Annotated in this window: 860 protein-coding genes, 14 tRNA genes, 1 other RNA gene, 12 pseudogenes and 1 other annotated feature (2 of these 888 running past the window's edge); of the genes and pseudogenes, 498 read left to right on the forward strand and 389 right to left on the reverse strand. The window is 49.2% G+C overall.

The window, feature by feature from the left end; genetic code table 11:
• The 5 genes in view from eutB to eutR are tightly spaced (at most 45 nt apart) and all read left to right on the forward strand, a layout consistent with a single transcriptional unit that may run on beyond the window.
• A protein-coding gene (gene eutB / locus EFER_RS03750; protein WP_000769961.1) for an ethanolamine ammonia-lyase subunit alpha crosses the window boundary here: on the forward strand, positions 1-1249 show its 3' portion. The gene continues 113 nt to the left of window position 1, outside the view; the window shows 1249 of its 1362 coding nt (coding positions 114-1362); its start codon lies beyond the left edge, outside the window; the stop codon is at positions 1247-1249.
• Positions 1250-1269: 20 nt separating this feature from the next.
• Entirely contained in the window at positions 1270-2157 is an 888-nt protein-coding gene (eutC, locus tag EFER_RS03755) for an ethanolamine ammonia-lyase subunit beta (protein WP_000372323.1), read from the forward strand.
• A gap of 9 nt (positions 2158-2166) precedes the next feature.
• Positions 2167-2826, forward strand: coding sequence for an ethanolamine utilization microcompartment protein EutL (eutL, locus tag EFER_RS03760; RefSeq protein ID WP_001111050.1), 660 nt, complete (start codon positions 2167-2169; stop codon positions 2824-2826).
• Positions 2827-2838: 12 nt separating this feature from the next.
• Positions 2839-3339 (forward strand): ethanolamine utilization microcompartment protein EutK, encoded by a 501-nt coding sequence (eutK, locus tag EFER_RS03765; protein WP_012599960.1) that lies wholly within the window; start codon positions 2839-2841, stop codon positions 3337-3339.
• A 45-nt stretch (positions 3340-3384) separates the two neighbouring features.
• Positions 3385-4437 carry an HTH-type transcriptional regulator EutR gene (eutR, locus tag EFER_RS03770; RefSeq protein ID WP_000753718.1) on the forward strand — a complete coding sequence of 351 codons (1053 nt, stop codon included), beginning with the start codon at positions 3385-3387 and terminating at the stop codon, positions 4435-4437.
• Positions 4438-4513: 76 nt separating this feature from the next.
• Here the strand turns inward: eutR and EFER_RS03775 are convergent, their stop codons facing one another.
• From EFER_RS03775 to amiA, 4 genes are all read right to left on the reverse strand, one after another.
• Positions 4514-4831 carry a hypothetical protein gene (locus EFER_RS03775; RefSeq protein WP_001285747.1) on the reverse strand — a complete coding sequence of 106 codons (318 nt, stop codon included), beginning with the start codon at positions 4829-4831 and terminating at the stop codon, positions 4514-4516.
• Between the two features lie 38 nt (positions 4832-4869).
• Positions 4870-6132, reverse strand: coding sequence for a DUF1963 domain-containing protein (locus tag EFER_RS03780; RefSeq protein ID WP_000149703.1), 1263 nt, complete (start codon positions 6130-6132; stop codon positions 4870-4872).
• Between the two features lie 137 nt (positions 6133-6269).
• Positions 6270-7169: an oxygen-dependent coproporphyrinogen oxidase gene (gene hemF / locus EFER_RS03785; RefSeq protein ID WP_000801373.1), complete on the reverse strand. Its 900-nt coding sequence runs from the start codon at positions 7167-7169 to the stop codon at positions 6270-6272.
• A 3-nt stretch (positions 7170-7172) separates the two neighbouring features.
• Entirely contained in the window at positions 7173-8042 is an 870-nt protein-coding gene (gene amiA / locus EFER_RS03790) for an N-acetylmuramoyl-L-alanine amidase AmiA (protein ID WP_000102904.1), read from the reverse strand.
• A 212-nt stretch (positions 8043-8254) separates the two neighbouring features.
• On the opposite strand from amiA, the gene EFER_RS03795 reads away from it, so the two are divergent.
• From EFER_RS03795 to yfeX, 4 genes are all read left to right on the forward strand, one after another.
• Positions 8255-8680, forward strand: a complete 426-nt coding sequence (locus EFER_RS03795) for a GNAT family acetyltransferase (protein WP_001625616.1) — start codon at positions 8255-8257, stop codon at positions 8678-8680.
• Entirely contained in the window at positions 8667-9116 is a 450-nt protein-coding gene (locus EFER_RS03800; RefSeq protein ID WP_012599962.1) for a DUF2919 domain-containing protein, read from the forward strand. Before EFER_RS03795 ends, EFER_RS03800 begins: the two co-directional genes overlap by 14 nt.
• Positions 9117-9176: 60 nt before the next feature.
• A complete protein-coding gene (locus tag EFER_RS03805) occupies positions 9177-9752 on the forward strand; it encodes an RpoE-regulated lipoprotein (RefSeq protein WP_000838952.1) in 576 nt (191 codons plus the stop codon).
• Between the two features lie 95 nt (positions 9753-9847).
• A complete protein-coding gene (yfeX, locus tag EFER_RS03810) occupies positions 9848-10747 on the forward strand; it encodes a porphyrinogen peroxidase (RefSeq protein WP_000084590.1) in 900 nt (299 codons plus the stop codon).
• Positions 10748-10843: 96 nt separating this feature from the next.
• Here the strand turns inward: yfeX and pbp4b are convergent, their stop codons facing one another.
• Genes pbp4b through murQ form a run of 3 tightly spaced genes read right to left on the reverse strand, consistent with a single transcriptional unit; the run spans position 10844 to position 14436 of the window.
• Positions 10844-12109 (reverse strand): penicillin binding protein PBP4B, encoded by a 1266-nt coding sequence (pbp4b, locus tag EFER_RS03815; protein ID WP_012599963.1) that lies wholly within the window; start codon positions 12107-12109, stop codon positions 10844-10846.
• Positions 12110-12111: 2 nt separating this feature from the next.
• On the reverse strand, positions 12112-13536 hold the full coding sequence (gene murP / locus EFER_RS03820; RefSeq protein ID WP_001040487.1) for a PTS N-acetylmuramic acid transporter subunit IIBC: 1425 nt from the start codon (positions 13534-13536) through the stop codon (positions 12112-12114).
• Positions 13537-13539: 3 nt separating this feature from the next.
• Complete coding sequence (gene murQ, locus EFER_RS03825) at positions 13540-14436, reverse strand: N-acetylmuramic acid 6-phosphate etherase (protein ID WP_001175599.1); 897 nt, start codon at positions 14434-14436, stop codon at positions 13540-13542.
• A 163-nt stretch (positions 14437-14599) separates the two neighbouring features.
• Here murQ and murR point away from each other — a divergent pair, with 163 nt between their 5' ends.
• The 7 genes from murR to cysM all read left to right on the forward strand — a co-directional run bounded on the left by murR (position 14600) and on the right by cysM (position 21538).
• The gene (gene murR, locus EFER_RS03830) at positions 14600-15457 is read left to right on the forward strand and encodes an HTH-type transcriptional regulator MurR (protein ID WP_000966446.1); all 858 of its coding nucleotides are present in this window, start codon (positions 14600-14602) and stop codon (positions 15455-15457) included.
• 128 nt (positions 15458-15585) lie between these two features.
• Entirely contained in the window at positions 15586-16377 is a 792-nt protein-coding gene (gene ucpA / locus EFER_RS03835) for an SDR family oxidoreductase UcpA (protein WP_000517442.1), read from the forward strand.
• Positions 16378-16680: 303 nt separating this feature from the next.
• Complete coding sequence (gene cysP / locus EFER_RS03840; protein WP_000290227.1) at positions 16681-17697, forward strand: thiosulfate/sulfate ABC transporter substrate-binding protein CysP; 1017 nt, start codon at positions 16681-16683, stop codon at positions 17695-17697.
• Positions 17697-18530: a sulfate/thiosulfate ABC transporter permease CysT gene (gene cysT / locus EFER_RS03845; RefSeq protein ID WP_000458415.1), complete on the forward strand. Its 834-nt coding sequence runs from the start codon at positions 17697-17699 to the stop codon at positions 18528-18530. Before cysP ends, cysT begins: the two co-directional genes overlap by 1 nt.
• Positions 18530-19405, forward strand: coding sequence for a sulfate/thiosulfate ABC transporter permease CysW (cysW, locus tag EFER_RS03850; RefSeq protein WP_000852686.1), 876 nt, complete (start codon positions 18530-18532; stop codon positions 19403-19405). The genes cysT and cysW overlap by 1 nt, the downstream gene beginning before the upstream one ends.
• On the forward strand, positions 19395-20492 hold the full coding sequence (gene cysA / locus EFER_RS03855) for a sulfate/thiosulfate ABC transporter ATP-binding protein CysA (protein WP_000021028.1): 1098 nt from the start codon (positions 19395-19397) through the stop codon (positions 20490-20492). The genes cysW and cysA overlap by 11 nt, the downstream gene beginning before the upstream one ends.
• A 134-nt stretch (positions 20493-20626) precedes the next feature.
• On the forward strand, positions 20627-21538 hold the full coding sequence (cysM, locus tag EFER_RS03860; RefSeq protein ID WP_000105471.1) for a cysteine synthase B: 912 nt from the start codon (positions 20627-20629) through the stop codon (positions 21536-21538).
• Positions 21539-21540: 2 nt separating this feature from the next.
• Here the strand turns inward: cysM and EFER_RS03865 are convergent, their stop codons facing one another.
• Entirely contained in the window at positions 21541-21909 is a 369-nt protein-coding gene (locus tag EFER_RS03865; protein WP_000719933.1) for a YfeK family protein, read from the reverse strand.
• Between the two features lie 104 nt (positions 21910-22013).
• Here EFER_RS03865 and pdxK point away from each other — a divergent pair, with 104 nt between their 5' ends.
• The gene (pdxK, locus tag EFER_RS03870; RefSeq protein WP_000096664.1) at positions 22014-22865 is read left to right on the forward strand and encodes a pyridoxine/pyridoxal/pyridoxamine kinase; all 852 of its coding nucleotides are present in this window, start codon (positions 22014-22016) and stop codon (positions 22863-22865) included.
• 43 nt (positions 22866-22908) lie between these two features.
• On the opposite strand, the gene crr is transcribed toward pdxK, so the two are convergent.
• From crr to cysZ, 5 genes are all read right to left on the reverse strand, one after another.
• Entirely contained in the window at positions 22909-23418 is a 510-nt protein-coding gene (gene crr / locus EFER_RS03875) for a PTS glucose transporter subunit IIA (RefSeq protein WP_000522247.1), read from the reverse strand.
• Positions 23419-23458: 40 nt separating this feature from the next.
• Entirely contained in the window at positions 23459-25186 is a 1728-nt protein-coding gene (gene ptsI / locus EFER_RS03880; RefSeq protein ID WP_000623109.1) for a phosphoenolpyruvate-protein phosphotransferase PtsI, read from the reverse strand.
• Positions 25187-25232: 46 nt separating this feature from the next.
• Positions 25233-25490 (reverse strand): phosphocarrier protein Hpr, encoded by a 258-nt coding sequence (gene ptsH, locus EFER_RS03885; RefSeq protein ID WP_000487600.1) that lies wholly within the window; start codon positions 25488-25490, stop codon positions 25233-25235.
• 381 nt (positions 25491-25871) lie between these two features.
• Entirely contained in the window at positions 25872-26843 is a 972-nt protein-coding gene (gene cysK / locus EFER_RS03890) for a cysteine synthase A (protein ID WP_000036909.1), read from the reverse strand.
• A 163-nt stretch (positions 26844-27006) separates the two neighbouring features.
• Entirely contained in the window at positions 27007-27768 is a 762-nt protein-coding gene (gene cysZ, locus EFER_RS03895; RefSeq protein WP_000625919.1) for a sulfate transporter CysZ, read from the reverse strand.
• Between the two features lie 230 nt (positions 27769-27998).
• Between cysZ and zipA the strand changes: the two genes are divergently transcribed.
• The 3 genes from zipA to EFER_RS03910 all read left to right on the forward strand — a co-directional run bounded on the left by zipA (position 27999) and on the right by EFER_RS03910 (position 31309).
• A complete protein-coding gene (gene zipA / locus EFER_RS03900) occupies positions 27999-29003 on the forward strand; it encodes a cell division protein ZipA (RefSeq protein ID WP_000983149.1) in 1005 nt (334 codons plus the stop codon).
• Positions 29004-29073: 70 nt separating this feature from the next.
• Positions 29074-31089, forward strand: coding sequence for an NAD-dependent DNA ligase LigA (gene ligA, locus EFER_RS03905; RefSeq protein WP_000443686.1), 2016 nt, complete (start codon positions 29074-29076; stop codon positions 31087-31089).
• A 1-nt stretch (position 31090) separates the two neighbouring features.
• Positions 31091-31309, forward strand: coding sequence for a DUF3820 family protein (locus EFER_RS03910; RefSeq protein WP_000410201.1), 219 nt, complete (start codon positions 31091-31093; stop codon positions 31307-31309).
• On the opposite strand, the gene EFER_RS03915 is transcribed toward EFER_RS03910, so the two are convergent.
• On the reverse strand, positions 31306-32304 hold the full coding sequence (locus EFER_RS03915; protein ID WP_000765626.1) for a bile acid:sodium symporter family protein: 999 nt from the start codon (positions 32302-32304) through the stop codon (positions 31306-31308). The genes EFER_RS03910 and EFER_RS03915 overlap by 4 nt on opposite strands.
• Positions 32305-32580: 276 nt before the next feature.
• Positions 32581-33348, reverse strand: a complete 768-nt coding sequence (locus tag EFER_RS03920) for a nucleoside-specific channel-forming Tsx family protein (protein ID WP_000162400.1) — start codon at positions 33346-33348, stop codon at positions 32581-32583.
• Between the two features lie 267 nt (positions 33349-33615).
• Between EFER_RS03920 and xapA the strand changes: the two genes are divergently transcribed.
• The 4 genes from xapA (at position 33616) to EFER_RS03940 (ending at position 37017) form a co-directional block, all read left to right on the forward strand.
• Positions 33616-34449 (forward strand): xanthosine phosphorylase, encoded by an 834-nt coding sequence (xapA, locus tag EFER_RS03925; RefSeq protein ID WP_000132346.1) that lies wholly within the window; start codon positions 33616-33618, stop codon positions 34447-34449.
• A 57-nt stretch (positions 34450-34506) separates the two neighbouring features.
• The gene (locus EFER_RS03930; RefSeq protein ID WP_000020437.1) at positions 34507-35763 is read left to right on the forward strand and encodes a nucleoside permease; all 1257 of its coding nucleotides are present in this window, start codon (positions 34507-34509) and stop codon (positions 35761-35763) included.
• A gap of 158 nt (positions 35764-35921) precedes the next feature.
• Positions 35922-36080 (forward strand): DUF1427 family protein, encoded by a 159-nt coding sequence (locus EFER_RS03935; RefSeq protein WP_000651760.1) that lies wholly within the window; start codon positions 35922-35924, stop codon positions 36078-36080.
• A 52-nt stretch (positions 36081-36132) separates the two neighbouring features.
• On the forward strand, positions 36133-37017 hold the full coding sequence (locus EFER_RS03940) for a LysR family transcriptional regulator (protein ID WP_000440803.1): 885 nt from the start codon (positions 36133-36135) through the stop codon (positions 37015-37017).
• A 52-nt stretch (positions 37018-37069) separates the two neighbouring features.
• Here EFER_RS03940 and EFER_RS03945 read toward each other — a convergent pair.
• From EFER_RS03945 to EFER_RS03960, 4 genes are all read right to left on the reverse strand, one after another.
• Positions 37070-37145 (reverse strand) — tRNA-Lys (locus tag EFER_RS03945).
• Between the two features lie 4 nt (positions 37146-37149).
• Positions 37150-37225: transfer RNA gene (locus EFER_RS03950), tRNA-Val, on the reverse strand.
• Positions 37226-37271: 46 nt separating this feature from the next.
• Positions 37272-37347: transfer RNA gene (locus EFER_RS03955), tRNA-Val, on the reverse strand.
• Between the two features lie 44 nt (positions 37348-37391).
• A tRNA-Val gene (locus EFER_RS03960) sits at positions 37392-37467 on the reverse strand.
• A gap of 258 nt (positions 37468-37725) precedes the next feature.
• On the opposite strand from EFER_RS03960, the gene gltX reads away from it, so the two are divergent.
• Complete coding sequence (gltX, locus tag EFER_RS03965; RefSeq protein ID WP_000695643.1) at positions 37726-39141, forward strand: glutamate--tRNA ligase; 1416 nt, start codon at positions 37726-37728, stop codon at positions 39139-39141.
• Positions 39142-39188: 47 nt separating this feature from the next.
• On the opposite strand, the gene EFER_RS03970 is transcribed toward gltX, so the two are convergent.
• Positions 39189-39581 (reverse strand): YfeC-like transcriptional regulator, encoded by a 393-nt coding sequence (locus EFER_RS03970; protein WP_000698743.1) that lies wholly within the window; start codon positions 39579-39581, stop codon positions 39189-39191.
• Position 39582: 1 nt separating this feature from the next.
• Positions 39583-39942, reverse strand: a complete 360-nt coding sequence (locus EFER_RS03975) for a YfeC-like transcriptional regulator (RefSeq protein ID WP_000472031.1) — start codon at positions 39940-39942, stop codon at positions 39583-39585.
• A gap of 221 nt (positions 39943-40163) precedes the next feature.
• On the opposite strand from EFER_RS03975, the gene EFER_RS03980 reads away from it, so the two are divergent.
• From EFER_RS03980 to EFER_RS03990, 3 genes are all read left to right on the forward strand, one after another.
• Positions 40164-40239 (forward strand) — tRNA-Ala (locus tag EFER_RS03980).
• Between the two features lie 39 nt (positions 40240-40278).
• A tRNA-Ala gene (locus tag EFER_RS03985) sits at positions 40279-40354 on the forward strand.
• A 203-nt stretch (positions 40355-40557) separates the two neighbouring features.
• On the forward strand, positions 40558-42747 hold the full coding sequence (locus EFER_RS03990; RefSeq protein WP_024256400.1) for a sensor domain-containing phosphodiesterase: 2190 nt from the start codon (positions 40558-40560) through the stop codon (positions 42745-42747).
• A 92-nt stretch (positions 42748-42839) separates the two neighbouring features.
• Here EFER_RS03990 and nupC read toward each other — a convergent pair whose 3' ends face one another.
• Entirely contained in the window at positions 42840-44042 is a 1203-nt protein-coding gene (gene nupC, locus EFER_RS03995; RefSeq protein ID WP_001317971.1) for a nucleoside permease NupC, read from the reverse strand.
• Between the two features lie 298 nt (positions 44043-44340).
• On the opposite strand from nupC, the gene EFER_RS24880 reads away from it, so the two are divergent.
• Both EFER_RS24880 and EFER_RS04000 read left to right on the forward strand, forming a co-directional pair.
• Positions 44341-44385 (forward strand): hypothetical protein, encoded by a 45-nt coding sequence (locus EFER_RS24880; protein ID WP_418517219.1) that lies wholly within the window; start codon positions 44341-44343, stop codon positions 44383-44385.
• Positions 44378-45616, forward strand: a complete 1239-nt coding sequence (locus EFER_RS04000; protein ID WP_000186369.1) for an Nramp family divalent metal transporter — start codon at positions 44378-44380, stop codon at positions 45614-45616. Before EFER_RS24880 ends, EFER_RS04000 begins: the two co-directional genes overlap by 8 nt.
• A gap of 67 nt (positions 45617-45683) precedes the next feature.
• Here the strand turns inward: EFER_RS04000 and ypeC are convergent, their stop codons facing one another.
• Together ypeC and EFER_RS04010 are read right to left on the reverse strand one after the other, a co-directional pair.
• Entirely contained in the window at positions 45684-46010 is a 327-nt protein-coding gene (ypeC, locus tag EFER_RS04005; protein ID WP_000490072.1) for a DUF2502 domain-containing protein YpeC, read from the reverse strand.
• Positions 46011-46124: 114 nt separating this feature from the next.
• Positions 46125-47381, reverse strand: coding sequence for an ion channel protein (locus EFER_RS04010; RefSeq protein ID WP_000903163.1), 1257 nt, complete (start codon positions 47379-47381; stop codon positions 46125-46127).
• 203 nt (positions 47382-47584) lie between these two features.
• Here EFER_RS04010 and glk point away from each other — a divergent pair, with 203 nt between their 5' ends.
• The 6 genes from glk to ptsP all read left to right on the forward strand — a co-directional run bounded on the left by glk (position 47585) and on the right by ptsP (position 55021).
• Positions 47585-48550: a glucokinase gene (glk, locus tag EFER_RS04015; RefSeq protein ID WP_000170368.1), complete on the forward strand. Its 966-nt coding sequence runs from the start codon at positions 47585-47587 to the stop codon at positions 48548-48550.
• 218 nt (positions 48551-48768) lie between these two features.
• Positions 48769-49095, forward strand: a complete 327-nt coding sequence (locus EFER_RS04020) for a PTS fructose transporter subunit IIB (RefSeq protein ID WP_000038456.1) — start codon at positions 48769-48771, stop codon at positions 49093-49095.
• Between the two features lie 21 nt (positions 49096-49116).
• Entirely contained in the window at positions 49117-50364 is a 1248-nt protein-coding gene (locus EFER_RS04025; RefSeq protein ID WP_000985314.1) for a PTS fructose transporter subunit IIC, read from the forward strand.
• Between the two features lie 14 nt (positions 50365-50378).
• Complete coding sequence (gene ypdF, locus EFER_RS04030; protein ID WP_000173271.1) at positions 50379-51464, forward strand: aminopeptidase; 1086 nt, start codon at positions 50379-50381, stop codon at positions 51462-51464.
• Positions 51464-52501, forward strand: coding sequence for an aminopeptidase (gene ypdE / locus EFER_RS04035; RefSeq protein ID WP_000365997.1), 1038 nt, complete (start codon positions 51464-51466; stop codon positions 52499-52501). The genes ypdF and ypdE overlap by 1 nt, the downstream gene beginning before the upstream one ends.
• A gap of 24 nt (positions 52502-52525) precedes the next feature.
• Entirely contained in the window at positions 52526-55021 is a 2496-nt protein-coding gene (gene ptsP, locus EFER_RS04040; protein ID WP_000955837.1) for a phosphoenolpyruvate--protein phosphotransferase, read from the forward strand.
• Positions 55022-55023: 2 nt separating this feature from the next.
• Here ptsP and EFER_RS04045 read toward each other — a convergent pair whose 3' ends face one another.
• From EFER_RS04045 to ypdA, 3 genes are read right to left on the reverse strand one after another with little or no spacing between them, the layout of a single operon-like run.
• Complete coding sequence (locus EFER_RS04045) at positions 55024-55881, reverse strand: AraC family transcriptional regulator (protein WP_000648315.1); 858 nt, start codon at positions 55879-55881, stop codon at positions 55024-55026.
• 11 nt (positions 55882-55892) lie between these two features.
• Complete coding sequence (ypdB, locus tag EFER_RS04050; protein ID WP_001298580.1) at positions 55893-56627, reverse strand: two-component system response regulator YpdB; 735 nt, start codon at positions 56625-56627, stop codon at positions 55893-55895.
• Between the two features lie 14 nt (positions 56628-56641).
• The gene (gene ypdA, locus EFER_RS04055; protein ID WP_000544359.1) at positions 56642-58339 is read right to left on the reverse strand and encodes a two-component system sensor histidine kinase YpdA; all 1698 of its coding nucleotides are present in this window, start codon (positions 58337-58339) and stop codon (positions 56642-56644) included.
• A gap of 376 nt (positions 58340-58715) precedes the next feature.
• On the opposite strand from ypdA, the gene alaC reads away from it, so the two are divergent.
• A complete protein-coding gene (alaC, locus tag EFER_RS04060; RefSeq protein ID WP_000785934.1) occupies positions 58716-59954 on the forward strand; it encodes an alanine transaminase in 1239 nt (412 codons plus the stop codon).
• Between the two features lie 64 nt (positions 59955-60018).
• On the opposite strand, the gene ypdK is transcribed toward alaC, so the two are convergent.
• Together ypdK and lpxP are read right to left on the reverse strand one after the other, a co-directional pair.
• Positions 60019-60090, reverse strand: coding sequence for a membrane protein YpdK (gene ypdK / locus EFER_RS23670; RefSeq protein WP_010723117.1), 72 nt, complete (start codon positions 60088-60090; stop codon positions 60019-60021).
• Positions 60091-60441: 351 nt separating this feature from the next.
• Complete coding sequence (gene lpxP, locus EFER_RS04065; RefSeq protein ID WP_000484190.1) at positions 60442-61362, reverse strand: kdo(2)-lipid IV(A) palmitoleoyltransferase; 921 nt, start codon at positions 61360-61362, stop codon at positions 60442-60444.
• A gap of 378 nt (positions 61363-61740) precedes the next feature.
• Between lpxP and EFER_RS04070 the strand changes: the two genes are divergently transcribed.
• Positions 61741-61983, forward strand: coding sequence for a YfdY family protein (locus EFER_RS04070; RefSeq protein ID WP_000639417.1), 243 nt, complete (start codon positions 61741-61743; stop codon positions 61981-61983).
• Between the two features lie 125 nt (positions 61984-62108).
• On the opposite strand, the gene hpaX is transcribed toward EFER_RS04070, so the two are convergent.
• Positions 62109-63482, reverse strand: coding sequence for a 4-hydroxyphenylacetate permease (gene hpaX, locus EFER_RS04075; RefSeq protein ID WP_001000078.1), 1374 nt, complete (start codon positions 63480-63482; stop codon positions 62109-62111).
• Positions 63483-63780: 298 nt separating this feature from the next.
• Here hpaX and EFER_RS04080 point away from each other — a divergent pair, with 298 nt between their 5' ends.
• The 12 genes from EFER_RS04080 (at position 63781) to EFER_RS04135 (ending at position 75330) form a co-directional block, all read left to right on the forward strand.
• Positions 63781-64254 carry a MarR family winged helix-turn-helix transcriptional regulator gene (locus tag EFER_RS04080; protein WP_000100015.1) on the forward strand — a complete coding sequence of 158 codons (474 nt, stop codon included), beginning with the start codon at positions 63781-63783 and terminating at the stop codon, positions 64252-64254.
• Positions 64255-64585: 331 nt separating this feature from the next.
• The gene (locus tag EFER_RS04085) at positions 64586-65707 is read left to right on the forward strand and encodes an amidase (protein ID WP_000805581.1); all 1122 of its coding nucleotides are present in this window, start codon (positions 64586-64588) and stop codon (positions 65705-65707) included.
• Positions 65708-65812: 105 nt separating this feature from the next.
• Positions 65813-66940 (forward strand): acyl-CoA dehydrogenase family protein, encoded by a 1128-nt coding sequence (locus EFER_RS04090; protein WP_000117674.1) that lies wholly within the window; start codon positions 65813-65815, stop codon positions 66938-66940.
• 20 nt (positions 66941-66960) lie between these two features.
• Positions 66961-67311, forward strand: coding sequence for a hypothetical protein (locus tag EFER_RS04095; protein ID WP_000081592.1), 351 nt, complete (start codon positions 66961-66963; stop codon positions 67309-67311).
• A 10-nt stretch (positions 67312-67321) separates the two neighbouring features.
• Positions 67322-67834: a nuclear transport factor 2 family protein gene (locus tag EFER_RS04100; protein WP_001088015.1), complete on the forward strand. Its 513-nt coding sequence runs from the start codon at positions 67322-67324 to the stop codon at positions 67832-67834.
• 11 nt (positions 67835-67845) lie between these two features.
• Complete coding sequence (locus tag EFER_RS04105) at positions 67846-69147, forward strand: aromatic ring-hydroxylating oxygenase subunit alpha (protein ID WP_001149806.1); 1302 nt, start codon at positions 67846-67848, stop codon at positions 69145-69147.
• Complete coding sequence (locus EFER_RS04110) at positions 69147-69626, forward strand: aromatic-ring-hydroxylating dioxygenase subunit beta (protein WP_000186926.1); 480 nt, start codon at positions 69147-69149, stop codon at positions 69624-69626. The genes EFER_RS04105 and EFER_RS04110 overlap by 1 nt, the downstream gene beginning before the upstream one ends.
• Before the next feature lie 10 nt (positions 69627-69636).
• On the forward strand, positions 69637-70377 hold the full coding sequence (locus tag EFER_RS04115) for an SDR family NAD(P)-dependent oxidoreductase (protein WP_000195244.1): 741 nt from the start codon (positions 69637-69639) through the stop codon (positions 70375-70377).
• Positions 70378-70386: 9 nt separating this feature from the next.
• The gene (locus EFER_RS04120; protein ID WP_000956736.1) at positions 70387-71319 is read left to right on the forward strand and encodes a PDR/VanB family oxidoreductase; all 933 of its coding nucleotides are present in this window, start codon (positions 70387-70389) and stop codon (positions 71317-71319) included.
• A 10-nt stretch (positions 71320-71329) separates the two neighbouring features.
• Positions 71330-71830, forward strand: coding sequence for a flavin reductase (locus EFER_RS04125; protein WP_001053375.1), 501 nt, complete (start codon positions 71330-71332; stop codon positions 71828-71830).
• A 20-nt stretch (positions 71831-71850) separates the two neighbouring features.
• Positions 71851-73179, forward strand: coding sequence for an MFS transporter (locus EFER_RS04130; RefSeq protein ID WP_000072213.1), 1329 nt, complete (start codon positions 71851-71853; stop codon positions 73177-73179).
• A 687-nt stretch (positions 73180-73866) separates the two neighbouring features.
• Complete coding sequence (locus EFER_RS04135; RefSeq protein WP_024256402.1) at positions 73867-75330, forward strand: YecA family protein; 1464 nt, start codon at positions 73867-73869, stop codon at positions 75328-75330.
• Positions 75331-75593: 263 nt separating this feature from the next.
• Here the strand turns inward: EFER_RS04135 and EFER_RS04145 are convergent, their stop codons facing one another.
• From EFER_RS04145 to EFER_RS23675, 8 genes are all read right to left on the reverse strand, one after another.
• Complete coding sequence (locus tag EFER_RS04145) at positions 75594-75866, reverse strand: Ogr/Delta-like zinc finger protein (RefSeq protein ID WP_001185343.1); 273 nt, start codon at positions 75864-75866, stop codon at positions 75594-75596.
• A 5-nt stretch (positions 75867-75871) separates the two neighbouring features.
• Entirely contained in the window at positions 75872-76423 is a 552-nt protein-coding gene (locus EFER_RS04150) for a phage polarity suppression protein (protein ID WP_000126951.1), read from the reverse strand.
• On the reverse strand, positions 76420-77163 hold the full coding sequence (locus EFER_RS04155) for a phage polarity suppression protein (protein ID WP_001066218.1): 744 nt from the start codon (positions 77161-77163) through the stop codon (positions 76420-76422). The genes EFER_RS04150 and EFER_RS04155 overlap by 4 nt, the downstream gene beginning before the upstream one ends.
• A 400-nt stretch (positions 77164-77563) precedes the next feature.
• Positions 77564-80236, reverse strand: a complete 2673-nt coding sequence (locus tag EFER_RS04160; protein WP_000155333.1) for a TOPRIM and DUF927 domain-containing protein — start codon at positions 80234-80236, stop codon at positions 77564-77566.
• Positions 80233-80616, reverse strand: coding sequence for a DUF5375 family protein (locus tag EFER_RS04165; RefSeq protein WP_001075580.1), 384 nt, complete (start codon positions 80614-80616; stop codon positions 80233-80235). The genes EFER_RS04160 and EFER_RS04165 overlap by 4 nt, the downstream gene beginning before the upstream one ends.
• Entirely contained in the window at positions 80613-80897 is a 285-nt protein-coding gene (locus EFER_RS04170) for a hypothetical protein (RefSeq protein WP_001027152.1), read from the reverse strand. The genes EFER_RS04165 and EFER_RS04170 overlap by 4 nt, the downstream gene beginning before the upstream one ends.
• 31 nt (positions 80898-80928) lie before the next feature.
• The gene (locus tag EFER_RS04175; protein WP_001246996.1) at positions 80929-81288 is read right to left on the reverse strand and encodes a hypothetical protein; all 360 of its coding nucleotides are present in this window, start codon (positions 81286-81288) and stop codon (positions 80929-80931) included.
• Positions 81281-81457 carry a host cell division inhibitor Icd-like protein gene (locus tag EFER_RS23675; RefSeq protein WP_001118612.1) on the reverse strand — a complete coding sequence of 59 codons (177 nt, stop codon included), beginning with the start codon at positions 81455-81457 and terminating at the stop codon, positions 81281-81283. The genes EFER_RS04175 and EFER_RS23675 overlap by 8 nt, the downstream gene beginning before the upstream one ends.
• 116 nt (positions 81458-81573) lie before the next feature.
• Between EFER_RS23675 and EFER_RS24545 the strand changes: the two genes are divergently transcribed.
• A complete protein-coding gene (locus EFER_RS24545; protein ID WP_000538173.1) occupies positions 81574-81768 on the forward strand; it encodes a YlcI/YnfO family protein in 195 nt (64 codons plus the stop codon).
• A gap of 49 nt (positions 81769-81817) precedes the next feature.
• Here the strand turns inward: EFER_RS24545 and EFER_RS22770 are convergent, their stop codons facing one another.
• The 5 genes from EFER_RS22770 to EFER_RS04205 form a co-directional block, all read right to left on the reverse strand.
• Positions 81818-82033, reverse strand: coding sequence for a helix-turn-helix transcriptional regulator (locus tag EFER_RS22770; protein WP_000173141.1), 216 nt, complete (start codon positions 82031-82033; stop codon positions 81818-81820).
• 102 nt (positions 82034-82135) lie between these two features.
• Positions 82136-83017: a hypothetical protein gene (locus EFER_RS04190; RefSeq protein WP_001164862.1), complete on the reverse strand. Its 882-nt coding sequence runs from the start codon at positions 83015-83017 to the stop codon at positions 82136-82138.
• A gap of 30 nt (positions 83018-83047) precedes the next feature.
• A complete protein-coding gene (locus EFER_RS04195; RefSeq protein ID WP_000996991.1) occupies positions 83048-84322 on the reverse strand; it encodes a tyrosine-type recombinase/integrase in 1275 nt (424 codons plus the stop codon).
• 187 nt (positions 84323-84509) lie between these two features.
• Positions 84510-84581: transfer RNA gene (locus EFER_RS04200), tRNA-Arg, on the reverse strand.
• Positions 84582-84656: 75 nt separating this feature from the next.
• A complete protein-coding gene (locus EFER_RS04205) occupies positions 84657-85598 on the reverse strand; it encodes a formate/nitrite transporter family protein (RefSeq protein ID WP_000359189.1) in 942 nt (313 codons plus the stop codon).
• Between the two features lie 288 nt (positions 85599-85886).
• On the opposite strand from EFER_RS04205, the gene mlaA reads away from it, so the two are divergent.
• Positions 85887-86642, forward strand: coding sequence for a phospholipid-binding lipoprotein MlaA (mlaA, locus tag EFER_RS04210; protein ID WP_000776793.1), 756 nt, complete (start codon positions 85887-85889; stop codon positions 86640-86642).
• Positions 86643-86721: 79 nt separating this feature from the next.
• Here mlaA and fadL read toward each other — a convergent pair whose 3' ends face one another.
• Complete coding sequence (fadL, locus tag EFER_RS04215) at positions 86722-88062, reverse strand: long-chain fatty acid transporter FadL (RefSeq protein ID WP_002431649.1); 1341 nt, start codon at positions 88060-88062, stop codon at positions 86722-86724.
• A 372-nt stretch (positions 88063-88434) separates the two neighbouring features.
• Here fadL and EFER_RS04220 point away from each other — a divergent pair, with 372 nt between their 5' ends.
• The 11 genes from EFER_RS04220 to EFER_RS04270 all read left to right on the forward strand — a co-directional run bounded on the left by EFER_RS04220 (position 88435) and on the right by EFER_RS04270 (position 100205).
• Complete coding sequence (locus EFER_RS04220; RefSeq protein WP_000030908.1) at positions 88435-88719, forward strand: YfcZ/YiiS family protein; 285 nt, start codon at positions 88435-88437, stop codon at positions 88717-88719.
• Between the two features lie 338 nt (positions 88720-89057).
• The gene (gene fadI / locus EFER_RS04225; RefSeq protein ID WP_000531982.1) at positions 89058-90368 is read left to right on the forward strand and encodes an acetyl-CoA C-acyltransferase FadI; all 1311 of its coding nucleotides are present in this window, start codon (positions 89058-89060) and stop codon (positions 90366-90368) included.
• Positions 90368-92512: a fatty acid oxidation complex subunit alpha FadJ gene (gene fadJ, locus EFER_RS04230; protein WP_000367675.1), complete on the forward strand. Its 2145-nt coding sequence runs from the start codon at positions 90368-90370 to the stop codon at positions 92510-92512. The genes fadI and fadJ overlap by 1 nt, the downstream gene beginning before the upstream one ends.
• Positions 92513-92717: 205 nt before the next feature.
• The gene (sixA, locus tag EFER_RS04235) at positions 92718-93203 is read left to right on the forward strand and encodes a phosphohistidine phosphatase SixA (RefSeq protein ID WP_001195809.1); all 486 of its coding nucleotides are present in this window, start codon (positions 92718-92720) and stop codon (positions 93201-93203) included.
• A 568-nt stretch (positions 93204-93771) separates the two neighbouring features.
• Entirely contained in the window at positions 93772-94332 is a 561-nt protein-coding gene (locus tag EFER_RS04240; protein WP_000032647.1) for a fimbrial protein, read from the forward strand.
• A gap of 86 nt (positions 94333-94418) precedes the next feature.
• Positions 94419-97055 (forward strand): fimbrial biogenesis outer membrane usher protein, encoded by a 2637-nt coding sequence (locus EFER_RS04245; RefSeq protein WP_001112817.1) that lies wholly within the window; start codon positions 94419-94421, stop codon positions 97053-97055.
• Positions 97056-97074: 19 nt separating this feature from the next.
• Positions 97075-97827, forward strand: coding sequence for a fimbria/pilus periplasmic chaperone (locus EFER_RS04250; protein WP_000288455.1), 753 nt, complete (start codon positions 97075-97077; stop codon positions 97825-97827).
• A gap of 15 nt (positions 97828-97842) precedes the next feature.
• Positions 97843-98358, forward strand: coding sequence for a fimbrial protein (locus tag EFER_RS04255; protein WP_000877918.1), 516 nt, complete (start codon positions 97843-97845; stop codon positions 98356-98358).
• Positions 98355-98843 carry a fimbrial protein gene (locus EFER_RS04260; protein WP_000746499.1) on the forward strand — a complete coding sequence of 163 codons (489 nt, stop codon included), beginning with the start codon at positions 98355-98357 and terminating at the stop codon, positions 98841-98843. The genes EFER_RS04255 and EFER_RS04260 overlap by 4 nt, the downstream gene beginning before the upstream one ends.
• A complete protein-coding gene (locus EFER_RS04265; protein WP_000846257.1) occupies positions 98840-99379 on the forward strand; it encodes a fimbrial protein in 540 nt (179 codons plus the stop codon). Before EFER_RS04260 ends, EFER_RS04265 begins: the two co-directional genes overlap by 4 nt.
• A 1-nt stretch (position 99380) precedes the next feature.
• Complete coding sequence (locus tag EFER_RS04270) at positions 99381-100205, forward strand: StfH/YfcO family fimbrial adhesin (protein ID WP_000736185.1); 825 nt, start codon at positions 99381-99383, stop codon at positions 100203-100205.
• 54 nt (positions 100206-100259) lie between these two features.
• Here EFER_RS04270 and smrB read toward each other — a convergent pair whose 3' ends face one another.
• Positions 100260-100811: an endonuclease SmrB gene (gene smrB / locus EFER_RS04275; protein ID WP_000730535.1), complete on the reverse strand. Its 552-nt coding sequence runs from the start codon at positions 100809-100811 to the stop codon at positions 100260-100262.
• 164 nt (positions 100812-100975) lie between these two features.
• Between smrB and prmB the strand changes: the two genes are divergently transcribed.
• The 6 genes from prmB to EFER_RS04305 are packed head-to-tail and all read left to right on the forward strand — an operon-like array spanning position 100976 to position 105524.
• Complete coding sequence (prmB, locus tag EFER_RS04280) at positions 100976-101908, forward strand: 50S ribosomal protein L3 N(5)-glutamine methyltransferase (RefSeq protein ID WP_001298774.1); 933 nt, start codon at positions 100976-100978, stop codon at positions 101906-101908.
• A 34-nt stretch (positions 101909-101942) separates the two neighbouring features.
• Positions 101943-103028, forward strand: a complete 1086-nt coding sequence (gene aroC / locus EFER_RS04285) for a chorismate synthase (protein ID WP_015953282.1) — start codon at positions 101943-101945, stop codon at positions 103026-103028.
• A 2-nt stretch (positions 103029-103030) separates the two neighbouring features.
• Positions 103031-103855, forward strand: a complete 825-nt coding sequence (gene mepA / locus EFER_RS04290; RefSeq protein WP_001043810.1) for a penicillin-insensitive murein endopeptidase — start codon at positions 103031-103033, stop codon at positions 103853-103855.
• A complete protein-coding gene (locus EFER_RS04295) occupies positions 103855-104664 on the forward strand; it encodes a sulfite exporter TauE/SafE family protein (RefSeq protein ID WP_000447348.1) in 810 nt (269 codons plus the stop codon). Before mepA ends, EFER_RS04295 begins: the two co-directional genes overlap by 1 nt.
• Complete coding sequence (gene epmC / locus EFER_RS04300) at positions 104664-105212, forward strand: elongation factor P hydroxylase (protein ID WP_001089251.1); 549 nt, start codon at positions 104664-104666, stop codon at positions 105210-105212. Before EFER_RS04295 ends, epmC begins: the two co-directional genes overlap by 1 nt.
• Before the next feature lie 33 nt (positions 105213-105245).
• Positions 105246-105524 carry a YfcL family protein gene (locus EFER_RS04305; protein ID WP_000559764.1) on the forward strand — a complete coding sequence of 93 codons (279 nt, stop codon included), beginning with the start codon at positions 105246-105248 and terminating at the stop codon, positions 105522-105524.
• A gap of 55 nt (positions 105525-105579) precedes the next feature.
• On the opposite strand, the gene mnmC is transcribed toward EFER_RS04305, so the two are convergent.
• Positions 105580-107586, reverse strand: a complete 2007-nt coding sequence (gene mnmC, locus EFER_RS04310) for a bifunctional tRNA (5-methylaminomethyl-2-thiouridine)(34)-methyltransferase MnmC2/FAD-dependent 5-carboxymethylaminomethyl-2-thiouridine(34) oxidoreductase MnmC1 (RefSeq protein ID WP_000683557.1) — start codon at positions 107584-107586, stop codon at positions 105580-105582.
• A 158-nt stretch (positions 107587-107744) separates the two neighbouring features.
• Here mnmC and fabB point away from each other — a divergent pair, with 158 nt between their 5' ends.
• Together fabB and EFER_RS04320 are read left to right on the forward strand one after the other, a co-directional pair.
• A complete protein-coding gene (gene fabB, locus EFER_RS04315) occupies positions 107745-108965 on the forward strand; it encodes a beta-ketoacyl-ACP synthase I (protein WP_000817190.1) in 1221 nt (406 codons plus the stop codon).
• Positions 108966-109197: 232 nt separating this feature from the next.
• Complete coding sequence (locus tag EFER_RS04320) at positions 109198-110376, forward strand: MFS transporter (RefSeq protein WP_000127809.1); 1179 nt, start codon at positions 109198-109200, stop codon at positions 110374-110376.
• Here EFER_RS04320 and flk read toward each other — a convergent pair.
• Positions 110373-111374, reverse strand: coding sequence for a flagella biosynthesis regulator Flk (gene flk, locus EFER_RS04325; RefSeq protein WP_032242969.1), 1002 nt, complete (start codon positions 111372-111374; stop codon positions 110373-110375). The two genes, EFER_RS04320 and flk, sit on opposite strands and share 4 nt — an antisense overlap.
• 102 nt (positions 111375-111476) lie before the next feature.
• On the opposite strand from flk, the gene pdxB reads away from it, so the two are divergent.
• The 16 genes from pdxB (at position 111477) to rpnB (ending at position 126680) form a co-directional block, all read left to right on the forward strand.
• The gene (gene pdxB / locus EFER_RS04330; protein WP_000699167.1) at positions 111477-112613 is read left to right on the forward strand and encodes a 4-phosphoerythronate dehydrogenase PdxB; all 1137 of its coding nucleotides are present in this window, start codon (positions 111477-111479) and stop codon (positions 112611-112613) included.
• Positions 112614-112678: 65 nt separating this feature from the next.
• Entirely contained in the window at positions 112679-113692 is a 1014-nt protein-coding gene (locus EFER_RS04335; RefSeq protein ID WP_001289155.1) for an aspartate-semialdehyde dehydrogenase, read from the forward strand.
• Entirely contained in the window at positions 113692-114504 is an 813-nt protein-coding gene (gene truA / locus EFER_RS04340) for a tRNA pseudouridine(38-40) synthase TruA (RefSeq protein ID WP_001283600.1), read from the forward strand. Before EFER_RS04335 ends, truA begins: the two co-directional genes overlap by 1 nt.
• A gap of 82 nt (positions 114505-114586) precedes the next feature.
• Positions 114587-115246 carry a DedA family protein gene (locus tag EFER_RS04345; RefSeq protein WP_000364330.1) on the forward strand — a complete coding sequence of 220 codons (660 nt, stop codon included), beginning with the start codon at positions 114587-114589 and terminating at the stop codon, positions 115244-115246.
• Between the two features lie 155 nt (positions 115247-115401).
• A complete protein-coding gene (gene accD, locus EFER_RS04350) occupies positions 115402-116316 on the forward strand; it encodes an acetyl-CoA carboxylase, carboxyltransferase subunit beta (RefSeq protein WP_000118404.1) in 915 nt (304 codons plus the stop codon).
• A gap of 69 nt (positions 116317-116385) precedes the next feature.
• Positions 116386-117654: a bifunctional tetrahydrofolate synthase/dihydrofolate synthase gene (folC, locus tag EFER_RS04355; RefSeq protein WP_000584567.1), complete on the forward strand. Its 1269-nt coding sequence runs from the start codon at positions 116386-116388 to the stop codon at positions 117652-117654.
• Positions 117644-118294, forward strand: coding sequence for a cell division protein DedD (gene dedD, locus EFER_RS04360; protein WP_000157002.1), 651 nt, complete (start codon positions 117644-117646; stop codon positions 118292-118294). The genes folC and dedD overlap by 11 nt, the downstream gene beginning before the upstream one ends.
• 258 nt (positions 118295-118552) lie before the next feature.
• Positions 118553-119041, forward strand: coding sequence for a colicin V production protein (gene cvpA / locus EFER_RS04365; RefSeq protein ID WP_000262105.1), 489 nt, complete (start codon positions 118553-118555; stop codon positions 119039-119041).
• 36 nt (positions 119042-119077) lie between these two features.
• Positions 119078-120595: an amidophosphoribosyltransferase gene (gene purF, locus EFER_RS04370; RefSeq protein ID WP_000334228.1), complete on the forward strand. Its 1518-nt coding sequence runs from the start codon at positions 119078-119080 to the stop codon at positions 120593-120595.
• A gap of 94 nt (positions 120596-120689) precedes the next feature.
• Positions 120690-121259: a flavin prenyltransferase UbiX gene (ubiX, locus tag EFER_RS04375; RefSeq protein WP_000825697.1), complete on the forward strand. Its 570-nt coding sequence runs from the start codon at positions 120690-120692 to the stop codon at positions 121257-121259.
• Between the two features lie 264 nt (positions 121260-121523).
• A complete protein-coding gene (argT, locus tag EFER_RS04380) occupies positions 121524-122306 on the forward strand; it encodes a lysine/arginine/ornithine ABC transporter substrate-binding protein ArgT (RefSeq protein ID WP_000748239.1) in 783 nt (260 codons plus the stop codon).
• A 222-nt stretch (positions 122307-122528) separates the two neighbouring features.
• A complete protein-coding gene (gene hisJ, locus EFER_RS04385) occupies positions 122529-123311 on the forward strand; it encodes a histidine ABC transporter substrate-binding protein HisJ (protein ID WP_000737632.1) in 783 nt (260 codons plus the stop codon).
• 89 nt (positions 123312-123400) lie between these two features.
• Positions 123401-124087: a histidine ABC transporter permease HisQ gene (hisQ, locus tag EFER_RS04390; RefSeq protein WP_000965505.1), complete on the forward strand. Its 687-nt coding sequence runs from the start codon at positions 123401-123403 to the stop codon at positions 124085-124087.
• Entirely contained in the window at positions 124084-124800 is a 717-nt protein-coding gene (locus tag EFER_RS04395) for an ABC transporter permease (RefSeq protein ID WP_000569957.1), read from the forward strand. Before hisQ ends, EFER_RS04395 begins: the two co-directional genes overlap by 4 nt.
• A gap of 7 nt (positions 124801-124807) precedes the next feature.
• A complete protein-coding gene (gene hisP, locus EFER_RS04400) occupies positions 124808-125581 on the forward strand; it encodes a histidine ABC transporter ATP-binding protein HisP (RefSeq protein ID WP_001293612.1) in 774 nt (257 codons plus the stop codon).
• Between the two features lie 196 nt (positions 125582-125777).
• Entirely contained in the window at positions 125778-126680 is a 903-nt protein-coding gene (gene rpnB, locus EFER_RS04405) for a recombination-promoting nuclease RpnB (RefSeq protein ID WP_000156124.1), read from the forward strand.
• Positions 126681-126727: 47 nt separating this feature from the next.
• On the opposite strand, the gene EFER_RS04410 is transcribed toward rpnB, so the two are convergent.
• The 3 genes from EFER_RS04410 to yfcG are packed head-to-tail and all read right to left on the reverse strand — an operon-like array spanning position 126728 to position 128708.
• A complete protein-coding gene (locus EFER_RS04410) occupies positions 126728-127621 on the reverse strand; it encodes a TIGR01777 family oxidoreductase (protein ID WP_001028323.1) in 894 nt (297 codons plus the stop codon).
• A gap of 20 nt (positions 127622-127641) precedes the next feature.
• Positions 127642-128004, reverse strand: a complete 363-nt coding sequence (gene folX, locus EFER_RS04415) for a dihydroneopterin triphosphate 2'-epimerase (RefSeq protein WP_000068452.1) — start codon at positions 128002-128004, stop codon at positions 127642-127644.
• A 56-nt stretch (positions 128005-128060) separates the two neighbouring features.
• Positions 128061-128708 (reverse strand): GSH-dependent disulfide bond oxidoreductase, encoded by a 648-nt coding sequence (yfcG, locus tag EFER_RS04420; RefSeq protein ID WP_000566569.1) that lies wholly within the window; start codon positions 128706-128708, stop codon positions 128061-128063.
• 136 nt (positions 128709-128844) lie between these two features.
• On the opposite strand from yfcG, the gene yfcF reads away from it, so the two are divergent.
• The 3 genes from yfcF to yfcD are packed head-to-tail and all read left to right on the forward strand — an operon-like array spanning position 128845 to position 130709.
• Positions 128845-129489, forward strand: coding sequence for a glutathione transferase (yfcF, locus tag EFER_RS04425; protein WP_000042416.1), 645 nt, complete (start codon positions 128845-128847; stop codon positions 129487-129489).
• 55 nt (positions 129490-129544) lie between these two features.
• On the forward strand, positions 129545-130096 hold the full coding sequence (yfcE, locus tag EFER_RS04430; protein ID WP_000772451.1) for a phosphodiesterase: 552 nt from the start codon (positions 129545-129547) through the stop codon (positions 130094-130096).
• A 58-nt stretch (positions 130097-130154) separates the two neighbouring features.
• Positions 130155-130709, forward strand: a complete 555-nt coding sequence (yfcD, locus tag EFER_RS04435) for an NUDIX hydrolase YfcD (protein ID WP_000437865.1) — start codon at positions 130155-130157, stop codon at positions 130707-130709.
• Between the two features lies 1 nt (position 130710).
• On the opposite strand, the gene EFER_RS04440 is transcribed toward yfcD, so the two are convergent.
• A complete protein-coding gene (locus EFER_RS04440) occupies positions 130711-131730 on the reverse strand; it encodes a LacI family DNA-binding transcriptional regulator (RefSeq protein ID WP_001018806.1) in 1020 nt (339 codons plus the stop codon).
• 249 nt (positions 131731-131979) lie between these two features.
• Between EFER_RS04440 and EFER_RS04445 the strand changes: the two genes are divergently transcribed.
• The 5 genes from EFER_RS04445 to EFER_RS04465 all read left to right on the forward strand — a co-directional run bounded on the left by EFER_RS04445 (position 131980) and on the right by EFER_RS04465 (position 135959).
• Positions 131980-132423, forward strand: a complete 444-nt coding sequence (locus EFER_RS04445) for a PTS sugar transporter subunit IIA (protein ID WP_000935562.1) — start codon at positions 131980-131982, stop codon at positions 132421-132423.
• Between the two features lie 79 nt (positions 132424-132502).
• A complete protein-coding gene (locus EFER_RS04450; protein WP_000699821.1) occupies positions 132503-132775 on the forward strand; it encodes a PTS sugar transporter subunit IIB in 273 nt (90 codons plus the stop codon).
• 22 nt (positions 132776-132797) lie between these two features.
• On the forward strand, positions 132798-134186 hold the full coding sequence (locus tag EFER_RS04455) for a PTS ascorbate transporter subunit IIC (protein WP_000470237.1): 1389 nt from the start codon (positions 132798-132800) through the stop codon (positions 134184-134186).
• A complete protein-coding gene (locus EFER_RS04460; RefSeq protein WP_001101100.1) occupies positions 134183-135013 on the forward strand; it encodes a transketolase in 831 nt (276 codons plus the stop codon). Before EFER_RS04455 ends, EFER_RS04460 begins: the two co-directional genes overlap by 4 nt.
• Complete coding sequence (locus tag EFER_RS04465; protein WP_000609006.1) at positions 135006-135959, forward strand: transketolase family protein; 954 nt, start codon at positions 135006-135008, stop codon at positions 135957-135959. Before EFER_RS04460 ends, EFER_RS04465 begins: the two co-directional genes overlap by 8 nt.
• A 79-nt stretch (positions 135960-136038) precedes the next feature.
• Here EFER_RS04465 and pta read toward each other — a convergent pair whose 3' ends face one another.
• A complete protein-coding gene (gene pta, locus EFER_RS04470; protein WP_000086741.1) occupies positions 136039-138183 on the reverse strand; it encodes a phosphate acetyltransferase in 2145 nt (714 codons plus the stop codon).
• 76 nt (positions 138184-138259) lie between these two features.
• Entirely contained in the window at positions 138260-139462 is a 1203-nt protein-coding gene (ackA, locus tag EFER_RS04475; RefSeq protein ID WP_000095699.1) for an acetate kinase, read from the reverse strand.
• Positions 139463-139800: 338 nt separating this feature from the next.
• On the opposite strand from ackA, the gene yfbV reads away from it, so the two are divergent.
• From yfbV to EFER_RS04500, 4 genes are all read left to right on the forward strand, one after another.
• A complete protein-coding gene (gene yfbV, locus EFER_RS04485) occupies positions 139801-140256 on the forward strand; it encodes a terminus macrodomain insulation protein YfbV (protein WP_000106470.1) in 456 nt (151 codons plus the stop codon).
• 81 nt (positions 140257-140337) lie between these two features.
• Positions 140338-140835: a YfbU family protein gene (locus tag EFER_RS04490; protein WP_000426130.1), complete on the forward strand. Its 498-nt coding sequence runs from the start codon at positions 140338-140340 to the stop codon at positions 140833-140835.
• Positions 140836-140845: 10 nt separating this feature from the next.
• Complete coding sequence (locus EFER_RS04495; RefSeq protein WP_001203376.1) at positions 140846-141496, forward strand: sugar phosphatase; 651 nt, start codon at positions 140846-140848, stop codon at positions 141494-141496.
• A gap of 86 nt (positions 141497-141582) precedes the next feature.
• A complete protein-coding gene (locus tag EFER_RS04500; protein WP_001012915.1) occupies positions 141583-143415 on the forward strand; it encodes an SLC13 family permease in 1833 nt (610 codons plus the stop codon).
• A gap of 39 nt (positions 143416-143454) precedes the next feature.
• On the opposite strand, the gene yfbR is transcribed toward EFER_RS04500, so the two are convergent.
• Together yfbR and alaA are read right to left on the reverse strand one after the other, a co-directional pair.
• Positions 143455-144054: a 5'-deoxynucleotidase gene (yfbR, locus tag EFER_RS04505; RefSeq protein WP_000813886.1), complete on the reverse strand. Its 600-nt coding sequence runs from the start codon at positions 144052-144054 to the stop codon at positions 143455-143457.
• A gap of 85 nt (positions 144055-144139) precedes the next feature.
• Entirely contained in the window at positions 144140-145357 is a 1218-nt protein-coding gene (alaA, locus tag EFER_RS04510) for an alanine transaminase AlaA (RefSeq protein WP_000074537.1), read from the reverse strand.
• A gap of 932 nt (positions 145358-146289) precedes the next feature.
• Between alaA and lrhA the strand changes: the two genes are divergently transcribed.
• The 15 genes from lrhA to EFER_RS04585 all read left to right on the forward strand — a co-directional run bounded on the left by lrhA (position 146290) and on the right by EFER_RS04585 (position 163728).
• A complete protein-coding gene (lrhA, locus tag EFER_RS04515; RefSeq protein ID WP_000606283.1) occupies positions 146290-147228 on the forward strand; it encodes a transcriptional regulator LrhA in 939 nt (312 codons plus the stop codon).
• Positions 147229-147844: 616 nt separating this feature from the next.
• The gene (gene nuoA, locus EFER_RS04520; RefSeq protein ID WP_000062997.1) at positions 147845-148288 is read left to right on the forward strand and encodes an NADH-quinone oxidoreductase subunit NuoA; all 444 of its coding nucleotides are present in this window, start codon (positions 147845-147847) and stop codon (positions 148286-148288) included.
• 15 nt (positions 148289-148303) lie between these two features.
• Positions 148304-148966, forward strand: coding sequence for an NADH-quinone oxidoreductase subunit NuoB (gene nuoB / locus EFER_RS04525; protein WP_000386733.1), 663 nt, complete (start codon positions 148304-148306; stop codon positions 148964-148966).
• 93 nt (positions 148967-149059) lie between these two features.
• On the forward strand, positions 149060-150862 hold the full coding sequence (gene nuoC, locus EFER_RS04530) for an NADH-quinone oxidoreductase subunit C/D (protein WP_000247878.1): 1803 nt from the start codon (positions 149060-149062) through the stop codon (positions 150860-150862).
• Positions 150863-150864: 2 nt separating this feature from the next.
• Positions 150865-151365, forward strand: coding sequence for an NADH-quinone oxidoreductase subunit NuoE (gene nuoE / locus EFER_RS04535; RefSeq protein WP_000545042.1), 501 nt, complete (start codon positions 150865-150867; stop codon positions 151363-151365).
• The gene (nuoF, locus tag EFER_RS04540) at positions 151362-152699 is read left to right on the forward strand and encodes an NADH-quinone oxidoreductase subunit NuoF (RefSeq protein ID WP_000789502.1); all 1338 of its coding nucleotides are present in this window, start codon (positions 151362-151364) and stop codon (positions 152697-152699) included. Before nuoE ends, nuoF begins: the two co-directional genes overlap by 4 nt.
• A gap of 52 nt (positions 152700-152751) precedes the next feature.
• Positions 152752-155478 carry an NADH-quinone oxidoreductase subunit NuoG gene (gene nuoG, locus EFER_RS04545; protein ID WP_001353068.1) on the forward strand — a complete coding sequence of 909 codons (2727 nt, stop codon included), beginning with the start codon at positions 152752-152754 and terminating at the stop codon, positions 155476-155478.
• The gene (gene nuoH / locus EFER_RS04550) at positions 155475-156452 is read left to right on the forward strand and encodes an NADH-quinone oxidoreductase subunit NuoH (protein ID WP_000118684.1); all 978 of its coding nucleotides are present in this window, start codon (positions 155475-155477) and stop codon (positions 156450-156452) included. Before nuoG ends, nuoH begins: the two co-directional genes overlap by 4 nt.
• Positions 156453-156466: 14 nt before the next feature.
• Positions 156467-157009 (forward strand): NADH-quinone oxidoreductase subunit NuoI, encoded by a 543-nt coding sequence (gene nuoI, locus EFER_RS04555; RefSeq protein ID WP_000172749.1) that lies wholly within the window; start codon positions 156467-156469, stop codon positions 157007-157009.
• 11 nt (positions 157010-157020) lie between these two features.
• A complete protein-coding gene (nuoJ, locus tag EFER_RS04560) occupies positions 157021-157575 on the forward strand; it encodes an NADH-quinone oxidoreductase subunit J (RefSeq protein ID WP_000393511.1) in 555 nt (184 codons plus the stop codon).
• A complete protein-coding gene (gene nuoK, locus EFER_RS04565; protein ID WP_000612644.1) occupies positions 157572-157874 on the forward strand; it encodes an NADH-quinone oxidoreductase subunit NuoK in 303 nt (100 codons plus the stop codon). The genes nuoJ and nuoK overlap by 4 nt, the downstream gene beginning before the upstream one ends.
• Complete coding sequence (nuoL, locus tag EFER_RS04570; protein WP_001056633.1) at positions 157871-159712, forward strand: NADH-quinone oxidoreductase subunit L; 1842 nt, start codon at positions 157871-157873, stop codon at positions 159710-159712. Before nuoK ends, nuoL begins: the two co-directional genes overlap by 4 nt.
• A 163-nt stretch (positions 159713-159875) precedes the next feature.
• Positions 159876-161405 (forward strand): NADH-quinone oxidoreductase subunit M, encoded by a 1530-nt coding sequence (gene nuoM, locus EFER_RS04575; protein WP_000926436.1) that lies wholly within the window; start codon positions 159876-159878, stop codon positions 161403-161405.
• A 6-nt stretch (positions 161406-161411) separates the two neighbouring features.
• Complete coding sequence (gene nuoN / locus EFER_RS04580; RefSeq protein ID WP_000156701.1) at positions 161412-162869, forward strand: NADH-quinone oxidoreductase subunit NuoN; 1458 nt, start codon at positions 161412-161414, stop codon at positions 162867-162869.
• 142 nt (positions 162870-163011) lie between these two features.
• Positions 163012-163728 carry a hypothetical protein gene (locus EFER_RS04585; protein WP_000455115.1) on the forward strand — a complete coding sequence of 239 codons (717 nt, stop codon included), beginning with the start codon at positions 163012-163014 and terminating at the stop codon, positions 163726-163728.
• Here EFER_RS04585 and EFER_RS04590 read toward each other — a convergent pair.
• Complete coding sequence (locus tag EFER_RS04590; RefSeq protein ID WP_000768412.1) at positions 163723-164298, reverse strand: SMI1/KNR4 family protein; 576 nt, start codon at positions 164296-164298, stop codon at positions 163723-163725. The genes EFER_RS04585 and EFER_RS04590 overlap by 6 nt on opposite strands.
• Positions 164299-164449: 151 nt before the next feature.
• Positions 164450-164953: a YfbM family protein gene (locus EFER_RS04595; RefSeq protein WP_000525343.1), complete on the reverse strand. Its 504-nt coding sequence runs from the start codon at positions 164951-164953 to the stop codon at positions 164450-164452.
• 392 nt (positions 164954-165345) lie between these two features.
• On the opposite strand from EFER_RS04595, the gene EFER_RS04600 reads away from it, so the two are divergent.
• Complete coding sequence (locus tag EFER_RS04600; RefSeq protein ID WP_001265623.1) at positions 165346-166938, forward strand: vWA domain-containing protein; 1593 nt, start codon at positions 165346-165348, stop codon at positions 166936-166938.
• Between the two features lie 56 nt (positions 166939-166994).
• On the opposite strand, the gene EFER_RS04605 is transcribed toward EFER_RS04600, so the two are convergent.
• Positions 166995-167978, reverse strand: a complete 984-nt coding sequence (locus EFER_RS04605; protein ID WP_000368567.1) for a chemotaxis protein — start codon at positions 167976-167978, stop codon at positions 166995-166997.
• A 62-nt stretch (positions 167979-168040) separates the two neighbouring features.
• Complete coding sequence (gene rbn / locus EFER_RS04610; protein ID WP_000419105.1) at positions 168041-168958, reverse strand: ribonuclease BN; 918 nt, start codon at positions 168956-168958, stop codon at positions 168041-168043.
• 65 nt (positions 168959-169023) lie between these two features.
• On the opposite strand from rbn, the gene EFER_RS04615 reads away from it, so the two are divergent.
• The 9 genes from EFER_RS04615 (at position 169024) to pmrD (ending at position 177313) form a co-directional block, all read left to right on the forward strand.
• On the forward strand, positions 169024-169485 hold the full coding sequence (locus EFER_RS04615) for a GNAT family N-acetyltransferase (protein ID WP_000568160.1): 462 nt from the start codon (positions 169024-169026) through the stop codon (positions 169483-169485).
• 54 nt (positions 169486-169539) lie between these two features.
• Positions 169540-169845, forward strand: coding sequence for a stress response protein ElaB (elaB, locus tag EFER_RS04620; RefSeq protein ID WP_000070629.1), 306 nt, complete (start codon positions 169540-169542; stop codon positions 169843-169845).
• Between the two features lie 93 nt (positions 169846-169938).
• Positions 169939-171234, forward strand: a complete 1296-nt coding sequence (menF, locus tag EFER_RS04625; RefSeq protein ID WP_001191448.1) for an isochorismate synthase MenF — start codon at positions 169939-169941, stop codon at positions 171232-171234.
• Between the two features lie 88 nt (positions 171235-171322).
• Complete coding sequence (gene menD, locus EFER_RS04630) at positions 171323-172993, forward strand: 2-succinyl-5-enolpyruvyl-6-hydroxy-3-cyclohexene-1-carboxylic-acid synthase (RefSeq protein ID WP_015953292.1); 1671 nt, start codon at positions 171323-171325, stop codon at positions 172991-172993.
• Complete coding sequence (gene menH, locus EFER_RS04635; protein WP_000600515.1) at positions 172990-173748, forward strand: 2-succinyl-6-hydroxy-2,4-cyclohexadiene-1-carboxylate synthase; 759 nt, start codon at positions 172990-172992, stop codon at positions 173746-173748. The genes menD and menH overlap by 4 nt, the downstream gene beginning before the upstream one ends.
• 14 nt (positions 173749-173762) lie before the next feature.
• Positions 173763-174620 carry a 1,4-dihydroxy-2-naphthoyl-CoA synthase gene (gene menB, locus EFER_RS04640; protein ID WP_000639996.1) on the forward strand — a complete coding sequence of 286 codons (858 nt, stop codon included), beginning with the start codon at positions 173763-173765 and terminating at the stop codon, positions 174618-174620.
• Entirely contained in the window at positions 174620-175582 is a 963-nt protein-coding gene (menC, locus tag EFER_RS04645; RefSeq protein ID WP_001255578.1) for an o-succinylbenzoate synthase, read from the forward strand. The genes menB and menC overlap by 1 nt, the downstream gene beginning before the upstream one ends.
• Positions 175579-176934 carry an o-succinylbenzoate--CoA ligase gene (menE, locus tag EFER_RS04650; RefSeq protein ID WP_000577560.1) on the forward strand — a complete coding sequence of 452 codons (1356 nt, stop codon included), beginning with the start codon at positions 175579-175581 and terminating at the stop codon, positions 176932-176934. Before menC ends, menE begins: the two co-directional genes overlap by 4 nt.
• 112 nt (positions 176935-177046) lie before the next feature.
• Positions 177047-177313 carry a signal transduction protein PmrD gene (pmrD, locus tag EFER_RS04655; protein WP_015953293.1) on the forward strand — a complete coding sequence of 89 codons (267 nt, stop codon included), beginning with the start codon at positions 177047-177049 and terminating at the stop codon, positions 177311-177313.
• Here pmrD and arnF read toward each other — a convergent pair.
• Genes arnF through arnB form a run of 7 tightly spaced genes read right to left on the reverse strand, consistent with a single transcriptional unit; the run spans position 177307 to position 184681 of the window.
• The gene (gene arnF / locus EFER_RS04660) at positions 177307-177693 is read right to left on the reverse strand and encodes a 4-amino-4-deoxy-L-arabinose-phosphoundecaprenol flippase subunit ArnF (protein WP_000523871.1); all 387 of its coding nucleotides are present in this window, start codon (positions 177691-177693) and stop codon (positions 177307-177309) included. The two genes, pmrD and arnF, sit on opposite strands and share 7 nt — an antisense overlap.
• On the reverse strand, positions 177693-178028 hold the full coding sequence (gene arnE, locus EFER_RS04665; RefSeq protein ID WP_000638037.1) for a 4-amino-4-deoxy-L-arabinose-phosphoundecaprenol flippase subunit ArnE: 336 nt from the start codon (positions 178026-178028) through the stop codon (positions 177693-177695). Before arnE ends, arnF begins: the two co-directional genes overlap by 1 nt.
• Positions 178025-179680: a lipid IV(A) 4-amino-4-deoxy-L-arabinosyltransferase gene (arnT, locus tag EFER_RS04670; RefSeq protein ID WP_000833661.1), complete on the reverse strand. Its 1656-nt coding sequence runs from the start codon at positions 179678-179680 to the stop codon at positions 178025-178027. The genes arnE and arnT overlap by 4 nt, the downstream gene beginning before the upstream one ends.
• Complete coding sequence (gene arnD / locus EFER_RS04675; RefSeq protein WP_000169755.1) at positions 179677-180579, reverse strand: 4-deoxy-4-formamido-L-arabinose-phosphoundecaprenol deformylase; 903 nt, start codon at positions 180577-180579, stop codon at positions 179677-179679. The genes arnT and arnD overlap by 4 nt, the downstream gene beginning before the upstream one ends.
• Positions 180576-182558 carry a bifunctional UDP-4-amino-4-deoxy-L-arabinose formyltransferase/UDP-glucuronic acid oxidase ArnA gene (arnA, locus tag EFER_RS04680; RefSeq protein ID WP_000649100.1) on the reverse strand — a complete coding sequence of 661 codons (1983 nt, stop codon included), beginning with the start codon at positions 182556-182558 and terminating at the stop codon, positions 180576-180578. Before arnA ends, arnD begins: the two co-directional genes overlap by 4 nt.
• Positions 182558-183538, reverse strand: a complete 981-nt coding sequence (gene arnC / locus EFER_RS04685) for an undecaprenyl-phosphate 4-deoxy-4-formamido-L-arabinose transferase (protein WP_000461628.1) — start codon at positions 183536-183538, stop codon at positions 182558-182560. Before arnC ends, arnA begins: the two co-directional genes overlap by 1 nt.
• A gap of 3 nt (positions 183539-183541) precedes the next feature.
• A complete protein-coding gene (gene arnB, locus EFER_RS04690) occupies positions 183542-184681 on the reverse strand; it encodes a UDP-4-amino-4-deoxy-L-arabinose aminotransferase (protein ID WP_000064515.1) in 1140 nt (379 codons plus the stop codon).
• Positions 184682-185011: 330 nt separating this feature from the next.
• On the opposite strand from arnB, the gene EFER_RS04695 reads away from it, so the two are divergent.
• The gene (locus tag EFER_RS04695) at positions 185012-185593 is read left to right on the forward strand and encodes a histidine phosphatase family protein (protein WP_000768442.1); all 582 of its coding nucleotides are present in this window, start codon (positions 185012-185014) and stop codon (positions 185591-185593) included.
• 39 nt (positions 185594-185632) lie between these two features.
• On the opposite strand, the gene nudI is transcribed toward EFER_RS04695, so the two are convergent.
• Positions 185633-186058, reverse strand: coding sequence for a nucleoside triphosphatase NudI (gene nudI / locus EFER_RS04700; protein ID WP_001249880.1), 426 nt, complete (start codon positions 186056-186058; stop codon positions 185633-185635).
• Between the two features lie 229 nt (positions 186059-186287).
• Here nudI and EFER_RS04705 point away from each other — a divergent pair, with 229 nt between their 5' ends.
• From EFER_RS04705 to EFER_RS24770, 3 genes and pseudogenes are all read left to right on the forward strand, one after another.
• A complete protein-coding gene (locus EFER_RS04705; protein WP_000739003.1) occupies positions 186288-186830 on the forward strand; it encodes a YfaZ family protein in 543 nt (180 codons plus the stop codon).
• Positions 186831-186929: 99 nt separating this feature from the next.
• Positions 186930-188132: a nicotinamide mononucleotide deamidase-related protein YfaY gene (locus EFER_RS04710; RefSeq protein WP_000958551.1), complete on the forward strand. Its 1203-nt coding sequence runs from the start codon at positions 186930-186932 to the stop codon at positions 188130-188132.
• 218 nt (positions 188133-188350) lie between these two features.
• A pseudogene (locus EFER_RS24770) lies at positions 188351-188509 on the forward strand (helix-turn-helix domain-containing protein); the annotation flags it as partial.
• Positions 188510-188739: 230 nt separating this feature from the next.
• Here EFER_RS24770 and EFER_RS04720 read toward each other — a convergent pair.
• The 4 genes from EFER_RS04720 to glpA all read right to left on the reverse strand — a co-directional run bounded on the left by EFER_RS04720 (position 188740) and on the right by glpA (position 193924).
• Positions 188740-189666 carry an ISNCY family transposase gene (locus EFER_RS04720; protein WP_000140539.1) on the reverse strand — a complete coding sequence of 309 codons (927 nt, stop codon included), beginning with the start codon at positions 189664-189666 and terminating at the stop codon, positions 188740-188742.
• Between the two features lie 193 nt (positions 189667-189859).
• Entirely contained in the window at positions 189860-191050 is a 1191-nt protein-coding gene (glpC, locus tag EFER_RS04725; protein WP_001000394.1) for an anaerobic glycerol-3-phosphate dehydrogenase subunit GlpC, read from the reverse strand.
• On the reverse strand, positions 191047-192306 hold the full coding sequence (gene glpB, locus EFER_RS04730) for a glycerol-3-phosphate dehydrogenase subunit GlpB (RefSeq protein WP_001209890.1): 1260 nt from the start codon (positions 192304-192306) through the stop codon (positions 191047-191049). The genes glpC and glpB overlap by 4 nt, the downstream gene beginning before the upstream one ends.
• Positions 192296-193924, reverse strand: coding sequence for an anaerobic glycerol-3-phosphate dehydrogenase subunit A (glpA, locus tag EFER_RS04735; protein ID WP_000857287.1), 1629 nt, complete (start codon positions 193922-193924; stop codon positions 192296-192298). The genes glpB and glpA overlap by 11 nt, the downstream gene beginning before the upstream one ends.
• 269 nt (positions 193925-194193) lie before the next feature.
• Between glpA and glpT the strand changes: the two genes are divergently transcribed.
• From glpT to inaA, 3 genes are all read left to right on the forward strand, one after another.
• The gene (gene glpT, locus EFER_RS04740; protein WP_000948723.1) at positions 194194-195552 is read left to right on the forward strand and encodes a glycerol-3-phosphate transporter; all 1359 of its coding nucleotides are present in this window, start codon (positions 194194-194196) and stop codon (positions 195550-195552) included.
• A gap of 4 nt (positions 195553-195556) precedes the next feature.
• On the forward strand, positions 195557-196636 hold the full coding sequence (gene glpQ, locus EFER_RS04745; RefSeq protein ID WP_000779116.1) for a glycerophosphodiester phosphodiesterase: 1080 nt from the start codon (positions 195557-195559) through the stop codon (positions 196634-196636).
• A 151-nt stretch (positions 196637-196787) separates the two neighbouring features.
• Complete coding sequence (gene inaA / locus EFER_RS04750; protein ID WP_000253552.1) at positions 196788-197438, forward strand: lipopolysaccharide kinase InaA; 651 nt, start codon at positions 196788-196790, stop codon at positions 197436-197438.
• A gap of 52 nt (positions 197439-197490) precedes the next feature.
• On the opposite strand, the gene yfaE is transcribed toward inaA, so the two are convergent.
• From yfaE to nrdA, 3 genes are all read right to left on the reverse strand, one after another.
• Positions 197491-197745, reverse strand: coding sequence for a ferredoxin-like diferric-tyrosyl radical cofactor maintenance protein YfaE (gene yfaE / locus EFER_RS04755; protein WP_000135040.1), 255 nt, complete (start codon positions 197743-197745; stop codon positions 197491-197493).
• Entirely contained in the window at positions 197745-198875 is a 1131-nt protein-coding gene (gene nrdB / locus EFER_RS04760; RefSeq protein WP_000332037.1) for a class Ia ribonucleoside-diphosphate reductase subunit beta, read from the reverse strand. Before nrdB ends, yfaE begins: the two co-directional genes overlap by 1 nt.
• Before the next feature lie 62 nt (positions 198876-198937).
• Positions 198938-201223 (reverse strand): class 1a ribonucleoside-diphosphate reductase subunit alpha, encoded by a 2286-nt coding sequence (nrdA, locus tag EFER_RS04765; protein ID WP_001075158.1) that lies wholly within the window; start codon positions 201221-201223, stop codon positions 198938-198940.
• 114 nt (positions 201224-201337) lie between these two features.
• On the opposite strand from nrdA, the gene ypaB reads away from it, so the two are divergent.
• The gene (gene ypaB / locus EFER_RS24720) at positions 201338-201481 is read left to right on the forward strand and encodes a protein YpaB (RefSeq protein ID WP_001300064.1); all 144 of its coding nucleotides are present in this window, start codon (positions 201338-201340) and stop codon (positions 201479-201481) included.
• A gap of 424 nt (positions 201482-201905) precedes the next feature.
• Positions 201906-205670 carry an AIDA-I family autotransporter adhesin YfaL/EhaC gene (gene yfaL / locus EFER_RS04775; protein WP_001220087.1) on the forward strand — a complete coding sequence of 1255 codons (3765 nt, stop codon included), beginning with the start codon at positions 201906-201908 and terminating at the stop codon, positions 205668-205670.
• Positions 205671-205810: 140 nt separating this feature from the next.
• Here the strand turns inward: yfaL and ubiG are convergent, their stop codons facing one another.
• Positions 205811-206533, reverse strand: a complete 723-nt coding sequence (ubiG, locus tag EFER_RS04780) for a bifunctional 2-polyprenyl-6-hydroxyphenol methylase/3-demethylubiquinol 3-O-methyltransferase UbiG (RefSeq protein WP_000990786.1) — start codon at positions 206531-206533, stop codon at positions 205811-205813.
• Positions 206534-206679: 146 nt separating this feature from the next.
• On the opposite strand from ubiG, the gene gyrA reads away from it, so the two are divergent.
• Positions 206680-209316, forward strand: a complete 2637-nt coding sequence (gene gyrA, locus EFER_RS04785; RefSeq protein ID WP_001281248.1) for a DNA topoisomerase (ATP-hydrolyzing) subunit A — start codon at positions 206680-206682, stop codon at positions 209314-209316.
• Positions 209317-209426: 110 nt separating this feature from the next.
• On the opposite strand, the gene atoB is transcribed toward gyrA, so the two are convergent.
• The 6 genes and pseudogenes from atoB to atoS all read right to left on the reverse strand — a co-directional run bounded on the left by atoB (position 209427) and on the right by atoS (position 216681).
• Positions 209427-210611 (reverse strand): acetyl-CoA acetyltransferase, encoded by a 1185-nt coding sequence (gene atoB / locus EFER_RS04790; RefSeq protein ID WP_000786561.1) that lies wholly within the window; start codon positions 210609-210611, stop codon positions 209427-209429.
• A 25-nt stretch (positions 210612-210636) separates the two neighbouring features.
• A complete protein-coding gene (locus tag EFER_RS04795) occupies positions 210637-211959 on the reverse strand; it encodes a TIGR00366 family protein (RefSeq protein ID WP_000580266.1) in 1323 nt (440 codons plus the stop codon).
• Positions 211956-212606 carry a 3-oxoacid CoA-transferase subunit B gene (locus tag EFER_RS04800; protein ID WP_000339048.1) on the reverse strand — a complete coding sequence of 217 codons (651 nt, stop codon included), beginning with the start codon at positions 212604-212606 and terminating at the stop codon, positions 211956-211958. The genes EFER_RS04795 and EFER_RS04800 overlap by 4 nt, the downstream gene beginning before the upstream one ends.
• Positions 212606-213268, reverse strand: coding sequence for an acetate CoA-transferase subunit alpha (atoD, locus tag EFER_RS04805; RefSeq protein ID WP_000850521.1), 663 nt, complete (start codon positions 213266-213268; stop codon positions 212606-212608). Before atoD ends, EFER_RS04800 begins: the two co-directional genes overlap by 1 nt.
• Positions 213269-213464: 196 nt before the next feature.
• A pseudogene (atoC, locus tag EFER_RS04810) lies at positions 213465-214858 on the reverse strand (acetoacetate metabolism transcriptional regulator AtoC).
• The gene (atoS, locus tag EFER_RS04815; protein ID WP_000287101.1) at positions 214855-216681 is read right to left on the reverse strand and encodes a two-component system sensor histidine kinase AtoS; all 1827 of its coding nucleotides are present in this window, start codon (positions 216679-216681) and stop codon (positions 214855-214857) included. Before atoS ends, atoC begins: the two are co-directional and overlap by 4 nt.
• A 166-nt stretch (positions 216682-216847) precedes the next feature.
• Between atoS and rcsC the strand changes: the two genes are divergently transcribed.
• Complete coding sequence (gene rcsC / locus EFER_RS04820; RefSeq protein WP_000876063.1) at positions 216848-219697, forward strand: two-component system sensor histidine kinase RcsC; 2850 nt, start codon at positions 216848-216850, stop codon at positions 219695-219697.
• Between the two features lie 83 nt (positions 219698-219780).
• Here the strand turns inward: rcsC and rcsB are convergent, their stop codons facing one another.
• Both rcsB and rcsD read right to left on the reverse strand, forming a co-directional pair.
• A complete protein-coding gene (rcsB, locus tag EFER_RS04825; RefSeq protein ID WP_001061913.1) occupies positions 219781-220431 on the reverse strand; it encodes a response regulator transcription factor RcsB in 651 nt (216 codons plus the stop codon).
• Positions 220432-220447: 16 nt separating this feature from the next.
• A complete protein-coding gene (rcsD, locus tag EFER_RS04830) occupies positions 220448-223117 on the reverse strand; it encodes a phosphotransferase RcsD (RefSeq protein WP_000083190.1) in 2670 nt (889 codons plus the stop codon).
• Between the two features lie 738 nt (positions 223118-223855).
• On the opposite strand from rcsD, the gene EFER_RS04840 reads away from it, so the two are divergent.
• The 6 genes from EFER_RS04840 (at position 223856) to mqo (ending at position 231523) form a co-directional block, all read left to right on the forward strand.
• Positions 223856-224977: a porin OmpC gene (locus EFER_RS04840; RefSeq protein WP_000865536.1), complete on the forward strand. Its 1122-nt coding sequence runs from the start codon at positions 223856-223858 to the stop codon at positions 224975-224977.
• A 122-nt stretch (positions 224978-225099) separates the two neighbouring features.
• Positions 225100-226155, forward strand: a complete 1056-nt coding sequence (gene apbE, locus EFER_RS04845; RefSeq protein WP_000405073.1) for an FAD:protein FMN transferase ApbE — start codon at positions 225100-225102, stop codon at positions 226153-226155.
• A 73-nt stretch (positions 226156-226228) separates the two neighbouring features.
• Complete coding sequence (gene ada, locus EFER_RS04850) at positions 226229-227293, forward strand: bifunctional DNA-binding transcriptional regulator/O6-methylguanine-DNA methyltransferase Ada (protein ID WP_000786366.1); 1065 nt, start codon at positions 226229-226231, stop codon at positions 227291-227293.
• On the forward strand, positions 227293-227943 hold the full coding sequence (gene alkB / locus EFER_RS04855; protein ID WP_000885010.1) for a DNA oxidative demethylase AlkB: 651 nt from the start codon (positions 227293-227295) through the stop codon (positions 227941-227943). Before ada ends, alkB begins: the two co-directional genes overlap by 1 nt.
• A 75-nt stretch (positions 227944-228018) precedes the next feature.
• Positions 228019-229662 carry a microcin J25 efflux ABC transporter YojI gene (yojI, locus tag EFER_RS04860; protein ID WP_000422205.1) on the forward strand — a complete coding sequence of 548 codons (1644 nt, stop codon included), beginning with the start codon at positions 228019-228021 and terminating at the stop codon, positions 229660-229662.
• 214 nt (positions 229663-229876) lie between these two features.
• On the forward strand, positions 229877-231523 hold the full coding sequence (mqo, locus tag EFER_RS04865) for a malate dehydrogenase (quinone) (RefSeq protein WP_000758036.1): 1647 nt from the start codon (positions 229877-229879) through the stop codon (positions 231521-231523).
• 82 nt (positions 231524-231605) lie between these two features.
• On the opposite strand, the gene glnQ is transcribed toward mqo, so the two are convergent.
• From glnQ to rhtA, 5 genes are all read right to left on the reverse strand, one after another.
• Complete coding sequence (glnQ, locus tag EFER_RS04870) at positions 231606-232328, reverse strand: glutamine ABC transporter ATP-binding protein GlnQ (protein ID WP_000569085.1); 723 nt, start codon at positions 232326-232328, stop codon at positions 231606-231608.
• Positions 232325-232984, reverse strand: coding sequence for a glutamine ABC transporter permease GlnP (gene glnP, locus EFER_RS04875; protein ID WP_001159057.1), 660 nt, complete (start codon positions 232982-232984; stop codon positions 232325-232327). The genes glnQ and glnP overlap by 4 nt, the downstream gene beginning before the upstream one ends.
• 93 nt (positions 232985-233077) lie before the next feature.
• On the reverse strand, positions 233078-233824 hold the full coding sequence (gene glnH, locus EFER_RS04880; RefSeq protein ID WP_000843549.1) for a glutamine ABC transporter substrate-binding protein GlnH: 747 nt from the start codon (positions 233822-233824) through the stop codon (positions 233078-233080).
• Between the two features lie 406 nt (positions 233825-234230).
• Positions 234231-234734: a DNA starvation/stationary phase protection protein Dps gene (dps, locus tag EFER_RS04890; protein WP_000100800.1), complete on the reverse strand. Its 504-nt coding sequence runs from the start codon at positions 234732-234734 to the stop codon at positions 234231-234233.
• Between the two features lie 288 nt (positions 234735-235022).
• Complete coding sequence (gene rhtA, locus EFER_RS04895) at positions 235023-235910, reverse strand: threonine/homoserine exporter RhtA (protein ID WP_001119533.1); 888 nt, start codon at positions 235908-235910, stop codon at positions 235023-235025.
• A 350-nt stretch (positions 235911-236260) separates the two neighbouring features.
• Here rhtA and ompX point away from each other — a divergent pair, with 350 nt between their 5' ends.
• On the forward strand, positions 236261-236776 hold the full coding sequence (gene ompX / locus EFER_RS04900) for an outer membrane protein OmpX (protein WP_002431641.1): 516 nt from the start codon (positions 236261-236263) through the stop codon (positions 236774-236776).
• Positions 236777-236843: 67 nt separating this feature from the next.
• Here ompX and EFER_RS04905 read toward each other — a convergent pair whose 3' ends face one another.
• Together EFER_RS04905 and mntS are read right to left on the reverse strand one after the other, a co-directional pair.
• Complete coding sequence (locus tag EFER_RS04905) at positions 236844-238427, reverse strand: phosphoethanolamine transferase (RefSeq protein ID WP_002431640.1); 1584 nt, start codon at positions 238425-238427, stop codon at positions 236844-236846.
• Between the two features lie 267 nt (positions 238428-238694).
• Positions 238695-238823, reverse strand: coding sequence for a manganase accumulation protein MntS (mntS, locus tag EFER_RS04910; RefSeq protein ID WP_015953298.1), 129 nt, complete (start codon positions 238821-238823; stop codon positions 238695-238697).
• A 185-nt stretch (positions 238824-239008) separates the two neighbouring features.
• Here mntS and mntR point away from each other — a divergent pair, with 185 nt between their 5' ends.
• Together mntR and EFER_RS04920 are read left to right on the forward strand one after the other, a co-directional pair.
• Positions 239009-239476 (forward strand): manganese-binding transcriptional regulator MntR, encoded by a 468-nt coding sequence (mntR, locus tag EFER_RS04915; RefSeq protein ID WP_000091027.1) that lies wholly within the window; start codon positions 239009-239011, stop codon positions 239474-239476.
• Positions 239473-240588, forward strand: a complete 1116-nt coding sequence (locus tag EFER_RS04920; protein WP_000009649.1) for an anion transporter — start codon at positions 239473-239475, stop codon at positions 240586-240588. Before mntR ends, EFER_RS04920 begins: the two co-directional genes overlap by 4 nt.
• A gap of 59 nt (positions 240589-240647) precedes the next feature.
• Here EFER_RS04920 and ldtB read toward each other — a convergent pair whose 3' ends face one another.
• On the reverse strand, positions 240648-241568 hold the full coding sequence (ldtB, locus tag EFER_RS04925) for a L,D-transpeptidase (protein ID WP_001056390.1): 921 nt from the start codon (positions 241566-241568) through the stop codon (positions 240648-240650).
• A gap of 218 nt (positions 241569-241786) precedes the next feature.
• Between ldtB and EFER_RS04930 the strand changes: the two genes are divergently transcribed.
• Entirely contained in the window at positions 241787-243379 is a 1593-nt protein-coding gene (locus EFER_RS04930; RefSeq protein WP_000961458.1) for an ABC-F family ATPase, read from the forward strand.
• Positions 243380-243577: 198 nt separating this feature from the next.
• Here the strand turns inward: EFER_RS04930 and ybiV are convergent, their stop codons facing one another.
• From ybiV to EFER_RS04945, 3 genes are all read right to left on the reverse strand, one after another.
• Entirely contained in the window at positions 243578-244393 is an 816-nt protein-coding gene (gene ybiV / locus EFER_RS04935; RefSeq protein WP_000114265.1) for a sugar-phosphatase YbiV, read from the reverse strand.
• 145 nt (positions 244394-244538) lie between these two features.
• Complete coding sequence (locus EFER_RS04940; RefSeq protein ID WP_000209386.1) at positions 244539-246971, reverse strand: glycyl radical protein; 2433 nt, start codon at positions 246969-246971, stop codon at positions 244539-244541.
• Between the two features lie 5 nt (positions 246972-246976).
• On the reverse strand, positions 246977-247876 hold the full coding sequence (locus EFER_RS04945; protein WP_024256406.1) for a glycyl-radical enzyme activating protein: 900 nt from the start codon (positions 247874-247876) through the stop codon (positions 246977-246979).
• Positions 247877-248006: 130 nt separating this feature from the next.
• Here EFER_RS04945 and fsa point away from each other — a divergent pair, with 130 nt between their 5' ends.
• Positions 248007-248669: a fructose-6-phosphate aldolase gene (gene fsa / locus EFER_RS04950; protein ID WP_000424895.1), complete on the forward strand. Its 663-nt coding sequence runs from the start codon at positions 248007-248009 to the stop codon at positions 248667-248669.
• Positions 248670-248755: 86 nt separating this feature from the next.
• On the opposite strand, the gene moeB is transcribed toward fsa, so the two are convergent.
• Both moeB and moeA read right to left on the reverse strand, forming a co-directional pair.
• Positions 248756-249505, reverse strand: coding sequence for a molybdopterin-synthase adenylyltransferase MoeB (gene moeB / locus EFER_RS04955; RefSeq protein WP_000829243.1), 750 nt, complete (start codon positions 249503-249505; stop codon positions 248756-248758).
• On the reverse strand, positions 249505-250740 hold the full coding sequence (gene moeA / locus EFER_RS04960; protein WP_000395452.1) for a molybdopterin molybdotransferase MoeA: 1236 nt from the start codon (positions 250738-250740) through the stop codon (positions 249505-249507). Before moeA ends, moeB begins: the two co-directional genes overlap by 1 nt.
• Before the next feature lie 233 nt (positions 250741-250973).
• On the opposite strand from moeA, the gene gsiA reads away from it, so the two are divergent.
• The 6 genes from gsiA to EFER_RS04990 all read left to right on the forward strand — a co-directional run bounded on the left by gsiA (position 250974) and on the right by EFER_RS04990 (position 260081).
• Positions 250974-252845, forward strand: coding sequence for a glutathione ABC transporter ATP-binding protein GsiA (gsiA, locus tag EFER_RS04965; RefSeq protein ID WP_001120553.1), 1872 nt, complete (start codon positions 250974-250976; stop codon positions 252843-252845).
• A 26-nt stretch (positions 252846-252871) separates the two neighbouring features.
• Entirely contained in the window at positions 252872-254410 is a 1539-nt protein-coding gene (gene gsiB / locus EFER_RS04970; protein ID WP_000152884.1) for a glutathione ABC transporter substrate-binding protein GsiB, read from the forward strand.
• Positions 254411-254429: 19 nt separating this feature from the next.
• Entirely contained in the window at positions 254430-255350 is a 921-nt protein-coding gene (gene gsiC, locus EFER_RS04975; RefSeq protein WP_000936071.1) for a glutathione ABC transporter permease GsiC, read from the forward strand.
• A 2-nt stretch (positions 255351-255352) separates the two neighbouring features.
• Positions 255353-256264 carry a glutathione ABC transporter permease GsiD gene (gene gsiD / locus EFER_RS04980; RefSeq protein ID WP_001175893.1) on the forward strand — a complete coding sequence of 304 codons (912 nt, stop codon included), beginning with the start codon at positions 255353-255355 and terminating at the stop codon, positions 256262-256264.
• Positions 256265-256394: 130 nt separating this feature from the next.
• Complete coding sequence (locus EFER_RS04985; RefSeq protein WP_000555951.1) at positions 256395-258743, forward strand: EAL domain-containing protein; 2349 nt, start codon at positions 256395-256397, stop codon at positions 258741-258743.
• Positions 258744-258752: 9 nt separating this feature from the next.
• Positions 258753-260081, forward strand: a complete 1329-nt coding sequence (locus EFER_RS04990) for a GGDEF domain-containing protein (protein ID WP_000086928.1) — start codon at positions 258753-258755, stop codon at positions 260079-260081.
• 40 nt (positions 260082-260121) lie between these two features.
• Here the strand turns inward: EFER_RS04990 and rimO are convergent, their stop codons facing one another.
• Positions 260122-261447, reverse strand: coding sequence for a 30S ribosomal protein S12 methylthiotransferase RimO (gene rimO, locus EFER_RS04995; RefSeq protein ID WP_000049355.1), 1326 nt, complete (start codon positions 261445-261447; stop codon positions 260122-260124).
• Between the two features lie 227 nt (positions 261448-261674).
• On the opposite strand from rimO, the gene bssR reads away from it, so the two are divergent.
• Positions 261675-262058 (forward strand): biofilm formation regulator BssR, encoded by a 384-nt coding sequence (bssR, locus tag EFER_RS05000; RefSeq protein WP_000497132.1) that lies wholly within the window; start codon positions 261675-261677, stop codon positions 262056-262058.
• A gap of 101 nt (positions 262059-262159) precedes the next feature.
• The gene (locus EFER_RS05005) at positions 262160-263272 is read left to right on the forward strand and encodes a PQQ-dependent sugar dehydrogenase (protein ID WP_001255256.1); all 1113 of its coding nucleotides are present in this window, start codon (positions 262160-262162) and stop codon (positions 263270-263272) included.
• Between the two features lie 4 nt (positions 263273-263276).
• Here EFER_RS05005 and EFER_RS05010 read toward each other — a convergent pair whose 3' ends face one another.
• Positions 263277-263903, reverse strand: coding sequence for a glutathione S-transferase family protein (locus EFER_RS05010; protein ID WP_000631891.1), 627 nt, complete (start codon positions 263901-263903; stop codon positions 263277-263279).
• Between the two features lie 246 nt (positions 263904-264149).
• Here EFER_RS05010 and dacC point away from each other — a divergent pair, with 246 nt between their 5' ends.
• Positions 264150-265352, forward strand: a complete 1203-nt coding sequence (dacC, locus tag EFER_RS05020; protein ID WP_015953301.1) for a serine-type D-Ala-D-Ala carboxypeptidase — start codon at positions 264150-264152, stop codon at positions 265350-265352.
• A gap of 47 nt (positions 265353-265399) precedes the next feature.
• Here the strand turns inward: dacC and deoR are convergent, their stop codons facing one another.
• Positions 265400-266158 (reverse strand): DNA-binding transcriptional repressor DeoR, encoded by a 759-nt coding sequence (gene deoR / locus EFER_RS05025; RefSeq protein WP_000450107.1) that lies wholly within the window; start codon positions 266156-266158, stop codon positions 265400-265402.
• Between the two features lie 71 nt (positions 266159-266229).
• Complete coding sequence (gene ybjG / locus EFER_RS05030; protein ID WP_000892322.1) at positions 266230-266838, reverse strand: undecaprenyl-diphosphate phosphatase; 609 nt, start codon at positions 266836-266838, stop codon at positions 266230-266232.
• Between the two features lie 284 nt (positions 266839-267122).
• On the opposite strand from ybjG, the gene EFER_RS05035 reads away from it, so the two are divergent.
• Positions 267123-268355, forward strand: a complete 1233-nt coding sequence (locus tag EFER_RS05035; RefSeq protein WP_001181290.1) for an MFS transporter — start codon at positions 267123-267125, stop codon at positions 268353-268355.
• Positions 268356-268395: 40 nt separating this feature from the next.
• On the opposite strand, the gene EFER_RS05040 is transcribed toward EFER_RS05035, so the two are convergent.
• The 3 genes from EFER_RS05040 to EFER_RS05050 form a co-directional block, all read right to left on the reverse strand.
• Complete coding sequence (locus EFER_RS05040; protein ID WP_072271626.1) at positions 268396-268680, reverse strand: hypothetical protein; 285 nt, start codon at positions 268678-268680, stop codon at positions 268396-268398.
• A 97-nt stretch (positions 268681-268777) separates the two neighbouring features.
• On the reverse strand, positions 268778-269593 hold the full coding sequence (locus tag EFER_RS05045; protein ID WP_000023569.1) for a Cof-type HAD-IIB family hydrolase: 816 nt from the start codon (positions 269591-269593) through the stop codon (positions 268778-268780).
• Positions 269593-270801: an MFS transporter gene (locus tag EFER_RS05050; protein WP_000127026.1), complete on the reverse strand. Its 1209-nt coding sequence runs from the start codon at positions 270799-270801 to the stop codon at positions 269593-269595. Before EFER_RS05050 ends, EFER_RS05045 begins: the two co-directional genes overlap by 1 nt.
• A gap of 87 nt (positions 270802-270888) precedes the next feature.
• Between EFER_RS05050 and EFER_RS05055 the strand changes: the two genes are divergently transcribed.
• Both EFER_RS05055 and EFER_RS05060 read left to right on the forward strand, forming a co-directional pair.
• Positions 270889-271428 (forward strand): TetR/AcrR family transcriptional regulator, encoded by a 540-nt coding sequence (locus tag EFER_RS05055; protein WP_001254688.1) that lies wholly within the window; start codon positions 270889-270891, stop codon positions 271426-271428.
• 117 nt (positions 271429-271545) lie between these two features.
• On the forward strand, positions 271546-271746 hold the full coding sequence (locus EFER_RS05060; protein WP_001274704.1) for a hypothetical protein: 201 nt from the start codon (positions 271546-271548) through the stop codon (positions 271744-271746).
• A 614-nt stretch (positions 271747-272360) separates the two neighbouring features.
• Here EFER_RS05060 and EFER_RS05065 read toward each other — a convergent pair.
• The gene (locus tag EFER_RS05065; protein WP_001024887.1) at positions 272361-274046 is read right to left on the reverse strand and encodes an aspartate:alanine antiporter; all 1686 of its coding nucleotides are present in this window, start codon (positions 274044-274046) and stop codon (positions 272361-272363) included.
• Between the two features lie 268 nt (positions 274047-274314).
• Here EFER_RS05065 and EFER_RS05070 point away from each other — a divergent pair, with 268 nt between their 5' ends.
• From EFER_RS05070 to rlmC, 10 genes are all read left to right on the forward strand, one after another.
• Positions 274315-274704 (forward strand): inner membrane protein YbjM, encoded by a 390-nt coding sequence (locus tag EFER_RS05070; protein WP_000824135.1) that lies wholly within the window; start codon positions 274315-274317, stop codon positions 274702-274704.
• Between the two features lie 164 nt (positions 274705-274868).
• On the forward strand, positions 274869-275591 hold the full coding sequence (gene nfsA / locus EFER_RS05075) for a nitroreductase NfsA (protein WP_000189184.1): 723 nt from the start codon (positions 274869-274871) through the stop codon (positions 275589-275591).
• Positions 275592-275640: 49 nt separating this feature from the next.
• Complete coding sequence (gene rimK / locus EFER_RS05080) at positions 275641-276543, forward strand: 30S ribosomal protein S6--L-glutamate ligase (protein WP_000684353.1); 903 nt, start codon at positions 275641-275643, stop codon at positions 276541-276543.
• A gap of 88 nt (positions 276544-276631) precedes the next feature.
• On the forward strand, positions 276632-277108 hold the full coding sequence (locus EFER_RS05085) for a type III secretion system chaperone family protein (protein ID WP_000202972.1): 477 nt from the start codon (positions 276632-276634) through the stop codon (positions 277106-277108).
• A 351-nt stretch (positions 277109-277459) separates the two neighbouring features.
• A complete protein-coding gene (potF, locus tag EFER_RS05095) occupies positions 277460-278572 on the forward strand; it encodes a spermidine/putrescine ABC transporter substrate-binding protein PotF (RefSeq protein WP_000126104.1) in 1113 nt (370 codons plus the stop codon).
• A 94-nt stretch (positions 278573-278666) separates the two neighbouring features.
• Positions 278667-279800, forward strand: a complete 1134-nt coding sequence (gene potG / locus EFER_RS05100) for a putrescine ABC transporter ATP-binding subunit PotG (protein WP_000996012.1) — start codon at positions 278667-278669, stop codon at positions 279798-279800.
• A gap of 9 nt (positions 279801-279809) precedes the next feature.
• Positions 279810-280763: a putrescine ABC transporter permease PotH gene (potH, locus tag EFER_RS05105; RefSeq protein WP_000105437.1), complete on the forward strand. Its 954-nt coding sequence runs from the start codon at positions 279810-279812 to the stop codon at positions 280761-280763.
• Entirely contained in the window at positions 280760-281605 is an 846-nt protein-coding gene (gene potI / locus EFER_RS05110) for a putrescine ABC transporter permease PotI (RefSeq protein ID WP_001061678.1), read from the forward strand. Before potH ends, potI begins: the two co-directional genes overlap by 4 nt.
• Before the next feature lie 59 nt (positions 281606-281664).
• Positions 281665-282153 carry a YbjO family protein gene (locus tag EFER_RS05115; protein WP_000389258.1) on the forward strand — a complete coding sequence of 163 codons (489 nt, stop codon included), beginning with the start codon at positions 281665-281667 and terminating at the stop codon, positions 282151-282153.
• Positions 282154-282193: 40 nt separating this feature from the next.
• Positions 282194-283321: a 23S rRNA (uracil(747)-C(5))-methyltransferase RlmC gene (rlmC, locus tag EFER_RS05120; protein WP_001149692.1), complete on the forward strand. Its 1128-nt coding sequence runs from the start codon at positions 282194-282196 to the stop codon at positions 283319-283321.
• A gap of 28 nt (positions 283322-283349) precedes the next feature.
• On the opposite strand, the gene artJ is transcribed toward rlmC, so the two are convergent.
• The 6 genes from artJ to EFER_RS05150 all read right to left on the reverse strand — a co-directional run bounded on the left by artJ (position 283350) and on the right by EFER_RS05150 (position 287909).
• The gene (gene artJ, locus EFER_RS05125) at positions 283350-284081 is read right to left on the reverse strand and encodes an arginine ABC transporter substrate-binding protein ArtJ (RefSeq protein ID WP_015953305.1); all 732 of its coding nucleotides are present in this window, start codon (positions 284079-284081) and stop codon (positions 283350-283352) included.
• Positions 284082-284307: 226 nt separating this feature from the next.
• Positions 284308-284976 carry an arginine ABC transporter permease ArtM gene (gene artM, locus EFER_RS05130; protein WP_000895401.1) on the reverse strand — a complete coding sequence of 223 codons (669 nt, stop codon included), beginning with the start codon at positions 284974-284976 and terminating at the stop codon, positions 284308-284310.
• Positions 284976-285692, reverse strand: a complete 717-nt coding sequence (artQ, locus tag EFER_RS05135; RefSeq protein WP_001001698.1) for an arginine ABC transporter permease ArtQ — start codon at positions 285690-285692, stop codon at positions 284976-284978. Before artQ ends, artM begins: the two co-directional genes overlap by 1 nt.
• Before the next feature lie 6 nt (positions 285693-285698).
• Entirely contained in the window at positions 285699-286430 is a 732-nt protein-coding gene (artI, locus tag EFER_RS05140) for an arginine ABC transporter substrate-binding protein ArtI (RefSeq protein ID WP_000756580.1), read from the reverse strand.
• A gap of 17 nt (positions 286431-286447) precedes the next feature.
• Entirely contained in the window at positions 286448-287176 is a 729-nt protein-coding gene (gene artP / locus EFER_RS05145; protein WP_000027199.1) for an arginine ABC transporter ATP-binding protein ArtP, read from the reverse strand.
• 217 nt (positions 287177-287393) lie between these two features.
• The gene (locus tag EFER_RS05150) at positions 287394-287909 is read right to left on the reverse strand and encodes a lipoprotein (RefSeq protein WP_001270745.1); all 516 of its coding nucleotides are present in this window, start codon (positions 287907-287909) and stop codon (positions 287394-287396) included.
• 125 nt (positions 287910-288034) lie between these two features.
• On the opposite strand from EFER_RS05150, the gene EFER_RS05155 reads away from it, so the two are divergent.
• Entirely contained in the window at positions 288035-288358 is a 324-nt protein-coding gene (locus tag EFER_RS05155; RefSeq protein WP_001160731.1) for a heavy metal-binding domain-containing protein, read from the forward strand.
• Entirely contained in the window at positions 288355-289185 is an 831-nt protein-coding gene (gene amiD / locus EFER_RS05160) for an N-acetylmuramoyl-L-alanine amidase AmiD (protein WP_001255172.1), read from the forward strand. Before EFER_RS05155 ends, amiD begins: the two co-directional genes overlap by 4 nt.
• Here the strand turns inward: amiD and EFER_RS05165 are convergent.
• From EFER_RS05165 to poxB, 4 genes are all read right to left on the reverse strand, one after another.
• Positions 289182-290195, reverse strand: a complete 1014-nt coding sequence (locus tag EFER_RS05165) for an NAD-dependent epimerase/dehydratase family protein (protein WP_015953306.1) — start codon at positions 290193-290195, stop codon at positions 289182-289184. The genes amiD and EFER_RS05165 overlap by 4 nt on opposite strands.
• A gap of 98 nt (positions 290196-290293) precedes the next feature.
• The gene (locus EFER_RS05170) at positions 290294-291724 is read right to left on the reverse strand and encodes an SDR family oxidoreductase (RefSeq protein ID WP_001136501.1); all 1431 of its coding nucleotides are present in this window, start codon (positions 291722-291724) and stop codon (positions 290294-290296) included.
• Positions 291725-291734: 10 nt separating this feature from the next.
• A complete protein-coding gene (gene ltaE, locus EFER_RS05175) occupies positions 291735-292736 on the reverse strand; it encodes a low-specificity L-threonine aldolase (protein ID WP_000566407.1) in 1002 nt (333 codons plus the stop codon).
• Positions 292737-292772: 36 nt separating this feature from the next.
• Positions 292773-294491 (reverse strand): ubiquinone-dependent pyruvate dehydrogenase, encoded by a 1719-nt coding sequence (gene poxB, locus EFER_RS05180; protein ID WP_000815346.1) that lies wholly within the window; start codon positions 294489-294491, stop codon positions 292773-292775.
• 151 nt (positions 294492-294642) lie between these two features.
• Here poxB and EFER_RS05185 point away from each other — a divergent pair, with 151 nt between their 5' ends.
• The gene (locus EFER_RS05185) at positions 294643-295077 is read left to right on the forward strand and encodes a DoxX family protein (RefSeq protein WP_000226602.1); all 435 of its coding nucleotides are present in this window, start codon (positions 294643-294645) and stop codon (positions 295075-295077) included.
• Between the two features lie 57 nt (positions 295078-295134).
• Here the strand turns inward: EFER_RS05185 and hcr are convergent, their stop codons facing one another.
• From hcr to lysO, 3 genes are all read right to left on the reverse strand, one after another.
• Positions 295135-296103 (reverse strand): NADH oxidoreductase, encoded by a 969-nt coding sequence (gene hcr / locus EFER_RS05190; RefSeq protein WP_000178663.1) that lies wholly within the window; start codon positions 296101-296103, stop codon positions 295135-295137.
• A gap of 11 nt (positions 296104-296114) precedes the next feature.
• Positions 296115-297767 carry a hydroxylamine reductase gene (hcp, locus tag EFER_RS05195; protein WP_000458828.1) on the reverse strand — a complete coding sequence of 551 codons (1653 nt, stop codon included), beginning with the start codon at positions 297765-297767 and terminating at the stop codon, positions 296115-296117.
• 143 nt (positions 297768-297910) lie between these two features.
• Positions 297911-298810, reverse strand: coding sequence for an L-lysine exporter LysO (gene lysO, locus EFER_RS05200; RefSeq protein WP_000491145.1), 900 nt, complete (start codon positions 298808-298810; stop codon positions 297911-297913).
• Positions 298811-299148: 338 nt separating this feature from the next.
• On the opposite strand from lysO, the gene EFER_RS05205 reads away from it, so the two are divergent.
• A complete protein-coding gene (locus EFER_RS05205) occupies positions 299149-300174 on the forward strand; it encodes an IS110 family RNA-guided transposase (protein WP_000868863.1) in 1026 nt (341 codons plus the stop codon).
• A 517-nt stretch (positions 300175-300691) separates the two neighbouring features.
• On the opposite strand, the gene aqpZ is transcribed toward EFER_RS05205, so the two are convergent.
• On the reverse strand, positions 300692-301387 hold the full coding sequence (aqpZ, locus tag EFER_RS05210; protein ID WP_000488716.1) for an aquaporin Z: 696 nt from the start codon (positions 301385-301387) through the stop codon (positions 300692-300694).
• Between the two features lie 421 nt (positions 301388-301808).
• On the opposite strand from aqpZ, the gene EFER_RS05215 reads away from it, so the two are divergent.
• Positions 301809-303467 (forward strand): ATP-dependent endonuclease, encoded by a 1659-nt coding sequence (locus tag EFER_RS05215; RefSeq protein ID WP_000599778.1) that lies wholly within the window; start codon positions 301809-301811, stop codon positions 303465-303467.
• Here the strand turns inward: EFER_RS05215 and EFER_RS05220 are convergent.
• A complete protein-coding gene (locus tag EFER_RS05220) occupies positions 303464-304414 on the reverse strand; it encodes a VirK/YbjX family protein (protein ID WP_002431630.1) in 951 nt (316 codons plus the stop codon). The genes EFER_RS05215 and EFER_RS05220 overlap by 4 nt on opposite strands.
• Before the next feature lie 161 nt (positions 304415-304575).
• Here EFER_RS05220 and macA point away from each other — a divergent pair, with 161 nt between their 5' ends.
• Together macA and macB are read left to right on the forward strand one after the other, a co-directional pair.
• Positions 304576-305691, forward strand: coding sequence for a macrolide transporter subunit MacA (macA, locus tag EFER_RS05225; RefSeq protein ID WP_001242896.1), 1116 nt, complete (start codon positions 304576-304578; stop codon positions 305689-305691).
• The gene (macB, locus tag EFER_RS05230) at positions 305688-307634 is read left to right on the forward strand and encodes a macrolide ABC transporter ATP-binding protein/permease MacB (RefSeq protein ID WP_000188205.1); all 1947 of its coding nucleotides are present in this window, start codon (positions 305688-305690) and stop codon (positions 307632-307634) included. The genes macA and macB overlap by 4 nt, the downstream gene beginning before the upstream one ends.
• Before the next feature lie 220 nt (positions 307635-307854).
• Here the strand turns inward: macB and cspD are convergent, their stop codons facing one another.
• Positions 307855-308076 carry a cold shock-like protein CspD gene (cspD, locus tag EFER_RS05235; protein WP_000410783.1) on the reverse strand — a complete coding sequence of 74 codons (222 nt, stop codon included), beginning with the start codon at positions 308074-308076 and terminating at the stop codon, positions 307855-307857.
• Positions 308077-308231: 155 nt separating this feature from the next.
• On the opposite strand from cspD, the pseudogene EFER_RS24550 reads away from it, so the two are divergent.
• The 3 genes and pseudogenes from EFER_RS24550 to clpA all read left to right on the forward strand — a co-directional run.
• A pseudogene (locus EFER_RS24550) lies at positions 308232-308303 on the forward strand (hypothetical protein); the annotation flags it as partial.
• A 95-nt stretch (positions 308304-308398) separates the two neighbouring features.
• On the forward strand, positions 308399-308719 hold the full coding sequence (clpS, locus tag EFER_RS05240; protein WP_000047741.1) for an ATP-dependent Clp protease adapter ClpS: 321 nt from the start codon (positions 308399-308401) through the stop codon (positions 308717-308719).
• Between the two features lie 30 nt (positions 308720-308749).
• The gene (gene clpA, locus EFER_RS05245; protein WP_000934073.1) at positions 308750-311029 is read left to right on the forward strand and encodes an ATP-dependent Clp protease ATP-binding subunit ClpA; all 2280 of its coding nucleotides are present in this window, start codon (positions 308750-308752) and stop codon (positions 311027-311029) included.
• Positions 311030-311432: 403 nt separating this feature from the next.
• Here clpA and EFER_RS05250 read toward each other — a convergent pair.
• The 6 genes from EFER_RS05250 to trxB form a co-directional block, all read right to left on the reverse strand.
• Positions 311433-311520: transfer RNA gene (locus tag EFER_RS05250), tRNA-Ser, on the reverse strand.
• 253 nt (positions 311521-311773) lie between these two features.
• Positions 311774-311992, reverse strand: a complete 219-nt coding sequence (infA, locus tag EFER_RS05255; RefSeq protein WP_001040187.1) for a translation initiation factor IF-1 — start codon at positions 311990-311992, stop codon at positions 311774-311776.
• A gap of 284 nt (positions 311993-312276) precedes the next feature.
• Positions 312277-312981, reverse strand: coding sequence for a leucyl/phenylalanyl-tRNA--protein transferase (gene aat / locus EFER_RS05260; protein ID WP_001241696.1), 705 nt, complete (start codon positions 312979-312981; stop codon positions 312277-312279).
• Between the two features lie 41 nt (positions 312982-313022).
• On the reverse strand, positions 313023-314744 hold the full coding sequence (gene cydC / locus EFER_RS05265; protein ID WP_001202152.1) for a heme ABC transporter ATP-binding protein/permease CydC: 1722 nt from the start codon (positions 314742-314744) through the stop codon (positions 313023-313025).
• On the reverse strand, positions 314745-316511 hold the full coding sequence (cydD, locus tag EFER_RS05270; RefSeq protein WP_001043632.1) for a heme ABC transporter permease/ATP-binding protein CydD: 1767 nt from the start codon (positions 316509-316511) through the stop codon (positions 314745-314747).
• A 122-nt stretch (positions 316512-316633) separates the two neighbouring features.
• Positions 316634-317599, reverse strand: coding sequence for a thioredoxin-disulfide reductase (gene trxB / locus EFER_RS05275; RefSeq protein WP_000537409.1), 966 nt, complete (start codon positions 317597-317599; stop codon positions 316634-316636).
• Between the two features lie 532 nt (positions 317600-318131).
• Here trxB and lrp point away from each other — a divergent pair.
• The 5 genes from lrp (at position 318132) to serS (ending at position 326113) form a co-directional block, all read left to right on the forward strand.
• The gene (gene lrp, locus EFER_RS05280) at positions 318132-318626 is read left to right on the forward strand and encodes a leucine-responsive transcriptional regulator Lrp (protein ID WP_000228473.1); all 495 of its coding nucleotides are present in this window, start codon (positions 318132-318134) and stop codon (positions 318624-318626) included.
• Positions 318627-318760: 134 nt separating this feature from the next.
• Positions 318761-322606, forward strand: a complete 3846-nt coding sequence (locus EFER_RS05285; RefSeq protein ID WP_000076980.1) for a DNA translocase FtsK — start codon at positions 318761-318763, stop codon at positions 322604-322606.
• Between the two features lie 158 nt (positions 322607-322764).
• Positions 322765-323376 (forward strand): outer membrane lipoprotein periplasmic chaperone LolA, encoded by a 612-nt coding sequence (gene lolA, locus EFER_RS05290; RefSeq protein WP_001295343.1) that lies wholly within the window; start codon positions 322765-322767, stop codon positions 323374-323376.
• Positions 323377-323386: 10 nt separating this feature from the next.
• Entirely contained in the window at positions 323387-324730 is a 1344-nt protein-coding gene (gene rarA / locus EFER_RS05295) for a replication-associated recombination protein RarA (RefSeq protein ID WP_000067755.1), read from the forward strand.
• A gap of 90 nt (positions 324731-324820) precedes the next feature.
• Positions 324821-326113: a serine--tRNA ligase gene (gene serS / locus EFER_RS05300; RefSeq protein WP_000886674.1), complete on the forward strand. Its 1293-nt coding sequence runs from the start codon at positions 324821-324823 to the stop codon at positions 326111-326113.
• Between the two features lie 57 nt (positions 326114-326170).
• On the opposite strand, the gene ycaC is transcribed toward serS, so the two are convergent.
• On the reverse strand, positions 326171-326797 hold the full coding sequence (gene ycaC, locus EFER_RS05305) for an isochorismate family cysteine hydrolase YcaC (protein ID WP_000198078.1): 627 nt from the start codon (positions 326795-326797) through the stop codon (positions 326171-326173).
• A gap of 312 nt (positions 326798-327109) precedes the next feature.
• Between ycaC and EFER_RS05310 the strand changes: the two genes are divergently transcribed.
• Complete coding sequence (locus EFER_RS05310; protein WP_000029922.1) at positions 327110-328258, forward strand: MFS transporter; 1149 nt, start codon at positions 327110-327112, stop codon at positions 328256-328258.
• Positions 328259-328465: 207 nt separating this feature from the next.
• Positions 328466-329896, forward strand: coding sequence for an amino acid permease (locus EFER_RS05315; RefSeq protein ID WP_000113473.1), 1431 nt, complete (start codon positions 328466-328468; stop codon positions 329894-329896).
• An 18-nt stretch (positions 329897-329914) separates the two neighbouring features.
• On the opposite strand, the pseudogene EFER_RS23685 reads toward EFER_RS05315, so the two are convergent.
• The 5 genes and pseudogenes from EFER_RS23685 to ycaO all read right to left on the reverse strand — a co-directional run.
• Positions 329915-330007, reverse strand: a pseudogene (locus EFER_RS23685) (LysR substrate-binding domain-containing protein); the annotation flags it as partial.
• Between the two features lie 98 nt (positions 330008-330105).
• The gene (gene pflA / locus EFER_RS05320; RefSeq protein WP_000111043.1) at positions 330106-330846 is read right to left on the reverse strand and encodes a pyruvate formate lyase 1-activating protein; all 741 of its coding nucleotides are present in this window, start codon (positions 330844-330846) and stop codon (positions 330106-330108) included.
• 192 nt (positions 330847-331038) lie between these two features.
• A complete protein-coding gene (gene pflB / locus EFER_RS05325; RefSeq protein WP_001292805.1) occupies positions 331039-333321 on the reverse strand; it encodes a formate C-acetyltransferase in 2283 nt (760 codons plus the stop codon).
• Positions 333322-333376: 55 nt separating this feature from the next.
• Positions 333377-334234: a formate transporter FocA gene (gene focA / locus EFER_RS05330; protein WP_002431623.1), complete on the reverse strand. Its 858-nt coding sequence runs from the start codon at positions 334232-334234 to the stop codon at positions 333377-333379.
• A gap of 404 nt (positions 334235-334638) precedes the next feature.
• Positions 334639-336399: a 30S ribosomal protein S12 methylthiotransferase accessory factor YcaO gene (gene ycaO / locus EFER_RS05335; RefSeq protein WP_015953311.1), complete on the reverse strand. Its 1761-nt coding sequence runs from the start codon at positions 336397-336399 to the stop codon at positions 334639-334641.
• Between the two features lie 129 nt (positions 336400-336528).
• Between ycaO and EFER_RS05340 the strand changes: the two genes are divergently transcribed.
• The 13 genes from EFER_RS05340 (at position 336529) to EFER_RS05400 (ending at position 351472) form a co-directional block, all read left to right on the forward strand.
• Entirely contained in the window at positions 336529-337221 is a 693-nt protein-coding gene (locus EFER_RS05340) for a DUF421 domain-containing protein (protein WP_000642852.1), read from the forward strand.
• A gap of 189 nt (positions 337222-337410) precedes the next feature.
• A complete protein-coding gene (gene serC, locus EFER_RS05345; RefSeq protein ID WP_000079581.1) occupies positions 337411-338499 on the forward strand; it encodes a 3-phosphoserine/phosphohydroxythreonine transaminase in 1089 nt (362 codons plus the stop codon).
• A 69-nt stretch (positions 338500-338568) separates the two neighbouring features.
• On the forward strand, positions 338569-339846 hold the full coding sequence (gene aroA, locus EFER_RS05350) for a 3-phosphoshikimate 1-carboxyvinyltransferase (protein WP_000445219.1): 1278 nt from the start codon (positions 338569-338571) through the stop codon (positions 339844-339846).
• Positions 339847-340032: 186 nt separating this feature from the next.
• Positions 340033-340716, forward strand: a complete 684-nt coding sequence (cmk, locus tag EFER_RS05355; RefSeq protein ID WP_000125009.1) for a (d)CMP kinase — start codon at positions 340033-340035, stop codon at positions 340714-340716.
• A 110-nt stretch (positions 340717-340826) separates the two neighbouring features.
• Positions 340827-342500, forward strand: coding sequence for a 30S ribosomal protein S1 (gene rpsA / locus EFER_RS05360; protein WP_000140320.1), 1674 nt, complete (start codon positions 340827-340829; stop codon positions 342498-342500).
• A 159-nt stretch (positions 342501-342659) separates the two neighbouring features.
• Positions 342660-342944: an integration host factor subunit beta gene (gene ihfB, locus EFER_RS05365; RefSeq protein WP_000167338.1), complete on the forward strand. Its 285-nt coding sequence runs from the start codon at positions 342660-342662 to the stop codon at positions 342942-342944.
• 202 nt (positions 342945-343146) lie between these two features.
• Positions 343147-345411, forward strand: a complete 2265-nt coding sequence (locus tag EFER_RS05370) for a ComEC family protein (protein ID WP_000705595.1) — start codon at positions 343147-343149, stop codon at positions 345409-345411.
• Positions 345412-345447: 36 nt separating this feature from the next.
• A complete protein-coding gene (msbA, locus tag EFER_RS05375; RefSeq protein WP_000551253.1) occupies positions 345448-347196 on the forward strand; it encodes a lipid A ABC transporter ATP-binding protein/permease MsbA in 1749 nt (582 codons plus the stop codon).
• Positions 347193-348179, forward strand: coding sequence for a tetraacyldisaccharide 4'-kinase (gene lpxK, locus EFER_RS05380; protein WP_000572825.1), 987 nt, complete (start codon positions 347193-347195; stop codon positions 348177-348179). The genes msbA and lpxK overlap by 4 nt, the downstream gene beginning before the upstream one ends.
• 36 nt (positions 348180-348215) lie before the next feature.
• Positions 348216-349448, forward strand: coding sequence for a winged helix-turn-helix domain-containing protein (locus EFER_RS05385; protein WP_000058083.1), 1233 nt, complete (start codon positions 348216-348218; stop codon positions 349446-349448).
• Between the two features lie 52 nt (positions 349449-349500).
• Positions 349501-349683, forward strand: a complete 183-nt coding sequence (gene ycaR / locus EFER_RS05390) for a protein YcaR (RefSeq protein WP_000350053.1) — start codon at positions 349501-349503, stop codon at positions 349681-349683.
• Entirely contained in the window at positions 349680-350426 is a 747-nt protein-coding gene (gene kdsB / locus EFER_RS05395; protein WP_000011564.1) for a 3-deoxy-manno-octulosonate cytidylyltransferase, read from the forward strand. The genes ycaR and kdsB overlap by 4 nt, the downstream gene beginning before the upstream one ends.
• Before the next feature lie 152 nt (positions 350427-350578).
• Complete coding sequence (locus EFER_RS05400; RefSeq protein WP_000436940.1) at positions 350579-351472, forward strand: YcbJ family phosphotransferase; 894 nt, start codon at positions 350579-350581, stop codon at positions 351470-351472.
• Here EFER_RS05400 and elyC read toward each other — a convergent pair.
• Positions 351449-352228 carry an envelope biogenesis factor ElyC gene (gene elyC, locus EFER_RS05405; RefSeq protein WP_000899542.1) on the reverse strand — a complete coding sequence of 260 codons (780 nt, stop codon included), beginning with the start codon at positions 352226-352228 and terminating at the stop codon, positions 351449-351451. The genes EFER_RS05400 and elyC overlap by 24 nt on opposite strands.
• A gap of 135 nt (positions 352229-352363) precedes the next feature.
• Between elyC and cmoM the strand changes: the two genes are divergently transcribed.
• The 7 genes from cmoM (at position 352364) to gloC (ending at position 363109) form a co-directional block, all read left to right on the forward strand.
• On the forward strand, positions 352364-353149 hold the full coding sequence (gene cmoM / locus EFER_RS05410; protein ID WP_015953313.1) for a tRNA uridine 5-oxyacetic acid(34) methyltransferase CmoM: 786 nt from the start codon (positions 352364-352366) through the stop codon (positions 353147-353149).
• Positions 353146-354468, forward strand: a complete 1323-nt coding sequence (gene mukF, locus EFER_RS05415; protein ID WP_001288847.1) for a chromosome partition protein MukF — start codon at positions 353146-353148, stop codon at positions 354466-354468. The genes cmoM and mukF overlap by 4 nt, the downstream gene beginning before the upstream one ends.
• Positions 354449-355153: a chromosome partition protein MukE gene (gene mukE / locus EFER_RS05420; protein WP_024256410.1), complete on the forward strand. Its 705-nt coding sequence runs from the start codon at positions 354449-354451 to the stop codon at positions 355151-355153. The genes mukF and mukE overlap by 20 nt, the downstream gene beginning before the upstream one ends.
• Positions 355153-359613, forward strand: a complete 4461-nt coding sequence (gene mukB, locus EFER_RS05425) for a chromosome partition protein MukB (protein ID WP_000572699.1) — start codon at positions 355153-355155, stop codon at positions 359611-359613. The genes mukE and mukB overlap by 1 nt, the downstream gene beginning before the upstream one ends.
• Before the next feature lie 242 nt (positions 359614-359855).
• Complete coding sequence (ldtD, locus tag EFER_RS05430) at positions 359856-361703, forward strand: L,D-transpeptidase (RefSeq protein WP_000926112.1); 1848 nt, start codon at positions 359856-359858, stop codon at positions 361701-361703.
• 180 nt (positions 361704-361883) lie between these two features.
• Positions 361884-362435, forward strand: coding sequence for a YcbK family protein (locus EFER_RS05435; protein ID WP_002431619.1), 552 nt, complete (start codon positions 361884-361886; stop codon positions 362433-362435).
• 26 nt (positions 362436-362461) lie between these two features.
• The gene (gene gloC / locus EFER_RS05440; protein WP_001109458.1) at positions 362462-363109 is read left to right on the forward strand and encodes a hydroxyacylglutathione hydrolase GloC; all 648 of its coding nucleotides are present in this window, start codon (positions 362462-362464) and stop codon (positions 363107-363109) included.
• A gap of 48 nt (positions 363110-363157) precedes the next feature.
• On the opposite strand, the gene aspC is transcribed toward gloC, so the two are convergent.
• The 4 genes from aspC to pncB form a co-directional block, all read right to left on the reverse strand.
• The gene (gene aspC / locus EFER_RS05445; RefSeq protein ID WP_000462632.1) at positions 363158-364348 is read right to left on the reverse strand and encodes an aspartate transaminase; all 1191 of its coding nucleotides are present in this window, start codon (positions 364346-364348) and stop codon (positions 363158-363160) included.
• 183 nt (positions 364349-364531) lie between these two features.
• A complete protein-coding gene (gene ompF / locus EFER_RS05450; RefSeq protein WP_000977936.1) occupies positions 364532-365602 on the reverse strand; it encodes a porin OmpF in 1071 nt (356 codons plus the stop codon).
• A 609-nt stretch (positions 365603-366211) separates the two neighbouring features.
• Positions 366212-367612 (reverse strand): asparagine--tRNA ligase, encoded by a 1401-nt coding sequence (gene asnS, locus EFER_RS05455; RefSeq protein ID WP_000117877.1) that lies wholly within the window; start codon positions 367610-367612, stop codon positions 366212-366214.
• Between the two features lie 165 nt (positions 367613-367777).
• Positions 367778-368980, reverse strand: coding sequence for a nicotinate phosphoribosyltransferase (gene pncB / locus EFER_RS05460; protein WP_000191397.1), 1203 nt, complete (start codon positions 368978-368980; stop codon positions 367778-367780).
• 265 nt (positions 368981-369245) lie between these two features.
• Here pncB and pepN point away from each other — a divergent pair, with 265 nt between their 5' ends.
• Complete coding sequence (pepN, locus tag EFER_RS05465) at positions 369246-371858, forward strand: aminopeptidase N (RefSeq protein WP_000193861.1); 2613 nt, start codon at positions 369246-369248, stop codon at positions 371856-371858.
• A gap of 42 nt (positions 371859-371900) precedes the next feature.
• On the opposite strand, the gene ssuB is transcribed toward pepN, so the two are convergent.
• The 5 genes from ssuB to ssuE are packed head-to-tail and all read right to left on the reverse strand — an operon-like array spanning position 371901 to position 376137.
• The gene (ssuB, locus tag EFER_RS05470; RefSeq protein ID WP_001090523.1) at positions 371901-372668 is read right to left on the reverse strand and encodes an aliphatic sulfonates ABC transporter ATP-binding protein; all 768 of its coding nucleotides are present in this window, start codon (positions 372666-372668) and stop codon (positions 371901-371903) included.
• Positions 372665-373456, reverse strand: a complete 792-nt coding sequence (gene ssuC, locus EFER_RS05475) for an aliphatic sulfonate ABC transporter permease SsuC (RefSeq protein ID WP_000235183.1) — start codon at positions 373454-373456, stop codon at positions 372665-372667. The genes ssuB and ssuC overlap by 4 nt, the downstream gene beginning before the upstream one ends.
• Positions 373457-373467: 11 nt before the next feature.
• On the reverse strand, positions 373468-374613 hold the full coding sequence (ssuD, locus tag EFER_RS05480) for an FMNH2-dependent alkanesulfonate monooxygenase (RefSeq protein ID WP_000056012.1): 1146 nt from the start codon (positions 374611-374613) through the stop codon (positions 373468-373470).
• The gene (ssuA, locus tag EFER_RS05485) at positions 374610-375569 is read right to left on the reverse strand and encodes an aliphatic sulfonate ABC transporter substrate-binding protein SsuA (RefSeq protein WP_001226258.1); all 960 of its coding nucleotides are present in this window, start codon (positions 375567-375569) and stop codon (positions 374610-374612) included. Before ssuA ends, ssuD begins: the two co-directional genes overlap by 4 nt.
• Positions 375562-376137 (reverse strand): NADPH-dependent FMN reductase, encoded by a 576-nt coding sequence (gene ssuE / locus EFER_RS05490; RefSeq protein WP_001263930.1) that lies wholly within the window; start codon positions 376135-376137, stop codon positions 375562-375564. Before ssuE ends, ssuA begins: the two co-directional genes overlap by 8 nt.
• Positions 376138-376373: 236 nt before the next feature.
• On the opposite strand from ssuE, the gene pyrD reads away from it, so the two are divergent.
• On the forward strand, positions 376374-377384 hold the full coding sequence (gene pyrD, locus EFER_RS05495; protein ID WP_002431618.1) for a quinone-dependent dihydroorotate dehydrogenase: 1011 nt from the start codon (positions 376374-376376) through the stop codon (positions 377382-377384).
• A gap of 173 nt (positions 377385-377557) precedes the next feature.
• Positions 377558-378100, forward strand: coding sequence for a cell division protein ZapC (zapC, locus tag EFER_RS05500; protein WP_001220658.1), 543 nt, complete (start codon positions 377558-377560; stop codon positions 378098-378100).
• Here zapC and ycbX read toward each other — a convergent pair.
• Complete coding sequence (gene ycbX, locus EFER_RS05505; protein WP_000224287.1) at positions 378097-379206, reverse strand: 6-N-hydroxylaminopurine resistance protein YcbX; 1110 nt, start codon at positions 379204-379206, stop codon at positions 378097-378099. The genes zapC and ycbX overlap by 4 nt on opposite strands.
• A gap of 97 nt (positions 379207-379303) precedes the next feature.
• On the opposite strand from ycbX, the gene rlmKL reads away from it, so the two are divergent.
• The 6 genes from rlmKL (at position 379304) to rmf (ending at position 387336) form a co-directional block, all read left to right on the forward strand.
• Positions 379304-381412, forward strand: coding sequence for a bifunctional 23S rRNA (guanine(2069)-N(7))-methyltransferase RlmK/23S rRNA (guanine(2445)-N(2))-methyltransferase RlmL (rlmKL, locus tag EFER_RS05510; protein ID WP_001086533.1), 2109 nt, complete (start codon positions 379304-379306; stop codon positions 381410-381412).
• 11 nt (positions 381413-381423) lie between these two features.
• Positions 381424-383331, forward strand: a complete 1908-nt coding sequence (locus EFER_RS05515) for an ABC transporter ATP-binding protein (protein WP_000053109.1) — start codon at positions 381424-381426, stop codon at positions 383329-383331.
• Between the two features lie 129 nt (positions 383332-383460).
• On the forward strand, positions 383461-384708 hold the full coding sequence (pqiA, locus tag EFER_RS05520; protein ID WP_000333156.1) for a membrane integrity-associated transporter subunit PqiA: 1248 nt from the start codon (positions 383461-383463) through the stop codon (positions 384706-384708).
• 4 nt (positions 384709-384712) lie between these two features.
• Positions 384713-386353 carry an intermembrane transport protein PqiB gene (gene pqiB, locus EFER_RS05525; RefSeq protein WP_000444390.1) on the forward strand — a complete coding sequence of 547 codons (1641 nt, stop codon included), beginning with the start codon at positions 384713-384715 and terminating at the stop codon, positions 386351-386353.
• Positions 386350-386913 carry a membrane integrity-associated transporter subunit PqiC gene (gene pqiC, locus EFER_RS05530; RefSeq protein ID WP_000759111.1) on the forward strand — a complete coding sequence of 188 codons (564 nt, stop codon included), beginning with the start codon at positions 386350-386352 and terminating at the stop codon, positions 386911-386913. Before pqiB ends, pqiC begins: the two co-directional genes overlap by 4 nt.
• A gap of 255 nt (positions 386914-387168) precedes the next feature.
• Complete coding sequence (rmf, locus tag EFER_RS05535) at positions 387169-387336, forward strand: ribosome modulation factor (RefSeq protein WP_000828648.1); 168 nt, start codon at positions 387169-387171, stop codon at positions 387334-387336.
• Between the two features lie 66 nt (positions 387337-387402).
• Here rmf and fabA read toward each other — a convergent pair whose 3' ends face one another.
• Both fabA and EFER_RS05545 read right to left on the reverse strand, forming a co-directional pair.
• Positions 387403-387921, reverse strand: coding sequence for a 3-hydroxyacyl-[acyl-carrier-protein] dehydratase FabA (fabA, locus tag EFER_RS05540; RefSeq protein ID WP_000227930.1), 519 nt, complete (start codon positions 387919-387921; stop codon positions 387403-387405).
• Between the two features lie 68 nt (positions 387922-387989).
• Positions 387990-389750, reverse strand: coding sequence for an AAA family ATPase (locus EFER_RS05545; RefSeq protein ID WP_000156542.1), 1761 nt, complete (start codon positions 389748-389750; stop codon positions 387990-387992).
• 184 nt (positions 389751-389934) lie between these two features.
• Between EFER_RS05545 and matP the strand changes: the two genes are divergently transcribed.
• Positions 389935-390390 carry a macrodomain Ter protein MatP gene (gene matP / locus EFER_RS05550; RefSeq protein ID WP_000877154.1) on the forward strand — a complete coding sequence of 152 codons (456 nt, stop codon included), beginning with the start codon at positions 389935-389937 and terminating at the stop codon, positions 390388-390390.
• 54 nt (positions 390391-390444) lie between these two features.
• Here matP and ompA read toward each other — a convergent pair whose 3' ends face one another.
• A complete protein-coding gene (gene ompA, locus EFER_RS05555) occupies positions 390445-391500 on the reverse strand; it encodes a porin OmpA (RefSeq protein ID WP_024256413.1) in 1056 nt (351 codons plus the stop codon).
• A 356-nt stretch (positions 391501-391856) separates the two neighbouring features.
• Entirely contained in the window at positions 391857-392366 is a 510-nt protein-coding gene (gene sulA, locus EFER_RS05560; RefSeq protein WP_000288735.1) for an SOS-induced cell division inhibitor SulA, read from the reverse strand.
• 216 nt (positions 392367-392582) lie between these two features.
• On the opposite strand from sulA, the gene EFER_RS05565 reads away from it, so the two are divergent.
• A complete protein-coding gene (locus EFER_RS05565) occupies positions 392583-393212 on the forward strand; it encodes a TfoX/Sxy family DNA transformation protein (protein WP_000793790.1) in 630 nt (209 codons plus the stop codon).
• On the opposite strand, the gene yccS is transcribed toward EFER_RS05565, so the two are convergent.
• Both yccS and EFER_RS05575 read right to left on the reverse strand, forming a co-directional pair.
• Complete coding sequence (gene yccS, locus EFER_RS05570) at positions 393175-395328, reverse strand: YccS family putative transporter (protein WP_032243386.1); 2154 nt, start codon at positions 395326-395328, stop codon at positions 393175-393177. The two genes, EFER_RS05565 and yccS, sit on opposite strands and share 38 nt — an antisense overlap.
• A 19-nt stretch (positions 395329-395347) precedes the next feature.
• A complete protein-coding gene (locus EFER_RS05575; protein WP_002431615.1) occupies positions 395348-395794 on the reverse strand; it encodes a YccF domain-containing protein in 447 nt (148 codons plus the stop codon).
• Positions 395795-395916: 122 nt separating this feature from the next.
• On the opposite strand from EFER_RS05575, the gene helD reads away from it, so the two are divergent.
• On the forward strand, positions 395917-397971 hold the full coding sequence (gene helD / locus EFER_RS05580) for a DNA helicase IV (protein WP_000420507.1): 2055 nt from the start codon (positions 395917-395919) through the stop codon (positions 397969-397971).
• A 31-nt stretch (positions 397972-398002) separates the two neighbouring features.
• On the opposite strand, the gene mgsA is transcribed toward helD, so the two are convergent.
• Positions 398003-398461 (reverse strand): methylglyoxal synthase, encoded by a 459-nt coding sequence (gene mgsA, locus EFER_RS05585; protein ID WP_000424177.1) that lies wholly within the window; start codon positions 398459-398461, stop codon positions 398003-398005.
• Positions 398462-398556: 95 nt separating this feature from the next.
• On the reverse strand, positions 398557-399219 hold the full coding sequence (locus EFER_RS05590; RefSeq protein WP_000643580.1) for a DUF2057 family protein: 663 nt from the start codon (positions 399217-399219) through the stop codon (positions 398557-398559).
• 172 nt (positions 399220-399391) lie between these two features.
• On the opposite strand from EFER_RS05590, the gene EFER_RS05600 reads away from it, so the two are divergent.
• Entirely contained in the window at positions 399392-399805 is a 414-nt protein-coding gene (locus tag EFER_RS05600) for a CoA-binding protein (RefSeq protein ID WP_000665266.1), read from the forward strand.
• A gap of 46 nt (positions 399806-399851) precedes the next feature.
• Here EFER_RS05600 and hspQ read toward each other — a convergent pair whose 3' ends face one another.
• Together hspQ and rlmI are read right to left on the reverse strand one after the other, a co-directional pair.
• On the reverse strand, positions 399852-400169 hold the full coding sequence (hspQ, locus tag EFER_RS05605) for a heat shock protein HspQ (RefSeq protein WP_000561985.1): 318 nt from the start codon (positions 400167-400169) through the stop codon (positions 399852-399854).
• 57 nt (positions 400170-400226) lie between these two features.
• Entirely contained in the window at positions 400227-401417 is a 1191-nt protein-coding gene (gene rlmI / locus EFER_RS05610; RefSeq protein WP_000116320.1) for a 23S rRNA (cytosine(1962)-C(5))-methyltransferase RlmI, read from the reverse strand.
• A 94-nt stretch (positions 401418-401511) separates the two neighbouring features.
• Between rlmI and yccX the strand changes: the two genes are divergently transcribed.
• Entirely contained in the window at positions 401512-401790 is a 279-nt protein-coding gene (gene yccX, locus EFER_RS05615; protein ID WP_000048252.1) for an acylphosphatase, read from the forward strand.
• Here the strand turns inward: yccX and tusE are convergent.
• Complete coding sequence (gene tusE / locus EFER_RS05620; protein ID WP_000904443.1) at positions 401787-402116, reverse strand: sulfurtransferase TusE; 330 nt, start codon at positions 402114-402116, stop codon at positions 401787-401789. The genes yccX and tusE overlap by 4 nt on opposite strands.
• Before the next feature lie 90 nt (positions 402117-402206).
• A complete protein-coding gene (gene yccA / locus EFER_RS05625; protein WP_000375129.1) occupies positions 402207-402866 on the reverse strand; it encodes an FtsH protease modulator YccA in 660 nt (219 codons plus the stop codon).
• Positions 402867-403182: 316 nt separating this feature from the next.
• Between yccA and EFER_RS05630 the strand changes: the two genes are divergently transcribed.
• The 9 genes from EFER_RS05630 (at position 403183) to EFER_RS05670 (ending at position 410742) form a co-directional block, all read left to right on the forward strand.
• Positions 403183-403270: transfer RNA gene (locus EFER_RS05630), tRNA-Ser, on the forward strand.
• Between the two features lie 198 nt (positions 403271-403468).
• The gene (locus tag EFER_RS05635; RefSeq protein WP_000206922.1) at positions 403469-404209 is read left to right on the forward strand and encodes a hypothetical protein; all 741 of its coding nucleotides are present in this window, start codon (positions 403469-403471) and stop codon (positions 404207-404209) included.
• A gap of 309 nt (positions 404210-404518) precedes the next feature.
• Complete coding sequence (gene hyaA, locus EFER_RS05640) at positions 404519-405637, forward strand: hydrogenase 1 small subunit (RefSeq protein WP_002431613.1); 1119 nt, start codon at positions 404519-404521, stop codon at positions 405635-405637.
• Complete coding sequence (gene hyaB / locus EFER_RS05645) at positions 405634-407427, forward strand: Ni/Fe-hydrogenase large subunit (protein WP_000107363.1); 1794 nt, start codon at positions 405634-405636, stop codon at positions 407425-407427. Before hyaA ends, hyaB begins: the two co-directional genes overlap by 4 nt.
• 18 nt (positions 407428-407445) lie before the next feature.
• Positions 407446-408153 carry a Ni/Fe-hydrogenase b-type cytochrome subunit gene (hyaC, locus tag EFER_RS05650; RefSeq protein WP_001186414.1) on the forward strand — a complete coding sequence of 236 codons (708 nt, stop codon included), beginning with the start codon at positions 407446-407448 and terminating at the stop codon, positions 408151-408153.
• Positions 408150-408737: a hydrogenase 1 maturation protease gene (hyaD, locus tag EFER_RS05655; protein ID WP_000003626.1), complete on the forward strand. Its 588-nt coding sequence runs from the start codon at positions 408150-408152 to the stop codon at positions 408735-408737. The genes hyaC and hyaD overlap by 4 nt, the downstream gene beginning before the upstream one ends.
• The gene (gene hyaE, locus EFER_RS05660; protein ID WP_000063963.1) at positions 408734-409132 is read left to right on the forward strand and encodes a hydrogenase-1 operon protein HyaE; all 399 of its coding nucleotides are present in this window, start codon (positions 408734-408736) and stop codon (positions 409130-409132) included. The genes hyaD and hyaE overlap by 4 nt, the downstream gene beginning before the upstream one ends.
• A complete protein-coding gene (locus EFER_RS05665; protein WP_000004880.1) occupies positions 409129-409983 on the forward strand; it encodes a hydrogenase expression/formation protein in 855 nt (284 codons plus the stop codon). Before hyaE ends, EFER_RS05665 begins: the two co-directional genes overlap by 4 nt.
• A 93-nt stretch (positions 409984-410076) precedes the next feature.
• Positions 410077-410742: a YecA/YgfB family protein gene (locus tag EFER_RS05670; protein ID WP_001091689.1), complete on the forward strand. Its 666-nt coding sequence runs from the start codon at positions 410077-410079 to the stop codon at positions 410740-410742.
• A 39-nt stretch (positions 410743-410781) separates the two neighbouring features.
• On the opposite strand, the gene tyrP is transcribed toward EFER_RS05670, so the two are convergent.
• The gene (gene tyrP / locus EFER_RS05675; RefSeq protein WP_024256419.1) at positions 410782-411993 is read right to left on the reverse strand and encodes a tyrosine transporter TyrP; all 1212 of its coding nucleotides are present in this window, start codon (positions 411991-411993) and stop codon (positions 410782-410784) included.
• 194 nt (positions 411994-412187) lie between these two features.
• Between tyrP and EFER_RS05680 the strand changes: the two genes are divergently transcribed.
• Positions 412188-412427, forward strand: a complete 240-nt coding sequence (locus tag EFER_RS05680) for a YecH family metal-binding protein (RefSeq protein WP_000094892.1) — start codon at positions 412188-412190, stop codon at positions 412425-412427.
• Positions 412428-412464: 37 nt separating this feature from the next.
• On the opposite strand, the gene ftnA is transcribed toward EFER_RS05680, so the two are convergent.
• The 3 genes from ftnA to EFER_RS05695 form a co-directional block, all read right to left on the reverse strand.
• Positions 412465-412962 (reverse strand): non-heme ferritin, encoded by a 498-nt coding sequence (gene ftnA, locus EFER_RS05685; RefSeq protein WP_000909918.1) that lies wholly within the window; start codon positions 412960-412962, stop codon positions 412465-412467.
• A gap of 129 nt (positions 412963-413091) precedes the next feature.
• Positions 413092-413427 carry a YecR family lipoprotein gene (gene yecR / locus EFER_RS05690; protein WP_000706230.1) on the reverse strand — a complete coding sequence of 112 codons (336 nt, stop codon included), beginning with the start codon at positions 413425-413427 and terminating at the stop codon, positions 413092-413094.
• Between the two features lie 145 nt (positions 413428-413572).
• The gene (locus tag EFER_RS05695) at positions 413573-414076 is read right to left on the reverse strand and encodes a non-heme ferritin-like protein (RefSeq protein ID WP_000246690.1); all 504 of its coding nucleotides are present in this window, start codon (positions 414074-414076) and stop codon (positions 413573-413575) included.
• Between the two features lie 957 nt (positions 414077-415033).
• Here EFER_RS05695 and araF point away from each other — a divergent pair.
• The 5 genes from araF (at position 415034) to otsA (ending at position 420989) form a co-directional block, all read left to right on the forward strand.
• Positions 415034-416023 carry an arabinose ABC transporter substrate-binding protein AraF gene (gene araF / locus EFER_RS05700; RefSeq protein ID WP_000548664.1) on the forward strand — a complete coding sequence of 330 codons (990 nt, stop codon included), beginning with the start codon at positions 415034-415036 and terminating at the stop codon, positions 416021-416023.
• A 94-nt stretch (positions 416024-416117) separates the two neighbouring features.
• Positions 416118-417632 (forward strand): L-arabinose ABC transporter ATP-binding protein AraG, encoded by a 1515-nt coding sequence (araG, locus tag EFER_RS05705; RefSeq protein WP_002432082.1) that lies wholly within the window; start codon positions 416118-416120, stop codon positions 417630-417632.
• A 14-nt stretch (positions 417633-417646) separates the two neighbouring features.
• Positions 417647-418633, forward strand: coding sequence for an arabinose ABC transporter permease AraH (araH, locus tag EFER_RS05710; RefSeq protein ID WP_000100214.1), 987 nt, complete (start codon positions 417647-417649; stop codon positions 418631-418633).
• A 153-nt stretch (positions 418634-418786) separates the two neighbouring features.
• Entirely contained in the window at positions 418787-419590 is an 804-nt protein-coding gene (otsB, locus tag EFER_RS05715) for a trehalose-phosphatase (protein WP_000165652.1), read from the forward strand.
• Entirely contained in the window at positions 419565-420989 is a 1425-nt protein-coding gene (otsA, locus tag EFER_RS05720; RefSeq protein WP_000089024.1) for an alpha,alpha-trehalose-phosphate synthase, read from the forward strand. The genes otsB and otsA overlap by 26 nt, the downstream gene beginning before the upstream one ends.
• 6 nt (positions 420990-420995) lie before the next feature.
• Here otsA and uspC read toward each other — a convergent pair whose 3' ends face one another.
• Positions 420996-421424 (reverse strand): universal stress protein UspC, encoded by a 429-nt coding sequence (gene uspC / locus EFER_RS05725; RefSeq protein WP_000332011.1) that lies wholly within the window; start codon positions 421422-421424, stop codon positions 420996-420998.
• 817 nt (positions 421425-422241) lie between these two features.
• Between uspC and flhD the strand changes: the two genes are divergently transcribed.
• From flhD to cheZ, 16 genes are all read left to right on the forward strand, one after another.
• Positions 422242-422592 (forward strand): flagellar transcriptional regulator FlhD, encoded by a 351-nt coding sequence (gene flhD / locus EFER_RS05730; protein WP_002431607.1) that lies wholly within the window; start codon positions 422242-422244, stop codon positions 422590-422592.
• Between the two features lie 2 nt (positions 422593-422594).
• Entirely contained in the window at positions 422595-423173 is a 579-nt protein-coding gene (gene flhC, locus EFER_RS05735; RefSeq protein ID WP_001291584.1) for a flagellar transcriptional regulator FlhC, read from the forward strand.
• Positions 423174-423296: 123 nt separating this feature from the next.
• Positions 423297-424184 (forward strand): flagellar motor stator protein MotA, encoded by an 888-nt coding sequence (gene motA / locus EFER_RS05740; protein ID WP_000905460.1) that lies wholly within the window; start codon positions 423297-423299, stop codon positions 424182-424184.
• A complete protein-coding gene (gene motB, locus EFER_RS05745) occupies positions 424181-425095 on the forward strand; it encodes a flagellar motor protein MotB (protein WP_000796096.1) in 915 nt (304 codons plus the stop codon). The genes motA and motB overlap by 4 nt, the downstream gene beginning before the upstream one ends.
• A gap of 4 nt (positions 425096-425099) precedes the next feature.
• Entirely contained in the window at positions 425100-427055 is a 1956-nt protein-coding gene (gene cheA, locus EFER_RS05750) for a chemotaxis protein CheA (protein ID WP_072274242.1), read from the forward strand.
• Between the two features lie 16 nt (positions 427056-427071).
• Positions 427072-427566, forward strand: a complete 495-nt coding sequence (gene cheW, locus EFER_RS05755; protein ID WP_001098482.1) for a chemotaxis protein CheW — start codon at positions 427072-427074, stop codon at positions 427564-427566.
• A gap of 269 nt (positions 427567-427835) precedes the next feature.
• Positions 427836-428405, forward strand: a complete 570-nt coding sequence (locus tag EFER_RS05760) for a Csu type fimbrial protein (protein WP_001038662.1) — start codon at positions 427836-427838, stop codon at positions 428403-428405.
• 78 nt (positions 428406-428483) lie between these two features.
• A complete protein-coding gene (locus EFER_RS05765) occupies positions 428484-428957 on the forward strand; it encodes a Csu type fimbrial protein (protein ID WP_032242962.1) in 474 nt (157 codons plus the stop codon).
• 12 nt (positions 428958-428969) lie between these two features.
• On the forward strand, positions 428970-429716 hold the full coding sequence (locus tag EFER_RS05770; RefSeq protein ID WP_000836025.1) for a fimbrial biogenesis chaperone: 747 nt from the start codon (positions 428970-428972) through the stop codon (positions 429714-429716).
• Positions 429692-432079, forward strand: a complete 2388-nt coding sequence (locus tag EFER_RS05775; protein WP_002431605.1) for a fimbria/pilus outer membrane usher protein — start codon at positions 429692-429694, stop codon at positions 432077-432079. Before EFER_RS05770 ends, EFER_RS05775 begins: the two co-directional genes overlap by 25 nt.
• Positions 432076-433035: a Csu type fimbrial protein gene (locus EFER_RS05780; RefSeq protein WP_000638294.1), complete on the forward strand. Its 960-nt coding sequence runs from the start codon at positions 432076-432078 to the stop codon at positions 433033-433035. Before EFER_RS05775 ends, EFER_RS05780 begins: the two co-directional genes overlap by 4 nt.
• Positions 433036-433094: 59 nt before the next feature.
• Complete coding sequence (gene tar, locus EFER_RS05785) at positions 433095-434660, forward strand: methyl-accepting chemotaxis protein II (protein WP_000483257.1); 1566 nt, start codon at positions 433095-433097, stop codon at positions 434658-434660.
• 19 nt (positions 434661-434679) lie between these two features.
• Positions 434680-435546 carry a protein-glutamate O-methyltransferase CheR gene (gene cheR, locus EFER_RS05790; RefSeq protein WP_000204354.1) on the forward strand — a complete coding sequence of 289 codons (867 nt, stop codon included), beginning with the start codon at positions 434680-434682 and terminating at the stop codon, positions 435544-435546.
• Complete coding sequence (locus EFER_RS05795) at positions 435543-436592, forward strand: protein-glutamate methylesterase/protein-glutamine glutaminase (protein ID WP_000036402.1); 1050 nt, start codon at positions 435543-435545, stop codon at positions 436590-436592. The genes cheR and EFER_RS05795 overlap by 4 nt, the downstream gene beginning before the upstream one ends.
• A 14-nt stretch (positions 436593-436606) precedes the next feature.
• Positions 436607-436996: a chemotaxis response regulator CheY gene (gene cheY, locus EFER_RS05800; protein WP_000763853.1), complete on the forward strand. Its 390-nt coding sequence runs from the start codon at positions 436607-436609 to the stop codon at positions 436994-436996.
• A gap of 7 nt (positions 436997-437003) precedes the next feature.
• Complete coding sequence (gene cheZ, locus EFER_RS05805; RefSeq protein ID WP_000983596.1) at positions 437004-437648, forward strand: protein phosphatase CheZ; 645 nt, start codon at positions 437004-437006, stop codon at positions 437646-437648.
• Between the two features lie 45 nt (positions 437649-437693).
• Here cheZ and cbpM read toward each other — a convergent pair whose 3' ends face one another.
• The 5 genes from cbpM to admX form a co-directional block, all read right to left on the reverse strand.
• A complete protein-coding gene (gene cbpM, locus EFER_RS05810) occupies positions 437694-437999 on the reverse strand; it encodes a chaperone modulator CbpM (protein ID WP_000024555.1) in 306 nt (101 codons plus the stop codon).
• Positions 437999-438919, reverse strand: a complete 921-nt coding sequence (cbpA, locus tag EFER_RS05815; RefSeq protein ID WP_000420612.1) for a curved DNA-binding protein — start codon at positions 438917-438919, stop codon at positions 437999-438001. Before cbpA ends, cbpM begins: the two co-directional genes overlap by 1 nt.
• 202 nt (positions 438920-439121) lie before the next feature.
• Entirely contained in the window at positions 439122-439478 is a 357-nt protein-coding gene (locus tag EFER_RS05820; protein WP_024256421.1) for a RidA family protein, read from the reverse strand.
• Positions 439475-440728, reverse strand: a complete 1254-nt coding sequence (locus EFER_RS05825) for a D-amino acid dehydrogenase (RefSeq protein ID WP_000746244.1) — start codon at positions 440726-440728, stop codon at positions 439475-439477. The genes EFER_RS05820 and EFER_RS05825 overlap by 4 nt, the downstream gene beginning before the upstream one ends.
• A gap of 50 nt (positions 440729-440778) precedes the next feature.
• Positions 440779-441693 carry an HTH-type transcriptional regulator AdmX gene (admX, locus tag EFER_RS05830; RefSeq protein ID WP_000776567.1) on the reverse strand — a complete coding sequence of 305 codons (915 nt, stop codon included), beginning with the start codon at positions 441691-441693 and terminating at the stop codon, positions 440779-440781.
• A gap of 272 nt (positions 441694-441965) precedes the next feature.
• On the opposite strand from admX, the gene EFER_RS05835 reads away from it, so the two are divergent.
• Together EFER_RS05835 and agp are read left to right on the forward strand one after the other, a co-directional pair.
• On the forward strand, positions 441966-443399 hold the full coding sequence (locus EFER_RS05835; RefSeq protein ID WP_001285183.1) for a gluconate:proton symporter: 1434 nt from the start codon (positions 441966-441968) through the stop codon (positions 443397-443399).
• 149 nt (positions 443400-443548) lie between these two features.
• A complete protein-coding gene (gene agp / locus EFER_RS05840; protein WP_000754359.1) occupies positions 443549-444790 on the forward strand; it encodes a bifunctional glucose-1-phosphatase/inositol phosphatase in 1242 nt (413 codons plus the stop codon).
• A gap of 93 nt (positions 444791-444883) precedes the next feature.
• Here the strand turns inward: agp and EFER_RS05845 are convergent, their stop codons facing one another.
• The gene (locus tag EFER_RS05845; protein WP_001143120.1) at positions 444884-445111 is read right to left on the reverse strand and encodes a YccJ family protein; all 228 of its coding nucleotides are present in this window, start codon (positions 445109-445111) and stop codon (positions 444884-444886) included.
• A 20-nt stretch (positions 445112-445131) separates the two neighbouring features.
• Complete coding sequence (wrbA, locus tag EFER_RS05850) at positions 445132-445728, reverse strand: NAD(P)H:quinone oxidoreductase (protein ID WP_001151432.1); 597 nt, start codon at positions 445726-445728, stop codon at positions 445132-445134.
• A gap of 361 nt (positions 445729-446089) precedes the next feature.
• On the opposite strand from wrbA, the gene EFER_RS05860 reads away from it, so the two are divergent.
• From EFER_RS05860 to bcsB, 6 genes are all read left to right on the forward strand, one after another.
• Positions 446090-446263 carry a con-10 family general stress protein gene (locus tag EFER_RS05860; RefSeq protein ID WP_001273659.1) on the forward strand — a complete coding sequence of 58 codons (174 nt, stop codon included), beginning with the start codon at positions 446090-446092 and terminating at the stop codon, positions 446261-446263.
• 217 nt (positions 446264-446480) lie between these two features.
• Positions 446481-447119: an HTH-type transcriptional regulator RutR gene (gene rutR, locus EFER_RS05865; protein ID WP_000046884.1), complete on the forward strand. Its 639-nt coding sequence runs from the start codon at positions 446481-446483 to the stop codon at positions 447117-447119.
• 1085 nt (positions 447120-448204) lie between these two features.
• Positions 448205-450553, forward strand: coding sequence for a sensor domain-containing phosphodiesterase (locus tag EFER_RS05870; protein WP_000286911.1), 2349 nt, complete (start codon positions 448205-448207; stop codon positions 450551-450553).
• A gap of 4 nt (positions 450554-450557) precedes the next feature.
• Complete coding sequence (locus EFER_RS05875; protein ID WP_000477642.1) at positions 450558-451898, forward strand: GGDEF domain-containing protein; 1341 nt, start codon at positions 450558-450560, stop codon at positions 451896-451898.
• A gap of 68 nt (positions 451899-451966) precedes the next feature.
• Positions 451967-454072: a UDP-forming cellulose synthase catalytic subunit gene (gene bcsA / locus EFER_RS05880; protein ID WP_000025047.1), complete on the forward strand. Its 2106-nt coding sequence runs from the start codon at positions 451967-451969 to the stop codon at positions 454070-454072.
• 64 nt (positions 454073-454136) lie between these two features.
• Positions 454137-456284, forward strand: a complete 2148-nt coding sequence (gene bcsB / locus EFER_RS05885; RefSeq protein WP_015953331.1) for a cellulose biosynthesis cyclic di-GMP-binding regulatory protein BcsB — start codon at positions 454137-454139, stop codon at positions 456282-456284.
• 37 nt (positions 456285-456321) lie between these two features.
• On the opposite strand, the gene yedF is transcribed toward bcsB, so the two are convergent.
• Together yedF and yedE are read right to left on the reverse strand one after the other, a co-directional pair.
• A complete protein-coding gene (gene yedF / locus EFER_RS05890) occupies positions 456322-456555 on the reverse strand; it encodes a sulfurtransferase-like selenium metabolism protein YedF (protein WP_000790504.1) in 234 nt (77 codons plus the stop codon).
• Complete coding sequence (gene yedE, locus EFER_RS05895; RefSeq protein WP_323802196.1) at positions 456552-457778, reverse strand: selenium metabolism membrane protein YedE/FdhT; 1227 nt, start codon at positions 457776-457778, stop codon at positions 456552-456554. Before yedE ends, yedF begins: the two co-directional genes overlap by 4 nt.
• Positions 457779-457943: 165 nt before the next feature.
• Between yedE and yedD the strand changes: the two genes are divergently transcribed.
• Positions 457944-458357: a lipoprotein YedD gene (gene yedD, locus EFER_RS05900; RefSeq protein WP_002431599.1), complete on the forward strand. Its 414-nt coding sequence runs from the start codon at positions 457944-457946 to the stop codon at positions 458355-458357.
• Between the two features lie 32 nt (positions 458358-458389).
• On the opposite strand, the gene amyA is transcribed toward yedD, so the two are convergent.
• The 4 genes from amyA to fliD all read right to left on the reverse strand — a co-directional run bounded on the left by amyA (position 458390) and on the right by fliD (position 462146).
• Positions 458390-459877, reverse strand: a complete 1488-nt coding sequence (gene amyA / locus EFER_RS05905; RefSeq protein ID WP_000795463.1) for an alpha-amylase — start codon at positions 459875-459877, stop codon at positions 458390-458392.
• A 65-nt stretch (positions 459878-459942) separates the two neighbouring features.
• The gene (gene fliT / locus EFER_RS05910; RefSeq protein ID WP_000203723.1) at positions 459943-460314 is read right to left on the reverse strand and encodes a flagella biosynthesis regulatory protein FliT; all 372 of its coding nucleotides are present in this window, start codon (positions 460312-460314) and stop codon (positions 459943-459945) included.
• The gene (gene fliS, locus EFER_RS05915) at positions 460311-460721 is read right to left on the reverse strand and encodes a flagellar export chaperone FliS (RefSeq protein WP_000100992.1); all 411 of its coding nucleotides are present in this window, start codon (positions 460719-460721) and stop codon (positions 460311-460313) included. Before fliS ends, fliT begins: the two co-directional genes overlap by 4 nt.
• A gap of 18 nt (positions 460722-460739) precedes the next feature.
• Positions 460740-462146 (reverse strand): flagellar filament capping protein FliD, encoded by a 1407-nt coding sequence (gene fliD / locus EFER_RS05920; RefSeq protein WP_000146107.1) that lies wholly within the window; start codon positions 462144-462146, stop codon positions 460740-460742.
• 233 nt (positions 462147-462379) lie between these two features.
• Between fliD and EFER_RS05925 the strand changes: the two genes are divergently transcribed.
• The 8 genes from EFER_RS05925 (at position 462380) to sdiA (ending at position 469732) form a co-directional block, all read left to right on the forward strand.
• Positions 462380-463888: a flagellin N-terminal helical domain-containing protein gene (locus tag EFER_RS05925; RefSeq protein WP_000079813.1), complete on the forward strand. Its 1509-nt coding sequence runs from the start codon at positions 462380-462382 to the stop codon at positions 463886-463888.
• Positions 463889-464053: 165 nt separating this feature from the next.
• A complete protein-coding gene (locus EFER_RS05930) occupies positions 464054-464770 on the forward strand; it encodes an RNA polymerase sigma factor FliA (protein WP_001087452.1) in 717 nt (238 codons plus the stop codon).
• Positions 464771-464828: 58 nt separating this feature from the next.
• Complete coding sequence (gene fliZ, locus EFER_RS05935) at positions 464829-465368, forward strand: flagella biosynthesis regulatory protein FliZ (protein WP_000218085.1); 540 nt, start codon at positions 464829-464831, stop codon at positions 465366-465368.
• An 87-nt stretch (positions 465369-465455) separates the two neighbouring features.
• Complete coding sequence (gene tcyJ / locus EFER_RS05940) at positions 465456-466256, forward strand: cystine ABC transporter substrate-binding protein (RefSeq protein WP_015953333.1); 801 nt, start codon at positions 465456-465458, stop codon at positions 466254-466256.
• A gap of 106 nt (positions 466257-466362) precedes the next feature.
• A complete protein-coding gene (gene dcyD / locus EFER_RS05945; protein ID WP_000058228.1) occupies positions 466363-467349 on the forward strand; it encodes a D-cysteine desulfhydrase in 987 nt (328 codons plus the stop codon).
• Between the two features lie 15 nt (positions 467350-467364).
• A complete protein-coding gene (gene tcyL, locus EFER_RS05950; RefSeq protein WP_001158201.1) occupies positions 467365-468033 on the forward strand; it encodes a cystine ABC transporter permease in 669 nt (222 codons plus the stop codon).
• The gene (tcyN, locus tag EFER_RS05955; protein WP_001272975.1) at positions 468030-468782 is read left to right on the forward strand and encodes an L-cystine ABC transporter ATP-binding protein TcyN; all 753 of its coding nucleotides are present in this window, start codon (positions 468030-468032) and stop codon (positions 468780-468782) included. The genes tcyL and tcyN overlap by 4 nt, the downstream gene beginning before the upstream one ends.
• Positions 468783-469009: 227 nt before the next feature.
• Complete coding sequence (gene sdiA / locus EFER_RS05960; protein ID WP_000543720.1) at positions 469010-469732, forward strand: transcriptional regulator SdiA; 723 nt, start codon at positions 469010-469012, stop codon at positions 469730-469732.
• A 67-nt stretch (positions 469733-469799) separates the two neighbouring features.
• Here the strand turns inward: sdiA and EFER_RS05965 are convergent, their stop codons facing one another.
• Together EFER_RS05965 and EFER_RS24885 are read right to left on the reverse strand one after the other, a co-directional pair.
• A complete protein-coding gene (locus EFER_RS05965) occupies positions 469800-470024 on the reverse strand; it encodes a DUF2594 family protein (protein ID WP_000106486.1) in 225 nt (74 codons plus the stop codon).
• Entirely contained in the window at positions 470025-470099 is a 75-nt protein-coding gene (locus tag EFER_RS24885) for a hypothetical protein (RefSeq protein WP_419715431.1), read from the reverse strand.
• A 370-nt stretch (positions 470100-470469) separates the two neighbouring features.
• On the opposite strand from EFER_RS24885, the gene uvrY reads away from it, so the two are divergent.
• The 6 genes from uvrY to EFER_RS05995 all read left to right on the forward strand — a co-directional run bounded on the left by uvrY (position 470470) and on the right by EFER_RS05995 (position 474014).
• Complete coding sequence (gene uvrY, locus EFER_RS05970; RefSeq protein ID WP_000611317.1) at positions 470470-471126, forward strand: UvrY/SirA/GacA family response regulator transcription factor; 657 nt, start codon at positions 470470-470472, stop codon at positions 471124-471126.
• On the forward strand, positions 471123-472955 hold the full coding sequence (uvrC, locus tag EFER_RS05975; protein ID WP_001283403.1) for an excinuclease ABC subunit UvrC: 1833 nt from the start codon (positions 471123-471125) through the stop codon (positions 472953-472955). Before uvrY ends, uvrC begins: the two co-directional genes overlap by 4 nt.
• Positions 472956-473011: 56 nt before the next feature.
• A complete protein-coding gene (gene pgsA / locus EFER_RS05980; protein WP_001160185.1) occupies positions 473012-473560 on the forward strand; it encodes a CDP-diacylglycerol--glycerol-3-phosphate 3-phosphatidyltransferase in 549 nt (182 codons plus the stop codon).
• A 151-nt stretch (positions 473561-473711) separates the two neighbouring features.
• Positions 473712-473787: transfer RNA gene (locus tag EFER_RS05985), tRNA-Gly, on the forward strand.
• A gap of 54 nt (positions 473788-473841) precedes the next feature.
• A tRNA-Cys gene (locus tag EFER_RS05990) sits at positions 473842-473915 on the forward strand.
• A 12-nt stretch (positions 473916-473927) separates the two neighbouring features.
• Positions 473928-474014 (forward strand) — tRNA-Leu (locus tag EFER_RS05995).
• 147 nt (positions 474015-474161) lie between these two features.
• Here EFER_RS05995 and kch read toward each other — a convergent pair.
• Positions 474162-475409: a voltage-gated potassium channel protein gene (gene kch, locus EFER_RS06000; RefSeq protein ID WP_000018624.1), complete on the reverse strand. Its 1248-nt coding sequence runs from the start codon at positions 475407-475409 to the stop codon at positions 474162-474164.
• Between the two features lie 347 nt (positions 475410-475756).
• Here kch and appC point away from each other — a divergent pair, with 347 nt between their 5' ends.
• The 3 genes from appC to cbdX are packed head-to-tail and all read left to right on the forward strand — an operon-like array spanning position 475757 to position 478593.
• Positions 475757-477301, forward strand: coding sequence for a cytochrome bd-II oxidase subunit 1 (appC, locus tag EFER_RS06005; RefSeq protein ID WP_000263595.1), 1545 nt, complete (start codon positions 475757-475759; stop codon positions 477299-477301).
• Between the two features lie 11 nt (positions 477302-477312).
• A complete protein-coding gene (gene appB, locus EFER_RS06010) occupies positions 477313-478449 on the forward strand; it encodes a cytochrome d ubiquinol oxidase subunit II (protein ID WP_000460820.1) in 1137 nt (378 codons plus the stop codon).
• Positions 478450-478461: 12 nt separating this feature from the next.
• Entirely contained in the window at positions 478462-478593 is a 132-nt protein-coding gene (gene cbdX, locus EFER_RS22860) for a cytochrome bd-II oxidase subunit CbdX (protein WP_002431596.1), read from the forward strand.
• A gap of 126 nt (positions 478594-478719) precedes the next feature.
• Here the strand turns inward: cbdX and EFER_RS06015 are convergent, their stop codons facing one another.
• Positions 478720-479100, reverse strand: coding sequence for a putative periplasmic lipoprotein (locus tag EFER_RS06015; protein ID WP_002431595.1), 381 nt, complete (start codon positions 479098-479100; stop codon positions 478720-478722).
• Between the two features lie 117 nt (positions 479101-479217).
• Positions 479218-481956: a TMAO reductase system sensor histidine kinase/response regulator TorS gene (gene torS, locus EFER_RS06020; RefSeq protein WP_001054724.1), complete on the reverse strand. Its 2739-nt coding sequence runs from the start codon at positions 481954-481956 to the stop codon at positions 479218-479220.
• Between the two features lie 82 nt (positions 481957-482038).
• On the opposite strand from torS, the gene torT reads away from it, so the two are divergent.
• Positions 482039-483067, forward strand: a complete 1029-nt coding sequence (gene torT / locus EFER_RS06025) for a TMAO reductase system periplasmic protein TorT (protein ID WP_001265010.1) — start codon at positions 482039-482041, stop codon at positions 483065-483067.
• On the opposite strand, the gene torR is transcribed toward torT, so the two are convergent.
• Complete coding sequence (gene torR / locus EFER_RS06030; RefSeq protein ID WP_001120131.1) at positions 483040-483732, reverse strand: two-component system response regulator TorR; 693 nt, start codon at positions 483730-483732, stop codon at positions 483040-483042. The two genes, torT and torR, sit on opposite strands and share 28 nt — an antisense overlap.
• A 129-nt stretch (positions 483733-483861) precedes the next feature.
• Between torR and torC the strand changes: the two genes are divergently transcribed.
• The 6 genes from torC (at position 483862) to flhE (ending at position 491936) form a co-directional block, all read left to right on the forward strand.
• On the forward strand, positions 483862-485034 hold the full coding sequence (torC, locus tag EFER_RS06035; protein ID WP_001230242.1) for a pentaheme c-type cytochrome TorC: 1173 nt from the start codon (positions 483862-483864) through the stop codon (positions 485032-485034).
• Entirely contained in the window at positions 485034-487580 is a 2547-nt protein-coding gene (gene torA, locus EFER_RS06040) for a trimethylamine-N-oxide reductase TorA (protein ID WP_001063180.1), read from the forward strand. The genes torC and torA overlap by 1 nt, the downstream gene beginning before the upstream one ends.
• The gene (gene torD, locus EFER_RS06045) at positions 487577-488173 is read left to right on the forward strand and encodes a molecular chaperone TorD (protein ID WP_000209899.1); all 597 of its coding nucleotides are present in this window, start codon (positions 487577-487579) and stop codon (positions 488171-488173) included. The genes torA and torD overlap by 4 nt, the downstream gene beginning before the upstream one ends.
• Before the next feature lie 148 nt (positions 488174-488321).
• Positions 488322-489470: a flagellar biosynthesis protein FlhB gene (flhB, locus tag EFER_RS06050; protein ID WP_001278964.1), complete on the forward strand. Its 1149-nt coding sequence runs from the start codon at positions 488322-488324 to the stop codon at positions 489468-489470.
• Positions 489463-491541 carry a flagellar biosynthesis protein FlhA gene (gene flhA, locus EFER_RS06055; protein WP_000182802.1) on the forward strand — a complete coding sequence of 693 codons (2079 nt, stop codon included), beginning with the start codon at positions 489463-489465 and terminating at the stop codon, positions 491539-491541. The genes flhB and flhA overlap by 8 nt, the downstream gene beginning before the upstream one ends.
• Positions 491541-491936: a flagellar protein FlhE gene (flhE, locus tag EFER_RS06060; protein ID WP_001228746.1), complete on the forward strand. Its 396-nt coding sequence runs from the start codon at positions 491541-491543 to the stop codon at positions 491934-491936. The genes flhA and flhE overlap by 1 nt, the downstream gene beginning before the upstream one ends.
• Positions 491937-492133: 197 nt before the next feature.
• Here flhE and argS read toward each other — a convergent pair whose 3' ends face one another.
• Positions 492134-493867: an arginine--tRNA ligase gene (argS, locus tag EFER_RS06065; protein ID WP_001025345.1), complete on the reverse strand. Its 1734-nt coding sequence runs from the start codon at positions 493865-493867 to the stop codon at positions 492134-492136.
• A 237-nt stretch (positions 493868-494104) separates the two neighbouring features.
• Between argS and EFER_RS06070 the strand changes: the two genes are divergently transcribed.
• On the forward strand, positions 494105-494671 hold the full coding sequence (locus EFER_RS06070; RefSeq protein WP_000024804.1) for a VOC family protein: 567 nt from the start codon (positions 494105-494107) through the stop codon (positions 494669-494671).
• Between the two features lie 11 nt (positions 494672-494682).
• Positions 494683-495429, forward strand: a complete 747-nt coding sequence (gene cutC / locus EFER_RS06075) for a copper homeostasis protein CutC (protein WP_001185706.1) — start codon at positions 494683-494685, stop codon at positions 495427-495429.
• Positions 495430-495509: 80 nt separating this feature from the next.
• Here cutC and cmoB read toward each other — a convergent pair whose 3' ends face one another.
• Genes cmoB through EFER_RS06100 form a run of 5 tightly spaced genes read right to left on the reverse strand, consistent with a single transcriptional unit; the run spans position 495510 to position 499091 of the window.
• On the reverse strand, positions 495510-496481 hold the full coding sequence (gene cmoB / locus EFER_RS06080) for a tRNA 5-methoxyuridine(34)/uridine 5-oxyacetic acid(34) synthase CmoB (protein WP_000564756.1): 972 nt from the start codon (positions 496479-496481) through the stop codon (positions 495510-495512).
• The gene (cmoA, locus tag EFER_RS06085) at positions 496478-497221 is read right to left on the reverse strand and encodes a carboxy-S-adenosyl-L-methionine synthase CmoA (protein WP_000019591.1); all 744 of its coding nucleotides are present in this window, start codon (positions 497219-497221) and stop codon (positions 496478-496480) included. The genes cmoB and cmoA overlap by 4 nt, the downstream gene beginning before the upstream one ends.
• A 40-nt stretch (positions 497222-497261) precedes the next feature.
• Positions 497262-497657 carry an MAPEG family protein gene (locus EFER_RS06090; protein ID WP_002431590.1) on the reverse strand — a complete coding sequence of 132 codons (396 nt, stop codon included), beginning with the start codon at positions 497655-497657 and terminating at the stop codon, positions 497262-497264.
• Positions 497658-497709: 52 nt separating this feature from the next.
• A complete protein-coding gene (locus EFER_RS06095) occupies positions 497710-498528 on the reverse strand; it encodes a DUF72 domain-containing protein (protein ID WP_000639290.1) in 819 nt (272 codons plus the stop codon).
• Positions 498525-499091 carry a hydrolase gene (locus EFER_RS06100; RefSeq protein ID WP_000891639.1) on the reverse strand — a complete coding sequence of 189 codons (567 nt, stop codon included), beginning with the start codon at positions 499089-499091 and terminating at the stop codon, positions 498525-498527. Before EFER_RS06100 ends, EFER_RS06095 begins: the two co-directional genes overlap by 4 nt.
• A gap of 309 nt (positions 499092-499400) precedes the next feature.
• Between EFER_RS06100 and aspS the strand changes: the two genes are divergently transcribed.
• Genes aspS through ruvC form a run of 4 tightly spaced genes read left to right on the forward strand, consistent with a single transcriptional unit; the run spans position 499401 to position 502942 of the window.
• Positions 499401-501173 carry an aspartate--tRNA ligase gene (gene aspS, locus EFER_RS06105; RefSeq protein ID WP_001258663.1) on the forward strand — a complete coding sequence of 591 codons (1773 nt, stop codon included), beginning with the start codon at positions 499401-499403 and terminating at the stop codon, positions 501171-501173.
• On the forward strand, positions 501166-501618 hold the full coding sequence (nudB, locus tag EFER_RS06110; RefSeq protein WP_077626310.1) for a dihydroneopterin triphosphate diphosphatase: 453 nt from the start codon (positions 501166-501168) through the stop codon (positions 501616-501618). Before aspS ends, nudB begins: the two co-directional genes overlap by 8 nt.
• 28 nt (positions 501619-501646) lie before the next feature.
• On the forward strand, positions 501647-502387 hold the full coding sequence (locus EFER_RS06115; protein ID WP_000907234.1) for a YebC/PmpR family DNA-binding transcriptional regulator: 741 nt from the start codon (positions 501647-501649) through the stop codon (positions 502385-502387).
• Between the two features lie 33 nt (positions 502388-502420).
• Positions 502421-502942, forward strand: a complete 522-nt coding sequence (gene ruvC, locus EFER_RS06120) for a crossover junction endodeoxyribonuclease RuvC (RefSeq protein WP_001295503.1) — start codon at positions 502421-502423, stop codon at positions 502940-502942.
• A gap of 1 nt (position 502943) precedes the next feature.
• Here ruvC and EFER_RS06125 read toward each other — a convergent pair whose 3' ends face one another.
• Positions 502944-503546, reverse strand: a complete 603-nt coding sequence (locus tag EFER_RS06125) for a YebB family permuted papain-like enzyme (RefSeq protein WP_001024426.1) — start codon at positions 503544-503546, stop codon at positions 502944-502946.
• Positions 503547-503616: 70 nt separating this feature from the next.
• On the opposite strand from EFER_RS06125, the gene yobI reads away from it, so the two are divergent.
• The 3 genes from yobI (at position 503617) to ruvB (ending at position 505451) form a co-directional block, all read left to right on the forward strand.
• The gene (yobI, locus tag EFER_RS23695; protein ID WP_001386853.1) at positions 503617-503682 is read left to right on the forward strand and encodes a stress response small protein YobI; all 66 of its coding nucleotides are present in this window, start codon (positions 503617-503619) and stop codon (positions 503680-503682) included.
• A gap of 138 nt (positions 503683-503820) precedes the next feature.
• Entirely contained in the window at positions 503821-504432 is a 612-nt protein-coding gene (gene ruvA, locus EFER_RS06130) for a Holliday junction branch migration protein RuvA (RefSeq protein ID WP_000580322.1), read from the forward strand.
• 8 nt (positions 504433-504440) lie between these two features.
• On the forward strand, positions 504441-505451 hold the full coding sequence (ruvB, locus tag EFER_RS06135) for a Holliday junction branch migration DNA helicase RuvB (protein WP_000568522.1): 1011 nt from the start codon (positions 504441-504443) through the stop codon (positions 505449-505451).
• Positions 505452-505596: 145 nt separating this feature from the next.
• On the opposite strand, the gene znuB is transcribed toward ruvB, so the two are convergent.
• A complete protein-coding gene (znuB, locus tag EFER_RS06140) occupies positions 505597-506382 on the reverse strand; it encodes a zinc ABC transporter permease subunit ZnuB (RefSeq protein ID WP_000571523.1) in 786 nt (261 codons plus the stop codon).
• Positions 506375-507133, reverse strand: a complete 759-nt coding sequence (gene znuC, locus EFER_RS06145) for a zinc ABC transporter ATP-binding protein ZnuC (protein ID WP_000210274.1) — start codon at positions 507131-507133, stop codon at positions 506375-506377. Before znuC ends, znuB begins: the two co-directional genes overlap by 8 nt.
• A 78-nt stretch (positions 507134-507211) precedes the next feature.
• Here znuC and znuA point away from each other — a divergent pair, with 78 nt between their 5' ends.
• From znuA to lpxM, 3 genes are all read left to right on the forward strand, one after another.
• The gene (gene znuA, locus EFER_RS06150; RefSeq protein ID WP_048814556.1) at positions 507212-508144 is read left to right on the forward strand and encodes a zinc ABC transporter substrate-binding protein ZnuA; all 933 of its coding nucleotides are present in this window, start codon (positions 507212-507214) and stop codon (positions 508142-508144) included.
• A 15-nt stretch (positions 508145-508159) separates the two neighbouring features.
• Positions 508160-509482 (forward strand): murein DD-endopeptidase MepM, encoded by a 1323-nt coding sequence (mepM, locus tag EFER_RS06155; protein WP_001184051.1) that lies wholly within the window; start codon positions 508160-508162, stop codon positions 509480-509482.
• A gap of 120 nt (positions 509483-509602) precedes the next feature.
• The gene (lpxM, locus tag EFER_RS06160) at positions 509603-510574 is read left to right on the forward strand and encodes a lauroyl-Kdo(2)-lipid IV(A) myristoyltransferase (RefSeq protein ID WP_000447771.1); all 972 of its coding nucleotides are present in this window, start codon (positions 509603-509605) and stop codon (positions 510572-510574) included.
• 151 nt (positions 510575-510725) lie between these two features.
• On the opposite strand, the gene pyk is transcribed toward lpxM, so the two are convergent.
• Together pyk and EFER_RS06170 are read right to left on the reverse strand one after the other, a co-directional pair.
• The gene (gene pyk / locus EFER_RS06165) at positions 510726-512168 is read right to left on the reverse strand and encodes a pyruvate kinase (RefSeq protein WP_000091137.1); all 1443 of its coding nucleotides are present in this window, start codon (positions 512166-512168) and stop codon (positions 510726-510728) included.
• A 121-nt stretch (positions 512169-512289) separates the two neighbouring features.
• On the reverse strand, positions 512290-513159 hold the full coding sequence (locus EFER_RS06170) for a MurR/RpiR family transcriptional regulator (protein ID WP_001056713.1): 870 nt from the start codon (positions 513157-513159) through the stop codon (positions 512290-512292).
• A gap of 329 nt (positions 513160-513488) precedes the next feature.
• Here EFER_RS06170 and zwf point away from each other — a divergent pair, with 329 nt between their 5' ends.
• From zwf to kdgA, 3 genes are all read left to right on the forward strand, one after another.
• Positions 513489-514964, forward strand: a complete 1476-nt coding sequence (zwf, locus tag EFER_RS06175; protein ID WP_000301714.1) for a glucose-6-phosphate dehydrogenase — start codon at positions 513489-513491, stop codon at positions 514962-514964.
• Between the two features lie 222 nt (positions 514965-515186).
• The gene (edd, locus tag EFER_RS06180; protein ID WP_001069489.1) at positions 515187-516998 is read left to right on the forward strand and encodes a phosphogluconate dehydratase; all 1812 of its coding nucleotides are present in this window, start codon (positions 515187-515189) and stop codon (positions 516996-516998) included.
• Positions 516999-517034: 36 nt separating this feature from the next.
• The gene (gene kdgA / locus EFER_RS06185) at positions 517035-517676 is read left to right on the forward strand and encodes a bifunctional 4-hydroxy-2-oxoglutarate aldolase/2-dehydro-3-deoxy-phosphogluconate aldolase (protein ID WP_000800528.1); all 642 of its coding nucleotides are present in this window, start codon (positions 517035-517037) and stop codon (positions 517674-517676) included.
• Between the two features lie 164 nt (positions 517677-517840).
• On the opposite strand, the gene purT is transcribed toward kdgA, so the two are convergent.
• The gene (purT, locus tag EFER_RS06190; RefSeq protein WP_000217103.1) at positions 517841-519019 is read right to left on the reverse strand and encodes a formate-dependent phosphoribosylglycinamide formyltransferase; all 1179 of its coding nucleotides are present in this window, start codon (positions 519017-519019) and stop codon (positions 517841-517843) included.
• A gap of 130 nt (positions 519020-519149) precedes the next feature.
• Between purT and yebG the strand changes: the two genes are divergently transcribed.
• The 4 genes from yebG to ptrB all read left to right on the forward strand — a co-directional run bounded on the left by yebG (position 519150) and on the right by ptrB (position 522903).
• Positions 519150-519440 (forward strand): DNA damage-inducible protein YebG, encoded by a 291-nt coding sequence (yebG, locus tag EFER_RS06195; RefSeq protein WP_000257719.1) that lies wholly within the window; start codon positions 519150-519152, stop codon positions 519438-519440.
• A 66-nt stretch (positions 519441-519506) separates the two neighbouring features.
• The gene (yebF, locus tag EFER_RS06200; protein ID WP_001042118.1) at positions 519507-519863 is read left to right on the forward strand and encodes a protein YebF; all 357 of its coding nucleotides are present in this window, start codon (positions 519507-519509) and stop codon (positions 519861-519863) included.
• A 222-nt stretch (positions 519864-520085) separates the two neighbouring features.
• Complete coding sequence (locus EFER_RS06205; RefSeq protein WP_000024723.1) at positions 520086-520739, forward strand: tellurite resistance TerB family protein; 654 nt, start codon at positions 520086-520088, stop codon at positions 520737-520739.
• A gap of 88 nt (positions 520740-520827) precedes the next feature.
• Positions 520828-522903 (forward strand): oligopeptidase B, encoded by a 2076-nt coding sequence (gene ptrB / locus EFER_RS06210; RefSeq protein WP_000936985.1) that lies wholly within the window; start codon positions 520828-520830, stop codon positions 522901-522903.
• On the opposite strand, the gene exoX is transcribed toward ptrB, so the two are convergent.
• The 3 genes from exoX to holE all read right to left on the reverse strand — a co-directional run bounded on the left by exoX (position 522885) and on the right by holE (position 524565).
• A complete protein-coding gene (gene exoX, locus EFER_RS06215) occupies positions 522885-523547 on the reverse strand; it encodes an exodeoxyribonuclease X (protein ID WP_000946659.1) in 663 nt (220 codons plus the stop codon). The genes ptrB and exoX overlap by 19 nt on opposite strands.
• A 23-nt stretch (positions 523548-523570) precedes the next feature.
• Positions 523571-524245, reverse strand: a complete 675-nt coding sequence (locus EFER_RS06220) for a nitrilase-related carbon-nitrogen hydrolase (RefSeq protein WP_000824159.1) — start codon at positions 524243-524245, stop codon at positions 523571-523573.
• Positions 524246-524334: 89 nt separating this feature from the next.
• Positions 524335-524565: a DNA polymerase III subunit theta gene (gene holE / locus EFER_RS06225; RefSeq protein WP_000700614.1), complete on the reverse strand. Its 231-nt coding sequence runs from the start codon at positions 524563-524565 to the stop codon at positions 524335-524337.
• A 138-nt stretch (positions 524566-524703) separates the two neighbouring features.
• Here holE and yobA point away from each other — a divergent pair, with 138 nt between their 5' ends.
• The 4 genes from yobA to pphA all read left to right on the forward strand — a co-directional run bounded on the left by yobA (position 524704) and on the right by pphA (position 527357).
• Positions 524704-525078 (forward strand): CopC domain-containing protein YobA, encoded by a 375-nt coding sequence (gene yobA, locus EFER_RS06230; RefSeq protein WP_000168725.1) that lies wholly within the window; start codon positions 524704-524706, stop codon positions 525076-525078.
• Between the two features lie 2 nt (positions 525079-525080).
• The gene (copD, locus tag EFER_RS06235) at positions 525081-525953 is read left to right on the forward strand and encodes a copper homeostasis membrane protein CopD (protein ID WP_000928497.1); all 873 of its coding nucleotides are present in this window, start codon (positions 525081-525083) and stop codon (positions 525951-525953) included.
• 11 nt (positions 525954-525964) lie between these two features.
• On the forward strand, positions 525965-526306 hold the full coding sequence (locus EFER_RS06240) for a YebY family protein (RefSeq protein WP_000976176.1): 342 nt from the start codon (positions 525965-525967) through the stop codon (positions 526304-526306).
• A gap of 394 nt (positions 526307-526700) precedes the next feature.
• Positions 526701-527357, forward strand: a complete 657-nt coding sequence (pphA, locus tag EFER_RS06250) for a protein-serine/threonine phosphatase (protein ID WP_000812748.1) — start codon at positions 526701-526703, stop codon at positions 527355-527357.
• On the opposite strand, the gene EFER_RS06255 is transcribed toward pphA, so the two are convergent.
• The 5 genes from EFER_RS06255 to yebS form a co-directional block, all read right to left on the reverse strand.
• On the reverse strand, positions 527358-527549 hold the full coding sequence (locus EFER_RS06255; RefSeq protein ID WP_002431587.1) for a YdfD/YebW family protein: 192 nt from the start codon (positions 527547-527549) through the stop codon (positions 527358-527360).
• Between the two features lie 104 nt (positions 527550-527653).
• Entirely contained in the window at positions 527654-527890 is a 237-nt protein-coding gene (locus tag EFER_RS06260) for a YebV family protein (protein WP_002431586.1), read from the reverse strand.
• A 118-nt stretch (positions 527891-528008) separates the two neighbouring features.
• Entirely contained in the window at positions 528009-529448 is a 1440-nt protein-coding gene (gene rsmF / locus EFER_RS06265; RefSeq protein ID WP_015953343.1) for a 16S rRNA (cytosine(1407)-C(5))-methyltransferase RsmF, read from the reverse strand.
• Positions 529449-529527: 79 nt separating this feature from the next.
• Entirely contained in the window at positions 529528-532161 is a 2634-nt protein-coding gene (yebT, locus tag EFER_RS06270) for a lipid-binding membrane homeostasis protein YebT (protein ID WP_002432104.1), read from the reverse strand.
• On the reverse strand, positions 532130-533413 hold the full coding sequence (gene yebS, locus EFER_RS06275; RefSeq protein WP_002431583.1) for a membrane integrity lipid transport subunit YebS: 1284 nt from the start codon (positions 533411-533413) through the stop codon (positions 532130-532132). Before yebS ends, yebT begins: the two co-directional genes overlap by 32 nt.
• 129 nt (positions 533414-533542) lie before the next feature.
• Here yebS and EFER_RS06280 point away from each other — a divergent pair, with 129 nt between their 5' ends.
• The 4 genes from EFER_RS06280 to htpX all read left to right on the forward strand — a co-directional run bounded on the left by EFER_RS06280 (position 533543) and on the right by htpX (position 537956).
• Complete coding sequence (locus EFER_RS06280; RefSeq protein WP_001043894.1) at positions 533543-534040, forward strand: GAF domain-containing protein; 498 nt, start codon at positions 533543-533545, stop codon at positions 534038-534040.
• Positions 534041-534136: 96 nt separating this feature from the next.
• The gene (gene proQ, locus EFER_RS06285; RefSeq protein WP_000431358.1) at positions 534137-534826 is read left to right on the forward strand and encodes an RNA chaperone ProQ; all 690 of its coding nucleotides are present in this window, start codon (positions 534137-534139) and stop codon (positions 534824-534826) included.
• Positions 534827-534845: 19 nt separating this feature from the next.
• Complete coding sequence (prc, locus tag EFER_RS06290; protein ID WP_001083916.1) at positions 534846-536894, forward strand: carboxy terminal-processing peptidase; 2049 nt, start codon at positions 534846-534848, stop codon at positions 536892-536894.
• A 180-nt stretch (positions 536895-537074) separates the two neighbouring features.
• Positions 537075-537956, forward strand: coding sequence for a protease HtpX (htpX, locus tag EFER_RS06295; RefSeq protein ID WP_000984509.1), 882 nt, complete (start codon positions 537075-537077; stop codon positions 537954-537956).
• 47 nt (positions 537957-538003) lie between these two features.
• On the opposite strand, the gene EFER_RS06300 is transcribed toward htpX, so the two are convergent.
• Complete coding sequence (locus tag EFER_RS06300; protein WP_001174554.1) at positions 538004-539377, reverse strand: MFS transporter; 1374 nt, start codon at positions 539375-539377, stop codon at positions 538004-538006.
• A 175-nt stretch (positions 539378-539552) separates the two neighbouring features.
• Between EFER_RS06300 and kdgR the strand changes: the two genes are divergently transcribed.
• On the forward strand, positions 539553-540335 hold the full coding sequence (gene kdgR / locus EFER_RS06305) for a DNA-binding transcriptional regulator KdgR (protein ID WP_000168757.1): 783 nt from the start codon (positions 539553-539555) through the stop codon (positions 540333-540335).
• Positions 540336-540545: 210 nt separating this feature from the next.
• On the opposite strand, the pseudogene EFER_RS06310 reads toward kdgR, so the two are convergent.
• A pseudogene (locus EFER_RS06310) lies at positions 540546-540785 on the reverse strand (YobH family protein).
• A 153-nt stretch (positions 540786-540938) separates the two neighbouring features.
• Here EFER_RS06310 and mgrB point away from each other — a divergent pair.
• The 5 genes from mgrB (at position 540939) to rlmA (ending at position 543600) form a co-directional block, all read left to right on the forward strand.
• The gene (gene mgrB / locus EFER_RS06315; RefSeq protein WP_024256427.1) at positions 540939-541082 is read left to right on the forward strand and encodes a PhoP/PhoQ regulatory lipoprotein MgrB; all 144 of its coding nucleotides are present in this window, start codon (positions 540939-540941) and stop codon (positions 541080-541082) included.
• Positions 541083-541155: 73 nt separating this feature from the next.
• Positions 541156-541443: a YebO family protein gene (locus EFER_RS06320; RefSeq protein WP_001006711.1), complete on the forward strand. Its 288-nt coding sequence runs from the start codon at positions 541156-541158 to the stop codon at positions 541441-541443.
• A gap of 825 nt (positions 541444-542268) precedes the next feature.
• Complete coding sequence (locus EFER_RS06330; protein WP_015953346.1) at positions 542269-542412, forward strand: DUF2627 domain-containing protein; 144 nt, start codon at positions 542269-542271, stop codon at positions 542410-542412.
• 12 nt (positions 542413-542424) lie between these two features.
• Positions 542425-542634, forward strand: coding sequence for a transcription antiterminator/RNA stability regulator CspE (gene cspE, locus EFER_RS06335; RefSeq protein ID WP_001062678.1), 210 nt, complete (start codon positions 542425-542427; stop codon positions 542632-542634).
• 156 nt (positions 542635-542790) lie between these two features.
• A complete protein-coding gene (gene rlmA / locus EFER_RS06340) occupies positions 542791-543600 on the forward strand; it encodes a 23S rRNA (guanine(745)-N(1))-methyltransferase (protein WP_000010151.1) in 810 nt (269 codons plus the stop codon).
• Here the strand turns inward: rlmA and mntP are convergent.
• The 6 genes from mntP to manX all read right to left on the reverse strand — a co-directional run bounded on the left by mntP (position 543597) and on the right by manX (position 547802).
• Positions 543597-544163, reverse strand: a complete 567-nt coding sequence (gene mntP, locus EFER_RS06345) for a manganese efflux pump MntP (protein ID WP_002431582.1) — start codon at positions 544161-544163, stop codon at positions 543597-543599. The genes rlmA and mntP overlap by 4 nt on opposite strands.
• Positions 544160-544282 carry a hypothetical protein gene (locus tag EFER_RS24725; protein WP_024256429.1) on the reverse strand — a complete coding sequence of 41 codons (123 nt, stop codon included), beginning with the start codon at positions 544280-544282 and terminating at the stop codon, positions 544160-544162. Before EFER_RS24725 ends, mntP begins: the two co-directional genes overlap by 4 nt.
• Positions 544283-544591: 309 nt before the next feature.
• Positions 544592-545050: a DUF986 family protein gene (locus EFER_RS06355; RefSeq protein ID WP_000156309.1), complete on the reverse strand. Its 459-nt coding sequence runs from the start codon at positions 545048-545050 to the stop codon at positions 544592-544594.
• A 54-nt stretch (positions 545051-545104) separates the two neighbouring features.
• A complete protein-coding gene (gene manZ / locus EFER_RS06360; RefSeq protein WP_002431581.1) occupies positions 545105-545956 on the reverse strand; it encodes a PTS mannose transporter subunit IID in 852 nt (283 codons plus the stop codon).
• Between the two features lie 12 nt (positions 545957-545968).
• Positions 545969-546769: a PTS mannose transporter subunit IIC gene (manY, locus tag EFER_RS06365; RefSeq protein WP_000406455.1), complete on the reverse strand. Its 801-nt coding sequence runs from the start codon at positions 546767-546769 to the stop codon at positions 545969-545971.
• 61 nt (positions 546770-546830) lie between these two features.
• Positions 546831-547802: a PTS mannose transporter subunit IIAB gene (gene manX / locus EFER_RS06370; RefSeq protein ID WP_000150517.1), complete on the reverse strand. Its 972-nt coding sequence runs from the start codon at positions 547800-547802 to the stop codon at positions 546831-546833.
• 314 nt (positions 547803-548116) lie between these two features.
• Between manX and EFER_RS24815 the strand changes: the two genes are divergently transcribed.
• The gene (locus EFER_RS24815) at positions 548117-548275 is read left to right on the forward strand and encodes a protein YoaL (protein WP_370918230.1); all 159 of its coding nucleotides are present in this window, start codon (positions 548117-548119) and stop codon (positions 548273-548275) included.
• A complete protein-coding gene (gene yoaE, locus EFER_RS06380; protein ID WP_000394965.1) occupies positions 548263-549822 on the forward strand; it encodes a CNNM family cation transport protein YoaE in 1560 nt (519 codons plus the stop codon). Before EFER_RS24815 ends, yoaE begins: the two co-directional genes overlap by 13 nt.
• A 2-nt stretch (positions 549823-549824) precedes the next feature.
• On the opposite strand, the gene EFER_RS06385 is transcribed toward yoaE, so the two are convergent.
• The 4 genes from EFER_RS06385 to pabB form a co-directional block, all read right to left on the reverse strand.
• A complete protein-coding gene (locus EFER_RS06385) occupies positions 549825-551423 on the reverse strand; it encodes an EAL domain-containing protein (RefSeq protein ID WP_002431580.1) in 1599 nt (532 codons plus the stop codon).
• A 130-nt stretch (positions 551424-551553) separates the two neighbouring features.
• The gene (gene sdaA, locus EFER_RS06390) at positions 551554-552918 is read right to left on the reverse strand and encodes an L-serine ammonia-lyase (protein ID WP_015953349.1); all 1365 of its coding nucleotides are present in this window, start codon (positions 552916-552918) and stop codon (positions 551554-551556) included.
• A gap of 183 nt (positions 552919-553101) precedes the next feature.
• Positions 553102-553680: a CoA pyrophosphatase gene (locus EFER_RS06395; protein ID WP_000456805.1), complete on the reverse strand. Its 579-nt coding sequence runs from the start codon at positions 553678-553680 to the stop codon at positions 553102-553104.
• A 2-nt stretch (positions 553681-553682) separates the two neighbouring features.
• Positions 553683-555044 (reverse strand): aminodeoxychorismate synthase component 1, encoded by a 1362-nt coding sequence (pabB, locus tag EFER_RS06400; RefSeq protein WP_000855131.1) that lies wholly within the window; start codon positions 555042-555044, stop codon positions 553683-553685.
• Between the two features lie 73 nt (positions 555045-555117).
• On the opposite strand from pabB, the gene EFER_RS06405 reads away from it, so the two are divergent.
• Both EFER_RS06405 and EFER_RS06410 read left to right on the forward strand, forming a co-directional pair.
• On the forward strand, positions 555118-555297 hold the full coding sequence (locus tag EFER_RS06405; protein WP_000457334.1) for a YoaH family protein: 180 nt from the start codon (positions 555118-555120) through the stop codon (positions 555295-555297).
• 497 nt (positions 555298-555794) lie between these two features.
• Positions 555795-556694 (forward strand): hypothetical protein, encoded by a 900-nt coding sequence (locus EFER_RS06410; protein ID WP_000608284.1) that lies wholly within the window; start codon positions 555795-555797, stop codon positions 556692-556694.
• 155 nt (positions 556695-556849) lie between these two features.
• Here EFER_RS06410 and EFER_RS06415 read toward each other — a convergent pair whose 3' ends face one another.
• The 4 genes from EFER_RS06415 to EFER_RS06430 form a co-directional block, all read right to left on the reverse strand.
• Positions 556850-557149: a DUF1889 family protein gene (locus EFER_RS06415; RefSeq protein ID WP_002432110.1), complete on the reverse strand. Its 300-nt coding sequence runs from the start codon at positions 557147-557149 to the stop codon at positions 556850-556852.
• A 261-nt stretch (positions 557150-557410) separates the two neighbouring features.
• Positions 557411-557755 carry a RidA family protein gene (locus tag EFER_RS06420; protein ID WP_000152605.1) on the reverse strand — a complete coding sequence of 115 codons (345 nt, stop codon included), beginning with the start codon at positions 557753-557755 and terminating at the stop codon, positions 557411-557413.
• Between the two features lie 252 nt (positions 557756-558007).
• The gene (locus EFER_RS06425) at positions 558008-558220 is read right to left on the reverse strand and encodes a hypothetical protein (protein ID WP_000859107.1); all 213 of its coding nucleotides are present in this window, start codon (positions 558218-558220) and stop codon (positions 558008-558010) included.
• Positions 558217-558429, reverse strand: coding sequence for a DUF4177 domain-containing protein (locus EFER_RS06430; RefSeq protein ID WP_000666189.1), 213 nt, complete (start codon positions 558427-558429; stop codon positions 558217-558219). Before EFER_RS06430 ends, EFER_RS06425 begins: the two co-directional genes overlap by 4 nt.
• A 296-nt stretch (positions 558430-558725) precedes the next feature.
• Between EFER_RS06430 and EFER_RS06435 the strand changes: the two genes are divergently transcribed.
• From EFER_RS06435 to rnd, 5 genes are all read left to right on the forward strand, one after another.
• Entirely contained in the window at positions 558726-560636 is a 1911-nt protein-coding gene (locus EFER_RS06435; RefSeq protein WP_000128869.1) for an ATP-dependent DNA helicase, read from the forward strand.
• 57 nt (positions 560637-560693) lie between these two features.
• A complete protein-coding gene (tsaB, locus tag EFER_RS06440) occupies positions 560694-561389 on the forward strand; it encodes a tRNA (adenosine(37)-N6)-threonylcarbamoyltransferase complex dimerization subunit type 1 TsaB (RefSeq protein WP_001221006.1) in 696 nt (231 codons plus the stop codon).
• 38 nt (positions 561390-561427) lie between these two features.
• Positions 561428-562009 carry a Slp family lipoprotein YeaY gene (gene yeaY / locus EFER_RS06445; RefSeq protein WP_000290586.1) on the forward strand — a complete coding sequence of 194 codons (582 nt, stop codon included), beginning with the start codon at positions 561428-561430 and terminating at the stop codon, positions 562007-562009.
• Between the two features lie 204 nt (positions 562010-562213).
• A complete protein-coding gene (gene fadD / locus EFER_RS06450; RefSeq protein WP_002431578.1) occupies positions 562214-563899 on the forward strand; it encodes a long-chain-fatty-acid--CoA ligase FadD in 1686 nt (561 codons plus the stop codon).
• Between the two features lie 67 nt (positions 563900-563966).
• Positions 563967-565094 (forward strand): ribonuclease D, encoded by a 1128-nt coding sequence (gene rnd, locus EFER_RS06455; RefSeq protein ID WP_001109106.1) that lies wholly within the window; start codon positions 563967-563969, stop codon positions 565092-565094.
• 38 nt (positions 565095-565132) lie between these two features.
• On the opposite strand, the gene ldtC is transcribed toward rnd, so the two are convergent.
• From ldtC to EFER_RS06470, 3 genes are all read right to left on the reverse strand, one after another.
• Positions 565133-566110: a L,D-transpeptidase LdtC gene (gene ldtC / locus EFER_RS06460; RefSeq protein WP_077626311.1), complete on the reverse strand. Its 978-nt coding sequence runs from the start codon at positions 566108-566110 to the stop codon at positions 565133-565135.
• Between the two features lie 143 nt (positions 566111-566253).
• Positions 566254-569700, reverse strand: coding sequence for a transcription-repair coupling factor (mfd, locus tag EFER_RS06465; RefSeq protein WP_015953352.1), 3447 nt, complete (start codon positions 569698-569700; stop codon positions 566254-566256).
• 127 nt (positions 569701-569827) lie between these two features.
• Positions 569828-570901, reverse strand: a complete 1074-nt coding sequence (locus tag EFER_RS06470) for an acyltransferase family protein (RefSeq protein WP_000810229.1) — start codon at positions 570899-570901, stop codon at positions 569828-569830.
• Between the two features lie 261 nt (positions 570902-571162).
• On the opposite strand from EFER_RS06470, the gene lolC reads away from it, so the two are divergent.
• Genes lolC through cobB form a run of 5 tightly spaced genes read left to right on the forward strand, consistent with a single transcriptional unit; the run spans position 571163 to position 576077 of the window.
• Complete coding sequence (lolC, locus tag EFER_RS06475; RefSeq protein WP_000284704.1) at positions 571163-572362, forward strand: lipoprotein-releasing ABC transporter permease subunit LolC; 1200 nt, start codon at positions 571163-571165, stop codon at positions 572360-572362.
• Entirely contained in the window at positions 572355-573056 is a 702-nt protein-coding gene (gene lolD / locus EFER_RS06480) for a lipoprotein-releasing ABC transporter ATP-binding protein LolD (RefSeq protein ID WP_001033707.1), read from the forward strand. The genes lolC and lolD overlap by 8 nt, the downstream gene beginning before the upstream one ends.
• The gene (lolE, locus tag EFER_RS06485) at positions 573056-574300 is read left to right on the forward strand and encodes a lipoprotein-releasing ABC transporter permease subunit LolE (RefSeq protein ID WP_001251354.1); all 1245 of its coding nucleotides are present in this window, start codon (positions 573056-573058) and stop codon (positions 574298-574300) included. The genes lolD and lolE overlap by 1 nt, the downstream gene beginning before the upstream one ends.
• 28 nt (positions 574301-574328) lie before the next feature.
• Positions 574329-575240, forward strand: a complete 912-nt coding sequence (nagK, locus tag EFER_RS06490; protein ID WP_000291279.1) for an N-acetylglucosamine kinase — start codon at positions 574329-574331, stop codon at positions 575238-575240.
• A gap of 15 nt (positions 575241-575255) precedes the next feature.
• On the forward strand, positions 575256-576077 hold the full coding sequence (gene cobB / locus EFER_RS06495; protein WP_000952705.1) for a Sir2 family NAD+-dependent deacetylase: 822 nt from the start codon (positions 575256-575258) through the stop codon (positions 576075-576077).
• Positions 576078-576213: 136 nt separating this feature from the next.
• Here the strand turns inward: cobB and EFER_RS06500 are convergent, their stop codons facing one another.
• Genes EFER_RS06500 through potA form a run of 6 tightly spaced genes read right to left on the reverse strand, consistent with a single transcriptional unit; the run spans position 576214 to position 581326 of the window.
• Positions 576214-576999: a TPM domain-containing protein gene (locus tag EFER_RS06500; RefSeq protein ID WP_000720224.1), complete on the reverse strand. Its 786-nt coding sequence runs from the start codon at positions 576997-576999 to the stop codon at positions 576214-576216.
• Positions 576996-577457, reverse strand: coding sequence for a DUF3592 domain-containing protein (locus EFER_RS06505; RefSeq protein WP_015953353.1), 462 nt, complete (start codon positions 577455-577457; stop codon positions 576996-576998). Before EFER_RS06505 ends, EFER_RS06500 begins: the two co-directional genes overlap by 4 nt.
• 57 nt (positions 577458-577514) lie before the next feature.
• Positions 577515-578561 (reverse strand): spermidine/putrescine ABC transporter substrate-binding protein PotD, encoded by a 1047-nt coding sequence (gene potD, locus EFER_RS06510; RefSeq protein WP_000759307.1) that lies wholly within the window; start codon positions 578559-578561, stop codon positions 577515-577517.
• Entirely contained in the window at positions 578558-579352 is a 795-nt protein-coding gene (gene potC / locus EFER_RS06515) for a spermidine/putrescine ABC transporter permease PotC (protein WP_000580312.1), read from the reverse strand. Before potC ends, potD begins: the two co-directional genes overlap by 4 nt.
• Positions 579349-580206 (reverse strand): spermidine/putrescine ABC transporter permease PotB, encoded by an 858-nt coding sequence (gene potB / locus EFER_RS06520; protein WP_000799410.1) that lies wholly within the window; start codon positions 580204-580206, stop codon positions 579349-579351. The genes potC and potB overlap by 4 nt, the downstream gene beginning before the upstream one ends.
• A complete protein-coding gene (potA, locus tag EFER_RS06525) occupies positions 580190-581326 on the reverse strand; it encodes a spermidine/putrescine ABC transporter ATP-binding protein PotA (protein ID WP_000531585.1) in 1137 nt (378 codons plus the stop codon). The genes potB and potA overlap by 17 nt, the downstream gene beginning before the upstream one ends.
• Positions 581327-581574: 248 nt before the next feature.
• Between potA and pepT the strand changes: the two genes are divergently transcribed.
• Positions 581575-582801 carry a peptidase T gene (pepT, locus tag EFER_RS06535; RefSeq protein WP_000359456.1) on the forward strand — a complete coding sequence of 409 codons (1227 nt, stop codon included), beginning with the start codon at positions 581575-581577 and terminating at the stop codon, positions 582799-582801.
• A gap of 50 nt (positions 582802-582851) precedes the next feature.
• Here pepT and EFER_RS06540 read toward each other — a convergent pair whose 3' ends face one another.
• Complete coding sequence (locus EFER_RS06540) at positions 582852-583736, reverse strand: D-hexose-6-phosphate mutarotase (RefSeq protein WP_000591745.1); 885 nt, start codon at positions 583734-583736, stop codon at positions 582852-582854.
• Positions 583737-583810: 74 nt separating this feature from the next.
• On the reverse strand, positions 583811-584806 hold the full coding sequence (gene gapA / locus EFER_RS06545) for a glyceraldehyde-3-phosphate dehydrogenase (protein WP_002431573.1): 996 nt from the start codon (positions 584804-584806) through the stop codon (positions 583811-583813).
• A gap of 342 nt (positions 584807-585148) precedes the next feature.
• Here gapA and msrB point away from each other — a divergent pair, with 342 nt between their 5' ends.
• Together msrB and EFER_RS06555 are read left to right on the forward strand one after the other, a co-directional pair.
• Complete coding sequence (msrB, locus tag EFER_RS06550) at positions 585149-585562, forward strand: peptide-methionine (R)-S-oxide reductase MsrB (protein ID WP_001284627.1); 414 nt, start codon at positions 585149-585151, stop codon at positions 585560-585562.
• Between the two features lie 41 nt (positions 585563-585603).
• Positions 585604-585882, forward strand: a complete 279-nt coding sequence (locus EFER_RS06555) for a YeaC family protein (RefSeq protein ID WP_002431572.1) — start codon at positions 585604-585606, stop codon at positions 585880-585882.
• Positions 585883-585943: 61 nt separating this feature from the next.
• On the opposite strand, the gene pncA is transcribed toward EFER_RS06555, so the two are convergent.
• From pncA to sppA, 4 genes are all read right to left on the reverse strand, one after another.
• Positions 585944-586585 carry a bifunctional nicotinamidase/pyrazinamidase gene (gene pncA / locus EFER_RS06560; RefSeq protein ID WP_000149683.1) on the reverse strand — a complete coding sequence of 214 codons (642 nt, stop codon included), beginning with the start codon at positions 586583-586585 and terminating at the stop codon, positions 585944-585946.
• A gap of 10 nt (positions 586586-586595) precedes the next feature.
• The gene (gene ansA / locus EFER_RS06565; RefSeq protein WP_015953356.1) at positions 586596-587612 is read right to left on the reverse strand and encodes an asparaginase; all 1017 of its coding nucleotides are present in this window, start codon (positions 587610-587612) and stop codon (positions 586596-586598) included.
• 115 nt (positions 587613-587727) lie between these two features.
• Positions 587728-588438, reverse strand: coding sequence for an SIMPL domain-containing protein (locus tag EFER_RS06570; RefSeq protein ID WP_000049044.1), 711 nt, complete (start codon positions 588436-588438; stop codon positions 587728-587730).
• A 135-nt stretch (positions 588439-588573) separates the two neighbouring features.
• Positions 588574-590430, reverse strand: a complete 1857-nt coding sequence (gene sppA, locus EFER_RS06575; RefSeq protein WP_001259888.1) for a signal peptide peptidase SppA — start codon at positions 590428-590430, stop codon at positions 588574-588576.
• A 160-nt stretch (positions 590431-590590) separates the two neighbouring features.
• Between sppA and EFER_RS06580 the strand changes: the two genes are divergently transcribed.
• From EFER_RS06580 to EFER_RS06600, 4 genes are all read left to right on the forward strand, one after another.
• The gene (locus EFER_RS06580; protein WP_000339163.1) at positions 590591-591142 is read left to right on the forward strand and encodes an NAD(P)H nitroreductase; all 552 of its coding nucleotides are present in this window, start codon (positions 590591-590593) and stop codon (positions 591140-591142) included.
• Between the two features lie 116 nt (positions 591143-591258).
• On the forward strand, positions 591259-592302 hold the full coding sequence (gene selD, locus EFER_RS06590; RefSeq protein ID WP_001295485.1) for a selenide, water dikinase SelD: 1044 nt from the start codon (positions 591259-591261) through the stop codon (positions 592300-592302).
• A 4-nt stretch (positions 592303-592306) separates the two neighbouring features.
• Positions 592307-594262, forward strand: coding sequence for a DNA topoisomerase III (topB, locus tag EFER_RS06595; protein WP_001235848.1), 1956 nt, complete (start codon positions 592307-592309; stop codon positions 594260-594262).
• Positions 594263-594389: 127 nt separating this feature from the next.
• Positions 594390-595430: a DUF1266 domain-containing protein gene (locus tag EFER_RS06600; protein ID WP_001045305.1), complete on the forward strand. Its 1041-nt coding sequence runs from the start codon at positions 594390-594392 to the stop codon at positions 595428-595430.
• A gap of 116 nt (positions 595431-595546) precedes the next feature.
• Here the strand turns inward: EFER_RS06600 and gdhA are convergent, their stop codons facing one another.
• On the reverse strand, positions 595547-596890 hold the full coding sequence (gene gdhA, locus EFER_RS06605; protein ID WP_000372872.1) for an NADP-specific glutamate dehydrogenase: 1344 nt from the start codon (positions 596888-596890) through the stop codon (positions 595547-595549).
• A 350-nt stretch (positions 596891-597240) separates the two neighbouring features.
• Between gdhA and EFER_RS06610 the strand changes: the two genes are divergently transcribed.
• Entirely contained in the window at positions 597241-597516 is a 276-nt protein-coding gene (locus tag EFER_RS06610) for a YnjH family protein (RefSeq protein ID WP_001245247.1), read from the forward strand.
• Here the strand turns inward: EFER_RS06610 and EFER_RS06615 are convergent.
• Positions 597476-597889: a pyrimidine (deoxy)nucleoside triphosphate diphosphatase gene (locus EFER_RS06615; RefSeq protein ID WP_000848292.1), complete on the reverse strand. Its 414-nt coding sequence runs from the start codon at positions 597887-597889 to the stop codon at positions 597476-597478. The two genes, EFER_RS06610 and EFER_RS06615, sit on opposite strands and share 41 nt — an antisense overlap.
• A 239-nt stretch (positions 597890-598128) precedes the next feature.
• On the opposite strand from EFER_RS06615, the gene EFER_RS06620 reads away from it, so the two are divergent.
• The gene (locus tag EFER_RS06620; RefSeq protein WP_000886986.1) at positions 598129-598749 is read left to right on the forward strand and encodes a CDP-alcohol phosphatidyltransferase family protein; all 621 of its coding nucleotides are present in this window, start codon (positions 598129-598131) and stop codon (positions 598747-598749) included.
• A gap of 8 nt (positions 598750-598757) precedes the next feature.
• Here EFER_RS06620 and ynjE read toward each other — a convergent pair whose 3' ends face one another.
• The 8 genes from ynjE to xthA all read right to left on the reverse strand — a co-directional run bounded on the left by ynjE (position 598758) and on the right by xthA (position 606392).
• Positions 598758-600065, reverse strand: a complete 1308-nt coding sequence (gene ynjE, locus EFER_RS06625; protein ID WP_015953360.1) for a thiosulfate sulfurtransferase YnjE — start codon at positions 600063-600065, stop codon at positions 598758-598760.
• A 66-nt stretch (positions 600066-600131) separates the two neighbouring features.
• The gene (locus tag EFER_RS06630; RefSeq protein ID WP_015953361.1) at positions 600132-600785 is read right to left on the reverse strand and encodes an ATP-binding cassette domain-containing protein; all 654 of its coding nucleotides are present in this window, start codon (positions 600783-600785) and stop codon (positions 600132-600134) included.
• Positions 600785-602320 carry an ABC transporter permease subunit gene (locus tag EFER_RS06635; RefSeq protein ID WP_000235011.1) on the reverse strand — a complete coding sequence of 512 codons (1536 nt, stop codon included), beginning with the start codon at positions 602318-602320 and terminating at the stop codon, positions 600785-600787. Before EFER_RS06635 ends, EFER_RS06630 begins: the two co-directional genes overlap by 1 nt.
• Positions 602293-603459 (reverse strand): ABC transporter substrate-binding protein, encoded by a 1167-nt coding sequence (locus EFER_RS06640; protein WP_001215376.1) that lies wholly within the window; start codon positions 603457-603459, stop codon positions 602293-602295. Before EFER_RS06640 ends, EFER_RS06635 begins: the two co-directional genes overlap by 28 nt.
• Positions 603460-603468: 9 nt before the next feature.
• Entirely contained in the window at positions 603469-604017 is a 549-nt protein-coding gene (locus EFER_RS06645; RefSeq protein WP_000524104.1) for a carboxymuconolactone decarboxylase family protein, read from the reverse strand.
• Complete coding sequence (locus tag EFER_RS06650) at positions 604017-604721, reverse strand: TVP38/TMEM64 family protein (RefSeq protein WP_001205125.1); 705 nt, start codon at positions 604719-604721, stop codon at positions 604017-604019. Before EFER_RS06650 ends, EFER_RS06645 begins: the two co-directional genes overlap by 1 nt.
• 3 nt (positions 604722-604724) lie before the next feature.
• Positions 604725-605429: a TVP38/TMEM64 family protein gene (locus tag EFER_RS06655; RefSeq protein ID WP_000642618.1), complete on the reverse strand. Its 705-nt coding sequence runs from the start codon at positions 605427-605429 to the stop codon at positions 604725-604727.
• 156 nt (positions 605430-605585) lie between these two features.
• The gene (xthA, locus tag EFER_RS06660) at positions 605586-606392 is read right to left on the reverse strand and encodes an exodeoxyribonuclease III (protein WP_000673939.1); all 807 of its coding nucleotides are present in this window, start codon (positions 606390-606392) and stop codon (positions 605586-605588) included.
• Between the two features lie 445 nt (positions 606393-606837).
• On the opposite strand from xthA, the gene astC reads away from it, so the two are divergent.
• The 7 genes from astC (at position 606838) to ves (ending at position 614463) form a co-directional block, all read left to right on the forward strand.
• Positions 606838-608058, forward strand: coding sequence for a succinylornithine/acetylornithine transaminase (astC, locus tag EFER_RS06665; RefSeq protein ID WP_000082035.1), 1221 nt, complete (start codon positions 606838-606840; stop codon positions 608056-608058).
• Positions 608055-609089, forward strand: a complete 1035-nt coding sequence (astA, locus tag EFER_RS06670) for an arginine N-succinyltransferase (RefSeq protein ID WP_000989454.1) — start codon at positions 608055-608057, stop codon at positions 609087-609089. Before astC ends, astA begins: the two co-directional genes overlap by 4 nt.
• Positions 609086-610564 (forward strand): succinylglutamate-semialdehyde dehydrogenase, encoded by a 1479-nt coding sequence (gene astD / locus EFER_RS06675; protein WP_000177298.1) that lies wholly within the window; start codon positions 609086-609088, stop codon positions 610562-610564. The genes astA and astD overlap by 4 nt, the downstream gene beginning before the upstream one ends.
• Entirely contained in the window at positions 610561-611904 is a 1344-nt protein-coding gene (gene astB / locus EFER_RS06680) for an N-succinylarginine dihydrolase (RefSeq protein WP_000995022.1), read from the forward strand. Before astD ends, astB begins: the two co-directional genes overlap by 4 nt.
• Positions 611897-612865 (forward strand): succinylglutamate desuccinylase, encoded by a 969-nt coding sequence (astE, locus tag EFER_RS06685; RefSeq protein WP_000368480.1) that lies wholly within the window; start codon positions 611897-611899, stop codon positions 612863-612865. Before astB ends, astE begins: the two co-directional genes overlap by 8 nt.
• A 329-nt stretch (positions 612866-613194) precedes the next feature.
• Entirely contained in the window at positions 613195-613680 is a 486-nt protein-coding gene (spy, locus tag EFER_RS06690; RefSeq protein WP_001228975.1) for an ATP-independent periplasmic protein-refolding chaperone Spy, read from the forward strand.
• Between the two features lie 207 nt (positions 613681-613887).
• Positions 613888-614463: an environmental stress-induced protein Ves gene (gene ves, locus EFER_RS06695; RefSeq protein ID WP_002431567.1), complete on the forward strand. Its 576-nt coding sequence runs from the start codon at positions 613888-613890 to the stop codon at positions 614461-614463.
• On the opposite strand, the gene cho is transcribed toward ves, so the two are convergent.
• Both cho and nadE read right to left on the reverse strand, forming a co-directional pair.
• Positions 614423-615310 (reverse strand): excinuclease Cho, encoded by an 888-nt coding sequence (gene cho, locus EFER_RS06700; protein WP_000252412.1) that lies wholly within the window; start codon positions 615308-615310, stop codon positions 614423-614425. The genes ves and cho overlap by 41 nt on opposite strands.
• Before the next feature lie 266 nt (positions 615311-615576).
• On the reverse strand, positions 615577-616404 hold the full coding sequence (nadE, locus tag EFER_RS06705; protein WP_000175006.1) for an ammonia-dependent NAD(+) synthetase: 828 nt from the start codon (positions 616402-616404) through the stop codon (positions 615577-615579).
• Between the two features lie 201 nt (positions 616405-616605).
• Between nadE and osmE the strand changes: the two genes are divergently transcribed.
• The 7 genes from osmE (at position 616606) to chbG (ending at position 622501) form a co-directional block, all read left to right on the forward strand.
• The gene (gene osmE, locus EFER_RS06710) at positions 616606-616944 is read left to right on the forward strand and encodes an osmotically-inducible lipoprotein OsmE (RefSeq protein ID WP_001039039.1); all 339 of its coding nucleotides are present in this window, start codon (positions 616606-616608) and stop codon (positions 616942-616944) included.
• A 296-nt stretch (positions 616945-617240) separates the two neighbouring features.
• Positions 617241-617561, forward strand: coding sequence for a PTS N,N'-diacetylchitobiose transporter subunit IIB (gene chbB / locus EFER_RS06715; protein WP_000412167.1), 321 nt, complete (start codon positions 617241-617243; stop codon positions 617559-617561).
• Between the two features lie 84 nt (positions 617562-617645).
• Positions 617646-619004, forward strand: a complete 1359-nt coding sequence (chbC, locus tag EFER_RS06720) for a PTS N,N'-diacetylchitobiose transporter subunit IIC (RefSeq protein WP_000073002.1) — start codon at positions 617646-617648, stop codon at positions 619002-619004.
• A 52-nt stretch (positions 619005-619056) separates the two neighbouring features.
• Positions 619057-619407, forward strand: a complete 351-nt coding sequence (chbA, locus tag EFER_RS06725; RefSeq protein ID WP_000968906.1) for a PTS N,N'-diacetylchitobiose transporter subunit IIA — start codon at positions 619057-619059, stop codon at positions 619405-619407.
• A gap of 7 nt (positions 619408-619414) precedes the next feature.
• Complete coding sequence (chbR, locus tag EFER_RS06730; RefSeq protein WP_000983580.1) at positions 619415-620257, forward strand: transcriptional regulator ChbR; 843 nt, start codon at positions 619415-619417, stop codon at positions 620255-620257.
• Between the two features lie 120 nt (positions 620258-620377).
• Entirely contained in the window at positions 620378-621730 is a 1353-nt protein-coding gene (celF, locus tag EFER_RS06735; protein WP_000078714.1) for a 6-phospho-beta-glucosidase, read from the forward strand.
• 12 nt (positions 621731-621742) lie between these two features.
• Entirely contained in the window at positions 621743-622501 is a 759-nt protein-coding gene (gene chbG, locus EFER_RS06740) for a chitin disaccharide deacetylase (protein ID WP_000440485.1), read from the forward strand.
• Between the two features lie 46 nt (positions 622502-622547).
• Here the strand turns inward: chbG and katE are convergent, their stop codons facing one another.
• Positions 622548-624809, reverse strand: a complete 2262-nt coding sequence (gene katE / locus EFER_RS06745; RefSeq protein WP_000077885.1) for a catalase HPII — start codon at positions 624807-624809, stop codon at positions 622548-622550.
• A gap of 183 nt (positions 624810-624992) precedes the next feature.
• On the opposite strand from katE, the gene cedA reads away from it, so the two are divergent.
• The gene (gene cedA / locus EFER_RS06750; RefSeq protein WP_015953364.1) at positions 624993-625256 is read left to right on the forward strand and encodes a cell division activator CedA; all 264 of its coding nucleotides are present in this window, start codon (positions 624993-624995) and stop codon (positions 625254-625256) included.
• 46 nt (positions 625257-625302) lie between these two features.
• Here cedA and tcyP read toward each other — a convergent pair whose 3' ends face one another.
• The 3 genes from tcyP to hxpB all read right to left on the reverse strand — a co-directional run bounded on the left by tcyP (position 625303) and on the right by hxpB (position 628243).
• On the reverse strand, positions 625303-626694 hold the full coding sequence (gene tcyP / locus EFER_RS06755) for a cystine/sulfocysteine:cation symporter (protein ID WP_001010674.1): 1392 nt from the start codon (positions 626692-626694) through the stop codon (positions 625303-625305).
• Between the two features lie 131 nt (positions 626695-626825).
• A complete protein-coding gene (locus EFER_RS06760) occupies positions 626826-627416 on the reverse strand; it encodes a metal-dependent hydrolase (protein ID WP_002431564.1) in 591 nt (196 codons plus the stop codon).
• A gap of 158 nt (positions 627417-627574) precedes the next feature.
• Positions 627575-628243, reverse strand: coding sequence for a hexitol phosphatase HxpB (hxpB, locus tag EFER_RS06765; RefSeq protein WP_000106808.1), 669 nt, complete (start codon positions 628241-628243; stop codon positions 627575-627577).
• A gap of 148 nt (positions 628244-628391) precedes the next feature.
• On the opposite strand from hxpB, the gene EFER_RS06770 reads away from it, so the two are divergent.
• Positions 628392-628928 carry a YniB family protein gene (locus tag EFER_RS06770; RefSeq protein WP_000222183.1) on the forward strand — a complete coding sequence of 179 codons (537 nt, stop codon included), beginning with the start codon at positions 628392-628394 and terminating at the stop codon, positions 628926-628928.
• 48 nt (positions 628929-628976) lie between these two features.
• On the opposite strand, the gene EFER_RS06775 is transcribed toward EFER_RS06770, so the two are convergent.
• The 3 genes from EFER_RS06775 to pfkB all read right to left on the reverse strand — a co-directional run bounded on the left by EFER_RS06775 (position 628977) and on the right by pfkB (position 631257).
• Positions 628977-629837, reverse strand: coding sequence for a fructosamine kinase family protein (locus EFER_RS06775; RefSeq protein ID WP_000267678.1), 861 nt, complete (start codon positions 629835-629837; stop codon positions 628977-628979).
• 109 nt (positions 629838-629946) lie between these two features.
• Complete coding sequence (ghoS, locus tag EFER_RS06780) at positions 629947-630234, reverse strand: type V toxin-antitoxin system endoribonuclease antitoxin GhoS (protein ID WP_000146168.1); 288 nt, start codon at positions 630232-630234, stop codon at positions 629947-629949.
• A 90-nt stretch (positions 630235-630324) separates the two neighbouring features.
• A complete protein-coding gene (gene pfkB / locus EFER_RS06785) occupies positions 630325-631257 on the reverse strand; it encodes a 6-phosphofructokinase II (RefSeq protein ID WP_000251714.1) in 933 nt (310 codons plus the stop codon).
• 287 nt (positions 631258-631544) lie between these two features.
• Between pfkB and EFER_RS06790 the strand changes: the two genes are divergently transcribed.
• Positions 631545-632303, forward strand: a complete 759-nt coding sequence (locus EFER_RS06790; RefSeq protein WP_000771385.1) for a DUF481 domain-containing protein — start codon at positions 631545-631547, stop codon at positions 632301-632303.
• An 84-nt stretch (positions 632304-632387) separates the two neighbouring features.
• On the opposite strand, the gene yniD is transcribed toward EFER_RS06790, so the two are convergent.
• Entirely contained in the window at positions 632388-632495 is a 108-nt protein-coding gene (gene yniD, locus EFER_RS06795; protein ID WP_001142448.1) for a small membrane protein YniD, read from the reverse strand.
• Between the two features lie 299 nt (positions 632496-632794).
• On the opposite strand from yniD, the gene thrS reads away from it, so the two are divergent.
• The 13 genes from thrS to selO all read left to right on the forward strand — a co-directional run bounded on the left by thrS (position 632795) and on the right by selO (position 644952).
• A complete protein-coding gene (gene thrS, locus EFER_RS06800; protein WP_001144186.1) occupies positions 632795-634723 on the forward strand; it encodes a threonine--tRNA ligase in 1929 nt (642 codons plus the stop codon).
• A gap of 3 nt (positions 634724-634726) precedes the next feature.
• On the forward strand, positions 634727-635269 hold the full coding sequence (gene infC / locus EFER_RS06805; RefSeq protein ID WP_001700733.1) for a translation initiation factor IF-3: 543 nt from the start codon (positions 634727-634729) through the stop codon (positions 635267-635269).
• Between the two features lie 96 nt (positions 635270-635365).
• A complete protein-coding gene (gene rpmI, locus EFER_RS06810; protein WP_001124225.1) occupies positions 635366-635563 on the forward strand; it encodes a 50S ribosomal protein L35 in 198 nt (65 codons plus the stop codon).
• Between the two features lie 52 nt (positions 635564-635615).
• Positions 635616-635972, forward strand: a complete 357-nt coding sequence (rplT, locus tag EFER_RS06815) for a 50S ribosomal protein L20 (protein ID WP_000124850.1) — start codon at positions 635616-635618, stop codon at positions 635970-635972.
• Between the two features lie 116 nt (positions 635973-636088).
• Positions 636089-636213 (forward strand) — a sequence feature (Phe leader region).
• Complete coding sequence (gene pheM, locus EFER_RS24415; RefSeq protein ID WP_001386830.1) at positions 636095-636139, forward strand: pheST operon leader peptide PheM; 45 nt, start codon at positions 636095-636097, stop codon at positions 636137-636139. (Overlaps the previous feature by 45 nt.)
• 209 nt (positions 636214-636422) lie before the next feature.
• Positions 636423-637406 (forward strand): phenylalanine--tRNA ligase subunit alpha, encoded by a 984-nt coding sequence (gene pheS, locus EFER_RS06825; RefSeq protein WP_000018588.1) that lies wholly within the window; start codon positions 636423-636425, stop codon positions 637404-637406.
• 14 nt (positions 637407-637420) lie between these two features.
• Complete coding sequence (gene pheT / locus EFER_RS06830) at positions 637421-639808, forward strand: phenylalanine--tRNA ligase subunit beta (protein WP_000672387.1); 2388 nt, start codon at positions 637421-637423, stop codon at positions 639806-639808.
• 4 nt (positions 639809-639812) lie between these two features.
• Complete coding sequence (ihfA, locus tag EFER_RS06835) at positions 639813-640112, forward strand: integration host factor subunit alpha (protein ID WP_001229265.1); 300 nt, start codon at positions 639813-639815, stop codon at positions 640110-640112.
• A gap of 100 nt (positions 640113-640212) precedes the next feature.
• The gene (btuC, locus tag EFER_RS06840; RefSeq protein ID WP_000954971.1) at positions 640213-641193 is read left to right on the forward strand and encodes a vitamin B12 ABC transporter permease BtuC; all 981 of its coding nucleotides are present in this window, start codon (positions 640213-640215) and stop codon (positions 641191-641193) included.
• Positions 641194-641196: 3 nt separating this feature from the next.
• On the forward strand, positions 641197-641946 hold the full coding sequence (btuD, locus tag EFER_RS06845; protein WP_000192692.1) for a vitamin B12 ABC transporter ATP-binding protein BtuD: 750 nt from the start codon (positions 641197-641199) through the stop codon (positions 641944-641946).
• Between the two features lie 77 nt (positions 641947-642023).
• The gene (locus tag EFER_RS06850) at positions 642024-642488 is read left to right on the forward strand and encodes a C40 family peptidase (RefSeq protein WP_001234797.1); all 465 of its coding nucleotides are present in this window, start codon (positions 642024-642026) and stop codon (positions 642486-642488) included.
• Between the two features lie 245 nt (positions 642489-642733).
• On the forward strand, positions 642734-643444 hold the full coding sequence (locus EFER_RS06855; protein WP_000703396.1) for an EAL domain-containing protein: 711 nt from the start codon (positions 642734-642736) through the stop codon (positions 643442-643444).
• Positions 643445-643509: 65 nt separating this feature from the next.
• Positions 643510-644952, forward strand: coding sequence for a protein adenylyltransferase SelO (gene selO / locus EFER_RS06860; RefSeq protein WP_000175689.1), 1443 nt, complete (start codon positions 643510-643512; stop codon positions 644950-644952).
• Position 644953: 1 nt separating this feature from the next.
• Here selO and hemP read toward each other — a convergent pair whose 3' ends face one another.
• The 3 genes from hemP to ppsR form a co-directional block, all read right to left on the reverse strand.
• Positions 644954-645136 carry a hemin uptake protein HemP gene (gene hemP, locus EFER_RS06865; RefSeq protein WP_002431562.1) on the reverse strand — a complete coding sequence of 61 codons (183 nt, stop codon included), beginning with the start codon at positions 645134-645136 and terminating at the stop codon, positions 644954-644956.
• A gap of 141 nt (positions 645137-645277) precedes the next feature.
• Positions 645278-646324, reverse strand: coding sequence for a 3-deoxy-7-phosphoheptulonate synthase AroH (gene aroH, locus EFER_RS06870; RefSeq protein ID WP_001043858.1), 1047 nt, complete (start codon positions 646322-646324; stop codon positions 645278-645280).
• Positions 646325-646606: 282 nt separating this feature from the next.
• On the reverse strand, positions 646607-647440 hold the full coding sequence (ppsR, locus tag EFER_RS06875; protein ID WP_000376530.1) for a posphoenolpyruvate synthetase regulatory kinase/phosphorylase PpsR: 834 nt from the start codon (positions 647438-647440) through the stop codon (positions 646607-646609).
• Positions 647441-647775: 335 nt separating this feature from the next.
• Here ppsR and ppsA point away from each other — a divergent pair, with 335 nt between their 5' ends.
• Entirely contained in the window at positions 647776-650154 is a 2379-nt protein-coding gene (gene ppsA / locus EFER_RS06880; RefSeq protein ID WP_000069344.1) for a phosphoenolpyruvate synthase, read from the forward strand.
• Positions 650155-650224: 70 nt separating this feature from the next.
• Here ppsA and EFER_RS06885 read toward each other — a convergent pair whose 3' ends face one another.
• The 3 genes from EFER_RS06885 to ydiK form a co-directional block, all read right to left on the reverse strand.
• Positions 650225-650581, reverse strand: coding sequence for a YdiL family protein (locus tag EFER_RS06885; protein WP_001014786.1), 357 nt, complete (start codon positions 650579-650581; stop codon positions 650225-650227).
• Between the two features lie 115 nt (positions 650582-650696).
• An RNA gene (rprA, locus tag EFER_RS22490) (antisense sRNA RprA) lies at positions 650697-650804 on the reverse strand.
• A 166-nt stretch (positions 650805-650970) separates the two neighbouring features.
• Positions 650971-652083 (reverse strand): AI-2E family transporter YdiK, encoded by a 1113-nt coding sequence (gene ydiK, locus EFER_RS06890; RefSeq protein WP_000248651.1) that lies wholly within the window; start codon positions 652081-652083, stop codon positions 650971-650973.
• Between the two features lie 268 nt (positions 652084-652351).
• Here ydiK and ydiJ point away from each other — a divergent pair, with 268 nt between their 5' ends.
• From ydiJ to ldtE, 10 genes are all read left to right on the forward strand, one after another.
• Positions 652352-655408: a D-2-hydroxyglutarate dehydrogenase YdiJ gene (gene ydiJ / locus EFER_RS06895; protein ID WP_000612895.1), complete on the forward strand. Its 3057-nt coding sequence runs from the start codon at positions 652352-652354 to the stop codon at positions 655406-655408.
• Positions 655405-655815, forward strand: a complete 411-nt coding sequence (gene menI, locus EFER_RS06900) for a 1,4-dihydroxy-2-naphthoyl-CoA hydrolase (protein ID WP_000637922.1) — start codon at positions 655405-655407, stop codon at positions 655813-655815. The genes ydiJ and menI overlap by 4 nt, the downstream gene beginning before the upstream one ends.
• A 100-nt stretch (positions 655816-655915) precedes the next feature.
• Positions 655916-656104 (forward strand): YdiH family protein, encoded by a 189-nt coding sequence (locus EFER_RS06905; protein ID WP_024256436.1) that lies wholly within the window; start codon positions 655916-655918, stop codon positions 656102-656104.
• A gap of 351 nt (positions 656105-656455) precedes the next feature.
• Positions 656456-656824 (forward strand): Fe-S cluster assembly scaffold SufA, encoded by a 369-nt coding sequence (gene sufA / locus EFER_RS06910; protein ID WP_000418977.1) that lies wholly within the window; start codon positions 656456-656458, stop codon positions 656822-656824.
• An 8-nt stretch (positions 656825-656832) separates the two neighbouring features.
• On the forward strand, positions 656833-658320 hold the full coding sequence (gene sufB / locus EFER_RS06915; protein ID WP_000089364.1) for a Fe-S cluster assembly protein SufB: 1488 nt from the start codon (positions 656833-656835) through the stop codon (positions 658318-658320).
• Positions 658321-658329: 9 nt separating this feature from the next.
• On the forward strand, positions 658330-659076 hold the full coding sequence (gene sufC / locus EFER_RS06920) for a Fe-S cluster assembly ATPase SufC (protein WP_000948890.1): 747 nt from the start codon (positions 658330-658332) through the stop codon (positions 659074-659076).
• Positions 659051-660322, forward strand: coding sequence for a Fe-S cluster assembly protein SufD (gene sufD / locus EFER_RS06925; protein ID WP_000907953.1), 1272 nt, complete (start codon positions 659051-659053; stop codon positions 660320-660322). Before sufC ends, sufD begins: the two co-directional genes overlap by 26 nt.
• A complete protein-coding gene (gene sufS / locus EFER_RS06930) occupies positions 660319-661539 on the forward strand; it encodes a cysteine desulfurase SufS (RefSeq protein ID WP_000144590.1) in 1221 nt (406 codons plus the stop codon). The genes sufD and sufS overlap by 4 nt, the downstream gene beginning before the upstream one ends.
• A gap of 12 nt (positions 661540-661551) precedes the next feature.
• Positions 661552-661968 carry a cysteine desulfuration protein SufE gene (gene sufE, locus EFER_RS06935; RefSeq protein ID WP_000279739.1) on the forward strand — a complete coding sequence of 139 codons (417 nt, stop codon included), beginning with the start codon at positions 661552-661554 and terminating at the stop codon, positions 661966-661968.
• A 148-nt stretch (positions 661969-662116) separates the two neighbouring features.
• Positions 662117-663118 carry a L,D-transpeptidase LdtE gene (ldtE, locus tag EFER_RS06940; RefSeq protein ID WP_000817108.1) on the forward strand — a complete coding sequence of 334 codons (1002 nt, stop codon included), beginning with the start codon at positions 662117-662119 and terminating at the stop codon, positions 663116-663118.
• Positions 663119-663171: 53 nt separating this feature from the next.
• On the opposite strand, the gene lpp is transcribed toward ldtE, so the two are convergent.
• From lpp to ynhH, 3 genes are all read right to left on the reverse strand, one after another.
• Positions 663172-663408, reverse strand: a complete 237-nt coding sequence (lpp, locus tag EFER_RS06945; RefSeq protein WP_000843205.1) for a murein lipoprotein Lpp — start codon at positions 663406-663408, stop codon at positions 663172-663174.
• A 308-nt stretch (positions 663409-663716) separates the two neighbouring features.
• Entirely contained in the window at positions 663717-665129 is a 1413-nt protein-coding gene (gene pykF / locus EFER_RS06950; RefSeq protein WP_000751455.1) for a pyruvate kinase PykF, read from the reverse strand.
• 7 nt (positions 665130-665136) lie between these two features.
• Positions 665137-665367, reverse strand: coding sequence for a protein YnhH (ynhH, locus tag EFER_RS24890; RefSeq protein WP_419715436.1), 231 nt, complete (start codon positions 665365-665367; stop codon positions 665137-665139).
• Between the two features lie 275 nt (positions 665368-665642).
• Here ynhH and fumD point away from each other — a divergent pair, with 275 nt between their 5' ends.
• Positions 665643-665852 carry a fumarate hydratase FumD gene (fumD, locus tag EFER_RS06955; RefSeq protein WP_000528120.1) on the forward strand — a complete coding sequence of 70 codons (210 nt, stop codon included), beginning with the start codon at positions 665643-665645 and terminating at the stop codon, positions 665850-665852.
• A 38-nt stretch (positions 665853-665890) separates the two neighbouring features.
• Here the strand turns inward: fumD and EFER_RS06960 are convergent, their stop codons facing one another.
• The 5 genes from EFER_RS06960 to mdtK all read right to left on the reverse strand — a co-directional run bounded on the left by EFER_RS06960 (position 665891) and on the right by mdtK (position 669758).
• Positions 665891-667501 (reverse strand): FAD-NAD(P)-binding protein, encoded by a 1611-nt coding sequence (locus EFER_RS06960; RefSeq protein ID WP_001252600.1) that lies wholly within the window; start codon positions 667499-667501, stop codon positions 665891-665893.
• A 160-nt stretch (positions 667502-667661) separates the two neighbouring features.
• The gene (locus EFER_RS06965; protein WP_000212672.1) at positions 667662-667967 is read right to left on the reverse strand and encodes a monooxygenase; all 306 of its coding nucleotides are present in this window, start codon (positions 667965-667967) and stop codon (positions 667662-667664) included.
• A gap of 108 nt (positions 667968-668075) precedes the next feature.
• Positions 668076-668152 (reverse strand) — tRNA-Val (locus EFER_RS06970).
• A gap of 4 nt (positions 668153-668156) precedes the next feature.
• Positions 668157-668233 (reverse strand) — tRNA-Val (locus EFER_RS06975).
• Between the two features lie 151 nt (positions 668234-668384).
• The gene (gene mdtK, locus EFER_RS06980) at positions 668385-669758 is read right to left on the reverse strand and encodes a multidrug efflux MATE transporter MdtK (protein WP_001174929.1); all 1374 of its coding nucleotides are present in this window, start codon (positions 669756-669758) and stop codon (positions 668385-668387) included.
• Between the two features lie 217 nt (positions 669759-669975).
• Here mdtK and EFER_RS06985 point away from each other — a divergent pair, with 217 nt between their 5' ends.
• Positions 669976-670623, forward strand: a complete 648-nt coding sequence (locus tag EFER_RS06985) for a riboflavin synthase (RefSeq protein ID WP_000493936.1) — start codon at positions 669976-669978, stop codon at positions 670621-670623.
• 40 nt (positions 670624-670663) lie between these two features.
• Here EFER_RS06985 and cfa read toward each other — a convergent pair whose 3' ends face one another.
• Together cfa and punC are read right to left on the reverse strand one after the other, a co-directional pair.
• Positions 670664-671812 (reverse strand): cyclopropane fatty acyl phospholipid synthase, encoded by a 1149-nt coding sequence (gene cfa, locus EFER_RS06990; RefSeq protein ID WP_000098871.1) that lies wholly within the window; start codon positions 671810-671812, stop codon positions 670664-670666.
• A 289-nt stretch (positions 671813-672101) separates the two neighbouring features.
• Positions 672102-673307, reverse strand: coding sequence for a purine nucleoside transporter PunC (gene punC, locus EFER_RS06995; protein WP_001182330.1), 1206 nt, complete (start codon positions 673305-673307; stop codon positions 672102-672104).
• Between the two features lie 113 nt (positions 673308-673420).
• Between punC and punR the strand changes: the two genes are divergently transcribed.
• Positions 673421-674353: a DNA-binding transcriptional activator PunR gene (gene punR, locus EFER_RS07000; protein ID WP_000269508.1), complete on the forward strand. Its 933-nt coding sequence runs from the start codon at positions 673421-673423 to the stop codon at positions 674351-674353.
• Here the strand turns inward: punR and purR are convergent.
• Complete coding sequence (gene purR, locus EFER_RS07005) at positions 674350-675375, reverse strand: HTH-type transcriptional repressor PurR (protein WP_000190995.1); 1026 nt, start codon at positions 675373-675375, stop codon at positions 674350-674352. The two genes, punR and purR, sit on opposite strands and share 4 nt — an antisense overlap.
• A 296-nt stretch (positions 675376-675671) precedes the next feature.
• On the opposite strand from purR, the gene cydH reads away from it, so the two are divergent.
• Both cydH and EFER_RS07015 read left to right on the forward strand, forming a co-directional pair.
• A complete protein-coding gene (gene cydH, locus EFER_RS07010; RefSeq protein ID WP_046077524.1) occupies positions 675672-675761 on the forward strand; it encodes a cytochrome bd-I oxidase subunit CydH in 90 nt (29 codons plus the stop codon).
• 167 nt (positions 675762-675928) lie between these two features.
• On the forward strand, positions 675929-677095 hold the full coding sequence (locus tag EFER_RS07015; protein ID WP_000701020.1) for an MFS transporter: 1167 nt from the start codon (positions 675929-675931) through the stop codon (positions 677093-677095).
• A 45-nt stretch (positions 677096-677140) separates the two neighbouring features.
• On the opposite strand, the gene sodB is transcribed toward EFER_RS07015, so the two are convergent.
• Both sodB and EFER_RS07025 read right to left on the reverse strand, forming a co-directional pair.
• On the reverse strand, positions 677141-677722 hold the full coding sequence (sodB, locus tag EFER_RS07020; RefSeq protein WP_000007279.1) for a superoxide dismutase [Fe]: 582 nt from the start codon (positions 677720-677722) through the stop codon (positions 677141-677143).
• Positions 677723-677927: 205 nt separating this feature from the next.
• A complete protein-coding gene (locus EFER_RS07025; protein WP_000101158.1) occupies positions 677928-678767 on the reverse strand; it encodes a C40 family peptidase in 840 nt (279 codons plus the stop codon).
• A 326-nt stretch (positions 678768-679093) separates the two neighbouring features.
• Between EFER_RS07025 and EFER_RS07030 the strand changes: the two genes are divergently transcribed.
• Positions 679094-679438, forward strand: a complete 345-nt coding sequence (locus EFER_RS07030; RefSeq protein ID WP_000099403.1) for a Grx4 family monothiol glutaredoxin — start codon at positions 679094-679096, stop codon at positions 679436-679438.
• Between the two features lie 92 nt (positions 679439-679530).
• Here the strand turns inward: EFER_RS07030 and EFER_RS07035 are convergent, their stop codons facing one another.
• From EFER_RS07035 to nemR, 5 genes are all read right to left on the reverse strand, one after another.
• The gene (locus tag EFER_RS07035) at positions 679531-684153 is read right to left on the reverse strand and encodes an ATP-dependent helicase (protein WP_000829745.1); all 4623 of its coding nucleotides are present in this window, start codon (positions 684151-684153) and stop codon (positions 679531-679533) included.
• 87 nt (positions 684154-684240) lie between these two features.
• Positions 684241-684888, reverse strand: coding sequence for a ribonuclease T (gene rnt / locus EFER_RS07040; RefSeq protein ID WP_001282299.1), 648 nt, complete (start codon positions 684886-684888; stop codon positions 684241-684243).
• 102 nt (positions 684889-684990) lie between these two features.
• The gene (gloA, locus tag EFER_RS07045; protein WP_001237796.1) at positions 684991-685398 is read right to left on the reverse strand and encodes a lactoylglutathione lyase; all 408 of its coding nucleotides are present in this window, start codon (positions 685396-685398) and stop codon (positions 684991-684993) included.
• Positions 685399-685478: 80 nt separating this feature from the next.
• Positions 685479-686576 (reverse strand): N-ethylmaleimide reductase, encoded by a 1098-nt coding sequence (gene nemA, locus EFER_RS07050; protein WP_000093594.1) that lies wholly within the window; start codon positions 686574-686576, stop codon positions 685479-685481.
• Positions 686577-686612: 36 nt separating this feature from the next.
• Positions 686613-687212: a DNA-binding transcriptional regulator NemR gene (nemR, locus tag EFER_RS07055; protein ID WP_001032929.1), complete on the reverse strand. Its 600-nt coding sequence runs from the start codon at positions 687210-687212 to the stop codon at positions 686613-686615.
• Between the two features lie 102 nt (positions 687213-687314).
• On the opposite strand from nemR, the gene EFER_RS07060 reads away from it, so the two are divergent.
• The 3 genes from EFER_RS07060 (at position 687315) to sodC (ending at position 689101) form a co-directional block, all read left to right on the forward strand.
• Entirely contained in the window at positions 687315-687554 is a 240-nt protein-coding gene (locus tag EFER_RS07060; RefSeq protein WP_046082595.1) for a DUF1289 domain-containing protein, read from the forward strand.
• A gap of 48 nt (positions 687555-687602) precedes the next feature.
• Entirely contained in the window at positions 687603-688499 is an 897-nt protein-coding gene (locus tag EFER_RS07065; RefSeq protein ID WP_000250656.1) for an aldo/keto reductase, read from the forward strand.
• A gap of 80 nt (positions 688500-688579) precedes the next feature.
• On the forward strand, positions 688580-689101 hold the full coding sequence (gene sodC, locus EFER_RS07070) for a superoxide dismutase [Cu-Zn] SodC (RefSeq protein WP_002431560.1): 522 nt from the start codon (positions 688580-688582) through the stop codon (positions 689099-689101).
• Here sodC and EFER_RS07075 read toward each other — a convergent pair whose 3' ends face one another.
• The 3 genes from EFER_RS07075 to EFER_RS07085 are packed head-to-tail and all read right to left on the reverse strand — an operon-like array spanning position 689102 to position 692208.
• Positions 689102-691111, reverse strand: coding sequence for an FUSC family protein (locus EFER_RS07075; RefSeq protein ID WP_000867882.1), 2010 nt, complete (start codon positions 691109-691111; stop codon positions 689102-689104).
• Entirely contained in the window at positions 691112-691969 is an 858-nt protein-coding gene (locus EFER_RS07080) for an efflux RND transporter periplasmic adaptor subunit (RefSeq protein WP_000054161.1), read from the reverse strand. It abuts the gene before it with no gap.
• 2 nt (positions 691970-691971) lie between these two features.
• Positions 691972-692208: a DUF1656 domain-containing protein gene (locus tag EFER_RS07085; RefSeq protein ID WP_000668781.1), complete on the reverse strand. Its 237-nt coding sequence runs from the start codon at positions 692206-692208 to the stop codon at positions 691972-691974.
• A 197-nt stretch (positions 692209-692405) separates the two neighbouring features.
• Between EFER_RS07085 and slyA the strand changes: the two genes are divergently transcribed.
• On the forward strand, positions 692406-692846 hold the full coding sequence (gene slyA / locus EFER_RS07090; RefSeq protein WP_000764576.1) for a transcriptional regulator SlyA: 441 nt from the start codon (positions 692406-692408) through the stop codon (positions 692844-692846).
• A gap of 45 nt (positions 692847-692891) precedes the next feature.
• On the opposite strand, the gene slyB is transcribed toward slyA, so the two are convergent.
• Positions 692892-693359: an outer membrane lipoprotein SlyB gene (gene slyB, locus EFER_RS07095; protein WP_000595672.1), complete on the reverse strand. Its 468-nt coding sequence runs from the start codon at positions 693357-693359 to the stop codon at positions 692892-692894.
• A 273-nt stretch (positions 693360-693632) separates the two neighbouring features.
• Between slyB and anmK the strand changes: the two genes are divergently transcribed.
• From anmK to pdxY, 5 genes are all read left to right on the forward strand, one after another.
• Entirely contained in the window at positions 693633-694757 is a 1125-nt protein-coding gene (anmK, locus tag EFER_RS07100) for an anhydro-N-acetylmuramic acid kinase (protein WP_001256262.1), read from the forward strand.
• A gap of 91 nt (positions 694758-694848) precedes the next feature.
• Entirely contained in the window at positions 694849-695172 is a 324-nt protein-coding gene (gene mliC, locus EFER_RS07105) for a C-type lysozyme inhibitor (protein WP_000734958.1), read from the forward strand.
• 57 nt (positions 695173-695229) lie between these two features.
• Positions 695230-695886: a pyridoxamine 5'-phosphate oxidase gene (gene pdxH, locus EFER_RS07110; protein WP_015953371.1), complete on the forward strand. Its 657-nt coding sequence runs from the start codon at positions 695230-695232 to the stop codon at positions 695884-695886.
• 126 nt (positions 695887-696012) lie between these two features.
• Entirely contained in the window at positions 696013-697287 is a 1275-nt protein-coding gene (tyrS, locus tag EFER_RS07115; protein ID WP_002431557.1) for a tyrosine--tRNA ligase, read from the forward strand.
• 56 nt (positions 697288-697343) lie between these two features.
• Positions 697344-698204 (forward strand): pyridoxal kinase PdxY, encoded by an 861-nt coding sequence (gene pdxY, locus EFER_RS07120; protein ID WP_000789727.1) that lies wholly within the window; start codon positions 697344-697346, stop codon positions 698202-698204.
• An 89-nt stretch (positions 698205-698293) separates the two neighbouring features.
• Here the strand turns inward: pdxY and gstA are convergent, their stop codons facing one another.
• The 12 genes from gstA to blr form a co-directional block, all read right to left on the reverse strand.
• Positions 698294-698896 carry a glutathione transferase GstA gene (gene gstA, locus EFER_RS07125; protein WP_000765731.1) on the reverse strand — a complete coding sequence of 201 codons (603 nt, stop codon included), beginning with the start codon at positions 698894-698896 and terminating at the stop codon, positions 698294-698296.
• A 106-nt stretch (positions 698897-699002) separates the two neighbouring features.
• The gene (dtpA, locus tag EFER_RS07130) at positions 699003-700508 is read right to left on the reverse strand and encodes a dipeptide/tripeptide permease DtpA (RefSeq protein WP_000100917.1); all 1506 of its coding nucleotides are present in this window, start codon (positions 700506-700508) and stop codon (positions 699003-699005) included.
• Between the two features lie 600 nt (positions 700509-701108).
• A complete protein-coding gene (gene nth, locus EFER_RS07135) occupies positions 701109-701744 on the reverse strand; it encodes an endonuclease III (protein ID WP_001076952.1) in 636 nt (211 codons plus the stop codon).
• Positions 701744-702436: an electron transport complex subunit E gene (locus EFER_RS07140; RefSeq protein ID WP_001289670.1), complete on the reverse strand. Its 693-nt coding sequence runs from the start codon at positions 702434-702436 to the stop codon at positions 701744-701746. The genes nth and EFER_RS07140 overlap by 1 nt, the downstream gene beginning before the upstream one ends.
• Positions 702437-702438: 2 nt before the next feature.
• Positions 702439-703059 carry an electron transport complex subunit RsxG gene (gene rsxG / locus EFER_RS07145; RefSeq protein ID WP_000920774.1) on the reverse strand — a complete coding sequence of 207 codons (621 nt, stop codon included), beginning with the start codon at positions 703057-703059 and terminating at the stop codon, positions 702439-702441.
• 3 nt (positions 703060-703062) lie between these two features.
• The gene (rsxD, locus tag EFER_RS07150; protein WP_000231900.1) at positions 703063-704121 is read right to left on the reverse strand and encodes an electron transport complex subunit RsxD; all 1059 of its coding nucleotides are present in this window, start codon (positions 704119-704121) and stop codon (positions 703063-703065) included.
• Positions 704122-706302 carry an electron transport complex subunit RsxC gene (rsxC, locus tag EFER_RS07155; protein WP_000915567.1) on the reverse strand — a complete coding sequence of 727 codons (2181 nt, stop codon included), beginning with the start codon at positions 706300-706302 and terminating at the stop codon, positions 704122-704124.
• Complete coding sequence (gene rsxB / locus EFER_RS07160) at positions 706295-706873, reverse strand: electron transport complex subunit RsxB (RefSeq protein ID WP_001092589.1); 579 nt, start codon at positions 706871-706873, stop codon at positions 706295-706297. The genes rsxC and rsxB overlap by 8 nt, the downstream gene beginning before the upstream one ends.
• A complete protein-coding gene (rsxA, locus tag EFER_RS07165) occupies positions 706873-707454 on the reverse strand; it encodes an electron transport complex subunit RsxA (RefSeq protein WP_000133195.1) in 582 nt (193 codons plus the stop codon). The genes rsxB and rsxA overlap by 1 nt, the downstream gene beginning before the upstream one ends.
• 76 nt (positions 707455-707530) lie before the next feature.
• Positions 707531-707971, reverse strand: coding sequence for a DUF2569 domain-containing protein (locus EFER_RS07170; protein WP_000204792.1), 441 nt, complete (start codon positions 707969-707971; stop codon positions 707531-707533).
• A 91-nt stretch (positions 707972-708062) separates the two neighbouring features.
• Entirely contained in the window at positions 708063-708278 is a 216-nt protein-coding gene (gene ydgT, locus EFER_RS07175) for a transcription modulator YdgT (RefSeq protein ID WP_000217945.1), read from the reverse strand.
• Positions 708279-708550: 272 nt separating this feature from the next.
• Positions 708551-708676 (reverse strand): division septum protein Blr, encoded by a 126-nt coding sequence (gene blr, locus EFER_RS07180; RefSeq protein ID WP_001080815.1) that lies wholly within the window; start codon positions 708674-708676, stop codon positions 708551-708553.
• 235 nt (positions 708677-708911) lie between these two features.
• Here blr and EFER_RS07185 point away from each other — a divergent pair, with 235 nt between their 5' ends.
• Positions 708912-709952, forward strand: coding sequence for an oxidoreductase (locus EFER_RS07185; RefSeq protein WP_001283781.1), 1041 nt, complete (start codon positions 708912-708914; stop codon positions 709950-709952).
• A gap of 45 nt (positions 709953-709997) precedes the next feature.
• On the opposite strand, the gene add is transcribed toward EFER_RS07185, so the two are convergent.
• The 4 genes from add to manA form a co-directional block, all read right to left on the reverse strand.
• Complete coding sequence (add, locus tag EFER_RS07190) at positions 709998-711002, reverse strand: adenosine deaminase (protein ID WP_000567462.1); 1005 nt, start codon at positions 711000-711002, stop codon at positions 709998-710000.
• Positions 711003-711107: 105 nt separating this feature from the next.
• Positions 711108-712280 carry a MalY/PatB family protein gene (locus tag EFER_RS07195; protein WP_000459339.1) on the reverse strand — a complete coding sequence of 391 codons (1173 nt, stop codon included), beginning with the start codon at positions 712278-712280 and terminating at the stop codon, positions 711108-711110.
• Positions 712281-712545: 265 nt separating this feature from the next.
• A complete protein-coding gene (locus tag EFER_RS07200) occupies positions 712546-714048 on the reverse strand; it encodes a YdgA family protein (protein WP_000749394.1) in 1503 nt (500 codons plus the stop codon).
• A gap of 101 nt (positions 714049-714149) precedes the next feature.
• A complete protein-coding gene (manA, locus tag EFER_RS07205) occupies positions 714150-715325 on the reverse strand; it encodes a mannose-6-phosphate isomerase (RefSeq protein WP_001170607.1) in 1176 nt (391 codons plus the stop codon).
• 195 nt (positions 715326-715520) lie between these two features.
• Here manA and fumB point away from each other — a divergent pair, with 195 nt between their 5' ends.
• Both fumB and fumC read left to right on the forward strand, forming a co-directional pair.
• Positions 715521-717167, forward strand: coding sequence for a class I fumarate hydratase (fumB, locus tag EFER_RS07210; protein WP_000066617.1), 1647 nt, complete (start codon positions 715521-715523; stop codon positions 717165-717167).
• Positions 717168-717320: 153 nt separating this feature from the next.
• Positions 717321-718724, forward strand: coding sequence for a class II fumarate hydratase (gene fumC, locus EFER_RS07215; protein WP_000860012.1), 1404 nt, complete (start codon positions 717321-717323; stop codon positions 718722-718724).
• On the opposite strand, the gene tus is transcribed toward fumC, so the two are convergent.
• The 3 genes from tus to rstA form a co-directional block, all read right to left on the reverse strand.
• Entirely contained in the window at positions 718721-719650 is a 930-nt protein-coding gene (tus, locus tag EFER_RS07220) for a DNA replication terminus site-binding protein (protein ID WP_000135172.1), read from the reverse strand. The two genes, fumC and tus, sit on opposite strands and share 4 nt — an antisense overlap.
• Before the next feature lie 151 nt (positions 719651-719801).
• A complete protein-coding gene (rstB, locus tag EFER_RS07225) occupies positions 719802-721088 on the reverse strand; it encodes a two-component system sensor histidine kinase RstB (RefSeq protein ID WP_000732930.1) in 1287 nt (428 codons plus the stop codon).
• Positions 721089-721100: 12 nt separating this feature from the next.
• A complete protein-coding gene (gene rstA, locus EFER_RS07230; protein ID WP_024256438.1) occupies positions 721101-721820 on the reverse strand; it encodes a two-component system response regulator RstA in 720 nt (239 codons plus the stop codon).
• Between the two features lie 130 nt (positions 721821-721950).
• On the opposite strand from rstA, the gene EFER_RS07235 reads away from it, so the two are divergent.
• Complete coding sequence (locus tag EFER_RS07235; RefSeq protein WP_000524815.1) at positions 721951-722286, forward strand: GlpM family protein; 336 nt, start codon at positions 721951-721953, stop codon at positions 722284-722286.
• Here EFER_RS07235 and folM read toward each other — a convergent pair.
• The 3 genes from folM to ydgH all read right to left on the reverse strand — a co-directional run bounded on the left by folM (position 722283) and on the right by ydgH (position 725554).
• A complete protein-coding gene (folM, locus tag EFER_RS07240; protein ID WP_000510131.1) occupies positions 722283-723005 on the reverse strand; it encodes a dihydromonapterin reductase in 723 nt (240 codons plus the stop codon). The genes EFER_RS07235 and folM overlap by 4 nt on opposite strands.
• Before the next feature lie 34 nt (positions 723006-723039).
• The gene (locus EFER_RS07245) at positions 723040-724422 is read right to left on the reverse strand and encodes an amino acid permease (protein ID WP_000412346.1); all 1383 of its coding nucleotides are present in this window, start codon (positions 724420-724422) and stop codon (positions 723040-723042) included.
• 187 nt (positions 724423-724609) lie between these two features.
• On the reverse strand, positions 724610-725554 hold the full coding sequence (ydgH, locus tag EFER_RS07250) for a DUF1471 family protein YdgH (protein WP_000769305.1): 945 nt from the start codon (positions 725552-725554) through the stop codon (positions 724610-724612).
• Between the two features lie 519 nt (positions 725555-726073).
• Between ydgH and pntA the strand changes: the two genes are divergently transcribed.
• The 3 genes from pntA (at position 726074) to EFER_RS07265 (ending at position 731327) form a co-directional block, all read left to right on the forward strand.
• Positions 726074-727603 (forward strand): Re/Si-specific NAD(P)(+) transhydrogenase subunit alpha, encoded by a 1530-nt coding sequence (pntA, locus tag EFER_RS07255; RefSeq protein WP_001219372.1) that lies wholly within the window; start codon positions 726074-726076, stop codon positions 727601-727603.
• 10 nt (positions 727604-727613) lie between these two features.
• Positions 727614-729002, forward strand: a complete 1389-nt coding sequence (gene pntB / locus EFER_RS07260) for a Re/Si-specific NAD(P)(+) transhydrogenase subunit beta (RefSeq protein ID WP_000014024.1) — start codon at positions 727614-727616, stop codon at positions 729000-729002.
• A gap of 162 nt (positions 729003-729164) precedes the next feature.
• Positions 729165-731327 carry a bifunctional diguanylate cyclase/phosphodiesterase gene (locus EFER_RS07265; protein ID WP_000024699.1) on the forward strand — a complete coding sequence of 721 codons (2163 nt, stop codon included), beginning with the start codon at positions 729165-729167 and terminating at the stop codon, positions 731325-731327.
• On the opposite strand, the gene EFER_RS07270 is transcribed toward EFER_RS07265, so the two are convergent.
• The 3 genes from EFER_RS07270 to asr form a co-directional block, all read right to left on the reverse strand.
• Complete coding sequence (locus EFER_RS07270) at positions 731318-732139, reverse strand: trypsin-like serine peptidase (RefSeq protein ID WP_001232988.1); 822 nt, start codon at positions 732137-732139, stop codon at positions 731318-731320. The two genes, EFER_RS07265 and EFER_RS07270, sit on opposite strands and share 10 nt — an antisense overlap.
• Positions 732140-732244: 105 nt before the next feature.
• Positions 732245-732340: a small membrane protein YdgU gene (ydgU, locus tag EFER_RS24895; protein ID WP_455550734.1), complete on the reverse strand. Its 96-nt coding sequence runs from the start codon at positions 732338-732340 to the stop codon at positions 732245-732247.
• Between the two features lie 68 nt (positions 732341-732408).
• Positions 732409-732714, reverse strand: a complete 306-nt coding sequence (asr, locus tag EFER_RS07280; RefSeq protein ID WP_000756310.1) for an acid resistance repetitive basic protein Asr — start codon at positions 732712-732714, stop codon at positions 732409-732411.
• Between the two features lie 380 nt (positions 732715-733094).
• Between asr and EFER_RS24555 the strand changes: the two genes are divergently transcribed.
• The gene (locus EFER_RS24555; RefSeq protein ID WP_220131863.1) at positions 733095-733199 is read left to right on the forward strand and encodes a KPN_01571 family protein; all 105 of its coding nucleotides are present in this window, start codon (positions 733095-733097) and stop codon (positions 733197-733199) included.
• Positions 733200-733239: 40 nt separating this feature from the next.
• On the opposite strand, the gene EFER_RS07285 is transcribed toward EFER_RS24555, so the two are convergent.
• Complete coding sequence (locus EFER_RS07285) at positions 733240-734493, reverse strand: MFS transporter (RefSeq protein WP_000087120.1); 1254 nt, start codon at positions 734491-734493, stop codon at positions 733240-733242.
• Positions 734494-734613: 120 nt separating this feature from the next.
• On the opposite strand from EFER_RS07285, the gene EFER_RS07290 reads away from it, so the two are divergent.
• The 3 genes from EFER_RS07290 (at position 734614) to bioD (ending at position 737682) form a co-directional block, all read left to right on the forward strand.
• Positions 734614-735513 (forward strand): LysR family transcriptional regulator, encoded by a 900-nt coding sequence (locus EFER_RS07290; protein WP_001019566.1) that lies wholly within the window; start codon positions 734614-734616, stop codon positions 735511-735513.
• A gap of 128 nt (positions 735514-735641) precedes the next feature.
• Positions 735642-736862, forward strand: a complete 1221-nt coding sequence (gene mlc, locus EFER_RS07295; protein ID WP_000225307.1) for a sugar metabolism global transcriptional regulator Mlc — start codon at positions 735642-735644, stop codon at positions 736860-736862.
• 124 nt (positions 736863-736986) lie between these two features.
• Entirely contained in the window at positions 736987-737682 is a 696-nt protein-coding gene (gene bioD / locus EFER_RS07300; protein WP_000919205.1) for a dethiobiotin synthase, read from the forward strand.
• On the opposite strand, the gene clcB is transcribed toward bioD, so the two are convergent.
• The 5 genes from clcB to osmY form a co-directional block, all read right to left on the reverse strand.
• A complete protein-coding gene (gene clcB / locus EFER_RS07305) occupies positions 737635-738918 on the reverse strand; it encodes a voltage-gated ClC-type chloride channel ClcB (RefSeq protein ID WP_000283546.1) in 1284 nt (427 codons plus the stop codon). The two genes, bioD and clcB, sit on opposite strands and share 48 nt — an antisense overlap.
• A gap of 113 nt (positions 738919-739031) precedes the next feature.
• Positions 739032-740177: an osmoprotectant ABC transporter ATP-binding protein OsmV gene (gene osmV, locus EFER_RS07310; RefSeq protein WP_000593080.1), complete on the reverse strand. Its 1146-nt coding sequence runs from the start codon at positions 740175-740177 to the stop codon at positions 739032-739034.
• The gene (gene osmW, locus EFER_RS07315) at positions 740174-740824 is read right to left on the reverse strand and encodes an osmoprotectant ABC transporter permease OsmW (RefSeq protein ID WP_000449220.1); all 651 of its coding nucleotides are present in this window, start codon (positions 740822-740824) and stop codon (positions 740174-740176) included. The genes osmV and osmW overlap by 4 nt, the downstream gene beginning before the upstream one ends.
• Before the next feature lie 9 nt (positions 740825-740833).
• The gene (osmX, locus tag EFER_RS07320) at positions 740834-741736 is read right to left on the reverse strand and encodes an osmoprotectant ABC transporter substrate-binding protein OsmX (protein ID WP_001049523.1); all 903 of its coding nucleotides are present in this window, start codon (positions 741734-741736) and stop codon (positions 740834-740836) included.
• Positions 741737-741760: 24 nt separating this feature from the next.
• Positions 741761-742471: an osmoprotectant ABC transporter permease OsmY gene (gene osmY, locus EFER_RS07325; RefSeq protein ID WP_000557394.1), complete on the reverse strand. Its 711-nt coding sequence runs from the start codon at positions 742469-742471 to the stop codon at positions 741761-741763.
• A gap of 332 nt (positions 742472-742803) precedes the next feature.
• Here osmY and ydcY point away from each other — a divergent pair, with 332 nt between their 5' ends.
• Entirely contained in the window at positions 742804-743037 is a 234-nt protein-coding gene (gene ydcY / locus EFER_RS07330) for a DUF2526 family protein YdcY (RefSeq protein WP_000149074.1), read from the forward strand.
• On the opposite strand, the gene EFER_RS07335 is transcribed toward ydcY, so the two are convergent.
• Together EFER_RS07335 and EFER_RS07340 are read right to left on the reverse strand one after the other, a co-directional pair.
• Complete coding sequence (locus EFER_RS07335) at positions 743038-743487, reverse strand: DMT family transporter (RefSeq protein WP_001076543.1); 450 nt, start codon at positions 743485-743487, stop codon at positions 743038-743040.
• Entirely contained in the window at positions 743487-744002 is a 516-nt protein-coding gene (locus EFER_RS07340) for a GNAT family N-acetyltransferase (RefSeq protein WP_000027557.1), read from the reverse strand. The genes EFER_RS07335 and EFER_RS07340 overlap by 1 nt, the downstream gene beginning before the upstream one ends.
• A gap of 180 nt (positions 744003-744182) precedes the next feature.
• On the opposite strand from EFER_RS07340, the gene curA reads away from it, so the two are divergent.
• On the forward strand, positions 744183-745220 hold the full coding sequence (gene curA, locus EFER_RS07345) for an NADPH-dependent curcumin/dihydrocurcumin reductase (protein WP_002431553.1): 1038 nt from the start codon (positions 744183-744185) through the stop codon (positions 745218-745220).
• A gap of 198 nt (positions 745221-745418) precedes the next feature.
• Positions 745419-746084: a colanic acid/biofilm transcriptional regulator McbR gene (gene mcbR / locus EFER_RS07350; protein WP_001119570.1), complete on the forward strand. Its 666-nt coding sequence runs from the start codon at positions 745419-745421 to the stop codon at positions 746082-746084.
• A gap of 35 nt (positions 746085-746119) precedes the next feature.
• Here the strand turns inward: mcbR and pqqU are convergent, their stop codons facing one another.
• Positions 746120-748222: a TonB-dependent receptor PqqU gene (gene pqqU, locus EFER_RS07355; RefSeq protein WP_000689334.1), complete on the reverse strand. Its 2103-nt coding sequence runs from the start codon at positions 748220-748222 to the stop codon at positions 746120-746122.
• A 241-nt stretch (positions 748223-748463) separates the two neighbouring features.
• Between pqqU and yncE the strand changes: the two genes are divergently transcribed.
• Positions 748464-749525, forward strand: a complete 1062-nt coding sequence (yncE, locus tag EFER_RS07360; protein ID WP_000550671.1) for a 7-bladed beta-propeller protein YncE — start codon at positions 748464-748466, stop codon at positions 749523-749525.
• A gap of 114 nt (positions 749526-749639) precedes the next feature.
• Here yncE and ansP read toward each other — a convergent pair whose 3' ends face one another.
• Entirely contained in the window at positions 749640-751139 is a 1500-nt protein-coding gene (ansP, locus tag EFER_RS07365; protein ID WP_001256481.1) for an L-asparagine permease, read from the reverse strand.
• A gap of 281 nt (positions 751140-751420) precedes the next feature.
• Here ansP and EFER_RS07370 point away from each other — a divergent pair, with 281 nt between their 5' ends.
• From EFER_RS07370 to EFER_RS07420, 11 genes and pseudogenes are all read left to right on the forward strand, one after another.
• Positions 751421-752038, forward strand: coding sequence for a glutathione S-transferase family protein (locus EFER_RS07370; RefSeq protein ID WP_015953385.1), 618 nt, complete (start codon positions 751421-751423; stop codon positions 752036-752038).
• A 565-nt stretch (positions 752039-752603) separates the two neighbouring features.
• Positions 752604-752930, forward strand: coding sequence for a hypothetical protein (locus EFER_RS07375; protein WP_000542653.1), 327 nt, complete (start codon positions 752604-752606; stop codon positions 752928-752930).
• Positions 752931-753007: 77 nt separating this feature from the next.
• Entirely contained in the window at positions 753008-753295 is a 288-nt protein-coding gene (locus tag EFER_RS24420; protein WP_000813321.1) for a hypothetical protein, read from the forward strand.
• 135 nt (positions 753296-753430) lie between these two features.
• Positions 753431-753820, forward strand: coding sequence for a hypothetical protein (locus tag EFER_RS07385; protein ID WP_000850035.1), 390 nt, complete (start codon positions 753431-753433; stop codon positions 753818-753820).
• A 204-nt stretch (positions 753821-754024) separates the two neighbouring features.
• Positions 754025-755160 (forward strand): annotated as a pseudogene (locus EFER_RS07390) (ISAs1 family transposase).
• A gap of 112 nt (positions 755161-755272) precedes the next feature.
• Positions 755273-755629, forward strand: a complete 357-nt coding sequence (locus tag EFER_RS07395) for a hypothetical protein (protein ID WP_000750349.1) — start codon at positions 755273-755275, stop codon at positions 755627-755629.
• A gap of 144 nt (positions 755630-755773) precedes the next feature.
• A pseudogene (locus EFER_RS24820) lies at positions 755774-755866 on the forward strand (hypothetical protein); the annotation flags it as partial.
• 63 nt (positions 755867-755929) lie between these two features.
• Positions 755930-756412, forward strand: a complete 483-nt coding sequence (locus EFER_RS07400; protein ID WP_001038880.1) for a hypothetical protein — start codon at positions 755930-755932, stop codon at positions 756410-756412.
• A 105-nt stretch (positions 756413-756517) separates the two neighbouring features.
• Positions 756518-756859, forward strand: a complete 342-nt coding sequence (locus tag EFER_RS07405; RefSeq protein ID WP_000020702.1) for a hypothetical protein — start codon at positions 756518-756520, stop codon at positions 756857-756859.
• 126 nt (positions 756860-756985) lie between these two features.
• Positions 756986-758122, forward strand: a pseudogene (locus tag EFER_RS07415) (ISAs1 family transposase).
• Between the two features lie 67 nt (positions 758123-758189).
• On the forward strand, positions 758190-758774 hold the full coding sequence (locus EFER_RS07420; protein ID WP_000056164.1) for an SUKH-4 family immunity protein: 585 nt from the start codon (positions 758190-758192) through the stop codon (positions 758772-758774).
• Between the two features lie 160 nt (positions 758775-758934).
• Here the strand turns inward: EFER_RS07420 and EFER_RS07425 are convergent, their stop codons facing one another.
• Positions 758935-759504, reverse strand: coding sequence for a flavin reductase family protein (locus tag EFER_RS07425; RefSeq protein WP_000085924.1), 570 nt, complete (start codon positions 759502-759504; stop codon positions 758935-758937).
• Between the two features lie 174 nt (positions 759505-759678).
• Here EFER_RS07425 and nhoA (EFER_RS07430) point away from each other — a divergent pair.
• A pseudogene (gene nhoA, locus EFER_RS07430) lies at positions 759679-760524 on the forward strand (N-hydroxyarylamine O-acetyltransferase).
• 95 nt (positions 760525-760619) lie between these two features.
• Here nhoA (EFER_RS07430) and EFER_RS07435 read toward each other — a convergent pair.
• The gene (locus tag EFER_RS07435) at positions 760620-761513 is read right to left on the reverse strand and encodes a PhzF family isomerase (protein WP_000804308.1); all 894 of its coding nucleotides are present in this window, start codon (positions 761511-761513) and stop codon (positions 760620-760622) included.
• Between the two features lie 319 nt (positions 761514-761832).
• Positions 761833-763029 carry an L-talarate/galactarate dehydratase gene (locus EFER_RS07440; RefSeq protein ID WP_000058772.1) on the reverse strand — a complete coding sequence of 399 codons (1197 nt, stop codon included), beginning with the start codon at positions 763027-763029 and terminating at the stop codon, positions 761833-761835.
• Positions 763030-763326: 297 nt separating this feature from the next.
• Between EFER_RS07440 and EFER_RS07450 the strand changes: the two genes are divergently transcribed.
• Positions 763327-764331: a LacI family DNA-binding transcriptional regulator gene (locus EFER_RS07450; RefSeq protein WP_032242946.1), complete on the forward strand. Its 1005-nt coding sequence runs from the start codon at positions 763327-763329 to the stop codon at positions 764329-764331.
• A gap of 62 nt (positions 764332-764393) precedes the next feature.
• Positions 764394-764621, forward strand: a complete 228-nt coding sequence (gene pptA / locus EFER_RS07455) for a tautomerase PptA (RefSeq protein ID WP_001120155.1) — start codon at positions 764394-764396, stop codon at positions 764619-764621.
• Positions 764622-764625: 4 nt separating this feature from the next.
• Here pptA and EFER_RS07460 read toward each other — a convergent pair whose 3' ends face one another.
• Positions 764626-765195, reverse strand: coding sequence for a flavin reductase family protein (locus tag EFER_RS07460; RefSeq protein WP_000085919.1), 570 nt, complete (start codon positions 765193-765195; stop codon positions 764626-764628).
• Positions 765196-765369: 174 nt separating this feature from the next.
• Between EFER_RS07460 and nhoA (EFER_RS07465) the strand changes: the two genes are divergently transcribed.
• Entirely contained in the window at positions 765370-766215 is an 846-nt protein-coding gene (nhoA, locus tag EFER_RS07465; RefSeq protein WP_000187888.1) for an N-hydroxyarylamine O-acetyltransferase, read from the forward strand.
• Between the two features lie 136 nt (positions 766216-766351).
• Here nhoA (EFER_RS07465) and EFER_RS07470 read toward each other — a convergent pair whose 3' ends face one another.
• The gene (locus EFER_RS07470) at positions 766352-767155 is read right to left on the reverse strand and encodes an IclR family transcriptional regulator domain-containing protein (protein ID WP_015953391.1); all 804 of its coding nucleotides are present in this window, start codon (positions 767153-767155) and stop codon (positions 766352-766354) included.
• A 227-nt stretch (positions 767156-767382) separates the two neighbouring features.
• Here EFER_RS07470 and EFER_RS07475 point away from each other — a divergent pair, with 227 nt between their 5' ends.
• From EFER_RS07475 to benD, 7 genes are all read left to right on the forward strand, one after another.
• Positions 767383-768531: a muconate cycloisomerase family protein gene (locus tag EFER_RS07475; protein ID WP_001277045.1), complete on the forward strand. Its 1149-nt coding sequence runs from the start codon at positions 767383-767385 to the stop codon at positions 768529-768531.
• Positions 768521-768811 carry a muconolactone Delta-isomerase gene (catC, locus tag EFER_RS07480; RefSeq protein ID WP_000897969.1) on the forward strand — a complete coding sequence of 97 codons (291 nt, stop codon included), beginning with the start codon at positions 768521-768523 and terminating at the stop codon, positions 768809-768811. Before EFER_RS07475 ends, catC begins: the two co-directional genes overlap by 11 nt.
• Before the next feature lie 64 nt (positions 768812-768875).
• Positions 768876-769802, forward strand: a complete 927-nt coding sequence (catA, locus tag EFER_RS07485) for a catechol 1,2-dioxygenase (RefSeq protein WP_000071453.1) — start codon at positions 768876-768878, stop codon at positions 769800-769802.
• Positions 769803-769881: 79 nt separating this feature from the next.
• Positions 769882-771264, forward strand: a complete 1383-nt coding sequence (locus EFER_RS07490) for a Rieske 2Fe-2S domain-containing protein (protein ID WP_001173028.1) — start codon at positions 769882-769884, stop codon at positions 771262-771264.
• Positions 771264-771749 carry a benzoate 1,2-dioxygenase small subunit gene (benB, locus tag EFER_RS07495; protein WP_000956684.1) on the forward strand — a complete coding sequence of 162 codons (486 nt, stop codon included), beginning with the start codon at positions 771264-771266 and terminating at the stop codon, positions 771747-771749. Before EFER_RS07490 ends, benB begins: the two co-directional genes overlap by 1 nt.
• A gap of 9 nt (positions 771750-771758) precedes the next feature.
• Entirely contained in the window at positions 771759-772775 is a 1017-nt protein-coding gene (gene benC / locus EFER_RS07500; RefSeq protein ID WP_000010990.1) for a benzoate 1,2-dioxygenase electron transfer component BenC, read from the forward strand.
• A 9-nt stretch (positions 772776-772784) separates the two neighbouring features.
• The gene (gene benD, locus EFER_RS07505) at positions 772785-773558 is read left to right on the forward strand and encodes a benzoate diol dehydrogenase BenD (protein ID WP_001212186.1); all 774 of its coding nucleotides are present in this window, start codon (positions 772785-772787) and stop codon (positions 773556-773558) included.
• Here the strand turns inward: benD and EFER_RS07510 are convergent.
• The 3 genes from EFER_RS07510 to yddG form a co-directional block, all read right to left on the reverse strand.
• Positions 773524-774003 carry a GFA family protein gene (locus EFER_RS07510; RefSeq protein WP_002431546.1) on the reverse strand — a complete coding sequence of 160 codons (480 nt, stop codon included), beginning with the start codon at positions 774001-774003 and terminating at the stop codon, positions 773524-773526. The genes benD and EFER_RS07510 overlap by 35 nt on opposite strands.
• Before the next feature lie 59 nt (positions 774004-774062).
• Complete coding sequence (ompC, locus tag EFER_RS07515; RefSeq protein ID WP_000850478.1) at positions 774063-775178, reverse strand: porin OmpC; 1116 nt, start codon at positions 775176-775178, stop codon at positions 774063-774065.
• Between the two features lie 338 nt (positions 775179-775516).
• Complete coding sequence (gene yddG, locus EFER_RS07520) at positions 775517-776398, reverse strand: aromatic amino acid efflux DMT transporter YddG (RefSeq protein ID WP_071821794.1); 882 nt, start codon at positions 776396-776398, stop codon at positions 775517-775519.
• A 231-nt stretch (positions 776399-776629) separates the two neighbouring features.
• Here yddG and fdnG point away from each other — a divergent pair, with 231 nt between their 5' ends.
• Genes fdnG through fdnI form a run of 3 tightly spaced genes read left to right on the forward strand, consistent with a single transcriptional unit; the run spans position 776630 to position 781220 of the window.
• Entirely contained in the window at positions 776630-779677 is a 3048-nt protein-coding gene (fdnG, locus tag EFER_RS07530; RefSeq protein WP_015953395.1) for a formate dehydrogenase-N subunit alpha, read from the forward strand.
• 12 nt (positions 779678-779689) lie between these two features.
• The gene (gene fdnH / locus EFER_RS07535; protein ID WP_001240580.1) at positions 779690-780574 is read left to right on the forward strand and encodes a formate dehydrogenase N subunit beta; all 885 of its coding nucleotides are present in this window, start codon (positions 779690-779692) and stop codon (positions 780572-780574) included.
• Positions 780567-781220 (forward strand): formate dehydrogenase-N subunit gamma, encoded by a 654-nt coding sequence (gene fdnI / locus EFER_RS07540; protein ID WP_000045645.1) that lies wholly within the window; start codon positions 780567-780569, stop codon positions 781218-781220. The genes fdnH and fdnI overlap by 8 nt, the downstream gene beginning before the upstream one ends.
• Positions 781221-781270: 50 nt before the next feature.
• Here fdnI and EFER_RS07545 read toward each other — a convergent pair whose 3' ends face one another.
• The 6 genes from EFER_RS07545 to bdm all read right to left on the reverse strand — a co-directional run bounded on the left by EFER_RS07545 (position 781271) and on the right by bdm (position 785471).
• Positions 781271-781555 carry a HigA family addiction module antitoxin gene (locus tag EFER_RS07545; RefSeq protein ID WP_000781370.1) on the reverse strand — a complete coding sequence of 95 codons (285 nt, stop codon included), beginning with the start codon at positions 781553-781555 and terminating at the stop codon, positions 781271-781273.
• Complete coding sequence (locus tag EFER_RS07550; RefSeq protein ID WP_000605676.1) at positions 781555-781833, reverse strand: type II toxin-antitoxin system RelE/ParE family toxin; 279 nt, start codon at positions 781831-781833, stop codon at positions 781555-781557. The genes EFER_RS07545 and EFER_RS07550 overlap by 1 nt, the downstream gene beginning before the upstream one ends.
• Positions 781834-782018: 185 nt before the next feature.
• Complete coding sequence (gene adhP / locus EFER_RS07555) at positions 782019-783029, reverse strand: alcohol dehydrogenase AdhP (protein WP_000642397.1); 1011 nt, start codon at positions 783027-783029, stop codon at positions 782019-782021.
• A 133-nt stretch (positions 783030-783162) separates the two neighbouring features.
• On the reverse strand, positions 783163-784860 hold the full coding sequence (maeA, locus tag EFER_RS07560) for a malate dehydrogenase (protein ID WP_000433464.1): 1698 nt from the start codon (positions 784858-784860) through the stop codon (positions 783163-783165).
• A 156-nt stretch (positions 784861-785016) separates the two neighbouring features.
• On the reverse strand, positions 785017-785154 hold the full coding sequence (gene sra, locus EFER_RS07565; RefSeq protein WP_000841554.1) for a stationary-phase-induced ribosome-associated protein: 138 nt from the start codon (positions 785152-785154) through the stop codon (positions 785017-785019).
• 101 nt (positions 785155-785255) lie between these two features.
• Positions 785256-785471, reverse strand: coding sequence for a biofilm-dependent modulation protein (gene bdm, locus EFER_RS07570; protein ID WP_000495766.1), 216 nt, complete (start codon positions 785469-785471; stop codon positions 785256-785258).
• 342 nt (positions 785472-785813) lie between these two features.
• On the opposite strand from bdm, the gene osmC reads away from it, so the two are divergent.
• A complete protein-coding gene (gene osmC / locus EFER_RS07575) occupies positions 785814-786245 on the forward strand; it encodes a peroxiredoxin OsmC (protein WP_000152299.1) in 432 nt (143 codons plus the stop codon).
• A 75-nt stretch (positions 786246-786320) separates the two neighbouring features.
• Complete coding sequence (locus EFER_RS24825) at positions 786321-786446, forward strand: omptin family outer membrane protease (RefSeq protein WP_223684689.1); 126 nt, start codon at positions 786321-786323, stop codon at positions 786444-786446.
• A 33-nt stretch (positions 786447-786479) separates the two neighbouring features.
• Here EFER_RS24825 and pcaQ read toward each other — a convergent pair whose 3' ends face one another.
• The 3 genes from pcaQ to pcaH form a co-directional block, all read right to left on the reverse strand.
• Entirely contained in the window at positions 786480-787403 is a 924-nt protein-coding gene (gene pcaQ, locus EFER_RS07580; RefSeq protein ID WP_000414569.1) for a pca operon transcription factor PcaQ, read from the reverse strand.
• A gap of 189 nt (positions 787404-787592) precedes the next feature.
• On the reverse strand, positions 787593-788213 hold the full coding sequence (gene pcaG, locus EFER_RS07585; protein WP_000800835.1) for a protocatechuate 3,4-dioxygenase subunit alpha: 621 nt from the start codon (positions 788211-788213) through the stop codon (positions 787593-787595).
• Positions 788210-788950 (reverse strand): protocatechuate 3,4-dioxygenase subunit beta, encoded by a 741-nt coding sequence (gene pcaH, locus EFER_RS07590; protein ID WP_001291969.1) that lies wholly within the window; start codon positions 788948-788950, stop codon positions 788210-788212. The genes pcaG and pcaH overlap by 4 nt, the downstream gene beginning before the upstream one ends.
• Before the next feature lie 228 nt (positions 788951-789178).
• Here pcaH and hglS point away from each other — a divergent pair, with 228 nt between their 5' ends.
• The 4 genes from hglS (at position 789179) to rimL (ending at position 793446) form a co-directional block, all read left to right on the forward strand.
• Positions 789179-790522: a 2-oxoadipate dioxygenase/decarboxylase HglS gene (hglS, locus tag EFER_RS07595; protein WP_000752180.1), complete on the forward strand. Its 1344-nt coding sequence runs from the start codon at positions 789179-789181 to the stop codon at positions 790520-790522.
• A gap of 287 nt (positions 790523-790809) precedes the next feature.
• Positions 790810-792465 carry a glucan biosynthesis protein D gene (locus tag EFER_RS07600; RefSeq protein WP_000375978.1) on the forward strand — a complete coding sequence of 552 codons (1656 nt, stop codon included), beginning with the start codon at positions 790810-790812 and terminating at the stop codon, positions 792463-792465.
• Positions 792466-792607: 142 nt separating this feature from the next.
• Positions 792608-792844: a YdcH family protein gene (locus EFER_RS07605; RefSeq protein WP_000483807.1), complete on the forward strand. Its 237-nt coding sequence runs from the start codon at positions 792608-792610 to the stop codon at positions 792842-792844.
• A 56-nt stretch (positions 792845-792900) separates the two neighbouring features.
• The gene (gene rimL / locus EFER_RS07610; RefSeq protein WP_001155896.1) at positions 792901-793446 is read left to right on the forward strand and encodes a 50S ribosomal protein L7/L12-serine acetyltransferase; all 546 of its coding nucleotides are present in this window, start codon (positions 792901-792903) and stop codon (positions 793444-793446) included.
• Here rimL and ydcK read toward each other — a convergent pair.
• Positions 793438-794418, reverse strand: a complete 981-nt coding sequence (gene ydcK, locus EFER_RS07615) for a YdcK family protein (RefSeq protein WP_001234095.1) — start codon at positions 794416-794418, stop codon at positions 793438-793440. The two genes, rimL and ydcK, sit on opposite strands and share 9 nt — an antisense overlap.
• A 215-nt stretch (positions 794419-794633) precedes the next feature.
• Between ydcK and tehB the strand changes: the two genes are divergently transcribed.
• The 4 genes from tehB to EFER_RS07635 all read left to right on the forward strand — a co-directional run bounded on the left by tehB (position 794634) and on the right by EFER_RS07635 (position 799266).
• Entirely contained in the window at positions 794634-795230 is a 597-nt protein-coding gene (gene tehB / locus EFER_RS07620) for a tellurite resistance methyltransferase TehB (protein WP_000636990.1), read from the forward strand.
• 142 nt (positions 795231-795372) lie between these two features.
• The gene (locus tag EFER_RS07625) at positions 795373-796041 is read left to right on the forward strand and encodes a DUF3313 domain-containing protein (RefSeq protein ID WP_001260480.1); all 669 of its coding nucleotides are present in this window, start codon (positions 795373-795375) and stop codon (positions 796039-796041) included.
• Positions 796042-796167: 126 nt separating this feature from the next.
• Positions 796168-798129, forward strand: coding sequence for a 23S rRNA 5-hydroxycytidine C2501 synthase (gene rlhA / locus EFER_RS07630; protein ID WP_000218818.1), 1962 nt, complete (start codon positions 796168-796170; stop codon positions 798127-798129).
• Positions 798130-798744: 615 nt separating this feature from the next.
• Positions 798745-799266: a winged helix-turn-helix domain-containing protein gene (locus EFER_RS07635; protein ID WP_001104582.1), complete on the forward strand. Its 522-nt coding sequence runs from the start codon at positions 798745-798747 to the stop codon at positions 799264-799266.
• Between the two features lie 93 nt (positions 799267-799359).
• Here EFER_RS07635 and EFER_RS07640 read toward each other — a convergent pair whose 3' ends face one another.
• Positions 799360-799590, reverse strand: coding sequence for a DUF2554 family protein (locus tag EFER_RS07640; protein ID WP_000879817.1), 231 nt, complete (start codon positions 799588-799590; stop codon positions 799360-799362).
• Between the two features lie 146 nt (positions 799591-799736).
• Between EFER_RS07640 and EFER_RS07645 the strand changes: the two genes are divergently transcribed.
• The 6 genes from EFER_RS07645 to patD all read left to right on the forward strand — a co-directional run bounded on the left by EFER_RS07645 (position 799737) and on the right by patD (position 806736).
• Positions 799737-801143 (forward strand): aminotransferase-like domain-containing protein, encoded by a 1407-nt coding sequence (locus EFER_RS07645; protein WP_000760599.1) that lies wholly within the window; start codon positions 799737-799739, stop codon positions 801141-801143.
• Positions 801144-801387: 244 nt separating this feature from the next.
• Entirely contained in the window at positions 801388-802533 is a 1146-nt protein-coding gene (gene ydcS / locus EFER_RS07650) for a putative ABC transporter substrate-binding protein YdcS (protein WP_000047459.1), read from the forward strand.
• A gap of 17 nt (positions 802534-802550) precedes the next feature.
• Complete coding sequence (locus EFER_RS07655; RefSeq protein ID WP_000220429.1) at positions 802551-803564, forward strand: ABC transporter ATP-binding protein; 1014 nt, start codon at positions 802551-802553, stop codon at positions 803562-803564.
• Positions 803565-804506 carry an ABC transporter permease gene (locus tag EFER_RS07660; protein WP_001251336.1) on the forward strand — a complete coding sequence of 314 codons (942 nt, stop codon included), beginning with the start codon at positions 803565-803567 and terminating at the stop codon, positions 804504-804506. It abuts the gene before it with no gap.
• Entirely contained in the window at positions 804496-805290 is a 795-nt protein-coding gene (locus EFER_RS07665; RefSeq protein WP_000555458.1) for an ABC transporter permease, read from the forward strand. Before EFER_RS07660 ends, EFER_RS07665 begins: the two co-directional genes overlap by 11 nt.
• Positions 805291-805311: 21 nt before the next feature.
• Positions 805312-806736 (forward strand): aminobutyraldehyde dehydrogenase, encoded by a 1425-nt coding sequence (gene patD / locus EFER_RS07670; protein ID WP_001163862.1) that lies wholly within the window; start codon positions 805312-805314, stop codon positions 806734-806736.
• Positions 806737-806830: 94 nt separating this feature from the next.
• Here the strand turns inward: patD and yncL are convergent, their stop codons facing one another.
• Entirely contained in the window at positions 806831-806926 is a 96-nt protein-coding gene (gene yncL, locus EFER_RS22925; protein ID WP_071821795.1) for a stress response membrane protein YncL, read from the reverse strand.
• Positions 806927-807166: 240 nt separating this feature from the next.
• Between yncL and EFER_RS07680 the strand changes: the two genes are divergently transcribed.
• Positions 807167-807340: a GhoT/OrtT family toxin gene (locus EFER_RS07680; protein WP_002431543.1), complete on the forward strand. Its 174-nt coding sequence runs from the start codon at positions 807167-807169 to the stop codon at positions 807338-807340.
• A gap of 47 nt (positions 807341-807387) precedes the next feature.
• Here EFER_RS07680 and EFER_RS07685 read toward each other — a convergent pair whose 3' ends face one another.
• Positions 807388-807693: a DUF1161 domain-containing protein gene (locus EFER_RS07685; protein WP_000816974.1), complete on the reverse strand. Its 306-nt coding sequence runs from the start codon at positions 807691-807693 to the stop codon at positions 807388-807390.
• A 104-nt stretch (positions 807694-807797) separates the two neighbouring features.
• Here EFER_RS07685 and EFER_RS07690 point away from each other — a divergent pair, with 104 nt between their 5' ends.
• Positions 807798-808508, forward strand: coding sequence for a YnfC family lipoprotein (locus EFER_RS07690; protein WP_000744404.1), 711 nt, complete (start codon positions 807798-807800; stop codon positions 808506-808508).
• A 4-nt stretch (positions 808509-808512) separates the two neighbouring features.
• Here the strand turns inward: EFER_RS07690 and speG are convergent, their stop codons facing one another.
• Both speG and EFER_RS07700 read right to left on the reverse strand, forming a co-directional pair.
• The gene (gene speG / locus EFER_RS07695) at positions 808513-809073 is read right to left on the reverse strand and encodes a spermidine N1-acetyltransferase (protein ID WP_000199500.1); all 561 of its coding nucleotides are present in this window, start codon (positions 809071-809073) and stop codon (positions 808513-808515) included.
• Between the two features lie 30 nt (positions 809074-809103).
• Positions 809104-809445: a DUF1283 family protein gene (locus EFER_RS07700; protein ID WP_001024043.1), complete on the reverse strand. Its 342-nt coding sequence runs from the start codon at positions 809443-809445 to the stop codon at positions 809104-809106.
• 146 nt (positions 809446-809591) lie between these two features.
• Between EFER_RS07700 and EFER_RS07705 the strand changes: the two genes are divergently transcribed.
• The 10 genes from EFER_RS07705 to EFER_RS07750 all read left to right on the forward strand — a co-directional run bounded on the left by EFER_RS07705 (position 809592) and on the right by EFER_RS07750 (position 819510).
• A complete protein-coding gene (locus tag EFER_RS07705) occupies positions 809592-809918 on the forward strand; it encodes a YnfA family protein (protein ID WP_000477371.1) in 327 nt (108 codons plus the stop codon).
• A 108-nt stretch (positions 809919-810026) separates the two neighbouring features.
• Positions 810027-811241: a starvation-sensing protein RspA gene (rspA, locus tag EFER_RS07710; protein WP_000706275.1), complete on the forward strand. Its 1215-nt coding sequence runs from the start codon at positions 810027-810029 to the stop codon at positions 811239-811241.
• A gap of 11 nt (positions 811242-811252) precedes the next feature.
• Entirely contained in the window at positions 811253-812272 is a 1020-nt protein-coding gene (locus tag EFER_RS07715; protein ID WP_000255432.1) for a Zn-dependent oxidoreductase, read from the forward strand.
• Positions 812273-812315: 43 nt separating this feature from the next.
• Entirely contained in the window at positions 812316-813290 is a 975-nt protein-coding gene (locus EFER_RS07720) for a TRAP transporter substrate-binding protein (RefSeq protein WP_000412294.1), read from the forward strand.
• Between the two features lie 51 nt (positions 813291-813341).
• Positions 813342-813818, forward strand: a complete 477-nt coding sequence (locus tag EFER_RS07725) for a TRAP transporter small permease (protein WP_000482359.1) — start codon at positions 813342-813344, stop codon at positions 813816-813818.
• Positions 813819-813842: 24 nt separating this feature from the next.
• Complete coding sequence (locus EFER_RS07730; protein ID WP_001070126.1) at positions 813843-815126, forward strand: TRAP transporter large permease; 1284 nt, start codon at positions 813843-813845, stop codon at positions 815124-815126.
• 59 nt (positions 815127-815185) lie between these two features.
• Positions 815186-816163: a C4-dicarboxylate TRAP transporter substrate-binding protein gene (locus EFER_RS07735; RefSeq protein ID WP_000700889.1), complete on the forward strand. Its 978-nt coding sequence runs from the start codon at positions 815186-815188 to the stop codon at positions 816161-816163.
• Between the two features lie 48 nt (positions 816164-816211).
• Positions 816212-816688, forward strand: coding sequence for a TRAP transporter small permease (locus tag EFER_RS07740; protein WP_000873383.1), 477 nt, complete (start codon positions 816212-816214; stop codon positions 816686-816688).
• Positions 816682-817959, forward strand: coding sequence for a TRAP transporter large permease (locus EFER_RS07745; RefSeq protein WP_000903826.1), 1278 nt, complete (start codon positions 816682-816684; stop codon positions 817957-817959). The genes EFER_RS07740 and EFER_RS07745 overlap by 7 nt, the downstream gene beginning before the upstream one ends.
• A gap of 84 nt (positions 817960-818043) precedes the next feature.
• Positions 818044-819510 carry a mannitol dehydrogenase family protein gene (locus EFER_RS07750; RefSeq protein WP_000431565.1) on the forward strand — a complete coding sequence of 489 codons (1467 nt, stop codon included), beginning with the start codon at positions 818044-818046 and terminating at the stop codon, positions 819508-819510.
• Positions 819511-819598: 88 nt separating this feature from the next.
• On the opposite strand, the gene ydfZ is transcribed toward EFER_RS07750, so the two are convergent.
• The 3 genes from ydfZ to ydfG form a co-directional block, all read right to left on the reverse strand.
• A complete protein-coding gene (gene ydfZ / locus EFER_RS07755) occupies positions 819599-819802 on the reverse strand; it encodes a putative selenium delivery protein YdfZ (protein WP_002431541.1) in 204 nt (67 codons plus the stop codon).
• Between the two features lie 303 nt (positions 819803-820105).
• Positions 820106-820792, reverse strand: coding sequence for a GntR family transcriptional regulator (locus tag EFER_RS07760; RefSeq protein WP_000215572.1), 687 nt, complete (start codon positions 820790-820792; stop codon positions 820106-820108).
• An 86-nt stretch (positions 820793-820878) separates the two neighbouring features.
• Positions 820879-821625, reverse strand: a complete 747-nt coding sequence (gene ydfG, locus EFER_RS07765) for a bifunctional NADP-dependent 3-hydroxy acid dehydrogenase/3-hydroxypropionate dehydrogenase YdfG (RefSeq protein WP_002431540.1) — start codon at positions 821623-821625, stop codon at positions 820879-820881.
• Between the two features lie 135 nt (positions 821626-821760).
• On the opposite strand from ydfG, the gene dcp reads away from it, so the two are divergent.
• The gene (gene dcp, locus EFER_RS07770) at positions 821761-823803 is read left to right on the forward strand and encodes a peptidyl-dipeptidase Dcp (protein ID WP_001134001.1); all 2043 of its coding nucleotides are present in this window, start codon (positions 821761-821763) and stop codon (positions 823801-823803) included.
• A 43-nt stretch (positions 823804-823846) separates the two neighbouring features.
• Here dcp and EFER_RS07775 read toward each other — a convergent pair whose 3' ends face one another.
• Complete coding sequence (locus EFER_RS07775) at positions 823847-824365, reverse strand: 2-oxo-tetronate isomerase (RefSeq protein ID WP_000769402.1); 519 nt, start codon at positions 824363-824365, stop codon at positions 823847-823849.
• Between the two features lie 169 nt (positions 824366-824534).
• Here EFER_RS07775 and EFER_RS07780 point away from each other — a divergent pair, with 169 nt between their 5' ends.
• Positions 824535-824927: a YdeI family stress tolerance OB fold protein gene (locus EFER_RS07780; protein WP_000669085.1), complete on the forward strand. Its 393-nt coding sequence runs from the start codon at positions 824535-824537 to the stop codon at positions 824925-824927.
• 168 nt (positions 824928-825095) lie between these two features.
• Positions 825096-826031, forward strand: coding sequence for a diguanylate cyclase (locus tag EFER_RS07785; RefSeq protein WP_000592744.1), 936 nt, complete (start codon positions 825096-825098; stop codon positions 826029-826031).
• A 211-nt stretch (positions 826032-826242) separates the two neighbouring features.
• Here the strand turns inward: EFER_RS07785 and ydeE are convergent, their stop codons facing one another.
• The gene (gene ydeE / locus EFER_RS07790; RefSeq protein WP_001054706.1) at positions 826243-827430 is read right to left on the reverse strand and encodes an efflux MFS transporter YdeE; all 1188 of its coding nucleotides are present in this window, start codon (positions 827428-827430) and stop codon (positions 826243-826245) included.
• A 192-nt stretch (positions 827431-827622) separates the two neighbouring features.
• Here ydeE and eamA point away from each other — a divergent pair, with 192 nt between their 5' ends.
• Positions 827623-828516 (forward strand): O-acetylserine/cysteine exporter, encoded by an 894-nt coding sequence (gene eamA, locus EFER_RS07795; RefSeq protein WP_000087185.1) that lies wholly within the window; start codon positions 827623-827625, stop codon positions 828514-828516.
• 136 nt (positions 828517-828652) lie between these two features.
• Here the strand turns inward: eamA and marB are convergent, their stop codons facing one another.
• From marB to marR, 3 genes are read right to left on the reverse strand one after another with little or no spacing between them, the layout of a single operon-like run.
• Positions 828653-828871, reverse strand: coding sequence for a multiple antibiotic resistance protein MarB (gene marB, locus EFER_RS07800; protein WP_000675201.1), 219 nt, complete (start codon positions 828869-828871; stop codon positions 828653-828655).
• A 7-nt stretch (positions 828872-828878) separates the two neighbouring features.
• Positions 828879-829265, reverse strand: a complete 387-nt coding sequence (gene marA / locus EFER_RS07805; protein ID WP_000091189.1) for an MDR efflux pump AcrAB transcriptional activator MarA — start codon at positions 829263-829265, stop codon at positions 828879-828881.
• A 17-nt stretch (positions 829266-829282) separates the two neighbouring features.
• Positions 829283-829717: a multiple antibiotic resistance transcriptional regulator MarR gene (gene marR, locus EFER_RS07810; RefSeq protein WP_000843269.1), complete on the reverse strand. Its 435-nt coding sequence runs from the start codon at positions 829715-829717 to the stop codon at positions 829283-829285.
• Positions 829718-829936: 219 nt separating this feature from the next.
• Here marR and EFER_RS07815 point away from each other — a divergent pair, with 219 nt between their 5' ends.
• Complete coding sequence (locus EFER_RS07815) at positions 829937-830602, forward strand: MarC family NAAT transporter (protein WP_000968965.1); 666 nt, start codon at positions 829937-829939, stop codon at positions 830600-830602.
• A gap of 34 nt (positions 830603-830636) precedes the next feature.
• Here EFER_RS07815 and EFER_RS07820 read toward each other — a convergent pair whose 3' ends face one another.
• Positions 830637-831830, reverse strand: a complete 1194-nt coding sequence (locus EFER_RS07820) for a sugar transporter (RefSeq protein WP_000210835.1) — start codon at positions 831828-831830, stop codon at positions 830637-830639.
• A 91-nt stretch (positions 831831-831921) separates the two neighbouring features.
• Positions 831922-832788 (reverse strand): putrescine utilization regulator PtrR, encoded by an 867-nt coding sequence (gene ptrR / locus EFER_RS07825; RefSeq protein ID WP_000366526.1) that lies wholly within the window; start codon positions 832786-832788, stop codon positions 831922-831924.
• A 97-nt stretch (positions 832789-832885) separates the two neighbouring features.
• Here ptrR and sad point away from each other — a divergent pair, with 97 nt between their 5' ends.
• From sad to EFER_RS07855, 6 genes are all read left to right on the forward strand, one after another.
• Positions 832886-834262, forward strand: coding sequence for a succinate-semialdehyde dehydrogenase (sad, locus tag EFER_RS07830; protein ID WP_000106997.1), 1377 nt, complete (start codon positions 832886-832888; stop codon positions 834260-834262).
• Between the two features lie 75 nt (positions 834263-834337).
• Positions 834338-835264, forward strand: coding sequence for a glutaminase B (glsB, locus tag EFER_RS07835; RefSeq protein ID WP_000257429.1), 927 nt, complete (start codon positions 834338-834340; stop codon positions 835262-835264).
• Positions 835264-835620 carry a DUF4186 domain-containing protein gene (locus EFER_RS07840; RefSeq protein WP_001083852.1) on the forward strand — a complete coding sequence of 119 codons (357 nt, stop codon included), beginning with the start codon at positions 835264-835266 and terminating at the stop codon, positions 835618-835620. Before glsB ends, EFER_RS07840 begins: the two co-directional genes overlap by 1 nt.
• 124 nt (positions 835621-835744) lie before the next feature.
• On the forward strand, positions 835745-837163 hold the full coding sequence (locus EFER_RS07845; protein ID WP_001182147.1) for a GGDEF domain-containing protein: 1419 nt from the start codon (positions 835745-835747) through the stop codon (positions 837161-837163).
• A 148-nt stretch (positions 837164-837311) separates the two neighbouring features.
• Positions 837312-838763: a tagaturonate reductase gene (gene uxaB / locus EFER_RS07850; RefSeq protein ID WP_000854649.1), complete on the forward strand. Its 1452-nt coding sequence runs from the start codon at positions 837312-837314 to the stop codon at positions 838761-838763.
• 195 nt (positions 838764-838958) lie between these two features.
• Entirely contained in the window at positions 838959-839873 is a 915-nt protein-coding gene (locus tag EFER_RS07855; RefSeq protein ID WP_015953409.1) for a bestrophin family protein, read from the forward strand.
• Positions 839874-839876: 3 nt separating this feature from the next.
• Here EFER_RS07855 and tam read toward each other — a convergent pair whose 3' ends face one another.
• Both tam and EFER_RS07865 read right to left on the reverse strand, forming a co-directional pair.
• Complete coding sequence (gene tam / locus EFER_RS07860) at positions 839877-840635, reverse strand: trans-aconitate 2-methyltransferase (RefSeq protein WP_001286628.1); 759 nt, start codon at positions 840633-840635, stop codon at positions 839877-839879.
• Between the two features lie 88 nt (positions 840636-840723).
• Positions 840724-841932, reverse strand: a complete 1209-nt coding sequence (locus EFER_RS07865; protein WP_000826399.1) for an RNA-guided endonuclease InsQ/TnpB family protein — start codon at positions 841930-841932, stop codon at positions 840724-840726.
• A gap of 22 nt (positions 841933-841954) precedes the next feature.
• On the opposite strand from EFER_RS07865, the pseudogene tnpA reads away from it, so the two are divergent.
• Positions 841955-842372: pseudogene (gene tnpA, locus EFER_RS07870) on the forward strand (IS200/IS605 family transposase).
• Positions 842373-842440: 68 nt separating this feature from the next.
• On the opposite strand, the gene lsrG reads toward tnpA, so the two are convergent.
• From lsrG to lsrA, 6 genes are read right to left on the reverse strand one after another with little or no spacing between them, the layout of a single operon-like run.
• Complete coding sequence (lsrG, locus tag EFER_RS07875; protein ID WP_000558527.1) at positions 842441-842731, reverse strand: (4S)-4-hydroxy-5-phosphonooxypentane-2,3-dione isomerase; 291 nt, start codon at positions 842729-842731, stop codon at positions 842441-842443.
• A gap of 23 nt (positions 842732-842754) precedes the next feature.
• Positions 842755-843630 carry a 3-hydroxy-5-phosphonooxypentane-2,4-dione thiolase gene (lsrF, locus tag EFER_RS07880; protein ID WP_000774180.1) on the reverse strand — a complete coding sequence of 292 codons (876 nt, stop codon included), beginning with the start codon at positions 843628-843630 and terminating at the stop codon, positions 842755-842757.
• 26 nt (positions 843631-843656) lie between these two features.
• Positions 843657-844679, reverse strand: a complete 1023-nt coding sequence (lsrB, locus tag EFER_RS07885; protein WP_000172491.1) for an autoinducer 2 ABC transporter substrate-binding protein LsrB — start codon at positions 844677-844679, stop codon at positions 843657-843659.
• An 11-nt stretch (positions 844680-844690) separates the two neighbouring features.
• Entirely contained in the window at positions 844691-845683 is a 993-nt protein-coding gene (gene lsrD / locus EFER_RS07890; RefSeq protein WP_001222733.1) for an autoinducer 2 ABC transporter permease LsrD, read from the reverse strand.
• On the reverse strand, positions 845683-846711 hold the full coding sequence (gene lsrC / locus EFER_RS07895) for an autoinducer 2 ABC transporter permease LsrC (RefSeq protein ID WP_000911155.1): 1029 nt from the start codon (positions 846709-846711) through the stop codon (positions 845683-845685). Before lsrC ends, lsrD begins: the two co-directional genes overlap by 1 nt.
• The gene (lsrA, locus tag EFER_RS07900) at positions 846705-848240 is read right to left on the reverse strand and encodes an autoinducer 2 ABC transporter ATP-binding protein LsrA (protein ID WP_001194855.1); all 1536 of its coding nucleotides are present in this window, start codon (positions 848238-848240) and stop codon (positions 846705-846707) included. The genes lsrC and lsrA overlap by 7 nt, the downstream gene beginning before the upstream one ends.
• Before the next feature lie 248 nt (positions 848241-848488).
• On the opposite strand from lsrA, the gene lsrR reads away from it, so the two are divergent.
• Positions 848489-849442 (forward strand): transcriptional regulator LsrR, encoded by a 954-nt coding sequence (gene lsrR / locus EFER_RS07905; RefSeq protein ID WP_000154332.1) that lies wholly within the window; start codon positions 848489-848491, stop codon positions 849440-849442.
• A 78-nt stretch (positions 849443-849520) separates the two neighbouring features.
• Positions 849521-851113, forward strand: a complete 1593-nt coding sequence (gene lsrK, locus EFER_RS07910; protein ID WP_000113169.1) for an autoinducer-2 kinase — start codon at positions 849521-849523, stop codon at positions 851111-851113.
• A 197-nt stretch (positions 851114-851310) separates the two neighbouring features.
• Here lsrK and EFER_RS07915 read toward each other — a convergent pair whose 3' ends face one another.
• Entirely contained in the window at positions 851311-851907 is a 597-nt protein-coding gene (locus EFER_RS07915) for a glutathione S-transferase family protein (protein ID WP_000708739.1), read from the reverse strand.
• A gap of 414 nt (positions 851908-852321) precedes the next feature.
• Between EFER_RS07915 and EFER_RS07920 the strand changes: the two genes are divergently transcribed.
• The gene (locus EFER_RS07920; protein WP_000419008.1) at positions 852322-853185 is read left to right on the forward strand and encodes a helix-turn-helix domain-containing protein; all 864 of its coding nucleotides are present in this window, start codon (positions 852322-852324) and stop codon (positions 853183-853185) included.
• Between the two features lie 63 nt (positions 853186-853248).
• Positions 853249-854049: an AraC family transcriptional regulator gene (locus EFER_RS07925; RefSeq protein ID WP_015953411.1), complete on the forward strand. Its 801-nt coding sequence runs from the start codon at positions 853249-853251 to the stop codon at positions 854047-854049.
• Positions 854050-854223: 174 nt separating this feature from the next.
• On the opposite strand, the gene EFER_RS07930 is transcribed toward EFER_RS07925, so the two are convergent.
• Positions 854224-856242 (reverse strand): two-partner secretion translocator ZirT family protein, encoded by a 2019-nt coding sequence (locus tag EFER_RS07930; RefSeq protein WP_000779273.1) that lies wholly within the window; start codon positions 856240-856242, stop codon positions 854224-854226.
• Positions 856243-856364: 122 nt separating this feature from the next.
• Positions 856365-857234: a ZirU family protein gene (locus tag EFER_RS07935; RefSeq protein ID WP_000592761.1), complete on the reverse strand. Its 870-nt coding sequence runs from the start codon at positions 857232-857234 to the stop codon at positions 856365-856367.
• A gap of 520 nt (positions 857235-857754) precedes the next feature.
• Between EFER_RS07935 and EFER_RS07940 the strand changes: the two genes are divergently transcribed.
• The 9 genes and pseudogenes from EFER_RS07940 (at position 857755) to dosP (ending at position 873595) form a co-directional block, all read left to right on the forward strand.
• Positions 857755-859410 (forward strand): ABC transporter ATP-binding protein/permease, encoded by a 1656-nt coding sequence (locus tag EFER_RS07940; RefSeq protein WP_000903680.1) that lies wholly within the window; start codon positions 857755-857757, stop codon positions 859408-859410.
• Positions 859411-859446: 36 nt separating this feature from the next.
• Positions 859447-861819 (forward strand): TonB-dependent receptor plug domain-containing protein, encoded by a 2373-nt coding sequence (locus EFER_RS07945; RefSeq protein WP_000832403.1) that lies wholly within the window; start codon positions 859447-859449, stop codon positions 861817-861819.
• Between the two features lie 61 nt (positions 861820-861880).
• Positions 861881-864667: a M16 family metallopeptidase gene (locus tag EFER_RS07950; RefSeq protein ID WP_001228360.1), complete on the forward strand. Its 2787-nt coding sequence runs from the start codon at positions 861881-861883 to the stop codon at positions 864665-864667.
• A 326-nt stretch (positions 864668-864993) separates the two neighbouring features.
• The gene (locus EFER_RS07955; protein WP_000358832.1) at positions 864994-866394 is read left to right on the forward strand and encodes a glutamate decarboxylase; all 1401 of its coding nucleotides are present in this window, start codon (positions 864994-864996) and stop codon (positions 866392-866394) included.
• Between the two features lie 38 nt (positions 866395-866432).
• Positions 866433-866566 (forward strand): annotated as a pseudogene (locus EFER_RS24560) (glutaminase A); the annotation flags it as partial.
• Between the two features lie 12 nt (positions 866567-866578).
• Entirely contained in the window at positions 866579-868114 is a 1536-nt protein-coding gene (gadC, locus tag EFER_RS07960; RefSeq protein WP_000246032.1) for an acid resistance gamma-aminobutyrate antiporter GadC, read from the forward strand.
• Between the two features lie 141 nt (positions 868115-868255).
• Positions 868256-869575 (forward strand): glycoside hydrolase family 10 protein, encoded by a 1320-nt coding sequence (locus EFER_RS07965; RefSeq protein ID WP_000350418.1) that lies wholly within the window; start codon positions 868256-868258, stop codon positions 869573-869575.
• A 207-nt stretch (positions 869576-869782) separates the two neighbouring features.
• Positions 869783-871165: a diguanylate cyclase gene (locus tag EFER_RS07970; RefSeq protein ID WP_000426306.1), complete on the forward strand. Its 1383-nt coding sequence runs from the start codon at positions 869783-869785 to the stop codon at positions 871163-871165.
• Between the two features lie 24 nt (positions 871166-871189).
• A complete protein-coding gene (dosP, locus tag EFER_RS07975) occupies positions 871190-873595 on the forward strand; it encodes an oxygen-sensing cyclic-di-GMP phosphodiesterase DosP (RefSeq protein WP_000778563.1) in 2406 nt (801 codons plus the stop codon).
• Between the two features lie 57 nt (positions 873596-873652).
• Here dosP and EFER_RS07980 read toward each other — a convergent pair whose 3' ends face one another.
• The 3 genes from EFER_RS07980 to cybB all read right to left on the reverse strand — a co-directional run bounded on the left by EFER_RS07980 (position 873653) and on the right by cybB (position 875877).
• Complete coding sequence (locus EFER_RS07980) at positions 873653-874771, reverse strand: S-(hydroxymethyl)glutathione dehydrogenase/class III alcohol dehydrogenase (RefSeq protein WP_000842150.1); 1119 nt, start codon at positions 874769-874771, stop codon at positions 873653-873655.
• Between the two features lie 31 nt (positions 874772-874802).
• Positions 874803-875078: a metal/formaldehyde-sensitive transcriptional repressor gene (locus tag EFER_RS07985; protein ID WP_001120785.1), complete on the reverse strand. Its 276-nt coding sequence runs from the start codon at positions 875076-875078 to the stop codon at positions 874803-874805.
• Between the two features lie 268 nt (positions 875079-875346).
• Positions 875347-875877: a cytochrome b561 gene (gene cybB, locus EFER_RS07990; RefSeq protein ID WP_024256444.1), complete on the reverse strand. Its 531-nt coding sequence runs from the start codon at positions 875875-875877 to the stop codon at positions 875347-875349.
• Positions 875878-876063: 186 nt separating this feature from the next.
• Between cybB and gap the strand changes: the two genes are divergently transcribed.
• The gene (gap, locus tag EFER_RS07995; RefSeq protein WP_000034529.1) at positions 876064-877065 is read left to right on the forward strand and encodes a type I glyceraldehyde-3-phosphate dehydrogenase; all 1002 of its coding nucleotides are present in this window, start codon (positions 876064-876066) and stop codon (positions 877063-877065) included.
• A gap of 49 nt (positions 877066-877114) precedes the next feature.
• Here the strand turns inward: gap and EFER_RS08000 are convergent, their stop codons facing one another.
• The 4 genes and pseudogenes from EFER_RS08000 to hrpA form a co-directional block, all read right to left on the reverse strand.
• The gene (locus tag EFER_RS08000; protein ID WP_001066480.1) at positions 877115-877915 is read right to left on the reverse strand and encodes a YdcF family protein; all 801 of its coding nucleotides are present in this window, start codon (positions 877913-877915) and stop codon (positions 877115-877117) included.
• Between the two features lie 118 nt (positions 877916-878033).
• Positions 878034-878108, reverse strand: a pseudogene (locus EFER_RS24830) (hypothetical protein); the annotation flags it as partial.
• A 221-nt stretch (positions 878109-878329) separates the two neighbouring features.
• Positions 878330-879187, reverse strand: a complete 858-nt coding sequence (locus EFER_RS08005) for a DUF2262 domain-containing protein (protein ID WP_000365421.1) — start codon at positions 879185-879187, stop codon at positions 878330-878332.
• 212 nt (positions 879188-879399) lie between these two features.
• Positions 879400-883302 carry an ATP-dependent RNA helicase HrpA gene (gene hrpA, locus EFER_RS08010; protein ID WP_000139541.1) on the reverse strand — a complete coding sequence of 1301 codons (3903 nt, stop codon included), beginning with the start codon at positions 883300-883302 and terminating at the stop codon, positions 879400-879402.
• Between the two features lie 200 nt (positions 883303-883502).
• Here hrpA and azoR point away from each other — a divergent pair, with 200 nt between their 5' ends.
• A complete protein-coding gene (azoR, locus tag EFER_RS08015) occupies positions 883503-884108 on the forward strand; it encodes an FMN-dependent NADH-azoreductase (protein ID WP_000048978.1) in 606 nt (201 codons plus the stop codon).
• A 53-nt stretch (positions 884109-884161) separates the two neighbouring features.
• On the opposite strand, the gene EFER_RS08020 is transcribed toward azoR, so the two are convergent.
• The 19 genes from EFER_RS08020 to paaA form a co-directional block, all read right to left on the reverse strand.
• On the reverse strand, positions 884162-885478 hold the full coding sequence (locus tag EFER_RS08020; protein WP_000206188.1) for a phosphatase PAP2/dual specificity phosphatase family protein: 1317 nt from the start codon (positions 885476-885478) through the stop codon (positions 884162-884164).
• Positions 885468-887225 carry a bifunctional alpha/beta hydrolase/class I SAM-dependent methyltransferase gene (locus tag EFER_RS08025; RefSeq protein WP_000431868.1) on the reverse strand — a complete coding sequence of 586 codons (1758 nt, stop codon included), beginning with the start codon at positions 887223-887225 and terminating at the stop codon, positions 885468-885470. The genes EFER_RS08020 and EFER_RS08025 overlap by 11 nt, the downstream gene beginning before the upstream one ends.
• 15 nt (positions 887226-887240) lie before the next feature.
• On the reverse strand, positions 887241-888137 hold the full coding sequence (locus EFER_RS08030) for a phosphatidate cytidylyltransferase (protein ID WP_000890906.1): 897 nt from the start codon (positions 888135-888137) through the stop codon (positions 887241-887243).
• Positions 888137-888742: a CDP-alcohol phosphatidyltransferase family protein gene (locus tag EFER_RS08035; protein ID WP_000177531.1), complete on the reverse strand. Its 606-nt coding sequence runs from the start codon at positions 888740-888742 to the stop codon at positions 888137-888139. The genes EFER_RS08030 and EFER_RS08035 overlap by 1 nt, the downstream gene beginning before the upstream one ends.
• A gap of 170 nt (positions 888743-888912) precedes the next feature.
• Positions 888913-891219, reverse strand: a complete 2307-nt coding sequence (locus tag EFER_RS08040) for a DUF2773 domain-containing bactofilin (protein WP_000471506.1) — start codon at positions 891217-891219, stop codon at positions 888913-888915.
• A gap of 63 nt (positions 891220-891282) precedes the next feature.
• Complete coding sequence (gene pdxI, locus EFER_RS08045; RefSeq protein ID WP_000097833.1) at positions 891283-892143, reverse strand: pyridoxine 4-dehydrogenase; 861 nt, start codon at positions 892141-892143, stop codon at positions 891283-891285.
• Positions 892144-892385: 242 nt separating this feature from the next.
• Complete coding sequence (gene paaY, locus EFER_RS08050) at positions 892386-892976, reverse strand: phenylacetic acid degradation protein PaaY (RefSeq protein ID WP_001123445.1); 591 nt, start codon at positions 892974-892976, stop codon at positions 892386-892388.
• On the reverse strand, positions 892958-893908 hold the full coding sequence (gene paaX, locus EFER_RS08055) for a phenylacetic acid degradation operon negative regulatory protein PaaX (RefSeq protein WP_000039883.1): 951 nt from the start codon (positions 893906-893908) through the stop codon (positions 892958-892960). Before paaX ends, paaY begins: the two co-directional genes overlap by 19 nt.
• Positions 893909-894007: 99 nt before the next feature.
• Positions 894008-895321: a phenylacetate--CoA ligase PaaK gene (gene paaK, locus EFER_RS08060; protein ID WP_000632291.1), complete on the reverse strand. Its 1314-nt coding sequence runs from the start codon at positions 895319-895321 to the stop codon at positions 894008-894010.
• 26 nt (positions 895322-895347) lie between these two features.
• Positions 895348-896553 (reverse strand): bifunctional 3-oxoadipyl-CoA/3-oxo-5,6-dehydrosuberyl-CoA thiolase, encoded by a 1206-nt coding sequence (gene paaJ, locus EFER_RS08065; protein ID WP_001206182.1) that lies wholly within the window; start codon positions 896551-896553, stop codon positions 895348-895350.
• Entirely contained in the window at positions 896553-896975 is a 423-nt protein-coding gene (gene paaI, locus EFER_RS08070) for a hydroxyphenylacetyl-CoA thioesterase PaaI (RefSeq protein WP_000018413.1), read from the reverse strand. Before paaI ends, paaJ begins: the two co-directional genes overlap by 1 nt.
• The gene (gene paaH / locus EFER_RS08075; protein ID WP_000973355.1) at positions 896965-898392 is read right to left on the reverse strand and encodes a 3-hydroxyacyl-CoA dehydrogenase PaaH; all 1428 of its coding nucleotides are present in this window, start codon (positions 898390-898392) and stop codon (positions 896965-896967) included. The genes paaI and paaH overlap by 11 nt, the downstream gene beginning before the upstream one ends.
• A gap of 1 nt (position 898393) precedes the next feature.
• On the reverse strand, positions 898394-899182 hold the full coding sequence (gene paaG / locus EFER_RS08080) for a 2-(1,2-epoxy-1,2-dihydrophenyl)acetyl-CoA isomerase PaaG (protein ID WP_000969766.1): 789 nt from the start codon (positions 899180-899182) through the stop codon (positions 898394-898396).
• Positions 899182-899949, reverse strand: a complete 768-nt coding sequence (gene paaF / locus EFER_RS08085; protein WP_001004153.1) for a 2,3-dehydroadipyl-CoA hydratase PaaF — start codon at positions 899947-899949, stop codon at positions 899182-899184. The genes paaG and paaF overlap by 1 nt, the downstream gene beginning before the upstream one ends.
• A complete protein-coding gene (gene paaE / locus EFER_RS08090) occupies positions 899946-901016 on the reverse strand; it encodes a 1,2-phenylacetyl-CoA epoxidase subunit PaaE (protein ID WP_000206380.1) in 1071 nt (356 codons plus the stop codon). Before paaE ends, paaF begins: the two co-directional genes overlap by 4 nt.
• 7 nt (positions 901017-901023) lie before the next feature.
• Positions 901024-901521 carry a 1,2-phenylacetyl-CoA epoxidase subunit PaaD gene (gene paaD / locus EFER_RS08095; protein ID WP_001189414.1) on the reverse strand — a complete coding sequence of 166 codons (498 nt, stop codon included), beginning with the start codon at positions 901519-901521 and terminating at the stop codon, positions 901024-901026.
• A gap of 14 nt (positions 901522-901535) precedes the next feature.
• Positions 901536-902282 (reverse strand): 1,2-phenylacetyl-CoA epoxidase subunit PaaC, encoded by a 747-nt coding sequence (gene paaC / locus EFER_RS08100; protein WP_001072830.1) that lies wholly within the window; start codon positions 902280-902282, stop codon positions 901536-901538.
• A gap of 8 nt (positions 902283-902290) precedes the next feature.
• Positions 902291-902578, reverse strand: a complete 288-nt coding sequence (gene paaB / locus EFER_RS08105; protein WP_000073391.1) for a 1,2-phenylacetyl-CoA epoxidase subunit PaaB — start codon at positions 902576-902578, stop codon at positions 902291-902293.
• 11 nt (positions 902579-902589) lie between these two features.
• The gene (gene paaA / locus EFER_RS08110) at positions 902590-903519 is read right to left on the reverse strand and encodes a 1,2-phenylacetyl-CoA epoxidase subunit PaaA (RefSeq protein ID WP_000191069.1); all 930 of its coding nucleotides are present in this window, start codon (positions 903517-903519) and stop codon (positions 902590-902592) included.
• Between the two features lie 284 nt (positions 903520-903803).
• On the opposite strand from paaA, the gene paaZ reads away from it, so the two are divergent.
• The gene (paaZ, locus tag EFER_RS08115; protein WP_001186494.1) at positions 903804-905849 is read left to right on the forward strand and encodes a phenylacetic acid degradation bifunctional protein PaaZ; all 2046 of its coding nucleotides are present in this window, start codon (positions 903804-903806) and stop codon (positions 905847-905849) included.
• A gap of 247 nt (positions 905850-906096) precedes the next feature.
• A complete protein-coding gene (tynA, locus tag EFER_RS08120; protein ID WP_000535442.1) occupies positions 906097-908370 on the forward strand; it encodes a primary-amine oxidase in 2274 nt (757 codons plus the stop codon).
• Positions 908371-908428: 58 nt separating this feature from the next.
• Here tynA and feaB read toward each other — a convergent pair whose 3' ends face one another.
• Entirely contained in the window at positions 908429-909928 is a 1500-nt protein-coding gene (gene feaB / locus EFER_RS08125; protein WP_000138634.1) for a phenylacetaldehyde dehydrogenase, read from the reverse strand.
• A gap of 235 nt (positions 909929-910163) precedes the next feature.
• Between feaB and feaR the strand changes: the two genes are divergently transcribed.
• On the forward strand, positions 910164-911069 hold the full coding sequence (gene feaR / locus EFER_RS08130; protein ID WP_001067513.1) for a transcriptional regulator FeaR: 906 nt from the start codon (positions 910164-910166) through the stop codon (positions 911067-911069).
• A gap of 111 nt (positions 911070-911180) precedes the next feature.
• Here feaR and EFER_RS08135 read toward each other — a convergent pair whose 3' ends face one another.
• The 4 genes from EFER_RS08135 to EFER_RS08150 all read right to left on the reverse strand — a co-directional run bounded on the left by EFER_RS08135 (position 911181) and on the right by EFER_RS08150 (position 914710).
• The gene (locus EFER_RS08135; RefSeq protein ID WP_001038881.1) at positions 911181-911486 is read right to left on the reverse strand and encodes a hypothetical protein; all 306 of its coding nucleotides are present in this window, start codon (positions 911484-911486) and stop codon (positions 911181-911183) included.
• Between the two features lie 71 nt (positions 911487-911557).
• A complete protein-coding gene (locus EFER_RS08140) occupies positions 911558-911884 on the reverse strand; it encodes a YdbL family probable chaperone protein (RefSeq protein WP_015953422.1) in 327 nt (108 codons plus the stop codon).
• Between the two features lie 4 nt (positions 911885-911888).
• Positions 911889-912074 (reverse strand): YnbE family lipoprotein, encoded by a 186-nt coding sequence (locus EFER_RS08145; RefSeq protein WP_000698138.1) that lies wholly within the window; start codon positions 912072-912074, stop codon positions 911889-911891.
• Positions 912071-914710, reverse strand: a complete 2640-nt coding sequence (locus EFER_RS08150; protein WP_000677045.1) for a YdbH family protein — start codon at positions 914708-914710, stop codon at positions 912071-912073. Before EFER_RS08150 ends, EFER_RS08145 begins: the two co-directional genes overlap by 4 nt.
• A 208-nt stretch (positions 914711-914918) precedes the next feature.
• Between EFER_RS08150 and ldhA the strand changes: the two genes are divergently transcribed.
• Positions 914919-915908 (forward strand): D-lactate dehydrogenase, encoded by a 990-nt coding sequence (gene ldhA / locus EFER_RS08155; protein WP_000762216.1) that lies wholly within the window; start codon positions 914919-914921, stop codon positions 915906-915908.
• Between the two features lie 101 nt (positions 915909-916009).
• A complete protein-coding gene (hslJ, locus tag EFER_RS08160; RefSeq protein ID WP_001225220.1) occupies positions 916010-916432 on the forward strand; it encodes a heat shock protein HslJ in 423 nt (140 codons plus the stop codon).
• Here the strand turns inward: hslJ and EFER_RS08165 are convergent.
• A complete protein-coding gene (locus EFER_RS08165; protein WP_001200697.1) occupies positions 916429-916695 on the reverse strand; it encodes a putative hemolysin in 267 nt (88 codons plus the stop codon). The genes hslJ and EFER_RS08165 overlap by 4 nt on opposite strands.
• Positions 916696-916975: 280 nt before the next feature.
• Here EFER_RS08165 and EFER_RS08170 point away from each other — a divergent pair, with 280 nt between their 5' ends.
• The 3 genes from EFER_RS08170 to ompN form a co-directional block, all read left to right on the forward strand.
• Positions 916976-917959: a pentapeptide repeat-containing protein gene (locus tag EFER_RS08170; protein WP_001276378.1), complete on the forward strand. Its 984-nt coding sequence runs from the start codon at positions 916976-916978 to the stop codon at positions 917957-917959.
• A 348-nt stretch (positions 917960-918307) separates the two neighbouring features.
• Entirely contained in the window at positions 918308-921832 is a 3525-nt protein-coding gene (gene nifJ, locus EFER_RS08175; protein WP_000628215.1) for a pyruvate:ferredoxin (flavodoxin) oxidoreductase, read from the forward strand.
• A gap of 341 nt (positions 921833-922173) precedes the next feature.
• Positions 922174-922746 carry the 5' portion of a porin OmpN gene (ompN, locus tag EFER_RS08180; RefSeq protein ID WP_000824339.1) on the forward strand. Its footprint extends 561 nt past the window's final position, so the window shows 573 of its 1134 coding nt (coding positions 1-573); its start codon is at positions 922174-922176; its stop codon lies off the right edge, out of view.

A 922746-nucleotide genomic window follows, 5' to 3' on the forward strand; every position in this document is an offset into this window, starting at 1 on the left:
GGCAAGTTCACAGGAGCGCGTGGCGGCAAAGCAGGTGTTGTCGGAAATGACCGTAGCGGACATCCGCAATAATCCGGTGATTGCCTATGAAGATGACTGCGTTACGCGGCTGATTCAGGACGACGTTAACGAAACGGCCTACAACCAGATTAAAAACTGGAGCATCAGCGAGCTGCGTGAGTATGTGCTGAGTGATGAAACCAGCGTTGACGACATTGCTTTTACCCGCAAAGGGCTGACCTCGGAAGTGGTCGCGGCGGTAGCGAAGATTTGCTCTAACGCGGACCTGATCTACGGCGCGAAGAAAATGCCGGTAATCAAAAAGGCCAATACAACTATTGGTATTCCGGGCACCTTCAGCGCCCGTTTGCAGCCAAACGATACCCGCGACGACGTGCAAAGTATCGCCGCGCAAATCTACGAAGGGCTTTCTTTCGGGGTGGGCGATGCGGTGATCGGCGTTAACCCGGTGACTGACGACGTGGAAAACTTAAGCCGCGTGCTGGATACCATCTATGGCGTGATCGACAAATTCAATATTCCAACCCAGGGCTGCGTACTGGCGCACGTCACCACCCAGATCGAAGCGATTCGTCGCGGTGCGCCGGGCGGGCTGATTTTCCAGAGTATCTGCGGCAGTGAAAAAGGGCTGAAAGAGTTTGGCGTAGAGCTGGCGATGCTCGACGAAGCGCGCGCAGTGGGCGCGGAGTTCAACCGTATCGCCGGGGAAAACTGCCTCTACTTCGAAACCGGGCAAGGTTCTGCGTTGTCCGCTGGCGCTAACTTCGGCGCTGACCAGGTGACGATGGAAGCGCGTAACTACGGGCTGGCGCGTCATTACGATCCATTTATCGTCAACACCGTGGTCGGCTTTATTGGGCCGGAGTATCTCTACAACGACCGCCAGATTATCCGTGCGGGCTTAGAAGATCACTTTATGGGCAAACTGAGCGGCATCTCTATGGGCTGTGACTGCTGCTACACCAACCACGCTGACGCTGACCAGAACCTCAACGAAAACCTGATGATCCTGCTCGCCACCGCAGGCTGTAACTACATCATGGGGATGCCGCTGGGTGATGACATCATGCTCAACTACCAGACTACGGCCTTCCACGACACCGCCACTGTGCGTCAGTTACTCAACCTGCGCCCGTCACCGGAGTTTGAACGCTGGCTGGAAAGCATGGGCATTATGGCAAACGGTCGCCTGACCAAACGGGCGGGCGATCCGTCACTGTTCTTCTGATGACGCGGAGATAACACATCATGGATCAAAAACAGATTGAAGAAATTGTACGCAGCGTGATGGCGTCAATGGGACAAGCGGCCCCCGCGCCGTCAGAAGCAAAATGCGCCACTACCACCTGTGCAGCACCGGTGACCTCGGAAAGCTGCGCGCTGGATTTAGGTTCCGCGGAAGCAAAAGCGTGGATTGGCGTTGAAAACCCGCATCGCGCAGACGTATTAACAGAACTGCGCCGCAGCACCGTGGCTCGCGTCTGTACCGGTCGTGCTGGTCCGCGTCCGCGTACCCAGGCGCTGTTGCGTTTCCTGGCCGATCACTCTCGTTCGAAAGACACCGTACTGAAAGAAGTGCCGGAAGAGTGGGTGAAAGCGCAGGGCTTGCTGGAGGTCCGCTCTGAAATTAGCGACAAAAATCTCTATCTGACTCGCCCGGATATGGGCCGCCGCTTGTGTGCAGAGGCTGTTGAAGCGCTGAAAGCGCAGTGTGTTGCCAATCCGGACGTACAGGTGGTTATTTCCGATGGTCTATCTACTGATGCGATCACCGTGAACTATGAAGAGATTCTGCCACCGCTGATGGCGGGCCTGAAACAGGCCGGGTTGAAAGTCGGCACACCGTTCTTTGTGCGTTACGGTCGCGTGAAGATTGAAGATCAGATTGGCGAACTTCTTGGCGCGAAAGTGGTGATCCTGCTGGTGGGTGAACGTCCGGGGTTGGGGCAGTCAGAAAGTCTCTCCTGCTACGCCGTTTACTCGCCGTGTATGGCAACCACCGTTGAGGCCGACCGTACCTGTATCTCTAACATTCACCAGGGCGGCACGCCGCCGGTTGAAGCCGCCGCCGTCATTGTGGATTTGGCGAAACGTATGCTGGAGCAGAAAGCATCCGGCATCAACATGACCCGATAAGGAGGCATCATGCCAGCTTTAGATTTGATTCGACCGTCGGTAACCGCCATGCGGGTGATTGCCTCTGTTAACGCCGAATTTGCGCGTGAACTGAAATTGCCGCCGCATATTCGTAGCCTCGGGCTGATTTCTGCTGATTCCGATGACGTCACCTACATTGCGGCTGACGAAGCGACCAAGCAGGCGATGGTTGAAGTCGTGTATGGTCGCTCGCTGTATGCGGGAGCTGCACACGGGCCGTCACCGACTGCCGGTAAAGTGCTGATTATGCTCGGGGGGCCAAACCCGGCGGAAGTGCGTGCCGGTCTGGATGCGATGGTTGCGCATATTGAAAATGGCGCTGCTTTCCAGTGGGCTAATGATGCAGAAAACACAGCCTTCCTGGCGCATGTCGTTTCGCGTACCGGTTCTTATCTCTCATCAACCGCCGGGATCACACTTGGTGATCCGCTGGCGTATCTGGTGGCACCGCCGCTGGAAGCGACCTACGGCATTGATGCAGCGTTGAAATCTGCCGACGTGCAGCTGGTGACCTATGTCCCGCCACCGTCTGAAACCAACTACTCGGCAGCATTTTTAACCGGTAGCCAGGCCGCGTGTAAAGCAGCCTGTAACGCCTTTACCGATGCAGTGCTGGAAATCGCGCGTAATCCAATCCAGCGTGCGTAACGGAGGTTGCCGATGATCAATGCACTGGGATTGCTGGAAGTGGACGGCATGATCGCCGCGATAGATGCAGCGGATGCCATGCTCAAAGCAGCTAACGTTCGTCTGCTCAGTCACGAAGTGCTTGACCCTGGTCGCCTAACGCTGGTGGTGGAAGGCGATCTGGCGGCGTGTCGTGCGGCGCTGGACGCAGGTTGTGCTGCCGCGATGCGTACCGGGCGTGTCATCAGCCGTAAGGAGATCGGTCGGCCAGACGATGACACCCAGTGGCTGGTTACTGGCTTTAACCGCCAGCCGAAGCAACCCGTAAAGGAACCCGACGCGCCAGTTATCGTCGCGGAATCTGCTGACGAGTTGTTGGCGCTGTTAACATCAGTACGTCAGGGAATGACGGCAGGAGAAGTGGCTGCCCACTTTGGCTGGCCGCTGGAAAAAGCCAGAAATGCGCTCGAACAGCTCTTTTCTGCAGGGACGTTACGTAAACGCAGTAGTCGTTATCGTCTCAAGCCCCATTAACCTGTCGGAGGTGCCGGGTGTCCTACAACACCCGGCATTAACATCATGAAAAAGACCCGTACAGCCAATTTGCACCATCTTTATCATGAACCCTTACCCGAAAACCTGAAGCTCACGCCGAAGGTCGAAGTGGATAATGTTCATCAACGACAGACAACGGATGTCTATGAACATGCTTTGACGATTACCGCCTGGCAGCAGATTTACGATCAGCTTCATCCGGGCAAATTTCATGGTGAATTTACGGAAATTCTGCTCGATGATATTCAGGTTTTCCGTGAATACACGGGGCTGGCGCTGCGTCAGTCGTGCCTGGTCTGGCCGAACTCGTTCTGGTTTGGCATTCCGGCGACGCGCGGTGAGCAGGGATTTATCGGTTCGCAATGTCTGGGAAGCGCAGAAATTGCGACGCGCCCTGGAGGAACCGAGTTTGAATTAAGTACGCCGGACGATTACACGATCCTTGGCGTGGTGCTTTCTGAAGATGTCATCACCCGGCAGGCTAACTTTTTGCATAACCCGGAAAGGGTGCTGCATATGTTACGTAACCAGTCGGCGCTGGAAGTGAAAGAGCAGCATAAAGCCGCGCTGTGGGGCTTTATCCAACAGGCTCTGGCGACATTTTGCGAGAACCCGGAAAATCTCCATCAGCCTGCAGTGCGAAAAGTGCTGGGGGATAATTTGCTAATGGCGATGGGGGCGATGCTGGAAGAAGCGCAGCCAATGGTGACGGTGGAAAGCATCAGTCATCAGAGTTACCGTCGGTTGCTTTCCCGCGCCCGTGAATATGTGCTGGAAAACATGTCCGAACCGGTGACGGTGCTGGATTTGTGTAATCAACTGCACGTCAGTCGCCGCACCTTGCAAAACGCATTTCACGCTATTTTGGGCATTGGCCCAAACGCGTGGCTGAAACGCATTCGCCTGAACGCCGTGCGCCGTGAACTGATTAGCCCGTGGTCGCAAAGTATGACGGTAAAAGACGCCGCCATGCAGTGGGGATTCTGGCATCTTGGGCAGTTTGCCACGGATTATCAGCAATTGTTTGCAGAAAAGCCTTCACTGACGCTGCATCAGCGGATGCAGGAACTGGAGTGAGGGTGAGGGCCGGATGAGGATGGTGTTTGATCCGGTCCATAGTGAAGTTACAAATTACGTTGAATTGCTATGTATTTTATTGCCCAACGGGATAGGCGATAAACAAACCGACAATTGTCAAAATACACGCCAGCAGGAATACCAACATACAATTTACGCGCTTTCGCGAAATTTCAAATAAATAGCAAATTAGTGTTGTTACCACGATCACTACCGGGATAGTCATAAAATTAATAACGATGAGTGCTATCAATCCAAAACTTGCTCCTCCACCGTGGGGAATAAAAATGTGTTCTTCAAAATAAACTTCCATAGCAAATGCCAGCACGCATCCCAGAAAACTCATATCCAGATGAGGGTGCCATTTACTTTCTTTATGTGATGTGTCTGACATTTTTAATCGCTCCCTTTGTCGCTCGCGATAAATAATTCCTACGACTGCTGATAAGACGTCGCTGTTGTCTGGCACTCTGGACAGATGAACGTGTAAATTATCCCTTCGCCGTATTGTTCAATATCGGCATAATCCAGTTGCGCAAGAAACGTCATTGAGCGGGAGCATTCCGGGCAGAGAGGATATTCCGCGTCCTGAATCCAGGTTGGATGCCCGCCAAGTTGCGAGAAAGAGACAGGTAAAAATGGGTCTGCGGCAAATAACGGTGACCTAAGGTTTCCCTGTCTCATGCTGTTTACAGGGAGTCGACGCCATTCCGATACATCATCCGGCAGCCAGGCAGGCGGGATATTTTTTGCAGACAAATGAGCGTTACCCCGTGAGTCTATATAACCGAAAATGGTGCTATAGGTGGTACAACATTCACACGTCACGACGCGAAACCTGCCTTTATCGCTAAGACCCGTTGCCTTCAGGTCAACGTCGAAAAGATTTGTTAGGGGCAATGCGCAATTTGGACAGGTATCGTTGCGTTCATCAACAACACGCAAAGCTTCGCAACACCCGGTGTTTTTCATCTCCAGATGAAAACAGTGAGGAAAATAGAGATTACGTCTCTGCCCTTCAGCGGTTAACTCCCAACCGGCCTCATGCGCATATTCTTCTGGCGCGATGTAAAGTGAACTGCGCCACAGCGGCGGGTTATTGCGCCAGTAGGCAAAACGTTCAACAACAACGTCATCCCCAATCCATGCCAGACATTGCAGAATAAAATTTCTGTTTTCTGCATCAACCTCAACCCGTTCTAACAGCGTATCGCGAACATCCGCTGGGGCGCGGTGGAAAGGCAGGGGAGAATAAGCGTCCAAATCATCATAAGAGATCCATTCTCTGAAATACGCATCCAGATTGGCCTGGGTAAATGCTGCCAGACAAAGCCAAATCTCCTGAGCGAGTTTATATTCACCAGATGCAAAGCGTTCTGTGGCGTAATCAGCCATCAGCTGCGCTTGATCGGCGGTCAACTGTTGATACAGGGCATCTGTGGGAACGGGGCAGGGAGTCCAGTCGATTAACGCATCGAATTTCCGCGGTTGGTGAATTAATTTCAGCATGGCTACCGGATCGCTTAACCCAGCAAACGCATTCACGATCTTTTTGTTTTTCTTGATATATTCGTCGTGCTCACGTTGCTGTTGGGCCTGCTCGCAGGGCATGCAGTATCCGTTAGTACGCGCTGCGGTTTGTGGCAGAATGGTTGATGTACAAGCGGGGCTTTTACAGGGAATACGGTGAGTCATAGAGGCGCTCCTTGCCTGAGGATATTAAGTCGAAAGAGATTATTATTAGATATTAGGGTGTCACTATGGCACACAAATTAAACAGAATTAATTTCAAGCCACAAACATAGGGTTATTTTTCTTTTATTTTCATGATATTAAACCCAATCCCTGACCTTAATAAACTCACTTAACGCCGCTTCCGGGCTGCCTGCTTCTGGCTGATAATCATACTCCCAGCGTACCAGCGGCGGCATTGACATCAGGATAGACTCGGTGCGCCCGCCAGTTTGCAGGCCAAACAGCGTGCCGCGATCCCAGACCAGGTTGAACTCGACATAGCGACCGCGACGGTAGAGCTGGAAATTGCGCTCGTGCTCGCCGTATTCCATCGCTTTGCGTCGTTCAACAATCGGTAAATAAGCGTCGGTGTAGCCTTTACCTACCGCCTGCATAAAGGCAAAACAGTGGTCAAAGTCTGGCGTGTTCAGGTCATCAAAGAAAAGCCCGCCAATACCGCGCTGTTCGTTACGATGTTTGAGGTAGAAGTATTCGTCGCACCACTTTTTGTAACGCGGATAAACGTCTTCGCCAAATGGCAGGCACAGGTCACGGGCGGTGCGGTGCCAGTGAATGGCGTCTTCTTCAAAACCATAGAAAGGGGTTAAATCGAAGCCGCCGCCAAACCACCAGACGGGCTCGGCACCTGGTTTTTCGGCAATAAAAAAGCGCACATTCGCGTGGCTGGTGGGAACATACGGATTATGCGGATGCACTACCAGTGAAACGCCCATCGCCTCGAAACTGCGTCCGGCAAGTTCCGGGCGATGAGCAGTGGCGGAAGCAGGCATCGCCTCACCGTGGACATGTGAAAAGTTGACGCCCGCCTGTTCGAAAACACCACCATTACGCAACACCCGACTACGCCCACCGCCGCCAGCTTCGCGCTGCCAGCTATCTTCGACAAACTCTGCGCCATCGACAGCGGTCAACTGCTGACAAATTGTATCCTGAAGGTTGAGCAGGAACTGTTTAACCTGGTGTGCGTCGGGTTTCATAACTTATCGCTTTTTCGAATGTGCTTTCTGGTTGTCGAACCAATGGAAATAACTGATCACGCCTTCAGCAATCGCTGTGGCGATTTTCTGGCGAAATGCCGCCGTGCCTAACAGCCGCTCTTCTTCCGGGTTGGTGATAAACGAGGTTTCCACCAGCACAGAAGGGACAGACGGCGATTTCAACACCACAAACGCGGCTTGTTCGGTATTGCGACTGTGCAGCTTATGCACCGGCTTAATCTTTTTCAGAATATGCGAGCCAAGCGTCAGGCTGTTTTTAATGGTATCGGTTTGCACCAGATCAAACAGCACTTGCTGCAATAGGTGATCCTTGTCAGTCGCTTTTTTTCCGGCAACTTCATCAGCGCGGTTTTCGCGTTCAGACAGGTACTTCGCCATTGCGCTACTTGCCCCACGGTTAGAGAGGGCAAATACCGAAGCACCGGCAGCTTTCGGGTTAGTAAAACCGTCGGCGTGAATTGACATAAACAGATCTGCGCGATGCTTATGGGCAATTTCAACGCGATCGTACAGCGGGATAAACGTATCGCCAGAACGCGTTAAACGCGCATCAATGCCGTGATTGCGCAAAATGGAACGAACATTTTTGGCAATCGCCAGCACCACGTGTTTTTCTTTCGAGCCGTTGCGACCAATCGCTCCGGTATCAATTCCGCCGTGGCCTGGATCGAGAACGACTACCCGTTTGCTCCCGGCTTTTTTGGCTTTCGGCTTACTGTGTCCGTTACTGGTTTTTAAAGGTTCTTCTTTGGCGATGGCTTGCGACATCCCTGACAGCGTCAGAGCTGCAAGCCCTGCTTTCAGCACCTGGCGGCGCGAAGTGAGTGTTTTTAGTGGTTTAAAAGTGCTCATACGGCCTGAGTTGTAATAATAAAGTTCCAGATGTTATATCGTATCGCGTATTCCGTTACGACCGCTTGATGTTGAGAATTGTTTTACTTTTCATTTCAATAAATGACAACTGACAATTATGCCACTTTTACAATCGATTTTCGTCAGATATTGGCTAAATCGCCTGTTCACGCCATAATCACGGTTTTAAGCCCAAAAAGGTAACCAATACCATGGAGATACGCGTATTTCGCCAGTCAGATTTCGAAGAGGTGATCACCCTTTGGGAGCGTTGCGACTTGTTGCGTCCGTGGAATGATCCGGAAATGGACATCGAACGTAAGATGCATCATGACGTCAGTTTGTTCCTTGTCGCCGAGGTGAACGGTGAAGTGGTGGGAACGGTGATGGGCGGTTATGACGGGCATCGCGGGTCTGCTTATTACCTTGGTGTGCATCCAGAGTTTCGTGGGCGTGGCATTGCTAACGCGTTGCTTAACCGGCTTGAGAAAAAGCTGATTGCTCGTGGCTGCCCGAAAATTCAGATCAACGTGCCAGAAGATAACGATATGGTCTATGGCATGTATGAGCGTCTGGGTTATGAACACGCCGACGTGCTGAGTCTGGGTAAGCGTTTGATTGAAGATGAAGAGTACTGAGTTTCATCCTGCCCATTATGATGCGCACGGACGCCTGCGTTTACCTTTTCTCTTCTGGTTCGTGCTGTTGCTTCAGGCGCGAACCTGGGTGCTGTTTGTCATTGCCGGTGCGTCGCGTGAGCAAGGTACTGCGCTGCTGAATCTGTTTTATCCCGATCACGATAATTTCTGGCTGGGGTTGATTCCTGGCATTCCTGCGGTGCTGGCGTTTTTGTTGAGCGGTCGGCGGGTTATGTTTCCTCGCATCTGGTATGTACTCTATTTTCTGTTGCTGTTGGCGCAGCTTGTTTTGCTTTGCTGGCAACCGTGGCTGTGGCTGAACGGTGAATCCGTTAGCGGTATTGGTCTGGCGCTGGTAGTGGCGGATATAGTGGCGTTAATTTGGCTTTTGACCAATCGACGTTTACGCGCTTGTTTTATTGTTGAGAAAGAATAACGGCACTTTTTGGTGAATTTGCACTCCAAGCAACGTTATTGAATAACCAAAGGAAGTGACATGAAATCGCTGCGTTTAATGTTATGCGCTATGCCGTTGATGCTGACCGGCTGTTCCACGATGTCGTCAGTTAACTGGTCTGCCGCTAACCCGTGGAACTGGTTTGGGTCGTCCACCAAAGTGAGCGAGCAGGGCGTGGGTGAATTAACGGCGTCCACACCACTGCAAGAACAAGCCATTGCCGATGCGCTTGATGGCGATTATCGCCTGCGCAGCGGAATGAAAACCGCGAACGGCAACGTGGTGCGCTTTTTTGAAGTGATGAAAGGCGACAGCGTGGCGATGGTGATTAACGGTGATCAGGGCACGATCAGCCGCATTGATGTGCTGGATAGCGATATTCCTGCTGACACCGGTGTTAAAATCGGTACACCGTTTAGCGACCTTTACAGCAAAGCATTTGGCAATTGCCAAAAAGCTGATGGTGATGATAATCGTGCTGTCGAATGTAAAGCCGAAGGCAGTCAACATATTAGCTACCAGTTCAGCGGGGAATGGAGTGGTCCTGAAGGGTTAATGCCTTCGGACGATACCCTGAAAAACTGGAAAGTCAGTAAAATTATCTGGCGGCGTTAATTTGCGTCTGAACAAACCGCCGCCGCAAAAAAACACGTAAAATAGCGCCCAACAATGCCACGGATTGCGTGGCATTCTTATTTTCAGGAGGAACAATGTCTCAGGTTCAGAGTGGCATTTTGCCAGAACATTGCCGCGCGGCGATTTGGATCGAAGCCAACGTTAAAGGGGAAGTTGACGCCCTGCGTGCGGCCAGTAAAACATTTGCCGACAAACTGGCAACTTTTGAAGCGAAATTCCCGGACGCGCATCTTGGTGCGGTGGTTGCCTTTGGTAACAACACCTGGCGTGCTCTGAGCGGCGGCGTTGGGGCCGAAGAGCTGAAAGATTTTCCGGGCTACGGTAAAGGCCTTGCGCCGACGACCCAGTTCGATGTGTTGATCCACATTCTTTCTCTGCGTCATGACGTAAACTTCTCTGTCGCTCAGGCGGCAATGGAAGCCTTTGGTGACTGCATTGAAGTGAAAGAAGAGATCCACGGCTTCCGTTGGGTTGAAGAGCGTGATCTGAGCGGCTTCGTTGACGGTACTGAAAACCCGGCGGGTGAAGAGACGCGCCGCGAAGTGGCGGTTATCAAAGACGGCGTGGATGCGGGCGGCAGCTATGTATTTGTGCAGCGTTGGGAGCACAACCTGAAGCAACTCAACCGTATGAGCGTTCACGATCAGGAGATGATGATCGGGCGTACCAAAGAAGCTAACGAAGAGATTGACGGCGATGAGCGTCCGGAAACTTCTCACCTGACCCGTGTTGATCTGAAAGAAGATGGCAAAGGACTGAAGATTGTTCGCCAGAGCCTGCCATACGGCACTGCCAGCGGCACGCACGGTCTGTATTTCTGTGCCTACTGCGCGCGTTTACATAACATTGAGCAGCAACTGCTGAGTATGTTTGGCGATACCGATGGTAAGCGTGATGCGATGTTGCGTTTCACCAAACCAGTCACTGGCGGCTATTATTTCGCGCCGTCGCTGGACAAACTGATGGCACTGTAAGCGCTTCTGATTCGATGATTAAAGGCCAGCCAGTAACACAACTGACTGGCCTTTTTATTACTTCTGCTTTAACGCCGCATACACCTGATCCACCACCTAACCATAAGTTGCAATCGGTAACTGACCGCTTTCGAACATATTGGGGTTTTTTTGTGGATCGGCAACTGGCGAATGTGGCTTGTTGCTTAACATCACAATCGCCATATGATTCACCGGATCGATAACGGTTACCGTCCCGGTCCAGCCCGTGTGACCGTAGGTTTGCGGGCTTGCCAGCGTGCCAAACGTCGGTGTCATGGTGGCATTACCATTCACGCGCCAGCCGAGGCCAAAAGTGGCATCTTCTTTTGAACTGGTGGTGAACATCTTCACCGTTTCTGCACTGAACAGCGTCACATCGCCATAGCCGCCGCCGTTCAGCATTGTTTGCATTAACACCGCAATATCGCCGGTATTGGAAAACAAACCTGCATGCCCGGAAACGCCGCCCATCGAATAAAAGGCTTTTTCATCGTGCACCTGACCCCAGAGAGTGGAGGTGCGAATGTTCGGAAAGTGGATCACGCCATCGCGGGTATTGCCGTTCAGTTCCGTCGCGGCAATTTGCTGTGGTTTAAAGCCTTTCAGCAGCGGATTAAACACCGTATGCGTCAGGCCGAGCGGGCGATAAATCGACTCTTCAACATAGCGGTCAAGCGGCTGACCAGTAACTGACTCGACGATAAATCCAAGCAGCATATAATCGACATCGCTGTAGATATGTTTGCTGCCGGGCTGATATTCCAGCGGCGTGCGCTTGATCATTTCCAGCGTCTGGCCTTTATCCTGGGAATATAACGCGCCCGCGACGGCTTTATTCGGGTATTGCGGGTCCGCCGGGAAACCGCCGCTGTGATGCAGCAGATCAGAAATCCGCAGCGTGTTTTTGCCTTTGATGGTGTCATTTGGACTGTCGGCAAATCCCAGAATATATTTCGCAATCAGATCGTCAGGATGTAGTTTGCCTTCGCTCATTAGCTTTTGTAGGGCGAAGTTAGTGGCGTACATTTTTGTGTTTGAGGCCAGGTCATACAGCGTCTCGGTGGTAGCTTTAACAGGCTGCGCCATTAGCACGCTGCCATCGTACTTTTTCGCCGCGCCCCAGGCTTTGCGATACACAATCTGATTATCTTTAATGATCAGCAGGTTAACGCCGGGATAACCGGCATCAACTTGCTGGCTAATCCAGCGATCCATCTGGTTAAGCCGTTCCACGTTGAACCCTGCTTTCTCTGGCGAACTTTCTGTCAGAACAGGGTATTTTGCGGCGCTGACGCTACAGCTGACAGCCAGCAGAGAAAAATAGAGCATTGTCCGTTTCATAATCAGTCCAGATTGACGTTACGGCAGCCAAAGAGTGTGGTGAAAATAAACCCACAAACCCATGCCACCAGAATCCCGCCAGCGTAAACCGCCATTGCCGGAAGGATGCCTTGCGCGGATGTCATCAGCGGCAGCGCCACCAGGCCAGACGGCCCAAAGGCGCTGTTTAAGCCCATCGGCAGACCCCACCAGGCTATCAGGCCGATAAACAAACCGCCCGCCGCGCCGCCTAAACAGGCGGTAACAAACGGTTTCATGCGGGGTAGGGTGACGCCGTAAATTAACGGTTCGCCAACGCCCAGCAGACCGGGAATAATTGCCCCGCGGACCTGACTGCGTAATGCACTGTGCGGTTGCGCCCGCCAGTAGAGCGCCAGCGCCGCACCCACCTGGCCCGCGCCTGCCATTGAAAGGATGGGGAACAGGCTGTTGAATCCCTGGCTGTCCATTAACGCCAGGTAAACAGGAATAAAGCCCTGATGCACGCCAAACACCACGGCGATCAGGAATAGCCCTGCTAAAACTGCACAACCGAGCGGATTACTGTTCAGGTGCATAAACAGCCACGACATGCCTTCGAATAACCAGCCACCCAGCGGCATAATGATCAAATACGCCAGTGTGGCGGTGATCAGCAGAGTGATTAACGAGGTCAACAGCATGTCGAGATCGTCTGGCATAAAGCGGCGCACCATGCCTTCGATGCGGGCGCAGGCCCAGGCGGCAATCAACACGCCGATAATATTGCCACGCGGATCGATGGGCAGACCGAAGAAATCGTGAAAACCGGCGTAGTAACCGGTGGTGGCAGCAGGGTTATAACCGAGCAAAAAGAGCGCGGCGATAATTGCGCCATTGACGCCCGTGCCGCCAAATGCCTGGGCAGCGTTATAGCCCACCAGAATCACCAGGAAAGTGAACAAACCTTTGCTGAACACCTTCATAAAATTCAGCGCATCGGGTAGCGTTCCCTGAGCATCTGCCGGAACGTGCATCACGGTGGCAATTAACGTCGCTATCCCCAGCAACAGACCCGCAGCAATAAAACCGGGGATCAGCGGCGTGAAGATAGTGGCGAATTTGGCAAGAAACTGTTGCACGCCGGAGGTCTGTTTGGCTTTTAACTGGCGTTTATTCTGAGCGGCGATTTCTGCGGCATCCTGTACCGGGGCTTCGCCCAGCAGTTCGCTCATCGCTTTGGCGGCACGATGCGCTTTACCTGGTCCAAAAACGACCTGTACCTGATCGCTGGTCAAAATGACGCCCTTCACGCCTTCCAGCGTTTTGATATTGGGATCAACCAGTGAACTGTCATGTACACCCAGACGCAGGCGCGTCATACAGTTACCACAACTGGCGATATTCCCCGGTCCGCCGACACGGGTAAGGATGGTGTTCAGAAGTTCACTGCTGATCTCTTTGGCCATGGGTTATTCCTTGTCTAAAACCTGACGAATAAAGCCGCCGTGTTGATCCAGGCGTTTTTTTGCTTCTGCGGCATCGAGATTTTTCAGCACCATCACAATGGCCGTTTTGCAGTTGCGCTCGCAAGCAATTAACGCCGCTTCCGCTTTTTCGGCGTTACATCCGGTGGCGTTTTTAACGATATTGACCTGGCGCACATGCAATTTTTCGTTGGTGGCGACCACATCGACCATCAGGTTGCCGAACACTTTGCCGGATTTAATCATCAGCCCGGTAGAAAGCATATTGAGCACCAGTTTCTGCGCTGTGCCTGCTTTCATTCGCGAAGAACCGGTAACCACTTCGGCACCAACCACCGGAGTAATAGCAAACTCAGCGGTGGTGGAAACAGCACTCCCTGGATTACAGGAAATGCCCACTGTGCGGCAACCGAGTTGGCGTGCGTATTCCAGCCCGGCAATCACATACGGTGTGCGACCACTGGCAGCAATACCAACCACCACATCCTGTGCGGTTAAGCCGATATTTTTTAGATCGTTAACGCCACCTTCCCGGCTATCTTCTGCGCCTTCCACCGCGTGCTGAATGGCATATTCACCGCCAGCAATCAAACCAACCACCAGGCCCGGTTTCACGCCGTAGGTCGGCGGACATTCGCTGGCATCAAGAATACCCAGACGACCGGAAGTACCCGCACCGATGTAAATCAGTCGACCGCCGCCGCTTACCTGGGCGTGGATAACATCGATCGCTGCGGCGATATCCGGCAGTACACGCTCAACGGCGAGTGGTACGGTTTTATCTTCATCGTTGATAATCCGACACATTTCCAGCGTTGATACGCGGTCAATTTCAGCCGAAGCGGCGTTCGAGCCTTCGGTAATCATCTTTTCAAGTTGCATCGGTGGTGACCTTACTATTTACGATCAAATAATTGCAGATGGATGGAATCATATATCCCGAATTGACAGACTTAAAGGAATCATTGAGTCTACACTCGCAGAGTGTGAAGAGCGTCATAAGAACTTAAGCGGAATTTTTGCTGCCAGCCCAGGAGAGTGGAAGATGTTGTACCTGACGAAAATACGCAATGCAGAAAGTGAATTTACCGGGAACGAGCAAAAAATAGCTGACTTTCTGCAGGCTAAAGTGAGTGAGCTGAAATCCGTCTCTTCGCGCAAGATGGCGAAACAGCTCGGCATCAGCCAGTCGAGTATTGTGAAGTTTGCCCAGAAGCTCGGCGCGCAAGGATTTACTGAATTGCGTATGGCGTTAATTGGCGAATACAGTGCCAGCCGGGAGAAAACGAATGCCACGGCGCTGCACTTGCACAGTTCGATTACCAGTGACGATTCGCTGGAAGTGATTGCCCGCAAACTGAATCGCGAAAAAGAGCTGGCACTGGAGCAAACCTGCGCGTTACTCGATTACGCGCGGCTGCAAAAAATCATTGAGGTCATCAGTAAAGCGCCGTTTATCCAGATAACAGGCCTGGGCGGGTCGGCGCTGGTGGGGCGCGATCTTTCATTCAAACTGATGAAAATTGGTTATCGCGTGGCCTGTGAAGCCGACACGCACGTACAAGCTACCGTTTCCCAGGCGTTGAAAAAAGGTGATGTACAAATCGCTATCTCTTACAGCGGCAGTAAAAAAGAGATTTTGCTATGCGCCGAGGCAGCGCGAAAGCAGGGGGCAACGGTGATTGCCATTACTTCACTGACTGACTCTCCGCTGCGGCGGTTGGCACATTTCACCCTCGATACCGTTTCTGGTGAAACCGAATGGCGTAGCTCGTCGATGTCCACCCGCACGGCGCAAAATTCGGTTACCGATTTACTGTTTGTTGGGCTGGTACAACTTAATGATGTCGAGTCATTGAAAATGATTGAGCGCAGCAGTGAGCTAACACAACGCCTGAAATGATGCATAAAGCAGCGACTGGATTGAGATTTTCCTGAATTAGTGAGCTGATCCGCAGCAATATTTTGTTTATCCTGTATTTTCAGAGGGAATGGAGTGTAACGCTCTGTATTAACAAGGAGAGCATTAAAATGGGTAAACTCACGGGCAAGACAGCACTGATTACGGGCGCATTGCAGGGAATTGGCGAAGGAATTGCCAGAACTTTTGCGCGTCATGGCGCAAACCTAATCTTGCTGGATATCTCCCCTGAGATCGAAAAGCTGGCGGACGAACTGTGTGGTCGTGGTCATCGCTGTACGGCGGTTGTCGCCGATGTGCGTGACCCGGCGTCGGTAGCCGCAGCTATCAAGCGCGCAAAGGAAAAAGAAGGGCGCATTGATATCCTGGTGAATAACGCAGGCGTTTGTCGTCTGGGCAGTTTCCTCGATATGAGCGATGAAGATCGCGATTTCCATATTGATATCAATATAAAAGGCGTATGGAACGTCACGAAGGCGGTGCTGCCGGAGATGATTGCCCGCAAAGATGGTCGCATTGTGATGATGTCTTCGGTCACTGGCGATATGGTGGCCGATCCGGGCGAAACGGCGTATGCCTTAACGAAAGCGGCGATTGTTGGCCTGACTAAATCGCTGGCGGTGGAGTACGCGCAGTCTGGTATTCGCGTTAACGCCATCTGCCCAGGATATGTTCGCACGCCAATGGCGGAAAGCATCGCGCGTCAGTCGAACCCGGAGGATCCGGAATCGGTGTTGACTGAAATGGCGAAAGCAATCCCGCTGCGTCGCCTCGCCGATCCGCTGGAAGTTGGCGAACTGGCGGCCTTCCTCGCATCCGATGAATCCAGCTATTTAACCGGTACACAGAATGTGATTGATGGCGGCAGCACACTGCCGGAGACGGTTAGCGTCGGCATCTGATTCACCTTTGTTTCCTCCCTGCATTTGTGGGGAGGATTTCGTCTTGAACTAAGTTCACCAGGCTATTTTATTTGTCATTTTGGCCCCGGGCAGTGCTCGAAATCCTCACGTACTATGTGTACGCTCCGGTTTCTCCGCGCTGTTCGTGTCCAAACTGACTGCAACAATTACGCCTGTTGAACCAAGTTCTTATTCCCTTTTCAACTTCCAAATCACCAAACGGTATATAAAACCGTTACTCCTTTCACGTCCGTTATAAATATGATGGCTATTAGAAAGTCATTAAATTTATAAGGGTGCGCAATGGCCGTTAACTTACTGAAAAAGAACTCACTCGCGCTGGTCGCTTCTCTGCTGCTGGCGGGCCATGTACAGGCAACGGAACTGCTGAACAGTTCTTATGACGTCTCCCGCGAGCTGTTTGCTGCCCTGAATCCGCCGTTTGAGCAACAATGGGCCAAAGACAACGGCGGCGATAAACTGACGATAAAACAATCTCATGCCGGGTCATCAAAACAGGCGCTGGCGATTTTGCAGGGCTTAAAAGCGGACGTTGTCACTTATAACCAGGTGACCGACGTGCAGATCCTGCATGATAAAGGCAAGCTGATCCCGGCTGACTGGCAGTCGCGCCTGCCGAATAACAGCTCGCCGTTTTACTCCACCATGGGCTTCCTGGTGCGTAAGGGCAACCCGAAGAATATCCATGACTGGAACGATCTGGTGCGCTCCGACGTGAAGCTGATCTTCCCGAACCCAAAAACCTCCGGTAACGCGCGTTATACCTATCTGGCGGCATGGGGTGCAGCGGATAAAGCTGACGGTGGCGATAAAGCCAAAACCGAACAGTTTATGACTCAGTTCCTGAATAACGTTGAAGTGTTCGATACCGGCGGTCGTGGCGCGACCACTACTTTTGCCGAGCGCGGGTTGGGTGATGTGCTGATTAGCTTCGAATCGGAAGTGAATAACATCCGCAAGCAGTATGAAGCCCAGGGCTTTGAAGTGGTGATTCCGAAAACCAACATTCTGGCGGAATTCCCGGTGGCGTGGGTCGATAAGAACGTGCAGGCCAACGGTACGGAAAAAGCGGCAAAAGCCTACCTGAACTGGCTCTACAGCCCACAGGCGCAAACGATCATTACCGATTATTACTACCGCGTGAATAACCCGGAAGTCATGGACAAACTGAAAGACAAATTCCCGCAGACCGAGCTGTTTCGCGTGGAAGACAAATTTGGCTCCTGGCCGGAAGTGATGAAAACCCACTTCACCAGCGGCGGTGAGTTAGACAAGCTGTTAGCGGCGGGGCGTAAGTAATGTTTGCAGTTTCTTCCAGACGCGTGCTGCCGGGCTTTACCTTAAGCCTCGGCACCAGTCTGCTGTTTGTGTGCCTGATTTTGCTGCTGCCGCTCTCCGCACTGGTGATGCAACTGGCTCAGATGAGCTGGACGCAGTACTGGGAGGTGATCACCAACCCACAGGTGGTCGCGGCCTATAAAGTGACGCTGCTGTCGGCGTTTGTGGCATCGATTTTTAACGGCGTTTTCGGCCTGCTGATGGCGTGGATTTTAACCCGCTATCGCTTTCCGGGCCGCACGCTGCTTGATGCGCTGATGGATTTACCGTTTGCGCTACCAACGGCGGTAGCAGGTTTAACGCTGGCCTCGCTCTTTTCCGTGAACGGTTTTTACGGCGAGTGGCTGGCGAAGTTTGATATCAAAGTCACCTATACGTGGCTTGGTATCGCGGTGGCGATGGCCTTTACCAGCATTCCGTTTGTGGTGCGTACCGTGCAGCCGGTGCTGGAGGAGTTAGGCCCGGAATATGAAGAAGCGGCAGAAACGCTCGGCGCAACGCGCTGGCAGAGTTTCTGCAAAGTGGTGCTGCCGGAGCTTTCTCCGGCGCTGGTGGCGGGCGTGGCGCTGTCGTTTACCCGTAGTCTCGGTGAGTTTGGTGCGGTGATTTTTATCGCCGGGAACATCGCCTGGAAGACGGAAGTGACGTCGCTGATGATTTTTGTTCGCTTACAGGAGTTTGATTACCCGGCGGCGAGCGCAATTGCTTCGGTGATCCTCGCGGCGTCACTGCTGCTGCTGTTCTCAATTAACACTCTGCAAAGTCGCTTTGGTCGGCGTGTGGTAGGTCATTAATGGCGGAAGTGACACAGTTGAAGCGTTATGACGCGCGCCCGATTAACTGGGGCAAATGGTTTCTGATTGGCATCGGGATGCTGGTTTCGGCGTTCATCCTGCTGGTGCCGATGATTTACATTTTCGTGCAGGCATTCAGCAAAGGGCTGATGCCGGTGTTACAGAATCTGGCCGATCCGGACATGCTGCACGCCATCTGGCTGACGGTGATGATCGCGCTGATTGCCGTACCGGTAAACCTGGTGTTCGGGATTCTGCTGGCCTGGCTGGTGACGCGCTTTAACTTCCCCGGACGCCAGTTGCTGCTGACGCTGCTGGACATTCCGTTTGCCGTGTCGCCGGTGGTTGCCGGTCTGGTCTATCTGCTTTTCTACGGCTCTAACGGCCCGCTCGGCGGCTGGCTGGATGAACATAATCTGCAAATTATGTTCTCCTGGCCGGGAATGGTGCTGGTCACCATCTTCGTGACCTGTCCGTTTGTGGTGCGCGAGCTGGTGCCGGTGATGTTAAGCCAGGGCAGCCAGGAAGACGAAGCGGCGATTTTGCTTGGCGCGTCTGGCTGGCAGATGTTCCGCCGCGTCACGCTGCCGAACATCCGCTGGGCGCTGCTTTACGGCGTGGTGCTGACCAACGCCCGCGCGATAGGCGAGTTTGGTGCGGTGTCGGTGGTTTCCGGCTCGATTCGCGGCGAAACACTTTCGCTGCCGTTACAGATTGAATTGCTGGAGCAGGACTACAACACCGTCGGCTCCTTTACCGCCGCGGCGCTGTTGACGCTGATGGCGATTATCACCCTGTTTTTAAAGAGTATGTTGCAGTGGCGCCTGGAGAATCAGGAAAAACGCGCGCAACAGGAGGAACATCATGAGCATTGAGATTGCCAATATTAAGAAGTCGTTTGGTCGCACCCAGGTGCTGAACGATATCTCACTGGATATTCCTTCTGGTCAGATGGTCGCATTGCTGGGGCCGTCCGGTTCCGGGAAAACCACGCTGCTGCGGATTATCGCCGGGCTGGAGCATCAAACCAGCGGGCATATTCGTTTCCACGGCACCGACGTCAGCCGCCTGCATGCACGCGATCGCAAAGTCGGTTTTGTGTTCCAGCACTATGCGCTGTTCCGCCATATGACGGTATTCGACAATATCGCCTTCGGCCTGACGGTGCTGCCGCGTCGCGAGCGCCCGAATGCCGCAGCCATCAAAGCGAAAGTGACAAAATTGCTGGAAATGGTGCAGCTTGCGCATCTGGCGGATCGTTATCCGGCCCAGCTTTCCGGCGGCCAGAAACAGCGTGTGGCGCTGGCGCGCGCGCTGGCTGTGGAACCGCAAATTCTGCTGCTTGATGAACCGTTTGGTGCGCTGGATGCGCAGGTGCGTAAAGAGCTGCGTCGCTGGCTGCGTCAACTCCATGAAGAGCTGAAATTCACCAGCGTGTTCGTGACCCATGACCAGGAAGAAGCGATGGAAGTCGCCAACCGCGTGGTGGTCATGAGCCAGGGCAATATCGAACAGGCCGATGAACCGGATCAGGTTTGGCGCGAGCCGGCGACCCGTTTTGTGCTGGAGTTTATGGGGGAAGTAAACCGCTTGCAGGGAACGATTCGCGGTGGGCAGTTCCACGTTGGTGCGCACCGCTGGCCGCTGGGATACACCCCTGCGTATCAGGGGCCGGTGGATCTCTTCCTGCGCCCGTGGGAAGTGGATATCAGCCGCCGCACCAGCCTCGATTCGCCGCTGCCGGTGCAGGTGCTGGAAGCCAGCCCGAAAGGTCACTACACCCAATTAGTCGTGCAGCCGCTGGGGTGGTATGAAGATCCGCTCACCGTGGTAATGCGTGGTGATGATGCGCCGGTGCGCGGCGATCGTTTGTTCGTCGGGCTGCAACATGCGCGACTGTATAACGGCGACGAGCGTATTGAAACCCGCGATGAGGAACTTGCTCTCGCACAAAGCGCCTGATAGGTTGAGTGAATGTTAAACGCCCGGAGGCGCTTCCCGCGATCCGGGCTTTTTAATGGCAAGGTTTTGTAACCTGTAGGCCTGATAAGACGCGTAAACGTCGCATCAGGCAACACCACTTATGGACAGAGATCGTGAGTACATTAGAACAAACAATAGGCAATACGCCTCTGGTGAAATTACAACGAATGGGGCCGGATAACGGCAGTGAAGTGTGGTTAAAGCTGGAAGGCAATAATCCGGCCGGTTCGGTGAAAGATCGTGCGGCGCTTTCGATGATCGTCGAGGCGGAAAAGCGCGGGGAAATTAAACCGGGTGATGTGTTAATCGAAGCCACCAGTGGTAACACCGGGATTGCGCTGGCAATGATCGCTGCGCTAAAAGGCTATCGCATGAAATTGCTGATGCCCGATAACATGAGCCAGGAGCGTCGCGCGGCGATGCGTGCCTACGGTGCGGAGCTGATTCTGGTCACCAAAGAGCAGGGCATGGAAGGTGCGCGCGATCTGGCGCTGGAGATGGCGAATCGTGGCGAAGGCAAGCTGCTCGATCAGTTTAATAATCCCGATAATCCTTATGCGCATTACACCACCACCGGGCCGGAAATCTGGCAGCAAACCGGCGGTCGCATTACCCATTTTGTCTCCAGCATGGGGACGACCGGTACGATTACCGGCGTGTCGCGCTTTATGCGCGAGCAATCCAAACCGGTGGCGATTGTCGGCCTGCAGCCGGAAGAGGGCAGCAGCATTCCCGGCATTCGTCGCTGGCCTGAGGAATATCTGCCAGGCATCTTCAATGCTTCGCTGGTGGATGAGGTGCTGGATATTCATCAGCGCGATGCGGAAAACACCATGCGCGAACTGGCAGTGCGGGAAGGGATTTTCTGCGGTGTCAGTTCTGGCGGCGCGGTTGCCGGAGCACTGCGGGTGGCAAAAGCCAACCCCGGCGCTGTAGTGGTGGCGATCATCTGCGATCGCGGCGATCGCTACCTTTCTACCGGGGTGTTTGGGGAAGAGCACTTTAGTCAGGGGGCGGGGATTTAAGATTATTGTGCAGGCACCGTTTTATCCGTCTGCGCAATTAACGCATGTAAAAAAGGTTGCGCGTTTTCATCGCTCTTACCGGGCATCTTCACGATATACGGCTTCCCGCTAATCGATGATGACGAAGCAACCTTATCAATAAATTGCTCAGCAGTATCAATACGATTACGGGTATTGCCCAGCTTCAGACGCAAATGGGAAACCGCTTCATCGCAGGTATGTTCATCGCCGTTGCGCACAAATATCAAATCCTTTTTCTGTGCTAATCCCTCCAGCATGGCGTTGATGCGGGCTTCTTCGTGGGCGGTTAACTTCGCGTATGCAGGGAGTGTCATGAGCAGCGTTATTAAAAGACAAATGATTTTCTTCACTGAATTACCTTATCCTTGTGTGGTGATAGCCGATTTGACTGCCAGAATCAGGTAAAGTTTCGGTTGGAATACGATGAGGATCATCGGCAAGGAGAAAAAATTAAATGAGTAGTTTGTTGTTGTTTAACGATAAGAGCAGGGCATTGCAGGCGGATATCGTCGCCGTGCAGTCGCAGGTAGTGTACGGCAGCGTAGGCAACAGCATTGCCGTGCCTGCTATTAAACAGAACGGCCTGAATGTCTTTGCCGTGCCGACGGTATTGCTGAGCAATACGCCGCATTATGACACGTTCTACGGCGGTGCGATTCCGGACGAATGGTTTAGCGGCTATTTGCGTGCGCTTCAGGAGCGCGATGCGCTGCGCCAGCTGCGCGCTGTCACCACGGGCTATATGGGAACGGCATCGCAAATCAAAATCCTTGCCGAGTGGCTGACTGCGCTACGCAAAGACCATCCTGACTTATTGATTATGGTCGATCCGGTGATTGGCGATATTGATAGCGGAATTTATGTCAAACCTGATCTTCCTGAGGCATACCGACAATATTTACTGCCTCTGGCGCAGGGTATTACGCCTAATATCTTTGAGCTGGAAATCCTGACAGGTAAAAATTGCCGCGATCTCGACAGCGCCATTGCTGCCGCAAAAAGTCTGCTTTCAGACACATTAAAGTGGGTGGTGATTACCAGTGCCTCCGGTAATGAAGAAAATCAGGAGATGCAGGTGGTGGTGGTCAGCGCCGACAGCGTGAATGTCATTTCCCATTCACGGGTTAAAACTGACCTGAAAGGTACTGGCGACCTGTTTTGTGCTCAGCTTATCAGTGGCTTGTTGAAAGGTAAGGAATTAACTGACGCGGTACATAGCGCGGGATTACGCGTGCTGGAGGTGATGCGCTATACCCAGCAGTATGATAGCGATGAATTAATTTTGCCGCCGCTGGCTGAAGCATAAAAAAAATGGCGCCGATGGGCGCCATTTTTCTCTGCGACAAGAATTACTTCTTGATGCGGATAACCGGGGTTTCACCCACAGTCACGCTACCGGACAGTTTGATCAATTCTTTGATTTCGTCCATGTTGGAGATAACAACCGGAGTCAGGGTAGACTTGGCTTTCTCTTCCAGCAGCGGCAGATCGAATTCAATCACGGTATCGCCAACTTTCACGCGCTGACCTTCTTCAGCAATACGCTTGAAGCCTTCGCCTTTCAGTTCAACGGTGTCGATACCGAAGTGGACGAACAGTTCAACGCCGCTATCAGATTCGATAGAGAACGCATGGTTGGTTTCAAAGATTTTACCAATGGTGCCGTCTACAGGCGCGACCATTTTGTTTCCAGTTGGTTTGATAGCAATGCCATCACCAACGATTTTTTCCGCAAAAACGACATCCGGCACGTCTTCGATATTGACGATCTCGCCAGAGAGCGGAGCAATGATCTCAATAGTTCCGGTATCCTTCTTGTCGTCGGAAACCAGAGATTTCAGTTTATCGAACAAACCCATGATCTTCTCCTAAGCAGTAAATTGGGCCGCATCTCGTGGATTAGCAGATTGTTTTTTCTTCAATGAACTTGTTAACCAGCGTCATTAACTCGTCCGTTGTCGGTTGAGCAAGAGCCTGCTCTGCTAACACCTTCGCATCTTCGAAGTTCGTGTTACGGATAATCTTCTTAATGCGCGGGATAGAAATGGCGCTCATAGAGAATTCGTCCAGACCCATCCCCAGCAACAGAAGTGTAGCACGTTCGTCGCCTGCAAGCTCACCACACATGCCAGTCCATTTGCCTTCTGCATGAGAAGCATCAATAACCTGCTTGATCAAGTTCAGCACGGACGGTGACATCGGCTGGTAAAGATGTGAAATCATATCATTACCACGGTCAACTGCCAGGGTGTACTGCGTTAAATCATTGGTGCCGATACTAAAGAAGTCCACTTCTTTGGCTAAATGACGCGCAATTGTCGCAGCTGCTGGTGTTTCCACCATTACGCCGATTTCAATTGACTCGTCAAAGGCTTTGCCTTCATCGCGCAGTTCTTGTTTGTAGATTTCGATCTCTTTGCGCAGTGCACGCACTTCTTCAACAGAGATAATCATCGGGAACATAATGCGCAATTTACCGAAAGCAGAGGCACGCAGGATGGCGCGAACTTGATCACGCAGGATTTCTTTACGATCCATTGCAATACGTACTGCACGCCAGCCGAGGAACGGGTTCTCTTCTTTCGGGAAGTTCATATATGGCAGCTCTTTGTCGCCGCCGATGTCCATGGTACGTACAATCACAGCCTGTGAGCCACACGCCTCAGCCACTGCTTTGTATGCCGCAAACTGTTCTTCTTCAGTGGGCAGCGCGTCACGATCCATAAACAGGAATTCAGTACGATACAGACCAACACCTTCTGCGCCGTTACGCTCTGCACCTTCAACGTCACGCACGGTGCCGATGTTAGCGCAAACTTCTACCTGATGACCATCCAGCGTAATGGCTGGCAGATCTTTCAGTTTAGCAAGCTCTGCTTTTTCAGAAGCCACTTGCTCCTGAACCGCGCGCAGTTTATCAATAACTTCGTTGGTTGGATTGACGTAAACCTGATTATTTACGGCATCCAGAATCAGATAATCATCATTTTTCACCTGGGAGGTGACGCTACCAGTACCTACAATGGCAGGCAATTCCAGAGAACGCGCCATGATTGAGGTGTGGGAAGTACGTCCACCCGCATCGGTGATGAAACCCAGCACCTTTTTCAGGTTCAACTGAGCAGTTTCAGAGGGGGTCAGATCCGCTGCAACCAGGATAACTTCATCCTGAATGGAGCTCAGATCGATAATCTTCAGGCCCAGGATGTTGCGCAGCAGGCGCTTACCGATATCACGCACGTCAGCCGCACGTTCTTTCAGGTATTCATCATCCAGTTCTTCCAGGGCAGAAGCCTGACCTTCGATAACTTCATGAGCAGCTGCATCAGCTGTCATGTGTTTATCTTTAATCAGGGCTATGATTTCCTGCTCCAGCTCCTCATCTTCGAGTAGCATGATATGCCCTTCAAAGATGGCTTCTTTTTCTTCGCCGAAAGTTTCACCAGCTTTCGTTTTGATCGCTTCAAGTTGCGCAGATGCCTTGGCACGACCGCTCAGAAAACGTTCAACTTCATGGTCAACCTTATCGGCAGAAATTTTTTTCCGGTCAATAACGATTTCGTCTTCTTTCAAAAGCAGAGCTTTACCGAAAGCGATACCCGGGGATGCTAAAATGCCTGAAATCATAACCCTACCTTACTTGTGACTGATATTTAATTGGACCCGGAAAAAATTACTCGAGTTCCGCCATCAGTTTGACCAGATGCTCAACTGCTTTTTGTTCGTCTTCACCTTCAGCAGAGATGGTAACAACCGTACCTTGAGTCAGACCCAGGGTCTGCAGTTTGAACAGGCTTTTCGCGCTGGCGCTTTTGCCATTGGAAGTCACAGTGATCTCAGAAGTGAAGCCTTTAGCTTCTTTAACAAACTGAGCAGCAGGGCGGGTGTGCAGACCGTTCGGAGCGGTGATGGTAACTTCTTGCTGGAACATTATATTTCCCCAACTTATTGGTTTAGTGTTGTGGAACTAAAGTCTAGCCTGGCGGCTCAACTTTAGCCTGTATTGTTCGCGCCAACTTTTAAGGACGCGGCACACCAGGTGTTAACGGCGGTCCTTGCTGAAAACGTCTGGCTGATGATGTTCTGCTCATCATTAAACATTATGCCGCTAAAGGAAGAATTGAACCAAATCATTAAATCGATTCAGCAGGCGGCTTTCCTGTAACGATTAATTTCGAGCATCAAAATAATTTGTCAGGTTAAATACCAGTTCCGACAGGTTGGATCAATGCCAGGAGAGGTCAAACTTTGAAGCAGGCCACAAAAAAGCACCTGAAAAGGTGCTTTTTTACGCGTTTTTAACACTTTGGCATCACTGTTGCAGTTCTTTCTCAGTGAAGAGATCGGCAAACAATGCGGTGCTTAAATAACGCTCACCTGAAGACGGTAGGATAACCACAATATTCTTGTTGGTAAAGCTTTCATCTTCTTGTAGTTTCAACGCTGCAGCAACAGCCGCTCCAGAAGAGATACCTGCAAGAATACCTTCCTCTTCCATCAGGCGGCGTGCCGTAGATATTGCTTCTTCATTGGTGATACCAATAACTTTATCAACCAGTTTGAGATCCAGATTCGCCGGAATAAAACCAGCACCGATTCCCTGAATTTTATGTGGGCCAGGCTTCAGTTCTTCACCTGCCAGCGCTTGAGCGATAACCGGAGAGTCGGTTGGCTCAACAGCGACAGAGATGAGATCAGTCTTGCCTTTGGTGCCTTTAATGTAACGGCTTACACCCGTTAACGTACCGCCAGTGCCTACACCCGCGATAAAAACATCAACTTGCCCATCGGTATCTTCCCAGATTTCCGGGCCAGTGGTTTTCTCATGAATTTCCGGGTTTGCCGGATTGCTGAACTGTTGCAGCAGTAGATATTTTTCTGGATTGCTGGCAACAATTTCTTCCGCTTTCTGAATCGCGCCTTTCATACCTTTTGCGCCTTCAGTAAGAACCAGATTCGCACCGAGCGCTTTCAGCAATTTACGGCGTTCGATACTCATGGTTTCTGGCATGGTCAGAGTCAGTTTATAACCACGAGCAGCAGCTACATAAGCCAGCGCAATCCCGGTGTTACCACTGGTCGGCTCAACCAGTTCAACACCCGGTTTCAAAACACCGCGTTTTTCGGCATCCCAAATCATATTGGCACCGATACGGCATTTCACGCTGAAACTTGGATTACGTGATTCCACCTTCGCCAGAATGCGTCCGTTACCGATGCGATTCAGGCGAACCAGCGGTGTATGACCGATAGTCAGCGAGTTGTCTTCATAAATCTTACTCATGGCCTGTCCTTAACTGTATGAAATTGGGATACCTCTCCAGCATACCTGCCGTACAGAGATGGGGAAGTAAGTAATTCGCATATCTATATGCTGAGATGAAATAATGGTTATCAGTATGGAATAAGAGGCGGCATAAGCCACCTCTGTTCGCTGCACAATTACCTTATTTCCATAACGCATGCTTATCACGATAGCAATCTACCCACATCGCTGTCGCCCCGCAAACGGCAACAGGCATGATGAATAAATTGAGTACCGGGATCATGGTGAACAGACTGGTCAGTGCGCCAAACTGCATGTTAGTCACTTTACGTGTACGCAGCGCCATACGCATCTCTTTGAATGGCACTTTATGGTTATCGAACGGGTAATCGCAATATTGAATGGCCAACATCCAGGCGCTGAACAGGAACCACAGAACCGGAGCAACAGTTTGCCCAACACCCGGAATAAAATAGAGAATCAGCAATACGATAGCGCGTGGGAGATACCATGCGAGTTTTTGCCATTCTCGCTTCATAATACGTGGCAGGTCTTTCATAATACCGAAAATACCGGTATCTGGTGGTGTCGCACCCGTCAGACGAGCTTCGAGTTGTTCTGCCAACAAGCCATTAAATGGCGCTGCTATCCAGTTCGCCAGGGTAGAAAAGAAATAGCCAAAAATAAGCAGAACAGAAATCACTGCCAATGGCCAGAGGATGTAACTCAGCCATTGTAACCACTCCGGCACATAACTCATCAACGCCGGGATCCAGGTGTCCAACTGAGTGAAGAGCCACCAGAAAGCGCCACCCATGAGCAGAATGTTGACCAGTAAAGGCAGAATCACAAAACGACGGATACCTGGTTGCGAAACCAGTTTCCAGCCCTGTGAAAAGTAGTAAAAACCGCTGCGTGGTACATTTGCGGATGATGAAATCATAATCAGGACAGACTCCTTCTTGTTAAGCCCTGGGATTAATCTGTGTATCTTACCGGGTTAATACCGCAGTGCCAGTTAGGAAATGTTCGAAAAAACAGCAAAAAGCACATTTTCGTTCATCTTTGTGCGGTGAAAGTTAAGAGTACACTTGCACTAGACGTAATCGACAAATACTCTTAGTGAGTAAATGTTTGCCGTGGTGGCAAGGTGTTAGAACAACAGAGAATATAATGATGCAGGATTTGCGTCTGATATTAATCATTGTTGGCGCGATCGCCATAATCGCTTTACTGGTACATGGTTTCTGGACCAGCCGTAAAGAACGATCTTCTATGTTCCGCGATCGCCCACTGAAACGTATGAAATCAACCCGTGACGACGATTCTTATGACGAGGATGTCGAAGAAGACGAAGGCGTTGGTGAAGTTCGTGTTCACCGCGTGAATCATGCGCCGGCGAGTAACCCGGAACATGATGCTACTCGTCCGTCGCCGCAACACCAGTACCAACCGCCTTATGCGTCTGCGCAGCCGCGTCAACCGGTCGTGCAGCATCCGCCTGAGCCGCCGACGCCGCATGTTCAGCGTCCCGTAGAGCCGGTACAGCAACCGGTTTACCAGCAGGCGCCAGCGCAACAACCTGTTCATCAGCCGCAACCGGTTCAGCAACCTGTTGCGCCGCAGGTACAACCAGCGCCGCAGCCTGTGCCACCTGCACAGCAACCTTCTGCCCAGGCATTCCAGCCAGCGGAACCGATAGTTGAGCCGCAGCCTGAGACCGTTGTTGAGCAATCACCCGTTGCTGAAAAACCGAAGCGCAAAGAAGCTGTCATAATCATGAACGTCGCGGCGCATCATGGTAATGAGCTGAACGGTGAACTTCTTCTTAACAGCATTCAGCAAGCGGGCTTTAAATTTGGTGATATGAATATTTTCCATCGCCATCTTAGCCCGGATGGTAGTGGTCCGGCGTTATTTAGTCTGGCAAACATGGTGAAACCGGGAACTTTCGATCCAGAGAATACCGAGTTCACAACACCGGGTGTCACTATCTTTATGCAGGTACCATCTTATGGTGACGAGCTGCAAAACTTCAAGCTGATGCTGCAATCTGCGCAGCATATTGCCGATGAAGTGGGCGGTGTAGTGCTTGATGATCAACGCCGTATGATGACTCCACAGAAACTGCGTGAGTATCAGGACATCATCCGCGAAGTAAAAGCCGCCAACGCCTGATACACTTAAGGCCAATTAACTCCTCTTCGAACCCCCGCTTGTCGGGGGTTTTTAGCATTGATGGTGCGATATGGAATCAATCGAACAACAACTGACAGAACTGCGAACTACGCTTCGCCATCATGAATATCTTTATCATGTGATGGATGCGCCGGAAATTCCCGACGCTGAATATGACAGGCTGATGCGTGAACTGCGCGAGCTGGAAACCAAACATCCAGAACTAATTACGCCTGATTCGCCTACCCAACGTGTAGGTGCAGCGCCGCTGGCGGCTTTCAGCCAGATCCGCCATGAAGTGCCAATGCTGTCGCTGGATAACGTTTTTGATGAAGAAAGCTTTCTTGCTTTCAACAAACGTGTGCAGGACCGTCTGAAAAGCAACGAGAAAGTCACCTGGTGTTGTGAGCTGAAGCTGGATGGTCTTGCCGTCAGCATTCTGTATGAAAATGGCGTTTTAGTCAGTGCAGCGACCCGTGGCGATGGCACTACCGGCGAAGACATTACATCAAACGTGCGTACTATTCGCGCCATTCCGCTGAAGCTTCACGGCGAGAATATCCCGGCGCGTCTGGAAGTGCGTGGTGAAGTGTTCCTGCCGCAGGCGGGCTTCGAAAAGATCAACGAAGATGCGCGACGCACAGGCGGGAAAGTGTTTGCTAACCCGCGTAATGCGGCTGCAGGTTCACTGCGTCAGCTTGATCCGCGTATTACAGCGAAGCGACCGCTCACTTTTTTCTGCTATGGCGTCGGTGTTCTGGAAGGTGGCGAGCTGCCGGATACTCATCTTGGCCGTTTACTGCAATTTAAAAAGTGGGGTTTGCCGGTCAGCGATCGAGTAACGCTTTGTGAATCGGCGGAAGAAGTGCTGGCGTTCTACCACAAAGTGGAAGAAGACCGCCCGACGCTGGGCTTTGATATCGACGGCGTGGTAATTAAGGTCAACTCTCTGGCACAGCAGGAGCAGCTTGGCTTTGTCGCGCGAGCCCCGCGCTGGGCGGTAGCGTTTAAATTCCCGGCGCAGGAACAGATGACCTTTGTGCGTGACGTCGAGTTTCAGGTTGGGCGTACTGGCGCGATTACGCCTGTTGCGCGTCTTGAACCAGTCCATGTTGCTGGTGTGCTGGTGAGTAACGCCACACTGCATAATGCTGACGAAATCGAACGTCTTGGTTTACGCATTGGCGATAAAGTGGTGATTCGCCGCGCTGGCGACGTGATCCCGCAGGTGGTTAACGTCGTGCTTTCTGAACGCCCGGAAGATACCCGTGAGGTTGTATTCCCGACGCATTGCCCGGTATGTGGTTCTGACGTCGAGCGTGTGGAAGGTGAAGCTGTTGCCCGCTGTACCGGTGGCCTGATTTGCGGTGCTCAGCGTAAAGAGTCGCTGAAACACTTTGTTTCCCGCCGCGCGATGGATGTTGACGGTATGGGCGACAAAATCATCGATCAGCTGGTTGAAAAAGAATATGTCCACACTCCGGCGGATCTGTTCAAACTCACCGCGGGCAAACTGACCGGACTGGAGCGCATGGGGCCGAAATCGGCACAAAACGTGGTTAACGCGCTGGAAAAAGCGAAAGAAACCACCTTTGCCCGTTTCCTTTATGCGCTTGGCATCCGTGAAGTCGGCGAGGCCACTGCAGCAGGTCTGGCGGCATATTTTGGCACGCTGGAAGCGCTGGAAGCCGCTTCGATTGAAGAGCTGCAAAAAGTGCCAGATGTTGGAATTGTTGTTGCCTCCCACGTTCACAACTTCTTTGCCGAAGAAAGCAACCGCAATGTCATCAGCGAGCTGTTGGCGGAAGGTGTTCACTGGCCTGCACCGGTAGTAATCAACGCGGAAGAGATTGACAGCCCGTTTGCCGGTAAAACCGTGGTGCTTACGGGCAGCTTAAGTCAGATGTCGCGTGATGACGCTAAAGCTCGACTGGTCGAACTGGGGGCGAAAGTCGCGGGCAGCGTGTCGAAGAAAACCGATCTGGTGATAGCGGGTGAAGCTGCAGGATCTAAACTGGCGAAGGCGCAGGAACTGGGCATTGAAGTCATCGACGAAACGGAAATGCTGCGTTTGCTGGGTAGCTGAGATGGAAAAAGAGCAGCTGATTGAAATAGCCAATACGATAATGCCGTTTGGCAAGTACAAAGGACGTCGCTTAATCGACCTGCCGGAAGAGTATCTTTTGTGGTTTGCCCGCAAGGATGAATTCCCGGCAGGGAAGCTCGGTGAGCTAATGCAAATCACGCTGCTGATTAAAACCGAGGGGCTGACGCAACTGGTCCAGCCCCTGAAGCGTCCGCTTTAAGCTTTATCGGCGCTGCTTTCCTGCTGCGCCTGTAACTGTTCGGTCTGGCGTTTGTATCGACGCGCCAGCACCGCACAGACCATCAATTGGATCTGATGGAAAATCATCAGAGGCAGCACCATCATACCGATCACCGATGTGGGGAACAGAATGTTTGCCATCGGGATGCCATTTGCCAGACTCTTTTTCGAACCACAAAAGACGATAGTAATTTCATCTGCCTTATTAAAGCCCAGTCGGCGTGCCATAAAGACGTTAACCACAATCACAATAGCCAACAGTACGCAGCTGACCACCACAATGAACAGCAACGATCCCCAGCCAACTTTGTGCCAGATGCCGTTAACGACGGCTTCGCTGAATGCCGTATAAACCACCAACAGAATGGATGTCTGGTCAGTTTTCGCAATCCACTTCTTATTGCGTGCCACCCAGTTGCCAATCCAAGGGCGAGAAAGATGTCCCAGCACAAACGGCAGCAACAGTTGCAGCATAATTTTACCGACCTGCTCAAGGCTGCCCTCTGCACCGTGAACATTCATCACCAGACCAACCAGCAACGGTGAAAGGAAAATTCCCAGCAGGCTGGATGCCGACGCAGAACAAACCGCCGCCGCGACGTTACCGCCTGCCATTGACGTGAAGGCGATTGCAGACTGCACGGTAGCGGGGAGAATGCACAAGTAGAGAAAACCGGAGTAGAGCATCGGGTCGACATTTACGGGTTTCCACCAGGCAAACAGCACGCCCAGAATCGGAAACAGCACGAAGGTGCTACACATTACCCACAAATGTAGTCGCCAGTGGCTACCACCCGCAATGATGGCTTCACGCGACAGCTTCGCGCCGTGCATAAAGAACAGCAGGGCAATGGCTGCGGTGGTCAGATTTTCAAAGAAGGGGACGAAATTGCCTCTGGCAGGAAAGAAAGAGGCCAACAGCACTACCGTGATAAGTGTCAGCGTAAATGGGTCAAGAATGCGAAAAAGTTTCATAACGGCTCCAGCAGAACGATGCCAATATTGTGCGTTTTTCTGGTTTATAAATAAAACTGATTTACGGCATCAACAGGTGAACAGACCACAAATTCAGATGATCTCAGGGGATATATACTCTGAATAATTTAAGTTGCAGTGGCAGTACATGCAACCTGAAGCATAACGAGTGTATCAATGTAGCTGTGGAGATCGACATTTGCCAGAGAATAGTAAACTTCTGGCGGGGAAGGGGGAACCGTCACCAGGAAGTGACGGCTATTGGCTATAAAACAATCAAAAGACGTATTTAACTGAATAAATTATGCCGTCCTGGAGAAAGGCTTCGCCAAGTTTATTATCGGCGTAGCGGTACTGTATTCCAGCAGTAAAATGAGGCGTGGCATTCCACCAAAAAGCGACGGCTCCATTGATACCGTCTTTACCGCCGTTACCTGCGGCGTAGCTTTCATCGCGATCAAACTCATATTCGTTCCAGTTTGTCAGGGTAAATTTCTCACTACCAAGCATAAAACTATAGCCTGCAACCCATCCCATCACATAACCATTATCCCCGGTATAATAGGTCTGATCGGTATAACGTTTTGCAAAAAATGGCTTAAACCAGTAACCGTTTCCTGTAAAATTATATCCTAAGCCATAAAGGAACATATCATCGTGGAAATTAACACGATTTGGTGAACCGTAAGTACCGTAAGCATGTAAATAAAGATTTAATCCGCTATCACCTAAATAAATACGGTTGGTATTTTTAAAAGTATATCGCTGCTCACTGCCTGGTTTCGTATGGCGACTGTTATAGAAATTCTCCCAGTCAAAAAAACCGTACAGTTCACCCCAACTGAAGTTTGCACCACCTTCAATTTCCAGATAGCCAAAATCATCTTTGTGAGATTTATTACTGGTTTTCCTGGTAGTGTCTGATGTCCAGTCAAGATAATGCAGACCTATATCTGCAAATCCGCCTTTAAATTCAGCATGCACCAGTTGTGGTAAAGCGAGTAACGTCGCAGCATATCCGGCCAACAAAATTTTTTTGGTCATGGTAAGTTCCATCTGTTCAGGTATTATTTTAATGAATTGCAGTACGATGAGTAAATTATGATTGTTGGTGATTTTATTTTGGTGTTAGCCGTTTATACCAATACTTTATTTTTTATAAATCATTCACAGAGGATCTGAATTGAAATGAAGTATTGATATAGAATCAAAATCAATGGCGGTGATAAATGATATTGGTAACTTAAGGCAGGTAATCGTTATAAATGCAGGGTAAAGCTTAATTTCACATGTCACTAATAAGGACTATTCATGACTGATTCACTTTTTTCGCAAAATCCAGTCTGGTGTGTCGATATCATTCGTCGCTACAAACCTGATTTTACACCCCGTGTGGCCTTTATTCTTGGTTCAGGGCTTGGCGCGCTGGCAGAACAAATTGAAGACGCGGTTGCCATTTCCTATGAAAAATTACCCGGTTTTCCTGTCAGTACTGTTCATGGTCATGCCGGAGAGTTAGTGCTTGGGAATTTGGCTGGCGTACCAGTAGCCTGCATGAAAGGGCGTGGTCATTTTTATGAAGGTCGTGGTATGACCATCATGACTGATGCCATTCGTACCTTCAAATTGCTGGGCTGTGAGTTGCTGTTTTGTACTAATGCAGCCGGATCACTGCGTGCTGATGTTGGCCCTGGCAGTTTGGTAGCACTAAAAGACCATATCAATACTATGCCTGGAACGCCGATGGTAGGCTTAAATGACCAACGTTTTGGTGAGCGCTTTTTCTCACTGGCGAATGCCTATGATGCTGACTATCGTGCAATTTTGCAGAACGTCGCGCGAGAGGAGGGGTTCCCATTAAGTGAAGGTGTCTTTGTTTCATATCCTGGCCCAAATTTTGAAACTGCTGCCGAAATTCGCATGATGCAAATTATTGGTGGTGATGTAGTAGGTATGTCTGTTGTACCAGAGGTTATTTCTGCCCGTCATTGCGATCTAAAAGTGGTGGCTGTTTCGGCAATTACCAACCTGGCTGAAGGGTTAAGCGATGTGAAGCTTTCTCATGCACAGACGTTGGCTGCAGCAGAATTATCACAGCAAAACTTCATTAATTTGATTTGTGGTTTTTTACGCAAAATCGCCTGAGAAAAATAACAATCGGCCTCACTGATGAGGCCATAATTATGCGATAAGGAAACGAAAATGAGTATCGCAACACGTTTAAAGGTGATGTCATTTTTGCAATATTTTATCTGGGGGAGTTGGTTAGTTACCCTGGGTTCCTACATGATTAACACCTTACACTTTACTGGTGCCAACGTTGGCATGGTCTACAGTTCTAAAGGTATCGCAGCAATAATTATGCCTGGGATTATGGGTATAATTGCCGACAAATGGTTACGCGCAGAGCGTACCTATATGTTATGCCACCTGGTTTGTGCTGGCGTGCTATTTTACGCAGCATCGGTTACTGATCCCGATACAATGTTTTGGGTGATGCTGATTAATGCAATGGCGTTTATGCCAACCATCGCTTTGTCGAATAGTGTCTCATATTCTTGCCTGGCACAAGCAGGGCTGGATCCGGTTACAAGTTTTCCACCTATTCGTGTTTTCGGCACGGTGGGATTTATTGTGGCCATGTGGTTAGTAAGCCTGTTGCATCTTGAACTTAGCAGTCTACAGCTTTATATCGCTTCTGGTGCTTCTTTAGTTTTGTCCGGTTACGCCTTAACTTTGCCAAAAATACCGGTAGCAGAAAAGAAAGTTGCTACATCACTTGTTAGCAAGTTAGGTCTGGATGCTTTTGTATTATTTAAAAATCCACGGATGGCAATATTCTTTTTATTTGCCATGATGTTAGGGGCAGTCTTACAAATTACTAATGTTTTTGGCAATCCATTCCTGCATGATTTTGCGCGTAACCCACAGTTTGTCGACAGTTTTGTAGTGAAATATCCTTCTATTTTACTTTCTGTTTCGCAAATGGCGGAAGTCGGCTTTATTCTTACCATTCCATTTTTTCTGAAGCGCTTTGGCATTAAAACCGTTATGTTAATGAGTATGGTTGCCTGGACATTGCGATTTGGTTTCTTTGCTTTTGGTGATCCATCGCCGCTTGGTTTTATTCTACTGCTATTGTCGATGATTGTTTACGGATGCGCTTTCGATTTCTTTAATATCTCTGGTTCTGTCTTTGTCGAGCAGGAGGTTGATTCCACCATTCGTGCCAGCGCGCAGGGATTATTTATGACCATGGTCAATGGTGTTGGTGCCTGGGTAGGCTCTATTCTAAGCGGTATGGCAGTGGACTATTTTACCATCGATGGTGTAAAAGACTGGCAAACTATTTGGCTGCTATTTGCTGGTTATTCACTGATATTAGCGTTTATATTTTCTGTATTCTTTAAATATAAACATGAACCAGAGAAAATAAGTCATAAATCACTGGCGCATTAATAACTATACGCTAATTAATTCGAGTTGCAGTCACCGCACATGTAACTTGAAGTATGACAAGTATATTAACTGGCGAGCAAATAGCCCGCCAGTTAAATGCTTCATTCATCAAGTCATATAAAATTATTCAAAATATAAATTTACCTTAAGGGATAACAATGAAAGACATTCTTTTATCTTCGGGAATTGGTTTTGGTATAGGTGCATTGTTTACATTATGTCGATTACCTATTCCTGCCCCGAATGTATTGCCAGGCGTATTATCTATAGTATTTATGTATATTGGCTATCTGGCGGTAAAATTTATCTTTCACTAATTGATGTGATAAATTTAGAACGTTAATCATCTTCTCATGGAGCGCAATAAACATGGAGCGAAACCCTCGTATAGACCTTAAGTTATTGCGCTACTTTCTTGCGGTGGCAGAAGAGCTGCATTTCGGACGCGCTGCCGTACGGTTGAATATGTCACAGCCGCCTTTAAGTATTCATATTAAAGAACTGGAACAACAGCTCGGCACACTGCTTTTTGTTCGTCATTCACGAAGCGTGGCTTTAACACATGCTGGAAAGATCTTGATGGAAGAGTCTCGCCGGCTACTGGCAAGCGCAAACCATGCGCTTTCTCGTGTGGAGCAAATCGGCCGTGGTGAGGCAGGGCGGATTGAACTCGGCGTAGTTGGCACGGCAATGTGGGGAAAGATGCGCCCGGCAATGCGCAATTTTTTGAAAGAACATCCAAATGTTGAAGTCCTGTTTCGTGAAAAATCACCCGGTATGCAAATGGCGCTACTGGAAAGAAGAGAACTGGATGCCGGGATCTGGCGAATGGCACTACAGCCATCAAGTGGATTTACCAGTTTACGCTTGCATGAATCCTCTTTTCTTGTGGCGTTACCTGAAGACCATCCAATGGCGAGGTGTGAATCGATCCCCTTACTGTCTCTCTGTAATGAATACTTCGTTACGCTACCTTCAGCTCACTCTGACTGGGCTTTTTTGCAAAGCGTTTGCCAACAGGCTGGATTTACACCACTGATCGTACGTGAAGTTGTCGAACCACAGACGGTATTGGCAATGATTAGTATGGGAATTGGAATTACCTTGATGGCAGAAAGCTATGCACAAATGAACTGGCCTGGGGTGATATTTCGTCCCCTTGATGAGCCTGTTCCGGCAGATTTATATATTGTTTACGATCAGCAGCAGGCGACACCTGCATTGCAAACGCTGGTTAGGGCATTAACGGGGTAGATATTGGTTGAGAGGAATAGCAAAAAAGCGCCTTTAGGGCGCTTTTTTACATTGGTGGGTCGTGCAGGATTCGAACCTGCGACCAATTGATTAAAAGTCAACTGCTCTACCGACTGAGCTAACGACCCGAAGTGGTGGGTGATGACGGGATCGAACCGCCGACCCCCTCCTTGTAAGGGAGGTGCTCTCCCAGCTGAGCTAATCACCCACTTCGGTACTTCACATTTTTACAAGAAATTTAGCTGGCGAGAAGGTGGTGGGTGATGACGGGATCGAACCGCCGACCCCCTCCTTGTAAGGGAGGTGCTCTCCCAGCTGAGCTAATCACCCACTTCTCAATTTCTTGCTACACGGCGGAGACTACATAAAGTAGTTGGTGGGTGATGACGGGATCGAACCGCCGACCCCCTCCTTGTAAGGGAGGTGCTCTCCCAGCTGAGCTAATCACCCCCGCTGTGTGGAGTCGCATTATAGGGAGAGTTCAAAATGAGTCAACGCATTTTCTAAAGAAATTGTTCGTTCGTCGTAAATTTAAGCAAGATGATCGCAAAACAGACCGTGTTGCGCAATTTATCAACGAAAACAATAATGCATCATGTAGCAACCCGAACTACATTGAGGAATCAGGCGGGAGTGATAGAATATCGCCCACTCAATTTTTCCAGGATTTGCCGGTTGTCGGCATCTTTCTAAACGTAAGGCCATTTCATGAAAATCAAAACTCGCTTCGCGCCAAGCCCAACAGGCTATCTGCACGTTGGCGGCGCGCGTACTGCTCTTTACTCCTGGCTTTTTGCACGTAACCACGGCGGTGAGTTCGTGCTGCGTATTGAAGACACCGATCTTGAGCGTTCCACGCCGGAAGCTATCGAAGCCATTATGGATGGTATGAACTGGCTGAGCCTGGAGTGGGATGAAGGTCCGTACTTCCAGACCAAACGTTTTGATCGCTACAACGCGGTGATCGATCAGATGCTGGAAGAGGGCACTGCCTATAAATGCTACTGCTCCAAAGAGCGTCTGGAAGCGCTGCGTGAAGAGCAAATGGCAAAAGGTGAGAAACCACGTTATGACGGCCGTTGCCGCCACAGCCATGAGCATCACGCTGATGATGAACCGTGCGTCGTACGTTTTGCTAACCCACAGGAAGGTTCCGTTGTTTTTGACGATCAGATCCGTGGTCCGATCGAGTTCAGCAACCAGGAACTGGATGATCTGATTATCCGCCGTACCGATGGTTCCCCAACCTATAACTTCTGTGTGGTTGTTGATGACTGGGATATGGAAATCACCCACGTAATCCGTGGTGAAGACCATATCAACAACACACCGCGCCAGATCAATATTCTGAAAGCGCTGAAAGCGCCGGTACCGGTTTACGCGCACGTTTCTATGATCAATGGCGATGACGGTAAAAAACTGTCCAAACGTCACGGGGCGGTCAGCGTCATGCAGTACCGTGATGACGGTTATTTGCCAGAAGCACTGCTGAACTATCTGGTGCGTCTGGGCTGGTCCCACGGCGATCAGGAAATCTTCACTCGTGAAGAGATGATCAAATACTTCACTTTGAATGCCGTCAGCAAATCTGCCAGTGCGTTCAACACCGACAAGCTGCTGTGGCTGAACCATCACTACATTAACGCGCTGCCGCCGGAGTATGTTGCTACTCACTTACAGTGGCACATTGAGCAGGAAAATATCGATACCCGTAACGGCCCGCAACTGGCTGATCTGGTGAAACTGCTGGGCGAACGCTGCAAGACGCTGAAAGAGATGGCACAGAGCTGCCGTTATTTCTACGAAGATTTTGCTGAGTTCGATGCCGACGCCGCGAAAAAACATCTGCGCCCGGTAGCGCGTCAGCCGCTGGAAGTGGTTCGTGACAAACTGACTGCGATTACTGACTGGACCGCTGAAAACGTTCACCACGCTATTCAGGCGACGGCGGATGAGCTGGAAGTGGGTATGGGTAAAGTTGGTATGCCGCTGCGTGTCGCTGTTACCGGTGCGGGGCAGTCTCCGGCGCTGGACGTTACCGTTCACGCAATCGGTAAGACCCGCAGTATCGAGCGTATCAACAAAGCGCTGGCTTTTATTGCGGAACGCGAAAACCAGCAGTAATTAGCGCATAAAAGATAAACGGCAGGAGAAATACCCCTGCCGTTTTTTTACGCTGATTCGTCAATATCAAGCCGGGCGAGAAAATTGCGAATCCCTTCACGAGCAAGGAACAAAGCAAGTTTTTCTTGTTCCACTGGCGACATCTTTTCCACTGCATCCAGAATTTGTCTGAAGGGCTGGCTGTGCACTTGAGGCGTGTAGTCCGCACGCGGCTCTTCTTCAAGTGAAAGTGATAAACGTTTTCGCACTTCCGGAACGCCGTAAAGAAATTCTTTTACCTCATGATCAATCACTACGAGTCTCGCTCGTCCACCTTTAACCCCCGGAAATCTTTCCGTTTTCCATTTCTTCTCCCGGATCCAACGATTAATGGTCTGATTAGCCATCCCTGTAAAATCAGCCAGTTCCCTGGTGGTCATTTTGCTGCGTAATATTTTCATATTATTTGCTGTCGCGTATCCCTAAGCGTTGTAACAATCCGGTGATGCCTTCGCGCAGAAGTAGTGACGTGACTCGTTTCTGTTCTACAGGCGTCATCTCTTTCACTAATGTGATCAAAAGTGTCTCAAGTGAAGTATCGCCAGCATGGCTGGTAAAAAGAGTTGCACCTTCCGTACGTTCAGCATTACGGATATATTCACGAACCTGTTCATTGACATGTACCAGGCGTGCTTTTCCTCCTTGCACACCAGGCTTTGGCGAAGTGGTCCAGCCCTCTTTCCTTACCCATTTATTGATAGTCTGCCGACTGAAGCCGGTCAGATTAGCAAGTTCTTCTGGTGTCATCCGTTCCTTGAACATAATGATTCCCTGAATGGTTGTAGGGGTAATTAGTGGTTCATTTTATAACATCAATTTACATGAAACCGTGACGAGTTTAACTACTGAATGCGAGTTGCTACGCAATGTTCTTCATTTGACTGCTTTTTCAGCGATTGAAACACGTGAATTAAATTTGCCGTTGACACATGCAAAGGGAATTCATATGATGCCGCCCGTCAACTCGACACGCTTTACGAAATGGGGCTATAGCTCAGCTGGGAGAGCGCTTGCATGGCATGCAAGAGGTCAGCGGTTCGATCCCGCTTAGCTCCACCAATTTTGCACCCGGCAAAAATTGGTACGTAATGACATATCGGGGCTATAGCTCAGCTGGGAGAGCGCTTGCATGGCATGCAAGAGGTCAGCGGTTCGATCCCGCTTAGCTCCACCAAATTTAAACCCTCGCTGCGAAGCGGGGGTTTTATTTTTTCTGCTTTTCCCTACGTTTTGTAATACAGTTCAGTATCAGATTTGCCTTAAGGCTGATTTGATCAATGATGATGAGTTGTAACTGACTGGACAGGTTTGATTCGCATCGCGAATAAACTTATTATTTATATGCAAGAAAGGTGGAACTGTGAGAACAGCTTATTGATGCCCATGAAGTATAACATGATAAAAAATATCAAGATTTTTTTGTTGGCGTTTACGCTCACTGTGATATTTATCCAGTTTTCTCGCTTTATTTCCCCTACAGCCATCATCAATAATTGTTATATCTTCCTCGCCTGGATGCCGCTTTGCGTCATGTTGGGGGTCATCTGCCTTTTTGGTAAACGCGCTATTCTTCCCGTTTTTATCGGGATGTTTATCACCAACCAGTATAATTTCAACTTACCTCTACCGCAGTCTATAGCGGTTATTATTTGTCAGACTCTTGCACCCTTCGCTTGTTGTGCCATTCTTCGCTGGCAACTTGGCCCTCGATGGCGTTTTGGCTTAACGAAGCATAATGTGTGGGCACGCATTTTCTGGTTCGGTTTCGTCGCGCCGGTGGGGATCAAAACCTGCATGTTTATTGCAGGAGATATTTTTGCCTTCCCGGTCGCCATCTCTACCTTCTTTGATAATACCGATCCCATATTCACGGTGGTTGATATGTTGAGCCTGATTGGCGCAGTGCTGATTTTCAACATGTTCTTTTATTATCTGATGCGAATGGTGGTGAATCTCCATTATGCGCGTGCCCTCTGGTGCAGAGACATTGCTCCGGCACTGCACAGAAGAAATCGTCTTTTCACACTTACCTGGCTGACAGCGGTCTCATCATTGCTGATCATCATGTGTAGCCCCTATGAAAATGGCTATATAGCAGGTTATCTGGTGCCTGTATTTTTCATTATTTTTAATATGGGCGTGGGGCGGTTAAAGTACCCGTTTCTGAATATAGTCTGGGCGATTTCAGTTCTGTTCTTACTCGGTTATAACCGTAATTTTCTCCATGGTGTCGTCTCTGAGTATTCGCTGGCATTTATTCTTTCTGTACTGATTTCGTTCAGTATTTGCTTACTGTATATGGTCCGCATTTTTCAACGTAGCGAATGGCTTAAACGTCGTTGGCACTTGCAGGCGCTCACTGATCCACTGACCAATTTACCCAATTTACGTGCACTTGAGCAGTTCGTACAGCATGAAACAGGGGTTTCCATCTGCTGCTTACGCCTTGATAACCTTGAATTTCTAAGTCGGCATTATGGCATTCAGATGCGAGTTTACAGTAAGCGAATTGTTTATCGTGCATTACTGCCGTTATTGCACGAACAGGAGAAAGTGTTTCAGCTACCGGGAAGTGAGTTGTTATTGGTACTCAAAGGGTCTGAGATAAAAGCGCGATTGCAGCATATGGTGGATGTGCTTAGCAGCCGTAAGATTTACTGGAGTAATACCGGCCTGGACATTGAATATGGCGCCTCCTGGGGCGTGTATGATGGCAATCCTGAAACATTACCTACGCTGTTGGGGCAATTAAGCTGGCTGGCTGAGCAAGCACATGTTAATCGCTGCGTAATGGGTATCACAGATAACCACGAGGCGGGATCTGGCCAGATTACTGAAAGTGTTTTATTGTTGCATAAAGTGCGTATAGCGCTTGAGCGTGGTGATATTCTTCTTCACGCGCAACCCATTCGTGACGCCAGGGGAGAGGGATACGATGAGATCCTGACGCGTTTAAAGAGTGACGATGGCATCATCACACCTGATAAATTCATTCCGCTGATCGCTCAATTTAACCTTAGTGCGCGTTTTGATTTATTAGTGGTGGAATCATTATTACGCTGGATTGCTACTCACCCGACAGACAAAACAGGGCCACGGTTTTCCGTTAATTTAATGCCACTGACGCTGTTACAACCTGAGATTGCCGCGCGTATTGTACGTTTATTTAAACGATATAATATTTCACCAGAAACAGTCATCATTGAAATTACTGAAGAGCAGGCTTTTTCCAATGCTGAAATAAGTATGCACAATATAGAGTTATTGCATAACAGCGGGTTTAAAATTGCTATTGATGATTTTGGTACAGGTTATGCAAATTACGAACGCCTGAAACGCTTGAATGCTGAGATAATTAAAATTGATGGTGTGTTTATTCGCGAGATTATGACCGATTCACTGGATAAAATGATTGTGAAATCGATTACTGATCTGGCAAAAGCAAAGTCACTCAGTGTGGTGGCTGAATTTGTCGAAACAGAAGAACAGAAAGAATTATTGTTTAGTCTGGGCGTCAACTATCTACAAGGCTATTTGATTGGCAAACCACAACCACTTGGCAAATAGCAGGCAAAAAATAACCGGGGCAAAACCCCGGTTATTGCGGTAATTAATGATGCTCGTCAAACTTCAAGTTGCATGTGCTGCGACTCGAATTATTACAAGACCAGAGCGGCAATAGAAGCTGACAGTACGCTCACCAGCGTGGAACCGTAAACCAGTTTCAGGCCGAAACGAGAAACTACGTTACCTTGCTCTTCATTCAGGCCTTTAACCGCCCCGGCGATAATCCCGATAGAAGAGAAGTTAGCGAAGGAAACCAGGAACACAGAGATGATGCCTTCCGCACGCGGAGAGAGCGTGGAAGCAATTTTCTGCAGATCCATCATCGCAACGAACTCGTTGGAAACCAGTTTGGTTGCCATAATACTGCCCACTTGTAGTGCTTCACTGGAAGGAACACCCATCACCCAAGCAACCGGATAGAAGATGTAGCCCAGGATGCCCTGGAAGGAGATGCTGTAGCCAAACCAGCCAGTCACGGTGGCAAACAGTGCGTTCAGCGCGGCGATCAGGGCGATAAAGCCGATCAGCATCGCGGCAACGATAATGGCAACTTTGAAACCTGCCAGAATGTATTCACCCAACATTTCGAAGAAGCTCTGACCTTCGTGCAGGTTGGACATCTGAATATTTTCTTCACTGGCATCAACACGGTAAGGGTTGATCAGCGACAGCACGATAAAGGTGCTGAACATGTTCAGTACCAGCGCCGCAACGACGTATTTCGGCTCCAGCATGGTCATGTATGCACCAACGATGGACATCGACACGGTGGACATCGCCGTGGCTGCCATGGTGTACATACGATTGCGGGAGATTTTGCCGAGGATATCTTTATAGGCAATAAAGTTTTCAGACTGACCCAGAATCAGAGAGCTGACGGCGTTAAAGGATTCCAGTTTGCCCATACCGTTGACTTTGGAGAGCAGGAAACCAATTGCGCGGATAATCACTGGCAACACGCGAATGTGCTGGAGAATACCAATCAGCGCAGAGATAAAGACGATTGGGCACAGCACTTTCAGGAAGAAGAATGCCAGGCCTTGATCATTCATGCTACCAAAGACGAAGTTAGTCCCTTCGTTGGCAAATCCGAGCAGTTTCTCAAACATTTCGGAGAAGCCTTTCACGAAGCCTAAACCAACGTCGGAGTTCAGGAAGAACCACGCCAGTAACACTTCGATAACAAGCAGTTGAATAACATAACGGATACGAATTTTTTTGCGGTCGCTGCTTACCAGCAGTGCGAGAATCGCAACAACGGCAAGTGCCAGTACAAAATGAAGGACGCGGTCCATATTTGCTCCAAATATGAGGCAGGTTAAATTTCCGTGCACATTCTATGTAACATGGTTAAGGAAAACGAGATCTGACACACACTATAATGACGTCCTGTGACAAGCTTCAAAAATAGTGAGCTGTCATACATTTCTGCTATGTTGTGTATGGAAGCTGAAAGTTATGTAAATGTGCTAACATTAAACATAATCACAACATTCAAGTCATCAATCTTTTCGTCGTCATAATTCTGGTCTATCAAAGAAATCATCACAATCCACTTAAATGAATTTGATAATCATTCTCGTTTGACATAGCATGAAACATAGCAAAGGCTATGTTTTAGAGGCACAAGATGACTAACTATCGCGTTGAGAGTAGCAGCGGACGGGCGGCGCGCAAGATGAGGCTCGCATTAATGGGACCTGCGTTCATTGCGGCGATTGGTTATATCGATCCTGGTAACTTTGCGACCAATATTCAGGCCGGGGCCAGCTTCGGCTATCAGCTACTGTGGGTTGTCGTTTGGGCCAACCTGATGGCGATGCTGATTCAGATACTGTCTGCCAAACTGGGGATTGCCACCGGTAAAAACCTGGCGGAGCAGATTCGCGATCACTATCCGCGTCCCGTAGTGTGGTTCTATTGGGTTCAGGCAGAAATCATTGCGATGGCAACCGACCTGGCGGAATTTATTGGTGCGGCGATCGGTTTTAAACTCATTCTGGGTGTTTCGCTGTTGCAGGGCGCGGTGCTGACGGGGATCGCGACTTTCCTGATTTTAATGCTGCAACGTCGAGGGCAAAAACCGCTGGAGAAAGTAATTGGCGGGTTACTGCTGTTTGTTGCTGCGGCTTACATTGTCGAATTGATTTTCTCCCAGCCTAACCTGGCGCAACTGGGTAAAGGAATGGTAATCCCGAGTTTACCCACCTCGGAGGCAGTCTTCCTGGCGGCAGGTGTGTTGGGGGCGACGATTATGCCGCACGTGATTTATTTACACTCTTCGCTGACTCAGCATTTACATGGTGGTTCGCGTCAACAACGTTATTCTGCCACCAAATGGGATGTGGCTATCGCTATGACTATTGCCGGTTTTGTCAATCTGGCGATGATGGCTACGGCTGCGGCGGCGTTCCACTTTTCCGGTCATACTGGCGTTGCCGATCTTGATGAGGCTTATCTGACGCTGCAACCGTTGTTAAGCCATGCTGCGGCAACGGTTTTTGGTTTAAGTCTGGTGGCTGCGGGGCTTTCGTCGACGGTGGTGGGGACACTGGCCGGGCAGGTGGTGATGCAGGGCTTCATTCGCTTTCATATCCCGCTGTGGGTGCGTCGTACAGTCACCATGCTGCCGTCATTTATTGTCATTCTGATGGGATTAGATCCGACACGGATTCTGGTTATGAGTCAGGTGCTGTTAAGTTTTGGTATCGCTCTGGCGCTGGTTCCACTACTGATTTTTACCAGTGACAGTAAGCTGATGGGCGATCTGGTGAACAGCAAACGCGTAAAACAGACAGGCTGGGTGATTGTGGTGCTGGTAGTGGCACTGAATATCTGGTTGTTAGTGGGAACGGCACTGGGATTGTAGTGGAACTGGTGTCGGAGCTGGCACCACTGGCGGATGCGGCGCAGAACGCCTTATCCGCCCTACGTGTTTAATGGCGATGCCCATGTCCGCGGCCTTTTCCGCGATGATCATCACGATCGCGCCAGCCTTCACGATAGCCACGCTCATAGGCTTTACGCTTATCCCAGCCACGGTGGTAGCCATTATCATGACGCCACCAGCGGTTTTTACGCCATTCATAATTGCGATGCCAGTAGTCACGGTCGCGCCAGTGACCACCGTCCCAGTAATTACCATAATGATCGCGATCGCCAATTTGTAATTTGATTGACGGCAGTAGGGTGATTTCACCTGCGTTTGCCGCAAGCGGGGTAAATGCCATCAGGGCGGCCGCCAGAAACAGTGACCTGAACATTGTTATTCTCCTTCACGATCGAAGCCGTCAGCGGCCTGTTAACGCAATATTACGGGGAGGTAAAGCCCCGTATCATCGCCATAACTCTTAAATCATAAAGGAGAGCATTTTTTGCTAAACGTTATCGTGGGGGGGCTGTTGCTTTGGACGATTCACCATCATTATCGGCTTACCGGCTAATAACAGCCATGCAGGAAGCATGACGATACAGAGCAGCGGTAGCAATGTGGTGTTAGGGACAACAGCCGCAGCCATAAATAGACTTAACCAGCCATCGCGTGTTACCACCAGCACGATGCCGAGAATAGCGCAGGAAACGGTTATTGCCGCCGGGACAGCGGGAACGTGCTCATGCAGCATCAATCCTAATGCCACGCCGACAAACACTGCCGGGAATATTCGCCCACCGCGAAAGCCGCTGGCGGCAGCAACCACGAGAGCGGCAAGTTTAATCACGGCCAGCAAAAAGTAATCGCTGGTGCTGAAAGCCTGATTTGCCACCATCTGCTGCATCTCATCCAGCCCTTTAAATAGCGAAACCGGTCCAGCAATAACTCCCAGAATACCGAGAATAAATCCGCCCACTCCCAGCATTAGCACCGGATTTTTAATCTGATGCATCATCGCGTGCAACCGTGGCAGACACCATACGGCAACCATCCCTGCTGCGATGGCAATCGCCGCCACAATTGCACCGCTGAGAATATCGGTCATCTCCATCTGCCCATAATGCGCAATGGGCAGCGAAAAATGAGGATGGAAAAACAATCCGGTGGTTAGCGCACCAGCCGCCGCCGCCATTAACGGCGCAAAGAGACGATCCCATAGCGGGACTTCACTACTGCCATTTAAGGTTTGCGAAAATATCAACGCCGCCGCAACAGGTGTGCCAAACAGCGCGCCGATAGTTCCGGCAGAGGCTAAAATAGTCCACTCCATCCGGTTGACGCGCGGTAACAGACGAGCACCTATCGCAACCGCAAGGGCGATATTGACGGTCATGATCGGATGTTCTGGCCCCAGGCTGACGCCGCCAGCAAGACCGAGAATTAATGCTACGATAAGTCCTGGTAGCGCAGAGGGCGGAACCGGTGCGCCGATCAGTGGTTCACAAGCGGGGTCTGGCCCGGCATGCCCCTGGCTGAAACGGATAACCAACCCCACCGCAATACCCGTTAGCGTTAATATGGCGATGATCCAGAAAGGTGAATCCTGGGCTATTCCCAGAGTTCCCGGCAGTCGTTGCCAGAGCAGAGTCTGTAATACCGAGGCGATTTTCATCACCACAATCAGAATAAGACTGGACGCAATCCCAATTGCCACGGCGGGGAGCGATAATAACAACATGGTTCTGGCTCGCGGATGGAGCATGTTCTATTCCTTATGCAGGGTCAGATACTTAGTTTGCCCAGCTTGCAAAAAGGCATCGCTGCAATTGGTGCTGAAACGATAAAGTAATTGTGTGACCCAGATCGATATTTACAGGGAGCCTGCCTTTCCGGCGTTGTTGTTATGCCCCCAGGTATTTACAGTGTGAGAAAGAATTATTTTGACTTTAGCGGAGCAGTTGAAGAATGACAAAGTATGCATTAGTCGGTGATGTGGGCGGCACCAACGCACGTCTTGCTCTGTGTGATATTGCCAGTGGTGAAATCTCGCAGGCTAAGACCTATTCAGGGCTTGATTACCCGAGCCTCGAAGCGGTTATTCGCGTTTATCTTGAAGAACATAATGTCGAGGTGCAAGACGGCTGTATCGCCATCGCGTGCCCAATTACCGGTGACTGGGTGGCAATGACCAACCATACCTGGGCGTTCTCAATAGCCGAAATGAAAAAGAATCTCGGTTTTAGTCATTTGGAAATTATTAACGACTTTACCGCTGTATCGATGGCGATCCCGATGCTGAAAAAAGAGCATCTGATCCAGTTTGGCGGTGCAGAACCGGTAGAAGGTAAACCTATTGCGGTTTACGGTGCCGGAACAGGGCTTGGGGTTGCGCATTTGGTCCATGTCGATAAGCGTTGGGTAAGCTTGCCAGGCGAAGGCGGTCACGTTGATTTTGCGCCGAATAGTGAAGAAGAGGGCATTATCCTCGAAATACTGCGTGCAGAAATTGGTCATGTTTCGGCAGAGCGCGTGCTTTCTGGTCCTGGGCTGGTGAATTTGTATCGCGCGATTGTGAAAGCCGACAATCGTCTGCCAGAAAATCTCAAGCCAAAAGATATTACTGAACGCGCGCTGGCTGACAGCTGCACCGATTGTCGCCGCGCGTTGTCGCTATTTTGTGTGATTATGGGTCGTTTTGGCGGCAACCTTGCATTGACGCTGGGAACTTTCGGTGGGGTTTATATTGCAGGTGGCATCGTGCCACGCTTCCTTGAGTTCTTCAAAGCCTCCGGTTTCCGTGCCGCATTTGAAGATAAAGGGCGCTTTAAAGAATATGTCCATGATATTCCGGTGTATCTCATCGTCCATGACAATCCGGGCCTTCTCGGTTCCGGCGCACATTTACGCCAGACCTTAGGCCACATTCTGTAAATCCTTCCTGTCAAATCGGGAGATAACTCTCCCGATAATCTTTTAAATCAAACAGTTAATCCTATTTTTCTTTGTGTCTCCTCACAAGGCCGACCTGCGTCACACTTCCGTACAGCGGGATTAATTCTCCAGTAAATGCATTATTTGTCTGGTAACGGCGATTTGTTTTGCACGTTCATAATTTCACTCATCAACTATCACTGAACGAGGAATTAACGATGAGTAAGAAACTGATTGCCTTATGTGCCTGCCCAATGGGCCTGGCTCACACCTTTATGGCCGCTCAGGCGCTGGAAGAAGCGGCGGTAGAAGCCGGTTATGAAGTGAAAATTGAAACCCAGGGTGCGGACGGCATCCAGAATCGTCTGACCGCGCAGGATATCGCCGAAGCGACCATCATCATCCACTCCGTGGCGGTTACCCCGGAAGATAACGAACGTTTCGAATCACGCGACGTTTATGAAATCACTTTGCAGGACGCAATTAAAAACGCTGCGGGCATCATCAAAGAAATCGAAGAGATGATTGCCTCTGAACAACAGTAATATTCGACAGGGATAATTGTTATGGCCATTAAAAAACGCAGTGCAACCGTTGTGCCTGGCGCATCCGGTGCGGCAGCGGCAATTAAGAATCCGCAGGCCTCTAAAACCAGCTTCTGGGGTGAGCTCCCGCAGCATGTGATGTCAGGGATTTCACGCATGGTGCCGACCTTAATTATGGGCGGTGTGATCCTCGCTTTCAGCCAGCTGATTGCTTATAGCTGGCTTAAAATTCCTGCTGATATCGGCATCATGGATGCGCTTAATAGCGGGAAATTCTCCGGTTTCGACCTCTCCTTACTGAAGTTTGCCTGGCTGTCGCAGTCCTTCGGCGGCGTGTTGTTTGGCTTTGCCATACCGATGTTTGCCGCTTTTGTGGCGAACTCTATCGGTGGCAAACTGGCATTCCCGGCTGGTTTTATCGGCGGCTTGATGTCTACCCAGCCGACGCAACTGCTGAACTTCGATCCCAGCACGATGCAATGGGCGACCTCTTCGCCGGTGCCGTCCACCTTCATTGGTGCCCTGATTATTTCCATCGTTGCCGGTTACCTTGTGAAGTGGATGAACCAGAAAATCCAGTTACCGGATTTCCTGTTAGCGTTCAAAACCACATTTTTGCTACCGATTCTTTCCGCCATTTTTGTCATGCTGGCGATGTACTACGTCATCACCCCCTTTGGTGGCTGGATCAACGGCGGTATTCGTGCCGTGCTGACTGCCGCAGGTGAGAAGGGCGCGCTAATGTATGCGATGGGTATCGCAGCAGCGACAGCAATCGACCTTGGTGGCCCGATCAACAAAGCCGCAGGTTTCGTTGCCTTCAGCTTTACCACTGACCACGTATTACCGGTCACCGCACGTTCTATCGCTATCGTTATTCCACCGATTGGTCTGGGTCTGGCGACCATTATTGACCGTCGTTTAACCGGCAAACGCCTGTTCAACGCTCAGCTTTATCCGCAGGGTAAAACCGCCATGTTCCTTGCCTTTATGGGGATCAGTGAGGGTGCGATTCCGTTTGCGCTGGAAAGCCCCATCACCGCCATTCCGTCGTATATGGTCGGCGCGATTGTCGGCTCAACCGCCGCTGTCTGGCTGGGCGCAGTGCAATGGTTCCCGGAGTCCGCTATCTGGGCATGGCCGCTGGTCACTAACCTTGGCGTCTACATGGCGGGGATCGCGCTGGGGGCAGTCATAACTGCGCTGATGGTGGTGTTCCTGCGTCTGATGATGTTCCGTAAAGGCAAATTGTTAATCGATAGCCTGTAAGAAGGACAATCCTGATGACATTACTCGCTTCGCTGCGCGACTGGCTTAAGGCGCAACAACTGGATGCGGTGCTTCTCTCCTCACGGCAGAACAAACAACCGCATCTGGGGATCTCCACCGGATCAGGCTATGTGGTGATTAGCCGTGAAAGTGCGCACATTCTGGTGGATTCGCGCTATTACGCGGATGTAGAAGCCCGCACGCAAGGCTACCAGCTGCATTTGCTTGACGCGACGAACACGCTTACCACTATCGTCAATCAAATCATTGCCGATGAGCAGTTGCAAACGCTCGGTTTTGAAGGCCAGCAGGTAAGTTGGGAAACCGCGCACCGCTGGCAGTCTGAACTCAATGCGAAGCTGGTAAGCGCCACGCCGGATGTGCTGCGGCAAATCAAAACGCCAGAGGAGGTGGAGAAAATCCGCCTCGCCTGTGGGATTGCCGATCGCGGTGCAGAGCATATTCGCCGCTTTATTCAGGCGGGGATGAGCGAATGCGAGATTGCTGCTGAACTGGAGTGGTTTATGCGCCAGCAGGGCGCAGAAAAAGCCTCTTTCGATACCATTGTCGCCAGTGGCTGGCGTGGGGCGCTGCCGCACGGCAAAGCCAGCGACAAGATTGTTGCAGCGGGCGAGTTTGTCACTCTTGATTTTGGTGCGCTGTATCAGGGCTACTGCTCTGATATGACGCGTACCTTGCTGGTGAATGGCGAAGGGGTGAGCGCCGAATCTCACCCACTGTTTGATGTGTATAACATTGTCCTGCAGGCACAGCTCGCGGCAATCTCCGCGATTCGCCCCGGCGTGCGCTGCCAGCAGGTTGACGACGCCGCGCGCCGGGTCATTACAGAAGCCGGTTATGGTGACTATTTTGGTCATAACACCGGTCATGCTATCGGCATTGAAGTCCATGAAGATCCGCGTTTTTCACCGCGGGACACCACGACGCTACAGCCAGGGATGTTACTGACCGTGGAGCCGGGGATTTATTTGCCAGGGCGAGGGGGCGTGCGCATCGAAGATGTCGTGCTGGTTACCCCGCAAGGCGCGGAAGTGCTCTACGCCATGCCAAAAACAGTGTTGCTCACGGGAGAGGCATAATGGATTTATCGCTATTAAAAGCGTTGAGCGAGGCAGATGCGATCGCCTCCTCGGAACAGGAAGTGCGGCAGATCCTGCTGGATGAAGCGGATCGACTGCAAAAAGAAGTGCGATTTGATGGCCTGGGATCGGTGCTGATCCGCCTCAATGAATCGACAGGTCCGAAGGTGATGATCTGTGTGCATATGGACGAAGTGGGATTTATGGTGCGTAGCATCTCCCGCGAAGGGGCGATTGATGTCCTGCCAGTTGGCAATGTGCGCATGGCTGCCCGCCAGCTTCAGCCAGTACGGATCACTACTCGTGAAGAGTGCAAAATTCCCGGTTTGCTCGATGGCGAGCGGCAGGGGAATGACGTCAGCGCCATGCGCGTGGACATTGGTGCGCGCTCGTATGACGAAGTGATGCAGGCAGGTATTCGTCCGGGCGATCGTGTCACGTTTGATACCACTTTTCAGGTTCTCCCTCACCAGCGAGTGATGGGTAAAGCCTTTGATGACCGCCTCGGTTGCTACCTGCTGGTGACGTTACTACGTGAGCTGCACAACACCGAGCTGCCTGCGGAAGTGTGGCTGGTGGCAAGTTCCAGCGAAGAGGTGGGATTACGCGGCGGGCAAACCGCCACCCGCGCGGTGTCGCCGGACATCGCCATTGTGCTTGATACCGCCTGCTGGGCGAAAAACTTTGATTATGGCGCGGCTAACCATCGCCAGATTGGTAACGGCCCGATGCTGGTGTTAAGCGACAAGTCGCTGATTGCGCCGCCAAAACTTACCGCGTGGATCGAAACCGTGGCGGCAGAAATTGGCGTGCCGTTGCAGGCCGATATGTTCAGCAACGGCGGAACGGACGGCGGGGCGGTGCATTTAACCGGCACTGGCGTACCCACAGTGGTGATGGGGCCAGCAACCCGCCACGGACATTGCGCCGCATCGATTGCCGACTGCCGCGACATTTTGCAGATGCAGCAACTTTTATCTGCCCTTATTCAACGTCTTACGCGTGAGACGGTTGTTCAACTGACGGATTTCAGATGATCTCCTGATTAACCCGGAGCGGTTATGTTAACGATTCAATTTCTCTGTCCTTTGCCAAACGGTCTGCATGCTCGTCCGGCGTGGGAACTTAAAGAGCAGTGCAGCCAGTGGCAAAGCGAAATCATCTTCATTAACCATCGCCAGAACGTAAAGGCCGATGCCAAAAGTTCGCTGGCGCTGATTGGCACCGGCACCTTATTTAATGACAGTTGCAGCCTGAACATTAGCGGCAGCGATGAAGAGCAGGCGCGGCGCGTGCTGGAAGAGTACATCCAGGTGCGCTTTATCGACAGCGACAGCGTCCAGCCGACGCAGGCAGAACTGACGGCACATCCACTGCCGCGTTCATTAAGCCGCCTGAACCCTGATTTACTGTACGGCAATGTGCTGGCAAGCGGCGTCGGCGTGGGTACGTTGACCCTGCTACAGAGCAACAGCCTCGACAGTTATCGGGCAATCCCGGCCAGTGCGCAAGACTCCACCTGGCTGGAACACAGCCTGGCAACGCTTGCCGAGCAACTGAACCAGCAGTTGCGCGAGCGTGACGGCGAAAGCAAAACTATCCTCAGCGCCCATTTATCGCTGATTCAGGATGATGAATTTGCAGGGAATATCCGTCGCCTGATGGCAGAACAGCATCAGGGGCTGGGGGCAGCGATCATCAGCAATATGGAGCAGGTTTGCGACAAACTTTCTGCCTCTGCCAGCGATTATCTGCGCGAGCGGGTCAGCGACATTCGTGATATCAGCGAACAATTGCTGCATATCACCTGGCCGGAACTGAAGCCGCGTAATAATCTGGTGCTCGAAAAACCGACCATTCTGGTGGCAGAAGATTTAACCCCTAGCCAGTTTTTGAGCCTCAATTTAAAAAATCTTGCGGGCATGATTCTGGAGAAAACCGGGCGCACCTCGCATACTCTGATTCTGGCCCGCGCCTCGGCGATCCCCGTACTGAGCGGCCTGCCGCTGGATGCCATTGCTCGCTATGCCGGGCAACCGGCGGTGCTTGACGCCCAGTGCGGCGTGCTGGCTATTAATCCTGATGACGCGGTGAGCGGTTATTATCAGGTTGCGCAGACGCTGGCGGATAAACGCCAGAAACAACAGGCGCAGGCCGCCGCGCAGCTGGCCTATTCCCGTGATAACAAGCGCATTGATATCGCGGCGAATATTGGCACCGCTCTGGAAGCGCCTGGCGCGTTTGCCAACGGCGCGGAAGGTGTCGGGCTGTTTCGTACCGAAATGCTCTATATGGAGCGCGACAGTGCGCCGGACGAACAGGAACAGTTTGAAGCATACCAACAGGTGCTACTGGCGGCGGGCGACAAGCCGATTATTTTCCGCACGATGGACATCGGCGGCGATAAAAGCATTCCTTACCTCAACATTCCCCAGGAAGAGAACCCGTTCCTCGGCTATCGCGCGGTACGTATTTACCCGGAATTTGCTGGTCTGTTCCGCACTCAATTGCGGGCTATTTTGCGCGCTGCCAGTTTCGGTAATGCCCAGTTAATGATCCCAATGGTCCACAGCCTCGATCAGATCTTATGGGTGAAGGGCGAGATCCAAAAAGCGATCGTTGAGCTTAAGCGCGATGGCCTGCGTCATGCAGAGACGATTACGCTGGGTATCATGGTGGAAGTACCGTCGGTGTGCTACATCATCGACCACTTCTGCGATGAGGTCGATTTCTTCAGTATCGGTTCTAACGATATGACCCAGTATCTGTATGCGGTCGATCGTAATAACCCGCGCGTATCGCCGCTGTATAACCCGATTACGCCATCGTTCCTGCGCATGTTGCAGCAGATTGTTACCACTGCGCATCAGCGCGGCAAATGGGTAGGTATTTGCGGTGAACTGGGCGGTGAAAGTCGTTATCTGCCGCTACTGCTTGGACTGGGCCTGGATGAGCTGAGTATGAGTAGCCCGCGCATTCCGGCAGTGAAAAGCCAGCTTCGTCAACTGGATAGCGAGGCGTGTCGGGAATTGGCGCGTCAGGCATGTGAATGCCGCAGTGCGCAGGAAATTGAAGCGTTACTCACCGCCTTTACGCCGGAAGAAGACGTTCGCCCACTGCTGGCGCTGGAGAATATCTTTGTTGATCAGGCCTTTAGCAATAAAGAGCAGGCGATCCAGTTCCTGTGCGGCAACCTTGGCGTTAACGGGCGTACTGAACATCCGTTTGAGCTGGAAGAGGATGTCTGGCAGCGGGAAGAGATTGTGACCACTGGCGTTGGTTTTGGCGTGGCGATCCCGCACACCAAATCTCAGTGGATCCGTCATTCCAGTATCAGCATTGCCCGGCTGGTGAAACCGGTTGACTGGCAGTCAGAAATGGGCGAAGTCGAACTGGTGATCATGCTGACGTTGGGTGCTAACGAAGGGATGAACCATGTGAAAGTCTTCTCGCAGCTGGCGCGCAAACTGGTGAATAAAAACTTCCGCCAGTCGTTGTTTGCCGCGCAAGATGCGCAAAGCATCCTGACGCTGCTGGAAACGGAATTAACCTTCTGACGTTAGCCCTGAAAACGGGCGCTGTACTCTCCCGGCGTCAGGCCAAACTGACGCCGGAAGACGCGACAAAAATAGTCGCTGTCCGGAAAGCCGCAACGCTGCGCCACTTCATGAATCGACAGATGATATTTCTGCAAAATCATCCTCGCCTTCGCCATTCGCACCCAACGCACATATTCGATAAAACGCATCGTCCCATGCTGAGCAAACAGTTTTGACAGATGATTGGGCGTGATATTAAAAAACTGCGCCACGCTCTCGCGAGTAAGCGGTTGCGCATAATTATCCTGAACCCAGTTACAAATGCTGTGATAGAGAAAATCGCCGCGCGGCTGCGAATTGCCCGGCGGCATGTTGACCACGTTGCGGCAAAGATGCAGCAAACTTAACACCAGTGGCTGAATGATATTTTGCTCCAGCGGCGAACGGCTAAGGTGGGTGAGGGCAGTAAGCATCGCTTCACCTTCACCGCGTTGCAGGCTGGGAAGTTGGATCTGGCGAACCGGATGCAACAACGACGTGGTGCGGCTATCGTAATACGATAAACCAAGCCAGGTCGGCGCGAACACCAGACTTAACAGCATTACCGGTTTGTTGTTGACCGGTAAATTAGCCGCGCGCGCCGGAATAAACAGCATTTCTCCTTCCACTATATGTTGCTGCTTTGCTTCCAGCAGATTGCCGTATTCGCCGCGCAGCACGATATCCAGACGGGGAAAATCAATACATAAACTGCCCACCGGCAACGAGGCCGGCTGGCTGGCAAACCAGACGCGCCCCAGTAGTTGCGGGTTAAGCACCAGGCCGCTGAACAGATCGGCGAAAAATTGTTGATCGGCGGGCAAGCCTGTTGCTTTCATGAAAATCCCGATTACAGATGCATTAACTGCCTGAATTCTTTTACTTTGCTACGGCTGACCGGCACTTCAAAATCCAGATCTTTCAGTCGCAGAATGTAGGTGTTATTAAACCACGGTTCGATTTCGCGGATTTTGTTCAGATTGACACAAAATGAGCGATGGCAGCGGAAAAAATGTGACGGCGGCAGCTTGCTGCAAAATTCAGTAATGTTCATTGGCATTACGTAGGATTCACGCCGCGTATAGACAAAGGTCATTTTCTCGTGCGCTTCGGCGTAATAGATATCGTTAATTGGCGTGACGATGATGCGCTCATCTTTCACCAGATTAATGGTGTCATTCTCACGCGTTACCGTCGTGGCAGGCGTACTGCTGGTCTGCTGTTGTTGCCAGGCCGCTTCCAGTTTTTGCAGCATCCCGGTAATGCGTGACTCCTGATAGGGTTTGAGAATGTAGTCAAACGCTTCCAGTTCAAACGCTTCTACCGCATGTTCTTTCCACGCGGTGATGAACACAATAAACGGTTTATGGGCGAACTGGCTGATGTTTTGCGCCAGCAACACGCCATCCAGCGACGGAATATTGATATCCAGAAAAATGGCGTCGACGCGGTTATGCTGCAAAAACTTCAACACGTCCAGACCGTCGTCAAAGGTGCCGACAATCTCCATCTGGCTGTGCTCTTTAATTAGCCAGCTCAGTTCCTGTTGTGCCAGGAATTCGTCTTCAACAATGATGACTTTCACAATATCACTCCGGCTCAAAGCAATAACGTAGCCTGTGAGGCGACAGGGGTGCGTTGGTTAGGAATGTAAAACGCAATTTCCGTTCCTGGTTCCAGGCGGCGGATATGCAGCCCCTCGCCATACAATAACTTCACGCGATGATGGACATTCAGCAGGCCAATTTTATTGCCCGGCATTTCGTTCGCTTCGACCCGCTCAATGACTTTTGGATCGATGCCGTGCCCGGTATCTCGCACCGCAATGCGTACCCGATTACCGCACTCTGCAACGCTGATGGTGACAACGCCTTTACCTTTGCAAGGCTGAATACCGTGGACAATGGCGTTCTCCACTAAAGGCTGGATCAGCAGGCTGGGAATGCAGCAATTCACCTCTTCATCAATATCATAGATAACCGTCAGCTTGTCGCCAAAGCGGGCCTGCTCAATGGCAATATAGTCTTTAATTTGGTACAGCTCTTTTTTGATATCGATTTGCTCATCGTCTTTTAATTCAATGTTATAGCGCAGATAACGCGACAGATTAAAGATTAACTGGCGAGCGGTATCCGGATTCAGACGGATCGACGATGAGATAGCATTCAGAGCATTAAACAGGAAATGGGGATTAATTTTGCTTTGCAGAGCGCGAAGCTCTGCCTTATTTGCCATTTCACGTAGCTGCTCGGCACGCGAAACCTCCAGTTGCGTGGAGATGATTTGCGACAGACCGACCGCCATTTCCTGTAATGATGACGTAATCTGATGCGCGTGGCAGTAGTAAATTTTCAGTGTTCCGGTCACAACGCCTTTCTCCCACAATGGGATCACCAGCATGGAATGAATCTCTGGCGTGCGGTGGGCTTCATCATTATTTTTAATAATGATTTTTCCGTAATTCATTGCCTGACGCGTTGTTGGGCTAATGAAGTCATCGCCATTCTGATAGTTGTGTTCACCTACGCCAACATAGGCCAGCACATGATCGGTGTTGGTAATCGCTACCGCATCGGCGTGAATATCATCGCGGATAATTTCACAAACTTTGCGTAATGACTCGCTATTGACATGGCGAAACAGCGGCAGCGTTTTGTTGGCGATATCCAGCGCCAACTTGGCCTGCCGCGCGGCGCTGGCCTCTTTTTCGCCCTCAACGCTTTGTACCAGCAACACAATAAAGCCGATACAAACGCTGCCGAGGATCATCGGAATCCCGATTTTGGAGACGATATCAATCCCCAGTGCAGTGGTGGGTGCCCAGACAATCACCAGAATCATCGTCAACGTTTCACATAACATGCCACCGAGAATACCGACGCGCCAGCGCTGTGCTTTGGGGATTTTCAGGTTGATCCAGCCTGATATGCAACCCGCGAGAATACTGGTGATAAAGCATGGGATTGCCGTCACGCCGCCGATGTCAATTAAATAACGGTGAATACCCGCAATCACACCGGTAATGATGCCTACCCACGGGCCAAACAGAATCCCGCCTGACATCACCGCGATAATACGTACGTTCACCAGCGAGCCTTCTACGGGAACGCCGGACCAGGTGCTGAACAGGGCGAACAGCGAGAAAATGGCGGTAACGGCGAGCAGCTCTTTTGGGGAGTGCGCCGACTTGTGCAACAGTTCGCGAAACAGGCGGATACGGATGAGAAAGAACAGGCAGATAAGCATTAACGCTGCCCGATCGAAGACCGCCAGCAGCATGTTGAATATTTCGTGCACGGGTGACTCTGAATAAGGATTAAACCTCTATGATAGGTAACCTGAAGGCTGATGACCAGCAGGCCGTTTTTGAGGAAAAACCACAATTTTAAAAGGGGATTGAAAGATAAATGGTGTATTAGCAATGCATCTCTTGATAATGCACATCTGGCTGGTAAATTTATTGAAATTATAATGTTAATAAATTGAGTGGTAATTTTCTTGTTAGCGTAGATAAATTTCCTGTTTTTAAAGCGGAGTTCCTCATTTAAGGCTATTAACAAAAATGTTCTAAAACGCTGGACAGACAGAAATTAATCAGGCTATTTTCAAAACAGCCACCATCGTGGCAGCGTCGCTCGGACGGTCCGGGCGCTCACGTTAATCTGAGGAAATTATGGCTGACACTCGCCCTGAACGTCGCTTTACGCGTATTGATCGTCTCCCACCCTACGTTTTTAACATTACCGCTGAACTGAAAATGGCTGCGCGTCGGCGCGGCGAAGATATTATCGATTTCAGTATGGGTAACCCGGACGGTGCGACCCCGCCGCATATCGTCGAAAAATTATGTACGGTGGCCCAGCGACCGGACACGCATGGTTATTCCACCTCGCGTGGTATTCCGCGGTTACGTCGCGCCATTTCCCGCTGGTATCAGGATCGTTACGACGTCGAGATCGACCCGGAATCAGAGGCTATCGTCACCATTGGCTCGAAAGAGGGGCTGGCGCATCTGATGCTGGCGACGCTGGATCACGGTGACACTGTACTGGTGCCTAATCCAAGCTACCCGATTCATATTTACGGCGCGGTGATTGCCGGGGCGCAGGTACGCTCAGTGCCGCTGGTGGAAGGTGTCGATTTCTTCAACGAACTGGAACGCGCCATTCGCGAAAGTTATCCGAAACCGAAGATGATGATCCTCGGCTTCCCGTCGAACCCAACCGCGCAATGCGTGGAACTGGAATTCTTTGAGAAGGTTGTAGCGCTGGCGAAACGCTACGATGTATTGGTGGTCCATGACCTGGCCTATGCCGATATCGTCTACGATGGCTGGAAAGCGCCGTCAATTATGCAGGTGCCGGGTGCACGAGACGTGGCGGTCGAGTTCTTTACGCTGTCGAAAAGCTACAACATGGCGGGCTGGCGTATCGGCTTTATGGTCGGCAACAAAACGCTGGTCAGTGCGTTAGCACGTATTAAAAGCTATCACGATTACGGTACTTTTACGCCGTTGCAGGTGGCGGCTATTGCGGCGCTGGAGGGTGATCAACAGTGCGTTCGCGACATTGCCGAACAGTACAAACGCCGCCGCGATGTACTGGTTAAAGGGCTGCATGAAGCGGGCTGGATGGTCGAAATGCCGAAAGCCTCGATGTATGTCTGGGCGAAAATCCCGGAACCGTATGCGGCAATGGGCTCGCTGGAATTTGCCAAGAAGCTGCTGAATGAAGCGAAAGTGTGTGTCTCGCCAGGTATCGGCTTTGGTGACTATGGTGATACGCATGTACGCTTTGCGCTGATTGAAAACCGCGACCGTATTCGTCAGGCCATCAGAGGGATTAAAGCGATGTTCCGCGCTGACGGTTTACTACCCGCCAGCAGCAAACAGATTCACGAAAACGCGGAATAATCCCCGTCGTCAGAAATGCAAACAGGAGCCAGATGGCTCCTGTTTTTCGTTTCGCAGTTTGCTTTTAGATCATCAGGGCAAAAGTACCGGCCCAAACGATGACCATAAAAGAAATGCCCATAAAGAAATATTTCACTTTCATCTCTCCGCGTAGTGATTCATACGCCTAAATGAATTTATTGACCTGATTATAGAGAGCTGACGCCGAACATTATGAACTCAGGACAAATCTGCGATTCACAGTGGGCATCACCTCAGAATTCTGAGCTTATCTGCTCCAGACGGCGCTAATTTACGCCTAAAACTGAAACGAGACAAGTGGCATTTTCTCATTTACTTTTAGTAACTTACAGGTGTCGTGATTCGGCGACAGATTAATTTCACGGGGGAATAATTTGCCTTAGGGGGATGAAAAAAATGCGCCTGTAAAACCATATTTAAATCATGGTTATAGGCGCATTTACACTGTTCTTTGAATAAAACGTACTCAGACGTAGAGTGACGTTTCTCCAAGAGGGCGAGTTTTGAAACGGCGATGGATCCAGAGATATTGCTCTGGAGCACGCATGATTTCACGCTCAATAATTTTGTTCATGAAGGCTGCCGCTTCACACTCATCAGCCGGATAACCTTCCATTTCCGGGGTAATAAACAGGCGATAACCCAAGTTATCGGTCTTTCTCACCATCGTCACCGTCAGCATCGCAGCACCAGATAAACGTGAGAGAACAAACGTACCATTAGTGGTGGCAACATTTTTGACGGCAAAGAACGGCGCGAAGGAGCTGCCTTTTGGACCATAGTCTTGATCAGGGGCAAACCAGACGGCTTCGCCTTTTTTCAATGCGCCAACGATGCCACGCAAATTGTTTCTGCTAATCATCGCTTTATTTGAACGCATCCGGCCACGAGTTTGTACCCACTCCATTAACGGATTGTTGTGTGGACGATACGTTGCCATCATCGGCTGGCACAGTCCCATTACGCGACCGCCCAGTTCCAGTGACATAAAATGCACACCGACTACCATTACTCCGCGATTATGCGCCTGAGCACGTTGTAAATTTTCCAGACCGTCAACATCAAACCATTTACGCACCCGGTGATCTGGCCAGAACCAGGCCATCCCCGTTTCCAGAAGCGCCATTCCAAGTGAACGGAAATTTTCATCAATCATCTTTTCTCTGTCGTCTGATGAAAGATTTGGGAAGCACAGTTGCAAGTTTTTACGGGCGATAGATTCACGACGTTTGAGAAAAGGGCGTGCGAGAGTACCGGTACGCGTACCGAGTGCACAAAGAACGGGATAAGGCAACTGAACAAGAAGCCACAGGACGCCAAGACCAAACCACGTCAGCCAGTAACGTGGGTGCAAAAATTTGCGGGAAAACTGACTTTTAGGAAACATAAACACCTTCTGAGAACACGGATTGTTGTATCGCAGAAGATGTAATGTCCGCAGCGGTACACTCAGTTTATTGGGCCATCATGTACGACAATGGTTCCTGCAAAGAGTGTAAAGCTACGTCAGGATAAAACCACGAGGGGCATGAATGCGAGTGCGCAATATATCATCAATGACGCATTGTAAGCCACAGAAAATCAGTCAACGGGTGTAAATGCAGTTGCTACAAAAGGCATAAAAAACAGGCGTTACCAGTGAAACTAACGTACTTATCGATGACAGCGATATCTAAATTGCTGCGATTTGAGATATGTCTTAGACTGAAATGAGTAGGAAAGGTAACAGCTTACGTGAATCTTAGTTCGGACAGGAGGGATGGCTATGATCTATATCTGGGCTTTTCTGGTGGTCAGTATCTTATGTGTCAGCGGCTATATAGGCCAGGTACTGGGATGGGCTTCAGCAATCAGTTCACTCATCGGGATGATTATTCTCACTGCGATGATTTATTATTTCACTTCCTGGGTTACCGGCGGAAATGAAATTGTCACTGGCATTTTCTTGTTTCTGGCCCCAGCATGTGGGTTGATGATTCGGTTTATGGTCGGCTACGGTAGACGTTAATGCCAGAGCGACGGCATTGTTACTTGTGCCTGTTATGTTAATCGTAATTTATTGAAATGCCGGATAAGACATTAACGCCGTATCCGGCAAGAAGAAACATATCTGTTCTTTGAATTCCCGGTGTTTTATAGCGCTAAGCTTTTTTTGACCGCCATTCTTTTCATCGGAATAAAGGCAACCACCACTGCGCCGAGCACGAGGAATGCGGCGACCATATAGATACCCGCGTTAAAGCTACCGGTGATATCTTTCATCCATCCCATCAGCAGCGGCCCCAACGCCGCGCCGGTCATCCCGGTGGCGTTAATCACCGCAATCCCCAGCGCACGCGCCTGAACCGAGATAGACTGGTCCGGCGTGGTCCAGAAAATTACCATCGCGGCAAATGCCCCGGCAGATGCCATCACGATACCGCTGAATTGCAGCATCGGGTTGCTGCTGGTGGCAGTAAGTATCCAGCCAGCAGCTGCAAAAAGATAAGGTAACAGGGTGTGGAATTTACGTTCATTTAAGCGGTCGGAACGCTTGCTCCACCACACCATGCCGACAATAGTGCACACTTGCGGAATGGCACTAAGCAAACCAATGGTGATGTTATTACTTTGCTGATTAAAACTCTGCAAAATAAGCGGTGTCCAGACACTTAATGCGCTGAGAGTATTCGTCAGGCAGAAATAAGCCAACGTGTAGAGCATAATGACCGGAGTAAATAATTCCCGCAACATACTGCGCTGCGACATCATACCGACGCTGGCATTTTGCCGCGATTGTTGAATTGCCCGCTTATCCGCTTCCATCATTTCATTAAGGCAGGCTTTATCGTCGTCGGTCAGCCATTTGGCTTTCGCCGGAGAATCATCCAGCCAGAACCATACTACCAGACCTAATAATACAGATGGAAAACCCTCCAGCAGAAATAACCACTGCCAGCCTTTCAGGTTTAATAAACCGTCCATATTCAAAATATAGCCTGATGCCAGTGAACCTAATGCCATCGTTACCGGCATCGCTATCATAAACAAGGCGTTAGCACGGGCGCGGTACTGCGACGGGAACCAGTAGGTTAAATAGAGCAGCAGCCCTGGCAGGAAGCCTGCTTCGGCAATCCCGACCAACATTCGCAGTACATAAAGGCTATTTGGTCCTGTGGCAAACATTGTCGCCGTGGAGGCAATCCCCCAGACAACCATTAATACGGCTATCCAGCGTCGGGCACCGACAATACCCAACATAATATTGCTGGGTATCCCACAAATCACATACATCACATAAAAAAGTGTCGTCGCCAGGCCGAACATTGTACTGGTTAATCCTAAATCTTTGCCCATTGTTAAACCGGCAAAACCAATATTAATTCGGTCGAGGTAAGAGAAAACAAATAAAATAAATAAGAAAACAATTAATCGGCGGAATAACTTTTTTATTACCGCTTGTTGACGTGGATCCAGTGCGTCCTGAGTACTGGAAGGCGGCGATAATACGCTCGAAGAGTCATTCATGTCGGGCTCCACAATGCAATGTAATATTATTTTGTTAGCAGGCGAATCTTTATCATGCTCAGGATTATTTGCTTAAAACTGGCTATCCGAACACGTGCGCTAACCTATAGGTAACAGCTCAATAAGGTGTCAATAGAATCTGTGAAAAATGAGTCGAATTTGTTATGTATGTTGTATTTTGTGAATCATATGGTGAATTGAGATTCATTGATGGCACAAGGTCGTTGTAATGATGCTATAGCGCACACTTATAACCCGGTATACTCAGCGTATTGACGTCTATTTCTCCAGGAAGCCCATGAGTTCAGTCAAAAAAACAGCGGATGTACAGAGTGCAGATGCGGCTTTTCATCGTGAAGAGTTCCCGTTTTACTGGATTGTTAACGTCTACGCGCGTTACACCCAGGTGATGGAAGTGACGTTGAAAAAGGTGCAGCTCGACGTTTCTCGCTTTCGGGTGATGATGATTACCCATCAGTACGGTAAGGCCAGCATTTCGCAAATTTCGGAATATGCGATGGCGAAAATGCCGACCGTCACCAAAATCGTTGGTCGTCTGCGCGATGACGGCATGGTGACAACCGCCAGCAGCGAACAGGATGCCCGTGTTACCGAAGTGATGCTTACCCCAGCCGGAAAAGAAAAAATCGAAGAAGCGCACCGCCTGGCACAGAAAGTTTTCGAAAAAGGGTTCAAGGGGATGACGTCTGCACAGGTGGAAAAAATGAATCTGTCGCTGTCGAAAGTGCTCGGTAACCTCAACGAACTGTAACCTCAGAGAGCGATCATCAAGATTTGTGATCGTGCTAAACTTTTCTTATAACTTGCTGTTAATACTATAGTTAATTCTTATGTGTTGTCCTGGGTTTTCATGGCGACATTTATAATTTCTTCTCTTTTTTCTACGCTAATTCATCAACATAACCAATAGCCATAAACATAAAATGGTTATCATTTTGTTGTTGCAATGTAAAATTAACGTGAAATATTACTTGAATATTCACGTAAATCTCTCATGATTGATTTATCGCCATTCAGGGTAAAAAAGCAGCAATAACTGTTCGCCTGAATGTGATTCACTTTTTCTGGTCAAGGTGTCAATCATGAAGCCAGTTTTTGAGAGCAATGGTTTTGTCGAGGAGTTCACGCTCGGCGCGGGCGAACTGCGGTTCGCCGTCAAAGATACGCTGGATATCGCCGGTCGCCCGACACGCGCCGGATGCCCGGCACTTGCTGACGCGCCGAAAGCGAAACAGCATGCCCGCATCGTCAAGGTGCTGCTCAACAGCGGCTGCCAGCTGACGGGCAAAACTACCCTGCACGAACTGGCGTTTGGCGTCACCGGGATCAACCCGTGGAGCGGCACGCCCGTTAATCCTCAATACCCCGCGCTGATTCCCGGCGGTTCGTCGAGCGGCTCTGCAACCGTCGTCGCCAGGGGCGATGTCGATTTCGCCCTCGGCACTGACACCGGAGGTTCTGTCCGAATGCCCGCCGCCTGCTGCGGCGTGCTGGGGCTGAAACCGGGCTATGGCGTGCTCAGCCGACAGGGCGTATTACCTGCCTACAGCTCACTGGACTGCGTTGGGATTTTTGCCCGCGAGCCGCGCATTTTACGTGACGTGCTGACCCGGCTGGCGTTACCGGTTGATGCGCCGCTGGATTCTCTGCCCGCTATCGGTTTTATCTTTGCCGCTCAGCCGGACATTGACGCCCTGCTGGTGGATGCGCTGGAAGCGTTGGGCATCGCCGCAAACAGCGTGACGCTTCCGCTGCTGGGCGAAGCGCATCGTGCCGGGCTGACCATCATCAACCGCGAAAACTGGCTGGCGTTTAATGCGCTGCTGGCGAGCCACGCGGTCTCCCCGGACGTCGCCAGCCGTATTCAGGCCGGAGAATCCATCACCAGCGACCAGCTCGCCAGTGCGGAAAACGTGCGCGTGCAGTTCACCGGTCAGGTGAATGCCCTGCTAGAAGATACGCCTCTGCTGGCGCTGGCGACGCTGCCGGAACTGCCGCCGACGCTGGAAGAGGCGGAAGATCCGCTTAGCGTGGTGAATCTGACGCGGCTGGTGCGCCCCTTCAACCTCAGCGGTCATCCGGCGATCTCGCTGCCGATGGGCGAACTTCAGGGCCGACCTGTCGCGCTACAGTTGGTGGCAGGCTTTGGCGAAGAGGGGCTTCTCGTCCAGGCCGCCGAGTGGCTGATGCTCCACCGCCTCTGACGTTTATCGCGCCATAAAACCGTCAAACCGACCACTCAATGCCATTCAGGCGTTGCGGCATCGTGCACCTTTTTGCCGCCCGCCCACATTATTCGGGAGTCAGCTATGTCCGTCGTACATGTCCGTGAAGAGCTTGTTCCGTTATTGACCGAAGTGACCGCGCGCAGCGCCGATTTCGAGCGCCAGCGCCATGTTTCAGACGACATCATTAGCCGCTTTAAACAGGTGGGCGTCTACCGCGCGCTGGTGCCGAAAATCTACGGCGGCGACGAGTGTTCTCCGGCGCAGTTTTGCGAACTGATTGAGCAAATCGCCACCGCAGACGGCTCGGCAGGCTGGGTCGCCAGTTTTGGTATGAGCCCGTTTTATCTCGGTGCGCTGCCGCCGGATACCCTGAAAGAACTCTACCGCGATGGCCCCGATGTGGTGTTTGCGGGGGGCATTTACCCGACCCACAAAGCGCAACTGGCCGATGGCGGCTATCGCGTAAGCGGTCGCTGGTGCTTTGCCAGCGGCAGTATGGGCGCATCGGTATTTGGCGTCGGCATTCAGCCGGAAGGGGAGAACATGCTTCCGCGCATGGCGGTGCTGCCGCGCGAAAGCATTCATATCGACCCGGTGTGGGATACGGTCGGGCTGGCGGGAACCGGCAGCCATGATTTGCTGGTGGATGACGCGTATGTGCCGCAGGAGTGGACCTTTATTCGCGGCGGGTCGCTGAATCTGGAAGGCGCGCTGTATCGCTATCCGGTGCTGTCGCTCGCCACGCAGGTGCTGTCCGTTGTGGCGCTGGGTGTGGCCCGCGCGGCACTCAATGAAATCTATCAGATTGCCCATCGTCAGCAGTCCGTCACCGGCGCGCCGCGCCTGGCCGACCGCCCGCAGGCGCAGATGCAAATCGCCCGCTGCGAAGCAGAACTACGCTCGGCGCGCGCCTGGTTTTATGAGGCCATTGATGACGTCTGGCAGCGTCTGCTGGTCGGTAATGAGCCGGGCCAGCAGCAGGTCAACGCCCTGCGTCTTTCCTCTACGCACGTCACCCGCGTGGCGGCAGACGTTGCCCGTCAGGCGCTGGCGCTTAACGGGATGGGCGGCGTCACCATGACCAGCCCGCTCCAGCGTTATGTGCGCGACACGATGGTGATTACCCAACATGCCTTTATGGGCGACCTCTCGTACCTGAACGCCGGTACGGTCTTTTTCGGCGGCAAACCGCTGCCGGGTTATCTCTGAATTTCTGAAAGGAGCAACAAATGAGCCAGAACACATTACGCGTACTTTTTTGTATCGGTGTGAACCAGAACTTTTTCGATGCTACGCCGGCGGAAGCCAAACAGGTGTGGGGCGCGTTCGGCGTGATGATGAAAGGCATGGAAGAGACGCCGGGTATCCGCATCATCGGCAACATGGATGACGATCAGTTGATGGTCGGCCCGTCGACCACCGCCCCGTGGACCACCTACGTGCTGGCGGATGCCGACACCCTGGAAAGCGTGGCGGCGGTCTGCAACCTGTTCCGCACCACGCCGGTCGGTGAAAGCAAGCTGTGGAAGTACTGCAAGATTGAAGCGCGCGTGGGCCGCGAACTGATTATTCAGGGTTAAGGAGCGGGCGATGAACTCACAGGATGCGCAGCGTTTGCAACAGCTTGAAGACCAGCAGGACGCGCGGGTATGCATCAGCAACTATATGCGCCTGTGCGACCAGCTTGAAACCCCGGCGACCGTGCGGGCAATTGGCGCGTTGTTTACCACCAATGCCTGCTGGGAAGGTGTGGGCGAACCGTATGCCACACGCCTTGGCAGGCATGTCGGACGCAACGCCATTGAAAGCATGATGGCCGGATACGTCAAAACGCCCGCGCATTTTGCGATGAACGCCCATTTTTTGTGCTCGGAAGCCCTTATCCAGCAGCCGGATGGCCTGCTTTTCGGGCGCTGGCTGATGCTGCAAACCTCCAGTTTTATCGCCGGAGGATCGCATCTCAATGCGGCGGAACTGAACGTGGAGTTTCGCCGGGAAGCCGGTGTGATGCGAATGCACCATTTCACGACACGCAATCTGTTCAGCAGGCCAGTGGACCACTGGCACGCCGCAGATGTGCTGCCTGTACCTGACAATAAATAGAGAGTCGAGCGATGCAGTGTGATAACCAGATCCCCGTTAAAAATATCGAAGCGAATGTTCCCGACTGCGCGGAAATCGCCGCGCTGGTGCAGTCTGACCGGGTGCATACCTCACTTTATAATTCCGAGCCCCTGTTCAACCTTGAGCTGGACAGGATCTTTAGCAAAACCTGGGTATGGGTGGCGCATACCAGCGAAATCCCGGAAACCGGCAGTTTCAAAACCACCGAGATCGGCACGCAGCCGGTGATCGTCGTGCGCGACCGCAAAGGCAACGTGCATACGCTGCTCAACCGTTGCCGTCACCGCGCCGCCACCGTGTGCGAACACCGCACCGGCAAAACCAACAGTTTTGTCTGCCCGTATCACGGCTGGGGCTACGCGCTGGACGGCAGCCTGCGCGGCGTGCCGCACCCGGAAAGCTATGCCGATCAACTGGAAAAAGGCGAGCTGGGGCTGGTGTCGCTGCGCACCGAACAGTACGCCGGCATGATCTTCGCCACCTTTAATGAGCACATCGAACCGCTGGAAGATTTCCTCGGTGCGGCGAAAAAGTGGATGGATCTGTTTATGAAGCAGGGCGCGGGTTATCCGATTAAAACCGGCCCGGCGCACCGTTTCCGCTTCCCCGGCAACTGGAAGATCCAACTGGAAAATACCACCGACGGCTATCACTTCCCGGTTGTTCACCGCTCGTTTTTAAGTTCGGTCGATAAGCAGACCGAAGAGATGCTCAACTTTGTTGACGGCAGCGGCTATGTGGAAGATCTCGGCAACGGTCACAGCGTGATGGTAATGATCCCGGAACTGGTGGATCTGGAAGCTAATCTTGATGCGCCAATCCCGGAGCGATTTGTTGCGTTGGCCGACGAATTGCGTAAAGACCACGATGAAGATCAGGTACGTCGCATTGTGCGTGCAGTCGGCGGTTCCGGCTTTAACCTCAACATTTTCCCCAATATTGCCTGTTCAATGGCCTTCTTCCGCGTGCTGCAACCTGTCTCGGTGCATGAAACTGAAATTCACCATGCGGTGATCACCATGGACGGCGGCCCGGAAATTGCCAACCAGGCACGTCTTCGTCTGCATGAACACTTCCAGGGGCCGATGGGTTTTGGCACGCCGGATGACTCCGAGGCGTGGGAGCGCGTGCAGCGCGGGGCAACGGCGGGCAACGACCTGTGGATCATGCTTAACCGCGGGCTGGCGGGTGAATACCGCAGTGATGACGGCCTGCGTAGCGACGTGAGCGCTGAAACGGGGATGCGCGCGGCGTATCAACAGTGGAAAAAACTGATGACGGAGGCGGAATAATGACGCCAGATACGGTTCTGATTTCCGCAATGGAAATAATCAATCTCGAAGGCGACTTGCTCGATCAGGGCGAGTTCAATGCCTGGCTGGAGCTGTGGCAGCGCGATGGTCTGTACATCGTGCCGATCGACCCACAGGAGACGGATTTCAAAAATACCCTCAACTACGCCTGCGACGATCACGAAATGCGCGAGCGTCGGGTGAAACGCCTTTACAGCGGTGAGTCAATCTCCACCACGCCGCGTGCCCGCACGCTGCGCACGCTCTCACGCTTCCGTTTGTTGGATAGCGAGGGTGAGGAAATCGTGGTGCGCGGCGCGCAGTCGCTATGGGAACACCGCAAAGGCTACAGCCGTCACTACGCGGCGGATATCACCTGGCACCTGCAACCGCAGGGCGACAAGTTGCTGATTAAGCAAAAGGTGATTCGTCTTATCAACAGCGACGATGTGCTGCACAGCATCGGCTACATCCTGTAAGGAGTGCGTTATGACGCAAACCGTATTAGTCACCGGCGCGGCCGCCGGGCTGGGCAACGTCATCGCCATGCATCTGTTGTCGCAGGGGTATCAGGTGGTGCTCTCGGATGTGAGCCTTGCGCGCGCGCAACAGGCGGCGGACAAACTCGATAACGGCGCAGGTCACGTGCTGGCGCTGGAACTGGATATCCGCCAGCCGCAGGCGTTTGAGCAGGCGCTAAAGGCGATTGAAACCCGCTTCGGCAGCCTGGAGGTGCTGGTGAACAATGCCGCGCTGACCCTGGCGACATCGGTGATGGAGATTGACGTTGAAGAGTTTGACCGGGTGATCTCCACCAATCTACGCGGCACGTTCGTTGGCTGCCAGACGATTGGGCGCTATTTCGCCAAAAAAGGCTACGGGCGAATTATCAATCTGGCGTCGCTGGCCGGACAGAACGGTGGCACGGCCTCCGGGGCGCACTATGCCGCGTCGAAAGGCGGCATCCTGACGCTGACCAAAATCTTCGCCCGCGAGCTGGGGAAATCCGGCGTAACGGTGAATGCCATCGCGCCGGGGCCGATGGATCTCCCGTCCGTTCACGCGCTGGTGCCGGAAGAGAAAATGGCCGGGCTGTTACAGATGATCCCGGTGGGTAAGTTGGGCGATGCCGAATTTGTCGCTCAGGCCGTGGCACTGCTGGCTTCACCGCAGGCGGCGTTTGTCACCGGGGCGACCTGGGACATCAACGGCGGTCTGTTCATGCGTTAAGGAGTCGCCATGCTGACACTGCATATTATTAAGCGCGAGCTTCAGGGGGATGTCGTCCTGCTGACGCTTGCCGACGCAACCGGCGCTGAACTGCCTGCGTTCACCGCCGGGGCGCACGTCGACCTGCATCTGACCGACGATCTGGTGCGCCCGTATTCGCTCTGCGGCGATCCAGCAGATCGCCACTGCTATCAACTGGGCATCCTCAAAGATAGCCAGTCGAAAGGCGGATCGCTGGCGGCACACGCGCTTCAGGAAGGCGAATCGGTAACGGTGAGCCTGCCGCGCAATCTGTTTGCCCTTGATGCGCGCGCGGCGCACAGCCTGCTGATCGGCGGCGGGATTGGTATCACGCCGATGCTGGCGATGGCGGCGGAGCTGCACGCCGCCGGGCGCGCGTTTTCGCTGCATTACTGCGCCCGTTCGCGTCCGCAGGCGGCGTTTGTTGCCGAACTGGAAAAAGCGCCGTGGGCGGATCGCGTCTGGCTGCATTTCAGTGAGGAACAACGCATTGATTTGCCCGCGGTACTGAGTGATGTACCGGCTAACACCCATATCTATGTTTGTGGCCCCACGCGGCTGATGGAGGCGGTGAGCGAGCAGGCAAACGCCGCCGGTTATGCGGCTGAAAACGTCCATCAGGAGTGCTTTAGCGCGGAAGTTGAAGTGAGCGGAAAGGCGTTTGACGTGGTGGCAGCAACCAGTGGGATTACCGTGCGGGTGCTGGAAAACCAGACCATCGTCGAGGCACTGGCGCAGGCCGGGTTGAAGGTGTGCGTCTCCTGTAAGCAGGGGATTTGCGGCAGTTGCCTGACGGATGTGATTGAGGGCGAGCCGGATCACCGCGACAGCTATCTGACAGACGAGGAGAAAGCCGATGGCGACCAGATCCTGCTCTGTTGTTCCCGGGCGAAAAGTGCCCGTCTGATTATCGATCTCTGAGGATTTCAGCATGAATTTGCAGACCGAGTTTCGTAATGCGATGGCGCAACTGGGCAGCGCGGTGTCGGTGATCACCACCGATGGCCCGGCGGGGAAATTTGGCTTTACCGCCTCTGCCGTGTGCAGCGTCACGGATCAACCACCGACCCTGCTGGTGTGTATGAACCGCAACTCTTTTGCCAACGGGCACTTCAAGCAAAACGGCGCGCTATGCGTGAACGTGCTTTCCGGCGCGCATCAGGAGTTATCGGGCATTTTCGCCAATGCGACCCTGCGTTCCGAAGAGCGTTTCGCCTACGACCGCTGGCAGGTGATGGCGAGCGGCGCGCCGGTACTCAGTTCCGCCGTCGCCAGCTTCGACTGCGTGATTGACGACTGCCATGAAGTGGGCAGCCACACGGTATTTTATTGCCAGGTGCAGGCGATTCGCATCAGCGAGCAGCCGCGCGGGCTGGTCTATTTTAACCGTCGTTACCATACGGTAGGCGGCGATATTGAGGTGAAAGCCTAACCCATTGAGGAGCCTGGCTTATGAGCAATACCGAAGCAGCACCGCACGACCCAAAGCAAATGCGTAAACTGGTGATCGCCTCCGTTCTGGGCAATGCGCTGGAATGGTATGACTTCTTTCTCTATGGCACGGCGGCGGCGTTAGTCTTCGGCCCGCTCTTTTTCCCGGTCGGCGGCGACCCGCTACAGGGCACATTACTGGCATTTTCCGGCTTTGCGGTCGGTTTTCTGGCGCGCCCGCTGGGCGGCATTGTCTTTGGTCACTTAGGCGATCGCTACAGCCGTAAGATGACGTTAATCATGACGTTAACGCTGATGGGCGCGACAACCTTCGTCATCGGCCTGTTGCCGGTTTACAGCCAGATTGGCATCTGGGCGCCGATTTGTCTGATCACACTGCGTTTTTTACAAGGCGTGGCCTCGGGCGGCGAGTGGGGCGGCGGCGTATTGATGCTGAGTGAAAACGCCCCGGCATCCAGGCGCGGCTTCTTTACCGCCTGGAGCCAGATGGGCGTTTCCGGCGGCTTTGTGCTCTCGGCGTTTGCTTTTTACCTGGTGCAGAAGTTGCCGGAATCCGACTTTATGACCTGGGGCTGGCGCGTGCCGTTCCTGCTGAGCCTGCTGATTTTCCTGGTTGGTGTGTATATTCGCAAAAACATCCGCGAAAGCGAGGCTTTCCAGCAGGCGAAGCCGGAAGACAAACATGAAAAAATACCGTTGCTGGTGCTGCTGCGCGAACATCCGAAAGCGCTGATGCAGGCGATTGCCCTGCGTCTGCCGGAGAACGGCGCATCCTATATTTTCTTCACCTTCTCGGTGGTGTACGCCAAACATATTGGTATATCAACGAGCATTATTATCAGCGCGGTGACGCTGGCGATGCTGATTGAGTTTTTCTCGATCCTGTTCTGGGGTGCGCTCTCCGATCGCATCGGCCTGAAACGCGTCTATTACATCGGCGTGATTGGCCTGCTGGTGATGGCTTTCCCGTTCTTCTGGCTGGTTTCGACCGGTGAATACAGCTGGATTATGCTGGCGATGTTCCTTGGTCTTCCGGTGTGTCACGGGGCGATGATTGGCACGCAGCCGTGCATTATGAGTGATTTGTTCCCGGTGCGCGTGCGCTACTCCGGCCTGGCGCTGGGCCATGAAGTGGGATCTATCTTCTCCGGTGGGCTGGGGCCGATGCTCGCTGTCGCACTGTTAATCGAATTTGACTCCGCCTGGCCAGTATCGCTGCTGCTGATTGTCTATGCGCTACTGGCGTGGATTGCGTTATTAAGCCTGCCTTCGCAGGAGACGCCTGTCCTGAGCAAACCGGGAAACCCCATGCCTTACAATGAAATCTAAATATTGCCAGTAAGATAATAGACGTCATGCTTAGCCATTGAGTGAAACAGACAGTGGAGTAACAGTTAAAATAGTGGGTAAACTTTTTTATCCGCTATTTATCTGTCTTACTGAATTTTTATGAAAGGCTTGAAATTCAGGCGAGGGAGAGGTTCATGGCGCCCTGCAGGAATCGAAAAAAAACATATCTTTTTGTTTTTAAATAATTATTTTTAGATTTATTTTTTAGATACCATCATGAATACCATCAACAGATAAAAAAGTTTCCTTTAGACCATAGAGAACGTCCTATTTCATTCGTTCCAGTAATGATGAACAGAGAGAGGAGAGAACAATATGGCAGGTGAGTTTGTTAGTCTGCTGTTAGGCTAAAAAGTGAACGGAAAATTTATCATACCCCACGCATGATACAATGCTTATAAAGTAAGATGTCACGATTCGCAATCAGCGATATACACGTTCATGTATAGATTTATGAGTTTGTGCACAAAAATGCATCAAAAGTGATTTAAAACTCCATTCCTTAAGGAAATACTATGTATACCATAGTAGTGTTGTATCGTAGAATGAGGAATGTAGCAATAAACCTAAGAATGTTTTTCGCAGGGTTCTGAAATTTTTATAATTTTTTAAAAACTATATTTAACGTTATCATACAGAGATCTCCGTTTTTAAGAAAGGTGCATGATGTTAAAAGTGATTAACAAAGGGCAGGGAGTTAATCAAACTGAAAAAAGATTAATAGAACTGGCTAATAGTGCGTTTATTGGTTTATGGTCATATCCTAATGTGTATAGTGATGAAGGGCTTTCTAAAAACAAATCGGGGAAGGAGGTGTGTGATTTATTAGTTGTTTTTGAAGATAATGTGATTTTATTTTCAGATAAGGATATTAACTTTAACGAAGAGATTGAAGTTTCTGTAGCATGGAAAAGATGGTTTAAAAGATCCATAACTGAATCGGCTGTTCAGTTACATGGGGCAGAGAAGTTTTTAAAAGATCATCATGGACGATTGTTCTTAGATAAAAAATGCAAAGTTCCCTTTCCAGTTAAAATAAATAGAGATATGAGGTTTTTCCTTATCGCTGTAACCAATAATAGTTCGGTTCCTGCATCTAATTTTTTTTCACGTATAGCTGAAGGGAGTTCTGGTACTCTCATGAATGTTTTCTCATTTGGAATAAAGGAAAGTATGGAGCAACCTTTTTCCATTGGAGATATTTATCCAAATAAAACATTTGTTCATGTGTTAGATGAATTGTCATTAAATCTCTTATTGTCGGAGTTAGATACAATTACTGACTTTGTTAGTTACTTGAAAGAGAAGGAACGTGTTGTCCGTTCTGGCCTTCTGAGATTAAGTCCAGGAGAAGATGATACTTTGGCTGCATATTTGAGCGGGCATGGGGTGATTGTAGATGAGAAATTGGTACCTGAAAATACATTTGTGCAAATAGCAGAAAATGAGTGGGAAGTGTTAAAAAAATCTCCTCAGTATGATTATTACAAGGCAATGAAAAAAGGAAGTGTGTTTTGGGATGAAATGATACAGAGACTTTCGGAATCAATTCTTACTGCAACTGTAGGTTTGGGTATAGAAAATGACTTTCATAGTCATGAGGAAACAGTTAGACAACTGGCAGCAGAAAGCAGAGTGTCAAGATATCATCTTTCTAAGGCATTTATAGAAAAGTTCAAACAGGTTCCTACTAATAGAAGAAGTTCTAGGATTGTTGAGTCGATTGACGAAAAAGGCAAATATTATATTTTTTTGTTCTTTCCGCGTGATGAAGGGTTATCATATGAAAAATATAGATTGGAGCGTTTTTCTTGCGTGCAAATGTATGCACTAGTGGCGAAGTATAAATACAGTCAAATTAAGAAGTTGATAATTATTGCAACGGAAAGCAAAGATTCTGAGGGCCGTTCTGAAGATGTTGTTTATTGTAAGTTTGATGAGCCACTTACAAAGGATGAGCGCTTATTAGCGAAAAAATCCATGAAGGAGTATAGCGTTCTTACAGACATCTTGCCTAAGCCGACATCATATATGTCTACATTCCCTATAGTTAATAATGAAAAAAAAATGGGAAGAAATGAGCCTTGCTATTGTGGCTCAGGAAAAAAATTCAAAAAATGTCATGGGTAGAAAAATACTTTGAATACACCACTTTCTCCTTCTGCGCGGGCAGCCCCGCACGCCTGCCCGCTTCGCTTAACAGACTGGTTTTCATGCACCTCATAAATCGTCTCAGAAGCCACCACACAAGGGCTTTCTCGTCAAAAATGGTGCATAAGGCTCATGCGTTTTCATGCGCCATAGACATGCACTCATGCGCTCTCAGGCCAGCCAGGGAAAAGGTGTTAAAAATCCCGGTACTTGACCGGGATTACGTGGGCATTTTTTTCTAATCAGACAGGAATCTGCTGACGGCTTGACAGTTTTGACGCGGAGCCATAGCGATTGAGCGTTTGCTGTTGTTTTACCGGGGTTTGTGATTTGTCTGGTTCCTGTTCATTGCGCCGGGGTTTCATGATTATCTTATCCACACTCTCCAGTGCCGTAAATGTGCAGGAACATTCCAGATTCTGGCACTGATACCACGAGCGTTTAACTGACGGAGCTTCATAGGCTGCTGTTCTGGCGTGTGCAACTGTACCGCATTCCGGACATTTAAGTGCCATTAATATCACTCCTGTATATCGTTAATGTCATTCAGGCGTTGCTGAAAACGCAGATGTTGTGCCGGGGTGTAAGAGCCCTGGCAATCACGAATCATCCCGGGGTCTGGCATCAAACCGGATTCATCCAGGATCTCACGATAATCCCCGGCAATTTCAGGCGGTGTTATTGCCAGCTGGCGAACCAGAGCACTGCGTAATATACGGGACGCAACGTCAACCCCTCCGCGCCCCTTCAGGAACGGAGCCAGTGCAGATGTCAGGGCTGCCCCATTCGCCTGCATAAAATTGCTGAGAGCAGCTTCAGTGCAGGCCTCCATCAATAAATGCTGCGAGTAAATGCATTCGCGAGCAGCACAGTTAATTTGCCATTTCAGCACATCCAGACGTTCCCGCAGTAATTCGAGCTGTCGGGCATAATCTGTTGGTTTTTCTGTGGCAGCGAGGAGAGATGCTATCTGTTGTTCAACGGCTTTTCGGGTCTCACTATGTCCGGCCCACAGAATACGGGCATTCCGAAAACTGGTAAGTGCCTGGTCAGGTGTGCCTCGGGCCGTCATACAGCTTTCTCCTTCTCAGCAAGTTCCTGACGAACCTTTATTTTATGCATAGCTGCCGGAGAGAGTTGATTACTGAAATCCAGACGCGCCGCATAATCCGGGGCAACTCCCGCCAGTTTAAACACCGGGTCCTGTTCAGGCATCGCATCGTTAGCCAGAGCCGGTCTGGTGATATGTTTATGAATAAAGTCTTTCAGCACTGTGTCCGGGTCATTAACTGAATTCACCACACCCACAACGGCACTGGCTTCCCGGCCCATTGTGGATTTAAGCAGGCTCAGCGTCTGAATAAGCGCTTTTCCATGCGACTGCATAAAATCTTCCCAGATTTGTTTTGCGCGAATATCCACAAGAATGTTATGCGCGTGGATATACTTTCCGGCTAATTCCGCAGCTTTCTGCGGCAAAAGTGCATTTTCGCTTTCCTGAGCCGCCAGCAGCTCATCAAAATCCTCAAGCGTTTCTCGTCCCAGCGCAATTTCCGTGCGCAGTTTTTTCATTTCCTTTGAGACCACGCCCTGACTTTCACGAAACAGCGTGCGCCACTCCTCATTCAGTGTGTTCGTCGTGGCTTCCATTTCAGCGCGACGCTGGCGGATTGTCGCAATATTATCCGCTGCCGCTTTCTGCTGACGACGTGCTTCAAGCCATGCGTTTCTGGCTGTGTTCATGGTTTCCAGTGCCCGCTGCGTTACAGCCGGAAAAGTGGAAAGGTTGTTATTCACTGCGGTGTTGTTCATGACTTCTCCTGTCGGGTTGGTTCGTTACGTCAATTGTGTCGTGGCTGACACAAGCACACTATCGGTGCTCAGTGTGTGGTGGCTGGCACAACGGACGCTTGCGGTTATTCAGACGTGGCTATGAAAGCCAGCCAGATAAAAATGCCCTCTGTTTCAGTCTGCTTTATGTCCCTGATGCGGTGGAACAGGTGAAACATGTGTTACTGCTTTGTTTTATAAAGCATTTATATACACTGCACCGGTGGAACATCGCGGGTAACAAGGTGGAACAGCGGATTGGCTGGCGTTACATCTGTTCCACCTCACTATTTCAGAAGGTGGAACAGGTTCAGCCCTGTAAAATACGGTTGTTCCACCTGTTTCACCTGTTACCCTTAATAAATAAGACTCACGCAAAGCCTTAACCCGGCACCTCGCTGTTGAAGACATAGAGCCTGCGGGGATTCATCTCTGGCGGGCGAATGGTTGTCTGGAGTTTGCCATCAGTGGAGGGCAGCAGGTATCCACGATCTGCGCACAGACGCGCCACCTTGCGCGGGTCAAATCCCCTGCAGATTTCTTTCCAGCCGGACGGCATGACATAGAACGTAGTGACAGCTTCCGTGCCCTGCGCGGTACTGCCTTTCTCCACCCTGCGCCAGCCCACCATATTGCCGGGGCGGTTGCGCTCGTCATACCAGTCTGCAAAGCGGCTGTACTGATTCGCGGTAAAGAAACTGCGAACCTGCTCCAGTGCGGCGATATCTTCCTGATTGGCGGTGTGCCCGCGATCTTTCAGCCATGCGTTCAGGCAGACGCGGGTTGCCCGCAGTGCTTCACCCTCAGGCCAGCCGGTGATACCCAGACGGGTTGCCAGTTCACCTGCCATCGCCACCAGTGCAAAGCGGTTCACAGCCCGGCCCACCTGATTGCCTGCATCTTTAGGAGTCAGGGCGGCAGCATATTCCTTCATCAGCGATTTTGCCTGTGCCGTTAGTCCGTTAAGATCAGCGGTCAGTGCTTTCAGCCACTCCCGGAACGGCGAACCGTAGTAGCAGGACGTGGCCCATTCAAGATGCTCTGCCAGAGCCTTGCCGCTGTCGAAGCCGTGCAGCTCCTCAAAAACGCCAAACTTCCCGGAATCGCTTGGGATCTGGATCATCCTGACTTCCATCCCGGCAAAAGTACGCTCACCGGCCTTTGCCGCATGTTCGGTCAGAGACAACTCGCCAGTTGAAAAGAACAACAGGCGCCACTGCTTACGGGTACGCAGCTCACCGTCCGTACCGGCACGGCCCTTGCCCTGACCGTTTGCCAGCATGTAGGCGATATTGCCTGCCTCGCGTCCGTCAACTTCCCGGATCTCATCAAGCATCATGGCGGCATCGTTGCGGCGGCTGGCGCATCCCTCCAGCGCGTTGCCGGTGGCCCGCCATGTCTGCCAGTAGTCAGGCCCGCCGCAGACGGAGGTTGCCGCTTTCATGGTGGTGGTCTTACCGTCTGTCGATTCCCCTTTTAGGTGGTAGCCGCCGCCGTCCATACCAACCAGCCGTAACAGTGGTGCAGCAAAGGCCAGGCTGACAGCAAATGCCACGCGGGAGTTGCCGGTACAGTAGCGGGATACATGCTCCCGCCATTCCTCTGTTGTGCCCGACACGCGGAAATCACGCCCCTGCACGGAAGTGGTCTGGAGAATGACACCCTCTGCACCTTCACCGCTGACCTCATCCTGCAGGACGTAAACCTGACCATGCCAGCCAGTACGACTGACGCAGGTCACGCGGCGTTCCGGTTTACACAGTGAGATATATTCCATCAGGCGTGCGCGTGCCTCACCGGTGGTGCTGATATAAGACAGCCCGTTAACCAGCAGTACCCGGCGCAGTTCCTCACCACTGCCGCTCAGCATTTCCATCGGCATCGCCCAGCGGCGACACTCACCCCACGTATCTTCCCATTCCAGCAGTCGTCCGAAGTTACCGCCATCGGCATCGCAGGTGATTGCCGTCACGCGCAGCGGGCTGCATATTTTGACGTTCTGGATCTCCGTCTCACCGTTGCGCTGTACCTGCTTTTCATACCAGAGATATTCCTGGGTAAGACGGAACCCGTGCGGCAGTTGCGTGCGGCCTTCCCCGCACAGTACCAGACCGTTGCGAAAGGCTTCACGGGCACGGGTAATACCGTGCTCCCGATGAAAGTCATTCCAGTCAGCCTTAATCTCTCCTGGTGGCAGCGTCATCCAGCCGCCAACAGCTTTTGCCGCCCGTTCAGCAAAGGCTCTGCCGGGATTCTCCCCCCCGTCCTGAAAATCGTTATCACCGGCGATGATAATTTTTACCTCAGGCCAGCGTGCCCGCAGCGACTGCGCCACATTGGGCAGGTTGCCCGCAGATATGGCAGCCACTACGCATCCGGCAGTGAGCTGGCTTACCGTCAGCGCCGTAGCGTAACCTTCGGTAATCACCACCTGTACCGGTGGTTCAGACGGTAACGGGCTGAGCGACACAAACGCGCCTTTCATCGTGCTGCCGGGCAGTATGCTTTTTTCACCCGTCGGGGCGATAAGCTGTGCACCGGTCACGGCTCCGGTGTTGGTCGTGAGTGGTAACAGCAGGGAACCGGCAGGAAAATCCTTACCGCTGATATGCTGCACGCTTCCGGTCAGAGAGGCCGGGTATCCGGCGAACCCTTTTCCTGTCAGATAGGCGCTTTCTCCCGTGTGGCTCTCTTTCATCAGCGCCGCCACGGTAAGACCCATGTCGCGTTTAGGGGCTTTTTGTCTGGCAGGCTTAACAGGCAGTTCCTGCACATCCGGCACATTAAGCACCTGCGCCACCTCCTGCGCAGCCTTTCTGACGCTGTAACCGGTTACGAGCTTAACCAGATCCAGACCGTCACCATTGCCACACTGGCTGCAGATCCACGTCCCGCGCCCGTCAAGGTCATCAAGGCGAAAACGATCCTTGCCCCCACATTTCGGGCAGGGACCGTGCCTGCCGTTTTCAGGTACATCAATACGCAGCATCTGCAGAATAACGGGCCATTTCCCCCGTGCGGCGGCTGAAATCTGCGTAACCGTCTGTATTGTCATACTTCCCCCTCATACAACGTCACACCGGTACTGCAGAAGTCATCAAAGGCCGCCGGAAGCGTGCGGTACATCTCCGCCATCACTTCACAGCCGCGCGCGGTCAGTACCGGCGGCGCGGTCAGCAGTGATGGCTCCAGCATGTCAGTCAGCAGTGCCAGCGCGGCAGCGGCGCCCTGCACTTCGCCGTACTCGTTAATCAGTACGCACTCGATATGCAGCGCAATGGCCATTTCAATACGCTCCACCGTCAGGCTGTGCGGACCATACTGATCACTACCAGTTTCGTTCAGCATTTTCTGCCGCCATGCTGAAGCAATAGCCCGCCGGTAAAGCGCGGTGGTCATTTCTGCCGGGAAAATGGAAACCTGCGGCTGGTTCATCTGGCACCTCCTTCAATCAGTGCGCAGCTGTGTGCAATATCCGTCAAATCTGCCAGCAGGTACTCCATCAGCGCGGCGACACCATGCGCACAGCCAGCGTCCAGTGCTCCGGCCTGAGACGGGTATTCAGAAAAGAGAAGCTGGAGCATGTCGCAGGCATTTTTTGCGCGGGTCAGCTTTCCGAAACTGTCCTCTGACAACCCATAGGCAAAAGCACCGGTATTGTGTTTTTCAGGCAAAGTGTGGCCCTGAGCACCGTTGTGCCCGTTTGAAATATTCATCGTGGATTACTCCGTTTTCAGCGGTATTTTGTCAGAGAAACTTTGAATAGTGACCGTCGTCAGGCTCAGCAGAACGCCATATGCTACGCTCCCGCCAGCGGATAAATAGCACAGACGGATGCAGTGTCAGCGGGCCGGAACCACTACCGCCTGCAGGAGCTGGTGCAGGCTTAAAGAGCGGTACATCAAACAGGCGCGTATACCGCTGTTCAAACCATGCCAGAGGGCAGGAAGATAGCTGGTTGTCGCTGTCATGACGTATCAGCACTTCACAGCTGAATTCAGGATTAACCAGCGCCACAGAGGGCGAGGCTTCTATTAATCGGATAATCGTGACCGTCCAGCCACGTTCATGCTGCCAGCGTTCGCCGGGGTGCGGATAATTACGCATGTTCACCTCCGCAGGGAATGCGCCCGGCAAAGCTCAGTACATAGTCCGGGGCAAGTCTGCGCCGCGCTGATCGTTCGTTATCTGCGGTGATCCTTAACATCACCGGACGGGCATTACGTTGACTGCGGTTGATCGCCGCAAATAACCAGGTACACTTCTGTTTAGCCATCTTCGTTACCTCATATAACGTGCTGGTCAGACGCCTCGGTGCTGCTGCAAACACTCCGGGGCGTTGCTATTTTGTTTTTCTGTGTGTAATGTGTCATTACACATAAATACATTACAATGGGTGTAATTGACGTGTCAACACACAAAAATGAAAGACGTGGGAATCCGCCATTCCAGTTCCGACTTGACCCTGAACTGCGTGAACTGATGGAACAAGCACAACAGCAGGATGGCGATGAATCGCTAGCGGCTTGGATCAAGCGCATTCTACGCAAAGAGTTACAAAGCCGAGGTTTAGAACCAAAGAATTGATTAATACGTTGGGGAGGCTTTTTTCTCCCCAGCTTTGTTAATATTGTCATTACACTACTTCCTCCAATCCTGCTGATTGAGCTTTAACCCACTGCCTAATTTCTTGTGCATCGTAAACAGATACCCGTTTTGAAATGCGTATAGATTTGGGAAATTCAGGATTGTTCTTTTCCCAGCGCCAGAGAGTAACCGTACTTATTTGCAAAAAGTCAGCAGTAGCTCGTGGGCGGGCATGTCCAGTGATAGGATAAGTTTTTAATGTCATGAAATTACCTGCCGTGTTATGTAATGAACACGGCAGATACTATGGGGATATCAAAATGCTGTGAAGGTAGTGTAATCAACTCTACCTGTAGATTGTTTCAGTCTACCCCTTTTGTTTTAATCCCGCATGATTAACCGCTAATCGTAATTTTCTTAAGATTTCTTGTTCATTAGTGATAAATATTGGAGGTAGCTCTCCTAAATGTTTAATTATGGCGTTAGTCCACTTTTCAGGACTTATCTCTTTTCTTTCACCACGACATTCGCTTGGGTATTTTGCTAATATATATATGGCTGCATTTAATAACCCCTCCCTATTTTTTGCATGATGCTCAGCAGTGTTATTTAATCGCTTGGGGATTTTAGGTTCAGATGAAATTCTTTTCGTAAGTAAACTTGGCATAGGAATTCCAGTTTTTACTGATTTCCATATTAACTCTAAATCTCTTCGCATGATAAGAAGATCTTCAAATGGAATATCAATGACCTTATTTCCTTCATATGAGGCCGTTGCCATCAAAACATTATCTCGTATTTTTACCGGTTTAAGCCTGAATTCATAATCTGGATCTATAGCTAATCCATTTTTTATGTCACTTATCATATCATCGGCGTACCAAATACCACAGGCAAATCCTATAATTTGAAGCCCATTTTCAAAATGTTCAAAGGAATCATCTTTAAGGTCATACCATATTGTTGAAAATTCCATCTCTAGTGATTGATTAGTTAATACGGGATGAATTAAGTCAATTTCCACTTTCTGATTTTTATTGAGGAAATTAACATTAAATCTAACTGCAAGTCCATCCGCCTTGAATGCGATATTAAAAGCGCCTATTTCGTATAGGTGTAATAAATCATCAATCTCGCATTCTAATAGTCTTGAAGCGCGTTCAAATGAACAATATTCTAATGGTGGTATTTTTTTGTCAATCCATAGATTTCCTAAGAATATAGTTTCATTCTCTGTTGAATGCTGCATTATGACCTCTGTTTTAAATTATAAGAGTATTTAATTGATAATGTTAATACCTGATAAGTCATAAGGAGCATGAAATTCGTCCTTATTTAGTTCCAGATAATTAGACCACCATTGCATCATTCTGCGGCGTTCCTGCATGTGCTGCGCAAGATGCACATATGCTGCCCGCACTTCGTTTCTTTCTTGGTGACTCATCTGCCGTTCAACTGCATCGCGTGACCAGAGTCCTGATTCGGTCAGTGCAGAGCAGGCCATCGCCCTGAACCCATGTAAGCATACATCAGTTTGAGTGTCGTAACCCATCGTTCGCAGTGCTTTATTAACTGTGTTTTCGCTCATCGGTTTATATGGGTTGCTGTCACCGGGGAAAACCAGCAGATATTCACCACTGATTTTCCTTATATCCTCCAGTACCCCGATAGCCTGACTAGATAGCGGGACATAATGAGCAGCCCCCATCTTTGCACCCCGATCTGAGAATTTAACCCCTGCGATCTCTTCACGTTGTCCTGGTATCGTCCATAGCCCATTTTCAATGTCGATCTCCTCCCATCTGGCATGTCGTAGTTCGCTGGATCGCACAAAAGTGTGCAGGGAAAAGAGAACTGCTAGGCGAGTCAATGGTCTTCCCGTGTAACTTCTCGTTTTCGCTAACAGTTCAGGTAAACGTTCGAGAGGTAGTGCGGGGCGATGTCGTACTTTGGGGGCCGTAATTGCACCTTTTAGATCGTGGGCAGGGTTGTAATCGACAATTCCACGTTGCACGGCATAACGGAAGATGCTCGTCATAGTGGTTTTTACCCGGCTCGTTGTGGCACCAATTCCTTTCTCAGTCATCTCAACCAGCATCGGCATCAAGTCACGGGTTTTGAGCGTATCGATAGGCTTTGAACCGATGGCAGGAAAGAGGTGGTTTTCCATTTCTCGGAGAATTTTTTTACGGGTGATCTCTTTCCACTCAGGATGCCCCATCGTTCCACTATGCCACTCTCTGGCAACACTCTCGAACGTGGGGGAAATTGGGTCTTCCTTTTTGGGTTTCTTTGCTTCGCGAGGATCACGGCCATCGGCTAGTAGTTGCCTGGCTTCATCACGCCGTTTCCGCGCTGTTGCAAGTGAGACATCTGGGTAGACCCCTAATGCCAATGTCACTTGTTTTCCATCAAAACGATAATTCATACGCCAGTATTTTCCACCAGTCTTTCGTACCAGTAGATACAAACTCCCTCCATCGGTAAGTTTGTAATCATTGGTCTTCGGCTTGGCGTTTTCTATCTGTTTGGGGGAAAGCACATTAATGGCCATATCTGTACTCATTTTGGTAAATTGATGGTATCTGCATATCGAACTGGGGAATACCATCACTTATACCATCACGAGGTTGTAATGTCATGAAATTAACTGAAATGAAAATCAGGCCGATTCGGTGATAACTTACTGTTTTTTTAAGTGGTTATGTAATGAAGTGAAATGTAGAGAAAGGTCTTTAAAGTGTCCCCTGCAGGAATCGAACCTGCAATTAGCCCTTAGGAGGGGCTCGTTATATCCATTTAACTAAGGGGACAAAGCGGCACGAGTATAACGGTTTTTAAACTATCTGATAAGAGCAGGGCCGCCCGACTGCTCAAACAGTCATCACTCAGGCCTCTTTTTCCGAATTTTGTTGTTTTTTATCTTCGCGTTCTGCCTGTAAGCGAAGTTCCTCTTTGCGTTTGTTACTCATGTCGTTACGAATTTGCGCGTGACTCATCAGAGCAAAAATAAATGTTCCCCCACATATATTGCCAGCAAGTGTTGGCAGGGCGAATGGCCAGATAAAATCACTCCAGTGCAAAGTGCCATTAAACACCAGATAAAGAATCTCTACTGAACCTACAACAATATGCGTGGTATCACCTAACGCGATAAGCCACGTCATTAAAATAATGACCACTATTTTGGCTGCGCCAGCTGCCGGAAACATCCATACCATGGTGGCAATCAGCCAGCCGGAGATGATGGCATTGGCAAACATTTCTGTAGGCGTATTTTTCATGACATCCATACCGATTTTGACGAAGGCATCACGCGTTTCTTCATCAAAAATTGGCATATATTCAAACGCCCATGCAGCAATGCCTGTGCCAATAATATTTCCCAGTAATACCACGCTCCACAGGCGCATCAGTAAACCAAAATTGCCCGGCGTAGGCTTTTGCATTACGGGTAATACCGCGGTAACGGTATTTTCAGTAAATAACTGCTGGCGCGCCATAATGACAATAATAAAACCAAAGGTATAACCAATATTTTCCAGTAAAAAACTGCCAGGAATACCATCCAGTTGAACGTGGAAGATACCTTTCGCCAGTAAAGACGCTCCCATCGACAGCCCCGCCGCAATCGCGGACCAGAGTAATGCCATCGCATCGCGTTCCAGTTCTTTTTCACCATCCTGACGAATATGCTCATGGATCGCCATGGCCCTTGACGGAAGGCGATCTTCATCGACTTCTATTTTTTTTCCACTGGCCTTTTCTTCACTTTCAACTTCAAGTTCATCGCTATGATGATCGATTTTACCGCTATCAAGTTTGTCCATGCGTTTTACTCATAATTAGCACGTATAGCTAAAGCGTAGCGGTTTTTATTTGCCAGAGAGTGGGAGATTTTCCTAAATCGCAAAAAGGGTAACGTTTGTTTTTTGCTGTTCCGTTAGAATGCTGTACCGCATGAACACTGTTCCCAGGCTATGATCACATCAGTTAGCCTGGCAATATAGACATCATTCGACGTGCTGTTAAAATTCCTCACACCTTAACAGGCGGATACGGTATCGTTCCGTCATGGATGGCAAACAGCAAAAGCCATAATTAACAGGGAGACATCTATGAAGCTTCGCCTGTCGGCGCTTGCATTGGGAACCACGCTTCTGGTGGGGTGTGCGAGTTCCGGTACTGAACAACAAGGGCGCTCGGATCCATTAGAAGGATTCAACCGCACCATGTACAACTTCAACTTCAATGTGTTGGATCCGTATGTCGTTCGACCGGTAGCTGTTGCCTGGCGTGACTACGTTCCACAGCCAGCGCGAAATGGTTTGAGTAACTTTACTGGCAACCTGGAAGAACCTGCGGTGATGGTGAACTATTTCCTGCAGGGAGATCCTTATCAGGGGATGGTGCATTTCACCCGCTTTTTCCTCAATACCTTATTAGGGATGGGCGGATTTATTGACGTTGCAGGCATGGCGAACCCGAAATTGCAGCGTGTTGAACCGCACCGTTTCGGCAGTACGCTGGGCCACTATGGCGTAGGCTACGGGCCTTATATGCAACTTCCTTTCTACGGCAGCTTCACTCTGCGTGAAGATGGCGGTGATATGGTTGATACCCTCTATCCGGTGCTTTCATGGCTAACCTGGCCGTTATCGGTGGGTAAATGGACAATTGAAGGGATCGAAACTCGTGCGCAACTGCTCGATTCTGACGGTCTGCTTCGTCAGTCTTCTGATCCTTATATTATGGTGCGTGAGGCGTACTTCCAGCGTCATGACTTTATCGCGAATGGCGGAGAGTTGAAACCTGAGGAAAATCCAAACGCCCAGGCAATTCAGGATGATTTAAAAGAAATTGATTCTGAATAACGTATAAAGCAGAAATAAAAAAGGTGAGTCGCAAAACTCACCTTTTTTCATTATGTCAGAACCTTCCTGAATAGCGTTATTAGAACGCGTAATTAAAGTTGGTGCCGAATAGCCACGCTTTACCTTCAGACTCAAAGGAATAAGCTGCCGCACCTTCACCTTCGGTGAATTTCACTTTTTGTCCGTGCATATAAGATGCGCCAACGTCAATGGAAGCATCTTCATTAAATGCATAAGTTAACCCAGCACTTAACCACAAACGATCCTGGTCAGGAATGGAGATAGAACGTTTATCTGCCGGAACCGGGCTATCGTCATAGGCGATACCAGTACGGAAGGTCCAGTTTTTATCGTAGTAGTAGGTTGTACCCAACGCGATACGATATGCGTCCCGGAACCCTTCATCTTTATAGAACAGAGTCTGACCATTATCGCCTTTCGCTTTCAGCTCCTGGAACTGGCTCCAGCTGGTATAGGCCATGCTGTAGTGAATTGCCCATTGCGGTGCGACGCGGTTATAACCAGAAATCTCCCACATTTCAGGCAGGTTGAGCGTCAAGGACCCATTTTGGGTTGCACCCATTGTGCCATACGGTAAGCCCATGCTACCCAAAATGCTATTCAGATTTGGGTTAATAGAACTTTTGTAATCCCCTTCGAAGTCGATTTTAACTTCTGAACGGTATGTCAGGCCCCAACGATTATCTTTATCCAGTTCATAAAGAATACCGGCGTTCCAGCCAAAGCCCCATTCGTCACCTTTCAGATGAGCAATTTGAGAATCCGGGGTATTAATACCATTGGTTAACGAAGCGGGCACCCCCGCGGCAATCAACTGTTGAGACAACAATGGTCCCAGCGAACCGGCGTAGCGCTCAATTTTTGCTTTGGCATAAACAGCATCAAAACCAAGACCAAAGCTCCAGTTGTTATTCAGACGGTAAGCACCACTGAGGTTAAAGTTAATGGTTTGCAGATCAGTTTTACCACCGTAAATACCTGCGGAATAGCTGTCGGTAAATTCCGTAGCCAGACCGTAGTTGGACGTTATTGAAGCCCCCCAACCAAACTGATCGTTAATCGGCGCGACAAAGTGCAGGTTAGGAACCCACGCAGTTGGGGCGATATTTTTGGCGTTTGCACTCTGGCCGGTTAAATCAGAACGTCCGGTAATATCTACATCGGGATCAATATAAACCGCACCGGCTGAAAATGTCGGACGATCAAACATGGTAATTAATGCCGGGTTACGACTGACGTTTCCTGCGTCATCGGCGATAGCGCCTTCACCCGAATAGGCCCGACCAAGGCCAGAGGAAGAAAATTCGTTTAACTGAAAGCCTGCTGACCAGGCCTGGGTGGAGATAAGTGCCACTGCGACTGCGAGAGCAGACTTTGTAAACAGGGTTTTCTGGCTCATGACCATAACCTCAAAAAATTTATTTTTATACAAACTATGTTACGTGCCGTAACAGGAGCGCGAAGTGTAGGGTCTGAGGTACGACTTAGAAATCAGACCAGTGGCGAGAGTATAGGTCGGACCAGCTGGAATGTTGCAAGTATGTTTATGAGATTTTTCAAAAGTGATCTAAGAAACGAGATCCAGCTGGCAAAAATGTGGGGTTGCGCACTCACCCTGTTGAATGAAATTTGTTTTAGATCATTTTTAATTGTGATTTCGGTCACTTATCCGATTTTACATAATTCTCGACTGGAGCACCGTTTTTCAGCGGAGTAAAATATTCCGAACATTTATCTGGCACCCTGGGTGCAAATACAGAGGAAATCTACAATGAGTAAATGCAGTGCTGATGAAACCCCGGTTTGCTGCTGTATGGATGTTGGCACCATCATGGACAACTCCGATTGCACCGCGTCATACAGCCGTGTGTTCTCTACCCGTGAAGAAGCAGAAGAAATGCTGGCGTCGCTGAGCGAGAAAGCACGTAGTGTTGAATCTGATCCGTGCAAAATTGTTCCAACCTTCACTGAAGAGTCTGATGGCGTTCGTCTGGACGTCGATTTTGTCTTCGCCTGCGAAGCTGAAATGCTGATCTTCCAGTTAGGGTTACGTTAATCCCTTCCTGTTAACGCCTCTGCCGTTTACTGCGGTAGAGGCGTTTTCTTTTGTGTCCATACTTCAATTTGCATGTGCTGCGTCTGCGGGTTATTCGGCCCCTTTATGGGCCTCACTCCTTACAGGGCAATCCATGCGGATTTGTCGCTTACCCCAGTCACTTACTTCTGTATGCTCCAGGGAATTCACTCGTATGTCGACTTCCTGTTTAGCTCATGTCTTCTTCCTCTGTGTCCTGGCTCTCAATTTCATTTATCTTCGCTTGGCTAAATGTAAAAAATTAGTTAAGACTATGATCAGGTCCGACCACTTAATTATAATTTTTACAGGGGATTGTTATGGGGCAGGTTTTACCGCTGGTCACCCGCCAGGGCGATCGTATCGCCATTGTTAGTGGATTACGTACGCCATTCGCGCGTCAGGCGACAGCTTTTCATGGCATTCCCGCTGTTGATCTGGGAAAAATGGTGGTAAGTGAACTACTTGCTCGTAGTGAAATTCCTCCTGCTGCGATTGAACAACTGGTGTTTGGTCAGGTGGTACAAATGCCGGAAGCCCCCAACATCGCACGTGAAATTGTGTTGGGCACAGGGATGAGTGTTCATACCGATGCATACAGCGTCAGCCGCGCTTGCGCGACCAGCTTCCAGGCGGTGGCAAATGTTGCTGAAAGCCTGATGGCAGGAACCATACGTGCAGGTATCGCCGGAGGAGCTGACTCTTCTTCAGTATTGCCTATTGGCGTCAGCAAGAAGCTGGCGCGGGTATTAGTTGATGTTAATAAAGCCAGAACGCTGGGCCAGCGGCTGAAATTATTTTCTCGTCTGCGTCTTCACGACTTATTGCCTGTACCGCCTGCGGTTGCCGAATACTCCACTGGCTTACGTATGGGCGATACCGCTGAGCAAATGGCAAAAACTTATGGCATTACCCGTGAACAGCAGGATGCATTGGCACATCGTTCGCATCAACGAGCAGCTCAAGCGTGGAGCGAAGGCAAACTGACGAATGAGGTGATGACAGCTTATGTTCCGCCTTATAAAGCGCCATTGAGTGAAGATAACAATATTCGTGGTAATTCCACACTTGCCGATTATGCCCGCTTGCGCCCGGCATTTGACCGTAAGCATGGCACGGTAACCGCAGCGAACAGTACGCCACTGACGGATGGCGCAGCTGCAGTCATTATGATGACAGAAAGCCGGGCAAAAGAACTTGGACTAACACCGTTGGGATATTTACGCAGCTATGCTTTTACAGCCATTGATGTCTGGCAGGACATGTTGCTCGGCCCGGCATGGTCGACACCACTGGCACTGGATCGTGCAGGACTGACACTGGCAGATCTTACACTGATTGATATGCATGAAGCCTTTGCAGCGCAGACGTTGGCCAATGTTCAGTTGCTCGGTAGTGAACGTTTCGCCCGCGATGTGTTGGGGCGCGCTCATGCGACAGGAGAGGTCGATGACAGTAAATTTAATGTGCTGGGGGGCTCCATCGCTTATGGTCATCCTTTTGCCGCTACCGGCGCACGAATGATTACCCAAACGCTCCATGAACTTCGTCGTCGAGGCGGCGGTTTCGGGTTGGTGACAGCCTGTGCTGCTGGTGGTTTAGGTGCAGCAATGGTTCTGGAGGCGGAATAATGGACATGACATCAGCATTTACTCTTAATGTACGCCTGGACCACATTGCTGTGGTAACTATTGACGTTCCCGGCGAAAAGATGAACACCCTCAAGGCTGAGTTTGCCGCTCAGGTCCGCGCCATCCTGAAAGAAATACGCGAAAACAAAGAGATTCGCGGTGTTGTCTTTATCTCTGCTAAAGCAGATAACTTTATCGCTGGTGCAGATATCAACATGATTGATCACTGCAACACCGCCATGGAAGCCGAAACCCTGGCACGCCAGGGGCAACAGTTAATGGCAGAAATCCATGCTCTGCCTGTGCCGGTGATTGCCGCCATACATGGGGCTTGTTTAGGTGGTGGACTGGAACTGGCTCTGGCCTGCCATGGACGTATTTGTACTGATGATCCAAAAACCATTCTGGGATTACCGGAGGTACAACTTGGCCTGTTACCCGGCTCAGGAGGAACTCAACGCCTGCCTCGCCTGGTGGGGTTAAGTACTGCTTTGGATATGATTCTGACGGGCAAGCAGTTGCGTCCCGGACAGGCACTAAAATCAGGGCTGGTGGATGAAATTGTTCCCCAATCCATTTTATTGCAGGCGGCTGTGGAACGCGCGAAACAGGAAAGGCAAACACCGCGTTCTTTACCTGTACGGGAGCGTATTCTTGCCGGGCCGCTCGGGCGTTCGCTTCTGTTTCGCTTTGTCAGTAAAAAAACAGACCAGAAAACACAGGGTAATTATCCTGCTACCACTCGCATTCTCGACGTCATCGAAACAGGTCTGTCACAAGGTAGCAGTAGCGGATATGACGCAGAAGCCAGAGCATTTGGTGAGCTGGCGATGACATCGCAATCCCAGTCGCTACGGAATATTTTCTTTGCCAGTACTGAAGTAAAAAAAGATCCAGGAAGTACGGTGCAACCTGGTACTTTAGACAGTATTGGTATTCTGGGTGGTGGCCTGATGGGGGGTGGTATCGCCTTTGTAACCGCCTGTAAAGCGGGTTTACCCGTACGGATTAAAGACATTAATCCCCAGGGCATTAACCATGCGCTGAAATACAGTTGGCAACTACTGGATGCCAAAGTGCGTCGTCGGCATATAAAGGCTGGTGAGCAGGCCAGGCAATTAGCGAAAATCTCCGGTACAACCGATTATCAAGGCTTTGCACATCGGGATGTCGTTATCGAAGCGGTATTTGAAGATTTATCGTTAAAACAGCAGATGGTGGCTGAGGTTGAGAAAAATTGTGGTTTACACACCATTTTTGCCTCAAATACTTCATCTATACCAATAAGCGATATCGCAGCTCATGCAACAAGGCCTGAACAAGTTATCGGTTTACACTTTTTTAGCCCGGTTGAGAAAATGCCACTGGTGGAAGTTATTCCTCATGCTGCAACATCTGAGAAGACAATTGCCACTATTGTGAAGCTGGCGAAAAAACAGGGAAAAACACCGATTGTTGTTCAGGATAAGGCTGGATTCTATGTAAATCGTATTCTTGCTCCTTATATCAATGAGGCTATTCGACTATTAACCGAAGGTGAAAAGGTTGAAACCATAGATACCGCGCTGGTTAAGTTCGGTTTCCCTGTCGGGCCAATCCAACTTTTGGATGAGGTCGGAATTGATACAGGTACTAAAATAATACCTGTGCTTGAGGCGGCATATGGAGAACGTTTTAGCGCCCCTGCAAATGTTGTTTCTTCAATTTTGAATGATGATCGCAAAGGCAGAAAAAATGGTCGTGGCTTCTATCTTTATGGAGCGAAAGGGCGTAAAAGCAAAAAACAGGTTGACCCTGAAATTTATAAGATTATTGCCGTACAAGGGCAGAGTAAGTTATCTGCTCAACAGATAACTGAACGTTGCGTCATGCTCATGCTTAACGAAGCTGCGCGTTGTTACAGAGAAGGCGTTATCCGTCATGCTCGTGATGGGGATATCGGTGCGGTATTTGGCATCGGTTTTCCTCCATTTCTCGGGGGGCCATTCCGTTATATGGACTCGCTGGGGGCTTCAGAAGTTGTCGCTGTGCTGCAACGGTTAACGTCATTGTATGGTTCTCGCTTCACACCATGTGAGCAGTTGCTCCAAATGGCGGAACGTGGTGAAAGTTTCTGGAAAACAAGTGCAACGGATCGTCATTAACAGGGTCAAAGTTTAAGGTTATCCACACTGAATGCCTGGGGTGTGGTCAGTAAGTGAACAACTATTGACTATACTTACGCCATTGAGGTAAAAAACAGCGTTTCATTCGGTGAATGGATAAGGCACAATGCCGACCACCGCATTACTGCAGCCCCCAGGGAGCAGCAGTACTGTGGGTGATTCTGGTTAACAAAAGCGGTGCAATATGCAAGTTTTTATCATGCGTCACGGCGACGCAGCCCTCGATGCCGCCAGTGATTCGGTTCGTCCTTTAACCAGTAATGGTTGTGACGATTCCCGCCTGATGGCGAACTGGCTGAAAGGTCAAAAAGTGGAAATTGAACGTGTTCTGGTGAGCCCGTTCCTACGAGCCGAACAAACACTGGATGTGGTAGGTGAGTGTATGAGTCTGCCTGGCAGTGTTGATGTTTTGCCGGAGTTAACGCCCTGCGGCGATGTTGGGCTGGTCAGCGCGTATTTGCAGGCGCTGGCCAATGAAGGTATCGCATCGGCGTTGATTATTTCTCACTTGCCTTTAGTGGGGTATCTGGTTTCTGAGCTGTGCCCTGGCGAAACGCCGCCGATGTTTACCACCTCAGCCATTGCCAGCGTTACGCTTGATGAAAGCGGAAAAGGTACGTTCAACTGGCAAATGAGCCCGTGTAATCTGAAAATGGCGAAAGCTATCTGATTAGTTCAAAAAGCCCGATAACTTTAATTGATCGGGCTTTTTATTGAGTATTTCTTCTAATGGCTGAATTATACCCTAAATATCCAAGTTGCAGGAACGCAGACTCAGCATATGCAGCTTGTAGTATGACGAGTATAAATAAAGATATTTTTGTGTCTTGATAATATATTATCATTACCTTGATGGTGATGTCTTTTGAAAAATTAATTTTCAATCGTCATTTTTGTAATTGAATAATTTTTGTGCAAGTTATTCATTGGTAAAATGCAAAATGCTTTTTGACTCAGAATATCTTTTTTTTGAAAGATTTATCTTCAGGATATATACCTTTGTTCAATGTATTAAGGTTGACTACATCTGACCTTTAGTACAATTCAATTGAATACTGATGGCGAAATCATCAGCATTGTCGCCACACCAAAGAATATTCTTTCTTGCAACCTATTTCATATTCGTTCAGATAGTCTATTCGATGGCTGGGTATTAACTCGTGATGAATTTATATATTGATTGGCCTAATAAATCATGATGTTTATATCACTTATTTAATATAATTTAAGGACAAATAATGAGTAAGTTCGCTAAAACTGCCGTTGCAGCCGCAATGGTAATGGGCGTAGTTGTCTCCGCGTCAGCCTTTGCTGCAGGCAACAACGGTACTGCACGTTTCTATGGCACCATTGAAGACTCTCCGTGCTCTATCGTTCCAGACGATCACAAACTGGAAGTGGATTTAGGCAACATTGGTGCAGAAGTACTGAAAAACAACGGGACTACCACGCCGAAAGACTTTCAGATTCGTTTGCAGGACTGCGTATTTGATACCCAAACAACCATGGAAACGACGTTCACCGGTAACGTTTCTACGGGAAACGAGAATTACTACACCATTTTTAATACCGATACAGGTGCTGCGTTTAACAATGTAAGCCTGGCGATTGGTGATAAGCAAGGTACTTCCTATAAAAGCGGTGTTGGCATTGAACAGCCGATCGTAAATGACTCAGTAACCAATAAAGGCAAACCTAAACAGACTCTGAACTTCAAAGCCTGGTTAGTCGGTGCGGCTGGTACGCCTGACCTGGGTGGTTTTGAAGCGAATACCACCTTCCAGATTACCTATCTCTAAGGTAATTCACCCCCATAGCATCGCGCTATGGGGGATTTTGGAACGAGTTTTTGGACTTATTATAATAATCACGGATGGATACGTGTATGCCTGACCATTCTCTTTTCCGCTTACGGGCGCTTCCTTGGTGCGTTGCCGTGGCCATCTCTGGATGCCATATCAATGCCTGGGCTGATGAAGATATTCAGTTTGATTCCCGTTTTCTGGAATTAAAAGGCGACACGAAAATCGATTTAAAACGCTTTTCAAGCCAGGGTTATGTTGAGCCAGGTAAATACAGTTTACAGGTTGAGGTCAATAAACAGCCGTTACCCGGTGAATATGATATTTACTGGTATGCAACAGAAAATGACGCCAATAAGACTTATGCCTGTCTGTCGCCAGACCTGGCGGCACAGCTTGGTTTTAAAGAAGACATTGCGAACAATTTGCAATGGGTTCTCGACGGTAAATGCCTCAAGCCAGGCCAACTTGACGGTCTGGAAATGCGCGCTGATTTAAGCCAGTCCGCACTCCTTATCACCTTACCGCAGGCTTATCTTGAATACAGCGATGTCGACTGGGACCCTCCCTCGCGCTGGGATGATGGCATCTCAGGTTTAATTGCCGATTACAGCATCAATGCCCAAACCCGACATGAAGAAAATAGCGGTGATGACAGCAACGATATCAGCGGCAACGGTACGGTTGGCGTTAACCTCGGGCCGTGGCGCTTGCGAGCCGACTGGCAGAGCGATTATCAGCATACCCGCAGTAATGATAAAGAGACGGAAGACAGCACCGAAAGAAACTGGGACTGGAGCCGTTACTATGCCTGGCGCGCGTTACCGAGCCTGAAAGCCAAACTGGCACTCGGTGAAGATTACCTCGATTCCGATATTTTCGATGGCTTTAACTACATCGGCGGTAGTATCAGTACTGACGATCAAATGCTGCCGCCGAATCTGCGCGGCTATGCTCCAGATATTTCCGGCGTGGCCCATACGGCGGCGAAAGTCACCGTTAGCCAGGCCGGGCGTATAATTTATGAAACCCAGGTGCCAGCCGGGCCATTCCGTATCCAGGATCTTGCCGATTTTAGCTCTGGTACGCTGCATGTGCGCATTGAAGAGGTGAACGGTCAGGTGCAGGAGTATGACATCAGCACTGCCTCCATGCCGTTCCTGACTCGCCCGGGCCAGGTGCGCTACAAAATTATGATGGGGCGACCACAGGAGTGGGGGCACCATGTGCAAGGCGGGTTCTTTTCCGGTGGCGAAGCGTCCTGGGGGATAGCAAACGGCTGGTCACTGTATGGCGGGGCGCTTGGCGATGAAAATTACCAGTCAGCCGCGCTTGGGATTGGTCGCGATCTCTCCATTTTCGGTGCGATGGCCTTTGATATCACCCACTCGCATACCCGACTTGACGATTCGACCGCTTACGGAAAAAGCACTCTCGACGGTAACTCTTTCAGAGTCAGTTATTCCAAAGACTTTGATGAACTCAACAGCCGCGTCACCTTCGCCGGATACCGCTTCTCGGAAGAGAACTATATGACCATGAGTGAGTATCTGGACGCGAATGACAGCGCAATGGTCCGCTCAGGCAATGATAAAGAGATGTACACCGCCACCTATAACCAGAACTTTAGAGATGCCGGTGTTTCTGTTTACCTGAACTATACGCGTCACACCTACTGGGATCGTGAGGAACAGACCAACTACAACGTAATGCTCTCCCACTATTTCAATATGGGCGGCATTCGTAACATGAGTATCTCTCTGACCGGTTATCGCTATGAGTATGACAACAGCGCCGATAAAGGTGTCTATATCTCCTTAAGTATGCCGTGGGGTGATAGCAGTACGGTGAGTTACAACGGTAACTACGGTAGCGGTCCTGACAGCAGCCAGGTGGGGTATTTCAGCCGTATAGACGACGCCAGTCATTATCAGATAAACGTTGGCAACAGTGAAAATCACTCCAGCGTGGATGGTTATTACAGCCGTGACGGTTCAATGGCCCATGTGGACCTCAGTGCCAACTACCATGAAGGGCAGTACACCTCTGCCGGGTTGTCGCTACAGGGCGGCGCCACGCTCACAGCTCACGGTGGTGCGTTGCACCGAACTCAAAATATGGGCGGTACGCGATTACTGATTGACGCTGACGGTGTCGCCGACGTACCGGTCGAAGGGAATGGCGCAGCGGTTTATACCAATATGTTTGGCAAAGCCGTCGTTGCCGACGTCAATAACTACTACCGTAACCAGGCCACTATTGACCTGACCAGACTGCCAGATGACGCTGAAGCCACGCAGTCTGTAGTGCAGGCGACACTTACCGAAGGCGCCATTGGCTACCGTCAATTTGCGGTTATCAGTGGGCAAAAGGCGATGGCTGTCCTGCGCATGAGTGATGGCAGTTACCCGCCATTTGGTGCGGAAGTGAGAAACGAACACGACCAGCAGGTCGGCCTGGTTGATGATGACGGCAACGTCTATCTGGCTGGAGTAAAAGCGGGCGAACACATGTGTGTCTCATGGAATGGCGAACCCCACTGTGAGATCTCACTGCCAGACCCGCTACCTGCCGACCTGTTCAATGGCCTGTTACTGCCGTGCAAGCAACAAGGCGCTGTGCTGCCTGCGGCTCCGGTAGAGATTAAACCGATGATTCAGGAACAAACGCAGCAGGTCACACCTGGCGCGGAACCCATGGCTATTTCAGCAAACCAATAACGTGATTAAGGATTGATCCATGTATACATTGACTCGCTCTGCAAAAAGAGTTGCCCCTGCGCTGGCGCTGCTGGTGGCGGCCGCCAGTTTTACCACCCACGCATCGGTGACACCCGACCGTACACGCCTGGTCTTCAATGAAGGCGACAAATCTATCAGCGTCACGTTGCGCAATAACGACCCGAAGCAGCCCTACCTGGCGCAAAGCTGGATGGAGGACGAAAAGGGCAACAAAATCAGCTCGCCACTTACGGTACTGCCGCCGGTACAGCGTATTGATGCGATGATGAATGGTCAGGTAAAAGTCCAGGGAATGCCGGATATCAACAAGTTACCGGCCGATCGTGAGAGCATGTTCTACTTTAACGTGCGTGAAATCCCGCCAAAATCGAACAAACCTAATACGCTGCAAATTGCCCTGCAAACGCGTATCAAATTGTTCTGGCGACCCAAGGCACTGGCAAAAATTGACATGAGGGAGCCGTGGCAGCACAAGGTGACGTTAACCCGCAATGGACAGGCGTTCACCGTCAATAACCCCACGCCCTATTACGTGATTATCAGCAATGCCAGCACACAGAAAAATGGTAATCCGGCAGCCGGGTTTACGCCGCTGGTCATGCCGCCGAAATCGTCCGCACCGTTGAATGTGAAGATGGACACTGTGCCGGTGCTGACTTACGTCAACGACTACGGCGCGCGATTGTCGCTGAACTTTAAATGCAATGGCAATAATTGCCAGGTGGATGCAGAGCAAAGCCGCAAAGGCTGATGCCGGGAGAGTCTTATGAAATACACGTTTCTGGTGGGAACGGGCATTTTTCTCCTGAGCGGCTGGCTGATGGGGAGCCTTGCCGTGGCAGGGGAAAGTAGACCGGTGCTATTGACGTTGCACGTTTTGGTGGATGGGCCACCGCCCTGTTCCGTGAAGGGGAGCAATGTGCAATTTGGCGATGTATACATTAGCAAAATCAATGGCACGAATTACCGCACCACGGAGCCGCTTTATACCCTGAACTGTGGTAACAGGGCGGTGGGTGTTGATGATCTGCGGTTGCAGCTTAAAGGCACCACTACCGTTATTAACGGGGAAACTGTCATTGCGACGGAAATACCCGGCCTGGGCATTCGCATTGAAAACGGTGCCGATAACTCTTTATTTAGAGTGGGTGAAGGTAACTGGTCTGATTTTAATGTTAACCAGTTGCCCAATCTCAAAGCGGTGCCGGTAAAACAGAGTGGAGCGCAGCTTACGCCAGCGGAATTTAACGCCAGTATGACGATGGTGGTGGATTACCAATGAAAAAACGCTTGTTCTTTTTACTCTGCACCTGCGGTGGTGTTGCGCTGGCGGCTGACGATGACATCACTTTTCACGGTACGCTGGTGGCACCGCCTGTCTGTACTATCAGCGGGGGAAAGACCCTCGAGGTGGAATTTCGCGATCTCATCATCGACAGTATCAACGGGGACAATGGCCGCAAGGAAGTGAAATATGACCTGAGCTGTGACTCCGAAATACGCGATCCCGACTGGATTATGACGCTCACCTGGACGGGGACGCAGACCGCCTACAATGACTCGGCTATCGAAACAGACGTTCCCGGCTTTGGTATTGAGCTTCAACACGATGGTCAGCCTTTTAAACTGAATACTCCGCTTACCATTAACGCCACTGATTTTACCCAAAAGCCGAAACTGGAGGCCGTGCCAGTGAAGTCAGTCGATGCGGTGCTGAGCGATACCACGTTTTCAGCCTATGCAACATTGCGGGTGGATTATCAATGAAAACAGAACGCATTTATTCGCTCGGCTATGGGCTGTTAGCGGGACTGTTGTTGACCGGCAGCACGCGTATCCTGGCCGTGGACAACAACCTGCATTTTTACGGCAACTTACTCAGCCGCTCTTGTACGCTGGTGGTTGAGAGCGGAAATCTGGCCGAAGTCCATTTTCCAACTATCAGTCGTAAGGATCTCATGGTTGCGGGGGAGTCTGCGCACATTCCGGTGGTGTTTAAGCTGAAAGATTGTAAGGGGCCTGCGAGTTATCAGGTCCAGGTGACTCTTACCGGTACGGAAGACAGTGAGCAGCCCGGTTTCCTGGCGCTGGATACCACATCAACCGCGCAGGGTGTCGGGATTGGGATGGAAACGACTGACGGGGTACGGGTGGCGATTAACAACCCAACCGGGGTGAAATTCACGCTTAGCGATGGCAGCAATGACATTAATTTCAGGGCCTGGTTACAGGCGAAAAGCGGTCGGGAAGTGACGATGGGTGAATTTACCGCCTCCTTAACCGCAACCTTTGAGTATATTTAAGATGAAAAAATTGCGCTTACTCTTTTATTATCTGCTGGTAATGTTCCCGCTGTCTTACGGAAAGGCTGCTGAGTTCTATCCAGTAAAAATTTATTACGCAGAATACGGCTGGAATTCGCAACTGGAGCTTTACCTGGATGTTGCTACAGCAAATGGCGTTTATTATGGTGTTTATTACCAGGATGGTGGCTCTGCGCGAACGGAGGAGGTGCCTAATCGTTCTTGGTCGGGGACCGACAGTTCTACTACTGCGCCACATATCTACTTGAATCATACAAGTAGTGCTAATGACTCACTCTGTCCTGGTTTGCCGCAAGGGTGGCGTTGTGCAGAGCAGCCGTTGAAGATTACTGTTGATGGCTCCGTAGGGGGGTGCCCCTGGATTGTTGCTGTGAGAGCACACAATTGGTCGAATGCGGTATCGGTGGAATATTACGGTCCGCAGACCGTGATTTCAAGTTGCCCTCCTGTTCCACTGGAACCTTATGATATTTCATGGAACGAGAGCACTGTTGTTCATAATAAATTGCTTTCGCTAAAATCCACAGGAAGCGTAATTGAGACAACGCTTTCCACCTATTTGATGGAAAGCGGAAAACTGTGTGATGGCAGTAAGATGGATGAACGGGGAGCCTATTGCCGTTTTGTGTCACAGATGATCAGCTTTACCTCGTCTGGCTGTGATAATGCCAAAGTGACCGTTGCGCCAACCCGGCATCCGATTACGGATAAACAGCTTCATGACATGCTGGTACGCGTAGACACAACATCTGAACAACCCATCGATTCTACCTGTCGATTCCAGTATGTGTTGAATATGTTGTAACATTATTTCACCGACCAGTTAGCTGGTCGGTGAAAGTACATGTTGATAATGATGTCAGGGCAACTCAGGCGGCAACCACTCTTCCACTTCAATCAACACTAATAAAGCTGCATCACCGCCGTACTCTTTCGGTGCCTGATGAAATGCCATCACATGGGGATGTTGCGCCAGCCACAGCGGCGTTTGCTGCTTCAAAATATGCTTACCATGACCATGCATCACGCAGGCGCAAAACACATGTTCACGACGGCAGGTGGCAATCAGAGCCCCAAGTTCCTGCTTAGCTTGCAATTGCGTCAAACCGTGTAAATCCAAAAACAATTCCGGCGAATAATCGCCGCGGCGCAGTTTCTTCGCTTCAAAGTGGCTGACATCCGGACGGACATATTTCACCGGACCTTCGGTATTCAATAACGGTTGAAACTCATCGGAGAAATAATGGCTGGCATCGGCCTGTTCCTGGATTAACCGCTTGACTGGTACTTCGCTAATTTTTTTACGCGGCGGCCGATGGACAATGGTGTCCTGCTTTATCTGGCGGGTCCCCGCCATCAACTGGCGGAAAAGCGCCTGGTCCTCCTCACTAAGTGATGATTTCTTTTTCATTTACATCTCTCATTTCTAATTTTCCTACAGTTTACCCGACTCGTCGTCTAATCGATCGTTTTAAACGTATTTTTCCTCACTCACCGCGCGTGAATGCTGATTTATCGTCATCTTCATGGCAAACTAGCCGCCGAAATTAATGCGACCATGCCCTGGAGGAATACGTGGATAAAATTTTCGTTGATGAAGCAGTAAATGAGCTGCAAACCATTCAGGACATGTTGCGCTGGTCGGTGAGCCGCTTCAGCGCGGCAAATATCTGGTACGGCCACGGCACCGATAACCCGTGGGATGAAGCCGTACAACTGGTGCTGCCATCGCTCTATCTGCCGCTGGATATTCCGGAAGATATGCGCACCGCGCGTCTGACTTCCAGCGAAAAACACCGTATTGTTGAACGCGTGATCCGCCGCGTCAACGAACGCATTCCGGTGGCCTACCTGACCAACAAAGCCTGGTTTTGCGGCCATGAATTTTACGTCGATGAACGTGTGCTGGTGCCGCGCTCGCCAATTGGTGAACTGATCAACAATAAATTTGCCGGACTCATCAGCAAGCAACCGCAGCACATTTTAGATATGTGCACCGGAAGCGGCTGTATTGCGATTGCCTGTGCTTATGCCTTCCCGGAAGCGGAAGTCGACGCGGTAGACATCTCTCCTGACGCGCTGGCGGTTGCTGAACAGAACATCGAAGAACATGGTCTGATCCACAACGTCATTCCGATTCGTTCCGATCTGTTCCGGGACTTGCCGAAAGTGCAGTACGACCTGATCGTCACTAACCCGCCGTACGTCGATGCGGAAGATATGTCCGACCTGCCAAATGAATACCGTCACGAGCCGGAACTGGGTCTGGCATCTGGTACTGACGGCCTGAAACTGACGCGTCGTATTCTCGGTAATGCGGCAGATTACCTTGCTGATGATGGCGTGCTGATTTGTGAAGTCGGCAACAGCATGGTACATCTTATGGAACAATATCCGGATGTTCCGTTCACCTGGCTGGAGTTTGATAACGGCGGTGATGGTGTGTTTATGCTCACCAAAGAGCAGCTTATTGCTGCACGAGAACATTTCGCGATTTATAAAGATTAAGTAAACACGCAAACACAACAATAACGGAGCCGTGATGGCTGGAAACACAATTGGACAACTCTTTCGCGTAACCACCTTCGGCGAATCGCACGGGCTGGCGCTCGGCTGCATCGTCGATGGTGTTCCGCCGGGTATTTCGCTGACGGAAGCGGACCTGCAACACGATCTCGACCGTCGTCGCCCTGGGACATCGCGCTATACCACCCAGCGTCGTGAGCCGGATCAGGTCAAAATTCTCTCCGGTGTTTTTGAAGGCGTTACTACCGGCACCAGCATTGGTTTGTTGATCGAAAACACTGACCAGCGTTCTCAGGATTACAGCGCAATTAAAGACGTTTTCCGTCCAGGCCATGCCGATTACACCTACGAACAAAAATACGGCCTGCGCGATTATCGCGGCGGCGGACGTTCCTCCGCTCGCGAAACTGCCATGCGCGTTGCAGCAGGGGCGATTGCCAAAAAATATCTCGCTGAGAAATTTGGTATAGAAATTCGCGGCTGCCTGACCCAAATGGGCGACATTCCGCTGGAAATCAAAGACTGGTCTCAGGTCGAGCAAAATCCATTCTTCTGCCCGGATCCGGACAAAATCGAAGCCTTAGATGAACTGATGCGCGCGCTGAAAAAAGAGGGTGACTCTATTGGCGCGAAAGTCACCGTTGTTGCCAGTGGCGTACCCGCCGGACTTGGCGAGCCGGTCTTTGATCGCCTGGATGCCGACATCGCCCACGCGCTGATGAGCATCAACGCGGTGAAAGGCGTAGAAATTGGTGATGGTTTTGACGTGGTAGCGCTGCGTGGCAGCCAGAACCGCGACGAAATCACCAAAGACGGTTTCCAGAGCAACCATGCGGGCGGTATTCTTGGTGGCATCAGCAGCGGGCAGCAAATTATCGCCCATATGGCGCTGAAACCAACCTCCAGTATTACTGTGCCTGGGCGCACGATTAACCGCTTTGGCGAAGAAGTTGAGATGATCACCAAAGGCCGTCACGATCCTTGTGTTGGGATCCGCGCGGTGCCGATCGCGGAAGCGATGCTGGCGATCGTTTTAATGGATCACCTGTTACGGCAACGGGCGCAAAATGCTGATGTGAAGACTGATATTCCACGCTGGTAAAAATGAACAAAACTGCGATTGCGCTGCTGGCTCTGCTTGCCAGCAGCGCCAGCCTGGCAGCGACGCCGTGGCAAAAAATAACCCAACCTGTGCCGGGTAGCGCACAATCGATAGGCAGTTTTTCCAATGGTTGTATCGTCGGCGCTGACACGCTGCCGATACAGTCCGAACATTATCAGGTCATGCGTACCGATCAGCGTCGCTATTTCGGGCATCCGGATCTGGTGATGTTTATCCAGCGTCTGAGTAGCCAGGTGAGCAATCTGGGTATGGGCACGGTGCTGATTGGCGATATGGGAATGCCTGCTGGTGGGCGTTTCAATGGTGGTCACGCCAGTCATCAGACCGGACTGGATGTGGACATCTTCCTGCAACTGCCGAAAAAACGCTGGACCTCCGCGCAACTCTTGCGCCCGCAAGCATTAGATTTGGTTTCCCGCGACGGTAAACACGTTGTCCCCACGCTGTGGAAGCCCGAAATTTTCAGCTTGATTAAACTCGCCGCGCAGGACAAAGACGTCACGCGCATTTTTGTTAATCCGGCGATTAAACAACAACTTTGCCTTGATGCGGGCACCGATCGCGACTGGTTGCGCAAAGTGCGACCCTGGTTCCAGCATCGCGCCCATATGCATGTACGATTACGTTGTCCTGCCGATAGTCTGGAGTGTGAAGATCAACCTTTACCGCCACCGGGCGATGGTTGCGGGGCAGAACTGCAAAGCTGGTTTGAACCTCCAAAACCGGGAACAACAAAGCCTGAGAAGAAGACACCGCCTCCGTTGCCGCCTTCCTGCCAGGCGCTACTGGATGAGCACGTGATCTAATGGAAACGTTTAATAGCCTGTTTATGGTTTCCCCGCTGTTGCTGGGACTCCTCTTTTTTGTCGCCATACTGGCGGGATTTATCGACTCTATTGCCGGTGGTGGTGGGCTACTCACCATTCCGGCATTAATGGCGGCGGGGATGTCTCCGGCTAACGCGCTGGCAACCAATAAACTGCAAGCCTGCGGTGGCTCTATTTCTGCCACTATCTACTTTATTCGCCGCAAAGTGGTTAGCTTAAGCGATCAGAAACTCAATATCGCCATGACCTTTATCGGCTCAATGAGCGGCGCTTTGCTGGTGCAGTACGTTCAGGCTGATGTCTTGCGGCAGATTTTGCCCATTCTGGTGATTTGTATTGGACTTTATTTCTTACTGATGCCCAAACTGGGAGAAGAAGATCGCCAGCGTCGGATGTATGGACTGCCATTTGCGCTGGTAGCAGGGGGCTGCGTTGGTTTTTACGATGGATTCTTTGGCCCGGCTGCCGGATCGTTTTACGCGTTAGCCTTCGTTACGCTGTGCGGCTTTAACCTCGCCAAAGCCACGGCCCACGCCAAATTACTCAACGCAACGTCTAATATCGGCGGTTTGCTGCTGTTTATTCTCGGCGGCAAAGTGATTTGGGCGACAGGATTTGTGATGCTGGTGGGGCAGTTCCTCGGCGCGCGCATGGGGTCAAGACTGGTGTTGAGCAAAGGACAAAAGCTGATTCGCCCGATGATTGTTATTGTCTCGGCGGTGATGAGTGCCAAATTACTTTATGATAGCCACGGACAGGAGATCCTCCACTGGTTGGGGATGAACTAATGAATAGTACACACCACTATGAGCAGTTGATTGAAATTTTTAATAGCTGCTTTACCGATGAATTTAATACCCGTCTGATTAAAGGCGACGACGAACCGATCTATCTTCCTGCTGATGCGGAAGTACCGTATAACCGAATCGTCTTTGCTCACGGCTTTTATGCCAGCGCAATTCATGAGATTTCGCACTGGTGTATTGCCGGGAAAGCGCGCCGTGAGCTGGTTGATTTCGGCTACTGGTATTGTCCCGACGGACGCGATGCCCAAACGCAAGGCCAGTTTGAAGATGTTGAAGTGAAGCCGCAGGCGCTGGACTGGTTGTTCTGTGTGGCGGCGGGATATCCGTTTAATGTCAGTTGCGATAATCTGGAAGGGGATTTCGAACCGGACCGCGTGGTATTTCAACGGCGGGTACATGCACAGGTAATGGATTATCTGGCAAACGGTATTCCCGAGCGTCCGGCACGCTTCATTAAAGCACTACAAAATTATTATCACACGCCGGAACTTACGGCGGAACAGTTCCCGTGGCCGGAAGCGCTCAACTGAAGCCTGCGCCACGTTTTACAATGAGGAAAGAAGATGATCGCGGAGTTTGAATCACGCATTCTGGCATTAATCGACGGTATGGTTGACCATGCCAGTGATGATGAGTTGTTTGCCAGTGGGTATTTGCGTGGCCACCTGACATTAGCCATCGCAGAACTGGAAAGTGGTGATGACCACTCCGCCCAGGCGGTACATACGACCGTTAGCCAGAGTCTGGAAAAAGCCATTGGTGCCGGTGAGTTGTCGCCGCGAGACCAGGCGCTGGTGACCGATATGTGGGAAAACCTGTTTCAACAGGCTTCACAGCAGTAAGTAATGTGCCGGATAAGGCGTTCACGCCATATCCGGCAAGCAATGCCAAAGCAGATTACCCCGCCTTAACCGCTTTCCCTTTCAACAACTTCCGCACCCATAACCGATTTGGATTTAACGCCGCCAGCGTATTGGCATCCATCGGAATCGGTTCGTCGCTCATCTGCGCCGCCAGAATTTCGGCGCACAGCGGGGCAGAGCACAAACCACGCGAACCCAAAGCAGCAAGCATAAAGAGATCGTCATAAACCGGTGCGCTTACCGCGTTGTCTTGCTGTTCTGTCAGCGAGGTATATTCCACGAGCGTTGCCTCATAATCGGGGGCATTGCCTACCATTGGCAGATGATCGCGAGTGGCACAACGCACACCGCAGCGCGCTTCTTTCTTACTGACATCAACCTCTTTTGCCCACTGCGCCTGCGGGAAACAATCAATCAACCGCTGGCGATTCTGCTGCTGATCTTCATCACTGTACGCCGTATCTTCGCTGCCGCGATGATAACTGGCACCAATACAATGGTGCTGATTCGCCGGATTTTGTGGCGTGAGATAACCGTCATAGCATAGCACTTGCTTCAGCTTCGCCAGTTCCGGCGTTGTTGGAATATGGCTGACTTGACCGGCAACGGAATACATCGGCAGAGACGACGTTTGGCTGAAACCGCTGATTTGATGCCCGTTCGCCAGTACCACTACACTGTGTGTTGCTTGCTGATCTCCTGCAAAATTCAACAACCAACAGTCATCCTGACGGGATAAATCCTTTAACTGATATTGATAATGAATCTGCAAACCCTGCTGTTGCGCCAGTTCCAGCACATTACGGGTCAGTTCTGCTGGACACAGCCATCCACCTTGCGGATAAGTAATACCGCTGCAATTTGTCGCAACGCCCGTAATTTGTTCAACCGCATTAGCCTCAACGGCTACAGCCAGTTCTTCGGGTAAATCCATCGACAACATCTGTGCGATTTTATGCTGGTTTTTCTCATCCCAGCCTAACTGCGTGACGCCGCACCAGTCATGATCAAATTTGACGGGCAATAAATCGTAAAGCCGACGAGCAAATGTGAACGCATTAGAGAAAAAGCGGTTCAACGCCTCATCGTGTTTACTTAAGAGCGGATACAGTGCCCCCTGGCGATTGCCGGAAGCACCCATTGCGGGGGCCTCATCAGCACAATAAAGCGTTACCTGCCATCCACGACGTAATAGCGCCAGCGACAACAATGCGCTGGCGATACCACCGCCGATAATCGCCGCTTCCCGTTTGTGACTACCCGTACGGTTAAACCACGGCGTGGAGCAGGGGAGGGGTAATGTCTGTTCCATCACCCCACAAAGCATTTCCCGTTTACGCCCAAACCCTTTGCGCTTTTGCATGGTAAATCCGGCTTCCTGCAAACCACGGCGGACAAAACCGGCAGACGTAAACGTTGCCAGTGTGCCGCCAGGACGCGCCAGCCTTGCCATTGTGTTAAACAGATTTTGCGTCCACATATCCGGGTTTTTCGCTGGCGCAAAGCCGTCCAGAAACCAGGCGTCTACTTTTTGATTTAGCGAATCGTCCAGTTGACTTGTCAGTTCGTTAATGTCACCAAACCATAAATCCAGCGTCACGCGGCCTTCATCGAGCAATAAACGATGGCAACCGGGCAAGGGCATTGGCCACTGCGCCTGAAGTTTTTCTGCCCACGGTGCCAGTTCTGGCCAGTGTTGATGCGCTAATCCTAAATCCGCACGAGTGAGGGGAAATTTCTCAAAACTAATGAAATGTAAGCGTTGTAATTGCGCTTGCGGATGACCTTCGCGAAACTGATCAAATGCCTGCCATAGCGTCAGGAAGTTTAATCCGGTGCCGAAGCCGCTCTCTGCTACCACAAACAGAGGATGTGGATGCTCAGGAAAGCGTGCTCCTAATTGGTTACCCCCAAGAAAGACATAGCGTGTCTCTTCCAGTCCATTGTCATTGGAAAAGTAAACGTCGTCAAAATCTCGGGAAACAGGTGTACCCTCAGCATTAAATTCAAGATTGGCAGGTTGTATGGCGTAGTGTTTCACGTAAGTTACTCGTCTGGCGGGCAGTCTGACGATCTTAACGATGTGTGTCAGGCTGCGCAAATTTCTCTATTAATCGTCTGATCGGACTTGTTCGGCGTACAAGTGTACGCTATTGTGCCATTCGAAACTTACTATAGTGCGACTTACAGAGGTATTGAATGAAACGTGCAGTGATTACTGGCCTGGGCATCGTTTCCAGCATCGGTAATAACCAGCAGGAAGTCCTGGCATCTCTGCGTGAAGGACGCTCAGGGATCACTTTCTCTCAAGAGCTGAAGGACTCCGGCATGCGTAGCCACGTATGGGGCAACGTAAAACTGGATACCACTGGCCTCATTGACCGCAAAGTTGTGCGCTTTATGAGCGACGCATCCATCTATGCATTCCTTTCCATGGAGCAGGCAATCGCAGATGCTGGCCTCTCCTCGGAAGCTTATCAGAACAACCCACGTGTGGGCCTGATTGCAGGTTCCGGTGGTGGTTCCCCGCGTTTCCAGGTGTTCGGCGCTGACGCAATGCGCGGCCCGCGCGGCCTGAAAGCGGTTGGCCCGTATGTGGTCACCAAAGCGATGGCATCTGGCGTTTCTGCCTGCCTCGCCACGCCGTTTAAAATCCACGGTGTAAACTACTCTATCAGCTCCGCATGTGCGACTTCCGCACACTGTATCGGTAACGCAGTAGAGCAGATCCAACTGGGTAAACAGGACATTGTGTTTGCTGGCGGCGGCGAAGAGCTGTGCTGGGAAATGGCCTGCGAATTCGACGCGATGGGCGCGCTGTCTACTAAATACAACGACACACCGGAAAAAGCTTCCCGTACTTATGACGCTCACCGTGACGGTTTCGTTATCGCTGGCGGCGGCGGTATGGTGGTGGTTGAAGAGCTGGAACACGCGCTGGCGCGTGGTGCTCACATCTACGCTGAAATCGTTGGTTACGGCGCAACGTCTGATGGCGCAGACATGGTTGCTCCGTCTGGCGAAGGCGCAGTACGTTGTATGCAGATGGCGATGCACGGTGTTGATACGCCAATCGACTACCTGAACTCTCACGGTACTTCAACTCCGGTTGGCGACGTGAAAGAGCTTGCGGCTATCCGTGAAGTGTTTGGCGATAAGAGCCCGGCGATTTCTGCAACCAAAGCGATGACTGGTCACTCTCTGGGCGCTGCGGGTGTGCAGGAAGCTATCTACTCTCTGCTGATGCTGGAACATGGCTTTATCGCTCCGAGCATCAACATCGAAGAGCTGGACGAGCAGGCTGCGGGCCTGAACATCGTGACCGAAACGACCGATCGCGAACTGACCACCGTTATGTCTAACAGCTTCGGCTTCGGCGGCACCAACGCCACCCTGGTAATGCGTAAGCTGAAAGATTAATAGATCGGATAAGATGCGCCAGCGTCGCATCCGGCAGTAACGCAAAAGGGAGCCTGACGGCTCCCTTTTTCACATCATTGACAATCATTATCTGTTCCAGGCAAACTTTCCGCTTTGTCGATTTCCTTCTGGTAATACGTACGCGTTAAATCCTGCCAACGCAGCGTAATCCTCAAAGTCAGGCAGAGAAGCGTGGGTTCACCTCGCCTTGCTCTGCATTCTGGAGTAGAGCATGACCGCAGTTAGCCAAACCCAAAAAGCACCTTCAGCGAATGTTTCTCTTTTTCGTATCGCCTTCGCGGTTTTCCTCACTTATATGACCGTCGGTCTGCCGTTACCGGTTATTCCCCTTTTTGTCCATCATGAACTGGGCTACGGCAATACCATGGTCGGGATCGCTGTCGGTGTGCAGTTTCTGGCAACAGTGTTGACGCGCGGATATGCCGGAAAACTTGCTGATCAGTTTGGTGCAAAGCGCTCTGCACTGCAGGGAATGCTGGCATGTGGTCTGGCTGGCGCTTTTTGGTTACTGGCGGCACTAATGCCCGTCTCTGCACCTGCAAAATTCGCTTTGTTAGTTATTGGGCGATTAATTCTTGGTTTTGGCGAAAGCCAGTTGCTGACGGGAACCTTGTCCTGGGGGGTAGGTCTGGTAGGTCCGACTCGTTCAGGGAAGGTGATGTCATGGAACGGGATGGCAATTTATGGCGCACTTGCTGCCGGTGCGCCGTTGGGATTATTGATTCATAGCCATTTTGGTTTTGCGGTGCTGGCAGTGGTGACAATGATTTTACCGCTGCTGGCCTGGGCATTTAATGGCAGCGTCCGCAAAGTTCCGCCACAAACAGGGGAACGCCCGTCATTGTGGAGTGTGGTCGGGTTAATCTGGAAACCAGGTATTGGGCTGGCGCTGCAGGGCGTCGGTTTTGCTGTGATTGGCACGTTTATCTCCCTTTTCTTTGCCAATAATGGTTGGCCAATGGCTGGTTTTACATTAACAGCCTTTGGTGGTGCCTTTGTTTTAATGCGCGTGCTGTTTGGCTGGATGCCGGATCGTTTTGGTGGCGTAAAAGTCGCAATAGCTTCTTTAACTGTGGAAACCATTGGCTTAATTCTGCTATGGCAGGCGCCGGGAGTATGGATTGCACTGGCAGGCGCTGCATTAACAGGTGCTGGTTGTTCGTTAATTTTCCCGGCACTTGGTGTGGAAGTAGTAAAACGTGTTCCGGCGCAGGTGCGTGGTACAGCACTGGGCGGCTACGCCGCCTTTCAGGATATCTCCTACGGTATAACGGGGCCGCTGGCGGGAATGCTGGCGACCTCATTTGGCTACCCGTCGGTTTTTCTTGCCGGGGCGATATCTGCGGTTGTAGGAATAGTGGTTACGCTGCTCTCTTTTCGGCGTGGTTAAATCACCAACCAGATAAGCAGGAGCACAATTAAGAAGGCCATTAAAACCAACCCGGTACTCCCGGTGAAGGATTTAAACGTATCCATCAGTGGAGGGAAAGGGGTAAATAATGGCTGAATATTACGCGGATCGATAAATCCACTTTCTCGCTCCGCACGTTTTAAAAACACGTGATTAAGCAGATCAAGAACCTGGGATGACGTGAGCGCCATTTGCGGCAGGACATTCCAGGTTTGCTGTGCATAATGTTGCAGTTCAGTGAGTTCAGCCCGTTCCAGCGGCTGCTTCAGTGCCATTTGCAACGTTTCCAACGTTGGTGCACTTTGCAAACTCAAAGTCTGACGAGCCTGTAGCCATGTCACAAGATGGGTAAATTGTTTCGCCGGGATAAGTTCACCGTTCTTCACCCCCGAAAGCTCCAGCATCGATTGCCAGATCTGTTTACTTGGCTCCCCGGTCGCGGCAGCAAGTTTAGTCACCAGTTGCTTTAACGTATTATGCTCAGCAGGTAACAACGGGCGAGCAGTTGGTGTGCGTTGCTGTGGTTGCGGGATTGCCAGTTTGCCTTGTTGGAGCAACGTAAGGACATTTTTTAACTGTTCAGGAGTTAGCTGATTCAGCGCGGTTTGACCGTATTGCTGGCGAATGAAATCGCTGACAGCCTGGCGATTATTCCCCTGACTGAGCAGCCCACTCAGTTGTGACAACAATTGGCGGGTCACGTGAGTTTGCTGAGCACGCAGCAGGCGCTGGTTAAGATTAACTTCCGCAGCGGGAAAATGACGTGAGAGCAACGGAGTATCACTTTTCATACCAAGATCATGCTTAACAGCAGCCCATACTTCAGCACTTTGCTGCTTCGTTAATGCAGTCAGGCGGGTTATAAGACGTTCCAGTACAGTGCGTTGCTGTGTTGATAAAGGTTGTTCGCCTGGCCCGGCTGGTTGATTTTGGTTGATATCCGGTGGGCGTGGTGGAGTACCGGAAATAGGTTGCATCATCACTTATCCTTAAATCATAAATCTTCGTAAGTATGCCTGACGGCGAGATTATGGCACACTTGCCCGGTTAACTCTCGTTCTCAAACAGGTAACACAAACGTGAAAATCCTTGTTGATGAAAATATGCCTTATGCCCGCGAATTATTTAGTCGCCTGGGGGAAGTGAAAGCAGTTCCTGGCCGCCCGATTCCCGTCGCTCAACTGGCAGACGCGGATGCGCTGATGGTGCGTTCGGTCACCAAAGTGAATGAATCTTTGCTGGCAGGAAAACCCATTAAATTTGTTGGCACTGCCACAGCGGGGACCGACCATGTCGATGAAGCATGGTTAAAGCAGGCGGGAATTGGTTTTTCCGCAGCACCTGGCTGTAATGCGATTGCGGTGGTGGAATATGTTTTCTCCTCACTGCTGATGCTTGCTGAACGCGATGGATTTTCACTGCATGAGCGTACCGTGGGGATCGTGGGCGTTGGTAACGTTGGTCGGCGTTTACAGGCACGACTGGAAGCGCTGGGGATCAAAACCTTGCTTTGCGATCCGCCGCGTGCCGATCGTGGGGATGAGGGCGATTTCCGTTCGTTGGATGAATTAGTCCAGCATGCGGATATCCTGACATTCCATACGCCACTCTTTAAAGATGGACCGTACAAAACGCTACATCTGGCGGATGAAAAACTGATCCGCAGCCTGAAGCCGGGAGCGATCTTGATTAACGCCTGCCGTGGCGCAGTCGTCGATAATACTGCCCTGTTGACCTGTCTGAATGAAGGGCAGAAGTTAAGCGTAGTGCTGGATGTCTGGGAAGGCGAACCGGAACTCAACGTAGAATTGCTGAAAAAAGTGGATATCGGCACGCCGCATATTGCGGGTTACACCCTCGAAGGTAAAGCCCGTGGCACGACGCAAGTGTTTGAAGCCTATAGCAAGTTTATTGGGCATGAACAACACGTTGCGCTGGATACGTTGCTACCCGCACCAGAGTTTGGTCGCATTACGCTGCATGGTCTGCTCGATCAACCGACGCTGAAAAGGCTGGTGCATTTGGTGTATGATGTGCGCCGCGATGACGCACCGCTGCGTAAAGTCGCCGGAATACCGGGTGAGTTCGATAAACTGCGCAAAAACTATCTTGAGCGCCGTGAATGGTCATCTCTGTATGTGATTTGTGATGACGCCAGTGCGGCATCATTGCTGTGTAAACTGGGTTTTAACGCCGTTCATCATCCGGCACGTTAATCTCTTCTTCATGCTCTCTGCTGTAACATTGGCAGAGAGCTTTGCTATTTCTGGAGTAAACCACCATGTCTGAAGGCTGGAACATTGCCGTCCTGGGCGCAACTGGCGCTGTGGGCGAAGCCCTGCTTGAAACGCTGGCTGAACGTCAGTTCCCGGTTGGGGAAATTTATGCACTGGCACGTAACGAAAGCGCAGGCGAACAACTGCGCTTTGGTGGTAAGACAATCACCGTGCAAGATGCCGCTGAATTCGACTGGACGCAGGCGCAACTGGCGTTTTTTGTCGCAGGCAAAGAAGCCACCGCTGCCTGGATTGAAGAAGCGACCAACTCAGGTTGCCTGGTGATCGACAGCAGCGGATTGTTTGCTCTCGAACCTGACGTACCGCTGGTGGTGCCGGAAGTTAACCCGTTTGTACTGACCGATTACCGCAACCGAAATGTCATCGCCGTACCGGACAGCCTGACCAGCCAGTTGTTGGCAGCACTGAAACCGTTAATCGATCAGGGCGGTTTGTCACGTATCAGCGTCACCAGCCTGATTTCTGCCTCCGCCCAGGGTAAAAAAGCGGTCGATGCGTTAGCAGGGCAGAGCGCGAAACTGTTGAACGGCATTCCGATTGATGAAGAGGATTTCTTTGGTCGTCAGCTGGCGTTCAACATGCTGCCGTTACTGCCGGATAGCGAAGGTAGCGTGCGTGAAGAACGTCGTATCGTTGACGAAGTACGCAAAATCCTGCAAGACGAAGGGCTGATGATTTCGGCAAGTGTTGTTCAGGCACCGGTATTTTACGGTCATGCCCAGATGGTCAACTTTGAAGCTCTACGTCCGCTGGCGGCAGAAGAAGCGCGTGATGCGTTTGCTCAAGGCGAAGATATTGTGCTCTCTGAAGAGAACGAATTCCCGACGCAGGTGGGGGATGCTTCTGGTACGCCGCATCTTTCCGTTGGCTGCGTACGTAATGACTACGGTATGCCGGAACAAGTCCAGTTCTGGTCGGTGGCCGATAACGTTCGCTTTGGCGGCGCGCTGATGGCAGTAAAAATCGCCGAGAAACTGGTGCAGGAGTATCTGTACTAATGTCCGACCAGCAACAACCGCCAGTTTATAAAATTGCGCTGGGCATTGAGTACGACGGCAGTAGGTATTACGGCTGGCAACGGCAGAATGAAGTACGCAGTGTGCAGGAGAAGCTGGAAAAGGCGCTCTCCCAGGTGGCGAACGAACCCATCACCGTCTTCTGCGCCGGACGTACTGACGCAGGCGTACACGGTACAGGGCAGGTTGTGCATTTCGAAACGACCGCGCAGCGCAAAGACGCTGCGTGGACGTTGGGCGTAAATGCGAATTTACCTGGTGACATCGCCGTGCGTTGGGTTAAAGCTGTACCTGATGATTTTCATGCCCGATTTAGCGCCACGGCTCGCCGTTATCGCTACATCATCTACAATCATCGGCTGCGTCCGGCAGTGCTGAGTAAAGGGGTAACCCATTTTTACGAACCGCTGGACGCTGAACGGATGCATCGGGCCGCGCAATGCCTGCTGGGCGAGAATGATTTCACCTCGTTCCGTGCGGTGCAGTGCCAGTCCCGAACCCCGTGGCGCAATGTTATGCATATTAACGTCACGCGTCACGGTCCTTATGTGGTGGTAGATATCAAAGCAAATGCCTTTGTACATCATATGGTCAGGAATATTGTCGGCAGCCTGATGGAAGTCGGTGCCAACAACCAGCCGGAGAGCTGGATAGCAGAACTGCTGGCAGCAAAGGACAGAACGCTGGCGGCAGCAACGGCAAAAGCGGAAGGACTATATCTGGTTGCGGTGGATTACCCTGACCGGTTTGATCTTCCAAAACCGCCAATGGGCCCGCTATTTCTGGCGGACTAACGAGAATAATGCTCGGAACATTTCAGGCTGTAGCCAACGTAGTTACAGCCTGAAAGATGACGAGTACAAGGCATAGGCTAATATGGACCTGATTTATTTCCTCATCGATTTTATCCTGCACATTGACGTGCATCTGGCAGAACTGGTCGCAGAGTATGGCGTCTGGGTTTATGCGATTTTGTTCTTAATTTTGTTTTGTGAAACCGGTCTGGTGGTAACGCCGTTTTTACCGGGTGATTCATTGCTGTTTGTTGCTGGTGCGTTGGCATCACTGGAAACCAACGATCTCAACGTCCATATGATGGTGGTGCTGATGCTGATCGCCGCGATTGTGGGTGACGCAGTGAACTACACCATTGGACGGTTATTTGGTGACAAACTGTTCAGTAATCCGGATTCGAAAATCTTTCGTCGCAGTTATCTTGATAAGACTCATCAGTTTTACGAGAGACATGGCGGCAAAACGATTATTCTCGCCCGTTTTGTACCGATCGTCAGAACGTTCGCGCCGTTCGTTGCGGGAATGGGCCACATGTCGTATCGTCATTTCGCCGCTTTTAACGTCATCGGCGCGTTGCTATGGGTACTGATTTTTACCTACGCGGGTTATTTCTTCGGAACGCTCCCCTTCATTCAGAGCAACCTTAAACTGATGATTGTTGGCATTATTTTTGTTTCAATATTGCCAGGTGTCTTCGAATTTATCCGTCACAAACGCGCTGCGGCACGCGCCGCAAAATAAAAAGTAACTCCGCGGTTCGACCACTTTTTTATCCAAAGTTTCGGGCTGTTATGTTTTAATGTGCAACATTCATGGTCTGTTGGGGGCAAAAATGGCATTATGCGTCCCCAAAGATAAAACTGGCATCGAACCAGGTTCAGACAGAAAGGTCCCTAATGAGCTGGATTGAACGAATTAAAAGCAACATTACTCCCACCCGCAAGGCGAGCATTCCTGAAGGGGTGTGGACTAAGTGTGATAGCTGCGGTCAGGTTTTATACCGCGCTGAGCTGGAACGTAATCTTGAGGTCTGTCCGAAGTGTGACCATCACATGCGTATGACAGCGCGTAATCGCCTGCATAGCCTGTTAGATGAAGGAAGCCTTGTGGAGCTGGGTAGCGAGCTTGAGCCGAAAGATGTGCTGAAGTTTCGTGACTCCAAGAAGTATAAAGACCGTCTGGCTTCTGCGCAGAAAGAAACCGGCGAAAAAGATGCGCTGGTGGTGATGAAAGGCACCCTGTATGGAATGCCGGTTGTCGCTGCGGCATTCGAGTTCGCCTTTATGGGCGGTTCCATGGGGTCTGTGGTAGGTGCACGTTTCGTACGTGCTGTTGAGCAGGCGCTGGAAGATAACTGCCCCCTGATCTGCTTCTCCGCCTCTGGTGGCGCACGTATGCAGGAAGCACTAATGTCGCTGATGCAGATGGCGAAAACCTCTGCGGCGCTGGCAAAAATGCAGGAGCGCGGCTTGCCGTACATCTCCGTGCTGACCGACCCGACCATGGGCGGTGTTTCTGCAAGTTTCGCCATGCTGGGCGATCTCAACATTGCTGAACCGAAAGCGTTAATCGGCTTTGCCGGTCCGCGTGTTATCGAACAGACCGTTCGCGAAAAACTGCCGCCAGGATTCCAGCGCAGTGAATTCCTGATCGAGAAAGGTGCGATCGACATGATCGTCCGTCGTCCGGAAATGCGCCTGAAACTGGCGAGCATTCTGGCGAAGTTGATGAATTTGCCAGCGCCGAATCCTGAAGCGCCGCGTGAAGGCGTAGTGGTGCCACCGGTACCGGATCAGGAACCTGAGGCCTGATAACTGATAAGGGCAGGGCCACTGGCTCTGCCCTTTTGCTATTCTCACCGTAACGAATCAGCGGATACCATGATTATCAAACGCACTCCTCAAGCCGCGTCGCCTCTGGCTTCGTGGCTTTCTTATCTGGAAAACCTGCACAGTAAAACTATCGATCTTGGCCTTGAGCGCGTAAGTCAGGTCGCGGCACGTCTTGGCGTTCTGAAACCAGCGCCATTTGTATTTACCGTTGCGGGTACGAATGGCAAAGGCACCACCTGCCGTACGCTGGAGTCGATTCTGATGGCGGCAGGGTACAAAGTGGGCGTCTACAGTTCGCCGCATCTGGTGCGTTATACCGAGCGCGTTCGTGTGCAGGGCCAGGAATTGCCGGAATCGGCCCACACAGCCTCTTTTGCGGAGATTGAATCGGCACGCGGTGATATTTCCCTGACCTATTTCGAGTACGGTACGCTGTCGGCGTTGTGGCTGTTCAAACAGGCACAACTAGACGTGGTGATCCTGGAAGTAGGGCTGGGCGGACGTCTGGATGCAACCAATATTGTCGATGCTGATGTTGCGGTGGTGACCAGCATTGCGCTGGATCATACCGACTGGTTGGGGCCAGATCGCGAAAGCATTGGTCGTGAGAAAGCAGGGATTTTCCGCAATGAAAAACCGGCAATTGTCGGAGAGCCTGAAATGCCTTCTACCATTGCTGATGTGGCGCAGGAAAAAGGCGCACTGCTACAACGTCGGGGCATTGAGTGGAATTATTCCGTCAGCGACAATGACTGGACGTTTAGCGATGCTTACGGCACGCTGGAAAATCTGCCGTTGCCGCTTGTCCCGCAACCGAATGCCGCAACGGCGCTGGCGGCACTGCGTGCCAGCGGGCTGGAGGTCAGTGAAAATGCCATTCGCGACGGGATTGCCAGCGCAATTTTGCCAGGACGTTTCCAGATTGTGAGCGAGTCGCCACGCGTTATTTTTGATGTCGCGCATAATCCACATGCGGCGGAATATCTCACCGGGCGTATGAAAGCGTTACCGAAAAACGGGCGCGTGCTGGCGGTTATCGGTATGCTACATGATAAAGATATTGCCGGAACTCTGGCCTGGTTGAAAAGCGTGGTTGATGACTGGTATTGTGCGCCACTGGAAGGGCCGCGCGGTGCCACGGCAGAACAACTGCTTGAGCATTTGGGTAACGGCAAATCATTTGATAGCGTGGCGCAGGCATGGGATGCCGCAATGGCGGACGCTAAAGCGGAAGATACCGTGCTGGTGTGTGGTTCGTTCCACACGGTCGCACATGTCATGGAAGTGATTGACGCGAGGAGAAGCGGTGGCAAGTAAGTTTCAGAATCGGTTAGTGGGTACGATCGTGCTGGTGGCGCTGGGGGTGATTGTACTTCCAGGGTTGCTGGACGGGCAGAAAAAACATTATCAGGATGAGTTCGCGGCTATCCCGCTGGTGCCAAAAGCGGGCGATCGCGATGAGCCTGATATGATGCCAGCCGCCACCCAGGCGCTGCCGACGCAGCCGCCGGAAGGCGCAGCGGAAGAGGTGCGGGCAGGTGATGCTGCCGCGCCGTCGCTCGATCCGGCCACTATTGCAGCCAATAACACCGAGTTTGAACCGGAACCTGCACCGGTCATCCCACCGAAGCCGAAACCGGTGGAGCCGCCTAAGCCGAAGGTTGAAGCACCACCTGCGCCGAAGCCGGTCGTGGAAGAAAAAGCCGCCCCGACGGGTAAAGCCTATGTTGTACAACTGGGGGCACTGAAAAATGCCGATAAAGTGAATGAGATTGTCGGTAAGCTGCGCGGTGCCGGTTATCGGGTTTATACGTCGCCATCCACGCCAGTGCAGGGTAAAATTACCCGTATTCTGGTTGGGCCGGATGCCTCGAAAGATAAGCTGAAAGGTTCGCTGGGTGAGTTGAAGCAACTTTCTGGCTTAAGCGGCGTGGTAATGGGTTATACACCGAATTAATACGGTCTTGTCTGATGCGACGCTGGCGCGTCTTATCAGTCCTACGCAGGAGTAGAACCGTAGGTCGGATAAGGCGTTTACGCCGCATCCGACACGCATTGTCCGATGCCGCAAAGGCATAAAAAGTCGATGGCGTTGAATATTTTTTCAGCGCCATTTTTATTGATGCGCGGGAAGGAAATCCCTACGCAAACGTTTTCTTTTTCTGTTAGAATGCGCCCCGAACAGGATGACAGGGCGTAAAATCGTGGGACACATATGGTCTGGATTGATTACGCCATAATCGCGGTGATTGCTTTTTCTTCTCTGGTTAGCCTGATCCGCGGCTTTGTTCGTGAAGCGTTATCGCTGGTGACATGGGGTTGTGCTTTCTTTGTTGCCAGTCATTACTACACTTACCTGTCAGCCTGGTTTACGGGCTTTGAAGACGAACTGGTTCGAAATGGGATTGCCATTGCGGTACTGTTTATCGCTACCCTGATCGTTGGTGCTATCGTGAACTTCGTGATAGGCCAGCTGGTAGAGAAAACGGGGTTGTCAGGCACCGATCGGGTGCTGGGCGTCTGTTTCGGTGCGTTGCGCGGTGTGTTGATTGTTGCTGCCATTCTCTTCTTTCTCGACTCCTTTACCGGGGTGTCGAAAAGCGAAGACTGGAGCAAATCACAGCTGATCCCGCAGTTCAGTTTTATCATCAGATGGTTTTTTGATTATCTGCAAAGCTCGTCAAGTTTCTTGCCCAGAGCGTAAGTGCTCTGAGATGTGGCTTAACGAGGAAAAAGACGTATGTGCGGTATTGTCGGTATCGCCGGTGTTATGCCGGTTAACCAGTCGATTTATGATGCCTTAACGGTGCTTCAGCATCGCGGTCAGGATGCCGCCGGCATCATCACCATTGATGCCAATAACTGCTTCCGTTTGCGTAAAGCGAACGGGCTGGTGAGCGATGTATTTGAAGCTCGCCATATGCAGCGTTTGCAGGGCAATATGGGCATTGGTCATGTGCGTTACCCCACGGCTGGTAGCTCCAGCGCCTCTGAAGCGCAGCCGTTTTACGTTAACTCCCCGTATGGCATTACTCTTGCCCACAACGGCAATCTGACCAACGCTCACGAGTTGCGTAAAAAACTGTTTGAAGAAAAACGCCGCCACATCAACACCACTTCCGACTCGGAAATTCTGCTTAATATCTTCGCCAGCGAGCTGGACAACTTCCGCCACTACCCACTGGAAGCCGACAACATCTTCGCCGCCATCGCCGCTACAAACCGCTTAATCCGCGGTGCGTATGCCTGTGTGGCGATGATTATCGGCCACGGTATGGTTGCTTTCCGCGATCCTAACGGTATTCGTCCGCTGGTACTGGGGAAACGTGATATTGACGAGAACCGCACAGAATATATGGTCGCTTCCGAAAGCGTTGCGCTCGATACGCTGGGCTTTGAGTTCCTGCGTGATGTCGCCCCAGGCGAGGCGATTTACATCACTGAAGAAGGGCAGTTGTTTACCCGTCAGTGCGCTGACAACCCGGTCAGCAATCCGTGCCTGTTCGAGTATGTTTACTTTGCCCGACCAGACTCGTTCATCGACAAAATTTCCGTTTACAGCGCGCGTGTGAATATGGGCACCAAGCTGGGCGAGAAAATTGCTCGCGAATGGGAAGATCTGGATATCGACGTGGTGATCCCAATTCCGGAAACCTCTTGTGATATCGCGCTGGAAATTGCTCGTATTCTGGGCAAACCGTACCGCCAGGGCTTTGTGAAAAACCGCTATGTTGGCCGCACCTTCATTATGCCGGGTCAGCAGCTGCGTCGTAAGTCCGTGCGCCGTAAACTGAACGCCAACCGCGCTGAATTCCGTGATAAAAACGTCCTGCTGGTCGACGACTCCATCGTCCGTGGCACCACTTCTGAGCAGATTATCGAGATGGCGCGTGAAGCCGGAGCGAAGAAAGTTTACCTCGCTTCTGCGGCACCGGAAATTCGCTTCCCGAACGTTTACGGGATTGATATGCCAAGCGCCACGGAGCTTATCGCCCACGGTCGTGAAGTGGATGAAATTCGCCAGATCATCGGTGCTGATGGTTTGATTTTCCAGGATCTGAATGATCTGATCGAAGCTGTTCGCGCTGAAAACCCGGATATCCAGCAGTTTGAATGCTCGGTGTTCAACGGCGTTTACGTCACCAAAGATGTTGATCAGGGCTACCTCGATTTCCTTGATACTTTACGTAATGACGACGCCAAAGCCGTGCAACGTCAGAACGAAGTGGAAAATCTCGAAATGCATAACGAAGGATAATGACTTCGCTCAGGGTGCCGGTCTGGCACCCTGACTTGCAACTCCTGCCGAAATCCTGCAAAGTCTGCCTGCAAGTCTGACAGGGCAACTATTTATGAAACGACTCATTGTGGGCATCAGCGGTGCCAGCGGCGCGATTTATGGCGTGCGTTTATTACAGGTTCTGCGCGATGTCACAGATATCGAAACGCATCTGGTAATGAGCCAGGCGGCGCGCCAGACCTTATCCCTTGAAACGGATTTCTCCCTGCGTGATGTGCAGGCATTAGCCGATGTCACGCACGATGCGCGCGATATTGCCGCCAGCATCTCTTCCGGTTCTTTCCAGACGTTGGGGATGGTGATTTTACCCTGTTCAATCAAAACCCTGTCCGGCATTGTGCATAGCTATACGGATGGCTTACTGACCCGTGCAGCAGACGTGGTGCTGAAAGAGCGTCGCCCTCTGGTGCTCTGCGTACGTGAAACACCGCTGCACTTAGGCCACCTGCGTTTAATGACTCAGGCGGCGGAAATCGGTGCGGTAATTATGCCTCCCGTTCCGGCATTTTATCATCGCCCACAATCCCTTGATGATGTGATAAATCAGACGGTTAACCGTGTTCTTGACCAGTTTGCGATAAATCTACCCGAAGATCTCTTTGCCCGCTGGCAGGGCGCATAACTCCACTGTTGCCCTGTTTCAGGGCAATTTTGCAACCGCGATCAAATCCTCAACATTTTGTTCCTGCCATTCAATCTAAACGCTGCGATCCAACCGCCATACCTGCTATCTTCAACTTCAGGACAATAATGCAACGTCTTATTAACATATTTAACGTTGAATGTTACTGTTGTCGTCAAGATGGCATAAGACCTGCATGAACGAGCCTGCAAACACACAACACAATACACAACATAAAAAAGCCATTTCACTTGAGGGTTATGTATGAAGAAGTCGATTCTCGCTCTGTCTTTGTTAGTCGGGATTTCCGCAGCAGCTTCCAGCTACGCGGCGCTGCCGGAGACGGTACGTATCGGAACGGATACCACCTATGCACCGTTCTCATCGAAAGATGCCAAAGGTGATTTTGTTGGCTTTGATATCGATCTCGGTAACGAGATGTGCAAACGGATGCAGGTAAAATGTACCTGGGTTGCCAGTGACTTTGACGCGCTGATCCCCTCACTGAAAGCGAAAAAGATCGACGCCATTATTTCGTCGCTCTCCATTACCGATAAACGTCAGCAGGAGATTGCCTTCTCCGACAAACTGTACGCCGCTGACTCTCGTCTGATTGCCGCCAAAGGTTCGCCGATTCAGCCAACGCTGGATTCACTGAAAGGTAAACATGTGGGTGTGCTGCAGGGATCAACCCAGGAAGCTTACGCTAACGAGACCTGGCGTAGCAAAGGCGTGGATGTGGTGGCCTATGCCAACCAGGATTTGGTCTATTCCGATCTGGCTGCAGGACGTCTGGATGCCGCACTGCAGGATGAAGTGGCGGCCAGCGAAGGTTTCCTCAAGCAACCAGCCGGTAAAGAGTTCGCTTTTGCTGGCTCATCAGTGAAAGACAAAAAATACTTCGGTGACGGCACCGGTGTAGGGCTACGTAAAGATGATGCTGAACTGACGGCTGCGTTTAATAAGGCGCTTGGCGAGCTGCGTCAGGATGGCACCTACGACAAGATGGCGAAAAAGTATTTCGACTTTAATGTCTACGGCGATTAATACGCCATGGGAAAAATGCACCAGCTGAGTAATCCAGACTGGTGCAATTCAGATTCTTTGCACTACGATGGTGCAATTAAATGCATACTTAAGCATGTTTAATGCAAAATAATCCGGTCTGCAGGGCAGAAAGTTTTGCCATATTGACCAGTTTAATGGCACGATAACTACGCGATAATCTGAATATATTCCCTATAAAAAGACAGTCAGTTGAGGACAGTTATGAAAAAGTTGGTGTTGTCTCTTTCTCTGGTTCTTGCATTCTCCAGCGTTACGGCGGCCTTTGCGGCTATTCCGCAAAATATTCGCATCGGTACTGACCCGACTTATGCACCGTTTGAATCAAAGAATTCACAGGGTGAATTGGTTGGCTTTGATATCGATCTGGCAAAGGAATTATGCAAACGCATCAATACGCAATGTACGTTTGTCGAAAACCCGCTGGATGCGTTAATCCCGTCCTTAAAAGCGAAGAAGATTGACGCCATCATGTCATCGCTTTCCATTACGGAAAAACGTCAACAGGAAATTGCCTTCACCGACAAACTGTACGCTGCCGACTCTCGTCTGGTAGTGGCGAAAAATTCCGACATTCAGCCGACAGTCGAGTCGCTGAAAGGCAAGCGCGTAGGCGTATTGCAGGGCACCACCCAGGAGACGTTCGGTAACGAACACTGGGCACCAAAAGGCATTGAAATCGTCTCTTATCAGGGGCAGGACAACATTTATTCTGACCTGACTGCCGGACGTATTGATGCCGCATTCCAGGATGAGGTCGCTGCCAGCGAAGGTTTCCTCAAACAACCCGTTGGTAAAGATTACAAATTCGGTGGTCCGTCTGTTAAAGATGAAAAACTGTTTGGCGTAGGGACCGGCATGGGCCTGCGTAAAGAAGATAACGAACTGCGCGAGGCACTGAACAAAGCCTTTGCCGAAATGCGCGCTGACGGTACTTACGAGAAATTAGCGAAAAAGTACTTCGATTTTGATGTTTATGGTGGTTAATCGCCATCGGTGAAAGAAAGCCCGCTCCCTTCGGGTAACCGGAGGGAGACAAGAGGCGGTAATTCACCACACACGACAGGACAGGCAGCATGTTGTATGGGTTTTCAGGTGTTATTTTACAGGGTGCGCTCGTCACGCTGGAGCTGGCGATCAGCTCTGTAGTGCTCGCTGTAATCATCGGTTTAATTGGCGCTGGCGGTAAGCTCTCGCAAAATCGGTTTTCGGGGCTCATTTTTGAAGGGTATACCACGCTGATTCGTGGCGTGCCGGATTTAGTGTTGATGCTGCTGATTTTCTACGGTTTGCAGATTGCACTAAACACGGTGACGGAGGCGATGGGCGTCGGGCAGATTGATATTGATCCGATGGTCGCAGGTATTATCACTCTCGGTTTTATCTACGGTGCTTACTTCACCGAAACGTTCCGTGGCGCGTTTATGGCAGTGCCGAAAGGGCATATAGAGGCGGCGACGGCGTTCGGTTTTACTCGTGGGCAAGTGTTTCGGCGGATCATGTTTCCGGCGATGATGCGTTACGCCCTGCCAGGCATTGGCAACAACTGGCAGGTGATCCTCAAATCTACCGCTCTGGTTTCGTTACTTGGCCTGGAAGATGTGGTCAAAGCCACGCAGCTGGCAGGCAAAAGTACCTGGGAACCGTTCTATTTCGCCATCGTCTGTGGCGTGATTTACCTGGTTTTCACCACCGTTTCCAATGGTGTGCTGCTGTTCCTTGAGCGCCGCTACTCCGTGGGTGTGAAGAGGGCTGACCTGTGATCGAAATCTTACATGAATACTGGAAACCACTGCTGTGGACCGACGGTTATCGCTTTACCGGCGTGGCAATCACCCTGTGGCTGCTGATTTTGTCGGTTGTGATAGGTGGAGTTCTGGCGCTGTTTCTGGCGATTGGTCGCGTCTCCAGCAATAAATACATCCAGTTTCCAATCTGGTTATTTACTTATATTTTTCGCGGTACACCGCTGTATGTTCAATTGCTGGTGTTCTATTCCGGCATGTACACGCTGGAGATTGTTAAGGGTACCGAGTTCCTTAACGCCTTTTTCCGCAGTGGCCTGAATTGTACTGTGCTGGCGCTGACGCTTAACACCTGTGCTTACACCACCGAGATTTTTGCCGGGGCAATCCGTTCAGTACCGCATGGGGAAATTGAAGCCGCCAGAGCCTATGGCTTCTCGACCTTTAAAATGTATCGCTGCATTATTTTGCCATCGGCGCTGCGTATTGCGTTACCGGCATACAGCAACGAAGTGATCCTGATGCTGCACTCTACTGCGCTGGCGTTTACGGCTACTGTGCCGGATCTGCTGAAAATAGCCCGCGATATTAACGCCGCCACGTATCAACCTTTTACCGCTTTCGGTATAGCCGCGGTGCTCTATTTAATCATCTCTTATGTCCTGATCAGTCTGTTCCGCAAAGCGGAAAAACGCTGGTTGCAGCATGTGAAACCTTCTTCAACGCACTGAGAATACGATGTCCGAGAATAAATTAAACGTTATCGATTTGCACAAACGCTACGGCGAACACGAAGTGCTGAAAGGGGTCTCACTGCAAGCGAATGCCGGTGATGTCATAAGTATCATCGGATCGTCGGGATCGGGGAAAAGTACCTTTCTGCGCTGCATTAACTTCCTCGAAAAACCGAGCGAAGGATCGATCGTCGTTAACGGCCAGACGATCAATCTGGTGCGCGATAAAGACGGTCAACTCAAAGTCGCCGATAAAAATCAGCTGCGCTTACTGCGCACACGCCTGACGATGGTATTCCAGCACTTCAATCTCTGGAGCCATATGACGGTGCTGGAAAACGTCATGGAAGCGCCGATTCAGGTGTTAGGCCTGAGCAAGCAGGAAGCGCGCGAGCGGGCGGTGAAGTATCTGGCGAAAGTCGGGATAGACGAACGTGCGCAGGGGAAATACCCGGTGCATCTGTCCGGTGGTCAGCAACAGCGTGTTTCCATCGCGCGGGCGCTGGCGATGGAACCGGAAGTTTTACTGTTTGATGAACCTACCTCGGCGCTCGATCCTGAACTGGTAGGCGAAGTGCTGCGTATTATGCAGCAACTGGCAGAAGAGGGAAAAACCATGGTGGTGGTGACTCACGAAATGGGCTTTGCTCGCCATGTTTCTACTCACGTCATTTTTCTCCATCAGGGGAAAATAGAGGAAGAAGGCGCGCCGGAGCAGTTATTTGGCAACCCGCAAAGCCCTCGTCTGCAACAGTTCCTTAAGGGATCGCTGAAATAATTCCCCCTCCGGTGGCTAACGCTGCCGGAGTATTTTCAAGAGAAATTTGCGAGTCAGCTTCCGCTGAAATGTAAAAGTTGCAAACCGCAAAAAATACTTCTGAATTCGCTGTCCAAAGATAAAAACTGCCTGCTGCATAGGGTGTTAATCGTGGTTATTGTCGCGTCATCTTAAATTTGAGGGGTGACGGAACGCCATGACAATATCGACAACTTCCACGCCGCATGATGCGGTATTTAAATCTTTTTTACGCCATCCAGACACCGCGCGGGATTTTATTGATATTCATCTTCCCGCGCCGCTGCGTAAACTGTGTGATTTAACGACGCTTAAACTGGAACCAAACAGTTTTATTGATGAAGACCTGCGGCAATATTATTCCGACCTCTTGTGGTCTGTGAAAACGCAGGAGGGAGCGGGTTATATTTATGTGGTGATAGAGCACCAAAGTAAGCCGGAGGAATTAATGGCTTTTCGCATGATGCGCTATTCCATCGCGGCGATGCAAAACCATCTGGATGCAGGCTATAAAGAGCTTCCATTGGTGATCCCAATGCTGTTTTATCATGGTTGCAGAAGCCCTTATCCTTATTCACTCTGCTGGCTTGATGAGTTTGCCGAGCCTGCGATAGCCCGCAAAATATATTCATCGGCTTTTCCGCTGGTGGATATTACCGTGGTGCCGGATGACGAGATTATGCAACATCGCAAAATGGCGCTGTTGGAGTTAATTCAGAAACATATTCGTCAGCGCGATCTGTTGGGATTAGTCGATCAAATTGTTTCGCTGCTAGTTACAGGGAACACTAATGACAGACAGCTAAAAGCCCTGTTTAATTACGTATTACAAACGGGGGATGCCCAGCGTTTCCGTGCATTTATTGGTGAGATAGCGGAACGAGCACCACAAGAAAAGGAGAAACTGATGACCATTGCTGACAGATTACGTGAAGAAGGGCGGAATGATGGATTAATTCTGGGCAAACGCGAAGAAGCCCTGCGCATTGCTCAGGAAATGCTGGAGAGAGGTTTAGACAGAGAGTTAGTTCTGATGGTGACCCGACTTTCGCCAGATGATCTTATCGCGCAAAGCCACTAATCCTGTAACACCAGGAGTTAACTGGCGGATGTTTGCAGTAAACCACATCAGCGAACGACATCCGCCAGCGCCTCTTCTAAATCGTACCAGCGAAACGCAAAACCCGCTTCTTCCAGCCGTTTAGGCAATGCTCGTTGTCCACCTAATACCAGTACTGAAGATTCGCCCATTAACAGTCGAATAGCGGTCGCGGGGACGCGCAAAATGGCCGGGCGATGCAGCGCATGACCGAGCGCATGGGCAAATTGTTCATTGCGTACCGGGTAGGGCGAAACCATATTAAATGGCCCGCTCAGCTCGTTATCCAGCAACCAGAGAATACCGTTGACCATATCATCAATATGAATCCAGGCCAGATACTGCCGACCGGAGCCAATCGGCCCGCCCAGGCCAAGACGAAACGGCGGCAGCATTTTACCGAGGATCCCGCCGTCCGGTGCCAGCACCACGCCGGTACGCAGCAGGCACACACGCGTTTTGTCGCTTTGCGCCCGACAGGCAATTTCTTCCCAACGAGCGCAGAGTTTATGGGTAAATTCGTTATGCGGCGGTTCCTCTTCGGTAACCACCACTTCACCTAAGTCGCCATAATAGCCCGTTGCCGAACCGGAAATGAGTACCGACGGCGGCGTGTCGCTGGCATTAATTACATCGACCAGTTTTTGCGTGATATTCCAGCGGCTTTGGCAGAGACGATCTTTTTGCTCGTGAGTCCAGCGTTTATCAGCAATCGGTTCTCCAGCCAGGTTGATTACCGCATCAACGCCGTTGAGGTTACTTTGATCGGCAAGCCCTTGCCATAGTGTCACCCGGGGGCCGATAACGGAGCTGGCTTTCTGCGGGTTACGCGTCACTACCGTGATTTGATGGCCCAGCTCCAGCAAACGCGGAATCAAATGACGACCAATTAATCCCGTCCCTCCGGTGATCACTATGTTCATGCAGCCTCCCGATATGGCGGTTAACGCTGCCAGCTTAAGGTCATGGATACCGAATCAGCGTAGCGCAGCGCGTGCAGTTTATCGATCTCTACTTCAGCATACGTTACCCAGTGATGTTCACGTGCGATATCGAGCACATCCTGAGTTAATTTCTCCAGCAAAGAGAAACGGTTATTCTCTACATGTTGAATAATGTTTTTCGTTACGGTGCGATAATTCAGCGCATCGTTGATATCTTCGCTGGTGCGCGCTTTATCGGCGGGGTAGTGGATCGCCACGTTGATAACAATATCCTGACGGTTGTTAATCTCTTCGTCCTTAATTCCGATAAACGTACGTAAACGAAGGTTCTTTATACGAATAATAGCGGCAGGTTGTGCCATTGCAGGTTCTCCGTTGTTTTACTTAGGATTAAATAATACACGAGAACCTGTTTCTGTTAACTATCCGAACGCTCATCACCGAGTTGTGATTTTAGCAGTGCCTGCACGGTGGCAGGGCGCGAACGGATCCGCTCATGCCAGTTCTTGACTGCAGGATACATTGCGAGGTCAATGCGCTGGCGAGTCCAGGCATTAACCCACGGCCAGCAGGCAATATCCGCAATGCTGTAGTTTTCTCCGCCCAGCCAGGGCGAGTTTTCCAGCCGCTTGTTCAGCACGTGATACAGACGCTGAGTTTCAACTTGATAACGTTCAATAGCGTAAGGAATGGTTTGTGGTGCAGCGTGATTAAAATGATGATTTTGCCCAAGCATCGGCCCCAGCCCGCCTACCTGCCAGAATAGCCACTGTAATGTGGTGGCGCGTTCACGCATTTCATGACTTAAAAAGAGTCCCGTTTTCTCCGCCAGATACAACAATATGGCCCCGGACTCAAAGAGGCTTAACGGTTCGCCGCCATCGGCTGGGGAATGATCAACTATTGCCGGAATTTTATTATTCGGTGAAATCCGCAAAAACTCAGGGCGGAATTGATAGCCCTTACTGATATCGACCTTGATTAAGTGGTAGTCCAGACCAGCTTCTTCAAGAAACAGCGTGATCTTTTGTCCGTTGGGGGTAGGGGCGTAATAGAGGTCGATCATTGCAGCTCCTGTTTCGTATAAATATCTGACCTCATCAAGTATAGAAAGGCTTACGTGCTGCGTGAGATTTCGTCACGTGACAGTGGTGAAAAGGCTCTATAGTTTGATAGCAAGCCCATTGAACGCTGAGGACATAATGAGTAAACCCGCAATCACGCTTTGGTCAGATGCCCATTTTTTCTCCCCTTATGTGCTATCCGCATTTGTTGCCATCCAGGAAAAGGGACTGGTATGTACGTTAAAAACGGTCGATCTTGCGGATGGTGAGCATTTGCGCCCCACATGGCAAGGCTATGCTCTGACACAGCGCGTGCCGCTGCTGCAAATCGAAGATTTTGAACTCAGTGAATCTTCAGCGATTGCTGAGTACCTTGAAGACCGTTTTGCTCCGCCAACCTGGGAGCGAATTTATCCGTTAGATCTACAAAAAAGAGCACGGGCAAGGCAGATTCAGGCCTGGTTACGCAGTGATCTGATGCCTCTACGGGAAGAGCGCTCAACCGATGTTATTTTTGCCGGAACAAAAAAAGCGCCACTCAGTGAGGCCGGTAGGTCGAGTGCCGGGAAACTGTTTGCGATTGCTGATAATTTATTGGCTCATGGAATGCCTAATCTGTTTGGCGAGTGGTGTATTGCTGATACTGATTTGGCGCTAATGATTAATCGTCTGGCGCTTCATGGTGATGATGTGCCTGAACGACTGGCGGATTATGCCGCATTTCAGTGGCAACGGGCGTCGGTACAGCGTTTTTGTGTGCTTTCTGCAAAGAGTACAGGCTGATAGAAGACAAAGAATCCAGTATCATAGCTAACGTTTTTTCGACGAGGAGTGAGTGATGAAACTGATGTTTGCATCGGACATTCATGGGTCGTTACCGGCGACGGAGCGGGTACTGGATATTTTTGCGCGAAGTGGCGCTCACTGGCTGGTAATTCTTGGTGATGTGCTAAATCATGGTCCACGGAATGCATTGCCAGAAGGTTATGCACCAGCAAAAGTGGCGGAACGACTCAATGAGGTGGCGGATAAAATTATTGCTGTACGCGGTAATTGTGACAGTGAAGTGGATCAGATGCTGCTTCGTTTTCCGCTGACAGCTCCCTGGCAGCAGGTTTTGCTGGAAGATAAGCGACTTTTCCTGACTCATGGACATCTCTTCGGACCAGAAAATCTTCCGTCACTCCATCATGGCGATGTTCTGGTCTACGGTCATACCCACGTCCCGGTAGCTGAAAAACGTGGAGATATTTTCCATTTCAACCCCGGTTCGGTAAGCATTCCTAAAGGGGGCTTTCCGGCTAGTTATGGCGTGTTGGATGACAATGTTTTTCAGGTAATCGCCCTGGATGAACAAAGTCATATTGCGCAGGTCGCGATTAATCCGTAATTTACCCCACACAACTAAACGCGCCGTAAGAGCGCAAGCAACAGAAGGTTTCCTGATAATGGAACAGCGTCATTTGGCAAGTACGGAATGGGTGGATATTGTCAATGAAGATAACGAAGTCATTGCACAAGCCAGCCGGGAGCAGATGCGAGCACAATGCCTGCGCCACCGTGCGACCTATATCGTCGTGCATGATGGAATGGGCAAAATTCTGGTTCAGCGTCGTACCGAGACAAAAGACTTTTTACCTGGAATGCTGGATGCCACCGCTGGTGGTGTGGTGCAGGCCGATGAACAATTACTGGAATCAGCCCGCCGTGAAGCTGAAGAGGAGTTGGGCATTGCAGGCGTTCCCTTTGCTGAACATGGACAGTTCTATTTTGAAGATAAAAACTGTCGCGTCTGGGGGGCACTTTTTAGCTGCGTCTCTCACGGGCCATTTGCACTACAGGAAGATGAAGTCAGTGAAGTTTGCTGGCTGACACCGGAAGAAATTACTGCCCGGTGCGATGAATTTACGCCTGATTCGCTGAAAGCGCTGGCGCTGTGGATGACCCGCAACGCCAGAAGTGATGTAGCAATTCAGGAAAAGCAGGAAGAAGCTGAAAAATAAGTCAGCAGCTTTCTCGCAAACATAAACTGGGAGCGATCAATTGACGATCGCTCCAGTTGCCGTCTTTAATCCTTTCCAGAAGTGCTCTTCCTGCTTCGAAACCAATTTTGCGATGTGGAACGGCCATAGTGGTTAATGGTGGTTGGCATACCCGACTCACATCACTGTCACCAAATCCGACCACGGCGAGTTCATCTGGTACTTTGATACGCCTTCTTTGACACTCATAAAGAACACCGCAAGCCAGCTCATCAGACACGCATACCAGAGCATCGAGTTCTGGCCATGCAAGTAAAAATTCAGGGAGTTGTGATGCGCCAGTTGAAAACACAGGAGGCAAAGCAGCATTGATGACGCGATCAGGAGACATATGATGGCGCAGCATGGCTTTATACCATCCTTGTAAATGTTGTTGGAAAATCCATTGTTCCTGATTAGCACACAACAGGCCAATATTCTGATAACCACGCTGCACCAGCATATCGGTCAGCTCGAACATAGCTGCTACGTTATCAATCCCAATATTCATATCAATGGGATCGGCACGAATCGCGCCAATCTCCATCACCGGAATTGAGGCATTTTTGAGCCAGTTACGCACAGTGTCACTATGTTCGACACTAAGCAAAATAGCGGCTGCAATATTGGATGCGAGAAGTGTTTCCAGTAGTTTCTCTTCTTGATCTAACCGGTGACGAGATTCTGCCAACATGATCTGGTATCCCGCAGGCTGCAGCGCTTGCTGGAGTCCGGCAAACATTTCTGAACATCCCGCTTCAGCCAGATTTGGAACGACCATCGCAATAGTATGTGAAGAAGCCGATGCCAGTGCACTTGCGGTGAGATTGGGCATATAGCCCAGCTCATGCACAGCGGCTTCAATTTTCTCCCGCAGCTTATCGGAAACTTGCTCAGGCGTACGTAACGCCCTGGATACGGTCATGGTTCCGACACCAGCCAGTTGCGCAACATCGGCGATGGTGACCTTTCCTGTACTACGACGTTTTCGGGTTATTGCCATACAAAATCCTGCTCAATTACAACAAATGGAGATACTTTTTTAGTTGTCATCTGCCGCTCCCTGTTGCTAGCAGTATACCTCTTAATTTCAGCCAGAAGTTTTGATTTCTAAAAGGGTAAGTATTTTGATAGCGCTATCACAAATCTGAATGATACATTTTGATAGCGCTATCTTTGTGACGTTGATCGCAGATATACCGCCGTTGCTTGCATACATTCTGGTCATAGAAATGAAAAATGAGGAGGACAAGTGCTTAATACCTGGCTTTCTGATTCAACAATCGCATTACGAAAGAATGTCGCATCCTGGCAGCAGGCATTAGATATTTGTGCCAGACCGTTACTGGAGGCAGAGATAATTACGGCAGATTATCTCAGTGCGATAAAAACACAACATGAAAAACTGGGGCCTTATTATGTCCTGGCTCCTGGGCTGGCCATGCCGCATGCCCGACCAGAAGAAGGAGCAAAAGGATTAGGGTTATCATTATTAAAACTTGAAGAAGGTGTCAGTTTTAATACAGAGGAATTTGATCCTGTAGATGTCATCATTTTACTTGCCGCACCAGACAAACACAGTCATATCGAAATGATCTCGGCACTGGCTGAGTTATTTTCCAGTGAAAAAGATTTACAGGAATTACATCAGGCTCGCAACCTGGAGGAAATAAAAACGATAATTTCACGATTCTAATTACATTATAAATTCAGTCTTTTCACAACATTACGCCGTTGCGTGATGAGAACTTCTACAACTTAAAATGGTGAATACAATGAAAATTATGGCTATTTGTGGCTCAGGGCTAGGTAGTAGTTTTATGGTCGAAATGAATATTAAAAAAGTCCTGAAAAAAATGGAGATAGAAGCGGAAGTGGAGCATTCCGATCTTTCATCAGCAACGCCTGGTGCTGCTGATTTATTTGTGATGGCAAAAGATATTGCCGCCAGTGCCAGCGTACCGGAAAGTCAGTTGGTGGTTATCAACAACATCATTGATATTAATGAACTCGAAACGCAACTGCGTAACTGGTTCGCAAAACAATAACCTTAATTGAAGCGAGGTGGATATGTTTATCCTTGAAACGCTGAATTTTGTTGTTGATATACTCAAAGTGCCCTCGGTACTGGTCGGCTTGATTGCCTTAATTGGCCTGGTTGCCCAGAAAAAAGCCTTTTCAGATGTTGTTAAAGGCACAATTAAAACTATCCTTGGCTTTATTGTACTGGGCGGTGGTGCCACTGTTCTGGTGGGTTCGTTAAATCCGCTGGGGAGTATGTTTGAGCATGCCTTTAATATTCAAGGCATCATTCCGAATAATGAGGCTATTGTTTCTATTGCGCTGGAGAAATATGGCGCATCGACGGCACTTATTATGGCGTTTGGTATGGTGGCGAATATTATTGTTGCCCGCTTTACCCGCCTGAAATACATCTTCCTGACCGGTCATCACACATTTTACATGGCTTGCATGATTGGTGTAATTCTGACAGTGGCTGGTTTTGAAGGTGTATCACTGGTATTTACCGGTTCTCTTATTCTTGGACTGGTGATGGCGTTTTTCCCGGCATTAGCACAACGCTATATGAGGCGTATTACCGGGAATGATGAAATCGCTTTTGGTCACTTTGGTACTCTGGGATATGTGCTCTCTGGCTGGATTGGCAGCGTATGCGGTAAAGGTTCCCGTTCCACCGAAGAGATGAATTTGCCCAAAAATCTGAGCTTCCTGCGCGACAGTTCCATCTCTATTTCTCTTACGATGATGGTGATTTATCTGATCATGGCGATCAGTGCGGGTCGTGAGTACGTTGAAAGCCAGTTCAGTGGCGGTCAAAACTACCTTGTCTACGCCATCATTATGGCCATCACCTTCGCTGCTGGCGTATTTATCATTCTGCAAGGTGTGCGTTTAATCCTTGCTGAAATAGTTCCGGCATTTACCGGGTTCTCAGAAAAGCTGGTGCCGAATGCCCGTCCAGCCCTCGATTGCCCGGTTGTGTATCCGTATGCGCCAAACGCAGTGCTAATTGGTTTCTTGTTTAGCTTTCTTGGCGGTTTGGTGGGGCTATTTTTGTTGGGGCAGATGAAGCTGGTGCTGATCCTTCCTGGTGTCGTTCCTCACTTCTTCACCGGGGCGACTGCGGGGGTATTTGGTAACGCTACGGGTGGACGTCGCGGCGCAATGATTGGTGCTTTTGCGAATGGCTTATTGATTACCTTCCTGCCAGTGCTGTTATTGCCAGTTTTGGGGGCGATAGGCTTTGCTAATACGACCTTTTCCGATGCAGATTTTGGTGCTGTCGGTATCGTTCTCGGAAACCTGGCACGTTATCTCTCACCTTTTGCCATCACCGGACTTGTAGTCGCAGTATTTGTACTGCTGGTTGCCTGGAACATTTTCGCCAATAACAAACTCGCTGCCAAAGCGCAGGAGAAGAGCGGAGCCAAATCATGAATGTTAAAGAAGTGACGCAATTTGCACGGGATATACGTATCCAGACGCTGAAATCATTAACCCATCTTGGCTTCGGTCATTATGGTGGCAGCATGTCGGTTGTGGAAACGCTAGCGGTGCTTTATGGCGCGGTAATGAAAATTGATCCTGCTGATCCCGACTGGCCTGAGCGTGACTATTTTGTCTTGTCAAAAGGACATGCCGGACCTGCGCTCTACAGTACTCTGGCGTTGAAAGGTTATTTTCCACTGGAAGAATTAAGCACCTTAAATCAGAACGGCACTCGCTTACCAAGTCATCCGGATCGGCTAAAGACGCGTGGTGTTGATGCCACTACAGGATCGCTGGGGCAGGGGATATCCATTGCCGGGGGGATGGCGCTGTCGCATAAACTGGCGGGGCGCAAGAATCGGGTATTTTGTATTGTTGGCGATGGAGAACTTAATGAAGGTCAGTGTTGGGAAGCCTTCCAGTTTATCGCGCATCATCGGTTGAATAATCTCACTGTTTTTGTGGACTGGAACAAACAGCAGCTTGATGGTCAACTGGACGAAATCATTAATCCGTTTGATTTAGAAAGTAAATTCCGCGCTTTCGGTTTTGATGTCGTGACAGTGAAGGGCGATGATATTGAGGGCTTGTTGAATGTAGTTAAACCTGTCCCGCCAGCTGAGGCCAGACCGAGAGTGGTCATTCTCGATAGCATTAAAGGGCAGGGTGTACCGTGTCTTGAGCAACTCAGTAATTCCCATCATTTACGCCTCACGGAAGAGATGAAGGAGACGCTAAACGAAACAATTTGCCAACTGGAGGCCATGCATGATTAATCTCGCACCGGCAGGACAAAAAGACAGCATCGAAATGCGCAAAATTTATGCAGGATTTATCGCGCAACAGAGTGAAAACGGTAATTCTGTCATTGCTCTTGAGGCTGATTTAATGAGTTCCATGGCAATGGACAGCGTAGCGCGGGATTATCCACAGCGCGTTATTAATTGCGGCATTATGGAAGCCAATGTTATCGGCACAGCTGCGGGGCTGGCCTTAACCGGGCGCAAGCCATTCGTACATACCTTTACCGCATTTGCCAGTCGTCGCTGTTTTGATCAGCTCTTTATGTCGCTTGATTACCAGCGTGCTAACGTAAAAGTTATCGCTTCTGATGCGGGTGTTACTGCTTGCCACAATGGCGGAACACATATGTCATTTGAAGATATGGGGATTGTGCGCGGGCTGGCACATTCGGTGGTAATGGAGATGACCGATGCCGTAATGTTTAGCGATATTTTGCGTCAACTCGTTGAGTTAGAAGGATTTTATTGGGTTCGTACCATCCGTAAGCAAGCAGCGAGTATTTACGCACCAGGTACGACCTTTACGATTGGTAAAGGACAGGTATTACGTGAAGGAACGGATATCACCTTGATTGCTAATGGCATTATGGTGGCAGAAGCGCTTGAGGCAGCTCGTCAACTTGAGCAGGCTGGGGTAAGTGCAGCGGTCATTGATATGTTTACTCTCAAACCTATCGATCGGATGTTAATTAAAAATTATGCCGAAAAAACAGGGCGGATCGTGACATGTGAAAACCATAGTATTCACAATGGATTAGGTTCAGCAGTTGCTGAAGTACTTGTAGAAACTTGTCCTGTCCCCATGCGTCGGGTGGGGGTTAAAGAGCGGTATGGCCAGGTGGGAACTCAGGACTTTTTACAAAGGGAATATGGTTTAACGGCACATGATATTGTGGCGGCTGCGAGAGAGTTGTTGTAACTGATTCTAAAATAAAAAATCCGGAAATAATCACTATTTCCGGATTTTGCTTTTAGTCTTTTACGCTAAACAGAAAAGATTACTTCTGCTGTTGTGCAGACTGGATCGCGGTCAGAGCGATAGTGTAGACGATATCGTCAACCAGTGCGCCTCGAGACAAGTCGTTAACCGGCTTGCGCATACCCTGCAGCATCGGCCCGATGGAGATCAGGTCAGCAGAACGCTGTACCGCTTTGTAGGTGGTGTTACCGGTGTTCAGATCCGGGAAGATGAACACGGTAGCGCGACCTGCAACCGGAGAGTTCGGTGCTTTAGATTTCGCAACGTCAGCCATTACTGCAGCATCGTACTGCAGCGGGCCGTCGATCATCAGGTCAGGACGTTTTTCCTGCGCCAGACGAGTTGCTTCGCGAACTTTCTCTACATCGCTGCCTGCACCAGAAGTCCCGGTGGAGTAGGAGAGCATGGCTACACGCGGTTCGATACCAAAAGCAGTAGCAGAATCAGCAGACTGAATCGCGATTTCTGCCAGCTGCTCAGCGGTCGGGTCCGGGTTGATCGCGCAGTCACCGTAAACGTAAACCTGTTCCGGCAGCAGCATGAAGAACACAGAAGATACTAAAGAGCTACCCGGTGCAGTTTTGATCAGCTGCAGCGGCGGACGGATGGTGTTTGCGGTGGTGTGAACAGCACCGGAAACCAGACCGTCAACTTCATCCTGCTCCAGCATCAGAGTGCCGAGAACCACGTTGTCTTCCAGCTGTTCGCGGGCAACGGTTTCGGTCATACCTTTGCTCTTACGCAGTTCAACCAGGCGGCCAACATAGCTTTCGCGAACAACTTCTGGATCGACGATTTCAATGCCAGCACCCAGTTCTACGCCCTGAGATGCCGCAACACGGTTGATTTCTTCCGGGTTACCCAGAAGCACACAAGTTGCGATACCACGTTCCGCACAAATAGCCGCTGCTTTCACTGTACGTGGTTCGTCACCTTCCGGCAGAACAATGCGCTTACCGGCTTTGCGTGCCAGTTCGGTCAGCTGATAGCGGAATGCTGGCGGAGACAGACGACGGCTGCGCTCGGAAGTAGCCGTCAGAGATTCGATCCAGTCAGCGTTGATGTAGTTAGCAACGTATTCCTGAACTTTCTCGATACGCTCGTGATCGTCAACCGGAACTTCCAGATTGAAGCTCTGCAGGCTTAAAGAAGTCTGCCAGGTGTTGGTGTTCACCATAAATACCGGCAGGCCAGTAGCAAACGCACGCTCGCACAGTTTAGAAATACGTGCGTCCATTTCGTAGCCGCCAGTCAGCAGCAGAGCGCCAATTTCTACGCCATTCATCGCAGCCAGGCAAGCGGCAACCAGTACGTCAGGACGGTCTGCGGAAGTTACCAGCAGAGAACCGGCACGGAAGTGCTCAAGCATATGCGGAATGCTACGGGCACAGAACGTAACGGATTTAACACGGCGAGTGTTGATATCACCTTCGTTAATAATGGTTGCGTTCAGGTGACGCGCCATATCGATCGCACGGGTTGCGATCAGATCAAAGCTCCACGGCACGATGCCAAGCACTGGCAGCGGGCTGGATTCCAGCAGTTTCGCTGGATCAAACTTGGTGACATGCGCTTTAGAAGAGTCGTCGAAAATCTCAGACAGATCCGGGCGAGTGCGCCCCTGGTCGTCAACGGGCGCGTTCAGTTTGTTAACGATAACGCCGATGATATTGGTGTTTTTGGCACCGCCGAAGCTGCTGCGCGTCAGTTCGATACGCTCTTTCAGTTGTTCTGGCGTGTCAGAACCCTGAGACATGACAAAGACGATTTCCGCGTTCAGCGTTTTCGCAATTTCATAGTTCAGAGACTGAGCAAACTGATGTTTACGTGTTGGAACCAGACCTTCAACCAGAACGACTTCAGCATCTTTGGTGTTGGCATGATAGTTGGCGATGATCTCTTCCATCAGCACATCTTTTTGATTGCTGGAAAGCAGAGACTCAACGTGGCTCATTTTCAGAGGTTCAGCCGTTGCCAGCGTGGAGTTTGCGCGGACGATAGCTGTGGTCTGGTCAGGAGCATCGCTACCGGAACGCGGTTGAGCGATAGGCTTAAAGACGCTCAGGCGAACGCCTTTACGTTCCATAGCGCGGACAACGCCAAGGCTGACGCTGGTCAGACCGACGCTTGTTCCGGTAGGGATCAGCATAATAATACGGGACACGATTTATCCTCTTTCGTTACCGCCGAAGGTGGGCGGGTTACAAAACAGCACCGCCAGCAGGGCTGGCGGTGTGAAATCAGGCAGTCAGACGGCTCGCGTCTTGCGCGATAACCAGTTCTTCGTTGGTTGGGATAACCACCGCAGGACGGGTACCTTCTTTGTTAATGAAACCAGATTTGCCAAAACGTGCAGCCAGATTACGCTCGTGATCTACTTCAAAGCCCAGCACACCCAGTTTACCCAGAGACAGTTCGCGAACCATCGCTGCGTTTTCACCGATACCACCAGTGAATACAACAGCATCCAGGCGACCATCCATCAGTGCTGTGTAAGCACCGATGTATTTCGCCAGGCGGTGGCAGTATACGTCCATTGCGCGTTTCGCGTCTTCTTTAGTCGCGTAGTTATCTTCAACATAACGGCAGTCGCTGGTCACTTCGGTCAGACCCAGCAGACCAGACTCTTTGGTCAGCATTTTGTTGATGGCGTCTACGCTCATGCCCAGAGTGTCGTGCAGATGGAAGATGATCGCCGGATCGATATCGCCAGAGCGAGTACCCATTACCAGGCCTTCCAGCGGAGTCAGACCCATAGAGGTGTCAACACATTTGCCGTTACGGATAGCAGAAACAGAACCGCCGTTACCCAGGTGGCAGGTAATGATGTTCAGTTCTTCTACCGGTTTGTTCAGCATTTTTGCCGCTTCCTGAGTAACATAGAAGTGGCTGGTGCCGTGTGCGCCGTAGCGACGAATACCATGCTCTTTATACAGATTGTACGGCAGGGCGTAGAGGTAAGATTCTTCCGGCATTGTCTGATGGAACGCAGTATCGAATACCGCTACGTTCTTGTCTTTCAGTTGCGGGAAAGATTTCAGAGCTTCTTCGATACCGATCAGGTGTGCAGGGTTATGCAGCGGTGCAAAAGAGGCTGCATCTTTGATACCCTGGATAACAGAGTCATCGATAACGACGGAGCTGGTGTATTTTTCACCACCGTGAACGATACGGTGACCGATAGCAGTCAGCTGCGCAGACAGTTCTGGTTTTTGTGCCAGAATAGTGTTAACGATAAAGTTAAGCGCTTCACTGTGAGCGGCGCCTGCACCTAAAGCCGCTTCTTGTTTATTGCCGTCCATTTTCCATTTGATACGGGCTTCAGGAAGATGGAAACATTCGGCTAAACCAGAAAGGTACTCTTCACCATTTACTGCATCGATGATGGCAAATTTCAGTGAAGAACTACCGCAGTTCAGAACCAGTACTAACTTACTCGACATGGAAGTACCTATAATTGATACGTGGCTAAAAAAACGTCAGGAGTCATACAGCGTAGCGCAGGATAACAATGACATTTATGATTAACATCATGCACTCAGAAAATTTTTGGCATGATGCAATAAAACCCTTTGAGTCTATGCCATTTTGCGTATTTTTCAGGCAGTGGCATACTATAAGAAAATTTGACGACTCAATGGTATTAGTCTATAGGCCTGTTTCAGGCTGGCACAGAATACATGATAGTGGGTACAGATGACAAAATGTTTTGAACGTTGTCCCTCACAGTTGTTGTTTTGCACAATTATTTGAATTTTTATATGTGAAGTTGAGGTAAGCCATGTCAACACCGGATGATCGTTCTGTTAATTTTTTTAGTCTTTTTCGCCGGGGACAGCATTATTCTAAGACGTGGCCAATGGAAAAACGCCTCGCTCCGGTCTTTGTCGAAAATCGTGTAATCAGGATGACCCGTTATGCGATTCGCTTTATGCCGCCCATCGCGGTGTTCACCTTATGCTGGCAAATTGCCCTTGGTGGGCAGTTAGGCCCAGCGGTAGCGACAGCTCTGTTTGCCCTTAGCCTGCCGATGCAAGGGTTATGGTGGCTGGGAAAGCGTTCAGTTACGCCCCTGCCACCTTCTATTCTTAACTGGTTTTACGAAGTTCGGGGTAAATTACAGGATGCCGGGCAAGTTCTGGCGCCGGTAGAAGGCAAACCAGATTACCAGGCGTTAGCTGACACGCTTAAGCGCGCCTTCAAACAACTGGATAAAACTTTCCTTGATGATTTGTAATTCCCCCCAGATTACGCATATAAAAGAAGGCACTGATGCCTTCTTTTTTTTCACAGTTGTAAAGTGATACAGGAGTCCCAAATGGAAATGACTAACGCACAACGTCTCATTTTATCTAACCAGTACAAAATGATGACTATGCTGGATCCTGCAAATGCCGAGCGTTACCGTCGTCTACAGACAATTATCGAGCGTGGTTATGGCCTGCAAATGCGTGAACTTGACCGCGAATTTGGAGAGTTAACGGAAGAAACCTGCCGCACCATTATCGACATTATGGAGATGTATCATGCTTTGCATGTCTCCTGGACCAACCTGAAAGATGCACAAACTAATATTGATGAGCGCCGTGTAACTTTCCTCGGCTTTGATGCTGCCACAGAAGCTCGTTACCTTGGCTATGTCCGTTTTATGGTGAATATTGAAGGGCGTTATACCCACTTTGACGCCGGTACTCATGGTTTTAACGCTCAAACACCAATGTGGGAGAAGTACCAGCGAATGTTAAAAGTTTGGCATTCTTGCCCGCGTCAATACCACTTGAGCGCTAACGAAATTAATCAAATTATCAACGCCTGAGGAGGCTGATGTGCGGTGTAAAGGCTTTCTGTTTGACCTTGATGGTACGCTGGTTGATTCCTTACCGGCAGTAGAGCGTGCGTGGTGTAACTGGGCCGATCGTTTTGGGATTGATCACCATGAGTTGTTGAGTTTCATTCATGGCAAACAGGCGATCACTTCTCTGCGCCATTTTATGCCAGGAAGACCGGAGGAAGAGATACTGGCTGAATTTACCCGCCTGGAGCAGATCGAGGCGACGCAAACTGAAGGTATCACCGCACTACCAGGGGCGATTGAACTCCTCACTCATCTTAATAAATCAGGCATTCCATGGGCTATCGTTACTTCTGGCTCAATGCCGGTTGCACGTGCTCGCCATCAGGTTGCCGGGCTGCCATTCCCTGAAGTATTTGTTACCGCTGAACGGGTAAAAAGAGGGAAACCAGAACCGGATGCTTATCTCTTGGGGGCGCAACTGCTCGGCCTTGAACCAAAAGAGTGTGTTGTCGTGGAGGATGCCCCTGCGGGTGTACTTTCCGGGTTGGCTGCAGGTTGCCATGTCATTGCTGTGAATACGCCAGCAGACACGCCGCGTTTGAGTGAGGTTGATTTTGTGCTGACCAGTTTGCAGCAAATCACCGTAACAAAGCAGCCGAATGGAGAAGTTATTATTCAGTGAAACACCTGAGTATGATTTAGCTCCGTTTTGGTGGTTTTGTTTTATGGCAGAATCTAGTAATTCTCATCATTTAACAAGGATGTATTGTGAACGGTGAATTAATCTGGGTTCTGTCATTATTAGTAATTGCCGTCATTATGTTTGCGACGGGCAAAGTGCGTATGGATGCCGTTGCTTTGTTCGTCATTGTTGCGTTTGTGCTCAGTGGCACGCTCACCATTTCAGAAGCCTTTTCAGGTTTTAGTGATCCCAATGTCGTGTTAATTGCTGCCTTATTTATCATCGGCGATGGTCTGGTGCGTACTGGTGTAGCAACGGTAATGGGGGCCTGGCTGGTAAAAGTGGCTGGCAGCAGTGAAATTAAGATGCTGGTTTTGCTGATGTTAACCGTTGCCGGGCTGGGGGCATTCATGAGCTCTACTGGCGTGGTGGCAATTTTTATTCCTGTTGTATTAAGTGTCTCAATGCGAATGCAAACCTCACCGTCACGTCTGATGATGCCTTTGAGTTTTGCAGGTCTGATTAGTGGCATGATGACGCTGGTGGCGACACCACCTAACCTGGTCGTAAACAGTGAACTGCTGCGTGAGGGGTTCCACGGTTTTAGCTTTTTTAGCGTAACGCCAATCGGTCTGGTTGTATTGGTTTTTGGCATTCTTTATATGCTGGTTATGCGCTTTATGCTTAAAGGCGACAATCCCGCACAGCAAGGTGAGGGCTGGAAAAGACGGACATTTCGCGACCTTATCAAAGAATACCGGCTCACCGGGCGAGCCCGGCGCCTCGCTATCCGCCCGGGATCTCCGCTGGTTGGTCAACGACTCGATGATCTGAAATTGCGTGAACGCTACGGTGCGAACGTCATCGGTGTTGAACGCTGGCGACGTTTTCGCCGCGTAATCGTGAACGTTAACGGGGTTTCTGAGTTTCGGGCACGTGATGTTTTGTTAATCGATATGTCTGCAGCAGACGTCGATCTCCGACAATTTTGTAGTGAACAATTGCTTGAACCGATGGTTCTGCGGGGAGAATACTTTTCTGATCAAGCCCTGGATGTGGGAATGGCGGAAATATCATTGATTCCTGAATCGGAGCTGATTGGCAAATCGGTACGTGAAATAGGTTTTCGTACGCGCTATGGACTGAATGTCGTGGGCTTAAAACGAGACGGGGTCGCTCTGGAAGGTTCGCTGACAGATGAACCACTACGGCTGGGCGATATTATTCTGGTGGTGGGAAACTGGAAACTCATCGGTATGCTGGCGAAACAGGGGCGTGATTTTGTAGTCCTGAATATGCCAGCCGAAGTCAGCGAAGCGTCTCCGGCTCACAGTCAGGCTCCCCATGCAATTTTCTGTCTGGTCCTGATGATTGCTCTTATGCTTACCGATGAAATTCCTAATCCTATTGCCGCGATCATTGCCTGCCTGCTGATGGGAAAATTTCGCTGTATTGATGCGGAAAGCGCATATAAAGCGATTCACTGGCCAAGCATAATTTTGATTGTCGGTATGATGCCCTTTGCTTTGGCACTGCAAAAAACGGGCGGTGTTGATCTGGTCGTTAAAGGGTTGATGGAAGTCGGGGGTGGCAAAGGGCCTTATATTATGCTGGGCTGCTTATTCGTTTTATGCGCAGTGATTGGTTTGTTCATCTCTAACACAGCAACGGCGGTATTAATGGCTCCTATCGCGTTGGCCGCAGCGAAAACTATGGGAGTTTCACCTTATCCTTTCGCGATGGTCGTCGCGATGGCTGCATCAGCGGCCTTTATGACACCGGTATCTTCACCAGTAAACACACTTGTACTTGGTCCGGGCAATTATCGCTTCAGCGATTTTGTGAAGATAGGTGTACCTTTCACTATTATCGTCATGGCGGTCTGTCTGGTGATTATTCCTGTGATGTTCCCATTTTGACGTTCTGCCGGGTAAGCGCAGGCTTTACCCGGCAAGGCATTACAACGGAGAGTCCTGGCTGATTTCGTCGAGAGAAAGATGAAAACTGGGCACAAACACCGCCATAAAATAGTCCATCTCTGCGCTTCGACGTTCTTGTAATGTCTTTTCAAGTCGAGTTTTTGCCAGCAAAAATTCGTTATTTCCTGCTGATAACTCTTCAAGGCATTTAAGATAGGCGCAAAGTGCATCAGCTTGTTTCACAATCGCTTTTTCTTCATCACTCCAACGACTTTCGTCAATAAAAGGGGCGAAAATATCCTGCAACTCTTCAGGTACCATATCAACCAGCTTCTGCTGGGCAATTTTCTCGATAGCTTTATATTCCTGAGCAATTTGGGAATTGAAATATTTAACCGGGGTAGGGAGATCTCCGGTTAAAACTTCCGAGGTGTCGTGGTACATCGCCAGTAATGCGATATGTTCAGGATTGGTCTGTCCGCCAAATTTTCGATTCTTAATTGCTGCCAGTGCATGAGCTACCATTGCAACCTGTAAGCTGTGTTCAGAAACATTTTCAGTCCGAACATTACGCATCAAGGGCCAGCGATTTATTAGTTTCAGGCGGGAAAGATAGGCAAAAAAATGGCTCTGCTTCATAGTAACCTTTTTGGTTATAAAGACCTGAAGATTATTGTGCGCAGAGAATGCCGCCGGATGCAAATTCCGGCAGCATTTTTGGAGTTTACAACTGATGATAACCTGACAGGAAGCGGGCAAATTTATTCAATGACATCTCAATATCATCGATTCGTGGCAGCGTAACGATACGGAAGTGGTCCGGCCACGGCCAGTTAAATGCCGTACCCTGTACCAGCAACACTTTTTCCTGTAACAGGAAATCGAGCACCATTTTCTGGTCATCGTGAATATTGAAGCGTTTGGCATCAATTTTGGGGAACATATATAACGCACCGCGTGGTTTCACGCATGAGACGCCAGGAATATCATTAATCAATTCCCAGGCCCGATTACGTTGTTCATATAAACGCCCACCCGGGGTAATAAATTCGCTAATGCTTTGATAACCACCAAGCGCGGTTTGTATGGCATGTTGCGCAGGTACGTTAGCGCACAAACGCATGGACGCCAGCATTTCCAGCCCTTCAATATAGCCTTTTGCGTGCTTTTTCGGACCATTAAGGACCATCCAGCCCTGGCGGAAGCCTGCCACCCGGTAAGTTTTAGACAGACCATTGAAGGTGATGGTTAACAAATCGGGTGCCAGTGGTGCAATAGAATGATGTTCGGCGTCGTCGTAAAGAATTTTGTCGTAAATCTCGTCGGCAAAAATTATGAGATTATGCTGGCGTGCAATCTCAACAATTTCCATCAGTAACTCTTTCGAGTAGACCGCACCGGTTGGGTTATTGGGGTTGATAATCACAATACCGCGCGTACGGGGAGTGATTTTGGCACGGATATCATCAAGATCCGGGAACCAGTCTGATGACTCATCACAAAGGTAGTGCACCGCTTTTCCGCTGGATAACGCAACAGCTGCAGTCCACAAGGGGTAATCAGGTGCCGGCACCAGCATTTCATCCCCACTGTTCAGCAATGCCTGCATCGCCTGAACAATAAGTTCTGATACACCGTTCCCAATATAGATATCTTCAACGGTAACATCGCGCATACCGCGTGCCTGGTAATGTTGCATGATCGCTTTACGGGCGGAATACAGCCCTTTTGAATCACAATAACCTTGCGCAGTTGGCAGATTACGGATTACATCAACCAGGATTTCATCAGGCGCCTCAAAACCAAAAGGGGCCGGGTTACCGATATTAAGTTTCAGAACTTTATTGCCTTCTTCTTCCAGACGCTTAGCTTCTTTCAGAACCGGGCCACGAATGTCGTAACAGACATTTTCTAGTTTGCTGGATTTTTCAATGGGGGACATGAATCTTGACCTTTTTCCTGTTGTCGCCACTCCCTGCCGTGGAAGTCAGCCTGGAACAATGTACTCCCACTGCAGTAAGTTTTGAAGAGTCTGCAGAGGAAGATTTTGTTGGAATGATGCGCGCTGATATGCTGTAAATGACTTAATAATAAACTAATAATTGGCTTTATATTCTTAATTTTATTTAAATTACAGAATATAGTTCTGTAATTGTCTGGATGGAGTGGTTGTTTGTCTTGTTAAGATTAAGTCAGATAATCTGTTATTAAATTGAGTTACTATCAACAGACTTTAATATTTCGCAATTAGTGAAAGATTATAACAGTAGTTAACAAACCAGATGTTTGTACAGATCGTATCTGTGAATCTATTGTTAAGTATAATTAATGATTAACGTAATAAGGAGGTAATTATTATTTAATATTCAGAATCATTTTACTTAATGCATTAATAATACATGATTACATTTACGAACCTAACATTACTTTGCATAAGATTAATCGTAATAACACTTATAAATAAAATGGTTTTAGGGTAAGATGTTCTCCAACAAATGGGGCTATTCCAGTTGTTGTGAGAGTGTTTAGTACTGGCCGTTATGGATAACCCATTATTAAATAGCGTGTTTTTGTTAAGAAGTACATAGGGGTTGTTGTCCAGATTTACAAAATCTACCTTTTTTCATTAGTAGAAAAATAGCGAACAACTTAATCGTCGTGCATTCTCTGACAATATATTCTGTGATCTACTTCAGGTATTAACAAGTAAGAAAGAGAGTGACCTTCCGAAAGTTGTTCAATATACATTTTCGCACTCGCCTGGTCTGACCAGGTGAATCTGCCAGGGTGGCACATTACAAATGGAATTGTTTGCTTGTTTGTGTGTGCACAGCATTAACCAGCTCAGAATGAGCCGCCAGTAAGTGAAAAATTATGATAAACGCAAATCGTCCGATAATTAACCTCGACCTCGATCTGCTGAGAACATTTGTTGCTGTTGCCGATCTGAATACGTTTGCAGCGGCAGCAGCTGCGGTTTGTCGTACTCAGTCCGCAGTCAGTCAGCAAATGCAGCGCCTGGAGCAACTCGTAGGTAAAGAACTGTTCGCTCGCCACGGGCGTAATAAATTGTTGACGGAACATGGCATTCAGCTTCTTGGCTATGCCAGGAAAATATTGCGATTCAATGATGAGGCATGCTCATCATTAATGTTCAGCAATCTTCAGGGGGTATTAACTATCGGTGCTTCCGATGAATCAGCCGATACAATTCTTCCTTTTCTATTAAACAGGATTAGTTCGGTTTATCCGAAGCTTGCACTGGATGTCCGGGTAAAACGCAATGCATTTATGGCTGAGATGTTAAAATCTCAGGAAGTTGATCTCATTGTGACTACACACCGTCCAGAGACAGGCAACGCCCTTAATTTGCGTACATCTCCGACGCACTGGTATTGTGCAGCGGAATATGTTTTGCAGCGTGGAGAGCCAGTGCCGCTGGTATTATTAGATGAGCCCAGCCCGTTTCGTGATATGGTCCTTGAGACTTTGAATGCGGCTGATATTCCCTGGCGTCTGGCTTATGTTGCTTCAACGTTGCCAGCTGTTCGTGCAGCAGTAAAAGCGGGTTTAGGTGTAACAGCGCGTCCGGTTGAGATGATGAGCCCGGATCTTCGTGTCCTTGGCGCTGTGGATGGTTTGCCAATGCTGCCAGATACCGAATATCTGTTGTGCTGTGATCCAGAAGGTAAAAACGAACTGGCGCAAATCATCTATCAGGCGATGGAGAGTTATCAAAATCCCTGGCAATACGGCAATGTTACCGTTGAGGGTGGAGACGATCCGCTTCTGATTGAAAGCGATTTTCGCTAAAAGTTGTTTTAAGCATTAAAAAATCTGAATAAAAAATAGCCACTGACGTGTGAAAGCACTCAGGGGCTATTTTTTTGTACTACTATCAATGTCAGTTTCAAAAGACAGGTCTTGTCGATCACAGATCCGTACATGCATTAACATGCTGAGTTGCTTAAAATTTAGTCTCTGACGGTATTGTTAACTTCACATGTTAATAAATGAGCTAAATTGTTGCTTGTTCAATATTGTTAATTAACAGATGCGTGTCACAGATCAAAAAAATACCCCTCATTAGGGGGATTAATCATTACAAATTCCTGTCAAAATGGTTGCGTTTTTTTCCTTTACTTCACAACGGACACGATTCAACAACAGCAAATATGACAAAAGATTTAGATCTTTGGATAGGGAAAACTGCCTAATGTTAATTTTGTTGTGTAAGTGTAAATTGTCGTGAAGAAACCTTTGTTAAAGTTGACAAAAGGTTATAGAAAGGAGTAAAAAACCACATCAATTGGCTGTTTACTGATTTCTACAGTGATTGTAGGTTTTTTTTATTCCTCCCCATGAATCGATGTGGCGTCCATCTGCCGTGAAGAGCAGTGAATCTGGCGCTACTTTTGATGAGTAAGCAATGAGTATGTCAACATCCACTGAAGTCATCGCTCATCACTGGGCATTCGCTATCTTTCTTATCGTTGCCATTGGCCTGTGTTGCCTGATGCTGGTAGGCGGTTGGTTTTTAGGCGGTCGCGCACGCGCGAGGTCGAAAAACGTGCCGTTTGAATCCGGTATCGACTCGGTCGGCTCCGCCCGCTTACGCCTGTCCGCCAAGTTTTATCTGGTGGCCATGTTCTTCGTTATCTTCGACGTTGAAGCGCTGTATCTGTTCGCATGGTCAACCTCTATCCGCGAAAGCGGCTGGGTAGGCTTTGTGGAAGCTGCAATTTTTATTTTTGTGTTACTGGCAGGTCTGGTTTATCTGGTGCGTATTGGCGCGCTGGACTGGACGCCCGCGCGTTCACGCCGCGAGCGTATGAACCCGGAAACGAACAGTATCGCTAATCGTCAACGCTAACCGCGAGGCATTAAGATGGATTATACGCTCACCCGCATAGATCCCAACGGTGAGAACGACCGTTACCCCCTGCAAAAGCAGGAGATCGTAACCGACCCTCTGGAGCAAGAAGTTAACAAAAACGTGTTTATGGGCAAGCTCAATGACATGGTTAACTGGGGTCGTAAAAACTCAATTTGGCCGTATAACTTCGGTCTTTCCTGCTGTTACGTTGAGATGGTGACTTCGTTTACCGCGGTGCATGACGTGGCACGTTTTGGCGCAGAAGTATTGCGTGCTTCGCCGCGTCAGGCTGACCTGATGGTGGTTGCAGGAACCTGCTTTACCAAAATGGCACCGGTTATTCAGCGTCTGTATGACCAGATGCTGGAACCAAAATGGGTTATCTCAATGGGGGCCTGTGCCAACTCTGGCGGTATGTACGATATTTATTCCGTTGTGCAGGGCGTCGATAAATTCATTCCGGTTGATGTGTATATCCCGGGCTGCCCGCCACGTCCTGAAGCGTACATGCAGGCATTGATGCTGTTGCAGGAATCTATCGGCAAAGAACGTCGTCCGCTCTCATGGGTGGTTGGCGATCAGGGCGTTTATCGCGCCAACATGCAATCAGAGCGCGAACGCAAGCGCGGTGAACGCATTGCCGTTACCAACCTGCGTACACCTGACGAGATTTAATTTGCGCCTGTCGGCAAAGGGATTTTTCTTCGCTTATTCCTAAATCTATTTCGCGAAGCTTACTGCGCCGACAGTCACCACGGACCATTTGCAATGGTGAACAATATGACCGACTTAACCGCGCAAGAACCCGCCTGGCAGACCCGCGATCATCTTGATGATCCGGTGATTGGCGAACTGCGCAACCGTTTTGGGCCGGATGCCTTTACTGTTCAGGCGACTCGCACCGGGGTTCCCGTTGTGTGGATCAAGCGTGAACAATTACTGGAAGTGGGTGATTTCTTAAAGAAACTGCCGAAACCTTACGTCATGCTGTTTGACTTACACGGCATGGACGAACGTCTGCGCACACACCGCGAAGGGTTACCTGCCGCGGATTTTTCCGTTTTCTACCATCTGATTTCTATCGATCGTAACCGCGACATCATGCTGAAGGTGGCGCTGGCAGAAAACGACCTGCACGTACCGACCTTCACCAAGCTGTTCCCGAACGCTAACTGGTATGAGCGTGAAACCTGGGATCTGTTTGGCATTACTTTCGACGGTCACCCCAATTTGCGCCGCATCATGATGCCGCAAACCTGGAAAGGTCACCCGCTGCGTAAAGATTACCCGGCGCGCGCTACCGAATTCTCGCCGTTTGAGCTGACCAAAGCCAAACAGGATCTGGAGATGGAAGCCCTGACCTTCAAACCGGAAGAGTGGGGGATGAAGCGCGGCACCGAAAATGAAGACTTCATGTTCCTCAACCTCGGTCCGAACCACCCGTCGGCACACGGTGCTTTCCGTATCGTTTTGCAACTCGATGGCGAAGAGATTGTCGACTGCGTACCAGACATCGGCTATCACCATCGTGGTGCGGAGAAAATGGGCGAACGCCAGTCATGGCACAGCTACATTCCGTATACCGACCGTATCGAATATCTCGGCGGCTGCGTTAACGAGATGCCGTATGTTCTGGCGGTAGAGAAACTGGCCGGGATCACCGTACCAGATCGCGTTAACGTGATCCGCGTAATGCTCTCCGAACTGTTCCGCATTAACAGCCATCTGCTGTACATCTCGACCTTTATTCAGGACGTCGGTGCGATGACGCCAGTGTTCTTCGCCTTTACCGATCGTCAGAAAATCTACGATCTGGTGGAAGCGATCACTGGTTTTCGTATGCACCCGGCGTGGTTCCGTATTGGCGGCGTAGCGCACGACCTGCCGCGTGGCTGGGATCGCCTGCTGCGTGAGTTCCTCGACTGGATGCCGAAACGTCTGGCGTCTTATGAGAAAGCGGCGCTGCAAAACACCATTTTGAAAGGCCGTTCCCAGGGCGTAGCCGCCTACGGCGCGAAAGAGGCGCTGGAGTGGGGCACCACCGGTGCTGGTTTGCGCGCTACCGGGATCGACTTCGATGTGCGTAAGGCGCGTCCTTATTCTGGCTATGAAAACTTCGACTTTGAAATTCCGGTTGGTGGTGGTGTTTCTGACTGCTACACCCGCGTAATGCTGAAAGTGGAAGAATTGCGTCAGAGTCTGCGCATTCTTGAGCAGTGCCTCAACAACATGCCGGAAGGCCCGTTCAAAGCAGATCACCCGCTGACCACGCCGCCGCCGAAAGAGCGCACGCTGCAACATATCGAAACCCTGATCACCCACTTCCTGCAAGTGTCGTGGGGGCCGGTGATGCCTGCCAATGAATCTTTCCAGATGATTGAGGCGACCAAAGGGATCAACAGTTACTACCTGACCAGCGACGGCAGCACCATGAGTTATCGCACCCGTATCCGTACGCCGAGTTATGCGCATTTGCAGCAAATTCCGGCGGCGATCCGCGGCAGCCTGGTGTCTGACCTGATTGTTTATCTGGGCAGTATCGATTTTGTTATGTCAGATGTGGACCGCTAATTATGCACGAGAATCAACAACCACAAACCGAGGCTTTTGAGCTGAGTGCGGCTGAGCGTGAAGCGATTGAGCACGAGATGCACCACTACGAAGACCCGCGTGCGGCGTCCATTGAAGCGCTGAAAATCGTTCAGAAACAGCGTGGATGGGTGCCAGACGGCGCGATCCACGCGATCGCTGACGTTCTGGGTATTCCCGCAAGTGATGTCGAAGGCGTGGCTACTTTCTACAGCCAGATCTTCCGCCAGCCGGTTGGTCGCCATGTGATCCGTTATTGCGACAGCGTGGTCTGTCACATTAACGGTTACCAGGGTATTCAGGCGGCGCTGGAGAAAAAGCTGAACATCAAACCAGGGCAAACGACATTTGACGGTCGCTTTACGCTGCTGCCAACTTGCTGCCTGGGGAACTGTGATAAAGGGCCAAACATGATGATCGATGAGGACACTCACGCGCATCTGACCCCGGAAGCGATCCCTGAACTGCTGGAGCGGTATAAATGAAAAACATTATCCGTACTCCCGAAACGCATCCGCTGACCTGGCGTCTGCGCGATGACAAACAGCCAGTGTGGCTGGACGAATATCGCAGCAAAAACGGTTATGAAGGCGCGCGTAAGGCGCTGACCGGGCTGTCTCCGGACGAGATCGTCAATCAGGTTAAAGACGCTGGTCTGAAAGGGCGCGGCGGTGCGGGCTTCTCGACTGGCCTGAAATGGAGCCTGATGCCGAAAGACGAATCCATGAACATCCGTTACCTGCTGTGTAACGCCGATGAAATGGAGCCGGGCACTTATAAAGACCGCCTGCTGATGGAGCAACTGCCGCACCTGCTGGTGGAAGGTATGCTCATCTCCGCGTTTGCGCTGAAAGCTTACCGTGGCTATATCTTCCTGCGCGGCGAATATATCGAAGCGGCAGTGAATCTGCGCCGTGCCATTGCCGAAGCCACCGAAGCAGGGCTGCTTGGCAAAAACATTATGGGAACAGGTTTCGACTTCGAACTGTTCGTCCATACCGGGGCAGGGCGCTACATCTGCGGGGAAGAAACAGCGTTAATCAACTCCCTGGAAGGGCGTCGTGCTAACCCGCGCTCGAAGCCACCATTCCCGGCAACCTCCGGCGTATGGGGTAAACCGACCTGTGTCAATAACGTCGAAACCCTGTGTAACGTTCCGGCGATCCTTGCTAACGGCGTGGAGTGGTATCAGAACATCTCGAAAAGTAAAGATGCTGGCACCAAGCTGATGGGCTTCTCCGGTCGGGTGAAAAATCCGGGTCTGTGGGAACTGCCGTTTGGCACCACCGCACGCGAGATCCTCGAAGATTACGCCGGTGGTATGCGTGACGGCCTGAAATTCAAAGCCTGGCAGCCAGGCGGCGCGGGCACCGACTTCCTGACCGAAGCGCACCTTGACCTGCCGATGGAATTCGAAAGTATCGGTAAAGCGGGCAGCCGTCTGGGTACGGCGCTGGCGATGGCGGTTGATCACGAGATCAACATGGTGTCGCTGGTACGAAACCTGGAAGAATTTTTCGCCCGTGAGTCCTGCGGCTGGTGTACGCCGTGCCGTGATGGTCTGCCGTGGAGCGTGAAAATTCTGCGCGCGCTGGAGCGTGGCGAAGGTCAGCCGGGCGATATCGAAACACTTGAGCAACTGTGTCGATTCTTAGGTCCGGGTAAAACTTTTTGTGCCCACGCACCTGGTGCAGTGGAGCCGTTACAGAGCGCCATCAAATATTTCCGCGAAGAATTTGAGGCGGGAATCAAACAGCCGTTCAGCAATACCCATTTGATTAATGGGATTCAGCCGAACCTGCTGAAAGAGCGCTGGTAACCGAATTTCGATTAACGCTCAGTCTCTGACTGAGAAAACTGGAAGCATGCTAATGGCTACAATTCATGTAGACGGCAAAGAATACGAGGTCAACGGAGCGGACAACCTGCTGGAAGCTTGTCTGTCTCTGGGCCTTGATATTCCTTACTTTTGCTGGCATCCGGCGCTGGGAAGCGTCGGTGCTTGCCGCCAGTGTGCGGTGAAGCAATACCAAAACGCGGAAGACACGCGTGGTCGCCTGGTGATGTCCTGTATGACACCGGCTTCCGATGGCACCTTTATTTCCATTGACGACGAAGAAGCGAAACAGTTCCGTGAAAGCGTGGTCGAGTGGTTGATGACCAACCACCCGCACGATTGTCCGGTATGTGAAGAGGGCGGTAACTGCCATCTTCAGGATATGACCGTGATGACCGGACACAGCTTCCGTCGCTACCGTTTCACCAAACGTACCCACCGCAATCAGGATCTGGGGCCGTTCATCTCTCACGAAATGAACCGTTGCATCGCCTGCTACCGCTGCGTGCGTTACTACAAAGATTACGCTGACGGTACAGATCTGGGCGTTTACGGTGCACATGACAACGTCTACTTCGGTCGCCCGGAAGACGGCACCCTGGAAAGCGAATTCTCCGGTAACCTGGTCGAAATTTGCCCGACCGGCGTATTCACCGACAAAACGCACTCCGAGCGTTATAACCGTAAATGGGATATGCAGTTTGCGCCGAGCATCTGCCAGCAATGTTCCATCGGCTGTAACATCAGCCCCGGCGAGCGTTATGGCGAGCTGCGTCGTATCGAAAACCGTTACAACGGTACGGTAAACCACTACTTCCTCTGCGACCGAGGTCGTTTCGGTTACGGCTACGTCAACCTGAAAGATCGTCCGCGTCAGCCAGTACAGCGTCGTGGCGATGATTTCATTACCCTCAACGCCGAACAGGCAATGCAGGGCGCGGCAGATATTCTGCGTCAGTCGAAGAAAGTCATCGGCATCGGTTCTCCGCGTGCCAGCGTGGAAAGCAACTTTGCGCTGCGTGAGCTGGTGGGCGAAGAAAACTTCTATACCGGTATCGCTCACGGTGAGCAGGAACGTCTGCAACTGGCGCTAAAAGTTCTGCGCGAAGGCGGCATTTATACTCCGGCCTTACGCGAAATTGAATCTTACGATGCGGTACTGGTGCTGGGCGAAGACGTTACCCAGACCGGCGCGCGCGTTGCGCTGGCAGTGCGTCAGGCGGTGAAAGGTAAAGCACGCGAAATGGCGGCAGCACAGAAAGTGGCTGACTGGCAGATCGCGGCAATCCTCAACATTGGCCAACGTGCGAAGCATCCGCTGTTTGTGACTAACGTTGATGACACCCGTCTGGATGATATCGCGGCGTGGACTTACCGCGCACCGGTTGAAGATCAGGCGCGTTTAGGTTTTGCCATCGCTCATGCGCTGGATAACTCCGCGCCAGCGGTTGACGGTATCGAGCCTGAACTGCAAAGCAAAATCGACGTCATCGTGCAGGCACTGGCAGGTGCGAAGAAACCGTTAATTATCTCCGGGACGAACGCTGGTAGCGCTGAAGTGATTCAGGCAGCGGCTAACGTGGCGAAAGCCCTGAAAGGTCGCGGCGCTGACGTCGGTATCACCATGATTGCCCGTTCCGTCAACAGCATGGGGCTGGGCATTATGGGCGGTGGATCGCTTGAAGAAGCGTTAACCGAACTGGAAACCGGACGCGCCGACGCGGTGGTGGTGCTGGAAAACGATCTGCATCGTCACGCTTCCGCTACCCGCGTGAATGCTGCGCTGGCGAAAGCGCCGCTGGTGATGGTGGTTGACCATCAACGCACAGCGATTATGGAAAACGCCCATCTGGTACTTTCCGCCGCCAGCTTTGCTGAAAGCGACGGTACGGTGATCAACAACGAAGGCCGCGCCCAACGTTTCTTCCAGGTTTACGATCCGGCTTATTACGACAGCAAAACTGTGATGCTGGAAAGCTGGCGCTGGCTGCACTCGCTGCACAGCACCCTGCTGAGCCGTGAAGTGGACTGGACGCAGCTCGACCATGTGATTGACGCTGTTGTGGCGAAAATTCCGGAACTGGCGGGAATCAAAGATGCTGCGCCGGATGCGACATTCCGTATTCGTGGGCAGAAACTGGCCCGTGAGCCGCACCGTTACAGCGGTCGTACCGCCATGCGCGCCAACATCAGCGTTCATGAGCCGCGTCAGCCGCAGGATATTGACACCATGTTCACCTTCTCGATGGAAGGTAACAACCAGCCGACCGCGCACCGTTCGCAAGTGCCGTTTGCCTGGGCGCCGGGCTGGAACTCCCCGCAGGCGTGGAACAAATTCCAGGACGAAGTGGGCGGCAAACTGCGCTTTGGCGATCCGGGCGTGCGTCTGTTTGAAACCAGCGAAAACGGTCTGGATTACTTCACCAGCGTACCGGCACGCTTCCAGCCGCAGGAAGGGAAATGGCGTATCGCGCCGTACTACCACCTGTTTGGCAGCGATGAATTGTCACAGCGTGCTCCGGTCTTCCAGAGCCGTATGCCGCAACCGTACATCAAACTCAACCCAGCGGATGCCGCGAAGTTGGGGGTGAACGCGGGTACACGCGTCTCCTTTAGTTACGATGGCAACACGGTCACGCTGCCGGTTGAAATCGCCGAAGGGCTGACGGCAGGGCAGGTGGGCTTGCCGATGGGCATGTCCGGCATTGCTCCGGTGCTGGCTGGCGCGCATCTTGAGGATCTCAAGGAGGCACAACAATGAGTTGGTTATCACCGGAACTGATTGAGATCCTGCTGACCATCCTCAAAGCGGTGGTGATCCTGCTGGTGGTTGTCACCTGCGGGGCATTCATGAGCTTTGGCGAACGTCGCCTGCTGGGTCTGTTCCAGAACCGTTACGGACCTAACCGTGTTGGCTGGGGCGGTTCGCTCCAGCTGGTCGCGGACATGATCAAAATGTTCTTTAAAGAAGACTGGATCCCGAAATTCTCGGATCGCGTCATCTTTACTCTGGCACCGATGATTGCCTTTACCTCGCTGCTGCTGGCCTTTGCGATTGTGCCAGTCAGTCCGGGTTGGGTGGTTGCCGACCTGAACATCGGGATTTTGTTCTTCCTGATGATGGCAGGTCTGGCGGTTTACGCGGTGCTGTTTGCGGGCTGGTCAAGTAACAACAAATACTCGCTGCTGGGTGCGATGCGTGCTTCTGCGCAGACCCTGAGCTACGAAGTGTTCCTCGGGCTTTCCCTGATGGGCGTGGTGGCGCAGGCCGGTTCATTCAACATGACCGACATCGTTAACAGCCAGGCGCACGTGTGGAACGTCATCCCGCAATTCTTTGGTTTTATTACCTTTGCCATCGCGGGCGTGGCGGTGTGTCACCGTCACCCGTTTGACCAGCCGGAAGCCGAGCAGGAACTGGCGGATGGTTACCACATTGAATATTCCGGCATGAAGTTCGGTCTGTTCTTCGTGGGCGAATACATCGGGATTGTGACCATCTCCGCATTGATGGTGACGCTGTTCTTCGGTGGCTGGCAAGGCCCGTTCTTACCGCCATTCATCTGGTTCGCGCTGAAAACCGCGTTCTTTATGATGATGTTCATTTTGATTCGTGCGTCGTTACCGCGTCCGCGTTATGACCAGGTAATGTCCTTCGGCTGGAAAATCTGCCTGCCGCTGACGCTGATCAACTTGCTGGTAACGGCGGCTGTCATTCTCTGGCAGGCGCAATAAGGGGCACTAAGACCATGACCTTAAAAGAATTGTTAGTAGGTTTCGGCACCCAGGTTCGTAGTATCTGGATGATCGGCCTGCACGCGTTCGCCAAACGCGAAACGCGAATGTACCCGGAAGAGCCGGTCTATCTGCCGCCCCGTTATCGTGGTCGCATCGTTCTGACCCGCGACCCGGACGGCGAAGAGCGTTGCGTAGCCTGTAACCTCTGCGCGGTAGCCTGCCCGGTCGGCTGTATCTCGCTGCAAAAAGCAGAAACCAAAGACGGTCGCTGGTATCCGGAATTTTTCCGCATCAACTTCTCACGCTGCATTTTCTGTGGTCTGTGCGAAGAAGCCTGTCCGACTACGGCTATTCAGTTAACCCCGGATTTCGAAATGGGGGAATACAAGCGCCAGGATCTGGTTTATGAGAAAGAGGATCTGCTGATCTCCGGTCCGGGCAAATACCCGGAATATAACTTCTACCGGATGGCAGGTATGGCAATCGACGGCAAAGATAAGGGCGAAGCAGAGAACGAAGCCAAGCCTATCGACGTCAAGAGCCTGTTACCGTAAGGAGAGGGGCAATGGAGTTCGCTTTTTATATCTGTGGCCTGATAGCCATACTTGCGACCTTGCGAGTGATCACCCATACCAATCCGGTACACGCATTGCTGTACCTGATTATTTCGCTGCTGGCGATTTCCGGGGTGTTCTTCTCACTGGGCGCTTACTTCGCCGGTGCGCTGGAAATTATCGTCTACGCGGGTGCCATTATGGTGCTGTTCGTGTTCGTGGTGATGATGCTCAACCTGGGCGGTTCGGAAATCGAACAGGAACGCCAGTGGCTGAAACCGCAGGTGTGGATTGGTCCGGCAATTTTGTCAGCCATCATGCTGGTGGTGATTGTTTACGCCATTCTCGGTGTTAACGATCAGGGTATCGACGGTACGCCAATCAGTGCTAAAGCAGTAGGTATCACGCTGTTCGGGCCTTATGTACTGGCGGTGGAACTGGCTTCTATGCTGCTGCTGGCTGGTCTGGTTGTGGCCTTCCACGTCGGTCGTGAAGAGCGTGCGGGTGAAGTGCTGAGCAATCGTAAAGACGACAGCGCGAAAAGAAAAACGGAGGAGCACGCATGATCCCCTTACAACATGGACTGATCCTCGCGGCAATCTTATTCGTTCTTGGTTTAACCGGTCTGGTTATCCGTCGCAATCTGCTTTTTATGCTGATTGGTCTGGAAATCATGATTAACGCCTCTGCGCTGGCCTTTGTGGTCGCCGGAAGCTACTGGGGCCAGACCGACGGTCAGGTGATGTACATTCTCGCCATCAGCCTCGCGGCGGCGGAAGCGAGTATCGGCCTTGCGCTGCTGCTGCAACTTCACCGTCGTCGCCAGAACCTGAACATCGATTCAGTAAGTGAGATGCGCGGATGAACATGCTTGCCTTAACCATTATTTTGCCATTGATTGGCTTCGTCCTGCTGGCGTTCTCCCGTGGGCGCTGGTCTGAAAACGTCTCAGCGATCGTCGGCGTAGGCTCTGTGGGCCTGGCGGCGCTGGTAACCGCCTTTATCGGCGTCGATTTTTTCGCTAACGGCGAGCAGCCTTACAGCCAGCCGCTGTGGACGTGGATGTCGGTAGGCGACTTTAATATCGGTTTCAATCTGGTGCTGGACGGCCTGTCGCTGACCATGCTCTCGGTAGTCACCGGTGTCGGTTTCCTTATTCACATGTACGCCTCCTGGTACATGCGTGGTGAAGAGGGCTACTCTCGCTTCTTCGCTTACACCAACCTGTTCATCGCCAGTATGGTAGTTCTGGTGCTCGCCGACAACCTGCTGCTGATGTACCTCGGCTGGGAAGGCGTTGGCCTGTGCTCCTATCTGTTGATCGGTTTCTATTACACCGATCCGAAGAATGGTGCAGCGGCAATGAAAGCGTTCGTCGTGACCCGTGTGGGTGACGTGTTCCTCGCTTTCGCGCTGTTCATTCTTTACAACGAACTGGGCACCCTGAACTTCCGCGAAATGGTGGAACTGGCACCAGCGCACTTTGCTGACGGCAATAACATGCTGATGTGGGCGACGCTGATGCTGCTGGGCGGTGCGGTCGGTAAATCTGCGCAGTTGCCGTTGCAGACATGGCTTGCCGACGCGATGGCGGGCCCGACGCCTGTCTCCGCGCTGATCCATGCTGCAACAATGGTAACCGCGGGTGTCTACCTGATCGCCCGTACCCACGGCCTGTTCCTGATGACCCCGGAAGTTCTGCATCTGGTGGGTATTGTCGGGGCAGTTACGCTGCTGCTGGCCGGTTTTGCCGCGCTGGTACAGACCGACATCAAACGTGTTCTCGCTTACTCCACCATGAGCCAGATTGGCTACATGTTCCTTGCGCTTGGCGTACAGGCATGGGATGCGGCGATTTTCCACTTGATGACCCACGCGTTCTTTAAAGCGCTGCTGTTCCTGGCATCCGGTTCCGTCATTCTGGCCTGCCATCACGAACAGAACATCTTCAAGATGGGCGGTCTGCGTAAATCTATTCCGCTGGTTTATCTCTGCTTCCTGGTGGGTGGTGCAGCACTGTCGGCACTGCCGCTGGTTACTGCGGGCTTCTTCAGTAAGGATGAGATCCTCGCCGGTGCGATGGCGAATGGTCATATCAATCTGATGGTGGCAGGTCTGGTCGGTGCGTTTATGACCTCTCTCTACACCTTCCGTATGATTTTCATCGTCTTCCACGGGAAAGAACAAATTCATGCTCACGCCGTGAAAGGGATTACTCACAGCCTGCCGCTGATTGTGCTGCTGATCCTTTCCACCTTCGTTGGCGCACTGATTGTACCGCCGCTGCAGGGCGTGCTTCCGCAAACTACGGAACTGGCGCACGGCAGCATGTTGACCCTGGAAATTACCTCAGGCGTGGTCGCGGTGGTTGGCATTCTGCTGGCAGCCTGGCTGTGGCTGGGTAAACGTACTCTGGTGACCTCCATCGCCAACAGTGCGCCGGGCCGTCTGCTGGGTACCTGGTGGTACAACGCCTGGGGCTTTGACTGGCTGTACGACATAGTGTTCGTCAAGCCGTTCCTGGGTATTGCCTGGTTACTGAAACGCGATCCGCTGAACTCAATGATGAACATTCCGGCGGTTCTCTCGCGCTTTGCGGGTAAAGGTCTGCTGTTCAGTGAGAACGGCTACCTGCGCTGGTATGTGGCATCCATGAGCATCGGTGCGGTCGTGGTGCTGGCACTGTTGATGGTACTGCGTTGAGTTAAGGATTGTGGGATTGCCCCTGGGCATATAAGAACGTAGGTCGGATAAGCCGTCTTGGCGGTGTATCCGACACTACCCCCGGTCCGAAGAGAATTTTCTGTCGTGAGAATTCGTTGAAAATCCGGTCCTGACGGGACTTTTACAAGGAATAAAGATCGCCATGTTACTACCCTGGCTAATATTAATTCCCTTTATTGGCGGCTTCCTGTGCTGGCAGACCGAACGCTTTGGCGTCAAGGTGCCACGCTGGATCGCGCTGATCACCATGGGATTGACGCTGGCGCTGTCGCTGCAACTGTGGTTGCAGGGCGGTTATTCACTGACGCAATCCGCCGGAATTCCGCAGTGGCAGTCTGAATTCGACATGCCATGGATCCCGCGTTTTGGTATCTCTATTCATCTCGCCATTGATGGTCTGTCGCTGCTGATGGTCGTGCTGACCGGTCTGCTCGGCGTGCTGGCGGTACTTTGTTCGTGGAAAGAGATCGAAAAATATCAGGGCTTCTTCCACCTCAACCTGATGTGGATCCTGGGCGGCGTTATCGGCGTGTTCCTTGCCATCGACATGTTCCTGTTCTTCTTTTTCTGGGAAATGATGCTGGTGCCGATGTACTTCCTGATCGCACTTTGGGGGCATAAAGCTTCTGACGGTAAAACGCGTATCACGGCGGCAACCAAGTTCTTCATTTACACCCAGGCGAGTGGTCTGGTGATGTTGATTGCTATCCTGGCGCTGGTTTTTGTTCACTACAATGCGACCGGTGTCTGGACGTTCAATTATGAAGAGCTGCTGAATACGCCGATGTCTAACGGCGTGGAATATCTGTTGATGCTGGGCTTCTTCATCGCCTTCGCAGTGAAAATGCCGGTGGTTCCGCTGCATGGCTGGCTGCCGGATGCGCACTCTCAGGCACCGACTGCCGGTTCCGTTGACCTCGCGGGGATCTTGCTGAAAACCGCCGCTTACGGTTTGCTGCGTTTCTCTCTGCCACTGTTTCCGAACGCGTCGGCAGAGTTCGCGCCAATCGCCATGTGGTTGGGTGTTATCGGCATCTTCTACGGTGCGTGGATGGCCTTCGCCCAGACCGATATCAAACGTCTGATCGCCTACACCTCGGTTTCCCACATGGGCTTCGTGCTGATTGCTATCTACACCGGCAGCCAGTTGGCCTACCAGGGCGCGGTCATTCAGATGATTGCTCACGGCTTGTCGGCGGCGGGTCTGTTTATTCTCTGCGGTCAGCTTTATGAGCGTATCCATACCCGCGATATGCGCATGATGGGCGGTCTGTGGAGCAAAATGAAATGGCTGCCAGCACTGTCGCTGTTCTTTGCAGTGGCAACGCTTGGGATGCCAGGCACCGGTAACTTCGTCGGCGAATTTATGATCCTGTTCGGCAGCTTCCAGGTTGTCCCGATGATTACCGTTATCTCTACCTTCGGGCTGGTCTTTGCTTCTGTTTATTCGCTGGCGATGCTTCATCGCGCTTACTTCGGTAAAGCGAAAAGCGAGATTGCCAGCAAAGAACTGCCAGGGATGTCGCTGCGTGAGCTGTTTATGATCCTGTTGCTGGTGGTGCTGCTGGTACTGCTGGGCTTCTATCCGCAGCCGATTCTGGATACCTCGCATTCCGCGATTGGCAATATCCAGCAGTGGTTTGTTAATTCCGTTACTACTACAAGGCCGTAAATCGCCATGACAATAACTCCACAAAACCTGATCGCACTGCTACCGTTGCTGATCGTCGGCTTGACGGTGGTGGTTGTGATGCTCTCCATTGCGTGGCGACGCAATCATTTCCTCAACGCTACGCTCTCGGTTATTGGGCTTAACGCGGCGCTGGTTTCGCTCTGGTTTGTCGGCCAGGCGGGCGCTATGGACGTTACGCCGCTGATGCGCGTTGATGGTTTCGCCATGCTTTACACTGGGCTTGTATTGTTGGCGAGCCTCGCCACCTGTACTTTCGCCTACCCGTGGCTTGAAGGCTATAACGACAACAAGGACGAGTTCTACCTGTTGGTGTTAATTGCCGCTCTGGGCGGGATCCTGCTGGCGAATGCCAATCACCTGGCGTCTCTGTTCCTCGGTATTGAACTGATCTCTCTGCCGCTGTTTGGCCTGGTCGGTTACGCTTTCCGCCAGAAACGTTCGCTGGAAGCCAGTATCAAATACACCATCCTTTCTGCTGCAGCGTCTTCTTTCCTGCTGTTTGGTATGGCACTGGTGTACGCGCAGTCTGGCGACCTGTCGTTCGTTGCACTGGGTAAAAACCTTGGCGACGGCATGCTCAACGAGCCGCTGTTGCTGGCAGGTTTTGGCCTGATGATTGTCGGCCTCGGCTTCAAGCTCTCTCTGGTGCCGTTCCACCTGTGGACGCCAGACGTATACCAGGGCGCGCCTGCGCCGGTTTCTACCTTCCTGGCGACGGCGAGCAAAATCGCTATCTTCGGCGTGGTGATGCGTCTGTTCCTCTACGCACCAGTGGGTGATAGCGAAGCGATTCGCGTGGTGCTGGCGATTATCGCCTTTGCCTCTATCATCTTCGGTAACCTGATGGCACTGAGCCAGACCAATATCAAACGTCTGCTCGGTTACTCGTCTATCTCTCACCTCGGCTATCTGCTGGTGGCGCTGATTGCGCTGCAAACTGGCGAGATGTCGATGGAAGCGGTAGGGGTTTACCTGGCCGGTTATCTGTTCAGCAGCCTCGGCGCATTTGGCGTAGTCAGCCTGATGTCCAGCCCGTACCGTGGCCCGGATGCTGATTCCCTGTTCTCTTACCGCGGTCTGTTCTGGCATCGTCCGATCCTCGCGGCAGTGATGACGGTGATGATGCTGTCTCTGGCGGGTATCCCAATGACGCTGGGCTTTATCGGTAAGTTCTATGTGCTGGCGGTCGGTGTCCAGGCACACTTGTGGTGGCTGGTGGGCGCGGTGGTTGTCGGTTCGGCAATCGGCCTCTACTACTACCTGCGCGTAGCGGTGAGCTTATACCTGCACGCCCCGGAGCAACCGGGTCGCGATGCACCGTCAAACTGGCAGTACAGCGCAGGTGGTATCGTGGTGCTGATCTCTGCACTGTTGGTACTGGTGCTGGGTGTATGGCCGCAACCGCTGATTAGCATTGTGCGGTTAGCAATGCCGCTGATGTAAGGTTGAGTGTTGATGTAAAAAAACCGCCGATTTCGGCGGTTTTTTTATGGTGTTAATTGTTGCTAATAAAAAGAACATATAAATCTATATCTGCGTCGAAGTATAATGATTCACTTCCTAATACAATACACAAGGAAAACCAATGGAATGGTTAAGTGAGATTCGCACACTTCGGGAGAACGTACCTGTCGGTATCCAGGCTGCCAGGCGTTTGTTAGAGAAGACGGGTGGTGATGTTGATGAAGCCATTAAGTTGTTTCATATTGATCAAATCAATATATTGACTGCAAAAGCAGATGTCATTCATCAGGAAGCAGAGAATGTTTTACTGGCGACAAACTATGATATTGCAGAAGCACTACGGCGTATTGATGAACAGCGCTATACACTGACGGAATTGATTTTGCGTAAAAATAAGGATACCGGAGATGCTTTAAGTAACATAGAATTAGCAATAGCATATGAATGGAATCTGACATGCCAATTCTGGTTTGGTTTTAAGGCATTCCAGTCGCTACCTCCACAATTACAAGCCTTTATGCTGGTATGTGAATGGCGTAACTATTGGGGATGGGAAGGGCTGGATAGTGCGTTATATTATGAGATAGAAAATGTCCCCCAACAATTACAGGTAGTAGGCTTAGATGAAATGGCTGAAGTTATTGTTGTGGCGAGAAATCGTTATGATGAGTTAAGAGTACAAGGCAAAGACCATAATAACATCATTAAAGATGATAAATTTAAAAAATTTATGAAGCACTGTGAACAACTGGATAGTGAAGCCGACGCTATATTACTGCAATTTGTAAAGGATAATATTGAGATTTTCCCACGTCGCCACAACGGACACGATTTATAAAAAATCATCCCAAAATTGAACAGGCTTTTTATCTGTCTGATAATTTCCAGGTAATGACAGGTTGAATTCCGTTTTTATCCAGGATGACAGATCGTTGCCAGCACAGATGATATCGCTGTTATATATTGAATACACGGGATTACCACCAGTATACGAAGATGTAGACATATATCGATGCTTATATAAAGGAATCAAAACTGGGCATTGGTTTGAGATTTTATCAAAATGATCTTTACGTGAATCTAAATTAAGTAGTTTTTCTCCCCATATATCAAACCAAAAATTGTTTTTCATAACATCGTATAATATACCATCTAAAGGAATTTTTAATCTCTGTTTCACCTCGCGTTCCATTTTTCCAGAGTGCAGAGTTTGCCGCCAGTGAATAAAACCTTCAGTCGCTGGCAAAGCATTATGCAAAAATGCTTTATAATCGAGTGGAAAGCGGAAATTAAAAGTTTGCTCAATGGCAGTAATCTCGGCCTCACTCAAACCTGCATAGAATATAATTCCTTGAGCTTTTAATTTGTTAATCAGAAATGTGTAGTCCAATGCTTTTTTCAATTTCATTACAATAACCTTAAAGCCTTATACTACAGGTTGAAACGAAGCTAAATCATTCGTAAGCTGGATAAAATATTTTTGCATTATATCCAGCTTTTAATACGAATGCTTCATTTAAACTTCCAGACATCCACTTTCCATTGTGCTACCAGCTGAATCACCCAACAATAACCGTCAGCGCATGATTCCCCTGTCGCAGTATACGCCGATAAGCACTAATTAATTTTTCCATATCGAGCATGATCGAAGCAAAGAGTTGCCCCTCTAACTCTTCTGAAAAGGTTACTCCCGGATAAATCTCCATTTCATTGAGTCGCTGAATGGAAAACTGTTTACGCAGCACATTTCGGTCAAGAGCTTCCAGTCGGTCGATTGTCGCAGCTAACTCCTGATTCCAGGTCAACCCCAGGAAACCATCTATGCCATCTTCGAGGCTGTGTTCACCAAGCACAGCACGACTCAGCGGATCATTCTTAGCTGGATCAAAAGCAGAGGTGCCCGTCAGGCCAAAGTGTAAAAAATCCCAGCGTTTATCAATATCCAGTCGGCGTAATCCTGAAAGCGTGTCATGAATATTGTCCATTAAAGGTTTTTCAGCTGACTCAAGCAGTTGGTTAATCTTTTCTGAGTCGATTTCCGCAAAATAGCCAATCATTCCCATTTGTTTTCCCTCCGTTAGATTTTATTTTGCATATCTTAAAACACTTACCGCAGAATAAAACTGAGGAGGTTATTTTTCTGGAGCCAGCTCGAGAAATATCTTACTTCTGAGTAAAAAATGACTTCTTTGTAGTGAGTTATATTTGCAGTGAATTATTTTGTTTGTAATATCATAAATTTTTATTAATGATATCTGGAGGGTATTTAAATAAGTTATCGTAATGTTATGACGTATACAAAAAACGATATGATATATTGGTGGTTATTTTCATGATTTATCGCTTTCCAGGAATAATCCGCTAATTATTTTTATGAATATATTTTGATTGGCTAATTTTTCTTAAGAGGCTATGTTTGCTGCCTCTCTGGTTTTGTCAAATAAAAGGAATTTATATGCGTGTCAATAAAATATACATAATATCTATATGTGGAGTGCTACTTAGTGGATGCAGTTCCTCAGTCAGCTCTCCACAAGCAGAGGAAAGATGGCATTATGTGACCATGAGTGCATACGCACCTTCACCAGTGCAACAAGGTCAATTGCAACAAAATACCGCCCGTTACACACATCATGAAGCTAACCCGATAAAACAAACCGCACAAGAACCGCTGGCGACCTTTAGCTTTGATGTTGATACAGGAAGTTATGCCAATGTCCGGCGCTTTCTGAAAACGGGTTCATTACCTGGTGCAGATGTCGTGCGTGTTGAAGAGTTGGTTAACTACTTTCCTTTAACCGAAGCAACAAAGAAAAATATTCCTGGATGCAAAGGTTGTGAAGAAAATTCTCCTTTTAGCATCAACTATGAACTTACTCCCGCACCGTGGAATGAGAAACACACCTTGCTGCGGCTGGATATTGCCGCCAACGATATTGCGCGTAGCAAATTACCGCCTACGAATTTAGTTTTTCTTATTGATACATCCGGTTCCATGAACTCAGATGAGCGTCTGCCATTAATTAAATCCTCACTTAAATTGTTAGTTAACGAATTACGCGACCAGGATCGTATCTCAATTGTTACTTATGCAGGTTCTGCCAGGTTATTGTTGTCCTCAACATCAGGAGCGGAAAAAAACACCATTCTCAATGCCATCGCAAACCTTCAGGCAGGTGGTGGTACTAATGGGGGCGCCGGAGTGGCGATGGCTTATGAGCAGGCACAGGCGGGGTATATAAAAGGGGGCGTCAATCGCATTTTACTGGCAACAGATGGCGACTTTAATATTGGAGATGATCCCTCGTCAGTTGAGGATTTAGTAAAAAAACAACGTGAAAGTGGTATTACACTATCCACCCTTGGTGTAGGAGATAATAATTACAACGAAGCGATGATGGTGAAAATAGCCGATACCGGAAACGGTAACTACAGCTACCTTGATTCATTATCGGAAGCACAAAAAGTACTCAGCAATGAGATGAATCAGACCCTGGTCACTGTGGCAAAGGACGTTAAAGCACAGATCGAATTTAACCCACAACAAGTTATTGAATATCGCCAGATTGGCTATGAGAAACGACAGCTACGGGCGGATGAATTTAATAACGATGCCGTAGATGCTGGCGATATAGGTGCGGGCAAACATGTTACTGTCTTATTTGAGTTAACCCTTGCCGGGCAACAAGCTTCAGTTGATAAATTACGTTATGGCAAATCTCCTGCATCAACACAGACCAGTAACAGTAATGAATTAATGTGGGTGAAATTGCGGTATAAAGCACCACAAGGTGAAAGCAGTCGTCTGGTTGAGATGCCAATTATATCCAGTGCAGTGACTCGCAACTTTTCCAGGGCTTCGCCAGATATGCATTTCTTATCGGCAGTAGCGGCCTATGGGCAAAAACTGCGCGGCTCGGAATACCTGAACAAAACCTCGTGGCAGCAGATTCAAAGCTGGGCGCAGGAAGGTAAAGGTGCAGATCAATACGGTTACCGTGCTGAATTTATACAACTGGTAGGATTAGCTGAAAGCTTGTCACGTTAATATTTATGATTATTCGCCGTCGATATGTTTATCGACGGCGATATTTTTTAGTGGGCTTACTGGTGGCTGACCAACAGCCCCGCAGTATTTTGTGCGGCACGTTTTAATACTTCTTCAATAACGGCAGATAACTCATTCATTTCAAATTTTGCCACGTAACCATCTGCTTTAACTTTGCGCACATGATCTTCATTCGCATTGCCTGAAAGCGATGAGTGGATGATCACCGGGATTTTCTTCAACTGTTCATCTGTTTTAATCAACCGGGTAAGGGTGAATCCATCCATTTCTGGCATTTCAAGGTCGGTAAGTACCAGCGCTATTTTTTCACTGACAGGAACACCTTCCTCTTTCGCTTGCCTGGCGAGTTGCTGAATATTCTCCCAGGCACTTTTTCCAGTGATATGCATCACATGTGGGATCTGCATGGTATTAAGGACTTTCTCCAGCAGTGCCCTGGCGACTTTTGAATCTTCGGCCACAAGAGCTACCGCGCCAGAAGCAAGCGGAATAGCAGGAGCAGCAAGCTGCGAGACGCGTAAGCCGTGGCTTGAAGGCACGATATCGTAAAGAATTTGCTCAACATCAAGAACCATCGCCAGGCTGGTGTCATCAACACTGGCGACGCTGGTGATGTATCGACCATTGATAGATTTTTCTGCGGTATGGACGTGTTGCCAGTCGAGACGAACAATATTCTCTACAGATTCCACTGCAAATGCCTGCACACTGCGGGCGTATTCGGTGATAAGTAAAATATTCAGCCCACTTTGCGGCTGACAACCAGCGATGGCAGGAAGATCCAGTACTGGAATGACTTGATCGCGAATATTAACCATGCCGAGAAGCGGTGATTTCATACCTGCCGGGCGGATAAATTGTGGCATCGGCATGATTTCGCGCAGCTTAAAAACATTTATTCCGAACAGCTCTGATTTCTCTGCCTGCGGCGATGTGCCAAGCCGAAACAGTAATAATTCAAAGCGGTTAGACAGAGTCAGATTGGCTCTGTCATCAATATCTTTCTGGAAATTGTCCATCCTGTCCTCAGCGAAAGCCTGTAACAAAACAGTTATCGGCAGTGAGGACAAAAAATACAGCGTTAAACGCTAAAAACTGCGTAATCGTGAGCCAGATCGGTTGCCGGGAAAATATCGCGGCACTCCTGTAACATACGCTGACAGCCTTTATCGTCATAACGTGAGCTGATATGGGTAATAATCAATTTACTTACACCGGCTTCTCGCGCCAATGTTGCTGCCTGACACGTCGAACTGTGCCCCCGGCTGTTAGCTTTAGCTTCCATCGACATATCCAGGGTTGCTTCATGGATCATCACGTCTGCGTGTCGGGCAAGTTCAAGCGCGTTATCACAGGGTGCTGTGTCACCAAAAATAGCGAGCACTTTTCCTGGCGTTGCTGGCGCTAAATAATCAGCACCGTTAATTTGCCTGCCGTCTTCCAGGGTTACTGTTTTGCCCGCTTTTAAATCCTGAAACAGGGGACCGGGCTGCACGCCTGCCGCTTTTAACCCTTTAGCATCCAATGCGCCAGGTTTTTCATGCTCTTCAATGCGAAAACCATAACACTCCAGTGGGTGTTCCATCGGGTACGCGGTCACCTTGCGCAGGCCATCATCCAGGATCTCTCCTGCACTGATTTCAATGACGTCCAGCGGATAATCCGTCCAGGAACTGCTCAACCGTAGGGTGGTTTCTACAAATTCCTGAATACCTTTTGGTCCGTAAATAGTGAGCGGTTGCATACTCCCTGCCATAGAGCGGCTGCAAAGCAAACCCGGCAAGCCAAAAAGATGATCGCCATGTAAGTGGCTGATAAAAATCCGATCCAGTTTGCCGGGATTATAACTTGTGCTTAGCAATTGATGTTGCGTACCTTCACCACAGTCAAATAACCACAGGCCGGCCTGGGTTGGATGTTGCAGGTTGAGTAATATCGCTGTGACATTTCGAGTCCGGGTCGGTACACCCGCAGACGTACCTAAAAAAATTAATTCCATGAGACCATCACATTTTTCAAAAGTATTGCGGCTAGTATAAAACAAACATCACAAAGGAGCGCCCGATGATTGACTGGCAAGATCTGCATAATTCCGAACTCAACGTCTCTCAGCTTTATGCTTTATTACAACTGCGTTGTGCAGTATTTGTCGTTGAACAAAACTGTCCTTATCAGGATATTGATGGCGACGACCTGGTGGGAGAAAACCGCCATATTCTTGGCTGGCAAAACGGGGAACTGGTGGCATATGCGAGGATTCTGAAAAGCGATGATGATCTCGAACCGGTAGTGATTGGTCGGGTGATCGTCAGCAAAGCTTGGCGCGGTGAAAAAGTGGGCCAGCAGCTGATGAACAAAACACTTGAGTCATGTGCCCGTTACTGGCCTGGGAAGCCCATCTATCTTGGTGCTCAGGCACATCTGCAAAACTTTTACCATAGTTTTGGTTTTACCCCGGTGACCGAAATTTACGAGGAAGATGGTATTCCCCACATCGGGATGGCGCGCGAGGTCATTCAGGCGTAATCGATAACTGTTGTCTATAGTTAGTGACAGGTTTTACATAAATGGAGAACGCGAATGTCTAATCAATTTGGTGAAACACGTATCGATGATGACCTGACGTTGCTGAGCGAAACACTGGAAGAGGTGCTTCGCTCCTCTGGCGACCCCGCCGACCAAAAATATATCGAGTTAAAAGCACGGGCTGAAAAAGCGCTGGAGGATGTTAAAAAACGCGTCAGCCATGCTTCCGATAATTACTATTATCGGGCGAAGCAAGCGGTTTATCGTGCGGATGATTATGTCCATGAAAAACCCTGGCAGGGAATTGGTGTAGGTGCTGCTGTTGGCCTTGTAATGGGATTACTGCTCGCGCGTCGATAATTTCACCTGGTTGCCTTCCTCCCTAAACTGGGGTACTGCTTTTTTGTGTTAGTACCCCGTATAATGTGAGGCTTTTAACAGGGAGAGGTCCGCGTGCAATCACTCACCACGGCGCTGGAAAGTCTGTTGCGCCAGTTATCGCAATCTTTTCCGGTAGCACCAGGCATCCGGATTTTCGATATTCCTTTCCCTCTCAAAGACGCTTTTGATGCCTTGAGCTGGCTGGCCAGTCAGCAAACGTACCCGCAATTCTACTGGCAACAACGTAATGGTGATGAAGAAGCTGCCGTCCTGGGCGCGATTACCCATTTTACATCATTGGACCAGGCGCAACGTTTTCTTCACCAGCACCCGGAACATGCCGACTTACGCATCTGGGGGCTGAATGCATTTGACCCGTCGCAGGGCAATTTACTTTTACCACGCCTGGAATGGCAACGCTGTGGCGGTAAAGCCACGCTGCGGCTGACGCTATTCAGCGAAAGCTCCCTTCAGCACGATGCGATAAAGGCAAAAGAATTTATCGCTACACTGGTGAGTATCAAGCCCCTGCCAGGGTTACATTTAACCACCACGCGAGAACAACATTGGCCGGACAAAACGGGCTGGACGCGATTAATCGAACTGGCAACGCAAACTATCGCCGAAGGTGAACTCGACAAAGTGGTTCTTGCACGGGCTACTGACCTGCATTTCGCAAGTCCGGTTAATGCGGCGGCGATGATGGCTGCCAGTCGTCGGCTCAATCTGAACTGCTACCATTTTTACATGGCCTTTGATAGCGAAAATGCTTTTCTTGGTTCTTCACCGGAACGGTTATGGCGGCGGCGTGACAAAGCGCTGCGTACTGAAGCGCTGGCGGGAACGGTAGCAAATCATCCTGATGATAAGCAGGCGCAGCAGTTAGGTGAGTGGCTGATGGCGGATGATAAAAACCAGCGCGAGAACATGCTGGTGGTGGAAGATATCTGCCAACGATTGCAGGCCGATACCCAGACGCTGGATGTTTTACCACCGCAGGTACTGCGTCTGCGTAAAGTGCAGCATCTGCGCCGCTGTATCTGGACTTCACTCAACAAAGCGGATGATGTGATCTGTTTACATCAGTTGCAGCCAACGGCTGCGGTTGCGGGATTACCGCGTGACCTGGCGCGGCAGTTTATCGCCCGTCACGAACCGTTCACCCGTGAATGGTATGCCGGTTCCGCGGGCTATCTTTCGTTACAACAAAGCGAATTCTGCGTTTCCCTGCGCTCAGCAAAAATTAGCGGCAATGTCGTGCGATTATATGCTGGCGCGGGCATTGTCCGTGGCTCCGACCCCGAGCAAGAGTGGCAGGAAATCGACAACAAAGCGGCAGGGCTGCGTACTTTATTACAAATGGAATAGTAATGAGTCGCATCATTACCGATTCATATCAATAATCTATTTTTGTAGCTCCTTATACTTAGCCGCAATATTGATACCGGACAAACTCATGTCAGTAAGCGCATTTAACCGACGCTGGGCGGCGGTCATTCTGGAAGCATTAACGCGTCACGGCGTCAGACACATTTGTATCGCCCCTGGCTCGCGTTCTACACCGTTAACGTTAGCAGCGGCGGAGAATTCCGCCTTTATTCACCACACCCATTTTGATGAGCGTGGACTGGGGCATCTGGCGCTGGGGCTGGCGAAAGTCAGCAAGCAGCCGGTGGCGGTGATTGTGACCTCCGGCACGGCGGTAGCAAATCTCTATCCGGCACTAATAGAAGCTGGGTTAACCGGAGAAAAACTGATCCTGTTAACCGCCGATCGCCCGCCGGAGCTCATTGACTGCGGCGCGAATCAGGCGATTCGTCAGCCGGGAATGTTCGCCTCTCATCCTACGCATAGCATTTCACTGCCGCGCCCGACACAGGATATTTCTGCCCGTTGGCTGGTCTCTACTATCGACCACGCCCTTGGTACGCTTCATGCTGGAGGAGTTCATATCAACTGCCCGTTTGCTGAACCGCTATATGGCGAGATGGACGACACCGGGCTTAGTTGGCAACAGCGTCTTGGCGACTGGTGGCAGGACGATAAACCGTGGCTGCGTGAAGCGCCTCGTCTGGAAAGTGAAAAACAGCGTGACTGGTTCTTCTGGCGACAAAAGCGCGGCGTGGTAGTTGCTGGTCGCATGAGTGCGGAAGAGGGCAAAAAAGTTGCTCTGTGGGCGCAAACTCTTGGCTGGCCGCTGATTGGCGACGTGCTGTCGCAAACCGGACAGCCGCTGCCGTGTGCCGATCTCTGGTTAGGCAATGCCAAAGCGACCAGCGAACTGCAACAGGCGCAAATTGTGGTGCAACTGGGCAGCAGCCTGACGGGCAAACGGCTTCTGCAATGGCAGGCAAGCTGTGAGCCAGAAGAGTACTGGATTGTTGATGACATTGAAGGGCGACTTGATCCGGCACACCATCGCGGACGCCGCTTAATTGCCAATATTGCCGACTGGCTGGAGCTGCATCCGGCAGAAAAACGCCAGCCCTGGTGCATTGAAATCCCGCGCCTGGCGGAACAGGCAATGCAGGCGGTTATTGCCCGTCGCGATGCGTTTGGCGAAGCGCAACTGGCGCATCGCATCAGCGACTATTTGCCGGAACAGGGGCAACTGTTTGTTGGCAACAGCCTGGTGGTACGTCTGATCGATGCGCTCTCGCAACTTCCGGCGGGTTACCCGGTGTATAGCAACCGTGGGGCCAGCGGTATTGACGGGCTGCTATCTACTGCCGCAGGCGTTCAGCGGGCCAGTGGCAAACCGACGCTGGCGATTGTGGGCGATCTCTCAGCACTTTACGATCTCAACGCGCTGGCGCTATTGCGCCAGGTTTCCGCGCCGCTGGTATTAATTGTGGTGAACAACAACGGCGGGCAAATTTTCTCGCTGCTGCCGACACCGAAAAGCGAGCGTGAGCGTTTCTATCTGATGCCGCAAAACGTCCATTTTGAGCACGCCGCCGCGATGTTCGAGCTGAAATATCATCGTCCGCAAAACTGGCAGGAACTTGAAACGGCACTTGCCGACGCCTGGCGCACGCCGACCACCACGGTAATTGAAATGGTGGTTAACGACACCGATGGTGCGCAAACCCTCCAGCAACTGCTGGCGCAGGTAAGCCATTTATGATCCTGCACGCGCAGGCAAAACACGGCAAACCAGGTTTACCCTGGCTGGTGTTTTTGCACGGTTTTTCCGGCGATTGCCATGAATGGCAAGAAGTGGGCGAGGCGTTTGCCGACTACTCGCGGTTGTATGTTGATCTCCCAGGTCACGGTGGTTCGGCAGCAATTAGCGTCGATGGATTTGATGATGTCACCGGCTTACTGCGTAAAACTCTGGTTAGTTACAACATCCTTAACTTCTGGCTGGTGGGGTACTCGCTTGGCGGACGGGTGGCGATGATGGCGGCTTGTCAGGGGATGCCGGGGCTTTGTGGCGTGATTGTCGAAGGTGGGCATCCCGGGCTGCAAAGTGCTGAACAACGAGCGGAACGCCAGCTTTCCGATCGCCAGTGGGCGCAGCGTTTTCGCTCAGAACCGTTAACGGCGGTGTTTACCGACTGGTATCAACAGCCTGTTTTTGCCTCGCTCAATGACGACCAACGCCGGGAGCTGGTGGCGCTGCGCAGCAACAATAACGGCGCAACCCTTGCCGCGATGCTGGAGGCTACTTCTCTCGCCGTCCAGCCTGATTTACGTGCTAACCTTAGCGCCCGCACATTTGCGTTTTATTATTTATGTGGTGAACGTGACAGCAAATTCCGCGCTCTGGCGGCGGAACTGGCTGCCGACTGCCATGTCATTCCTCGCGCCGGACATAACACGCACCGGGAAAATCCCGCTGGCGTAATCGCAAGTCTGGCGCAGATCTTGCGTTTCTGACTAAAGGGCACAATATGATTTATCCTGATGAAGCAATGCTTTACGCACCGGTTGAATGGCACGACTGCTCCGAAGGTTTCGAGGACATTCGTTATGAAAAATCCACCGACGGTATCGCAAAAATCACCATTAATCGTCCGCAGGTGCGCAATGCCTTCCGTCCTCTGACGGTAAAAGAGATGATCCAGGCACTGGCAGATGCGCGTTATGACGACAACATCGGCGTGATCATTCTGACTGGTGCAGGTGATAAAGCGTTCTGCTCTGGTGGCGACCAGAAAGTGCGTGGCGATTACGGCGGCTATAAAGATGATTCCGGCGTACATCACCTGAATGTGCTGGACTTCCAGCGTCAGATCCGTACCTGTCCGAAACCGGTTGTCGCGATGGTAGCGGGTTACTCCATCGGCGGCGGTCACGTTCTGCACATGATGTGCGACCTGACTATCGCAGCAGATAACGCCATCTTCGGTCAGACTGGCCCGAAAGTCGGTTCCTTCGATGGCGGCTGGGGCGCTTCCTATATGGCGCGCATTGTCGGGCAGAAAAAAGCGCGTGAAATCTGGTTCCTGTGCCGTCAGTACGACGCGAAACAGGCGCTGGATATGGGCCTTGTCAACACCGTGGTGCCGCTGGCGGATCTGGAAAAAGAAACCGTGCGCTGGTGCCGTGAAATGCTGCAAAACAGCCCGATGGCGCTGCGCTGCCTGAAAGCTGCGCTGAACGCTGACTGTGACGGTCAGGCGGGTCTGCAGGAGCTGGCGGGCAATGCCACCATGCTGTTCTACATGACGGAAGAAGGTCAGGAAGGTCGCAACGCCTTCAACCAGAAACGTCAGCCTGACTTCAGCAAATTTAAACGGAATCCGTAATGCGTAGTGCGCAGGTATACCGCTGGCAGATCCCCATGGACGCGGGAGTGGTTCTGCGCGACAGGCGGTTAAAAACCCGCGACGGGCTATATGTTTGCCTGCGTGAGGGCGAGTGCGAAGGGTGGGGGGAGATCTCCCCACTGCCTGGCTTCAGTCAGGAAACCTGGGAAGAGGCACAATGTGTGCTGCTTGCCTGGGTAAATAACTGGCTGGCAGGCGATTGCGAATTACCGCAAATGCCTTCCGTCGCCTTTGGCGTAAGCTGTGCATTGGCTGAGCTGGCAGACACGTTACCACAGGCGGCAAATTTCCGTGCTGCACCGTTGTGTAATGGTGATCCTGACGATCTTATCCTCAAACTTGCCGATATGCCAGGTGAGAAAGTGGCGAAGGTCAAAGTGGGATTGTACGAAGCGGTGCGCGACGGCATGGTGGTTAATCTGTTGCTGGAGGCCATTCCGGATCTGCATTTGCGTCTTGATGCGAATCGCGCCTGGACGCCGTTGAAAGGCCAGCAGTTTGCCAAATACGTTAACCCGGATTATCGCGGCCGCATCGCGTTTCTCGAAGAACCGTGCAAAACCCGCGAGGATTCCCGCGCCTTTGCCCGTGAAACGGGTATTGCCATTGCCTGGGATGAAAGCCTGCGCGAGCCGGATTTTGCCTTTGTGGCGGAAGAAGGCGTGCGAGCGGTGGTGATCAAACCCACGCTCACGGGCAGCCTGGAGAAAGTACACGAGCAGGTGCAGGCGGCGCACGCGCTGGGGCTGACGGCGGTGATCAGCTCTTCCATTGAGTCGAGCTTAGGCTTAACGCAACTGGCGCGGATTGCCGCCTGGTTAACGCCAGACACTATCCCGGGGCTGGATACGCTGGATCTGATGCAGGCGCAGCAGGTTCGTCGCTGGCCGGGTAGCACGCTGCCTTTTGTCGACGTTGATGCACTGGAGCGGTTGTTATGATCTTCTCTGACTGGCCGTGGCGTCACTGGCGGCAAGTGCGGGGAGAAGCCATCGCCTTACGTCTCAATGATGAGCAACTCAACTGGCGCGAGCTTTGTGCTCGCGTCGATGAATTAGCCTCCGGCTTTGCGGCGCAGGGCGTGGTTGAGGGCAGCGGCGTGATGTTGCGGGCGTGGAATACGCCGCAAACGCTGCTCTCCTGGCTGGCGCTACTGCAATGCGGAGCGCGGGTGCTGCCCGTGAATCCACAGTTGCCGCAACCGTTGCTTGAGGAGTTGTTGCCCAATCTGACGCTGCAATTTGCGCTGGTGCCGGAAGGGGAAAACACATTTTCGGCGTTAACGTCGCTGCACATTCAGCTGGTTGAAGGCGCACATGCTGCGGCGTGGCAGCCAACTCGTCTGTGCTCAATGACGTTGACCTCGGGTTCTACCGGATTGCCGAAAGCGGCTGTCCATACTTATCAAGCTCATCTTGCCAGCGCCGAAGGGGTGTTATCGCTGATTCCATTTGGCGAGCACGATGACTGGTTGCTCTCTTTGCCGCTGTTTCACGTCTCCGGTCAGGGAATTATGTGGCGCTGGTTATACGCTGGTGCGCGGATGACGGTACGTGATAAACAGCCGTTGGATCACATGCTGGCAGGCTGTACTCACGCATCGCTGGTGCCGACGCAGCTCTGGCGTTTGCTGGTTAACCGCAGTTCCGTTTCCCTGAAAGCAGTGTTGCTTGGCGGCGCGGCGATCCCGGTCGAGTTGACGGAACAGGCGCGCGAGCAGGGTATTCGTTGCTTTTGTGGCTATGGTCTGACCGAGTTTGCTTCCACGGTGTGTGCGAAAGAAGCCGACGGTCTGGCGGACGTCGGTTCGCCGCTGCCCGGTCGGGAAGTTAAAATCGTTAACGATGAAGTGTGGCTGCGGGCTGCCAGCATGGCAGAAGGTTACTGGCGTAACGGACAACTGGTGCCGCTGCTCAATGACGAAGGCTGGTACGCTACGCGCGATCGCGGCGAGATGGATAACGGTAAACTGACCATTGTCGGGCGCTTAGATAATCTGTTCTTCAGTGGTGGCGAGGGTATTCAGCCGGAAGAGGTGGAGCGGGTTATTGCTGCACATCCTGCGGTTTTGCAGGTGTTTATCGTCCCCGTCGCGGACAAGGAGTTTGGTCATCGACCGGTAGCGGTGGTGGAGTATGACCATCAAAGCGTTGATCTCAGCGAATGGGTGAAAGATAAGCTGGCCCGTTTTCAACAACCGGTGCGCTGGCTGACTTTGCCGCCGGAGCTGAAAAACGGCGGTATTAAAATTTCACGTCAGGCGCTAAAAGAATGGGTGCAACGTCAGCAATAATTATTGGCTCTCCATTTCACTTCTCATTTCTGCCATTCCATTGCCGTTGATGAAGAGTTTATCTGTTAATCTGTAAATTAATATGAAAACTCTTAGCAAACAGGATAATGCAATGGAATGGCTGGTCAAAAAATCGTGCTGCAATAAACAAGTTAACAGACATGTACTTATGCTCTGCGATGCTGGCGGCGCGATAAAAATGATCGCCGAAGTGAAGAGTGACTTCACCGTGAAAGTAGGGGATTTACTTTCACCTTTGCAGAATGCGCTTTACTGTATTAATCGTGAAAAGCTACATACGGTGAAAGTCCTCTCGGCAAGCAGCTACAGCCCCGATGAGTGGGAACGGCAGTGTCAATCGGCTGGGAAAACTCAGTAACGTTGTTTTGTCGTGGGCAGGAAAATCAGCATCAACCCACTCATAATACAGGCTACTCCCAGTAGTGCCTTCAGCGAAAAAGTTCCTTCCCAGCCGGGAAGTACCATAGATGCAATCCATACCAGCACATAACTCATACTGAGTAAGGCATAGGCTTTGCTGAGTGCTAACTGGTGTAACGCTTTATACCAGCAAAAAACAGAGAGCAGATAACCCACCAGGCCGACGACCAGCATTCTGGCTCCGGGACCAAAGGCAAAAAATGCCGCAATAAAATCCCAGAATTGCGTCATCGGCGGTAGATGACTCGCCGCATACCCCAGGCTTAATTGCGCAGCGGAGGCAATAATGACGCTGAATAATCCCCACATCAGACCCATTACACCGTACTCCCGAGAATCACAATGCCACCAATAATGAACGCCACCCCACACCAGTGCCGAAAAGACACCGGTTCGTGCCAGAGTTTTGTTGCCGCCAGTGTCACCCAGACAAAATTCAGGCTTAGCATAGGGTAGGCGATTCCTACGGGTACGGTCTGTAATACCAGTAGCCAGAGCACCATCGCCAGACCAAGGCAGACCAGCCCCAGCCCCAGCCACAGCGCGATATGTTTGCGCCGTTTGTTTATCGCCACTGGCCGGGTCGCCTGTTTCTGACAAAGCTGCCCGGTCACACTAAGCAAACTGGCGAGAATCAATACCAGCCAAATCATTTTGGTAAATACTGAATTAATACCAGACGCCCTTGATGATCGACGGCGTCGGCAGGTGGAATGGCAAGACGATTGATATCTTCATCACGGTCAACTGAAAGCACGAGTGTAATAATCCCTTCCTGACGATGTTGATTAAGCCAGCTGGTGAAACTTGCTGCCGGGATGAATTTGTCTTTTACATCAGGATAATCCAGGCCATATTTTAACTCTCCACGCTGCTGATACAGCATAATATCATCTCGCTGTAAGCTCCATGCCAGGCCCGCAGCAACGCCCACACTATCAGTCAGAATATAGCGGCTTGGTTTAAGCATTTCACTGGTCATGCCGACAAAGAATTGCGGTTGCTTAGACTCCCTTACTCTGTCTGGCATCGCAAAACCGACCAACAATGCCAGTCCCAAAGGACAAAGCGCGGCATAAGGCCATCTTTTTTCACTATCTGTGAGTGTGTACCAGCCGAAAAATGCCCACAGTGAAAAAATAGCCCATGAGCAAAAAACTTTATAACTTTCGAAATGGGCCCAAACAGGTGATTTTATCGGTCCCCATGGTGAGACAACAAACGTGGCAATAATGCCCGTGATGCCAAAAGCTATATTTATCCAGCCATTGAAACGAAGTGCAATAATATTCTTTTGGGCCGACTGTATTCCATATCCGGCCATTAAAATCGCCAGCGGGGCGAAGCATGAAAGAATATATGTGAGCAATTTACCTTTAGCCATGCTGAAAAAAAGTAATGGCATTACAATCCAACATAACAAATAGAATGCTGCGGCATGATGGCCGCGATTTTGCCAGCCTGACCGTAATGCTCCAGGCAATAATCCAAGCCATGGCAAGCTACCAAGAAGAATAATGGGGATGTAATACCAGAATGGTGCTTTATGCTGTGCGTCATCCTGGGCAAAACGTTGAATATGTTCCACCCAGAAAAAGTAGTGCCAGAAGTCAGGTTCACGTGCGGCAATTGCCAGGCCCCAGGGAAGAATAATGAGTACACAACTGACAATTGCCAGCCCACCGTACATGAAGAGATCTTTCCAGCGTTTTTGTGCGACGACCCATGGCAGCACGCTCAGCACGGGAACAGCAAGAGCCAGAAAACCTTTGGTCATGACTCCCATGCCGCAGGTTAACCCCAGCAATAAAAAACCGGCACTTTTCCCTTTCCACGTTTGCGCCTGCATTGCCAGCCAGAAGCTGCACATTCCCGCCATTAACCAAAAAGCAATGAATGGATCAAGTACCGCATAAGTGCCAATGCCATAAACAATGATCAGCGAGAGATAAATCACTGCAGAAAGAACAGCCAGACGCTTATCACGCCATAAACGCATGGCAAACCAGGCGACCAGCAGAGCCGTTATTAACGTGGCAAAAATTACTCCAGCCCGTACTGCAAAATTACTATTACCAAACAGCCATTGCCCGATACTGTTAAACCAATATCCAGCTATCGGTTTTTCGAAATAACGTAACCCCAGCATATGAGGTACGATCCAATCACCCGATGCCAGCATCTCCCGGCTAATTTCTGCATAACGCGTTTCATCAGGTTGCCATAGCAGACGGGTGTTCATGGGTAAAAAATAATAGAGTGCGATGAACGCGATAAAGGCCAGTATGTAACGTGCCGATTTCATTGACTTAAACTCACGCATTGTTGGCAACCAAGCCAGCCTTCACGCCCGGCAATATGTCCTCGTACAATTTCCCCCAAGGGTAAAGCGTCTTGCGTTGCGGGTAATAGCTCACTTAAAGGGCAAAATGTAATACCTTCACGGGCTGCGCGTTTCAGGAGATCAACAAAATCAAGATGGTAAGCACAGCCTTCGACTTCAGCGTGAATGGTATAAACAGGCGTACCTCTATCTCGCAGAATACGATTAAGAAGCCAGCCATTGAAATCTGCTGTTTTTACTTCCCGACCAACCACTTCATCCCAGGTTGGTAAGGTAACCGGGATTTGCGGTGTTCCTGATTTACCGGATTCCAGTTGTGGACGAAATGGCATTGTTCCTCTGCAATCACTGTTATAGCGCAAATGAAAGAACTCTTTTGCCTCCACGACCTGTTGGTCTGCACGCCAGCCAGCAACTGCGGAACAGGACACGGGTTGACCAATAATTTCTTCCAGTACCCGAAGGCCACGTGCAATGTCATTAACCAGAGTTTGCTGATCCCAATTACCACTATGGGTCTGCCAGGCATGGTGATCCCAGGCGTGTAGCCCAATTTCATGATGTTTAGCTGCCTCGCGGATAATGGCAGCATTGGCTTTACCGATCTCTTTGCCTGCCCATGCGGTGCCAGCCAGTAAAATATCCCAGCCGTAAAGCGAAGCTGCGTTTGAACGCAGCATCTTCCACAGGAACTGCGGTTTTACCAGCCGCCATAGATGGCGGCCCATATTATCGGGGCCAACGCTGAAGAAAAAACTGGCCTGAATATTATGCTTATCCAACGTTTCCAGCAGACGTGGCACGCCTTCGCGGGTACCACGAAAGGTGTCGACATCAATGCGTAAGCCCACTTTAGTCATGACGATTTTTCCACGATATCTACTGTGCGCAGGAAGAAATCCAGCGTTTCGTCAATGGTTTCCTGCATATCGATGGTTGGCTCCCAGTCAAGGCAGCGGCGGGCATTGCGGATACTCGGTTTTCGGTGCTCCACGTCCTGATATCCTTTACCGTAATAGCTACTGCTTTCTACCACGCGGAAACCGGCAAATGGTGGGAAATGTTGGCGCAGCGGATGTTTATCAAAGCTCGCCAGAAGCATCTTGCCCAGTTCTTCAATACTCGCTTCGTTATCAGGGTTGCCGATATTAATAATCTCTCCGTCACAGCGATTACCTGTGTTTTCGATAATGCGGTATAACGCTTCAATACCATCGCGAATATCAGTAAAGCAACGTTTTTGTTTTCCGCCATCAATCAGTTTAATTGGCGATCCTTCCACCAGGTTGAGAATGAGTTGGGTAATGGCGCGCGAGCTACCAATTCGTGCCGCATTAAGGTTATCCAGCCGTGGCCCCATCCAGTTAAATGGACGGAAGAGGGTGAACTGCAAACCTTCTTTTTCGCCATACGCCCAAATAACCCGATCAAGCAACTGTTTTGATACAGAATAAATCCAACGCGGTTTGTTAATCGGACCAACAATTAAATTTGAATGATCCTCGTCGAAGAATTTATCAGTGCACATACCATAAACTTCCGACGTGGACGGGAAAATAATGCGTTTATGGTATTGAACGCAGTAACGAATAATCCGCAGATTTTCTTCAAAATCTAATTCAAATACACGTAGTGGATTACGGGTATATTCAATTGGTGTGGCGATTGCTACGAGTGGCAAGACGACGTCACATTTTTTAATGTGATACTCAATCCATTCAGAGTGGATACTGATATCACCTTCGACAAAATGAAAATTAGGATGTGTAAGGAACCGGCTAATGGCATCGCTACCAATATCCAGCCCGTACACTTCGTAATGGTCTTCACGTAGTAAACGTTCGGTCAGATGGTTACCAATAAAACCATTAACACCGAGGATTAGCACTCGGGTACGTCGCTGAACAGTACAAACTGGTTGACTGTTTAGCCGTGAACCTTCAACCAGCCCCAAAGTCTGGGCTAATTGTGAACCTTGCATGGTAATGCCATCGACCGACTGGCCCGTAATAACTTCCAGTGCACCGTCACCGCATGCAATAAGGAATGGAGCAACAGAAATCACGCTACCAGGTTGTGCGGCATTAACACGAGGATGAACCCGTGATGACCAGATGGTAAATTTTTGAGTGCCGACGTAACTGAACGCGCCGGGCCATGGATCAGCTACGGCACGTACCATGTTATGCAGTACTGTTGCCGGCTTGTTCCAGTCAAGGAAGCTGTCTTCGGGTTTTCTGCGGCCAAAGTAGGTGGCTTCACTTTCGTTTTGCGCAGTTTCTTGAGTTTGCCCCTGTTTAATTGCCGGTAATGCATATTCGAGCATCTGACTTGCCGACTGGCAGAGCTTTTTATGCAGAGTCAGAGCGGCATCTTCAGGATCAATTGCTACTCGCTGTTGCGCGATAATAGCGCCTGCATCGGCTTTTGCTACCATTCTGTGTAATGTCACACCAGTTTCATTCTCGCCGTTTTCCAGTACCCAGTTCAGTGGTGCGCGACCACGGTATTTCGGCAATAAAGAACCGTGCAAATTAAAAGCCCCGTGCGGAGCCAGTTTTAAAATCTCATTGTTTAACAAGTTACGGTAATAGAATGAGAAAATAACGTCTGGTGCGAGTTGCGCGATACGTTCCACCCATAATGGATGATTAATATCATCTGGCGCATATACTGGAATACCAGCCAGGGCAGCCAGACGGGAAACTGAACCATAAAACACTTTCTCTGCGGGATTATCCGCATGAGTAAAAATAGCGCTAATCTCATAACCTGCGTCCAGCAATGCTTGTACGCCAAGGCAGCCCATATCGTGATAGGCAAAAACAACGGCTTTCATTAGTGGTTTTCCTCAATATCTATAGAACTTGCCGGACGGATTACTTTTTGAACGAAGTAGCGTGGACGGGCACGGACATCGTTGTAGATCCTGCCGATATACTCGCCAAGTAATCCCATGCCAATAAACTGGGCACCAATAAAGGTGAAGAGCACGGCAAACAACATAAAGACACCTTCACCGGACCACTGGGAGCCAAACGCCAGACGCAATACAACTAACAGTATTGCGAGGCTAAATCCTGAGGTAGCTATAATGCTGCCGAGAAGACTGAGCATGCGTAGTGGTGTGGTCGTAAGGCAGGTCACCAGGTCGTACATCAGGTTAATCAAACGCATAAAGCTATATTTGGATTCACCAAACTCTCTCTCTGCGTGATGCACAGGGATCTCAACTGCCTGGCGGGCAAAAATATTCGCCAGAATCGGAATAAAGGTGCTGCGTTCATGGCAGTGCAGCATCGCATCGACAATATGACGGCGATAGGCACGCAGCATACAACCGTAGTCGCCCATCGCTTTGCCGGTGGTGCGCTGGATGAGCCGATTGATCATCTTTGAGGCAGTTTTGCGAAACCAGCTGTCCTGGCGATTCTGACGTACTGTACCTACCACGTCATAGCCTTCATCCGCTTTGGCTACCAGGCGTGGGATCTCTTCTGGAGGATTTTGTAAATCGGCGTCGAGAGTAATGATCAAATCCCCGGTCACATAGCTAAAACCCGCCATAATGGCTGAATGTTGCCCGTAATTACGATTCAGCAAAATAGACACAATGTGGCTGTCCGGGGCTTGTGATGCTTCTACTAACATTTGCGCAGAAGCATCGCTACTTCCATCGTCTATTAATAAAATTTCATATTCTTTGCCCAGGGATTCGCAGGCCGCTGTGGTGCGATTAATCAATTCCGGTAAGCTTTCCTGCTCGTTATAAACAGGAATAACCACCGAGACTTTCTTAATAGGGTGGATTTCAAACATCGTTTATTGTCCTGCGAGTTGGTGAAGGGCAGTAATGACGCGTTCAGCATCTGCGTTCGTCATATCCGGGAAAAGTGGCAACGAGCAGATGCGTTCGCTATTCCATTCCGTATTGGGTAGCGACAGATCAGGAAAATGTTGGCGATAATACTTTTGCGTGTGAGCGGCGCGAAAATGAAGTCCGGTGCCAATACCTTTTTCTTTTAGCGCTTCCATTAAAGTATCGCGATTAATGCCGCAACGTTGTTCATCGACACGAATAATGAAAAGATGCCAGGAATGGATATGTGGCCACGCCGGAAGCGCCAGGGGTTGGAAAGGTAAATTCACCAAAGCGTGCTGGTACTGAGTAGCGATATCGTGACGGCGAGCATTGAGTTGCTCAAGTTTATGCAGCTGTGTCAGGGCGATAGCGGCATTGATATCCGTCAGATTGTATTTGTATCCCGGCGTCAGAACTTCAGCTTGTGGCGCTCGCCCCCAGGTCTGTCGGTCGTAGGCATCGACACCCAGTCCATGAAATTTAAGCGTACGCAATTGGCGAGCGAGGCTTTCGTCATCGGTGACCACCAAACCGCCTTCTGCACAGGTAATATTTTTTATAGCGTGAAAAGAGAAGATAGCGGTGCCCCGTGCCCCGACGTGCTGACCTTTGTAATACGTACCAACGGCATGAGCGGCGTCTTCAATAACCGCAATACCATGGCGTTCGGCAATAGCATAGAGAGCGTTGGTATCTGCCGGGGCCCCGGCATAATGCACAGGAATAATCGCTTTTGTGCGTGGAGTTATGGCTGCCTCGACAATTTCTGGAGTAACCATCAGAGTGTCGCGATCCACATCCACCATAACGGGTGTTGCGCCCAACAGAGAAATCATATTAAGGGTCGAAACCCAGGTCATGGACGGGGTGATAACTTCATCGCCAGGACCAATTTCTAATGCCATCAATGTGATATGCATGCCAGCAGTTGCTGAACTCACGGCAATTGCATACTGATTACCCGTCAACTGAATAAAGGCATCTTCCAGTGCCAGATTTTTCGGCCCGGTAGTAATCCATCCGGATTCGAGAACCTCTTTAACTGCAGCAAGTTCTTCCGCGCCCATGGCCGGGCGTGAAAAAGGCAAAAAGTTCGACATTCATTGTCCTTAAGCCATGACACTAACACCCTATTATTATTTAAATAAGCATAGGGATGTTTCAGGGATATATTATTTGCATTACCAGAATATGCCTGGAAGATTAACATAACCTTAAGGATAGTTGGTGTTGTGACATTATATTTATTTTTTGCATTTTTCTTATGTAGCCTAATTGATTTTATTTTTCTTTTAAGGCATTTTGGCGAGGAAAATTTTCTAAGCTATTTATAACTAAAACCTGTAATTATCTATTTGGAATAGATTTTTTCTCCGCTCAATGGAATTATCTGACTTCTGAGGTAGGTTAAAATCTTAACCTGAAATTATATGAAACTGAAAAAACATGTTGCGGTTTTGCTCATCTCTTTTTTATGCCTTATCGGGTTAGTTACCCAGCATGCCTGGAGTAGCAATGGTTTGCCCCGTATAGATAACAAAACGCTGGCAAAGTTGTCTTTGCAACATCCCGTGGTTGTGTTGTTCCGTCATGCAGAGCGTTGTGATCGTTCCAGTAATGAGTGCCTGTCTGATAAGACCGGGATCACTGTTAAAGGCGCTAATGATGCCCGCTCACTTGGAAAGGAATTAACGACCGATATTAAAAAGTATGACCTTTATGCCAGTGATACTGTTCGTACTATCCAGTCTGCGACCTGGTTCGCAACTGATAAAAAAGTGACTGTGGATAAAAAATTTCAGCAATGTGGAAAAGCTATTTACAGTGCAATTAATGATGTGCAAATAAGATCGCCAGATAAGAACATCATTATTTTCACCCATAATCATTGTCTGAGCTATATAGCAAAAGATAAGCGAGATGTTAAATTTTCCCCTGATTATCTTGATGGTTTAGTGATGCATGTCGAAAATGGAAAATTGTTTCTTGACGGAGAATTCGTCAGGTATTAATCAGTAGCGATGACAGCCATTAATGGCTGTCATATTTTGTTACAGCAAACCTTTCAGACTTAATGTTTTTCGTGTCGCAACATTTAAATCATATTGTGCTAAATCTTGTGGTTTCACCCAGGCAAAATCCTGAAACTCTTCATTAATGGTGATTTCCCGGTTAGCGGAGACACAATCAAATATCAGGTAGATCATGTAAATCTCTTCCTTTGTGCCATCAGCATAGGTTTTCATACGCACGTCGTCACTGAATGTCCACGGGGTGATCTTTTGCAGAATTAACTTATCGCCCAATTCTTCGCGAATCTCCCGGCGCAGAGCGTCTTCGATACGTTCACCTGGTTCAACGCCACCACCCGATAACGCCCATTGACCTGGAAACACACCTCGATCATCCGCCATCTTACACAGCAGATAAGCGCCATCATTTTGAATTAATGGGCAAACAATAGTCCTTTGACGCACGATTCACTCCTCGATGTCGATGTAATGAACAAAAAGAATACGGGAAGTTATGTGATGATGAAAGGGAAGACTATTGCTGTTTTAAACCCATGCATAACAGCCTGATTCAGGAATTACTTAGTTACAATTCGCGATTAGATCGCCAGATTAGATCATTGATTCCTTTGCAACTGTCAGTACAATCCCCGCGATTTTTGGGAAGTTTATTGATGATTTTAAAAGGGTAACGATGAAAAAAAATGCAATTGCCGCGCTGATGGGCATGTTGTTAATCTCCGCTTCGGCGAATGCTATCAGTATCAGCGGTCAGGCGGGTAAAGACTACACCAATGTCGGCGTCGGTTTAGGAACGGAATCCAGTGGTCTCGCACTGAGCGGTAACTGGACACATAGCGACGACGATGGCGACGTTGCAGGCCTTGGACTGGGGCTGAATTTGCCAGTGGGGCCGCTGTTAGCGACTGTTGGCGGTAAAGGTATTTATACCAATCCGAATGATGGTGAGGAAGGCTATGCCGCTGCTGTTGGTGGTGGTTTGCAGTGGCAGATTGGCGACAGCTTCCGTCTGTTTGGTGAGTATTATTACTCCCCGGACTCGCTTTCCAGTGGCATCGACAGCTACCAGGAAGCTAACGCTGGGGCGCGTTTCACCATTATGCGTCCGCTCAGCATTGAGGCTGGTTATCGCTACCTCAATCTGGCAGGTAAAGATGGTCATCGCGATAACGCCATCGCTGACGGTCCATATGTTGGCGTTAACGCCAGTTTCTGATGCCTTCCGGCGCGGCCTTCTGTCGCGCCATTCAGTTTCTTACTACGCCTTATCTCCCTTTGCGTTATAGTGATTCGATAACAAAAGCAGGAGATAACCATGTTAACAGTGGAAATGTTATCCACCGGGGATGAAGTGTTACACGGGCAGATCGTCGATACCAATGCGGCATGGCTGGCCGATTTTTTCTTTCATCAAGGGTTGCCATTATCTCGCCGCAATACGGTGGGGGATAAATTTGATGATTTAGTGACCATTCTTCGCGAACGTAGTCAGCACGCCGATGTGCTGATCGTTAACGGCGGGCTGGGACCGACCAGTGATGATTTAAGCGCACTCGCTGCTGCGACAGCAAAAGGTGAAGGCCCGGTGTTGCATAAAGCCTGGCTCAAAGAGATGGAACGCTATTTCCACGAACGGGGACGAGTAATGGCACCGAGCAACCGTAAACAAGCGGAGCTGCCTGCCAGTGCTGAATTTATCAATAACCCGGTAGGCACTGCCTGTGGTTTTGCCATACAGCTTAATCGTTGCCTGATGTTCTTTACCCCCGGCGTACCGTCAGAATTTAAGGTGATGGTCGAGCACGAAATCCTGCCGCGCCTGCGCGAGCGTTTTTCTTTACCGCAGCCGCCGGTTTGTCTGCGTTTGACTACCTTTGGTCGTTCGGAAAGCGATCTGGCACAAAGCCTGGACACTCTACAACTGCCGCCGGGCGTAACAATGGGCTATCGCTCCTCAATGCCGATTATCGAACTGAAACTCACCGGACCGGCAAGCGAGGAACAGGCGATGGAAAAACTGTGGCTGGACGTTAAACGTGTTGCCGGACAGAGCGTGATTTTCGAAGGCACCGAAGGACTGCCCGCGCAGATCAGTCGCGAATTGCAGAGCCGCCAGTTCAGCCTGACGTTGAGTGAGCAATTCACCGGTGGTTTATTGGCCTTGCAACTTTCTCGCGCAGGTGCTCCATTGCTGGCGTGTGAAGTGGTTCCTTCACAGGAGGAAACCCTGGCGCAAACGGCGCACTGGATTACAGAACGGCGGGCCAACCATTTTGCCGGGCTGGCACTGGCTGTTTCGGGGTTCGAGAACGAACATCTCAACTTTGCGCTAGCCACGCCAGACGGCACTTTCGCTCTGCGTGTGCGTTTTAGCACTACGCGCTACAGTCTGGCTATTCGCCAGGAAGTCTGCGCAATGATGGCGCTTAATATGCTGCGCCGTTGGCTGAGCAGTCAGGATATTGCCAGCGAGCATGGCTGGATTGAGGTTGTTGAGTCCATGACCTTATCCGTCTGATTCCGCCACTCTGTGCCGGTTTACTGCACCGGCACATTCCTTCCATCGAAAACCTATCCAACCTGTTGTGTTATATAAGAAAAAATCCGTACGCTTATTCACGAATTTGTGCGTAATTTCTCCAGTCCACTGGACGAGGAGCGGGATTTAATGCGCTTCACAATTTTACTCCCTCTGAGTGACCAGACTGGTTCCAGTGTCTAAGACTGGAGTCCAGTATGTTGGAATCAAGCAAAGTTCCCGCCCTGACACGGGCTATTGATATTCTTAATTTGATTGCCCGCATTGGTCCCTGTAGTGCTGCGATGAGCATTGACACATTGGGGATCCCTAAAAGCACGGCCTATTTGCTGCTTAATGACCTAAGCGTTCGGCGGATCTGCGCTGCGGGTAAAGCGGCTGGTTTTCTGGCTGTGGCTCCTGATATGGCGCAGCAATGCCTGACGTGGGAAGCGAACTTTGTCGCTGTTGGCGTTGACACGATGCTCTACAGCGATGCCCTGGTTCAACGACTGGCGATGTTTAAATCAGGCAAAAATGGGCCACAAATAAAAGGTAGTTATTAATATCAAAGGCCCACGGGGAATTGCACGTGGGCCTGTGTTAATTAGTGGTTATTGGCTGCCAGATCGGCTTCGCTTAGCTGGGTGGCTGCGAGCACCAGGTCATGATCGATGCCCTGTTCCAGCATGCGTAAGGCAATTTTAATGGCTTGTTCATGCATGCCTTGCTGCAAACCTTCTAATTTACCCTCCTGCCAGCCAATTTGATGCCCTTCCTGCCGCAGCCGTTCAGCAATAGTCATTAATCTCTCCTTTTGTAGTGGTGAACGTTCGGCAATCTCCTGAATAAAACGGGTGAAACGGGAGGTATCGCCGCATTGCAGCAGATAATTAAACAGCGTTTGTAGCTGGCTGTCATTAGTGAAGCCTCTAACCAAAAGCGTGGTGATCCTGTCGACCATACCGATTAAATCGCGGTCGCGAATATGCTTTTGAATCAGTTCAAGCAGAGCTATACGCCGATGTTGCATGATCTCATCGTCAGGCACGATGGTGATATCCACCAACGGAAAAGCTTCGGTGTACAACTGCCGGGCAAGTTGCGGATCATCAAACTCATCCAGCCAGTTAAGTGAGTATGGGTAGGGCGAGGTTTCGCCATGATAAAACAGCAACGGCACCACCAGCGGGACTCTGTCATAGCCTTTGTCAAGGTGACGCTGCATGGCGGCGGTGGCATAGCGCATTAGCCGAAAAGCCATATTCTTTTCCGCAGAACTTTGATGTTCAATCACGCAGTAGATATAGCCGTCACCGTCGCTGGTTTCCACCGACCACAAAACATCCGAGTAGTAAGCGCGTAAACTTTTTTCAATAAAGCTGGTGGGTTCCAGGCGTAAGGTTTGCAGGTTGCAAAGTTCACGCAGTGGCTCCGGTAGATGTATTTCGAGAAAATCCCGCGCGGTTTCGGGCGAGAACATAAAGGTTTTAAACACCGCATCATGCGGGGAGGAGGTTGTTGATTCGGTCATGGTTGTCCGTCACCTGATATTTATGATGACGCGACATTACGGGGATCTCGAAACAATGACATCTGCCAGTTTCTGCCTTTGCGAGACGTTTTCAGAAGAATTTTCAAAGCGATGCAACGCATACATTGAGCGAGGAATCGCGCCCGCAAAAATGCCCGATAAGCAATGCGCTTACCGGGCATCACAAGGAAGATTAAGACAGCGCCTGGGCCAGCAGCGTAATCGGGTGTTCGCAGCGAAGGCTTGTGGACATCTCAATCTGCCATTTGCAGGTTTCGCAGTCGGTGACCACCAGATCCGCGCCGCTTTCTTCTATCTGGCGGAACAGTGGTGCACCGATGGCTTGTGAGGTGGGGTAGTTCTCTTTTTTGAAACCGTAAGTTCCGGCAATACCGCAGCACTGGGAATCCAGCACCGTTAACTCAAGCCCCGGGATTTTACGCAACAGCTCCAGGGTGTAGAGCGTCCAGCCCATTTTTTCCATATGGCATGGTGTGTGATAAACCACTTTTAGCGGCAGCGTTTTCAGCGGTAACGTTTTGCCTTCGTCCAGCTTGCGCCACAGCCAGCGGGTCGCCAGTTCGATATGATCGCGCAAGCCTTTGTTGTCGACATTCAGCACTTCCGGGTATTCGTCGCGCAGGGCAAATGTACAGGTTGAGGAGGTGGCAATCACCGGAATGCCTTTTACTCCCACAGCTTCGCGGATCGACTCTACATTCGTAATTGCCTGTTTGCGTGCTTTATCGGTAAAGCCGTTGGCGATTAGCGGTACGCCGCAGCATTTTTCTTTGCTGAGCAGTTGTACACCGGTACCCATTGCGTTGAGCACTTTAATTAAATCTTTGCCTAACTGCGGATGGTTGTAGTTAACGAAGCAGCCGTGAAAGAAAGCCACCTGGTCTTTATATTGCGCTTGCTGGGCCGCCACGCTGCGATACCAGCGACGGAACGTACCGAAGGAGTATTTCGGTAGCGTGCGGCGATGATCGATTTTTAACGCCGCATCAAGCAACTGCCGCACTGGTTTCAGCGAGGTAGCGGTGTTGACGATCGGTGCGAACGGCGTGGAAACGCTACCCATCAGGTCGGTATGACTCAACACAAAATTGCGCAGCGACGGGCGCGTGGTGTCATATTTCGCCCGCGCACGCTGGATGATATCGCCAATCTTCACATCGGACGGGCAGGCGACTTCGCAACGTTTGCAGTTGATGCAATATTTCAGTGCCTCGTCATACAGTGCACCATCTTTCAGACGCAGACGCTCGCCATCCGGCCCGGCTTGTTTTGGCCCTGGATAGCTGGGATTCACTCGGCTCACCGGGCAGGCGGTGGTGCAGACGGTGCACTTAATGCAGTTTTCGAAGCTGGTGTCGTTCATTGTTGGCCTCCTGCGCGTTGGGCAATCTGTTGAGCGGCATGTAAAGCACTGACGGCACAAACTCCGCCGCCGCATCCCTGGGCGATGGGATCAAATCCGCCCAGCACCGAACCGATGGCAAACAGGTTCTCAATGGTTTTCCCTGCCTGTGACGGGCGTAGTGCCTCATCAGTGGTTACACCGAATTGCTGCCACGGTTGCGGCGCAAAAAAATCGCCCTTATACCATTCACCCCGCGTGGCGGTTTGTAGCACATCAAGGCCGACAATCGGCTCACGAATGCCTTCACGTTCCGCTACCAGTCCGCCACTAAAGAAACTGCCGCTGGCGAGCACGGCAAAGCGTGGACGCAGCGGGATATCGGCGTGATTGCGGGTCCAGATTTCATTCACCATGCCATTTTTACAGGTCACTTTTTTCACTTCATCGCCCGGCATCCACACGCCACCCTGGCGCACAAACTGGCGCTGTAACTGGTTTTGCAGACGAATGCCCAGCACGGATGGCGGCAGCGTTGGCAAAAGCATCAGTGAACAAGGTAGTTTTTCATTCAACCAATACCACAGTTTGTCATCGGCCAGGCCGAAGCAGGCGGGCATCAGGATCATTTCGCAGGTATTGGCGACAGGAATAAGCGCATCAAGTAATAGCGACCAGTTCTCTTCGTTATCAAGGAAACGGGCGATATTCACCGCGCGAAACTCGGTGGCGTTGTTGCGTAGCACATCCAGTTCCGGCAGTTCAATTTCAGCAGTTTCAACCGAAAGATCCAGTTCGCGCAACGAAGCCGCCGCAAGATGCGCCTGAAAATCCATCAGCCCGCTTATCCCCACTACACATATCTTCTTCGCGGGTAGCGGCCAGACGGGAACTTCTGGCGAACTTAACCAGGTAGAGCGCAGAGTGCCGAGCGGCGTAATCCGCTGGTGAGCCTGTTCTACGCTGCCCTGCAATTGCGCACCGCTTTCAGCGATTAATGTCTGTGCCTGACAAGCGAGATCGAGCACGCGTTGTGGCCCGAGAAGAGAGTAAGGATGGGCAGGTGCCTGCTGACGCAAAGATTCCAGTCCACTGTGAATGTCTGTCACAGCTTGACCATCTGGCAGATGGCTCAGCAAATCCAGCGAACCGGATGAGAAATGCAGCGCGCTTTGACCACGAGTGACAATGGCACAGCGCAGGCCGTGTTTTTGCAGTTGCAGGCCACAGAGTAATCCGGCGAGGCCGCCGCCCATAATGACAGTATCAAAGCGCATCTTTCTGCTCCTTCTCCAGACCACACAATCCCTGATAAACCCAGCGGGTAAATTCGCTTTCGCGCAGTGCGTCTCCCCAGGCAATGGGTTGCACGCCTTTCCAGCGTTCGTTAAGGAAGGTGGAAAGTTGCTCGATAGATTGCGCGGATGTCGTGACGTTAAAGCGTTGCAGCAGTCCGGCAGCGCGGCAGGCGCAGAGCTCGCCCTGGCAGGTTCCCATCCCCACACGGGTGCGACGACGTAAATCCAACAGGCTGTTAACGTTTAAATTTTCTACTGCGTACTGCACTTCACCCGCAGTTACCGCTTCGCACTCACATACCAGACTACGGTGTAGACGGCCTTCGCTCAGCCAGGCAGGCGTGCGATCGCCATGACGATAAACCGCAGAACCGCGCAGCGGGGCAGGTAGGGAGATGACTTTACGCAAGGTAACTTCAGCGGGTTCCTGTGAACCAGGTAGTGCCAGATCGGCGGTCGTACAGGGGCGCGTGTTGCCCAGCTTGCGACATACCGCGTCGGTAGCCCATTCCGCCATCAGACGATAGGTCATCAGTTTGCCACCGGTGATGGTGATAAATCCGTCCAGACCATCGCGTTCAGCATGGTCGAGCAGCACGATACCACGACTGACGCTACGTCCGCTCGGGTCGTCATCGCTGGCAACCAGCGGGCGCACGCCAGAGTAGGCCCGCAAAATGCGTGTTTTCGCCATAACGGGAGCCAGTTTTTCCCCTTCACGCAGCAGAATATCAACTTCTTCTGCCGTCACTCGATTATCGTCAATCTCGTCGTAATCAATACGTAAAGAGGTGGTGCCAATCAGCGAAATGGTATCGCCAGGTACCAGAATATCGGCGTCGGAAGGTTTACGGCAGCGGTTGATCACATGCTGATTAATGCGGTGATCCATGATCAATAGCGATCCTTTCGCCGGGAACATGCGAATACGCAGATCGGCATATTCGGCGATATGTTGCCCCCAGATCCCGGCAGCGTTCACAACGACAGGCGCATGGAGTGCCTGGGTTTCGCCGGTGAGATGGTTACGTACACGAACGCCGCACACCGTCGCGCCTTCACGAATCAGTCCCGTGACTTCATGAGCGGTAAGGATAACGGCACCGTGTTCTTTGGCATCCAGCATGTTTGCTGCGGTCAGACGAAATGGATCAACAGTGCCATCCGGAACTTTCACCGCGCCAATCAGTGCCGGGTTAACGGCAGGTTCGATAATACGCGCTTGCTGCGGATCAATCGCTTCTGCGCTGATCCCTGCTTCTTCGCAGGCCTGAATAAAAGTGGCCTGGAAGGAGAGGTCATCTTCCGGCAGGGTGATAAACAGGCCGTTGGTTGGTTCAACGCAGTGACGCGCAATACGTTTCAGTATCTGGTTTTCACTAATGCATTCGCGGGCCGATTCCGCATCCGTTACCGCATAGCGTGCGCCGCTGTGCAATAGCCCGTGATTACGCCCGGTGGCGCCTGTTGCGATGTCGTGGCGCTCAACCAAAATCACGCGCAGCCCGCGCAGGGCACAGTCGCGGGCAATCCCGGCTCCCGTTGCGCCGCCGCCAATGATAATCACGTCACCTGTTTGCGAGTCGCGAGTTTTCATTGTTATCCCTCAAAAGTTCGTTTCTTACCATTTAGCCATACAAATCTGATGCTTTGTTTGATTTCGCGCATATTCGCTCAAATATCGAAAGCGATGTGTGATTTTGTGCGCCTTTATGAGCATTTAAACAATCGATTTCAATAATATGTGCGGTAATTCACATTCATATTGTGAATAGTTATTTAACATCGCGGCCACACAAAAGCGGCGACCAGGATTTACATACCGCGCTGTTATTTCTAAGAAAACAGATGTCATGGGGACAAAACATGTTAAGTATTTTTAAACCTGCGCCACACAAAGCGCGCTTACCCGCTGCGGAGATTGATCCGACTTATCGTCGATTGCGCTGGCAGATTTTCCTGGGGATTTTCTTTGGCTATGCCGCGTACTATCTGGTGCGTAAGAACTTTGCCCTCGCTATGCCGTACCTGGTAGAGCAGGGCTTCTCGCGTGGTGATTTAGGTTTTGCCCTTTCGGGGATCTCTATTGCCTACGGATTTTCGAAATTTATCATGGGCTCGGTGTCGGATCGCTCGAATCCGCGCGTTTTCCTCCCTGCAGGTTTAATTCTGGCGGCGGCAGTGATGTTGTTTATGGGCTTTGTGCCGTGGGCGACGTCGAGCATTGCGGTTATGTTTGTGCTGCTGTTCCTCTGCGGCTGGTTCCAGGGGATGGGGTGGCCGCCGTGTGGTCGTACTATGGTGCACTGGTGGTCGCAGAAAGAACGTGGCGGCATTGTGTCGGTGTGGAACTGTGCGCACAACGTCGGTGGTGGTATTCCGCCGCTGCTGTTCCTGCTGGGGATGGCCTGGTTCAATGACTGGCACGCGGCCCTCTATATGCCCGCTTTCTGCGCCATTCTGGTGGCACTGTTCGCCTTTGCGATGATGCGCGATACCCCGCAATCCTGTGGTCTGCCGCCAATTGAAGAGTACAAAAATGATTACCCGGACGACTATAACGAAAAAGCGGAGCAGGAACTGACTGCAAAGCAGATTTTTATGCAGTACGTACTGCCGAACAAACTGCTGTGGTATATCGCCATCGCCAACGTGTTCGTTTATCTGCTGCGTTACGGCATCCTCGACTGGTCACCGACTTATCTGAAAGAGGTTAAGCATTTCGCGCTGGATAAATCCTCCTGGGCCTACTTCTTCTATGAGTATGCGGGCATTCCGGGCACCCTGTTGTGTGGCTGGATGTCGGACAAAGTCTTCCGCGGTAACCGTGGGGCAACCGGCGTCTTCTTTATGACACTGGTGACCATCGCAACTATCGTTTACTGGATGAACCCGGCAGGCAACCCAACCGTAGATATGATTTGTATGATTGTTATCGGCTTCCTGATCTACGGGCCTGTGATGCTGATTGGTCTGCATGCTCTGGAACTGGCACCGAAAAAAGCGGCAGGTACGGCAGCGGGCTTTACCGGGCTGTTTGGTTACCTGGGGGGATCGGTTGCTGCGAGTGCGATTGTTGGCTACACCGTGGACTTCTTCGGCTGGGATGGTGGCTTTATGGTAATGATTGGCGGCAGCATTCTGGCGGTTATCTTGTTGATTGTTGTGATGATTGGCGAAAAACGTCGCCATGAACAATTACTGCAAAAACGCAATGGAGGCTAATGGCATGAAATTGACGCTGAAAAACCTTAGCATGGCGATCATGATGAGCACTATGGTCATGGGAAGCAGTGCAATGGCGGCAGACAGTAGTGAAAAAATAGTGATCGCCCATCGGGGTGCCAGTGGATATTTGCCGGAGCATACGCTGCCAGCAAAAGCGATGGCGTATGCGCAGGGAGCGGATTATCTGGAACAGGATTTGGTGATGACCAAAGACGATCATCTGGTTGTTCTGCACGACCACTATCTCGATCGTGTTACTGATGTCGCCGATCGTTTCCCGGACAGGGCACGCAAAGACGGTCGTTACTACGCGATAGATTTCACGCTCGATGAAATTAAGTCACTGAAATTTACCGAAGGTTTCGATATTGAGAACGGTAAAAAAGTGCAGACTTATCCGGGGCGTTTCCCAATGGGTAAGTCTGACTTCCGGGTGCACACCTTTGAAGAAGAGATTGAATTTGTTCAGGGGTTAAATCACTCCACCGGGAAAAATATCGGTATCTATCCAGAAATTAAAGCGCCGTGGTTCCACCATCAGGAAGGGAAGGATATTGCGGCAAAAACGCTGGAAGTGCTGAAGAAATATGGTTACACCGGTAAGGACGACAAAGTTTATTTGCAATGTTTTGATGCTGATGAGCTGAAACGCATTAAAAATGAGCTGGAACCGAAAATGGGCATGGACCTCAATCTTGTACAGCTGATTGCCTATACCGACTGGAATGAAACGCAGCAAAAACAGCCGGACGGAAGTTGGGTTAATTACAGCTATGACTGGATGTTCAAGCCGGGGGCCATGAAGCAAGTCGCGGAATATGCCGACGGTATCGGGCCGGATTACCATATGCTGATTGAAGAGAAATCCCAGCCGGGAAATATTCAGCTTACCGGGATGGTAAAAGATGCTCAGCATAACAATCTGGTGGTGCATCCTTATACCGTGCGGGCCGACCAACTGCCAACCTACACGACGAATGTGAATCAGCTTTATGACATTTTGTATAACAAAGCCGGAGTGAATGGTTTGTTCACTGACTTCCCGGATAAAGCGGTTAACTTCCTGCAACAACAGAAATAATCCCACCTTCGGCATTCCGGCCTGCCCGGAATGCCGCTTTGCTTCTGTAACAAGTCCATTTTTGTACACAAAAATCTTAAGGATTTCTTAAGGCAACACTTTATATTTCCATCCTGATAATTAACGTGCACATAGTGACGGATGGTAAGTAATGGTGTCAGGAACGGAAGACGAACAATTTGAACGTTGGTGGGCGACCACAGGAGACTGGGTCGAAGAACCAAATTATCGACGTAATGGTATGAGTGGTGTCCAGTGTGTAGAGCGCGATGGTAAAAAGCTTTATGTGAAGCGAATGACTCAGCATCTCTTTCATTCGCTGCGCTATCCCTTTGGTCGCCCGACGATTGTGCGAGAGATTGAGGTGATAAACGATTTAGAGCGCGCGGGCGTTATCGTGCCGAAAATCGTATTTGGTAAAGCAATCAAACGAGAAGGGGAATGGCGGGCGCTACTGGTTACCGAGGATATGACTGGTTTCATCAGTATTGCGGACTGGTATATACAACATGCTATTACTCCTTACCCGGACGACGTGCGTGAAGCAATGCTACAAGCGGTGGCACAAGCGTTTAAAAAAATGCATAGCGTCAAGCGTCAGCATGGCTGTTGCTACGTTCGTCATATTTATGTGAAAACGGAGGGGGTGGCGGAAGCAGGGTTTCTTGATCTGGAAAAAAGTCGCCGCCGATTGCGTCGTCAAAAAGCAGCTCAGCATGATTTCGCCCAACTGGAGAAGTATTTATCTCCCATTCCTCCCGACGACTGGCAGCAGGTGAAAGCGTATTACTACGCCATGTAATCACGTAGACCAGATAAGACGCGTAAGCGTCGCATCTGGCACTACAACCAATTCACATCTCGATTTCAATATCGCCTTTTGCCCGGCAACAACAGGGCAAAATTTCCCCTGGCTGAATGAAGGCTAACGGTTCGGCAATCCAGTCCACCTGGCCTGCAACAAGGCGTGTGCGACAGGAGCCGCAGTAACCTTCGCGGCACTGATACTCAACCGCCACATTGTGGGATTCCAGCGCCGCCAGAAGGGAAGGGTGTTCATCCTGGCACAGCAGTTGTGTGCCAGTGATGCGCAGGGTAACGCGAGCCATCAGAGCTGGAAGTTACTCAAATCGTCGGTGTCCACTTCCGAGTCAATCTGCCCGACCAGATAAGAACTGACTTCCACTTCCTGCGGAGCAACCTGTACGTTATCAGACACCAGCCAGGTGTTGATCCACGGGATCGGGTTGGAGCGTGTCTGGAACGGCAGATCCAAACCGACTGCCTGCATGCGGATATTGGTGATGTATTCAACGTACTGGCAGAGAATGTCTTTATTCAGACCAATCATCGAACCGTCACGGAACAGATAATCCGCCCAGTCTTTCTCTTGCTGTGCCGCCTGGACAAACAGGTCATAGCACTCCTGCTTACATTCTTCGGCAATTTCCGCCATCTCCGGATCATCTGCACCGCTGCGCAGCAGATTCAGCATATGCTGAGTACCGGTCAGGTGCAGGGCTTCGTCGCGGGCAATCAGACGAATAATTTTGGCGTTACCTTCCATCAGTTCGCGTTCTGCAAAGGCAAAGGAACAAGCAAAGCTGACGTAGAAGCGGATCGCTTCCAGCGCGTTAACGCTCATCAGGCAGAGATACAGTTTTTTCTTCAGCTCGCGCAGGCTAACGGTCACGGTTTTACCGTTAACGGTGTGGGTGCCTTCGCCCAGCAGATGCCAGTAGCTGGTCATTTCGATCAGCTCATCGTAATAGCTGGAGATCCCTTCCGCACGTTTCTGGATCTGCTCGTTAGTGACGATATCGTCAAACACAACCGACGGATCGTTAACGATATTACGAATGATATGAGTATAGGAACGGGAATGAATCGTTTCTGAGAATGCCCAGGTTTCTACCCAGGTTTCCAGTTCCGGGATCGAGATCAGCGGCAGCAGCGCCACGTTCGGGCTACGACCCTGAATGGAATCCAGCAGCGTCTGATATTTCAGGTTGCTGATAAAGATGTGTTTCTCGTGTTCAGGCAGTGCCTGGTAATCGATACGGTCGCGAGAAACGTCAACTTCTTCCGGACGCCAGAAGAAAGAGAGCTGCTTTTCGATCAGCTTTTCGAAGATGTCATATTTTTGCTGATCGTAGCGAGCCACGTTGACCGGCTGACCAAAGAACATCGGTTCTTTGAGCTGATCATTTTTCGTCTGTGAAAAGGTGGTATATGCCATGAATGTGTCCTGTTGGGGTTTAATGCCGGATAAAGCGTTACGCCGCATCCGGCATCTCAATATCAGATCTTACATGCGCCGCTTTCGCAGCCATCATCCTGAATTGACGGCACCAGATCGTCTTGTGCGTCTTCAGCACCGTCACGGGTGTTCTGATAATACAGCGTTTTGACCCCGAATTTGTAGGCGGTGAGCAGGTCTTTCAGCAACTGCTGCATCGGCACTTTTCCTGACGGGAAGCGTGATGGATCGTAGTTGGTGTTAGCAGAGATCGACTGATCGATAAATTTCTGCATGATCCCCACCAGTTGCAGGTAGCCATCGTTACCCGGCATTTCCCACAGCAGCTCATAGGCGTCGTGCAGGTGCTCGTAGTCCGGCACCACCTGGCGAAGAATACCGTCTTTCGACGCTTTGATGCTGACGTAACCGCGCGGCGGTTCAATACCGTTAGTGGCGTTAGAGATCTGCGAAGAAGTCTCTGACGGCATCAGAGCAGAAAGCGTGGAGTTACGCAGACCGTGCGTTTTGATTGACTCACGCAGTGCTTCCCAGTCGTAATGCAGCTGCTCATTAGCGATGGCATCCAGATCTTTCTTATAGGTATCGATCGGCAGGATACCTTTCGCGTAAGTGGTTTCGTTAAACCACGGGCACGCGCCTTGCTCTTTCGCCAGCTCATTAGACGCTTTCAGCAGGTAATACTGAATGGCTTCGAAGGTTTTATGCGTCAGGTTGTTGGCGCTGCCGTCGGAGTAGCGTTTACCGTGCTTCGCCAGGTAGTAAGCGAAGTTGATCACACCAATACCCAGTGTACGACGACCCATCGCCCCGCGTTTGGCGGCCGGGATCGGGTAATCCTGATAGTCCAGCAGCGCGTCGAGTGCACGAACCGCCAGAATCGCCAGCTCTTCCAGTTCATCCAGGCTGTTAATTGCACCCAGGTTGAAAGCAGAAAGCGTACACAGCGCGATTTCACCGTTCTCGTCGTTGACGTCGTTCAGCGGTTTGGTCGGCAGGGCGATTTCCAGGCACAGGTTAGACTGGCGCACTGGTGCAATAGCCGGATCAAACGGGCTGTGGGTATTGCAGTGGTCTACGTTCTGAATATAGATACGACCGGTAGACGCACGTTCCTGCATCATCAGCGAGAACAGATCAACGGCTTTCACACGCTGTTTGCGGATGCTGTCGTCTTTCTCATATTTGGTGTACAGACGTTCAAACTCTTCCTGATCGGCGAAGAACGCGTCGTACAGCCCCGGTACGTCGGACGGGCTGAACAGGGTGATATCTTCACCTTTCAGCAGACGGGTATACATCAGTTTGTTGATTTGTACCCCGTAGTCCATATGACGCACGCGGTTGCCTTCAACCCCACGGTTGTTTTTCAACACCAGCAGGCTTTCCACTTCCAGATGCCACATCGGGTAGAACAGCGTTGCTGCACCGCCACGCACACCGCCCTGAGAGCAGGATTTCACCGCTGTCTGGAAATGTTTGTAAAACGGAATACAGCCGGTGTGGAATGCTTCGCCACCGCGAATCGGGCTACCCAGCGCACGAATACGCCCGGCGTTAATGCCGATCCCGGCACGCTGGGAAACGTATTTAACAATCGCGCTGGAGGTGGCGTTGATGGAATCCAGGCTGTCGCCGCACTCAATCAGCACGCAGGAGCTGAACTGACGAGTCGGGGTACGCACGCCGGACATGATTGGCGTCGGCAGCGAAATTTTAAATGTGGAAACCGCGTCGTAAAAACGCTTCACGTATTGCAGGCGCGTTTCACGCGGGTAGTTCGAGAACAGGCACGCAGCAACCAGAATATAGAGGAACTGGGCGCTCTCATAGATTTCGCCGGTCACGCGGTTCTGTACCAGATATTTGCCTTCCAGCTGCTTAACGGCAGCATAAGAGAAGGTCATATCACGGTCGTGATCGATAAACGTGTCCATCTGCTTGAACTCTTCTTCCGTGTAGTCTTCCAGCAGATGATTATCGTATTTGCCCATCTCGACCATTTTCACCACGTGGTCGTACAGCGCAGGCGGCTCAAACTGGCCATAGGCTTTTTTACGCAGGTGGAAAATTGCCAGGCGCGCGGCGAGATACTGATAATCCGGCGCATCACGGGAGATCAGGTCTGCGGCAGCCTTGATAATGGTTTCGTGGATGTCAGAGGTCTTGATACCGTCATAAAACTGAATGTGGGAGCGCAGCTCGACCTGGGAAATCGAAACGTTATGCAGTCCTTCTGCCGCCCAATCCAGAACGCGATGGATTTTGTCGAGATTGATGCGCTCTGTGCTACCGTCGCGCTTTGTCACCAGCAGATTCTGATTCATGTATGTCGTACCTGTTTTTCAATAGCTTCATGCAGACTACCTGTAGTGAGGGAAGCTGCTAAGAACACTATATATAGGGGGTATGTTTGGGATTCACTGCAAGATAGTGTGAAACTGGCCCTCTTGCAAGTGCATAACTTTGTGGATAACTCAGGAAGGAAAAAGTGGCTTTCGCGCACCTTAGGTCAGACAAGGTGTCCGGGAAAGTCAATGGGAAGAGAAAAATTTGTTAAAAATAACTGTTCGGCGATTTCTTGAACGGCAGAATAGTATGGGTAAATTGATATAGATGGTTTATTAATCTTGTTGCTAATGATTGACAAAATTGATCTAAGCACGAGTCATCACATAATCTGATGTATCAGTTGTGGTCAATATATAAGCGAATGTAAGCGATTGTTGAGTCGGAAATGGTTGTTTTATATTCGTTTATTGTTAAATACCAAGCCAATTTGTTACTTTTACATATATTATAAGAATATTATTTATTACTTTAATTCAGTTTAAATATAACCGATTTACCTTAAGGTTATTAATTTGAATTATGACATGCTGATATTATTCATCAAGTAATAACAAAATAGTCATTGTACCGGCTTGTACAATTTACAAAAGAAAGATACCCCATATCACATAATGCGATTAAATACGCCTTCTCATAGAAAAGGATGGTTAGGGTAATATGCGGATTATTTTTCTACGTAAGGAGTATTTATCTTTACTCCCGTCAATGATTGCGTCTCTCTTCTCCACTAATGGTATCGCAGCGGTTATTGATTCATGCCAGGGATATGATATCAAAGCGAGCTGTCAGGCCAGCAGGCAAAGCCTTTCGGGCAATATGCAGGACTGGAGCATCGCGGATGGGCAATGGTTGATTTTTTCGGGTATGGCCAATAATGCCAGCGGTGGCGCAGTATTTTTGCAGCAAAGTGCTGAATTTACGATATCACCACAAAATGAAACAGGGATGACCCTGTTTGCTAATAACTCGATTAGTGGCGAATATAATAATGGCGGAGCTATCTTTGCTAAAGAAAACTCAACGATAAATCTTGCGAATGTTATTTTCGACAGTAACGTTGCAGGAGGCTATGGCGGAGCAATCTATTCTGCGGGAACAAACGATGCCGGTGATATGGATTTAAATATCACTAATGCAATATTTGCGAATAATATCGCCAATGATGGTAAAGGTGGCGCTATTTATTCTATCAATAATGATATTTATTTAAGTGATGTCATTTTTGATAATAATCAGGCATATACATCAACCAGCTATAGTGATGGGGACGGCGGTGCCATTGATGTTACGGATAATAGTACGGATAACACACATCTTTCAGGAAAAACGATAATTAATAATACCTCCTTTACCAATAACTATGCAGAAGGTTATGGCGGAGCAATTTATACCAGCAGCACCACATCCCCGTATCTTATTGATATTTCTGTTGATGATAATTATGACCAAAACAATGGTGTGATGATTGATGAAAATAACAGCGCCTCGGGATATGACCATTCGGCGACGGCAGCGGCGGGGGGCTTTATGTATATCGGTCATAGTGTGGCTGAATTTAACATTGCCGCCGATAAAACGCTGGTAATAGGCAACACCAGCAACGATGGTGCGATTGATTCTCTTGCCGGAACGGGAGTCATCGTGAAAGAGGGAGCGGGAGAGTTAGTCCTCAATGCCGACAATAATGCGTTTACCGGCGAGATGAGTATCCAGAATGGCGAGGTGACGCTGGGGCGCAGCGATGAGTTAATGAATGTCGGCGACACGCACTGCCAGAGCGATCCGCAGGATTGCTTTGGTCTGATGGTCGGCAGCACAGTTCATTCTGAGTATCAGGCAGAACTGAATGTTGGCAATACACAACAAACGTTTGTGCACTCATTAACCGGTTTTGCTAATGGCATTTTGAATATCGACGCAGGCGGCAATGTTACCGTAAACCAGGGCGGTTTTTCCGGCTCGATTCAGGGTGAAGGACAGTTGACGGTAGCGCAAGATGGCAGCTATCTCCTGACAGGGGCGCAGTCGATGGCATTAACCGGCGATATTGTGGTGGAAGATAACGCCGTATTGTCGCTGGCGGGGAATCAGGCCGATTTACGGGCAATGCAGAGCGATCCGCAATCGATCGTGCTAAATGGCGGAGTATTGGATCTCTCTGATTTCACCACCTGGGATGGCGATAGCTCATACAATGACGGTCTGCAAATCAGCGGCAGTGGGGGGACAGTGATTGGCAGTAATGATGTCGTTGATATCAGCAGTGGCGATGATTTACATATTGGCGGCAGTGATGCCAGCCAGAATGGCGTTTATGTCGTCATTAATGCGGGGGATCAGCGCGTAACGCTGGCGAATAACAACGGTTATCTCGGTAATACGCAAATCGCCTCCGGTACGCTTGAAGTCAGCGATAATTCGCAATTGGGGGACACAAGTTACAACCGTTCAGTGATCTTCACTGATCCCCAACAACACAGTGAAATGGATGTGACGACTGATGTTGACACTCGCTCGGCTACAACAGGTCAGGGCAGGAATATTGAAATGCGCGCTGATGGCGAAATACACGTTGAGGATGGCGTAGATACGCAATGGGGCGGGTTGATGGCGGATAGTACAGGGCAACAACTGGATAGCGTAAGCACGTTGACTAAAAGTGGCGGCGGGACGCTGGAGTTGACCGCCAGCGGCACTGCGACGTCTGCGGTACGTGTGGAGGACGGAACGCTAAAAGGTGAAGCGGAGAATATTATTCCTTATGTTTCTTCACTGTGGGTGGGGGAAGACGGTGTTTTTGAAACCGGGCAAAATCAGGATATTCGTTCAATCGATGCCACCTCTGGCGGCGATATCGACATAACCGATGGTACTGTGTTGCGATTGACGCAGCAGGATACGAACCAGGCGCTGGATGCCTCGCTGTTTAGCGGCGACGGTACGTTGGTGAATGCCACCGATGGCGTGACGCTGACAGGCGAGCTTAATACCAACCTTGAAACTGACAGGCTGACTTATCTTTCAGACGTGACGGTCAATGGTGATCTAACTAATACTTCCGGTGCTGTCAGTCTGCAAAATGGCGTCGCTGGCGACACGCTCACGGTAAACGGTGATTACACCGGTGGCGGTACGTTGTTTCTCGACAGCGAATTAAACGGCGATGACTCGGCAAGCGACCAACTGGTGTTGAACGGCAATACCTCGGGTAACACGACCGTGGTGGTTAACCCCATTACTGGCATTGGTGAACCGACATCTACGGGTATTAAAGTGGTTGATTTCACTGCTGATCCAACGCAATTTCAAAACAATGCGCAGTTTAGTCTTGCGGGCAGCGGCTACGTCAATATGGGAGCGTATGACTACACGCTGGTGGAAGATAACAACGACTGGTATCTGCGATCACAAGAAGTCACTCCGACGCCGCCGCCCGATCCGGACCCGACTCCAGATCCTGATCCCACGCCGGATCCTGATCCAACACCCGACCCGGCTCCAGCCCCTACGCCTGCCTACCAGCCGGTGCTGAACGCCAAAGTTGGTGGCTATCTCAATAACCTACGTGCGGCAAATCAGGCATTTGTGATGGAGCGACGCGATCACGCTGGTGGCGATGGTCAGACGCTGAATTTACGTGTTATCGGCGGAGATTATCATTACACGGCGGCAGGGCAGTTGGCCCAGCATGAAGACACTTCTACGGTACAGCTTAGCGGCAACTTGTTAAGCGGATACTGGGGCGATGATGGCCAGTGGATGCTAGGGGCCGTGGGCGGCTACAGCGATAACCAGGGTGACAGTCGATCAAACATGACCGGAACTCGCGCTGATAACCAGAACCACGGTTATGCCGTTGGGCTGACCTCAAGCTGGTTTCAGCACGGTAGCCAGAAGCAGGGAGCCTGGCTGGATAGCTGGTTGCAGTACGCCTGGTTTAGCAATGATGTTTCTGAACAAGGTGATGGTGCGGATCATTACCATTCGTCGGGGGTTATCGCCTCTCTGGAAGCGGGGTATCAATGGTTACCGGGGCGTGGTGTGGTGATTGAACCGCAGGCGCAGGTGATTTATCAGGGCGTGCAGCAGGATGATTTCACCGCTGCTAACCATGCGCGGGTATCGCAATCGCAGGGCGATGATCTTCAGACACGGCTGGGGTTACACAGCGAATGGCGTACCGCTGTTCATATCACGCCAACCCTGGATCTGAATTATTATCACGATCCCCATTCGGCGGGAATTGAAGAAGATGGCAGCACTATCAGTGACGATGCGGCGAAGCAACGGGGTGAAATAAAAGTGGGGATAACAGGCATTATCAGTCAGCGAGTTTCCCTGCGTGGCAGCGTGGTGTGGCAGAAAGGAGACGATGATTTTGCCCAAACGGCTGGATTTTTATCGATGATGGTCAAATGGTAATTGTTGTCCGCCTGGTATTGTTACCGGATGCAGTGCGAGCACCTTATCCGGCCTACGGGGAGCATTTGTAGGCCTGATAAGACGCGGCAAGCGTCGCAACAGGCATTAGCGCGCTTGCCGGATATATCCGACCAACAATCTCACTTATTCTGCGTGTGCAGCATATAGTTCACATCGACGCCGGGGCCGAGCTTAAAAGTATTAGTGATCGGGTTGTAATGCAGCCCGGTCATATGTCGTTCTTTAAGACTGGTCTGATCCACCCAGCCCAGCAGTTCTGCCGGTTTAATAAACTTCTTCACATCATGCGTACCTTTAGGCACCATGCGCAAAATATATTCAGCACCGACCACCGCCATCAGCCACGACTTGCCGTTGCGGTTGAGCGTCGAGAAAAAGACATCGCCGCCCGGTTTCACCAGTTGCGCACAGGCTCTGACCACTGACTGCGGATCGGGAACGTGCTCCAGCATCTCCATGCAGGTTACCACGTCATACTGCCCGGCATGTTTTGCCGCGTGCTCTTCCACGGTTTCCTGCACGTAATTCACCTGAATGCCACTTTCCAGTGCGTGCAGCTTTGCCACCTGTAATGGCTCAAAGCCCATATCCAGACCGGTCACCGTCGCGCCTTCGCGCGCCATACTCTCGGCCAGAATGCCGCCGCCACAACCGACATCGAGTACCTTTTTGCCAAATAAACCGCCAGCACGCTCGGCAATATAGCCCAGACGCAGCGGGTTAATGCGGTGCAGCGGTTTGAATTCACCTTCCAGATCCCACCAGCGGGAGGCGACGGCTTCAAATTTAGCGATCTCTTCGTGGTCTACGTTAGGGGTTACCGGCGATTTTTCGGCATTCATTGGCACTTCTACTCCGTAATTGGCAAGACAAACGAGTATATCAGGCATTGGATGTGAATAAAGCGTATAGGTTTACCTCAATCAGCGCGGCTGTGTTATAATTTGCGACCTTTGAATCCGGGATACAGTAGAGGGATAGCGGTTAGATGAGCGACCTTGCGAGAGAAATTACACCGGTCAACATTGAGGAAGAGCTGAAGAGCTCCTATCTGGATTATGCGATGTCGGTCATTGTTGGCCGTGCGCTGCCGGATGTCCGAGATGGCCTGAAGCCAGTACACCGTCGCGTACTTTACGCCATGAACGTACTAGGCAATGACTGGAACAAAGCCTATAAAAAATCTGCCCGTGTCGTTGGTGACGTAATCGGTAAATACCATCCCCATGGTGACTCGGCGGTTTATGACACGATCGTCCGTATGGCGCAGCCATTCTCGCTGCGTTACATGCTGGTAGACGGTCAGGGTAACTTCGGTTCCATCGACGGCGACTCTGCGGCGGCAATGCGTTATACGGAAATCCGTCTGGCGAAAATTGCCCATGAACTGATGGCCGATCTCGAAAAAGAGACGGTCGATTTCGTTGATAACTATGACGGCACGGAAAAAATTCCGGACGTCATGCCGACCAAAATTCCTAATCTGCTGGTGAACGGTTCTTCCGGTATCGCCGTAGGTATGGCAACCAACATCCCGCCACACAACCTGACGGAAGTCATCAACGGTTGTCTGGCGTATATCGATGATGAAGACATCAGCATTGAAGGGCTGATGGAACACATCCCGGGGCCGGACTTCCCGACGGCGGCAATCATTAACGGTCGTCGCGGTATCGAAGAAGCTTACCGTACCGGTCGCGGCAAGGTATATATCCGCGCCCGCGCCGAAGTGGAAGTTGACGCCAAAACCGGACGTGAAACCATTATCGTTCACGAAATTCCGTATCAGGTGAACAAAGCGCGCCTGATCGAAAAAATTGCGGAACTGGTAAAAGAAAAACGCGTGGAAGGCATCAGCGCGCTGCGTGACGAGTCTGACAAAGACGGTATGCGCATCGTGATTGAAGTCAAACGCGATGCGGTCGGTGAAGTGGTGCTCAACAACCTCTACTCCCAGACCCAGTTGCAGGTTTCTTTCGGTATCAACATGGTGGCATTGCACCATGGTCAGCCGAAGATCATGAACTTGAAAGACATCATCGCTGCGTTTGTTCGTCACCGCCGTGAAGTGGTGACCCGTCGTACCATTTTCGAACTGCGTAAAGCTCGCGATCGTGCTCATATCCTTGAAGCATTAGCCGTGGCGCTGGCGAACATCGACCCGATCATCGAACTGATCCGTCATGCGCCGACGCCTGCAGAAGCGAAAACGGCGCTGGTTGCTAATCCGTGGCAGCTGGGCAACGTTGCCGCGATGCTGGAACGTGCGGGCGATGATGCTGCGCGTCCGGAATGGCTGGAGCCAGAGTTCGGCGTGCGTGACGGTCTGTACTACCTGACCGAACAGCAAGCTCAGGCAATTCTGGATCTGCGTCTGCAGAAACTGACCGGCCTTGAGCACGAAAAACTGCTCGATGAATACAAAGAGCTGCTGGATCAGATCGCGGAACTGTTGCGTATTCTTGGTAGCGCCGATCGTCTGATGGAAGTGATCCGCGAAGAGCTGGAGCTGGTTCGTGAACAGTTCGGTGACAAACGTCGTACTGAAATCACCGCCAACAGCGCAGACATCAACCTGGAAGATCTGATTACTCAGGAAGATGTGGTAGTGACGCTCTCTCACCAGGGCTACGTTAAGTATCAGCCGCTTTCTGAATACGAAGCGCAGCGTCGTGGCGGGAAAGGTAAATCTGCCGCACGTATTAAAGAAGAAGACTTTATTGACCGACTGCTGGTGGCGAACACCCACGACCATATTCTGTGCTTCTCCAGCCGTGGTCGCGTCTATTCGATGAAAGTCTACCAGTTACCGGAAGCGACTCGTGGCGCGCGTGGTCGTCCGATCGTCAACCTGCTGCCGCTGGAACAGGACGAACGTATCACCGCGATCCTGCCGGTGACTGAGTTTGAAGAAGGTGTGAAAGTCTTCATGGCGACCGCTAACGGTACTGTGAAGAAAACCGTCCTCACCGAGTTCAACCGTCTGCGTACCGCTGGTAAAGTGGCGATCAAACTGGTTGACGGTGATGAGCTGATCGGCGTTGACCTGACCAGTGGCGAAGATGAAGTAATGCTGTTCTCCGCCGAAGGTAAAGTGGTGCGCTTCAAAGAGTCTTCTGTCCGTGCGATGGGCTGCAACACCACCGGTGTTCGCGGTATCCGTTTAGGCGAAGGCGATAAAGTCGTCTCTCTGATCGTGCCGCGTGGCGATGGCGCAATCCTCACCGCAACGCAAAACGGTTACGGTAAACGTACCGCGGTGGCGGAATACCCAACCAAGTCGCGTGCGACGAAAGGGGTTATCTCCATCAAGGTGACCGAACGTAACGGTTTAGTGGTTGGTGCGGTGCAGGTAGATGATTGCGACCAGATCATGATGATCACCGATGCCGGTACGCTGGTTCGTACTCGCGTTTCGGAAATCAGCATCGTGGGCCGTAACACCCAGGGCGTGATCCTTATCCGTACTTCGGAAGATGAAAACGTAGTGGGTCTGCAACGTGTTGCTGAACCGGTTGACGAGGAAGATCTGGACACCATCGATGGCAGTGCCGCGGAAGGAGACGATGAAATCGCTCCGGAAGTGGAAAGCGACGATGATGTCGCAGATGACGCTGACGAGTAATCAAGTTAAAAGGGCCGAAAATTCGGCCCTTTACTTTTCTGACTTAGTCTGTTTCTGGCGCATCGTGGCTGAAACAGATAACCACCCGCCATGCGAGTGGTTCTGATTTGTTAATTCAATCGTTCAATCACCATCGCAATTCCTTGACCGCCGCCAATGCACAACGTTGCCAGACCCAGCGTTTTATCGCGTGCCTGCATTGCATGTAATAGTGTGACCAGAATACGCGCACCGCTGGCGCCGATAGGATGCCCCAGCGCGATGGCCCCGCCGTTGACATTCACTTTCTCAGGATCAAAGCCCAGTGTTTTCCCAACGGCAAGGAACTGCGCGGCAAATGCTTCATTGGCTTCGATAAGATCAATGTCTGCCAGTTGCAGCCCCGCCAGTTGTAACGCTTTTTGCGTGGCAGGTACTGGCCCCAACCCCATCATTGAGGGAGCCACGCCGCCGCTGGCATAACTTTTAATGCGTGCCAGTGGGGTAAGGCCTGCTGCCAGTGCCGCAGATTCTTCCATAATCACCAGTGCGGCAGCACCGTCGTTAATGCCAGACGCGTTCCCGGCGGTGACAGTTCCGGCTTTATCGAAGGCCGGGCGCAATGCGCCTAATGATTCAGCCGTAGAATCCGCTTTCGGGAATTCGTCTTGACTGAAGACGAGGGTTTTCTTCCGGGTGACAACATTTACCGGGACGATTTCGGCTGTAAAAGCACCGGACTCAATTGCGGCTGCCGCTTTACGCTGTGAATGTAGCGCCATTTCATCCTGCATTTCACGGGTGATCCCGTACTCCTTAGCCACGTTTTCGGCGGTAATTCCCATATGATAACCATGGGTGGCGCACATCAGGCCATCGCGCAGGATTACGTCATAAACCTGTCCGTCTCCCAGACGATAACCCGATCGTGCTTTTGCATCGAGTAAGTAGGGCGCCAAACTCATGTTCTCCATTCCACCTGCTACGATGCTCTGCGCCTGACCTGCCTGAATCGCCTGGGCGGCAAGCGCCACACTTTTGAGACCCGAACCACACACTTTATTGACCGTGAAGCCACATACCGTTTCTGCCAGTCCGCTTTTTAGCAGTGCCTGACGTGCCGGATTTTGCCCCAGCCCGGCTTGCAACACGTTACCCATAATCACTTCATCAACGTGTTGTGAATCGATATTTGCGCGTTCTATAGCGGCCTGGATCACCGTTGCCCCCAGGTCGATGGCGCTGGTGGAGGCTAGTGAACCGTTAAAGCTACCGATGGCAGTACGTACCGCACTGACGATGACACAATTTTTCATTTTTCTTCCTTTTATAAAGTTGCCGTCAGAACAGCGTTAAACCAATAATGAAAATGACACCGGAGAAGAGCAGGGCAGTAATGCAATAGCCCATGATGTCGCGGACACCGAGTCCAGCGATTGCCAGTGCAGGCAGCGCCCAGAACGGTTGTGCCATATTCATCCACTGTTCACCGTAAGCTATCGCCATTACTGATTTACCCAGATCGGCCCCTAACGCCTGCGCAGCAGGAAGGACGAATGGTCCCTGAATAACCCAGTGTCCACCGCCAGAAGGCACGGCGAAGTTAATTAGCGCAGAGCTAAAAAAGGTCATCAGCGGGAAGGTATCTTTGTTGGCGACATTGATGAAAAATTCGGTGATCAGGCCACCGAGGCCAGAGTGTTCCATCATTAACTGGATCCCGGCATAGAAGGGGAATTGCACCAGAATCCCGGCGGTACTGCGCGCAGCCGCACTTACCGCCCGCATATAGGCCATCGGCGTTTTATGCAACAACAGACCGGCAATCATAAACATCAGGTTGACGGTGTTGATGGTGATGTTGAATCCCTTCCCGGAGAAGTACAGCACCAGATAAGCAATGCCCAGAGCACCAATAATCAACGCCAGGATGCGACTTTCTTCCAGTTTCTCTGAAGGTGGGGCGTCTGCAGGGAGCTTCTTCTGGAAATCCGCTTCTTCCAACAACAGCTTCGGATCGATACTCACCACGTCGGAAGGCTTAGGCGTCATCATGCGGGTGATAAACGGCATCACCACAATCAGGGCCAGGGTGATAAAGATGTTGTAGCCAGTAAACAGGGTATCACTGACCGGAATTAACCCAGCGACATGCTCAACGGGATTCCCCGGTGTTGCTGCCAGTAGCGGCATTGAGCCGGAAAAACCACCGCCCCAGGTGAGAAAGCCGATATAGGCGCAAGCGATCAACAACGGATAGTCGGAGCCAGGTACCCGACGTGCAACTTCGCGGGCAAACATTGCGCCAACCACCAGACCGAATCCCCAGTTGATTACGCAGGCGACGGAACCAAAAAAGGTGACCAGCATTACCCCTTGGGTAGGCGTTTTGGCTGCTGATGCCGCAGTACGTAACAAACTTTTCACCGGACCTGAACTGGCGAGTGCATGTCCGGTCACGATGATGAGCGCCATCTGCATCCCGAATGCCAGCAGATTCCAGAAGCCGTCACCCCATAGTTTCACCATGCTGAGAGGGGTTTGTGGCGTTAACCAGAGGGCTACGGCAAAGGTGATTAATGTCAGTAGCATGGCGAAGATCAGAGGATCGGGAAGCCAGCGACTGACAAAGCGCGTCATAAAACGCGATATGCGACCGATCATAGCGCCCCCTGTGGGAGCAGAAGATCATCAGCGACGGCGAACTGTGCTTCAGTTTTGGCACGCACAGTTTCTAAATCACAACCTTCGGCAATTTCAGTGAGCCACATCTTGCCATCGATAAAGCGGAACACCGCCAGTTCTGTCACCAGCATATGAACTGCATGAAGCGCGGTTAGCGGCATGGTGCATTGACGTAAAATTTTTGCTGAACCATCTTTGGCGCAATGTTCCATGGCAATGATCACTTTGCGCGACCCGGTCACCAGATCCATCGCACCACCCATACCAGGCACCATTTTTCCTGGCACGACCCAGTTGGCGAGATTGCCTTGTTCATCGACCTGTAAGCCACCGAGTACACAGGCATCAATATGACCACCACGAATCAGCGCAAATGACATGGCGCTGTCGAACATCGCTGCGCCGGGTAAAACGCCACACGGTTGTCCGCCCGCGTTAACCAAATCTGGATGCGCTTTCGTGACCGGGCCTAAACCGAGGAAGCCGTTTTCCGATTGCAGAGTGATATGAATACCCTCCGGCAAATAGTTGGCGACCATTGTGGGTAAACCGATCCCTAAGTTAACGATGTCACCATCACAAAGTTCCTGCGCCACGCGGCGCGCAATACGTTGTTTCGCGTCCATTATTTACTCTCCTGTGGGATGATGATGTGGTCGATAACGGCACCGGGGGTGACTATGTGGTCAGGTTGCAATTCTCCCGTGTCGACCAGTTCGTCGGGTTCCACCAGCGTGATGTCTGCTGCGAGAGCAATCAGGGGATTAAAGTTGCGGGCGCTGAGTTGGTAAGTGAGATTTCCGAGTGCGTCGCAACGGTGGGCGCGGATCAACGCCAGGTCTGCCCGCAGCGGGCGTTCGAGCAGCCAGGTTTTGCCATCGAGGGTGAGCGTTTGTTTGCCTTCTTCGACGACGGTGCCGACACCGGTTGGTGTGAGAAAACCACCAAGTCCGGCACCGCCACAGCGAATTTGCTCAATCAATGTACCTTGCGGTACGAGAACGACCTCCATTTCGCCAGAAATCATGCGCCGTCCGGTTTCCGGGTTGGTGCCGATATGTGAAGCAATCACTTTGCTGACCCGACCGTTGACGATCAGCGGGCCAGTACCAGTATCAATAAATGCCGTGTCATTGGCGATTAATGTCAGATCCCTGACACCGGATTCCAGTAATGCCTCAACGAGGCGGGGAGGCGTGCCAATTCCCATAAAACCGCCAACCATAATGGTCATGCCATCACGAAAGAAGCTGGCGGCGTCCTCTATGCTCATCAATTTTGTTTTCATTTTTTATCCCTCTTGAATACACCGTTGTGGGTACACAGAAGGCATAGCAAGGGGAGTGCCAGAATGAAAATATGCGAAAATAATTTCTAATAGATTGAAAAAATTGAAATAAAAAGGAGGATGGTGGTGAGGGGAATATTGCACTGCTATGCAGGATTTTGCGCACTGTGCAAATTTCTGCATAGCAGTTTTTGTCTTACGCACCGGCTGGATCAATGCCGTATTCTTGCAGTTTGTACATTAAGGCACGGCGACTGATACCGAGCATCAGCGCGGTGCGAGTACGGTTTCCTTCCTGTTGCTCCAGCACTTCAATAATGATCCGTTTCTCTTCGCGCTTAATTTCTTCTTTGAGATTGCGCTCTCCCGGTGGCGTGCTTTTCACATCGTGATTCATACATACAGGCTGGCGAAATTGTGGTGGTAGATCTTCTGCAAAAATCACCGGCCCCGAGTTCATTACCACCGCGCGCTCAATGACGTTAGAAAGCTCACGGATATTGCCAGGCCACGACCAGGCGGTAAGCAGTGACATTGCGCTGGGGTCGATTTCGATAATATCGCGTTGGTTTTCGCTACTGAATTTTTGCAAAAAATGGTTGGCTAACAGGGAAATGTCTTCTCGTCTCTCGCGAAGTGGCGGCAACATTAAATGAATCACGTTGAGTCGATAAAAGAGATCTTCACGGAAAGTTCCTTCTTTTACCATGGCGTCCAGGTTGCGATTGGTAGCGGCAATGATGCGAATATCGACTTTGATGGTTTGATGGTTTGATGGCCGCCGATGCGTTCAAATTCCCTCTCCTGCAAAATACGCAACAATTTAGCCTGCAATACCAACGGCATTTCACCAATTTCATCAAGGAATAATGTGCCGCTGTCGGCACGCTCAAACAGTCCCTGGCGCAGTGTCTGTGCACCGGTAAATGCACCTTTTTCATGACCAAAAAGTTCGCTTTCCAGCAGAGATTCTGGTAGCGCGGCACAGTTAATTTTAATAAATGGCCCATTGGCGCGGCGGGAGTTGTAATGGATCGCCCGGGCAATCAGCTCCTTACCCGTACCGCTTTCGCCACTGACTAACACGCTGGCCTGGGAGAGGGCAATTTTTGCCGTGTCTTTGCAGATCGCCTTCATGAGCGGGCTACTGGTTAATATATGGCCCCACTGCCAACTGGCACTTAGCGCTTGATGTAGCTGGCGAATCTCTTTTTTCATTGACTGCAACTGCAATGCGCGCTGCACGACCAGGTTCAGTTCATCAAGATCAAACGGTTTGATGACGTAATCAAACGCACCACTGCGTAAGGCTTCTACTGCCGTTTCGACTTCGGCATACGCGGTCATCAGGACAATGGGCGTGCGTGGATTATGACCACGCATCGCTTTTAACGCACTGATACCATCCATTTCCGGCATACGGATATCCATCAGCACCACGTCCGGTTGCACACGGGTGAACAATGGCAATGCTTCATTGCCGTTACAGGCGCAATGAGTGTCATACCCCTGCAAAGAAAAAGCGGTGGATAGCATGCGACGCACATTCTCTTCGTCGTCAACAATCAGGATTCGGTAAACGGCATTCATAAGGGCAAATTTTCCTGCGGATCAATCGGTAAGATAAGGGTGAATGTGGCACCGCAGCCGGGCAGGCTGGCGACGCGAATATCGCCCTGGTGCGCATTAATAATTCGTTGGCTTAAGGCAAGTCCAAGTCCTGTGCCGGATGCTTTAGTGGTAAAGAAGGGATCAAAGATTTTTCCCTGTAGAGACAGATCGATGCCGCAGCCGTTGTCTTCAATCGTGATCGCCTGCTGGTTGGCTGTATACATCCATGTGCGAATGCGGATTTCACCCCGTGCGGTGATAGCTTGCACGGCATTGATCAACATATTGAGAATAACCTGCTTGAGCAGTTCCCGATCAGCCACGATCGCTGTGAGTGACGGGTCAAGTTCTGTAATAAAGTCGATCCGTGCCTGTACGCCGGAGGTTTGGGCAAGGATCAGCGTCTCTTCGATCAGGGCTTTGAGATACACTTGCTGCCACTGACTTTTACGCGGGCGGGAAAAATCCAAAAGCTGCTGAATAACTTTGTTAATAGAATCAATCTCGTTCAGTACAATTGACAGATATTCCTGATGTTCTGGCTGAGGTGTCTGCTGGCGAATGATTTGCACGTAACCTCTGATGGCGGTGAGAGGATTGCGTACTTCATGCGCTACGCCCGCCATCAGTTCCCCAAGGGTGGCGAGTCTTTCTGTCTGCGCCAGTCGCCGTTGGCTTTCTTTACGTGCCGTCAGATCGGAGAAAATCACTAAAGCGCCAATCATTTCACCATGTCCGTCATGGATTCTGCTGGTGGTAGCGCTGATTTCAATAGTACGGTCGCGCCCGGGATAGCTGATTTCCAGCGCCATATGTTCGATACCGTGCGCCAGCGTATCAAGAACCGGACTATAAAAATGGGTGTTGGCAAAGAGGGTAGCGTAAGGCTGGCCTACCAGTTCCTGACGTTTGTATCCGGTGATGGCTTCTGCGGCGGGATTCATGGTGATCACATCGCCTTGTCGGTCAATGGCAATAACCGCATCGGCGGCATTTTCAATAATCAGGTCATTCAGTGTCTTTGATTCACGAAGTGCTTCTGCAAGGTTATTCACACCACGGCTGATTTGCCCAAGTTCACCTGGCAACTGTGGTAGTTGCGTAGGGTTATTTTGCGCCAGGGTCGCCAGCCCTTCGGTGATAATATCGATATTGGCGCTTAATCGCCGGGAAAAAAGTACAATCAACAGCAAGCTAATCAGCAACCCGGCTGAGAGGACAATGATTATTCGCACGTCCATTTTCCATGCCTGACGACGAATATCTTCCGTTAATTCATTTGCCCAGATATAACCCAGCACGATGCCCTGGTGTTCGATAGGGATCATGAAATTCATAATGTCGCCGCGGACTTGCCTGCCGGAAAAGAGTTGTGCTGTATTGGTATGCATGACGATATTGCCGGGATGATCAGGAGTGATACTAATCCCCACATTGCTTTGATAGAGTGCAGACGGAGCATAAGTGATAATTGCGTCCAGTTCTTTGTGGTAATAGCCCGCTCCGACGCCGGGAAATGCCTGGGTAATACGTTCAGTGACAGGAGCCAGCTCCTGATTCAGCGCCCTGATGCGTGCCTCACGAGGCAGATGTTGGTAAAGCGTAAAGCGATCTTCCAGTGCGGCGTTCAGCAACTGCACAACCGCCGCTAATTTTTTCTCTTTTTCAGATAACACCGCTGACCGACCTTCAGTTTCTACGATATAACCAATAGAGAGTGTCGGAATGATGACCATCAGGATTGCCATCATGATGAGCTGGTTGCGCAGACGACGAGGGTACAACCACTTCAGAGAGTACATGCAGAGTATCCGGATTATTATCAGACAAACGACGATTATCAGAGGTTAAGGTGATGATTTCTCGGCGGTGTATCATATTCCAGAGAAGAGAGAACATTGCGGTAACACACTTTTCCCGCTACCTTAACCACACAACATTGATTATCTGAGGCGGAGCTTCGCCCTTTTGAAATATCTTGCTTCCTTTCGCACTACTCTGAAAGTTTCGCGCTATTTATTCAGAGCGCTGGCGTTATTGATCTGGCTGCTGATCGCTTTTGCTTCGGTGTTTTACATCGTAAACGCCCTGCATCAGCGGGAGTCAGAAATTCGCCAGGAGTTTAATCTTAGCTCGGACCAGGCGCAGCGGTTTATTCAGCGTACTTCTGATGTTATGAAAGAGCTGAAATATATCGCTGAGAATCGTCTTACATCTGAGACTGGGGTGATTTCTTCGCGTGGTCGTGACGACAAAGTCGATGTTCCAACTTTTGAGCCGCTGTTTGAAGATTCTGACTGTTCAGCAATGAGTAACGTCTGGCGTGGTTCGCTGGAATCGCTGGCGTGGTTTATGCGTTACTGGCGTGATAATTTTTCTGCAGCCTACGATCTCAACCGGGTTTTTCTGATTGGCGGCGATAATTTGTGCATGGCGAATTTTGGTCTGCGCGATATGCCGATAGAACGCGACAGTGCATTAGAGGCACTGCATGAGCGGATTATGAAATACCGCAACGCGCCCCAGGATGAAACCGGTAATAACCTGTTCTGGATTGGCGAAGGGCCGCGTCCTGGCATTGGTTACTTCTACGCTTTAACACCTGTCTATCTGGCAAATCGTTTGCAGGCACTTCTGGGCGTTGAGCAAACCATTCGTATGGAGAATTTTTTCACTCCTGGTAGTCTGCCGATGGGAGTTACCATTCTTGATGAAAACGGCCATACCCTGATTTCCCTGACCGGACCGGATAATAAAATTAAAGCTGAGCCGCGCTGGATGCAGGAGCGTTCCTGGTTTGGTTATACCTCTGGCTTTCGTGAACTGGTGTTGAAAAAGCATCTACCTCCTTCATCATTAAGCATTGTTTACTCTGTTCCCGTCGATCAAGTGCTGGAACATATCAGAATATTGATCCTGAATGCGATTTTACTCAATGTACTGGTCGGGGCAGCGCTATTTACCCTGGCACGCATGTATGAGCGGAGGATCTTTATTCCGGCAGAAAGCGATGCCCAGCGACTGGAAGAACATGAGCAGTTTAACCGCAAGATTGTGGCTTCCGCACCGGTAGGGATCTGCATTTTGCGGACCATTGATGGTGTCAATATTCTGAGTAATGAACTGGCGCATACTTATCTCAATATGCTAACTCATGAGGATCGCCAGCGGCTGACACAAATCATTTGCGGCCAACAGGTAAACTTTGTTGATGTCCTGACCAGTAACAACACTAACTTACAAATCAGCTTTGTGCATTCGCGCTATCGCAATGAAAACGTAGCGATTTGTGTGCTGGTGGATGTATCCTCGCGTGTCAAAATGGAGGAATCACTCCAGGAGATGGCACAGGCAGCAGAGCAGGCGAGTCAGTCTAAATCTATGTTCCTTGCTACTGTCAGTCATGAATTACGCACGCCACTGTACGGCATTATTGGCAACCTGGATTTATTGCAAACTAAGGAGTTACCGAAGGGGGTTGATCGTCTGGTGACGGCAATGAATAACTCCTCCAGTCTGTTGTTAAAAATCATCAGCGATATTCTCGATTTCTCGAAAATTGAATCAGAACAGTTGAAGATTGAGCCACGGGAGTTTTCACCCCGTGAAGTAATGAACCACATCACTGCCAACTATTTGCCGTTGGTAGTGCGTAAACAGTTAGGGCTGTACTGTTTTATTGAACCGGACGTTCCTGTCACGCTGAACGGTGATCCGATGCGTCTACAACAGGTGATTTCTAACTTGTTGAGTAACGCCATTAAATTTACTGATATTGGCTGCATAATTTTGCATTTAGCGCGTGACGGCGATTATCTCTCCATTCGTGTACGCGATACTGGCGTCGGGATCCCAGCCAAAGAAGTAGTACGCCTGTTCGATCCTTTCTTCCTGGTGGGGACGGGAGTGCAGCGTAATTTCCAGGGCACCGGACTGGGGCTGGCGATCTGTGAAAAATTGATTAACATGATGGATGGCGATATTTCTGTAGACTCAGAGCCCGGTATGGGCAGCCAGTTTACGATTCGTATTCCATTGTATGGCGCGCAGTATCCGCATAAAAAAGGTGTTGAGGGGCTGGCAGGAACACGTTGCTGGCTGGCAGTCCGTAACGCTTCGTTGTGTCATTTCCTCGAAACCAGTCTCCAGCGTAATGGTGTAGAAGTGGTGCATTATCAGGATCAAACTCCAGCGCCTGAGGATGTGCTCATCACTGATGATGAAATCAAAGAACCCTGGGCGGGAAGGGCCGTTATCACTTTCTGTCGTCGTCATATCGGGATGCCTCTTGAACGCGCGCCGGGTGAATGGGTCCATAGCGTGGCAACCCCCCATGAATTACCTGCGTTGCTGGCACGTATTTATCGCGTTGAGCTGGATGACGAAGAGTTAGGTACCTCGTTGCCAGTGGCAGATAAAGCCACAGACAGCAACGATGACATGATGATCCTGGTGGTAGATGATCATCCTATTAACCGTCGCTTGCTGGCCGATCAACTGGGATCTCTGGGTTATCAATGTAAAACCGCTAATGACGGCGTGGATGCGCTTAATGTAATAAGCAAGAACGCGATTGATATCGTACTGAGTGACGTCAATATGCCAAATATGGATGGTTATCGCCTGACGCAGCGTATTCGCCAGTTAGGGCTGACATTACCCGTGGTTGGCGTTACGGCTAACGCTTTGGCAGAAGAGAAACAGCGTTGTCTGGAATCGGGAATGGACAGCTGTTTATCGAAACCGGTAACGCTGGACGTGCTGAAACAAACGTTGGCCATTTATGCGGAGCGGGTCAGGAAAACGCGGGGAACGTAGGCGGCAGTCAGACTTAAAGCTTAAAATATGAGGCCGGATAAGGTGTTAGACCTTATCCGGCGCTAAGGGAGTAGCGGGCAATATTAATCTTTATCTGCCGGGCTTAACGTCACAGAAGAGAGATAGTTCAACAGAGCGATATCATTTTCAACGCCCAGTTTCATCATTGCCGATTTTTTCTGGCTACTAATGGTTTTAATACTGCGATTCAGTTTCTTGGCGATTTCTGTTACCAGGAAACCTTCTGCAAACAGGCGTAGAACTTCGCTTTCTTTCGGTGACAAACGCTTGTCGCCGTACCCACCCGCACTGATTTTCTCCAGCAGACGGGAAACGCTTTCCGGGGTAAATTTCTTGCCTTTTTGCAGTGCTGCCAGCGCTTTCGGCAGGTCGGTTGGCGCGCCTTGTTTCAGTACAATCCCTTCAATATCGAGATCTAAAACTGCACTCAGGATCGCCGGATTATTGTTCATGGTCAGAACAATAATAGAAAGACCTGGGAAGTGACGCTTTATATATTTAATTAAGGTGATCCCATCACCATATTTATCTCCAGGCATGGAGAGGTCGGTAATCAACACATGCGCATCCAGTTTAGGCAGGTTGTTGATTAATGCTGTTGAGTCTTCAAATTCACCGACTACATTCACCCACTCGATCTGCTCAAGTGATTTGCGAATACCGAACAGTACAATCGGATGGTCATCGGCAATAATAACGTTCATATTGTTCATGTATTAGGCTACCTTGCTACAGCAAGCTCTTGACATAAGAGTCAATGTCGCTGATGTATTTTTCTATACCTGGAGCATCTTTTTCACGAATGAGATGTTCCAGCGTTTCACATAACTGCTTGCCGGGTACCAGATTTAGCATGGCAAACACGCCTTTCAGACGATGAGCCGTTTGAGCCAGCGCAGCAAAATCACTGACTGCTGCCTCAGTATACAACCTCTTAACATCATCCGGTACTGTGTCTACAAAGAGCGAATAGTAGCCACTGGCATGAAGTTCGGCATTCTCATCCCCGCCGAGTGGCGACTCTGGAATATCTTCCTGCGCCAGTTGCTCTTCAATAAGTTGTAGAACAGCCTCCTGCATAGCGTTGCTCATATTAAAGTTGACGCGTAGTTGACCGGGGCCAATTTTTCGTACGCCAGACTCATCATCGCTTAAAAGCACGCCTGAGGATGTAAGATTAGACGGATTATCAGTTAAAAAGAGATCATATTCTTGACTTATCAGTCTTTCATCTGGAGTGATGCACGTAGCACCCCAGTTTTCCAGTTGCCTAAGCACGATGTTACGAACTTCGTTTGAAGTGACATCTACCATAACGCAGACATCATCCAATAGTCGTTCTTCTATTTCCATATGTTCATCGTGCGGAGTCATTTTAACATGAATGGTGTAGCGTGTACCCAATGCTTCTCGCGCTTTAATATTTAAATGGCCACCTAATTTGCGAGCCAACTGATCACAAAGCCAGAAAGTCAGAGGATCTGCACTGCCATAACGGTCACTTTGTGTCTGATTAATAAACGGGAAATGCAGATTATCAATTTCACTCAGCGTGACACCTTCACCTGTATCAAGAATACGGAAAGTGAGGCGTTCTTCTGATGATTCATCTTGATCAACTTCGAGGGTAATTTTACCAATTTGCGTGGAAGTCACCGCATACTGCATCAATAACAGCAAAATACGCCGCAGAGCATCACGGTCGCCCCTGCGTTGGTCGTTGGCATGCAGGCGATTGTTGATCAGTAGCTGCAGCCCCTTACGTTTTATGGCTGGAAGCACTTCAGGCACGACTTCATCGATCAAGTCCTGCACGGAAAAAAGAACGGATTCACTTTTCCAGCTGTCGTTTTCCAGCATATTTGCCAGTTGAATTTCGTCTACCAGACGCACCAACTGGTCGGCGCGATCCGTCAGCAACTGGCTTTCTGCTGTCTCGATTTTCGCTGCAGTTTCAGCCAACGCGCGAACAGGCTCCTTCAGGGCATTGCCGATATTGTTCATAAAGGCAGCACGCCCCTGCTGATTCTTCTCATACAGACGTTGCGCCTGCTTGAGTTTTTTATTCACCAGCACTTCCCGGTCCTGATCACGAATAATAAAAATCTGCGTATGCGGTGTGACCTGGCTACGGAACAGACGGATCTCATACAGTTCATTATTAATTGTCGCCTGGATGATCCCCTGATGTTGTTCCGCCATACTGGTAATATTTTGCAGATTCAAATGAGGCAGTAAATGGTCGGCGATTTTGTTGCTAATCAAGGTACGATTAGCTTCCTGGTCGTGTACCAATAGCCCCAACGGTAGCAGAGAAACAATCTCTTCATTTAGGGCCCGTAAGACACGCAATTCGTTACTCATTACCGGAGAAGGCGTGGTTTCACCACTTTTCCCGGCATAGTGACGAAAAGTGGTGAATCCAAAAACGGCCAGCGCCAACAGACCAATATTCAAAAGCAGCGGCAAAAATATATTTTGCAGGGTATCAAGCAGCAACGTGCCATAAGGAACCTGCCACACCAGACGCATATCGGTGGAATTTAATGCCGAGGAGATTTCGATTTTGGAACTGTTAAAACTGATGCTGACGCTATCGGGAGTGTCTTTATCATTGGTGGTTGCCCCCGTGGAGGTCACATCAGGTTCCAGGCGGAAACTGTCCAGTGGCATTCCTGGGGGAATTAAATCATTGATGGGTAAATCGAAAGCCACTACTGTTGCCAGATGCCCAGGCTGATTGAAAGTGGTTCGCAAAGTAAAGTAATGACCGTTCTGCCAGGTCAAATGGCGTAAAGCAGAAAAGCTTTCACGTTCGTCGAGGGCGTTCGCTTGTTGAAGCATTTCGGCGCGACGCGAATCGACAATGCTATCAATCGTTGATTCTTTAAAACCGGAAGAGAGATCTTTAAGTGGTAACGTTGAGATCAAAATCAGACTGTTATCCTGGCCGTTAAGATAGTACATCGACCACGGCACGTTTTCAGCACCCCATAGCGTGTCGAGATAAGTCGACATCCTTTGGGTCATCTCTAAAGTTGCGCTGTCATGAGAACCAAAGATCAGGGCTTCGGTTTTACGCCGAGGCTTCTCCAGGTAATAAACATCTTGTTTTAACCGAGTTTCCTGTAAACCTTCACCACCGGAAGGGGTAGTTGTTGCAGCAATGCTGTCATAAATCTGCCAGGTAACATACCGCCAGGTATCTACTCGCTTCTGAATAGCATGGGTGATATCAACAATTTGATAACTTTTATCTTTGAGCCAGGCGTTTACAGCGCTCTGCACCATCACGCCCATCGTCACCAGCAACACTATGATCAATAGTAAAAAGAAACGGGTAATGCTTCCCGGCAGAAGGGAGAATCGGGATGTAGCCGTTGTGTCAGACTGACTCATTGGTGTTGGTGACCTGTTAAAAACATCGTAAAAGTGAAAAGCAGTATAAAGGCTATGAGATGAATTTCCACACCCTCTGAACACAACGGGAGTGATATTTATCAGTAATATTAATGAGCTGCCCTGTGATGGGGATATGTACAAATTTCGTTCTGGTGTACAAATAAAGAACAGAACGAATAAGAAAATATATGAAAATAACAAGAATTATTAATTAGTTTTAACATTCGTGACATATTGCGAAATAGTTAATAACTGTAACAGTTTTGCAGGGGTAGCATATGCGGGAAAATTATGTGTAAAGAAAGGTAAAAAAAACCGGATGCTTCGCATCCGGTTGAAATAGGGGTAAACAGACATTCAGATATGAATGACGGTAATAAATAAAGTTAATGATGATAGCGGGAAATATTTTAGTTGCGAGTGAAGGTTCTGTTTTGACATTCAGTGCTATGAAATAAAGTTGCGTAACATACTGATTATAAAAGATTTGAAATATTTCCTTCAGAAAATTGCTTATTTTTTGATTTTTTGAGTGATTGAAAAAAGTTCCATGATATTTACATTTTGAAACACCTATGTAGAACTATGAAACATTTTAAAAGTTTTAGTATCATATTCGTGTTGGATTATTCTGCAATTTTAAGGAGAATGAAGTTGCCGGCTGATTAATGAGGGTTAATCAGTAAGCAGTGGCATAAAAAGCAAATAAAAGGCATATAACAGAGGGTTATTAACATGAAAGTTAAAGTACTGTCCCTCCTGGTACCGGCTCTGCTGGTAGCAGGCGCAGCAAATGCGGCTGAAATTTACAACAAAGACGGCAACAAATTAGATCTGTACGGCAAAGTAGATGGTCTGCACTATTTCTCTGACGACAAGTCTGTAGATGGTGACAAAACCTACATGCGTATCGGCTTCAAAGGCGAAACTCAGGTTACTGATCAACTGACAGGTTATGGTCAGTGGGAATATCAGATCCAGGGCAATGCTCCGGAAAGCGAAAACAACTCCTGGACCCGTGTAGCATTCGCTGGTCTGAAATTCCAGGACGTTGGCTCTTTCGACTATGGTCGTAACTACGGTGTTGTTTATGACGTAACATCCTGGACCGACGTGCTGCCAGAATTCGGTGGTGACACCTACAGCTCTGACAACTTCATGCAGCAGCGTGGTAACGGCTTCGCGACCTACCGTAACACTGACTTCTTCGGTCTGGTTGATGGCCTGAACTTTGCTATTCAGTACCAGGGTAAAAACGGTAGCCCGTCTGGCGAAGGTATGACTGGTGTGACCAACAATGGTCGTGATGCTCTGGAGCAGAACGGTGACGGCGTTGGTGGTTCTATCACTTATGACATCGGTGAAGGCTTCAGCTTCGGTGGTGCGATCTCCAGCTCCAAACGTACCGCAGAGCAGAACAACAGTGTTCGTTACATCGGTAACGGCGATCGTGCAGAAACCTACACTGGTGGTCTGAAATACGACGCTAACAATGTATACCTGGCTGCTCAGTACACCCAGACTTACAACGCAACTCTGGCTGGTGATTTAGGTTGGGCGAACAAAGCTCAGAACTTTGAAGTGGTTGCCCAGTACCAGTTCGACTTCGGTCTGCGTCCTTCTGTAGCTTACCTGCAGTCCAAAGGTAAAAACCTGAATGCCAACATCGCTGGTCGTACTTACGACGACGAAGATTTGCTGAAATATGTTGATGTTGGTGCTACTTACTACTTCAACAAAAACATGTCCACCTATGTTGATTACAAAATCAACCTGCTGGACGACAATAACTTCACCCGCGCTGCTGGCATCAACACTGATGACATCGTAGCTCTGGGTCTGGTTTATCAGTTCTAATCTCGATTTCTGTTGACCAAAGGGCCTGCGGGCCCTTTTTTCATTGCTTTTTCATACTCTTCAACGCACAAATGCTGATTTTTGGTGTACTCTTGCGCCCGTTCGCATGAGGATAATCACGTATGGAAATAAACTTTGCTCGTGTGGCGCTGTTAGCAGCGGCACTCCTCTTTGTTGGCTGTGATCAAGCCCCGAAATCCACTAAAGTCTCATCAGCAGACGTTACGGTACTGGAAGGTAAAACCATGGGTACTTTCTGGCGTGTCAGCGTGGTGGGCATTAATGAGAAACGCAGTAACGAGTTGCGTAATCGCATACAGACACAACTGGATGCAGATGATCAGTTGCTCTCAACATATAAAAAAGATTCGGCACTGATGCGTTTTAACGATACTCACAGTCTCTCTCCCTGGCCGGTAAGTGAAGCGATGGCTGATATCGTCACCACTGCAATACGAATTGGCGAAAAAACTGAAGGGGCAATGGATGTCACCGTGGGGCCATTGGTTAACCTTTGGGGATTTGGCCCCGATAAACAGCCCGTGACGATCCCCTCGCAGGAGCAAATCGACGCTGCAAAAGCGAAAACTGGATTGCAGCATCTGACGGTGATTAATCAGTACCACCAGCAATATCTGCAAAAAGATCTGCCAGAGCTATATGTGGATCTTTCCACCGTGGGAGAAGGTTATGCGGCGGATCATCTGGCACGCTTGATGGAGCAGGAAGGCATTTCCCGCTATCTGGTGTCGGTGGGCGGCGCGCTGAACAGCCGTGGTATGAACGCTGAAGGCCAGCCGTGGCGGGTAGCGATTCAAAAACCGACCGATCAGGAAAATGCGGTTCAGGCCGTGGTGGATATCAACGGTCATGGCATTAGCACCTCTGGCAGCTACCGTAACTATTACGAACTGGACGGCAAACGTCTTTCTCATGTTATCGATCCGCAAACCGGGCGTCCCATCGAACACAATCTGGTATCCGTGACGGTGATTGCTCCGACGGCGCTGGAAGCCGATGCCTGGGATACTGGCTTAATGGTGCTCGGACCGGAGAAAGCGAAAGAAATTGCTCGTCGTGAAGGACTGGCGGTCTATATGATCACCAAAGAAGGCGATAGTTTTAAAACCTGGATGTCGCCGCAGTTTAAAAGCTTCCTGGTGAGCGAAAAAAATTAAAGCGCAAGATTGTTGGTTTTTGCGTGATGGTGACCGGGCAGACTAAAGGCTATCCTTAACCAGGGAGCTGATGATGAAAAACGCCACATGCTTAACTGACGATCAACGCTGGCAATCTGTCTTAGCCCGCGATCCGAACGCCGACGGCGAATTTGTTTTCGCCGTGCGGACCACGGGTATCTTTTGCCGACCGTCTTGCCGTGCCAGACATGCCTTGCGGGAAAACGTCTCCTTCTATGCAAATGCCAGCGAGGCGCTTGCCGCTGGCTTTCGCCCCTGCAAACGTTGTCAGCCAGACAAGGCCAACCCCCAGCAACATCGCCTTGATAAAATTACCCACGCCTGCCGACTTCTGGAACAGGAAACGCCTGTAACGCTGGAAGCCTTAGCCGACCAGGTAGCGATGAGTCCATTTCATCTGCATCGGTTGTTTAAAGCGACTACCGGAATGACGCCGAAAGCCTGGCAACAGGCCTGGCGCGCTCGCCGTTTGCGCGAATCACTGGCAAAAGGGGAGAGCGTGACGACGTCCATTCTTAACGCCGGATTCCCCGACAGCAGCAGTTACTACCGCAAAGCCGACGAAACGCTGGGCATGATGGCTAAACAATTCCGTCACGGTGGCGAAAATCTGGCGGTGCGTTACGCGTTGGCTGATTGTGAGCTGGGCCGGTGCCTGGTGGCAGAAAGCGAGCGGGGGATTTGCGCGATATTACTGGGCGATGATGACGCGACATTAATCAGCGAGTTGCAGCAGATGTTTCCCGCTGCCGACACCGCGCCTGCCGATCTGACGTTTCAGCAACATTTGCGCGAGGTGATCACCAGTCTGAATCACCGCGACACACCGCTGACGTTACCGCTGGATATTCGCGGCACCGCTTTTCAGCAACAAGTCTGGCAGGCACTGCGCACGATCCCTTGCGGTGAAACAGTCAGTTATCAGCAACTGGCTAACGCCATCGGCAAACCGAAAGCGGCACGTGCCGTTGCCAGCGCCTGTGCCGCTAACAAGCTAGCTATCGTTATACCTTGTCATCGGGTGGTCCATGGTGATGGCACACTTTCCGGTTACCGCTGGGGCGTGTCGCGCAAAGCGCAACTGCTGCGCCGCGAATCTGAACAAGAGGAGAGGTAATGTTGGATTTATTTGCCAATGCAGAACCGTGGCAAGAATCGCTGGCGGATGGTGCGGTAATTTTGCGCCGTTTTGCTTTTAACGTTGCGGAACAACTGATCCGCGATATTAATGACGTTGCCAGCCAGTCGCCGTTTCGCCAGATGGTCACTCCAGGCGGATATACCATGTCGGTAGCGATGACCAACTGTGGGCATCTGGGCTGGACGACCAATCGGCAAGGTTATCTCTATTCGCCCATTGATCCGCAAACAAATAAACCATGGCCCGCCATGCCGCATAGTTTTCATGATTTATGTCAATGTGCGGCCACGGCGGCGGGTTATCCAGATTTCCAGCCTGATGCTTGTCTTATCAACCGCTACGCTCCTGGCGCGAAACTGTCGCTGCATCAGGATAAAGACGAACCGGATCTGCGCGCGCCGATTGTTTCTGTTTCTCTGGGCTTACCCGCGATTTTTCAATTTGGTGGCCTGAAACGAAATGATCCGCTCAAACGTTTGTTGCTGGAACATGGCGATGTGGTGGTGTGGGGCGGTGAATCGCGGCTGTTTTATCACGGCATTCAACCGTTGAAAGCGGGCTTTCATCCACTCACCGCCGACTGCCGCTACAACCTGACATTCCGTCAGGCAGGTAAAAAAGAATAAAAATAAGAATTATTATTGCTGTGCGCGCGGAGATGTTTAAACTGCGGGCTGTAATTCATTGTCCGGGTTTTCTGCATGGAACTTCTTGTACTTGTCTGGCGGCAGTATCGCTGGCCATTTATCAGTGTGATGGCGCTAAGCCTCGCCAGTGCGGCATTAGGCATTGGCTTAATTGCTTTTATCAATCAGCGCCTTATCGAAACGGCGGATACCAGTCTGCTGGTGTTGCCAGAATTTCTGGGTTTATTGCTGCTGCTAATGGCAGTGACTCTGGGATCGCAACTGGCACTTACTACGCTGGGCCATCACTTCGTTTACCGATTGCGTAGCGAATTTATCAAGCGGATTCTGGATACCCATGTCGAACGTATTGAACAACTGGGCAGCGCCTCACTGCTGGCAGGGTTAACCAGCGATGTGCGCAATATCACCATTGCTTTTGTTCGCCTGCCGGAACTGGTGCAGGGGATCATTCTCACTATCGGTTCGGCGGCGTATCTGTGGATGCTGTCGGGCAAGATGTTGCTGGTAACGGCTATCTGGATGGCGGTCACCATCTGGGGCGGTTTTGTGCTGGTGGCGCGGGTTTACAAACATATGGCGACCCTGCGCGAGACCGAAGATAAGCTGTACACGGATTTTCAAACTGTACTCGAAGGGCGCAAAGAGCTGACTCTTAACCGTGAACGCGCCGAGTATGTGTTTAACAACCTCTACATTCCTGATGCGCAAGAGTATCGCCACCATATTATCCGCGCAGACACCTTCCATCTTAGTGCTGTGAACTGGTCAAACATCATGATGCTGGGCGCAATCGGCCTGGTGTTCTGGATGGCGAACAGTCTCGGTTGGGCAGATACCAACGTTGCCGCGACCTATTCGCTAACGCTGTTATTCCTGCGTACGCCGCTGCTTTCGGCGGTTGGTGCGTTGCCGACGCTACTGACTGCGCAGGTGGCGTTTAACAAGTTGAACAAATTCGCACTCGCGCCTTTCAAAGCGGAGTTTCCGCGCCCGCAGGCGTTCCCTGACTGGCAAACGCTGGAGCTGCGCAACGTGACGTTTGCTTATCAGGATAACGCATTTTCCGTTGGGCCGATTAACCTCACCATTAAACGTGGCGAACTGCTGTTTCTGATTGGCGGCAACGGTAGTGGCAAATCGACGCTGGCAATGTTGCTGACGGGCTTGTACCAGCCACAAAGTGGCGAAATTTTGCTGGATGGAAAACCTGTCAGCGGCGAACAACCGGAAGATTATCGCAAACTGTTTTCGGCAGTGTTTACCGATGTCTGGCTGTTTGATCAACTGCTGGGGCCGGAGGGAAAACCGGCTAATCCACAACTGGTTGAGAAGTGGCTGGCACAACTGAAAATGGCTCATAAGCTTGAGTTAAATAACGGGCGTATTCTTAACCTCAGGTTATCGAAAGGCCAGAAAAAACGTGTGGCGCTGTTGCTGGCTTTGGCAGAAGAACGAGATATTATTCTGCTTGATGAATGGGCGGCGGATCAGGACCCGCATTTCCGTCGTGAGTTTTATCAGGTACTGTTGCCGCTGATGCAGGAGATGGGTAAAACCATATTCGCCATTAGTCATGACGATCATTACTTTATCCACGCTGACCGCCTGCTGGAGATGCGCAGTGGGCAACTGAGTGAACTGACGGGTGCGGAGCGTGACGCAGCTTCCCGCGACGCAGTTGCACGTACTGCGTGATGTTCTGTTCCAGCCTGGCGGCGTTCTGCCGCCAGGTAAATATCCTGAAAATTCCGCCTTTGCAATGCCCTTATAATTTATCAACGAAATTATAATGTTTCAAAAATGGAATATAATTTATAAACAATATTTAAATATTGTTGCTTAAGTGTTACCGTTGATGCCGCGCAAATATCACCTGCAATAAAGTGACTAAAAGTAAGGCATTAACAATATGAAAAAAGTGACTGCCATGCTCTTCTCAATGGCCGTGGGGCTTAACGCCGGATCTGCGGCGGCAAAGGCGAAAGCGTCCGAGGAGCAGGAAACTGATGTACTGTTGATTGGCGGCGGCATCATGAGCGCCACATTGGGGACCTATTTACGGGAGCTGGAACCGGAATGGTCGATGACCATGGTGGAGCGCCTGGATAGTGTAGCTCAGGAGAGTTCGAACGGCTGGAATAATGCCGGAACCGGGCACTCGGCGCTGATGGAACTGAACTACACCCCACAAAACGCCGACGGCAGCATCAGCATTGAAAAGGCAGTCGCCATAAACGAAGCATTCCAGATTTCCCGCCAGTTTTGGGCACACCAGGTCGAACGTGGTGTGCTGCGAACCCCACGTTCATTTATTAATACCGTTCCACATATGAGCTTTGTCTGGGGCGAGGATAACGTTAACTTCCTGCGCGCACGTTATGCGGCACTACAACAAAGTTCACTATTTCGCGGAATGCGTTATTCGGAAGATCACGAGCAAATTAAAGAATGGGCACCGCTGGTGATGGAAGGGCGTGATCCGCAGCAGAAAGTCGCTGCTACACGGACTGAAATTGGCACCGATGTGAACTACGGCGAGATCACCCGTCAGTTGATCGCTTCATTACAAAAGAAATCAAACTTCTCGCTGCAACTCAGCAGCGAAGTTCGGGCACTGAAACGTAATGGCGACAAAAGCTGGACGGTGACGATTGCTGATCTGAAAAACGGTACAGTTCATAACATCCGTGCAAAATTTGTCTTTATTGGGGCTGGCGGTGCGGCACTGAAACTGTTGCAGGAGTCAGGAATCCCGGAAGCGAAAGACTACGCTGGTTTCCCGGTGGGCGGACAGTTCCTTGTCTCGGAAAACCCGGACGTGGTTAACCATCATCTGGCGAAGGTTTACGGTAAAGCGTCCGTGGGCGCACCGCCGATGTCTGTTCCGCATATTGACACCCGAGTTCTGGATGGTAAACGCGTGGTGCTTTTCGGGCCATTTGCCACTTTCTCAACCAAATTCCTCAAAAACGGTTCGCTGTGGGATCTGATGAGTTCTACCACAACGTCAAACGTGTTGCCGATGATGCACGTCGGGCTGGATAATTTTGATCTGGTGAAATACCTGATTAGCCAGGTGATGTTAAGTGAAGATGATCGTTTTGCCGCACTGAAAGAGTACTATCCGCAGGCGAAAAAAGAGGACTGGCGTTTGTGGCAGGCAGGGCAGCGTGTGCAAATTATCAAGCGTGATGCCGACAAAGGCGGTGTGTTGCGTTTAGGAACTGAAGTGGTTAGTGACCAGCAAGGCACCATAGCCGCGCTGTTGGGCGCATCGCCGGGAGCGTCAACCGCGGCACCAATTATGCTGAATTTACTGGAAAAAGTGTTTGGTGATCGTGTCTCCAGCCCGCAATGGCAGGCCACGCTGAAAGCGATTGTTCCGTCTTACGGCAGTAAATTGAACGGTAATGTGGCAGCAACAGAACGAGAATTGCAGTACACCAGCGAAGTGCTGGGTCTGAAATACGACAAGCCGCAGGCTGCGGACAGCACGCCAAAAGCACAATTGAAACCGCAACCGGCACGCAAAGAAGTGGCAGATATTGCGCTATAAATATTTGTCCGCAGCGTTAAAACAAACCCTCACCGATTGGTGAGGGTTTGGCGTGTTGACCGGATACAGCATTAACGTCTTATCAAGAGACGTGTTGTAAAAATTCCTGCAAACGCTGGCTTGGCGGGTTTTTAATCAACACTTGCGGGTTACCATCTTCAGCAATCCTGCCCTTGTCGATAAAGATCAGTCTGGACGCTACTTTCTCGGCGAAACCGATTTCATGGGTCACGATGACCATCGTCATACCTTCCTCAGCCAGATCCTGCATAACTTTCAAAACTTCATGGCGCAGCTCCGGGTCAAGCGCAGATGTTGGCTCATCAAACAGCATCATTTTTGGTTTTACTGCCAGCGCACGGGCGATAGCCACACGCTGTTGCTGCCCCCCGGAAAGCTCAGAAGGGTAGTGGTGAGCACGTTCTGCCAGCCCCACTTTTGCCAACAGGTCGCGTGCCAATTTTTCGGCATCTTCTTTTTTCGACCCGCGTACGCGCAGCGGACCAAACATGACGTTTTCCAGTGCCGTCAGGTGCGGGAAGAGATAAAACTGCTGGAACACCATCCCCGCTTCCTGACGAATCAGACGCTCGTCAACTTTCGGATCATTCACTTTCAGACCATCAACAATCAGGTCGCCGGAGGTAATTTCTTCCAGTTTGTTAATGCAGCGCAGTAGTGTCGATTTACCCGAACCTGATGGCCCGATAATCACCACCACTTCACCCTGGGCTATGTTTAAATCGATGTTGTGTAGCACCTGGGTAGGACCAAAGTGCTTGGAGACGTTTTTAAATTCAATCACAGGATTTTCATCCTTCTTTCAAGACGACGCAGAATAAAACTCAGGACCAGGGTAATAATCAGATAGAACACCGCAACGGCGCTCCAGATCTCAAGGGCGCGAAAGTTACCGGCAATAATTTCTTGCCCCTGACGGGTTAATTCCGCCACGCCGATAACAATAAACAGCGAGGTATCTTTAATGCTGATGATCCACTGGTTACCCAGCGGCGGCAGCATACGGCGCAGTGCCAGCGGTAAAATGACGTAGCGAATGGTTTCCCAACGGGAAAGCCCGAGTGCCAGCCCCGCCTCACGAAAACCTTTATGGATCGACAGTACTGCGCCACGAGTAATTTCCGCAATATACGCGCCGGAGTTGATCATGATAGTGACCACCGCCGCCGTAAACGGATCGATACGCAGGTCGTTAAACGCCATCGGCAGGGCGAAGTAGATAAACATCACCTGGACAACAATAGGTGTGCCGCGGATCACTTCAATAAAGACCAGCGCGATGTGGTTGGCTATCCAACCACCGAAGGTGCGTGCAAAGCCTGCCAGCAGTCCAATCACCAGGCCGCCAGCCAGACCGAGGACAGAAATCCACAAGGTCATTTTGGCGCCTTCAATCAGAAGCGGAATAGCAGGCCAGATGGCACTCCAGTCAAACTGCATAGGTTGTTCCTGTTACCGTGGTGTCAATAATCAAATTTTCACAAGCCCGGTCAGCACAACGGCTGCCGGGCAAGACGTTGCAAAACAGCATTATTATTTCGGTTCAGTACCGAACCATTTTTTGTAGATTTCGTTGTAAGTACCGTTCTCGCGCAGAGTTTTTAACGCACCGTTGACTTTGTCACGCAGTTCGTCGCTACCTTTCGGGAAGGCAATGCCGTACTGCTGTGCTTCCAGAGAGTCACCTACAGCTTTGAACTGCCCGTTACCTGCGGTTTTGATGAAGTAGAGAATGTTTGGTGTGTCGTGAAGTACGGCGTCCGCGCGGTTAGTGCCCAATTCCATATAGGCGTTATCGATGTTCGGGAACTGACGCAGATCTTTGGTTTTGATATTTGCTTTTGCGTAATCAACAGAACCTGTGCCGCTCTTCACTGCAACTACTTTTCCGTCGAGATCTTTCACGCTTTTTACATCGTTGTTGTTGGCTTTTACCATCACTAACAGACCGCTTTTGTAGTAGCCGTCAGAGAAATCGATCGCTTTTTTACGCTCGTCGGTAATGGTGATACCAGCCAGCGCCAGGTCAACGTTTTTGGTTTGCAGCGCCGGAATAATACCGCTGAAATCCATCGGTTTAAGTTCATAATCCAGCTTTAGTTCTTTGGCGATGGCCGCCCATAAATCCACATCAAAGCCGACGTATTTGTCGCCTTGTTTAAATTCAAACGGAACAAAAGCGGTGTCCGTCGCCACAACCAGTTTTTTATCTGCGGCATGAGAAGAAACCGCAAAAGCCAGGGTAAGTGCAGCCAGTGAAACTTTAAATACAGACTTCATAGCATTTCCTTTTTTCTATCCACGGGACGATCCCCTGATTGACATTGAGCGTTATGAAAAAAACGTGCCAGTTTTACAACTTCTTGTTTTTACTGGATGCCTTTAGAGCGTTATGCACGATCATTGGGGCAAACAGCCGGGTATGCACCATCGCAGGGCACCATACTGGTGCATGAAAATCCTGCAAAAATCTCAAGGGTTATTTAGCGTAAAAGATGATGAAAAAACAATCTTTATGTAACCATTGTGTGATGGTGTTGATACAAAAAATTTACTTTATCAGATGTGAAGCGAGGACAGATGCACTAAAAAGGTGCATTGAGAGGAGAGACAGTAAAAAAAACGGCCTCCTGAACAGGAAGCCGCAATTCTTACTCACTACAATCTTCATCCGTTAGCGACGGTTTTATTCGATATTTGATTCAATGAACCACAGGAATTTATCCAGGTCGCGGGAAGCGGCAGTCAGGATATCGGCGGTGTCGTCATCCTTCGCTTCGCCAATCGCTTTACGCACGTCATTAGCGACAATCGCGTAACGGTCAGCCAGCTCTTTCAGGTGATCCTGGACGTTATGGATGTCCAGCGGGTAGCTTTTCAGCGGAGTTTTGCTGTTGATAACCTGAGTAGTACCAAGGGCAACGCCGCCCAGTTGTACCGCGCGCTCAGCCATAGTATCCAGATGATCGATCAGTGCGGTACGGAAGCCATCCAGCATTTCGTGTACAGCAATAAAGTTAGCGCCACGCATATTCCAGTGCGCCTGTTTGGTGATCAAAGAGAGATCAATGAACTGGATTACCTGGCGATTCAGCAACTCAACTGTCGCTTTTTTCTCGCTGTCAGAGACATCGTTACGGGTATAAAGCAGATTGGTCGCTTTTGATTTAACTAATTTAGCGGTACTCATAATTTCATATCCTCTTGATGTTATGTCCCAGTAATTAACGAAACTAAGTATAGCACCGGCTATATGTTTCGCTATTCAGTCTGTTCCTATCACATTAATAGAATATACAGGCGAGCAAACGGTTAAGTTAACAATATCAAGAAGTTAAATTAAAATTATGGGAATGATTCTTAATTTGGTCACAATCAGGTTATCTTGCATAAATATGCGAGCCTTGCTCGGGAAATAGTGGAGTATATAAAGAGAAATATATCTGCATGGTTATGCAAACCATGCAGAAAAAGTTATTTAATTGACATCGATTTCTTTTATCTTGCTTGCCTGACGCATCGTCAGTGTCGATCCCATGGACGCCGCTATGATGGCACCAAGTGCCAGCAACTGCACAAGCGTCAGTGTTTCACCCAAAAAGATCATTCCGGAAATTGCCGCCAGCGCAGGCTCCATACTCATTAACGTACCAAAGATACGAGTGGGCAGGCGGGTAAGGGCAATCATCTCCAGTGAGTAAGGCAGTGCCGTTGAGAGTACGGCAACTGCCAGGCCGAGTGGAATCACCGACCAGTGCCAGAGGGCTTCACCGGCCTGCATGGCACCAATTGGTACAAAGACCATTGCCGCTATCAACGACCCGATAGCCACGGTTGCCGGGCCATGCTCAGCGCCAGCGCGTTGCCCGGTAAGGATATAGATAGCCCAACAAGCACCTGCGCCCAGGGCCATAGCTGCACCTTTGAGATCGACATGCGATACATCCTGTCCCAATGGTAATAAAAACCACAGGCCAAGAACGGCCAATACGACCCAGATAAAGTCAACGGGGCGACGAGAAGAAAACAGTGCTACTGCCAGAGGGCCGGTGAACTCAAGCGCTACGGCAATACCCAGAGGCACTGTCTGAATGGCGAGATAAAACAGATAGTTCATTGCCCCCAGTGACAAGCCATAAAAGAGAAGTGGCAGCCGTTGTTCCTTCGCGAAACGCAGTCGCCAGGGCTTAAAAAAGGCAATCAGGATAAGTGTGCCCAACGCCAGGCGCAGAGCTGTCACACCCGGCGCACCCACCAGTGGAAATAACGATTTTGCCAATGAGGCTCCGCTCTGGATTGAGCTCATCGCCACCAGCAAAATCAAAATGGGTAACCAGACTGGTAGCTTACGTTTTGACCCCGGCATCCTTACTCCTGTTTATGTTCGTAGTGATAATCGCCAGGGAGTTTAATGGAAATACCTGATGACGGTTGAGTGTTTGTTGAAAAAAATTTTGCCAAATCTCCTAAAATGACTTTTTGTTGATGGATTAATAAGCTGCGTGATTAGGATTAATCTGGATGATGCACCATTGTAATTGCGTATTTAAGGTGCTTTTATTGGGATAATCTCTTTAAATTTAAATGGTTAACAGCTTGTGGAAACGTTCTGTTACACGAAATGGCGCGTTAGACAGCGCAAATCGCAAAGAGTTTCCCATCAATATTTGATATATTTAAAACTTAGGACTTATTTGAATCACATTTGAGGTGGTTATGAAAAAAATTGCATGTCTTTCAGCACTGGCCGCAGTTCTGGCTTTCACCGCAGGTACTTCTGTAGCTGCTACTTCTACCGTAACTGGCGGTTACGCTCAGAGTGATGCTCAGGGCAAAATGAACAAAATGGGCGGTTTCAACCTGAAATACCGCTACGAAGAAGACAACAGCCCGCTGGGTGTAATCGGTTCTTTCACTTACACCGAGAAAAGCCGCACTGCACACTCTGGTGACTACAACAAAACCCAGTACTACGGCATCACTGCTGGTCCGGCTTACCGTATCAACGACTGGGCAAGCATCTATGGTGTAGTGGGTGTTGGCTACGGTAAATTCCAGACCACTGACTACCCGACCTACAAACACGACACCAGCGACTACGGTTTCTCCTACGGTGCTGGTCTGCAGTTCAACCCAATCGAAAACGTTGCGCTGGACTTCTCCTATGAACAAAGCCGCATCCGTAACGTTGACGTTGGCACCTGGATTGCTGGTGTAGGTTACCGTTTCTAATAATCACTTCGGTGATATAAAAAATCCGCCTCTTGTGGGCGGATTTTTTTTACAGCTATCAACAGAATTACGATTTGGTATCGAAAATATCAGCGCCCAGGTGAGTATAGTCCACCTTCTCGAGTTTGAAGTTGGTGATATAAACCGGTCCGGCATTGTGTTCAGAAATAAAACGATAATTTGGCTGGATTTCTTTCGCACTGATCCCCGTCCACTGCGAGAAAAAGCTCAGAAAATCATTCGCTGAACGGCGGGCTTTGATTTTGCGATGCGCTTTATCATCACTGGAAAGGACCATAAAAGGCACCTGAAAATTTTGCTGGAATTTATCGTCATGGGCCAGATACTGTACTTCTTTTCCACGCTCTTTAAACGCCAGTCCGTGGTCGGAGAAATAGACCATCGAGAAACTCTCGCCACTATTGCGTAGTTGATCGTAGATTTTTTTAAGCAAATCATCTGTTTGCTTAATACTGTAGAGATAGCAGGATGTCTCTTTTGACTGCACAAAGGTTTCATATTTTCCTTGTGTACGGTCACAAGCTTGCGGGTGTGAGCCCATTAAATGCAGAACAATCAGCTGCGGCTGTGAGCGGTCAGTTGCCAGCACTTGTGCTGTCATCTGCAGTAAATCTTCATCACGACTATTTTTATCTGCTTCAAAATCGCCATTTTTCAGAAAATGGACTTCATCCGCGCGTTTGGCGATGCTGGCAATTGCGGTGTCATATTCACCAATTTGCCCCTGGTTGGAAAACCACCATGTCTGGAAACCTGCCCGGTTCGCCAGAGTGACAAAGTTGTCCTGATATTGTGGTTTACCATCGACGACACGGTTAAGTGTCAAACCAAGAGATTTTTGTGTGGAGCCGCTGGCAGCGACGTAATCAGTAAACAAGTAGCCGTTAACGCTACTGGCGAAAGGCGTGTTATCCCAATGACCGCCAAAGGCACCAAGCGCATCACGACGGACACTCTCGCCAATGACCACCACGTAGGTATGATATTTTGGTTTGACGGCAGTAACAGTCCAGCTATCTTTCATGCCTGCAAGTTTCGCCATCCGCTCCTGCTCTTCAATGACCTCGTTATTATTAACGATGACATCCTTAGCAAAACGAAATACCGGATAACCTGTATCTTTCAGTTTAAAGACGCCACCCCAGGCCAGATTTTGCAAGGGCGCTACAAAGAAAGCGGCCACGCTAAACACCAGACACAGGCTGTCGAATTTATTCCAGCGTGCTTTTTCTGCTTCTTTTTTACGACGCAGGGCAATCACCCCAAGGGCAAAAATAAACACACCTATCAGGTAGCTGTACCACGGAAAAATGGTCAGCATCTCGGTGGACTCTTCCATATTCGTGGAATGTAGCGCCAGCAGAGTGTTGAAGTTTGGTGCGCCGTAGGTCTGCGCAAAGGGAAAATAGCAAGCAGCGACCAGTGAGCAGATACCGATCACCCCTTTTTGCAAACGAGGAACTGTCCGCCAGAGCAGTAATAAAATAGCGGTGAATGCAACGGTATATAGCAGGCTAAATGGATAGCCCAACCCAAGGTTAATTAACAGAGACTGCAAAAAGTAAAACCCGGTCCACGGGCTTAAAACCCGGCGACGGGAGATTAGAGACTCTTTCAGAGTTAAATTCATATGCCAGTATCGCAAAAACGCCATGTGCTAACCCTGGCGCCAAGGGTCAAAACCTGCTGAGAGTGCGTGAAGAGGGGATTGGGTCCGCATCTGCGAGCCGCATATTACGCAGGGCTGCGCAAAGATAGAGCGAGCCGCTGTTAAGGTCAACTGCTGGCAGTAAATCTTTTGCGAAGAAGTTAGCAAAACCGATAAAAAGTGTGGCTATTAGCAACAGTTTAAGACAGCCAATAACCTGGCAGTGAGGAGCGGCGTACCGCGACGCCGCTATTTATCGGAAGGTTTATCTTGCTGCGGTTTGTTGTTGAACATATCGCACAGCATGGAGAGCAGCATTAACCGTACTTTAAAGGGAGAGTGACTGAACACGCGCATACACCTCTTGAACTCGTTCATAAGACCTCCTGACTTGCTAATCCCGTCGATCCTTGCGGAATGATTGCGTTACATACAGATATAGCACAGGCTATATTATATAGCTATTGCTAAAACGTTAAATTTTTGTGCCTGGACAACTCTGGTTTACAATGTGCGCACTTAAAGAGAACGCCATAAATGCGTCACCAGAATGAGGAAGCACAATGAGTCGTCGCGCAGGTACGCCAGTAACAAAAAAAGTGACGCAGTTAGTGAATGTTGAAGAGCATGTTGAAGGGTTTCGCCAGGTCCGGGAGGCGCATCGTCGTGAGCTTATCGACGATTATGTTGAGTTGATTTCTGATTTGATCAGAGAAGTTGGTGAAGCGCGGCAAGTGGATATGGCTGCCCGACTTGGTGTTTCGCAACCTACCGTTGCAAAAATGCTTAAGCGTCTGGCATCAATGGATCTGATTGAAATGATCCCGTGGCGTGGGGTGTTCTTAACGGCGGAAGGGGAGAAACTGGCGCAAGAAAGCCGTGAGCGCCACCAGATTGTAGAAAATTTTCTGTTAGTGCTTGGTGTCAGCCCGGAAATTGCCCGCCGTGATGCTGAGGGTATGGAACATCATGTCAGTGCAGAAACACTTGAAGCGTTCCGTCTGTTTATTCAACAGCAGGGCGTAAAATGAGTTTTCCTCTTTTACGATCGCTTCAGCGCGATCATTTTTTTCAACTTTTAGTTCTTGTTGGTATTGGCCTAAGTTTTTTTGTTCCCTTTACCCCAAAATCCTGGCCTGGCGCCATTGACTGGCACACCATCATTACTCTCAGTGGGCTAATGTTGTTGACCAAGGGCGTGGAGTTAAGTGGCTATTTTGATGTGCTGGGTCGCAAAATGGTGCGCCGCTTTGCCACAGAGCGTCGGCTGGCAATGTTTATGGTACTTGCAGCGGCGCTGCTTTCTACCTTTCTGACCAACGATGTCGCGCTGTTTATTGTTGTTCCGCTGACGATCACGCTCAAAAGACTGTGTGAGATCCCGGTGAATCGGCTGATTATTTTTGAGGCCCTGGCGGTGAACGCCGGATCGCTCCTGACGCCGATTGGCAATCCACAAAATATCCTTATCTGGGGACGTTCTGGCCTTTCGTTTGCCGGGTTTATTGCCCAAATGGCACCGCTGGCGGGGGCGATGATGGTGACTTTGTTGGCATTGTGCTGGTGTTGTTTCCCTGGAAAGGCGCTGCAATACCATACGGGGGCGCAAACACCAGAATGGAAACCGCGGCTGGTGTGGAGTTGTCTGGGGCTGTATATCGTCTTTTTGACGGCGCTGGAGTTAAAACAAGAGCTGTGGGGACTGGTGATTGTGGCGGCGGGCTTTGCGCTGCTGGCACGTCGCGTGGTGCTCAGTGTGGACTGGACGCTGCTGCTGGTGTTCATGGCGATGTTTATCGACGTCCATTTACTAACCCAACTGCCAGCTTTGCAGGGCGTCTTGAGTAACGTGAGTCATTTATCCGAACCCGGATTATGGTTAACGGCAATCGGTTTATCGCAGGTGATCAGTAACGTGCCGGGTACTATTTTGCTGCTGAACTATGTACCGCCGTCGTTGCTGCTGGCCTGGGCGGTGAATGTTGGCGGTTTTGGCTTGCTGCCTGGCTCACTGGCGAACTTGATTGCGTTACGCATGGCGAATGATCGCCGTATCTGGTGGCGTTTTCATCTTTACTCGATACCCATGTTACTGTGGGCGGCTCTGGTAGGATATGGGTTGATTCTACTCAAGGCTGGGTAAGGGCTGGCAAATAAAAAAGGCGGATTATCAGTCCGCCTTTTACATTCAGTCAGTGAAGATTAATTCAGACGAACGGGCATCCCGGAACGGTTTTTAATCGCTTCATCCAGAACAACCTGATCGACGTCTGGCTGGCTGGTGACACTCTGCACACTCTTCGTCAGCTTGATCGGCACAATTTCCTGACCTTCAAATTGCGCTTCCGTGGTAGACAGCGGGTTATGGACTTCAATGTAACGGCTGCCATCTGGTTCGGTGGTTGCTTTCACTGGCTCATCAATAAACTGTACGCGAGTTCCAACGGGAACTTGCTCGAACAGGAACTTGATATCTTCATTACGCAGACGCACACAACCGTGACTTACACGCAAGCCAATGCCGAAGTTAGCGTTGGTGCCGTGAATCGCATACAGACGACCGATATACAATGCATAAAGCCCCATCGGGTTATCCGGGCCAGCCGGAACGACCGCCGGAAGCGGTTCGCCCGCAGCGCGGTACTCTGCGTGCATTTTGGCGGTTGGCGTCCAGGTCGGGCCTGCTTTCTTACGTTCAACCTTCGTCGTCCAGTTGATTGGGGTGTCTTTACCTAACTGACCAATACCAATTGGTAGCACAATTACGGTGTTGGTGCCTTTCGGATAGTAGTACAGACGCATTTCTGCGCTGTTGATGACGATACCTTCATGAACAGTATCCGGCAGGATCAGTTGCTGAGGAATATTCAGTACTGTACCGCCTTTTGGCAGGAAGATATCCACACCTGGGTTAGCTTCCATCATGTTAGATAAGCCCATCTGGTACTCGGTCGCAAAGTACTCCAGCGGCTGAGAGTTACCTTCCGGAATGGTCACGACCTGATTCTGACCAACCAGGCGACTCCCGTCGGTTGGCAGGGGATAAGTTACCGCAGAAGCGGTACTGCAAAAGCCGACAACAGCGAAGGCCGCTGCGAATAACGTTTTCAATTTCATGTTCATGTTATGCGAGATTTAGTGCCTGGCAGGCCATTGGGTTGAGAATATTAGAGTATTGGAAGCGCATTATAAGTTCATTCCTGCTCACAGTGAAATCAGATGTGTACGAAATCACATTTTTTGCCTTTGGGAAGAGTGTAGACCTTAAGCGGGGGACGGGATCTTCTTTCAGACTTATGGCATAATACGCGGTTTGTCATATCTCTTTTCAGGATACGCCTGTGTTAGTTTCCAGTAACGTCACCATGCAGTTCGGCAGTAAGCCGTTGTTTGAAAACATTTCCGTCAAATTTGGCGGCGGCAACCGTTACGGCCTGATTGGCGCGAACGGTAGTGGTAAATCCACCTTTATGAAGATCCTCGGCGGCGACTTAGAGCCGACGTTGGGTAACGTTTCCCTCGATCCCAACGAGCGCATTGGTAAGCTGCGTCAGGATCAGTTTGCCTTTGAAGAGTTCACCGTGCTGGATACGGTGATCATGGGGCATAAAGAGTTGTGGGAAGTGAAGCAGGAGCGCGACCGTATCTATGCTTTGCCGGAAATGAGTGAAGAAGACGGTTATAAAGTGGCCGATCTGGAAGTAAAATACGGCGAAATGGATGGTTACTCTGCGGAAGCTCGCGCCGGTGAACTGTTGCTTGGCGTGGGAATTCCAGTGGAACAGCACTACGGCCCGATGAGTGAAGTAGCTCCTGGCTGGAAGCTGCGTGTGCTGCTGGCGCAGGCGCTGTTTGCTGATCCAGACATTCTCCTGCTCGACGAACCGACCAACAACCTCGACATCGACACCATTCGTTGGCTGGAACAGGTGCTGAACGAGCGTGATAGCACCATGATCATCATCTCGCACGACCGTCACTTCCTTAACATGGTTTGTACCCACATGGCGGATCTGGATTACGGCGAACTGCGCGTTTATCCAGGCAACTACGATGAGTACATGACGGCGGCGACTCAGGCGCGTGAACGTCTGCTGGCTGATAACGCCAAGAAGAAAGCGCAGATTGCTGAGTTGCAATCTTTCGTTAGCCGCTTTAGCGCCAACGCCTCGAAATCTCGCCAGGCGACTTCGCGTGCGCGCCAGATTGATAAAATCAAACTGGAAGAGGTGAAAGCCTCCAGCCGTCAGAACCCGTTCATCCGTTTTGAGCAGGATAAGAAACTGTTCCGTAACGCGCTGGAAGTGGAAGGTCTGACCAAAGGGTTTGATAACGGTCCACTGTTTAAAAATCTCAACCTGCTGCTGGAAGTGGGCGAAAAACTGGCGGTATTGGGTACCAACGGCGTCGGTAAATCAACGCTGCTGAAAACGTTGGTGGGCGATCTGCAACCGGATAGTGGCACCGTAAAATGGTCTGAAAACGCGCGCATTGGTTACTATGCTCAGGACCACGAATATGAGTTTGAAAATGATCTGACCGTGTTCGAATGGATGAGCCAGTGGAAGCAGGAAGGCGATGACGAGCAGGCAGTACGCAGCATTCTCGGTCGTTTGCTGTTCAGCCAGGACGACATCAAAAAGCCAGCGAAAGTGCTTTCCGGTGGAGAAAAAGGGCGGATGCTGTTTGGTAAGTTAATGATGCAGAAGCCGAATATTCTGATCATGGACGAACCGACCAACCACCTGGATATGGAATCTATCGAGTCGCTGAACATGGCGCTGGAACTGTATCAGGGTACGCTGATCTTTGTTTCTCACGACCGTGAGTTTGTAAGTTCCCTGGCGACCCGTATTCTGGAAATCACCCCGGAACGCGTGATCGACTTTAGCGGTAATTACGAAGATTACCTGCGTAGTAAAGGGATCGAGTAAGTTATTGTCAGTAGCCCTGATATGGTCAGGGCTACTGAAACTGATGACAAATGCAAAATTGCCTGATGCGCTACGCATATCAGGGCTGGCAGTGTATCGCAATATATTGAATTTGCATGATTTTATAGGCCGGATAAGGCGGTCACGCCGCATCCGGCATAATGACGTGCATTTTCTCAATGAACTGAATGGCAATTATCAAAGAGTAAAAGGCGGTTTATTTTCCAGCACCGCCTGAATCACATTCAGCGCGCCTTCATGATTATTATCATCGGTAGTGTAACGGGCGATTTGTTTAATGTTTTCCGCAGCATTGCCCATCGCAAAGGAATAACGTGCCATTTTCAGCATCTCTGCATCGTTACCGCTGTCGCCAATCGCTACCACATTTTGCGGCGACAGAGCCCAGCGTTTCAGTAATCGCGAAATACCGTTTGCTTTATGCAGGCCGGGAATAATCAGGTCGATAAAGCCAAAACCGCTGGTGACGGGCTTCATAATGCCATCGAGCGTAATATGCAGTTTGTCGATCACTAACGGGATTTGTTCGTCAGGCAGGTTGAGCGAAAACTTGAACAGTACATCATCAATATCCTGGTAATCTTTCACAGGTTTCAGACGATGGTAGTGTTTTGCCATTAGCGCGACGAATGCTTCTGGCGCATTCTCACTGACATACGCGCTTTGCAAACCGCAGGCAACAAAATTGAGCTGCTTGTCTTTCAGCAGTTCACCAATGACAACTCTTGATTCATGTCGGGTCAATTCGCCGTGGAATAACTGCTTGCCATGTTCGTAAACCAGTGCGCCGTTTTCCGCGACAAAAGAGATCTCATCCTTTAGCTCAGGAAAGAACGAAATAAGCTGGTAATACTGATTACCGCTGGCGACAACGAACTCAATGCCGCGCTTTTTAAGTTCCTGATACTGCGCCATAAAACGTGGTTGGTTGTACGTTTTGGCGTCGTTAAGAAAAGTACCGTCCATGTCTGTGACGATAACTTTTACGCTCATAGGTGTGCTCCTGGCTCGAAAATGAAACCGTAACAGTGTAATAACAATGTGACGCAGAGCACAAATTATATTTCGAATGAAAGTGAGAGCGGAATTGATGATGTGAATGATTTGGCCCGGCGACGACGCCGCCGGGCTGAGGGGATTACAGCATGTGTTCGGTACGGGCGATGATATCGTCCTGTGCGTCTGGAGAGAGCGCGGTGAAGAAGGCGGAATAACCCGCTACGCGTACCACCAGATCGCGGTATTGATCCGGATGTTTCTTCGCCTCCAGCAATGTTTCGCGGGAAACAATGTTGTACTGAATATGCCAGCCTTTATGCACTTCAAAGAAGGTACGCAGCAGGATCATCAGTTTCTGTTTGTCAGATTCATTCTCCAGCGTTGCCGGATTCAGTTTCTGGTTGAGCAGCACGCCGCCGAGAATTGCTGCCGTAGGCAGTTTACCCACCGAGCCAATGACCGCAGTAGGGCCGAGATGGTCAGTACCGGAGGCCGGACTAGCGCCTTCTGCCAGCGGGGTATGTGCTTTACGTCCGTCCGGCGTTGCCATAGTCTGCGCGCCAAACGGTACGTTAGCGGAGATAGACGATGTGCCCGCATAATAGTTGCCGCCAATCGGACCACGACCGTAGCGCGGGTTATGGTACTGCTTCAGTTCGTCGATATAGGTCTGATAAGCGCGAGCCAGCAGCGTATCGACAGTATCATCGTCGTTGCCGTACTTCGGCGCGCCGTTAATCAGCCGCTGACGCAGCTGCTCGTGCGTCAGGCCGTCGAAGTCATCCGCCAGTGCGGCAGCCAGTTGTTGCTGACCAATCGCGCCCTGTTCAAACACCAGTTTCTTCACTGCCGCCAGGCTGTTGCCGAGGTTAGCAATGCCGACCTGCAGGCCAGAAACCCAGTCATACTTCGCGCCGCCTTGTTTAATGCTTTTCGCTCGCTCAATACAGTCATCCACCAGCGCCGAGCAGAGAATATCGTGCACGTTCTCTTCCAGCATGGTGTCGACGACATATTCGATTTCGATCGATTTGCGGGTGTAGTAACGGATTTGCGTATCCCACGCGTCCATTACTTCATCGAAGTTGTTGAAGTTACCCGCTGACAACGCTTTTTCTTGTGGCAGGAACACTTTGCCGCTGGTGGCATCACGACCGCCTTCCAGCGCCGCCAGCATCACGCGGGCGAAGTTGATAAAGCTCATCCCGGTGCAGCGATAGCCCCATTTACCGCCGACAGCGGTTTCGATACAACCAATCGCTGCGTAGTCGTAAGCGTCCTGCGGTTCAATACCGAGTTTAATAAATTCCGGGATCACGATTTCGTCGTTGTTGAACGCCGGCATCCCGAAGCCGCAGCGGATCACCTGTACGCAGGCATCGAGGAAATCGTTACTCATTCCCGCGTGGTAGCGCACGCTGAGGTTAGGCTGAGTGGAACGCAGGCGGCCGCAAGATTCGAGGATTGCGTAAGAGAGTGGATTCACCGCGTCCATCGGCTGACCATCAACCAGATTTTGCCCGCCAATGGTGACGTTCTGATACAGCGGACTTCCCGCAGAGGCTTTTGAGTGCGAGCCGGAGCGGATCTTGTTCACTTCCAGCAGTTTCAGCCAGCAGCTATGTAGCATCTCGATGGCGTGTTCGCGATCCAGCGTCTGGTTCAGTTCAACGTCGCGGCGATAGTACGGGTAGAGATACTGGTCCATACGACCAAACGATACCGAGTGTCCGTTGGATTCGATCTGCAAAATCAACTGGATGAAGTAGCACAGTTGCAGCGCTTGCCAGAAAGTCTGCGGCGGCTGGTGGGCGATAAGGTCGCAGTTTTCGGCCATCGCCAGCAATTCATCGCGACGGCTTTCGCGGGGTTCGGTAGCGGCCATTTCACGCGCCAGGGCAGCGAAACGTTCAATATGTTCACTGACCGCCACCAACACGATATCAATCGCTTTCAGGAACTGCTCGCCGTGCAGATCTTCCAGCACGGTCAGGTTAATACGCGAGCGGCGCTCCGCCACTTTCTCGCGCAGACCATCAAGCCCTTTTTCCAGCAACAGCGGGAAATTGACCGCCAGGTGCGCATCGCCGGAGGTCATATTACCTTCCGCTTTAATGATACCGGTCGCCAGCAGGCCTTTTTGCTCATCGGTAAACATGCCATAGCAGCGATCCTGTACGGTCTGACCGCGCCACCACGGGCACACTTCATGCAGAACGCGTTTGTTCTCTTCGCTCACCGCAAAACCTGCACCCGGACGATCCGCCAGATCATCAATCTCTTTTTCGATCCAGGAGACGGTATATTCCGGGAAGATCGGCGCGGCGCGAACTTCGCTTGCCTGGTTGCCGATGATCAACTCATCGTGCTTGATCCAAATAGTGCGATTCGCCAGGTGATGGGCCAGCGCCAGAGCGCGACGTACCGGGATCGGCTTATCGAGATGTTGTTGATACATCTCGGTATAGTGCTGCGCGCGCTCGGTACAGACCGGCGGTTTCACAATATTCACCAGCGCATTTTTGTGCGCTTTAATGCGGTCGCTGAGCGTGTCCAGTTTCAGTGTGGTCATGGTTGTTATCCTCGTAAGGTCGCGGTTAACCCTTTCTGGCAGGCATACTGCTGGGCAAAGTCGAGCAGTTCTGGCGCATCAAGCGGTTTTTCCGGGGCGTCATAGGGCAGATTAAGTAAGTGATATTTGTTGATGCCCAGCGTGTGGTAGGGCAGGAAATGAATTTCGCCGACGTGCAGCTCGTCGGCGGCAAAATCAGTAATGGCTTTCACAGAGGTTTCATCGGCATTAAAGCCCTGAATCAACGGCACGCGGATGATGATTTTTTTCCCCGCCGCAGCGAGTTTTTTCAGGTTATCCAGCACTCTGGCGGCGTTACCGTCGGTCCACTGTTTAAACGGCACGTCGGCAACGTGTTTTAAATCGGCAAGAAACAGATCGATATAGGGCAGAGAAGGGGCGATGTATTTCCACGGCACATGCAGACAGGTTTCTACCGCAGTATGAATACCGGCTTCGTGGCTGGCTTGCAGTAGCCCCATCGCCATTTCCGGCTGCATAAACGGCTCACCACCGGAAAGCGTTAAGCCGCCGCCGCTGCGATCGTAAAACGGTTTGTCGCGCAGAACAGTCGCCATGATCTCCTCTACGCTTTTCACTTCACCACACACAGTTAACGCCTGTGTCGGGCAGCAGTCGGTTAACGCCGTCAGATGCTCCGGGGTTAACTTTTCCCGATGAATAAGCAAACCATTCAGCGCGCGCTCAATCACTTCCGGCGCGGTCTTAGCGCACAGCTCGCAGCCTTCCAGACACAGACGTGCGTCATACAGAAGATCCTGCGTGCGGGCGCGGCTTTCCGGGTTCTGACACCAGCGGCAGCCCAGTGAACAGCCTTTAAGAAAAACGACCGTGCGGATACCGGGGCCGTCATGGGTCGAGTAGCGCTGAATATTGAAAATCATAGTTGCCTCTCTGTTTCGTTCAAACATTAAAATACTTTCGAATGAAAGTTAGATTGATGTGCGTCAACTGTTCAGAGAGTTTTCCCGTGATAGTCTACATTCAGACAAAAAGTACATTTTGAGGATGGTTATGGAACTGTATCTGGATACTTCAGACGTTGTTGCGGTGAAGGCGCTGTCACGTATTTTTCCGCTGGCGGGTGTGACCACTAACCCAAGTATTATCGCCGCGGGTAAAAAACCGCTGGAGGTGGTACTTCCGGAGCTTCACGAAGCGATGGGCAGTCAGGGGCGTCTGTTTGCCCAGGTAATGGCTACCACTGCCGAAGGGATGGTGAATGATGCACGTAAACTGCGTTCTATTATTGCAGATATCGTGGTGAAAGTTCCGGTGACTGCCGAGGGGCTGGCTGCTATTAAAATGTTAAAAGCAGAAGGTATTCCGACGCTTGGTACGGCAGTGTATGGCGCGGCACAAGGGCTGCTGTCGGCGCTGGCAGGTGCGGAGTACGTTGCACCTTACGTCAACCGAATTGATGCTCAGGGCGGTAGCGGTATTCAAACTGTGACCGATTTACACCAGTTATTGAAAATGCATGCGCCGCAGGCGAAAGTGTTAGCCGCGAGTTTCAAAACCCCGCGTCAGGCGCTGGACTGCTTATTGGCAGGATGTGAATCAATTACTCTGCCACTGGATGTGGCGCAGCAGATGATTAGCTATCCGGCAGTTGATGCCGCAGTGGCGAAGTTTGAGCAGGACTGGCAGGGGGCTTTTGGTAAAACGTCGATTTAACAGGGCGCTTGTCATCCTCATAAATTGCTGATGACGTGGCAGAGTGCACCGATGCCTGCCGCGTCTTATCAGGCCTACGGTGGCAATTACTGCCCGCACACCTCACACCCCGGATTGCGCATCAGTTTCATTTCGCGAAACTGACAGGTCATCGCATCGTACATCACGATTTTACCGCTGGCAGGTTTGCCATAACCTGCCAGCAGTTTGATCGCTTCCATTGCCTGCAACGAACCAATCACCCCAATCAACGGTGCCATCACGCCCGCTTCCACACAGGTTAGCGCGTTCTCGCCAAACAAACGGCTAAGGCAGCGATAGCACGGCTCACCGTCCTGATAAGTAAAGACCGTGATTTGCCCTTCCATACGAATTGCCGCACCGGAAACCAGCGGCACCTTAGCAGCAAAACAGCCCGCGTTCAGTTGATTACGTACTGCAACGTTATCCGTGCAGTCGAGCACCAGATTGTGTTCAGCAATCAACGCAGCAAGCTCCGCGTCATCAAGCAACGCATTTACCGGCGTAATCGCGATATGTGGATTGATTCGCGCCAGGGCGTCACGGGCGGATTCTACTTTCGGTTGCCCGACCGTGGCATCACTGTGCAGCGTCTGGCGCTGTAAATTTGAGAGCGAAACCGTGTCGAAGTCGAGCAGCGTCAGGTTACCGACGCCCGCGCTTGCCAGATATTGCGAGGCCGCACAGCCGAGTCCACCCAGGCCAACTACCAGCACGCGGGAATCTTTCAATGCTTCCTGACCGTCAAAATCAAAACCACGCAGGATGATTTGCCGATTGTAGCGCAGCATCTCCTGATCGCTGAGTTCCGCCATTACAGGCCTCCGAACAACGCGTTAAACGGTTCTACTTCCACCCATTCGCCCGCTTCAACATTGCCGCGATCGCGCTCCAACACGATAAAGCAGTTGCCGAGGCTAAAGGAGCTAAATATATGTGAACCCTGATGCCCGGTGGTCGTGACTTCCAGTTCGCCGTCGGCGTTGCGTTGCAGCACGCCGCGCTGGAAATCAAGACGTCCTGGGGATTTCTTCAGACGAGATGCCGTGCGTACGCGCTGACGGGCGGGCAGGCCACTGGCGATGTTGCCGCTTAATTTAGCCAGCAAAGGTTGTACTAATTGATAGAAGGTCAGCGTTGCTGAAACCGGATTGCCCGGCAGGCCGCAGAACCAGCTATTAGCGAGTTTACCGAACGCGAACGGTTTGCCCGGTTTAATCGCCAGCTTCCAGAAGGCAATCTCGCCCAGTTCTTCGAGAATGGTTTTGGTGTAATCCGCCTCACCAACCGAAACACCGCCGGAACTGATCACCACATCCGCCTGGCTGTCGGCTTCAATAAATGCGGCGCGCAGGGCATGTGGATCGTCGCGAATAATCCCTAAGTTGATTACCTCGCATCCCAGCTGTTCTAACATCAGGTGTACGGCGAGACGGTTGGTATCGTAGATTTGGCCGTCGCCCAGCGGCTGGCCTGGCAACTGGAGTTCATCACCGGTAGAAAACAGCGCTACACGCACTTTACGAATCACCGGAACTTCGGCAATTCCCAGTGAAGCAATTACTGGCAGCTCTGCGGTAGTCAGGCGTGTTCCCGCTGGGAAAACAACCGCACCCGCAGAGATATCTTCACCGCGACGGCGAATATTTTGCCCGCTACGCACTTCAGCAGTAAAACACACGCCATTGTCCGTTTGTTCAGTCTGTTCCTGCATGACCACCGCTTCGCAGCCTTCCGGCACCGGCGCACCGGTCATAATACGAATGCAGGTGCCCGCAGGCCATTCACCATGATACGGCTGACCGGCAAAGGATTTACCGGCAATGGGCAGCGGTTGCCCGGAGGCAATATCGGCTAAACGCACCGCGTAGCCGTCCATAGCGGAGTTATCAAACCCCGGGACATCAAGCGGCGAAACGACATCGCTCGCCAGAATACGACCAAAACACTGTACCAGCGGCAATGTCTCAACGGCTGTCAGCGGGGAAACTCGCGACAACATCTCAGAAAGGGCCGTATCAAGCGGCATAAGTCCGGCGTTAAATTCCATGAATCGACTCCTGCGGGGCAAAAATGAGATCTTCCTATTATGTCAGAAAAGCGCCTCAGACTGTATGCCACCTCGGATGTAGCGTTTTACATGCCGGGCGATACTTTCTTTATGCAAAAATCGAATGAATATTTGCCAGGAAATCTGATATTTATAAAAAGTTATAGAGTTGTATCAATTGTATGTTTATGTTGTTCGACACCTGACTTTCCATGCTATGTAAGGAGCTGACGTTGCCACACAGTGCTGAACTTGAGGTCAATGATGTGCTGGCAGTCAGCAATCTGACTATCCACTTTCATCATGAACAGCAACAAATCGCAGCCGTGCGTGATCTCTCATTTACGCTTCAGCGGGGAGAAACGCTGGCGATTGTGGGGGAGTCAGGTTCTGGCAAATCAGTAACGGCACTGGCGTTGCTGCGACTCATTGAACAGTCTGGTGGTCAGGCTAGCAGTCAACAAATGTTGTTACGCAGACGTAATCGCGAAGTGATTGAGCTAAGTGAGCAAAGCCAGGCGCAAATGCGGCATATTCGTGGTGCCGATATTGCGATGATATTTCAGGAGCCAATGACCTCGCTCAACCCGGTGTTTACCGTCGGTGAGCAGATCGCGGAATCTATTCGCTTGCATCAGGGCGTTGGTAAAGAAGAGGCGCTGGCTGAAGCGAAACGGATGCTTGATCAGGTACGTATTCCTGATTCCCACACCATTCTTTCACGTTATCCGCATCAGCTGTCTGGCGGAATGCGACAGCGTGTGATGATTGCTATGGCGTTATCATGCCGCCCGGCGATTCTGTTAGCAGATGAACCGACCACAGCACTGGATGTCACAATTCAGGCGCAAATCCTGCAATTAATCAAAGTATTGCAACAGGATTTATCCATGGGGGTTATTTTTATTACCCATGATATGGGCGTAGTCGCTGAAGTAGCTGATCGTGTGTTGGTCATGCATCAGGGGCAAGCCGTTGAGACGGGGAGCGTGGAGAACATTTTCCATGCGCCACAGCATCCCTACACTCAGGCGTTATTAGCTGCAGTCCCGCGCCTTGGTGCAATGAAAGGGCAGGCATTTCCGCGCCGTTTTCCATTGATCTCGCTGGACGACCCGCAAAAACGGGAACCTCAGGCAGAACAAAATACCGTAGTGCCGGGTGAGCCAATCTTACAGGTGCGCAATCTGGTGACACGTTTTCCCTTGCGTAGTGGCTTGCTTAATCGCATTACCCGTGAAGTTCATGCCGTTGAAAATATCAGTTTTGATCTCTGGCCGGGCGAAACCCTGGCGCTGGTGGGAGAGTCAGGATGTGGGAAATCTACCACCGGGCGGGCATTGCTCAGACTGGTAGAGATGCAAAGCGGAGCGATTACTTTTCAAGGTCAGCGTATTGATTTGTTATCTGATTATCAGTTGCAGCCGTTGCGTCGTGATATTCAGTTTATTTTTCAGGACCCGTACGCTTCGCTCGACCCACGTCAGACGGTAGGGTACTCCATCATGGAGCCACTACGTGTCCATGGGTTACTACAAGGAAAAGCGGCAGCCGCACGTGTTGCAGAGCTGTTGGAGCGCGTCGGGTTACTCCCGGAACATGCGCTGCGCTACCCTCATGAGTTCTCTGGTGGTCAGCGGCAACGGATCTGTATTGCCCGTGCCCTGGCCCTTAATCCAAAAGTTATTATTGCCGACGAAGCTGTCTCGGCACTGGATGTTTCGATCCGTGGGCAAATCATTAATCTCTTACTTGATCTTCAAAAAGAGTTTGGTATCGCCTTCATTTTTATTTCTCACGATATGGCAGTTGTTGAGCGTATCAGTCACCGCGTGGCGGTGATGTACCTTGGGCAGATTGTCGAGATAGGCCCACGTCGCGCGGTATTTGAAGATCCACAGCATCCTTATACCCGTAAATTGTTAGCTGCAGTTCCGGTGGCGGAGCCTGGCCGCCATCGACCACAACGCGTTTTACTGTCAGATGATTTACCCGGCAACATCTACAAACGGGGCGAATCTCCTCCCCCAATGACATTGCAATTAGCAGGACCTGGGCACTACGTTGCGCGCCCAACAACAGAACATGTGCTATCGCGTGTTTAACTACAGACAGGGTTCAGGAAAACAATATGACAATCAAGAAAGCCCGTAACTGGTGGCTAGCCCTCGGCGTGACCAGCGTTCTGGTGGCACCTTCGGTGTTTGCAGCGAAAGATGTGGTCGTTGCAGTAGGATCAAATTTTACGACTCTTGATCCTTACGATGCCAATGACACGTTATCGCAAGCGGTAGCGAAATCGTTTTATCAGGGATTATTTGGTCTTGATAAAGATATGAAGCTGAAAAATGTGCTGGCAGAGAGTTATACCGTTTCGGATGACGGTCTGGTCTATACCCTGAAATTGCGTGACGGGATAAAGTTTCAGGATGGTAGCGATTTTAATGCCACGGCAGTTAAAGCCAATCTCGATCGCGCCAGCAATCCGGGCAATCATCTCAAGCGTTACAACCTGTACAAAAATATTGCAAAAACAGACGTGATTGATGACAGGACAGTTGCTATCACCCTGAAACAACCATTCTCAGCGTTTATTAATATCCTTGCCCATCCGGCAACCGCAATGATCTCGCCTGCGGCACTGGAAAAATATGGTAAGGACATTGGTTTTCACCCGGTAGGTACGGGGCCGTATGAGCTCGAGACCTGGAATCAGACCGACTTTGTAAAAGTGAAAAAATTTGCCGGGTACTGGCAACAAGGTCTGCCGAAGCTTGACTCCATTACCTGGCGTCCGGTCGCTGATAATAATACCCGTGCGGCGATGCTCCAGACCGGAGAAGCGCAGTTTGCCTTTCCCATTCCTTATGAACAGGCCGCGTTGCTGGAAAAAAATAAAAACTTACAGCTGGTTGCCAGTCCGTCAATTATGCAGCGTTATATCAGCATGAACGTGACACAAAAACCGTTCGATAATCCGAAGGTGCGTGAGGCGCTGAACTATGCCATTAACCGTCAGGCATTGGTGAAAGTGGCATTTGCTGGTTACGCCACTCCGGCAATGGGTGTGCTGCCTCCCGCAATCGCCTATGCGCAAAGTTATCAACCATGGCCTTATGACCCGGCAAAAGCACGGAAATTATTAAAAGAGGCCGGTTATCCCAACGGATTCAGTACTACGCTCTGGTCATCGCATAATCACAGTACTGCCCAAAAGGTGCTGCAATTTACCCAACAACAACTGGCACAAATTGGTGTAAAAGCGCAAGTGACGGCGATGGATGCCGGGCAACGTGCGGCAGAAGTGGAAGGTAAAGGGCAAAAAGAGAGTGGTGTGAGGATGTTTTATACCGGCTGGACGGCATCCACCGGCGAAGCGGACTGGGCATTGTCACCGCTGTTCGCTTCACAAAACTGGCCGCCCACTCTGTTTAATACTGCTTTTTACAGTAATAAACAGGTGGATGAGGATTTAGCGGCTGCACTAAAAACAACTCAACCGGCAGAAAAAGCGCGACTTTATAAAGATGCTCAGGACATTCTCTGGAAAGAGTCGCCGTGGATCCCGCTGGTGGTGGAAAAGCTGGTGTCGGCGCACAGTAAGAATTTGACAGGCTTTTGGATTATGCCCGATACCGGTTTCAGTTTTGATGATGCAGATTTGCAATAAGCAATAATCAAGGAGTTGAATGCTTAATTATGTACTCAAGCGCCTGCTGGGGCTGATCCCAACACTGCTGATTGTGGCGGTGTTGGTGTTTTTATTTGTCCATCTGCTGCCAGGTGACCCCGCACGTTTGATTGCCGGGCCGGAAGCTGACGCACAGGTAATTGAACTGGTGCGCCAACAGTTAGGGCTGGATAAGCCATTACACGTTCAGTTCTGGCATTACATCACCAGTGTAGTGCAGGGCGATTTTGGCACGTCGATGGTTTCTCGTCGCCCGGTATCTGAAGAGATCGCCAGTCGCTTTATGCCGACATTATGGCTAACTCTTACCAGTATGATCTGGGCTGTCTTGTTTGGTATGGCGGCAGGAATTGTCGCCGCTGTCTGGCGTAATCGCTGGCCAGATCGTCTTAGTATGACGCTGGCGGTATCGGGTATTTCCTTTCCGGCCTTTGCCCTTGGCATATTGCTGATGCAGATCTTTTCCGTTGAGCTTGGTTGGTTGCCGACAGTGGGCGCTGAAAGCTGGCAACACTATATTTTGCCATCTGTTACCCTGGGTGCTGCGGTGGCATCGGTAATGGCGCGTTTTACCCGAGCTTCTTTTGTCGATGTGCTGAGCGAAGATTATATGCGCACAGCACGAGCCAAAGGGGTGAGCGAAACCTGGGTTGTGCTAAAACATGGGCTGCGTAATGCCATGATCCCGGTGGTAACCATGATGGGGCTACAGTTTGGCTTTCTGCTGGGCGGATCGATTGTCGTCGAAAAAGTGTTTAACTGGCCGGGGCTGGGGCGTTTGCTGGTCGATTCGGTGGAAATGCGAGATTACCCGGTAATTCAGGCGGAAGTGCTGCTATTTTCGCTGGAGTTTATTCTAATCAACTTGCTGGTGGATGTTCTGTACGCCGCCATCAATCCCGCAATCAGGTACAAGTAAGGATGCAATTATTTAACTGGCGCCGTCAGGCGATCATGAAGTCTATGCCACTGGTTGAACCTGGGCAGGTGAGGACCCCCTGGTATGAGTTCTGGCGTCGTTTTCGCCGTCAGCGAGTGGCGATGCTCGCCGCAGTGTTTGTTCTGCTGCTGATTATCGTGGCGATCTTTGCGCCGTGGCTAACTCCATATGATGCAGAAAACTATTTCGATTATGAAAGTCTGAACAGTGGTCCCTCGTTGCAGCACTGGTTTGGTGTCGATTCACTTGGGCGTGATATTTTTAGTCGGGTACTGGTCGGAGCCCAAATCTCGCTGGCTGCCGGGGTTTTCGCTGTTCTGTCAGGCGCGGTGCCCGGCACTTTATTGGGGTTGTTTGCGGGTTATTACGGTGGCTGGTGGGATCGCGTAATTATGCGAATTTGTGATGTGTTATTCGCTTTTCCGGGGATTTTGCTGGCCATCGCCGTGGTAGCGATTCTCGGTAGTGGTATCGCGAATGTGATTATTGCCGTGGCGATTTTCTCGATTCCGGCGTTTGCCCGCCTGGTGCGTGGCAACACATTGGTATTGAAGCAGCAAACATTCATAGAGTCAGCGCGCAGTATCGGCGCCAGCAATATGTCCATAATTTTCAATCACATCTTGCCAGGTACGGTGTCGTCCATTGTGGTTTTTTTCACCATGCGTATTGGCACCGCAATTATCTCTGCTGCCAGTCTTTCGTTCCTTGGCCTGGGGGCGCAACCACCTACGCCAGAATGGGGCGCAATGCTTAATGAGGCAAGGGCCGATATGGTGATCGCTCCGCATGTTGCTATCTTCCCGACGGTGGCGATTTTCCTGACAGTACTGGCGTTTAACCTGCTGGGTGATGGACTGCGGGATGCATTGGATCCAAAGATGAAAGTATAAAACCTGTGAAATAATTGCATCACGTAAGTATTGTGTATTTTGCCTGATTTTGTAGAATCAGGCCATTTGATTAACCGCCGCGCCATACTTAGCGGTGTAATGAGTAACCAATACTTAGTTAATTATTGTCATGCATAGTTTGTACGAAAAGATTAAGATTAGATTGATAATTCTTTTTCTACTGGCTGCGCTATTATTTATTGGCCTGTTTTATGTATTAAACCTTGAACTGGTTTCTGACAGAGCCATAAAAAATGCTGAAAACAGATTTGAGCTAATTGAAAAGAATATTGGCTATTTTTTTAACGATATTGAAAGAGATGCCCTAACACTTAAAGATTCTCTTTATATGCTACGTAGAGAAGATGAGATTATCCGCGCAGCATTATTAAAAATGGAATCAATGCCTTATCTCGATACCATTGGTTTGGTCATGGATAACGGTAAATATTTACTCTTTACCCGTGGTGTGAATAATAAAATAAATGTTTATCACCAGAATAAAATCAACGGACCGTTAGTTGATCAGGCAGGCAGGGAGGTCTTTAAACAGTTTAATCCTAATAAACGCCCGTGGTCGGAAACGTTAGTCAATGAAAATAGTGGCTGGAGTGAAGCTTATAATTGCTTCGAACGTCCGGGTAAAAAATGTATCTCATGGACATTAGCCATTAACGGTAAAGATCGAGAGCTACTGGCAATTGACAGAATACATGTTGATCTGAACTGGCGACACTTAAATGAGTATCTTGATAAAATCAGCAGTGGTGGTGAAGTTCTTTTCCTGCAACAGGGTAACGTGGTTATCGCCAAAAACAACAACGCACGAGAAAAACTGATCGTTTATAATGGAGAAGGTAATTATCACATTATAGACTCGAACGACACCTATTATATTTCACAACGCGCTCAGGTGCCGAATCATCCACTATTTGATATTTATTTTTATTATCCAATCGGGAGTTTATTCAGTACTGCAGATAAATATGTCTATATCTCCTTTGTCTTTATTATTGCAGTATTGGTAGTGCTGTATGCAATAAGTGTCAGGATCTTGCGTGGGCAGTTTTCAGAAATGACCTCACTGGTAACCGCGCTGGAATTCTTACCAGACTCTGCAGACGAAAACCAGGCATTAAAAATTCATGATGGCGATGCGAAAGAGATAATCAGTATTAAAAATTCGATTGCTGAAATGAAAGGGGCGGAAATTGAGCGCTCGAATAAACTACTGTCACTGATCTCTTATGATCAGGAAAGTGGCTTTATAAAGAATATGGCGATTATTGAATCGAATAATCGTCAGTACCTGGGGGCCGGGATGATTAAATTCTGCGGTCTGGAATCTCTGGAGGCTGTTTTTGGTGTAGAAGAGCGTAACAAAGTCGTCAAAGTTCTCTGCCGCCGTATTGCCGAAAAATTTGCTCAAAGTTGCGATATTGTCACGCTTTCCAGTGATCTCTACTTCCTGTTATGCCGGGAAAATGTGCGTGCTTTTGCGAATAACATTGCCCTGGTTGAGACGTTTGAAAAAGGTCTGGGTTACCGGAATATCCGTATTCATAATTCGGCGATTTATGAGTTTCTCAAAGGTGAGGCTGCTTACGGTTACGTTGAGAAACTCAAACTGGCCCTATCCAGTATTCGCAATCATATGTTCTCTGAGTTCATTCTTTGCGATAACGATAAACTTAATGAAATAGAAGAGAACATCTGGATCTCACGTAATATTCGTCGGGCAATGAAAGAGGGCGAACTTTTCCTCGTTTACCAGCCTATTGTTGATATTCGTAGCCAGGGGATCCTTGGGGCAGAAGCACTCTGCCGTTGGGTGTCTGAGGAACGGGGTAATATTTCGCCACTGAAATTTATTTCGATTGCAGAAGATATCGGTTTTATTAATGAGTTAGGGAACTGGATCATTGAGACCGCTATGCACGAATTTGCGGAGTTCAGGGCAAAGGCGCAACTGCGGGAAGATTTCCATCTGCATATTAATGTCTCGCCCTGGCAACTTAATGAACCTCTGTTCTATGAACGGATTATGGCGTGTCTCAGCAGTAGTGGTCTGCAACCGCAACAGATTTGTATTGAGATCACTGAAACAGTGGTTGAACGTATTAATGACTATTTCTATCAGAATATTGCGGTATTCAGAGAACAAGGTTTTACCATTGCTATCGATGACTTCGGTACAGGTTTATCTAACCTGAAACGCTTTTATGAGATTAATCCTGACAGCATCAAGATTGATTATGAGTTTACATCCGATATTTTTGGTACTGCGGGGAAAATTATCCAGGTGATATTAGATCTTGCGCAAGATAACCATATTCCGGTTGTTGCAGAAGGTGTCGAAACACCAGAGATTGCCAGTGCGTTAATGGATATTGGCTGTGTACAGGCGCAGGGGTATCTGTATCAGAAACCGTTGCCATTTTCAGCATGGGATATCAGTGGAAAGTTAGTGAAAGAGTAAAAAAGGTTTATGTCCAGAATCAATAAAATCGTACTTATGGTGAGTCTGCTGATTTTTTTGTTAATATCGGCAGTCGCCTGCGGAATCTATACCCAAATGGTAAAAGAGCGGGTGTATAGTCTGAAACAGTCCGTTATTGATACTGCGTTCGCCATTGCTAATATTGCTGAGTATCGGCGCAGTGTGGCAATTGAACTGATTAACACGCTGGATTTAAGTGAACAACAACTTTTAACTGGCTTACGTACGGCATATGGTGACAGCATGTCACCTTCCTATCTTTATGATGTGGGGCCGTATATGGTTTCTAAAAACCAATGTACGCCTATAAAAGAGCTTGATACGAATTATTGTGATGAACTTTTACGGAATATCAACTATTTGCATGTAAGAAATGCCGGATATACAGTACTTGATGGGAAAACTTTTGTTTATTATCTTTATCCAGTAGAAAATAACCAAAGTTTACTGTTTCTTCTGGGGTTGGAGCGCTTTTCATTGCTGGCAAAATCACTGGCAATGGATGGTGAAAATCTGATGTTCTCCATGTTTAAAGATGGCAAACCGATCCTTGGCGATGACTATAATGCTGCTGATGCTGTATTTACAGTGTCGGAAGCCATGGATCGCTTCACTTATCTCCCATCGGGTTTATATGTTTTTTCTTATAAACGTTCGGTGTATATCCAGATTTGTGCGTTAATTTTACTTTTTGCTGCTGTTGTTGCCTTTATATCCTATTCCAGTAGTATTTACCTGGTTCGTCGGGTGATTAATCGTGGCATTGTGGAAAAAGAAGCTATTATTAATAATAATTTTGACCGGGTAATGGATGGTGGATTGTTTTTTAATCCGGCAGATGTCAAAAAACTATACAGCATGTACAACTCGGCGTTTCTCGATGATTTAACCAAAGCGATGGGACGTAAATCATTTGATGAGGATTTAAAACTCTTACCAGACCAAAAAGGCTATTTGTGTCTGTTTGATGTTGATAAATTCAAAAATATCAATGATACCTTCGGACACTTATTTGGCGATGAAGTGCTAATGAAAGTAGTTAAAATTCTCAAAGCCCAAATGCCAGCGGAAAAAGGTAAAGTTTATCGCTTTGGTGGTGATGAGTTTGCCATTATTTATACCGGCGGTACGCTTGAAGAATTACTGGCAATCTTAAGGGAGATTGTCCATTTTCAGGTAGGAAGTATTAATTTAAGCACCAGTATTGGTGTGGCGCATACTGACGAATGTAATGATCTGCAACGGCTTAAAATGCTGGCAGATGAACGTCTGTATAAGAGCAAAAAGAACGGCCGGGCGCAGATTACCTGGCAATAATAAAGGAAAACCCGGCGAACAACTCGCCGGGTCAGTGAGATTAAACCCGACTTCCCCACAAATCGTACTCGTCGGCATGTTCAACTTTCACGCGAACAATATCGCCAGGTTTAACGTTGCTTTCACCGTTGAGATAGACCGCTCCGTCGATTTCAGGGGCGTCTGCCATGCTACGACCAATCGCACCTTCATCATCCACTTCATCGATAATCACCAGAATTTCTTTGCCGACTTTTTCCTGCAGGCGCTCGGCAGAGATCTGCTGTTGCAGCTGCATAAAGCGGTTCCAGCGTTCTTCTTTGACTTCTTCCGGCACCTGGTCAGGCAGTGCGTTGGCATCTGCGCCTTCAACCGGGCTGTATTTAAAGCAACCAACACGATCCAGACGCGCTTCTTTCAGGAAGTCGAGTAGCATCTGGAAATCTTCTTCTGTTTCGCCAGGGAAGCCAACAATAAAGGTCGAACGTAGTGTGAGTTCCGGGCAAATTTCGCGCCACTGTTTAATACGTGCCAGCTGACGATCAACGGATCCTGGTCGCTTCATCAGCTTAAGAATGCGCGGACTGGCGTGCTGTAACGGAATATCGAGGTAAGGCAGAATTTTACCTTCCGCCATCAGCGGGATCACGTCATCAACATGTGGATAAGGATAGACGTAATGTAAACGCGTCCAGATCCCCAGTTTAGATAACTGCTCACACAGACTCACCATGCTGGTTTTAACCGGCTCGCCGTTATAAAAACCGGTACGGTGTTTTACGTCTACACCATAGGCTGAAGTGTCCTGTGAAATCACCAGGATCTCTTTAACGCCCGCATCCACCAGACGTTTGGCTTCACTTAAAACATCACCGATGGGGCGGCTTACCAGATCGCCACGCATAGACGGAATAATGCAGAACGTACAGCGATGGTTACAGCCTTCGGAAATCTTCAGATAAGCATAATGACGTGGTGTTAGTTTGACACCTTGCTCTGGCACCAGGCTGAGGAATGGATTGTGTTTCGGTTTTGGCACGTAGTGATGAACATGCTCCAGAACTTGCTCGTAGCTATGAGGACCAGTGATCTCCAGCACTTTCGGATGGACTTCACGGATCTGATCTTCTTTAGCCCCAAGGCAGCCGGTAACGATCACTTTACCGTTTTCATTCAATGCTTCGCCAATGGCTTCCAGAGACTCCTGTACCGCGCTGTCTATAAAGCCACAGGTGTTAACGATAACCATATCGGCGTCGTCATAGCTCGGCACAACGTCATACCCTTCGGTACGCAGCTCAGTGAGGATACGTTCCGAGTCAACGAGGTTTTTAGGGCAGCCTAATGAAACGAAGCCGATTTTCGGCTGATGGGTTACTTTGCTCATAGCTTAAAAAATATTCAGTTATAGGAATGGTCAGGGCAGGGATTCTACAGAGTTCCGCACAAAAATTGTATCGCTATCTGCCCCCGTGGCCCAGCAACGTAACGGTATCTTTTCACCATTGTGTAAATATTGTTATTAGAGGGGGGATAATTGATCCAGGGCATAAATCTGTACAAAAAACGACCATACTATAAAGTTACACAAGGGCAAAAGAGGAGGAACGAAGAATGTTCGTTGACCGACTGAGAAGCGATCTGCTGAATAAGCTGATCAATGCCAGACTCGACCTTGCAGCCTATTTACAGCTACGCAAGGCCAAGGGGTATATGTCTGTCAGCGAGAGTGAGCATCTACGTGATAATTTTTTTGAACTGAATCATGAAATACATGACAAGTCACTGCGGTTAAATTTACATCTGGATAAAGAAGAGTGGGATGCCCTTCACCATGCTGAAGATGCATTAGCCACAGCTGCAGTTTGCCTGATGACCGGGCATCATGACTGCCCAACATTTATTGCCGTCAATGCAGAGAAACTTGATCGCGCTCTGATGACCTTATCGCTGAGCATTCAGTGCCTGCAGATGCACTCGCCGCTGGCGCACGCGTAAGCCGGGGGAGGCAACTCCCCCTTTTGGTTAAGTTTATGTAAAAATCAGCTCATGCTTCTGACTGATGACTACGCTTGAACGAGAGTCATTAAGGAGGCGTTATGCGTCGTGTGCTTCTTTCCGTTATCTCTTTACTAATTTCTCCCCTGGTTTTTGCTACGCCCGCTGCGGTAAAAGTGGAAGTATTGCAAACCAAACTCGATCATCCCTGGGCGCTGGCATTTTTACCCGATAATCAGGGAATTCTGATTACGCTAAAAGGCGGACAACTTCGCCACTGGCAGGCAGGTAAAGGGTTATCTGATCCGCTTCCTGGCGTGCCGCAAGTTTGGGCTAATGGTCAGGGTGGACTCCTTGATGTGGCGCTGGCACCTGATTTCACGACTTCTCGCCGGGTGTGGTTAAGTTTTGCCGAAGGAGATGCTAACGGCAAAGCCGGTACGGCAGTCGGTTATGGTCGCCTGAGTGAAGATCTCAGCCATCTTTCTGACTTCAAAACGGTATTTCGTCAGACACCAAAGCTTTCGACAGGTAATCATTTTGGTGGACGATTGGTGTTTGATGGTAAAGGCTATTTGTTTATTGGGCTTGGGGAGAATAACCAACGGCCAACAGCTCAGGATCTCGATAAGTTGCAAGGGAAAGTGGTGCGACTTACCGACCAGGGCCAGATCCCTCCTGATAATCCCTTCGTTAATCAAGCCGCTGTGCGGCCTGAGATCTGGTCTTATGGTATCCGTAATCCTCAGGGAATGGCGATGAATCCTTGGAGCGATGCCCTGTGGCTGAACGAGCATGGCCCGCGTGGTGGCGATGAAATTAATATTCCACAAAAGGGTAAAAATTACGGCTGGCCTCTGGCAACATGGGGAATCAACTATAGCGGCCTGAAGATCCCCGAAGCAAAAGGGGAAATTGTGGCGGGTACGGAACAACCTATTTTTTACTGGAAAAAATCACCCGCTGTCAGCGGCATGGCGTTCTATAACAGTGATACCTTTGCCCAGTGGCAACAAAAGTTGTTTATCGGTGCGTTAAAAGACAAGGATGTGATCGTGATGAGCGTGAAGGGCGATAATGTCAGCGAAGATGGGCGCATTTTAGGCGACAGAGGTCAGCGTATTCGCGATGTACGTACAGGACCCGACGGCTATTTGTATGTCCTGACCGACGAGTCCGATGGCGAGTTGCTGAAAGTCAGCCCACGTCCCTGATGCTTTAACTGACCGGAATCATGACGACTTTACGAAACGCCGGGCGCTCTGTGAGTTGTTGATACCAGCGCTCAAGGTTAGGGCGCGGAGTCCATGTCAGGCCAACGTTGAATAAATTGTAGATAAACGGCGAGAGGGCAATATCACCTACACCAAACTCGTTGCCAGAGAACCATTTCTGCTTTGCCAGTTCGTCATCCAGAATGGCGAATAATTCATCACATTCTTTAGCACTGGCTGTAATGGCTGCCTGATCCCGCTGTTCTGGCGGTGTTCTGACTAAGCCCATTAATATTCCACGATGTGCCGGAGCAAGCGTCTGGTTTGCCCAGTCCATCCATTTTTCGCCTTCAGCGCGACGTGCGGGATTATCGATCCATAAGCGATTCACTCCATATTGTGCAGCCAGATAGCGCACGATGGTGTTGGACTCCCAAAGCACAAGTTCGCATTCGTCATCGCGCAGTAGTGGCACAAGGCCATTGGGATTCAACGCCAGATAATCCGCGTCATGGTTAACACCGTACTCACGGCCTGCCAGGATTTGCTGATAAGGTAATTCCAGTTCTTCGAGCGTAAACAACACTTTTTTTACGTTAGTCGAGTTATTGCGACCCCACAGCGTAATCATCGTCACCCCCTTTTTAGTATGTCAGCCACCGACTGATTCGCTCCACATGGTCGGTTAAAAACAACAATTACGCAACAAAGGATAAAAAAGTGTCGCTTATCGCAGCGGAGCGCGAAGATATTGCATAAACTTTAAAAACTTTACCAACTTCCGGTTTTTTTAGGCTCTTGAGTGCGTTATTAATCACCGTTCTTATTGTTCGGTGATGAAACGTATATTTTTTGAATGGATACTCGGGTGGCATTTATGACGCAATACTCCTCTTTCCTTCGCGGTCTCGTAGCGGGTTCTGCTCTTTTATTTCTTTTTGCCCCAACGGTTCAGGCTGCTGAACAAGCCATTGATGCGCCCAGCGTGGATGCGCGCGCATGGGTCTTAATGGATTACGCCAGCGGGAAGGTACTGGCAGAAGGCAACGCTGATGAAAAACTTGATCCGGCCAGCCTGACAAAAATTATGACCAGCTATGTAGTTGGTCAGGCGCTGAAAGCCGACAAAATTAAACTGACAGATATGGTCACCGTGGGCAGAGATGCCTGGGCGACAGGAAATCCGGCGCTGCGCGGTTCGTCGGTGATGTTCCTTAAGCCTGGCGATCAGGTGTCTGTTGCCGATCTTAATAAAGGGGTGATTATTCAGTCTGGTAATGATGCCTGTATTGCACTGGCCGATTATGTCGCGGGAAGTCAGGAGTCATTTATTGGGTTAATGAATGGTTATGCCAAAAAGTTAGGATTGACCAATACTACCTTCCAGACTGTTCACGGCCTTGATGCACCGGGGCAGTTCAGTACCGCACGTGATATGGCGCTACTGAGCAAAGCACTTATTCATGACGTGCCAGAAGAGTATGCCATCCATAAAGAAAAAGAATTTACTTTCAATAAGATTCGTCAGCCTAACCGCAACCGCTTGTTATGGAGCAGCAATCTCCATGTTGATGGGTTGAAAACCGGGACGACTGCCGGGGCCGGGTATAACCTGGTGGCTTCCGCGACGCAGGGCGATATGCGTCTGATCTCAGTTGTTCTGGGCGCGAAAACTGATCGCATTCGTTTTAATGAGTCTGAAAAACTGCTCACCTGGGGATTCCGCTTCTTTGAAACCGTCACTCCGATAAAACCTGACGCAACCTTTGTCAGCCAGCGAGTCTGGTTCGGCGATAAGAGTGAAGTCAAGCTGGGGGCGGGTGAAGCCGGTTCTGTAACCATTCCTCGTGGGCAACTGAAAAACCTGAAAGCCAGCTTTACACTTAACGAGCCGCAGTTGACTGCTCCACTGAAAAAAGGTCAGGTTGTTGGCACCATCGACTTCCAGTTGAATGGAAAATCTATCGAACAACGCCCACTTATCGTGATGGAAGCGGTTGAAGAAGGGGGAATCTTTAGCCGGATGTGGGATTTCGTGATGATGAAATTCCACCAGTGGTTTGGCGGTTGGTTCTCGTAATCGGTGGACGCGCCGGAGGGTACATGAGACTATCCGGCGCAACGGGGTTAATACAGTAACCTGATATTATGCGCTTTCGCGTACTCAATAATTTCATCATCCGGGCGACAGTCACTCGCCAGCACATCAAACTGTTTTAAATCGCCCATTCGTGCCGGGCGTACTTTACCGAATTTACTGTGATCCACCACCAGTACATGTTGTTGCGCCATCGACATCGCCCAGTGTTTTACCGGCAGCTCTTCGAGATTAAAACAGGTTGCCCCTTTACTGACATGCACGCCTGCTGCGGAGTAGAAGGCAATATCTGGGCAGATGTTATTAAGCGTTTCCTGAAAGCTAAGTGGCTTGAAAATTGCGTTACTGGCATGAAATTCGCCACCACAGAGTATTGCCCGGCAATGTGGTTTCTCTTGTAGTGCCATGAAGGTATTCAGCGAATAACACACTGCCGTAAAGGGAATATCCTTATTGATGGCTTCTATAATCCAGGGCGTCGTGGTGCCGCAGTCGAAAAACAGCGTCTGATGTGGTTGTACAAGTTCAGCAGCCTGTTGAGCCGCGCGACGTTTTTCTTCGACCAGCCGTGATTTTTGATCGCTTAACAGATAGTGGCTGGCACTGCGTGGCTCCAGAACAATATAACCGCCCAGTAAGACTACAGGGGCATTGTTATTATTCAGATCGCGGCGAATGGTCATCTCCGACACACCCAACAAGGTAGCGGCCTCTTTAAGATGAAGTTTATCGCTGCGTTTTAACGCCTGTAATAATTGACTAATACGCTCGTCACGACGTGTTTCCATAATCCCTCTGAAGAATAATTTAAGCGCGCAGTCGAACACTGAGCGCTTAATACTACACGTATTACCAGATATCAGTCACGCACCCAGCCTTTGCGAATCGGCAGGGCGAAGCATGCCCGATAACCTGTTTGCAGAAGTGCGTAAATCTTTTCTCCAAAAAGTTGCCAGATAATCTGCGCACTCAGGCAACCAATCATCCCCGCCAGCAGCCCGCCGAGCATATCCACCGGCCAGTGAACGCCAAGATAAACCCGTGACCAGGCAATGGCTATGGCCAGTAGCATTAACAGGGCACCAGACCACAACCGATGCCAGCACAAAAATGCCAGTGCAAAAGTAAAAATCACTGTGCCATGATCACTGGGGAATGAGTCATCCGCAGCATGATGCAGGAAGTTATAGCCAATATGATCAACAAACGGTCGATCATGGGGGAAAAGATGACCGATAACCCACGAAACAATCAAGCTAATAACTATCGCCAATGCAATTTTGATCACCAACTGACGTTGCGCTGAAAGTTGTCCGCGCGGTCCCCATAACCACAGTATTACTGCCAGAAACGGCACTACGAGGATGAGATCTTTGGCGATAATAATTGCCAGTGTAATCATCCATGGCGCAGAGTCTGGCGTGGCGTTGATAAAGTTGAAAAGCGAGTAATTGAGGTTTTCCAGCATAACATCCTGTTCCGGTACAGTTTTAAAGAGTTGGCGCAGGAGAAAGCATAAATTTGCCGAATGAGTCGGTAAAGCAGCATTATCTTATTCCTGCAGCCCGGACGCTGAAACATTGCACAACGAAGAGTAACCCCGGCAACTTAAATAAAGCTTAAAGCGTTTCATGAAGAACAACGGTTTTCAGTAACATTGTGCGTATTTAACGTTAAAAGCCCACTAATGACTATCTCTGCTGCGATACTTTCATTACACTTTGCGCGGATTTTTATTAGTGAAGCGAATAGATGCAAAACCGATTACAAACCGGCGCACGACTGGGGCGTTCGGCGTTACTTTTTCCTCTTTGTCTGGTCCTGTACGAATTCTCGACATATATCGCTAACGATATGATTCAGCCCGGCATGTTGGCTGTAGTGGAGCAATATCAGGCTGGAATTGACTGGGTGCCAACGTCCATGACTGCCTATCTGGCAGGTGGCATGTTCTTACAATGGTTACTTGGGCCGTTGTCGGATCGTGTTGGTCGCCGTCCGGTGATGCTGGTGGGGGTGGTGTGGTTTATCGTCACCTGTCTCGCCACGTTACTGGCACAAAATATTGAACAATTTACGGTGTTACGTTTTTTACAAGGAATTAGCCTCTGTTTTATTGGTGCTGTGGGCTATGCTGCAATTCAGGAGTCTTTCGAAGAGTCGGTATGTATTAAAATTACAGCGCTTATGGCGAACGTCGCTCTGATTGCTCCTCTCCTTGGCCCTTTAGTAGGGGCCGCCTGGGTGCATATGCTGCCCTGGGAGGGGATGTTTATCCTCTTTGCAGTGCTGGCGGCCATTTCCTTTGTGGGCCTGCAGCGAGCAATGCCAGAAACAGCAACCCGTATCGGTGAAAAGCTCTCTTTAAAAGAGTTAGGTCGTGACTACAAACAGGTATTAAAGAATGGTCGCTTTGTAGCCGGAGCTCTGGCCCTGGGATTTGTTAGCTTGCCATTACTGGCGTGGATTGCCCAATCACCCATTATCATTATCACGGGCGAGAAATTAAGCAGCTATGAATATGGCCTGTTACAGGTGCCTGTTTTTGGCGCACTGATTGCTGGCAACCTGGTACTGGCACGGTTAACTGCACGGCGCACAGTACGTTCGTTGATCATTATGGGTGGCTGGCCGATTGTTATCGGGCTGGTCGTTGCTGCGATCGCGACGGCTTTCTCCTCACATGCCTATTTATGGATGACAGCGGGATTAAGTATCTATGCTTTTGGTATTGGCCTGGCCAATGCCGGATTGGTTCGTTTGACCTTGTTTGCCAGTGATATGAGTAAAGGTACAGTGTCGGCGGCCATGGGAATGGTACAGATGCTGATCTTTACGGTGGGAATTGAAGTCAGTAAACACGCATGGTTAGGGGGTGGTAATGGCATGTTTAACCTGTTCAATCTGGCGAATGGTGTTATCTGGCTGCTGTTGATGGTGATTTTTTTACGTGATAAAAGCGTTGGAAATTCACAGAAAGCTTAATGAAATGCCTGATAGCACAAAGCGATCAGGCACTTAATGATTAATGGTGATGGTCATCAATCTGATGTTCAATCACCATTCCTTCACCTACGCTTGCAAGGTGGCGAACATAAGGATGCGGACGATACGCAGGAGCAGGCGCCGGGGCAACATAAACAGTTTGTGGCGCAGTGGTGGTGTTAATGGCTTGTGGAACACTAACGGAAGAGGGAACGACCACAACTTTATAGCCGTTTGGCACATCAACAGTGACATTTTGCGCGAATGCCGCACCGGTAAACGCCATCAAGAACAAGCCCGGCAGAACACAATTTTTCATAATAATTCGCCTGAAAGAAGGCCGGAATAATTATCCGGCGAGTATGTTTGTGCGAATTATGCTGAGTTCATTTATGCATTGTGTTGCCGGGCGTGCTGCTGTTTTATTGATTAAATGGCGCTTCGTGATTTAAAATTTTGTCGATAACATCCAGCACTGCTTCCTGATTATTCGAACCTGCACGGTACTTCGCAGCAGCGACAACAGCTTCTCCCGCGTGAGACATAGCAAAGCTGTAGCCCGCATGACGCAACATTTCAATATCATTTCCGCCGTCGCCAAAGGTAACAACTTCCTCATCTTTTATACCCCAGCGTTGCTGTAACAAACGGATACCATTAGCTTTGTGAACACCAGGGATAATTAAATCAATGCTGCCGTAACCAGTATGTACTGGCACCATAATATCGCCGATAGATTCATGCAGGGCTTTTTGTACTTCAGGGATGCGCTCATCAGAGATATTAAGACCAAATTTGAAAAATACATCATTGATATTTTTGAAGCTATCGACAAATTCCAGACGGTGATAATACATGGCTGCCACCGTTTTTAACTCATCGTTATATTCTTTCAGGGTATAAGCGCTATTTTTACCACAAGCGATAACTTCTATATCCGAACGCGTTAGTAAATGATCCACAATGGTATTAAAATCGTCTTTTGCCAGTTCGCCATTAAAGATATCCTCACCTTCGCTGACCACCCATCCACCGTTTTCTGCCACAAAAGAGATCTCACTGGCAATCTCCGGGAAAAAAGAGATCAACTGGTAATATTGATTGCCACTGGCGACCACAAAGCGAATTCCTTGTGCTTTCATCTGTTGATACTGAGCCATAAACCGCTCGCGGTTATAGGTTTTTTGATCGCTGAGAAACGTACCATCCATATCTACCGCAATTAATTTGATGCTCATTATCCATTCTCCAAAGCAGATTGCGTTTTTGTATCCGGTTTAGCGACGGCTTTGGCGACCAGTGCTGCTAATATCACCAGTGCCAGCACCACTAACATGGCACTGCGTAAGCCGTAGTGTTCACCAAGATAGCCTAACAATGGCGGCCCTACGAGGAAGGCCAGATAGCCAGTGGTTGCCACCACGCTGACACGGGTTGGCGCATCGGGTCCGGTGTCACTGGCGGCGGAAATAGTTAACGGGAATCCGAGTGAAGCACCTAATCCCCAGAGAATAACAGAGACACCGGCCACCCAGGCGCTATCGACAAAGATGATCAGGCCAATTCCTAACGCTCCCATTAGCGCACTGGCACGAACAACAGCCACGCGACTGTAGCGATCAATAAACCAGCCACCGGTAAAGCGTCCGACGGTCATTCCCAGTGTAAAGCCTGCATAAATCAATGAACCCGATGTTGGGCTAAATCCGTGTCCATCTACCATCAACAGGGGTAACCAGTCGTTGGCGGAACCTTCAGCAAACGCCATCGCCAGTACCACGACACCAATCAGCATTAACTGGATGTCACGATAAAAAGGAATGCCTTTTTCGCTATGTCGCTTATCTTCTGCGGTGTTTTTGCCAGTACCATCGGGTATTGCTTTAATCGCAATCAAGATCGGTGCGATGCCAACCAGGGCGGCGAGTAAAATATGTAGCGTTGCCGGAATACCAAATGCTGTCAGAGCCATCCCGATGCCAGCACCTACCAATGTACCGAAGCTGTAGAAACCGTGCATCATGGGGAGCACGGTTTTATTCATCTCACGTTCGACAGCAGCACCTTCAACGTTAATGGCGACCTCTGCGGAACCAAAACTAGCGCCAAATATGCCCAGGCCAATAGCAAATAACCACGCAGATGAAAGCCAAAGGGCGAGACTTAAGATCATCATTCCGAATAATGCGCAGGACATCGTGGTGCGAATCACATTGCGCGTGCCAAAGCGTTTAACCAACCAGGCAGAACAGAGTATGCCGCTCATTGAACCAACAGAAAGGCCGAATAAAACCGTGCCCATTTCGGCAGTCGAAACCGACAAGATGTCGCGAATGGCGGGGGTACGAGTAGCCCAGGAAGCCATTAGCAGACCGGGCAAAAAGAAAAACATAAACAATGCCCAGGTACGATGCCTTAAAGCTTTACGAGATGATCTGGCAGTCATAAATCCTGTCAAATAAGAAGAAGAGAGAGGACAACAGTAGCAAGGTTGTGTACATTTGTACACATACCTGTTTAATGAGGAAGTGCAGTGCGACGGAGCAACGATCCCCAAAGGCGAGAAAAGATTATTGCTGCCACTCTGGAAGCCATTGCGACGCACGGTATCCATGCCGTGACACACCGTAAAATTGCGATAATTGCGCAAGTCCCGTTGGGATCGTTGACTTATTATTTCTCGGGAATCGATGAATTATTGACCATTGCATTTCGTCGTTTTACGGAAATCATGACAGAGCAATACCAGTCTTTTTTTACCGGAGTCTCGGAACCGATAGAAGCCTGTGAAGCCATCACTGAGATGATCCATAGTGCGCAAATCACCACGCCAGAGAAAATGGCGTTGATGTATCAGTTATATGCTTTTGCCAGTCGTAAACCTGCTTTGAAAAAGGTCATGCAAAACTGGATGCACAGCAGCCAGCAGACGTTGCAACAGTGGTTTGATCCCGATACGGCCCGGGCACTGGATGCATTTATTGAAGGTATGACATTGCATTTTGTGACTGACAGTAAGCCACTGACACGCGACGATATTTTAAAAATGGTAAAAAGAATCGCTGGGGAGTAATACTTACGTTATGTGTATGCGAGAAGAAAGGAGAAGTGGCATATATGAGGATAAACATCGAATAGATGGACTAGCAGTATATAAATAATTTATCGATATTTGTACAGGATGCTAAAGATGTCAGCAAAAATTATACTGCTGTTTAATGATTTATCATGGTATGAAAATAATAAATACAATATTGTGCAGGTAATATCATCATTACCTTCCTACTGGAAGAATGATGGAGCTATTTATCATCTTTCTAGTGATGCGAATAAAGAGAATTACAGTGTGCACATATTTATTGAAGATAAGATTTTATTTATTGAAATATGAGCGCGACCTGAAATAATTCAAAATGATTTACATTATTTGTTTAGTAGGATTAGATGCCGTACACGAATAAAAATATATGTTCATGATGGAGAAGAATCGGGGTGGTAACCACATGAAAATATCAAAAATTTATCATCCAGTTGGCTAAATCATAGCGAGCTTTTAACAATTTGGCGATCTGCCTGAACTATCCTTAAGAATCAGCGTTTCTGCAACTGTCATCTTTGATGTTTCACAGCATGATGTTGTTCTTATGTGTTTTTGACTATCAGTATTGGAAGCAAAGTAAACCTGCCATATTTCACGTTTCATGTGGGGGTATTCTGTCAATCCACGGGCTTCACCATTACGGTATCGCTGCAGGTAGCGTTCAAATCCACTCCATGCACAACCTGTCGCCATCGCCGTATAGCGGATTACCTAATCTCATGATTTTAAACGGCATAAATTTCAGGCAACAAAAAACCCATCAACCTTGAACCAAAACGGCGGGGTTGATGGGCTCCACAAATTGGGGACATCAAAGAAAAGCAGTGGCACTAATTAAGACTGACGCCTTGAGGAAAAGTTCTGCGCATTACGCAAAAAATTTTCTTTTCAGGGCAACTTCAGTTTTATCCGAGTCCAGGCCACACCATCACAATGATTGTCCCTGCCAACGTTAAAAGAACATTGGCGATGGCATAGGTGCCTGCGTAACCCAGCGCAGGGATATTGCTACGCGCGGTATCGCTGATAATTTCCATTGCAGGTGCGCAGGTACGTGCGCCCATCATCGCGCCAAACAGTAACGCGCGATTCATTCGCAACACATACGCACCAAACAGGAAGCAGATCACCACAGGTACCAGACTGACAATAAGCCCGGCCACCAACATTTGGCCGCCAATAGCTCCAAGCCCGTTATTGATCCCACTACCCGCACTTAAACCGACGCCAGCCATAAACACCATCAGGCCAAACTCTTTCACCATACTTAACGCACCTTGCGGTATGTAGCCGAAAGTAGGGTGGTTTGCACGCATAAAGCCAAGCATAATCCCGGCGAATAAAAGACCGGCGGCATTACCCATGCCAAAACTGAATGAACTGAACTGGAAGGTAATCATCCCGATCATCAGACCAATAATAAAGAAGGCGCAGAAGGCCAGAAGGTCAGTGACTTGACTGTGAATCGAGATAAAGCCGATGCGGTCAGCAATGGTTTTTACACGGCGAGCATCTCCGCTCACCTGTAAAACATCGCCTTTGTTGAGTACAACGTTGTCATCGATTGGCATTTCAATCTGGCTGCGAATTACCCGATTCAGGAAGCAGCCGTGATCGGTAAGTTTCAGTTGCGCCAGGCGTTTACCAACGGCGTTGTGGTTTTTTACCACCACTTCTTCGGTAACGATACGCATGTCGAGTAGATCGCGATCGAACACCTCTTTACCATTTCGGAAGCTGGGATCAAGCCGGGCGTGAGCGTCGGGATAGCCGACAAGTGCAATCTCATCGCCCATTTGTAAAACAGCATCGCCGTCCGGGTTTGCTAAAATTCCGTTACGACGAATACGTTCGATATAACACCCCGTCTGACGATAAATCCCCAGTTCACGAAGATTTTTACCATCAGTCCACGCGACCAGTTCCGGCCCCACGCGGTAAGCACGAATAACGGGGAGATAAACTTTACGCGTGGCATCGGTATCGAGGCCGCGTTCACGGGCTATTTGCTGGGCGCTGGTCTGTAAATCCTGGTGTTGCAGCTTCGGCAGATAACGCGCACCGACAATCAGACTTACCAAACCAATTAAGTACGTTAAGGCATACCCGAGACTTAGGTTATCCAGCGCGGAGGAGAGTTCTGTACCACTGATCCCGAAGTGACGTAATGTGTCTCCGGCACCTACCAGCACCGGGGTTGACGTCATTGAGCCTGCCAGCATACCTGCCGTCAGGCCGATATCCCAGCCAAACAGCTTACCCAGGCCCAGGGCGATCAGCAGCGCGCTACCGACCATTACCAGAGCCAGCATCAGGTAGTTTTTCCCGTCGCGAAAAAAAATAGAAAAAAAGTTTGGTCCGGCTTCCACCCCAACACAAAAAATAAACAGCATAAAGCCAAGATTAAGTGCTTCAGTGTTAATACTGAAATGCTGCTGCCCTAATAACAGGGAGACGACTAAAACGCCAATGGAATTACCGAGTTGGATGGAACCAAGACGCAATTTTCCGAGGCAAAGTCCGAGCGCCAGGACCACAAATAATAACAGGATGTAATTCCCGTTTAACAATTCTGCGACGTTTATATTCACGGAGACTAACTTCTTGTTTACGAGTAAGCTGTTGAAAGAAATGGTAATTTAGGCTAATGTTTTGCGTACCAATTAAGGGTGATACCGGCCCTGTACCGCACCCACTAAAAGCAACACTGCTATATATTCAGCTAGTTTAATATCATTACGTATCAACGGCTATAAGAAATGTGTTGACGTATTTAAGCATGGAATGCTGAACAGCTTTATCACACTGAGCACTACAGGCGAAAAGCGTGTTCGATAGAGACAGTATCAGGAGGAACAAGTGAAACGTAAACGAAGTTGGGCAGGGGCCATTTGCTGTTTCGTACTGTTTATCGTTGTGTGTCTTTTCCTTGCCACGCAGATGAAAGGCGCGTTTCGGGCCGCCGGGCATCCTGAACTTGGACTTTTGTTCTTCATTTTACCGGGCGCGGTTGCCAGTTTTTGCTCTAACCGTCGGGCGGTAATTAACCCGTTGCTGGGAGCGATGATGGCAGCTCCCTGCTGCATGCTATTGTTACGGCTTTTCTTCACCACTCACAGGTCTTTATGGCAAGAGCTGGCGTGGTTGCTAAGTGCGGTATTCTGGTGTGCTCTTGGCGCATTATGTTTCTTGTTTATCAGTAGCTTATTCGATCTGCGACAAAAACGAGAACGAAAACGTAATAGCTAAAATTTGGCAGAGGCGACGATCTGAATCGCCTTGCCATTCATTCTCCTGTTTCCCCATTCTCGCTCTGAAAGACGATAACTGTTAAGCATTCATTACCGTTACGTTTTACACTTGTGCTTTGTATTGCATAGGGATGTTTTCCTTTTCTCTGAGAGAACAATGTAATGACACCAACAATTGAATTACTTTGCCAACATCGATCCATTCGCCATTTCACTGATAAGCCCATCACTGCAGAGCAGCGCGAAGCCATTATCAAAAGTGCTCAATGCACCTCGAGTTCCAGCTTTTTGCAGTGTACTTCCATCATCCGCATCACCGACAGGGCGTTACGCGAAGCATTGGTACCGTTGACGGGCGGGCAACAGCATGTTGCCCAGGCGGCAGAATTTTGGGTTTTCTGCGCTGATTTTAATCGCCACTTACAGATTTGCCCTGATGCGCAACTCGGCCTGGCTGAGCAGCTTCTGCTTGGGGTTGTTGACACCGCATTGATGGCACAAAATGCCCTGACCGCTGCGGAATCCTTAGGTTTGGGTGGGGTATATATCGGTGGGCTTCGCAACAATATTGAAGCAGTGACTGAGCTACTGAAATTGCCAAAACATGTCCTGCCATTGTTTGGTTTGTGCCTGGGCTGGCCAGCCGATAATCCGGATCTCAAGCCGCGTTTACCTGCCTCTATTTTGGTACACGAAAACAGCTATCAACCGCTGGATAAAGAGGCTCTGGCGCAATATGACGAGCAACTGGCGGAATACTATCTTACTCGCAGTAGCAATAATCGTCGTGACACCTGGAGCGACCATATCCGTCGGACCATCATTAAAGAAAACCGTCCTTTTATTCTTGATTATTTACACAAACAGGGTTGGGCGACGCGTTAGCCAGTGTATGATACGCAGGCTTTTGCCAGTTTTGACTGAGAGGTGCAGGGTGAAGATTGCCATATTGTCCCGGGATGGAACGCTCTATTCATGTAAGCGGCTACGAGAAGCTGCTATTCAGCGTGGTCACCTGGTTGAAGTTCTCGATCCGCTGTCTTGCTACATGAATATCAATCCGGCAGCCTCCTCGATCCACTATAAAGGGCGCAAGCTTCCCCATTTTGACGCGGTGATCCCGCGTATCGGCTCAGCTATTACTTTTTACGGTACGGCGGCGCTACGTCAGTTTGAAATGCTGGGCAGTTACCCGCTAAATGAATCGGTCGCTATTGCCCGTGCGCGTGACAAGTTGCGCTCTATGCAGCTACTGGCGCGTCAGGGGATTGATCTGCCGGTAACGGGGATCGCCCATTCACCGGACGATACCAGTGATTTGATAGACATGGTCGGTGGTGCACCGCTGGTGGTTAAGCTGGTCGAAGGCACACAGGGAATTGGTGTGGTGCTGGCAGAAACGCGGCAGGCTGCAGAAAGTGTCATTGACGCTTTTCGCGGCCTTAATGCGCATATTCTGGTGCAGGAATATATAAAAGAAGCAAAAGGTCGCGATATCCGCTGTCTGGTCGTGGGTGATGAAGTCGTCGCAGCCATCGAACGGCGGGCGAAAGAGGGCGATTTTCGTTCCAACTTACATCGCGGTGGTGCGGCTAGTATCGCCTGTATTACAGAACGAGAACGTGAAATCGCGCTTAAGGCGGCCCGGACTATGGCTCTGGATGTAGCAGGCGTTGATATTCTGCGCGCAGAACGTGGACCGTTGGTGATGGAAGTGAATGCATCTCCTGGTCTTGAAGGGATAGAGAAAACCACAGGTGTGGATATTGCAGGCAAAATGATCCGCTGGATTGAACGCCATGCCACGCCAGAATTTTGTCTTAAAACTGGCGGATAAGCGTAATATCGTGCCGGATCATAGCATCCGGCCTTCTTTTTACGTAAGCTGTGCCGGAATTTTTCATCGTTAGAGGTAGTACAGAATTATGACATCGCTGGTCATTCCTGGTCTGGATATGTTGCGTCAATGGCTCGACGATATGGGTATGAGCTTTTTTGAATGTGATTCATGCCAGGCTCTGCATTTACCGCATATGCAGAACTTCGATGGCATTTTTGATGCGAAGATCGATCTGATCGATAACACTATTCTGTTTGCGGCAATGGCTGAAGTGCGCCCTTCAGCGCTGTTACCGCTGGCAGCCGATCTCTCGGCTATTAATGCCAGCTCACTCACGGTAAAAGCGTTTCTTGATATGCAGGATGATAATTTGCCGAAGTTGGTGGTTTGCCAGGCTTTATCCATAGCTCAGGGGGTTACTTACGAGCAGTTTGCCTGGTTCGTTCGCCAAAGCGAAGAGCAAATTTCAATGGTGATCCTTGAAGCGAATGCCCACCAATTATTATTTACTGCAGACGATGATGGGCAAAAAAGCAGCACTGAAAACCATTTTCTACACTAATAATTGTTCTCGTATCCGCAGTCGCCACCGAAGCGGCTGCGTGTTGCAAACGTTTATGCTACATTTAACCTTTCATTAAAGAATTATTCACCTATCTTTCCTCTGTAATCCTTTATCACATAGACAATTCCTGCATAAAAAATTGTTAAAAGGCGTTTTTTAATCTGAGCTATAGTCTCAAACCCTGGCTAAAGTTATTCTTGCGAGGCTTTTATATAGCGAGCAGTGCTGGCCGGGAGAGAGTGCTCTTTTCTTACACCGCGCCGATAAAAAAATATGCACGTTTATTGCATATCTTTGATTGTGACAACTTTTGTTCGTTTGTTAACGAACTTTCAGAAGGAAAGAGATATGACTGCCTTAAATAAAAAATGGCTATCGGGTATGGTTGCGGGTGCTCTGATGGCCGTCTCTGTCGGCACGCTCGCGGCTGAACAAAAAACACTCCACATTTATAACTGGTCTGATTATATCGCCCCGGACACGGTGGCCAATTTTGAAAAAGAAACTGGTATTAAAGTCGTCTACGATGTTTTCGACTCTAACGAAGTACTGGAAGGCAAATTAATGGCGGGTAGCACTGGCTTTGACCTGGTGGTGCCGTCAGCAAGCTTTCTTGAGCGCCAGCTGACAGCGGGAGTTTTCCAGCCGCTGGATAAAAGCAAATTGCCGGAGTGGAAGAATCTCGATCCGGAGCTGCTGAAGCTGGTCGCCAAACACGATCCCGACAATAAATTTGCTATGCCCTATATGTGGGCGACGACCGGGATTGGCTATAACGTCGATAAAGTCAAAGCGGTACTGGGTGAAAACGCGCCCGTCGATAGCTGGGACTTGATCCTCAAACCTGAAAATCTGGAAAAACTGAAAAGCTGCGGCGTCTCTTTCCTCGACGCACCAGAAGAAGTTTTTGCTACCGTGCTGAATTATCTCGGTAAAGATCCCAACAGCACTAAAGCGGATGATTACACCGGACCGGCAACCGATCTGCTGTTAAAGCTGCGCCCGAATATTCGTTATTTCCATTCATCTCAATACATTAACGACCTGGCAAACGGCGATATTTGCGTCGCTATCGGCTGGGCGGGCGATGTCTGGCAGGCGTCAAACCGCGCGAAAGAAGCGAAGAATGGCGTGAATGTCTCGTTCTCGATTCCGAAAGAAGGGGCGATGGCATTCTTTGATGTCTTCGCCATGCCTGCGGATGCCAAAAATAAAGACGAAGCCTATCAGTTCCTGAATTATCTGCTGCGCCCGGATGTGGTAGCACATATCTCTGACCATGTGTTCTATGCTAATGCTAATAAAGAAGCCACGCCGCTGGTGAGTGCAGAAGTGCGTGATAATCCGGGTATTTACCCGCCTGCGGATGTCCGCGCCAAACTGTTCACTCTGAAAGTACAGGATCCGAAAATCGACCGTGTGCGCACCCGCGCCTGGACCAAAGTGAAGAGCGGAAAATAATCCGCAGCCGTAGATGCCGGACGGGCGCACCACACCCGCCGGCAATTCGCACCATCATGGTGCGCTTGCACACATTCAATGCCGGAGAGCAGCCGTGAATGACGCTATCCCTCGCCCCCAGGCGAAAACCCGTAAGGCGCTGACGCCGCTATTAGAAATCCGTAATCTGACTAAATCTTACGATGGTCAGCATGCGGTCGATGATGTCAGCCTGACCATCTATAAAGGCGAAATCTTCGCGCTGCTGGGCGCATCCGGCTGTGGCAAGTCCACGCTGCTGCGTATGCTGGCAGGTTTCGAACAACCTTCTGCCGGGCAGATTATGCTCGATGGCGTCGATTTATCACAGGTGCCGCCTTACCTGCGCCCTATCAATATGATGTTTCAGTCTTACGCGCTGTTTCCGCATATGACCGTGGAACAGAACATCGCTTTTGGCCTGAAACAGGACAAATTGCCGAAAGCGGAAATTGCCAGCCGGGTCAATGAGATGCTTGGGCTGGTGCATATGCAGGAGTTCGCCAAACGCAAACCGCATCAGCTTTCCGGCGGTCAGCGACAGCGTGTGGCCCTGGCCCGAAGCCTCGCTAAACGCCCGAAACTATTACTGCTCGACGAGCCGATGGGGGCGCTGGATAAAAAGCTGCGCGATCGGATGCAGCTTGAAGTGGTGGATATTCTGGAACGCGTTGGTGTGACTTGTGTGATGGTCACCCACGATCAGGAAGAGGCGATGACCATGGCGGGGCGTATCGCCATTATGAATCGTGGGAAATTTGTCCAGATTGGCGAGCCGGAAGAGATCTACGAGCATCCGACCACCCGCTATAGCGCTGAATTTATCGGTTCGGTAAACGTCTTTGAAGGTGTACTCAAAGAGCGTCAGGAAGATGGTCTGGTGCTTTATTCGCCGGGGCTGGTGCATCCACTGAAAGTTGATGTAGATGCTTCGGTGGTCGATAACGTGCCGGTGCATGTGGCGCTGCGTCCGGAAAAAATCATGCTCTGCGAGGAGCCGCCCGCCAATGGTTGTAACTTCGCGGTAGGGGAGGTGATGCACATTGCCTATCTCGGCGATCTTTCGGTGTATCACGTTCGTCTAAAAAGTGGGCAGATGATTAGCGCCCAGCTACAAAACGCCCATCGTTATCGCAAAGGGTTACCGACCTGGGGCGACGAAGTGCGTTTGTGCTGGGAAGTGGACAGCTGTGTGGTGTTGACGGTTTAAGGAGCAAAGATGAGTACACTTGAACCTGCTGCCCAGTCGAAACCGCCGGGCGGATTTAAGCTGTGGTTGTCGCAGCTGCAAATGAAGCATGGGCGCAAACTGGTCATTGCGTTGCCGTATATCTGGTTGATCTTGCTGTTTCTGCTGCCATTTCTGATTGTCTTTAAAATAAGCCTGGCGGAGATGGCGCGCGCTATTCCACCTTATACTGAACTGATGGAGTGGGCTGACGGGCAACTTTCCATCACTCTTAATCTCGGTAATTTCCTGCAACTGACCGACGATCCGCTCTATTTCGATGCATATCTCCAGTCGTTACAGGTAGCGGCGATTTCGACAATTTGCTGTTTACTGATCGGCTATCCGCTGGCGTGGGCGGTGGCGCACAGTAAGCCCTCGACCCGCAATATCCTATTGCTACTGGTGATCCTGCCGTCGTGGACCTCGTTTCTGATTCGCGTTTATGCCTGGATGGGAATATTGAAAAACAACGGTGTGCTGAATAATTTTCTGCTGTGGCTGGGGGTTATAGACCAGCCGCTGACCATTCTGCATACCAATCTGGCAGTTTATATCGGCATTGTTTACGCCTACGTGCCGTTTATGGTGCTGCCGATTTACACCGCGTTGATTCGTATTGATTATTCGCTGGTGGAAGCGGCCATGGATCTCGGCGCGCGACCGCTGAAAACGTTCTTTACTGTCATTGTGCCGCTGACTAAAGGTGGGATTATTGCCGGATCGATGTTGGTATTTATCCCGGCTGTGGGCGAGTTTGTGATCCCGGAACTGCTCGGCGGCCCGGATAGCATCATGATCGGGCGTGTACTGTGGCAGGAGTTCTTTAACAACCGTGACTGGCCGGTGGCCTCGGCAGTGGCGATCATCATGTTGTTGCTGCTAATTGTGCCGATAATGTGGTTCCACAAGCATCAGCAAAAAAGCGTGGGAGAACACGGATGAATAATTTACCGGTGGTTCGTTCGCCCTGGCGGATTGTGATTTTGCTGCTGAGCTTCACTTTTCTCTACGCGCCAATGCTGATGCTGGTGATCTATTCATTCAACAGCTCGAAGCTGGTGACGGTGTGGGCCGGCTGGTCAACGCGCTGGTATGGCGAATTATTGCGCGATGACGCGATGATGAGTGCGGTTGGTTTAAGCCTGACAATAGCTGCCTGTGCGGCAACGGCGGCGGCGATCCTCGGGACGATTGCGGCAGTGGTACTGGTACGCTTTGGTCGGTTTCGCGGATCAAATGGCTTTGCCTTTATGATCACTGCGCCATTGGTAATGCCGGATGTGATCACGGGCTTGTCGCTGTTGTTGTTATTCGTCGCACTTGCACATGCCATCGGCTGGCCTGCGGAGCGAGGCATGCTCACCATCTGGCTGGCGCATGTCACTTTCTGTACGGCTTATGTGGCAGTCGTGATTTCTTCGCGTCTGCGGGAGCTGGACCGTTCCATTGAAGAAGCGGCGATGGATCTCGGTGCGACGCCGCTGAAAGTGTTTTTCGTCATTACGCTACCGATGATCATGCCCGCGATCATTTCTGGCTGGTTACTGGCTTTTACTCTGTCGCTCGACGATCTGGTGATTGCCAGCTTTGTTTCCGGGCCGGGAGCCACCACGTTACCGATGCTGGTCTTCTCCAGCGTGCGGATGGGGGTGAATCCGGAAATTAACGCCCTGGCAACATTGATCCTCGGCGCGGTCGGAATTGTCGGATTTATCGCCTGGTATCTGATGGCGCGCGCAGAAAAACAGCGGATACGCGACATCCAGCGTGCAAGACGTGGCTGAAGACACTAAAATTTGCCAACCTGGCTACATAATGCCGCGCATGTCGCGGCATTGTTTTCATGGAAGACGAAACGTTGGGATTTTTTAAGAAAACATCTTCATCTCATGCTCGCCTGAATGTGCCTGCGCTGGTACAGGTGGCGGCGCTTGCCATTATTATGATCCGTGGCCTCGACGTGCTGATGATTTTCAATACGCTGGGCGTGCGCGGTATTGGCGAGTTCATTCATCGCAGCGTACAAACCTGGAGTTTAACACTGGTCTTTTTAAGCAGCCTGGTGCTGGTTTTCATTGAGATCTGGTGTGCGTTTTCACTGGTGAAAGGGCGTCGCTGGGCGCGCTGGCTGTATCTGTTGACACAAATCACGGCCGCCAGTTATTTGTGGGCGGCTTCGCTGGGGTATGGTTATCCGGAGCTGTTCAGCATTCCCGGTGAATCAAAACGTGAAATCTTCCATAGCCTGATGCTGCAGAAGTTGCCGGATATGCTCATCCTGTTGCTACTGTTCGTTCCCTCAACCAGTCGGCGGTTCTTCCAGTTGCAATAATGTGTATAATCGTCGGCCCTGATGATGTGAAGGTCAATGTATGCAGTGCGCACTTTACGACGCGGGTCGCTGTCGTTCCTGTCAGTGGATAACGCAGCTGATTCCAGAGCAACTCTCCGCTAAAACCGCCGATCTTAAAAATCTGCTCGCCGACTTTTCGGTTGAGGAATGGTGCGAGTCGGTGTCAGGCCCGGAGCAAGGGTTTCGTAATAAAGCCAAAATGGTGGTGAGTGGTAGCGTTGAAAAACCACTGCTCGGTATGCTGCATCGCGACGGCACACCAGAAGACCTTTGCGATTGTCCGCTTTATCCCTCCTCATTTGCGCCCGTTTTTGCGGCGTTAAAACCGTTTATCGCCCGTGCGGGGTTAACACCCTACAACGTGGCGCGTAAGCGTGGCGAACTGAAATACATTCTGCTGACTGAAAGCCAAAGTGATGGCGGCATGATGCTGCGCTTTGTACTGCGTTCCGAAACCAAGCTGGCACAACTGCGTAAGGCGCTGCCGTGGTTACAGGAACAACTGCCGCAGCTGAAAGTCATTACCGCCAATATTCAGCCGATACATATGGCGATTATGGAAGGGGAGACAGAGATCTACCTGACCGAACAACAGGCACTGGCGGAGCGTTTTAATGATGTGCCGCTGTGGATCCGTCCACAAAGTTTCTTCCAGACTAATCCGGTAGTCGCCAGCCAGCTGTACGCTACTGCGCGCGACTGGGTACGACAGTTGCCGGTTAAACATATGTGGGATCTGTTCTGTGGCGTGGGCGGCTTTGGTTTACACTGCGCGACGCCTGACATGCAGTTAACCGGGATCGAAATTGCGCCAGAGGCCATTGCCTGTGCGAAGCAGTCAGCTGCTGAACTGGGCTTAACGCGTTTGCAATTTCAGGCGCTGGACTCCACTCAGTTTGCCACCACACAGGGAGAGGTGCCGGAGCTGGTGCTGGTTAACCCGCCGCGCCGCGGCATTGGTAAACCGCTGTGTGATTATCTTTCAACGATGGCACCGCGTTTTATCATCTACTCCAGCTGTAACGCCCAAACGATGACCAAAGATATCCGCGAACTGTCAGGTTATCGTATTGAACGGGTACAGCTTTTTGATATGTTCCCGCACACCGCGCACTATGAAGTGCTGACACTGTTGGTGAAGCAATAAAAAAGCCGCGGCTGCGGCTTTCTGAATCTTACTGCGGGAACCACTGGTCATTGATTTTTTTATACGTACCATCTGCTTTAATCGCTGCCAGTGCGTTATTCAGTTTTTCCAGCAGGGCTTTATTATCCGGACGTACAGCGATGCCCAGACCGGTGCCGAAGTACTGCGGGTCGGTTACTTTCTCTGTTGCAACGCCCAGTTGTGGATTGGTTTTCAGCCATTCATTAACCACCGCTGTGTCACCAAATACCCCATCAATACGACCATTTTTTAGATCGATAACGGCATTTTGATAACTGTCATAGGAGACAGTTTTCACTTCCGGGTGTTGATCCTGAATATATTTCTGGTGGGTGGTGCCGTTTTCCATCCCAATGCGTTTGCCTTTCAGGTCGGCAAACGTTTTGTAGGTATCTTTTTTGGCAATCACGACGGCTGAGTTTTCGTAGTAGGGCGTGGTAAACGATACCTGCTTGCTACGCTCTGGCGTGATATCCATACCGGAGATAACGGCGTCATACTTTTTGAATTTCAGTGACGGGATCAGGCTGTCGAAAGCGTGATTAGTAAAAGTACATTCTGCCTGCATCTGTTTGCATAACGCTTTTGCCAGGTCGATATCAAAGCCGACAATCTCATTATTAGCACCTATAGATTCAAAGGGAGGATAGGTCGCGGATACGCCGAAATTGATTTTCTCTGCGGCAGAAGCGCCGAATGCACAGGATGCAAGTAAAGCGGCAAGAACTAACTTTTTCATGATGGAACTCCCGTCTGTCAATCTTATGATTTTTGGCCGTGTCTGCGGCATGAGATAACAATGCCATCAAGTGAATTTATATGCAATAAATATGATTAAATAATTCATAATGAATAAAAAAAGACGGACAACTTAGTGGGTTGTCCGTCTTTATTATATTAATCTATGCACTATGTAGGCCGGATAAGGCGTGCACGCTGCACCCGGCATTAGCACGTAGATAACATTAATTCCGTCGCTCGAACGCCAGCGCTTTGCGCTCGATCAAACGCATCATCAGTGTCAGCAGGCCGTTGACGACCAGGTAAATAATTCCCGCCGCGCCGAACACCATGACATCGTAGGTGCGTCCGTACAACAACTGGCTGTAACCCATCACTTCCATCAGCGTAATGGTGTAAGCCAGAGAGGTACTTTTAAACACCAGCACAACTTCGTTGGAATAAGAAGAGAGTGAGCGTTTAAAGGCATACGGCAGCAGGATCGCCAGCGTATCTTTTTTGCTCATCCCCAGGGCACTACAGGATTGCCACTGACCTTCCGGGATCGCACGAATTGCACCGTAAAACAGCTGCGTGGTATACGCGGCACTGTTCAGTGACAACGCAATCAGCGCGCATAACCACGGTTCTGATAACAGATGCCACAGTGCCGGATATTCCTGTAACGTCGGGAACTGGCCCGGCCCGTAGTAAATCAGAAAGATCTGCACCAGCAGCGGCGTACCGGTAAACAGCGTGATATAGCCCCGCACCAGCCACACCAGTACCGGCGTTTTCAGCGTCAGGATGATGGTAAAAATTAACGCCAGAATCAGCGCCACAATCAGCGAGGCAACGGTTAGCGTCAGGCTGGTATGTAGCCCTTTCATTAGTTCGGGTAAATACTCAAGCATCAGCCAGGCCTCCGCTCAAAACGTGTCGCGCGCAGGTCAATGCGTTTGAGAATGTACTGACTCAACAGGGTAATCACCAGGTAAATCGCCGCCGCCACAATGTACCAGGTAAATGGCTCCTGGGTACGAGTGGCGATGCTTTTGGTTTGCAGCATTAAGTCATTCACACTTATCAAACTGACCAATGCGGTATCTTTTAGCAGTACCAGCCACTGGTTACCGAGGCCAGGCAACGCATGACGCCACATCTGTGGCATCACCAGGCGGAAAAAGATAGCCGATTTCGACAGCCCCAGCGCCTGACCGGATTCCCACTGGCCCACCGGTACCGCTTTCAGTGCGCCACGCAGGGTTTGCGAGGCATAGGCGGCATACAGTAGCGACAGGGCGATAACCCCACACAGGAACGGGCTAACGTCGAAGTTCTCAATGTCCATCTGCACCGGGATCTGTACGATCCCAAGATTGATGGTGAAGCCATCCGAAAGCGTCAGCAGTAACTGCGAGGAGCCAAAATAGATAAACAGCACCACCAGAATTTCTGGCAGACCGCGCAGAATCGTCACCAGTGCTGAACCTGCCCACGCGACAGGACGCCATTTTGCTGACTCCCACACCGCAAAGAACATCGCCAGCGCCAGTCCGACAATCAATGCACAAACGGCAAGGCCGACGGTCATCCCGGCGGCGCTTGCTAAAGGAAAAAATTCATTCATCAGGTATTACTTCTGGAACCATTTGTTGTAGATGGTTTCGTAAGTGCCATCTTTCTTCACTTTTTCCAGCGCAGTGTTGAATTTCTGCTGCAGTTCAGTGTTGCCCTGACGTACCGCGATGCCGAGGCCAGTACCGAAGTAATCTTTATCGGTTACTTTGTCGCCGACAGCCGCCAGTTTCGGGTTATCTTTCAGCCATTCGGTTACCACTGCGGTGTCACCAAAAACGCCGTCGATACGACCGTTTTGCAGATCGAGTTTTGCGTTCTGGTAGCTATCATAAGGAACCGTGGTGATTTCCGGATGTTTATCCATAATGAATTTCTGGTGCGTCGTCCCGTTCTGAACGCCGACTTTTTTGCCTTTCAGCTGATCAACGCTGGTGTATTTACCTTGTTGACCCACAAACAGGGCAGAGTTGTCATAGTACGGCGTGGTAAACAGCACCTGCTTTTCACGCTCCGGGGTGATATCCATACCAGCCATCACCGCGTCTACGCGACGGAATTTCAGGCTTGGGATCAGGCTGTCAAACGCCTGGTTAGAGAAAGTACAGGTCGCATCAATCTCTTTACACAATGCCTGCGCCAGGTCGACGTCAAAACCGACGATCTGGTTATTCGCGTCCATCGATTCAAACGGAGGATAGGAGGCTTCGGTGGCAAAACGAATGGTTTCGGCAGCTGTGGCGGAAAGACTAAAACCTGCAATTAACGCGGCAATCAGAACTTTTTTCATTGTTGTTATCCCGAATCTTAGTGAGAGAGATAGTTTTTAAATGCTTCGGTTTGCGGCTCAGTAAAGCAGCTCGCATCGCCTTGTTCTACGATGTGACCATTTTCCATATACACCACACGGCTGGCGGTTTTACGCGCCACTTCTACTTCGTGGGTGACGATCACCTGGGTAATATTGGTTTCTGCCAGCTCACGAATGATGCTGACGATTTGTGCCGTAATTTCCGGGTCCAGCGCGGCGGTCGGTTCATCAAACAGCAGTACCTGCGGTTCCATCATCAGCGCACGGGCGATAGCAACACGCTGTTGCTGACCACCAGAAAGATGCAGCGGATAGCGATCACTGAAAGGTTTCAGGCGCAGACGTTCCAGCAATTTTTCTGCACGGGCCAGCGCCTGATCTTTACTCAATCCCAGTACACGGCAGGGCGCTTCAATCAGGTTTTGCTGCACGGTGAGGTGCGGCCACAGGTTGTATTGTTGAAACACCATGCCGACGTTACGACGCAGATCGCGAATCGCTTTGTCTGAGGGCGTCTTAGTGAAATCGAAATGGTTGCCTGCAATGTTGAGCGTACCGGAGCGCGGCATCTCAAGCAGATTGAGTACACGCAGCAGCGAGCTTTTCCCCGCGCCGCTGGGGCCTAGTAACACCAGCGTTTCGCCCTGAGGGCAATCCAGCGTGATATCGAACAGCGCCTGATGCGCGCCGTAAAAGCAATTAATGCCGTTTAATTGAATACTCATTGACACTCGTATACTGGCAGTCTGATAGCTATTGAGGTCGAAGATAGTACCTTTGACAGAATAATTATGCAATATTTATGCTTTAAAAGTTAAAAGCAAAGCGCATTATTCACTAAACATAGCACAAAATAACGGGGGCGGTGGGCGGCGAGCATAAATGTCGGCATTCCTCGCGAAATGCCGGACAATTTACGGGGGTTATTGGTTGATCAAGGTGTTAGCGATTCTCGATAGACTGACGAAGCGTACCCGCCGTGGCATGAACGCTGCCGCCTAAATAGCGTACATCGTCGATCACCCAACACTGGCCTTCCTGAATCATTAACACTTCATCCTGCCAGCTCTGATCACCCTGTTTTAGATCCACACGCAGAGGAATATTTCGCGCATCACGATTCGGGATTGTTGAAGCACTGGCAACACGGGCGCTGTCTGGCAAAGTGGTTCGACTGGAGAACGGATCGCTGCTTAACAATTCACGATGGCTGTTATCGCGGCTGGCATTACTCAGCAAAGTTGCCAGTTTGTCACTTAAATATGGGCGCAGAGCGGTAATGTCGTTACTGCGGTGTGAAATGCGGTAGTCATAAAACTGCTGGGCCACACTGTCAGGGCCGCCCTGGACACAGGAACCGGTGCGTGTGCCGTTATCTTTATAAGCTGGAGTGACTGTGGTGCAGGCACTGAGGAGCAGTGCGCAGGGGATAAGCATTGTCAATTTGCTGTAGCGCATAATCATTTCCTTATAAGCGATCGCTCTGAAAGCGTTCTACGATAATAATGATATCCTTTCAATAATAGCGTATCAGTCTGATAATGCTTTTGAGATCGAAGGCTTAGCAAACAAGGGGATCGATCATGCAATTTTCCACAACTCCAACTCTGGAAGGCCAGACCATCGTTGAATATTGCGGTGTGGTGACAGGCGAAGCGATTTTAGGTGCCAATATTTTCCGTGATTTCTTTGCCGGTATCCGCGATATCGTTGGCGGACGCTCCGGGGCTTATGAAAAAGAATTGCGTAAAGCGCGGGAGATTGCCTTTGAGGAACTTGGCGATCAGGCGCGGGCGTTGGGGGCTGATGCCGTAGTCGGTATTGATATCGACTACGAAACGGTCGGGCAAAACGGCAGTATGCTGATGGTTAGCGTCAGCGGTACGGCGGTGAAAACACGTCGATGAGAAGAGTCTTCTGGCTGGTCGCCGCCGCTCTGTTACTGGCAGGGTGTGCAGGCGAAAAAGGCATTGTCGAGAAAGAGGGATATCAGCTTGATACCCGACGCCAGGCGCAGGCGGCGTATCCGCGCATTAAAGTGCTGGTGATCCACTACACCGCAGATGATTTTGATAGTTCGCTGGCGACACTGACCGATAAGCAGGTCAGTTCGCATTATCTTGTCCCTGCGGTGCCACCGCGATACAACGGTAAACCGCGCATCTGGCAACTGGTGCCGGAACAGGAACTGGCCTGGCATGCGGGGATTAGCGCCTGGCGCGGGGCAACACGCCTTAACGACACCTCTATTGGCATTGAGCTGGAAAACCGAGGCTGGCAAAAATCGTCGGGGATGAAATATTTTGCTCCGTTTGAACCGGCACAGATACAGGCGCTCATCCCCCTGGCGAAAGATATTATTACCCGTTATCACATCAAGCCGGAAAACGTGGTGGCGCATGCGGATATTGCGCCGCAGCGCAAAGATGATCCGGGGCCGTTATTTCCCTGGCAGCAACTGGCGCAGCAGGGGATTGGTGCCTGGCCGGATGCGCAGCGGGTAAATTTTTACCTTGCCGGGCGTGCGCCACACACGCCAGTAGATACCGCATCATTGCTGGAACTGTTGGCGCGCTACGGTTATGACGTAAAACCAGATATGACACCGCGCGAGCAGCGGCGCGTGATTATGGCGTTCCAGATGCATTTCCGCCCGACGTTATACAACGGCGAAGCGGATGCAGAAACTCAGGCGATTGCCGAAGCGTTGCTGGAGAAATACGGTCAGGATTAACGGGGCAGTTTCCCGTGATCGCGCAGCCAGGCAGCAGTTTTCTCAATGCCTTCATCCAGAGTGATGACTGGCTGATAGCCTAATTCTTCCTGTGCACGCGTAATATCCAGCGTAAAGTCAAAATTCAACTTAGAGACGCCGTAGTGGGTCAGCGGCGGCTCTTTTGCTGACTTGCGACCTAAACGCTCCATGCTGCGGGCGATCATGTCCAGCATCGGGTAAGGCACCGAGCGAATACGGCAATCAATATTCAACTCGTCGATCAGTTTCTGCACGATGCTGCGTAGAGTGCGATGCTCGCCGTTGGTAATGTTATATGCTCGCCCGGAAGGCAGCTTATCGCAGGCTTCCTGACTTGCCAGCCACATGGCGTGCACGGCATTTTCATAGTACGTCATATCGACCAGCGCACTGCCGCCGTGTGGTAACAGAATGCTGCCGTAGTGGTGCATCATATGCGCCAGACGGGGAATAAAGACTTTATCGTGCGGCCCGAACAGACTTTGTGGGCGTAAAATAGTAAAGCGTGTTTGTGGATTCGCCTGCGAAAGCATATTGATCACTTCTTCGCTGGCCGCTTTGCTGCGGGCAAACTCGTTAGCGAAGCGGTGAGGGCGAAAATCTTCTTTAATATCGCGATGGTGGTGATAATCGAAGTACAGGGAGGGGGAAGAGATATGAATAAAGTTACGTACTCCCCAGGCGACAGCCCATTCACCCAGACGGCGAGTGGCGCGAACGTTAGCCAGATCGAAAGCCTGTTGTGTCCCCCACGGAGAGGTAAAGCTGGAGCAGTGCCACAACGTATCAATGCCTGCGAGCATCACTTTAGCTTGTGATGAGACCAGCTCGGTCAGATCCGCTGGAACAAACTCTGCGCCCATTTTTTCCAGCAATTTACCCATTGCCTCGTTGCGACCGGTCGCTCGCACGCTGATGCCTTTCTGGCACAAAAACTCTACCGCGTTTCGACCTAAGCCGCTGGTGGCGCCGGTAACCAGTACCTTCATATCAATCCACTGTTGTTGAGAAAATGACGTGCGCATTCTTCCGTGATTTCCCCCTTGATGCAATGGGAAACGTGAAAGAATAACGCAGGTTTTGTCGATTAATCTGTGCTTTGTTCTGCCAGTCTGGCGATTCGTTTTGCCATTCCGCGAAAAATAAACAGATGCGCGGGGATCATCAGTAACCAGTAAATCAGCCCTGGCATCCCATGCGGATGCCAGAACGCGCGAACATCGATGGTGCGGTAGTCGCCTTTATCCTCCAGGGTAAAACACAGGCGCCCCAGCCCCGGCGCTTTCATGCCAAATAACAACGCAAGTTGTTTTTCCGGTTCGACGATAATCACTTTCCAGCTGTCTACCGCATCGCCAGTTTGCAAATATTCACGCTCCGGGCGGCCTTTCGCTAACTTATGACCGATCGCGCGGTCCATCAGCGCCCGGGTCTGCCACAAAATATTGCCAAAGAAATAACGCTCTCTACCGCCGATTTGATTCACCACCTGCCATAAAGCCGCAAGGCTGGCAGAAGTTTTAACGGTAAACCCCGCCTGTTTGGCGAAATAACCGTACTCCGGTCGCCAGCGGGCAAAGGCCTGAGCGTCGTATCCCCAGTCGCTGGAGTTGACCAGTTTTTCTTCTTCTTTCAGGGTGCGACGTACCGCGTCATCGAATGCGATCAGCCGTTGTGGGATGAGTGCACGTAGCGCGGTGTCATCCGCCAGCAGATCATGTTTCAGCCCCTGAATCAACGCTTTGGCGGTGGTTGACGGTACGGAGGTAATCACATTAAGAAACCACACCGAGATCCAACGGGTGGGAAAGGGGATGGGGATTAACCAGCGGTGCTTACCGCTCACCGCCATAAAATGTTCAAACTGTTGTTGATAACTGAGCACCTCTGGTCCGGCGGCTTCGAAAATGCGATGTTCCCTGGCTGGATGGTCCAGTAACGCCACCAGATAATGCAGCAGGTTTTCCAGTGCAATGGGCGTGGTGCGTGAACGAACCCAACGCGGCGGGGTTAACACCGCCAGGTTGTAGACCATATCGCGCATGACTTCGAACGCCGCTGAACCTGCGCCAACGATAATTCCGGCACGCAATTCGGTCACCGGAACACCCGCTTCACGAAGAATATCCGCCGTAGCCTGACGGGCGCGCAGATGGTCCGACTGCTCGTGAGGCGGGGCCTGCAATGAACTGAGAAAGATTAATTGTTTAACCGGTGCTTCGCGCAGCGCATCGCGGACGTTAAGAGCCACCTGGCGCTCCTGAGCGATAAAATCGCCGCCTTCGCCCATGCTGTGCACCAGAAAATAGACGGTATCGATATTCTGCAACAGGGCCGGAAGGTTATCCGGCCAGCTGAGATCGACTTTATGGCAACTGACGTTTGCCAGTTGCAGTTTTGCAAGCCTGTCGACGTGACGTGCTGCCGCCAGGATCTGATGCCCTTGTTGGCTGAGCGCGTGCACCAGATGCTGACCAATATAGCCACTGGCACCGAGAACTAAAATGCGTTGCGGCACGTTTCGCTCCTTAACGCGCCAGGAAAGTGCGCCAGTGGGCTGCGACTTCTGCCAGTTGTTCACGCGAGACATCGAGATGGGTTACCAGGCGGACAATCGGCGAGGCGTTAATCAGTACGTTTCTCGCTTTCATGTATTCGCCTAACGCGGCAGCATTTTCTTGTCCGACGCGAACAAACAGCATATTGGTGTCCTGACGCATCACATCCGCGCCTGCTTCACGCAGTTGCTCCGCCATCCAGGCTGCGTTGTCGCGGTCTTCCTGCAAGCGTGCGACGTTATTTTTCAGCGCATACATCCCTGCGGCAGCCAGAATGCCGGATTGACGCATCCCGCCGCCAGTCATTTTCCGCCAGCGGATGGCGCGTTTAATGTAATCACGATTGCCGACCAGTAATGAACCGACTGGCGTACCAAGACCTTTCGACAGACAAATGGTGAACGAATCACAATATTGCGTGATCTCTTTCAGTTCGCAGCCGTAAGCCACCACGGCATTAAAGATGCGCGCACCGTCAACATGCAGTGCCAGATTGCGCTCGCGAGTAAATTCCCATGCTTCTTTCAGGTATTCCCGCGGCAGCACTTTTCCATTGTGGGTGTTTTCCAGACTGAGTAATTTGGTGCGGGCGAAATGGATATCGTCGGGTTTGATTTTCATGGCGACTTTATCCAGCGGTAGCGTACCGTCGGCGTCAGCATCGATGGGTTGCGGCTGAATACTGCCCAGCACCGCTGCGCCACCGGCTTCAAACAGATAGTTATGCGCGGCCTGACCGACAATATACTCTTCGCCGCGTTCGCAGTGACTGAGCAGAGCGACCAGGTTGGCCTGAGTGCCGGTAGGCAGAAAAATGGCGGCTTCTTTCCCGGAAAGCTCTGCCGCATAGTCCTGCAGAGCATTAACGGTAGGGTCGTCTCCGTAAACGTCGTCCCCAACCGGGGCGGCCATCATTGCTTCGAGCATGGCGCGGCTCGGTCGGGTAACGGTATCACTGCGTAAATCAATCATGGCATGTCCTTATTATGACGGGAAATGCCACCCTTTTTACCTTAGCCAGTTCGTTTTCGCCAGTTCGATCACTTCATCGCCGCGTCCGCTGATGATTGCGCGCAGCATATACAGGCTAAAACCTTTGGCTTGTTCGAGTTTGATCTGCGGCGGAATGGCTAATTCTTCTTTCGCAACCACCACATCTACCAGTACCGGGCCGTCGATGGAGAATGCGCGTTGCAGGGCTTCATCGACTTCAGACGCTTTTTCCACGCGAATACCCATAATGCCGCACGCTTCAGCAATGCGGGCAAAGTTGGTGTCATGCAGTTCGGTGCCGTCAGTCAGGTAGCCACCAGCTTTCATCTCCATCGCCACAAAGCCCAGCACACTGTTGTTAAAGACGATAATTTTTACCGGCAACTTCATTTGTACCACTGAGAGAAAATCGCCCATCAACATACTGAAACCGCCATCACCGCACATGGCGACCACCTGACGTTCCGGCTCGGTTGCCTGCGCGCCCAGCGCCTGAGGCATGGCATTAGCCATCGAACCGTGGTTAAAAGAACCTAACAGGCGGCGCTTGCCGTTCATTTTCAGATAACGCGCCGCCCATACCGTTGGTGTGCCGACATCACAGGTGAAAATGGCGTCATCGGCAGCAAAATGGCTAATTTGCTGCGCCAGATATTGCGGGTGAATGGCTTTCTCACTCGGTTTAGCTAAATCGTCCAGCCCTTTACGGGCATCGCGGTAATTTTCCAGCGCTTTATCAAGGAATTTGCGATCGGTTTTTTCTTCCACTAAAGGCAGCAATGCACGCAGAGTCGATTTGATATCACCGACCAGTGCCATATCCACCTTACTGTGCGCGCCGATGCTGGCCGGGTTGATATCAATCTGAATAATTTTGGCATCGGTCGGGTAGAACGCACGGTAGGGGAATTGGGTGCCGAGCAGCACTAACGTGTCGGCGTTCATCATGGTATGAAAACCTGACGAGAAGCCGATTAATCCCGTCATTCCGACATCATACGGATTATCGTATTCGACATGCTCTTTACCGCGCAGGGCATGAACAATTGGCGCTTTAATTTTTCCGGCAAACTCGACGAGCTCTTTATGCGCCCCCGCGCAGCCGCTACCGCACATCAGGGCGATATTGCTTGAGTAACGCAGCAGTTGCGCCAGTTTGCGTAACTCTTCTTCTTCAGGTGTGACAACGGGTAAGGGGGCGTGATACCAGTGGGTAGTTGCCCCTTCCGGTGCAGGTTTTAGCGCCACGTCGCCCGGTAAAACGACAACCGAAACGCCACGGTTTAGCACCGCTTTACGCATAGCAATCGCCAGCACTTGTGGGATCTGCTCCGGGCTGGAAACCAGCTCGCAATAATGGCTACATTCGCGGAATAACTCTTGCGGGTGGGTTTCCTGGAAATAGCCGCTGCCAATTTCGCTGGAAGGGATATGAGCGGCAATTGCCAGTACCGGAACGTGATTACGGTGACAATCGAACAAACCGTTGATTAAGTGCAGGTTGCCAGGTCCGCATGATCCGGCGCAGACCGCCAGTTCCCCGCTAAGTTGGGCTTCAGCGCCAGCGGCAAAGGCCGCCACTTCTTCATGACGGGTGGACATCCACTCGATGGTGCCCATGCGATTAAGACTGTCGCTAAGACCGTTCAGAGAGTCGCCCGTCACTCCCCAAATGCGTTTTACCCCTGCTGATTCGAGTGTTTTGGCGATATAAGCTGCAACCGTTTGTTTCATGGTTCTCCATCTCCTGAATGTGATAACGGTAACAAGTTTAGTAGATGCTGCCTGTTACGCTGGCCAAATCTGGATATTTCAGTTGCTTTTAATCCGGTAATGCCCAAGGCTGATGCGAATGGCATTTTCACGATAAAAGGACTAAATTCAGATGGTTGCATCATTGTTAAATGCAGTAAACCGAATGCTGACACATGAGGATTTTGGCAAATTATTGTTACGTTTGGCCGTGGGCGGATTAATGCTGTTTCACGGGGTGCATAAATTATTTGCCGGGATTGATGGTATTAGTGGAATGCTGATTGCAAAAGGTTTCCCCGGTTTTATTGCCTACGGTGTACTTATTGGGGAAGTAGTTGCGCCAGTACTGATTATATTAGGTATTTTGACGAGACCTTCTGCTCTTGTTATCGCCCTGACCATGGTCGTTGCATGGTTGATGGTGGGAATGGGAAAAACAGGGATGCTGGATAAAACCGGTGCCTGGGCGATTGAAAGCCTGGTTTATTTCTTTGTTGCAGCTCTTGCAGTCGCGTTTCTGGGCGCGGGACGTTATGCCGTGGCGGGTAACTCTGCCTGGCGATAAATTTTTACGTTACTGTCCATTTAAAGCTGCCCGGCGAATTGTGCCGGGCAGTTATCTTTACGCGAGAACCAAATCCCCCTGCGGATGGCAGGAGCAGGCCAGTACGTAACCTTCAGCGATTTCGGCGTCGGTCAGCGTCATCGTGCTGCTCACCGTATATTCACCGGAAACCACCTTCGTTTTACAGCAGCCGCAAACACCCGCACGGCAGGCGGCGACAACCGGAACTTTATTGCTTTCCAGCGCCTCCAGCAGTGTCGTGCCAACAGGTGCGTAAAATTCTTGCGCTGGTTGCAGTTTGGTGAATTTCAGACCACTGGTTGCTGCTTCCGCCACTGGCGTAAAGAACTTCTCTTTAAAGAAACGCGTCACGCCGAGCGCTTTCACTTCCTGTTCTACCCAATCCATATACGGAGCCGGGCCACAGGTCATCACAGTACGAGAGGCTAAATCAGGAACGCTTGTCAGCAGTTCACGTGTCAGACGTCCGGCAACGAAACCCTCGGTAACGTTATTTTCCGCCACCAGTGTCACCGGATAGTCACGCCATTCATCGGCGAAAATAACATCCTGCGGCGTACGCACGTTGTAGAACACCTGCACATCCGCCTGCGGGCGATTTTTCGCCAGCCAGCGACGCATCGACATAATCGGTGTGACGCCGCAGCCGGCCGCCAGCAACAGGAATTTATCTTCTGCTTTATCGTCGCAGGTAAATTCCCCCATCGCGTCTGAAAGCCAGAGGTAGTCACCGCGTTTTACATCGCGGGTCAGCCACTGGGAACCGACACCGTCATCAATCCGCCGCACGGTCAGAGTGATGTATTCACTCACGCCTGGTGTGGAGGAAATGGTGTAAGCACGCAGCGTTTCCGCTGAGTTTCGCACGCTGACCAGCGCATATTGCCCGGCGCGATACGGGTAGTAATCGTGGCAAATCAGGGAAATCGTCCACACATCCGGCGTTTCTTGCGTAATGTGATGAACCTGCATCCGCCACGGGCATTGATTGGTTGGCATCGTCATCGACAAACTCCTTACGCGCTCAACAGTTGCTTCATGTCTTCTTCAACAGTGGTGATAGAACGCAGGCCGAATTTCTCGTTCAGTACCGCCAGCAGGTCTGGCGTCAGGAAGCCAGGTGCAGTCGGGCCGGTAACGATATTTTTCACGCCCAGAGAAAGCAGCGTCAGCAGAATAACAATCGCTTTTTGTTCGAACCAGGAGAGTACCAGCGACAACGGCAGATCGTTGACACCGCAGCCCAGTTTTTCTGCCAAAGTGACAGCCAGAATAATCGCTGAGTAAGCATCGTTACACTGACCAGCATCTACCAGACGCGGCAGACCTTCGATATCGCCAAACTCGAGTTTGTTAAAGCGATATTTACCACAGGCGAGAGTCAGGATCAGACAGTCATCCGGCACGCTGGTGGCGAAATCGGTGAAGTAGTGACGCTCGCCGCGTGCGCCGTCACAGCCGCCAAGCAGGAAGATATGACGCAGTTTTTCACGGCTTACCAGATCAATCAGCGTATCGGCTGCGTCAAGCAGCGTTTGACGACCAAAGCCCACGGTGATCAGGTGCGGAATTTCGCTGTACGGGAAGCCCGCCATTTGTTGCGCCTGGGCAATAACTGCTGAGAAATCATCACCGTCCAGATGACGCACACCCGGCCAGCCAACAATGCTGCGGGTCCAGATACGATCGTCATAAGCACCGACGGTTGGGTCGATGATGCAGTTCGAGGTCATTACGATGGGGCCAGGGAAACGAGCGAACTCCACTTGCTGATTCTGCCAGCCGCTGCCGTAGTTACCGACCAGATGCTTGAATTTACGCAGCTCCGGGTAGCCATGCGCAGGCAGCATTTCGCCGTGGGTGTAGACATTAACACCCGTGCCTTCGGTCTGTTCCAGCAAGTTGTAGAGATCTTTGAGATCGTGACCGGAAATCAGAATGCATTTACCCGCTGTTGCTTTGACGTTGACTTGAGTTGGCGTCGGGTGACCGTATTTACCGGTTTCGCCTGCGTCCAGAATGCTCATCACTTTGAAGTTCATCTGGCCGATTTCCATGGAGCACTCGAGAAGTGCGTTCATATCGGCAGGCCAGGTACCCAGCCATGCCATGATTTTATGGTACTGGGCGTAAATATCGTTGTCATATTGACCGAGAACGTGCGCGTGTTCCATATAGGCGGCAGCACCTTTCAGGCCATACAGGCAGAGCAGACGCAGGCCGAGAATGTTTTCGCCAATCGCAGCTTTATCTTTATTGGGAGTAAATTCCGCCGCCTGACGTTGCAGCTCGCCGGGATCGTCACTCACCAGTTGCAGGTCAGCCATCGGGTTATCGACGCGGGCGTTGGCATCTACAGCCAGGCACTGTGCTTTCAGCGCCTCACGCAGGGCAATTGCTTCACGGGCGTAGCCGACAATACGCGGAGAATCGAAGTTAACGTTGGTCAGGGTTGAGAAAAATGCGCGCGGCGCGAAGCTGTCAACGTCATGGTTGATGATGCCGTATTCACGCGCTTTTACCGCCCAGGCTGAAAGCCCTTGCAGCGCCGCGATGAGTAAATCCTGAAGGTCAGAGGTTTCCGCCGTTTTACCACACATCCCCTGCGCGTATGAGCAGCCGTTTCCTGCCGGAGTACGGATAGTTTGTTCACATTGCACACAAAACATGATCACACCTTTTAAAGTTATATTTAATATACATGTTTAAGGTTAAGACGCTTAACACGGGGATAAAAGGGATTTTTCATGCAACTTTAAGGGAGATTGATTTAGCGCAATTTTGGCGGCAGGGATCTACCGCCAGAGAGGTATTATGCAGAGAAAAAGGCGATGAGGATCGGCACTAACAGGCTAAGAATAAAACCGTGAACAATCGCCGCCGGGACCATATCCAGTCCGCCAGTACGTTGAAGAACGGGCAGTGTGAAATCCATCGACGTCGCACCGCATAAGCCCAGTGCAGTAGAGCGGCTACGGCGAATCAGGCCTGGGATCAACATAATAGCAAGCAGCTCACGGGCCAGATCATTAAAAAACGCTGCGCTCCCGATTACCGGACCAAAAGACTCGGTCAATAAAATACCGGAAAGAGAATACCAGCCGAAACCGGAAGCCATTGCCAGCGCGGTATTGATGGGAAGATCAAGAATAAAGGCGTTAATTAAACCACCAATTAAAGAACTGGCCACCACCACCACAGCGACAATCATTCCCCGGCGATTAAGGACAATCTGCTTTAAGGTCATGCCATTATTACGCAACTGAATACCGACGAGGAAAAGTAGCAGAATTAACGTGTATTCGCTGGCTTCCGTAGCGTGTTGTAAGAAACCTAATCCGCTAAGGCCAATAGCAAAGCCAATCACCACCACACCGCAGAGCTTGAGGGACTCCAGCGCCATCGCAATACGTGACGGGAGTTTTTCTTGCTGATGGTGGTTGCGCCACGGCAGGCCTCGCTCCAGCCACATCAGTGCGACAATATTACACAGTAAAATAACGGTAATACTGACGGCGGAATAATGCAGAATCGCCAACAGGTTACTGGCGAGGTTATCGAGAAACGCCAGACTGATACCCATAAAAAAGAGAATAAGGTAAACCATCCAGCTTAATAGCTGATTAATAACTTTTAACGCAGCTTGTTGGCGAAGCGGAATGAGGTAACCCACAATCAGGGGAACCAGAATGATTAACAGCCCAGAAAACATGAAAACCCAGTCCTTGCAAAGAAGATTCGAAATGCGCGATGACACACTACTGAAAGCAGAAGGATGAGTAAAGTTGCAATTAAAAGGAAATGTTATGCATAAGGATCGGTAGGGTATTCCTTTTCATTTAAAGATATTCTTGCGCTTTAATTACAAACCGCACCGGTGTTGGTGGCGTCAAAATCGCCGAGGCGTTCCCTGAAGGCCGGGGCAGCCCACATGGATGTGGGCTGAGGGCGCGTTTTACCGGGATAATGAGATGGACGCTCCAGATTTTACGGTATCAAAGTACCAGACTGGATCGTTGCAATACGTCCTGAAAAATTAGGAGCGTCCACATGAAAGTATCAACTCTTGGTATCGACCTGGCAAAGAACGTTTTTCAGCTTCATGGTGTCGATCATGAAGGCCATACTATTTTGCGTAAAAAGCTCACCCGGGCTAAGTTTGTTCAGTTTGTGATTCAACTGGAACCTTGTCTGATTGGCATGGAAGCCTGCTCATCCAGTCATTATTTTGCGCGATTATTCACCCGCTATGGTCATGAGGTAAAACTCATACCTCCGCAGTATGTGAAGCCTTATGTGAAAACGAACAAGACGGATGCAGCAGATGCTGAAGCAATCTGCGAAGCGGTAACCCGCCCGAATATGCGTTTTGTTCAGATAAAAACCGAAGAGCAGCAGGCCGTTTTAGCGTTACACACTGAACGGGGAATACTTATCCGTGAGCGGATTGCCTGTGCCAATAGTTTAAGAGCCACACTTGCTGAGTTTGGTATTACGATTGCGGCCGGACAAAGCCATTTAACACGTGAGCTGCCAGCCATTCTGGAGGATGGCGAAAATGGTTTATCTCCCTTTGTCAGAACCAGCATCTACAGACAGTCTAAACATATCCGGGAACTTGAAGAACAAGTTAAACAGGTAGAAGAAGCTCTGGCCTCCTGGTATAGAACGCAGGAAGCCTGCCAGAGAATGGCCAAGATCCCGGGGGTTGGCATGCTAACGGCCACTTATGTGGTAGCAGCAGTGGGTAATGCCCGACAATTCAGTACCGCAAAGCAGTTCGCTTCATGGCTGGGGCTGACACCAAAGGAACATTCCAGCGGCGGGAAACAGCAACTGGGAGGGATCAGCAAACGTGGAGATGGATATTTCCGATACCTGCTGGTTCACGGCGCACGCGCACTTACCGCCTGGGTCAACCGAAACGGCGCGGTTGAGGAGAATTCCTGGCTTCAGGGACTCCTTGAGCGGAAGCACTACAATGTAGCTGTTGTCGCCATGGCGGCAAAAACAGCGAGGATCATGTGGTCAATGTTGTCACACAATACTGAATATCAACCTCGGCAGCTCGCCTGACACAAGGTCAGTCAATCTGACGAGGTGCTGAAAAAAAGTTAACGTCCTGGTAGGTGCAGGTGACTTCAGAAGATGGCAAAACAGGTAAGACCGCAGGCAGGACACACCGAGAGGTAACAAGGGCAAGTTAGCCCGTAGAGGATGATTGGTACCTGCCTGGCGGATTTCATCATGGTTCGGGATAAAAATCCCATCAGAAACCGGATATATGGCTGCACCTACCCGTTTTATTACATAACTGAAGAAAGCATTGCATTCCGGGAGCGTCCATATATGTTACCTCGCGCCCGACCCGGTAGCCGCAAGGGATAAGTCGAGGGCACCGCGCAGCGGCGATTTTGTTCGCCAGAGCCCGGGGGTGCAGGGGGGCGGCGGCGATTGGCCGCCCCCTGCGCGCTCCCTGCGTCAGTGGCAATATGTGGCTTAGCTCATGAAAGGAGCGCAACAAGATGATGAATCAACATATAACAACATTTTAAAAAAAAAGCCTGACATTGCGCCAGGCCTTCTGCGTTAATTAATTACGTTTTTCCAGCAGGGTCCGGTAAATCAGACCACCGATAATACCGCCGACAATTGGCACCACCCAGAAGAACCACAGTTGTTCTAACGCCCAGCCGCCCTGGAAGATGGCAACCGCAGTACTGCGCGCCGGGTTAACGGAAGTGTTAGTCACCGGAATACTGATTAAGTGAATCAGCGTTAATGCCAGACCAATGGCAATTGGTGCAAAACCCGCCGGAGCGAATTTGTCGGTTGCGCCGTGGATCACCAGCAAGAAACCTGCACTCAATACCAGTTCAACGACCAGCGCGGAAAGCATGGAATAACCGCCTGGTGAATGCTCGCCATAACCGTTAGAAGCAAAGCCGCTGGCTGCCGCGTCAAAACCCGTTTTACCACTGGCAATTAAATACAGCAGCGCCGCTGCAACAATACCGCCGACAACCTGGGCAATTACGTAGCCAACGACTTCTTTTGCCGGAAAACGTCCGCCAGCCCATAAGCCAATAGTGACCGCCGGGTTAAAATGACCACCAGAAATATGACCAACAGCAAAGGCCATTGTCAGAACGGTCAAACCGAATGCCAGCGCCACGCCGGCAAAACCAATGCCTAATTCCGGGAAGCCTGCGGCCAGTACAGCACTACCGCAGCCACCAAAAACAAGCCAGAAAGTACCAAAACATTCAGCTGCTAATTTTCTGAACATATTTGCCTCAATAGATAAAATTAACCACAAGAAGTTTAAGGTAATTGTTTTTTTAACATTTACGCAGAAGATACGTATAACTCAACATTATTGTAGAAACATGATTTATCACTTAACCAGTTAAATAAAACCACTAAGTTTGATTTAGAGCATAGTGATCGAGTTCATTGAACTGATTTATCTTAATCACAATTGTAGTTTGTCTTTATGTAAACAATGAATAGCTGAAAAATAAATAAACCATCTGGGGTAATCTACCTGGAAAAAGTAAATTATGAGAATAGTCTGAATGACTGAAAAATATAATTGTACATTTTTCAGTCGGTTGGCTCGCATAACTGTACTGCCGTCACGTTGAAGATGATTTTTTCCAGGTATACTGCTGGTAGCGTTAAGGAGAGGGATTTTATTTGGGGGATACATGATTCTTGAACGCGTTGAAATAGTTGGCTTTCGTGGTATCAATCGTCTGTCGCTGATGCTGGAACAAAATAATGTGCTGATCGGCGAGAACGCATGGGGTAAATCCAGCCTGCTGGATGCGCTGACTCTTTTATTATCTCCTGAATCAGATCTTTACCACTTTGACCGCGATGATTTTTGGTTTCCGCCAGGGGATGTTGGTGGGCGGGAACATCATCTGCAAATCATCCTTACTTTTCGTGAATCATTACCGGGACGGCATCGTGTGCGCCGTTATCAGCCATTGGCTGAGTGTTGGACGCCATGTCGTGATGGCTATCACCGGGTTTTCTATCGCCTTGAAGGGGAAAGCCACGATGATGGTAGCGTAATGACCTTGCGTAGCTTCCTCGATGGCGACGGACATCCGTTGGCGATTGCTGATATTAACGAGCAGGCGAGGCATCTGGTACGGTTAATGCCAGTGCTTCGTTTGCGTGATGCCCGCTTTATGCGGCGCATTCGTAATGGCACGGTGCCAAACGTTCCCAATGTGGAAGTTACAGCGCGGGAACTGGATTATCTGGCTCGTGAACTGGCTACGCGCCCGCAAAACCTTACTGATGCGCAGATTCGACAGGGGTTGTCGGCAATGGTGCAACTGCTGGAGCACTATTTTTCCGAGCAAGGCGCAGGGCAGGCGCGCTATCGCCTGATGCGTCGTCGGGGCAATAATGATCAGCGTAGTTGGCGTTATCTCGACATCATTAACCGCATGATTGACCGCCCCGGTGGGCGAACGCATCGGGTGATTTTGTTGGGGCTGTTCTCCACTTTATTGCAGGCGAAAGGAACAATACGGCTGGACAGAGATGCCAGACCCTTGCTGCTGGTGGAAGATCCTGAAACGCGCTTGCATCCAATTATGCTGTCGGTCGCCTGGCAGTTACTAAACTTGTTGCCTCTGCAGCGTATTACCACCACGAACTCCGGTGAGTTGCTTTCTCTTACACCTGTTGAACATGTGTGCCGCCTGGTGCGTGAGTCTTCACGTGTCGCTGCATGGCGTCTGGGGCCGGGGGGATTGAGTGCTGAAGATGGCCGACGGATTGCTTTTCATATTCGCTTTAACCGTGCTTCTTCACTGTTTGCCCGCTGCTGGTTGCTGGTGGAGGGGGAAACAGAAACCTGGGTCATCAATGAACTGGCCCGTCAGTGTGGTCATCACTTTGACGCTGAGGGGATTAAAGTGATTGAGTTTGCTCAGTCAGGTCTAAAACCGTTGGTGAAATTTGCCCGTCGAATGGGGATCGAATGGCATGTTCTGGTTGATGGTGATGAGGCCGGGAAAAAATATGCCGCTACAGTGCGCAGCTTGCTTAACAATGATCGTGATGCCGAACATGAACATTTGACTGCATTGCCCGCACTGGATATGGAACATTTTATGTATCGGCAGGGCTTTTCTGATGTCTTTCATCGGGTGGCGCAAATTCCGCAAAATGTACCGATGAATATGCGCAAAATTATCTCGAAGGCGATCCATCGCTCTTCGAAACCCGATCTTGCCATCGAAGTGGCTATGGAAGCCGGACGACGTGGTGTTGATGCAGTGCCAGTATTGTTTAAGAAAATGTTCTCCAGGGTGGTATGGCTGGCACGCGGCCGGGCAGATTAAGCATGAAATAGCATCGACATCTGTTCTTCAATGGTATCGAGCAAAAGATAGCGCCGACGGTATTCCGCACGTTTTTTGCTCGCTATTTCTGCCATATCTTTGCGCGGTATTTTCGCCGGGATATGGTAAAAATGCTGTTTATCGCACTCACCGCCCACCGCGGCCCAGAATGCATTGTAATCAGCATGAATTTTTTCATCTTTATCCCGGTAACGCAGGCTGCGGTAAATATGTGTTTCGTTGCTGACCGCGAGAATTTGTTCAACTCTCAGGCGATTCGCAAGGCGACACGCAGCTTCCAGAACCAGACGTTTAGGAAATAGCCCCGAGCAGGCTTTTGTCGCATCCTGAATTGCCTGATGAGGAATTTCTGGTTTCGCGCCTTGCAGCCCACCAATAAACAGCGTTCTTTTGCCCTGGTACTCACACAGTGTAAACGTGATTTCTGCCAGCGGAATACCTTCATCATTTCGCAGGAGGATCGTACTGTCGCCTTCTTTGTCCATAGAGATCATCATGGTCAATTCCAGCGTATAGCGTTCGCCATTTTTGCCTTCCAGCTGCGCCAGTTGCAGGCCTGGAGTATTCAGATAGCAATTGAATTCTTCGGCTGACATTACGTTACGTAATAAGGCATAGTGATAGCGCAACGCCGCAAGCAATTGTTGACGGTTAAAACTCACCGTCAGATAGGGACGATGGAGACGAACAGGTAGCCGTGGCTGGCGCACCAGTAACGCGTTAATATGCGGCATCTGGCAGAGTTCATTCATCCACTCAATGCTAAGTCGTGGCATAAGCAATGACCGCAGCAAAAATTTTTGGCGGAATTTGCGTCGATGCCAAAATTTACCAGGACGCAATTCGCCGCTTGCCAGACGGAAGAAAAGGGTCCGACTGTTTAGAGATTTGCCAGGAGAAAAGGTATTTTCAGTTAGCTGCGACATATTCACCAATCCAATATAAAGTCGTAGCCCAATTCCAGCATTGACAAACTTAACCAAAAATCAATAAAGCGATTACTCACCGTGACTTTGTGGTTTTGTTGATGTTTGGTTGAAGTTTTACTGTTCATACAGGTGAGAACGACGATGAATTCAGGAGCTGTATGCGAATGAGGGAAAGGTTTAAAAAACGTTATCTGATAGCAGCCATTGTTATTTTGGGTGGGCTTATGGTGCTCTGGAAAACGCTGAATGCGCCAGAGCCGAAATATCAGACATTAATTGTGCGCCCAGGAGAGCTACAGCAAAGTGTGCTGGCCACCGGAAAGCTGGATGCATTACGTAAAGTCGATGTTGGTGCACAGGTGAGCGGTCAGTTGAAAACGCTGTCGGTAGCTATTGGTGACAAAGTCAAAAAAGATCAGCTACTGGGGATTATCGATCCTGAACAGGCGCAAAACCAGATTAAAGAAGTGGAAGCGACGCTAATGGAGCTGCGGGCGCAACGTCAGCAGGCCGAGGCCGAACTGAAACTGGCACGGGTAACGTTATCCCGCCAACAGAAACTGGCGCAAACCCAGGCAATCTCACAACAGGATCTGGATACCGCAGTGACAGAGTTGGCGGTGAAGCAGGCTCAGATTGGCACCATCGATGCGCAAATTAAGCGTAACCAGGCATCACTGGATACCGCTAAAACTAATCTCGATTACACCCGAATTGTGGCCCCGATGGCTGGCGAAGTGACGCAAATCACCACGCTTCAAGGCCAGACGGTCATTGCTGCTCAGCAGGCTCCAAACATTCTGACGCTGGCAGATATGAGCACTATGTTGGTAAAGGCTCAGGTTTCAGAAGCGGATGTTATTCATCTAAAACCGGGGCAAAAGGCATGGTTCACTGTGTTGGGCGATCCACAAACACGTTACGAGGGGCGAATCAAAGATGTTCTGCCGACCCCAGAAAAAGTTAACGATGCTATTTTTTATTACGCCCGTTTTGAGGTGCCAAATCCGCAAGGCGTGCTGCGTCTCGATATGACAGCCCAGGTGCATATTCAGCTTGCCGAAGTAAAAAATGTACTGACTATTCCGCTGTCTGCACTGGGCGATCCCGTGGGAGATAACCGTTATAAAGTCACTTTGTTACGCAATGGCGAAACCCGGGAACGGGAAGTGGTTATTGGTGCCCGTAACGACACCGATGTGGAAATTGTTAAAGGACTGGAAGCGGGCGACGAAGTGGTGATCGGTGAAGGGAATCCCGGAGCAGCAAAATGACGCCACTGCTTGAACTCAGTAATATCCGCCGCAGCTTCCCATCAGGCGAAGACGTGGTTGAGGTGCTTAAAGGGATCAACCTGACAATCAATGCCGGGGAGATGGTGGCGATTGTTGGTGCGTCTGGTTCCGGCAAGTCAACACTGATGAATATCCTCGGTTGTCTGGATAAACCCACCAGCGGTATTTATAAAGTGGCGGGTCAGGATGTTTCCACACTGGATAGTGACTCACTGGCGCAACTTCGCCGCGAACATTTTGGCTTTATTTTCCAGCGTTATCATTTGTTGTCACACCTTACGGCGCTTCAAAACGTGGAAGTACCCGCTGTCTATGCTGGTATTGAGCGTAAACAGCGAGAAGCGCGGGCGCAGGCATTATTGCAACGCCTCGGATTAGGCGAACGCGTGGATTATCGTCCGGCACAACTTTCTGGCGGGCAACAGCAGCGAGTCAGTATTGCCCGTGCGCTGATGAATGGCGGTCAGGTTATTTTAGCCGACGAACCTACCGGGGCGTTGGACAGCCATTCAGGTGAAGAAGTAATGGCGATTCTTCACCAACTGCGTGAGCGTGGGCATACGGTGATTATTGTCACCCATGATCCCCATGTTGCGGCACAGGCTGAACGGGTGATCGAAATTCGTGATGGCGAAATCGTGAGTAATCCCCCAGCGAAAAATAGCGCTATTGCACAAACTTTTTCAGACTCATCAGCACAACCCCGTTCTGGCTGGCGACAGTTTATTGCTGGCTTTCGCGAAGCTCTGACTATGGCCTGGCTGGCATTAGCAACCAATAAAATGCGCACTTTACTCACAATGCTCGGCATTATTATTGGTATTGCGTCGGTCGTATCGATTGTGGTGGTCGGAGATGCAGCAAAGCAAATGGTGTTAGCGGATATCCGCTCCATCGGTACAAATACAATTGATATCTATCCGGGAAAGGATTTTGGGGATGACGATCCTCAGTATCAACAGGCATTAAAATATGACGATCTGGCGGCCATCCAAAAACAATCATGGGTTGCTTCCGCGACGCCAGCAGTATCGCAAAATGTTCGACTGCGTTATGGCAATATCGATGTGGCGGCTGCAGCTAATGGTGTCAGTGGCGATTATTTTAATGTTTACGGCATGACGTTCAGTGAAGGGAATACCTTTAACAAAGAACAACTCAATGCCAGGGCGCAAGTTGTGGTACTCGACAATAATACCCGCCGACAACTTTTTCCCCATAAAGCAAACGTTGTGGGGGAGGTCATCCTGGTCGGTAACATGCCTGCTACGGTGATTGGGGTCGCTGAAGAAAAGCAGTCGATGTTTGGCAGCAGTAAAATACTTCGTGTGTGGTTGCCCTATAGCACAATGGCAAGCCGGGTGATGGGGCAGTCCTGGCTGAACTCCATTACTGTAAGAGTGAAAGAGGGCTATGACAGCGCTCAGGCAGAACAGCAATTAACGCGCTTAATGACTTTGCGCCATGGTAAAAAAGATTTCTTTACCTGGAACATGGACGGCATTCTTAAAACCGCTGAAAAAACCACTCGCACTTTACAACTCTTTTTAACTCTGGTGGCGGTCATTTCACTGGTTGTCGGTGGGATTGGTGTGATGAACATTATGCTGGTTTCTGTTACCGAGCGAACGCGTGAAATCGGTATCCGAATGGCAGTAGGCGCGCGTGCCAGTGATGTTCTCCAGCAGTTTCTGATAGAGGCTGTCATGGTATGTCTGATTGGTGGTGCACTGGGGATCTGTTTATCGTTATTGATCGCGTTCACATTGCAACTCTTCCTGCCTGGTTGGGAAATTGGCTTCTCGCCAGTGGCGCTCTTAACGGCATTTTTGTGTTCTACAATTACCGGTATATTGTTCGGCTGGTTACCGGCACGAAATGCCTCACGACTGGACCCGGTAGAAGCGTTGGCCCGCGAATGAGTCATGTCGGAAGAGGTCAGATCTATAGCAGGAAGAGCTACACTCATCATACTTCAGGCTGAATGTGCTGTGCCTGCGGATTTGTCTTTCACCCCAGCCGCTTACGGCAGCCAGGCTCCTGCAACGCGAATTACTTAGAGTATGCAAGAAACAGAAATAAAAATGCCAGCCGATGGGGCTGGCATTTTGTTTGAGTGATGTACACAATGAAACTGATCACCTATGCAATGGCTTCAGCTTCATAGGGTACAATGACGCTGGCATGATTGCCTTTTGGTCCCTGAGTAACATCAAACTGGACTGGTTGGCCAGCTTTTAACGTTCTGTAACCATCCATTTTTATTGTGGAGTAATGCGCGAAAATATCTTCGCCTCCACCTTCAGGGCAAATAAAACCGAACCCTTTTGCATTGTTGAACCACTTAACAGTACCCTTTTCCATGCTTCGACATCCTTCGTAAATCTTATACAGGTAAGATGGAATGAATCAGTGGTGGAGTGGAGGGGGATGTGCAAAACCTCGCCAGCTCTCGTGATACAATTTAGAGAAATAAGGCGTTGCGTCAAGCGGGATACAACGTAGAAAGGGTAAAAAAGAATCAAAAATTTGAAGCAGTTAACGCTATTGCCGGGAATGTGACAGATGTCGCGGATGCCAATGATAGATGATAGTTATCTATTAGATGGAGTAAATTGATAATTCTTATCCGCTCATGTCAGGTGCAGGCGCTGCCGATAACCGTAACTGAAGATGATCACTGACAATGAGTAAAACTAACGACTGGCTCGATTTTGACCAACTGGCGGAAGACAAAGTTCGCGACGCGCTAAAACCGCCATCTATGTATAAAGTGATATTAGTCAATGATGATTACACTCCGATGGAGTTTGTTATTGACGTGTTACAAAAATTCTTTTCTTATGATGTAGAACGTGCAACACAACTGATGCTTACTGTTCACTATCAAGGCAAAGCCATTTGCGGCGTCTTTACTGCTGAAGTCGCGGAAACCAAAGTGGCGATGGTGAACAACTATGCGAGGGAGAACGAGCATCCATTGTTGTGTACGCTGGAAAAAGCCTGAATGCAGGCATAAAAATTGGGGGAGGTGCCTATGCTCAATCAAGAACTGGAACTCAGTTTAAACATGGCTTTCGCCAGAGCGCGCGAGCACCGTCATGAGTTTATGACCGTCGAGCACTTGTTACTGGCGCTGCTCAGTAACCCTTCTGCGCGTGAAGCGCTGGAAGCATGTTCTGTCGATCTGGTAGCGCTCCGTCAGGAGTTAGAAGCCTTTATTGAACAAACCACACCCGTACTGCCTGCCAGTGAAGAAGAGCGTGATACCCAGCCGACGCTAAGTTTTCAGCGTGTGCTGCAACGCGCCGTCTTCCATGTTCAGTCCTCCGGGCGTAGTGAAGTTACCGGTGCTAATGTGCTGGTTGCCATCTTTAGCGAACAGGAATCTCAGGCGGCTTACCTGCTGCGTAAACATGAAGTCAGCCGCCTTGACGTGGTTAACTTTATTTCCCACGGGACGCGTAAAGATGAGCCGAGTCAGTCCTCTTCTGATTCCGCAAGCCAGCCAGGTAGCGAAGAGCAAACGGGCGGGGAGGATCGGATGGAGAATTTCACGACTAATCTCAACCAACTTGCTCGCGTAGGGGGGATCGACCCTCTGATTGGTCGCGAAAAAGAGCTGGAGCGCGCGATTCAGGTTCTTTGCCGTAGACGGAAAAATAACCCGCTGCTGGTGGGGGAATCTGGTGTCGGTAAAACTGCAATCGCCGAAGGGTTGGCCTGGCGTATCGTTCAGGGCGACGTACCGGAAGTAATGGCCGATTGCACTATCTATTCACTGGATATCGGTTCGTTACTGGCTGGCACCAAATATCGTGGTGACTTTGAAAAACGCTTTAAAGCGTTGCTCAAACAACTGGAGCAGGATACCAACAGCATTCTGTTTATCGATGAGATCCATACGATCATTGGTGCGGGCGCAGCTTCCGGTGGCCAGGTGGATGCAGCTAACCTGATCAAACCTTTGCTTTCCAGCGGCAAGATCCGGGTGATCGGCTCCACAACTTATCAGGAATTCAGCAATATTTTCGAAAAAGACCGTGCTCTGGCGCGTCGCTTCCAGAAAATTGATATTACCGAGCCGTCCATTGACGAAACGGTACAAATCATTAATGGCCTGAAGCCGAAATATGAAGCGCACCACGATGTGCGGTATACCGCAAAAGCGATTCGTGCGGCGGTGGAACTGGCGGTGAAATACATTAACGACCGTCATCTGCCGGATAAAGCCATTGACGTTATCGATGAAGCGGGCGCTCGTGCACGTCTGATGCCAGTGAGCAAACGCAAGAAAACGGTTAATGTTGCAGATATTGAGTCTGTGGTCGCGCGTATTGCCCGTATACCAGAGAAGAGTGTTTCTCAGAGTGATCGTGACACGCTGAAGAGCCTGGGTGATCGCCTGAAAATGCTGGTGTTTGGTCAGGACAAAGCGATAGAAGCGTTAACAGAGGCGATCAAAATGTCCCGTGCAGGTCTGGGGCATGATCATAAACCCGTTGGCTCGTTTCTCTTTGCCGGGCCAACCGGGGTAGGGAAAACCGAAGTAACGGTGCAGTTGGCTAAAGCGCTGGGGATTGAGCTGCTGCGGTTTGATATGTCCGAGTATATGGAACGTCATACTGTTAGCCGTCTGATTGGTGCGCCTCCGGGATACGTTGGTTTTGATCAGGGTGGTCTGCTGACCGATGCGGTAATCAAGCATCCGCACGCGGTACTGCTGCTGGACGAAATCGAGAAAGCGCATCCAGACGTGTTCAACATTCTGTTGCAGGTGATGGATAACGGTACGCTGACCGATAACAACGGACGCAAAGCAGACTTCCGTAACGTGGTATTGGTGATGACCACCAACGCTGGGGTACGAGAAACTGAGCGTAAATCGATTGGTCTTATCCACCAGGACAACAGCACCGATGCGATGGAAGAGATCAAGAAGATCTTTACGCCGGAATTCCGTAACCGTCTCGACAACATTATCTGGTTCGATCATCTGTCAACCGACGTGATCCATCAGGTAGTGGATAAGTTCATCGTCGAGTTACAGGTTCAGTTGGATCAGAAAGGGGTTTCCCTGGAAGTGAGTCAGGAAGCGCGTAACTGGCTTGCTGAGAAAGGTTACGACCGGGCGATGGGCGCACGTCCGATGGCACGTGTCATCCAGGACAACCTGAAAAAACCGCTCGCTAACGAACTGCTGTTTGGTTCGCTGGTGGATGGCGGTCAGGTCACCGTCGCGCTGGATAAAGAGAAAAATGAGCTGACCTACGGGTTCCAGAGTGCGCAAAAGCACAAACCGGAAGCAGCGCATTAATCTGATTGTCAGGTAGGATGATGAAGTCCGTAATCTCGTCAGGGGTTACGGACTTTTTGTTTATGGGGGGAGGTGGTCCAGACCTTTTTTTTGATGATGATAGTAAGTTGTTGATAATTAATGCTGCGGGAAGGTAAGGATAAAAAAGGGTTGCAGCAGGAAAATGAGATGGTTTTGCTTTATTAACAACGGGCTAAACGTGTAGTATTTGAGTTCACTGCCGTACAGGCAGCTTAGAAAAATGGTGAATATGGCAGAAAAGCCCTTTGCGAGTTCACTGCCGTACAGGCAGCTTAGAAATTCACTGGTAACATACTCCACCCGCCCACCATGTTCACTGCCGTACAGGCAGATAAAATGCGAAAAAAAAGCTCGTACTTTCGTACGAGCTCTTCTTTAAATATGGCGGTGAGGGGGGGATTCGAACCCCCGATACGTTGCCGTATACACACTTTCCAGGCGTGCTCCTTCAGCCACTCGGACACCTCACCAAATTGTTTGGCTGCCAAACCTCATGGGTGGCAACGGGGCGCTACTATAGGGAGTTGGAGTAAAACGGTCAAGAAGAATTTTAATGATAATTATTGTTTGCTCATACTGTAAACAAGTTGTGCAGTATATCTACATCGAGACAAGTTACGGACTTATACTTGCAAAGTACTTCATACATATCACAAAATAAAAAGGCCGGTTAAACCGACCTTTTACGCATTCTTTCTCTTCGCCCATCAGGCGGTAAAACAATCAGCGACTACGGAAGACAATGCGGCCTTTGCTCAGGTCGTACGGGGTCAGCTCAACAGTCACTTTGTCGCCCGTCAGGATGCGGATGTAGTTTTTACGCATTTTACCGGAGATGTGTGCAGTAACCACGTGACCGTTTTCTAACTCTACGCGGAACATGGTATTAGGCAACGTTTCAAGAACGGTACCTTGCATTTCAATATTGTCTTCTTTGGCCATCTAATCCTCTGGGGTATCACTACCGTAATTTGAACCGGCAAGATAATGCCGAAGTTCTGTAAATAAGTAAAGATTTGCGCGCTAAATCGCAACAAACAGGTTCGGCACATTACTCCGAAAACACACGGCTAAGCCGCACCAAAAGCGCAACGTATAAGGGAGCGGTGAGATAAACGATGGGCGTTACCTGACGCGAAAAATTCCTTATCGGCAGCGGGGTAATGAGCGTAACCAACTCTGCGACCGCAATTATAACACTCTGGGGAGAAATGTGCCGAAAACATTCATTCTTGTGGTGAAAACAAGCACCGTGGTACCCAGAAATTATTCGGCAATCGTCCGAGGCGCATTTGATTGAGATAATTTAGATAATCCCGGCGGGGAATTTCGCAGGCACCAAGCGAAGCTGTGTGATCGTTAAGGACCTGGCAGTCGATAAGTTTGCCACCGTGACGGATAAATTCATCACAGAAGACCAGTAGCGCCGTTTTGGACGCGTTTTCCATCCGGCTGAACATGGACTCGCCACAAAATAGCGTTCCCTGCGCCACGCCGTACATACCGCCGACAAGCTCATCTTTACGCCAGACTTCAATGGAGTGGGCATGACCGAGTTCGTGAAGGCGATGGTAGGCTTCGACCACGCCACGCGTGATCCAGGTTCCTTCTTCGCGATCGCTGGCACAGCCTTCAATGACCTGACCAAAGGCGTAATTCATCGTGACGCGATAGGGCGAGCGTTTATGAAATCGTTTCATACTACGGCTGATATGTAATGATTCAGGCCATAGTACCGCGCGAGGATCGGGCGACCACCAGAGGATGGGGTCGCCTGGAGAAAACCACGGAAAAATACCACGCTGATAAGCCATTAACAGGCGCGTAGGGCTAAGATCGCCCCCCAGTGCCAGCAGGCCGTTAGGCTCACGTAATGCGCCTTCCGGGGAAGGGAAGGCTATTGAATGGCGAGAAAGCTGAACCAGGCGCATGACCGCAAAACTCCACGCAAGTCGGATCGTTCAATAATAGCTTACAAACCCTGCTTAAACTGGTAATAACGCCCCTGTCGGGCAAGCAGTTCTGCGTGAGTACCTTGCTCAATAATTTGCCCGTTGTCCATCACTATTATTTGCTGGAAACGAGAGAGCCCGCGAAGTCGATGGGTGACCATTAACACCGTTTTCTCACGCATCATTTCTGCAAGTAATTCAAGGATCTGACTTTCAGTTGTGGCATCTAAGCCTTCGGTAGGTTCATCCAGCAATACCAGTGGCGCATCATGTAACAGCGCACGGGCGATAGCCAGACGGCGCAGTTCACCACCGGAGAGCTGGCGTCCGCCTTCACCTAACCAACTGTTGAGACCTGCATCCTCGAGCAGCTTCTCCAGACCAACTCGACGCAAGATCTCCGCCAAAACTTCATCACTACTGCCAGGGGAGGCGAGTAACAGATTATCACGCAGTGTGGCGCTAAACAGATGCACTCGCTGTGGCACAACGCTGATGGTCTGTCGTAGAGTTGCTTCGTTCAGGCTGGCTATGGGGCTATCGTTAATTAAAATCTCGCCCTGTTGCGGGTCCCATGCGCGGGTCAGCAGTTGTAACAATGTTGATTTACCGCATCCGGTTCGCCCGAGAATCGCCATATGTTCTCCGGCGTTTACCTGAAGAGAAATCCCTTTAAGTGCCTGTTGGGACTGCTCCGGATAAGTGAACTGAACATCCCGTAACGTCAGCGAAACGCAATCGGCAACACGGGTTTGGGTATCAGGGAAGGTGACTTCAGGTTTTTGATCCGTTAAATCGGTGATCCGTACGGCAGAGGCAATGACTTGCCCCAGATGCTGAAATGCACCCGTTACTGGTGCCAGTGCTTCAAACGCGGCTAACGCACAGAAGACAAACAGGGCAATTAACGCGCCTGGTTGAGTATTGCCACCAACGCCGCCAGACGCCATCCACAGCATCAGGATCACCGCTAACGCGCCAATTAACAGCATTATTGCTTGCGACAAAGCTGTCAGTTCAGATTGACGGCGTTGCGCTTCCAGCCACTGAATTTCAGTATTCTCTAATTGCGTGCGATAACGATCGCTGGCACCAAAAATGGTCAGCTCAGCTTGCCCTTGCAGCCAGGCTGTCAGTTGTTGGCGATACTGCCCGCGAAGATGAGTCAGATTTTGCCCGGTGCTTTTTCCCGCACGATAAAACAGCGGTGGCATCAGGAAAAGCGTCAGTAACATAATGCCACCCAGCGTAAAGGCGAGGGTGAAATCAAGAAAACTTAACCCGATAGTCACCACCATAATCACTACAAAAGCGCCCACCAGCGGCGAGATAACGCGCAGGTAAAGATGATCGAGCGTATCAACATCCGCCACGACGCGGTTGAGCAATTCGCCCTGACGATAGCGCGCCAGTCCGGCTGGGGAGAGGGGGAGCAATTTGCTGAAGGTGTAAATGCGCAGATGCTGCAACACGCGGAAAGTCGCGTCATGGCTCACCAGACGTTCAAAATAGCGCCCGGCAGTACGGGTGATTGCTGCGCCACGCACGCCCGCAGCGGGTAGCATATAGTTGAAGCTGTACAGTCCTGCAACGCCCGCCACTGCTGAGGCGGAGAGGAACCAGCCGGAAAGTGTCAACAGACCGATACTGGCGAGCAGTGTGAGAATTGCCAGTACGATGCCAAGGCTTAACATCCATTTATGGCGTTTATACAGTGCCAGATAGGGTAGCAAAGCGCGCATTTAAATCTCCTCCTGACGATGGGCCAGCAATGTGGCAAAAGGACCGTTAGCCACGCTTAATTCCGCGTAACGTCCTTGCTCGATAATCTGACCATCCTGCATTACCCAAATGACATCCCAGTCCGCAAGATCTTCTAACTGGTGGGTGACCATTAACGTTGTCTGGCGCAGAGAGGCGGCATTCAGCGCCTCCATTACGCGCTGTTCACTGTGAGCATCAAGGCTTGCTGCGGGTTCATCCAACAGTAATAGCGAACAGGGATTCAGTAATGCACGCGCCACCGCCACACGTTGTGCCTGGCCTACGGAAAGGCGGGCAGCCTGGTCGCCAACAGGCGTATCAACTCCTTGTGGCAGGAGCGGTAGAAACTCATTGACCCACGCGTTATCCAGTGCTGTTTGTAACTCTTGTTCGCTGGCATCAGGTCGTGCCAGCAGTACGTTATCTCGTAGTGTTGCTGCTGGTAATTGTGGATTTTGACCAACCCAGGAGAGATGCTTACGCCATGATTCCGGTGATAAATCACGTAATTCTATTCCGTTGATTCGTAGCGATCCCTGATATGAAAGAAAACCAGAAAGCGCATTCAGTAGTGAGCTTTTACCTGAACCGCTACGACCAACCAACACCGCTCGTTGACCTGCTGGCAAAGTAAAGTTCAACGGACCTGCCAGCGTTTTACCTTCCGGCGACGTGATAAACAGATCCTCGGCCTCAATGGTCACCGGATCGGTCGACGTTAATTCAGCCTCACCGCGCTGCGGATGGGCGAGCGGGGTTTCCATAAACGTTTTCAGACTGTCTGCCGCGCCAACAGCCTGGGCTTTAGCATGATAAAACGTACCCAGATCGCGCAATGGCTGGAAAAACTCCGGCGCAAGGATCAGGGCCAGAAACCCCGCAGCCAGCGTCACGCCAGTATCGTAGTGCCCAAAATCCAGCTCACCGAGATAGGAAAAACCAAAGTAGACCGCGACCAGAGCAATTGACAGCGAGGTAAAAAATTCAAGAATGCCGGAGGATAAAAACGCCAGCCGTAGCACTTCCATTGTCCGTTGGCGGAAATCTTCCGAAGCAGAACGAATACTTTCAATTTCAGCTTCGCCACGACCAAAAATACGCAATGTTTCCATGCCGCGCAGGCGATCAAGAAAATGCCCACTTAAGCGAGCAAGAGCGAGAAAGTTACGTCGGTTAGCATCGGCAGCCCCCATTCCAACCAGCGCCATAAACAACGGAATTAACGGCGCAGTGCCCAGCAGAATGAGCGCCGCAGCCCAGTTAGAGGGGAAGATCGCCACCACAATCAGCAACGGCACCGACACTGCCAGCGCCATTTGCGGCAGGTAGCGTGCATAGTAATCATGCATATCGTCAATTTGCTCGAGTACCAGCGTCGCCCAACTCCCTGCCGGTTTCCCCTGAATCCATGCTGGCCCTGCTTGTTGCAGACGGTCGAGAACCTGACGGCGGATGGCAAAGCGGATATGTTGCCCGGCGTGATAACCCACTCGTTCGCGTAACCAGACCACCCATGCGCGCAGTACAAAGGTCAAAACCAGTAACGTAAAGGGAAGCAGCAGGGCTTCACGGGGAATACTCTCCATAATCATATGTTGCAGAATACGCGCCATGAACCAGGCCTGGGCAATGATCAATATGCCGCTCACAAAGCCCAGTAGACGAGAAATATTCAGCCAACGTTGGGAGATGACGCTTTGCTGTTTTAACCAGCGGGTTAACTCTTTTTGACGGGATTTATTCATTGCACGCTTAGCAGGTGAGTTATCAGAATTATTTGCAGAGCAATGTTACAACGGGGAAAAAATAAAGGCGACCCATAGTCGCATGGTGTCGCCTTCTTTACTTTTGTTACTGATTTGTAAAATTATTTTGCGTCAGCTAAACTATCGAGGTAGCGTTCCGCATCAAGTGCTGCCATGCAGCCTGTACCCGCAGATGTAATGGCCTGGCGATAAATGTGATCCATCACGTCGCCTGCGGCAAAGACGCCAGGGATGCTGGTCTGGGTGGCATTACCATGAATACCCGACTGCACTTTGATATAGCCGTTTTCCAGTTCCAACTGCCCTTCGAAAATAGCCGTGTTCGGGCTATGGCCGATAGCCACAAACAGACCGGCAACGTCGAGTGACTCGATGTTATCGCTGTTTTGTGTATCGCGCAGACGAACGCCAGTGACGCCCATCTGATCGCCGGTCACTTCTTCCAGCGTACGGTTGGTGTGCAGAATGATGTTGCCGTTTTCCACTTTATCCATCAGACGTTTAATGAGGATTTTTTCCGCGCGGAAACTGTCACGACGGTGGATAAGATGCACTTCCGAAGCGATGTTAGACAGATACAGCGCCTCTTCAACCGCGGTATTGCCGCCGCCGATGACCGCAACTTTCTGGTTACGATAGAAGAAACCGTCGCAGGTTGCACAGGCAGAAACCCCACGCCCTTTAAAGGCTTCTTCAGAGGGCAGGCCGAGATAGCGAGCAGAAGCTCCAGTGGCAATAATCAGCGCATCGCAAGTGTATTCGCCGCTATCGCCAGTCAGACGGAACGGTCGATTCTGCAAATCTACTTTGCTGATGTGATCAAAAATGATTTCAGTTTCAAATTTAGCGGCATGTTCGTGCATGCGCTCCATTAATAACGGACCGGTCAGATCGTTTGGATCGCCTGGCCAGTTTTCCACTTCCGTGGTGGTGGTCAGTTGGCCGCCTTTTTCCATGCCGGTAATCAGCACGGGTTGCAGGTTGGCGCGCGCCGCGTAGACAGCAGCGGTGTATCCCGCCGGGCCTGAACCCAGGATAAGCAGTTTACTGTGTTTGGTCGTGCCCATGAGATCCCCATAGTTGTTGGCAGACAATGGACAGGATTGTAGGGAATTTACAGACGTAAAAAAAGAGTATGACGATTTTGTTAACAATTTGTGCAATAGTCACAATCAATTAAATTGCGTTTTTCATAATTCATATGAATTAAATCGTCGATTAAGGTGGCGACAATATGATGCTTCAGCACTGTACGTAATGAATATCTGGCATGTTGTACTAAAAATCGATGTTTTGCTTTGACAATCCGCTGCTGTTTTGCGAAAACATTCGAGGAAGAAAAAAATAACATCAGGTTGATACTGCATAACCATGCATGTAATCACCATGTTTACCGTGCTAGCGAAATCTACGTATGGTGTGGACAGACGCCATTCGTGATGTCGATAGCAGCTCTTAAGCAACGGTCTTCTCACCATTCCCCAGGCAATTTGCGCCGTTAATTCATAATTTCGGTTCATTGCGGTGGGCAGCGACTCTGGACATTGATGTCAGAAGAGTCAGACAGGAGTAGGGAAGGAATACAGAGAGACAATAATAATGGTAGATAGCAAGAAGCGCCCTGGTAAAGATCTCGACCGCATTGATCGTAACATTCTTAATGAGTTGCAAAAGGATGGGCGTATTTCTAACGTCGAGCTTTCTAAAAGAGTGGGACTTTCTCCGACGCCTTGCCTTGAGCGTGTGCGCCGTCTGGAAAGACAAGGTTTTATTCAGGGTTACACTGCGTTGTTAAACCCACATTATCTTGATGCATCACTTCTGGTCTTTGTTGAGATTACTCTGAATCGTGGTGCGCCGGATGTGTTTGAACAATTTAACACCGCAGTGCAAAAACTTGAAGAAATTCAAGAGTGTCATCTAGTATCCGGTGATTTTGACTATCTGTTGAAAACACGCGTACCGGATATGTCAGCGTATCGTAAACTCCTTGGGGAAACCCTGTTGCGCTTGCCTGGCGTAAATGACACGCGTACGTACGTGGTAATGGAAGAAGTCAAGCAGAGTAATCGTCTGGTCATTAAGACACGCTAACACGGAACAGGTGCAAAATCGGCGTATTTTGATTACACTCCTGTTAATCCATACAGCAACAGTGCCGGGGAAACCCGGTGCTGTTGTCCGTTTTAGCATCGGGCAGGAAAAGCCTGTAACCTGGAGAGCCTTTCTTGAGCCAGGAATACACTGAAGACAAAGAAGTCACATTGACTAAGTTAAGCAGCGGGCGCCGTCTTCTGGAGGCGTTGCTCATTCTTATTGCGCTTTTTGCCGTCTGGCTGATGGCGGCTTTACTCAGTTTCAACCCTTCTGATCCCAGTTGGTCGCAGACCGCCTGGCATGAGCCTATCCATAATCTGGGCGGCGCTCCAGGTGCATGGCTGGCAGACACACTATTCTTTATTTTTGGTGTGATGGCCTACACCATCCCTGTCATTATCGTTGGCGGTTGCTGGTTTGCATGGCGGCATCAGAGTAGTGACGAATATATAGACTACTTTGCTGTATCGTTGCGCATTATAGGTGTGTTGGCCTTAATCCTGACGTCTTGCGGACTTGCAGCAATTAATGCTGATGACATCTGGTATTTTGCCTCCGGTGGTGTGATAGGCAGTTTACTGAGCACCACTTTGAAACCGTTACTGCATAGTAGTGGCGGGACAATCGCATTACTTTGTGTCTGGGCTGCTGGTCTGACGTTATTCACCGGCTGGTCGTGGGTGACTATTGCTGAAAAACTTGGCGGCTGGATATTAAACTTACTCACTTTCGCCAGTAATCGTACCCGTCGTGACGATACCTGGGTCGATGAGGATGAATACGAAGACGACGAAGAATATGAAGATGAAAATCACGGCAAGAAGCATGAATCACGTCGTGCCCGTATTCTTCGTGGTGCATTAGCGCGGCGTAAACGTCTGGCTGATAAATTTATCAACCCGGTTGGACGCCATACTGATACTGCATTGTTCTCCGGTAAACGGATGGATGATGAAGAAGAAATCACTTATACAGCACGTGGCATAGCAGCTGATCCTGATGATGTGCTCTTTTCTGGCAATCGCGCCACACAACCAGAATATGACGAATACGATCCGTTATTAAATGGTACCCCCATTACTGAACCTGTTGCGCAAGCAGCAGCTGCAACCACTGCAACACAAAGTTTGGCCGCTTCTGTCGAGCCGACTAACCAAATTCCACCCGTTACTGCCACTGGTATTTCACCAGCACAACCAGACATTGACTGGCAACCGGTACCTGGACCGCAAACGGGCGAACCGGTGATAGCGACTACGCCTGACGGTTATCCGCAGCAGCCACAATATGCGCAACCTGCAGTGCACTATAATGAGCCGCCACAGCCCACTGCACCTGTTCAGCAGCCTTATTATGCGTCTGCCCCCGAACAATCAGTGGCTGAAAATAGCTGGCAGGCGGAACCACAACAATCCGCTTATGCTCCGCATTCAACATATCAGGCAGAGCAAACCTCGCAGGTCGAGCAAAATTATCAGCCTGATGTTGGGCACGTGGCACCACATCCCGATGTAGGGCTTCAGCCTACTAGTGATGAAACAAAACCTTCACGTCCTCCTCTTTACTATTTTGAAGAAGTGGAAGAGAAACGAGCGCGTGAACGAGAGCAACTTGCGGCATGGTATCAGCCAATTCCTGAACCAGTAAAAGAACCGCAACCGATTAAACCAGCTTCTGTTGCACCTGTGTCATCTTCTGTACTGCCCGTGGAACCTGCAGTTGCGGTCACTTCTCTGGCATCTGGCGTGAAAAAAGCCACGCTGGCGACAGGGGAGGCGGCAACCGTTGCAGCACCCATTTTCAGTCTTGCAAACAGTGGAGCTCCGCGTCCACAGGTTAAAGAAGGGATTGGCCCACAACTACCTCGACCGAAGCGCGTGCGCGTGCCGACAAGGCGTGAGCTGGCATCCTATGGTATTAAACTACCATCACAAAGAGCTGCCGAAGAAAAAGCTCGCGAAGCACAGCGTCGACAGTACGAAGGCAATGAGCAATATAGCGATGACGAAATCGATGCTATGCAGCAGGATGAGTTGGCTCGTCAGTTCGCACAAACGCAACAGCAACGCTATGGCGAACAATACCAACATGATTCTGCTGATAATCAACAAGATGAAGACGTAGCAGCAGAGGCCGAACTGGCTCGCCAGTTTGCTCAAACCCAGCAGCAACGATACTCCGGAGAACAACCCGCCGGAGCGAATCCGTTTACACTTGATGATTTTGAGTTTTCACCAATGAAAGTATTGCTGGATGATGGTCCACATGAGCCATTATTCACGCCGAGCGTAGAGCCAGAACCTGTAGCGCCGCAACAGCAGTACCAGCAGCCACAGCAACCTGTAGCGCCGCAACAGCAGTACCAACAGCCACAGCAACCTGTAGCGCCGCAGCAGCAGTATCAACAACCGCAGCAGTCTGTATCACAGCCTCAGGATACACTGCTTCACCCACTATTAATGCGTAATGGTGATAACCGCCCATTGCAAAAACCGACCACACCTTTGCCGTCATTGGATCTTCTGGCGCCTCCACCGAGTGAAGTGGAACCTGTTGATACCTTTGCACTGGAGCAGATGGCTCGTCTGGTAGAAGCTCGTCTGGCGGACTTCCGCATTAAAGCCGAGGTGGTGAATTATTCGCCAGGTCCGGTAATTACCCGTTTTGAGCTGAATCTTGCGCCGGGTGTAAAAGCTGCACGTATTTCTAACTTGTCTCGCGATCTTGCCCGTTCATTGTCAACAGTGGCGGTTCGTGTAGTTGAAGTTATTCCAGGCAAACCTTATGTAGGCCTCGAGTTGCCGAATAAGAAACGCCAGACCGTTTATCTGCGTGAAGTGCTGGATAATGCGAAGTTTCTTGATAATCCATCGCCACTGACAGTTGTGTTAGGTAAAGATATCGCTGGTGAGCCGGTTGTTGCTGACCTGGCCAAAATGCCCCATTTGCTGGTAGCTGGTACAACAGGCTCCGGTAAGTCTGTGGGAGTGAACGCCATGATCCTCAGTATGTTGTATAAAGCGCAACCAGAGGATGTCCGTTTCATTATGATTGACCCGAAAATGCTGGAGCTTTCGGTTTATGAAGGTATCCCTCATTTATTAACAGAAGTGGTCACCGATATGAAAGACGCCGCCAATGCTTTACGCTGGTGCGTTAATGAAATGGAGAAACGCTATAAACGCATGTCTGCGCTGGGTGTTCGTAACCTTGCTGGCTACAACGAGAAGATTGCAGAAGCCGCTCAAATGGGGCGTCCAATCCCGGATCCATTCTGGAAACCCGGTGACAGCATGGATGTTGAGCATCCGGTACTGACAAAAGAGCCGTATATTGTTGTGCTGGTTGATGAATTTGCCGATCTGATGATGACGGTGGGTAAAAAAGTTGAAGAACTTATTGCACGGTTGGCCCAAAAAGCGCGTGCCGCCGGTATCCACCTTGTTCTGGCAACCCAACGTCCGTCAGTTGATGTAATTACAGGATTGATTAAAGCCAACATTCCGACCCGAATTGCCTTTACCGTTTCCAGTAAGATCGACTCCAGAACTATCCTCGATCAAGCTGGCGCAGAATCATTATTGGGAATGGGCGATATGCTCTACTCTGGGCCTAACTCAACCATACCGGTGCGTGTCCACGGTGCATTCGTGCGTGACCAGGAAGTCCATGCCGTGGTGCAAGACTGGAAAGCACGTGGTCGCCCACAGTATGTTGATGGCATCACCTCCGACAGTGAAAGCGAAGGTGGCGCGGGTGGTTTCGACGGCGCAGAAGAACTGGATCCGTTGTTCGATCAGGCAGTGCAGTTTGTCACTGAAAAACGCAAAGCGTCAATTTCAGGCGTACAGCGTCAGTTCCGCATAGGTTATAACCGTGCGGCGCGTATTATCGAACAGATGGAAGCGCAGGGGATTGTCAGCGAACAGGGGCACAACGGTAATCGTGAAGTGCTGGCTCCACCGCCGTTTGACTAATTAGTGCATCGTAGGCCAGATAAGACGCGATAGCGTCGCATCCGGCACTCTGGTAACTGAAAATTCAGTATTTTCTTCTTTCCTCAAGCTGATTATTAGCCTGGAATAGAGAGTAGAGGGAACTCCCGATCGGGAGTGACGTAATTTGAGGAATAATGATGAAAAAAATTGCCATCACCTGTGCATTACTCTCAAGTTTAGTGGCGTCCAGTGTTTGGGCTGATGCCGCAAGCGATCTGAAAAGCCGTCTGGATAAAGTCAGCAGCTTCCACGCCAGTTTCACACAAAAAGTAACTGACGGTAGCGGCGCGGCGGTGCAGGAAGGTCAGGGCGATCTGTGGGTGAAACGTCCAAATTTATTCAACTGGCATATGACTCAACCTGATGAAAGCATTCTGGTTTCTGACGGTAAAACACTGTGGTTCTATAACCCGTTCGTTGAGCAAGCTACGGCAACCTGGCTGAAAGATGCCACCGGTAATACGCCGTTTATGCTGATTGCCCGCAACCAGTCCAGCGACTGGCAGCAGTACAATATCAAACAGAATGGCGATGACTTTGTCCTGACGCCGAAAGCCAGCAATGGCAATCTGAAGCAGTTCACCATTAACGTGGGACGTGATGGCACAATCCATCAGTTTAGCGCGGTGGAGCAGGACGATCAGCGCAGCAGTTATCAACTGAAATCTCAGCAAAATGGGGCTGTGGATGCAGCGAAATTTACCTTCACCCCGCCGCAAGGCGTCACGGTAGATGATCAACGTAAGTAGAGGCACCTGAGTGAGCAATCTGTCGCTCGATTTTTCGGATAATACTTTTCAACCTCTGGCCGCGCGTATGCGGCCAGAAAATTTAGCACAGTATATCGGTCAGCAACATTTGCTGGCTGCGGGGAAGCCGTTGCCGCGTGCAATCGAAGCCGGGCATTTGCATTCGATGATTCTCTGGGGGCCACCGGGTACCGGCAAAACAACCCTCGCTGAAGTGATTGCCCGCTATGCGAACGCTGATGTGGAACGTATTTCTGCCGTCACCTCTGGCGTGAAAGAGATTCGCGAGGCGATCGAGCGCGCCCGGCAAAACCGCAATGCAGGTCGCCGCACTATTCTTTTTGTTGATGAAGTTCACCGTTTCAACAAAAGCCAGCAGGATGCATTTCTGCCACATATTGAAGACGGCACCATCACTTTTATTGGCGCAACCACTGAAAACCCGTCGTTTGAGCTTAATTCGGCACTGCTTTCCCGTGCCCGTGTCTATCTGTTGAAATCCCTGAGTACAGAGGATATTGAGCAAGTACTAACTCAGGCGATGGAAGACAAAACCCGTGGCTATGGTGGTCAGGATATTGTTCTGCCAGATGAAACACGACGCGCCATTGCTGAACTGGTGAATGGCGACGCGCGCCGGGCGTTAAATACGCTGGAAATGATGGCGGATATGGCCGAAGTCGATGATAGCGGTAAGCGGGTCCTGAAGCCTGAATTACTGACCGAAATCGCCGGTGAACGTAGCGCCCGTTTTGATAACAAAGGCGATCGCTTTTACGATCTCATTTCCGCGCTGCATAAATCGGTGCGGGGTAGCGCACCTGATGCAGCTCTCTACTGGTATGCACGCATTATTACCGCCGGGGGCGATCCGTTATATGTCGCGCGCCGTTGCCTGGCGATAGCGTCTGAAGATGTTGGCAATGCCGACCCACGCGCGATGCAGGTGGCAATAGCAGCCTGGGATTGCTTTACCCGCGTTGGCCCGGCAGAAGGTGAACGCGCCATTGCTCAGGCGATTGTTTACCTGGCCTGCGCGCCAAAAAGCAACGCTGTCTATACCGCGTTTAAAGCCGCGCTGGCCGATGCTCGCGAACGTCCGGATTATGACGTACCGGTTCATTTGCGCAATGCGCCGACCAAACTGATGAAGGAAATGGGCTACGGTCAGGAATATCGTTATGCTCATGATGAAGCAAACGCTTATGCTGCCGGTGAGGTTTACTTCCCGCCGGAAATAGCACAAACACGCTATTATTTCCCGACAAACAGGGGCCTTGAAGGCAAGATTGGCGAAAAGCTCGCCTGGCTGGCTGAACAGGATCAAAATAGCCCCATAAAACGCTACCGTTAATGTTATCGTTGCGGTAATGTTGTTACTGTTTCTCTGTGGCCGCAGGCTGTGGCCACATCTCCCATTTAATTCGATAAGCACAGGATAAGCATGCTCGATCCCAATCTGCTGCGTAATGAGCCAGACGCAGTCGCTGAAAAACTGGCACGCCGGGGCTTTAAGCTGGATGTAGATAAGTTGGGCGCTCTTGAGGAGCGTCGTAAAGTATTGCAGGTCAAAACGGAAAACCTGCAAGCGGAGCGTAACTCCCGATCGAAATCCATTGGCCAGGCGAAAGCGCGGGGGGAAGATATCGAGCCTTTACGTCTGGAAGTGAACAAACTGGGCGAAGAGCTGGATGCAGCAAAAGCCGAGCTGGATGCTTTACAGGCTGAAATTCGCGATATCGCGCTGACAATCCCTAACCTGCCTGCAGATGAAGTGCCGGTAGGTAAAGATGAAAATGACAACGTTGAAGTCAGCCGCTGGGGTACCCCGCGTGAGTTTGACTTCGAAGTTCGTGACCACGTGACGCTGGGTGAAATGCACTCTGGCCTGGACTTTGCAGCCGCAGTTAAGCTGACCGGTTCGCGCTTTGTGGTGATGAAAGGGCAGATTGCTCGTATGCACCGCGCACTGGCGCAGTTTATGCTAGATCTGCATACCGAACAGCACGGTTATAGTGAAAACTATGTTCCGTATCTGGTTAACCAGGACACGCTGTACGGTACAGGGCAGTTGCCGAAGTTTGCTGGCGATCTGTTCCATACTCGTCCGCTGGAAGAAGAAGCAGATACCAGTAACTACGCACTGATCCCAACGGCAGAAGTTCCGCTGACTAACCTGGTACGCGGTGAAATCATTGATGAAGATGATCTGCCAATTAAGATGACCGCCCACACCCCATGCTTCCGTTCTGAAGCCGGTTCATATGGTCGTGACACCCGTGGTCTGATCCGTATGCACCAGTTCGACAAAGTTGAAATGGTGCAGATCGTTCGCCCGGAAGACTCAATGGCGGCGCTGGAAGAGATGACCGGTCATGCGGAAAAAGTCCTGCAGTTGCTGGGCCTGCCGTACCGTAAAATCATTCTTTGCACCGGCGACATGGGCTTTGGCGCTTGCAAAACTTACGACCTGGAAGTATGGATCCCGGCACAGAACACCTACCGCGAGATCTCTTCCTGCTCCAACGTTTGGGATTTCCAGGCGCGTCGTATGCAGGCACGTTGCCGTAGCAAGTCGGACAAGAAAACCCGTCTGGTTCATACCCTGAACGGTTCTGGTCTGGCTGTTGGTCGTACGCTGGTTGCGGTAATGGAAAACTATCAGCAGGCTGATGGTCGTATCGAAGTACCGGAAGTTTTACGCCCGTACATGAACGGCCTTGAATATATCGGTTAATTAACAACTAACGCTGATCTGAAAGCTGGTTACTTGCAAGGAAGTAACCAGCTTTTTTTATTTCTGTTTCGTTAAGGTGTCGTAACTCGTCATCAGATTACGATAGTCAGGAATATGATTTGAGAACAGTGTCGCCAGCCCCTCAATATCGTTTCTCCAGTCGCGGTGCAACTCGCAGGCGACGCCAAACCATGTCATTAATTGCGCTCCTGCTTGCGACATACGATCCCATGCCGAATGGCGTGTGATCTCGTTAAATGTGCCTGAAGCATCAGTCACCACGAAGACATCAAAACCTTCTTCTATGGCTGAAAGTGCCGGGAAAGCAACACATACTTCAGTTACTACACCTGCAATGATCAACTGCTTTTTACCCGTAGCTTTTACGGCTTTGACAAAATCTTCATTATCCCAGGCATTGATATTGCCAGGACGGGCAATATAAGGCGCATCCGGGAACTGTGCCTTAAGTTCGGGAACCAGTGGACCATTGGGACCTGTTTCGAAACTGGTAGTGAGAATGGTGGGGAGTTTGAAATATTTTGCTAAATCGCCTAATGCCAGAACATTATTTTTGAATTTGTCAGGCTCAATATCCCTGACAAGTGACAATAATCCAGCTTGATGATCAACTAATAGTACCGCAGCGTCATTTTTATCGAGACGAACATAGGGCCTGGTCATTCATTTCTCCTGTAAGAGTTTGCCTGTCACCTGAAATATTTCAGGTGACTTGTTTTCATCAAAAAGCATAGACGGGAAAATAGGTGTTGCTGCCTCGATGAAATTTTTCGACTGTACGAAACGTAAGGACGTTGAGATAGATCAAATAAAACAATTACCTGAATTCATAGTTACCATGACTTTTTGTTTTAAGAATCAGAATTACAAATCGAAACCGTAAAAAATGCGCTTTGCTAATATTTCGATGATTGACATTGGTTTTAGCAGTGGCATGATGCGCATGAAATTTGAAATTCCTCACGGTTTTTATCCATGTCTATCTATACCCGGCCTGTCATGCTTTTGCTGTCTGGCCTGCTTTTGTTGACCCTGGCGATAGCGGTATTGAACACGCTTGTACCGCTATGGCTTGCTCATGAACATCTACCGACATGGCAGGTTGGTATGGTCAGCTCATCTTATTTCACTGGTAATCTGGTGGGCACATTGTTGACAGGGTATTTGATCAAACGCCTCGGATTTAACCGTAGTTACTACCTTGCATCTTTGGTTTTTGCTGCGGGATGTCTGGGCCTGGGCTTAATGATTGGCTTCTGGAGTTGGATGGCCTGGCGTTTTGTTGCGGGCGTTGGTTGTGCCATGATTTGGGTGGTGGTTGAAAGCGCTCTGATGTGCAGTGGTACATCGCGCAATCGTGGCCGTCTGCTCGCTGCATATATGATGATCTATTATGTGGGAACGTTTCTGGGGCAGTTGCTGGTTAGTAAAGTTTCTACCGAACTAATGAATGTTTTGCCCTGGGTTACAGCTCTGATTCTGGCTGGAATTCTGCCTCTGTTATTTACTCGTATCCTGAGTCAGCAAACTGAATCTCGGAAAACAACATCTATTACCTCAATGCTGAAACTACGCCAGGCGCGATTAGGTGTTAATGGCTGTATTATTTCCGGCATAGTGCTTGGCTCTTTATACGGGTTGATGCCACTTTATCTGAACCATCAGGGAATTAGTAATTCCAACATTGGTTTTTGGATGGCGGTGTTAGTGAGTGCTGGAATTGTAGGACAGTGGCCAATTGGTCGCCTGGCTGATAAATTTGGCCGGTTGTTAGTTTTGCGTGTTCAGATTTTTGTGGTGATTTTGGGAAGCATTGCCATGCTTACACATACAGCAATGGCTCCTGCATTATTTATCCTCGGCGCTGCTGGGTTTACACTTTACCCTGTCGCTATGGCCTGGTCTTGCGAAAAAGTTTCGCAAGACCAATTAGTTGCTATGAATCAGGCATTGCTTTTGAGTTACACAATCGGCAGTTTGCTGGGGCCGTCATTTACCGCGATGTTAATGCAGCATTATTCCGATAATCTGTTATTTATTATGATTGCCAGCGTATCATTTATTTACCTGCTCATGTTACTTCGTAATGCCAGACATACCTCAAATCCTGTGGCACACGTGTAAGGTTAATCTGACAGAGTATGATCATGATTTTTCATACTCTGTATATGTATTTTCTCTTCGTAACTTGATTTATCTGAAGTTTTTTCTCTAAGAAATAAATTGTGCAGTAGGTTATATTTTTGCATTTCACTATTTCCGTCTCTTTCTTTTATCGCGCATAATCCCCGGATTTTCCAATAGCATTCAATTTTTAGCGAAGGATTGTTTATGGCGCGTAATGGGCAGGAAAAACAGTTGCGATGGTACAATATTGCATTGATGTCATTTATTACAGTCTGGGGATTTGGCAATGTTGTTAATAATTATGCAAACCAGGGATTAGTGGTAGTTTTCTCATGGTTGTTTATATTTATCCTTTATTTTACTCCGTATGCTCTTATTGTCGGACAACTGGGTTCAACGTTTAAAGATGGGAAGGGCGGAGTTAGCACCTGGATTAAGCATACTATGGGGCCAGGACTGGCTTATCTTGCCGCATGGACCTATTGGGTGGTGCATATTCCTTACCTGGCACAAAAACCTCAAACAATTCTGATTGCTCTTGGTTGGGCCGTGAAAGGTGACGGTTCACTAATTAAAGAATACTCGGTGGTAGTATTACAGGGGCTAACATTAGTGTTGTTTGTCTTCTTTATGTGGGTCGCATCGCGCGGTATGAAATCGCTGAAAACCGTCGGTTCGATTGCGGGAATCGCGATGTTTGTAATGTCGCTGTTATATGTGGCGATGGCAGTAGCTGCACCGGCTATAACTGAAGTTCATATTGCGACCACTAATATTACCTCGGAAACGTTTATTCCTCATATAGATTTCACCTACATAACGACTATTTCGATGTTAGTTTTTGCAGTGGGCGGTGCTGAGAAGATTTCTCCTTACGTTAATCAAACGTGTAATCCGGGAAAAGAGTTTCCAAAAGGGATGCTATGTTTAGCAGCAATGGTTGCGGTGTGTGCAATTCTGGGATCGCTGGCGATGGGGATGATGTTTGACTCGCGGCATATTCCGGATGATTTAATGACCAATGGGCAATATTATGCCTTCCAGAAATTGGGAGAGTATTACAATATGGGTAATTCCTTAATGGTCATTTACGCCATTGCTAATACCCTTGGGCATGTTGCTGCACTGGTATTCTCAATTGATGCGCCACTGAAAGTCTTACTAGGGGATGCAGACAGGAAATATATTCCTGCAAGATTGTGCCGTACAAATGATTCAGGAACACCAGTTAACGGGTATATTTTGACGCTGGTGTTAGTGGCGATCCTGATAATGCTGCCAACGCTGGGTATTGGTGATATGAATAATCTCTACAAATGGTTGTTGAATCTTAACTCGGTAGTGATGCCACTGCGTTATTTGTGGGTGTTTGTTGCATTTATTGCAGTCGTTCGCCTGGCGCAGAAATATAAACCAGAGTATGTCTTTATTCGTAATAGATGGCTGGCGATGATCGTCGGGATTTGGTGTTTTGCCTTTACCGCTTTTGCCTGTTTGACGGGGATCTTCCCGAAAATGGAAGCCTTCACTACCGAGTGGACTTTCCAGCTGGCGCTGAACATTGCAACGCCGTTTGTGCTGGTAGGATTAGGGCTGATATTCCCGTTGTTGGCGCGTAAAGCGAATAGTGAATAATCGTTGTGGTCAGTTCTGCTAAGTCGGGCAGAGCTGACCCGTTTTTACATAATCGAGAAATGCACGCAATCCGCAGGACATATACTGGCGGTTTGGGTAATAGATCTGGAAGCTATGCTGTAAGGGCGCAAGAAATAGAGCCCTGAATTATTTATGCAGTGCGGAATAACAAAGCGGCGACTCAATAAAGTTGCCGCTTTACCGGAAAATTAGAACATTACCTTATGGCCATATTGCTCAAGAATGCCTTTCACGCGTTCCATGGTCTCTTTTTTCGGTGGTTTCACGCCGTCGAGTTTGTACTCTTCACCCATTGCCACCCATTTGTGTTTGCCCAGCTCGTGGTAGGGGAGAAGCTCGATTTTCTCGACGTTGCCCATATCGCGGGTAAATTCACCCAGACGATGGGCAGAATCATCATCATCAGACCAGCCTGGGACAACAACGTAGCGGATCCAAACCTTCACATTTTTGTTCGCCAGATATTTGGCGAACTCCAGCGTGCGGTGGTTGGAAACTCCAACCAGATTTTGGTGGATCTCGTCGTTCATCTGTTTGAGATCGAGCATCACCAGGTCGGTTACTTCCAGCAGTTCATCAATCACCGGATCGTAACGACGAACAAAACCGTTAGTGTCCAGACAGGTATGAATACCTTCTTTTTTGCAGGCGCGGAACCAGTCACGAACAAACTCGGCTTGCAGGATTGCCTCGCCGCCGGACGCGGTAACACCACCGCCAGATGCATTCATAAAGTGGCGATAGGTCACCACCTCTTTCATTAAATCTTCAACGGTAACTTCTTTACCACCATGCGTGTCCCAAGTGTCGCGGTTATGACAATACAGGCAGCGCATCAGGCAGCCCTGGAAAAAAGTAATAAAGCGAATACCTGGGCCGTCTACGGTTCCACAGGATTCAAAGGAGTGAATGCGACCAATAACTGACATTGCGGTGTTTCTCCAGATGTGGCCCATCTGAGGCCGTGTTGGTGCGCAGCTCGAAGGCTACGTCGAGTCTGTTTTGGCAGTCACCTTAAAGTATAGATAGCTGACAAAAAAGGCTCACTGGTTAAAAAAAGGCCCCACTTTCGTGGAGCCTTTATTGTACTCGTTTTACTGTACGATTTCAGCGAAAACCAATTACATGGTTTGAGTGAAGGTACGGGTAATTACGTCCTGCTGCTGTTCTTTAGTCAGCGAGTTGAAACGTACTGCGTAGCCAGATACACGGATGGTCAGCTGCGGATATTTTTCCGGATTTTCCATCGCGTCGAGCAGCATTTCACGGTTCATCACGTTAACGTTCAGGTGCTGACCACCTTCGATGGATGCTTCGTGGTGGAAGTAACCATCCATCAGACCAGCCAGGTTGGTCTTACGAACTTCGTCGTCTTTACCCAGTGCGTTCGGAACGATAGAGAAGGTGTAGGAGATACCATCTTTAGCGTAAGCGAACGGCAGTTTAGCAACGGAAGTCAGAGACGCTACAGCACCTTTCTGGTCACGACCGTGCATCGGGTTAGCACCCGGTCCGAACGGCGCGCCAGCACGACGACCGTCTGGGGTGTTACCAGTTTTCTTACCATACACAACGTTAGAAGTGATGGTCAGAACAGACTGAGTCGGGATTGCGTCACGGTAGGTGTGCAGTTTCTGAATTTTCTTCATGAAACGTTCTACCAGGTCAACAGCCAGGTCATCTACACGCGGATCGTTGTTACCAAACTGCGGGTATTCGCCTTCGATTTCGAAGTCGATAGCCAGACCGTCTTCGTCACGAATCGGTTTAACTTTCGCATATTTGATTGCAGACAGGGAGTCAGCAGCAACGGACAGACCAGCGATACCACACGCCATGGTGCGGATAACGTCACGGTCGTGCAGCGCCATCAGAGAGGCTTCGTAGCTGTACTTGTCGTGCATGTAGTGGATGATGTTCAGTGCAGTGATGTACTGTTTAGCCAGCCAGTCCATGAAGTGATCCATGCGCTCCATCACTTCATCGTAGTTCAGGACGTCGCCTTTGATCGGTTCAGATTTCGGACCAACCTGCATTTTCAGTTTTTCGTCAACGCCGCCGTTGATTGCGTACAGCATGGTTTTCGCCAGGTTTGCACGCGCACCGAAGAACTGCATTTGTTTACCAACGATCATCGGGCTTACGCAGCAAGCGATAGCGTAGTCATCGTTGTTGAAGTCCGGACGCATCAGGTCATCGTTCTCATACTGCAGAGAAGAGGTGTCGATGGACACTTTAGCAGCGAATTTCTTGAAGTTCAGCGGCAGTTTTTCAGACCACAGAATGGTCATGTTCGGTTCCGGAGACGGACCCATGGTGTACAGGGTGTTCAGGAAACGGAAGCTGTTTTTGGTAACCAGGGTACGACCGTCGAGGCCCATACCACCGATAGATTCGGTTGCCCAGATCGGGTCGCCAGAGAACAGTTCATCGTATTCCGGGGTACGCAGGAAGCGAACCATACGCAGTTTCATGACCAGGTGGTCAACCATTTCCTGCGCTTCTTGTTCGGTGATCTTGCCAGCTTTCAGGTCACGTTCGATGTACACATCCAGGAAGGTGGAGGTACGACCGAAGGACATTGCAGCACCGTTCTGAGACTTAACAGCAGCCAGGTAGCCGAAGTAAGTCCACTGGATAGCTTCCTGAGCGTTGGTTGCCGGACCAGAAATGTCGTAGCCGTATTTGGCAGCCATTTCTTTCATCTGACCCAGAGCGCGGTGCTGTTCAGCAATTTCTTCACGCAGACGGATAGTTGCTTCCAGATTTACGCCATTTTCCAGATCTGCCTGCAGAGAGGTGAACTGAGCGTATTTGTCTTTCATCAGGTAGTCGATACCGTACAGCGCAACGCGACGGTAGTCACCAATGATACGGCCACGACCATAAGCATCTGGCAAACCGGTCAGAACCCCGGATTTACGGCAACGCAGGATGTCCGGAGTATAAACGTCGAACACGCCCTGGTTGTGAGTTTTACGGTATTCAGTGAAGATTTTTTTGATCATCGGGTCCAGTTCGCGGTTGTACGCTTTGCAGGAACCTTCGATCATTTTGATACCACCGAACGGGATAAGAGCACGTTTCAGCGGAGCTTCAGTCTGCAGACCAACAATTTTTTCCAGCGCTTTGTTGATGTAGCCAGCGTCGTGGGAAGTGATGGTGGAAGCAACAGCGGTGTCAAAGTCAACTGGCGCGTGAGTGCGGTTTTCCAGTTTAACGCCTTCCATTACTTTGTCCCACAGGGTAGTGGTCGCGTCAGTAGCGCCAGCCAGGAAGGACTCGTCACCCTCGTACGGAGTGTAGTTTTTCTGGATGAAGTCACGGACGTTTACTTCATTCTGCCAGTCACCTTTGGTAAAACCTTCCCAGGCTGTGGCTAACTTTTCATTAAGCTCGGACATGTAACACCTACCTTCTTAAGTGGATTTTTTATTTACCGCGTGCAGAACATCTCAATTAGTGATGATCGTTATCACGCAGATAAATGACCCAGTATGTCAACCCAACCAACAAACCACCGCCAATAATGTTACCGATCGTAACCGGAATCAGGTTATCAGTGATGAAGCCCATCACGGTCAGGTGAGAAAAATTTTCCGGAGAAGAACCGATAGCGGTCCAGAATTCCGGTGATGCAAAGTCACGAATTACGATACCCATTGGGATCATAAACATGTTTGCGATGCTGTGTTCGAATCCACTGGCTACGAACATGGCGACAGGAAGAATCATGATAAACGATTTGTCCATCAGGCTACGGCCAGAGTAGCTCATCCACACAGCCAGACAGACCATCAGGTTTGCCAGGATACCGAGGGCAACAGCTTCAATAAAAGTATGGTGCATTTTATGATCGGCTGTTTGCAGGACGTTAAGTCCCCACTGACCATTCGCAGTCATATATTCGCCGGAAAGCCACATCAGCAGAACAAACAGTAATGCACCGATCAGGTTACCAAAATAGACATTAAGCCAGTTCTTCGCCAGTTGCCCCCAGGTGATGCGTCCACTGGCTTTAGCAACAACAATCAGAACTGTTGAAGTAAAGAGATCAGCACCACAAACAACACAAAGAATGAGGCCCAGAGAGAAGCAGATACCGCCAACCAGTTTTGCCATGCCATATGGCATCGCACCAGCACCTGTTGTTGCAGTGATATAGAAAACAAAAGCGATAGAGATGAATACACCAGCGGTAATCGCCAGATAGAAAGTCTTAAGCGGATGTTTCGTTGCTTTATAGACACCTGCTTCTTCGGCAACTTTGGCCATCGCAGCAGGAAGAATAAGATCAAAAGGGTTGTCAGCTTTCACACTAACTCTCTCTTTATTAAGTCGGCGACGAGATACTAACAAAGCATTATAGATGAGAATTTGATATAGATCATATCTCGCCTGGCTTATAGACCTGTAAGTCGCATGGTTTTTACGCAAAAAGTATTTAACTTGATGAATTATTTAATAAAAATAAATTTTAAAATTTAATAAATCAGTTGAATATTTTCGATAGTGCTCCTGAAAGTACGTTAATGGACAGAAAACAAAGACTAATAAAATAACAACATTGATAAATCTGGTTAAATATTGAATAACAATATTTAACCGAGTAACTACATTTATTTCTGTTTAAATTTAATAAACAAGAAAGGGGCACAAAATGCGCCCCGTAATATAGCTCAGACAAGGAAATTAACCTACTCGCCGTTGTCTGTTTGCTTTCATTTTGTCCAGAATGTCGCTTTGGCGCGTTGCAGCTTTTCATAGGCCTTCAGCAGCGACTGATGTGCGGCGAATGCGTGCAGATCGCTATCTACCGGTTGCAGGCCGTAAAACGCCGCTTCGCCACTCATTGCCGCACTGGCGGCTTCTACCGCCTCCGCGCCGTACATGCGGATAAAAGCATTCAGATATTGCAGTGGCTGGCGATCTTCTTCCTGAGCCAGCAGCAGGAGGGTTTGCAGGCAGCGATAATAGTTTGCGCGTTCCGGGCTGAAGACCGATGAGTTAAACTCCATCGTCCATTCGGTCCAGACCAGAGCCTGTTCCAGATCGCCACCAGCCAGCGCCAGCATAGCCTTTAATTCACCGATACGCAGAGTGTACCAGCCGTTATCCGGCCCGGTTGCCAGACCCAATAGCTCACGCACGCGGGTAAAGTCATCAAAACCTTCTTCATCCAGTTGCTCGATGAGGTTCAGGTAATCTTCTTTTTCCCACTCGCTGCCTGGGAGTGAAAGAATCGTTTCACGTAAATGGCTGCCCATGCTGTTATTCGCTAACCACAAATCTTCAGCCGGATAAATATCGGACATGCCAGGCACGATAATACGACAAGCATAAACGCCCAGATGCTCGTAATCGGCAATATAAACTTCTTTATCTTCGTTGTTGAAGATAGCCATCAGCGTGGCAAACTCTTCTTCCGTGGTGCCGGAGAAATTCCAGTCCACAAACGGATAATCGGCATCCTGCTTGAACAGGTCCCAGGAGATTAAACCGCTGGAATCGATAAAGTGCGTTTCAAGGTTGGTATGTTCAGCAACTTCTTCATCATCGAAGGTTGGCGGAGTAAACACATCCAAATCTTTCAGGCCACGACCTTGCAGCAGCTCGGTCACGGTACGTTCCAGTGCTACGCCAAAATCAGGATGCGCACCGAAAGAGGCAAAGCAAGTGCCGTTAGCCGGATTGAACAGTACCACGCAAATCACTGGATACTGGCCGCCAAGCGAACCATCATAAGCAAAGATTGGGAAACCTTCCGCTTCCAGTGTTTCGATTGCTTCAACTACTGCAGGGTAACGTGCCAGCACGTCTGCCGGGATTTCCGGCAAGCTGATGCTTTCAGCAATAATGCGGTTTTTCACGTAGCGTTCGAAAACTTCGGACAACCCTTGAACGCGTGCTTCGTTGCGGGTATTGCCAGCGGACATACCGTTAGAAACGTACAAGTTACCAATGATATTCATCGGAATATAAACGGTCTGATTGTCGGACTGGCGCGTAAATGGCAGACCGCAAATACCACGATCTTCGTTACCGGATTGCAGGTCAATCAGCATGCTGCCGGTCAGTTCATTTTCAGGGTCGTAAAACGCGCGCAGACGGTCATCGAGCAGTCCTTCCGGCACATCGTCGTTTTCGGTCAGTGGGAACCATTTTTCGTTGGGATAATGCACGAACGGACCGTTGGCGATGGTTTCGCCCAGCCAGAAGTCAGCAAAAAAGTAGTTGGTTGAGAGACGCTCGAAATATTCACCGAGGGCGGATGCCAGCGCCGCTTTTTTGGTTGCGCCTTTACCGTTGGTAAAACACAGTGCGCACTCTTTGTCACGAATATGTACAGACCAGACGTTAGGCACGGGATTCAGCCAGGAGGCCTCTTCAATCTGAAAACCGAGGTCTGAAAGTTTTTGCTGGAAGCGAGCGATGGAATCTTCCAGAGCGGCATCTTTGCCGGGGATAAATGTTTGCGTCATGAAAATCACTTTAGTCGTACGGAAAGCGCGCAATAATACGGGTTTTATCTCAAAGGCGCTATCACCGCCGCCATGCCGATGAACTGTTGACTATGCTTTTAGCGGATAAACCACGATAAGAGCATAAAAATGAAGGCGTTCGATCTCCACCGTATGGCATTTGATAAAGTGCCTTTTGATTTCCTTGGCGAAGTTGCACTACGTAGTCTTTATACCTTTGTACTGGTCTTTTTATTCCTCAAAATGACCGGAAGACGCGGTGTGCGGCAGATGTCGCTTTTTGAAGTGTTAATCATTCTGACGCTGGGGTCAGCGGCGGGAGATGTGGCGTTTTATGATGATGTGCCGATGGTCCCGGTACTTATCGTCTTTATTACTCTGGCGTTGTTATACCGCCTGGTAATGTGGTTGATGGCGCACAGTGAGAAACTGGAAGATCTTCTGGAAGGCAAACCGGTTGTCATTATTGAAGATGGCGAACTGGCCTGGTCGAAACTCAATAACTCCAACATGACGGAATTTGAGTTTTTTATGGAACTGCGACTCCGGGGTGTGGAACAACTGGGGCAGGTCCGCCTGGCTATACTCGAAACCAACGGGCAAATCAGTGTCTATTTCTTTGAAGATGACAAGGTGAAACCGGGTTTACTTATTTTACCCAGTGATTGTACTCAGCGTTACAAAGTGGTACCGGAGTCGGCGGACTATGCCTGCATCCGTTGCAGTGAAATCATTCATATGAACGCGGGGGAAAAACAATTATGTCCGCGCTGTGCAAATCCAGAATGGACGAAGGCAAGCCGGGCGAAACGGGTGACCTGACAGGTTAAATCCCCTTTTTTATTTAAAATTCCGAAAGATTATGTTGCGTGACGAAGTGCTCATTTTTATTGTCGCCAGTATTACCCGTTGCGAGGCGTGTCGCTGAATGATAAAACCAATAGCCACAGGAATAACTTATATCCGACGTTCACTTTGTCGGGTATTAAAAATGAAACGTGGTGAGGGGAAATGGCTCAGGTATTCAATTTTAGTTCAGGCCCGGCAATGCTTCCGGCAGATGTGCTCAAGCAGGCGCAACAAGAGTTGTGTGACTGGAATGGTCTTGGTACATCCGTTATGGAAATTAGCCACCGTGGCAAAGAATTTATCAAAGTCGCAGAAGAAGCAGAGCACGATTTCCGCGAGCTGTTAAACGTTCCTTCAAACTATAAAGTACTCTTTTGCCATGGTGGTGGCCGTGGGCAATTTGCGGCGGTGCCACTGAATATACTTGGTGATAAGACTACCGCAGATTATGTTGATGCGGGCTACTGGGCGGCAAGCGCTATCAAAGAAGCGAAAAAATATTGCACGCCAAATGTGTTTGACGCCAAAGTAACCGTTGACGGTCTGCGCGCGGTGAAGCCAATGCGTGAATGGCAACTTTCTGATAACGCAGCTTACCTGCACTATTGCCCGAATGAAACTATTGATGGTATCGCCATTGACGAAACGCCAGACTTCGGTAACGAAGTGGTTGTCGCTGCCGATTTCTCATCAACCATTCTTTCTCGTCCAATCGATGTGAGCCGTTACGGCGTGATCTATGCTGGCGCGCAGAAAAATATCGGCCCAGCTGGTCTGACAATTGTCATTGTGCGTGAAGACTTGCTGGGTAAAGCGAATATCGCGTGTCCGTCGATTCTGGATTATTCCATCCTCAACGATAACGACTCTATGTTTAACACGCCGCCGACGTTTGCCTGGTACTTATCTGGCCTGGTCTTCAAATGGCTGAAAGCGAATGGTGGGGTGGCTGCAATGGATAAAATCAATCAGCAGAAAGCGGAGCTGCTTTACGGCGCCATTGATAACAGCGATTTTTACCGTAATGACGTAGCGAAAGCTAACCGTTCTCGGATGAACGTGCCGTTCCAGTTGGCGGACAATGCTCTCGATAAACTGTTCCTCGAAGAGTCTTTCGCTGCGGGGCTGCATGCGCTGAAAGGGCATCGCGTGGTCGGCGGTATGCGTGCGTCAATTTATAACGCAATGCCTCTGGAAGGTGTCATAGCCCTGACTGATTTTATGGCTGATTTCGAACGTCGCCACGGTTAAGGCATCTATTCTTATTATTACCCACAGTTATGCTGTGGGTTTTTGTTTCTGTCGTTGAGAGTTAAGTTCATGGAATCCCTGACGTTACAACCCATCGCCCGTGTCGATGGCACTATTAATCTGCCCGGTTCCAAGAGCGTTTCTAACCGCGCTTTATTGCTGGCGGCTTTGGCACACGGTAAAACAGTATTAACTAATCTGCTGGATAGCGATGATGTTCGCCATATGCTTAATGCGTTAAAGGCATTAGGGGTAAGCTATTCGCTTTCTACCGATCGTACACGTTGCGAGATCATCGGTAACGGAGGTCCATTACACGCAGAGAGTGCACTGGAGTTGTTCCTCGGTAATGCCGGAACGGCAATGCGTCCGCTGGCGGCAGCTCTTTGTCTGGGTAGCAATGATATTGTTCTGACCGGTGAACCGCGCATGAAAGAACGGCCGATTGGTCATCTTGTAGATGCGTTGCGCCAGGGCGGAGCGGGAATCACTTACCTGGAGCAAGAAAACTATCCACCGCTGCGTTTACAGGGCGGCTTTACTGGTGGCAACGTTGACGTTGATGGTTCCGTTTCCAGTCAATTCCTCACCGCACTATTAATGACTGCGCCGCTTGCGCCGGAAGATACAGTTATTCGTATTAAAGGTGATCTGGTTTCTAAACCTTATATCGATATCACCCTCAACCTGATGAAAACGTTTGGTGTTGAAGTTGAAAATCAGCGCTATCAACAATTTGTGGTGAAAGGTGGTCAATCTTATCAGTCACCGGGCAGCTATTTAGTGGAAGGGGATGCATCTTCGGCTTCTTACTTTCTTGCTGCGGCAGCGATCAAAGGTGGTACGGTAAAAGTGACGGGCATTGGACGCAATAGTATGCAAGGCGATATTCACTTTGCTGACGTACTGGAAAAAATGGGCGCGACCATTAGCTGGGGCGACGATTATATATCCTGCACACGCGGTGAACTGAACGGCATTGATATGGATATGAACCATATTCCCGATGCGGCGATGACCATTGCCACGACGGCGTTATTTGCAAAAGGCACCACCACGCTGCGCAATATCTATAACTGGCGTGTTAAAGAGACTGATCGCCTGTTTGCGATGGCAACAGAACTGCGTAAAGTCGGTGCGGAAGTAGAAGAGGGGCACGATTTTATTCGTATCACTCCACTGGAAAAACTGAAATTTGCCGAGATCGCGACTTATAACGATCACCGAATGGCGATGTGTTTTTCGCTTGTCGCCTTGTCAGATACGGCAGTGACAATTTTGGATCCTAAATGTACCGCCAAAACGTTCCCGGACTATTTTGAGCAGTTGGCTCGCATTAGTGCATAAACTCAGCCTTACCACCGCATCATCCGATGCGGTGATTTTCGTTCTCGTGACTCCTGCGTTGTTTATTTATTCTACAATCAGCTTCAATCATTCCGTATTTTGCACACAGCGTTAACGATTGCTGGCAAGGGCGCGTATAATGCGCCGCGTTTATGTTAACGGTACGCCTGTTTTAAGGAGATGAAGATGACGGCAATTGCCCCGGTAATTACCATTGATGGCCCAAGCGGTGCAGGAAAAGGCACCTTGTGCAAGGCAATGGCGGAAGCATTGCAATGGCATCTGTTGGATTCAGGAGCGATCTATCGTGTACTGGCATTGGCTGCCTTACATCACCATGTCGATGTTGCATCGGAAGACGCACTGGTACCGCTGGCTTCCCATCTTGATGTGCGCTTTATTTCAACTAACGGCAATCTGGAAGTTATCCTCGAAGGAGAAGACGTCAGCGGAGAAATCAGAACACAAGAAGTGGCGAATGCAGCATCACAAGTTGCTGCTTTTCCTCGTGTTCGTGAAGCTTTATTGCGTCGTCAGCGCGCGTTTCGCGAACTGCCCGGACTGATTGCCGACGGGCGTGACATGGGAACGGTGGTTTTTCCTGATGCGCCAGTAAAAATATTCCTTGATGCCTCCTCTGAAGAACGCGCGCATCGTCGCATGCTACAGTTGCAGGAGAAAGGCTTTAGTGTTAACTTTGAACGCCTTTTGGCCGAGATCAAAGAGCGTGATGACCGTGATCGTAATCGAGCGGTAGCCCCTCTGGTTCCGGCGGCTGATGCTTTAGTGTTAGATTCAACCACCTTAAGCATTGAGCAAGTGATTGAAAAAGCGTTACAATACGCGCGCCAAAAACTGGCTCTCGCATAAGCGACCGAATTTGCAGTACCCCCGTTGCAATGGAATGACAGCGGGTATGTTAAACAACCCCATCCGGCACGGAGCCAGGTGGACGTTAAATATAAACCTGAAGATTAAACATGACTGAATCTTTTGCTCAACTCTTTGAAGAGTCCTTAAAAGAAATCGAAACCCGCCCGGGTTCTATCGTTCGTGGTGTTGTTGTTGCTATCGACAAAGACGTAGTACTGGTTGACGCTGGTCTGAAATCTGAGTCTGCCATTCCGGCTGAGCAGTTCAAAAACGCCCAGGGCGAAATTGAAATCCAGGTTGGTGACGAAGTTGACGTTGCTCTGGATGCAGTAGAAGACGGTTTCGGTGAAACCCTGCTGTCTCGTGAGAAAGCAAAACGTCACGAAGCGTGGCTGATGCTGGAAAAAGCTTACGAAGAAGCAGCAACCGTTACTGGTGTAATCAATGGCAAAGTCAAGGGCGGCTTCACTGTTGAGCTGAACGGTATTCGTGCGTTCCTGCCAGGTTCTCTGGTAGACGTTCGTCCGGTTCGTGACACCCTGCACCTGGAAGGCAAAGAGCTTGAATTCAAAGTAATCAAGCTGGACCAGAAGCGTAACAACGTTGTTGTTTCTCGTCGTGCTGTTATTGAGTCTGAAAACAGTGCAGAACGCGATCAGCTGCTGGAAAACCTGCAGGAAGGCATGGAAGTTAAAGGTATCGTTAAGAACCTCACTGACTACGGTGCATTCGTTGATCTGGGTGGTGTTGACGGTCTGCTGCACATCACCGACATGGCGTGGAAACGCGTTAAACATCCGAGCGAAATCGTAAACGTTGGCGACGAAATCACTGTTAAAGTGCTGAAGTTCGACCGCGAACGTACCCGTGTATCTCTGGGCCTGAAACAACTGGGCGAAGATCCGTGGGTAGCTATCGCTAAACGTTATCCGGAAGGTACCAAACTGACCGGTCGCGTGACCAACCTGACCGACTACGGCTGCTTCGTTGAAATCGAAGAAGGCGTTGAAGGCCTGGTACACGTTTCCGAAATGGATTGGACCAACAAAAACATCCACCCGTCCAAAGTTGTTAACGTTGGCGATGTAGTGGAAGTGATGGTTCTGGATATCGACGAAGAACGTCGTCGTATCTCCCTGGGTCTGAAGCAGTGCAAATCTAACCCATGGCAGCAGTTCGCGGAAACCCACAACAAGGGCGACCGTGTTGAAGGTAAAATCAAGTCTATCACTGACTTCGGTATCTTCATCGGGCTGGACGGCGGTATCGACGGCCTGGTTCACCTGTCTGACATCTCCTGGAACGTTGCAGGCGAAGAAGCAGTTCGTGAATACAAAAAAGGCGACGAAATCGCAGCAGTTGTACTGCAGGTTGATGCAGAACGTGAACGTATCTCCCTGGGCGTTAAGCAGCTCGCAGAAGATCCGTTCAACAACTGGGTTGCTCTGAACAAGAAAGGCGCTATCGTGACCGGTAAAGTAACTGCAGTTGACGCTAAAGGCGCAACCGTAGAACTGGCTGACGGCGTTGAAGGTTACCTGCGTGCTTCTGAAGCATCCCGTGACCGCGTTGAAGACGCTACCCTGGTTCTGAGCGTTGGCGACGAAGTTGAAGCTAAATTCACCGGCGTTGATCGTAAAAACCGCGCAATCAGCCTGTCTGTTCGTGCGAAAGACGAAGCTGACGAGAAAGATGCAATCGCAACTGTTAACAAACAGGAAGATGCAAACTTCTCTAACAATGCAATGGCTGAAGCTTTCAAAGCAGCTAAAGGCGAGTAATTCTCTGACTCTTCGGGATTTTTATCCCGAAGTTTGTTGAGTTTACTTGACAGATTGCAGGTTTCGTCCTGTAATCAAGCACTAAGGGCGGCTACGGCCGCCCTTAATCAATGCAACAACAGCAGCCGCTAAATTTGCCTTTAAGGAACCGGAGGAAACATGACCAAGTCAGAATTGATTGAAAGACTTGCAACCCAGCAATCGCATATTCCTGCCAAAGTGGTTGAAGATGCCGTTAAAGAGATGCTGGAGCATATGGCCTCGACTCTTGCGCAGGGCGAGCGTATTGAAATCCGCGGTTTCGGCAGTTTCTCTTTGCACTACCGCGCACCTCGCACCGGACGTAACCCAAAAACTGGTGATAAAGTTGAACTTGAAGGCAAATATGTGCCGCACTTTAAGCCAGGTAAAGAACTGCGCGATCGCGCCAATATTTACGGTTGAGTTTTAAAAAACTTAATCGCGAAAAGCACCTAAGTGGTGCTTTTTTATTGTCTGTATCCGACTTCTGGAAGTAGCCTCGCATTTCTGCCTGCATATTACATGACATAAGTAAATTGTGCTGAAAGCCTCTCGAAAATAATAAAACCCGTAACTGACGCCGTCTCAAATTACTCGCACACTACCCGCAACATGGAGGTGTGCAGTGAAAATTACATCTATTAGCATTTGCGTCTTATTCGGTATTTTCCCGCTAACCTTATTACCAACATTACCTGGCTTCCCTGTCATAGCGATTCTTTTTGTTACTGCATGCGTGCTGGCTTTAATTCCACGACAACCGCTGCGCTATTTGGCTCTGACTTTGCTCTTTTTTCTGTGGGGGATTCTGGCTGCCAAACAAATCACATGGCCTTCTGAAGTTTTACCGACTGCGATACAGGAAGCCCAGGTTCTTATTACTGGTACTGATCATATGACAACCCATTATGGTCAGATTACCCATCTGTCAGGGAAACGCGTATTCCCTGCGCCTGGCATTGTTTTGTATGGTCAATATCTGCCGGGTGAAGTCTGTGCAGGCCAACGCTGGTTGATGAAATTAAAAGTCCGTGCAGTGCATGGGCAACTAAATGATGGTGGTTTTGACAGCCAACGATATGCGCTGGCTCAACATCAACCTCTCACTGGGCGATTTCTTAACGCAACTGCGATAGATGCGCGTTGTAGCTTACGTGCTGAGTATCTGGCTTCGTTAACTCAGACTTTGGCTAATTATTTATGGAAACCGGTTATTTTAGGCCTGGGGATGGGAGAACGTTTATCAATCCCTCAGGAGATCAAGCGCATTATGCGTGATACCGGAACGGCCCATCTGATGGCTATTTCTGGATTGCATATTGCTTTTGCCGCAGTTCTCGCGGCAGGGATTATCCGGGGAATGCAGTTTTTATTGCCAGCCCAACGTATTTTCTGGCAAGTTCCTCTCATTGGCGGGGTAGGCTGTGCTATTTTTTATGCCTGGCTGACAGGTATGCAACCACCGGCCTTACGTACCGTTGTTGCTTTAACCGTCTGGGGAATGCTTAAAATAAGTGGCCGTCAATGGAGCGGATGGGACGTCTGGCTATGCTGCCTTGCAGCAATTTTAATAACCGATCCGATAGCGATACTTTCCGATAGTCTGTGGCTCTCCGCTTTTGCAGTTGCGGCGCTCATTTTTTGGTATCAATGGTGCCCATTGCCCTCGCTATCATTACCACGTTTACTTCGCCCTTTCGTTTCTCTGGTGCATTTGCAAATTGGTATCACGCTTTTATTGTTACCTGTTCAGATAGTTATTTTTCATGGTCTCAGTCTCAGTTCATTGATAGCCAATTTATTTGCTGTCCCGCTGGTTACTTTTATCTCTGTGCCCCTTATCCTGGCGGGTATGGTGATACACCTTACCGGACCACAAGTGCTTGAGCAGGGGCTCTGGTATTTAGCCGACTACTCACTGGCAATATTATTCCGGGCACTGGAGTTACTTCCTGGTGGTTGGGTAAATATCAGCGAGCAATGGCGATGGTTGGCATTTTCTCCGTGGCCTGGTTTGTTGATATGGCGGCTTAATGCCTGGAGAGCAGTTCCGTTTTTATGTTTATCAGGAATAATCCTTCTAAGTTGGCCGCTATGGAGAGCTCCACGTATTGATATATGGCAAGTGCATATGCTCGATGTAGGGCAGGGGCTGGCAATGGTGATTGAGCGAAACGGCAAAGCTATTCTCTATGATACGGGGCTTGCGTGGCCAGGAGGCGATAGTGGGCAACAACTCATCATTCCCTGGCTACGTTGGCATAACTTACAGCCTGAAGGCATCATTCTCAGCCACGAGCATCTTGATCATCGTGGAGGATTGGATTCTTTGTTAAAAATCTGGCCAGAAATGTGGGTCAGAAGTCCACTCGGATGGCAGAGTCATCTTCCCTGTATACGTGGTGAAACGTGGCAGTGGCAGGGACTTAATTTCTCCGCGCACTGGCCACTCAAGGTTGATTCGGAGCAGGGGAATAATCGCTCTTGTGTAGTCAAAATAGATGACGGCAAGCAGAGCATCTTGTTGACTGGCGATATCGAGGCTCCAGCTGAACAAAAAATGCTTAGTCACTATTGGCAGTACCTGGCGGCGACAATTATTCAGGTGCCCCATCATGGTAGTAATACATCCTCAACTCTGCCTTTGCTTCAACGGGTAAATGGCTCTGTCGCACTGGCATCAGCGTCGCGCTATAACGCGTGGCGTCTGCCTTCGTGGAAAGTAAAACAGCGATATCTGAAACAAGAATACCAATGGTTAGATACGCCCCATTCTGGGCAAATAACGGTCGATTTTTCTCCGCAAAGTTGGCAGATAAGCAGTATGAGGGAACAAATTTTACCGCGTTGGTATCATCAGTGGTTTGGCGTGTCAGAGGATAACGGGTAGAATATGCGGCTATTTCAACAAATGCTGGTTTTTTGAATGCATAACGACAAAGATCTCTCTACGTGGCAGACATTCCGCCGACTGTGGCCAACCATTGCGCCTTTTAAAGCGGGTCTGATCGTGGCGGGCATAGCGTTAATCCTCAACGCAGCCAGCGATACCTTTATGTTATCGCTGCTTAAGCCGCTGCTGGATGATGGCTTCGGTAAAACTGATCGCTCCGTACTGGTATGGATGCCACTGGTGGTGATCGGACTGATGATTTTACGTGGTATCACCAGCTATATCTCCAGCTACTGTATCTCCTGGGTTTCCGGCAAAGTGGTTATGACCATGCGTCGCCGTCTGTTCGGACATATGATGGGGATGCCCGTTTCATTTTTTGATAAACAATCTACCGGGACGTTGCTCTCTCGTATCACTTATGATTCTGAGCAGGTAGCGTCATCATCTTCTGGTGCACTGATTACTGTTGTACGCGAAGGCGCATCTATCATTGGTCTGTTTGCCATGATGTTCTATTACAGCTGGCAGTTGTCGATCATTTTGATTGTGCTGGCTCCGATTGTCTCGATTGCGATTCGTGTTGTGTCGAAACGCTTTCGTAGCATCAGCAAAAATATGCAGAACACCATGGGGCAGGTGACAACCAGCGCAGAACAGATGCTGAAAGGTCACAAAGAAGTGCTGATTTTTGGTGGCCAGGAAGTAGAAACGAAGCGTTTTGATAAAGTCAGCAACAAAATGCGTTTGCAAGGGATGAAGATGGTGTCTGCCTCTTCCATTTCTGATCCGATCATTCAGCTGATCGCATCTCTGGCACTCGCTTTTGTTCTCTATGCTGCAAGTTTCCCAAGTGTGATGGACAGCCTGACGGCAGGTACCATCACTGTCGTCTTCTCTTCAATGATTGCGTTGATGCGTCCGTTGAAGTCGCTGACTAACGTCAACGCTCAGTTCCAGCGCGGTATGGCGGCTTGTCAGACGCTGTTTACTATCCTCGATAGTGAACAAGAAAAAGACGAAGGTAAACGTGAGATTGAGCGCGCGACCGGTGATATTGAATTCCGTAATGTAACCTTTACTTATCCTGGGCGTGATGTACCTGCATTACGTAACATCAACCTTAAAATCCCGGCAGGTAAAACGGTTGCACTGGTTGGGCGTTCTGGTTCGGGCAAATCCACTATCGCCAGCCTGATAACACGCTTCTATGACATTGACGAAGGTGAGATCCTGATGGATGGCCATGACCTGCGTGAATACAAACTGGCCTCGTTGCGTAATCAGGTTGCGTTAGTTTCCCAGAATGTGCATCTGTTTAATGACACGGTTGCCAACAATATTGCATATGCGCGAACAGAGCATTACAGCCGGGAGCAGATCGAAGAAGCGGCCCGTATGGCCTACGCTATGGACTTTATCAACAAAATGGACAATGGCCTTGATACTGTGATTGGTGAAAACGGTGTACTGCTTTCCGGGGGGCAGCGTCAACGTATCGCCATTGCACGAGCCTTACTGCGTGACAGTCCGATCCTGATTCTCGACGAAGCAACGTCGGCACTCGATACTGAATCCGAACGAGCTATTCAGGCAGCACTGGATGAACTGCAGAAAAACCGCACCTCACTGGTTATTGCCCACCGTTTGTCTACCATTGAGCAGGCCGATGAAATTGTTGTGGTAGAAGATGGTGTAATTGTTGAACGCGGTACGCATAGTGATTTGCTGGCGCATCGTGGTGTCTATGCGCAACTGCATAAAATGCAATTTGGCCAATGATTGAGCGCATCTGGTCCGGTGAATCGCCCTTGTGGCGGTTGTTATTACCACTCTCCTGGTTGTATGGCCTGGTGAGTGGTCTGATTCGCCTGTGCTATAAATTAGGATTAAAGCGTGCCTGGCGCGCGCCTGTTCCTGTGGTGGTGGTGGGGAATCTTACCGCGGGTGGTAATGGTAAAACGCCAGTTGTTATTTGGCTGGTAGAGCAACTGCAACAACGTGGCGTTCGGGTCGGTGTGGTGTCTCGCGGTTACGGTGGTAAAGCTGAGTCATATCCACTTTTGCTTAGTGACGATACTACTACCGCACAAGCTGGCGATGAGCCAGTACTGATTTATCAGCGTACAGGTGCTCCTGTTGCCGTTTCACCTGTTCGCAGCGATGCAGTAAAAGCGATTCTGACACAACATCCTGATATGCAGATTATCGTAACCGACGATGGGCTTCAGCATTATCGACTGGCGCGTGATGTTGAAGTTGTGGTGATTGATGGTGTACGTCGCTTCGGTAATGGCTGGTGGTTACCAGCCGGACCAATGCGAGAGCGTGCCGGGCGGTTAAAAACTGTAGATACTGTGATCGTTAACGGTGGTGTACCACGCAGCGGTGAAATCCCAATGCATCTTGCTCCAGGGCAGGCTGTTAATTTACGTACTGGCACCCGCTGCGATATAGCCAAACTTACGCATGTCGTTGCAATGGCTGGAATAGGGCACCCGCCGCGCTTTTTCGCCACGCTGAAAATGTGCGGCGTTAACCCGGAAAAATGTGTACCGTTGGCCGATCACCAGTCACTTACGCACTCAGATGTTTGCGCATTGTTGAACAGTGGGCAAACATTGGTCATGACCGAAAAAGATGCCGTAAAATGTCGTGCATTTGCGGAAGATAATTGGTGGTATCTCCCAGTAGATGCCCGATTTGCGGGGCATGAACCAGAGCAACTTCTTGCAAAACTTATTTCGCTGGCTTCAGGTGAATAGTAACGCTGTGGCGGCACTTGATTGACGAGGTCATAAATGTCGCTGCAGCACCTTACCCTTACAGATGCCCGTAATCTCCATCTTGCTGCGCAGGGGATGCTAAAAAAACCTCGTCGTCGTGCGCAACCAGCCGATATTCCAGCGATCATTTCACGCATGTCTTTGCTGCAAATCGACACTATCAATGTTGTTGCTCGTAGTCCTTATCTGGTGCTTTTCAGCCGCCTTGGTCAGTACCAACCAGAGTGGCTGGATGAATCCCTTCTAAATGGCGAACTGATGGAATACTGGGCCCATGAGGCTTGTTTTCTGCCTCGCAGTGATTTTCATTTAATTCGCCACCGCATGCTTATGCCTGAAAAGATGGGCTGGAAATACAAAGATACCTGGATGAAAGCGCATGTGGCGGAGATTGAGCAATTAATCCAGCATATTCAGTTGAATGGCCCCGTACGTGCTGCTGATTTTGAACATCCGCAAAAAGGAACGACCGGCTGGTGGGAATGGAAACCGCATAAACGCCATCTTGAAGGGCTATTTACAGCAGGCAAAGTCATGGTGGTTGAAAGGCGTAAATTTCAGCGAGTATATGATTTAACAGATCGCGTTATGCCACATTGGGATGATGAACGTGATCTCCTTTCTCAGGAAGAGGCGGAGCTGCTTATGCTGGACAATAGTGCAAGGAGCCTTGGGATTTTCCGGGAACAATGGTTGGCAGACTATTACCGCCTGAAACGCCCAAACATTAAGATGTGGCGAGAAATAAGAGCAGAACAGCAGCAAATTATCCCGGTGAGTGTCGAGCATTTAGGCCCAATGTGGCTACATGCTGAAATGCGGCCTCTTCTTGAGTTAGTAGGAGCTGGCAAGCTCGTCGCGACCCATAGTGCGGTCCTTTCCCCCTTTGATCCTGTCGTTTGGGATCGTAAGAGAGCTGAACAACTTTTTGATTTTAGCTATCGCCTTGAGTGCTACACACCAGCCACGAAACGTCACTATGGTTATTTCGTGCTACCTTTGCTGCATCGCGGACAACTGGTAGGACGAATGGACGCCAAAATGCATCGCAAGAACGGGGTATTGGACGTTATCTCACTGTATTTGCAGGAAGGCGTCAAATCTGGGGCAATATTACAAAAAGGCGTGCATCAGGCTATTTCTGATTTTGCACGGTGGCAGTTGGCGAATCGCATTACACTCGGAAATTGCCCACGAGATTTGTTCGCTGATTGCCGTCAGGGTTGGGAAATAGACCCTGCCTCGTAATTGAATATGGTAAGATTTGTAAATTCACTTTTCGATCTCCTCCGGAGGAATAATGGATCATCGTCTGCTTGAAATCATCGCCTGCCCGGTTTGCAACGGCAAACTTTGGTATAACCAGGAAAAACAAGAACTCATATGCAAACTGGATAAACTGGCGTTTCCATTACGTGACGGCATTCCAGTTTTGCTGGAAACAGAAGCTCGGGTACTCACCAGCGAGGAGAGCCAATCATGAGTTTCGTGGTGATTATCCCGGCGCGTTTTGCCTCTACTCGCTTGCCAGGTAAACCGCTGCTGGATATCAATGGGAAGCCAATGATTGTGCATGTACTGGAACGTGCGCGTGAATCAGGAGCAGAGCGTATCATTGTGGCTACTGACCATGAAGATGTCGCTCGTGCTGTTGAAGCAGCTGGCGGTGAAGTTTGTATGACGCGAGCTGATCATCAATCGGGTACTGAACGGCTGGCTGAAGTTGTCGAAAAATGTGGATTCAGCGACGATACGGTCATCGTCAATGTTCAGGGCGATGAGCCGATGATACCTGCGGTTATTATTCGTCAGGTGGCAGAGAACCTTGCTCAACGCCAGGTGGGAATGGCAACGCTGGCAGCTCCTGTTCATAGCGCGGAAGAAGCATTTAATCCAAATGTGGTAAAAGTCGTTCTTGATTCTGAAGGGTATGCGCTGTATTTCTCTCGTGCCACCATTCCGTGGGATCGCGACCGTTTTGCCAAAGGTCTGGAAACTGTTGGCGATAACTTCCTGCGTCATCTGGGAATTTATGGATACCGTGCTGGTTTTATCCGCCGTTATGTTAACTGGCAGCCAAGTCCACTGGAGCATATTGAGATGCTCGAACAGCTTCGAGTGCTGTGGTATGGCGAAAAGATTCATGTTGCCGTTGCTGAACAAGTGCCGGGAACAGGCGTAGATACCGCTGAAGATCTGGAACGTGTACGCGCTGAAATGCGCTAACACCTGCTACGACACTCCGCTTAATTATGAGAGGAGTGTCGAACCCTTACGAATTTCCTTAATTTATCCTTTCGATAATTGATCTCATTCATGTGACATATTTCTTTCTGGCGCTCATTATAAAAGCAGTAGCTTTTATGAGGGTTATCTGAATGGAACAGCTGCGTGCCGAATTAAGCCATTTACTAGGCGAAAGATTGAGTCGTATAGAGTGTGTGAATGAAAAAGCAGACACAACTCTGTGGTCATTGTATGACAGTCAGGGAAACCCGGTGCCGTTAATGGCGCGAAGCTTTTCGACAACCGGCGTCGCACGCCAACTTGCCTGGAAGACTACCATGTTGGCTCGCGGCGGCACTGTTCGTATGCCAACTATCTATGGCGTGATGACTCACGAAGACCATCCAGGGCCGGATGTTCTGTTACTGGAGCGCCTGGAGGGCGTTTCAGTCGAAGCTCCCGCACGAACTCCAGAGCGTTGGCAACAATTAAAAGATCAGATTGTTGAAGGGTTACTGGCCTGGCATCGCCAGGATAGCCGTGGTTGCGTTGGTGCCGTGGATAATACTCAGGAAAATATCTGGCCCTCATGGTATCGCCAGCGAATTGACACGCTGTGGACTACCCTGGGGCAGTTCAGTAATACCGGGCTTACCATGCAGGATAAACGGATATTATTTCGGACACGTGAATGTTTACCGGCATTATTCGAAGGCTTTAACGACAATTGTGTGCTGATTCATGGTAACTTCTGTTTACGCAGTATGCTAAAAGATTCCCGTAGCGATCAGCTTTTGGCGATGGTCGGCCCAGGATTAATGCTCTGGGCACCCCGAGAATATGAATTATTTCGTCTGATGGATAATCCAATGGCTGAAGATTTACTCTGGTGTTATTTGCAACACGCGCCAGTGGCGGAGTCGTTCATCTGGCGGCGTTGGTTGTATGTGTTATGGGATGAAGTTGCGCAACTGGTTAATACCGGACGATTTAGTCGGCGCAACTTCGATCTGGCATCAAAATCACTCTTGCCGTGGCTCGCCTGACGAACCTTTCAACCACTGCCAGATGCGGCCAAGCGTTTCATAGCCAACACGATCGCTATGCATTAACCAGACTGGAGAAGGGATTGCTCGTTCCCACGGATTAAGCGGCGAGTCGATGGCCAACTGGTTCGCCGGGGCTGGCAGCGGATTTAACCCTTCCTGCTGAAAAAAGATCATCGCGCGCGGCAGATGTGATGCGGAGGTTACCAGCAGGAAAGGGGCGTCACCAATCGCCTGTTTTACTGCCGCAGCTTCTTCTTCGGTATCTTTTGGCAAATCCAGGGTGATAATTTGCTCGCGAGGGACACCCAGCGATTGCGCAACTCTTGCACCTACTTCGGCTGTACTCACCGTATTGGTTTTTGCTACGCCTCCCGTGAAGATCAGTTTTGATCCCGGATTTTCGCGCCATAAGCGGATACCTTCATTCAGGCGTGGCAGACTGTTATTGATTAAATTCGAGCTCGGTGCCCACTGTGGGTTCCAGGTATACCCACCTCCGAGCACCACGATATAGTCCACTTTTTGCGAATTATTCCATGTCGGATAGGTGCTTTCGATGGGACGCAGCAGGCGATCGGCTACCGGTTGCAAACTCAATAACAAGAGCGCCAGCCACCCAATGCTAATAAAAATCTTCCCGGTTTTTTGAAAACGGCTAAACCACAGCAGCGCCAGGCCAGCGCCAATAATCAACAACATCAGCGGAAGTGGCAGCAGCATACCGCCAATCACTTTTTTCAGTGTAAAAAGCATCCTTTCTGGTTCCTTTTTTGACCATATAGCAAGGGATCGCCAGCGATATTACACCAGACGGGTTCATTCTCGCCGTGGCTGTGACAAAATAGCGTCTTTATCAGAAAACGTCTTAGCCAACCGGTGGAGAAAGCAATGCAGGATCGCAATTTTGATGATATTGCGGAAAAGTTTTCCCGTAACATTTACGGCACCACCAAAGGGCAGCTTCGACAGGCTATTCTGTGGCAGGACCTCGATCGCGTGCTGGCGGAAATGGGCTCGCAAAAACTGCGTGTGCTGGATGCTGGCGGTGGAGAAGGGCAGACCGCAATCAAAATGGCCGAGCTTGGGCATCAGGTTATTTTATGCGATCTTTCTGCGCAGATGATCGACCGCGCAAAACAGGCGGCAGAAGCAAAAGGTGTGAGCGACAACATGCAATTTATACATTGCGCCGCTCAGGATGTTGCTTCGCATTTGGAAACGCCCGTTGATCTGATATTGTTCCATGCGGTGCTCGAGTGGGTGGCCGATCCCCGCAGCGTATTGCAGACCCTGTGGTCAGTGTTGCGTCCAGGCGGTGTGTTGTCGTTAATGTTCTACAATGCGCACGGCTTGCTGATGCATAACATGGTCGCCGGGAATTTTGATTACGTGCAGGCGGGAATGCCGAAAAAGAAAAAACGGACGCTTTCGCCAGATTATCCACGCGACCCGGCGCAGGTTTATCTGTGGCTGGAAGAAGCTGGTTGGCAAATTATGGGTAAGACAGGCGTTCGCGTGTTTCATGATTATCTGCGAGAGAAGCACCAGCAGCGCGACTGCTATGAAGCATTACTTGAATTAGAAACGCGTTATTGCCGTCAGGAACCGTATATTACCCTGGGGCGTTATATTCATGTCACCGCGCGCAAACCGCAGAGCAAGGATAAAGTATGAGTGAATTTTCCCAGACAGTCCCCGAACTGGTTGCCTGGGCCAGAAAAAATGACTTCTCCATCTCGCTGCCGGTAGACCGACTCTCTTTTCTGCTGGCGGTTGCCACGCTGAACGGCGAGCGTCTGGATGGTGAGATGAGCGAAGGCGAGCTGGTGGATGCATTCCGCCATGTGAGTGATGCGTTTGAGCAAACCAGCGAAACCATCGGCGTGCGCGCCAACAACGCGATCAACGACATGGTTCGTCAACGTCTGCTGAACCGCTTTACCAGCGAGCAGGCTGAAGGGAACGCAATTTACCGTCTGACGCCGCTTGGCATCGGTATTACCGATTACTACATCCGTCAACGCGAGTTTTCTACGTTGCGCCTTTCTATGCAGTTGTCGATTGTGGCGGGTGAGCTTAAACGCGCAGCAGATGCCGCCGAAGAGGGCGGTGATGAATTTCACTGGCACCGTAATGTCTATGCGCCACTGAAATATTCGGTAGCAGAAATTTTCGACAGCATCGACCTGACGCAACGTCTGATGGACGAACAGCAGCAGCAGGTGAAAGATGATATCGCCCAGTTGCTGAACAAAGACTGGCGGGCGGCGATTTCCAGCTGCGAATTGTTGCTTTCGGAAACTTCCGGAACGCTGCGTGAATTGCAGGATACGCTGGAAGCGGCAGGTGATAAATTGCAGGCTAATCTGTTACGCATTCAGGATGCGACGATGACTCATGACGACCTGCATTTTGTCGATCGTCTGGTGTTCGATCTGCAGAGCAAACTCGACCGTATTATCAGTTGGGGCCAGCAATCCATCGACTTGTGGATTGGCTACGACCGCCACGTACACAAATTTATTCGTACTGCGATCGATATGGATAAAAACCGCGTCTTTGCTCAGCGGTTACGTCAGTCGGTTCAAACCTATTTTGATGAGCCGTGGGCGCTAACTTATGCCAATGCCGATCGTCTGCTGGATATGCGTGACGAAGAGATGGCACTGCGCGATGAAGAAGTGACTGGGGAACTTCCTGAGGATCTGGAGTACGAAGAGTTTAATGAGATCCGCGAACAGCTGGCGGCGATCATCGAAGAACAACTTGCCGTGTACAAAACCAGACAAGTGCCGCTGGATCTTGGTCTGGTGGTACGCGAATATCTGGCGCAGTATCCGCGTGCGCGTCACTTTGACGTTGCGCGTATTGTTATTGATCAGGCGGTACGCCTTGGCGTAGCGCAAGCAGATTTCACCGGACTGCCAGCGAAATGGCAGCCGATTAATGATTACGGAGCCAAGGTACAGGCGCATGTCATCGACAAATATTGAACAAGTGATGCCGGTTAAGCTGGCGCAGGCACTGGCGAATCCGTTATTTCCGGCGCTGGATAGCGCCTTACGTTCAGGCCGTCATATTGGCCTTGACGAACTGGATAATCATGCATTCCTGATGGATTTTCAGGAATATCTGGAAGAGTTTTACGCGCGTTATAACGTTGAGCTTATTCGCGCACCGGAGGGGTTCTTCTATTTACGCCCACGTTCCACCACGCTGATCCCACGTTCCGTCTTGTCAGAACTGGATATGATGGTCGGGAAAATCCTCTGTTATCTCTATCTCAGTCCGGAACGGCTGGCGAATGAGGGGATTTTCACCCAGCAGGAATTGTACGACGAACTGCTCACCCTGGCCGATGAAGCAAAATTACTGAAACTGGTGAACAATCGTTCTACTGGTTCAGACGTTGACCGGCAGAAGTTGCAGGAAAAAGTACGCTCTTCGCTAAACCGTCTGCGTCGCTTAGGCATGGTGTGGTTTATGGGCCATGACAGCAGTAAGTTCCGCATTACCGAATCGGTGTTCCGCTTCGGAGCCGATGTGCGTGCTGGCGACGATCCCCGTGAAGCACAGCGTCGCCTGATTCGTGATGGCGAAGCAATGCCGATTGAAAATCATCTGCAACTCAACGATGAAACCCAAGAGAATCAGCCAGATAGCGGAGAGGAAGAATAATGATTGAACGCGGTAAATTTCGCTCACTGACGCTGATTAACTGGAACGGTTTTTTTGCTCGCACCTTTGACCTGGATGAGCTGGTCACGACGCTTTCCGGCGGTAACGGTGCGGGTAAATCCACCACGATGGCGGCGTTTGTGACGGCGCTCATTCCCGACCTGACCCTGCTGCATTTCCGTAACACCACGGAGGCCGGGGCCACCAGCGGTTCGCGCGATAAAGGTCTGCACGGTAAGCTGAAAGCGGGTGTCTGTTATTCGATGCTCGACACCATTAACTCGCGCCACCAGCGCGTGGTGGTCGGTGTGCGTCTGCAACAGGTTGCCGGGCGCGATCGTAAAGTTGATATCAAACCATTTGCCATTCAGGGCTTGCCGATGTCGGTGCAGCCGACACAACTGGTGACCGAAACCCTGAATGAACGTCAGGCGCGCGTGCTCCCGCTTAACGAGCTGAAAGACAAGCTCGAGGCGATGGAAGGCGTGCAGTTTAAACAGTTCAACTCCATTACCGATTACCACTCGCTGATGTTCGATCTGGGCATCATCGCACGTCGTCTGCGCTCAGCGTCTGATCGTAGTAAATTCTATCGTCTGATTGAAGCTTCGCTGTATGGCGGGATCTCCAGCGCCATTACCCGTTCTCTGCGCGACTACCTGTTGCCAGAAAATAGCGGTGTGCGTAAAGCGTTCCAGGACATGGAAGCGGCGCTGCGTGAAAACCGTATGACGCTGGAAGCGATTCGTGTTACCCAGTCTGACCGTGACTTGTTCAAGCATCTGATCAGCGAAGCTACCAACTACGTGGCGGCGGACTACATGCGCCACGCCAACGAGCGCCGTGTTCACCTGGATAAAGCGCTGGAGTTTCGTCGTGAGCTTCACACTTCGCGTCAGCAACTGGCGGCTGAGCAGTACAAACACGTCGATATGGCGCGTGAACTGGCAGAGCACAACGGTGCCGAAGGCGATCTGGAAGCGGATTATCAGGCGGCCAGCGATCACCTGAACCTGGTGCAAACCGCACTGCGTCAGCAGGAAAAGATTGAACGCTACGAAGCGGATCTCGATGAGTTGCAGGTCCGCCTGGAAGAGCAAAACGAAGTGGTGGCAGAAGCCATCGAGCGCCAGGAAGAGAACGAGGCTCGTGCGGAAGCTGCCGAGCTGGAAGTGGACGAGCTGAAAAGCCAGCTTGCTGACTACCAGCAGGCGCTGGACGTCCAGCAAACGCGCGCTATCCAGTACAACCAGGCGATTGCTGCGCTTAATCGTGCCAAAGAACTGTGCCATCTGCCGGACTTAACCGCCGACAGCGCCGCCGAATGGCTGGAAACCTTCCAGGCGAAAGAACTGGAAGCGACTGAAAAAATGCTCTCTCTTGAGCAGAAAATGAGCATGGCGCAAACCGCGCACAGCCAGTTTGAACAGGCTTATCAGCTGGTGGTGGCAATCAACGGCCCGCTGGCGCGTAACGAGGCGTGGGATGTCGCCCGCGAACTATTGCGCGAAGGGGTCGATCAGCGTCACCTGGCAGAGCAGGTTCAGCCGTTGCGGATGCGCTTAAGCGAACTGGAACAGCGTCTGCGCGAGCAGCAAGAAGCTGAGCGTCTGTTGGCAGATTTCTGCAAACGTCAGGGCAAGAATTTTGATATCGACGAACTGGAAGCCCTGCATCAGGAGCTGGAAGCGCGCATTGCCTCTCTTTCCGACAGTGTTTCTAACGCCCGCGAAGAGCGTATGGCACTGCGTCAGGAGCAGGAACAGCTGCAGTCTCGCATTCAGAGTTTGATGCAGCGTGCGCCGGTTTGGCTGGCCGCGCAAAACAGTCTCAACCAGTTGAGCGAACAGTGCGGTGAAGCGTTCTCCTCCAGCCAGGACGTCACCGAATATCTGCAACAGTTGCTTGAGCGTGAGCGCGAAGCGATTGTTGAACGTGACGAAGTTGGCGCACGCAAAAACGCCGTCGATGAAGAGATCGAACGTTTAAGCCAGCCAGGTGGTTCTGAAGACCAGCGTCTGAATGCGCTGGCGGAGCGTTTTGGCGGCGTGCTGCTGTCAGAAATTTATGACGATGTTAGCCTGGAAGATGCGCCGTACTTCTCGGCGCTGTATGGCCCGTCACGCCACGCCATCGTGGTGCCAGATCTGTCACAGGTAACCGAACACCTGGAAGGCTTGACCGATTGCCCGGAAGATCTCTATCTGATCGAAGGGGATCCGCAGTCATTCGATGACAGCGTGTTCAGCGTTGATGAGCTGGAAAAAGCGGTAGTGGTGAAAATCGCCGATCGTCAGTGGCGTTATTCACGTTTCCCGGAAGTGCCGCTGTTTGGACGCGCGGCGCGCGAAAGCCGTATCGAAAGCCTCCATGCCGAGCGTGAAGTGCTTTCCGAACGCTTCGCCACGCTCTCCTTTGATGTACAGAAAACCCAGCGTCTGCATCAGGCGTTCAGCCGCTTTATCGGCAGCCATCTGGCGGTGGCGTTTGAGTCTGATCCGGAAGCAGAAATCCGTCAACTGAACAGCCGTCGCGTCGAACTGGAGCGGGCGTTGAGTAATCATGAAAATGATAACCAGCAGCAGCGTATTCAGTTTGAGCAGGCGAAAGAGGGTGTTACGGCGCTGAACCGCATTCTGCCGCGTCTCAATTTGTTGGCTGATGACAGCCTGGCGGATCGCGTCGATGAAATCCGCGAACGTCTGGATGAAGCCCAGGAAGCCGCACGTTTTGTTCAGCAGTTTGGCAATCAACTGGCGAAACTGGAACCGATCGTTTCGGTATTGCAGAGCGACCCGGAACAGTTCGAACAGTTAAAAGAAGATTACGCGTACTCTCAGCAGATGCAGCGCGATGCCCGTCAGCAGGCGTTTGCCCTGACGGAAGTGGTGCAGCGTCGTGCGCACTTTAGCTACTCTGACTCGGCAGAAATGCTTAGCGGTAACAGCGATCTCAACGAAAAACTGCGTGAACGTCTGGAACAGGCGGAAGCGGAGCGTACCCGCGCTCGTGAAGCGTTGCGCGGACACGCCGCGCAGTTAAGTCAGTACAATCAGGTACTGGCTTCGCTGAAAAGTTCGTATGACACCAAAAAAGAGCTACTCAACGATCTGCAACGTGAATTGCAGGATATCGGCGTGCGTGCTGATAGCGGGGCAGAAGAGCGGGCGCGTATTCGCCGTGATGAGTTACATGCGCAGCTGAGCAATAACCGTTCACGTCGCAACCAACTGGAAAAAGCGCTTACCTTCTGCGAAGCGGAGATGGACAACCTGACCCGCAAACTGCGCAAGCTGGAGCGTGATTACTTTGAGATGCGCGAGCAGGTAGTGACCGCGAAAGCGGGCTGGTGTGCAGTGATGCGCATGGTGAAAGATAACGGCGTTGAGCGCCGCTTACACCGTCGTGAGCTGGCTTATCTCTCCGCTGATGATTTGCGTTCCATGTCGGATAAGGCGTTGGGTGCGTTGCGTCTCGCGGTAGCGGATAACGAACATCTGCGCGACGTGCTGCGTTTGTCAGAAGATCCAAAACGTCCGGAGCGTAAAATTCAGTTCTTCGTGGCGGTTTATCAGCATCTGCGTGAACGTATTCGTCAGGATATTATTCGTACCGATGATCCGGTTGAAGCTATCGAGCAGATGGAGATCGAACTTAGCCGTCTGACTGAAGAGTTAACGTCCCGCGAACAGAAACTGGCGATCAGTTCCCGCAGCGTGGCGAACATCATCCGTAAAACCATTCAGCGCGAGCAGAACCGTATCCGTATGCTCAACCAGGGCTTGCAGAACGTATCGTTCGGTCAGGTGAACAGCGTGCGCCTCAACGTGAACGTGCGTGAAACGCACGCCATGCTGCTGGATGTGCTCTCTGAACAGCACGAACAACATCAGGATCTGTTTAACAGCAACCGTCTGACCTTCTCGGAAGCGCTGGCGAAACTGTATCAGCGCCTTAATCCGCAGATTGATATGGGGCAGCGCACGCCGCAGACCATCGGTGAAGAACTGCTGGATTACCGCAACTATCTTGAAATGGAAGTTGAGGTTAACCGTGGTTCCGATGGCTGGTTGCGCGCGGAGTCTGGTGCATTGTCGACCGGTGAGGCTATTGGTACCGGTATGTCGATTCTGGTGATGGTGGTACAGAGTTGGGAAGATGAATCTCGCCGCTTGCGCGGTAAAGATATCTCGCCTTGCCGTCTGCTGTTCCTTGATGAAGCAGCGCGACTGGATGCCCGTTCCATTGCCACGCTGTTTGAATTGTGTGAGCGTTTGCAAATGCAGCTCATCATCGCAGCGCCGGAAAATATCAGCCCGGAAAAAGGCACCACCTATAAACTGGTGCGTAAAGTCTTCCAGAATACCGAACACGTTCACGTAGTCGGTCTGCGTGGTTTTACACCGCAACTCCCTGAAACGCTTCCAGGCACGGTGGATGCGCCTTCTGAAGCAAGCTAAATCCCCAGGCGGCTGCAAAGCCGCCTTCTTCTTTTCCGAAAAGTCTCATCAAATGATGCAATTTCCTTAAACTTCTTTACATTAGGTCGGGCAAAAACATTTCGGTGTTTATATACTTATAAGAAGCCTGACGAGTGATTCAGGCTTACTCGTCATACTTCGTGTAGTACTGGCTTATGTGGATCGCCAACCGAACAAGCGATTCGGCTGTTTCTGAGTATGATTACAACAGGGGGCAAGGGATGTTGCTTAATACAATACGTGGTCGTCGGCTGTCGGCAATGAGTTTATGCCTGGCCGTAACATTCGCTCCACTGTTTAGTGCGCAGGCCGATGAGCCTGAAATGATCCCAGGTGACAGCACAATTGCTATTACCGAACAGGGAGATGTCCAGCCGCAGGCGCAAGCCACGGCGATGATGGCGGGGCTTCAACCGCTACCAGAAGGTGCGGCGGAGAAAGCCCGTACACAAATCGAATCTCAATTACCCGCAGACTATAAGCCGGTTTATCGCAACCAGCTTGAGTTGTTATATGCTGCGCGTGATATGCAGCCGATGTGGGAAAACCGTGAAGCGGTGAAAGCCTTTCAGCAACAACTGGCTGAAGTGGCAATAGCAGGATTTCAGCCACAATTTAACAAGTGGGTGGAGCTACTGACGAATCCTGAAGTGAAAGGGATAGCACGTGATGTTGTGCTCTCGGATGCGATGATGGGGTATCTCCATTTTACCGCGAATATTCCGGTAAAAGGCACGCGCTGGCTTTACAGTAGCAAACCATATGCTTTAGCGACGCCGCCTCTGTCGGTGATAAATCAGTGGCAGGTAGCACTGGATAACGGGCAATTGCCCGCATTCGTTGCAGGTCTGGCACCAAAACATCCGCAATATACTGCAATGCATGAATCACTGTTGACCTTGTTGGCTGACACCAAACCGTGGCCACAGCTCACGGGGAAAACAACGCTGCGCCCCGGTCAGTGGAGTAACGACGTACCGGCATTGCGAGAGATATTGCAGCGTACAGGTATGCTGGAAGGTGGCCCGAAGATAGCATTGCCAGGAGATGAAACCCCAGCAGAGGCTGTGGTAAGTCCATCGGCGGTGGCTGTTGAAACGTCAGAGACAAAACCGTTAGACAAACAAACCGAACCACGCAAAAAAGCAGCTCCTGCAGTTCGGGCCGCCTATGATAAGGAGCTGGTGGAGGCCGTTAAGCGTTTTCAGGCGTGGCAAGGATTGGGCGCAGATGGTGCAATTGGACCGGCAACACGTGACTGGTTGAATGTCACTCCTGCACAACGTGCGGGTGTCCTGGCGCTTAATATTCAGCGATTGCGCTTACTGCCCGCAGAACTTTCTACCGGTATCATGGTTAACATCCCGGCTTATTCGTTGGTTTATTACCAGGATGGCAATCAGGTGCTGGACTCGCGGGTAATTGTTGGTCGTCCTGACCGCAAAACGCCGATGATGAGCAGTGCCCTTAACAATGTGGTAGTGAACCCACCGTGGAACGTACCGCCAACACTGGCACGCAAAGATATTCTGCCAAAAGTGCGTAATGATCCCGGTTACCTTGAAAGCCATGGTTACACAGTAATGCGTGGCTGGAACAGTAAAGAGGCCATTGATCCATGGCAAGTTGACTGGTCAACAATTACAGCCTCGAATCTGCCGTTCCGTTTCCAGCAAGCGCCCGGCGCACGCAATTCACTGGGGCGTTATAAATTCAACATGCCAAGTACAGATGCTATTTATCTGCATGACACGCCTAACCACAATCTGTTCAAACGGGATACCCGGGCACTCAGTTCCGGTTGTGTGCGGGTAAATAAGGCATCTGAACTGGCGAATATGCTGTTGCAGGATGCTGGCTGGAATGACAAACGTATCTCCGATGCGCTTAAGCAAGGTGATACCCGATATGTCAACATCCGTCAGACCATCCCGGTTAATCTTTACTATCTGACGGCATTCGTGGGAGCTGATGGACGCACCCAATATCGTACAGATATTTACAATTATGATCTGCCTGCGCGATCCAGCTCGCAAATTGTCTCAAAAGCGGAACAATTAATCAGGTAAATGAAGTAGTTCGGGAAAATTAGTTGTCGTAATAATTAGCATGATTGGGGGCGATTCTCTGTAGCCCCCGTCACTGCTGGGGGAGAGTCGCCTTGACGTCAGCTTTACTGGCGGATAAGGTACCTCTTGTGCGCCAGAAGTGCATATAAACGATAACATTGACCTGTAGACTTGATTATCATGGACAAATTCGACGCTAATCGCCGCAAATTGTTGGCGCTGGGTGGTGTTGCACTTGGTGCTGCCATCCTGCCTGCTGCTCCTGCATTTGCGACACTCTCTACCCCACGCCCGCGCATTTTGACACTCAATAATCTCCATACCGGAGAGTCAATCAAAGCGGAGTTTTTCGATGGCAGAGGCTATATTCAGGAAGAATTGGCAAAACTAAACCATTTTTTCCGCGATTACCGCGCGAACAAAATAAAGTCCATCGACCCAGGGTTATTTGACCAGTTGTATCGCCTGCAAGGGTTGTTAGGCACCCGCAAACCGGTGCAACTCATTTCTGGTTATCGCTCTATTGATACCAACAATGAATTACGCGCCCACAGCCGTGGAGTAGCGAAGAAAAGCTATCACACTAAAGGCCAGGCGATGGATTTCCATATTGAAGGCATCGCGTTAAGCAATATTCGCAAAGCCGCGTTATCTATGCGCGCAGGTGGTGTAGGATATTACCCACGTAGTAACTTTGTGCATATTGATACCGGGCCAGCACGGCACTGGTAGCAATCGCTTAACAAAACAGGGGCAGTATGAACTATCGTATTATTCCGGTCACCGCATTCTCCCAGAACTGTTCATTGATCTGGTGTGAACAAACCCGTCTGGCCGCACTGGTCGATCCTGGCGGCGATGCGGAAAAAATCAAACAGGAAGTTGACGCCAGCGGCCTGACGCTGATGCAGATCCTGCTGACGCATGGTCATCTGGACCATGTTGGTGCAGCGGCGGAACTGGCGCAACATTACGGCGTGCCGGTTCTTGGCCCGGAAAAAGAAGATGAGTTTTGGCTGCAAGGTTTGCCAGCGCAAAGTCGTATGTTTGGACTGGACGAGTGTCAGCCATTGACGCCGGATCGTTGGCTCAATGATGGCGATACCATCAGCATAGGGAATGTGACTTTACAGGTGTTACATTGCCCTGGGCATACGCCGGGTCATGTGGTGTTTTTTGATGATCAGGCAAAGCTGCTGATTTCTGGCGATGTTATTTTCAAAGGCGGAGTAGGGCGTAGTGACTTCCCGCGTGGCGATCACAATCAACTGATTGCTGCAATCAAAGATAAATTGCTGCCGCTGGGTGATGACGTGACATTTATTCCGGGTCACGGACCATTATCCACTCTTGGTTACGAGCGGTTGCATAACCCCTTCCTGCAAGATGAAATGCCCGTCTGGTAAGGCACATAAAAAAGCCCGCTTTCACAGCGGGCTTCGTTTAACTAGTCTTTACAGCACTGCCACAATCGCTTCGCAAAGCGGCGCCATGTTATCTGGCGTCATCCCGGCTACGTTCACTCGACCAGAAGCAACCGCATACACCGCAAACTCTTCACGCAGACGCAATACTTGTTCTTTAGTCAGGCCACTAAAGGAGAACATACCGTTCTGCTTAATGATAAAGCTAAAGTCGCGGTTTGCGCCTTTTTCCTGCAGGGTGCTCACAAACAGCAAACGCATACGCTGAATACGCTGACGCATATCAGTCAATTCCTGCTCCCAAATTGCACGCAGGGCATCATTACTCAGAATAGTAGCAACAACGGCAGCACCATGAGCTGGTGGGTTGGAGTAGTTAGCACGGATGGTCGATTTCATCTGGCTGAATGCGCGGTCAACAATTTCGCTGTCAGCGGCAACCAACGTACAGGCACCTACGCGCTCGTTATACAGACCAAAGTTTTTCGAGTAGGAGCTGGCAATGATCAGCTCTTTATGTAGAGCTGCGAAAGCGCGCAGGCCTTCAGCATCTTCTTCCAGGCCACGAGCAAACCCCTGGTAAGCGAAGTCAAACAGCGGTAGCCAGCCTTTTTCAACTGACAGTTGTGCCAGCGTCTGCCATTGTTCAAGGGTAGGATCAATCCCGGTTGGGTTATGGCAACAACCATGGAACAGAACAACATCGCCAGCCTGCGCTTCATTCAGGCTGTTTACCAGAGCGTCGAAGTCCAGGGAGTGGTTTTCTGCGTCATAATAAGCGTATTCACGCACTTCCAGACCGGCTGAATTAAACACACTCTTATGGTTTGGCCAGCTAGGGTTGCTCACCCAAACACGTTTTACATCGGTTTTTTTTGCAAGGAAATCGGCGGCGACGCGCAATGCTCCCGTGCCACCAGGGGTCTGGGCAGTACGAGCACGCTTATCATTAATCAATGCGCTACCTTTTCCGAACAGAAGTTCCTGAGTGCAGCGGCCAAATTCCGGAATACCATCAATGCCGAGGTAGTTTTTGGTAGTTTCATTTTCGAGCAGATACTGCTCAGCTTTTTTTACGCTGGTCAGTACCGGTGTTTTGCCCGTCTCATCTTTATAGACACCGATCCCGAGATTGATTTTTCCGGGACGTTCATCGGTACGAAACAGATCGGCCAGGCCCAGTATTGGGTCGGCAGGAGCGGCAGCAATGTTCTCAAACATGACGAGGTTCCATTATGGTTACAGAAGGGAAGTCCACTATCAGGGTAACGGGAGATTTACAAAATTCCAACTATTACTGATGAAAACTCTGACTGTTTTTTTCAGATGCAAGATTTCTCTATCAGGTATAAAAAAACAGGACCAACGTCCTGTTTTTTAGGCATTTAACAAAGGGGTATGCTATTAGAACTGGTAAACGATACCAACAGCAACTGTATCGTCAGAACCTACGCCCAGCTTGTTGTCAGAATCGATTTGGTTAATCGCATAGTCAACATAGGTAGACATGTTTTTGTTGAAGTAGTAGGTTGCGCCCACTTCAATGTAGTTCACCAGATCAACATCACCGATACCTTCTACATCTTTCGCTTTAGATTTGGTATAGGCGATGGACGGACGCAGACCGAAGTCGAACTGGTATTGCGCAACTAACAGGATATCTTGTGTTTTGTTGGCAAAGCCACCAGTGATCGGCGTAGCATTACGGGTTTCACCGTAGTTAGCTGCCAGATAGATGTTGTTAGCATCATACTTCAGGCCAGTAGCCCACTGTTCAGCTTTTTTGCCTTTGCCAAGGGTAGAGTCTTCCTGCAGGTTGGTACGGTCTGCAGCACCATAAGCACCAACGATACCAAAGCCTTCAAATTCATAGCTGATAGAGCCGCCAACACCGTCGCCGTTAGAACGACGTGCAGTGTCACGCTCGTTTTTACCCAGGTACTGAACAGCGAAATTCAGACCGTCAACCAGACCAAAGAAGTTGGAGTTACGGTAAGTTGCAACGCCGCCAACACGACCTACGAAGAAGTCATCGCTGTAAGCGGTATCACCACCAAACTCAGGCAGCATATCGGTATAACCCAGGGCATCATAAACCACGCCGTAGTTACGACCATAATCGAAAGAACCCGCATCAGCGAATTTCAGACCAGCAAATGCCAGACGCGTTTTATTGCCATTCTGAGCATCATCACCTTCAGAGTTATTACCCTGGAAGTTGTATTCCCACTGACCGTAGCCGGTCAGATCGGAGTTAATCTGAGTTTCCCCTTTAAAACCAAGACGGGCATAGGTCTTATCGCCATTGCCACCGTAACTGTTTTCACCGTTACCCTTGGAGAAATAATGCAAACCGACAGCTTTACCGTACAGATCCAGTTTGTTGCCATCTTTGTTATAGATTTCCGCAGCGTTTGCGGTACCTGCTACCAACAGAGCAGGGACGACCACTGCCAGAATATTGCGCTTCATCATTATTTATTACCCTCATGGTTTTTTTTATAACACCTGCCACTGCCGCCAATAAATTCTGTAAATAAATATTCACGGAACTATTGATGAAAGTTTGGTGTCTTTATGTATCTGACAGGCATCTTTCCATTCGGGCTAACGTTTCGCCACAGTGAAAGTGCTACAAAGTTAAAAAAGTGGTTACAAAAAGAAAAAATATGTAAAAAAATATTAACAAGAACAAACTTTGTGAACACCGTCATATTTCCTCTCCTTTTCCTGTGAATTTTCCGTTGATCTTATACATTTATATGATTTTCTTATATTTTATTTGCCTGATGTCTTAAATTTATTGCTACCAGAAAATAACCTGGTTTTGTCAATAGACATCTGGACAGCTAATTTTTTGATTAAAAAACACTCGTGTAGTTGAGAAAAAACTAAACCGCAATAATTATGCGGAATAATTTTTAATCAATCATAATTCAGAGAAATATTCCGTAACAGATACAAGGTCTTTTGCCGATTGATACGAAATTTGTTTGCGATGTGCTGACAAAAATTGACGTTATAGAAGTGAATAAGCGAAAAAAAGCCAGCAACAGGTGCTGGCTTTTTGCATATGAAATGTAATTAGAAGCTGGCGTTACGCGGAGTACGCGGGAACGGAATCACGTCACGCACGTTCTGCACGCCTGTTACGTAAGCAATCAGGCGTTCAAAACCAAGACCGAATCCGGAATGCGGAACAGTTCCGTAGCGACGCAGATCGCGATACCACCAGTAATCCTCTTTGTTCAGGCCCATTTCCAGCATACGCTCGTCCAGCACATCCAGACGCTCTTCACGCTGGGAACCACCGATGATCTCACCGATGCCCGGTGCCAGAACGTCCATTGCCGCAACGGTTTTTCCGTCTTCGTTAAGGCGCATATAGAACGCTTTAATGTCTTTCGGATAGTTTTTAACCACTACCGGTGCTTTAAAGTGTTCTTCCGCCAGATAACGTTCATGCTCAGAAGAGAGATCAACGCCCCAGTAAACCGGGTTCTCAAATTTCTTACCGCAGTTTTCGAGAATGGTCACTGCGTCGGTGTAATCCACCTGCGCGAAATCGGCCTCAATGAAGCGTTCCAGACGTGAAACGGCATCTTTATCTACGCGTTCAGCGAAGAATTTCATGTCGTCTGCGCGCTCTTCGAGAACCGCTTTGAAGACATATTTCAGCATGGCTTCAGCCAGACCCGCGATATCGTTCAGGTTAGCAAACGCCACTTCCGGCTCCAGCATCCAGAATTCCGCCAGGTGACGGCTGGTGTTGGAGTTTTCAGCACGGAAAGTCGGGCCGAAGGTATAAATTTTAGACAATGCGCAAGCGTAGGTCTCGCCGTTCAACTGACCAGATACGGTCAGGAAAGACTCTTTACCGAAGAAGTCTTTGTCGAAATCCACTTTGCCCTGATCGTTACGCGGCAGGTTTTCCAGATCCAGCGTAGAAACGCGGAACATTTCGCCAGCACCTTCGGTATCAGACGCAGTAATCAGTGGCGTTGAAACCCAGAAGAACCCCTGCTCGTTAAAGAAGCGATGCAGCGCCTGCGCCAACGTATGGCGAACGCGCGCGACGGCACCAATCAGGTTTGTGCGCGGACGCAGGTGAGCGACTTCACGCAGATACTCAATGCTGTGGCGTTTTGCCGCCATCGGGTAAGTGTCTGGATCTTCAACCCAACCAGCAACTTCAACCTTGCTGGCCTGAATTTCAAATTGTTGCCCCTGGCCTGGAGACGCCACGACTTTACCCGTCACAATGACCGAGCAACCGGTGGTCAGACGCAGGACGTCTTCATTGTAATTGGGCAGAGAATTATTGATGACAGCCTGTACAGGATCAAAGCAGGAACCGTCATAAACGGCGAGGAAGGAGATGCCAGCTTTTGAATCTCGGCGGGTACGTACCCATCCGCGCACGGTGACTTCGCTGTCAACGGCTACACGGCCCTGGAGTACGTCGGCTACAGGCACAACGCTCATAATATTCTCTCTGTTAATAGTCGGAAAAAATAAACACTTGTCCACCCTTCAATGGGGGGATACCTATGTTACCTGGCATCTGCAATCAGACAAGCAGAATTCGCAGGCTGAGTGAAAGATTTCAGAATAAAAGGCAAAAAGGGAGCCTTTACGACTCCCTCTAAATTAACTGGCTTTTTTGATTTGGGGAAGATCGAAGGCTTTGCGCAATGCCCGCACAAAGGCTTTATCATGGCAAATGGTTTTACCTGGGCTATCAGAAAGCTTAGCCACCGGCTTACCATTACATTCCACCAGCTTAATCACAATATTGAGTGGTTTAACCTGAGGAATATCACAGGTCAGTCGTGTGCCAATACCAAAGCTCAATTTGATTCGCGAAGAGAAGTGCCGATAAAGCTCAATAGCCTTCGTTAAATCGAGATTATCGGAAAACACTAACACCTTACTTTGTGGATCGATACCCAGCTTCAGATAATGGGCAATGGCTTTTTCACCCCATTCAACCGGATCGCCAGAGTCATGGCGTAATCCCTGATAACGACTGGCGAACTCGACACCGAAATCACGCAGGAAGGCATCCATAGTGATGCAGTCGGTTAATGCAATGCCAAGTTGATCGGGATACTCTTCCAGCCAGGCAGCAAGTGCAGCTCGCTGACTGGTCGCTAAATCTGGGCTAATTTGTTGATGTGCCTGAAACCACTCATGCGCCTGGGTACCCATCGGTGTGAGCGACAAACGACGTGCCAGATCGTAATTACTGGTACCGACAAACCAGGATTCTTGCTGTAAGCGCTTAACAATGGCTTCTTGTACGTCTCGGGAAAAACGCCGACGAGTACCGAAATCCATCAAATGGAAGCGCGACATATCGAGCCCGGCAGTTAATGTGGTGAAATCAGCCAGTTTTTGCTCAAGGGTATTCATCGCCAGCTGTACACTAGCCTCGGGGGAACGATAGTGATGCACCAGTTCACTGATCACTGCCAGTAACGGAACTTCCCACATGATTACTTCCAGCCACGGCCCGGTAAGGCGAATATTAAGTTTACCGTTATCGTTAGTAACGGAAACTTGCTCCGGGTTATAGCGAAAATCACGCAGCCAGTTCAGGTAATCAGGCTTGAAGAAGGGCAGACCGGTCAGCCACTGGAACTCCTCCTCCTGAAGACGCAGATGTTGCATTGCATGCACCTGCTCGCGGATGGCATCAGCATATATCCCCAAAAGGTCGTCACCACGGCAACGAAATTCAGCGGCTACATGCACATCGTGATAGTGATGAAAAACAGCTTGCTGCATATGCAACTTATAAGCATCTGTATCCAGCAACGAGTGCAGAACAGGAGAAGCGAATTGTGTCATAGGTTCGCAGTAGCATCCTCTCGCGGGAGCGTTTAGTACAATAAACATCTTCGAAAACCGCTGGAGTATACCTTGTTTAGCGATTTATTGAACCCCGATCACACCATAAGCACCCATTCTGGTCGAGGGCAATTTGTGCCTCCTATTATAGAATTGTAGCAAAAATTGGCTTTGTGTCTGAAAAGATGAAGATTCTGCATAGCGCGATTTACGCAACAGGAATAGACTGAACACCAGACTCTATAAAAGATGCTAAAGGTTATTTATGACTCAACAGCCACAAGCCAAATACCGTCACGATTATCGTGCGCCGGATTACCAGATTACTGATATTGACTTGACCTTTGACCTGGACGCGCAAAAGACGGTCGTTACCGCGGTCAGCCAGGCTGTCCGTCATGGTGCATCAGATGCTCCGCTTCGTCTCAATGGCGAAGATCTCAAACTGGTTTCTGTTCATATTAATGATGAGCCATGGACCGCCTGGAAAGAAGAAGAGGGCGCACTGGTCATCAGTAATTTGCCGGAGCGTTTTACGCTCAAGATCGTTAATGAAATTAGCCCGGCGACGAATACCGCGCTGGAAGGGCTTTATCAGTCAGGCGATGCGCTTTGCACCCAGTGTGAAGCCGAAGGTTTCCGCCATATTACGTATTATCTCGACCGCCCGGACGTGCTGGCGCGTTTTACCACCAAAATTATTGCCGATAAAACCAAATATCCCTTCCTGCTTTCCAACGGTAACCGCGTTGCGCAAGGCGAATTGGAAAATGGACGCCACTGGGTACAATGGCAGGACCCGTTCCCGAAACCGTGCTACCTGTTTGCGCTGGTGGCAGGTGACTTTGATGTACTGCGCGACACCTTCACCACGCGTTCTGGTCGCGAAGTAGCGCTGGAGCTGTACGTCGATCGCGGCAATCTTGATCGTGCGCTGTGGGCGATGACCTCGCTGAAAAACTCCATGAAATGGGATGAAGAACGCTTCGGTCTGGAGTATGACCTCGACATCTATATGATCGTCGCGGTGGATTTCTTCAATATGGGCGCAATGGAGAATAAAGGTCTTAACATCTTTAACTCCAAGTATGTACTGGCGCGCACCGATACCGCGACCGATAAAGATTATCTCGATATTGAGCGCGTTATTGGTCACGAATATTTTCACAACTGGACCGGTAACCGTGTGACCTGTCGCGACTGGTTCCAGCTCAGCCTGAAAGAAGGCTTAACCGTGTTCCGCGATCAGGAGTTCAGCTCTGATCTTGGTTCCCGCGCAGTAAACCGTATCAACAACGTGCGCACCATGCGCGGATTGCAGTTTGCGGAAGACGCCAGCCCGATGGCGCACCCGATCCGCCCGGATATGGTTATTGAAATGAACAACTTCTACACCCTGACCGTTTATGAGAAGGGCGCGGAAGTGATTCGCATGATCCACACTCTGCTGGGCGAAGAAAACTTCCAGAAAGGGATGCAGCTCTATTTCGAGCGCCATGATGGCAGTGCGGCAACCTGCGACGACTTTGTTCAGGCGATGGAAGATGCGTCAAATGTCGATCTCTCCCATTTCCGCCGTTGGTACAGCCAGTCCGGTACGCCGGTTGTGACCGTCAAAGACGACTACAATCCGGAAACCGAGCAGTATACCCTGACCATCAGCCAGCGCACGCCAGCCACGCCGGATCAGGCAGAAAAACAACCTCTGCATATTCCGTTTGCCATCGAACTGTATGACAACGAAGGCAAAGTGATCCCGTTGCAGAAAGGCGGTCATCCGGTGAATTCGGTACTGAACGTCACCCAGGGGGAACAGACCTTTGTCTTTGATAATGTCTACTTCCAGCCGGTGCCCGCACTGCTGTGTGAATTCTCTGCGCCAGTGAAACTGGAATATAAGTGGAGCGATCAGCAACTGACCTTCCTGATGCGTCATGCGCGTAATGATTTCTCCCGCTGGGATGCGGCGCAAAGCCTGCTGGCAACCTACATCAAGCTGAACGTCGCCCGTCATCAGCAAGGGCAGCCGCTGTCTCTACCGGTGCATGTGGCAGATGCTTTCCGCGCGGTGCTGCTGGATGAAAAAATCGATCCGGCACTGGCGGCAGAAATTCTGACGCTGCCTTCGGTAAATGAAATGGCGGAACTGTTCGATACCATTGATCCGATTGCCATTGCCGAAGTACGCGAAGCACTTACCCGTACTCTGGCGACTGAACTGGCGGATGAGCTGCTGGCTATTTACAACGCGAATTACCAGAGCGAATACCGTGTTGAGCATGAAGATATTGCAAAACGCACTCTGCGTAATGCCTGCCTGCGCTTCCTCGCTTTTGGTGAAACGCATCTGGCTGACGTGCTGGTAAGCAAGCAGTACCATGAAGCAAACAATATGACCGATGCGCTGGCGGCGCTTTCTGCGGCGGTTGCCGCACAGCTGCCATGCCGTGACGCGCTGATGCAGGAATATGACGACAAGTGGTATCAGGACGGTCTGGTGATGGATAAATGGTTTATCCTGCAAGCCACGAGTCCGGCGGAAAATGTGCTGGAGACGGTGCGTGGTCTGTTGCAGCATCGCTCATTTACCATGAGCAACCCGAACCGCATTCGTTCGTTGATTGGGGCATTTGCGGGCAGCAACCCGGCAGCGTTCCATGCCGAAGATGGCAGCGGTTATCAGTTCCTGGTGGAAATGCTTACCGACCTCAACAGCCGTAACCCGCAGGTGGCATCGCGCCTGATTGAACCGCTGATTCGCCTGAAACGTTACGATGCCAAACGTCAGGAGAAAATGCGCGCGGCGCTGGAGCAGTTGAAAGGGCTGGAAAATCTCTCTGGCGATCTGTACGAGAAGATAACTAAAGCTCTGGCTTGATAAATAACCGAATGGCGGCAATAGCGCCGCCATTCGGGGAATTTACCCCTGTTTTCTCAGGCGAGTTTCAGATTCACCACGCTGCATCACCCGTTGCAATACTTCCGCTTCCAGTTCCGCTAATCGCACCGACCCTAACCGGCGCGGACGGGGGATATCCACCGTCAAATCCAGACCAATTTTTCCCTCTTCAATTAACAACACCCGGTCAGCCATTGCTACCGCTTCGCTCACATCATGCGTCACCAGCAAGACGGTAAAACCGTGCTCCTGCCAAAGTGACACAATCAAATCCTGCATTTCCAGTCGCGTTAAGGCGTCCAGCGCCCCGAGCGGTTCATCAAGCAACAACAAACCTGGTCGATGGATCAATGCCCTTGCCAGCGCCACACGCTGTTTCTGCCCGCCAGAGAGTGCGGCAGGCCATTCCCCCGCGCGATTTTCCAGTCCTACCGCTGCCAACGCCCGACGCGCGGCATCGCGCCACTGACCTTTAAGGCCTAACCCAACGTTATCAATCACCGATTTCCACGGTAGCAGACGCGCATCCTGAAACATCATTCGCGTGTCTTCCTGAATCTCAGCCAGCGGTGTGGTACCCGCTAACACATCGCCTGCGGTTGGCGTTTCCAGACCTGCCAGCAGGCGCAGCAGGGTACTTTTGCCACCACCGCTGCGGCCCACCACCGCCACAAACTGACCTGCCGGAATATGTAAATCCAGTTGGTTCAGGACGATATTTTTCGCGTAATGTTTGCTTACTGCATTGAGTAACAAGGGTGTGCCCTGGTTCAGACGAGCAGTATTCATACCGTGGCCTCCTTCAAATGATAAGCCGGATTCCAGCGCAGCCAGAGGCGCTCTAACAGCTGCGCGCTGACGTCAGCAAGTTTGCCGAGCAGGGCGTAGAGAATAATGGCGACTACCACCACATCCGTTTGCAAAAACTCCCGCGCATTCATCGCCAGATAACCAATGCCGGAATTGGCAGAAATGGTTTCGGCAACAATCAGCGTCAGCCACATCAGGTCCAACGCAAAACGTACGCCGACCATAATTGAGGGCAGGGCACCAGGCAGGATCACATGGATAAACAGCGGTATGCCGGATAATCCATAGCTACGCGCCATTTCCACCAGACCGCGATCGATATTACGGATTCCGTGCCAGGTGTTGATATAAATGGGGAATAGCGTGCCGAGCGCCACCAGAAAGATTTTTGCGGATTCATCAATGCCAAACCACAAAATCACCAGCGGGATCAGCGCCAGATGCGGCACGTTGCGCAACATCTGAATTGAGGTATCCAGCAGCCTTTCTCCCCAGCGCGACAGTCCGCTTATCAGTCCCAGAATCAACCCCAGCGATCCGCCAATTGAAAAGCCAATCAACGCCCGCCAGGAGCTGATCGCCAGATGCTGCCACAATTCGCCGCTGGCGGAGAGCGTCCAGAACGCCGTCATCACTCCTTCCGGAGAGGGCAAAATACGCGTCGACAGCCAGCCAACCGAGGAGGCCAGTTGCCACACCGCCACGATGCCCACCGGTAAAAACCAGGGGGCAACGCGCAATAACCACTTCTTGACTGGCGTTGCCATTATCTTGTTCCTTAGCTTTGCGCGACGTTACGGGGGATGAAATCATTCGCCACCGCTTCGCCTTGCGGATTCAGCAGTTGTGGCTGAGGAATTTCCGGGATGGCAACATCCAGATGCGGGAACAGCAACTCGCCAATCCGATACGCTTCTTCCAGATGCGGATAACCAGAAAGCACAAAGCTGTCGATGCCAAGCGCGGCGTATTCGTTGATTCGCGCGGCGACCGTCGGACCATCGCCCACCAACGCCGTCCCGGCACCGCCGCGCACTAAGCCAACGCCCGCCCATAAATTGGGGCTGATCTCCAGATTGTCGCGCTTGCCGTTATGTAGCGCCGCCATTCGCTGTTGCCCCACGGAATCCGTGCGGGCAAACGCGGCTTGTGCTTTAGCGATGGTCTCATCATCAAGATGGGAGATTAAGCGTTCAGCGGCCTGCCACGCTTCGTCGTTGGTTTCGCGGACAATCACATGCAGGCGAATACCGAAACGAATTTTGCGTCCATGTGCGGCAGCTTTTGCACGAACATGCGCGATCTTCTCTTTTACCAGTTCAGGCGGTTCGCCCCAGGTGAGATAAAGATCAACCTGTTCAGCGGCCAGATCCTGGGCGACATCTGACGATCCGCCAAAGTAAAGCGGAGGATAAGGCTGTTGAATCGGCGGGAAGAGCAGTTTGGCTCCGCGTACATGAATATGTTTGCCGTTGAAATCCACAGTCTCGCCAAGCAACAACCGCCGCCAGACCTGGGTAAATTCTGCCGAGGCTTCGTAACGCTCGCTATGATCAAGGAACACGCCGTCGCCTGCCAGTTCTTGGGGATCGCTGCCTGTGACCAGGTTAAACAACGCACGTCCGTTAGAGAGACGGTCAAGCGTGGCGGCCTGGCGGGCGGCAACGGTAGGTGAGGTTACGCTGGGGCGCAGGGCGACAAGAAACTTCAGCCGTTGTGTCACCGGGATCATCGACGCCGCCACCAGCCACGCATCTTCACACGATCGCCCCGTCGGGATCAGCACACCGGTATAGCCCAGACGATCCGCCACTTGCGCAATTTGTTGCAGATAACCGTGATCAACCGAACGTGAACCTTCTTCCGTTCCCAGATAATGCCCGTCACCGTGGGTCGGTAAAAACCAGAACATATTCAGACTCATAATTGTTTTCCTTCCAGTTGAGAGGGCTGCCAGATGCGCTGGCGAATATCGACTTTTTTCGGTACCAGACGGTTTTCATAAAACAGATCTGCCGTTTGCTGCTGTAAGGCGGCAACATCGGCGTTAACCGGTTTGATGGTGGTAGGAGGGCGATGATCTAAGTAAGAGGCAATCACCGGTGCCGGTAAACCCATTGTTTTTGCCAGTAAAGGGATGCTTTGCTTACGCTGACTGCGGGTTAACGCATCGGCCTCACTAAAGGTTGCCAGCACGCCCTGAATAAAAGCGCCGTTTTTTTCTGCATACGGACGGGCAGCCAGATAAAACGATCCTGTTTGATTGAGACCGGTGCCATCTTTCAGCACTCGCACGCCGCCCTGTAATAATGCAGCGGAGTAGTAGGGATCCCAGATAGCCCAGGCGTCGACGTTACCTTGCTGGAACGCGGCGCGGGCATCGGCGGGCGTCAGGTAAGTGGGCTGGATATCCGTGAATTTAAGCCCGGCCTGGCGTAGTGCGCGCAGTAAAAGGTTGTGTGAACTGGAACCTTTCTGAAAAGCAACTTTGTGACCTTTAAGATCGGCTACGGTTTTGATCGGGCTGTTTTCTGCCACCAGAATCACTTCGGCTTTGGGCTTCGGCGGCTCGACGCCCACATATACCAAATCAGCCCCGGCAGCCTGGGCAAAGATTGGCGGAATATCTCCGGTACTGCCGAGATCAATACTGCCAACGTTTAACGCTTCCAACATTTGCGGACCCGCGGGGAACTCCACCCAGGAGATTTTTGTTTGCGGATAGCGTTTTTCCAGCATTTGGTAATTTTTCGCCAGTACCGAACTGATATTGCTTTTCTGATAGCCAATCCTTAACGCCTCTGGCGAAGACTCTGCGGCAATCGCAAGTGTGGAGACGCTGAGTAATCCCGCCAGCGCCAGTTTAATGATCTTACGCATGGGCATTACCTCGCAGAGACAGAAGATCGGGAACCTGAACATCGCGGCGGTGCAGCGCCTGCCAGAAGGTGTCGAGCGCGGCATCAAGACGGGTTTGCAGATTTGGCGTGAACTGGGGTTTGTGGTGGTAATCAATCACCTGCGAGTCATCGGCAAATACGCCGTGCAGGATCTCCTGGGCTTTCAGTGCGCTTAAAACCGGTTTAAGTGCGTAATCGACTGCCAGTAGATGGGCCACCGTGCCGCCCGTTGCCAGCGGCAGCACCACTTTGCCTTGCAAAGCGCGTTCTGGCAGCAGATCGAGCAGGGTTTTCAGCGCTCCGGAATAGGCGGCTTTATACACTGGCGTGGCGACAATCAACCCATCGGCCTGTTGCAATTGTTCGGTGAAGGTTTTTAGCGCCGGACTATCGAAACGGGCATAGAGCAGATCTTCCGGGGCGAAGTTTTGCAGATTCCAGTGATAAACCTCTACATCCAGGCCATTTAGTTTTTCCCGCGCATATTCCAGCAAGGAGCTGGAGCGAGAAGGAAAGCGAGGACTACCCGCCAGGGTGATGACACGCATACTCTCTCCTTATAACCAATTGTTCTTGTTTTGTTAACATTGATAACAATTAGGTCAGTCTGACAGAGGGCGTCCGCGAGTCGAAATGATTTATCTGAGGAAGAAAAGCCAAAAAAAGCATAAAAAAAGCGCAATAAGAAAACGTTTGCTATTTTTTGCCGCAGGTCAATTCACTTTTGAACCGAACTCGCACATAATACGCCCCCGGTTTGCACACCGGGAATCCAGGAGAGTTCATGTACTACCCCTTCGTTCGTAAAGCCCTTTTCCAGCTCGATCCAGAGCGCGCTCATGAGTTTACTTTTCAGCAATTACGCCGCATTACAGGTACTCCGTTTGAAGCACTTGTCCGGCAGAAAGTACCTGTTAAACCTGTCAGTTGCATGGGGCTGACATTTAAAAATCCGCTTGGTCTTGCCGCTGGTCTGGATAAAGACGGGGAGTGTATTGACGCGTTAGGCGCAATGGGGTTTGGCTCGATTGAGATCGGCACTGTAACGCCGCGTCCACAACCTGGAAATGACAAACCGCGTCTTTTCCGCCTGGTTGATGCCGAAGGGCTGATCAATCGAATGGGCTTTAACAATCTCGGGGTGGATAATCTTATTGAGAATGTAAAAAAAGCCCATTATGACGGCGTCCTGGGTATTAACATCGGCAAAAATAAAGATACACCGGTGGAGCAGGGTAAAGATGACTATCTGATTTGTATGGATAAAATTTATCCTTATGCTGGTTATATCGCCATCAATATTTCCTCGCCGAATACACCGGGATTACGCACCCTGCAATATGGTGAAGCGCTCGATGATTTATTAATCGCGATCAAAAATAAACAAAACGATCTGCAAAAGATCCATCAAAAATATGTGCCGATCGCAGTGAAGATCGCGCCGGATCTTTCTGAAGAAGAATTGATCCAGGTTGCCGATAGTTTAGTTCGCCATAATATTGATGGCGTTATTGCGACCAATACCACACTTGATCGCTCTCTGGTACAGGGAATGAAAAATTGCGATCAAACCGGTGGCTTAAGCGGTCGTCCGCTTCAGTTAAAAAGCACAGAAATTATTCGCCGCTTATCACAGGAATTAAACGGTCGTTTACCGATCATCGGTGTTGGCGGCATTGACTCGGTTATCGCTGCACGTGAAAAGATTGCTGCGGGTGCAACGCTGGTGCAAATTTATTCGGGATTTATTTTTAAAGGACCGCCTTTGATTAAAGAAATCGTTAGCAATATCTGATTAATTTCTCCTTTTTAACGTTATGAGACAACCGGGGCTTTATTTCCAGCCCTGGTTGTTTTATATTCCTTACCTGTTGCTTATTTATACATTTTAGTCTTTTCTTATTTAGGGCAATAAACGAAGCGGCAAAGGACAATGTTGCGCAGAATGATTTAGGTGGGAGAATCCGCATGCGAATTAAACCTGACGATAACTGGCGCTGGTATTATGATGAAGAGCACGATCGAATGATGCTCGATTTAGCCAATGGTATGTTATTTCGCTCGCGTTTTGCTCGTAAAATGCTCACGCCAGATGCCTTTAATCCCTCCGGTTTTTGTGTTGATGATGCAGCGCTCTATTTTTCTTTTGAAGAAAAATGCCGTGACCTGCCGTTATCCAAAGAACAGAAAGCTGAGTTAGTGCTTAATGCACTGGTAGCAATTCGTTATCTCAAGCCGCAAATGCCGAAAAGCTGGCATTTTATATCTCATGGCGAAATGTGGGCACCAATGCCCGGTGATGCCGCTTGTGTCTGGTTGAGCGATACTCACGAGCAGGTCAATTTGCTGGTCGTTGAATCTGGCGAAAATGCTGCACTGTGCCTGTTGGCGCAACCCTGCGTTGTTATTGCTGGTCGCGCGATGCAGTTGGGGGACGCCATCAAAATCATGAATGACAGGCTGAAACCGCAGGTTAATGTTGACAGTTTCAGCCTCGAACAGGCAGTTTAACGCGCTAGTTTGAGCGCAGTCTTCGGCACACAACTACAGCAAAGAATAGTGCCATCATTGCTGATTGCTGATTTTTTGAGCGGTGTGACTTCGCCTTCTAAAAGCTGAACACGGCAGCTTCCACAAATGCCCGCGCGGCAAGAATAAGGGATACGAATTCCCCGATTTTCTAATTGCTCCAGCAGAACCTGTTGGTTATTTCCACGAAATGCCTGCCCTTGCCAGTCAATATCTACATTTGCGTCCGGTTGCTGCGCGGCGTCGACGGTATCGTCCACGGCAGCTGCGCCGTAAACTTTCGCCGGAGCCGTTGCCAGAATTTCCACCTCGTCGCCAACGCGAATCACGCCACTATTACGGGCAATTAAATTCTGACCAAAATCGACATCGCCGTTATCCTGGGCTGTTCGGAAAGATTGCAATGTTTTTAATGGTTCGCCTGCCGGATGTTTTTGCCCTTTTTCTGGGCTGACGGTGGTGAAAATACAGCGGCTACAAGGTTTAACCACATCAAACACCACATCACCAATACGAATCACTTTCCAGCTATCTTCTTCCCAGGCCGACGCACCGGAAACCACCAGATTGGGGCGGAATTGCTCCATTTTTACACTGGCCGGACAACGTTGTTGGAGATCACGTAACGAGGCTTCGTTAGCAAGAAGGTAAGGATAGCCATCAGCAAATGACAGAGGTACAGTGTTGTGGCGTTTCACGCGCCGGGTCATTTGTGGCCCCACCCAGCGCAATTGGACTTCGCGGGAGAAAAATCCACTTAACCATTTGTTGATCGCGTCCGGTGCAATTCGCGCAGTAAAATGTGTACCCCAAACTTCGGTTGGGGCGTCTTGTGTGGCGAAATCAGCAAGACGAACATATGCGCTACTGCCATCTGGTGCGGTGAGATGCAAGCCATCATGCACAGGTGAAGGAGTAAACCGTACCATCTGGGGAAACTGGCGAGCGGTAATAAACGTACCGTCAGGTTCCGTGATCATAAAGATGCGATCGAAGGCAAGACCACTGACATCTGCCAGAGCATGTGTAAGACCAATGCCGCGCATCGATTTAACAGGATGAATAAAAAGCCGGGTTAATGTCGCCACGGTGCGGTCCTCAAATGAAAATAAGCCCTCAACTTTATGACATGACGCGCTTATTAGCTATAATGCGCAACAATTTTCTTAGAGTAAAAGTGACGATATGAATTCTCTGTTTGCCAGTACGGCCCGTGGGCTGGAAGAGCTGTTAAAAACTGAACTGGAAAACCTGGGGGCCGTTGAATGCCAGGTGGTTCAGGGTGGGGTCCATTTTAAGGGCGACACACGGCTTGTTTACCAGAGCCTGATGTGGAGCCGCCTGGCCTCGCGTATTATGTTGCCGCTGGGCGAGTGTAAGGTTTACAGTGATTTAGACCTCTATCTCGGCGTTCAGGCGATCAACTGGACAGAGATGTTTAATCCTGGCGCGACCTTCGCTGTCCATTTCAGTGGTTTAAATGACACCATTCGCAACAGTCAGTACGGTGCGATGAAAGTGAAAGACGCGATTGTCGATGCTTTCACGCGGAAAAATCTGCCGCGTCCAAATGTTGATCGCGATGCGCCGGATATCCGCGTTAACGTCTGGCTGCATAAAGAAACTGCCAGTATCGCCCTTGATCTCAGTGGTGATGGTTTACATCTGCGTGGCTATCGCGATCGTGCTGGTATTGCGCCGATCAAAGAAACCCTGGCAGCCGCGATTGTGATGCGATCCGGCTGGCAGCCAGGAACACCGCTGCTCGATCCGATGTGTGGTTCCGGTACGTTGCTGATTGAAGCGGCGATGCTGGCGACCGATCGCGCACCAGGCTTGCACCGTGGGCGTTGGGGCTTTAGCGGCTGGGCGCAGCATGATGAAGCTATCTGGCAGGAAGTGAAAGCGGAAGCGCAAACTCGCGCCCGTAAAGGCCTGGCGGAGTACAGCTCTCATTTTTACGGTTCGGACAGCGACGCACGGGTGATTCAACGTGCGCGCACTAACGCCCGTCTTGCGGGGATTGGTGAACTGATCACCTTTGAGGTGAAAGATGTCGCGCAACTGACCAATCCGCTGCCGAAAGGGCCGTACGGTACAGTGTTGAGCAATCCGCCATACGGTGAACGTCTGGACAGCGAACCGGCGCTGATTGCACTGCATAGCCTGCTGGGCCGAATCATGAAAAACCAGTTCGGTGGCTGGAATCTCTCTTTGTTTAGTGCCTCGCCGGATCTGCTCAGCTGCCTGCAGCTGCGTGCAGACAAACAGTACAAGGCGAAAAACGGCCCGCTGGACTGCGTACAGAAAAATTATCACGTTGCCGAAAGCACACCAGACAGCAAACCGGCAATGGTAGCGGAAGACTACGCCAACCGCCTGCGTAAGAACCTCAAAAAATTCGAGAAGTGGGCTCGCCAGGAAGGGATTGAATGTTACCGCCTGTATGACGCCGATCTGCCGGAATATAACGTTGCCGTTGATCGTTATGCCGGCTGGGTGGTAGTGCAGGAGTATGCGCCGCCAAAAACGATTGATGCGCACAAAGCGCGTCAGCGTCTGTTCGATATTATCGCTGCAACCATTTCTGTACTGGGGATTGCGCCAAACAAACTGGTGCTGAAAACCCGTGAACGCCAGAAGGGCAAAAATCAGTACCAGAAACTGGGCGAGAAGGGCGAGTTTCTTGAAGTTACCGAATATAACGCTCACTTGTGGGTGAACCTGACGGATTACCTCGATACCGGTCTGTTCCTCGATCACCGTATCGCCCGTCGTATGCTCGGTCAGATGAGCAAAGGCAAAGATTTCCTCAACCTGTTCTCCTATACCGGTAGCGCCACCGTGCATGCGGGATTAGGCGGTGCACGCAGCACCACCACCGTGGATATGTCGCGTACTTATCTGGAGTGGGCAGAACGCAACCTGCGTCTGAATGGCTTAACTGGCCGAGCGCATCGCCTGATTCAGGCCGATTGCCTGGCATGGCTGCGTGAGGCAAATGAACAGTTCGATCTGATCTTTATTGATCCGCCAACCTTCTCTAACTCAAAACGAATGGAAGATGCGTTTGATGTTCAGCGCGATCATCTGGCGCTGATGAAAGATTTGAAACGTCTGCTGCGTGCTGGTGGGACGATCATGTTCTCGAACAACAAACGTGGCTTCCGTATGGATCTTGACGGACTGGCAAAACTGGGGCTGAAAGCACAAGAAATTACGCAAAAAACGCTCTCCCAGGATTTTGCCCGTAACCGCCAGATCCACAACTGCTGGCTGATTACCGCAGCCTGAAAGGAATAGTAATGTCATTAATCAGTATGCATGGCGCATGGCTGTCGTTCAGCGACGCGCCGCTTCTCGATAACGCAGAACTGCATATCGAAGATAACGAACGTGTTTGTCTGGTGGGGCGTAACGGCGCAGGCAAATCGACGTTAATGAAAATCCTCAACCGTGAACAGGGGCTGGATGACGGTCGCATTATTTACGAGCAAGATTTGATTGTAGCTCGTCTGCAACAGGATCCGCCGCGTAACGTTGAGGGTAGCGTTTATGATTTCGTTGCCGAAGGCATTGAAGAACAAGCGGAATACCTGAAACGCTATCACGATATTTCGCGCCTGGTGATGAACGACCCAAGCGAGAAAAATCTCAACGAACTGGCGAAGGTTCAGGAACAGCTGGATCACCACAACCTGTGGCAGTTGGAAAACCGCATTAACGAAGTGCTGGCACAGCTGGGGTTAGATCCTAACGTTGCGCTGTCGTCGCTTTCCGGCGGCTGGTTGCGTAAAGCGGCATTAGGACGCGCGCTGGTGAGCAATCCGCGCGTGTTGTTGCTCGACGAACCGACTAACCACCTTGATATCGAAACCATCGACTGGCTGGAAGGATTCCTCAAAACCTTCAATGGGACGATTATTTTCATCTCCCACGACCGTTCGTTTATCCGCAATATGGCGACGCGCATTGTTGATCTCGATCGCGGCAAGCTGGTGACCTATCCAGGGAATTACGACCAGTATCTGCTTGAAAAGGAAGAAGCCCTGCGTGTGGAAGAACTACAAAATGCCGAGTTCGATCGCAAACTGGCGCAGGAAGAGGTGTGGATCCGCCAGGGGATCAAAGCGCGCCGTACCCGTAATGAAGGCCGCGTACGCGCCCTGAAAGCAATGCGCCGTGAACGTAGCCAGCGCCGTGAGGTCATGGGGACGGCGAAGATGCAGGTGGAAGAGGCCAGCCGCTCCGGTAAGATCGTTTTCGAAATGGAAGACGTTTGCTACCAGGTTGACGGTAAGCAATTGGTGAAAGATTTTTCTGCCCAGGTTCAACGTGGCGACAAAATTGCCTTGATTGGTCCGAACGGCTGCGGCAAAACCACGCTGCTGAAACTGATGCTAGGTCAACTTCAACCAGATAGCGGACGTATTCACGTCGGTACCAAACTGGAAGTGGCTTATTTCGATCAGCACCGCGCGGAACTGGATCCCGATAAAACGGTGATGGATAACCTGGCCGAAGGCAAACAAGAGGTGATGGTAAATGGCAAACCACGCCATGTACTGGGTTATTTGCAGGACTTCCTGTTCCATCCGAAACGGGCGATGACGCCGGTACGTGCGCTATCTGGCGGTGAGCGTAACCGCTTGTTGTTGGCGCGTTTGTTCCTCAAACCAAGCAACTTATTGATTCTGGACGAACCGACCAACGATCTTGATGTCGAAACGCTGGAACTTCTGGAAGAACTGATTGACAGCTACCAGGGGACGGTATTGTTGGTGAGCCACGATCGTCAGTTTGTCGATAATACCGTAACAGAATGCTGGATCTTCGAAGGCAACGGTAAAATTGGTCGTTATGTTGGTGGCTATCATGACGCCCGTGGTCAGCAAGAGCAGTATGTGGCGCTTAAACAGCCTGCGGTGAAAAAAACCGAAGAAGCCGCCGCGCCAAAAGCAGAAACTGTAAAACGCAGCAGTAGCAAACTAAGCTATAAATTGCAGCGCGAACTGGAGCAGCTACCGCAATTGCTCGAAGATCTGGAGGCGAAGCTGGAAGCCCTACAGACGCAGGTGGCGGATGCTTCCTTCTTCAGTCAGCCGCATGAGCAGACGCAAAAAGTGCTCGCTGATATGGCTGCTGCGGAGCAGGAGCTGGAGCAAGCCTTTGAACGCTGGGAGTATCTTGAAGCGTTAAAAAATGGTGGCTGATCGCAAAATAGTCGATTTAAACAGAGGCTGCTGACAACGGTAAAATTGCCAGATGCGTAACGTTTATCTGGCACGAAAACCAGCGCTTTGTTAGCAATCTGTAAAATAGCGCATCATTAAGGAGTACCAATGTGCGAACATCATCATGCCGCGAAGCACATCCTGTGCTCGCAGTGTGACATGCTGGTGGCGTTACCGCGCCTTGAGCATGGTCAGAAAGCGGCATGTCCCCGGTGTGGCACAACGTTAACCGTGGCGTGGGATGCCCCTCGGCAGCGTCCCACCGCCTATGCGTTGGCTGCACTGTTCATGCTGTTGCTGTCCAACTTGTTTCCTTTTGTGAAAATGAACGTTGCAGGAGTCACCAGTGAAATTACATTACTGGAAATTCCCGGCGTGCTTTTTTCTGAGGACTACGCCAGCCTCGGCACCTTTTTCCTGTTGTTTGTGCAACTGGTTCCCGCGTTTTGCCTGATAACTATTCTGCTACTGGTTAATCGCGCGGAATTACCGGTCCGTTTAAAAGAGCAACTGGCACGGGTGCTTTTTCAACTCAAAACCTGGGGAATGGCGGAGATTTTCCTCGCCGGTGTGCTGGTGAGTTTCGTTAAACTGATGGCCTACGGCAGCATTGGTGTAGGCAGCAGCTTTCTCCCATGGTGTTTATTTTGTGTCCTGCAACTGCGCGCCTTTCAGTGCGTTGATCGTCGCTGGTTATGGGACGATATTGCCCCAATGCCAGAATTGCGCCAGCCGCTAAAACCGGGCGTCACGGGGATACGTCAGGGGCTGCGTTCGTGCTCCTGTTGCACGGCAATTCTTCCAGCTGGTGATCCAGTGTGCCCACGCTGTGGCACGAAAGGATACGTTCGACGTAGAAACAGCCTGCAATGGACACTCGCACTGCTTGTTACGTCCATCATGTTGTATCTTCCGGCGAATATTTTGCCCATCATGGTGACGGATTTATTAGGCTCGAAAATGCCGTCGACGATTCTTGCTGGTGTCATCTTATTATGGAGTGAAGGCTCTTATCCCGTTGCTGCGGTTATCTTCCTGGCCAGTATTATGGTGCCAACGTTAAAGATGATTGCGATTGGCTGGCTGTGCTGGGATGCCAAAGGGCATGGCAAGCGCGACAGTGAAAGAATGCATTTGATTTACGAAGTTGTAGAGTTTGTAGGCCGCTGGTCAATGATTGACGTTTTCGTCATCGCGGTGCTCTCGGCGCTGGTGCGTATGGGAGGTTTAATGAGTATTTATCCGGCAATGGGTGCATTAATGTTTGCTTTAGTCGTCATAATGACAATGTTTTCTGCGATGACGTTTGATCCGCGTTTGTCGTGGGATCGCCAACCAGAGCATAAGGAGTCCTGACAGTATGGAATCTAAAAGTGGGGAAGCCAAAATCCAGAAAGTGAGAAACTGGTCTCCCGTGTGGATATTTCCTATCGTTACGGCACTCATCGGGGCCTGGGTTCTTTTTTATCATTACAGTCATCAGGGGCCGGAAGTGACCCTGATTACCGCTAATGCGGAAGGGATCGAAGGTGGTAAGACGACAATCAAAAGCCGTAGCGTTGACGTCGGGGTGGTTGAAAGCGCCACTCTGGCTGATGATTTAACGCACGTTGAAATCAAGGCGCGTTTGAACTCCGGTATGGAGAAACTACTGCATAAAGATACGGTTTTTTGGGTGGTAAAACCACAGGTTGGTCGTGAAGGGATCAGTGGTCTCGGCACGTTGCTCTCCGGGGTTTATATTGAACTTCAACCAGGGGCAAAAGGCAGCAAGCAGACGAAGTATGATTTGCTTGATTCGCCACCCCTTGCGCCGCCAGATGCGAAAGGGATCCGTATTATTCTCGACAGTAAAAAAGCCGGGCAACTTTCTCCTGGGGATCCGGTGTTATTTCGTGGCTTTCGGGTTGGCTCGGTGGAAACCAGCACATTTGATACCCAAAAACGCAATATCAGTTATCAACTCTTTGTTAACGCACCTTACGACCGACTGGTAACCAGTAATGTCCGTTTCTGGAAAGACAGTGGTATTGCAGTGGATCTCACCTCGGCAGGTATGCGGGTGGAGATGGGATCGTTAACCACACTTCTTAGTGGTGGTGTCAGTTTTGATGTGCCTGAAGGGCTGGATTTAGGTCAACCAGTCGCACCGAAATCGGCGTTTGTGTTGTATGACGATCAACGCAGCATTCAGGACTCTCTGTATACCGATCATATTGATTATCTGATGTTCTTTAAAGATTCTGTCCGTGGTTTGCAACCCGGTGCGCCAGTGGAATTCCGTGGAATTCGTCTCGGTACGGTAAGTAAAGTGCCGTTCTTCGCACCGAATATGCGTCAGACCTTTAACGATGATTACCGTATTCCGGTACTGATTCGCATTGAACCGGAGCGGTTGAAAATGCAGTTGGGCGAAAATACGGATGTAGTCAAACATATGGCGGAGCTGTTGCAACGTGGTTTACGTGGTTCCCTAAAAACCGGCAATCTTGTCACCGGCGCGTTGTATGTGGATCTGGACTTCTATCCAAACACACCTGCAATCACAGGGGTACGTGAGTTTAATGGCTATCAGATTATCCCGACCGTTAGTGGTGGTCTGGCGCAAATCCAGCAACGCCTGATGGAAGCACTGGATAAGATCAATAAACTACCGTTGGATCCGATGATTGCTCAGGCGACAAATACGCTGAGCGAAAGTCAGCGCACCATGAAGAGCCTGCAAACAACAATGGATAGCATGAATAAGATAATCGCCAGCCAGTCGATGCAGCAACTTCCGGCAGACATGCAAAATACCCTGCGTGAGTTGAATCGCAGTATGCAGGGCTTCCAGCCTGGCTCCGCAGCCTACAACAAGATGGTGGCGGATATGCAGCGGCTTGATCAGGTATTGCGTGAATTGCAGCCAGTACTGAAAACGCTCAACGAGAAGAGTAACGCGCTGGTATTTGAAGCGAAGGACAAAAAAGATCCAGAGCCGAAGAGGGCGAAACAATGAAAAAGTGGCTAGTGACGATTGCGGCACTGTGGCTGGCCGGATGCAGCTCCGGCGAGATTAATAAAAACTATTACCAGTTACCTGTGGTGCAGAGCGGTACACAAAGTACCGCCAGCCAGGGTAATCGCCTGTTATGGGTAGAGCAGGTCGCTGTTCCTGACTATCTGGCGGGGAATGGTGTGGTTTATCAAACCAGTGATGTGAAGTATGTGATTGCCAACAACAACTTGTGGGCCAGCCCGTTGGATCAACAGTTGCGCAACACCCTGGTTGCCAACCTGAGCACGCAACTGCCCGGCTGGGTGGTTGCCTCCCAGCCTCTGGGAAGCGCCCAGGACACGCTCAATGTTACCGTAACGGAGTTTAACGGTCGCTATGATGGCAAGGTCATTGTCAGTGGTGAGTGGCTGTTGAACCACCAGGGACAACTGATCAAACGTCCGTTCCGTCTGGAAGGGGTGCAAACTCAGGATGGTTACGATGAGATGGTTAAAGTGCTGGCCAGTGTCTGGAGTCAGGAAGCCTCTTCTATTGCGCAAGAGATAAAGCGTCTACCTTAATTATAAAGATTTGTAAATATAACCGTCTCCGGTTTGTTGCCTGAGGCGGTTTTTTTGTTTCTAACGTGTGGAAAAAGTTGTTCCTCTTCACATTTTTTGTACAACCGACATGCCCGTGTAGCTCACAAATATGACAGTGGTGTGAATTTTGCGCATTGACGGCAGTTATGATTCGCGGTATTGCTTAAGTGTGGTTGCATATTTAGTAATCACTGTTTTCTTTTCCACCAGAAACCAGTATGAGGGAAACGAGGCATGAAGAGACAAAAACGAGATCGCCTGGAACGGGCACATCAACGTGGTTATCAGGCCGGCATCGCCGGACGCTCAAAAGAAATGTGTCCCTATCAGACGCTGAATCAAAGGTCACAATGGCTGGGAGGCTGGCGAGAAGCCATGGCGGACAGGGTAGTAATGGCCTGATTCTGTCTCTTTAAAAAGAAACCTCCGTCTTGCGGAGGTTTCGCCTTTTTATCATCCTGAAAATAATCAGAACGAAGAAGTATCCTGGAACAGACCCACTTTCAGGTCGCTGGCGGTATAGATCAGACGACCATCAACCAGCACCTCGCCATCTGCCAGACCCATAATCAGACGACGATTAACAATGCGTTTAAAGTGAATACGGTAGGTCACTTTTTTCGCTGTTGGCAGAACCTGACCAGTGAATTTCACTTCACCTACGCCCAGTGCGCGACCTTTACCTTCGCCGCCCAACCATCCGAGATAGAATCCTACCAGCTGCCACATTGCGTCCAGTCCCAGGCATCCCGGCATAACCGGATCGCCAATGAAGTGGCATCCGAAGAACCACAGATCCGGATTGATATCCAGCTCTGCTTCAACATAACCTTTATCGTAGTTACCACCCGTTTCGGTCATTTTGACCACACGGTCCATCATCAGCATGTTTGGTGCTGGCAATTGCGGGCCTTTAGCGCCAAACAGTTCACCGCGACCAGAGGCAAGAAGGTCTTCTTTTGTATAGGATTCGCGTTTATCTACCATGTTCTCAGTAAGCCTTATTTTATTGAAGCACGCAGGATAGCTAACACGTGTACGCTGAACAAGTCCGATCAGTTCGGGATAAACCAGTTCAGCCAGCGTAATGGCCAGGGAAAACGATGACGACCTTCCTGTTGCGATGCTTGCGCAATACGCTCCTGAATGGTTTGCATCAACGTTGTCTGGCCTTCACCATCCCACACCAGATTTAAGAGTAGCGGTAAAGCATCAGTGACATCATCCACCGCCCAGATAGTGAATTTCTCTTCTTCAACTGCTTTTAGCAACTCACTATGCAAGCTGAGATGTCGCACGTTTGCGCTCGGAATGATAACCCCTTGCTTGCCAGACAACTCACGCTGCTGGCAGATAGCGAAGAAGCCTTCAATTTTTTCATTGAGTCCACCGACCGGCTGGGCGCGCCCAAACTGATCCACAGATCCAGTAATCGCAATGCTTTGATTAACCGGAACATCGGCAAGGGCGCTGATTAACGCACACAGCTCTGCCATTGAGGCGCTGTCACCATCAACTTCACTATAGGACTGTTCAAAAGTGAGCGAGGCCGAAAAAGGGATCTGCTGTTCCAGTTGCAGTTCTGACATCAGGAACGCCTGCATGATCATCATCCCTTTGGCGTGAATATTGCCGCCGAGTTCCGCTTTACGTTCGATGTCAGTAAATTCACCATCGCCAATATGAACAACGCAGCTGATGCGTGACGGTTCGCCAAAAGCGCGTGGATGCCCAGGAAATTCAATAACCGAAAGGGCGTTAATTTGCCCAACACGCTCGCCTTCGGTTTCAATCAGAATCTGTTCTTGCAGGATTTCATCTTGCATCCGCTCAGCCAGGAAACCTTCTCGCCACTGTCTTTGTGCCAGCATGAGCGATAATTGTTCGCCACTACAGGTGTTGCCTTCGCACAAAGGCGCCACTTCTTTTAACTGACGTGTAATCCACTGTGGATCAAGTGGTAACGTTTCTTGCTCACCGGTATAGCGCACGCCTTCACGAATCAGTACTTGCCAGGCATCAGTGGCAGGTAAGGGCAGATTCTTACGCGTGGCGATTTGCCTTACCCATTGACACCATTGCGTCATCGACCCGGCATCGACAATCTGTAAGGTATCTTCGAATTCGCTGTAAATTGCCTGGGCATAAAGTTCTGGTTCCATCTCCTGAAAATCAGCCAGTAGTTCACGTTCCCCCACCAAAATCACTTTCAGGGTAAGTGGCATTGAAGGAACAGAGACTGGCAGTGGTCGAGATTCATCGAATGCAACCCAGTCAAATCGTCCATGGGTAACAATGGATTTCAAACGCATCCACAGCAATGGTTGTGCAAGTAGAGTGCGCAACGAAATTATCAACACTCCACCATTTGCCTGATGTACCAGGCCTGGTTGTAGAGTGATATCGCCATTGAATTGACGCAGACAGCCAAACAGTTGCTCCGCTTCAACCCAGTCGGCGCTGACAACCTGCGTCATAGTCGCAAAGTTGTCATCCCGGTGGGTAGCCGGTTTGTAGCGAATACTATTCCCGGAGATTTCATAATGCCCACCTGTTAGTTGGTTGGCATTACTGAATAAGGTGCTTGTGGCTTCTGACAGAAGTTCCAGGTACTCGCGCTCTTCCGGGGCCTTTGCCAACATAAACGGGGAGGCGACCCACGGTTGCATTAGTTGCTCCAGGGCAAACAGCAGGCGTGGCTGAGTATCACTGAGTAAGGTGTCGTTTTCGTCCGTTAAATGTGGCTGAGAAAAAATATCCTGATAACTGTCTGTATCAGGAACGAGATCGCGCCATGAAAGTTTCGTAATGGTCAAAATTGAGATTTTTTAGTCAATTGTAAAAGGAAAGATTATACCGTAAGCGGTCCGGCGGCACACCTGAATTGCACAGACTAACATAAAGGGTTAGCGGTATCTGTCACAGGCTGGAGATTCTTTTCATCTCTTGCCTGAAAAACTGGTATTCTGATAGTAGTGACAGGGTAACATTGAGATCGCCATGAAATATCAACAACTTGAAAATCTCGAAAGCGGTTGGAAGTGGAAATACCTGGTGAAAAAGCATCGTGAAGGGGAGTTGATCACCCGTTACATTGAGGCCAGTGCTGCCCAGGAAGCCGTGGATCTACTACTGACGCTGGAAAATGAGCCAGTGAAAGTGAATGACTGGATTGCAAAACACATGAATCCGGCATTAGTTAATCGTATGAAGCAGACGATTCGCGCCAGACGTAAGCGCCATTTTAATGCGGAGCATCAGCATACGCGGAAGAAATCTATCGACCTTGAATTTATGGTCTGGCAGCGACTGGCGGGGCTTGCGCATCGGCGTGGTAAAACACTGTCGGAAACAATTGTGCAATTAATCGAAGACGCCGAGCATAAAGAGAAGTACGCCAATACTATGTCGTCGTTGAAACAGGATTTACAGGCCCTGCTAGGAAAAAATGATTAGTAGCAGTAATAAACAAAAAACCCCGCATAAAGCGGGGTTTTTTCAGGACGGAACTTAAGCCTGCGGCTGAGTTACAACGTCTTTGATACCTTTAACTTCGATCTCTACGCGACGATCCGGAGCCAGGCAATCGATCAGTGCAGCACGCTGTTTCACGTTGTCACAGGTGTTGCCAGTAACCGGGTTGGATTCGCCCATACCACGTGCGGAGATCTTGTCTGCCGGGATACCTTTGGAGATCAGGTAATCAACAACAGACTGAGCACGACGCTCGGACAGACCCTGGTTGTATGCGTCAGAACCGATGCGGTCGGTGTAACCCAGAACAACTACGGAACCGTCTTTCGGATCCAGGTTGCTCAGCTGGCTGTACAGCTGATCCAGAGCAGCCTGACCTTCCGGTTTCAGGGTTGCTTTGTTGAAGTTGAACAGAACGTCAGACTTCAGAGTGAAGTGCTTGGTCTGTACTTCCGGTGCCGGAGCTGGAGCCGGAGCAACTACTGGAGCTGCTTCGCCCTGACCGAAACGGTAGGAAACACCCAGGCTCAGCAGACCGTTGTCTGGACGAGTACCGATGGTGTTAGCGTCACCGATGTTGTTGGTCCACTGGTATTCCAGACGAGTAGCGATTTCTGGAGTGATGGCCCATTCAACACCACCTGCGAATACCGGAGAAACGCCGGTATCGTGGTTTTTCTCAGATTCACCAGTCACGTTGTTGTGAGCTTTGGTGTCTGCACGCCAAACCATACCACCCAGACGAGTATAGATGTCCAGGTCGTCAGTGATTGGGTAACCCAGTTTAGCGGTCAGTTGAACGCCCTGAGCTTTGTATGCACCGTTTTCAACGCTGCCTTTGTACGGCATACGACCTAACCAGTCGTAACCCATTTCAAAGCCAACATACGGGTTAACCTGGTAACCACCAAAAGCACCAGCGCCCAGTTGGTTTTCATGGGTCGGGCCATTGTTGTCGATGAAACCAGTGTCATGGTACTGGGACCAGCCCAGTTTAGCACCGGTGTACCAGGTGTTATCTTTCGGAGCGGCCTGCGCTACGGTAGCGAAACCAGCCAGTGCCACTGCAATCGCGATAGCTGTCTTTTTCATTTTTTGCGCCTCGTTATCATCCAAAATACGCCATGAATATCTCCAACGAGATAACACGGTTAAATCCTTCACCGGGGGTATCTGCTCAATTGTTACTCTGCCGATAGATTCGGCTTATGCCGAGCACCCCTGGCGATGTAAAGTCTACAACGTAGTTGAAAACTTACAAGTGTGAACTCTGTCAGGCATATGAAAAAAAAAGGCTTGTGTACACAATATTTAACATTTTAGATGTCAAAGGCAACTATGGTTGAAGGCAGAAACCGCTTCCGACAGGCGTTCACACGGGAAATATGTTGCTCATCAACATAGAGAGAGCAAATGAAAAAAGATTCCAGGATTAATCCTAATTTTACTTAATGATACAAATTAGAATGAATTTTTAACCCGGAAAGTTGTCTCGTGGCATGTGTCCGGGCACTGACTGGACGCATAATAAACCCCATCGCATTCCCTTCATTAGCTGCATTAACCAGTTCCGCATGTTCTTCTTCGGTTAATTCTTCGGCAAGCCAGCCGATAACCACACTGTAATTCCCGGTACGTAAAGCGCGAATCATTGATTCAACAGTATGGCACGGAGAAAGCTGATTGATTTGCATAACTTTGCTCAAGGGTAATCCAGAAGCCTGGACCCATTCACGGCTTAGTTTTTGCTGGGGTGTTAACCATAGCTGCCAGCGTGATTGCTGACCGAGTTGTTGCAGGAGCGGTAAAAGCAGTAATTGCGTCATCATAGGCTGATCTTCACGATAGACCACTTCACTGATAAGTCCTGCTGTAGTGTTTGTCGTGGCGACACGCGCAGTATTATTTACCGCAGTGGAAAACGAAGAAGAACGATTTGCATATCCTGAAGTGTACATAATCAATCCAGCCCTGTGAGTCACTGTATGAATATACAGTACATCTGGAGAGGGTAAAGATCAACCTTATTTTCGGAAAGCGCCTCGCATTTTTTATCAATAGTTAGCATAAAAATTAAAATCATCTTGCCCCGTGATAATAAGTTGCCTATTTTCGTAATTAACGGATCCGTTAGCGCAAATCATTTACTTACATTATGATTTAAAAGGATTTTTATGAAAAATCTATCCTATGATCGGATCTATAAATCACAAGAATATTTAGCATCCCTGGGCAGGGTGAACTATCGGTCTCTGTTTGGGAGTTACAGCTTAACTATCAGCGATACCGTGTTTGCGATGGTGGCTGATGGTGAGTTATATCTGCGCGCCTGTGAACAAAGCGTCCAGTATTGCGTCAAACATACCCCCCGCTGGTTAACGTTTATGAAAAAAGGGCGGTTGGTCATGCTGAACTATTACCGGGTAGATGAAAGTTTGTGGCAGGACCAGCAGCAATTAATTCGCCTGTCGCGTTATTCGCTGGATGCAGCTCTTAAAGAGAAGAAGAGCCTTGGCAGGAAGTATCGCTTAAGAGATCTGCCTAACATTACTTATCATCTTGAGTCGTTGCTCAATGAGGCGGGTATTAAAGATGTCAGCACGTTGCGTATTTTGGGGGCAAAAATGTGCTGGTTAAGGTTAAAGCAGATGAATCAGCACATTACCGTGAAAATACTCTATTTGCTGGAAGGCGCGGTGCAGGATATTCATGAAGCAGCGCTCCCGGTGGTCCGTCGCCAGGAGCTTGCTGTATGGGTGGAGTCTCTTACGCCAGATCTGGCGTTGCTGGCGTCATTTGATTAATCTTGCGCTGCAAACGACCAATTTCCGGCAACATCGCAATAAGTAAACCAATTTGTTGAACTACCAGAGGCTCTTTACTGTCCTGGTGTGGGTCAAGTTGGGAAATGCGTTGCTTAAGATCTTCCAGCGCCTGATTCACACGGATATCGTCAGCAGGTTGATGATGAAGCGCATCATCAACGTAGCACACGGCATCATCCAGAAACGCCAGCACATCAGGGTTCGTTAATTTTTCCCGATGTGCGCCTAATGCAGAAATGTAGCTGGTAAATGTATGGTTGAGGCAGAGTAACCGGAATGCTGCCTCACGAATTTGCGGCGTTACATCAGGCTCGCTGGACATATTAGAAACCACGGACGCCAGTTCTGCATCGCGATTATGAGCATCTCTACGGGCTACACGATATGCCAGTCGGTTATCTCTCCCCTGATGATATTGCTCGAGGATCGCATCCAGATAACGGCAGTTTGCATCTGTAGCGCGCTCAAGAACACGCGGGAGATTGCGAAACCGCCAGTCTGGCCAAATGAAACTTACCGCAGCCCAGGCAATTGCACAGCCAATAAGCGTATCGATTACACGTGGCAGGGCCACTTCAAACCCTTCACCCAGCAAGTTAAAGCACAACAGTACCAGCAAGGTAATAAACATGGTCGCATGGGCATACTGCACATTGCGAAAAGCAAAAAACAGGACGCCAGTGATCACCAGTAATACAAGTTGCCCTTCCAGTGACGGTACAAACCATAAAATGGGCAAACCAATCGCTACACCAACCAGCGTACCGATAATTCTCAACGTTAACCGATGTCGTGTAGCGTTATAGTTTGGCTGGCAAACAAACAAACTGGTCAGCAGGATCCAGTATCCATGGTTCATACCGGTGATCTGGATGATGCCATAGCCAACACAAAGGACCAGCGACATACGGATAGCATGGCGAAAAAGTGCTGATTCTGGTGAAAAATTACGACGCAGCCGTAACCAGATATCACTCAGCCCATGAGGACTGTCGTCTGCCAATTGGCTTTCGGTGCTGTTGTCTGGTAGCGCAAGGGCTTGCTCCGATTCAATCGTGGCCAGTTGAGCATCAATCGCCCGTAAATTTGACAGCAAAAAGCCCAACGCTTTTAGTTGCTCTTCAGAAGCGCCATCGGCACGAACACGCTCCAGAGCTGCATCTATATGAGTAAATGCGCGCTCAAAATGGGAATCATGTTGGTAAGGCGTTCGTAGCAAAATACAACGCGACAATTTCATGCAAGCCTGACCCTGCATCGACATCAAACGCTGGAAACGGAACATCACATCGCTATGGCGAAAGTAGTCCCGTAACGCCTGATATTGCACGTGTGAGGAGCTGGCCCGCTCGTGAATATCCTGCGCAACAAAATAATAGTGAAGCGTTCGACGTGTACCTCGCTGCCCGCGATCTCCGCGTAAGCGCGTCAGTAATGATTGTTTTGTCTGGTTCAGCGTCGCCATCAACTGCCCATTCGCCAGTGCGAGATCATAGAGCGGGGCCTGGCTTTCATCTTCAATATCAGGATCGAAAAGGCGCGATTTAAGTTCAAGATAGTGCGCCAGTTGCTCATAACAACGCGCAAGGTTGTCCTGTAAAGGGCGTATAGGAAATAACAAATGACCGATCAGTGTCAGCAAGTTGTACCAAATTGCACCAGCCAGTAATAACAGTGGTTGCTGATACCATTGGTCATACAGCGACGTTCCCAGCATCGTGTAGATTGCAATCAGCAGGGCACCGAAGGCGATAGTGGCATAACGCTGCCCTAATGCACCCAGCAGAATAAATCCGCTGGTGGAGAATGTTAAACCAATAGCAAACAACCACGGCCAGGGAAACAGCAACTCAACAGATGCTGAAGCGATAAAAAAGCAGATAAGCGTAATAATTAAATTACGCAGGCGACCGGCCAGACGATCATCAAGGTCGGTCAGTGCAGCGGCGACCATGCCAAGCGTCAACGGGATCGTCAGCTTAACCTCACCCAGCCACCAGGGCAGGGCGGTGGTGCCGCACAATGCGATGAAAATCCGTACGTAATACAGCCAGTTGCTGTTCCAGGTATAACGTTTGAGCAGGGGGCTTAACATATCGGCCAGCAAATCCTGATTATTCGAAGCGACGACGGGCATTGGCTTCGCGCGCAGCACGAGCCGTCTCTACCGACACCACGCGACGGCCAACAGGCCAGAGTGCAATGGCGGCAATTTTGAAATTCGCGATACCAACAGGAATACCAATAATGGTTAAACATTGTGCAATTCCGGAGGCAATATGCATCAGGCAAAGCCACCAGCCGAAAAAGATCAGCCAGAAGATGTTTAATAAAGTTCCACCAGTATTCAGTAAGACGTTTTTGCCCTGCGGGTTGAGTTCATCTACATGAATCGCCTCGTTGCCATAGGGGATAAATGAAAGCTTTGTGATCTCCCAGCAGGAACGAGTCAGCGGTAATGTAAAAATAAGGATAATGCTGACAAAAGTTGCCAGTAACCATGCCAGGGTAGTTGCAAAGCCACCCAGTACAAAATTTAAAATATTCAGAACAGTACGCATAAACCCTCGTTTAACTCTGGTTTTCTCTGCCAGGCGCAATTGTAACGTTTTTTTGGGCTGGAGCACGTTTTCTCTGGCGGTTAAACTGATATGAAAATCTCATCATGTGGATCAACTGAGTCATGGAACTGAAAGCGACTTCTCTTGGAAAACGTCTGGCGCAGCACCCTTATGATCGGGCGGTCATTCTTAATGCAGGGGTTAAAGTCTCTGGCGATCGCCATGAGTACCTCATTCCATTTAATCATTTACTGGCAATTAACTGTAAGCGCGGTCTGGTGTGGGGCGAGCTGGAGTTTGTGTTGCCTGATGAGAAAGTTGTCCGTTTGCATGGTACGGAGTGGGCAGAAACACAACGCTTCTATCATCACCTTAATGCTCACTGGCAGCAATGGAGCGACGAAATGAGTCAAATTGCCGCCACGGTACTGCAAGAGCAATTAGCGCTGATTACCCAGCAAACCGGGGAAAATAAATGGCTGACGCGAGATAAAACCCAGGGGATTCAGCAACAAATTCGTCAGGCATTTTCCGCACTGCCGTTGCCCGTCAGCCGACTGGAAAGCTTTGATAATTGCCGCGATCCATTAAATCAGTGTATGGCATGGCTGAAAGATATCGAAGGAAGCCGTCGACAACATAATCAGCGATATACCGAGGCGATGATAAAAGAGAATGCTGAGTTTTTTCAGCAGATAGAGTCCTCCCCGCTGAATCCCGCTCAGACACGGGCAGTTGTCAACGGTGAACACTCTCTGCTGGTGTTGGCGGGGGCCGGTAGTGGAAAAACATCTGTTCTGGTGGCCCGTGCCGGATGGTTGCTGGCCCGAGGCGAAGCCGCGGCTGAACAAATTTTATTGCTGGCATTTGGTCGCAAAGCTGCCGAAGAAATGGATGAACGAATTCGTCAGCGTTTGCATACTGAGGACATAACGGCACGTACTTTTCACTCCCTTGCTCTTTATATTATTCAGCAGGGCAGTAAAAAATTACCCACGGTCAGCAAACTGGAAAATGACACTCAGGCCAGGCACGAGCTCTTTATTAAGGAATGGCGTAAACAGTGCAGCGAGAAAAAAGCGCAGGCGAAAGGCTGGCGGCTATGGCTGGAAGACGAGTTGCAGTGGGATGTGCCGGAAGGGAATTTCTGGGACGATACAAAACTGCAACGCCGCCTTGCTTCCCGACTTGATCGTTGGGTCAGTTTAATGCGAATGCACGGCGGCGCACAGGCGGAGATGATCGCTGGGGCACCAGAGGATATTCGCGATTTATTCAGTAAACGTATCAAGCTGCTGGCTCCATTGTTAAAAGCCTGGAAAAGCGCGTTAAAAGCAGAAAATGCAGTGGATTTCTCTGGTCTGATTCATCAGGCGATTGTGATTCTGGAAAAAGGGCGGTTTATCAGTCCGTGGAAGCACATTCTGGTGGATGAGTTTCAGGATATCTCGCCGCAGAGAGCCGCACTTCTGGCAGCCCTGCGCAAGCAAAACAGTCAAACCTCACTATTTGCTGTGGGTGACGACTGGCAGGCAATCTACCGTTTCAGTGGTGCACAACTTTCGCTGACTACCGCATTCCATCAAACATTTGGTGAGGGAGATCGTTGTGATCTGGATACCACCTACCGTTTTAATAGTCGTATCGGCGAAGTCGCTAATCGGTTTATTCAGCAGAATCCGCATCAACTTAAAAAACCGCTTAATAGCCTGATGAGCGGTGATAAAAAATCGGTGACCTTGCTTGAGGAAGGACAACTGGATGCACTGTTAGATAAACTTTCCGGTTATGCCAAACCTGAAGAACGTATCCTCGTACTGGCGAGATATCATCACCTTAAACCAGCGAGTCTCGAAAAAGCACAAACTCGCTGGCCGAAGTTGCAAATCGATTTTATGACCATCCACGCTAGTAAAGGCCAGCAGGCTGACTATGTCATTATTGTCGGATTGCACGAAGGGAATGATGGTTTCCCGGCCCCGGCGCGTGAATCAATCATTGAAGAGGCGTTACTTCCTCCTGTTGAAGACTTTGCTGATGCAGAGGAACGGCGTTTGTTATATGTAGCGCTTACGCGTGCGCGCCAGCGTGTCTGGGCTTTATTTAATAAAGCCTCACCGTCATCGTTTGTGCAAAGTTTAAAAGATCTGGATGTGCCGATTGCCAGAAAACCATGAATAAGCAGGCGGTGGTGACCGCCTGCACATTTTATTTCAGGCGTTCTGCGAGATAACGCTGATAATCAGGGATGAGAATATCCACCGGATCATTAAAGTGAGGCGACTGAATAATAAAATCTGCTGTAGCGACATTGGTGGCGACCGGAATATTCCACACTGTTGCCAGACGCAAAAGCGCTTTGACATCCGGGTCGTGCGGTACGGCGTTGAGGGGATCCCAGAAGAAAATCAGGACATCTATTTTTCCTTCCGAAATCAGCGCGCCCACTTGCTGGTCTCCACCCATCGGGCCGCTTAGCATGGCGTTCACTTCAAGGCCTGTGGCTCGTTGAATCAGGTTACCCGTAGTACCAGTGGCATACAGGACATGTTTTTCCAGCAAAGGCTGATGACGTTCCACCCAGTTCATCAACATCTGTTTGCAATGATCATGAGCAACCAGCGCAATATGTTTACGCGCGGGCAATGTGCGGGTCGTAAGTTCCATAATTCACATCCGTAGTTAGCTTTGCTACAGATTACTGCAAGGGCTTCATGCTGCAAGAGAAAGACAAAAAAAGCCTGGGCGAAGGCACAAAATTTTCAGGAAGATGGTTGTTTTTCAGCCCATTGCAGAAAGTTGTTACGTGTTTGCGGGTCCGCTTGTTTAAACCAATATTTTAAACGTTGCTCAGTCAGGACTTGTGATTGTGGTGGTATAGCATCCAGTTCCGAAACACCAGAAAGCAATGTACTGTCATCTGCCATCATCGTAGCGAACTGCGGAAGCGAAGCGCGTTTAGCTGATTTGTTATAGCGCTCTACTTCCCCTTCATAATCAATAGGTTTAGCTACTGAAGTAATCGCCAGAATATCCAGTTTTACCGGTATGGGCATTGCATCGCCGTCAAGCAGTTCCAGACGCGGTGCGGCATCAAAATGCGCAGTTTCCTGCTCATTGAGCAGTGAGGGTAGGCGAAAATTAACCTGGCTTATTAGCTGAGTATTAAAACTGGCGACCAGAGGTGGTGAGATGTAGAGGCGTTCTCCGTGACCGGGCATCTGAATTGTTTTTTCGACACGAAATACCAACTGATGTGGACCATTTTCGAGTTCAATACTGTCCGCACCGCGCAAGAGAGAGCTGGAGACCTTTTTGCCATCCAGTACCAGCAGATCGACTTCACTGCTCAGACGTAACGTGGTGGCAGAAACGGATATCGGTAAGCAGAGCGCAATGAGGAGAGTGAGAGTTCCGGCTTTCATAGTTTACTCCTGTCCAATAAGCGCCCAATGAAGAATGTATCAAAATTTTTCGGTAATCATACTTACTAACATATAGACATATTTTCCGATTTTGCTCTCATACGTCTGTATGGGGTGAATGGTTGGGATCTCGGGTTTGTCGTACACTTTACGAAACCGACTGGAGGAAATGATGAAAGAGACCCATATTGCAGAGATTTTGACCTCTACCCGAACCATTGCGCTGGTGGGGGCCAGTGATAAACCTGACCGTCCAAGTTATCGCGTCATGAAATACCTGCTCGACCAGGGCTACCATGTCATTCCGGTTTCACCAAAAGTGGCCGGAAAAACGCTTCTGGGGCAGCAAGGGTATGGCACGCTTGCGGAGATCCCAGAGAAAGTCGATATGGTGGATGTCTTCCGTAATTCAGAGGCCGCATGGGGAGTGGCGCAGGAAGCTGTCGCTATTGGGGCGAAAACATTATGGTTACAACTGGGCGTGATTAACGAGCAGGCTGCAGTGTTGGCGCGAGAAGCGGGAATGAATGTCGTGATGGACCGTTGCCCGGCAATTGAAATCCCAAGACTGGGACTGGCGAAATAAAAAGAAGCCCGGAAGGTGATTTTTCCTTCCGGGCTTCTCAAAGGGGCTAGTTGCGCAAGCGAGGCGCCTGAAGTTGTTTACGAATAGTCCGTGCGAGTTCATCCATTGACGGTTGCTCCGGATGTTCTTCTCGCATTTCGCTGCTTAGCTGCGCTTCAGCAAGATAAGTATGAATCGGTAAACCATTGTCATCTTCCATCACCACGTGGTACCACGGAGCAGCGCGGAGTTCGTCGTTCACCGCCAGCTCATCAGGCGACGGTTCGGCGAGCGAATAAACCGGGTCGATATCAACGACCACTCCGAGATAACCTAACAGGGAATGGCGAACCTGCTGACCGATACCGAATTTGCTGGCAATCATAGTCACCTCCCGGGAAATCTTTACCCTTGAACTATGGGCAGAATTTCACTTTTCAAGTTACATGACGCGACAGGCAAACCCTTTCAGATACAGCCCTTCCGGGTAGGTTGCGATCACCGGGTGATCGGCGGCCTGACGGAACTGCTCTATAAATTGTACATCACGACCAGCATCAATTGCGGCATCAGCGATGATTTTCTGAAATAAATCGCTGGTCATCAAACCAGAGCAGGAAAACGTCAATAACACACCGCCTTCATTCAGCAACTGGATTGCCAGCATGTTGATGTCTTTATAGCCACGACACGCGCCCATCAACTGGCTTTTATTCTCAACAAACTTCGGCGGGTCCATCACGATAACGTCAAATTTTTCACCGCGATCGCGATAGGTACGCAGCAATTTAAAGACATCATCACGGACAAACTCAGCCTTACTCAGATCCAGTTTGTTCAGCTCAACGTTCTGCCGTGCAATATCCAGCGCTTCTTGTGAGGTATCAACACTGACAACCTGGTTACAGCCGCCCATCAGCGCGGACACCGCGAAACCACCAGTATAAGAGAAACAGTTCAGCACACGTTTATTTTCAACGTAGCGGCGGGTAGCCAGGCGGCTGTCACGCTGGTCCAGGTAGTAGCCCGTTTTGTGTCCGTGCTGAATATCCACCAGCAGTTTCATGCCATGCTCTTCAATCGGCAACAGGGCAGGCGGCAGCTCGCCGGTAACGGGGCCCTGGGTCAGTTCCATCCCTTCTTTTTTACGTACCGCAACGTCACTGCGATCATAAATCGCACATTCCGGGTACAGCGTTTGCAGGGCGCTAATTAATGCCGCGCGCTGATATTCCGCGCCTGCGCTTAGCAGTTGCAACACCAGAAAATTGCCGAAGCGATCGATAGTAATACCCGGCAGGCCATCGGATTCGCCAGCGATTAAACGATAGCTGTCGAGGCCATCTTTTTGCGCCAGCCAGTCACGCCATTTTTGTGCTTGTTGTAAACGGCGGGTAAAAAAGGCAATGTCGATAGATTCAGACGGGTCAAATGTCCAGACGCGCGCGCGGATTTGCGAAGCTGGCGAATAAGCGCCGCGTGCTAACCATTTTCCCTGATGATCAACAATATCGATGGTTTCACCGAGGCTGGCTTTACCTTCCATGCGGGCAACGGCCCCGGAAAAGACCCACGGATGGCGACGAAGTAATGATTTTTCGCGCCCTTTGGCTAACACTAAACGTACACTCATAATTAACTATTCTATCGATGCAAAGAAATGGGCGCCATTGTCCGGAGTTTTCCATGGATTTGCAACGCGTCCATTAAGGATAAGGAGAGCAGTCATGTCGAAAGTCTGCATAATTGCCTGGGTTTACGGCCGGGTTCAGGGCGTAGGGTTTCGCTATACCACCCAGTACGAAGCGAAAAGGCTGGGATTAACCGGTTACGCCAAAAATCTTGACGATGGTAGTGTGGAAGTGGTTGCCTGCGGTGAAGAAGGGCAGGTGGAAAAATTAATGCAGTGGTTGAAGAGTGGCGGCCCGCGTTCTGCGCGTGTGGAACGGGTGCTCAGCGAGCCGCATCATCCCTCGGGGGAATTAACGGATTTTCGTATCCGTTAAATACATTTTACCGGTTTAGGCAGGCCAGCAATTTTGGTGGCTTGCTTCGCCGGACCTTTCGGGAACAGTCGGTATAAATAGCGGCTGTTACCTTTTTCTTCACCAAACTTATTCGCCATCGCTTTTACCAGCATACGAATTGCCGGAGAAGTATTGAATTCCAGATAGAAATCACGCACAAAACGCACCACTTCCCAGTGTTCTGGCGACAGCGTAATCCCTTCGTTCTCTGCAATCACCACCGCCAGCGGCTCACTCCACTGGCTGCTTTCTTTGAGATAGCCTTCGGTATCCGTTTCTATCTCTTTACCTTCGAAGATCAGCATAATTATTACTACCTTAATCAAACTGGCGGCAGTGTAACAAAAAACAAAGCCCCGCATAAAGCGAGGCTATGAAAGTGTTAGCGGATGAGATTAATCGCGGCTGGCGAAGCCCAGAATGCTCAGCAGGCTGACGAAGATGTTGTACAGCGAAACATACAGGCTAACCGTGGCACGAATGTAGTTCGTTTCACCGCCATGAATGATGTTGCTGGTTTCAAACAGTATCGCGCCGGAGGAGATCAGAATAAACACCGCGCTGATCGCCAGATGCAGAGCAGGCAGTTGCAGGAAGATATTAGCAACCATACCAATCAGCACCACCACAATACCCGCCATCAGCATACCGCCGAGGAAGGACATATCTTTGCGGGTGGTCAGCACATACGCAGAACAGCAGAAGAACACTAACGCCGTTCCGCCCAGTGCCATAGCGATTACGTCACCCATTCCAGCAGACAGATAAGTATTCAGAATTGGTCCGAGGATATAACCCAGAAAACCGGTAAAGGCGAATGCGGAGATAATCCCGCTCGGCTTATTCGCCGTTTTATAGGTCAGGAACATCAAACCATACATACCCACCAGCGTCAGAATCAAGCCCGGAGACGGCAGCATCAGCACCGTACTGGCAGTTGCGGTAATCGCAGAAAAGGCCAGCGTCAGGCTTAGCAGAAAATAGGTATTACGCAGCACCTTATGGGTGCTGAGCAACGATGTACGGTCATGTGAAGAACTAACAATACGATCCATTGAGTCACTCTCTATGACAGGTGTAATTAATAACGCAGCATAATGATATAGCTGAAAGCTACCCAGAGGTTTTACCCTTCTTTACGCATGTGATCCGGAACATGTTTTACGTCTTTACAGAGTGTTCAGGCTAACAGCAGGCAGTCGGGTAAAGGTTGATGCAAAAAAAGGAGCGATAGAAGCAGGTGAATTGTCGGTTTTCTGCTCGTTTAGCTTAAAATTGAATCCATTAAACATTAATTGGTTGTTTTTCAGGCAAGCAAACAAATTAGGGGTTTACACGAGACATCGGGATGTTTATAGTGCGCGTCATTCCGGAAGTGTGGCCGAGCGGTTGAAGGCACCGGTCTTGAAAACCGGCGACCCGAAAGGGTTCCAGAGTTCGAATCTCTGCGCTTCCGCCAGATAAAAGAAGGGGTTAGCTAAATGCTAACCCCTTTTCTTTTTTTGATTTAGTTAAGCGCTCCGGTCAGACTACCTGTTCTGATCTCTTAAACCCTGATTTTTCTTTCTTCTCTATAATTGAGCGATTTTTGATATTTTTTCCTTTCACTTAGGTTAATGATATATCCTACCCGTCATTGACAATGGAAGCCGGAAAGATGACAACAGGAATAAATAATACACATCAACCCTCAGCCGAAGATTTTAATAACTTTTCCGAAAGTGTGATTTTATATATAAAAAACAAACGTGATGAGATAATTAAGGACGAAAGGCCAGTTTTGAAATTTTTGGAATCTTGCTGGCAGAGTGATACACAACAATTCAGAAATAACGAATATGTTATTAATATCACCCAGAATATTTCTTTGTTGCTTAGTCAGGGAAATAACAGTAATTCACAAAAAATAAATATTGATAAACCGGAGTTGGTGAATAGCTTTCGACAGGCCATCATTGACACTATCAATTGGCGTATTCTGAACACATGGTATGAATGGGCAAAGGACAGAACTTTGGATGAGAAAAGGTCTGAAGCCCTTGCCAGAGTAACAAGATGTCTGAACCATAGTGATACTCGACTGGATTTGAGTCATCTGTGTCTGACGACCATTCCTGATGATTTACCTGCCAGTATTACGTATTTAAAACTTCATGGTAACAGACTGGAGCATTTACCTTCGCGCTTACCTTTCGGATTAGTCAATTTATATCTCAATGATAATAATTTAAAAGATATGCCAGATAATTTACCCGTTACACTCAAGTTACTTAATATTAGTCATAATCCGTTGAAAATCACGTCAGAACAAAGCAGACAGTATCAATCCCTCCTCAAGATATTTAGTTTCCAACCTGAACAGATCAGAGAAGAAGAAACCGTTGAATATTATTTCTAATCCTGATTAACACCCCTTGAGATTTATTTGACAGGGGTGACGCTTGCCAATGTTATCGTTAGTGCAATGGAGATTACGGTCCTAAATATAGCGTAAATGGATAAACCCATACTAACTATATTGTTTTGTGTCGCTGATGGACTACGCTTTTGATCATTACTTTCTGGCGACGTGCGCCAGTGCAGAAGGATGAGCTTTCGTTTTCAGCATCTCACGTGAAGCGATGGTTTGCCTTGCTACAGGGACGTCGCTTGCCGACCATAAGCGCCCGGTGTCCTGCCGGTGTCGCAAGGAGAAGAGACGTGCGATATGAATAACGAGGAAACATTTTACCAGGCCATGCGGCGTCAGGGCGTTACCCGGCGCAGCTTTCTCAAATATTGCAGTCTGGCTGCCACCTCGCTGGGATTAGGCGCGGGAATGGCTCCGAAGATTGCCTGGGCGCTGGAGAATAAACCGCGCATTCCTGTGGTGTGGATCCACGGTCTTGAATGCACCTGCTGTACCGAATCTTTTATCCGCTCCGCTCACCCACTGGCGAAGGACGTCATTCTTTCTCTTATTTCCCTCGATTACGACGATACCTTGATGGCTGCTGCCGGAACCCAGGCGGAAGAAGTCTTTGAAGACATCATCACGCAATACAATGGCAAATATATCCTCGCAGTAGAAGGTAATCCACCGCTGGGCGAGCAGGGGATGTTCTGTATCAGCAGTGGTCGACCGTTTATTGAAAAACTCAAACGCGCCGCCGCCGGAGCCAGTGCGATTATCGCCTGGGGAACCTGCGCTTCCTGGGGTTGCGTGCAGGCCGCGCGGCCCAATCCAACGCAGGCCACACCAATCGACAAAGTGATCACCGACAAACCGATCATTAAAGTGCCGGGCTGCCCGCCGATCCCGGATGTGATGAGCGCCATCATTACCTACATGGTGACCTTTGATCGCTTGCCGGATGTCGACAGAATGGGGCGTCCGCTGATGTTCTATGGTCAGCGTATTCACGATAAATGCTATCGCCGCGCTCACTTCGACGCCGGAGAGTTCGTCCAGAGTTGGGATGACGACGCCGCGCGCAAAGGTTACTGCCTGTACAAAATGGGTTGCAAAGGGCCAACCACCTATAACGCCTGCTCTTCCACACGCTGGAATGATGGCGTTTCTTTCCCGATCCAGTCTGGTCACGGCTGCCTGGGCTGTTCTGAGAATGGCTTCTGGGATCGCGGTTCGTTCTACAGCCGCGTGGTCGATATTCCGCAAATGGGTACTCATTCCACCGCCGACACCGTCGGTTTAACCGCGCTTGGCGTGGTGGCAGCGGCTGTTGGTGTGCACGCAGTCGCCAGCGCCGTTGACCAGCGCAGACGTCATAACCAGCAACCTACAGAAACCGAACACCAGCCGGGCAACGAGGATAAACAGGCATGAGCACTCAGTACGAAACTCAGGGATACACCATCAACAATGCCGGACGCCGCCTGGTGGTCGACCCGATTACGCGCATTGAAGGCCACATGCGCTGCGAAGTGAATATTAACGATCAAAATGTGATCACCAATGCCGTTTCTTGCGGCACCATGTTTCGCGGGCTGGAGATCATCCTGCAAGGCCGCGATCCACGCGATGCGTGGGCGTTCGTTGAACGTATCTGCGGCGTCTGTACTGGCGTACACGCCCTGGCTTCGGTTTACGCCATCGAAGATGCCATCGGTATTAAAGTGCCGGACAACGCCAATATCATCCGCAATATTATGCTGGCAACGCTGTGGTGCCACGATCATCTGGTGCACTTCTATCAGCTTGCCGGGATGGACTGGATTGATGTGTTAGATGCGCTGAAAGCCGACCCGCGGAAAACCTCCGAACTGGCGCAAAGCCTCTCCTCATGGCCGAAATCATCCCCTGGTTATTTCTTCGATGTGCAAAACCGACTGAAGAAATTCGTTGAAGGCGGGCAGTTGGGGATCTTCCGTAACGGTTACTGGGGGCACCCGCAGTATAAACTGCCGCCAGAAGCCAACCTGATGGGCTTTGCTCACTATCTCGAAGCTCTCGATTTCCAGCGTGAAATTGTCAAAATCCACGCGGTCTTTGGTGGTAAAAACCCACATCCAAACTGGATTGTTGGCGGGATGCCGTGCGCTATCAACATTGACGAAAGTGGTGCGGTCGGGGCGGTCAATATGGAGCGCCTGAATCTGGTGCAGTCGATCATTTCCCGCACGGCGGATTTCATTAATAACGTGATGATCCCTGACGCTTTAGCCATCGGTCAGTTTAACAAACCGTGGAGCGAAATCGGCACCGGTCTTTCTGATAAATGTGTCCTCAGTTACGGCGCTTTCCCGGATATTGCCAACGACTTTGGCGAGAAAAGTCTACTAATGCCTGGCGGCGCGGTGATCAACGGCGACTTCAAAAATGTGCTGCCAGTGGATTTAGTCGATCCGCAACAGGTGCAGGAATTTGTCGATCACGCCTGGTATCGTTATCCCAATGATCAGGTCGGTCGTCATCCATTCGATGGCATTACCGACCCGTGGTACAACCCCGGCGATGTCAAAGGCAGCGACACCAACATTCAGCAACTGAATGAACAGGAACGCTACTCGTGGATCAAAGCGCCACGCTGGCGCGGTAACGCGATGGAAGTGGGGCCGCTGGCACGCACATTGATCGCTTATCACAAAGGCGATGCTGCGACCGTTGAGTCGGTCGATCGCATGATGTCGGCGTTGAACCTGCCACTTTCCGGCATCCAGTCAACGTTGGGCCGCATTTTGTGCCGCGCGCACGAAGCGCAGTGGGCTGCAGGTAAGTTGCAGTATTTCTTCGACAAGCTGATGACCAACCTGAAAAACGGCAATCTTGCCACCGCCTCCACGGAAAAATGGGAACCAGCAACCTGGCCAACAGAGTGCCGTGGTGTCGGTTTTACCGAAGCGCCGCGTGGAGCGCTAGGCCACTGGGCCGCCATTCGCGATGGCAAGATTGATCTCTACCAGTGTGTGGTGCCGACCACCTGGAACGCCAGCCCGCGCGATCCCAAAGGGCAAATTGGCGCTTATGAAGCCGCGCTAATGAACACCAAAATGGCGATCCCCGAGCAACCGCTGGAGATCCTGCGTACTCTGCACAGCTTTGACCCGTGCCTCGCCTGTTCAACACACGTGCTGGGCGACGACGGTAGCGAGCTGATCTCCGTGCAGGTGCGTTAACAGCGAAGGAGAATCATCATGCAACAGAAAAGCGACAACGTTGTCAGTCACTATGTCTTTGAAGCGCCCGTGCGGATCTGGCACTGGCTGACGGTGTTATGCATGGCGGTGTTGATGGTCACCGGTTACTTTATCGGCAAGCCGCTGCCTTCCGTCAGCGGTGAGGCGACGTATCTGTTCTATATGGGATACATCAGGTTAATTCACTTCAGTGCCGGGATGATTTTTACCGTGGTTTTGCTGATGCGGATCTACTGGGCTTTTGTTGGCAATCGTTACTCCCGCGAGCTGTTTATTGTGCCGGTATGGCGTAAAAGCTGGTGGCAGGGCGTGTGGTATGAAATCCGCTGGTATCTGTTTCTGGCAAAACGTCCGAGTGCCGATATAGGCCATAACCCCATCGCCCAGGCGGCGATGTTCGGCTATTTCCTGATGTCGGTCTTTATGATCATCACCGGCTTTGCGCTGTACAGCGAACACAGCCAGTACGCTATTTTTGCGCCGTTCCGTTATGTGGTGGAATTTTTCTACTGGACGGGGGGCAACTCAATGGACATTCACAGCTGGCATCGGCTGGGGATGTGGCTGATTGGCGCGTTTGTGATCGGTCATGTCTACATGGCGCTGCGTGAAGACATCATGTCCGACGACACGGTGATCTCCACCATGGTTAACGGCTACCGTAGCCACAAATTTGGCAAAATGAGTAACAAGGAGCGTTCATGAGTGAGCAACGCGTGGTGGTCATGGGACTGGGCAATCTGCTGTGGGCCGATGAAGGCTTCGGCGTGCGGGTGGCGGAACGGTTGTATGCCCATTACCACTGGCCCGATGAAGTCGAGATTGTTGATGGCGGCACTCAGGGACTGAACTTGCTGGGGTATGTCGAAAGCGCCAGCCACTTGCTGATTCTCGACGCCATTGATTACGGGCTGGAACCCGGAGCGCTACGAACGTATGCCGGAGAACGCATTCCGGCCTATCTCAGCGCGAAGAAAATGAGCCTGCACCAGAACAGTTTCTCCGAAGTACTGGCGCTGGCAGATATCCGCGGAAATCTGCCAGCACATATTGCCCTCGTCGGCCTGCAACCCGCGATGCTCGACGACTACGGCGGTAGCCTGAGCGAACTGGCTCGGGAGCAACTGCCCGCCGCGGAACAGGCGGCGCTGGTACAACTGGCTGTGTGGGGAATTGTGCCGCAACCGGCTAATGAATCGCGCTGTCTCAATTATGACTGTCTGTCGATGGAAAACTACGAAGGCGTTCGCTTGCGCCAGTACCGGATGACGCTGGAGGAGCAGGAATGAGCAACGACACGCCATTTGATGCGTTGTGGCAACGTATGCTGGCGCGCGGCTGGACGCCGATCAGTGAATCCCGTCTTGACGACTGGCTTACGCAAGCGCCAGACGGTGTGGTGTTATTAAGCAGTGACCCGAAACGCACGCCAGAGGTTAGCGATAATCCGGTAATGATTGGCGAATTACTGCGCGAGTTTCCTGATTATACATGGCAGGTAGCGATTGCCGACCTTGAGCAAAGCGAAGCCATCGGCGATCGCTTTGGCGTATTTCGTTTTCCCGCCACACTGGTGTTTACCGGTGGTAGCTATCGCGGCGTGCTGAATGGTATTCACCCGTGGGCGGAACTGATAAACCTGATGCGCGGGCTTGTCGAACCGCAACAGGAGCGTGCCTCATGAGCGAAACTTTTTTCCATCTACTGGGACCCGGAACGCAGCCTGATGATGACAGTTTTAGCATGAATCCACTGCCGATTACCTGTCAGGTGAATGATGAACCGAGTATGGCGGCCCTGGAGCAATGTGCTCATAGCCCGCAGGTGATTGCGCTATTAAACGAGTTACAACATCAACTAAGCGAACGCCAGCCGCCGCTGGGTGAGGTGCTGGCAGTCGATCTGTTCAATCTCAACGCCGACGATCGTCACTTTATCAATACGCTTCTCGGGGAAGGGGAAGTGTCAGTGCGCATTCAGCAGGTTGATGGTAGTGAAAGTGAAATTCAGGAGGCGATCTTCTGCGGATTATGGCGGGTACGCAGACGTCGCGGTGAACAGTTGCTGGAGGACAAACTGGAGGCAGGCTGCGCGCCGCTGGCGTTGTGGCAGGCGGCAACGCAAAACGTCTTGCCGACAGACTCGTTGCTACCGCCGCCCATCGATGGCCTGATGAATGGCCTACCGCTGGCGCATGAATTACTGGCACATGTACGTAACCCCGACGCGCAGCCGCACAGCATTAATCTGACGCAATTACCCATCAGCGAGGCTGATCGGCTTTTTCTCTCACGTCTCTGTGGGTCGGGAAATATTCAGATTCGCACCATTGGCTATGGCGAGAGCTATATCAACGCCACGGGGTTACGCCATGTCTGGCATTTACGCTGCACGGACACCTTAAAAGGCCCATTACTTGAAAGTTATGAAATCTGTCCAATACCGGAAGTGGTACTGGCGGCACCAGAAGATTTGGCGGATTCCGCGCAGCGCCTGGCAGAAGTAAGCCAGTGGTTACAGGAGTGTGTCGGTTAGATTTATACGCGGCTTACTTTTTGGTAAGTAGGCGATATCACGTCTGGCATGTAAGATAGACCCAGCGATTTATTTTCACTGAGGACAAGCGCGATGAATACAGGACCGTTAAACGAAAGCGAACTGGAGTGGCTGGACGATGTACTCACCAAGTACAACACTGAACACGCTATTCTGGATGTTTCTGAACTGGATGGATTACTGACGGCGGTGCTGAGTTCTCCGTATGAGATTGAACCAGAGCAGTGGATGATTGCCATCTGGGGTGGGGCGCAGTATGTGCCGAAGTGGGCATCGGAAAAAGAGATGAATCGCTTTATGCAGCTCGTATTTCAGCATTTTGCTGATACTGCGGAGCGTCTGAATGATTATCCCGATCAGTTTGATCCGCTCTTTAGTTTGCGCGATATCGACGGCCAGGAATTAACTATCGTTGAAGAGTGGTGTTTTGGTTATATGCGCGGTGTTTCACTCAGTGACTGGTCGGCACTTCCTGAGTCGTTAAAACCTGCGCTGGATGCGATTGGACTGCATGGCAGAGAAGAGAATTTCTCGGTAGTTGAAAAACTGACACCAGAAGCATTTGAAGAGAGTGTTGACGCCATACGCATGGCGGCGCTGGATTTACATGCATACTGGATGGCACACCCACAGGAAAAAGCTGTACAAGCACCAATACGAGTCGAAAATAAAGTCGGACGTAATGATCCTTGTCCGTGTGGTAGCGGCAAGAAATTTAAACAGTGCTGCTTGCATTAATCATTAAAGGCCCGAAAGCACGACTCTCGGGCCTTGTTTTTATCCCACCTCGGGTAGCAATCCTGCTGCAATCATAAACTGAATGCCGATCACCGCGACGCCGCAAATAAATACAATTACCAGCATAGGTGTTCCACCCGCCACTCGCCACGTAGTTTCCGGGAAGCGCTTACGGCTTTGCCAGGCTAACAAAGAAGGAATTAACAGGGCCAGAACAGCCAATGCCACACCTGCATATCCTAACGCCATGACAAAACCACGCGGATAGAAGAGGGCAAAAGCCAGCGGGGGTAAAAAAGTGATGACCCCGGTTTGCAGTCGACCACTGGCGTTGTTTCTCCGTTGGAACAGATCTGCCAGATAATCAAAAAGCCCCAGCGATACCCCCAAAAATGAAGTCGCCAATGCTAAATCAGCAAACAGATGTACAGCCAGTTCCACATGTGGCGAGGCCACAACTTCACGTAGCGCCTGTAATAATCCGTTCAGCCCGGCATGATTAGCTAACAAGCCTAAAAAAGTACTGGAATTAATACTGCCGAGTGTCGCCAGTTGCAAGAATATATAGGCAATAAGAGGAATCGCACTGCCGGTAATAAACACCCAGCGTAGCTTCCGAATATTCCCTTCCATATAGCTGACAATACTTGGCACGCTGCCGTGAAAGCCAAACGAGGTGAAAATAACCGGAATAGCAGATAAAGCCAGTCCTTGTTCAACCGGTAAAGTTAGTAGATTAATCTGGTGAATATGCGGCATCAGTAGCGCCAGCATAACCACAAGAAAAATAATTTTTGCAGTGAAGAGAAAACGGTTGAACAGGTCCACTAACGACGTGCCCACGCACACTACTCCACCGGCAACAAAGGTGAACAGCAGCACGCCAGCTGCCGGAGAGATTTCACGGCCTGTCCAGTCTGTAATACTGGAAGCTAACAACTCCCCCGCACCACTAATATAGGCTGCGGTCAGGGCGTACATTAAAAACATCATACTGAAGCCAGTCACCCATTGACCGTAGCGTCCCAGATAGCGCTTCGCCAGACTACCAAGCCCGGTATCTGCCGGAACGTGTTGATAAACTTCCAGCAATAACAATGCGGTGTAACACATTAATGCCCACAGTCCGATCAACAATACCAGTGTCACGCTAAAGCCAACACCGGCAGCGGCAAGGGGCATTGCCAGCATACCCGCGCCAATTGTGGTTCCTGCCACGATAAAAACACTTCCCAGAGTTCTGTTTTTCACGCTTTCTTCTGTCCTGGAACAATTCATTAGAGACTTCTGCGGCGCAGAGTACGGTATCCGCTTAATTTCGTCAAATCACCGTTACATGCTCTGTATAAAAATGTTTACAATGAAAAGCAAAAAATGCTGTTTTAGCGCAAAGCAGAGTAAAGAACGTCATGGCAGGCTACGGCCTTTTGGTGTGGAGGTATGTGATGAGTTCCATTCACGGGCATGAAGTATTGAACATGATGATTGAATCTGGTGAGCAGTACAGCGAAGCGAGCCTGGAAGCGGCTATTAAGGCAAAATTCGGTGAGCAGGCACGGTTTCACACCTGTTCTGCATCAGAAATGACAGCGGCTGAATTAGTGGCGTTTCTGGCTGCGAAAGGGAAGTTCATTCCCCTGGTTGATGGTTTTACAACGGATGAAAGTAAGATTTGCCGCCATTAATTAAATTACGGTGAGGAAGTTCCTCACCGTAAATGGGTTAATTTTGCACATCAAGCGTAGAGAGTTCTTTATCGATAAAATAAAGACCTTCACCGCTTTTACCTGCCAGTGATAATTTATCAATAACAGATTTAAATAATTTCTCTTCTTCGTGCTGCTCAGCGACATACCATTGCAGGAAATTAAATGTCGGATAATCCTGATTGGTCATAGCCGCATGTGCAAGTTCATTAATTTTCTGAGTGATTAACTGCTCATGCTTATAGGTTTCCTGGAATAAATGATCCAGTGATTCATATTCGGCAAACGGCGACGGCACTGGGGAAATACGTGGTAAATTCCCCGTGTCGGTCAGATAATCGAACAGACGCTGCATGTGCGTCATCTCTTCCTGAGCATGGCGGCGCAGGAAGGCAGCGGCACCTTCAAAAGTATGATAACTACACCAGGCACTCATTTGTTGATACAGCAGAGAAGAATAGAGTTCCAGATTCATCTGCTCATTCAGTTTGTCGATCATTTCTGCTTTTAGCATGGTTCCACTCCACGAACACATTATTATCGAAGTGCCGCCACTATAATTTGTTATTTAATTATTTGCAAAAGGTAAAATATCGGTAAATATATTAATAATACAAATGGGAATTAAACGCATTAACGATATTTAATCAGGGTAAAATTGAACAATAATCGGAGTAGAAGGCTGACATTGATAGGAAAGGGTAAAGGTCGTGTTCAGACATAATGATCCGGCAAACAGGCTACAAGTTGCCACTGGTTGTCCGTAAGCGACAGCCTGACCGAAGCCAGACTGTAGGCAAGCATTATTGGCCAGCCCCTGGGCGACATATGGGTCTGTTCGGGCATCTTGCAGTATCATTTGTTGCCAGGTCAAACGTACCACTGCATTAGGTACATCAATTTCACTGACATGCGCCTGGCGAGTCACGGTGCAGCCGCTCAGCGTAAGAAGAATCAAAGAAAGGAATACGATTTTCATGTTGTTGCCGCCTCAATTGCCTGGTCATCTATTTTAGCGAAGGGCGCAACGGTTTAATGGCTGGAATAGTCGCAGGAAACGCAGCGTTTATACGGGATAAAACGACAGGCCGGAGTGACGATAGGCAAAACTCCGGCCATAAGCATCAATGCAGACGGTGGGAAACCACGTTAAACAGATGCTGATCAGTTTGCGCCAGGCATAAACCTGCGCGTTTGGCGCTGCGTACTGCATCCATCACATTTTGCAGCAAAATGCTGTCTTGCTGTTGGGTTTTACCAAGATCATGCAGGAAATCGAGAGTAGACGCATCGTTAACGGCTTTGGCTTCGTCAGCCAGACGAGAGAGAGTGCTGGAGCGCTGCTCTAAATCATCGAGCGTTTTCTGAACCAGTTCTTCCAGTGAATTCAACTTATCGCCAGGCATATCAATGGCATCCACAATAGGAAATGCACCTGCGCTTTTCATAAAGTTGAACATACGCATCATCTGGGTAATGTTGCCTTGCGCTTGTGAGCGCAAAAATGTGGCTGTACCTGTCAGGCTTTGTTCAGAACACCATTCGCTCAGGCGAAGGTAGAGATTAGACGCATAAAACTCAAGATTCAGTTGCTTATTGAGTTTATGAACAATACCAACCGTAGCCATAACAATATCCTTATATCCAGAGAGGGGTGCGTGCGATTCGCAGCACTTAACTATGTATAGCAGACATATTCCGTTCTGCCGTTCCTTAATACGCTGTGGCGTGAATCCATGCCAGCAGAAACCAGCATAGCCTGGCTATAAAAATAAGAAAATCCTTAAATCATAGAGTTTATGTTTTTTTACACTTTGTCGATGATTTTAATATGCAATTAATATACTCAAATGACTGCTTTGTTGTTGTAATTTATTGATATTTATGAATTATTTTAAATGATATATTATTAAATTCTCTCCTGGGAAAACATTTAGCCTTTCTGGATATAAGATATTTATCGAATTTTAATGACGGGAAAAATAATTTTTTCGGTGATTATTTTATTCGATATTTCTTTCAGCGACTTATATACTCGCCATAGTTCAAGTTGCATATACGACGTCTACGGGATATTTGATCAATCTATGGGTCTTATCCTTTGCGGGGCCACTGCAAGCATCGTTCGAATTCACACCCTGCTGACTTGTCGTGTATCCTAAAAACTTACTTTTGTAAGTTTTTGAGGATTCACTCACTTGTCGCGTTAGCTGGCCTTGCATGGCCAACGCAGGCATTTTGTTCTGCATATCCAGTTGTCAGTACCAGATAGTAGTCCACAAAATTTCCCGCTAAACAGCACAAGGATAAGTTTGCTGACCTTATGGACAAATTGGCTATGGTCCATTTGATTTGTCTGATAAATACTCCATTCTTTATGTCATTTTTCGCTGAATTTATGTACACAATGACTGTAATTCTGCGTTGTGATGGCGCTCTCTTATGGATGATTAATTTCCCGCTAAAACTACTTCCAGTATAAGGCTAATCCTGAAGAACAATGGCTAATACCTTGTTTTAGGGCTTCATTATCAGAAATCAAAATTTTTTACCCTACACAGAAGAACCTTTAAGCTGGAGTTAATATGCACAAATTTACTAAAGCACTGGCAGCGATTGGTCTGGCCGCCGTTATGTCACAATCCGCTATCGCTGAAACTATGAAATTAGGTTTTCTGGTCAAACAACCTGAAGAGCCCTGGTTCCAGACTGAATGGAAATTTGCAGATAAAGCAGGAAAAGATTTGGGGTTTGAGGTGATCAAAATTGCCGTACCAGACGGCGAAAAAACATTGAATGCCATCGATAGCCTGGCTGCCAGCGGCGCAAAAGGATTTGTGATTTGTGCTCCCGATCCAAAACTGGGATCGGCCATTGTGGCGAAAGCACGTGGTTATGACATGAAAGTGATCGCCGTAGATGACCAGTTCGTTAATGCCAAAGGCCAACCAATGGAAATCGTACCGCTGGTGATGATGGCGGCGAGCAAAATCGGAGAGCGCCAGGGGCAGGAGCTATATAAAGAGATGCAAAAACGTGGGTGGGATGTCAAAGACACTGCCGTCATGGCCATTACCGCTAATGAACTGGACACTGCCCGTCGCCGCACTTCTGGTTCTATGGATGCTTTGAAAGCCGCTGGCTTCCCGGAAAAACAAATTTATCAGGTCCCCACTAAATCTAACGATATCCCCGGCGCATTTGATGCCGCCAACTCCATGTTAGTTCAACATCCTGAAGTCAAACATTGGCTGATTGTGGGAATGAACGACAACACCGTGTTGGGGGGCGTGCGTGCCACAGAAGGGCAGGGCTTTAAAGCGCCAGATGTAATTGGCATTGGAATTAACGGTGTTGATGCTGTAAGCGAACTGTCAAAAGCGCAGGCAACAGGCTTCTATGGTTCTCTGCTGCCAAGCCCTGATGTGCATGGCTATAAATCCAGCGAAATGCTCTATAACTGGGTGGCAAAAGGCGCAGAACCACCGAAATTCACGGAAGTGACTGACGTCGTCCTGATTACACGTGACAACTTCAAAGAGGAACTGGAGAAAAAGGGCTTAGGCGGTAAGTAATTTTTACTGGATAAGAAATACATATCAGTAATATCCCGATCCTCTGCCGTCATGGCAGAGGATTTGATAAATGACTCTGATCTACGGAGGCGCTATGCACCAGTCTACCCCGTATCTCTCATTTCACGGCATTGGTAAAACTTTCCCCGGCGTAAAAGCATTAACGGATATCAGCTTTGACTGTTATGCCGGAGAGGTACATGCCCTGATGGGAGAAAATGGCGCAGGAAAATCAACACTGTTAAAAATCCTCAGCGGTAATTACGCGCCATCCACGGGCTTTTTGGCCATTAAAGGCCAGCAAATGACATTTGCCGACACCACCGCTGCGTTAAATGCCGGGGTGGCGATTATTTACCAGGAACTCCATCTGGTACCGGAAATGACAGTGGCAGAAAACATCTACCTGGGGCAGCTGCCGCAAAAAGGGGGAATCGTTAATCGTAGTTTGTTGAACTACGAAGCGGGGCTGCAATTGAAGCATCTGGGCATGGATATTGACCCAAACACGCCACTGAAATATCTCTCTATTGGTCAGTGGCAAATGGTGGAGATAGCCAAGGCACTGGCGCGCAACGCCAAAATCATCGCTTTTGATGAACCCACAAGTTCACTCTCAGCTCGTGAAATTGACAACCTGTTTCGTGTCATTCGCGAACTGCGGGAAGAAGGGCGGGTGATCCTTTATGTTTCCCATCGGATGGAAGAAATATTCGCCCTGAGCGACGCTATCACTGTGTTTAAGGATGGACGCTATGTGACCACGTTCACCGATATGCATCAGGTCAATCATGACTCGCTGGTACAGGCAATGGTTGGGCGAAATCTTGGCGATATCTACGGCTGGCGACCGCGAACATATGGCGATGAGCGACTGCGTCTGGACCACGTCAAGGCTCCAGGTGTGCGTTCACCGATCAGTTTAACAGTACGCAGTGGTGAGATTGTCGGCCTGTTTGGGCTGGTGGGGGCAGGGCGTAGCGAACTGATGAAAGGGCTGTTCGGCGGTACCCGGATTACCGATGGCAAAGTGTTTATTGATCAAAAAGCAGTCGTGATACACAAGCCAGCTCATGCCATTGCCGCCGGAATGATGCTGTGCCCGGAAGATCGTAAATCAGAAGGCATCATTGCGGTGCATTCGGTGCGTGACAATATCAATATCAGCGCCCGGCGAAGGCATCTGCACGGTGGTTGTGTGATCAATAACGGCTGGGAAGACAGCAATGCGGCACACCATATTCGTTCGCTCAACATCAAAACACCTGGAGCAGAGCAACTGATCATGAATCTTTCCGGTGGCAATCAGCAAAAGGCCATTCTTGGTCGCTGGTTATCGGAAGAAATGAAAGTCATTTTGCTTGATGAGCCCACGCGCGGTATTGACGTTGGTGCGAAAAACGAAATCTACAACGTAATTTATGCCCTGGCGGCGCAAGGCGTGGCGGTGTTATTCGCGTCCAGCGATCTACCAGAGGTCCTCGGTGTTGCCGACCGCATTGTGGTGATGCGTGAAGGGGAAATATCGGGGGAATTACTTCATGAGCAGGCAGATGAACGGCAGGCATTAAGCCTGGCGATGCCTAAAGTCAGCCAGGCAGTCGCCTGAGTAAGGGGAATAAGATGTCATCAGTGACTACATCAGGTTCAGGCACGCCCAGGTCATCGTTTACTTTTAGCCGTATCTGGGATCAATACGGCATGTTGGTGGTCTTCGCGGTGCTGTTTATTGCCTGTGCCATTTTTGTGCCAAATTTTGCTACGTTTATCAATATGAAAGGACTGGGGTTAGCGATCTCCATGTCCGGCATGGTGGCGTGCGGTATGTTATTTTGCCTGGCTTCTGGCGACTTTGACCTTTCGGTAGCCTCGGTGATTGCCTGTGCCGGAGTGACAACGGCAGTGGTCATCAATATGACCGAAAGCTTATGGTTAGGTGTGGCGGCGGGATTATTGCTGGGCGTACTTTGTGGACTGGTTAATGGCTTCGTGATTGCACGATTGAAAATTAACGCCCTGATCACCACACTCGCAACTATGCAAATTGTACGTGGTCTGGCGTATATCATTTCTGACGGGAAAGCTGTAGGGATTGAGGATGAACGCTTCTTTACCCTCGGTTACGCCAACTGGTTTGGGCTACCTGCTCCTATCTGGTTAACGGTTGCCTGTTTAATTATTTTTGGCTTGTTACTTAACAAAACTACGTTCGGCCGTAACACCTTGGCGATTGGCGGTAATGAAGAAGCTGCAAGGCTGGCGGGTGTTCCGGTAGTGCGCACCAAAATCATTATTTTTGTTTTATCCGGGCTGGTATCAGCAGCCGCAGGGATCATTCTGGCGTCGAGGATGACCAGTGGGCAACCGATGACGTCTATCGGCTATGAACTGATCGTGATTTCAGCGTGTGTACTGGGCGGTGTCTCCCTAAAAGGTGGCATCGGAAAAATCTCATATGTGGTGGCCGGGATCTTAATTCTTGGCACGGTGGAAAACGCCATGAACCTGCTAAATATTTCGCCGTTTGCGCAGTATGTTGTTCGCGGCCTAATCCTGCTGGCAGCGGTGATTTTTGACCGTTATAAGCAAAAAGCGAAACGTACTCTTTAAGGTTTTTTTGCCCTGAGATAACTCTGAAAAGCCAGTCGCAGTCGCGGCTGGCTTCATCTTATGCCAATGGCGAGCCTCTTCTCACTGTCTATACTTACATGTCTGTAAGGCGCGTTCTGCGCGAAATAAAACAAGATAAAGGAGGAGGAACGGGTGACCAAACCGTTAACCGAAGCCCCTGAACTTTCCGCTAAATACGCCTGGTTTTTTGATCTTGATGGCACGCTGGCTGAGATCAAACCGCATCCCGACCAGGTGGCGATTCCTGACGCGATTCTGCAAGGTCTTCAGCAACTGGCCGTCCATAGCGACGGTGCGCTGGCATTGATTTCAGGGCGCTCAATGGTTGAGCTTGATACGCTGGCTAAACCATATCGTTTTCCCCTTGCCGGAGTGCATGGAGCAGAACGCCGTGACATCAATGGTAAAACGCATATTGTGCGTCTGCCTGACGCCATGGTCCGGGATATCAGCGTGCAGCTGCATACGACGCTGGCAGGCTTAACCGGAGTGGAGATTGAAGAAAAAGGGATGGCGTTTGCCCTGCATTACCGCCAGGCACCGCAGCATGAAGCGCTGTTATTTACTCTGGCGCAGCGTATTACACAAATCTGGCCGCAAATGGCGCTTCAGCAAGGCAAATGTGTGGTTGAAATTAAACCACGTGGCACCTGTAAAGGTGATGCCATTGCAGAATTTATGCAGGAGACCCCGTTTGTTGGAAGGATACCGATTTTTTGGGGGGATGATTTAACGGATGAGTCCGGCTTTGCTGTCGTTAATCAGGCGGGAGGCATATCGGTGAAAATAGGGGCAGGTGAGACCCAGGCGAAATGGCGGCTGGCGGGCGTGCCAGATGTCTGGCGCTGGCTTGCAGTAATAACCAACTCATTACAAGAACAAAAATTAGAAGAGAACAGGAGTGATGATTATGAGTCGTTTAGTCGTAGTATCTAACCGTATTGCCCCACCTGATGAGCATGCCGCCAGTGCTGGTGGTCTTGCCGTTGGTATACTGGGCGCATTGAAGGCTGCAGGGGGGTTATGGTTTGGCTGGAGCGGCGAAACGGGTAATGAGGATCAGCCGCTAAAAAAGGTGAAAAAGGGCAACATAACATGGGCTTCTTTTAATCTTAGCGAACAGGATCTCGACGAGTATTACAATCAATTCTCCAATGCCGTGTTGTGGCCCGCTTTTCATTATCGCCTTGATTTAGTTCAGTTTCAGCGTAACGCCTGGGAAGGTTATCAGCGGGTTAACGCTATGCTTGCCGATAAACTTCTACCCTTGATCGAAGATGATTACATTATTTGGATCCACGATTATCACTTGCTACCGTTTGCCAGCGAGCTGCGTAAACGCGGTGTTAATAATCGCATCGGTTTCTTTTTGCATATTCCCTTCCCGACGCCAGAAATTTTCAGTGCCTTGCCACCGGGCGAAGCGCTACTGGAACAACTGTGTGACTTCGATTTGTTAGGTTTCCAGACCGAAAATGACCGTCTGGCATTTCTTGATTGCCTGGCGGGGCAGACGCGAGTCACCACCCGCAGCTCGCGCAATCATACTGCGTGGGGGAAAGCATTTCGCACTGAAGTCTATCCGATTGGTATTGAGCCAGATGAAATTGCTCATCAGGCTTCCGGGGCTTTGCCCGCAAAACTGGCGCAATTAAAAGCGGAACTGAAAAATGTGCAGAACATTTTCTCAGTAGAGCGACTGGATTACTCAAAAGGTTTGCCTGAGCGCTTTCAGGCTTACGAAGCGCTACTGGAGAAATATCCACAGCATCACGGCAAAATCCGCTATACGCAGATTGCGCCTACCTCGCGTGGTGACGTGCAGGCTTATCAGGATATTCGCCATCAACTGGAAAACGAAGCCGGACGGATCAACGGTAAATATGGTCAACTTGGCTGGACGCCGCTTTATTATCTGAATCAACATTTTGACCGCAAACTTCTGATGAAAATCTTCCGTTATTCCGATGTCGGCCTGGTCACACCGTTACGTGACGGCATGAATCTGGTGGCAAAAGAGTATGTGGCGGCGCAGGACCCAGCTAACCCGGGTGTATTGGTACTTTCACAATTTGCTGGTGCAGCGAATGAGCTCACTTCGGCGTTAATCGTTAACCCTTATGACCGTGACGAGGTGGCAGTGGCATTGAACCGGGCGTTAACTATGTCACTGGCAGAGCGAATATCACGTCATGCGGAGATGATGGAAGTGATCATCAAAAACGATATTAACGCCTGGCAGGAACGCTTTATTCGTGACCTAAAGGAAGTCGCGCCACGAAGCGCGGAAAGCCAGCAGCGCAATAACGTGGCGACCTTTCCTAAGCTGGCCTGAGCAGGATTAACTCCCGGAAAGCGGCACCAGGAGCACATCCACTTCGCTGGAGCCAATAACACTTTTCGCTGAGCAGGATGCTCGCGAAAAGAAGCTGTGGTTATGATTACCGCAAATCACCAGATCAAACTTATGCTTGCGACACATCGCCAGAATGTGCTCGCTCATTTCGCCATAGGCAATAAAACTTTGTGCAATGGGATAACCCGCTTCTTGCTCCAGCTGGCGAAAGAAATCGTAAATCTCTTCCTGCATGACTTCACGTAAATCCTCCAGCATCGGGGCGGCAAACTGGTTATACATTTCTGGATCAGAAGCCAGCGTAATCAAACTCACGCGACCATTAAGTGGCCGCGCAATAGAAACTGCTTTGGCCAGCAATTGTTGACTTTCCGGTGTTACAGCGACAGCCACAAGTATATTGGTATATGCCATGTTATTTCCCTATAGCGATTGTTCAGTTTTAGTTCAGCACTACACGCTTTCGCAGCATAGTGCAATATTTAACTTTCTCAATAGTGTGAAGGTCATCATGATTATTAATTAAAGAATCTAATCAATGTGGACAGGTAATAATGACGATTAATTATACAAAATTGAGTCGATATATATTCACTCAGTTAGCAAAATAAATCGCTAAATATTCCAATAGCGAAATTTTTTCCTCTGGTAACATCATGAATTATATGAATTATTTTATATTTAAAATATCCAACACACTGTTTCAAAAAGATTTTTTTGCGCGATAGCTCATCGCGGTGAGAGTTACGTGAATAATTATCACGTTGCGTGATATTCACATTACGGTAAGCCGGACAAATGTTAAGCAAGCTATAAGTTGAATCAGATGAAAATAAGTCGACTAAATACACCACAACAGAAAAGTATTGCTAATTGATAAACATTAATTATTTTGTTGTTTTATGTGATCTGGATCACATATTTTCGATAATCGCAGCAGGCCTCCGTTGTATGTCTATGAGGCGGCGAGTAGAGTTGCGACGAATTAGGAAAAGTCTTAGGTATTTGTAAGAAATCATGCGAATGTGTAAATGGATGCTACCCCTACGAGCTTCCTGTTACCCATTTATAACGTGATAGCGATTATCTGATTTTTCTTCTTACCGGTTTTTCCGGCGACATCATGGGGTGCGGAATTATCCGCATAAAAATATATACCTGGCATAATTCGAGTCGTAGCACAGGCAACTTGAAGTATGCCGGGTATAGCTGGTTATTCTGGATGAAAATAATGCATACATCCGAGTTGCTGAAACACATCTACGATATCAATTTGTCGTATTTACTCCTTGCTCAGCGTCTGATTCTTCAGGACAAAGCGTCTGCCATGTTTCGTCTCGGTATCGATGAGGAGATGGCGACTACGCTGGAAGCTCTGACCCTTCCGCAAATGGTTAAACTGGCAGAAACGAATCAACTCGTTTGCCATTTCCGCTTTGATAACCACCAGACGATTACCCGTCTGACTCAGGACTCCCGCGTCGATGACCTGCAGCAAATCCACACCGGAATTATGCTGTCCACGCGGCTGCTGAATGAGGCAAACCAACAGGATGCCTCCGAGCGCAAGAGAAGGGGCTGATCATGAGTGAAAAAAGCATTGTGCAGGAAGCGCGGGATATCCAACTGGCGATGGAACTGATCACCCTTGGCGCACGCCTGCAGATGCTGGAAAGTGAAACCCAGCTGAGCCGTGGTCGCCTGATCAAACTGTACAAGGAGCTGCGAGGCAGCCCACCGCCAAAAGGCATGTTGCCGTTCTCTACTGACTGGTTTATGACCTGGGAACAAAACATACATGCGTCCATGTTCTGCAATGCCTGGCAGTTTTTACTCAAAACCGGTCTGTGTAGTGGTGTTGATGCGGTGATCAAAGCGTATCGCCTTTATCTCGAACAGTGCCCGCAGGAGGCCGATGGCCCGGTACTGGCCTTAACCCGTGCCTGGACACTGGTTCGCTTTGTTGAGAGTGGACTGCTGGAACTTTCCAGTTGCAACTGCTGCGGTGGCAATTTCATAACCCATGCGCACCAGCCGCCAGGCAGTTTTGCTTGTAGTCTTTGCCAACCACCCTCTCGCGCTGTAAAAAGACGTAAACTTTGCCAGAAAGCTGCCGATATTATTCCACAACTGCTGGATGATCAGATCGAACAGGCTATGTAACCGAAACGGTATGGTAAAGCCCCCCAGCAGCGGTCACTCTCCACCGCTGCTTTTTTTGCCACTTCACCCGGTTAATCCTTCGACTGCTCATCCTGTCATGATCAACAGTGGAAGGATGATGTCGTGCTTATCATATTAGGTTACCTGGTTGTTATCGGTACAGTTTTCGGCGGTTACTTAATGACCGGCGGAAGTCTTGGAGCACTCTATCAACCTGCTGAGTTGGTGATTATTGCTGGTGCCGGAATCGGGGCATTTATCGTTGGCAACAACGGTAAAGCGATCAAAGGAACCCTCAAGGCGTTACCGCTCTTGTTTCGTCGCTCGAAATATAGCAAAGCGATGTATATGGATCTGCTGGCGCTGCTTTACCGCCTGATGGCGAAATCACGCCAGCAGGGGATGTTTTCTCTTGAACGGGATATTGAAAACCCCCAGGAAAGTGAAATTTTTGCCAGTTACCCGCGTATTCTGGCAGACAGCGTAATGCTTGAATTTATTGTCGATTATCTACGTCTGATCATCAGCGGTCATATGAACAGCTTTGAAATTGAAGCGTTGATGGACGAAGAGATCGAAACCCATGAAAGTGAAGCAGAAGTACCAGCCAATAGCCTGGCAATTGTTGGCGATTCTCTCCCCGCGTTTGGCATTGTTGCGGCGGTAATGGGCGTTGTTCATGCCCTGGGATCGGCTGATCGACCCGCTGCGGAGTTAGGGGCGCTGATCGCCCACGCTATGGTGGGCACTTTCCTCGGTATTTTGCTCGCTTACGGATTTATCTCGCCGCTGGCCGGAGTGTTACGGCAGAAAAGCGCCGAAACCACCAAGATGATGCAGTGCGTCAAAGTGACACTGCTTTCCAGTCTGAATGGCTATGCCCCACCGATTGCCGTCGAGTTTGGTCGCAAGACGCTTTACTCCAGTGAGCGCCCGTCATTTGTGGAGCTGGAAGAACATGTCCGCGCCGTGAAAAACCCGAATCAGCAGGCCACTACCGAGGAAGTATGAAGAATCGTGATCAACCTATTATCGTCGTTAAAAGGCGTAAGCCCAAAAACCACGGCGGCGCGGGGCATGGTTCGTGGAAAATTGCCTACGCCGATTTTATGACCGCGATGATGGCCTTCTTTTTGGTGATGTGGCTGATTTCAATTTCCAGCCCAAAAGAGTTGATTCAGATTGCTGAGTATTTCCGCACACCGCTGGCGACAGCCATTACGGGTGGTGATCGTATCTCTAATAGCCAGAGTCCAATTCCCGGCGGGGGTGACGACTATACCCAACAGCAGGGGGAAGTTAACCGTCAGCCGAGTATTGAAGAGCTGAAAAAACATATGGAGCAAAGTCGGCTTAATCGTTTACGCGGCGATCTCGACCAACTGATTGAAAGCGACCCTAAACTACGCGCTCTGCGACCGCATCTGAAAATCGATATGGTGCAGGAGGGGTTACGTATTCAAATCATCGATAGTCAGAATCGCCCCATGTTTAAAACCGGTAGTGCCGACGTGGAACCGTATATGCGCGATATTTTGCGGGCGATTGCCCCCGTGCTTAACGGTATTCCTAATCGCATTAGCCTCGCCGGACACACCGATGATTACCCTTATGCCAATGGCGAAAGAGGTTACAGCAACTGGGAACTTTCTGCAGACCGCGCCAATGCTTCCCGCCGGGAATTGATGGTCGGGGGGCTTGAAGAAGGCAAATTATTACGAGTCGTGGGGATGGCCGCCACCATGCGTCTGAGCGATCGCGGTGGCAATGATGCCATTAACCGCCGTATAAGCCTGCTGGTACTTAATAAACAGACCGAGCAGGCAATTTTGCACGAAAACGCTGAAAGCCAGAACGAGCCGGTAAGTGTTTTATCACAGCCTGAGGCTGTTCCCACATCGCCACCAGCCAATTCGAGGTGACCGCGTGAGTATGGAATTAAGCGATTTTTATCAAACATTTTTTGATGAGGCTGACGAGCTGTTAGCTGATATGGAGCAGCATTTGCTCGATCTACAACCAGCAGCACCAGACGCCGAACAATTGAACGCCATTTTTCGTGCTGCCCATTCCATCAAAGGTGGGGCGGGAACATTTGGTTTTACGATCCTGCAGGAAACCACTCATCTTATGGAAAACCTGCTGGACGAGGCCCGGCGCGGTGAATTGCAGTTGAACACCGACATTATCAACCTGTTTTTGGAAACGAAAGACATTATGCAAGAACAGCTAGACGCCTACAAAAATGCGGAACAGCCGGATGCCGAAAGTTTTGACTACATCTGTCAGGCGTTGCGACAACTGGCGCTGGAAGCAAAAGGCGAAGCCGTACCTGCCGACGATAGCCACAGTAAATTACAGGCGGTTAAAGAGGCTGCACCGTCTACAAACGCCAATGGCAAGTTGCGCATTGTGTTGTCACGCCTGAAAAGTAAAGAAGTTGATTTACTGGAAGCGGAACTGCGCAATCTGGCGACCTTAAGCGAGGTAGTAAAAGGCGAAGATTCACTGGCAGCGACGCTGGAGGGCGATATCGCGCAGGATGACATTGTGGCGGTGCTCTGTTTTGTGATCGAAGAAGATCAGATTCATTTTGAAAACGTCACGCAACAGCCTGTGGCCCCGGTGGCAAAAGCCCCCGTCAGCGAACCACCGGTACACCGTGCAGAACGAGAAAAACCGGCCCGCGCCAGTGAATCCACCAGCATTCGTGTGGCGGTTGAGAAAGTGGATCAACTGATAAACCTTGTCGGGGAGCTGGTAATTACCCAGTCGATGCTGGCACAACGGTCGAACGAACTTGATCCGGTTAAACATGGCGAACTGATCACCAGCATGGGGCAGTTGCAACGTAATGCACGTGACTTGCAAGAGTCGGTCATGTCGATCCGCATGATGCCCATGGAATATGTGTTTAGCCGTTTCCCGCGACTGGTCCGTGACCTTGCAGGAAAACTGGGTAAACAGGTTGAACTGACGCTGGTGGGTAGCTCCACAGAACTTGATAAGAGCCTGATAGAGCGAATTATTGATCCACTGACGCATCTGGTGCGCAACAGCCTTGACCATGGTATTGAACTGCCAGAAAAACGACTGGCCAGTGGTAAAAACAGCGTGGGTAACTTGATTCTTTCCGCTGAACATCAGGGTGGCAATATCTGTATTGAAGTCACTGATGATGGAGCAGGGCTGAACCGTGAGCGTATCCTGGCGAAAGCGATTTCTCAGGGGATGGCGGTCAGTGACAACATGACCGATGACGAAGTGGCAATGTTAATTTTTGCGCCAGGCTTCTCCACTGCCGAACAGGTAACCGACGTGTCCGGGCGTGGCGTTGGTATGGATGTGGTGAAACGGAACATCCAGGAAATGGGCGGGCATGTTGAAATTCAGTCGAAGCAGGGGGCAGGAACCACGATTCGTATTTTGCTACCACTGACACTGGCGATCCTTGATGGCATGTCAGTACGCGTGGCCGACGAGGTATTCATCCTGCCGCTGAATGCGGTGATGGAATCACTCCAGCCACGAGAAGCCGATCTACATCCACTGGCGGGCGGAGAACGTGTACTGGAAGTCCGTGGTGAATACTTACCGCTGGTGGAATTGTGGAAAGTTTTTGATGTTGCGGGAGCGAAAACGGAAGCGACGCAGGGGATTGTGGTGATCCTGCAAAGCGGTAGCCGTCGCTATGCGCTGCTGGTGGATCAATTGATCGGTCAGCACCAGGTGGTGGTGAAAAACCTGGAAAGCAATTACCGCAAAGTGCCTGGGATCTCTGCCGCGACCATTCTGGGGGATGGCAGCGTCGCACTGATTGTCGATGTCTCGGCACTGCAAGGGTTAAATCGCGAACAACGTATGGCGGGTAACGCCGCCTGAACAGGACGATAAAAACATGAATACAACGAACAAATTAGCCGGCGAGCCAACGGGTCAGGAATTTCTGGTTTTTACGTTGGGGGAAGAAGAGTACGGCATTGATATCCTTAAAGTTCAGGAGATTCGTGGTTACGACCAGGTAACGCGTATCGCCAATACTCCAGCCTTTATTAAAGGTGTCACTAACCTGCGTGGTGTTATCGTGCCGATTGTCGATCTGCGGGTTAAGTTCTGTCAGGGCGATGTGGATTATGACGATAATACCGTGGTGATCGTTCTTAACCTTGGGCAACGGGTCGTTGGCATTGTTGTCGATGGTGTGTCGGATGTGCTCTCACTGACCGCTGAACAAATTCGCCCGGCACCAGAATTTGCTGTAACGCTGGCGACAGAATACCTGACTGGACTCGGAGCGCTGGGTGATCGCATGTTGATTCTGGTGAATATCGAAAAACTGCTGAATAGTGAGGAAATGGCGCTTCTGGATAGCGCGACTGCGGAAGTGGCGTAACACTTAATATCACGGCCAGCACTCTGTTTATCGGGTGCTGGCATGTGATCAACTTCACATAAGAATGAATATATCCTCTCAGTATACTTTGTTATCGCCCTGTTAATTTTCATAACAGGATGAAATATCTGATAAAACCCTGTCAATCATCCATACGCATGAATAAGCGCAACATGGGTGGTTGAATTCCCCGCCGTAAACTAAATTTCAGATTATCAGTGTGTTATCCCTTGCGGATTATTAGCTATTGCTTTTTCGGAGGTGAAGATATGAACAAGAACCATCTGTTTTTAGGTATGGCGAGTTTTTTCCTGTTACACCTTCCTTTAGCAATTGCCGTAACCAGTAGCGGTACGGTGGGGGTGACGTTGACGCTGACTAACGGCTGCCTTATCAATGGCTCGCCCAGTCAGAATGGTATCAATTTTGGGACACTCGATTTTGGTACACATCCGGCGACATTCTCTACCCTGACCACTCAACTCAGCGGAGCCAGTGGTGGTAATAGTTTTACCATCCAGTGCACAACAGCCGACTATACGGTGGAGGTGACAGGTAATACCAACGCCACTGCACCGGGAACGGTTATCGGTACGCCTGGCACACCGGGGCGCTATTTGATTAATGCCGCAGATAACACTCAGGGCGTTGCCTACAGCCTGTATAGCGACAGTGGTTATAGCAACGTCATCAGCAATAACACACCGATTCCTGTCGCCTCCAGCACCGGGGGTGTCGATAACTACACCTTGTATGGGCGTATTCAGGGCGGTGGCAATAGCGTAACGGTCGTTCCCGGTACATATACTGATACGGTCAATGTCAGCGTAACTTACTGATTTGTCATAATAATGAAAAAACCGACATGCCCCCTGTCAGGGGGCGGTGGCTTGTTTCGCCTGAGTTATGCCGTGCTAATGTTAACCGCCGTGCAAGGGCAGGCAGTGACGACACAATCTTTTCAGCTGAGCGCCACGGTTACGTCAGGTTGTGCAATCACCACGGGTAATGGCGGTGCGTTAGGCGATATCAATTTTGGCACATATAGCGGAGTGGAAAATCGTCGGGTGAGTGGCAGTTTTGTGGCGAACTCAACGCTGTCGCTGGCTTGTACCCCCGGTGTAGTCCTGAATATGAGTGTTGACGGTGGGCAAAACTACACCACCGTGCGCAACCTGCAACGAGCAGGGGGAACAGATCGTGTGCCCTATCGCTTGTACAGCAGTGCTTCGCTTGCCGCCAACAGTGAAGTTACGGTTAACCAGCCAGTATCGGTGTTGTACAGCGACAGTAATAACATAGCGCTGCCGCTATTTGGTGCAGCGACACTGACCGGATTTAGCCCGGCGGGAAATTATTTCGACAAACTTACGGTGACTTTGTCATGGTAAATAGGGAGATGTATGAAATCGATCCTGTTTTCAGGTGCGCTGACGGCGGTGCTGTTAGCTCCGAATGCTCACGGTGCGGCAACGATATTACTCTGGCCTATCGATCCGTGGTTGGCAGCCGATAACACCGCAACCGAATTGTGGATCCAGAATCAGGGCAGTGAAGCCACCACCATGCAGGTGCGCATTGTCCGCTGGCAACAGCAGGACGGTTTCGAACGGTATCAACCGCAACAAGATGTCGTCGCCAGCCCTCCTGTAGTGCGGATTGAAAAAGGTAAAAAACAGCTGATTCGACTGATAAAACAATCGCCGGTGCCAGCGGGTGTCGAACAGGCTTATCGCATTATTGTTGATGAAATCCCCCAACCTGAACAGGCCAGTAAACCGCAAATGGGGCTTAAGGTTCAGATGCGTTACTCTCTACCGTTTTTTGTTTATGGTCAGGGTATTGTCACCGCCATAGAAAACGAACATCCCACCAGGGTAGAGGCTTCAAAGCTAAGCTGGCGAGTCGTGCAGGAGCAAGGTAAACCGCTGCTGGAAGTGCGTAACCAACATGATACTCATGCCCGGTTGAGTAAAGTCTCACTGCGCCAGGGGGGCAGCCAAAAGATAATTGCCGAAGGGCTACTGGGATATGTTTTGCCTGGCAGCTACCGTCGCTGGCCGCTTCCGGCGGGGGTAACACAATCGGATTCGTTAACCGCCACGGTGAATACACAGAGTAATCAATGGCAGTCAGCGCCCACCAGGTAAGAGGCGTGGTGATGATACTGATTATCACCAGCAGTGTGCCTGAGCGTGGAATGGCCGACGACGATCTGTTACCGCCTCCACCAAATGCTCATGCCTTTGAGCAACAGGCGATTTTTCATCTCGCTCTGGTCATTAACTATTACGACACTCAGCAGGTGGTGCCAGTGACTCAGCGAAACGGTGATTTTTATCTCTCCAGGGCGGATCTGATGCGTGCCGGACTGCCCGCCGAACAGCTTCCCTTAGGTGAAGTTAATGTTTCCCGCCTGACCCAGGTTAATGCAGAGTACGACAGCAGCGGTCAGCGACTGCTTTTAACCGTTCCGCGTAGCTGGCTGCCGGAGCGGATTACGCCATTTGCCGGAGAAGCCGAACCGCAAACCGCTCATCATGGTAGCGGCGTACTACTGAATTACGACTTCTATAACAGCAAAACGCAAAATGGCAGTGGTCAGGCTACTCTCTCGCATGAACTGCGCTTTTTCAACGATGCGGGATCACTTTCTTCCACAGGATTCTGGCGTCAGAGACTTTCCGGAGCTGACGATTTGCAAGAAGGTTACGTGCGTTATGACACCACTTTCACCGCCACCAATGAACAACAGGCGACCCAGTGGCGAGTCGGGGATGTGATAAGTGATGCATTAAGCTGGAGCAGCAGTGTGCGCCTTGGTGGTGTTTACTGGGGGCGTGATTTTTCTCTGCGCCCTGATCTGGTGACCTGGCCGCTGCCGACGTTTTCCGGCGAAGCCGCAGTCCCTACAGCGGTAGATTTGTTTATTAATGGTTATCGTGCAGGATCAACCAGTTTGCAACCTGGCCCATTCACCCTGACCAATTTGCCATATATCAACGGTGCCGGAGATGCGGTATTGGTCACTCAGGACGCTGCCGGACGGCAAGTCACTACTTCGTTGCCTTTTTATGTTGCCAGTAATTTGCTTAAACCCGGAATGAGTGATGGGGCACTATCTTTTGGCGCATTGCGTCGTGAATATGGCATTGACAGCTTCAACTACGGCCCGGCGGCGGCCAGTGCTTCTTATCGTTATGGCGTCAGCGATTTTCTGACTTTAGAAGGTCACAGCGAAGTCGCTGAAGAATTAGCACTCGGTGGGGCGGGGGCAGTCGTGAAACTGGGGTACTTTGGCGTTGTGAATGGTGCCTACAGCGAAAGCCGGATGCATGGACGCAGCGGCAACCAGATCAACTGGGGATATCAGTACAGTACGGCAGCATTCAGTGTGGCGACGCAACATACCCGCCGTGAACGCGGATTTGGTAACCTGGCGCTGTACGATAACGTCGTTCAGGTCGATGAAAATAATGTACCGTTAGCGACGCTCAGCCAACAAAGCGATCAATATTCACTTTCCTTTAATATGGGGGAATTGGGCAATGTGGGCGCTGCATGGATTGGAGTGCGCAGTTTCGATGCACAAAAAACTGAATTGCTGAATCTCTCCTGGAGTCGCAATTTGTGGGGGAGTAGTAGCGTTTATCTGGCGGCCAGTCGTGACTGGCAGCAGGGTGGCTGGACAGTGGCAATGTCTGTACAGATTCCGTTGGGTGAGCGCGACAGTGCTGCGTTCACCATGGAAAAAATGCCGGATGGCGGGCAAACACAACGTATTAACTACAATCACTCAATGCCAACTGATGGCGGCTTTAGCTGGAATCTTGCATGGGCAAGGCAATCTGAAGCCAGTAATTACAAGCAAGCGACTTTGGGCTGGCGTAATGATCATCTGGAACTGCAAGGTGGCACATGGGGAGAAAGTGGCAATATGACCTGGTGGGGCGAGGCACTGGGAGCGTTTGTATGGATGGAGCAGCAACTGTTTGCCGCCAATAAAATTAACGATGCCTTTGTGGTGGTGAGTACTGATGGACAAGCTGGCGTCCCGGTTAATTATGAGAATCAGCCTGTTGGAGAAACCAACCGTGATGGCTATTTATTGATCAGTGGTGTGTCCGCTTATTATCCCGCCAGTTACAGCATTAATACCTTGAATCTTCCGGCAGATATCCGCCTGAAAGAGACTGAGCGAAAAGTAGCACTGCGACGGCAGAGTGGTTACCTGGTGGATTTCCCCATGGATCAGCAACAAGTCGCCAGCGTGATCCTGCATGATGAGAAAGGCCAAATACTGCCAGTGGGAAGTGAGATTTTGCTGAACAATCAGACTTCAGCAGTTGTGGGTTATGACGGTATCGTCTGGCTGGAAAATTTAGCGCCAGTTAATCTACTGCACGCCATCACACCGGATGGCAAACAATGTCAAACACGCTTATCGTTGACGCCCAATCCGCAACATAAATTAAAAACTTACGGTCCGTTGGTTTGCCGGAGTGGATCATGATCTGGCGATGGGGATGCCTGTTGCTGCTGATGTTATCAGGCAGTTGTTGGGCAGTTTGTAGTGTTAATACCACTAACGGTGCTTTGGGTACGGTTACGTCATTTGCCGTTAACAACACGGTACAAACGACCAGTGCCAGTCTTATTGTGCAATGTGACAAAGTTATCGGCTTGCTAACCAACGATACAGTAAAGCTCACTTACACCGGAGCCACGACATCTGCGACCAACCGTGCAATATTAAAGCGCAGCGATAATAGCAGTGTTGCCGATGCAATCCCCGTCCGACTCTGTACTCAAGCGGCATGTGCCGGTAATAGTGATATTAATATTGGTGGAAGCTATACCTGGAGCGGTAGCACATTATTGGATTTATTGGTCACAGCACGCTATACCCTGCCGCTGTATTTCGCCACGACCACCGGACAAAATGTTAGTGCCGGGCCGTATCAGGTCACACTGAATTTCAGTGTTACTTACAATATTTGTGCTGCGGGTGTTGGGATCTGCCTGAGTCCGCAAACGGATACTGTAGTGCGTACCCTTCAGCTCAATCTCACTGTCACCAACGATTGCATTACCATCACTGCTCCCAACGTTAATTTTGGCAGTGCGCCACTGGCAAAAAACTTCCCGGTCGTTGCGCAAGCGGTAGCGGTAACCTGTACCAAAGGCAGTAGTTACACCATTGGTATCAATAACGGTAGTTACGCCACTGGAACGGTACGCAATATGGCAAACGGTAATAACCGCCTGAGCTATGAAATCTATAAAGAAAACAGCACTAACCGTTGGGGCAGCACGGGTACGGAACGTTGGGCCAGTAGTGCATCCTCAGAGACCAGCAGTGACGGTCTTTTAAAAACGTATAGCTACACGGCCAGAGTACTGCCCAACCAGACCACGCCTCCTGCCGGTACCTATAGCGATGTTGTCGTGGTAGATATTGCCTTCTGAATAAAGTTTCCTGCCTTTCTGCCGATAACGAGGTTAACTCTTTATCAGGAAGGTGCCTTATGTTTAACCGTATCCGCGTAGTCACGCTGCTGATAATGGTGCTGGGGGTATTTGCACTGTTACAGTTTGTTTCTGGTGGTCTGTTTTTTTCTTCTTTACGCCACAGTCAGGAAAGTTTTGTCATCTCGAATGAATTGCGGGAACAGCAACGGGAACTGACCTCGACCTGGGAATTAATGTTACAGACGCGCATTAATTTAAGTCGTTCGGCTGTACGCATGATGATGGATACATCTCATCAGCAAAGTAATGCAAAAATGGAATTACTTGAAAGCGCTAAAAAAACGCTGGCGCAGGCTGCTGTTCATTATAAAAACTTTAAAAATATCGACTCGCTACCTGAGATGGTTACCGCCAGTCGCAATATTGATGAAAAGTACAAAAATTATTATGCCGCATTAACTGAATTAATTGATTTTCTTGATTACGGCAATACGGATGCCTATTTCGCTCAGCCTACTCAGAGTATGCAAAATTCGATGGGCGAAGCGTTTGCTCAGTATGCAAAAAGCAGTGAAAACCTTTATCAAAATATCATTCTCGATAATGCCAGTGATTATCGCTTTGCCCAGTGGCAACTGGCGGTGATCGCCCTGGTCGTAGTCCTGATTTTGCTGGCAGTCTGGTACGGGATTCGTCGGATGCTGCTGATCCCACTGACACAAATCATTGCCCATATTCGTGAAATTGCCACTGGCAATCTGGCGCAGGCGCTGACCATAGACGGGCGCAGTGAGATGAGCGAGTTGGCCCGCAGTTTAAATCAAATGCAGGACTCATTAGTTGAAACGGTCAAACAGGTGCGCAATGGTTCAGATGCCATCTACTCGGGCACCAGTGAAATTGCTGCCGGTAATAATGACCTTTCATCCCGTACAGAACAGCAAGCCTCTGCACTGGAAGAAACTGCCGCCAGTATGGAGCAACTGACTGCCACGGTGAAACAGAATGCCGACAACGCCCGTCAGGCCTCGCAACTGGCACAAAATGCCTCTGATACCGCGCGCCATGGCGGAAAAGTGGTGGATGGCGTGGTGAAAACGATGCATGAAATTGCCGACAGCTCTAAGAAAATTGCTGACATTATCACTGTTATCGACGGCATTGCTTTTCAGACCAATATTCTTGCACTCAACGCTGCGGTAGAAGCGGCGCGTGCGGGTGAACAGGGCCGTGGCTTTGCCGTGGTTGCTGGCGAAGTGCGTAATCTTGCCAGCCGAAGTGCAGAGGCGGCAAAAGAGATTAAAGCCTTAATCAGCGACTCAGTTGCCCGTGTCGATACGGGTTCTGTGCTGGTGGAAAGCGCCGGGGAAACCATGACCAATATTGTCAATGCGGTCACTCGTGTCACCGACATTATGGGCGAAATTGCTTCCGCATCTGATGAACAAAGCCGGGGTATCGATCAAGTCGCTCTGGCAGTATCGGAAATGGATCGCGTCACACAACAGAACGCCTCCCTGGTACAGGAATCAGCAGCGGCAGCTGCAGCTTTGGAAGAACAGGCCAGTCGCCTGACGATGGCGGTGTCGGCATTCCGTCTGACAGCGCCGGTTGTATCGTAAATATGGTTGAGAAGGCGCAATGACCTCATCGCTACCCGACGGACAAACGTCGTTTTTATCACAGATGACTCAGCGCCTGGCGCTCTCCGACAGTCAGTTTCGTCGGATATGCCAGTTAATTTATCAGCGTGCGGGGATCGTGCTGGCGGATCACAAACGGGATATGGTTTACAACCGTCTGGTCCGCCGATTACGGGTGCTGGGAATAGCTGATTTCGGTCACTATCTCAGTTTGCTGGAGGCTGACCAGAACAGCCCGGAATGGCAGGCATTTATTAACTCCCTGACCACCAATCTGACCGCGTTCTTTCGGGAGGGGCACCATTTCCCGGTGCTCGCCGAACACGCACGTCGTCGCCAGGGTGAATATCGTGTCTGGAGTGCGGCGGCGTCGACCGGAGAAGAACCGTACAGTATTGCGATCACGCTTGCTGATACGTTGGGCCTCGTTCCGGGGCGCTGGCGAGTTTTTGCCAGTGACATCGATACAGATGTCCTGGAAAAAGCACGTAACGGCATTTATCGCCTCGAAGAGCTGAAAACGCTCTCTCCACTGCAACGCCAACGCTACTTTTTGCGTGGCACCGGACCGCATCAGGGGCTGGTGCGAGTGCGGCAGGAACTGGTGAATTTTGTCGATTTTTCCAGCCTCAACCTGCTGGACAGACAGTATGCAGTTCCGGGGCCATTCGATGCGATATTCTGCCGTAACGTAATGATTTATTTTGACAAAACGACGCAGCAAGAGATTCTGCGTCGTTTTGTGCCACTCCTGAAACCTGATGGACTGCTATTTGCTGGTCATTCAGAAAACTTTAGCCACCTGGTGCGCAATTTCACCCTGCGCGGACAGACGGTGTATGCGCTAAATAAGGGCAAAGTATGAGTAAAATCAGAGTATTGTCGGTGGATGATTCTGCGCTTATGCGCCAGATCATGACCGAGATTATTAACAGTCACAGCGATATGGAAATGGTGGCGACAGCTCCTGATCCGCTGGTGGCGCGGGATCTGATCAAGAAATTTAACCCGGATGTGCTGACGCTGGACGTTGAAATGCCACGAATGGATGGACTCGATTTCCTCGAGAAACTGATGCGTCTGCGACCAATGCCAGTGGTGATGGTGTCATCCCTGACTGGAAAAGGTTCGGAGGTTACACTGCGGGCGCTGGAGCTTGGAGCTATCGATTTTGTGACTAAGCCGCAATTGGGGATACGCGAAGGGATGTTGGCCTATAGCGAAACCATTGCTGAAAAAATTCGCACGGCTTCTCGCGCCAGACTGACAGCCCATAAACCTCTTGCCACACCCGCAGTGCTAAAAGCCGGGCCATTACTCAGTTCGGAGAAACTGATTGCCATAGGCGCCTCAACGGGGGGGACAGAGGCGATCCGTCATGTTCTGCAACCGCTACCGCTCTCCTGCCCGGCGGTGATTATTACTCAACATATGCCACCTGGTTTTACCCGTTCTTTTGCTGAACGGCTGAATAAGATTTGCCAGATTAGTGTTAAAGAGGCGGAAGATGGCGAGCGCGTTTTGCCAGGACACGCTTATATCGCACCGGGTGATCGGCATATGGAGCTGGCACGTAGTGGTGCCAATTATCAAATCAAAATTCACGCTGGCCCGGCGGTGAACCGCCATCGACCTTCGGTAGATGTGCTGTTTCATTCGGTGGCGGCCAATGCCGGACGCAACGCGGTTGGCGTGATCCTTACCGGGATGGGCAACGATGGTGCAGGCGGTATGCTGGCAATGCATCAGGCCGGAGCCTGGACCATCGCGCAAAACGAAGCCAGTTGTGTCGTGTTCGGGATGCCGCGCGAAGCGATCAATATGGGCGGTGTCAGTGAAGTGCTCGATCTCAGTCAAATTAGTCAGCAGATGCTGGCGAAAATCAGTGCCGGTCAGGCAATACGTATTTAAATCAGGAGTTTTAGATGGCGGATAAAGAACTTAAATTTTTGGTAGTGGATGACTTTTCCACCATGCGACGTATTGTGCGCAACCTGCTGAAAGAGCTGGGATTCCATAATGTGGAAGAGGCGGAAGATGGTGTGGATGCACTGAATAAACTGCAAATGGGTGGCTTTAATTTCGTTATTTCAGACTGGAACATGCCCAATATGGATGGTCTGGAACTATTGAAAACCATTCGTGCCGACGGAGCAATGTCAACGTTGCCCGTATTAATGGTCACCGCAGAAGCCAAGAAAGAGAACATTATTGCAGCAGCACAGGCGGGCGCCAGTGGTTACGTCGTCAAGCCATTTACTGCGGCTACGCTTGAAGAGAAGCTCAATAAAATCTTTGAGAAACTGGGCATGTGAGGATGTGATGATGCAACCTTCGATTAAACCTGCTGATGAACATTCAGCAGCAGACATAATTGCGCGCATCGGAAGTCTGACTCGCATGTTGCGCGACAGTCTACGGGAGTTGGGGCTGGATCGGGCAATTGCCGAAGCGGCAGAAGCCATTCCTGACGCCCGTGATCGTCTTGATTATGTCGTACAAATGACCGCGCAGGCGGCAGAGCGGGCGTTAAACAGTGTTGAAGCCTCGCAGCCGCATCAGGAGGAGATGGAAAAGGGCGCAAAATCACTAAGCCAACGCTGGGATGCGTGGTTTGACGATCCGATTGAACTGGCACAAGCACGAGAACTGGTCACTGATACCCGTCGTTTTCTTGCGGAAGTGCCGGACCATACCCGTTTTACCAATGCGCAGCTGCTCGACATTATGATGGCGCAGGATTTTCAGGATCTTACCGGACAGGTGATCAAACGGATGATGGATGTTATTCAGGAGATTGAACGCCAGTTACTGATGGTGTTACTGGAAAACATCCCTGAGCAGGACGCCCGACCGAAACGGGAGAACGAGAGCTTACTCAATGGCCCGCAAGTCGATACGTCGAAAGCGGGCGTGGTTGCCAGCCAGGATCAGGTTGATGATCTGCTGGATAGTCTCGGGTTCTGAGCGCAAACGCCGGATGACAGATTATCCGGCGTTACAATCAGTCTCTCAGGGATGATTAATAAAACGCGAAAGCCGGTGGCGCAACTGCCGGTTTTCCTGACGTAAATGAGCAATATCGTCCAGCAGTGTCAGCGCGACGGCAATACCCGGCCAGTCGAGGGCCAGCTCCCGACGCAGACGTACCGCCCGGCGTACCACCGTTGCCGCATGATCATCAAATATCCAGGTTGTCTCATTGTAATCAGCAGGTTCAACCACCCCTAAGCCGACGATCTCATACAGATCATCTTCTGAAACACCGGTATGCAGGCAAAACTCAGTAATCGTAAAACTCACCGTCACATTAGCCATTATGCTTTCCCCCAATCTTTACGCGGATCAAATGACGACTGGGCGTCTGCCAGTTGTTGCCACAGCGCAGTAGCGTTTTCATCTGGTTTTGGTGGCATCACAATTTTCAGCACGGCGTAGAGATCGCCGGTATGTTTTTTGCTCACCAGACCTTTGCCTTTCACACGTAAACGTTGTCCGGCCTGACTACCCGCCGGGATAGTCAGCAGAATGCTCTCTTTCAATGTTGGAACCGTAACTTTGCCCCCTAAAGCGGCTTCCCAGGGCGCAACAGGCACGACGATCTCCAGATCCTGACCTACAACATCAAACAAGGGATGGGGAGCGATATGAATAATCAGCCACAAATCACCATTGGGTCCGCCATTCTCACCTGGAGTGCCCTGGCCTTTCAGACGAATACGTTGACCGTTGCCAACGCCTGCCGGAATTTTCACATTGAGAGTTTTTGGGATCTCCTGCTCGACCATGCCAAAGGCGTTGTAGACAGGCAGGTTATAACTGATAGTCCGTTTATGTTCGCTGAGTGTCTCTTCAAGGAAAACGGGCACTTCAATTTCGATATCATGGCCACGCGTAGCCGGACGTTGACGTGCCTGGCGAGCATGTTGACCAAAGATCGACGAGAAAATATCGTCAAAATCTTCGGCATTAAAGCTTTGCCCATCACCATGGTGGAATTGACGATTGAATTGTGGATCGTTGCGATGCTGCCACATCTGGTCGTACTCAGCACGGCGTTGCTCGTCACTCAATACTTCCCAGGCTTCAGCGACTTCTTTGAAGCGGGCTTCGGCATCGGGCTCTTTGCTGACATCGGGATGGTACTTACGGGCCAGTCGACGATAGGCGGTCTTGATTGTCTTGAGATCGTCCGTCGGTTTCACGCCCATAATGGCGTAATAATCCTTTAATTCCATAGCATTATCTCGCGTAAATCAATACAGACAAAGGGAAACCCCTGACAAGGTATCAGTGTTAAGTGTAGGGGAAATCAGAAAAAATCGTAGGGCAGTGAAAAAAACATAACTAAAAATGATATTTTCAGCCTGAATGTTGGCAGGTAAAAGAGGGGGCGTTTAAGCCCCATGACGATGTTGGCAGGGGGCTGACAATGGGGGATTATCCCGCTTTTACCGCAGTGACCATCACTTCAACCAGAATCTCCGGGCGGGCCATCTCAGCCTGCACGGCAGCACGTGCCGGGCTATATCCTTCTGGCATCCAGTTAACCCATACGTCGTTGAAATCGGCAAAATTGCGGCTGATATCTTTTAACCATACCTGAGCGGACAAGAGATGAAATTTATCACTACCAGCTTCAGCAAGTAATGCGTCGATTTTCTCCAGCACTTCGCGCGTTTGTTGCGCGATGTCAGGAGTATTGCTCTTCGGTGTCTGGCCGGAGAGAAATACAAGATTGCCATATTCCACACTGGCGGCAAGACGAGGTTGTGGGTTATTACGTTTGATATTCAAGCTGATTGGCTCCATGTCAGTCCATCAAGGGAAATTACGGGATCTTCGCCCGACAGTAGAGCGCCTAACACCACGGCACTACCTGCCGCTAAGGTGAAGCCCAGACTGCCCTGGCCAAGATTCATCCACAGATTTTGATACTTCGCCCGTCCTAACAGTGGCGGACCCGCAGGGGTGGATGGACGCATACCTGTCCATAATTCGGCATCATTGATGCCTTGCAGTTGCGGAAAGCTGTTAGCGACGATCTGCTTTAACGCATTGATTCGTTCAGGGCGCAGTTCATTACCGTCATAGCCAATATCGACCATAGCGGCGATACGCAACCGGTCACCGAGGCGGGCATAGACAATTTTATGACCATAGTCGGTGACACTGATTTGCGGTGCGATCCCCATTTCTTGTGGAAAGGGGAGCGTCAGACTGTAACCTTTCAGACCGCAGAGCGGTACGTGAGTCCCGGTTCCGGCAAGTAAATGCTTACTGCCATTACCCGCGGCAACGACATAATCATCAGCAACCAGTGTTCCTGTGCTGGTGGTAAGGGAATCAATGCGCTCGCCTTTTTTATTCAACTGCAAAACTTCACAATCGGTCTGTAGCGAAAAGTTTGCGCTGGCATTAAGTTTGGCAAGTAATGCCTGGCAGAACTTATAGCAGTCCGCCGTTTCATCGCCGGGGGAATAAATACCGCCACACAATGAATGACTAATATGTTTTAGTGCTGGTTCCAGATGAACGCACTCTTCGCGTGATAACGCCTGTTGAAATTGCGGATTAATGCCTTTTGCTGCTTTGGCTAAATCTTGCGGGCGGCGATGAATAATCAGTTTGCCAGAACGGCGCCAGTGAAAATCATCAAGATTATCTTCCAGCAGCCACTCTTCCATGACCTGACGACTTAACAGTGATAAACGTAAAATATGATCGCCATTGAGTTTATTTGTCCGGCTATTGCAGGCCAGTAAAAATTCCAGCAACCAGCGCCACTGGCTAAATGACATGCGCAAACGCATATTCAGGGGAGAGCTGCTTTTCCCCATCCATTTAAGCCCCTGCATCGGTACGCCTTTATCCGCCAGAGGAGCAACGTAGCGATAACTGAGTTGCCCTCCGTTAGCGAAACTGGTGGCGACACCTGCCTGGCTGTTGCGTTCTAACAATTGCACCTGATGGCCCTGTTTTACCAGCACCCATGCTGTTGCCAGACCAATTACCCCGCCGCCAATAACTACAATGCGTTTTTTCATTACTTGAGATATCCACCGCTAATAAATGCGTTGGGGTTATGTCAAAACATTTAGGCCTGAGGAGCAATTGACTTTTTATTTTCAGGGTATAACTCAAGGTTAATGGCTCGCAGCTGAAGACGTAATTGCTGACAAAGGAAATCGACAAATTTTTGTGTAATAGGGCTAAGTGAAACGTCGGCACGGCGTAACAAACAAAGGTCTATTTTCATTGGGGGTTCGATGGGGTGAATCGTCTCTGCCGGAAGGTTATGACGGGCAGAGAAAATATCGGTAATACTGCATCCCATTCCTCGTTTTACAAATTCCGTCGCCATGTAATAGGTCTGGACATTCAGGCGCGTCGTCAAAAAGTCACGCCGTTTGGCTATTGCATCGGAAAGGGAATAGGGACCGGGAGAAATCCAGCGTTGCTGGTCAATCTTGTCTATTTCTACTGCGCCCTGGCGATAGTCCCGGTCTATATAAACCAGCGGAACTTCGGCTATCAGCGTCGTCATAATCTCCCCCTGTTGAATCGGCTGTAGCGTCAGGGCCAGATCAATCTCACGGAGATCAAGTTTTTTAACCAACGTTTCGGTGTGTTCTGTCGTCAGTGTCATTACCAGATTCGCATTCTGCTGGTAAAACGCAGTGACTATTTCTGGCACCAGACTTAATCCCAGGCTTGGCAGGCATCCCAGGGCTATTCTGGCTCGCGGATCTCGCGTCAGGTTATCGGCCAGCAGTCGCAGGTTGTCGAGTTCGTGATAAATCGACTGCGCTTTTTCAAAAAGTGTGAGCGCTTCGCTGGTTGGAAGAAGCTTGCCACGTACTCGCTGAAAGAGCTGAAAACCGAGTTTTTGCTCAGCGTTTTTTAACGCTTTACTGGCGGCCGGCTGGGAAATATTCAGCGATTCCGCTGCCCGTGAAAGTGTCCCGCATGTCATCACAGCATAGAAGATTTCCAGGTGGCGCAGTTTCATTAAGAGTTAACCCAGAGTTATAGACGGTAGATAAAAAGTCATTTCATGGTAACACCAAGTTAACATAAATTTAATCTGTAACGCCTGTTCTGGTAACAATGCGTTATTTGCCCACCTAAAGGGGTTAATTACGAACTCAGAATAATACCTGTAGTACCCGGACAAACCCTCAGTGCATTTTGCTAACAATAATAACGAGGGGGGATATTTTCTGAGCTGTCCAAATACATCGGCTGATATTGAAAGTCGATTCGATGGGGTTAAGGAGTTATATGAGTGACTCAATGCTCGCTGGTGGTTCGCTAACCAGACAAAATATCACCAAAAAGAATGTCATTATTGGCTTGTTGTTGATTGCCTTTTTACTGACCGCGTTCTGGTGTCAGGGGCGTCCAGGTAATGAACTCGGACTGCTTGGTTTTACACCACTGGTGGCGTTAGCGGTGCTCTCGTTGATAGGCGTCGATATTGTTCTGGCGGTTATTTCATCGATTATTATTGCGATGATAATGACCTCCACCGGGTTACCTGAAATGGGCACCATGCTGGCAAAATCGACAGGATCATTTATCGCCACTGTTGGTCTGATCATTATGCTTGGCGCCGGTGTCGGTGAAGTGGCAACACGTACCGGAGCCGCCGTTGAACTGGTCAAATTTGTGGTACATCGTATCGGGCTTTCCAGCCAGACACGGGTCAAATTTGGTATCGTCGTGTCATCCATTCTCATCTGTGGCGCGCTGGGCACAATGGCAGGCGGCAACGCCATTATTGTCGCGGTGATTATTCCTGTCGCGGCGGCAGTACGGCTGACACCGCCTACGGTGGCTGCACTGATGATGACGGCGGGGTCAGTGGGATTGTTTACCGGGCCATTTACTCCCAGTACCGTGACGATTTTACAACTCGGCGGCCTGACTTATCCGCAATACCTGATGTACGTCGGGCTACCAATGAGCGCCGTGACGTTATTTGCTGGCTGGATAATGGCCGGGCGAATTCAGAAGATGACGGAAGGAAAATTACACTACGAAGTGGATCTCTCAGAGAAAACTCAGGAAGAAGAGGATCCTGCCCGCGATCGTCGTCGCAAACTCAGCGCCCTGGCATTTGCGGCAACCATTATTGTGATGGCGGTTATTGGCGTAGTGATAAAAGCAGGTTTTAGTTTTGCCATTATCGTGATGTTGCTGGTGGCGTTGATCACCGGGCTGGTGGGCGGATTAAGCCCAACCGGGATCCTGCAAGCGCTGTATAAAGGTTGTGGCAGACTGGTGTGGATGTTTCTGCTCTACTGGTTGTATAACCCGATTCTGGAACTTATGGATAGCCTGCAGGCGTATCAGGGATTGCTCGAATACACCCAACCACTGTTAACCGGGATATCTCCGGCATGGCTTTGCTTTTGTATTTTTGCCTTTAATATTATCGGTCATGTGCCCGGCGCTGCTGTTGCTCAGATGACCTTTACGCACAAAATATTTGGTCCGATGCTGATGGCTGCGGGGGTGCCACCTCAGGGAACAACGGCAGTATTATTAGCCTCATCGCAAGTGGACTGGTTTGGGCCTTTCCCTTCATCGGATATGTTTGGTCAAATGGGGCTGGCGCAATCTACTCACCTGAAATATATGCTTTATAACGGTTGGGCTATTGTCATTGCCAATATCATTCTTTTTGCCTTGCTGTTTCAGGTATTAGTTTAACGATACAAACCAGGCGATAGCGCGACTACTGTCCGTTATCGCCTGACGGTTTCCCGTCTCGTCATCTGTCAATTTGCGAACCTGTTCCCGGAAAAATGTCATATTTCTGTCACACTCTTTAATCATTGATGACAAAAGAGGTGCGAGGAATGAAAAAAACAGTAATCGCCGCAGCTGTGGCAGGGATGGTTTTAGTCTCTTCGAATGCGCAGGCACAGACCACACCGGAAGGCTATCAGTTACAACAAGTGTTGCTGATGAGCCGTCATAATTTACGTGCACCGTTGGCAAATAACGGCAGTGTGCTGGAACAATCCACACCGAATAAATGGCCGCAGTGGGACGTTCCCGGCGGGCAACTCACCACCAAAGGCGGTGTGCTGGAAGTGTATATGGGCCACTATATGCGTGAGTGGCTGGCAGAGCAGGGGATGGTGAATTCGGGGGAATGCCCGCCGCCTGACACCGTTTATGCCTATGCCAACAGCCTGCAACGTACCGTCGCTACCGCACAATTCTTTATTACTGGCGCATTCCCTGGGTGTGACATTCCGGTCCACCACCAGGAAAAAATGGGCACCATGGACCCAACCTTTAACCCGGTGATCACCGATGATTCTGCCGCATTCAGTGAGCAGGCGGTGGCGGCAATGGAGAAAGAGCTCGGCAAACTCCAGCTTACCGACAGCTACAAGCTACTGGAAAAAATCGTTAACTATAAAGATTCTCCTGCCTGTAAAGAGAAACAGCAGTGTTCGCTGGTAGATGGCAAAAACACCTTTAGCGCGAAGTATCAACAAGAACCGGGCGTTTCCGGGCCGCTGAAAGTCGGCAACTCGCTGGTAGATGCGTTTACTTTGCAATACTACGAAGGTTTTCCAATGGATCAGGTGGCATGGGGAGAGATCAAATCAGATCAGCAGTGGAAGGTATTGTCGAAACTGAAAAATGGTTACCAGGATAGCCTGTTTACTTCACCGGAAGTGGCGCGTAATGTCGCGAAACCGCTGGTCAGTTATATCGACAAAGCCCTGGTCACCGATCGTGCCAGTGCACCGAAAATCACGGTGTTGGTTGGGCACGACTCCAACATTGCCTCTCTGTTAACGGCACTTGATTTCAAACCGTATCAGTTGCATGACCAGAACGAACGCACGCCGATTGGCGGCAAAATCGTTTTCCAGCGTTGGCATGACAACAAAGCTAATCGCGACCTGATGAAAATCGAGTATGTGTACCAGAGTGCGGAACAGTTGCGTAATGCCGATGCGTTAACGTTGCAGGCTCCGGCTCAGCGCGTGACGCTGGAATTAACCGGCTGCCCGATAGATGCCAACGGTTTTTGCCCAATGGATAAGTTTGATAGCGTGTTGAATGAAGCGGTGAAATAACAGAAAACTCCCCCGTGAGGAATGAACTGCACCTTAATCAGTTGGGTGCCCAGCTTTTGGGGCGCAATTCAGAGAAACGGGGGAGGTTCAGGATTAAACGTTTTTACGTTCGATGGTCTGTTCGCCCCAAAAAAGCGAATCTTTATCGGTTTTAGCAAAGGCTTTGACTAACACTTCATCGCTACCTTCTTCCCAAATTTTCTCCGCCATTTTTTCGTCATACCCGGCGACTTCAAAAATGGCCTCGGCTATTTCCGGCGACGTATTGCGCAGAGATGCCCATTCACCGACGTGATGAGCTTTCGCTTCTTGAGTTGGCATGCGTATCCTCCTGTTGAAGATTAGCCGTTAAGTTTAACTGCCAGACCAGCGACATATTCCCCTTGATAACGAGCAATAGACAGTTCTTCCTGGCTGGGCTGGCGTGAACCGTCACCGCCTGCGATGGTGGTTGCGCCGTACGGCGTTCCGCCACGAACCTGCGAGACGTCAAATAATTCCTGCGCTGCGTAGCCAATAGGGACAATCACCATGCCGTGGTGCGCAAGGGTCGTCCAGGTGGATGTGATGGTTTGTTCCTGACCACCGCCAGTACCCGTGGAGCTAAAGACGCTCGCCAGTTTTCCGTACAGTGCGCCGGAAGCCCACAGGCCACCCGTCTGATCCAGGAAGGTACGCATCTGGCCCGACATATTGCCAAAGCGGGTCGGTGTACCAAAAATAATGGCGTCGTAATCTGCCAGTTCTTGCGGAGTTGCAACGGGGGCAGTTTGCGTTTTACCGCCTGCTTTTTCAAATAATTGCGGCGGCATGGTTTCCGGTACACGCTTAACGATAACTTCTGCGCCATCGACTTTGCTTGCGCCTTCCGCGACGGCACGCGCCATCGTTTCAATATGTCCGTACATGGAATAATAAAGCACCAGAACTTTAGCCATTTCTAACCACTCCTCGTGTTATCTCTATTCCGTAGCGATTCGCTACCACTCTTTTAAAGATAAGACGTCCTTTTCAGAGTGCAAATTTCACAACCACTTATTTGATTTATAACAATTTTCACAAGCGCGTAAATTTGTCGCAAAATGATACATTTTTATCCCATCGCGTTTTTTTAATCATAAGAGTAGCTTATGGGTGATTATTAGAAATGATATTAATTCTTGCTAAGAAGCTATTGCAGGATATTACCAAACGCCGACCTGTCCGCGTCACTTCACTAAGCTTAGTCCCACGTAGCGAAAATATGGCAGCCGCCATACGCCGCGTTCAATCCATGCAATATGATGACGGAGGTCAGTGATGGCAAACCATCGAGGCGGTTCAGGCAATTTTGCAGAAGACCGCGAAAGAGCATCAGAAGCAGGTAAAAAAGGTGGACAGCACAGCGGGGGGAATTTCAAAAATGACCCGCAGCGCGCATCTGAAGCAGGAAAAAAAGGTGGCAAAAGCAGTCACGGTAAGAGCGACAGCTAGCCAGGCTTAGTTAATGACGAATGCGTTTTTGTCTGAAGAGCGTCATTAAGCCACCACCGCCGGTAGCCCCGGCGGTTTTTTATTGTCTTTAAATTCAACAACTGTTCTCTGTTGCCCGTTCATAAATTCTGCATTCAGCTGCAATCTGAATGCAGAAGGTCGAGGCCGGACAGGCCTTTTGCTATCCTGTTGCCCATATGAAAAGAGGGGAGAGCGCATGGCACAAGGCGCAGTGAAAGCAACAGGTAAACGTTCGCAGGCAGTGAGTGCGAAGAAAAAAGCGATCTTAAGCGCAGCACTGGATACTTTTTCACAATATGGTTTTCACGGCACCAGACTGGAACAGATTGCCGAGCTGGCGGGAGTGTCGAAAACGAATCTGCTTTATTATTACCCGTCAAAAGAGGCCCTTTATATTGCCGTGTTACGTCAGATCCTTGATATCTGGCTGGCACCGTTAAAGGCGTTTCATGAGGATTTTGCACCGCTGGCAGCGATTAAAGAATACATCCGCCTGAAACTTGAAGTTTCCCGTGATTATCCTCAGGCATCGCGGCTGTTCTGTATGGAAATGCTGGCAGGTGCGCCGTTACTGATGGATGAATTAACGGGTGATCTCAAGGCGTTGATTGACGAGAAATCGGCGTTGATCGCGGGGTGGGTGAATAGCGGCAAACTGGCGCCGATCGATCCGCAACATCTGATCTTTATGATATGGGCATCCACTCAGCATTATGCTGATTTTGCCCCTCAAGTGGAGGCAGTAACAGGTGCAACCCTGCGTGATGAGATATTTTTTAATCAGACTGTTGAGAATGTGCAGCGGATTATTCTTGAAGGCATTCGGCCTCGTTAGGGCTTAATCATAAATTACAGAAAGCAGGCATATGTCTGCTTTTTTTATATCCTCGAAAAGTTACAAGTTGCAGCCCGGTATATTTTACTTAGTGAAAGAGATGAACTTTTAAAGCGTCGATTATTAAAATTTTAATAATGCCATCATATTAACGCTTAATTTTTAATAATTTTAGATATTGGCGCTTTTTGTATCTGGGTGATAATTTAAATTTAACTGATAATGTGAGTGATTAATTTCATTATTATTGTAATTCAGTCTGATGATGTTGAAAAAACAAGCGATACTGGCTAATAAACAAACAAATTCATTCGGTGATTAATGCTTTATTTTGATTTATATCAAGAATTACAATTTTCATTGATTAAGATTAAGTGACTAAGCATTGTGTAGTTATCGTTTATAATATGTCACATATGCAATATATTTTAGTGATATGTTCTGATTTGTTTATGTCTGCCAACATAAAAAGCCATACAAAATCAACATAAAAGAAAAATGCTTATGTAATCAATGGCTTCACATTGCAGAAAGTTAAAAATAAAATGTTGGGTCAAAGGATTTATCAGGCTGTCATATTCTCCGTTTGAAGTTACCCGATCACTCTTTGTAGTGAAGAAGCTGTTTATTAAACATTGTAAGTCATATTTTAACCATGACGGGGCTTTTATTGCACGACTGAAGGTTAAAATATCACCACAGCATGCTCATGTAACTCAGCGGTAATTTACCAGGAAAGTATTACCCCTTCCTCTCCTGCCAAACATGGATCGTTTAATTCAAATAAATATCTAACGGGACCGGCTCTTAATTGCATAGCCAGAGCCTGACTGTTTGTACCCTATATCTCATTTCGTTAAAAACACGAAAGGCGGTAGCGTGGGCGTTATTCAGGTTAACAATCGTATATGGGAACAATTAATGATGTTTAATGTCACATGGGTTACAATTTAGATCATTGAATAAGAGAATAAACGACTAAATAGTTCGAATTGCAGTCGCAGTACCTGCAACTTGAAGTGTGTGGGATATAAAAATTATCTTCTTAATATAGTTTCCAGCATATCATTTAGAACTCATCATTTATGTATAGTATTTCCGAAAAAGTTAACTCCAGTTTCAAATTCGCAATTACTGTCGCCATTGCTGTTTATATTTTGCTGAGTCTTTTTACTGCCTTTGACTTTCACAAAAAAATTGCAGAAAGTTCTTCAAAGAATCACCAGGAATTATTACGGAACAATTTACGCAATTATTTTTCAAAAGTAGAAAAAGAAGCTGATGCGCTAAAAGATGCACTTTATCTGTTACAGGATGAAGAAGAGATCAAACGTGCATTAATTCATCGTATGGCAAAAATAGAGGGCATAAATCTGGTTGGCCTGATGATGAATAATGGTAAATATTATAGCTTCATTCGCACGCCCGGTGGTGAAATAAAACTACAGGCGAAATTTGTCCCTGGCAGACCACTCACTGGCGCCGATGGTGAAGTAATTGATGAGAACTTTAACCCTCTATCTCGTCCGTGGAATGACATTCCTCCAGGTGCGGTTAGCAAATGGGCATCATGGTACGATTGTTATGGTATGCCCGGTAAAAAATGCTTTACATTCTCTTTGTCTCCTTCAGAAAATGAAAAAAACAATTTTGCAATCAAACTTATTCATTTGGATCTGGATGAGAAATATTTGACGAATTTTTTAAATGCTCAGGGGAAACCAGGCGATATTATCTTTTTAGAAAATAATGGACGAATTATCGGCGGGAATGAGGAATCAACGCTACATCTTATCGTTAAAGATACTAATGGTGAATACAGAACCAGTAATGATACTGATGAGTATTTTGAGAAAGTCATTATATTACCTAAACTTCCTGATGTTAAATTTCACTATTTCTATTCGCTTAACAGTAAGTTATCCTATCTGAATAAAAGTTTTGTCTTAATGTTTATGAGTGGAATTGTCTGCTTCTTTCTGCTCTGGTACATCATCATTGTAATTACCCGAAAAATTAGTGGTGAGTCAGGTAAACTGGTGCGTAATCTGGAACATTTAGGCAATTCAGTCTACAAGGAAGATAAAGTAGATATTTCAACCGAAGATAGCCGAGAAATTGTTGAACTTAAGAAAATTATCAATACCATTGGTGAGAAATATAAAGAAAGAATTGAACGTATGTTAAATTTGGTTTCCTACGAACAGGGGACTAGTTTTTATATCAATACAGCGGTTATTGAAACCAATAACAAAGATTATGTTGCAGCAGGAATGATTTGTCTTTACGGGCTTGAGTTTGCTGAAGCCATTTATGGTAGCGAGAAATACAATGCTATTATTAGTGAATTAAAGTCGAAAATCTCTGCAAAATATTCATCTCACTGTGATATTATTAAAATATCAAACGACAGATATTTATTGCTTTGCTATACAGATTGTGAAGAATTTATTTCTAACTTCTCGGTTCTTAATCTCCCGGAAAATATATTTTGCCTGCGGAATATTTATGTGCATAAAACAGCACTTTGTGAAACCTTTTCCGGGAAAGATGTGTCTATATATGAAGGTAAATTAAAATTAGCGATGACAGCTATGCGCGAAAATAAACAATCTGAATTTCTGTATTATGATGATATTAAACTTCACGAATTAGATCAAAAGGTATGGGTGGCAAGCAATATAAAACATGCAATCAGCCGTGGTGAATTTTATCTGGTGTATCAGCCGATCGTTAATATCGACAGCAACGAAGTCGTGGGAGCGGAAGCGCTGTGCCGGTGGAACTCAGCTGAGTATGGTTTTATCTCCCCGGCTGTATTTGTGTCTATCGCTGAAGATATTGGACTGATTAAAGAGCTAGGTGATTATATACTTGAGAATGCTATTCGCGAATTCAGCCAGTTCAGTAATGAGTATGTGATTAGTGATGAGTTTTTATTGCATATTAATGTTTCTCCCTGGCAGTTAAATGACTTCGATTTTCATCATCGTGTTTTGCAGTTGATTAAAGATTTCAATATTAATGCCGGACAAATTTGTCTTGAGATCACTGAATCAGCAGTAAAAGAGATTAATGACAGCTTTTATAACAATATTATTGTGTTAAAAGGTAACGGTATCAAAATTGCGCTGGACGATTTTGGTAGTGGGCTTGCTGACTTGAAGAAACTCTACAAAGTTAAACCCGACAGTATCAAAATCGACTCCGAGTTTACTTCCGGGGTATTTGATGAAACCAACCGGATAGTATGGTTTATTTCCAGTTTTGCCCGAGAAGAAAATCTACCCGTTATCGCTGAAGGTGTGGAAACAGAACATCAGGCAAAAGAATTACAAAAATTGGGCTTCTCACAGGTACAAGGATACCTGTATCAAAAGCCGTTACCATTCTCTGAATGGCATATCGATAGCAAACCACAGAAAAGAAGTTAAGACAATGTTTAAGTATAAGAATAAAGCAGCAGGTATTAGTGTGCTATGTTTTGTTTTTATATCAGCGATAACATGTACGCTATATACTGAAAATGTTAAGAGTAAAATAAACGCCGTAAAAACGGCTATTGTGGATAATGGTCTTTCTGTTGCCAATGTGTCAGAATATCGGCGTGCTGTCGCGACGAACTTATTAGATAAAATTAATTCTAACCCAGAAGATTTTTTGAACCACATTCGGCAAAGTTATGCAGAGCAACCTGCTCCTGGCTATTTGTATGATATAGGTCCATTTTTTATTAATAATGATCATTGTATCAATATTACCATGAAAGGTGGTGATTATTGCAAAGAAATAATGACTGCTTTCAAAGTTAATAATCACCACCAGATTGGTATTATTAAATTTTCTGGAAAAGGATATGCCTATTATCAACACCCGGTGGGTTACAGAATGTCATTAATATTCGTTGTTGATCCTGAACGTTATCTTTCGCTGATGAAATTACAGACAGAAAAAAGACAGGATTTATTTATCTCATTATATGATATCAACGATAATGAGAAACGAATAGCGGGAGACGATTTCTTAATTAGCGACTCTATTTTCCCCATGTCTGCCTCTACACGTGCCTTATCGTATGTTCCTGACATGATGTTTATTGTGGCCTACAAAAAAAGTAAATATTTCGCCATCTGTTTTATTTTGATTGCAATCTCAGCCGTGATTACATGGTTGATTTATCATTATCATGTCAAATTATTAAGCAAAATTCTCTATCGCGGACAACTTGAAAAAGAGGCAATTTTATCAAATCAATTTCATGAGATTAGAGGTGAAAATATATTTTTCTCACCAAGCGAAATTAATATGATCCGCGATATTTATGATTTTGGTGCCTATGACAGCCTCACTCGTGCTTCTGTGCGTCGTATTTTCGATAGTGATATTAACGACTTGAGTGAAAATTTCGGCTTTTTATGTTTGTTTGATGTGGATAAATTTAAAGTCATCAATGATAAATTTGGTCATTTGTTTGGTGATGAAGTGCTGATTAAACTGGTAGGTCTGATTAAAGAACAATTACCATGTGATAAAGGCGATGTTTATCGTTTTGGTGGCGATGAGTTTGCAATTATCTACCGCGATAATGATTTAAACGCCTTGCTACACATGCTTAGTCATATTGTCAGATTCAGGATGGGGGGCTTGAATTGTAGTTGCAGTATTGGCATCGCCAGTACTGAGGAGTGTGGCAACAATATTGAACGACTGAAAGTGATGGCAGATGAACGGTTATACAAAAGTAAGAAGAACGGCAGGGCACAGATTACCTGGCAATAATCTGTAAAAATGATGCCGAAATTGTTTCAAATCCGAAAGGAAGTCATTTAAATCCAGGGCTAATTGATGTGAGTATAAAATATAAACCACATTATCATAAATTACTTCTGCTGGTTATTATAACGCTTTGTATAATCTTCATCTCGCTGATTGAGCAACCACTTACTCTTTATCAACAGACGTTTTTTTCTGCCATTATTTGTCTTGCGGTCCTGCTGATCAATTTTGGCAAAGGAAGATTTATTACGCTTTTCTTGATGGGTATCGGTATTTTGATCTCATCACGTTATATTTTCTGGCGGATTTCAACCACCTTAATATGGGATAAATATCCCGATATTTTCTTCTCGTTAACGCTACTGATTGCCGAGATCTATGCTTGGGCCGTGTTACTGCTGGGTTATTTTCAGGTTTGTTTCCCGCTTAACCGTGAGAGCTTGCCATTGCCAGCAGATCCAACACACTGGCCATCGGTGGATATTTTTATTCCAACCTATAATGAGCCGTTGTCAGTGGTGCAAAACACTGTTTATGGTGCATTAGCGATGAACTGGCCAGAAGATAAAATCACCATCTGGTTATTAGATGACGGAGGTAGAGACGCGTTTCGCCGTTTTGCCGAGGAAACAGGAATTCGTTATGTAGCCAGAAGCACTCATGAACACGCGAAAGCAGGAAATATTAATCATGCGTTGAAGCTGGCGAAGAGTGAATTTGTCGCTATTTTTGATTGCGACCATATTCCTTCGGTATCTTTTTTGCAGCGAACAATGGGCTGGTTTTTAGCCGATGAAAAACTGGCGATGATGCAAACGCCACACCATTTTTTCTCTCCTGATCCTTTTGAAAGAAATTTAGGGAAATTTAGACAGAAACCTAATGAAGGTCATCTGTTTTATGGCTTGATTCAAAATGGTACTGATACGTGGAATGCCTCGTTCTTCTGTGGCTCTTGCGCGGTTATCCGTCGTAAACCGTTGGATGAAATTGGTGGGATTGCCGTCGAAACGGTGACAGAAGATGCGCATACATCTCTGCGTTTGCATCGTCTTGGCTACAGTTCAGCGTATTTGCGCTATCCATTAGCTGCTGGTCTTGCAACTGAAACATTATCGGCACATATCGGGCAACGCATACGTTGGGCGCGCGGCATGATCCAAATTTTACGTATCGACAACCCGTTGTTGGGAAAAGGCCTGCAACTATCTCAGCGTCTGTGTTATCTCAGCAGTATGATGCATTTTTTGTCAGGCGTACCACGACTAATTTTTCTTTGTGCACCACTGTGCCCCATTTTTTTCTCCGTAGGGCTTATCGATGCTACTGTCACCGATATTATGTCCTATGTTTTGCCGTATCTGTTTATTGTGGTATTAATTAATTCACGGATTCAGGGTAAGTACCGCCATTCATTCTGGAATGAAATTTATGAGATGGTGCTGGCCTGGTATATTACGCTACCGACACTGGTGGCACTAATTGCCCCGGCGAAAGGGCGTTTTAATGTCACTGCCAAAGGTGGATTGATCGCCAATAAATATGTGGACTGGCAGATCTCATACCCATACGTTATTTTTGCTATTTTGAATCTATGTGGTCTGATAGCAGGCATAATTCAGGTTAGTGAGTTAAATGGTGAAGCGGCACTGTTAAACACAATATGTTTAATGTGGCTGGTATATAACACTATTATTATTGGCGCAACGCTGGCAGTTTCTATTGAGCAAAAGCAAGTGCGTGTTTCGCCTCGTATTGAGGTCGCGTTTAGTGGTCACTTGTTGCTGACGAATGGCACACGACACACTTGTTCGGTAATCGATTTTTCTGAGGGAGGATTAGGTATCACGCTTCATAGCAGGCTGGGTAATCGGAATATCGAAAAAAATAAACCAATGACTTTATATTTACATACTGGTGATGAGGAGTGCGCGATCCCTGTTGAAATTGTTCACGCGTTTAAAAATAAAATTGGTTTGAAAATATTGCCTATGACGCATAAAGAACATATCGATTATGTACGGGCAACTTTTTCGCGTGATAATCTCTGGAGTGACTGGCATAATAGCCTTCCTCGCGACAAGATTTTAAAAAGCTTTTTGACTATTTGTTGGGTTTCTCTAAAAGGTTATTACCAGTTCTTATTATTTTTAATTTCTCCGATGAAGAAGAAATGACTATTTAATTTTTTCTGTGTTCATAAAGTCTCTTCACTGTAATTAGTTTTTAAGATTTCTGATAATGCTAAGAAAACTTTTTTGCATCTATGCACTGGCAATGGGAATAACGTTACTGCCAGTGGCAGCTGCTACACCGTCAACAACGAGTAGTTCTTCAACTCAGGATGAAATTTCACGCGAGGTAAAACTCTCCTTTGCGCAAATCTCGCCTTTGGGAAAAATGAAGCTCAATGGGGTAAATCCGCATGGCACCATTGAGTTCGGAATGCGTAGTGACGAGGTAGCAACAAAAGCGTTGCTTAACCTTGAATATACGCCATCGCCTTCACTATTGCCTGTTCAGTCGCAACTCAAAATCTATCTCAATGATGAGTTGATGGATGTATTGCCGATTACATCGGAGCAACTGGGGAAAAAATCGCATGCCAGGGTAACGCTTAACCCACTGTATATGAAAGACTTCAACCGTGTGCGAGTGGAGTTCGTTGGCCATTATCGACAAGCTTGTGAGAACCTGACCAACAGTAGCCTGTGGGTGGACGTTTCAGGGAATAGTGGGCTGGAGCTTCGTTGGCAAAAAATTCCCCTACAGAACGACTTAGCTTTTTTCCCGATACCGTTTTTCGATTCCCATGATGAGGGACCCACAATTATACCGATGGTATTTGCCGGATCACCTGCCAGCGAACAGCAGCAGGCTGCCGCTATTGTTGCCTCATGGTTTGGCTCACGCTCCGCCTGGCGTGGGCAACAATTTCCTGTACATTACAATCAGCTGCCATCCAGTAATGCTATCGTTTTTGCCACTAACGATAATCGCCCGGACTTTCTCAACAATTACCCGGCAGTAGATGCACCGGTGGTCGGGATGATGACGCATCCTGCTTATCCGCAACATAAATTATTGCTGATCCTGGGGCGTGATGATCAGGATCTACTGATGGCGGCGAAGGGGATTGCTCAGGGCAATATATTATTCCGTGGCGAAAGGGTGGTCGTTAAAGATGTCAAACAGCTGGCAGCACGAAAGCCATACGATGCGCCAAATTGGGTACGTACTGATCGTCCAATTACGTTTGCCGAGCTGAAAACCTGGGAAGGGCAGTTACAGTCCAGTGGCGTGGATTCTGCGGCAATTGATGTGGCACTGAATTTACCGCCAGATCTCTTTTTATTGCGCAACAGTGGTATCGATATGCACCTTAAATATCGGTACACCGCTCCGCCGGTGGTCGATGGTGCGCAGATGGATATCAGCCTGAACAACCAGTTTCTGCAATCCGTACCCTTGAACGACCATGCGCAACGTCAGGTGTTGCGTTTACCGCTTTTACAAGAATTACTTGATGATCATCCTGAAGTACCCGTATCTGCGCTAAAACCAGGGGAAACTAATCGTCTGCGTTTTAACTTCGAGTTTAAAAATGCGTTGCCAGAACGGGCAGATAAGCGCTGTATGAATTATCGGATGATTGAGAATCATGCGGTAATTGCTGATGACTCGACGATCGATTTCTCTAAGTACCATCACTTTTTGGCAATGCCAGATTTACGGGTGTTTGCACACACGGGGTTTCCGTTCAGCCGGATGGCGGATCTCTCAGAAACGCTCGTTCTGATGCCAAAAGCGCCAGACGAAGCGCCGGTGTCCACGCTGTTAAATACGGTTGCGTTAATCGGAGCACACACCGGGTTTCCTGCTATCAATCTCACGGTAACGGATGATAGTCGTGCTATTGAACGCAGAGATGCGGATATTTTGCTTATTGGCGCACTTCCGGAGAATCTGAAAGACGCTAACAATATTGCACTTAAACAAACTCAGACAACGCTTAGCTCCTCCGCTGCGATGGCATTGGTGATAGGATTTGAGTCCCCGTGGCACGAAAAGCGCAGTGTAGTGGCGTTACTGGCAGAGAATGCTCAGGATTATCAGTTGCTTAATAATGCTCTGAATGACAGCACAAAACGCGCCGGGATATCTGGTTCGTTGGCGATTATTCGTGATTCAGGCGTTGAAAGTCTGCGGTCGGGCGATATTTACTATGTTGGTCATTTGCCATGGTATGAGCGGCTGCAGTATACCCTGGCGAATCATCCTGTTTTACTGGCGGTGATGGCTGCGAGTAGTGTGATGCTACTGGCATGGGTGTTGTGGCGAATACTGCGCATTATCAGCCGTCGCCGTTTGAATCCGGGGCAGGAGTAATAAAAGAGTTACCCACCATGCGGTGGGTAACCTGAATTCATTTTTGAATTAAATAGCGAATGGTCGGGCCATCTTGTTGGATGTCGAGCACGGTATAGCCGTGATTGCGGGCATCCAGTGGGATGTTATTGATCGACTGTGGACAGTCGCTCACCACTTCAAGAATTTCGCCTTTTTTTAACTGCGGCATGGCTTCAAGGGTAGCGACCGCCGGATATGGGCAAGGTTCGCCAACCATATCAAGACGATAATCAGGAACGATGTTTTTCATGCAATCTCCTTAACGCTTTGCACGCCAGCACGACGGAAGAAGCGTTTTTCCCAACCGATAATCAGCAGCAGCGCTGCAAACAGTAACAAATAAGTCACCAACAGGCCGCCCATCGGACCAAAGGTTTTTAGCAGGTTGATTTTGTCCCAGTCGGTTGCCAGTGCAGGGGCAAAATCATCCCAGTAATAAGCCAGAATCGTAGAGCCGATGACGTTGCCAAGACCGACCCACCAGTAATGCACCTGACCTTCCACGGCGCGATACATCCAGCCCGTTTCGCAGCCACCCGCCAGCACAATACCAAACCCAAACAGTAAACCACCGATCACTGCGTTAGGACCTGCCCACATGATTTTCGGTTCTACACCCAACTGCACATAACTAAAAATACCAATCGCACTCACCGCCATACCGATAATGATCGCTTTTGCCATATGTGTGCGACCGGTGATCCACATATCGCGGAAGGCGGAAGTAAAGCAGATTTGCGCACGTTCAATCAGCAAACCAAAACCGACGCCAAACAGCATCGCCAGCCCCAGTTTTGGTTGATTCATCGCCGTTAATAGCGCCCAGCCAAGCATACCGATAAAGACCAACATCCCAAGGCGGAAGCGACGTCGCGCCTGATCAGGTTTTTGGGTTAATGGCGATGCGGCAGAGACTTTCTGCATTTTTACCGGAATACGGAAAATGGGTAACAGGGTAAAGCGCGCCCCGAACCATGAGCCGATAGCGGTGGCAATGGCAAAGAACCAGGCATGTAGCGAGAACTGTGGAATGCCGGTAAAGAACGCGGCGAGGTTACAGCCCATCGCCAGACGTGCGCCAAACCCGGCAATTATGCCACCGACAATGGCTTGCATAATGCGAATACGGCTACGTGGCATACGTAATTTAACGTTGTTAGCCCAGAGAGCTGCGGCAAAACAACCGCCAAACATACCGAGGATCATCATCCCGTCGATACGGGTTAATGGCGAGCCTTCGAGATGGATAATTTTAAAGTATCCCCACTCTTCGGCATGTACGCCAAACAGTTGCAGGATCTGACCGCCCCAACGGGTAAATTCGCCAGTGACTGCCCAGAAGGTGCCAGTGATACCAAAATAATAAGTGGAGAGAATACCGGCCGCGATGACCGCAGGGATAGGCGCCCAGAATTTAATCAACCAGGCTTGTTTGAATTGTTGCCATGACATGTATGTAGCCTCTGAACTCAGAAGGTTTGAAACAAGAGCCGCGAATAATACACCAGACAAATTTATTTGCGGGGTAATAATTGATAAAAATAATGGTTAGATCAAATTTCTGGCGGAACCTGGAAAGGCTGGCAGCATCAGGGCTTTAATGCCACAATCCTCTTTTCTTCTCATGCAGGACTAATGATGAAAAAACTCGCAATTGCAGGCGCACTTATGCTGTTGGCTGGCTGTGCCGAAGTCGAAAATTATAACAATGTCGTGAAAACTCCCGCGCCCGACTGGCTGGCAGGATACTGGCAAACCAAAGGGCCACAACGCAGCCTGGTTAGCCCGGAAGCGATAGGGAGTCTGATTGTCACCAAAGCGGGCGATACGCTGGATTGTCGTCAGTGGCAGCGGGTGATTGCTTTACCTGGTAAGCTGACGCTGATGTCTGATGATCTCACCAATGTCACCGTGAAACGTGAACTGTATGAGATTGAGCGAGATGGCAACACGATTGAATATGACGGCATGACGATGGAACGCGTGGATCGTCCAACCGCAGAGTGTGCAGCGGCCCTGGCAAAAGCGCCATTGCCGACGCCACTGCCGTAACCTCATACCCCGGCGTGCTGCCGGGGATATTTTTAAATCACCTCTTCAATAACCCACACACTGACGCTACCGCCATTGCAAAAAAACGTTGCTTCGCCGTTTTCATCGGTCACCACACTCTCTTGTCGATTACCGAGGAAATCTCGCCAGGTTTTATTGCCGTAATTTTCACCAAGAGTAATGGTTTTTTCGCCATCGTCGCCGTTCGACATTATCACCACACATCCCGGAGCTTCGTCGGTGCCGCTACGGCTAAAGGCGATACAGTTCGGATGATCAAAATAGAGTGTCTGTACGCCATGGGCAAACCGCTGGCGGGCGAGAATTAACTCATCCAGTTGCTCAATAACGGGCATATTAATCGGATACGTTTGTCCATCACCGCCGACATCTTCGTAATGAGCACCGTAAAGATCAGGGTAGAACACCGAAGGTACACCGTTTTCTCGCAGCAATATCAGGGCATAGGCCAGCGGCTTAAACCACGGTTCTACGGGGGCTTCCAGTGCCTGTAATGGCTGAGTATCGTGGTTTGCCACCAGGGTAACGGCATGGAAAGGATCTGCTTCCACCAGCGTACCCGTGAAAATCTGTGTCATATCGTAGTCACGCCCCATGCGAGATGCTTCGTGAAATTTCATTTGCAGCGGCGCATCAAACAGCATGGTTTTACCTTCCACTTGATCAATATACGTTTGCAGTTTATCGACCTCGTGCGACCAGTATTCCGCCACAATAAACAGCGGTTTTGGCGCGACTTCCTGCACGTGTTCAATCCACTCTTTATAAAACCAGGCGGGAATATGTTTTACCGCGTCGAGACGAAAACCATCACATTGCGTTTGTTCCATGACCCAACGCGCCCAGTATTTGATCTCTTCCGTGACCGCATGATTGCGAAAATCGATATTCTCGCCCATCAGGTAATCGAAATTACCCAATTCATCATCAACCTGATCGTTCCAGCCCTCTCCGGTGTAGTCATTAACGATTTTAAAAATGCCATCTTCATTGGGGTTTTCGATATGGTCAATGCCACTAAAGCATTTGAAATCCCAAATGAATTGCGAATATTTTCCTGCACGGGCAGGGAAGGTATAACGCGTCCAGCCTTCGCATTCGATAATTTCATCATCAATTTGCGTGCGATCATCTTCGTTGACTCGCTGAACACGAATCGCTTCTTTTTCGTCCGCGCCCATCTTGTGATTCACTACCACATCCAGCAAGACGGCAATATTGTTACGTTTCAGGGCATCGATCGCGCCAAGCAGCTGCGCTTTATCACCATATTTGGTAGGAATGGTGCCTTTTTGATCAAACTCACCTAAATCAAACAGATCATAAGAGTCGTAGCCAACGGAATATCCCCCTGAAGCGCCTTTATAAGCCGGGGGAAGCCAGACCATATTGATACCAATATCATTTAAACCGTCGGCGCGTTCTGCCAGTTCCGGCCAGAGTTGACCGCCTTCCGGGTAATACCAGTGGAAGCATTGCAAAAGTGTGGGGTTTTTCATCTTCCGTGCTCCAGAAGTCATTAGCGACTTCTGGAGTATGGAAGATTTTAAGACGAGGCGAGAGATTATTGTTGGACGAAGGGCGCTTTCGGCACCAACAACATTCCCGACAGATGGCCATAGGCATGGTTGATGGATTTTTGGCGTGTCGATTGGCCTATCAGGCCACTAAGTTCGTCCAGGCGCAGTTGCAGCAACCCTTTAATCTTTTGCTCATTATTGAGCGCCTGGCTGATATAGCCGGTGATCATCTCCTGGATACCCGGTGCCATTTTAGGTGGAGTTTGTGATTGCATGACTGCTTCAATCCCTTGTAGATAGGTAACTTCCTGTTCCAGAAGCAGGTTCCATTCACCACGTTCAGCAAGCTCCAGCAACGACTGGCTTAGCAGCGCCACTCGCTGCCAACGGCTAATAAACTCCACGGGTGAGGTCATTCACGTAACTCCTGGGAAACGCCTTTTGGCGAAATCTGTTTCCAGGCATCGGCAATATTGCCCAATAACCCTTCAACTTCTTCAATGGCCTGGACGTCATTACGCACATTGGCCTGTAGCAGGCGGCGAATCATATAGTCATAGAGACTGGAAAGATTACGCGCGAGTTCACCCCCTTTCTCCTCGTCCAGACCCGCTTTTAATCCATTATCAATAATATTGATGGCCTTACTGAGGGCTTCACCTTTCGCCACAATTTCGCCTTGCTGCATAAACAGGCGAGCGCGCACCAGGGCGCTGTGGGCACCATCAAATAACATCTCGATCAACTGATGTGGACTGGCGCTCATCACGCCACTTTCCACACCGACTTGCGCATACGCTTGGATACCGCTCGCGGTAGACATAGTTACCTCATGTTTTGATTAGCTGCTCATAGCTTCAAATTGTTGGGTTAAGTAAGTGCTGGTGTTATTCAGTTTGCTCATCATGGTATCGAGCTGGGTAAACTGCGCCTGATAGCGGGCGATAGTGTCATCGATGCTGGCACTGACAGAAAGATACTGTTTGGTTAATTTTTTCAGTGTGCTGTTAATACTGTCCTGCGCGCTGTCGATAATACCGTCATCAGCCAGATAGCCTTTTACCAGCCCGGCAATTTTGGTGGTAATACCGGTTTCTTTACCATCACCAACTAATAATTGCTGAACATCAACCGAATGTTCGCTAAGCGCTTTTTTCAGTTTATCGTCATCAATTTTTAATTTGCCGGTGGTCCCGTCCTGGGTAATGCCGATTTGCGATAATGTTTGAAAATTACCGCTGTTGGCACTGGCAGAAAATTGCCCGCGAATACCGGTTTGGATTGTGCGCACGGTGCTGTCACCCAACAATGCGCCATTACTGGTATCTTGTTTTTCAGCGCCAGGATCAACTGCCGTATATTTAGTCAGTGAACCGATGGTATCGACCAGAGAGTTATATGCCTCAACCCATGCTTTAATTGCGCTGGTAGATTTTTCATCACTTTTATTGACGGTGATCGTGACGTCATCGACGACTTTTGTCAGGTTTAGCGTAATTCCTTGTGGCGCATCGGTAATGGTATTGCTGCTGCGCTCGATATTAATCCCGTTTACGCTAAGTTTGGCGTCCTGCGCTTCGACAATTTGTTCGACGTTATTTCCGGTGACGTCCGGGTTATTAAAGCTAATAAACTGGTTTAATTTGTCATCACCTTGTACTGAAACACTCATCTGATTTTCCAGACCTGTTTCTGATGAGGTTAAAACCAGTTGATAGTCATTATCTTTCACTTTCACAATGCTGGCAGAAACCCCACCATCGGCATTGTTAATGGCATCACGCAGCCCCTCCAGAGAGGTTTGTTCACTGGTGAGCTTAATTTCCAGCGGCTTGTCTTTGCCATCCTGCTTGATAACCAGCGTACGTTCGCTGTTGCTATTACCCTGAATGGCTTTGCTGTCGGTGACGGGTGTCGTGGTGCGAATAGACTGCGCCTGCGCCAGTTGGCTGACGCTGATTTTATAAATCCCGGCAGCGGCACCGGCAGTGGTGCTGACGGTTAAATCCGTCGAGGAGCTGACCGCTGTGGTGCTTTTAAAAAGGGCGGCATCGTTTAAAGCAGTATTCGCTGTCTGGAATTTCTCCAACGAGCTTTTTAAGGTGCCAAATGCCGTCAACCGGGCGGTATTGCTGCTCTGCTGTTGAGTAATGGGCGTTAAGCGTTTTTTCTCTGCGGTAGTCAGGTTCGTCAGTAATGTATCCAGCGGTAAATTAGAGCCAACACCCAACGAAGTAAACGAAGCCATGCCTTATTCCTTTTGATTGCAAACAGAAGATAAGTGCGTTATCGGCAATCTTTCGCCAAAGTTTAAGGAAAAAGGGGCGTTGATAATGCGCGGAATAGTGAGACATAAAGCAGGTAATTCGGCGAGTAAAAATTTTCTAAAGTTCGAAATTCAGGTGCCGATACAAGGGTTACGGTGAGAAACCGTGGGCAACAGCCCAATAACATCAAGTGGTATTTGATAAGGAAAAAATCATGGCACAAGTCATTAATACAAACAGCCTGTCGCTGTTGACCCAGAATAACCTGAATAAATCTCAGTCTTCTCTGAGCTCCGCCATTGAACGTCTCTCTTCTGGCCTGCGTATTAACAGTGCTAAAGATGACGCAGCAGGTCAGGCGATTGCTAACCGTTTTACGGCAAATATTAAAGGTCTGACTCAGGCTTCCCGTAACGCGAATGATGGTATTTCTATCGCGCAGACCACTGAAGGTGCGTTAAACGAAATTAACAATAACCTGCAACGTGTACGTGAACTGTCAGTACAGGCAACTAACGGTACTAACTCTGGTTCTGATCTGAAATCAATTCAGGATGAAATTCAACAGCGTCTTGAGGAGATCGATCGCGTTTCCAACCAAACTCAGTTTAACGGCGTTAAAGTCCTGTCTCAGGACAATCAAATGAAAATTCAGGTTGGTGCTAATGATGGAGAAACCATCACAATCGATCTTAAGAAAATTGATGTCAAGAGCTTAGGTTTAGACGGTTTTAATATTAATGGACCTAAACAAGCTACAGCAGGTGATCTCAAATCTAGTTTCAAAAATGTAACTGGTTTTGATACTTATAATGTTGGGGGGAATGAATATCGCGTTGATATTAATTCTGGAGAAGTTACAGGTAACAATGGTGCTGATAAAACGTATGTCAGCTCGAAAAATGGTCAGTTAACTGATAAAAACGAAGAAGCTAATGGCAAGACCTTTTTCTCAAAGACTGCGTCAGGTACTGGTGATGCTAATGCACAGGCAATTGGTACCGCTATTAAAAATGGCAATGAAGGTGATACATTTGATTATAACGGTCAAACCTTTACTATTGACACTAAAACTGGTGCCGATGGTAATGGTACTGCGTCAACAATGATCAATGGTGAAAAAGTCACGCTGACTATTAAGGGGGCTGCGGGAGGCGCTTTAACTGCTGCAACTGTTGAGTCCGATAAAGATGTCTATACATCAGTAACTAATGGCCAGTATACTTTTGATGCAACAACGAAAAATGACGCAGCTAAACTTTCAGATTTAGAAGCTAATAATGCAACCAAAGGTACAAGCACCATTACTGTTAATGGTGCTAACTACACTGCAAATGCAGACGGTAGTAAAATTACTGATAAAGATGGTAAAGTCATGTATATGGATAAAACACCATCTGGTATCAGCACTCTGATTAATGAAGACGTTGCAGATTCTAAAAAAAGCACATCTAGTCCATTAGCTGCAATTGACGCTGCACTATCTAAAGTTGATGCTGTTCGTTCTTCTTTGGGTGCAATTCAAAACCGTTTCGACTCTGCCATCACCAACCTTGGCAACACCGTAAACAACCTGTCTTCTGCCCGTAGCCGTATCGAAGATGCTGACTACGCGACCGAAGTGTCTAACATGTCTCGTGCGCAGATCCTGCAACAAGCAGGTACTTCTGTTCTGGCACAGGCTAACCAGACCACGCAGAACGTACTGTCTCTGCTGCGTTAATCGCCGCTATATTCTTCCAAACCCCGCTCCGGCGGGGTTTTTTCTAGCAGGCAAATAGCCGTAACCTGCAAATAACCCCCCATTTCACCCACTATTCATCCGATTAAATCCTCTACAGAAACGGATAATCATGCCGATAACACATCTAACGCAGGGCTGTTTATCGTGAATTCACTGTATACCGCTGAAGGCGTAATGGATAAACACTCGCTGTGGCAACGCTATGTGCCGCTGGTGCGACACGAAGCACTGCGCCTACAGGTGCGGCTGCCCGCGAGCGTAGAACTGGACGACCTGCTACAGGCAGGCGGCATCGGGTTATTGAACGCAGTAGACCGCTATGACGCTCTGCAAGGAACGGCATTTACAACTTACGCAGTGCAGCGTATCCGAGGGGCAATGCTGGATGAACTACGCAGCCGTGACTGGGCGCCGCGTAGTGTCCGCCGCAATGCGCGCGAAGTGGCGCAGGCAATAGGGCAACTGGAACAAGAGTTAGGGCGCAACGCCAGCGAAACGGAAGTGGCAAAACGACTGGGGATCTCGACAGAAGAGTATCGCCAGATGTTGCTCGATACCAATAACAGTCAGTTGTTTTCCTATGACGAATGGCGGGAAGAGCATGGTGACAGTGCTGAACTGATCACCGAAGAGCATCAGCAGGCTAATCCGCTGCACCAGTTGCTGGAGAGTGATCTGCGCCAGCAAGTAATGGATGCCATCGAACGTTTGCCAGAGCGTGAAAAATTGGTGCTTACCCTTTACTACCAGGAAGAGCTGAATCTCAAAGAGATCGGCGCGGTACTGGAAGTGGGTGAGTCGCGCGTCAGTCAGTTGCATAGCCAGGCCATCAAACGATTACGCAGCAAACTGGGTAGGTGAATACGGTAACCACATTGCCGTCAAATGCCGCACAACGAATTGACTACCAGGAGTTATCATGACGGTGCAGCAAAGCAAACGACGGCCTCTGAGCCGCTACCTGAAAGACTTTAAACATAGCCAGACGCATTGTACCCACTGCCGCAAATTGCTCGATCGCATCACTCTTGTGCGCAGCGGGCAAATTGTTAACAAGCTGGAAATTGCTCGCCTTGATACCCCCATGGATGAGCCAGAGTGGCAAGAAGAACAACAACAATGGTCTGCGCTGTGCCGTTTTTGTGGTGATCTGCATTGCAAAGCTCACAATGATTTCTTCGATATTGTGGGTTTTAAACAATTTCTGATAGAACAGGCCGAAATGAGCCATAGCTCCATTCGTGAGTATGTCGTGCGCCTGCGCCGCCTGGGTAATCACCTCCATCAACAACACGTTTCACGTGCGCTACTGGCAGAAGGATATCTGGATGAAATCCTTGCGCCATGGTTACCGCAAACCAGCACCACCAATTACCTTATCGCGCTGCGTAAATATGAGCAGTATCGATCACAAAATCCTTCTTTACAGGTTCAGAGACTGACATCTGATATATATTAAAAATGAATAAGATGTAACGGAGTGTTTTTTGGCGCGAGTCAGAAACGCTCTACACTGATGCCGTTACTGACAACATTTGGGGTAATTATGAAATTAGCACTTCTGGGACGTCGGGCGTTGTTGAGCGTTATGGCGCTGGCACTGGTTGCCGGAATGAGCGCAAAAACCTTTGCAGATGAAGGCCTGTTAAATAAAGTTAAAGAGCGCGGCACGCTGCTGGTGGGCCTCGAAGGTACTTATCCTCCGTTCAGTTTTCAGGGCGATGATGGCAAACTGACCGGTTTTGAAGTGGAATTTGCCCAGCAACTGGCAAAACATCTCGGTGTTGAAGCGACGCTTAAACCAACCAAATGGGACGGAATGCTGGCATCGCTGGATTCAAAACGTATTGATGTGGTGATTAATCAGGTCACCATCTCTGACGAACGCAAGAAAAAATATGACTTCTCTACCCCCTACACCGTCTCCGGTATTCAGGCGCTGGTGAAAAAAGGTAATGAAGGAACGATTAAAACGGCGAATGATTTAAAAGGTAAAAAAGTGGGTGTCGGATTAGGGACGAACTATGAAGAGTGGTTGCGCCAGAATGTGCAGGGCGTAGACATTCGTACCTATGACGATGATCCAACCAAATATCAGGATCTGCGAGTCGGTCGAATTGATGCCATCCTGGTGGATCGTCTTGCCGCACTGGATTTGGTAAAGAAAACCAAAGACACACTTGCGGTAACAGGTGACGCGTTCTCCCGTCAGGAATCGGGCGTGGCTGTGCGTAAAAACAATGAAGACCTGCTGAAAGCGGTCAATGAAGCGATTGCCGAAATGCAAAAAGATGGCACTTTGCAGGCACTCTCACAAAAATGGTTTGGCGCTGATGTGACGAAATAATCATTGTAAACGACAAAAAAGGCGCTTTAACCGGCGCCTTTTTTATTTAATTCTCAACCGGGTGCATAATAAACAATAACTCACATCAATGTTTACCGGAGGCTCCATGTCACTGCAAAACTTAACGCGTTTCCCGCGTCTGGAATTTATTGGCGCACCAACGCCTCTTGAATATCTGCCGCGTTTTTCTGATTACCTCGGTCGTGAAATATTTATAAAACGTGATGATGTGACGCCGCTGGCAATGGGCGGCAATAAAGTCCGCAAACTGGAATTCCTTGCCGCCGATGCGCTGCGGGAAGGTGCTGATACTCTGGTAACGGCAGGGGCAATTCAGTCAAATCATGTGCGCCAGACAGCCGCTGTGGCGGCAAAACTGGGCTTGCATTGTGTCGCTTTACTGGAAAATCCCATCGGTACGCAGGCAGAAAACTATCTCAGTAATGGCAATCGACTATTGCTGGATTTATTCAACGTTCAGGTGGAGATGTGCGCAGCACTCGATGATCCAGATGCACAATTACAGGAGCTCGCCACGCGCATAGAAGCTCAGGGATTTCGTCCGTATGTTATTCCGGTCGGCGGTTCAAATGCGCTGGGGGCGCTGGGCTATGTCGAAAGCGCGCTGGAGATCGCACAACAGTGCGAAGGTGCGGTTAATCTTTCTTCGGTGGTGGTGGCTTCCGGTAGCGCGGGTACACATGCCGGGCTGGCGGTAGGGCTGGAACATCTGCTGCCAGAAACTGAATTGATCGGGGTTACCGTTTCCCGCTCCGTTGCCGACCAAAAACCGAAAGTGGTTGCTTTGCAACAGGCGGTCGCTCGTGAACTTGAACTGAGTGCAGCGGCAGAAATTACACTCTGGGATGAATACTTTGCACCAGGGTACGGCACGCCGAACGAAGAGGGGATGGAAGCTGTGAAATTGCTGGCGCGGCTGGAAGGCATTTTGCTTGATCCGGTTTATACCGGCAAAGCGATGGCCGGGTTGATTGATGGCATCAGCCAGAAACGCTTTAAAGATCAGGGCCCGATTCTGTTTATTCATACTGGTGGGGCGCCTGCGCTTTTCGCCTATCATCCGCACGTATAACTTTCGGAACTGCTCATGCAAGAAAGTATTGATTTAGTAATTGAATCCTTGCCATATCTACTCAAAGGTGCGGTCTTTACTCTGCAATTAAGTATTGGCGGGATGTTTTTTGGGCTGCTGCTTGGGTTTATTCTTGCGTTAATGCGGCTTTCTCCGGTTGGGCCACTGCGCTGGCTGGCACGGTTTTATATCTCGATTTTTCGTGGCACGCCGCTTATTGCACAGCTATTTATGATCTATTACGGTTTGCCGCAGTTTGGTATTGAACTCGATCCGGTGCCGTCGGCAATGATTGGTTTGTCATTAAACACGGCGGCATATGCTGCCGAGACTTTACGGGCAGCTATTTCTTCTATTGATAAAGGGCAGTGGGAAGCGGCAGCCAGTATTGGTATGACGCCCTGGCAAACGATGCGCCGGGCAATTTTGCCCCAGGCAGCACGTGTGGCATTACCCCCACTGAGCAACAGTTTTATCAGTCTGGTGAAAGACACTTCGCTGGCGGCGACGATTCAGGTGCCAGAGTTGTTCCGTCAGGCACAGTTGATCACCTCGCGTACGCTGGAAGTGTTCACGATGTATCTGGCGGCCTCCCTGATTTACTGGATCATGGCAACAGTGCTTTCTACCCTGCAAAACTATTTCGAAAATCAACTTAACCGCCAGGAGAGAGAGCCGAAATGAGTGCGATAGAAGTTAAAAACCTGGTAAAAAAATTCCATGGTCAAACTGTATTACACGGGATTGATTTGGCGGTGAAAACCGGGGAAGTGGTGGCGATTATTGGCCCCAGCGGTTCCGGGAAAACGACGTTGTTACGTAGTATTAATCTCCTGGAACAACCGGAGTCTGGCACGATTAAAGTGGGAGAGATAACGATCGATGCCGGACGTGCGCTTAGCCAACAAAAAGGGCTAATCCGCCAGCTGCGTCAGCATGTCGGTTTTGTTTTTCAAAACTTTAATCTGTTTCCTCACCGTACAGTGCTGGAAAATATTATTGAAGGACCGGTAATCGTTAAAGGCGAAGCAAAAGAAGAGGCGATAGCACGTGCGCGGGAGTTACTGGCGAAAGTTGGCCTTGCCGGTAAAGAAAACAGTTATCCACGTCGCTTGTCAGGAGGGCAACAACAGCGTGTGGCGATCGCTCGTGCACTGGCGATGCGCCCGGAAGTTATTTTATTTGATGAGCCGACGTCGGCATTAGATCCTGAGTTAGTCGGGGAAGTGTTAAATACAATTCGTCAACTGGCCGAAGAAAAGCGAACCATGGTAATAGTAACTCATGAAATGAGTTTTGCCCGTGATGTTGCTGATCGGGCAATATTTATGGACCAGGGTAAAATTGTTGAACAAGGGCCAGCAAAATCACTATTTGCTGATCCAAAACAGCCTCGAACCCGTCTGTTCCTGGAAAAATTTCTTCTGCAATAAAGCGGATAAAGATTCCCCAGGCTGCGTGTTGGTCTGGGGAATATATTCTTTTCGAATTTTTAGATATTGAATTTTTCTAAATGCAATACCCTGAAATTAGTAGGAAAAGTTGCTGAAACTAATTAAACCGTCAACGAAGTGATTATTTTTTTATATAAAATATGTTTATGTGATAGTTTATTTCATCCGTATAAATGAGTTTAGCGCCATGGGATATTGCAATTTGTATGCATGATATTGAATTTTTCACCTGGCGACGGACTATGCTGTCACGCTTTCAGGAAATGGCTTCCGCTGAAGATGTTTTTCAGGAATTACAATTTCAAACACAAAAACTGGAATTTGATTATTATTCTTTGTGTGTCCGTCATCCCGTCCCGTTTACAAGGCCCAAAGTGGCGTATTATTCAACTTATCCTGAAGCCTGGGTGTCTTATTACCAGCAGCACAACTTTTTAGCGATCGATCCCGTCTTAAAGCCAGAAAACTTTAGTCAGGGCCATCTGTTGTGGGATGACGCATTGTTTAGCGAAGCACAACCACTGTGGGATGCGGCGCGGGCGCATGGGTTGCGTAGAGGGGTAACGCAATACTTGATGTTGTCTAATAGAGCGCTTGGTTTTCTTTCGCTTTCCCGCATGAGTGCTCGTGAAGGGCCAATTGCCCATGATGAACTGGAGTTGAAACTGCAACTTCTGGTACGTGAAAGTCTTAATGTTCTGGCACGATTGCAACACGAGATGGTGATGACGCCCGCGATGCGTTTTAGTAAACGGGAAACTGAAATCCTGCGCTGGACAGCAGAAGGGAAGACCTCAGCAGAGATCGCCATGATTTTGTCGATATCAGAAAATACCGTCAATTTTCATCAAAAGAATATGCAGAAAAAATTCAATGCCCCCAATAAAACGCAGGTGGCCTGTTATGCGGCGGCAACGGGGATAATCTGAAGGGAAAACCGTTCTGTGTGAAAAAGGCAAAAACCGGCTGAAAGTCAGGCTTTCAGCCGGTTTTTGTTTACTGGCGGTAAGCCTGTTTAATTTGCTTAACAGTTTTAGAAAATACCGCAGCCTGAGTTTCATCTGCGATCAGCGCCAGCTGTTTTTCCATTTTCAACATTACGCGCCCGGCGTCAGCTTGCCCCATGGCCTGTAACATCAGGGTTAACATGGACTTCAGGCAAGCGATTTCATGAGCCAGATCTTGAGTATTTTCAGCAGTGGAAAAATCAGGCGTACTCATTTATTTTCCTCTAAATGTTGCAATGACAAATGTGAAGGCGGCGGAGTATATCATAAGCCCGGCGAAAAATATCAGTGGTTAATTTATGAGCGTAAATATCATTGCCACCAGACGAATAAACAATTTGCAATCAAGCTTATATTTTATTCATTCATCGTTTATCTCGCGTATATAGTTCGTTAATTGTTGTTACAAAAATGCATGTTAATTTGAATGTGATGGACAGCAAGGTGAATTTTTTGTCACTTTTCTGAAACCTGTCTCGCTTACCGCGCGGCGAGCAGGCTGTAGAGGAAGGCGTTACAGGAAACTGTACGAAATAATTTCCAAAAACGAGAGCAAAATCTAATGACGGACATTTTAACATTTCAAAGTTGGGGTAAAACCCGCTAATATAGGGACGACATAATATCAGTAGCGTTATCCCTATTCTGGAGATATTCCTTTGATCAACGTTCTTCTTGTTGATGACCACGAACTGGTGCGCGCAGGGATACGACGCATTCTGGAAGATATAAAGGGTATAAAAGTTGTCGGTGAGGCATGTTGCGGCGAAGACGCCGTTAAATGGTGCCGTTCTAACACCGTCGATGTGGTGTTGATGGACATGAGTATGCCTGGTATCGGTGGCCTTGAAGCAACGCGCAAAATCGCGCGCTCTTCAGCAGATATCAAAGTGATTATGTTGACCGTTCACACTGAAAACCCGTTGCCTGCAAAAGTCATGCAGGCGGGTGCGGCAGGTTACCTGAGCAAAGGAGCAGCCCCCCAGGAAGTGGTTAGCGCGATTCGTTCTGTTTATTCAGGGCAGCGGTATATTGCGTCGGATATTGCGCAGCAGATGGCGCTCAGCCAGATCGAGCCGGAAAAAACCGAAACGCCTTTTGCCAGTTTGTCCGAACGTGAATTGCAGATTATGCTGATGATCACCAAAGGCCAGAAGGTTAATGAGATCTCAGAACAACTGAATCTCAGCCCGAAAACGGTGAACAGTTATCGCTACCGTATGTTCAGTAAACTAAACATTCACGGTGATGTTGAACTGACCCACCTGGCGATTCGCCATGGCCTGTGTAATGCGGAGACATTATCAAGCCAGTGAGTGATCAGTTTGATGCCAAAGCGTTTTTAAAAACCGTTACCAGTCAGCCCGGCGTCTATCGTATGTATGATGCCGGCGGTACGGTCATTTATGTGGGTAAAGCCAAAGACCTCAAAAAACGCCTTTCCAGTTATTTCCGCAGCAACCTTGCTTCACGTAAAACAGAAGCACTGGTTGCTCAGATCCAGCAAATTGATGTCACGGTGACACACACCGAGACGGAAGCTCTGTTACTGGAGCATAACTATATTAAGCTTTATCAACCGCGCTATAACGTACTGTTGCGCGATGATAAATCTTATCCCTTTATATTCCTGAGCGGTGACACGCACCCGCGTCTTGCTATGCATCGCGGTGCAAAGCACGCGAAAGGGGAGTATTTTGGCCCCTTCCCAAATGGTTATGCCGTGCGGGAAACGCTGGCACTACTCCAAAAAATCTTCCCTATCCGCCAGTGTGAAAACAGCGTTTATCGCAACCGCTCTCGTCCTTGTCTGCAATACCAGATTGGCCGCTGCCTGGGGCCGTGTGTAGCTGGTCTGGTCAGCGAAGAAGAGTACGCTCAGCAGGTTGAATACGTACGCCTGTTTTTATCTGGCAAAGATGATCAGGTGCTTACACAACTGATTGCACGTATGGAAAAGGCCAGTCAGAACCTTGAATTTGAAGAGGCAGCACGTATTCGGGATCAAATTCAGGCCGTTCGCCGGGTAACTGAAAAACAATTTGTTTCTAATACCGGTGATGACCTGGATGTTATTGGTGTGGCGTTTGATGCAGGCATGGCATGTGTACATGTACTATTTATTCGTCAGGGAAAGGTACTAGGCAGTCGCAGTTATTTTCCAAAAGTTCCTGGTGGCACTGAGCTTGGCGAAGTCGTTGAAACCTTTGTCGGGCAGTTTTATCTGCAGGGAAGCCAGATGAGAACGTTGCCTGGCGAAATCCTGCTTGATTTTAATCTCAGTGATAAAACGCTGCTTGCCGATTCACTTACAGAGCTGGCGGGGCGGCGGATCAACGTCCAGACCAAACCACGTGGTGATCGTGCGCGTTACCTTAAACTGGCGCGAACGAATGCTGCGACAGCACTGACCAGCAAGCTTTCGCAACAATCCACCGTTCATCAGCGTCTCTCGGCCCTCGCAACGGTATTGAAACTTCCTGAAGTTAAACGGATGGAGTGTTTCGATATCAGTCATACCATGGGGGAACAGACCGTAGCGTCTTGTGTGGTGTTTGATGCCAATGGTCCGTTGCGGTCGGAATATCGCCGTTACAACATTACGGGTATTACACCCGGCGATGATTATGCGGCAATGAATCAGGTTCTTCGTCGTCGCTATGGCAAAGCAATCGAAGAAAGTAAGATTCCGGACGTTATCCTGATCGACGGTGGTAAAGGGCAGCTGGCGCAGGCCAAAGCTGTTTTTGCCGAACTGGATGTTCCCTGGGATAAAAACCGTCCGCTGCTTTTGGGCGTTGCCAAAGGCGCTGACCGTAAAGCCGGGCTGGAAACGTTATTCTTTGAACCAGAAGGGGAAGGGTTTAGTTTGCCGTCAGATTCTCCCGCTCTGCATGTCATCCAGCATATTCGCGATGAATCGCACGATCACGCCATTGGCGGGCATCGTAAAAAACGGGCCAAAGTCAAAAACACCAGTACCCTGGAAACGATCGAAGGTGTCGGTCCTAAGCGCCGTCAAATGCTGTTGAAATATATGGGCGGTTTGCAAGGATTACGTAACGCAAGTGTCGAGGAAATTGCAAAAGTGCCGGGTATTTCGCAAGGTCTGGCAGAAAAGATCTTCTGGTCGTTGAAACATTGAGTCCGCTGTAGCAACATAGGGGTAATTTCTCTGACAACAGATAGTTACCCGTCATTATGCAATTTAATATCCCTACGTTGCTCACGCTGTTTCGCGTCATCCTTATCCCATTCTTTGTATTGGTCTTTTATCTCCCTGTCACCTGGTCGCCATTTGCTGCTGCGCTTATTTTCTGCGTCGCGGCAGTGACCGACTGGTTTGATGGTTTCCTGGCGCGGCGCTGGAATCAAAGCACCCGTTTCGGGGCGTTTCTTGATCCCGTTGCCGACAAAGTCCTGGTGGCAATTGCAATGGTACTGGTTACCGAGCACTACCACAGCTGGTGGGTGACGTTACCGGCAGCAACCATGATTGCGCGTGAAATTATTATTTCTGCACTGCGTGAGTGGATGGCGGAACTGGGCAAACGCAGTAGTGTGGCTGTATCCTGGATTGGTAAAGTGAAAACCACGGCACAAATGGTAGCGCTGGCATGGCTGTTATGGCGTCCAAACATTTGGGTCGAGTATGCGGGGATTGCATTATTCTTCGTTGCTGCTGTGCTGACACTGTGGTCAATGTTCCAGTATTTGAACGCTGCGCGAGCAGATTTGCTTGAACAGTGATCGTTTCGCCGCAATTTTCAGCAAACGATCATCTGCGGCAAAAAATATCGTTGACTCATCGCGTCAGGTAAGTAGAATGCAACGCATCGAACGGCGGCACTGATTGCCAGACGATAATGAAATCAAGTGATTAACAAATTGCTTGGTGAATGCGGGAATAGCTCAGTTGGTAGAGCACGACCTTGCCAAGGTCGGGGTCGCGAGTTCGAGTCTCGTTTCCCGCTCCAGTTTAAAAGGCATCGGCGATAAGCGGGTGTCTGGCTGAAAGGCCTGAAGAATTTGGCGCGTTAACAAAGCGGTTATGTAGCGGATTGCAAATCCGTCTAGTCCGGTTCGACTCCGGAACGCGCCTCCAATTTCTTCCCGAGCCCGGATGGTGGAATCGGTAGACACAAGGGATTTAAAATCCCTCGGCGGCAACGCTGTGCGGGTTCAAGTCCCGCTCCGGGTACCATGGGGAAGATAAGAATAAAATCAAAGCAATAAGCAGTGTCGTGAAACCACCTTCGGGTGGTTTTTTTGTTTTTGTCTTTATTATTTCCAACGTAAATGCAAAAAAAGAGGGCATCGTCGCCCTCTACAGATACTCCCCGCTAACTTGCTATTTACCAGCTGATTGCTGTGGCGCATTCTCCTCTGCCTCGTTATCACCAAACAGTCCATGCCCGGAGTTCAGTAGCATCGATACCAGCATATTATTGTCGATCTCTTCGCCGTTTAAGATACGGGCTAAAATCTCGCTACCAAATAATTGTGGTGACAGGATGATATCAGGTTGTACTTTTTTCACTTTGTTCAGGTTTTTGCTGTCGCTTACTGCCAATACAGTTTTGACATCTTTGCTGAGATCTTTCGCTGAAAGCACCACAAAGGCGTTATCGGCATCATTGTCACTGAGCGCCAGAATCGCCCGGCAGTCGTCAATGCCGGCTTTTTTCAAAATCGCGCTGTCATTACTGTCACCTAAAATCATATCGAAATTGCCACCTAACCGCTGATCCAGCAGATTAGCTTCATCTTCTGGCAGGTTAGTGATCACGGTAACTTTTTGCCCACGCTGGTTGAGTTGCAAGATAGTGTTTACCGCCAGAATAGAGTGACCGCAGACAATAAAGTGATCTTTGCGATTCATAGTATGTTTTTTCCCTTTAACCAGTCTGTTCAGGCCGCCGCGGATTAGCGGGCCAAAAATCGATGTAATAGATGTTGCGAAAACCGTAATGCCCGAAATAATAACCGATACAGTGAACAAGCGGGCAGTCTCTGAAACCGGCACAATATCGCCATAACCGACAGTAGTCATGGTTTCTATTGAAAAATAGAATGCAGTCACCAGACTTTCTATTTTGGGATTGAAGCCTTCTCCCAAATATAGCGAACCATAGGTAGAGTAAAACAATAAGGTGGTGAAACTGATAAACGCAAAGATACTGCCCGCAGTGGCGCTGCTGTGGGAAAAATCTTTACTCAGTAACAGCAGCATCACCATCGTAAAGAGGCAAAAACCGATACTGAATTTAAGATAAGGATAGAAATGCAGTGTGTAGATTAGTGTAATCAACAGCAGTATCAGGCTTATGGCCCAGGCAAGTTTGGCGCGAAAAAGCAAACCAATGGAGTTCAAAACCAGAAACACCCCAAGCATGAACAGTGGGGCGTTAGCAAGCAGTGAAAGATCTAATCCTGTGTAGGCGTGGATATGGAAAATATCCAACAGGCTAACAGACATTCCATAAATGGTTTTAAAAATAAGTAAACCGTTAATAAGTACAGCCAGAGCGGTTATATCATGCCTGCATGCCAGCCATAATTTTATAATTACTCTTTTAAATACAGCCAAGTGACTCACTGAAAACCTCTGCAACTTTTCTCAATTAACTGGTGGTTTTATCCCGCCAGAGCAAGTCGGATTTTCAACCTGTCAGATAATACTAGATGAGATTATCCTCAAGAATCAAAGATTTTCACGGTGTCGCGATAAGTCGTGTTCAAATCCGCTCCATGTGGATTTATCGTTCACTTTTGTATACTTAGCGTAATAATAAAAATCCTAAGAATATGTCCGCAAAGTGAAATAATAAATTTAGTTCTTTAATTACCACAATCGGCTTATCTATATACACATAGGATGTAGGGGTATAGCAAGCGAACTACTATTAGCAGGTTATTTCCCTCTAATCGCCTACAGGAGTTCGCATGTGGGATGTTATTGACCTCTCGCGCTGGCAGTTTGCACTGACCGCGCTCTATCACTTTTTGTTTGTTCCTCTCACTTTGGGGTTGATTTTTTTGCTGGCTGTCATGGAAACCATCTATGTGGTAACCGGCAAAACAATCTACCGTGACATGACCCGTTTCTGGGGTAAGTTATTCGGCATTAACTTTGCTCTTGGTGTGGCGACAGGCCTGACCATGGAGTTTCAGTTTGGCACCAACTGGTCTTTCTATTCCAACTATGTGGGTGATATTTTCGGCGCACCGTTGGCGATGGAAGCGTTAATGGCTTTCTTCCTGGAATCTACCTTTGTCGGTCTGTTTTTCTTTGGCTGGCAGCGTCTCAATAAATACCAGCATCTACTGGTGACCTGGCTGGTAGCCTTCGGTTCCAATATCTCTGCACTATGGATACTTAACGGCAATGGCTGGATGCAATATCCCACCGGGGCGCAATTTAATCTTGAAACCTTGCGTATGGAGATGACCAGCTTTAGTGATCTGGTACTCAATCCGGTAAGTCAGGTGAAATTTGTCCATACCGTTATGTCCGGTTATGTGACAGGTGCGATGTTCATTATGGCGATCAGTGCCTGGTATTTACTGCGTGGGCGTGAACGCGATGTGGCGCTGCGCTCGTTTGCCATTGGTTCGGTATTTGGCACCTTAGCGATTCTGGGAACGCTACAACTTGGCGACAGTTCAGCTTATGAAGTAGCAAAAGTACAACCAGTGAAACTGGCGGCAATGGAAGGGGAGTGGCAAACAGAACCCGCTCCCGCCCCCTTTCATCTGTTAGCCTGGCCTGAGCAAGAGCAGGAAAAAAATGCCTTCGCTATCAAAATTCCGGCGTTGCTGGGGATACTGGCGACCCATTCTTTAGATAAGCCTGTTCCGGGGCTGAAAAATCTAATGACAGAAACCTTGCCGCGTTTGCAACGAGGGCGTATTGCCTGGTTGTTGATGAATGAAATTTCACAGGGTGACCGTTCGCCACACATACTACGCGCATTCCGTGCCGTTGAGGATGACCTCGGGTATGGCATGTTGTTGGCGCGTTACGCGCCAGATATGAATAACGTGACGCCAGAGCAATACCAGGCGGCCATGCGCGGCGCAATTCCTCAGGTAGCCCCTGTGTTCTGGAGTTTTCGCATCATGATTGGCTGTGGTTCATTACTGTTATTGGTGATGTTGATTGCTCTGATACAGACGATTCGCGGGCGCATCGAACAACATCGTTGGGTGCTACGCATGGTGTTCTGGAGCTTACCACTACCCTGGATTGCCATTGAAGCCGGCTGGTTTATGACTGAGTTTGGTCGTCAGCCGTGGGCGATTCAGGATATTCTGCCAACCTGGGCGGCTCATTCTGCACTTACCGTCGGCCAACTGGCATTTTCAATGGGATTGATCCTTGGGCTGTACACACTGTTTTTGATCGCAGAAGTCTATCTGATGCAGAAATATGCCCGGCTCGGGCCAGGAGCAATGCACAGTGAACAACCCGTCCAGCAACAGGGGTAAGGAAAAGAGTCATGTTTGATTACGAAACATTACGGTTTATCTGGTGGTTGCTGATCGGTGTCATCCTTGTGGTCTTTATGGTGACCGATGGCTTTGATATGGGGATCGGCTGCCTGCTGCCATTGGTTGCCCGGGATGATGAGGAACGCCGGGTGGTGATTAATAGCGTTGGGGCGCACTGGGAAGGCAACCAGGTATGGTTGATTCTTGCGGGTGGTGCGTTATTCGCTGCCTGGCCACGAGTATATGCTGCTGCTTTTTCTGGATTTTATGTCGCCATGATCCTTGTCCTTTGCGCATTGTTCTTCCGCCCCCTTGCGTTTGATTATCGTGGCAAAATTGCTAACAAACGCTGGCGCACAATGTGGGATGCAGGGTTAGTTATCGGTAGCGTTATCCCGCCCGTAGTTTTTGGTGTGGCGTTTGGCAATTTGCTTCTTGGTGTACCTTTTGCTTTTACACCGCAATTAAGGGTGGAATATTTCGGTACCTTCTGGCAGCTATTATCGCCGTTTGCGCTGCTTTGTGGGGCGCTCAGCCTATGCCTGGTCATCATGCAGGGAGGCGTCTGGTTACAATTGAAAACAGAAGGCATCCTCCGTCAGCGGGCGTTATCCGCCACCAAACGCAGTGCACTATTAGTGGTGCTTTGCTTCCTGCTGGCAGGATACTGGTTGTGGGTAGGCATTGACGGTTATTTGCTGCTGGATCAGGATACTAATGGTCCTGCAAATCCATTAATGAAAATTGTCGTGATCGCGCCTGGCGCATGGATGCGCAACTTTTTTAACACCATTTCATTGTTGATTTTCCCGCTGCTTGGCCTGGTAGGGCCAATGCTGGCGTTATTTGCATTGAGTCGAAAACGCCCTGGCTGGGGATTTGTCATGGCATCGCTGACACAGTTTGGCGTGATATTTACCGCTGGTGTGGCACTCTTCCCCTTTGTTATGCCATCCAGTGTGAGTCCTGTTTCAAGTCTGACGCTCTGGGATTGTACATCAAGTGATAAAACATTAAGTATTATGTTGGTTATCGTATTGATCTTCCTGCCAATTGTATTGCTGTATACCTTATGGAGTTACTACAAGCTGTGGGGAAGAATTAATACAGACACTGTTCGCCGCCACGATAGTGAACTTTATTGAGGAGCAGTAACAATGTGGTATCAACTCTGGTTTGTTGGCATTTTGCTGATGTGCGCCATAACGTCACTGGTTCTGGTATGGCTTGAGCCACGGTTTGAGAGCGCTAAAAAAGACGAGGCGGATGGTAATCATAAAATTGCCTGATGCGTTATGTTTATCAGGCTAAATATGTTGATTTAACATGCTTTTGTAGGCCAATAATTCGGCATAAATAAAGCTCGCTTTGTCAACAATCTGACCCCAGCCATTAATCGCTGGGGTTTTTGTGTATTAGTACCCGCCATTATTTTCCAGCATCTGTTGACCCGGATTAATCAACTTATCGTTATTCTGTTGAATGTTAATAAGTGAGTTATTACGCTGCGTTTCATTATCTAATAAAAAATGATTTTCATAACTTTTGGGTTTAGGCGTTGGTTTAGGTTCTGTTGGTTCTTTGGGTTCCGGTTTTGGTGGTTTTGGTGATGGAGTTGGTGTGGGGTTGGTATCCCAGGGATCATAGTCAGGACGCATTGGGAAGGCTTTTGTTGGCGTAACCGAGGTAGCGGTATTGCTAAAAGTAATGCCATTATTTGCTGGTTTTTCAATGGCTGAGGAGCAAGCAGAAATAAAAAATATGCTTATGACTAACGCTAACAATCGTTTCATCATGTATCTCCTGCATCAGTTATATACTCATCATGTTTCATATAATACGGACCGTGGCTCGAATTATTTAGAGTGTAGTTGCTGCTTAAACGCTCAATAGTCACTAATAGGGGTGAATTATCACGGGTGTAACTTTTGGCTGATCCAGACTTCCAGTGCTGAGATACTTTTCATAATCTCTTCTCGCAGTGCAATAGCCGACAGAGGCTGCTGCTCCAGTTGTGCGCATAACTGGCTGGCGCTACGCATTCCCAGACTTGAGCAACTGCTTTTTAGCTGATGCGCGGCACGCTTTATTTTCTCGCTATCCTGACTGGCGCGGGCAATGTCGATTTCATCGAGAAGCGGCAGGGTATGTTCTTTAAATAATGCCAGCCATTCGTGGATCTTCTTTGTTCCCATTAACTGAGCATCTTCATTGAGTTGCGATATATCCAACGGTTGATCGTTACTGGTTTGCAGTTGGAGATAGTGCGCCAGTAACTGACCGAGCACTTCACGCGGCACCGGTTTAGGGATAATCCCGCGAAATAGTGAACTGGTACGCTGGCGCAGTGTTTCGTCGATGACATGGGCGCTAAAACCAATCAAAACCAGTGACGGATATTGCTGTGCCAGTTGCCGGGCAAGGGTAATGCCGTCTATATCCGGCAGATCAAAATCCACCAGTGCGGCAGCAAACGGTTCGCTATTTTGCAATGCCTCTATTGCCTGCGCGGCATTTCCTACTGCAACGACCTGCGCACCACTGGTGTTCAGCATTTCGACAGTAATTCGCTGGGTTAGCGGGTTATCTTCAATTAACAGCAAACGCAAATCGTCCAGACGTACCGCCTGATTGACTGTTTTGGGCACGGGTGCAGTGGCAATACGTAACGGCAAGCGTAAACAAAAACAGCTTCCAACCTCCGGCGTGCTGGTGGCGCTCAGTTCGCCACCCATCGCCTGGGCCAGACGGCTACTGATAGTCAGCCCCAGCCCGGTGCCGCCGCGTTTGCCACTCACCTGAACAAATGGCTGGAAGATTTCTGTCAGTTTCGCGGGATCAATACCGCAGCCGCTGTCTTCGACTTCGAGCAGCCATTGTTCGCCATCAGTGCGACTACGCAGGATAATTTGCCCTTCGTCAGTGAAACGCAGGGCGTTGCTCAACAGGTTGGTAATGACCTGACGAATTCGTCGCGGATCGCCCATTAACGCGGTCGGAACATCGTCGGCAATTGCCGTTGCCAGGCGAATTGGGCGACCTTTCACCCGTCCGCTCATTAATTGCAGGTTACTTTCCATCAGCGGGCGCGGTTCAAAGGGCTCATCGCTGACCGAAACATTCTTGCCACCCGCTTCGATAGCCGAATAATCGAGAATGTCGTTAAGGATGGTCAACAATGATTCGCCAGAGTCGGTAATTGCCCGCAAATCATCACGCTGGGTGCTAAGTGCCGGATTATCCGCCAGCAGTTGCGCGGTGCCGAGAATACCGTACAGCGGTGTGCGGATCTCATGGCTCATTGCCGCCAGAAACGCCGATTTTGCCTGGCTGGCTTTTTCTGCTTCTGCCCGTGCCTGTCGGTGTTCTATCACCAGCTCCTGCAATTCAGCTGTGCGCGCTTTTACCTGCGCCGCCAGCTGTTCGCGGTGGCGATTAAGCGCATGAACACTGCTGCGAAACGCATCCATCAGCCGCCCGATGGTGTCCAGCTCCCGCACGCCAGCAGTTTCCGGGAAAGGGGAGTTGATATCACCGTCCAGCAGTCGTTGCAGCGCCTGCGTTTGTTCGGCAAGGGGACGCGTGACTGAGCGATAAACCACGCGCCAGAGGATCAGAATCAGTGCGCAAAGAGAAACTATCCCCAGCAATAACAGGCTGTATTGCCCGCGAGCACTGGCTTTTTCCAGATGCGCCAGGCCATGCTGATTACGCAGCTCAATGGTGTCGACCAATTGACTGACTTCGCTACTAAACTGCGCGAACTGGGCGATGTTATTTTGGGCGAGAGTTTGCAGGCGATGACTGATTTCACTGTCCTGCTGATACAGCGCCAGCAAATCGCTATATTGGCTAACGGTAGTTAACGTTGTCGCGACCTGTGCACGAACACCTGGATCTTCAATGCGTATTTGCCGACGTTGCAGAATTTTAACCGCATTATTGAGTTGCTTTTCCAGCGTTGACGCATTTTTCTGGATCTGTTCCAGCCCCAGATTCATCACCATTTGCTGCACGCGCAGGGCGCTAAGGCGCAGTTCATTCATCTGGTTAACGTACTCAAGATCGATATCAATCAGCCGATCAAGTGCGTTTTCTGCGGCCTGACGCTGATGTTGTTCGATCAAATCGTAAATCCCGGCCTGGGTCGCTCCGGCAGAGGTCGCCGCATTATTCGCCTGACCTTGCGCCAGGCGTGCGATCTCATCGGCAGCAGCGACTATCTGCTGGCTGAGTTGCTGTTGTTGCTGGCGCAGTTGCAAACGCTGCCCCACCAGTTCCCCTTGTTGACGTAACGAACGGGAGATCTCCTGCTCCTGTTGTTCAATAGCGGTGGTGTCAAACCCTTGTTCCCGTAACGCTTGCAGCAACGCGTTAATCTTCAGGCTTTGTGCGGTGAGCATTCGCCCCTGCGCCTGCCACATCTTTTCGTTATCGGCACTGGTCAGGTTCTGGGCGGCGAAAAGTTCCCAGGCGCTGGCTTCGCTCAACTGGCGCGCCATATTCATGGTAGGAATCAATGCCTGAGTATTGTCTTTTTCCACCTGGCTGATAAAGCGCAGGTTGTACCATCCCACCAGGGTACTGGTCAGGGTTAACAGCGCCATCAGGGCAAAGCCCATCCAGAGTCTTCGGGTCAGGGTTAAATTCACGGTCAGTGTACTTAAGGTGAAAAAGGTTGAGTCGCAAAGCGGAATGCATCTAGCATAAAGCCTTATTATTGATGAGGCTATCATGCGCGTACTGCTATTGTTACTTCTTTCCCTTTTCATGTTGCCTGGATTTTCGGCTGATAACTTGTTGCGCTGGCATGATGCGCAGCATTTCTCGGTACAACCCTCTACGCCGCTTAAAGCCAAACGTTCATGGAAACTGTGCGCGCTTTATCCCAGCCTGAAAGATTCATACTGGTTATCGTTGAACTATGGTATGCAGGAGGCTGCTCGCCGCTACGGTGTGGATTTAAAAGTGCTGGAGGCAGGCGGCTACAGCCAGTTGGCTACCCAGCAAGCACAAATCGACCAGTGCAAACAGTGGGGTGCAGAGGCCATTTTGCTCGGTAGTAGCACGACGTCATTTCCCGACCTGCAAAAGCAGGTAGCAAGTCTGCCGGTGATCGAACTGGTAAATGCTATTGATGCTCCCCAGGTGAAAAGCCGCGTTGGTGTGCCGTGGTTTCAGATGGGCTATCAACCAGGGCGATATCTGGTGCAATGGAGTCACGGAAAACCACTGAACGTCCTGTTGATGCCCGGCCCCGATAACGCTGGGGGGAGTAAGGAGATGGTAGAGGGTTTCCGCGCCGCCATTGCCGGAAGCCCGGTGCGTATTGTCGATATTGCGCTCGGCGACAACGATATTGAAATCCAGCGTAACCTGTTGCAGGAGATGTTGGAGCGCCATCCAGAAATCGACGTTGTGGCCGGAACGGCGATTGCGGCAGAGGCGGCAATGGGTGAAGGGCGCAACCTGAAAACGCCGCTGACCGTGGTGTCGTTTTATCTTTCACATCAGGTGTATCGCGGACTAAAGCGGGGAAGAGTGATCATGGCTGCCAGCGATCAAATGGTCTGGCAGGGGGAACTGGCGGTTGAGCAAGCGATCAGGCAATTACAGGGGCAATCGGTGTCTGATAATGTCAGCCCACCGATTTTAGTCCTGACGCCGAAAAATGCCGACCGCGAACATATCCGCCGCTCGCTGTCACCAGGGGGATTTCGTCCGGTCTATTTTTATCAGCACACATCAGCGGCTAAGAAATAACCTTCGCCATGTTGTGTCACCAGTAAATCCGCGCTGAGTTTATGACGTAAACGACGAATTAACACATCGACGGTGCGCAGGTCGGGGTTTTCCACCCGGCGCGCAGAAAGCATACGCAGCAGACGTTCACGGCTGAGAATTTCGCCCGGATTGGTCACAAATGCCACCAACATTTCATACTCTGCGCGGGTTAGTTTAATCGGTTCGCCATCAAGCTCCAGCGTATGGCGCGACACATTCAGGCAATAACCGGCAAAGCGATAGCAGTTGTCCTGAGTGAGCGGTTGAGCTTGTCGCGCGAGGTCGATTCGCCAGAGCAGATTTTTCACCCGTACCACCAGTTCGCGCAGTTCCAGCGGTTTGGTAACGTAATCGTCTGCGCCCATTTCCAGCCCAACAATACGGTCAATCCGATCGCTGCGTCCGGTAACCAGAATAATACCCACCGTCGAACGTTCCCGCAGGGCGCGGGTTAACATCAGGCCATTTTCATCGGGCAAATTGATATCCAGCAGAATTAAATCCACTGGCTGGTTTTGCATAATTTCACGCAGCCCGGCACCGCTCGCCGTAACGGAAACCGTATACCCCTCCTGAGTGAAGTAGGTTTGTAATCGCGCCTGGGTAACCGGCTCATCTTCAACAATAACAATGTGATGTGGCATCAGAGAGTTTTACTCATTCTGTTCATATCTGTTCATATTCTGCCGTAAGCCGTTCATCCTGACCAGTGCCGCTGTTCATATTTGCTTATTAAGATCGCTTCACTAAACCATAATTTTACAGGGGCTATTATGCGGAAACTCTGGAACGCGTTACGCCGACCCAGTGCTCGTTGGTCGGTACTGGCGCTGGTCGCTATTGGGATTGTGATTGGCATTGCGCTGATTGTGTTACCTCACGTGGGGATCAAAGTCACCAGCACAACCGAATTTTGTGTCAGTTGCCACAGTATGCAACCGGTGTATGAAGAATATAAACAGTCGGTGCATTTCCAGAACGCCTCCGGCGTGCGAGCTGAATGCCATGACTGCCATATCCCGCCGGATATTCCAGGCATGGTGAAGCGTAAACTGGAAGCGAGCAACGACATCTACCAGACCTTTATTGCCCACTCCATTGATACACCTGAGAAATTCGAAGCCAAACGCGCGGAACTTGCCGAGCGTGAATGGGCGCGAATGAAAGAAAACAACTCGGCAACCTGCCGCTCCTGCCATAACTACGACGCGATGGATCATGCGAAGCAGCATCCTGAAGCGGCGCGTCAGATGAAGGTGGCAGCGAAAGATAATCAATCCTGCATCGACTGTCATAAAGGTATTGCCCACCAGTTACCTGATATGAGTAGTGGCTTCCGTAAGCAGTTCGATGAGCTGCGTGCCAGTGCTAATGATAGTGGTGACACGCTGTACTCCATCGATATTAAGCCGATTTATGCGGCGAAAGGCGATAAAGAAGCGTCTGGTTCTCTGCTGCCTGCTTCGGAAGTGAAAGTCCTTAAACGTGACGGCGACTGGCTGCAAATTGAAATCACTGGCTGGACGGAAAGCGCAGGACGTCAGCGTGTACTCACCCAGTTCCCTGGCAAACGCATCTTTGTTGCTTCGATTCGTGGCGATGTTCAGCAGCAGGTGAAAACGCTGGAGAAAACCACCGTTGCCGACACCAATACCGAGTGGAGCAAATTGCAGGCCACCGCGTGGATGAAGAAAGGCGACATGGTGAACGATATCAAACCGATCTGGGCTTATGCGGATTCGCTGTACAACGGCACTTGTAATCAATGCCACGGCGCACCGGAAATCGCCCACTTCGACGCTAATGGTTGGATTGGCACGCTCAACGGCATGATTGGCTTTACCAGCCTCGATAAACGTGAAGAACGCACCTTGCTGAAATATCTGCAAATGAATGCGTCTGATACCGCAGGTAAGGCTCACGGCGATAAGAAGGAAGAAAAATAATGAACAATAACGATCTCTTTCAGGCATCACGTCGACGTTTTCTGGCACAACTCGGCGGCTTAACTGTCGCCGGGATGCTGGGGTCGTCATTGTTAACGCCGCGCCGTGCGACTGCGGCGCAAGCGGCGACCGAGGCGGTCACCTCGAAAGAGGGCATTCTGACCGGGTCGCACTGGGGGGCTATCCGCGCGACGGTGAAGGATGGTCGCTTTGTGGCGGCAAAACCATTCGAACTGGATAAATATCCGTCGAAAATGATCGCCGGATTGCCGGATCACGTACACAATGCGGCGCGTATTCGTTATCCGATGGTACGCGTGGACTGGCTACGTAAGCGCCATCTGAGCGACACATCTCAGCGTGGCGATAACCGGTTCGTGCGCGTGAGCTGGGATGAAGCCCTCGACATGTTCTATGAAGAGCTGGAACGTGTGCAGAAAACGCACGGGCCGAGTGCCTTACTGACCGCCAGTGGTTGGCAGTCGACGGGGATGTTCCATAACGCGTCGGGGATGTTGGCGAAAGCGATTGCCTTACATGGTAATAGCGTTGGTACGGGTGGGGATTACTCCACCGGTGCTGCGCAGGTGATCCTGCCGCGTGTAGTTGGCTCAATGGAAGTGTATGAACAGCAAACCTCCTGGCCGCTGGTATTGCAGAACAGCAAAACCATTGTGCTGTGGGGCTCCGATTTGCTGAAAAACCAGCAAGCGAACTGGTGGTGCCCGGATCACGATGTTTATGAATATTACGCGCAGTTGAAAGCGAAAGTCGCCGCCGGTGAAATTCAGGTCATCAGCATCGATCCGGTTGTTACATCCACTCATGAGTATCTGGGACGCGAGCATGTGAAGCACATTGCGGTTAACCCGCAAACTGACGTGCCGCTGCAACTGGCGCTGGCGCATACGTTGTACAGCGAAAACCTGTACGACAAAAACTTCCTCGCTAACTACTGTGTGGGTTTTGAGCAGTTCCTGCCCTATCTGCTGGGCGAGAAAGACGGTCAGCCGAAAGATGCCGCATGGGCTGAAAAACTGACTGGCATTGATGCCGAAACCATTCGTGGACTGGCGCGGCAGATGGCGGCGAACAGAACGCAGATTATTGCTGGTTGGTGCGTACAGCGTATGCAGCACGGTGAACAGTGGGCGTGGATGATTGTGGTTCTGGCGGCGATGCTGGGGCAAATTGGCCTGCCGGGTGGTGGCTTCGGTTTTGGCTGGCACTATAACGGCGCAGGCACGCCGGGGCGTAAAGGCGTTATTCTGAGTGGTTTCTCCGGCTCTACGTCGATTCCACCTGTTCACGACAACAGCGACTACCAAGGCTATAGCAGCACTATTCCGATTGCCCGTTTTGTCGATGCGATCCTCGAACCGGGAAAAGTGATCAACTGGAATGGTAAATCGGTAAAACTGCCACCGCTGAAAATGTGTATTTTTGCCGGAACTAACCCGTTACATCGTCATCAGCAGATTAACCGCATTATCGAAGGCTGGCGCAAGCTGGAAACGGTTATCGCTATAGATAATCAGTGGACCTCAACCTGCCGCTTTGCCGATATCGTACTGCCTGCGACCACGCAGTTTGAGCGTAACGATCTCGACCAGTACGGTAACCACTCTAACCGTGGGATCATCGCCATGAAACAGGTGGTGCCGCCGCAGTTTGAGGCGCGCAACGACTTTGATATTTTCCGCGAGCTGTGCCGTCGCTTTAATCGTGAAGAAGCCTTTACCGAAGGGCTGGACGAAATGGGCTGGCTGAAACGCATCTGGCAGGAAGGTGTACAACAGGGCAAAGGACGCGGTGTTCATCTACCAGCGTTTGATGACTTCTGGAATAAGAAAGAGTACGTCGAGTTTGACCATCCGCAGATGTTTGTTCGCCACCAGGCATTCCGCGAAGATCCGGATCTCGAACCGCTGGGCACGCCGAGTGGCCTGATTGAGATCTACTCAAAAACCATCGCCGATATGAACTACGACGATTGTCAGGGGCATCCGATGTGGTTTGAGAAAATCGAACGCTCCCACGGTGGGCCCGGCTCGCAGAAGTATCCGTTGCATCTGCAATCTGTGCATCCGGATTTCCGACTTCACTCGCAGTTATGTGAGTCGGAAACTTTGCGTCAGCAATATACGGTTGCGGGTAAAGAGCCAGTATTTATTAGCCCGCAGGATGCCAGTGCGCGCGGTATTCGTAACGGTGATGTGGTGCGCGTCTTTAACGCTCGTGGTCAGGTGTTGGCTGGAGCAGTGGTTTCTGACCGCTATGCACCCGGCGTGGCACGAATTCACGAAGGGGCATGGTACGATCCAGATAAAGGCGGTGAGCCTGGTGCGCTGTGCAAATACGGTAACCCCAACGTGTTGACTATCGACATCGGTACTTCGCAGCTGGCGCAGGCGACCAGTGCGCATACCACGCTGGTGGAAATTGAGAAGTACAACGGAACAGTGGAGCAGGTGACGGCGTTTAATGGCCCCGTTGAGATGGTGGCGCAGTGCGAATATGTTCCCGCGTCGCAGGTGAAATCATGACCACGCTGACAGCACAACAGATTGCCTGTGTCTACGCCTGGCTGGCGCAGTTGTTCTCCCGTGAGCTGGACGATGAACAACTGACGCAGATCGCCAGTGCGCAGATGGCTGAATGGTTTTCGTTGCTAAAAAGCGAACCGCCGCTCACTGCGGCGGTGAACGAGCTGGAAACTAAAATTGCCGCTCTGACAGTGCGTGACGACGCTCGTCTGGAACTGGCCGCTGACTTTTGCGGCCTGTTTCTGATGACCGACAAACAAGCGGCGCTGCCGTATGCATCGGCCTACAAACAGGACGAGCAAGAGATTAAACGCTTGTTAGTTGAGGCAGGGATGGAAACCAGCGGCAATTTCAACGAACCGGCAGATCATCTGGCGATCTATCTCGAGTTGTTGAGTCATCTGCATTTTTCGCTGGGAGAGGGGACCGTTCCTGCGCGAAGAATCGACAGTTTGCGGCAAAAAGTACTGACGGCGCTGCAACAATGGTTACCAGAGTTTGCGGCGCGTTGCCATCAGTATGACAGCTTTGGTTTTTACGCTGCACTAAGCCAGTTATTGCTGGCGTTAGTGGAGTGCGATAAGCAGCACTGATGGCATCCCGGCCGGAGAGATTTATACTCTCCGGCTATTTTTTAAGATGTAAAAGTCGATAAACCCACCTATTTCACCTCTTACTCTTGCCATTGACTACGCGCAGGTCTGGCATCATTGGCATATCTTTATTACCAGGATCTGCCGCGTGTCTGACGAGAGCGACGACAAAACAGAAGCCCCCACACCTCACCGACTGGAAAAAGCCAGGGAAGAAGGGCAAATCCCGCGTTCCCGTGAACTCACGTCGATGCTGATCTTACTGGTCGGTGTTTGTGTCATTTGGTTTGGCGGCGAATCACTGGCACGGCAGCTTGCTGCGATGTTATCGGCAGGTTTGCACTTTGACCATCATCTGATTAACGATCCAAATCTGATCCTTGGGCAAATTATTCTGCTGATTAAACAAGCGATGATGGCGCTATTGCCGCTGATTACTGGCGTCGTGCTGGTGGCGTTGATCTCTCCGGTTTTGCTGGGAGGATTAATTTTTAGTGGCAAATCGTTACAACCGAAATTCTCTAAACTGAATCCGTTACCAGGAATTAAACGGATGTTTTCTGCCCAGACCGGAGCAGAGTTATTAAAAGCGATCCTCAAATCAACATTGGTGGGGTGCGTAGCCGGGTTTTACTTATGGCATAAGTGGCCAGAGATGATGCGCCTGATGGCGCAATCGCCAATTACCGCTATGGGTAATGCGTTGGATCTGGTTGGCCTGTGCGCACTGCTGGTGGTGCTGGGTGTCATTCCGATGGTCGGTTTTGACGTTTTTTATCAAATCTTCAGCCATCTTAAGAAACTTCGCATGTCACGCCAGGATATTCGCGATGAGTTTAAACAAAGCGAAGGCGACCCACACGTTAAAGGCCGTATCCGTCAAATGCAGCGGGCCGCTGCCCGACGACGAATGATGAATGATGTGCCCCAGGCTGATGTTATCGTCAATAACCCGACGCACTATTCTGTGGCACTGCAATACGACGAAAACAAAATGAGCGCACCAAAAGTGATTGCCAAAGGGGCAGGGCTGGTGGCGCTGCGTATTCGGGAAATTGCGGCCGAACACCATATTCCAACACTGGAAGCGCCACCTCTGGCGCGTGCGCTATATCGCCATGCCGAAATTGGCCAGCAAATCCCCGGTCAACTGTATGCTGCCGTAGCAGAGGTGCTGGCGTGGGTATGGCAATTAAAGCGTTGGCGTATTGCCGGTGGACAACGCCCGGTAAAACCTGCAAACCTCCCGGTGCCAGAGGCACTGGATTTTATCAACGAGAAAACGACCGATGACTAATCTGGCCTCCGTGCTGCGCTTGCCCGGCAACCTGAAATCAACACAATGGCAGATCCTCGCCGGACCCATCCTCATCTTGCTGATTTTGTCGATGATGGTGCTGCCATTGCCAGCGTTTATCCTCGACTTGTTGTTCACCTTTAATATCGCGCTATCGATAATGGTGCTGCTGGTGGCGATGTTTACCCAGCGCACGCTCGACTTTGCCGCGTTTCCGACAATTCTGTTGTTCACCACATTGCTAAGACTGGCACTTAACGTCGCTTCAACACGTATCATTTTAATGGAAGGGCATACAGGCGCAGCTGCGGCAGGGAAAGTGGTGGAAGCGTTCGGTCACTTTCTGGTTGGTGGCAATTTCGCCATTGGTATCGTGGTGTTTATCATTCTGGTCATCATCAACTTTATGGTTATCACCAAAGGGGCGGGGCGTATTGCCGAAGTAGGTGCGCGTTTTGTTCTTGATGGTATGCCAGGAAAACAGATGGCGATTGATGCTGATCTTAATGCCGGGTTGATCGGTGAAGATGAAGCGAAAAAACGCCGCGCGGAAGTGACTCAGGAAGCGGATTTTTACGGTTCGATGGATGGTGCGAGTAAGTTCGTACGTGGTGATGCCATCGCCGGGATCTTAATCATGGTCATCAACGTGATAGGTGGTTTATTGGTTGGGGTGCTGCAACATGGAATGAGTATGGGGCACGCCGCAGAAAGCTACACACTGCTGACTATCGGTGATGGTCTGGTCGCACAAATTCCGGCTCTGGTGATCTCCACGGCGGCAGGGGTGATTGTTACTCGTGTCAGCACCGATCAGGATGTTGGCGAACAGATGGTCAAACAGCTGTTCAGTAACCCTCGGGTGATGTTGCTCTGCGCAGCCGTTCTTGGCTTGCTCGGCCTGGTGCCAGGAATGCCGAATCTGGTGTTTTTGCTGTTTACTGCCGGGCTTCTGGCACTGGCATGGTGGATTCGTGGTCAGGAACAAAAGGCACCTGCTGAACCACAACCGATAAAAATGCCGGAAAATAATTCAGTAATGGAAGCGACATGGAATGACGTGCAACTGGAAGATTCGCTCGGAATGGAAGTGGGATACCGTCTGATCCCGATGGTGGATATGCAACAGGATGGCGAGCTATTGGGGCGCATTCGTAGTATCCGCAAGAAATTCGCTCAGGATATGGGCTTTCTGCCACCGGTAGTGCACATTCGCGACAATATGGATTTACAACCGGCACGGTATCGCATTTTGATGAAAGGGGTAGAAATTGGCAGTGGCGATGCTTATCCGGGGCGCTGGCTGGCCATTAACCCTGGGACAGCGGCAGGTACGCTGCCAGGCGAACAAACCGTTGATCCGGCATTTGGTTTAAGTGCTATCTGGATTGAAAGTGCACTGAAAGAACAAGCGCAGATTCAGGGATATACGGTAGTCGAAGCCAGCACTGTAGTGGCTACTCATCTTAACCATCTGCTTGGGTTATATGCTGCGGAACTGTTTGGTCGCCAGGAGGCGCAACAGTTGCTGGACCGCGTTACGCAGGAAATGCCGAAGTTGACGGAAGATCTGGTTCCTGGCGTTATCACGCTCACCACACTCCACAAAGTGTTGCAAAATCTGCTGGATGAGAAAGTACCGATTCGTGATATGCGTACTATCCTCGAAACACTGGCTGAACATGCTCCCGTTCAGAGCGATCCTCACGAGTTAACTGCCGTTGTGCGTGTGGCGCTGGGGCGAGCGATTACTCAACGCTGGTTTCCTGGTAATAATGAAGTGCAGGTTATCGGACTTGATGTTGCGCTTGAACGTCTGCTATTGCAGGCTTTACAGGGTGGTGGCGGACTGGAGCCTGGGTTGGCTGATCGTTTACTGGCGCAAACTCAGGAGGCGTTGTCTCGCCAGGAAACACTTGGCGCACCGCCTGTACTGCTGGTAAATCATGCGCTACGTCCGCTGCTCTCTCGCTTTTTACGCCGTAGCCTGCCACAACTGGTGGTGCTGTCGAATCTGGAACTTGCGGATAATCGACAGATCCGCATGACGGCAACGATTGGCGGGAAATAATGCGTAAGTTACTGGCAATATTGTTATTTCCACTGGTTGCCAAGGCTGCTGGCGAAGGAATGTGGCAGGCCAGCAGCTTTGGCATTACGTTACATCATCGTGGGGAGTCAATGTCATCAACACCACTGGCAGCACGACAGCCTGTGTCGGGAGTGATGACGCTGGTAGCCTGGCGCTATCAGCTGATTGGCCCGACGCCAACGGGGCTTCGTGTACGTTTGTGCTCACAATCCCGGTGTGTCGAATTAGACGGGCAAAGCGGAACAACAGTGGCATTTTCTGGCGTACCCGCTTTAGAACCACTACGTTTTATCTGGGAAGTGCCTGGCGGTGGACGGTTAATTCCACCGCTCAAAGTTCAACGTAATGAAGTGATTGTGAATTATCACAGATAATAAAATAACGAGACTGATGACTAATGCAGAGTTGCCTGATGCGCTGCGTTTATCAGGACGACATAGTCTCTGCAATATATTGAATGGACATAGTTTTATTTACCGGACAAGGCATTAATGCCGCATCCGGCATAAACAAAGTACACTTTGTCAAAAAGCCGATGTTGCTGACATCGGCTTTTTGACGCAGAACACGTTTACATGCGTTCTACTGTTTCAATACCCAGCGTATCCAGACCCAGTTTCAGCGTCTTAGCAGTCAGCAATGCCAGCTTCAGACGGCTGTTACGTACTTCTTCGTTTTCTGCGCTGAGGATCGGGCAGTGTTCGTAGAAACTTGAGAACAGACCAGCCAGATCATACAGATAAGCACACATCACGTGCGGTGTACCTTCACGGGCAACCACGGTGAGAGTCTCTTCAAACTGCAGCAGACGCGCAGCCAGTTGCGCTTCGCGGTCTTCACGGATAATCACCGGAGCTGCTGCCAGTTCTTCTTCAGCAATTTCTGCTTTGCGGAAAACGGAAAGCACACGAGTGTATGCATATTGCATATACGGCGCGGTGTTACCTTCGAACGCCAACATATTGTCCCAGTCGAAGACATAGTCAGTAGTACGGTTTTTGGAAAGATCAGCATATTTCACCGCACCGATACCGACTGCATTGGCCAGTTTTTCCAGTTCGTCAGCTGGCATATCCGGGTTCTTCTCTGCCACCAGACGGCGTGCACGCTCCAGTGCTTCATCCAGCAGATCCGCCAGTTTCACTGTACCGCCAGCACGGGTTTTGAACGGTTTACCATCTTTGCCCAGCATCATGCCAAACATATGATGTTCCAGCGGCACAGATTCCGGCACATAGCCAGCTTTACGAACAATCGCCCACGCCTGCATCAGGTGCTGGTGCTGACGGGAGTCGATGTAATAGAGTACGCGATCGGCATGTAGCGTCTCGTAACGATATTTCGCGCAGGCAATATCGGTGGTGGTGTAGAGATAGCCGCCATCTTTCTTCTGAATGATAACGCCCATCGGATCGCCTTCCTTGTTTTTGAACTCATCAAGGAATACGACAGTTGCACCTTCACTTTCTACTGCCAGACCTTTGGCTTTCAGATCAGCCACAATTCCCGGTAGCATCGGGTTGTAGAGGCTTTCGCCCATTACGTCATCACGAGTCAGCGTCACGTTCAGACGATCATAGGTGATTTGGTTCTGAGTCATGGTGATGTCGACCAGTTTGCGCCACATCTCACGAAAATACTCATCACCACTTTGCAGTTTTACCACATAGTTACGTGCGCGCTCGGCGAACTCTTCATCTTCGTCGTAATGTTTTTTCGCGTCACGGTAGAAACCTTCAAGGTCAGCCAGGGCCATTTCACCGGCATTTTCCTGCTGCTGTTTTTCCAGCCAGGCAATCAGCATACCGAACTGAGTACCCCAGTCACCGACGTGGTTAGCACGAATCACTTTGTGACCGAGGAACTCCAGGGTACGCACTGCCGCGTCACCAATGATGGTGGAACGCAGATGACCGACGTGCATCTCTTTCGCCACGTTTGGTGCGGAGTAGTCAACCACAATGGTCTGTTTTTCGGGCGTTGCGACACCAAGACGATCAGATTTTAGCGCCTGCTGAACGTTTTCAGCGAGGAATGTCGGATCAAGGAAAATGTTAATAAAGCCAGGACCCGCGATCTCAACTTTGCTGGCGATACCGTTAAGATCCAGATGAGTAAGCACCTGCTCTGCTAATTGTCGCGGTGCCATACCCAGTTTTTTAGCAACTGCCATCATGCCGTTAGCCTGATAGTCGCCGAACTGAACTTTTGCTGACTGACGAACCTGCGGTTCGCAATCCGCAGGCGCGCCTGCCGCAATCATGGCCTGACGGACTTTTTCTGAGAGAAGAGCCTGAATATTCACCGGAATACCTTACGTTGATGAAGCGAGTCTGTTCACCCGCATCAGTTTAAGAAATTAGGCCGCGAGTATACTGCAAATGCCCGTTGCCGTCAGCACTGGAGGTACTGCTCAATGGGCCAAATATCAACAACAAAAAGGTGCATAAGCATTCAGCCGTTGCTGTTAAAAATCAGCAGTTGGTTGGTGCGGCACAACAGAGTAAATTAGCGGCTTTAGTAAAGAAAACGAGTCTATTTTATGGCGAACTGGCAAACCATTGACGAACTGCATGATATTTCAGCTGATCTGCCGCGATTCACCGCGGCGTTAACAGAACTTTCCACGCGCGTGGGGCTGGATATCACGCCACTTGTCGCCGATCATATTTCATTACGCTGCCATCAAAATACTACAGCAGAACGCTGGCGTCGTGGGCTGGAACAGTGTGGGGAGCTGCTATCAGAAAATATCATTAATGGCCGTCCTATCTGCTTATTTAAATTACACGAACCAGTGAATGTTGCTCACTGGCAATTGAATATTGTGGAACTGCCCTGGCCAGGAGAGAAGCGTTATCCTCATGAAGGATGGGAGCATATAGAGATCGTTCTGCCAGGAGCCGCTGAGACACTTAATGCCCGAGCACTGGCGTTGCTTTCTGATGAGGGCTTAAGCCAACCAGGGATCTCTGTGAAAACCAGTTCACCGAAAGGTGAGCATGAGCGATTGCCAAATCCGACACTGGCAGTGACCGATGGCAAAACCACCATTAAATTTCACCCCTGGTCAATTGAAGAAATTGTTGCCAGCGAGCGGACAGCATAAAAGGAGTGTGTATGGCTTTACTGGAAATTTGCTGTTACAGCCTTGAGTGTGCTTTGAGTGCGCAACGTAACGGTGCGGATCGCATTGAGCTATGTGCTGCACCGAAAGAGGGCGGGCTGACTCCATCCTTAGGGGTACTTAAATCTGTTCGCCAGCATGTTACGATCCCCGTTCACCCAATCATTCGCCCGCGCGGAGGCGACTTTTGTTACAGCGACGGCGAATTTGCCGCCATACTTGAAGATGTACGAACGGTCCGGGAGTTGGGTTTCCCTGGCCTGGTTACTGGAGTTCTGGATGAAGACGGTAACGTCGATATGCCGCGAATGGCGCAAATCATGGCAGCAGCAGGCCCATTAGCCGTGACATTTCACCGGGCCTTCGATATGTGTGCTAATCCATTAAAAACATTAAACAATTTACGTGATCTTGGTGTAGCACGGGTACTAACATCAGGGCAAAAATCTGATGCAGTGCAAGGTTTATCAATAATTATGGAACTTATTGCCCAAACTGATGCCATAAGCATTATGGCCGGAGCAGGAGTTCGTGCAGCTAATCTGCAGCAACTTCTCAATGCCGGGGTGCTGGAAGTTCATAGTTCCGCTGGAATGTGGCAAACCTCACCAATGCGTTATCGCAATCAAGGATTGTCCATGTCATCAGATGCACACGCGGATGAGTATTCGCGGTATGTCGTAGACGGGGCGGCGGTTGCTGAAATGAAAGGAATCATCGTGCGCCATCAGGCCAAATGATTTTTACCGTTGCATCATGTCGCCCAATATGATGCTTGCTCGTACCAGGCCCCTGCAATTTCAACAGGGGCCTTTTTTTATCATGGCTTGCGCGCAATCAGTACCGCGCGTTTAGGCGCAGGATAGCCTTCCACCGTTTTACCCGGATCATGTGGGTCGAGGAAATCGGACAGAGACTCGGTGACCATCCATTCGGTGCGTCGCTGCTCTTCGGTCGTGGTAACGCTCACATCCGCAATGCGGATATCAACAAAACCACACTTCTTCAGCCAGTTTTTCAACGCCAGGGCTGACGGGATGAAATAGACATTACGCATTTGCGCGTAACGATCGCCTGGTACCAGCACCGTGTTTTCATCGCCATCAATAATCAGCGTTTCCAGCACCAGTTCACCTTCATTTACCAGTTGATCTTTCAACTGCCAGAGATGCTCCAGCGGCGAACGGCGATGGTAAAGCACGCCCATCGAAAAGACGGTATCAAAGGCTTTCAGCGCCGGAAGTTGTTCAATACCTAAGGGCAACAGATGCGCGCGCTGATCGTTACCCAGCAGTTTACGCACCGCTTCAAACTGGCACAGAAACAGTTGCGTAGGGTCGATACCCACCGCCAGATGTGCGCCTGCGCCAATCATGCGCCACATGTGATAACCGCTGCCGCAGCCGACATCAAGAATGGTGCGCCCGGTTAAATCAGAAAGATGGGGCAGAACACGATCCCATTTCCAGTCAGAACGCCATTCGGTATCGATGTTCACGCCATACAGTGAAAACGGCCCTTTGCGCCACGGCATGAGGTTGCGCATCAGTGTTTCAATGCGCTTAATCTGCCCGGCGCTCAGTGGCTCTTCGCTTTCTGCCGTCACGCTATGTAGTAAATCAAGACGATACGGTTTAATTTCAGGCAGAAATTCCACCGCATTGGACCACTGTTTAAACAGACCGTGCTGCTGTTCGCGCTGCCAGCTGGCAATCTGCGCGGGCAGCGTTTCCAGCCAGTGTGAAAGATGATTTTTGGCAATCAGAGAATAAAAGTTACCAAAGTCGATCATGCAGCGTCCTCTGCTTTTAATGCCACCAGTGAACCAAAGTTAAAGCACTGGAACCACAGCTCGCTATGTTCAAAACCGGCTTGATGCAGGCGAGCTTTATGGGTTTCCACAGAATCGGTTAGCATCACATTTTCCAGCATGCTGCGCTTCTGGCTGATCTCCAGTTCGCTGTAACCGTTGGCACGTTTAAAGTCGTGGTGCATGTTGAACAGCAATTCACCAACTTTGGCATCTTCGAAACTGAATTTTTCCGAAAGCACCAGCGCACCGCCCGGGTTCAGCCCTTGATAAATTTTATCCAGTAACGCCTGACGCTCGGAAGGTTCCAGGAATTGCAGGGTAAAATTCAGCACCACCATTGATGCATTTTCAATGGCGATATCACGAATATCACCTTCAATAACGTCTACTGGCGTAGGGGCTTTATAGGCGTCAATATGACGACGGCAGCGTTCAATCATCGCCGGGGAGTTGTCGATGGCGATAATTTTGCAATTATCATGATGAATGTTGCGACGCACTGAGAGCGTCGCCGCGCCCAGAGAACAACCCAGATCGTAAACCTGCGTACCAGGTTGAACGAAGCGTTCGGCTAACATACCAATCATGGAAATAATATTGGAGTAACCGGGAACGGAACGCTGGATCATATCCGGGAAGACTTCGGCTACCCGTTCATCAAAGGTCCAGTCGCCCAGTCTGGCGATAGGGGCAGAAAATAGCGTGTCGCGGTGAGACATAACGTAAAAATCCGGGAAAAAGAAAGTGGCGTATTGTGCGCTAACGCAGGGAGAAAACCAACTCCCAGGGCATATACCAAAGATTCGCCAGCACCATCAGCAACAGCGCACACCAGGTGGCGCTCATGCCGGAGCGCCGCCAGCGAAACAGATGATGATGCAGACCGTAATAGTGCATTAGACGGCCCATTAGCAAAATGATGCCACAAATATGCACCATCCAGGTTTCTGCGCCATTCATCTCCATTAACAATAAAAGGATAATAGCGATGGGAATATATTCCACCGCATTGCCATGAATACGAATAGCGCTTTGCAGCTCGCTAAAACCACCGTCACCCAGGGCAACGCGGTACTGCATTCGCAGGCGAACGACATCAAAAGAGAACTTCATTAATAACAACGCACTTAAAACGGCATACAGCGCGCTTACCATACAAACTCCCTTTAAAATGGCCGATGGCACCTGTCTATGATAGGTGGCAAATTCAGAAAAGAGAAGATTGCTGTGGAATAGCCGGAACTGCTCCGATCTCTGGAAGCGTTTTACGTAAGTCTTCCCACAGGGTATGTACCAGTTCCGGTGCCTGGGCAATATCTGGCGTATGTAAAAAAAGATAAGGCGTAGTGGTCTGATGCCACTGCGCTAATTTTTGTAACCAGATCTGAAATAATTCCCGGTTTTGCGTCATATCATCACTACCGATAAAACGAATCAGCGGATTTGTCGCCGTCAGTACAGCATGTACCGGAACTTTAGGTTTTTTTCGTTGAGCGTCGCGAATGGCTTCACTGTGTGGACGTGCTGCATGAACCGGGCGGCTGTCTAAAATCACCCGATTAACGCCGCGCTGATGTAAACCGCGATTAAGCGTTTGTTCCTCTTCCCCTTTGGCGAAAAACTGTGGATGGCGGACTTCCACACCATAATTAAACTCGCCGGGAAGAGAGTCGAGAAAATGCCAAAGCGCAGGCAGTTCCCGTGGGCCGAATTTGGCAGGCAGTTGCAGCCAGTATTGCCCAATGCGCGGAGCCAGCGGTGACATACGGGTTAAAAATTCTGCCACTAAATCATCGCAATGCCGTAATGCTGCCTGATGCGAAATGGTCGCTGGAAACTTAAAGCAGAAGCGGAAGTCATCTGTGGTCTGCTCACGCCAGCGCAGGACAACCTCGGGTTTCGGCATAGCGTATAGCGTGGTGTTGCCCTCCACGCAGTTAAAGTGGCGGGCATACTCTTCCAGGCTGGTGATCCCCAACCGAACCCATTTAGGATGCGACCACTGCGGCAGACCGATGTAAATCATAATGCGTTGAGGATCTCTTCCACCCTACGCACACGGGCGATGCGTGGGTAGATATGGTTAATGCTGTTATTGTGCTGCTCGGCACTGGCGGCGCTACAGGCGTCTTCGGCAATCACCAGATTAAAACCGAGTTCCCAGGCATTGCGGGCGGTGGATTCAACACCGATATTGGTCGAGATCCCACATAACACTATTGTATCGATACCCCGGCGGCGTAACTGCAACTCCAGATCCGTACCGTAAAACGCACCCCATTGACGTTTGATGATTTCGATGTCGCTGTCGGTTGCACCTAATGCAGCAGGATGTTGCCACCAATTTTCGGGTAACACTTTAGCGGGGGAGGGGGCATCAACCGGCTGTTTTAATACTTCCGCGTAATCGGCAGACCAGCCAACGCGCACCAGAAACACGGGCTGACCGTTCGCGCGAAATTTCGCCGCCAGCTTCCCTGTCCGATTAACCACCTCATCGGCAGTATGAGGACCACCGGCAAAAGGTAAGATGCCTTCTTGTAAGTCAATTACCACCAGCGCAGTGGTTTTAGCATTCAGTTCAAGCATATTGTCTCCTGATAAAACAAAATCGTGCCTTTCACCTTAATGCGATTAGCCGATGGCGGAACGACAAATTTTGTTAATTTTTATGAGTTCGGGCAACACCTTTATAGCAAACTGGCGTAGAGTCTGATTTCAGGCCCGATATAAAGTGGTAACGAGGCGTTCCAGCGCGGGCCAGGCTCTTACGGTGCGGCAGAATTTCCAGTATAATAGCCGCCTTTTTTCATTCAGTTGTGACATACAGCTAACGCTGCGACTTGGTCACCTGCGCAGCAGGGGGCATCCGCCGGCAGCTAAGTTAAGGGATATCTCATGCGTACAGAATATTGTGGACAGCTCCGTTTGTCCCACGTGGGGCAGCAGGTGACTCTGTGTGGTTGGGTCAACCGTCGTCGTGATCTTGGTAGCCTGATCTTCATCGATATGCGCGACCGCGAAGGTATCGTGCAGGTATTTTTCGATCCGGATCGTGCGGACGCGTTAAAGCTGGCCTCTGAACTGCGTAATGAGTTCTGCATTCAGGTCACGGGCACCGTACGTGCGCGTGACGAAAAAAATATCAACCGCGATATGGCGACCGGCGAAATCGAAGTGCTGGCCTCCTCGCTGACCATCATCAACCGCGCAGACGTTCTGCCGCTTGACTCTAACCACGTCAACACCGAAGAAGCGCGACTGAAATACCGCTACCTCGACCTGCGTCGTCCGGAAATGGCTCAGCGCCTGAAAACCCGCGCTAAAATCACCAGCCTGGTGCGCCGTTTCATGGATGACCACGGCTTCCTCGACATCGAAACTCCGATGCTGACCAAAGCCACGCCGGAAGGCGCGCGTGACTACCTGGTGCCTTCTCGTGTGCACAAAGGGAAATTCTACGCACTGCCGCAGTCTCCACAGCTGTTCAAACAGCTGCTGATGATGTCTGGTTTTGACCGCTACTATCAGATTGTAAAATGCTTCCGTGACGAAGACCTGCGTGCTGATCGTCAGCCTGAATTCACCCAGATCGATGTGGAAACCTCTTTCATGACCGCGCCGCAAGTGCGTGAAGTGATGGAAGCGCTGGTACGCCATTTGTGGCTGGAAGTGAAGGGCGTGGATCTCGGTGATTTCCCTGTAATGACCTTTGCGGAAGCAGAACGCCGTTATGGTTCTGATAAACCGGATCTGCGTAACCCGATGGAACTGACTGACGTTGCTGATCTGCTGAAATCCGTTGAGTTCGCGGTATTCGCAGGTCCGGCGAACGATCCGAAAGGCCGCGTTGCTGCTCTGCGTGTTCCGGGTGGCGCATCGCTGACCCGTAAGCAGATCGACGAATACGGTAACTTCGTTAAAATCTACGGCGCGAAAGGTCTGGCGTACATCAAAGTTAACGAACGTGCGAAAGGTCTGGAAGGTATCAACAGTCCGGTAGCGAAGTTCCTCAACGCTGAAATCATCGAAGCCATCCTGGATCGTACTGCCGCGCAAGATGGCGATATGATTTTCTTCGGTGCCGATAACAAGAAAATTGTTGCCGACGCGATGGGCGCATTGCGTCTGAAAGTGGGTAAAGACCTTGGTCTGACCGACGAAAGCAAATGGGCACCGCTGTGGGTTATCGACTTCCCGATGTTTGAAGACGACGGTGAAGGCGGCCTGACGGCAATGCACCATCCGTTCACCTCACCGAAAGACATGACGGCGGCAGAGTTGAAAGCTGCACCGGAAAATGCGGTGGCGAACGCTTACGATATGGTCATCAATGGTTACGAAGTGGGCGGTGGTTCTGTGCGTATCCATAATGGTGATATGCAGCAGACGGTGTTTGGTATTCTGGGGATCAACGAAGAGGAACAGCGCGAGAAATTCGGCTTCCTGCTCGACGCCCTGAAATACGGTACTCCGCCGCACGCAGGTCTGGCATTCGGTCTTGACCGTCTGACCATGCTGCTGACCGGTACCGACAACATCCGTGACGTTATCGCCTTCCCGAAAACCACGGCGGCAGCGTGTCTGATGACCGAAGCGCCAAGCTTTGCTAACCCGACTGCCCTGTCCGAGCTGAGCATTCAGGTTGTGAAGAAGGCAGAGAATAATTGATATGACTTATAAGCGTCCCGTTTCTATTCTGGTGGTTATTTATGCGCAAGATACGAAACGGGTGCTGATGTTACAGCGGCGTGATGATCCCGATTTCTGGCAGTCGGTAACCGGCAGCGTGGAAGAGGGGGAAACCGCGCCGCAAGCCGCCATGCGCGAAGTAAAGGAAGAGGTCACCATTGATGTTGTCGCTGAACAACTGACCTTAATTGACTGTCAGCGCACGGTGGAGTTTGAAATTTTTTCACATTTACGTCATCGCTATGCGCCGGGCGTAACGCGTAATACGGAATCTTGGTTCTGTCTTGCACTTCCGCACGAGCGTCAGATCGTTTTCACTGAACATCTGGCCTACAAGTGGCTTGATGCGCATGCTGCGGCGGCGCTCACTAAGTCCTGGAGCAACCGGCAGGCGATTGAACAGTTTGTAATTAACGCTGCCTGAACAGGCAGGGCTACCTGGAGATATTTTTATGGCAGGTCATAGTAAATGGGCCAACACCAGACATCGTAAAGCTGCGCAGGATGCTAAGCGCGGTAAAATCTTCACTAAAATCATTCGTGAGCTGGTAACCGCGGCTAAGTTGGGCGGTGGCGATCCGGATGCTAACCCGCGTCTGCGAGCAGCCATTGATAAAGCACTGTCTAACAACATGACCCGTGACACCCTGAACCGCGCAATTGCCCGTGGTGTGGGTGGTGATGATGATGCAAACATGGAAACCATCATCTACGAAGGTTACGGTCCTGGCGGCACGGCAATCATGATTGAATGTCTGTCTGATAACCGCAACCGTACGGTTGCTGAAGTGCGTCACGCATTCAGCAAATGTGGCGGTAACCTCGGTACTGATGGTTCCGTAGCCTATCTGTTCAGCAAAAAAGGCGTGATCTCCTTCGAGAAAGGCGATGAAGACACCATCATGGAAGCAGCACTGGAAGCAGGTGCTGAAGACGTTGTGACCTATGATGATGGCGCGATTGACGTCTACACTGCATGGGAGGAAATGGGCAAAGTACGCGACGCTCTGGAAGCGGCAGGTCTGAAAGCAGACAGCGCGGAAGTTTCCATGATCCCGTCCACCAAAGCTGATATGGATGCAGAAACCGCACCGAAACTGATGCGTCTGATCGATATGCTGGAAGATTGCGACGACGTGCAGGAAGTTTACCATAACGGTGAAATCTCTGATGAGGTTGCAGCGACTCTCTGATGAGGCCTGCTAAACAGCAAACGGAGACGCGTGATGGCTATTATTCTCGGCATTGACCCGGGTTCGCGCGTGACCGGCTATGGCGTCATCCGCCAGGTGGGCAGGCAGCTGTCCTACCTGGGTAGCGGATGTATACGCACCAAAGTGGATGATTTACCGTCTCGTCTTAAGCTCATCTATGCGGGCGTGACGGAAATCATCACCCAGTTCCAGCCTGATTATTTCGCCATTGAACAAGTCTTTATGGCTAAAAATGCCGACTCGGCCTTGAAGCTGGGGCAGGCGCGTGGCGTGGCGATTGTGGCGGCGGTGAATCAGGAATTACCGGTATTTGAATACGCGGCACGTCAGGTAAAGCAAACGGTGGTAGGTATTGGTAGTGCCGAAAAAAGCCAGGTGCAGCATATGGTTCGCACCTTGCTGAAACTCCCCGCTAATCCTCAGGCGGATGCCGCTGATGCGCTGGCAATTGCCATCACCCACTGCCACGTTAGTCAGAATGCGATGCAGATGAGCGAATCGCGGCTGAACCTGGCGAGAGGGCGACTGCGTTAAGTTATACCGCCTCGGTCAATTCAGGCTGAGGCGTTTCTACTCCCTCCGCATGAATCAACACCAAACCCGGATGATGCCACAAACTGGCTGGCGTGACGGTTTTACGCTCCCACGGAATAGAACCTAAGAACCAGAATTTCCAGAAAGTGAGTTTTGCATTCGGATTGCTATTTAACAGTTCTCCAAACGTCTCTATTTCACCCACCGGAATACATAGCGCCTCTTTATAAATATCAAAAACGAATTTTGAACAGAACTGGCGGGAAGATTCGTATTTAAAACCGGTGTGGTAAAGTTTGCGTAGCCGGGAGGGAACCTGTTCAACAATTCGTTTTTTTTGTTGTTCTGTCAGCCCAGCGTCTAATCGCTTTATAGCATAGCGTTGATTAGAAGAACGTTTAATAAAACGAGATAGCGTGGTGATGGTTGAAAGGGGAACCCGGCTTTCTGCAACCAGGAAGTCTTCACCGTTATGACCGATAATGATCCCGACGTGATTACTCCAGCAATTTGATGCAGCTGATATTTGACCAAATAAGGCAGCACCTATACATGTAAAGACGATATCACCAATTTCATATTCAGCAGGGCAATTAATATTCACGTTGTCATTCCATTGAAATAGATATGAATATACGTAATAGCATAAAAAATTTATTTTTTCAGGAGGCGCAATGTATATTTTTATTACGCATTTCTTCACTGAATATGTAATATTTAAATATTTGCTTCCAATATAACCTGTAGAATAAATTATACTGCGTCATTTTTCAGATCATCGGGACGCCTCGCAAGTTTTCTTCATCCTTCGCTGGATATCTATCCAGCATTTTTTTATCATACAGCATTATCTTTGATTCATTACGCAGGAGCGTCATGTGATAGGCAGACTCAGAGGCATCATCATTGAAAAACAACCCCCGCTGGTATTAATTGAAGTGGGCGGCGTAGGCTATGAAGTGCATATGCCGATGACCTGTTTTTATGAACTCCCTGAAGCGGGTCAGGAAGCGATCGTTTTCACCCACTTTGTGGTGCGTGAAGACGCGCAACTGCTGTACGGTTTTAACAATAAACAAGAGCGCACGTTGTTCAAAGAGTTGATCAAAACCAACGGCGTTGGGCCTAAACTGGCATTGGCAATCCTCTCCGGAATGTCAGCGCAGCAGTTCGTTAATGCCGTTGAGCGTGAAGAAGTGGGGGCACTGGTGAAACTGCCGGGCATTGGCAAAAAAACCGCCGAACGCTTGATTGTCGAAATGAAAGACCGATTTAAAGGTTTACATGGCGATCTCTTTACGCCAGCTGCCGACCTGGTACTCACGTCACCTGCCAGCCCGGCGACCGACGATGCTGAACAGGAAGCGGTTGCCGCGCTGGTGGCGCTGGGCTATAAACCACAAGAAGCAAGCCGGATGGTGAGCAAAATCGCTCGCCCTGACGCCAGCAGTGAAACATTAATTCGCGAAGCCCTGCACGCCGCGTTATGAGGTAAAGGATGATTGAAGCAGACCGTCTGATTTCTGCCGGTACCACTTTGCCGGAAGATGTAGCAGATCGCGCCATTCGCCCCAAATTACTGGAAGAGTATGTTGGTCAGCCGCAGGTTCGTTCACAGATGGAGATTTTCATCAAAGCAGCGAAACTGCGCGGCGATGCCCTCGATCATCTGTTGATTTTTGGTCCTCCGGGTTTAGGTAAAACTACGCTTGCCAACATTGTCGCCAATGAAATGGGCGTGAATTTACGCACGACTTCTGGTCCAGTGCTGGAAAAGGCGGGCGATCTGGCAGCGATGCTCACTAACCTTGAACCGCATGACGTGCTGTTTATTGATGAGATCCACCGTCTTTCGCCAGTGGTGGAAGAGGTGTTGTATCCGGCAATGGAAGACTACCAACTGGATATCATGATTGGTGAAGGTCCGGCGGCACGCTCCATTAAAATTGATTTGCCGCCGTTTACCCTGATTGGTGCAACCACGCGCGCAGGTTCGCTGACGTCACCGTTGCGCGACCGTTTTGGTATTGTGCAACGTTTGGAGTTTTATCAGGTGCCAGATCTGCAATATATCGTCAGTCGCAGTGCACGCTTTATGGGGCTTGAGATGAGTGATGACGGCGCGCTGGAAGTTGCTCGTCGCGCGCGCGGTACGCCACGTATTGCCAACCGTCTGCTGCGTCGTGTTCGCGATTTTGCCGAAGTGAAGCACGATGGCACCATCTCGGCTGATATCGCCGCCCAGGCACTGGATATGCTGAATGTTGATGCTGAAGGTTTTGATTATATGGACCGCAAATTGTTGCTGGCGGTAATCGATAAGTTCTTTGGTGGGCCGGTAGGTCTGGATAACCTGGCGGCAGCCATTGGCGAAGAACGTGAAACCATTGAGGATGTACTGGAACCTTATTTGATTCAGCAAGGCTTTTTGCAGCGTACACCGCGCGGGCGTATGGCGACAGTGCGGGCGTGGAACCACTTCGGAATTACGCCGCCAGAAATGCCGTAAGTCGGATAAGGCATTCAAGCCTAATCCGACAATTGTGCAAAGTGCCTGATGCGACGCTGTACGCGTTTTATCAGGCCGTGTCAGAAATAACGATACCTTAAGTCGGATAAGACGTTCACATCGCATCCGACATTTTAGGTTTAAATTAGCTGGCCTGCTTTTTCATCATACTGATAATAAACAGCAGTGCCGCACATAGCACCACCGACGGACCCGCGGGCGTATCGTAAAACGCAGAAAAGGTTAAACCGCCAGTTACCGCCACCATCCCCACCAACACAGCGACACCAGCCATCTGTTCCGGCGTGCGGGCAAAGCGACGCGCAGTAGCTGCAGGAATAATCAGCAGCGAAGTAATAATCAACGCGCCGACAAATTTCATCGCTACACCAATCGTCAATGCCGTCACCAGCATCAACAACAATTTCACGCGCTGTAATTTCACACCATCAACAAACGCCAGATCCGGGCTAATCGTCATCGACAGCAAGTTACGCCATTGCCAGCAGAGAATCCCTAATACAATGATTACGCCAATAGCGATGGAGATAAGATCTTCCGGTGTTACTGCCAGTAAATCCCCAAACAAATACGCCATAAGATCGACGCGAATGTTAGACATTAAACTCACGACCACCAGCCCAAGAGAAAGGGCGCTATGAGCCATAATTCCCAGCAATGTATCAATCGCCAGTTGCGGTCGCTTTTCCAGCCATACCAGCCCGCCAGCCAGCAGTAGCGTAACGGCAATGACTGCATAAAATGGATTAACATCCAGCAACAGGCCGAAGGCGACACCTAACAGTGATGCGTGAGCCAGCGTATCGCCAAAATAGGACATTCGACGCCAGACTACAAATGATCCCAACGGACCTGCAGCACAGGCCAACATAACTCCGGCAAGCCAGCCGGGTAACAATAATTCAATCATGAGTGCCATTTCCCCGGCGCAGAATAATTCGCCCCTGTAGATCGTGGCGGTGATTGTGTTGGTGGCGATAAATCCCCAGCTGTTGAGCTCCACGAGTGCCAAACATTGAAATGAACTCCGGATGCATAGAAACGCTTTCAGGTGTACCAGAGCAGCAGATATGGTGATTTAAACAAAGCACCTCGTCGGTTTTGGCCATCACAAGATGCAGATCATGTGAAACCATCAGCACCGCGCAGTTCAGTTCGCGGCGCAGTTGATCGATAAGGTCATAAAGTGCCACCTGCCCGTTTACATCCACGCCCTGCGTGGGTTCATCCAGCACCAGTAATTGTGGTTTATTTAGCAGTGCACGGGCGAGCAGTACTCTTTGCGTTTCGCCACCAGAGAGTTTTTGCATTGGCGCATCAATGAGATGGCCCGCCTGAACGCGCTTAAGCGCGGGAAGAATATCTTCTTTGTGGGTGGCAGGGCGCAAACGCAAAAAACGGCTGACAGTTAAAGGTAAAGTGGTATCGAGATACAGTTTTTGTGGCACATAGCCGATGCGAAGTTTTCCGCTGCGCTTGATAACACCTTCATCCGGGGCTACCAGCCCAAGTACTACACGAACCAGGGTGGACTTACCGGCACCATTTGGGCCAAGAAGGGTTAATATTTTGCCAGGTTTAAGCTCAAGCGACACGTCAGACAGCACGCGGCGTTGGCCAAAGGAGACTGAAACCTTATCCAGTGAAACCAGGGTTGTCATGTTAATTTTAGTCTTGCAGAAGTCATGAAATGTTATAATATCACATTTCTTCTATTCAGTACGATGATTGGTCGCATTATGTTACATAAAAATACGCTTCTTTTCGCGGCATTATCCGCCGCCTTATGGGGGAGTGCAACACAGGCGGCAAATGCCGCTGTAGTAGCATCTCTCAAGCCAATCGGCTTTATTGCAGCAGCTATTGCTGATGGGGTTACATATACAGAAATATTATTACCAGATGGTGCATCTGAGCATGATTATTCACTGCGTCCATCAGACGTTAAACGCTTACAGAACGCGGACTTAGTCATTTGGGTTGGTCCGGAAATGGAAGCATTCATGGAAAAAGCCGTCAACAAAATTCCGCCCTCGAAACAAGTTACAATTGCGCAACTTCCTGACGTACAACCATTGCTATTGAAAGGGAATGATGAAGACGAGCACGATCATGCCGGGGGTGAAAACAGTGACGAACATCACCATCATGGCGATTACAACATGCACTTATGGCTTTCTCCAGAGATAGCGCGGGCCTCAGCGGTTGCAATCCATAAAAAATTAGTGGAACTTATGCCGCAAAGTCGAGCCAAACTTGACGCCAACCTGAAGGATTTTGAGGCACAATTAGCCACAACCGACAAACAGGTGGGTAACGAGCTCGCACCGCTCAAGGGTAAAGGTTATTTCGTTTTCCACGATGCCTGGGGTTATTACGAAAAACATTTCGGACTGACACCGCTCGGTCATTTTACCGTTAATCCTGAGATACAACCTGGTGCGCAGCGTTTACATGAGATTAGAACACAGTTGGTTGAGCAAAAAGCAACTTGCGTTTTTGCTGAGCCACAGTTCAGGCCAGCGGTCGTAGAAAGCGTTGCGAGAGGGACATCCGTTCGAATGGGGACGTTGGATCCCCTCGGTACGAATATCAAACTGGGCAAAACGAGCTATTCAGCATTTTTGACCCAGGTCGCTAATCAATATGCGAGCTGCCTGAAAGGAGAATAACGAGGAAGTGATTACGTGCAACAGATAGCCCGCTCTGTCGCCCTGGCATTTAACAATTTGCCGCGACCTCACCGCGTTATGCTGGGGTCGCTTACCGTTCTTACATTGGCCGTCGCTGTCTGGCGGCCCTACGTTTACCATCGTGATGCCACGCCAATTGTCAAAACAATTGAGCTGGAGCAAAACGAAATTCGCTCTCTGCTTCCGGAGGCCAGCGAGCCAATTGATCAGGCTGCGCAGGAAGATGAAGCCATTCCACAGGATGAACTGGACGACAAAATCGCTGGTGAAGCGGGTGTTCATGAATATGTGGTTTCAACGGGTGATACGCTAAGCAGTATCCTCAATCAATATGGTATTGATATGAGCGATATCACACAGTTGGCTGCTGCGGATAAAGAACTGCGCAATCTGAAAATTGGTCAGCAGCTTTCCTGGACTTTGACCGCCGACGGTGATTTACAGCGCCTGACGTGGGAGGTTTCCCGCCGTGAAACTCGTACCTACGATCGCACGGCAACTAACGGCTTTAAAATGACCAGCGAAATGCAGCAGGGCGATTGGATCAACAGTGTGATAAAAGGCACTGTTGGTGGTAGTTTCGTTACCAGCGCGAAAAATGCCGGTCTCACCAGCGCCGAAGTTAGCGCCGTGATTAAAGCGATGCAGTGGCAAATGGATTTCCGTAAGCTGAAAAAAGGCGATGAATTCTCGGTTCTGATGTCGCGGGAAATGCTAGATGGTAAACGTGAACAGAGCCAGTTGTTGGGTGTGCGTTTACGCTCTGAAGGTAAAGACTATTATGCCTTCCGTGCTGCCGACGGGAAATTCTATGATCGCAATGGTACCGGGCTGGCAAAAGGCTTCCTGCGTTTTCCGACGACTAAACAATTCCGTATTTCTTCCAACTTCCACCCGCGCCGTGTGAATCCGGTGACCGGGCGTGTTGCTCCACATAAAGGTGTCGATTTCGCCATGCCGCAGGGTACTCCGGTACTGGCAGTGGGTGATGGTGAAGTGGTTGTTGCCAAGCGAAGTGGTGCAGCAGGTTACTACATTGCTATCCGTCATGGTCGCACGTACACCACTCGTTATATGCACCTGCGTAAGTTGTTAGTGAAACCGGGCCAGAAAGTGAAACGGGGTGATCGTATTGCGCTTTCTGGTAACACCGGGCGCTCAACCGGGCCACATTTGCACTATGAAATGTGGATCAACCAGCAGGCGGTTAACCCATTAACCGCGAAACTGCCGCGTACAGAAGGTCTGACGGGATCTGATCGCACTGAATATCTGGCGCAGGTTAAAGAACTGCTACCGCAACTTCAGTTCGATTAAGAGAATTGCAGACAAAGCCGGTACGCAATATGTGCCGGCTTTTTTTATTTTGAATGGGGCAAGTTGCACCGCTACACTATCACCAGTTTGATATTGCGCCGCTACAGGCACTGGACAAGAATGGAAACGATAAAGAACAACAGCGAATACATTCCTGAATTTGATAAATCTTTCCGCCATCCGCGCTACTGGGGCGCATGGCTGGGCGTTGCGGCGATGGCAGGAATTGCTTTAACGCCCCCTGCATTTCGCGATCCTTTGTTGGCCCGACTTGGGCGATTTGCCGGGCGACTGGGAAAAAGTTCCCGCCGCCGGGCACTGATTAATTTATCGTTATGCTTTCCTGAGCGCAGCGAAGCTGAGCGTGAAGCCATTGTCGATGAGATGTTTGCTACAGCTCCGCAGGCGATGGCTATGATGGCGGAACTGGCTATTCGCGGCCCGGAAAAAATTCTACCGCGTGTAGAATGGCAAGGTCGTGAAATTATCGACGAGATGCATCGTAACAATGAAAAGGTCATTTTCCTTGTTCCGCATGGCTGGGGGGTGGATATTCCGGCGATGCTGATGGCCTCACAAGGGCAGAAAATGGCTGCGATGTTCCATAATCAGGGCAATCCGGTCTTCGATTATGTATGGAACAGCGTGCGTCGTCGTTTTGGTGGTCGGTTACATGCCCGTAATGATGGTATTAAACCGTTTATTCAGTCTGTTCGTCAGGGCTACTGGGGATATTATCTTCCCGATCAGGATCATGGTGCTGAGCATAGTGAATTCGTTGATTTCTTTGCGACGTATAAAGCGACGCTTCCTGCTATAGGGCGCCTGATGAAAGTTTGCCGTGCGCGTGTGGTGCCGCTTTTTCCCATTTATGATGGCAAAACGCATCGCCTGACGATTCAGGTACGTCCTCCTATGGATGATTTGGCAGAAGCGGATGATCGCACTATCGCCCGCCGGATGAATGAAGAAGTGGAAATTTTTGTTGGCCCACACCCGGAACAGTACACCTGGATTTTGAAGCTGTTGAAAACCCGTAAGCCGGGGGAAATTCAGCCTTATAAGCGCAAAGATCTTTATCCCATCAAATAAAAAAGCCTCCCGGTATGAGAGGCTGAGACTGATGACAAATGCAAAATTGCCTGATGCGCTACGCCCTATTGGGTCAGAGTGTTCCTGCAATGTTTTGAATTTGCATACTTTTATAGGCCGGATGAGGTTTACGCTGCATCCGGCACTTCATTTACTCGACAGTCAGAATACGCGTGGTATTAGTTGAACCCACGGTACTCATCACGTCGCCCTGGGTGACAATCACCAGATCACCAGAAACCAGATAACCTTTATCGCGAAGCAGATTGACTGCTTCACTTGCGGCAGCTACACCATCAGTGGCGCTGTCGAAGTGTACCGGTGTTACACCACGGTACAATGCAGTCAGGTTCAGCGTGCGTTCATGGCGCGACATGGCGAAAATCGGCAAGCCGGAGCTGATACGAGACGTCATTAACGCAGTACGTCCAGACTCAGTCATGGTAATGATCGCAGTAACGCCTTTCAGGTGGTTAGCCGCGTACATTGCGGACATGGCAATTGCTTCTTCCACATTGTCGAATTGGACGTCCAGACGGTGTTTAGAAACGTTGATGCTCGGGATTTTTTCTGCGCCCAGGCAAACGCGTGCCATTGCCGCTACGGTTTCTGCCGGATACTGACCTGCGGCCGTTTCTGCTGAAAGCATAACGGCATCGGTGCCATCCAGTACTGCGTTTGCGACGTCCATGACTTCTGCACGTGTTGGCATCGGGTTAGTGATCATCGACTCCATCATCTGCGTAGCCGTAATCACCGCACGGTTAAGTTGACGCGCCCGACGAATCAACGCTTTCTGAATACCGACCAGTTCAGGATCGCCAATTTCAACGCCCAGGTCACCACGAGCCACCATGACTACGTCAGAAGCCAGAATGATGTCATCCATCGCATCCTGGCTGCATACCGCTTCGGCACGCTCAACTTTGGCGACAATTTTTGCATCGCAACCAGCGTCACGAGCCAGACGGCGTGCATAGTTCAGATCTTCACCACAACGTGGGAATGAAACCGCCAGATAGTCAACGCCAATCAGGGCTGCAGTCTGGATATCGGCTTTGTCTTTTTCAGTCAGCGCTTCCGCGGAGAGACCACCACCAAGTTTGTTGATCCCTTTATTGTTAGAAAGTGGACCACCAACCGTGACTTCGGTGAACACTTTCATATCCTGCACTTCCAGTACTTTTAACTGTACACGGCCATCGTCAAGCAACAGGATATCGCCTGGTACGACGTCAGCAGGCAGGCCTTTATAGTCAATACCAACTTTCTCTTTATCGCCTTCACCTTTCCCCAGGTTGGCATCGAGCAGGAATTTGTCGCCAATATTGAGGAAAACTTTCCCTTCTTTAAAGGTGGATACACGGATTTTTGGCCCCTGGAGGTCACCCAGAATAGCCACATGACGCCCCAGTTTTGCTGCGATCTCACGAACCTTATCAGCACGCATTTTGTGATCTTCAGGTGATCCGTGAGAGAAGTTCATACGTACAACGTTGGCGCCTGCAGCGATAATTTTTTCAAGGTTGTTATCGCGGTCAGTTGCCGGGCCTAACGTGGTAACGATTTTGGTTCTGCGAAGCCTTCTGGACATGTAATACTCCGTTGACTGAACAACTAGGTGTTGCGTGAATATTGATCCGGGTGTTCCCCAACTTCACGTGGGGTAAATGAACACGCCGGATGACGAAAAGGTTAGAACATTATTATTGCTTTTAGCGATCATCACCCTTGATAAGAAGTCCCTTATCAAAACGCGATTCCTTAAGTGCTTCCTTGACACGCTTCAAGTTATCTCTGAATTTCGCGCCACGGCGCAAAGTAAATCCGGTTGCCAGCACATCTATCACGGTCAGCTGTGCAAGTCGAGAGACCATGGGCATATAAATGTCAGTATCTTCCGGTACATCCAGGGTTATTGCCAGAGTAGCTTCCAGGGCCAGAGGCGTGCCGGGAGAAGTAATCGCGATGACCATGGCATCGTTTTCGCGAGCCAGTTGCGCCAGTTCAACCACATTTTTGGTTCTGCCAGTGTGGGAAATCAGCACTACGACATCATCGTCATTACAGTTCATGCAGCTCATCCGCTGCAATACGATGTCATCAGAGTAGATGACTGGAACGTTAAAGCGGAAAAATTTATTCATAGCATCGTGCGCAACAGCTGCAGATGAACCGAGGCCAAAAAAGGCAATTTTCTTTGCCTGAGTGAGAAGATCAACGGCGCGGTTGATTGCCGTGTTATCCAGCGACTGGCGAACATGGTCCAGGCTTGCCATCGCCGATTCGAAAATTTTCCGTGTATAAGACTCTACGCTGTCATCTTCATTCACATTATGATTAACATAGAGCGTTCCATTCGCCAGACTTTGTGCTAAATGCAGTTTAAAATCAGGAAAGCCACGAGTGTCCATGCTGCGGCAAAAACGATTCACCGTTGGTTCGCTGACATTCGCTTCCAGCGCCAGTGCAGCGATACTTGAGTGAATAGCCCGGTCAGGCGAGGCGAGGATCACGTCAGCGACTTTACGTTCGGATTTGCTCAAATGTTCCAGTTGAGCCTGGACTTTTTCCAGCATGTTCATGATGTAGAAAGACTCAAGGGTGAAAGAAGATTGCTGTAGATATTACCCCTCCATCACAGTAGCAGGGGCAAAAAAGGATAAAGAGGTGTTGTTTTTTTTCATAACATGATCAACCTCTGATTTTGTCAGGTTGATAATTGTACGAAAACAACAGCTTTTTTGCGCTCAATGTGGCTTTTTTCAGCAAATTTCCGGCTGTTTATGACAACCGCACAAGCGGATAAGCAGTTACGGTTTCGTGAATTATGTAAAAGCAGTACAGTGAGCCGTAATAAAATTACAAATATGGCCTGGCGACAGTACCAGGATATCCAACTAAGGAGAATGACATGGCGGTAACGCAAACAGCCCAGGCATGTGACCTGGTCATTTTCGGCGCGAAAGGCGACCTGGCGCGTCGTAAACTGCTGCCTTCCCTGTATCAACTGGAAAAAGCCGGTCAGCTCCACCCCGATACCCGAATCATTGGGGTCGGACGGGCTGACTGGGATAAAGACGCCTATACCAAAGTGGTGCGTGAAGCGCTCGAAACCTTCATGAAAGAAGAAATCGATGAAGCTTTATGGGAAACGCTTAGCGGACGTCTGAATTTCTGTAACCTTGATGTCAATGACACTCCAGCGTTTACTCGCCTGGCTGCCATGTTGGATCAAGAAAAACGTATCACGATCAACTATTTCGCCATGCCACCAGGAACCTTCGGGGCAATCTGTAAAGGCCTGGGGGAAGCAAAACTGAATGCCAAACCAGCGCGTGTGGTAATGGAGAAGCCGCTGGGAACTTCGCTGGCAACATCGCGTGAGATCAACGATCAGGTTGGTGAATATTTTGAAGAGTGCCAGGTTTACCGTATTGACCATTACCTGGGGAAAGAGACGGTACTGAACCTGCTGGCACTACGTTTTGCGAACTCTCTGTTTGTAAACAACTGGGATAATCGCACTATCGATCATGTAGAAATTACGGTGGCCGAAGAGGTGGGGATTGAAGGGCGTTGGGGCTACTTTGATAAAGCCGGCCAGATGCGCGATATGATTCAAAACCACCTGCTGCAAATTCTCTGCATGATCGCGATGTCACCGCCGTCCGACCTGAGTGCCGACAGCATTCGTGATGAAAAAGTGAAAGTGCTGAAGTCGTTACGTCGTATCGATCGCACCAATGTGCGCGAAAAAACGGTGCGTGGTCAGTACACCGCCGGATTTGCTCAGGGCAAAAAAGTACCTGGGTATCTGGAAGAAGAGGGCGCTAATAAGAGCAGCAATACCGAAACGTTTGTTGCAATTCGAGTGGATATCGACAACTGGCGTTGGGCGGGTGTTCCGTTCTATTTGCGTACCGGTAAACGTCTGCCGACAAAATGCTCCGAAGTGGTGGTCTATTTCAAAACACCTGAGCTGAATCTGTTTAAAGAATCCTGGCAGGATCTGCCACAAAATAAACTCACGATTCGTTTACAGCCTGATGAGGGTGTGGATATTCAGGTACTGAATAAAGTTCCTGGACTGGACCACAAGCATAATCTGCAGATTACGAAACTGGATCTGAGTTACTCAGAAACCTTTAACCAGACGCATCTGGCAGATGCTTATGAACGTCTGTTACTGGAAACCATGCGAGGTATTCAGGCGCTGTTTGTACGTCGCGATGAAGTCGAAGAAGCGTGGAAGTGGGTGGACTCCATTACTGAAGCGTGGGCGATGGACAATGATGCGCCGAAGCCTTACCAGGCAGGAACCTGGGGACCAGTGGCTTCGGTAGCAATGATTACTCGCGATGGTCGTTCATGGAACGAATTCGAGTAACGTACTGAGCTACACGAAAGTGGTATTTTACCGGTAACATGATCTGGCACAGTTTGCTGCCGAATTTTTACACTTTTAAGCCTCACGTGGATTCACCCGTGGGGCTTTTTTTATTACACTGGCTGTAGTGTTTTTGCTATGAGCTACGGTTAGCAGGCGTTTTATTCACTGAATTTCGCCTTGTTTTGCCTCCTGCTCAAAGAATAAATTTCAGGAGCCATTATGAATCCGCAAATGTTACGCGTAACAAATCGCATTATAGAACGCTCACGAGAAACGCGTTCTGCTTACCTTGAGCGTATTGAACAAGCGAAAACTAACACCGTTCATCGCTCGCAACTGGCATGTGGCAACCTTGCACATGGTTTTGCCGCCTGTCAGCCAGAAGATAAAGCCGCACTTAAAAGCATGTTGCGTAACAATATTGCGATCATCACCTCCTATAACGACATGCTTTCCGCCCATCAGCCTTACGAACGTTACCCGGATATCATTCGCAAAGCGCTCCATGAAGTGAATGCGGTTGGTCAGGTTGCCGGTGGTGTGCCAGCAATGTGTGACGGTGTGACTCAGGGCCAGGACGGGATGGAACTTTCCTTGCTGAGCCGCGAAGTCATTGCGATGTCTGCTGCAGTTGGGCTTTCACACAACATGTTTGATGGCGCGCTTTACCTTGGGGTATGTGACAAAATTGTTCCGGGGCTGGCTATGGCCGCATTGTCTTTTGGGCATCTCCCGGCGGTGTTTGTACCATCAGGACCAATGGCAAGTGGTTTACCAAATAAAGAGAAAGTGCGTATCCGCCAGTTGTATGCTGAAGGCAAAGTAGATCGTATGGCACTTCTCGAATCAGAAGCCGCTTCCTACCATGCACCAGGCACGTGTACTTTTTACGGTACGGCTAACACCAACCAGATGGTGGTGGAGTTTATGGGGATGCAATTACCCGGTTCCTCTTTCGTCCACCCGGATTCACCGCTGCGTGATGAGCTGACTGCTGCCGCTGCGCGCCAGGTCACGCGTATGACCGGCAACGGTAGCGAATGGATGCCACTTGGTAAAATGATTGATGAAAAAGTTGTGGTAAACGGTATCGTTGCACTCCTGGCGACAGGTGGATCTACCAACCACACTATGCATCTGGTGGCCATGGCACGTGCCGCTGGTATTCAGATCAATTGGGATGATTTCTCTGATCTTTCAGATGTTGTTCCTCTCCTGGCGCGTCTCTATCCTAATGGCCCGGCTGATATTAACCACTTCCAGGCGGCAGGTGGTGTACCGGTGTTAATGCGTGAATTGCTGAATGCGGGTTTACTGCATGAAGATGTTAATACCGTGGCAGGATTTGGCCTTTCTCGCTACACCATGGAGCCGTGGCTGAATAACGGTAAGCTGGATTGGCGTGAAGGGGCGGAAAAATCTCTCGACGACAATGTTATTGCGTCTTTCGATAAGCCTTTCTCGCATCATGGTGGCACCAAAGTATTAAGCGGTAACCTGGGCCGGGCTGTCATGAAAACGTCTGCTGTCCCCCTTGAAAACCAGATTATTGAAGCGCCAGCAGTCGTATTTGAAAGCCAACATGATGTTTTACCTGCCTTTGAAGCTGGAATGCTGGACCGGGATTGCGTCGTTGTTGTTCGCCACCAGGGGCCAAAAGCGAACGGAATGCCAGAATTACATAAACTCATGCCGCCACTTGGTGTATTATTGGACCGCTGTTTCAAAATTGCGTTGGTGACTGATGGACGGCTTTCTGGTGCTTCGGGTAAAGTGCCGTCAGCAATCCACGTGACACCGGAAGCCTACGATGGTGGGCTGCTGGCAAAAGTACGTGATGGCGACATTATTCGAGTGAATGGTCAGACAGGCGAACTGACACTGCTGGTTGATGAAGCAGAACTTGCCGCCCGTCAGCCTCATATTCCGAATCTGAGTGCATCGCGTATCGGGACCGGGCGTGAAATGTTTAGTGCTTTACGCGAAAAACTATCCGGTGCCGAGCAGGGCGCAACCTGTATCACCTTCTAAAAGTTAAAATTTGTAATCAGGCGAGAGATAACTCTGATGAAAAACTGGAAAACAAGTGCGGAATCCATCCTGACCACTGGCCCGGTAGTACCGGTTATTGTGGTTAATAAACTGGAACATGCGGTGCCTATGGCAAAAGCGCTGGTTGCTGGTGGTGTACGTGTGCTGGAAGTGACTTTACGTACTGCCTGTGCCGTTGATGCGATTCGCGCAATTGCAAAAGAAGTGCCGGAAGCAATCGTAGGTGCAGGTACTGTTCTGAATCCACAGCAACTGGCCGAAGTGACTGAGGCTGGCGCGCAATTTGCTATCAGCCCGGGTCTGACTGAGCCACTGTTGAAAGCAGCAACCGAAGGCACTATTCCACTGATCCCTGGTATCAGCACGGTTTCTGAACTGATGCTGGGTATGGATTACGGTCTGAAAGAGTTTAAGTTCTTCCCGGCTGAAGCAAATGGTGGCACCAAAGCGTTGCAGGCGATTGCAGGACCGTTTTCTCAGGTTCGTTTCTGCCCGACTGGTGGTATCTCTCCGGCAAACTATCGTGACTACCTGGCGTTGAAGAGCGTGCTTTGCATTGGTGGTTCCTGGCTGGTTCCGGCGGATGCACTGGAAGCTGGTGATTACGACCGTATTACTAAACTGGCGCGTGAGGCAGTAGAAGGCGCGAAGTTGTAAGAAAAAGATTGCTGAAGTCCGGATGGACCCCGCAATACATTGAATTTGTATGCCGGATAAGACGCTTACGCCCCATCCGGCATGTACAAAGCACAAAATATCAGCAATAAAAATGCCCGATCATAAGTCGGGCATTTTTATTGGTCAGTACTAACAGTCGGTATTTAACCTTGTACTTTCACCTGCACCGCAGCGTGTTTTGCTCGTTCAATTGCTTCTTCAATACTCTCTGCCGTAGCCAGTACTACTCCCAGACGACGACTGCCATCAATTTCTGGTTTCCCGAATAAACGAATCTGCAAACCAGCCCCAACAGCAAGTTGCACATTGTCAAAGGTTACATTCTGGCTGGTTAGTTGCGGCAGAATTACGGCAGAGGCAGAAGGCCCATATTGACGAATTGCACCAATTGGTAAGCCGAGGAAAGCACGTACGTGAAGTGCAAATTCAGAGAGATCCTGAGAAATTAGTGTCACCATTCCGGTGTCATGGGGGCGAGGGGAGACCTCACTGAAAATGACCTCGTCGCCACAGACAAAAAGCTCTACACCAAACAGGCCGTAACCACCCAGTGCAAGTACCACCTTGCGGGCGATCTCCTGAGCACGTTCCAGCGCCAGCTTACTCATCTGTTGTGGTTGCCAGGATTCACGATAATCACCGTCCTGCTGACGATGCCCGACTGGATCACAAAAATGAACACCATCCACGGCACTGACAGTCAGCAGGGTAATTTCAAAGTCAAACTTCACCACACCTTCTACGATGACCCGGCCTGCGCCCGCACGTCCGCCTTGCTGCGCATATTCCCAGGCTTGAGTCAGTTGTTCGGCACTGCGAATAAAACTTTGTCCTTTGCCTGATGAACTCATCACTGGTTTAACAATGCACGGATAGCCTATTTCTTCTACCGCAGTAAGGAAGTTTTCTTCGCTTTCGGCGAAGCGATATGTCGATGTGGGTAATTGAAGTTCTTCTGCGGCCAGACGCCGAATACCTTCACGATTCATGGTCAACTGTGTGGCCCGCGCACAAGGCACAACATGCTGGCCTTCTTGCTCCAGCTTCACAAGAGTATCAGTAGCGATAGCCTCAATTTCTGGCACGATGTAATGGGGTTTTTCCTGTTCCACCACATGACGTAGCGCATCGCCATCCAGCATATTAATTACATATGAACGATGCGCGACATGCATGGCGGGGGCATCAGCATAGCGGTCAACGGCAATGACTTCCACGCCAAGTCGCTGACACTCAATCGCCACTTCTTTACCCAGTTCGCCAGAACCCAATAACATTACTCGCGTTGCTGCCGGACGCAGCGCTGTGCCTAATACCGTCATATCTAAATCCCCTGAAAAATTCCGCCGCAGTATAAACGAAAACGTTTGCGTATGTCTTTATGCTTGCTTGCAAAACTCAACTAAAGTGAATATACTGTATAAAAACACAGTTATAGTAAGAGGCTGCAAAATGGCGGTTGAAGTTAAATACGTAGTCATTCGTGAGGGTGAAGAAAAAATGTCGTTTGCCAGCAAAAAGGAAGCCGATGCGTATGACAAAATGCTTGATACGGCGGATATGCTCGATACATGGCTGGCTTGTTCGCCAGTTCACATGGAAGATGCACAGCGAGAGGCGCTCTCTTTGTGGCTGGCAGGACAAAAAGATGTGCTCAGTACAATTCTGAAAACGGGCAAACTACCGACGCCACAAGTGGTGGAACCTTCCTCAGATACTGAGGACGATTCTCAGGCAGCATAAAGCGACTTGCGCTCCTGACGATTTGTACCATGCTTTCTCCTGAATCATTGTGCTATGGAGAAAAAGATGAATAAAAGAGGAGCGTTGTTGGCTATGTTACTGCTTGGTGCGAGTGCGTCAGTTATCGCTGTCGACAACGAGACAAGCAAATCGGTAACATTTCCCAAATGTGAAGGGCTTGATGCAAATGGCATTGCTGCCAGCGTCAAACGTGATTACCAACAAAACAGGGTTGTACGCTGGGCTGACGATCAAAAATCAGTCGGCCAGGCCGATCCTGTCGCATGGGTCAGTGTGCGGGATATTCAGGGTAAGGATGATAAATGGCGTGTACCACTGACAGTTCGAGGTAAAAGCGCCGATATTCATTATCTGGTTACGGTCGATTGCAAAGCAGGTACAGCTGAGTATCACCGGCAATAAACAAAAATTAGTGCAATTATCCTGGCTCCGTTAGGAGTCGAAAATCTTTTTTATTCTTTAAACTGCAATACTATCAGTAGATTAGGCTAGTATTGCAGATAGCCTTTTCTTTAACTTCCCGTCTCTGCTCATTTCATTTGCGAAACTTTTTCCTCACATACATTTTCTGACGTACCCGTCAGGTATGCTATACAAATCCAACATCACTCTTTGAGAGGCAAAATGGCTAACTGGCTGAATCAATTACAATCTCTGCTTGGGCAAAATGTTTCAAACGCCTCTGGTGTTCAGGGATTAAGTAAATTACTTGTACCTGGCGCACTAGGCGGTCTGGCAGGTTTGCTTATTGCCAATAAATCATCTCGTAAATTACTCAGTAAATATGGTACCAGTGCTCTGCTGGTTGGAGGCGGTGCGGTAGCAGGTACGGTCCTGTGGAATAAGTACAAAGAGAAAGTGCGAGCTGCCCATCAAAATGAACCTCAATTTGGCAATCAGTCATCACCACTTGATGAACGCACTGAGCGCTTAATCCTCACCCTGGTGTTTGCTGCGAAAAGCGATGGACATATTGATGCCAAAGAACGTGCTGCGATTGACACTCAGCTACGTGAAGCGGGTATTGAAGAGCAGGGAAGAGTTCTCATTGAGCAAGCCATTGAACAGCCGCTTGATCCTCAACGCCTGGCAAAAGGGATTCGTAACGAGGAAGAGGCACTGGAAATTTACTTCCTTAGCTGCGCGGCAATAGATATCGATCATTTTATGGAACGCAGTTACCTGAATGCCTTGGGTGATGCACTGAAGATCCCGCAGGATGTACGTGAAGGGATTGAACATGATTTACAACAGCAAAAGAATGCGTTGTCAGGTTAACGTCCCATCATAGAGTTGCATGTTTCGCTTGCATCCCGGGTGACTTTTGCCACCCTTATAGGATGTTTCATTCAGAAAGAACAATAACATGCTACCGAAAGCTAACCGAATACCCCATGAGTTAACGCTACATGGCGACACGCGCATCGATAATTATTTCTGGCTGCGGGATGACACCCGCTCGCAGCCAGAAGTGCTGGAGTATCTCAAAGATGAAAATGCGTACGGACACCAAATTATGTCTACGCAGCAGGCGCTCCAGGAGCGGGTATTAAAGGAGATTATCGACCGTATTCCGCCGCGAGAAGAATCAGCACCCTATGTGAAAAACGGTTATCGCTATCGTCATATTTACGAACCAGGTTGCGAATACGCCATTTATCAACGCCAGTCGGTGCTCAGTGAAGAGTGGGATGAGTGGACCACATTACTGGATGCGAACAAACGCGCAGCACATAGTGAGTTTTATTCACTCGGTGGGCTTGCTATCTCGCCTGATAACACCATTATGGCACTGGCGGAAGATTATCTTTCACGGCGGCAATACGGCATTCGTTTTCGTAACCTGCAAACCGGTAACTGGTATCCAGAATTGCTCGACAATGTGGCACCGGAATTTGTCTGGGCCAATGACTCGCTCACTTTTTATTATGTGCGAAAACATCCCACCACACTTTTGCCTTATCAGGTTTGGCGGCATAACGTTGGCACGCCATTCACTCACGATGAGCTTATCTATGAAGAGAAAGACGACACGTTTTATGTCAGTCTGCACAAAACCACATCAAAACATTATGTGGTGATTCATCTGGCCAGTGCTACAACCAGCGAAGTGCAACTGTTGGACGCAGAATTAGCCGATGCCGAACCGTTTGTCTTTCTGCCAAGACGTAAAGATCACGAATACAGTCTCGACCACTATCAACATAAGTTTTATCTGCGTTCAAATCGAAATGGTAAAAACTTTGGCCTTTACCGTACCCGGGTGCGTGATGAGCAGGCGTGGGAAGAACTGATCCCGCCGCGTGAAAACATTATGCTGGAAGGATTTACGCTGTTTACCGACTGGCTGGTGGTAGAGGAGAGGCAACGCGGCCTGACAAGTTTGCGGCAAATTAATCGCAAAACACGGGAAGTGATTGGTATAGCCTTTGATGATCCTGCATATGTAACCTGGCTTGCTTACAATCCAGAACCTGAAACCTCGCGTTTGCGCTATGGTTACTCCTCGATGACCACACCAGATACTTTATTTGAACTGGACATGGATACCGGTGAACGACGCGCCCTTAAGCAGACAGAAGTGCCCGGTTTTAATCCTGATAACTATCGCAGTGAACATGTGTGGATTACGGCGAGAGATGGCGTCGAAGTGCCAGTTTCTCTGGTTTACCATCGAAAACATTTTCGTAAGGGACAAAATCCGTTGCTGGTGTATGGCTATGGCTCATACGGGGCAAGTATTGATGCGGATTTCAGTAGTAGCCGACTCAGCCTGTTGGATCGCGGGTTTGTTTACGCCATTGTGCATGTGCGTGGAGGCGGTGAACTGGGGCAACAATGGTACGAAGATGGCAAGTTTCTCAAAAAGAAAAATACCTTCAACGACTATCTTGATGCTTGCGATGCGTTATTAAAACTGGGCTACGGTTCACCTTCACTTTGTTTCGGCATGGGAGGGAGTGCAGGCGGGATGTTAATGGGGGTTGCCATTAATGAACGACCTGAACTGTTTCACGGTGTTATTGCGCAAGTTCCGTTTGTCGATGTACTGACAACAATGCTTGATGAGTCGATCCCTTTAACGACAGGAGAATTCGAAGAGTGGGGCAATCCGCAAGATCCCGAGTATTACAGCTATATAAAAAGCTACAGCCCGTATGACAATGTTACTACGCAGGATTACCCCCATCTGCTGGTGACAACTGGTCTGCATGATTCACAAGTACAATACTGGGAACCGGCAAAATGGGTCGCTAAACTGCGGGAATTAAAAACCGACAAAAATCTTTTACTGCTCTGTACAGACATGGATTCGGGGCATGGTGGGAAATCCGGGCGCTTTAAATCTTATGAAGGCGTAGCCCTGGAGTTCGCATTTTTGATCGCACTGGCGCAGGGAACATTACCAGGCACTACGCACAATCACGCATTTCCCAGATAATGTTTCAGCGTTAACCGTAGTTCCGGGCTCATACTGTCGAGATTATTAAACAACCATCGCAGGTAGCCCGGATCACGTTCAGCAATTTCAGAGACCGCTTTGCCACGATATTTGCCGAAGGTAAATGTCGTCAGCAAGGCTGGACGTCCGGTGATATTGGCCATTTGCTCTGCTGTCCAGCCAGAGACATTCATAATATCAATCAGCAACGCCGCAGTAATGTAACAGTCATATAAGGCCCGGTGATGATGTAGCCCTGGTGGTGTTTGAACATTCAGTTTGCGCGATTTATACAAAGCCATATTGCTGTATTTGATTCCCGGCCATAAATGCCGCGAAAGCTTCATGGTGCAGATCCACTCGCCAGGCATTTCTGGCAATACACGACGGTCAAAACTGGCATTATGTGCAACATACCAGTCGCTACCGTAATAATGCGGGATCACTTCCTCAATCCACGGTTTATCCGCGACCATGGCTTCAGTAATACGGTGGATAGCCATTGCCTGAGGGGTGATTGGACGGTCAGGGCGTACCAGGTGACTCATAGGGTTAGTAATTTTACCATCCACCACGTCAACAGACGCGATTTCAACAATTCCGCCCTGTAAACCACAAGTTTCTGTATCGATGACGCGCAACATGGCTTTGCTCCTGACCAAAAAGCTTAGCGTAAAGGAATGATATCTCCTTGCCAACCTTCATTCGTTCTTTGTCCGGTTAATAATAATGATCCCCGATCAGCCCGAACAATCAGCTGTCCGTGTTCATCCCATAATGCACTGCTACCTCGTGCATTTGCCATCAGCACAGCAATGGAATACTTGTGGGAAAAATACTGTAAATGAGACGTCGATGCTATCAAGTCTCGTTCACTTACGTTCTGGAAAGTTGTGAAAAGCGAACTGGTTGAGTCCAAATCAAGCGCATCAGGTTGCCTGGTTATCACATTAATGTGTTTTAAGTGTCTGGAAAGACAGGCTCCGTGGCTTTGGGGAAAATAATGTGGTTTGGTCATCCAGGGGGCGAAAACGGCAATGCCTCTGACAAAATGGTCGTTTTGTTCTACAGGTAAACCAGCGATAACTGTAATCCGCCTGGAGGCTGCGGCATACGCTAAGGGTTGCAATAACAGGTCATCCGGTGGTGGGGGAAGCGTGCCTTTGGTCTCATCACATCCGAGCAAAGACAGGGAAGGGAAAACCAGCAATTCGCAATACTGCCTGGCAGCAGCGTGAATAAATTCCAGATGGAGAGAAATGTTTTCTGATAGTGAAATCTGACGAGGTTCGTATTGGGCGGCTGCGATCTTCCAGGGGGGACATAATGACTTCCTTTTCATAGTGCCTGTTAGCAACTCTAAAGCATAGGTTAAGAATTTGCTTATAAATTAACAGGCAACATGTAAGGAGTTGTAATTATAGTGCTAATTTATTTCATTTTGGGTTCGTAGGGCAACCGTGAAAGAGAAACAGAAGCGAGGCGATGGGCGATCAGTCGTTCGCGAAACCATGAACGCAAATGCTCTGGTTGTTCACGTTCCACGGCTTCGGCGATAACCGGCATATTATAACGTTCTTTGAAAGCAACTCCTGCGGCGGCAAGGTCAACATTCACCTTATCCATTTCCACTTGATCAAGCTGCGCCAGATTAATCTTCATGAGCTTCTCCTGATTCGATAGCGGGCAAAAGTTACTAAGAGAAGCGTTCGATAGCAAGTCTGAGTTGATGATTCTCGACTCATTCATTATTGAAGGTTATGCTCTTGCTAATAAGTTATTACAAAAGGGAATGTAAATATGGCTTCATCTGTAAAAAAAATTTGCTGGACTGTTCTGTTTGTTGTTACTGCACTGATTCCACCAGCTTCATGGGCTCATGCCCATCTGACTCACCAGTATCCTGCCGCTGATGCAGAAGTGACCGCAGCTCCCCAGGCGCTGACATTGAATTTTTCGGAAGGCATCGAACCGGGATTTAGCGGTGCCACCCTCACGGGCCCGAAACAAGAAGTTATTAAACTTCGCCCGGCAAAGCGTAACGAACAGGATAAATCACAACTGATTGTGCCACTGGATGAATCACTCAAGCCCGGAAAATATACCGTGGACTGGCATGTTGTGTCTGTGGACGGGCATAAAACCAAAGGGCAATACACCTTTAGCGTGAAATAACCATGCTGATGTTTACCTGGATTGTGCTGCGCTTCATCCACTTTGCTGCGTTAATGCTGATCTTTGGCTATGCCTTGTACGGAGCATGGCTGGCTCCGGTATCAATTCGCCGTCTGATGATGCGTCGATTTCTCCGTCCACAGCAATATGCCGCAGCTTTTAGTTTTGTCAGTGCCTTGACGATGCTGGTGATACAAAGTGGCTTGATGGGTAATGGCTGGCAGGATGTCGTCTCCCCCTCAGTTTGGATCGCAGTATTACAAACACGATTTGGTCACGTCTGGCTTTGGCAAATTGTTTTTGCATTTATCACCCTTATCGTGGCACTGATGTCTCCGCGTTCGTTACCTCGATTATTACTGGCACTGACCCTTGCGCAGTTTATTTTGCTGGCAGCAGTGGGCCATGCAACATTACATGATGGAATTACGGGGGCATTACACCGACTAAACCATGCCGTGCATTTAATTTGCGTAGCAGGGTGGTTTGGCGGACTGCTGCCTGTTATCTATTGTATGCGCCTGGCCAAAGGTCGCTGGCGACAACAGGCTATCGTAACCATGATGCAATTTTCCCGATATGGGCATCTTGCGGTGACGGGGGTTTTGCTGACGGGAATTGCTAACGTATTATTTATTAATGGGTTATCGCTATCTTTGCAGACCCGATGGGGGCAACTCCTTTTGCTTAAATGTGCCCTTGTCATTGTGATGGTGGCAATCGCTCTGGTGAATCGGTATGTTCTTGTGCCACGAATGGGGCAAGCCAGTAGCCGCGCTGATCTCTGGTTTGTCTGGATGAGTAAACTTGAATGGCAAATCGGTGCCGTGGTGCTGGTGATTATTAGCCTGCTTGCAACTTTCGAACCTTTTTGATGGACTGAATAATGATGAAAAAAATCACTCTCGCGTTACTGTTGCTTACCAGTTCAGCAGCTGCACTGGCGGCTCCACAGGTGATAACCGTAAGTCGTTTCGAAATGGGTAAAGACAAATGGGCATTTAACCGCGAAGAGGTGATGCTGACATGCCGACCGGGCCATGCTTTGTATGTTATTAATCCGAGTACCCTGGTGCAGTATCCTTTGAACGATATCGCACAAAAGGAAGTCGCCAGCGGGAAGACCAATGCCCAACCGATTTCGGTGATTCAGATTGATGATCCCAACAAACCTGGTGAAAAAATGAGTCTGACGCCGTTTATAGAACGAGCTGAAAAACTCTGTTAATTACCTAAAATAGCCTTTTGATTTCCAATAAAAAACCGCCTCAGTTCTTTCACCAGAACGGGCGGTTTTTAACATTTAAGCTGATGACCACCACGCTTTTTATTGACCATTTTGCACGCAAACTGGAAAACCTGGCGTCGTCATCTATTCTTAAAGGGCAAGGCAACTAAGCCTGCATTAATGCCAACTTTTAGCGCACGGCTCTCTCCCAAGAGCCATTTCCCTGGACCGAATACAGGAATCGTGTTCGGTCTCTTTTTATCTGTTAAAAGCCAGAAATATTCCATTCGCTGACTTTATATTCAACCATAACACACACTCTACGGTCGTAGTCTAGCGTTTTTTAACATTCTTGTTAAAATTATGTGATCTTTAGCGCGGGAGGAAAAAACTGATGAAACAGCCTGCGCCCGTTTATCAGAGAATTGCGGGTCATCAATGGCGACATATCTGGCTTTCAGGTGATATACACGGATGTCTTGAGCAGTTGCGCCGCAAATTATGGCATTGTCGTTTTGATCCGTGGCGAGATTTACTTATCTCAGTGGGAGACGTTATCGATCGTGGGCCGCAAAGTTTACGCTGTCTGCAGTTACTGGAGCAACGTTGGGTTCGTGCGGTAAGAGGCAATCATGAACAGATGGCGATGGATGCGCTGGCATCCCAGCAGATGTCGTTGTGGTTGATGAATGGCGGCGACTGGTTTGTTGAGTTGGTAGATAATCAACAGAAACAAGCGAAAACAGCGCTGGAAAAATGTCAGTATTTGCCCTTTATTCTTGAAGTACACAGTTGCACCGGCAAACATGTTATTGCGCATGCCGATTATCCTAATGATGTTTATGAATGGCAAAAGGACGTCGATTTGCATCAGGTCTTGTGGAGCCGCTCACGATTACGTGAAGGCCCAAAAGGGAAGGAAATTACAGGTGCTGATCATTTCTGGTTTGGTCATACACCGTTGCGCCATCGCGTGGATATTGGCAACCTGCATTATATTGATACCGGCGCTGTCTTTGGGGGCGAACTGACTCTCGTGCAACTGCAATAATTAAAAATCACCGTATTCCTGTGCAGGTCGCCAGAAACCATCTATAAAATCCTCAATCGGAAAACAACCGCCATGGCGGATCCGTTGATCGTTCATAGAATAAAGACACTGCTGTTCCGTGTTGTAGACATCCACAACAATATCTTCACAACCGCCATCCAGGTAGCAAACAAAAAGTACCAGCGCGAACATTTCATCCCCGAAGTGTGGTGCCGTACCGTTAAGTTTAGGAGAGATTTTACAACGAGGGAATAACCAGGATAAATAACCCGCCATGCCGACGGGTTCTTTTTGGATCAGGCAAGACGCATAATCCAGGCATCAGACTTTTGATCGTAGCGGGTACGGTAAAGGACAGAGTGTTCGCCGTTGAGCAGGGCAGGGATACTGGTTTCGGCATCCCAGGCATCCAGTTGCATACATAAATCGGGGTCAGATTTACAAGGAATGGTTAACGTTCGATCACCCGGCGATTCACCGTGTAACTCGCCGTCGTCGATTTCAAAAGCGCCTATGCGCACACTGGTTTTCATCTTCGTGCTCTCCATTTAGCTGTCGGTTGTGGTACGACCAGTCCGATCGCGCCATTTTTCAGCCTAGTTGAGGTAGCCGAATGCGCCAGTCAAAACGTGCGCTTTTTTTTGTGCGCTTTCAGGCGTTACCGGTAAAAAGTTTCCCATCGCGCACCAGTTCACGCGGGTAGCTGTTTTTCAGTCGCGAACCAATCCGTTTGGCTAAACCAATCGGTTGATGCTGGAAAGTAACCAATACATCATCCGCAACTGGCGCGGCTTGCGGGTAAACATCGCGCCCGCGATACCACTCCTCCGCTTTCTGCGGTGTCAGTTCAAAAGCGTTCACATTGTCGGGGGAGGCAAGGGCAATAACCGCTTCATGCTGCCAGCGATAACCTTTGTTATGTGTTTCGGCAAGTTTAATCCCCAACCGAGAAAATCGGACTTTACCGATCAAGGCTTCAATGCCCACCGGGAACAACCACAGTTCTTTGTCGCGTTGCCAGAGTCGCAGGTTTTCATCCCAGGTTAAGCCAACACTTGCAGCCGCCTGACAAATTTGTCCAGCTTCGCGATTTTTCACCGGGATAAATGGGAAATTACCGACTTTGTATTTTGGCGCAGGCAATGCGGGAATAGCCTGAGTTTTACGCAGACGAGCAACGAAGAAGCCTTCACAGTCGTAAATTTGTGGGAAAACGTGAAGAAAACCTTCCTCGGTCAGCGCCTTGTCCGCACCAGGGAAGAGATCGCCAAGCGGTAAAAACTCTACTGCGTCGGGGTAAGTCTCTTTCAGCCACAGGCAGACGGCTTCATTTTCTTCCCGATTTAAGGTACAGGTTGAGTAAACCAGCGTACCGCCAGGACGTAATGCATGAAAGGCACTGTCGATCAGTTCACGCTGGGTGGCAGCGATTTCCTGATTGCTTTCTGGTGACCAGTTTTTCAGCGCATCGGGATCTTTACGGACCACGCCTTCGCCGGAGCAGGGGGCGTCCAGCAAAATGGCATCGAACATTTCTGGTAATGCCGCACCAAATACACGGCCATCAAAATGCGTGAGCGCAACATTACGGATGCCACAGCGGCTGATATTGGCATGTAACACTTTTACCCGACTGGCGGAAAACTCATTGGCAAGGATCGCCCCTTCGTTATTCATCCGCGCAGCAATTTGCGTCGTTTTGGAGCCTGGCGCAGCAGCGACATCCATCACCCGCTGTGGTGAATTACCGTCAGCAAACAAGGCGGCAACGGGCAACATTGAACTGGCTTCCTGAATATAAAACAGGCCGCTTAAATGCTCTGCTGTACTACCCAATGGCAATGCATCTTCATCGTCGCGTTCAATCCAGAAACCTTCTTCACACCACGGAATTGGCGTAAGCGTCCAGCCATAAGGAGCGGTTAATTGCAGGAAATCAGCAACGGAGATTTTCAGCGTATTAACGCGAATGCTGCGGCGCAACGGGCGCTGACAGGCGGCAAGAAAATCATCAAAAGAGAGCGTCGAAGGCATTGCTTCGCGCATTTGCGTCAAAAAGGCGTCCGGGAAATAAACGGTGTGTTGGGCCACGAGCATATACCACTGGCAAAAAAACAGGCGCGCAGTTTAGCATAAACGCTCCGGCGCAGGCACGCCGGAGCAATGGACATTATTTGGGCAGCGCAGTTCCCCATTCACGCCACTCTTTCGGTTCACTTTCCTGCAACAGGAAGTGTTTACCTTCCTGGGCTTTCGGTGCCAGCGGAGTACCCGGAGGCGTGGCAAAGGCGATGCCGCCACGGATAAACTGGTTAAAGGTGCCGGTTTTCACCACGCCGCCAGTCAGACCAAAATCCAGACTGTAACCCGATGCCAACCAGAAGACGGAATTGTTACGCACCAGGTGTTGATAGCGTTTACTGATGCGCATCGCAATCATCACGCGATCTGACAGTGTCCCCAGCGTCATTCCGGTAACCGTACCTACTTCCAGACCACGGAACAGCACAGGCGTACCGATGCCTAACGAACCGGCTTCCGGCGCTTCAACAATAATGCTTAAGCCATCCAGGTAACGCGAATCAGTTATGGTGGCCTCTTGTAATTCAAAGTCACGGCGAGGATTGCCCCGGCCTGGTTCGACGTTGATATACGGCTGGAGGATAGTATCAAGATGCTCAACGCCCGCTGCCGAAATTTGCGGAGTGACCACTGAGAAGCGTGTACCTCCGCGCGCAAAGGTCTGGACATATTCCGGGTAGAGCACCGCCTTTGCCTGTACTTCATTGCGCGCGGTAATCAGGTCCAGCGTCTGAATTTGCCCGATATCAATACCGAGATAGCGAATTGGCATCCCGACTGCCAGTTTTCCGGCATCGAAAGCGTGGAGCGTAATCTGTCCGCCAACCGCACGGGCCGCTGTTTCGGAAGCATACAGAATTCGCTTGTCACCTTTACGTTGGCTGGCGCTGGCACCGCTGAGGTTATCGAAGCTAATAGCCCCCTTTAATGCTCTGGAGAGCGGGGATGCCTGTACGGTCAAGCCACTACCATTCAGCTGAACTTTCGCCCCACCTTCTGCCCAGAACACGCTATTACTGGTCAAGAGGTTGCGGTATTCCGGCTTAATATGCAGATCGATATCAAACGCGTTAGCTCGGGGACGTACGGTAATAACTTCACCAACTTCAAATTTACGGTACAGCACTACCGATCCCGCTTGCACATCCGGCAATGTCTCTGCACTCAAACTCACGGTTGTGGTGGGCAAATCGCTAAGGCTGTTCTCCAGCGCTTTTTCCAGATTGGCATACAGCGGATAGCTGGGTTTCATTGCGCCTTTATCACCAGGAAGAATGCGGATCCCGCCGTTGATCCATTCTGAGGCGCTGGCGCCGAGAAACTCGACGCCGTCCAGCCCCACTTTCACGTCGACACGACTGTTGACGACAAATTTGCTATCGCCTTTTACCAGGTCGCGATGCTGAGGCTCGATGGCGACGGTAAAGGTGACGCCTTTGCTGGTGAGTTTACGATCGATAACCTGGCCTACCTGCACGCCGTGAAGAATGAGCGGCTGACCAGCATCAATACCGTAACTTTCCGGCGCGGTCAGGGTCAGCGTCAGAACATCTGGCTCATGGAGCAGGGCTTTTTCGCCAGGAACAACAATAAATTCTTTACGTGGCTCACCGTCGCCCGGCACCAACTCGAAGGTTTTGCCGGTCAGCAGGGCACTGAGATTAGCATCGCTAAGGGATAATTTTGGATTACGTAATTCGATGCGGGTATTTTCCCGTAACAGCGTGACGACGCTGGGATCAACGGTCATTTCTCCGGTGACTTTACCACCAGGATTTAAATCCAGTTTAGTTAGTTGTCCAACTTCCAGCCCCTGATACATTAACGGCGTCGAGTCGGCGGTTAATCCGGCACCGCTCGGCAGTTCCAGTTTTATTATTACGCCACGCTGGCTATGGGCCAGATCTTCATACAGACCAAAGGTATCTTCCGCCTCGGCAGGTTTCGACTCTTCAGGTGAATCGAAGGCAATCGCACCGTTAACCAGTGCCGCCAGACTTTCCAGTTTCACCTTCGCGCCACTGATACTGACGTTGGCATCAACGCCGGAAACGTTCCAGAAACGGCTACCTTTTTTCACCAGATCGGTAAAACGCCGCTCGATCAGGACATCAATCACCACGCCTTGCTTATTGGGATTGATGGCATAGTCGTAGACTTTACCCACCGGGATCTTACGGAAATATACCAATGAACCACTGTTCAGTGAACCGAGATCGGGGGCTTGCAGGTGGATCATCAGATCGCCGTTATCCAGCCGATATTTTGGTTGGGTGTCGAGTGCGACAAAGTGATCCTGCTCTTTACCTTTACCCGGCATCATGCCGATATAGTTACCACCGACGAGGGCGTCCAGCCCGGAGACTCCTGCCAGCGATGCCTTTGGCGTCACCAGCCAAAACTGTGTCTCTTCGCGCAGCGCATCTTTCATATCGGACTTGATGCTGACTTTGACTTCAATCTTACGAAGATCGTCGCTCAGGCTGATATCCTGCACAGTTCCGACTTCAACACCCTGATAACGAACAGGCGTTCGGCCGGGGACGATACCGTCCGCCGACATAAAGTCGATGGTGACGGTATTACCCCGATCCTGATAACTGTCCCAAATCAGCCAACCGGCAATCATAAGCGCGATGAACGGCAGCAGCCAGAAAGGTGAGATACGGCGTTTATTTTTAATCTGCGCTTCAGTCGTCGAAGCGGGCGTTTCCTGACTCATGTGCATCCCAAAGTAAGCGGCTGTCCAGCCATTCCACAGCAAGAATAGTCAAAATTACCGCTGCGCCGAAATAAAACGCAGCCGGTCCCATAGTAAAAGCGAGGATCTGATCGCGATTAATCAGCGACATGGTTAAAGATATGACAAACAGGTCGAGCATCGACCAGCGACCAATCCAGGTCACCATCCGCAGTAACAGAATGCGTGTGCGTAAACCTTGCTGGCATTTAAAATGAATGCTCAACAGTAAAGTGAACATGACGATCACTTTAGTAAACGGCACCAGAATACTGGCGATAAACACGATTCCCGCAACCGCAATGTTGCTACTTGCCAGCGACATAATCCCGGAAAGAATCGTATCTTCCTGCCGTCCTCCGTTCAGATAAATGATAGAAATAGGCAACAGGTTGGCAGGCAACAACAACACGATTGATGCTAACAACGCCGCCCAGCATTTTTGCAGACTATGACGGCGACGCAGGCGTAGCGGGATATGGCAACGCGGGCAGCGACCACGCTGATCAGGATAGCCGGTAAAATGGCACCCAAGACAGACACGGAGTTTCTCGTCCCTACGCGTAGCGGGGCGCTGCGGATAAAATTGCTCCCACAGTTCTTCGACATTAAGATGTGACAATGTCACCGTCGTTAAAATCACCAACGCCACAAAAGAGAACAAGCCGACACCCGCCTGGATATGGGCATAATCCTGTACCTTTATAGAAGCAACGCCAATGCCGACCAGGTAGATATCCAGCATCACCCACTCTTTCAGCCGCTCAAGCATCAGCAGTACCGGGCGTAGATTCATTCCCAGTCGGTTACCAAACCATAAATAAGCTATGGAGCTCACCAGAATAAGGGGAGCACCAATAACGCAAAAAAAGACCATCGCCCCCGTTATTGCATCGCCCTGTTTGGTCATTTGCCAGATGCCTTGCATGACATTGGCGTCAATACGAATGCCTAACAGCCAGATATGCAACAGCGGTTCGCCCCAGGCAAACGGCATCAGCAACAGCATGGTGAATGCCATTGCTGCCAGACGCGTTAGCGACCAGTCGCGCCCGTCACGAATTTTTGCCTGACAGCGCGGACAATAGGCACTTTGATGAGAATTTATCTCGGGCAGACTAAACAGCATGTCACATTGCGGGCAACGTTGATAATCACCACGTGGCAGTTCCTCGCCAATTGACCTTACTGTTATTTTTTTTGATGGCGTAACTTGCGGGGTGTTAAGAGCCATGACGTGCCAAATGTTATAAGAATTAACATTAATAATAACCCATGATGGGAATGATCTTGAGCATTAACGCATTTAATGCTTATTTTAATAGGCTGGCAGTTCCAGGTAAGACAACCAAGTGATTATATAATGAACAAAACAGAATTTTACGCGGATTTAAACCGTGACTTTCGGGCATTAATGGCTGGAGAAACTAGCTTTCTGGCAACACTGGCGAATACCAGTGCTTTGCTGTATGAACGCCTGACTGATGTAAACTGGGCAGGATTTTATTTACTCGAAGGCGAGACGTTAGTGCTGGGGCCGTTTCAGGGCAAAATCGCCTGTGTACGGATCCCGGTTGGACGTGGCGTGTGCGGTACGGCTGTTGCTCGCAATGAAGTGCAGCGTATTGAAGATGTCCACGCTTTTGATGGTCATATCGCCTGTGATGCCGCCAGCAACGCGGAGATAGTTTTGCCGCTGGTGGTTGAAGATCAGATTATTGGCGTTCTGGATATTGATAGCACTCAGTTTGGCCGCTTCACAGAAGAGGATGAACAAGGCCTGCGCCTGCTGGTGACGGAGCTGGAAAAAGTGCTTGCAATGACGGATTACAAAAAATTCTTTGCGAGCGTCGCAGGATAATCAACGGATAACGTAGCAATTACTGATGGCGTCATTATAATGACGCCTGTTCATGCCTGCGCTTGTTGGCTACGTCCGTTGTAATCAGGAAATTTCATGGAAAATCAACCTAAGTTGAATAGCAGTAAAGAAGTAATCGCGTTTCTGGCCGAGCGTTTTCCCCACTGTTTCAGTGCGGAAGGTGAAGCGCGTCCGCTGAAAATCGGTATTTTTCAGGATCTGGTTGACCGTGTTGCCGGGGAAATGAACCTCAGCAAAACGCAACTGCGATCCGCTTTACGTCTTTATACTTCAAGCTGGCGCTACCTGTATGGCGTAAAACCAGGCGCAATACGTGTCGATCTCGACGGTAACCCGTGTGGTGAGCTGGAGGAGCAGCACGTTGAGCATGCCCGTAAGCAGCTTGAAGAAGCAAAAGCTCGCGTTCAGGCGCAACGTGCTGAACAGCAGGCGAAAAAGCGTGAAGCAGCTGCGGCTGCAGGGGATAAAGAATCTGCACCACGTCGTGAGCGCAAACCGCGTCCTGCAGCACCTCGCCGTAAAGAAGGCGCAGAGCGCAAGCCTCGCGCTGAAAAGCCCGCAGCGAAAGCACCACGAGCACCTCGCGAAGAGAAGCACACTCCTGTTTCCGATATTTCTGCACTGACCGTAGGGCAGGCGCTTAAAGTGAAAGCAGGCAACGATGCGATGGATGCCACCGTACTCGAAATCACCAAAGACGGCGTCCGGGTACAGCTGAATTCGGGTATGTCTTTGATTGTGCGCGCAGAACACCTGGTGTTCTGAAACGGAGGCCGGGCCTGGCATGAACAGTTTTTTTAGGCTTACCGCGTTTGCTGGCCTGCTTGCAATAGCAGGCCAGACCTTCGCTGTAGATGATATTACACGTGTTGAGCAAATTCCTGTTTTGAAGGAAGAAACTCAACACGCGACAGTAAGTGAGCGCGTGACTTCTCGTTTTACGCGTTCGCATTATCGTCAGTTTGACCTCGATCAGGCGTTTTCTGCGAAAATATTCGATCGTTATCTGAATCTGCTTGATTACAGCCACAATGTGTTGCTGGCAAGTGACGTAGAAGCCTTCGCTAAAAAGAAAAATCAGCTTGGTGATGAATTACGTACGGGCAAACTGGACGTCTTTTATGATCTCTATAATCTGGCACAAAAGCGCCGATTTGAGCGTTATCAGTACGCATTGAAAGTACTGGAACGCCCGATGGATTTCACGGGTAACGACACCTATAACCTTGACCGCAGCAAAGCTCCGTGGCCGAAAGACGAAGCGGAAATGAATGCGTTGTGGGATGGCAAGGTGAAATTTGACGAATTAAGCCTGAAATTGACCGGTAAAACCGATCAGGAAATTCGTGACACCCTGACGCGTCGTTATAAATTTGCTATTCGTCGACTGGCACAAACCAACAGTGAAGATGTCTTCTCGCTGGCGATGACCGCATTTGCACGTGAAATCGATCCTCATACCAATTATCTCTCTCCACGTAATACCGAACAGTTCAATACTGAAATGAGCCTGTCGCTGGAAGGTATTGGCGCAGTATTGCAGATGGATGATGACTACACCGTTATCAACTCCATGGTTGCCGGTGGTCCGGCAGCGAAGAGCAAAGCGATAAGTGTGGGCGATCGTATTGTTGGTGTTGGGCAAACGGGTAAACCGATGGTCGATGTTATCGGTTGGCGTCTGGATGATGTCGTTGCCTTAATTAAAGGCCCTAAGGGCAGTAAGGTACGACTTGAGATCCTGCCAGCAGGTAAGGGCACTAAAACTAAAACGATTACCCTGACGCGCGAACGTATTCGCCTGGAAGATCGCGCCGTTAAGATGTCGGTGAAAACCGTCGGTAAAGAAAAAGTTGGTGTGCTGGATATCCCTGGTTTCTACGTGGGCTTAACCGATGACGTTAAAGTGCAGTTGCAGAAACTGGAAAAACAGAACGTCAGCAGTGTGATTATCGATCTGCGCAGTAACGGCGGTGGTGCGTTGACCGAGGCAGTTTCGCTTTCCGGTTTGTTTATCCCATCTGGCCCGGTGGTGCAGGTGCGTGATAACAACGGCAAGGTACGTGAAGATAGCGACAACGATGGTGTGGTCTATTACAAAGGTCCGCTTGTTGTCCTTGTTGATCGTTTTAGTGCCTCTGCGTCAGAGATCTTCGCTGCGGCGATGCAGGATTACGGCCGGGCATTGGTGGTTGGCGAACCGACCTTTGGTAAAGGTACCGTACAGCAGTACCGTTCTTTGAATCGTATTTACGATCAAATGTTGCGTCCTGAATGGCCTGCATTAGGTTCAGTACAGTATACAATCCAGAAATTTTATCGTGTTAACGGTGGCAGTACACAGCGTAAAGGTGTAACGCCAGACATCATCATGCCTACGGGCAATGAAGAGACGGAAACCGGCGAAAAATTCGAAGACAATGCATTACCGTGGGACAGTATTGACGCCGCAACTTACGTGAAATCAGGTGATCTGAAATCGTTTGGGCCGGAGCTGCTTAAAGAGCATAACGCTCGTATCGCTAATGATCCTGAATTCCAGTACATCATGAAGGATATTGCCCGTTTCAAAGCGATGAAGGAGAAGCGTAGTATTGCCTCGCTCAATTTTGCACAACGCGAAAAAGAGAATAACGAAGATGATGCTTTGCGTCTGCAGCGCCTCAATGATCGGTTTAAACGTGAAGGTAAACCACAGTTGAAGAAACTGGATGATCTGCCGAAAGATTATCAGGAGCCAGATCCGTATCTTGATGAAACGGTAAAAATAGCGCTCGACCTGGCGCATCTTGAAAAAGAGAAGCCAGCGGAAAACCCCGCGTCTACTAAGTAATGTCAAACAGGCACAAGATAATGTGCCTGTTTTTTTTCACACGTCAGCCAAATGCTACAAAATGTAAAGTTGTGTCTTTCTACTGACTTACACAGCGTTCAGACTTGAAAATGGCGGCGTAACCCATACGATGTGGGTTACGCGTAGTGCGTTTTGTTAAACTGAGGTAAAAAGAAAATTATGATGCGAATCGCGCTCTTCCTGCTAACGAACCTGGCCGTTATGGTCGTTTTCGGGCTGGTACTGAGCCTGACAGGGATACAGTCGAGCAGCGTTCAGGGGCTGATGATTATGGCCTTGCTGTTCGGTTTTGGTGGTTCCTTCGTTTCGCTTCTGATGTCCAAATGGATGGCGTTGAGATCTGTGGGCGGGGAAGTGATCGAGCAACCGCGTAACGAAAGGGAACGTTGGCTGGTCAATACTGTAGCAACTCAGGCGCGTCAGGCGGGGATTGCTATGCCGCAGGTAGCTATCTACCATGCACCGGATATCAACGCTTTCGCGACCGGTGCCCGTCGTGATGCCTCTCTGGTTGCTGTCAGCACTGGTTTACTGCAAAACATGAGTCCTGATGAAGCCGAGGCAGTAATTGCTCATGAAATCAGCCACATCGCCAATGGCGACATGGTGACCATGACGCTGATTCAGGGCGTGGTGAACACCTTCGTTATCTTTATTTCACGAATTCTCGCGCAGTTGGCTGCTGGTTTTATGGGTGGTAACCGTGATGATGGTGAAGAGAGTAACGGTAACCCTCTGATTTATTTTGCAGTCGCCACAGTACTGGAGTTGGTCTTTGGTATTCTGGCAAGCATTATCACCATGTGGTTCTCGCGTCACCGTGAATTCCATGCTGATGCCGGTTCGGCAAAACTGGTTGGTCGTGAGAAAATGATTGCTGCACTGCAGCGTTTGAAAACCAGTTATGAACCACAAGAAGCTACCAGCATGATGGCATTTTGCATCAACGGTAAATCGAAATCGCTGAGTGAATTGTTTATGACTCACCCGCCGCTGGATAAACGTATCGAAGCGCTGCGGACAGGTGAATATCTGAAGTAAGCGATAGCAAAACAAAAAGAGCGCGTTCTGATTAACGCGCTCTTTTTTTACCCTTTCACTCGAGGTTGTGTGATGCGTAAGCCACTCACTCCCGCCGCAATCACCGCCAGTATTCCGGCAGTCAACAACGACACATGTGTACCGTTATCACCAAATTGGTTCAGCATAAGTGCAACCAGTGCTGCGCCACTGCTTTGCCCGAGTAGTCGTGCTGTGCCTAACATACCACTGGCACCACCGCTACGTTCGCGCGGGGCGGAGGTAATAATCGTATGGTTATTTGGCGACTGAAATAAACCAAATCCTGCACCACAAAGAATCATCGGCCAAATAATATTGATATCGGCTGGTGAGGCAGGAAGTAACACTAAGGCAAAAAGCCCCGAGGCCATAATGATCATCCCTAATGCGCCTAACAATCCTGCATGTACACGCTCAATCAAATACCCGGCAAGTGGAGCCATAACCATGGTAGCTAAAGGCCAGGGAGTGAGTAACAAGCCTGTTTCTACTTCACTTCGACCAAGTACAGTTTGCAGGTAAAAGGGCAAAGAAACCATCGCCAGCATCTGCGCGCAGAAAGAGCAAACTGAAGTGCCAATAGAGAGCGAGAAAAGGGGAATGCGTAGTAAATCAACGGGCAACAGAGGAACTGGAAGGGCGAGTTGGCGGCGAATAAAGAAATAACCCACCACAATCATCACTGCAACTTCCGCAGCAATAAGCGTTAATGATTGTCCCTGAGCAAAACCGCTTAAAGCAGTAATCAACAGACCAAACGTGAGCGCATTCATAATAGCGCTGGGAAGATCAAAACGCGGTTTGCTACCACGAGAGCCATTTGGTGGTAAAAAACGCATCGCTAAAATTAACGCCAGAATGCCCAACGGAACGTTAATTAAAAATAGCCACTTCCATGATGCTACGGAGAGAATGGCTGCGGCAATCGTAGGGCCTGCTGCAGAAGATACCGCCACAATAAAGGAGTTAATACCCATACCGCGCCCCAAAAAGCGTTGGGGATAGATAAGACGAATGAGCGCGGTATTAACACTCATCAACGCGGCCCCTCCAATACCCTGCGCGATGCGCGCCATGGTGAGTAGTTGAAGCGTATCTGAGAGCGCACAAAGCAGCGAAGAAAGAAGAAATGCCACCAGACCAAATTTATAAATTCGTCGGTAACCAAACATATCACCTAAAAATGAGAAGGTGAGTAATGAAATGACAATGGCGATCTGATAAGCGTTAACAACCCAAATAGAGCTGGCAGGCGTAGCGTTAAGATCTGATGCGATGGTTGGTAGTGCGACATTAGCAATAGCACCATCCAGCACTGCCATTGAAATGCCAATGATGATGGTTAAAATGGCACCGTACCGTTGCGGCAACGGCAGGCCATCGGCCTGAACTTTTTGCATAAGAATCTTGGTCTTCAGGAATTGATAAGCAGATTAATGATTCTAGCATTGATACTGGTGTGGGATGTCGCAGAATTGTAACGAAGCGGCAAAACTTGCATTGCGACGCCAGGATCGTGAATTTATAATAAAATTCGGTTCTGATTTTTCTAAAACACTCGCAATGAGGTGATGAATGGCCAGTACAGATCTGGGTAAACAACCTGATTCTGTTTCTTCCGTGTTGAAAGTTTTCGGTATTTTACAGGCATTAGGCGAAGAGCGTGAAATTGGTATTACCGAGCTTTCTCAACGCGTTATGATGTCAAAAAGTACCGTTTATCGCTTTTTGCAAACCATGAAAACGTTGGGCTATGTTGCTCAGGAGGGGGAGTCAGAAAAATATTCCCTGACGTTGAAATTATTCGAACTGGGTGCCCGTGCATTACAAAATGTCGATTTGATTCGTAGCGCAGATATTCAAATGCGCGAACTTTCCAGACTTACCAAAGAAACCATTCACCTTGGCGCGCTGGACGAAGACAGCATTGTCTATATTCATAAAATCGACTCCATGTACAATTTACGTATGTACTCCCGTATTGGTCGTCGAAATCCGCTCTACAGCACCGCAATTGGTAAAGTCTTGCTGGCATGGCGTGACCATAAAGAAATCAAACAAATCCTGGAACACGTCGAATATAAGCGGAGTACCGAGCGCACCATTACTACTACTGAAGCGTTACTGCCTGTGCTGGATCAAGTTCGTGCTCAGGGCTATGGTGAAGACAATGAAGAGCAGGAAGCAGGGCTGCGTTGTATTGCTGTCCCGGTATTCGACCGCTTTGGCGTGGTGATCGCTGGCCTGAGTATTTCATTCCCTACACTGCGTTTCTCACAAGAACGCTTGCAGGAGTATGTCGCTATTTTGCAGAATGCAGCGCGGAAAATTTCAGCTCAAATGGGATACATAGGCTAAATATTTCGAGTTGCAGCACATGCAATTTGAAGTATGGCGATTATGACCAATATACTTTTGATATTGAAATTGCAGTCGATAAAAAACCTGCCAGCAGTCCGCGAAGCAGGTTTTAGGGATGCTTTTAGTAAAACGCGTAACAAATACCCCTGCTGATAGCAATAATCATATCAATGAGAAATGTATCCTTACATCTCTTCAGGTTAATAATTAATCGTTATCAATAACGACTGTGCTTTTACGTAAAACCGGGCAATCGCTAAAACCGATTATGCCACTCTCTGTATGAAGATACTGAGCTGTCGATGTACCACGAGCGGTAAGATACTTGCATTACAGGCCTAGCCCCGCCGCGTTCTGCTTACTTCCCACTAATACCCCATATCCACTCATTAATAAAACAATCCATCCAAGTGCTATCACGGTAACTGTGCGAACGAATATACGCATCACAACCTCTTTTATTATTATGACACTTTAAGATTAGCCTGAGCATGGCACGAAACAAGGCCATAATTCCGAAAAACACTTTGGTTACAGTTAGCCTCGGTTTAAGTTTGTCGTGCTAGCGTAGAGGAGTAGTTTGTTGATATGGAGCATGAAGTGAAAAAGTTTCGGTGGCTTGTTCTGATCGTAGTTGTGCTTGCCTGTCTGGTGCTTTGGGCGCAGGTGATAAACATCATGTGCGATCAGGATGTGCAATTTTTCAGCGGAATTTGTGCGATCAATAAATTTATCCCCTGGTAATCCTCTTTTTGCATCTGTTGATTTCCTTCCGGTGTGGCGGTGGTAGAATGTTGCGTCTACAGCGAGGTGTGAAATGAACGAAGTATTAAATTCAGGCGTACTTAACTTTGCGTCTTTGATTGTGTCGGTGGTTGTACTGGCCATTGGTCTGGTTTTGTGGTTCTTTGTTAACCGGGCAAGCTCCCGGACAAACGAACAAATTGAGCTACTTGAAGCGATGCTGGATCAGCAAAAACGACAAAATGCCTTGCTGCGCAGATTATGCGAAGCTAACGAGCCGGAAAAGGCACCAGAAGCATCTTCTGAATCGAATGATGAAGAAGATCGAGATGACATTATCCGCTTAGTCGCAGAGCGCTAATGCCTTGGTTAAAGTCGCTCGATATCAATGAGCGACATAGAGCCCAACCTGGATAGTCGATTTTATTTGCCACCTGGGCCCTGGGCAATGAGCTAAATAGTCACTTACTGCGCATACGTACCGGTTTTCCGCTCTGCGTGTTTCTAAACTGCCTGCAACAATTAGATTTGTTGGGGCAGGTTCCTATATTTCCCGGACAAAAAGTAAAATGCACTAATTCAGTGCAACAGAAAATATGTTGGTTGAAAGTGTCATCGGGTTAATTTACTCCACGTTCTATCTTTTGCGATCCAGATTCCAATAATATCTCGCCATAACACATTATTATGATTATGCCCAAATTGTGATTCCTGTCATTTAATTATTTGCGAAACGTTTCTCTCACTTTTTTCGAGTAATGTCATCATAGGTTCATTATTCAATGCGATAAAAAGATAACATTTTCTGATGATAGTTAATCAGAAATGAAAAAACATAACTAACGTGAGTTTAAAGAAAAACGATTACTGTTGTTATGACAAATTATGCAATCTATAGCATAAAAAGTGATATGTGTGAGCTCTGGCGAGAAGTTGAACACTTAGCCTGGAAGAGGCGAAGTTATTGAGCTATGGTAAAAAAGTGCTTGCTCAGGTCATTCCCTGACATGCAAAAGAAGTAACGGACAAATATATCAGGTCGTGCCCTGACGCATAAGTGTGCGTTAGTCTGCAAAAAATTACCTGGAATTTGTGCGGCTGATCGAGACACGTTTAAAAATGGCTTGCCATAATTAACGTTGTATGTGATAACACGTTTTGGGTTAAACGAGGTACAGTTCTGTTTATGTGTGGCATTTTCAGTAAAGAAGTCCAGAGTAAACACGTTGACGTTGAATACCGCTTCTCTGCCGAACCTTATATTAGTGCCTCATGCAGTAATGTCTCAGTTTTATCTATGTTAAGCCTGCGGGCGAAGAATATACTCTAAGGAATTTTGCAAATGGCAAAGATTAAAGGTCAAGTTAAGTGGTTCAACGAGTCAAAAGGTTTTGGCTTCATTACTCCGGCAGATGGTAGCAAAGACGTATTCGTACACTTCTCTGCTATTCAGGGTAATGGCTTCAAAACTCTGGCAGAAGGCCAGAACGTTGAGTTCGAAATTCAGGACGGCCAGAAAGGTCCGGCTGCTGTTAACGTAACAGCTATCTGATCGAAACCACTGATTTGAGGCGTTAAGACGCATCAATCTCAGCTATAAAGCCTCGCCAGTGCGAGGCTTTTTAACATCTGTATCCAGTGGGTTGTTGTTTGCCGGACCCGTTAATCGCGCTAAACTTGCGGCCTTTAGTATACTGCCGGAGTAGCCATGTCGTTTTCCTGTCCATTATGTCATCAGTCTCTTACTCAAACTCAAACCAGCTATGTTTGCCCACTGCGACACCAGTTTGATGTAGCGAAAGAGGGATATGTGAATCTGCTGCCTGTACAACATAAGCGTTCTCGTGATCCTGGCGATAGTGCGGAAATGATGCAGGCTCGACGGGCTTTTCTCGATGCCGGACATTATCTTCCTTTGCGTGAAGCGATTGTCGCCATCCTGACTGAACAACTGAGCAAAAACGCCAGTGCAATTCTGGATATTGGTTGTGGGGAAGGGTATTACACGCACGCATTTGCAGATGCGGTTCCCGCAGTTACGACTTATGGGTTGGATGTCTCTAAGGTCGCTATCAGAGCTGCAGCGAAGCGTTATTCACAAGTCAAATTTTGCGTGGCCTCCAGTCATCGGTTACCGTTTGCTGATGCCTGTATGGACGCAATTATTCGCATTTATGCACCCTGCAAAGCTGAAGAGTTAGCGCGAGTGGTAAAACCCGGTGGATTAGTGATCACTGCAACGCCTGGTCCACACCACTTAATGGAACTGAAAGGACTTATTTATGAACAGGTACGGTTACACGATCCACATACAGAAGTACTGGAAGGTTTCAATTTGGTGAAGGGGATTTCATTAAGCTACCCAATGCATTTGAAAGGCAGTGAAGCGGTTGCGTTACTTCAGATGACACCATTTGCGTGGCGCGCGAAGACAGAAGTATGGGAAGAGTTAGCTACCAAAGCTATATTTGACTGCCAGACGGATTTTAATCTTCACATCTGGCAGCGGTCGAATTAACCGTGGAAATGCGTCCAGAGGATCTGGACGCCGATACCTATCAGTACCAGCCCACCCAGAATTTCAGCTTTTTTGCCAAGAATCGGTCCGATAAAGCGTCCAACCATCATACCTAAGGTTGACATAATCAGCGTTGCACAGCCAATTGCCAACGCAGTGGCGATAATGTTGACTTGCAGGAAGGCCAGACCAACACCTACGGCCATAGCATCCAGACTAGTGGCGATAGCAGTGGTTACCAGTAGCCAGAATCCATGCCGGCGACGCGGTTCTTCATCTTCATCGTCACCACCGCGAATGCCTTCAATGATCATTCGTCCACCAAGGAAGATTAGCAAAACAAAGGCAATCCAGTGATTCCATTCGAGGACAAAGCGGCTGGCTAACATTCCCATGCCCCAACCAATTAGGGGCGTAAGCGTTTCTACAGCACCAAAAATTAGGCCTGTACGCAGTGCTTCTGAGAACTTCGGCTTATGGAGTGTGGCACCTTTGCCAATCGACGCCGCAAAAGCATCCATTGACATGCCAAACGCAAGTAGAACAGTAGCAGTGATATTCATGACAACATCCTGACCGGGGTATCCATAAAACACACCATCGCCCCCAGCAAACATGCATGTTGCACGATGAGCGGAATTGCCGCGTCAGCATACAGACAGACATAGCGATTGATGTGCATATGGTCTCGCCTGACTGAACTTTTCAGTCCGTACGTGCCACGTTTTGCAACGAGTATGTTGACACGTACATTTCCATAAAATGGAAATTGGCTACTCCCCAAATGAGGGCGCAACCTTAACATATTTTGAGAATATAAAACAACTGTTGGAATATATTATCTCATTGTTTTGTTGATAACGATTTCCATTTAGATTTATATATCAATAAAACGTTAAAATAAATAACAAATAAAGGAAGGTATAATATAGCCTAAGCTATGTCTGATTATTAAAAATACACTAAACATAGCCTGGGCTAAATTTATAACTTATTGAGTGGAAACGAGAAGTTTATAAATTTTTTCAAGATCGTCGATATTTCTTACACGGATTAACAAACGACGCTGTTCTAATTGCATAACCAGCACGCCATCTTCCGATAAGTTCATCGCCTTTATCCGGCTATATTCAATCCAGACATTGGCGAAGAAAAAACCTTTTTGTTTAAAGATGATCTTCGGCACGCGGATCCAGAAAATATAAAAACCCATTAATGCCAGCGCACTTAATAACCAGGTGGTTATTTGCGCACCATGATTTGTGACATTGTTATAGATAAGAATGACAATCAGCCCGACGAAAATAACACTGTCGATGCGACCGCGTCGGAGTAAAGGAATTGCCAGCAGGGTGGGGCCATTGCGGCGGGGCATGATGAACTGATCATAAATGGCAAAGGCGAGTAACGCGGCAATGAAGAGAATCAGTACCAGTTCCGTGATTGTCATTAATCCTCCAGATAAAAAAACGGGGCCTAAAGGCCCCGGTAGTGTACAACAGTATTACAGTCCCAGCAGGCCGCAAGCGTAACCGGCGATACCAATGACAAAGAAGCCAACAATGATCCACAGCGGATTCACTTTCTTGCGCAGCAGCCACATACAGGCGAAAGTCAGCAGCAACGGTACAAGGCCCGGCATTAACTGATCAAGAATAGTTTGAACAGTCGTCACATGTTCTTTACCCGTCTGGTCAGTGATGCGCGAGACAACCATCGGGATATTAACGTGCGTCCACTTGTTAACTAGCGCCCCCATGACAAACAGGCCGAGTATGGACGCCCCTTCCGTCAGTTTTTGCAGGAAGCCACCGCCCATATCTTTAACGATATCAAGTCCTTTACTGTAACCATATGCCACGCCATAGTAACGGGTTGCCAGACGTACCAGGTTAAACAGGATAAAGAACAGCAACGGCCCTAACAGGCTTCCGCTCATAGCGATACCCGCGCCCAGAGCTGCAAATACCGGACGTACAGTACCCCAGAAGATTGGATCGCCCACACCAGCCAGCGGCCCCATCAGACCAACTTTGATACCGTTGATTGCGCCATCGTCGATCTCTGCACCATTAGCACGCTGCTCTTCCAGTGCCAGGGTTACGCCCAGAATTGGCGCAGCCACGAAGGGTTGGGTGTTAAAGAATTCCAGGTGACGTTTAATCGCTTGTTTACGGGCATCGTTGTTCTCAGGGTAGAGACGGCGAATAGCCGGTACCATAGAGAAGCAGAAGCCCAACGCCTGCATACGTTCGAAGTTCCATGAACCCTGGAAGAGGTTAGAACGCAGGAAGACGCCACGAATATCACTCTGAGTGAGTTTTTTCTCGGTGGTATTTTGAGTTGTATCAACCATTTCGCTCACCTGTTAGTCCAGTTCGTTGTCGAGATCGTTGTTACCAGCAGCCTGAACTGGCGCACCGGCGACGCGGTTATATTTCGGGCTAAGCTGAATGTAGAGCACCGCCATAACGGTACCGATAACACCCAGAGCAACCAGGTTAAAGTTGGTGAATGCTGCGGTTACGAAGCCGAGGTAGAAGAACGGCATCAGGTAGCCAGCACGCATCATGTTGATAACCATCGCATAACCAACAACCACGATCATACCACCGGCAATGTTCAGACCATTGGTCACCACTTCCGGAATCGCATTCAGCATGTTCTGCACTTCGCTGGTACCAACAGACAGCGCAACGATAACGGCTGGAATAGCCACACGCATTGCTTGCAGGAACAGAGAAGAAACATGGATCCAGGAAATCGCTGTCAGGTTGCCGTTTTCAGCCGCCTTATCCGCAGCGTGCTGGAAAGCAACGGTGATGGTACGAACGATAATGGTCAGAACCTGGCCTGCTGCAGCAAGCGGGATAGCCAGTGCGATACCGGCACCGATGCTCTGATGACCAGCAATAACCAGAATGGTAGAAATAATAGAAGCCAGCGCGGCGTCAGGTGCAACAGCTGCACCGATGTTCATCCAGCCCAGGGCGATCATTTCCAGGGTACCACCGATAATAATACCGGTTTTCATGTCCCCAAGAACGATACCCACCAGGGTACACGCGATTAGCGGACGGTGGAACTGAAATTCATCGAGGATAGATCCCATACCTGCGACACAGGCTACGATAAATATCAGCACAATCTGAAGAGCGGTAATCTCCATTGTACTTCTCCTGTTAACGTAAGACTAAAGTTCGAAAGCTGATTAACAATCAACAAAATGGTTACTTATCCATTTTGCTGATCAGATCCATCATTTTCAGTTTCGGATCGGTGGAGACCTTACGGACTTCCAGTTCGATACCGCGTTCGTTCAGTTTCTTAAACGCTTCGATATCTTTTTCGTCTACCGAAACGGCGTTATTAACCTGAGTTTTACCCTGACGGAATGCCATACCCCCGACGTTAACAGAGGTAATTTTCACGCCGCCTTCAACAAGACGCTCTACGTCTGTTGGGTTAGTGAATAACAACATCACACGTTCGCCGGCATATTTCGGGTTGTTGTAAACACGAATCATTTTGGCAACATCAACAACGTGAGCTGTTACGCCCGGAGGTGCGACCTGAGTCAAAAGTGTCTTACGTACGGTATCCGCAGCCACTTCGTCACTGACAACAATAATGCGAGAGACGTTTGTTTCTTTAGTCCAGCGGGTAGCAACCTGACCATGAATCAGTCGGTCGTCAATACGGGCAAGCCCGATGACCATATAGTCATTAGGTCCCATCGGTTTTGCGGGAGCCGCAACTTTAGGTGCAGCAGCAGGGGCCGGGGCCGCTTTTGCAGGTTCAGCCGGTTTCGCTTTAAGCGCTTTAACGCCTTCACGTCCGGTTTCAACAGCTAACGCAACCAGTTCATCAAAACTCGGATCGTCATCACGAGCCATCAACGTTTCCACCAACATGGGGATGTTGACACCGGCAATAACTTCATAATGCTCTTTATCAACCACGATACGGCTTGCCGCGTTGAACGGACTACCGCCCCAGGTATCAACAAGGAACAATACACCTTTACTGGTGTCGAGTTTTGCCAACTGCGCGTTGTACTTCTCAATCAACGTTTCGGCATTTTCACCTGGAACGAAATCGATCCAGCCGACGTTTTCCTGCTCGCCTAACAGCATTTCTGCTGTTTTAAGCAACTGCTCTGCAGCCCAACCATGTGTGCCTATAACAATAGCAATGGTCACTTGCTACCTCCTTTATTATCGTTAACACCTCAACGTACAGATGTATTTGTGAATCGCCGTCCATACTCGAATCGATTCAGATAAGGGATACAACGAAAACATATGATTTGCGGGATTTATTTTAGATATCGAAAAAATTAATTTATGTGATGAAGATCCGCAAATCAGCTTTCGATTAAGATAAATTTCGAAAGACAAAATATCTCTGTTAAATCTTAGTGCAAAGGAAGGTAAATCTTTGCCAAAAAGTAATTGTCTCTGTTATGTTTAGCTTCCGTTTAATAACTTAGGAGTATAGGGCAGTAGCCCGCTGTATGGATCGTCACCGACGTCTTTTCATCTTCAGGCCGCAAAACGCCTGCCATTCTGGCAACTTTTGCCACTCTACTTATTTGCCTAAAGCTGTATCGCCTGCGTTAATCCTGGCGTCAATTTGTCATTCCTTAAGCAGGAGCTTGTCATGGAATTCTTAATGGACCCCTCGATATGGGCGGGTTTGCTCACGCTTGTCGTTCTCGAGATTGTTCTCGGGATCGATAATCTGGTCTTCATCGCCATTCTTGCCGACAAACTGCCACCAAAACAGCGTGATAAAGCGCGCTTACTGGGTTTATCGCTGGCGTTAATCATGCGTCTGGCGTTGTTGTCGATTATTTCGTGGATGGTGACGCTAACTAAGCCGCTGTTCTCAGTAATGGATTTCACCTTCTCAGGGCGTGACCTGATCATGCTGTTGGGGGGGATATTCTTATTGTTCAAAGCCACAACGGAATTGCATGAACGGCTGGAGAATCGCGAGCATGACTCCGGGCATGGCAAAGGTTATGCCAGCTTCTGGGTAGTGGTAACGCAAATTGTCATTCTGGACGCCGTGTTCTCACTTGATGCTGTAATTACTGCTGTAGGGATGGTAAACCATCTGCCGGTAATGATGGCTGCCGTCGTGATAGCGATGGCTGTAATGCTCCTGGCCTCGAAACCGCTGACACGTTTCGTCAACCAACATCCCACGGTTGTGGTGCTCTGCCTGAGCTTCCTGTTGATGATTGGTCTGAGTCTGGTCGCGGAAGGTTTCGGCTTCCATATTCCGAAAGGTTACCTGTACGCGGCGATTGGTTTCTCGATCATCATCGAAGTGTTTAACCAGATTGCACGTCGTAACTTTATTCGCCACCAGTCAACTTTGCCTTTGCGGGCGCGTACAGCGGATGCCATTTTGCGATTGATGGGTGGAAAACGTCAGGTAAATGTTCAGCACGATGGCGACAATCAGGTGGCAATACCGGTACCAGAAGGTGCATTTGCGGAAGAAGAACGGTATATGATCAACGGAGTGTTGACTCTGGCTTCACGTTCTCTGCGTGGCATTATGACGCCGCGCGGGGAAATAAGTTGGGTTGATGCCAACCTGAGTGTCGACGAAATCCGTCAGCAATTGCTCTCTTCTCCTCATAGTCTGTTCCCGGTTTGTCGCGGTGAACTGGATGAAATCATCGGTATTGTGCGTGCCAAAGAGTTGCTGGTGGCATTGGAAGAAGGAGTGGATGTTGCGGCAATTGCTTCGGCTTCTCCGGCCATTGTCGTGCCAGAAACTCTCGACCCAATCAACCTGTTGGGCGTTTTGCGCCGTGCTCGTGGTAGTTTTGTTATCGTGACTAACGAGTTTGGCGTAGTTCAGGGGCTGGTTACACCGCTGGATGTGCTGGAAGCGATAGCTGGTGAGTTCCCGGATGCTGACGAAACGCCAGAAATTATCACTGATGGCGACGGCTGGCTGGTTAAAGGCGGAACGGATTTACATGCCTTACAGCAAGCCCTGGCGGTAGATCACCTGGTTGATGACGATGATGATATCGCTACCGTTGCTGGCCTGGTGATTGCCGCAAATGGTCACATTCCCCGTATTGGTGATGTGATTGACGTTGGACCGTTGCATATCACTATTGTTGAAGCTAACGACTATCGCGTTGATTTGGTTCGTATTGTTAAAGATAAACCGCTCAACGACGAAGACGAGTAACGCTAACGTAATGGCATGACGGGGGTAACATGCCCGTTATGCCGGGTGCCCGGGGGCTGGCTTCCTGCCAGCCATTTGGGAAAATCGCGCAGTGGCATTGGCTGCGCATATAAATAACCTTGCAAAATATGTACGCCGTGCTGGCGTAGATACTTCGCCTGTTGTTGGGTTTCCACGCCTTCTGCCACCAGTTCAATATTTAGCCGTTGCCCCAGGGCAATAATAATATCGGTTACCGTAGAGTTAACGGCATCTGAACCAATTGCAGCGGTGAATGATTTATCAATTTTCAACACATCCGGCCGTAGTGTTTCCAGCCAGGAAAACGAGCTATTGCCCGTACCAAAATCATCAATTGCCAGCTTAACATTTTTACGATGCAACTCACGTGCTATACGGTAATCCACATCCAGCAAAGCATCACGCTCTGTTATTTCGAGAATGAGCTGCTGAATCGGGTTTGCACTGAACCAGTATTGATTGAGATCTTTTAATAACACCCCCCGGCGAAAGTGACTGGGGGCAACGTTAATACCAATATGAAACTGGTTATTCATTGGAAATACATGCCGCTGACGAATAGTTTCCATCATCACGTAGCGAGTCAGTGGCACAATTAAATGGTGTTCTTCCGCAATAGGGATAAAGACATCTGGCGAAATCCAGCCCTGACGTGGATTATTCCAGCGCAACAAAATTTCAACGCCGATACATTGCTGACTCCTTGCATTAAGCAGAGGCTGGCAAAACAGTTCAAACTCTCTCTGTGCAAGACCCAGATGTATTTCACGGTAAAAACTCATCCTATGGGCCGTCGCCAGCCAGGTCATGTAACCCACAAGTAAACTCAGTAATAACGCCAGAGGTAATTGTGAGGGGAGATTTTTAAGTGCCAACGCTGTAGCGCCGGGGCCATCCACACTAATCGTGAAAGGAAAATTGTGCGAAGAAACTTGATAGCGCCTTTCGTCGTTCAGGGGTGGCAATGAATCCACAATACCATTGGCATAGAGCAAATGGCGATCAGCTACTGTCAGAGTGGCGCTGGTAATTTGTGGTGACTGCGGCTCAAGTAACATTGTCGTTAACAACTCGATATTGATCATCTCCAGCACCCCGTCTTGCGCGTTAGCCGCAGAGGGATACCATTGAATCAGTACCGGACTGCCTTTAATGAGAACGTGATCTATCGTCAAACGAAGTAAAGCCTGCCTGGCTGGTAAATCGGTCTGAATCTCGCGGACAGGGACATTGCGGTAGCCAAAAATACTGGAACAATAAAGCGTACCATTTTGCACCAGACCGATAGATCGCACGGTTTGTAACTTCGCTGCCTGTTTGCGCAAAGGCAAATGGCTGACTGAACAGGGCAGGCCAATCAACTGTAACAAGACATCACGTCCGGATTGCAAAGGAAACAAGACGTTATCCAGCTCTTCCACCGCATGATTAGCAAACATCACCACCCGCTGCTGATTTAAGTTCCGCTGTGAAATAAATCGTACGCTTAATGTAGTGATAAGCGTAAAGAGTGCGCAAATTGTACAAACAATCATTCGATTACGGCGATAGGTTTTAATGATCCGTTGTGCTTTTTGCATGCGGGCCACCCTGTAAGCGTATGGCTACAAATGCCTGACGCAACAGTGGAAGTGTAGTGGGGAAAATTACAGCAGACGAGAAAGCAGGGGTAAATTCGCCCATCCGTTGCAGATGGGCGAAGGAAAAGTATTAGTCACACTGGACTTTAATCGCCAGACCACCGCGAGAAGTTTCACGGTATTTAGCGTTCATATCTTTCCCGGTTTCATACATTGTTTCGATGACCTTATCCAGCGAGACGCGCGGTGCACTGGTGCGGCGTAAGGCCATGCGTGCGGCATTGATCGCTTTCACAGAGGCAATGGCATTACGCTCAATGCACGGCACCTGAACTTGTCCAGCAACCGGGTCGCAGGTTAAACCAAGGTTGTGTTCCATGCCAATTTCTGCCGCTACGCAAACCTGTTCCGGGCTACCGCCCAGCAGTTCTGCAAGACCCGCAGCAGCCATTGAACAGGCAACACCCACTTCGCCCTGGCAACCGACTTCCGCACCCGAGATAGAGGCGTTCATTTTATAGAGTGCGCCAATCGCGCCCGCAGCCATAAAGTAGCGGGTATAGATATCCGGGCTGACAGATTCAATAAAGTGGTCATAGTAAGCCAGTACCGCCGGAACAATACCACAAGCACCGTTGGTTGGTGCAGTCACCACGCGGCCACCTGCGGCGTTCTCTTCGTTCACCGCCAGCGCAAACATGTTTACCCAGTCGATGACATTCATCGGATCGTTAGACAGTTTATCGCTGGAAACCAGCATCCGGCGCAGCGCCGACGCACGGCGGGGAACGCGCAGCGGGCCTGGCAATACCCCTTCGGTGTTCATGCCGCGATCGATACAAGCCTGCATGGTTTGCCAGACATGAGCGAAAAACTCGTCGATCTCTTTCTTGCTGTGCAATGCCAGCTCATTCTGCATAGCCAGGCCGGAAAGGGAATAACCGGTCTCATTGCAGTAAGCCAGCAGTTCGGTGGCGGATTTGAACGGATACGGCACACTGACTTCGTTGGCGGCATCATGACCAAAATGTTCTTCATCGACGATAAAACCGCCGCCGATGGAATAATAAGTTTTGCTGTAAACAACTTTATCGCCATTATACGCGTGGATCTGCATCCCGTTTTCATGCAGCGGCAGGTTGCCGTTATGAAAACGCATCCCGTTGTCACGCGGAAAATCCACTTCATGCCGACCCTGTGCCAGCAGCAAACGTTCGCGCTCTTCTACGTCGCGAATAAAACCGGGAATACTGTCGATATCCACGGTAGCAGGTTCGTTACCTGCAAGCCCCATAATAATGGCGATATCGGTATGGTGGCCTTTACCCGTCAGCGACAGTGAACCATAAACGTCCACGGCAACGCGGGTAACGCTATCCAGTAAGCCTTTTTCGACCAGATCATCGACGAACTGTTTACCTGCCTTCATAGGCCCTACAGTATGGGAAGATGAGGGACCAATCCCCACCTTAAACATGTCGAATAGACTAATCACGATAATACTCCTGACAAGGTGACTGGGCTTCCAGTAACGAGCTAATTACAGCGCATAGTGTAAGAGGGAACGCGGCGATCAGTTTAACTATTCACATGAATTAAACTAATCAAAAACCGCGATTTAACTAATATTGCGATGATTGTCTCAAGTAGTGTTTTGTGCGTGTAAAGATAAGTATAGTCAGGGTTTAACACCAATTTGCAGCGCCAGCTCACGAATTATGCCTGCTGTCATTCCCCATACAAAATAGTGTTCATACCAGGAAAGCCATACCCGATGTGAATCACCACGGCGGTAGATATCTAAAGGGTGATAACGGCCCAGATGAAGCGCCTGAGCGAGGGGCATTTCAAACACTGCGGATACTTCATCTTCGCTGGCATGATAGGGTAAATCTGGGGGAATAATGCCGACTACTGGCGTTACCTGGTAGCCAGTGACGCTATCGACTGGCGGTAGTACGCCTATAACCTCGACCGAGGAAGGCGGAATAGCAACCTCTTCTTCAGCTTCGCGAAGCGCGGCGGCAATGACTGATGTGTCGGTGTCATCAACCGCACCGCCAGGAAAAGCCACCTGTCCGGCGTGTTTACGCAGATGAATGGAGCGTTGGGTAAGCAATAACCCTGGCTGTGGTCGGCGTACAATGGGGATCAACACGGCAGCCTGACGATGATTTAACGTTTCCCTGTTAATTTGCGGGCGCAAAAGTTGAAAGCGCGATAAAAAATCATCAAGCGTCAGGCTACTGTATTCCACGTTTATTTCTCCAGTTGACGTAGGATCTTATTAACTTTATCAAAAGTTTCCTGATATTCCGCTTCTTCCTGGCTATCAGCGACAATACCACCGCCAGCGGAACAGTAAATTTGCCCGTTAACCGCCGTCAGCGTGCGGATGGTGATGTTGGTGTCCATGTTGCCGCAAAAGCTCAAATAACCAATGCTGCCACACCAGGCGTTGCGTCGCTGCGGTTCCAGTTCGTCGATAATTTCCATAGCCCGTACTTTCGGTGCACCAGTTATTGAGCCTCCTGGGAAAGCCGCGCGCAGCAGATCGCTGGCGTGTAACTGTTCTGGTAGCCGCGCCGTTATGGTGCTGACCAGATGATGCACGGCAGGGAAGGGTTCGACCACGAACAGCTCTGGTACTTTTACCGAACCGGCTACGGCAACGCGACCGATATCATTACGCATTAAATCAACAATCATCAGATTTTCAGCGCGATCTTTGGGGGAGTTCGCCAGTTTCTCTGCCTGCTTGCTATCTTTCTGAGGGTCGGACAGGCGTGGCAGCGTGCCTTTAATCGGGCGGGTCTGAATTTCACTATTATCGCAAAGGATAAACCGCTCTGGCGAAAGGCTTAAAATCGCGCCCTGTTCAAGACGCAAAAAAGCACTAAATGGCGCGCGGTTGGCCTTATTAAGCTGAACGAATATTTGCCATTCATCACCAGAATAGGTCGCTTGAAAACGCTGGGCAAGATTCACCTGATAGCAATCGCCGCTGTGCAGATATTCCTGTACCTGGCGAAATTTTTCGCCGTACTGCTCGCGGGTCATATTGGATTGCCAGGCAGAAGTGAGCTGGAAATCAAGTTTTGACGTGATTTGCTGGCTTTCAAGCCAGTCCAGGCGGGCATTGACATCAAAATGGCTGAGCAGAGAAATTACCTGACGCTGATGGTCGACAATCAGCGCCCAGTCGTAGATACCCACTGCCATATCAGGCAGATCGAGATCTTGCTCCGCAATTTCAGGCAATGATTCAAAACGGCGGCCTAGATCGTAGCCAAACAACCCCAGTGCGCCGCCCTGAAATGGCAAATCTTCGTTATGTGTTGGACAAATGTTGGTGCGGTCCAGCACCTGCTGGAGCACCTGTAGCGGGTCATCGGTAGTAGTTGTGCGTTTTTCGCCTTCACTAACAACGGTTTCTTTACCGAAAGTGGTTAAAGTGCAAATCGGCTCGGCCACCACAATATCGAAGCGACTATGCGGATGATCGGCATAACCAGAATGTAAAATCATCGCCCATGGCAGGTGGCTTAAGCGGGAGAAATAAAATTCAGCGGCGTCCTGACGCCAGGGTAAAGTAATCACAGCGGGAGTTAACGTCTTCATCAGTCCTGACTCTACTGGCTATGTGCCGGGTAGCATGAAATAATTAGCGCCAACAATTTAGCAGGAGTTAACAATGTTTGCAGGTTTACCTTCACTCACCCATGAACAGCAGCAAAAAGCCGTCGAGCGGATCCAGGAACTGATGGCGCAAGGGATGAGCAGCGGCCAGGCAATCGCGCTGGTGGCCGAAGAGCTGCGTGCCAACCACTCTGGCGAACGAATTGTGGCGCGTTTTGAGGATGAAGACGAGTAACGTTATGCGTCAGGTTGTAAGTATGAGAGGGAATTTATTATGGAGAGTCTGGTGGCATTGGCGGGCGTGAAAGTCGCACATGAGGAACCGGATTATTTGCTTTTCTAAGTCAAATCAATGTTGATAGCGCACTGGATCTCAGAGACGACTCACCATTTGATGAACGCTGGATGTGCGAGTTTAATGCCGTCCAGCGAAGAGTCTTTTCTGAAGAAGTAATTAACGTAATAGATACATTACGTGAGAGATCTTTCAAATTGGCTTTTCGTATAACGGGAAACAGTGATATTTCCGCCAGAATATCTGATGATATTGAGTTGATTAGCAAACGTATGGTCATGGGGGATCAACAATCCTGGGCGGTGAAGGGATTATGGTCCTGTTATTGCAATGGGCTGTTTCCGTGTCATATTTAAAGCCGTAATACATACTTAAGTAAATTTTTTCACGGATGATTTGTTGATAAAAATAATAAATCATAATACAGGAGGTAGTAAATGATAAATATTCCTTTAACCGCAATGGGCCATCAGCCTTGCGGTGAATTTGTTTCTTGTTCCGTCAGTTTTAATGGGCAAATATCTGTACTGGAAGTCGATCAGATACCTGAACGTATCCAGGGGATATTTGTTTCGACAATAACGGAGGAAAGAACCTGGTACATTACGCTATATGGGATAAGGCCTCATTATGCGAGAAAGATTAATATTCACGATGCTTATAACTTCCACAAAATACAGGTTATTGACAACCAGCATATTTTATTAGTAGGTGCCCGGAGTCGGTTTGAAAATGGCGAGGGGGAGAAAAATGCAGCCATTTACACCATGGATGGAAGACTGGTACGGCGATTTACATTGGGCGATGGCATCGAGGATGTCAGTGTGACAGAAAAGGGAGAAATATGGGTAAGCTACTTTGATGAAGGTGTCTTTGGAAATTATGGCTGGCAGATCCCTATGGGACAAAACGGTTTGGTAAAATATGATCTCTACGGTAATGTTTTATGGGAACAGAATGAGTTTTGTATTTTTGATTGCTATACATTAAATGTTGATAATGCGGCATCTGTTTGGTTTTATTATTATGCGGATTTTGAACTTGTTCATATAAAAAATAGTACCTTCACACGATATGAAATTCCCGTTGAAGGGATGAGTTGTTTTGCTGTTTGTTTACCATGGATCATTGCTGATAACGGCTATCAACAATCTTATTCCTTTTCTGTGTTCAGGCAAGACGGACAGCGATTTAAAAAACATGATGATATTGTATTTACACAGCCTGGTGGGCGGCAAATCGACCCGGTTTTCAGGAAGATGCGTGGCAAATGGATTTTAGTAATGACTGAAACAGAACTCTATTATGGAGAGATCGCACCGTCGATATTTTATTGATATGTCCGCTCTATCACTGTACTTCTTGCACGCGAGATTGCAGTGGGCGCACTGATAAAAAGAAGAACAAGAGAGTTGTATGATGGCAAAAAAATGGACGCTTTTCTGATTTAGATGAAAGCGTCCATGTCGATTTCTGCTGATAGAGAGTTAAACTATACCAGCGCTTTGAGTTCGTCATGCATATATGACGTAAAATATTCCGGGTTTTTTATCACCACACGCTCACCAGACTCCATTTTTTTTGCCCAGCGAACCATCTTCTGTGTGAACTCAGGGTTCCATCCTTCCTCGTTCCCTCGCGCAATGATGTCGTCGGCACTCGCGGGTACTCCCAAATCTTTCAGACATTTAAAGATTCCCTTTGCAGTGCTTTCATTCATAGAACTTGGCGTTGATGCTGATATATCCATGGCACCAATGAAATCCAGGGCTTTATCTATTACAGCAGGCATATTCTTATCCTTAAAATTAACCACGTAATCAATAAGTCTATATGACCTCAAATTGCCTCTAAGATCAAAGGGATTATAAACATCTATCATGCGCTAGTCTGTTGACATCTGTGTTTTTTGCCGAACACAGTGAGGCGCGACACAGTTTAAGCCTGTTTTATTGCGCCCGGAACGAGGGATAACAGAGTGGGTTCGCGAAGGACTGACCGAATCCTGCAAAATCGGTCAGTATTATCTGGTTATTTTCTGCGCTGGAATAACTTAAACCGCAGCAACAATCTTAATTTCAACTTTATACTGTGGATTCATCAGTCCCGCTTGTACCGTGCAGCGCACCGGAGCATGGCCTGCGACAACCCATGCATCCCATGCTTTATTCATTGCTGCAAAATCACTTTTGTCAGCCAGGAAAATGGTGGCATCCAGAATGCGTGACTTACTGCTTCCCTGTTTTTCCAGCACGGCATCGATTTGCGCAAGGGTATTGGCAGTCTGTTCGAAAGCGTCGGCGTCAAGGTTTTCCGGCACACCAGTGTAGTAGAGGGTGTTATTGTGGATCACAACATCAGACCAGCGGGCTTCGGCGTCGATACGGATAATGGTCATGAGAATCTCCATTGATATATTCATCAACCACTAAGACTGCCATATCTTAACCTTTTCGTCATTGCTGCTTATGTTGATTGGTTAAAAAAGACTCAGCAATGGTGCGCACTACTCGAATTATTTAGAGTTATTGGTGAATAAAAGTAAAAAAGCACCATATCGTTTTTTATTACGTATAGGGTGCTTAATCTTAAAGACAATTATATTCGTCATACTTCGAGTGGCATGTGCTGCGACTTGAATTATTGAGTATTAATCAATATAACCATCTTTTTTCATTTGCTTTTCTTCACAATACTCACGGCGACAGAGGCCAATGACCAGCACGATAACATCAATAACACCAGCAGTTATAGATATTTTAACAAAGGTGACTGCGCGTAACGGCGTAACCCAAAGTTGAAATAGCGCCAGTACTGACCAGAGAACCAGGATAGTCAGGCAAATTATTGATGTGGTTTTCATAGGTCTCTTTCGAGGATGACGACGTAAGCTTCACGACGGAAAAACAACAGCATACGACGCATATCTTTTTCCATTGTGATTACACGCCATCCTTCCTGGGCATTTTTATTGAGAAAAATTGAAAATTTAACGGGATCGACTTTAGAAGCACCGAAAAGAATACTCCCTAACATCCCTTCCTGATAAATGACGGCTTTATACTCTTTCACTCTCTTATCCTTGAATTACATATGAAAGTTGTGTGATTAAACTACTCCTTGCCGTTGCAAATGGTAATTGATAAAGCTTTAAAAAGAAATATCTCACGACGATTAAATATATATAGATTGTGGTGATATTTAAAATGCCTGGATATTGTTAAATAATATTATTTGCGATAATTATAAAGACTAAACATAAATAAAACGTTATTTACTCATCAAAGTACGCTTCTGCAGAGAAAGGCAACCGTGGCATAAAGCCTGCGACCCTGACATAATCCCTGTTCAAATCAACAGGGGGTAGTGTGACAGACGATTTTGCACCAGACGGCCAACTGGCAAAAGCGATACCAGGCTTTAAGCCGCGTGAACCACAGCGACAGATGGCGGTAGCCGTCACCCAGGCGATAGAAAAAAGCCAGCCGCTGGTGGTGGAAGCAGGAACCGGTACGGGCAAAACCTACGCTTACCTGGCCCCTGCGCTGCGGGCGAAAAAGAAAGTCATTATCTCGACCGGCTCAAAAGCGTTGCAGGATCAGCTCTACAGCCGCGATTTGCCAACGGTCTCAAAGGCGTTGAAATACACGGGCAACGTGGCGTTGCTGAAAGGGCGCTCAAACTACCTCTGCCTCGAACGTCTCGAACAGCAGGCGCTGGCGGGCGGCGATTTGCCAGTACAAACCTTAAGTGATGTGATCCTCCTGCGCTCCTGGTCTAATCAGACGGTAGATGGTGATATCAGCACCTGCGTCAGCGTGGCGGAAGATTCACAGGCGTGGCCGTTGGTCACCAGCACCAACGACAACTGTCTTGGCAGCGATTGCCCGATGTATAAAGATTGCTTTGTGGTTAAAGCACGCAAAAAAGCGATGGACGCCGATGTGGTGGTGGTGAACCATCATCTGTTTCTCGCGGATATGGTGGTGAAAGAGAGCGGATTTGGCGAACTTATCCCGGAAGCAGACGTGATGATCTTCGACGAAGCCCACCAGTTGCCGGACATTGCCAGCCAGTACTTTGGTCAGTCACTCTCCAGTCGACAACTGCTCGACCTGGCAAAAGACATCACCATCGCCTACCGTACCGAATTAAAAGATACCCAGCAGTTACAAAAGTGCGCCGACCGTCTTGCCCAGAGCGCGCAGGATTTTCGCCTGCAATTAGGTGAGCCAGGTTATCGCGGCAATTTGCGCGAACTGTTAGCCAATCCGCAAATTCAGCGGGCATTTTTACTGCTCGATGACACCCTTGAACTTTGTTATGACGTAGCGAAACTGTCACTGGGGCGTTCCGCCTTGCTGGATGCAGCATTTGAACGCGCCACCCTTTATCGTACGCGGCTTAAACGGCTGAAAGAGATTAATCAGCCGGGTTACAGCTACTGGTACGAATGTACCTCGCGCCATTTCACTCTCGCGCTGACGCCGCTAAGCGTTGCGGATAAATTCAAAGAGTTAATGGCGCAAAAGCCAGGTAGCTGGATCTTTACCTCGGCAACATTGTCTGTGAATGACGATCTGCACCATTTCACCTCGCGGCTTGGGATAGAACAGGCGGAGTCGTTGCTGTTGCCAAGCCCGTTTGATTACAGCCGCCAGGCGTTACTCTGTGTGCCGCGCAACCTGCCGCAAACCAACCAGCCGGGTTCCGCGCGGCAACTGGCGGCAATGCTGCGACCGATCATCGAAGCTAACAACGGTCGTTGTTTTATGCTTTGTACCTCGCACGCCATGATGCGCGATCTGGCTGAGCAGTTCCGCGCCACCATGACGCTTCCCGTGTTGTTGCAGGGGGAAACCAGCAAAGGCCAACTGCTACAGCAGTTTGTCAGCGCCGGTAACGCGCTGCTTGTGGCGACCAGCAGTTTCTGGGAAGGTGTGGACGTGCGCGGTGATACGCTGTCGCTGGTGATTATCGACAAGTTGCCGTTTACCTCGCCGGATGACCCACTGTTAAAAGCGCGCATGGAAGATTGCCGTTTGCGCGGTGGTGACCCGTTCGATGAAGTGCAGCTGCCAGATGCCGTCATTACTCTCAAACAGGGAGTAGGGCGACTGATTCGCGACGCCGACGATCGCGGCGTGCTGGTGATTTGCGATAATCGGCTGGTGATGCGCCCTTATGGTGCGACGTTCCTTGCCAGCCTGCCGCCCGCGCCGCGCACCCGTGACATTGCCCGTGCGGTTCGTTTCCTTGCGATACCATCCTCCAGGTAATTTGTTACGGAGTATGGTATGATGCGCGCCTTTTTATTGATCTAAGCACGAAGACCCATGCGAATTCTGGCTATCGATACCGCGACAGAGGCCTGCTCTGTTGCCCTGTGGAACGACGGTACTGTCAACGCTCATTTTGAGCTTTGCCCTCGTGAACATACTCAACGAATCTTACCGATGGTGCAGGAGATCCTGATCACCAGCGGAACTTCCCTGACTGACATAAACGCTCTTGCTTACGGGCGCGGCCCCGGTAGCTTTACCGGCGTGCGCATTGGTATTGGCATCGCGCAAGGGCTGGCGCTTGGCGCGGAGCTGCCGATGATTGGCGTCTCCACGCTAATGACGATGGCGCAAGGGGCGTGGCGCAAAAACGGCGCAACCCGCGTGCTGGCAGCCATTGACGCGCGAATGGGCGAAGTTTACTGGGCCGAATATCAGCGTGATGAAAACGGCATCTGGCACGGTGAAGAAACCGAAGCCGTACTCAAACCAGAACTCGTTCATGAACGGATGCAACAGCTTTCCGGCGAATGGGTGACCGTAGGGACAGGCTGGCAAGCCTGGCCGGATCTCGGTAAAGAGAGCGGGCTGGTTTTGCGCGATGGTGAAGTATTACTGCCTGCCGCCGAAGATATGTTGCCCATTGCCAGCCAGATGTTTACTGAGGGTAAAACGGTGGCGGTGGAACATGCCGAGCCGGTTTATTTACGTAACAACGTCGCGTGGAAGAAACTTCCTGGCAAAGAATGAATCTTAAGTGTATGCCCTGAGAAAAAAGGAGTCGCATCATGGCGGTTCAAAAGAATGTTATCAAAGGCATACTGGTCGGTACGTTTGCGCTCATGCTGAGCGGTTGTGTCACTGTGCCGGACGCCATTAAAGGCAGTAGTCCAACACCACAGCAAGATCTGGTACGCGTGATGAATGCGCCAGATTTATATGTTGGTCAGGAGGCGCGTTTTGGCGGCAAAGTGGTTGCGGTACAAAACCAGCAAGGGAAAACCCGCCTGGAAATTGCGACCGTCCCGCTGGACAGCGGAGCAAGACCAACTCTGGGAGAATCTTCTCGCGGTCGCATTTATGCCGATGTGAACGGTTTTCTTGATCCGGTCGATTTTCGCGGACAACTGGTCACGGTTGTCGGGCCAATCACTGGTACAGTGGATGGCAAAGTAAATAACGCACCATATAAATTTATGGTTATGCAGGTAACGGGTTACAAACGTTGGCATATCACTCAACAGGTGATTATGCCGCCGCAGCCAATTGATCCATGGTTTTACGGTGGACGTGGCTGGCCCTATGGTTACGGCGGATGGGGCTGGTATAATCCGGGCCCTGCAAGAGTTGAAACAATTGTAACCGAGTAACAACCTGTTTTTAAAGAAAAAGAAACAGCGGCTGGTCCGCTGTTTCTGCGTTCATACGGCAACTATAAAAATAAATAGTGACGCGCTTCGCAACCTTTTCGTTGTCTAATTATCAAGCTGGTAAGATGAGTTAATATTATGTTAATAACATGTTTATCACTTGGGGTTGCGATGACGACGAACACGCATTTTAGAGGTGAAGAATTGAAGAAGGTTTGGCTTAACCGTTATCCCGCGGACGTTCCGACGGAGATCAACCCTGACCGTTATCAATCTCTGGTAGATATGTTTGAGCAGTCGGTCGTCCGCTACGCCGATCAACCCGCGTTTGTGAATATGGGGGAGGTGATGACCTTCCGCAAGCTGGAAGAGCGTAGCCGCGCATTTGCCGCTTATTTGCAACAAGGCCTGGGGCTTAAAAAGGGCGATCGCGTTGCGTTGATGATGCCTAACTTATTGCAATATCCGGTAGCCCTGTTTGGCATTTTGCGTGCCGGGATGATTGTCGTGAACGTCAACCCGCTGTATACCCCGCGTGAGCTTGAGCATCAGCTTAACGATAGCGGCGCATTGGCGATTGTTATCGTGTCTAACTTTGCCCACACACTGGAAAAAGTGGTTGATAAAACTGCTGTTCAGCACGTTATTTTGACCCGTATGGGCGATCAGCTATCTACGGCAAAAGGTACAGTAGTCAACTTCGTTGTTAAATACATCAAGCGTCTGGTACCGAAATACCATCTGCCAGATGCGATTTCATTTCGTAGCGCCCTGCATAACGGCTACCGAATGCAGTACGTCAAACCTGAACTGGGGCCGGAAGATTTAGCTTTTCTGCAATACACCGGCGGCACAACTGGCGTGGCGAAAGGCGCGATGCTGACTCATCGTAATATGCTGGCAAACCTGGAGCAGGTCAATGCGACCTATGGGCCGCTATTGCATCCGGGCAAAGAGCTGGTAGTAACGGCGCTGCCGCTGTATCACATTTTTGCACTGACCATTAACTGCCTGCTGTTTATCGAACTGGGTGGGAAGAACTTGTTAATCACTAACCCGCGCGATATTCCTGGTTTGGTGAAAGAGTTAGCAAAATATCCGTTTACCGCTATCACTGGCGTAAACACCTTGTTCAATGCGTTGCTGAACAATAAAGAGTTCCAGCAGCTGGATTTCTCCAGTCTGCATCTTTCTGCAGGCGGTGGTATGCCTGTTCAACAAGTGGTGGCTGAACGTTGGGTGAAACTGACCGGACAATATCTGCTTGAAGGTTATGGCTTAACCGAATGTGCGCCATTGGTAAGTGTTAACCCGTACGATATTGATTACCACAGCGGCAGTATCGGCTTACCTGTACCGTCAACAGAAGCCAAACTGGTGGATGACGATGATAACGAAGTACCACCGGGTCAACCGGGTGAGCTTTGTGTCAAAGGACCGCAGGTGATGCTGGGCTACTGGCAGCGTCCGGATGCCACTGATGAAATCATCAAAAACGGTTGGCTACACACTGGCGACATTGCCGTAATGGACGAAGAAGGTTTCTTACGCATCGTTGATCGCAAAAAAGACATGATTCTGGTTTCCGGTTTTAACGTCTATCCCAACGAGATTGAAGATGTCGTCATGCAGCATCCGGGCGTACAGGAAGTCGCGGCTGTTGGCGTACCTTCTGGTTCCAGCGGTGAAGCGGTGAAAATCTTTGTGGTGAAAAAAGATCCTTCACTTAACGAAGAGGCCCTGGTGACATTCTGCCGTCGACAGTTAACTGCATACAAAGTACCGAAGCTGGTAGAATTTCGTGATGAGTTGCCAAAATCAAACGTCGGAAAAATTTTGCGGCGAGAATTACGTGACGAAGCGCGCAGCAAAGTAGACAATAAAGCCTGAGCGTTAAAAATGACAAACAGCGCCGGTTAATCCGGCGTTTTTTGTCGCCCACCAAAGAGAACACGATTTGAATTATCAATTAATTACCACGGACGATGCATTGGCTTCCCTGTGTGAGGCGGTTCGTGCGTTTCCGGCTATAGCCCTTGACACAGAGTTTGTTCGCACACGTACTTATTACCCGCAACTGGGGCTTATCCAGTTATTTGATGGTGAACATCTCGCTCTTATCGACCCACTCACCATTCGTGACTGGTCTCCTTTAAAATCAGTGCTGCGTGACCCGGCAATAACTAAGTTCTTACATGCGGGTAGCGAAGATCTTGAAGTATTCCTTAATAAATTTGGCGAAATGCCCCAGCCCCTAATCGATACCCAGGTTCTGGCTGCTTTTTGCGGACGGCCGATGTCCTGGGGTTTTGCCTCGATGGTTGAAGAGTATTCAGGCGTAATCCTGGACAAGAGCGAGTCACGTACCGACTGGCTGGCCAGGCCGCTGACCGAGCGTCAGTGTGAATATGCAGCAGCAGATGTCTGGTATCTGTTACCGATTACCGCAAAACTGATGGCAGAAACTGAAGCCTCTGGCTGGTTACCTGCGGCACTGGATGAATGCCGCCTGATGCAAATGCGTCGTCAGGAAGTCGTTGCGCCGGAAGATGCCTGGCGTGATATCACTAATGCCTGGCAGCTACGCACCCGTCAGTTAGCCTGCCTGCAACTGCTCGCCGACTGGCGTTTGCGAAAAGCTCGGGAACGCGATCTGGCGGTAAATTTTGTGGTACGCGAAGAGCACCTGTGGTCAGTGGCCCGATATATGCCAGGTAGCCTTGGTGAGCTGGATAGCCTGGGGCTTTCTGGCAGCGAAATTCGCTTTCATGGTAAGACATTGCTTTCACTGGTTGAAAAAGCGCAGGCGTTGCCAGAAGAGGCTCTGCCACAACCATTGCAAAATTTGATGGATATGCCTGGTTATCGTAAAGCATTTAAAGCGATTAAGGCGCTGGTAGTTGAAGTCAGTGAGGCGAATAAACTCAGTGCAGAATTGCTGGCTTCACGCCGTCAGATTAACCAGTTGCTAAACTGGCACTGGAAATTAAAACCGCAGCATTCACTGCCAGAGATGATCTCCGGCTGGCGTGGAGACTTAATGGCTGAAAGGTTAAATGCGCTTTTGCAGGAATACCCGCAATAAAAGCAATGGCCCGCAATGTTAGCGGGCCATGTAACTTTTTATAGCGCCAGGCTATGAATCGTATTGTTCCCGGTATTGTGCCGACGAACATCCACTGGCATCCCGGAACGGACATCCATCACATGTTGCATGACATCGGCGTCGGTTTGCGCCGCATCTTTAAACGCCTGCATTGAGCCGTTTAGCGTGATTGGCAACAGCTGTGGATCATCATCAATTTTCTCTGAAAGTGGTTGATGCACTTCAACCAGACGCGCACCGTTTGGTTCTGCCGACGCCTTTATTGGCGTATTGATAATCTTCACTTTGGTGCCAGGAGTAACGTGGCTGAAAAGTGTTTTAATATCATCATCGCGCAGTCGAATACAGCCAGAACTTACCCGCATGCCAATGCCGAAATCGGCGTTCGTACCGTGAAGCAAATAAACGCCGCCATAGGCCGCCAGACGAATCGCATGATGGCCCATTGGGTTATCCGGTCCAGCCGGAACTACCGCAGGCAACTCAATTCCCTGTGCCTTATACCGCGCGCGAATGTTTGCCGTTGGCGTCCAGGTTGGGTTTGCACGCTTGTCAGAAACGGTGGTCACCATTGTCGGTGTCAGCGTGTCACCACCCAACTGACCAATGCCGATGGGATACACGGTTACCGAATTTTTTCCTGGCGGATAATAATAGAGACGCAGTTCTGCAAGGTTAATCACAATGCCTTCGCGCGGCGCGTCTGGAAGTAGGGTTTGCAACGGGATCGTTAACACGCTACCCGCGCGCGGTACGTAAGGATCAACGCCAGGGTTAGCCTGTAACAGAGCGAGAAAGCCGACGTTATATTTTTTGGCGATGGCTTCCAGAGAACCACCGTCATTTTCCACTACATGAAATTTATTTTCACCAACCAGACGACTGCCGGCAGGCGGTAGCGGCCAGGTGTTGGCTTTTGCCGGTAGCGCCAGCGCCACGGCAGCGGCGAACGTAAAAAACGTTAGCCAGCGAGAAAAACGCGTTTTGATCATCACCAAAAATCCATAATAAATATAAGGTTATTGTAATAAAAAGATAAGTATGAATTATGGATGGTGACAGTGTCGGATAGTGCAGGGAAGTGCAAATAATTTGTAAATGTTGGATATGGGGGCGCAGAAACGCCCCCGATTAACTATTAAGCGATCGCGTTCTCTTCCAGTTCACGCATAAACTGGCGAATCCATTCGATACGCGTTTTCCGCTCGCTCAAATCCTGAATAAACTTCAGGCGCGTCGGGCCATCGAGGCGATAATGCTGCGGCTGTTTTTGCAGCAAACCAATCAGCCATGCCGGATTAACGTGATTCTTCTCGGCAAATTCGATCAAGCCACCTTTCTCATTACCTTCCAGCTTCCTGATCCCCAGCTTCTGCGCTTGCTGGCGCAAACGAGCAATATCCAGCAGGGTGCGTGCCGGATCCGGCAGCAGGCCGAAACGATCGATAAGCTCAACTTTGATCTCTTCCAGTTCGTTTTCCGTTTTGGCGCTGGCAATACGTTTATAGAACGACAAACGCGTATTCACGTCAGGAATGAAATCATCTGGCAATAGCGACGGCATCCGCAGCTCGACTTCTGTTTGCTGACTGGTGAGATCTTCCAGCGACGGCTCGCGTCCGGCTTTCAGCGCATCGACGGCGTTTTCCAGCAACTCCATATACAGCGAGAAACCGATGGTTTCCATCGAGCCGCTTTGTTCTTCGCCAAGCAGTTCACCCGCGCCGCGGATCTCCAGATCGTGCGTTGCCAGCGCAAAACCTGCTCCGAGATCTTCGAGCGAGGCAATCGCTTCAAGACGTTTTTGCGCATCGGTGGTCATCGCTTTTGGATGCGGCGTCAGCAACCATGCATATGCCTGATGATGCGAACGTCCGACGCGACCGCGCAACTGGTGCAGCTGTGCCAGACCGAAGTGATCCGCGCGTTCAATGATAATGGTGTTGGCGGTAGGGATGTCGATCCCGGTTTCGATAATGGTGGTACAAACCAGCACGTTGAAACGTTGATGATGGAAATCATTCATCACCCGTTCCAGTTCGCGCTCGCGCATCTGCCCGTGACCGATGGCGATCCGCGCTTCTGGCACCAGTTCTGCCAGCCGTTCGGCGGCTTTCTGGATGTTTTCCACATCATTGTAGAGATAATAAACCTGTCCCCCGCGCAAAATTTCACGCAGGATCGCCTCCCGGACCACCAGACTGTCATACTCACGGACAAAGGTTTTAACTGCCAGACGACGGGCAGGCGGCGTAGCGATAATCGACAGATCGCGCATTCCGCTCATTGCCATATTCAGCGTACGTGGGATCGGCGTTGCGGTAAGTGTCAGAATATCCACGTTCGCCCGCATCGCTTTAATGCGCTCTTTATGACGCACCCCAAAGCGGTGTTCTTCATCGACAATCAGCAGACCTAAATCTTTAAACTTGACGTCATTTTGCAGCAGTTTGTGCGTACCGATCAGAATATCGATTTTCCCTTCCGCCACTTCCGCAAGGATTTGCGTCTGCTCTTTGGCGCTGCGGAAACGGGAGATCATTTCGATGCGTACCGGCCAGTTGGCGAAACGGTCGCGGAAGTTGTCGTAATGCTGCTGCGCGAGAAGGGTGGTAGGCACCAGCACCGCCACCTGCTTGTGGTTATCTACCGCCAGGAAAGCGGCGCGCATCGCGACTTCAGTTTTACCAAAGCCAACATCGCCGCACACCAGACGATCCATTGCCAACGGCTGACACATGTCGCTAAGCACCGCATTAATGGCCTGCGCCTGATCCGGTGTGGTTTCAAACGGGAAGCTGTCGCAGAACAACTGATACTGCTCACGATCGTGTTTAAACGCGAAGCCCTCTTTGGCGGCGCGTTGTGCGTAGATATCCAGCAATTCCGCCGCCACATCACGCACTTTTTCCGCCGCTTTCTGCCGCGCGCGTGACCACGCATCGCCGCCAAGTTTATGCAGCGGGGCGTTTTCTTCCGCGCCACCTGCGTAACGGCTAATCAGATGCAGCGACGACACCGGAACATACAATTTGGCGTCGTTGGCATAGGTGAGCATCAAATACTCGCCGGTAATGCCGCCGGCTTCCAGCGTGGTCATTCCGGCATAGCGCCCGACGCCGTGCTCCAGATGGACCACCGGCTGACCAATGTGCAGCTCTGCGAGGTTACGGATCAGCGTGTCAGGATTGATGGCGCGCCGTGAGTCCTGACGGCGACGAGCAACACGTTCACCGAGCAGATCGCTTTCGCAAATCAGCGCCAGATTACGTACCGTATCGATAAAGCCATGTTCGGCAGCGCCAATCATCAGATAACGCCCGCGGTCGCTGGCTTCATCAAGACGCATAATGCGTTGTGGGGCGATTTTGATTCGGGCGAGCAACTCACCCAGCGCTTCGCGACGGCCTTCACTTTCCACCGAGAACACTACCGGACCGTCGAAAGACTCGAGGAACTTACGCAGTGCATCCAGCGGTGCTTTTTGTTGTGCCTGAACGGCCAGGTCTGGCAGTTTCTGGAAACCTAAATTGGCATTCGCTGCTTTCGCAGGTAAATGTTCAGTTTTTAGCTGCACCCGGGGCCAGTTTTTCAGCTCTGAGAAGAGCTCGTCTACGCGCAGCCAGAGCGATTGTGGCGGTAATAGCGGGCGCATCGGATCGACGCCGCGATTTTCAAAACGCGCCAGCGTGTCAGTCTGGAAACGTTCGGCACTGTTTTCCAGATCGCCAGTATTCACCAACAGCGTATTGGCAGGGAAATAACTGAACAGTGGCGGCAGCGGTTCGCTGAAGAATAGCGGCTGCCAGTACTCGATCCCGGCAGGTAATGTGCCTTTACTCACTTGCTGATAAATATGTTCCGGATCGCGCTTCACTTCGAAGGCATCGCGCCACTGGCTGCGGAACAGTTCAATTGCCGCTTTATCTGTCGGAAATTCGTGCGCGGGCAACAGATTGATCGCTTCTACTTCTTCCAGCGTACGCTGGCTGTCAACGTCAAATACGCGCAGGCTATCGATTTCATCATCAAAAAAATCAAGACGATAAGGCAAGTCGCTGCCCATCGGGAAAAGATCCAGCAACGCGCCGCGCGTGGCGTATTCGCCGTGCTCCATAACCTGGTCAACATGGCGATAACCGGCACTGTCCAGTTGCGTACGCAAGGCGTCACGAGATAACCGCTGACCTTTTTTCATCATCAGCGCGTGGCCGTGGAGAAAACTGTGCGGGCAAACGCGCTGCATAAGCGTATTCACCGGAACAATCAGTACGCCACGCTGCATCGTCGGTAGCTGGTAAAGAGTGGAAAGGCGTGAGGAGATAATGTCCTGATGAGGAGAAAAACTGTCGTAGGGAAGGGTTTCCCAGTCCGCCAGATTCATCACCATCTGATCGGTAAACTGGCTGATTTCATCATGCAAACGCAGAGCATTTTGCATATCTGGTGCAATAAGTACCACCGGACCGGCGTGACGTTCGGCAATTTCCGCTACCAGCGTCGCGCAGGCAGCACCGGTTAACTCGCCCAGCAGACGCTGCTCACCCGCTTTGACGGGCAGCGTATAACGATATTGTTCAGGCATAACGGTTGTCAGATTCTCGTTAGGATATGCCTCAACATATGAGGGCATATCTCTGATAAGCAATGCTGTTCATTATCCGTAATCGGCATGGTTTAGCAAATCGAATCGCCCCGCCAGGGGCGATGGCTTAGCGGGAGTAACTGACGGTAGCGGGCAGAGAAGGCGGGGAGAACAACAGATCGCTGAATGCGCGCTGTGAAAGTTTTCTTACCAGCAAGCCCGCAACAGTACAAATCAACAAACTGAGAAAGGGATAAACCAGCAGGAGCGTCAGTTCGACTTGCGGCGACCAGCGTGCCGCGTTCATTTGCGGAATCAGGCTTAAGCTGAATATTTCTACCAGTATGCGATGGGTGGTATAGATAGCAATGGTGTTGGAGCCAATCACATTCAGCAGGCTGGAGGAGCGCATACCGAAGCGTTGCTCGTACTGATAAAACAGCTTCATGATCACCACAATCGATACCAGCGACAACAGCAGCGAGATATTAAACAACCAGGCACCGACCGCCAGAACGGCCAACAAAGAAGCCATCAGCAGATGGCGGCGCAACGGCACCGCTTTAACACAGGTCATTAATGTTGCGCCAAACCATGCGCCAAGACTGTAATAAGGCAAATTGCGGATCACGCTGTTCATTCCCCACCACGGCGTGGGAACGAAATTAACAGCGACACTCAGCAGCACAAACAAGGCGAATAGTGGCAGCGCCAGACGGCTAAAAAGTTTACATATCACGAAATAGACAATTAAAGCATACAGATACCACAAGCTGGTGCTGGCGGTGATCATCCCGTGCAGGAACTCACCGGTGGAATCGGCATAAGCGGCATTGGAGGCATTGCTTAAATCGCGCTCAGGTGCCAGCCACTGATTCAGCGCACTTAACGCCAGCCACTGCACCACGCCCCACAGTGCCAGCACCCAGAAGATGCTCCAGATGCGTTTATCGAGACAATTTCCCCACGGCACGCAATCGATATAGCGGCGAATCAAATAGCCGGATATAAAGAAAAACACCGGCATACGAAAGGGCGCAAGGTAAAGATTGAAATAGATCCAGCATTTGCTCAGGACTTCCGATAACGGATGCTGAAAAGTGGTCAGATGCGGATAAAAGGTAATGACCGAGTGATAAATCACCACCAGACAAATACATAACCCTTTGATCTGGTTAATCCATAGCTCTTTTTGTTTCATCAGGACAACACGCTCTTTTTATTTAACATGCTGTTGATCCTGCGGGGCGAGTCGCGTGGTGTAATGCGTATCTGTCTGTATTTGGTTATTTTTCAGAAAAAGATCAGGCCACAAGACCGATGAGAAAATGAGGCACTTTAGCCGATTGATTTGTCGGTACTTTTCAGATTAGCCCTGACGATCACTTACAGTTCAGACGTTTACCCATCTTGCTTTCGCTTATATACTCGTGTCTTTGCTAACAGCAACCAGACGGATTTCATGTACCAACCTGTCGCTCTATTTATTGGCCTGCGTTACATGCGTGGGCGTGCAGCGGATCGCTTCGGTCGTTTCGTCTCCTGGCTTTCTACCATCGGCATTACCCTCGGGGTGATGGCACTGGTCACAGTATTGTCAGTGATGAACGGCTTTGAGCGCGAGCTGCAAAACAACATCCTTGGCCTGATGCCACAGGCAATTCTCTCTTCTGAGCATGGCTCTCTTAACCCGCAGCAACTCCCGGAAACGGCAGTCAAACTGGACGGCGTTAATCGCATCGCACCTGTCACTACCGGTGATGTGGTACTGCAAAGTGCACGCAGCGTGGCGGTCGGGGTGATGCTGGGTATCGACCCGGCACAAAAAGATCCACTAACGCCGTATCTGGTCAATGTGAAACAAGCTGATCTCGAACCGGGGAAATATAATGTCATTCTCGGCGAACAACTTGCCTCACAGTTAGGTGTCAATCGCGGTGATCAAATCCGCGTGATGGTGCCGTCTGCCAGCCAGTTCACGCCGATGGGGCGTATTCCAAGCCAGCGCCTGTTCAATGTGATTGGCACTTTCGCCGCCAACAGTGAAGTCGATGGCTATGAAATGCTGGTGAATATTGAGGATGCCTCGCGTCTGATGCGTTATCCGGCAGGCAATATCACTGGCTGGCGTTTGTGGCTGGATGAGCCGCTGAAAGTTGATTCTTTAAGCCAGCAAAAACTGCCTGAAGGCAGCAAATGGCAGGACTGGCGTGATCGTAAAGGCGAGCTGTTCCAGGCCGTACGCATGGAAAAAAATATGATGGGCTTACTGCTGAGCCTGATTGTCGCCGTTGCGGCGTTTAACATTATTACTTCGCTGGGGCTGATGGTGATGGAGAAGCAGGGCGAAGTGGCGATCCTGCAAACGCAAGGCTTAACTCCGCGACAAATCATGATGGTCTTTATGGTGCAAGGGGCCAGCGCCGGGATTATCGGTGCGATCCTCGGAGCGGCCCTTGGCGCACTGCTTGCCAGCCAGTTGAATAATCTGATGCCGATAATCGGCGTCCTGCTTGATGGCGCGGCACTGCCAGTCGCTATCGAACCTTTACAGGTCATTGTTATTGCGCTGGTGGCGATGGCTATCGCGCTGCTCTCTACGCTTTACCCTTCATGGCGCGCTGCCGCCACTCAACCCGCTGAGGCTTTACGTTATGAATAAGATCCTGTTGCAATGCGACAACCTGTGCAAACGCTATCAGGAAGGCAGTGTGCAAACCGATGTACTGCACAATGTCAGTTTCAGCGTCGGCGAAGGTGAAATGATGGCGATCGTCGGTAGCTCTGGTTCTGGTAAAAGTACCTTGCTGCACCTGCTGGGCGGGCTGGATACGCCAACCTCCGGCGATGTGGTTTTTAATGGTCAGCCGATGAGCAAACTGTCGTCGGCGGCGAAAGCAGAACTGCGCAACCAGAAGCTGGGCTTTATTTATCAGTTTCACCACCTGCTGCCGGATTTTACCGCCCTGGAAAACGTGGCTATGCCGCTGTTGATTGGCAAGAAAAAGCCCGCTGAAATCAACAGCCGTGCGCTGGAGATGTTAAAAGCGGTGGGGCTGGAGCATCGTGCGAATCACCGCCCATCTGAACTTTCTGGCGGCGAACGCCAGCGTGTGGCGATTGCCCGTGCGCTGGTCAATAACCCGCGGCTGGTACTGGCGGATGAACCTACTGGTAACCTCGATGCACGTAACGCCGACAGCATCTTCCAGTTGCTTGGGGAATTGAATCGCTTGCAGGGCACCGCCTTCCTGGTGGTTACTCACGACCTGCAACTGGCGAAACGTATGAGCCGCCAACTGGAAATGCGTGATGGACGTCTGACGGCGGAACTGAGCCTGATGGGGGCGGAGTAATGGCGATGCCTTTATCGTTATTGATTGGCCTGCGTTTTAGTCGCGGACGGCGGCGCGGCGGCATGGTATCGCTGATCTCCGTCATTTCTACCATTGGCATTGCCCTCGGCGTGGCGGTATTGATCGTCGGGTTAAGCGCGATGAACGGCTTTGAACGCGAACTGAACAACCGCATTCTGGCGGTGGTGCCGCATGGCGAAATTGAGGCGGTGGATCAGCCGTGGACTAACTGGCAAGAAGCCCTGGATAACGTGCAAAAAGTGCCGGGTATTGCCGCTGCCGCGCCGTATATCAATTTCACCGGGCTGGTGGAAAGTGGTGCCAATCTGCGCGCAATTCAGGTCAAGGGCGTTAACCCGCAACAGGAACAGCGTTTGAGCGCATTACCCTCGTTTGTCCAGGACGATGCGTGGAGCAATTTTAAAGCAGGCGAACAGCAAATTATCATCGGCAAAGGCGTGGCGGATGCGCTGAAAGTGAAGCAGGGCGATTGGGTGTCGATTATGATCCCAAATTCGAATCCCGAGCATAAACTGATGCAGCCAAAACGTGTGCGTTTGCACGTTGCCGGTATTTTGCAGTTGAGTGGCCAACTCGATCACAGTTTTGCCATGATCCCGCTGGCAGATGCCCAACAATATCTTGATATGGGTTCCAGCGTGTCAGGTATTGCCCTTAAAATGACGGATGTTTTCAACGCCAATAAGCTGGTACGCGATGCGGGTGAAGTGACCAACAGCTATGTTTATATTAAAAGCTGGATTGGTACTTACGGCTATATGTATCGCGATATCCAGATGATCCGCGCCATTATGTATCTGGCGATGGTACTGGTGATTGGCGTGGCCTGTTTCAACATCGTCTCTACCTTAGTGATGGCGGTGAAAGACAAGAGTGGCGATATCGCAGTATTAAGAACGCTGGGGGCGAAAGATGGTTTAATTCGCGCCATCTTTGTCTGGTATGGATTGCTGGCAGGGCTGTTCGGCAGCCTGTGTGGTGTGATTATCGGCGTGGTGGTTTCACTGCAACTTACCCCGATTATTGAGTGGATTGAAAAGCTGATCGGTCATCAGTTCCTCTCCAGCGATATCTATTTTATTGACTTCCTGCCATCGGAATTGCACTGGCTGGACGTCTTCTACGTACTGGTCACAGCATTGTTGCTGAGTCTTTTGGCAAGTTGGTATCCGGCGCGGCGCGCCAGTAATATTGACCCTGCGCGAGTCCTTAGCGGCCAGTAAAGGCAGTACATTAAAACAAGGAGCGGCAATGTATTACGGGTTTGATATTGGTGGAACAAAAATTGCGCTTGGCGTGTTTGATAGCGGTCGGCAGTTGCAGTGGGAAAAGCGGGTGCCGACACCGCGTGACAGCTATGACGCATTTTTAGATGCAGTGTGCGAGCTGGTGGCTGAAGCTGACCAACGTTTTGGCTGTAAAGGTTCTGTCGGCATCGGTATTCCGGGAATGCCGGAAACAGAAGATGGTACGCTGTATGCCGCCAATGTCCCTGCTGCCAGCGGTAAACCGCTGCGTGCCGACCTGAGCGCACGTCTTGATCGCGATGTACGCCTTGATAACGATGCCAACTGTTTTGCCCTTTCTGAAGCATGGGATGATGAATTTACTCAATATCCACTGGTGATGGGGTTGATTCTCGGCACTGGCGTTGGCGGCGGGCTGATTTTCAACGGTAAACCGATTACCGGTAAAAGCTACATTACCGGCGAGTTTGGCCATATGCGTCTGCCGGTTGATGCATTAACCATGATGGGGTTGGATTTCCCGTTACGCCGCTGCGGCTGTGGTCAAATTGGTTGTATCGAAAATTATCTATCGGGTCGGGGCTTTGCGTGGCTCTGGCAACACTATTATCATCAACCGTTGCAGGCTCCTGAAATTATTGCCTTATGGGAAGAAGGCGATGAGCGGGCGCAGGCACACGTTGATCGCTATCTGGATTTGCTGGCAGTGTGTCTGGGAAATATCCTGACTATTGTTGATCCTGATCTGGTGGTGATTGGCGGGGGATTATCAAACTTTACAGCAATAACAACACAACTGGCGGACAGGTTGCCCCGGCATCTGTTACCTGTAGCTCGTGTGCCGCGTATTGAACGTGCGCGTCATGGAGATGCAGGTGGTATGCGCGGCGCGGCCTTTTTACATCTTAGTGATTAATCAAAAGGGGTTGTTATGCTGTCGCGTCAGAATCACCGATTAAAACGTTTTCGTAAAAACAAACGCCATCTACGCGAACGACTGCGTCAGCGTATTTTTTTCAGAGACAGGGTGGTGCCGGAAGTGATGGAAAAACCAAGAGTATTAGTCCTTACAGGTGCAGGGATTTCTGCAGAATCAGGTATTCGTACCTTTCGCGCCGCAGATGGCCTGTGGGAAGAACATCGGGTTGAAGATGTGGCAACGCCGGAAGGTTTCGATCGTGATCCTGATCTGGTGCAAGCATTTTATAACGCCCGCCGTCGACAGTTGCAGCAGCCAGAAATTCAGCCTAACGCCGCGCATCTTGCGCTGGCTAAACTGCAAGATGCTCTCGGCGATCGCTTTTTACTGGTGACGCAGAATATCGACAACCTGCATGAACGTGCCGGTAATACCAATGTGATTCATATGCATGGGGAATTGCTGAAAGTACGTTGTTCGCAAAGTGGTCAGGTTCTCGACTGGACCGGAGACGTCACGCCAGAAGACAAATGTCATTGCTGCCAGTTCCCGGCTCCGCTGCGCCCACACGTAGTATGGTTTGGCGAAATGCCACTCGGCATGGATGAAATTTATATGGCGCTGTCGATGGCCGATATTTTCATTGCTATTGGCACATCAGGGCATGTTTATCCAGCTGCTGGGTTTGTCCACGAAGCGAAGCTGCATGGCGCGCATACGGTTGAACTCAATCTCGAACCGAGCCAGGTCGGTAATGAATTTGCCGAGAAATATTACGGCCCGGCAAGTCAGGTGGTGCCTGAATTTGTTGAGAAGTTGCTGAAGGGATTATAAATCAGGAGTAATTGCCTGATGCGCTACGCTTATCAGGCCTACAAGGGGCGCAATTAATTGAATTTGCGGATTTTGTGGGCCGGATAAGGCGTTCGCGCCGCATCCGGCATAATACACGCACAATTTACTGCCTCTTTTACCGTTTACTCGTCAATAACAACGCGGCAATAAACGTACAAACACCAATCAGCCCAGCCCAGAGCGGCGATATTCTGGTAATCGCAAAGCTGTCATCGATATACAAACATAAAGCCTGATAACCCATATTGGCAATAGTCATCGCCACTGCAAACTTTAATGCATAATTAAGGCGCGTTGTGTAGTTAAAAAATGCAGTAAAGACGATGAATGCAACAGCCCAGGCAAAAAGGCCTAATGTCGTGGTACTGCCAGGAGGAGCATTCTCATGCAGTTGTTCTGGATGCGGGTAATATGTCAGTGGTGGCGTCGGTTGTTTTAATATCTGTGCTTGTAAAATAGCCAATGCATTATTGATTCCCTGATACCAGAGATCTGCATGTAAATAAGCCAGCGTATGATTTTCTACCAGAAGGCCGAGATGTTTATCGTCCATGCTGCTTTCAACCTGGCCGTTGGTTATCATAATTAACCGTGGTTCGCGGGTAGTAAAAAGTAACAGAACACTTCCTTTTACATCATTCAATGAAGATGACGCATGCGCCAGCATCGCTTTGCCATTTTGCCTGAAGCTTGCTTCATTAACGCCAGGTACAACCACGATAAACGGCGCAATCCCGGTTTGTTGACGAAAAAGCTCCGCTTTCCGCGCAATCTCCTCAGCATCCGGTACAGTACCTGTAACATCCGTAAAAAGTGTCTTCATTATTGGAATCAATGGCTTACTGGTTGCCGTCAGAGGCAGAAGTATCAGTAAACTGAGCAGTATTATGATTTTTTTCATGGGCGGGACTTCCGTTTCCTGCGTGTCTTTTTAGAGGAGGACATACTGATTAATAAACCGACGGCGATAAAAATAACGCCCATAATGCCGATAAACCCCCATTTAAAGAAATTAACCCACGGGTTATTTATCTCAGCCTTTTCAGGATGCCCTGGAGAATAATAAACATTAACTTTATCGCCTTCGCTGTCTTCATAAAAATCGCTGCCGATACTCGAATTGAAAATTAGCGTGTAATCTGGCGTCGGGCGAAAGGCAACGACGGGATACCACGAACCATTTTTACCCGTGCGATGAGAATGACTGGAGTGCCAGACGGTATCAACAATGACGCCTTCGGTATGAATCGCGTCTTTGCTATAGGTGAACTGGTTATAAAAGATAACAACAGAAATGAGGATCAGTACCAGACCGATACCGAGGAATATACGAAAGAAAACTTTACTGTCCTGACTCATTAGCCACATCCTTGCTAAATAAAAAACGGGCGGTAATACCACCGCCCGTTTGCTGAATTAACGTCCTGCTTTCAGCTTCTGATAATACTCTTCATAAATGCTGCTGGCTGCGCCAACGTCATTCTGCCATTCGCCATTTTTAATGGTTTCAGCATCCGGGTAGAGCGTCTTGTCGTTCGCTATTTCCGGGCTTAACAGCTTACGCGCGGCGAGGTTTGGCGTTGGATAACCGATAGTTTCAGCAACCTGTTTTGCCACATCCGGGCGCAGCAGGAAGTTGATCAATTTCAGCGCGCCTTCTTTGTTTTTGGCATTTGCCGGGATCGCCAGGCTGTCCATCCAGAAAATGCCGCCTTCTTTCGGCCACACCACATCAATTGGCGTACCCGCCTGGCGTGCCACGAAAGCAGAACCATTCCAGATCATGCCGAGGTTAACTTCGCCTTCCATGTAAGGGTTAGCCGGGTTATCGGAGTTAAACGCCGCTACGTTTGGCATCAGTTTTTTCAGCTCGTTATACGCAGCTTCAATCTCTTTCGGATCGGTGGTGTTACCGGAGTAGCCCAGCTTACGCAGCGCCATCTGGAACACTTCACGGGCATCGTCGGTCAGCAGCAGGCTGCCTTTGTACTCAGGCTTCCACAGATCGGCCCAGCTGGTGACAGATTTCGGATCCACTGCATCACCGTTAACACCAATCGCCGTCGCACCCCAGATATACGGAATGGAGTAGTCGTTATTCGGGTCAAACGGCTTGTTGAGCATGTCTGGATCGAGGTTGCTGAAATTGCTTAACTTCGACTTGTCGATCTTCTGGATCATCCCTTCTTTACGCATTTTATCGACATAATAGGTTGAAGGAACCACCAGGTCATAGGCACCGTCTTTGTACGTTTTCAGCTTGGCGTACATGGTTTCGTTCGACTCGTAAGTCGAATAGATAACCTTAATACCGGTTTCTTTGGTGAACTGTTCAAGCAGTCCTGGCGGCACGTACTCGGTCCAGTTGTAGAAATACAGCGTGTTGTTGTCATCGGCGTGAGCGGCGCTCATGCCCAGTGCCAGAGCACCCGCCGCGAGCAGGTGGCGTGACCATTTTTTCATTTAACGTCCCCTGTGTTACCTTTCGTTTTATCACGAGCAATAAGCTGGCTGGCAATAACCATCACCAGCGACAGCACCAGTAATATGGTTGCCAGCGCGTTAACTTCCGGCGATACGCCGACTTTGACCATCGAATAAATTTTTAACGGCAGAATTTCATAGCCTGGTCCGGTGACGAACGAAGAAACTACCACGTCGTCCATCGACAGGGTAAAGCTTAACACCCAGCCCGCCGCTACCGCTGGCATTGCCAGTGGCAGAATGATTTTTCGCAGAATGGTAAATTCGCTGGCACCGAGATCTTTCGCCGCTTCCAGCATTCGCACATCAAAACCTTTCAGACGCGAATACACCGTCACCACCACAAATGGCAGGCAAAAGGTGATGTGCGAGAACAGCAGCGACCAGAAGCCAAGCTGAATACCAAGCAGCATAAACAGCACCAGCAGAGAAATAGCCATTACGATATCTGGCGACATCATCACTACAAACAGCATTCCACTAACGAACGGCTTACCACGAAAGCGATAACGGTACAGCGCAACTGCCGTCAGTGAACCGATAAGCGTAGCAAACGTCGCCGAAAACACCGCCATCGTCAGTGAATGCTGCGCTGCCTGTAACAGACTGTCGTTGTTCATCAGCAGGCTATACCATTTGGTGGTAAAACCCTGCCAGTTGATGCCAAAGCGCGAGCTGTTAAAGGAATTCACAATCAAAATAATGATTGGAATATACAGATACGCGTAGATAGCGGTCATAAAACCGCCGCGAAGCAGTCGACCGATCATTCGAGTTCCACCTTCTTATTCAGCAAACGAGAAGCGCGCCAGTAAACCAGCAACATCAGGCCCATTACGATAGTCAGCGTAATGCTGGTGGCTGCACCAAACGGCCAGTCACGAATATTGAGGAACTGTACCTTTATGACGTTACCGATCAGCAGGTTTTTCGCACCGCCCATCAGGTCGGACACATAGAACAGGCCCATCGCTGGCAGCATCACCAGCAGACATCCGGCAATAATCCCCGGCATCGTCAGTGGGATAATGATGCGGATAAAGGTCTGCAACTTGCTGGCACCGAGATCGCGCGCCGCCTCCAGCAACGGCTTATCCAGTTTTTCGATACTGGAGTACAGCGGCATCACCATAAACGGCAGCAGAATGTAAACCAGACCGATTATCACCGCACTGGGCGTGAACATGATGCGAATTGGTGTATCGATAACGCCCAGCCAGAGCAAAAGCTCGTTAAGATAGCCTTTGGTGCTGAGGAAAATTTTCAGCCCGTAGATACGAATCAATGAGTTGGTCCAGAACGGAACAATCAGCAGAAACAGCAGCAGCGGACGCACCTTGTGTGGCAGCTTTGCCAGAAACCAGGCAAACGGGTAGCCCAGCACCAGGCAGGCGAGGGTGGCGATCAGCGCCATATTCAGCGAGTGCAATAGCACTTCAAAATAAAGCGGATCGAGCAGTCGCGTGTAGTTATCCAGCGTAAAGACCATTTTGACGAAACTGGCGTCGTCGCGGGTCAAAAAGCTGGTGCCAATGATCATCAGGTTGGGCAGAAAGACAAACAACACAAGCCAACCGACAATAGTGACAATCACTACATTCTGGAACTTACTTGTGTTCTTCATCAGCCAGTACGACCTCCCAGCTTTCTACCCAATTAATGGCCATTTTTTGGTCGAGAGAGTGGTCAAAGTCAGGATCGTCTTCATTGAAGAATTCGCTGACCATCACCATCTTGCCATTTTCCAGTTCAACAACCGACTCCAGCGTCATGCCTTTGTAGTTACGCTCGCGAACGTAACCAATCAATCCTTCGGCTTCGTTATCATCGTTGATCTCTTCGACGCGCAAATCTTCCGGGCGCAGCAGAACATGCAGTTTTTGCCCCGGTTCAACGGCGAAGTTAACGTAGATATTACATTCGCGACCTTCGACGTTTGCCCTTACGCGTTGTTCATCAAGACGCTCCAGCACCGTAGCGTTGAACATATTGATTTCACCGATAAACCCGGCAACAAACAGGTTTTTCGGCTCTTCGTAGATTTCACGCGGTGTGCCGTCCTGCTCTATACGTCCGTCACGCATCACGACGATGCGGTCTGACATGGTGAGCGCTTCTTCCTGATCGTGAGTGACGAAGACGAAAGTGATGCCGAGCTTACGCTGTAGCGCTTTCAGCTCGTTCTGCATCTGTTTGCGTAGTTTGTAGTCCAGTGCTGAGAGCGACTCATCCAGCAACAACAGACGAGGCTTGTTAACCACCGCGCGGGCAATGGCTACACGTTGCTGCTGACCGCCAGAGAGTTGGTGCGGTTTACGCTGAGCAAAAGACTCCAGTTGCACCATACGCAACGCTTCCGTCACACGGGGAGCAATTTCAGCTGCCGGTGTTTTTTGCATGCGCAAACCAAAAGCCACATTCTCGAAAACGGTCATGTGGGGGAAAAGTGCATAGCTTTGAAAAACAGTGTTCACATAGCGATTTTCAGCCGGAACATGTGTGATGTCTTCGTTATCCAGCATGATGCGCCCGGAATCGACAGTTTCCAGACCGGCAATCAAGCGAAGAACGGTTGTTTTACCGCAGCCAGAGGGGCCAAGCAGCGTTAGAAATTCACCGTTATTGATGGTCAAATCAAGGTTCGAAATGACCTCTTTACCATCGAAACTTTTGCGAATTCCGGCTAGTTGCACCAGCGGTGAAAGCGAACGGGGTTGTTTATTCAATTTTTTACTCTGTCCCATGTAAACGCAACGGATGGCTTACCGCCGCGGGGTTTGTGGTTAACCACCTTGATGACTCGTAATGAGGGCCGTAATTCTACGGCAAACCGCTGTATTCGCCAATGTTTGTTGTGAATTACTGGCTTAGCCTTATATTCAATTAAGGAATGTTGATAATTTTCCGGCTTGCAGGGCTAAAAGTGACCTGACGCAATATTTGTCCTTTAGCGCTTATTGATAATGTTGTCACAAAAAGTGAGGGTGACTACATGGATAAACTACTTGAGCGATTTTTGAACTACGTGTCTCTGGATACCCAATCAAAAGCGGGGGTGAGACAGGTTCCTAGCACGGAAGGCCAATGGAAGTTATTGCATCTGCTGAAAGAGCAGCTCGAAGAGATGGGGCTTATCAATGTGACCTTAAGTGAGAAGGGCACTTTGATGGCGACGTTACCGGCTAACGTCCCTGGCGATATCCCGGCGATTGGCTTTATTTCTCATGTGGATACCTCACCGGATTGCAGCGGTAAAAATGTGAATCCGCAAATTGTTGAAAACTACCGTGGTGGCGATATCGCACTTGGGGTAGGTGACGAAGTCTTATCTCCGGTCATGTTCCCGGTCCTGCATCAGCTGCTGGGTCAGACGCTTATCACCACGGATGGCAAAACGCTGTTAGGTGCAGATGACAAAGCAGGTATTGCAGAAATCATGACCGCGCTGGCGGTATTGCAACAGAAAAACATTCCGCATGGTGATATTCGCGTCGCCTTTACCCCGGATGAAGAAGTGGGTAAAGGGGCGAAACATTTTGATGTTGACGCCTTCGATGCCCGCTGGGCTTACACCGTTGATGGTGGTGGCGTAGGTGAACTGGAGTTTGAAAACTTCAACGCCGCGTCGGTCAATATCAAAATTGTAGGCAATAACGTTCACCCGGGCACAGCGAAAGGTGTAATGGTGAATGCGCTGTCGCTGGCTGCACGTATTCATGCAGAAGTTCCGGCGGATGAAAGCCCGGAAATGACAGAAGGCTATGAAGGTTTCTATCACCTGGCGAGCATGAAAGGCACCGTTGAACGGGCCGATATGCACTACATCATTCGTGATTTTGATCGTAAGCAGTTTGAAGCGCGTAAACGCAAAATGATGGAGATCGCGAAAAAGGTCGGGAAAGGCTTGCACCCGGACTGCTACATTGAGCTGGTAATTGAAGACAGCTACTACAATATGCGCGAGAAAGTCGCCGAACATCCTCATATTCTTGATATTGCACAACAGGCAATGCGTGATTGTGGTATTGAACCGCAGTTGAAACCCATTCGAGGCGGTACTGATGGCGCGCAGCTGTCGTTTATGGGATTACCGTGCCCGAACCTGTTCACTGGTGGTTACAATTATCATGGCAAACATGAATTTGTGACCCTGGAGGGTATGGAAAAGGCCGTGCGGGTAATTGTGCGTATTGCTGAGCTGACAGCTAAACAGAATTAATCCTTACGTAAAAACTGCCGAATGGTTTCAACCACCGGCAGTTTTCTTTTTTAGTCTTTAGCGACGCGAACAATTTGCGTCAGGCGAGACGGTTTCTCTGCAGTTGTTTTTTGCGGTGCGGTAGCATAAGCCGTTTCAACGCAAACAAACGTTTTATAACCGTCGTCAGGCATATCGCCCATGCTGATCGACAGCGCCGGGCCGGGGTTCCAGCCGACAACGTTGAGATGATTGCGATGTTCAACGTCAATTTTACGTTTCAACGCCGCGTCAGCAATCACACTACAGGTCTGAGGATTTAAGTAAACACGATCAGTTCGATCCGGGAAAGTCTGTATACCGTCGCTCAGTACACCTTCTTTGGCATCATTGACTTTATCGATGTAACGATCACCCAGTCCACTAACTTTGACTTCTGCGATATCGCCGACATTGAAGTAGGTATGCAGGGCAGAAGTGGTTTCGAAATCGCCGTGTGCTTCCAGCTCCATCTCACAGGTTTTACCCACTTTGAAATGCGCTAACAGCCTAAAGTCATGCGGCCAGTATTTTTTTGTCGCTTCGCTGTGGCTGAGTTCAAAGGTTAACGCGACGCCGTTGGCATTTTCCTCATGAGATTTTAGTTTCCAGGGCAGGTTACGCGCAAAACCATGTGCTGGCAGACCTTGTTGAGCTGCCGGACCGAACCACGGCCAGCAAATCGGCACACCACCACGAATAGCGACGCCAGTTTTAAAGGGGGTATTGTTGCTCAGCCACAGAACTTCTTCTTCGCCAGTTGGTTTCCATGAGAGCAGGTGGGCACCCTGCAAAGCAAAAGAGGCTTTTACCTGCGGATGATCGACAACAATCACATCGAGTTCATCCAGTTGGCGGCGGGAAAGGGCCGCTGTGATTTGTTCGATAACCGGAAGGGCAAAAATTTTCTTAATCATGACGCAGTCCTTTATCTTCAGGCAAAAAAAAGAGCGACCGAAGTCGCTCTTAGAGATCACAGTATCATCTCAACTTATTTGGAGATGTGAGCGATCAGGTCCAGTACTTTGTTGGAGTAACCAGTTTCGTTGTCGTACCAGGATACCAGTTTCACGAAGTTGTCGTTCAGTGCGATACCAGCTTTAGCATCGAACACGGAAGTGCAAACTTCGCCGTTGAAATCGGTAGATACTACGTCGTCTTCGGTGTAACCCAGAACGCCTTTCATTTCACCTTCAGCGGCAGCTTTAACAGCAGCTTTGATCTGCTCGTAAGTAGCCGGTTTTTCCAGACGAACGGTCAGGTCAACTACAGATACGTTCGGGGTAGGAACGCGGAACGCCATACCAGTCAGTTTGCCGTTCAGTTCTGGCAGTACTTTACCTACAGCTTTAGCAGCACCGGTAGAGGACGGGATGATGTTCTGAGAAGCACCACGGCCGCCGCGCCAGTCTTTGTGAGACGGGCCGTCAACAGTTTTCTGAGTAGCGGTAGTTGCGTGAACGGTGGTCATCAGGCCTTCGATGATACCGAAGTTATCGTTGATAACTTTAGCCAGCGGAGCCAGGCAGTTGGTGGTGCAGGAAGCGTTAGAAACGATGTCCTGGCCAGCATATTTGTCAAAGTTAGCGCCTTTAACAAACATCGGGGTGTTGTCTTTGGAAGGACCAGTCAGAACAACTTTTTTCGCACCAGCAGTGATGTGTTTACGAGCGGTTTCGTCAGTCAGGAAGATACCAGTTGCTTCAGCAACTACGTCAACACCAACTTCGTCCCATTTCAGGTTAGCCGGATCACGTTCAGCGGTAACACGGATTTTTTTACCGTTAACGATCAGATGACCGTCTTTCACTTCAACGGTGCCGTCGAAGCGACCGTGAGTGGAGTCATATTTCAGCATGTAAGCCATGTAGTCAGCGTCTAACAGATCGTTGATTGCAACAATCTCAATGTCAGAACGTTTCTGCGCAGCACGGAAAACAATGCGACCGATACGGCCAAAACCGTTGATACCTACTTTGATAGTCATATATTCCACCAGCTATTTGTTAGTGAATAAAAGGTTGCCTGTAAAATTACAAAAACCTTACGCAGCGTCAAGCGGAATCGTGTCAATCATTGCGACAAATCAATCCTATGCTTACGCATTGTGCAGCTGATTCGCCTCACTCTTCCTTTGGGCTTGAGACCACATGGGGGCGGCGCCCCGAATTTTAAAGGGCAGGAGAGATAAAAAAGTGATGTGCGTCACGAATCACAACCTGCCATTTGGTTAGAAACAAGTTTAGAACAAAAGTTGACGCCTGGCTGTTAATGTTTTGTTAGAATTGGTCGCGTAATGTGAGCCTGATTAAAAGCGAGATGTTAGCAAATGGCGAATAAACCTTCGGTGGACGATCTCAAAGAAAATTTGTCCGAAATGCAGTTCTACGTCACGCAGAAACATGGCACCGAGCCGCCATATACCGGGCGTTTGCTGCATAACAAACGCGACGGGGTATACCGTTGTCTTGTTTGCGACACGCCGCTGTTCAACTCCCAAAGTAAATATGACTCCGGCTGCGGTTGGCCAAGTTTTTACGAACCTGTTAATGAAAATTCAATACGATATTTAACAGATTTATCTCACGGTATGGAGCGCATAGAGATTCGTTGTGGTCATTGTGACGCTCATTTAGGGCATGTTTTTCCTGATGGTCCGCAGCCCACAGGTGAACGTTATTGCGTCAATTCGGCCTCACTAAGTTTTACTGACGAGAAAAGTGGCGACCAAATTAAAGGTTGATAAAACGATTCAGCAAATTATTCCATGGGAGCGCAACCAGCATGAATTTTGACGACATCATTAACAGTATGACCCCCGAGGTATATCAACGCCTGTCTACGGCTGTTGAATTAGGTAAATGGCCCGATGGTGTTGCTCTGACGCCAGAGCAAAAAGAGAACAGTATGCAACTGGTGATGTTATGGCAGGCGCGCCACAACACCGACGCACAGCATATGACGATTGACACAAATGGTCAGATGGTGATGAAAAGCAAACAGCAATTGAAAGAAGATTTTGGGATCGCTCCGAAGTCGTTTGCGACGCTGAAAGTGCAGTGAGTTGGGTGACAGACAAAAACAGAACGGGTGACGTGTCTGAAATTTGTCACCCGGTTAAACTTTACTCCTGCGTCTCTTGCCAGTCTGCCAGCGTATATAACGTGGCACCAGCAACAGACATTTCCATAAATGCCTGAGCGCTATCTTGTGGGTTAATATTCACTCCCCGGCAACCATCAGTGATGACGTTGACACGGTAACCCAGTTGCAGGGCATCCAGAACAGTAAATTTAACGCAGTAGTCAGTGGCAAGACCCATAATTATCAATTCGCCAATATTATGTTCACGTAGCCACTCATCCAGCGTGGTTTTTTGCCGCCGCCCGTTATCAAAAAAGGCGCTATAGCTATCAACTAACGGATTCTCGCCTTTGTGAAAAATGCGATTGATAGCTTTTTGTTTCAGCAAAGGATGCAATGCAGCACCTTCGCTATTCTGTACACAGTGATCAGGCCAGAACGTTTGTGGTAAACCGTCAAGCATTCCCTGGCTGTAGACTGCAACCTGATGCTGACTGGCAAAGCTGCCGTGATTAGCCGGATGCCAGTCCTGGCTGGCGATAACCGGTATATCCCGTGATTGACACCAGTTAATCAGCTGGTTAGCAATATCAACGGTGTTGTCACCTTCCGGTACAGCAAGCGCACCTCCGGCACAAAAATCATTTTGCAAATCTACCAGTAGCAGAGCGCGATGCGTCATCAAAATCTCCTTAGTCATCTGGCGTAAGCTCGCCACGCAAGTTTTCAGTCATGACTTGACGAATAGTCTGGGTATCCAGCCCCTGGCTGAGCAAATAATGCAACTTCGTCAGCGTAGCTTCTACTGTCATATCAGCTCCACCAATGACGCCCGCATGGGCCAGTGCATTACCCGTTGCATAACCACCCATATTCACTTTGCCAGACATGCATTGGGTAAGATTCACCACCACAATTCCACGCGAACTTGCTTCTTGCAGTTCTTGCAAAAACTCTTTGTTTTGTGGCGCATTCCCGACACCATAAGAACGAAGAATCAGCGCTTTCACCGGCTGGCGGAGAAAATTGCGGATAACATCAGCAGAGATCCCTGGGTAAATTGTCACCACCCCAATAGGTTGTGGTGTGATCGGGTGAACGATCAGCTCTCCCTGACCTTGCGGTGCTGCTGGTGTTGACAGACGGCGAATGTGAATCCCGGCTTCAAGCAATGGGGGAAGATTAGGTGAGGCAAAGGCATCAAAACCATCGGCATGGGCTTTGGTCGTACGATTACCCCGATACAGACGGTTATTAAAAAATAGTGTGACTTCGTTAATCGGGTAATTAGCTGCAACATACAGCGCATTGAGCAAATTGATCTGCCCGTCAGATCGCAGCTCGGCTAAAGGTATTTGTGACCCTGTCACTATTACAGGTTTGCTCAAATTCTCCAGCATAAACGAGAGTGCGGAAGCGGTATAAGCCATGGTATCTGTACCATGCAAAATGACAAATCCGTCGTACTCATCATAATGGGCCTGAATATCTTCGGCGATATGTTGCCAGTCCTGAGGCGTCATATCGGAAGAATCCATCAGCGGCGCATATTCATGGATGGTAAAATCCGGCATCTCCGGGCGATGGAATTCCGGCATCAGTGCTAACTGACGTTGAAGATGCCCTGAAACCGGAATATAACCCTGTTCTGAGCGTTGCATACCGATTGTACCGCCGGTATAAGCCACATAAATTGATTTCTTGTGCATGATGGTTTTAAAGTGGTGATTAGCGGGGAGAAGTATAACGTCAGGATTATAAAAAGGCAGCATTTGCCGCCTTTGGTTGAATACTCAACGAGAGCAAATTTAATATTTATTGCACTTAATCTTTCAGCTCATAAGTTACGGTGGTCACTACCCGAACAGTTTTTTTCACTGATGCGGGATCATCGTTGTCGCTACCACTGGCAAGGATCTGGAATACCCCTTGTGACGCATCTCTGATTGATCCTACCTGGCTACCAGAATCGGCAGCGAATTGCAGTGCCGCGTTACGGGCATCTTTGGTGGCGGCAGCGATCATTTCTGCGCGTAATGCACTGATACCATTGAAGCTATAGAAGAGGGATGTGTCTGTAATGGCACCATTGGTTGCGGTTTGTAACTCGTTGATTTTGGCCACCGCTTTTTCAACAGCCACAACGTTATGAGTTTTTACCGTGACAGAACCATAAACATTAAGACGCGGCAGATTGGGATCGTCTTGCAGGTAATAGCGATCTGTCCGTTTGGTTATCCACTGCCCTGGCTGGATTTCATCATCCTTAATTCCAAGAGATTTAAATGTGGCAATAATTTGATTTTGTACGGCATCCAGTTTCGGGAATAATTCTTCGGTAACATTGGCATTACGGGTGATTGATACAGTTAACTCTGCTGTATCGGCCTGAACTTCTTTTTCAGACAAGCCCCGGACATTAACGTAACGATTATTGGGTTTTAAATGCTGGATACCATCACCAACGAAATAACCACAAACGGCGATACCGGCACCAAGAATAATAGCGGCTAAAAGAGGAGGAACTTTACTCACTGATGTCTCCTTATCACATTGATTTTCACCTGAGCGAAGGCACTCTAGTCTTGTTATGCCGTGAAAAACAGTCTGATTCTGGAGACAAAAAAATGTGGCCGCAGAAGAATTTCATTGGCCACATAATTTGCTGATTTAACGCACGTTGGCACAGGTCAGGCAGAATGCATAACGATTTTGTGGATCATTAAATGCTGCCAGTTTATCGCTTTCAGCTTTTACCGCACTTGCCGCTGTTGCCAGCGGTGCCGGAAGCATCGCCTGAATAGCCTGCGGTAACATTGCGCGAACGGAACCAGACATGCTATCGACAACCATATCGAAGAACGTCGGTTCATCCTGATAGTAATTGATACTCCACTGTTTCAACTTCGCCAGCTCAGCCGCTTTAGCAACCGCATCATCGAAATCACCGAGACTATCGACCAGACCATTTGCTTTGGCATCTTCGCCAGTCCATACGTGACCCTGCGCAATTTTGTCTACCTGTTCTGGTGTTGATTTACGCGCATCGGCGACCAGAGTGATAAAGCGTTTATAGCCATTTTCAATGCTTAACTGCATCATCTGCTGCACTTCTGTGGGTAATGACTGTGTAACAGACATATTCGCCAGTGGAGAAGTGGATACACCATCGGTGTGAACGCCAATGGAATCAAGGCTATTTTCAACGGTATTAATTACCCCAAAAATACCGATAGAACCCGTCAGCGTGCTGGGGTTGGCGATGATGTAATTAGCCGGCGTGGAGATCCAATAACCACCGGAAGCGGCCATTCCACCCATCGACACTACCACCGGTTTACCCGCTGCTTTCGCTGCAGCCAGTTCGGAACGAATGACCTCTGAAGCCGTGACACTTCCGCCTGGGCTATTAACACGCAATACAATCGCTTTCACTTTTGGATCAAGACGTGCATCGCGGATTTGCGCTGCTGTAGTGTCACCACCGACATTACCCGGTGTTTCTTCACCGTCCATAATCGCGCCGTTGGCAAAGACCACACCAATCATCTCTGGTGTTTTCACTGGAGTTTTCAACGCATAGTCATAGAAACTGATCGCACGATAATTTTTATCGGCTTTGCTCCAGCCAAATTGCTTGGTCAGTGCTTTTTCGACATCAGCACTGGAGCCCAGCGCATCAACCAGTTTATGGTCGAGTGCGTATTGTGCAGTATCGCCGCCCAGTTTAGTCAGATCAGCAATCATCGCCTGGGCACCGGGGAAGACTTGTTGGGCAGAAATTTGCCGATTGGCGGCAATAGTGTTGAGATAGTTCTGCCACAGTTCGCCAACCCAGCGGCTGTCAGCTTCACGGGCTGCCGGAGACATATCATCGCGAATAAATGGTTCAACAGCTGATTTATAAGTCCCAACGCGGAATACATGAGTGGAGACTTTCAGCTTATCGAGCAGGGATTTGTAGTACAGGCCATTAGTTGCAAAACCATGTAGATCAACCGTGCCCTGAGGGGAAAGCCAGATTTTGTTGGCGAAACTGGCCAGATAATACTGCCCCTGGGTATAGCTTTCACCAATAGCAATCACGGGTTTACCACTGTCACGGAACTCACGTAGTGCTTTGCCGATATATTGCATCGACGGTTGATCTGCACCCGCAAAGTTTTCCAGATCCAACACAATTCCGGTGATATTGCTGTCATCTTTCGCCTGACGAATCGTATTAACGATGTCAAACAATGAGTTTTCTTGCAGACGTTCAGAGCTGGCGCCAAATAACTGGCGACCAATCACCCCCAGTCGGTGATTGTTGGAGGGTTTATCCACAATTACACCGGAGATATCCAGCAGCAATGCGCCCCGACTGGCGGAGTCGCTACTGCCATTACTGCTGACTTGCATCCAGATACCGACACCGATCAGCACCAGGAAAATAAATAACAAATTAAGGACCATTTCACGGACAAAGTTGAGCAGTCGCCATGTCCATTTAAAAAATCCGGCTACAAATCGCCATAGGGTTCGCATGTATTCTCCCTTCGTAAAATTACGTCTGGTACAGACGCATAAGATGTGGCTATCGTAATGATCAGGTTGCCTCTTGTCAGCAGGAATCACTGTCTGCGCTGTAACAAATTCTGCGTCCGTGTTAATTTTGTGAATAAACACCATGACAGGAGTTAACAAAATGGATGCACTTGATCTGCTGATTAACCGCCGTAGCGCTTCTCGCCTGGCAGAACCTGCACCTGCGGGTGAACAACTGCAAAATATTTTGCGTGCCGGAATGCGTGCACCGGACCACAAGTCCCTGCAACCGTGGCATTTCTTTGTTATTGAGGGCGAAGGACGTGAACGTTTTAGTGCTGTTCTGGAACAAGGTGCGCTGGCAGCCGATAGCGATGAAAAAGCCGTTGATAAAGCGCGTAATGCCCCCTTTCGTGCGCCACTGATTATTACCGTGGTTGCGAAATGCCAGCAAAATCATAAAGTTCCACGTTGGGAGCAAGAAATGTCCGCGGGATGTGCTGTTATGGCAATGCAGATGGCAGCAGTGGCACAAGGTTTTGGGGGGATTTGGCGTAGCGGGGCGTTAACTGAAAGTCCGGTCGTTCGTGAAGCATTTGGCTGTGGTGAAGACGATAAAATCGTCGGTTTTCTCTATCTGGGTACGCCACAACTGAAAGCCTCAACGACAATTAACGTGCCAGACCCGGCGCCTTTCGTCACATATTTTTAAAAATATCCTGGAAACTGTCTGGATTCTGAGCAAAGGCTCCAGAATCCGGACACTCTCTCTTACTACATAACGGAATGAGGGTTACCATACCCCGATTGCATTGACAGGAGATGTCCATGAGCGAGAACTCGATTCGTTTGACCCAGTACAGTCACGGTGCAGGTTGCGGCTGTAAAATTTCCCCAAAAGTGTTGGAAACCATCCTCCACAGTGAACAGGCGAAGTTTGTTGATCCGAATTTGCTTGTGGGTAATGAAACCCGCGATGATGCGGCGGTGTACGATCTGGGCAATGGCACCAGTGTCATCAGCACCACCGACTTCTTTATGCCGATCGTTGATAATCCTTTCGATTTTGGCCGCATTGCGGCGACTAACGCCATCAGCGATATCTTTGCGATGGGTGGCAAACCGATTATGGCGATTGCGATCCTCGGCTGGCCGATCAATAAACTTTCCCCGGAAATTGCCCGCGAAGTGACCGAGGGTGGACGCTATGCATGCCGTCAGGCGGGTATAGCGCTGGCTGGCGGTCACTCCATCGATGCACCGGAACCGATTTTTGGTCTGGCGGTGACGGGGATCGTACCGACCGAGAGGGTGAAGAAAAACAGTACTGCACAAGCCGGATGCAAACTGTTCCTGACGAAACCGCTGGGGATAGGCGTTCTCACCACAGCCGAGAAAAAATCGCTGCTGAAACCGGAACATCAGGGACTGGCGACGGAAGTGATGTGCCGGATGAATATTGCAGGCGCGTCCTTTGCCAATATCGAAGGCGTAAAAGCGATGACCGACGTTACTGGTTTTGGTCTGCTGGGCCATTTGAGCGAAATGTGTCAGGGTGCTGGTGTGCAGGCGCGCGTCGATTATGAGGCGATCCCGAAACTGCCGGGTGTTGAAGAGTATATTAAGCTGGGCGCAGTACCTGGCGGCACCGAACGCAACTTTGCTAGCTATGGTCATCTGATGGGTGAAATGCCGCGTGAAGTGCGCGATCTACTGTGCGATCCGCAAACTTCTGGCGGTCTGCTGCTGGCGGTCATGCCGGAAGCAGAAAATGAGGTCAAAGCTACAGCCGCCGAGTTTGGCATTGAACTGACGGCGATTGGCGAACTAGTGCCAGCGCGCGGCGGTCGTGCCATGGTTGAGATTCGTTAAGTCGATGCGGTTGTTTATTGCCGAAAAACCGAGTCTGGCGCGCGCCATTGCTGATGTCCTGCCCAAACCGCACCGGAAAGGCGATGGCTTTATCGAGTGCGGCAATGGTCAGGTGGTGACCTGGTGTATCGGTCACCTGCTTGAGCAGGCGCAGCCAGACACCTACGACAGCCGCTATGCACGCTGGAATCTGACTGATCTCCCCATTGTCCCGGAAAAGTGGCAATTACAGCCCCGACCCTCCGTGACCAAACAACTTAATGTCATCAAACGCTTCTTGCATGAAGCCAGCGAAATTGTTCATGCCGGAGACCCGGATCGTGAAGGGCAGTTGCTGGTTGATGAAGTGCTGGACTATCTGCAACTGGCACCGGAAAAGCGCCAGCAGGTACAACGTTGCTTGATAAACGACCTGAACCCGCAGGCGGTTGAGCGGGCGATCGATCGTCTTCGATCCAATAGCGAGTTTGTACCGCTGTGCGTTTCTGCGCTGGCGCGAGCACGAGCCGACTGGTTATACGGCATCAATATGACCCGCGCGTACACCATTCTCGGTCGTAATGCGGGTTATCAGGGCGTGCTTTCCGTGGGACGCGTGCAGACGCCCGTGCTCGGGCTGGTGGTGCGCCGCGATGAAGAGATTGAAAACTTCGTGGCGAAAGACTTCTTTGAAGTCAAAGCGCATATCGTGACGCCTGCCGATGAGCGGTTTACCGCTATCTGGCAACCAAGCGAAGCGTGTGAACCGTACCAGGATGAAGAAGGGCGCTTGTTACATCGTCCGCTGGCGGAGCATGTAGTTAACCGCATCAGTGGTCAACCGGCTATTGTCACCAGCTATAACAATAAACGGGAATCAGAATCCGCGCCGCTGCCGTTTTCGCTTTCGGCGTTGCAGATTGAAGCGGCAAAACGCTTTGGTCTGAGCGCGCAGAATGTGCTTGATATTTGTCAGAAGCTGTACGAAACGCACAAGTTAATCACTTATCCGCGTTCCGATTGTCGCTATTTGCCAGAAGAACATTTTGCCGGACGCCACGCGGTGATGAATGCTATCAGCGTCCATGCGCCGGATCTGTTGCCGCAACCAGTGGTAGATCCAGATATACGCAACCGCTGTTGGGATGACAAAAAGGTCGATGCGCACCACGCCATCATCCCGACCGCGAGGAGTTCTGCCATCAACCTGACGGAAAACGAGGCGAAGGTCTATAACCTGATTGCTCGTCAGTATTTGATGCAGTTCTGTCCGGACGCGGTGTTCCGCAAGTGTGTTATCGAACTGGAAATAGCCAAAGGCAAATTTGTCGCTAAAGCCCGTTTTCTAGCTGAAGCAGGCTGGCGCACGCTGTTAGGCAGCAAAGAGCGCGATGAAGAAAACGACGGCACGCCACTGCCTGTGGTGGCGAAAGGCGATGAGTTGCTGTGTGAAAAAGGCGAAGTGGTAGAGCGGCAAACGCAGCCACCGCGTCATTTTACCGATGCAACACTGCTTTCGGCGATGACCGGGATCGCGCGCTTTGTGCAGGACAAAGATCTGAAAAAGATCCTTCGTGCCACCGATGGTCTGGGGACAGAAGCAACCCGTGCCGGGATTATTGAACTGTTGTTCAAGCGTGGCTTTCTGACCAAAAAAGGGCGCTATATCCACTCCACCGACGCCGGAAAAGCGTTATTCCATTCGCTGCCAGAAATGGCTACGCGACCGGACATGACCGCGCACTGGGAATCGGTGCTGACGCAAATCAGCGAAAAGCAGTGTCGCTATCAGGACTTTATGCAACCGTTGGTGGGGACGTTGTACCAGTTGATTGATCAGGCCAAACGTACGCCGGTGCGGCAGTTTCGCTGCATAGTGGCTCCAGATGGCGGAGAAGGAAATAAAAAGACTTCATCACGTAAGCGAGCAGCGAAAAAAAGCCCGCCAGCAGATGAAGCTGGAAGCGGGGCGATAGCGTAAGCGCGCGAATCTTTCGTGCTATTCGAGTCATATTCTGAAATATCCAGCGGATCAAGAAAATTCGTTGGATATTTTTTTTGCATGGATAAAATTATCGCCTCTAAAGTATGTAATAACAGGGAATGTAATGAATAAAGTTTTATTACAAAACCATCCTGGGAGCGAGAAGTATTCTTTCAATGGCTGGGAAATATTTAATAGTAATTTTGAACGGATGATTAAAGAAAATAAGGCCATGCTGCTTTGTAAGTGGGGGTTTTATTTAACATGTGTTGTCGCTCTAATGTTTGTATTCGCAGCTATAACATCCAACGGTTTGAATGAAAGAGGCTTGATTATCGCGGGATGCTCTTTTCTTTATCTATTAATTATGATGAGTCTTATTGTTCGGGCCGGTTTTAAAGCAAAAAAAGAACAACTGCATTATTATCAGGCTAAAGGTATTGAGCCGCTCAGTATCAAGAAATTACAGGCGCTACAATTGATCGCACCTTATCGATTCTATCATAAGCAATGGTCTGAAACGCTGGAGTTCTGGCCGCGAAAGCCTGAATCTGGCAAAGATACCTTTCAATATCATGTGCTTCCTTTTGACTCGGTCGATATCATCAGTAAAAGACGCGAGTCTTTAGAGGATCAATGGGGTATCGAAGATAGCGAAAGTTATTGTGCCTTAATGGAGCATTTTCTTTCTGGCGACCATGGAGCCAATACCTTTAAAGCGAACATGGAGGAAGACCCAGAGCAGGTTATCGCCTTGTTGAATAAATTTGCTGTTTTTCCCTCAGACTATATCTATGATTGCGCTAATCATCGCTCCGGTAAATCCTCGGCGAAGCTAATATGGGCGGCGGAATTATCATGGATGATCTCGATATCGAGCACAGCTTTTCAAAACGGGACAATTGAAGAAGAACTGGCCTGGCATTATATAATGATTGCTTCTCAAAAGGCGCACGAGTTGTTCGAAAGCGAAGAAGATTATCAAAAAAATAGTCTAATGGGATTTCTTTACTGGCATATCTGCTGCTATCGCAGAAAGTTAACGGATGCTGAACTTGAAGCGTGTTATCGTTACAACAAGCAGTTTTGGGAGCACTACAGTAAGAAATGCCGTTGGCCCATCAGAAATGTTCCCTGGGGAACATCATCCGTTAAATACCCATAAACGCCTGAAATTTTGCCGGGGGCGCTGCACTTGCCCGGCCTACATTAGAGCGTAATTGCAATGAATTATGCCCATTTGTAGGCCCGATAAGCGTAGCGCCATCAGGCATTTACAACTTAAATCACGCCCTGATTCAACATTGCATCGGCTACTTTTACAAAGCCTGCAATGTTCGCGCCCTGCACGTAATTGGTCTGCTTGCCTTCGCCGCCGTATTCCACACAAGAATGGTGAATATCGAGCATGATGTGATGCAGGCGAGCATCAACTTTTTCGGCTTTCCAGCTTAAACGAGCAGCGTTCTGCGCCATTTCCAGACCAGAGGTCGCTACGCCACCGGCATTGGCCGCTTTACCCGGTGCAAACAGTACACCTGCTTCAAGGAACAGGTTCGTTGCTTCGATGGTGGTCGGCATGTTGGCACCTTCCGCGACCGCTTTCACGCCATTGGCGATCAGAACCTGAGCAGCTTCGACATCCAGTTCGTTCTGGGTGGCGCATGGCAGAGCGATATCAACCGGAACAGACCAGGGCTGCTGGCCTTCGAGATACACCAGACCAAACTCTTTGGCGTAATCTGCAACACGACCATCACGACTGGATTTGATTTCGATAAGGCGCGCCAGTTTCTCTTTGGTAAAGCCACTTTCGTCCACGACCGTACCGCTGGAATCAGAAGCGGTGATCACACGGGCACCGAATTCCATGGCTTTCTCGATTGCGTACTGTGCAACGTTACCAGAGCCGGATACCGAAACACGCATTCCTTCGAAGCCCAGACCATGGCGTTTCAGCATGGCTTCAGCGAAGTACACCAGACCATAACCAGTAGCTTCTGGTCGAATCAGGCTGCCGCCAAAAGAGAGACCTTTACCCGTAAATACGCAAGCGCTGTTATTAGAAAGCTTACGCATCATACCCGCCATAAAACCAACTTCACGACCGCCTACGCCAATATCGCCTGCCGGAACGTCAGTGTCTGGCCCCAGATGACGATAGAGCTCCGTCATCAGTGCCTGACAAAAACGCATCACTTCGCCTTCACTTTTACCTTTAGGATCGAAGTCACTTCCGCCTTTACCGCCGCCCATAGGCAGAGTGGTCAGGGCGTTTTTGAAGGTTTGCTCGAAGCCAAGGAATTTAAGAATGGAAAGATTTACAGATGGGTGGAAACGCATACCGCCTTTATACGGACCAATAGCGGAGTTGAACTGAACACGCCATGCACGGTTAACTTGTACCTGACCGCGATCATCAACCCAAACTACGCGAAACTGGATGGCACGCTCTGGTTCAACCAGACGTTCCAGTAATGACATTTGACGATAACGTGGGTTCTGCTCAAGAAACGGCCACAGGGTGGTCATTACTTCACGAACGGCTTGCGCGAATTCGGTCTGATGCGGATCGCGCTTTTGTACATGGTTGAGGAAGGACTCCAGAGAACATGTCTGATCCATAGATATAAAAACCCCTTATATATTAGAGTGATGTTATTGATGCTGTTTGTTATTCAATGCATTTGCAGTTTTCGACTATACCATCAGCAATGTGACGGTAAGCAAGAAAAAAATGACTATGCTAAGCAAATTAATAACGCAAAAGGGGTCATAACCAAAAACGATGATGTGTAGAGGGTAAAGTTTACCCAACGTAATGCCGTTATATACTCATCATAATTCAAGTTGCATGTGCTTCATCTGCGGGGGATTCGTCCCATCAATGAACCCAGGGCCGACGCAAGCGTTGTTCTGCAACGCGAATTATTTAGAGTGTATTAAGGCAAGTTGCATTTTTATAAGGAATATCCATGCGCAATTTAACGGTGTTTTTTGGTCTTCTGATATTGCCCGTTGCTGCATCCGCTAATCCACAGTATCGCCCTGATGTAGAAGTGAATGTGCCCGCAGAGGTTTTCAGCTCTGGTGGTCAGCGTTCTGCGCCATGTAATCAATGTTGTATCTACCAGGACGAAAACTACTCAGAAGGCGCGGTCATTAAAGTGGAAGGTGTTCTCTTGCAGTGCCAACGTGATGAGAAAACTCTCAGTACGAATCCGCTGGTCTGGCGCCGCGTAAAGCCATAAATGCCTCCAGAAGTGGGATGTCGGCAGGTGCCAGCGGATAGCCCATTGCTTCTGCAGGTGAACACCAGACCAATGCCTGATGCTCATGGGCCTGTAATGTGCCGTAGAACTCAGGAACATGCCAGGCATGAAGATGAATGATACGCCCGGAGACTTCCCGCTGGTGGCTGGCAATGTAGTCACCAGGGCGAGCGTCGATCCCCAGTTCCTCATGCAACTCGCGTATCAACGCTTGCGGTTGGCTTTCTCCCGCTTCCACTTTACCTCCGGCAAATTCCCATAAACCGGCTTGATCTGTATGAACGGGGCGCTGAGCCAGTAAGATTTTGCCATCTTTTTCGATAATGGCGGCAACAACATCGATTGTTTTCATAGCTACACGAATAAGTCACAAAAATGCCATAATATCAGATTACTGACCAGGTGCGCTTGTTCATGCCGGATGCGGCGTGAATGTATTACCCGGTCTGCAAAACGAGTAAATTTAACAGATTGCGGAGATCATGTAGAGGCTGATAAGTGTAGCACATCTGGCAATTTTGTGTTTGTCATCAGCCTTATAAGATCTGCTCATTTGCCCAATCAGAAGGGTTTTATGCTTAAGGAACGCCCGTGTTAGACCGTCATCTTCATCCACGGATAAAACCGTTGTTGCACCAATGTGTACGGCTACTGGATAAACCTGCCATTACCCCTGATGGCTTAACGTTGATCGGTTTTGCTATTGGAGTGCTGGCATTACCGTTTTTGGCACTGGGCTGGTATCTGGCGGCGCTAATCGTCATTTTGATGAATCGTCTGCTTGATGGTCTGGATGGCGCACTGGCGCGACGCAGAGGATTAACCGATGCAGGCGGATTTTTAGATATCTCGCTGGATTTTCTCTTTTATGCGCTGGTGCCTTTTGGGTTTATCCTTGCCTCACCGGAGCAAAACGCGCTGGCAGGCGGCTGGCTGCTGTTTGCGTTTATCGGCACGGGCAGCAGTTTTCTCGCTTTTGCTGCGCTGGCGGCGAAACATCAGATTGATAATCCCGGTTATGCGCATAAATCGTTTTATTATCTGGGCGGGTTAACCGAAGGCAGCGAGACGATTTTGCTGTTTGTTCTGAGTTGCCTCTTGCCAGCTTATTTTCCGTGGTTTGCGTGGGTATTTGGTGCGTTGTGCTGGATGACGACCTTTACGCGGGTGTGGAGTGGGTATCTGACGCTGAAGTCGCTCCAGCGCCAGTAATTGCAATGTTATTTGCTGCTGTCCGGGCCGCGCTCACCGGTTGCTACGGGATTTTTCGGATCGCTGCTCCATTCGTACCAGCCGCCGTCGTAAACGGAGACGTTATTCCAGCCCATTGCTCGTGCGTACATAAAGGTTTCGGACGCGCGCCAGCCGGTGCCGCAGTAGAATGAAACTTGCTGATCTGGTTTGATATTCCATGCTTTCCACATAGCGGCAATATCATCGGCGCTACGCATGGTGCCATCCGGGTTATGGAAATCTTCCATATGCGTCGAGTCGCTACCAGCGTGTCCCCAACGGGCTCCGGCTATTTCACCTTTTGGCTTAATATAGCTGTAACCACTGGTCGTACCGATAAATTCTGGCCACGAACGAATGCTCACCAACGATGCATCCTGGCGATGCAGCAGCCCACGGGCCTGTTCCATATCAAGCATCAACTGCGGTTGCGCCGGGATCTTCACGCCGAAATCCGGTTCAGCTTTCACTTTCGGTGGCGTTCCGCGCTCAACAGGCAGTCCCGCGTCGGACCAGGTTTGCCAGCCGCCGTCCAGCAGGCGCACATCTTTCACCCCTGCATAGAGCATAATCTGTGCTACACGCGCTGCTGCGTATACATCACGACCATATAGAATCACCGTGGTGTCATGACGAATGCCATGCTTTGCCAGCATCGCTTTCAGTTGTTCATCAGAGACTTTATTCCACAGCGGTTCGCTTTCCACTTCATTGGTATCGATGTAATCCGCGCCGGGAATATGGCTGATAAGGTAAAGCTTAGGAGCGCCCCAGGCCGCTTCAATGACTTTCCAGTCACCGGCAGGTTTCGCCGTAACCTCTTTACCCTGTTGCAGGTCATGTAGCCATTGCGGGTAAACCAGCTGCTCAAAGTGCGGCAGTTTTTGCAGACGGGAAGGTTCGCTTAGCGCGTCACTCAGGATGGAGATATGCGTTAAGCCTGCTTTTTGCAGGCGCGTTTTGACGGCGTCGACATCTTTGTCATTACCGTACAGCGCCACCGGAGCATCGGCTTTCAGGTTATGTTGCTTGATCCACTCGTTGAGTTGTTCGGTGCTCATTTTGTCGAGCCAGCTAGCAGAAAGGTTTAAGGCGGCAGGTTCATGACCGGAAGGGCCATTTAAGGTTTGTGGCCAGCCGTTATAAAACGCGCTGGGGCGAGTATCTATCGCTTTGCCATTTTGTTGTTGAAGCTGGTCAAGAGTAAGAGGCTTCGCCAGTTCAGCGGCCCACGAAGAAGCGCAAGCCAGCCCTAAAGCCATTGCCAGCGCGGTCATTTGAGAAACACGTTTCATCGAAAATCCCGACATTGTAGTTTTGAGTGCGCCATTCTGAACTGACACATTGGGAAAAACTTTGCGTTATCGCAGTTTGTTGTAATTTTCTGACCACTGCGCCATATCCAGAACAGAACTATCAGGAGGAACATCCTGGATATCGTGCGTTACCTGAACGACGGGGATCGCCAGTTCGCGAACTTCGCTGAACACCCACTGGCGAAAATTATCGCGCAGAGCCACATCAAGACGGCTGAACGGCTCATCCAGTATTAACGCTTTAGGCTGGGCGAGAAGGGCACGTAGCAAGGCTACCCGCGCTCGCTGACCGCCCGATAATGTCGCCGGATCCTGATGAAAAGTTCCGCCAAGCCCTGTCCGTTCAAGCGCATCATTCACGGCATTACGTCGGGCATTCCCCTTAAGTGTCGCCGGTAGCGCCAGCAGTAAATTTTGCCCGACGCTGAACTGGTCAAATAACAGTGCATCCTGGAAAAGAATGCCAATCTGACGCTGTGCGGTGGGTAGCATGTCAATCCGTTGCTCATTAAGCCATAGCTCCCCTGTACAAGAAAACTGTCCTGCCAGCGCACCAATCATCCATGAAAACAGCGAGGATTTACCACAGCCTGAGGGCCCCATTAACGTGACAATGTCACCTTTATTGACCGTAAAGTTAACGTTTGTCAGCAAAGGCCTTTCAGGCAAACGTAGCGAAACATCTTTCACGCAGAGCATTAGCGGAGTCCTTGTCTGACATAACCTACCCATTTTGCAAGCAGGGCGGTCAGGGCAAAAATAATAAGCGGTAATAGCAGTTGCCAAAGGGCCTGGGCAGCGAGAATACCGTTACTGCCACCGCTACTTAACGCTACCGCTTCGGTGGTGAGTGTCGGAAAACGGCCCGCGCCCAACCACAGCGTCGGCATATACTGCGCAATACTCACTGAAAATCCGACAGCGAAGGCAATCAATGCAGGGCGCAGCATAAGCGGGCATTTCACGTAAAAGAAGATTTTGGCCCGTGACCAACCCAGCGTTTGCGCAATCAAAATTAACCGCGAATCAATGCGCTGCCAGGCGGGTTGCAGGATAAACAGCATCCACGGCATCACCCACAGCAGATGCCCCCAGACCACCGCTGTCCAGCGCCCATCTACGTTCATCCATAGCGCCAGCGTGTACTGGCCCGCGACCAGCGGCAGTGCCGGTAATAAAATGGGCAACCATAACCACAACTGGCGACACTGTGACCCCCATTCCAGCCACAGCAGCAACAGAACCAAAGCGATGAATGTCGCCACCAGTCCCATCGTCAGGCTATTGATGAGCGCTTCACTATTGATCGTCGACTGATCCGCGAGGATCGCCAGCAGAGCCACACAGAGCACACCGGTTAAGGGTAAAAAACTCGCCAGTGTATTGCCGGGTAATAAAGGCGTGGCGGGCTTACGAACGCCATCTACGCGGGGAATAGTACGCCGCCAGCTACGCCATAGCAGATAGCCCAGCAAAACGTAGGCGGCGAGTAACAGCATCAGCAGCAGGCTGGCGAGTGCGCCTTTCGCTTGTTGATCGGCGTCGCCCTGAGTTAACCACTGCCAGCTAATTACCGCCAGCGTCGGTGGATTACCTGGCCCAAGAATAATCGCCACATCCACGACCGACAGCGACCAGGCGACAATCGCCAGCATCGCCATTGCCAGCGCAGGCGCGACGGAGGGCAAAAGCAGCCACTTCAAACATTGCCAGCGGCTGTAGCCCAGTGAATCCAGCACAATAACTTGCTGCAACAGCCGTTTTTCGCTCAATACTGCCGCTAAGATCCACAGCAGAAATGCGCTTTCTTTCACCGCCAGGGTGAGGCCCAGCCCAATACCCAATTTGTCCATTGGCGGAGTGAAATACGGGAAATAGTCATAAAGCAGCCCTCCGTCAGCAACCAGCAACAGGGCGCTGGTGGCAAAAGCAACATGGGGAATGGCGAGCAGCCACGGCAGACGGGCGCACATACGCTGCCATTTCGGTCCAGGCCACAGCGCCACAATTACCAGCAGGGCAATCGTCAATGCGCCGAGCGCCGCGATGGTTGTCGATACCAGCGTTGCCAGTAAGGCCTGCGGTAACTGCGGATCGGCAAATAACGCCTGCCAGGGTGCCAACGACAAAGCAGGCGATATCAGCGTGAGAGCTGCCGGGATCAGCGGTGCATAAATCACCGCCACCATCGCCCACAGCAACAATATTAATGCGTACCGTAACGGTGTAGCCATTCTTGTTCCAGCGCATTTACCCAACCTGCGTGCGGTTCAGCCAGTACCGGCGGCAGATCCTGCGGCATTCTTGATTGTAAAGTTTCGCGCTGTCCGTCAGGCAGTTTTTGCGGATCGAGAACCGAAGGATCGCCCCAGACAGCAGGGTCTGCTTTACGCAGTTGCGCATCGGGTGAGAGCAGGAAATTGGCGACAACCTTCGCCGCAGCACTGGCATTCGCGTTAGCAGGAATGGTGACAAAATGCACGTTGCCAATCATCCCCTCGTTAAAACCAAAACTGTAACTGCTTGCCGGCAAATCGCCACTGGCGATTTTTTGCTGGGCATGTGCAGGATTAAAGGTCAGCGACAGGCGCAATGTGCCAGCTTTCAGTAGAGCATCCATCCGCGCGGGCGAAGGTGGGAAATCCTTTCCTTCGCGCCATAAATACGGATGCAGCGCATCAAGATATTGCCACAAGGGCGCAGTGATACGGGCGAAAGTCGCATCGTTCGGCGCTTCTTTTAATGCTGCGGGATCTGGCGTCAGCATAATCAGTAACTGTTCAAGAAATGCGGTGCCAGTAAAGTCTGGCGGGCGCGGATAGGTAACCGTGCCAGGATTGGCTTTAGCAAATTCCAGTAAGTCTTGCGGTGTTTGTGGTGGCAGTGGTGTAACATCGCGGCGGGCGATAAACGTCAGTTGTGCGCCGCCCCACGGCGATTCTGCGCCTTCGACAGGTACAGAAAAATCTTCCCGTACCGGCAGTTGTGTATCGACATAACGCCAGTTTGGCAGAGTCTCAGCCCAGCCGGTTTGCAGTAAATTGGCCTCTTTTAAGGTGCGGAAGTTTTCGCCGTTCACCCAGAGCAGATCCACCGAACCGCCTGTCTCGCGCCCGGCTGCGGCTTCGGTCTGAATGCGCTTCACCGCATCTGCGGCATCCGCCAGGCGGACAATCTTCAGGTTTATATCATAATGGGTTTTCATCTCGCCGCTAACCCAGTCGAGATAGCGGTTAATTGCGGTATCGCCGCCCCAGGCGTTAAACCAGACGGTTTGCCCTTTGGCCTCATTTTTAACTTCCTGCCAGTCACTGGCATGTGTTGCCAGAGAAAACAGCGATAACAATCCCAGCAACCACCCACAATGGCGCATCATCTCTCCTTAAGAACGTTTTTCAGGAATACGGCACAGCCCCTGAGCGGGAATGTCCATGGCAGAATTAAAACGGGCTGACAGATTTTGCAGGCCGATCAATGCCGTCAGTTCGGTGAGCGCCTGAGCGTCAAAATGCGTAGCCAGTCGGGTACGCAGGGCAGCATCGACTGTTGGTGGCGTTACGCTGGCGGCTTCGGCATACTCCAGCGCCAGCCGTTCTTCATCGCTAAAGAGCGGGCTTTGTCGCCAGTCAGCCACTGCCAGCAACTTATCGGTGCTGCCGGTACGCTCGGCGACTTTCATACTGGTGATATCCACGCAAAACTCACACAGGCACATTTGCGCAATGCGCGCGCTGACAAGCGATCGCACTACCGGATCGAGCGGTGAGCGTTTACGCTCCAGCCAACCGACAAACATCGACACCAGATAAAAGATAAACGGGATCCGTCCCCACCAGCGAATTGGACTTAGCACCTCGCCGTAATGGCGACGATGCAGCCACGCCTGCGGACGTAAACTTAAAGGAATTTTGCTAAGCGGTGGTAAACCCATCAGGCATTCCTCTTCTGGCGTTCAAGCCATATTTTCTTCGCCATATAAATCACCACGGTCAGGGCAAACAGAATAAACAGTCCGGTGACAAACCAGAAGGTACCCCCCGTTAACATGCTGCCCGCCCAGGAATAAACAATAGTCGCCGGTAACTGACCAAGCCCGGTGGCGATAAAAAATGAACGAAAACGTATTGACGTCAAACCGGCAGCATAGCTGATTGGATCGAAAGGGACAAAAGGCAATAACCGGCATACCAGGATAGTGTGTTTGCCGTAGCGAGCGAAAAAGCCGTCCATACTGTCAAGCACGGTTTTACCGGTTAATTTTTCCACCACTTCGCGGCCCATCACTCTGGCGATAAAAAAGCACAGCGCCGCGCCCGCCATCGAACTGGTCCACGACAGCAAGCCGCCCCAGAACGCGCCAAACAGCGACGCATTGGCAAAGGTAATTAAAAACGCAGGCAGCGGTGCAGCAATGGCCTGTAAGATCATTAAAAAGAATGAGACCAGTGCAGCCTGCGTGCCGTAAGACGCAATAAAGCGTTCAATGCCTTGTTGATCCACGGCGGCAAAGGCTACAAGGCTGCTGTTAATAAACTCACGGACGCCGGGAATCAGCGCCCATGCGAGCAGCGCAACAATTAACAAGATGATAATGACGCCACGCCAGAGCCACATTTTACGGTTTTTATCTCTCATCTTTCATCTTTGTTGTTCGGTTAAAGAGGTTTTATCAGAAGTGGTCAGTGCCACTTGTTTATAACGGGCGTAGCATTTAGCAAGCTGAATAAGAATAAACAGTATTAGCCCTGCCAGACAAAGTTTGAAAATAAATGATAATGTTATGCCTTCAGTAACAAGGTCGCTGGCCATAAAAGTATAAATAAAGATCCCCGGCAGAGTCGTGAATGCCGAAATAAAGGTATATGGCCAAAAGGCAATGGCGGTTAATCCGTAGGCGTAATTTTGAATATTGTAAGGAAATAGCGGAATTAAGCGGGTAAGAATAAGAAAATCGATACCGTTACGTGCAATCCCTTTCTCAATAGACTGAAAGACGGTGGTATCCCCAACATATTTCAGCACCAGTTCTCGCCCCATCCAGCGAGCAATCAAAAAGGAAACCGACGAAGCGAGCGTTGCTGCAACTAACGAAAGCAGAGTCCCCAAGAATGGACCAAAAATAATGCCACTGCCAATGACCAGGACACTACCGGGCAGCAGCACAAGAGTGGCAATAACAAATAACAGAATATAAAGGCTGTAACCGAAAATACCACTCTGGCGAATAAGTGCCTGCAAGTGAGGAAGATCGCTAATGAAATTGAATATGCCTGAAGCATAAACAAGATAAATTGCCAGAGCAAAAGTCAGGCTACCAACAACGAACTTACACTCAGCTTTCATCGTGGAGATTTCCTATATCAAGCCTTGATAATAGAGAAGTGAAAAACGCGATGACGGTATAACAAACCTAAGCTGGTCACAAATCCTTACTGCCAGTTTCTTGATTATCCTCAAGAATCGGCCTCCTGACCTGGAGGATGTCAGGAGGCTGCGTCATTAGCGGCGGAAAGTCGCCCACACAGGAGCGTGATCGGACGGTTTTTCCATGCTGCGGATTTCATAGTCGATGCCGGTTTCTACGCAACATTCTGCCAGCGGTTGGCTGGCGAGAAGCAGATCGATACGCAGGCCACGGTTATCGTCAAAACCTTTTGAGCGGTAATCAAACCATGAGAAACGATCTGCTGTTTGCGGATTTGCATGGCGGAAGGTATCGACCAACCCCCAGCTCATCAGTCTCTCCATCCATTCGCGTTCTTCCGGAAGGAAAGAGCATTTTCCGGTACGCAGCCATCGCTTGCGGTTCTCTTCGCCAATGCCGATATCCAGGTCGGTGGGGCTGATATTCATATCGCCCATAATCAGCACCGGGTTATCACGTTTGAGTTCGGTTTCCAGGTAGTTTTGCAGATTCTGATAAAACTGCGCCTTTGCCGGGAATTTTATCGGATGGTCGCGGCTTTCACCCTGCGGGAAGTAACCGTTGATCACGGTGACATTACCCAGCGGCGAGGGGATTTCCGCCATAATAATCCGCCGTTGTGCCTCTTCGCCGTCGCCAGGGAAGCCGCGACGCACAGCAATCGGCGTCTCTTTGGTCAGCAGAGCCACGCCGTAATGGCCTTTCTGCCCGTGATAAAACACGTTGTAGCCGAGCTTCGCCACCTCTTCGAGCGGAAACATATCGTCATGAACTTTTGTCTCCTGCAAGCCAATTACATCCGGTTGGTGCTTTTCGACGATGGCTTCAAGCTGGTGAGGTCTGGCGCGCAGGCCGTTGATATTAAAAGAGACAAATTTCATAGTCGCTGCCATTAATTCAGATAAAGAGTGCGTGGATGGTAGCAGAATTTCGCTTTACTTACCGCCTGTTGTTAAGTGATTTGATCGATGGTTGTTAATGATGTCAACGATGGCGCAAAAAATGCCCGCTTTTGGTGCGCGCTGCGTCAGAATGGCGCAGTAATTTCCAGTAAATTTCGTCAATGATCACAATTCCAGAATTATATTTTACTTCTGCATAACATTGCGTTTTTTATTCTTTTTATTCACCCACATCGCAAACGTATTCACTTTATATGCACTTTAAATGCATATGCTTTGGTGATAACTGCTTGATTTCCAGTTGGCCTCTGCCATTTATGCACTTTTATCACTGGCTGGCACGAACCCTGCAATCTACATTTACAGCGCAAACATTACTTATTATTAACATATAAATAACTAATTATTTACTGTAGAGGTCGCTATGTCTCAGCCAATTACGCGTGAAAACTTTGATGAATGGATGTTACCTGTTTACGCTCCGGCACCATTTATTCCGGTACGTGGCGAAGGTTCGCGCTTGTGGGATCAGCAGGGGAAAGAGTATATCGACTTCGCGGGTGGCATTGCGGTGAACGCACTGGGCCATGCGCACCCGGAACTGCGTGAGGCGCTGAACGAACAGGCGAGTAAGTTCTGGCATACCGGTAATGGTTACACCAACGAGCCGGTACTGCGACTGGCGAAAAAATTGATCGACGCCACTTTTGCCGATCGCGTCTTCTTTTGTAACTCCGGCGCGGAAGCCAACGAAGCGGCACTGAAACTGGCGCGTAAATTCGCCCACGACCGCTACGGTAGCCATAAGAGCGGCATTGTGGCGTTTAAAAATGCGTTCCACGGGCGCACGTTGTTTACCGTTAGTGCGGGCGGGCAGCCTGCCTATTCGCAGGATTTTGCGCCACTGCCGCCGGATATCCGTCATGCGGCGTATAACGATCTCAATTCTGCCAGTGCGCTGATTGACGACTCTACCTGTGCGGTGATTGTCGAGCCCATCCAGGGGGAAGGCGGTGTGGTGCCAGCCAGCAACGCGTTTTTACAGGGTCTGCGTGAATTGTGTGACCGCCACAATGCATTGCTGATTTTTGATGAAGTACAAACAGGCGTCGGGCGTACCGGGGAACTGTATGCCTATATGCACTACGGCGTGACGCCCGATCTGTTAACTACCGCAAAAGCACTGGGCGGCGGTTTCCCCGTTGGCGCTCTGTTGGCAACCGAAGAATGCGCCAGCGTGATGACCGTGGGCACTCATGGCACCACTTATGGCGGTAATCCGCTGGCCTCGGCGGTGGCAGGCAAAGTGCTGGATCTCATCAACACGCCAGAGATGCTTATTGGCGTTAAACAGCGTCACGACTGGTTTGTTGAGCGTCTTAATACCATTAATCACCGCTATGGTTTGTTCAGTGAAGTTCGCGGCTTAGGTCTGCTGATTGGCTGTGTGCTGAATGCGGATTACGCCGGGCAAGCGAAACAAATTTCTCAGGAGGCGGCAAAAGCGGGCGTGATGGTGCTGATTGCTGGTGGCAATGTGGTGCGTTTTGCGCCTGCGCTCAACGTCAGCGAAGAAGAGGTGACGACCGGGCTGGATCGTTTTGCTGTGGCCTGTGAACGCTTTGTGAGCGGAGGTTCATCATGATGGTCATCCGTCCCGTTGAACGCACTGATGTCTCAGCGTTAATGCAGCTTGCCAGCAAAACGGGCGGCGGCCTGACGTCGCTTCCCGCCAATGAAGCCACGCTTTCGGCGCGTATCGAAAGGGCAATCAAAACCTGGCAAGGCGAACTGCCCAAAAGTGAGCAGGGCTATGTGTTTGTACTGGAAGATAGTGAGACAGGCACTGTGGCGGGAATTTGCGCCATTGAAGTGGCGGTTGGTCTGAACGATCCCTGGTATAACTACCGCGTCGGCACGCTGGTTCACGCCTCAAAAGAGCTAAATGTCTATAACGCGTTACCGACGCTGTTTCTCAGTAATGATCACACCGGCAGCAGCGAGCTGTGTACCTTGTTTCTCGACCCGGACTGGCGCAAAGAGGGCAACGGCTATTTGCTGTCGAAATCGCGCTTTATGTTTATGGCGGCTTTTCGCGACAAGTTTAATGACAAAGTGGTCGCCGAAATGCGCGGGGTGATAGACGAACACGGCTATTCACCGTTCTGGCAAAGCCTCGGTAAACGCTTCTTTTCGATGGATTTTAGCCGCGCCGATTTTCTCTGCGGCACCGGGCAAAAGGCGTTTATTGCAGAACTGATGCCGAAACATCCGATCTATACCCACTTTTTATCCCAGGAAGCGCAGGACGTCATCGGTCAGGTACATCCGCAGACCGCGCCTGCCCGCGCGGTGCTGGAGAAAGAAGGTTTTCGCTACCGTAACTATATCGACATTTTTGACGGCGGACCGACGCTTGAGTGTGATATTGACCGAGTGCGTGCCATCCGCAAAAGTCGGCTGGTGGAAGTGGCTGAAGGGCAGCCTGCGCAGGGCGAATTCCCGGCCTGCCTGGTCGCCAATGAAAATTATCACCATTTCCGCGTGGTGCTGGTGCGTACCGATCCAGCGACCGAGCGTTTGATTTTAACCGCTGCACAACTGGATGCTCTCAAATGCCACGCCGGGGATCGCGTTCGTCTGGTGCGCCTGTGCGCAGAGGAGAAAACAGCATGACTTTATGGATCAATGGTGACTGGGTTACGGGCCAGGGCGCATTGCGTGTGAAGTGTAATCCGGTGTCGGGCGAGTTGCTATGGCAAGGCAATGATGCCGATGCCGCTCAGGTCGGGCAGGCTTGTCGGGCTGCTCGTGCGGCGTTTCCGCGTTGGGCGCGACTCTCCTTTGGCGATCGTCAGGTAAGAGTTGAACGCTTTGCCGGATTGCTGGAAAGCAATAAAGTCGAATTAACCGCGATTATTGCCAGAGAAACTGGTAAGCCGCGCTGGGAAGCGGCAACCGAAGTGACGGCGATGATCAATAAAATCGCGATATCAATTAAGGCGTATCACGTTCGTACCGGCGAGCAGCGTAGCGAAATGCCGGACGGCGCGGCGAGCTTGCGTCATCGTCCACACGGTGTGCTGGCGGTGTTTGGACCGTACAATTTCCCCGGACATCTGCCTAACGGGCACATCGTTCCGGCGTTACTGGCTGGCAACACGGTAATCTTTAAACCCAGCGAACTGACCCCCTGGAGCGGCGAGGCAGTCATGCGTTTATGGCAGCAGGCTGGCTTGCCGTCTGGCGTGCTGAACCTGGTCCAGGGCGGGCGCGAAACCGGTCAGGCACTCAGTGCGCTGGAGGATCTCGACGGCTTGCTGTTTACCGGCAGCGCCAATACCGGTTACCAGCTACATCGCCAGCTCTCTGGTCAGCCGGAGAAAATTCTCGCCCTTGAGATGGGGGGTAATAACCCGCTAATAATCGATGACGTGGCGGATATCGACGCGGCTGTCCATCTGACCATTCAGTCGGCGTTTGTTACAGCCGGGCAACGCTGCACCTGCGCCCGCCGTTTATTGTTGAAAAGTGGAGCGCAGGGCGATGCATTTCTTGCCCGTCTGGTTGCCGTCAGCCAGCGATTAACGCCGGGCAACTGGGATGACGAGCCTCAGCCGTTTATTGGCGGGCTGATATCAGAGCAGGCTGCACATCAGGTGGTTACTGCCTGGCAGGAACTGGAAGCGATGGGCGGAAGAACCCAACTTGCGCCACGTTTACTGCGTGCAGGAACATCATTGCTTACGCCGGGGATCGTTGAAATGACGGGTGTTGCTGGCGTGCCGGATGAAGAAGTGTTCGGGCCGCTATTGCGCGTCTGGCGTTATGACACTTTCGATGAAGCGATTCGAATGGCGAATAATACTCGCTTCGGCCTCTCTTGCGGGTTGGTTTCCTCCAGGCGGGATAAGTTCGAGCAACTGTTACTGGAAGCGCGAGCGGGGATTGTTAATTGGAACAAACCGCTTACCGGAGCCGCCAGTACCGCACCCTTCGGCGGCGTTGGCGCTTCCGGCAACCATCGCCCCAGCGCCTGGTATGCGGCGGATTATTGTGCCTGGCCGATGGCAAGCCTGGAGTCAGACTCGTTAACGTTGCCCACGACGCTTAACCCCGGTCTGGATTTTTCCGAGGAGGTGGAGCGATGAACGCCTGGGAAGTCAATTTCGACGGACTGGTGGGGCTGACGCATCATTACGCGGGCCTGTCGTTTGGTAATGAAGCTTCTACCAGTCACCGTTTTCAGGTCTCTAACCCGCGACTGGCGGCGAAACAGGGCTTACTGAAAATGAAAGCCCTTGCCGATTTGGGATTTCCCCAGGCGGTTATCCCACCGCACGAGCGCCCGTTTATACCGGTTTTACGTCAGTTGGGATTCAGTGGTAGCGATGAGCAGGTACTGGAAAAGGTTGCACGCCAGGCACCGCACTGGCTTTCCAGCGTTAGTTCAGCATCACCAATGTGGGTAGCCAATGCAGCCACGGTAGCGCCATCTGCCGATACGCTGGATGGCAAAGTGCATCTCACCGTTGCCAACCTGAACAATAAATTTCACCGCTCGCTGGAAGCGCCTGTGACCGAATCGCTGTTAAAAGCGATTTTCAACGAGGAGAAAAAATTCGCTATCCATTCGGCGTTGCCGCAGGTGGCCTTGCTCGGTGACGAGGGGGCGGCAAACCACAATCGTCTCGGCGGCCATTATGGTGAACCGGGTATTCAGCTTTTTGTCTACGGGCGAGAAGAGGGCAATGTTTCCCGACCTTCCCGCTACCCGGCGCGGCAAACCCGTGAAGCCAGCGAAGCGGTGGCAAGGCTGAATCAGGTTAATCCACAACAGGTGATTTTCGCCCAGCAAAACCCGGACGTTATCGACCAGGGCGTTTTTCATAATGATGTCATTGCCGTGAGCAACCGCCAGGTGCTGTTTTGCCATCAGCAGGCGTTCGCTCGCCAGGCGCAATTACTGGCAAATCTGCGTTCGCGGGTTAATGGTTTTATGGCGATAGAAGTTCCGGCGACTCAGGTTTCCGTGTCAGATGCGGTGTCTACATATCTGTTTAACAGCCAACTGCTGAGCCGCGATGATGGTTCCATGATGTTGGTGCTGCCTCAGGAGTGTCGGGAACACGCCGGAGTATGGGGTTATCTCAATGAACTCCTTGCCGCTGACAACCCGATTAGAGAACTAAAAGTTTTTGATTTACGTGAAAGTATGGCAAACGGCGGCGGCCCGGCGTGCCTGCGGTTGCGCGTGGTGTTGACAGAAGAAGAACGCCGGGCGGTGAATCCGGCGGTGATGATGAACGATACGCTGTTTAATGCGCTCAATGACTGGGTGGAGCGTTACTACCGCGATCGTCTTACTGCGGCGGATCTGGCTGATCCGCTGCTGCTGCGCGAAGGGCGGGAAGCACTGGATGTATTGAGCCAATTACTGAATCTCGGTTCGGTTTATCCGTTCCAGCGGGAGGGAGGGGGCAATGGATAATTTTCTTGCTCTGACCTTAACGGGTAAAAAACCGGTTATCACCGAGCGAGAAATCAACGGCGTTCGCTGGCGCTGGCTGGGCGATGGCGTGCTGGAACTGACGCCATTAACGCCACCGCAAGGTGCGCTGGTGATTTCAGCGGGAATACACGGTAATGAGACGGCACCTGTGGAGATGCTGGACGCGTTGCTTGGCGCGATATCTCACGGCGAGATCCCGTTACGTTGGCGGTTGCTGGTGATCTTCGGAAATCCTCCTGCGCTGAAGCAAGGGAAACGTTATTGCCATAGCGACATGAACCGAATGTTTGGCGGTCGTTGGCAGCTATTTGCTGAAAGCGGGGAAACCTGTCGGGCGCGTGAACTGGAACAGTGCCTGGAAGATTTTTTTGACCAGGGCAAGGAATCTGTTCGCTGGCACCTTGATCTGCATACCGCCATTCGTGGCTCCTTGCATCCGCAGTTCGGTGTCTTACCACAACGTGATATTCCCTGGGACGAGAAATTTCTGACGTGGCTGGGGACGGCGGGGCTGGAGGCACTGGTGTTCCATCAGGCGCCTGGTGGTACGTTTACCCATTTCAGCGCCAGACATTTTGGCGCGCTGGCCTGTACGCTGGAACTCGGCAAAGCGTTGCCCTTCGGACAAAACGATCTTCGCCAGTTTGCAGTAACTGCCAGCGCAATTGCTGCGCGGGTATCTGGTGAAAGTGTCGGTGTCGTGAGAACGCCGCCAATACGTTATCGGGTGGTTTCGCAAATCACTCGCCACTCGCCGTCATTCGAAATGCATATGGCAAGTGACACGCTGAATTTTATGCCGTTTAAGAAAGGAACGTTGCTGGCGCAGGACGGTGAGGAACGTTTTACCGTAACCCATGATGTAGAGTATGTGTTATTCCCTAATCCGTTGGTAGCGTTGGGATTACGCGCGGGATTAATGCTCGAAAAAATAAGCTAATACTTACCCGCAGAAATCATTCTGCGGGTATTAAGTTACTTTCTTATAAATTAATACAGATTAATCCTGGTTATTTGCTTTATTTATCACCAGCTATCCGGTATAGTTCTTCATAATCTCTGCAAAATCATTGCGTTGTAATATTCTCTCATCACTCTCCATCAAATTTTCTTTTTTTCTCCATAATTGGTGCAAAAGTGTTTTTTACACTTTCATTGTTTTACCGTTGCTCTGATTAATTGACGCTAAAGTCAGTAAAGTTAATCTCGTCAACACGGCACGCTACTTAAGAAAGCCGTAATAAATAACTGAAAGGAAGGATATAGAATATGCGTAAATTAACTGCACTGTTTGTTGCCTCTACCCTGGCTCTTGGCGCGGCTAACCTGGCTCACGCCGCAGACACTACTACCGCAGCACCGGCTGACGCGAAGCCGATGATGCACCATAAAGGCAAGTTCGGTCCGCATCATGACATGATGTTCAAAGACCTGAACCTGACCGACGCGCAGAAACAGCAGATCCGCGAAATCATGAAAGGCCAGCGTGACCAGATGAAACGTCCGCCGCTGGAAGAGCGCCGCGCAATGCATGACATCATTGCCAGCGATACCTTCGATAAAGCAAAAGCTGAAGCGCAGATCGCAAAAATGGAAGAACAGCGCAAAGCTAATATGCTGGCGCACATGGAAACCCAGAACAAGATTTACAACATCCTGACGCCGGAACAGAAAAAGCAATTTAATGCTAATTTTGAGAAGCGTCTGACAGAACGCTCTGCGGCAAAAGGTAAAATGCCTGCATCTGCTGAATAATCTTTCAGCCTCAACGCTTAAGACCGCCGGTCTTGTCCACTACCTTGTAATAAGGAGGTGGACAGGATCGGCGGTTTTTTTTGACACCTGCTGGTGCCTGATGAGCAAAAAATTCTCCACCAGGTCTAAACCAAATCACCCACACTGCCGATAACAAATAACGGTTGCCTGAACGATAACAATCAAAAGAGCGTGTCGGGAGTGATGATGGAATACTTTGATATCCGCAAAATGCCAGTCAATCTATGGCGTAATGGCGCAGGGGAAACTCGTGAGATTTGTTGCTTCCCACCCGCTACCCGTGATTTTCACTGGCGAGCAAGCATTGCTTCCATTGCCACGAACGGTGAGTTTGCGCGTTTTCCTGGAATGGAAAGGGTGGTGACACTGTTAGAAGGAGGGGAAATACACCTTGAAAGTACTGACAGTTTCAGCCACACCTTGAAACAGTTGCAACCTTTTGCTTTTTCCGGTGAGCAGATAGTGAAAGCGCAACTGAACGAAGGGCAGATGTCGATGGATTTCAACATCATGACGCGTTGCAATTCCTGCAAGGCAAAAGTCAGAATCGCCGATCGTACCTTTACTACTTTTGGCTCTCGGGGTGGGGTCGTGTTTGTTATCAGTGGTATCTGGCAACTGGGCGATAAGGTGTTAACCACCGACCAGGGAGCGTGCTGGTACGATGGTAAACATACTTTGCGACTCCTGCAATCGACAGGGAAATTACTGTTTAGTGAAATTAACTGGCTTCCTGGTTATTCACCGGATCAAGTTCAATAATGTCATAGTTACCGGAAAGCAGCGGTTTGCAGAGAATTTTATAGCCATCATGATCAAACCCGGCTGGCGTGCGTACTAATGTTGTCGCCTCATCCAGGCTATTCACCGCCCCCAGCCATAACCAGTTATGGATAATGTGGAACTGAGTCATTTCAGGATGCTGCTCTTTCAGTGCTATCGCTCCTTGCCATGGCCAGCAAACAACACGTAATCGTTCCAGAGATTGTTGCAGACGTAGCTCATGCGTTTCCTGACTTTCTTTACCGCAGCATGCCCCCGCACAACGTTTAAGCGCCGAACGAAAACAGGCACGACCACGGCTTAATGGCTCCAGTCCTAACAGGCCATAACAGAGTTTTTGTTCATCAGCGATTGTCTGTAATGCCTGTAATGCCGAGCGGCGATTGGCAAACAGGCCGAACAAGTTTGGTGCTCGCGAAAAATCCACTTCTTTGGCATACACCACTTCTGTTCGCTGATTATCCAGTTTCAGAGAACAGAGTTGGCGATTGCGACGCAGACGTTTATTAAATAACGGTTGTTGCTCTTTGATTAGCCTTGCTTCCAACAACAAAGCACCGATTTCGCCTGCGGTACATATCCAGCTAATACGCCGGGATTGCCGCAGCATGGCGGCTTCATCCGGGGTGCGTAAATGGGAAAGCACGCGACTGCGGATATTGACGCTTTTGCCAATATAGAGCGGCATGGTGTCACTTTTGCCATGAAACAAATACACGCCAGGGCGGGTGGGTAATTCGCTGAGAAAAGAACGTAAATGTTCGGGATATTCATAAATTGCCGCTGCTTCAAATTCGAGCCGCGATGAAGTTAAACGCCGTACCACTGTTGACTCCGAATGCTGGTTATCTATCCAGTGTAACAAGCGGGAAGCGATTAAAAAAGAGGCAGGGCCGATGGTAACCGTAAAATTGCCTGATGTGCCACGCTTATCAGGCCCACTCTACGCCTGCAATTTATTGAATTTTGAAGGTCTTTCAGACCGGATAAGGCGTTCATTACGCCGCATCCGGCATGAAAAAAGCGCACCTTGTAAAAACTCAGACGGGGACGCCTGCACTCTTTTTTACACTTGCCATGATGCGCAAATCGTTATTTCTTCCAGAAATCATCGAAAACGGTAATGGGGGGGCGGCGTTTATGTTCGGTTTTCAGATACCAGTTCTCAATGGTCTTTGCGACCTGCTCTGGCACGGTTTTCCCTTCCAGATAGTCGTCGATATTGTCATAGCTCACACCAAGCGCGGCTTCATCAGGCAGTGACGGGCGGTCGTCTTCGAGATCAGCGGTTGGCGCTTTCTTATAAAGATGCTCCGGGCATCCTAATGCCGCCAGCAGCTGCTTGCCCTGACGTTTGTTGAGACGATACAACGGGTTAATATCTGTGCCACCATCGCCATATTTGGTAAAGAATCCAGTAATCGCTTCTGCTGCATGGTCGGTACCCACAACGACACCGCTGGTCATGCCTGCAATACTGTACTGTGCTTTCATGCGCTCACGTGCTTTTTCATTGCCGCGTACAAAATCGCTCAGTTCTATACCCGCTTCCCGTAAAGCCTGTTCGCTGGCAAGTACCGCGCCCTTGATATTGACGGTTAATACGCGATCCGGCTGAATAAAGGCAATGGCGTCCTGGCAATCTTGTTCGTCGGCCTGAATACCGTAGGGCAGGCGTACAGCGATAAATTGCAAGGTTTCGTTACCTGTTTCTGCACGCAGCTCGTTGATTGCCATCTGGCATAATTTCCCGGCAAGGGTTGAATCCTGCCCACCACTGATTCCCAAAACCAGCGATTTCAGAAACGGATATGTTTTAAGATAGCTTTTAAGAAAATCAATACTGCGGCGAATCTCTTCCTCAGCATTAATCTGTGGTTTTGCCCCCAGTGCTTTTATAATCTGTTGCTGTAATGTCATTTAACCCCCTCCCGAATGAAAAATAGGCCTTTCATAAAGCTAACCCGTTGCCGCAGAAACGACAAGCGACGACGGCCTGAGTGGTGGTTAAAACGCCATACAAGAATCTTCTGAAAGCCAAACCGTTTCGTTATGAGGCTTGAAAAATAGTCCGTTGTATTCCAGGCTTATCTAACACGCTGATAAACAAGAGGACGGAATATGAACAAGAATATGGCAGGAATTCTGGGTGCAGCGGCGGTATTAACTATGCTGGCAGGTTGTACGGCTTATGATCGTACTAAAGACCAGTTTGTCCAGCCTGTGGTGAAAGATGTCAAAAAGGGCATGAGCCGGGCGCAGGTTGCACAAATTGCGGGTAAACCATCGTCTGAAGTCAGCATGATACATGCTCGTGGTACGTGTCAGACCTACATCCTGGGTCAACGTGATGGTAAAGTTGAAACCTACTTTGTTGCCTTAGACGATACCGGGCATGTGATTAACTCTGGCTACCAGACTTGCGCCGAGTACGACACGGATCCACAAGCTACGAAATAACTTTTACTGTTCATTGCCTGAACAAACAAGGAGCCGACACCAGTGTCGGCTTTTTTCTGTTCAGAATATCTTATTTATTGTCGCGAATTATTTGCCCGAAATGTGAGTCGGGTCATAACGTAAGGTCAATGAGAGACAATTCTGGTGGTCAATGAAGTACTATCCCTCCGGTCAATCCCGTATACTCGTTTCATCAAACAAATAAACAATTTTCTTACCTTGGTACCAGAGCATGATGCAGGTGAAGACTTGTGACATGGCTGGCTGACAGATAATCGCATATAAGGAACGTCTTAATGGAAAAGAAACATATTTATCTGTTCTGTTCTGCAGGTATGTCAACTTCTTTACTGGTATCGAAGATGCGTGCGCAAGCAGAAAAATATGAAGTGCCGGTGATTATTGAAGCATTTCCTGAAACCCTGGCCGGTGAAAAAGGGCCTGCAGCCGATGTCGTACTGCTTGGTCCGCAAATTTCTTATATGTTACCCGAAATTCAACGTTTGCTTCCGGGCAAACCTGTTGAAGTCATTGACTCGCTGCTGTACGGCAAAGTTGATGGTTTAGGCGTGTTAAAAGCCGCCGTTGCAGCGATTAAAAAAGCTGCTGCTAATTAATTATATTTTACATTTTTCCCGTCAAAGAGTTATTTCATAAACTTTCACCGCAATATTTATTGCGGTTTTATAGGGTATTTTTCTATGAGTAATGTTATTGCTTCACTTGAAAAGGTACTCCTTCCTTTTGCTGTAAAAATAGGAAAGCAGCCACATATTAATGCAATTAAAAACGGTTTTATTCGCTTAATGCCGTTAACCCTTGCAGGGGCTATGTTTGTATTAATAAACAACGTTTTCCTGAGCTTTGGGGAGGGGTCATTTTTTTATTCCTTAGGTATTCGCCTGGATGCTTCTACCATCGAAACACTGAATGGTTTGAAAGGCATTGGCGGAAACGTCTACAACGGTACATTAGGCATTATGTCGTTAATGGCGCCGTTTTTTATCGGTATGGCGCTGGCAGAAGAGCGTAAAGTTGATGCGCTGGCCGCCGGTTTATTATCGGTTGCGGCATTTATGACCGTTACACCTTATAGCGTAGGTGAAGCTTATGCTGTTGGTGCAAACTGGTTAGGTGGTGCCAATATTATCTCCGGCATTATTATTGGTCTGGTGGTTGCAGAAATGTTTACCTTTGTTGTTCGCCGCAACTGGGTTATTCGCCTGCCTGACAGTGTGCCAGCTTCGGTGTCGCGTTCTTTCTCGGCATTGATTCCGGGCTTTATTATCCTTTCTTTTATGGGAATTATTGCCTGGGCGCTAAATAGCTGGGGGACAAACTTCCACCAAATCATTATGGACTCTATCTCCACGCCTCTGGCTTCAATGGGTGCGGTGGTTGGCTGGGCGTATGTGATTTTTGTTCCGCTGCTGTGGTTCTTTGGTATTCACGGTTCACTGGCATTAACTGCGCTGGACAGCGGTATCATGACTCCATGGGCATTGGAAAACATCTCGATTTATCAGCAATATGGTTCCGTTGCTGCAGCTGTCGAAGCGGGTAAGACGTTCCATGTTTGGGCGAAACCGATGCTTGACTCCTACATCTTCCTTGGTGGTAGTGGTGCAACTCTCGGGCTGATTATTGCTATCTTTATCGCTTCCCGCCGCGCTGATTATCGTTCGGTGGCTAAACTGGCGCTGCCATCAGGTATCTTCCAGATTAACGAACCGATTCTGTTTGGCCTGCCAATTATTATGAACCCGGTAATGTTTATTCCGTTTGTTCTGGTGCAACCGATTCTGGCAGCAATTACCCTGGTTGCTTACTACACCGGCATTATTCCACCTATCACTAACATCGCACCGTGGACCATGCCAACCGGACTGGGCGCATTCTTTAACACTAATGGTAGTGTTGCCGCTCTGCTGGTCGCACTCTTTAACCTCGGTGTCGCGACGCTGGTCTACCTGCCATTTGTGGTAGTCGCTAACAAAGCACAGAACGTCATTGATGAAGAAGAGAGCGAAGAAGATATCGCTAACGCACTGAAATTTTAATTGTCACCGGCAGTGGGAAACCGCTGCCGGTAAGAATAGAGAGGAACAATGTATGATGGATCTCGACAATATTCCTGATGCGCCAACTGAAGCAGAAGAGCTGGAAGAAGTAGTGATGGGGTTAATTATTAACTCCGGACAGGCGCGTAGCCTTGCGTATGCGGCACTGAAACAAGCCAAGCAGGGCGATTTTGCCGCTGCGAAGGCGATGATGGAACAGTCGCGGATGGCGCTTAATGAAGCTCATTTGGTGCAAACAAAGCTGATTGAAGGTGATCAGGGCGAAGGCAAAATGAAAGTTAGCCTGGTGCTGGTACATGCGCAGGATCATCTAATGACCTCCATGCTGGCACGTGAACTGGTCAGTGAATTAATTGAGCTTCACGAGAAGCTGAAACCGTAAGGAGTCGATGATGCAACCGCAGATTAGCGCACCGGAAATTGCCACGGCCCGTGAGCAACAACTGTTTAATGGTAAGAATTTCCATGTGTTTATCTACAATAAAACTGAAAGTATCAGTGGGTTGCATCAGCATGACTACTACGAGTTCACCCTGGTTTTAACTGGCCGCTACTACCAGGAGATTAACGGTAAACGTGTATTGCTGGAGCGTGGTGATTTTGTGTTTATCCCGCTGGGATCACATCACCAGAGCTTTTATGAGTTTGGCGCTACACGTATTTTGAATGTTGGTATCAGTAAGCGGTTTTTTGAACAGCATTATTTGCCTTTATTGCCATTCTGTTTTGTTGCTTCACAGGTCTATCGCGCCAACAGTGCTTTTATGACCTATGTCGAAACGGTTATCGCGTCACTTAATTTTCGTGATACCGGGCTGGAAGAGTTTGTTGAACTGGTTTCGTTTTATATTATCAACCGGCTGCGTCATTATCGTGAAGAACAAGTGTATGACGATATTCCCCAGTGGCTAAAAGTGACTGTGGAAATAATGCACGATAAAACACAGTTCGGAGATCATGCGCTGGAAAACATGGTTAAGCTATCTGGTAAATCTCAGGAGTATTTAACCCGTGCTACACAGCGTTATTACCGCAAAACGCCGATGCAAATGATTAATGAAATTCGCATTAATTTTGCCAAAAAACAACTGGAGATGACCAACTACTCCGTTACAGATATTGCCTACGAGTCGGGCTATAGTAGTCCAAGTCTGTTTATTAAAACCTTTAAAAAACTGACATCATTTACCCCAAATGGCTATCGTAAAAGGCTGACTGAATTTAATCAGTAATTGAATTGTCCATTAAATTAATTTACACGCTTGCCTTTTAATAACACTGGCAGTGCCAGGTTATTCCTGACAGACAGGCTAAGCATAGAACACCAGTGTTTCACACTGAAGGGAGAAAGTATGAGCCAGAAATTAAAAGTCGTCACTATCGGTGGCGGGAGCAGCTATACCCCGGAATTACTGGATGGGTTTATTAAGCGCTACCACGAACTACCTGTCAGCGAATTATGGCTGGTGGATGTAGAAGGCGGCAAAGAGAAACTGGATATTATTTTTGATCTCTGCCAGCGCATGATTGATAACGCTGGGGTGCCCATAAAATTATTTAAAACGCTCAATCGCCGTGAAGCGTTAAAAGATGCCGATTTCGTCACGACTCAACTACGCGTGGGCCAACTGCCAGCCCGTGAGCTGGATGAACGCATCCCATTGAGTCATGGTTATCTTGGTCAGGAAACCAATGGTGCGGGTGGACTGTTTAAAGGTTTACGTACCATTCCGGTGATTTTTGACATAGTGAAAGATGTTGAAGAACTGTGCCCAAATGCCTGGGTAATTAACTTCACTAACCCGGCGGGAATGGTCACCGAAGCAGTCTATCGTCATACCGGATTTAAACGCTTTATCGGTGTGTGTAATATTCCCACAGGCATGAAGATGTTTATTCGTGATGTGCTGGCGCTGAATGAGAGCGATGACTTGTCTATCGATCTGTTCGGCCTGAACCACATGGTGTTTATTAAAGATGTACTGGTAAATGGTGAGTCTCGCTTTGCCGAATTGCTTGATGGCGTGGCGTCAGGGCGGTTAAAAGCGTCCTCTGTCAAAAATATTTTCGACCTGCCGTTTAGTGAAGGCTTGATTCGTTCGTTGAATCTGCTGCCATGTTCTTATCTACTGTATTACTTCAAGCAGAAAGAGATGCTGGCGATTGAAATGGGCGAATACTACAAAGGCGGTGCGCGTGCGCAGGTAGTACAGAAAGTCGAGAAAAACCTTTTTGACCTGTATAAAAATCCTGAGCTGAAAGTTAAACCGAAAGAGCTGGAACAGCGTGGTGGGGCTTATTACTCCGACGCAGCGTGTGAAGTGATTAACGCTATTTATAACGATAAGCAAACGGAACACTACATTAATATTCCACATCATGGGCATGTTGATAATATTCCGGCAGACTGGGCAGTAGAAATGACCTGCACGCTGGGGCGCAATGGTGCGACGCCTCATCCGCGCATTACCCATTTCGATGACAAAGTGATGGGGCTAATTCACACTATTAAAGGCTTTGAGATTGCTGCCAGCCATGCAGCACTAAGCGGTGAATTTAATGATGTGTTACTGGCGCTGAATCTTAGCCCGCTGGTGCATTCCGATCGTGACGCCGAGGTGCTGGCACGCGAGATGATTCTGGCACATGAGAAGTGGTTGCCAAACTTTGCTGACTGCATAGCAGATCTCAAAAAAGCACACTAAACGAGGCTGATTATGGAACGCTTACTGATTGTTAATGCCGATGACTTTGGTTTAAGTAAAGGTCAGAACTACGGCATTATCGAAGCCTGTCGTAACGGCGTTGTTACCTCTACGACGGCGTTGGTGAATGGTGAAGCTATTGATCACGCCGCACAGCTGAGCCGTGGGGCGCCAGGCCTGGCGGTGGGAATGCACTTTGTCCTCACCATGGGTAAGCCGCTGACTGAGATGCCGGGGCTGACCAGAGAAGGGATGCTGGGGAAATGGATCTGGCAGATGGCGGAAGAAGGTGCTTTACCGCTGGAGGAGATTTCCCTGGAGCTGGCGAGTCAGTATCAGCGTTTCATTGAGCTTTTTGGGCGTAAACCGACCCATATTGATAGCCATCATCATGTGCATATGTTCCCGCAAATTTTTCCGATTGTGGCCAGTTTTGCGGCAGAGCAGGGGATTGCACTGCGCATTGATCGTCAGGCGGTGTTTAATGACAGCGACCTGCCTGGAGAGTTGCGTAGTTCGCAGGGATTCAGTAGCGCATTTTATGGTGAAGAGATCAGTAATGCGTTGTTCCTGAAAGTGCTGGATGACTCCAGTCATCGCGGTGAGCGCTCTCTGGAAGTGATGTGTCATCCTGCGTTTATCGATAATACGATTCGCCAGAGTGCTTATTGCTTCCCTCGGTTAACGGAACTGGATGTGCTGACCTCAGCGTCGTTGAAATATGCGATTGCTGAGCGTGGTTATCGGTTGGGTAGTTATCTTGATGTGTAAGTAAGGTGGTAAGGTCACTCCCTTGGGGGCGTGACCTTATCCATATTTACGCAGGAATTTTGTCAATCTTAGGAATACGTGACCAGACGCGGTGTGCTGCCATTAGCGTTAACAGTTCATCCATAAAACTACCGTCAGCGCTGTCGGCTTCCACAATCCCTTCTTCACCCTGGTCATCGACCTTGATTGTTGCTTTAAACTTGCGCGCGTCTCCCGCCAGCGCAATCGGTTTAAGGTGTTTATAGGCTTCCATCAGATAGTAATTGGCATCGCCGTTGTCGGCGATATCGTCGATGTTACCGCAAGGTACAATCACTGCGTCTACTGTCAGCGAAGGCGCACCGGCAAAGGTGGCGGCAATGGGTAGCACCGTACCGTCATCCGCAGTCACTTCACCCATCCGTGAATAAAGCAGTTTGGCATGAACGCCTTTAGCCTTGAGTGCCTTGAGGATCGCCAGCAAGTCTGCTGAACGTACTTTGGCATTGAGTAAAATTGCTACTACGCGGCCCTTCACATCACCATCAGGAATGGCATACAGACTTAAAGCAGGATCTTTTTTCAGCCCGTTTACGTCCGGTGGCGGCGTAATATTCAGTTGGTCGTCAGTCAGTTCGATACCGAGATTTTTTGCTACCGCCTGCGCAAGGTTAAGATCGATATGCGCCAACTGGTCAACGACACGTTCACGAATATATGGACGAACGACTTTACTGAGTTCAAAGCTGAAGCCGTCGACAATATGTCGCTGCTCGAACGGCGTCTGACTTAACCAGAACAGGCGCGGATGAGAATAATATTCGCCAAATGACGGGCTACGTTCGCGCACTTTATTGCCTTCCACGCGCTCCTGATATGACTCAAATCCGCCACGTTTTGGCCCTGGTGGTGTTTCGCGCGGCCAGTTATCGTTGATCGAGTTGGGTTCGTAATTCGCCGGGTTAGTGTCGATACCCATGCGGTGCATGCCATCACGCTGGAAGTTGTGGTATGGGCAGGTCGGGCGGTTAATCGGAATTTCATGGAAATTGGGTCCGCCAAGACGACTGATTTGTGTATCGGTATAGGAGAACAAACGTCCCTGTAACAGGGGATCGTTGGTGAAGTCCAGACCAGGAACAATATGACCTGGATGGAAAGCTGCTTGTTCGTTTTCGGCAAAGAAGTTATCCGGATTACGATTAAGCACCATTTTGCCGACACGCTGAACGGGCACCAGTTCTTCCGGGATAAGTTTAGTTGGATCAAGAAGGTCGAAGTCGAACTTAAATTCATCTTCTTCAGGAATCAACTGGAAGCCCAGTTCGTATTCCGGGAAATCACCTGCTTCAATCGCTTCCCACAACTCGCGGCGGTGGAAGTCCGGGTCACGTCCGGTTAGTTTTTGTGCTTCATCCCAAACGAGCGAGGCTTTACCTGCCAGTGGTTTCCAGTGGAAACGTACGAACGTCGCTTTACCTTCGGCGTTAATCAGACGGAAGGTATGAATACCAAAGCCTTCCATAGTGCGGTAGCTGCGCGGGATACCACGATCCGACATCGCCCACATTACGTTGTGCAGTGTTTCCGGTTGCAGGGAAACATAATCCCAGAAGGTGTCGTGAGCGCTTTGCCCCTGCGGGATTGCCCAGTGTGGTTCTGGTTTTACCGCATGGACAAAATCAGGGAATTTATGCGCATCCTGAATAAAGAAGATCGGTGTGTTGTTACCAACAAGGTCAAAAATACCCTCTTCAGTGTAGAACTTGGTCGCGAAGCCACGGATATCTCGCACCGTATCAGCCGAGCCTGCACCGCCCTGAACGGTGGAGAAACGGACAAACACTGGAGTGATTTTATTCGGTTCAGACAGGAAATCTGCTTTGGTGATATCGCTTAAGCTTTTATACGGCTGGAAATAACCATGAGCCGCCGATCCTCGCGCATGAACAATACGCTCAGGGATACGCTCATGGTCAAAGTGAGTGATCTTCTCGCGCAGAATAAAATCTTCCAGCAGCGTTGGACCACGGCTACCGGCGCGCAGGGAGTTTTGATCATCGGCGATGCGTACGCCCTGGTTGGTGGTAAGTGCATAATTTTCACTGCCTTTACGCACGTCCTCCAGGGAGTTCAGCTTTTCATTACGTGTATCAGGGGCTTTCAGACTCCCTGGCGCGGTTGGCTGCGCTCCCGGTGGCGTCGGTTCAGCCGCTGGACGATGGGAACCATCCTCAGGTGCCAGTGAGTCCATTCCCGGTTTCGCTTCGCTGGAATCGTGTAGTGGTGACTGGTGCTGATGTGGGTTCTTTTCGTTATGTTGCGACATTGAACTCGTCTCCTTAATTTATTACTGAAAGGGCCGCTGTTTTGGTCAAAAAACTCTCTAACTATAGACCATGAACAGGTGTTCACTCTGAAGATGTGGCAAAGTGGTACAGAGTTCGAATTTACGCAGAGCAGGACGGACGGGGATTAGATCGGCTAAAATACAGTTTTTCTGATTTTCGATATGTGTTTAGTGAAGCCATTAATGATGAAACCTCTTCGCCAGCAAAACCGCCCGATTATTAGTTATGTTCCGCGCGTAGAACCTGCGCCACCGGAGCATGCAATAAAGATGGATGCGTTTCGTGATGTCTGGATACTGCGTGGCAAATATGTTGCATTTGTTCTGATCGGAGAGTCATTTCGACGTTCACCAGGGTTTAGTGTGCCAGAATCGGCCCAACGCTGGGCAAATCAGATTCGTCAGGAAAATGAGGTCGAAGAATAAAAAAACGCCTGTCGGGATGACAGGCGTTTAACGTAACAAATCAGGATTAACGGTGCGCCAGTTCAGCGTCTTCTTCACTATCCAGAATGGATTTATCTGTTTGTTTCAGCCACTGACTGGTCAGCGTACCCGCCGTCATGGAGCCGCTCACGTTCAACGCGGTACGCCCCATATCAATCAATGGTTCAACAGAGATGAGTAGCGCCACCAGTGTTACAGGTAAGCCCATTGCAGGTAACACAATCAGTGCAGCAAAGGTTGCACCACCACCAACACCAGCAACACCCGCAGAACTCACGGTCACGATACCTACCAGAGTCGCAATCCACATCGGATCCAGCGGATTAATACCAACAGTCGGAGCAACCATCACTGCCAGCATTGCCGGATAAAGCCCGGCACAACCGTTTTGACCGATGGTGGCACCGAATGAGGCCGCAAAGCTGGCAATTGATTCAGGTACGCCGAGACGACGCGTTTGAGCTTCCACATTCAGGGGAATGGATGCTGCACTGGAGCGGCTGGTGAAGGCAAAAGTCAGCACCGGCCACACTTTACGAAAGTACTTCAGTGGGCTTACCCCATTGATACCCAGCAGAAGACCATGTACAGCAAACATAATCACCAGGCCAAGGTAAGAGGCAACAACAAAGCTGCCAAGCTTAATGATGTCCTGCAAGTTTGAACCTGCGACGACTTTGGTCATCAAGGCAAGAACACCGTAAGGGGTGAGTTGCATAACCAAACGCACCAGTTTCATCACCCAGCTTTGTAGGGTATCGATCGCCGTTAACACACGCTCACCTTTTGGTGCGTCATCTTTTAGCAATTTAAGTGCTGCAACACCAAGGAATGCGGCGAAGATAACCACGCTGATGATCGAGGTTGGATTCGCGCCTGTCAGATCAGCAAACGGGTTTTTAGGAATAAAAGAAAGCACCAGCTGTGGCACGCTGAGGTCGGCAACTTTACCTACATAATTACTTTCAATCGCGTTAAGGCGCGCGGTTTCTGCGCCACCCTGCACCAGACCTTCTGCGGTCAGACCAAACAGGTTGGTGACCAGCACACCGACCAGTGCAGCAATCAGCGTGGTAAACAGCAGCGTACCAATGGTCAGGAAGCTGATTTTGCCCAGTTGTGAGGCATTATGCAGACGAGCAACAGCACTGAGAATTGAAGCAAATACCAGTGGCATAACGATCATTTGCAGTAACTGAACGTAACCGTTGCCCACAATGTTGAACCACTGTACTGAGTCTTTTAACACCTGGCTGTCTGAACCATAAATGGTATGCAGGGCAAGACCAAACACCACGCCCATGACCAGACCCACCAGCACTTTTTTTGCCAGACTCCACTGTTTGTGACGGGCTTGCGCCAGCACAAACAGCAGAGCGACGAACACAACAATGTTCGCAATTAATGGAAAATTCATCCCCGTTCTCCTGATATTTTTATGTGAATCGCCCGACAAGACGATTCTGTTGGCGTCAGATTATCAGAACTGTGACCCGGCTCTTATATTCAAATGGAATTGTTTATTCCAAAACTGATGGTATCGACTGCTTAGTAGTCAATTTGATGGTTAATCAGACGATTAAATTGCAATTGCAGCGTATTGATCATCTGTGATGACCAGCGAACGGCACTATTTTCTGGCAGTGTGTGAGGCATCCACACTGACCAGACAAACAATGCCATGCAGAGAAAACGCTCCAGTTGGTTACCTTTTTGCGGCACCAGAATCGGAAAACGAAAACGCCAACGGCAGGGCCAGAGCAGGGGAACTCCGGCAGGTGTCAGCATATCAGCCAGAATATGACTCAGATAACCTAATACCATTCCTTGCAGGGCATCTGCAGGAACCACCCAGGTTTCAGGTACTTTCAAATAAAAGGTGGTCAGTAACGCAAAAACAGCCAACAGACTGTGGGTAAATCCCCGGTGTCCGAAAGCGCGTGCGATGGGCTTAGATATCCATTTAAGGCGCTGACCTAAAAACGACTTCGGATGATCGATGTCGGGCAGTAAACAGGTCAGAATTGCGGAAGGAATAATGTGCCACCAGTCACCCTGTGCAAGCACGGGCGTAAGTTCGGCATTTTTGGCAAATACCGCGCAAGCTATAGAAAAAAGGAGGTGACCTTCCGCCGTCATGATAAAACTCACTAAACTGTCAATTCATACAGTATAGGATTTTTATACAGTGCAAGGAAGTAGTGACGGTGTAACTGTTTGTCAAAAAATGGTGAGCAATTCAGCAGTTAAACCGGAAGCGTAAAAATTATGGGCAATGAAGCATTGCCCATAATAATTCAGCCGCGAAGATGATGAATATTTAGCTCTTCTAATGAGGCGAGTTTGACGTTTGCCAGTACAAAACGGGGATCATCGAAATCGTGTTGCGCCGGAACGACGATGGAGCGCATACGAGCCGCTTTTGACGCGATCATCCCATTCACCGAATCTTCCAGAGCGACACAATTGAGTGAATCAACGCCCAGTTTAGCTGCGCAGTCGAGATAAACCTGTGGATGTGGCTTGCTGTAGGGCAGTTTTTCTGCGGATGCCAGTGCATCGAAGCTGTCACGCAGATTAAACATCGTCAGCACCTTTTCCAGCATATGTAACGGAGACGCAGAAGCGAGTCCCACCTTCATTCCTTGTTCTTTACATAATGCGATAGCCTCATGCACGCCAGGCATCAGTGGTTGGGTTTCTTCAATCAACGAAATCGCACGTGAAATGACGCGATCAACAACTTCTTGCCGGTTTGGCCCGATCCACGGCTGGTGGGAATACCAAAGATCAACCACCATATCGATGCGCAGGCCAAGTGTATCAGGCAGCTCATGCCGACGGCTGATATCAACACCAAGGCTGGCCATGACGTCCAGTTCAGCGCGATCCCACAGCGGTTCAGAGTCGATAAGTAATCCGTCCATATCAAAAATTGCGGCCAGAATCTGGCGTGGGGTTGACATTACAACCTCTCCTTTTGAACTTAAAATGTAAGGTATTCAGTATTGCTGATGAATCGTTGCTTATCATACCGTCTTTAAAGATCGGGCGAAAACAGTTATCAACAGGTAGACTAAGAGCAAAACGACACGTCTTAATCAAGGGGAACACATGACGTATCAACAGGCTGGACGCATCGCTGTCTTAAAAAGGATTCTTGGTTGGGTCATTTTTATACCGGCGCTCGTTTCCACATTGATCTCTGCATTAAAATTTATGAATGCAAAAACCGTCGAGCAGGAAGGCATTAATGCCGTAATGCTCGACTTTACCCATGTCATGATCGACATGATGCGTGTTAACACACCTTTCCTGAATCTCTTCTGGTACAATTCGCCAACCCCAGACTTTCATAACAGTATGAATATTATGTTCTGGGTGATATTTATCCTGATTTTTGTCGGTCTGGCGATGCAGGATTCCGGCGCTCGAATGAGTCGCCAGGCGCGTTTTTTGCGGGAAGGGGTGGAAGACCAGTTAATTCTTGAAAAGGCGAAAGGGAGTGACGGTCTGACTCGTGTACAAATTGAGTCTCGCATTGTGGTGCCACATCACACCATTTTTCTGCAATTTTTCCCGCTCTATATTCTGCCGGTCATTGTGATCGTGTTGGGATATTTCTTCTTTTCTTTACTTGGTTTTATTTAACGCTTAAACAGGCCGGAGTGCGTAACAAATACGCCTCCGGCCAGGCCGTTATGCCGCCAGTAATCGATCCAGTGACTGTTGGGCAGTCACCAGGTGTTGGCCACCAAACAATCTTGCCCGGTTAAGCAGGGTATAGAGTTGATAAACAGGTTGGCGCTCGAGGAAATCTGCCGGTAGGGGCGAAACAGACTGATAACCATCATAGATTTGTGGCGGTTGCTCAGTATGAAGCGGAAGCATCGCCAGATCACATTCTCTGTCACCCCAGTAACATGCAGGATCAAAGATATATGGTCCATCCGGACCTAACGCACAGTTACCTGACCATAAATCACCGTGTAGCAGCGAAGGTTGCGGCTGATGTGATGCCAGTCGTTGCTGTATATGTTCGACAATGGCGTCAATATTGCCAAACGCGATGCCTTTTTCGGCCGCTAACTCCAGTTGCCAACCAATGCGTTGTTCCGCAAAGAAAGTCGACCAGCGACGCTGCCAGGTATTTGGTTGCGGCGTGGTGGAAAGCGCATTGTCAAAATCGAGACCAAATTGCGGCTGGTCACTCCATTCATGCAGATGGGCGATTTGTTGACCAAGAATAAAAGCATTATGCGCGTCCAGCGGACGGGGAGGGAGATAATCCATCACAAGGAAGCTGTAGTCTCTGTCTGCGCCGACTGCCCACACTTTCGGCACCGTGACCGTTTTACTGCGGGATAGCAATTCCAGTTGATCGGCTTCAGCGGTGAATCCCGGTAGAAGTTCCCTTTCGTCACACTTGACGAAAAAGTCGCGTCCTGCATAGCGCATATGCCATGCGGCATGAACTTCTCCGCCAGGCAGTTCATTACGCAACTCGATTTCGCCTTCACCTAACTGCTCGCTTAAAAGACGACTGATTGCCTGCCACATGATGTCTCTCCCATGTTGTCTGCCAGATCATAAGGTTAGCGTAATAATGCGGTAAAAAAACACGAACTAACGCACACCACGGCCTCTATATCTCAAGAAAAGGCACTTATTATTTGTGGTTACTCCATTCATCCCAGGTAATAACAGCAATTTCAGGCTCCATTCCTAACGCTGTTTCTGCCAGTCCGGCTGCGAGCGCTTTCACTTCCTCTGGCGTCTGGGTGGTTATCAACCCGAAGCTGTTGGTGCCAAGTTCATGGATATTGCCTTCGTCATCAGTCATGGTGAGTAAAAAGCCGCTGCGCGTGAGATGGTTATTTAATTCATTTATTTCAGTTAAGGTATCCTCGTGAAACACCACTGTTATGACGTAACGAGTGACATCGCCGCTGGCCATTTTTTCACCTCTTTGTAATCGCATGAGTTTTGAGCATAGACGGTGATTCCCTTCACCGACAGGTTTGTACGATTTAACGCGTAGCGGAAATTATTGCCTGGTAAGCCAGGCATAGATTTTGTGAGTGTCGTCAGCAGAACATAGACGTGTTCCCTGATTGAGTGTTGCGGCACTCCCGGCAGCTACACCAAATCGAACCATATCTTCCAGAGAGGCTCCTTCTGCAAGCTTCAGTGTCATTGCGCCCACCATGCTGTCACCTGCACCCACTGTACTCTGACTTTTTACCGGAGGAGGAACGACCTGAATGCATGACTCCTTGTCTACTGCCAGGGCACCTTGTGGACCAAGCGACACCACTACACGATGGGCTTTACCACAGTCGACAATCTCCTGAGCTGCTTTGCGGACGTCATCGGGTTGTAAAAGCTCACGATTAACCAGGGCACTCAATTCTTTGAGATTCGGTTTTACTAACTCTATATGACCAATTGCCAGCGCAGCTGCGAGTGCTTCGCCAGAGCTATCAATAATGCAACGAATCCCTTGCTTTTGTGCGGCAGAAATAAGTTGCGTTAACTTTTTCAGTTCTACTCCTGGTGGCAGGCTGCCGCTTATGACCAGAATGGCACCAGATTCTATTTCAAAGACTTGCTCTTCGAGCTGACGAAACTCATCTTCACTGAGCGTGGCCCCAGGCATCACGAAACGATACTGTTCGCCACTGGATTCTACATGGACATGCAGATTTTGTCGGGTCCAGTCTTTCGTTTCGATGGTGGCGACCGGGACGTTTTCATCGGCAAGCAGGGCGACCAGATGCTCCCCCGTAGCACCGCCTGCCGGGAATATCGCTGTCGCGCTGCCGCTAAGATGAGCAATAGCTCGGGCGACGTTGATTCCGCCACCACCAGGTTCAAAAACGGGAGAAGAACAGCGTAGTTTGCCTTCGGGATAAATCTGCGGGGTAATTGTCGCGCTGTCGAGTGAGGGCGCAAGTGTTAACGTGTAGATACGTACCATCTTTTCCTCCTGTCAGGTTGATTTCAGTCTGGCACTGAATATCGAGAAAGGGAAGAAATTAACAATATGATTTCTGTGATATTTATTATTTCAATCAGAAAACCAGATATAAAAAAATTATTGGTTTTACATGATGCTTATATCAAAAAATGAAATAAGATTTGATTGCTATGTTATTCATGCCTTTTTATAATTCATCCCCTTTCCAGGGGGCGTTTGTCATTGATCCCTATGAAAGTTTCCGGGACCGTTATGGTCTCTTTTTTTGTTGTGCGGACTCTTAATAAATGAAGCTCTTGAAGACAGTTCCTGCCGCAGTTGTGCTGGCGGGGGGCGTGCTTGCGTCAATGTATGCGGCTGCCGATGATTCCGTTTTTACTGTCATGGATGATCCTGCGACTGCGCAGAAAACGTTTGAAGGTAATCTCAACGGGGGATACCTAGCGCAGTCAGGAAATACCAAAAGTTCCTCTCTGACAGCCGACTCCACCATGACCTGGTATGGTAAGACAACAGCGTGGTCTTTATGGGGTAACGCCAGCAACACTTCGTCAAATGATGAGCGTTCTTCAGAAAAATATGCAGTAGGTGGACGTTCTCGTTATAACTTAACGGATTACGATTATATTTTCGGCCAGGCAAGTTGGCTGACAGACCGTTATAACGGTTATCGTGAACGCGATGTACTAACGGCGGGTTATGGACGGCAGTTCCTGAACGGCCCGGTTCATAGTTTTCGTTTTGAATTCGGTCCTGGTGTGCGTTACGACAAATATACAGATGATTCCAGCGAAACACAGCCGCTGGGTTACGCATCAGGTGCTTATGCATGGCAATTAACAGATAACGCGAAATTCACGCAAGGTATTTCTGTTTTTGGCGCGGAAGATACTACGCTCAATTCTGAGAGCGCGTTGAATGTGGCTATTAATGAACACTTTGGACTGAAAGTCGCCTACAACGTGACCTGGAACTCTGAACCGCCAGAATCAGCACCGGAGCATACCGACCGCCGCACAGTGGTGTCGTTAGGATATAAAATGTAATGATATTGGGGTCAGATGCAATAAAAAGAGTCTGGCCCATATTATTTCTCTGAAAAAATCGATTATCGGAAATAAATTCCACTATTAGCTCCAAATCATTGCTGCCCAACTAAGTAACATTAACGCCCCGCAAATAGATAACAGAACGACAATCATCTTCCAGTGTTTTTTATTAAATCGTTTCGTTGGCATCGTTGGTTTCCATCAAAGTTGGCTTTGTATCAGAATAGATAAAAATTAACGTCAGGGGCAGTGAATTGATTTTAAACAAAGTAGGGCAATGATTTCGGCTTTGATCGACGGGCAATGCCGTGTACACTATCCAGCGGTATTATCAAAAAGCGGGTGTAGGTCTGGTGTCGCCAACCGGTGCGCTGTGACATATTTCGCAGAGTGAAGCGGGAATCAGCTCATACCTTTTTGGTAAATTTCTAGATAAATCTTTGTATGTGATCTTGCGTATGGGTCACCACTGCAAAAAAGGACATAACATGCCTGTTATTACTCTTCCTGATGGCAGCCAACGCCATTACGACCACGCTGTAAGCCCCATGGATGTTGCACTGGACATTGGTCCAGGTCTGGCGAAAGCCTGTATCGCAGGGCGCGTTAATGGCGAACTGGTTGATGCTTGTGATCTGATTGAAAACGACGCGCAACTGGCGATCATTACCGCAAAAGACGAAGAAGGTCTTGAGATCATTCGTCACTCCTGTGCACACCTGTTAGGGCACGCGATTAAACAACTTTGGCCGCACACCAAAATGGCGATCGGCCCGGTGATTGACAACGGTTTCTATTACGACGTTGATCTTGACCGCACGTTAACCCAGGAAGATGTCGAAGCACTCGAGAAGCGGATGCATGAGCTTGCTGAGAAAAACTACGACGTCATTAAAAAGAAGGTCAGCTGGCACGAAGCGCGTGAGACCTTCGTTAAACGCGGTGAGAGCTATAAAGTCTCCATCCTGGACGAAAACATCGCCCATGATGACCAGCCAGGTCTGTACTTCCATGAAGAATATGTCGATATGTGCCGTGGTCCGCACGTACCGAACATGCGTTTCTGCCACCATTTCAAATTGATGAAAACGGCAGGGGCCTACTGGCGCGGCGACAGCAACAACAAAATGTTGCAACGTATTTATGGTACTGCGTGGGCAGATAAAAAAGCCCTCAACGCTTACTTGCAGCGTCTGGAAGAAGCCGCTAAACGCGACCACCGTAAAATCGGTAAACAACTCGACCTGTACCATATGCAGGAAGAAGCGCCTGGAATGGTGTTCTGGCATAACGACGGCTGGACAATCTTCCGTGAACTGGAAGTGTTCGTTCGTACCAAACTGAAAGAGTACCAGTATCAGGAAGTTAAAGGTCCGTTTATGATGGACCGTGTCCTGTGGGAAAAAACCGGTCACTGGGAAAACTACAAAGATGCGATGTTCACCACCTCTTCTGAGAATCGTGAGTATTGCATTAAGCCAATGAACTGCCCGGGTCACGTGCAGATTTTCAACCAGGGGCTGAAGTCTTATCGCGACCTGCCGCTGCGTATGGCTGAGTTTGGTAGCTGCCACCGTAATGAGCCTTCAGGTTCTCTGCATGGCCTGATGCGTGTGCGTGGTTTTACCCAGGATGACGCACATATTTTCTGTACTGAAGAACAAATTCGCGATGAAGTTAACGGATGTATCCGTTTAGTCTATGATATGTACAGCACTTTTGGCTTCGAGAAGATCGTCGTCAAACTCTCCACTCGTCCTGAAAAACGTATTGGCAGCGACGAAATGTGGGATCGTGCTGAGGCGGACCTGGCGGTTGCGCTGGAAGAAAACAACATCCCGTTTGAATATCAACTGGGTGAAGGCGCTTTCTACGGTCCGAAAATTGAATTTACCCTGTATGACTGCCTCGATCGTGCATGGCAGTGCGGTACGGTACAGCTGGACTTCTCTTTACCTTCTCGTCTGAGCGCTTCTTATGTAGGCGAAGACAATGAACGTAAAGTACCGGTAATGATTCACCGCGCAATTCTGGGGTCGATGGAACGTTTTATCGGTATCCTGACCGAAGAATTTGCTGGTTTCTTCCCGACCTGGCTTGCGCCAGTTCAGGTAGTTATCATGAATATTACCGATTCTCAGTCTGAATACGTTAACGAATTGACGCAAAAACTATCAAATGCGGGCATTCGTGTTAAAGCAGACTTGAGAAATGAGAAGATTGGCTTTAAAATCCGCGAGCACACTTTGCGTCGCGTCCCATATATGCTGGTCTGTGGTGATAAAGAGGTGGAATCAGGCAAAGTAGCCGTTCGCACCCGCCGTGGTAAAGACCTGGGAAGCATGGACGTAAATGAAGTGATCGAGAAGCTGCAACAAGAGATTCGCAGCCGCAGTCTTAAACAATTGGAGGAATAAGGTATTAAAGGCGGAAAACGAGTTCAAACGGCGCGCCCTAACCGTATCAATGGCGAAATTCGCGCCCAGGAAGTTCGCTTAACAGGTCTGGAAGGCGAGCAGCTTGGTATTGTGAGTCTGAGAGAAGCTCTGGAGAAAGCAGAAGAAGCCGGAGTAGACTTAGTCGAGATCAGCCCTAACGCCGAGCCGCCGGTTTGTCGTATAATGGATTACGGCAAATTCCTCTATGAAAAGAGCAAGTCTTCTAAGGAACAGAAGAAAAAGCAAAAAGTTATCCAGGTTAAGGAAATTAAATTCCGTCCTGGTACAGATGAAGGCGACTATCAGGTAAAACTCCGCAGCCTGATTCGCTTTCTCGAAGAGGGTGATAAAGCCAAAATCACGCTGCGTTTCCGCGGTCGTGAGATGGCGCACCAGCAAATCGGTATGGAAGTGCTTAATCGCGTGAAAGACGATTTGCAAGAACTGGCAGTGGTCGAATCCTTCCCAACGAAGATCGAAGGCCGCCAGATGATCATGGTGCTCGCTCCTAAGAAGAAACAGTAAGGCCTTCAAGTAGCACTGTCTGTGGAGCCTTTGGGCTTCACAGGCTTTGTTCGCCTTTGTTTCGTTTATTAACAATGCGAAGTGGAAGTTATTAAAATGCCAAAAATTAAGACCGTACGCGGTGCTGCTAAGCGCTTCAAAAAAACCGGTAAAGGTGGTTTTAAGCACAAGCACGCTAACCTGCGTCACATTCTGACCAAAAAAGCGACCAAACGTAAACGTCACCTGCGTCCGAAAGCCATGGTTTCCAAAGGCGATCTGGGCCTGGTAATCGCGTGCCTGCCGTACGCATAAGCCGTTAACGTTTTTAACTTTTTAATTAGAATATAGATACAGGAGAGCACATATGGCTCGCGTAAAACGTGGTGTTATTGCACGCGCACGTCACAAGAAAATTTTGAAACAAGCTAAAGGCTACTACGGTGCGCGTTCTCGCGTATACCGCGTTGCCTTCCAGGCTGTTATCAAAGCTGGTCAGTATGCTTACCGTGACCGTCGTCAACGTAAGCGTCAGTTCCGTCAACTGTGGATTGCGCGTATCAACGCAGCAGCACGTCAGAACGGTATTTCTTACAGCAAATTCATCAATGGCCTGAAAAAAGCCTCTGTTGAAATCGACCGTAAGATCCTGGCTGATATCGCAGTATTCGACAAAGTAGCGTTCACCGCTCTGGTTGAAAAAGCGAAAGCAGCTCTGGCATAAGCCAGTTGAAAGAGGGAGCTAGTCTCCCTCTTTTCGTTTCAACGCCATCAAAACATTGACTTTTATCGCTATAGCCTTTTCAATAAAGGTCTTTTAAAGAGTACCAAAAGGTAACGCAAGCAATGAATGCTGCTATTTTCCGCTTCTTTTTTTACTTTAGCACCTGACTCCAGGAGGCTAGCGCGTGAGAAGAGAAACGGAAAACAGCGCCTGAAAGCCTCCCAGTGGAGGCTTTTTTTGTATGCGCGTTTTGAAAAATAAAAAGTCTGTCTCATCATGCGTAATTGTCGCAGCCAGTCTGGACACGGCCAGCGCGGAGAAACCGGAGCGTACTTAAGTACGTGAGGATTTCGAGCACTGCCCGGGACCAAAATGGCAAGTAAAATAGCCTGATGGGATAGGCTCTAAGTCCAACGAACCAGTGTCACCACTGACACAATGAGGAAAACCATGTCACATCTCGCAGAACTGGTTGCCAGTGCGAAGGCGGCCATTAGCCAGGCGTCAGATGTTGCCGCGTTAGACAATGTGCGCGTCGAATATTTGGGTAAAAAAGGGCACTTAACCCTTCAGATGACGACCCTGCGTGAGCTGCCGCCAGAAGAACGCCCGGCAGCCGGTGCGGTTATCAACGAAGCGAAAGAGCAGGTTCAGCAGGCGCTGAATGCACGTAAAGCGGAACTGGAAAGCGCAGCGCTGAATGCGCGTCTGGCTGCGGAAACGATTGATGTCTCCCTGCCGGGTCGTCGTATTGAAAACGGCGGTCTGCATCCGGTGACCCGTACCATCGACCGTATCGAAAGTTTCTTCGGTGAGCTTGGCTTTACCGTGGCAACCGGGCCGGAAATCGAAGACGATTATCATAACTTCGATGCTCTGAACATTCCTGGTCACCACCCGGCGCGCGCTGACCACGACACTTTCTGGTTTGACGCTACCCGCCTGCTGCGTACCCAGACCTCTGGCGTACAGATCCGCACCATGAAAGCTCAGCAGCCACCGATTCGTATCATCGCGCCTGGCCGCGTTTATCGTAACGACTACGACCAGACTCATACGCCGATGTTCCATCAGATGGAAGGTCTGATTGTTGATACCAACATCAGCTTTACCAATCTTAAAGGCACGCTGCACGACTTCCTGCGTAACTTCTTTGAAGAAGATTTGCAGATCCGCTTCCGTCCTTCCTACTTCCCGTTCACCGAACCGTCTGCGGAAGTAGACGTCATGGGTAAAAACGGTAAATGGCTGGAAGTACTGGGCTGCGGGATGGTGCATCCGAACGTGCTGCGTAATGTTGGCATCGACCCGGAAGTTTACTCTGGTTTCGCCTTCGGGATGGGGATGGAGCGTCTGACCATGTTGCGTTACGGCGTCACCGACCTGCGTTCATTCTTCGAAAACGATCTGCGTTTCCTCAAACAGTTTAAATAAGGCAGGAATAGATTATGAAATTCAGTGAACTGTGGTTACGCGAATGGGTGAACCCGGCGATTGATAGCGATGCGCTGGCAAATCAAATCACCATGGCGGGCCTGGAAGTAGACGGTGTAGAACCGGTTGCCGGTAGCTTCCACGGCGTGGTCGTTGGTGAAGTGGTTGAGTGTGCTCAGCATCCGAACGCTGACAAACTGCGTGTGACAAAAGTAAATGTCGGCAGCGATCGCCTGCTGGACATCGTCTGCGGTGCGCCAAACTGCCGTCAGGGCCTGCGTGTGGCGGTAGCGACTATTGGTGCTGTTCTGCCGGGTGATTTCAAAATTAAAGCGGCGAAACTGCGTGGCGAACCGTCTGAAGGGATGCTGTGCTCCTTTTCTGAGCTGGGAATTTCTGACGATCACAGCGGCATTATCGAACTGCCAGCGGATGCGCCGATTGGCACCGATATCCGCGAATACCTGAAACTCGATGACAACACCATCGAAATTAGCGTAACGCCAAACCGTGCCGATTGCTTAGGCATTATCGGCGTGGCGCGTGATGTTGCCGTGCTGAACCAGCTGCCGCTGGTTGAACCGGAAATCGTTCCGGTTGGTGCGACCATCGACGACACGCTGCCGATTGCAGTAGAAGCGCCGGAAGCCTGCCCGCGTTATCTTGGCCGTGTGGTAAAAGGCATTAACGTTAAAGCGCCAACTCCGCTGTGGATGAAAGAAAAACTGCGTCGTTGCGGGATCCGTTCTATCGATGCAGTTGTTGACGTCACCAACTATGTGCTGCTCGAACTGGGCCAGCCGATGCACGCTTTCGATAAAGATCGCATTGAAGGCGGCATTGTGGTGCGGATGGCGAAAGAGGGCGAAACGCTGGTACTGCTCGACGGTACCGAAGCGAAGCTGAACGCTGACACCCTGGTCATCGCCGACCACAACAAGGCGCTGGCGATGGGCGGCATCTTCGGTGGCGAGCACTCTGGCGTGAACGAAGAAACGCAAAACGTTCTGCTGGAATGCGCTTTCTTCAGCCCGCTGTCTATCACCGGTCGTGCTCGTCGCCATGGCCTGCATACCGATGCGTCTCACCGTTACGAGCGTGGTGTTGATCCGGCACTGCAGCACAAAGCGATGGAACGTGCGACCCGTCTGCTGATCGACATCTGCGGTGGTGAAGCAGGTCCTGTAATTGATATCACCAACGAAGCAACGCTGCCGAAGCGTGCAACTATCACTTTACGTCGCAGCAAACTGGATCGCCTGATCGGCCATCATATTGCCGATGAGCAGGTGACTGACATTCTGCGTCGTCTCGGCTGCGAAGTGACCGAAGGCAAAGACGAGTGGCAGGCAGTTGCGCCGAGCTGGCGTTTCGACATGGAGATTGAAGAAGATCTGGTCGAAGAAGTTGCACGTGTTTACGGCTACAACAATATTCCTGATGAGCCAGTACAGGCAAGCCTGATTATGGGCACTCACCGTGAAGCTGACCTGTCGCTCAAGCGCGTTAAAACGTTGCTCAACGACAAAGGCTATCAGGAAGTGATCACCTATAGCTTCGTTGATCCGAAAGTGCAGCAGATGATCCATCCAGGCGTTGAAGCCTTACTGCTGCCAAGCCCGATTTCCGTTGAAATGTCGGCAATGCGTCTTTCTCTGTGGACCGGCCTGCTGGCAACCGTGGTGTACAACCAGAACCGTCAGCAAAACCGCGTACGCATTTTTGAAAGCGGTCTGCGTTTCGTACCAGATACCCAGGCACCGTTGGGCATTCGTCAGGATCTGATGTTAGCCGGTGTGATTTGCGGTAACCGTTACGAAGAGCACTGGAACCTGGCAAAAGAGACTGTTGATTTCTATGATTTGAAAGGCGATCTTGAATCCATTCTCGACCTTACCGGTAAACTGGCTGATGTTGAATTCCGTGCAGAAGCGAATCCGGCACTGCATCCGGGACAATCCGCAGCGATTTATCTGAAAGGTGAACGTATTGGTTTTGTTGGGGTTGTTCATCCTGAACTGGAACGTAAACTGGATCTTAACGGTCGCACTCTGGTGTTCGAACTGGAGTGGAACAAGCTCGCAGACCGCGTGGTGCCTCAGGCGCGCGAGATTTCTCGCTTCCCGGCGAACCGTCGTGATATCGCAGTAGTGGTCGCAGAAAACGTTCCCGCAGCGGATATTTTATCCGAATGTAAGAAAGTTGGCGTAAATCAGGTAGTTGGCGTAAACTTATTTGACGTGTACCGCGGTAAGGGTGTTGCGGAGGGGTATAAGAGCCTCGCCATAAGCCTGATCCTGCAAGATACCAGCCGTACACTCGAAGAAGAGGAGATTGCCGCTACCGTCGCCAAATGTGTAGAGGCATTAAAAGAGCGATTCCAGGCATCATTGAGGGATTGAACCTATGGCGCTTACAAAAGCTGAAATGTCAGAATATCTGTTTGATAAGCTTGGGCTTAGCAAGCGGGATGCCAAAGAACTGGTTGAACTGTTTTTCGAAGAGATCCGTCGCGCTCTGGAAAACGGTGAGCAGGTGAAACTCTCTGGTTTTGGTAACTTCGATCTGCGTGATAAGAATCAACGCCCGGGACGTAACCCGAAAACGGGCGAAGATATTCCCATTACAGCACGGCGCGTGGTGACTTTCAGACCAGGGCAGAAGTTAAAAAGCCGGGTCGAAAACGCCTCGCCTAAAGACGAGTAATCTGATCTAACTAAAAAGGCCGCTTTGCGGCCTTTTTTCTTTTCACTCTTGAAGAGTCACCGTAAAATCAACGCCATCACTCTTCAGCTGAATGGATACTATGCTGACATTTGCCCGCCAACAACAGCGAAAAAACATTCGCTGGCTCTTTTGTCTGTCAGCATTGATGCTGCTGACGCTTGTCTTAAGTCTTTGCGCAGGTGAACAATGGATTTTACCCGCTGACTGGTTTTCTCCTCAGGGTGAGCTTTTCGTCTGGCAAATTCGTCTGCCACGTACGCTGGCAGTACTACTGGTCGGCGCGGCCCTGGCGTTGTCCGGTGCCGTAATGCAAGCACTTTTCGAAAATCCACTGGCAGAGCCTGGCTTACTCGGCGTCTCTAATGGTGCAGGAGTAGGTCTTATTGCTGCTGTATTCTTAGGGCAGGGGCAATTGCCCGGTTGGGCATTAGGATTGTGTGCGATTGCGGGAGCTTTAATAATTACTTTGATTCTTCTGCGTTTTGCCCGCCGTCATCTCTCCACAAGTCGCCTTTTATTAGCAGGCGTAGCTTTGGGAATCATATGCAGCGCTATGATGACCTGGGCAATCTATTTCTCAACGTCATTCGATTTACGCCAGCTAATGTACTGGATGATGGGCGGGTTTGGCGGCGTAAACTGGCAACAAGCCTGGTTAATGGTAGCGCTTATACCGGTGTTACTGTGGATCTGTTGCCAGTCACAGGCAATGAATATGCTGGCACTGGGGGAAACTTCTGCACGTCAATTGGGATTACCTTTGTGGTTCTGGCGTAACGTGCTGGTGGTAGCTACGGGATGGATGGTAGGTGTGAGTGTAGCACTGGCGGGGGCAATTGGTTTTATCGGCCTTGTGATCCCTCATATTTTACGTTTATGCGGGTTAACAGATCATCGGATGTTATTACCTGGCTGTGCGCTGGCAGGAGCAATTGCATTATTGCTGGCAGACGTTGTCGCACGAGTTGCGCTTGTCGCCGCAGAATTACCGATTGGTGTAGTGACGGCTACGCTGGGCGCTCCAGTTTTCATTTGGTTATTGCTGAAAAGTCGGGCGTAAGATATGACGCAATTAATGCTATTAGAAGATGTTGCCGAGTCTCACCGCCTGGGGCCGCTTTCTGGTGAAATTCGTGCAGGTGAAATCCTCCATCTTGTTGGACCAAATGGTGCCGGGAAAAGTACTTTACTGGCACGGATGGCAGGTTTGACTACGGGTCCTGGTCGTGTTTATTTCGCCGGTTCTGTACTGGAATCCTGGTCAGCTACAAAGCTGGCACTGCATCGGGCTTACCTTGCCCAGCAACAAAATCCACCTTTTGCAATGCCTGTCTGGCATTTTTTATCTCTACATCAGCCAGATAAGACACGCACTGACTTACTCACCAAAATGGCTGAATCGTTAGGATTAGCGGATAAACTTGAACGTCCGGCTAATCAACTCTCGGGCGGCGAGTGGCAACGCGTGCGCCTGGCCGCGGTTGTGCTACAAATTGACCCGAAATCGAATCCACACGGTCAGTTGTTATTGCTAGACGAACCGATGAATAGTCTCGATGTCGCACAACAAAACGCGCTGGATCGCATATTGAGTCATCTTTGTCAGCAGGGTATCGCTGTGGTGATGAGTAGTCACGATCTCAACCACACGCTACACCATGCTCACAGGGCATGGCTGCTAAAACAAGGCAAACTTCTGGCTGGTGGCCCACGGGAAGATGTGTTGACGCCACCTAATCTGGCATTAGCGTATGGCTTAAATTTCCGTCGCCTTGATATAGAAGGGCATCGAATGCTCATCTCTACCAGTTAATTGAGCCATGACCTTGAAAAACGGCTAAAAACGACGCTAAATTATCTGAAGAATAAAAAAACAGAGGATTGTTCTGAATGCGATTATGCCTTCTTTTTATTGCCACTTTGTTGCTGGCTGGCTGCGGTCACCACCGTGCGCCACCACCAAATGCCAGACTTTCCGATTCCATTACAGTTATTGCCGGATTAAATGATCAATTGCAGTCCTGGCGGGGAACACCTTACCGCTACGGTGGTATGAGCCGTCATGGTGTTGATTGCTCAGGTTTTGTACTGGTTACTATGCGTGATCGTTTTGAACTGCAGCTGCCACGAGAAACTCGTGAGCAGGCGCAGATTGGTACGCAAATCGATAAAGAAGAATTGTTACCGGGCGATTTGGTTTTTTTCAAAACCGGTTCCGGGCAGAATGGCCTGCATGTCGGCATCTATGACACCAACAACCAATTTATTCATGCATCTACCAGTAAAGGTGTGATGCGCTCTTCGCTGGATAACGTTTACTGGCAAAAAAACTTCTGGCAGGCGAGAAGAATTTAATCGAACGACTTACTGCCGTTGTGACACTTTGGCACAACGGCTTCGCCTTTTCATCTCCGCTCAATGGATGTAAAAAAGCTTATTGCTGGATAATGCTATATAATAAGAATAAGCTGAATTAAAGGATCTGCCGCTGCGGTTAAAATGGAACACATGAATACATCCCCCTTAATAATTGCAGTTGCATACCTGAATGTTCTTTGGTACAGGGCGGGAAAAGGTGTTTTGTCTTCAAGGGATATAACATGAAGATTTCGTTGGATAATAATTATCATTCTGAACTTTATTTTCTCCCCGCACGGAATTATCAAAATAAACTGATCGGTTTAACCGTTTTTACCAATTTTGTCTCTGATGATGGGCAAGTGCGCATCCCTACGGAACTGGTGATACCGCGCATGTCGGGTGAACAGCAATATCGCCTTTTTAAGGAGCAACTGGACGTCATCGAACGTTGTCAGCATTTTTTTATGCAGCATAATTTGTTGGCATGGGTTTATTTATCGGCGCCAATAGCTGAATCGTTATTAAATGATGATGAAACTCTGATGCGTATTTTACGCTTGTCATTCATTGAATTGTTGATAAACGAAAATGATGTAGAAATCGCCAGAGGCGTGATAAATCCGAGTCTGATCGCTCTTTCTCACCAATTTGCATTAGTGCTGGCAAACTTCGGTGCTGGTGAGTTATCGACAAAAGCGATCTTCGAAGACCTGTTTAAACGCGTAATTTTTGATAAGTCATTTGTTCACAAACAATCGTCTCGTTTATCTTTTGAGCCTTTTATACGCGCTATTATTGCGCAGATATCTGTACACACTGAATCATTAATGGTCTGTGGCATTGACTCAGATAAATTATTTCAGCAAGTAATGCCTTTTCATTTCTTTGCAATGCAAGGTGGTTTGTGGCCCGCGGTCGCGACGAAGCACGTTACCACGTTGGTACAGTAGTAATCCTCCTGTTTGTGGGTATTTAAGAGAGCATTTCCCCTCTACACTATCAGACAGGAGGAGCTATGACCCTGTCTTTTACCACGCGCTGGCGTGACGAATTACCAGCAACCTGGACCGCTCTTAACCCGACGCCATTGCATAATGCGCGGCTTATCTGGCATAACGCGGAACTGGCGCACGAACTGGCGATCCCACAATCCCTTTTTGCTGATAACAAAGGCGCTGGTGTCTGGGGCGGTGAGGCATTACTTCCCGGAATGTCACCATTGGCGCAAGTCTACAGTGGGCATCAGTTTGGTGTCTGGGCCGGGCAGTTAGGCGATGGCCGAGGGATTTTGTTAGGCGAACAATTATTAGCAGATGGCACAACCATGGACTGGCATCTGAAAGGTGCGGGGCTAACGCCTTATTCACGTATGGGCGATGGGCGTGCAGTGCTGCGTTCGACCATCCGCGAAAGCCTGGCGAGTGAAGCGATGCATTATTTGGGTATTCCGGGCACCCGCTCCCTGGCTATTGTCACCAGCGATACCCCGGTTTACCGTGAGACCACTGAGACGGGAGCGATGCTGATGCGTTTGGCGCAAAGCCATATGCGCTTCGGTCATTTTGAGCATTTCTACTATCGGCGTGATATTGAGAAAGTACAACTTTTGGCGGATTTCGCTATTCGTCACTACTGGCCTCACTTGCAAGAAGAACAGGATAAATATGCGATCTGGTTTCGTGATGTCGTCGCGCGGACGGCTTCACTTATTGCTGGCTGGCAAACGGTGGGATTTGCGCATGGTGTTATGAATACTGACAACATGTCGATAATGGGTCTGACGCTTGATTACGGGCCATTTGGTTTTCTTGATGATTATAACCCGCAATTTATTTGTAACCATTCTGACCATCAGGGGCGCTATAGTTTTGATAATCAACCAGCGGTAGCGTTGTGGAATTTACAAAGGCTGGCCCAAACCTTGTCACCTTTTATTGCTGTTAATGCGTTAAATGATGCCCTGGACAGCTACAAGCAGGTGTTATTAGCCGTGTATGGTAAACGGATGCGCCAGAAACTGGGGTTCTATACAGAACAAAACAATGACAACGATTTATTAAATGAACTGTTTGCCTTAATGGCACGTGAAGGTAGCGATTATACCCGCACATTCCGGATGCTAAGCCAGACTGAGCAGAACAGTGCGTCATCGCCGTTACGTGATGAATTTATTGATCGTGCAGCATTTGATAGCTGGTTTAGCCGTTATCGTGCACGGATACAAACAGAGCAGGTTACGGATGATGAGCGTCAGCTACAGATGAAAAGCGTCAATCCAGCGGTTGTGTTACGTAACTGGCTGGCCCAAAGAGCAATCAACGATGCACAGAAAGGAGATATGGAGGAACTGCATCGATTGCATGACGTATTGCGTAATCCCTTCAACGATCGTGATGATGATTACTCCCGCCGTCCTCCTGAATGGGGTAAACGGCTGGAAGTCAGTTGTTCGAGCTAAACTACTTTGTTAGCAATAACTTACCTGCCTGCGTTTTACGCAGCAGGTATTCCTGACCGTCATGATCGATAATGACTTTACCTTCCGGGCCCAACAACGTTTTACTGGCTATCCGCCGTACGGGCGGTGTGGCGGTAAGTTTTTTTTCTTTTTCCTTTACTACTGTTCTGGCGACAAAATCCATATCAGGCATAATCATTAATAATAATATGTATCACAATGATTTTTATTATCAATAAATCAACAAGTAACAGCAAGCACAAATTCTCAGGAGATTGTCGGGAGAGAGAAGAAACGGCCCGCTCAGGTAAGAGCGGGCAGTCAGTCAGAAGCGGCTATCGACAGCTGAAGCAAGCTTACTCAGCAGGATTTCTGAGTCTTCCCAGCTAAGGCAAGGGTCGGTAATAGATTGACCGTAGACCAGTGGCTGACCGCTGATGATTTTTTGAGTGCCTTCACGCAGAAAACTTTCCGCCATGATACCGGCAATGGCGGTAGAGCCATTACGTATCTGTTGGCAAATATCATCACAAACATCCAACTGTCGCCGGTGCTGCTTTTGGCAATTGCCGTGGCTGAAATCTACAACTAAATGCTCTGGCAGATCGAACTCGTGCAGCGTATCACAGGCAGCAGCAATATCTTCTGCATGGTAGTTTGGTTTCTTGCCACCACGCATAATGATATGACCGTAAGGATTGCCGCTGGTCTGGTAAATAGTCATCTGCCCATTTTTATCTGGTGACAGGAACATATGGCTGGCGCGAGAGGCGCGAATAGCATCGACCGCGATACGGGTATTGCCATCGGTGCCATTTTTAAAGCCAACCGGGCAGGACAGGGCGGAAGCCATTTCACGATGGATCTGGCTTTCAGTAGTCCGTGCACCAATAGCCCCCCAGCTAATCAGATCGGCAATAAATTGCCCGGTCACCATATCGAGGAATTCAGTAGCCGTGGGAACGCCAAGTTCATTGACCTGGAGCAATAATTTCCGGGCCAGCTCCAGACCATGATTCACCCGATAACTGCCGTTTAAATCAGGGTCGGAAATGAGTCCTTTCCAGCCCACGACGGTACGTGGTTTTTCAAAATAGGTGCGCATCACGATTTCAAGTCGATGCTGATACTGATTACGCATACTTTGCAATCGCTTTGCATAATCCATCGCTGCATCAAGATCATGAATGGAACAGGGGCCAATTATGACCAGCAGTCGATGATCTTCACCATTCAATATCTTTTCAATACGTCGTCGGGAGTCAGTAACATGACGGGCGACATCAGTGGACACGGGATACCGCTGGGCCAGTTCAGCCGGAGTTACCAGACTGTCTATACGCGCCGTGCGGAGTTCGTCAGTTTTGTTCATTGCAAGTCTCAAAAATTTTTTGCTTCTACGGCAGGACTACCGGGAAGTGATGCGCATCACGATAACATATTTAATTCTTCAAACAGTCTCTTTGTTGACTTCATGTCTTCACCCCATTCACAGGGTTTACTCTGTGACTGGGGGTGCGGTCAGTTGCCGATTCGATACAGCTTGAAAGATTTTGTATGTACACCAATTCCTGCTGATTTCAAGTGCGAGGCAGAAAGCACCTCACGCAATTAACGGTATGATAACAAAAAAGCGAACTCATAAACTAGTAATCTAGTACATTCTTCGATTCAGCCCCATAATATCCAGAATTTTGGTGGCAATCTCTTCTACCGAATAGTTGGTACTGTTGATCCACGGGATCTGGTTTTTACGGTACAGCGCTTCCACTTCCGCAACTTCCATTCGACATTGACGTAATGAGGCGTAGCGACTGTTCTCACGTCGCTCTTCACGAATTGCTGCCAATCTTTCTGGGTTGATCGTCAAACCAAAGAGTTTGTGTTGCAATGGTTTGAGCGATGCAGGAAGCACCAGGTTATCCATATCATCAGCAATAAAGGGGTAGTTAGCCGCCCGGATACCAAATTGCATCGCCAGATACAGGCTGGTAGGGGTTTTACCACAGCGAGAAACGCCCAGTAAGATGACCTGCGCCTGATCAAGGTTGCGCAACGAAATACCATCATCGTGAGCGAGGGTATAGTCGATAGCCGCGATACGGGCATCGTATTTATTCAGATTACCGGGTGTCAGGCCATGCGTTCGATGAGCTATCGGTGTCGGATCGAGCTTCATTTCTTGTTGCAAAGGTGCCACCAGCGCCTGGACGATATCCTGGCAAAATCCTTCACTTTGCAAAATGATAGCGCGAATTTCCGGTAAGACGATGGAATAGAAAACCAGTGGTCGTACACCCGTTTGATGATAAATAGCATCGATTTGATCTTTAACTGCCCTGGCACGACTCTCGTTTTCAACAAACGGTAAAGTAATACTGCTAATGGTTACCGGGAATTGTGACATCACCGCATGGCCTAAAACTTCTGCAGTAATGGCGGTGCCATCAGAAATATAGAAAACGTGACGATCTACAGCACTATCCATTTTTGTTTATCCTTTACGGCAACGATAATTCCCTTAAAGCATAAATTAAAATAAAGAAGAAGCGTAGAGCAACACATCCGTTCTTTCTCTGAAATACAAATTTTATATTTTATGAAACAGCATTTTCATTTTCCATATTTACTATTATACCGACGTATTTTGTGGGAATCGCCCGCCAATGCTGGGTTTGCGCAAACGACGGGAACTGTCTTAAAAATTAAAAAATATATTTGCTTGAACGATTCACTGTTTTTTTCTGCGAGACAAATATGGCAGGATAATTACGCAGTAAGATGGTTCTTAAATCCGTTCATTTATCACAAAAGGATTGTTCGATGTCCAACAATGGCTCGTCACCGCTGGTGCTTTGGTATAACCAACTCGGCATGAATGATGTAGACAGAGTTGGGGGCAAAAATGCCTCCCTGGGTGAAATGATTACTAACCTTTCTGGAATGGGCGTATCCGTACCGAATGGTTTTGCCACAACCGCCGATGCGTTTAATCAGTTTCTCGATCAGAGCGGTGTAAACCAGCGTATCTATGAACTGCTGGATAAAACAGATATTGACGATGTCTCGCAACTTGCTAAAGCAGGTGCGCAGATTCGCCAGTGGATTATCGACACTCCTTTCCAGCCAGAGCTGGAAAATGCTATTCGCGAAGCTTATGCCCAGCTTTCTGCGGATGACGAACATGCATCTTTCGCCGTGCGCTCGTCTGCTACTGCAGAAGATATGCCGGATGCGTCCTTTGCGGGCCAACAAGAAACTTTTCTCAATGTGCAGGGCTTCGATGCCGTCCTGATTGCGGTAAAACACGTATTTGCCTCCCTGTTTAATGATCGCGCCATTTCTTATCGCGTACACCAGGGATATGACCATCGTGGTGTCGCTTTGTCTGCTGGTGTTCAACGGATGGTGCGCTCAGATCTGGCATCCTCTGGCGTGATGTTCTCCATTGATACCGAATCGGGTTTCGATCAGGTGGTATTTATCACTTCGGCCTGGGGGCTGGGTGAGATGGTGGTGCAGGGCGCTGTTAACCCGGATGAATTTTACGTACACAAGCCGACGCTGGCCGCAAATCGTCCGTCCATTGTTCGCCGCACCATGGGGTCGAAAAAAATTCGGATGGTCTACGCATCAACCCAGGAACATGGCAAGCAAGTCAGAATTGAAGATGTACCGCAAGAGCAACGAGACATTTTCTCGCTGACCAACGATGAAGTGCAGGAACTGGCGAAACAGGCTGTTCAGATTGAAAAACACTATGGACGTCCGATGGATATCGAATGGGCCAAAGATGGTCATACTGGCAAATTGTTCATCGTCCAGGCGCGTCCGGAAACAGTGCGCTCCCGTGGTCAGGTTATGGAGCGTTATACCCTTCACGCGCAAGGCAAGATCATTGCGGAAGGGCGTGCAATTGGTCACCGCATTGGTGCTGGAACAGTGAAAGTGATTCAGGACATTAGTGAAATGAATCGCATTGAGCCAGGTGATGTTCTGGTCACTGACATGACCGATCCCGACTGGGAGCCGATCATGAAAAAAGCAGCAGCCATCGTAACTAACCGAGGCGGCAGAACCTGTCACGCAGCGATTATTGCCCGTGAGCTGGGAATTCCGGCAGTGGTTGGGTGTGGCGATGCTACTGAACGGATGAAAGATGGCGAGCAGGTAACGGTTTCTTGCGCAGAAGGCGACACTGGCTATGTTTATGCCGATCTTCTTGATTTCAGTGTGAAAAGTTCCAGCGTAGATACCATGCCTGACTTACCGTTGAAAGTGATGATGAACGTTGGTAACCCGGATCGTGCGTTTGACTTCGCTTGTCTGCCAAATGAAGGCGTTGGCCTGGCGCGACTAGAGTTCATCATTAACCGTATGATTGGTGTTCACCCGCGCGCACTGCTGGAATTTGACGATCAGGAACCGCAGCTGCAAAAAGAAATCCGCGAGATGATGAAAGGTTTTGATTCACCGCGTGAGTTCTATGTCGGTCGTCTGACAGAAGGTATTGCTACGCTGGGAGCGGCGTTTTATCCGAAGCGTGTCATCGTACGTCTCTCTGACTTTAAATCGAATGAGTACGCTAACCTCGTTGGTGGCGAACGTTATGAACCGGAAGAAGAGAACCCGATGTTGGGCTTCCGTGGTGCAGGGCGTTATGTTTCCGACAGCTTCCGCGACTGCTTTGCGCTGGAGTGTGAAGCGGTGAAACGCGTACGCAACGACATGGGGCTGACCAACGTTGAAATCATGATCCCATTTGTGCGCACCGTAGACCAGGCGAAAGCGGTAGTTGAGGAGTTGGCGCGCCAGGGGCTGAAACGCGGCGAGAACGGTCTTAAGATCATTATGATGTGTGAGATCCCGTCTAATGCCTTGTTAGCGGATCAGTTCCTGCAATACTTCGACGGTTTCTCAATCGGTTCTAACGATATGACGCAACTGGCACTGGGCCTGGATCGTGACTCTGGCGTAGTCTCTGAGCTGTTTGATGAGCGTAACGAGGCGGTGAAAGCACTGCTGTCGATGGCTATTCGTGCAGCTAAAAAACAGGGTAAATACGTCGGGATTTGTGGGCAGGGGCCTTCTGATCATGAAGACTTCGCCGCCTGGCTGATGGAAGAGGGAATCGACAGCTTGTCGCTTAACCCGGATACCGTCGTTCAGACATGGTTGAGCCTTGCAGAGCTGAAAAAGTAATTTAACAACGTGATCGACAAGCAGTGTTGTCACAATTGTGGCAACACTGCTTTTTTTATGGTGCGAGGAGTTAACAAAGACGCTCTAAATCGTGGGCGTACAATTCATTAGCCACTGACTGGTAAATTTTCCACTCGAGAAAATCTGCATTCGGATATACCGCCTGAAAACTGCTCAGATCGTTGAAATAACGCATCGTGTTATTTCCGATACGACTATTTATTTTACTGATAATGGCATGAATACGGTCCTTCCTTTGACTTCTCATGGTCAACAACGTTTCAATCACGTTGGCTGGAATGTCATGGTCGCCGTTTTCCCATTGTTGCCAGTTAGCTTCATTGCCATCCAGAGCAATCCACTGGGCACATTCTTGTGTCGTCATAGCAAAAATCAGGCGTAGTGCTTTTAATTCGTATCCGTTCATTATTTGTCGGCAAGTTAAAAAATCGATGTTACATAATAGCACTATTAGCCCGCTAACGGCTTGAGAAGAATCACAACTCAATTTATTCAATTTGAACGGTAACGAGATGGAAATGTTAAAAAAAAGCCCATCGTGGGAGATGGGCAAAGACTACACACAGCAATTCGTTGTTTCACTCAGGGGATTTCCATGCTTATAAATCAATACGTTGATTTATAACCGTGACCTAATAGTAGGCATGGGGCGTTTTAGCGTCGATCAGATTCGTCTCAATAGTTTAAAAACTGTAAACATTTTGCGACACATTAATGATCATTGAGTGGTGAAAGTAAAAATATCGCGGGGATGAAAAGAAAAACCGGGCAGATTATTTGCCCGGTGATTTTGACTTAATGTTGTGGCTTTTCGATCTCGTCCAACTCTTCGAGGATTTCATCGGGATCGTTAACTGGCGGGGGAACTTCATCAACCCAGGCGGCAAACAGGCGCCAGGTAACCGCTAACAGAACTGGGCCGATAAACAGACCGATCATCCCAAAGGCAATCAAACCACCAATGACACCAGAGAGGATCAGTATTAACGGTAGGTCGGCGCCCATACGAATTAGCATTGGTCGGATGACGTTATCCAGTGTACCGACCACACCACTCCACACCAGTAACACAGTTCCCCATGTGGTATCTCCGGTCCAGTAGAGCCAGATAATCGCCGGGATCAATACCGGTAATGGCCCAAGCTGTACCAGACAGGAGAGGATCATTAATACGGTCAATAACGTTGCGTAAGGAACACCTGAAACAGCCAGACCAATCCCACCAAGTACTGCCTGTACCAGCGCAGTTACCACTACGCCAAGCGCCACGGCGCGAATGGCTTGTGCGGCGAGTAGCACAGCTGCATCACCACGAACGCCCGCCAGACGTGTCGCAAAATGGCGGATACCTTGCGCAACCTGTTCACCGCGCCAGTACAGCAAGGCGCTGAAAAGTAGCATCAGCGCACAATGCACCATAAAACGTCCGAGATGCGCAGCTTGTCCAACAAACCAGGTGGTCGTTGTGCCAATGTAAGGACGGACTTTCGCCATGATCGCTGTGCCGCCCATATCCAGCAAATTGTGCCAACCGGCATACAACTTCGCGCCAATCACCGGAATGGTATTTAACCAGGCGAGGTCTGGTAATGTCATGTCACCGCTGGAGATGGCTTTGATCAGTGGACCGCTGCCGTCCACAATACTATTTACCAATAAGGCAATAGGAATGATGAACACCATCACTAACAGTAACGTCATCACCAGTACAGCGAGAGAACGGCGGCCAAAGAGGATTTTTTGCAAGCGTAACAGAACAGGCCAGGTGGCGATAACCACTGTACCGGCCCATGTGATACCGAGAATAAAGGGTTGAACAATCCATAAACATGCCACAATCATGATGGCTAAAAACAGCACCGAGAGCAGAATTTGGGCAACATCCCTGGGCTGACGAACATTTACCATAAACACTTTTCACCTTTTTTGTGCGTCAAAACGTTGACGCGACGTGAACACGCAGAACTCATTACATAATGATGAGCAATTTCAGCGGTTTTTAACAGGCCGATTCTGCCTCTAATTCTGCCAGGCGTATAAGAAAAAAATGTGATACAACAAAGTATGTAATACGCAAACGATTATACGCTCTAACTTTCGTCGCACTGTCCATGATAGTGGCGAAAAAGTAAGTGTGTATCAACGACAACACAGACCGCAGGAAAAGGTCACGATAATGATCCCACAAATTTCTCAGGCTCCCGGCATCGTTCAGCTGGTGGTCAATTTTTTGCAAGAACTGGAGCAACAAGGGTTTACTGGCGACACGGCAACAAGTTATGCCGAACGTTTAACGATGTCGACGGACAATAGCATCTATCAGTTGCTTCCTGACGCAGTAGTGTTTCCACGTTCGACGGCTGATGTGGCACTTATTGCCCGTCTTGCTGCTCAGGAACGCTACACATCCCTGATCTTTACTCCCCGTGGTGGTGGCACTGGCACTAACGGTCAGGCGCTTAATCAGGGGATTATTGTTGATATGTCCCGCTATATGAACCGCATCATCGAAATCAATCCTGAAGAGGGGTGGGTGCGCGTGGAAGCTGGGGTGATTAAAGATCAACTCAATCAGTATTTGAAACCATTTGGCTACTTTTTTGCGCCAGAACTTTCGACCAGCAATCGCGCAACGCTCGGCGGGATGATCAATACCGATGCCTCCGGTCAGGGCTCTTTAGTGTATGGGAAAACATCAGATCATGTGCTTGGTGTGCGGGCAGTTTTACTGGGTGGCGATATTCTTGATACTCAGCCTTTGCCTGTTGAACTGGCGGAAACACTCGGCAAAACCAATACCACTATCGGGCGTATCTACAACACTGTTTATCAACGTTGCCGTCAGCAACGCCAGTTAATTATCGACAAATTCCCCAAACTTAACCGTTTTCTGACTGGTTACGATCTGCGTCATGTCTTTAACGACGAGATGACCGAGTTTGACCTGACTCGCATTCTCACCGGTTCAGAAGGAACACTGGCATTTATTACTGAGGCTCAGCTGGATATAACTCGCTTGCCTAAAGTGCGCCGTCTGGTAAACGTGAAGTATGATTCGTTTGATTCCGCGCTGCGTAACGCACCGTTTATGGTCGAAGCTCGGGCGCTTTCGGTAGAGACAGTGGACTCTAAAGTGCTTAACCTGGCGCGGGAAGATATCGTCTGGCATTCCGTCAGTGAACTGATTACCGATGTACCCGACAAACAGATGCTCGGGCTAAACATTGTTGAATTTGCCGGAGACGATGAAGCACTTATCGATCAGCAGGTGAATGCGCTCTGTGCGCGGCTGGATGAACTTATCGCCAGCCAGCAAGCAGGTGTGATCGGCTGGCAGGTATGCAGTGAGCTGGCAGGTGTTGAGCGTATTTATGCCATGCGCAAAAAAGCCGTCGGCCTGCTCGGTAATGCCAAAGGAGCAGCCAAACCGATTCCGTTTGCTGAGGATACCTGCGTACCGCCGGAACATCTGGCGGATTATATTGCTGAATTTCGCGCGCTGCTCGACAGCCACGGCTTAAGCTACGGTATGTTCGGTCACGTCGATGCAGGTGTCTTGCACGTCCGTCCGGCGCTGGATATGTGCGATCCACAACAAGAGATTTTGATGAAGCAAATCTCTGATGATGTAGTGGCGTTGACTGCGAAATACGGTGGTTTGTTGTGGGGCGAACATGGTAAAGGTTTTCGTGCCGAATACAGCCCGGCGTTTTTTGGAGAGGAACTTTACGGCGAATTACGTAAAGTCAAAGCGGCATTTGATCCACAAAACCGGCTCAACCCAGGGAAAATTTGCCCACCGGAAGGTATCGACGCGCCTATGATGAAAGTGGATGCGGTGAAGCGTGGCACATATGACCGGCAGATCCCCATCGCGGTACGCCAGCAGTGGCGTGGTGCAATGGAGTGTAACGGCAACGGTTTATGCTTCAACTTTGATGCCCGCAGTCCGATGTGCCCGTCGATGAAGATTACCCAGAACCGGATTCATTCACCGAAAGGGCGCGCAACGCTGGTGCGTGAGTGGCTGCGTTTGTTGGCAGATCGCGGCGTTGACCCACTCAAACTGGAACAAGAGCTGCCTGAATCCGGCGTCAGTCTGCGGACGTTAATTGCCCGTACGCGTAATAGCTGGCATGCGAATAAAGGCGAATATGACTTCTCCCATGAAGTCAAAGAGGCGATGTCTGGTTGCCTGGCCTGTAAAGCGTGTTCGACTCAGTGCCCAATCAAAATTGACGTGCCTGAGTTTCGTTCTCGCTTCCTGCAACTCTATCACACCCGTTATTTGCGTCCCCTGCGCGACCACCTCGTCGCCACGGTCGAGAGCTATGCACCGCTGATGGCACGTGCGCCGAAGACTTTTAACTTCTTCATTAACCAGCCGCTGGTGCGCAAACTCTCCGAAAAACATATCGGCATGGTTGATTTGCCGCTGCTGTCGGTGCCATCGCTGCAACAACAAATGGTGGGGCATCGCTCGGCGAATATGACGCTGGAGCAACTGGAGAATCTGACTACAGAACAAAAGGCACGGACCGTGCTGGTGGTGCAGGACCCGTTTACCAGCTATTACGAAGCCCAGGTGGTGGCTGATTTTGTTCGTCTTATCGAGAAATTAGGTTTTCAGCCAGTGTTGCTTCCATTCTCACCAAACGGTAAAGCCCAGCATATAAAGGGCTTCCTGAGTCGTTTTACTAAAACGGCGAAAAAAACCTCAGAGTTACTTAACCGTGTCGCACAATTGGGAATGCCTATGGTGGGCGTAGATCCAGCACTGGTGCTTTGTTATCGGGATGAATACAAACTGGCGCTGGGCGAAAAGCGGGGGGATTTCCATGTCATGCTGGTGAATGAATGGCTTTCATCCGTACTGGAATCTGTGCCGACACGTGAAATGAGTGGCGAGACCTGGTATTTCTTTGGCCATTGTACCGAAGTTACTGCCATACCGGGCGCGCCAGCACAGTGGGCTACCATCTTTGCACGATTTGGCGCCAAACTGGACAACGTCAACGTCGGTTGTTGCGGAATGGCGGGAACGTATGGACATGAGGCGAAAAACCACAAAAATTCGTTAGGCATTTATGAATTATCGTGGCACCAGGCAATGGAAAAATTACCGCGCCAACGCTGCCTGGCAACGGGATATTCCTGCCGCAGTCAGGTTAAACGTATTGAAGGGACGGGGGTTCGTCACCCGTTACAGGCACTACTGGAGTTGATGAAATGATCTGGAAACGTGAAACCAACATTGATGCGCTCAATGCTCTTGGGGAAGGCAATATGGTTGGACTGTTGGATATTCGTTTTGAGCATATTGGTGACGATTCACTGGAGGCGACCATGCCGGTAGACTCGCGCACAAAGCAACCTTTTGGGCTGTTACACGGCGGTGCCTCAGTGGTACTGGCGGAAACGCTGGGCTCAGTGGCGGGTTATCTCTGTACTCACGGGGATCAAAAAGTGGTAGGCATTGAGGTAAATGCTAATCATGTTCGCTCAGCCAGGGAAGGGCGTGTACGTGGCGTTTGTAAAGCATTACATACCGGAACCAGGCATCAGGTTTGGCAAATCGAGATTTTCGATGAGCAGGGGCGTTTGTGCTGTACATCACGCCTGACAACGGCAATTTTGTGACGTTGTCACCAAAAAAAATGTGATGCATATTGCTTTTGGTCATAATCTGCACAGTAAAAGGTGATATACTGTGCAGGTTTTGAACAAAAGCGAGGACGATATGACTACGCAATTTGATCCAGCCCAACTGGCAATTGAATTTTTACGCCGTGACAAAACTCAACTCTCCCCTGCCCAGTATCTTAAGCGCCTGAAACAGTTGGAGCTTGAATTTACTGATCTCATGACACTTTCCTCCGCTGAATTAAAAGAAGAGATCTATTTCGCCTGGCGTCTGGGCGTTCAATAATAAATTCCCCTGTACTTGAGTCATCCCCTTCATTCTGCCGTCGAGCCCTTAAGGCTGCCGTTGCAACCTTAAGGGATGAGTCTCTATCCAATGTCTGTTCCTCTTTCTAAAATTGATATTTTCTATGCATCTTTTATTTCTGTAACTTTTTAATTTCATTCCCCTTATTAAAATCAATAAGTTAGTTACGTTTTCTCTGCCAGGCTATCCCTTGAGACAGGGTCTATGCTTACTATAAGCCGTTTAAAAAGGGGCTTTTGGCGAAAACCCCTTTGGTCGCGGGGTTGAAGTGATAATGATTATCACTAACATGATGTTATCCCGTGGCGGCGTATGAAATGAGGTAAATCTATGGAACTGCATACAGGAACTTTTAATCCCGATGAATTTGCCTGGCAGGGCTTAACGCTGACACCCGCTGCCGTGGTCCACATCCGTGAGCTGGTGGCAAAGCAACCAGGTATGGTCGGCGTGCGCTTAGGCGTTAAGCAAACGGGCTGCGCGGGCTTTGGCTATGTGCTCGACAGTGTTAGCGAGCCGGACAAAGACGATCTGCTGTTTGAACACGACGGCGCGAAGCTGTTTGTCCCGCTGCAAGCGATGCCGTTTATTGATGGCACGGAAGTCGATTTCGTTCGTGAAGGACTTAATCAGATATTCAAATTTCACAACCCTAAAGCCCAGAATGAATGTGGCTGTGGCGAAAGCTTTGGGGTATAGGCGGTACTATGTCTCGTAATACTGAAGCAACTGACGATGTCAAAACCTGGACCGGCGGCCCGCTGAATTATAAAGAAGGGTTCTTCACCCAGTTAGCCACCGATGAGCTGGCAAAGGGGATAAACGAAGAGGTGGTGCGCGCAATTTCGGCGAAGCGTAATGAGCCGGAGTGGATGCTGGAGTTTCGTCTCAATGCTTATCGCGCATGGCTGGAGATGGAAGAGCCGCACTGGCTTAAAGCGCACTACGACAAGCTGAATTATCAGGATTACAGTTACTACTCAGCACCATCGTGCGGTAATTGTGACGACACTTGCGCGTCGGAACCCGGCGCGGTGCAGCAAACTGGCGCGAACGCCTTTTTAAGTAAAGAGGTGGAGGCGGCGTTTGAGCAGTTGGGCGTTCCCGTACGGGAAGGCAAAGAAGTGGCAGTGGATGCCATTTTCGACTCTGTTTCGGTTGCCACCACTTATCGCGAAAAACTGGCGGAGCAGGGAATTATTTTTTGTTCCTTTGGCGAGGCGATCCACGATCACCCGGAACTGGTGCGTAAATATCTCGGCACCGTGGTGCCGGGGAATGACAACTTCTTTGCCGCGCTTAATGCGGCGGTGGCCTCTGACGGTACATTTATTTATGTGCCTAAAGGCGTGCGCTGCCCGATGGAACTTTCCACGTATTTCCGTATTAACGCGGAAAAAACCGGGCAGTTTGAGCGCACCATTCTGGTGGCCGACGAAGACAGCTACGTCAGCTACATTGAAGGATGTTCCGCTCCGGTGCGCGACAGCTATCAGTTACACGCGGCGGTGGTGGAAGTCATCATCCATAAAAACGCCGAGGTGAAATATTCCACGGTACAAAACTGGTTCCCTGGCGATAACAACACCGGCGGTATTCTCAACTTCGTCACCAAGCGTGCTTTGTGCGAAGGCGAAAACAGCAAAATGTCATGGACGCAATCAGAAACCGGGTCAGCGATTACGTGGAAATATCCCAGTTGCATTTTGCGCGGCGATAACTCCATCGGTGAGTTTTACTCAGTGGCACTGACCAGCGGTCATCAGCAGGCGGATACCGGCACCAAGATGATCCACATTGGTAAAAACACCAAATCGACCATTATCTCTAAAGGGATCTCAGCCGGACACAGCCAGAACAGTTATCGCGGCTTAGTGAAAATCATGCCGACGGCAACCAATGCACGTAACTTCACCCAGTGCGACTCAATGCTGATAGGCGCTAATTGTGGGGCGCATACTTTCCCGTATGTCGAATGTCGCAATAACAGCGCGCAACTGGAGCACGAGGCAACGACATCACGTATTGGTGAAGATCAACTGTTTTACTGCCTGCAACGCGGGATCAGCGAAGAAGACGCCATCTCGATGATTGTTAACGGCTTTTGCAAAGATGTGTTCTCGGAACTGCCGCTGGAATTTGCCGTTGAAGCACAAAAACTCCTCGCCATCAGTCTTGAACACAGCGTCGGATAAGGAATAAACATGTTAAGTATTAAAGATTTACACGTCAGCGTGGAAGATAAAACTATCCTGCGTGGGTTAAGCCTCGACGTTCGTCCCGGCGAAGTTCACGCCATTATGGGGCCAAACGGTTCTGGCAAAAGTACCTTATCGGCAACGCTTGCTGGGCGAGAAGATTATGAGGTGACGGGCGGCACGGTTGAGTTCAAAGGCAAAGATTTGCTTGCGCTGTCGCCGGAAGATCGTGCAGGTGAAGGCATCTTTATGGCCTTCCAGTATCCGGTGGAAATTCCCGGCGTCAGTAACCAGTTTTTCCTGCAAACGGCACTTAATGCGGTGCGCAGCTATCGCGGCCAGGAAACGCTCGACCGCTTTGATTTTCAGGATTTGATGGAAGAGAAAATCGCTCTCCTGAAGATGCCGGAGGATTTATTAACCCGTTCGGTAAATGTTGGTTTTTCCGGCGGCGAGAAAAAGCGCAACGATATTTTGCAAATGGCGGTGCTGGAACCGGAGTTATGCATTCTTGATGAGTCGGACTCCGGGCTGGATATTGACGCATTAAAAGTGGTTGCCGATGGCGTGAACTCGCTGCGTGACGGCAAGCGTTCATTCATCATTGTTACGCACTACCAACGCATTCTCGACTACATCAAGCCTGATTATGTCCATGTGCTGTATCAGGGACGAATTGTGAAATCCGGCGATTTCACATTGGTCAAACAACTGGAGGAGCAGGGTTATGGCTGGCTTACCGAACAGCAGTAACGCGCTGCAACAGTGGCATCACTTGTTTGAAGCTGAGGGTGCAAAACGCTCCCCGCAAGCACAGCAGCATTTACAACAATTGCTGCGTACCGGACTGCCGACACGCAAACATGAGCACTGGAAATATACGCCGCTGGAAGGGCTGACCAATAGCCAGTTTGTCAGCATTGCGGGGGAGATATTCCCACAGCAGCGTGATGCCTTAGCGTTAACATTAGACGCGGTGCGGCTGGTTTTTGTTGATGGACGCTACGTGCCAGAGCTTAGCGATACAACTGAAGGCAGCGGGTATGAAGTGAGCATTAACGACGACCGTCAGGGATTACCCGACGCTATTCAGGCGGAAGTGTTTCTGCATTTGACGGAAAGCCTGGCGCAAAGCGTGACGCATATCGCCGTGAAGCGCGGTCAACGGCCGGCAAAGCCATTGCTGTTAATGCATATCACCCAGGGTGTGGTAGGTGAAGAGGTGAACACAGCTCATTACCGGCATCATCTGGATCTGGCGGAAGGTGCCGAAGCGACGGTGATTGAGCATTTTGTTAGCCTGAATGACGCTCGTCATTTCACCGGAGCGCGCTTTACCATCAATGTCGCAGCGAACGCCCACTTGCAGCATATCAAGCTGGCGTTTGAAAACCCGGTCAGTCACCACTTTGCCCATAACGATTTGTTGCTGGCTGACGATGCCACTGCATTTAGCCACAGTTTCCTGCTTGGTGGCGCAGTGTTACGACACAACACCAGTACGCAACTCAATGGCGAAAACAGCACGCTGCGGATCAATAGTCTGGCGATGCCGGTGAAAAACGAGGTGTGTGATACCCGTACCTGGCTGGAACACAATAAAGGTTTTTGTAACAGCCGACAGTTACACAAAACTATCGTCAGCGACAAAGGCCGCGCGGTATTTAACGGTTTGATCAACGTCGCGCAGCACGCCATCAAAACGGATGGTCAGATGACCAACAATAATCTGCTGATGGGAAAACTGGCGGAAGTGGATACTAAACCGCAGTTGGAAATCTATGCAGATGATGTGAAATGCAGCCACGGCGCGACGGTGGGGCGTATTGATGATGAACAGATGTTCTATCTGCGCTCGCGCGGGATCAATCAGCAGGATGCCCAGCAGATGATCATTTACGCCTTTGCTGCCGAACTGACGGAAGCACTGCGTGATGAAGGGCTTAAACAGCAGGTGCTGGCCCGAATCGGTCAACGGCTGCCAGGAGGTGCAAGATGACTTTTTCCGTTGATAAGGTGCGGGCCGATTTCCCGGTGCTTTCGCGTGAGGTGAACGGTTTGCCGCTGGCTTATCTCGACAGCGCCGCCAGTGCGCAGAAACCGAGCCAGGTGATTGATGCCGAGGCTGAGTTTTATCGTCATGGCTACGCGGCGGTGCATCGCGGTATTCATACCTTAAGCGCCCAGGCGACCGAGAAAATGGAGAACGTGCGCAAGCGGGCATCGTTGTTTATCAACGCCCGTTCGGCGGAAGAGCTGGTGTTCGTCCGCGGCACGACGGAAGGGATCAATCTGGTCGCCAATAGCTGGGGCAACAGCAATGTGCGGGCGGGCGATAACATCATCATCAGTCAGATGGAGCACCACGCTAACATTGTTCCCTGGCAGATGCTTTGCGCACGCGTTGGCGCAGAGCTGCGTGTGATCCCTCTCAACCCCGACGGTACGCTGCAACTGGAGACGCTGCCTACGCTGTTTGATGAGAAAACTCGCCTGCTGGCAATTACCCATGTCTCCAACGTGCTTGGGACAGAAAATCCGCTGGTGGAGATGATCACGCTTGCGCACCAACATGGCGCAAAAGTACTGGTGGATGGCGCTCAGGCGGTGATGCATCATCCGGTGGACGTTCAGGCGCTGGATTGCGATTTTTACGTGTTCTCCGGGCATAAACTGTATGGACCCACCGGGATTGGCATTCTTTATGTCAAAGAAGCCTTGTTGCAGGAAATGCCGCCGTGGGAAGGGGGCGGTTCTATGATCGCCACCGTCAGCCTGAGTGAAGGCACAACCTGGACTAAAGCACCGTGGCGGTTTGAAGCCGGCACACCCAATACCGGAGGCATTATTGGTCTTGGCGCGGCGCTGGAGTATGTGTCGGCGCTGGGGCTTAATAATATAGCCGAGTATGAACAGAATCTGATGCACTACGCGCTATCACAGCTGGAATCTGTACCGGATCTCACTCTCTATGGTCCCCAGAACAGGCTTGGCGTTATTGCTTTTAATCTTGGCAAACACCACGCCTATGACGTCGGCAGTTTTCTTGATAACTACGGTATTGCAGTACGTACCGGACATCACTGCGCAATGCCATTAATGGCCTATTACAACGTCCCGGCTATGTGTCGGGCGTCGCTGGCCATGTATAACACCCATGAAGAAGTTGATCGTCTGGTGACCGGATTGCAACGTATTCATCGTTTGCTGGGATAACAGGGAGGCACTATGGCTGTATTGCCGGATAAAGAAAAATTGCTGCGTAATTTTTTACGCTGCGCCAATTGGGAAGAGAAATATCTCTACATTATTGAGCTGGGCCAGCGTATGCCAGAATTACACGACGAAGACAAAAGCCCGCAAAATAGCGTCCAGGGCTGCCAGAGTCAGGTATGGATTGTGATGCGTCAAAATGCGCAGGGAATTATTGAATTACAGGGCGACAGCGATGCGGCGATTGTGAAAGGGCTTATTGCGGTCGTCTTTATTCTTTACGATCAAATGACACCGCAGGATATTGTCAATTTCGATGTGCGTCCGTGGTTTGAAAAAATGGCGCTGACCCAACATCTCACCCCATCTCGTTCACAAGGTCTGGAAGCGATGATTCGCGCAATTCGCGCCAAAGCCGCTGCACTTAGCTAAACTAAAGGGACAGCTTTCATCCGGTTGGCTCACATTGCCGGATGGTCAATGTTTACACTGACCTGCACAGGAGTGTTTTGGTTTCAGGTGAACATAAGCGCCATCCGACGTTTCAGCGTGAGTCTCCGGCAAATACAGGAGGTTTACAATGAAACGCGCGTCTTTGCTTACACTCACGCTTATCGGCGCTTTTAGCGCCATCCAGGCTGCCTGGGCGGTTGATTATCCGCTACCACCAACCGGAAGCCGACTGGTTGGGCAAAATCAAACGTATACGGTGCAAGAAGGGGATAAAAACCTTCAGGCCATCGCCCGACGTTTTGATACTGCGGCAATGTTGATCCTTGAAGCCAATAACACTATCGCCCCGGTGCCAAAACCTGGTACGACGATAACGATTCCTTCGCAACTGTTATTACCTGATGCGCCGCGTCAGGGGATTATCGTTAACCTGGCAGAGCTGCGCCTTTATTATTATCCGCCGGGAGAAAATATCGTGCAGGTCTATCCGATAGGTATTGGTTTGCAGGGGCTGGAAACGCCAGTGATGGAAACGCGTGTGGGGCAGAAAATCCCTAACCCAACCTGGACGCCTACGGCGGGCATTCGTCAGCGTTCGCTGGAGCGTGGCATTAAATTACCGCCAGTCGTTCCTGCCGGGCCAAATAACCCACTAGGACGTTACGCACTGCGCCTCGCGCATGGTAATGGCGAATACCTCATTCATGGCACCAGTGCGCCGGACAGCGTTGGTTTGCGCGTCAGTTCAGGGTGTATTCGCATGAATGCACCGGATATTAAAGCCTTGTTCTCCAGCGTGCGGACGGGAACGCCGGTGAAAGTGATCAACGAACCGGTGAAATATTCTGTGGAGCCTAACGGGATGCGTTATGTGGAAGTGCATCGACCACTATCAGCAGAAGAACAGCAGAACGTTCAGACAATGCCATACACACTACCAGCAGGCTTTACGCAATTTAAAGACAATAAGGGTGTAGATCAGAAATTAGTCGATAAAGCGTTGTATCGTCGGGCAGGGTATCCGGTTGCGGTGAGCGAGGGAGGAGCGGTAACAGGTGGAGCGCCTGTGATTAATTCAGCGCAGAATGCGCCATCAGTCGCTGGTGTACAAGAACAGGTCACGCAATAAAAAGCAAAAAAAATGGCGCACAACGTGCGCCATTTGCTCTAACACAGGTACTGTTACTTTTTGTACTTAGTAGCCATGTTGTCCAGACGCTGGTTAGCGCGAGCTGCGTCGTCTTTAGCAGCCTGAACGTCGGAACGCATTGCGTTCACGTCGTTGCTCAGCTGGTCAACTTTAGCGTTCAGAGTCTGAACGTCAGAAGACAGCTGATCGATTTTAGCGTTGCTGGAGCAACCAGCCAGCAGAGTAGAAGCCAGGATTACCGCGCCCAGTACCAGTTTAGTAGATTTCATTATTAATACCCTCTAGATTGAGTTAATCTCCATGTAGCGTTACAAGTATTACACAAAGTTTTTTATGTTGAGAATATTTTTTTGATGGGAATGCACTTATTTTTGATCGTTCGCTCAAAGAAGCACCTAATGTAACAAAAACAGGTAAAAAGATGAGTGAAAACAGGGTGCTTCCATCGGATTCGTCTTAGATAATTTTACATTAGATAGTGAAATCCGATTTGCAATTTTAATAATCGTCGTTATTACAGAAATAAAAAAAGCGCCGCAAGGGCGCTTTCCTGGATAAATTAATTCACAAACAATTATTACAGTACGTGAACAGATGCGGTATTGGTTGTGCCGCTTGGGACCAGTGCGCCAGAAACCATGACCACAACATCACCTTTCTGAGCCAGACCGCTCTGCAGAGCCAGTTCTTTACCCAGACGGTAGAAGTCATCAGTAGAGGTGATTTCTTTCACCAACTGTGGCACAACGCCTTTGCTCAGCACCAGCTGATGTGCAGTTTTTTCGTTGGTGGTCAGCGCCAGGATGGTTGCATCCGGGAAGTATTTGCGCACCGCACGTGCAGATTTACCGCCCTGGGTCGCTACAACGATCAGCGGGGCATCCAGTTTTTCTGCTGTTTCAACCGCACCACGGCAAACTGCTTCAGTGATACGCAGTTTACGGCTGTCGTTGTTGAAATCCAGACGGCTGGTCATTACACGATCAGTACGTTCACAAATGGTCGCCATAATAGAAACAGCTTCCAGCGGATACTTGCCTTTTGCGGATTCACCAGACAGCATAACTGCGTCAGTACCATCCAGAATGGCGTTAGCAACGTCACCTGCTTCTGCGCGGGTTGGTCGTGGGTTTTTGATCATGGAATCCAGCATTTGAGTCGCAGTAATAACGACTTTACGTGCACGGATACATTTTTCGATCATCATCTTCTGAGCGAAGATAACTTCTTCAACCGGGATTTCAACACCCAGGTCGCCACGCGCAACCATGATACCGTCAGACGCTTCGAGGATTTCGTCGAAGTTGTTCAGGCCTTCCTGGTTTTCAATTTTGGAGATGATCTGGATGTTTTCGCCGCCGTGCGCTTTCAGGTGTGCGCGAATCTCTTCTACGTCGGAGCGTTTACGAATAAAGGAAGCAGCAACAAAGTCAACGCCTTGTTCGCAGCCGAAGATCAGATCCTGTTTGTCTTTTTCAGCCAGTGCTGGCAGGGCAATGGAAACACCAGGCAGGTTCACACCTTTGTTTTCGCCCAGATCGCCGTTGTTCAGCACTTTACAAATAACTTTGTTACCTTCAATAGCGGTAACTTCCATGCCAATCAGACCATCATCGACCAGAACAGTGTTGCCAACAGACAGGTCGGAAGTCAGGCCTTCGTAAGTTACTGCAACGATCTCATTGTTACCCACCACAGATTTATCAGTAGTGAAAGTAAAGGTCTGGCCTGCTTTCAGGGAAACGTCATTACCGCCTTCCAGTTTGATGGTACGGATTTCCGGGCCTTTGGTGTCGAGCAGGATGGCTGCTTGTTTGCCGGTTTTGCTCATAACGTTGCGCAAGTTCTGGATGCGCTGACCATGTTCTGCGTAATCACCGTGAGAGAAGTTCAGACGCATGACGTTCATGCCTGCGTCGAGCATCTTGGTTAACATCTCTTCTGATTCGGTTTTCGGGCCGATTGTGCAAACAATTTTCGTCTTTTTCATGACAGTCTTAGTCTTTAAGTTGAGAAGGATTGGAAAATCTGGCTTCAGGGGCGCACGGCCGGGAAGCTAAACCTGTTTTACGAAAAAAATGATGCCTCGCACTAAGGATAGGTGACTTCAATGTAGCGTGCAGAGGAATGTGTGCTTGCGTTTCAGCCCAACAGGAAAGAGTCGTTTTTAGTCGCTGAGTATGACTGTACAAGTGGCTGAAACCATTCAAGTGACAATTGGCGCGCATTATACGCTGAAAAAAGCAAAAAAGGAAAATGAAAACGGTGTTTCAAAACAGAACCTGGCAGATTGATGATATCTGCTAACAACTCTTTTATTTCTGCTCAACATACAGAAACGCGTGTAAGACACGTCACGTTGCGCAACAACCGATAATGCTTTAATTGATTATTTATAGTCTTGCAATAATATCTTGTTTTATTTGTTTGATTTTTAATGATTTTTGTTTTTATCAACAGAGTGATATAAGCTTTTTGTTTCACCTTGCGATGAGCGAAAAGTATGGGTAATCAAACAAAAGAAGACGATTTGTACCGGGAGATGTGCCGGGTGGTTGGCAAGGTTGTTCTGGAAATGCGTGATCTCGGTCAGGAGCCAAAACATATTGTGATAGCAGGTGTATTGCGTACAGCACTAGCAAATCAGCGTATCAAACGTACAGAACTGGAAAAGCAGGCAATGGAGACTGTTATCAAAGCGCTTGCGGGATAACAGAGCTGGAGATGACAATCTTGCCATCTCCAGTTTTTCTATTCTTCGGTGTATATAAGATACTTGCGGCGAGATGGTGCGGACTGAGAAATGGCTTTTGCCATCGACTCAGCAATATCAGCACATGCTGTCAATCCCTGAACGAAAGGACGATCATGCATGAGCCACGGGAGTGCCGCAAAGGCAATGCGACCACGGACAATCTCTGGTGACTGTAAAGTATAATCACTGCCAATATCAGGAATATCCTCCCCGGAAGCAGCAAGTTGTTTGCGTAAACGTGGAAAGGGGAGATCATTAATCTTCAATGGCCGCTGGCCCCGCGCGTCAATAAACAGATCAAATGTGTATTTACACTCAGTGGTGGTAATCACAGTCTCGGTTTCGTTAACAGTCATTTCATACTCGTTCCCCAGAGCAAGTACAGTAATAAGGCCTGCTTTATGCAGGGCCAGAAGTCGGCGGATAGATTCGGAAGGTATTGCCGCGTAATTATCTATAAATACCCGCGCGAGCCCCTTACTAAACCGTTGACTGTCTTCCTCATTAAGGTGAGGGACGATTTCCTGAACCACCTCGTGTAGCCGCAAAATGGTATAGCGCCAGGGCACAGTATATTTCTGACGTTTATTTCGCTCTACCTCCTGAAGATTCGCTTCTGCCCACAGAAATGGATCATGACTTTTCCGCTCAGCAAACCAGGCGGTGGCAAAACTATCTGCATCCAGAGTATTTAAGGCAATGCTTTGGCACCATGCGGGATCAGCAACTTCTAATTCCGCAACAATCAGGCGGAATATCCTGTTGAGTAAACCTTGTGAGCCAGCTGCAATTTCTTGTTCAATCGCTGCAGCAGTTACGATAGTTAAAGATTCGTAGGGAATAGGGCAGTAAAAATCGGCCTCCGGCAGGACACCTGTACGAGACATCAGCGTCAGCTCCAGATTGTCACTATTTTCATTGAGATGAAATCGCAACTGTTTATTGGCTGACTCAGTGAACTTACCGTGCTGAATAGCAACCGCCATTGCTGCATCCAGTCCACTAAGTGAGGTACCCATAATTCCCACTTTACAGGGGGGAATTTTAGCTTCCATTAATCCTGACCATGGACTGGGGAAATAACATCTCGTTGCTTGTGTTTCATCTGGCCAAACGTGCCCGGTAGCAATGACAGCGAGATCGAACTCCCCGGCATCGCTACTGTTTTCAGCCCATATACGCACGCCCTTTGTCGTAGCTTCGATATCGGTGACGCGGCAGGACTCGTGAATATTAACTATAAAATGTTGTGCTTTAGCCCGCTTCACCAATTGCAAAAATTGCGCACGAAAATATTCGCCGAGCAAGATCCTTGGCAAAAACTGACGGTCGTGTAACGTAGCGCGTTGAATACCATAGCGCGCGAGATGCTCATCACTCTGCTGTTGTAACCATTCCAGATAAGTAATATTTACTGGTGGGATTTCTATACTCGCAATGTTAGCCAGCATGATTTTCGAGTTATCTTCGTCGCTGTAGGGCATCCCGACACCCGCTTCATCAGCCTGTTCAAAAAGAGTGACAGAAACCGGCGTTTGCTGTTCAAGGAGGGAGTTTAAGGTGTAGATCCCGGTGGGTCCGCCTCCCACAATGGCTATTCTTCTCATTATCAGTTACCCATTTTTATTGTTTATAAGGTTGTCAGTCTTCCAGGCAATAACGTCGTACCTGATAAGTGTGGATGAAAATGGGCATTGTTCCAGCGGGGGGATTATTTTCGGAAGGGGCTTAAAACCGGGGGAATAATCCCCCTGAAAAAATGAAAAGTTAATCCAGCTTTGCTTTATTGATCTGGCTTAATGGGATATTCACATCAAAAACTTTGGCAATCACTTCTTCCACACCCAGATTTTTCAGGCGTGCAGTATGTTTTTCCAGATAGGCGAGAGCTGTTTCTTCGCTGGCAAACAGGTAGATTCCTCCTGCTTCATGATTTTTTTCACTTTCAGTCCAGACTTTCCACAGAAAACCCGGTTCCTGATTAATGGTTTCTGCCAGTGGGCGTAGCTGTTCTGCCATTTCGTTACCAAAAGGGCCATTAAATGCAAAATGGAGTTGTAATAAAGTTGCCATCGCTTATCTCCTTCGTTAAAGAACATGAAGGGTAGTGTAAGACTATTAATGCTTTGAATATAGAGGAGAAAAAAGGAATTTTAGAAGTGGCACCAGATTGAATAAATCTGGTGCGTCCGAGTGGACTCGAACCACCGACCCCCACCATGTCAAGGTGGTGCTCTAACCAACTGAGCTACGGACGCAGGATGGTGCGTTCAATTGGACTCGAACCAACGACCCCCACCATGTCAAGGTGGTGCTCTAACCAACTGAGCTATGAACGCAATGTTGTGGGTGACAACGGGGACGAATATTAGCGGCAGAGATGGGAGGAGGCAAGAGGCAAATGGTAATTTTCTTCCGTTTTTCACTCGATTGCGGAGGAAACATGCAAAATGTTGACAGAATAGCCGCCGTCAGGCGGCTATTGCTGGTTTATCGCGCAGCACGCTGCAGAATAATTGCCGAAGGCAGGCGCTGTAAGTAACGCATCCGCAGCATCATCATAATGGCCGCTGAAGTCAGACCAATAATAAAGCCAATCCAGAAGCCAGCCGGCCCCATAGGTTGCACGACCAGGTCGGTCAGGGCGAGAATATATCCACTCGGTAATCCCAACACCCAGTAAGCGGTGAACGTGATAAAGAAGATAGAACGCGTATCTTTATAACCACGGAGAATACCGCTACCGATAACCTGAATTGAGTCAGAAATTTGATAAACCGCAGCCAGTAACATTAAATGTGCCGCGAGGGTGATGACTTGCGGATTATCGTTATACAGCAGGGCAATTTGTTCACGGAACGAGACAGTAAAGATCGCCGTCACTGTCGCCATACATACACCTACCATGAGTCCGGTACGAGCAGCTGTTTGGGCATCAAGTGTTGAGCCTTGTCCCAGACGGTAACCAACGCGGATCGTCACAGCAGCTGACAAAGACAGCGGTAATACGAACATCAGAGAGCTGAAGTTCAGGGCAATCTGGTGACCGGCCACATCGACAATTCCGAGTGGGGATACTAACAACGCAACCACGGCGAAGAGTGTAACCTCAAAGAATAACGCCAGGGCAATAGGCAAACCTAACTGAACAAGGCGCTTCATTACCGCTGTATCTGGTTTACCTGAATGCTGTTGATTACGGATATCACGCATAGAGCGCGCGTTTTTCACGTAAGAGAGCATAGCGACAAACATGACCCAATAAACGGCCGCAGTCGCAACGCCACAACCAACACCACCCAGCTCCGGCATACCGAAATGACCATAAATGAACACATAGTTCACGGGGATGTTCACCAGCAAGCCGATAAATCCCATTACCATTCCCGGTTTGGTTTTGGCGAGTCCCTCACACTGGTTACGAGCTACCTGGAAGAAGAGATAACCTGGCGCACCCCAGAGCAGTGCGCGTAAGTATCCTACGGCTTTGTCTGCCAGAGCAGGATCAATGTTATCCATAGCGCGAATGATATAGCCCGCATTCCATAGCACCAGCATAATCAACAGCGAAACAAATCCTGCCAGCCAGAAACCTTGTCGCACCTGATGAGCGATACGCTCACGGCGACCAGAACCGTTAAGCTGCGCGATAACCGGAGTCAATGCCAGTAACAGGCCATGACCAAACAAAATGGCGGGTAGCCAGATAGATGTACCAATAGCAACTGCCGCCATGTCCGTGGCACTGTAGCCACCGGCCATGACCGTATCAACAAACCCCATTGCGGTTTGGGCGATTTGCGCGAGAATCACCGGAATAGCTAACGCTAATAACTGACGCGCTTCATTTATGTACTTCTGCACGTGAACACCTTTTATATTGTTGTTATATGAGAGACTAAAAAAGCCGCCTCGAGAGGCAGCGAAAAGAAGAATCTGAGGAATTTTCAGTCTATTGTAGCGAGGAATTATTAATTCTCCAGTGAAAAAATAGCCATTTAGATTGCTTTACTGGCAAGCTGATTTTCCTCCTGCTATTGTGCAGAACATTATGAGTTAATTAATTTCAGGAGTTGCAGGTATGTTTACCGGTATTGTGCAAGGCACGGCGAAGTTGGTGTCTATTGATGAAAAACCTAACTTTCGGACTCACATCGTGGAGTTGCCTGACTATATGCTTGATGGGCTGGAAACTGGCGCATCGGTGGCCCATAACGGATGTTGTCTTACCGTGACCGAAATTAAAGGTAACCAGGTTAGTTTCGATCTGATGAAAGAGACGCTGCGTATTACCAATCTTGGTGAACTGCAACCAGGTGACTGGGTGAATGTTGAGCGTGCAGCCAAATTCAGTGATGAAATTGGTGGGCATCTGATGTCGGGTCATATTATGACCACAGCAGAAATTGCCAAAATATTAACCTCGGAAAATAACCGCCAGATTTGGTTCAAAGTGCAGGATAAGCAACTGATGAAATACATCCTGTATAAAGGATTCATCGGTATTGATGGAATAAGCCTGACAGTGGGTGAAGTTACACCAACGCGTTTTTGTGTGCATCTCATTCCAGAAACACTGGAGCGTACAACGTTGGGTAAAAAGAAACTGGGAGAGCACGTTAATATTGAAATCGATCCGCAAACGCAGGCGGTGGTAGATACCGTAGAGCGCGTACTGGCTGCGCGCGAAAATGCGTTGAAAGAGCCAGGCAGCGAGACGCAGGTCTGAAAGCAATGATGGCTACCCCCGCATTTCGCGGGGGGTTTAGTTAGCGAGGAACGCGTAAACCGTGTTCAACACCACGTGAGAAAACGACCTGCCAGAGCTGAATATCGCGGGCGCGAAACGCTCCGGCACAGGCATTCAGGTAGTAAGTAAACATACGCTTGAAGCGTTCGCTATAGTTATCGGCAATTTCTGGCCAGGCGGCAAGAAAGCGTTCATACCATGCCATCAGCGTCGTGTCATAATCTGCCCCAAAGTTATGCCAGTCTTCCATAATGAAATGTGGCTCACTGGCACAGGCAATTTGCCGTACGGAGGGAAGGCAACCGTTAGGGAAAATGTATTTGTTAATCCACGGATCAACATTATGGTCGGTCTTTTTGGAACCGATGGTGTGTAGCAGGAATAAACCGTCTGGTTTTAAATTACGGTCTACCACTTCGAAGTAAGTGTTGTAATTCTTTGGCCCGACATGTTCGAACATCCCAACCGAAACGATCCGATCAAACTGGTCGTTAAGATCACGATAATCTTCCAGCAGAATCTCCACATCTAGCCCGGCGCAACGTTCCTGAGCCATTTTTTGTTGCTCAGCAGAAATCGTTACCCCAACAACACTGGCACCATAATGAGTGGCAAGATACTGCGACAAGCCGCCCCAGCCACAGCCGATATCCAGAACCCGCATCCCTGGTTTCAAATGCAATTTTTCGCAAATCATTTTCAACTTCGCTTGCTGGGCAGCTTCCAGGTTATCGGCATCTTTCCAGTAAGCGCAGGAATATTGCATGTAGGGATCAAGCATTCGGCTGAATAGATCATTACCCAAATCGTAATGTTCTTTGCCCACTATCCAGGCGCGTTTTTTACTTTGCAGGTTGAACAAGCGAGCGCTTGCAATACGGAGTGTGTCTTTGAGATGGCGGGGGAGTTGGTTTTCCAGACCGGCGCGCAGGACTTTGCTAAAGAACATATCGAGTCTGTCGCATTCCCACCAGCCATCCATGTAACTCTCACCCAAGCCCAGCGATCCTTCCTGCAAAACGCGTTTAAAAAAATCGGGGTTTTTGACACGAATATCCGCCGGTGCTGAGCCATTGATTGTAATGTCAGCACGGCTAAGTAATTCGTTGGCGATGCGATACCAGTCATCATCCGGTACGCTAACTTCTTCTATACACGATGAACTCATAGCTTCTCCATCACTGGTCGGTGATCAGAACCTTAAAACAGCGTAGTCGCTTTTATGGCTTTGTGAGAAATCTCACGGAAAAATTCCGTGAGCCTGGAATCCGACGTAGAACAGAGGAAGGGAGAAACCCTTGCCGAAATGACCATCCATAGTAAACCGGGAACATCCTGATCCCGTTAACGCATAATAATTATCGTCTTTTTTAACAACTGAAAATTAGTATAGGCCGCAAAAACCATTCATACAACAGAAAAATCTTAGCGACCTATCCATAAATCATATCAATTTATCAGTGCGATTCACCGTGTGCCATATCGCTACGCTGACAGCATTCGTTCGCAGTTTCTGCATGGCTTTGCATCTTATAGCCCACAGTAACCAACACAACAGTGGCTAACATCACGCTGGTTGTGGTCAGTAACGGGGTGCTGATAAGCCAGGAAACCACCAGGCTTGCGAGAAAGCATAATCCCAACTGCAGAGTATTTTGCAACGCAGCTGCACGTCCGGTCGCTTGCGGGAACGGACGTAACGCCTGCGCCACAACAATCGGGTAGATCGCACCATTGGCAATCGCCATCACACAGAACGGAATTAAAATTTCAACCAGCGAAACGTGATTGATAAAGCTGGTCGCCCAGGTGGCAATAACGCTCAGCGCAAACAGTACCAATAACCAGGGCAACATTTGCTGGCCATGCCATTTCTGCAATGCCGCACGGCAACCATAACCACCAATCAGGAAAGCGATAGTCTGTGGAACATAACTCAAACCAATCACCGCCGGGGTGTAACCCATTTCACTGAGAATGAATGGCGAACCTGTCAGCCAGGCGAAAAAGCTGGCAGAACACGCTGCATAAATCAGCACATTGCCACGGTAAGCCTTTGAACGCAGCAGGGTAGTGAAAGTGAGTGACTGCTGCTTATTTTCCTGATTTTTACGCGCAGGTTTAAGGCGCAGAGCAGGAATCATCAACAAGACAGTGATGGCAAACAGCGTGGCAAAAATGGATTGCCATGAAAAATGCACCAGTAGCCAGCTTCCCACTAACGGCGCCAGGGCAGGAGATAACCCCACCAGCGGCATAATCGTGGCGAAAATACGGTTAACTTTTTGTGAAGGATAATAATCGGTCACCAGTGCCTGCCAGATAACCGCTGCGGCACAGACACCAATCGCCTGGATAAAGCGCAAAACGAGTAATCCTACAGCGTTAGTGACCCACAGCATCCCCAAACTTCCGAGGGCAAAGATGGTCAGGCCAAGCAGCAGTATTGGTTTACGACCATAACGGTCTGATAGCGGTCCCCATAACAGCTGCGCGACGGCAAAGCCCGCCAGAAACAGACTGAGACTGGCACTAACGGCAGAAGCCGGGGTTTGCAGATCTGCCTGTATAGCGGCGAAAGCAGGTAAATACATATCGGTTGCCAGGAAACCGAGTACGCTTAAACCTGCCAGCCAGACTAAAAATCCTTTCCCAGGTTGCATAATTCATTCTCTGTAGTTATCAGTAAGACATCGGCGCAAAGTGTAGGGAGTGAAATTCTGATTGTGAAACGTTAATATTTGACGGGTGATTTCAAAAATTTTGTAGGCAGAATATGTGGTCTGAATACTCTCTTGAAGTGGTTGATGCGGTGGCGCGCAATGGCAGCTTTAGCGCAGCAGCACAGGAATTACATCGAGTGCCTTCTGCCGTCAGCTATACCGTAAGACAACTGGAAGAATGGTTAGCGGTGCCTCTTTTCGAACGCCGACACCGTGATGTAGAACTGACTCCGGCGGGAGCATGGTTTCTGAAAGAGGGGCGATCTGTTATCAAAAAAATGCAGATCACGCGACAACAATGCCAGCAAATTGCCAATGGGTGGCGAGGTGAGTTGGCCATCGCGGTGGATAACATTGTTCGTCCAGAACGTACACGTCAATTGATCGTCGATTTTTACCGTCATTTTGACGATGTTGAATTGCGCGTATTCCAGGAAGTCTTCAATGGTGTCTGGGATGCACTGGCTGACGGACGTGTGGAACTGGCTATAGGCGCGACACAAGCGATTCCTGTAGGGGGGCGCTATACGTTTCGCGATATGGGAATGTTGAGTTGGTGTTGCGTGGTTGCCAGTCATCATCCACTGGCAGCAATGCCGGGGCCATTAAGTGATGATACGTTGCGCAACTGGCCCTCGTTGGTGCGTGAAGACACATCAAGAAATCTACCAAAACGTATTACCTGGTTGTTGGATAACCAAAAAAGGGTAGTGGTACCGGACTGGGAGTCTTCAGCTACCTGTATTTCCGCTGGGTTATGCATGGCGATGGTACCTACGCATTTTGCCAAGCCGTGGATCGACAGCGGTAAATGGGTAGCGCTACAGCTTGAAAATCCATTCCCGGACGCTGCCTGTTGTCTTACCTGGCAGCAAAACGATATGTCACCAGCGCTCGCCTGGTTGCTGGATTATCTGGGAGACAGCGAAACGCTGAATAAAGAGTGGTTGCGGGAGCCAGAATCGGCTCCCACAAAGACATCTTAACGACGATAGTCGCGGAAAGGACCATCTGCGACAGAACGACGTTCAATCAGGCGCGGATGTACTTCAATGGATTGCGGTTCTTCACGCTTATTCACAATACGGTCCAGCAACATGTTGAATGCTGTTTCGCCCAGTGAATCTTTTGGCTGGTGAATAGTTGTCAGTGCTGGCGTGAAGTAACGGGCGTTGCGCACGTTATCATAACCGATCACTGAAATATCTTGTGGTACACGCAGGCCCATTTCATCGGCAGCACACAATGCACCCATGGCCATGATATCGCCACCACAGAAAACTGCCGTGGGGCGATGCGTTTGCGCAAGAATCTGCTGCATTGCGCGATAACCAGATTCTGGTTCGAAATCTCCCTGTACGATCCAGTTTTCCGGCACTTTAATCAGCGCTTCTTCCATCGCTTTCATAAAGCCTGCCAGACGACCCGCGCCGGTATTACGTTCCAGAGGTCCGGGGATTACGCCGATATCGCGGTGTCCACGTTCAATCAGGTAACGACCTGCCATGTATCCGCCTTCAAAAGCGTTATCAATCACGGCATCGGTGAAATCAGCTTTTGCCTCACCCCAATCCATGACCACCATTGGGATGTGGCGATACTCTTCCAGCATGGTGAGCAAGGGCTCTGGATATTCAGAACACATTACCAGCAATCCATCCACGCGCTTTTGCGCCATCATGGAAAGGTAAGCACGTTGCTTTTCCAGGTTGTTCCAGGCATTACCCAAAATCAGCGTGTAGCCTTTCTGGAAGCAGTTTTTCTCAACCGCTTCAATGATTTCCGCAAAATAAGCAGCTTCACTACTGGTTGCCAGCAGGCCGATTGACTTGGTGTGGTTAACCTTCAGACTTCGAGCAACGGCGCTCGGAGAATAATGCAATTCTTTGATTGCTGCCCAGACGGCATTACGGGTTTCTTCCGCAACAAAGCGTGTTTTGTTGATTACGTGTGAAACAGTTGTAGTGGAAACGTTTGCTCGCTTCGCTACATCTTTGATTGTTGCCATTACATCTCACTCCAGACCCGATCCATAACTCCATTAAATGCCAGGTAAACGTTTGCCTTTACACACCCTGAGCGCAACGTCAGGGTTGCGGCACGCCGGAAAATACGACACGGAACGACAGGAAGGGGTCAATGGCCGGTACGCTATACTTGTAAGCGTGGAATTTTGGCCGATCTTGACCAAAAGGGGAAGTGCTAAAAACAGTTATCACGCTAAATGGCGGGAGATTTTTAGCCAAATGTATGCAAAAATGCGCTACATCACTTTTTGTGTGGGAATAAAAAGGAGAAAACTTGATGAGCAATGATCTGAAATACTCTTTAATTACGACCTTAATCGTCCTCGCTTTGATCGTTGCGGGTGGTCTGACCGCAGCTCTGCACTGATTTTTACCCCGAGGGAGAATTCTCTCCCTCATTCGCTCTTCTCCAATTGTTAGCAAATCTGCAAAAGTGTTTTGTAAATTTGTTATTTTCATTATTTTGTGATTGATGTCATGCTTTTCTCCACTTACTTAGGTATCGCGTAAAACGCGAAGACGTGGAGTCGAAGCATGAAGATAAATTATCCCTTGCTGGCGCTGGCAATTGGCGCATTTGGTATTGGGACAACGGAATTCTCCCCAATGGGCTTGTTGCCTGTGATCGCTCGTGGTGTGGATGTCTCCATACCTGCGGCTGGTATGTTGATTAGTGCCTATGCCGTGGGAGTCATGGTTGGTGCGCCTTTAATGACATTGTTACTTTCTCATCGCGCCCGACGTAACGCCCTGATTTTTCTGATGGCAATCTTTACGCTTGGTAATGTACTTTCTGCGATTGCGCCAGATTACACCACATTAATGTTGTCACGTATTTTGACCAGCCTTAACCATGGCGCCTTCTTCGGTCTTGGTTCGGTTGTCGCTGCAAGCGTAGTGCCTAAGCACAAGCAGGCGAGTGCCGTTGCCACGATGTTTATGGGGTTGACGCTGGCTAATATTGGTGGCGTACCCGCAGCCACCTGGCTTGGTGAAACAATTGGCTGGCGAATGTCCTTTATGGCAACGGCAGTGTTAGGGGTGGTTTCAATGGTCAGTCTTTGGTTCTCTTTACCAAAAGGTGGGGCAGGGGCACGGCCAGATGTCAAAAAAGAACTGGGTGTGCTGTTACGACCGCAAGTGCTCTCAGCACTGCTGACCACGGTACTGGGCGCGGGGGCCATGTTTACGCTCTATACCTATATCTCTCCTGTATTACAAACCATTACCCATGCGACGCCTGTGTTCGTAACGGCAATGCTGGTGTTGATTGGTGTTGGTTTTTCTATCGGCAATTACCTGGGCGGCAAATTTGCTGATCGCTCTGTGAATGGAACGCTAAAAGGCTTTTTATTCTTGCTGATGGTGATTATGTTGCTGATTCCATTCCTGGCACGCAATGAGTATGGTGCCGCGGTCGCGATGGTTGTCTGGGGGGCGGCTACCTTTGCTGTTGTTCCACCATTGCAAATGCGGGTGATGCGCGTTGCCAGTGAAGCGCCGGGGCTATCTTCTTCGGTCAATATTGGGGCGTTTAATTTAGGAAACGCTTTAGGTGCGGCAGCTGGTGGCGCGGTGATATCCGGCGGCCTGGGCTACAGTTTTGTTCCGGTGATGGGGGCAATCATTGCCGGGGTGGCGTTACTGTTGGTGTTTATTTCGGCGCGTAAACAACCTGAGGCGGTATGCGTGGCGGGTTGATAGCAAACAAAAACGCAGAAGGGAAAGCCTTCTGCGTTATCACAATTACTCAGCGAAGTTTTTCGCAGCAAATTCCCAGTTTACCAGTGCCCAGAAATGCTCCAGGTAGCCAGGACGTGCATTACGATAGTCGATGTAGTAAGCGTGTTCCCAGACGTCAACGGTCAGCAGCGGTTTCGCGTCAGTAGTCAGCGGAGTGCCCGCGTTAGAGGTCGACACGATAGCCAGTTTGCCATCGCTGTTTTTCACCAACCAGGTCCAGCCAGAACCAAAGTTTTTGATAGCCGCATCAGTAAACTGTGCTTTGAAGTCAGCAAAGCTACCGAAAGAGGCTGCGATGGCTTCCGCGAGTTTACCTGTTGGTTCACCGCCAGCATTCGGAGCCAGGCAGTTCCAGTAGAAGGTGTGGTTCCAGACCTGAGCGGCGTTGTTAAATACGCCACCTTCAGAGCTACGAATAATCTCTTCCAGAGACTTACCTTCAAACGCGGTACCTTTGATCAGGTTGTTCAGGTTAGTGACATACGTCTGGTGATGTTTGCCATAGTGGTACTCAATGGTTTCCGCAGAGATGTGCGGAGCCAATGCATCTTTGGCATACGGTAGTGCAGGTAATTCAAACGACATTGCTACTCTCCTTCTTCATTATTGGAATTACTCTACTTAATTAGGGGGGCAGGCAGACAGTAAGCGAACGCAACCATCTCCCATGCAACCTGAATTATGACGAGTATACGCACAATAGCCTTATTGTGCGTGAGGATAGGGTAACAAAATAAAAGGTGAGACAAAAGATGAACTTACCCTGTTGCGTTCACAACAGGGTAAATTTTTAGCGGATGGTTTGTGGGGTCATCACCCGGCGAGCGCCGACATAATGGCGTTGCCAGTAATCTTCACTCAAAGAGGTGATTTTGATTTCCTGACCACTACGCGGCGACTGGATGAATTTTCCGTTACCCACATAAACCCCTACATGATCTGCAGTACCACGACCTTGGGTACGAAAGAACACCAGATCACCATTTTTCAATTCACTGCGTTCAATGGGCGCCGCATCACGCAGGTGATACATCTCATTAGCAGTACGAGGAATGCGGAATTTAACCAGATCTTTGTAGGCGTAATAAACCAGACCACTGCAATCAAATCCTGTGCGTGGAGACGTGCCTCCCCAACGATACGGTTTGCCAATTTGCTGCATTAGTTTGTTCATTGCCGTTTTAGTGGCTTTTTGCACTCTGGCTTTATGGGCATCAGCAATGGTGCCTGGCGCGGCATTACGCACTTTTACACAGACTGGTTTACGCCCTTTACGTGGTGTGCATTTCTCGGTCCAGGCGACAGTCGTTACCTTTTTGGTGGTTGCTTTAGCCTTGTGGCTGGCTGTTTTGCTGACTTTAGCGGGTGATGTGTTAAGACGTTTTTTAGACGATGAGGCGGTTTTACTGCTAGTTTTATTTTTGCTGACGGCTTTTTTATTGGTGTTCTTACTGGCTTTCGCTGTTTTTTTCGTTGTGGTCGTGCTTTTCTTTTTCTCTGCCTTTTGTGTTACATGCGTTGTGGCAGACGTTGCCCTGGCTTGCTTGGAAGCATGGGCCATTGGCGTGAAAGGGAGTGTAGTAAACAGCAAAGCACAGAGCGTGATCGAGATTCGGTTTATCCGCGCCACTGAGCAATCCTCTGTAAAGGCAGGTCCATCATGCCTGCGGGTGATTTACAAAACTCGATGATTCTAAACTAAAGAAAGTAAAAAAGTTAATAGCTTTAATTGTTAAAAATTGCGTTTCGTTAAATAGCGCAAAAAAACGGCGTGATTAACCAGGGCCATACCCTGAGATTGAAACGTGCTCAGCAAGGTCGTAAACAATATTTTCAATGCAACTTTTGGCAACAGGGGATAAAATTAATAAGCGTAATGAAAATGTTATTTTCTGATAGCAGCCTGTGCCGTTACAATGCAGGTTTCTGTCGTAAAGAAGTTAAGGAAGCAAGACAATGAGCTCCACAATCGAAAAAATCCAGCGCCAGATCACTGAAAACCCGATTCTCCTGTACATGAAAGGTTCGCCAAAACTCCCTAGCTGCGGTTTTTCCGCTCAGGCAGTGCAGGCGCTGTCCGCTTGCGGTGAGCGTTTTGCTTATGTTGATATTTTGCAGAACCCAGATATTCGTGCTGAGTTACCGAAATATGCCAACTGGCCGACATTCCCGCAGTTGTGGGTAGACGGCGAGCTGGTCGGCGGCTGTGATATCGTGATTGAAATGTATCAGCGTGGCGAATTGCAGCAGTTAATTAAAGAAACCGCTGCAAAATATAAAGATCAGACTGACGCTGAATAAATCACCGTCACTGGCTAAGCGCATCTGGCAATTTGGCGTTTGCCATCAGTCTCAGGGGAATCTTGTAAAATAAGATTCCCTTTTTCTTAATCTTATCCCCAGTCCAGCCCCTGGGGGGAACTGGAAAAACCGACTTCGCGTAAAGGGGTGAATAACGGTGACTGGCGGACAGGTTTGTCATTGATTTCCAGCAGAGTAAAACGCAATCGAGGCTCACGACGTAGCCCATTGGTTAAGGCTTGTAATACATCTGGCAGCAAAATTTCACTTTCGTTGTGATACCAGACAAGCATTTTCCTTCCTCCCTGAGCCAAATATAACTGTAATCGCCCACCGCAAATCACCACCAATGCACCCGTGCGGCGAGTGGGAACAAGAGAAGATGAATGTTCGGGCCAGGGCAGCAAATATCCCCAGGGATTAGCAGGATCGCTGGCTGACAGGCTAACGGGTGTAAACTTCGCCTTTAGCGCTAAAGTGGCAGCGAGATCACGTAACCGGTCGATGGTATTTCTTTCTGCAAACTGTGCGCCCCCTAATCCCTCTACAAAGCGCCCACGTAAAATACGTCCTGTGTCCTCCATACTTCGGCAAAGCGTCTGCATTGCCGGAAATCCACCCGCCAGATTTTCAGCCATAACTGCACGTCTGCTAATAATGCCATAGCGATCAAGTATGTTCTCTGTCTGGGCCAGCATCTGTTCGGTGGTGTCCATAGGCGCTGTTGGCAATAGAGACCAACGTCCGACAAGAGCGGCGGTATGATAAGACGCTCGCGGCAACGCACTTTCCGGGCGTGGAGCATAGCTTACATGTCCCCGACGCAGTCGTGAGGTTCTGCGCGACTGATGACGAACAGGAGGTGCCGCTCGCGTTAGTGCGCGAAGTGGTGTCCAGATATCACTGGTGATATATCCTTGCCAGACCAACCCCCACAAGGCCTCGTGGAACTGGTTGGCATCTCCCGGTTGAGGAGTAACCTGCAGACTAATTTGTTGTGCAAACCATGCGCCACCACTTGCCAGTATACGTAAAATTGCGTGCTGTAGCGGTGAGAGCGAAGGAGCATCAAGTGGTGGCAGCGTCAGTGTTTCTGCACAATACTCCTGTAAATGTAAGGCGACCAGACCATCATCTTCACCTAATTTTCTCTGCCCGGACCAGACCACCACACCTGTTGCCAGCAGTTCGTCCAACATTTCTGTTGAATAATCCTGTACGCGTGCAGGAAAGATCTGGCTTTCCCATAACGAGGCTGGAATACCTAACCCGGCGAGTTGTTCAATGACCCGAACCACACCTTCAGTGCCTTCATAGATCCCCTGTGTTGCCTGATTAAACAATGCCGCACTACCATCCGTTGTTGGCAAAATCCCCTGGCACTCCAGAAGCAGGCGGGTATAGATATTCGCAGAAACAGGGCGAGTAGCTTCTCGTGCTGCCTGGAGTGATCGCAGACGCAAGCGGCGAAAGTTCTCTTCACTAATCCACGCTGATTCGTGTTGGTTTGTCTGTTGATGTAGGCATAAAACCAGCCCTTGTTCTCGCAACAATGCTAATTGCTCATCCACCACCGCAACACCAAGACCAAATTGACTGGCTAATTGTTCAGCGCTGAACAAGGTATGGGTATGGATAAAGCGGAGCAATAGATCCCGTAGGGGGGCTTTAACGTGATGCAGTAAGGAATCCGTAATATCGGTGGGTAATTTGATGCCAAGGGCATCACGCAATGTTGCTGCATCTTCCATACTGGCGTACTGATGAGTTCCTCTTATATCCGTTGAGAATATCCGTTTTTCCTCAGCAAGCTGCGCAAGATAATTTTCAATTTCTGCTGTACTGGCGACGTGCCGCGCATTTAATGCTTGCAGATTCATCGGTCCCAGTTCACGCAAAAGGTCGTAAACGCCTTCTTTACCTTTGGCTTGTCTTTCTGCTACCCGCCGTTGCAACTCATCTTCCAGCTGTTGATTAATGCGTGGATCAAGCAGTTCTGTAGGATCACCTTGCCCCAGCAGATTTCGCAATAATTCGCTATCCAGTGCGAGTACTGAAGCTCTTCGCTCAGCCAGTGGGGCATCGGATTGATAGATAAATTCCGCAACATAACCGAAAAGCAGGTTAGCGGCGAAAGGTGAGGGTGTGGTGGTAGTGACTTCAGAAATCTGGATTTCACCACCGTTAAGGCGATGCATTAACTGATGGAGTGACGACAGATCATAGACATCCTGCAAACATTCTCTTGCTGTTTCCAGAATTATCGGGAAATCAGGATATCCCTGAGCAATTTCCAGTAACTGGCCTGCCCGTAGACGCTGTTGCCAGAGTGGTGTGCGATGCCCTGGCGTACGACCGGGCATTAGCAGTGAGCGAGCGGCACACTCACGAAAGCGCGCGGCAAAAAGCGCGGTATTGCCTACTGCTTCACGTACGATGCGCTCAAGTGTATCTGCATCGAACAAAAACAGAGAAGCATCGGGTAATTTCCCTTCGCTATCTGGCAGGCGTGCAACAATACCATCATCGCTGGCAACAACTGAAGCATCTGCGCCCCAGTGCGCATGCAGCCTTCCGGCGATCGCCAGTGCCCAGGGTTCATGAACTCGACGTCCCCATGGAGAGTGCAGCATGATGCGCCAGTCACCCATTTCATCACGACAGCGCTCCAGCACCAGGTGACGACTGGCAGGAACTACGCCCGTGGCTTCCCGCTGTTCATCAATCAGGCTTTTAATATTGTTGATAACGTTTTCGGCTGCTAACCATGGGGGAAGATTGACATAAAAATTTTCGTTGGAAGCGGCCTGGAGAAAATCGCCTGTCATTTCCCCCAATTCTGCAGGTCGTCCGCTGCCTTCACCGCGCCAGAAGGGCAGACGAGCAGAGCGCCCTGGTGCAGGTGTCACAATCACCTGGTCGCGGGTGATTTGTTGGATACGCCAGGACGTTGCGCCGAGGGTGATAATGTCATTAACGCGTGATTCGTAAACCATTTCCTCATCCAGTTCACCTACACGTCGGGAGCCTGCCTGTTCTTCGCTTTCAGGAAGCATTACGCTGTACATCCCACGATCAGGGATAGTTCCGCCACTGGTGACGGCGAGAAGGTGCGCGCCAGGCCGCGCGATGATTTCTCCTGTTTCACGATTCCAGATAAGACGAGGTCGAAAGACGCTGAAATCCCCCGAGGGAAAGCGGCCACTGAGCATATCGAGCGTGGCATTAAAAATGTTGCGTGATAATTCCCGCCATGGAGAAGCCCGGCGCACGAGTGCAAACCACGCATCAACATTGAGCGTATCCATGGCTGCGGCGGCAACCGTCTGCTGTGCCAGCACATCTAAGGGATTACCCGGCGGCGTGAGCTTTTCCAGTCTTCCGGCCTGCATACAACCAACAATGACAGCAGAGTCAATCAGATCCCGCCGTGTGCGGGGGAAAAACAGCCCTTTTGAAATTCCTCCGACCTGATGTCCTGCCCGACCAATTCGTTGCAGACCACTGGCCACAGAGAGAGGCGTTGCAACCTGAATAACGAGATCGACCGCGCCCATATCAATACCCAATTCCAGGCTTGAGGTAGCGACAACGCAGCGCAATTCTCCTGATTTTAAAGATTGTTCAGTTATCGCGCGTTGTTCTTTAGAAACTGAGCCATGGTGAGAGCGGGCAATAAATTCTGTACCCGTCTGCACACGGTTGGATGTTGCTCCTGTTAATGAATCGTACTGAGCAACTTCCGTTTGCCGGGAAGGGCGATGATGCGTACGAGCGGCATATAATTCGTTAAGCCTCGCCGTGAGCTTTTCCGCAAGGCCCCGGGAGTTAGTAAAAACGATGGTTGAACGGTGACTGAGGATCTGATCAAGAATTCCATTTTCAATATAGGGCCAGATGGAACCTTCTCTTCCTGTCAGGCTGGATTCTCCCGCTTCGCTATGATTCGCTACTACGTTATCCAGGTTGGCGACGGGTACCACAATACGAATATCAGGAATACGGCTGACTGCGGGATTAACTACGGTTACAGGATGAATCCCCCCGATAAATTGCGCCACATCTGAGACCGGACGCACGGTTGCTGATAAGCCAATTCGCTGTGCAGGTTGTGAAAGCAGGGCATCCAGTCGTTCCAGACTTAGCGCAAGGTGCGCGCCACGCTTGCTACCCGCTACGGCATGAACTTCATCGATTATCACCGTTTCTATGCCGCGCAAAGTTTCACGGGCGCGAGAAGTCAGTAATAAATAAAGCGATTCAGGCGTGGTAATTAAAATATCGGGCGGATGACGAACAAGTTTTGCGCGTTCTTGCGAGGAAGTATCACCGGAGCGCATCCCAACCGTTATCGTAACTTCTGCATCTCCGCGTTTGTATCGGGCGTCCCGGATACCCTGTAACGGTATCTGCAAATTGCGGTGCACATCAGTCGCCAGTGCTTTTATCGGCGAGATATAAAGGATACGACTGGTTTTATCCCCTGACTCGGTATGTGGCTGGCGAAACAGCTGATCGAGGGCGAATAAAAAAGCCGCGAGCGTTTTACCTGAACCGGTGGGTGCAATCACCAGCGCATTTTGACCTGCGGCGGTCACTGTCCATGTTTGTGCCTGAACGGGTGTCGGCTGGCTGAATGTTGAAGAAAACCATTCACGAGTGGCGGGTGAAAAAAACTCCGGTAGGGAAGATGATGATGGGTTATTTTCTGCCATAAATGCTGTTCCCCCGGATGTCGACTCCTCTGGAGGAACAGTATTGCACTTAAAACGTCAACTTGTAACGTTCTCAGGCTCTGCATTTCACTCTTCAGGCGTAACGGGAAGCGGCCAGCCGCCAAGACGTTTCCAGCGGTTAACGATTTCGCAAAACAGCATTGCCGTTTGTTCAGTGTCATACAGTGCTGAGTGTGCCTGAGTGCTATCGAATGCCATTCCCGCCGCAGTACAGGCTTTAGAGAGTACCGTCTGCCCTAGTGCAAGCCCGCTGAGTGCGGCGGTATCAAAGGTCACAAACGGATGAAAAGGGTTACGTTTGAGAGAAGCACGGTTGGCTGCTGCCATCAGAAAACCGTGATCGAAGGTCGCATTATGCGCAACCATAATGGCGCGGTTACAGCCTGTATCTTTAATGCCTTTACGCACCATTTTAAAGATGGCATGCAGGGCATCATATTCGCGTACTGCACCACGTTGTGGATCGTTCGGATCGATGCCGTTAAAGGCAAGGGCTTCCGGTTGCAGATTCGCCCCTTCGAAAGGTTCAACATGAAAATGCAACGTATTGTCCGGCATCAGCCAGCCTTGCTCATCCATTTTCAGCGTGATAGCAGCGATCTCAAGCAGTGCATCAGTTTTAGCGTTAAACCCTGCCGTTTCAACATCAATAACAACAGGATAATAACCACGAAAACGGTCACACAGACCGGTAAGTTGAGCGTTATCGGACATCTGATTCTCTTAATACGGATAAATTGCAGCGCGCATTATGACAAATATTACTTGCCGATGCAGTAAAGATGCGGGCGTGATGAGTTCACGCCCGGCAGAAGATTAGTTGCCCAGACCGCGACCGGCGTCTTTCTCTTCGATTAATTCAATTTTGTAACCGTCCGGATCTTCCACAAACGCGATAACCGTAGTGCCGCCTTTTACCGGACCCGCTTCACGGGTGACGTTACCGCCGTTCTGACGGATTTTTTCGCACGCTTCAGCGGCGTTATCTACGCTAAGCGCGATGTGACCATAAGCAGTGCCGAGTTCGTATTTATCCACGCCCCAGTTGTAGGTCAGTTCAATCACTGCTTCTTCGGTTTCCGGGCCATAGCCAACAAACGCCAGTGAGTATTTGTATTCCGGGTTTTCGCTGGTACGCAGCAGTTTCATGCCCAGTACTTTGGTATAAAAATCGATGGAGCGTTGCAGATCGCCAACGCGCAGCATGGTATGAAGAAGACGCATCTTTATATCCTCAAAATGGCTAACAGATTCAAAATGTTGTTTTAGTATAGCGGCGGCTTTGCGCCGCTCGCAATGTTGGATTACAGCGTCGGGTAATCGGTATAGCCTTCCGCGCCGCCACCGTAGAAACTTTCGGCACGCTGTGGGTTAAGCTCAGCTTTGCGCTGCAAGCGGGCAACCAAATCCGGGTTCGCAATCCAGTCACGACCAAATGCCACCGCATCAATCAATCCTTTGCCGATCAACGTTTCGGCTTTTTCTACCGTGTAGGCACCTGCGCCGATAATCGGACCGAGGAAACGGGCGCGTACTTTTTCGCGGAACGCATCAGTATACGGTTGGCCTCCCGCCCAGTCCGGTTCGGACATATGCAGGTAAGCTATGCCACGTTTGCCCAGTTGTTCAATCAGATATAGTGCATCGGCTTCTTCATTTGGGCCATTATCCGTGTTCTGGAAAGTACCGATTGGCGAAACACGAATGCCAATGCGGTCGGCTCCCCATTCTTCAATCCCGGCATCGACCACTTCCAGCACCAGACGTGCGCGATTTTCCACGCTGCCGCCGTACTGATCGGTACGATGGTTTGAAGAAGGAGAAAGGAACTGATGCAGCAAATAACCGTGAGCAGAGTGGAGCTCCACCAGATCAAACCCGGCTTCACGCGCGTTAGCAATGGCCTGACGGAAATCATTGACGATACCCGGAATCTCTTCCAGTTCAAGCGCACGCGGCATGGATGTTTCAACGCGGATCGCCTGACCATTTTCATCGCGCAGAGAAGTACGTGTTCCCGCGCTAAGTGCTGAAGGCGCTACCGGTGCCTGACCGCCAGGTTGCAGGCTGGCGTGAGAAATGCGTCCGGTGTGCCACAGCTGCACGGCCATATGACCATTTTCAGCATGAACGCCAGCGGTGATTTTTTTCCATGCGGCAATTTGCTCCGGACTATGGATGCCAGGCGCGCCTGCATATCCTTTTGCCTGGGCAGAAATTTGCGTGGCTTCGCTAATAATCAAACCGGCACTGGCTCGTTGGCGATAGTATTCCGCCATCAACGGGGTAGGGATGTCACCCGGTTCAATACTGCGCAGACGCGTCAGCGGTGCCATAAAAATACGGTTTGCCGCCGTGATCGCGCCCACTTTCAGTGGGGAATACAGTTTTTCAGATGACATAAAGGCTCCCGGTGGTCTGGTGATAAAAAATGCCTGCTAAACGGCAGGCGTCGCAATAATGGTTTTTACATGGGCCAGCGCGTTTTCCAGTGGCTCGAAACTGCGCGAAATTTTGGCCTGCAAATTCGCGCCAAGCCACAGTGCGTAAAGCACTTGTGCCTGTTGCAGCGGTTCGCCACAAAAGGTTAAACAATGGTTCTCACGGCCATTTTCCAGCGCCTGAGAGAGCAGGGCGATCACGCCGCGAGCCCCTTTATCCATCGCGCTGCGCATATCTTCTGACAGATCGCACACTTCGGCAGAGAGTTTTACTGTCAGGCAACCACTGATGGTTCCATGTTGGCAAAACTGGTTCAGTGTTTGCTGGTAATAAGCCAGTATGCGGTCGCGGTAGTTACCTTCGCCGGATTGCAGCAACTCAGTCAGTCGCAGGTGATATGCGGCGTAATGGCGCTCAAGCATGGCAACGCCAAACGCTTCTTTAGAGCGAAAGTAGTGATAGAAGGACCCTTTCGGCACTTCAGCAGTTTTTAGTAATTCGCTTAGCCCCATCCCGGTGAATCCACGTTGCAGGCAAAGTTGTTCGCCCGTCGCCAGGAGATGTTCGCGAGTATCATGTTCGGTGTGTTTGTTCATGTGTTGGAGTGTAGTAGACCAGTCGGTCTAGTGCAAGCAAAGTTGCTACTTTGGGCATTAACAGCTTCAATAATGGTAATAATCTTATCTGAGGAGGGCGAGGTGGCGGAGCAATTAGAGTTCTTTCCCGTCCAGAGCCCGTGCCGGGGAATTTGCCAGTCTGACGAACGCGGATTTTGTCGCGGCTGTTTTCGTAGTCGGGATGAGCGTTTTAACTGGAATAAAATGAGCGATGGCGAAAAACAAGAGGTGCTGCGCCTTTGTCGGCAGCGATTAACGCGCAAATTACGTGCAAATAAGCCAGCGTCATCAGACGAACCGGAGCAACCATCACTCTTTTGAACATAATCTTGCGTATACTCCTCTCATATCTGATAAGAGGAAGCGATTATGGTTCAGCGTATTACTATTGCACCGCAAGGCCCGGAGTTTTCCCGTTTTGTGATGGGCTACTGGCGATTGATGGACTGGAATATGTCCGCCCGCCAGCTGGTCAGCTTTATTGAAGAGCATCTGGATCTCGGCGTAACTACCGTGGACCACGCTGATATTTATGGCGGCTATCAGTGCGAAGCAGCGTTTGGCGAGGCACTGAAACTGGCACCTCATCTGCGTGAACGGATGGAAATTGTCAGCAAATGCGGTATCGCGACGACCGCGCGTGAAGAAAATGTCATTGGTCATTATATTACTGACCGCGATCACATCATTAAGAGCGCCGAACAGTCGCTGATTAATCTCGCGACCGATCATCTGGATCTGCTGTTAATCCACCGACCAGACCCGTTAATGGATGCCGATGAAGTGGCAGACGCGTTTAAGCATCTGCATCAGAGCGGCAAAGTGCGTCATTTTGGCGTATCGAACTTTACGCCTGCGCAATTTGCGCTGTTGCAATCGCGTCTGCCGTTTACCCTTGCCACTAATCAGGTGGAAATATCCCCGGTGCATCAGCCGTTACTGTTGGATGGCACGCTCGACCAACTGCAGCAACTGCGTGTTCGTCCGATGGCGTGGTCCTGCCTTGGTGGTGGTCGTCTGTTTAATGATGATTATTTCCAGCCGCTGCGTGATGAACTGGCTGTGGTGGCGGAGGAGTTAAACGCGGGCTCTATTGAACAGGTGGTTTACGCCTGGGTGTTACGTTTACCGTCGCAGCCGCTGCCAATTATCGGCTCAGGTAAAATTGAGCGTGTACGGGCGGCTGTCGAAGCAGAAACATTGAAAATGACCCGTCAACAATGGTTCCGTATCCGTAAAGCAGCACTAGGTTACGACGTACCGTAAGCACTTTTAGGAATAGCCGCCGTTCAAAAATGTGTCACTGGTTTACACTTATTCAGGAATGCACAATGAACGGAGGTCCTATGAAACGTTTTAGTCTGGCCATTCTGGCGCTGGTTGTTGCGACCGGCGCACAAGCTGCCAGTGAAAAAGTCGAGATGAACCTCGTTACGTCGCAAGGGGTTGGGCAGACAATTGGTAGCGTCACCATTACTGAAACCGATAAAGGTCTGGAGTTTTCGCCCGATCTGAAAGCATTACCTCCCGGTGAACATGGCTTCCATATTCATGCAAAAGGAAGCTGCCAGCCAGCCACCAAAGATGGAAAAGCCAGCGCCGCGGAATCCGCAGGCGGGCATCTTGATCCACAAAATACCGGTAAACATGAAGGGCCAGAAGGTGCCGGACATTTAGGCGATCTGCCTGCACTGGTAGTCAATAATGACGGCAAAGCTACCGATGCTGTCATCGCGCCTCGTCTGAAATCACTGGATGAAATCAAAGACAAAGCACTGATGGTTCACGTTGGCGGCGATAATATGTCCGATCAACCTAAACCGCTGGGCGGTGGCGGTGAACGCTATGCCTGTGGAGTGATTAAGTAACTAAGAGCCCAGCGTACCTTGCGCCGGCGCGTGCTCAAGTTGCGAAAGCGAGCAGTGCAGTCGCCAGACAATTGCCGCCAGCTCCTGGGCGGCAGGTTGATGATGACGGACAAGTGCATCACAAATACGTTGTAACTCTTCAAGCGTGGCAGCCAGCGAACGTTGCTGAACGCCACGCTCACTCATCACTCCCCGCAGCAATGCAATACAGTTATCCCTGACACGCGCAAGTGGATCTGAGCGTGACTCCCAGTCACGCAATTGCCAGACCACATGTGAACAATTCAGTAGTACGACTCCCCAACGTAACAACCAGCGGCGGGCTGGCGCATCCTGACTATTACTTAGCTGACTGACATGATGGTAAGTCAGAGATTCAAACTCGCTTTCGCTAAGTGAAGGGCGACGGCTAAGCTGATCAACAAAATTACGGCGTAACGCGCGAATATGGCGGCGACTTTTGCGCGCGTCAGAACCTGGACGAAGGGTTGCGAAGGCCAGCCACGCGATGCCAACACCGACAATTTTCGCGGTATTGTCATTAAGAAAATCAGCAAAATCATAAACCGGCGGGTTGGTAACAGAGATAAATGATCCCATGAAAACAATGAGCTGCCCCCATAATGCCGCCAGTTTAGGCATTTGTAGCTTAAGCAATTGCATTGTGGTCAGTAAAGGAAACAAAAAGAACAAAAATTGCCACAACTCACTAATTTGTACCATCAGCCCGAATTTCACCACAAAACTGAATAACGAAAGTAGAACCAGAGTAAGCATCAGTAATGAAAGTGATTTAAAGGGGGCCGCAACAGCTGAGTAGAGTACGCAACTTATGGCTGCGAGCGTTAATGCACCTGAACCATATTCCCACTGTGCTCCAATACTCCATGCGCCGATTACCATTAACGTACTGAAGGTACGCAATCCACTCCACGCAGCTTCGGCATTATCAGTATGGCGGGCGAGTGCTGGCGTCCGGGTTATTGAGATTTGCTCTGGTGCAGCTCCGTTTTGCATCATTTGTAGCTGCTGGCTGCTTTTCAGAAATAATCTCGCAAAATATCTCAGTCGTAGCCAGAAGGCGACATGGCGGTAATCACTTTTATCATATGGATAAAGTGGAGCAAGGAGCCGCGCAACGGTATAAAAATGCGTATGTGGATCGGCTAGAGCAGTAAGAAGATTTTCAATAACTTTTCGCGTATTGTCAGGCGGTGAGGGCCAGTTAACCAGCATCCTTCTCTGACTGGAAATAACACTGGTTAACCGAAGTTGCCGATGCAACAACGCATTCAACAGGGCGTTATGGCGACGGAAACGGTAGTGACTCCAGAAGGCCTGAATACGCAGAAGATTCATGGTTAAAATCTGTCCAATAACACCTTCATGTGCTGAGCGAATGGCTTCTGTTGTTTCCGGTTGCCACAACAGCCGGGCATGTTCCAGCAGGCGGGCATTCATATTCTTTAATGAGGTTAAAAGTGTGGTGCCATCGGAGGTGCTGGGCAAAACCATCATCATCATCGCCCCACATAAGATCCCCACAATCACTTCACAGACCCGCGCCTGGGCGATATCCCAGAGTTGGGTGCTTTCGGTAATATTGATCATCGGGAAGGCAATGATTGCTGCGGTATAGCCTGCCAGTTGAAAAGCGTAAGCAACGTTATTACTGAAGTGCGCGCAAGCCCAGGTGCAAAATCCAATCCATGCCGACATGCTCAGTAGAAAAAACCAGGGTTCATTCAGAGTATGCCCGGCGAGAAGAAGCGCTGCGGTGGCACCAAGCAGGCTTCCTCCGATTCGACCAAAACTTTTACTGATAACACCACCAACCGTAGGAAAGCTCACTACTGCAGCAGAGGTCATTGCCCAATAAGGTTCGTCAAGATCGAAATAGTAAGCCACCGTCAATGCCAGACACATAGCAATGCAATTTCTTAGTGCATAGCGCCATTGTGCAGTTGTAGCCCGTATCCAGGGGGCATTTCGGAGGCTGGGAACTTTCATTTATTGGCCAATCGCCACGCTGCATGTTGTGCCAGCAACCAGAGTTACATCTTTGGGCAGGTGATTGAATTCGATGCGTACGGGCACCCGTTGTGCCAGACGAACCCAGGGCACATTAGGTTTGATATCGGGTACCAGACCAGAATCACTCTCGACACTCTGATCATATATAGCTCGCCCAATGCTGGAAACGTGACCCTGTAACTTCACATTGCCACTGTATAAAGTGATTTGGGCAGGAGCACCTTCACGAATATGTTGCAGTTTAGTTTCTTCAAAATACCCCATGACATAAAACGATTTGCTGTCAATGAGGGCGAAAAGAGGAGTTCCGGTGGTCGCGTAATCGCCAACGCGGGTGGACAGATTTGTGACCCAACCTGCTACAGGAGCACGAACTTCCGTTTGTGCCAGTTGCCATTGCGCCTGTTTTAACGAAGCTTTGGCTTCATCTACACTGGCCTGCATTGCTTTAACGTTCAAATTTGCAGTATCCAGCTCTTCAACAGAAATAAATTTTTGTGATAAATGGCGACGGCGTGTCGCTTCGTTGTTTGCCTTTGCTAAATCCGACTGCGCTTTCGCCAGCTGGGCCTCGGCGTTCAGTTCTGCAATTTTAAAGGGCGTATTATCAATGATAAATAAGACGTCATTGGCATTAACAAATTGATTATCCTTAACATTTAATTTACTAATCCGACCAGAAACTTGTGGGGCGACACTCACTTGTTCAGCACGGATTTTGCCATCACGCGTCCAGGGCGACTGCATGTAATAATTCCATAACCACCAACCCGCCAGGATAGCGATAGTTGCGATGGCAATAGTTGAAAAATACTTAACTGTTTTAAGCGACATATTCACCACACAATTAACAAGACCAGTCCAAGGCAGACGCTAAGGATAAAAAGGGATAAATCCATAAGCAGGGGATGCCATATTTCACCCGAATAGATCCACTCACGAAGTAGTCGGTGAATAACTAACCAGATAATGAAACCCACTGCAAACGCCTTGAAAATAGGAGGGAAGTAAACCGATGCACCAATCACCAGATCTTGAAGCGGTAATCCTGTTTCGTTAAGTATAAACTTCACGAGAAATATTCCTTTGCGTCAGTTAACGCGGTTTTTTTGTTGGTAAAATTCCGATGCAAAATGAGTGTTTTTTTCGTGTAATTTCTGAAAAATATGCCTGAGATTAATTAAATGGCGTAATATATTTGTTTTAGTAATGGAATTGCTGCAAACTATTATAAATGAGCATAATATCTTAGCAAGCTAATTATAAGGAGATGAAATTGGAATCGCCACTAGGTTCTGATCTGGCACGGTTGGTGCGCATATGGCGTGCTCTGATAGACCATCGCCTGAAACCTCTGGAATTAACTCAGACGCACTGGGTGACGCTACACAGCATTCATCAATTGCCGCCTGAACAATCACAAATTCAACTGGCTAAAGCGATTGGCATCGAACAGCCTTCCCTGGTGCGCACCTTAGATCAACTCGAAGAAAAAGGGTTGATTTCACGTCAGACCTGCGCGAGCGATCGCCGGGCAAAACGCATTAAGTTGACGGAAAAAGCCGAGCCACTTATTGCAGATATGGAAGCGGTGATCAACAAAACGCGCAGTGAAATTCTTGAAGGTATCGCACCAGAAGAAATTGAACTGTTGGTCAAACTGATTGCCCGACTTGAACACAACATCATTACGCTACAGGCGCAAGGATAAACTTCAGATAATTAAGGGGGCAGTAGTTGCCCCCTTTTGTCATTATTAGCGAGGAGAAACAGTGACCTGGCTACCGTTGCTTGCCAGTACGACACGTTGACCTGCGGAGAAATGGGTGCTCCCTTGTTTCTGCACGACCATGATGGTTTTGCCATCATCCTTACGGATTTCCAGCTCCACACCATCAGTTTTGTTCAGCGCACTCTGCACGCCCTGGCCTGCGACCCCACCTGCAACAGCTCCCGCTGCAGTTGCCAGTGAACGACCTGTGCCGCCTCCTACGGTATTACCCAGGAAACCACCGAGAACCGCACCGCCAATAGCGCCGATGACATTCGCATCATCACCACCTTGAATTTTTACCGGGCGGACATTAACAATTGTACCGTAGCTGACATTCTGAATCTGCTTTGCTTCAGAGGCAGTATAGACATCCCCTGAAAGGGTGTCATTGTTCACACAACCTACTAAAGAAAGACCAACCATTGACATAATGAGCGCACGTTTAATCATTGAAAAATCTCCTGTTTACCATAAAACGCCACACTGGCATCCCTCTCAGTAAAGTCTATGATATTTGTCGTATCTGGATGATAGGATCGTCCAGAACGGTGACGAAATCATGATGAGAATCGGGTAATCTTATTATAAACAACTCATTCACTAAAATTATTAATTTCACGTAAACCACAGGCTAAAACAGCTAAAAAAATAGCTGAAGCATGGCATTGACGAGGCGTTTGTGGTGGAGTGTGACAGATAAATTATGCTGCATAAGGAAGGCCTATGAGATCCGGTCGTTATATTGGCGTTATGTCAGGAACCAGCCTTGATGGAGTTGATGTGGTGCTGGCGGCGATAGATGAAAACATGGTGGCGCAGCAAGCCAGCCTGAGTTGGCCTATCCCGGTCGAACTCAAACAGGCCGTGCTGGATATTTGCCAGGGCCAACAACTCACACTTTCTCAGTTTGGACAACTCGATACCCGATTAGGCATCTTGTTTGCTGATGCCGTAAATGGTTTGCTGGCACAAGAAAACCTACAACCGCAGGATATCGTGGCAATAGGCTGCCACGGTCAAACGGTCTGGCATGAACCACAAGGCCCGGCTCCCCATACTTTGCAAATTGGTGATAACAATCAGATCGTTGCCCGTACAGGCATCACCGTTGTCGGGGATTTTCGTCGCCGTGATATCGCGCTCGGTGGACAAGGCGCACCACTGGTGCCGGCGTTTCATCATGCACTGTTAGCACATCCTACCGAACGACGGATGGTGCTAAATATTGGGGGTATTGCCAATCTGTCAATGCTTCTCCCCGGACAACCAGTACGGGGTTACGACACCGGTCCTGGTAACATGTTGATGGATGCCTGGATCTGGCGGCAGTGTGCCAAACCGTATGATAAAGATGCTCAGTGGGCCTGTGAAGGGAATGTCGTGTTACCGTTGTTACAGCAAATGCTTAACGATCCCTACTTTGCCGCACCAGCACCAAAAAGTACCGGGCGTGAATACTTCAATTATGGCTGGCTGGAACGTCATCTACAGAAATTCCCAGGACTGCGGTCGCGGGACGTTCAGGCGACACTGGCAGAACTTACTGCTGTGACTATCTCCGAGCAAGTCTTGTTGAGCGGAGGCTGCGATCGCCTGATGGTGTGTGGCGGAGGAAGTCGCAATCCATTAGTAATGGCGCGTCTGGCTGGTTTACTGCCTGGCACAGAGGTGACCACAACAGATACGGCAGGTATCAGTGGTGATGATATGGAGGCTTTAGCTTTTGCATGGCTTGCCTGGCGAACACTGGCTGGTCTGGCGGGCAATTTACCGTCGGTCACTGGCGCCAGTGAGGCGACAGTGCTTGGCGCAATTTTTCCAGCTAATCCCCCGCGAACTCAGAGTTAACTGAATTTTTCTTAGTCATACTGCCGTTACACTAGGAATGTTAGGGAGGGCGTTTTGCCCTCCGGACCAGGAAAGTCTTCAGGATGCTGCTATGAAAAAACTGTTACTCCTTTGCTTACCGCTGATTCTTACAGGCTGTAGTGCTTTTAATCAGTTTGTTGAGACGTTGCAAACCGAGACGCTGGAATACCAGTGTGATGAAAAACCGTTGACAGTAAAACTGAATAATCCTCGCCAGGTGGTGAGTTTTGTCTACGATAATAAATTGCTTAATCTGAAACAGGGAATTTCAGCTTCAGGGACGCGTTATAGCGATGGAATTTATGTTTTCTGGTCGAAGGGTAACGAGGCGACGGTCTATAAACGTGACCGTATCGTCTTGAATAACTGCCAGTTACAAAATAACCAGCGTTGAGATTTTTCCAGGGGCGGCGCACAATAGCGTCACCCACTGACAATGAAAATCGAACGTATGTCTGATAACGATGAACTGCAGCAAATTGCTCATTTGCGCCGCGAATATACCAAAGGTGGTTTACGCCGCCGCGATCTTCCTGCCGATCCATTAACTCTTTTCGAACGTTGGTTGTCTCAGGCCTGTGAGGCCAAACTGGCTGATCCAACTGCGATGGTTGTCGCTACTGTTGATGAAAATGGTCAGCCTTATCAGCGAATTGTCTTACTCAAACATTACGATGAAAAAGGGATGGTGTTTTACACGAATCTGGGCAGTCGCAAAGCGCACCAGATTGAAAGTAATCCCCGAGTCAGTTTGCTTTTTCCATGGCATACCCTTGAGCGTCAGGTGATGGTGACTGGCAAAGCCGAACGCCTTTCAACGCTGGAGGTCGTAAAATATTTTCATAGCCGTCCTCGCGACAGCCAGATAGGGGCATGGGTGTCTAAACAATCCAGTCGTATTTCCGCTCGCGGTATTCTGGAGAGCAAATTCCTCGAACTGAAACAGAAATTCCAGCAAGGTGAAGTTCCATTGCCCAGTTTTTGGGGCGGTTTCCGCGTCAGTATGGAACAAATAGAGTTCTGGCAGGGTGGAGAACACCGTCTTCATGACCGCTTTTTATACCAGCGTGAAAACGACGCATGGAAAATTGACCGTCTCGCTCCCTGAAGATGCAAAAATCTTGTTTTAAGCGCTGGCACTCCTGATTCCGGCGCTTTATCCTATGTCTCTTTCGCATCTGGCGAAAAGTCGTGTACCGGCAAAGGTGCAGTCGTTATATACATGGAGATTTTGATGGCAAGCAGTAACTTGATTAAACAATTGCAAGAGCGGGGGCTGGTGGCCCAGGTGACGGATGAAGAAGCGTTAGCAGAGCGACTGGCGCAAGGCCCGATCGCGCTCTATTGCGGCTTCGATCCTACCGCTGACAGCTTGCATTTGGGGCATCTTGTTCCATTGTTATGCCTGAAACGCTTCCAGCAGGCGGGTCACAAGCCGGTTGCGCTGGTAGGTGGCGCAACGGGTCTGATTGGCGATCCGAGCTTTAAAGCTGCCGAGCGTAAACTGAACACAGAAGAAACTGTTCAGGAGTGGGTGGACAAAATCCGCAAACAGGTAGCCCCGTTCCTCGATTTCGACTGCGGAGAAAACTCTGCTATCGCGGCCAACAACTACGACTGGTTCGGCAATATGAATGTGCTGACCTTCCTGCGCGATATCGGTAAGCACTTCTCCGTTAACCAGATGATCAACAAAGAAGCGGTTAAGCAACGTCTCAACCGTGAAGATCAGGGTATTTCTTTTACTGAGTTTTCTTACAACCTGCTGCAGGGTTATGACTTTGCCTGCCTGAACAAGCTGTACGGTGTGTCGTTACAGATTGGCGGTTCAGACCAGTGGGGCAATATCACATCCGGTATCGATCTGACTCGCCGCCTGCATCAAAATCAGGTGTTTGGTCTGACCGTTCCGCTGATCACCAAAGCTGATGGTACTAAGTTTGGTAAAACCGAAGGTGGTGCTGTGTGGCTGGATCCGAAGAAAACCAGTCCGTATAAGTTCTACCAGTTCTGGATCAACACTGCCGACGCTGATGTCTACCGCTTCCTGAAGTTCTTCACTTTCATGAGCATTGAAGAAATTAATGCCCTTGAAGAAGAAGACAAAAACAGTGGCAAAGCACCGCGCGCTCAGTATGTGCTGGCGGAGCAGGTGACTCGTCTGGTTCACGGTGAAGAAGGTTTACAGGCCGCTAAACGTATTACCGAATGTTTGTTCAGTGGTTCTCTGAGCGCGCTGAGCGAGGCTGATTTCGAACAACTGGCGCAAGACGGCGTACCAATGGTCGAAATGGAAAAAGGCGCAGACCTGATGCAGGCGCTGGTCGATTCTGAACTGCAACCATCCCGTGGTCAGGCGCGTAAAACAATCGCTTCTAATGCCGTAACAATTAACGGTGAAAAACAGTCCGATCCTGAATATTTCTTCAAAGAAGAAGACCGTCTGTTTGGTCGCTTTACATTGTTACGTCGCGGTAAAAAGAATTACTGTCTGATTTGCTGGAAGTAATACTTTGAATTAGGGAGTGAGAAATCACTCCCTTATTTATTTGTTCAGGTACAAAAATGAAGAATATTCTCGCCATTCAATCTCACGTTGTCTTTGGTCATGCTGGTAATAGCGCTGCAGAATTTCCGATGCGCCGCCTGGGCGCTAATGTCTGGCCGTTAAATACCGTACAATTTTCAAACCACACGCAATATGGTAAATGGACGGGTTGTGTAATGCCTCCCAGCCATTTAACCGAAATCGTTCAGGGCATTGCCGCAATTAACAAATTGCAAACATGCGATGCTGTATTAAGCGGTTATCTTGGTTCAGCCGAGCAGGGCGAACATATTCTTGGTATTGTACGCCAGGTGAAAGAGGCTAATCCGCAGGCAAAATATTTCTGCGATCCGGTCATGGGGCACCCGGAAAAAGGGTGTATTGTTGCCCCTGGTGTGGCGGAATTCCATGTCAGATACTCTCTGCCAGCAAGCGATATTATTGCCCCGAATCTGGTTGAGCTGGAAATTCTTTGCGAACATCCGGTTCATAATGTTGCCGAAGCAGTCGCTGCGGCACGTGAACTAATTGCCAAAGGGCCGCAGATCGTTTTGGTAAAACATTTGGCTCGTGCAGGTTATAGTGCTGATCGCTTTGAAATGTTATTGGTCACCGCAGACGAAGCCTGGCATATCAGTCGCCCTCTGGTTGATTTTGGCGCACGCCAGCCTGTTGGTGTTGGCGATGTAACCAGCGGCTTACTCCTGGTGAAACTGTTGCAAGGCGCGACCCTACAACAGGCGCTGGAACATGTCACTGCTGCAGTGTATGAAATTATGCTGACAACGAAAGCAATGCAGGAGTATGAACTGCAAGTTGTCGCAGCTCAGGATCGCATTGCTAAACCTGAACATTATTTCAGTGCGACACAGCTTTAATTTTTGTCGCTATTCAAAACACTTATCCGGTCTGAGAGTGCATCAACAGAACCGGATAAGTGATTTATCTCGCCATCTGGCGTTAACGTTTACTTTAATCCTTCCGCTGACAGTGCCGCTTTAACTTTCGGGCGTTCTGCCATTCGCGTCATATATGAAGCGATATGATCTAAACCTTCCATATTCAGCTTAACGCCATATGCCCAACGCAAAACTGTGAACAGGTAAGCATCGGCAATGGTGAAACGTGCGCCACAAATCCACTGGTCATCTTTTAGCGCATCGTCAATGTAGTGCAGTTTCTTTTCAAGCTGCGCACGCACGGATGGCTTAAACTCTTCCGGTGTATCAGGACGAAACAGTGGCGTGAAGCCTTTGTGTAGCTCAGTGGCAATGTAATTCAGCCATTCGATGGTCTGGCGGGCAAGGGTATTAACAGGGGCCAGTAATTGATGATCAGGCACAAGGTCTGCCAGGTATTGCATAATAGCAACGCCTTCGGTGAGTAGCGCACCTTCATCAAGCAGCAGTGCCGGAACCTGACCTTTTGGATTGACAGCGAAGTAGTCATCGCCATTTTCCAGGCGTTTGTTCTGTAAATCCACACACTCCAGAGTGAAATCCTTACCACTCTCACGAAGGGTGATATGAGAAGCCAGTGAACAGGCGCCGGGTTTGTAAAACAGTTTCATCGCTAACTCCTTTTGACTGATTGAAAGATCATGGTAGTGCGCAAATGGGTAAAAAAAAAGCCGCTAACGCAAAGTTAGCGGCTTAAAAAAGCGTTTCCCTTAAAACTTACGCAGTCGCAGTTTTAGATGCTTTTTTGTCATCTGAATCGTCCTGAGTCATACGATTCAGTTTCGGAGCAGTCAGCAGCATCAGGACAGCAATTACCGCAGTAACGATACCGATCTGCATAAATACGCGACCATAGACTTCCAGAGACATCAGTGGATCGGAAACATTTTCTGGTACAGCCATCATGTTGGCAACATAACCGCCAATGATGTTGGCACCGGCAGTGGTCAGGAACCAGCTACCCATAATAAAGCCCATCAGACGCTGTGGAACGAGCTGAGCAACCATTGCCAGACCCAGACCAGAAATCATCAGTTCACCGATACTCTGCAGGCCGTAGCTTGCCACCAGCCAGCCAGAGGAAACGATACCCGCGTCAGTGGCGAATTTTGCACCCAGTGGCAGGATCAGGAACGCACCGGAGCACATCACCATACCGATAGCGAACTTAGTTGGCATCGGCAGAGTATCGCCCATCTTGTTATACAGAGCGGCCAGAATAGGGCTACCAATGATGATCCAGAACGGGTTAAGTGCCTGGTACTGTTCAGGTACAACCGTCATGCCCAGAATGGTGTGTTCAACGTTACGAATCGCAAAGAAGTTCAGTGACGTTGGCATCTGGCTATAAAGCACGAAGAAGATAATGGCTTCTAGCATCAGGATGAATGCAACGATCATTTTACGACGTGCAGCACCTTTCATGGCGATAGCTTCTTTACCAAAGATAAAGACGATACCCAGAGCAACAACGCCCAGTGCCATGCGTGCAATTTCCTGGTTGTGCAGCAGCCAGGTAGCGATCGCGATCAGTGCAATAACACCGATGATGGTCAGCAACAGGTTACGGTAGTTAACTGGCGCGAAGTCAGGTTTGGAACCGTACTGTTTAACCCAACGTTGGCAGAAAGCGAAGTTAACGATGGTAATAATCAGGCCCACTACGCTCAGTGCGAATGCTACGCTCCAGCCATACCGGTCAGCCAGCCATGGTGTTGCCAGCATGGAGAAGAAAGAACCGATGTTGACGGACATATAGTACATGGTAAATGCACCGTCCAGACGCGGATCATCTTTCGCATAGCAGGTAGAAAGCAGGGAGGATGGGTTAGCTTTAAACAAGCCGTTACCCACAGCGATTGCTGCCATACCCATATAGACAACACCGACATCGTGCCCGGACCATGCAACAAGCCCATAACCGATAGCCAGAACGATTGCACCAAGCATGATGACACGCTTAGTACCCAGTACTTTGTCGCCCAACCAGCCGCCGATAGCGACCAGACCGTAAACGAGAGCACTAAATGAGGAGAACAGGGTGATCGAATCCGCTTCAGACATACCCAGTTGTTTAACCAGGTAAACAGCCATAATTCCTTGCAGGCCGTAGTAACCGAAACGTTCCCAGAGCTCAATCGAGAAGATGAGATAGAACGCCTTAGGTTGTTTGAAAGCGTTCAAACTCACGCTTTCAGTTGGTTTATTGTTTGCAGTTGACACTTTAACCTCTTTTTTTACATCCCATATTAACGGGGGTGTTCTGGCACGTTATGCCGTCAGTACATTCGTGCATTGTTATAGTGGGAGGGGAAACGGCAGGTAATGTTCCCTGGATTACATTTTCAGACAAGTCTTTTGTAATAATCCGTTACATTTATCATGGATGGATGATTCCTCGGTTACCTCAAATGTTATCCAGCGTTAAATTTTTTCATTTCCGCAATGGCAGTTTTTTACTCTGCAAGTTGGTTAAGGTAATGCTTGGAATGGAATTATATTTTGCTTGGTTACGCAAAACATAGTGATATAGGCCAGCAAGTGGCTAATAGCCAGTGTAATCTTTTGTATAAAAAATCTTACAGATGATTATTCATTTCAGGATTTCACCGGAATCACCCTTTTTTTTAACACCAGTAGTACATTGTGATTTGAGTCACATATAGATAGAAAATTTCGCTATTAAAAGAACTATCAACCTGCAAACGTGGTTAATCACCAGCAGATTGTCTGATGAAGAGGTAACGAAGCGGCATCATTAACCAGATGAGAGCAATAGCAGGGGGAGTGACGTCGGGGCGCGTGAGCACGCCCCGCGAGGTATCAAATATCGACTTTCTCTTTGTATTCACAAAGATCTTCAATGATACATGAGCCGCAGCGTGGTTTACGGGCGATGCAGGTATAACGACCATGCAAAATAAGCCAGTGGTGACAATCTACTTTGAACTCCGCTGGTACTACTTTCAGCAGCTTCTCTTCCACCTGTTCGACATTTTTACCTGGCGCAAACTGCGTACGGTTACAGACGCGGAAAATATGAGTATCAACCGCGATAGTCGGCCAGCCGAAAGCGGTATTGAGCACTACATTGGCCGTTTTTCTGCCCACACCAGGCAAAGCTTCCAGTGCCGCGCGATCTTCTGGTACTTCACCGTTATGTTTCTCCAGCAGAATACGGCAGGTCTTAATCACATTTTCTGCTTTAGTGTTGAATAAGCCGATAGTTTTGATATATGACTTCAGGCCTTCAACACCCAACTCCAGCATCGCAGCGGGCGTATTAGCAACTGGATAGAGCTTTGCTGTGGCTTTATTAACGCTGACATCCGTCGCCTGGGCTGAAAGTAGTACTGCGATTAACAGTTCAAACGGTGAAGAAAAATTGAGTTCAGTTGTTGGATGTGGATTGTTATCACGCAGGCGCGTGAGGATCTCCACTCTTTTAGTTTGATTCATCAGACTTTCCCTGTTTCGCCTGCTGGTATTTCATTCACAACAGTTTTTGCACGGCGCTTTTTCATTTTTTCATCGATAAGATATTTACCTGCCAGCATTAGTCCAAGGCCGATAAACGCACCTGGCGGCAACATTGCCAGCAGGAAAGGGGAATCGGTATGGAAAATTTCGACACGTAAGACTTTGGCCCAATTGCCCAGTAGCGCATCGGCGCCATCAAACAACGTGCCATTACCAATAATTTCACGCATGGCGCCGAGAACAAACATTGCGCCAGTTGCCCCCATTCCAATTGCAAAACCATCCAGTGCCGAAAGTGCAGGGCCTTTTTTCGCCGCAAAGGCTTCTGCACGACCAACGACGATACAGTTCGTAACAATAAGCGGAATAAAGATCCCCAGCGACTGATAAAGACCAAATGCATAGGCGTTGATCAACATTTGCACTGCGCTTACCACCGAAGCGATGATCATGACATAAATCGGGATACGGATCTCTGTTGGTGTCCAACGACGTAGCGTCGAAATCGTCAGATTGGTTAGAGTCAGCACCAGCGTCGTTGCCAGCCCTAATCCAAGCGCGTTTGTCGCTGTAGAAGTGACCGCCAATAAAGGACACATGCCGAGCAGCTGCACCAGAGCAGAGTTGTTTTTCCACAATCCCTGGACAATGACATCTTTAATTTCGCTCATTGTTATTCTCCACAGGCGGTAAGTTGAGGAAGTTGTTCTGGCAACTGTTGGGCGTACAGTCCGGCTCGTTTGACCGCGTTTACGACAGCACGCGGTGTGATGGTTGCACCAGTGAACTGGTCAAATTCACCACCATCTTTTTTTACTGCCCAACGACGGTCATCTGCGCCGTCAATTTTTTTTCCCGCAAAAAAAGTGATCCAGTCGGAGAGACGCCGCTCAATTTTGTCACCAAGACCAGGTGTTTCATGATGTTCAGTAACACGGGTGCCGAGAATGGTACCACTGAAATCGGCGCCAACGAGTAACTGAATAGCGCCGGAATAACCATCAGGTGCAGTCGCCTCCAGTACCGCAGCGACAGGTTGATCATCTTGTTTAGCAATATAAACGCGGTGTTCGCCTTTACCCAGTTCAGGCGCATTAACCAGATAACAACTCTCAGTCAGGCGGTTATTGTAGTGATCTGCGGGTAATACTTGATCAAATAACGCCTTTTGCTGGATGGCGGCTTGTTCAGCGATGGTCGATTTGGTCATCTGGTTGATGGCTGCGGTTAATCCTGCTGACCCGGCAGCAAACAGGGCCAGAGTGATGCCATGTTTTCGAATCGTTTTCAGCATGATTTATCCTTTCCGGTGTCCGTAAACGCGCGGGCGCGTGTAGTAATCGATCAGAGGAACGGTAATATTCGCCAGCAGGACAGCAAATGCCACACCATCGGGATAGCCACCAAAGCTACGAATAAGCCAGACGAGCACACCCGCCAGAGCGCCGAAAATTAAGCGTCCACGATTGGTAGTAGAGGCGGTGACGGGATCGGTAAGAATAAAAAATGCCCCCAACATCGTCGCGCCGGAAAGCATATGAATTTGTGGCGACGCGAGCGATTCAGGTGCAAACAACCAACCGAGTGTCGCGCACAGCGCCAGTGACACCAGAAAACTTACCGGGATATGCCAGCGGATAACTTTAATCGCAAGTAACCATACACCGCCAGCCAGCCATGCGAGGTTAACCCACTGCCAGCCAGCACCTGCCAACATGCCGCTAAAGATGGGATACTGCATGATCTGTTCAACGGAGCGACCAGAATGTAACGAAGTTTTCAGCGTATCTAAGGGTGTCGCCTGGCTGATTCCATCAATACCCATTCGCAGTGTACTCATATCACCACCGCTGGTGGTATGTCCGGTGAAAATCACCTGTAACGTGTCTGCCATGCCCGGTACGGTTGCTGCAATTTCATAGGGGGGGAGCCAGTTGGTCATCTGGACCGGGAAAGAGATCAGCAAAACAACATAACCGATCATTGCCGGGTTGAACGGATTCTGCCCCAGACCGCCGTAAAGTTGCTTGGCGATAATTACCGCAAAGACCGTACCGAGAACTACCATCCACCACGGTGCGAGAGGCGGAATACTTACAGCTAACAGCAAACCGGTCAGTAGTGCTGAATTATCTTTCAGAATGGCGGCAATTGGCTGATTTCTCAGTTTTAACACCAGAGCTTCAGCTGAAAGGGCGCTAATGACAGCCAATATGATCTGGACAAGTGTGCCCCAGCCAAAGAACCACAATTGTGTCGCAATACCAGGAATAGCGGCCAGCAATACCAACAGCATAATCCGTGAAGTTTGCCGTTGGTTATGGGTATAGGGGGAGCTTGCGATTCTGAATACCATTTAGTCCTCGTTAACTACCTTTTGCTGTGCTGCTTTTTTGGCTTGCGCCCGCGCGATAGCTGCAGCGATTGCAGCTTTACGTGGATCAACCACTTCTTCGCCGTTTGCTGCTGTGGTATTGCGCGGTTCAACCGTTTCGTTATCACTTGTATTAGCGGCGGCTTGCTGTTGCTGTTTACGTGCTTTGGCACGGGCGATAGCTGCTTCAACCGCGGCTTTGCGTGGATCAACCGTTTCGTTATCACTGGTATTAGCAGCAGCTTGTTGTTCTTGTTTGCGAGCTTTGGCACGGGCGATAGCTGCCTCAACCGCGGCTTTGCGTGGATCGACCGTTTCGTTAGCACTGGTATTAGCAGAGGCTTGCTGTTGCTGTTTACGTGCTTTGGCACGGGCGATAGCTGCTTCAACAGCGGCTTTGCGTGGATCGACCGTTTCGTTAGCACTGGTATCAGTGACAGCTTGTTGTTCCTGCTTACGTGCTTTAGCTCGGGCAATAGCAGCCTCAACAGCGGCTTTACGCGGATCGGCTGTTGATGGTGATTCATCGGCTTGTAGAATTTGCGCCTGCTTTGCTCTGGCCTGCGCTTTACGTGCTTCTCGTGCTGCGATAATAGCGCTGTTATCCGGACGTTCACCCGCTTTAATGATAATCGGTTGTGTCGCTTGCGTTTGTTTCTCTTTCACTCTGGCAAGAGCTGCCGCAATGGCGTCTTTATCTTTCTCTGCAGGTTGAACTGCTGCTTTTTTATGCCGTTCAAGACGCGCAGCTTTTTCACGCTCCAGACGTGCCTGCCTTGCTTCGAATCGTGCTTTGGCTTCAGCTGCACGTCGTTCTTCCTGGCGAATTGCGGCAATCTCTGCCTTTTCCTGACGAAAATATTGCACCAGCGGAATATTACTCGGACAAACCCAGGCGCAGGCACCACATTCAATACAGTCGGCAATATTGTGCGCAGTGGCTTTATCGTGTTGCTGACCTTTGCTAAACCAATATAACTGTTGTGGCAGTAAATCTGCCGGACAGGCGTCGGCGCACGAGCTGCAACGAATACAACCTTGTTCTTCTTGCGGTTCGCCGAGTTCCGAAGCTGAAGGGGCTAACAGACAGTTGGTAATTTTGACAACAGGCACATCCAGCCAGGGAAGAGTAAAGCCCATTAATGGCCCGCCCATAATTACCATCTGGTCGGCTGAAGGGCAAAATCCGGCATCGGTTAGCAGATGCTTTACAGGCGTTCCCAGCCGTGCCCATACATTACCCGGACGGCTGACGGCCTCACCAGTAAGTGTGACCACGCGTTCGGTGATCGGCTCTCCGTCAATGACGGCGCGTTTCACCGCGTAAGCCGTACCGACGTTTTGCATTAACACGCCAATATCTGAGGAACGACCGCCATGCGGCACTTGTTTGCCCGTCAGAATATATGTCAACTGTTTGGCACCGCCAGAAGGATACTTGGTTGGGATTACCCGCAGCGATATGTCATGTGAATCAGCAAGAACTGCACGCAGCATGGAAATAGCCTGCGGTTTATTATCTTCAATGCCGATCAACACTTCACGAGGCTGGAGGATATGCGCAAGAATGCGGATACCTTCCACAACTTGTGCGGCACAATCCTGCATCAGACGATCATCAGCAGTGATATATGGCTCACATTCGGCGGCGTTAATAATCAGCGTTTCAATTTTATCGCCACCGCCTTGCAATTTAACGCCAGTCGGGAAGCCTGCACCGCCGAGACCCGCCACGCCAAATTGATGAATACGCGCAATTAACTCCTCGCGGCTGTGATTGCGATAATCCAGCCAGCCATCACGTTCAATCCAGCGATCTTCGCCATCAGCATCAATAATCACGCTTAATTCAGCCAGCGCAGAAGGATGTGCCGTGGAGTGGGGGGCAATGGCGACCACGGTGCCGGAAGTCGGAGCATGTATGGGCAGCATTTTCCCGCGGCCACGCGTTAAAGGCTGACCACGTAAAACATGATCACCCACACTCACGCACAATTCTCCCTCAGCACCTATATGTTGTTTTAGGGGCATAACAAAACGTTGCGCCAGCGGAACCTGGCGCAACGGTGTGCCGTTAGACTGGCTTTTCATTTCTGGTGGATGAATGCCACCATTAAAGTCCCAGATCTTATTTTTTTTAAAGGCAGAGAATAACTTAAGCATGGTGTTCCACTGGAATGATGCGAACAGGAATCGTGTTCAGATCCCACTTCCAACTGTCAGGCGTTTCAGCAACAGGCTGTAAAGAGATGCACTGCGTCGGACAAGGATCAACGCACAAATTGCAGCCAGTACAGAGGTCACTCATGACGGTATGCATTGCGCGGGTAGCACCGACGATGGCATCTACCGGGCAGGCCTGAATACATTTGGTGCAGCCAATGCAATTATTTTCGTCAATCACCGCCACCACTCGTGCTGGCGCGAGTTCCTGCTCTTCGCCATCAATAGGTTGCGGTTCGACATTTAACAATTCAGAAATTTTCAACATAACCGCTTCACCACCTGGCGCACAGCGGTTAATTTTTTCGCCATTGCAACTGATAGCTTCAGCATAAGGGCGACAGCCTGGATAACCGCACTGCCCACACTGGCTTTGCGGTAAAATTTCGTCGATTTTTTCAACGACCGGATCATCTTCCACTGCAAAACGGCGGGAGGCATAACCCAGAATGGCGCCAAACGCCAGGCCTAACAGGCTTATGGCGGCAACGGCAATCCAGATAGTATTCATTACAACTTCACCAAACCACTGAAGCCCATAAAGGCCAGAGACATTAAACCAGCAGTAATCAGCGCAATGGCGTTACCGCGAAATGGTGCCGGAACGTTTGCAACGGCCAGACGTTCGCGAATAGCGGCGAACAATACCATAACCAGCGAAAAGCCCACCGCAGCAGAAAAACCGTACAACGCTGACTGCAGGAAATTGTGCCCGAGATTAATATTCAACAACGCCACACCCAGCACCGCGCAGTTAGTGGTGATAAGTGGGAGAAAAATCCCCAGCAAACGGTAAAGCACCGGGCTGGTTTTACGTACCACCATCTCAGTAAACTGCACCACCACAGCGATAACCAATATAAACGCCAGCGTGCGCAGATAAATCAGATTGAGCGGAATCAGAATCCAGGTATCGATGAGCCATGCGCAAATGGAGGCAAGCGTCATCACAAAGGTCGTTGCCAGTCCCATACCCATTGCCGTTTCCAGCTTTTTGGAAACGCCCATGAACGGACAAAGGCCAAGAAACTTCACCAGTACAAAGTTATTGACCAGTACAGTCCCGACAAACAGTAGCAAGTAATCAGTCATTTTTCGGCCTGAAATAAAAAAGCCGCCTATTATCCGTTAATCCACATCAGGCGACAACAGGTTAACTGTAAGGTTATTACGGGTTCACAAACGTTGCTGTAACACGAGCCGAGCGTTTGAAATAGGGGACGAATAAAGCCGTCGCAAGTAGTGAAAACAGTAACTGACGTACAACCAAAGAGTCAGCAGCTGGTGAAAAGGCAAATGCTTTTACAGCCAACAGCACAGAGATAAGCAGCCAGATAATATAGTGTTTTGGTACACATCGACGGCGTTTAAAGAAAGCGATTGTCAACCACAATGTGTAATACCACATGCCAATGGCGGTAATAAAGGAGGCGGCCCATAACGCCAGACTGGTTGAGCCTTGTTCGCCCAGCATTTTCAACGTTTGCGGTGACGCCAAAGCCATTGCGTAAAGCATCATAGCCAGTGAAACACTCAGCAATGCCACTAAGAGCCAGGCTAATGGTGCAAGCAACCAGCCGCCGATACGTTGTGCCGGTGTTGAGGTCATAATTTCTCCGGATGTGCTAAAGCTAACAGGCGTACCAAATCATTTGAGCCGATTATTATATCGCTTTCAATGATGATCGCTACTTTCTTTATTATTGCACGTAGTGCCAGACGGATTGCGGCACTTTGCCGATATCGTACAGACGACCACCAGAGACCAGTTCTGCACGACGATGGTCAGCAGCACGGTACATATTGATTATTTCATGATCATCGGTAAGGGTATAATTAAGATGGTCAAACAGTTTTTCAAGACTTTCAAGCGAACTGATTTTACGAAATTTTAATAAATAGTCCTGTACAGTCATAGAAGGTTCCATATTAAAATTAATACTAAAGAGGTAGGATTGACTCCGGGAACGGCAAAATAACCACAAAAATTATTCAACAGCCAGCAATGAAATAGGTAGCGATAATGAAAAAATACTCGACAAAATCGAACAAAGAATATCCTGCATACCCGTTACTGACAATCATTAAAGACGTAGTGATAAATATTATTATCCGAATTCAGTGACACATTCTGTTGCATATTGTACAACCGGCTGCGAGCCAGGCGAAAGAAATCTCGTGGTCACCTTTATTTCTTTTGTACCGCTGTTGTTTGCTCAGGTGGTTGATAGTTATCAATATGACTGGCTACGCCTAACAGAATGACAGAAATCACTAATACAACCCAACCGGTTAATTCAATTAAACGATTCATCGCGGATTACTTCGACTAAGATTTTCAATATACAGGGTACGAATATTACTGAGCAATGGGCTTATCAGCAAGTTGGTGCATGTTGATTTTAGCGGTTTTTTCATCTGAAACAGGCACTTTGTAATATTTCATTGACTTAAGTTAAACCTTATTCACTGGTGACACCGCGAGTAATCTGTTGTGGCAGTTGGTGAGATGGTGTAAATAACTACGTTTCGCACAAAGAGGTCAGAAGATGAGCGACAGAATCAGGGTAGGATTAATCGGTTATGGCTATGCCAGTAAAACGTTCCATGCCCCTTTGATTGCAGGTACTCCAGGTCTGGAACTGGCAGCGGTATCAAGTAGTGATGAAGCAAAAGTTAAGGTGGACTGGCCGACAGTTACTGTTGTTTCAGAACCGAAACATCTGTTTAACGATCCTCATCTTGATTTAATTGTAATCCCGACGCCAAACGATACCCATTTCCCTCTGGCGAAAGCTGCGCTGGAAGCGGGTAAACACGTGATTGTTGATAAGCCATTCACCGTGACACTGTCACAAGCTCGCGAGCTGGATTCCCTGGCGCGCAGCCTTGGAAGGGTACTTTCGGTCTTTCATAACCGTCGATGGGATAGTGATTTCCTGACGTTGAAAGCGTTATTGGCCGAAGGCACACTGGGTGAAGTGGCTTATTTTGAATCTCACTTTGACCGTTTCCGCCCGCAAGTTCGTGATCGCTGGCGTGAGCAAGGCGGTCCGGGGAGCGGTATCTGGTACGATTTAGGGCCACATTTACTGGATCAGGCAATTAATCTGTTTGGTCTGCCTGTCAGTCTGACGGTTGACCTTGCGCAACTGCGCCCTGGTGCGCAATCCACCGATTATTTTCATGCCATTTTGTCGTATCCACAGCGGCGAGTGATTCTCCACGGCACTATGCTGGCAGCGGCAGAATCCGCCCGTTATATCGTTCACGGTTCCCGTGGTAGTTATGTGAAATATGGACTTGACCCTCAGGAAGAGAGATTGAAAAACGGCGAACGACTGCCACAGGAAGACTGGGGCTATGATATGCGTGACGGTGTGCTGACACGCGTCGAAGGTGATGCACGGGTAGAAGAGACGTTGCTGACAATCCCCGGCAATTATCCGGCGTATTATGCTGCTATTCGTGATGCGCTAAAAGGTGAAGGGGAAAATCCAGTACCGGCCAGTCAGGCGATCCAAATTATGGAGTTGATCGAGCTGGGCATTGAATCAGCGAAGCATCGGGCGACACTTTCTCTGGCATAATCTTAAACGAACAGACCGGCAACAAAGCCGGTCTGTAACATGTGGTTATTGTCCTGCAGCGACTTTCGCACGCAGGGCTTTTTTCTCTGCATCGCTCAGGAAAGCGATTTCCAGACCGTTTATTTGCGCCTGGCGAATCTGCTCGCGGGATAACCCGGCTGCAGGCGCTGCTATATTATATTCATGAATAATATCAACCCCCTGAACGCCGGGATCATCCGTATTCAGGCTGGCAAGAATACCGTGTTCAAGAAAAGTTTTAAGAGGATGCACACTCAGAGAAGAGACGGTGCTGGTCTGAATATTTGATGTCAGACAGGACTCAATTCCGATCCGCTGTTCCGCCAGAAAATCCATCAGCGCCCGATCCTCAATGGCTTTAACGCCGTGACCAATACGTTCGGCACCCAGTTCACGGATCGCCTGCCAAATACTTTCGGCTCCAGCAGCTTCACCAGCATGAACAGTAATACGCCAGCCAGCGTCGCGGGCACGGTTAAAATGAGAGAGGAACAGACTACCAGGGAAGCCAAGTTCGTCACCGGCTAAATCCAGCGCAGTAATGTGATCCCGATGGGCTAAAAGCGCTTCAAGTTCCTGCAGACAAGCAGCTTCACCAAAAGTACGGCTCATTATGCCAATCAGGCGAGCTTCGACACCAAAAGTTTTACACCCTTCCTGAACACCAGCAATGACCGCTTCCACCACCCCGGCAACGGGCAACTGGTGAGTCATAGCCATATAGCCAGGGGAAAAACGCAGCTCTACATAATGCAGACCATTACGGGCAGCATCTTCAATATTCTCAAAAGCAACGCGGCGAACAGAATCCAGCGATGCCAGGACTTTTACCCCCCAATCCAGCTTGCTTAAAAAGCTCACCAGATCCGGTTCAGTGCTGGTGACCTGGACATGGGGGATAAGCGCCTCAAGAGAATCAGCAGGCAGCACAATATTGTGTTGACGACCAAGTTCAAGAATGGTTTGTGGGCGAATGTTACCGTCGAGGTGGCGATGGATATCAGTTAATGGCAGAGAAGTATCAATCATAATTGCACTCATTATTTTGAATATAAAAGTGCGCGCCATTATAAAAACAAATCTTCGGAAAAATCTACGTTGCGCAATAAATATATCTATTGCGCAACACATTAATCACCGCAGTGACAATATTGCCTTAATTAATCCCTGCACCCCTTTTTCCAGTTTAGCGCGCGGGCATCCAACATTAAGGCGGATAAAGCCGCGTCCTTCTTCACCATAGGTAAAGCCAGGCATAATGGCGATTTTTTGCTGATGAATGAGTCTGTCCTGCAATAGTGCATCATTAATATTTAACGGACGTAAATCTATCCATGCCAGATAGGTGGAGTGGGGAGTTTGCCAGTTGAGTTCCGGGAATGTGCCGTTAAGTTCTTCGGCGACATAATCCAGATTAGCATTGAGATACTGACGTAAGGCATCAAGCCATGGTGCACCGTGTTGATAAGCGGCGATATGTGCCGTGAGTGCCAGTACTGCCGGGGAAGAAAGTCCATCACGACTTTTCAGTGCTGTCAAATAAGCTTCGCGGCACTGACGGCTTTCAATAATTCCATAAGCTCCGGTTAACGCGGGAATATTGAAACTTTTCGAACCTGAAGTCAGCAAAGCCCAGTCTCCGCGAGCAACATAACTCCATGGAATATGTTGATGCGCACTCCACACCATATCCATGTGAATTTCATCAGAAATTACGCGTACACCGTGGCGCTGACAGAGCTCAGCCATGGTCTGTAATTCATCAAGCGTCCACACTTTTCCTGTCGGGTTTTGTGGACTGCATAGCAGCATAACCTTACATTCCGGACGGGCCAGTTCACGTTCCAGTTGCTGCATATCGCAGTACCAGCCATCAGCCTGTTTTTCCAGCGAGATGGGCAGAACGGTGCGCTGATTACCTTCAATCGCTTTATAAAAAGCATCATATGCCGGGGTATGAATCAGCACGCCATCGCCTGGCGCCGACCACTGGCGAATCAGTTCTGCAACCATATAGATAACAGAAGGTCCGTAAACTATCGATTGCGGATCAAGAGTCGTGTCATGGCGAGTCGCAAACCAGTGGGTAATGGCAGAGAGAAAATCATCGTTATTCCAGCGACTGTAGCCGAGGACACCATGCATCAGGCGCTGATTCAGTGCCTCAATGATGCAGGGAGCTGTCGCAAAATCCATATCAGAAATGGTGAATGGCAGCAGGTCTGCACTACCAAAACGATCCGCGATATAGTCCCATTGCGTACACCAGGTCCCACGTCTGTCAATTTCCTTTGAAAAATCAAACATATGATGTCCTTAAGCTTGAGTTGTATTCATTAAACCCACGATCTCATCTTTGACTGACGGTACATGGGTAATCACGACCTGAAGAAGTTGCTGATTAAACTGCACTCTACTGCTGGCGCGATAGTCTTTTAGTGCCGGAATATTCAGAAGTGACGCATTTATCACTGACCAGGGCAGTCAGAATATTGTCAGCGTTTGTTTGATTACCGGGAGAAAGCGGGGATTCGATAGAACGCCGGAGTGAAATTCTCCGGCGCTGTTACCTTTATGGGAGAGCGGGAACTGCGGGCACTGATAATGCAGGCATGGCAAACATGCCAACGAACGCTTCCAGCGGCATTTTTTGGCCATTAAGCGTAATTTGACCATTGGCATATTGCAGGCTGGTGGTGATGGTATTGTCATTCAACGTCGTCAGGCGGAACATCTGCCCGGCAGCTGAAAATCCATTAACCTGCTGTTGAGCTAATTTTTCAGCCTTATCTTGCTGATAGCCTTCAAGTTTTGCCACCTGAGTCATCAACTCCGTTGCCATATCCACAGGGATGGTCAGTTTTGCATCCAGAGATTTTACAGAGCGATCCACTTCCTGAGCCAACGTTTGAGGCTGTTCGGTAGTGGTGGTGGGATCTTTGAGGAACAACGACAGATTAAACGCGCTTTCACCTTTGCTGTTCTTCCAGCTCAGTGGTGCAATCGTAATAACCGGATCACCTTTCATCAGCAGCGGCAGAGCAGCAAAAAATGCTTCGGTCACTTTTTGCTGATAGAGTTCCGGATTATTGCTGATTTCTGGTTGTGCCATCAGTGCCTGAGTCTGGGCATTGTACTGCCGGGTAAACTGGTGCAGGGCCGCGCCATCAATCTGACCCACTTTAAGAGTCAGCTTACCGCTGCCCAGATCCTGATTCTGCATTTTCAGGCTCTTAAGTGAGTAGTCCAGTTGGCTATTGATCGTTTTGCCGTCGTTCACCAAATCAGATTTACCCGCAATCTCCATCCCTTCCAGTAGTGCCAGTTCCTTGCCTGCGACTGAAATGGCTACTTTGTCTACAGAAAGTTGCTGATTACCCACTCGTTCGCCGAAATCCGCAAGTGTACTGGAACCCTCGGTTTTCAGGTTGTTAAAGGTGATCTGAACTTTTTGGTCGTATTCATTCACTGCATCAATCAGGCCGCTTTGTGCTTCCCCGGAAAGGGAAATAACTTTACCGTCCCGGTCTGCATTAACCTGAAACTCACCGCCACTAAAGGCAACTTTTTCACCTTCTTTTTCATAATTTAGTGAGTTCAGATGAATATCTGAACGGCTATCGCCGCTATAACTAATACGTGAATTGACGACGAAAGGCATTTCGCCTTTAGAGAGTTCAAACAGTGGTTGAGTTACTTCATTATTGACCAGAGTGGTTCTGACCGATGCCATCGCCGGGATAAGATTGAGCGATTTTAACTGGGAGAGCGGAAAGGGGCCATGATCAACAGATTCGTCGAGGATGATGCTGTGACCAGTTTTAATCCACGGACTCACCTTACCTGCCTCAGGTTTCACTACCAACTGTAACTGGCTACTGAAAATGCCACGCTGATAATTTTGATAACTCACCTCCACGTTAGCCTCAGGAGCGGTGAGCTTGAGTTGCGCATTGGCCTGGCTAACCATCTCCGCCAGATGCGTTTCCAGTTTTTTCCCCGTGTACCATGCACCACCTGTCCAGATAAGACCAAGTGCTACAACAACGCCTGCCGCTACCAGCGATTTTTTCATATTTTTTATCCGTAAAATGAAACCAGGCGGAACATACCGCCTGGTGGTGTTATAAGCCTTTAATAAGCTTAGCAAGAGTTGTTAAATATTTCAGTATGCCATTACAGCTTGTTGTAAACGCGGGCTAAACGACCATTGCCACTCACTAAAACCGGCGACTCGTTTGCGGCTATAAAAGCAGATTCGCCAGGCTTCAGATGTAACTGTTGATCACCTTTGCGCAAACAGGCTTCACCTTCAACGCAGAACAGGATTGCCGCACTTTGCTGGTTAACGGCAGCTTCGTCTTTCGTCAGGTCATGCAAAGCAAACGCAAAATCCTCAACCGGAATAGGGAAGTCAAGTTCATGACCGTTTTTGATGGGCTGCGTCAACAATTGTCCCGCGGGTTTCGCTTCAAACTTAACGTTGGCAACCAGCTCAGGAATATCAATATATTTTGGTGTCAAACCGGCGCGTAATACGTTATCGGAGTTGGCCATGACTTCCAGAGCCACGCCCTGCAAATAAGCGTGTGGCGTTTCGGCAAACAGGAACATGGCTTCACCAGGATTCAGTTTCACCACATTGAGCAGCAGTGGTGAGAACAGGCCGCTGTCATCTGGATAAAACTGCGCGATCACGCGAATCGTCTGCCACGGTTCACCCTGCTGAGTGTCGAGTGCCGATTTCAGAATGGCCAGCGCGCGGGATTTTTCCTCTCCCTGCATATTGAGCAGGGCGGCAAACAGTTCACTTAAACGTTCGGCATCAGGTTGCTGTAAAAAATGGGCAATTGCCGGATGCGCCCCCGCAACAGGTTGCAGCAACGAAACAATCTCAGAGAATTCACGGAACGCGTTCATTGCAAGGAACGGTGTCAGGGCAAAAACTAACTCTGGTTTATGATTGGGATCTTTATAATTTCGCTCGGCGGCATCCATTGGAATACCTGCTGCATTTTCTTTGGCAAAGCCGATTTCAGAGTTACGTTTGTTAGGGTGCACCTGAATAGAGAGCGGTTGCGCGGCACACAACACTTTGAACAAAAACGGGAGTTCGCCAAAACGCTCCGCGACTGCATCCCCAAGCAGGGCTGATTTATCGTTCTCAATAACATCACGCAGTGAGACGATTTGTCCTTCAGATGTTTCAACTTTTGAGCTGCTTTTCGGGTGTGCGCCCATCCATAACTCGGCCATCGGTTGTTGGGATGGGTTGGCGATACCGTAAAGATCCGTTAACGCTGTTTTACTTCCCCAGGCATAGTTCTGCACTGAGTTAATGAGTTTTTGCATTATCAAGCCCTGTTTCATGTGTAATTTGTTGGCGTTATTAAAGCAAGAATTCTCTGGCAAGTAACCTGTGGGCTTAAAAAGTCGTACTAGTCTCAGTTTTTGTTAAATATTTGTGTATGATGCTGTTACCTGGTTTTTAACGAGTGTCGCAAGATACTGAGAGAAAAAACTGAACGAGCAGTAAGTGAGAGAACAATGTCAAATAAACCCTTCCATTATCAGGCTCCTTTTCCACTCAAGAAAGATGATACCGAGTACTATCTGCTGTCCAGCGAACATGTCACTGTCTCTGAATTTGAAGGACAGGAGATCTTAAAAGTTGCTCCCGAAGCACTGACTCTGTTGGCGAGACAGGCGTTTCATGATGCCTCATTTATGCTGCGTCCTGCCCATCAACAGCAGGTAGCTGATATTTTGCGTGACCCTGAAGCCAGTGAAAACGATAAATATGTCGCACTGCAATTCCTGCGCAACTCGGATATCGCGGCAAAAGGCGTATTGCCAACCTGCCAGGATACCGGTACAGCCATTATCGTTGGCAAAAAAGGTCAGCGTGTATGGACTGGTGGAGGTGATGAAGCTGCGCTGGCACGTGGTGTGTACGATACCTACATTGAAGATAACCTGCGCTATTCACAAAACGCCGCGCTTGATATGTACAAAGAAGTGAACACCGGTACTAACCTGCCAGCCCAGATCGATCTCTACGCGGTTGATGGTGATGAGTATAAATTCCTTTGCATCGCGAAAGGTGGTGGTTCGGCAAACAAAACGTATCTCTATCAGGAAACCAAAGCATTACTGACACCGGGGAAACTGAAAAATTACCTGGTTGAGAAAATGCGCACACTGGGTACAGCAGCTTGCCCGCCTTATCATATTGCGTTTGTTATCGGTGGCACTTCTGCTGAAACCAACCTTAAAACAGTGAAACTGGCGTCGGCGAAATACTATGACGAGCTACCAACGGAAGGGAATGAGCATGGTCAGGCATTCCGTGATGTTGAGCTGGAAAAAGAGTTGCTGATCGAAGCACAGAATCTGGGGCTGGGAGCGCAGTTCGGCGGTAAATATTTCGCCCATGATATCCGTGTCATCCGTCTGCCACGCCATGGAGCATCTTGCCCGGTTGGTATGGGCGTCTCATGTTCTGCTGACCGTAATATTAAAGCGAAGATCAATCGCCAGGGTATCTGGATTGAGAAGCTGGAACATAACCCAGGGAAATACATTCCTGAAGAGCTGCGTAAAGCGGGAGAAGGTGAGGCCGTACGTGTTGATTTAAATCGTCCGATGAGTGAAATCCTCGCTCAGTTGTCGCAGTATCCGGTATCAACGCGCTTATCGCTGAACGGCACCATTATTGTCGGTCGTGATATTGCACACGCTAAACTGAAAGAGCGTATGGATAACGGGGAAGGTCTGCCACAGTACATTAAAGATCACCCAATTTATTATGCAGGTCCGGCGAAAACACCGGCAGGATACGCATCAGGATCTCTTGGCCCAACTACCGCCGGACGTATGGACTCTTATGTCGATCAGTTACAGTCCCACGGTGGCAGCATGATCATGCTGGCCAAAGGTAACCGTAGCCAGCAGTTAACAGATGCCTGTAAAAAACACGGTGGCTTCTACCTCGGCAGTATTGGCGGCCCGGCAGCGGTCTTGGCCCAGGGCAGCATTAAGAGCCTTGAGTGTGTTGAGTACCCGGAGCTTGGCATGGAAGCTATCTGGAAAATTGAAGTCGAAGATTTCCCGGCATTTATCCTTGTGGATGACAAAGGAAATGACTTCTTCCAACAGATACAAATGTCGCAGTGTTCGCGCTGCGTCAAGTAATCGCCAGGTAAGCCGTCCTTCGGGGCGGCTTTTTATTGTTATTAAATAGTAAATACTTTGTTGGGTATGTGCTCTAAGTAATTTGAGTCGCAGCACATGTAATGGGAATGATGACTGAACAGATGCAATAAACAATCAGGTGAGGAGCAGGCCATGAAAACAGTACGCAGCGAAAAAGATTCAATGGGTGCGATTGACGTTCCGGCAGATAAATTGTGGGGCGCACAAACCCAACGTTCGCTGGAACATTTTCGGATATCTACGGAAAAAATGCCCGTTTCACTGATTCATGCACTGGCGCTCACCAAGCGTGCAGCGGCTAAAGTAAACCAGGATTTAGGTTTGCTCTCAGAAGAAAAAGCAAGCGCCATCTGTGAAGCGGCAGATGAAGTACTGGCCGGAAAGCATAGTGATGAATTTCCGTTGGCTATCTGGCAAACCGGTTCTGGTACACAAAGCAATATGAACATGAATGAAGTGCTGGCTAACCGGGCCAGCGAACTGCTTGGCGGTGTGCGTGGCATGGAACGTAAAGTTCATCCTAACGATGATGTAAATAAAAGCCAAAGTTCCAATGATGTATTTCCCACTGCCATGCACGTTGCCGCTTTGTTGTCGCTGCAAAATCAACTGATTCCGCAGCTTAAAACGCTTACACATACCTTAAATGAAAAATCACGTGCGTTTGCTGATATCGTCAAAATTGGTCGTACACATTTGCAAGATGCCACACCGTTGACCCTGGGGCAGGAGATTTCCGGCTGGGTGGCGATGCTGGAACATAACCTTAAGCATATCGAATACAGCCTGCCTCACGTAGCGGAGTTGGCACTGGGCGGCACGGCGGTTGGCACGGGGCTGAACACACATCCGGAATATGCTCATCGTGTGGCGGAGGAACTGGCGTCATTAACTTCAGCTCCCTTTGTTACCGCGCCGAACAAATTTGAAGCGCTGGCAACCTGCGATGCTCTGGTGCAGGCACACGGCGCGTTAAAAGGGCTGGCAGCTTCGCTGATGAAGATTGCCAACGATGTTCGCTGGCTGGCTTCTGGCCCCCGCTGCGGCATCGGTGAAATCTCCATTCCTGAAAACGAACCTGGCAGTTCAATTATGCCAGGTAAAGTCAACCCGACGCAGTGCGAAGCATTGACCATGCTCTGTTGTCAGGTAATGGGTAACGATGTCGCTATCAATATGGGCGGTGCGTCAGGTAATTTCGAATTGAACGTCTTCCGCCCAATGGTGATCCACAATTTCCTGCAATCGGTACGTTTGCTGGCTGACGGTATGGAAAGTTTTAACCAACATTGCGCAGTGGGTATCGAACCAAATCGTGCGCGAATCAACCAACTGCTTAATGAATCGCTGATGCTGGTTACCGCTCTGAATACCCATATTGGTTATGACAAAGCAGCAGAAATTGCCAAAAAAGCCCACAAAGAAGGGCTGACATTAAAAGCAGCAGCCCTGGCGTTGGGATATCTGAGCGAAGCTGAATTCGACAGTTGGGTACGCCCTGAACAGATGGTTGGAAGTATGCAACAAAACCACTAATCAGCTACATACAGATGCAGTCGTGGAATGATTAAACGAAGCGGCTGCGCCTGTGGTTTATAGCGATGCTGAACATTCGCGGCGTCGTAATTGAGTAATTCGCCAATATCCGGCACCCCGGCACCATTGTCGGTATTAATTAAGGCAATAAGCGGCGTAGGGCAGGCATGTTGTACTTGCTTTTGATCGCCCTTATACCAGACGCGGGCAATAGGCTGTACCTTTACTGGCCGTTTAATTTTTAATTTCGCCTCCTGGGGCAGAGAGGCGATATCCTGATACTCGCGTTCCAGTTTTGCCTGCCACTCTTCCCGTGTCCATGGGTAAACGCTACGCGGTGATTTGAGGCTTTTCTCAAGTTGCGCCAGTACGTCGTCGCGTCGTAAGTTCTTAATAATATGTTTGTTCGCCCAACCAAAACGTAAGGTCGCCGGATCGTTAATAACCGTCAACGTTCGATAAGCGTTAAGCGTTATGAGACCTGGCAAGTGGCGGTGTACCCACTCAAAACGCGCTGCTGTTGGTAAACCAGACTCCACTGTGACAATGTGCTCAAAGGCCATTTTTAATTCATTGATGCGTTTAACGTGTTCTTCAAGCAGGGGACGAGTATTGTCATCAACCTGATAACAGATGACTCCGGGCAATCTTACTGCAGCTTTGCTACTACGGTTTTCAGACTGTTGTTGGATAAACAAATGGCGAAAATGGCGCAACGCCAAAGATTCAGCCTCTGTTCCCAAATGTTGTTTTACCTCGATCTGTTCCAGTGGGTTATGTTCATCCTCTTTTTTGACTTCGGGTAATGAAAATACGCGGGCGATCAGCAACCTGTGCTGTTCAAGCTCTGCAACAAAGGTCGCCAGCGCCAGCTCCATTTGACGAAAAGTAGTATTGAGTCGGTCAACAAGATCGTAACGGGCCATAAAACCACCATTTAGTTACAACATACTTTATGTATATCACAACATGCCGGACATCACCACCGTGCGGTCATGGTCTGGCAGGGATTTATGCATTTATTTCCAGGCAGTGTTCAACATGCTATAGGTAATTTGCCCGGCAATTCGAATTATTTCAGGCTGATAGAGATAACACTTGCCAGTTGAAACTAAATTTCGCACCACCTGATTCGCTTTCTTCACAGATGACCGTTCCGCCCATTGCCTGGGCAATGGAGCGTACAATCGCCAATCCCAGACCACATCCCCCCGTGCTCCGGTCACGGCTGGGATCAAGGCGAACAAAGGGGTCGAAGATATGTTCACGGGCGTCCTGGGCGATACCCGGCCCATCATCTTCAACAATGAGTGTTGCGAAGTTACCCTGATGTATCAGACTAACTTCCACTGTCGAACAGCAGTAACGCAGGGCATTATTAACTAAATTATCCAGTACTCTTTCCATTAACCGCATATCCAGAACGCCATAATTTGCCGTATTCAGCGTTTTCACCCGAATGTTATGGTCTGGATTCAAGGTTTGCACATCATCCAAATGCGTCGTTAACCAGTGGGGGAGATCCACTTCACTGAGGCTTAGCTCATTTTGCGGTCTGTCCAGCCGGGCATAAGTGAGCAGCTCTTCAATCAATGACTCCAGTTGACCAATATCGCGATTTAGCGCCAGCGATTCTGCTTCACTCAGGTTATCGCTCATTTCCAGCCTGTAGCGTAATCGTACCAGAGGGGTACGCAGCTCGTGGGCAATACCATCGATTAGCTGCTTTTTGCTGACAATCAGAGCGTTAATGTTGTCAGCCATTTGGTTAAAGGCCACGCCAAGGCGGGCAAAACTGGAGTTACTGTCAAAATGCAATCGTTCGGTCAGATGGCCTTCGCCAAATCGTTGCGCTGCCGCTTCCAGCTTCAACATATCCTGCCAGTGTGGGCGCATCCAGATAAACACCGGAAAGGCGAGAGAGAAGGCGATAAAAGCAATTAGCGCCACATCAAGTAAGCGCATCTGGTGCAGGAAATAAAGATAGGGCACAGGGCCGACAGCCAGAACGTAGTGGCTGCGGGGAATACGCTGGATAAATGTATATTGGTCCTCAAGCGCCACAATTTCACCACTGCGTAAACGCTGCATTGCACGGGGCTCAAGCTGGTAATATTGCAATGGTTCTACACGAAGGTCGAAAGAGAGATTCAGGTCCATCTCTTTTAAGGTTTTTCCCCATTCGCGAGGGGGAATTTCCCGCAGCTCGCTACGCATCAGATACAGGGAGCTTTTCATTAAATCATCCAGGGACTGCTTACCGGCGCGTTCAGCGGTGAATTTATATACCAGCCCCACTAACAAGGTCATTACCAGAAAACAGGTGAAGAGAAGCAGATAAAACTGAACAAAAAGTTTTTTCATATCTTAACCCGTTTATTCCCAGGCGTGTGGCGCGAACAAATAACCTTTATTACGAATAGTTTTGATCCGGTAAGGTTCGGCGGCGTTATCGAGTAATTTCTTACGTAAACGAGAAACAGCGACATCCACGCTTCGATCTAAGCCGTCATAACTGACACCGCGCAGACTCATCAGTAGGGCATCGCGGTCCATTATTTGCCCGGCATGGGTAGCCAGTTCCCAAAGCAGTTCGAAATCGGCAGTAGAAAGCACGACCTCTTCTCCGGCAAGAAGTACACTGCGATTAATAGGATCGATACTCAAAGAACCAAAGCACAACGTGCTATGCATTTTCAGCACAGAGTCCTGAATACCTTTGCTCTGTTGCGTTAGTTCATTTTGTCGCAAGTGCAAACGTAACCGCGCCAGCAACACAGCCGGGGGTGTCGTTTTCAGAATATAGTCACAAGCCCCCAATTCCAGCGCCAGAATATGATTCATGTCGCTATCAAGTGATGTCAGAAGCACAATAGGGCCGGCATATTTACCACGCAAATCACGACAAATACTCATCCCGTCTTTGCCAGGAAGCATAATATCCAGCAATACCAGGTTTGGTTGAATGCTGGCAATGACTTCTTCCGCCTTATCACCACGCGGTTCGACGATAACATTAAGATCATGTTTTGCCAGATAAGCAGCAATCAGAGAGCCTACTTCAGCATCATCTTCGACAAAAACGAGTGTGTTCATAATATTCATAGTGGAAATAAAAACCTCACCATACACTGGCACGTTTTACCTGCATATCAATCGTTCCTAAACAAAAGAGCATAAGGTATTCTACTGAGAATATGTTATTAAAGTGTTAAGGTGAATGAGGATGGGTTTAGTATTCAAAGCTGCACTTGGTGCGCTGGTCGTGGTGTTGATAGGCTTACTGGCAAAAACAAAAAATTACTATATTGCAGGTTTAATTCCCTTATTTCCGACCTTTGCGTTGATTGCTCACTATATTGTGGCAAGCGAACGAGGGATTGAAGCATTACGAACAACCATCATCTTCAGTATGTGGTCGATCATTCCCTATTTTGTTTACCTGGCCTCTTTATGGTATCTCACCGGATTTATGCGCCTGCCCGCAGCACTCGGAGGGGCGGTTATCTGCTGGGGGCTTAGCGCATGGTTGTTAATTTTCTGCTGGATAAAACTGCATTAACGCAGATGACGACCACCATCCAGGGGAAAACTACGCCCGGTAACAAAACAGCTTGTGAGCAAATAATCAACTAATTCAATTACTTCCTTTTCACCAGGTGCGGTTTTCATCAGTGATTTATTCAGTGCCTGCTGGCGATACTCCGCATCGTCATGTTCGTTAAATAAAATCAGCGATGGTGCAATAGCATTGACTTTAACTTCAGGCGCCAGTTTGCGGGCAAACGACCTGGTCATATTATCCAGCGCGGCTTTACTTGCAGCATAGGCGATATGTTTATCGCTACCGCGTTCGACGACGTAATCAGTGAAGTGGATAATATCGCTCGCTGCGTGTCCATGGCCGCGCAGTAACGGTTCCAGTGCATGGTTGAGTAAGTACGGCGCGCTAACATGGATCTGCATCATGCATGATAAAACGTCCGGGAGTGGAATCCCCGGCTTCTCTGCCATCCAGGCACTGGCGTTATGCAAAATCGCCCGTAAACCCGGTGTTGCAGCTTTTACCTGTTCAGCAAATGCTAATATACCTTCATCTGTGGAGAAATCAGCCTGAATACAAAGCGCACCGGCCTTCTTCAAACCATCAATTGCCGGGTAGTGTGTTCGGTAACTGACAATTACAGGTTGTTTTTGATTGATAAAATGCCATGCGAGAGCGAGGCCGATGCGACGGCCTCCACCCGTAATAAGAACAGGGAATGCGCGGGAATGACCCATCGTAGCTCCTTAGCGTCAAACGATGGGATTCATGTTATCCCACCAGTATCCACGTCGCAGGAATAGCCGCGACTAACAGTAAACTAATCAGCACCATTTCCTGGCGGTTCAATACATTATCATGGGTATGTGTTTTACGTGCGTACAGGAATACCAGAAGACCTGGAGCATACAACACAACAGATAACAGCAAATGCATTGGCCCGGAAGCATAGAGTAACCATAAGCCATAAATGCATGCGCCGACACCTACAGCCTGATGTATTGGGCGAGTGGCAATTTTAAGTAAATAGGCACCGACCAGGAAATAGGGCACCAGAATCATCTCTGAAGCAATGGTCAACAATGTGTTGTAATCAGAACCGGTAAGCCAGATCAATACCAGCGATACTTGCACGCAAATGTTCGTCAACCATAAAGAGGCTGAAGGTGCTCCATTGGCGTTCTGACGAGCGAAAATACGAGGGAACGCTTTGTGAGTTGCAGCAAGAAACGGTACTTCGGCTGCCATAATCGTCCAGCTTAAATAAGCACCACAAACGGAGACGATTAACCCGGCGGCGATAATAACTTCACCCCATGGGCCCATCATTTTGACCAGCAGACCCGCCATTGATGGGTTACGCAACTCAGCCAGCTCCGGGCGAGCTACAACACCAAGCGAAAGTAACGTCACCAGTAAATAGACACCAAGCGCAGCAAGAACAGCCAGCAACGTGGCACGACCAACATCGCGTTTATTTCTTGCACGAGAGGAGACAACAACCGCGCCCTCAACCCCGATAAACACCCACAGCGTGATCAGCATGGTGTTTTTAACCTGTTCCCAGACCGGAACGCCTAATTCAACGCCAGTAAAATCAAGGCTAAAAATATCCATGCGAAACATTAAAAATGCCAGCACGATAAATAAACCGAGCGGCAGAAGTTTTGCCAGTGTCGCGACCAGGTTGATAGTGGCAGCGGTTTGTACACCACGTAACACCAGAAAATGAACAACCCACAACAATAGCGAAGCACCCACAATAGATTGCCAGGTGTTGCCATCACCGAACAGACGCAGTTCTGGGGTATCAGTAAAGAAGCTGAGTGCCGAGAAAACGATAACCAGATACGAGACGTTGGCAACTACCGCACAAAGCCAGTAGCCCCATGCAGAACAGAAACCGATCAATTCTCCAAATCCTTCACGGGCATAAGTGAAGATGCCACCGTCAAGGTCAGGGCGAATTCTCGTTAATACCAACATGGCAAAGGCCAGTAACAGAATTCCGGCCCCGGTAATGGCCCAGCCGATGAGTAAGGCCGCCGGACTGGCAACTGCCGCCATATTTTGCGGCAGGCTGAATACGCCAGCGCCAAGCATTGAGCTTAATACCAGCGCGGTGAGTGCGCTCAGTCCCAGTTTTTTTTCCATCGGTGTCCAGTCATCAAAACGAGTGAGTCAGAATAATTATTAGGGCAAAACGCATAAAAATGGTGAATGCCACTAAGGCGCGCGATTTTACGGGGAGAGTAGGGGCCATGCAATGGCTTAAGCAATATTTATCACTAAAAATGCGAAAGGCGGCACAAAGCCGCCTTCAATTTATTACCTGTTGTGATTATTTATACAGGTCAGCACTGATTGTCATGTTGTTACCACGTTCCTGCCACTGGCGAGTAATGTGGTAATACTTGGCACCTTTTTTCGCCGCACGCTTAGCAACCTGATAAGAAATTTCAGTCATGTTGCCATAATTACCCGTGAATTTAATGCTGTCGAACGGCACCATCATTGCCGCTGTCGCTTTGTTCACTTCCTCGACTTTAGTGCCATCCGGCAGCGTGACAGTGTAACGACCACCTTTCGATGATTGAGTCTCGAAGAACAGGCCAACATCTGAACCTGGAGAAGCATTGCTGGCTACCCCTGGAATTTCAACTTTTTTCGCTGCTTCACCACCCGCGGCGATTGCTGCGCGTCCGGCCTCTGAATCAGCGGGGATGACATCCGCACTTTGTACTACACGTTTTTTCGCATCTTTTTTGTAGATAAATGCGGTAATACGCTGGTTGCCGCCCTGGTTGGCGTCAATCTGACGAACGATAAAAAAGGCGTATGCCCCTTTCGCTTTTGCCGCCTTCGTTACCGCCGCATTAACTTCTGGCTGGCTGCGGTAGAAACCCTGAACGGTGACAGTATCAAACGGTTCCAGCTGGACAGCCTGATCTTTCGGCAATTCAACGACACCATTAATGACGCGATTTTTCTCAACTTCAGCTTTCTGAGCATCGGCTTTATAGAGGTCTGCAACAACGCGCCAGTTACCGCTGTTGCCAAAATCAGAGGTATCAACAACATAAAAAGAGGCTGCGCCTTCTTTGTCTGCACGGCGGGAAACGGCTTTTACCGCATCGCCAATCGCGTTAAAACGACCGGAAATTACTACACGATCATAAGGTTTTAATGCTGCCGCTTGCTCCGGCGTCAGTTCTGTCGCTGCATTTACAGAAAAAGCAGTCGCAGAAAGCAGTGCGGACGCCAGGAGTGTGTTCTTAAGCTTCATAAAAATAATCCTTCGCCTTGCGCAAACCAGGTACTGGTATTGTTATTGACTAGAAACGTCGCTGATTATGGCATTTAAATTAGGTCAATGTCTGCGGTAATTTTCATTCCCCATGTAACAGTCAATCAGATACGCACTATCCTTTAGCCAGAAGTTTAAAAAACAGACATTGCGTGGCAGAAACTTATGATCTACATAATTTTTATAAGTTAATTTAATGTTAACTAGGCGAATGCGGTGGAGATTAATCATGTTTTGCTATTGGCTATAAGAGAATTATCAGTTGTTGCCATGATATCTAAGGTCAATATCCCGCTTCAGATGCTGAATCGTTCAGATTTCGCCAATGCACGTATAAATACCCTGTTTTGCCGCTAGATCACTGACGCTATTTTCAGTAGCTTATAGCAAGTTTGTTACAGTTTTTTTCCGGGGTAATACATACCTCTAACGTAAGAGCGCTTTGGCCTTTTACGATCACTGACAAACCATCATCCAAAACCGATGGAAGGGAATATTATGCGAATTGGCATACCAAAAGAGCGGTTAACCAATGAAACCAGAGTCGCTGCAACACCAAAAACGGTTGAGCAGCTACTGAAACTAGGTTTCACCGTCGCAGTAGAGAGCGGCGCGGGTCAACTGGCAAGTTTTGACGATAAGGCATTTGAACACGCAGGGGCGGAAATAGTCGATGGCAACGCCATTTGGCAGTCAGAGATTATTCTCAAAGTAAACGCACCTGAAGATGAAGAAATTCCGCTACTCAAAGCGGGAACAACACTGGTTAGCTTCATCTGGCCTGCACAAAATCCTGAACTGATGCAAAAACTGGCGGAGCGCGACGTGACCGTCATGGCAATGGACTCTGTGCCACGTATCTCACGTGCGCAGTCGCTGGATGCATTAAGCTCAATGGCGAATATCGCGGGTTACCGCGCGATTGTCGAAGCCGCACATGAATTTGGCCGCTTCTTTACCGGGCAAATTACGGCTGCTGGGAAAGTGCCTCCGGCCAAAGTTATGGTCATTGGCGCTGGGGTTGCGGGCCTTGCGGCTATCGGCGCGGCTAACAGTTTGGGGGCGATTGTTCGCGCCTTTGACACCCGCCCGGAAGTAAAAGAACAAGTACAGAGTATGGGCGCCGAGTTCCTCGAGCTTGATTTCAAAGAGGAAGCAGGCAGTGGCGATGGTTATGCCAAAGTAATGTCTGAGGCGTTTATCAAAGCCGAAATGGAACTCTTTGCTGCTCAGGCAAAAGATGTCGATATCATCGTTACTACCGCACTTATTCCTGGCAAGCCTGCACCAAAACTTATCACCCGTGAAATGGTTGACTCCATGAAATCGGGCAGTGTGATTGTCGATCTGGCGGCCCAGAACGGGGGTAACTGCGAATACACCGTACCAGGCGAAATTTATACTACTGAAAACGGCGTAAAAGTGATTGGCTACACCGATCTGCCAGGTCGCTTGCCGACCCAATCTTCACAGCTTTACGGTACTAACCTGGTCAACCTGCTGAAACTGCTTTGCAAAGAGAAAGACGGCAACATTACTGTTGATTTCGATGATGTCGTGATTCGTGGTGTGACGGTGATCCGCGATGGAGAAATTACCTGGCCGGCACCACCGATTCAGGTTTCCGCTCAGCCACAGACAGCACCGAAAGCCGCGCCCCAACCAACGGAACCGGAAAAACCGGCTTCGCCATGGCGGAAATATGCCTTGATGGCTTTGGCCATTATTCTCTTTGGCTGGATGGCAGATGTCGCGCCTAAAGAGTTCCTTGGTCACTTCACCGTTTTTGCCCTTGCATGTGTCGTTGGTTATTACGTGGTCTGGAACGTTTCTCACGCGTTACATACACCGCTGATGTCTGTCACTAACGCAATTTCGGGGATTATTGTTGTCGGAGCATTGTTGCAAATAGGCCAGGGTGGCTGGGTTAGCTTCCTGAGCTTTATTGCGGTGCTTATCGCCAGCATTAATATTTTCGGTGGTTTCACTGTAACTCAGCGTATGCTGAAAATGTTCCGCAAAAATTAAGGGGTAACATATGTCTGGAGGATTAGTTACAGCTGCATACATTGTTGCCGCAATCCTGTTTATTTTTAGTCTGGCGGGGCTTTCAAAACACGAAACTTCGCAACGGGGAAATAACTTTGGTATAGCCGGGATGGCGATAGCGTTAATCGCTACCATCTTTGGGCCGGATACAGGCAATGTTGCATGGATTCTGGTGGCGATGATCATCGGTGGTGCAATTGGTATCCGCCTGGCGAAAAAGGTTGAAATGACCGAGATGCCAGAACTGGTGGCGATTCTGCACAGCTTCGTAGGTCTGGCGGCGGTGCTGGTTGGTTTTAACAGTTACCTGCATCATGATGCTGGCATGGAGCCAGTACTGGTCAATATTCACCTGACGGAGGTATTCCTCGGTATCTTTATCGGTGCGGTAACGTTCACCGGTTCGGTTGTGGCGTTCGGTAAATTGTGCGGAAAAATCTCCTCAAAACCGCTGATGCTACCAAATCGTCATAAAATGAACCTTGCGGCACTGGTTGTTTCCTTCCTGTTACTGCTTGTTTTCGTTCGCACCGAAAGTGTTGGTCTGCAAGTGTTGGCACTGCTGGTGATGACCGTGATCGCACTGGTATTTGGCTGGCATTTAGTTGCATCTATCGGCGGGGCGGATATGCCTGTCGTAGTATCAATGCTCAACTCATACTCTGGTTGGGCTGCGGCAGCCGCAGGCTTTATGCTGAGTAACGACCTGTTAATTGTTACTGGTGCGCTGGTGGGGTCTTCTGGTGCCATCCTCTCTTACATTATGTGTAAGGCGATGAATCGCTCATTCATCAGCGTTATCGCCGGTGGCTTTGGTACAGACGGAATCTCCACAGGTGATGATCAGGAAGTTGGTGAACATCGTGAAATCACTGCGGAAGAAACTGCTGAACTGCTGAAGAACTCACATTCAGTGATTATCACTCCAGGTTACGGCATGGCAGTGGCACAGGCTCAATATCCGGTAGCGGAAATCACGGAGAAACTGCGTGCCCGTGGCATCAACGTGCGTTTTGGGATTCACCCGGTAGCAGGGCGTTTGCCTGGCCATATGAATGTGTTACTGGCAGAAGCGAAAGTGCCGTACGACATCGTGCTGGAAATGGACGAAATCAATGATGATTTTGCCGACACGGATACCGTACTGGTCATTGGTGCTAACGACACGGTTAACCCAGCGGCACAGGACGATCCTAAGAGTCCAATTGCCGGGATGCCAGTTCTCGAAGTGTGGAAAGCGCAAAACGTAATTGTCTTTAAACGTTCGATGAATACCGGTTATGCCGGGGTGCAAAACCCGCTGTTCTTTAAAGAAAATACTCATATGCTGTTTGGTGATGCTAAAGCCAGCGTGGATGCAATATTGAAAGCACTTTAAGTAAACCTCAGTGCACAACGGCCTCTTCGGGGGCCGTTTTTTTAAGCTCATGTGATGTAAATACGCAGATTTAATTTTTGCTCTCATGAAATGCAGCTAAATTCTTAGCCTGTATTACGCTATAAGTACTAGTCCTCGTCAGATAACGCATGAGACGTGAGAATGGCTAACTGGCTGCACTGGCGTAATATACCAACTGCAAAAACGTTGTTTGTGATGATTTTTATCGCCGGGATCGGGTTAATCATCTCGGTTGTGGCATTACTTTATCTGTCGTTACATCTAATCAGCTCTAAAGCTAATGAGATTGATAATCGGCGTGCTGCATTATCCGTCGAAGGGGCAATACAGACTTCGGTATTTCGAGTGTCATCGTTAGTACTGGATAATGCCGTCTGGGACGAAGCAGTGAAAGAAACGTATCGATCCGAACTTAATACTGACTGGTTATACAACACCTGGGGATCAGGTTTTAAAGTTAATAACCTTTATGACGGTACATTTGTCCTTAATGAAAATTTCGAGGTGCTCTGGGGGGCATTTCGCGGTGAAACGTTAAGGGGAAATGAACGCCATTTTTTTGGTAAAGGGATCGAAGCGTTAATTGATAAACATGCAGATGCGTTAAAAAACGGCAAAAATATCTATTCGGGGATCACCCGCACTCAGGCTGGAATTGCCTTTGTGGGCATCGGTTTGATTCGCCCTATGGCTGAAGCTTTCTCTTTTACACAGCCTTCTCGCCGCTATTTACTGATCACCCGGCATTTAAATAACAATATTCTGCACGCGTTGGGTAATACCTTTCAAATTGCCCATCTTTCATACAGCGAAAATGAACCTGGTACACCTCATATTCCGCTCACCAGTTCAGCCGGAGAATTATTAGGTTATCTCAGTTGGCAACCACGACTTCCTGGGGCTCAGGCAGCCGATGCGGCATCAAGTCAGATTACACAAATAGTGGCACTGGCATCGGCGCTCATTCTGTTATTTATATTGCTCAGCAGCGTGGGGCTATACAAATTAGCCCACGGCGAACAGAAGGCGAGGCGGATTGCCCGCATTGACTGGTTGAGTCGTTTACCAAATCGTCGTGCTTTAATTGAAACACTGGAAGATTTACGTAAACGTGGAGAATGTGATCTCAAAAGTGTTGTGTTTATTGATCTCGATGGCTTTAAAGACATCAATGATATCTACGGACATTATGTTGGCGATCAGTTGATCATCTCCCTTGCCCAGACGTTACAGGTATTAACACCGAAAGACGGAATGCTGGCGCGGATGGGCGGTGATGAGTTTGCGCTGATGATCGGCGGTAAAAAATCAGAGCAAATAGCGACGGAATTTGCAGATAAGGTAATGAAATATCTTAATAATCCTGTACAGCTGGGTGAGCGTTCTATTCACATTAGTGCCAGTATTGGTATTGCCAGTGGTTCACTGGTTGAATGCACCAGTTCGGAGTTATTTCGTCGGGCGGATATCGCTATGTATCACGCGAAAGCAACGGGCAAAGGGCGCATTACGCATTACGATGCTGAACTCAATAGCGCTCGGGAACGGCAACTGACAATCGAGAACGATATTCGACTGGGGCTGGAAAGAAATGAATTTGACGTCTGGTATCAGCCAATCGTCGATGCCCGCACACAGTTAATGGTGGGGGTTGAAGGGCTGGTTCGCTGGAAGCGACGTCCTGCAGGAGAACTTCGTCCAGATGATTTTATCCCTGTTGCCGAAACAAGTGGTCTCATTGACGCTCTGGGGCAATTCGTATTACGCCGAGCCTGTTATGATCTTCATCCTCTGAGTGAGCTTAAACTGTCGGTAAATATCTCCCCGGCACAGTTTCGTGATCCCGAATTTGAAGACAAAGTCGCCGGCGTCTTAAACGAAACATGTTTCCCGGCCTCCCGTTTACAACTGGAAGTCACTGAAACCTACGTTCTGGAGAATCCAGACCGCGCGAAATCAGCAATTGCTAACCTGAAAGCACTGGGTACAGCTATTGCTCTGGATGATTTTGGCACTGGATATTCCAGTATTGGGTATTTGCGGCGATTTAATTTCGATGCCATCAAAATTGATAAATCTCTGGCTGGACTGGTGGATAATGACGATCAGGCTGCGGCACTGGTTAGCGGAACGGTACGTATTGCCAGTGCGTTAGGCATGTTGGTGACTGCGGAAGGCGTGGAGACAGAGAAACAGATGAAACTATTACGCCTGGCTGGCTGCGACCGTTTACAGGGCTTTTATTTCAGCCAGCCGATGCCGATAGAATCACTGATGCAATTACGCCAGCAGCGTCATTGCTGAGCCAGAGCCTGTAATTTTTCACGAAATCCGGTGACTGAAATAGCGCGATTGTCTGCACGCCAGCGATCTTTTGCCGCTGGTGCCGAACTTTGTACGCCGATAACCTGCCAGCCATCATCCGTATGCAACATCAAGGGGGAACCGCTGTCACCAGGAAGCGTATCGCACTGATGAGACATCACAGACGTTTGCGCCCACCCGGTGATCACACAATCCTGATGTGCGTAGAGCGAATCAAGATGATCTTCCGGGTAACCTGATTGCGTTACCTTGCGATCTGCAGCTTTTAAAGCTGCGGTCAGTGCGGCTTTATCACCAGAAAAAAGTGGCAAAGGCGTGATACCGGAAGGCGGATAACGAAGCACGATCAAGCCAAAATCCCATGGAGCTGCTGCAGGCGGTACAATCCAGCCATCACCATCTGCTTTCAGTCGTTTACCAAGCCCCGGATCAACCCGACCTTCAATACCATGAATTTCATAGCGCCATACCCCTTTACTGGAAATAAACCGTAGGGCGACAGGTTTATCCAGTTTGCCACCGGGAGGCGTCAGTAAACAGTGTCCGGCAGTGAGAGCCAGATTTGGCGCAATAAGCGTTGCGGTACACAGATTTCCACTGGCGGTTTCCAGCTGACCAATGGCATCCCAGGGCGATTTGCCCGGAGCATTAACCGGAACGCGATCATCCTGACCAAAAAAAAGGGTTTTAACCTCATCCGCATTCGTTGTGGTGGCAGCAGCCTCGTTGGCAACATAATTCATCGCAGTAAGACAAACAGATCCCAGCAATACAGCAACGGTTTTACGCATAGTTCACTCTGATGGGGAATTATGATTATGAAAGCTATACCCTTGCTATTAACTATATACGGGACACAAAGATAGTGGTAATAAAATCAGACAACTACGCGTAGATTAGAAAAGATAAAACCGGGCGGCAACTATTGCACATAATATAAGTCCGATGAGAATGATCTCAAAGCGATACTGACCCACTTTGGTCACCTCCACGGTAACGGGTGAATGCTCAACAATCGCTAATATGGCACGACGAAGCGTGCCATATTAGCGAATAAAAATTACGCTGCAGGCTGAGTAGCAGGTTGTGTTGCTGGTTTAGCCGTTTGCTGATGATGTTTTTTGGTGTGTTTTTTAGCCGCCTGAGCTTTTTGCTCTGGTGCTTTTTGCACGCTTGTCGCTTTCGCTTTTTTGTGATGTTTTTTAGCAGCTTGTGCTTTCTGTTCTGGTACTTTTTGTGTTACAGCCTGATGATGTTTTTTGTGCATGGTTTTTGCCGGGGCTGTTGTGGTTGCAGTCTGAGCAGCAAACACAGCGGATGAAAGACCCATAGTGGCTACAACCAGCAGAGCTAATACTTTTTTCATCTTCATTCCCTCAATTCTGTTTTACAGGTAACCTCAAAGTGAGGCCGTGAAATAACTCTACTGCGGGAAATCAATTCCTTCCGTGAGAGAATGGTTTCGGCGTGTAACCTAATGTACAAGCGATATTGCACCTGCGGAAATTATTAATTTTATAATATTAACACAGTTATTTGTCCTGAAAATGTCAGACGCGACTGTTTGTATTTCGTATTAACTACGGTAGGATATATTGCGAGTAATACAACACGTTAACTTTACTCTAAATAATTTGAGTTGCAGGACCAAACGCCAGTAGTATTTTTGAACAACACTGGCATTGGCCCGGAAAGGCCGGGTAACACGCAACTTGAAGTATGGCGAGTATACATGCAGACAGCGCAATGAATCCTTTCATTTGGGTAATATTTGTACTTCTGGCGCTTGATGCCGTCAGGGAATTAGCGGGCGAAGCGTCTATTCTGAGTTTTATTGTTGGTTTTTTATAAAAATAACCCCCGACTATTTTAGTTAGGTCGGGGATTATATTTACGCATGTAACCTTTGATGTAAGCTGCTACCTACTGCAATCGCCAGTATCAGCATCAAAGCTATAAAGCCACCTACTCCCAACCAGCCGTAGTTATGCCAGAAGACACCGCCGAGTGTTCCGGCAATACTTGATCCCAGATAATAGCTAAACAGATATAGCGAGGAAGCCTGACCTTTTGCCCGCCGTGCACGAGGACCAATCCAACTGCTGGCAACAGAGTGTGCGGCAAAAAAACCAGCCGAGAACAGAAGCATTCCGGCAAAGATCAGCCACAGCGAACTCCATAAAGTGAGTAATAAACCAAACAGCATCAGCGCAATAGCTGATAACATCACAGGACCTCGCCCGTAACGAGTCGTCATTGCTCCCGCCTTAGGCGAACTCCATGTTCCGGTGAGATACGCCAGCGATAACAACCCTACCACCGCCTGACTTAAGTGCCATGGCGAAAGCATCAGTCGGTATCCGATATAATTAAACAAGGTGACAAACGACCCCATTAATAAAAAACCTTCGATAAACAACAGCGGTAATCCGCGATCACGCCAGTGCAGACGAAAATTAATCATTAGCGTTTTGGGGCGCAGCGATGTGGGTCGAAAATGACGAGATTCCGGCAAAATTTTCCAGAACATGAGTGCTGATGCCAGCGCAAAACATCCAATCGCCGCGAGAGCAATGCGCCAGTTAAAAAAGTCGGTAAAAACACCGCTGATTAAACGCCCACTCATTCCGCCAATTGAGTTGCCACTAATGTATAGCCCCATAGAAAAAGCCACAAAGCTCGGGTGAATTTCCTCGCTTAAATACGTCATACCAACCGCCGCCACGCCACTTAATGACAGACCAATCAAGGCACGCATTATCAAAATGCCATGCCAGCTGGTCATCATGGTAGAAAGCAAGGTACAACACGATGCCAGTAACAGGGCGGTAACCATCACCGGTTTACGCCCGATAGCATCAGAAAGCGGCCCGGTAAACAATAAGCCCACCGCCAGCATCGCCGTTGAAATTGAAAGGGAAATACTGCTGCTGGCAGGAGATAAACCAAACTCTTGTGACAAAACAGGTAGAATAGGTTGCACACAATAAAGCAGTGCAAAAGTTGCCAGCCCTGCAGAGAAGAGCGCCAGTGTGACGCGCATAAACTGGGGAGTACCACGTTTTATATAGACATTCGGCTGGGATAGCTTTTTTCCGTCAATATCGCTCGCCGTTGCGCCATCGACAGTTGTAATACGACTCACTTGATTTCCTTGCTCTACATCCCCGTAATTATCGGTAACGGGTATGACCACACCCTAAGCGTAGAAAAATCCGATTATTATGTCTAATATATTAATAATCTTAAATAAGACGTTTTAAATATGAATATAGAATTGCGTCATCTCCGCTATTTTGTCGCAGTGGCAGAGGAACTCCATTTTGGGCGAGCTGCGGCGCGGCTTAACATTTCTCAGCCACCACTTAGCCAGCAAATCCAGATTCTGGAACAGCAAATTGGTGCGCGATTACTGGCACGAACAAACCGAAGTGTGGCGCTCACTGCGGCAGGAAGGCAGTTTTTGGCAGACTGTCGCCAAATCCTTGGACTGGTGAATGATGCCGCTGCAAGGGCAGAGCGTCTGCATCAGGGCGAAGAAGGGGAGCTACGTATTGGCTTTACCTCGTCGGCGCCATTTATAAAAGCTGTATCGGACACCTTGTCGTTATTTCGTCACGACTATCCTGAAGTGCATTTACAAACCAGGGAAATGAATACACGCGAACAAATTGCGCCGCTTAACGAAGGTACGCTCGACCTCGGTTTGCTGCGCAATACACCGTTACCGGACACGCTGAATTATGCCGTCATCCGCCACGAACCGTTGATGGCCCTCGTTCCTCAAGCTCATGCTCTGGCGAAAAAAAAGAGAGTTACGCTGGCTGAACTGGTTAAAGAACCCTTTGTTTTTTTTGATCCGCAGGTAGGTACTGGCCTGTATGACGACATTCTTGGTCTAATGCGTCGCTATAACCTGACGCCATTGATTACTCAGGAAGTTGGTGAAGCAATGACCATTATTGGGCTGGTAGCAGCAGGGTTAGGCGTTTCTATTCTTCCTGCGTCTTTCGAGCGGGTACAACTGGAGGAAATGTGTTGGTTACCCATCGCAGAAGAGGACGCAGTATCTGAAATGTGGCTGGTTTGGCCAAAACATCGGGAACAGAGTCAAGCTGCCGTGCGCTTTCGTGATCAGCTGCTGAACGCAGCGAGATGCACATAATTTGGCTCAACAGTCATGAAAAATGTGCGTCAAATCACACGGCTAAGTAAAATTTTTCCGTTACGTGTTGAAGTGCTTCACCATAACCGACAAATTATTTCGGAGCGCGAAAATATAGGGAGTCAGAGGTGGTTGCTGAAAGTCAGCCAGGGCATATCGATCAAATTAAGCAAACTAACGCAGGTGCGGTCTATCGCCTGATAGATCAGCTTGGCCCGGTTTCGCGGATCGATCTTTCTCGTCTGGCGCAACTGGCACCAGCCAGTATTACAAAAATCGTGCGCGAAATGCTCGAAGCGCATTTGGTGCAGGAGCTGGAGATCAAAGAAGCGGGGAACCGGGGACGACCTGCGGTTGGTCTGGTGGTTGAAACCGAAGCCTGGCACTATCTTTCTATCCGAATTGGCCGTGGCGAGATATTCCTTGCGCTGCGCGATCTTAGTAGCAAATTGGTTGTCGAGGATCGCCTCGATTTGCCGCTACAGTCTGAAACGCCATTATTACAACGCATTCTCCATCAGGTTGATCAATTTTTTATTCGTCATCAGCAGAAACTGGAGCGATTGACGTCCATCGCCATAACCATGCCCGGAATCATTGATACTGAGAATGGAATTGTGCACCGAATGCCGTTTTATGATGATGTTAAAGAGATGCCCTTGGGAGCTGCATTAGAAACGCATACTGGTGTTCCTGTTTATATTCAACATGATATCAGTGCCTGGACGATGGCTGAGGCGTTATTTGGTGCTTCCCGTGGCGCGCGCGATGTCATCCAGGTGGTGATTGATCACAACGTAGGTGCCGGAGTGATCACCGATGGGCATTTACTTCACGCGGGGAGCAGTAGCCTGGTTGAAATTGGCCATACCCAGGTAGATCCTTATGGCAAACGCTGTTACTGCGGCAACCACGGATGCCTTGAAACTATTGCCAGTGTTGATAGCGTACTGGAACTGGCTCAGTTGCGACTGAATCAGTCGATGAGTTCGATATTGCATGGTCAGCCACTGACTGTAGACTCGTTGTGTCAGGCTGCTTTGCTCGGTGACTTGCTGGCGCGGGATATTATTACCGGTGTTGGTCAGCATGTGGGGCGTATCCTCGCCATTATGGTGAATTTATTCAACCCGCAAAAAATACTTATTGGATCACCCCTAAACAAAGCTGCTGAGGTGCTTTTCCCGGCGATATCCAATAGCATTCGTCAACAGGCACTTCCGGCCTATAGTCAACATATGACTGTAGAAAGTACCCAATTTACCAATCAGGGAACCATGGCGGGAGCAGCACTGGTAAAAGACGCGATGTATAGCGGCTCTTTGTTGATTCGTCTATTACAGGGTTAACATTTTTTAACTGTTCTACGAAAATTTGCGCTAACTCAATCTGAATCTCATCGCCTTAACTTAGACTTTTCTATCGTTTTATTAATCTGGCTTATATTTTCGAAGCATAACGGTGGAGTTAGTGATGCTAAAGCGTTTCTTTATTACCGGTACAGACACTTCTGTTGGAAAAACGGTAGTTTCCCGCGCATTGCTACAGGCGTTAGCATCGGAGGGTAAAGTAGTCGCGGGTTATAAACCCGTGGCCAAGGGGAGCAAAGAGACAGCGGAAGGCCTACGCAACAAAGATGCGTTGGTATTACAAAGCGTCTCAACCATTTCATTGCCTTATGAGGCAGTAAATCCCATTGCGCTAAGTGAAGAAGAAAGTAGCGTGGCGCACAGCTGCCCGATCAACTACACCTTGATCTCCAACGGTCTTGCTAAGCTGACGGAAAAGGTGGAACACGTCGTGGTTGAAGGCACGGGGGGATGGCGTAGTTTGATGAATGATCTACGCCCTTTGTCAGAATGGGTAGTGCAAGAACAGTTACCCGTGGTGATGGTCGTCGGTATCCAGGAAGGTTGTATAAACCACGCCTTACTGACGGCGCAGGCCATTGCCAATGACGGCCTGCCGCTAATTGGCTGGGTAGCAAATCGCATTAACCCAGGTCTGGCGCACTATGCCGAAATTATTGATGTGCTGAGCAAAAAAATTCCTGCGCCATTGATTGGTGAATTGCCTTATCTGCCTCGTGCTGAGCAACGCGAACTGGGGCAATATATTCGTTTATCTATGCTCGACCGGGTGTTGTCGGTAAATAGAATCGGGATGTAACGATCGCGAAATCACCGTCGCTAATACACATGCCAGCAATAAACCGGGGAGTAGTTGATACTCTCCGGTCATTTCGCAAATCATTAATGTCGACATAATTGGCGCATGAGTGGTTGCCGCCAGCAGCGTCGCCATGCCACTTAATCCCAGCAAAATAACCTGAGCATCAGGGCCTTGCCCCAGTACACGCCCAAAGATCATGCCAATTGCCAGGCCAATAAACAGGGTAGGCGTAAAAACGCCACCTGGCGCGCCGGAGCCACTACTGGCAAGTACCGCCAGTAATTTACAGATAAAAATCCCCGCTATTACAGTCAACAAGGGGGGCGAAAGTAAGAATGCTTGTACCACGCTGTAGCCATTACCCCAGACCGTGGGCGTCATTAACGAAAGCAAACCCACACACAACCCGCCCAATGCCAGTTGACATGGAGGGGATAATTTCAAGCGCAGAAAACCATTGTGGCTGATGCGCATTAACGCCAGTAGCAGTGGGCCGCTTATTCCCATCAGCAGACCACAACACACCACCAATAAATAGTCGCTAGTGTGAATTTCCAGCGTAGCAGGCACGTGGTAGAGCAGGGCGCTACCCCCGTTAAATAAATAAGTGGTGAGCAAAGCTACCACCGCAGAAATAATCACCGGGCCGAGTGAGGTCAGCAAAAAGGTGCCAAAGAGAATTTCGGCAATAAACAGACTTCCTGCTAACGGGGCGTGATAAGCACTTGCCATTCCTGCTGATGCTCCGCAGGCAATCCATAATTTCCACTCTTCGGCTGGCGTGAAACGCTTCGCCAGAAACGATGCGGCCAGTGAAGCCAGCAAGATCATGGCACCTTCCCGACCAATCGCACTGCCGCTTGCGACGACTAACAAAGATGCAAGTGACTTCACCAGACTGGTTGCATAATCAAATTGCCCATCGGTTTGCAGTGCCTCCATATAATCACAAGGTGCATGAGGTCTCTGGCGATTTAATTTTTGCCAGCCCCAGAGGAGTGCTCCCGCAGCCAGTCCACCTGAGGCCGGTGTTAATACTCTTCGCCAGCCAGAAAGTTCTGTCGCCGCGTTGACCAGGCTACCGGAGTTGTTACTGAGAAATAACCATTCAAGCAACAACATGGCATGCCGAAACCCGGCGACAGCCATGGCGGCAACAACACCTATAAAAGAGGCAATAAGCAAATGGCGAAATAGTGTTCGTGGATTAGCAAAAATAGGACGTGGGTACATTGTTGCGTAAGACAAAGGAGACAGAAGGAATATTTTGCGGTGAAAGCAGCATTAAGGCAAAAGCACTACGTGCGTATTTAGCCCGGTAACAGGAAGTTACCAGGCATACCTGGTTAAGCCTCGTGGATATTCAATACCCGACGAGTGCGGCCCGAACTGAGATAATCAGCGATATAATCTTGTGAGATCTCACCATTGTATCGTCCATCTTCATCGACAATTGGCATCCAACTGGTGTTACTTTCATACAGACGGGAGAGCACAATACGCAGGTTATCTTCTGCTTTACCGCTGATGCGGAAAGGATGGATAAGATCGGCACATGTGCCGCTGGCATCACGCGCTTCGCGCCGCTTTACAAAACCAAGCGGTTTGCCGTTGCTATCTACCACGGTAACGGCCCGAATATCGTTATCATCCATTATGCCGAATGCTTCATGTAGTGCAGTATCGGGGCGAACGGTAATTGTTGGCTGTTGATCCGTCACATCCCCGGCAGAAACCAGTAACAGACGTTTAAGCGTTCGGTCCTGCCCCACAAAGGAACCGACAAATTCATTCGCCGGTTTAGCCAGCAGCTCATCCGGGCTTGCGCACTGGACAATGCGCCCCTGGCGAAATACCGCAATGCGGTCACCCAGTTTTAAGGCTTCGTCAATATCGTGGCTGACCAGCATTACCGTCTTTTTCAGTTTGCGTTGCATCTCCAGAAACTGATTCTGAATTACTTCCCGGTTGATGGGATCAACAGCACCAAAAGGCTCATCCATCAGCAATACCGGAGGATCAGCGGCCAGGGCGCGAATAACGCCGATGCGTTGTTGTTGGCCGCCAGACATCTCTTTGGGATAACGGTGAAGGAATTTTTTTGCATCCATCGCCACCATCTCCATTAACTCTTCAGCCCGTTGTTTACAGCGAGTTTTATCCCAACCGAGCATCCGGGGTACTACGGTAATGTTTTCCTCAATGGTCATATTGGGAAATAAACCAATTTGCTGGATCACATAACCGATGTTGCGCCGCAGAGTCACGCTGTCCATGTCATTTGTATTTTGCCCGTTGATCAAAATATTGCCGGAGCTTGGCGTAATCAGACGGTTAATCATTTTCAGTGTCGTCGTCTTACCACACCCTGAAGGGCCAAGCAGAACACACATTTCACCTTCAGGAACGTTCAGATTGACATTGTCGACAGCCTTCAGCGGCTGCCCCTGTTTTTGAATGAAGTGTTTGCTGAGGTTTTCTAGTTTTATCATTTTCGTATCCCCTTTGGAGTCAGTACGACCTGCAGACGGTGAAGCAGCCAGTCGAGCACAATAGCCAGTAAACAAATCAGTAGCGCACCAGAAATCAACATACGCATATCGCTGCCGCCGATACCATTAAGCAACAACAGCCCCAGACCGCCTGCGCCAATCACTGCGGCAATGGCCATTACGCCGATATTCATCACTACTGCCGTGCGGATACCACCAAAAATAACCGGTAGGGCCATTGGGATCTCAACCCAACGCAGGCGTTGCCAGAAGGTCATGCCTATGCCGCGTCCAGCTTCACGCAAACCTGGTGGCAGGCTATCAAGGGCCGTATGGGTATTACGCACAATGGGCAAAAGTGAGTAGAGAAACACGGCGGTAATCGCCGGGAGAGCGCCGATACCCTGACCGAACAGTGAAAAGAGTGGGATCATCAGGCCAAAAAGTGCGACCGATGGAATGGTTAATAGCAAGGTCGCGGTTCCAAGAATCGGTGTTGCCAGCCATTTATGACGGACAATTAAAATGCCCAGTGGAATACCGATAATAATGGCGAGTCCGACGGCAAGGGCCACCAGCCATAAGTGCTGTAAGGTAAGGGCAGCAAGGTATCCGGCATTATCAATAAGGTAATTTAACGTCTCCATATGCGCTCCTTACAGCAAATTTTTCTGTTGCAGGAATTCACGGGCGACCTGCTGTGGCGACTGATGGTCGATATCGACTTTGGCGTTAAGCGTAGAAATTATGTCGTTATCGAGTAAACCAGAAAGGGTGTTGAGTGCATCAGCAAGACCAGGATTGGCATCAAGAATCTCTTTACGCACTACGGGGGTAACGGCGTAGCTGGGAAAGAAGCCTTTATCATCTTCAAGGACTTTTAAATCAAAACCTTTTACGCGCCCGTCAGTGGTATAAACCAATCCCGCATCGACAAAACCATCACGAACGGCGTTATACACAAGGCCTGGGTCCATCTGGCGAATTTGCGGGCGGTCGAGTTCCATTACATAGGTTTGCTGCAATGGCTTCATCCCATCGCTACGGCCTGAAAATTCCAGGTCCAGGCCCAGTAACCAGTTATTATCGGGATCGGTTTGCCGAAGATGCTCAATTTTCGCCACCATCTCTGACATGGTAGTGATATTTTCCGCTTCGGCACGCTCACGCTGCATAGCGAAAGCGTAGGTATTATTCATATCCGCAGGGTTTAACCAGACAAGGCCCTGGCGGGCATCCAGTTTTTTAACCGTGGCGTAAGATTCCTCTGGCGTCATACGCTTATTAATATGGTTATAAATAATCAGCGAAGTCCCGGTATATTCCCAGGTCACATCAATCTGCTTGTTGAGCATGGCATTACGTGAAATCACCGCGGCAATATTCGTTTGCGGCTGAACCTGAAACCCTTTCTTTTGCAGATACTGCACGGTCATGGCAGACAAAATATGCTGCTCGGTAAATCCTTTGGTGGCAAGAATGATGGGTGCGGCCTGGCTTTGTCCGCTCAGCAAAAAAGCCGCAGCCAGCCATCCCAGCAGGTGTTTTTTAAGATTCATAAATGCTCCGTATTATCGTTTTAATCAGGCAGTGTGTGGGCTAAGAGCACGTCCCAGCCAGGCGAGCAACGAATCGAGGATTAGCGCAAAGAGCGCCGTTGCGGTAGCGCCAAGAATCAGTGTTGGGAAATCATTCAAATAAATCCCTGGAAAGATCAGCTCTCCATAACTACTGGCACCAATCAAAAATGCCAGAGGTGCTGTGCCGACAATAATTGCCGCTGCAATACGAATACCAGAAAGCATGACTGGCCATGCGTTAGGCAATTCCACCAGGTACAAGCGTTGCCATCTGGTCATGCCGATCCCTTTAGCCGCTTCTTTAAGTGATGCGGGGACGGCGTTCAGCCCGGCATATGTATTGCGAACAATAGGAAGCAGCGAAGCGAGGAAAAGGGCCACAATCGCCGGAGTATCACCAATACCAAGGATAATCATTGCCAGCGCCAGAACAGCGAGCGGTGGGAGGGTATTACCGACATTAAAGATTTGCATTGCATGTTCAGCAAATCCTCTGGCAGCCGGACGGCTAAGCAAAATACCACTGGGAACGCCGATCAGTAGGGCAAAAAAGAGTGATGTGAAGACTAAAAAAAGATGTTGTTGACCGAGATAAATCAAATCTACCTGACGTGCTTTTAGTGTTTCCAGTCCCACGCCCCAGATAAGAATTGCCATAACTAAAAGGACGATGAACGTGAAACCCAACACGCGTTTTACCGTGGGTGTGTGCATTGCGATGTCTCTCCCTGTTTGCATGTGTTATGGCAGCGAATAGCGCTGCATGTTGTTATGCCATGAGCGGCAGGGTGTTTTGACCTATAGCAACGGGTCGGGCAGGATTCCAGCGAAGCGGCAAATTAAATGTGGCAGAAATGCCAGCCAAAGTGATCAGCGAGCCTTATGGCAGAAAGGGTGAGGACGCAATGTAAAGAATTGTCTTAAAAACGCCAACATTAAGTGACGTTGTAACGAAAGAGGAAAGCCGGGAAGAAGCTTGACGCCACATTTCAGGCTCTTATTATCGCCACAGGCTATGATTAATTTGCTGAATTAAAGGAGAGAAAATGACACATCTCGATGACGTAATTGCACGGGTAGATGCTGCGATTAATGAAAGCGTTATTGCACATATGAATGAACTACTGATTGAGCTTAGCGATGATGCTGAACTCAGTCGGGAAGATCGCTATACCCAGCAGCAGCGTCTGCGCACAGCGATCGCCCATCATGGTCGCAAACATAAAGAAGATATGGAGGCGCGCCACGAACAGTTAACCAAAGGCGGCACTATCCTCTGATTAAAATGAGCGTCTGGCCACCAGCCAGGCGCCAACCACAAGTAAAATTGCGCCACAAATTGGGCCGATTAACGCCCGTAGTGGTACGCCCTGACTGCGGAAGATATCCAGCACCAAACCACCAATCAGTTGGCTGGCGACCAGTACTGCAATAGTTGTCGCCGCTCCCACATTCTGATATCCGCTGATACTGGCGAAGACAAAAAACGATCCCAGCAAGCCAGGAATAAGTGTCCACCAGCGCACGCTGGACACCAGTTCGCCAAACCCCGCCATGCCTTGTTTAAACCACAAAATAGAAACGAACAGCACAATTCCTACCAAAGAGTTCAGCAACATGGCGATGAGAATGGTAGAGGAGGTCTGGGTGATGCGCACCATTAGCGTGTTCTGGACGACCAGACCAATCCCGGCGGCAATCAAAAAGGCAAGGGTAAGCGACTGATTCATCAGATTGCGTCCGGTTCACTGCGTTCGTCGAGTTGCAACTGCATAAATGTCAGATCCAGCCAGCGCCCAAATTTAGTGCCCACCTGCGGCATTTGTGCGGTGATGACAAATCCCAGCGACTGGTGGAGATGCAGCGAAGCCTGATTTTGCGATTCGATCCCGGCGACCATGACATGCTTCCCGCAATCCCGCGCTTCATCAATCAATCGGCTTAACAATTTACGCCCAAGACCTTTGCCCTGATGATCAGGATGGACATAAACTGAATGCTCCACAGTATGGCGAAAACCATCGAAACTACGCCAGTCGCCAAACGAGGCATATCCCGTCACTACGCCATCTTCTTCACTCACCAGCACCGGATAACCTGCTATGGTCCGCGCTTCAAACCAGGCAATGCGGTTATCTGCATCCACCGTTTGGTCATTCCAGATAGCCGCCGTATACAACACGGCGTGGTTATAAATTTCCGCAATAGCAGCACAGTCGGCTTTGCGGGCAAAACGGATGGACATGTCTGGCCTCAATAAAATAATGATGATGACGTTATCAATACTATCGAAAACAGCCCGAAGCAACGGATTCCTCGATGAAATTATTGCGTGTTGCAGAGGGGATGTGACGACTGCAAACAAAACCAATCCTGCGAGCCTGCTACTATTGATGGATTCATGCCAAAAGCACAGGAGAGCATTATGGGGCAACAAAAGCAGCGTAACCGCCGTTGGGTTCTGGCCTCGCGTCCGCATGGCGCGCCGGTTGCGGAGAATTTCCGTCTTGAAGAAGATGATGTCGCCACACCCGGTGAAGGACAGGTGTTACTGCGCACAGTTTATTTGTCACTGGACCCGTATATGCGTGGACGTATGAGTGATGAGCCATCTTATTCACCGCCGGTTGATATTGGCGGTGTGATGGTCGGCGGTACGGTGAGCCGTGTCGTGGAGTCGAATCATCCTGATTACCGAGCAGGCGACTGGGTGCTGAGTTACAGCGGTTGGCAGGACTACGACATATCCAGTGGCGATGAACTGGTGAAACTTGGCGATCAACCAGAAAATCCTTCGTGGTCATTGGGGGTACTGGGAATGCCCGGCTTTACTGCTTATATGGGACTGTTGGATATCGGCCAGCCAAAAGAGGGCGAAACGCTGGTGGTTGCTGCCGCGACCGGTCCGGTTGGTGCAACGGTGGGGCAAATCGGCAAACTGAAAGGCTGCCGCGTGGTGGGTGTCGCAGGAGGCGCGGAAAAATGCCGCCATGCCACCGAAGTGCTGGGTTTTGATGTTTGCCTTGACCATCACGCGGATGATTTTGCCGAACAACTGGCGAAAGCGTGCCCAAAAGGTATTGATATCTATTATGAAAACGTTGGCGGTAAGGTATTTGATGCGGTGCTACCGTTACTCAATACATCTGCGCGCATTCCCGTCTGCGGCTTAGTGAGCAGCTATAACGCTACAGAGCTACCACCCGGTCCGGATCGTTTACCCCTGTTGATGGCTACGGTGCTGAAAAAACGCATTCGATTACAAGGGTTTATTATTGGTCAGGATTATGGTCACCGTATCCATGAGTTTCAGCAGGAGATGGGACAATGGGTGAAAGAGGGGAAAATTCACTATCGTGAACAAATTACCAACGGTTTGGAGAACGCCCCACAGACGTTTATTGGCCTGCTGAACGGCAAAAACTTCGGTAAAGTTGTTATTCGCGTCGCGGATGATGATTAAAGATACGACGGCGGCATAAAGCCGCCATAAAAATCCAGGCAAAAATCTTATTTCCAGCTTTAATTAACTTACCACTTCTCTGTTCTGTAGCTAATAACAATAAAGGTGAGTGGATAATGATTATTCAGCTTCATACGCCAGGTAAACGACTTCTGCTGTGCTGGCAGAGTTGGAACGAAAACACCTGAAGGAAATAACATGCCTGGAACGGAAAAAATACCGCATATCAGTTTAACTATGAAGGTTGAGAACGACCTGAAACATCAGCTTAGTATTGGCGCACTAAAACCTGGCGCACGCCTGATTACTAAAAATCTGGCGGAGCAATTAGGTATGAGTATTACACCCGTGCGTGAAGCATTATTACGTCTGGTTTCGGTGAATGCGCTCTCTGTCGCACCAGCGCAAGCATTTACAGTACCGGAAGTGGGGAAACGTCAATTAGACGAAATCAATCGGATCCGCTACGAACTGGAATTAATGGCAGTTGCTCTGGCTGTTGAAAACCTCACCCCGCAAGACCTGGCAGAACTTCAGGAATTGCTCGAGAAATTACAGCAGGCGCAAGAAAAGGGCGACATGGAAAAAATCATTAATGCGAACAGACTATTTCGCTTAGCGGTTTATCATCGCTCAAATATGCCCATCCTGTGTGAAATGATTGAGCAACTGTGGATCAGGATGGGGCCTGGTTTACATTATCTTTATGAAGCGATTAACCCAGCGGAATTACGTGAACGTATAGAAAGCTATCATGAACTACTCGCCGCGTTAAAAGTAAAAGACAAAGAGGGATGCAAACATTGTCTTGCTGAAATTATGCAACAAAACGTTGCTATGTTATACCAGCAATATAATCGTTAAATTAAATGCCCGGCAAATACCGGGCATCAAGATAATCACTCAAATCGCCACGCAACATTCACGCCGATACCATAATTTCGCCCGGGCGCAGGTTCGTAATATCGCCCGTTCGACTCATTGACAATGACAGAACCAACGTATTCTTTATCGAATAAATTATCGATGCGACCAAATAAATCCACAGTTAAATTGTGGTAATTGTATTTATACCCCGTGAATAAGCCGACGAGTGTATAAGAAGGCGCTTTGGCCGTATTTTCATCATCGGCCATAATATCGCCCATATAACGCGCTTCCGTGCCTGCATACCAGCCATCTTCCGGTACATAACCTATCGACGCAAAGCCCATATTACGGGCGATCCCCGGCATCCGGTTACCGTTACAATCTTGATCATTGCAAACATTGCTGCGATAGGTCGCATCAAGCCAGGTCCAGGACGCTTTTATGCGAAAATCTCCCGCGAAACGTTGATCCCATGCCAGCTCAGCACCTTGACGACGGGTCTTTCCGGCATTTTTATAAGTCGTACGTCCACCGCTACTGCTATCGACAACAATTTCATCATCGGTGTCGGTCTGGAACAATGCGAGACTAAGCAGCCCATCACCAATACGCGTTTTACTGCCGATCTCAATTGTATCGTTGGTGGATGGTTTTAAACCAAAGTTCATACCGCTTTGACCGTCAGCACGATAAGACAGCTCATTAATCGTCGGCGTTTCAAAACCACGCCCGGCTGCCAGATAGATATTCCAGGCATCGGTCATTGCATATTTTAACGATCCGGCTGGTAGCCATTTGTGATAACTGGCATCACCACTGTCATCGCCGTTACCCGGAGTAATGTAATGATCGTTGGAATCAAACCATACGGAGCTGTAGCGCACGCCAGCATCCAGCGACAGTTTTTCGCTCAGCTGCCACTGCGTTTGTAAATAAGGATCGACGTTCCACATCAGATTGCGTTCGTCGCGGCGCAACTCACCTTTTTGCCCGTACTCCGGCACACCGCTGTTCAGGCGGAAGTTGTTGTAGCCTTTACGGTTTTCACTCATGTTTTCGTAGTTCAGGCCGGTAGTGAACGTGACCGGAACACCCAGTTCGCCACGGTGTGTCCAGCGGCTGTCTATCCCCTGATAATGGCGTTGTAGAGTAATCACACCGCCCGCATGCGATGGGTTAAGTTGCGGGGCCATTGGGATTGACTGGTACTGGGTCGTTTCTCGTTCTCCGGCATACATCATCACACTCATATCATCTTTCGCGCTCAGGCTACGCTCATAACGCAACCCAGCCTGAGTTTGCTTGATGGTTTTTCGCGTGTCGTACTGTTCAGCGCGTGGCGCTTGTTGCGGATTCGCCTTCCATTCTGCTTCGGTTAATCCACCTGGGTCATCTGCTTTGATATCCACACTATTGAAAATCAGGCTTAATTTGCTGGCGTCATCAATGCGAACGCCCAGTTTGGCATTGGCTAAATTTTTCTGTGCGCCACTATGATCACGATAGCCGTGGGTCGTAAAACGCGTGGTTGAGACGGTGTAATCGACATCACCGGGCTGTGTGCCGTCTCCCGTTGCGCCCGTTGCTTTCAGCCCATAGCGCCAGCTGCCAAAACTGCCGTAGTAACTACTGGCTTCAATGGTTGGTGGCTGTTGTCCGGTCTGGGTGGTGACATTCATTACACCGCCAGACGCGTTGCCATACAGGGCAGAGAAGGGGCCACGCAGCACTTCCACATTTTGCACACTGCTTAAATCGATGTTGGATGTTTGCCCTTGCCCGTCGGGCATGGTGGCGGGAATACCGTCCACATACAGGCGAATACCGCGAATACCGTAAGTGGAGCGGGAGCCAAATCCGCGAATCGACAGCTGTAAATCTTGCGCATAGTTCTGCCGGTTTTGTACCTGCAAACCAGGCACGCCGGTCAGTGATTCGGACAAGTTAATGCGCGGTGTTGCCAGGCGCATCTCCTCGCCATCCACCACGCTTACTGCTGCTGGGGTATCCAGTTCTGAAACCACCTGCGGTGCGGCACTGACAATCATAGTCTGTTCATCAGCGGCAAAAACAACGGGGGAAAGGACAAGCAGTGCGGGCAAAACGGTCTGTCGGACGGAAAAAATCTTCATGAAAAAAGCCAGGTTAAGAATGGGAAAACGCCGTCATGGTAATGAAATTGTAAATTTATGGAAAATGAAACGGCACAATACGTTAAGTAATTGAGAAAATTGTAGTCGTAACGGCAAGAAATGCTCCACATTTGAGAAAATAATGATTACCATTCCCATTTATAACAAGAGCGTAACGATGATTACGCTTAGCGAAGCATTGTGAAGCAGCAAAAATATCGGTTCATCAAAGGGAGTCGTCATGCATTTACGTCATCTGTTTTCATCGCGCCTGCGTGGTTCATTACTGTTAGGTTCATTGCTTGTTGCTTCATCATTCAGTACGCAGGCCGCAGAAGAAATGCTGCGTAAAGCGGTAGGTAAAGGTGCCTACGAAATGGCTTATAGCCAGCAAGAAAACGCGCTGTGGCTCGCCACTTCGCAAAGCCGCAAACTGGATAAAGGTGGCGTGGTTTATCGTCTTGATCCGGTCACTCTGGAAGTGACGCAGGCGATCCATAACGATCTCAAGCCGTTTGGTGCCACCATCAATAACACGACTCAGACGTTGTGGTTTGGTAACACCGTAAACAGTGCGGTCACGGCGATAGATGCCAAAACGGGCGAGGTGAAAGGTCGTCTGGTGCTGGATGATCGTAAGCGCACGGAAGAAGTGCGCCCGCTGCAACCGCGTGAACTGGTCGCAGACGATGCCACGAACACCGTTTACATCAGTGGTATTGGTAAAGAGAGCGTGATTTGGGTCGTTGATGGCGAGAACATCAAACTGAAAACCGCCATCCAGAACACCGGTAAAATGAGTACCGGTCTGGCGCTGGATAGCAAAGGCAAACGTCTTTACACCACTAACGCTGACGGCGAATTGATTACCATCGACACTGCCGACAATAAAATCCTCAGCCGTAAAAAGCTGCTGGATGACGGCAAAGATCACTTCTTTATCAACATCAGCCTTGATACCGCCAGGCAGCGTGCATTTATCACCGATTCTAAAGCCGCAGAAGTGTTAGTGGTCGATACCCGTAATGGCAATATTCTGGCGAAGGTTGCGGCACCGGAATCACTGGCTGTGCTGTTTAACCCAGCGCGTAATGAAGCCTACGTAACGCATCGTCAGGCAGGTAAAGTCAGTGTGATTGACGCGAAAAGCTATAAAGTGGTGAAAACGTTCGATACCCCGACTCATCCGAACAGCCTGGCGCTGTCTGCCGATGGCAAAACGCTGTATGTCAGTGTGAAACAAAAATCTACTAAACAGCAGGAAGCTACTCAGCCGGACGATGTGATTCGTATTGCGTTGTAATAGATATGGCGAGGGTGAAAACGGAGAGACTTGCCTGACTTTTATCACGCCGCATGCGGCACACCTTCGTCAGTAATCTAAATTTGCCCGGCACGTAGCCGGGCAATTTTGCAATTAGCTCGCCGTTTCAGGCTTAAACACAATTTCCTGTTTTTCTTCATCTTCCTCGACGACTGGCGCAGTGCTGTGAATTTCAGCAACGCGTTTGCGCACACCAAACCAGCCTATAACCAGCAGAATACCGATAATCGGCAGCGCCGCGATGGTGTAAGTCCCGTTCGGGTAATCGAACGCCATCAGCACCAGGACACTCAGTAAAAACAGTAATGTCAGCCAGGAAGTGAAGGGCGCGCCAGGCAGTTTAAAACTGACATCCGCTGCTTTGCCTTCTTTAATTGCTTTACGCAGGCGCATCTGGCACACGATGATAAACGCCCATGAAGCGATGATTCCCAGCGACGCGAAGTTCAGGACAATCTCAAATACGCGAGACGGCACCAGATAGTTAAGGAATACGCCAACAACATAAACGACCAGCGTCGCCAGGATCCCGGCATACGGCACATGCTGACGGCTCATTTTCGCCATAAAACTCGGTGCGGAACCGCCCATCGCCATTGAGCGCAGAATACGTCCGGTGCAGTACAGACCTGAGTTCAGGCTGGAGAGCGCAGCGGTCAGCACCACAATGTTCATAATGCTGCCGATGTACGGCACGCCCAGTTTGGAAAAGAACGTCACAAACGGACTTTGCCCAGCCTGATACGCGCTCCACGGCAATAACATAACCAGCAACACCACGGAGCCGACGTAAAACAGGCCAATACGCCAAATCACGCTGTTAATCGCTTTAGGCACCATGGTCTGCGGATCTTTACATTCTCCGGCAGCTGTTCCAACCATTTCAATAGAGGCAAAAGCAAACACTACGCCCTGAATCAACACCAGCGCAGGCAGTAAACCGTGGGGGAAGAAGCCGCCATTATCGGTAATTAAATGAAAGCCAGTGGTGTTGCCATCCAGCGGCTGACCGCTACCGAGGAACACTGTACCCACGACCAAAAAGGTCACGATGGCGAGCACTTTAATAAGCGCAAACCAGAACTCCATCTCCGCAAACCATTTCACACCAATCATATTCATGGTGCCAACGATGGTTAGCGCAGCGAGCGCAAATACCCACTGCGGTACACCACCAAATGCGCCCCAGTAATGCATATACAGTGCGACGGCGGTGATATCGACAATCCCGGTCATCGCCCAGTTAATGAAGTACATCCAGCCTGCAACGTAAGCGGCTTTCTCTCCTAAAAACTCTCGGGCATAAGAAACAAAGCTGCCACTGGAAGGGCGATGTAACACCAGCTCACCCAATGCCCGCAGAATAAAAAACGAAAACAAGCCACATATTAAATAAACCAGTGCCAGCGCAGGACCCGCCATTTGCAGTCGGGCTCCTGCACCTAAAAACAAGCCGGTGCCAATCGCGCCGCCGATGGCGATCATCTGTACCTGCCGATTGCCCATCGCTTTGTGATACCCCTCTTCGTGGGCATTAAGCCAGCGGCGTTTCGCGGCGTGTTGATCAGTTACGTCGTTGTTATGTGATCTCATTGCGCTCCCTGATGATCTTCATGAATTAACGTTTCTCGTTACCATAAATACATTATTTATTCACGGTAACTATGACAGCGCTAACCGTTATTCTTTATGGGTATATGTCTGTCGGCGCAGAATCCTACCTGCATTCGGGAAACGATGCAAAAAATAACCATATAAATTAGGTGGTAATTAAGGCGTGTGGTGATAAAAGAGTCAGAAAGGAGCTTCTGGCCCCTCAATGCAGTGTGAAATGGGTGTTCTACACTTAAGCTTTTAGGCGTTTTGGAGGCGCTATGTTAAAGATGTATGGTGTGCCGGGATGGGGTTCTACAATCAGCGAACTCATGCTTACGCTGGCAGATATTCCCTATAAGTTTGTTGATGTCAGCGGTTTTGACAGTGAAGGTATTGCGCGTGAGCTATTGCAAACGCTCAATCCGCTATGTCAGGTTCCGACACTGGCGCTGGAAAATGGAGAGATTATGACCGAAAGCGCGGCTATTGCGCTAATGGTGCTCGACCGCAGCCCGGATCTTGCGCCACCAGTTGGGCGTGCCGAACGTCAGCAGTTTCAACGGCTATTGGTCTGGCTGGTTGCTAATGTCTATCCAACATTCACTTTCGGCGATTACCCTGAGCGTTGGGCATCTGCCGCACCTGAACAGTTAAAGAAGAATGTTATTGAATATCGCAAATCGCTTTATATCTGGCTGAATTCACAACTGACCGCTGAACCTTATGCGTTTGGTGAGCAACTAACGCTGGTGGACTGTTATCTTTGCACAATGCGCACATGGGGGCCTGGGCATGAATGGTTTCAGGATAATGCCACGAATATCAGTGCGATTGCTGATGCTGTATGTCAGATACCAAAGTTACAAGAAGTACTAAAAAGGAATGCCATTATTTAACAACAATGCCGGAGATTAATGTTAATAAATCACCGGCAAAGTTAACTGGACGTCCATTTGTTTGCTATGAATGGTAATTAAAGTTGTTACAACTATTTATGTCGTTGATGTGATTCTGTATTTTATATTAAATATCAATTTAATTTAATCCGAAAATAAAACATCTCTTCGCATATAGAGAAACATGTCGATATGATAACGCAGTGCAGATCATGTTATCAGGGTAGGGCGGTAGCGTATTAAATGATATTTCTAAGAGAATCGTAATGGTACGATTCAGATTCTCACAAATGAAAATAATCTTTCAGAGCATCCATCAAGTAAAGACGTTAATACTTTGGTTGATGTATTTGTTGATGCATTAGAAAACTATGAAAGAGATATAATGGACGCAGTAATATTCTATATGGCTGAATATGGTAGCAATGACACAAAACATTATATCCAAATGATAATTCAGGAAAAATGTGATAGTTTTGTTACATTACATTTAATGCCACTGCTGAATGTAATTGGTAAATCCCGTGAGGGTGAATGAATACAAATTCAAACAGGTGAAATGGGAATGGGTTATTATGACTTGTATGGATATTCTGGGGTGGAAATATATGATGCGCAGAAGATGTTAGAAGATGTAATAAAAATCACATTTAAAGAGAAAGAAAGCCTTTATTATGGCGGAATCTATTTATTGTCCGGAGACAAAAGACATGAACATTTTCTTCTAAAAGAAAATTATGATGTTTTGGATGGCGTAGTGGATGAGGTCGATTATCCTGAGTATACTTATCTTCTCTATATCAATGATACGATCAGGCATGATGAGTTAAAAAATAAAATATTAAGCCTGGAGGAATTTGTATTGTTAAGAAGTGAAGTTAACACATTTTAAATTTTACAGATACGATCTATAGAAGATAATATTTCACTTAGTCAATGCGTAGTAATTATCTTTTACAAGAATCCAAAATGAAACAACAAAATGTAATGGACGAAATTAGGCGTAATTACAGAAATAACTGTTGGATAGATTTTGAAATTTATCTCTATAGTAATGGGCGATTAATTATCGTTGGCAGTAGTGATCTTTCTTACTTTCATAATCTTGAAATAATAATAAATGCACCATCTTACATGAGTGGTGATACGCACTGGACTTGTGATCCTCTTGATGATTTTATGAAACTAAAAATAATTAACGACGATGATAATGATGCTGATATTATTCTCGAGTTTTATTCCGAGTCAATATTATAGTTCAAAATTATAGCGGCAAACATTTCACTTAATTTCGATACGGTATTTTATTACAAAAGGGAAAATCTAAGTTCTGGAGAGCGACTAGCTTACTGGATTGAATAAAGTAGCAACTCTTCAAACGAATTAGCCAATATGAAAACTAAATTTATATTTACTGGTATAAAACCTTTAAGTCAGTTACCAACTGAGAAAGTGAAAGAAGATATTTTTTTTGCAATGCTCAATAAAAAAGAGCAATGTCGAAGCATCACTTGGGTAGATCATGTTAAAAATCTTTCTGACATTATGATAGACGATAGATTCTACATTGCACTGAATATTGTGAGAAATAAAGGTAAAAAAACTTATTACCGAGAATCATTGATTGTTTCTGACAAAGATAGCATTATTAGTTTTTTAGTTGATAGTGTGGATTTTAATAATGGTTACTCCAGACCATACTTAATTACTCCTGTATTTGAAATAATACCTGATTATGTTATCTCTATCACGGAGGAAGCGAGCATATGTTTTTCTAAATAGGTAAAATATCAATGAAGAAGTAAATATCATTAATAACTATAGTGAACTTTCTTTTATTCCCAGGGAAAGATCACGTAACGCTGCTTTTTTGTACTAAACAATTCGCATTTTATGTTTAAAAATTGAGATATTCCTCATTACCTGAAGCTGTTTTTTATTGCTTATACATGATCAAATACTCCTTACATAATTAAGGAGAACAAAATGGAACTTAAAAAATTGATGGAACATATTTCTATTATCCCCGATTACAGACAAGCCTGGAAAGTGGAACATAAATTATCGGATATTCTACTGTTGACTATTTGCGCCGTTATTTCGGGTGCAGAAGGTTGGGAAGATATAGAGGATTTTGGGGAAACACATCTCGATTTTTTGAAGCAATATGGTGATTTTGAAAATGGTATTCCTGTTCACGATACCATTGCCAGAGTTGTATCCTGTATCAGTCCTGCAAAATTTCACGAGTGCTTTATTAGCTGGATGCGTGACTGCCATTCTTCAGATGATAAAGGCGTCATTGCAATTGATGGAAAAACGCTCCGGCACTCTTATGACAAGAGTCGCCGCAGGGGAGCGATTCATGTCATTAGTGCGTTCTCAACAATGCACAGTCTGGTCATCGGACAGATCAGGACGGATGAGAAATCCAATGAGATTACAGCTATCCCAGAACTTCTTAACATGCTGGATATTAAAGGAAAAATCATCACAACTGATGCTATGGGTTGCCAGAAAGATATTGCAGAGAAGATACAAAAACAGGGAGGTGATTATTTATTCGCGGTAAAAGGAAACCAGGGGCGGCTAAATAAAACCTTCGAGGAAAAATTTCCGCTGAAAGAATTAAATAATCCAGAGCATGACAGTTACGCAATTAGTGAAAAGAGTCACGGCAGAGAAGAAATCCGTCTTCACATTGTTTGCGATGTCCCTGATGAACTTATTGATTTCACGTTTGAATGGAAAGGTCTGAAGAAATTATGCGTGGCAGTCTCCTTTCGGTCAATAATAGCAGAACAAAAGAAAGAGCCAGAAATGACGGTCAGATATTATATCAGTTCTGCTGATTTAACCGCAGAAAAGTTCGCCACAGCGTTCCGAAATCACTGGCACGTGGAGAATAAGCTGCACTGGCGTCTGGACATGGTAATGAATGAAGACGATGCAAAATAAGAAGAGGAAATGCAGCAGAATTATTTTCAGGGATACGGCACATCGCTATTAATATTTTGACGAATGATAAGGTATTCAAGGCAGGGTTAAGACGTAAGATGCGAAAAGCAGCCATGGACAGAAAGTATCTGGCGTCGGTCCTTGCGGGGAGCGGGCTTTCGTAATCTTTCCCTGTCAGGTGGTCGATTGTTTAATTAAATATTTTTTGCAATTCCAGCGGCAGTCAAAGCTAAAGAAAAAAGTATTAGAATCCCAGAAAAATGAGGTGGTTTATAAATGAAGAAATCATATTTTCTTAAATACGGTGGCGAAATTACTAAAGAAGAAATAAATAAATTACTTGATGATAAATGGGATGTAAGTTGCTCTGAATATGATAGTTCTTATTTTGGCGTGTATTATTCATACTCTGGAATTTACGCAGATAAGTTGATGATAACAGATAATTATATCCCTATAATTGATGAATGGTTAGATGAAGAAAATAAAAAATTCAAAACATTAATAAAAGTGTCTATTGTTAATGGGAAGAATGCAGATAAATTGAGTAGATATAAAACCATGAAGAATATTTTAAATGATTTTGATAAACTATTCCTCATTAGTGAAGAGTGTATTGAAGAGAGTGATTAGTACGTAGGGAAAAGATCACTTGACACTGCTTTTTATACCAGGGAAAGATCACGTAACGCTGCTTTTTTGTACTAATTAATTCGCATTTTATGTTTAAAAATTGAGATATTCCTCATTACCTGAAGCTGTTTTTTATTGCTTATAGTATTCAAAGCAGGACTACGGCGCAAGATGAGAAAAGCGGCGATGGACAGAGGCTATCTGGCTACAGTCCTTGCGGGCTGCGGGGTTTCGTAATCTTGCCCTGGACATGCTTGATGGTGCTAAGAGGCTGTCAACAATAATTGCAAAGGGATTCAAATGAACAAAAATATTGTTGTAAATAAATTAGTTAGTGGATTAAATAGCTTGCTAGAAAATGGTTATATAGATCCTAACTCGGTAGACGACGATGCTGATGCATTAGAGTATTTGGGAGAGTTATTAGTACAGGATAAAACATGTTGTCTGTCTTTCTGTAAGAAAATTTTGTATACATTGACATCAGTTGATGGCGTAATTAAAGGCGCTGCTTTAGATTTTTTACTTTTATCTGATGATTGGCGGGATGCATTTGATTATTTAATGAATAACTCAGAGAGGCTATCTGTTAAGGAGTTAAAGACAGCCTTTTTTTATTTTTGCTGCGCAAAAAATGAAACTGCACCAAACCCTGTTCCCGACGGATTATTTAAAAAACTGAGAAGTCAATATAAAATTATGAAAAATGATTCTGATGCAAAGTTTTATGGTTTGCATGAAACATACGATGAGTTTATTAATAGCTACCAACTGAATGATTGATTTAAAAAATAATAAGAAAAATGAGAATAGACAGATGGTTGTAGTATGAGGGAGCTAATTCGCAGTTGAAAGTGGTTATGGATCTGGAGTGAAAAAAGATGAAAAATGTCAATAGATATTAGATGTTATAGTGCAATGGATCTTGGTGATTTAAGAGCTAAGTTAGATTGCCTTATGCAAAAGTATAGTTATATATTTAATGATGTGTATCATATATTTGAACCAGAAGGAGTTCTTTCTCATCAAGATATTAATGCGATCGATGAACGTGTTGAGAAATATAATTCAGAATCTACATTGTTGATTGCAGAAGAGTTTGGGATGATGAATACTAAATCTTGTTTTTCAATTAGGGTTATGGATAAAACATTTTCAGTTCTGGATACGCCAGAACTGGTTGACCTACTGAGGAAGGAGTTGGGTGATGGTCAGGGAAAGATCACGTAACGCTGCTTTTTTGTACTAAACAATTCGCATTTTATGTTTAAAAATTGAGATATTCCTCATTACCTGAAGCTGTTTTTTATTGCTTATACATGATCAAATACTCCTTACATAATTAAGGAGAACAAAATGGTCCTTAAAAAATTGATGGAACATATTTCTGGTATCCCCGATTACAGACAAGCCTGGAAAGTGGAAAATAAATTGTCGGATATTCTACTGTTGGCTATTTGTGCCGTTACTTCTGGTGCAGAAGGATGGGAAAATATAGAGGATTTTGGGAAAACACATCTCGATTTTTTGAAGCAATAGGGTGCTTTTGAAAATGGTATTCCTGTTCACGATGCCATTGGCAGAGTTGTATCCTGTATCAGCCCTGCAAAATTTCACGAGTGCTTTATTCACTGGATGCGTGACTGCCATTCTTCAGATGATAAGGACGTCATCGCAATTGATGGAAAAACACTCCGGCATTCTTATGACAAGAGTCGCCGTAAGGGAGCGATTAATGTCATTAGTGCGTTCTCAACAATGCACAGTCTGGTCATCGGATAGATCAAGACGAATGAGAAATCCAATGAGATCACAGCTATCCCTGAACTTCTTAACATGTTGGATATAAAAGGAAAAATCATCACAACTGATGCGATGAGTTGCCAGAGAGATATTACAGAGAAGATACAAAAACAGGGAGATGATTATTTATTCTCTGTAAAAGGAAATCAGGGGTGGTTTAATAAAGCCTTTGAGGACAAATTTCCACTGAAAGAATTAAATAATCCAGAGCATGACAGTTACGCAATGAGTGAAAAGAGTCACGGCAGAGAAGAAATCCGTCTTCATATTGTTTGCGATGTCCCTGATGAACTTATTGATTTCACGTTTGAATGGAAAGGACTGAAGAAATTATGCGTGGAATTCTCCTTTCGGTCAATAATAGCAGAACAAAAGAAAGAGCCAGAAATGACGGTCAGATATTATATCAGTTCTGCTGATTTAACCGCAGAAAAGTTCGCCACAGCGATCCGAAATCACTGGCACGTGGAGAATAAGCTGCACTGGTGTCTGGACGTGGTAATGAATGAAGACGACTGTAAAATACGAAGAGGAAACGCCGCAGAATTATTTTCAGGGATACGGCACATCGCTATTAATATTTTGACGAAAGATAAAGTATTCAAGGCAGGATTAAGACGTAAGATGCGAAAAGCAGCCTTGGACAGAAACGACCTGGCGTCAGTCCTTGCGGGGAGCGGGCTTTCGTAATCTTTCCCTGTAATATGGGGTGTTCACTTTTACAGGCTGCTCTTGATAAATTAAAAGGAAGATAATTATGTCATTAAATCCATTTGACGTTAAGATAAATGAAAAATTTTGTGAAATTAACAAATCTGATTCAAAATCAAACTTATTAAAAGAAATAAGAGATAAGGTTTACCTTATACAACCATATGATAATTATGCCTTAACATTTTATCACAATACTTTGTATTATTTCACTGCAAATAGCAAAAGATACATTGTCTTTGGTCACGATCTAGAAGGACATTTTGCAATTGAGGAAAAAAGCAGAAAAATCTATCACATAAGTAACGGTAAGAACGATCAATGTTCTTATTCATTGATTTTTTGCAATACAAATATAAATCATTTCATAAGCTTTAATAATATATTTATTTTTATGGTGCTTGAACAAGCTAAAATATTAAACTATGAAAATCAATGTGACTCTGATGATGAGAAAATATTCGATATCCTGGACAATTATTTCACTGAATGTGATCCTTTATCGATGGCCGAGGACATGTTTTGGCATGTCAGATCCTACATGCTACGTGATGGTTTTTTCCCTACGAATGACACCCAAATTAATTTTTACAAAGATATGATGTTAAAATCAAACATGACTAATGAATGATAATTAATTTACTTATAGTAATGGAATTGCTTATGAATTCCGCAGGACGGCATTTTTAACGGCACAGTCAACTCCCGACCGCCGCACACAGCAGACGCAGATTTTTTCTCTGACAGGCACTTATTTGCTGTCTGCCATCCATGATAACTACGGCAAACATTTAGCCAGTGGTGACTCGTTTGCCGCTGGTAACAAACGTGCCAGCACCTAAATGATGTAGTGTATTGAGTTTATCATCATCAAACTGCCAGCGGCCTTCGACAAATACCCGTGCGTCTGCCGCTGCTGATACCACCTCGCCAAACAGCGTGTCGTATTTTTCTTGCGCGGAAGTCGCTGGTAGCAATCGACACTCCATCCACGCCAGACATTTCTCTTCAACAAGTGGCAAACCAAGCACCGGGCCTTTCACTACTGGAATGCCGTAGCAATTAAATTTATCTTCTTCACGACCCGAGACACTTCCCACCGCCCACGTCCAGTTAGTCGCTGCAACACCTGGGACAACAATGCCAAATTTACCGTTACGCTCAATCAACTCCCTGGTCCATGTCGATTTATCTACCACAATCGCCACACGTGGCGGTTCAAACTCTACCGGCATCGACCAGGCCGCAGCCATCACATTACGTCGCTGTGATTTTTCATCAAAAGTTGTTATCAAAATAGTTGGGCCATGATTTAACAGACGGCTGGCATGGTGTAATTCGACGGGGATAAATCGGCTCACGGTATCGCCTCGCTAAGAAGGTTGTTTTAAAAGCGTAGCTCGTAACGCAATAAGTAACGAAATTAACGGGATTGGCGATTTGCGAACGTGAGGCATATCCGCGATCACACAAAATAGCCGGTGCGGCGTCTATTCCAGGTTATAAATTGAGAAAACCACAAACGGAAACGCCTGATGACACCCATTCTGAATCACTACTTTACCCGTATTAACTGGTCGGGAGCGGCTGCGGTCAATATCTAAACGCTGCGCGCATTACACCTGAAACACAATTGCACCATTCCGTATGAAAACCTCGACGTTTTGCTGCCGAGGGAAATACAGCTTGATGATCAATCGCTGGAAGAGAAACTGGTGACAGCCCGTCGTGGCGGCTACTGTTTTGAGCAGAATTGCGTGTTTGAGCGGGTGTTGCGGGAGCTGGGGTTTAACGTTCGTAGCTTGTTAGGGCGTGTGGTGTTATCAAATCCTCCAGTGTTACCGCCACGTACCCATCGCTTGCTGTTAGTCGAACTGGAAGGAGAACGCTGGATTGCTGATGTCGGTTTTGGTGGGCAGACGCTTACCGCGTCGATTCGTTTATTTCCCGATCTCGTGCAGACCACGCCACACGGAGAGTATCGGTTGTTGCAGGAGGGTGATGATTGGGTGTTACAGTTTAATCATCATCAGCACTGGCAGTCGATGTACCGTTTTGATCTCTGTGAACAACAACAAAGTGATTATGTGATGGGGAATTTCTGTTCGGCGCACTGGCCGCAGTCGCATTTTCGCCATCATTTGCTGATGTGCCGCCATTTGCCGGACGGTGGCAAACTGACACTGACCAATTTTCATTTTACCCACTATGAAAATGGGCACGCAGTGGAGCAGCGAAATCTACCAGATGTGGCGTCGTTATATGCCGTGATGCAGGAAAAGTTTGGTCTGGGCGTAGATGACGCAAAGCATGGCTTTACCGTCGATGAACTGGCGTTGGTGATGGCGGCGTTTGATACGCATCCGGAGGCGGGGAAATAGTTTGCGCCACGGGGCCGGATGCGGCGTAAACGCCTTATCAGGCCTACATTAGTCCGGTTGTAGGCCTGATAAGCGAAGCGCATCAGGTAAAGGTTTCAGAGTTCAATTTCCCATTCGGCATGGAAAAGAATCATCGCTGTGCCAGAAATGGTGACTTTCTCCGGTTGGTTATCTCGAATTGTCACCGTCACATCAATTACACCATCACGCCCCAATGCGCGCCCCTGATGGCCTTTAACACGCAACACGTTGCCATCGTGGGGTAATACGTTGTGATGTACTAACCATGCGCCCATCGGTCCATTGGCATTCCCGGTCACCGGATCTTCTACAATACCTATCGCTGGTGAGAACATACGACCATCGGTTTCATTTTTGCCAGGGCGGATCTGGAACGGGAAAAAACCATTGCAGCCAATTTGTTTACTAATAGCGGTCAGCGCAGCAAGGTCAGGCGAAAGGGCGTCGATATCCACTTCTGGTTTCAACGGGATCATCACTTTTGAGTGTCCTGTGGTTGCCACCTGGATCGGCAAACCCGGCAGAATATTGTCTTCGGTAAGATGCAATGCGTTGAGAATCGCCGCACGTGTTTCACCTTCCAGCGGTGGCTCAAAGCCTGGCGTACCTTGTTCCAGCGAAATACGATAATCATCATTTTGCTTTTCGATAGTCACACGATGTTTTCCTGCTAGCGACGTTTGCCAGACCGTGCAATTTCCCAAACCTAATACCTTTGAACGTACATAGTGCGCAGCCACCGTCGCGTGACCGCAAATTGGCACTTCAACCGTTGGCGTAAAGTAACGAACGTGTACATCGCTGTCGTCGCTGCGCAGCAGAAAAGCGGTTTCCGAATGACCTAGTTCGCGGGCGATAAGCTGCATTTGCGCTTCGCTAAGATTATCGGCGGGAAAAACAACACCGGCAGAATTGCCGCGAAACGGTTGAGAGGTAAAAGCATCGACGTGATAAATCTGCGGTTTCATTAACGTTCTCCTGTGGCTTATAATATTGACATTCAATTCTTTATTAATAATTCAAAAATCAGTACTGACAATAAAATAGACGGTGCTTAAAGCTATAATTTCAATATATCTGAACTTGAAAGCATTCAAAAATCGATTGAAAGCGCTTTAAATGATATCCGAAAACTAAAATCGTTATCCCGTAGTAATCACTGAAAGATGAAGCATATTGTGGGCAAAATGCTGCTCCGGATGTATTCCCGGAACAGTATTTTGAAAATAATTAAGCATTTCACTGGTATCAGCAGGGTAGAACTGTAATTCAGTATTTATTGCCTGTTTACGGCTGTTTCCCGAATTCACAGCTTAACTGTGTCCAACGACGTGCCTGTTCACTCAGCGTAAAACCTAAACCATGACGTTCAGAAACCCACATCCGTCCATCGCGCAGTTCCAGTTGTTCGTTAAATAGCGGATTTAACCATTCAAAATGTTCCAGCCACGGTTCCAGTGGGTAAGCTGCAGCAAGATGCAAATGAACCTCCATTGCAAAATGCGGTGCCAGTTTGCGACCATGTTTCGCCGCCAGATCCATGATTTTTAAAAATGGTGAGATACCGCCCACGCGTGGAGCATCTGGCTGCACAAAATCGCTGGCATTTCCAAGAATCAATTGCTCATGCTCGCGGAAACTGGTCAGCATCTCTCCGGTTGCTATAGGGGTATCCAGCGCAGCTGCTAGCTGTGCGTGCCCCTCTATGTCATAGGCATCCAGCGGCTCTTCAATCCAGATGAGATTAAAGTGTTCCATTTTTCGCCCCATCCTGATAGCTGTTTCCCGATCCCATTGTTGATTGGCATCTACCATTAGCGGGAAATCATCCCCCAGTGCTTCACGTACCGCAGTAAGTCGACGAATATCTTCCGCACAGTCAGGCTGTCCAACTTTTAATTTGATACCGCCAATTCCGTTTTCACGCGAGATAACAACATTTTTTAATACCTGATCGAGCGGAGTATGCAGAAAACCACCGGATGTGTTGTAGCACTGCACTGAATCCCGATGTGAACCCAGTAATTTTGCTAATGGCAACCCGGCTCTTTTAGCTTTCATATCCCACAAGGCGATATCAATAGGGGAGATGGCCTGTACAGCCATTCCACTGCGTCCAACAGAGGCTCCAGCCCACAGCAATTTGCTATAAATCTTGTCGATATCATTCGGATCTTCCCCAAGCAGATTATCGGCAATCTCCTTTGCATGTGCATAAATCCCCTGGCCACCAGCGCGTTTTGAATAGCTGAAGCCTACTCCTTCAAAACCATCACGAGATCGAATTTCCGCAATGATAATCGCCACTTCCGTTAATGGCTTTTGTCTGCCTGTTAAGACTTTGGCGTCGCTGACAGGCGTAGCTAACGGCAAAAAAGCCAGTGACAATTTTACCCACTCAATACGATCACCGGTTTCTGCAGCAGTTTTGCCGTTTGCAACTTTGGCGTAACTGACCGCTTCAGAATTGGCACTTAAGGACATGATTATCTCCATTTATCAATTATGTTTGCGCTAACATTAGTAATCTCTATGAAATAACCATTCCAGTTGAAAGAGTTATAATTGAACAATAGCTCACAACTTAAGACCGAATAATCAGTTATTTTGTTTAATGCATCACGATCCAGGTGATTCTGGGGAAATGCACAATTTTTCATGATAGCGATAACATTCATCAACTATCCGCTATGATTATCTGGACAAAGTATCCGTTGGGACTGGAGTTTAGTTTGAGCAGCAATGCAGAATAAAATTCAAAATAAATCAGAGGCTTCTGTTGTGAAAATACCAAAATCGCCACGAGCGCCGACGCTGGATGATGTTGCCCGTAATGCAGGATTATCGTCAATGACGGTGAGTCGGGCACTGAACACACCACAACTGGTGCGCCCGGCAACACTGGAAAAAGTTATGCAAGCGGTACGCGCAACCGGGTATATCCCCAATGCGCTGGCGGGAGGGCTGGCGTCACGGCGCAGTAAACTTATTGCCGTAGTAGTACCGCAAATCAACAACAGTATGTTTGTTGATACAATCCAGGCGTTAAGTGATGAGTTGGCGATTCGTGGCTATCATATTTTGCTCTGCGTGACAGGTTATAGCGAAGAAACAGAAGCCGAACTGGTTGCGACACTGCTTTCCCGCCGTCCTGACGGGGTAGTATTAACGGGCATTCACCATACTCATGAACTGAAAAAAATCATCCTGAATGCAGCAATTCCGGTGATAGAAATCTGGGATTTAACGCCAACGCCACTTGATATGTTAGTTGGTTTCTCTCATGAAAAAGTGGGGCAGGCGACAGGCGAATATTTAATTAAAAAAGGTTATCGTCGCCCTGGTTTGTTATGGACTGATGATCGCCGGGCGGCTCAGCGTAAACAGGGTCTGTGTGACATATTTTTTCGTCATGGTGTTACTCACCTGGCGCAAGTCAATGTTCCGCTGCCTGCGTCGTTGTCGCTCGGACGTAGTGGTCTTGCTGAGCTATTTGCCATGGCTGAATTTGATGTCATTGTCTGCAGCTCTGATACCCTGGCTCAGGGCGCGATAATGCAAGCCGAAAGTCAGGGTATGCGTGTGCCAAAAGATATCGCAGTAATGGGCTTTGGCGATCTCGATTTTGCCGCCAGTAATCGGCCTTCCATTACGACAGTGAGTGTCGACAGAAGCGGGATGGGGCAACGAGCCGCTGCACTGCTTGCTGATCGTATAGAAAACATTGAACGCGACGCATCAATTATTGATCTTGGTTTTCATCTTATTGAGCGCGACTCCGCATAAACAAACAAATGCCAGTCGCAGACTGTGCTAGCTTTGCTAATACTTTCAAAAGGAGCAAAACAATGCCGCATATCGATATCAAATGTTTTCCGCGTGAACTGGACTCTCAACAACAAGCAGCACTGGCAGCAGATATTACCGACGTCATCATTCGCCATTTGGGCAGTAAAGAAAGCTCAGTGAGTGTTGCACTGCAACAAATTCCACCGGAATCGTGGAAGTCCATCTGGGACGCAGAAATTGCTCCTCAGATGGATACCTTGATTAAGAAGCCTGGTTACAGTATGTGAAAAATTAGCCAGCGGTGACTCGCTTCCCGCTGGTAACAAACGTGCCAGCACCTAAGTGATGTAATGTATTGAGTTTATCGTCATCAAACTGCCAGCGGCCTTCGACAAATACCCGTGCGTCTGCCGCTGCTGATACAACTTCGCCAAAGAGAGTGTCGTACTTTTCTTGAGCAGAAGTCGCAGGAAGCAAGCGACACTCCATCCACGCCAGACATTTCTCTTCAACAAGTGGCAAACCAAGCACCGGACCTTTCACTACCGGAATGCCATAGCAATTAAATTTATCTTCTTCACGCCCCGATACACTTCCCACCGCCCACGTCCAGTTAGTCGCTGCAACAGCAGGAACAACAATGCCAAACTTACCGTTACGCTCAATCAACTCTCTGGTCCATGTCGATTTATCCACCACAATGGCCACTCGCGGTGGTTCGAACTCTACAGGCATCGACCAGGCTGCTGCCATAATATTACGCCGCTGGGATTGCTCATCGAAACTAGTGATCAGAATAGTAGGGCCGTGATTTAACAGACGGCTGGCATGGTGTAATTCGACAGGGATGAATCGACTCACGGTATCGCCTCGCTATAAAGGGGTTTTTAAAAGGGTAGCTCGTATCGCAATAAGCAACGAAATTAACGGGATCGGCGATTTGCTAACGTGATGGACGTCCGCGAACGCACAAAATAGCCGGTGTCGCGTCTAATCCAGGTTATAAGTTGAGAATACAACTGACAGGAACGCCTTATGACGCCCATTCTGAATCATTACTTTGCCCGCATTAATTGGTCGGGAGCTGCTGCGGTAAATATCGACACATTGCGTGCGTTACACCTTAAGCACATTTGCACCATCCCGTTTGAGAACATCGACGTTTTGTTGCCGAGAGAAATGCTGCTTGATGATCAATCGCTGGAAGAAAAACTGGTGACAGCACGGCGGGGTGGTTACTGCTTTGAGCAGAATGGTGTGTTTGAACGAGTGTTGCGCGAGCTGGGATTTAATGTTCGCAGTCTGTTAGGCCGCGTGGTGTTATCAAATCCTCCCGTGTTACCGCCACGAACCCATCGGTTACTGTTAGTAGAACTGGAAGGCAAGCAGTGGATTGCCGATGTGGGGTTTGGCGGGCAGACGCTGACAGCTCCGATCCGTTTAGTTCCTGATCTCGCGCAGACCACGCCGCACGGAGAATATCGCCTGTTACAGGACGGTAATGACTGGATTTTGCAGTTTAATCATCATCAGCACTGGCAGTCGATGTACCGTTTTGATCTTTGTGAGCAACAACAAAGCGATTATGTGAAGGGTAATTTTTGGTCGGCACACTGGCCGCAGTCGCATTTTCGTCATCATTTGCTGATGTGCCGCCATTTACCAGACGGTGGCAAGCTGACTCTGACCAATTTTCATTTTACGCATTATGAAAATGGTCATGCGGTGGAGCAGCGGAATTTGCCAGATGTGACGTCGCTGTATGCTGTGATGCAGGAACAATTTGGATTGGGTGTGGATGACGCAAAACATGGATTCACCGTAGATGAACTGGCACTGGTGATGGCAGCGTTTGATACGCACCCGGAAGCGGGAAAATAGTTTTAGCCAGGTGACCTATAAAAGCACGTAAATTCAGTGTATTACAGAGAGACTAAAGGCCTGATTAGCGTAGTTAATCAGGCAATTTTCGTTTGCCCGAAGGGATAATTCCCCATATTGAATTAAACAGTAATGATTACAACTGTAAGGATAAATCCATAGCGACACGGCGCAAAGCGGGAAGTGCTAGTTCTTTCAGTTCCGCGCCACTCATAGACGCAGACGGGACACCCACGTTCAACGCGGCAACCACCTGGTTATTTCGGGATAATAACGGGACCGCCAGAGAACACAGACCGACCTCGATTTGCCGATCTGCCAGGGCATAGCCTTGTCTGCGCACTCGCGCCAGTTCTTCACGTAAAGCAGAAAGTGAATTCAGGGTATGCGGGGTATAGCGAATCATGTTTATACGTGACAACGTCACGTTTAATTGTTCATCAGGTAGTGCACTCAGCAGAACTCTCCCCATAGAGGTCGCCCATGCGGGTAATCGACTACCACGACCAATATCTACACTAAGCAAATTATTGACTGCTGAGCGGGCAATATAGAGCACGTTATCACCATCAAGAGTTGCAGCAGAACAGGATTGTCCAAGGCTCTTACCCAGGCTATCAAGCGCCGTCTGAGCCACCTTTGCTAATGGCGTTCCGGCAAGATATGCATGACCAACCGCCAGTACGCGGGGCAGTAATTCGTAATGGCGACCATCCGGGCTGTGCACCATGCCAAGTGCAGCGAGAGTGTAGAGGCAGCGACGTACAGAGGCGCGAGAAATCTGTGTTTTCTGACTTAATTGCGAGATAGTCAGTCGTTGTCGCTGTGGCGTAAATGCATTGAGTACCTCAAGCCCTCGCGCCAGCGACAACATAAAGTTAGGATCATTTTTTGCGTACCCAATAACATCACTCATCGATTCCCTCTTTGTATGCGCCATGCGAAATTTACTATACCCATTGCCAAAAATGTGGCATCAGCAGTACTGCATTATACCACCTCGATCACACAATTAACCTCAAGTTAACATTTGTGCCGATTATCGCACAACATTTCGATTATCGCCGTTGACCATCTTGCCTGCTCGCTCCTATTGTCAAAGCACAACCACCGTTGGTTATCGCTGGCGGTAGAAAAAGTTATGTATTTCATACACAGGAAGAGACGATGAGCGCGACCGTAGAACGCATCGAATGTTGGCTGGTAGATTTGCCAACTATTCGCCCCCACAAGCTTTCCATGACCACCATGGGGTGTCAGACACTGGTCATTGTGCGTCTTACCCGTTCTGACGGTATTACAGGGATAGGGGAAGCGACCACCATCGGTGGCTTAAGTTACGGCGTGGAAAGCCCGGAGGCCATCGCCTGTGCAATTACAGATTACCTGACTCCCTTGTTAAAAGGGCTGCCAGCCGACAACCTTAATGCGATCACCGCGCGAATGAATGCGGCGATCAAAGGGAATACGTTCGCCAAATCAGCGATTGAAACCGCATTGCTTGATGCTCAGGGTAAAGCACAGGGATTACCTGTTTCGGCACTTCTTGGCGGTGGCTTGTCAACAACCTTGCCTGTCCTCTGGACCCTGGCGAGTGGTGACACAACAAAAGATATTGCTGAAGGTGAGAATCTGTTGGATCAGGGGCGTCACCAGGCTTTTAAACTCAAAATTGGTGCGCGGGAGTTGCAGGCTGATCTCCGGCATACCAGAGCAATTGTTGAGGCACTGGGAGATCGCGCCAGTATTCGCGTCGATGTTAACCAGGCGTGGAATGCCACCACAGCAGCCAAAGGATGTCGTGAGCTGGCGGCTATGGGCGTGGATCTGATTGAACAGCCTGTCAGTGCTCAGGATAACGCCGCACTGGTACGTCTGAGCCATCAGGTAGAAACGGCAATTCTTGCTGATGAAGCGGTGGCGAATCTTTACGACGGTTATCAACTGGCTCAACAAGGATTTAGTGGTGCGTATGCGCTGAAAATTGCCAAAGCAGGTGGTCCAAATAGTGTGCTGGCACTGGCTCGCGTGGCGCAAGCGGCAGGTATTGGGCTGTATGGCGGTACCATGCTGGAAGGCACTGTTGGCACCGTCGCCTCTTTGCACGCCTGGTCAACACTACCGTTGCAGTGGGGCACAGAAATGTTCGGTCCGCTGCTGTTAAAAGATGACATCGTTAGTGTACCGCTCACTTTTGCTGATGGTCAGGTAACACTCCCCCAAACACCAGGACTGGGTGTGGAGCTGGATGAAGACAAATTGCGTTTCTATTCCCGTAAAAGAAACGCGGTAACAGGAGAGAACCATGTTATTTAAAGTCGATATGACTGTGAATATTCCACGTGATATTCCTTTTGCTGAAATCGAAGATATAAAAAAACGTGAAAAAGATTATTCACAACAATTACAACGTGAAGGTAAATGGCGTCATATCTGGCGTGTTGCCGGTCTTTATGCCAATGTCAGTATATTTGACGTTAAAGACGCCGAAGAATTACATGAATTATTAATGGCACTACCGCTATATCCGTTTATGGATATTAATGTAGAGGCGCTTTGCCGTCATCCTTCTTCAATTCGTGATGATGACCGTTAATTAATATCTTACCTCATGCCGGATAACTCCGGCATTATCCTGGAACAATAAAAGTGAGAATAATATGAGCAATTCATTTGTTAAACACGAAGATGTGCAGAATTTACTGCGCATCAGCGCCGGGTTAAATACTACTGATGGCGACGAACGTTTTAAATCGATCATGCATCGTTTATTAGAAAATATTTGTACTTTAATTGATGACTACAATATCACACAGGAAGAGTTCTGGCAGGCAATCAATTATTTGCATGAGCTGGGCGGCCGACAAGAAGCGGCATTGCTGGCAGCCGGTCTGGGGCTGGAGCATTATCTTGATCTGCGCCAGGACGCCCTCGATGCGGCGCAACAGCGTGAAACGGGCACGCCGCGTACCATCGAAGGCCCACTGTATGTCGCTAACGCGCCTTTGTCAGAGAGCCATGCCCGTATGGATGATGGTGCGGACGCCGGGGAAGTGATGTGGTTGCATGGTCAGGTAAAAGATACGCAAGGCCGCCCGGTAGAAAACGCGATTGTTGATATCTGGCACGCTAATACGCTGGGTAATTACTCCTTCTTTGACCAGAGCCAAAGCGAATATAACCTGCGTCGTCGTATTCGTACGGGAGCTGATGGTCGTTACAGTGTGCGGAGTATTGTGCCGTCCGGGTACGGTTGCCCACCAGATGGTCCAACCCAAAAACTGCTGGATCGCCTGGGTCGTCATGGTAATCGCCCGGCGCATATTCACTTTTTCGTTTCCGCGCCTGGACATAAGCACCTTACCAGTCAGATCAACCTGAATGGCGATCAATATTTATGGGACGACTTTGCCTTTGCTACCCGTGATGGGCTGATTGCTGATCCGGTAAAAGTTAATGAAAGTGCAAAAATTGCTGAGCGCGGGCTTGATGGCGAACACACTGAAGTACGCTTTGACTTTACATTATGTAAAGCTCAAAACCCGGATGAAGAGCAGCGTATTACCCGCCTGCGCGCACAAGAATAAATTCTCCTTTCGCGGTATTACGTTGAGGTAATACCGCCGTTTTTATTTTATATCTGGTTTATCCCGGAGGGCTAAGTTCATGCAAAAAACTCTCTCAACATTAAAAGATAAAATCAGCAATGCATTAATTGTTGATCGTGAAAATCATATTTATCGTTGCCATCGGTCTATATTTACCGATCAGCAATTGTTTGATTTTGAAATGAAGCATATTTTTGAAGGTAACTGGGTATTCCTCGCCCATGAAAGCCAAATTCCCGAAGCAGGGGATTATTATACTTTAACGCTGGGACGTCAGCCGGTCATTATTACCCGCGATAAAAAAGGTGAGCTTCATGCCTTAATCAATAGTTGTGCTCACCGTGGCGCGATGTTATGTCGACGCAAGCGGGGAAATAAAAACTCATTTACCTGTCCATTTCATGGCTGGACATTTAGTAATAACGGCAAATTATTAAAAGCAAAAGATGAAAGTACCGGCGCGTATCCTCCAACATTTAAACATGAAGGTTCCCACGATTTACAGAAATTGCCCCGTTTCCAGTCGTATCGCGGATTTCTGTTCGGTAGCCTGAATGACGATGTTATGTCGCTGGAAGAGTATCTCGGTGAAACCTGCAAAATCATTGATTTGATCGTTGATCAAGCTCCGGAAGGGCTGGAAGTTCTCAATGGATCGTCGAGCTATGTTTATGAAGGGAACTGGAAGCTCGGTGCGGAAAACGGTGCTGACGGTTACCACGTTAGCGTGGTGCACTGGAACTACTCGTCAACGATGTCACGGCGAAATTATGAAGCGGAAGGTACCCGCGCTGTAGATGCCAATGGCTGGTCAAAAAGTATTGGTGGCGGATATGGCTTTGATAACGGTCACATGTTGCTCTGGACTCGTACGTTAAACCCGGAAGTGCGTCCGGTTTATGACCATCGGGAACGTTTACAGGCAGAATTTGGCGAACTGCGTGCTGACCAAATGGTGAACGAAACGCGTAATCTCTGTATCTATCCCAATGTTTATTTGATGGATCAGTTTTCCACGCAGATCCGCGTAATCCGCCCCATTGCAGTTGATAAAACCGAAGTCACTATCTGGTGTTTTGCGCCAAAAGGCGAATCTGAACAGGCTCGCGCATTGCGTATTCGTCAGTATGAAGATTTCTTTAATGTCAGCGGGATGGGCACACCAGATGATCTGGAAGAATTCAGCGCCTGTCAGCGCGGTTATCTTGGTGAAAACCTGCCATGGAGCGATCTCAGCCGTGGTGCTCTGCATTGGGTTGATGGCCCGGACGAACATGCGCAACACGCAGGATTTACGCCATTGCTCAGCGGCGTGAAATCGGAAGATGAAGCACTGTATATCGCCCATCACCATCACTGGCAAAACGTCATGCTGGCGGCACTGGAAAAAGAACAGATGTGTTATGACCAGTCAATTACTCAGCGTGTGGAGGTGGCCTGATGTTAACCCTCGAACAAGTCCGCCAGTTTCTCTATTACGAAGCCCGACTGCTGGATGATCGCCAGTGGGATGAGTGGCTGAACTGCTATAGCCCAAAAGTGGTGTTCTGGATGCCTGCCTGGGGCGATGATGACAAACTGACACGTGATCCGCAAAAAGAGATCTCGCTGATCTATTACCCCAATCGTGATGGCCTGGAAGACCGGGTCTATCGCATTAAAACCGAACGTTCAGGTGCCAGTACCCCGGAACCACGTACAACACACATGATCAGCAATGTGGAACTGCTGGGCGAAATCGAGCAGGGCATTGACGTGCGCTATAACTGGGTGACTTACAACCATCGTTATCAGCATACCGATCTCTTTTTTGGTGCGACGCGTTGCACACTCATCGAGATTGATGGCAAACCGCAGATTATTCGTAAAACCGTACGCCTGAATAATGACTATATCCGTCAGGTGATCGACGTTTACCACATTTGAGGAGGCATGATGAGTTTTACAATCGCACTCAATTTTGAAGACGGGATCACCCGATTTATTCAGTGTAACCAGGGTGAAAAAGTGTTGGATGCTGCCTACCGACAGAAGGTCAATCTGCCGATGGATTGCTCTGACGGCGTATGTGGCACTTGCAAATGCCATTGTGCCAGCGGCGAATATGCGTTGGGTGAGGATTATCTTGAGGATGCTCTCAGTGAAGATGAAGCACTGGCTCGTCAGGTGTTGACGTGTCAGATGATCCCAACCAGCGATTGTGTCATTGATATTCCTGTGGCAGCGGCGCAATGCAAAACGGCGATTACCACGACAGACGCAGAAGTCGTACAGGTCACGATGCTATCGGATACCGCCATTGAGCTGGTGGTACAACTGGATGAACCACTGACGTTTTTACCCGGCCAGTACATTAACATTCAAGTGCCAGGAACACCGCAAGTGCGCGCTTATTCATTTAGCTCCTTAGCGGGCAGTCGGGAAGGGCGATTTTTGATTCGTAACGTACCCGGCGGAATGATGAGTCAGTGGTTAACGCAACGAGCGCAACCGGGCGATCGCCTTAGCCTCAGTGGTCCGATGGGCAGCTTTTATTTACGCAGTGGTGAACGCCCATTGTTAATGCTGGCAGGAGGAACAGGGCTGGCGCCATTGTTGTCGATGCTGGAGACATTACAGGCCAAGGGCAGTACACGCCCGGTGACGTTGTTATATGGCGTAACACTGGATTGCGATCTGGTTAAAACCCAGGAGCTGGATGCGTTCGCTCGTCAATTGAGCCAGTTTCGTTGGCTTCCGGTGGTGAGTGATGCGCAAAGCAATTGCCCACAGCGGGGATATGTTACGGAGCATCTGGATGATGCGATGTTGAATAATGGCGATGTGGATATCTATCTTTGTGGGCCGCCACCGATGGTGAATGCCGTAGCAACGGCACTTCGCGAAAGAGGAATCTCCCCGGCAGGTTTCTGGTATGAAAAATTTATCGCCAGCCAGAGCGCGGCGGCATAAGGAACAAAAATGCGATTTCAAAATAAAGTCATGGCGATAACCGGTGCAGCACAAGGCATCGGTCGGCAAACCGCTGAACAAGCAGCCCGTGAAGGGGCGCGTTTGCTGCTGATTGATCGTTCTCGTTACGTTCATGAACTGGCCGCTACGCTGGCAAAGGCAGGTTGCGATGTTCTGGCGCTGGAAGCAGATCTCGAACAGTGGGAAAGCACCGGGCAGGCATTCGCAACAGGCGTCGCCCATTTTGGCCGACTCGATATCCTGATTAATAACGTCGGCGGGACCATTTGGGCAAAACCTTTTGCTGAGTACCAACCGGAACAAATTGAAAAAGAAGTGCGTCGATCTCTGTTTCCCACGCTTTGGGGGTGCCGTGCGGCATTACCCTGGATGCTACAACAGGGTAAAGGAAGCATTGTGAATATCTCGTCAGTGGCGACAGCTGGTGTTAATCGTGTGCCATATTCGGCAGCAAAAGGTGGGGTCAATGCGTTAACCCGTTCTATCGCGATGGAATATAGTGGTAGTGGCATTCGGATTAATGCTGTTGCCCCTGGGGGAACAGATGCCCCGACTCGTTTAACGCCTCGTAACGAAGAACAACCAACCGTTGAGGAGCAAGCCTGGTATCAGCAGGTCATTGATCAAACGCTGGCGAGTAGCTTGATGCATCGGTACGGTACACTGGCAGAGCAGGCGAATGCCATTTTGTTTCTCGCCAGCGACGATGCCAGCTATATCACCGGTGTTACGTTACCGGTTGCAGGGGGCGATCTGGGGTAAGAGTCTCAAGGGTAATCTGGCAGGTATTGTCCATTGCTTCAACTTCTTTGCCCGTCAGGCGGGCATATTGACCTGTGAGATGCCAGAATTGCGGTTGCGTTTCCGTATAAATTTCTGCCGCCAGCACCAGGCGGCGCCTGTCAAGATCACTCAATTCCAGCAAGGTCCAGGGAACGAAGACACGGTGATTTTTTGTGAGCGTTAGCCACAGCGGACAGCCGCAGCCTGCGCAAAAATAGCGTCTGCCATGGGGTGTCGAGGCAAAAAAAGGCGGTGGTGGAGATTGCGCTGACATTACAGGCGACTCAGAGGCTTCCAGATACATGGCAATACCGCCAGACCATTTCTGGCACAATGTGCAGTGGCAAGCGCAAACATCGAGTGATTTTATATTGACGATAAAATGGCTTTGCCCACAAAGGCACAATCCAGTTACCTGTTGCATAATTCTACCTGGAGTGCCCGTAAGCCAGCACTGCGCTGATTTACGGGCGGGATAACTTATCAGAATTGATAAACCAGACCGACAGCAACAATGTTGTCAGTATTTATACTCGATTGCTTCGTGAAGCTTGTGTCATCAAGCAAGTTGATTTTGTAATCCACATAGGTGGACATATTTTTGTTGAAGTAGTAACTGGTGCCAAGATCAATGTATTCAACCAGATCCTGGCTATCCCAACGCTCCAGTTCTTTTCCTTTCGATTTCAGATATGCCACTGACGGGCGTAAGCCGAAATCAAACTGATATTGAGCAACAAGTTCGATGTTCTGGGTTTTATTCGCAATATATGGGCCCGTCCAGGAATTACCAAAATGCGTCATATTCAGTGTTTCAGCATAAGTGGCAGCAAGGTAGATGTTATTCGCATCATATTTAAGGCCTGCAACCCACATTTCAGCTGCTTTACCGGAGGCGTTAATAGAATTAATTTTTGCTAATTCTTGTTGACCAACTGTTCGGTCAGAATGGGTATAAGCCGCCCCTGCAGCAAAACCTTCATAGGTATATGAGGACGAAATACCAAAGCCATCACCGTTGCCTTCAGTTTGGACGCGTCCCGATGATGAATATTCATTACTGCTGTCATTTTTGCCCTGATACTGCACAGCGAAGTTCAGGCCTTCAACCAGACCGAAAAAGTCATTATTACGGTAAGTGGCAAGTCCAGTGCCTCGTTTAGTCATGAATACATCGGTTTGAATCCATGTGTCGGCACCGAATTCAGGCAGAGCGTCTGTCCATGCACCAATGTCATAGGCTACGCCATAGTTACGACCATAATCGAGAGAACCGAACTGATCAAATTTCAAACCAGCAAATGCAAGACGAGTTTTATCTTTGTGGGAACCTTCCGATTCAGGTCCATTGGCCTTAAATTCATACTCAAATTGACCATAGCCTGTCAGTTCATAGGTAATTTGCGTTTCACCCTTAAAACCGAGACGAGCATAGGTTTTATCGCCATTTTTACTATCATCTTTTGAAAAGTAATGTAATCCATTCACTTTTCCATAAAGATCCAGTTTGTTGCCATCTTTGTTGTAGATTTCAGCTGCGTTTACGGCGCCTGCTGCTAACAAAGTTGATATCACCACTGCTATTAATTTTGTTTTCATTGTATATATCTCTGTAATATTCCTAAGGTATAGTCTGCAATAATTAGAATATCAATCTTCCATAACTGCGCATATTAAAAGAGTGGCGAATCAATAGTTCAATGATTAGTTCGATATAATGCCAGATAAATTCCATTTGTGTGATTTACATCGAAGTAGCAAAAAACAGAAAATTAATAAGCTCTATTTGTCTTATAGGAATAAATAAAGCAGCCTACAGACAAAAATATTAATTAAAATAGAAAGATATTAGTTAATTATGGTAATCACTTCGTTAAAAAATAAATGATATGCATATGAAGATGAAAGCCGCTTACAGTGTAAACGGCTTTGCCTTTTTATTGACGACGTGTCGCCAGCCAGCAGAGCAGGGAACCGCCGCAGACCATCAGTGCGCCTTGCCAGAATGAGAACGATAGCGGAGCACTAAGCAGTACCGCAGCAAGCGCCGACGAAAGTACGGGCGTAAAATACGAACCTACTGCCATAATGGTGACGTTGCCATGTAAAATGCCAACGTTCCACGCAGCGTAAGCAAATCCTAAGGTAAATGCCGCAGAGGTGAGTTTAATCATGACGGGTGTGCTAAATACCATTTCTGGTTGTGGCGTGAGAAAATAGTAAACCCACAGACTTGCTCCCGTTAGCAGGACAAAAACGGTTATTCCATTAAATCCGCGTGCGTATTTATTCGTTACTGTGCAATAAGCTGCCCAGATAAAAGCGCCAATGAACGCCAGGAAATAACTCAATGGACTGGTGGTAATATTATTGATGATTTCATCATAGTGTAACCCATTGTCACCACCTAACACCCAACAGACACCGACCAGGGCTAATAATAATCCAGGTACAATCAGCCAGTTGGTTTTCTGACCATTAAACAGAATGGCAAAGAGAATTGTCAGGCTGGGCCATAGATAGTTCACCATACCCACTTCAATTGCCTGATGACGGGTCGCTGCATAACCTAAGGAAAGTGCCAGACAGATTTCATAGCTGACGAATAACAGACTCCCGGCGAGTAAATAGCCTTTCGGGATCTGCCGAATACGCGGAAATCCAACCGTGAAGATTAACAGCAGCCCGCTTAATGAATAGATAGCAGCTGCGCCGCCGACCGGACCGAGCCCCTCACTGACACCGCGAATCAATCCTACCATCGTGCTCCACAGGACGATCGCTATTAGCCCTATGAGCGTTGCTTTTTGTCGTGTCATGCTCGCTGTTTTGTCTCTCTTGCCGTTAAAAATTAAGCTGAATTTTATAGCATTTTTTTAACTGGCCTGTCAGGCAGTGGTGCGTTTTTCTACCGCTATTGAGGTAGGTCAATTTGCGCAGGCGGATTATTTTGTGGCAAACAAGTGTTCTTTTTGATTTCGCGCAAAAAGATTCAGAATTTTACTGTTAGTTTCCTCGCGCAGTAATACCCCTGAAAAAAGAGGAAAGCAATGGACGTCAGTCGCAGACAATTTTTTAAAATCTGCGCGGGCGGTATGGCGGGAACAACAGTAGCAGCATTGGGCTTTGCCCCGAAGCAAGCACTGGCTCAGGCGCGAAACTACAAATTATTACGCGCGAAAGAGATCCGTAACACTTGTACATACTGTTCCGTAGGTTGCGGGCTATTGATGTATAGCCTGGGTGATGGCGCGAAAAACGCCAGAGAAGCGATTTATCACATTGAAGGTGACCCGGATCATCCGGTAAGCCGTGGTGCGCTGTGCCCGAAAGGGGCCGGATTGCTGGATTACGTCAACAGCGAAAACCGTCTGCGCTACCCGGAATATCGTGCGCCAGGTTCTGACAAATGGCAGCGCATTAGCTGGGAAGAAGCATTCTCCCGCATTGCGAAGCTGATGAAAGCAGACCGTGACGCTAACTTTATTGAAAAGAATGAGCAGGGCGTAACGGTAAACCGTTGGCTTTCTACCGGTATGCTGTGTGCTTCCGGTGCCAGCAACGAAACCGGGATGCTGACACAGAAATTTGCCCGCTCCCTCGGGATGCTGGCGGTAGACAACCAGGCGCGCGTCTGACACGGACCAACGGTAGCAAGTCTTGCTCCAACATTTGGTCGCGGTGCGATGACCAACCACTGGGTGGATATCAAAAACGCTAACGTCGTAATGGTGATGGGCGGTAACGCTGCTGAAGCGCATCCCGTCGGTTTCCGCTGGGCGATGGAAGCGAAAAACAACAACGATGCAACCTTGATCGTTGTCGATCCCCGTTTTACGCGTACCGCTTCTGTTGCGGATATCTACGCACCTATTCGTTCCGGTACGGACATTACGTTCCTGTCTGGCGTTTTGCGCTACCTGATCGAAAACAACAAGATCAACGCCGAATACGTTAAGCATTACACCAACGCCAGCCTGCTGGTGCGTGATGATTTTACTTTTGAAGACGGCCTGTTCAGCGGTTATGACGCTGAAAAACGTCAGTACGATAAGTCGTCCTGGAACTATCAGTTCGATGAAAACGGCTATGCGAAACGCGATGAAACACTGACTCATCCGCGCTGTGTGTGGAACTTGCTGAAAGCGCACGTTTCCCGTTACACGCCGGACGTTGTTGAAAACATCTGCGGTACGCCAAAAGCTGACTTCCTGAAAGTGTGTGAAGTGCTGGCCTCCACCAGCGCGCCGGATCGCACAACCACCTTCCTGTACGCACTGGGCTGGACCCAACACACCGTGGGTGCGCAGAACATCCGTACTATGGCGATGATCCAGTTGCTGCTCGGTAACATGGGTATGGCCGGTGGCGGCGTGAACGCATTGCGTGGTCACTCCAACATTCAGGGCCTGACTGACTTAGGCCTGCTCTCTACCAGCCTGCCGGGTTATCTGACGCTGCCGTCAGAAAAACAGGTTGATTTGCAGTCGTATCTGGAAGCGAACACGCCGAAAGCGACGCTGGCTGATCAGGTGAACTACTGGAGCAACTATCCGAAGTTCTTCGTTAGCCTGATGAAATCTTTCTACGGCGATGCCGCGCAGAAAGAGAACAACTGGGGCTACGACTGGCTGCCGAAGTGGGACCAGACCTACGACGTCATCAAGTATTTCAACATGATGGATGAAGGCAAAGTCACAGGTTATTTCTGCCAGGGCTTTAACCCGGTTGCGTCCTTCCCGGACAAAAACAAAGTGGTGAGCTGCCTGAGCAAGCTGAAGTACATGGTGGTTATCGATCCGCTGGTGACTGAAACCTCCACCTTCTGGCAGAACCACGGCGAGTCGAACGATGTCGATCCGGCGTCTATTCAGACAGAGGTATTCCGTCTGCCTTCGACCTGCTTTGCTGAAGAAGATGGTTCTATCGCTAACTCCGGTCGCTGGTTGCAGTGGCACTGGAAAGGTCAGGACGCGCCAGGCGAAGCGCGTAACGACGGCGAAATTCTGGCGGGTATCTACCATCATCTGCGCGAGCTGTACCAGGCCGAAGGTGGTAAAGGCGTAGAACCGCTGATGAAGATGAGCTGGAACTACAAGCAGCCGCACGAGCCGCAGTCTGACGAAGTGGCAAAAGAGAACAACGGCTATGCGCTGGAAGATCTCTATGACGCTAATGGCGTGCTGATTGCGAAGAAAGGGCAGTTGCTGAGTAGCTTTGCGCATCTGCGTGATGACGGTACAACCGCATCTTCTTGCTGGATCTACACCGGTAGCTGGACAGAGCAGGGCAACCAGATGGCCAACCGCGATAACTCCGACCCGTCCGGTCTGGGGAATACGCTGGGATGGGCCTGGGCGTGGCCGCTCAACCGTCGCGTGCTGTACAACCGTGCTTCGGCGGATATCAACGGTAAACCGTGGGATCCGAAACGGATGCTGATCCAGTGGAACGGCAGCAAGTGGACGGGTAACGATATTCCGGACTTCGGCAATGCCGCACCGGGTACGCCAACCGGACCGTTTATCATGCAGCCGGAAGGGATGGGACGCCTGTTTGCCATCAACAAAATGGCGGAAGGTCCGTTCCCGGAACACTACGAACCAATTGAAACGCCGCTGGGCACTAACCCGCTGCATCCGAACGTGGTTTCTAACCCGGTTGTTCGTCTGTATGAACAAGACGCGCTGCGGATGGGTAAAAAAGAGCAGTTCCCGTATGTGGGTACGACCTATCGTCTGACCGAGCACTTCCACACCTGGACCAAGCACGCGTTGCTCAACGCAATTGCTCAGCCGGAACAGTTTGTGGAAATCAGCGAAACGCTGGCGGCGGCGAAAGGCATTGCCAATGGCGATCGTGTCACTGTCTCCAGCAAGCGTGGCTTTATCCGCGCGGTGGCTGTGGTAACGCGCCGTCTGAAACCGCTGAATGTAAACGGTCAGCAGGTTGAAACGGTGGGTATTCCAATCCACTGGGGCTTTGAGGGTGTCGCGCGTAAAGGTTATATCGCTAACACTCTGACGCCGAATGTCGGTGATGCAAACTCGCAAACGCCGGAATATAAAGCGTTCTTAGTCAACATCGAGAAGGCGTAAGGGGGCGAACAGATGGCTATGGAAACGCAGGACATTATCAAAAGGTCCGCAACTAACTCCATCACGCCGCCTTCTCAGGTGCGTGATTACAAAGCAGAAGTCGCGAAACTTATCGACGTTTCCACCTGTATCGGCTGTAAAGCCTGTCAGGTGGCGTGTTCGGAGTGGAACGACATCCGTGATGAAGTGGGGCACTGCGTCGGGGTTTATGATAACCCCGCCGATCTGAGCGCCAAGTCCTGGACGGTGATGCGCTTTAGCGAAACCGAACAGAACGGCAAGCTGGAGTGGCTGATCCGTAAAGACGGTTGTATGCACTGTGAAGATCCGGGCTGCCTGAAGGCGTGCCCGTCTGCTGGTGCGATCATTCAGTACGCTAACGGGATTGTCGATTTCCAGTCGGAAAACTGCATCGGCTGTGGTTACTGCATTGCCGGGTGTCCGTTTAATATTCCACGCCTCAACAAAGAGGATAACCGGGTATATAAATGCACACTCTGCGTCGATCGCGTCAGCGTCGGTCAGGAACCGGCTTGTGTGAAAACTTGTCCGACCGGGGCTATCCACTTCGGCACCAAGAAGGAGATGCTGGAGCTGGCGGAACAGCGCGTGGCGAAACTGAAAGCGCGTGGTTACGAACATGCTGGCGTCTACAACCCGGAAGGGGTCGGTGGTACGCACGTCATGTACGTGCTGCATCACGCCGATCAGCCGGAGCTGTATCACGGTCTGCCAAAAGATCCGAAGATCGACACTTCGGTGAACCTGTGGAAAGGCGCGTTGAAACCGCTGGCAGCGGCTGGCTTTATCGCCACTTTTGCCGGGTTGATTTTCCACTACATCGGTATTGGCCCGAATAAGGAAGTGGACGATGACGAGGAGGATCATCATGAGTAAGTCGAAAATGATTGTGCGCACCAAGTTTATTGATCGCGCCTGTCACTGGACCGTGGTGATTTGCTTCTTCCTGGTGGCGCTGTCCGGGATTTCGTTCTTCTTCCCGACGCTGCAATGGCTGACGCAAACCTTCGGTACGCCGCAGATGGGACGCATTTTGCACCCGTTCTTCGGCATTGCGATTTTCGTCGCGCTGATGTTTATGTTTGTGCGTTTTGTGCATCACAACATCCCGGATAAGAAAGATATTCCGTGGCTGTTGAACATTGTCGAAGTATTAAAAGGCAATGAACACAAAGTGGCGGATGTCGGTAAGTACAACGCCGGGCAAAAGATGATGTTCTGGTCGATCATGAGCATGATTTTCGTGCTGCTGGTGACCGGAGTGATTATCTGGCGTCCGTACTTTGCGCAGTACTTCCCGATACAGGTTGTCCGTTATAGCCTGTTTATTCACGCGGCTGCGGGTATCATCCTGATCCACGCCATCCTGATCCATATGTATATGGCATTCTGGGTGAAAGGGTCGATTAAAGGGATGATCGAAGGGAAGGTGAGCCGTCGTTGGGCGAAGAAACACCATCCACGCTGGTATCGTGAAATCGAGAAGGCAGAAGCGAAAAAAGAGAGTGAAGAAGGGATATAATCTCTTTTGAACTTTAAGCTGAAAATGGCGCTGTAAAAAGCGCCATTTTTTTATTGCGTAACCAGACGGCGTAGTCGCGACACATCTACCGTTTTTTCTGCCTCTGCCAGACTCCAGGCGTTTTGTAGATTCAGCCACATTTGCGGCGAACTGCCGATCACCACAGAAAGTTTAATCGCCATTTCTGGCGTCAACGCGGCTTTTCCGGTCAGCAATCGGCTTGCCGTTGAGGGCGCAATTTCCATTGCTCTGGCAAACTCGCGCAGGCTGACGTTCAGCTCGTCCAGTGATTCCTGAATAATGTCCCCCGGGCGGGGATGATTGGCCATTTTCATCAGTGATAGTCCTCGTAATCCAGTATGTATGCATCGCCATTGACGAACTCAAACGTTATCCGCCAGTTGCCCGAGACAGATATCGCCCAAATTCCATCACGATCGCCGCTTAACGGGTGTAGTCGGTAACCGGGCATATCGATATCAGCAAGACAGCTTGCTGCATCAATCACAGCGAGTCGGTGGCGTAATCGTTTGACTTGCGTCGGTATAACGCCGGAGGTTTTGCCGAGAAGAAACAAGTCACGCAATCCCTTGTGTCTGAAATTCATTATCATCTCTTCATCCTTGTTCCCTCGAAAGGAACACTATCACTATTGTTCCGTGCAGCGCAACAAATTTCGCTACGTTTTCGCGAATTGTGAGGGGAAAGATGGGGGAGGAAAAGAAGAAGAGTGAAATTGCGGAAAGCGTCTCGCAAAACAGGCTGCGACCCGAACATGGCAGTCGCAGCAAAGGCTTCTTAGCGGCGGAAATCAATCACCATACGGCCACGGATTTTGCCTTCTTCCATCTCAGTAAAGATGGTGTTGATGTCCGCTAACGGACGCAGGGCGACTTTCGGCACCACTTTGCCTTCGGCGGCAAACTGGAAGGCTTCGGTGAGATCCTGGCGCGTGCCAACTAGCGAACCGACCACTTCAATACCATCCAGCACCAGCCGTGGGATGTCCAGGCTCATAGACTCCGGCGGCAGACCGACTGCCACAACACGACCGCCAGCACGGACAGCATCAACTGCCGAGTTAAACGCAGCTTTAGCTACCGCTGTCACCACCGCTGCGTGAGCGCCACCGGTTTTCTCCTGCACAATTTTGGCGGCGTCTTCGGTACGTGAGTTAATCGCTAAATCAGCACCTATTTCGGTTGCCAGTTTCAACTGCTCATCATTGACATCAATGGCGATCACTTTTGCATTAAAGACATTTTTCGCGTATTGCAGGGCGAGGTTGCCCAGACCGCCAAGACCGTAGATAGCAATCCACTGTCCTGGACGAATTTTTGATAGTTTTACTGCTTTGTAGGTGGTGACGCCCGCGCAGGTGATGCTGCTGGCCGCCGCCGAGTCCAGGCCATCCGGCACTTTAACCGCGTAATCGGCGACCACGATGCACTCTTCCGCCATGCCGCCATCAACGCTGTATCCGGCATTTTTTACTGAACGGCAGAGCGTTTCGTTACCGCTGTTACAGTATTCGCAATGACCGCATCCTTCGTAAAACCACGCCACGCTGGCGCGATCGCCTGGTTTTAATGAGGTAACGCCGGGGCCAACTTCTGCCACCACACCGATGCCTTCATGGCCCAGAATCACGCCGGTTTTATCACCAAAATCGCCATTCTTAACATGAAGATCGGTATGACATACACCACAACACTCCATTTTCAGCAGGGCTTCGCCATGTTTCAGTGAGCGCAGCGTTTTATCCGTAACGTCAACATGATGATCCTTCGTAACAACTGCAGCCTTCATAGTTTCCTCCTTTTCGGATGATGTTCTGCATAGCAGGTGAGGCAAATGAGATTTATTTGCCATTACCCAGTATGGATGAGTTCTGAAAAAGAGGAGGAAAATTGCCCGGTAGCATTCACCACCGGGCTGAGACTTAAATGGAGGTACGGCGGTAGTCGCGATATTCCGCTTGCCAGAAATTATCGTCAATGGCCTGTTGCAGGGCTTCGGCAGAGGTTTTCACCGCCACGCCTTGCTGCTGCGCCATTTTGCCAACCGCAAACGCAATTGCGCGGGAGACTTTCTGAATATCTTTCAGTTCCGGTAATACCAGACCTTCGCCGTTCAGGACCAGCGGCGAATACTGAGCAAGTGTTTCGCTTGCTGACATCAGCATCTCATCGGTGATACGTGACGCGCCGGAAGCAATAACGCCCAGCCCAATGCCCGGGAAGATAAAAGCGTTGTTGCATTGCGCGATAGGGTAGATTTTATCTTTCCATACCACCGGATTAAACGGACTGCCGGTGGCGACCAGCGCGTTACCCTCGGTCCAGGCGATAATGTCCTGCGGTGTGGCTTCCACACGTGAAGTCGGGTTAGACAGCGGCATCACGATCGGACGCGGGCAGTGTTTGTGCATCTCACGGATGATCTCTTCCGTAAACAGCCCGGTCTGTCCTGAGACGCCAATCAGAATATCCGGTTTGACATTGCGCACCACATCAAGCAGTGACAGCACATCGCTGTCAGTATCCCAGTCACTGAGATTTTCGCGCTTCTGCACCAGTTTGGTCTGGAAAGGCAGCAGGTTCGGCATCTTGTCGGTCAGCAGACCAAAGCGATCGACCATAAAGACTTTCTGCCGCGCCGCTTCTTCGCTTAATCCTTCACGCTGAGTCTGGGCGATGATCATTTCGGCAATCCCGCACCCCGCCGAGCCTGCGCCGAGGAAGACAATCTTTTTCTCGCTTAACTGACCACCTGCCGCGCGACTTGCTGCGATCAGCGTGCCTACCGTTACCGCCGCGGTGCCCTGAATATCATCGTTAAAAGAACAAATTTCATTGCGATAGCGGTTAAGCAACGGCATCGCGTTTTTCTGTGCGAAATCTTCAAACTGCAACAACACGTCCGGCCAGCGTTGCTTCACAGCCTGGATAAATTCATCCACGAATTCATAGTATTCGTCGTCAGTGATACGTGGATTACGCCAGCCCATATACAGCGGGTCGTTAAGCAACTGCTGGTTGTTCGTCCCGACATCCAGCACCACCGGCAGTGTATACGCCGGGCTGATGCCACCGCAGGCGGTATAGAGCGACAGTTTACCGATCGGAATACCCATCCCACCGATGCCCTGGTCACCAAGCCCCAGAATACGTTCGCCGTCCGTCACCACAATCACTTTGATATTATGGTTCGGCACGTTTTGCAGAATATCGTCCATATTGTGGCGGTTCTGGTATGAGATAAATACGCCGCGAGAACGACGGTAGATCTCGGAGAAACGTTCACAGGCTGCGCCGACCGTAGGGGTATAAATGACGGGCATCATTTCGTCGAGGTGATTATTTACCAGACGGTAGAAGAGGGTTTCGTTGGTGTCCTGGATGTTACGCAGGTAAATGTGTTTGTCGATTTCAGTTTTGAATCCCTGATACTGGATCCACGCACGTTCCGCTTGTTCTTCGATGGTTTCGACCACTTCCGGCAGTAACCCCAGCAGGTTGAAGTTACGGCGTTCTTCCATACTGAAGGCGCTGCCTTTATTCAACAACGGAAATTCCAGCAGTACAGGGCCAGCGTAAGGAATATAAAGCGAACGCTGTTTTTTTGTTTTTGGTTCCATGTCACTCACTCTTTTTTGAATATCTATCCCTGGCACGCTTTTATCGTCTTTGCTTTACCGCCAGGGGGGCGGCCCCAAGTATAAAGCAGACAAAAACAAAAACACCATTGCGCAGGCAATGGTGTTTAATCGTCATTGAGGACTGATTGTTAAAGATTACTTTTCAGCGGGGCGTTTTCTGCCGGTTGGGTTATTTACCACGCTGGATTTGTCACCTTCGGTAACTATTTTGCGCTGGTTAGAAATTTTATGGTCCAGTCCAAGAATATGACGTGCCTGACGGTTCGATTTCATTTTAACTCCTCAATCCTGTTGCTAGTTTTAAGGACAACATCGCCGTAGCGAAGAAACACGTGCTAAACCCCTAAATTAGGTTGCCGATCAAGCATAGCACCTTAAAGCGTAGGGTGCTGGCCACTGACCACATAATTGATCGTTTGTTGGTAGATATCACTGAGGATGTCGTTATCAGAAGCTTCCACCCATTTGGTCAGCTCCATGAGAATGTCATCTTCAGTGACAACACCGTGCTCTGCCCGAAGGCCTTGCTCAATGGCATTAACCAGAGCGGGTTCTGCTGTTGAATTTTCTGCCTGATAATAAGTAAACATAGTGATTCTCCGTGTCTGTGTATTTATGGTGTCTGCTACGGATCGCAGATTTATAACGCACATTCAGCATGGCAAATATTTATCGCTTCGTTGTTAAGATTAGTCCTGGTTGATGATTTTTATATTTTAACCACATGATATTGATGGGATTTTTTTGTTGTGGAACAATTAATATTGAAGCAATATCTTTTGAGTTATATATTTTCCGTTATCTATTGTGGGAATTTAATTTAAGTGCAGAAGTTATATTTTCGCCGGATTTTATTCGGAATATCCTGCTTATCCTCGTGCTGTTTCTTACGTAGTCTATAATTTCCTTTTTAAGCCCACAGGAGAGCAACAATGACAATCCATAAGAAAGGTCAGGCACACTGGGAAGGCGATATCAAACGCGGGAAGGGAACAGTATCCACCGAGAGTGGCGTGCTGAACCAACAGCCGTATGGATTTAACACGCGTTTTGAAGGCGAAAAAGGAACTAACCCTGAAGAACTGATTGGCGCGGCGCATGCAGCATGTTTCTCAATGGCGCTTTCATTAATGCTGGGGGAAGCGGGATTCACGCCATCATCGATTGATACCACCGCCGATGTGTCGCTGGATAAAGTGGATGCCGGGTTTGCGATTACTAAAATCGCCCTGAAGAGCGAAGTTGCCGTGCCGGGTATTGATGCCTCTACCTTTGACGGCATTATCCAGAAAGCTAAAGCAGGATGCCCGGTTTCTCAGGTACTGAAAGCGGAAATTACGCTTGATTACCAGTTGAAATCGTAAAGCGTTGCCGGATGATTCATCATCCGGCAAGTATTAACCCAGATACCTTTACCTTAGCCAATAAAACCTCGAATTATTTCTGGTGATTTTCCTCGCGGCCAAAAAGGTATTGGTTATCAGCAGAAATTTAGCGCTTCCTGGTTAGGTCTTGCTGGTAAATATAGTCCTTGGGCGGAAGGCAAATTTCGGTGTTTTCTTTAGACAAGAAAGCAGGGCGCAGGCGTCGCCCTTCTTTTACAACGGCATATTTTTGCGGATCGCACTAATTAATATTTGGGCGCCGGATGAAAGCTGTGCGTCAACACGGGTCAGGATACCTATAGGTTCTCCGGCACCTTGTGTTGGCACTGGCAGTGCCACCAGAGACCCCTGACGCAAATCCTCTTTTACTGCCCCGGAAGGTACAAACCATACATAGTCGTAATCGACGGTAAGCTGTCGTGATAGTGAAGCGGAAAGCGTTTCAATACAGCCATCGGGAATTTTGCAGCCCTGGCTTTGTAGCAGTGTTTCCGCATTCTGACGGGGGACCGTACCTTTTGGGGAAACTACGACAGGCCACTCCATCACCCGACTGAGAGTGACATTCTCCTGTAAAAGGGGGTGATTCGGACGCACCACCAGTTTGAGTGACTCCAGAAAAAGTAATTCGTAATTGAGGCCACCCATCAATTCTGGATCAGACATTCGCCCGATACCAATATCAATCTCGCCAGACTTTAACCCTGCCAACAGCATGGTGTTATTCATGGTAGCAACCTGCAACATTGTATCTTTATGTTGGCGATGAAACTGGCCTAATACGGCAGGTAAAATACCTAATGCAGCGGTTGGCAACGCGCCTATGCGCACAATGTCACTGTTAAGGCCCTCTTTTCGATTCAACGCCTGAGCAGCATTATTTAACGCATCCAGCACCTTCACCGCATGTGTCAGAAACTGCTCACCAGGTGGGGTAAGTTGCGCGCCAAGTCTTCCTCGGTCAAATAGCCGGGTTCCTGTTAATTGTTCCAGTTCATTCAATGTCTTAGAGAGAGCTGGCTGGCTAAGGTTAAGGGTTTCTGCCGCGCGACCGAGTGTTCCTTGTTGTGCGACAGCGACAAATGTATGCAGGTGGCGCAAGCGAATGCGCTGACTAAACAGACTATTTTTTTCCATAAGCGATGTTAAAAACAGAGTCGCGCCGAAGACAAGATATGTTATCTAATTATGATAACTTGATTGCAAAATATCATTAACATTTGGCGATTTTATATTACCAAATATTTTGTTGCTTGATTTTTGAACAGCAATAAGAGAGAAGAGAATGGTTGAATTCGGGTTGAACGAATTCAACCCGATAATGATTTACACATCAAAAAAGACGGTTTCTTTGTCACCTTGCAGATGAATATCGAAGATATAAACTGTTTCGTTGCCACGCTGTTCTCGCTTGCCGATCAGCGTCTGGCGTCTTACTTCCCATTCAATCAAATTCAGCACGGGATCGTGCTGGTTGGCATCTTGCTCATCGGGAAAATACATCCGTGTATTCAGGCCTATATTGATACCTCGCGCCACGACCCATAAGTTAACGTGTGGCGCCATAGTACGACCGTCGCGACCGACAACACTCCCTGGTTTTATGGTTTCGAAGCGCCAGATCCCAGTGTCGAAATCTGAGCAACTGCGGCCCCAACCACGAAAATCAGCATCCAGTTTTTTATCACTTTGTTGATCTGCCGGATGGTTATAACGGCCATTGGCGTTGGCCTGCCAAATCTCCAGCAACACATCGCGTACTGGCGTGCCTGAACCATCAATCACCCGACCTTCAATAGTAATTCGCTCACCTTCGGTATGGCTGTTAACGAGCGTTGAACTGAAATTCTTCTCAAAAATATGAAAACCAGCGGCATCAGGGGCGAGGCCAATGTGCACATATGGCCCGGCAGTTTGCGAAGCTGTTTCCGCTAAATAATTCTTCATTTTGCCACTCCCTGAGTGCGGTTTTCGAACAGCGTGGCACGTTGACCACGTAATACCAAATCAAAGCGATATGCCAGGCTGTCGAGAGGAATCGCGGTGTGCGTGTCCAGTTCGGCAATAAGCGTACGAATCGCATCTTCATTTTTGATCGCCTGCACAATAGGGCACTGTTTAATCAGCGGGTCGCCTTCAAAATACATTTGAGTAATCAGGCGCTGAGCGAAGGCTTCACCAGAGAGAGAAAAATGGATATGTGAAGGCCGCCAGTCGCTGGCCTGATTACGCCATGGATAAGGGCCTGGCTTGATGGTGCGAAAGAAGTAGTAGCCATTTTCGTCAGTTAACACACGCCCGCATCCGCCGAAATTTGGGTCGATAGGCGCAAGATACTGATCTTTCTTGTGGCGATAACGACCACCGGCATTGGCTTGCCATATTTCCACCAGCGTATTTTTCATCGGCCGACCAAAACCGTCGCGAACATAACCGTGAACAATAATTCGCTCGCCAATGGGTAATCCTTCTTTGGCGTAATTCATGATCAGGTCATTATCCTGCGGTCCTAAATCGTTATTACTGAATACCGGGCCGGTAATTTCTGATAAAGAGTTTTGTAAAGAAATTAAGGCATTGCGTGGTGAACGTAACACGCTGGTTTTATAACCTGGGGCAAAGGCTGGGGGATGACTGTTGTAATCGCGATGAATCACTTCGCGTGGCGTCCATTTTTCACTCATAGCAGGCTCCGGGATCAAAGGTAAGTTTATTGTTTTGATACTGCGGAATGAGTGTGTGTAAATATATTGTTAATTTAAAGTGAATTTACATATCCATTAACATAACCAATGGTTATACAAGGCTAAGCAGAGAGTGAATTCAGCAGAGATCACACTTTGTAAATTCTTCCCACCAGCGACAATGGCGTTTCCTACACTCCAGGTAACACTCACTGGAGATATGACAAAATGGCGTGCATCCTCACGGCCGATGAGATTCGGGAACAATTTTCACAAGCGATGTCAGCCATGTACCAGCAAGAAGTTCCGCAGTACGGCACACTTCTCGAACTGGTGGCAGACGTCAATCTGGCGGTACTGGAAAACAATCCTGAGCTGCACGAAAAGCTCGCCAATGCCGATGAACTGGCACGGCTTAATGTCGAACGCCACGGCGCGATTCGTGTCGGAACGGCAGAGGAGCTGACAACGTTACGGCGAATTTTTGCCATTATGGGAATGTATCCGGTCAGCTATTACGATCTTTCGCAAGCGGGTGTGCCTGTCCATTCCACAGCTTTTCGACCGGTTGATGATGCATCGTTGTCGCGAAATCCTTTTCGCGTATTCACTTCACTTTTGCGTCTGGAGTTGATTGAAGATAAAGCTCTGCGTCAACGAGCTGACGAAATTCTTCAACAGCGCGATATTTTTACCTCCCGATGCCGGGAGTTACTTGATAAATATGATGAAGAAGGAGGATTCACCGAAGCACTGGCGACAGAGTTTGTAAAAGAAGCACTGGAAACCTTCCGCTGGCATCAGTCTGCAACTGTTGATGAAGAAACTTATCAGGCATTACTACACGAACATCGGTTGATTGCCGATGTGGTGTGTTTCCCTGGCTGCCATATCAACCATTTAACACCACGAACGCTGGATATTGATCGCGTTCAATCGATGATGCCGGAATACGGGATCGAACCGAAAGTTCTGATCGAAGGTCCGCCGCGTCGGGAAGTTCCCATCTTGTTACGCCAGACCAGTTTTAAAGCGCTTGAAGAACCGGTGCTATTTGCAGGCGAAAAACAGGGTACACATACCGCGCGATTTGGTGAAATTGAGCAACGAGGAGTAGCGTTAACGCCAAAAGGGCGGCAGCTTTACGATACGCTGTTACAAAAAGCGGGCACGGGTAAAGACAATCTCACTCACCAGTTGCATTTACAGGATGTCTTCAAAGCTTTCCCTGATAGCGAGTTTTTGCTGCGTCAACAGGGGCTGGCATGGTTTCGCTATCGCCTGACACCAACGGGGGAAGCACACCGTCAGGCCATACATCCAGGTGATGATCCTCAGCCTTTAATTGAACGCGGTTGGTTGGTGGCACAACCAGTCACCTATGAAGATTTTTTACCCGTCAGTGCCGCGGGCATTTTCCAGTCAAATCTGGGTAATGAAACACAGGTCAGAAGCCACGGGAATGCCAGTCGGCAGGCCTTTGAACAGGCATTAGGATGCCCGGTCTATGATGAATTTGTCCTTTACCAGCGAACCGAAGAACGCAGTAAACGACGTTGTGGGTTGTTGTAATTCAGGATTCAGGTGCAGAAAGATATTTATACTCTAAATAATGCGAATTGTAGTACATGCAACTCAAAGTATGACGAGCATAAGCTTCTTGCACCTGGCTTTACACTGCTTTCAGCCTGTTCTTATCGACTGAGAATATTTTCGAATTTGTACACGTTTTCAGCGACCAGCAATTGGATTATTAATGAAATTTGTCTACAGTGAGCGGTCATAAATCAGTACGCTCTTGCTGCGGTTAAAGACCAGCGCGGGACCATTCACAAGACCAGAAGGATTCACTTTCAGGTATGGATCGTAGACGCTTTATTAAGGGTTCAATGGCGATGGCTGCAGTGTGCGGTACCAGCGGTATTGCATCTCTCTTCTCTCAGGCCGCATTTGCGGCGGAATCTGACATCGCTGATGGTCAGTCAGTGCGATTTGATTTCTCTATTTTGCAGTCAATGGCACACGATTTAGCGCAAAAACCGTGGGGCGGAGCGCCGCGTGACCTGCCGCCAACGCTGGCAACAATGACGCCGCAGGCTTATAACAGTATTCAGTACGACGAACAGCAATCCTTATGGCATAACGTTGAAAATCGTCAGTTAGATGCGCAGTTTTTCCATATGGGAATGGGATTCCGTCGTCGGGTCCGTATGTTCTCGGTCGATCCTGCTACTCATATGGCGCGTGAAATCCATTTCCGCCCTGAGTTATTTAAATACAACGATGCGGGAGTGGATACAAAACAACTCGAAGGACAGAAAGACCTTGGTTTTGCCGGTTTCCGGGTGTTTAAAGCGCCAGAACTGGCGAGACGAGATGTGGTGTCCTTTCTCGGTGCCAGTTATTTCCGTGCGGTAGATGATACTTATCAATATGGTTTGTCAGCGCGCGGTCTGGCCATTGATACCTACACTGATTCAAAAGAAGAGTTCCCGGATTTCACCGCCTTCTGGTTTGATACGGTAAAACCAGGTTCAACGACCTTTACCGTTTATGCGTTACTCGATAGCCCAAGTATCACCGGAGCGTACAAGTTTGTTATTCACTGCGAAAAAACGCAGGTGATTATGGATGTCGAAAACCACTTATATGCGCGTAAAGATATCAAACAACTCGGTATTGCCCCGATGACCAGTATGTTCAGCTGCGGCACCAACGAGCGCCGGATGTGTGACACCATTCATCCGCAGATACACGATTCGGACCGCCTTTCTATGTGGCGAGGGAATGGTGAATGGATTTGCCGTCCGCTGAATAACCCGCAGAAATTACAGTTCAATGCTTATACCGACGACAATCCTAAAGGGTTTGGTCTGTTGCAATTGGATCGTGATTTTTCACACTACCAGGACATTATGGGCTGGTACAACAAGCGCCCGAGTTTGTGGGTAGAACCACGTAACCGCTGGGGGAAGGGAACCATTGGGTTAATGGAGATCCCAACAACGGGCGAAACGTTGGATAACATTGTTTGTTTCTGGCAACCAGAAAAGGCCATTGAAGCGGGTGATGAGTTGCAATATCAGTATCGTCTTTACTGGAGTGCTCGACCGCCTGTTCAGTGCCCACTGGCGCGGGTAATGGCAACACGTACCGGAATGGGAGGCTTTCCTGAGGGGTGGGCACCGGGTGAGCATTTCCCGGAAAAATGGTCCCGTCGTTTTGCCGTTGATTTTGTCGGTGGTGATTTAAAAGCGGCTGCTCCGAAAGGTATTGAACCGGTGATCACACTTTCCAGCGGTGAAGCGAAGCAGATTGAGATCCTCTACGTTGAACCCATTGATGGTTACCGTATTCAGTTCGACTGGTATCCAACATCTGACTCTACTGACCCAGTTGATATGCGAATGTTTCTGCGTTGCCAGGGCGAAGCCATTAGCGAAACCTGGCTATATCAATATTTCCCACCAGCGCCAGATAAACGGCAATATATTGACGATCGCATAATGCGTTAAAATTTACCCAACGGCTTTTCCCAACGGAAAAGCCGTTAAAGCCTGCTGATTCGTTTCCGCTCGCATTATTCCCTGTCCTGATTGAGTAACCTGAGGTTGTGTATTTCTCATACACACTATTGGCCACTCTTAGGGAGAGCTTATGTTTCCAGAATACCAAGAACTCATTTCCCGACTGAAAACCGATAATCCTCGCTTTCTGTCACTCTTCAATAAACACCACGAACTTGATAATGAGATTGCCCGTGTAGAGGGCAGAAATGGTTGGGGATACAGCTTAGATATTGTTCATCTTAAGAAAAAGAAACTCCAGTTGAAGGAGGAACTGCTGCGGATCTTGCAGCAGGAAAGTTTAAAAGAAAGTACCAGTGAGGTATAACTTTCTTTTCTGAGCCGCCGAACTGGCGGCTTTTTTGACGCTAATCAGGGGGGTTGATGCAAGAAATTATCAAAATTAATGATGTCATTGAGTTGCAGGCCGTGGATGAAAGCCACGTCTCATCTTTGTTCCAGTTGATCCAAAAGAATAAAGCCTGGTTACAGCAGTCGATGAACTGGCCACAATATGTGAATACTGAGGACGATACCCGTAAAACCGTGCAGGGGAACATGATGTTACACCAGCGCGGTTATGCCAAAATGTTCACCATTTTTGCTCATGATGAAATGGCGGGAGTCATCTCTTTTAACCAAATTGAACCACTGAATAAAACTGCCTATATCGGCTACTGGCTGGATCAATCCCGACAGGGGCAGGGCATCATTTCTTTGTCCTTACAGGGGCTAATGCAACATTACGCGCAGCGGGGAGAGATTCGCCGATTTGTGATCAAATGCAGAGTGGCGAACGAGGCCAGCAATCAGGTAGCGGTGCGCAACGAATTTGCATACGAAGGCTGTCTGAAACAGGCTGAATTTCTTAACGGCAGTTATGACGATATTAATATTTATGGGCGAATTATTGATCCGTCTTTAAAGTAATCCTGCTAACGGCGTGCGAGTGATCCTCTGTTCCCCATTAATAACTTTAGGACCACGCAGGTGAATCGCATCGCCATCAATAGCTTCAATCACAGCGTTGTCTGTAATTTCCACATGATCCTCAATTAACACTTCTCCCTGAAGACGGGCATTGCCCTGAATCAGAATATGTTCGTCAAGCAATATAGGGCCACCGTATAACCGTGCATTACCGCCGATCAACACGTGGTGCTTTAATACACAATTCCCCACAACCGTTGCGTTTTCTGCCACTTGCGAGCTGTAATGCAAAGTCGGGATCGCATCTTCTTCACGTCCGGCGATTACCCGCCCATGCCCGTAAACTTTGGCACAATCACATAGCCAGACGTTATTCTCCTCATTGCCTGCGATTAACGCAAAATCAAAAACTTCGGCGCGGTGCTCAATAAAAGCATGACGTACCGTAGCGTCACCATAAATTTGCGCCTGATGAACCACACGTGAGGCGCTCACGCTGGCGTGATCATAGATTTGCAGTTGAAGCTGGAGATCGGGTGTTAAACCCTGAGCGGCGATAACCATTGAGTGCTGATCGACCGTGGCATGACCATAAATTCGGCATTGACCACAAATGAGAGAATCTTTAATTGTGACATTGTCACTTATGTGTGCGCCTTGACTGATTTCCGCATTATCGATCCATGCATTATCACTGGTCTTCACGTTGTCATAAAGTACGCTGTGACCAGTAATTCGAACATTGCCACTTATTATCGTACCGGCAAATGCTATTGCGTTCTGGTCATAAATCCAACAGTTACCATCCTGCGCCAGTACAGTATCATCATCGACCCAGCCACCAGCCATTCCGGTTTTCACATCATTAAAGTCAGTAAGAGCGATAATCTGCCGTAATAACACACTCTTTTTACAGCCATCTACCTGATAACTAAAGGCACGTTGCTCCTCACTTAGACGATATTTGCGCATAGCGTTTCCCCACCGGTGACTTACTATAAACGTAGCAAATTTTGCGTCTCTGGCGATGATAGAGAAAATCCCATAAAATGCATTTCTAATGTACCTTATGAGGTAAGCAATTTGGTGTTTCCGACCGCGTTGCCATCCATACCTTCGTACATCTGATACAACGGAAATTGTTAACCAGAATGAGCGCGCCGTATTAATGAAATCCGAGGAAAAACATGATCGTTCGTGACGAAAATTACTTCACTGAAAAATATGAATTAACCCGTACACATTCAGAAGTGCTCGATGCTGTTAAAGTGGTTAAACCGGGTAAAACATTGGATCTGGGATGCGGTAATGGTCGGAACAGCCTTTATCTGGCAGCCAATGGGTTTGATGTGGATGCCTGGGATAAAAATGCCATGAGCATCGCTAACGTCGAGCGAATTAAGGCTCTTGAAGGGCTGGAGAATCTGCACACCCGGATTGTGGATCTCAATACTCTCAGATTCGAAGGGCAGTATGATTTCATTCTTTCCACCGTGGTGTTGATGTTCCTAGAGGCGAAGACGATCCCTGGTTTAATCGCCAATATGCAGCACTGTACCAGACCGGGCGGTTACAACTTGATTGTGGCGGCTATGGATACTGATGATTTCCCTTGTACAGTTGGTTTTCCGTTTGCCTTTAAAGAAGGGGAGTTACGGGACTATTACGCTGGCTGGGAGCCGCTGAAGTACAACGAAGATGTGGGGGAACTGCACCGTACCGACGAAAATGGCAACCGTATTAAATTGCGTTTTGCCACCATGCTGGCGCGTAAAACCGTCTGATATTCTGCCAATTGTTAACTGCTCTGCGTCCCCCCGACGCAGAGAAATATATGTGAACCTGTTACCATTTTTAGTGCGACAGAAATGATTTCACTTTGCTATTATTTCAAATGCATATCTGAAAAATCAAAGGGATCATTTCATGCGTACACGTACTGTTTTTAAAATTGCAGTGCTCGTGGGTTTATTGGCTTTGTCTGGTTGTGCGAACAAAATCACTCCGCCAGATAAATATTCAGGTTTTTTGAAAGACTATTCTTCTTTGAAAGAAACACAATCAGCTACAGGTAAACCAGTTTTACGTTGGGTTGATCCTAAATTTAACGATGCCAACTACGACAACATTGTCTGGACGCCGGTAACTTACTATCCAGTGCCGAAACCATCGACCCAAATCGGGCAAAATGTCCTCGACCAGTTACGTAGCTACACCGACAATAAATTGAAGACTGCCGTTGCACAGCGCAAACCATTGGTAACTACTCCAGGGCCACGTAGTTTGATTTTCCGGGGGGCTATTACAGGGGTGAGCTCCAGCAAAGAGGGGTTACAGTTCTATGAAGTAGTCCCTGTTGCGCTGGTGGTGGCTGGTACGCAAATGGCAACCGGGCACCGCACCATGGATACCCATCTCTATTTTGAGGGTGAGTTAATTGATGCCGCGACCAACAAACCGGTTGTTAAAGTTGTGCGTCAGGGCGAAGGGAAAGATCTCAATAATGAAAATACGCCAATGACCATCGAAACGCTGAAAAAAGTTATCGATGATATGGCGACCGATGCCACTATGTTTGATGTGAGCAAAAAGTAAACGTAATGCGCCATCTTAGGGTGGCGCATTTCACTGTTTATCTTCTTCTCTTTCGCTGGAAAACTATTTCGTACCGTCGCGCTTCTTACTACAATAACCGCCATTTTTCAGCTACTGGATAAGAAAGTGACCGTATCTTCTCATCGTCTTGAACTGTTAAGCCCGGCACGAGATGCCGCCATTGCCCGCGAAGCTATTTTGCACGGTGCTGATGCCGTATATATTGGCGGCCCAGGTTTTGGTGCTCGTCATAACGCCAGTAATAGCCTGAAAGATATTGCCGAACTGGTGCCGTTCGCTCATCGCTATGGGGCAAAAATTTTCGTCACACTCAACACCATCTTGCATGACGATGAACTGGAACCGGCGCAGCGGTTGATTACTGACTTGTACCAGACAGGTGTTGATGCCCTGATCGTGCAGGACATGGGAATTCTTGAACTTGATATTCCACCAATTGAATTGCACGCCAGTACCCAGTGTGACATTCGCACAGTTGAAAAAGCGAAGTTTCTTGCTGATGTCGGTTTTACCCAGATTGTGCTGGCGCGTGAACTGAATCTCGAGCAGATCCGCGCCATTCATCAGGCTACAGACGCAACCATTGAGTTCTTTATTCACGGAGCACTATGCGTAGCGTATTCCGGTCAGTGTTACATCTCTCATGCGCAAACGGGGCGTAGCGCCAACCGTGGTGATTGTTCACAAGCGTGCCGTTTGCCGTACACCCTGAAAGACGATCAGGGGCGCGTGGTTTCTTATGAAAAACACCTGCTGTCGATGAAAGATAATGATCAAACCGCTAACCTGGGCGCCTTGATCGATGCTGGTGTGCGTTCCTTCAAGATTGAAGGACGATATAAAGATATGAGCTATGTAAAGAATATCACTGCCCATTATCGCCAGATGTTGGATGCCATTATTGACGAACGCAGTGATCTGGCAAGGGCTTCATTTGGCCGTACAGAACACTTCTTCGTGCCATCGACAGAAAAAACCTTCCATCGCGGTAGCACCGACTACTTTGTTAATGCACGTAAAGGTGATATTGGGGCCTTTGACTCACCGAAATTTGTCGGCCTGCCGGTGGGAGAAGTGTTAAAAGTGGCGAAAGATCACCTTGATGTAGCCACCACCGAACCGTTAGCCAATGGCGATGGCCTGAACGTGTTGGTGAAGCGCGAAGTGGTTGGTTTCCGTGCCAATACCGTAGAGAAAACCGGGAACAATCAGTATCGCGTCTGGCCGAATGAGATGCCTGCGGAAATGCACAAAATTCGTCCCCATCATCCGCTTAATCGCAATCTCGATCATAACTGGCAACAGGCACTGACTAAAACCTCCAGCGAACGTCGGGTAGGTGTAGACATTGAGCTGGGGGGCTGGCAGGAACAACTTATTCTGACATTGACCAGCGAAGAGGGCGTTAGCATCACGCATACACTGGATGGACAGTTTGATGAAGCGAATAACGCCGAAAAAGCGCGCAATAACCTGAAAGATGGACTGGCGAAACTGGGGCAGACCATCTATTACGCCCGCAATGTACAAATTAACTTACCGGGGGCACTCTTTGTGCCAAACAGTCTGTTAAATCAGTTCCGCCGGGAAGCTGTTGAAATGCTTGATGCCGCGCGTCTTGCCAGTTATCAACGAGGCAGTCGTAAAGCGATCTCTGTGCCCGCGCCTGTCTATCCGCAAACGCATTTAAGTTTCCTGGCTAACGTCTATAACCATAAAGCCCGTGAGTTTTATCATCGTTATGGTGTGCAATTAATCGATGCCGCATATGAAGCCCATGAAGAAAAGGGTGAAGTACCGGTAATGATTACTAAACATTGTCTGCGTTTTGCTTTTAATTTGTGTCCGAAACAGGCAAAAGGGAATATAAAGAGCTGGAAGGCGACACCCATGCAGTTAGTGAATGGTGATGAAGTATTAACCCTGAAATTTGATTGCCGACCGTGTGAAATGCACGTAATCGGTAAGATTAAAAATCACATTCTCAAAATGCCATTGCCAGGTAGTGTCGTGGCATCTGTCAGCCCGGAAGATTTACTTAAAACGTTGCCTAAGCGTAAAAATTAATGACAGGCTCCTAAAAAATTACCTTTCGTTATAAGTAGTCAAAAAGGGTCGCCAATTAATAAGCTGGTGGCCTTTTTTATTATCTTATTAATATGCGCTAAATAATTCTAATGCACGACAAACGCCTGTATTGTCCCTGAATTACCAACAGACGCAGCTTGAAGTATGGTGAATATAGATGAGGCAGTAAAGAATAACGGACGTTAACATTATTCAGATGATTTGACTGATCAGATATGTTGAATGATAAATGCTACTAATAAAATAAATGACAAGGCCTTTCATTTTAAGTGACTTTTCCTCCACTGATAATGAGAGGGTAGGGATATAACAGCGGACAGAAAACAAGTATTTTATCTAAATATCCGATACGAAGAAAGTTGTTGTATTAATCCCCTTAAATGTTAAGTTTTGCATTCATAAAAAACAGTATACATTACAATGAAATGCGTCTTATTAAGATGATTAATATGGTTTCACGCCCGATTTTGAAAAATTCTCCTGTACAGTACGACGCCATCATCAGGTGATGACCTGACTACAACTCAGATGTAATAAATGATAATGCTGTTACCAGGCATGAATGGAGTCGGGTAATTAGATAATGGAGAATTTATGAATTGGTCAAATACTATTAACGAACATTCTCTTTATATGTTTGAGAATTTTTTATTCTCTTCAGAGGGAGTGTTACGCTGTAAAGATAAAGAAGTGTATTTGCCACCTAAAGAAGCAGGAGTGCTTACCGTTCTACTAAAAAACTATCGGCATATTGTTTCGAAAGAAAAAATCATCAATGATGTATGGAATAATGCTGTTAGTGACGAATCACTGACCCGGTGTGTCTATATTCTGCGAAATGCTCTGGGTAAAGATAACAAGCATCTTATTGAGACGGTATATAATAGGGGCTATAAAATTAATGCCACTGTTACAGTGGTTGATGGTTCGTCGCAAACAAAGTACGAAGAGTTATATCATAATTTTCCTCATCAGCAGAATGATTGCATAAAAATTAGTAATACACTGATAAAACTTCTGGCGCTGATTGATGCAAAGAAAATAGATGGTCAATTTGACGGGTGTGAATTTGATAGTCTGAAAAAATCATTATTACAATATTGCAATCAAATGTAAGGTGATAACACTCGCAACATGAGCAATTTTTTGTCAATTCTGCACTAAAGAATTGTATAGACATGTACCGTGCCAACTTTTGATATTAAATATTCATTGACTGAATTTTTCCGGCTTGCGCGACTTTTGCCAGTAGAAATGCTCGCGCAGGCTCTCCGCTGAATCTTCTGCAACAACACGTAACTCATCGCTGTCAGCTTCATGCCGCAGTTGATGATCCACATTCTTTACCCACAAAAACTCATGTCCTTTATGCCCAGCCATCAGTTGACCGGAGAACAGCGCACAAGTCACTAACACTACAGATAATGCTTTAGCCAACATCCCGCCACCTTGTAATTGCGTTTTGGGAAATAATAATGACAGCATTTTTTAAGGTTACTGTTCTGTTATGAAAATTAGAGTAAAGTTGTCATTTTTAACAACTGATATAGACTGCCGGGTAATCTACAAATCATAACAATACGATAATGAAAAAATACCAGCAGCTTGCAGAACAATTACGCGAGCAGATTGCGTCGGGTATCTGGCAACCCGGCGATCGTTTACCTTCGTTGCGTGACCAGGTGGCGCTTTCTGGCATGAGCTTTATGACCGTCAGCCATGCCTATCAGTTGCTCGAAAGTCAGGGACATATTATCGCGCGACCGCAGTCGGGTTATTACGTTGCGCCACAGGCAATAAAAATGCCGAAAGCGCCAGTCATTCCAGTCACTCGAGATGAAGCAGTCGATATCAATACCTATATTTTTGATATGTTGCAGGCCAGCCGCGATCCGTCGGTAGTTCCGTTTGCCTCGGCCTTTCCCGACCCGCGACTTTTCCCCCTCCAACAACTGAACCGCTCGCTGGCGCAGGTAAGCAAAACCGCCACGGCGATGAGCGTGATTGAAAACTTACCGCCAGGAAACGCAGAACTGCGTCAGGCTATTGCTCGTCGCTATGCCTTACAGGGCATCACTATTTCTCCCGATGAAATTGTTATTACCGCCGGGGCGTTAGAGGCATTAAACCTCAGTTTACAAGCGGTAACGGAACCAGGCGATTGGGTGATAGTAGAGAATCCTTGTTTCTACGGCGCGTTGCAGGCACTGGAGCGGTTACGGCTGAAGGCGTTATCGGTGGCGACGGATGTTAACGAAGGGATCGATCTCAAGGCGCTGGAACTGGCGTTGCAGGAGTATCCGGTGAAAGCGTGCTGGCTGATGACTAATAGCCAGAATCCACTCGGGTTTACCTTAACGCCACAGAAAAAAGCGCGACTGGTAGCGTTGCTCAATCAGTACAACGTAACGCTGATTGAAGATGACGTGTATAGCGAACTTTATTTTGGACGGGAAAAACCGCTGCCTGCGAAAGCGTGGGATCGCCACGATGGCGTTTTGCATTGCTCTTCGTTTTCGAAATGTCTGGTGCCAGGTTTTCGTATTGGTTGGGTCGTCGCCGGAAAACACGCACGCAAAATTCAACGCTTGCAATTGATGAGTACGCTTTCGACCAGTTCACCGATGCAGCTTGCGCTGGTGGATTATTTTTCCACGCGCCGTTACGACGCCCATCTTCGTCGCCTGCGTCGCCAGCTTGCGGAACGTAAACAACGTGTCTGGCAGGCACTGCTGCGTTATCTGCCTGCGGAAGTGAAAATTCATCATAATGACAGCGGTTATTTTCTCTGGCTGGAACTCCCCGCGCCGTTAGATGCGGGCGAATTAAGTATTCAGGCATTGGCGCATCATATCAGTATTGCGCCGGGTAAAATGTTTTCTACTGGCGAAAGTTGGTCATGTTTTTTCCGTTTTAATACTGCATGGCAGTGGGGCGAGCGCGAAGAACAGGCGGTTAAACAATTAGGCAAACTTATTCAAGAACGGCTGTAATAGCGTTAAATTTAATTCCTCTTAGGTTGGGTAATATGAATTTCGAATAGCAGTCATATTTCCTAACCCCTTGTCTATACTCCAGAAGATAACCTCGCAGACGGCATAATGCGCGGTAGCTCACAACCTGATTAAATTTTCTCAGGGGCGAAGGTGTGCCTGCAAGCCGCCGTCTATGGTTAAACAAGGAGATATTTTTACGGCACGGCGGCTGAACAATTAATTACGACAGGAGTAAGACCTTATGAGCAAGACATTTGCCCGCAGCAGCCTGTGTGCGCTCACCATGACAATAATGACCGCTCACGCCGCCGAACCACCTACCAATTTAGATAAACCGGAAGGGCGACTGGATATTATCGCCTGGCCGGGATACATCGAACGCGGACAAACTGATAAACAATACGACTGGGTAACGCAATTCGAAAAAGAGACAGGTTGCGCGGTGAATGTAAAAACCGCCGCGACGTCCGATGAAATGGTCAGTCTGATGACCAAAGGGGGTTACGATCTGGTTACGGCATCCGGCGATGCCTCGCTGCGTTTGATTATGGGTAAACGCGTGCAGCCGATTAATACCGCATTGATTCCCAACTGGAAGACGCTAGATCCGCGTGTGGTTAAAGGCGACTGGTTTAACGTTAGTGGCAAAGTTTATGGCACACCTTACCAATGGGGGCCGAACCTGCTGATGTACAACACTAAAACCTTCCCGACCCCGCCGGATAGCTGGCAAGTGGTTTTTGTTGCGCAGAATCTGCCGGACGGCAAGAGCAATAAAGGCCGCGTTCAGGCTTATGATGGCCCTATTTATATTGCGGACGCTGCGTTGTTCGTTAAAGCCACTCAGCCGCAGTTGGGCATCAGCGATCCGTATCAACTCACCGAAGAACAGTACCAGGCGGTGCTGAAAGTGCTGCGCGATCAACATAGTTTGATCCATCGCTACTGGCATGACACTACCGTGCAAATGAGTGATTTCAAAAACGAGGGTGTGGTTGCTTCCAGTGCATGGCCTTATCAGGCCAACGCCTTGAAAGCCGAGGGGCAGTCTGTCGCTACCGTATTCCCGAAGGAGGGCGTTACCGGTTGGGCTGATACCACCATGCTACATAGCGAAGCGAAACATCCGGTTTGCGCCTACAAATGGATGAACTGGTCATTAACGCCAAAAGTGCAGGGCGATGTGGCGGCCTGGTTTGGCTCGTTACCGGTAGTGCCGGAAGGGTGTAAAGCCAGTCCGTTATTAGGCGAAAAAGGTTGTGAAACAAACGGTTTTAACTATTTCGATAAAATCGCCTTCTGGAAAACGCCTATAGCAGAAGGGGGCAAGTTTGTTCCCTACAGTCGCTGGACGCAGGATTACATTGCCATTATGGGCGGTCGCTAACTTCGCTGGGGTGTTTTATGACGTACGCAGTGGAGTTTGACAACGTCTCGCGACTGTATGGTGATGTGCGCGCGGTAGATGGCGTCAGTATTGCGATAAAAGATGGTGAGTTTTTCTCAATGCTGGGGCCGTCTGGCTCCGGCAAAACCACCTGCCTGCGCCTGATTGCTGGATTCGAACAGCTTTCCGGCGGGACTATATCTATCTTTGGTAAACCCGCCAGCAATCTGCCGCCGTGGGAGCGGGACGTGAATACCGTCTTCCAGGACTACGCGCTATTTCCGCATATGTCGATTCTTGACAACGTGGCCTATGGGCTGATGGTCAAAGGGGTGGATAAAAAACAGCGACACGTAATGGCGCAAGAGGCGCTGGAGAAAGTGGCGTTGGGGTTTGTACAGCAACGTAAACCGTCACAACTTTCTGGTGGTCAGCGCCAGCGGGTTGCTATCGCCAGAGCATTGGTGAATGAGCCGCGCGTATTGCTGTTGGATGAACCGCTCGGCGCGCTGGATCTCAAGCTGCGTGAGCAGATGCAACTTGAGCTGAAAAAGCTGCAACAGTCTCTCGGTATCACATTTATCTTCGTTACCCACGATCAGAGCGAAGCGTTATCGATGTCCGATCGTGTTGCGGTATTCAACAACGGTCGTATTGAGCAGGTCGATTCCCCGCGCGATCTCTATATGCGTCCGCGCACGCCGTTTGTTGCGGGATTCGTCGGGACATCCAACGTTTTTGAGCCGCTAATGGCCGAGAATCTTTGCGGCATGATAGGCAGTTTTGCCCTGAGACCGGAACATATCCGCCTCAACACCCCCGGCGAAGTGCAAGTTAATGGCACGATCCAGGCGGTGCAGTATCAGGGCGCGGCGACCCGTTTTGAACTGAGACTGAATGGCGGTGAAAAACTGCTGGTGAGTCAGGCCAATATGACAGGCGAAGAACTGCCTGCCACGCTCACGCCCGGACAACAGGTGATGGTTTCCTGGTCGCGCGATGTGATGGTGCCGCTGGTTGAGGAGAGGTGAATGGCGATGAACGTATTGCAATCACCTTCACGTCCAAATCTGGGTAAGGTGTCAGGATTCTTCTGGCGGAAACCGGGACTGGGGCTGTTTTTGCTGCTGCTTGGTCCGCTGATGTGGTTTGGTATCATCTATTTCGGCTCGCTGCTGACGCTATTATGGCAGGGCTTTTATACCTTTGACGATTTCACCATGTCGGTAACGCCAGAACTGACGCTGGCGAATATCCGCGCGCTGTTTAATCCGGCGAATTACGACATCATCCTTCGCACGCTAACCATGGCTGTGGCTGTCACTATCGCTAGCGCCATTCTGGCTTTTCCGATGGCGTGGTATATGGCGCGCTATACCAGCGGGAAAATGAAAGCGTTCTTTTATATTGCGGTGATGCTGCCAATGTGGGCGAGTTATATCGTAAAAGCCTATGCCTGGACCTTATTGCTGGCAAAAGATGGCGTGGCGCAGTGGTTTTTACAACATCTGGGGTTGGAGCCGCTACTCACGGCGTTCCTTACGTTACCCGCGGTGGGCGGCAATACGCTGTCAACTTCCGGGCTGGGGCGCTTTCTGGTGTTTCTCTATATCTGGCTGCCGTTCATGATCCTGCCCGTGCAGGCGGCGCTTGAGCGTTTGCCGCCGTCATTGTTGCAGGCGTCGGCTGATCTTGGCGCGCGTCCACGGCAAACCTTTCGCTATGTGGTGCTGCCGCTGGCGATCCCGGGTATTGCCGCTGGCTCTATCTTTACCTTTTCACTCACACTGGGCGATTTTATCGTTCCGCAGCTGGTTGGCCCTCCAGGATATTTTATCGGCAATATGGTTTATTCCCAGCAGGGGGCGATTGGCAATATGCCGATGGCGGCGGCATTCACCCTGGTGCCGATTGTTCTCATCGCACTGTACCTGGCGTTCGTGAAACGTCTGGGAGCGTTCGATGCACTCTGAACGCGCACCGTTTTTCCTCAAACTGGCGGCCTGGGGCGGCGTGGTTTTCCTACATTTTCCCATCCTGATTATCGCCGCCTATGCGTTTAACACTGAAGATGCGGCGTTTAGCTTTCCACCGCAAGGCCTGACGCTGCGCTGGTTTAGCGTGGCAGCACAGCGTAGTGATATTCTTGATGCCGTGACACTGTCACTTAAAGTGGCGGCGCTGGCGACATTAATTGCGCTGGTATTAGGGACGCTGGCAGCTGCCGCGCTGTGGCGACGAGACTTTTTCGGCAAAAACGCCATTTCGTTGTTACTGCTGCTGCCCATTGCGCTGCCGGGCATTGTCACTGGTCTGGCGCTATTAACCGCTTTTAAAACCATCAATCTGGAGCCGGGATTTTTCACCATCGTGGTCGGTCATGCGACTTTTTGCGTAGTGGTGGTGTTTAACAATGTCATCGCCCGTTTTCGCCGCACCTCCTGGAGTCTGGTTGAGGCGTCAATGGATCTTGGGGCCAATGGCTGGCAAACCTTCCGCTACGTAGTGTTGCCGAATCTCAGTTCGGCGCTACTGGCAGGAGGAATGCTGGCGTTTGCCTTGTCGTTCGATGAAATCATCGTGACGACCTTTACGGCAGGTCATGAACGAACGTTACCGTTGTGGTTGCTCAATCAGCTTGGGCGACCACGTGATGTACCGGTAACAAACGTGGTGGCACTGCTGGTTATGTTGGTAACAACCTTGCCGATCCTGGGAGCCTGGTGGCTAACCCGCGAAGGCGACAATGGTCAATAACCACTGATACAGGAATATGCTATGCAACATAAGTTACTGATTAACGGAGAACTGGTTAGCGGCGAAGGGGAAAAACAGCCTGTCTATAATCCGGCAACGGGGGACGTTTTACTGGAGATTGCCGAGGCATCCGCAGAGCAGGTGGATGCTGCTGTTCGCGCGGCAGATGCAGCATTTGCCGAATGGGGGCAAACCACGCCGAAAGCGCGTGCGGAATGCCTGCTGAAACTGGCCGATGTTATTGAAGAAAATGGTCAGGTTTTTGCCGAACTGGAGTCCCGTAATTGTGGCAAACCGCTGCATAGTGCGTTCAATGATGAAATCCCGGCGATTGTCGATGTCTTTCGCTTTTTCGCCGGGGCGGCGCGGTGTCTGAATGGTCTGGCTGCCGGCGAATACCTTGAAGGTCATACTTCGATGATCCGTCGCGATCCGTTGGGGGTCGTGGCTTCTATCGCACCGTGGAATTATCCGCTGATGATGGCAGCGTGGAAACTGGCTCCGGCGCTGGCGGCAGGGAACTGCGTAGTGCTTAAACCATCAGAAATTACCCCGCTGACAGCGTTGAAGCTGGCAGAGCTGGCGAAAGATATCTTCCCGGCTGGCGTGATTAATGTGCTGTTTGGCAGAGGCAAAACGGTGGGCGATCCGCTGACCGGACATCCCAAAGTGCGGATGGTGTCGCTGACGGGCTCTATCGCCACCGGCGAGCACATCATCAGCCATACAGCGCCGTCTATTAAGCGTACTCATATGGAGTTGGGTGGCAAAGCGCCAGTGATTGTTTTTGATGATGCTGATATTGAAGCAGTGGTCGAAGGTGTTCGCACTTTTGGCTATTACAATGCCGGACAGGATTGTACCGCGGCATGTCGGATCTACGCGCAAAAAGGGATTTACGATACGCTGGTAGAAAAACTCGGTGCTGCAGTGGCAACGTTAAAATCTGGTGCGCCGGATGACGAGTCCACAGAGCTTGGACCGTTAAGTTCGCTGGCACATCTCGAACATGTCAGCAAGGCGGTAGAAGAGGCGAAAGGGACAGGGCACATCAAAGTGATCACCGGTGGTGAAAAGCGCAAGGGTAATGGTTATTACTATGCGCCTACGCTGCTGGCTGGCGCGTTACAGGACGATGCCATCGTGCAAAAAGAGGTATTTGGTCCGGTGGTGAGCGTGACGGCCTTTGACAATGAAGAACAGGTGGTGAACTGGGCGAATGACAGCCAGTACGGACTTGCATCTTCGGTATGGACTAAAGATGTGGGCAGGGCGCATCGTGTCAGTGCACGGCTGCAATATGGCTGTACCTGGGTCAATACCCATTTCATGCTGGTAAGTGAAATGCCGCACGGTGGGCAGAAACTTTCTGGTTACGGCAAGGATATGTCACTTTATGGGCTGGAGGATTACACCGTCGTCCGCCATGTCATGGTTAAACATTAAGAAAAATTATTAAACTGTTGGAGATGTGGATCAAACACACTGTCAGAGGTGGGAAATAGTCTCTGACAGTGTGTGCTGCAAAAAAGTTCAGCAGTCAGTAAAACCATCCAAATCTCAAAGAGATAAGAGCAAGAAGCCCTAACGCAGCAAAGACATTTATCATTACTACAGTTCTACTGGAAACATTCATTTTTGCTACCCCGTGTAATTACCACATTTTATATAGTACGGGTTCAGTTACCTTGCAATACAACAAATCGCTTAATCCATTAATTCTATCCGCTAAATAATTAGGCTCGCAGCAGATGTAACTTAAGCTGTAACGGGTATATGTGCTCAGGTTCATATCTGAGTTCGCTAATAATCACTTGATTCACATTAAATATGGGAGCATATTTCGCGCGTTACAACTTATGGCAGGATGCCCGGAATGACGATATTTCAAAAAATGCTAATTTTCTACGCTGTGATGGCGGTCATCTCTTCTATCATTACCTGGTTTCTCTCCCATGATAAAACGAGCATACGCCTGCTTAGTGCTTTTCTGGTAGGTATCACCTGGCCAATGAGCTTGCCTGTTGCACTTCTGTTTTCACTTTTTTAGCCATACGCTCCCACCCATGCTGAATATTCAGTGGGTGGGTTAAAGGCTTATTGTGGCTCGCTGGTTGGGGCGTCCTGGTATGGTGTGGCATTTGCAGGCGCATTGCCGCTGCTGGTACGTACATACAGAATTTTATGTGTGTCGTTGGCGCAATGGCCCACAACCTGAGAGTCAGGTTGATCAGCCTGATCATTAGGCACAATTGTTAGTGTGAAGTTTGCCTCCGGCACACCGTTATTGATGATACGTTGTGCGATATCACTCTTAATCCGTTCACACGATTCGGGCGCGGCTATAGCGGAAAATGCAGCTGTAAGCAGGGTAACAGCCACAATGCAATTTGCTCTTTTCATGTTCTACTCCTTTAATCAATATATTATGCAGATCATAGCATTTATCGTGTAAATTAATGTATTTGCTCTATTATTGATGCCTACCTTCTTGTTACGGCGTAAAAATGAAAAAACAATTATTACTGAGTGGGTTGTGTATAGTGCTTAGTGGTTGTGACAACGTCACACCATCGGTTTCTTTTGCTCCAGAAATGGCCAGTTTCTCTAATGAATTTGATTTTGACCCTTTGCGTGGTCCGGTGAAAACGTTCACGCAGACGCTGATAAGTGAAGAAGGTAAAGTCGAAAAACGTGTCAGTGGCACGCTTTCTGAAGAGGGCTGTTTTGATACTCTTGAGTTACTTGATCTTGAGCATAACTCGGTTGTGGCATTAATTCTGGATGCCAATTATTACCTTGATGCAGAAACACTGGAGAAAAAAATACGTTTGCAGGGGAATTGTCAGTTAGCTGAACTGCCTGCTGCCGGGCTGGTTTGGGAAATGAACGATAAAGAATTTCTTACGCGAGCCAGTGGTAAAAACATTCGCATTGAGTATCGTTACGATAACGAAGGCTACCCCATTGGAAAGACGTCTACTAAAGCAGAGACGGTTTTCGCAGTTAACCTGCAACCTTCAACCGATCCGTTAAAAAAACTCGATTACACCGCCCAACAAACCTTCAATGGCAAAGCCATCGGAAGCTCAAAACAATACTGTGATTATGACAAATTTGCTAATCCGGTCAGTTGTGAACTGGTAATGATTGATGAAAGTGTAAAACCGACAGTAGAGCGGCTTTACACCATCAAATATGATATTGAGTACTATTAAAAAGTTATTGCGCAGTAGGTTTCAATAGACTTGATCCCGGTTGCTTGTGCTCTGCCAGATACTGATGCTGGAAGATACACATTCGGATGGTATTGCGATATTCGCCATTGATAAAAAATTCATGAATAAGCTCTCCTTCGACCATAAAGCCCAGCTTACGGTAGATATGAATGGCTTTTTCATTCTCTTTATCAACAATCAGATAGAGCTTATACAGATTAAGTACAGTGAAACCATAATCCATCGCCAGCTTTGCCGCACGGGTGGCAAGCCCTTTACCCTGGTACTCAGGTGAAATAATGATCTGAAATTCTGCCCGCCGGTGGACGTGGTTAATCTCGACCAGTTCTACGATGCCTGCTTTTTCGCCATCACACTCAATGACAAAACGGCGTTCGCTTTGATCGTGAATATGCTTGTCATAAAGATCAGATAACTCCACAAAGGCTTCGTAAGGTTCCTCAAACCAGTAGCGCATAACACTGGCATTGTTATCGAGCTGGTGCACGTAACGCAAATCCTCACGCTCCAGAGGGCGTAACTTAACACTATGGGCGCTTGTCATTGTATGATATTCCTTTAACTTATTGATTTACTAGGGTGTGATAACGCGTCCTGTACGACGATCCAGGCAGCGCAGGGTATTAGGTTCCCAGTAGGCGTTAATGTTGCTGCTTTGCTCACATTTATCACGGTTATCAAATGCAGCGTCTGCCTTATCCCACTCTTTCTCAGTACGTTTATTCACTTTTTGCCGTAGCATTCGGGTATCATTCCATTGCTCTTTTTCCATACTGGCGTGCTGGCGGCTTTGGGCACTATCACCGGATTCGATGATCAACTTACTGGTTTCAGCCTGTACGGAGGTGGCAAGTACTACGCTACCTGCGAATACAGCACCGAGCAGAAATGGCAATTTGCCTGAAAGTATGTTCATGGTAACGTCCTGAGTTAGCAGAATAAATACTCACTATGAGTGCAATTAGTTTCATAATCTGTCGAAATCCTACCCGTAATCAGGTCAGAACACGTCGGATTATGATGACGTATCATAACTATACCAAATATAAATAAAGGAAAATGATGTTCAAAACTACACTGCTTTTTTTCATCACTGCGCTTTGCGAGATCATTGGCTGTTTTCTTCCCTGGTTGTGGTTGAAACGTAATGGCAGTATCTGGTTGTTGCTTCCGGCAGGAGTATCGCTGGCATTCTTTGTATGGTTGTTGACACTTCATCCTGCAGCGAGCGGTCGTGTCTATGCCGCCTACGGCGGTGTGTATGTTTGTACTGCTTTACTCTGGTTACGATTTATCGATGGCGTGAAACTGTCGCTTTATGACTGGTCCGGGGCATTAATTGCGCTCTGTGGCATGTTAATTATTGTTGCGGGATGGGGGCGCGCTTAAGCGCCTTTTTTGTGATCTATTAGTGCTTTTTTGATCATTATACTTGTATGGTAGTAGTTTAGTTGCGTAAATTCCCGGCATCTCCAGAACAGATGCAAGGAACAAATAATGAAGATTGTAGGGGCTGAAGTTTTTGTTACCTGTCCGGGACGTAACTTCGTCACGTTAAAAATTACCACCGAAGATGGCATTACCGGGCTGGGAGATGCGACCTTAAATGGGCGTGAGCTTTCAGTGGCTTCATATCTGAAAGATCATATTTGTCCGCAGCTTATCGGTCGTGATGCTCACCGAATTGAAGATATTTGGCAGTTTTTCTACAAAGGCGCTTACTGGCGTCGTGGACCAGTAACGATGTCAGCGATCTCGGCCGTGGACATGGCTCTTTGGGATATTAAAGCCAAAGCAGCCAACATGCCGTTATATCAATTACTGGGTGGTGCTTCCCGTGAAGGCGTAATGGTTTATTGCCATACCACGGGGCACACTGTCGATGATGTCCTGGAAGATTACGCTCGCCATCAGGAAATGGGCTTCAAAGCGATTCGCGTACAGTGCGGCGTACCCGGTATGAAAACTACCTATGGAATGTCGAAAGGTAAGGGGCTGGCTTACGAACCGGCAACAAAAGGACAGTGGCCGGAAGAGCAGTTGTGGTCTACAGAAAAATATCTCGATTTCACACCAAAATTATTTGAAGCCGTACGTAATAAATTTGGCTTTAATGAGCATCTGCTGCATGACATGCACCACCGTTTGACTCCGATAGAAGCCGCGCGCTTTGGTAAGAGCATTGAACAATATCGTCTGTTCTGGATGGAAGATCCGACACCAGCGGAAAATCAGGAGTGCTTCCGTCTTATTCGTCAGCACACCGTTACGCCTATTGCTGTGGGTGAGGTGTTTAACAGCATCTGGGATTGCAAGCAACTGATTGAAGAACAGCTTATTGATTACATCCGTGCCACATTGACACATGCGGGCGGTATCACCGGGATGCGGCGAATTGCCGATTTTGCTTCGCTCTATCAGGTGCGCACCGGTTCTCACGGACCTTCCGATCTCTCTCCAGTTTGCATGGCAGCTGCACTGCATTTCGATCTGTGGGTGCCTAACTTCGGCGTTCAGGAATACATGGGGTATTCAGAACAAATGCTTGAGGTATTCCCGCATAACTGGACGTTTGATAACGGCTATATGCATCCTGGTGACAAACCGGGCCTTGGCATTGAATTTGACGAAAAACTGGCAGCGAAATATCCATACGAACCTGCTTATTTGCCTGTTGCTCGTCTGGAAGACGGTACTCTGTGGAACTGGTAAGGAAGACGATGATGGTGAGTGTTGTAGTTGAAAAACCAGGCCAAATGTGTCTGGTAGAAAGTGTTAAATCTGAACCTAAAGCCGATGAGGTTTGCGTAAAGGTCGAATATGCAGGGATTTGTGGTTCAGATCTGCACATTTATCACGGGGCTAATCCATTTGCAGTTTATCCACGCATTGTTGGTCACGAATTTGTGGGTACGATAATCCAGGTTGGCGAGAATATCGATCCGCTGCGTATAGGCGAGCGAGTCGTGGTCGATCCGGTCATTAGCTGCGGTCATTGCTACCCGTGCTCAATTGGGCGACCAAATGTCTGTGAAAGCCTCAATGTATTGGGTGTTCATCGCGATGGCGGCTTTACTGAATATACATGTGTACCGGCAACAAATGCTTATCCGGTGCCTGAAGATATTCCGGCAAATATAGCTGTAACAATCGAACCTTATGCCGTCGCAGCCAACGTAACAAATCGTACTGGCGTTTATCCTACCGATATTGCACTGGTTTATGGAGCAGGCCCGGCGGGGATGACGATAATTGATGTGTTACGTAATGTCTGGCAAATTCCAGTGATTGTGGTTGATCAGCGTGAAGATCGACTGGAAAGTGCACGTCGTTGTGGTGCGACGTATACTTTCAATAACCGGAACGGTTCATTACGTGAATATCTGGCAAGTGAAAAAATTACGCCAACGTTAATTATCGATGCGGTATGTCATCCATCCATCCTTGAAGAGGCCGTTACGCTAATTTCCTCTGCAGGACGAATCGGTCTTTTAGGTTTTTCTGCGACGCCGTCCGCAATAGCGCAACAAGAATTAACACGTCGTGAGTTAACCCTCTATTCATCGCGATTAAATTGTCGTATGTTCCCTACGGTTATCGAATGGATGCAACATAATCTAATTCACCCGGAGAATATTATAAGTCACGTTTTTGATATTCACCATGTGGACGAAGCCTTTAAACTTATAGAGTCCCAACAAGAAGGTCTTTGCAAAGTATTATTAAAGTTTCCCGAATCCTGACCCTCATTTATAAAAACAACTGTACCTACAAGGAACATAGATCATGGAAAAGAAAAAACTGTCACTGGCTCTTTGTACGCTGTTTGGCGGGTTATTAAGTTTTTCTGCATATGCGGCTGATGTCACGTTAAAATTAGGTCACCCTGTTAACGAAGAGCATAGTTGGCATAAAGCGTCGCTTAAATTTGCTGAACTGGTAAAGCAAAAGACAAATGATGCAGTTGAAGTAAAAATTTATCCTAACGAATCATTAGGTAAAGAGATGGATATTATCAACGCTATCCAGTTGGGGAGTGTTGATATGACCATCACAGGGGAGTCATTACAAAACTGGGCACCTTCTGCGGCATTACTGGCAGTGCCTTATATGATTACATCTTCTGAACAAATGGAAAAAATAGTTAATGGGGAAGTCGGTGCGCAAATATCAAAAGATATTGAAGAACGCGTGAAACTGAAAACTATTGCCTGGTTCGAACGTGGCCCGCGTAATTTGACCTCTAACCGTCCGATCACGAATCCACAAGAGTTAAAAGGGCTGACTCTGCGCTTACCTAACGTACCGATGTTCATCAGCGTATGGAAAGATTTAGGCGCGCAGCCGACACCAATGGCATTCTCAGAAGTGTTTACTGGGCTGCAACAGGGCGTCATTGAGGGGCAAGAAAACCCCTTATCTATGATCATGAGCGGTAGTTTCTTTGAAGTGCAGAAATACCTTAACCGGACTGAGCACGTTCGTAGTTGGATCTATCTGACAATGGGCAGCAAAAAGTTCAACAAGCTGAAGCCTGAATATCAGCAAGCTATTCTGGATGCAGGCAAAGAAGCTCAGGCTTACGAGCATGAGTTATATCTCCAGGATGAAGAAAAATTAGTTGAAGCTCTGCAAGCGAAAGGGATGACACTGGTTGATGTTCATCAGAATGAATTTGCTAAAATAGCAAACGAGTCAGTCGAAAAATCAATAAATCCGCAAATTAAGCCTCTTTACGAAAAAGCTCGCGCCACAAAATAACATTAAACGGGGGAGTCGCTTCCCCCTTTTTTGAGCTACAGGGGTTCGGATATGTTTAATAAGCTTTATGGCTATATAGAAAAGATCTATTTAATTATTGGCGCAGTTTTGTTAACTGCGCTCATTGGTGTTGTATTGCTCCAGGTTATATCTCGTCCATTACCTATTAGTTCTCCAGCATGGACAGAAGAGGCGGCACGATTTCTTTTAGTATATGTAGTTGCATTTGGCTGTGCATTGGCTACCGGTAGGCGCGAATTAGTCAATGTAGATTTGGTGATAAGTATGCTTTCACCAGCATTAAGAAAAGGTCTGGTGCTCATTATTGATCTCGTCATTCTTACCTGCTCAATAACGCTAATGATCAATTCCGTTGAATATGTAGAAAGTACCATGTGGCGCATGGCAACCACGCTGCCTATTTCGCAGGCATGGGTGACAACATCGGTTATTATAATCACTGCCAATATGTCTCTTTTTACCTTATTCAATCTGATTCGGGATTTTACGCCGCAAGAGCGGAAATAGAATTATCTAACGTGAGAACAGCGCATGAATCCGACTATTGGTCTGTTTGTGATTTTCTTTGTTTCACTTATGCTGGGTGTGCCGGTTATTTTCTCCCTGGCGTTATCTTCAATCTTCTATTTACTGGTTACCGATATGGGACTCGCTATTATGGCGAATCAGTTCTTTAGCGGTATGGACTCTTTTGTACTGCTCTGTATCCCCGGCTTTCTGCTGGCTGGCGGGTTAATGAACGGTGGCGGCATAACTGATCGTATTGTTTCTTTCAGTAATGCCTGGCTTGGTCATATACGTGGCGGCCTGGCAATGGCCAACGTAAGTGGTTCAATGATTTTTGCCGGAATTTCAGGCACAGCGGTATCGGAAGCCGCAAGTATCGGTTCGGTTATGATCCCAGCCATGAAACGCAGTGGGTACGACGCACCGTTTTCGGGGGCAATTACGGCTGTAGCCTCGACGGTTGGACCGATCATCCCTCCCAGCGTACCAATGATTATCGTCGGCACGTTAACGGGGTTGTCCGTGGGTAAACTGTTTATCGCGGGGGCTGTACCCGGTTTACTGATGGGCGCAACGATGGCGGGTATTGCGTGGTATCTGGCACGTAAACGTGGGTATCCAAAGGGGGAGAAGGCATCATTCCGTGAGCGTCTGCGCGCAACCCGTGGTGCTATTTGGGCAATCCTGATGCCGGTTATGATCATCGGTGGCCTGGTCACTGGACTGTTTACACCGACAGAAGCATCTGTATTTGCAGTGGTTTTCGCGCTGATCGTCGGCTTTTTCGTCTATGGCGATCTGACCGTGAATAAATTCATGGGCTGCATGATGGAAAGTATCAGCGGTACGGCAGGTATCCTGATGCTGGTGGGGTTCGCTAACGTTTTTGCCTGGATCCTGACTTCAGAAGGGATTCCACAGCAAATTGCAGATGGCATGTTATCCATTACTGATAACAAGTATGTGTTAATTCTGATGATTAACCTGCTGCTGTTGTTAGTCGGGATGTTTATGGAAACCATCGCCGCGTTACTTATTCTGTTTACTCCTTTACTTTCTGTCGCTACCGCCATCGGTATGGACCCAATCCACTTCGCAGTAATGATGGTAATGAACCTGGTTATCGGCTTAACGACGCCGCCAGTCGGTGTGTGCCTTTTCGTCTCACAGGGTATTGCTCGTGTCTCCTTAGGGGAGATCAGTAGAGCGGTTATTCCGTTCATTACCGGAAATATCATTTTGCTCTTTATGGTTTCTTATATTCCAGGTCTTTCGCTGTGGCTCCCGGCGCTGTTAGGTATGAAATAAGCGGCCATTAAGTTGAGTCTGAATAATTCGTGTCTAACACGTTGTAAAAGGAATTTAGTATGAAGATAAATACAATATCAGCGCTTAGTAAACTGGCTTGTCTTTTACCTTTATTGATGGTTGACGCAAGTTTTGCTGCTGAGTCTTTAAATGTCAGCACCTCGCTTTCGCCGGATGATCCTATTTATAAAGGCTTACAAAGTTTCAAAAAAGGCGTTGAAAGCCGTACCAATGGCGAAGTCAAAATTAAGCTCTTTTCCAGCGGTCAGTTAGGCGCAGATAACGAACTCTTACAGCACGCGCAGGCAGGAAGCAATGTCGGGGTGGTGGTTGACGGTGCTCGTCTGGCACAGTTTGTGCCAGAGTTTGCCATTATTCCCGCACCGTTTGTCTTCAAAGACTACACGACGCTGAAAAAATTTATCAGCAGCCCGGTGTTCGCACAATGGAGTGAGCAAATGTCCAGCAAGTCCGGGCTGACGCCACTTTCATTTAACTGGTATCAAGGGGCGCGGATGCTGGTTACGCAAAAACCTGTCAGCAAACCGTCAGATCTTAACGGTGTGCGCGTTCGCGCTTTGGAAGCGCCGGTAACTATTGAAACCATAAAATGTATGGGAGGCTCTCCGACACCGCTTTCCTGGTCCGAAATCTATTCTTCAATTCAGACCGGGGTCGTGGATGCCGCTGAGGCTCAGCCGACAGCGGTTTATGGTTCAAAGTTGTATGAAATTACTAAGCACATAACAAAAACCAACCATATTCATTTAATGACCGGAATTATTGTTTCACAGAAATGGCTCTCCAGCCTGACAGCGGAACAACAAACCATTTTGCGTGAAGAAGCACAGAAAAATGGTGATATTGCCTCTGAAAATACCATCCTGGCGGGCGATAAAATGTTAGATGAAATGGCGAAAAAAGGGATGACGATTTCCGAGGTTGATACTCAACCTTTCATTGATGGATGCCGTTATGTACCTGAAAAGCTTGGCTTAAGCGAAGCATACAAACAAGTTAATTCAATAATTAATTAAATAATATAAGCAGAGTTTCGGCTCTGCTTCATTGTTTGGGGTGCATGAATGAAATATTTCCGCAAGACCGAACTTGTCCTTGCTCGTCTTGGTTTAATTGCCATTGTTTTAATTATTTTGTTTGGCGGCATTAGTCGTAGTATCGGTCATCCGGTAATCTGGTCGCTGGAGATAGCGATGGTACTTTTTGCCTGGGTTAGTATGTTTGCCATTGATTATGCTTTTCAGACTCGCAGGCATATTGGCATCGATGCACTTACAAATTTATTCCCCCCACACTTACAGCGATTGTGCCTTTGGTTTAATGAAATATGTATTCTCGGATTTCTCTTTTGTGGCGTCTGGTACGGTTTTAACTTCACCTGGACGACACACAACCAGGTTCTGCCCGTTACTGAAATATCACTTGCCTGGCTGAACAGTGCTGTGCCAACGGGGTGTTTGTTAATGGTGGTGACGTCACTGTCATTTATCTTGCAGGGATGTCGGGAGAAAACTGCTGTCGTTCAGGAGGAAACATGTTAATAGCCGTCATTATATTTGTGGTATTACTTTGTATAGGTATGCCTGTAGGAATGGTTATTGCTATCTCCAGCCTGAGTTATTTTTTTACCGCCGATTTTTTACCCATCGGTATAGCCTTTCAAAAATTTTCTGCACCAACACAATCATTTCCCATTCTGGCAACGCCACTCTTTTTATTAGTCGGCAACTTACTCAATAAATCGGGGGTAACCGGACGTTTGCTTGATTTTGCTCGTGTGATATCTGGCTGGATGATTGGTGGACTGGCACAAATCAACGTATTACTGGCGTGTCTGTTGGGGGGCGTTTCGGGGTCAGCAACGGCAGACGCCGCGATGCAGGCGAGGGTACTTGGTTTACCCATGGTAGCCAGGGGTTATCCGAAAGCATTTAGTGCTGTAGTTATCGCCTTTAGTTCGCTAATTACTGCCACTATCCCGCCCAGTATTTTGATGATCCTGTATGGTTTTGTAGGCAACGTCTCCATCGGCAAATTGTTTATGGCGGGTATTTTTCCTGGGCTACTGTTAACAGCAATACTGATGCTGACGAATTATCTTCTGGCGCGAAAAATGAATATCAAGCCAGAGACGGCTTCGTTGCCTGGTCGCCAGGAAGTGTGGCGTAGTTTTAAAGAGAGTTTTTGGGCACTGATGTTTCCGGTGGTATTGATTGTCGTAATTCGCCTGGGGATTTTCACTACTACAGAAGCTGGCGCGTTTATTGTCTTGTACTCGTTTATTATTGGTCGCTACATCTATAAGGCACTGGATAACGCAGTGTTGTGGGAAGTCCTGAAAGAAACCATTAATGATGTCGGCGTTGTAATGCTGTTAATTATGTCGGCAGCCATTCTCGGCCATATCACCATTCTGGACCAGATCCCGCAACAACTTGCAGAAACGATCCTTGCTTTCACAGAGAATAAATATGGCATCCTGTTTTTACTCCTTACGCTAATAGCGGTTGCAGGGATGTTATTTGATGGCAGTGTGATTATTCTGCTATTAACGCCCATTTTGCTCCCTATTGCCATTGAGGCTGGATTTGATCCTATCCATTTCGGCATGATTTTTGTGGTACTGACTCTGCTGGGTGCCAATACTCCACCGGTTGGCATATGTATGTACACCGTCTGTGGCATTTTAAACTGCAGCTCTGTCGCGTTTGTTCGCGCGTCGCTCCCTTATTTAATCGCATTTTTATCTTTCATTATTCTGTTGGTGATATTTCCGCAGATCGCGTTGTTTTTACCTTCGCTATTGATGTAAGGCCAGAACTCACCGCTACGCTATTCCTTGCGGATAAGTAGCGCTTTTTTATTCACACTATGATTGGAATTAACAGGTCTTCTTATGGAAAACAGACTATTAAACGCCAGGGCTACACTTCCCGATTATGACCGCTCAAAACTTGTTCCACGGATTGTTCATTTAGGATTTGGCGCTTTTCACCGGGCGCATCAGGCCGTATATACCGATATTCTGGCGAGTGAACACGGTAGTGACTGGGGATTTCATGAAGTCAACCTGATCGGTGGTGAGCAGCAGATAGCAGATCTTAAACAACAGGATAACCTGTATACCGTGGCTGAAATGTCTGCTGACAACTGGACTGCACGGGTTGTTGGCGTTGTTAAAAACGCACTTCATGCACAGGTAGATGGCCTGGAAAGTGTGCTGGCCGTGATGTGTGAACCACAAGTAGCGATTGTGTCACTGACCATTACCGAGAAAGGTTATTGTCATTCCCCGGCAACAGGGGAATTAATGCTGGATCACCCGATGATCGTGGCTGATCTGCATAACCCGACACAACCGAAAACGGCGCCAGGCATTGTGGTCGAAGCACTGGCACGCCGTAAATCTGCAGGGCTGTCTGCTTTTACGGTGATGTCCTGTGACAATATGCCAGAAAATGGTCATGTGATGCGCAATGTTATCCTCACTTATGCCAGAGCATTGAACAGTGAGCTTGCCAGATGGATTGAGCAACATGTCACTTTCCCATCGACCATGGTTGACCGTATTGTTCCGGCAGTTACTCACGAGAGTCTGGACAAAATAACGCAGTTAACGGGGGTCAGTGATCCGGCTGCTGTTGCCTGCGAACCTTTCCGCCAGTGGGTGATCGAAGATAATTTTGTTGCCGGGCGTCCTGGATGGGAAAAAGCAGGGGCAGAACTGGTATCCAATGTTCTTCCTTATGAAGAAATGAAACTGCGTATGCTTAACGGTAGCCACTCTTTCCTGGCGTATCTTGGGTATCTGGCAGGTTATCAGCATATTAACGAATGTATGGCTGATGAGAATTACCGCCTGGCGGCACATTCACTTATGCTCCATGAGCAAGCGCCGACGTTAAAAGTACAGGGTGTTGATTTAGGTAAGTACGCGGATTCCTTAATTGCGCGTTACAGCAATCCGGCATTACGCCATCGGACATGGCAGATTGCCATGGATGGCAGCCAGAAGCTGCCGCAGAGAATGCTGGATTCAGTACGCTGGCATCTTGCCCATAATAGTGAATTTGATTTACTGGCGTTAGGTGTTGCAGCATGGATGCGCTATGTCGGCGGTGTGGACGAGCAGGGAAATGCGATTGAAGTGAGTGATCCGCTATTACCGTTGCTGCAGAAAGCGGTGGCTGGCAGTAAAGAAGGTGAAGAACGCGTTAAGGCCTTGTTTGCGATAGAAGCGATCTTTGGTGCGGAATTACCAAAAGTAACAGCTTTCACTGCTAAAGTTAGCGCGGCATATCAATTGCTTCTGGCAGAAGGTGCAAAGGTCGCGGTGGCAAAATACGCGGCAAAACTAAAGTAATTTGAACGACATATCAGGCCTGCAAACTCGTGAAAATTGATTGAAATAAAAGAGTTTGTAGGCCGGATAAGAAACTGAAATCACGCCATTAGTTCATGCCAAGGCGGATCAGATCCATAGGGGACAGTTTTTCTTCGCATCCCTCAACTACTGCGGTTTTGCCACGGCGGATTTCTTCAGCGGTCAGACCTTCAGTGTCAATGGACAAGATTTTACCAGTATGGCCAGTTCCGCTAACCATTACGCGGCTGCCGATGGTAATTGCGTTACGGTTACGATCGTAGGTCGTCATAGGTGTTTTTCTCCTTTCTGAATTACAGTCGAAGCCCACGTAACGGGCGCCATATAAATACGCTTCTTTACATTTAATTTTTTTGTTTTTGATCAAATTCACATCTTTTTTGATGAATATATGCATGGAAAGAAGGGTATTTATTACCATAATCGCGGTAAGGATTATCTGATGGCATCAGTTGACATTTTCAAGGGGGAATAGCGCTAAAAAGAATAATGATTATTGTCGGAGGTAAAGCAATTATAAAATTTTGTAACATGCCGGATAATCACCTGTATCCGGCATGTATTCAGGAGGATATTAATCTTCACTAAACCAGTCACTGTTCTCCTGGCGAATTAAACGAACGGATTCGCCAATTTCTTGCAAGTGGATCGTCATTGCTTTTTCGACTGCATCACCATCGCGGTTTTGCAGAGCTGTAAAAATATCCAGATGCTGGCGCAACAGCATATCAGGGGGAGATACGTGATCGAGACTCATATAACGCACCCGGTCTATGGTGGCTTTAATATTCTCTACGGTATCCCAGGCTAACTGACAATTGGCAATGGTTGCCAGCTTCTGATGAAAATCATCATCCAAATCGAAAAAGTCGTTTAGTTGTTTACGCTCAATGGCAATACGTTGTAGCTGCAGGTTTTGTTCCAGTTGATAACACTGGCCTTCGGTAATCATCGAAGCGGCGCGGCGCGCAACAGCACATTCAATGGCCTGCCGTACAAAACAGCCGTTTAGTACCTGTGAAAGTGAAATTTTAGTTACGTAACTTCCACGTTGCGGACGTATCTGAATAAGGCCGTTTTCAGCCAGTTTAATAAATGCTTCTCGCACTGGTTGGCGCGAAACATTAAAACGTACAGAAACCTCTTTTTCTGACAGCGGAGTACCTGGCGGAATCAGGCAATGCACAATGTCGCGACGAAGAATACGATAAATCTGTTGATTAACAGGTTGTGTGGGATTGAGTTGTGTTTCGACGGTCATTGTTCTGGCTTTTCAGTGAGTAAACCTTACAAGTTTACCACTTTTTTGCCTTAAGCTATAACCCGGCGATTAAGCCGGGTATAAAATTACTGGCGATGAATGTTTAGACCCGCATAAGTTTGGGTAACGGGCATAATTTCAAGGGTATTCACATTGACATGCGCGGGTAGAGTTGAAACCCACCAGACCGCTTCAGTTATATCTTCTGGCGTCAGCGCAACGGTATTTTCGTAAGTTTTACCGGCTTTATCATCGTCGCCTTTAAAGCGGACGTTAGAAAATTCAGTGCCGCCGACTAAACCGGGTTCAATATCTGTTACACGTACCGCTGTACCATGTAAATCTGTACGTAAATTCAGACTGAACTGACGGACAAACGCTTTTGTGGCGCCATAGACGTTGCCACCAGCATAGGGCCAGCTACCTGCCGTGGAACCGATATTAATAATATGCCCCCGATTGCGCTCAACCATGCCTGGCAGTACAGCGCGAGTCATATAAATCAGCCCTTTATTGTTGGTATCGATCATCGTTTCCCAGTCTTCAACATTGGCTTTATGGGCAGGTTCCAGCCCCAGTGCCAGACCGGCGTTATTAACTAAAATATCAATGTCGCGAAACTCAGGCGGTAACGATTCAAGCATCTCTTCAATGGCTGCCCGATTACGTACATCGAGCTGGGCGATGAATAAGTTTGCGCCTAATTCATCTTTCAACTCCTGAAGTCGCTCCTGGCGACGCCCGGTCGCTATAACTTTATGGCCGTTCTGGATAAAACGACGCGTGATGCTTTCCCCAAAACCTGCAGTAGCCCCGGTAACTAAAACGATCATTTCACTGTTCCTCAGCACTTTTCGGAAGCTAATAACATAGCACGCGTTAACTGAGGGCGGGTAATAAGGATTACAACATTGCGCCTGTAACCGCCAATGCTTAACCTAAGGGGAAGAGCTGAACTGGAGCAAGATATGCCGAACACGAATCCATTTTTGAGCAAAAGCGTTTTACCGTACCAGGCCCCGCATTTTGACCTGATTAAAGATAGCCATTACCGCCCTGCATTTGACGAAGGAATGCGACAGAAAAGGGCAGAAATTGCGGCAATATTGCAAGTTAATGCCGCCCCCGATTTTACCAATACGATCCTCGCCCTGGAACAAAGCGGGGAATTATTAAACCGTGTTACCAGCGTATTCTTTGCCATGACGTCAGCACACACTAACGATGAGCTGCAACGGCTGGATGAAGAGTTTTCTGCGGAACTGGCGCAGCTGGCGAATGAAATTTATCTCAATAGCGCATTGTTTGCGCGTGTTGATGAAGTCTGGCAGGGACGGGCAGATCTGGAGCTGGATGCCGAGTCACTACGCTTGTTGGATGTGATCCACCAGCGTTTTGTGCTCGCAGGTGCAAGACTCAATGAAAGCGACAAAGAACAACTGAAACGACTGAATACAGAAGCCGCTACACTTACCAGCCAGTTTAATCAACGCTTGTTGGCTGCCAGTAAGTCGGGCGGGCTAATCGTTGATGATATTGAGCAACTGGCGGGATTAAGCCCACAGGAAATCACCATTTGTGCAGATGCCGCCCATGAAAAAGGGTTGCATGATCGCTGGTTGATCCCGTTGATCAATACCACTCAACAACCGCTACTTGCTTCTTTACAGGATCGTCAGACCCGGAAAAATTTATTTGCCGCAGGATGGTCACGGGCAGAGAAAAACGATGCGAATGATACAAGAGCCCTTATTCAGCGTCTGGTTGAAATTCGTGCCCGTCAGGCGCAGTTGCTGGGATTTGAACATTACGCAGCATGGAAGATTTCCGACCAAATGGCTAAAACGCCTGAAGCAGCGCTAAATTTTATGCGTGAAATCGTTCCGGCTGCACGTGAACGCGCACTGACGGAATGTGCGGATATTCAGCAGGTGATCGATGATGAGCAGGGGGGATTTACCGCTGAAGCATGGGACTGGGCGTTTTATGCCGAACAGGTTCGTAGGGAAAAATATGCTATTGATGAATCTCAGCTTAAACCTTACTTCGTGCTTGATAACGTATTAGAAGAGGGCGTTTTCTGGACGGCAACTCAACTATTTGGTGTGCGTTTTGTCGAGCGCTATGATATCCCGGTGTATCACCCTGATGTCCGGGTATGGGAAATATTCGACCATGATGGTGTCGGCATGGCATTGTTCTACGGTGATTTTTTTGCCCGAGACTCAAAAAGTGGTGGCGCATGGATGGGCAATTTTGTCGAACAATCTACACTTAATGAAACCCGGCCAGTCATTTACAACGTCTGTAACTTCCAGAAACCTGCGGAAGGAGAAACCGCATTACTACTCTGGGATGATGTCATTACATTGTTCCATGAATTTGGGCACACATTGCATGGTTTGTTCGCCAGTCAGCGATACGCCACGCTTTCCGGCACAAATACACCCCGTGACTTTGTAGAATTCCCGTCGCAGATAAATGAACACTGGGCTACCCATCCGCAGGTCTTTGCCCGCTATGCGCGTCATTATCTGTCAGGGGAAGCCATGCCTGAAACATTACGCGACAAGATGCTCAATGCCAGTTTGTTCAATAAGGGTTATGAGATGAGCGAGCTATTGAGTGCGGCTTTGCTGGATATGCGTTGGCACTGTCTTGAATCAGAAGAAGCCAGACAACACGTTGATATTTTTGAAAAACAAGCGCTTGTAGCGGAAGGTATGGATTTGCAGGCTGTGCCACCACGTTATCGCAGCAGTTACTTTGCTCATATTTTTGGTGGCGGTTATGCAGCGGGATACTACGCCTATTTGTGGACGCAAATGCTGGCGGATGATGGCTATCAGTGGTTTGTTGAACAAGGTGGCTTGAGCCGTGAAAATGGTCAGCGTTTCCGGGAAGATATTTTGTCTCGCGGAAACAGTTCTGATCTGGAGCAACTGTATACCCGGTGGCGCGGTCATGCACCGCGTATTGAAGCGATGCTAAAAAATCGCGGACTGAGTTAAGACAAGTACGGGCCTGACATTACGGCCCGTTTTTTTCATCCTGTCAGGGGAGTAAAAGCAGCAATTGTGCAAGGGCGAAGCGAACAGATTGCGCCAGCACTTGTTCGCAATCCCCGGAGAATTGCTGTACGGCGGTAAAAGGCTGACCGGAAATATTCCAGCCAAACCAGACGGTACCAGCTGGCGTACCGTCGTCACCGCCTTCAGGGCCACCATATCCGGTTATCGCAATGCTGATATCTGTCCCGGCCCGCTCTCTGGCACCTGCTGCCATTTGCCGGACAACGGTTTCACTTACCGCCGTAAACTCAGCCAGACTATGTTCACTCACGCCGAGAATTTTAGCTTTTGCCTTATCGGTAAAGGTGACAAATCCCACGCCATAAAATTTCGGCGTGTCGTTGGCAGCGCAAAGTGCTGAGGCCAGTTTCCCTCCAGTGCATGATTCCGCCGTGGTCAGACGCAAATTGTGACGAATCAAATATTCGCCCAACGTGGCGGTCAAATATGAAGTGGAATGCTGTTGATTAAGCAGAACAATATTTTCAGGCTTTAATTTCATTTTTCTTTTCCGCAACGGTCCAGATGGATATTAGTGCCTTATTCAGTATGACATGTCGCAAAGGGGATTGAGTTTGCTGATTGTTCCGAAATAGCGCCCGTCATGGTTGTAAAAATGATGAGTACCAACCAGGCTTAATCACACTTAGTAAAATATCCAGGGGGAAATAATGAAATTTAAGGCCTTAGCAGTTATAAGCTTTCTGGTTATGCCCTATGCGTTTGCTGCTGATGAAGGTGGTTTAAAACAGGACGCAGCGCCGCCGCCCCCACACGCGATTGAAGATGGTTATCGTGGTACTGATGATGCAAAAAAAATGACTGTTGATTTTGCAAAGTCTATGCATGATGGTGCGACGGTTTCATTACGCGGTAATCTGATTTCTCAAAAAGGGGAAGATAACTATCTCTTTCGCGATAAATCAGGAGAAATAAATGTGATTATTCCGGCAACTGTTTTCGATGGACGAGAAGTTCAGCCAGATCAGATGATTAATATCAGCGGTAGTCTGGACAAGAAATCGAGTCCACCGGTCGTCCGCGTTCATCATCTACAAAAATAAAACACCAGCCAATTACCGGATGGTTAACGCTATCCGGTAATACCCCATGCATATTTCAATGAGTTAATTTGCTCAGTTTATTAAATATCTTAACTATGCCTAAATTGACATAAGTTTTCTTTTATCTCGCTAAAATCTTTGACAGGACATGATGAAGAAGGAATGGCGATGATTAAGAAAACGGCTCAAATTGATGCAATCCTGTTAGATCTCAATAAGTCTATCGATGCGCATTATCAGTGGCTGGTGAAAATGTTTCGCTGTGTTGTCGCAAAGGACATTTCGCACCCGGAACTCTCTGATGCTCATTCCCATTTTCTCTGTCGTTTTGGACAATGGCTGAACGCACATCTGGTGATGACAGAGGAAGAAATAGAATATGTACGTTTGATAAGCCTGGCACATGAGGAAATGCACCTGCAGGGACGTGAATTATTGACCTCTATTGCCGAAAAACGTTGGCAGTCAACCGATTTTGACCGCTTTCAAAATACCTTGCTGTCTTTTACTTCGGCGGTCATGGACTACAAAATATATCTTCTGAATATCCGCAGTAATATGGATATCCTTACTGGTTTACCAGGTCGACGAGTACTTGATGAATCCTTCGATCGCCAGTTACTCAACGCCGAACCTGAAAAGTTTTATTTGCTATTGCTGGATATCGATCGCTTTAAGAGTGTTAACGATACGCTGGGGCATTTAATTGGTGATGTGGTTTTACGAACTCTTGCAGAAAATCTCGCCACCTGGATGCGGCACAATGAATCGGTCTATCGCTATGGTGGCGAGGAGTTCGTAATTATGATCAAGGCGTCTACAGATGTAGACGCCTGTATGGCGGGGCTGCGTATTTGTGAATTGATTGCAGGTAATCAGATAGCGTATCCGCAAGGTGAACTTCACATTACTGCAACGGCAGGAATTAGCCGGGCAAAACCAGGTGAAACTCTTGACGTCGTCATGGGGCGGGCAGACCGTGCTATGTATCAGGGAAAGCTGACCGGACGTAATCGCTGTATGTTTATGGATGAAAATGAGCAGATCAGGCACGTAGCTGCCGCAGCAACAGAACTGGATAACCCTTGTTTAACTGTCATTTAGCTTAAAAGCAGTAAAATTCTTAATGAGTCGTTATCGGGTACAAAATGCCTGGTAGCGTAAAAAGCAAAACACATATCGCGACTCTCCATAGGTCGAGTTGATGCAAATGCAACTTGAATTATGTCGAGTATATCCATGCAAGCATTTTCCGCTGGTCACTCCAGCGGTTTTTTTTATCTCTCATCCAGGACTGCTTTCGCCAGCAAACCTTTCAGCAAACCACCGGCAGTGCCCTCGGTTTTACCCGCATACCTTTCAGCATCAATGCCCACGCGAAGACGATAGCCACCATTAACACTAAAAACAGTGACCATGCAGGCAGAGAAGTCAGGATCATTCCGCTGACCAACGGATTAAATGCTGCCCCCAACCACCCCAGCGATTGTGCTGAAAAATAACTGGCTTTCATGCCATTAGGCGCAATATGGTCGATCAGCATATATTCACCAGGGGCGTAAATAATTTCACCAATGGTAAACACCGCCGCAGATATTCCCCAGAACAAAAGGTTGTTGCCGGAAAACATAAACCCGACCAGACCGATAACAAAACAGACCGTGCCCAGCGTCATTAACGGACGAATATTCTCTGCAGATAAACGCCGACCAATGGAGTATTGCAGTGTGACCACCATCGCAGCGTTCACAGGTAGTACTACGGCAATCACCAGCTCAGCAAAGTCGTTATCGGCTACCACCATCACATACTGCGATAAACAGGATGCAAAAGCACCGCAGACAAATGAAGCCAGGAATGCAGACAAGGTAAACCAGAGCAGGGCTTTATCCTGTAATAAAATGGCGGGAGACCAGACCTCACTGCGGGAAGTATCGACATTTGCGCTAGCCCGCTGAACCCAGAATTGTATAAATAGCAGTGGAAAAGCAGAGCAGACCGCAGCCAGCCAAAAGGGCAGATTAATACTTTGCATCACCAGTAATGTGCCAAGCGGAGGGCCGACCGTCCAGCCGATATTCAACATGGTGTAATTGAGCGAGAACATTTTTGTTTTGCTGGTGGACGAGAGATTCTCGGCAAACCACGCTTTTAACACTGTGGCAAAGACAGAGTAGGCGCAATTGATCAACGCGAATAGCAGAACGACTAAACTGACTGAATTTACCAGTGGGATGACGATGAAACCTGATGCAAAAGCCAGAATCGCCAGCAGCATATAGCGTTTTTTATCGAACTTATCTGCCAGGATGCCAAAACCGAGACTAAAGATAACACCAATGGTCAGGGCGAAGGTCATTGCGTAACCGATCGAATCGACGCTGAGGGCATATTGCCGACTCAGATAAATCGTCATAAACGGCAGTGTGGCTCCGCGACCAATGGTTAAAAGTAATGAAGAGGCCAGTAAAGCTGCGGTAGAACGTCTCAGGGTAAGATTCATCAGGTAGTCCGATGTCGCGTTTCGTTATGTTTTATTGAGTTATGTAAAGAAATAGCATGAGAAACGGGTGCTGTATAGCGTAACGCCAGCAAGAGATTCTGATCGCCGGGTGAGAATTTATGCACTTTCCATGGATGATAATTTCCGCTAACTTAGTTTCTTTACAAAAATTTAATAATTCCCGGGGCGTTTATGTCACGTAAAGATGGCTTATTGGCATTACTGGTTGTTGTCGTATGGGGGCTTAATTTCGTTGTGATCAAAGTAGGATTACACAACATGCCGCCACTTATGCTGGCAGGCTTACGTTTTATGCTGGTGGCGTTCCCGGCAATCTTTTTCGTTGCTCGTCCAAAAGTTCCACTCAGTTTACTGCTTGGGTATGGCCTGACGATTAGTTTTGGTCAGTTTGCTTTTCTTTTTTGTGCGCTAAAGTTCGGTATGCCTGCCGGACTGGCGTCGCTGGTGCTCCAGGCGCAAGCTTTTTTTACTATTGTGCTGGGGGCTTTTACTTTTGGCGAACGGTTGCAGAGTAAGCAGGTTGCCGGGATCGCGCTGGCAGTATTGGGGGTATTCGTGCTGATAGAGGGTAGCCTTAATGGTCAGGAGGTTGCCATTCTCGGTTTTATGCTGACACTCGCAGCCGCGTTCTGCTGGGCATGTGGCAATATCTTTAACAAGAAGATTATGTCGCATTCTTCACGCCCGGCGGTGATGTCGTTGGTAGTATGGAGTGCGCTAATTCCCATTCTGCCATTTATGGTGGCCTCGGTAGTTTTCGATGGTTCAGCACAGATGCTCCATAGCCTGGTAACCATTGATATAACCACGGTGTTGTCCCTTATTTATCTCGCTTTTGTCGCCACAATTGTAGGTTATGGTATATGGGGAACACTGCTTGGACGCTATGAAACATGGCGCGTGGCTCCCCTATCTTTGCTGGTGCCGGTGGTAGGGTTACTCAGTGCGGTTATTCTGCTTGATGAAACACTCTCATTAATGCAGCTATTCGGCGCGTTATTAATTATGGCGGGATTGTATATCAACGTGTTTGGTTTGCGATTGCGTAAAACGGTACGGGCATGATGATAATAAGGGGCTGCACATTATTGGCAAGTATGCATTATTCAGGCCGGAAGCGGCATGAAAGCCTAATCCGGCCTGATTCAATAGATTGCAAGAGTGACACTGTGTTTCAAGCCCCTTTGACAGGGGCTGGTTATTACAGTCGTTGCCCGTTGAAATAAGGCACACCAAGCACATCAGATTTGTCACTGCCGACACCCATATGATTTAAATCGGCGGGCGTTTGCGCCATAGAGGAGGGGATAATTACCTTCTCGCTGGTCTCGTGGGTTTCAGGCATTTGCGTATGTTCTGCAAAAACAGCACCTGAAAAAAGCAATAGCAGCGTTGTGCCTGTTACAGCATAGAATTTCATAGTGTCCTCAGGACATGCGACAGTGATTTATCGGATGCAAATAACGGGATTCCCCATGCATATTTGTCATACGATATTTATGTGGTGGTACATCAAAATAATTTTTAAATGTACGGGTTAATGTTTGCTGCGACTCAAAACCATAACGTTCTGCCAGATATAATATTGGCTCGTTACTTTCTTTTAGTTTTTGCGCAATTTCCGTCATTTTGCGGCTACGGATATATTGGCCCAGAGAGTGACCAGTTTCTTTTTTAAACATCCGTTGCAGGTGCCATTTGGAGTAACCTGAACGTTCTGACACTTTTTCCAGTGACAGAGGGGATTCCAGGTTATCTTCAATCCAGTCCAAAATGCTATGAATGGTGATAGCGTCATTATTGCGTCTGGACATTGTCATACCTCTTATTATTACGACAGTATTTTCTTGAGCAAACACTCAAGCGTTGCCACTTCATCTGTCGTTAAGTTCTTTGTTAATTCCTGATGCAGGTCTTGCCCCACTAATTGATGGCATTGCTCACAAATAGCTGCGCCGTCAGTGGTGAGTTTCACCAGAACGCCGCGTTTGTCATTTGGATTTGGTAATCTTTCGATCCAGCCTTTACAGACCAGGCGATCCAGCATCCGCGTTAAGGCACCGAGATCGACAGAGAGTACTTTTTTCAACTCAACCGGGGTAATACAAGCTGCGCACCGAATAGAGCAGAGCACTTTCAGTTGCGCGGCAGTGATATCTAAAGGTGAAAGGTAGTCGTTTAACAGACGATCTTTTTTCTGGTTCACCATATAGATCAAGCGACCAAGTGGAATAATTTCATTAAAAAGGTCGTTGGTGCTTTTCACGATGGTTGCCCTGGCAAGTAAGTAATCACGGCAGATAATATTGCCCAGGCAAGTATAAGTCAAATGAATGAATTATCTGATGCCACGAATTGCTAAATCGGTTCAGAAGGGCCGCATTAGTGAATGTTGGTTGCTACCTGTACTCTCAGACTTTTACGCATAAACATGTTTTCCCCGTATACTCACCCTAAATCACATACCACAGGATGAATGACGACGATGATGGATTTGTTTAAGGCGATTGGTCTGGGGCTGGTGGTGTTGTTGCCGCTGGCAAACCCATTGACAACCGTGGCGCTGTTTTTGGGACTGGCAGGCAATATGAACAGTGCCGAACGTAACCGCCAGTCGCTAATGGCTTCGGTATATGTTTTTGCCATTATGATGGTGGCGTATTACGCCGGACAGTTGGTGATGAATACCTTTGGTATTTCGATTCCCGGTTTACGTATTGCCGGGGGACTCATTGTCGCGTTCATCGGTTTCCGTATGTTGTTTCCTCATCAGAAGGCGATTGAAACGCCGGAGGCAAAAAGCAAAACGGAGGAACTGGAAGATGAATCTTCAGCGAATATCGCCTTTGTTCCGCTGGCGATGCCAAGCACTGCCGGGCCTGGCACCATTGCAATGATTATCAGCTCGGCATCCACAGTACGCCAAAGTTCTGATTTCGCCAGTTGGGTGATTCTGGTTGCGCCACCGATTATTTTCTTCATTGTTGCATTGATTCTTTGGGGATGCCTGCGTAGCTCCGGGGCAATTATGCGCTGGGTTGGAAAAGGGGGAATCGAGGCGATTTCTCGCCTGATGGGCTTCCTGCTGGTGTGTATGGGCGTACAGTTTATTATCAATGGCGTGTTGGAAATTATTAAAACGTATCATTAAGAATAAAGCCGGATGCACGATCCGGCTTTATAACTCAGTGTTGTGGTTGTTCTTCCAGCACCACCGGCCAGCGACGAAAAATAATCACTGACCATACCAAAGCTAAAAACGCCGGGATCGCACCGACATAGCCAATATCGGCCATTGACCAGTGCAGGCTTACCTGATTCCCTACTAACGCTCCTGCACCAATACCGATATTAAAAATACCGGAAAACAACGACATGGCGACATCAGTAGCATCCGGCGCTAATGCCAGCACTTTTACCTGCATCCCAAGGCCAATCATCATGATGGCGATTCCCCAGAAGATACTTAATATTGCCAGATGAGTTTCACTCACTGAGGCAGGCATTAACAGAAGCAGGCACGCCATTAACAATGCAATAGCGACACTCACCAGCACTGAGGCATGGTTATTGCCGAGTTTACCGAAAATCACGCTGCCGATAATTCCCGCGCCCCCCAGGATCAGTAACAGTACAGTGGCAAAGTTGGCGCTTAATCCGGCAATATTTTGCACAAACGGTTCGATATAGCTGTAAGCCGTATAGTGAGCTGTTACCACCACAACCGTCAGCAGATAAATGCTCATTAATGCCGGACGTCGAAACAGTACGGGCAGGCTTTTCAGCGAACCTGAATGCTCACTGGGCAACAAGGGTAATAACTTAATCAGGCACAGTAGCGTCAGGAAGGCACCAACACCAATTGCCAGGAAGGTTGTTCGCCAGCCGAAATACTGCCCGACAATACGACCCACAGGCAGACCAAGAACCATCGCCAGTGCTGTACCCGTGGCTAACAGGCTTAATGCCTGAGCGCGTTTTCCGGCAGGAGCGAGACGGATCGCCAGCGATGCTGTAATTGACCAAAAAATGGCATGTGCAAAAGCAACACCAATTCGGCTAATGACCAGTACGGTAAAACTCCATGCCATAAAAGACAAAATGTGACTGGCAATAAACAACACGAACAGACAGATCAGTAATCTTCGTCGTTCAACCTGACTGGTGAGCAGCATAAAAGGCAGCGACATTAACGCGACCACCCAGGCGTAAATCGTCAACATAATGCCTGTTTGTGCTGTTTCCATATGGAAGCTTGCCGCGATATCCGAAAGCAAACCGACTGGCACAAATTCAGTGGTATTAAAGATAAAAGCCGCTATTGCCAGCGTAACGACCCGTAGCCACGCGACCTTGCGGGTAACCGTGTTCGTTGTCATAAGAATGTATAAGATTAGTAGCGAAAAGGTGAGGCGACGATCTTAAAGCGATAGCAAGGCGAAAGACAATAAATTTGTGATGAAGATCGCATTAATCTCTCTTTTCAGCATTCAGTAACGCGATAAACGCCTCCAGCTGTCGTGTCTTCGCGCCGCGACGCCAGACCAGCCATGTGGTTAGCCAGCGCCAGTTTTCAGCCAATGGCCAGGCTTCTACCTGATGATGCCCTGGCATACTTTCCAGCATAGTACGAGGAATTAACGCAATACCCGCACCTGCAATGGCACAGGCTAACATCCCGTGATACGACTCCATTTCGTGAATTGTACCGGGCATGGCGTTATCAGCATGAAACCAGCTTTCAAAATGGCGACGATAAGAACAGTTAGCGCGAAAAGCGTAAATATTGCAGCCATTTACCTCGCTGGCACGGTATATCGGTTCATGTCCGTGAGGTGCCACGATCATCATCTCTTCCTCATACACCGGAATACCCTCAAGACCCGGATGAGTAATTGGTCCATCAACAAAAGCAGCATTCAGTCTGCCTTCAAGCACGCCTTCCAACATGGTGCCGGAAGGGCCGGTTGATAGTGAGAACTGAATCTTCGGATAACGCTGATTAAACCGCGCCAGCACTGCGGGGATACGTACGGCAGCTGTACTTTCCAGAGCGCCTAATGAAAACAGACCTTGCGGTTCATCGCCCGCAACCACCATTCTGGCCTCATCCACCAGCGCCAAAATTTGTTGGCTGTAGCGCAAAAAATTATGTCCGGCAGGCGAAAGTCGCAGCCGCTGATTCTCACGAATAAACAGCTCAACGCCCAGATCAGCTTCCAGCTGGCGGATACGAGTAGTGAGATTGGACGGAACACGATGCACCTTTGCCGCAGCCTGGGTAATGCTGCCCGTTTCTGCAACCGCGTTAAACATCTCCAGTTGGGTAAGATCCATGGCGTTCTCAATTTAAGAATAATGTTGTCAATATTATTCATTTTTCAGAAAGAGTAAATGCAGCGAATATAAATCGATACATCATGGGGGAAATACAATGAGCACACAGGCAATTTCAGTAAATCCGGCCAATGGCCAGAAAATCGCAACCATGCCATGGGCAACAGCAGATGAACTTGAGCACGCACTGAGCCAGGCTGCTGCAGGCTTCGCTGAATGGAAACAAACTACGGTCAGCTATCGGGCGCAAAAATTACGCGATACAGGTGCTGCTCTTCGTAGCCGCAGTGAAGAGATGGCGCAAATGATCGCCCTGGAAATGGGCAAGCCAATCAAACAGGCCCGTGGAGAAGTGGCAAAATCGGCAGCGCTTTGTGACTGGTATGCAGAGCATGGTCCGGCAATGTTAGAACCTGAATCTACACTGGTGGAAAACAACCAGGCGATTATTGCTTATCGTCCGTTAGGTACCATCCTTGCCATTATGCCGTGGAACTTCCCCTTATGGCAGGTGCTGCGAGGTGCCGTTCCAATCCTGCTGGCAGGTAATGGTTATTTACTGAAACATGCACCGAATGTGACCGGTTGCGCACATATTATTGCTCAGGTTTTTGCTGATGCAGGAATTCCTGCTGGCGTGTATGGCTGGGTGAATGCTGATAACGACGGCGTCAGCCAGATGATTAATGATCCGCGTATTGCCGCTGTCACTGTCACGGGTAGCGTTCGGGCCGGAGCAGCAATTGGTGCTCAGGCAGGGGCAGCCCTGAAAAAATGCGTTCTGGAGCTGGGCGGTTCAGATCCCTTTATTGTCCTTAATGATGCGGATCTTGATCTGGCGGTTAAAGCTGCTGTCGCCGGACGTTATCAGAATACCGGACAGGTTTGTGCAGCGGCGAAACGCTTTATTGTTGAAGAAGGCATCGCCAGTGCATTTACTGAGCGTTTTGTGGCTGCAGTAAAAGCACTCAAAATGGGCGATCCGCTGGATGAAGAGAATGATCTCGGCCCAATGGCGCGTTTTGATCTGCGTGATGAACTTCATCACCAGGTTCAACGTTCTCTGGCCGAAGGGGCGCAATTATTGCTGGGTGGGGAGAAGCTGTCAGGAGAAGGCAACTACTATTGCCCGACAGTACTGGCAGGTGTTACCCCTGAAATGACAGCGTTTCGCGAAGAACTGTTTGGCCCGGTAGCTGCCATAACTGTAGCGAAGAATGCGCAACATGCTATTGAACTGGCAAATGATAGCGACTTTGGCCTTTCAGCCACTGTCTTTACCAGTGATGAAGTTCTTGCCGCGAAAATGGCAGCCCGGCTGGAGTGTGGAGGGGTGTTTATCAATGGCTATAGCGCCAGTGATGCCCGGGTAGCCTTTGGTGGTGTGAAGAAAAGTGGCTATGGTCGCGAACTTTCTCATTTTGGTCTGCATGAATTCTGTAATGTGCAGACCGTGTGGAAAGATCGTCTGTGAGTTAAGCTCCTGACGCAGAATATTCAGCTCTGTTATAATCGCGGGCCATTAAGTCCTGCTGGCAAGGAGCAAGTTGTGGCAGTTGCCATGGATAATTTCGTTTTAGAGTCTATTTTGCGTCAGGTGCGTCCACTTATTGGTAAGGGGAAAGTTGCCGACTACATTCCGGCGTTAGCTACAGTTGACGGTAACCGTCTGGGAATGGCGATTTGTACTGTTGATGGGCAATGTTATCAGGCCGGGGATGCTGAAGAGCGTTTCTCTATTCAGTCGATCTCCAAGGTGCTCAGTCTGGTAGTGGCGATGCGGCACTACAGTGAGGAGGAGATTTGGCAGCGAGTGGGTAAAGATCCCTCCGGTTCGCCGTTTAACTCGCTGGTACAACTGGAGATGGAGCAGGGTATCCCACGCAACCCCTTTATCAATGCCGGGGCTCTGGTTGTATGCGATATGCTGCAAGGTCGTCTTAGTGCGCCGCGTCAGCGAATGCTGGAAGTTGTTCGCGGGCTTAGCGGTGTAGCGGATATCGCCTATGACGGGGTGGTGGCGCGTTCTGAATTTGAACACTCGGCGCGTAATGCGGCTATTGCCTGGCTGATGAAATCCTTTGGCAATTTCCATCATGATGTCGGTACTGTTCTGCAAAACTATTTTCACTACTGCGCACTGAAAATGAGTTGTGTGGAGCTTGCTCGCACTTTTGTTTTTCTGGCTAATCAGGGTAAGGCTATTCATATTGATGAACCAATAGTCACGCCAATGCAGGCGCGGCAAATTAATGCTCTGATGGCGACCAGTGGCATGTATCAAAATGCCGGAGAGTTTGCCTGGCGCGTCGGTTTGCCTGCTAAGTCGGGTGTTGGCGGCGGAATTGTGGCGATTATTCCCCATGAAATGGCAATTGCTGTCTGGAGCCCGGAGCTTGATCACGCGGGTAATTCACTGGCAGGTATTGCTGCGCTTGAACAGTTAACACAAAGGCTGGGGCGTTCGGTGTACTGATGAATTCGTTTGATCCACTGTTTAAACGTTTATCCCGCTCTACATTTCGTTCTCGTTTTCGCCTTGGCGAGAAAGAGCGGCAATACTGTTGGCAGAAAGGTGCGCCGGTTATCGATCAACACGCTGCTGATTTTGTTGCTAAACGACTGGCTCCGGCACTACCGGCAAACGATGGTAAGCAGACCCCCATGCGTGGTCATCCGGTATTTATTGCGCAACATGCGACGGCGACCTGTTGTCGTGGTTGTCTGGAGAAATGGCATAACATTCCTCAGGGGCAACCGCTGAGTGAAGCACAGCAGCAATACATTGTTGCGGTTATTCATCACTGGTTGGTAATTCAGATGAATCGCTAATGATCTTACCTTGACTTTGAAGTGTATTACGTGTCGCCAATAGCTATGAACATGCTATCCTTTATGAGAATTTACTCATTAGCCTGAGATAATTGCCTGTCGCAATTATATGGATAGCAATTTAATGCAACCTGACCATACCCCCATTTTCCGTTTGTTCAAGGAAGATAATTCATTACGTAACGCTTTTGTCATATTTGCGTTGACGACACTTTTTTATTTTATCGGTGCCAAACTTCGTCTTGTTCATGAACTCTCGCTCTTCTGGCCGTTGAACGGCGTGATGGCAGGGGTGTTTGCTCGCTATGTCTGGCTTAACCGACTTCATTATTACGCTGTCAGCTATGTCGCGATGCTGGTTTATGATGCGATGACAACGCAATGGGGGTGGGTGTCGATCGTTATCAATCTGTCCAATATGGTATTTATTATTACCGTTGCACGATTAGTCGCACGCGATAAGCAATTGGGTAAAAATAAATACGAACCAGTCAGTGCATTACGTTTATTTAATTATTGCCTGATTGCTGCCTTGTTATGTGCGCTGGTGGGGGCCATTGGTTCTGACAGTATCGATTCACTCTCATTTGGTCCTTTGTTGGCAGACTGGTTTAGTGAGCAATTTTCTACTGGCGTTCTTATTGTGCCGTGTATGTTGACGCTGGCGCTCCCGCGAATTGTTCCCCGATTTAAAGCTGAACAACTAATGCCGATAGTGGCGTTGATCATTTCGGTTATAGCCTCGGTGGTGATTGGCGGAGCAGGGAGTCTGGCGTTTCCATTGCCCGCATTGATCTGGTGTGCTGTGCGCTATACCCCACAGGTGACTTGTCTGCTGACGTTTGTTACGGGGGCTGTCGAAATTGTGCTGGTGGCAAACTCCGTGATCAATATTGCTGTGGCTTCACCATTCTCTATTCCGCAAATGTTTTCCGCTCGTTTGGGGATTGCCACGATGGCCATCTGCCCGATTATGGTTTCCTTTAGTGTGGCGGCCATCAACTCACTGATGAAACAGGTGGCGCAGCGGGCTGATTTTGATTTTCTGACGCAGGTCTATTCGCGCTCAGGATTATATGAAGCGCTTAAAAAAACCGAGCTGCGTGGCACGCAACATATAACGGTAATGTTGCTTGATATTGATTACTTCAAAAGCATTAACGACAGTTTCGGGCATGAGTGTGGCGATAAAGTATTGAGTGTTTTTGCGAAACACGTGCAAAAGATAGTGGGCAATCAAGGATTGGTGGCGCGCATGGGCGGTGAAGAGTTTGCTGTTGTCGTACCATCGCTTAATGCCCAGGAAGGTTTGCTGCTGGCAGAGAAAATCCGTAAAGCGGTGGCGCTACATCCTTTCGACTGGCAGCAGAAAACACTCTATCTGACAGTGAGTATTGGTATTGGTAGTGGGGCAACGCGCTTCGAAACACTGACGGAAGTCTTTGATAAGTTGATGGTGGAAGCAGATGAGTGTCTGTATCGCTCGAAAAAAGAGGGCCGTAATCGCACCAGCGCTATGAATTATCAACAAAAGGCTGTCTGACAACTTATGTGATCAACTGCACGTTTTGTCGTTAAGTGCAGGAATTGTCATCATCATTTGATCAAAATAGGGGTTCGTTGTATTAAAGTTTGCTAACCTGTCGTACCAATTCAAACAGGTTGTATGACTAATCAGAAGGGAACCCATTGTGAAAACACTAAATCGTCGCGATTTTCCCGGTGCACAGTATCCAGAACGTATCATTCAGTTTGGTGAAGGTAACTTCCTGCGTGCCTTTGTTGACTGGCAAATCGATCTCCTGAATGAGCACACCGATCTGAATTCTGGCGTGGTCGTTGTTCGTCCGATTGAAACTTCATTCCCGCCGTCACTGAGCACGCAGGATGGTCTTTACACCACTATTATCCGTGGCCTGAACGAGAAGGGTGAAGCGGTCAGCGACGCGCGTCTGATTCGCTCTGTTAATCGTGAAATCAGCGTCTACAGTGAATACGATGAATTCCTGAAACTGGCGCACAACCCGGAAATGCGCTTTGTTTTCTCTAACACTACCGAAGCGGGTATCAGCTACCATGCGGGCGATAAATTCGATGACGCGCCAGCGGTAAGCTATCCGGCAAAACTGACCCGTCTGCTGTTTGAACGTTTCAGCCATTTCAACGGTGCGCAGGATAAAGGTTGGATCATCATTCCGTGTGAGTTGATCGACTACAATGGCGACGCGTTGCGTGAACTTGTGCTGCGCTATGCACAGGAATGGGCACTGCCAGAAGCATTTATTCAATGGCTGGATCAGGCTAACAGCTTCTGTTCTACGCTGGTGGACCGTATCGTTACCGGTTATCCGCGTGATGAAGTGACCAAACTGGAAGAAGAACTGGGTTATCACGATGGTTTCCTCGACACCGCTGAACACTTTTACCTGTTTGTGATTCAGGGGCCGAAATCCTTAGCGACTGAACTGCGTCTGGACAAATATCCGCTCAACGTGCTGATTGTTGATGATATTAAACCGTATAAAGAGCGCAAAGTTGCAATCCTCAACGGTGCACACACCGCATTGGTGCCGGTGGCATTCCAGGCAGGACTGGATACCGTAGGTGAAGCGATGAACGATGCTGAAATTTGCGCATTCGTTGAAAAAGCCATCTATGAAGAGATTATTCCGGTACTGGATCTGCCTCGTGAAGAACTGGAATCTTTCGCCAGTGCAGTCACCGGGCGTTTCCGTAACCCGTACATTAAGCATCAGCTGCTGTCTATCGCGCTCAACGGTATGACTAAGTTCCGCACCCGCATCCTGCCGCAGCTACTGGCAGGGCAGAAGGCAAACGGCACACTACCGGCGCGCCTTACTTTCGCATTAGCGGCATTGATTGCGTTCTATCGCGGTGAGCGTAATGGAGAAACATATCCGGTACAGGACGATGCGCACTGGCTGGAACGTTATCAGCAACTCTGGAGCCAGCATCGTGACGGTGTTATCGGTACCCAGGAACTGGTTGCTATAGTGTTGGCAGAAAAAGACCATTGGGAGCAGGACCTGACGCAAGTGCCAGGTCTGGTCGAGCTGGTTGCTAATGACCTGGATGCGATTCTCGAAAAAGGAATGCGTGAAGCGGTACGCCCGTTGTGCTAATACTCTGAACCCGGTTTCGACCGGGTTTTTTACCGATCCGTATTAGTTACAACATCCTATATACCTTTATCATAACCTGGAGCCATATGTAGCACCTGTTACTGTTGTATCCTATAGATAATTTGTGAATAGAGTCTTGAGAATGTGATCGTAATCACGTTTAATAGGGCGATTTTTCAACGCCTGAAGATAACCATGATTGTTCGTCCACAACAACACTGGCTGCGCCGTATTTTTGTCTGGCACGGTTCAGTATTATCCAAGATATCCTCACGCTTACTACTTAATTTTCTCTTTTCTACTGCCGTTATTTTCATGCTGCCCTGGTACACGCATCTGGGTATTAAATTTACCCTCGCACCATTCAGCATTCTCGGTGTCGCCATCGCCATCTTCCTTGGTTTTCGTAATAACGCCGGTTACGCCCGTTATGTTGAAGCGCGAAAACTTTGGGGACAGTTGATGATTGCCTCTCGATCGTTACTGCGTGAGGTAAAAACGACATTGACGGATTCGGCAAGTGTAAGGGAGTTTGCCCGGCTGCAAATTGCCTTCGCCCACTGTTTACGCATGACATTACGCAAACAGCCACAAGAGGAAGTGCTGGCGAGGTATCTCCGAACTGAAGATCTTCAGCGAGTACTGGCAGCCAACTCTCCAGCTAACCGTATCTTGTTGATAATGGGGGAGTGGTTGGCGGTTCAACGACGCAATGGACAGCTATCAGATATCCTGTTTATTAGTCTTAACGATCGGCTCAACGATATTTCGGCGGTTCTGGCAGGCTGTGAGCGTATTGCCTATACGCCAATTCCTTTTGCCTACACCCTGATTTTGCATCGTACCGTGTATCTGTTTTGTATCATGCTTCCGTTCGCGCTGGTCGTGGACCTGCATTACATGACGCCATTTATCTCTGTACTGATTTCCTACACTTTTATTTCGCTGGATTGTCTGGCGGAAGAGCTGGAAGATCCGTTCGGTACTGAAAACAATGATTTACCGCTGGATGCCATCTGCAATGCCATTGAAATTGACCTGTTACAGATGAACGATGAAGCAGAAATTCCAGCGAAAATTCTTCCCGATCGTCATTACCAGCTGACGTAATAATTACTCCGTACGCCGGGCAACAATAAACAGACGCGGAAATGCCAGCAGTATCTGTCCGTTCTCTTGCAGTGGATACTGCTCTTCCAGCATCTGATGGTAGCGCGTAAGAAAATGCTGCTGTTCGCTCTCGGTCAGATCCTGTAACCACGGACGTAATCCAGTGGCGGTCACCCAGTCAATAATCGCCTGGTGCGACGGCATCTGGTGATAGTAAGTGGTTCGCCAGATATCGACCTCGCATCCGGCTTCGCTCAAAATATCGTAGTAAGCATGAACGCCAGCCAGCGGCTCACGCCCGCGATCCGGATAATTTTGTTCCCAGGCGACTTCGCGCATTAACACATGGGTAGGCTCCAGCCAGTTATCCGGCATTTGTACCGCCAGCACGCCCTGCGGACTGAGTAACGAAACCAGATGAGGGAACAGTTCGTAATGGTCGGGCAGCCATTGCAGCGAGGCATTGGCGAAAATCAGATCGAGTGCCTGTTTCGGTTGCCAGTTGCGGATATCTGCTTCCACAAACTGGCAGTCCGGCAAAGCACTGCGCGCTTCGGCAATCATCGCCGGAGACGAATCGATGCCCGTTATCCTGGCAGCAGGCCAACGGTGATGCAAAAGGGCGGTGCTGTTACCTGGGCCACAGCCAAGATCGGCAACGTATTCGATATTCTCCAGCGGCACTCTGGCAAGCAGCTCCACCGCCGGACGCGATCGTTCAGCGGCAAAGTGCAGATATAAAGAGGGGGTCCAGTCAGACATATTTTTACTCCCGTCAGCGCGTTACCCCTAGTGTAGATAAAACTGTTGACATCCTCCACGCCCTGAATGACGAGGATCCCTGCTACGTTCAGGCTGTCGCCTGAATCATTTCGGTGGGTTCCTGCTTCAACGGGCGGCCTGACTGCACCATCCCTCCACAGGCAAGAACGGCGTGCCCCGCCGCTAAAATGTTACGAGCGCCGTTCACATCAGCGTTCGCTGTATATCCACACGCCGGACACCTGAATTGACTTTGTGACAGGCGATTTTCTTTCGCTGTATGACCACAGTACGCGCAACGCTGGCTTGTGTACGCTGGCGGAACAGCAAGCATCTGACCGCCACGCCAGAGCTGCTTGTACTCAAGCTGGCGGCGCATTTCATACCAGCCCTGATCCAGTATCGAACGGTTTAAACCTGATTTTGCCCGGACATTGCGCCCCGGCTGGCTGACCGTACCCGCTGCTGACTTTGACATGTTGCTGACCTTCAAATCCTCAATGACTATCATTGCGTGGTTTTTGCTGACGGTCGTTGTGACTTTGTAAAGGTAGTCCCTGCGGATATTTGCAATACGGGAATGCAGTCGCTGTATTTTGCGTTTCTGCTTCTGCCAGTTATTGCTGAATTTGACCTTGCGGCTTAACTGTCGCTGAAGTCTCGCCAGCGTCTTCTGGTTTTTCTGAAAACTGTTTACAGGCTCAAAGACTGTGCCATCTGACAGCGTGGCGAGTTTAGCCACGCCAGCATCCAGCCCGATCATTGATGCTGAAGGGTGAACCGGAGTGGATACTTCACTTTCTGTCTGAATACTGATGTACCACTTACCGCAGGACTGGCTGACAGTGACATTTTTCACAACCCCCGTGACCTGACGGCTATTCCGGTAGCGCATCCAGCCAAGTTTCGGCAGAAAAATACGGCTGTTTTCCTGATCGAGCTTAACGCCCTGCGGGTAGCGGAATGCATCATTCTGTCCCCGCGTTTTGAATCGGGGAAAACCAGCCCGCTTCTGGAAGAAGTTTTTGTAAGCCCGCTCAAGGTCTTTCAGTGACTGTTGCAATGGCTGTGAGGGCGAATCTTTAAGCCATTGCGTTTCAGTGGCGTTTTTCCACTCAACCAGCCAGGAAGCCATTTTCCCGTAAGGGATGTATTTATTACCGGCCTCATGATTCTCATTCTGACGTGCCAGAGCACGATTGAAAACGAAACGACATGCGCCTGCGAAGCGCCTCATTTCACACTCCTGTTGACCACCTGGTCTTAACTGGAATTTAAATGCCTGTAATCGTTTCACAGGTCAAATGATACTTTGGTCTATGAAAAAAGAAACCGATATCCGGCGTGGAAGGCATTGTGTTTTCCTGATGCATGTTCACCTGGTCTTTGTCACCAAATACCGACGCCAGATTTTTGACCATGACGCGATAGAAAAACTACGCACTTACTTTTCAAATGTATGTGCTGATTTTGAAGCTGAACTGGTTGAAATGGATGGCGAACCAGATCACGTCCATTTGTTAATTAACTATCCTCCCAAACTGGCGATATCCAGTCTGGTAAACAGCCTCAAAGGCGTATCGAGTAAGGTTACTGCGACGAGATCGACCAGATATTGCAGTCAGGTATTACTACAAAGGCGTTTTGTGGAGTCCCAGCTATTTTGCCAGTAGCTGCGGAGGTGCGCCAATATCCGTCATCCGCCAATACATTGAACAACAGCAAACACCTGGTTAGGTGAAAAACCGCGCCTTATATCCCCGCCCTGAAGGACGGGGTTTTACGGCGCACCGGATAAATTCGCCTCACGGCATCAATCCATTGAACAGACGTTTTTTACGCGGCCCGGTCATTAAAGATTCCAGTTTTGCGACACAGGTTTTGTAGTGGGGCGTGGTTTTATGGAACGCCACTGCGTCTTCATCTTTATAGGCTTCGTAGATATAAAAGCGCGAATTCACTTCCGGGTCCTGTAAGACATCGAAGCGCAAATTGCCTTCTTCCTGTACCGAGCCCAGGTGGTTCTGGCGAAAAACTTCGATAAACTCGTCAACCTTGTCTTCATGAACGTTAATTTCAACCAGTGTGACGTGCATAATTCTTCTCCTTAAATCCGCAGTTACTGTTTTTCACTCAGATAGAGTTCATATGCCCGATCAGCCGTTTCGTTATGGTGTACCACCCCCTGTACGGCTTTCATCATCGCCACCGGATGGTCAGACTGGAAAATATTACGCCCCATATCCACACCAGAAGCGCCCTGATCGATAGCCTGCCAGCACATTTCCAGCGCCTCGCGCTCCGGTAATTTTTTACCGCCAGCAATAACAATGGGTACCGGACATCCGGCAACAATCCGTTCAAAACCTTTATCGACATAATAAGTTTTGATAATCTGCGCCCCCATTTCAGCGGCGATTCGGGTAGCCAGCGAGAAATAACGCTGATCGCGCACCATATCTTTGCCCACGCCAGTGACTGCCATGGTCGGCATTCCCACTTTCATTCCGGCATCGACCAGTTGAATAATATTTTTGATCGACTGGTGTTCATATTCGCTGCCGATATAAACCTGCGCCGCCACCGCGCAACTGTTCAGGCGCACGGCGTCATCCATCGATAACGCCACGGCTTCATTACTTAATTCCGCCAGAATAGAGTTCGCACCTGACGCCCGCAGTACTACCGGCTTATTGGTCGCCGGGGGGACTACGCTGCGCAAAATGCCGCGCGTACACATTAATACATCGGCATGTTCAAACAGCGGGGCGATATTTATATCAATGCGTTCAAGTCCGGTAGTCGGCCCCTGAAAATAACCATGGTCAAAGGCCAGCATCACGGTTTTACCCGTTTTCGGATTAAATATCCGTGATAAGCGTGACTGCATTCCCCAATCCAGCGCACCGCAACCTTTCAGGGTAAAAGGGATATTTTGTTGCGGTTGATCGGTGCGAAAATCTTTACCATCTTTAATATCGTCTAAATCTGCCATAACGTACTCCGGTTAAGTAATGCACATCAGAAATCGTATTTGCCGATATTCTCTTTGTTGAATATCACGCGCTCCGGTAACAGTACGATGCCATTACCATCCGCTTCGTAGTCATAGCCCTGAACGCTGTTTGGCGAGACTTCAACCTGACCTACGCCCTGAATATTCAGCTTGTCGCCCGTTTTCATTGATCCTTTTTTCAATAATGCATCCGCGACATAAACTGAAATTTTGCCTTGCTGAACCACATCCCACAGGCCAAATTCTTTCACCGTGCCGCGCTCTACATACGGGCGCATCACGTTTGGCGTACTGAATCCGACAATCGCAACTTTGTCATTATTCAGGTTTTCTGCGGCTTGTGCGGCAGCGGGCAGGGCGTTGGCGTCCGGGGCGATAATGGCGTCGAGATCGCTATAGGCTTTTAATATTCCTTCTGCGGTTTGTAACGATTTAGTGGCATCGTTATAGCCAAACTGCGTAGTGACAATTTCCCAGCCTGGATGGTCTTTGGCGATTTTCGCTTTCGCCTCTTTCACCCACTGGTTTTGGTCCGTAACGGTGGGGCTTGAGTAGAAAAACGCGACTTTGGCTTTGTCTTTATTCACCTGACGCGCCGCCATATCCACCAACATACCTCCCAACTGGGCGGGCGTTCCCTGATTAATGTAGTAAGAGCGGCACTCCGGTTTGGTATCAGAGTCCCAGGTCAGTACTTTCACTCCACGCTGCATCGCACGTTTCAGCGCAGGACACAAGCCATCGGGCGACACCGCAGAGACGATAATGGCGTTATACCCCTGGTTGACGAAGTTATTAATTAACTGTACCTGACCAGAAACACTGGGTTCTGTCGGCCCGTCGTAGGTCACATCAACACCCAACTCTTTACCAGCTTGTTGAGCACCATTACCGCCACTGGTAAAAAATCCCACACCAACCAGTTTGGGAATAAAAGCAATACGCTCGGCGGCCTGTACATTCACAGAAATTGCGGCAATGCCAAGGGCACTAAGTAAGGCGATTTTCTTAAGGCGATGAAGTGTCATGAAGATATCCTTTATGGCAATGTGTTATTGGCCCGGCGCGCCAGCCACTCTTTAATTTGCTGGCGATGCAGGCTAACGGAACGACCTACGACAACGACGATAAGCAGCGCGCCGGAAAGGGCGCTGGACACCTGATTTGGCACTCCTGCCATTTGCAAACCTTGTTGCAAATATCCCACTAATAAAACCGCAATGGCAGTGCCGATAATCGAACCGGAACCACCATAAATATTGGCACCACCAAGCACCACGGCGGTGATGGCGGGCATCAAAAACGACGCACCGAGATCGGAGCGTGCAGAACCAAAATACGAAACCAGCAGCACGGCGGCGACCGCAGACGCCAGCCCCGTCATGGCATAGAGTGCACATAAGGTGCGGTTAACCGGAATCGCGCTATAAAGCGCCACGCGCGGGCTTTGTCCAATCAAAAACACATTACGTCCGGCATGGGTTTTATGCAGCCACAGCCAGAAAACGATGAGACATATCAGAAAGATAATCAGCGGAACGGGAAGCCCCAGCACATCCAGATTAGCGAAATCTGTAAACGCCATCGGGAATCCACCAATACCTTCGTACCCCGTAGCCCCAGCCATCCCGGAAAGCAGCAGGGCGCTTCCAGCAAACAGATACAGCGTGCCAAGCGTAATCACCAGCGGGTTAACTTTGGTATAGATAATTAATCCGGCGTTAATCAGACCGCACAATGCGCCGAGCAGTAACGTCAGGATAATCGCCAGCGGCATTGGCACGCCGCCTTGAAACAACACACCCAATGCGATGGCGCACAGGCCGATAGTCGAACCAAACGAAATATCGATCCCGCCACTGACAATCACCATCGTCAGCGGTAGGGCGACAATGCCAATACAGATAAAATCACTGGTGCTAAACAACAGCATATTGAGATCTAACATTCGCGGATTTACTGCGCCAAATGCGACAATCTCAATAACGAGTAATGCGGCAAGGGCCAGTTCCCAACCGTAGCGAATACGCATTACGCGGCCTCCCGTTTTTTTCCTGACGAATCGGGTTTAACGGATGCCGGTGGCGTCATAAAGCGGGCATATTTTTGCCGCCGCAGATTACGTTCCAGCGCACAACGCAGTCGTCCATCAAATACCAGCACTCCCAGCAGCACGAGGCCCGCGATAAAATCATTCCACCATGCCGGAATGCGCAACAGCACCAGTACGCTATCGATCTGCGTCAGGAACCATGCGCCGAGTACCGCGCCGATAATTGCACCAGAACCGCCGAGCAAACTAATGCCGCCCAACACACAGGCTGCAATCGCTTTCATCTCAAGCCCTGTGCCGGTCTGGTTGGGGATAAAACCAATCTGTGAAGCAAACACAATCCCCGCCAGTGCCGCCATGCAGCCATTCAAAGAAAATGCCACAATTCGAATGGCTTCCGTACGAACACCCAATTGACGAGCGCCCTGCAAATTATCGCCGGTGGCATAAAAACTGCGTCCAAACGCCGTCTTCGCCAGCAGCCAGGCCATAAATGCCACCAGAATTATCGTCAACCAACCAATTGCTGAAACGCCAAGCAGCAGCGGGGCGGAGAGCTGTTTCAGTTCAGCGGGTAATCCCTCAATCCATTTACCGCCAGTCCACAGCAACATGATGCCTCTGTACAACCCTAACGTGCCAAGGGTGGCAACAATGGCTGGGATCTTTAGCCACGCGACCAATACGCCGTTGAAAAATCCCGCCAGCAAGCCGAGCAGTAAAGTCGCGACACAGGCAACAGGCAGTGAATATCCTGCGTTTAATAACATCCCCAACAGCACCGCGCACATTCCGGTAATCGAACCCACTGAAACATCAATATTGCGTGTCAGCATCACCAGCGTCGCGCCCATTGCCAGCAGGATCAGGATTTGCGCGCTGCTATAAACCATGGTTAGCGTTTGCAGACTTAAATACTGGCGGTCGAGAAAACCGGGTAATACAAACAGCAACACCACCGCCAGCAGTGCCGTGATTTCACGGTTGTTCTGGATAAACTTCAGCATGATGCCTCCTGACGCTGACTATCGCCGAAGGCAACGCGCATAATGGTCTCGACATTAATATCGCGTCCGGTCAGTGCAGAGTGGGCAATTTCGCCCTGATGCATCACATATACGCGATCTGCCATCAGTTCGATCTCTTCCAGATCAGAGGAGATAAGCAGCACAGCCACATTTTGTGCGGCGATGCTGTGCAGCAGCTGGTAGATATCATTACGGGCCGAAACATCAACGCCGCGCGTCGGCTCATCGACAATCAATACTTGCGGCGAGGCTTCAAGACACTTGGCGATCAGGATTTTTTGCTGGTTGCCACCGGATAATGTCCGTGCAGCTTGTTCAGATTGGTTAAATTTAATATTCAGCGCCCGACGATAACGTTCCAGTGTGGCATTATCTTTCGCAGTTTTCGCCCAGAATCCACGAAGGTTGTGGGTCAGGGCGCAAACGTTCCAGGCCAGCGAGGCATCGAGATTCAATCCGGATGACTGGCGATCCTCCGGCAAATAAACAAGACCGCGCAGTAAACGTTCTCCGGTAGATAATTTATTGATCTCCTTACCATTCAGCATAATGCATCCGCCACGCAAAGTGCGTAAACCATATAGTGTCTCAGCCAGTTCCGTACGTCCGGCACCCACAAGCCCAGCCAGCCCCAGTATTTCTCCGGCATTGAGCGTCAAGCTAACATTCATAAAACCTTCGCCAGTCACATTTTCCAGCGTCAGCAACGGCGTTCCGGCGGCATGTTGTGGACGGTTGCCGGGTAACTCCAGCCATAACTTTTGACTGGCTGAGAGGGATTTTTCCCGCGTTGTTGGCGTGATGGCCTGAATGATGTCGTCGGTAGACAGCTCACAGGTTTTGCCACTTAACGCGATAGTTCCGTCGCGCATCACGCTAATACGATCGGCAATTTGGCGAATTTCCGGCAGTTTATGTGAGATAAAAACAATACCCACGCCAGTGGCGAGCAGTTCCCGTAAACGGCTAAACAAGCGTTCGGTTTCCGCAGGGGTAAGCGACGCTGTAGGTTCATCGAGAATGAGAATTTGCGAATCGCGCATCAGACCGCGCAGGATTTCCACCATTTGGCGGTCGGCAACATCCAGTGAGCCTGCCAGACTATGGAGATCAAACTGGCAGCCCAGCGCTGCCAGCAAGTTGTTCATCTTTTGCATGGAGATCTGTTTTTTTGCCAGACCAAACAGAATGTTTTCTTTTATCGACAGACTTGGAAAGAGCAAGGGTTCCTGGGGAACGAGGTAAATCCCCAACTGATGAGCATGAACTGGCGTTAATCTGGCGTAACTATTGCCACCAATCTCCAGCGTGCCGTTATCAGCGGGGGTAATACCGGCGATGATTTTCATTAGCGTCGATTTACCCGCGCCGTTACCGCCGAGCAGGGCATGAACCTCACCTTGATGCAACGTAAAATCGATGCCTTTCAGGACATTAACCCCTGAATACTGTTTATAAACCGAGCGGGCGCAAAGTAGCGGTAACGCGCGGGTATCACTCGTTTGCATAATTCCCCCGTTCAGTTTTACAGGTGAGTTTTGAACAAATGTATTTTTGCTTTTAATTTGTTCATAACCTTAGGTGGGCATTGCACATATTTCCGACGAATAGATCACAATTTATGCTATTTTGATTTTTATGGTTGCGTTTGTTCATTGCTGTTTGACCAAACTGTGGTGGCTATCACAGATATAAACGCGCAAGAACTGAACAATTGCATTAAAGATTTAAATATGTTCAAAGTGAAGAATGAATTATGACAATCAACGATTCGGCAATTTCAGAACAGGGAATGTGTGAAGAAGAACAGGTGGCGCGGATCGCGTGGTTTTACTATCACGACGGGCTGACCCAGAGCGAGATTAGCGATCGCCTCGGGCTAACGCGTTTGAAAGTATCGCGATTGCTGGAGAAAGGGCATCAGTCCGGCATTATTCGCGTGCAGATTAATTCTCGCTTTGAAGGCTGTCTGGAACATGAAACACAATTACGTCGTCAGTTTTCGCTGCAACATGTCCGGGTGATTCCTGGACTTGCGGATGCTGATATCGGCGGGCGCCTGGGGATAGGCGCGGCGCATATGTTGATGAGTTTACTTCAACCACAGCAGATGCTGGCGATTGGTTTTGGCGAGGCAACCATGAATACGCTGCAACGCTTAAGTGGTTTTATTTCGTCACAGCAAATTCGCCTGGTCACGCTCTCCGGTGGTGTCGGTTCTTATATGACGGGTATCGGACAACTTAATGCGGCGTGCAGCGTCAACATCATTCCGGCTCCGTTGCGGGCATCCTCCGCTGACATTGCCCGAACGCTAAAAAATGAAAACTGCGTCAAAGATGTCCTGTTGGCCGCGCAAGCTGCGGATGTGGCGATTGTCGGCATTGGTGCCGTGAGTCAACAAGATGATGCTACGATCATTCGCTCCGGTTATATCAGTCAGGGCGAACAGTTAATGATTGGCCGAAAAGGGGCGGTTGGCGACATTTTAGGCTACTTTTTTGATGCAAAAGGTGACGTTGTCACGGATATTAAAATACATAACGAACTGATTGGCTTACCTTTAAGCGCGCTGAAGACCATTCCCGTCCGGGTCGGCGTGGCAGGGGGAGAAAATAAAGCCGAAGCAATTGCCGCTGCAATGAAAGGCGGCTATATCAACGCACTGGTTACCGATCAGGACACAGCAGCGGCGATTTTACGTGGTTAAATTTGCATGACCTTATTACCGGGAATGATGGAGAACGTATAGAGGAACAGACAGAACACATAAGCCGAGGACAATCTAATGGCTCGACTCTTTACCCCTTCAGAATCAAGGCATTACCTGATGGCGCTGGATGCAGGCACCGGAAGTATCCGGGCTGTGATTTTCGACCTGGAAGGCAATCAAATCGCGGTAGGACAAGCGGAGTGGCGGCATCTGGCAGTACCGGACGTTCCTGGTTCTATGGAATTTGATCTCAACAAAAACTGGCAACTGGCGTGTGAGTGTATGCGCCAGGCGCTGCATAATTCTGGTATCGCGCCGGAATACATTGCTGCCGTTTCGGCATGTTCGATGCGTGAAGGTATTGTTTTATATAACAATGAAGGAACACCGATCTGGGCCTGCGCCAATGTGGATGCCAGAGCGGCGCGGGAGGTCAGTGAACTAAAAGAACTGCATAACAATACCTTTGAAAACGAAGTGTATCGCGCGACCGGACAAACGCTGGCTTTAAGTGCCATCCCCAGATTACTTTGGCTGGCGCACCATCGTTCCGATATTTACCGTCAGGCATCAACCATCACCATGATAAGCGACTGGCTGGCCTATATGCTCAGCGGTGAACTGGCAGTCGATCCATCGAATGCGGGGACTACCGGGCTTCTCGACCTCTCCACCCGTAACTGGAAACCTGCATTGCTGGATATGGCTGGCCTACGGGCCGATATTCTTTCTCCTGTCAAAGAAACCGGCACATTGCTGGGCGTGGTAAGTTCACAAGCGGCGGAACTTTGCGGTCTGAAGGCGGGCACTCCGGTAGTCGTGGGAGGAGGGGATGTACAACTTGGTTGCCTGGGGTTAGGCGTTGTCCGTCCGACACAAACTGCCGTACTTGGCGGTACATTCTGGCAGCAAGTTGTAAACTTAGCCGCACCAGTGACCGATCCGGAAATGAACGTACGCGTTAATCCCCATGTTATTCCCGGCATGGTACAAGCTGAATCTATTAGCTTTTTTACCGGACTCACCATGCGCTGGTTCCGCGATGCATTTTGTGCCGAAGAAAAATTGATTGCCGAGCGCTTAGGTATCGATACTTACACGCTGCTTGAAGAGATGGCAAGTCGGGTGCCGCCTGGATCGTGGGGCGTGATGCCGATATTCTCTGACAAAATGCGCTTTAAAACCTGGTATCATGCTGCGCCTTCCTTTATTAATTTGTCTATTGATCCGGATAAATGTAACAAAGCGACATTGTTCCGTGCGCTGGAAGAAAATGCGGCGATTGTATCAGCGTGTAACTTGCAGCAAATTGCTGATTTTTCGAATATTCATCCCACATCGTTGGTCTTTGCCGGCGGAGGTTCTAAAGGGAAATTATGGAGTCAAATTCTCGCTGATGTCTCGGGATTACCCGTCAATATTCCGGTGGTCAAAGAAGCTACTGCATTAGGATGTGCCATTGCAGCTGGCGTCGGTGCCGGGATTTTTTCATCACTGGCAGAAGCCGGAGAACGCCTGGTGCGCTGGGAACGGACGCACACACCAGACCCGGAAAAGCATGAACTTTATCAGGATTCACGCGATAAGTGGCAGGCTGTTTATCAGGATCAGCTGGGGCTGGTTGATCACGGGCTGACAACATCATTATGGAAAGCGCCGGGATTGTAGTGGCATGATGAAAGCCACATTCTGATGGGTGTGGCTGTTAGTTATGCGTTTGGTCAAACTGGACTTTTACCAAAACCATATATCAAACCTAAGTTCAGATATCCGGGGCAGGGCAAAGCTGAAAAGTCCGCTTTGTGCCAGCAGCGGACTTTTGGACTTCAACCATGCATACATTCCAATACAGATTACAACTCTGATTAAAAATTATTTCTTTCTTGAGCTTTCACGAATGCGGGTCGGCTCATTGTTCTAACTATATAGCTGTTAGTTTCTGCGTTGATGTCTAATCCACACACTTTTGCCCATTGCAATGTGTGAGAGAGAAAAATGTCAGCCAGAGTAAAATAATTACCTGCGATCCAAGTATGAGCTGAGTTGAAGTGAATTTGGGAGATAACCTTGTCTGCTTCTTCTCTAAAGTAATTCATTAAGGTTGTGGAGCGTTGATTTTCTGGAGTAAAAATGATGTGTTTGAGCAACCCCCATACAGGTGCTTCTAAATCGGTGAGGCTAAAGCTCAACCAAGAATTAACAGAGGCTTTTTCACCCAAGTTTGCGGGATAAAGAGTGAAATTTTGATGTTTTTCACAAAGGTAGATACATATGGCAAGGGTCTCACTTATTGATACTTCTTCGTCTATCAAAAAAGGAACTTTTCCAAGAGGATGCGGTGATTTCACGTTAGAACCGCGATTGAAAAGATCAACTTTAATGGCCTCGTAAGTTACTCCAATTTCTTCAAGTACCCAAAGTACTCTCAGAGATCTACTTTTAGGATAAGTATAAATCTTCATTTCAAACCCTTTTGTTTATTTACCAACTTGTATGCCGCCATGAGTCTCAACCTTTGAAAGCAGTGATCGCTGTGGTGAGACTGTAGCGCGGACATGTCATTTAGTCAGAGACGGACATCTCAATTTAGCTACTACAATTTAAGTGCGCATAATGTATATTATGTTAAATTACGAACTGGATAAGCAACGTCTTAGTCTTATCCCCAGGTCTCACCTGATAGAGTCAGCAAATTACTACCCTACTGTCGGAATCTTGTTTCCCCTGTTTTGAGCCAACCATGGCTATTCGGACAAGCATGGTTAACATGGACTTTCGTTGGTGCGATGTTTTTTCGATGCTGCCCAAATTGCTACGATTTTTATTGTGAGTTGTTGCAAAATGCGCCGTACAAAAGCACTGCGTAAAGGGTTTCAATGGAACTGATTGCACATATAACACAAGACATAAGATATGTGGTTGAGCATAAGGAGCATCAATCCTCGCAGATACAACCTTTTCACTTGTCCAGTTTTCATTTAAAACACTCGGTTCTAATACGGATTACTGGAGGAAATGCCCAATTTTTTTTTGATTTAAATGAGACTCTCCCCCAAATGATTTATAGTGACGACATCATCTATATTGAAAAAGGATGCACATTCTCATTTAACCACAAAAAAACATTGAAGAGCGATCACGTCCAGGTCATTGAACTTACAGAGGATGTACTAAAAAGAGCATTGCCTGTCTGCACATATATTTCTCCTGTAGAGCATAGAAAACTTCCAGGAAGAATGAGTAAATATTATTCTGTGAAAAGTGAACATTCTCTCGATAACACTTTTGAATATATCTGCCGTAATGCCACAGCAAAAATAATAGATAAAACTAAGATGGTTAGTAGCGTCTGCTATTTATTATCCGTCTTTACTAAACATCATGGGTTTATAGATTCCCTTGAGCGGGCTATGAGTAGCAGTTATTCAGAACGAATCCATAAAATAATATCAAGTGATATTAAATGTAAATGGACATTGCAGCTCTGTGCAAAAAAACTACACGTTAGTATTGCAGCCTTAAAACGGAAATTACAAAAAGAAGGCTCATCTTTCAGGACGGTTTATTTAGATACCCGAATGTGTCACGCATTAAATCTTATTAAAAAATCATCAAAAAGCGTGGCTGAAGTTGCTTATGAAAGTGGTTTTCGTTCAAGTTCAAGCTTTTGCACCGCATTTCGTAAATACTATGGTATTACGCCCACAAAAGTTAACAAAACACTACAGAACAAAGCATAACTCTGCGTTCCGTTGAATTGAATTGCGTTAGACTAAAATACCTGCATATATCACTAATAAGTCATGATAAACATCTTCGCCTGGATAAACAAAAATATAGAATCCCCTATTAACGTTGAAGATCTGGTAAAAATTTCAGGTTACAGCAGAAGACATTTACATACACTGTTTATGCAATATACAGGACACAGTGTCGCGGAATACGTACGTTTGAAACGCCTGTCCTATACAGCTCATCTGCTCAAACTCACCAATCTGTCCGTGCTGGATATATCATTACGTTATCACTACGACTCGCCACAGAGTTTTAGTCGGGTTTTTAAGCGTTATTATCAAATGACACCCCTCGCCTATCGTCGAAGCCAGCAATGGGGTAAAAAAATTCATTTTGTTGATCCATCAGAAAGAACAGATGTTGTCTATGATTTTGTTTATTATGAAGGTGATACTTTTTCAGGGAGCCTCCATCAGTTTCATCTCGATATGTCATCGCGTTTAGATTTCTGGCAAAAAGCAGCTATGCAAATAAATGATATGAAATTTCGCTCACTTCAACATACTTCGCAAATTAGAAGTAGTGTAAGCTACTACCCTTCCCTTCATAGTAAAAGCTCCATGGTTGTTGATTATGTATATGATGATGGAGCAAATAGTAAAACAGATATTGCAATAGCAAGTGGTGATTATATTAAAATTTCTCGACGAGGTATTTTGAATGACATGGTCGGATTGCCGAATGTTTTATATAGAAACATTCTTTATGCACATAATCTCATCAGAGGTAATGGCCGTGATTTCGAAATTATTGAAAGAGACAAAGGTCATACAATTAATTTCTCTTACTATATTCCTGTAAAAATGTAATCTACTTTGGATGTTACATTTTGAATAACGGCTACGTCGCCCCGCAGCAAACGGATCTGAAGCCGAACACGCCCGTATATGCAGCACATGCAACTTGAAGTATGACGAGTATATCTCCCACCACAAATATTAATAAGTGGCAGGAGTGCGATCAGTTCCTGTATCTCCAGTTATTTAATGTGTAGGGACATTTTCTGATACCACCCGAACGCGGACCTGCTTGTTTTGCAATGAGTGCCCGTCCATCACTGCGGGCATAAGCCACGACTGCCCTGTAGCACCGGGCACGTCGTACCATCTGTTACCATCCGGGGATATTTCCCATTGATAACGAAATAGCGAAGAGCAATCTTTGTCAGTGTCACAGGTAGTCTTTGCCTGCAATGTGCTGCCAACAACGGGTGCATTTGTACTGCCATTAAGTTCTTCAGTTCCAGCAGTGAAAAGTATTTGAACACTGCTCACTTTATCGGTGAGATTCATCACCGGGGTCATACGGATAGTACCATTTACCGGATGAGTGCCCCCCGGGCCTGTAGCTGAAATATTAAGTTCCATCGCTGCTAGTGTCATACGTGCTGTAGGATCTTTGACAACGAGTTGCACTTTTTCGATCCATTGTCCATCACGTTCTTCACCCCCCAAAGATTTAAACGACAGTCCGGGACTATGAGTACTATATTCCACGTTTTCAGGTTTTAAGCTTTTCCATTCGTCTTTCGAGCGTACTCGAACATAATGCCATTCTATGATACTGCCATTGTCATCGTTGACTGTTGGTGAAGGAATAACAAATTTACCCTCTTCACGGCGAACTTCATCATGAAGTACGTTTAAATAAGGTGTGAAACTTTCAGGATTAATACTTACTGTAACCGGGATGCGCTCAGAGGTTACCGAATTTCCCCGGCTGTCCGTAACTTTTAAATACAATGAATATTCTTTATTTTCAGTGACGTCCAGAGAGAGATCAGGTAATCGCAATCCACTATTGACATTACCCTGTTGTTGTAATCCGCCAATAAGTTCAGCGTCACCTGTCCACTCAATGCGTTCAACTGGATAACGACTGTTTATAGTTGCACTTAACGTGACGGTGTCACCTGACTGACCGTTTACAGGTGAGGCATATACTCGTATACGACTGGCCTGTTCGCGATATTCCATAACAATATTGTAATTACGATCAACAAAGGCAGTACGGTTGGTCGTGTTACTGGCTGGGCGAACCTGGGAAGGATCCAACTGTGCCCTCAGCGGTACACCAAAGGTGTAATTCAGGTTTAATCCCGCTTCTGTTTGTGAACCACTACTACCGGCATCTTTGTACCCCGCCTTGATCTCAACAAGAGGTACTGGTTTCCACGTAATTGCACCAGTGAACGCCGCAGGATCGCGAGTCAGTGAGTCGTTCCCGAGGATATCGACTTTATCACCAAAATATTGTTCAAATGCCAGTTCCGCTCCAAACCAGGGCAGTGACGGTAACGCACCTTTGAGCCGTACATCAATACCCGTTGCCGGTCTTTCATCATGAAGCGGTTGCACTTTCGAAGCTTTCCAGTCCGAGAGAGGAAAGTACCAGTTGCCAGCCAGACTCATACTATCGCGAAATAACTCAACGCCCAGACTTCCCCGTAAATGATCGTAACGTACATCAGCATCCAGGAAGGAGTTGATACCCAGTAACCAGTCGCCGACATCCTGACGCCAGCCAATACCGGTGTTTACGAAAAATCGGCCATTAAAACTATTATTATCGTGGTCGCGTAGGCCCAACTGTCCAAATAAGATCGAACTAGTGGACTGATATAATGGAATCAGCAGGTCTGCTTCTGCTGAACGATACTTGCTTGCGTCTTCCAGGGTGATCCCCCCACGAAACTGCGCCTCGGGCAGCCAGTGTTTGATACCGCTGGTAATGCCATCGTTAGCAATAGTTTGTGGTAGCGCCTGGATCTGATTTTTTGCGAAGTCGCTAATATTACCTTCTTGCAACAAGCTACCCAGGGACGATGCGCGTGAAGCCAGCCATTCTGCTTCGGGTTGATCTGTTTTATCGACGCTGCTATCTGCACCTGATCGAGTGATTTCCGGTAGCATTGCCTGGGCAAGTGCCGCCGGGGTCAGCAGCTGTGTACCGACTAATACCCAGGCCAACCAGCGAGCCAAAGGTGTAGGTGTTAATTTCACTGATTATCTCTCCATGACAGAACCAGAAAGAGCCCTTCCCTTATAAAAGAGCTCATTTTAATTTTGCTATACTCGTCATACTTTGAGTTGCATATGCTGCAACTGGAATTATCCCGAATAAATTAGGATTTTTTGACGACTACAGGAGGTGTTTTACTGTCATTCATAGTCAACGGTGTAAGTTCGACTTTGAAATAAAGATTTTGTTGATCCGATGGAATTGTATATGTCGAATTTGATGCGTTATCTATTTTTGTATATATTCCATTCAACTCATTTGCGCTAAACCACTGAAATGAATAACCTTCCGAATCACAATTGCTTGCATTAGACTTTTCGTCATCTTTGAAAGAACACTTTGTAGATAAGGTTGCGCCAACAATTGGAGAGTTTATTGAGTCAGTACCATTCAATTCGTTAGATGGATTTTTATCTCCCGGATTATTTATTATAATACTTACATTTGAAGCACGGTTCGTAATGATACCATCTGTGCCTCCTTCAAGGCCTTTAATCTTTGACGTTAATTTAATTTTATGTGTTGAGAATGCCTGATAAGGATGACCTGCACTTGCAGCGACTTTATACGTAATCCAGATTACACTCTGAGAGGCATTTTTTGGAATTTCAAATTGTGTACCTGAATGTGATGGAGTACCACTTAAGTCAGGATTATTTACATTTTTACTAATCAGAAACCATTTAATCTCAGATTTATCAAGAACAGATTCTCCCTTTCCTGTGGTATTATCAATACCATCGCCGTCTTTATCAGTATAAAATAATTTATCTATTCTTAACGTCTGACCTATATACAACTTTCCCTTTACCTCCAAACCTTCTTCCCCTGCAACAGCAACAGGTCGATAACCAACCGATGGTGCTGTAGTTGCAGAAGTCAGAACGCCAGTGTCATTACCTTCTGCAGCGAAAGCCACCCCAGAAATAAGCGTTGTAGAAATAGTCACTGCCAGTAGTGTTTTTTTTATCACGATAAAGCCCTTTTGTTAGTTATGAAGAAATGTCCTTATGAGGGAAAATTTAAGAATGACATCCCTCTGCACGATACTATGCGGTTTTAAATGCTCTTCAGACAAGAACGGTGAACAAGCCGAATAGACAAAAAAATCTTGCCAATCATAGAGATATTAAAAAATGAATATTTAAAAATGAGCTTATAAATAAAATATTTGAGCCAATAGATAAATCAGGAACTCAATTTCATTCGAAAGAAATATACTTACCAACATATTATTCAATACCGAAACTAATAAACAAGCCAATATTAACAAACGCAATCACCCTTCACCAGGTAAACTGTAACCCAGTGCAACTATAAGGATTAATTTCTAGCCAAAAACATCACCAAATACAGTTAACACCTAAAATATGCATAATTATCAATTAGATATTTAATAGTTAAAAAATTTTCAACTGTAAAATCTTGCAATAACTACTCACAAAGTGGCACAATCCGCGACGCTAATGATAATTGTTACCATTTAGGCTTGTATGTTAATAGCAAAATATCTTTGCCTACTGAAACCATTTTGGGTACGTAAAAACAATAAAACTTCAGTATTTTTGATCATCGTTATCCTCGCCATGATCCTTGGCGTTGTAAAAATTCAGGTGTGGTTGAATGACTGGAACAACGATTTTTTCAATGCTCTAAGCCAAAAAGAGACTGATAAACTTTGGCAGCTGGTGTTATGGTTTCCGGTGCTTCTTGGTGTCTATGTATTAATATCCGTAAACAAAACATGGCTTATTAAACTACTGACAATTCGTTGGCGCGAGTGGTTAACTGACTACTATCTTAAGCGCTGGTTACAGGACAAAAATTACTATTTCAGCCAACTCGACACTGAACATAAACATACCGATAACCCGGACCAACGTATTGCCGAAGACATCCTGCTTCTGATTAGCAAAACGTTAAGTCTTGCATTTGGCTTTATCCAGTCATTGAGCATGTTGGTCACTTTTACGGTTATTCTTTGGCAAAGTGCCGGTACACTTTCGTTCTCCCTTGCAGGAGAAACGTGGCATATTCAGGGCTATATGGTGTACACCGTGGTGTTTATTGTTATTGGCGGAACACTTTTTACCCATAAAGTAGGCAAGCGTATTCGCCCGCTCAACGTTGAGAAACAGCGTAGCGAAGCAAATTTCCGTGCCAACCTTGTGCAGCATAATAAGCAGGCAGAGCTAATTGCTCTGAGTAATGCAGAACACCACCAGCAACAAGAGCTGTCTGATAATTTCACTACCATTAAGAAAAACTGGCACCAATTAATGAACCGCCAGCGTTGGCTGGACTACTGGCAGAACGTCTACTCACGTTCACTGAGTGTACTGCCCTACTTTCTTCTGCTGCCACAATTCATTACCGGGCAGATCAATTTAGGCGGACTGATGAAATCACGCCAGGCTTTTATGCTGGTCTCGAATAACCTCAGTTGGTTTATCTATAAATACGACGAACTTGCAGAACTGGCAGCTGTTATCGACCGTTTGTACGAATTTCATCAACTCACTGAACAACGCGTGGTTAAAAAGCCGGATGTTAATGATCATAAGATTCAGGTAAAAGATGGCACTATTCATACCCCGGATAATCGACCATTGCTGGAAAATCTCAACCTCAAGGTTGTTCCTGGCAAGTGGCTGTTGTTAAAAGGTATTTCTGGAGTTGGTAAAACAACGGTATTGAAAACGTTATCGCACTGCTGGCCGTGGTTTCAGGGTGATATTTCTTCCCCTGTTGATATTTGCTACGTACCGCAAGCGCCATTAATTAAGTCTGGGAAGCTGAAAGATATTATTTGCAAAACGCTACCTGTCACTGTGGATGACAACGACATTAACAACGCCCTACATCTGGTAGGTTTAGTTAAATTAAAGGATCGATTAGAAGAGTTTGATCGCTGGGGAGATATTTTATCCAGTGGAGAAAAACAACGAATCGCTTTAGCCAGAATTCTCTTACATCGTCCGAAATGGATATTTTTGGATGAAACAACCTCTCATCTGGAAGAACTGGAGGCAATCCGCTTATTACGTTTAGTACGCCAACAATTACCTGGAAGTGGTGTCATTATGGTTTCTCATCAGCCGGGATTGTGGTCTCTGGCAGACGATATTTGTGACATTAGCGCGGCTTAATAATTATAACAAAAGCCCGCAGAGGAGATTTTTTTAATGAAACGAGTGCTTATTCCAGGCGTCATTTTATGTGGCGCCGATTTAGCCGTTGCCGCTGAGGATAACGAAAAATATACCCCTTTCTTCGAACAAATGACGGTATATGCCCCTGTGCCCGTGCCAGTAAATGGCAATACACATTACACAAGTGAAAGTATTGAACGATTACCCACGGGTAATGGCAACATTAGCGATTTGCTAAGAACTAACCCTGCGGTGCGTATGGATACCACCCAGAGTACTTCTTTAAATCAGGGCGATATTCGCCCGGAAAAAATTTCAATTCATGGTGCTTCGCCCTATCAAAATGCTTATTTGATTGATGGTGTAAGCGCCACAAACAACCTCAATCCAGCGAATGAATCTGATAGCAGTAACGCAACCAATATCAGTGGTATGTCGCAGGGATATTATCTTGATATCTCGTTACTGGATAATGTCACTGTTTATGACAGCTTTGTTCCGGTGGAGTTTGGTCACTTCAATGGTGGCGTCATTGATGCCAAAATCAAACGTTTTAATGCTGATGACAACAGTATCAAACTGGGCTACCGCACGACGCGCTCAGACTGGATGACTTCGCATATTGATGAAAAAAACAAGAATGCCTGGAACCAGGGATCTTCAGGGAGTACTTATTACTCTCCTGAGTTCAAAAAGAACTTCTACAGCCTGTCATTTAACCAGGAGCTGACAGATAACTTCGGCGTAACCGCTGGTTTCTCACGTCGTCAGTCGGATATTACCCGTGCAGATTATGTTTCCAACAACGGTATTGTTGAAGGCCGCGCACAGTATAAAAACCTGATTGATACCGCACTGAGTAAATTCTCCTGGTTTGCCAGTGATACGATTACCCACGATCTGACATTCAAATATACTGAATCTCGTCGCGATTATAACACCAGTACCTTCCCGGAATCTGACCGTGAAATGGGTAACAAATCTTACGGTGTCGCATGGGATATGGATTATCAGTTAGCAAAAGCGAAACTGCATACTACCCTCGGGTGGGATCATATTAGCGACTACACTCGTCATGACCATGACATTTGGTATACCGAAGATGTATGTACATATGGTGATATTCGCGGTCGTTGTACCCGTGGTGGATTAGGCCATATTTCTCAGGCCATAGACAACTACACCTTCAAAACGCGCCTTGACTGGCAAAAAATCGAGATCGGCAATTTCACACATCAACCTTATTTTGGTGCGGAATATATCTACTCTGATGCCTGGACGCAGCGACATAACCAGTCTGAGTCTTATCAAATTAAGTCTTCCGGGATTAAAACCAACCACACCATTTACCATAAAGGGAAAGGGAGTTTGGGAATCTATAACTACACCCTCTACCTGGCTGATCGTATGAGTTGGAAAAATATTTCCCTGATGCCTGGTCTACGTTACGACTACGATACTTACCTTAAGAACACTAATATCTCACCACGTTTTATGACTGAGTGGGATATTTTTGCCGATCGGTCGTCACTCATTACTGCCGGTTATAACCGCTATTATGGCGGTAATATTCTTGACATGGGGTTAAGGGATATCCGTAACAGTTGGACCGAATCGCTTTCCGGTAACAAAACGCTGACCCGTTATGAGGATCTCAAAACACCTTATAACGATGAACTGGCATTGGGATTACAGCAAAAAATTACCGATAACGTTATTGCCAGAGCAAACTACGTTTATCGTTCTGCCCATGACCAAATCAGCAAAACCAGCCATACCGATAGCGCAACAAAGACGACAATTACCGAATATAACAATGACGGTACGACTAAAACGCACTCATTTAACCTGAGTTTTGAACTGGCCGAGCCTCTTCAGGTCAGCCAGTTTGCGATCAACCCGCAAATTGTTTTCAGCTATATCAAAAGTAAGGGCAATCTACGACTAAACAGTGGCTATGAAGAAACCAATACCGGCGACAATAAAGTCGTATACAACGGAAATCTGGTCTCTTATGACAGTGTACCGGTGGCTGATTTTAATAACCCGCTGAAGATCTCGCTAAATATGGATTTCACCCACCAGCCTTCTGGCCTGGTATGGGCAAATACCCTCACCTGGCAGGATGCACGGAAAGCTCGCATTCAGTTAGGCAAAACAAACTCGCAATATCAGAGTCAGTACGCTGATTACAAACAGTATGTTGATGAAAAACTGGATAGTAGCCTGAACTGGGATACCCGCATTTCCTGGACGCCTCAGTTCCTTAAAGCCCAAAACCTGACGTTCAGTGCCGATATCCTCAACGTTTTGGATAGCAAAACTGCGGTCGATCTCTCAACAGCAGGCGTCTCTACCTACGCCAGCGGTCGGCAGTTCTGGCTTGATGTCAGCATGAAATTTTAACCCTGAAAAATTGAGTTAGCCGGGTGGGATTTCCCTACCCGGCTTTTGTATGGAGAAAAAAATGAGGAAACTCTGTTACTTACTGACCTTTGTCGCAACATTGCTGCTAATTCCAGAAAGATTAATAGCAGCTCCCCTACCGCAAGATGAAAAATTGATTACCGGGCAACTGCAAAATGGCCTGAAATACATGATTTACCCTCATGCTCAACCGAAAGATCAGGTGAATTTATGGCTGCAAATTCATACAGGTTCATTACAGGAAGAAGATAACGAGCGCGGTGTGGCACATTTTGTTGAGCATATGATGTTCAACGGCACCAAAACCTGGCCGGGGAATAAAGTTATCGAAACGTTTGAAAGCATGGGCTTGCGCTTTGGCCGTGATGTCAATGCGTATACCAGCTATGACGAAACGGTATATCAGGTTAGCCTCCCGACCACGCAGAAAGAGAACCTGCAAAAGGTGATGTCCATTTTTAGTGAATGGAGCGCAGAGGCAACCTTTGATGAGAAAGAAGTTGCGGCAGAACGAGGAGTCATTACCGAGGAGTGGCGCGCACATCAGGATGCTAAATGGCGCACATCTCAGGCACGTCGCCCTTTCCTGCTGGCTAACACGCGTAATTTAGATCGCGAGCCGATTGGTCTGATGGATACCGTTGCCACTGTTACACCGCAACAGCTACGTGCTTTCTATCAGCGTTGGTATCAGCCAGACAATATGACCTTCATTATCGTCGGTGATATCGACAGCAAAGAAGCACTGGCGTTGATCAACAATCATTTAGGCAAACTGCCCGCAACCAAATCGGCTCAAAATCGCGTCTGGCCGACAACAGCGGAAAACAACCTGCGCTTTAATATCATTAATGATAAAGAAAACCGCGTAAATGGCATTGCCCTCTATTATCGTCTGCCGCTGACTCAGGTAACGGATGAGCAAAGTTTCATCGAACAAGCTGAGCTGAGTATGCTTATTCAGTTATTTAATCAGCGACTGCTGGAACGTATTCAGTCCGGTAAACTGAAACATATTTCTGGCGGAACTGCGCGTAGCGTGAAAATCGCCCCTGATTATCAGTCGCTATTTTTTCGAATTAATGCTCGTGACGACAATATGCAGGATGCCGCAAATGCCTTAATGACTGAACTGGCAACTATTGATAAATACGGTTTTTCCACCGAGGAACTGGAAGACCTGAAAGCCACACGGCTGACCTGGCTGAAAAATGCTGCGGATCAGCAGGCTGAGCGAGACCTGCGTATGCTGACCAGTCGTATCGCCTCCAGCTCACTGAATAACACGCCATTCCTCTCCCCGCAGCAGACTTATCAACTGTCTGAGCGTCTCTGGGCGCAAATCACCGTCGAAAGCCTGGCGCAGAAATGGCAGCAACTAAGGAAGAATCAGGATGCGTTCTGGGAACAAATGGTAAACAGCGATGCTGCAGCCAAAAAAGCGCTCTCGCCACAAGCCATAAAGCAGCTGGAAAAAACCTATGCTGATAAAAAACTGCCGCCATACGTTTTCCCTGGAATAAATTTAACCCTGACAGTTGCAGATAATGCCCAGGCGAAAATCACTCACCAGGAAAAGCTGGCTGACGATCTGACTTCGTTGACGCTCTCTAATGGCGCACGTGTCGTGGTAGCGAAAACGGCGAGCAATGAAGAAAAACTGCAAATCATTGCGGTATCAGATAAAGGTGATCTGAGTTTCCCGGCGGAACAGAAAGCGATTATTGCGCTGGCAAATAAAGCGGTTAGCGGCAGCGGAGTTGGGCAGTTGTCTGCCTCAAGCCTTAAGCGCTGGAGTGCAGAAAATGCCGTGACAATGAGCACCAAAGTCAGCGGGCAAAATACTCTGCTCTCTGTCAATGCGCGAGTGAATAACCCTGAGCCTGGCTTCCAGTTGCTAAATCAACGAATCTCGAACAGCAAAATCAACGACAATATCTGGGAGTCCATGAAAAATGCCCAGATTCAGTCTCTGAAAACATTGGATCAGCGTCCGGCAGAGAAATTCGCGCAGCAAATGTATGAAGCCCGTTATGCCGATGACCGTGCGCAGCGTCTGACTGAAAAACAACTGGCGCAATTTAGTGCTGAACAAGCTCTGGCAGTTGACCGCCAGCTCTTCTCATCTCCCGCAGATCTCACGTTTGTGATTGTCGGTAATATTGATGAGGAAACATTGCTGCCGTTAGTGACACGTTATATCGGTTCTCTGAAGCAGAGTGAACATGTTCTGTCCGCTGGCCAACCGTTAAAACGGGCAACCACGAATGCGAATATTACGCTGAAAGAACAAAATGAACCTGTCGCACAGGTGGCACAATGGAAGCGCTTCGATACCCGTTCGCCTGTAACCCTGCCTGTACGAATGGCGCTGGATGCCTTTAACGCCGTACTGGCGAAAGATCTTCGGGTGAATATTCGTGAGCAGGCTTCCGGGGTGTATAGCGTCTCCTCTCGTTTTTCTGTTGATAAACAGGCCAACGATCTGACGCATGTCATCGGCTTTACCTGCCAGCCGGAGCGCCATCAGGAATTGTTAACGCTTGCTAATAAGGTGATGGCTGATCGCCTCGTGAAAGGCATTAATGCGCAGGAGCTCAATGAGTATCGTAAAAATATGCAGCGAAATCTGGAGATCCAACAACAGAACACACAGCAATTAGCGAATACTATTGTCAGCAGTCTTGTACAATATAATGATCCTGCGGCCTGGACCGAACAGGAAAAGCTCTTGCAGCAACTTACCCCTGAACAGGTGAACAACACTGCGCGTAAATATCTCTCCTCAGCAGTAAATATTTACTCTGGTGTATTGTTGCCAAAATAAAATATTTCGGAACCACAACTTTAATACGGTTGTGGTTCTGTCCTGCTAAAAAATTTATTGCAAGAAATATTCGACATATCTGATATTGATTGTTTTGAGATTATTTTTATTATTTTGTTTATGCATTAATCCCACCTAAAAATAAACACACACGAAACAAAACTGATCCTGTAACACATTGTTTTAATGAGGAAACAATGAAAAACAAAGCAATAATAAATAAAAATATTTATTCTATTTAGGAATTTGTTATTTAGCCGTTACTTGCCTGTTTTGTGGAGAAATCCTATTTTTTTCATGCGTTCATATCATTTAAGGAGTTAAAAATGGACAAGAAGCAAGTAACGGATTTTCGCTCTGAACTACTCGATTCACGTTTTGGCGCTAAAGCCATTTCTACCGTAGCGGAATCAAAACATTTTCCGCTTCATGAAATGCGTGATGATATCGCGTTCCAGATTATCAGCGATGAATTATTTCTCGATGGTAACGCCCGTCAGAACCTGGCAACTTTCTGCCAGACCTGGGATGACGAAAATGTCCATAAACTGATGGATTTATCGATCAATAAAAACTGGATCGATAAAGAAGAGTATCCGCAATCAGCCGCTATCGACCTGCGCTGCGTAAATATGGTTGCAGATCTATGGCATGCGCCGACTCCGAAAAACGGCCAGGCCGTAGGCACCAACACCATCGGCTCCTCTGAAGCCTGTATGTTGGGCGGGATGGCGATGAAATGGCGCTGGCGCAAACGTATGGAAGCTGCTGGCAAACCAACGAACAAACCCAACCTGGTTTGTGGCCCGGTACAAATCTGCTGGCATAAATTTGCCCGTTACTGGGATGTAGAGTTGCGTGAGATCCCTATGCGTCCGGGACAGTTATTCATGGATCCGCAGCGCATGATTGAAGCCTGCGACGAAAACACCATCGGCGTAGTGCCGACCTTCGGTGTGACCTATACCGGTAACTATGAATTCCCACAACCGCTGCACGATGCACTGGATAAATTCCAGGCGGATACCGGTATTGATATCGATATGCATATCGATGCCGCCAGTGGTGGTTTCCTCGCACCGTTTGTTGCCCCGGATATTGTCTGGGATTTCCGTCTGCCACGTGTGAAATCTATCAGCAGTTCGGGTCACAAATTCGGCCTTGCTCCGTTGGGCTGCGGTTGGGTTATCTGGCGTGACGAAGAAGCTCTGCCGCAAGAGTTGGTATTTAACGTCGACTACCTGGGGGGGCAGATCGGTACTTTCGCCATCAACTTCTCCCGCCCGGCAGGTCAGGTTATCGCTCAATACTATGAATTCCTGCGTCTTGGTCGTGAAGGCTACACCAAAGTGCAGAACGCCTCTTATCAGGTAGCGGCATACCTTGCGGATGAAATCGCCAAACTGGGGCCGTATGAGTTCATCTGTACCGGTCGCCCTGACGAAGGTATCCCGGCTGTCTGCTTCAAACTGAAAGATGGGGAAGATCCAGGGTATACCCTGTATGACCTCTCTGAACGCCTGAGACTGCGCGGCTGGCAGGTTCCTGCCTTTACCCTCGGTGGTGAAGCTACCGACGTAGTAGTAATGCGCATTATGTGCCGCCGTGGTTTCGAAATGGACTTCGCTGAACTGCTGCTGGAAGACTACAAAGCCTCCCTGAAATATCTCAGCGACCATCCGAAATTACAGGGTATTGCACAACAGAACAGCTTTAAACATACCTGATACAGCGACACGCCAGGCGCGTGAGTGATCACTGTAACTCCCGGGGCGATTCAGATTTCTACTTTGCCCTGGGGTAATTTCTAAAGTCTGTTCACTGGCATTAGCAATGGAAAATGTTGCTCTGAACGGCGTTCAGGACAAGACAGGTGCGGTTCCGACAGGACAACCGTTTTAGGGGGATAATATGGCTACATCAGTACAGACAGGTAAAGCTAAGCAGCTAACATTGCTTGGATTCTTCGCTATTACGGCGTCGATGGTTATGGCTGTTTATGAATACCCAACTTTCGCAACTTCCGGTTTTTCATTAGTCTTTTTCCTGCTATTAGGCGGGATTTTGTGGTTTATTCCCGTGGGCCTGTGTGCTGCTGAAATGGCTACCGTGGAAGGCTGGGAGGAAGGTGGTGTATTCGCATGGGTATCAAATACCCTGGGGCTTAAATGGGGATTTGCAGCTATCTCCTTTGGCTATCTGCAAATCGCAATTGGCTTTATTCCGATGCTCTATTTCGTATTAGGTGCGCTCTCCTACATCCTGAAATGGCCAGCACTAAACGAAGACCCGGTCACGAAAACCATTGCCGCACTCATCATTCTTTGGGCGCTGGCATTGACCCAGTTCGGCGGCACCAAATATACGGCGCGGATTGCCAAAGTTGGTTTCTTCGCCGGTATCTTGCTGCCTGCATTTATTTTGATCGCCTTAGCGGCAATCTATCTGCACTCCGGTGCGCCGATTGCTATCGAAATGGATGCGAAAACCTTCTTCCCTGATTTCACAAAAGTTGGCACGCTGGTTGTGTTTGTCGCCTTTATCCTGAGTTATATGGGGGTAGAAGCTTCCGCAACCCACGTCAATGAAATGAGCAACCCAGGACGAGACTATCCGTTAGCCATGTTACTGCTGATGGTGGCAGCAATCTGCCTAAGCTCTGTCGGTGGTTTGTCCATTGCGATGGTGATTCCAGGGAATGAAATCAACTTATCCGCAGGTGTTATGCAAACTTTCACCGTTCTGATGTCACATGTGGCACCGGAAATTGAGTGGACAGTTCGTGTCATCTCAGCCCTGCTGCTGCTGGGTGTTCTGGCGGAAATCGCTTCCTGGATTGTTGGCCCTTCTCGCGGTATGTATGTGACTGCGCAGAAAAACCTGCTACCCGCTGCGTTCGCCAAAATGAATAAAAATGGCGTGCCAGTAACGCTGGTTATCTCTCAGTTGGTAATTACTTCCATCGCGTTGATTATCCTCACCAATACAGGTGGTGGTAACAACATGTCCTTCCTGATCGCGCTGGCGTTGACCGTGGTAATTTATCTGTGTGCTTATTTCATGCTGTTTATTGGCTACATTGTGTTAGTTCTTAAACACCCTGATTTAAAACGCACATTTAATATCCCTGGCGGTAAAGGTGTGAAACTGGTGGTCGCGATTGTGGGTCTGCTGACTTCAATTATGGCGTTCATTGTTTCCTTCCTGCCACCGGATAACATCCAGGGTGACTCGACCGATATGTACGTTGAATTGTTGGTAGTAAGTTTCCTGGTGGTACTCGCTCTGCCGTTTATCCTCTATGCGCTGCATGACCGCAAACACAAAGTGGATACTGGTGTGGCACTGGAACCTATCAACAGTCAGAACGCACCGAAGGGGCATTTCTTCCTGCACCCACGTGCCCGTTCCCCGCACTATGTGGTGATCGATAACAAAAAACACTAACCCTGTTTAAGTGTCGTAACACAACCCAGAACGGGAGTGATGAATTTGATCACTCCCGTCTTTTTTGTAACCGTTGGTTGTATTGACTTACCCTGGATAAGTACGAGAATGAGCGGCACATATGTTTACCGGAAATCAGGCATGGATATCTGCTCCCGAAACGTTACCCTTGTCGCCAGGCGCTCATGTTCTTTGATTGCTCTGGCGGTTCTTCTTTGCAGTTGTAAGAGCACGCCACCGACATCTCTGGTGACGCCTGTGCAAAAAACACAACCACCAGCCAGCACACAACTCTCGCAGCAGCCAATGCGCGGTATCTGGCTGGCAACTGTTTCCCGACTCGACTGGCCGCCGATTAGCTCGGTAAATATCAGTAACCCCACCAGCCGAATGCACGTACAGCAGCAAGCATTGACCAACAAACTGGATCAACTTCAACGTCTTGGGATCAACACGGTATTCTTCCAGGTTAAACCTGATGCAACTGCCCTGTGGCCCTCGCAAATACTGCCCTGGTCAGATGTGATGACCGGGAAAATTGGTCAGGACCCAGGCTACGATCCCCTGCAATTTATGCTCGATGAAGCCCATAAGCGCGGAATGAAAGTCCACGCCTGGTTTAACCCCTATCGCGTATCTGTGAATATCAAACCAGGTACAATCCGGGAACTCAATAATACGCTGAACCAGCAACCGGCCAGCGTTTATGTGCAGCATCGCGACTGGATAAAAACATCCGGCGACCGTCTGGTGTTAGATCCCGGCATTCCCGAAGTTCAGCAATGGATAACCAACATCGTGGCTGAAGTGGTGTCCCGTTATCCGGTAGATGGCGTACAGTTTGATGACTATTTTTATACTGAATCTGCCGGTTCAAAGCTGAACGACAATGATACCTTTCGCAGATATGGCGCTGGTTTTGCTTCAAAGGCAGACTGGCGGCGGCATAATACTCAGCAATTGATCACCCAGGTTTCACGCACCATTAAAAAACTTAACCCCAATGTCGAATTTGGTGTCAGCCCGGCGGGTGTCTGGCGCAACCGTTCGCATGATCCGATGGGCTCCGATACGCGCGGAGCCGCAGCTTATGATGAGTCATATGCCGACACTCGCCGTTGGGTACAACTCGGTCTGTTGGATTACATCGCCCCACAAATTTACTGGCCCTTCTCACGCAGTGCTGCCCGCTATGATGTGCTGGCAAAATGGTGGGCCGATGTAGTGAAACCAACTAATACCCGGCTTTACATCGGAGTGGCATTTTATAAGGTGGGCGAACCATCAAAAGTAGAACCTGACTGGATGGTTAACGGCGGCGTTCCTGAACTGAAAAAACAGCTCGACCTTAACGATACCGTACCGGAAATCAGTGGCACGATTCTGTTTCGTGAAGACTATCTCAACAAGCCGCAAACGCAGCAGGCAGTGAACTATCTGCGCAGTCGCTGGGGCAGCTAATCCCACCTTCACCGCCCGGGTTTCCCTTGCCTGGGCGGTCTTCATCTCAGGATGACAGGATAGACTATACTCTGTATAAATAATCTGACTCATCAGTAATAAAATTATCTACCATTAAACTACTCACACTCTTTTTATGTGTTGTGTTTCTTACGCAACCCGTCTTTTCAGTGAGCGCAAAACGGTATAACCGTAAGGGTGGGCATTATGGAGATGTACTTTAAAAGAATGAAAGATGAGTGGGTCGCGTTGGTTGAAAGAACTGACCCGGAAATCCGAATAAAAGCATCGGAAATTGCCACCGCTCACGCGCTGACCTTGAGTCATGAATTTTACCGTATCGTTCGGGCAGATCCCCACGCCGAAGAGTTTCTCAGTAATGAACAGGTTGAAAGACAACTGAAATCGGCGATGGAAAAATGGATCATTAACGTATTATCAGGCGGTGTAGAAGATATTGAACGTCTGATACAAATTCAGCATACCGTAGCCGAAGTCCATGCCCGAATTGGTATTCCGGTGGAATTAGTCGAAATGGGATTTCGGGTACTGAAAAAATTGCTCTACCCGGTGATAAACGCCACCGACTACGGCTCAATGGAAAAGCTCCATATCTATCACTTTTCTATAAATAGTATTGATTTGGCCATGGAAGTAATGTCGCGCGCATTTTCGTTTAGTGACAGCAGTGCCGCGAAAGAGGATGAAAACTATCGCATATTTTCACTACTGGAAAACGCAGAAGAAGAGAAAGAGCGCCAAATTGGTGCACTGTTGGCCTGGGAGATCGATATCATTTATAAGGTACTACTGGATGCAGATCTGGGAAGCAGTTTGCCCCTGAGTCAGGCTGACTTTGGTTTGTGGTTTAACCATAAAGGCCGCCATTATTTTAGTGGTATTGCCGAAGTCGGTCATATTTCTCGCCTGATTCAGGATTTTGACGGTGTGTTTAATCACACACTAAATAACCCTAAAAATTTGAGTAACAGAAGCCTGCGGGTGAAATTTTTATTACAAATCAGAAATACTGTTTCGCAAATTATTACTTTGCTACGCGAGCTATTTGAAGAGGTTTCAAAACATGAAGTTGGCATGGATGTGCTAACAAAGTTACTTAATCGTCGCTTTTTGCCAACCATTTTTAAACGGGAAATAGCCCACGCTAATCGTGTGTCTACCCCGCTTTCGACATTAATCATTGACGTCGATAAATTTAAAGAAATAAATGATACGTGGGGCCATAACACGGGGGATGAGATTTTACGCAAAGTCTCTCAGGCCTTTTATGACAATGTCCGCAGTAGTGATTATGTGTTTCGTTACGGTGGCGACGAGTTTGTTATTGTCCTTACCGAAGCCAGCGAAAATGACACCCTGCGTATTGCCGAGCGCATTCGTAGCCGGGTAGAAAAAACGAAACTGAAAGCGGCCAATGGTGACGATATTCCCCTCTCATTATCAATAGGGGCCGCGATGTTTAATGGTCACCCGGATTATGAACGCTTAATCCAGATGGCGGATGAAGCGCTGTATATTGCAAAAAGGCGAGGTAGAAATCGTGTTGAACTATGGAAAGCAAGTCTTTAAATACCATCGGATGCAGAGGTAATCATGAAACTGACCGATGCAGAAAATAGTGATGACGGCATTTTCTTTCCCGCCCTTGAACAAAATATGATGGGCGCGGTGCTGATCAATGAAAACGATGAGGTGCTGTTCTTTAACCCGGCGGCGGAAAAATTATGGGGATACACGCGGGAAGAAGTCATCGGCAATAATATTTCCATGTTGATTCCCCAGGATTTGCGCCCTGCCCATCCTGATTACATTCGCCATAATCGTGAAGGTGGTAAGCCTCGCGTTGAAGGAATGAGCCGTGAACTGCAACTGGAAAAAAAAGATGGCAGCAAAATCTGGACACGTTTCGCCCTGTCAAAAGTGACTGCTGCCGGAAAAATCTTCTACCTGGCATTAGTCAGAGATGCCAGTGTCGAAGTGGCGCAAAAAGAGCAGACACGCCTGCTGATTATCGCCGTTGACCATCTTGATCGTCCGGTGATCGTGCTCGATCCCGAGCGCCGTATAGTTCAGTGCAATCGTGCATTCACCGAAATGTTCGGTCACTGTGTAAGCGAAGCTGCGGGTAAACAACCCGATGAGCTGCTTAATATACCGGAACTCCCTTCCGACAATCGGTTACGGGTCAAACAATTACTCTGGAAATATGGCCGTGATCAGGATGAGTTTCTGATGCTAACTCGCGCCGGTGAGAAGATTTGGATCAAGGCCTCTATAAGCCCGGTATACGATAAAATGTCGGTGCTGCAAAACCTGGTGATGACCTTTTCTGATATCACCGAAGAACGGCAAATTCGCCAACTGGAAGGAAATATTCTTGCCGCTATGTGCAGCAGTCCGCCGTTTCATGAAATGGGCGAGATTATTTGCCGCAATATTGAATCGATTCTACGAAATACCCACGTCTCACTCTATGCTTTGCGTAATAGCGTGCCGTTGCACTGGGCCTCGTCTTCCCGTGACATTGATACCACAAATGCTAAAGTCTGGTCTCTAACCATTCGCCAGCGTGACGGTGCGCCAGCCGGAACACTCCTGATTAAAACCATTGCAGGTCAGGAAACCAGTGGATTTATTGAGCGTGTAGCTGATATCAGCCAACACCTGGCAGCTCTGGCGCTGGAACAAGAAAAAAGCCGACAACATATTGAACAACTTATCCAGTTTGATCCGTTAACGGGATTGCCTAATCGCAATAACCTGCACAGTTATCTCGACGAACTGGTCGGCAAAGATATTTCCCCTGTCGTTTATCTCATAAGTATTGATAACTTACAGGATGTGATCGACAGCCTTGGTTATGCCTGGGCCGATCAGGCGGTGCTCGAGGTAGTTCATCGTATCCGGGATAAACTCAAACCAGACCAGTATTTGTGCCGGGTAGAAGGCATTCAGTTTGTGCTGGTCAGCCAGGAAAATGACGTCAGCACGATTACACAAATGGCGGATGAACTAAAAAGCATCTCCAGCCCGCCTGTTCTTATCGACGATAAAGTATTCCCCCTCACTCTTAGCATTGGTATCAGCTACGATGTCGGCAAAAACCGCGATTACTTACTCTCGACCGCACATAACGCGATGGACTTTATTCGCAAAAACGGCGGTAACAGCTGGCAATTCTTTAACCCGGCAATGAATCAGATGGTAAAAGAACGGTTGATTCTTGGCGCTGCGTTAAAAGAAGCCATTGCCAATAATCAGTTGCGCCTTGTCTACCAGCCACAAATCTACTCAGAGACAGGCGAACTGTATGGTTTTGAAGCGTTGGCCCGCTGGAACGATCCACAACACGGTAATGTTCCGCCATCACGTTTTATTCCACTGGCCGAGGAAATTGGCGAAATTGAAAATATCGGTCGCTGGGTGGTACGTGAGGCCTGTAGACAACTGGCAGAGTGGCGCAGCCTTGCGCTTAATATTCCAACATTATCAGTTAACTTATCAGCATTACATTTTCGCAGCAGCCAGTTGCCAAATCAGGTATCAGAAGCCATGGAGGAATTTGCCATACCCGGCGGTCAACTGACGGTAGAAATCACTGAAAGTATGATGATGGAACAGAATGAAGAGATTCTGAGCCGAATTCAGATCCTGCGTAATATGGGCGTTGGTTTGTCGGTAGATGACTTTGGTACGGGGTTTTCTGGCTTATCGCGTCTGGTAAGTTTGCCGGTTACTGAAATTAAAATCGACAAAAGCTTTGTTGATCGCTGTCTGAGTGAGAAACGGATTCGTTCGTTACTGGAAGCCATTACCAGTATCGGGCAGCGGCTTAATCTTGAGGTCGTTGCTGAGGGTGTAGAGACCAAAGAGCAGTTTGAATTGTTACAGGAGATTCGTTGCCCGGTTATTCAGGGTTACTTTTTTTCCCGGCCCTTACCCGCCGAAGATATCCCTGGCTGGATGACTTCGGCGCTTCCTCTGCGTATCGACTCTTAGTACACCTTGCCCACAAAGGTGGGCAAGATATCGAAGATCAAATAAGCTAGCGGGTTCTTATTTATCACCGAAATGGATCACCGTACGAATCGATTTTCCTTGATGCATGAGGTCAAAGGCTTCGTTGATATTTTCCAGCGGCAGGCGATGCGTGATAAATGGATCAAGTTGAATTTTACCTGCCATCGCGTCTTCAACCATGCCGGGAAGTTGCGTACGACCTTTGACCCCACCAAAAGCTGAGCCACGCCATACACGCCCCGTCACCAACTGGAATGGTCGTGTTTTGATTTCCTGACCCGCGCCAGCCACGCCAATAATAATGCTCTCACCCCATCCTTTATGGCAGCACTCCAGCGCCGCGCGCATGACATTCACATTGCCAATACATTCAAAACTGAAATCGACGCCACCATCTGTCAGTTCAACAATCACATCCTGAATCGGTTTATCGTAATCACCAGGATTAATGAAATCTGTTGCGCCCATTTCAGCTGCCAGTTTGAACTTCTCAGGATTAGTATCTACTGCCAGTATCCGCCCGGCCTTTGCCTGCACGGCCCCCTGGATAACCGCCAGACCAATCCCCCCCAGGCCAAACACCGCAACGGTATCGCCTGCTTTCACTTTGGCTGTGTTATGTACAGCACCGATGCCTGTGGTAACGCCGCAGCCCAGCAAACAGACTTTATCCAGAGGGGCTTGCGGATTAACTTTAGCCAACGAGATTTCAGCGCAAACGGTATATTCACTGAAAGTACTGGTGCCCATATAGTGGTAAATCGGCTGACCATTGTAAGAAAAACGCGTCGTACCATCTGGCATCAACCCTTTTCCCTGAGTAGCGCGAACCGCCTGACACAGATTGGTCTTACCTGATTTACAGAATTTGCATTCTCCGCACTCTGCGGTATATAGCGGAATAACATGATCGCCAGGTTTAAGACTGGTAACGCCTTCCCCAACCTCAACCACAATTCCCCCGCCTTCATGCCCTAACACAGCCGGAAATACGCCTTCTGGATCATCCCCGGACAAAGTAAAAGCATCTGTATGACAAACGCCGGTATGGGTGATTTTAACCAGCACTTCACCTTTTTTTGGTGGTGCGACATCAATCTCAACGATAGAAAGTGGTTGGCCAGGGCCAAATGCAACTGCGGCACGTGATTTCATTTGTCTCTTCCCCATTATGCAAGGTGATATTTTATTTTAGATAAGTGCGTAGCAAGTGGCTGATTTCAGCCATCTTCACCGCGCGTTGATCGGGTGTTGTTTCACCGCCAACCAGTTCATCTTTCAGGTGGATCTCGATCATTTCGCCCATTAAGCCATTCGATGCACCGCGAACAGCCGCTATCTGCTGCAAAATTGCCAGGCACGGCTCGCCAGATTCGAGAGCCCTTTCCAGAGCATCAACTTGTCCACGTATACGACGCACTCGGGTCAGAATACGTTTCTTATCTTCAACTGAATGTGGCATATGCCCTCCTGATACTATAGGGGGTATAGTAACAATATTTTTACCATTCAGAAAACAAATGATTTCATTAAACAAACAAAAATAGTCAGCGGTTGAGAAAGTGATGAAATAAAAGGGAATTCGCTTAAATAACAAGCAATTAAACCGGTAATCACTTAATGATGGGTTTTATTTGTCATACAAATAAATATAATAGCGACTTCCGATGTAGACCCGTATGCTTCGCCTGCACCACGGGTCTGGTTAGGTGCAGGCGTTTTATTAGCGATCAGGTACGCTTACGCGGCATCATGCGTAGCAGCGTATTATCTTTCCAGAAGTAGTGATGCATCAACGCGGCAGCTGCGTGAAGGCCAATCACAAAATAACCAAGATTCGCCAGCGTTTCATGCCACTCTTTTAACATGTCAACGCGGTCAAAATTGGCTTGTGCGGCATAAGGCATCTCAATACCAAAGGCAAACCACGGATTCCCCCTGTTATACATCATCACCAGGCCAATAATCGGCAAGGCAATAAACAACAGATAAATCACCAGATGCCCCAGATGTGCCATTCCGGTTAGCATCGGCTTCGGTTTGGGCACAATTGGCGGCGCTGGATATTTCAGTCTGATCAGCAGTCTCGCAACCATCAATACCAGAATCGATATGCCACAAGAAACATGGATCATATTGATGAGTGGGCGATCAATGCGGGGAAAAAATCCGCGAAACTCCATAGCGCTGTAGGCGACGATAACCAACAAAAACACCAGCCAGTGGATACCAATTTGCAGGCCTGAATACTTATTGCCCATAAACATTCCCAAAATAAATAAACAAAACGCTAACATAACCAGCTTTTATTAAAAATTCATTAATTATTCTCCCCAATGGTTCAGTCACTTGGTCTTTAGTGCTCATTGTGGCATTGCTCACCCAGCCATCATGGTCTATGCCTGGAAGGGAAAAATCCCCCTTCTCAATCCCGACAGGAGATCACCATGAGTAAGATTGGCATTAATGGTTTTGGTCGTATCGGTCGTCTGGTATTGCGTCGTTTACTGGAAGTGAAAAGCGATGTGGAAGTGGTCGCAATTAACGATCTCACCTCCCCTAAAATTCTCGCGTATCTGTTAAAACATGACTCTAACTATGGTCAGTTTCCATGGAGTGTTGATTTTACTGAAGATGCGTTAATTGTAGACGGCAAAGAAATTGCTGTTTACGCCGAAAAAGACGCAAGAAACATTCCCTGGAAAGCGAAAGGCGCAGACATCATCGTTGAATGCACTGGATTTTACACATCTGGCGAAAAATCGCAGGCGCATCTGGATGCGGGAGCGAAAAAAGTTCTTATTTCCGCGCCCGCTGGTGATATGAAAACCATTGTCTATCATGTCAATGAAGATACGCTGGCAGCCAGTGATACCATAATTTCTGTTGCCTCATGCACGACCAACTGCCTTGCTCCGATGGCAAAGGCCCTTCATGACAGCTTTGGTATTAAAGTGGGAACAATGACCACAATTCACGCTTATACCGGTACTCAGTCCTTAGTTGATGGGCCACGTGGTAAAGATTTACGTGCATCGAGAGCGGCGGCAGAAAATATCATTCCCCACACCACCGGTGCGGCAAAAGCGATTGGCCTGGTGATCCCAGAACTGAGTGGCAAATTGAAAGGTCACGCGCAACGCGTGCCAGTAAAAACGGGTTCCGTGACGGAACTGGTTTCACTTTTGAGCCAAAAAGTGACGGTAGAAGAAGTGAATGATGTTATGAAAAAAGCCACTACTCATAATGAGTCTTTTGGTTATACCGATGAGGATATTGTTTCTTCTGATGTGATTGGGTCACATTTTGGCTCAGTGTTTGACGCCACTCAGACAGAAGTCACGGAAGTTGGTGATCTACAACTGGTTAAAACCGTCGCCTGGTACGATAACGAATATGGATTCGTGACACAGCTGGTGCGTACTTTAGAAAAATTCATCAAGCTTTAAACCGAAAGCCGGGTAATAAAGAGCATTACCCGGCAAACAAGTTAGCCACTTAACGTAATGAACGGCTGTTTATCGCATCCATCAGTGTTTCATCGTGTTGTATCACTTGCCAGGCTGTCTCAACTTCGTGTGGAATTTCCACATGAACAATGAAATCACGTCCACGTGGGCCGTAGCCATTTTCATCATCATGCAAGCGTGGTAATTCTCCTGTTAGCAGCGACAGATAACGGTCGATCGTCCATATGCCACTATTCCCACCCACAAACTCGGGTCTGGTATTAACAAGCTGCAATTGCGGTATAAAGCCAGGGCAGCTCAACCAGCGTGGAGCGTCGGGGTTATCACCCGTTACACGGCGAAAAGTTGCCATAGTCCTCCGCTGCATGGTGGGATCCTGAACCACAATCGCCGTATGAATATTTTGCGCCGCCTGACTAATCAGCGCCACGCTAAAGCGGGCATTTTCACCACAGTTGGTCGACTGATCCTCTACCCAGATCTTTTCATGCGGAATTTGCCAGAACTGATGAGCAATGTCCGCCAGGATGCTTGCTTCTGCTCTTCCCGTGGTACGGATAGTGTTGTATTGGGGATGTTGCGCAATGGCGCTATAAAGGAAAGTCGTGGAATGGCCGATACCACCACTGATTAGTAAGGGAATTTGCTGATCCCTGGCAATTTTGCAGGCGGCGTCGATAGTCGGCATAACCGCATTGCCTGCAAGGATCACGCAATCGGCCTGATATGGCTCCTCTCCGGAGAAATCATCCTGCGCCAGCCACTGTCCGATAACATTTATGGCATCTATGGTTGCCGTCGAAAGCGTCGGAAACGGGGTATTGTTCATGGTTCCTCCTTATCGTTCCCTTAAGAATACTGCGTGAGATAATAATGAGAAGCGGAGCCATCTGAAAGGTAGTTGATGCTTTTTCTATCGTGCCATCGCGAACCAGACACTTGTTTAAGTCATACACTATTTGCGGAGAAACTGTTGATAAAACATCAATAACATAATGTTCTATCATTTTTAAATGATAAATAATCTGGTGTGATATTTATATAATATTCATTCTTATATTTCTCAATCAAGGGGAACATTTGGTATCCAGTGTATCGTCCTCATCAACCAGATGTGTTATAAGTACTTTACCTCGTTAATTTTAATATTACGAGTTACAGGACAAAACATCACTCGAATTTAGTCCAGTAACTCGTAGTAGCCAGAGTATACATACCCATTGATAAAATGTCTGGCAATAAATTAACCCGCTATACTCGCACTCGTCGGCCCTGTTTCAATACTACCCACAATATCAATAATGTGACCCCAGAACATATCATCATCGTTATAATATAATGAATAATCTCCATTATAATCCATAGTCAACTCAACAAGATTTATTCTGCTAACAAACATATCTTCTGTAATTTCTTCATCTTCTTCATCTTGAAGCCAGTCATTGGCCAATTCAGTTAATTGTTCTGCGGCATATTGCCTAAACTCTTGGTCCTTTTGCTGCATATTGTTGAATAAAAATCGCAGATTTTCAAAAACCTGTTCCCATGTACATCTATCATTCTTATCTACTTCCATAGAGACAGAAATATTCTGATCATTCCATTTCACTTCCCCGCTAAAATAGGAGTAGTCTTTATTAAGCACGAAAGTCCCAAATTGCTGCTCTTCAACAACAACCGGCTCGCGATATTCTTTCTGTATATTGAGTAGTTCCTCGCACTGAACATGATTTTCAAGGACTTCAAGGACATAAAATCGATTATAAAACTCGGTTAACTTCCCTTCCGGCGCAGTCCTGTCAATCAAGTCTCGTACTCTCAGGCGATATATACCACCAGACTGCATATTAAACGGCCATGCACAACCATGAATTTTCTTATTTTCTTCTGTTATCAACCAGTTGAGTCGTCCATCTCCTACGTGGATTTCTCCTGTTGTCACACTCTTCCAGGCAAGTATGTGTTGAGTCGCTGTCCAGTAATTATCGCCGCCGCTCATACCGGCACCACCGCCAGCATCACTAAGAAGAACGATAATTTCTTCTTCTGTATCTTTAAATGTGTGACTAAATTTTTTGTATTCTTCAGAATTTAAGTCCATTTTTGCCCCGGTGAAAAATAAATTTGATCAATAACATTGAGTGTCGCAGTAATGAATGTGTTATCGATAATTCAAAAATAACTGCGTACACCACAAGCCTACTCCCCACACGACGTAAGGTGTACCGCCCTTGCTTTTTTTCAGAATTCATAAAGAAAAAACCCGGCGCTAAATGCTTACCGGGTTTTAGATTTATCAGACAAATAGCAGCGTTAACCGCTAATCTGTTCCATCGCCTGTAAAATACGCTTATCCGAAATCGGATAAGGCGTACCAAGTTGTTGAGCGAAGTAGCTGACGCGCAGCTCTTCTATCATCCAGCGGATCTCTTTTACGTCTTCATCTTCACGACGTGCTGGCGGCAGTTTGTTGATCCACTGCTGCCACGCCTGCTGGACATTTTCGACTTTCAGCATCTGGGCGCGGTCGCGATGTGGATCAACCGCCAGTTTTTCCAGACGTTTTTCAATCGCCTGTAAATAACGCAGCGTGTCGCCCAGCCGTTTAAAACCGTTGCCAGTGACAAAACCGCGATACACCAGCCCGCCCATCTGCGCTTTGATGTCAGAAAGCCCCAGCGCCATGGTCATATCCACCCGTCCTTTCAGGCGTTTGTTGATATTGAACACTGCCGTAAGGATTTGCTCGACCTGCTTCGCAATATCCACCACCGTGTCGTTCAGTTCAGCGCGGACTTTTTCATGAAGCGCAGCAAAGCCTTCTTCCGTCCAGACCGGGCCGCCCGCCTCATCAATCAACTTATCAACACCGCAGGAGATGCAGTCGTCAATGAGATCCAGCACTTTACCGTACGGGTTAAAGTAGAGCCCCAGCTTTGCTTTATTCGGCAGTTTCTCATGCAGATATTTAATTGGCGACGGAATATTCAGCAGCAGCAAGCGACGCAAACCACGCCACATAGCCTGCTGTTGTTCCTGCGGGTTATCAAAAAGCTTAATCGCTACGCTGTCACGCTCATCCACCAGCGCAGGCCAGGCCTTTACTTTGTAGTTGCCACGTTTCTGCTCGTAGTGATCCGGTAAATTACCGAAGCTCCAGATATGTAACCCGCTTTGCTCAATACCATCATCGGCAACGGCGGAAAGCGTTTCCTGCACTTTGCCTTTCAGGGCATCTTTCAGATCCTGTAATGAGCGCCCTTCTTTTAACTTTTTATTTTTGTCATCCACCACACGGAAGGTGATTTTCAGGTGATCGGGCACCTGATCCCAGTGCCAGTCTTCGCGGTCAACGGTAACGCCGGTCATCCGCCGTAGCTCGCGCTCAAGGCTGTCGAGCAACGGCAGTTCCAACGGCGTGACGCGACCTAAAAACGCTTCGGCGTAGTTTGGCGCGGGTACAAAATTACGCCGTACCGGTTTCGGCAACGATTTGATTAGAGCAATCACCAGTTCACGGCGCAGGCCTGGGATCTGCCACTCAAACCCGCTTTCCTCAACCTGGTTAAGTAACGGCAGCGGAATATGCACGGTCACACCGTCAGCATCCGCCCCCGGCTCAAACTGATAGCTTAAACGCAGCTTGAGATTGCCCTGATGCCAGAAGTTCGGGTAATCCAGCTTGCTGATTTTTTCCGCCCCTTCTTTGATCAACATGCTCTTTTCAAAGTTGAGCAAATCAGGTGTTTCGCGGCTGACTTTTTTCCACCAACTATCAAAGTGTCGTGCAGAGATCACATCATGGCTGATGCGCTGGTCGTAGAACTCAAACAACGTTTCGTCATCCACCAGAATATCGCGGCGACGTGATTTGTGTTCCAGTTCTTCCACTTCTGCCCGTAGTTTCAGGTTTTCACGGAAGAATGCGTGACGCGTCTGCCAGTCACCTTCCACCAGCGCGTGGCGAATAAAAAGTTCACGACACAACGCAGGATCAATCTGGCTGTAGTTGACCTTACGCGCAGCAACAATCGGCAACCCGTAAACGGTGACTTTTTCAGTTGCCATCACCGCGCCCTGCGCCCGTTCCCAGTGCGGTTCGCTGTAGGAGCGTTTAATCAAATGCTGGGCAACTGGCTCTACCCATTCCGGATCGATACGTGCCGCAATGCGCCCCCACAGGCGGCTGGTTTCTACCAGTTCAGCCACCATTGCCCATTTCGGCGGCTTCTTGAATAAACCAGAACCGGGGAAGATGGAGAAACGCGCGTTACGTGCGCCGGTATATTCCTGTTTATCGGCATCTTTCATGCCGATATGCGAAAGCAAACCTGTCAGTAAGGCGATGTGAATTTCGCGATACTCCGCTGGTTCGCTGTTAACCGGAATGCCAAGTTCTTTCACCACCTGGCGCAACTGGGTGTAGATATCCTGCCATTCACGCACGCGCAGATAGTTAAGGTAATCAGTACGGCACAGGCGACGGAAGGCGTTTGAAGAGAGCGCCTTTTGCTGCTCGCCGAGATAATTCCACAGATTTACAAACGCCAGGAAGTCGGATTCTTTATCGTGGAAGCGACGATGTTTTTCGTCCGATGCCTGCTGCTTGTCCATTGGCCGCTCGCGCGGGTCCTGAATAGAGAGCGCGGAAGTGATAATCATCGCCTCACGCACGCAGCCATGTTTCTGCGCTTCCAGCACCATTCGCGCCAGACGAGGATCGACTGGCAGTTGCGAGAGCTGGCGACCGAGCGGCGTCAGTTTATAGGCGCTGGCCTGTTCATCAGTAGTGATCGCGCCCAGCTCTTCGAGCAGACGCACGCCATCCTGGATGTTGCGTTTATCCGGCGCTTCTACAAACGGGAACGCAGCGATATCGCCCAGCCCCAGCGCGGTCATCTGCAAAATAACCGAGGCCAGGTTGGTACGCAGAATCTCCGGATCGGTAAACTCCGGGCGCGAGAGGAAATCGTCTTCGGAATAAAGACGAATGCAGATCCCTTCTGACACACGACCACAGCGGCCTTTACGCTGATTAGCTGAAGCCTGCGAAATGGGCTCAATCGGCAAACGCTGCACTTTGGTGCGATAGCTGTAGCGGCTGATACGCGCCGTACCTGGGTCGATAACGTATTTAATCCCCGGCACGGTCAGCGACGTTTCCGCGACGTTAGTCGCCAGCACAATGCGCCGTCCGCTGTGCGACTGGAAGACGCGGTTCTGCTCGCTGTTCGAAAGCCGTGCATAAAGCGGAAGAATTTCCGTATGGCGTAAGTTCAGCTTGTTCAGCGCATCGGCGGTATCGCGAATTTCTCGCTCGCCGCTCATAAAAATCAGAATGTCGCCAGGGCTTTCCTGGCTCAGTTCGTCTACGGCATCAAAAATCGCCTGCAACTGGTCGCGCTCGGTGTCATCAGCTTCTTCAACAATCGGGCGATAGCGCACCTCCACCGGATAGGTACGACCGGAGACTTCGATAATCGGCGCATCATTAAAGTGGCGCGAAAAGCGTTCCGGGTCGATAGTCGCGGAAGTGATAATGATTTTTAGGTCAGGACGCCGCGGCAGCAACTCTTTCAAATAGCCGAGCAGAAAATCGATATTCAGGCTGCGTTCGTGCGCTTCGTCAATAATGATGGTGTCGTACTGCATCAGCAGACGGTCTTGCTGGATCTCCGCCAGCAGGATACCGTCGGTCATCAGTTTGACCATCGTGTTATCACTGACGTGATCGCTGAATCGGACTTTATACCCGATGCAACCGCCCGGCTCCGTTTTCAGCTCTTCCGCGATCCGGTTCGCCACCGTTCGTGCCGCCAGACGACGCGGCTGGGTATGGCCGATCAGCCCTTTAATCCCGCGCCCCAGCTCCATACAGATTTTCGGTAGCTGAGTCGTTTTACCGGAACCCGTTTCCCCGGCGACGATCACCACCTGGTGATCACGGATTGCTTCGAGAATGTCCTGCTTTTTCTGACTAACAGGCAAATTGTCCGGATAAGTGATTTCCGGTCGTGCTGCTTCACGCAGCAGGACTTTCCCTGCCGCCTGGTCAATCTCTTTCGCCATCTCCTGAAAAATGGCCTGTTGTGCATCAGGATTTTTAACCTTCTTCACACCATGCAGACGGCGGGAAAAACGCAGTCTGTCACGCAGCATCAGCGAATCCAGCCGCTGCTGCAAGGCCGTAAAGGTCAATTTTTGTTGTTCTGTCATAACGTTAGTGGGCAGTAGGCTGCCTGATTAATTTTCTTTTAAATGATAGATATAGAGTACCACATCGCGGCTTTCTATGCGTTGTTCAATAAATTCGAACATAGGCTTCGATTTATTGCGCTATCTCTGTGGCAGGATTGTGAATAAAGTGTCAACAAGCAACGGGGCATCGCCCATTCAAACATCTATAAGGAAACACCATGAGCAAGGTATTAGTTCTTAAATCCAGCATCCTGGCAGGGTACTCTCAGTCTAATCAGTTGTCCGATTATTTTGTTGAACAATGGCGCGAAATGCACTCCGCTGATGAAATCACCGTGCGTGACCTGGCTGCAAATCCGATTCCGGTACTGGATGGCGAACTGGTTGGTGCACTGCGTCCGAGCGATGCGCCGCTGACTCCGCGTCAACAGGAAGCTCTGGCGCTTTCCGATGAGCTGATTGCCGAGCTGAAAGCCCACGACGTTATCGTTATTGCGGCACCGATGTATAACTTCAACATTTCGACTCAGTTGAAAAACTATTTTGACCTGGTGGCACGTGCAGGCGTTACTTTCCGCTATACCGAGAACGGTCCGGAAGGTCTGGTAACGGGTAAAAAAGCCATCGTTATTACCAGCCGCGGCGGGATTCATAAAGATGGCCCAACGGATCTGGTAACGCCGTATCTGTCCACATTCCTGGGCTTTATCGGCATTAGCGATGTGAAATTTGTCTTCGCCGAAGGGATCGCATACGGTCCGGAAATGGCAGCGAAAGCACAGTCTGACGCGAAAGCAGCCATCGACAGTATTGTTGCTGCATAACCGGACACTATTTTGATGTGGACTGTAGATATTCAGTCCACATCTCAATCCACTTACCTGTTTTCCCACAATCTCAGCATCGCTTTGTGCTCGTCTGTCAGCACAATCTGCGAGCGCCTGACGCGAATATAGTTAATCGCTTCATCAACGGTTTTACAGTGTCCGTAACATAACAACCATGCCGCCACCACCAGCGCACTGCGCGATAATCCCAACGCGCAATGGACCAGAATGCTGCCTTGCTCTTTGCGTAATGTTTCCAGCATCGCCACGGCCTGTCGGAGCTCCCCCTCTTCCGGAACCACCAGATCCAACATCGGTACACAAAAATAGAGTCGATCTTTTGTCGCGCGTCCGCGAGGGAATTCAAAGGTGACGTCCAGAACCGCATTCTGTGCCGGAATATGTCGTGGAAACGCCCCTAAATAAACACCCGCAGTAATTTCGCTCACCGGCTCCAGCCGACGGCAAAACCAGTGCATCGATATCCACATACCGATGCGCCAGGGCAATGTCAGCCAGTAAACGGCAGGCGGGAGTTTCCCCTGACTATCTTTCCCTGTTGTTATCGCGCCAAGCCCACCGTACCCACGGCCAATAATGAGTAGCGATAATACTGGCCAACATAACCAGACTGACCACCGTAACTGATTCATCATCATTAGCGTCATCAATACTATGCACGAACACGCGCCTACGACATATGGCAGTGCTATTTTGATTCGACGTTGATCAGGTGTCTGATAATTCCAGCGACGGTCGACGGGCACCATCCAGTCAATCAACATACCTACTGCCAGCCCTGTGATGACATCAATAAAATGATGCTGCCAGGTCGTCAGCGTCGAAATGGCGATGAGTAAAAACCATCCGCCACAGACTTTACGCCACCTCACAGCCAGATGCTGACGAAAGTGACGCCAAAGTAGCCAGCAGAGAATAATATGCAGCGAAGGGGACTGGTTATAAGGCAGATCAAACAGTTCAAGTTGCGAAAATAGCCATCCCGTCACCCCACTCACTTCAGGGCGGATAAAACTAAACTTCAGCGGATAGAGCAAAAAACCGCAACAGGCCATTACCGTTGCCAGAATAAGCCGGTGGACCAGTCGGCGCTGTTCGAATGTCGAACTACAAACGAACAACGAAAACCCATATAAAAGATCCAGACTCCAGTAAGGAACAATAGTCCAGGGAAGAAAAGGGATCGCCGTTTCCCAACCGAATACCTGACTGGGGATATCATGATTGTTAAGATCCTGAAACGCGGTGAACTGATTAAGAAATCCATATGTGAAGAAGAAAAACGGGGCCAGCAACAATAACCAGCCAGCTCCTTGTAGCAATACGCTCCGGCGTTCAGTGGTCACGACGCACCGCCATCGAAACCGTAAAAATGCCCCACTCATCAATCCGTTGTGTGCATTTATCAAATCCTGCATTACGCACGAGCGAATCCATCTCCCCTTGCGAACGCACGCGCATTACCCACGGTTTACCATCTTTATGACTGGTTAACACCCCGGCAATCAGCTCCAGTTGTGGGTGCCACGGCTGCCCGGTGTAGATAAGAATGCCACCCGGTTCGATGGCATTGGCAAGACCAGCGAGGGAGTTTTTTACCTGCTCGTTTTCGGGAAAAAGCTCATACAGGCCAGAGACAATCGCCAACGTAGGCCGCGGAGTTAACGCGCTGAGTTCTGCCGTATTAAACGCATCGCCCTGTTCAAAACGCGCCCGCCCAGACATTCCCTTTTGGGCAATCATCTCTTGCCCCTGTGCAACATTTAACTCACTGTAATCACGTAACAAAATATCGCTTACGGCAGGCTCGTTTGCCAGCGCATCCAGTACATAGCGCCCATGCCCTGCGGCAATGTCAACCACGCGGACGGCTAAACCTTTGGCGTGGAGATCGGCAACGGCTTGTTTAATCAGCATTTGTAAATGGGCTTTGCGCTGGCGAATACCGCGCCAGCCAACACTGTTCAGGTAGATTTTGTCGATAAAACGCCCGAATGCGTTACTGCCTTGCGGTTGATTTTGATAAACATAATCCAGCGAACTGCCTGAATCAAAGCCGGTGCTCATTCCGAGATGCAGGCCCGCAGATTGCGCCCCGAACAGTTTCATCGCCTTTCGCATAAAGCGATACGCCAAATCAATCGGCGATAATGGCACGGGTCCACCAGAAAGGAGCCGCCATCGATCCGCAGATGGTCCTGTGCGCTCTTCATGCTGATAATCAAATTTTTGCGACTTGTTAGCATATAAACGGCTGATAAAACTTTGCATTTTTTCAAATGCCTGCGCCCTGTTCTCTTCACCCAACGTGTCGTGATAAAAGCCCGGCAGCAGATGCAGCTCTTTCAGAGGGCTACGTAATCTCTGATAAAAATCAATCTGCGGTTGGCGATGTACCACATAGTCATCGCCCGATATCAATAGTTGCGTGGGGAGCGTAATCGCCGCCGCATCGCTAACAATACGTTCAGACGTTTTATAGAGATCGAGCAAGATATTGACGGCAATCGCCCGTGTGATCAGCGGATCATTATTGAAACTCGCTGCCCGTTTCCAATCGTGGGTCAAATAGCATCCTTTCACATAGGAATTAATAAAAAACAGACCACACAGACGATGCCATAACGCCAGCGCAGGACGTGCCAGCGGCACATACAATTTAACCTTAAAGGCAGGAGAAGCCAGCACCAGCCCGCGAATTGCAGGCGCATAATCATGAACCCATGTGGCAACCAGCACTGCGCCGACGCTTTGCGCGATCACAACCACCTCTTCCAGCCCGACCTGGCTGTCGCTGGCAGTAAAACGGACAAATTCATCGACATCCTGCACTGAACGCGCAAGAGATGGGCTATAACCACGCGGCCCCGAAGTTTGTCCATGCCCTCGGGCATCCCAGGCATAAAAAGCAGTATCTGGCATCGCCAGTTCATCAACGATATGTTGTAGACGACCAGAATGTTCATGACCGCGATGAAATAAGACGATGACCTTTTTCACCCCTGGCTGTAAAGCGGGCCAGTGCCGATAAAACAACGCTGTATTATCACTGGTGGTAAAAAAATGTTCCCCAGGGATGCGTGAATTTTCCATTTTCTCTATTTTCCTTCAGTAACAGCAGTAGCGAATAAAATAAAAAAATACCGGAGCGGTGAAAATTAATGAGTCAATCCTGTCAAGGAGTCCGCCATGTCCTGGTAATAGTTTTCCACTATCTTTAACACCCACATCTCGTTTGACGGCTGACATCACCACATCGCCCAAAAAGCCACTGACGCCAATCAGTAACCCCGCCAATAATGCCTGCCATGCGTTTAAGGGTGTCAATAATGGTCCAATGATCATCGACGTTATCATGGTGGTGATTACGCCGCCCACCATGCCTTCCAACGTTTTCCCTGGGCTGACTTTGGGGACCACTTTTCTTCTGCCGCAGGATTTTCCCCATAAATACTGTGCAATATCGTTTGACGCGGTTAATGCCAAAAGAAATAACACCAGTAACGCCCCGCCCTGGGTATTTATGGTTGGCAACATTAATAACCAGGCGGCATGACTCAAGGCGAAAACGGTCATTATCCAGCCCCAAAAAATGGCGCTCACGGTATGTAGAAAACCGGAGGGGTCATCCACAAAAACTCGCCAGGTGGCTAATATCAGAAACCCAGCTAAAGGTATAAATAACAGAAACAGCTCAAAGCAATTAAAACCGATAAGAAAATAGTTAAGAGGAATAACCCAATATAACCAACGCGGAAAATGTACGAATACAAGCGTACAATATTCTTTCAATGCCATAAAACTTATCAGCGCAAAAAACGTCAATGTCATCCAGCGTGGACCTGAAATCACTAGTGAAAAACAAATAACGATGCTCCACCAGGTACGAATACGTAATGTAACTTCATCTCCTTTTCTCTTTGGTAACCGCCATACCAGAAAACGGTTTATCAGCGTTGCTAAAATTAACAACACGAAAAGTATTGCCAGAGATTTTTCCAGCATTATCTTTCAGCACTCATAAAAAGCACACTCCGACAACGATTAATCGCAGTCCAGAGAAGCAGAATTGAAGCAATGCTCCATAAAAGATTATTCCATTGCATCCACTGTGGATAAATGGCAACGGCCAGCCCCCACAACCCAAATATTAACGCGCGATCGCTTTTGCCAAATGGACCGGCATAACTGCGAATACCGTTAATCGTCTGCGCGAGTAAACCGCAAAACTCAGTCAATATGGTGCAAAATAACATGAGTATTACGAGTGATGCGTTACTTTCCGGTAAAAATAAAAACGGTAAATAAAGCGCAATATCGGAAATAACATCGCCAGTTTCATTCAAAATCGCCCCAAGACGTGTTTGCTGATTACACTCACGCGCCATCATGCCATCCAGCGCATTGAGTGCCATACGGACAAAAAGCACGATGGGCAATAGCAAAAAGAGGATGGGTCGTGCCACCAACATCAACAGCAATCCGGTAAGAAGAGAAAGCGCCAGTGCAGCAAGAGTGATGTGATTCGCTGTAACATGGTGCTTATAAAGCCAAAACATCGTCGGCCTTAACAGCGACTGAAAGAGCGGTTTTATCTGGTAGAGCGTCATTATCAATCCTTGATAATTCGGTTTGCGCTATGGTGCATCAATTCCCCTGACGGAGATATCGCAACACGACACTTCATTAAAAATTCAGAATATATCAAGGTATTGGGGACTCACTGTCAGGAATGATTATCCCCAATAAATCAAGTGGTTAAAAATTATTACGCTGTTATTCAATACAACTTATCAAGTTTTCTCATCGCTTGTTCCCGTATTGCGCGCGTCTTACCGTTAAGCGCCAGCTGGCGGACTAAATCCAGTTCAGGGTTAACAAGCTCTAACGCCAGCAAAGGATCACGTTTCAGCCTCGCCTTTAATACATCAACTGGAAAACAGGGATTATTCATTGCCACAATCCGCCACTCTGGATCAGTTTCTGCCGCGAGTGCCGCAGGTGGCGTATGTCGATTGTTAAGTGCGCCGAACTTGAAAAATGTGAGATTGCTTTTCGCCAGCGTACTCCACCATATACGATCCGGTTGTTTTGCCAGTTTATCCAGTTGCGCTAACGCATCGGGGTCCAGAGCATAATAAACACGTAACGCTTCGTTAACCTGCTCACGGGAGCTGTTTTCCTGCCTCAGAAAAAACTTCGCCCAAATATCATTGCGTAGCGTGTTTTGCTGTAATTCCTTGAGGACCACAGCGGGTAAATTATCCCAACGAAGTAATGCTCTCTCTAAAAAGTCCCAGCCTTCCAAACGTATCAGAGAGGTGGCATTTAATAGCATTTGGTCACCAACTTCACCGCGGCTAATCAGCTCAGACAAAATCATATCAGCACTGGTTTCATATGCTGCTGAATCTGCTTTCGGATTATTTTTTCGATGCGATAAAGCGCGTTGCCAAATTTTTTGTTTAATCGACGTGCTCAGATACTGATTTTTCGCCAGATTACTCCAACCCTCTGGATCGTTGAAAAGTGTCAATAACCGTTCTAAAGCAGCGTCAGAGTGAATTACCTGCATATCCCTACAGCAAAAGTAGGCAGGGGATTTTTTCTCCATCCTTTTAACAAAATTAAACTGTAAGTTATCTGGCAATGCTAAAAATAACGCATCTATTAGATCATCGTCACTCTCGAATTTTTGGTATAAATATACTGCTATTTTGTCACTCTCTTGTGGCGTCATCCGCAACAATTGACCATGGTGTTTCATCTCTGCCAGCTTGAACGCTAATCTTGTGACAACATCGTTTGATGAATCGTTCGCCAACTGCATTGCCTGATTGTAGGTGAGTTGTCCTCCAGCACCGACCTGACGAATAGAGGGATCTTCACTGCGGATATAGCCATCAATAATGGATTCGGGCAATAACCACGCATCTTTATAAAGCTTCTGAATGATCATATCCCAATCTCTTTTCGCCAGAGTCATGACGATATCCAGAGGGAGATTTTCACGTAGCGCAAGATTCAACGGACCGACACCATCGGGTAGACGACTCATTCGCGTCATTATTTCGACAGAGAGCGGTTCACGGTCGAGCCCCCCCCAAACAACAGGCTGGTAACCTAATTGCTGATCGGTCAACTCCAGAATCTCATTGTCAGGCATATATCTCGCCATACTTTCAATCGTTTTTTCATCATTGCTATTAATAAGTTGTTTGCGTAGGTTAGCTGAAATTCCTTTAAGTCTTGGGAGAGTTCGCATTATGGCAAGATCAAATGTCGAAATGTCTCGTCCTTCAAATGCAGCAACGTTGCCTTCATCCAGCATTTGCAATTCCTGCACTAATTCAGGAGAAGGCTTAGGGCGAAACAGCGCTTCTTTTTTCATCTGATTACAGACATTCCCTGCCATGCGAATATTGCTTCGCTTAAAAATTTCTTTCAGAGCATCTTCATCATTTATTAGGCCCCAATGATATGCATCAGGATTTATTATCATCAGCGCTTTTTTGACATTTTCAGTATCATTTTTGTCACTCGCACGGACCATGAATTCACTATTTGTCGAAGACACAACAACAGGTGCAATTATGTCATTGATAAATATCCCTCGCGCATTAATACTCCCCTTAATCGTAGACGGATTATCGTAATATGAATCGATAAATACCAGTCCACTTGCATTTATCGAACCGGTAATTAACAGTGGTGAATCCGTAACTATATTCGTTGCCGTCACGTTACCGAGAATAACCCATGGATTAGAAAGAGAGAAAGTGGAAATATTACCTTTGACTGTCAAATTGCCAAGAACAATCAATTTTTGATTACTCTCTATATTACCTTCTACCACTAAATCGCCACGATGCACTTTCCAGTCCGATGCAGATAAACCGAAGGGGACAAGATTCACGCTACTGTTGATAGCTTGTTCAACTTGCTGTTTATCTTCAGCGGTAGCCGCAGATAAAAATGGATTAATATCAACTGCATTTGCAACACATCGAAGTTCCGCCTGTACTGGAAGACTCAGGATAAACAGGGGAAGTAAACGTATCCAGCCGCAAATCCTGGCCTTAAACATATGCACTCCATGCCATTAAAAAAGAAACAAAAGGGAAATGCATCTTTCCCTTTTGTATATTCGTTATTCTCGCGAAATACCATCCAACGTAGACAACACGTCCGCAGAAAGATGCAATTTTTCTGCGGCCATATTCTCCCGTAAATGAGCAACAGAAGACGTTCCTGGGATCAGCAAAATATTCGGTGAACGCTGTAAAAGCCACGCCAGCGCCACCTGCATTGGTGTCGCATTAAGGCTCGCAGCAACATCGGAAAGCGTGGAGGATTGCAGCGGCGTAAAGCCCCCGAGCGGGAAGAACGGCACGTAGGCAATACCATCGCGGGCCAAAGCATCAATCATTGCGTCATCAGCACGATGAGCAATGTTGTATTCGTTCTGCACACAGACAATTTCGGTAATCTTACGCGCCTCTGCAACCTGCGTCGGTGTGACGTTGCTCAGGCCAATATGTTTTACCAGGCCTTGTTGTCGCATCTCTGCCAGCACGGTCAGGCTGGCTTCAATCGATCCTTCCGCTGGGCCATGACCATCCCCCATCATAACGCGCAGGTTAACCACATCCAGTACCTCCAGTCCGAGATTACGTAGATTATCGTGTACTGCTTTTTGCAGCTCTGCCGGAGAAAATGCGGGCAACCAGGAGGCGTCCTCTCCACGCCGCGCACCAATTTTAGTAACAATGGTCAGGTCGTCAGAGTAAGGATAAAGCGCTTCGCGGATAATCTGATTGGTGACGTGCGGACCATAAAAGTCGCTGGTATCAATATGATTGACGCCCAATGCCAGCGCCTCGCGCAGCACGGTTATAGCGACGTGGCGATCTCTGGGCGGGCCGAACACCCCAGGACCTGCCAGTTGCATCGCGCCATAACCAAGACGGTTAACGGATTTTGTACCGAGAGTAAATGTGTTGCTGCTCATCGCGCCCTGCCCTGTAATAAAACGGATTAAGAAAAATCAGTATAGAAACGAAAAGAGATAAATAATGCGAAGGCGTAAACAAGATTACTGGATGAGTTGCTCTATTGTCCTGAAAGACACCAAAACATTAGGCAGTATAAGACGCGAGAAGTATCGCATTCGGCAATAAAAAACCGCAACCTGTATCAGCGTTGCGGTTTAGATATCACATGCTAAAAATTAGCACGTTCAGCATCTGGACGTTACTGTTTCGGTCGCAGATTCTCATCAAATACCAGACGCTGCCTGCCATGTTCAACTTCCCGCAATGGTTCGACTTGATGCAACGTCTGCTTACAACGTGTCACCAGCACCTGATACTCATGCGTGCCCTGCTTTTTCCATGCCAGCTCCTGATCACTAAGTTCACGAATCGCTTTCGCCGGGCTGCCGACAATCAGATAATTAGCAGGCATTTCTGCTTTGGCTTTCACAAATGCGGATGCGCCAACAATGCTGTTCTCACCAATCACCGCACCGTCCATCACTACCGCGTTCATTCCCACTAATGCATTGCGGCGGATAATGCAGCCGTGAAGGATAGCGCTATGACCAATATGCCCATCTTCTTCCACGACAGTATCCTGCTCGGGAAAACCGTGCATAACGCAATTATCCTGAATGTTCGCGCCATCTTTCACCACGATACGACCAAAATCGCCACGCAGACTGGCATTTGGTCCAACGTAAACGCCCTTGCCGAGAATAACATCGCCGATCAATACCGCTGTCGGATGAACAAAACTCTCTTCTGGTACAACCGGAGTCAGACCGTCTATCTGATAAATTGGCATAACGCCTCCTGTTCAATGTTCAAACCGCCAAAACGTTGAAAATACAGGCTTCCCGGCGCAGGCAGTTCACCAACCGAGGTTTCACCTTTTTCACTAACGAACGCTAAAGCAGCAGGCGCTACGCGCTGGTAAATGTTGATACACAGCTGACGCGCCGTATGTCCTGCCCAGTGTGCCGGAAGCAACTCCTCCGGCAACAATGGGTCTTTAAGGACGACACGGCGATAAAAATGGATCAGTAAAAGCTGAATATGAAATGCACGCTCCGGGGTTAACTCGTCGGCCGCCTCTTTTAACAGCGGCACAAGCGGGCGGAATGACTGAATAAAGGTTTCGTACATGGCATTTTGTTCAGTTAAATGCCAGCACTCTTCTACTCTGGCACGCAGTGCTGCACGAGAAAGCGCCAGTGGTATTTGCGCTTCAAAACAAATCACGTTATCCGCCACACCTGCTTCATGCAAAAGCGTCTGTACATCGGCCAGTTTTTGCGACGGCGATGCCATCAGGCTGGGCGCCAGTGTGCCAAAACCTTGCCAGATCAACTGCTTTTTGACATCAGTCAGCGTTGCTTTATCTAAACCCTCCGAGAGCAACAGGAGCCATTTACCATCCCATGCGGGTTGCTCTGCACGATAAATTTTACTTTCTGCCCGTCGTGTCAGCCGCAAGCCTTTATCACTGAGACTGTAGAAACTGCGTCGCCCGATGCGGGAAACATCCAGCCAGCCTTCTTTATTAAGACGAAACAAAGCGGTACGGACGAAACGCTCACCAAATCCCAGCCCTTCCAGCAAAGCAGCCAGACTACCCAGCCAGATTTCTCCACCACGATGAGAAAGTGAATCACCATACAGAGAGGAGATCAAAGATGTGCCACTGACAGGAACAGCGTTTACAGCATGTTGGATAAAAGTATCAAGTTTACTCATTCGATTCAGTCTGTTGTTATTGTTGTGATTTATGAATCATAGCACAGGTCGTATCGACTTCTGGCCCTGGCAGTTCACCCACCAGGACCAGGCGACACATCAGGCACCAACAATATTGCGCAGATCAAACACCCGACACGCCTTGCCTTCTGAACGCGGGATACTGCCACAGTTAACGATCATCACATCAGTAGAGATCCCCACCATCGATTTAATCCGATGGCGCAGCTGGTGGCACACCTGGCAACGCTGCTCATGCGTCAATGTCAGGCTGCTTTCTTTCAACTCCACTTTCACAGAAAGTGAATCAAGATGCCCCCGACGGTTAACCTCCAGTTGGTAATGCGGCGATAAATGTTCGAATTTGACAATCTCTTCTTCCAGTTGTGACGGGAAGACATTTACACCGCGAATGATCAACATGTCATCGCTACGTCCACTGATGCGATCCATGCGGCGCATGGTTCGTGCCGTTCCTGGCAACAGTCGGGTTAAATCACGCGTACGGTAACGAATAACCGGCAATGCTTCTTTGGTCAGCGTGGTGAATAACAGTTCGCCATGTTCGCCATCGGCAAGCGGTGTGCCGTCATTGGGATTAACAATTTCAGGATAGAAATGATCTTCCCAAATGGTTGGGCCGTCGGTAGTTTCCAGACACTCCATCGCGACCCCCGGCCCCATCACTTCTGACAGGCCATAAATATCCAGCGCAGTGATCCCCAGACGCCGTTCAATCTCTTTACGCATGGCCTGTGTCCACGGCTCAGCACCAAACACTCCAACTCGCAGCGAGCAACCGCTGGCATCACCGCCCAACTGCCGTTCCAGCTCTTCAATCAGGTTAAGGCAATAAGATGGCGTAACCATGATCATATCCGGTTGAAAATCGCGGATCAGTTGCGCTTGTTTTTCCGTCTGCCCGCCAGACATCGGGATCACCGTAGCGCCCAGGCGTTCTGCACCATAGTGCGCGCCCAGCCCACCGGTAAACAGGCCGTAACCATAGGCGACATGAATTTTGTCTTTGGGCGTGCCACCTGCCGCACGCAAGGAACGCGCTACGATATTGGCCCAGTTATCAATATCGTTTTGTGTATAGCCGACAACTGTCGGTTTACCTGTGGTTCCCGAAGAAGCATGAATGCGCACCACTTGTTCCATCGGCACGGCAAAGGTGTCAAAGGGATAGTTGTCGCGCAGATCCTGCTTGGTGGTACAGGGAAATTTACGCAGGTCTGAAAGTTCCCTGAAATCATCAGGATGTACACCTGCTGCGTCGAATTTTCGCCGATACATCGGCACATTTTCATACGCGTGTTTGAGCGTCCATTTCAGACGCTGTGTTTGCAACGCCTGTAACTCATCAACAGACGCGGTTTCAATCGGGTCAAGCTTTGTATTGGTTATCATTGTAGGATACTCGCAGGTTGATATGCTCAAACACGCTCCAGAATCATGGCGATGCCCTGACCGACACCGATGCACATGGTGCATAATGCGTAACGACCGTTACGCCGATGCAGCTCATGGCTGGCAGCCAGTGCCAGGCGGGCACCACTCATTCCCAATGGATGGCCTAAGGCGATGGCGCCTCCGTTGGGGTTAACATGTGGGGCATCATCAGGCAGCCCCAATTCGCGTAGTACACCCAACGCCTGGGCCGCGAACGCTTCATTCAGTTCAATCACGTCCATATCGTGAATACTCAGCCCCGCGCGTTCCAGCACCCGGCGAGTTGCAGGCACCGGACCAAGCCCCATAAGACGCGGCTCCACCCCGGCGGTTGCCATGGCTACGATACGCGCTCGCGGTGTCAGTCCTTGCGCTGCAGCCATCTGTTCACTGGCAATAATCAACGCAGCGGCTCCGTCATTCACCCCGGAGGCATTGCCTGCGGTGATCACTCCATTGGCACGAAACGGTGCTTTTAGCCCACCTAACTGTTCCAGCGTCGTTTCCGGGCGCAGATGCTCATCATGTTGTATTTCTGTTACAACACCTTTTTTGTTTTTCAACACAACCGGAACAATCTCCTCAGCTAAAATGCCTGAGGATTGCGCTTTTGCCGTACGTTGCTGACTGCGTAGCGCAAAGCTATCTTGATCTTCTCGCGAGATTTTTAACAGTTCAGCTACATTCTCTGCCGTTTCCGGCATGCTGTCAGTTCCAAATTGCTGAGCCATGAGCGGGTTCACAAATCGCCAGCCAATAGTGGTATCAAACATCTCAGCCTGACGAGAAAATGCACTGGCTGCCTTGCCCATAACAAACGGTGCCCGTGACATTGACTCCACGCCACCGGCGATCAGTAAATCGCCATCGCCCGCTTTAATCGCCCGTGCGGCGAACCCCAGCGCGTCCAGCCCGGAACCACACAAGCGATTAATGGTAGTGCCGGAAACACTCTGCGGCAGCCCCGCCAGTAAAGTCGCCATCCGTGCTACGTTACGGTTATCTTCTCCCGCCTGATTAGCACAGCCGAGGATCACATCATCGATACACTCCGCATCGAGACGCGGGTTTCGCACCAGCAACTCCCGCAAAGGGATAGCTGCCAGATCGTCAGCCCGAACACCAGATAATGCCCCGCCGTAGCGACCAATTGGCGTTCGAATTCCGTCACAGATAAAGGCTTCACGCATCAGGCTTCTCCTGTAATGGTGCCGCCGATGCGGTGAGATTTACCGCGAAACAGCGCAACCGTTTTTTGTTGTTGGTTAACAATTTCGATGTCGTAAACACCGGTTTGCTTGCCCTGATGACGTACCTGCGCAGTGGCAGTTAAGGTGTCTCCGGCAAAGCCTGGACGTAAAAAATCAATCGTGCAGGCAGAAGCGACGGCTGCCAGCCCCTGACTATTGCAGGCGTAGGCAAAGGCAGTATCAGCCAGTGAAAATAGCTGCCCTCCATGGCAACTTTGGTGACCATTAAGCATTTGTGCAGTAACGGTCATGGTCACTACAGCAAAGCCTTCATCCATTGAGATAATGTCGATGCCAAGTGCTTTGGCGCAGGCATCGTTCTCATACATTGCATGGGCATTTTGCCAGGCCTTATGACTCATAACCGCTCTCCAGAAGCGCCCGCTGGCGCAGCAATGAACATGGACGATAACGTTCTTCGCCATAGTGATGTTGTAGGTTTTCCAGGAACCTTAATATTCGCTGCCAGCCAAGTTGCGCTCCCCAGGCAAGCGGGCCATATGGATAATTCACCCCAAGACGCATGGCGGTATCGATATCCTGTTCAGAGGCCACACCTTTTTGCAGCGCATCAAGGGCTTCATTGATGATCATTGCTACCGTTCGCCAAATCAGCATTCCTGGGTAATCAGCAATTTGCAGCACTGTTTTGCCCTGCTGTTGCAGGTAATAAATGGCCTTGCGAGTCGCTGAGTCCGGGTTCACCGCTGCCGCAGCAATGGTCACCACCTTGCCCGTCATTTTGTCGACCACGACCACCGGGCGTGCCAGTCGTGTTGCCAGCGCCTGTGCCGTCTCGCCTTGTGTCTCAATCAATAAAACATCGTCAATTTCCGTGACACCGTCACTTTTATTTTCTACTTTCATTGGACTAAAACTGTCGCTTACCGCTTCCAGGCCAACAACTTCCTCACGCTCCGCACGCCAGTCATACACGCCCAGCCCACTTTTCTTGCCTAATCGTCCACCAATCACCAGTTCCTGTTGCACCAGCGAAGGGAGAAAACGACGTTCCTGCCAGAAAGCGTTAAACACCGAGCAGGTGACAGCAAAATTGACGTCCTGACCAATCAGATCGGTTAATTCCAGCGGCCCCATCGGGAAACCAGCTCCATCGCGAAGCGCAGCGTCAATCACTTCTGGTGCAGCAACCTGCTCTTCCAGTGCCCGCCAGGCCTCGGAATAATAAGGACGCGCAACACGGTTAACGATAAATCCAGGGGTCGAATGACAGCGCACAGGCTGCTTACCCCAACTTAACGTCAGTTCACACAACTGCTCGACAACTTCCGCCGCCGTTGCCAGCCCACTGACCACCTCCACCAACTTCATCACCGGTGCCGGGTTAAAAAAATGCAGCCCCGCAACACGTTCAGGATTTTTCACCTCCGCAGCAATCGCGGTTATAGAGATTGAAGATGTGTTAGTGGTCAATAGCGTTTGTGGCGGGCAAACTTCCGCCAGCTGTGCAAAGAGCGCTTTTTTGACTTCCAGACGTTCAGACGCCGCTTCAATGACCAGATCCGCTGCTGCCAGCGCGTGAATATCGGTCACCGGGATCAGACGTTTCAATGTGCGTTCACAGGTTTCAGCGGTCAGTTTTCCCCGCTTCACGCGTGAATTCAGCCGCGCGTGTATTCCGTCTATTGCGCGGGTCAGCGCTTCAGCAGAAATGTCATACAGTAAAACCTGATGTCCATGACTGGCGGCAACTTCTGCAATGCCTGCCCCCATGGTGCCGCTCCCAATCACTGCCACAGTTTGCACATTTATCATCATGCTATTTCCCCGTGAACTGCGGTGAGCGTTTAGCCAGGAACGCACTGACACCTTCACGATAATCTGCGCTCCGTCCGGCAAGTCGCTGATAGTCGCGTTCCAGATCCAGCTGCGTATCGAACGTGTTAGTTTCAGCGCTATTTATCGCTTGCTTGATAAGTCCAAGACCAAATGTCGGTTGTGTCGCCAGATGCAGTGCCTGCTGTTGCGCGGTATCTGCCAGCGTTTCATCATCAACAACCTGCCAGATCATCCCCCATTCGTGCGCCTGTTCAGCACTCAGTTGATTCCCCAGCAGTGCCAGCCCCATGGCGCGCGCTCGCCCGGCAACGCGTGGCAGTAACCAGGTACCACCGCAATCGGGTACTAAACCTAATTTACTAAAGGCCATGACGAATTTTGCTGAACGGGCAGCAATAACGATATCGCACCCCAGTGCCAGTGTTGCGCCAGCCCCTGCCGCCACGCCATTGACTGCACAGATCACTGGTTTTGGCAGTTTTGCCATGCGACGTACCAGCGGGTTATAGAATCGCTCCACTGACATACCTAAATCCGGTGCGGGGCCAGTGGGATCAACGTTACGATCGTTGAGATCCTGACCAGCACAAAATCCACGTCCGGCACCTGTAATTAACAGGCAACGGATAGTGTCGTCGCGCTCCGCCTGTTTCAGGCACTCTGCCAGTTGTGCGTGCATCTCATCATTAAAACTGTTCAGGCGTTCCGGGCGGTTGAGCGTTAGTGTCATCACGCCCTTTTCTATATGACTGAGGATGAATTCCATCATTAGCGTCCTTTAAAGTCGGGCGTGCGTTTTTGTAAGAAAGCGGAGATGCCTTCATGACGATCTTCTGTTGCCGCCAGCAAGGTGAATAACTGTCGCTCCTGGGCAAGTCCGGCTTGCAGAGCCACTTCCTGCGACTGGCGCAGCGCTTGCTTTGCCGCTTGTAAGGCCAGCGGCGAGTGACGTGCCATTTTCGATGCCAGCTGTAAGGCATATTCGAGAGTTAAATCGCTGGGAAAGACGTCGCTAACCAGCCCGGCCTGCTGTGCTTGCTGAGCAGTGATGCTTTCTCCGCCCAGCACCATTTTGCTGGCTAACGATTTACCGACACTACGAATTAAACGTTGCGTTCCGCCTGCACCAGGCATGATGCCAAGAGTGATTTCCGGCAACCCAAAACGCGCGTTCTCTCCGGCAACCACCACATCACACAACAATGCCAGTTCGCAGCCCGCACCAAGCGCGTAACCGTTGACAGCTGCGATGAGTGGTTTGTTAAAGGCCTGCAATCGCGCCCATAGCTGCGGGCGTGTATCGTTTAAGGTGGCCACGAGATCTTTTTCTGCCATTTCGTTGAGATCGGCCCCGGCGGCAAAAAAGCGTGCATTACCAGTAATCACACAGACCGAAATGCTGGTATCGGTAGCCGCAGCGTCCAGTTCATTTACCAGTTGCGTCAGCAGGGCATTATTCAGCGCATTACGTGCGGCAGGACGGTTAAGGGTCAGCAACAATACTCGTTGCTGACGGCTGACGATCAGTTCGTTCATGCCATCCCCTTAGCGTCAAAGTCAACCACCACATCGCTGGTCAGCGGCAGTGCCTGGCAACTCAACACATAGCCTGCGGCCAGTTCATCCGGTTCCAGACTGTAATTGGTTTCCATCGCCACTTTGCCACGCAGCACTTTGCATTTGCAGGTCGCACAGACGCCGCCTTTGCAGGCATAGGGCAGATCAGCCCCCTGGCGCAATGCCGCGTCGAGAATGCTTTCATCGTCGGCATTAAGCACAATTTCCCGATCCCGCCCATCCTGACGCACAGTCACTTTTTGTCCGTCACTTTGCACGTTAACGCTACGTTTGACGCGCGTGCCAGGCGTATTAAACCGCTCCAGGTGAATGGCTTTTTCTGGCATTCCCAACGCTTTTAAGGCGGCTTCCGCGTCATCCATCATTGCAGCCGGACCACAAATAAAGGCCTCATCATAAAGACGAAAATTAATGAGCGAGGCCCCAAGTGACTGTAATTTTTCACCGTCAATACGCCCGTGAAGCAGATCGCTGTCGAGGGTTTCCTGACTAAAAATGCACAACAACTGTAAACGCTGAGGATATTTGTCTTTCAGGTCTGCCAGTGCCTGGCGGAACATCATGCTCTGACTGGTACGGTTACCGTAAATCAGGGTGAACTGACTTTCAGGCTCGGTTTGTAAAGTGGTGGCGATAATCGCCAGCATTGGCGTAATACCTGATCCTGCTGCAATAGCCAGATAGCGCCCGTGGCGTTCGGCCTGCGGCTGATAGCCGAAATGCCCCTGCGGCACCATGACTTCCAGCGTCATCCCCTGACGGATGTGATCGCGGGCATAGCGGGAGAAACGTCCGCCTTCAATAGCTTTCACCGCCACACTAATTTCGCCAGGCAGGTAGCTACGGCAAATGGAGTAACAACGGCGTAATTCTTCACCATTAAGGCTGGCTTTTAAGGTCAAATGTTGACCAGGGCGAAAGCGATACGCCTCCTGCAAAGGCTGGGGCACCGCAAAGGTAATGGTCACCGCATCACGGGTTTCCGGCTCCACTTTTGCCACCGTTAAGGAATGAAACGTTGTCATGGCATCCTCAAATACATTTGAAATAATCGAAAGGTTCGCGACAGCTATCGCAGCGATACAATGCTTTGCAGGCCGTGGAACCAAATTCACTGATAAGTGTGGTATGGACGCTGGCGCAGCGCGGGCAACGCACCTCTGGCGGCAAATGGGCATGGCAACTGTGTCCGGCGGGCGGGCTAATGCCATACTGTCGCAGACGCTCACGGGCATCGGGGGTCATCCAGTCGGTGGTCCACGCCGGGTCGAGTTGCAGCACAACCTGAACGGGGGTAAACCCGTTGGTTGTCATTGCCTCACGTATCGCCCCAATCAGATGTTCCGTTGCCGGACAACCGGAATATGTCGGCGTAAAGCCGATCACCCATCCTTCTCCCATCTGTGTCACATTACGTACCATGCCTAAATCGGTAATGGTCAGCACCGGGATTTCCGGGTCCGGGATCTGGCTGAGTAGCGCCCATATCTCATGCACCTGCGGCGGCGCAATGGTGACCAGACGTTGCATACCCATCTCCTCTGTTACCATTGCTGACCGGGCAAGACACGCTGGAGATACTGCATTTCTGCCAGCATTGGCCCAAGATGTTCGGTATGCAGCCCTTTTTTACCGCCAGTGCGATACGCCAGCTCGTGCGGTACGTTTAATGTGGCTTCGTTGATCCCGGCAAAAACTTCGGCTTCCCACGCAGCACGTAAAGTGCGTGGATCAACTGCAACACCCTCTTCACTCAGTGCAATATCAATCTCGTCGGCATCGAACAGTTCGGCGGTAAAACGCCACAACTTGTCGATGGCCTGCTGCATCTTTTGCCCTGATATGTCAGTACCATTGCCCAGTCGCTCCAGCCAGCCACGACTAAAACGCAGGTGATAACGCGCCTCTTTAATTGCTTTGGCAGAAATCGCCGCCAGTTGCGGATCACGGCTTTCCATCAGACGGGTAAAGAGCGCCACATGCCATGCATCGATGAAATACTGGCGTGCAATGGTGTCGGCAAAATTGCCATTTGGTTGTTCAACCAACAATAAGTTGCTGAACTGGCGCTCGTCTCGGGTGAATGCCAGGGTATCTTCATCACCTTCTCCCGCTAATTCAGCAGCATACGATAAGAAGTTGCGTGCCTGACCTAATAAATCGAGGCCAATGTTTGCCAGCGCGAGATCGATTTCCAGTTCCGGTGCGTGACCGCACCATTCCCCCAACCGCTGGGAGAGCACCAGGCAGTTATCGCCCAGGCGCAAGGTGTAAGCCGTTAACTGATTCATTTCCGACCTCACATGTGCTCAATGCCATCAGGGATGGTGTAAAACGTTGGATGGCGATAGACCTTGCTTTCAGCCGGATCAAAAAATTCACCACGTTCTTCCGGTTGCGAAGCAATAATTTCACTCGCCTTCACCACCCAAATTGAACATCCTTCGCTACGACGGGTGTAAGCATCACGGGCATTTTCCAGTGCCATCCGCTCATCAGCAGCATGTAAACTGCCAACATGGCGGTGTGATAAGCCCTGTTTGCCACGCACGAAAACTTCGTATAACGGCCAGTAAACATTACTCATTTTGAATCTCCTTATGCGACCTTACAGGCATGTTGTTTTTGTGCATGGGCCAGCGCTGCTTCCCGTACCCAGGTACCTTCTTCCCAGGCTTTACGTTTGGCGTCGAGCCGCTCCTGATTACAAATTCCGCGACCGTTAATGACTTCGTTAAACTCCTGCCAGTCGATCTCACCAAAGCGGTAGTGACCGCTTTCAGCATCAAAATGCAGATCCGGGTCAGGAACGGTCATACCGAGCATTTCAACCTGTGGAACGGTGTTATCCACGAAACGCTGGCGGAGTTCGTCATTGGTGAAACGTTTGATTTTCCAGGCGAGACTTCTGGCACTGTTTGGCGAGTTATCATCGTTTGGCCCGAACATCATTAAGGCTGGCCACCAGAAACGGTTAATGGCGTCTTGCAACATCTGCTTTTGAGCTTCGCTGCCCTGCGCCAGTGCCATGCAGGCTTCAAATCCCTGACGCTGGTGAAAACTCTCTTCTTTGCAGATTTTCACCATTGCTCTGGCATACGGGCCATAAGATGTGCGGCATAACGCCACCTGATTGACGATCGCTGCGCCATCTACCAGCCAGCCGATAACGCCGATATCAGCCCAACTCAATGTCGGATAATTAAAGATGGAGGAATATTTCATCCGTCCGTCGAGCATTTTTTGGTAGATGTCTTCTCTGGCGCAGCCCAGTGTTTCGGCGGCGCTATAGAGATAAAGACCATGACCGGCTTCATCCTGCACTTTGGCCAACAGAATAGCTTTACGCCGCAAGGTTGGTGCGCGAGTGATCCAGTTACCCTCAGGCAACATACCAACAATTTCGGAGTGCGCATGCTGCCCAATCTGGCGGATCAGTGTTTTTCGGTAAGCATCGGGCATCCAGTCCTGCGGCTCGATAGCCGTTTCCTGGGCTATCCGTTGCTCAAAGCGTTCTTCTTGGGTCACGTCATCACCTTTACGATTCCAGTTTTCGTGATTTAATTAAAAACACGAATCAGATTGTTTTATGAAAGTTACACAATGGTTAACCGAAATCACAAATTATGTATGTTTGAACTGTGACGGATTTCGCAGCCTATTTTTACAACTCGTTATTTATCAGTGCATTAATGTTTTTCACTGTTGCTATACAGATCGCATAGTTAACATTTCGTTAAAAGACACCTTGCTTTTTATGATTCGTGATTTAACTATTAGCAACAGAAATGTGAAACATCTGGAGAGTAGCGATGCAGCAGTTAGCCAGTTTCTTATCCGGTACCTGGCAGTCTGGCCGGGGCCGTAGCCGTTTGATTCACCACGCCATTAGCGGCGAGGCGTTATGGGAAGTGACCAGTGAAGGTCTTGATATGGCGGCTGCCCGCCAGTTTGCCATTGAAAAAGGTGCCCCCGCCCTCCGCGCTATGACCTTTATCGAACGTGCGGCGATGCTTAAAGCGGTCGCTAAACATCTGCTGAGTGAAAAAGAGCGCTTCTATGCTCTTTCTGCACAGACAGGCGCAACGCGGGCAGACAGTTGGGTTGATATTGAAGGTGGCATTGGGACGTTATTTACTTACGCCAGCCTCGGTAGCCGGGAGCTGCCTGACGATACGCTGTGGCCGGAAGATGAATTGATACCCTTATCGAAAGAAGGTGGATTTGCTGCACGCCATGTACTGACCTCGAAGTCAGGCGTGGCAGTGCATATTAACGCCTTTAACTTCCCCTGCTGGGGAATGCTGGAAAAGCTGGCTCCAACGTGGCTGGGTGGGATGCCTGCCATCATCAAACCAGCCACCGCGACGGCCCAACTGACTCAGGCGATGGTGAAATCAATTGTCGATAGCGGTCTTGTTCCCGAAGGCGCAATTAGTCTGATCTGCGGTAGTGCGGGTGATCTGTTGGACCATCTGGACAGCCAGGATGTGGTGACTTTCACGGGGTCTGCGACGACCGGACAGATGCTGCGAGTTCAGCCAAATATCGTTGCCAAATCTATCCCCTTCACTATGGAAGCTGATTCCCTGAACTGCTGTGTACTGGGCGAAGATATCACCCCGGATCAACCGGAGTTTGCACTGTTTATTCGTGAAGTTGTGCGTGAGATGACCACAAAAGCCGGGCAAAAATGTACGGCAATCCGGCGGATTATTGTGCCGCAGGCATTGGTTAATGCTGTCAGTGATGCTCTGGTTGCGCGATTACAGAAAGTCGTGGTCGGTGATCCTGCGCAGGAAGGCGTGAAAATGGGCGCACTGGTAAATGCTGAGCAACGTGCCGATGTGCAGGAAAAAGTGAACACATTGCTGGCTGCAGGATGCGAGATTCGCCTCGGTGGTCATGCGGATTTATCTGCTGCGGGTGCATTCTTCCCGCCAACCTTATTGTACTGTCCGCAGCCGGACGAAACACCGGCGGTACATGCAACAGAAGCCTTTGGCCCTGTCGCAACGCTGATGCCAGCACAAAACCAGCAACATGCTCTGCAACTGGCTTGTGCAGGCGGCGGTAGCCTTGCAGGAACGCTGGTGACGGCTGATCCGCAAATTGCGCGCCAGTTTATTGCCGAAGCGGCACGTGCGCATGGGCGAATTCAGATCCTCAATGAAGAATCGGCAAAAGAATCCACCGGGCATGGCTCCCCACTGCCACAACTGGTACATGGTGGGCCTGGTCGCGCAGGAGGCGGTGAAGAATTAGGTGGTTTACGAGCGGTAAAACATTACATGCAGCGAACCGCTGTTCAGGGTAGTCCAACGATGCTTGCCGCTATCAGTAAACAGTGGGTGCGTGGTGCGAAAGTCGAAGAAAATCGTATTCATCCGTTCCGCAAATATTTTGAGGAGCTACAACCAGGCGACAGCCTGCTGACTCCCCGCCGCACAATGACAGAGGCCGATATTGTTAACTTTGCTTGCCTCAGCGGCGATCATTTCTATGCACATATGGATAAGATTGCTGCTGCCGAATCTTTTTTTGGTGAGCGTGTGGTACATGGATATTTTGTGCTTTCTGCGGCTGCGGGTCTGTTTGTCGATGCCGGTGTCGGTCCGGTCATTGCTAACTACGGGCTGGAAAACTTGCGCTTTATCGAGCCCGTAAAACCAGGCGATACCATCCAGGTGCGTCTCACCTGTAAGCGCAAAACACTGAAAAAACAGCGTAATGCAGAAGAAAAACCAACAGGTGTTGTGGAATGGGCGGTAGAGGTATTCAATCAGCATCAAACCCCGGTGGCGCTGTATTCAATTCTGACGCTGGTGGCCAGGCAGCACGGTGATTTTGTCGATTAATCAGTGAATGAAGGGCAACGGCGAATAGTTGCCCTTTTATTTCACTCAATTTTGTGACGTTGTCACATTATGCCTGGTGTGTATATCTTTTTTCAGGGCACCCACTGTATGAAAAGCTGGCACATCTGCCAAACAACCTGGCAGGTGCAGGCAATCCCCTTTACATCAGTACTGATAATGTGAACCTCACTAAACCGCCCACAGAGCGCGGTTGCTAACAAGAACACAACATCTGACGAGGTTAATAATGGGAAGTCCCTCTCTGTATTCTGCCCGTAAAACAGCCCTGGCGTTGGCAGTCGTCTTAAGTTTCGCCTGGCAAGCACCGGTATTTGCCCACGGTGGTGAAGCGCATATGGTGCCAATGGATGAAACGCTTAAAGAATTTGGTGCCGATGTGCAGTGGGACGACTACGCACAGATCTTTACGCTGATAAAAGATGGCGCGTACGTGAAAGTGAAGCCTGGTGCGCAAACAGCAATTGTTAACGGTCAGCCTCTGGCACTGCAAGTGCCGGTAGTGATGAAAGACAATAAAGCCTGGGTTTCTGACACCTTTATTAACGATGTTTTCCAGTCCGGGCTGGATCAAACCTTTCAGGTAGAAAAGCGCCCTCACCCACTTAATGCGCTAACTGCGAACGAAATTAAACAGGCCGTTGAAATTGTTAAAGCTTCCGCGGACTTCAAACCCAATACCCGTTTTACTGAGATCTCCCTGCTACCGCCAGATAAAGAAGCTGTCTGGGCTTTTGCGCTGGAAAACAAACCGGTTGACCAGCCACGCAAAGCCGACGTCATTATGCTCGACGGCAAACATATCATTGAAGCGGTGGTGGATCTGCAAAACAACAAACTGCTCTCCTGGCAACCAATTAAAGATGCCCACGGTATGGTGTTGCTGGATGATTTCGCCAGTGTGCAGAACATTATTAACAACAGTGAAGAATTTGCCGCTGCCGTGAAGAAGCGCGGTATTACTGATGCGAAGAAAGTGATTACCACGCCGCTGACCGTAGGTTATTTCGATGGTAAAGATGGTCTGAAACAAGATGCCCGGTTGCTCAAAGTCATCAGCTATCTTGATGTCGGTGATGGGAACTACTGGGCACATCCCATCGAAAACCTGGTGGCAGTCGTGGATTTAGAACAGAAAAAAATCATTAAGATTGAAGAAGGTCCGGTAGTTCCGGTGCCAATGACCGCACGCCCATTTGATGGCCGTGACCGCGTTGCTCCGGCAGTTAAGCCTATGCAAATCATCGAGCCTGAAGGTAAAAATTACACCATTACTGGCGATATGATTCACTGGCGTAACTGGGATTTTCACCTCAGCATGAACTCTCGCGTCGGACCGATGATCTCCACCGTGACTTATAACGACAATGGCACCAAACGCAAAGTCATGTACGAAGGTTCTCTCGGCGGCATGATTGTGCCTTACGGTGATCCTGATATTGGCTGGTACTTTAAAGCGTATCTGGATTCTGGTGACTACGGTATGGGCACGCTAACCTCGCCAATTGCACGTGGCAAAGATGCACCCTCTAACGCTGTACTCCTCAATGAAACCATCGCCGACTACACTGGCGTGCCGATGGAGATCCCTCGCGCTATCGCGGTATTTGAACGTTATGCCGGGCCTGAGTATAAGCATCAGGAAATGGGCCAGCCCAACGTCAGTACCGAACGCCGGGAGTTGGTGGTGCGCTGGATCAGTACAGTGGGTAACTATGACTACATTTTTGATTGGATCTTCCATGAAAACGGCACTATTGGCATTGATGCCGGTGCTACGGGCATCGAAGCGGTGAAAGGTGTTAAAGCGAAAACCATGCACGATGAGACGGCGAAAGATGACACGCGCTACGGCACGCTTATCGACCACAATATCGTGGGTACTACGCACCAACATATTTATAATTTCCGCCTCGATCTGGATGTAGATGGCGAAAATAACAGCCTGGTGGCGATGGACCCGGTGGTAAAACCGAATACTGCCGGTGGCCCACGCACCAGTACCATGCAAGTTAATCAGTACAACATCGGCAATGAACAGGATGCCGCGCAGAAGTTTGATCCGGGCACGATTCGTCTGTTGAGTAACCCGAACAAAGAGAACCGCATGGGCAATCCGGTTTCCTATCAAATTATTCCTTATGCAGGGGGCACTCACCCGGTAGCAAAAGGTGCCCAGTTCGCCCCGGACGAGTGGATCTATCATCGTTTAAGCTTTATGGACAAGCAGCTTTGGGTAACGCGTTACCATCCTGGCGAGCGTTTTCCGGAAGGCAAATACCCGAACCGTTCCACTCATGACACCGGTCTTGGACAATACAGTAAGGATAACGAGTCGCTGGACAACACCGACGCCGTTGTCTGGATGACCACCGGCACCACACATGTGGCCCGTGCCGAAGAGTGGCCGATTATGCCGACCGAATGGGTACATACTCTGCTTAAACCCTGGAACTTCTTTGACGAGACGCCAACGCTTGGGGCGATAAAGAAAGATAATTGATTGTTTCAGACTATAAAAACGGCACCTGGTGCCGTTTTTTACTTATGAGCGAACAAGATTAATACCGTACACATACCGACTTGGTTTCACACCAACCGTCCAGCCAGTCCGGGCCAAAATCACGGCCTGTTCCTGACTGCTTCATCCCACCAAACGGTAAGTTAGCGTCAATTAAGGTATGGCTGTTTACCCACACCGTACCAGCCTGTAAACGATCGCTATATTCCAGAGCCTGGGTGAGATTTTGCGTCCAGACGCTGGCAGTTAAGCCATATTCCGTGTCGTTTGCCAGTTGTAACGCCTCTTCTCCATCCGCTACGCGCACCAGGTTAACCACAGGACCAAACACTTCTTCGCGAGTTAAGCGCAATTTAGCATCGGGATTTACCACCAGCGTTGGCGCAACATAATACCCCTCTCCGGCTGGGCCACTGGCACCGCGAATCAGTTCTGCTTTTTGTGCCTGCGCATCGTCAAGAAATGAACGTACTTTGTCGCAGTGCGCACGAGAAACCAAAGGGTTAATCTGTGCAACAGGTGACATCCCCGGTCCCACTTGCAACGATTTTACCGCCTGCTCAAACCCACTAACCAGATTGTCAAACAACGGTGCTTCAATATAAATTCGCGAACTGGCGGCGCATACTTGCCCCTGATTCAGGAAGCTTCCGGTCATCAAGCCTTCAATAACCCATTGCGGATCAGCATCTTTTAATACAATTGCCGGGTTTTTACCGCCCAGTTCCAGCGTTACACGCGTTAAGCGATCAGCAGCAGTTCTGGCAATACCTTTGCCCGTCGCGGTTGAACCGGTAAAACTGATTTTCGCGATATGAGGATGTGACGTCAGGGCCGCGCCGCATACAGCACCTGACCCGGTGACCACATTAAAAACGCCATCAGGAATACCTGCCTCGCTGGCCAGTTCCGCCACGCGCAACATAGTCAGTGGCGTGGTTTCCGATGGCTTAATCACGATTGAACAGCCTGCTGCCAGTGCTGGCATCACCTTCCACATGCCAATCATCAATGGGAAGTTCCATGGCACAATTCCCGCGACCACGCCAACCGGCTCTTTACGTGTCCAGGCCTGATAGCGCGCCCCCTGGGGTAAGGGAATCGACAAGTCCAGCGTCTTACCCGCGATTTTGGTCGTTAACCCGGCGGTATAGCGCATCCAGTTCAGCGTACAGCCCACTTCAAAAGCACGGGAAATGGCAATTGACTTGCCTTGCTCCATGGTTTCCAGCTGTGCCAGCTCCTCACTGTGCTGCTCCACCAGATCGGCAAAACGTAGCAGGATACGTTCACGCTCTGCGGGTAATCGCCCGGCCCAGCGACGCGAGACAAAGGCCCGCCAGGCAGACATGACCGCGTTATCTACATCCGCTTCGTTGGCATCAGCAGTTGACGCAATTTCTTGCCCGGTTGCCGGATCAAAGATCGCTAACCGTTTTTCACTTTGTGCGGGGCCAGGACGACCATCAATATAAAGACCGTGTTGACGATCGAGAAACTGTTGGACCTGGCTTAATACTGCTACGTGCGGCTCTGTCATCACTTTTCCTTATTATTTACCCAGTGTGATTTCAGTGTACGCAGCGACAAGAAAAGTCACTTTTTTCGCTGTGACATTCGCTTTGTCAGCTGTGACAAGCTCCGCAAATCGTGACAATAACCGCTTATGCCTCTATGCCTGACAAGACTTATTTCCTATAGTCAGGCTCATTAGCTTCGTTTATTGCAACACAAATGCAACAATAAAAATACATTTCACAGAGCGAAAACGTGCCATGAACCCCGCAGTGGATAATGAGTTTCAGCAATGGCTTTCCCAAATCAATCAGGTATGCGGAAATTTTACCGGACGCCTGCTGACTGAGCGTTACACGGGTGTACTGGATACGCATTTTGCCAAAGGACTAAAGCTGAGTACCGTGACAACCAACGGGGTGAATTTATCCCGCACCTGGCAGGAAGTAAAAGGCAGCGACGATGCCTGGTTTTACACCGTTTTTCAGCTTAGTGGTCAGGCAATAATGGAGCAGGATGAGCGTCAGGTACAGATTGGCGCAGGCGATATTACGTTACTCGATGCCTCACGCCCCTGTTCGCTTTACTGGCAGGAATCTTCTAAACAGATTTCATTACTTTTGCCACGCACTCTGCTGGAACAATATTTTCCCCATCAAAAACCTGTCTGCGCAGAAAGACTGGACGCTGACTTACCCATGGTGCAACTCAGTCATCGCCTGTTACAGGAGAGCATGAATAACCCGGCACTTTCTGAAACAGAAAGTGAAGCTGCGCTACAGGCGATGGTGTGTCTGCTGCGCCCGGTACTTCATCAGCGGGAATCTGTTCAACCTCGCCGTGAACGTCAGTTTCAAAAAGTGGTTACGTTGATAGACGATAATATTCGCGAAGAGATATTACGCCCGGAGTGGATAGCCGGAGAGACAGGTATGTCAGTACGTAGTTTGTACCGAATGTTTGCCGATAAAGGTTTGGTGGTCGCGCAATATATTCGTAACCGTCGTCTCGATTTTTGTGCTGATGCGATTCGTCATGCCGCAGATGATGAAAAACTGGCAGGCATTGGCTTTCATTGGGGATTTTCCGACCAGAGTCATTTTTCAACGGTATTTAAGCAACGCTTTGGGATGACGCCAGGCGAGTATCGGCGTAAATTCCGCTAACTAATTCGCGTTGCATGTACATCAACGCGAATTAATTAAATCAGATATTTGACTACACATTTTTCAGGGCAAAAGGCAATTTGGTAGGAGTTTTTGAATATTCACCTTATTTCAGGAAAATAGATTAATCGCCTTCTCCTGTAGCGTTATCCCGATATCTTCTAACGCTACTAATTGTTCATGACTGTACATCCCCTCCCTGAAGGAAAACAGGCCATAAACATCAACTAACGCCAGAGCCAAAGACTTCGGTACGGTATCCTGGTGACGATAAACATCCCCGAGATAATCCAGCGCTTCGTATAATAGCGTAACCTCACTTTCTGAGAATGGGATTTTCGCTCTTACGCGAACGGGAATAGACTGTTCGCCCAATAGCTTTTCATTAACAATATTTAACGCTTTGTTTTTGTTCATTATGCACCGCAACAATTATTTTAGGTTGGCTTTATTTTCTTGTAGCAATTGTAATCAACTGTTGATAACCATCATTTTCGCACCCACTTACCGTTTATCCCTTGTACATATTCCCCCGGTTTGGCCCGAGCTACGAGCTTTTGCCCGGCGAGTTTCGCGATATCATCTACCGACACATTATTTTGCTTTGCCAGTTGTTGGTAGCTCGCTTTACGCGCGGCATTAATCTCTGTTACTAATGTCTCTGTTTCAGCATCCGTTTTCAGCGCAACCAGATAACCATAAAATGTTTCACCTGCCCGCCCCTGAGTTCTGGCTTCATCCAGAGTCAATGCCATTACATTGCTGCTTACCAGTCCAATAAGAAACGCACAAAGAAGTAATGTTTTCTTCATCATCGCCTCAGAAAAGATCGCTACGGGTTTTAAGCAAGTCTTCAACATCTTTGTCTGCCTTGATGATGATCTCATGCTCAATTTTAACGTTCATATTGATAGTGATCGGTTCCTTGGGCGCAGCGACTTCAATACGCGGAGTGCAGGCAACCAGCAGAAAAGACGACGTCAACGCAGCAAGTAATATTTTCATTGTTTTTCCTCACACTCTTTTCCTTGTGGACAGTCATTTACAGGTAGATGCGCGTTCTGCTCCAGCCATGTCTGGAGATTATCGCCGAAGCGTAAACTGCGCCACAGCGTAAAAATATTCTCTTCATGGTTGTAATTGAGATTTACCGTGCCTGTTTTGCCATCGACCCGACTGTTACCAGTAATGGTTGCCTGCATCGTTAACACACCCAAATTATCTAAGTTAATTTTTGTCGATGACCGGCTAATTTCCATATAACGTAGCCAGTTGATCGCTGAACCTGCCGTCATATTGTCTTTTACCACCGCATCTGCGGTGTCTTTATCCAGTCGCAATGTCATCGGCCCGCTATTCGCCAGCCAGCCATCTTTCACAATCCATTTTTCATTGTTCAGCCATAACGGCAATGCACCACTAAATGCCCCGGACATAGCGAATTGTTTCGGGTTGACGGCGCTAACCAACTCGCTGGATGAGAGGTTATTCAACCGCAGCAACGCCGGATCATGCTGCGGCATCCGTAATTGTTTCATCAGCACGTTACCGCCTAACACATCGACGCTAACATCGGTCAACAGCAATGGTTCTTCTTCAGTCCACGGATAGCGCCCTTGCAAATCAGCCGTAATATTTTTCGCTGTCACCAGATTAATCACTTCGGCAATTCGCAACGTAACGGGGCCACGAGTCCCCAGATGCCAGGCACCATCGCCAAAGCGGAACGGCAAAACAAAATCAACACCGTTGACTTTGTTATCTGGCATCCAGGCGCTACCGTCTTTCAACACACCATGACCACCCGCACGAAATCCTTGATCAGGGGCAGCAGAAAACGCCACCTGGGCATACAACTCCCCATCGCGCAGTTTCATCTTCCAGTCTGGCGGCACTAATGGCTGGAACACAGTTAGCGATTGCTTTGGCCACCATGCGTTACCGCGCAGGCGAATACCATCCCAGCGACCATTTACCCGTACCGGGCCAATAGCGCCGGCATGTAAATCACCTTTAAAGAGAAAATAAGTTGGCTCGCGTCCTTCAACACTGAATTTTAAGGTTGATGGCGGCAATACACTGCCACCCGTGAAAAGCGTCTGTCCGGCATCCAGTGAGAGTGCGCCACTAAACGAAGGATTCTGCACATCACGTACCCAAACGACGGGTTTGTCGAGAATCAGTCGTGGGCTTTCAACCTTCATGGTGCCGTATTGCAGTTGATCGAAGCCGGTAGAAAGATCATTCAAAGTGATAGTGTTGTCATGCCATTCCCCTTTACCAGCGACATCCCAACGCGCATTCATTGGCGTAAAACGACCATTGCCCCAGTAACGCCACTGCCAGCGCCCGGCATCTGGAAGGAAATCGTTGGCCAGGCCATCCATGTGTAACACGAAATCGCCCAATTCATTCTCATGGGCCTGCAATATGGCTTGCAATCGTCCATCCACCCCGCGTTGCGTAACTTTCACACCTGCCAGGGGCCAGCGAATTTCGTCGATATCCAGAGAATCAATCAAACGACCACGCGAACGCAGCAATGCACCAGGTTCAAAGGCCAGTGCCGGATCACTGAGACTACCAGTAAGTTTCGCAGGTAAACGGGCATAGAAAATAAGATTGCCTTGCTTCGCTTCCCCGGTCAGTTGCATGGGCATTACACTATTATCCATACTCAATTTACCTGGGCCGAAGTTCAGCACTGCGTTTCCCTTACCCGCTTCACCTTGTGTAAGAACATTTATTCGTCCACTGATCAGCGCGTTTTCCAGTCCCTGCTGCCAGTTATCAATTTTAATGCCCATACGACCACTCAGTGGGAAGCCCTGATACGGCCAGTTCCAGCGACCATCACTGATAGTGAATTGTTCGTGGGTAATCAGCCAGGGAAGATCAAGCAGCGGATCGGCATTATCACGCGCCATAACAATGAGTTGCCCGGTATTCTCACGCCACTCCAGTTCTGCATCTACCAGTGAGGGTTCTTGTGGCAAGTTCAGTGTGGCGACAGCTCGTCCTTTCACTGGAAGCCCGTCCGGTACAAGAGGCATGGTGAATTCCCCCACCAGTTTGACTGGCGGCAGGTTCTCGAAGGCATCGATAGCAAATTCACTGATTGCCAGGGTTTGCCCTTGTAATCGCCCCTGAATATTGACCTTGTCTCCCTGATAACGCAGTTGTTGAATGGCGGGAGTCAGGGAAAGAGAGAGTTTTCCCTGCCAGGTTTGCCATGGCGAAAGCACCAGTTTGTCGATAGTGATCGAGGTATTAGGTAACATTGCTTGCCACTGAGCAAGCGTTGTTGGTGCTGCGGGCGAAGGTGCTGATTCCGGTAGTTTAGCCAGACAGGCTGAATCAATTTCCAGAGCGCCGATCACTAATTGCCAGCGATCCGGATGTGAAAGCTCTGCGTGTTTCAGCTGCGCCAGCTGGCAATCATTAACCAGATAACGTAGATCGGGAATCGATAACCCTTTCCGGGTGATGCGTGGGCTTTCGTCCAGGGCGATACGTGTACCCACTGGCAGCCAGATACCCGCCAGTGTGGGAACCCACAAGCCGAGCGTCATCAGCAGCGTCAGCGGCAGTAGAATGATCAGTAAAACAAGCGCCACCAGGGCTTTATATTTACCCTTCATGGGTAGTTAATATCCTGATTTAGCGAAAATTTAGCCAGTAAAGGCGCGTATTGTGGCATGTTTGCCCGTTCAGTTGAAGGTTACGCCTACAATTAGCATAGATGACACTGCGAAGGTTAATAACGCCATAGCTTTCAATTATTTTTTAGATTTTGTAAAATAATTTTAAGACAATGTTTGTGATTTAAACATCACTGGAGAAAGCCTTATGAAACTCGCTGTATATAGCACGAAACAGTACGATAAAAAGTATCTGCAACAGGTTAATGAGCACTTTGGCTTTGAACTCGAATTTTTTGATTTTCTGCTGACTGAAAAAACGGCAAAAACTGCCAACGGCTGTGAAGCCGTGTGTATTTTCGTAAATGACGATGGCAGTCGTCCGGTACTGGAAGAACTAAAAAAGCACGGCGTGAAATATATCGCTCTGCGTTGTGCTGGCTTTAATAACGTTGATCTCGACGCAGCAAAAGAGCTGGGGCTAAAAGTAGTGCGCGTTCCGGCTTATGACCCGGAAGCTGTTGCTGAACACGCCATTGGTATGATGATGACGCTGAACCGTCGTATTCATCGTGCGTATCAACGTACTCGTGACGCCAACTTTTCTCTTGAAGGACTGACTGGTTTTACCATGTACGGTAAAACAGCAGGTGTTATCGGCACCGGGAAAATCGGTGTGGCAATGCTGCGTATTCTGAAAGGTTTCGGTATGCGCTTGCTGGCATTTGATCCTTATCCAAGTGCTGCTGCTTTGGAGCTGGGTGTGGAATATGTCGATCTGCCGACGCTGTTCGCTGAATCGGACGTTATCTCCCTGCACTGCCCGTTAACACCAGAAAACTATCACCTGCTTAACCATGCAGCGTTTGAGCAGATGAAAGACGGTGTGATGATTATTAATACCAGTCGTGGGGCATTAATCGACTCGCAGGCTGCGATTGATGCACTGAAAAATCAGAAAATTGGTTCGCTGGGTATGGATGTCTATGAAAACGAAAGGGATCTGTTCTTTGAAGACAAATCTAATGATGTTATTCAGGATGACGTCTTCCGTCGTTTGTCTGCCTGTCATAACGTGCTGTTTACCGGGCACCAGGCATTTCTGACCGCAGAAGCATTAACCAGTATTTCTGAAACCACACTGAGCAATCTCAGCCAACTGGTGAAGGGCGAAACCTGCCCTAATGAACTAGTGTAATCTTATCGCTCCCCACCTGTGGGGAGCATTTTCAGATAACCCCTGAAGACAATTTTTACCACATCATTACGATATCGCTTTTACTGTTCCAGAGAATAAACATGAGAAAGTTCGTCGCGCTGATTGCGCTGAGTCTGCTTACAGCAGGTTGTGTAAGTAACGGGAAAATGTTCGTCAACCGTGATCAATTACAGCATCACCGTTTTGTACTGGAAAGCGTTAATGGCAAACCCGTTACTGGAGAAACCACCCAACCGGAATTGAGCTTTGGGGAAAACATGACGGTAAGCGGCAGTATGTGCAACCACTTTACAGGGAAAGGTAAACTTTCTGATGGTGAACTGCGGGTTAAGGATCTGGCAATGACGCGCAAAATGTGCGCCAACCCACAGCTCAATGAACTCGACAAAACTATCAGCCAGATGCTTTCCAATGGTGCGCAAGTTGATTTAACGGCCAATCAACTGACACTGGCAACCGCAGAGCATACTCTGATGTTTAAGCTGGCAGATCTCGTGAATTAATAGCTGCCACAACTCCCGGCGGCAAGCGACTGCTCACTACAACGTTTGCCGTTGGGCAATGCGCACATTCCGATAGCCGTACCGTCTAATTGACGGGCAACCGATAGGGAACCACCAATCATCGCGCAATTTGCTTCACCACTACTGGACATCGACGCCTTTAGTCCCGGCGCCACATGCGCAGCAGTTGCCTGCTGAACAGGTTCACTACTACATGCCGACAACAAAAAAGCGGCACACCCCACCCATAACGCTGCTCGCATCTTCTCTTCCTCTGATATGTAAGCTAATCGACACCGCCCTAAATAATAGGCAGCGCAACCGTAGACGTCGAGAGATGAGTCAGCTATTTACACAGTTTCTTACTCATTTTTGATCGTCTTGTGCTGCTGCGCAGTTTTTATTCACTCCGCCCGCCGCAAAAAGTCGTTTTCTGTAATTAATGATCGAAAAGATAAGCGATACTCGCTACCGGGAATATCGCAGGCATACCCGCGAGGTATCCAGTCGGTATATGAAGTTGGCTTGCATCAGGAGGATAATATGTCAGCATCTATCAATACATCTTATTTCAATCAGGGAAATGCTGCCGTTTTTTTTGGTAACGAAGTTATTGAACCTTTTACTAAACGCGACAATATTCTGGACTCGTTGCTTCGTTTTGTGACATTTGGCAAATGTAATTATCGAAAGTTGCGGGAAAGTTTTAATCAGGCTATTTACTTAGATTATCGTCATGGCCCGGATAATAGTTTAATAAAAAAATTTAATAGCCATGAAAGCAATCTGCCATTACGTTTTGGATTTGATAAATTTGCGATAACTCTTGAACATAAAAAAGACTATATAGAGATGCATGTTATCCCTTATAGCAGTCGACTTAGTTATCAGGTTATTAAATTACCCGGTGATTTTAAAGTCAGTACTGATTGCGCCCTTCGTTTTATCCTGAAACACTTTGAGTGTGGGCGAAAGCGTACAACCAATAAACTTTTCAAACCATTGTGCGAGATACCTTCTGGTACGAATTTTTCCGGTAAGGATCTGAGTTTTCTTGATTTATCACATCGTTTATTGTCGCAACTCACCTGTGAACAAACCAAATTTCTTCATTCCAGCTTGCATAACTCGACAATAATTGACTGTAACATGAATCAGGCACATTTTTATTTAGCCAATCTTGAGAAGGCAAAAATAATCAATTCAACTTTTTGGTACGCCCATCTTACTGAGCCAGGGATAGAGAGTGCTAATGTTCATCTGGATGCTAAAGAAAATTCATCTGATGAAAAACAACAAACAAGCATTAAAAAAATAAAAATCCAGGGTAATCCTTATACTTTTTATTCAGCTCAATTTAGTCAAAAACAAGTGGATACCATGATAGAGGAAAATGATAGCTATGCTGAACACAGCAAATGGATTTATGTTGATGGTGTTGCACAGTCAAACATTGCAGAGTTACTCTTAAATGGCAGTCAAAGTGATTGTTGGGATAATTATCGAAATAATATAACCAGTCAGTAACCTTCCTTATATTACTGCGAACAACGACAAGGTGTTTTTCGCAGTATTGCCCCTGAATCTTCGTAGGTACTATCAGATCAAGTATATATCTGTATGTTTTTTATCCCTTCGCTTCTGGTATTGCTACTCCCGGATAAATCCATTAACAAAGATTGCGCTATCCTCGCTCCAGGTATCAACTATTCATTCATCTAATACTTATGCCTTACAACAACCTCAAAGCAAGGTTGTATTGACTAGACTTAACAGACAGATACAGGTGGTTGAGCATACCGAGGCAAATCCTCTGGCAAAAGACTCCCGCCCCTTCAACGAGTTAACTTTTTCGTTTAGCAATGAGAGCAAATTATGATCACAATTGACGGTAATGGCGCGGTAGCTTCGGTGGCGTTTCGCACCAGTGAAGTTATCGCCATCTACCCTATTACCCCCAGTTCCACGATGGCAGAACAGGCTGATGCATGGGCCGGAAACGGCTTGAAAAACGTTTGGGGAGACACACCACGCGTGGTTGAAATGCAGTCGGAAGCGGGTGCTATCGCTACCGTGCATGGTGCTTTGCAAACTGGCGCCCTCTCAACATCGTTTACGTCATCGCAGGGTTTGCTGCTGATGATCCCAACGCTGTACAAACTGGCAGGCGAACTGACGCCGTTTGTCCTGCATGTTGCGGCACGTACCGTTGCCACACATGCACTCTCTATTTTTGGCGATCATTCCGACGTCATGGCGGTGCGCCAGACGGGTTGCGCGATGTTGTGTGCAGCAAACGTCCAGGAGGCGCAAGACTTTGCTCTCATTTCGCACATTGCGACACTTAAAAGTCGCGTGCCATTTATTCATTTCTTTGATGGTTTCCGCACCTCCCACGAGATCAATAAAATTGTCCCGCTGGCCGATGACACTATTCTTGAACTGATGCCGCAGGCAGAAATTGATGCTCATCGCGCCCGTGCACTCAACCCGGAACATCCGGTGATCCGCGGCACGTCCGCCAATCCTGACACTTATTTCCAGTCTCGCGAAGCCACCAACCCATGGTACAACGCAGTCTATGACCATGTTGAACAGGCGATGAATGATTTCGCTGCCGCGACAGGTCGCCAGTATCAGCCGTTTGAGTATTACGGGCATCCACAAGCGGAACGGGTGATTATCCTGATGGGCTCTGCCATCGGCACCTGTGAAGAAGTGGTTGATGAATTGCTGACCCGTGGCGAAAAAGTCGGCGTGCTGAAAGTTCGCCTGTACCGCCCCTTCTCCGCCAAACACTTACTGCAAGCATTGCCGGACTCTGTTCGGATAGTGGCGGTGCTGGATCGCACCAAAGAGCCAGGTGCGCAAGCGGAACCCCTGTACCTGGATGTGATGACCGCACTGGCAGAAGCCTTTAATAATGGCGAGCGTGAAACCCTGCCCCGTGTCATTGGTGGGCGCTATGGTCTTTCATCCAAAGAATTTGGCCCGGACTGTGTACTGGCGGTATTTGCCGAGCTCAACGCAGCTAAACCGAAAGCGCGCTTTACGGTTGGTATTTACGATGATGTGACCAATCTGTCACTGCCGTTGCCGGAAAACACCCTGCCAAACTCGGCGAAACTGGAAGCCTTGTTTTATGGTCTTGGTAGTGATGGCAGCGTTTCCGCGACCAAAAACAATATCAAGATTATCGGTAATTCCACGCCGTGGTACGCACAGGGCTATTTTGTTTACGACTCCAAAAAGGCGGGCGGCCTGACGGTTTCTCACCTTCGCGTGAGCGAGCAGCCGATTCGCTCCGCTTATCTCATTTCCCAGGCTGATTTTGTTGGCTGCCACCAGTTGCAGTTTATCGACAAATATCAGATGGCTGAACGTTTAAAACCTGGCGGCATTTTCCTGCTCAACACGCCGTACAGCGCAGATGAAGTATGGTCGCGCTTGCCGCAGGAAGTTCAGGCGGTGCTAAATCAGAAAAAAGCGCGCTTCTATGTGATTAACGCGGCGAAAATTGCCCGCGAATGTGGCCTGGCGGCCCGTATTAATACTGTCATGCAGATGGCATTTTTCCATTTGACACAAATTCTGCCTGGCGATAGCGCCCTGGCCGAATTGCAGGGCGCGATTGCCAAAAGCTACAGCAGCAAAGGCCAGGATCTGGTGGAACGCAACTGGCAGGCTCTGGCGCTGGCGCGTGAATCGGTAGAAGAAATTCCGTTGCAACCGGTAAATCCGCACAGTGCCAATCGACCGCCAGTGGTTTCCGATGCTGCTCCTGATTTCGTGAAAACCGTTACCGCTGCAATGCTCGCTGGGCTTGGCGATGCTCTCCCTGTTTCGGCGCTGCCACCAGATGGCACCTGGCCGATGGGCACCACACGCTGGGAAAAACGCAATATTGCCGAAGAGATCCCCATCTGGAAAGAGGAACTCTGTACTCAATGTAACCACTGCGTCGCCGCTTGCCCACACTCAGCTATTCGCGCCAAAGTGGTGCCGCCTGAAGCAATGGAAAATGCCCCTGCCAGCCTGCATTCGCTGGATGTAAAATCGCGTGATATGCGCGGGCAGAAATATGTCTTGCAGGTAGCTCCGGAAGATTGCACCGGCTGTAACCTGTGCGTCGAAGTTTGCCCGGCGAAAGACCGTCAGAATCCAGAGATTAAAGCCATCAATATGATGTCGCGCCTGGAACATGTCGAGGAAGAGAAAATCAATTACGATTACTTCCTCAACCTACCAGAAATCGATCGCAGCAAACTGGAACGTATTGATATTCGTACATCGCAACTGATTACACCGCTGTTTGAATATTCAGGTGCTTGCTCCGGTTGTGGCGAGACGCCGTATATTAAATTGCTGACTCAGCTCTATGGCGACCGGATGTTGATCGCTAACGCTACGGGTTGTTCTTCAATTTATGGCGGTAACCTGCCCTCTACACCGTATACTACCGATGCCAACGGTCGTGGACCGGCATGGGCGAACTCGCTGTTTGAAGATAACGCCGAATTTGGCCTTGGTTTCCGCCTGACGGTCGATCAACACCGTGTCCGCGTGCTGCGTCTGCTTGATCAATTTGCCGATAAAATCCCGGCTAAATTACTAACTGCGTTGAAATCAGACGCCACACCAGAGGTTCGTCGTGAACAGGTTGCAGCTTTACGCCAGCAACTCAACGATGTTGCCGAAGCACATGAACTGCTACGTGATGCAGATGCACTGGTGGAAAAATCAATCTGGCTGATTGGTGGCGATGGCTGGGCTTACGATATCGGCTTTGGCGGTCTGGATCATGTATTGAGTTTGACGGAAAACGTCAACATTCTGGTGCTGGATACGCAATGCTATTCCAACACCGGTGGTCAGGCGTCGAAAGCGACACCGCTGGGTGCAGTAACTAAATTTGGCGAGCACGGCAAACGTAAAGCGCGTAAAGATCTTGGCGTCAGTATGATGATGTACGGTCATGTTTATGTGGCGCAGATTTCTCTTGGCGCACAGCTCAACCAGACAGTGAAAGCGATTCAGGAAGCGGAAGCGTATCCGGGGCCATCGCTGATCATCGCTTACAGCCCGTGTGAAGAGCATGGTTACGATCTGGCACTCAGTCACGACCAGATGCGCCAACTCACTGCCACTGGCTTCTGGCCGCTATATCGCTTTGATCCGCGTCGTGCCGAAGAAGGAAAACTGCCGCTGGCGCTGGATTCACGCCCGCCGTCAGAGGCACTGGAAGAAACGTTACTTCACGAGCAGCGTTTCCGTCGTCTGAATTCGCAGCAACCAGAAGTGGCAGAACAGTTATGGAAAGATGCTGCAGCTGATTTGCAAAAACGCTATGACTTCCTGGCACAAATGGCCGGAAAAGCGGAAAAAAGCAGTTCAGAGTAAGAAATAAAAAAAGCCCGGACATTTGTTCGGGCTTGTCGATTATATTGCTGGTAAATGAGTAAATCTGCGGTAGCCCAGCATAAAAAGCAATAGTGACAAGAAAGGCATATAACGGCTGGAGAATATCGCACCGGCTGTCATTTGTATAATTTTTATTTTATATACTTACGCTTAATACATTCACCTAAATTATGATGATTTCAGTGGTATTATTTGATTAAGATTTAACTTAAGACGCAACAATTGATATTTATCCTTTTATGGAACTTCTCCTTTAGCATGTTTTCACCCCCTTATACGGGGTAGTAACAGGTAGATAATAAAATAAAAGGAATATATCAATGAAAAGAAAAGTACTGGCTCTCGTCATCCCTGCACTGCTTGCTGCAGGGGCAGTTCATGCGGCAGAAATTTATAATAAAGACGGTAATAAGTTAGATCTTTATGGCAAGGTGGATGGTTTACATTATTTCTCTGATAGTTCAGCGAAAGATGGCGATCAAAGTTATGCACGTCTTGGCTTTAAAGGTGAAACACAAATTAATGATCAGCTTACGGGTTTTGGTCAGTGGGAATACAATATTCAGGCCAATAATACTGAGTCTTCAGAAAACCAATCATGGACTCGACTGGCATTCGCTGGATTGAAATTTGCCGACTACGGTTCTTTCGATTATGGCCGTAACTATGGTGTTATGTACGACGTTGAAGGCTGGACAGATATGCTGCCGGAATTTGGTGGTGACTCTTATACTAATGCCGACAACTTTATGACGGGTCGTGCCAACGGCGTGGCAACTTATCGCAATACCGATTTCTTTGGACTGGTTAACGGCCTGAATTTTGCCGTGCAGTATCAGGGTAATAACGAAGGCGCGACTAATGGTCAGGAAGGCACAAATAACGGACGCGAT

The organism is Escherichia fergusonii ATCC 35469 (genome assembly GCF_000026225.1).
In the GTDB taxonomy this organism is placed as follows: Bacteria; Pseudomonadota; Gammaproteobacteria; order Enterobacterales; family Enterobacteriaceae; genus Escherichia; species Escherichia fergusonii.

Coding starts and splice junctions, on each gene's coding strand:
- eutC (WP_000372323.1), top strand. CDS start 1,270: ATGGATCAAAAACAGATTGAAGAAATTGTACGCAGCGTGATGGCGTCA.
- eutL (WP_001111050.1), top strand. CDS start 2,167: ATGCCAGCTTTAGATTTGATTCGACCGTCGGTAACCGCCATGCGGGTG.
- eutK (WP_012599960.1), top strand. CDS start 2,839: ATGATCAATGCACTGGGATTGCTGGAAGTGGACGGCATGATCGCCGCG.
- eutR (WP_000753718.1), top strand. CDS start 3,385: ATGAAAAAGACCCGTACAGCCAATTTGCACCATCTTTATCATGAACCC.
- EFER_RS03775 (WP_001285747.1), bottom strand. CDS start 4,831: ATGTCAGACACATCACATAAAGAAAGTAAATGGCACCCTCATCTGGAT.
- EFER_RS03780 (WP_000149703.1), bottom strand. CDS start 6,132: ATGACTCACCGTATTCCCTGTAAAAGCCCCGCTTGTACATCAACCATT.
- hemF (WP_000801373.1), bottom strand. CDS start 7,169: ATGAAACCCGACGCACACCAGGTTAAACAGTTCCTGCTCAACCTTCAG.
- amiA (WP_000102904.1), bottom strand. CDS start 8,042: ATGAGCACTTTTAAACCACTAAAAACACTCACTTCGCGCCGCCAGGTG.
- EFER_RS03795 (WP_001625616.1), top strand. CDS start 8,255: ATGGAGATACGCGTATTTCGCCAGTCAGATTTCGAAGAGGTGATCACC.
- EFER_RS03800 (WP_012599962.1), top strand. CDS start 8,667: ATGAAGAGTACTGAGTTTCATCCTGCCCATTATGATGCGCACGGACGC.
- EFER_RS03805 (WP_000838952.1), top strand. CDS start 9,177: ATGAAATCGCTGCGTTTAATGTTATGCGCTATGCCGTTGATGCTGACC.
- yfeX (WP_000084590.1), top strand. CDS start 9,848: ATGTCTCAGGTTCAGAGTGGCATTTTGCCAGAACATTGCCGCGCGGCG.
- pbp4b (WP_012599963.1), bottom strand. CDS start 12,109: ATGAAACGGACAATGCTCTATTTTTCTCTGCTGGCTGTCAGCTGTAGC.
- murP (WP_001040487.1), bottom strand. CDS start 13,536: ATGGCCAAAGAGATCAGCAGTGAACTTCTGAACACCATCCTTACCCGT.
- murQ (WP_001175599.1), bottom strand. CDS start 14,436: ATGCAACTTGAAAAGATGATTACCGAAGGCTCGAACGCCGCTTCGGCT.
- murR (WP_000966446.1), top strand. CDS start 14,600: ATGTTGTACCTGACGAAAATACGCAATGCAGAAAGTGAATTTACCGGG.
- ucpA (WP_000517442.1), top strand. CDS start 15,586: ATGGGTAAACTCACGGGCAAGACAGCACTGATTACGGGCGCATTGCAG.
- cysP (WP_000290227.1), top strand. CDS start 16,681: ATGGCCGTTAACTTACTGAAAAAGAACTCACTCGCGCTGGTCGCTTCT.
- cysT (WP_000458415.1), top strand. CDS start 17,697: ATGTTTGCAGTTTCTTCCAGACGCGTGCTGCCGGGCTTTACCTTAAGC.
- cysW (WP_000852686.1), top strand. CDS start 18,530: ATGGCGGAAGTGACACAGTTGAAGCGTTATGACGCGCGCCCGATTAAC.
- cysA (WP_000021028.1), top strand. CDS start 19,395: ATGAGCATTGAGATTGCCAATATTAAGAAGTCGTTTGGTCGCACCCAG.
- pdxK (WP_000096664.1), top strand. CDS start 22,014: ATGAGTAGTTTGTTGTTGTTTAACGATAAGAGCAGGGCATTGCAGGCG.
- crr (WP_000522247.1), bottom strand. CDS start 23,418: ATGGGTTTGTTCGATAAACTGAAATCTCTGGTTTCCGACGACAAGAAG.
- ptsI (WP_000623109.1), bottom strand. CDS start 25,186: ATGATTTCAGGCATTTTAGCATCCCCGGGTATCGCTTTCGGTAAAGCT.
- ptsH (WP_000487600.1), bottom strand. CDS start 25,490: ATGTTCCAGCAAGAAGTTACCATCACCGCTCCGAACGGTCTGCACACC.
- cysK (WP_000036909.1), bottom strand. CDS start 26,843: ATGAGTAAGATTTATGAAGACAACTCGCTGACTATCGGTCATACACCG.
- cysZ (WP_000625919.1), bottom strand. CDS start 27,768: ATGATTTCATCATCCGCAAATGTACCACGCAGCGGTTTTTACTACTTT.
- zipA (WP_000983149.1), top strand. CDS start 27,999: ATGATGCAGGATTTGCGTCTGATATTAATCATTGTTGGCGCGATCGCC.
- ligA (WP_000443686.1), top strand. CDS start 29,074: ATGGAATCAATCGAACAACAACTGACAGAACTGCGAACTACGCTTCGC.
- EFER_RS03910 (WP_000410201.1), top strand. CDS start 31,091: ATGGAAAAAGAGCAGCTGATTGAAATAGCCAATACGATAATGCCGTTT.
- EFER_RS03915 (WP_000765626.1), bottom strand. CDS start 32,304: ATGAAACTTTTTCGCATTCTTGACCCATTTACGCTGACACTTATCACG.
- EFER_RS03920 (WP_000162400.1), bottom strand. CDS start 33,348: ATGACCAAAAAAATTTTGTTGGCCGGATATGCTGCGACGTTACTCGCT.
- xapA (WP_000132346.1), top strand. CDS start 33,616: ATGACTGATTCACTTTTTTCGCAAAATCCAGTCTGGTGTGTCGATATC.
- EFER_RS03930 (WP_000020437.1), top strand. CDS start 34,507: ATGAGTATCGCAACACGTTTAAAGGTGATGTCATTTTTGCAATATTTT.
- EFER_RS03935 (WP_000651760.1), top strand. CDS start 35,922: ATGAAAGACATTCTTTTATCTTCGGGAATTGGTTTTGGTATAGGTGCA.
- EFER_RS03940 (WP_000440803.1), top strand. CDS start 36,133: ATGGAGCGAAACCCTCGTATAGACCTTAAGTTATTGCGCTACTTTCTT.
- gltX (WP_000695643.1), top strand. CDS start 37,726: ATGAAAATCAAAACTCGCTTCGCGCCAAGCCCAACAGGCTATCTGCAC.
- EFER_RS03970 (WP_000698743.1), bottom strand. CDS start 39,581: ATGAAAATATTACGCAGCAAAATGACCACCAGGGAACTGGCTGATTTT.
- EFER_RS03975 (WP_000472031.1), bottom strand. CDS start 39,942: ATGTTCAAGGAACGGATGACACCAGAAGAACTTGCTAATCTGACCGGC.
- EFER_RS03990 (WP_024256400.1), top strand. CDS start 40,558: ATGCCCATGAAGTATAACATGATAAAAAATATCAAGATTTTTTTGTTG.
- nupC (WP_001317971.1), bottom strand. CDS start 44,042: ATGGACCGCGTCCTTCATTTTGTACTGGCACTTGCCGTTGTTGCGATT.
- EFER_RS04000 (WP_000186369.1), top strand. CDS start 44,378: ATGACTAACTATCGCGTTGAGAGTAGCAGCGGACGGGCGGCGCGCAAG.
- ypeC (WP_000490072.1), bottom strand. CDS start 46,010: ATGTTCAGGTCACTGTTTCTGGCGGCCGCCCTGATGGCATTTACCCCG.
- EFER_RS04010 (WP_000903163.1), bottom strand. CDS start 47,381: ATGCTCCATCCGCGAGCCAGAACCATGTTGTTATTATCGCTCCCCGCC.
- glk (WP_000170368.1), top strand. CDS start 47,585: ATGACAAAGTATGCATTAGTCGGTGATGTGGGCGGCACCAACGCACGT.
- EFER_RS04020 (WP_000038456.1), top strand. CDS start 48,769: ATGAGTAAGAAACTGATTGCCTTATGTGCCTGCCCAATGGGCCTGGCT.
- EFER_RS04025 (WP_000985314.1), top strand. CDS start 49,117: ATGGCCATTAAAAAACGCAGTGCAACCGTTGTGCCTGGCGCATCCGGT.
- ypdF (WP_000173271.1), top strand. CDS start 50,379: ATGACATTACTCGCTTCGCTGCGCGACTGGCTTAAGGCGCAACAACTG.
- ypdE (WP_000365997.1), top strand. CDS start 51,464: ATGGATTTATCGCTATTAAAAGCGTTGAGCGAGGCAGATGCGATCGCC.
- ptsP (WP_000955837.1), top strand. CDS start 52,526: ATGTTAACGATTCAATTTCTCTGTCCTTTGCCAAACGGTCTGCATGCT.
- EFER_RS04045 (WP_000648315.1), bottom strand. CDS start 55,881: ATGAAAGCAACAGGCTTGCCCGCCGATCAACAATTTTTCGCCGATCTG.
- alaC (WP_000785934.1), top strand. CDS start 58,716: ATGGCTGACACTCGCCCTGAACGTCGCTTTACGCGTATTGATCGTCTC.
- lpxP (WP_000484190.1), bottom strand. CDS start 61,362: ATGTTTCCTAAAAGTCAGTTTTCCCGCAAATTTTTGCACCCACGTTAC.
- EFER_RS04070 (WP_000639417.1), top strand. CDS start 61,741: ATGATCTATATCTGGGCTTTTCTGGTGGTCAGTATCTTATGTGTCAGC.
- hpaX (WP_001000078.1), bottom strand. CDS start 63,482: ATGAATGACTCTTCGAGCGTATTATCGCCGCCTTCCAGTACTCAGGAC.
- EFER_RS04080 (WP_000100015.1), top strand. CDS start 63,781: ATGAGTTCAGTCAAAAAAACAGCGGATGTACAGAGTGCAGATGCGGCT.
- EFER_RS04085 (WP_000805581.1), top strand. CDS start 64,586: ATGAAGCCAGTTTTTGAGAGCAATGGTTTTGTCGAGGAGTTCACGCTC.
- EFER_RS04090 (WP_000117674.1), top strand. CDS start 65,813: ATGTCCGTCGTACATGTCCGTGAAGAGCTTGTTCCGTTATTGACCGAA.
- EFER_RS04095 (WP_000081592.1), top strand. CDS start 66,961: ATGAGCCAGAACACATTACGCGTACTTTTTTGTATCGGTGTGAACCAG.
- EFER_RS04100 (WP_001088015.1), top strand. CDS start 67,322: ATGAACTCACAGGATGCGCAGCGTTTGCAACAGCTTGAAGACCAGCAG.
- EFER_RS04105 (WP_001149806.1), top strand. CDS start 67,846: ATGCAGTGTGATAACCAGATCCCCGTTAAAAATATCGAAGCGAATGTT.
- EFER_RS04110 (WP_000186926.1), top strand. CDS start 69,147: ATGACGCCAGATACGGTTCTGATTTCCGCAATGGAAATAATCAATCTC.
- EFER_RS04115 (WP_000195244.1), top strand. CDS start 69,637: ATGACGCAAACCGTATTAGTCACCGGCGCGGCCGCCGGGCTGGGCAAC.
- EFER_RS04120 (WP_000956736.1), top strand. CDS start 70,387: ATGCTGACACTGCATATTATTAAGCGCGAGCTTCAGGGGGATGTCGTC.
- EFER_RS04125 (WP_001053375.1), top strand. CDS start 71,330: ATGAATTTGCAGACCGAGTTTCGTAATGCGATGGCGCAACTGGGCAGC.
- EFER_RS04130 (WP_000072213.1), top strand. CDS start 71,851: ATGAGCAATACCGAAGCAGCACCGCACGACCCAAAGCAAATGCGTAAA.
- EFER_RS04135 (WP_024256402.1), top strand. CDS start 73,867: ATGTTAAAAGTGATTAACAAAGGGCAGGGAGTTAATCAAACTGAAAAA.
- EFER_RS04145 (WP_001185343.1), bottom strand. CDS start 75,866: ATGGCACTTAAATGTCCGGAATGCGGTACAGTTGCACACGCCAGAACA.
- EFER_RS04150 (WP_000126951.1), bottom strand. CDS start 76,423: ATGACGGCCCGAGGCACACCTGACCAGGCACTTACCAGTTTTCGGAAT.
- EFER_RS04155 (WP_001066218.1), bottom strand. CDS start 77,163: ATGAACAACACCGCAGTGAATAACAACCTTTCCACTTTTCCGGCTGTA.
- EFER_RS04160 (WP_000155333.1), bottom strand. CDS start 80,236: ATGACAATACAGACGGTTACGCAGATTTCAGCCGCCGCACGGGGGAAA.
- EFER_RS04165 (WP_001075580.1), bottom strand. CDS start 80,616: ATGAACCAGCCGCAGGTTTCCATTTTCCCGGCAGAAATGACCACCGCG.
- EFER_RS04170 (WP_001027152.1), bottom strand. CDS start 80,897: ATGAATATTTCAAACGGGCACAACGGTGCTCAGGGCCACACTTTGCCT.
- EFER_RS04175 (WP_001246996.1), bottom strand. CDS start 81,288: ATGCGTAATTATCCGCACCCCGGCGAACGCTGGCAGCATGAACGTGGC.
- EFER_RS23675 (WP_001118612.1), bottom strand. CDS start 81,457: ATGGCTAAACAGAAGTGTACCTGGTTATTTGCGGCGATCAACCGCAGT.
- EFER_RS24545 (WP_000538173.1), top strand. CDS start 81,574: ATGGGTGTAATTGACGTGTCAACACACAAAAATGAAAGACGTGGGAAT.
- EFER_RS22770 (WP_000173141.1), bottom strand. CDS start 82,033: ATGACATTAAAAACTTATCCTATCACTGGACATGCCCGCCCACGAGCT.
- EFER_RS04190 (WP_001164862.1), bottom strand. CDS start 83,017: ATGCAGCATTCAACAGAGAATGAAACTATATTCTTAGGAAATCTATGG.
- EFER_RS04195 (WP_000996991.1), bottom strand. CDS start 84,322: ATGGCCATTAATGTGCTTTCCCCCAAACAGATAGAAAACGCCAAGCCG.
- EFER_RS04205 (WP_000359189.1), bottom strand. CDS start 85,598: ATGGACAAACTTGATAGCGGTAAAATCGATCATCATAGCGATGAACTT.
- mlaA (WP_000776793.1), top strand. CDS start 85,887: ATGAAGCTTCGCCTGTCGGCGCTTGCATTGGGAACCACGCTTCTGGTG.
- fadL (WP_002431649.1), bottom strand. CDS start 88,062: ATGAGCCAGAAAACCCTGTTTACAAAGTCTGCTCTCGCAGTCGCAGTG.
- EFER_RS04220 (WP_000030908.1), top strand. CDS start 88,435: ATGAGTAAATGCAGTGCTGATGAAACCCCGGTTTGCTGCTGTATGGAT.
- fadI (WP_000531982.1), top strand. CDS start 89,058: ATGGGGCAGGTTTTACCGCTGGTCACCCGCCAGGGCGATCGTATCGCC.
- fadJ (WP_000367675.1), top strand. CDS start 90,368: ATGGACATGACATCAGCATTTACTCTTAATGTACGCCTGGACCACATT.
- sixA (WP_001195809.1), top strand. CDS start 92,718: ATGCAAGTTTTTATCATGCGTCACGGCGACGCAGCCCTCGATGCCGCC.
- EFER_RS04240 (WP_000032647.1), top strand. CDS start 93,772: ATGAGTAAGTTCGCTAAAACTGCCGTTGCAGCCGCAATGGTAATGGGC.
- EFER_RS04245 (WP_001112817.1), top strand. CDS start 94,419: ATGCCTGACCATTCTCTTTTCCGCTTACGGGCGCTTCCTTGGTGCGTT.
- EFER_RS04250 (WP_000288455.1), top strand. CDS start 97,075: ATGTATACATTGACTCGCTCTGCAAAAAGAGTTGCCCCTGCGCTGGCG.
- EFER_RS04255 (WP_000877918.1), top strand. CDS start 97,843: ATGAAATACACGTTTCTGGTGGGAACGGGCATTTTTCTCCTGAGCGGC.
- EFER_RS04260 (WP_000746499.1), top strand. CDS start 98,355: ATGAAAAAACGCTTGTTCTTTTTACTCTGCACCTGCGGTGGTGTTGCG.
- EFER_RS04265 (WP_000846257.1), top strand. CDS start 98,840: ATGAAAACAGAACGCATTTATTCGCTCGGCTATGGGCTGTTAGCGGGA.
- EFER_RS04270 (WP_000736185.1), top strand. CDS start 99,381: ATGAAAAAATTGCGCTTACTCTTTTATTATCTGCTGGTAATGTTCCCG.
- smrB (WP_000730535.1), bottom strand. CDS start 100,811: ATGAAAAAGAAATCATCACTTAGTGAGGAGGACCAGGCGCTTTTCCGC.
- aroC (WP_015953282.1), top strand. CDS start 101,943: ATGGCTGGAAACACAATTGGACAACTCTTTCGCGTAACCACCTTCGGC.
- mepA (WP_001043810.1), top strand. CDS start 103,031: ATGAACAAAACTGCGATTGCGCTGCTGGCTCTGCTTGCCAGCAGCGCC.
- EFER_RS04295 (WP_000447348.1), top strand. CDS start 103,855: ATGGAAACGTTTAATAGCCTGTTTATGGTTTCCCCGCTGTTGCTGGGA.
- epmC (WP_001089251.1), top strand. CDS start 104,664: ATGAATAGTACACACCACTATGAGCAGTTGATTGAAATTTTTAATAGC.
- EFER_RS04305 (WP_000559764.1), top strand. CDS start 105,246: ATGATCGCGGAGTTTGAATCACGCATTCTGGCATTAATCGACGGTATG.
- fabB (WP_000817190.1), top strand. CDS start 107,745: ATGAAACGTGCAGTGATTACTGGCCTGGGCATCGTTTCCAGCATCGGT.
- EFER_RS04320 (WP_000127809.1), top strand. CDS start 109,198: ATGACCGCAGTTAGCCAAACCCAAAAAGCACCTTCAGCGAATGTTTCT.
- flk (WP_032242969.1), bottom strand. CDS start 111,374: ATGCAACCTATTTCCGGTACTCCACCACGCCCACCGGATATCAACCAA.
- EFER_RS04335 (WP_001289155.1), top strand. CDS start 112,679: ATGTCTGAAGGCTGGAACATTGCCGTCCTGGGCGCAACTGGCGCTGTG.
- truA (WP_001283600.1), top strand. CDS start 113,692: ATGTCCGACCAGCAACAACCGCCAGTTTATAAAATTGCGCTGGGCATT.
- EFER_RS04345 (WP_000364330.1), top strand. CDS start 114,587: ATGGACCTGATTTATTTCCTCATCGATTTTATCCTGCACATTGACGTG.
- accD (WP_000118404.1), top strand. CDS start 115,402: ATGAGCTGGATTGAACGAATTAAAAGCAACATTACTCCCACCCGCAAG.
- folC (WP_000584567.1), top strand. CDS start 116,386: ATGATTATCAAACGCACTCCTCAAGCCGCGTCGCCTCTGGCTTCGTGG.
- cvpA (WP_000262105.1), top strand. CDS start 118,553: ATGGTCTGGATTGATTACGCCATAATCGCGGTGATTGCTTTTTCTTCT.
- purF (WP_000334228.1), top strand. CDS start 119,078: ATGTGCGGTATTGTCGGTATCGCCGGTGTTATGCCGGTTAACCAGTCG.
- ubiX (WP_000825697.1), top strand. CDS start 120,690: ATGAAACGACTCATTGTGGGCATCAGCGGTGCCAGCGGCGCGATTTAT.
- argT (WP_000748239.1), top strand. CDS start 121,524: ATGAAGAAGTCGATTCTCGCTCTGTCTTTGTTAGTCGGGATTTCCGCA.
- hisJ (WP_000737632.1), top strand. CDS start 122,529: ATGAAAAAGTTGGTGTTGTCTCTTTCTCTGGTTCTTGCATTCTCCAGC.
- hisQ (WP_000965505.1), top strand. CDS start 123,401: ATGTTGTATGGGTTTTCAGGTGTTATTTTACAGGGTGCGCTCGTCACG.
- hisP (WP_001293612.1), top strand. CDS start 124,808: ATGTCCGAGAATAAATTAAACGTTATCGATTTGCACAAACGCTACGGC.
- rpnB (WP_000156124.1), top strand. CDS start 125,778: ATGACAATATCGACAACTTCCACGCCGCATGATGCGGTATTTAAATCT.
- EFER_RS04410 (WP_001028323.1), bottom strand. CDS start 127,621: ATGAACATAGTGATCACCGGAGGGACGGGATTAATTGGTCGTCATTTG.
- folX (WP_000068452.1), bottom strand. CDS start 128,004: ATGGCACAACCTGCCGCTATTATTCGTATAAAGAACCTTCGTTTACGT.
- yfcG (WP_000566569.1), bottom strand. CDS start 128,708: ATGATCGACCTCTATTACGCCCCTACCCCCAACGGACAAAAGATCACG.
- yfcF (WP_000042416.1), top strand. CDS start 128,845: ATGAGTAAACCCGCAATCACGCTTTGGTCAGATGCCCATTTTTTCTCC.
- yfcE (WP_000772451.1), top strand. CDS start 129,545: ATGAAACTGATGTTTGCATCGGACATTCATGGGTCGTTACCGGCGACG.
- yfcD (WP_000437865.1), top strand. CDS start 130,155: ATGGAACAGCGTCATTTGGCAAGTACGGAATGGGTGGATATTGTCAAT.
- EFER_RS04440 (WP_001018806.1), bottom strand. CDS start 131,730: ATGGCAATAACCCGAAAACGTCGTAGTACAGGAAAGGTCACCATCGCC.
- EFER_RS04450 (WP_000699821.1), top strand. CDS start 132,503: ATGAAAATTATGGCTATTTGTGGCTCAGGGCTAGGTAGTAGTTTTATG.
- EFER_RS04455 (WP_000470237.1), top strand. CDS start 132,798: ATGTTTATCCTTGAAACGCTGAATTTTGTTGTTGATATACTCAAAGTG.
- EFER_RS04460 (WP_001101100.1), top strand. CDS start 134,183: ATGAATGTTAAAGAAGTGACGCAATTTGCACGGGATATACGTATCCAG.
- EFER_RS04465 (WP_000609006.1), top strand. CDS start 135,006: ATGATTAATCTCGCACCGGCAGGACAAAAAGACAGCATCGAAATGCGC.
- ackA (WP_000095699.1), bottom strand. CDS start 139,462: ATGTCGAGTAAGTTAGTACTGGTTCTGAACTGCGGTAGTTCTTCACTG.
- yfbV (WP_000106470.1), top strand. CDS start 139,801: ATGTCAACACCGGATGATCGTTCTGTTAATTTTTTTAGTCTTTTTCGC.
- EFER_RS04490 (WP_000426130.1), top strand. CDS start 140,338: ATGGAAATGACTAACGCACAACGTCTCATTTTATCTAACCAGTACAAA.
- yfbR (WP_000813886.1), bottom strand. CDS start 144,054: ATGAAGCAGAGCCATTTTTTTGCCTATCTTTCCCGCCTGAAACTAATA.
- alaA (WP_000074537.1), bottom strand. CDS start 145,357: ATGTCCCCCATTGAAAAATCCAGCAAACTAGAAAATGTCTGTTACGAC.
- lrhA (WP_000606283.1), top strand. CDS start 146,290: ATGATAAACGCAAATCGTCCGATAATTAACCTCGACCTCGATCTGCTG.
- nuoA (WP_000062997.1), top strand. CDS start 147,845: ATGAGTATGTCAACATCCACTGAAGTCATCGCTCATCACTGGGCATTC.
- nuoB (WP_000386733.1), top strand. CDS start 148,304: ATGGATTATACGCTCACCCGCATAGATCCCAACGGTGAGAACGACCGT.
- nuoC (WP_000247878.1), top strand. CDS start 149,060: ATGGTGAACAATATGACCGACTTAACCGCGCAAGAACCCGCCTGGCAG.
- nuoE (WP_000545042.1), top strand. CDS start 150,865: ATGCACGAGAATCAACAACCACAAACCGAGGCTTTTGAGCTGAGTGCG.
- nuoF (WP_000789502.1), top strand. CDS start 151,362: ATGAAAAACATTATCCGTACTCCCGAAACGCATCCGCTGACCTGGCGT.
- nuoG (WP_001353068.1), top strand. CDS start 152,752: ATGGCTACAATTCATGTAGACGGCAAAGAATACGAGGTCAACGGAGCG.
- nuoH (WP_000118684.1), top strand. CDS start 155,475: ATGAGTTGGTTATCACCGGAACTGATTGAGATCCTGCTGACCATCCTC.
- nuoI (WP_000172749.1), top strand. CDS start 156,467: ATGACCTTAAAAGAATTGTTAGTAGGTTTCGGCACCCAGGTTCGTAGT.
- nuoJ (WP_000393511.1), top strand. CDS start 157,021: ATGGAGTTCGCTTTTTATATCTGTGGCCTGATAGCCATACTTGCGACC.
- nuoK (WP_000612644.1), top strand. CDS start 157,572: ATGATCCCCTTACAACATGGACTGATCCTCGCGGCAATCTTATTCGTT.
- nuoL (WP_001056633.1), top strand. CDS start 157,871: ATGAACATGCTTGCCTTAACCATTATTTTGCCATTGATTGGCTTCGTC.
- nuoM (WP_000926436.1), top strand. CDS start 159,876: ATGTTACTACCCTGGCTAATATTAATTCCCTTTATTGGCGGCTTCCTG.
- nuoN (WP_000156701.1), top strand. CDS start 161,412: ATGACAATAACTCCACAAAACCTGATCGCACTGCTACCGTTGCTGATC.
- EFER_RS04585 (WP_000455115.1), top strand. CDS start 163,012: ATGGAATGGTTAAGTGAGATTCGCACACTTCGGGAGAACGTACCTGTC.
- EFER_RS04590 (WP_000768412.1), bottom strand. CDS start 164,298: ATGAAATTGAAAAAAGCATTGGACTACACATTTCTGATTAACAAATTA.
- EFER_RS04595 (WP_000525343.1), bottom strand. CDS start 164,953: ATGGGAATGATTGGCTATTTTGCGGAAATCGACTCAGAAAAGATTAAC.
- EFER_RS04600 (WP_001265623.1), top strand. CDS start 165,346: ATGCGTGTCAATAAAATATACATAATATCTATATGTGGAGTGCTACTT.
- EFER_RS04605 (WP_000368567.1), bottom strand. CDS start 167,978: ATGGACAATTTCCAGAAAGATATTGATGACAGAGCCAATCTGACTCTG.
- rbn (WP_000419105.1), bottom strand. CDS start 168,958: ATGGAATTAATTTTTTTAGGTACGTCTGCGGGTGTACCGACCCGGACT.
- EFER_RS04615 (WP_000568160.1), top strand. CDS start 169,024: ATGATTGACTGGCAAGATCTGCATAATTCCGAACTCAACGTCTCTCAG.
- elaB (WP_000070629.1), top strand. CDS start 169,540: ATGTCTAATCAATTTGGTGAAACACGTATCGATGATGACCTGACGTTG.
- menD (WP_015953292.1), top strand. CDS start 171,323: ATGTCAGTAAGCGCATTTAACCGACGCTGGGCGGCGGTCATTCTGGAA.
- menH (WP_000600515.1), top strand. CDS start 172,990: ATGATCCTGCACGCGCAGGCAAAACACGGCAAACCAGGTTTACCCTGG.
- menB (WP_000639996.1), top strand. CDS start 173,763: ATGATTTATCCTGATGAAGCAATGCTTTACGCACCGGTTGAATGGCAC.
- menC (WP_001255578.1), top strand. CDS start 174,620: ATGCGTAGTGCGCAGGTATACCGCTGGCAGATCCCCATGGACGCGGGA.
- menE (WP_000577560.1), top strand. CDS start 175,579: ATGATCTTCTCTGACTGGCCGTGGCGTCACTGGCGGCAAGTGCGGGGA.
- pmrD (WP_015953293.1), top strand. CDS start 177,047: ATGGAATGGCTGGTCAAAAAATCGTGCTGCAATAAACAAGTTAACAGA.
- arnF (WP_000523871.1), bottom strand. CDS start 177,693: ATGGGTCTGATGTGGGGATTATTCAGCGTCATTATTGCCTCCGCTGCG.
- arnE (WP_000638037.1), bottom strand. CDS start 178,028: ATGATTTGGCTGGTATTGATTCTCGCCAGTTTGCTTAGTGTGACCGGG.
- arnT (WP_000833661.1), bottom strand. CDS start 179,680: ATGAAATCGGCACGTTACATACTGGCCTTTATCGCGTTCATCGCACTC.
- arnD (WP_000169755.1), bottom strand. CDS start 180,579: ATGACTAAAGTGGGCTTACGCATTGATGTCGACACCTTTCGTGGTACC.
- arnA (WP_000649100.1), bottom strand. CDS start 182,558: ATGAAAGCCGTTGTTTTTGCCTATCACGATATGGGCTGCCTTGGCGTA.
- arnC (WP_000461628.1), bottom strand. CDS start 183,538: ATGTTTGAAATCCACCCTATTAAGAAAGTCTCGGTGGTTATTCCTGTT.
- arnB (WP_000064515.1), bottom strand. CDS start 184,681: ATGTCGAACTTTTTGCCTTTTTCACGCCCGGCCATGGGCGCGGAAGAA.
- EFER_RS04695 (WP_000768442.1), top strand. CDS start 185,012: ATGAAACTGAAAAAACATGTTGCGGTTTTGCTCATCTCTTTTTTATGC.
- EFER_RS04705 (WP_000739003.1), top strand. CDS start 186,288: ATGAAAAAAAATGCAATTGCCGCGCTGATGGGCATGTTGTTAATCTCC.
- EFER_RS04710 (WP_000958551.1), top strand. CDS start 186,930: ATGTTAACAGTGGAAATGTTATCCACCGGGGATGAAGTGTTACACGGG.
- EFER_RS04720 (WP_000140539.1), bottom strand. CDS start 189,666: ATGACCGAATCAACAACCTCCTCCCCGCATGATGCGGTGTTTAAAACC.
- glpC (WP_001000394.1), bottom strand. CDS start 191,050: ATGAACGACACCAGCTTCGAAAACTGCATTAAGTGCACCGTCTGCACC.
- glpB (WP_001209890.1), bottom strand. CDS start 192,306: ATGCGCTTTGATACTGTCATTATGGGCGGCGGCCTCGCCGGATTACTC.
- glpA (WP_000857287.1), bottom strand. CDS start 193,924: ATGAAAACTCGCGACTCGCAAACAGGTGACGTGATTATCATTGGCGGC.
- glpT (WP_000948723.1), top strand. CDS start 194,194: ATGTTAAGTATTTTTAAACCTGCGCCACACAAAGCGCGCTTACCCGCT.
- glpQ (WP_000779116.1), top strand. CDS start 195,557: ATGAAATTGACGCTGAAAAACCTTAGCATGGCGATCATGATGAGCACT.
- inaA (WP_000253552.1), top strand. CDS start 196,788: ATGGTGTCAGGAACGGAAGACGAACAATTTGAACGTTGGTGGGCGACC.
- yfaE (WP_000135040.1), bottom strand. CDS start 197,745: ATGGCTCGCGTTACCCTGCGCATCACTGGCACACAACTGCTGTGCCAG.
- nrdB (WP_000332037.1), bottom strand. CDS start 198,875: ATGGCATATACCACCTTTTCACAGACGAAAAATGATCAGCTCAAAGAA.
- nrdA (WP_001075158.1), bottom strand. CDS start 201,223: ATGAATCAGAATCTGCTGGTGACAAAGCGCGACGGTAGCACAGAGCGC.
- yfaL (WP_001220087.1), top strand. CDS start 201,906: ATGCGGATTATTTTTCTACGTAAGGAGTATTTATCTTTACTCCCGTCA.
- ubiG (WP_000990786.1), bottom strand. CDS start 206,533: ATGAATGCCGAAAAATCGCCGGTAACCCCTAACGTAGACCACGAAGAG.
- gyrA (WP_001281248.1), top strand. CDS start 206,680: ATGAGCGACCTTGCGAGAGAAATTACACCGGTCAACATTGAGGAAGAG.
- atoB (WP_000786561.1), bottom strand. CDS start 210,611: ATGAAAAATTGTGTCATCGTCAGTGCGGTACGTACTGCCATCGGTAGC.
- EFER_RS04795 (WP_000580266.1), bottom strand. CDS start 211,959: ATGATCGGTCGCATATCGCGTTTTATGACGCGCTTTGTCAGTCGCTGG.
- EFER_RS04800 (WP_000339048.1), bottom strand. CDS start 212,606: ATGGACGCGAAACAACGTATTGCGCGCCGCGTGGCGCAGGAACTTTGT.
- atoD (WP_000850521.1), bottom strand. CDS start 213,268: ATGAAAACAAAATTGATGAGCATAGAGGACGCCGCCAGCTTCTTTCGT.
- atoS (WP_000287101.1), bottom strand. CDS start 216,681: ATGTACTCTCTGAAGTGGTTGTACCCTCGTCGTCTGCGCAACCAGCTC.
- rcsB (WP_001061913.1), bottom strand. CDS start 220,431: ATGAACAATATGAACGTTATTATTGCCGATGACCATCCGATTGTACTG.
- rcsD (WP_000083190.1), bottom strand. CDS start 223,117: ATGAGTCAGTCTGACACAACGGCTACATCCCGATTCTCCCTTCTGCCG.
- EFER_RS04840 (WP_000865536.1), top strand. CDS start 223,856: ATGAAAGTTAAAGTACTGTCCCTCCTGGTACCGGCTCTGCTGGTAGCA.
- apbE (WP_000405073.1), top strand. CDS start 225,100: ATGGAAATAAACTTTGCTCGTGTGGCGCTGTTAGCAGCGGCACTCCTC.
- ada (WP_000786366.1), top strand. CDS start 226,229: ATGAAAAACGCCACATGCTTAACTGACGATCAACGCTGGCAATCTGTC.
- alkB (WP_000885010.1), top strand. CDS start 227,293: ATGTTGGATTTATTTGCCAATGCAGAACCGTGGCAAGAATCGCTGGCG.
- yojI (WP_000422205.1), top strand. CDS start 228,019: ATGGAACTTCTTGTACTTGTCTGGCGGCAGTATCGCTGGCCATTTATC.
- mqo (WP_000758036.1), top strand. CDS start 229,877: ATGAAAAAAGTGACTGCCATGCTCTTCTCAATGGCCGTGGGGCTTAAC.
- glnP (WP_001159057.1), bottom strand. CDS start 232,984: ATGCAGTTTGACTGGAGTGCCATCTGGCCTGCTATTCCGCTTCTGATT.
- glnH (WP_000843549.1), bottom strand. CDS start 233,824: ATGAAGTCTGTATTTAAAGTTTCACTGGCTGCACTTACCCTGGCTTTT.
- dps (WP_000100800.1), bottom strand. CDS start 234,734: ATGAGTACCGCTAAATTAGTTAAATCAAAAGCGACCAATCTGCTTTAT.
- rhtA (WP_001119533.1), bottom strand. CDS start 235,910: ATGCCGGGGTCAAAACGTAAGCTACCAGTCTGGTTACCCATTTTGATT.
- ompX (WP_002431641.1), top strand. CDS start 236,261: ATGAAAAAAATTGCATGTCTTTCAGCACTGGCCGCAGTTCTGGCTTTC.
- EFER_RS04905 (WP_002431640.1), bottom strand. CDS start 238,427: ATGAATTTAACTCTGAAAGAGTCTCTAATCTCCCGTCGCCGGGTTTTA.
- mntS (WP_015953298.1), bottom strand. CDS start 238,823: ATGAACGAGTTCAAGAGGTGTATGCGCGTGTTCAGTCACTCTCCCTTT.
- mntR (WP_000091027.1), top strand. CDS start 239,009: ATGAGTCGTCGCGCAGGTACGCCAGTAACAAAAAAAGTGACGCAGTTA.
- EFER_RS04920 (WP_000009649.1), top strand. CDS start 239,473: ATGAGTTTTCCTCTTTTACGATCGCTTCAGCGCGATCATTTTTTTCAA.
- ldtB (WP_001056390.1), bottom strand. CDS start 241,568: ATGAACATGAAATTGAAAACGTTATTCGCAGCGGCCTTCGCTGTTGTC.
- ybiV (WP_000114265.1), bottom strand. CDS start 244,393: ATGAGCGTAAAAGTTATCGTCACAGACATGGACGGTACTTTTCTTAAC.
- EFER_RS04940 (WP_000209386.1), bottom strand. CDS start 246,971: ATGACCACACTGAAACTGGACACGCTCAGCGACCGCATTAAAGCGCAC.
- EFER_RS04945 (WP_024256406.1), bottom strand. CDS start 247,876: ATGATTTTCAATATTCAGCGCTACTCGACCCATGACGGCCCCGGTATC.
- fsa (WP_000424895.1), top strand. CDS start 248,007: ATGGAACTGTATCTGGATACTTCAGACGTTGTTGCGGTGAAGGCGCTG.
- moeB (WP_000829243.1), bottom strand. CDS start 249,505: ATGGCGGAACTCAGCGATCAGGAGATGCTGCGCTACAATCGGCAAATC.
- moeA (WP_000395452.1), bottom strand. CDS start 250,740: ATGGAATTTAACGCCGGACTTATGCCGCTTGATACGGCCCTTTCTGAG.
- gsiB (WP_000152884.1), top strand. CDS start 252,872: ATGACAATCAAGAAAGCCCGTAACTGGTGGCTAGCCCTCGGCGTGACC.
- gsiC (WP_000936071.1), top strand. CDS start 254,430: ATGCTTAATTATGTACTCAAGCGCCTGCTGGGGCTGATCCCAACACTG.
- gsiD (WP_001175893.1), top strand. CDS start 255,353: ATGCAATTATTTAACTGGCGCCGTCAGGCGATCATGAAGTCTATGCCA.
- EFER_RS04985 (WP_000555951.1), top strand. CDS start 256,395: ATGCATAGTTTGTACGAAAAGATTAAGATTAGATTGATAATTCTTTTT.
- EFER_RS04990 (WP_000086928.1), top strand. CDS start 258,753: ATGTCCAGAATCAATAAAATCGTACTTATGGTGAGTCTGCTGATTTTT.
- rimO (WP_000049355.1), bottom strand. CDS start 261,447: ATGAGCAAAGTAACCCATCAGCCGAAAATCGGCTTCGTTTCATTAGGC.
- bssR (WP_000497132.1), top strand. CDS start 261,675: ATGTTCGTTGACCGACTGAGAAGCGATCTGCTGAATAAGCTGATCAAT.
- EFER_RS05005 (WP_001255256.1), top strand. CDS start 262,160: ATGCGTCGTGTGCTTCTTTCCGTTATCTCTTTACTAATTTCTCCCCTG.
- EFER_RS05010 (WP_000631891.1), bottom strand. CDS start 263,903: ATGATTACGCTGTGGGGTCGCAATAACTCGACTAACGTAAAAAAAGTG.
- dacC (WP_015953301.1), top strand. CDS start 264,150: ATGACGCAATACTCCTCTTTCCTTCGCGGTCTCGTAGCGGGTTCTGCT.
- deoR (WP_000450107.1), bottom strand. CDS start 266,158: ATGGAAACACGTCGTGACGAGCGTATTAGTCAATTATTACAGGCGTTA.
- ybjG (WP_000892322.1), bottom strand. CDS start 266,838: ATGCTGGAAAACCTCAATTACTCGCTTTTCAACTTTATCAACGCCACG.
- EFER_RS05035 (WP_001181290.1), top strand. CDS start 267,123: ATGCAAAACCGATTACAAACCGGCGCACGACTGGGGCGTTCGGCGTTA.
- EFER_RS05045 (WP_000023569.1), bottom strand. CDS start 269,593: ATGAGCATCAAATTAATTGCGGTAGATATGGATGGTACGTTTCTCAGC.
- EFER_RS05050 (WP_000127026.1), bottom strand. CDS start 270,801: ATGACTGCCAGATCATCTCGTAAAGCTTTAAGGCATCGTACCTGGGCA.
- EFER_RS05060 (WP_001274704.1), top strand. CDS start 271,546: ATGTCAGCAAAAATTATACTGCTGTTTAATGATTTATCATGGTATGAA.
- nfsA (WP_000189184.1), top strand. CDS start 274,869: ATGACACCAACAATTGAATTACTTTGCCAACATCGATCCATTCGCCAT.
- EFER_RS05085 (WP_000202972.1), top strand. CDS start 276,632: ATGACATCGCTGGTCATTCCTGGTCTGGATATGTTGCGTCAATGGCTC.
- potF (WP_000126104.1), top strand. CDS start 277,460: ATGACTGCCTTAAATAAAAAATGGCTATCGGGTATGGTTGCGGGTGCT.
- potH (WP_000105437.1), top strand. CDS start 279,810: ATGAGTACACTTGAACCTGCTGCCCAGTCGAAACCGCCGGGCGGATTT.
- potI (WP_001061678.1), top strand. CDS start 280,760: ATGAATAATTTACCGGTGGTTCGTTCGCCCTGGCGGATTGTGATTTTG.
- EFER_RS05115 (WP_000389258.1), top strand. CDS start 281,665: ATGGAAGACGAAACGTTGGGATTTTTTAAGAAAACATCTTCATCTCAT.
- rlmC (WP_001149692.1), top strand. CDS start 282,194: ATGCAGTGCGCACTTTACGACGCGGGTCGCTGTCGTTCCTGTCAGTGG.
- artJ (WP_015953305.1), bottom strand. CDS start 284,081: ATGAAAAAGTTAGTTCTTGCCGCTTTACTTGCATCCTGTGCATTCGGC.
- artM (WP_000895401.1), bottom strand. CDS start 284,976: ATGCTTGAGTATTTACCCGAACTAATGAAAGGGCTACATACCAGCCTG.
- artQ (WP_001001698.1), bottom strand. CDS start 285,692: ATGAATGAATTTTTTCCTTTAGCAAGCGCCGCCGGGATGACCGTCGGC.
- artI (WP_000756580.1), bottom strand. CDS start 286,430: ATGAAAAAAGTTCTGATTGCCGCGTTAATTGCAGGTTTTAGTCTTTCC.
- artP (WP_000027199.1), bottom strand. CDS start 287,176: ATGAGTATTCAATTAAACGGCATTAATTGCTTTTACGGCGCGCATCAG.
- EFER_RS05150 (WP_001270745.1), bottom strand. CDS start 287,909: ATGCGCTACAGCAAATTGACAATGCTTATCCCCTGCGCACTGCTCCTC.
- EFER_RS05155 (WP_001160731.1), top strand. CDS start 288,035: ATGCAATTTTCCACAACTCCAACTCTGGAAGGCCAGACCATCGTTGAA.
- amiD (WP_001255172.1), top strand. CDS start 288,355: ATGAGAAGAGTCTTCTGGCTGGTCGCCGCCGCTCTGTTACTGGCAGGG.
- EFER_RS05165 (WP_015953306.1), bottom strand. CDS start 290,195: ATGAAGGTACTGGTTACCGGCGCCACCAGCGGCTTAGGTCGAAACGCG.
- ltaE (WP_000566407.1), bottom strand. CDS start 292,736: ATGATTGATTTACGCAGTGATACCGTTACCCGACCGAGCCGCGCCATG.
- poxB (WP_000815346.1), bottom strand. CDS start 294,491: ATGAAACAAACGGTTGCAGCTTATATCGCCAAAACACTCGAATCAGCA.
- EFER_RS05185 (WP_000226602.1), top strand. CDS start 294,643: ATGGTTGCATCATTGTTAAATGCAGTAAACCGAATGCTGACACATGAG.
- hcr (WP_000178663.1), bottom strand. CDS start 296,103: ATGACGATGCCAACCAATCAATGCCCGTGGCGGATGCAGGTTCATCAC.
- hcp (WP_000458828.1), bottom strand. CDS start 297,767: ATGTTTTGTGTGCAATGTGAACAAACTATCCGTACTCCGGCAGGAAAC.
- lysO (WP_000491145.1), bottom strand. CDS start 298,810: ATGTTTTCTGGGCTGTTAATCATTCTGGTTCCCCTGATTGTGGGTTAC.
- EFER_RS05205 (WP_000868863.1), top strand. CDS start 299,149: ATGAAAGTATCAACTCTTGGTATCGACCTGGCAAAGAACGTTTTTCAG.
- aqpZ (WP_000488716.1), bottom strand. CDS start 301,387: ATGTTCAGAAAATTAGCAGCTGAATGTTTTGGTACTTTCTGGCTTGTT.
- EFER_RS05215 (WP_000599778.1), top strand. CDS start 301,809: ATGATTCTTGAACGCGTTGAAATAGTTGGCTTTCGTGGTATCAATCGT.
- EFER_RS05220 (WP_002431630.1), bottom strand. CDS start 304,414: ATGTCGCAGCTAACTGAAAATACCTTTTCTCCTGGCAAATCTCTAAAC.
- macA (WP_001242896.1), top strand. CDS start 304,576: ATGCGAATGAGGGAAAGGTTTAAAAAACGTTATCTGATAGCAGCCATT.
- macB (WP_000188205.1), top strand. CDS start 305,688: ATGACGCCACTGCTTGAACTCAGTAATATCCGCCGCAGCTTCCCATCA.
- cspD (WP_000410783.1), bottom strand. CDS start 308,076: ATGGAAAAGGGTACTGTTAAGTGGTTCAACAATGCAAAAGGGTTCGGT.
- clpS (WP_000047741.1), top strand. CDS start 308,399: ATGAGTAAAACTAACGACTGGCTCGATTTTGACCAACTGGCGGAAGAC.
- clpA (WP_000934073.1), top strand. CDS start 308,750: ATGCTCAATCAAGAACTGGAACTCAGTTTAAACATGGCTTTCGCCAGA.
- infA (WP_001040187.1), bottom strand. CDS start 311,992: ATGGCCAAAGAAGACAATATTGAAATGCAAGGTACCGTTCTTGAAACG.
- aat (WP_001241696.1), bottom strand. CDS start 312,981: ATGCGCCTGGTTCAGCTTTCTCGCCATTCAATAGCCTTCCCTTCCCCG.
- cydC (WP_001202152.1), bottom strand. CDS start 314,744: ATGCGCGCTTTGCTACCCTATCTGGCACTGTATAAACGCCATAAATGG.
- cydD (WP_001043632.1), bottom strand. CDS start 316,511: ATGAATAAATCCCGTCAAAAAGAGTTAACCCGCTGGTTAAAACAGCAA.
- trxB (WP_000537409.1), bottom strand. CDS start 317,599: ATGGGCACGACCAAACACAGTAAACTGCTTATCCTGGGTTCAGGCCCG.
- lrp (WP_000228473.1), top strand. CDS start 318,132: ATGGTAGATAGCAAGAAGCGCCCTGGTAAAGATCTCGACCGCATTGAT.
- lolA (WP_001295343.1), top strand. CDS start 322,765: ATGAAAAAAATTGCCATCACCTGTGCATTACTCTCAAGTTTAGTGGCG.
- serS (WP_000886674.1), top strand. CDS start 324,821: ATGCTCGATCCCAATCTGCTGCGTAATGAGCCAGACGCAGTCGCTGAA.
- ycaC (WP_000198078.1), bottom strand. CDS start 326,797: ATGACCAGGCCCTATGTTCGTCTCGATAAAAATGACGCTGCGGTACTA.
- EFER_RS05310 (WP_000029922.1), top strand. CDS start 327,110: ATGTCTATCTATACCCGGCCTGTCATGCTTTTGCTGTCTGGCCTGCTT.
- EFER_RS05315 (WP_000113473.1), top strand. CDS start 328,466: ATGGCGCGTAATGGGCAGGAAAAACAGTTGCGATGGTACAATATTGCA.
- pflA (WP_000111043.1), bottom strand. CDS start 330,846: ATGTCAGTTATTGGTCGCATTCACTCCTTTGAATCCTGTGGAACCGTA.
- pflB (WP_001292805.1), bottom strand. CDS start 333,321: ATGTCCGAGCTTAATGAAAAGTTAGCCACAGCCTGGGAAGGTTTTACC.
- ycaO (WP_015953311.1), bottom strand. CDS start 336,399: ATGACGCAAACATTTATCCCCGGCAAAGATGCCGCTCTGGAAGATTCC.
- EFER_RS05340 (WP_000642852.1), top strand. CDS start 336,529: ATGAAGGCGTTCGATCTCCACCGTATGGCATTTGATAAAGTGCCTTTT.
- serC (WP_000079581.1), top strand. CDS start 337,411: ATGGCTCAGGTATTCAATTTTAGTTCAGGCCCGGCAATGCTTCCGGCA.
- aroA (WP_000445219.1), top strand. CDS start 338,569: ATGGAATCCCTGACGTTACAACCCATCGCCCGTGTCGATGGCACTATT.
- cmk (WP_000125009.1), top strand. CDS start 340,033: ATGACGGCAATTGCCCCGGTAATTACCATTGATGGCCCAAGCGGTGCA.
- rpsA (WP_000140320.1), top strand. CDS start 340,827: ATGACTGAATCTTTTGCTCAACTCTTTGAAGAGTCCTTAAAAGAAATC.
- ihfB (WP_000167338.1), top strand. CDS start 342,660: ATGACCAAGTCAGAATTGATTGAAAGACTTGCAACCCAGCAATCGCAT.
- msbA (WP_000551253.1), top strand. CDS start 345,448: ATGCATAACGACAAAGATCTCTCTACGTGGCAGACATTCCGCCGACTG.
- lpxK (WP_000572825.1), top strand. CDS start 347,193: ATGATTGAGCGCATCTGGTCCGGTGAATCGCCCTTGTGGCGGTTGTTA.
- EFER_RS05385 (WP_000058083.1), top strand. CDS start 348,216: ATGTCGCTGCAGCACCTTACCCTTACAGATGCCCGTAATCTCCATCTT.
- ycaR (WP_000350053.1), top strand. CDS start 349,501: ATGGATCATCGTCTGCTTGAAATCATCGCCTGCCCGGTTTGCAACGGC.
- kdsB (WP_000011564.1), top strand. CDS start 349,680: ATGAGTTTCGTGGTGATTATCCCGGCGCGTTTTGCCTCTACTCGCTTG.
- EFER_RS05400 (WP_000436940.1), top strand. CDS start 350,579: ATGGAACAGCTGCGTGCCGAATTAAGCCATTTACTAGGCGAAAGATTG.
- elyC (WP_000899542.1), bottom strand. CDS start 352,228: ATGCTTTTTACACTGAAAAAAGTGATTGGCGGTATGCTGCTGCCACTT.
- cmoM (WP_015953313.1), top strand. CDS start 352,364: ATGCAGGATCGCAATTTTGATGATATTGCGGAAAAGTTTTCCCGTAAC.
- mukF (WP_001288847.1), top strand. CDS start 353,146: ATGAGTGAATTTTCCCAGACAGTCCCCGAACTGGTTGCCTGGGCCAGA.
- mukE (WP_024256410.1), top strand. CDS start 354,449: ATGTCATCGACAAATATTGAACAAGTGATGCCGGTTAAGCTGGCGCAG.
- mukB (WP_000572699.1), top strand. CDS start 355,153: ATGATTGAACGCGGTAAATTTCGCTCACTGACGCTGATTAACTGGAAC.
- ldtD (WP_000926112.1), top strand. CDS start 359,856: ATGTTGCTTAATACAATACGTGGTCGTCGGCTGTCGGCAATGAGTTTA.
- EFER_RS05435 (WP_002431619.1), top strand. CDS start 361,884: ATGGACAAATTCGACGCTAATCGCCGCAAATTGTTGGCGCTGGGTGGT.
- gloC (WP_001109458.1), top strand. CDS start 362,462: ATGAACTATCGTATTATTCCGGTCACCGCATTCTCCCAGAACTGTTCA.
- aspC (WP_000462632.1), bottom strand. CDS start 364,348: ATGTTTGAGAACATTGCTGCCGCTCCTGCCGACCCAATACTGGGCCTG.
- ompF (WP_000977936.1), bottom strand. CDS start 365,602: ATGATGAAGCGCAATATTCTGGCAGTGGTCGTCCCTGCTCTGTTGGTA.
- asnS (WP_000117877.1), bottom strand. CDS start 367,612: ATGAGCGTTGTGCCTGTAGCCGACGTACTCCAGGGCCGTGTAGCCGTT.
- pncB (WP_000191397.1), bottom strand. CDS start 368,980: ATGACACAATTCGCTTCTCCTGTTCTGCACTCGTTGCTGGATACAGAT.
- pepN (WP_000193861.1), top strand. CDS start 369,246: ATGACTCAACAGCCACAAGCCAAATACCGTCACGATTATCGTGCGCCG.
- ssuB (WP_001090523.1), bottom strand. CDS start 372,668: ATGAATACTGCTCGTCTGAACCAGGGCACACCCTTGTTACTCAATGCA.
- ssuC (WP_000235183.1), bottom strand. CDS start 373,456: ATGGCAACGCCAGTCAAGAAGTGGTTATTGCGCGTTGCCCCCTGGTTT.
- ssuD (WP_000056012.1), bottom strand. CDS start 374,613: ATGAGTCTGAATATGTTCTGGTTTTTACCGACCCACGGTGACGGGCAT.
- ssuA (WP_001226258.1), bottom strand. CDS start 375,569: ATGCGTAAGATCATTAAACTGGCGCTGGCGGGATTACTCAGCGTCTCC.
- ssuE (WP_001263930.1), bottom strand. CDS start 376,137: ATGCGTGTCATCACCCTGGCGGGTAGTCCTCGCTTTCCTTCTCGCTCC.
- pyrD (WP_002431618.1), top strand. CDS start 376,374: ATGTACTACCCCTTCGTTCGTAAAGCCCTTTTCCAGCTCGATCCAGAG.
- zapC (WP_001220658.1), top strand. CDS start 377,558: ATGCGAATTAAACCTGACGATAACTGGCGCTGGTATTATGATGAAGAG.
- rlmKL (WP_001086533.1), top strand. CDS start 379,304: ATGAATTCTCTGTTTGCCAGTACGGCCCGTGGGCTGGAAGAGCTGTTA.
- EFER_RS05515 (WP_000053109.1), top strand. CDS start 381,424: ATGTCATTAATCAGTATGCATGGCGCATGGCTGTCGTTCAGCGACGCG.
- pqiA (WP_000333156.1), top strand. CDS start 383,461: ATGTGCGAACATCATCATGCCGCGAAGCACATCCTGTGCTCGCAGTGT.
- pqiB (WP_000444390.1), top strand. CDS start 384,713: ATGGAATCTAAAAGTGGGGAAGCCAAAATCCAGAAAGTGAGAAACTGG.
- pqiC (WP_000759111.1), top strand. CDS start 386,350: ATGAAAAAGTGGCTAGTGACGATTGCGGCACTGTGGCTGGCCGGATGC.
- rmf (WP_000828648.1), top strand. CDS start 387,169: ATGAAGAGACAAAAACGAGATCGCCTGGAACGGGCACATCAACGTGGT.
- fabA (WP_000227930.1), bottom strand. CDS start 387,921: ATGGTAGATAAACGCGAATCCTATACAAAAGAAGACCTTCTTGCCTCT.
- matP (WP_000877154.1), top strand. CDS start 389,935: ATGAAATATCAACAACTTGAAAATCTCGAAAGCGGTTGGAAGTGGAAA.
- ompA (WP_024256413.1), bottom strand. CDS start 391,500: ATGAAAAAGACAGCTATCGCGATTGCAGTGGCACTGGCTGGTTTCGCT.
- sulA (WP_000288735.1), bottom strand. CDS start 392,366: ATGTACACTTCAGGATATGCAAATCGTTCTTCTTCGTTTTCCACTGCG.
- EFER_RS05565 (WP_000793790.1), top strand. CDS start 392,583: ATGAAAAATCTATCCTATGATCGGATCTATAAATCACAAGAATATTTA.
- yccS (WP_032243386.1), bottom strand. CDS start 395,328: ATGTTAAGCCCCCTGCTCAAACGTTATACCTGGAACAGCAACTGGCTG.
- EFER_RS05575 (WP_002431615.1), bottom strand. CDS start 395,794: ATGCGTACTGTTCTGAATATTTTAAATTTTGTACTGGGTGGCTTTGCA.
- helD (WP_000420507.1), top strand. CDS start 395,917: ATGGAACTGAAAGCGACTTCTCTTGGAAAACGTCTGGCGCAGCACCCT.
- mgsA (WP_000424177.1), bottom strand. CDS start 398,461: ATGGAACTTACGACCCGCACATTGCCCGCGCGTAAACATATTGCGCTG.
- EFER_RS05590 (WP_000643580.1), bottom strand. CDS start 399,219: ATGAAAGCCGGAACTCTCACTCTCCTCATTGCGCTCTGCTTACCGATA.
- EFER_RS05600 (WP_000665266.1), top strand. CDS start 399,392: ATGAAAGAGACCCATATTGCAGAGATTTTGACCTCTACCCGAACCATT.
- hspQ (WP_000561985.1), bottom strand. CDS start 400,169: ATGATTGCCAGCAAATTCGGTATCGGTCAGCAGGTTCGCCATTCCCTG.
- rlmI (WP_000116320.1), bottom strand. CDS start 401,417: ATGAGTGTACGTTTAGTGTTAGCCAAAGGGCGCGAAAAATCATTACTT.
- yccX (WP_000048252.1), top strand. CDS start 401,512: ATGTCGAAAGTCTGCATAATTGCCTGGGTTTACGGCCGGGTTCAGGGC.
- tusE (WP_000904443.1), bottom strand. CDS start 402,116: ATGCTGATCTTCGAAGGTAAAGAGATAGAAACGGATACCGAAGGCTAT.
- yccA (WP_000375129.1), bottom strand. CDS start 402,866: ATGGATCGTATTGTTAGTTCTTCACATGACCGTACATCGTTGCTCAGC.
- EFER_RS05635 (WP_000206922.1), top strand. CDS start 403,469: ATGACAACAGGAATAAATAATACACATCAACCCTCAGCCGAAGATTTT.
- hyaA (WP_002431613.1), top strand. CDS start 404,519: ATGAATAACGAGGAAACATTTTACCAGGCCATGCGGCGTCAGGGCGTT.
- hyaB (WP_000107363.1), top strand. CDS start 405,634: ATGAGCACTCAGTACGAAACTCAGGGATACACCATCAACAATGCCGGA.
- hyaC (WP_001186414.1), top strand. CDS start 407,446: ATGCAACAGAAAAGCGACAACGTTGTCAGTCACTATGTCTTTGAAGCG.
- hyaD (WP_000003626.1), top strand. CDS start 408,150: ATGAGTGAGCAACGCGTGGTGGTCATGGGACTGGGCAATCTGCTGTGG.
- hyaE (WP_000063963.1), top strand. CDS start 408,734: ATGAGCAACGACACGCCATTTGATGCGTTGTGGCAACGTATGCTGGCG.
- EFER_RS05665 (WP_000004880.1), top strand. CDS start 409,129: ATGAGCGAAACTTTTTTCCATCTACTGGGACCCGGAACGCAGCCTGAT.
- EFER_RS05670 (WP_001091689.1), top strand. CDS start 410,077: ATGAATACAGGACCGTTAAACGAAAGCGAACTGGAGTGGCTGGACGAT.
- EFER_RS05680 (WP_000094892.1), top strand. CDS start 412,188: ATGAGTTCCATTCACGGGCATGAAGTATTGAACATGATGATTGAATCT.
- ftnA (WP_000909918.1), bottom strand. CDS start 412,962: ATGCTAAAAGCAGAAATGATCGACAAACTGAATGAGCAGATGAATCTG.
- yecR (WP_000706230.1), bottom strand. CDS start 413,427: ATGAAAATCGTATTCCTTTCTTTGATTCTTCTTACGCTGAGCGGCTGC.
- EFER_RS05695 (WP_000246690.1), bottom strand. CDS start 414,076: ATGGCTACGGTTGGTATTGTTCATAAACTCAATAAGCAACTGAATCTT.
- araF (WP_000548664.1), top strand. CDS start 415,034: ATGCACAAATTTACTAAAGCACTGGCAGCGATTGGTCTGGCCGCCGTT.
- araG (WP_002432082.1), top strand. CDS start 416,118: ATGCACCAGTCTACCCCGTATCTCTCATTTCACGGCATTGGTAAAACT.
- araH (WP_000100214.1), top strand. CDS start 417,647: ATGTCATCAGTGACTACATCAGGTTCAGGCACGCCCAGGTCATCGTTT.
- otsA (WP_000089024.1), top strand. CDS start 419,565: ATGAGTCGTTTAGTCGTAGTATCTAACCGTATTGCCCCACCTGATGAG.
- uspC (WP_000332011.1), bottom strand. CDS start 421,424: ATGGCATATACCAATATACTTGTGGCTGTCGCTGTAACACCGGAAAGT.
- flhD (WP_002431607.1), top strand. CDS start 422,242: ATGCATACATCCGAGTTGCTGAAACACATCTACGATATCAATTTGTCG.
- flhC (WP_001291584.1), top strand. CDS start 422,595: ATGAGTGAAAAAAGCATTGTGCAGGAAGCGCGGGATATCCAACTGGCG.
- motB (WP_000796096.1), top strand. CDS start 424,181: ATGAAGAATCGTGATCAACCTATTATCGTCGTTAAAAGGCGTAAGCCC.
- cheW (WP_001098482.1), top strand. CDS start 427,072: ATGAATACAACGAACAAATTAGCCGGCGAGCCAACGGGTCAGGAATTT.
- EFER_RS05760 (WP_001038662.1), top strand. CDS start 427,836: ATGAACAAGAACCATCTGTTTTTAGGTATGGCGAGTTTTTTCCTGTTA.
- EFER_RS05765 (WP_032242962.1), top strand. CDS start 428,484: ATGTTAACCGCCGTGCAAGGGCAGGCAGTGACGACACAATCTTTTCAG.
- EFER_RS05770 (WP_000836025.1), top strand. CDS start 428,970: ATGAAATCGATCCTGTTTTCAGGTGCGCTGACGGCGGTGCTGTTAGCT.
- EFER_RS05775 (WP_002431605.1), top strand. CDS start 429,692: ATGGCAGTCAGCGCCCACCAGGTAAGAGGCGTGGTGATGATACTGATT.
- EFER_RS05780 (WP_000638294.1), top strand. CDS start 432,076: ATGATCTGGCGATGGGGATGCCTGTTGCTGCTGATGTTATCAGGCAGT.
- tar (WP_000483257.1), top strand. CDS start 433,095: ATGTTTAACCGTATCCGCGTAGTCACGCTGCTGATAATGGTGCTGGGG.
- cheR (WP_000204354.1), top strand. CDS start 434,680: ATGACCTCATCGCTACCCGACGGACAAACGTCGTTTTTATCACAGATG.
- EFER_RS05795 (WP_000036402.1), top strand. CDS start 435,543: ATGAGTAAAATCAGAGTATTGTCGGTGGATGATTCTGCGCTTATGCGC.
- cheY (WP_000763853.1), top strand. CDS start 436,607: ATGGCGGATAAAGAACTTAAATTTTTGGTAGTGGATGACTTTTCCACC.
- cheZ (WP_000983596.1), top strand. CDS start 437,004: ATGATGCAACCTTCGATTAAACCTGCTGATGAACATTCAGCAGCAGAC.
- cbpM (WP_000024555.1), bottom strand. CDS start 437,999: ATGGCTAATGTGACGGTGAGTTTTACGATTACTGAGTTTTGCCTGCAT.
- cbpA (WP_000420612.1), bottom strand. CDS start 438,919: ATGGAATTAAAGGATTATTACGCCATTATGGGCGTGAAACCGACGGAC.
- EFER_RS05825 (WP_000746244.1), bottom strand. CDS start 440,728: ATGAAAAAACGCATTGTAGTTATTGGCGGCGGGGTAATTGGTCTGGCA.
- admX (WP_000776567.1), bottom strand. CDS start 441,693: ATGAAACTGCGCCACCTGGAAATCTTCTATGCTGTGATGACATGCGGG.
- EFER_RS05835 (WP_001285183.1), top strand. CDS start 441,966: ATGAGTGACTCAATGCTCGCTGGTGGTTCGCTAACCAGACAAAATATC.
- agp (WP_000754359.1), top strand. CDS start 443,549: ATGAAAAAAACAGTAATCGCCGCAGCTGTGGCAGGGATGGTTTTAGTC.
- EFER_RS05845 (WP_001143120.1), bottom strand. CDS start 445,111: ATGCCAACTCAAGAAGCGAAAGCTCATCACGTCGGTGAATGGGCATCT.
- wrbA (WP_001151432.1), bottom strand. CDS start 445,728: ATGGCTAAAGTTCTGGTGCTTTATTATTCCATGTACGGACATATTGAA.
- EFER_RS05860 (WP_001273659.1), top strand. CDS start 446,090: ATGGCAAACCATCGAGGCGGTTCAGGCAATTTTGCAGAAGACCGCGAA.
- rutR (WP_000046884.1), top strand. CDS start 446,481: ATGGCACAAGGCGCAGTGAAAGCAACAGGTAAACGTTCGCAGGCAGTG.
- EFER_RS05870 (WP_000286911.1), top strand. CDS start 448,205: ATGTATAGTATTTCCGAAAAAGTTAACTCCAGTTTCAAATTCGCAATT.
- EFER_RS05875 (WP_000477642.1), top strand. CDS start 450,558: ATGTTTAAGTATAAGAATAAAGCAGCAGGTATTAGTGTGCTATGTTTT.
- bcsB (WP_015953331.1), top strand. CDS start 454,137: ATGCTAAGAAAACTTTTTTGCATCTATGCACTGGCAATGGGAATAACG.
- yedF (WP_000790504.1), bottom strand. CDS start 456,555: ATGAAAAACATCGTTCCTGATTATCGTCTTGATATGGTTGGCGAACCT.
- yedD (WP_002431599.1), top strand. CDS start 457,944: ATGAAAAAACTCGCAATTGCAGGCGCACTTATGCTGTTGGCTGGCTGT.
- amyA (WP_000795463.1), bottom strand. CDS start 459,877: ATGAAAAACCCCACACTTTTGCAATGCTTCCACTGGTATTACCCGGAA.
- fliT (WP_000203723.1), bottom strand. CDS start 460,314: ATGACCTCACCCGTGGAGTTTATTAGCCGTTGGCAGCGAGTGGCGCTG.
- fliS (WP_000100992.1), bottom strand. CDS start 460,721: ATGTCTACCGCGAGCGGTATCCAAGCGTATGCGCAAGTCGGTGTGGAA.
- fliD (WP_000146107.1), bottom strand. CDS start 462,146: ATGGCTTCGTTTACTTCGTTGGGTGTTGGCTCTAATTTACCGCTGGAT.
- EFER_RS05925 (WP_000079813.1), top strand. CDS start 462,380: ATGGCACAAGTCATTAATACAAACAGCCTGTCGCTGTTGACCCAGAAT.
- fliZ (WP_000218085.1), top strand. CDS start 464,829: ATGACGGTGCAGCAAAGCAAACGACGGCCTCTGAGCCGCTACCTGAAA.
- tcyJ (WP_015953333.1), top strand. CDS start 465,456: ATGAAATTAGCACTTCTGGGACGTCGGGCGTTGTTGAGCGTTATGGCG.
- dcyD (WP_000058228.1), top strand. CDS start 466,363: ATGTCACTGCAAAACTTAACGCGTTTCCCGCGTCTGGAATTTATTGGC.
- tcyL (WP_001158201.1), top strand. CDS start 467,365: ATGCAAGAAAGTATTGATTTAGTAATTGAATCCTTGCCATATCTACTC.
- tcyN (WP_001272975.1), top strand. CDS start 468,030: ATGAGTGCGATAGAAGTTAAAAACCTGGTAAAAAAATTCCATGGTCAA.
- sdiA (WP_000543720.1), top strand. CDS start 469,010: ATGCATGATATTGAATTTTTCACCTGGCGACGGACTATGCTGTCACGC.
- EFER_RS05965 (WP_000106486.1), bottom strand. CDS start 470,024: ATGAGTACGCCTGATTTTTCCACTGCTGAAAATACTCAAGATCTGGCT.
- pgsA (WP_001160185.1), top strand. CDS start 473,012: ATGCAATTTAATATCCCTACGTTGCTCACGCTGTTTCGCGTCATCCTT.
- appC (WP_000263595.1), top strand. CDS start 475,757: ATGTGGGATGTTATTGACCTCTCGCGCTGGCAGTTTGCACTGACCGCG.
- appB (WP_000460820.1), top strand. CDS start 477,313: ATGTTTGATTACGAAACATTACGGTTTATCTGGTGGTTGCTGATCGGT.
- cbdX (WP_002431596.1), top strand. CDS start 478,462: ATGTGGTATCAACTCTGGTTTGTTGGCATTTTGCTGATGTGCGCCATA.
- EFER_RS06015 (WP_002431595.1), bottom strand. CDS start 479,100: ATGATGAAACGATTGTTAGCGTTAGTCATAAGCATATTTTTTATTTCT.
- torT (WP_001265010.1), top strand. CDS start 482,039: ATGCGCGTACTGCTATTGTTACTTCTTTCCCTTTTCATGTTGCCTGGA.
- torR (WP_001120131.1), bottom strand. CDS start 483,732: ATGCCACATCACATTGTTATTGTTGAAGATGAGCCGGTTACCCAGGCG.
- torC (WP_001230242.1), top strand. CDS start 483,862: ATGCGGAAACTCTGGAACGCGTTACGCCGACCCAGTGCTCGTTGGTCG.
- torA (WP_001063180.1), top strand. CDS start 485,034: ATGAACAATAACGATCTCTTTCAGGCATCACGTCGACGTTTTCTGGCA.
- torD (WP_000209899.1), top strand. CDS start 487,577: ATGACCACGCTGACAGCACAACAGATTGCCTGTGTCTACGCCTGGCTG.
- flhA (WP_000182802.1), top strand. CDS start 489,463: ATGACTAATCTGGCCTCCGTGCTGCGCTTGCCCGGCAACCTGAAATCA.
- flhE (WP_001228746.1), top strand. CDS start 491,541: ATGCGTAAGTTACTGGCAATATTGTTATTTCCACTGGTTGCCAAGGCT.
- EFER_RS06070 (WP_000024804.1), top strand. CDS start 494,105: ATGGCGAACTGGCAAACCATTGACGAACTGCATGATATTTCAGCTGAT.
- cutC (WP_001185706.1), top strand. CDS start 494,683: ATGGCTTTACTGGAAATTTGCTGTTACAGCCTTGAGTGTGCTTTGAGT.
- cmoB (WP_000564756.1), bottom strand. CDS start 496,481: ATGATCGACTTTGGTAACTTTTATTCTCTGATTGCCAAAAATCATCTT.
- cmoA (WP_000019591.1), bottom strand. CDS start 497,221: ATGTCTCACCGCGACACGCTATTTTCTGCCCCTATCGCCAGACTGGGC.
- EFER_RS06090 (WP_002431590.1), bottom strand. CDS start 497,657: ATGGTAAGCGCGCTGTATGCCGTTTTAAGTGCGTTGTTATTAATGAAG.
- EFER_RS06095 (WP_000639290.1), bottom strand. CDS start 498,528: ATGATTTACATCGGTCTGCCGCAGTGGTCGCATCCTAAATGGGTTCGG.
- EFER_RS06100 (WP_000891639.1), bottom strand. CDS start 499,091: ATGCTTGAACTGAATGCTAAAACCACTGCGCTGGTGGTAATTGACTTA.
- aspS (WP_001258663.1), top strand. CDS start 499,401: ATGCGTACAGAATATTGTGGACAGCTCCGTTTGTCCCACGTGGGGCAG.
- EFER_RS06115 (WP_000907234.1), top strand. CDS start 501,647: ATGGCAGGTCATAGTAAATGGGCCAACACCAGACATCGTAAAGCTGCG.
- ruvC (WP_001295503.1), top strand. CDS start 502,421: ATGGCTATTATTCTCGGCATTGACCCGGGTTCGCGCGTGACCGGCTAT.
- ruvB (WP_000568522.1), top strand. CDS start 504,441: ATGATTGAAGCAGACCGTCTGATTTCTGCCGGTACCACTTTGCCGGAA.
- znuB (WP_000571523.1), bottom strand. CDS start 506,382: ATGATTGAATTATTGTTACCCGGCTGGCTTGCCGGAGTTATGTTGGCC.
- znuC (WP_000210274.1), bottom strand. CDS start 507,133: ATGACAACCCTGGTTTCACTGGATAAGGTTTCAGTCTCCTTTGGCCAA.
- znuA (WP_048814556.1), top strand. CDS start 507,212: ATGTTACATAAAAATACGCTTCTTTTCGCGGCATTATCCGCCGCCTTA.
- lpxM (WP_000447771.1), top strand. CDS start 509,603: ATGGAAACGATAAAGAACAACAGCGAATACATTCCTGAATTTGATAAA.
- pyk (WP_000091137.1), bottom strand. CDS start 512,168: ATGTCCAGAAGGCTTCGCAGAACCAAAATCGTTACCACGTTAGGCCCG.
- EFER_RS06170 (WP_001056713.1), bottom strand. CDS start 513,159: ATGAACATGCTGGAAAAAGTCCAGGCTCAACTGGAACATTTGAGCAAA.
- zwf (WP_000301714.1), top strand. CDS start 513,489: ATGGCGGTAACGCAAACAGCCCAGGCATGTGACCTGGTCATTTTCGGC.
- edd (WP_001069489.1), top strand. CDS start 515,187: ATGAATCCGCAAATGTTACGCGTAACAAATCGCATTATAGAACGCTCA.
- kdgA (WP_000800528.1), top strand. CDS start 517,035: ATGAAAAACTGGAAAACAAGTGCGGAATCCATCCTGACCACTGGCCCG.
- purT (WP_000217103.1), bottom strand. CDS start 519,019: ATGACGGTATTAGGCACAGCGCTGCGTCCGGCAGCAACGCGAGTAATG.
- yebG (WP_000257719.1), top strand. CDS start 519,150: ATGGCGGTTGAAGTTAAATACGTAGTCATTCGTGAGGGTGAAGAAAAA.
- yebF (WP_001042118.1), top strand. CDS start 519,507: ATGAATAAAAGAGGAGCGTTGTTGGCTATGTTACTGCTTGGTGCGAGT.
- EFER_RS06205 (WP_000024723.1), top strand. CDS start 520,086: ATGGCTAACTGGCTGAATCAATTACAATCTCTGCTTGGGCAAAATGTT.
- ptrB (WP_000936985.1), top strand. CDS start 520,828: ATGCTACCGAAAGCTAACCGAATACCCCATGAGTTAACGCTACATGGC.
- exoX (WP_000946659.1), bottom strand. CDS start 523,547: ATGTTGCGCGTCATCGATACAGAAACTTGTGGTTTACAGGGCGGAATT.
- EFER_RS06220 (WP_000824159.1), bottom strand. CDS start 524,245: ATGAAAAGGAAGTCATTATGTCCCCCCTGGAAGATCGCAGCCGCCCAA.
- holE (WP_000700614.1), bottom strand. CDS start 524,565: ATGAAGATTAATCTGGCGCAGCTTGATCAAGTGGAAATGGATAAGGTG.
- yobA (WP_000168725.1), top strand. CDS start 524,704: ATGGCTTCATCTGTAAAAAAAATTTGCTGGACTGTTCTGTTTGTTGTT.
- copD (WP_000928497.1), top strand. CDS start 525,081: ATGCTGATGTTTACCTGGATTGTGCTGCGCTTCATCCACTTTGCTGCG.
- EFER_RS06240 (WP_000976176.1), top strand. CDS start 525,965: ATGATGAAAAAAATCACTCTCGCGTTACTGTTGCTTACCAGTTCAGCA.
- pphA (WP_000812748.1), top strand. CDS start 526,701: ATGAAACAGCCTGCGCCCGTTTATCAGAGAATTGCGGGTCATCAATGG.
- EFER_RS06255 (WP_002431587.1), bottom strand. CDS start 527,549: ATGTTCGCGCTGGTACTTTTTGTTTGCTACCTGGATGGCGGTTGTGAA.
- EFER_RS06260 (WP_002431586.1), bottom strand. CDS start 527,890: ATGAAAACCAGTGTGCGCATAGGCGCTTTTGAAATCGACGACGGCGAG.
- yebT (WP_002432104.1), bottom strand. CDS start 532,161: ATGAGTCAGGAAACGCCCGCTTCGACGACTGAAGCGCAGATTAAAAAT.
- yebS (WP_002431583.1), bottom strand. CDS start 533,413: ATGGCTCTTAACACCCCGCAAGTTACGCCATCAAAAAAAATAACAGTA.
- EFER_RS06280 (WP_001043894.1), top strand. CDS start 533,543: ATGAACAAAACAGAATTTTACGCGGATTTAAACCGTGACTTTCGGGCA.
- proQ (WP_000431358.1), top strand. CDS start 534,137: ATGGAAAATCAACCTAAGTTGAATAGCAGTAAAGAAGTAATCGCGTTT.
- prc (WP_001083916.1), top strand. CDS start 534,846: ATGAACAGTTTTTTTAGGCTTACCGCGTTTGCTGGCCTGCTTGCAATA.
- htpX (WP_000984509.1), top strand. CDS start 537,075: ATGATGCGAATCGCGCTCTTCCTGCTAACGAACCTGGCCGTTATGGTC.
- EFER_RS06300 (WP_001174554.1), bottom strand. CDS start 539,377: ATGCAAAAAGTTCAGGCCGATGGCCTGCCGTTGCCGCAACGGTACGGT.
- kdgR (WP_000168757.1), top strand. CDS start 539,553: ATGGCCAGTACAGATCTGGGTAAACAACCTGATTCTGTTTCTTCCGTG.
- EFER_RS06320 (WP_001006711.1), top strand. CDS start 541,156: ATGAACGAAGTATTAAATTCAGGCGTACTTAACTTTGCGTCTTTGATT.
- EFER_RS06330 (WP_015953346.1), top strand. CDS start 542,269: ATGTGTGGCATTTTCAGTAAAGAAGTCCAGAGTAAACACGTTGACGTT.
- cspE (WP_001062678.1), top strand. CDS start 542,425: ATGGCAAAGATTAAAGGTCAAGTTAAGTGGTTCAACGAGTCAAAAGGT.
- rlmA (WP_000010151.1), top strand. CDS start 542,791: ATGTCGTTTTCCTGTCCATTATGTCATCAGTCTCTTACTCAAACTCAA.
- mntP (WP_002431582.1), bottom strand. CDS start 544,163: ATGAATATCACTGCTACTGTTCTACTTGCGTTTGGCATGTCAATGGAT.
- EFER_RS24725 (WP_024256429.1), bottom strand. CDS start 544,282: ATGCACATCAATCGCTATGTCTGTCTGTATGCTGACGCGGCAATTCCG.
- EFER_RS06355 (WP_000156309.1), bottom strand. CDS start 545,050: ATGACAATCACGGAACTGGTACTGATTCTCTTCATTGCCGCGTTACTC.
- manZ (WP_002431581.1), bottom strand. CDS start 545,956: ATGGTTGATACAACTCAAAATACCACCGAGAAAAAACTCACTCAGAGT.
- manY (WP_000406455.1), bottom strand. CDS start 546,769: ATGGAGATTACCGCTCTTCAGATTGTGCTGATATTTATCGTAGCCTGT.
- EFER_RS24815 (WP_370918230.1), top strand. CDS start 548,117: ATGGATCGTCACCGACGTCTTTTCATCTTCAGGCCGCAAAACGCCTGC.
- yoaE (WP_000394965.1), top strand. CDS start 548,263: ATGGAATTCTTAATGGACCCCTCGATATGGGCGGGTTTGCTCACGCTT.
- EFER_RS06385 (WP_002431580.1), bottom strand. CDS start 551,423: ATGCAAAAAGCACAACGGATCATTAAAACCTATCGCCGTAATCGAATG.
- pabB (WP_000855131.1), bottom strand. CDS start 555,044: ATGAAGACGTTAACTCCCGCTGTGATTACTTTACCCTGGCGTCAGGAC.
- EFER_RS06405 (WP_000457334.1), top strand. CDS start 555,118: ATGTTTGCAGGTTTACCTTCACTCACCCATGAACAGCAGCAAAAAGCC.
- EFER_RS06410 (WP_000608284.1), top strand. CDS start 555,795: ATGATAAATATTCCTTTAACCGCAATGGGCCATCAGCCTTGCGGTGAA.
- EFER_RS06415 (WP_002432110.1), bottom strand. CDS start 557,149: ATGCCTGCTGTAATAGATAAAGCCCTGGATTTCATTGGTGCCATGGAT.
- EFER_RS06420 (WP_000152605.1), bottom strand. CDS start 557,755: ATGACCATTATCCGTATCGACGCCGAAGCCCGCTGGTCTGATGTTGTG.
- EFER_RS06425 (WP_000859107.1), bottom strand. CDS start 558,220: ATGAAAACCACATCAATAATTTGCCTGACTATCCTGGTTCTCTGGTCA.
- tsaB (WP_001221006.1), top strand. CDS start 560,694: ATGCGAATTCTGGCTATCGATACCGCGACAGAGGCCTGCTCTGTTGCC.
- yeaY (WP_000290586.1), top strand. CDS start 561,428: ATGGCGGTTCAAAAGAATGTTATCAAAGGCATACTGGTCGGTACGTTT.
- mfd (WP_015953352.1), bottom strand. CDS start 569,700: ATGCCTGAACAATATCGTTATACGCTGCCCGTCAAAGCGGGTGAGCAG.
- EFER_RS06470 (WP_000810229.1), bottom strand. CDS start 570,901: ATGAAACAAAAAGAGCTATGGATTAACCAGATCAAAGGGTTATGTATT.
- lolC (WP_000284704.1), top strand. CDS start 571,163: ATGTACCAACCTGTCGCTCTATTTATTGGCCTGCGTTACATGCGTGGG.
- lolD (WP_001033707.1), top strand. CDS start 572,355: ATGAATAAGATCCTGTTGCAATGCGACAACCTGTGCAAACGCTATCAG.
- lolE (WP_001251354.1), top strand. CDS start 573,056: ATGGCGATGCCTTTATCGTTATTGATTGGCCTGCGTTTTAGTCGCGGA.
- nagK (WP_000291279.1), top strand. CDS start 574,329: ATGTATTACGGGTTTGATATTGGTGGAACAAAAATTGCGCTTGGCGTG.
- cobB (WP_000952705.1), top strand. CDS start 575,256: ATGCTGTCGCGTCAGAATCACCGATTAAAACGTTTTCGTAAAAACAAA.
- EFER_RS06500 (WP_000720224.1), bottom strand. CDS start 576,999: ATGAAAAAAATCATAATACTGCTCAGTTTACTGATACTTCTGCCTCTG.
- EFER_RS06505 (WP_015953353.1), bottom strand. CDS start 577,457: ATGAGTCAGGACAGTAAAGTTTTCTTTCGTATATTCCTCGGTATCGGT.
- potD (WP_000759307.1), bottom strand. CDS start 578,561: ATGAAAAAATGGTCACGCCACCTGCTCGCGGCGGGTGCTCTGGCACTG.
- potC (WP_000580312.1), bottom strand. CDS start 579,352: ATGATCGGTCGACTGCTTCGCGGCGGTTTTATGACCGCTATCTACGCG.
- potB (WP_000799410.1), bottom strand. CDS start 580,206: ATGAAGAACACAAGTAAGTTCCAGAATGTAGTGATTGTCACTATTGTC.
- potA (WP_000531585.1), bottom strand. CDS start 581,326: ATGGGACAGAGTAAAAAATTGAATAAACAACCCCGTTCGCTTTCACCG.
- pepT (WP_000359456.1), top strand. CDS start 581,575: ATGGATAAACTACTTGAGCGATTTTTGAACTACGTGTCTCTGGATACC.
- EFER_RS06540 (WP_000591745.1), bottom strand. CDS start 583,736: ATGATTAAGAAAATTTTTGCCCTTCCGGTTATCGAACAAATCACAGCG.
- gapA (WP_002431573.1), bottom strand. CDS start 584,806: ATGACTATCAAAGTAGGTATCAACGGTTTTGGCCGTATCGGTCGCATT.
- msrB (WP_001284627.1), top strand. CDS start 585,149: ATGGCGAATAAACCTTCGGTGGACGATCTCAAAGAAAATTTGTCCGAA.
- EFER_RS06555 (WP_002431572.1), top strand. CDS start 585,604: ATGAATTTTGACGACATCATTAACAGTATGACCCCCGAGGTATATCAA.
- pncA (WP_000149683.1), bottom strand. CDS start 586,585: ATGACGCATCGCGCTCTGCTACTGGTAGATTTGCAAAATGATTTTTGT.
- ansA (WP_015953356.1), bottom strand. CDS start 587,612: ATGCACAAGAAATCAATTTATGTGGCTTATACCGGCGGTACAATCGGT.
- sppA (WP_001259888.1), bottom strand. CDS start 590,430: ATGCGAACCCTATGGCGATTTGTAGCCGGATTTTTTAAATGGACATGG.
- EFER_RS06580 (WP_000339163.1), top strand. CDS start 590,591: ATGGATGCACTTGATCTGCTGATTAACCGCCGTAGCGCTTCTCGCCTG.
- selD (WP_001295485.1), top strand. CDS start 591,259: ATGAGCGAGAACTCGATTCGTTTGACCCAGTACAGTCACGGTGCAGGT.
- topB (WP_001235848.1), top strand. CDS start 592,307: ATGCGGTTGTTTATTGCCGAAAAACCGAGTCTGGCGCGCGCCATTGCT.
- EFER_RS06600 (WP_001045305.1), top strand. CDS start 594,390: ATGAATAAAGTTTTATTACAAAACCATCCTGGGAGCGAGAAGTATTCT.
- gdhA (WP_000372872.1), bottom strand. CDS start 596,890: ATGGATCAGACATGTTCTCTGGAGTCCTTCCTCAACCATGTACAAAAG.
- EFER_RS06610 (WP_001245247.1), top strand. CDS start 597,241: ATGCGCAATTTAACGGTGTTTTTTGGTCTTCTGATATTGCCCGTTGCT.
- EFER_RS06615 (WP_000848292.1), bottom strand. CDS start 597,889: ATGAAAACAATCGATGTTGTTGCCGCCATTATCGAAAAAGATGGCAAA.
- ynjE (WP_015953360.1), bottom strand. CDS start 600,065: ATGAAACGTGTTTCTCAAATGACCGCGCTGGCAATGGCTTTAGGGCTG.
- EFER_RS06630 (WP_015953361.1), bottom strand. CDS start 600,785: ATGCTCTGCGTGAAAGATGTTTCGCTACGTTTGCCTGAAAGGCCTTTG.
- EFER_RS06635 (WP_000235011.1), bottom strand. CDS start 602,320: ATGGCTACACCGTTACGGTACGCATTAATATTGTTGCTGTGGGCGATG.
- EFER_RS06640 (WP_001215376.1), bottom strand. CDS start 603,459: ATGCGCCATTGTGGGTGGTTGCTGGGATTGTTATCGCTGTTTTCTCTG.
- EFER_RS06645 (WP_000524104.1), bottom strand. CDS start 604,017: ATGGGTTTACCACCGCTTAGCAAAATTCCTTTAAGTTTACGTCCGCAG.
- EFER_RS06650 (WP_001205125.1), bottom strand. CDS start 604,721: ATGAGAGATAAAAACCGTAAAATGTGGCTCTGGCGTGGCGTCATTATC.
- EFER_RS06655 (WP_000642618.1), bottom strand. CDS start 605,429: ATGAAAGCTGAGTGTAAGTTCGTTGTTGGTAGCCTGACTTTTGCTCTG.
- xthA (WP_000673939.1), bottom strand. CDS start 606,392: ATGAAATTTGTCTCTTTTAATATCAACGGCCTGCGCGCCAGACCTCAC.
- astC (WP_000082035.1), top strand. CDS start 606,838: ATGTCTCAGCCAATTACGCGTGAAAACTTTGATGAATGGATGTTACCT.
- astA (WP_000989454.1), top strand. CDS start 608,055: ATGATGGTCATCCGTCCCGTTGAACGCACTGATGTCTCAGCGTTAATG.
- astD (WP_000177298.1), top strand. CDS start 609,086: ATGACTTTATGGATCAATGGTGACTGGGTTACGGGCCAGGGCGCATTG.
- astB (WP_000995022.1), top strand. CDS start 610,561: ATGAACGCCTGGGAAGTCAATTTCGACGGACTGGTGGGGCTGACGCAT.
- astE (WP_000368480.1), top strand. CDS start 611,897: ATGGATAATTTTCTTGCTCTGACCTTAACGGGTAAAAAACCGGTTATC.
- spy (WP_001228975.1), top strand. CDS start 613,195: ATGCGTAAATTAACTGCACTGTTTGTTGCCTCTACCCTGGCTCTTGGC.
- ves (WP_002431567.1), top strand. CDS start 613,888: ATGGAATACTTTGATATCCGCAAAATGCCAGTCAATCTATGGCGTAAT.
- nadE (WP_000175006.1), bottom strand. CDS start 616,404: ATGACATTACAGCAACAGATTATAAAAGCACTGGGGGCAAAACCACAG.
- osmE (WP_001039039.1), top strand. CDS start 616,606: ATGAACAAGAATATGGCAGGAATTCTGGGTGCAGCGGCGGTATTAACT.
- chbB (WP_000412167.1), top strand. CDS start 617,241: ATGGAAAAGAAACATATTTATCTGTTCTGTTCTGCAGGTATGTCAACT.
- chbC (WP_000073002.1), top strand. CDS start 617,646: ATGAGTAATGTTATTGCTTCACTTGAAAAGGTACTCCTTCCTTTTGCT.
- chbA (WP_000968906.1), top strand. CDS start 619,057: ATGATGGATCTCGACAATATTCCTGATGCGCCAACTGAAGCAGAAGAG.
- chbR (WP_000983580.1), top strand. CDS start 619,415: ATGATGCAACCGCAGATTAGCGCACCGGAAATTGCCACGGCCCGTGAG.
- celF (WP_000078714.1), top strand. CDS start 620,378: ATGAGCCAGAAATTAAAAGTCGTCACTATCGGTGGCGGGAGCAGCTAT.
- chbG (WP_000440485.1), top strand. CDS start 621,743: ATGGAACGCTTACTGATTGTTAATGCCGATGACTTTGGTTTAAGTAAA.
- katE (WP_000077885.1), bottom strand. CDS start 624,809: ATGTCGCAACATAACGAAAAGAACCCACATCAGCACCAGTCACCACTA.
- cedA (WP_015953364.1), top strand. CDS start 624,993: ATGTGTTTAGTGAAGCCATTAATGATGAAACCTCTTCGCCAGCAAAAC.
- tcyP (WP_001010674.1), bottom strand. CDS start 626,694: ATGAATTTTCCATTAATTGCGAACATTGTTGTGTTCGTCGCTCTGCTG.
- EFER_RS06760 (WP_002431564.1), bottom strand. CDS start 627,416: ATGACGGCGGAAGGTCACCTCCTTTTTTCTATAGCTTGCGCGGTATTT.
- hxpB (WP_000106808.1), bottom strand. CDS start 628,243: ATGTCAACCCCACGCCAGATTCTGGCCGCAATTTTTGATATGGACGGA.
- EFER_RS06770 (WP_000222183.1), top strand. CDS start 628,392: ATGACGTATCAACAGGCTGGACGCATCGCTGTCTTAAAAAGGATTCTT.
- EFER_RS06775 (WP_000267678.1), bottom strand. CDS start 629,837: ATGTGGCAGGCAATCAGTCGTCTTTTAAGCGAGCAGTTAGGTGAAGGC.
- ghoS (WP_000146168.1), bottom strand. CDS start 630,234: ATGGCCAGCGGCGATGTCACTCGTTACGTCATAACAGTGGTGTTTCAC.
- pfkB (WP_000251714.1), bottom strand. CDS start 631,257: ATGGTACGTATCTACACGTTAACACTTGCGCCCTCACTCGACAGCGCG.
- EFER_RS06790 (WP_000771385.1), top strand. CDS start 631,545: ATGAAGCTCTTGAAGACAGTTCCTGCCGCAGTTGTGCTGGCGGGGGGC.
- yniD (WP_001142448.1), bottom strand. CDS start 632,495: ATGCCAACGAAACGATTTAATAAAAAACACTGGAAGATGATTGTCGTT.
- thrS (WP_001144186.1), top strand. CDS start 632,795: ATGCCTGTTATTACTCTTCCTGATGGCAGCCAACGCCATTACGACCAC.
- rpmI (WP_001124225.1), top strand. CDS start 635,366: ATGCCAAAAATTAAGACCGTACGCGGTGCTGCTAAGCGCTTCAAAAAA.
- rplT (WP_000124850.1), top strand. CDS start 635,616: ATGGCTCGCGTAAAACGTGGTGTTATTGCACGCGCACGTCACAAGAAA.
- pheS (WP_000018588.1), top strand. CDS start 636,423: ATGTCACATCTCGCAGAACTGGTTGCCAGTGCGAAGGCGGCCATTAGC.
- pheT (WP_000672387.1), top strand. CDS start 637,421: ATGAAATTCAGTGAACTGTGGTTACGCGAATGGGTGAACCCGGCGATT.
- ihfA (WP_001229265.1), top strand. CDS start 639,813: ATGGCGCTTACAAAAGCTGAAATGTCAGAATATCTGTTTGATAAGCTT.
- btuC (WP_000954971.1), top strand. CDS start 640,213: ATGCTGACATTTGCCCGCCAACAACAGCGAAAAAACATTCGCTGGCTC.
- btuD (WP_000192692.1), top strand. CDS start 641,197: ATGACGCAATTAATGCTATTAGAAGATGTTGCCGAGTCTCACCGCCTG.
- EFER_RS06850 (WP_001234797.1), top strand. CDS start 642,024: ATGCGATTATGCCTTCTTTTTATTGCCACTTTGTTGCTGGCTGGCTGC.
- EFER_RS06855 (WP_000703396.1), top strand. CDS start 642,734: ATGAAGATTTCGTTGGATAATAATTATCATTCTGAACTTTATTTTCTC.
- selO (WP_000175689.1), top strand. CDS start 643,510: ATGACCCTGTCTTTTACCACGCGCTGGCGTGACGAATTACCAGCAACC.
- hemP (WP_002431562.1), bottom strand. CDS start 645,136: ATGGATTTTGTCGCCAGAACAGTAGTAAAGGAAAAAGAAAAAAAACTT.
- aroH (WP_001043858.1), bottom strand. CDS start 646,324: ATGAACAAAACTGACGAACTCCGCACGGCGCGTATAGACAGTCTGGTA.
- ppsR (WP_000376530.1), bottom strand. CDS start 647,440: ATGGATAGTGCTGTAGATCGTCACGTTTTCTATATTTCTGATGGCACC.
- ppsA (WP_000069344.1), top strand. CDS start 647,776: ATGTCCAACAATGGCTCGTCACCGCTGGTGCTTTGGTATAACCAACTC.
- EFER_RS06885 (WP_001014786.1), bottom strand. CDS start 650,581: ATGAACGGATACGAATTAAAAGCACTACGCCTGATTTTTGCTATGACG.
- ydiK (WP_000248651.1), bottom strand. CDS start 652,083: ATGGTAAATGTTCGTCAGCCCAGGGATGTTGCCCAAATTCTGCTCTCG.
- ydiJ (WP_000612895.1), top strand. CDS start 652,352: ATGATCCCACAAATTTCTCAGGCTCCCGGCATCGTTCAGCTGGTGGTC.
- menI (WP_000637922.1), top strand. CDS start 655,405: ATGATCTGGAAACGTGAAACCAACATTGATGCGCTCAATGCTCTTGGG.
- EFER_RS06905 (WP_024256436.1), top strand. CDS start 655,916: ATGACTACGCAATTTGATCCAGCCCAACTGGCAATTGAATTTTTACGC.
- sufA (WP_000418977.1), top strand. CDS start 656,456: ATGGAACTGCATACAGGAACTTTTAATCCCGATGAATTTGCCTGGCAG.
- sufB (WP_000089364.1), top strand. CDS start 656,833: ATGTCTCGTAATACTGAAGCAACTGACGATGTCAAAACCTGGACCGGC.
- sufC (WP_000948890.1), top strand. CDS start 658,330: ATGTTAAGTATTAAAGATTTACACGTCAGCGTGGAAGATAAAACTATC.
- sufD (WP_000907953.1), top strand. CDS start 659,051: ATGGCTGGCTTACCGAACAGCAGTAACGCGCTGCAACAGTGGCATCAC.
- sufS (WP_000144590.1), top strand. CDS start 660,319: ATGACTTTTTCCGTTGATAAGGTGCGGGCCGATTTCCCGGTGCTTTCG.
- sufE (WP_000279739.1), top strand. CDS start 661,552: ATGGCTGTATTGCCGGATAAAGAAAAATTGCTGCGTAATTTTTTACGC.
- ldtE (WP_000817108.1), top strand. CDS start 662,117: ATGAAACGCGCGTCTTTGCTTACACTCACGCTTATCGGCGCTTTTAGC.
- lpp (WP_000843205.1), bottom strand. CDS start 663,408: ATGAAATCTACTAAACTGGTACTGGGCGCGGTAATCCTGGCTTCTACT.
- pykF (WP_000751455.1), bottom strand. CDS start 665,129: ATGAAAAAGACGAAAATTGTTTGCACAATCGGCCCGAAAACCGAATCA.
- ynhH (WP_419715436.1), bottom strand. CDS start 665,367: ATGCGCGCCAATTGTCACTTGAATGGTTTCAGCCACTTGTACAGTCAT.
- fumD (WP_000528120.1), top strand. CDS start 665,643: ATGGGTAATCAAACAAAAGAAGACGATTTGTACCGGGAGATGTGCCGG.
- EFER_RS06960 (WP_001252600.1), bottom strand. CDS start 667,501: ATGAGAAGAATAGCCATTGTGGGAGGCGGACCCACCGGGATCTACACC.
- EFER_RS06965 (WP_000212672.1), bottom strand. CDS start 667,967: ATGGCAACTTTATTACAACTCCATTTTGCATTTAATGGCCCTTTTGGT.
- EFER_RS06985 (WP_000493936.1), top strand. CDS start 669,976: ATGTTTACCGGTATTGTGCAAGGCACGGCGAAGTTGGTGTCTATTGAT.
- cfa (WP_000098871.1), bottom strand. CDS start 671,812: ATGAGTTCATCGTGTATAGAAGAAGTTAGCGTACCGGATGATGACTGG.
- punC (WP_001182330.1), bottom strand. CDS start 673,307: ATGCAACCTGGGAAAGGATTTTTAGTCTGGCTGGCAGGTTTAAGCGTA.
- punR (WP_000269508.1), top strand. CDS start 673,421: ATGTGGTCTGAATACTCTCTTGAAGTGGTTGATGCGGTGGCGCGCAAT.
- purR (WP_000190995.1), bottom strand. CDS start 675,375: ATGGCAACAATCAAAGATGTAGCGAAGCGAGCAAACGTTTCCACTACA.
- cydH (WP_046077524.1), top strand. CDS start 675,672: ATGAGCAATGATCTGAAATACTCTTTAATTACGACCTTAATCGTCCTC.
- EFER_RS07015 (WP_000701020.1), top strand. CDS start 675,929: ATGAAGATAAATTATCCCTTGCTGGCGCTGGCAATTGGCGCATTTGGT.
- sodB (WP_000007279.1), bottom strand. CDS start 677,722: ATGTCGTTTGAATTACCTGCACTACCGTATGCCAAAGATGCATTGGCT.
- EFER_RS07030 (WP_000099403.1), top strand. CDS start 679,094: ATGAGCTCCACAATCGAAAAAATCCAGCGCCAGATCACTGAAAACCCG.
- EFER_RS07035 (WP_000829745.1), bottom strand. CDS start 684,153: ATGGCAGAAAATAACCCATCATCATCTTCCCTACCGGAGTTTTTTTCA.
- rnt (WP_001282299.1), bottom strand. CDS start 684,888: ATGTCCGATAACGCTCAACTTACCGGTCTGTGTGACCGTTTTCGTGGT.
- gloA (WP_001237796.1), bottom strand. CDS start 685,398: ATGCGTCTTCTTCATACCATGCTGCGCGTTGGCGATCTGCAACGCTCC.
- nemA (WP_000093594.1), bottom strand. CDS start 686,576: ATGTCATCTGAAAAACTGTATTCCCCACTGAAAGTGGGCGCGATCACG.
- nemR (WP_001032929.1), bottom strand. CDS start 687,212: ATGAACAAACACACCGAACATGATACTCGCGAACATCTCCTGGCGACG.
- EFER_RS07065 (WP_000250656.1), top strand. CDS start 687,603: ATGGTTCAGCGTATTACTATTGCACCGCAAGGCCCGGAGTTTTCCCGT.
- sodC (WP_002431560.1), top strand. CDS start 688,580: ATGAAACGTTTTAGTCTGGCCATTCTGGCGCTGGTTGTTGCGACCGGC.
- EFER_RS07075 (WP_000867882.1), bottom strand. CDS start 691,111: ATGAAAGTTCCCAGCCTCCGAAATGCCCCCTGGATACGGGCTACAACT.
- EFER_RS07080 (WP_000054161.1), bottom strand. CDS start 691,969: ATGTCGCTTAAAACAGTTAAGTATTTTTCAACTATTGCCATCGCAACT.
- slyA (WP_000764576.1), top strand. CDS start 692,406: ATGAAATTGGAATCGCCACTAGGTTCTGATCTGGCACGGTTGGTGCGC.
- slyB (WP_000595672.1), bottom strand. CDS start 693,359: ATGATTAAACGTGCGCTCATTATGTCAATGGTTGGTCTTTCTTTAGTA.
- anmK (WP_001256262.1), top strand. CDS start 693,633: ATGAGATCCGGTCGTTATATTGGCGTTATGTCAGGAACCAGCCTTGAT.
- mliC (WP_000734958.1), top strand. CDS start 694,849: ATGAAAAAACTGTTACTCCTTTGCTTACCGCTGATTCTTACAGGCTGT.
- pdxH (WP_015953371.1), top strand. CDS start 695,230: ATGTCTGATAACGATGAACTGCAGCAAATTGCTCATTTGCGCCGCGAA.
- tyrS (WP_002431557.1), top strand. CDS start 696,013: ATGGCAAGCAGTAACTTGATTAAACAATTGCAAGAGCGGGGGCTGGTG.
- pdxY (WP_000789727.1), top strand. CDS start 697,344: ATGAAGAATATTCTCGCCATTCAATCTCACGTTGTCTTTGGTCATGCT.
- gstA (WP_000765731.1), bottom strand. CDS start 698,896: ATGAAACTGTTTTACAAACCCGGCGCCTGTTCACTGGCTTCTCATATC.
- nth (WP_001076952.1), bottom strand. CDS start 701,744: ATGAATCAAACTAAAAGAGTGGAGATCCTCACGCGCCTGCGTGATAAC.
- EFER_RS07140 (WP_001289670.1), bottom strand. CDS start 702,436: ATGAGCGAAATTAAAGATGTCATTGTCCAGGGATTGTGGAAAAACAAC.
- rsxG (WP_000920774.1), bottom strand. CDS start 703,059: ATGCTGAAAACGATTCGAAAACATGGCATCACTCTGGCCCTGTTTGCT.
- rsxD (WP_000231900.1), bottom strand. CDS start 704,121: ATGGTATTCAGAATCGCAAGCTCCCCCTATACCCATAACCAACGGCAA.
- rsxC (WP_000915567.1), bottom strand. CDS start 706,302: ATGCTTAAGTTATTCTCTGCCTTTAAAAAAAATAAGATCTGGGACTTT.
- rsxB (WP_001092589.1), bottom strand. CDS start 706,873: ATGAATACTATCTGGATTGCCGTTGCCGCCATAAGCCTGTTAGGCCTG.
- rsxA (WP_000133195.1), bottom strand. CDS start 707,454: ATGACTGATTACTTGCTACTGTTTGTCGGGACTGTACTGGTCAATAAC.
- EFER_RS07170 (WP_000204792.1), bottom strand. CDS start 707,971: ATGACCTCAACACCGGCACAACGTATCGGCGGCTGGTTGCTTGCACCA.
- ydgT (WP_000217945.1), bottom strand. CDS start 708,278: ATGACTGTACAGGACTATTTATTAAAATTTCGTAAAATCAGTTCGCTT.
- blr (WP_001080815.1), bottom strand. CDS start 708,676: ATGAATCGTTTAATTGAATTAACCGGTTGGGTTGTATTAGTGATTTCT.
- EFER_RS07185 (WP_001283781.1), top strand. CDS start 708,912: ATGAGCGACAGAATCAGGGTAGGATTAATCGGTTATGGCTATGCCAGT.
- add (WP_000567462.1), bottom strand. CDS start 711,002: ATGATTGATACTTCTCTGCCATTAACTGATATCCATCGCCACCTCGAC.
- EFER_RS07195 (WP_000459339.1), bottom strand. CDS start 712,280: ATGTTTGATTTTTCAAAGGAAATTGACAGACGTGGGACCTGGTGTACG.
- EFER_RS07200 (WP_000749394.1), bottom strand. CDS start 714,048: ATGAAAAAATCGCTGGTAGCGGCAGGCGTTGTTGTAGCACTTGGTCTT.
- manA (WP_001170607.1), bottom strand. CDS start 715,325: ATGCAAAAACTCATTAACTCAGTGCAGAACTATGCCTGGGGAAGTAAA.
- fumB (WP_000066617.1), top strand. CDS start 715,521: ATGTCAAATAAACCCTTCCATTATCAGGCTCCTTTTCCACTCAAGAAA.
- fumC (WP_000860012.1), top strand. CDS start 717,321: ATGAAAACAGTACGCAGCGAAAAAGATTCAATGGGTGCGATTGACGTT.
- tus (WP_000135172.1), bottom strand. CDS start 719,650: ATGGCCCGTTACGATCTTGTTGACCGACTCAATACTACTTTTCGTCAA.
- rstB (WP_000732930.1), bottom strand. CDS start 721,088: ATGAAAAAACTTTTTGTTCAGTTTTATCTGCTTCTCTTCACCTGTTTT.
- rstA (WP_024256438.1), bottom strand. CDS start 721,820: ATGAACACACTCGTTTTTGTCGAAGATGATGCTGAAGTAGGCTCTCTG.
- EFER_RS07235 (WP_000524815.1), top strand. CDS start 721,951: ATGGGTTTAGTATTCAAAGCTGCACTTGGTGCGCTGGTCGTGGTGTTG.
- folM (WP_000510131.1), bottom strand. CDS start 723,005: ATGGGTCATTCCCGCGCATTCCCTGTTCTTATTACGGGTGGAGGCCGT.
- EFER_RS07245 (WP_000412346.1), bottom strand. CDS start 724,422: ATGGAAAAAAAACTGGGACTGAGCGCACTCACCGCGCTGGTATTAAGC.
- ydgH (WP_000769305.1), bottom strand. CDS start 725,554: ATGAAGCTTAAGAACACACTCCTGGCGTCCGCACTGCTTTCTGCGACT.
- pntA (WP_001219372.1), top strand. CDS start 726,074: ATGCGAATTGGCATACCAAAAGAGCGGTTAACCAATGAAACCAGAGTC.
- pntB (WP_000014024.1), top strand. CDS start 727,614: ATGTCTGGAGGATTAGTTACAGCTGCATACATTGTTGCCGCAATCCTG.
- EFER_RS07265 (WP_000024699.1), top strand. CDS start 729,165: ATGGCTAACTGGCTGCACTGGCGTAATATACCAACTGCAAAAACGTTG.
- EFER_RS07270 (WP_001232988.1), bottom strand. CDS start 732,139: ATGCGTAAAACCGTTGCTGTATTGCTGGGATCTGTTTGTCTTACTGCG.
- asr (WP_000756310.1), bottom strand. CDS start 732,714: ATGAAAAAAGTATTAGCTCTGCTGGTTGTAGCCACTATGGGTCTTTCA.
- EFER_RS24555 (WP_220131863.1), top strand. CDS start 733,095: ATGAATCCTTTCATTTGGGTAATATTTGTACTTCTGGCGCTTGATGCC.
- EFER_RS07290 (WP_001019566.1), top strand. CDS start 734,614: ATGAATATAGAATTGCGTCATCTCCGCTATTTTGTCGCAGTGGCAGAG.
- bioD (WP_000919205.1), top strand. CDS start 736,987: ATGCTAAAGCGTTTCTTTATTACCGGTACAGACACTTCTGTTGGAAAA.
- clcB (WP_000283546.1), bottom strand. CDS start 738,918: ATGTACCCACGTCCTATTTTTGCTAATCCACGAACACTATTTCGCCAT.
- osmV (WP_000593080.1), bottom strand. CDS start 740,177: ATGATAAAACTAGAAAACCTCAGCAAACACTTCATTCAAAAACAGGGG.
- osmW (WP_000449220.1), bottom strand. CDS start 740,824: ATGGAGACGTTAAATTACCTTATTGATAATGCCGGATACCTTGCTGCC.
- osmX (WP_001049523.1), bottom strand. CDS start 741,736: ATGAATCTTAAAAAACACCTGCTGGGATGGCTGGCTGCGGCTTTTTTG.
- osmY (WP_000557394.1), bottom strand. CDS start 742,471: ATGCACACACCCACGGTAAAACGCGTGTTGGGTTTCACGTTCATCGTC.
- ydcY (WP_000149074.1), top strand. CDS start 742,804: ATGACACATCTCGATGACGTAATTGCACGGGTAGATGCTGCGATTAAT.
- EFER_RS07335 (WP_001076543.1), bottom strand. CDS start 743,487: ATGAATCAGTCGCTTACCCTTGCCTTTTTGATTGCCGCCGGGATTGGT.
- EFER_RS07340 (WP_000027557.1), bottom strand. CDS start 744,002: ATGTCCATCCGTTTTGCCCGCAAAGCCGACTGTGCTGCTATTGCGGAA.
- curA (WP_002431553.1), top strand. CDS start 744,183: ATGGGGCAACAAAAGCAGCGTAACCGCCGTTGGGTTCTGGCCTCGCGT.
- mcbR (WP_001119570.1), top strand. CDS start 745,419: ATGCCTGGAACGGAAAAAATACCGCATATCAGTTTAACTATGAAGGTT.
- pqqU (WP_000689334.1), bottom strand. CDS start 748,222: ATGAAGATTTTTTCCGTCCGACAGACCGTTTTGCCCGCACTGCTTGTC.
- yncE (WP_000550671.1), top strand. CDS start 748,464: ATGCATTTACGTCATCTGTTTTCATCGCGCCTGCGTGGTTCATTACTG.
- ansP (WP_001256481.1), bottom strand. CDS start 751,139: ATGAGATCACATAACAACGACGTAACTGATCAACACGCCGCGAAACGC.
- EFER_RS07370 (WP_015953385.1), top strand. CDS start 751,421: ATGTTAAAGATGTATGGTGTGCCGGGATGGGGTTCTACAATCAGCGAA.
- EFER_RS07375 (WP_000542653.1), top strand. CDS start 752,604: ATGGGTTATTATGACTTGTATGGATATTCTGGGGTGGAAATATATGAT.
- EFER_RS24420 (WP_000813321.1), top strand. CDS start 753,008: ATGAAACAACAAAATGTAATGGACGAAATTAGGCGTAATTACAGAAAT.
- EFER_RS07385 (WP_000850035.1), top strand. CDS start 753,431: ATGAAAACTAAATTTATATTTACTGGTATAAAACCTTTAAGTCAGTTA.
- EFER_RS07395 (WP_000750349.1), top strand. CDS start 755,273: ATGAAGAAATCATATTTTCTTAAATACGGTGGCGAAATTACTAAAGAA.
- EFER_RS07400 (WP_001038880.1), top strand. CDS start 755,930: ATGAACAAAAATATTGTTGTAAATAAATTAGTTAGTGGATTAAATAGC.
- EFER_RS07405 (WP_000020702.1), top strand. CDS start 756,518: ATGTCAATAGATATTAGATGTTATAGTGCAATGGATCTTGGTGATTTA.
- EFER_RS07420 (WP_000056164.1), top strand. CDS start 758,190: ATGTCATTAAATCCATTTGACGTTAAGATAAATGAAAAATTTTGTGAA.
- EFER_RS07435 (WP_000804308.1), bottom strand. CDS start 761,513: ATGAAACCGCAGATTTATCACGTCGATGCTTTTACCTCTCAACCGTTT.
- EFER_RS07440 (WP_000058772.1), bottom strand. CDS start 763,029: ATGTCCTTAAGTGCCAATTCTGAAGCGGTCAGTTACGCCAAAGTTGCA.
- pptA (WP_001120155.1), top strand. CDS start 764,394: ATGCCGCATATCGATATCAAATGTTTTCCGCGTGAACTGGACTCTCAA.
- nhoA (WP_000187888.1), top strand. CDS start 765,370: ATGACGCCCATTCTGAATCATTACTTTGCCCGCATTAATTGGTCGGGA.
- EFER_RS07470 (WP_015953391.1), bottom strand. CDS start 767,155: ATGGCGCATACAAAGAGGGAATCGATGAGTGATGTTATTGGGTACGCA.
- EFER_RS07475 (WP_001277045.1), top strand. CDS start 767,383: ATGAGCGCGACCGTAGAACGCATCGAATGTTGGCTGGTAGATTTGCCA.
- catC (WP_000897969.1), top strand. CDS start 768,521: ATGTTATTTAAAGTCGATATGACTGTGAATATTCCACGTGATATTCCT.
- catA (WP_000071453.1), top strand. CDS start 768,876: ATGAGCAATTCATTTGTTAAACACGAAGATGTGCAGAATTTACTGCGC.
- EFER_RS07490 (WP_001173028.1), top strand. CDS start 769,882: ATGCAAAAAACTCTCTCAACATTAAAAGATAAAATCAGCAATGCATTA.
- benB (WP_000956684.1), top strand. CDS start 771,264: ATGTTAACCCTCGAACAAGTCCGCCAGTTTCTCTATTACGAAGCCCGA.
- benC (WP_000010990.1), top strand. CDS start 771,759: ATGAGTTTTACAATCGCACTCAATTTTGAAGACGGGATCACCCGATTT.
- benD (WP_001212186.1), top strand. CDS start 772,785: ATGCGATTTCAAAATAAAGTCATGGCGATAACCGGTGCAGCACAAGGC.
- EFER_RS07510 (WP_002431546.1), bottom strand. CDS start 774,003: ATGCAACAGGTAACTGGATTGTGCCTTTGTGGGCAAAGCCATTTTATC.
- ompC (WP_000850478.1), bottom strand. CDS start 775,178: ATGAAAACAAAATTAATAGCAGTGGTGATATCAACTTTGTTAGCAGCA.
- yddG (WP_071821794.1), bottom strand. CDS start 776,398: ATGACACGACAAAAAGCAACGCTCATAGGGCTAATAGCGATCGTCCTG.
- fdnH (WP_001240580.1), top strand. CDS start 779,690: ATGGCTATGGAAACGCAGGACATTATCAAAAGGTCCGCAACTAACTCC.
- fdnI (WP_000045645.1), top strand. CDS start 780,567: ATGAGTAAGTCGAAAATGATTGTGCGCACCAAGTTTATTGATCGCGCC.
- EFER_RS07545 (WP_000781370.1), bottom strand. CDS start 781,555: ATGAAAATGGCCAATCATCCCCGCCCGGGGGACATTATTCAGGAATCA.
- EFER_RS07550 (WP_000605676.1), bottom strand. CDS start 781,833: ATGATAATGAATTTCAGACACAAGGGATTGCGTGACTTGTTTCTTCTC.
- adhP (WP_000642397.1), bottom strand. CDS start 783,029: ATGAAGGCTGCAGTTGTTACGAAGGATCATCATGTTGACGTTACGGAT.
- maeA (WP_000433464.1), bottom strand. CDS start 784,860: ATGGAACCAAAAACAAAAAAACAGCGTTCGCTTTATATTCCTTACGCT.
- sra (WP_000841554.1), bottom strand. CDS start 785,154: ATGAAATCGAACCGTCAGGCACGTCATATTCTTGGACTGGACCATAAA.
- bdm (WP_000495766.1), bottom strand. CDS start 785,471: ATGTTTACTTATTATCAGGCAGAAAATTCAACAGCAGAACCCGCTCTG.
- osmC (WP_000152299.1), top strand. CDS start 785,814: ATGACAATCCATAAGAAAGGTCAGGCACACTGGGAAGGCGATATCAAA.
- pcaQ (WP_000414569.1), bottom strand. CDS start 787,403: ATGGAAAAAAATAGTCTGTTTAGTCAGCGCATTCGCTTGCGCCACCTG.
- pcaG (WP_000800835.1), bottom strand. CDS start 788,213: ATGAAGAATTATTTAGCGGAAACAGCTTCGCAAACTGCCGGGCCATAT.
- pcaH (WP_001291969.1), bottom strand. CDS start 788,950: ATGAGTGAAAAATGGACGCCACGCGAAGTGATTCATCGCGATTACAAC.
- hglS (WP_000752180.1), top strand. CDS start 789,179: ATGGCGTGCATCCTCACGGCCGATGAGATTCGGGAACAATTTTCACAA.
- EFER_RS07600 (WP_000375978.1), top strand. CDS start 790,810: ATGGATCGTAGACGCTTTATTAAGGGTTCAATGGCGATGGCTGCAGTG.
- EFER_RS07605 (WP_000483807.1), top strand. CDS start 792,608: ATGTTTCCAGAATACCAAGAACTCATTTCCCGACTGAAAACCGATAAT.
- rimL (WP_001155896.1), top strand. CDS start 792,901: ATGCAAGAAATTATCAAAATTAATGATGTCATTGAGTTGCAGGCCGTG.
- ydcK (WP_001234095.1), bottom strand. CDS start 794,418: ATGCGCAAATATCGTCTAAGTGAGGAGCAACGTGCCTTTAGTTATCAG.
- tehB (WP_000636990.1), top strand. CDS start 794,634: ATGATCGTTCGTGACGAAAATTACTTCACTGAAAAATATGAATTAACC.
- EFER_RS07625 (WP_001260480.1), top strand. CDS start 795,373: ATGCGTACACGTACTGTTTTTAAAATTGCAGTGCTCGTGGGTTTATTG.
- EFER_RS07635 (WP_001104582.1), top strand. CDS start 798,745: ATGAATTGGTCAAATACTATTAACGAACATTCTCTTTATATGTTTGAG.
- EFER_RS07640 (WP_000879817.1), bottom strand. CDS start 799,590: ATGTTGGCTAAAGCATTATCTGTAGTGTTAGTGACTTGTGCGCTGTTC.
- EFER_RS07645 (WP_000760599.1), top strand. CDS start 799,737: ATGAAAAAATACCAGCAGCTTGCAGAACAATTACGCGAGCAGATTGCG.
- ydcS (WP_000047459.1), top strand. CDS start 801,388: ATGAGCAAGACATTTGCCCGCAGCAGCCTGTGTGCGCTCACCATGACA.
- EFER_RS07655 (WP_000220429.1), top strand. CDS start 802,551: ATGACGTACGCAGTGGAGTTTGACAACGTCTCGCGACTGTATGGTGAT.
- EFER_RS07660 (WP_001251336.1), top strand. CDS start 803,565: ATGGCGATGAACGTATTGCAATCACCTTCACGTCCAAATCTGGGTAAG.
- EFER_RS07665 (WP_000555458.1), top strand. CDS start 804,496: ATGCACTCTGAACGCGCACCGTTTTTCCTCAAACTGGCGGCCTGGGGC.
- patD (WP_001163862.1), top strand. CDS start 805,312: ATGCAACATAAGTTACTGATTAACGGAGAACTGGTTAGCGGCGAAGGG.
- yncL (WP_071821795.1), bottom strand. CDS start 806,926: ATGAATGTTTCCAGTAGAACTGTAGTAATGATAAATGTCTTTGCTGCG.
- EFER_RS07680 (WP_002431543.1), top strand. CDS start 807,167: ATGACGATATTTCAAAAAATGCTAATTTTCTACGCTGTGATGGCGGTC.
- EFER_RS07685 (WP_000816974.1), bottom strand. CDS start 807,693: ATGAAAAGAGCAAATTGCATTGTGGCTGTTACCCTGCTTACAGCTGCA.
- EFER_RS07690 (WP_000744404.1), top strand. CDS start 807,798: ATGAAAAAACAATTATTACTGAGTGGGTTGTGTATAGTGCTTAGTGGT.
- speG (WP_000199500.1), bottom strand. CDS start 809,073: ATGACAAGCGCCCATAGTGTTAAGTTACGCCCTCTGGAGCGTGAGGAT.
- EFER_RS07700 (WP_001024043.1), bottom strand. CDS start 809,445: ATGAACATACTTTCAGGCAAATTGCCATTTCTGCTCGGTGCTGTATTC.
- EFER_RS07705 (WP_000477371.1), top strand. CDS start 809,592: ATGTTCAAAACTACACTGCTTTTTTTCATCACTGCGCTTTGCGAGATC.
- rspA (WP_000706275.1), top strand. CDS start 810,027: ATGAAGATTGTAGGGGCTGAAGTTTTTGTTACCTGTCCGGGACGTAAC.
- EFER_RS07715 (WP_000255432.1), top strand. CDS start 811,253: ATGGTGAGTGTTGTAGTTGAAAAACCAGGCCAAATGTGTCTGGTAGAA.
- EFER_RS07720 (WP_000412294.1), top strand. CDS start 812,316: ATGGAAAAGAAAAAACTGTCACTGGCTCTTTGTACGCTGTTTGGCGGG.
- EFER_RS07725 (WP_000482359.1), top strand. CDS start 813,342: ATGTTTAATAAGCTTTATGGCTATATAGAAAAGATCTATTTAATTATT.
- EFER_RS07730 (WP_001070126.1), top strand. CDS start 813,843: ATGAATCCGACTATTGGTCTGTTTGTGATTTTCTTTGTTTCACTTATG.
- EFER_RS07735 (WP_000700889.1), top strand. CDS start 815,186: ATGAAGATAAATACAATATCAGCGCTTAGTAAACTGGCTTGTCTTTTA.
- EFER_RS07740 (WP_000873383.1), top strand. CDS start 816,212: ATGAAATATTTCCGCAAGACCGAACTTGTCCTTGCTCGTCTTGGTTTA.
- EFER_RS07745 (WP_000903826.1), top strand. CDS start 816,682: ATGTTAATAGCCGTCATTATATTTGTGGTATTACTTTGTATAGGTATG.
- EFER_RS07750 (WP_000431565.1), top strand. CDS start 818,044: ATGGAAAACAGACTATTAAACGCCAGGGCTACACTTCCCGATTATGAC.
- ydfZ (WP_002431541.1), bottom strand. CDS start 819,802: ATGACGACCTACGATCGTAACCGTAACGCAATTACCATCGGCAGCCGC.
- EFER_RS07760 (WP_000215572.1), bottom strand. CDS start 820,792: ATGACCGTCGAAACACAACTCAATCCCACACAACCTGTTAATCAACAG.
- ydfG (WP_002431540.1), bottom strand. CDS start 821,625: ATGATCGTTTTAGTTACCGGGGCTACTGCAGGTTTTGGGGAAAGCATC.
- dcp (WP_001134001.1), top strand. CDS start 821,761: ATGCCGAACACGAATCCATTTTTGAGCAAAAGCGTTTTACCGTACCAG.
- EFER_RS07775 (WP_000769402.1), bottom strand. CDS start 824,365: ATGAAATTAAAGCCTGAAAATATTGTTCTGCTTAATCAACAGCATTCC.
- EFER_RS07780 (WP_000669085.1), top strand. CDS start 824,535: ATGAAATTTAAGGCCTTAGCAGTTATAAGCTTTCTGGTTATGCCCTAT.
- EFER_RS07785 (WP_000592744.1), top strand. CDS start 825,096: ATGATTAAGAAAACGGCTCAAATTGATGCAATCCTGTTAGATCTCAAT.
- ydeE (WP_001054706.1), bottom strand. CDS start 827,430: ATGAATCTTACCCTGAGACGTTCTACCGCAGCTTTACTGGCCTCTTCA.
- eamA (WP_000087185.1), top strand. CDS start 827,623: ATGTCACGTAAAGATGGCTTATTGGCATTACTGGTTGTTGTCGTATGG.
- marB (WP_000675201.1), bottom strand. CDS start 828,871: ATGAAATTCTATGCTGTAACAGGCACAACGCTGCTATTGCTTTTTTCA.
- marA (WP_000091189.1), bottom strand. CDS start 829,265: ATGTCCAGACGCAATAATGACGCTATCACCATTCATAGCATTTTGGAC.
- EFER_RS07815 (WP_000968965.1), top strand. CDS start 829,937: ATGATGGATTTGTTTAAGGCGATTGGTCTGGGGCTGGTGGTGTTGTTG.
- EFER_RS07820 (WP_000210835.1), bottom strand. CDS start 831,830: ATGACAACGAACACGGTTACCCGCAAGGTCGCGTGGCTACGGGTCGTT.
- ptrR (WP_000366526.1), bottom strand. CDS start 832,788: ATGGATCTTACCCAACTGGAGATGTTTAACGCGGTTGCAGAAACGGGC.
- sad (WP_000106997.1), top strand. CDS start 832,886: ATGAGCACACAGGCAATTTCAGTAAATCCGGCCAATGGCCAGAAAATC.
- EFER_RS07840 (WP_001083852.1), top strand. CDS start 835,264: ATGAATTCGTTTGATCCACTGTTTAAACGTTTATCCCGCTCTACATTT.
- EFER_RS07845 (WP_001182147.1), top strand. CDS start 835,745: ATGCAACCTGACCATACCCCCATTTTCCGTTTGTTCAAGGAAGATAAT.
- EFER_RS07855 (WP_015953409.1), top strand. CDS start 838,959: ATGATTGTTCGTCCACAACAACACTGGCTGCGCCGTATTTTTGTCTGG.
- tam (WP_001286628.1), bottom strand. CDS start 840,635: ATGTCTGACTGGACCCCCTCTTTATATCTGCACTTTGCCGCTGAACGA.
- lsrG (WP_000558527.1), bottom strand. CDS start 842,731: ATGCACGTCACACTGGTTGAAATTAACGTTCATGAAGACAAGGTTGAC.
- lsrF (WP_000774180.1), bottom strand. CDS start 843,630: ATGGCAGATTTAGACGATATTAAAGATGGTAAAGATTTTCGCACCGAT.
- lsrB (WP_000172491.1), bottom strand. CDS start 844,679: ATGACACTTCATCGCCTTAAGAAAATCGCCTTACTTAGTGCCCTTGGC.
- lsrD (WP_001222733.1), bottom strand. CDS start 845,683: ATGCGTATTCGCTACGGTTGGGAACTGGCCCTTGCCGCATTACTCGTT.
- lsrC (WP_000911155.1), bottom strand. CDS start 846,711: ATGCTGAAGTTTATCCAGAACAACCGTGAAATCACGGCACTGCTGGCG.
- lsrA (WP_001194855.1), bottom strand. CDS start 848,240: ATGCAAACGAGTGATACCCGCGCGTTACCGCTACTTTGCGCCCGCTCG.
- lsrR (WP_000154332.1), top strand. CDS start 848,489: ATGACAATCAACGATTCGGCAATTTCAGAACAGGGAATGTGTGAAGAA.
- lsrK (WP_000113169.1), top strand. CDS start 849,521: ATGGCTCGACTCTTTACCCCTTCAGAATCAAGGCATTACCTGATGGCG.
- EFER_RS07915 (WP_000708739.1), bottom strand. CDS start 851,907: ATGAAGATTTATACTTATCCTAAAAGTAGATCTCTGAGAGTACTTTGG.
- EFER_RS07920 (WP_000419008.1), top strand. CDS start 852,322: ATGGAACTGATTGCACATATAACACAAGACATAAGATATGTGGTTGAG.
- EFER_RS07925 (WP_015953411.1), top strand. CDS start 853,249: ATGATAAACATCTTCGCCTGGATAAACAAAAATATAGAATCCCCTATT.
- EFER_RS07940 (WP_000903680.1), top strand. CDS start 857,755: ATGTTAATAGCAAAATATCTTTGCCTACTGAAACCATTTTGGGTACGT.
- EFER_RS07945 (WP_000832403.1), top strand. CDS start 859,447: ATGAAACGAGTGCTTATTCCAGGCGTCATTTTATGTGGCGCCGATTTA.
- EFER_RS07950 (WP_001228360.1), top strand. CDS start 861,881: ATGAGGAAACTCTGTTACTTACTGACCTTTGTCGCAACATTGCTGCTA.
- EFER_RS07955 (WP_000358832.1), top strand. CDS start 864,994: ATGGACAAGAAGCAAGTAACGGATTTTCGCTCTGAACTACTCGATTCA.
- gadC (WP_000246032.1), top strand. CDS start 866,579: ATGGCTACATCAGTACAGACAGGTAAAGCTAAGCAGCTAACATTGCTT.
- EFER_RS07965 (WP_000350418.1), top strand. CDS start 868,256: ATGGATATCTGCTCCCGAAACGTTACCCTTGTCGCCAGGCGCTCATGT.
- EFER_RS07970 (WP_000426306.1), top strand. CDS start 869,783: ATGGAGATGTACTTTAAAAGAATGAAAGATGAGTGGGTCGCGTTGGTT.
- dosP (WP_000778563.1), top strand. CDS start 871,190: ATGAAACTGACCGATGCAGAAAATAGTGATGACGGCATTTTCTTTCCC.
- EFER_RS07980 (WP_000842150.1), bottom strand. CDS start 874,771: ATGAAATCACGTGCCGCAGTTGCATTTGGCCCTGGCCAACCACTTTCT.
- EFER_RS07985 (WP_001120785.1), bottom strand. CDS start 875,078: ATGCCACATTCAGTTGAAGATAAGAAACGTATTCTGACCCGAGTGCGT.
- cybB (WP_024256444.1), bottom strand. CDS start 875,877: ATGGGCAATAAGTATTCAGGCCTGCAAATTGGTATCCACTGGCTGGTG.
- gap (WP_000034529.1), top strand. CDS start 876,064: ATGAGTAAGATTGGCATTAATGGTTTTGGTCGTATCGGTCGTCTGGTA.
- EFER_RS08000 (WP_001066480.1), bottom strand. CDS start 877,915: ATGAACAATACCCCGTTTCCGACGCTTTCGACGGCAACCATAGATGCC.
- EFER_RS08005 (WP_000365421.1), bottom strand. CDS start 879,187: ATGGACTTAAATTCTGAAGAATACAAAAAATTTAGTCACACATTTAAA.
- hrpA (WP_000139541.1), bottom strand. CDS start 883,302: ATGACAGAACAACAAAAATTGACCTTTACGGCCTTGCAGCAGCGGCTG.
- azoR (WP_000048978.1), top strand. CDS start 883,503: ATGAGCAAGGTATTAGTTCTTAAATCCAGCATCCTGGCAGGGTACTCT.
- EFER_RS08025 (WP_000431868.1), bottom strand. CDS start 887,225: ATGGAAAATTCACGCATCCCTGGGGAACATTTTTTTACCACCAGTGAT.
- EFER_RS08030 (WP_000890906.1), bottom strand. CDS start 888,137: ATGCTGGAAAAATCTCTGGCAATACTTTTCGTGTTGTTAATTTTAGCA.
- EFER_RS08035 (WP_000177531.1), bottom strand. CDS start 888,742: ATGACGCTCTACCAGATAAAACCGCTCTTTCAGTCGCTGTTAAGGCCG.
- EFER_RS08040 (WP_000471506.1), bottom strand. CDS start 891,219: ATGTTTAAGGCCAGGATTTGCGGCTGGATACGTTTACTTCCCCTGTTT.
- pdxI (WP_000097833.1), bottom strand. CDS start 892,143: ATGAGCAGCAACACATTTACTCTCGGTACAAAATCCGTTAACCGTCTT.
- paaY (WP_001123445.1), bottom strand. CDS start 892,976: ATGCCAATTTATCAGATAGACGGTCTGACTCCGGTTGTACCAGAAGAG.
- paaX (WP_000039883.1), bottom strand. CDS start 893,908: ATGAGTAAACTTGATACTTTTATCCAACATGCTGTAAACGCTGTTCCT.
- paaK (WP_000632291.1), bottom strand. CDS start 895,321: ATGATAACCAATACAAAGCTTGACCCGATTGAAACCGCGTCTGTTGAT.
- paaJ (WP_001206182.1), bottom strand. CDS start 896,553: ATGCGTGAAGCCTTTATCTGTGACGGAATTCGAACGCCAATTGGTCGC.
- paaI (WP_000018413.1), bottom strand. CDS start 896,975: ATGAGTCATAAGGCCTGGCAAAATGCCCATGCAATGTATGAGAACGAT.
- paaH (WP_000973355.1), bottom strand. CDS start 898,392: ATGATGATAAATGTGCAAACTGTGGCAGTGATTGGGAGCGGCACCATG.
- paaG (WP_000969766.1), bottom strand. CDS start 899,182: ATGATGGAATTCATCCTCAGTCATATAGAAAAGGGCGTGATGACACTA.
- paaF (WP_001004153.1), bottom strand. CDS start 899,949: ATGAACGAACTGATCGTCAGCCGTCAGCAACGAGTATTGTTGCTGACC.
- paaE (WP_000206380.1), bottom strand. CDS start 901,016: ATGACAACGTTTCATTCCTTAACGGTGGCAAAAGTGGAGCCGGAAACC.
- paaD (WP_001189414.1), bottom strand. CDS start 901,521: ATGCAACGTCTGGTCACCATTGCGCCGCCGCAGGTGCATGAGATATGG.
- paaC (WP_001072830.1), bottom strand. CDS start 902,282: ATGAATCAGTTAACGGCTTACACCTTGCGCCTGGGCGATAACTGCCTG.
- paaB (WP_000073391.1), bottom strand. CDS start 902,578: ATGAGTAATGTTTACTGGCCGTTATACGAAGTTTTCGTGCGTGGCAAA.
- paaZ (WP_001186494.1), top strand. CDS start 903,804: ATGCAGCAGTTAGCCAGTTTCTTATCCGGTACCTGGCAGTCTGGCCGG.
- tynA (WP_000535442.1), top strand. CDS start 906,097: ATGGGAAGTCCCTCTCTGTATTCTGCCCGTAAAACAGCCCTGGCGTTG.
- feaB (WP_000138634.1), bottom strand. CDS start 909,928: ATGACAGAGCCGCACGTAGCAGTATTAAGCCAGGTCCAACAGTTTCTC.
- feaR (WP_001067513.1), top strand. CDS start 910,164: ATGAACCCCGCAGTGGATAATGAGTTTCAGCAATGGCTTTCCCAAATC.
- EFER_RS08135 (WP_001038881.1), bottom strand. CDS start 911,486: ATGAACAAAAACAAAGCGTTAAATATTGTTAATGAAAAGCTATTGGGC.
- EFER_RS08140 (WP_015953422.1), bottom strand. CDS start 911,884: ATGATGAAGAAAACATTACTTCTTTGTGCGTTTCTTATTGGACTGGTA.
- EFER_RS08145 (WP_000698138.1), bottom strand. CDS start 912,074: ATGAAAATATTACTTGCTGCGTTGACGTCGTCTTTTCTGCTGGTTGCC.
- EFER_RS08150 (WP_000677045.1), bottom strand. CDS start 914,710: ATGAAGGGTAAATATAAAGCCCTGGTGGCGCTTGTTTTACTGATCATT.
- ldhA (WP_000762216.1), top strand. CDS start 914,919: ATGAAACTCGCTGTATATAGCACGAAACAGTACGATAAAAAGTATCTG.
- hslJ (WP_001225220.1), top strand. CDS start 916,010: ATGAGAAAGTTCGTCGCGCTGATTGCGCTGAGTCTGCTTACAGCAGGT.
- EFER_RS08165 (WP_001200697.1), bottom strand. CDS start 916,695: ATGCGAGCAGCGTTATGGGTGGGGTGTGCCGCTTTTTTGTTGTCGGCA.
- EFER_RS08170 (WP_001276378.1), top strand. CDS start 916,976: ATGTCAGCATCTATCAATACATCTTATTTCAATCAGGGAAATGCTGCC.
- nifJ (WP_000628215.1), top strand. CDS start 918,308: ATGATCACAATTGACGGTAATGGCGCGGTAGCTTCGGTGGCGTTTCGC.